Source organism: Cellulosimicrobium sp. ES-005 (assembly GCF_040448685.1).
Classification (GTDB): Bacteria; Actinomycetota; Actinomycetes; order Actinomycetales; family Cellulomonadaceae; genus Cellulosimicrobium; species Cellulosimicrobium cellulans_G.
This window is the reverse complement of record NZ_CP159290.1, coordinates 2796071-3710860: the sequence shown is the minus strand read 5'-3', so window position 1 is coordinate 3710860 and position 914790 is coordinate 2796071. Positions and strand designations below refer to the sequence as shown.

Genomic DNA, 914790 nt, shown 5'->3' with positions numbered 1-914790 from the left:
GGCGCGAAGCGCTGCGAGCGCAGGCCGTCCGCGTCGATCGCGATGAGCTCGCCCGGCTCGACCTCGCGCACGAACGACGCGCCGACGATGTCGAGCGCCGGCGTCTCGCTCGCGACGACCCAGCCCCGCTCGAGACGGCCGAGGACGAGCGGGCGCACGCCCTGCGGGTCGCGCGCGGCGTAGAGGGTGCGCTCGTCCATGAAGACGAGCGAGAACGCACCGCGCAGCCGCGGGAGCACCTCGAGCGCCGTGGCCTCGAGCGTGTGGTCGGCGTCCCCGGCGAGGAGCGCGGTGACGAGCGCGGTGTCCGTGGTGTTGCCGCGCGCGAGCTCGCCGCGGCGCTGGCTGCCGTAGCGCTCCGCGACGAGGTTGACGAGCTCGGCCGAGTTGGTGAGGTTGCCGTTGTGCCCGAGCGCGACGGTCCCGGACGCGGTGGCGCCGAGCGTCGGCTGGGCGTTCTCCCACGTCACGCCACCGGTGGTCGAGTACCGGCAGTGCCCGACGGCGATGTGCCCCGTCAGGGCGTTGAGGGCCGTCTCGTCGAACACCTGGGAGACGAGTCCCATGTCCTTGTAGACCAGGATCTGCTCACCGTTGCTGGTGGCGATGCCGGCCGACTCCTGGCCTCGGTGCTGCAGCGCGTACAGCCCGAAGTAGGCGAGCTTGGCGACCTCTTCGCCGGGCGCCCAGACACCGAAGACGCCGCAGGCGTCCTGGGGGCCTTTCTCGCCGGGCATGAGGTCGTGGTTGAGAAGTCCATCTCCGCGGGGGGCCACGTACCTCAGTGTCCCACAGCAGGCGCGTCGGGACCGAAGCGCGAGGTCATGCGGACGACCTGGGCGGCGCAGGCCGCGCGGCGACGCACGGACCGTCGTTCACGGTGGCGTTACGTCGTCCCACCTGTCGGGCAGGGGTTTCGCTGCGTGGGAACGGCGCGCTTGAATCTCGACTTACTCGACCGCGGCAGTCGAGTATCACACCGGCCGTGCTGGCCGTGCCGCTCGGTCACCTGATCGACCACCCGCTCGACCTCCTGCTCGACCACCCGCTCCCGGTCTCCCGGGACCCCGACGAAGGACGACACCATGCGACGCCTCCGGACGACGATCACCCTCGCGGCTGCCGCGGCAGCCACCGCCCTGGTCCTCACCGCCTGCGCGCCGACCGCCGTCGACGGGTCGGGCGGCGGCGACGCGAGCGGCGACGGGAGCTCCGACGTCGAGCCCACGACGCTCTCCCTCGTCGGATTCGCCGTCCCGAAGGCGGGCAACGACGCCGCGCAGGAGCTGTGGGGCCAGACCGAGGACGGCCAGGGCGTCACGTGGGAGACGTCGTACGGCGCCTCCGGCGACCAGAGCCGCGCCGTCGCCGACGGGCTGAAGGCCGACTACGTGCACTTCTCGCTCGAGGGCGACGTGACGCGCCTCGTCGACGCGGGCCTCGTGGCGGACGACTGGAACGCGGGCGAGAACAAGGGCATCGTCAGCCAGTCGGTCGTCGTGCTCGTGGTCCGCGAGGGCAACCCGAAGAACATCCAGAGCTGGGAGGACATCGTCCAGCCCGGCGTCGAGATCGTGACCCCGAACCCCGGCTCGTCGGGCTCGGCGCGCTGGAACATCCTCGCCGGCTGGGGCAGCGTCATCGCGAACGGCGGCTCCGAGGAGGACGCGACGGAGTACCTGCGGAAGTTCTTCACCAACGCCGTCGCGCTCCCGGGCAGCGGCCGCGACGCGACGACCGCCTTCACGTCCGGGACCGGCGACGTCCTCCTCTCCTACGAGAACGAGGCGATCCTCGCGCGGCAGAACGGCGAGACGTTCGACTACGTGGTCCCCGACCAGACGCTCCTCATCGAGAACCCGGCCGCGGTGACGGTCGACGCGGACCCCAAGGCGCAGAGCTACCTCGACTTCGTCCTCACGCCCGAGGGCCAGGAGGCGTTCGCGCACGTGGGCTTCCGTCCCCTGACCGGCGACGACGTCGACTTCGAGGTCGAGGGCGCCAACGACCCGAGCGACCCGTTCCCGGCCGTCCCGACGCTCCTCACCATCGCCGACGACTTCGGCGGGTGGTCGGCCACGAACGACAAGTTCTTCGGCGACGAGGGCCTCGTGACGAAGATCCAGGCCGAGACCGGGAAGCAGTGACCCGTGTCCTCGACCCTCGCTGAACGACCGGGCCGGGCGGCGCGCGAGCGCCGCCCGGCTCCGGCCGCGCCGCCGTCGCGCCGGGTCCGCCGGGCACGTCGGACGCCCAACGGCCCCTATCGCCTGACCGCGGCCTCGGGGCTCGGCCTCGGCGTAGCGCTCGTGTGGTTCTCGGCGCTCGCCCTCGTGCCGCTGATCGCGGTGCTCGTCGAGACGTCCGCCGGCGGGTGGCCCGCGTTCGCCGCCGCGATCACCCAGCCGCAGACGGCGGCGGCGCTCACGCTCACGGTCACGCAGGCGCTCGCCGTGACCGCCGTCAACGTCGTCATGGGCACGCTGATCGCGTGGGTCCTCGTGCGCGACCGGTTCCCCGGCAAGCGGCTCCTCGAGGTGCTCATCGACATCCCGTTCGCGCTCCCCACGATCGTCGCCGGACTCGTGCTGCTCGCGCTGTACGGGCCGTCGGGCCCGCTGGGGATCGATGTCGCGAACACGCGTGCCGCCGTCTTCCTCGCCTTCCTCTTCGTCACCCTGCCCTTCGTGGTCCGCAGCGTGCAGCCCGTGCTCGCCGAGCTCGACCGCGACGTCGAGGAGGCCGCCGCGTCCCTCGGCGCGACGCGGTCCACGACGTTCCGCCGCGTCGTCCTCCCCGCGCTCGCGCCCGCGATCACCGCGGGAGCGGCGCTGTCGTTCGCGCGCGCGATCAGCGAGTACGGCGCGCTCGTGCTGCTCTCCGGCAACCTGCCGATGCGCACCGAGGTCGGCTCCGTGCGGATCCTGGCCTACCTGGAGAACGGCCAGCCCGAGCAGGCCGCGGCCGTGGCCTCGGTGCTCCTGCTCGTGTCCCTCCTCGTCATCGCGACGATCCAGCTCCTCCAGCGAAGGGTGGCCCGCCGTGGATAGCTCCCCCTGGGTACGGCGCACGCTGCGCGCCGTCGTGGTCGTCTACCTGGTGCTGCTCGTCGGGTGGCCCGTCTCCCTCGTCGTGCGGGGCGCGTTCGCGGACGGCCTCGAGACGTTCCAGCGCGCGCTCGCCGACCCGTCCGTCGTCTTCGCCCTCCAGCTCACCGCCGCCGTCGCGGTGCAGGTCGTGCTGATCAACACGGTCTTCGGCGTCGGGATCTCGATGCTCATCGTGCGGTACGACTTCCCCGGCAAGGCCCTCCTCAACGCCCTGCTCGACCTCCCGCTGTCGGTCTCCCCCATCGTCGTCGGGCTCTCGCTCGTCCTCGTGTACGGCAAGAACGGCTGGTTCGGCGGAGCGCTCGAGGACGCCGGGCTCCAGGTGATCTTCGCGCCACCGGGCATCGTCCTCGCGACGGCGTTCGTGTGCCTCCCGCTCGTCATCCGGGAGGTCGTACCCGTCCTCACGGAGCTCGGCACGGACGAGGAGCTCGCCGCGACGAGCCTCGGGGCGAGCTGGTTCCAGACCTTCCGGCGCATCACCCTGCCCGCGATCAAGTGGGCGGTCGTCTACGGCGTCGTGCTCACGCTCGCCCGGGCGCTCGGCGAGTTCGGTGCCGTCAAGGTCGTGTCCGGCAACTTCGAGGGCCGCACCCAGACCTCCACGCTCCTCGTCGAGCAGCGCTACCAGGACTTCGAGCAGGGCACGGCCTACGCGGTCGCCTTCCTGCTCGCGTCGGTGTCCGTCGCGTGCATCGTCGCGGTGACCTTCCTCCGTTCCGACGACGCCGCCGGCACCCGCACCCGCCGCACCGCCCCCCGAACCGCCGCCCCCACGGAGGCCGACGCATGAGCATCGAGATCCGCAACGTCCGCAAGACCTTCGGCGACTTCGTCGCGCTCGACGACGTCTCCGTCTCCGTGCCGACCGGTCGCCTCACCGCGCTGCTCGGCCCGAGCGGCGGGGGCAAGTCCACGCTCCTGCGCGTCGTCGCCGGCCTCGAGGTCCCCGACTCCGGCGAGATCGAGATCGAGGGTCGCGACGCCACGAACCTCCCGGCCCGACGACGCAACGTGGGCTTCGTCTTCCAGCACTACGCGGCGTTCAAGCACCTGAGCGTCGCGCGGAACGTCGCGTTCGGGCTCGAGATCCGCCGCACCCCGAAGGCCGAGATCGCCGAGCGCGTCGACGAGCTCCTGCGCCTCGTGCACCTGGAGAGCTTCGCGCACCGCCTGCCCTCGCAGCTCTCGGGCGGACAGCGACAGCGCATGGCGCTCGCGCGCGCCCTCGCGATCCGGCCGAGCGTGCTGCTGCTCGACGAGCCGTTCGGCGCGCTCGACGCCAAGGTCCGCAAGGAGCTCCGCGACTGGCTGCGCCGCCTGCACGACGAGATCCCCGTGACCACGGTGTTCGTCACGCACGACCAGGAGGAGGCGCTGGAGGTCGCGGACGAGATCGTCGTCGTCAACGAGGGCCGTATCGAGCAGGTCGGCACGCCCGACGACCTCTACGACCGCCCCGCGAACGACTTCGTCATGGGCTTCCTCGGGCCGGTGACCCGGCTCGGCGGCGTCCTCGTGCGCCCGCACGACGTCCACGTCGAGGTGCTGGGCGACGGCACGCCGGACGGCAGCGCCGACGACGCCGCGCCCTCCCGCCCCGGCGGCCCCGTGCCGGGCGTCGTGACCCGCACGACGCGCGTCGGCTTCGAGGTGCGTGCCGAGGTGGCGACCGCGGACGAGGTGGTGTCCGTCGTCGTGACCCGCGCGGAGGCCCGGACGCTGGGTCTCGCGCCGGGGGTCGCCGTGCGGCTCGCCCCGGCCGAGGGCGCGCCGACGTCCGCCGCTCCCCGGCCGGTCGGCGCGCCGGTCCCCGGCTGACCCGGCACCGCCGCGACGGGGCTGCCCCGACCACGGGCACCGCTCGCTATCCTGCCCGCGTGCCTCCCTCCCGCGTCGACCGCTCCCCCCGAGGCCGTGGCGACCGGGGTCGCGACGACCGGCCGCGGCACCGCCGCGAGCGGGCGGCCTACCGGTTCGTGGAGGTCCGCGCCGCCGCGGGCCCGGCCCGGCTCGATGCCCTCACGGCGGGCAGCGGGGCGTTCCTCGTCGGCGTGGTCCTCGGCTTCCTCGTCCTCCTCGGTCTCGCGCTCGTCGGCGGTGAGCTCGTCCCCGACGTGCGGTTCGACGCCGACGAGGTCCTGCGCTCGACGACGGGCTGGTGGATCCTGACCCTCGCGGTCGCCGTGCCGGTCTTCGTGCCGGTGCACGCCGCGGCGACGCTCGCGGTCACCCGCGCCCTGCTGGACGAGGGCCGCCCCCGCACCGACGTCCCGCCGCACTCGGTGCGCAAGCGCGTGGCGGAGTCGAGCCCGGCGGGCGCGCTGGCCGGGCTCGCCTGGACGTACCTCGTGCTCGCGCTCCTCGCCGGGGCGGTCGGGCTCTTCGCGATGGACCGTGACGACGCGGAGCGCACGCCGACCGTCGCGGTCTCCGCGGTCGTCGGGGTGGTGGCCGCGGTCGGCCTGCTGCTCCTGCCCGGGCTGCGCGCGCGCTGGTCCGCGTGGCAGGACGTCGTGCGGACGACGTGGGGACCGAACGAGGTCCGCTACGCCGAGGAGGCCGAGCGGCGGCGGCGCGCAGCGTTCGGGCCGCCGGCCCCCGCGCGCCCCGACGGGCGGGTCGCGCGCCGGAACGACCGGGCGGCCGCGGTGCTGGGCGGCGCCGGCATGGTCGGCTTCGTCCTGTTCCTGATCGGTCTGTGGATGCGGCACCCGGGCAAGTTCAGCCCGGACCGGCACTACGGACCGGTGGGCGAGGTGTCGATCGACGTCCTCGTCGGCGTGGGCGGCACGCTGGTCGGGGCGACGCTCCTCCTCGGCGCGACGTGGCTCCTGCTCCCGGTGTCACGACAGGGACGCCAGCGCCGTGCGGGGCTCGCCCTCCTGCGCTCCCCGGAGCCGTCCGCGCCGCCCGCCGACGACGTCGTCCGGGAGCTCCTGTCCCCCTGGTCGGCGTCCACGACGTTCGCCCTCGTGCTCCTGGCCGGTTCCGGGATGCTCGTGCCCTCCGTCCTGGCCGGTCTGGCGGGCAGCGGCGTCGCGCTCCTGGTCGACGGGGTGCCGGTCGCCGCCACGGCGGCGGCCCTGGCCGCCGCGACCCTCGCGGCGCTGTGCGTCGTGGTGGTCGGTGTGACCAGGGCCGCGCGGTACCGCGCCCTGGTGCGCGAGCGCTGGCACGTGGGCGACGACGGACCCGGCTGACGCCGAGCCGGCGTCAGCTCCGGCGAGGTCGCTCAGCGACGCCCGCGCAGGCTCCGCCGGTCCGCGAGGACCGCCCACAGGCCGGCGACGGCCGCGCCGAGCGCGGCGCACGTGACGACGATGACGGTGAAGTAGACGCCCGGCTTGAAGACCGGGGCGGCGGCCGGCGACTGCAGCCAGGCGCCGCCGATCCCGAGGCCGAGCACCGTGCCCAGCACCACGCCGACGGTGAAGAACGCCCCGTAGCGCGGCGCGCGGCGGACCGTCCCCGGATCCACGACGGTCTCGATCTCGACCTCGTCCGCCGCCTCGGTCGCGTCCGCGGCCTCGGCCTCGCGCTCGGCGCGGCCCGTCCCTGCCGCACCCACGGGCACGGCGCCGTCGGCACCTGCGGACGCGAGGGGCGCCGACGGCGCTGCGTCGGGCTCCACGTCGGACGCTGCGTCGGGCGCTGTGCCGCGCACCGCGTCGGGTGCCGCCGACCCGTCGGGGGCGTCGGCGTCGGGCACGGGGGACTGCTCGGGGCTCACGACCACGACCCTACCCGCGGTTGCTGAGAGCCCCGTGCGCCCGAGCACGGGCGGGCGGGCTCGGACGTCTCGCCCGCCGGGCCCGGACGCACCGCGACCCGGGCCCGTCGGACGGGACCCGGGTCGCGGGACGCGGCGCCGCCTCGTCGGCGGCGCCGCACGGCGTCAGCGAACCGTCAGCCGCAGGTCTGGCCCTCGAACGGGACCTCGTACTCCTGCGTCACGCCGTCCAGCGTGGCGGTGAAGGTCACCGTCCCACCCTCGACCGACGTGGCCCGGGTGTTGAACGACTGGTACGCGTTCTTGCCCGGCTGGAGGTTCGGGAACCGCTTGGACCCGTAGGGCGTCTCGACGACGACCTCGACCGGGACGTCCTCGCCGTTGGTCGCCCGGACCGCGACGTGGACGAACTTCCCCATGCAGCGGGCAGAGGCCTCGACGTTCTCGAGCACCACGGTCGGGGCCGCGGCCTCGACCGTGACCGGGATCCGGGCGGTCGTGCCGCTCGGCGACGCGACGACCCACAGGTCGTACTCCCCCGCCGCGGCGTCGGCCGGGACCGTCGCCGTCAGCGTGGCCGCCCCGCCCGTCACCGCGGCGGTGCCCGCCGGGGTGCCCGGGTTCGCCGGGTCGAACGTGGCGTCCGCCGCGACGAGGTAGCCGTCCACCGAGGTGTTCAGCGGGGAGCCGAGCGAGGTGAGGTCGAGATGCGAGAGGGCCACGCTCACGTCGTCGCCTGCGGTCACCGTGCCGGGCAGCTCGTCCACCACCACGCGCGAGCGGTCGAACGACGGCGACACCGGCGAGCTGTCCTTCAGGTAAGCGATCCACGCGTCCCGGTCGACCAGACCGGAGTCGCGCGGGTCCGTGCCCTCGGTGAACACCCGGAAGTTGTCGCCGCCGGTGGCGAGGAACGAGAACGTCGCCACGCGGTACTCGCCCGCGAGGTCGATCGGCTCGCCGTTGATCGTCACGGACGAGACGTTGCTCCCGGGCGTCGCGAGCGGGTCGGCGGTGCTCGCCGTCCACGACACGTTGTCCGAGAGCCCCAGGGCGAGGTACGGACGCGAGGGACGCGTGCCGTCCAGGTTCGTCTGCCACTGCTGCTCGAGCATCTCGACGACCTGCTCGCCCGTGAGGGTCACGGTCCACAGGTTGTTGACGAACGGGAGCACCGCGTTGGCCTCGGCATAGGTGATGACGCCGTCGCCGTCGTGGAAGAGCTCGCTGCGGAGCCCGCCCGGGTTGACGACACCGATGTCCGCACCGCCGCGCGCCGGGTCGGACAGCGTCGCGAGGAGCGAGTCGGCGACGAGGTTGCCGAGCGTCGACTCCGACGCGCGGTCGTCACGACCGGACGTCGGGTTCGGGCCGGGGCCCACGTACGTCCCGCCGGGACCCGTGTACGAGCCACCCGCGAACGCGGTCGTGATGTCAGCGGTCACCTCGCCGATCGGCTGCGCACCGATGATCTCGGCCTGCTTGAGCGCCGCGTCGACGATCGTCTTGACCGCCGCGACCCGCGGGTACGTCGCGACGAGCGTCGCGTCGTCCGTCGTCGTGCGGGCCACGTTCTGCGCCGTGTACGCCGTGACCTCGTGGGTCGTGGTGTCCACGGTGAGGGAGACGTGCCCGATGAACTCGCCGTAGTTGCCGGTCTGGACGATCGGGCGGGTCTTGCCCGGGACGCCCGGGACGGGCGCGTCCCACGCGTACTGCTTGTGGGTGTGGCCCGTGAAGATCGCCGCGACGCGCGCGTCGGTCTCGTTGACGATGTCCGCGAAGGCGCCGCCCGCGGCGACCTCCTCCTCGAGCGTCGCGCCGTCGGGCGTGCCCGCGGACGCGCCCTCGTGGACGAGACCCACGACCACGTCGGCCTCGCCGTTCGCCGGGTCGCCGTCCTGGAGCTGGGCGGTGACGCGGTTGAGCGCCTCGACCGGGTCCCCGAAGTCGAGGTCCGCGATGCCGGACGGCGTGACGAGCGTCGGGGTCTCCTCCGTCACGACGCCCACGAACCCGACGTCGAGCCCGTCGATCTCGACGACCTGGTACTCCGGCAGCGCCGGGTTCGTCGTGCCCTTGTCGTACACGTTCGCGCCCAGGTAGGCCCAGTCGGCCTCGTCGCTGACACGGCCCGTGAGGTCCGCGAAGCCCTGGTCGAACTCGTGGTTGCCCACGGCGGAGGCCGCGAGGTCGAGCGCGTTCAGCACGTCGATCGTCGGCTGGTCCTGCTGGAGCGCCGACGCGAACAGCGACGCGCCGATGTTGTCGCCCGCCGAGACGAAGGCCGTCCCGTCGGGGTTCACGGCGCGCAGCTGCTCGATCGTGCCCGCGAACTTCACGGTGTTGGCGTCGATCCGACCGTGGAAGTCGTTGATCGCCAGCAGGTCGAGCTGCGTCGTGCCCGGCGTGGCGTCGCCGAGCTGGAGGCCGACGAGCACCGGGTCGTGGTCGGACGACCGGAACGGCGTCGTGTCGTAGAGGATCGACGCGTTGTAGTTGTACCGGCTGTACTCGTTGGCGATCGGCTCGACCGAGTTGATGTTCCACACGTCCGTGCCGGTGACGGCGCTGGCCGCGCCCGCCGAGGCGAACACGTGGTCGAGCGAGCCGACGTACCCGTCGAACAGGTAGGTGTGCTCGCCGGTCGTCTCGCCGAGGTCCGTGTAGCCCGCGTCCTTGAGGACCTCGAGCGGGTCCTCCTGCGAGTACGAGTTGAAGTCGCCCGCGAGCAGGATCGTGTCCGTGCCCGCGTCCGCCGCGACGTCCTCGGCGAAGCCGACGAGCGCCGTCGCCTGCGCGACGCGCGACGCGTTGAACGAGCCCTGGCCGTCGCCCGAGTCCTCGTCGCCCGGCAGCACGGGCGTGCCGGAGCCCTTCGACTTGAAGTGGTTCGCGACGACGAGCACGTCGTCGCTCGCGGCGTCGTCGCCCTCGGAGATCCCGCCGACCGGCTGGAACACCTGCGCGAGCGGCTCGCGCGCGTTGACGAAGGCCGCGTCGTCGAGCAGGATCCGCGACTCCCCGACCGGCTCGGCCGCGTCCACCTGGTAGATGTACGCGAGCCGGATCACGTCCTCGTCGTCCGGCAGCGCGGTCGGCGACGGCACGAACGCCCACTCGTCGGCGCCCGCGGCGTCGTTGAGCGCGTCGACGAGGTCGGACAGCGCCTGGTCGCGGTCCTTGCCGAACGGCGTCGAGTTCTCGATCTCCATGAGCGCGACGACGTCGGCGTCGAGCGCGTCGATCGCCGCGACGATCTTGGTCTCCTGACGCTCGAGGTTCTCCGCGTTCGCGGCGCCCCGGGCGTCGCAGCCACGGTTGACCGTGATGGGGTTGCCGGCGCGGTCCGTGTAGTAGGTGCAGCCCGTGAGCTGGTCGCCCGTCGTCGTGAAGTAGTTGAGCACGTTGAACGTCGCGACCGACAGGTCGCCCCCGACCTCGGCCGGGGCCTCCTCGCGCGTGTTCGCGAACGTGGCCGGCTGCACGGTGGCGGCGTTCCCGCCGTCACCGGCGGTGAGCTGCGTCAGCGGCTGGAACGTCCACGCGTCGAACCGGTAGTCGAGGATGACGGGCGTCGTGAAGGACACGCCCGCGCCGACGCGCGCCGGCACCCCGCCCGTGAGGTACGGGAGCGGGATGCCCTTGTTCGCCGTGTTGTTGAAGTTGGTCGTCGCCCCGTCGTCGAGCACGACGGCCCGCGCCGCGCGGTCCGCGACGGCGGCCGCGGCCTCCGCGCTGCCCGGGCGCCCGGCCGACGTCGGCTGGACGAACGGGTCCGTACCCGCGGCGAGCAGGAACGAGCCGTAGAAGTTCGTGTCGTAGTTGTCCGCGACGACGTAGTCGCCCGCGGGCTGCACGAGCATGCCCTCGAGCACCTCGCGCGCCGCGTCGGTCGCGGGGAACGCGACGTTCGCGGGCTTGACCGCCTCGGCCGCCTCGTCGAGGACCGTCCAGCCGCCCGCGGCGGGCGTGATCTGGGTCAGCGTGAAGTACTCGGACACCGCGCCCGTGACCTCGACGTGGTCGCCGACCTGCACGGCCGCGGCACCGGCCTTGGAGTAGACGAAGATCGCGTCCGACGCCGTGTGCGACGCGTCGAGGTCGCCGCCCGTGCCCTCGGTCTGCAGGTAGAAGCCGTCGTAGCCGCCGGTGGGGTAGGTGGCGGTGACGACGCCGCGCGTCGTGACGGTCTGGCCGACGAGCGGGCTCGCCGCGCCCGTCCCCTGGATCTCCGCGATCGGGACGACCTCGCCCGGCTCGGGGCCGGGGCCGCCGCCGTCGTCGCCGCTGTTCTGCGGGGTGACGGTGCTGGAGAGCGTGAAGTCCTTGCTGTTGTCGTCGGTGTCCGCGAAGCCGGTCCGGTTGATCGACGCGGGCACGTTGTTGGCCGACGGCGCGGGGCTCACGGCGGTCTCGAACGTGTTCGACGTCCCGTACCCGACGAGGTCCACGACGTTCGCGGCGCCCGCGGCGTTCCCCGCGGGCAGCGTGACCGCCGACGTGGAGCGCACGAGGGCGAGGGTGCCCGTCGTGCCCGACGGGTTGAGGCCCCCGGTCGCGTCCGGCGTCGGCAGGGCCGCACCGTTCGAGCCGTTGGAGCCGCCCTGCACGAGGAAGTAGCCCCCGGGCGCGACCGTCCCCGTCAGCGGCGTGACGCCGGTGAAGGCGCCCGTCCCCGTCGCCGAGCGGTACTGGAGCGACATGCCGGAGAGGTCGATCGCCGCCTGCGTGGGGTTGTACAGCTCGACGAACTTGTGGGTGTAGGGGGCGTTGGCGCTGCCGCCGCTCAGGTAGGCCTCGTTGATGACGAGGCCCGACCCGTCGGGCGCCGCGCTCGCGGCGGTGGCCGCGGCGACGGACAGCGGTGCGGCGAGCGCCACGGTCAACGTGCCCGCCACCACCCTCCGTCGCCGCAGGTGCTGGTGGTCGGTCACGCTGACTCCTTCATCTCGTGCGGACGGCCGGGCAGCAGTCGCGCGTCCATCGATCGAGTCCACGACTCGGGACGGGTCGACGCCCTGCCTCCGCAGGACATCGCACCCCACCTGGATGAACGGGCGGTTGCTGCCACGTCACCGCCGCGAGAACGTCGCCGCACGTCGTCGTGCTGCGAGCGCCCGCGCGGACGGCGGCCGATCATCATCGGACGCTAGCCCTCCACGTCCCGCGCCGCCAGACCTGGAGCCGAGAACGTTACGCAGCAGTAACACGCGCCGCCGGGCAGCGCGACGCGCTCAGCGCGGGCGGGCCGCCTGGAGCGGCAGGAGCCACGAGATGTCGGACCGCTCGCCGGAGGCACGGACGCGCCCGTCGGCGACCGCGTCGGCCCACGCGACCGCGCCGGTCACCAGGCCGAGCCACGTCTGCGGGTCCGTCTCCACGACGTTGGGCGGCGTCCCCCGGGTGTGCCGGGGGCCCTCGACCGCCTGGACCGCGCCGGCCGGGGGGACCCGCACCTCCACGGTGTGCCCGGGCGCGACGTCCGCGAGCTCCTCGAGCGTGAACCGCACCGCGGTCGTCACGGCCGCGCGGTCGGCGGGGTCGGCGCGCCACGCCGCCAGGGCGAGGCGGCCGGCGGCGGGGTCGGTGCGTCGTCGGGCAGGCACGAGGACAGCCTAGGACGGCGCGCGCGTCCTCAGCCGACGGTGAACCGGACCCGACGCTCCGCCACCGACGCCTCGCGCAGCGTCGCGCGCACCGGGTCGCCGAGCGGGAGGTCCGCACCCTCGACCGGAGCCCGGACCGCGGGGTCGGAGAGGACGACCTGCCCGCGCCGCGCACCCGCAGCGTCGCCGCCCTCCCGCTCGACGCGCCGCCCGCGCTCCCGGTCGTCCTCGACGTCGACGACGACGCCGTCGAACTGCTCCCCCTCGCGCCCGCTGAGCAGCGCCGCCTCGACGACGTCCACGATCGCGCGCTCGTACGAGCCCGCGCGCTGGCCCGTCCGCGCCATCGTGCGGGGCAGGCCGGGCAGCGCGTCGAGCACCCAGCGCGGCACGTCCTCGCCCGCGCACAGGGCGAGGCAGACCTCCGTGCCGTAGCGGTCCACGAGCCGGCGCAGCGGCGCCGTGACGTGGGCGTACTCCGCGCCGATCGCGGCGTGCGCGGCGTCGTCGGGCACCCCGGGCTCCTGCCCCGTCCCTCCGAACGCCTCGTACGACGCGCCGCGGAAGAGCGACGTCGCCTCGTTGAGGAAGGCCGCGTGGCGCGGCACGCGCGAGTCGAGGGTCGGCACGAGGTCGGCGTACGCCGTCTCGCGCGGCCAGTCGATGCCGAGCGCGCGCGCCGTGCGGCGCAGGCGCGCGAGGTCGCGCGGGTCGGCCTCGGGCAGCGCCCGGAAGACGCCGACCCCGCCCGCGCGCATGAGGCGCGCCGCCGCGATCCCCGTGAGCAGCGAGATCTGGGCGTTCCAGCCCTCCGCCGGGAGGGTCGAGCGGAACTCGAGGCCGAACGACCCGTCGTCGCGCGTGACGATCTCCTGCTCCGGGACCTCGAGCGACACTCCCCCGCGCTCCCGCTCGAGCGCGAGCCGCAGCTCGCCCACCTCGCGGAGCAGCAGGAGCGTGGCACCCACCGCGTCCTCGGCCCCGCCCGCGTCGATCGCGGCCTGGGCCTCGTCGTAGGTGAGGCGTCGCGTCGACCGCACGACGGCGCGGCGCACCGTCGCGTCGAGGATCTCGCCGCGCGCGTCGAGCACGACGCGCCACGCCGCCGCGGGGCGCTCCTGGTCCGGCAGGAGGCTCGCCGCGCCCTCGGAGAGCACGGCGGGGTGGAGCGGGGTGCGGCCGTCGGGCGCGTAGAGCGTCGTCCCGCGCTCGTGCACCTCGGCGTCGATCGCCCGGCCCGGCGCGACGAACGCGCCGACGTCGGCGATGGCGTAGTGCACGACGAACGCCGCGCCGGCGGGATCCGCCGGGTCGTCCCCGGCGCGCTCGAGGTGGAGCGCCTGGTCGAGGTCCATCGACCCGGGCGGGTCGATCGTCACGAACGGGACGTCGCGCAGGTCGACGCGGCCGTCGCCGAGGACGGCGCCGCCATCCCGGACGACCGCCTCCGCCTCGGCGAGCACCTCGACGGGGAACGACTCCGGGACCTCCATCTCACGGCGCAGCGCCGCGAGCGCGTCGGTCACCGTGGCGACCGGGTCCACGGGGGGCATCGGGGCGGGGGGCTCGGCGGGGCGCACCAGGCGCAGCTGACGGGCGGGCACGAGCCCGACCCTACCCACCCGCGACTTGGCCGTCTCCCGCCCGATCGCCTACGGGGCCGTCACGACCTCCGGGTCGGAGACGACGGCGCGCGCAGGAGGGCGCGCGGGCCAGGGCGTCCGACAGACCTGGCCCGCGCGGCGGGTACGCGTCACCACCGACGCGTACGGCTGGAGGCGGCACCCGCCGCCCGGATCGAGCGGGCGACGGGTGCGCCGGTCTCACATCCCGCGCGTCCCGAACCGGTCGCGCGCGGCGTCGTCGCCCGAGCCCGCCGCGGCCGCCGCGAGCTCGCGGCGCACCTCCTCACGGAGCTTCCCGTGGTTCCGAGGTTCCGGCGCCGCGCCGAGGAGCAGCTTGGTGTAGTCGTGCTGCGGGTCGAGGATCACCTGGTCCGACGGCCCGCGCTCGACGACGTTCCCCCGGAACATCACGAGGATCTCGTCGCTGAAGTGCCGTGCGGTCGCGAGGTCGTGCGTGATGTAGAGGACCCCCAGGTTCTCCTCGCGCTGCAGCCGCGCGAGCAGGTTGAGCACCCCGAGCCGGATCGACACGTCGAGCATCGACACCGGCTCGTCCGCCACGAGAAACCGTGCACCCGGCGCGAGGGCCCGGGCGATCGCGACGCGCTGGCGCTGCCCGCCCGACATCTCGTGCGGCTGCTTGGCCGCGAACACCGGCGCCGGGGTGAGGTTCACGCGCTCCAGGAGCTCGTGGACCCGCGCGTCGATCGCCTGACGCCCGCGGGCGACCTTGTGCAGGCGCAGCGGCCGCTCGAGGTGGTGGGCCACCGTGTGGAACGGGTTGAGCGAGGCGAACGGGTCCTGGAACACCATCTGCACGTCGTGCCGGTAGGCGTCGAGCCCGCGTCCGCGGGTCGCGGACGGCGTGCCGTCCAGCAGGATCTCGCCCGACGTCGGCGTCTCGAGCTGGGCGATCATGCGCGCCACCGTCGACTTGCCCGAGCCGGACTCGCCGACGACCGCGATCGTCTTGCCGGGCTCCAGCGTGAACGACACGTCGTTCACCGCGCGCAGGCGCGTGCGGCGCAGCCCCTTGCGGATCGAGAAGTCCTTGACCAGGTTGCGGACCTCGAGGGTGCTCATGCGTGCGGTCCTTCCTGGTTCTCGCCGGTGCCCTCGCCCGTGCGGACGAACGAGCCACGGTCGCCCGTGAGGCTCGGGAACGAGCCCAGCAGGCGCCGCGTGTAGGGGTGCTGGGCGTCCTCGAAGATCGACTCCGCCGTGTCGATCTCGACGATCTCGCCGCGCAGCATCACCGCGATGCGGTCGCTGATCTCCAGCAGGAGCGGGAGGTCGTGCGTGATGAAGACGACGGCGAACCCGAGCTGCTCGCGCAGCCGCATGATCTCCCGCAGGATCCCGCGCTGGACGACGACGTCGAGCGCCGTCGTCGGCTCGTCCATGATCATGACCTGCGGGTTGAGCGCGAGCGCCATCGCGATCATGACGCGCTGCCGCATGCCGCCCGAGAGCTCGTGCGCGTAGCTGTCGAGACGCAGCGGGTCGACGCCCACGAGCTCGAGGAGCTCCGCGGAACGGGTCGCCCGCTCCTTGCGCGCCATCTCCGGCCGGTGGGTCTTGAGCACGTCCCCGAGCTGGTCGCGCACGCTGATGACCGGGTTGAGCGAGTTCATCGCGCCCTGGAACACCATCGAGACCTTGTCCCAGCGGAACGCGCGCAACGCGTCCCCCGAGAGCGCGACGACGTCGACGTCGTCGCCGCCCTGGTCGTGGAACGTCACCGACCCGGACGTGAGGAGGGCCGGGGGCTTGAGGAGGCGGTTGAGCCCGTAGGCGAGCGTGGTCTTGCCGCAGCCCGACTCCCCGGCGAGACCGAGGATCTCGCCACGGTGCAGCGTGAGCGACACGTCCTTCACGGCATGGACGACCGGCTCGACCTCGTAGTCGATCGAGACGTTCCGCGCGGTGAGCACCGGCTCCTTGCCGACGAGGTAGGCGGTGTGGCGCTCGCTGGTGAGCGGCTCGGCGGCCGTGGTCGTGGCGGTCATGCGCCCACCGTCTCCTTCGCGTCGTCGGTGTCGGTGTCCGTGCCGTCAGGGTCGCTGTCGGTGCCGCCGGCGGTGTCCGGTCCGGTGCCGGCGGGGTCCGCGTCCACGGCGAGGCCGGCCTTGCGGGCCTTGCGCACGCTCTTCACGGCCGCCGGCCCCAGGCGCAGGCGGGGGTTGATGATCTCGTCCAGGCTGAAGTTGATGAGCGCGAGCCCGCAGCCGAAGAGGGCGATGAGCAGGCCGGGCGGGACGAACCACCACCACATGCCGAGGCTCAGCGCGTTGTTGGCGCTCGCCTGGTTGAGGATCGTGCCCCACGTGATCGAGCCGGAGGGTCCCAGCCCGAGGAACGAGAGCCCCGCCTCCGCGAGGATCGCGAGCAGCACCGCGCCGAGGAACTGGGCCGTGAGGAGCGGCAGGAGGTTGGGGAAGATCTCCACGAGGATGATCCGCGGCGTCTTCTCCCCCGCGACGCGTGCCGCGGACACGTAGTCGCGGGCACGCAGCGACTTCGCCTGCATCCGGAGCACGATCGCCGCACCCGGCCACGCCGTCAGCCCGAGGATCACCGCGACGATGAGGAGCGAGCGCGTCTGCAGGTACGCCGAGATGACGATGATCAGCGGCAGGCCCGGGATGACGAGCATGATGTTCGTGACGAGCGAGAGGGCCTCGTCGGTGAACCGCCCGCGGTACCCCGCGACGATGCCGAACACGATCGACAGCACGAGCGCGATCGCGCCGGCGACGAGGCCGACCATGAGCGAGCCCTGCCCGCCGTACGCCACCTGGGCGAAGATGTCGTTGCCGATGTGGTTGGTGCCGAGCAGGTGCTCGGCGCTCGGCGGCAGGAACCGCGCGTTCGCCGTCGAGCGCGGGTCCTGCGTGAAGAACGGCGCGACGAACGTGAACAGCAGGATGCCGGCCACGAGGACGATCCCCGCGGTGAGCTTGCCGGACCGGCGCGGGAGCATCGCGCGCAGGCCACGGCGGGCGGGCGCGGCAGGGGCGTCCTGGTCGAGCGCCGCGGGGACGTCCCGCACGTCCGGGACGATCCCCTCGGTCGTCGTCGCCGGCGCGAGGCCGTCGGCGACGACCGTGGCCACGGGTGCCGCGTCGGCGGCGGGGGTCACGATCTCCGTGTCGCGGGTGTTGTCAGACATTGGCGCGCGCCCTCGGGTCGATGAATCCGTAGATGATGTCCATGAGGAAGTTCGCGGCGAGCACGGCGAGCGTGATGACGAGGAACGTGCCCTGCATGAGCGCGAAGTCGCTCGCCTGGACCGCGTTGAACAGGAGCTTGCCCAGGCCCGGGTAGCTGAAGACCTGCTCCATGACGACCGACCCGGCCACGACGAACCCGAGCGCGACGCCGAACCCGGCGAACGACGGGAGCGCGGCGTTGCGGGTCGCGTAGGTGATCGCCACGCGCATGCGGCGCAGGCCCTTGGCCTCGGCCGTCGTGACGTAGTCCTCGGACAGCGTGGACACCATCATGTTGCGCATCCCGAGCAGCCAGCCCCCCACCGACGAGAGCACGATCGTCAGCGCGGGCAGGAACCCGTGGTAGATCACGCTGCCGACGAACGCCCACGACCACTCCGGTCCGTTGTCGAAGCCGAAGATGTCGTAGCTGCCGATCCGCGGGAACCATCCGGTCGAGACCGAGAAGACCGAGACGAGGATGAGGGCGAGCCAGAAGTAGGGCACCGCCTGGAGCAGGGTCGACGCGGGGATGATGCTGTCCACCCACGTGCCGCGCTTCCAGCCGGCCCACGCCCCCAGCCCGACACCCAGGACGAACGAGATGATCGTCGCGAGTCCCACGAGCCCGACCGTCCAGGGGAGGGCCTGGCCGATCAGCTCGGTGACGGGCTGGGGGTAGTACGTGATGGAGATCCCGAGATCTCCCTGGAACAGGCGCCCCCAGTAGTCCACGTACTGGTCCCACAGGGAGGCGTCGCCGTCCGCGCCGAAGAGGAGGTCGATGCTGTTCTGCATCTGGGGCGTCAGCTCGCCGCCCTTGCGCAGGAACTTGTCGATGAAGATCTGCTTGGGGTCACCAGGCATGAGCTTCGGGATGAGGAAGTTCAGCGAGACCGCTGCCCAGAGGGTGATCACGTAGAACGTGATCCGTCGTGCGTAGTACCTCATGATGCGTGTCCCTCGTTCCCCGTTCCTCCTCCTCGGCGCGGTCGCATCAGCTCGCCGGCTCGAGCTTCGAGAGCACGACGCCCAGCGAGACCGTGCTCCACGACGGCGGGAAGGCGTAGAGGTCGTCCTCGGTCGGCCAGCCCGTGAAGTCCTTCGTGTCCATGAACGTCTGCGAGGCGTTCACGACCACCGGGATGTAGGGCAGGTCACGGACGATCTCCTCCTGGATGATCGCGTACTGCTCCTGCTTCGCGGCCTCGTCGTTCGTCGAGGCGGCCGCCTCGACCGCGGCGTCGACCGTGGGGTTGGTGTAGCGCACGTAGTTGAAGAGGCCGGACTCCATGACCTCGCCGACCGGACGCGTGTAGTCCGTCGTCATCCACTGGCGGTAGATGCTGAACGGGTCGTCCAGCGACGGGCCCGTGATGCCCCCGACCATGAGCTGGTAGGTGCCCGCGACGCGCGCGTCCGACATCTCCTGCTGCGTGATCTTGTTGTGGACGATCGAGATGCCGGCGGCCTTCGCCTGCTCGACGAGCAGGTCGCCGACCGCGTTGTAGTCGTTCCAGCCGTCGACCGTGATGAGGGTCATCTCGACCTTCTGGCCGTCCTTCTCGTAGATGCCGTCCGCGCCCTTGGTGTAGCCGGCGTCCTCGAGGACCTTCGACGCGGCCGCGGCGTCGGCCGTCTGCGGGCTCTCCGCCTCGACGTCGGGCGAGATCCAGCGGTCGTCGCGGCCGAGCAGCGCGAACGTCGGGGACGCGGTCGCGGCGAGGCCGGCGAACGCCTTCTCGTTGATCTCGGTGCGGTCCATGGCGAGGTTGATCGCCTGGCGCACCGCGACGTCGGTCTGCGGGCCCGTGCAGCCGAGGTCGACCGACACGCACGTGTAGATCGTCGTCGGGTCCTGCGGCGTGTTGATCATGCTCAGGCGCCCGTCCGCGGTGATGCGGTCGGGGTCGGCCACGAACATGGCCGTCCAGTCGACCTTGCCCGTCGTCATGAGGTCCTCGGCGCTCTGGTTCTGGTCGATGCCGAGGTAGCGGACCTTCTTGACCTTGGGCGCGCCGGCCCAGTAGTCCTCGTTCGCGACGACCGTGTAGGCGGCCTCGGTGACGGCGTCGGCCTTGTACGGGCCGGTGCCGACCGGGTTCTCGTTGGCGAACGTCACGAGGTCGTCGACCTCGGACCAGATGTGCTCCGGCACGACGAGCGACGTACCGAGGAGCTGGACCTCGGACGTGAACTGCGGGGAGTCGAACGTCCACTTCACGGTGTACGGGTCGACGGCCTCGACCGAGACGACGAAGTCGCGCTTGGCGGCCTCGTTGGTGTGCGAGAACACGACGTCGTCGGCGTCGAAGTCCTCGCCGTCGGTCCACTTGACGCCCTCGCGGAGCTTCACCGTCAGCTCGGTGCCGTCCTCGGACCACTCGAAGGACTCGCCGAGACGGGGCTCGGGGTCGCTGGCCTGCGCCTTGTTGTAGTAGAAGAGCGGCTCGTAGATCGCGCCGTTGGCCGCGTGCAGCGGGTTCGGCGAGTACGGGTTGAAGTTCGCGACGATCGGCGTCTGCGTACCGGCCCACACGTTGAGCGTGCGCCCACCGTCGGCGGTCTCGTCGCCGTCGCCGTTCCCGGAGCCGGAGCAGCCCGTCGCCATCAGGGTCACGCCGGTCACGAGCGCAACCGCCGTGAGCAGACGCTTGCGCGCCGTGCTTCGAATCATCATCGGTCCTTTCGCGTGGACGACGCGTCGTCGCGTCGTTCGTCGTGGCGCCCGGAGGCGTGTGGCAGGAACACTAACTAATCGATCCCGCGCCGCTCCCTAATACGACAGGAAAGTTACCTAACTGAGACATGAGCCGTCGACGCGGACCCAGGACGACGACGGCCGACCCCCGCGTGGGCGGGGGCCGGCCGTCGAGACGCCGTCCCGTGGACGGCTCGCGCGCGCCGGAGCGCGGGGGCGAGCGGGGCCGTCAGCGCGTGGCGTCGAGCGCCGCGCGCGCGGCCGCGGCGACCTCCGGGTCCGTGACCTCGTAGCCGGCGTCCCCGCCGCCCCCGGGCCCGGCGTCGTCCGCGACGACCCGCTTCGCGGAGAGGTGCACGGCGTCCACGCCGGCGGCCACGAGCGCGCCGACGTCCTGAGGCCGCACGCCCCCACCCGCCATGACCTCGACGCGGCCGCCCTGGGGTCCGCGGGCGTGCACCGACATGGCGCGCAGGCGGTCGACGCCGTCGATGCTGCGAGAGGCGCCGCCCGACGTGAGCACGCGCCGCACGCCGACGCCCGCGAGCGCGTCGAGCGCTGCGAGCGGGTCGGCCACGACGTCGACCGCCCGGTGGAACGTCACCTCGCGGCCGTCGGCGGCCTCGACGAGGGCGCGCACGGCGGCGACGTCCACGACGCCGTCCGGGGTCAGGGCGCCCACCACGACGCCCGCCGCACCCGCCGCGACCGCGGCCCGGACGTCGCGGACCTGCACGTCGAGGTCGGCTGCCGAGAGGACGAACCCTCCCGGGCGCGGACGCACGAGGACGTGCACCTCCACGGGTGCACGTCCTGCGGCGTCGGCGGCCGCCACGACGGCCGCCTCGACGAGACCGGCGCTCGGCGTGAGCCCGCCGGTCGCGCCCAGTCCGACGCACAGCTCGACCCGCCGAGCGCCCACGGACGCGGCCACCCGCACGCCCTCGGGATCCTGCACCGCGAGCTCGAGCACGACGTCACGGCTCGCGCGCACGGCGGGGCCCTCGGGGTCGGTGGTCGTCACTGCGTTCTCCCGTCGTCCGGTCCGACGGCCGTCGCGTCGCGCGGCGTGCGCGACGGCGGCCGTCGGCCAGGGTAGACGACGGTCAGATGACGCCGAGCGCGAGGATCGCGTCGGCGACCTTGGTGAAGCCCGCGATGTTGGCGCCGAGCACGTAGTTGCCGGGCGCGCCGTACTCGTCGGCCGTCTCGACGCACCGGTCGTGGATGCCCGCCATGATCTGCGCGAGCCGCTCCTCCGTGTACTCGAACGACCACGCGTCGCGCGACGCGTTCTGCTGCATCTCGAGCGCCGAGGTCGCGACACCGCCCGCGTTCGCGGCCTTGCCGGGCGCGAACAGCACGCCCGCCTCCTGGAGGAGCGCGACGGCGGAGGGCGTCGTCGGCATGTTGGCGCCCTCGGCGACCGCGACGACGCCGTTCGCGACGAGCTGCTTGGCCGCACCCTCGTCGAGCTCGTTCTGCGTCGCGCACGGCAGCGCGACGTCGCACGGCACGTCCCAGATGGAGCCGTCGGTGACGACGCGCGCCCCGGGTCGACGAGCCGCGTAGTCGGCGACGCGGCCGCGCTCGACCTCCTTGATCTGGCGCAGCAGGTCGAGGTCGACACCCGCCTCGTCGACGACGTAGCCGGAGGAGTCGGAGAAGGCGACGACGTTCGCGCCGAGCTGCTGCGCCTTGGCGGTCGCGTAGATCGCGACGTTGCCCGAGCCCGAGACCACGACGCGCCGGCCGTCGAGGTCCTGCCCGCGCGTCTCCAGCATGCTCTGCGCGAAGAGCACGGTGCCGTAGCCCGTCGCCTCGGTGCGCACGAGCGAACCGCCCCAGGAGATGCCCTTGCCCGTGAGGACGCCGGACTCGTAGCGGTTGGTGATGCGCTTGTACTGCCCGAACAGGTACCCGATCTCACGACCGCCCACGCCGATGTCGCCGGCCGGGACGTCGGTGTTCTCGCCGATGTGCCGGTAGAGCTCGGTCATGAACGACTGGCAGAACCGCATGACCTCGCCGTCGGAGCGGCCGCGGGGGTCGAAGTCCGACCCGCCCTTGCCGCCGCCGATCGGCATGCCCGTGAGCGAGTTCTTGAAGATCTGCTCGAAGCCGAGGAACTTCACGATCCCGAGGTAGACCGACGGGTGGAACCGCAGGCCGCCCTTGTACGGGCCGAGCGCGGAGTTGAACTCGACGCGGAAGCCGCGGTTGATCTGCACGCGGCCCGTGTCGTCCACCCACGGGACCCGGAAGATGATCTGGCGCTCGGGCTCGCACACGCGCTCGAGGACGGCCGCCTCGACGTAGCGCGGGTGCTTGCGCAGCACGGGGCCGAGCGAGTCGAAGACCTCGCGCACGGCCTGGTGGAACTCGGCCTCGCCGGGGTTGCGACGCAGGACCTCGTCGTAGACGGACTGCAGTCGGCTGTCCATGGGCTCTCCTCGTCTGGGCGGACGGAAACTCCTGCTGACGGTACGCCTGTGCCAGAAGTTCCCGTACCGCCGTCTCACTCCCTGCGCATCTCGTCGGGCCTCGCACGGGCCTCGCACCGGCCTCGCACCCGTCGTGCCCGGGCTCCGGCACGGCTCCCCGGGCACGTCGTGGGCCCGTCGTGGGCACGGCCGCAGGTACCCCCGGACGACACAACCGTCCACCCACTGAGAAACCCGACTACTTCGGTGCGGTTTTCGCGGGGCCGTTGCTATACCCGTCCCCAGGTCACGAGCACCAGCGCCAAGCCCCGGCTCGCTGGTCGGCAACCCCCTGTCACGGCGGGGTGCTCCGGGAGATGACCAGGCCGCGCGCGACCGGCCCCGCACCCGCGGGACGGCCGCGCGGCAAGCGTGATCGACGACTACTGCGAGGTACACATGACCCACCGCTCCCCCTCCTCGACGGTCCTCGCCGTCTCCGGCAACCCGCGCCCCGGCTCACGGACGCTGGACGCGGCCGAGACCGTGGCGCACCGTGTCGCGAGCCTCCTCGGCACGACCGACGTCGCGACGATCGACCTCGCGGCCTTCGCCGCCGAGATCCTCGGTCCCGAGCGCCCCGCGGCGGACGCCGCGCGCGACCGGCTGGCCACGGCGACCGTCGCCGTCGTGGCGACGCCGGTCTACAAGGCGTCGTACACCGGGCTCCTCAAGGCGTTCCTCGACCTCTACGGCCCGGACGGGCTCGCGGGCGTCGTCGTCGTGCCGCTCGTCGTGTCGGGCAACCCCGCCCACGCGCTCGTCGGCGAGGTGCACCTGCGGCCCGTGCTCGTCGAGCTCGGCGCCGTCGTCCCGACCCGCTCCCTCACGGTCACCGAGCCACAGCTCGCGGACCTGGGCCCGGTCGTGGACGCGTGGCTCGCCCGCGAGGGCGACGCCCTCCGTCGCGCCGCGACGCCCCTCCCCACGGACGGCCCGGCGCCCGCAGACCACGCCGTCGCCGACGCGTTCGCGGGGGTGGCCCGATGACCGCCGAGCTCACCCACCTGGAGGCCCTCCTGGCGGAGCAGGACGAGCCGCAGCTCTCCCCCGACGAGTACAAGGCCGTGTTCCGCGGCCACCCCGCGGGCGTCGCCGTGATCGCGCTCGAGCACGACGGCCGCCTCGTCGGGTTCACCGCGACGTCGGTCATCTCCGTCTCGGCCGCACCGCCGCTGCTCGCGTTCTCGCTCGCGTCGACGTCGTCGTCGTGGCCCGCCGTGTCGGCGGCACGGACGCTCGCGGTGAGCTTCCTCGCCGACCACCAGGACGACGTCTCGGCGCGCTTCGCCACGAGCGGCATCGACCGGTTCGCCGACGGCGGCTGGTCGCGCCTCGGCACCGGGGAACCCGTCATCGACGGGGCCCTCTCGTGGGTCCGGGGCCGCGTGGTACAGCGCACGCCGGTGGGCGACTCCTACCTCGTCTCGCTGCGAGCGCTCGCGTCGAGCGTCGGCACGGGTGCGGGCCCCCGGCGCGACGAGGTGGCCGGCACCCCGTCGCCGCTCGTCTACCACGACCGCACGTACCACCGGATCGGGGACCACTCGGCGCTCTGAGAGCGAACCCAGCAGCCCCTCGCCCGTCCCGTGCCGCCCCTCACGGGCGGACCGGTCACCAGCTCCAGCCGCGCGCGCTCAGCTCGAGCTCCTCGCGGAACCGCTCGTCGTCGCCCGTGCGGAAGCCGGCCCGCAGCGGAGCGTCCTCGACCGAGAGACCCGTGAGCCGGCACGCCTCCCGGAGCAAGGCGTCGTAGGCGCCCTGGACCGCGAGGTAGTGGTGGGCACGGGCGTAGACGTCCGGGTCCGCCTCGATGCGCCGCATCTCCGCCGCGAGCTCGCTCAGCCGCACCTGGAGCGCGAGCGTGGCGAGCGGGTCGGGGGGCGTCGGGCGGCGGCGCAGCAGGTGCGGTCGGCCGGTCGTCCGGTGGCTCGGGGGTCGGCCGGCGCGGCGCAGCACCCACCACACGGCGGCGACCGTGCACGCCGCCGCGCACCAGACCATCAGCAGCCACGACATCGGAGCCGACCTCTGCGCGAGAGACCACAAGACACCTCCAGTCTAGGTCCGCACGCCGCCGCGAGCCATGGGTCGCGCGCACCATCCCCTGGACGACCGCGCCGCCGTACGATGCCGACGACGGCGCGCGACGACGCGGGTCAGGGCGACGAGGGGGCGACCGATGGCGACAGCACGACGGCTGCGGAGGACCGCGTTCCGCGGCCAGCTCTGGGCAGCGCTCGTGCTCCCGCTGTGCTTCGTGGCCGGTGCCGTCGCCGCGGGCGGCGGACTGCTCCTGGCAGGGTTCGTGGTCGCGGCGATCCCGGTCGCCGGCCTGCTCGCGCTCGCTCCCCTGCTAGGGACGTGGGTCGGGCGCATGCGATCCGCCGACGACGTCCCGCTCCCCTACGCCGTCGTGACCGTCGCGCTGTGGATCGTGGCGATCCCCGTCGGGTTCCTCCTGGCCTTCACCCAGCCGGTGCCGGTGGACGTCCCCGTGCCTGCGGGGTACGCCGCCGCGGAGGCCGCGAGCGCCGTCGTCGCCCCCGCGGTCCCGCTGCTCTGGGTCGCCCAGCTCGTCCTGGCGCTCGTCGGCGTCCGGGCGCGCCGTCCGGGCGCACCCGACGGCGTCGCGCGGACCTCGCCGACGGGGCCGGCAACCGGCTCAGAACGGCACGGCATGGGTGCGTGACGCGGTGCCGCCGGTGCGCGTGGCGGGAGCGGTGAGACCCCGCGCGTCGAGCAGCGGGCGGACGCCCTCCGCGAACCAGTACGCCTCCTCGAGGTGCGGGTAGCCCGAGAGGACGAGCTCGTCGAACCCGGCCGCGCGGTACTCCTCGACCAGGTCGGCGACCTCCTCGTGGCTGCCGACGAGCGCCGTCCCGGCGCCGCCGCGCACGAGCCCCACGCCTGCCCACAGCCCGGGGTGTATCTCCAGGTCCCGCGCGCGCCGGGTGGCCGCGAGGTCACCGCCGCCGTGGAGCGCGACCATGCGCTGCTGCCCGACCGACCCGGACGAGCCCAGGAGCCGCTGGGCGCCCACGATCTGCTCGGGCGTGAGGTCGTCGAGGAACCGCTGCGCGACGTCCCACGCGTCGGCCGACCGGTCGCGCGTGATGACGTGCAGGCGCACCCCGAAGCGGATCGTGCGTCCCTGCGCGACGGCGAGCTCGCGCACGCGCTCGATCTTCTCGCGCGCCTGCGCGGGCGGCTCGCCCCACGTGAGGTAGACGTCGGCCTGGGCCGCCGCGACGGGCAGCGCGGCCTCCGACGATCCGCCGAAGAAGATCTCGGGGCGCGGGTCCGGCGGCGCGGACGTCCGGGCGTCGGCGATCCGGTAGTGCGTGCCCTCGTACGAGAGCGGCGCCTCCTCCCACACGCCGCGCACGACCTCGAGGAACTCGCGCGTGCGGTCGTACCGCTCGTCGTGCTCGAGCCAGTCGCCGAACCTGCGCATCTCGTTCTCGTCGCCGCCCGTGACGACGTTGAGGAGCAGCCGTCCACCGGACAGGCGCTGGAAGGTCGCGGCCATCTGCGCCGCGAGCGTCGGCGAGACGAGGCCCGGGCGGAACGCGACGAGGAACTTCAGCCGCTCCGTGCTGCGGATCAGCGCGGACGTGACGAGCCACGCGTCCTCGCACCACGTCCCCGTCGGTGTGAGCACGCCCTCGTAGCCGAGGCGGTCGGCAGCGACCGCGACCTGCTCCAGGTAGTCGAGCGACGGCGCGCGGAACCCGGTCGCCCGGCCGGGCGTGTCCTTCGCGTGCGCGCCGTCGACGATCCCGCGTGCGTCGCCCGACGTCGGCAGGAACCAGTGCACGGCGAGCGGGCGGCGGGCGGCCGCCTCGTCGGGCGGGGACGCGGGTGTCGCGGGCTCGGCCGCTGCGTCGGCGCTCATCCCGCGAGCAGGTCGGGCTGCGGGTGGCGGACGCCCTGCACGGCCCCGCGCGGGATGGCCGCTCCGATCGCCGCGACGTCGTCCGGGGTGAGCTCGACCGATGCGGCCGCGACGTTCTGCTCGAGGTACGCGAGGCGCTTGGTGCCGGGGATCGGGACGATGTCGTCACCTTGGGCGAGGAGCCACGCGAGCGCGAGCTGCGCCGTCGTGACGCCACGCTCGGCGGCGAGCTGTTCGAGCGAGCGGACCAGGCCGCGGTTGTGCTCGAACGCCTCGCCGGCGTAGCGGGCGTGGGAGCGGCGCACGTCGTCCTCGGCAAAGCCGTCGGTCGCGTCCACGGTGCCCGTGAGGATGCCGCGGCCCAAGGGCGAGAAGGGCACGAACCCGATGCCGAGCTCGCGCAGCACGGGCAGCACCTCGTCCTCCGGGTCGCGCGTCCACAGGGAGTACTCGCTCTGCACGGCGGTGATCGGGTGCACCGCGTGCGCGCGGCGCACGGTGGCCGCCGAGGGCTCCGAGAGCCCGATCGTCCGGACCTTGCCCGCCTCGACGAGCTCCGCGAGCGCCCCGACGGTCTCCTCGATCGGGACCTGCGGGTCGATGCGGTGCAGGTAGTACAGGTCGAGCCGGTCGGTACCGAGGCGGCGCAGGCTCGCGTCGACCGCCGAGCGCACGTACTCGGGGCGCCCGTCGACCCGGCGGCCGTCGGGGTGGCCACCGGGCGGCGGCAGTCCGAACTTCGACGCGAGGACGATCTCGTCCCGGTGGGCGCCCAGCACGCGACCGATGAGCTCCTCGTTGCGCCCGTGGCCGTAGACGTCGGCGGTGTCGACGAGCGTGACGCCGAGCTCGAGCGCCCGGCGCAGCACGGCCTCCGCCTCGACGGCGTCCGCGGGTCCGTACGCGTCCGTGACGGACATGCCGCCGAACCCGAGGGCGGAGACGGTGAGCGCGGCGTCGCCCGTACCGAGCGTGCGTGCGGTCGGGCGTGCGGGGGCGGGAGCGGCGGGGTGACGGTCGTCGGTCATGCCGCCAGCGGACCACCGCGAGCGCCCCGCGGCAAGAGCGAGGGCCGGTCCTCTCACCTGGCGAGCAGACGTGACGAGTCTCGTCGCGGCGGGTGCCGCCGGCGTGTCACCGCAGGTCAGGCACGCCTGTCCTTGCTGGCGGGGACGGGGAATGGCGCCTAGTCTGGAATCGTTCAAGAGAACGAGTCACGAGTCGGCACCGACGGAAGCCGGGTGACCGCCGCACGTTCCGGGAGACCCCCGAGAGAGCGAGGAGCACCATGTCCGCACCCACCATCCACCGCGCCACCGCCCGCTTCGAGGCGTCGGAGGCGCTCCGCTCGCACCTCCAGCGCGTGCTCGTCGCGCTCGTCGACCTGCACGTCCAGGGCAAGCAGGCTCACTGGAACGTCACGGGCCGCGGGTTCCGCGACCTGCACCTCCAGCTCGACGACGTCGTGGACGTCGCGCGCGAGCACAGCGACACCGTCGCCGAGCGCATGCGCGCGCTCCAGGTCGTGCCCGACGGCCGCACCGAGACCGTCGCGACCACGACGGACCTCTCCCCGTACCCGGCCGGCCTCGTGTCCGTCGGCGACACGGTCGACGCGATCGTCGAGCGCATCGCCCAGACCGTCGAGGTCGTGCGCGAGGTGCACGACGCCGTCGACGCCGAGGACCCGACGACCGCCGACATCCTGCACGAGATCATCGCCGACCTGGAGAAGCAGGCCTGGTTCCTCTCGTCGGAGAACCGCGAGGCCTGATGCAGCCCGGCCCCGCGAGGGAGAGCCGCAGGTCGCGAGGTAGAACCCCTGGTGTTCTACCTCGCGACCTGCGGCTCTACCTCGCGGCGGGGCGGGCGAGCCGTTCGTCGAGCAGGGACGCCGCCCACGCGACGAGCGCCAGTGCCGCGACGGCGGCGCTCACGACGACGAGTCCGTCGCGATGGGCGTCGAGGACGCCCGGGACCGCGCCGTCGGTCCGGCCCACGAACGTGCCCGTCATCGCGGCGATGCAGACCGTCGCGGCGACGCGCTGCACGAGCTGGAGCGCCGCGCCGGCGACGCCGCGCTCCGTGCCGGGGGCACCCTCGAGCGTCAGCGTCTGGTTGGGCGAGATCGTCAGCCCCCCGACGACGCCCGTCAGCACCTGCGACAGGACGAGCACGGCGACCACCGTCGACGTGGGCGCGACCGCCACCGCGAGGGCCGTGCCGGCGGCGACGAGCGCCTTCGCGCCGACGGCCACGGTCACGCCGCGGCGGCCGAACCGGCGGAACAGCCGCCACGAGAGGTTCGCCGCCACGACCGAGGCGATCGCGCCCGGCGTCGTGACCAGGCCTGCCTGGACCGGGCTGAGGCCCGCGCCGTCCTGGAGGAAGAGCATGAGGACGGCGGAGTACCCGAGCGCCGCCCCGAAGCTGAAGGCCGCGACGACGCAGCCGAGCACGTAGGTCGGGGAACGCAGGAGCGCCGGGGCGAGAACGGGCGTCCGACCGCGCCGTGCGTAGCGCGGTTCCCACACGACGAGCGCCCCGACGGCGGCCACGAGCACCCCGAGCGACAGCGGCAGCACGACGGCTCGCGGCCCCTCGGCGACGAACGGGACGAGCAGCCCGAGCGTCACGAGCGTGACGAGCACCAGCCCGACGGCGTCGAACCCGCCGCCGACGCGGCCACCGCGGGCGCGGCTCGCGGACAGGCCCTCGCCAGCCGGACGGCCTGCTGCCCGGCCGTCCCCGGCACCGCCGTCGCGACCGGGCGCGCCGCGCGGGGTCAGGCCACCCGCTCGCGTCGAGCCGCGACGCAGCACGCGCAGGGCGACGACGGCCACGGCGAGCCCCAGGGGCGCGGCGAGCCCGACGGCGACGCGCCACCCCGCCGCCGGTCCGAGCCCGGACAGGATGCCGCCACCGACGAGCGGGGACAGGACCATGGCGAACGCCCCCGTCGAGGCGTACGCGCCGAGCGCACGTGCGCGGGCCGGCCCGGCGTAGTGGTCCTGGAGCAGCCCGATGACCTGCGGGTTCGCGGTCCCGGCGCCGACGCCCTGGAGCAGTCGCGCGGCGACGAGCACGTCGGCGTCGGACGCCGTCGCGCCGACGAGGCTCCCCGCGGCGAACAAGGCCAGCCCGACGGCCAGGGGTCGGCCGCGCCCGAGCCGGTCGCCGAGGCGGCCCGCCGGGACGAGCGCGAGCCCGAAGGTCAGGGAGTACCCGGCGAGGATCCACTGGAGCTGCGCGGTCGTCGCCCCGAGCTCGCTGCGCAGCGCCGGTGCCGCGACGGTGAGGATCGCCGAGTCCAGCAGCGTGACGAACCCGGTCGCGAGGCAGACCCGCAGCACGGCCCGCGACGCCCGACCGTCCGTCGTCACCGCCACGGCAGGCGGTCATCCGGATGACCGTTCACCCGAGGTAGCTCGTCACGACGTCGTGCAGCGCGGTGGCGGTGAGCCCGAGCGACTCGACGTCGACGCGCTCGTCGTGCCCGTGGAACAGCGAACGGAACACCCCCGGGTCCCACTGCTCGCTGAGCAGGCCGAACCCGTAGGCCGGCACGCCGCGGCGACGGAAGAAGCGCCCGTCCGTGCCGCCGGTCCCGAGGACCGGCACGACGTCGGCGCCCGCGTGCGCGCGCACTGCGCGCTCGATCGCCGCGTACGCCGCGCCGTCGGTGGGCGACTGCGACGCCTCGCCGAACCAGTCACCCTCGACGTGCACGTGCTCGCGCAGGTCGCCGAGCGCGTCGTCGAGCAGGTCGGCCACGTCCTGCGGGGTCGCGCCCGGGAGGACGCGGATGTCGAGCGTGACCTCCGCGAGCCCGGGGATGACGTTGGGCTTCGACCCGGCGTGCAGCACGGTCGGCGCGACGGTGGTGTGGGTCGTGGCGTGCGCGACGGACGCGAGCGCGCCGAGCGCGGGCAGCGCGTCGTCGATCCGGGCGGGGTCGAGCAGCGCGGCCCGCACGTCGGGCGCGAGGTCGAGCGCGTCGACGTAGCGGCGCCACAGATCCCCGATGACGACGGGGCCTCGGTGCGCGGTGATCCGCCGCACGGCCTCGGCCGCGAGCACGATCGCGTTGAGCGACCCGTACGGCCCCGACCCGTGCCCCGGACGCCCGACGACGCGCAGCCGGCGCCCGGCGCCGCCCTTCTCCCCGACCGCGATCGTGCGGCTCCCGCGGGACCCCAGCGGGACCCCGCCCGACTCCGTGAGCACCGCGTCGACGTCCACGAGGTCGTACCGGTGCTGGGTGATCCAGTCGACGCCCCACGTGCTGCCGTGCTCCTCGTCGGCGACGGCGGCGAGCACGAGGTCGCCGCGCAGCCGCCGCCCGCTCTCCGCGATCGCCCGCGTGACGACCGTGAACGCGGACGTGAGTCCCAGCATGTCGATCGCGCCCCGGCCCCAGACCCAGCCGTCGACGAGCTCGCCGCCGAACGGGTCGCGCGTCCACCCCTCCGGCTCGACGGGCACGACGTCGGTGTGCCCGACGAGCGCGAGCGAGGGCGCCTCCGGGTCCGTGCCGCGCAGGCGCGCGACGAGCGACGTGCGGCCGGGGCGCGGCTCGACCCACTCGACCTCGAGGTCGAGGCCGTCGAGCGCGTCGGCGACGGCGCGCGCGTTGCGCACTTCCTGCCCCGAGCCGACGGTGCCGTCGTTGACGCACGCGTTGCGGATCATCGCCTGGAGCAGCTCGGTGGTGCGGCCCGCGAGCTCGGTGCGCGACGGCGCGGGGGCGGGCTCCGCGAGCACGCGCGGCCCGGGCGTCGCCCTGGTCCCGGGCCGGACGCCGGGTGCTGCGGGTCGTGCGGTGACGGTCATCGTGCCCTCCATGCTGTCGTGGACGACGCCCGGGGCGCGTCCTGGAGCGCGCGGCGGCCGGGGATGGCCGCGACGAGCTCGCGCGTGTACTCCTCCTGCGGGTCGAGCAGGATCTGCTCGGCCGGGCCCTGCTCGACGACGCGCCCGCGGTGCATGACGCCGACGTGGTCGGACACCTGCCGCACGACCGCGAGGTCGTGCGAGATGAACAGGTACGCGAGCCCGTGCTCGGCCTGGAGCCGCACGAGCAGCTCGAGGATCTGCGCCTGCACGGACACGTCGAGCGCCGAGACGGGCTCGTCGAGCACGACGAGCGCGGGGTTCAGCGCGAGCGCCCGCGCGATGGCGACGCGCTGGCGCTGCCCGCCCGAGAGCTCGCGCGGTCCCCGTCGGAGCACGTCGGGCGGGAGCGCGACGTCCTCGACGAGCGCACGTGCCCGGTCCGCCCGCTCGGACGGCGACCCGACCCGGTACGCCCGGAGCGGCTCGGTGACGATCTGCTCGACGGTGAACCGCGGGTCGAGCGACGCGTACGGGGACTGGTAGACGACCTGGAACCCGCGCCGCAGCGACCGCAGCCGCTCGCCGCGCGCCGTCGTGATGTCCTCGCCCGCGAACTCCACCGTGCCCGCGGTGGGCCGCTCGAGCCGGAGGGCGAGGCGCGCCGTCGTGCTCTTGCCCGACCCCGACTCCCCCACGAGCGCGTACGTCTCGCCGCGCCCGACGGCGAAGCTCACGCCGTCCACGGCGACGAGCGTCCGGTGCGCCGACCCGCGCGGCAGCGTGAACTCCTTGCGCAGGTCCCGCACCGCGAGGACGGGCACGCTCGCGGTGTCCGGGCCGGCGCCGTCGGGCACCGCGGTCCCCTGACCGTCGGCGCGGCTCGCGACCGCGGCGCGGCTCGCGTCGGCGCGCGGGACGACGCCGTCGTCCGGCGCCGTCTCCGGCGTGCCGCCCGCGACGAGGCGCGAGCTCGCGAGGCTCGGCGCCGCGGCGATGAGCTGCTGGGTGTAGGGGTGGCGCGGGTCGTGCAGCACCTGGTCCGCGGTGCCCTCCTCGACGACGACCCCGCGCTCGAGCACGACGATCCGGTCGGCGCGGTCCGCCGCGACGCCGAGGTCGTGCGTGATGAGCAGGACCGCGGTGCCCAGGTCGCGCACGAGGCCGTCGAGGTGGTCGAGGATGCGGCGCTGGACGGTCACGTCGAGCGCGCTCGTGGGCTCGTCCGCGACGACGAGGCGCGGCCGGGCCGCGACGGCGATCGCGATGAGCACGCGCTGGCGCATCCCGCCGGAGAGCTGCGACGGGTACTGCCGTGCCCGGGCCTCCGGGTCGTCGATCCCGGCCTGGCGCAGCAGCTCGACCGCGCGCTCGCGCGCCTCCTTGCGCCGCGCGAGCCCGTGGATGACGAGCACCTCCGCGACCTGGTCGCCCACGCGCGTGACGGGGTTGAGGGACACCGTCGGGTCCTGCGGCACGAGCCCGACGTCGCGGCCCCGCACCTGCTGCCACTCCTTCTCGGAGAGCCGTCCGACGTCGCGCCCACCGAGGCGGATGGTCCCGCCCGTCACCGCTCCCCCGCGCGCGAGCAGGTGCAGGGCCGCGTGCGCCGTCGTGCTCTTGCCCGACCCGGACTCGCCCACGAGCGCGACGACCTCGCCCGCCCCGACCGTGAGGTCGACGCCGCGGACGGCGGCGTACGAGCCGCCGTCGCGCGTGCGGTAGGCGACCTCGAGCCCGCGGATCTCGAGCGCGGGCGCCTCGCCCGACGTCGGGCCGGGACGCTCCTGGGTGGTCGGCGTCGTGGCGGTCATGCGTCCCCTCCGGTCCGTTCCAGGGCCCGCGCGATGCGGTTCGCCGACAGCACGACGGCGACGATCACGAGGCCCGGCATGGTCGTGAGCCACCACGCGGTGGCCAGGTAGTCGCGCCCGCCCGAGACGAGCGACCCCCACTCGGGCGCGGGCGGCGGCGTCCCGTAGCCGAGGAAGCTCAGCGCCGAGATGGCGAGCACGGCCGTCCCGAGCTCGAGCGCGACGAGCGCGAGCACCGGTCCCGTCGAGTTGGGCAGCACGTGGCGTCCGAGCACGCCGTACCAGCGCACGCCCGACGCACGGGCCGCCTCGACGTACACCGACGTCGAGGTCCGCAGGACCTCGGCCCGCATGACGCGTGCGAACGTCGCGACGCTCGTGATGCCGACGGCGATCGCGACCTTGACCGTCCCGAACCCGAGCGCCGTGATGATCGCGAGCGAGAGCAGGATGCTCGGGATCGCGAGCAGCACGTCGACGAACCGGCCGACGACGTCGTCCACCCACCCGCGCACGAACCCCGCGAGCAGGCCGAGCAACGACCCGGCGACGAGCCCGACCGCGACCGCGATGACGGTCGCGCTGAGCGACGCCGACGCGCCGTGGACGACGCGCGCGTACACGTCGCGCCCCAGGTGGTCGGTGCCGAACAGGTGCGCGCCCGACGGCGGCTGCAGACGGTCCGCGGGCACGCCCGTCAGGGGGTCGTACGACGTGAAGAGCTGCGGGACGACCGCCCACGCCGTGACGAGCAGGACGACGAGCACGGCGACGACCAGCCCGGGACGCCGCGCGGCGTATCGCACCCCGCGGCGCCACCGGCCCGCCGGGCCGGCGCCGCGGACCCGCCCGTACCGGATGATCGCGCGCGCGTCCTCGCGGTCCGCGACCTCGATCTCCTCGGGCGTGCGCACCTCGGGCGCGTCGGCGGGCGGGGCGTCGGGGACGAGCGGGCCCGACGGCGGTGCGTCGGCCACCGCGGCACGGTCCACGACCCGGACCTCGTCCCGGAGCACGATGCGCACTCCCGGCCTGGTGCTCATGCGGCCACCGCCTTCTGTCGTGCGTCGATCCGGGGGTCGAGCAGGGGGTAGAGCAGGTCGACCACGAGCGTGACGACCACGAACACGAGCGCCGAGAGGACGACGACCGCCTGCACCACGGGGATGTCCTGCGCGTCCACCGACGTGACCGTGAGCCGTCCCAGGCCCGCGCGCGAGAACACCGTCTCCGTGACGACCGTGCCGCCGAGCAGCCCGCCCACGACGACCCCGAGCACGGTCAGCGCGGGGATCGCGGCGTTGCGCAGCGCGTGGCCGAAGTGCACGCGCGCCCGGCTCGCGCCCTTGGCGCGCGCCGTCTCGACGTACGGCTCACCGAGCGTCCCGCGCAGGCTCCGCGCGAGCACCTGGGCGAGCGCGGCGCTCGCCGGGACGGCGAGCGTGATCGCCGGCAGCACGAGGCTGATCGCGCCCTCGTTGCCGATCGCGGGGAACACCGGGAGCTGGAAGGAGAACCACTGCAGGAGCAGCAGGCCCAGCCAGAACGGCGGCAGGGCGACGCCGAGCGGAGGGAGCGACGCGAGCGCGTGGCGCAGCCAGGCCGCGCGCGGGAACGTGCTCGCGATCGCGATGCCGGCGCCTGCCACGACGGCGAGGACGAGCGCCGCGGCCGTGAGCCGGAGCGTCTCGGGGAGCGCCTGGAGCACGAGCTGGGTCGCGGGCGCGCCCGACGAGTACGACGTCCCGAAGTCGAGGCGCAGCGCGTGCCACAGCGCGTCGGCGTACTGCACGAGCACGGGCCGGTCGAGGCCGTACTGCGCGCGGAGCGCGTCGAGCAGCGCGGGGTCCACCTGGTCCGCCTCGCCCCCGCCGCTCGCCATGAGCGCGGCCGGGTCGCTGGGCAGCAGGTAGAGGACGAAGAACGAGATCGTGAACGCCGCCCAGAGCACGAACAGCCCCTGCCCGGCGCGACGCAGGACGTACCGGCCCATGGGTCGGTCCTCCTTCCGTGGGGAGACGGTCCGCCTGCCCGACGCCGCGACGTCGGGCAGGCGGACCCGTCGGGTCAGCCCTGGGTGACCCAGGCGTCGTAGAAGTCGAGGCGCGACGACGCCTCGAACGTCAGGCCGTGGACCGTGTCGGCCGCCGCGATGGTCGTCGACAGCTCGTAGACCGGGATCGCGTGGCCCTTCTGGACCAGGAGGCGCGACGCCTCCGTGACGAGCTCCTGCCGCTCGGCCGGGTCGGTCGCCGCGGCCGACGCGTCGAGCAGGTCGTCGACCTCCTCCGCGTCGCGCTGGTTGATGTTGCGCGCGTTGGCCGAGAAGATCGTCCGCAGCACGTCCGGGTCGGAGCGCGTGAGGTTGTAGTAGTCGAAGTCGAAGTCGCCGCTCTCCTTGATCGCCTGCGACTCCGCGACGGTCACGTGCTGGAGCTGGAGGTCGACGCCGATCTGCGCGAGCTGCTGCTGGACCAGCTCGAGCGGCTCCGGCACCTGCCAGAACGTCACGGTCGTCGAGAGCTTCTGGCCGTCCTTCTCCCGGACGCCGTCGGCGCCCTCGACCCAGCCCGCGTCGTCGAGGATCTTCTTCGCGCCCTCCGGGTCGTAGGCGAGCTCGTCCGCGACGCTCTCGTAGAGCGGCGTCGAGTGGGACAGGACGCTCGTGGCCGGCTCGTCCTGCTCGCTCAGCACGGTGTCCGCGATCTGCTCGCGGTCGATGCCCTTGAGGATCGCGGTGCGCACGGCCTCGTCGCCCGCGAGCGGGCTCGACTCGTTGGGGAAGAGGTTGAACACGACGCCCGGGTTGGCGCGGTACTCGAGCCAGAACCCGTTCCCGTCGAACTGCGGGAGGTCGACCGTCGAGATCGCGGCCGTGGCGTCGATCTGACCGGAGACCAGGCTGCCGCTGCGCACGCTCGCCTCGGGGATGACCTTGAACGTCACCGTGTCGAGGTAGGCCTCGCCCTGGTGGTCGTTGGCCTCCGAGCCCCACGCGTAGCCCGCGACCTTCTCGAGCACGATCTCCTGGTCCTGCGTGTAGGACTTCACGGAGAACGGGCCGGAGCCGACGAACTTGCCGGCGCAGCGGTCCTCGACGCTCAGGTCGGCCGACGACGGCGCGAGGAGGCCGAGCGAGAAGGTCGAGGTGGCCTGGAGGAACTGGGCGCTCGGCGCTGCGAAGTCGACCGTGAGGGTCTGCGGGTCCGTGACCGTCGTGCCCTCGTAGCCGACGAGGTACTGCGACCCGAGCGACGCCGTCGCACCGAGGGCGACGATCGCGTCGAAGTTGGTCTTGACCGACTCGGCGTCGATCGGCGTGCCGTCGGCGTAGGTCGCGTCGTCGCGCAGGTGGAAGGTGTAGCTCGACGCGTCGTCGTTCACCTCCCAGCTCTCCGCGAGCCACGGCAGGATCTCGCCCGACTCCGGGTCCTGCGCCGTGAGCGACGCGACGGTCTGCCGGGCCGCGGCGATGGCGTCGTTGTTGCCGACCTGCTGCGGGTCGATGCAGTGCGAGTCGACCGTGATCGCGAAGGTCAGGTCGCCGCCCGCCACGGGCTCGCCGGACGGGCTCGGCGACCCGTCGCCGTCGGACGCGCCGGAGCCGCCGCCCGCGCACGCGCTGAGCAGGAGGCCCGTCGCGGCGGCCGCCGCGGCGACGGTCAGGGACCGGCGTCGGTGAGGTGTGGGGATCATGTCGTGCTGCTCTCCTCGTGTGCCGGCTGAGGACCGGCGATCGTCCGGCGCCGGTGGTCGTCCGCGCCGGGCCGAGGGCCGGTGCGGCGGGGGAACCCACCGGGGTGCCGTGCTTACCGCGCGGCGGGAGCCGCGCGGTCAGGTCGTTCCCGGAGCACCCCGTCACGTCGAAGGGTTGCTGGTCAGCGAGCCGGGCCTGCGTGCTGACGCTCGTCACCTGGGAGCAGGAAAGACAATCTCGACCGGTTGAGTCAAGTATCGAGACGGTCGTCCCGCCAGGCGGACGGTTGTTTCCTGCTCCGCGACGTCGTGACCCGTCGGCGGGGCTGCCACGAGCACGGCGAGGGCCCACCTCGCCGGGCGAGACGGGGCCCTCCCCTCCGGTCCGGCGGGATCGCTCAGGCCGCGGTGAACCCCGCCGCGCGGCGGGCGTCGGCCGGGCTCCACAGGTCGGTCTTCACCTCGGCCTGCACGACGGGCACGACCTCCTCCGCGAACCGGCGCAGCACGTCCTCCTGCTGCGCCGCGGGGATCAGGTGGTTGACCGAGACGGACTGGAGGTCGTGCCCGTAGGACGCGTGATAGTCGAGGATCTTCTCCGCGACGCGCTCCGGCGAGCCCACCAGCGCCGGACCGCGCTCGACGGCGTCCTCGACCGTCCGGAAGCTCGGCGCCTTCCCGACGGCGTCCGGCCCGTAGCCCCGCCGCGCCGCCGCCGCGACCTGGCCCTCGTAGATCGGGCGGTACTGCTCGATCGCCTCCTCCGTCGTGTCGGCGAGGAACAGCCCGCCCGAGCCGGATCCCACGAACCCGTACGCCGGGTCGTGCCCGTGCGCCGCGTACTGCTCGCGGTACCGGTCGATGAGCACCTGGTAGTTCTCGCGCGGCTGCAACGCGTTGGCGCTGACGATCGGGTCCCCGTACCGGGCCGCGAGGTCCACCGCGAAGCGCGACGTCGCCGACCCGTGCCAGATCCGGAACGGCCCCGCGAACGGACGCGGCAGCGTCGTCGCGTGCTCCAGCGCGTGGCGGTGCCGCCCGCTCCAGCTCACGTCCTCCTCCGACAGCAGCAGGCGCAGCAGCTCGTAGTTCTCCTGGAGGTACTCGTACTGCTTGTCGATGTCGAGCCCCAGCAGCGGGTACTGGAGCACCTCGTTACCCTTGCCGATGACGATCTCCAGCCGCCCGCGGCTGAGCTGGTCCACCGTCGCGAGGTCCTCGGCGACCCGGATCGGGTCGAGCAGCGACAGCACGGTGACGCCCGTGCTCAGCAGGATGCGCGACGTCCGCGCCGCGACCGCACCGAGGATCACCGTCGGCGCCGACGACAGCACCTCCCCCGCGTGCCGCTCCCCCACCGCGAACGAGTCGAAGCCGAGCTCCTCCGCGAGCACCGCCGTCTCCACCACCCGGTTCAACCGGTCGGACGGCGCGACCGCCTCCCCGGTCACGGGGTGGGGCGGGTTGAACACGATGTCGAGTACCTGGAACCGCACGGTCCTGCTCCTTGCTGTCGTCGTCCGTGGTCGGGCCGGGCGGGCCCGCCAGCGAGATCGGCAGCGCCGGCCGAGGTCGGCACCTGCACGCGCCGATCTCGGCCGGGGCTGCCGATCTCGTCCTTCTCTGCCGATCTCGGTCCCGGGGCCGTCAGGCCGCGGCGGCCTCCGCGGTCGCAGCGTCGCGCTTCGCGACCTCCTCGCGGACGATCGGGATGACGTACCGGCCGAAGTCGATCGCGTCGTCGAGCAGGTCGTAGCCGCGGGCCGAGATGACGCGGACGCCGAGGTCGTAGTACGCGAGCAGCGCCTCGGCGACCTGCTCGGGCGTGCCGACGAGCGCGTTGGAGTTGCCGGCGCCGCCGGTCGCCTTCGCGGTCGCGGTCCACAGGGCGGTGTCGAAGCGCTCGCCCTGGGCGGCGATCTCGAGCAGGCGCTGGGAACCCGCGTTCTCGGGCTTGTCGATCGGGTGCCGACGGCTGAGCTGTCCCCCCGCGGCGGCCTTGCGCGCCTCGATCCGGTCGAGGATGCGGTGCGCCTTCTCCCAGGCGAGCTCCTCGGTCGGCGCGACGATCGGCCGGAACGCGGCGTGGATGCGCGGCGGGGTGGCCCGGCCTGCGGCGGCGGCCTCGGCGTGCACGCGCGCGATCTGCTCGGCCGTGCGGTCGAGCGGCTCGCCCCAGACGGCGTAGATGTCGGCCTCGGCCGCGCCGACGCGGAACGCGGCGTCCGACGACCCGCCGAACGAGATGGTCGGGGTGCGGCCCTCGAACGGCTTGGCGTCGAGCACGAAGTCGTCGAAGTCGTAGAACGGCCCGTGGTGGTCGAACGGCTCGGCGCTCGACCATGCCTGCTTGACGATCTGGATGTACTCGTGGGTGCGCGCGTACCGCTCGTCCTTGGTCAGCGTGTCGCCCTCGCGGCCCTGCTCGTGGTCCTTGCCACCGGTGATGAAGTGCACGGAGAACCGCCCGCCGGAGAGCTGGTCGAGCGTCGCGAACGTCTTGGCGGCGTACGTCGGGTAGGACACGTTGGGCCGGTGCGCGAGCAGCAGCTCGATCGACTGCAGGCGAGCCGCGGTGTAGGCGGCGAGCGCCGCGGGCTCCGGGCCGGAGGAGCCGTAGGCGAAGAGGACGCGCGTCCAGCCGTTGTCCTCGTGCGCACGCACGAGGCGCTCGAGGTAGGCAGGGTCGAACGCGGCGGTCGTGCGCTCGGTGGTCTCCGACGCGTCGTTGGTCGTGGCGATGCCGAGGAACTCGACGGGCATGAGGGTCTCCGTAGGTGTCGTCGTGGGTGGTGCGCGGGTGCGGGTTCGCGGTGCCGGTGCTGCGCAAGCCGGGCGGACGTGGTGGGGTCCGGTCGGCCGCTCAGGACCGGGCGGACGTGGTGCGGTCGGGTCGGCCGCTCAGGACCGGGCGGGCGCCGTCGGGTCCGGGGACGCCGTCGACTCCGGAGACGTCGCGGGCGACGCCTCGACCGGCTCCGACGCCGGGAGGCCGGCGTCCTTCCAGGCCGGGAAGCCGCCGTCGACGTGCGAGACGTTCGTGTACCCGCGCTCGGCGAGCGCCTCGGCGACGGGTCCGGAGCCGTTCGGCGACCCGCACACGACGACGACGGGCGTGTCGAGCGAGATCGCCGGGTTCTCGGCGGGACCGAACAGGGCGTCGAGGTCGTGGCGGTCGGCGAGCGTGGCGCCGGGGATCTCGCCGTGCGCGGCGCGGCCGCCGGCGGAGCGCACGTCGATGAGCAGCGCGCCGTCGGCGACCTTGGCCGCGGCGTCGGTCGCGGCCTGGAGGGGTGGGGTGGTCGTCATGGGTTTCTCCTTCGAGGGGTCGTCGCGAGATCGACCCGCACGTCCGAGATCGACCCTCAGGAGGTCGATCTGGCGACGCGCGGGTCGATCTCGCGTTAGGGGGTGGTGGCGAGTGCGGGTGTGGCGGGGGCGGGGCTTCCCGCGAACCAGTGCTCGGCGAGCAGCTCGAACGAGCGACGGGCGTCGTCGGCGTCGTGGGTCGCGGTGGTGACGAGCAGCTCGTCGGCACCCGTCGCGCGGCGCAGCGTCTCGAGCCGCTGCACGACCGTCTCCGGGTCGCCGACGATGCGCGTGTCGACGCGGTCCGCGACGAGCGCGCGCTCGGCCTCCGGGCGGTCCTCCCACGCGGGCGACGTACCCGGCTCGGGGTACGCGATCGCGCCGTCGGCGCCGCGGCGGATGGAGAGCACCCAGTCCGCGAACGGTGTCGCGAGCTCCCGGGCGCGCTCGATCGTGTCGGCGACGAGCACGTCGGCGGACACGACGACGTACGGCTCGTCGAGCACGCCCGGCCGGAACGCCGCGCGGTAGGCGGCGACGGTGTCGATCGTCGCCGACGGCGCCACGTGGTAGTTCGCGGCGATCGGCAGCCCGAGCTCGCCCGCGACGCGCGCGCTCTCGCCGGGGCTCGACGCGAGGACCCACAGGTCCCAGTCGGCACCCTCGACGGGCGGGCTCACGTACGGCGTCCCGTGCTCGTCGCGGTACGTCCCGGCACGCAGGCCGAGCACGAGGTCCAGCTCGTCGCGGAAGCTGACGGGCGTGCGCGACGCCCCGACGATCCGCTTCTGCGCGAGGATCCGCTCGCGCAGCACGGAGTCGTTGAGGTTCGACGGCGGCGCGCCGGGGACGTAGAGCCCCTCGACGACGCGCGGCCCGGTCGCGCCGGACCGCGCGGCGCGCAGCGGGCCGTCCGTGCCCTGCGTGCTGCCCTGCGAACCCGTCGCGTCCTTCGGCGGGGTGAACGCCCGGCCCAGCCCGAGGTCGACCCGGCCCGGGTGCAGCGCGGCGATCGTCCCGAACTGCTCGGCGGCGACGAGCGGGCTCGTCGTGCTCAGCAGCACCGCGCCGCTGCCGACGCGGATGCGCTCGGTCCGGGCCGCGACGGCCGCGGCGAGCACGGCGGGCGATGCGGAGCCGACACCGGGCGACAGGTGGTGCTCGGCGTACCAGACGCGGTGGTAGCCGAGCCGGTCGAGGTCGCGCGCGAGCCCGACGGCGCGGCGCACCGCGTCCTGGCCCGTCGCCCCCTCGGGAACGATCGCGAGGTCGAGGACGGACAGCGGGACGCGGCCGGACGCCGGTCGCGGACCGCCGGGGGTGGCGGTCGGGTGCGGGTGGGAGGACATGGCTTCCTTCGGTGGTGCGACTGGTCGTGGTGCGGCGGCCGGTGGCGGCGCAGCGGCCGGTGGAGCGGTGGGTCCCGACTGCTCCCGGCGGCGGGACGGGACCGGGGCTCCTACTTGGACGGGAACCCGAGCGCAGCGAGCGTGGGTCGCAGGTGGGCGCGCCCGCGCAGCGCGCCGGGGACGCGCAGGCGGTCGACGACGCGGTCGCGCCAGCCGCCGTCGAGCCCCTCCTCGCGGTAGAAGGGCGCGATGCGCTGCTCGTACGCCGCGACGTGCTCCGCCTGGTCGCCGTGGTAGCGCTCGGGGTGCAGCACCGCCGCCTGCGGCAGCCGGGGCTTGACGCGCTCGCCGCCCGCAGGGTCGGGGTGCCCGACGACGAGCCCCACGACCGCGACGACGCCCTCGGGCAGGCCGAGCTCGGCCGCGACCTGGGCCGGGTGGTTGCGCAGCGCGCCGATGTACACGGTGCCGAGCCCGAGCGACTCGGCGGCGACGACCGCGTTCTGCGCGGCGAGCGCGGCGTCGAGGAACGCCACGACCGTCGTCTCGAGGTAGTCGGTCGCCTCGAGCCGGACGCCCTCGCGCTCGCCGAGGGCGCGCGCCCGGGCGACGTCGGCGAGCCAGACGAGCAGCAGCGGCGCGGTGCGGACGTGCTCCTGGTCGCCCGCGAGCGCCGCGAGCCGGTCCTTGCGCGCGGCGTCGGTGACGGCGACGACGCTCCAGAGCTGGAGGTTCGACGACGTCGGTGCGGACTGCGCGGCGGCGACGAGCGTCGGGACGACGTGGTCGGCGAGCGGGTCGGTGCGGTAGCGACGCACGCTGCGGTGCCCGAGCACGGTGCCGAGCACGTCCGCGGGGCGGCCCGCGTCGCGCGCCCGGCCGGCCGCGGCACGGCGTGCCAGCCCGACGGCGGCACCGGGCGCGGCGACGTCCGCGACGTCCGGCGCGACGCCGTAGCGCGCCCCGACCGCGGCGCGCGCGCCGTCGAGCACCGCACCGTCGGGCACGACGGCGTCGGGCCGGGCACCGGTGGGCACGTCGGTCAGGTCGCTCTCCAGGTCGCGCGGGTCGCCGTCGCGGCGGGCCGGACGCACGACGGCCGGGACGGTGACGGGTGTGGACGTCATGAGGCGGTCCTCTCGGGGAGTGCGGAGAGGCGGGCGAGCGCGAACCGCTCGGCCGCGAGCGCGTCGTCGGGACGGGTGGCGAGGTCGGCGAGCACGCGGCCGACCGCCGGGGCGAACTTGAAGCCGTGGCCGGAGAACCCGGCGCCGACGACGACCGGACCGCGCCGGTCGAGCACGAAGTCGTGGTCCGGCGTCGTGGTGTAGGTGCAGCTCACGGGGACGTAGGCGTCGGGGTCGAGGCCGGGCAGCCACGTGCGGACGTAGTCGCGCAGCGCGGCGAGCTGACCCGGCTCGGGCCGGTAGGAGCGCCGGTCGGGGTCGACGACGGGCCCGACCCCGTGGAAGCCGACCTTGACGCCCTCGCCCGGGGTCGCGAGCCCGTAGACGCCGCTCGGCCACGCGGTGCCGGGACCGACGTCGTGCGTGAACGCCGGCCACCCCTGCGGGGACGCGCCCAGGGCGAGCGCGAAGTGCGCGGGCTGCTCCTGCGTGACGACGAGCGGGAGCTCCTGCCCCAGCAGCCCGCCGGTGGGACCGCCGAGCAGGCCGGCGCTCCACGCCCCGACCGTCACGACGACGACCCGCGCGACGACGTCGCCGCCGTCGGTGACGACGCGCACGCCCTCCGGGACGCGCTCGACGTGCCGGACGGCGGTCTCGTGGCGGACGTCGGCGCCGCTCGCGGCGGCCGCGCCCTGGAGGGCCGCGACGGCGCGGTCGGCGTGGAGCCGCCCGGCCGTCGCGACCTCGTGCAGCACCCGGCCCTCGAACCGCAGCCCCGGCCAGCGCTCGGCCGCGGCCGCGGGGTCGAGCCACTCGTGCTCGATCCCGCGGGCCGCGAACGCCGCACCGATCGCGTCCGCGCGGCGCTCGGCCGCGCCGTCGCGCCGCCCGTGGCTGACGCCGCCCGTGACCGTGAGCAGCTCGGTCCCGGTCTCGTCCTCGACCTCGCGCCACAGGCGGAGCGCCTCCTGCGCGAGGTCGAGGTACTCGGGCTCGGCGTACGTCGTGCGGTAGATGCGCGACGTCCCGTGGGAGGCACCGTGCGCGTGCCCGGGGGCGAAGCGCTCGAGCAGCAGGACGTCGCGCCCGCGCCGGGCGAGCTGCCACGCGGCGGCCGAGCCCATGACGCCGCCCCCGACCACGAGGTGGTCGACGTGCTGGGTGCTGGTGGTCATGCGCGGGTCACTCCGTCTTCGGGAGGCCGGGCGGGTTGGTCTGCGACTCCTCGACGGCCTCGGACTCCAGGCCCCACCGCTGCAGCACCTGGAGGTACGTGCCGTCCTCGATGGCGTGGTTGATCGCGGCGGTGATGGCCGGGGCCACCTCGTTGCCCTTCTTCGTGGCGACGGCGATCTGCGCGGTGTCGGGCCAGCCGCCGTTGAGCGTGCCGACGACCCTGAAGTCCTGCGGGGAGATCGCCGCCTGGTACGCGAGCGACGCGTTGGGCCCGACGTACGTCTCGATGCGCCCGGACTGGAGCGCGAGCAGGACGTCGGAGAACTGCTCGTAGTACTCGGGGCCCTGGATGGGCTCGAGGCCGTCCTCCTGGTTGAGGCGGTCCCACTCGAGCACGATCTTCTCCTGGTTCGTCCCGGAGCCGACGGCGACGACCTTGCCCGCGATGTCCTCGCGCTTCGTGATCGACGTGATGTCGGAGTCGGCGCCCACGAGCCAGCCGAGCTCGTCGTTGCGGTACGTGGAGAAGTCGATGGTCTCCTTGCGCTCCTCGGTCACCGTGACGTTGGAGATCACGGCGTCGACGTCGCCTGAGCCGAGCGCGAGCGGCCAGTCCGCCCAGGCCTTGACCTCCAGGCGTAGGTCCTTGCCGAGCGCGTCGGCGACGAGCTGCGCGATGTCGGTCTCGTTGCCGATGGGCGTCTCGTCGTCGTCGGCGAGGAAGCCGAGCGGCGGCGCCGCGCCCGCGGAGATCGCGACGACGAGCTCGTCCTTGTCCTTCCAGGCGTCCGGGAGGAGCGCGACGGCCTCGGCCGACTCGGTGGTGCGGATGCGGTCCTGGTCGGGGCTCGTGCTCACGTCGAGGGCGTCCGAGACGGACGTCGTGCTCTCCGTCGTGCCGTCGGAGGAGGCCGCGCCCTCGTCCGCGGCGGCCGGGGCCTCGGTGCTCACCCCGGAGCAGGCCGCGAGCGCCAGCAGGGGCACGACGGCGAGGGCGGCGAGCGCGCGGGGGGCGCGGGCGCGGGTGGTCGTTGCGGTCACGGGTGTCCTACCTCTCGGGTGGTGCGTCGGGGTGACGCGGGAGTGCGGTGCGGGACGGCCGGGCGGCCGGTCGCGGGTGACGACGTCGGGAAGCGGTGGTGGGCGCGGTACGCGGGGCGGCTGCGGGTCGAGGACCCCGGCTCGCCCCGGGTCAGAGGACCTTCTGGAGGAAGGCCCGGGTGCGGTCGTGGCGCGGGTGGTCGAGCACCTCGGCGGGCGTGCCCTGCTCCACGACGACGCCGTCGTCCATGAACACGACGGTGTCGGCGACCTCGCGGGCGAAGCCGATCTCGTGCGTGACGACGACGAGCGTCGTGCCGGTGCTCGCGACGTCCTTGATGACCTCGAGCACCTCCCCCACGAGCTCGGGGTCGAGCGCCGAGGTCGGCTCGTCGAACAGCAGCACCTTGGGCCGCAGCGCGAGCGCGCGGGCGATGGCGACGCGCTGCTGCTGCCCGCCGGAGAGCTGGCGCGGCCGCGCGTCGGCCTTGTCCGCGAGCCCGACGCGCTCGAGCAGCGCGCGGGCCTCGGGCTCGACGTCCTCGCGGCGGCGCCGCTGCGCCGAGACCGGCGCCTCGACGACGTTCTCGAGCGCGGTGAGGTGCGGGAACAGGTTGAAGCTCTGGAAGACGAACCCGATCTGGGTGCGCTGGCCGAGGATCTCGCGCTCCTTGAGCTCGCGCAGGGTGTTGCCCTTGCGGCGGTACCCGATGAGCTCGCCGTCGAGCGAGATGAACCCCTTGTCGACCTTCTCCAGGTGGTTGATCGCGCGCAGCAGCGTCGACTTCCCGGAGCCGGACGGGCCGAGCACGACCGTCACGGACCCGGGCGGGACGGTGAGCGACACGTCGCGCAGCACCTCGAGGGTGCCGAAGCTCTTGTGGACGCCGTGGATCTCGACGAGCCCGGCGGTCGCGACGTCGGTGGTCGCGACGACGGCGCTCATGCCGCACCTCCCGCCGTGCGCGCGGTGCGCGTCAGCACGCCCACGCGGGCGCGGGCCGCGTACGCGGGCGGGACGGAGTCGGGCACGGGCCGGCCGGAGAGCCGCGACGCCCAGACCAGGACGGTCCAGCGCGCCTTCTGCAGCGGCGTCGGCGGCAGCGTGCGTACGGCACCCTTCGCGTAGTGCCGCTCGACGTAGTACTGGACGACCGTGATGAGCGTGGTGAGCACGAGGTACCAGATCGACGCGACGATGAGCAGCGGCACGACGCGGCCGTTGCGGCCGTAGATGACGCTGACGATGTAGAACAGCTCGCCGTACGCCAGCACGTAGACGATCGACGTGCCCTTGAGCAGCCCGATCACCTCGTTGACGGCCGTCGGGATGATGGAGCGCATCGCCTGCGGCAGGATGATGCGGCTCACCTGGCGCCGCTTGGGGATGCCGAGCGACGCGGCGGCCTCCTGCTGCCCCTGGTCGACCGAGAGGATCCCGGCCCGCACGATCTCCGCCGAGTACGCGGCCTGCGAGAGCCCGAGCCCGAGGATCGCGGCCCAGAACTTGTCGATCACGGACAGCGTGTCGAAGTACAGGAACTCGGGCCCGAAGGGGATGCCGACGCTGAGGTACGGGTAGAGGTACGCGAGGTTGTACCAGAGCAGGAGCTGCAGCAGCAGCGGCACCGACCGGAACACCCACGTGTACGTCCACGACACCGACTGGAGGAGCGGCGAGCGCGAGAGGCGCATGAGCGCGAGGACCGTGCCGAGCGCGAACCCGACGACCGACGCGACGAGCGTGAGCCGGATCGTCGCCCACGCGCCCTCGAGGATCGACGGCCACGTGAGGTACTGCGCGACGACGCCCCACTCCCAGCGGTCGTTCGTCACGAGCGAGCTGACGACCATGGCGAGCAGCACCGCGACGCCGGCCGTCGCGGCCCAGCGGCCCGGGTGCCGCGCGGGGACGATGCGCAGGCTCTCGAGCGGCAGCGCGTCCTCGACACCGCCGCTCCGGTCGGCGGGGTGCCGGCCCGACGGCGGCGCGAGCTGCCGGGACTCGTCCTGCGGGAGCGACACGGTGCTCATGACGCGACCTCCAACCACTTCTCGAAGGCGAGCGGGCCGATCTCCTCGGGATCGGTCCCGGTGTCGAACAGGGGCGTGTAGCCGGTCGCGAGGTACAGGCCGGCGGCCTCGGGCTGGCGCGGGCCCGTCGTGAGGTACACGCGCCGGTAGCCGCGCTCGACGGCGCGGCGCTCCAGCTCCGCCAGCACGAGGCGCGCCAGCCCGCGGCGCCGGTGCGCCGAGTGCGTCCAGATCCGCTTGAGCTCGGCGGTGCGCACGGCGGGCGACCCGTCGCTGCGCCGCGCGGACTGCCGGGCGAGGCGTGCCGGGTCACCGAGCTCCTGCTCGGTCCGACGGCGGAACGCGCCGCCCGCGACCGGCTCGCCGTCCTCCAGCACCAGCACGAGCTCGCCGTGCGGCGCCGCGAAGTCCTGCGCGGGGTAGTGCTCCATCTCGGCGCGGAGCTCCTCGGCGCTCAGCACGCGCTGGTACCGCGTCCAGTACTCGTGGGAGAGCTCGTCGAGCAGCGGCCGCACGAGCGGGTCGTGCATCGCGACGGACCGGACCTCGCGCGTTCCCCGCCCGGTGGGGCGCGCGGCGACCGCGGTCACCGGGGTGCCCTCTCGCCCGCGGTGACGGCGAACGGCACGTGGTTGCCCTCGACCGGCGCCGGGCAGGTCCCGAAGTCGCTGAACGCGTACGGGAGGTTGATCGCCCGGTTGAGGTCGAGGCGCACGCGCCCCTCGGCGCCGGGCGCCACGTCGGCGTCCACCCACAGCACGCGCCAGGGCGCGACGGCCTCGTCGAGGTGCAGGGCCTCGTCGCTGAACAGCAGCGTCACCGCGCCGCCGGCCTTGCCCGTGAGGACGAGCGTCGCGCGGTGGGAGACCCCGTCACGCTCGACCACGAGGTCGACCTCGCCGACCGTGCTCACGTGGTGCACCAGCCCGGGGCGCGCGGCGCCGACGACGACGGGCCGCGGCGCGTCGTACCAGCGCACCGCCGCGTCCACGACCCAGGCGGGGTCGTAGGCGAACGTCGGGACGCCGTCGAACCCCGTCCGGGCCGGAGCGAGCGGGTCGCGCAGCCGGACGGCGTACCGGCCCGTGCGGCGCACGACCTCCACCGCGACCTCGCGCGTCTCGCCCCCGTCCGCCGGGTCGCCCGCGTCCCGGCCGTCCGGCAGGAACGTGCCCGCGACCGAGGACCCACCCTCCGTGACGACCACGGTCCCGACGGAGTCGCCCGTCGTCGCCCGGACGGCGCCGCCCTCGTCCGCGCGGTGGTGCGCGCCGTCGGCGTCGGCCCACCAGAGCCCGGGCACGCCGGGCAGCGCGGCGGGCTCGGCCGGGAGCCAGTGGTACGCGACGAGGCTCAGCCAGCCGTGCGGCGGCCGGAGCCCCTCCTCGCGCTCGGCGTGCCATGCCGCCCACGCGGCGGCGTCGTGCGCCTCGTCGGCCGTCCCGGGGGCGGCGGGGTCGTCGGCCACGGTGCCCGTGGCGGTCAGCGTGCTCTGGCTCATGGGTCCTCCGAGGTCGGTACGGTGCAGGTCTGCGGTGCGGGTGCGTGCGGGACGGCTACGGTCGGCCGACGAGCTCGGCGGAGGCCGCCGAGGGCTCGGGGTCGGCGGCGCGCGGCGCGGTGACGGGCCGCGCGAGGCCGAGGTGCTCGCGCAGGGTCGTGCCCTCGTACTCCGTGCGGAACGAGCCGCGCTCCTGGAGCAGCGGGACGACCTGGTCGAACACGTCGTCGAGCCCGCCCGGCGTGAGGTGCGGGACGAGGATGAAACCGTCGGACGCGTCCTCCTGGACGTGGCGGTCGATGTCGTCCGCGACCTGCTGCGGCGTGCCGACGAAGCCGCCGCGCGACGTCACCTGGATGACGAGCTCGCGGATCGACCACCCGTTCGCCTCGGCCTGCTCGCGCCACGCCGCGGCGACCGCCGCCGGGTCCTTCGCGTGCCGCACGCGGCCCCGCGTGATCGACAGGTTCTCCGTGTCGGGCTCGACGTCGGGCAGCGGCCCCTCGGGGTCGTACGCCTCGAGGTCGCGGCCCCAGACCTGCTCGAGGAACGCGATGGCCGTCGGCCCGGAGACCTGCTGGAGCCGGATCTCGCGAGCGCGCTCCTCGGCCTCGGCGGGCGTGTCGCCCAGCACGACGACGGTCGCGGGCAGGATCTTCAGGGAGTCGCGCTCGCGCCCGTGGGCCGCGAGCCGTCCCTTGACGTCCTCGTAGAACGCGCGCCCGGCGTCGAACGTCGAGTGCGCGGAGAACACGACGTCGGCGGTCGCGGCGGCGAAGTCGCGCCCGTCGGCGGAGTCGCCGGCCTGGAACAGGACGGGGTGCCCCTGCGGTCCGCGCGGCGTCTCGAACAGCCCGACGACGTCCGCGTACGTCCCGTGGTGCGCGACCGGCCGCACCGACCCGGGGCGCAGGAACTCGCCCGCGATCCGGTCGGCCAGCACGGCGTCGTCGTCCCACGAGTCCCACAGGGCGCGCGCGACCTCGACGACCTCGGCCGCCCGGGCGTAGCGCTCGGGGTAGGGCAGGTACCCGCCGCGGCGGAAGTTGGCGCCCGTGAAGGCGTCGGGGCTCGTCACGAGGTTCCAGGCCGCGCGGCCCTCGGAGAGCAGGTCGAGCGTCGCGAACTGCTTCGCGAGCTCCCACGGCTCGTTGAACGTCGTGTTGATCGTGCCCGCGAGGCCGAGGCGGTCCGTGACCGCCGCGAGCGCGGCGAGCACGGGCAGCGTGTCGGGGCGACCCACGACGTCGAGGTCGTGGATGCGGCCCTTGTGCTCGCGCAGGCGCAGCCCCTCGGCGAGGAAGAAGAAGTCGAGCTTGGCGTCCTCGGCGCGGCGGGCGAGGTGCTCGAACGAGGCGAAGTCGATCTGGCTGCGCGAGCGGGGGTCGCTCCAGACGGTGGTGTTGTTGACGCCCGGGAAGTGGGCGCCGAGGTGGATCTGCTTGCGGGGGCGCGTGCTCATGTCGTCGGTCCGTCCGGGGTCAGGCGATCGCCGCGTAGCGGTTGGCGGGGAGCGGGAGGCCGAGCGTGTCGCGCAGCGTCGTCCCGGGGTAGGCGGTGCGGAACAGGCCCGCGCCCTGGAGCAGCGGCACCACGCCGTCGACGATCGCGTCGAGGTCCGTGCTCAGCGACGACGGCCGCAGCAGGAAGCCGTCGGCGGCACCGGCGTGCACCCACTCCTCGACCGTGACGGCGAGGTCGCGCGCCGTGCCGACGTGCGTGAGCGAGTCGGTGTCCCACGAGACGCCCTCGAGGTCCTCGAGCAGGTCGAGGCGGGCCTGCGCGCTCGCGCGCGTGTCGCCGACGACGACGTAGGCGTCGACGAGGACCCGCAGCGCGTCGGGGTCGCGCCCGGCGTCCGCGGCCGCGTCGCGCACCTGCGACCGGAGCGCGACGGCCTCGTCGCGGGTCGCCGCGCGGACCCGGACGACGTCGGCCCGGCGGGCCGCGAGGTCGAGCGACGCGGGCGTGTCCGCCCGCACGACGACGGGCGGCTGGCCCTGCGGCGGGCGCGGCGTGATCGACGGCCCCTTGACGGCGAACCGGATGCCCTCGTGGTCGACGTAGTGGAGCTTCTCGCGGTCCACGAACCGGCCCGTCGCGACGTCGCGGATCTCGGCGTCGTCCTCCCACGAGTCCCAGAGGCGCGTGACGACCTCGACCGCCTCGTCCGCCTCGGCCACGGCGTCGGGCTCGTCCTGGGCGCCCTTGCGCCCGAAGGCCGCGGCCTCGGCCGGGGTCGTGGACCACCCGACCTGCCACCCCGCGCGCCCGGAGCTCACGTGGTCGATCGTCGCGATCGCCTTGGACACGTGGAACGGCTCGGTGTGCGTGGTGGTGACGGTCGGGACGAGGCCGATGCCCGCGCTGCGGGGCGCGAGCCGGGACGCGACGAGCGCGGCGTCGAGGCGGCCCCGCACGGACCCGTTGCGGCTCGGCTGGAGCGTGAACGCGTCGTCGAGCGTGACGAGGTCGAGCTGGCCGCGCTGGGCCGTGGCCACGAGCTCGACGAGGCGCTTGGCGTCGAAGAGTCGCTGGGCCTGGGAGCCCACGGTCCGCCAGGCGGCGGGGTGCGCGCCGGCGTCGGTGAGGTCGACGCCGAGGTGGAGGGTGCGGGCGGGGCGGGGGTCGGACATCGCGAGGATCCGTTCTCAGTTGAGCCGACGGCGCGCTCAGGGCGCGGCGGGGTGCCGGAGGGTGGGCAGGGCGGTCCGGCCGCGCGCGGCGGCAGGACGGGCTGGGGAAGCCGGGAGGGACCCGGACCGCGCGCGGGTGGCGCGGGGTGTCAGGGACGGGTCGTCGTCAGCGACAACAGGCGACGCGCGCGGGACCCGTGGCCCCGAGGGCGGGGGCGCCGGGGGCGCCCGCGAACGGACAGGGGCACGTCGACACGTGCGCGGTGCTCACCGCGGTGCTCGACATTCGCCGATCCATCGTCCGTCTCCTTCGTGCCCGTCGCCGGGCTCCGCGTCGTTGCCCCGCGCCGCGCGTGGTCCGCGCGACGCGGGACCTGGTCCTCACCCGGGGCACCCCACCGCGCGGGAGGGTTGCCGTCCGACGAGCCGGGGCTTGGCGTCGGAGCTCATGACCATGTCCTGTGACCGGGGTGCGTCGACCTCGGTTGCGCGGGAACTTACGAGCGGCCACCGCGGGGTGTCAACGCACCGAGGAGACCTTCCCACATACTGGACTCGATCGGTCAACTTTGAGCACCCACGACGCTGTTTGCACCGAGTGCATCGATGCACTTAGTGTCATGACGTGCCCCTCCCCTCCGCGACCGAGCCGTCGGGCGTGCCCGCGCCCGACCTGGCGACCGACCCTGCGACCGGCCCCGCGACCGATCGCCGCGCCGCGCTGCGCGCGCGGCACCGCCGCGCGATCGTCGATGCCGCCGCGTCGCTCATGGAGGAGAACGGGGGCGCCCGGTTCACGGTCGACGACCTGGCCGCACGCGCCGACGTCGCGCGGCGCACGATCTTCAACCACTTCGCCTCCTTGGACGACGTCGTCGTCGAGGTGTGCGAGGACGTGCTGGGCACCGTGGTCGACGCGCTCGGGGCGAGCGCGGCCGATCCCGGGACCGACCGCACGACCCCGCTCGACGACGTCACCGCGGCGCTCCGCGGCACGGACCTCGTCGGCCCGATGGCCTACCTCACGCGCGCCCTCGGCGGCACCGCGACCGAGCCCACCCCGCGTGTCACGACGATGGTCGTGCGCACGTTCACCCACCTCGCCGAGCGCCTGGTCGCCGAGACCACGCGGCGGCACCCCGACGTCGACCCGCTCGAGATCGAGATGCTCGTCGGCGCGCTCATGGCCGGCGTCCTGGTGATCCAGCGCCGCTGGTGGGCCGCGACCGGCGCCACCGACGACGACGCCTCGCGCCGCGTGTGGGCCGACCTCCTCGACCGCCTCGTCGACCGCGTGCGCGCGGGCTGGGCGAGCCCCGCCTGACGCCTGCCACCTCCCCGCCCGGCCACCCGGCCGCCGGCACCGACCACCCCACCCGGACCGCCTCCCGGACCGCACCGGACTCCCACCCGAAGGATCCTCATGGCTGAACTCCTCTACCGCCTCGGGCGCGCGTGCGCGCGCCGGGCGCGGACCGTCCTCGCCGCGTGGCTCGCGGTGCTCGTGCTGGCCGGCGCGGCGTTCGTCGCGTTCGGCGGCTCGCTCGCGAGCAGCTTCTCCATCCCCGGCACCCCGACCGCCGAGGTGACGGAGCGCCTGCAGACGGCGCTCCCGGAGGCATCGGGCGGGAGCGGCACCGTCGTCTTCGCCACGGAGGACGGCTCGGCGTTCACGCCCGAGCAGGAGGCGGCGATCTCCGACCGCCTCGCCGCGGCCGAGGAGGTCGACGGCGTCGAGACGGCCGTCGACCCGTTCGCCACGCAGGCCGAGCTCGCGGACCAGCGTCAGCAGGTCGAGGACGGCCGCACCCAGATCGAGGCCGGGCGCACGCAGCTCGAGGACGGTCGCACGCAGCTCGCCGCGGGCCAGGAGCAGCTCGACGCCGCGCGGACCCAGCTCGACGAGGGCCAGGCCCAGCTCGACGCGGCACGCGCGCAGGCCCAGGCCGCGGGCGCGCTCGACCAGGTGGCGCCCCAGCTCGACGCGCAGCAGGCCGAGCTCGACGCCGGGCGCGCCGAGCTCGACGCCCAGGCCGCGGCGCTCGACAAGCAAATGACCGCGCTGGAGGACCAGAGCACGACGCTCGAGGAGCAGTCCGCCCAGCTCGAGGCCTCCGCGCCGCTGCTCGAGATGGCGTCGGAGATCCGCATGGTGTCCGAGGACGGGAGCGCCGCCGTCGCGAGCGTCGCGTTCACCGAGCCGAACATGAGCATCGAGCAGCAGACCAAGGACGACCTCGTCGCGGTCTTCACCGACGACCCGGTCGAGGGTGTCCAGACGGACTTCTCGTCCGACATCACGCAGGGCGTCCCCCAGGTCTTCGGCGTCGGCGAGGCGATCGGCCTCGTCGTCGCGGCGATCGTGCTGGTCGTCATGCTCGGCACGCTCGTCGGCGCCGGGCTCCCGATCCTCACCGCGCTCATCGGGGTCGGCATCGGTGCGCTCGCCGCGATGTCGCTCTCCGGCGTGGTCGAGATGTCGTCGGTGACCCCCGTGCTCGGCCTGATGCTCGGGCTCGCGGTCGGGATCGACTACTCGCTGTTCATCGTCAACCGGCACCGCCGCCAGCTCAAGCAGGGCGACGACGTCCAGGAGTCGATCGCGCTCGCGAACGGCACGTCGGGCAACGCCGTGGTGTTCGCCGGCGCCACGGTGCTCATCGCACTCCTCGCGCTCAACGTCACCGGCATCCCGTTCCTCGGCCTCATGGGGACCGTCGGCGCGCTCTGCGTCGCGATCGCCGTGCTCATCGCCGTCACCCTCACGCCCGCCCTGCTGAGCATGATCGGGACGCGCATCCTCAGCCGCCGCGAGCGCGCCGCGCTCGCCGGGACCCAGACTCCGGGCGAGCCGGGCGCCGCGACCGACGCCGCGCCGTCGGGCACGACCGCTCTGGACGGGACGAAGCCCGTCCGCCCGATGTCCACGCTGCGCGCCGTGGGCACGGCGATCCTCGCCGTCGTGGCGCTCGGGGTGATCGCGCTCCCCGCGCTCGACCTGCGGACCAACCTGCCCGACGGGTCGTCGGAGGCGCACGACTCCACGCAGTACCGCGCGTACTCGACGATCGCCGAGCAGTTCGGCGAGGGCACCAACGGCCCGCTGCTCGTCGTCGCCGACCTCCCGGGCGAGCCCACCGAGGCGGAGGCGCTGGAGTACCAGGTGCAGGTCGCGCGGTCGCTCTTCGCGCTCGACGACGTCGTCGCGGTCGCCCCGATCGGGACCTCCGCGGACCGCACCGTCGCCGCGTTCCAGGTGATCCCCGCCGAGGGGCCCACGAGCGCGTCGACGGAGGAGCTCGTGCACGCGCTGCGCGACGTCGAGGCCCCCGATGGCACGGCGTCGCTGGGCGTCGCCGGCTCGGCCAGCGGCAACATCGACATCTCCGACAAGCTCGCGCAGGCGCTGCCGATCTACCTCGCGGTCGTCGTCGGGCTGTCGCTCGTCATCCTCGTGCTGGTGTTCCGGTCGATCTTCGTGCCGGTCGTCGCGACGCTCGGGTTCATCCTGTCCTACTTCGCCGCGCTCGGCGGGGTCGTCGCGATCTACCAGTGGGGCTGGCTGTCGGGGGTGTTCGGCGTCGAGACGCCGGGACCGATCCTCAACTTCCTGCCCACGATCCTCGTCGGCATCCTGTTCGGCCTCGCGATGGACTACCAGCTCTTCCTCGGCTCGGGGATGCGCGAGGCGTACGCGCACGGCGCCCCGGCGCGCGTCGCGATCGTCCAGGGCGTGCGCGCGGGCCGGGCCGTCGTGACCGCGGCGGCGATCATCATGATCTCCGTCTTCGGCGGGTTCGTCTTCTCGCACAGCGCGATGATCCGGCCCATCGGGTTCGCGCTCGCGTTCGGCGTGCTGGTCGACGCGTTCGTCGTGCGGATGCTGCTCGTCCCGGCGCTCATGCACCTCGTGGGCGACAAGGCGTGGTGGCTCCCCCGGTGGCTCGACCGCATCCTGCCCGACGTCGACGTCGAGGGCGCCGCCCTGGAGCGCCGCCACCCGCACCACGAGACCCCCGTCGATTCCCCGGAGCCCGCACGCAGCTGACCGCACACACCACCCCCGTGCGCCGAACCCGGGGTTGCTCCCGGGTTCGGCGCCGAACCGGGGAGCAACCCCGGGTTCGGCGTCAGGGGCGGGGCACGTGGACCGTCGCGAAGATCGCGCGGTGGTCGCTGCCGGGCACGGGCAGGGAGGCGACGTCGGTCACGACGTTCTCGCGGTCCGTCACCACGTGGTCGAGGTTCAGGACCGGCGGCACCGTGCCCGGACGCGGCGACCACGACAGGTCGAGCCCGCCGCCCGACGCGCGGCTCGCGTCGTGGAACCGGTCGCCCAGCAGTCGCCGGAACGTCGCGTGGTCGTGGGTCGCGTTGAAGTCGCCGACGAGCACCTGCGGGAGCGGGTTCGCGGCTGCGCGCTCGGCGAGCGCGGCCGTCTCCTCGCCCCAGACCCGCACGTACTCCGGGATCGGCGGGATCGGGTGCACGGCGGTGACCCGCACGGGAATGCCGTCGACCTCCACGGTCGCGGACGGCATCGCGTCGTTGGAGAACGGCTCGAGGTCGACGTCGTCGAGCGGCAGCGCGCTCCACAGCCCGCTGCCGAGCGCCCCGGACCCGACCTTGGCGTCGGCGCCGTACGGGAGCACGTCCTCGATGCCCGCCGCGACGAGCCGCTCGCGCAGGTCGGTCGTCAGCTCCAGCACCGCGAGCACCTGGACGTCCTGCTCGCGGACGAGGCGGACCAGCGCGTCCGCGTCCGCCGACCCGAGCCACGCGTTGGCGCCCATCACGCGCAGCGACGCCGCGTCGTCGGGCGGCGCCGGGCCGGGCACGAACGCGGGCACGAGCCACACCGCCTGGGCGGCGACGCAGACGGCGAGCAGCGCCGCGAGGACCCACCGGCGCGCGACGAGCGTGACCACGAGGCCGCCGACGGCCGCCGCCGCGACGAACGGCGTGAACCCGACGACCTGCGCGAGCGGCGTCACCGCGTCGTACGGCACCGCCCGCGCGAGCGTCAGCAGGACGACCACGACCGTCCCCGCCGCCAGCAGGACGGTGAGGACCGGACCGCCCGACCGCCGTCGGGCCGTGACGCGCGCGGACGGGAGGCTCGTGGTCGCCGGGGTCATGCCCGGACTCTGACACCGTCGCGGCGCACGCGGCGACCCCCCGCGCCGCCTCGCCCGCCGACCTCCACGAAACCCGCCCAGCATGGCGCCCCCGGTCCGCCGAGCACGACATGAGGGTCGTTCTCGGGCGGAGAACGACCCTCATGTTGTGCTCGACAGCGGGCTGGGTCGTGGTCGGCCAGGGTCCACGGACGACGACGCCCCGGTCACCTGGGCGGTGACCGGGGCGTCGGGGGTGCGGGTGTCAGCCGAAGATGGCCGGGAGCGTGCCGCGGAAGGCCGCGTCCGCCTCGGTGAGCGGGACGGTGAACAGGCCCGCGACCTCGAGCGCCTCGCCCGACTCGGCGACGGCGCCGGGCTCGGTGCCCGTCTCGCCGATCTTCAGGACGGGGACGCCGCGCGCGACGCACGCGTCGACGAGCTTGGACTCCTCGCCCCGCGGCACCGCGACGAGCGCACGGGCCGTCGACTCGGAGAACAGCGCCTCGAACGGGGTGACGCCGTCGCGCTCGGTCAACGCGTCGAGCGACACGGTGGCCCCGACGCCGAAGCGCAGCGACGCCTCGAGGAGCGCCTGCGCGAGCCCGCCCTCGGAGAGGTCGTGCGCGGCCGACACGAGGTCGTCGCGGCTCGCGTTGACGAGGACGCCGGCGAGCGCCTTCTCGGCCGCGAGGTCGACCCGCGGGGGCATGCCGCCCAGGTGGCCGTGCTCGACGTCGGCCCACGCCGACCCGTCGAGCTCCGCACGCGTGGTGCCGAGGAGGTAGATGCTCTCCCCCGTCTCGCGCCAGCCCGACGGCGTGGCGTGCGCGACGTCGTCGAGCACGCCGAGCACGCCCACGACCGGGGTCGGGTGGATCGACGAGTCGATCTGCCCCGGCTCGCCGGTCCCGTTGTAGAGCGACACGTTGCCGCCCGTCACCGGCACGCCGAGCTCGCGGCACGCGTCCGCGAGGCCCTCGATCGCCTCGACGAGCTGCCACATCGAGTCGGGGTCCTCGGGCGAGCCGAAGTTGAGGCAGTCGGTCACGGCGAGCGGGCGGGCGCCCGTCGTCGCGACGTTGCGGTACGCCTCGGCGAGCGCGAGGCGGGCGCCCGTGCGCGGGTCGAGCTTGCCGTAGCGGCCGTTCGCGTCCGTCGCGAGCGCGACGCCGAGGCCGGTGGACTCGTCGACGCGGACCACGCCCGAGTCGTCGGGCTGCGCGAGCGCGGTGTTGCCCTGGACGAACCGGTCGTACTGGTTCGTCACCCACTCCTTGGACGCGAGGTTGGGCGACGCGAGGAGGCGCAGCGCCGTCGCGCGGAGCTCGTCGCCGGTCTCGGGGCGGGCGAGCGCGTCGGCATCGACGGTGCGGGCGTTGAGCCCGTCCTGCCACGACGGGCGCGCGTACGGGCGGTGGTAGACCGGGCCCTCGTGCGCGACGGTCCGCGGGTCGACGTCGACGATGCGCTCGCCGTGGTGGTCGATCGTCAGGCGCCCGGAGTCGTTGACCTCGCCGATCACGGCGGTCTCGACGTCCCACTTGCGGGTGATCGCGAGGAACTCGTCGAGCTTCTCCGGCGCGACGACCGCCATCATGCGCTCCTGCGACTCGGACATGAGGATCTCGCCCGCGTTGAGCGTCGGGTCGCGCAGCAGGACGTCGTCGAGCCACACGTGCATGCCGCCGTCGCCGTTCGAGGCGAGCTCCGACGTCGCGCACGAGATGCCGGCGGCGCCGAGGTCCTGGATGCCCTCCACGACCTGCGCCGCGTACAGCTCGAGGCAGCACTCGATGAGGACCTTCTCCATGAAGGGGTCGCCCACCTGGACGCTCGGGCGCTTGGCGGGCACGCCGTCCTCGAAGGTTTCCGAGGCGAGGATCGAGGCGCCGCCGATGCCGTCGCCGCCCGTGCGGGCGCCGAACAGCACGACCTTGTTGCCCACGCCCGAGGCGTTGGCGAGGTGGATGTCCTCGTGGCGCAGCACGCCGAGGCACAGCGCGTTGACGAGGGGGTTGCCCTGGTACGAGGAGTCGAAGACGAGCTCGCCGCCGATGTTCGGCAGGCCGAGGCTGTTGCCGTAGCCGCCGACGCCGCTCACGACGCCGTGCACGACGCGCGCCGTGTCCGGGTGGTCGACGGCACCGAAGCGGAGCTGGTCCATGACGGCGACGGGGCGCGCGCCCATCGAGATGATGTCGCGCACGATGCCGCCGACACCCGTCGCGGCGCCCTGGTAGGGCTCGACGAACGACGGGTGGTTGTGCGACTCGACCTTGAACGTCACGGCCCAGCCGTCGCCGATGTCGACGACGCCCGCGTTCTCGCCGATGCCGACGAGCAGGTGCTTCTTCATCTCGTCCGTGGTGGCCGCGCCGAACTTCGACAGGTGGACCTTGGACGACTTGTACGAGCAGTGCTCGGACCACATGACCGAGTACATCGCGAGCTCCGCGGCCGTGGGGCGGCGCCCCAGGATGTCGCGGATGCGCTGGTACTCGTCGGGCTTGAGGCCGAGCTCGGCGTACGGCTGGACCTCGTCGGGAGTGGCGGTGGCGTGCTCGACGGTGTCCAGCGTCGGTCCTGCGGCGGGACGAGCGTCGGAGCGTGCGGAAGCCTGGGGTGCGGGGGCGGTCATCGTTTCCCTCGGGTGGGCGCTGATGCGGGGAGCGCACGACGGCGCGGGGCCCAGTCTACCGGCGGGTCGCCGGGCCTCGTGGTCCCGTCCGCCCTCCGGTCGGCGTCCCCGTCGTCCCCCGTCCCGGTCCCGCCCGGGGCCGACCACGTGGGCGGCCCCAGCAGGCGGGTGTCAGGAGACGAGGCCGACGACGACCCCCACGACGCCCAGCAGCGGCGGGACGAGCTGCACCAGCGCGGCGCGCGCCTTGGACGGCGACGAGAGGATCAGCACGAGCCCGGCGGCGACCATCGACCCGGCGCCCGCGAGGACGAGCGTGAGGCCCACGTCGTGCCGGTCCGTCGCGTACAGGACGATCCCGAGAACGACGAGCACCGCGAGGAACAGGTTGTAGAAGCCCTGGTTGAACGCGAGCTCCTTCGTCGCCGCGGCCTCCTCGCGCGACGTGCCGAAGGTCGCGCGCGTGCGCGCGCTCGTCCACGTGAGCGACTCCATGACGAAGATGTACCCGTGGATCGCCGCGGCGACCCCCGCGAGCGCCAGCCCGAACCCGATCATCCTCGGCCCCTCCCGGTCCGCGAGGCCGCACGGTGCACGACCTCCCGCCGGCGGGCCGGCCCGGGTCGCTGCCTCAGCGTTCCTCAGCGTTCCACAGGAGCGGCTCCGCCGCCGCGAGCGCCACGGCCAGCGCGCCGAGCACGAGCCCGACGCGCGTGTGCGGCAGCCGGACGCCCCGTGCGCGCAGCCGCTCCCCGCGGCGGTAGACCCACTTCTCCCCGGCGACGGCGAGCGTCGTCGCGAGCGCGACTCCCCCGACCGCTCCGGCCGCGACGACGCCGGGCGGGACCGGTGTCGGCTCCTCGCGGTCCGGCACGTACGTGTTGTCCTCGCGCGCGGCGCCGTCCGCCGGGTCGGCCCCGGGCCCGCCGGTCGTCCCGGTGCTCGCCGCCGCGACGAGGTCGCCGGCGTCGTCGGGCGACCGGACGACGTCGCGCAGCGACCGGACGCCCTCGCGCGCGTCGCGACCCTCCGCGGTCGAGGTCACCGTGAGCACGGCGCCCGCCGTCGCGACCGCGGTCTTGGCGAGCGCACGGGCCCAGCGCGGCCGGACGACGTCGGGCACGGCGTACCAGGCGACGGTCATCAGGCCCGCGATCGCCACGGCGCGCGGGTCGGCGGACCGCCGGGTCGGCTCGTGCTCGGTCATCGGGCCCCTTCGTCGGACGGGTGCGGCGCTGACGCGCTCGCCGACCTCAACGGACCACGCGCCCACGAAGTTCCGGCGGCGGACCCCCCGCCCTTGGCGCCGCCGAACCCGGGTTCTCTCCCCACGCACGGCCGAGGGTGAGGAGCGATCCCGGGCTCGGCGCCTGGTCAGGGCGCGACGGCGCGCAGGCGCTCGCGGAGGTAGCGGACCGCGGGGGCGTCGGTCATGGTCGCGCGCCACACGACCGTCACCGGGCGGGTCGGGACGGGCTCGCGCACGGGGACCGCGACGACGTCGGACGGCAGGGGGCCCCGGCCCAGTCGCGGGACGAGCGCGACGGCGAGGTCGTGCGCGACGACCTCGACCTGCGACGCGAACTCGAGGCACCGGAAGTCGATGCGCGGGACGCGCGGCTCGCGCGCGAACATGTGGCAGAACCACTCGTAGCAGATGGTGCCGTCGGGCGTGCAGACCCACGTCTCGTCGAGCAGGTCCGACGGCGTGAGCGCGGCCCGCCCCGCGAGCGGGCTCGACGCGTGCACGAGCACGTCGGCCTCGTCGCGGAACAGCTCCTCGGCGCGCAGGCTCGGCGGGAGCGCGAGGCCGACGCCCTCCCAGTGGTGCACGAGCGCGAGGTCCAGGGTCCCCGCCGCGACGGCCGCGACCGCGTCCCACGGCTCGGTCTCCTCGACGACGAGCCGCAGGTCCGGGACGTCGTCCCGCACGCGCGCGACGAGCGGCGCGACGACGCCGCGCACCGCCGTCGAGAACGACCCGAGGCGCACGGTCCCCGTGGGGCGGGCGCCGGCGTCGTGCAGACGCGCGCGGAGCGACTCGACCTGCTCGCGCAGGGCGCGTCCCTCCTCGACCACGCGCCGGCCGGCGGCCGTGAGGACGACGCCGCGCCCCTCGCGGTCGAGCAGGCGCGCGCCGAGGTCGCGCTCCAGGCGCTTGACCTGCTGCGAGACGGCGGACGGCGTGTACCCGAGGTCGCGCGCCGCGGCGTGCACGGTCCCGGTGCGTTCGACGGCGAGCAGCGCGTCCACGGCGGCGAGGTCGATCATGACCCCAGGCTATCGGAAAGCAGTGCTTCCGAGAACTGTGCACGATCGTGCGCTGGACGTGCACGATGGCCAGGGCGCACCCTCGTACCCATGCCCCTGCGCTCGTCCCTTCTCGCCGTCCTCGTCGCCGTCCTGTGGGGCGTGAACTTCGTCGTCATCGACCTCGGCCTGGGCGACGTGCCGCCCACGCTGTTCGTCGCCCTGCGCTTCCTCGTCGTGCTCGTCCCGGCGATCTTCCTCGTCCCCCGGCCCCGCGCGCGCTGGCGGGACGTGCTGCTCGTCGGCACGTTCATGAGCCTCGGCCAGTTCGGCCTGCTCTACACCGCGCTCGCGCTCGGCATGCCCGCCGGGCTCGCGTCGCTCGTGCTCCAGGCGCAGGTCGGGCTCACCGTCCTGTTCGCCGCCGCCGCGCTGCGCGAGGTGCCGACGCGCTCGCAGCTCGTCGGCGTCCTGGTGGGTGCCGCCGGGCTCGTCGTCGTCGGCGCGGGGCGCAGCGCGTCGACGCCGGCGCTCGCGTTCGTCGTGACCCTCGCCGCCGCGGCGTCGTGGGCGGTGGGCAACGTCGTCGCGCGCCGGGCGGGCCGACGCGACCAGGGCTCTACCTCGCGAGACCGAGGCTCTACCTCGCGAGACCAGGGCTCTACCCCGGCCGACCAGGGCTCTACCTCGGCGGGCCGGGGCGTTCCCTCGCGTCCCGGGCTGGACGGGTTGTCGATGACGGTGTGGTCGGCGCTCGTCGTCCCGGTCCCCATGCTCGGGCTGTCGCTCGCGCTCGACGGGCCGGACGTCGTCGGGCACGCGCTCACGCACCTCACGCTCGCCCCGGTCCTGTCGACCCTGTACACCGCGTGGCTCGCGAGCCTCGTGGGCTACGGGATCTGGAACACGCTGCTCGCCCGGTACCCGGCGTCGGCAGTGGTGCCGTTCACGATGCTCGTGCCGCCCGTGGGGATGCTCGCGGCGTGGGTCGTGCTCGACGAGGTGCCGAACGCGGCCGAGCTGCTGGGCGGCGTCGTGCTCCTGCTGGGCGTCGCGACGACGACGGGCGTCCTGCGCCGACGTCCGCGTCACGCCACCAGCGCACGCCCGACGTCCGCCGAGCCCGGGATCACTCCCCACCCGCCGGCCGACCTGGGGAGCGACCCCGGGTTCGGCGGGCCGGAGGCGACACGCGCGCGTTCGCGCTGACACGAGGCCGCGGCCGGGGGTTCCATGGAGGTTCGGGACGTCGAGACGCGAGGGAGCCTCTCATGAGCCAGACCGCGGGTCGCACGGAGGAACGGCAGCAGCCGGAGCTCAAGCGGGTCATGGGGCCCAGGCTCCTGCTCCTGTTCATCGTCGGGGACATCCTCGGCACGGGCGTGTACGCGCTCACGGGCCAGGTCGCGGGCGAGGTCGGCGGGGCGGCGTGGCTGCCGTTCCTGCTCGCGTTCGTCGTCGCGACGATCACCGCGTTCTCCTACCTCGAGCTCGTCACCAAGTACCCGAGCGCCGCCGGCGCGGCGCTCTACACGCACAAGGCGTTCGGCATCCACCTGCTGACGTTCGTGGTCGCGTTCATGGTCATGAGCTCGGGCATCACGTCGGCGTCGACGGCGTCCAACGCGTTCGCCGGGTTCGTCTCCGACGGCTTCGGGCTGGCCCTCCCGACGGGCGGCGACGGCAGGCTCCTCATCGCGCTCGGCTTCATGGCCCTCGTCGCGCTCGTCAACTTCCGGGGCGTCGGCGAGAGCGTCCGGGCGAACGTCGTGCTGTCGCTCGTCGAGCTGTCCGGCCTGCTGCTCGTGATCTTCGTCGGGCTGTGGGCGACGACGCAGGGCCGCGCCGACTTCTCCCGCGTCGTGGTGTTCGAGAGCGCGGACGACAAGAGCGTGTTCCTCGCCGTGACGGCCGCGACGACGCTCGCGTTCTTCGCCATGGTGGGCTTCGAGGACTCGGTGAACATGGCCGAGGAGTGCAAGAACCCCGTGCGCGACTTCCCGCGCATGATGCTCACCGGGCTGTCGATCACGGGCGCGATCTACGTGCTCGTCGCGATCACGGCCGTCGCGCTCGTGCCCGTCGGCGACCTCGTGGACGACTCGAAGGGGTCCGCGCTCACGCAGGTCGTCGCGGCGGGGGCGCCGAACCTGCCGTTCGACACGATCTTCCCGTTCATCGGCATGTTCGCGGTCGCGAACTCGGCGCTCATCAACATGCTCATGGCGTCGCGCCTGCTCTACGGCATGGCGAACCAGGGCGTGCTGCCTCGCGCGTTCGGCCAGGTGCACCCGTTCCGCCGGACGCCGTGGGTGTCGATCCTCGTGACGACGGCCATCGCGTTCGCGCTCATCGTGTACGTCGTGCGGCAGTCGGGGACCGAGGCGGGCACCAACGCGATCGCGCTGCTCGGCGGCACGACGTCGCTGCTCCTGCTCGTCGTGTTCACGATCGTCAACGTCGCGCTCCTCGTGCTGCGCCGCGACCGCGTCGACCACCAGCACTTCCGCACCCGCACGTGGCTCGCGGTCCTCGGCGCGCTCACGTGCGCGTACCTCGCCGGCCCGTGGGCGCGCAGCGCCGAGCAGCAGGAGCAGTACGTCATCGCGGGCGCGCTCGTCGGCCTGGGGGTCCTGCTCTCGTTCGTCACGTGGCTGTACAACCGCTCGGTGCGGCACCGCCAGATCGCGTTCTCCGACGTGTCGCGCCTGGAGGACGAGGTCCCGGACGAGTCCGACGACGACGGCTCCCGGTGAGCGACGACGTCCGCCCGGGGCCGTGGGCCTCGGGCGGACGTCGTGCGCGGCGTCAGGCCGAGCGCTGGCGGGTGCGGAAGGCCTGCGTCGCGAGCCAGCCCATGACGACCGCCGCGAGCGCGAGCAGCCCGAGCCGACCCCACACCACGCCCCAGTCCGGCGAGGCGGCGAGCGCCTCGCGCCCCGCGACGACGGCCCAGTCGAACGGGTTGTACCGCGCGACGTCGGCCACCCAGTCCGCGGACAGACGCGTGTCCATCACGGCGGACGACAGGAACATGAGCGGCAGCGTGATGAGCTGCGAGATGCCGATGAGCGCCTCCTGCTGCCCGGTGAGCAGGGCCATGGCGTTGCTCAGGGCCGAGAAGAGGGCCGTGAGCAGCACGACGGCGAGCAGCAACGCGAGGACGCCGAGCGTCGTCTCGCCGGGCGTGCTGCCGAACCGCGCGCCGCACAGCCACGCGACCGCGAGCACGACGAGCGCCTGCCCGACCGCGATGACGGCCTGGTAGATCATCGTCGACGCCATGAGCGCGCCGCGCGACGCCGGCGACGTGAGGAAGCGGTCCATGACGCCGCGGTCCATGTCCTGCACGTACGACGTCCCGGCCCACGCCGCCCCGAACATCGCCGTCATCATGACGACGCCGGGCGTGATGAACTCGAGGTACGTCCCGCCCGTGGAGAACCCGGGGATCTCGACGACCGCCTGGAAGAGCTGCCCGAACAGCAGCAGCCAGATCATGGGCTGCACGAGGTTCATGACCATGAACACGGGGATGCGCGCGCCCTGGCGCAGCGCCCGCGCGGTGAGCAGCCCGGTGTGCACGACGGCGGTCATGCCGCCACCCCCTCGACGGTCGCGCCGGCATCGGCTCCCGGGCGGCCCCCGGCCGGCGCGTCCGCGGAGGACTGCGCGGCCGTGAACGTGCGGCCCGTGTGCCGCAGGTACACGTCGTCGAGGCTCGGGCGCGCGAGCGTCGCCGACGCGACGGGGAGCCCCGCGGCGTCGAGCGCGGTGAGGACGGCGGGCAGCGCGACGGCGCCCGAGTCGGCCCGGGCGCGCAGGGTGCGGCCCTCGACGTGCACGTCGCGGACGCCCGCGCACGTGCCGACCGCGGCGGTGACGCGGGCCGCGAGGGCGGCACCGCCGTCGGGCAGCCCGGACGCCGCGGCGGTCGGGGCCGCGAGCTCGACGACGATCCCGTCGCCGCGCAGCTCGTCCTTCAGCGCGTCGGGGGTCCCCGCGACGGCGACGCGGCCGTGGTCGACGATCGCGAGGTTCGCGGCGAGGCGGTCGGCCTCGTCCAGGTAGTGCGTGGTGAGGAGGATCGTCATCCTCTCGCGCGCGGTCATGCGCTCGATCTCCGCCCACATCTCGGCGCGCGCCTCGGGGTCGAGCCCGGTCGTCGGCTCGTCGAGGAACAGGACCTGCGGCCGGTGCACGATCCCCATCGCGACGTCGAGCTTGCGCGCCATGCCGCCGCTGTACGTCTTCACGAGGCGGTCGGCCGCGTCCGCGAGGGAGAACCGGTCGAGCAGCTCGGTCGCCCGGGTGCGGGCGGCGCGCGCGCCGAGGCCCTGGAGCCGGCCCGCGAGGACGAGGTTCTCGCGCCCGGTGTCCATGGGGTCGGTCACGGGCTTCTGCGCGACGTAGCCGATCGCGCGCCGCACGCGCTCGGGCTGGCGCGCGACGTCGATGCCGGCGACGGTCGCCGTGCCCGAGTCCGCGCGGCTGAGCGTCGTGAGGATCTTGGCCGTCGTCGACTTGCCCGCGCCGTTGGGGCCGAGCAGGGCGAACACGGTCCCCGCGGGCACGGCGAACGACAGGCCGTCGAGCGCGTGCACGGGCGGGCGGCCGCGGCCGCCCGGGTAGGTCTTGCGCAGGTCGACGGCGTCGATCGCCGTCTCCCGCGCGCGGGTGGTGGAGGGCACGATGAGGCTCCTTGTGTCGGGAGCCGTCTCGCCGGGGGTGGCCTCTCCAGCGCGGCTAGCATGGGAGGGCCCTGGGTGACTGTTGACGCAGCAGTTCCGTCGGTTCCGGCGGGACGACTCGGGCTCGGTGGTCCGGATGTTGGCGCATCCGGGCCACCACTCTTTCTCCGTCGCGGGCGCGGCGCCCCCCCGGGGGGGGCGCGCGCCGGTGGTTCAGGGGGTGAGGTCGGCGGGCAGGTGGCGGCGCACGACCTCCTCGATCTCCTCGGGCGAGGCACCCGCGGCGCGCAGGCGCGCCATCTCGGCCCAGCCGTCCTGGCCACCGACCTCGCCCGCCTCCAGGCGTGCGGCGAACCGGTCGATCCACGTGCGCTCCGCGCGCAGCATGGCGAGCCGGTAGTCGGCCTCGACGAGGAAGATCTCGGGCAGCCCGGCCGCCGCGGCGCCGGCGAGCCCGGCGTCGCGCGTGCGGATCTCGTTGTCGAGCGACGCGAGGCGCGCGCGCAGGAGCGCCGCGACCTCCTCGGGCGAGAGCATCGCGATGAGCGACAGCCCCGCCTCGACGTCTGGGTACTCCTTGGACGGCACGGCGAGCAGCTCGCGCAGCCACGCGGCTGCCTCGACCTTGCCCGCCTCCGTGATCTCGTAGACGACGCGCTCGGGCCGGTTGCCCTCGCGCTCCGAGTGCGACGGCGTGATGAAGCCGTGCTTCTCGAGCGACTTGATGACGGAGTACAGCGAGCCGAAGTTGAGCCGGATGCTGTCGTCCTTGCCCCGCTCGCGCAGGGTCGTCGTGATCTCGTACGGGTACATCGGTCGCTCGGCGAGGCTCGCGAGCACGGCGAGCGCGAGCGGGTTGGACACGGGACGACGGGACATTGCTCACCTCCGAATACTTGATTCAGAGTATTCGACATCGGTTGTTCGCGCAAGAGTCCCCCCTTCCACCGGTCGAGCATGCCGGCCGTCCGGGCGTCGGGGCGGGCGGCTCGCATGCTCGGCGCGGCGGACCCGCCTGGTCGCCGCCGACGCAGGGCTCGACGACGGTCGTCGCGCATGATGGGTCCATGCAGATCCGCGTCGCCGCCTACGCCGTGATCGTCCGTGAGGACGGGAGGATGCTCCTCCCCCACTGGAGCGAGGGAGGCCGCGACGGGTGGACCCTGCCCGGCGGCGGCATCGACCCCGGCGAGCACCCGGAGGCCGCGGCCGTCCGCGAGGTGCGCGAGGAGACCGGCTACGACGTCGAGCTCGACGGCCTGCTCGGCGTCGACAGCATCGTGATCGACGCCGAGGACCGGCTGCGCGCCGAGGACCGCGACCGGTCGCTCCACGCGATCCGGATCGTCTACCGCGCCCACGTGGTGGGCGGCGGGCTGCGCGTCGAGGAGGACGAGTCGACCGACGACGTCGGCTGGTTCACGCCCGACGAGGTCGACGCGCTCCGGCGCGTGGGGCTCGTCGACCTCGGCCGGCGCTGGGCGGGCCTGCTCCCCGTGCCGTCGTGACCCGGCCCGGCCGTGCCGGTGCGCGGCGCCACCCCCGTGCGACGACGCGGGCGCTCGCCACCGGCGTCCTCGCGCTCGTCGTCCTCGCCGGGTGCACGCCCGACGACGGCACGTCCTCACCGAGCCACGGCCCGGTCCCGACGACCCGGGCGGACGGCACGTCCGGCGAGCCCGGCGACGACGGCACAGCAGAGGCAGGTGGCGACACGACTGCGGACCCCACGGTCGTGCGGGTGCCCGTCGGCTCGGCGACCGTCGAGGTCGCGGCGCCCGCGCTCGCGTCGACCGCGGAGGGCGAGGGTGCTCCGGCCGCGACTGTCTCCCCGGGCGAGGAGGGCGCGTCGGACGTCTCGCTCGTGCTCGCCGACGCCCCGGCTCTGGTCTCGGTCGAGCACGGCTCGCTCGTGCGCCACCCGGACGGCACCCTGACCGTCCTGGACGACGCCGGCACGCCCGTCGGCGGGCTCGACGCCCCGCGCGTCGTCGGTCCGCCCGCACCCGACGCCCCCGGCGTGCGGGTCGCGCTCCTGGATGCCCACCGCGCGGAGGTGACGCTCGCGCCCGCGACCGGGACGCCGTCGGGCACCACGCCGGACGCCTCGTCCGGTGCCGACGAGACGAGCGGGACCGACACCGGCCCGCCCGCGGCCTGGGACGTCGTCGTGACGCTGGGCACGCAGGCGGTGCGGAGCACCGACTGGGGCGAGCGCGAGGGCGGACGGTCGCTCGCCGTCGACCCGACCGCGTGGGCGCGCGCCGCGGGCCAGGCGGGCCAGGAGCTCGTCTGGGCGCAGGTCGTCGCGGCCGAGCCGGAGGCCGACACGCCGACGATGCACGACCAGCTCGTGTGCCACGCGGTGGGCGCCCCGGACAAGGCGACGTGGAACCTCGAGCCGTGGCGGCCCGACGTCGGGCTGCTCGCCACGATGGCGGCACGCTGCAACCCGACCTGACCGGCAGCGCCCGTGCCGCGCCGAGCACGACGTCGCACGCGGTCGAGCACGACATGGGGGTCGTTCTCAGGTCCAGAACGACCCCCATGTCGTGTTCGGCGGGATCGGGGACCGGACGGCAACGGCCCGGGCGGCACGACGGCTGGTGGGCGTCGTGCCGCCCGGGCCCGACCTCGGCGGCGGTACCGCTCCGCCTGCTGTGCCGAGGACGTTCCGGGGACGGGCCGGTCAGGGGCCGGCCGCCATCAGGTCAGTGGGCCTGGGGGCCGCCCTTCGCGGCCTTGCGCAGCGACTTCTCGCTCCGCGGCTCGTCGCCGCTCGCGCGCAGGCGCCGGTAGTAGTCGCGCGCCTCGTCCTGGCGCTCCTTCTCGATGCCGGTCGCGATCGTCGCGCGCAGGTGCTCGGGGCCGTACCCCCACGCGTCGACGAGGTCCTGCGCGTGCGGGCGCAGGCGGTCGATGAGGCGGTCCAGGTAGCTCGTGACCGTCCGGGCGCGCTGCGTCGAGAGACGACCGTTGAGCAGGTACCACGCGAGGTGGCGCTCGACGAGGCTCAGGCCGAACAGGTCGCGCACAGTCGTGAGGACCTCGCGCGTGCCCGCGTCCTCGATCGTCTCCAGCGCCTGCGTGAAGGCCTCCCAGCGCAGCAGCTCCGCGTGGGCCCGCGCCGCCTCGACGAGCTCGACCTGGTGGGCGTTGAAGAGGTTCGTCACCGTCTCCGGGTCGGCCTTCTGGGCGGGACGCAGCGCCTGGGCCACGTCGGCGACCATCGTCTCGACCCGGTCGGTGAGCAGCGCACGCTGCGTCTCGGGGTCGCGCAGGTGGCCGGCGGCGCGGCGCGGGTCGCCGACGTCGGCGAGCGCCTGCGCGGCGCGCTTGAGCGGCGTGCGGTGCAGGGCCATGTCGCCCGCGCGCTCGACGACGACGCGCGCCATCTGGCCCGGGGTGATGCCCTTGAACTGCTTGCCGTAGTCGGCGAGCAGGCGCTTGGCGACGAGCTGGAGCAGCACGGTGTTGTCGCCCTCGAACGTCGCGTAGACGTCGAGGTCGGCGCGCAGGCTCGTGATGCGGTTGGCCGTGATGAACCCGGCCCCGCCGCACGCCTCGCGCGTCTCCTGGAGCACGTCGAGCGCGAACCGCGTGCTCGTCGCCTTGAGCGCGGCGGCCGTCGTCTCGAGGTCCTCCCGCTGCTCCGGGGTGTCCTCCTCGCCCGAGAACACGGAGTGGAACAGGTCGAGCAGGCGGTCGTGCGCGAAGTGCGCGGCGTACGTCTCCGCGATCGGCACGATCAGGCGGCGCTTGTGCGTGCCGTAGTCGAGGAGCACGACCTCCTCGGTGGCGCTCGCCCCCGTGAACTGGCGGCGCTCGTTCGCGTACCGCACCGCGATCGCGAGGCCGAGCTTCGAGGCCGTCACGGCGGCGCCGTCGAGGGACACGCGCCCCTGCACGAGCGACCCGAGCATCGTGAAGAACCGGCGTCCCGGGCTCTCGATCGGGCTCGAGTACGTGCCGTCGGCGTCGACCGAGCCGTAGCGGGCGAGCAGGTCGGTGCGCGGGATCCGCACGTGGTCGAAGTGCAGTCGGCCGTTGTCGATGCCGTTGAGGCCGCCCTTCTGGCCGTCGTCCTCGCCACCCACGCCCGGCAGGAACGGCAGGCGCCCGAGCTCGTCGCGCTCCCCCTCGACGTCGCGGATCGGCACGTAGAACGCGTGCACGCCGTGGTTGACGTTCTTCGTGACCAGCTGCGCGAACACGACCGCCGCGACGCCGTGCACGCCCGCGTTGCCGAGGAACTCCTTCCACGCCCCGCGGAACGGGGTGTGGATGACGAACTCCTCGGTCTCCGGGTCGTAGGTCGCGGTGGTGCCGATGCTCGCGACGTCGGACCCGTGGCCGATCTCCGTCATCGCGAACGCGCCGGGCACCGAGAGGTCCATCGCGCCCGGGAGGAGGCGGTCCTGCTGCTCGGGCGTGCCGAGGTGCAGGATCGCCGCACCGAACAGGCCCCACTGGACGCCCGCCTTGATCTGGAGCGACGGGTCGGCCGCGACGAGCTCCTCGAACCCGGCGAGGTTGCCGCCCGCGTCGTCCGCGCCGCCGAGGCGCTCGGGGTACCCGCGCCAGACCTGCCCCTTGCCGACGAGCAGGCGCATCTGCTCCAGCACGCGCTCGCGGTGCTCGCGCAGGGTCAGGCCCTCGATGCGCTGGAACGCCTCCTCGCCCGCGGTGGCGCGCGCCGTCGCGCGCAGGTCCGCCCACCGGCCGAGCAGAAGCTTCTCGAGGGAGGCGACGTCGACGCGGGCCTCGCCGTGCGGCGTCGCGCTCGCGTCACCCGTGGTCGACGCGCGCTGCGCGAGGGCGGGACGGTCGGACGTGGCGGTCATGGGATCTCCTTGAGTTCTGAGGCGGTCGCCGGGTGCTCAGGGCGGTCGGTGGCGGGGCGGACGCCGTCGCGACGGGTCGCGGGCGACGTGCGCCGGTCGCCGTGGGAGCGGGGGGTGCCCGGGTTGTGGGAGAGGACGCCGACCGGCCCGGCCCAGAGCCAGGCGGCGACGCGCTCGGTGAGCTGCTCGCGGTCCGGGACGTCGGCCCGGTCGCGATGGCCGAGCCACCACTCCCCGGCGCCCCGCACGAACCCGACGGCGCCCGCGGCCCAGGCTGCGGCGTCGGCGGGAGAGACGTCGGTGACGCGCGCGAACGGCTCGGCGACGAGCTCGATCACCGAGTCGAGGAACGCCGCGAGGGGTGCGCGGCTCGCGCCGGTCGTCCCGTTCGTGAGCCCGCTCGCGGCGAGCTGCGCGGCGGGCTCCTCCGTCCCCGCGACGGCGCTCGTCCGGGTGACGAAGTAGTACACGTTCGGCGAGCTCTCGATCATCTCGAGGTAGACGCCGACCATCGCGCGCAGCGCGCGCTTGGGGGTCTCGGCCGACTCGGCGGCCTGGGTCAGCGCGTCGTGCATCTGCCCCACGACGGCGGAGCCGAGCGCGACCTGCAGTCCCGTCTTGTCGTCGAAGTAGCGGTAGATGATCGACTTCGACGTCCCTGACGCCGCCGCGATCTCGTCCATGGAGACCCCGGGGCCCCCGCGGTGCACGGCCTTGCTCGCCGCCCGGATGAGCTCCGCGCGGCGCGCCGCCCGGTGCTCGTCCCAGCGGGTCGACCGGCCGTCCACCGCCGCGCCCGGCTGCACCCGTCCTCGGGTGGCCGCTCGCGCGTCGGCACCTGTGTTCACGTCGCCCTCCGTTGCGCCCGACCTCGATGTCGTCGGTGCCTGTTCCGCGGCACCGCGTCGGGCAGGGCACGGCCCTGTGACCCGACTCACGAAACCGAGAGTATCAGGTACTCTTGGTATTGGACACCAGCCGGCCCTCTCCCCTCGCCTCCGCGCGGCGTCGACCGCGGCATCGCCGTCGATCTCGTGCAGAGGCTCACTCCCGGGCCGGGACCGACGCAGCGCAGCGAGCACGGACAGGAAGTGAGGCACAGTGGCCAACCGCACCAGCCCCCGCCAGACCCCCGAGCAGGCCCCCGAGCACGTCCCGGCGACCAGCACCCCGGGCGCCCCCCGCGACGCCTGGGTCGTCGGCGGGAACCGCATCCCGTTCGCGCGCGCCGGCAAGAAGTACTCGTCCGCGAGCAACCAGGAGATGTTCACGGCCGCGCTCGACGGGCTCGTCGCGCGCTTCGGCCTCCAGGGCGAGCGGCTCGGGGAGGTCGTCGGCGGCGCCGTGCTCAAGCACTCGCGCGACTTCAACCTCGTCCGCGAGTCCGTGCTCGGCTCGTCCCTCTCCCCCGAGACCCCCGCCTACGACCTCCAGCAGGCCTGCGCGACCGGCCTCGAGGCGACGATCGCCGTCGCGAACAAGATCCGGCTCGGCCAGGTCGAGTCGGGCGTCGCGGGAGGCTCCGACACCGTGTCCGACGCCCCGATCGCCGTGAGCGAGGGCCTGCGTCGCGCGCTGCTGGAGGCGAGCCACGCCAAGACGTTCGGCCAGCGCGTCAAGGCGTTCGCCAAGGTCCGCCCCGCCGACCTCGCGCCCCTGACCCCCGCGACGGACGAGCCGCGCACCGGACTGTCGATGGGCGAGCACCAGGCGATCACGACGGCACGCTGGGGGATCGAGCGCGAGGCGCAGGACGAGCTCGCGCTCGCGAGCCACGAGCACCTCGCGGCCGCGTGGGACGCCGGGTTCTTCGACGACCTCGTCACCCCCTTCCGCGGCCTCGTGCGCGACGACAACCTGCGCACCGACTCGTCGCTCGAGAAGCTCGCCGCGCTCAAGCCCGTGTACGGCAAGCGCCTCGAGGGCGTCACCCCGACCATGACCGCGGGCAACTCGACGCCGCTGACCGACGGCGCGTCGACCGTCCTGCTCGCGTCGGCCGACTGGGCGCGCGAGCGGGACCTGCCGCTCCTCGCGCGCGTCGTCGACGCCGAGACCGCCGCGGTCGACTTCGTGCACGGCCACGAGGGCCTCCTCATGGCCCCCGCGCACGCCGTCCCGCGCCTGCTCGCGCGCAACGGCCTCGCGCTCGGCGACTTCGACCTGTACGAGATCCACGAGGCGTTCGCCTCCACGGTCCTCACGACGCTCAAGGCCTGGGAGGACGACGAGTACTGCCGCACCGAGCTGGGTCTCGACGGCGCGCTCGGGTCGATCGACCGCTCGCGGCTCAACGTCAACGGCTCCTCGCTCGCCGCGGGCCACCCCTTCGCCGCGACCGGCGGCCGCATCGTCGCGACGGCGGCCAAGCTCCTCGCGCAGCGCACCGCCGAGACCGGGGCGCCCGCACGGGCGCTGATCTCCGTGTGCGCCGCGGGTGGTCTCGGCGTCGCCGCGATCCTCGAGTCCGTCCCCGCGACCGACACCCCCGCCTGACGGCCCGACGACCCGAGAGGAACCACCGTGACCGACTCCTACGTCCAGGCCGTCAACTCCGGCTTCACGAAGACGCTCGCCAAGAAGCTGGGCCTCCCGCGCCCCGCGGTCCTGCGCCGCTTCCGTGCGGGCGACCCGCTCACCGTCGGGCCCGTGCTCGTCCTCGGCGGGACGCCAGGCGTGCGCGACGACGCCGACCGCGTCGCCGAGGCCCTGCTCGCCTGGGACCTCGACGTCCGCCAGACCCCGGACGACACGACCCGCTGGGGCGCGGTCGTCGTCGTGCTCAGCGAGATCGAGCGCCCGGAGGACGCGTCGGCGCCCGTCATGGCGCTCTCGGCGACGCTGCGCCGCCTCGCGCCGAACGGCCGCGTCGTGACGATCTCGCGCGCCCCCGCCGACACCGACTCTCCCGAGCTCGCCGCCGCCCGCGAGGGCGTCGACGGGTTCCTGCGCTCCGTCGCGAAGGAGCTGCGCTACGGCGCGACCGGCAACGGCATCCAGGTGACCGACGACGCCCCCCTCGACAGCCCGAGCGTCCTCGCGACCCTCCGCTTCTTCCTGTCCGCCAGGTCCGCGTTCGTCGACGGCCAGCTCCTCCGGGTCGGCGCCGCCACGCCCGCGGACCAGGGCTCTCCCTCGGCGGGTGGGACGGCCGCCGGAGCCGACCAGCCGCTCGCCGGCAAGGTCGCCGTCGTGACCGGCGCGGCGCGCGGCATCGGCGCGCAGGTCGCCCGGACGCTCGCGCGCGACGGCGCGAAGGTGGTCGTGGTGGACGTGCCCGCGGCGGGCGAGGCGCTCGCCAAGGTCGCGAACGAGATCAGGGGCACGGCGCTGCAGCTCGACGTGACCGCCGACGACGCGGGCGCGCGCATCCTCGAGCACGCCCGCGCGCGGCACGGCGGGCTCGACGTCCTGGTGCACAACGCGGGGATCCTGCGCGACAAGCTGCTCGCCAACATGTCCGCGGACAAGTGGGACGCCGTGATCGCGGTGAACCTCGCCGCGCAGCTCCGCATCACGGAGTACCTGCTCGGCGCGAACGGGTTCTCGTCCGCGCCGCGCGTCGTGTCGCTCGCGTCGACGAGCGGCATCGCGGGCAACCGCGGCCAGGCGAACTACGCGTTCTCGAAGGCGGGCGTCATCGGCCACACGCGGGCGTTCGCGCGTCGTCTCGCCGAGGTCGGGGGCACGGCGAACGCCGTCGCGCCGGGGTTCATCGAGACGGACATGACGGCGTCGATCCCGTTCGTCCAGCGCGAGGTCGCGCGTCGCGTCGCGTCGCTCCAGCAGGGCGGCCAGCCCGTGGACGTCGCCGAGGCGATCGCGTTCCTCGCGTCGCCCGGGGCCGCGGGCGTCAACGGGCAGGTGCTGCGCGTGTGCGGGCAGAACGTGGTGGGCCGGTGACCGCCGCGCCCAGGTCGCCCGACGGCGCCGCTGCCGCTCCCGCCGGGACCGCCCCCGCGCGCGTCGAGACGCTGCCCGCGATCCCGGGGCTCGGCGGGCTGTACGTGCGCGGGGTCGCGGCGTCGGGCCGGATCGCGGCGGCGCACCGCCTCCCCGGGGGCGGCGGCCGACGCGACCTCGCGCTGCCCGACGTCACGTACCGCGTCGCGGGCGTGCCGACGGGCGACGACGCCGCGCCCGGCCACGTGGGCAGCGCCGCGCACCTCGCGCGGTACGCGCGCCTCGTGGGCGAGGCCCCGTCGGAGGTGCTGCCCGCCGGGTACCTGCACGTGCTCGGCTTCCCCCTCGCGACGGCCGTCATGGTCCGGACGGACTTCCCGCTGCCGCTGCTCGGCATGGTGCACCTCGCGAACGCGGTGTCCGTGCTGCGTCCGGTGCGGCTCGGGGACACGCTCGAGGTGCGCGCCTGGGCGGAGCGGCTGCGGCCGCACCGGCGCGGGGTCCAGGTGGACCTCGTCACCGAGGTCTCCGTCGAGCGCACCGACGACGAGCGCGCGGCGGGCAGCGGCCTGTCGGCGACGACGCTCGCGTACCGCGGCGTCTCGACGTACCTCGCGAAGGGCGTCACGCTCCCAGGCGACCCGGCGGACGAGGACACCGAGGCCACCTCGGGCGTCGACGCCTTCGTCGCGCCGCTCCCGACGGCGCGCTGGGCGCTCGGCGCCGGGACGGGCCGCGCGTACGCGGCCGTCTCCGGCGACCGGAACCCGATCCACACGTCGGGGCTCGGCGCCAAGGCGTTCGGGTTCCCGCGCGCCATCGCGCACGGCATGTACACCGCCGCGCGGGCGCTCGCCGAGTCGGGGCCCCGCCGCGGTGACGCCTACGACTGGACGGTCTCGTTCGCCAAGCCGGTCCTCCTGCCGAGCACCGTCGACGTGGCGCTGCGCCCGGCGGGCGACGTGCCCGCCGCGGTGCGGGACGCCGTCGGGCAGGTCCCGCCCGCCGTACCGGACGGCGCGGGCGACCCGACGACGGGCGTCGTCTACCAGGCGTGGGACGGCAAGGGCCGCCTCCACCTCGCAGGCCGGGTCACCCCCCGCCCCTGACGCCCCGCTGCCGAACACGGGGTTGGTGTCGCTGTCGAGCGGATAGCGACACCAACCCGTTCTCGACGCCACGGAGGCTCGTGCTCGGCGAGCCCGCCGATCAGGCCAGACGGGCCAGCAGGCCGTCGCGGACGGTCGGCCACTCGTCGAGCAGGACCGAGAAGTAGGCGGTGTCCTGGCGCGACCCGTCGGGCGCGACGCGGTGGCTGCGGAGCACGCCCTCGGGCACGGCGCCCAGACGCCGGATCGCGCCGATGGACCGGCTGTTGCGCGCGTCGGCCCGCAGCGCGACGCGCGCGACGCCCAGGTCCTCGAACGCGTGCCGCAGCAGCAGGTACTTGCACGCCGGGTTGGTCACGCCGCCCCACCACTCGCGCGCGTAGAACGTCGAGCCGAGCTCGATCCGGCCCTGGGAGGGCACCCACTCGTAGAGGGACGTCGACCCGCGGACGACGTCGGCGCCGTCGGTCGCGGCATCGGTCCCGGGGCCGACGACGGCGAACGCGAGCCTCCCGGGGGCGGCGACGGCGTCCCGGACGTACCCGGCCATCGCGTCGGTCCCGCTCGGCACGCGGCTGGACATGCCGGCCCAGATGCCGTCGTCGACGAGCGCTCCGAGCGCGGGCGCATGGCTCTCGTCGAGCGGGACGAGGCGGACTCCGAAGCCTTCGAGGGTGGTGTCGTGCAGCACCCGCACATCCCACCACACCCGGGGTGCCCGACCGCGTGCGAGCGACCGGGACCGTGCCTACGGTCGAGCGGTACCGACGAGAGGAGCACTCATGGGACTCGGAGACAAGGCCAAGCACGCCGCCGAGGAGGCGGGTGGCAAGCTCAAGGAGGGCGCGGGCAAGCTCACGGACAACGAGCGGCTCGAGGCCGAGGGCAAGAAGGACCAGGCGAAGGCTGACGTCAAGCAGGCGGGCGACGACGTCAAGGACGCGTTCGACCGCTAGTCCCTGCCCCTGATCTGCTCGCGAGGGCTCCGCTCCGGCGGGGCCCTCGCGGCGTTCCGCGTCCGCGGCACCGCCGTCGAGCCTGCCGGCCGGGGCGACGGGTCTACGACGCGGCGAGCGGGAGCGGGGCCACCGGGTGCGCCGGGGCGAGCACGGGCACGACGCGTGGCGCGTTGATGCGCTCCAGGAGGCCGACCTCGACGGTCGGCCACTCGGGCGCGAGGATCGAGAACATCACGGAGTCGGCGCGCGTCCCGTCGGGCGCGGTGCGGTGGCCGCGCATGACGCCCTCCTCGTAGGCGCCGAGCCGCCGCATGGCCCCGAGCGAGCGCGTGTTGCGCGTGTCGACGCGGAAGCCGACACGGTGCACGTCCCACGTCTCGAACGCGTGCCGCAGCAACAGCCACTTGGTCACGGGGTTGACGAGGCTCCCCCACGTGGAGCGGGCGTAGAACGTCCGGCCGACCTCGACCCGGCGGTCGACGAGCGACAGGTCGCGAAACGCCGTGCTGCCGAGCACGTCGCCCGGGGCCCCGTCGGGGCCGGTGGCGCGCACGACGAAGCCCGTCAGGTCGGGCGCGGCGCGCGTCGCGGCCACCAGCTCGGCCATCCCCGCGACCCCGAAGGGCATGGGGATGCTCATGCCTGACCACATCGCCTCGTCGACGAGGCCGGCCAGTGTCTCAGCGTGCTCCAGGGCCAACGGCTCCAGGCGGAAGCCGTGCCCCGAGAGGACGACGTCGTGCAGCACAGCGCATATCAGAGCACACGCGGACGACGCCGCCAAGAGGCTCCGGCGACACGGTGGACAACGCTCGTCGACGCTCGGGTGAACAGCTGCCCGAGCGGCCGCGAGAGAGCGACGCCCGTCCGAGGTAGCGACGTCCGGTGCCTCGACGGGGCTGCACGTCGCTCCCTCGGCGGGAGGTCGCTATCTCGTGGTCATGCGGCGGGGCCGCACCCCGCGGCGTCGGCGAGGAAGCCCGCCGCGGCGGTCGCGAAGAGGCCCTCCAGGCCCGAGCCCGCCGGTACCGGGCGCGGGTCGTCGGCGACGGCCCAGCAGCCGTCGACGACCTCGTACCGCGTCGTCGGCCCCTGTTCCACGTACGACCGCACGGCCTCGACGAGGCGGACGACGTCGGCACCCGTCGTCCCGACACCGACCGACGCCCGGATGGCGCCCGCGTCGTACCCGAGGCGCGCGAGCAGCGGGTGGGCGCAGAAGCGACCGTCGCGCACGCCGATGCCGTGCTCGGCGGAGAGGTACGCGGCGACGAGGCCCGGGTCGTGGCCCTCGACGGAGAACGTCACGACGCCGACCGGGTCGACGGCGTCCTCCCAGACCCGCACGACGCGCACGCCCGGGACCGCCGAGACGCCCGCGACGAGCGCGGCGCGCAGGGTCGCCTCGTGGGCGTGGAGGTCGGCCGGGTCGAGCGCCGCGAGCGCGTCGCACGCGGCCGCGAGCGCCGCGGCGCCCACGACGTTCGGCGACCCTGCCTCGTGGCGCGCGGGCGCCGTCTGCCACTGCGTGCCGGTGAGAGCGACCTGCCGCACCGCCCCGCCCCCGGCGAGGTACGGGGTCCCCGCGTCGAGCCAGTCGCGGCGACCCACGAGCGCGCCTGCGCCGAACGGCGCGTACGTCTTGTGTCCGGAGAACGCGACGTAGTCGACCCCGGAGCCCGCGAGGGAGAACCCGCGGTGCGGGACGAGCTGGGCGCCGTCGAGCACGACGCGCGCGCCGGCGTCGTGGGCGGCCCGCACGACGTCCGCGACGGGGAGCGACTCGCCCGTGACGTTCGACGCCCCGGTCACGGCGACCAGCGCGTACGGGAAGCGTGCGAGCTCGGTGCGCAGGCCGGACAGCGTCTCCGCAACGGACGCGCCGCCGGCGAGGACCGTCGCGCCGCCCGTGCGCTGCCACGGCAGGAGGTTCGCGTGGTGCTCGACGTCGAGGACGAGCACGCGCCCGGGCGTCCCGTCCGCGTTCGCCGGGACGCAGCCCGCGAGCAGGTTGAGCGAGTCGGTCGTGTTGCGCGTGACGACCGTGACGTCGTCCTCGCGCGCGCCGACGAACGCGCCGATCGTGCGGCGCGAGGCCTCGTAGAGCGCGGTCGAGACCTGCGACAGGTACCCGGCGCCCCGGTGCACGCTCGCGTAGAGCGGCAGCACCTCGGTCACGCGGTCCGCGACCGAGCGGAGCGCCGGCGCCGACGCCGCCACGTCGAGGTTCGCGTACGGGACGCTCCGGCCGTCGACGAGCGGGACGAGCGTGTCCGCGCCGACGACGGGCAGGAGCGCGGGCGCGCCGGCGACCGCTGCGAGGTCGGGGGCCTCCGAGACCTCGGTCGGACACGAGACGTGGGCGAGAGCAGTCATGACACAGTCCTCCGAGGGCAGTCCGGGGACGGTGATCCCCGCGCTTGCCGCGCGCCGGTCGGCGTACGGCCTGGTCGTCACCCGGGGCACCCCGCCGCGAGAGGAGGGTTGCCGGCCAGCAAACCGGGGTTTCACGCTGGCACTCATGACCTGCGTCCAGGATGTGCGCGCGGGACGGAGCGTGTCAACCGGTGGTCACGGTGTCTCGGATGGCGGGACGCAGTCCATGGGCAGGTCGAGGCGCCACCCGGACTCGTCGACCTCGAACGCGTCGAGCACCGCGCCGGTCCGCGCGTCGAGGACGACGACCGAGTCGGGCGGCCACTCGGCAGGGTCTCCCGGTGGCGTCTGCGGAGGACGCTGGAGCCGTACGCCGTTCGTGTGCGCCTCGACGACCTCACCGGTGCGCGTGCTGACCAGCACGACCTCCGGGTGCGCGTCGGCGTAGGCGTCGCACGCCTCGCCGTCGCCGTCCGAGGTCCACCAGCCCTCGTACCCGCCGACGGTGTGCTCGGCCAGGTCGATCGGCTCCCCCGTGTGCGCGTCACCGTCGAGCGCCTCTCGGGAGGGGAAGGGCGAGACGAGGTCCTCGTCGGGTTCGACCTGGACGACCCGCGGCCGCTCGGTGGGCAGCCCGGGGACCGCGTCCCCGACGACGTGCACCACCGTCTGCGGGGCGTCCTCGCCTCCGGGCGCCGTCCACAGCAGGACGACGCCCGTCCCGACCACGCCGGCCGCCACGGCCGCGCCCACCGCCCGTCGTCGCACGCTGGCCACCGTCTCCCCCCTTTCTCTCCCGGGACCCCCGCCCCGGCGCGCGATCACGCTAGCGCGACCGTCCGACGTCGGGCACCCCCTCCCGGAGGCCGCTCCCCGAGACGGGCGTTCCACGCGTCGGACGGGTGGCGTACGATCCCGAGCAACCATCCGGAGCGGCCGAGTGACGTGGCACGTCGACGCCGCAGCAACCCCCCGGTCCGTCGCGAGGCGGCCGGGCGCAGGGTGCTACTGCCACGATCGATGGAGGAGGACTCATGAGCGACCAGTCCCAGCAGACGTCGGCCGTACCCGACGCGCGACCCGCCGTCGGCTACGCCGGCGACCTCACCCCCCAGCAGGCGTGGGACCTGCTGACGAACGACGAGCGCGCCGTCCTCGTGGACGTCCGCACCGAGGGCGAGTGGCGCACCATCGGCGTTCCCGACGCCACGGACCTCGACCGCGACGTCGTGTTCGACGAGTGGGTGACCCCGGCCGGGCCCAACCCGCGCTTCGTGAACCAGCTCGTCGAGGCGGGTCTCACGCCCGGCGACGAGCGTCCCGTCGTGTTCCTGTGCCGCTCGGGCCAGCGGTCGATCGGCGCCGCGCGCGCGGCCACGGCCGCCGGTCTCGGGCCGTCGTACAACGTGCTCGAGGGCTTCGAGGGCGCCCAGGGGCTCTCGGGCCTGCGCGACGTCGAGGGCTGGAAGGTGCGCGGCCTGCCCACCACGACCTACGACGAGGCCGCCCGGTGAGCGCCGCGCAGCCCGGGAGCGTCCCCGGCGGCTCCGGCCGCAAGCCCCTGCCCGCGAGCGCGCGCCCCGCGACGCTCGCCGTGCGCGGCGGCCACCACCGCACGGAGTTCCAGGAGACCTCCGAGGCGTTGTTCCTCACACAGGGGTACACGTACGACCGCGCCGCCGACGCCGAGGCGGCGTTCAAGGGCGAGCTCGACCGGTTCGTCTACTCGCGCTACGGCAACCCGACGGTGCACGCGTTCGAGGAGCGCCTGCGCCTGCTCGAGGGTGCCGAGGCCTGCTACGCGACGGCGTCCGGCATGTCCGCGGTGTTCACGTCGCTCGCCGCGCTCGTCGGTTCCGGGTCGCGGATCGTCGCGGCACGTGCGCTGTTCGGGTCGAGCATCGTCATCTTCGACGAGATCTTCGCCAAGTGGGGCGTCCGGACGGACTACGTCGACGGGCACGTGCCCTCCCAGTGGGAGGAAGCACTGTCCACGCCCGCGGACGTCGTGTTCTTCGAGACGCCGTCCAACCCCATGCAGGACATCGTCGACGCGCGGCGCGTGAGCGAGCTCGCGCACGCCGCGGGCGCGGTGGTGGTGCTCGACAACGTCTTCGCGACGCCGCTGCTGCAGAAGCCGCTCGAGCTCGGCGCGGACGTCGTCGTGTACTCGGCGACCAAGCACATCGACGGGCAGGGCCGCGTGCTCGGCGGCGCGATCCTCGGGACCGAGGAGTACGTCAACGGGCCCGTGCAGACGTTCCTCCGCAACACGGGGCCGTCGCTCTCGGCCTTCAACGCGTGGGTGCTGCTCAAGGGCCTGGAGACGCTGCCGGTGCGCGTCGCGGCGCAGAACGCGGCGGCCGCGCAGGTCGCCGAGGCGCTCGAGCAGCTCCCCGGGATCGGCCGCGTGCGCTACCCGTTCCTCGCGTCGCACCCGCAGCGCGAGCTCGCGCGGTCGCAGCAGAGCGGCGGCGGCACGGTCGTGACGTTCGACCTCGCCGTCCCCGAGGGCACCGACCCCGAGACGGCGAAGAAGCGCGCGTTCACGTTCCTCGACGCGCTCCAGGTCGTCGACATCTCCAACAACCTCGGCGACGCGAAGTCGCTGATCACGCACCCCGCCACGACGACGCACCGCAAGCTCGGCCCCGAGGGCCGCGCCGCCGTCGGGATCGCGGAGACGACCGTGCGCCTGTCGGTGGGTCTGGAAGACCCGCTCGACGTCATCGAGGACGTGGAGCAGGCGCTCGACGCCTGACGACCCTCGCGCCGACGATGTGGTCGTGGCCCGTCCCGGCGTCGGGACGGGCCACGACAGCATGGTCGGCGGGCAACAGGCGCCTGGTCGGCGCGTGCTCCGGAATGGTGTGGACCGGCCGTGCGGGCCTTCGTAGCGTCGGGGGATGCCCGACGCGATCTTCGACGACCCTCGCCTCGCCGCGCTCTACGACCCGCTCGACCCGGACCGCAGCGACCTCGACGCGTACGTCGCGATCGTCGACGAGCTCGGCGCGCGGCGCGTGCTCGACGTCGGGTGCGGCACCGGGACGTTCGCGTGCCTCCTGGCAGGGCGTGGGATCGAGGTGGTCGGCGTCGACCCGGCGGGCGCGTCGCTCGACGTCGCGCGCACCAAGCCGGGCGCCGACCGCGTGCGCTGGCTGCACGGCGACGCGACGACGCTCCCGCCGCTCCGGGTCGACCTCGCGACGATGACGGCGAACGTCGCGCAGGTGTTCCTCACCGACGACGCGTGGGCCGCGACGCTGCGCGGCGTCCGCTCCGCGCTGGTCCCGGACGGGTGGCTGGTCTTCGAGACGCGCGACCCCGCGCGCCGGGCCTGGGAGGGCTGGGTCCGCGAGGCGACGACCGTACGCGTGGACGTGCCCGACGTCGGGCCGGTCGAGTCGTGGACCGACCTCACCGACGTGTCGCTCCCGTTCGTGTCCTTCCACGACACGACCGTGCTGCCCGACGGCACCGAGCTGCACTCCGACTCGACGCTGCGCTTCCGCGAGCGCGACGAGGTCGAGGCGTCGCTGGTGGCGTGCGGCTTCGAGGTCGTGGACGTCCGCGACGCGCCCGACCGCCCGGGCCGCGAGTGGGTGTTCGTCGCACGGCGCGCTGAGCCGGAGGTCAAGTGACGCACGTCCGAGGGAGCGACGCGCTCCGGCGTGCGCCTCTCGGTCGGGCGTGCGTCAGCCGGCACGTCCGCCCAGGACGGCACCGTCGTTCCCGACGATGTGGACGGCGGTTCGACGGTGTGGGACGCACCTCGTAGATTCCTCGTAGCGCCCGGCCGACCGGCGGGCGCGACGACCGGTCCGCCACCACCGACAGGGGTCCCCTTGCTGCACGTGCACCGCTCCGAGCGTGCCGAGGCGCTCGTGGCGCCGCTCGCCGCCGTGCTCGCCGAGGCGCCGGAGGACCCGTTCACGCCGGACGTCGTGGCCGTCCCGACGCGCGGGGTCGAGCGGTGGCTCGCGCAGCGGCTCTCGCACCACCTGGGCGCGGGCGAGACGTCGGGGATCTGCGCGAACGTGGACTTCCGCGGCCCGCGCCGGCTCGTGGAGCAGGTCGTCGCGGACCTCACCGACCTCGCCCCCGACGACGACCCGTGGCGCCCCGAGCGGCTCGCCTGGTCGGTGCTCGAGGTGCTCGACGCGCACCTCGCCGAGCCGTGGGCGGCACCGCTCGCGCGGTACGTCGGCGACCCGGGCGACGAGGTTCGGCGGGGCCGGCGCCTGACGCTCGCGCGCCGGCTCGCGGACCTGCTCGTCGACTACGCGCGGCAGCGGCCCGAGGTCGTGCTCGCGTGGTCGGCGGCGTCCCCGGTCGCGGAGTCCGGCGACACCCCGGACGACCTCGCCTGGCAGCCCGAGCTCTGGCGCCGCCTGGTCGACCGCGTCCCGGCCACGGACCCCGCACGTCGTGTCGAGGACGCGGTCGCCGCGCTCCGCGCCGACCCCGCGGCCGTCGACCTCCCGCCGCGGCTGTCCGTGTTCGGCCCGACGCGGCTCCCGGAGGACGAGCTGCGCGTGCTGCACGCGCTCGCCGAGCACCGCGACGTCCACCTGTGGCTCGTGCACCCGTCGCCCGCGCTGTGGGAGAAGGTCGCGGCTTACGACGGCGCCCCCGCCACGAGCGACGACCTCACCGAGGACACCGCCCCGGACCACGCAGGCACGCGACGTCGCGCAGACCTGCCCACGCTCGCCCGGCACCCGTTCCTCGCGTCGACCGGCCGTGACGCGGTCGAGCTGCAGCTCCGGCTCTCAGCCGGTGAGTCGGTCGAGACGCACCACGCGGCCGCGCCGACCCCCCCGACGCTGCTCGGCGCGCTGCAGTCCGCGCTGCGGGCGGACGAGCCCGCCGGCGCGCACCTGCTCGATCCGGCGGACCGGTCCGTGCAGGTGCTCGCGTGCCACGGCCGCGCGCGCCAGGTCGAGGTCCTGCGCGAGACGCTGGTCGGCCTGTTCTCCGCCGACCCGACGCTCCAGGCGCGCGACGTGATCGTGCTGTGCCCCGACGTCGAGACGTTCGCGCCCCTCGTCACGGCGACGTTCGGCGCGGTCCCCGAGCTCGGCGAGGACGCGCACCCCGGTCAGCGCCTGCGGGTCAGCCTCGCCGACCGCGGCGCCGGGACGACCAACCCCGTGCTCGCGCTGCTCGCCACCCTGCTGCGCCTCGCAGACGGCCGCGTCACGGCGTCGGAGGTGCTCGACCTCGCGGCGAGCGCGCCGGTCCGGCGCCGGTTCCGGTTCTCCGACGACGACGTGGACCGCCTGCGCCAGTGGGCCGTCGAGGCGGGCGTGCACTGGGGCGAGGACGGCGCGCGCCGGGCCCGGTTCGGGATCGACGGGCACGTGCGGCAGGGCACGTGGGACGCGGCGCTCGACCGGCTCCTGCTCGGCGCGGCGATGGCGGACGAGGACGCGCGGTTCGTCGGGCCGGCGCTGCCGCTGGACGACGTCGGCTCGACCGACGTGGACCTCGCGGGCCGCCTCGCAGAGCTCGTCGCACGGCTGACGGAGACGCTGCGCGCGCTCGACGGGGTGCACCCGCTGGCGCACTGGCTCGACGCGCTCGACCGCGCGCTCACGCTGCTCGCCGAGGCGCCGCCCACGGAGGGGTGGCAGATCGGCTCCGCGCGCCGCGTGCTGGGCGACGTGCGCGCGGCGGGCGCCGCGCACGGCGGGGTCGCGCTGCGGCTCGCGGACGTGCGCGCGCTGCTCGACGACCGTCTCGCGGGGCGCCCGACCCGTGCCGGGTTCCGCACGGGCGCGCTGACCGTGTGCTCGCTCGAGCCGATGCGCTCGGTGCCGCACCGGGTCGTGTGCCTCCTGGGCCTCGACGACGGCGTCTTCCCCCGCACCGCCGCTCCCGCGGGCGACGACCTGCTCGCGCGGCACCCGGAGATCGGCGAGCGCGACGCGCGCAGCGAGGACCGGCAGATCTTCCTCGACGCCGTCGCGGCGGCGGGCGACCACCTCGTCGTCGTGCACACGGGCGCCGACGAGCGCACCGGCGCCGCCCGCCCGCCGGCGGTCCCCGTCGCGGAGCTGCTCGACGCGCTCGACCGCGTGGCGCGGACTCCCGACGGGCGCCCGGCGCGCGAGCACGTCGTCGTGCAGCACCCGCTGCAGACCGTGGACGAGCGCAACTTCATCCCGGGCGCTCTGGGCGTGCCGGGTCCGTTCAGCCACGACGGCGCGGCGTTCGACGGCGCCCGCCAGGCGCGCGAGACGCGTCAGCCGGTCGGGGCGCTGGTGGGCGCGCCGCTCTCGCTCCCGGCCGTGGCCGAGAGCGGCCCGCAGGCCGGCGAGGTCCCGGACGCCGGGGCGGACGCCCGCGCCGACGTCGAGCTCGACGACCTGGTCCGCCTGCTGGAGAACGCGCCGCGCTGGTTCGCGCAGCACACGCTCGACGTCGGGCTCGTGCTGGCGGAGGACGACGTCGAGGACCGCCTCCCGCTCGCGCTCACCGGCCTCGCGGGCTGGGGCGTGGGCGACCGCGTGCTCCGCGCCGCGCTCGCCGGCGTCGACCCGAACCGGGCGATGCAGGCCGAGTGGCGCCGGGGCCAGGTCCCGCCGCGCGAGCTGGGCCGCTCGGCGTTGCAGGAGGTGGTCCGCGCCGTCGGCCCGCTGCGCGTCGCCGCCGTGGAGGCCGCGCGCGAGGCCGACCTCGCCGCGGGCCGCCCGGTGAGCCAGGACGTGCTGAGCTCCGCGGAGACGGTCGACGTCCGCGCCGTGCTGCCCGACGGCCGCACCCTCGTCGGGAGCGTGCCGGGCGTGCACGGGGCGCGGGTCGTGCGCACCGAGTACTCGCGGCTCGGTCCCAAGCACCGGCTGCGCGCCTGGGTCCAGGCGCTCGCGCTCACGGCGAGCGACCCGGGCCGCCCGTGGGACGCCGTCGCGATCGGTCGCTCGTCCCGGGGCCCGGGCGTCGCGTGGTCCACCCTCACCCCGCCGGACCGCGAGACGGCGTCCCGGGTCCTCGCGGACCTCGTGGCGCTGCGCGACGAGGCGGCGCGCGAGCCGTTGCCGCTGCTGCCCGACGTGTCGCTGCGCTACACGGAGGAGCGGCGCACGAGCGACGCGCGCGACGCCCTGATGCGCGCGGGCTGGGCGTGGAACAAGGGCTTCGAGCGCAAGGACCCGTACGTCGTCCTCGCGTGGGGCCAGGACCCGGCCCTCCCCGACGTCGCGGGGCTCGCCACCACGGCCGACCTGGGCCGCTTCCCCGACGACCCGACCCGCCTCGGTGCGCTCGCGCGCCGCATGTGGGAGCCCCTGCTGGAGAACGAGCTGCGAGGTGCCCGGTGAACGGCGCGACGTCCCGGACCGCGACCGACGGCGCCCCCGCGCACGGGGGCACGGCGGGGACGAGCAGCGCACCCCGGCGCTTCGACCCGTTCGGCGCGCTGCCGAGCGGGACGGTCGTGCTCGAGGCGAGCGCCGGCACGGGCAAGACCCACACGATCGCGACCCTCACGACGCGCTACGTCGCCGAGGGCGTGGCCGCCCTGCCGGAGATCATGCTCGTGACCTTCGGCCGCGCCGCGACGTCGGAGCTGCGCGACCGCGTCCGCGAGCGCCTCGTCGCGACCGAGCGCGCGCTGCGCGGGCCCGCGCCGGCGTCCAGCCGGGACGACCTCGTCGCGTTCCTCGCCGCGGTCGACGACGACGAGCTCGACCGCCGCCGCGAGCGCCTGCGCGTCGCGCTGTCCCAGCTCGACGCCGCGACCATCACCACGACGCACGGCTTCTGCCAGCAGATGCTCACCGCGCTGGGGACGGCGGCCGACGTCGACCTCGCGACGAGCTTCCTGCCGGACGTCGCGGACCTCGTCGAGGAGGTCACCGACGACCTGTACGTGCGGCGATTCGCCGACGAGCCGGAGCCGATCCTCTCGCCGCGCGACGTGCGCGACGTCGCCCGGGCGGCGGTGAGCGACCACGGGGCGGTGGTCGCGCCGGCGGACGCGGCCGAGGGGTCGGTGGCGGCGGCGCGGTACGAGGTCGCGGTCGCGGCCCGTCGCGAGGTGGAGGCGCGCAAGCGCGCGATGCACCTGCTCGACTACGACGACCTGCTCGTGCTGCTGCGCCGCGCGCTGACCGACCCCGAGCACGGCGCGACCGCGGCGCGACGGGTCCGGTCGCGGTTCCGCGTCGTCATGGTGGACGAGTTCCAGGACACCGACCCCGAGCAGTGGGAGATCCTGCGGACGGCGTTCCACGGGCACCCCGAGGAGTGCCGCACGCTGGTGCTCATCGGCGACCCCAAGCAGGCGATCTACGCGTTCCGCGGCGCGGACGTCGTGACGTACCTGCGCGCGGTCGAGGACGCGACGGACACCGCGACGCTCAGCACGAGCTGGCGCAGCGACGGACCGCTCCTCGCGGGCCTGCACGCGCTGCTGGGCGAGTCGGCGCTCGGCGACCCGCGCATCGTCGTGCGCCCGGTCGACGCGGCACACCCCGAGCCGCGCTTCTCCGGCGGCGCGCCGGTGCGGCTGCGGCAGGTCACGCGGCGTGCCTACCGCCTCGGCGGGTCGTCGGCGCCGTCGGCCCCGGACGCCCGCAGCCTGCTGGCCCGGGACGTCGCGGCGGACGTCGCGGGGCGGCTGGGGACCGCCGACGGCGGCGGCGACCGCGTGCGCGACGACGCCCTCGGCGCGGCGGGCGACGACGGCGTGGGCACCGGCACGGGGCGGTGGCGGCCGCTGGAGCCGCGCGACGTCGCGGTGCTCACCCGGACGAACGCGCAGGCCGAGGCGGTGCGCTCCGCGCTCGTCGCGCTCGGCGTGCCCGCGGTCGTGTCGGGGCCGTCGAGCGTGTTCGGCTCGGCGGCGGCCCAGGACTGGCTCACCCTGCTCGCCGCGCTGGAGCAGCCCGGTCTGCACCGCCGCGCGACGGCGCTCGCCCTCACCCCCTTCGTCGGCTGGGACGCGCAGCGGCTCGCGACCGCCGGCGACGCCGACCACGACGAGCTCGGGGACACCGTCCGGACCTGGGCGCGTCTGCTCGCGGACCGCGGCGTGGCCGCGGTCGCGGAGGTCGCGGCCCGGGGAGGTACGACCGCGCGGGTCATGGCCCGGGTCGACGGCAAGCGCTACCTCACCGACCTGCGCCACGTCACGCAGGCGCTCCACGAGGCCGCCGTCACCGACGGGCTGGGCACGGCCGCCCTCACGGCGTGGCTGCGCGCCCGGATCGCCGAGGTCGGCACCGTCTTCACCGACGAGCGCACCCGGCGCCTCGAGACCGACGCCGCCGCCGTGCAGGTCGTCACCGTCCACGCCGCGAAGGGCCTGGAGTTCGGCGTCGTGTACGTCCCGTTCGGCTGGGAGCGGTTCGAGTCGGACGACCAGGAGCTGTTCGCGTTCCACGACGACCACGGGCAGCGCGTCCTGCACCTGGGCGGTGTCGGCTCCCCCGGGTTCGTGGACGCCAAGGCGCGCTGGCGCGACGAGGAGCTGGGCGAGGACCTGCGGCTGCTGTACGTCGCCCTCACGCGCGCCCGGCACCAGGTCGTCGTGCACTGGACGCCGACCAAGCGCAGCACCGGGTCCGGCCCGCTCACGCGCCTGCTGCTCGCGGACCGGATGCTCGGCGGCGAGCCGGGCCGCCACGCCCGCCCCGACGCGATGCGCGACGACGCCGTCCGGTCCGCGTTCGAGGCGGTCGCCGCGCGCTCGGGCGGGACGGTCGTCGTCGAGCAGGTCGATGCCCGGCCGAAGGGCGAGCGCTGGTCGCCCGGAGCCCGCGCCGGGTCCGACCTCGCCCTCGCCGCCGCGACGCACCTGCCCGACCGCGAGTGGCGGCGCGCGTCGTACTCGGCGCTCACCGCGGCGGCGCACCACGGTCCGGTCGGCGGGATCGAGAGCGAGCCCGAGGACCCGGGTGTCCAGGACGAGCCGGAGGAGACGCCGGACGACGACGGGACGGGCGCTGTGCCGGCCGAGGTGCCGGGCGGAGCGCCCACGACCCGTCCGGGCGCCGACGTCCCCTCGCCCTACGAGGGGCAGCCGGGGGGCACGGCGTTCGGCACGCTGGTGCACGAGATCCTCGAGTACGTCGACACCGCGGCGGACGACCTCGATGCCGAGGTCCGCGCCCGGTGCGCGCAGGCGGCGACGGTCCGCGTGCCCGGGGTGGAGCCCGTGTCGCTCGCGGCGGCGCTGGGCCTGTCGCTGCGCACCCCGCTCGGACCGATCGCGGGCGGGCTCACGCTCGCCGACGTCGACCCGCGCGACCGCCTGCCCGAGCTCGAGTTCGAGCTCCCGCTCGCGGGCGGGGACGAGACCGAGGGCGTCACGCCCTCGACGCTGCGCGACCTCGCCGACGTCCTGCGCGCCCACCTGCCCGCCGACGACGCGTTCGCCCGCTACCCCGACCTGCTCGCCGCGCTGGCCGACGAGGCGGCGGACGGCTCCGGGGCGACCGGAGCGGCGGGCGGCGGCGTCCCGCTGCGGGGGTACCTCACAGGTTCGATCGACGCGGTGCTGCGGGTTCCCGTCGCGAGGCCGGACGGTCGTCCCGACCCCGCGGGCCGCCGGCGCTACCTCGTCGTCGACTACAAGACGAACCGGGTCGGTCCGCCCGGGGTGCCGCTCGCCGTCGGCGACTACCACCCGGACGCGACGCGCGACGCGATGCTCGCCTCGCACTACCCCCTCCAGCTCGTGCTCTACCTCGTCGCGCTGCACCGCTACCTGCGCTGGCGCGTGCGCGACTACGACCCCGACCGCGACCTCGCGGGCGGCGCGTACCTGTTCGTGCGCGGCATGGCCGGCCCCGACACCCCGACCGGTCCCGACGGCGCGCCGTACGGCGTCGTCGCCTGGACGCCCCCGCCGGGGCTCGTCGTCGCCCTGTCCGCCCTGCTCGACGGAGGTCGCGCATGACCACGGCCCCTCTCGGCGCGACGGTGCCCGCCGCGCCCCCGGCCCCTCCGGTGGACGAGGGCGACCCGCGCCTCGCCGTCGGGGTGCGCGCGTGGCTCGCCGCGTTCAACGCCGCGCGCGTGGTCTCCGCGGCCGACCTGCGCGTCGCGCTGCGGCTCGGCCACCTCACGGGCGAGCAGGACGACCAGGTGCTGCTCGCGGTCGCGCTCGCCGTGCGCGCGGTGCGCAGCGGGTCGGTGTGCGTGCGCCTCGACGACCTGGGGTCGCTGGAGCTGCCCGAGGACGAGGAGGCGGCGCGCACCGACGCCACGGACCTGCCCTGGCCGGACCGGACCGCGTGGGCGTCAGCGGTCGCGCGCAGCCCCCTCGTCGCGGCGGGCGTCGACGGGCCGGCGGACCGTCCCGCGCGCTGGGTGGGCGGCGCCCTGTACCTCGACCGGTACTGGCGCGACGAGCTCGCGGTGCGGCACGACGTCGACGGTCGGCTCGCCGCGGACGACCTGCCCGTGGACGGCGACCGCCTCGACGCCGCCCTCGCCCGCCTCTTTCCCGCGGCGGACGACACCCGGCAGCGCCTCGCCGCCGCGCACGCCGCGACGCGCCGGCTCACGGTGCTCACGGGCGGTCCGGGGACGGGCAAGACGACGACGGTCGCGCGCCTGCTCGCCGTCCTGCACGACGCCGCGCTCCCGACCTCGTCGTCCGCCGGCACCACGTCCGGCGCCGCGCTGCGCGTGGCGCTCGCCGCGCCCACGGGCAAGGCGGCCGCGCGCCTGCAGGAGGCGGTGCGCGAGGTCGTCGCCGGGTTCCCGGACGCCGCCGACCGCGAGCGCGTCGGCGCCCCCGTCGCGACGACGCTGCACCGCCTGCTCGGCTTCCGGCCGGGCAGCAGCACCCGGTTCCGGCACGACGCGCACCACCATCTGCCGCACGACGTGGTGGTCGTCGACGAGACCTCGATGGTCGCCCTGCCGCTCATGGCGCGGCTGCTCGAGGCGCTGCGGCCCGACGCGCGGCTCGTGCTCGTCGGCGACCCCGACCAGCTCGCGTCCGTCGAGGCCGGGGCCGTGCTCGGGGACCTCGTGCACCGGGCGCCGGTCGCCCCGCCCGCGACGGCGGGCGTCGTGGTCGCGACGGCCGACGTCGCGCTCGCCGGCTCCCCGCCGCCCGCCGTCGGCGAGGTGGACGACCGCGCGGTCCTGGGCAACGGCGTCGTGCGGCTGCGCACCGTCCACCGCCAGGACCGCGACTCCGAGATCCTGCCGCTCGCGGCGGCGATCCGGGCCGGGGACGCGGAGGCGACGCTCGCGCTCCTGCGCGCGGGCCACGGGACCGTCCAGTTCCTCGAGACCCCCGACGACGTGCCCGACGAGGCCGTGCTGGCCACCGTCCGCGCGGACGCCGTGGCCGCGGGCACGCTGCTCGTCGAGGCGGCTCGGGCGGGTGACGCGCGGGCCGCGCTCGACGCCCTCGCCCGGCACCGCGTCATGGTCGCGCACCGGCGCGGCCCCGCCGGTCGGGGCCGGTGGGCGGCGCAGGTCGAGGCCTGGGTCGAGGAGGCCACGGGCCACCACGCGACCGACTCCCCGTGGGTCGCGGGCCGACCGCTGCTGGTCACGACGAACGACGCCGAGGTGGGTCTCTACAACGGCGACACCGGCGTGCTCGTCGCCGAGCCCGGGGGCGTCGGCGTCGTCGCCGTGTTCGGCGACCCGCGTGCGCCGCTGCGCGTGCGGACGCACCGCCTCCCGCCGGTGGAGACCGTGCACGCCATGACGGTCCACCGCGCGCAGGGCAGCCAGTTCGAGCGCGTGACGCTCGTGCTGCCGCCCGCGACGTCGCCGCTGCTCACGCGCGAGCTGCTCTACACGGCGGTGACGCGCGCGCAGTCGTTCGTGCGCGTCGTCGGCTCCGAGGACGCGGTCCGCACGGCGGTCACGAGCCCGGTCCACCGGGCGAGCGGGCTGCGGACGCCGCTTCCGGGCGGTCAGTCCTCCGCGCGCTCCGCCTGATCCCGCTCGCGCAGCTCCTTCAGCCGGCCCCACGGCACGAGCACGATCCAGGCGACGGACGCGATCGCGGCGCCCATGATCATCGAGGGGACGTCCATGGCGACCATCCTGGCAGACGTGCCGCGGCACTCACGGGGAATGAGGCTCGGGGGTCGCCGGTTGGCACCAGGGTGAGCACCCAGACCCCCCGCCTGTCCGTCCTCGACCTCGTGCCCGTCCGCTCGGGCCAGTCCAGCACCCAGGCGGTGCGGGCGTCGCTCGACCTGGTCCGCCTCGCGGACCGGCTCGGGTACGAGCGCTACTGGTTCGCCGAGCACCACAACATGCCCGCGGTCGCGGCGTCGACGCCGCCCGTCATGATCGCCGCGGCGGCGTCGGTCACCGACCGCATCCGGGTCGGCTCGGGCGGGGTCATGCTCCCCAACCACGCGCCGCTCGTCGTCGCGGAGCAGTTCGCGGCGCTCGAGGCGATCGCCCCCGGCCGGGTCGACCTGGGCATCGGCCGCGCGCCGGGCTCCGACCCCGTCGTCACGCAGCTCCTGCGCATCACCGGCCCGACGGCCGACGTCGACCGGTTCCCCCAGCACGTGACCGACATCCTCGCGCTCATGAGCCCGCAGGGCGCGACCCTGCGCCTCACGAGCGGCCAGGTGTACGACGTGCACGCGACCCCCGCCGCCGACGCCGCACCGACCGTCTGGCTGCTCGGGTCGAGCGACTACTCCGCGCGCCTCGCGGCCGAGCTCGGGCTGCCGTACGTGTTCGCGAACCACTTCTCCGGGCAGGGCGTCGACGAGATCCTCGCGCTCTACCGCGAGGGCTACCGCCCGAGCGAGGCGTTCCCCGAGCCGCGCACGTTCCTCACGCTCAACGCCGTCGTGGCGGAGACGGAGGACGAGGCGCGCGCCCGCGCGCTCCCGCAGGCGCGCATGATGTCGCGGCTGCGCACCGGTCAGCCGCTCACCGCGCTGGAGACCGTGGAGGAGGCTCTGGCGGCGCCCCTCGACGGCGCGGCCGGGCAGATGGTCGAGGACAGCCTGCGCCGCTGGGCCGTCGGGACGCCCGACGACGCCGCGGCCGAGGTCCGTCGGCTCGCCGAGCGCCACGGCGTCGACGAGGTGATGATCGTGCCGGTCGCGGCGTCGCGCGCCGACGAGCCGCTCGACTCCACCCCGGGCCGCACCCGCACGCTCGAGCTCCTCGCGGCCGCCCTCGCCGGCGACCCGGCGGCCTGACCCGCCGACCGCCCGTCGGGCCATCCACCCGCCTCGCTGCCGAACACGACCTGGCACGCCGTCGAACACGACATGAGGGTCGTGATCCGCGGGATATCGACCCTCATGTCGTGGTCGGCGGGAGGCTGTAGCGTCACCGCATGACGACGACGTACGACGACGCGGCCTGGCACTCCGACGGCGAGGGGTACCCGCCGGAGGCCGGCCCCGAGGCGGGCGCGACGCACATCGGCATGTTCCTCGCGTGGGCGGTGCTCGGCGGGCACGTCTCCGAGGAGCTCGCCGAGGACGCCGCGGACGAGCTCGCCGCGCTGCGCGACCGGAGGACGACGCCCGGCGCGTTCGTGCTCGACGTGTGCGACGGCAGGCTCGTCGACGAGGACCTCGACGCCGTCGGCGCGGCGTTCGCGAGCGCGTACTACGCCGGCGACGAGGAGGACGAGGACGACGGCGGCCTCTACCTGGAGGACTACGTCGACGCGGTGAGCCCCGGCGACGGCGAGCCCGAGGACGTGTACCGCGTGCCGGACACGTGGGAGACGTACGACCTCGTCGGCCCCCTCATCGACGCGCGCTTCTCCCAGTGGGACGACGAGGGGCGCCCGTCGGTCCTGCGGCACCGCGCCTGAGACGGCCCGAGATGACCGCGCCCACGCCCGTGACCCGGCTCGCCGCGGTGCTGCGCGCCGACAACCCGGGCCCGATGACGCTCGACGGCACGTGCTCGTACGTGCTGCGCGCGCCCGGGTCGGCGACGTGCGTCGTCGTGGACCCGGGGCCCGACGACGCGGTGCACCTCGACGCGCTGGCGGCGGCCGGGCCGGTCGAGCTCGTGCTCGTCACGCACCGCCACGCCGACCACACGGCCGGGGCTCCCGGGCTGCGGGAGCGGACCGCGGCGCCGGTACGCGCCGCGGACCCGGCGCACTGCCACGGTGGCGCGCTCCTGCGCGACGGCGAGGTCGTCGAGGCCGCCGGGCTGCGCATCGTCGTGCGCGCCACCCCGGGCCACACCGCCGACTCGGTCTGCCTCGTCCTGCCCGACGACGGCGCGCTCGCCACGCCCGGCGACCTCGCCAGGGGCGGCGCACGCCCGGGCGGCGAGACCCCCGCCGACCAGTACCTCGGCGACGCGCCCCTCGGCGACGTGGCCCCCGGCGGCACCCGGTCGGGTGACGCCGCTGCGGGCGGCGCGGGATCGCCGTCGGGCACGACGGTCCTCACCGGGGACACCGTGCTCGGGACCGGCACGACGGTGATCGCGCAGCCCGACGGCTCGCTCGGCGCGTACCTCGCGAGCCTCGACGCGATCGAGGCCGTCGCCTCCGCGGGGCCCGGTCGGACGACGGGGCTCCCCGGCCACGGGCCGGTGGTCGACGACCTCGCGGAGCGGGTGCGTGCGTACCGCGCGCACCGGCTCGAGCGCCTGTCCCAGGTCCGGGCGACGCTCGCCGCGCTCGGCCTGACCGCGGGTGCGGACGACGCCGTGGAGCAGGTCGTCGCGCGCGTCTACGCCGACGTCGACCCGTCCGTCCTCGCCGCGGCACGCCAGTCCGTCGCGGCGCAGCTCGCCTTCCTGGCGCGGGCCGACGAGCTCGCACGACGGTCCGCCCGCGGCAGGTCACGCGCTCGCCGCGAAGACGGCTGAGCGGACGGCCGGGTGTCGGTGGCGTCCGGCACGATGACGAGCATGACGACACCACGGCTCGGTATCGCGTTCGTGCCCACCCACGCCCCGGAGAGCCTGCGGCGGCTCGCCGCGACCGCGGAGGAGGCCGGCCTCGACGACCTCTGGGTGTGGGAGGACTGCTTCAAGCAGTCGGGCCTCGCGTCGGCTGCCGCCGCGCTGGCCTGGACCGAGCACGTGCGCGTCGGCATCGGGCTCATGCCGGCCCCGCTGCGCAGCACGACGATCACCGCGATGGAGGTCGCGACGCTCGCCCGGATGTTCCCCGGACGGCTCGTCGCGGGCGTCGGCCACGGCGTGCAGGAGTGGATGGGGCAGGCGGGGGTCCGTGTCGCGTCACCGCTGACGTTGCTGCGCGAGCACGCCACGACGCTGCGGAGCCTGCTCGCGGGCGAGGAGGTCACGACGGCGGGGCGGTACGTCACGCTCGACGACGTGCGGCTCGACTGGCCTCCCACGCAGCCCGTCCCCCTGTGGCTCGGGGGCGTGGGTCCCCGCTCGCTCGCGCTGGCAGGAGAGCTGGGCGACGGACTGATCCTCGCGAACGCGCTCACCCCGGACGACGTGCGCGTCGCGACGGACGCGGCACGCGCGGGCGGAGCCGTCGACGGCTTCGACGTCCACGCGACGCTCATCGCGGCGACCGGGCCAGGCGCACAGGAGCGCGTCGACCGCGAGGTGCCGCTGTGGGGGAAGGAGGCGGGTCAGGGCATCGGCGCGGGCGGCGACGCCGCGACGATCGCCGCAGCCGTCCTGGCCCTGGCGGACGCGGGCGCGACGGCCGTCGCGGTCCAGCCGACCGCGGACGAGCCGGACGTGGAGGGGTTCGTCCGCTTCCTCGGGCGGGAGGTCGCGCCGCTGCTCAGCGCCCGCTGACGCGCGACGCGTCGGTGGACCCGCCGGCGCGCTGACGCTCCCGGAGGCCGTGCACGAGCGCGACGACCGCGCACACGAGTGCGACCGCCCCGACGGCGAGCGCGAGGCGCACGGGGAAGGCGGCGTAGAGGTCGGACACGTCGCCGACCGGGAGCCCCCACTCGACGGCGGTCTCGCGCAGCTCGCCCGCGAGGACCCCGACCCGGCCCGGCACCCGCGACGCGACCGCGGCGACCCAGCCGAGGAGCTCGATGACGACGGAGGCCACGGAGTAGGCACCGGTCGCGAGGGGGATCACGGGGACACCCTAGCGGAGGCGGACACCGCGGGCATATCCGGCACGACCCCGAGAATCCCCTGGTGCGACCCTCAGACCAGCGGCTTCGCGAAGCAGAGCGCGACGTGGTTGTCGCCGACGTACGGCGGGAAAGCGAGGACGGCGCGGTACCCGAGCGAGCGGTAGAGCGCGATCGCGCCCGGTTGGCGGATCCCCGTCTCGAGCAGGAGCCGGGCCGCCCCGCGCTCGCGCGCGACGGCCTCGAGCCCGTCGAGGAGCCTGCGGGCCGTCCCGGTCCTGCGTGCCCGTGGGCGCACGTAGACCTTCTTCACCTCGAGCGCGTCGGTGGGCGCCCCGGGTGCGGGGCGACGCAGCGACGCACACCCGACGGCCTCCCCGTCCCGGTAGGCGACGAGGGTCGTCACCACGTCGTCGCCCAGGCGCGCGTCGACCGCGTCGAACCCGCCCGCGGCGTCGAGCCCGCCGAACAGCTCGGGGTAGAGGACGGCGGACGACGTCTCGTGCATCTCCCGGCGCAGTGCTGCCGCGTCCGGGTCGTCCCACGGGACGGGGCGGACCTCCACGACCTCACGGGCAGCGACGCTCGCGGGCTCGCTCGGGCCCACGGTCGCCCGCGGGATGCTCGCCCCGAGCCGGCCGCTCGTCGCCGACGTCTCGTCCGCGGTGCCGGTGCCGACGCCCGGACCGCACGCGGCCCTCAGGTCGAGCGCGAAGCAGCGCGAGAGCGGGTGCCCGGCGTAGTGGCCGTACGACTCGATCGGGACGTACCCGAGCGCGAGGTAGAGGTCGATCGACTCGGGCTGGAGCGTCCCGGTCTCCAGGACCACGCGTTCGAGCCCGGCGACGACCGCGTGCCGGTGCACGGCCCGCATCGCGGTGCGCGCGTGACCGCGGCCGCGGTGGTCGGGCTCGACCCAGAGGCGCTTCACCTCCCCGGTGCGCGCGGGGTGCGTCCCGCCGCGGCCGTCGGGCGTGCCCGACACGTCGCGCAGCGCGACGAACGCGACCGGCTCGCCGCCCGCCCGGACCACGACGTTCGCGACCGACGCCTCGGGCTCGAACGTGCCCGCGTCGGGCTCGCCGTACCGCCCGGCGAGCTCCGCCTGCTGACGCGTGCGCAGGAGCTCGGCCGCGGCGTCGTCCCCGGGGACCGCCTCGACGGTGACGCGCGTGCCTGGGCCCCCGACGCCGTCGGGCAGGACGCGCGAGGGCGCGCCGGTCACACCGACCCGGTCATGCGTGGACGAGCGCGCCCAGGACCGACGTGAAGAAGCCGAGCCCGTCGGTGCCGGCACGGGGGCCGGCCTCGTTCGCGGGCCCGAAGCCCGCCTCGACGGCGTGCTCGGGGTGCGGCATGAGGCCGACGACGTTGCCCGCGGCGTTGGTGATGCCGGCGATGCCGCGACGCGAGCCGTTCGGGTTCCAGCCGTCGTAGCGGAAGACGACGCGGCCCTCGGCCTCGAGCTCGTCGAGCGTGCGGTCGTCCGCGACGAACTGCCCGTCCTGGTTCTTCAGCGGGACCGTGATGCGCTGGCCGACCGTGTAGTCGCGCGTCCAGGCCGTCTCGGCGTTCTCGACCACGAGGACCTGCTCGCGGCAGATGAAGTGCAGGTGGTCGTTCTTGACCATCGAGCCGGGCAGCAGGTGGGCCTCGGTGAGGACCTGGAAGCCGTTGCAGATGCCCAGGACCGGCATGCCGCCCGCCGCCGCGTCGACGATCGACTCCATGACGGGCGCGAAGCGGCTGATCGCGCCCGCGCGCAGGTAGTCGCCGTAGGAGAAGCCACCGGGCAGGACGACCGCGTCGACGCCGTGCAGGTCGGCGTCCGCGTGCCACAGCGACACGGCCTCGCCGCCCGCGAGACGCACCGCGCGCGCCGCGTCGCGGTCGTCGAGCGTGCCGGGGAAGGTGACGACGCCGATCCGCGCCGTCGCGAGCGTCGCGCCGCTCATCAGGCGAGCCCCTCGGACGTGATCGTCGCGGCGGCGTCGGCCTCGATGTCGGCGACACGCACGACGTCCTCGATCACCGGGTTCGACAGCACCTTGACCGCAGCCTCCTCGGCGGCGGCGAGGATCTCCGGCGTGACCGGGCCGTCGACCTCAAGCTCGAACCGCTTGCCCTGGCGGACGGACGTGAACTGGGTGAAGCCGAGGCGCGGCAGCGCCCCGACGACGGCCTTGCCCTGCGGGTCCAGGATCTCGGGCTTGGGCATGACCTCGACGACGACGCGTCCCACGGGGGCTCCTTGGCGAGAGAGTTCGGGAGGGCCGGGGCTCCGGGATCCCGACCACGTCACGGCCGTCGAGGACGGTCGGTGGGACGGGACGAGCGGGAGCCGACGGCGGGATTCCGCGCCCAGTCTACCGGGCGCCCGGGCGACGTCCGGCGGCCGTCCGCACCGTGGCACGACGGCGCTGCCGGGCTCAGGCCCCGGCTGCCCGCGGCGGGTCTGCCGGGACGTCCACGGGGATGTTGCCGTCGAGCACGTGCTTGCGCCACGCTCGCGCGACGTGCGAACGGCGGAAGAGGAGCCCTCCGCCGAGGAACGTCCCGCACCACAGGAGGATCAGCCAGAGGTCGGGCCTGGTGACCTCGACGGAGAACAGGAGCTGCGCCAGCACCGGCCAGCCGTAGAAGATCGCGAGAGCGGTCCCGAGCCCCGTCATGGTCACGCGCCAGGGGTAGAGCACGCCGTGGATGTCGTCGGCGACCCACCACCAGTAGCGCGCGGGCAGCCGGGCGTCGAACAGCCGGTACAGCAACCAGCGCCCGAGCGGCGGGTGCTCCCGCCGGCGCAGCGCCCAGCCCGCACGCACCAGCCCCCACGCCTCGCGCGCGCCGATGCCGTGCGGCGCCCCGGCGTCGTCGGATGCGGGCGCGAGGTCGAGCAGGACCGCGAGCGCCTCGTCGCCGTGGAGGCGACGCCAGCGCGGCGGGTAGGCGCGGAGCCAGAACCGGGCGGACCGCTCGTACCGGTCCGCGCCGCCCGCGCTCACGCGCCGCTCCCCGCGAGGCCGTCGGCGGCACCCGCCGGGCCGTGGCGTTCCAGGGACCGCCGCGCGCGCTCGGCGAGCTCGGCGAGGCGGAGGGTCTCCGTCCGGGCCGCGCGGCGCCCGTCGTCGGTGGCGCGGTAGTAGCGCCGGAGGCGGCCGTCGACGACCTCCTCCCCGGTCGGCACGACGAGCCCGGCCGCCACGAGCCGGTCGAGGTTGCCGTAGAGGGTGCCGGCCCCGAGCCGGGTGCGGCCGTCGGACAGCTCGCGCACGGCCTGGATCACCGCGTACCCGTGCCGCGGCTCCGCGCTGAGGGAGAGCAGCACGAGGTACGCCTGCTCGGTCATGCGGAACGCGGGAGGGCTCGGTGCCATGAACGATATATATCGGATGACGACCCATAGAGCCAACCCTCGACGCGTGTCAGAGGGTGCCGCTAGAGTCGAACACGTGTTCGAGACGCACGCTCGGGCACGGTGCGAGGGCGGGGTCCTGCCCCTTCCCCGCCCTCGCACGAACCACGGCTCGACGACGCAGGGAGGTTCGCGTGGCAGCACCGCTCGCACTCGCCCCGGCCATGGAGCGCGGCAGGGCACGACCGTCGCCGCGGACCGTCGCGCGCGTCCTCGCGCGCGACGAGACCTGCGTCTTCCCTGGCTGCCGCGTCCCGGCGTTCCGTTGCGACCTCGACCACGTCGTGGCACCGCGGCCGGGCGCGGACGACACCGCCGCGGCCGCCGCGCAGGAGGCCGACAACCTCGTCGCGCTCTGCCGGCACCACCGCGTCGTGCGCGCGCGCGACGGCTGGCGGCCCGCCCTGCTCGCCGACGGCTCGGTCCGGTGGACCGCGCCGAGCGGGCACACCTACGTGCGCCCGGGCGCCGCCCGGACCGCCCGACGACTCAGCCGAGCGTCGAGCCCGTGAGCCGCTCGTACGCCTCGAGGTACCGGGCGCGGGTGCGCGTGACGACCTCTGCGGGGATCGAGGGCGGCGGGGTGTCGGACGCGCGGTCCCACCCGGATGCGGGCGACACGAGCCAGTCGCGGACGAACTGCTTGTCGTAGCTCGGCTGCGCGCGCCCCGGCTCCCACTGGTCCGCGGGCCAGAACCGCGACGAGTCGGGCGTGAGCACCTCGTCGCCGAGGACGGTCCGGCCGGTGGTCGGGTCCACGCCGAACTCGAGCTTGGTGTCCGCGAGGATCACGCCGCGCTCGCGCGCGATCTGCTCGGCGCGCGCGTAGACGGCGAGCGTGAGCTCCCGCAGGCGCGTGGCGTCGTCGAGGCCGATCTGCTCCGCGACGACGTCGAAGGAGACGTTCTCGTCGTGCTCGCCCACGGCAGCCTTGGTCGCGGGCGTGAAGATCGGCTCGGGCAGGCGCGAGCCGTCGACCAGCCCGGCGGGCAGCGGCACGCCGCAGACCTCTCCCCCGGCGCGGTACTCGACGAGCCCGGAGCCGGTGAGGTACCCGCGCGCCACGCACTCGACGGGGAACATGTCGAGGCGGCGGCAGATCATCGCGCGGCCAGCGACGACGTCGGGCACGAGGCCGTCGCCCGGCTCCGACGACACCTCGGTCGACACCACGTGGTTCGGCACGAGGTCGGCGAGCTGCTCGAACCACCACAGGCTGAGCTGCGTGAGCACGACGCCCTTGTCCGGGATGCCCGGCGACAGCACGTGGTCGTACGCGCTGACCCGGTCGCTCGCGACGACGAGGACGACGTCGCCGAGCGGGTGCACGCCGCCGACGGCGGGCAGGTCCGGTGCGTAGAGGTCCCGCACCTTGCCGGAGTACACGTGCGTCCAGCCGGGCAGGTCGAGCGCCGCGGTGTCGAGGGCGTCCACCTCGCCGAGCGAGAGGGCCGAGGCAGGATCCTGAGGGGTGTCGGTCACGGCCCCTAGTCTCGCACCGCCCTCCACCGGCGCGGCACCGTGTCCGACGACAGGTCGCCCTCCCCGCCCACCACCGAGAGGCGGCCCGGCCCGGCGTCCCGTCGGGCGCCGGGCCGACCGCACCCGACAGCACGGGACGAGGACCGCCGCCGAGCCCGGACGCGACGAACGTCGCGGAAGTCGCTACTGTGCCCTCAGGACGGTCGTGGGAGCGCTCCCTCACCGTCGGGGGCACGCATCGGAGCGACCCCCTCGGGGGCGCCTGCACCGCCGTCCCGGCCCTGCCGACGACGGCAGGGCGACATCCGCACCGAGGAGGCAACGATGCACCACGGCACGATGCACCATCGCCTGACAGCGCTAGCAACCGGGATCGGCGTGATCGCCGCGAGCGTCGGGCTCGCGACGTCGGCGGGCGCGAGCGCACCCGTCGCCGCACCGCCGACCACCGGGGCCGAGGCCCCCGCGCTGCTCGCCGACCCCGTTCCCGGGCCCGACGACCTGTCCCCCGGCCAGCTCCGCGCGCTGGAGCGCGACCTGGGCCTCGACGCGGCCGGCGTCGCCGACCGGCTCGCGCTCGACGCCGCGACAGGCGCCGTCGAGCAGTCGCTGAGCGGCGGTCTGGGCGCGGCGTACGCCGGCACGTGGGTCGACGCCGACGCCGCGACGCCCGTCGTCGCCGTCACGGACCCCTCCGCCGTCCCGGAGGTCGAGGCGGCCGGCGCCGAGGCCGTCGTCGTCGAGCACAGCCTCGCCGACCTGGACGCGCTCGCCGCAGACCTCGACCACGCGGCGACGCCCGACGCCGTCCAGGCCTGGTACGTGGACGTGACGACGAACGAGGTCGTGGTCGAGTCGCTCGACGCCGGCGCGGCCGAGGCGTTCGTCGCCGCGTCGGGGGTCGACCCGTCGGCCGTACGGACCGAGGTCGTCGACGCACCGTACGAGCTCGCGGCCGACGTGCGCGGCGGCGACCGGTACATCACGCGGGACCCCGGGGCGTCGTCGGGCTCGGCATGCTCGATCGGCTTCGCCGTCCAGGGCGGCTTCGTCACGGCCGGGCACTGCGGCGCCGCCGGCAAGGAGGTGCTCACGGCGAGCTGGGCGCGCATGGGCACGGTCCAGGCGGCGTCGTTCCCCGGCCACGACTACGCCTGGGTGCGCGTCGACGCCGGGTTCACCCCCGTCCCCCGCGTGAACAACTACGCGGGCGGCACGGTCGACGTCGCCGGGTCCGCCGAGGCGCCCGTAGGCGCGTCCGTCTGCCGGTCCGGCGCGACGACGGGCTGGCGCTGCGGCGTCATCGAGCAGAAGAACATCACCGTGAACTACGGCAACGGCGACATCCCCGGGCTCGTGCGCGGCTCCGCGTGCGCCGAGGGCGGCGACTCCGGCGGCTCCGTGATCTCGGGCAACCAGGCGCAGGGCGTCACGTCGGGCCGCATCAACGACTGCTCGAACGGCGGCAAGTTCATCTACCAGCCCGTGAACCCGATCCTCTCGGCGTACGGGCTGTCCCTCGTCACCACGGGCGGCGGCTCGGGCAGCGCGCTCGTCGGGCTCGCGGGCAAGTGCATCGACGTGCCGAGCTCGGACTTCAGCGACGGCAAGCGGCTCCAGCTCTGGACCTGCAACGGGACGAGCGCGCAGCGCTGGACGTTCGAGCCCGACGGCACGGTCCGCGCGGGTGGCAAGTGCATGGACGTGGCCTGGGCCGCCACGGCCGACGGGACCGCCGTGCAGCTCGCGAACTGCAGCGGCAACCCCGCTCAGCAGTTCGTCCTGAGCGGCGCGGGCGACCTCGTGTCCGTCCTCGCGAACAAGTGCGTGGACGTCCCGAGCAGCAACAGCACCGACGGGACGAAGCTCCAGATCTGGACGTGCAACGGCACCGCGGCCCAGAAGTGGCACCGAGCCTGACAGGACCCACCCCTCAGGGCGCCGAACACGACATGGCGGTCGTTATCAGCGTGAAAGCGACCGCCATGTCGTGTTCAACGGCGGGAGAGGTCGTGCTCGACGGGCGCCCGGGCGCGTCGGGGTCGGCGGGCGGCCCGACGGCGGGCGTCAGCCCGCGAGGGTGACCTCGCCCGCGGCGGCCTTCGCCGCGATGTCCGTGCGGTGGTGCGAGCCCGGGAGCACGATGCGGTCGACCGCGGCGTACGCCCGACGGCGCGCCTCGGCCAGGTCGGCGCCGCGCGCCACGACCGACAGCACGCGGCCGCCCGCGGCGACCAGGCCGCCGTCGTCCCCGCGCGACGTCCCCGCGTGGAGCACGTGCACGCCCTCGACGGCCTCCGCCGCGTCGATGCCCGTGATCGGGTCGCCTCCGCGCACGGCGCCCGGGTAGCCGTGCGCCGCGACGACGACGGTGACCGACGCGTCGTCGTGCCAGCGCAGCGCACCGATCTCGGCGAGGCGTCCCTGCGCCGCCGCGAGCATCACGGCGGACAGCGGCGTCGCGAGGCGCGTGAGCACGGACTGCGTCTCCGGGTCTCCGAACCGCGCGTTGAACTCGACGACGCGCGTGCCGCGGCTCGTCAGCGCGAGCCCCACGTACAGGACGCCGACGAACGGGGTGCCGCGGCGCGCCATCTCGTCGATCGTCGGCTGCGCGACGCGCGTGACGACCTCGTCGACGAGGCCCTCCGGCGCCCAGGGGAGCGGGCTGTAGGCGCCCATGCCGCCCGTGTTGGGACCGGCGTCGGCGTCGAACGCGCGCTTGAAGTCCTGGGCCGGCGCGAGCGGGACGACGGTCGCGCCGTCGCTCACGCAGAAGAGCGAGACCTCCGGGCCGTCGAGGTACTCCTCGACGACGACGCGCGGGTCCTCGGGCGTGCCGTCGGCGGCGCGGCGCGGGGTCGCGAAGCACGCCGCGGCGTGCTCGAGCGCGGCCTGCCGGTCCTCCGTGACGACGACGCCCTTGCCCGCGGCGAGGCCGTCGTCCTTGATGACGTAGGGGGCGCCGAACGCGTCGACCGCGGCCGCGACCTGGTCGACGTCGGTGCAGACGTGCGCGAGCGCCGTCGGGACGGACGCCGCCGCCATGACGTCCTTGGCGAACGCCTTGGAGCCCTCGAGCCGCGCCGCCTCGGCGCTGGGCCCGAACACCGGGATCCCCGCCTCGCGCACCGCGTCCCCGACGCCCGCGACGAGCGGTGCCTCCGGGCCGACGACGACGAGGTCGACGCCCAGGCCGGTCGCGAGCGCGGCCACCGCGGCGCCGTCGTTCTGGTCGACCGCGTGCAGCGTCGCGAGGTCCCCGATGCCGGGGTTCCCGGGGGCGGCGTGCAGCTCGTGCGGCTCGGCGCCCGGGCGGTCGGCCTCGTGCGCGAGGGCGTGGACGATGGCGTGCTCGCGGGCACCGGTCCCGACGACGAGGATCTTCACGGGCGCCGAGTCTACCGAGACGGCCCGGACACCCCGCGGGGCGTCCGGGCCGTGGTCGGCGTCCGTCGTCGGCTCGGCGACGAGGCGTCAGTGGATGAGGTCGTGGCGCGGGATGATCGCGTCGCGGCTCGGGCCGACGCCGATCGCGGAGATCCGGGTGCCGGACATCTCCTCGAGCGCGAGCACGTAGCGCTGCGCGTTCGTCGGCAGGTCCTCGAACGTGCGGGCGCCGGAGATGTCCTCCCACCAGCCGTCGAGCTCCTCGTAGATCGGCTTCGCGTGGTGGAACGCGGTCTGGTCGAGCGGCATCTCGTCGTACCGGACGCCGTCCACGTCGTACGCGACGCACACCGGCACCTTCTCGAACCCGGTGAGGATGTCGAGCTTGGTGAGCACCATGTCGGTGATGCCGTTGACGCGGGTCGCGTAGCGCGCGATCACCGAGTCGTACCAGCCGCAGCGGCGCGCGCGGCCCGTCGTCACGCCGTACTCGCCGCCCTGCTTGAGCAGGTACTCGCCGTTCGCGTCGAACAGCTCGGTGGGGAACGGGCCCTCGCCCACGCGCGTCGTGTACGCCTTGATGACGCCGATCACGGAGCTGATGCGCGTCGGCCCGACGCCGGAGCCCGTGAGCGCGCCGCCCGCGGTCGCGTTGGACGACGTGACGAACGGGTACGTCCCGTGGTCGACGTCGAGCATCGTCGCCTGCCCGCCCTCGAAGAGGACGTTCTTGCCCGCGTCGAGCGCCTTGTTCAGCTCGAGCGCCGTGTCCGCGACCATCGGCTTGAGGCGGTCGGCGTACTGCAGCAGCTCCGCTACGGTCTCGTCGACCGTGATCGCGCGGCGGTTGTAGACCTTCACCAGCAGGTGGTTCTTCTGGTCGAGCGAGCCCTCGATCTTCTCCGCGAGGATCTTCTCGTCGAACAGGTCCCAGATGCGGATCCCGACGCGGTTGATCTTGTCCGCGTACGCCGGGCCGATCCCGCGGCCGGTCGTGCCGATGCGGCGCTTGCCGAGGAACCGCTCGCTCACCTTGTCGATCGTGCGGTGGTAGCCCGCGATGACGTGCGCCGAGCCCGAGACGAGCAGGCGCGAGACGTCCACGCCGCGCGAGATCAGGTCGTCGAGCTCCTGGAACAGCACCTCGATGTCCACGACGACGCCGTTCGCGATGACCGGCGTGACGCCCGGGGACAGGATGCCCGACGGCAGCAGGTGGAGCGCGTACTTCTCGTCCCCGATGACGACCGTGTGGCCGGCGTTGTTGCCGCCGTTGAACTTGACCACGTAGTCGACCCGGGAGCCGAGGAGGTCGGTCGCCTTGCCCTTGCCCTCATCGCCCCACTGGGCACCGACGAGCACCACGCCTGGCATGGAATCCCCACTTTCGCACTGCCTGTTCCTCGGGCCGGTCATGGTCGTGGGCGCACCGGCGTCCGGAGCGGAGCGGGCAGGTCGTGCCCGACGGCGCTGGGCCCGCGGGCCCGAGGCGTCACCCGGGCGGCAGTCACCCGGGGACCGGCGCCGAGTTTACCGGCCATTGACCTTTCGGGCGTCCGTCGTCCACGGCGCCTCCGCCGAGCCCGTGATCGCTCCTCATCGTGCGGCCCGCGTGGGGAGCGACCCCGGGTTCGGCACGTTCCGGTGCCGGGCGCATCCCGGGCGGGCAGAATGGCTCCATGAGCGACACGCACGCGAACCTCCTCGACGGCCCCGCGCCGGTCCGCCTCCCCGACGACTTCGCGCACGTCCGCGACGCCATCGCCGCCGACGGCGACCCGTACGAGATCGCGGCCCGCACCCCGGCGAGCTCGCTCGCGTGGGCGTACCTCGCCGAGGACTTCCTCCACGAGAACGGGTCCCGCGGCGCCGTGACGGCCTACGCGTTCGCGCGCACCGGGTACCACCGCGGCCTCGACTCCCTGCGCCGGGCCGGCTGGCGGGGTCAGGGACCGATCCCCGCCGACCACGTCCCGAACCAGGGCTTCCTGCGGGCGCTGCTCGCGCTCGCGGAGTGCGCGGCGTACATCGGCGAGGTCGAGGAGGCCGAGCGCTGCGAGCAGTTCCTGCGCGACTCCGGCACGTCGGCCGACGAGGTCCGCGCGCTGCGCTGACGGCCCGGGTCGCGCGACCGCCGTGCAGGGGCGGTGGGCGCGCGACCCACCCGGGCGACGATTAGAGTCGACGACATGATCGAGATCGCCACCTCCCCCGCGACGACGACTCTCGTCATCGCCGGAGACCTCGATCTCGCCGAGCGCGACCAGTTCCCGGAGATCGCGGCCCGCGTCGTCGGGCTGCGCCGTCAGCTCCTCGTGATCGACATGTGCCGCGTGACGTTCATGGACTCCACCGGCGCCGCGTTCCTCATCTCGCTCGCGGACTCGGGACGCAAGCGCGGCGGCGCCACGGTGCTGCGCGGCTGCGACGACCGCGACCTGTTCGTGCTGGAGGTGTGCGGGGCGCTCGAGCTCTTCCGCATCGACTCCGACCACCGCTGCGAGCCCGCGACGCCGCCGTCCGGCTTCGCGAAGGTCGAGCCCCCGGCCTGACGGTCGGGTCTCGTCGGCGACGACCGGCTACCGCCCGGAGGGCCGCAGCGTCGCCCAGACGAGCTTGCCGGACGCCGTCGGGCGCCAGCCCCAGTCCGCGAGCCGCTCGACGATCTGCATGCCGAACCCGCCCATGCGGTTCGGGTGCCCGTCCGTCGGGACGGGCGGCGCCGGGTTGGAGTCCTCCACCTCGACGCGGATGCCGTCGCCCGTGTCGAAGAGGCGCAGCGCGAGGTGCCCCCAGCCGTGCAGGACGCCGTTCGCCACCAGCTCGGAGACGACGAGCTCCGCGTTCGCGCTGTCGCGCACGCCCCACGCCTGGCACGTGCGCACGACGGCGTGCCGCGCGCGCCCGATCGACGCGGGCTCGCTCGGCAGGAGCCAGCGGCGGCTGCGCGGGCTCAGCACGACGGCCGACGCGTCGTGCACCGGGTCGGGGATGCGCACGACGACGAGCGCGACGTCGTCCTCGGGGGCGTCCGCGAGGCGGGACAGCAGCTCCTCGCCCACGCCCGCGGCGTCGACGGCCGTGACGGCCTCGGACGCCGCGACGAGCGCCTCGAGCCCCACCCGCAGGGCGCGGTCCCGGCGCTCGATGAGCCCGTCGGTGTAGAAGACGAGCGTGTCGCCGGGCGCCAGCGCCGCGACGCCCGTCGACCGGCTCCGGCCGCCGAACCCGACGAGCGCGCCCCCGGCGTCGTCGAGCTGCGTCACCGTGCCGTCGCGCAGCAGGAGCGGGGGCAGGTGCCCGGCGCGCGAGTACTCGATGCGCCACGCGTCGTCGGGCTGCGCGGCGTCGGGCTGCGTGAGCGCCGCGTACACGAGGCTCGCCGAGCGCGGGATGCGCATGCCCTGGACGAGCTGGTCGACGCGCTCGAGCACCGGCCCGGGCGTCGTGAGCTCGTACGCGTACGACCGGACGACCGAGCGGAGCTGGCCCATCGCTGCCGCCGCCTCGACGTCGTGGCCCACGACGTCGCCGATGACGAGCCCGACCACGTCCGGCGCGATCTGCAGGACGTCGTACCAGTCGCCGCCCACCTGGGCGTGCTCGGAGTTGGGCGCGTAGTAGGTCCAGACGTCGAGCCCGGTGACGTCGGCCTGCTCGGGCAGCATCGCCCGCTGCAGCGTCTCGGCGAGGCGGTGCTCACGCGCGTAGAGCCGCACGTTGTCGATCGCGGTGCCGGCGCGGCGCGCGATGACCTGCAGGAGCGTGCGCACGCCCTCGCGCGCCTCCGTCTCGGTGCCGAGCCCGTGGGGCCCCACGTCGGACGCGTCGCCCGTGACGAGCAGGCCGAGGATGCGGCGTCGGCCCGGGACCGCCGTGACCGTCACGGAGCCCGGACGGTGCGGCAGGCCGGCGAGCCGGTGGTGCAGGTCGCGCTGGAGCCAGCCGGAGGCCGACCACTGCGGGTACGTCGAGGAGAGGTCGAGGGTGACGGGGCCCTCGATGCGCCCGTCCAGGACGTCCTGGACGCGGTCGGGCACGTCCACCAGGCGCACGCGCGGCACCGAGCCGGTGACGGCCGCGGAGTCGCCGAGCGCGTCGGTCGTGTGCAGGCCGGGCGCGACGGGGAACGCGCCGGGCGTGTAGCGGCCGTGGCGCTGACCCCGGCCGCTCGGGGGCGCTGCCGTGTCGACGCCCTCCGCGTACCGGAGCCCGTCGTCGTTGAGGTAGAAGCCGGCCCAGTCGACGACGTACCCCGCGAGGAGCTCGGTGATGTCACGCAGCGCGTACGGCTGGTCGAGGTCGGCGAGGAGGTCCGAGCTGCGGGAGACGACGTCGAGCACGGCACGCTCGCGCCGCTCCAGCGCGAGGGACGCGACCTGGGCTGCGTACCGCTCGAGGTGCTCGGAGACGTCGACCTGCACCCCGACCCAGTGGGTGACGGTGCCGTCCGGGCCGGCGAGCGGGGCGAGCGAGAGCTGCGTCCACACCGGGGAGCCGTCGCGGCGCAGCGCGCGGACCGTGTGCGTGATCTCGCGCTCCTCCGCGATGGCCGTGCGCAGCTCCTGCGCGTCCACCGGTTCCGACAGGAGCGACTCGAGGACGTGGGGGCTGCGGCCGACGACCTCGGCCGCGGCGAACCCGGTCTGGCGCTCGAACGCGGCGTTCACCCACACGATCGGCATCTCGTCCGAGCGGGGGCCGGTGACGAACATCGCGACGCCGGCGCCCTCCATGGCGCGCGTGCAGAGCTCCTGGACGTGCGCGGGCAGGTCGGTGCCGAGCCCCGGCGAGCTGCCCATCGTCACCTCCGACGGTCCGTGCGTCGATCGTCTGGATCCGGACGCCACGGTCGCGTTACTGTCCCGACTGGACATTCAACCGTAGATTGGTGCTTCCCGAGACCGGAACGGGTCGGGACCACGCAGAGAGGAGCGCCGGTGCGCGAAGGTACACCCTCGGCCGCCGACCGTCCGGTCGGCGTCGCCGGCGACCCCGCCGGGACGGGCGACCCGGCGAGCGTGCACGTCATCGTGGGGACGACGCGGGCCCGCATCGTCCTCTCGGGCGAGATCGACGCCGACCTCGGCGCCGACCTCCAGGAGGCGACCGCCGCGGCGGAGGACTCCGGGCTCCCCGTCGAGATCGACGCGCACCACGTCACCTTCATGGACTCGTCCGGCGTGGCGTTCCTCGCGCGTCTCGCGTCGCGCGGCCCGCACCGGGTCCGCGTCCTGCGCGCTCCGCCGACGGTCCGGTTCCTCCTCGAGGTGACCCGCATCGGCGAGCTGCTCGACATCGTCGACGTGGACCCCGGCTTCGACCTCGACGAGCCTCCGGGCAACGGCGCGGGCGCCACGGACTGAGAGCGGCGCCACCGCCGCGCGGGTCACGACCCGGCGTCACCGGGTTCCCGCCGGCACGACCCACGACGAAGGCCCCCGGTCCGTACGGACCGGGGGCCTTCGCGCGTCCGGAGCCGGCGCAGCGCCGGCTCTCGGGGCGTCAGCGGATCTTGTTGCCCGCCGAGCGCAGCTGCTGCGACGCCTCGATGATGCGGGCGGCCATGCCGGCCTCGGCCAGCTTGCCCCAGGCGCGCGGGTCGTAGGCCTTCTTGTTGCCGACCTCGCCGTCGACCTTCAGGACGCCGTCGTAGTTGGAGAACATGTGGCCGACGACCGGACGCGTGAACGCGTACTGCGTGTCGGTGTCGATGTTCATCTTGATGACGCCGAAGTCGACCGCGGCCGAGATCTCCTCGGCCGTGGAGCCCGAGCCGCCGTGGAAGACCAGGTCGAACGGGTTCGCCTTGCCGACCTTCGCGCCGACGGCGTCCTGGATCTCCTTGAGGATCTCCGGGCGGAGCTTGACCGCGCCCGGCTTGTACACGCCGTGCACGTTGCCGAACGTGAGGGCCGTCAGGTAGCGGCCCTTCTCGCCCGTGCCGAGCGCCGCGACCGTCGCGAGGCCGTCCTCGACCGTGGTGTAGAGCTTCTCGTTGATCTCGGCCTCGTGGCCGTCCTCCTCGCCGCCGACGACGCCGACCTCGATCTCGAGGATCGTGCGCGCGGCCTGCGAGAGCTCGAGGAGCTCCGCCGCGATCGTGAGGTTCTCGTCCAGCGGGACGTCGGAGCCGTCGTACATGTGCGACTGGAACGTCGGCAGGCCGCCGTTCTTCACCTGCTCGGCCTCGAGGGCCAGGAGCGGGCGGACCCAGGAGTCGAGGTTCTTCTTGACGCAGTGGTCGGTGTGGATCGCGATCTGCACCGGGTAGTTCTTCGCGACCTCGCGCGCGTACGCCGCGAGCGCGAGCGAACCGGCGATGCGGTCCTTGACCGTCGAACCCGAGCCGTACTCGGCGCCGCCCACGGAGACCTGGATGATGCCGTCGGACTCGGCCTCGGCAAAGCCCTGGAGCGCGGCGGTGATGGTCTGCGACGAGGTGATGTTGACGGCCGGGTAGGCGAACGAGCCTGCCTTCGCCCGGTCGATCATCTCGGCGTAGACCTCGGGGGTTGCGATGGGCATGCGGAGCTCCTGTGGAGTCGTGCGGGGTGGACTGTCAGGTCAAAGTCTGGCATGGATGACAGCGCAGGGTCAGGGCCGTTCGACCTGTGGTCGCCGCGTGACCACGGCCCGGCCCTCCGTCGCGCCGTCGCCCGGGGCGAGGTGCTGCGCGGCCCACGCGTGCAGGGCGATCGCGCCCGCCGCCCCGGCGTTGAGGGATCGGGTCGAGCCGTGCTGGGTGATGTGCAGGACGGCGCGGCACGCGGCGACCGCCTCGGGCGTCAGCCCGGTCGACTCCTGGCCGAGCAGCAGCACGCACGACGCGGGCAGGGCGTACCCCTCGATCGGGACGGAGCCCGGGAGGTTGTCGACGCCCAGGAGCGGCAGCCCCTCCCCCGCGGCCCAGGTCGCGAGGTCGTCGACGGACGCGTGGTGGTGCACGTGGAGGTAGCGGTCGGTGACCATCGCGCCGCGACGGTTCCACCGGCGCCGCCCGACGACGTGCACGCCCGCCACGTTGAACGCGTTCGCCGTGCGCACGACGGAGCCGATGTTGAGGTCGTGCGCCCAGTTCTCGATCGCGACGTGCAGGGAGCGCGCCGGGTCGCGGCGCGCGTCGAGGTCCGCGACGACCGCCTCGACGGTCCAGTAGCGGTAGGCGTCGACGACGTTGCGCCGGTCGCCGTGGCCGAGCAGCTCGGGGTCGTAGCGCGGGTCGACGCGGGTCGCCCCGGGCGGGCCCTCGGGGTCCGGGACGCGCGGCCACGCGTCCGGCCCGCCGGGCCACGGCCCGACCCCCACCTCCCGCTCCTCGGCGCGGTCCTCGGCGCGCTCGCCGTCGTGCCCGACGGCGGGGCGCGCCCCGGGCGGCACCTCGCGCGGGGCGTCGGACGGCGTCACGCGCGGGACCCGAGCCAGTCGCGGTAGGTGAGCGTCCCGTAGCGGCGGTCGGGCACGAGGTTGCGGCCCGCGCGGAAGAACTCGCCCAGCGGCCCGGGCAGCGGCACCCCGACGACGGGGCGGCGCGCGCCGTGCGCAGCGCGCCACGCGCGGGCCATGTCGCGGGCGTCGAGGACCTCGGGGCCGCCGATCGTCACCGTCGTCGCGTCCGGCCCCGGCCCCCGCACGCCGCCCGCGGGCGGCGTCCCCTCGGCGGCGTCGACGAGCGCCCGCGCGACGTCGGCGAGCGCGATCGGCTGGAACCGCACCCCGCGCGGCACGGGCAGGAGGCCGAGGCGAGCCCACCGGCCGAGCCGCCCGTCACGCCCGAGGAAGATCTCGAGGAACTCGTGGAACTGGGTCGCGCGCACGACCGTCGTCGGGACGCCGCCGGACGACAGGACCCGCTCCTGCTCGGCCTTCGCGCGGTAGTACCCGTAGTCCCCCTGGTCGACGTTCACGATGGAGAGCACGACGACGCGGCCCGTCCCGGCGCGGCGCGCCGCCTCCGCCAGGCGGCCCGCCCCGACCGTGAACACCTTCATCGCCCCCGGCGACATCCCGTTGCTCGCGTCGACCACGGCGTCGGTCCCGGCGAGCGCCGCGTCGAGCGCCGCGACGACGGCGCCGTCGGACCCGAGGAGGTCGACGCGGTGGTGCGTCGTGCCCGCGACGCGCGCGTCGTCGTCGGGCGCGTGCCGCGAGAGCACGCGCACCTCGTGGCCGCGCGCGGCGGCCTCCTGCACGACGGCGCGGCCTGCCGCGCCGGTCCCGCCCACCACCGCGATGCTCGCCATGCCGGACATTCTGCCCGGCGCCGGCCCAGGACCGGCAGACGGGCCGCGCGGGACCTTCACAGCCGGAGCACACCCGGCGTCGGGGGCGGGTGCCCGGCCCCCACTACGCTGGTGACCCGTGAACACCCTCGCCGAGCTCGCCTCCGCCCTGCCCGGGGCCGCGCACGCCGCGGGCCTCGGCGCCGCCGGACCCGTCGCCGCCCTCGGCCCGGACTGGATGGACCCGATGACGCTCATCGAGCGCTTCGGGGACGCCGCGCTCGTCGGCATCGTGGTCGTGATCTTCATCGAGACGGGCCTGCTGTTCCCGATCCTGCCGGGCGACTCGCTGCTCTTCACCGCGGGCGCGCTCGTCGCGCAGGACTCGCTGCAGATCAGCCTGCCCGTGCTGCTCGCGCTGCTCTTCGCCGCGGCGTTCCTCGGCGACCAGACGGCGTACCTCATCGGACGCACCGTCGGGCCCAAGGTGTTCGACCGCCCGGACTCGCGGTTCTTCAAGCGCAAGTACATCGACCAGACCAACGCCTACTTCGAGAAGTACGGCGGCCGGACGATCGTCATCGCCCGCTTCGTGCCCATCGTGCGCACGTACGCGCCGGTCGCCGCGGGCGTCGGCAAGATGCACTACCGCCACTTCGTGGGGTTCAACGCGCTCGGTGCGCTGCTGTGGGCCGTGGGCCTCACGTGGCTCGGCTACCTGCTGGGGAACATCACGTTCGTCAAGGACAACATCGAGGCGCTCGTCCTGCTCATCGTGTTCCTCTCGGTGGTCCCGATGATCGTGGAGGTCTGGCGCGGGCGCCGCGCCGAGAAGCGCGCCGCGGCGCTCGAGGCGCAGGTCGCGGCCGACGCGGCGGGCACCGACGGCGATCCGGCCGTCACCGAGGGCACGACCGCCGTCGGGCAGGGCGAGAAGGACGGGAAGGACGCCTGAGATGACACGAGAGATCACGAGCTGGCTGACGGACATGGACGGCGTGCTCGTCCACGAGGGGCACGCGATCCCCGGCGCGCCGGAGTTCGTGCGGGCGCTGCGCGACAAGGGCCGCCCGTTCCTCATCCTCACGAACAACTCGATCTTCACGGCGCGCGACCTGCGCGCGCGCCTCGCGACGTCGGGCATCGACGTGCCCGAGGAGTCGATCTGGACGTCGGCGCTGGCCACCGCCCAGTTCCTCAGCGACCAGATCCCGAGCGGCAGCGCGTACGCGGTCGGCGAGGCGGGGCTGACGACGGCGCTCTACGAGGCGGGCTACACGCTCACCGAGTCCGACCCGGACTACGTGGTGCTGGGCGAGACGCGCACGTACTCGTTCGAGGCGATCACCAAGGCGATCCGCCTCATCCTCGGCGGCTCGCGCTTCATCTGCACCAACCCGGACACGACCGGCCCGTCCCAGGAGGGCCCGCTGCCCGCGACGGGCGCGGTCGCGGCGATGATCACGGCCGCGACGGGCCGCAAGCCGTACTTCGTCGGCAAGCCGAACCCGATGATGTTCCGCTCGGCGCTCAACCGCATCGACGCGCACTCGGAGAAGACGGCGATGATCGGCGACCGGATGGACACGGACGTCGTCGCGGGCATCGAGGCCGGGCTGTACACGTACCTCGTCATGACGGGCTCCACGAAGATGTCCGACGTCGACCGGTTCCCGTTCCGCCCGAGCAAGGTCGTCGACTCCGTCGCGGACCTCGTCGACCTGGTCTGACGCCCCCGCTCCCCCCGCACGCACGACGGCGCCGCACGGCCAGGATCGCCCCGCCCGTGAGCAGCAGGGTCCCGGCGAGGAGCGCGAGGCTGCCCGCGTCCGTCCCGGTCGAGGCGAGCGCGCCCGAGTACGCGTCGCACTCCACGTCGCCGCCGATCGGGAAGCCGAACGTCACGGGCGACAGCGCCGTGCCGGCCTCGTAGAACCCGGCGAAGGCCTTCGCCCCGGCGGCCGTGAGGGTCGCGGGAGCGCCGCTCCACGTGATCGTGGAGCCCGACGTCGACTTCTTGCCCGACAGGTCCAGGCTCGCGAACGCGACGCCGTTCGACGAGCTCTTGGTGCCCTCCATGTCGCTGCTCCGGACGTCCACCACGAGCGTGCCCGACGAGCCGTTCACGACGACGCGCGGGTTGCTGATCTGCAGGTCGAGGATGCCCTCGTGCCCGGAGAACGACACCGAGCCGCCGAAGCTCGCGCGCCCCTTGCCCAGGTCCGTGTTGAACGAGCCCTTGCCGCCGCTCCACGTGAACGCCGAGCCGGAGTCCTGCACGCCGCTCGTCGAGACCGAGCCCTTCGCGATCGGGCCCGTCACGTACGCGCGGAACCGGTCGCTCACGCCCCACGAGAGCGTCGCGCCGTTGACGCCCTGCGCGAAGCACTGCTCCGCCGCGCCGCCCGTCCCGGTGCCGGTGGTCCCGGTGCCGACGATCGTGATGGGCGCGGACGCCGTGTGGTTCGCGCCGACCAGCAGCAGCGTGTGCTCGCCCGGGGCGACGTCCTGGGGGATCGTCACCGTAGAGGTCGCGGCGCCGCCGGCGTTCGCCGTGACGCCCGTCGCGAGCGTGCGCGGCGTCGAGCGGATCTCCGTGCGGATCCCCGCCTCGTTCGTGCCGAACCCGATGCCGCTGATGGTGACCTCGTCGCCCGGGGCGGCCTGGTACGCCGAGAGCGTCGCCTTCGTCCGGTCCACCGAGCCGCCCGTCGACCCGTCGCCCGGGGTGCCGATCGTGCCGCCGCCCCCGGGTCCGGTCGCCGTCGCGCCGACCGTGAACGTCACCGGGTCGAGCGCGGTCCCGGCCGGGTAGAAGCCGACGAACGCGAGCGAGCCGTCCGCGGTGAGCGTCGCCGCGGCGTCCGTGTACGTCACGGACCCGTCCGCGCTCGTCGTCGGCGCGCCGAGCGCGAGGGTCGCGACCGCGACACCCTTGCGGTCGAACGTCGAGCCGTCGAGGCCCGTGGAGCGGGCGTCGACGAGCAGGCGGCCAGCGCCCGGGCCGGTGACCTCGACGACCGGGTTCGCCAGGGTGAGGTCGAGCGCCCCCGCGTGTCCGGTGAAGCGGACCGTCCCGGCGTACGCGACGGTCCCGCGGCCGCTCGCGGCGGTCCACGTGCCACCGTCGGCCTGGCCGAAGCGGAAGACGCCGTCGACGACGCTCGCGCCGTTCGTCGCCGTCGCGCCACCGCCCGCGACCGGGCCCTGGATGTAGCTGCGGAACGACTCCTTGACGCCCCAGGTCAGAGCGCCTGCCGTCGTCGGGACCGACGGCTTCGCCGTCACCGTCACCGTGACCGGCGACGAGGTCGAACCGACGAACGCGGTGCTGTCCGCCGGGACGAACGTCGCCGTCACGGCGTGCGACCCGGCCGCGAGACCGGTCGCCCGGTACGACGCGGTGCCGTCGACGACCGTCGCCGTGCCGAGGGCCGTGTCCCCGGCGGTGAACCGGACCGTGCCCGCCGCCTTCGGGGTGACGGTCGCCGTGAACGTCACCGCCGTCCCCTCGACGACCGAGGTCGCCGAGGAGGCGAGGGTCGTCGTGGTCGGTCGAGCCCCCGGAGCCGGGGCCGTGACGGTGAGCGTCGTGCTGCCGGTCACCCCGAGCTCGGAGGTCACGACGACGGGGACGGGCCCCGCGGCGGTGTCGGCCGGGACGGTGAGCAGGACGGCGGCGCCGTCGCGCGAGTAGGTCGCGGCCTTGCCGCCGAACGTCACGCCCTTGACGTCGTCGCCCTCGACGAGGCCGCCCACGGTGAGCCGGACGCTGCCTCCGGCCGCGACCGTCGTCGTGGCGGGCGTCACCGTGAGCGACGCGGGGGCGTCGAACGCGACGGGAGCGAAGAGCTCCTGGTCCGCGTTGCTCACGCCGCCGGCGCCGTAGGTGTAGACGCCGTACCGGCCGCCGTCGAGCAGCCCCGGGCTCTTCACCACGAGCCGCGCCTCGAACGTGCCGTCCGCGGCGATGTCCGTCCACTGCGCGCGGACCACCGACTGGTACTGGGCGGGGACCTGGTCGAGCACCGGCTCGGCGAGGGCCCACACCTGCGACCCGACCTTGCGCGCGGACGACGCCGCGCCCTCGGACGGGCGCCACTGCTCGGCGAAGCTCCCGAACACGACGTACGTGCCCTGCGGCAGGTTCGCCGGGATCGGGACGCCGCGGCCACCCACGTTCGCCGCGGGGTCGAAGCCCGAGCCGCGGACCACGATCGTGTCGCCCACCGAGACCGCCGTGTCACCGAGCGGCGTCACGCCGTCCTCGGCGAGGACCGCGATCTCCGGCTCCCACACGGGAGCGGCGGGCTCGGTCGTGAACGCGACGGGCGCGTAGAGCTCCTGGGCGGCGTTGACGGTGCCGCCGGCGGCGTAGGTGTAGACGCCGTAGCGGCCGCCGTCGAGCTCGAGCTCGCTCGCGACGAGCTCGGCCGTGAACGTGCCGTCCTCGGAGAGCTCTGCCCACTGGGCGCGGATCGCGCCCTGGTAGCGCGGGTCGACCTGGTCGAGGGCCGCGGACGCGAGCGCCCACTGCTGCGACCCGGCCTTGCGTGCGGACGACGCCACGCCCTGGGACGGCCGCCACTGCGGCGCGAACTTGCCGAACACCACGTAGGTGCCCGCCGGGATGCCCCCGGAGATCGGCGGGCGGTTGCCCTCGGGGGCGACGTTCGCCTCCGGGTCGAAGCCCGAGCCCTTGACGACGATCGTGTCGTCCGGACGGACCGGGGTGTCGCCGAGCGGGGTGGTGCCGTCGGCGGCGAACAGCTCGATCGACGGCTCCCAGCCGGGTCCCGGGGTCGTGGCGCCCTGCACCGCGACCGGCGTGAACGTGTCGAGGCTGCGGTCGGTCGCGGAGAGCGCGTGGGCGGCGGACGTCGCGACCACGTACTCCGTGGCCGGGTCCAGCGTGCCCGCCGGGACGGTGAGGGTCGTGGTGAACGCGCCGTCGCGCACCTGCTGCGGCATGACCCAGCCCTGGGCGAGCCAGCCGCTCGCGACGAGCGGGCCGCTGCCGTCCCAGATCGAGGCGTCCCCGAGGAGCACGTAGGCGCCGTTCGCGGCGCCCGCACCGACGAAGCCGGTGCCGGAGACCGTGAAGGTGTTCTCCACGGCCGGGTCCACCGGGGCCGACGGCGAGACGGTCACCACCGGGTCGGCGACCGGCTCCGGCTCGGGCTCGGTCGCGGGCTCGGTCACCGCGTGCGCGACGGCGCCGGAGGCGGACGCAACGAACGCCGCCGGGTCGGCGGGCGTGAACGCCGCGCTCAGCTCGTGCGCGCCCGTGGCGAGGGCCGACGTCTCGAGGCGCGCGACGCCGTCGGTCACCGGCGCGGCGCCGAGCACGGCGCCGCCGTCGCGGAACTCGACCGTGCCCGCGGCGGCGGGCGCGACGGTCGCGGTGAGGGTCACCGGGGCGCCCGCGACGGACGCGCCGGACGGTGCGACGGCGAGCGCCGTCGACGTCGCGGTCGCCGGGGCGACGGGCGCCGGGACGTCGAGGGTCGCGGTGAGCGTCGAGATCGGCTCGTCGACGTAGCCGCCGAACTGGGGGTCCACCGCCGCGATGCCCGCGGCGAAGGTGCCGTTCGCGGTGAGGACGAGCGTGTCCCCCGCGCGTGCGGTGCCGACGGAGACCTCCGCGACGACCACGTCGTCCGACACGGTGCCCGCCGACGTGAAGTCCGCGGTGAGCACGCCCGACGTCGGGCCCGTGACGGCGAGCCGGAGGTCGGAGATCGTCAGGTCGAGCGCGCCACCGTGCGCGGAGTAGCGGACGGAGCCGCCGAGGCGGACCGTGCCGACGGCGGTCTCCGGGTCGACGCTCCCGGACGCGGAGGGGTAGACGGACTTCCCGCCCACCAGCGCGGGCGTGATGGTGCCCGCGCCGCCGACGTAGCCCGTCCAGGAGTCCTTGAAGTTCCAGGTGGCCGAGCCGCCCCGGATCTCGGCCGGCGCGGCCTGGGCCGGGGCGGACGCGCCGGCGACGGTGAGGCCGGCGGCGAGGGCCGCGGCGAGGAAGGAGGCGAGGCCGCGGCGGACGCGTCTCGACGAGGAAGTGCGCACAAGGTCTCCCGTGCTGGTCCGGGCGAGGTCCCGGCGGGGAGCGGGACCGACGACGCGGAGCGTGCTGACGCTCCGTCGTGACGGACCATATAAGGCTCGCCTCACCAAGGCAAGGTAAGCCTGACCTATCTCGATGTGACGCACGCCTCGTGGCGCGTCGCTCCGCACACCTGACCGCACGCCTGACCCGCACGACGACGCCCCGCGGCACGGCCACGGGGCGTCGTCGGGCAGGCGGCGGCGCTGCGCCGGGGACCGTCCGGGCTCAGGCGAGGCCGAGGTCCTCCAGGCTGAACAGGAAGTGGTAGGGCACGCCGAGCGCCTCGATCTTCTCGCCCGCGCCCGTCGCGCGGTCGACGATCGTCGCCACCCCGACGACCTCGCCCCCGGCGGCGCGCACGGCCTCGATCGCGGTGATCGGGGACCCGCCCGTCGTCGTGGTGTCCTCGACCACGACGACCTTGCGGCCGGCGACGTCGGGACCCTCGATCTGCCGCTGCATGCCGTGGGCCTTCGCGGCCTTGCGCACGACGAACGCGTCGAGGTCCTGCCCGCGCGAGGCCGCGGCGTGCAGGAGCGCGGTCGCGATCGGGTCCGCCCCGAGCGTCAGCCCGCCCACCGCGTCGACCTCGGCCGTCCCGAGCCCGCGCTCCTCGAGGAGGTCGAGGAGCTGGTGCCCGATGAGCGGCGCCGCGCGGTGGTGCAGCGTCACGCGCCGCAGGTCGACGTAGTAGTCCGCCTCCTTGCCCGAGGAGAGCGTCACCCGGCCGTGCACGACGGCGAGCTCGCGGATGAGGTCGAGCAGCTGCTCGCGGGGCGTCGAGGAGAGATCACTGGTCACGCCGCCAGCGTAGTCGGCTCCCGGTCTACCGGTACTTGCCGATCGCCCGGACGGCCGAGCGCGGCATCGCCCGCAGGGCGGCCGACGCGACGCGGTAGCGCACCGACGGGGTCGAGATGACGACGCCGCGCCGCACGTCCGCGAGCGCCGCGGAGACCACGCGGTCGGCGTCGAGCCACGCGAGGTCGGGCAGGACGGACTTGTCGATCCCGGCGCGGTCGTGGAACTCCGTGTGGGTGAAGCCCGGGCACAGCACGGTCGCGGTGACGCCGGTGCCGTGCAGCTCGACGGCGAGCCCCTCCGTGAACGAGCGCACCCACGCCTTCGCGGCGGCGTAGGTGCCGCCGGCGGTGAGCGCCGCGACGGACGCGACGTTGAGGATCGCGCCCCGGCCCCGCGCGGTCATCTGACCGGCGGCCGCGTGGGACAGGACCAGGACGGCCCGCACCATGACGTCGAGCGCACGGAGCTCGACGTCCAGGTCGCCGTCCACGAAGTGCTGCTGGGTCGCGAAGCCCGCGTTGTTCACGAGCAGCCCGACCGGGCGCTCGTCCGGGCCGCCGGGCGAGGCGAGGCGCTCGGCCACGCGCGCGACGTCGTCAGGCACGGAGAGGTCTGCCGGGAGGACCTGGACCCGCACGCCCGCGGCGGCCCGGATCTGTCCGGCGACCTCCTCGAGGCGCGCCTCGTCGCGCGCGACGAGCACGAGGTCGTGCCGCGCCGTGGCGAGCTGCCACGCGAACTCCAGGCCCAGGCCGGCGCTCGCGCCGGTGATGAGTGCTGTCGCCATGGCCACAGCCTACGGGCCGCGTCCTGCGCCGCCCGCCGTCGGCGCAGGACGCGGCGCGGCGGTCGTGCCGGCGGCACGCGCGGCTGTCGGTACCGTGGGGCCCGTGCGCCTCGCGACCTGGAACATCAACTCCGTCCGCGCCCGGGTCGACCGGGCGATCGCGTTCCTCGAGCGGACGGGGACCGACGTCCTCGCGCTCCAGGAGACCAAGTGCGCCGACGCGCAGTTCCCCGTCGCGCCGTTCGAGGCGGCGGGGTACGAGGTCGCGCACGTGGGCGTGAACCAGTGGAACGGCGTCGCGGTCGTCTCGCGCGTCGGCCTGGACGACGTCGCGACCTCCTTCCCGGGCCAGCCCGCGTTCGGCGAGAAGGTCGAGGCGCGCGCGCTCGGCGCGACGTGCGGCGGCGTGCGCGTGTGGAGCCTGTACGTCCCGCACGGCCGCGAGGTCGGGGACCCGCACTACGCGTACAAGCTGCGCTGGCTCGACGAGCTCCGCGCGCAGGCGGCGGGCTGGCTCGCGGACGACCCGACCGCGCGGGTCGCGCTCGTCGGCGACTGGAACGTCGCGCCGCTGGACACCGACGTGTGGGACGTCGCGTACTTCGCGGGGAAGACGCACGTGACGCCGGCGGAGCGCGACGCGTTCGCGGCGTTCGGCGCGGCCGGGTACACCGAGGTCACGCGCGAGGCGATCCCCGGCGAGCACACGTACACCTACTGGGACTACCAGCGGCTGCGGTTCCCGCGGAACGAGGGCATGCGGATCGACTTCGCGTACCTCTCCCCCGCCGCGCGCGCCCGCGTGACCGGCGTGGCGATCGACCGTGACGAGCGCAAGGGCAAGGGCGCGTCCGACCACGTGCCGGTCGTCCTCGACCTGGCGGACTGAGCGACCGCCTCGCGCGCGTCGCTACGGTGTGTCCATGACCACGCCCCCCGTCCCGCCGTACGGGTCCCCCGACGAGCCGGTCGACCCGTACGCCGCACCGCGCCCGCACCAGCCGCCGCTCACCCCGTACAACCCGCCGGCGGACGCCCCGGCACCCGAGCAGGGCGGCTTCGTCGCACCGTCCGGGGCGGGCGGCGCGTACCCGGGCGCACCCGGGGCGGGCGCCCCCTACGGCTCGCCCGCCGCTCCGGCCGGGCCCGCCTCGCCCTACGGCCCCGGCGCGGGACCTGCCTACGGGTCGGCCCCGGGCGCGGGCCGCGCGCCGTCGGACCCGGCGGGCTACGCGGGGAGCTCCGGCTACGGCGCGTACCCGCCCCCGTACGGGTCCGCGTACACGCCGCCGCCGCGGACGAACGGGCTGGCGCTGGCGTCGATGATCGTCTCGATCGCCAGCCTCGTCGTCTGCGCCGGCTTCCCCGGGATCGTCGGCCTCGTGCTCGGGATCGTCGCCCTCAACCAGGTGATGCGGGACGGGACGCGCGGGCGCGGGTTCGCCGTCACCGGCATCGTGGTGGGCGCCGTCTGCACGGCGTTCGCGATGCTCATCGTGCTCGCCGCGACCCTGAGCGACTCGTAGCCGTGGCCGACGACGACCTCTTCGCCCCGCCCGGCGGGCCGACCGTCCCGCCCCGACCCACCGCCCCGGTGCCGCCGCCGCCCGCGGGTGCCCCGGCGCCTCCGGGCACCGCGGTGCCACCCCCGGCCGCCCCGGCCGGGCAGGCCGGACCGGGATTCGCGCCGGAGACGTACTACGCGCCCGGGTGGCAGCCGGCCGCGCCGCGCGTCGAGCCGCTGGCCGTCGCGAGCGTGCCGGCGGGCCTGGTGCTCGGCCCCGTCGGGATCGGGCTCGGTGCCGCGGGCCTCTCCCGCGTGCGGTCCCGGAGGACGCGCGGGCGCGGTCTCGCGGTCGCCGGCATGGTGGTCGGTGCCGTCGTCACGCTCGCGTGGACCGCGGGCGCGCTCGCCTGGTGGCAGGGCGAGCAGGCGCGCGTGCCGCTCGCGGGCGACGTCACCGCCCCGCAGACGGTCAACGCGGTCCAGCTCGTGCTCGGGACCTGCCTCGACGAGCTCCCGCCCGACGGCGAGGTGACGCAGGTGCGGGCCGTGCCCTGCGCGGACGAGCACCGGGCCCAGGTCGTCGCGCGGACCGACCTCGGCGCGGACGAGGTGTGGCCCGGTCAGCAGGCCGTGGACCGGCGCGTGGCGCGGGTGTGCACGCCGGACGTGCTGGGGGCGGACGCGCCCGAGGGCGTCGAGCTCGTCGTGTGGTCGCCGACCGAGGCGTCGTGGCGCGACGGCGACCGGACCGGCCTGTGCCTGGCCGCCGGCACCGACCCCCTGCCGGGCGACCTGCTCGGCTGAGCCGCGACCGGGGCCACCGGGCTCAGCGCGCGGAGACGTCCTCGGCGAGGATGAGCCGGAGGTAGGCGCGCAGGTCGGCCGCCATGTCGACGCGCTCGGCCCGGGGGCGGTCGAGCGACAGCAGCCACTGGACCTGGAGCCCGTCCATGAGCGCGACGATCTGCCGCGCCGCGGCGCGCGGGTCGACCCCGGCCCGCAGCCCGCCCGCGCTCGCCCGGCGGGAGAGCTGCTCGACCGCCCGAGCGACCGCCCACTCGTACCGCCGGACGAAGTACTCGTGCGCCGGGTGGTCCGGGGACGTCGCCTCGGCCGCGAGCGCCGTGAACAGCTCGACGATGTGGCGTCGGAGGGCGTTGCGCTCGACCAGGCGCACGAGCGCGTCGAAGTAGTCCGTCCCGCGCGCGAGGTCCTCGTCCAGGTCCGCCTGGTCGACGGTGTCGCGGTAGTCGAGCACCGCCTCGAGCAGCGCGACCTTCGTCGGGAAGTGGTGGAGCAGGCCGGGGTGCGACATGCCGACGCGCGACGCGAGCTCGCGCAGCGAGGCGGCGTGGAAGCCGACCTCGCCGAAGAGGACGACCGCGGCCTGGATGATCTCCTCGCGCTTGGCGCGGCCCTTCGCGTAGCCGCGCCCGAGGTCCGGGGTCGCGGCGCGGCCGGGTGCCCCGCGGTCCTGACCCGCGCCGATCGCCGCGCTCGTCATGGTCCTGCTCCGTCCGTCGTCCGACGAGGGAAAACCCTACCGACCGCGGCGCGGTCCGGGGCCCGCACGCCGCGAGTTCACCCGCGGCCGGCCGGCGCTCAGGACGCGGGCGCGAGGGCCGGGTCCGCCGGCCCGCCGGAGCTCGGGGCCGTCGCGCCGGGCACGGTGGCCGACGGCGTGTCGGTGGGCGACGGCGGCGCGGGCTCCGTCGGGGCGGCGCCGCCCGGGTCGGTGGACTCCTCGCCCCCGCCGGCAGGTGCGGCGGCCAGCGCCTCGGCGGTCGCGGCCGTCACGGCGCCGTCCGCGGGCAGCCCGTGCGCCTGCTGGAACGCGCGCAGCGCCGCACCGGTCGCGTCGTCCATGGTGCCCGTGACCTCGACGTCCGCGCCGTGCACGCGGAGCCGCTCCTGGAGCCAGGTCACGGACGCGGCGTCGTCCGTCGGTGCCGTCGGCGCGGGATCCGGCGTGCCCGCGCCCGGGGTGGCCGCGGGCTCCGACGTCGGCGCCGACCCGGGGTCGGCCGACGAGGGGGGCGTGCCCGTCCCCCCGGACGACGGTCGCGGCGCGGGCGTCGCCGCCGGGTCGCCGCCCTCCTCCGGTTCGTCCGCGTGGTCGGGCGGCGGGATGCGCGTCACCTCGGGGCGGGGCGCGTCGGGGCGGGGCGTGACGGCCGGGACGCCGTCCTCGACCGCGGTGCCGCCGTCGGTCGAGGCGCCGACGACGACGGCCTCGCCGCCGCCGGTCGCCGCGCCCACCATCCCGGCGACCGCGACGACGAGCGTCACCGCACCGGCACCGGCCGCGACCGTGACCCACGGCGTGGCCGCGCGGTGCGCGACGGGCGTCGGCGAGGCGGCGTTGCGCCCCTCGGGGGTGGCGGACGAGTCGTGACGTCGGCGCACGTCGCCTCCTTCCGGGGCGGTCGGGGACCGGCGGACGACGCGTGGCGCTGCCCGCCAGAGCGGTCGGGTGAACGTCCACCCTGCCCCATGCGCCGGTCGGATGTCACGCCCGGTGCCCTCACCTGCGGCGACACCGGCCGGTCGGCGCGGGTCCCGTCGTGCCGACGACGCTTGCGACGGAGGTCGCAACCCAGGTTCCTCCCTGCGCCGCAAGACCCGGCGTCCCCCCGCGCGACAGCCTGGTGGGGCACCGCGCGGGAACCGTGCGGGACGCGACGAGAAGGGACCGGCATGACCACCATCCACGTCTCCGTGCTGCGCAAGTCCTACGGGGCGTTCGACGCCGTGCACGACGTGACGTTCACGGCCGCGCCCGGCCGCGTCGTCGGGCTGCTCGGGCCGAACGGCGCCGGGAAGTCGACGACCCTCCACGTGCTCCTGGGGCTGGCCGCAGCCACCGCCGGGAGCGCGACGTTCGACGGCCGCGCGTTCGCCGACCTGACCCACCCGGCCCGCACGGTCGGCGCCCTGCTCGACGCGGGCGGCCTCCACCCCGGGCGCTCGGGCCGCGACCACCTGCGCGTGCTCGCCGCCGCGGGCGAGATCCCGGCCCGGCGGGTCGACGAGGTGCTCGCGCTCGTCGGCATGACGCCCGCGGCCGACCGGCGCGTGCGCACCTACTCCCTCGGGATGCGGCAGCGCATCGGCATCGCCGCCGCGCTGCTCGGCGACCCGGAGGTGCTCGTCCTCGACGAGCCCGCCAACGGGCTCGACCCGGCGGGCATGCGCTGGCTGCGCGACCTGGTGCGCGGCTTCGCGGACGACGGCGGGACCGTGCTCCTCGCGAGCCACGTCCTGTCCGAGGTGCGGCAGGTCGCGGACGACCTCGTGGTCGTCGGGCAGGGTCGCGTCGTCGCCGACGGCCCCCTCGACGACCTGCTGAGCGGGGAGTCCCTCGAGGACTTCTACCTCGACCTGACCGCCACGACCGAAGGGGTGCGCTGATGTACCGCGCCGAGATGCTCAAGCTCCGCACGACCCGCGCGACGTGGGTCGTCGCCGCCGTCGCCGTCGCCGGGATGCTCGTCGTCCAGGCCTTCACCCTCCTGCTGCCCACGATCCTGCGGGGCACCGAGGCGCTCGGCGGGGGCGCGACCGTCGGGTTCCAGTCGTCACCCGAGATGCTCGAGGACCTGGCACCGGACCTCGGCGCGCTCACCGACGCCGCCCAGCCGGCGTTCCAGCGCGGCATGCTCGACCTGCTCGGCAACGGGCTCAACGGCTCGGGGTCGGTCGGCGTCGCGACCATGTGCATGCTGCTGCTCGGCGTGCTCGCCGTGACCACGGACTTCCGCACGGGCGGCATCGTGCCCACCGCGCTCGTGCAGCCGTCGCGGCTGCGCATCCTCGCGGCCAAGGCCGGCGCGACCGCGACCGTCGCCCTCGGCGTCGGCGTGGTGCTCGCCGTCGTGGGCGCCCTGGGCCTCACCGTCGCGATCGTCACGACCCCGGGCGCGTCCCTCGCGCTCGGCCCCGGCGAGGTCCTCGGCGTGTGGGCGCGCGGCCTCGCGGTCCTCGTGCTCCTCACCTGGTTCGGGCTCGGGATCGGGACGCTCGTGCGCGGCCAGGTGGCCGCCGTCGTGACCGTCGCGGCGCTCGCGCTCGCCGAGCCGATCGTCCGGGGCGCGGTGACGCTGCTGTCGGGCGGCGAGTCCGCCGCGGCGGAGTGGCTCCCGCTCGGCCTGGGCGCGCTCGCCTCGACGGGACAGTCCGGGGCGGCGCTCCTGGGCGGCGCCGCGCCGCTGGGGACGCTCGCCGCGCTCGCCGGGCTCGTCGCGTGGGTCGCGGTACTCCTCGGGAGCGGCGCCCTCACCCTCCAGCGCCGCGACCTGGTCTGACGCCCGCCGGGGGAGAGCCCCGGTACCGCGAGGTAGAGGCGGACCACGGCTCTACCTCGCGGCTGGGGCGGTGCGCCCCCGTAGGGTGGGCGGGCCGCCGTGCCGTCTGTGACCGTCGTCCGAACCCGTCGTCCCCTGGAGGAGACTCGTGACCGAGGCCCTGCGCCGCGCGCTCGACCGGGTCGGCGTGCGCACCGACACCGGCCGCGACGCCGTGCTCGCCGGGGTCGTCGCCGTCGCGACCGTCGTGCTGTTCCTCGGCATCGAGCGCGTGCTCGCCACGGACGTCGGTGCGACCTTCGGCGCAGGGCCCGGCGCCGTGATCCTCACGCCCGGCGTGCGCGCGACGGTGCTCGCGCTCGTCGTGCTCCAGGCGGCGACGCTGACGGTGCGCCGTCGGGCGCCGCTGGTCTGCCTCGCGCTCGCGGTGTCTGCCCAGGTCGCGATCACCGTGCTCCTGCCGCCGTACGTCGGCTTCCAGGCCCCTGCGACCCTCGTCGCCGCGTACTCCGCCGGCGCGTACGCGCCGCGGCGGGCGCGCCTCGGCGCCCCGGCGCTCGCGGCGCTCGCGCAGGTCGTGCTCGTCTTCGCCCTCGGGGGCTTCGCCGTCCCCGCCGGGGCGGGACCGGCGCAGCACGCGCTCCAGGTGGGCGGCGCGCTGCTCTCCGCGCTGCTCACGTTCGTCGGGGCGGCGCTCGTCGGCTCGTACGTCGCCACGCGGCGGGAGCTCGTCGCCGAGCTGCGCGACCGGGTGCTCCGCGCCGAGCGCGAGCGCGAGGCGCTCGCCGCCCAGGCGGTCCTGGAGGAGCGCGCGCGCATGGCCCGCGAGCTGCACGACGTCGCGGCGCACCACCTGTCCGGCATCGTCGTCCAGGCGTCCGCCGCCGAGCGCCTCGTCGAGGCCGACCCGGAGCGTGCCAAGGAGTCGGTGCGGTGGATCCGCGCGCAGGGTCGCGAGACGCTCGACGACCTCCGCCTCGTGGTCGGGATCCTGCGGGGCCGCGACGACGAGGACGGCGCCGAGCGGGAGGCGCCGCAGCCGACGCTCGCGGAGGTCCCCGCCCTCCTCGACACGGCGCGCGCCGCGGGCACCGCGGCGACGGTCGAGACCGCAGGGACGCCGTGGGACCCCACGCCGAGCGCGCAGATCGCCGTGTACCGCGTGCTCCAGGAGGCGCTCGCCAACGCGCGCCGGCACGCACCGGGAAGACCCGTCGCGGTGCGGTTCGCGTGGTCCGCCGCGGACCTCGTCCTCACGGTGCGCAACCCGACGGCCGGCACGGTGCCGCCCACGGACCCGCGGCCCGGCCACGGGCTCGTCGGTATGCGCGAGCGGGCGGCCGTGCTCGGCGGCAGCCTCGACGCTCGGCGGGCGCCCGACGGCGCGTGGCTCGTCCGCCTCACCGTCCCCCGCGCCGCGGCACGGGATCCCCGCGCCCCCGACCAGCACCCTGCCGACCAGGAGGTCTCGTGACACGCGTCGTGCTCGTGGACGACCAGGCGGTCGTCCGCGCCGGGTTCACCGTCATCCTCGAGAGCGAGGGCGTCGAGGTCGTCGGCGAGGCGTCGAACGGCACCGACGCCGTCCGCGTCGCGCGCCGCGAGCGCCCGGACGTCGTGTGCATGGACGTCCGCATGCCCGGCGGCGACGGCATCACCGCGACGCGCGCGCTCGCCGGGCCGGACGTCGTCGACCCGGTCCCCGTGCTCGTGGTGAGCACGTTCGACCTCGACGACTACGTGTTCGGCGCCCTGGAGGCCGGGGCGAGCGGGTTCCTGCTCAAGGACGCCGAGCCGGACGTGCTCGTGGACGCCGTCCGGCGGGTCGCCGCGGGCGACGGTCTGGTCGACCAGACCCTCACGCGTCGGGTCATCGGCGAGTTCGCGCGCCGACGCGCGCCCGTCGCACGGGACGACGCCGCGGCCGCGCTCCTCACCCCGCGCGAGCTCGACATCGTCGACCTGCTGTGCCGCGGGTCGTCCAACGCGGAGATCGCGACGGCCCTGTTCCTCGAGCCGAGCACCGTGAAGTCGCACCTGAGCCGGGCCATGACCAAGACCGGGTCGCGCGACCGCGTGCAGCTCGTCGTCTGGGCGTTCCGGCACGGGGTCGTCGACCCGGCGGGCTGACCTCAGCCGACGGGCCGCGGGAGCGCGAACCGGGCGTGCACGGGCGCGGCCACGTGCACGAGCCCGGGGTCGGCGGACGGCAGCCCGAGGCGGGCGAGCACGTCCGTGTCGAGCGCGTCGAGCGTGCCGCGCCGCAGGGTCCACGGCTCGTGCAGGACCGGGAACCGCCACAGCCGTCCGGCCCGCACGCCGTACGCGTTCCAGCGCGCCGTGAGCCACCGCACGAGGCCCGACGACGCGTCGACCTCCTCGTGCGCGCGCACCTCGGCGCGGAACGTGGCGTCGCGCAGCAGCCTCGGGTGCTCGTGCGGGACGCGCAGGGGACCTCGGCCGGTCGAGCGGAACCGGTAGCGCACCGCGGACGGCGGCCCCGTGCGGTCGCCGCCCGCGTGCACCGCCGCGTCCACCGCGGCGCGAGCCGGGTGGTACGGGACGCCGGCCGCGCGCGTCGCGGCGACGAACGCGGGCGACGTGGCCCACAGGCCGAGGAACCACACGCCCTCGGTGCCCGCGCGGTCGCGCACGTACACGCGGACGTTGAGCTCGGGGAACGTCGACCACGCGCCGAGAGCGGGCAGGGGCGAGACCCGGACGCCTGCCATGACGAACGGGACCACGCCGAGCCACGTCGTCCCGTCGACCTCCTGCACGGAGAGGCCGGGTGGGAGCCAGCCCTGCACGACGGCCGGGTCGACGCGCCAGTGGAGGAACGTGAGCGCGTCCCAGCGCTGCACGTTCACGACGACCCGCGAGGCACTGGGCCGCGAGACTCCCGGCGCCGCGGGGTCGGGTGCGGTCGGGAGCGGACGGTCGGTCACCGGGCGCCCGCCGTGTCGGACGCGAGGCGGAGGTCGTCGACGAACGCGGCGAACGCCGCCTCCCGCTCGGCCCGCTCACGCACGCGCAGCAGCGCGGACGGGTGCGTGGTGAGGACGACGCGCGGCGGGCGCTGCCGGGGCGGGCGGTCGCCGTCGGGCACACCCTGCGAGAGGGGCGACGCGGACTCGGCGCCCTCGTCGTCGAGGTCGAGCACCCGGCCGCGCTCGGCGGTGACGCGCACCGGGCGCCCGAGCACGGCACGCCCCGCGGTCGCGCCCATCGCGACGACGACACGGGGCGCGACCGCGGCGACCTCGGCCGTGAGCCACGGGAGGCACGCCCGGACGTGCGCGACGTCCGGGCTCTTGTGCAGCCTGCGCTTCCCCCGCTCCTCGAACCGGAAGTGCTTCACGGCGTTCGTCAGGTAGACGTCGTCGGCGGACAGCCCGGCGGCGTCGAGCGCCTCGTCGAGGAGGCGCCCCGCCGGCCCGACGAACGGCTCGCCCTCGCGGTCCTCCCGGTCGCCCGGCTGCTCACCGACGAGCACCAGCCGGGCGCGCTCGGGTCCGCGCGAGAACACGACCTGCGTGGCGTCCGCCCACAGCTCGCACCCGTGGCAGTCCCGCGCTGCCCGGGCCAGGGCGTCGACGTCCCTCGCGGCACGCCCGCGCGGGAGCCACTCCTGCGCGCCCGGGCGCTCCGGAGCCGGTCGTCGGGGGCTCATGGGCCCACCGTGCAGCACCGCACGCCGACTCGCACCCGGCGCCCGCGGGACGCACGAGCCCGGCCCGGGACCAGGCCGGGCGGAGGTGGTCAGAGAACCTGGTAGAGAGCACCTTGGACGAGGCCGAGGACGACGCCCAGGAGCGCCGCCGCGCCGAGCGCCGTGCCGGCGGACGCGAGCGCCGTGCCGGGCAGCCGCCGCACGAGCGCGACCGCGCCGGTGACCGTCGCGGCCAGCGCGAGGACGCCCGTGAGGATGCCGTTGACGAGCTGGAGCACGCCGACCGACGACGGCGAGTAGCCCGACGACGAGAGCACGAACGGGAAGGCCAGCGTGACGACCGCACCCACCAGGACGGTCGCGACCCCCAGGACGAAGGCCACGACGGCGAGGGGCGAGCGTCGCGCGCCGGTGGCCGGTGCGGGCGAGCCGTAGGCGGACGGGGCGGGGGCGGACCAGGACTCGGGGCCGGGCCGGGGAGCGCTCATGCGCCCATCCTGCCGAACCCCGCGGTCCGGCGACGGGGACGTCCGCGGTCCGTGACCGCGGGCACCGGGATCACCGGCGACCGGGGGCGCCCTGCGCGAGGTCCTCCGACTCCTCGGGCCGGTACACGCACACGTGCAGCGCCTCCGGTCGCACGCTGACGTCGAGCCGCTCCGCCGGCTCGATCACGTCGCCGTCGAGCTGGCGCGGCTGCGGCCGGTCGGAGACCACGGAGACCTCCCGGCCCCGCACGACCTCCCGGCTCGGCACCCGGCTCTTGCCCCGCACGACGCCCCACAGCAGCTGGACCCAGTGCTGGAGGTTGCGCGGCGCGATGATCGCGACCTCGAGCTGCCCGTTGTCCGGCTCCGCGTCCGGGAGCAGGTTGGTGCCGGCCTGGAGACGGCCCACGTTGCCGACGACGACCGTGCGCGCACGACGGCGCCGCGTCCGCCCGTCGACCGTCACCTCGACGTGCATCTCGTCGTCGGCGAGGTGCTTGAGCGCCGAGAAGACGTACGCGACCGACCCCGCCCGGGCCTTGAGCGCCGTCGGGGCGTCGCGCATCATCGCCGCGTCGAGCCCCATCCCCGCCATGATCGCGAACGTCTGCCCGTCCGCGACGCCGACGTCGATGGTCCGCCGGCCGCCCCGGAGGACGAGGCGCAGACCCTCCTCGGCGTCGGTGGGGACGCCGAGGTTCACCGCGAGGAGGTTCCCCGTGCCGCCCGGGAGGATCGCGAGCGCGGCGTCGGTCCCCGCCAGCCCCTCGACGACGGCCCGCACGGTCCCGTCCCCGCCGCTGACGAACACCACCTCCGCGCCGTCCTCGACGGCCTGGCGCGCCTGCCCCGTGCCCGGGTCCTCGGCCGTCGTCTCGAGCCACGCGGGCTCCGGCCACCCCGCCTCGGTGAGCCGCGCGACGATGAGGTCGCGCAGCGCGTCCAGACCCTCCACACGGTTCGGGTTGACGATCACGGCCGAACGGCGCGGGGCGTCGTCGGGCTGCCGCGGGGAGGTGGGTGCGGGGCTGGTCGTCTCGTCGGTCGGCACGGACCGAGTATGTCCCGGCACCGCACCGCCCGCCCGGCGTCGGACAGCGAAGCACCGGCCCCGGCACCGCGAGGGAGAGCCCTGGTCGGGCTCTCCCTCGACGGACCGCGGTTCTGCGCGATGCTCAGGCCGTGAGGATCTCCGTGCCGAGGGTCAGGCCCTCGGCCTCGGGGTCGCGGTCGACGCGCACCACGTCGCCGTCGGCGACGTCGCCCGAGAGCAGCAGCCGCGCGAGGCGGTCGCCGATCTCGCGCTGCACGAGGCGGCGCAGCGGGCGCGCCCCGTACGCGGGGTCGAAGCCCTCGAGCGCGAGCCACTCGCGCGCCGCCGTCGTGACGTCGAGCGTGATGCGCCGGTCGGCGAGGCGCTTCGCGAGGTGCGCGACGCTGATGTCGACGATCCGGCCGAGCTCGTCGAGCGTGAGCGGCTCGAACACGATCACGTCGTCGAGGCGGTTGAGGAACTCCGGCTTGAAGCTCGCCCGCACCGTGCTCATCACGGCCTCGCGCTTCGCGGCGTCGTCGAGCATCGGGTCGACGAGGAACTGCGAGCCGAGGTTCGACGTGAGCACGAGGATGACGTTGCGGAAGTCGACGGTGCGGCCCTGGCCGTCGGTGAGACGGCCGTCGTCGAGCACCTGCAGCAGGATGTCGAAGACCTCGGGGTGCGCCTTCTCGACCTCGTCGAGCAGCACGACCGAGTAGGGGCGGCGCCGCACGGCCTCGGTGAGCTGGCCGCCCTCCTCGTACCCCACGTACCCCGGGGGCGCGCCGACGAGCCGGGCGACCGAGTGCTTCTCGGAGTACTCGGACATGTCGATGCGCACCATGGCGCGCTCGTCGTCGAAGAGGAAGTCGGCCAGCGACTTCGCGAGCTCCGTCTTGCCGACCCCCGTCGGGCCGAGGAAGAGGAACGAGCCCGTGGGGCGGTCCGGGTCGGCGACGCCCGCACGCGAGCGCCGGACGGCGTCGGACACCGACCGGACGGCGGCCTGCTGGCCGATGAGGCGCTCCCCGATGACCTCCTCCATGTGCAGGAGCTTCTCGCTCTCGCCCTGGAGCATGCGGCCCGCGGGGATGCCCGTCCACGCGGACACGACCTCCGCGATCTCGTCCGCGCCGACCTTGTCGGCGATCATCGGGGCGGCCTCGGGCCCGGACGCCGCGAACGCGTCGTCCGCCTGCTCCTCGGCCTCGGCCGCGTCGAGCTCGCGCTGGAGCTGCGGGATCTCGCCGTACTGGAGCCGGCCCGCGGTCTCGAGGTCGCCCTCGCGGATCGCGCGCTCGACCTGGACGCGCAGCTCGTCGAGCTTGGCGCGCAGGTCGCCCACGCGGTTGTGGCCCGCCTTCTCGGCCTCCCAGCGCGCGGTGAGCGCGGCGAGCTCCTCGCGCCGGTCGGCGAGGTCGGCGCGCAGCTTCTCGAGCCGCTCGAGCGACGCGGGGTCGGTCGACTCGGACAGCACGACCTCCTCCATCTCCAGGCGCGTGACCGCGCGCTGCAGCTCGTCGATCTCGATCGGCGAGGAGTCGAGCTCCATGCGCAGGCGCGACGCCGCCTCGTCGACGAGGTCGATCGCCTTGTCCGGGAGCTGGCGCCCGGTGATGTACCGGTCGGAGAGCGACGCCGCGGCGACGAGCGCCGAGTCGGCGATCGTCACCTTGTGGTGCGCCTCGTACCGCTCCTTGAGGCCGCGCAGGATCGCGACGGTGTCCTCGACCGAGGGCTCGCCGACGAACACCTGCTGGAACCGGCGCTCCAGGGCCGGGTCCTTCTCGATGTACTCGCGGTACTCGTCGAGCGTGGTCGCGCCCACGAGGCGCAGCTCGCCGCGCGCGAGCATGGGCTTGAGCATGTTGCCCGCGTCCATGGCGCCCTCGCCGCCCGCGCCCGCCCCGACGACCGTGTGCAGCTCGTCGATGAACGTGACGACCTCGCCGTCGGAGGACCGGATCTCCTCCAGGACGGCCTTGAGCCGCTCCTCGAACTCGCCGCGGTACTTCGCGCCCGCGACCATGCTCGCGAGGTCGAGGGACACGAGGCGCTTGCCCTGGAGCGACGTCGGGACGTCGCCCGCGACGATGCGCTGGGCGAGGCCCTCGACGACGGCGGTCTTGCCGACGCCGGGCTCGCCGATGAGCACCGGGTTGTTCTTGGTGCGGCGGCTGAGCACCTGCACGACGCGCCGGATCTCCGAGTCGCGCCCGATGACGGGGTCGAGCTTGCCCTCAGCGGCGGCGGCGGTGAGGTCGGTGCCGTACTGCTCCAGCGCCTTGTAGGTGCCCTCGGGGTTGGGGCTCGTCACGCGCGCGCTCCCGCGCACCGCGGGCAGCGCCGACCGCAGCGCGTCGGCGGTCGCGCCGGCCTGCTGCAGGATCGTCGCGGCCTGCGAGGATCCCGCGGCGATGCCGAGCAGCAGGTGCTCGGTGGAGACGTACTCGTCGCCGAGCGCCTGCGCCTCCTTCGCGGCGTTGTCGAGCGCGGTCGACGTGGCGCGCGACGGCGTCGGCTGCGCGACGGCGGACCCGCTCGCCGTGGGCAGCGCGACGAGCGCGGCCCGGACCTTCTGCCCGACGGCCTGCTTGTCCGCGCCGACGGCGTCCAGGAGCCCGACGGCGACCCCGCCCTCCTGCGCGAGCAGCGCGGCGAGGAGGTGCGTGGGCTCGAGCTGCGGGTTGCCGGCGGCCGACGCGGTCTGGATCGCCTCGCCGATCGCCTGCTGCGACATCGTGGTGAACTTCGTTTCCATAGGTGCTCCGGTGTGGTGCTCGAAAAGATGGTCTGACCAGTGGAACGACTCCGAAGTTGAGTGTATTCCGCTCAACTTCGATCGTCAGCCTCGCGCCCGACCTCCCGGTGGTCCGTCGTCCGACGTGGATGAACTCTCGGCCGCATTCCGTCTCAAATCGGCATCGTCCCTCGCCTCGGGCGACGATCCGCGACATGCTGGGCCGGTGAACTCCTCACCCTTGCGCAGACGACTCGGCCTCGGCGCCCTCTTCGCCACCCTCGCACTGTTCCTCGCGGGGTGCATGAGGATGGACATGGCCATCACCCTCAACGAGGACGACACGTTCGACGGCAGCGTCGTGATGGCGTTCTCCGACGAGATGGCCCAGTCCCTGGACATGGACCCGCAGGAGATGTGGGACCAGATGGGCTCCGAGATGGAGTCCGACCTGCCCGAGGGCGCGACGCAGGAGCCGTACGCGCAGGACGGCTACACCGGCACCAGGATCACGTACGCCGACCAGCCCATCTCCCAGCTCGACACCGGCGCCACCGACTCCATCTCCGTGACGCGCGAGGGCGACGAGTACGTCGTGAGCGGCTCGATGGACATGACGGGCGAGGAGTTCAACCCCGAGACCGGCGACGCGGCCGGCGACGAGATGACGCGGCAGATGATGGACAGCCTCGACATCAAGGTCGCCATCACGTTCCCCGGCGAGGTCTCCGAGTCCAACGGCACCGTCGACGGCAACACCGTGACGTGGACGCCGGTCGTCGGCGAGGTCAACGAGATGACGGCGCGCGGCTCGGCCGTCGCGGGCGGCGCGGCCGGCACGGGCGACGAGGGCTCCGAGGAGGCCACCGACAACTCCGACGGCGCCACCGCGCCCGACGGCGGGGAGAGCGCGGGCGACTCCTCGGACTCGGGCTCCCTGGCCTGGCTGTGGTTCGTGATCGGCGGCGTCGTGCTGCTCGGCATCATCGGCCTGGTGCTCTGGCTGGTGCTCCGCTCCAAGCCGGGCACGCAGGACGGCCAGGCGGCCGGCTTCCAGCAGGGCGGCTACCCGGGTCAGCCGGGCGCGTACCCCGCGGCCGGTCAGCCCGGTCAGTACCCCGGCCAGCCCCAGGGCCAGTACCCGGGCCAGCAGGGCTACCCCGCCCAGCAGCCGGGCCAGCAGGGCGGCTACCCCGGCCAGCAGGGTCAGTACCCGGGACAGCAGCCGGGCGCCTACCCGGGCCAGCCGGGCCAGCAGCCGGGCGCCTACCCCGGGCAGCCGGGGGCGCCGCAGGGCTACGGGGCGCAGCCCCCGGCCCCGGGCCCGTACGGCGCCCAGCCGCCGGCCCCGCCGCAGCCGCAGGGGGGTTACCCGGGCGCGGCTCCGTACGCCCCTCCCGGCGCGCCGCACCCGCAGTCGTCGCCGACGACGCCGCTCCCCGCCCAGCCGCCGGGGGCGACGCAGCCGCTGCCGCCGTACCAGCAGCCCGCGCCGACGCAGCCCCTCCCGCCGCAGCCCGGTGCCCCCGGCCCGGACGGCCCGGCGAGCCCCGCCGGCCCGGACGACGAGATCGACGACGCGACGCGCCTGCGCCCGCCGCCCGAGTGACGGCTGCGCGTCCGACGGCGCGTGGTCGGTGACCGGCGGTCGGTGACCAGCGGTCGCTGACCACCGGCTGGCCCCCGTCGCCGGTCCGCCCGCAGCACCACCCTTGACGGCCCGCCCCGAGACCGGGGCGGGCCGTCGTGCGTCCCCGAGCCTCGTCCCCACCACCCGACGGCATTTTGTTTATCGGTATTGCCTTTTAGGGACGGGGCGGGATACCGTCGCTCGAAGCCGCCGGGCACCTGGATGCCCGACGGTCGGGGGGCGTACCGGTTCACTCAACGAGGAGTCACCATGAAGCATCACGCCTGGCGTCTGGCCACCGGCCTCACCGCTGCAGCGAGCGCTCTCGCGGTCGGGGTCGCCGCGGTCCCGGCGAGCGCGGCCGACGACGAGTACAAGGTCCTCGTCGTCGGCGAGACTCTCGGCTTCCGTCACTCGCACATCGACGAGACGACCGAGGCCGTCATCGCCATCGGCGAGGAGCGCGGGTTCACGGTCGACGTGTGGGACTCGCGGCAGCCCGAGCTGACGCTCGACTCGACGCCGTTCACGAGCGCCGAGGACCTCTCGCAGTACGCGACGATCCTCTTCGCCTCGCCGGTCGACGGCACCAACAACCAGGACCCTGCTCGTCCCCGGCTGCTGAACGACTCGGAGCTCGCGGCCCTGCAGGGCTACATCCGCGACGGCGGCGGGTACGTCGGCCTGCACGCCGCGACCGACACCATGCACGCGGTGCCGTGGTACAGCGAGCTCAGCGGCGGGTCGGCGCGGTTCAAGAGCCACCCGGCCCAGCAGACGGCCACGATGCGGGTCGAGAGCCCCGGTCACCCGTCGACCGAGATGCTCCCCGCGGAGTGGACGAGGTTCGACGAGTGGTACAACTTCACCAGCAACCCGCGGGAGGACGTGCACGTCCTCATCACGCTGGACGAGTCGACCTACAACCCCGGCCGCGACGCCATGGGCGACGACCACCCCCTGGCCTGGTGCCAGAACTTCGAGGGCGGACGGTCCTGGTACGAGGGCGCCGGCCACGTCGACTCCTCCTACTCGGACCCGCTGTTCCTCGCGCACCTCGCCGGGGGCATCGAGTGGACGGCCGGCAAGGTGAGCGGCGGCGGTGACTGCGTCACCTTCAAGGAGGTCGACGGCATCGTGACGTCGCTCTCGACGGGCTCGAACCGCGCGGAGAAGCTCTCCGCGGGCGTGCGCGACTACCTCGACCGGGCCGAGGCGGCCGCCGACGCGGGCGCGCACGCGGACGCGATCCACATCCTCAAGCAGGCCCAGGGGAAGGCGCACGGTCTCCAGGACGAGACCCTCGTCGCGAAGATCGGCGACCTGATCGAGTGGCAGCAGACGCTCGTCTTCTGACCTCGGGAGCCCACCTCCGGCCGAAGCGGCCACGCCTTCCGGGCGTGGCCGCTTCGGCGTCTTCCGGCGAGCGCGTGCGTGCCGGCGAGTCAGGACTCGACGGTGACCTCGACGACGTCGCCCACGGCGTCGAACCGCACCGCGGGCCAGTACCCGTCGAGGAAGTGCTCGCCGCACGAGTCCGCGAGGTGCACGACCGTGCCCCCGTCGTCGCGCCGCTGGACGAGCTCGACCACGAGGTCGTCGGCTGCCTCCGCCAGCTCCTGGGCGGTCGGCTCGTCCTCGCTGAACCGGCGGACGACGGCCTCGACCGCGCGGCGTGCGAGGCGCGGGCTGAGCGCGTCGTCCCACAGGGGCTCGGCAGGGACGTAGGCGAGCGCCTCGGCGCCGACCCCGGGGTCGACCTCGGCGAGCGTCGCCGGGCGCCACGAGGGGTCGCGGTCCTTGTCGACGAGCTGCGCGCGGACGCCCTCGACGAGGTCGGGCTGCGTGTCGACGAACCAGGAGACGAGGCCGTACTCCTGCTCCAGCGCCGCGCGCAGGTCGGGGAGGTCGCGCGCGCTGCGCACGGCCGCGAGCGCCACGGTGACCGCGGTCGGGGAGAGCCGCTCGAGCTCGTCGGCCTCGGCGCCGGACTGCTCGTCCCCGTCCTGGGCTGCGGCGCGCAGGCGGGCCAGGATCTCGGGCACGGTGTCCGCCGAGTACGCGGCCTCGACCGCCGCCTGTCGGGTGACGAGTCGCGAGACCGGCGCCGGCAGGGCGTGGCGACGCACGACCTCCCGCACGTCCTCGACGTCGAGCGGGTCGACCCCCGCGCTCGCGAGCGCGGCGAGGTCGGCGGCGAGCACGGGCAGCCGCTCGCTCGGCACGTAGTGGTCCGCGAGCCCGACGAAGATCGCGTCGGCGGCGTCCATCGTCACGGCACCGAGCGCGAGCATCTCCCCCAGCCGCCCGGGCGCGCGCGCCAGGAGCCAGGACCCGCCGACGTCGGGCGTGAAGCCGATCCGCGTCTCCGGCATCGCGACGCGCGACCGCTCGGTGACGACGCGCACCGGGGCGTGCGCGCCGAGGCCGACCCCGCCGCCCATGGTGATGCCGTCCATGATCGTCACGACGGGAACGGGCAGCTCCGCGAGCGCCGCGTCCACCGCGTACTCGCGCCGGAAGTAGCGGCGCGCCTCGGCCTGCTTCCCGGCCACGATCGACGCGTGGAGCGCGCGGACGTCGCCGCCCGCGCACAGGCCGCGGTCGCCGGCGCCGTCGAGCAGCACGACGCGCACGGTCGGGTCGACGCGCCACTCCTCCAGCACGTCGGCGATCTCGCCGAGCATCGCGTCGCCGAGCGCGTTGAGCGCGCGGGGCCGGTCCAGGGTGAGGTGCCCGACGCCGTCGTCGACGCGGGCGATGATCTCGCTCGTCACGCGCGCCACGCTACCTCGCACCGCGAGGCGTCGGCGCGCCGCGGGTCCCGGGGTCCCGGGCCGCCGACACGTCTCGCCGCCGTCCCGTGCCAGCGCTCGACGGGCCCGGGGAGCGGTGGGACGCTGACAGGTCGGACGAGCCGGTGACGAGGAGGAGACGGTGGACGAGATGGCCGGGACGCGGACGGGGTGGCGCACGGACGTGCTGGGCGAGGACTGGGTCGCGCGGGACCTCGACCTGCCGGACGGCGCGGTGGCGACGCTCGTCCGCAGGGCCGACGGCGCACGTCCGGCCACCCCGTCCACCGCGCCGGGCGCGGGGTCCGCCGCGGGCGGGGAGCCGCCGTCGGTCGCGGGAGAGCGGCCCGCGGTGCTGTACGTCCACGGGTTCATCGACTACTTCTTCCAGACGCACGTCGCCGAGGCGGTCGAGGCGCGCGGGTACCGGTTCTACGCGCTCGACCTGCGCGGCTACGGGCGCTCGATCGGGCGCGGCTCGGGCGCCCCGTCCCGGCCCGACGACGACCCCAACTTCGTCACGGACCTCGCCGTCTACGCCCGCGACCTGGACGCCGCCGCGCGCGCGATCCGCGCGGAGGGGCACGAGCAGCTCGTCGTGCTGGGCCACTCGACGGGCGGGCTCGTCGCGAGCCTGTGGGCCGACGCGCGCCCGGGCCGGCTCGCGGCGCTCGTGCTCAACAGCCCGTGGTTCGACCTCAACAAGCCGTGGGTGTTCCGGGGCCCGGTGACGTGGGTGGTCGACGCGGTCGGCCGGGTCGCGCCGCGGCTGGTGGTGGGCGGCCTGGACCCACACTGGGCCGAGGCCCTGCACGCGAGCACGGGTGGCGAGTGGGACTTCGACCTGGCCTGGAAGCCGATCGAGGGCTTCCCGGTCCGTGCGGGGTTCCTGCGCGCGGTGCGGCGCGGGCACGCGCGCGTGGCGCGCGGTCTGCACGTCGACTGCCCCGTCCTCGTGCTGGCGTCCGCGCGCAGCGGCCCGGCGTCGGGCTGGCACGACGCCCTGCTCACGACCGACAGCGTGCTCGACGTCGGTCAGATCACGTCGCGCGCCGAGCGGCTGGGCGACGACGTCACGGTCGTCACGGTCGAGGGCGGCGCGCACGACCTCGCACTCTCCCCCGAGCCCGCGAGGTCGACCTACCTGCGCGAGGTGCTCGACTGGCTCGACGCCCGCGTCTGACGGGTCCCGCCGACGCCTCCGGCTGCCGAGCCCGGGCTGGCTCCCCACGACCCGACCCTCCTGAGGAAGGACCCCGCGTTCGCGCCGGAGGGGCGGCACCGTCGTGTCCGAATCCCGCTAGCCAAGCGGTCGTCCCGCGGGTGAGGATCGAGGCATGACGACGACCCTCGCGACCCCCCGTGCGGCGGCGGACCCCGTGTTCGCGGAGCGCTACCGCGCCATCGCGTCGCGCGACCGCCGGTTCGACGGGCAGTTCATCACGGCGGTGAGCAGCACGGGCATCTACTGCCGGCCGTCGTGCCCGGCACGGACGCCCAAGCCGGAGAACGTCACGTTCTACCTCACGTCCGCGGCCGCGCACGAGGCCGGCTACCGCGCGTGCAAGCGGTGCCTGCCGGAGGCCGTCCCCGGCACGCCGAGCTGGGACCTCGGGCACGACCTCTCCGCCCGCGCGATGCGCCTCGTCGCCGACGGGGTCGTGGACCGCGAGGGGGTCGACGGCCTCGCCGCACGGCTCGGGTACTCGGCCCGGCACGTGCACCGCGTGCTCGTCGCGGAGCTGGGCGCCGGTCCCGTCGCGCTCGCCCGCGCGCTGCGCGCCCAGACCGCGCGCGCCCTGCTCACGGGCACCGACCTCCGGCTCGCCGACGTCGCGTTCGCCGCGGGCTTCGGCAGCGTCCGGCAGTTCAACGACACGATCACCGAGGTCTTCGACACCACGCCCAGCGAGCTGCGCCGTCGGGCCCGGCCCGGCCGCCCGACCCCTCCGCGCGGCGACGCGGGCGTGCGCGTCCCCGACGACGCTCGTGCCGTCCGGGACGACGGCGGCACCGCCGCGGTGCTCGACCTCACGCTCCCCCTGCGCGAGCCCTTCGACGCGCGCGGCGTGTTCGCGTTCCTGGCGGCCCGCGCCGTCGACGGCGTCGAGGTCGCGGACCTCACCGGACCCCTCCTGTCGTACGCGCGCACGCTCGCGCTGCCGCACGGGCCGGGCGCGTTCCGCGCGACGTACGGCCCGCCGCCGGCGCGCGTCCGCGGCGCGGCGCGGTTCCACGTCGAGCTCGAGCTCACGTCCGTGGCCGACCTGCCCGCGGCGATCGCCCGGGTCCGCCGCCTGTTCGACCTCGACGCCGACCCCGCGGCCGTGGACGCCGCCCTCGCCACCGACCCGGCGCTCGCCGCGTCGGTGCGCGCCGTGCCCGGCATCCGCGTCCCCGGCGCGGTGGACGCGACGGAGATCCTCGTCCGCGCGCTCGTGGGACAGCAGATCTCCGTCGCCGCCGCGCGCACGCACCTGTCGCGGCTCGCCGTCGCGCTCGGCACGCCGTTCGCGTCCCGGTTCGGGCCGACCCGCCTCTTCCCGACGCCGGCGCAGCTCGCCGACGGCGGAGCCGACCACGTGCGCGGGCCGGCGCGGCGCACGGCCGCGATCCTCGGCGTCGCCCGGGCCCTCGCGGACGGCGCGCTCGCGCTGTCCCCCGCCGACGACCCGGCGGCCCAGCGCGCGGCGCTCGAGGCGATGCCCGGCGTCGGCCCGTGGACGTCCGGGTACGTCGCGATGCGCGTCCTGCACGACCCCGACGTCCTGCTCGACGGCGACCTCGCCCTCCGCGCGGGCGCCGCGGCGCTCGGTCTGCCCGACGAGCGTCGCGCGCTCGCCGCGCACGCCGAGCGCTGGGCGCCGTGGCGCTCGTACGCCGCGATGCACCTGTGGCGCGCCGCGACTCCCCGACCCTCGTCCGACCCCACGAAGGAGACCCCGTGACCACCGCACCCACCGCCCCCGCGACCTCGGCGACCGCCGTGACGACGACCGTCGAGACGCCCGACGGCCCGTTCACCGTCGTCGTCGACCCCGACGGCACGGTCCTCGCCTCCGGCTGGACGGCCGAGCCCGCGGCGCTCGTCGCGCTCGTCCACCCCGACCTGCGTCCCGCGGACGTCTCGGCCGTGCCCGACGACGCGCCCGCCGTCGTCCTGGCCGTCGCCGCGGTCCGCGCGTACTACGCGGGCGACGTGCACGCGATCGACGCCGTCCCCGTGCGCCAGGTCTCGGGCCCGTACCGTGCGCACGCGTGGGACGTGCTGCGCACGGTCGAGCCGGGCGACCCCGTCACCTACACCCGGTACGCCGAGCTGTCGGGGCGGCCCGCCGCCGTGCGCGCCGCCGCGGGCGCGTGCGCGATGAACGCCGCCGCGCTGTTCGTCCCGTGCCACCGCGTGCTCCGCACGGACGGCAGCCTCGGCGGGTTCCGCTACGGCCTCGAGGTCAAGCGCAGCCTGCTCGACCGCGAGGCCCGCGCGACGGGGGCGCCGTCGCTCCTCTGAACACCCCCTGAGCCGAACCCGGGGTCGCTCCCCGGCTCGGCGTCGAACCGGGGAGAAACCCCGGGTTCGGCACCGTCAGGGTCAGGAGATCGACGGTTCCTCGGGGGCCGAGACGGTGAAGACCGCGCCCGCGATGAGCGGCACGGACGTCACGCGGCGCTCGAGGTCGTCGAGGCGGCGCGCGACCGTCGTCTCGGTCTCGTCGCCGCGGAGGTCGACGCTCGCCACGAGGTAGAGCGCGCGCGGGCCCACGTACTCGAGCCGCAGGTAGGTCACGCGCTCGACCTCCGGCAGGTCCCGGATGCCCTGCAGGACGGCGGCCCGCGTCGCGGGCAGCGCGGCCTCGCCGACGAGGAAGCGGCGGTTGCGGTCGATGAGCACGACCGACACCACCGCGAGCACGATGCCGACGACGATCGACCCGATCGCGTCCGGGACGGGAGAGCCGGTGAGCTGGTGCGCGAGCACCCCGCCGAACGCGACGACGAGGCCGACCAGCGCGGCGGCGTCCTCCGCGTACACGGCCCGCAGCGTGGGGTCGGAGGTCACGAGCACGTGGTGCAACGTGTCCCGGTCGGCGGCCCGCGCCTCGTCGCGCGCCTGGCGCCGGGCGCGGAGGAACGACACACCCTCCAGGACGAACGCGAGCGCCAGCACCGCGTAGGCGACGACGAAGTCGTCCGCTGGCTCGGGGTGCACGAGCTCCTGGATGCCGTGCGTGATCGAGACCCCCGCACCGACGGCGAACAGCCCGATCGCCGCGAACATCGACCACACGTACGCCTCGCGGCCGAACCCGAGCGGGTGCTCGGCGTCGGCGGGGCGCCGCGAGCGCTTGTCGGCGACGAGCAGGAAGACCTCGTTGCCGGTGTCCGCCCACGAGTGCACGGCCTCGGCGAGCATCGACGCCGACCCGGTGATCGTCGCGGCGACGGTCTTGGCGCCCGCGACGAGCGCGTTCGCGAGGAACGCGACGACGACGGTGACGGTGCTCTCGCCGCCGTCCTCCGGCCGGGCGACCCGCGGGTTGCGCGACTCCGGCTGCGGCGGGGCGGGCGTGGGGGCGTCGGCCATGCAGCCGGTCTACCAGCCGCGCCCGCGGCCCGCGCGCGGAGCAGCGAACGACCGTCGAATGCTCCGGCCGTTGGCCGCAGGTCCGGACGAGCGCGTCAGCGCTCCGAGGTGTCGGCCCCGGCAGCGGGCCCGACGTCCTCGTGCTCGCCCGAGTCCTCGCGCTCGGCCGCGTCCTGGTCGCGCGTGAGCTCGTCCACGACGAGCAGGTCCGTGCGCACCTTGCCGGTGCGGTACCCGGCGCGACCGACCATGTGCGCCGCGACCGGCGACGTGAGGAGCTGGAAGATCACGACGAGGAACAGCGTCGCGACGGCGCCCCAGGAGCGCAGCCGCAGGCTCAGGCCCGCGAGCACGAGGATGAGCCCCAGGACCTGCGGCTTCGTCGCGGCGTGCATGCGCGCGAGCAGGTCGGGGAAGCGGACGACGCCGACCCCCGCGGCGAACGCGAGGAACGCGCCGCTCAGCAGGAAGACGGCCGAGACGACGTCGGCCAGGGTGTCCCAGAAGCTGGTCGCCGGGTCCATCAGCGCACCTCCCCCTCGGGCGAGCCGCCGTGGTGCTCGGGGTCCACGGCGGAGTCGCGGTCGGCCTCCTCGGCCTCGCGGCGCGCGGCGTCCTCCGCGGCGACTTCGTCGGCCGTGCGGATGCGGCCCTCGTCCTCGGGCTCGACGGACGCGAAGCGCGCGATCGTCACCGAGCCCACGAACCCGACGAGGGACAGCACGACGAGGATCGGGATGGTGTCCGTGCGCCGCGAGAACGCGGCCTCGAGCGCGATCGCGCCGACGAGAGTCGTCGTGAAGACGTCGAGCGCGATGGTGCGGTCGAGCATCGACGGGCCGCGCTCGGCGCGCACGATCGCGAGGCTCGCGCCGACCGCGAGCAGCGCCGCGGACGCGATCACGACGACGAGGTAGACGGTGTCGCTCATGCCTCGGCCACCTCTCGCTCCGACGGTTCGCGGTACAGGCCGGCGGCGCGCAGCTCGTCGTTGGACGCGAGCGCGTGCAGCACGCGGGCCTCCAGGGCGAGCGTGTCCTGGCGGACCTTCTCCACCCCGCCCGCCGTCTCGACGTCGAGCACGTGCAGGTAGAGCATCCCCGTGAGCCGGTGCGCCTCGACGACGATGGAGCCGGGCACGAGCGAGGAGAGCTCGGCCGTGATCGTCAGGTAGATGTCCGACGGGTTGCGCAGCCGCACGCCCACGACGGCGCCGCGGGGCGTGTGGCCGGGCGTGAGGGCGAGCAGGCTCACCTGGAACGAGGCGACGACGAGGTCGGCGACGAAGCGCCCGACGAGCACGGCGAACGGCCATGGCCGGAGCTTCCCGCGCGCCGCGATCGACGGCAGCGGGAAGAACGTGATGACGGCGAAGCCGAGGATCACGCCCGCGAGGACGTTGCCCCACGACAGGTCGCCCCAGAGCATGACCCAGACGAGCGTCAGCCACAGGATCGTGCGCCACTGCGTGGTGACGCGCGCGAACCAGCCGGAGGCGAGCGCGCGACGGCGGCGGTGCAGGCTCATCCGTCCCCACCCCCGGTCGTCGTGGCGGGCTCCGTGCCGTCCGACTCGCCCGTCGCGACCTCGTTCGACTCGCCCTGCCCGCGGTCGGAGTCGCCCGGGAACACCGCGTCGACGTACGTGTGGCCGTCGAGGAGCGTCGTGGCCGCGCGCTCGGTGTACGAGTAGAGCGGGCCGGCCACCACGGTGAGCGCGAGGCCGAACGCGACGAGCGCCGTCGCCGGCCCGACCATGCCGCGCGGGAGGCGCGCGTCCGCGGGGATCTCCACGGGCGCCGTCTGCCAGAACGCCTTGTTCCACGCCTTGACGATCGCGTACAGCGTGAGGAGCGACGTGACGACCGACCCGACGACGAGCGCCCACGTGAGCGGGGTGCCCTGCGCGACGCCCTCCTCCAGCAGGCCCACCTTGCCGAGGAAGCCGGACAGCGGCGGGATCCCGGCGAGGTTCATCGCGGGGATGAAGAACAGGATCGCGAGCCCCGGCGCGAGCTTGGCGAGGCCGCCGAGCCGGTCGAGCGAGGTCGACCCGCCGCGGCGTTCCACGAGGCCCACCACGAGGAACAGCGTCGTCTGGACGGTGATGTGGTGCACGACGTAGAAGATGGCGGCCGCCATGCCCGGCTCGGACGCGAGCGCGATGCCGAAGATCATGTAGCCGATGTGGCTCACGAGCGTGAACGACAGGAGTCGCTTGATGTCGTTCTGCGCGACGGCGCCGAGGATCCCGACGACCATCGTGAGCAGCGCGAGCCACATGAGCACGTCGTCGACCACGCTGTCCTCGGGGAACAGCAGCGTCTGCGTGCGGATGATCGCGTAGACGCCGACCTTGGTGAGCAGGCCGGCGAACACCGCCGTGACGGGCGCGGGCGCGGTCGGGTACGAGTCGGGCAGCCACGCGGACAGCGGGAAGATCGCCGCCTTGATGCCGAACGCGAGCAGCAGCAGGAGCTGGATCGTGAGCGCCATACCCGGGTCGATCTCCCCGTAGCGCTCGGAGAGCTGGGCGAGGTTCACGGTGCCCGTCGCCGCGTAGGTCAGCGCGATCGCGACGAGGAACACGATGGACGACAGCAGCGCCACGACGACGTAGATCGACCCGGCGCGGATGCGCTCGCCCGTGCCGCCGAGCGTCAGGAGCACGTAGCTCGCGGCGAGGAAGATCTCGAACCCGACGTAGAGGTTGAACAGGTCGCCCGAGAGGAACGCGTTGAACACCCCCGCGGCGAGCACCATGAACGTCGGGTGGTAGATCGCGACCGGCGCCTCCTCGTCGCCGTCCGCCACGCCCTGCGCGAGCGAGTACAGCAGGACGCACAGCATGACGAAGCTCGAGACCACGAGCATGAGCGACGAGAGCCGGTCCGCGACGAGGTCGATCCCGACCGGGGCGGCCCAGCCGCCGACGTCGACGACGATCGGTCCGGAGTCGGCCGCGACGAGCAGCCCCACCGACGCCGCGAGGACGAGCGCGAGCGCGGCGACCGTGATGAGCCGCTGGGCGCGCGGGTGGCGCCACAGCGCGAGCGCGGCGCCCGCCGCGACGAGCGGGAGGACGACGGGCAGCGGGACGAGCGCCGCGGCGGTGAGGCTCATCGCGGCTCCTTCCCGTCGTCGCTGCGGTCGTCAGGTCGTGGGTCGTCCGGGCGGTCGGGCCGGGCGGCGTCGTCGTCCGGCGCCACCGGGGACGACGGCGGTTCCTGCCCGTCGGTGATCCCGTCACCGTCGCCGTCGGTCTCGTCGCGGACCTCGGCGGCCTCGTCGTCCAGGCTCGCGCCGCTCTCCTCCGTGTCCGCGTCCTCGAACGCGGGGGCGTTGCGCGCGGCGTGCCGCGCGACGCGGCGGTCCTCGAGGTCGTCCTGCACCTCGTCGTGGCCGTGGAGCTGCCACGACCGGTACGCCATCGCGAGGACGAACGCCGTGATGCCGAGCGTGATGACGATCGCGGTGAGCACCATCGCCTGGACGAGCGGGTCGCTCATCTCGTCCTCGGGCGTCGTGCCGATGAGGGGCGCGCCCCCGGCGCGCCCGCCCGCGACGAGGAACAGCAGGTTCGCGCCGTTGCCCATGAGGATGAAGCCGAGCAGGACGCGCGTGAGGCTGCGCTCCAGCAGCAGGTAGACGCCCGCCGCGAAGAGCACGCCGATCGCGAGCACGAGGACGACGCTCGGGGTCATGTCGATGACGTTCATCGGCGGCCGCCCCCGATCGAGTCGGGCTCCATGGCCTCGAACGGCCCGGTGTCCTCGCCCGGCTCGCGCCCGGCGGCGGCGCGCTCGGCGTGCCGGTCGATCTCCGCCCCCAGGGTGCGCAGGATGTCGAGGACGAGGCCCACGACGACGAGGAACACGCCGACGTCGAAGAACAGCGACGTGACGAGGTGGATCTCCCCCACCAGCGGCAGCGCGATGTCGTACGCGTCGCTGCCGAGCACGTTGCCGGTGAGCAGGAACGCGACGAGCCCCACGCCCGCGGACAGGAACAGGCCCGTGCCGAGCAGCAGGCCCGGGTGGACCGGCGCCGCCTCGCCGAGCTCGTAGCGACCGCCCGCGAGGTAGCGCACGATGAGCGCGATCCCGACGACCAGCCCGGCCGCGAACCCGCCGCCGGGCGCGTTGTGGCCGGAGAACAGCAGGAAGAGCGCGAAGACGATCATCGCGTGGAACAGCACGCGCGTGACGACCTCGAAGATCACCGAGCGTCTCTGGGGCGCGAGCGTGCGCCCCGCGCTGAGCCACACGAGCATGCGCGGCTGGTCCTTCTCGGTGACGCCGCGGCGGCGCAGCGCCGCGCCCGGGTCCGCGCTGCCCTCGCTCCACACGCCCGAGCCGGACGCCGTCGTCGCGGGCTTCGCGCCCGACGCGCGCAGGATCTCGCCGCTGCGCGTGCGCAGGAACACCAGCGACGCGACACCCGTGGCCGCGGCCAGCAGGACGGAGATCTCGCCCATCGTGTCCCACGCGCGGATGTCGACGAGCGTCACGTTGACGATGTTCTTGCCGTGCCCGAACTCGTACGCCTCGGCCGGGAAGTCGACGGAGATCGGCGTCGCGACCCGCGCGAGCGGCGCCACGACCGCGAAGCCCATCATGACGACGGCGACGGCCAGGCCGATGCCCAGGCGCACCCAGCGGCTCGCGGCGAGCGGCCGGTTGGAGAAGTACGCGGGCAGGCGGCGCAGCACGAGCACCATGACGACGAGCGTGATCGTCTCGACGAGGACCTGCGTGAGCGCGAGGTCGGGCGCGCCGTGCAGGAGGAAGAGGACGGCGTTGCCGTACCCCGCGATGCCGACGAGGATCACGGCCTTGAGGCGGCGGCGCGAGCGCGCGGCGAGCACCGACGCGACGCAGATCGCGGCGACCGCGACGAGCTGCGCGGGGCGGTCCCACGCCTTGAGCTGCTCGGGCCACGCCGTCTGCGCGACCATGACGACCCCCGGCCCCAGGACGAGGACCACGAGGATCGCGCCGAGGTAGAACGGCAGCGAGCCACGCTGGGTGACCGCGGTGACGTCGGCCGCGAGGTCGTCGAGCTTGCGCATGACCTTGCGGTACGTGACGTCGGCCTCCGGGCCGGTCCACAGCGACGCCTGGAAGCGCTCGACGCGCGCCCGCTGCCAGAACAGCACGACGCCGACCGCGAGGACGAGGACGGTGAGCGCGAGCGCGGGGGTGAAGCCCGCCCACAGGACGAGGTGCCCGGGCTCGCCCACGGGGTACGTGTCCGCGTAGGGCGCGAGGAGGTCCTCACCGAAGTGGGGAACGAGCGCCGTCGCGAGGCCCAGGACGGCGAGCACGACGGCCGGGCTCACGAGCAGGAACGGCTGGCGATGGATCCGCGCGGGGTCGATCGGCGGCTCGTCCGCCGCGACGGCGGGGCCGCGCGCGGCGAGCGCGCGCAGCTTCACGTGCTCGTTGGCCCGCGCCGGGGGCGTGCCGAGGTGCGGCTTGGACGCGAACGCGCCCCACCAGAACCGGATCCCGTAGGCGACCGTGAACATCGACCCGACGACGACGGCCCACAGGACCACCGTGTCGACCCAGACGGGCCCCGAGCCGTGCAGGAGCGACTCGAGCGCCGCCTCCTTCGCGACGTAGCCCGCGAACGGCGGGAGCCCGATCATCGAGGCGGTCGCGAGCCCGCCCGCGACCGCCGTCCACGGGAGGGCCTTGCCCACGCCCGTGAGGCGACGCAGGTCGCGCGTCCCGGTCGCGGCGTCGACGACGCCGACCACGAGGAACAACGACGCCTTGAACATCGCGTGCGCACCGATCATCGCGAGACCGGCGAGCGCTGCCCCGCGCGTCCCGAGGCCGACGAGCAGGATGATGAGGCCGAGCTGGCTCACCGTGCCGAACGCGAGCACGAGCTTGAGGTCGTACTGGCGCAGCGCGCGGTAGCCGCCCACGAGCAGGGTGCCCGCGCCGAGCGCGATGACCATCGACCGCCACACGGTCGTGTCGGAGTAGGCGGGCGCGAACCGCGCGACGAGGTAGACGCCGGCCTTGACCATCGCGGCCGCGTGCAGGTAGGCGCTCACCGGGGTCGGCGCGGCCATCGCCGCGGGCAGCCAGAAGTGCAGGGGGATCAGCGCGGACTTGCTCGCCGCGCCCACCAGGAGGCAGACGATCGCGGCCGTCACCGCGCCGCCCGTGGGCGGGTCGGCGATGATCTCCGACATCCGGAAGGTCCCGCCCTGGACCCCGAGGATCACGACGCCCACGAGCATCGCCAGACCGCCGGCCGTCGTCACGACGATCGCCTGCATCGCGGCGCGCCGGCTCGCCTTGCGATCGGCGTAGTGCCCGATGAGGAGGTAGGAGAAGACGGTCGTGAGCTCCCAGAACACGAACAGGAGCAGCATGTCGTCCGCGGTGACGAGCCCGACCATGGCCCCGGCGAACGCCGTGAGGACGCCGCCGAACCGCCGCAGGCCTTGCGCGGTGGGCGAGAAGTAGGCCGAGCAGTAGACGAGGACGAGCGCGCCGACGCCGCCGACGAGCAGCAGCATGAGCCACGACAGCGTGTCCATGCGGAAGGCGAGCTCGAGGCCCAGGCCCGGCACCCACTCGACGACCTGGGTGGGGTGCTCCCCCGCCATCACGCGCTCGGTCCAGGCGAGCGCGTAGACGGCCGCCGACGCCGGCGCGAGCGCCATGACGAGGAACGCCCGGCGGCCGAGGAGCGAGACGAGTGCGGGCGCGCCCAGTGCCATCACGAGATGAGCAACGAGCACGTAGAGCACGGGCCGCTCCGTCCGGGTCGGGGGCGGGGTGGGCAGGCAGAGCCGGGGTTCTTGCTGGACTTGTCATCGTCGCACCCGCGGAAGGGAGTCGCAGGGCACGACAGTTCACGGCGACGGCGATGCCGTGCCGAGGATCATTTTACCGACTCCCCAGCCCTCCACCGGCCCCGCAGGCCGGACCGTGACCGATTCCTCAGTCTCCCGTCACAGATCCTCGGGGTCCACGAGGAACTCCGCCTCGTCCGCGATCTCGCCCCCGACGGCGTCGTGCAGCGTCCGCGCGATCTGCGCGACGACCTGCGCCGCACGCTTGCGCGCGACCTGGTGGTCGAGCGACGGCTGCTCCTGCTGCGACTCGACGAGGTCGCGCGGCTCCCACCGCACCCGGTAGCTCACGGCGCCGTCGGCCGTCCACGGCAGGCCGCGCAGCAGCAGCGGCAGGGCCTCCTCGCCGCCCACCTCCACCGCGACGAGCCCGTCCATGCCGAGGTCGACGATCAGCCCGTACCCGTCGAGGACCGCACCCGTCGTCAGCGCCTTGATGTCGACGTCGTCGGCGGCCGCGTGGATCGCGCGCCGGAGCGCGGGGTCCATCTTCTCGCCCGGGTAGAGCGGCAGGTCCGCGATGCCCTTCGGCGGCCCCTCGTACGACTTGCCCTCGGTCGCGAGCCGCGTCCGGGGGTGCAGCCGCGCGACGAGCGCGAGCGCGGCGTTGGGGTCCAGCCAGACGTCCGAGTAGAGGGTCATGTCGATCGCGACGCCCGGGTCGGGCGTGAGGACGACGCCCGGGCCGGCCGGGTTCCCGACGTCGGTCCGCACCGACCCGCCGAGCCGGCGCGCCGCCGCGACGAGGAACGCCACGACCCGCTCCTCCTCCCGCACCGGCAGCCCGCCGGGGAAGGCGCGGCCGATCCCGTCGCGGTCTCCGCCCCCCGGGTAGGGGACGTCGCCGCGCTCGCGCGGGCACACGACGTCGAACACGAGCGTCGTGCCCGGCGGCAGGCCCGCCCCGGACCCCGCGTACGGCCCCGTGATCGTCGTGTGACGCGACGTGCGCAGCACGCCCGGCGCCCCCGGGGCCGCGGTGCGGGCGGGCGGCACGAGCGGCTCGGTCCCCTCCGGCGCGACGTCCCAGCGCGCGCCCGCGAACCGCGAGAGAGCGAGCGTCTCGACCTCGTCGACGACGACGTCGGCCGGGAGCCCGAGCAGGTGCCGCGCCTGGTAGGGCTGCGCGGCGCCGGGCCCGTCGGGGTGCGGTAGCGGCGGGAGCGGGCTCATGCGGTGCGGTCCTCCGGTCCTCGGGTCCTGCGGGGTCGAACGGCGTCCGACGCGGCGTGCCGCGCTCAGACGTCGGTGCGGTGGAAGCTCTGCCACGAGCGGGAGGCCGTCGGGCCGCGCTGGCCCTGGTAGCGGGAGCCGTAGACGCTCGAGCCGTACGGGTTCTCGGCGGGCGACGACAGGCGGAAGAAGCAGAGCTGCCCGATCTTCATGCCCGGCCACAGCGTGATCGGCAGCGTCGCGACGTTGCTCAGCTCGAGCGTCACGTGCCCGGAGAAGCCCGGGTCGATGAAGCCGGCCGTGGAGTGCGTGAGGAGGCCGAGCCGACCGAGGCTCGACTTGCCCTCGAGGCGCGCGGCGACGTCGTCGGGCAGGGTCACCGTCTCGAACGTCGACCCGAGCACGAACTCCCCCGGGTGCAGCACGAACGGCTCCGCCGGGTCGACCTCGACCAGGCGCGTGAGGTCCGGCTGGTCCTGCGACGGGTCGATGAACGGGTACTTGTGGTTGTCGAACAGCCGGAAGAACCGGTCGAGTCGCACGTCGATGCTCGACGGCTGGAGCATCGACGGGTCGTACGGCTCGAGCTGGACGCGCCCGGCGTCGAGCTCGGCCCGGATGTCGCGGTCGGAGAGCAGCACGGCCCCACGCTAGCCGACGCCGGCGCCCGCCAGGACCGGTCGCCGAACCCTGGATCGCTCCCCGGGAACGCGTCGCCGTGGGGAACGGTCCAGGGTTCGGCGCGGCGTCAGGCGCGCAGCGGGCGGCCCGTCGAGTCGACCGAGTAGTAGCCCGTCTTCGAGGTCAGGTAGAGGATGCCCTCGACGAGGCCCCAGATCGCGATGACCGGCGCGGCGAAGCCGAACGACAGCACCGACACGAGCAGCATCGTCAGGCCGATGCCCGTGTAGCCGAGGTAGAACCGGTGGATGCCGAGGCTCCCGACGAGGATCCCGAGCAGGCCCGCGGCGAGCCGGGACTTGGCCTGGGGGTCGTACGCCGGGTCGAAGCCGGGCTGCCCGTACGGGCCGGGCTGCCCGTACCCCGGCTGCTGGCCGTAGCCCTGCTGGGGGTAGCCCTGCTGGGGCGCCGCACCGTAGGCCGCGCCCTGCGGCTGGCCGTACCCCGGCTGCGCACCGGGCGTCCCGTACGGCTGCTGGCCGTAGGCGTCGCCGTAGCCCTGCTGCGGCTGGCCGTACGCGTCGCCGTAGCCGGGCTGCTGGTCGTGGCCCGGCGCTACGCCCGACGGCGTCGCCCCGCCCCCGTAGACCGGGTCGCCCGGGGCCGGGGTCCCCTGCGCGGGGTCGGGCTGCTGCTGGTGCGGGTTCTCGGACAAGGCTGCTCCTCGGGCGGCGCGCGGCACGTCGGCGCGGTACTGGGTCGTGGTGCGGTCGGGTTCTGGCATCACCGGCGACGTCCGCTATGATCGGGGCGCGCGCTGGTTCGCCGAGGATCCTCCCAGAGGGCCCGGGGCGGACGCCACCGGCGCCGCGCGGGTGTAGTTCAATGGTAGAACTTCAGCTTCCCAAGCTGACAGCGCGGGTTCGATTCCCGTCACCCGCTCAGCGCTCGAGAGCCCCGCACCGGTCCGGTGCGGGGCTCTTGTCGTCGGTGTCAGGAGCCTTCCGACACGCGACGACGACTCACGCGCCCGCTGATCCGCCGTTCTCCTCACGAAGCTCGATGCACGCCCTCTCGAGCTGGGCGAGGGGTGATCCGATCGTGGCACGGACGATCTGCGTGTCCAGCTTGTAGTAGTGGTGCCCGATGAGGTCACGCATCCGTGCGACGTCCGACCACGGAACCTGAGGTCGCCGTGCCCTCGTCTCGGCGGAGAGCCCCTTGACCGCCTCGCCGATGACGAAGACCCAGTACTGGATCGCGGCGACCACCACCTCGTCGCACTCGTCGGACCCGACGTCCTTCGCGAGCCCTTCTGCCTGGCGGATCGCTGACACGGCCGCTAGCACGTCGTCGAGACGTTCCGCCTCGCTCCGGCTCACAACGACACCGCCTGTGCGAGCGCAGACTCCGCGACATGGGGCGCCAACGCGTCGACGGGGACGACGTCGACCTGCTCGTCGAGCAGCTCTGACAGCTCGTCCGCGAGACGAGCGACAGGGAGGAGCCCGAGGCGACGGACGTCGAGGTCCACGAGGATGTCGACGTCGGAGTCCGGACCGTCGTCGCCCCGCGCCACCGAACCGAAGATCCGGACGTCGGTCGCCCCGTGTCGCCGGGCGGCGGCCCGGATCTCCTGCCTGTGGGCACGGAGATGTGCCATACGCGGCGTGCGGGCGTCGAATCGGCGCTCGACGGGGATGGCGGCGAGCTCGAGGCGCGCTCCGGCCGCGGCGAGAAGCCGTTCCAGCGTCTTGACCGACGGCGAGCTGGCCCCTGACTCGTACCGGGAGACCGCCGGCTGCGACGTCCCCGCCCGTGCCGCGAGCTCGGACTGGCTCATCCCGGCCCGCTCACGGCACGCCCTGATCGTCCCCGCTGTGCTCATGGTTCGAGCATACCGGTACATGCATAAACGAGTGCCGATCACCTGCGTCCCCTGCGGATCGGCACGCGAATTGACGTCGGGCGAGTGCAGGATGCCCGTCTGCTCAGAGAAGTGAGCCCCGGTCTGCGAACAAGGCTCGAACCTCAGACTCCAGCACCCGTCTCGGCGATCGTCCCGAGCTGCTCGCCGATCCCGTCTTCGAGCAGGTCGACGAAGAGCAGGTCGTCGCGATTGTTGATGACGGCCCACACGCGGCCCAGCCGTGGACGCCGCCCGAGACCATCCAAGGTGTCGTCGATGTCGAACTCACCAGCGTTGACCCGGCGCGCCCAGGCTGCGAGTGCCGACCACTTCGGGGCTGTGTCGCCGTGGTCAGGACGATGCGTGTCGATGATGTCGACGCGAACCGCGCCGTCGATCATCCGGAACACGACAACGTCCGGGTAGACCGTCCTCTGCCCGCCCACGGGGCCGTACGGGACGGCGACGGCCTGTGTGCCGCCTGTCGGGTTGCGGTACCAGGCGACCACGCCAGGTCGCTTCAGTTCCAGCTCAAGAGCACGCCGCTCCCACGAGCTCGCGGCTCTGAAGACATCGTCCATGAGCAGCTTCAGATGCGCCTGCTCGTTGTGGTCGATCGCGACGATGATGACGCCGGTCGGCTTCAGCACGTCCCTGGCACGGGTCAGGCGCTTGCGCCGCTGACATGCTCACCCGGCGGTCGACTCATGGACGAGACCACCAGCAACACCAGACGGGTGAATCTGGCTATTTCACCCTCTCTCGATAAGAGTCCCGTACGGGAACTACGGGACGCTCGTCGTGTTCCCGCACGAGAAGAGTCGACTATGAGCACGCCCCTGTCCCACCCCCTCCGGTACCGAGCCCGGCATCGAACGGCGTCGGGACCTACGTCGCGAAGAACCGGACGCTCCTGATGTTGATCGCCGCGCTGACGGTGCTGCTGCTCGGCGCCGCGGGTGCCTGGGTCGCACAACACCAGGTCACGCGGAACGAAGCGCAGAAGGTGCTGGACCTGCGCGAGACCCGCGACGACCTGCAGGACAAGCTCGACATCGCACAGGACCGTCTCGAGGAGGTCTCCGCGGAGAACGAGGACCGCAAGTCCCGCGAAGCAGACCTCGCCGCGGCAGAGGCCGCCGTGGCGCAGCGCGAGAACGAGATCGGGACGCGTGAGGCCGCCGTGACGGCGACCGAACAGCAGATCGCGGCGAACACCATCCAGCCTGGCCGCTGGACGGTCGGGACCGATGTCGAGCCCGGCGCGTACCGGGTCGCTGAACCTGTCGTGGGGACGCGCTGCTACTGGAAGATCTCGGTGACGGGATCGAACGGCGACGATATCGTCGCGAACGATTTCGGCACGCAGGGCAACCTCTCCGTGACGCTGTCGGAGGCCAGGACTTCGAGTCGTCCAACTGCGGCTCGTGGGTGAAGCAGTGACCACGCCGGGACCGGGAGAGCGAGAAGGCGTCCCCGGCGCGAACCTCGTCGAGCCCGCGGGCTCTCCTGCAGTCGTGTCGAGGTCCATCGGGCGGCCCCAGTGGGTACTGCCCGCGATCACGGGCGTCCTGGGTCTGGTGGTCGGTGTGATCGGCACGCTCGGCATGACGTCGGCACAGGAGGCCGCCGACGAGCAGGCACGGGCCGATGCTGCGGCTGCGGCGAAGGAAGCGCAGCAGGCCGTTCTCCAGGCCGCCATGTCCGCGTGCGGCCTGGACGACGGTGATCCGGGACTCCAGGTGGGAGACGAGGGACGCACCCTCACCGTGGATCACCGGGGGGCGACGACTCAGCCGGGGCCTCGTCGGAGGAGCTGTTCTGCATCGTCGATGCACTGGACACACCGAGCTCGGTGGTGTCGCACATGGAACAGACGACGTCGATGGACGGACGACAGACGGAGTCGTGGGACAACATCACCGTGTCGTGGTCGTACCATCTGGATCGCGGCATGGACTCGATCTTCACGGTGGAGTGACCCGGAACCCCGGCGGCTCGCCCAGAAGACCTACAAGCACACTCGGTCTTATCGGACACTCGTCCGATCGAGCCCATCACAACCGAGTGTGATGCCAGTCATTGACCTGGGCATATGCCCGCGGGGTATCACGAACCGGACACATCATCACGCAGTAGCCGTGTGGGCGCTGGCCGCTACCCTCGGCCGCAAGCTGAGGAGGCAAGGGTGGATAACAAGCAGAACGTTGGCTCTAGCAAGTCCCTCTTCGTACTCGGACTCGTACTGCTTCTCGTCATGGTGGCCGGAGCAGTAGCGCTCGTCTGGCTGCTGTGGCTCGGCTTCACGTCCCTGGAGGATGACGTCGCCAAGGCGATGATCACCGCGAGCGGTGGCGTGCTCGCTGCCGCGCTCACGGTGGTGGTCACCAAGATCATGGACACCCGCCGTGAGATCAAGAAGGAGCTCCGCCAGCTCTACGCCGAGCCGTACCAGAAGTACATCACCGCGATGTTCGACATGATGCTCAGCGTGCGCAACGGGGGCGGGAGCACAGTCGACGCGGCCAACGTCGAGGCGATGAACCAGTTCAGCCGGTCGCTCATCCTGTGGGGTTCGGACAAGGCGGTGGCGCAGTGGGCCGAGTTTCGCATGACCGACTGGGACGCCGTTCCGACAAACGAGCGGGCGGTCAGGCAGATCACCTCTATGACCCAGTTGATGCTTGCGATGCGCTCGGACTTTGGTCACAAGAACCGGGGCGTCGATGACCGACAGATCGCCTCGGTCTTCCTCACTGCCGATGCGATCCAGTCAGTCTTCGGTGGACGCTCGGCGATCAACGCGACGGCAGCACCCCAGGTGTCCGCCCCGGCCTCGGCCCCGGTCACGAGCCCGGAAGCACCGAAGAGAGGCCAGCGCCCGCAGCCGCGCTCTAGTAAGCGGCAGAAGGGGCACTGAGACCCGAACTTCACCCCCCTCCACGTCAGTGGCTTCCGGCAGAATCGCCGCAACGGACTGGGGAGGACAACGTGGACCCGATCATCACTGGAGCAGTGGCAAAGGCGGCAGACTCGCACGCGAACGAGTCGGCGAAGGTCACGAGCAACCTGCTGATACGACTGCTCGGGCCTGCGATGGACGAGTACGGCGACCAGCTTCGCGAGATGGTTGCCCGCCAGCGGGCTTCGCGCGCCGAGAAGCTTCTCAGGAAGGCCGCAGAGAAGTCCGAGAGTCGCGAGGGGACGGTCCCACCTCGCGTCGCGTACCGCGTGCTGGAGGACGGCACGCTCAGTGACGACGAGATCATGGCGGAGTACCTCAGCGGCGTGCTGGCTGGGAGCAGGAGCCCCGGTGGCCGTGATGACCGCGCGGTGGTCTGGTCGGACCTCGTGTCCCGGTTGAGTTCGCTGCAGCTCCGCGCCCACTACGTGCTCTACAGGGAGTGGGCGGAGGGCCTCCGCGGCCGCACCGATGTCTACCTGGCTGGCGCTTCCGACCGGCCAAAGGCAACGATTGTCTTGGACCTCAACGAGTTCGTTTCCGTGGTCAACGACCCTGAGAACCCGCTTCCGGCAACCGAGATGCTTCTCCACATCATCTGGGGGCTCGAACGCGTCGGGCTCATTGGCGATTTCCAGTACGGCCCCTCATCGAAACTGGAGCAGGAACCCCGCCCCGCTTTTCCGTACTTCCTTGAAGCCCAGCCGACCGTCAGCGGCATCGAGCTCTGGGGTTGGGCCGCCGGAGTGCCGGGCCTTGAAGCCAGCCGGTTCGTCAGGAACGCCCCCACCATCAACGTCGCACCACCGCTTCGGCGCCTAGCCACGACCACGTTCCCGAAACTCCCTGCTCCTCCCACGCCCACAACTCTCCAAGTGCCGTAACAACATCTCCGGCGGCTCGGCGAGAGAGCGACACCCCCACGAAGAATAGTCAACATCGTGGGGGTGTCGCTCAGGAGGGTGCGCCGACCCCGGGGTTGCTCCTCACGGCGACGGTGACGTGGGGAACGACCCCGGGCTCGGCGGTCTGGGGGTGGGCGATCAGCCCAGGATGCTGCCGGCGGCCTTGGCCGATGCGGCGAGCGAGCCCGTCAGGGGCAGGTCCGGGAGGATCACGGCCTGGGCGGCGTGGTAGACGTCGGGCTTGCCGACCCACGTGACGCCGTCGGGGCGGTTGGACGTGTCGAGCTCGTGGTGCCACGAGCCGCGCTCGGGGTCGACGAGGAACCTGTCGATCCACGCCCACCACCCCGCGGCGGCCTCGGCGAAGCGCGACTCCCCCGTGACCCGGCCGAGCACGTCGGCCGCGGCGACGGCCTCGGCCGCGACCCAGTGGTAGCGGCGCGGCTCGACGGGTACCCCGGACCAGTCGACGGTGTACACGAACCCGCCGCCGTGCTCGCCGTCCCAGCCGTCGGCGACGGCGCGGTCGAACAGCGCGACCGCGGCCTCGGTGCGCGCACCGGGCGTGCCGGCCGCGACGTCGACCTGCAGGACGAGGCGCGACCACTCGAGCCCGTGCCCCGGCGTCGACCCGTACGGCTTGAACGGGTCGCGCGGGCGGTCGGCGTTGTAGTCCGGCAGCGGGTTCCAGTCCGCGTCGAAGTGCTCGGGGATGCGCCACTCGTTCTCGCTCGCCCAGCCGATCACGCGGTCCGCGATCGACGCGGCGCGGCCGAGCCACTCGGCGTCGCCCGTCGCGTCGTGGGCCGCGAGCAGCGCCTCGACCGCGTGCATGTTGGCGTTGACCCCGCGGTACGCGTCGAGCGTGGTCCAGTCGCGCGACCACTCGTCCGCGTGCATCCGGGGCCCGGGCTCCCAGAACCGCTCGTCGAGCACGGCGAGCGCCGCGTCGAGCAGCTCGCGCGCGCCCTCGCGGCCCGCGATCGTCCCCGACGCCGCGGCGAGCACCACGAACGCGTGCGCGTACGCGCTCTTGGTGCCGTCGACCGCCCCCTCCTCCGTCGCAGCGAAGTCGCCGGGCCGCGGGCCCGGACCGCGCGAGGACACCCAGCCGCCGTACTCCGCGTCGACGAGCACGCCCCGCAGACCCCGCAGCGCCTTGTCCGCGAGCTCGCCCGCGCCGGGCACGCCCAGCAAGGAGGAGAAGGCGTAGACGTGCGCCATGCGCGACGTGATCCACGTGTGCACCGGCCGCGCGAGGTCGGGGACGTCGTCGTCGTCGAGCCACTGCGCGGCGCCGTCCGACCGCAGCGAGGCCGCGCCGAAGTACAGGAGGTCGGCGAGCTGGTCGCGCCGCCACGCCGTGAGGTCGGCCGTGGGGTCGACCCGGGGGGCCGCTGCGGGCGAGGGCTGCTCGGACGGGTGCTCGGTCATGTCTCGGTCCTTCTCGTGCTGGGAACGTGGTGCCGCACCGGGCGCGGTGCCGGTACGGCGCGGTGCCCCGGGACGATCATCCCGGGGCACCGCCGGTGGTGCATGCTCACGGGCTCAGCCGCAGGTCACGGCCGCGTAGTCCGCCGTGATCGACGCCGTCACCCCCTGGTCTCCTCGGGTCGCCTCGACGGTGACCGTGCCGGCCTCGACCGACGTCGCCCGCGTCGCGAACGACTGGTAGGCGTTGGCCCCCGGCGCGACGGCCGCGAACTCCTTGGTCCCGAACGGCGTGACGAGGCGGATCGCGACGGGCGCGTCCTCGCCGTTCTCGGCGCGGACCGCGACGTACGCCTTGCCGGCGAGGCAGCGCGTGCTCACGGTGACGTCGATCGCGAGCTGCGGCTGGCCCTCGGTCACGGTCACGGGGACCTCGACCACCTGGCTGGTCCAGCCGTCGTCGACCACGACGTACGCGGTGTACGTCCCGGCCGCCGCGTAGGCGTGCGCCCCGGAGACGGAGCCGTCCGTCACCGTGCCGGCCGCGACGTCGGAGCCGTCGCCCCACGTGACCGCCGCGCGGAGCTCGGCGCCCTCGCGGCCGCCGGTCACCTGGGCGAGCACGGCGTCCGCGGACTGCCCGACGGCGAGGGTCACACCGTCCGCGACCGTCACCTCGAGCGCGGGGTGCTCGGCGAACGTGCCGTCGTGCGCGACCGCGACCACGTGGATCCGGCCGTCGCGCGCGAGCTCGCCCGGCTGGTCCGGGAGCGTGAGGCTCACGGCCCGCTTGCCCTCGGGGAGCGTGATCGGCGCCGTCGCGAAGAACGCGGCAGGGGTGCCGGTCTGCGGGCTGCCGCCGCGCAGGCGGTTGTCCGTGACCGCGACGGGGATGTTGCCGAACACCGGGTTGCGCGCCGCGCCCGACCAGTCGCCGAAGCTCAGGTCGATGGGCTGCGACGAGCCGTCGTCGAAGGTCAGCACGCCCTGGGCCTGCTGGTTCTTCTCCGTGCCGGTGCCGATCACCGAGAGCTGCTCGGCGTCCGCGGGGACCTCGAGCTCGATGGTCTGGCCGTCGCCCGTCGCGTTGTCCGGCTGGCCGGCGGGGACCGCCGGGACGTCGAACGCGAGGTCCGTGCCGGGCACCGTCGAGCGCTGGCCCTGGACGAAGCCCTTCGCCGCGAGCTGGGCCCGGTCGAAGAAGACGCCCTGGCCGTCGCACGACCCGACGGTCGTGCCGAGGTCGCCGATGCAGACGTTGTCGTACGCCGCGAGCAGCGAGCCCTCGCGCAGGAGGGAGACGGAGACGTACGAGGTGGTCGAGACGGGCTCGATCCCCTCGCCCGAGACCGTGACGGTCACGGGGTAGACGCCCGGGGCGGCCCACGAGTGCGCGGCGTTCACCGCGTACCCGCCGAACGCACCGGCCTGGAGCGAGCCCGCGACGGGCTCGGAGCCGTCGCCGAACGCGACCTGCACGTCGAGCGCCGACGCGTCGCCCTCGACCCCGGTGAGGGTCGCGAACGAGCCCGAGACCTCGCGCCCGGTGACCGTGTCGCGGTCGGGCGCGGCCGAGAGCGTCAGCTCCTCGGCCCCGGAGGCCTTCGGGTCGGCGAGGAGCTCGACCTCGGCGAGCGACAGCGCGCCCGAGCCCGAGGCCGCGGTGACGGTCACGCGGTACTGCGCGAACGCCGTCGGCTCCGCGACCGTGAACGGCCGCGTCTGCAGCGCCCAGCGGAACTGCTCGCCGGACCGCTCGTCGAGGGTCGTCCAGGTCTCGCCGTCGTCGGAGCCCTCGAGGGTCCACGCGGACGGCGACGCCGTCCCGCTCGCCCCGGAGGTCAGCGTGTACGACTCGACCGTCGGCCGGATGCCGTTGCCCGCCCACGTGATCGACGGGGTGGTCGTGGCGAACGTCGTGCGCGTGCCGGACGTGTTGTCCGTCAGGGCCGCGGCGCTCGTCGCCGCGTCGCCGTCCGCGACGGTCGTCGTGCCGAGGCCCGACGTCGTCGCGTCCTGGACCGGTGCCGGGGGCTCGTCGCCCTCGGTGAGCGACGGCGGCGCGTCGTCCTCGCCCGTGCCCCAGTCGGACGGCTCCGGACCCATGACGAAGTCCAGCGTCGCGCCGCCCGAGAGGTCGGCCTGGGAGAGCGACGTCGAGGTGCGGGCCTCGCCGTCCACCGCGAGGGACTGCACGTAGACGTTGTCCACCGAGTTGTTCTCGGCGTTGACCACGAGGTCGCCGTCCGGCAGGTGCACGGTGGCCTTGTCGAAGAGCGGCGAGCCGACCGCGTACTCGTCGGAGCCGACCTGGAGCGGGTAGAAGCCGAGCGAGGCGAAGATCCACCACGACGACATCTCGCCGTTGTCCTCGTCGCCCGGGTAGCCCTGGCCGATCTCGCTGCCCACGAACAGGCGGCGGGTGACCTCACGGACCTTCTCCTGGGTCTTCGAGGGCGCGCCCGCGGCGTCGTACAGCCACGGGATGTGGTGCGACACCTGGTTGCTCATGCCCCACATGCCCATGCGCACGTCGCGCGCCTCGCGCTGCTCGTGGATGCCGCCGTTGCCGGCGCCCTTCTCCGGGGTGGAGAAGAACAGGTCGAGCTTGTCCTCCAGGCCCTGCTTGCCGCCGTAGAGGTTGGCGAGACCCTGCGGGTCCTGCGGCGCGTGGAACGCGAAGTTCCAGCCGCTCGTCTCGGTGTACCCGCCGCCCCAGGCCTCAGGGTTGTAGGTCTCCGGGTCGACGGCCCACGTGCCGTCCGCGTGCCGCGGCACGAAGAAGTCCACCTCGGGGTCGAACAGCTCGACGTAGTGCGTGGCGCGCTCGAGGAAGTACGAGGACTCCTCGCGCAGCGTCTCGCGACGCTCGTCCGGCGTGGCCGGGTCCTCCGCGAGGGCGGCGGCCATGTTGCCGATGCCGAAGTCGTTGATCAGGCCCTCCAGGCCCCACGACACGGACTCGTGCGTGGACTCCGGCGTGAACCCGAGGAACGGCGACGTCTGGAGGCCCTTGCGGCCCACGGCGTTGTTCGGCGGCGCGACGGACGCGTTGCGCAGCGCGGCGTCGTACGCCTCGAGCGCGGTGGCCGTCGGGAGCGAGCCCTTGAGGTACGCGTCCGCGAACGCGACGTCGGAGCTCGTGCCCGTCATGAGGTCGGCGTAGCCCGGCGAGGACCAGCGCGCGACCCAGCCGCCGTCGCGGTACTGCTGGACGAACCCGTCGACCAGCTCGCCCGCGAGCTCCGGGTAGAGGAACGAGTACGCCGGCCAGGCCGTGCGGTACGTGTCCCAGAACCCGTTGTTCACGTAGATCTTGCCGTCGACGATCTTCGCGTTCGTCTGCGTGTCCGTCGCGGAGCCCGTGGTCGCGGAGACCGGGCTCGCGTACTTGTACACCGGCGCCTGCGCCGTGCCCGTGTTCTCGAACTGCGAGTTCGGGTACAGGTTGAGGCGGTAGAGGTTGGAGTACAGCGTGACGAGCTGGTCCTCGCTCGCTCCCTCGACCTCGATGACGCCCAGGCGGTCGTTCCACGCCTGCGCGGCGGCGGCCTTGACCTCCGTGAAGGTCTTGCCCGTCACCTCCAGGTCGAGGTTCTTGCGCGCCTGGTCGAGGCTGATGAAGGAGGTCGCGACGCGCAGCTCGACCGTCTTGTCGGACGACGTGTCGAACGTCGCGAAGCGCGCGTCCGCACGGTTGCCCGCCGCCGTCCCGACCGCCGTCGGACTACGGTCGAAGGTGCCGGCGACGAACATGCGCGTACGGCCCACGGACAGGCCCGAGCCGTTCTCGACCCACCCGGAGAGCGTCCCCGTGGCCTGGTCGTACGTGAGCTTGGACGAGCCGTCCACCTTGTCCACGAGCACGTGGCCCGTGGCGCCGGGGTAGCTGAACCGGAGCACCGCGCCGTGGTCGGTGGGCGTCGCCTCGATGGCGGACCCGTTGGTGAACGTGACCCCGTAGTAGTCCGGACGCGCCAGCTCGTCGGCGTGGTCGAACTCGAGACCGCGCGTCGAGAGCGTGGCGTCGGGCGTCCCGGACGCCGTCGACGGGAGGAACGTGAGCTGGTTGCGGTCGCCCATCCACGGGCTCGGCTCGTGCGAGACGCCGAATCCCTGGAGCACGGGCTTGTTGTTGGCGTTGTTGGCCTTGTGGTACTCGTACAGCCAGCTCTGCGAGGAGGCGTTGGTGTAGGGCACCCAGAAGTTGAAGCCGTTGGGCGTCGCCGTCGCCGGGATGTTGTTCCCGCGCGAGAAGCTGCCCGACGCGAGCGTGCCGCGACGGGTGTCGACGTAGTTGGCGAGGCTCGAGCCGTCGATGGTCGCCGGGTTCGCGGTGATCGCGACGTCGTCGAGCCAGCCCGCGAACTTGGTGCCCGCGTGGCCGCCCGGGTTGTCGTAGCCGAGCAGCACCTGGTCGACGGTCTTGCCCGCGGCGACGTCGCCGAGGTCGATCCGCACGGAGTTCCACTGGTCGGCGTAGAGGATCTTGCCCTCGCCCTGGGCCTGCGCCGTCGCGACCGTCTCGTGCGCGTCGCGCGCGCCGAGGTCGGACAGGTAGGTGCCGTCGGTGAACAGCACGTCCACCGCCGCGTACGTGGACGGGTACTGCAGGTCGTCGAGCAGCTCGGGGAAGATCGTGTAGCTCAGGCGCGTGTCCTCGCCCACGACGACGTCGACGTCGTCGTAGAGCACGTTGGTCGCGTAGGTCTCGCCGTCGGCGAGGTGCGAGCCGTCGTACCGCAGCGAGTGCAGGCCCGAGAACCCGACGCCCGCCTTGTTGGTGAAGCTCACGCGGGGCCCGGTGCCGACCTTGGTGTTCATGGGCGCGGCGGAGGGGCCCGCGCTCAGGTCGTCCGAGAGGTCCCACCCGGCGAGCTGGACGATGGAGTCGCCCGAGTTCGCGGTCACGTTGAGGCGCAGGTAGGTGTACGCCTCGGTGGGCTCGTCGAGCTCGAAGCTGCGCGTCTGCTGCCGGTTCGGGAAGTCCTCGTCGGTGCGCTGGTCGAGGGGGGTCCACGTGGAGCCGTCGTTCGAGCCCTCGATCGTCCAGGTCTTCGGGTCGCGGCCCGCGGCGTCGTCGCCCGAGGTCATCGAGTAGGCGACGAACGAGACCGGCTCCGTGAACTCGTACCGGACCCAGCCGGTCGAGGCGAACGCGAGCCACTTGGTGCCGGAGCTGCCGTCCGCGAGGTTCGCGGCGCCCTCGTTCGGCAGGTTCTGGGCGCTCGCCGTGACGGCCTTGAGCTTCCCGAGCACGCTGCCGGGGAGGCCGCTCGTGAACGACCCGACGTTCGCCTGCCAGGGCGCGCCGTCGCGCTCGGCCACCGCGGAGGCGAGCGCTGCGGGGTCTCCCGACTCGAAGGACGACGAGAAGTCCCCGGGCTCCGCGGCAGCGGCGGGGGCTGCCGTGAGGACGCCGACGGGGACTGCGAGAGGGACGGTGAGGGCCGCGGCGAGCGCGAGGCCGAGGGGCCTCGCGCGGCCGCTCCTGGAGCGCGCGGCGTCCGCGCGTCCGGGCGGGAGGGGTCTGGTCATGCTCGCGATCTCCTTCGATCATCTGACAGCGCTGTCAGGCTGCAGGGGTGCCCCTGACAACGCGCAGGGGGGAAGCGTTGTCAGGGGCAGCCCGAACTTATGCGCGGGCGACGGTCTTTGTCAACGCGGCCGACGCCGCCGGGACCGGACGGGACGCTGCCGTCGCGCCCGGCACCGCGGGCCCGGGCTCCTGGGCCCGCGGGCCTAGGCTCCCGGGCCGGAGACCTCGCCCGTGCCCCGCACGACGAGGCGCGTGGGCACCACGACGAGGCGCGGGGCCAGCTCCGGGTTCTCGGCCCGTGACACCGCGAGCGACGCAGCCTGGCGCCCCATCTCGACGACGTCGTACCCCACGACCGTCACGTTCAGCAGGTCCGCGAGCTCGAAGTCGTCGAAGCCGACGAGCGCGACGTCCGCCGCGCCGCCCGCGGACACGCGGTCCCGCAGCGCGTGGAGCGCACCGACCGTGATCTTGTTGTTCGCCGTGACGAACGCCGTCGGGGGCTCCGGGAGGGCCAGGAGCTCCGCGACGAACGCGCGCGCGAGATCGGCGTCGTGAGCACCGTCCCGCACGTACCGCGACGGGTCCTCGACGCCCGCGCCGCGCAGCGTCGCGACGAACTCGTCGCGACGCTCCTGGAACGTCCACAGGCGGGAGACGTCTCCCACGAGGGCGATCCGCCGGTGCCCGTGCGCGAGCAGGTGCGTGACGGCGTCGCGCACCCCGCCGCGGTTGTCGATGACGACGGTGTCCGCGTCGACGCCCTGCGCGGGCCGGTCGATGAAGACGACGGGCAGGCCGTCGTCGAGCTCGCGGCGCAGCGACGAGTGGTCCGTCGACGTGGGCGTCACGACGAGCGCGCCGACGCGGCGCTCGACGAGCGCCTCCGTGAGCGAGCGCTCGCGCTCGGGCTCCTCGTCGGAGCTCGTCGTGATGAGCTGGAGCCCGTGGTGACGCAGCTCGCGCTCGATCCCGCTCGCGAGCGCGGAGTAGAACGGGTTCGCGAGGTCGCCGGTGACGAAGCCGACGAGCCGCGAGGAGCCACCGCGCGCCAGGTCGGCCGCCACCGCGTTGCGGCGGAAACCGAGCCGCTGCGCGGCCTCCTGCACCTTGGCCCGCGTCTGCGGCGCCACGTTGGGCTCGTCGTTGAGGACGCGCGACGCCGTCTTGAGGCTCACGCCGGCGACCTCCGCGACGGCCGCGAGGGTCGGCCGTCGGCCTCCGCGCCCTGCGTGCGGGCGTGCCGCCGTCTCCGTCGGGGTGCCCGTCACGGCACCCCGCGCCGTCGCCGCGCTCCCGCCCGGCGGGAGCGCGCCCGTGCTCTCCCCCTGCATCACCATCATCAGACCTCCCGTCGACCGCGGATGAGCATGTCGACGACGATAGCGAGCAGGAGCACCGCTCCGGTCACGATGTATCGCGTCGCCGTGTCGAGGTTGAGCAGCGTCAGCCCGTTGGCGATCGACTGGATGACCAGCACGCCGAGCAGCGCGGACCATGCGCTCCCGCGTCCGCCGAACAGGCTCGTCCCGCCGATGACCGCCGCGGCGATCGCCGTGAGGTAGGTGTCGGCGGCGCCGGTGCCCTGGTTCGCGGCGGCGAGACGCCCGGCCGCGAGGATGCCGCCCAGTGCGGCGAACGTGGAGCAGGCGACGAAGCACGAGACGACGGTCCGCCGCACCGCGACGCCCGCGAGGAGCGCGGAGCGTCGGTTCCCGCCGACGGCGCGCACCGACCGTCCCCAGCGCGTGCGGCGCAGCAGGACGTCCACCACCACGACGAGCGCGACGAACAGCACGACCGTGTAGCCGATCCCGCGCGCGGTCCCCAGGTACGCGACCGAGCCGACGAGGACCGCGGCGAGCACGGCGGTGCGGACCGCGATCCGGCCCAGGCCCGGGCTCGGCAGCTCCGCGCGCACGCGACGCAGGTGGTCGACGACGCGCAGCGCGGCGTACCCGACCACCACCACGACCACGAGGACCCAGGCGGCGGCCGGCGCGAGGAAGCCCTGCTGCACGGTGCGCACGAGCCAGGACTCGAACGGGATGTTGATCGAGCCCGAGGGACCGAGCACCCGCAGCTGCACGCCCGCGAGGACGAGCAGCCCGGCCAGGGTGAAGACGAACGACGCGAGCCCGAGGCGCGTGGACAGCAGCCCGTACCCCAGGCCGACCACGACGCCCACGGCGAGCGCCGCGAGGATCGCGAGCCCGACGGGCCAGTCCAGGTTCACGGTCCCGACCGCCAGCACCGCCGCGGCGAGCCCGCTCACGGAGCCGACGGACAGGTCGATCTGGCCGACCAGCAGCACGAGCACGACCCCGAGCGCGATGATCCCCGTGGGCGCGCTCTGGAGCGTGAGGTTGACGAGGTTCTCCGCCGAGAGGAACGCCGGGTTGATGGCGCCGAGCACGACCCAGATGAGCAGGAGCGCGCCGACGATCGGGAGCATGCCGAGGTGGGCGCCGCGCAGCTGCCGGACGACGCTCCCGGACAGCGCGCCGGTCGACGAGCGGTCGAGCGCCGCGCCCGAGGTGCGGCCGGGGACGCTCATCGGTGCACCGCCCCGGTGCCGCCGGAGCGCCGCTCGCGCGGCTCGCGCCCGGGGCCGGTCGGGGGCCGGGTGGCGCCCCCCGACCGCGCGGGCCGGACGGCGCCCGTCATCGCGGCGAGCAGGTCCTCGTAGGACGTGTCACCCGCGAACTCGCCGTGCACGCGCCCGAGCCGCAGCACGACGATGCGGTCGGCGACGGCCTGCAGGTCGCCCGCCTGGTGGCTGATGAGCACGACGGCGTGGCCGCGCTCGCGCAGCTTCTCGATGAGGTTGAGCACCTCGGCCGTCTGCCGGACGCCGAGGGCCGCCGTCGGCTCGTCGAGGACGAGCACGCGTGGTGCGCCCAGCAGCGCCCGCGCGACGGCCACAACCTGCCGCTGCCCGCCGGACAGCGTGCGCACGGGCTGGCGCACGGACGGGACGGTCGCGGCGAGCTGGTCGAGCAAGCCCCAGGCCTCGCGCTCCATGGCGATCTCGTCGAGGAACGGGCCGCGCAGCGTCTCCTGCCCGAGGAACACGTTCTCGACGACGTCGAGGTCGTCGACGAGGGCGAGCTGCTGGAACACCGCCGCGATGCCGTGCGCGCGCGCCGCCGCGGGCGAGTCGAGGACGACGGGCGCGCCGTCGAGCAGGACCTCGCCCGCGTCGGGCCGGAACGCGCCCGCGACGACGCCCGCGAGGGTCGACTTGCCAGCGCCGTTGTCGCCCACGACGGCGAGCACCTCGTGCTCGTGCACGTCGACGTCCACGTCGACGAGCGCGCGGACGCCGCCGAAGTTCTTGGAGACGCCGCGCAGCGACAGGACGGGGGCGCTCACGGGGCGACCTCCAGGAGCCCCGCCTCGACGCACGCGTCGACGTAGTACGAGGTGCAGATCTCGTCGACGGTGTAGACCCCGCCGTCGACGATGACGCGCTGCACGTCGTCGATCCCGACCGCGCGCGGCGCGAGGAGGAGGCTCGGGACGCCGTCGATGACGGCGGTCGCGCGGGGGTCCTCGCCGCGGAGCACGCGCACGGCGAGCTCGGCCGCCGTGCGCGCCTGCTGGGCGGTCGCCTTGTACACGGTCATGTACTGGTCGCCGGAGACGACGCGCTGGACCGCCGCGAGCTCGCCGTCCTGTCCCGTGGTGGGCGGGACGGGGTCGAGGCCGGCGGCCTTCATCGCCGCGATCGCGCCGCCCGCGATGCCGTCGCTCGCCGCGAACACGCCGTCGACGCGGCCGCTGTACTGCGTGAGCTGCCCCTCGACCCACTCGGTCGCCTTGTCGGGGCTCCAGTCGGGGGTGTCGTACTCGGCGAGCACGTCGATGTCCTCTCCCTCGAGCGCGCGGTGGGCGCCGGCGGCGAGCTCCGCGGCGTTCGGGTCGGTCGGCGAGCCCTGCACGAGCAGGACGCCCGGCCGCCGGCCCTGCGCCGGCGGGTCCTGCTCGGCGCGGTCGAGGACCGCGCCCACGAGCGCCTCCCCCATGAGGTACCCGATGAGCTCGTTGTCGAACGAGACGTAGTAGTTCGCACCCTCGACGAAGCGATCGTAGGCGATGACCGGCACCCCGAGCCGCTGCGCCTCCGCGACGATGCTCACCGCGGCGACCGCGTCGACCGCGTCGAGGACCAGCACGTCGGCACCGCGCGCGAGCATGGACTCGGCCTGCTGCTGCTGGTTCGCGGCGTCCTGGGCGGCGTTGGCGTACAGGACCTCGCACGTGGGGCAGCGGCGCTCGACGACGCCGACGAAGGTCGGGCGGTCGGTGGTCTCGTAGCGCGCGGTCTTCGCCTCGGGCAGCAGGAGCCCGATGGTCCCCTCCGACGGCCCGGTCGGCTCCTCGGGCGCGGCGCAGCCGGCGAGCGCGAGCAGCGCGACGACGACGGCCGCCAGGGCGCCGGTCACGGCGGTCCGGGCCCGACGGCGGGTCGGCCCCGTGCGCGCGGCGGTCGCCCCGGTCATGCGCTCACCCCCAGCGACCCGCTGACGCGTGCGAGGTCGAGCGCGACGGCGAGCGCCCCGCGCACCTCGGCGGCGGACCCGAGCTCGGACGCGACCACCTCGACGGGGCCGGCGGTGCTCGGCACGGTCCGCTGCTCGAGCGCCGTGCGCAGCGGCCCGAGCAGGGCCTCCCCCGCGTCGGCGAGCTGTCCCCCGACGACGACGATCTCGGGGTCGACCAGGTTGCACAGGTTGGCGGCCGCGACGCCGAGGTGCTGGCCGGCGTCGAACAGGACGCGGCGGCACCCGGGGTCGCCCTCCTGGGCGCGCGCGATGACGTCGCGCAGGGTGAGGGGGCCGCGGCTCTCGGAGAGCATGGACAGCAGCACCCCGGCACCGACGTACATCTCGAGACAGCCCCGGTTGCCGCACCGGCACACCGGGCCGTTCTCGTCGATGGTGACGTGGCCGATCTCGCCCGCGACGCCCGCGCGCCCGTGCACGACCCGCCCCCCGAGCACCAGCCCTCCGCCCACGCCGTGGGAGACCCGCAGGTACGCGACGGCGTCGTGCCCGACGGCGGCCCCGAACCGGGTCTCGGCGAGCGCGCCGAGGTTGGCGTCGTTGTCCACGGTCACGGGCGCGCCGAGCTCGGCCTCCAGCACCTCGGGCACCACGACGCCGTCCCAGCCGCGCATCATGCCGACCGTCGCGATGCGCCCCGCGCGCACGTCGACGGGCGCGGGCACGCCGACGCCGACGGCGAGGAGCTCGTCGGGTGCGGCGTCGACGGACGCGACCATCTCCTCGACGAGCAGGGCGGCGCGCTGCAGCCCGGTGTCCGCGCGGTGGTCGGGGGCCAGGGGCATGCGCTGGTCCGCGAGGACGCGCATGGACGCGTCGGCGAGCGCGACGCGCATGGACCGGGTGCCGAAGTGGACGCCGGCGACGAGCCCGAGGTTGCGCGCGAGCGTGACCTGGAGCGCGCGGCGGCCGCTGCGCGTGGACGGCGAGGTGTGCAGGACGCCCGCGCCGGTGAGCTCCTTGACGATGTTGGAGACGGTGGCCGGGGACAGGCCGGTGACGCCGGCCAGCTCGATCTGCGTGAGGGAGCCACGCTGCTGGACGGCGCTCACGATCCGAGCTCGGTTGGCCTCACGCAGTGAAGTCTGCGAGCCCGGGGTCACCCGGTCAGCGCGCACGCAGGTCAGGATACCGCCGGGGCACTCCCGTCCAGGTGGGACAGGCCGGGCGTGGACGCTGAGCCGATCTTCTGAACGAACTGGACAGCGCTGTCATCCTAGGCCAGACTCGACAGAACCGCTGGTTGCGTGCAGGACCTGACGCGAAGATCACGATTCGGCGACGCTTGCGTTCATTTCTTGACATCAAGCCGCACCGGGTCGTTGTATGGGCAGCGGGTTCGAGGGCGCGCCGGTGCGCCCGGCCGATGAGACGTGGTCGTCTCGCCGGTCCCCCACGACCGAAGAAGGCGTAGGGAAATCACGATGCGAATCGATCGCAGGACGAGCGCGACGGTGGCGACGGCCGCCCTCGTGGGTCTCGCACTCGCCGCGTGCAGCGGCGGTGGTTCCGGTGACGGGGGCACCGGGGACGGAGGCGCTTCGGGGGGCGGCGACGAGGTCGAGGTGTTCACCTGGTGGGCCGCGGGCTCCGAGAAGGCGGGTCTCGACGCGCTGGTCGGCGTGTTCAACGAGCAGCACCCCGACGTGGAGTTCATCAACGGCGCGGTCGCCGGCGGCGCCGGCTCGGCCGCGAAGGACCTCCTCCAGTCCCGCCTGCAGGCGCAGGACCCGCCGGACACGTTCCAGGCGCACGCCGGTGCCGAGCTGCAGGACTACATCGACGCCGCGCAGATCGAGGACGTCTCGTCGCTGTACGACGAGTTCGGCCTCAACGACGTCTTCCCGGCCGACCTCGTCGACCGCCTCAAGTCCGACGACGGCGCGATCTACTCGATCCCGTCGAACATCCACCGCGCGAACGTCGTGTGGGCCAACCCGACCGTCCTCGAGGCCAACGGCGTCGACCCGGCGGCGACCTACGCGGACCTGGACGCCTGGATGGCGGACCTCGACAAGCTCAAGGCCGCGGGCGTCACGCCGCTGTCGGTCGCGACGACCTGGACCCAGGTCAACCTGCTCGAGACCGTGCTCCTCGCGGACCTCGGCGCCGAGGGCTACAACGGCCTGTGGGACGGCTCGACCGACTGGGAGGGCGCCGAGGTCACGGCCGCCCTCGAGGACTTCGAGAAGCTCATGAGCTACACCAACACCGACCGCGACGGGCTCGACTGGCCCGAGGCGACCCAGATGGTGATCGACGGCAACGCCGCGTTCAACGTCATGGGCGACTGGGCCGTCGCGGCGTTCGAGGAGCAGGGCAAGACGCTCGGCACCGACTTCACCGCGTTCCCGGTCCCGGGCACGGACGGCGTGTTCGACTTCCTCGCCGACTCGTTCACCCTCCCGGTGGGTGCGCCGCACCCCGACGGCGCCAAGGCGTGGCTCGAGACCGTCGGCTCGCTCGAGGGCCAGGTCGCGTTCAACAAGGCCAAGGGCTCCATCCCGGCCCGCACCGACGCCGACCCGTCGGAGTTCTCGGAGTACCAGCAGACGGCGATCGAGTCGTTCGGCAACGACACGATCGTGTCCTCGCTGGCGCACGGCGCCGCCGCGCCGGTCGCGACGCTCAACGCGATCTCCGACGCGACGAGCAAGTTCACGTCCGGTGGGTCCGACCTCGCGACCTACCAGTCCGAGCTCGCTGCCGCCGCACAGGGCTGACACCGCTCCACCGGAGCCGCCGCGCGTCGTCGGGAACCTCCCGTCGGCGCGCGGCGGACCCGCGCGACCGGAACGCGTCCCCGGGACACCGGGCGCCCCCCTGCGCCGCGTCCCACACCCACGACCGGGAAGACCCACCATGCTCAAGTCACTACGACGAGCCGGCCCCGCGCTGCTGATGCTCGCCCCCTCGCTGATCCTCGTCGGCGTGTTCGTGTACGGACTCATCGGCGCGAACTTCCAGACCTCGATCACGGACAACCACACCGCCGCGCAGGCCACGGGACAGAAGCCGTCCGTGGTGGTCTGGTTCGAGAACTACGTCGACCTGCTCGGCAGCGAGGCGTTCCAGCACTCGCTGAAGAACCTCGTCCTCTACACGGTGGTGTTCCTCGCCGGCACGCTCGTCATGGGCTTCCTCTGGGCGTGGATGATGGACAAGCCCGTCAAGGGCGAGGGCCTGTTCCGCTCGGTCTACCTGTTCCCCTTCGCCGTGTCGTTCGTCGCCTCCGGCGTCGTGTGGCGCTGGCTCCTCAACTCGAACCAGGACGCGCAGGCGAGCGGGCTCAACCGGCTGTTCCAGATCATCGGGCTCGACTTCCTCCAGAACAACTGGTGGAACAACGTCACCTGGGGCATCACGGCCATCGCGATCCCGGCGATCTGGCAGCTCTCCGGCTACGTCATGGCGCTCTTCCTCGCCGGGTTCCGCGGCATCCCCGACGAGCTGCGCGAGGCCGCCCGCATGGACGGCGCCAGCGAGTGGAAGCTCTACCGCCACGTGCTCTTCCCGCAGCTCTCGCCGGTGGCGCTCTCCGCGCTCATCATCATCGGCCACATGTCGCTCAAGTCGTTCGACCTCATCATGTCGATCTCGAAGCCGGCGAACTACCAGACCAAGGTGCCGGCCGTCGACATGTACGTGTTCAAGTCGAGCTTCGACTACGCGAACGCCGCGGCGGTCGGCTCGATCCTGCTGATCATCGTGGCCGTCGTCATCGTGCCCTACCTGGTCCGCACCAACCGTCAGGAGAAGCGATGACCGACGTCGTAGCCACCTCGGTGCCGGCACCGGACACCGCCGGTCGCCCGATCGACCTGCACCGCACGGTGCCCAAGAACCGTTTCTCCGTGGGTCGCACCCTCAAGTACGCCGCGCTGATCTTCTTCGTGATCATCGTGCTCATCCCGGTCTACGTGCTCCTCGTGACGAGCTTCAAGGGCACCGGCGACGCGTCGCCCGCTCGCGCGTGGTCGCTGCCGCAGGTGTGGACCCTCGAGAACTGGCAGACGGCATGGACCGCGCTGTCCCCCGCGATCCTGCGCACGCTGCAGATGGTCGTGCCGTCGGCGATCATCGCGGCCTTCCTCGGCTCGCTCAACGGGTTCGTGCTCTCGCGCTGGTCCTTCAAGGGCTCGAACCTGGTCTTCACCCTGATCCTGTTCGGGATGTTCATCCCCTACCAGGCCGTGATGATCCCGCTCAACCAGCTCGTGCTGGACCTCGGCATCCCGAGCGGCGTGCCGTCGCTGATCCTGCTGCACGTCGTGTACGGCATCCCGATCACGACGCTCATCTTCCGCAACTACTACATGACCGTGCCGCACGAGCTCATCGAGGCCGCGCGCGTCGACGGCGCCGGGATGTTCCGGACGTACTGGTCGATCATCCTGCCGATCTCGATCCCCAGCTTCGTGGTCGTGCTCATCTGGCAGTTCACCTCGTCGTGGAACGACTTCCTCTTCGCGGTGTTCTTCTCCTCGAGCCAGAACGGCCCCGTCACGCTCGCGCTGAACAACCTCGCGAACGGCGCGCTGCTGCAGAACTACGGCGTGTCCATGGCCGGTGCGCTCTTCGCGTCCCTGCCGACACTGCTGGTCTACATCATCCTCGGCAAGTACTTCATCGGCGGACTCATGTCCGGCTCGGTGAAGGGCTGACCTCCGGTCGAGCCGAGCACGCGGGGGGCGGGCGGGACCTGGTCGTACCAGGTCCGGCCCGCCCCTCCGTCGTACCACCCCCACCGCACGACGACGGGCGCGCACCCCGCGACCGCCGCGCCGCGCGGCACCCGCGCACGACCGCAGGCTGCCGACGGCCCCCAGGACGACGACGTCTCAAGGAGCCTCGTGTACCACCACATGCCGCACCATCCCACCCCGCCCCCGCCGACCGCACGACGCCGCCGCGCCCGTCTGCTCTCCGGCGCCGCCCTCACGCTCGCGCTCGTCGCGCCCGTCGGCGCCGCGGCTCCCGCGCTCGCCGCACCGGAGGCGTCCGCCTCCTCGTCGGCCGTCGAGCCGCTCGACGGGCACGAGGTCTCGTCGCCCGACGGCAGCCTCGACCTCACGGTCGGCGTCGTCGACGGGCGCCTCACCTACGACGTCGTGCGGGACGGCACGACGACGGTCGTCGGCTCCTCCGGTCTCGGCCTCGTGCTGCGCTCTCCCGACGTCGACCTCACCTCCGGGATGACCGTCGAGTCCGTCGAGCGCGACGAGATCGACGAGACGTGGACACCCGCGTGGGGCACGAGCTCGTCGGTGCGCAACCACGCGAACGAGCTCACCGTGCACGCGCGCCACTCCTCCGGCCTGGCGCTGGACGTCGTGGTCCGCGTGTTCGACGACGGCGTCGGGTTCCGCTACGTTCTGCCTCACCAGGACGCGCTCGCGAGCGGCCCGTTCGTCGTGACGGCCGAGCGGACCGAGTTCGCGCTCCCGGCGGACCTCACCGCGTACTTCATCCGCGCCGGCACGGACTGGAACGCGGACGAGAAGCACTACAGGACCGCGCCTGTCGGCGACGTGCCCGACGCGCAGACGCCGCTCACGCTCTCCCGCGGCGACGACCTGTTCCTCGCCGTCCACGAGGCCGACCTCACGGACTACGCGAGCATGACGCTCGTCCGCGGCGCGACCCCCGGGACCCTGGTGAGCGAGCTCGTCGCGCTCCCGGACGGCACCAAGGCGGTGCTCGACGCGCGCGAGAAGAACGTCGTGACGCCCTGGCGTACGGTGCAGGTGGGCCGCGCGGCGGGCGACCTCGCCGAGTCGCACCTGGTCCAGAACCTCAACCCGCCGTGCGCCGTGTGCGACGTCGACTCGGACGGCGACGGCACCGCCGACACGACCGACTGGATCGAGGCGGGGACGTACACCGGCGTGTGGTGGGAGCTCCAGCGCCGCGACACGACGTGGACCGCAGGTGCCAAGCACGGCGCCACGACCGCGCGGATCAAGGACTACATCGACCTCGCGGCCGACGCGGGGGCCCGGTACGTGCTCGCCGAGGGCTGGAACACCAACGCCGGGGGCTCCTGGACCAACCAGGACTTCACGACGCCGATGCCCGACGTCGACCTCGACGAGGTGCTGCGCTACGGCGCCGAGAAGGGCGTCGGGTTCGTCGCGCACAACGAGACGCGCGGCTACGTCGACTACTACGACCAGAACCTCGAGCGCATCTTCTCCCAGTACGAGGAGTGGGGGATCCACGCGATCAAGACCGGCTACGCGACCCGCTTCCAGCTCGGCGGCGTCAACCGCAGCCACTACGACCAGGAGGCGGTGAAGCACTACCAGCGCGTCGTCGAGGCGGCGGCGCGGCACGGCATCTCCGTCAACGCGCACGAGGCGATCAAGCCCACGGGCAAGGACCGCACCTGGCCCAACATGATGACGGGCGAGGGCGTCGCGGGCATGGAGCAGCAGAACTACATGGGCGCGAACGGCAACCCGCCGGAGCAGGCGACCATCCTGCCGTTCACGCGCTGGATCGGCGGCCCGGCCGACTACACGCCGGGCGTGCTCGACGTGCTGTGGGACCCGGCGAAGCTCAACACGCGGGTGCAGACGACCACCACCACCCAGCTCGCGCTCTACACGACCTTCTACAGCCCGCTCCAGATGCTCGCGGACACGCCCGAGAACTACGCGAAGCACCCCGAGGCGTTCGAGTACCTGCGCGGGATGCCGGCGACGTGGGACGAGTCGCGCGTGGACGCGCAGATCGGCGACCACGTGACGACCGCCCGCCGCAGCGGCGACACCTGGTACGTGGGCGTCGTGACCGACGAGGTCGACCGCACGCTCGACGTCCCGCTGGACATGCTCGACGACGGCGTCACGTACGTCGCGGAGGTCTGGGCCGACGCCCAGGACGCGAGCTGGAAGGGCAACCCCACGGCGGTCGAGGTCACGCGGTCCCTCGTGACCTCCGACGACGTCCTCAGCGCGTCGCTCGTCGGGGCGGGCGGGCAGGCGGTCCGGCTCCGGCCCGCCACCGCGGAGGACCTCGCGGAGCTCACGCCGTACGAGCGCGCCCGTCTGGACCTCGTGGGGACGCCGACCGCGACGTTCGACCCGGCGACCGGGTCGGTCCACGTCACGGCCCAGGTCGCGAACGCGGGCACCACGGTCACGGAGGCGCACCTGGTCCTCGACGGCGAGACGGTCGCGGGCACGACCGCGCGGGTCGGCGGCGGACAGACGCGCGAGCTCGCGTTCACCCTCGACGCGGCCGACGTGTCCTACACGGAGCACAACGAGCTCGCCGTCGCCGGGGCGGACGGCGCGCTGGGCGAGCCCGCCCGGGCGGCGCTCCTGCCGTACCCGGACGGCGCCGCCCTGGAGGCCCTGGTGGCCGCCGCTCGCACGGACGGCGACCTCGACCCCGCGACGGCGGCGCTGCTGACGACGCGGGTCGGTGCGCTCGTCGCGGCGGCGGCCGACGCCGACCTGGGCGCCGCCCAGGTCGCCGCGCAGAGCGTGCGGACGGTCCTGCTCACGCGCTCGTCCGAGCAGGTCGGGGGAGGCGCGCTCGCGACGCTCGACACCGCGGTGGCGCCGTGGCTCGGCGAGCGGGTCGGGCTGCCGCGCGTGCTCGCCGACCTGCACGCGGCCGAGGAGGCGGGAGAGCTCACCGCGGGCGACGCCGCCGCCGCGAGGGCACCGCTGGCCGCCGCGGTCCGTGCCGCGACGCGCGACGACGACGCCGCCGTGGGCAGGGCCCTCGACCGGGCGGCCGCCGCGCTCGCCGCCCTGCCCGCCGGTCCCGCGGCCGAGGCCCTGGGCGTTCTCGTCGCGGCCCAGCGCGAGGAGCTCGTGCTCGAGGCCGAGGCCGGGACGCTGAGCGGGGGCGCGATCACGACGACCGAGCACCCCGGCTACACGGGCACGGGCTTCGTCCGCACCCTCAGCCGCGAGGGGGCGGCCTTCGCCGTGGACGTCGCGGGCGTCGCGCCGGGGACCACCTACGAGGTGAGCTTCCGCTACGCCAACGGCATGGTCGTCGCCCCCCTCGACCGCCAGCTCTCGCTCACGGTCGACGGCGTCTCGTCCGGCCCCGTCCCGTTCCCGAACCTCGGGCAGGACGCCGAACGGTGGCGTCGCTGGGGCTTCACGGAGCCGGTGCGCGTGACCGTGGGCGAGGGGACGACGCGCGTCGGCCTGCGCTACGACCGCGGCGACACGGGCAACGTGAACGTCGACCACGTGCGGCTCGTCCCCGACCGTGGCGTCGTCGTCGGGTCGTCCGGCGGCGTCGTCGGCACCGCCGCCGACGTGCGCGTCGAGGCGCAGGCGCGGTGCCTGGCCGGCAAGGCCTACGTGGCCCTGCGCGCGCTCAACGGCGAGGACGTCCCGGTCGGGCTCACGCTCGGCCTGGCGACCGCGTTCGGCGAGCGCACGGTCGCCGACGTCGTGCCCGGCGCGTCCGGCTACCAGTCTTTCGCGACGCGGGCGCGGGCCGTCGAGGCGACGACCGCGGTGGTCACCGCGCACGGCGAGCTCGGCGGAGAGCCCGTGGACGCGCAGGTGTCGGTCGACGTGCCCGCCGTCGACTGCGGCTGAGCGGACCGCCCGGTCGGCCGTCACGGCGGCCGACCGGGCGAAGTCCGCGGCGCTCCCTTCACTCCCGGGAGAACCCCGCCTATACTCGCTGTCGACAGCGCTGTCAGGTGGCTTGGCGCCACCGCGTGCGACGTCGCACCACCCGAGAGGAACGCACCGCGTGAGCATCCCCCGCCCCGCCTGAGCGGCTCCCCCGACCCGCGCGGGGGCGCCGGTCGTCCGACCCTGGACCGGCGCTCCCCGCGCGCACCGCACCACCTCCCACCCGCCCGCACCCGTACCACCCGCCCGAGCACCAGCACCGTTGCCGCTCGACGACGCCCGGAGGCCCCATGACCCGCCCGCCCACCCCACCGCCCGGACGGCGCGCACGCCGCCGCGCCACCGCCGCCGTCTCGCTCGCGACCGCCGGGGCCCTGCTGCTCACCCCCGCGGTCGCGCAGGGAGCGCCCTCGGCCGCCTCCCCCGCAGCCGTGACGGCGGAGGTCGACCCCACGCCCGCGTTCGGCGCGCCCGACGCGACCGCGGCCGACTACTACGGCGCGCTGCTGCGCCACACCCGCTGGGTCGAGACCGTCTGGGACGAGTCCGCCGGGGTGTACCAGCTCAAGGACTTCAACTTCGCCGTCGTGCTGGGCAACGCCGTGCTCCTGACCCACGGCGAGTACGACGCCGAGCTCGCGGGCATCTCCGAGGAGACGCTCCGCGCGCACACGCTCGCCACGATCCGGCACTACGCCGCGAGCAACCGGTTCGTCGACCCGGCGGGCACGTGGGGCAAGAAGCTGTTCTGGGACTCGACGTTCCAGTCCTACTTCCTCGCGGCCGGGACGCTGCTGTGGGACGAGCTCGACGCGACGACGCAGGCCAACCTCACGACGATCGCGACCGGCCAGTCCACGTACACCGCCGACCTCGACTTCGGCAAGGACCCCCTCTCCGGGTCGTGGACCGCCGACTGGCCGACGGGCAAGTTCGAGGGCGACACGGCGCAGGAGGAGGTCGGCGTCTACACGCAGGCGCTGGCCCCCGGCCTCGCCTGGGCCCCCGACGACCCCGACGCGGCGCGCTGGGCCGAGCAGCTCGGCGACTGGGGCCGCAACGCGGCGGGGCAGCCGACCGCCGACCGCAACAACCCGGCCGTCGTCGCGGGCAAGCCCGTGTCGACGAACACCATGCAGACCATCCACGACACGTACCTCGTGGAGAACCACGGGTCGTTCGGCCCGCACTACCAGTCCGACATCTGGCGGTCCGGCGGGCGCAACGCGATCCACTTCCTCCTGCGTGACGAGCCGCTGCCGGAGATCCTCACGCACCAGCCCAACTCGGCGGAGCTGTGGGAGTCGATCAAGCTCGTCATGTCCGACGCGGGCGAGCCGTTCATGCCGATGGTCGCCGACCGCGAGTACCTCTACGGCCGCGACGCCATCCCGATGGCGTTCCTCAGCCAGGTGCTGCGCGACCCCGACGCCGCGCGCGCCGAGGCGAACCTCGCGGCCGCGCTCGCGGACTACCAGTCCTACCCCCCGGTCTACCGCCTCGCGAAGTTCTCCGGCGAGCCCAAGTACGAGCCGGAGGCGCGCGCCGAGATCGCCATCTCCTACCTGCTGCACGTCGAGGCCGCCGAGTCCCCCGAGGGCCCGGTCGAGCCGACGCCGCAGGACGCGTTCTTCGAGCGCCTCGCCGGGGTGCGCGACTTCGGCGCCGGCCCCGGGCTGACGGTCCAGCAGTCCGCGGACGCCTGGGCCGCGGCGTCGAGCCGCAAGGGCTTCGTGAAGTTCCCCTGGGTCCCGTCGCACGACTCGTGGCTCTTCCACGTCTCGGGCTCGACCCCCTACCTCTACCCCAGCACCGGCGCGGCCGTCGACGAGCGGCACGTGACGACGTACACCGGGCCGCGCGACGGCTTCGAGGGCACGTCGTCGGTGTTCCGGATCGGGACGGGGTACGCCGGCCAGGTCACGCTCCCGACCGGGGCCGCGGTCTACGCGTCGACCGGCGCGGGCACCGAGGACGCGAGCCTGTCCGTCCGCAACCTCGACATGAACGGGTACTCCGGCCTCGACGGGTCGCGCACCTACACGACCGCGGAGGGCGAGACCACCGCGACGCTCCCGGTGACGCGCCCCGCCGACCCCGCGGACGCCAAGGCCGCGCGCGTGGACGACCTCACCTTCGCGCCCGTCACCGCGCGGTACGTGCGGCTCCTCGGACAGCAGGGCCACCCGCAGTACGGCTACTCGATGTTCGCGTTCCACGCGTACGGCGCGGACGAGGGGTCGGCGACCGACCTCGCGGCCGGCAAGGTCGCGACCGCGTCCAGCGAGGACGCCGCGAACGGCCGTACCGCGGCCCGCGTGACCGACGGCAACGCGTCGACCCGCTGGGCCGTCGCGGTCGGCGAGCGCACGCGCCCCGACTCGTGGATCCAGGTGGACCTCGGCGAGGAGACGACCGTGGGCGGCGTGCGGTTCGCGTGGGAGGCGAGCGCGGGAGCGCGGTACCTCGTCCAGACGTCGACCGACGGCCAGACCTGGACGACGGCCACCGCCTACGGCAAGGCCCCGGCGGACGTGAACGTCGCGCGCCTCGACACCGTCGACCTCACCCCGGAGGGCGCGGCCGAGCCCGCGCCGGTCACGACGCGCTACGTCCGCATGCAGGGCGTGCGCGGGGACGCGGCGTACGGCTACTCGCTCTACCACCTGCGCGCGTTCTCCCCGACCGGCACGGACGTCGCGGCGGGCAAGCCGGCCACGGCGTCGAGCGCCAACGGCTCCAACCCCGCGAGCGCCGTCACCGACGGCTCGGCCACGACCCGCTGGGCCGTCGCGGTCGCGGACCGCACGAAGCCCGACTCGTGGATCCAGGTCGACCTCGGCGCCCCGACCGAGGTCAGCCAGGTCCAGCTCGGCTGGGAGGTCGCCGCGGGTCAGGAGTACCGCGTGCAGACGTCGCTCGACGGCCGGACCTGGCACGACGCCGCGTCGTTCCGGTACACCGGCGACCAGGTGCTCAGCAGCGACGGCGACTGGCTCAACGTCGAGGGCGAGGCCGGGTTCGTCGTGCGCGGCTCCGACGCGCCGGTGACGGTGTCGCGCGCGACCGACACGCGGCACGTCGTCCGGCTCACGGACGGCGCGACCGGCCCCCGGCTCGTGGAGATGGTCCCGGGCGACGCCGCGGCGACCGCCGCGCAGGCCGGGGCCCGCGTGCCCACGGCCGCCGACCCGGCGGTGCTCGTGAGCGCCGTCGACGGCTACGTCGTGGCGTTCAACCTCACGGGCGCGGACGTCGCGACGACGCTCACCGTCCCGCACGACGGCGGGGCCGTCCCCGTCTACGCGGGCACGCAGACGGTCGGCGCGGACGCCTCGACGCTCGACGTCACCGTCCCCGCGGGCGACGCGGTCGTCCTCGCACCCCGCGCGACGGTCGCCGCGCACGGCGGAGCGACCCCGGCCGGGGTCACCGTCGCCGTCGACGACGCCCGGTCGTTCCGCGTGAGCGGCGACGGGACGCCGGTCGAGCTCCGCCACGCCGAGACGGGAGCGACCCGCACGGTCGGGGCGACGCCGTCCGGCACGCGCGTCACCTTCCGGGACGCGACCCCGTTCCCGGTCGCCGACCACGCGCTGAGCACCCTCACGTTCCCCGCGTCGGTGCTGCCCGACGGCATGACGTCGCCGTCGCTCGCCGTCGACGGCGACGCCACCACGGCGTGGGTCCCCGGCCCGGACGGCCGCATGGTCACCGACCTGGGCGCACCGCGCGAGATCGGCACCGTCGTCGCCGCCTGGGAGCGGGGCGGGGCGCCGGAGTCGGTCGTGTCCGTGAGCGACGACGGCCTGACGTTCACCGACGTCGGCACCCTCGGCGCAGGGGACGTCCGCGGCACGCTCGCCGTCGACCGCACGGCGCGGTACGTCGCGCTGAGCACGTCGTGGCAGGACGGCGACCCGGGGCTCACCGCGCTGCGGGTGCTCGCGCCCGGCGCGGCGGACCCGACGTCTCCGGCAGCAGTCGCCGTCACCGCGACGGCCGAGGTCCGGTGCCTCGGCGGCAAGCCGTACGTCGCCGTGCGGGTCGTGAACGACGACGACGCGCGCCTCGACGTCGAGGTCGCCACGCCGTGGGGCTCGAAGAGCTTCCCCTCGGTGGCCCCCGGCAAGAACGCGTACCAGTCGTTCGCCGTCCGCGGCGACGCCACGGACGGTCCCGTGAGCGTCACGGCCGCGCCGTCGGACGACGCCGACGAGCGCGAGACCGTCGCGACGCCGGAGCACGGCCGACCGACCTGCGGCTGACCCCCGGCCGCCCGCGGCCGACCCCGGCCGACCCCGGCCGACCCACCCCGAACCCGGGGTCGCTCCTCGATCCACCTCCGGATCGAGGAGCGACCCCGGGTTCGGCGCGCTGGGGGTGCAGCCCTCAGGACCTAGGTGACTCACAGGTTCGGCTCAGGCGCGTCACCGGGTCAGGGAGGAGGCTGGTTCCATGACCGCAGCCACCGCCCCCGTCGGCCGTCCCGACCAGCCCCGCCTGACGCGCCCGGACGGCTCGCCCGTCCGCGTGCTCGTGGTCGACGACGAGCCCAACCTCGCCGAGCTGCTCACCTCGGCGCTGCGCTACGAGGGCTGGGACGTGTCCACCGCGCTCGACGGGAGCTCCGCGATCCGGACCGCGCGCGAGACCGATCCCGACGTCGTCGTGCTCGACGTCATGCTCCCCGACATGGACGGCCTCACCGTGCTGCGACGCCTGCGCGAGCAGGAGGCCCGGAGGCCGGTGCTGTTCCTCACGGCGCGCGACGCCGTCGAGGACCGCGTCGCCGGGCTCACCGCGGGCGGCGACGACTACGTGACCAAGCCGTTCAGCCTCGAAGAGGTCGTCGCGCGCCTGCGCGGGCTGCTGCGCCGGGGCGGCGCCACCGCGCGCGAGGACTCGGTGCTCGTCGTCGGCGACCTCGAGCTCGACGAGGACGCGCACGAGGTGCGCCGCGCGGGCGAGGAGGTCCGGCTCACGGCCACCGAGTTCGAGCTCCTGCGCTACCTCATGCGCAACCCGCGCCGCGTGCTCTCCAAGGCGCAGATCCTCGACCGCGTCTGGAGCTACGACTTCGGCGGCCAGGCGAACATCGTCGAGCTCTACGTCTCCTACCTGCGTCGCAAGATCGACAAGGGCCGCGAGCCCATGATCCACACGCTCCGCGGCGTCGGCTACGTGCTCAAGCCCGCGGCGGGCGCGGCCGACGCCGGTGCCTGAGCCGTCACGGGCCGGGACGGCCCCGGCGCAGGGGACCGGGACACCGGGCCCGGCCCGCCGACGTCCCACCGCGCTGCGGCGACGGCTCGTCCTCGTGGTCGCCGGTGTCGTCCTCGTCGTGACCGTCGGGCTCGCCGCCGCCTCGACCGCGGCGCTGCGCACCCAGCTCGTCACCCAGGTCGACCACGAGCTCGAGCAGGCGAGTCAGCGGCTCGCGCAGGGGCCCGGGGTCCTGCCGCCGGGCAGGCAGCTCCCTGACGACGCGACGGGCACCCCGGCCCCGTCGCCCAGCAGCCTTCCCGACGGCGACGACCCGGCACGCCTGCCTGCCGGCATCGGTCCGGGGAGCGCGCTCGTGCGGTACGCCGACGGCCAGATCGTGCTCGCGGAGTACGTCTCGTCGACGCTCGAGCGCGTCACGCTCGACGAGGCCCAGATCGCCACGCTCGAGGCCGTCCCGGCCGACGGCAGGGCGCACGACGTCGACCTGCCGGACCTCGGGTCGTTCCGTGCCGTGCACCGGACGACGGACGACGACCAGCCCGTCGTCGTCGCCTCGAGCACGACGACCGTCGACGCGACGGTCGAGGACTACGTCTCCGTCCAGGTCGCGCTCGGCGCCGCGGGCCTGCTCGCCGCCGTGCTCCTGGGCACGTGGCTCGTGCGGCGCTCGCTCCGGCCGCTCGACGACGTCGCCGCCGCAGCGAGCCGCGTCTCCGAGCTGGAGCTCGCGCAGGGCGAGATCGACGCGATCCCGCGCGTCCCGGTCGACCTCACCGACGAGCGCACCGAGGTCGGGCAGGTGGGCGCCGCGCTGAACCGCATGCTGGAGAACGTCGAGACCTCGCTCCAGGCGCGCCACGACTCCGAGACCCAGGTGCGGCGGTTCGTCGCCGACGCGAGCCACGAGCTGCGCACCCCGCTCGCCTCCATCCGCGGGTACGCCGAGCTCGTGCGCCGCTCCCCCGACGACGTCCCGCCCGCCACCGCGCGCTCGCTCGACCGCATCGAGTCCGAGGCCGTCCGCATGACGGGGCTCGTCGAGGACCTCCTGCTCCTCGCGCGGCTCGACGCCGGCCGCCCGCTCGACCGCGCGCCCGTCGACCTCGCCGGCCTCGCCGTGGACGCCGTCATGGACGCCCACGCCGCCGGGCCCGACCACGACTGGGACCTCGACCTGCCCGGCACCGGCGACCTGGACGTCGACCTCGCCACGGACCTGCCCGACGCGCGCGGCGAGGACACCGACGAGGACGTCGACCTCGAGGTCCTGGGCGACGAGGCGAGCCTGCGCCAGGTGCTCGCGAACCTCCTCGCCAACGCGCGCACGCACACCCCGCCCGGCACTCACGTCGCGGTACGGCTGACGACCGACGGCGAGGACGTCGTGCTCACCGTCGCCGACGACGGCCCCGGCGTCCCGCCGACCCTGCGCCCGACGCTCTTCCGGCGCTTCACGCGCGGCGACGACGCCCGCAACCGCACCGGCGGCTCCACCGGCCTGGGCCTCGCCATCGCCGACGCGATCGTCACCGCGCACGGCGGCACGATCACCGTGACGTCGGCGACCGTGGACGAACCCGACCCCACCGGCACGACCTTCACCGTCCGCCTGCCTCGCGGGTCCGGATGACCTGGATCGACGTCCTCATCCGCCGGTGCGGGAGAAGCCACCCTCAGGGAAGCCCCCCTCGGGGAAGCCTCCCTGGGGGAAGCCTCCCTGGGGGAAGCCGCTCTGCCCCTCGGACCCGCCCAGGCCGGCGAGCCCGCTCGACTCCTCGTCGTCGGGCACGAGCTCTCGGGCCAGGTCGGCCAGCACGACCTCGTCGCCGGCGGCGAGGCCCTCGGTGACCTCGGTGACCTCCGGCCCGACGGCGCCCGTCGTCACCGTCACGGTGCGCACGCCGTCGCCGTCGAGCACCCGGACCGTGCGCGCCGGCCCGTCCGCGGCCACGGCGGACGTCGGGACGACGAGGACGTCGCTCACCTCGGCGACCGCGATCGTCGCGGACGCGGACGCACCCTCGGGCAGCTCGCCGTCGACCGCGTCGAGCGCGACGGCCGCGGCGTACGACGGGGTCGAGGTCTGCGAGTCGTCGAGGATCCCGATGCTGCTCACGGTGCCCGTGTACGCACCGCCCGTGGCGGGAACGGTCGCGGTGACGGCCTGGCCGACCTCGACCGCACCCACCTCGGCGAGGTCGAGGGTCGTCGTGAGCACGTAGCCGCCGTCGCCGAGGACGGTCACGGCCGTGTCGCTCGTGCCGACCGACGCGCCCGGGGTCACGTCCACCTGTGCCACGGTCCCGGAGATCGGCGCGGTGAGGGTGCCCGCCGCCGCGGCCGCCGCGGCGATGTCGAGCTGCCGCTCGGCCACGCTGACGGCCGCGCGGTCGGCGAGGATGCGCTCCGCGGTCACGGTGCCCGACGACGTCCCGTCGCCCCTGGTCGTCACGGATCCGCCCGACGGCGCGCCGCCCGCGGCCGACCCGACGGCCCCGGTACCGCCGCCCGAGAGATCCGGGGTCGCACCCGCGCCCCCGCCCGAGGGGGCGGATCCGCCCGCGGGGGACGAACCGTCGGCGCCCGTCCCCGCCCCCGTGCCGGCCCCGGCATCAGGTGCCCCACCGGCGCTGCCGGAGCCGCTCCCCGGACCGGAGGCGTCGAGGAGCGCCGCCACCGCGGCGTCCAGCTCGGCGGACCTCTCGCCGAGCGTGGTCACGGCGTCGTCGAGGTTCGCCACGAGGTCCCGCAGGGCCGTCTGCGCCGCTCCGGTCGTCTGCTGGGCGCTGTCCGTCGCGGCGAGGGCCTCCTGCGCGGAGACGATCGCGGCGACGCACGCGGTCAGCTCGTCCTCGGTCACGGCGGCGTCGGCGGTTCCGGCCAAGAGGACCGCGGCGCACGGGCCCTGGTCGCCGGTCGCGGAGGCGACCGCGTCGCCCGAGGTGCCCAGCGCCGCGGTGCCGGCGAGCAGGGCGTCCGCGACGGACTCGTACCCCGCGAGGAGCGCCTCCTGCGCCGTCTGCACGGCCGTCCGTGCGTCGGCCAGCGCGTCGAGCGCGGTGGTGACCGCCTGCTCGGCCTCGCTCGACCCGCCGGCGGCCGTGAGCGTCACGGCGCGCGTGCCCGCACCCGTCGTGCTGACGAGGAGCACGGACCCGCCCGCGGAGGTACCGGCCCCGGCCGCGCCCGTCCCGGAGGCGGACGTCACGCTCGCCGTCGAGCCCGAGCCGGACGACTGGGCGTCGAGGTCGTCGGCGAGGGTCTGCTGCGCCTCGGCAAGGGTCTCGTTCGCGTCGTCGACGGCGTCCTGCAGCGCGTCGGCGTCGAGCGTGGCGAGGACGTCACCCGCCTCGACGCGGTCGCCGGCGGCGACGTCGACGGTCGCGACGGTGCCCGACGCGCCGAACGTCACGTCGGCGCGGCTCGCGGACGCCACGGTGGCGCTGACCGACACCTGCTGCGCGACGTCACCGGTGGCGACCGTCGCCGTGCGGTACTGCGCGGCAGCAGGCCGCAGGGCGACGGCGGCGCCCCCCGCGCCCAGCACGGCGACCGCGACGCCCGCGGCGACCCACCGGTGGCGCCGCGACCGGCGGCGACGACGAACGACCGCGTCACGCATCGCGACCGTCCTCGTCCTGGCCACCGCGCACGCCGGGGAACCCGCCCCGGCCGCCGGGGAACCCGCTCGTGCACCCGTCGTCGCCGGGAGCGGAGACGCTCAGGCTCGTCGCGGCGAACGCGCTGCCGTCCTCGCTCTCGCCCTGGGCGGTGACGCACTGCCCGACGACGACGTCGTCGCCCGTGCCCGCGCGCTGGACCGTGTAGGTGGTCGCGTCGTCGACCGAGACGCTCTCCTCGGAGGTCTCCCCCTCGGGCGAGGTCGTGCGCACCGTGATCGTGGAGCCGTCGACCGCCGTCACGAGGCCCGTCGTCAGACCGCCGAAGCCTCCACCCGGCCCGCCCTCGCGGTCCGGCGCGCCCGACGGCATGTCGGTCGGTGCGCCCTCGGGCATCTCGGGCAGGTCGGACGGCATGTCCGTCGGCGCGCCCTGAGGTCGCTCACCGCCGCCGGGGAACCCGCCACCGCCGAACCCTCCGAAGCCGCCGGTGCACGCGCCGTCCACCGGCTCGCTCACGGCGACGCTCGTGGCCGCGTCTCCCGCCGAGTCCTCGGTCTCGTCCCGCGGCAGGGAGCCGGTCACCGCCAGGACGCACGACCCGACGGTCACGTCGGTGAGCGCGCCGTCCACCGTGACGCTGATCGTGGTGTCGTCGGACCAGACGACGGCGGTCTGCGACTCGTCGTCCTGGACCTGCGCGGTCGTCCCGTCGACGGCGGCGATCTCGCCCGAGACGCCGGGGGCACGGCCGCCGCGGCCCTGGGACGCGCCCTCGGGCGCCGCGCCCTGGTCGCCCGCGGCGTCCGACGGTGAGCCGTCGGGGGTCGCGGCGTCCGAGGCGGAGCACGCCGTGAGGGCGAGCGCGAGGCCGAGGGCGCCGAGCGCGACGAGGGCGCCGCGAGGCCGGCCGGTGCGGGGGCGCGTGGTGCGCGAGGTCATGGAGCTCTCCAGGTGTGCGTGTCGAGGATCGGGAGGGAGCAGGGCGGGGTCACTCGCTGCGCAGCGCGTCGATCGGGGCGAGGCGCGCGGCACGGACGGCGGGATACACGCCGAACACGAGCCCGATGGCCAGGGCCACGGCGATCGAGCCGCCGACGGCGAGCGGCGAGACCACGATCGAGGAGCCCAGCGCGGCCGGGAGGGCGAGCGCCGCGACGACGCCGAGCAGCGCGCCGACGAGTCCACCGGTGACACCGAGGATCGACGCCTCCGTGAGGAACTGACGTCGGATCGCGCCGGGCGGCGCACCCAGCGCCTTGCGCAGGCCGATCTCGCGCGTCCGCTCGGACACGGACACGAGCATGATGTTCATGACGCCGATGCCTCCGACGAGCAGCGACAGGCCGGCCACCCCGGCCAGCAGGACCGTGAGCGTGCGGTACACCGACGTCGCGGTGGACACGAGCGAGTCCTGGGAGTCGATGGTGAAGTCGGCCGCGTCCGCGCTCGACGCGCCGTGCAGCGCGAGGAGCAGCGACTGCGCCTCCTGGTAGGCGGCGGAGATCGCGTCGGTGTCGGTCGCCTTGAGGTAGATCGTGCTGACCGACGTGTTCGTGCCGCCCGTGATCGCCGACGTCATCGCGGTCATGGACACGACGGCGACGTCGTCCAGGTTCGCCGACGCGCTCGACCCGGCGGCCTCGAGGACGCCCACGACGTCGAACGTCGTCCCGGCGATGCTCACGGTGCGGCCGACGACGTCGGTCGTGCCGAACAGCTCGCTCGCGGTCTCGGGGCCGAGCACGACCTCGTCGGTCGAGGCGACGTCGACGAACGCGCCGACCGCGACCTCGCGCGAGCGCACCTCGAGCCAGTCGTCGGTGACGCCCGTGACGGTCGTCGTCCAGTTGGCGTCGCCTGCCTCGATCGACTGCGACGACTCCTTCTCCGCGGCCACCGCCGCGACGTCGGGCACCGCGACGTCCGAGGCGAGAGCCTCGGCGTCGGCCACGGTCAGCGTCGACGCGGAGCCGAACCCGCCGCGGATCCCCGAGGAGTCGGTGGAGGACCCGGGGGTGACGATGAGCAGGTTCGACCCGAGCGAGCTGATGTCCTCGGAGACGTCCTTCTGCGTCCCCAGACCCAGCCCGACCGTGAGGATGACGGCGGCGATGCCGATGAGGATGCCGAGCACCGTGAGCAGCGAGCGCATCGTGTGCGCGCGGATCGCGTGCCACGCCGTGGCGGCGGTCTCGGTCCAGCTCATGACGCCACCACCCGCTCGTCCGACGTGACGAGGCCGTCGAGCACGCGCACGACCCGCCGGGACCGCTGCGCGACCTCGTGCTCGTGCGTGATGAGGACGATCGTGCGGCCCTGCGCGTGCAGCGCGTCGAGCAGGTCGAGCACGTCGGCGGTCGAACGGGAGTCGAGGTTGCCGGTCGGCTCGTCCGCGAGGACGAGCGCCGGCTCGCCGACGAGCGCCCGCGCGACGGCGACGCGCTGCTGCTGGCCGCCCGAGAGCTGGCCGGGCCGGTGCGTGGTGCGGTCGGCGAGGCCGACGCGGGCGAGCGCCTCCGCGGCCCGCTCGCGGCGCTCCGCCGACGCCACGCCCCGGTACACGAGCGGGAGCTCGACGTTGCGCAGCGCGGAGAGCGACGGCAGCAGGTTGAACTGCTGGAACACGAAGCCGATCTGCTCGTTGCGCACGCTCGCCAGGTCGGTCTCGTCCAGGTCGTCGACGTCGTCGCCCGCGAGCCGGTACGTGCCCGAGGTGAGCGTGTCGAGGCAGCCGAGCACGTTCATGAGCGTCGACTTGCCCGAGCCCGACGGCCCGACGATCGCGACGTACTCGCCGCGCTCGATCCGGAGGTCGACGCCGCGCAGCGCCTCGAACTCGAGGTCGCCCGTGCGGTAGGTCTTGCGCGCGCCGTACAGGTCGATGACCGGCGAGGAGCCCGGCTCGGCCGGGGGACCCGCGAGACCGACCTCGCTCGTCGCGGCGGTCACGAGTTCCCCCCGCGGCCGGGGAAGCCGCCGGCGGGCAGCTGCGAGGGATCGAAGCCCTCGGGGAACCCGCCCTGGCCGCGCCCGGGCATCTGGGACGGGTCGAAGCCCTCCTCCCCGCCCTGGCCGCGTCCGGCGCCCGGGGTGAACGCGGTGTACTGCACGGTGTCCCCCTCCGACAGGCCGGACACGATCTCGATCATCTGGCCCGACGACTCACCGGTCTCGACGACCTGCTCCGAGGTCGACCCGTCCCCGTCCACGAGCGTCACGACCGAGGCCCCGTCGTCGTTCGTCGAGACGGCGGCGGCCGGCACGGAGAGCACGTCGGTGCGGCGCTCGGTGACGATCGAGACGTCGACGCTCACGCCGTCGTGCAGGCCCTCGGGACTGCCGGTGACCGCGACCGTCACGGGGTACGCGACCGCGCCCTGCGTCGTGGAGGGCAGGCGCCCGATCTCGCTCACGGTGCCGAACACCGTCTCGGCGAGGTCGTCCGACGTCATCTCGACCTGATCTCCCGTCTCGATCGTCGCGACGTCGGACTCCCCGACGCTCACCTCGACCGTCCACGCGTCGGTCCCGACGATGGTGAACGCCGCGGTGTCGGACGAGCCGGACGACGAGGTGCTGGTCGACCCGCCGCTCGACGTGCCGGGCATCGCTCCGGCACCACCCTGGTCGGCCGCGCCGGTCGACCCGGACGAGCCCGTGCTCGACGACGTGCCCACCGTGTCCCCCACCGCGACGCCGACCGACGTCACCAGACCACCCACCGAGGCGGTGAGCGTCGCGTCGGACATCGCCGCCGCGGCCTCGTCGTACGCCTGCTGCGCGACCGCGACGGCGGACTCGCGCGCCTCGACGGCTGCCTCCGCCGCGTCGCTGCCGTCGTCGGACTCCCGCGCGTCCGCGAGGTCGGCCTGCGCCTGCGCGAGGTCCGCGTTCGCCCGCGCGAGCGCGGCGTCGAGCTGCAGGGTGTCGATCGTCGCGAGCGTCTGCCCCGCCTCGACCGTGTCGCCCGCGGCGACCTCGACCGACTGCACGGTGCCCGACGCCGCGAACGACACGTCCTCCCGCACGCTCGGCGTGAGCGTCCCCGTCGTCGTCACGGTCCGCTCGAACGTCGCCGTGCTCGCCTGCGCGGTGGTCGGCTGCAGGGCTCCCGCCTCCTGGGCCGACGACGCGCGCGGCCGCAGGACCGTCAGGTAGACGACCAGCGCGGCGACCACGAGGACGGCGATCACCCCGACCACGACCGCCCGCCGGCGGGGCCGAGGCCCGCGCAGCCGCCGCGTCAGCCGGCCACGACGGGTGCCCCGGTCGTCGCTGGTCCCCGGCGCCTCGTCCGGCTCCGGTGGATCGGCGGGCCTCGTCCCCGACTCCGTGGTGGGCACGGACGACCGCGAGCGTTGCAGCAGCACCCTCGACTCCCAGGATCGATGCCACCCCGACGGGTGGCGGATGACCAGGACGCTAGGGAGCGCGACTGGGACGGGAGTAGCGCGCGGCTATGTCCTCCCTGTGAACCCGCCCGCGGCGGCGGGGCGACGACCGGGGACGCCGTCGTGCGCCGCGCAGGTCGGGACCTTCGGCCGGTCCGGCGCACCGGGCGGCGGCGCTACGTTCGAGGTCCTGGCAGCGCGGCGGGCGACCCCGACCCGTCGGACTGCCCGGCCGTCGTGCGTCGGAAGGAGCCGCCGATGACCCGCCCCGGCCTCGTGGTCGCCGGACTGAACCGATTGTCGGTCACGGACTGGCCCGGGCGGAGGGTGGCGACGGTCCTCACCCAGGGCTGCCCGTGGCACTGCGGGTACTGCCACCACCCGGGACTGTGCGCGGTCGCCGCCCACGGCGCACCGCCGCCCGGGGACACGGTCCCGTGGTCGGAGGTCGTCGCGTTCCTCGCCCCGCGCCGTCGGCTGCTCGACGGCGTCGTCTTCTCGGGCGGCGAGCCGACGCTCCACCCCGGCCTGCTCGGCGCGATCGACGACGTGCGCGGCCTCGGCCTCGACGTCGGGCTGCACACCGCCGGCCCCTGGCCGGCCCGGCTCGCGCGGCTCCTGCCGTTCGTGGACTGGGTCGGGCTCGACATCAAGCACCTGCCCTCGCGCTACCCGGTCGTCACGGGGACGATCCCGTCCGGGCGCCGCGCGTTCGAGGCGCTGACCGTGCTGCTGCGCTCCGGCGTCGACCACGAGGTGCGCACCACGGTCGACCCGAGCGTGCACTCGCGCACCGAGCTCCTCGCGCTCGGCACGCACCTGCGCCGCCTCGGGGTGCGCGAGTGGGTGCTCCAGGAAGCCGCGCCGGACGGCGCGTCCGCCGCGTGGACCCGCGCGCTCGCGGGCCGCCGGCTCGCCGACGTGCTCGACGAGACGGACCTCGCCTGGGCACGACGCCGGTCGGCCGCCTGACCGCGGGTGGTCGCTGCCCTGGTAGCGCGAGGCAGAGCCCTGGTAGCGCGAGGTAGAGGCCCGGTAGCGCGAGGTAGAGGCCTGGTCGTCGTCAGACCGGGCGGACGGGTTGGCGCAGCACCGTGCGGAGCCTCGCCGGGTCCGTGCGTCGCACGTCGCTCAGGTAGATCTCGTGGTGCGGACCGGCGAACGTGAGGCCGTGCTCGGGCAGGTAGACGTCGTGCAGCTCCGCGAGCACCGGGCCCTCGTCGTCGTACGTCCCGACGTGCAGGGTCTGCACGGACCGGCCCTCGGTCAGGCTCGTGCGCCGCACGAGGTCGAGCGCGGCCGGTGCGTCCTTCGTCGCGCGGACCGACTCCGTGGCCGCGACGACGAGGTCCTCGTCGACCCAGTCCGGCTGGAGCACCAGCAGCGTCCAGCGCCACGCGCCCTTCTCCCGCCGCACGAACGTGCCCGGGTCGTCGGCCGTCCACAGGCCCTCCAGCGGACCGACGACGTAGTCGCGGCCCTCCCGCTTGCTCGCGAACTTCACGGCGTACGCGAGGGAGAAGAGCGCCTCGACCGCCTCGCCGTAGGCGGGCGACGTGTTCGGGTCGCCCTCGCCGTCGACCGCGAGGTAGGCGAGCGTCGGGACGTCCACCTCGACGAACCTCCCGCGCGGCGGGGCGTACAGCTCGCGGTGCAGCGCCTTGAGGTCCACCTTGTCCGAGGGCATGGCCCGACGCTACCCGCCGCCCCCGACGCCGGCCTGCCCGTGCCGTCGTGCGGGCCACGGGCACCCGGCCCCGGCCTGACGCGACGGGCTCAGGCTCCGCGGCGCGCGAGGTCGGGCTCGACGGGCATGTCGGGGCGCAGCGGCGTCACGTAGCCGACGACGGCCCGCACGACCTCGGGGTCGCGCAGCAGCCGGTGGTGCCCGAGCCCGTCCGTCGTGAGGAGCTCGCCCTCGGGCCACGCCGCGGCGAGCGCCGCCCCGACGGGGTACGGGACCTCCTTGTCCGCGCGGTCGTGCACGACGAGCGCGGGCGGGACCGGGTGGGTGCGCAGGGTCTCACGCACGTCCAGCTCGGCCAGCGGACGGCCCGCGACGTCGGAGAGCAGGCCCCGGAGCAGCTCGCGGGTCCGGCGCGAGAGCCGGAGCACGTCCGCGAACCCGTCGAGCTCGCCCAGCACGTCGGCGATCGCCGCGACGAGCACCAGCCGACCCGCGGACAGCCCGTCGCGGACCGCGAGGACGGTCGTCGCGGTGCCCAGCGAGTGCGAGACGACCGCTGCGGGCTCGCCGTGGGACCGGACCACCGTCGCGAGCGCGTCCGCGAGCTCGGGCATGGTGCTGCGCCGCTGGCCGAGGCTGCCGGGACCGGAGTCGCCGTGGCTCGGCGCGTCGAACGCGACGACGCGGTAGCCGGCTGCACGGAGCGGCTCGACGAACGCGCCGAGCTGGCCGCGCCACCCGCCCCACCCGTGGGCCAGGTAGACGACGCCGACCTCGGCGGACGCACGGGTGCCCGCCGGGTCGCCGTCCGGGCTCGTCGACCCCTCGCCGCCGGTCGCGGCCCACGTCTCGACGACGACCCGCGACCCGGCGGCCGTGGTCACCGTGGTGAGCGTGCCGGGGGCCGTGCGGTCGTCGCGGCGCCGCCCCGCGCCGTCGGGCGGGGTGCACCAGAGGTCGAGCGCGAGACGCGCGGCCCGGCGCGGGGAGACCGCCTGGAGGACGGCGAGGCGCGCGCGGACGACCGCGAGCCGCAGGGCGGCCTTGCGCCGTCGCGCGGCGCGTCGCCGGTCGGCACGAACGGTCGTGCTTTTCTTCGAGCCTGGGACGCCCACGGCGGTTCCTCTCGGTCGGCGGTGCAGACGGCGGGGGTCAGCGGACGGGGAGCGGCGCGGTCGTGCGCGCCGCGTCGAGCAGCGCCTCGAACGCGCGCCGGGCGCGCTCCTCGGCGAGCGGGTCGGCCATGAGGACGTGCGCGTGGTTCACCCCGAGCATGACGCCGTAGAGGTCCGAGGCGAACTGCTCCGGGTCCGCGTCGGCGCGGAACCCGCCCTCCGCGACGCACGTGCGGAAGACCTGCGCGACGGCGTCGCACAGGTCGCGGTGGTCGCGCACGAGCTGGTCCCGGACGGGACCCTGCTGCGCGGAGAGCTCGGTCGCCGCCTTGACGAACAGGCAACCGCCGGGGTCCTGGCGCAGGTCGCACGCGAGCCACCCCTCGAACAGCGCCCGCATCCGCGGCTCGCCGCGGGGGGTGCGCAGCGCGGGGGCCACCACCGTGTCGATGAACTCGGTGCGCGCCTGGCCGAGGACGGCGAGCTGGAGCGACTCCTTGGAACGGAAGTGCGCGTACAGGCCGGACTTCGACATGCCCGTGGCCGACGCGAGCTCGCCGATGGTGAGGCCGGTCAGCCCGACGCGGTACGCGGCCTCCACGCCACGGTGCAGGATCACCTGCCGCGTCTCGTCGCCCTTGGTCATCCGGTGAACGTAGCACGATCGTGCGGAAAGGGGGAGGGCCCGCTCGGCGCGGGACGGAGCGACGCCCACGCTCAGAACGACGAACGGCCCCACCCGTGCGGGTGAGGCCGTTCGTCATGAGGTGCGCCCGAAGGGATTCGAACCCCCAACCTTCTGATCCGTAGTCAGATGCTCTATCCGTTGAGCTACGGGCGCCGGTCCTGCCTGACCGCTGATCGCTCACCGGCCGTCGAGAACACTACCGTGTCCCCGCCCCGAACCCAAACCGATCCGTCCCCGGACGGGTGCGAGGTGACGGACGCCACGCCGTCCGACCCTCGCCGCACGCGACGCGCCGGACGGTCCCCCCAGGGTCGGACCCGCACGCGACGACGTCCCGTCCTCAGCCCGACGCGGCGGCACCCGTCGCCGTCGGACGATCGGTCCATGACGTTCACCGGCCCCTCCTCCGCCCCCGGCGGCTCGCCCCTCGTCGCGAGCGCGCTCACCAAGGTCTACGGCTCCGCCCAGACCGCGACGCACGCCCTCGCGGGCGTGAACCTCACGGTCCACCCGGGCGAGTCGCTCGCGATCATGGGCCCCTCGGGGTCCGGCAAGACGACGCTCCTGCACGTCCTCGCGGGCATCGTCACCCCGACCTCCGGCTCCGTGTCGTGGCGGGGCGAGGACGTCACGACGCTCTCCGAGGCCCGTCGCACCGTCCTGCGGCGCCAGGACTTCGGCTTCGTGTTCCAGTCGGGCCAGCTCCTGCCGGAGCTGCCCGCGGTCGAGAACGCCGCGCTGCCGCTCATGCTCGCGGGGACGGCGCGCACGGAGGCGACGGCCGTCGCCGCCCGCTGGCTCGCGCACCTCGGCCTCGCCGGGATGGAGCAGCGCCGCCCGGGCGAGCTGTCCGGCGGCCAGGCCCAGCGCGTCGCGATCGCCCGCGCGCTCGTCGGGTCGCCCGGCGTCGTGTTCGCCGACGAGCCGACCGGCGCGCTCGACCAGTCGACCGGTGCCGAGGTCCTCGACGTGCTCACGCGCGCCACCCGGGACTCCGGCGCCGCGCTCGTCGTCGTCACGCACGACGCGGGCGTCGCGCGGCACTGCTCCCGCACCGTGACGATGCGCGACGGGCGCATCTCCGGCGAGTTCTTCGCGCCCGGGGCCCAGCCCGCCCCGGGCGCGACGCAGCCCGCGGCGACCGCCGTCGTCGGGCAGCCCGCCCCACCCGCCCCGTACGACGCCGCCACGCGGGCCGCGATGGCCGCGCACCCGGCCGCGGGGCACGCACCCGGCGCGCCCGCGCCCGTGACACCGGCCGCTCCCGCCGCACCGAGCCAGGAGAGCGCCCGATGAGGACCGTCGACCTCTGGTGGCTCCTGCGCCGTCGCAGCGCCGACGAGCGCGACCCGCAGGGCCTGACGAACGTGCTCGCGATCATCGCCTTCGCGGTCACCACCGCGATCCTGCTCGTGGTCATGGGCGGCTTCCACGCCTTCCTCCTGCGCGCCGGCGGTCTCGAGGGCGTCCGCGAGGGCATGGAGGGCGTGACCCCCTACGACGCGCAGTACCCGTTCCTCGCGGGCATCGCGTCGCTCCTGCTGCTCATCCCGCTCGTGACCCTCGGCGCCGCCGCCGCGCGCCTCGCCGTCGCCCGCCGTGACGCCCGGCTCGCGGCGCTGCGCCTCGCGGGCGCCACGACCGGCCAGGTCACGACCCTCACCGCCCTCGACGCCGCCGCGCAGGCCGTGATCGGGGCGCTCGTGGGGCTGGTCGGCTACGGAGCGCTGCTGCCGCTCGTCGCCCAGCTCCGCTTCCAGGGCCGCACGTTCGACCTCGGCGAGCTGTGGGTCGGCGTCCCGGCGCTCCTCGGGGCGGTCGTGCTCGTGGTCGCCGTCGCGCTCGTGTCCGCCCTCGTCAGCCTGCGCCGCGTGGCGATCACGCCGCTGGGCGTCGCGGCCCGCGTGACGCCTCCGGGGCTCAAGGCCGTCCGGCTGCTGTCGATGGGCGTCGCGTTCGTCGCGCTGATCGTCGCGACGAACCTGTCCTTCGGGTCGGTGGCGGTCGTCCTCACCGTCCTGACGATCATCCTCCTGGTCGGCTTCGCGACCGTGAACGTCGTCGGGCCGTTCGTCATCTGGCTCGTCGGCAGGATGACGGCCGGCGGCGCCCGCCGCGTGCCGACGCTGCTCGCGGGGAGGCGGATCGTCGACAACCCGAAGACCGCGTGGCGCTCCGTCGGCGGGGTCGCCCTCGCGACGTTCATCGCCGGGCTGACGAGCATCTTCGCGCTCCTGGAGCCGGGCATGGGCGCGGACCCGGACGAGGTGCAGTACCTCACCGACATGAAGACCGGCGGGTTCCTCACCCTCGCCATCGCGGGCGTGCTCGCCGCCGTCTCGACCGGCGTGATGCAGGCCGGTCGCGTGATCGACCAGCGCAACGAGTACCGCACGCTCCTCCTGTCCGGGACGGACCTGCGCACGCTCGACCAGGCCCGGTTCCGCGAGACGCTCGTCCCGCTCGTCGTGAGCGTCGGCGTGGCGACGTTCGCCGCGCTGCTGTTCATGGTCCCCGTGATCGGGCTCAACGCGTTCGCGAACGTCGGGGTCGTCGTGCAGTTCCTGCTGTGCGTCGCCGCCGCGTCGGCCCTCGTGCTCGCCGGGGCCGGGGCGTCCCGGTTCGTGGTGCGGTCCGCGCTCGCGACGACGGGCAGCGCGTAGCCGCCGTCCCCCGTCAGCGCCCCCTGGTCCCCCGACCCGTGGGGCGCTGACGGCACTGCGTCGGGCACCAGAGGTCGGGCAACAGAAAAGGCCCCGGGCGCTCGGCAGCCGGGACCTTCCTGAGCGGAGACGGAGGGATTTGAACCCTCGAACGGATTGCTCCGTTACCACCTTAGCAGGGTGGCGCACTAGACCTGACTATGCGACGTCTCCTCGCAGGCTCGGCGGAGAGCCTGCGTCGCCCAGGGTACAAGGGCGCCGCCGCGAGACCAAACCGCCGAGCCCGACGGGTCGCCCCCGCCGCCGCCGTCCGGACGGCTACCGCTCGAAGGTCCACTCCCTGTCGGTGAGCATCCGGGCCACGGCGAGCCCGATCGCGAGCGCGACGATCACCAGCCCGGCCTCGACGGCGTAGGCGAGCGCCTGCGCCGTCGCGCCGGTGTTGAACTCGTACACCGCCCGGTACGCCGTCACGCCGGGGACCATGATGACGACCGCGGGCACGGACACGGTGATGCGCGGGACGCGCAGCGCCGGGGCGACCGTGGCGGCGAGCAGGCCCACGAGCAGGGCGGCCGCCGCGGCGGCCGCCTGCGGGACGACGTCGGCGTCCACGAGGAGCAGGCGCCCCACGTTCGCGACCATGCCGATCGACGCGGCCCCGAGCGCCATCGCCCACGGGCTGTTGAACATGAGGGCGAACCCGAGCACCCCGAGGAAGCTCGCGACGCTCCGCAGGCCGAGGAACAGCGGCTCCGCCAGGCCGGGCGGCGGCACCGGGTCCGGGGCGAGGCCCGCCGCGGCCGACACGCCCCACACGGCCAGGGCGGCCGAGGCGAGGATCATGAGCGCGTACGTCACGCGCGCGACCCCGGCCGAGAAGTCGAGCTTCGCGAGGTCGAGCGCGCCCGTGACGAGCGCGAACCCCGGCACGAGGAACAGCACCGCGGAGACGTACCCGGCCTCGTGCCCGCCGTCGACGCCCGCGAGCGCGGACAGCGCCAGGACGAGCGCGAGGTAGGCGATGCTCGCGACCGCGGCCGCGAGCATCGTCACGCCGAACTGGTTGATCCCCCGGTGCAGCATCGCGCGCCGCACGCCCTGGCCGAGCGCCGCGGCGACCAGCACCGCCCCGCACTCGACGAGACCGCCGTTGTTGAGGAACGCGAACGCCGCGCACGCGATCCCCGCCCAGAGGGCGTTGAGCAGCGCCCCGTACAGCGGCGGGCGGCGCGAGATCCGGTCGAGCTCCGCCTCGACCGCATCGAGGTCGGCGCCCGCCGGGAGGGCCGCCGAGAACCGCTCGAGCTGCGCCAGACGGTCGGCGTTGATCCCGATCGACCGGACCTCGGTGAGCTCGGTGCGGAAGATCGGGCCCCGGTACGACGTCGCCGTGATCTCCGTGAGCGTCACGTGGGCGGCGATGTGGTCGAGCCCCAGCGCGCGCGCCGCGCGGGTCATGTGCGACTTGACGCGGTAGCTGCCCGTCCCGGCGGAGAGCGCGAGGCGGCCGATCCGCAGCACGGTGCCCGACCGGCGGATGAGGTCGACGGGCTCGAGACCGGCTTCGTCGGCCGGGGAGGGCTCAGGCGTCACGAGGCCATGATCCCGTAGGTCCGTCCGCGCGGCACTCGCCGAAGGTCCCGGCCCCCCGTGCCCAGGGGCTGGACCGTCGCGCGGCCGCGGGCCGGCCCGTGGGACCCGTCAGGAGCGACGCACCCGCCGGACCACGAGGAGCCCGCCTCCCGCGAGCAGGAGCACCCCGGCCACCCCGAGCAGCCCGCCCGTGTCCGCGCCCGTCGCCGGGAGCGGGCGGTCCGCCTGCGCGGGCGGCGCGGTCGGCCCGGGAGCCGGAGGCGTGGGGCCGCCGTCGTCCGGGGGCTCGGGTGCGGGCGCGCACGCGGCCGCCTCGGACTCGGTCGCGCCGTCCTCCCCGAGCACGGCCGCGGTGTTGAGGAAGCCGCCCGGGGCCGCACCCGCCGGGTCGCACAGCAGCGCGTCCGGGACGACGTCGGCGGGGACCTGCGCGGTCACCGTCACCCGGAAGCGGTGCGTGGCTCCCGCGGCGAGGGTCGCGCCGGAGACGACCGTCGTGCGGTCGACGCCGTCCCAGTCGTCGGCGACCGGTGGGCCGTCCACGGGCTCGACCGTCGCGTCCCGCACGACGATGCCGCTGCCGAACGCGAGCCGGTCCACGAGGTCGTACGTGCGCTCCACGCCCGCGGTGCTGCTCACCACGACCTCGTAGGCGATGCGGAACACGCCGGGCTCGACCAGGTCCGGCCCCTCGACCACGCTCTTGGCGACGTCGAGCGCGGTCGGCCGCTCGTTGGTGAACGTGCACAGCACCGTCTCCCCGGACCTGACGTCCACGGTCGCGGTCGCGCCGTCGACCGTCGTCGGCCCGCTGGACCCGACGCACACGAGGTCCGCGAGGGTCCAGCCGGGGGTCGGCGTCTCCGTCACGGTGTACGTCCCCGGTGCGAGCGGGCCCGGAGAGAACGGCTCGTCGCCGTCGGTGAGGGTGAACGGCGACGGCTCGCCGCCCTCCGGCGCCCACTCAAGCCCGAACTCCTGCTCCGACCCGGCGGGCTCGGTGACCTTGTCCACCACGAGGGTGCCCCACGGCGTGTTCGTGTAGGTGCACACGACGGTCTCGCCGGGGTCGAGCGCGATCGCCCCGGTGCTGCCCGAGGCCGTGGACGGTGACCCGTCCGGGTCGCCGTCGACGCACGTCAGCGCCGTGTTCTCGAACCCGTCCTGCGCCACCTCGGTCACGACGTACGGCCCCGGGGCCACGTCCTCGAACGTCGCGGTCCCGACCCCGCCCTCCGTGACGACGGAGAAGTCCTCCGCGTCCGGCCAGTCCCCGCTGAAGTCGAACTCGCCGTCGGCGCCGTCGACGACCTTGGCGACCACGATCGTGCCGTGGCGCGCGTTCTCGGCCGTGCACGCGGCGACGTCGCCGGGCCCGACGGAGAAGTCGGAGAGGTCCGTCAGCGGGAACGGCTCCCCACCGTCCGCGGGGGTGACGAGGCACGTCAGCGCGCCCTCGACCCAGCCGTCCCCGTCCGACTCCACGAACGAGTACCGCACACCCGGGACGATCTGCGGGAGGCCGAGCGTCGCCGTGCCGTCGACGGTGGTGACCGGCACCGTGATGGGGTCGACGGCGCCGTCGACGTCCGTGAGCACGAACTCGAACGTCCCGTCACCGCCCAGGGAGGTCTTCGTGAGCGTGCCGCTCCCCTGCACCGCGGTGTTCGTGAGCGTGCACGACACGTCCAGCCCGACCGGGGCGACGAACTGGATCCCGGGCGTGCCCGGGTCGGTGTCCGTGACTCCCGTGCACGCGACGTCGACCGCGGTCCATCCCGGGACCGGCGCCTCGGTGATCGAGTAGGCGGTGCCCGGGACGAGACCGGACCACGTGACGACGTCCGCCGCCTGTCCGGCGCCCGAGGCGGTCTGCGGCGACGTCTGCCCTGCGGGCACGGGGTCGATCGCGACGTCGAACGACCACGGCAGGTCGCCGCCGATCCCGGTGGCCACCTTGGCCACGGAGATGCTCGACGTCGCGACCGTGTTCTGCACCGAGCAGGCGATCTGCTGCCCGGGCGTCGCCTCGATCTGGAACCCGGGCGCCGTGGCGTCGGCGTCCGCGAGCCCCTCGCACGTGACCTCCCCCCGGGTCCATCCCGGCGGGACCGTTCCGGCCTCCCGCACCGTGTAGAGCGCGCCCGGGACGAGCTCTCCCCACGCGACCGTCGGCGCCGCCGTCGTCGCCGTCCGGCCGTCCACCGTGCCGTCGGGAGCCACGAGCTCGACGTCGACGGACCACCCGAACGCGGGGTCGGCGCCCACGACCGTCTTGGTCAGGGAGAGCGATGCCGGCGCGGCCAGGTTCGTGAAGAAGCACACGATGACGCCGCCGTCCGGCAGGTCGACCGTCACGCCGCGCCCGTCCGCGCTGGGGGACCAGAAGTCCGCGTTGCACGTGGGCGGGTCGGCCGCGAGCGACCACCCGACCGGGTCCGCCGGCTCGGTGATCGTGTAGGTCCCGGGCTCGAGCCCGTCGAACGAGCGCAGGGCGACGTTCGGCGGGGTGGAGCTGCCGCTCAGGCTGAACGGCGTCGGGTCGCCGACCGGTGGGACGAAGAGGAAGTCGAAGTCCTGCTCGTACTCGACCGGGACGGTCCGCTTGACGACCGCGATCGACCCGGGGGTGACGTTCGTGAAGAAGCAGCGCACCGTCTCCCCGGGGAGCACCGTCAGGCCGATCGTGCGGCCCTCGGGGTCGGCGGAGTGGTCCTCGCCGCCGTAGGTGCACGCGAGGTCGGCCAGCCGGGTCGCGGGCAGCTCGTCGTCCGTGAGCTCCTCGATCGTGTACGTCCCGGCCGGGACGTCCTGGATCGTGTGCTCGTAGAGCGTCCCGTCGCCCTGCTCGACCGTGATCGAGAAGTCCTCGTTCCCCGGGAGGTCGCTCGTGAAGTCGAACGTGCGCCCGTCGACGCCGTGCGCCTCCTTGGAGACGATCACCGTGCCGAGCTGCGTGTTCGTGAACGTGCACTCGATGTTCTGCCCGGCCACCGGGGTCACCGTCACGGCCTGCCCGGCCGGCGTGGAGGGGGCCGTGCAGACGATCCCCGGGGGGAGCCACCCCGGCGTCGCCTCCTCGGAGACCGTGAACGGCACGCCGGCGGGCACGGGGAAGGACGCGCTCTCGCCGTCGTGGAGCGTGAAGCCCGCCTGCCCCGTCGCCTCGAAGGAGAACTCCTGCGGCGACCCGTCGGGGTCGGTCTGCTTGGTCACCGTGACGACGGCGGCCTCGTTGGTGATGACGCAGTCGGTGGTGCTCAGCGGACGCACCGGAAACCGGTCCGCCGGGTCGTCGAGCACGAACTGCTCGGGCGGCCCGCCCCCCGCGGGGACCGCGGTGCACACGACGGACTGCAGGTCCCACGGGGGCGGGACGTCGCTCTCCGTGAGGGAGAAGGCGGAACCGAACAGGACGTCGTCGAACCGGACGGTCTCCCCGCTCGCGAGCGTCCCCGAGACCGTCGGCACGGGCGGCGGACCCGGCTGCACCGGGCCCGTGTCGCTCGCCACCGTGAAGCCGAACCGGGCCCCGGTGTCCGCGCTCTGCGGGACCGTCGCCTTGGTCACCGTGAGCGCACCGCAGTTGGCGATGGTCATCCGGTCCGGCGCGTGGTCGGCGAAGTCCTGGATGTTCGCGTTCGGCGAGTTGCCGGTGCGCGTGAGCATCTCCGCGACCTCGTAGGTCGCGCACTCGGAGGGTGCGAGGACGCCCGCGGTGTTCAGGTCGATCGCGAACTCGCCGAACGTCTCCTGCGGCTGGTTCGTCAGCGGCGGGCCCTCGGAGCGCACGCCGACCGCCCACGCGAAGTCCACGGAACCCGGGTCCGGCGTCCAGGTCCCGGGGCCCAGGGCGTTGGCGCAGCCGTCTCCCGCGGCAGGGGTCCACCGGTGCACGGCGGCCGTCGTGCCCGACGACGCGTAGTCGAACTCGAGCAGCACATCGTCGCAGCGTCCCGGTCCCGGGCCCTCGAGGTGCTGGAAGACGCTGACCTCGCCCGCACCCGCGTACCGGGTCCAGTAGCCGTAGAGGATCGCGTGCCGCTCGCCACCGCCGTCGACGACGTACTCCAGCCCGTACCCCGTGGAGCACAGGTCGCCCTTGGCGTTCGGGTTCGACGGGCCCGGCCGCCACGGGTTGGTGCCGGGACTCTGGCTGGGCGGGGCGCCCGTCTGGTCGGGGTTGGCGTTGCAGGACTGAGCGAGGCTCCCGTTGTCCCACGCGAAGCTGGCCTGCACGATCCCCGACGACTCGAACCCCTGGGGCGTCGTGTAGGGGCCGGTCGGGGTGAACGTGAACGCGCCGTCGGGCTGCACGTCGGTGAGGAAGTCGTCCCAGTTGAAGGTCTCGGGCGGGCTGCCGGAACCCGACGTCCCGTCGACCTCCATGCCGGTCTGCAGGCCGGACGGCTGGAGCGTCGCGGCGTCCGCCGTCGGCGGTGGGGAGAGAGGCACCAGCACGGCCCCGAGCAGGAGCGTCGCGACCAGACCGGCGAGCACCCGCCGCCCCCTGGCGCGCGACGCAGGCAGACCGCGCTCCCGCGCCGTCCCGGTCGTGCTCGTCATGGGCCGCTCCCCCCAGAGACCGCACCTCACCCGCTGGCGGACGCACCGCGCCGTGCCGTCCCGTGCGCCCAGGCCGGTCCCCGTGGCACGCGCCCCCGCCCGCCGGACCACCCGTGGCGACGCGCGCAGGCACGTCCGACCGTCCTCGTCCGACCGACGATAGTACGAAGGGGTCCTCGTCGCGCGGGCGTCGCCGGGACGCACGTCGGGCCGGGTCCGGAGCACTGCTCCGGACCCGGCCCGACGACCTGCGGAGGGCGAGGGATTCGAACCCCCGGTGCGTTGCCGCACAACGGTTTTCAAGACCGTCACATTAGGCCGCTCTGTCAGCCCTCCCGGCGAGCCATTGTGGCACGCCCGGCCCGTGCACGACGACGGCGGGCCGCCCCGTGGAGGGCGACCCGCCGTCGGGCGGTGGGACCGGGACCGCGGAGGTCAGGCCGCCCCGCGGAGCTGGCGCATCGCGAGCTGGACGAGCGCGATGAGCGTCTGCTTGGTGGCAGCCCGCGACCGCGCGTCCGTGTAGAGCATCGGCACGTGCGCAGGGATCTGGAGCGCCTCGCGCACGTCCTCGAGCTTGTGCTTGGCCACGCCGTCGAAGCAGTTCACGCCGACGACGAACGGGATGTTGCGTGACTCGAAGTAGTCGATCGCCGGGAAGCACTGCTCGAGGCGGTCGGTGTCCACGAGCACGACGGCACCGATCGCGCCGCGCACCAGGTCGTCCCACATGAAGAGGAAGCGGTCCTGGCCCGGCGTGCCGAACAGGTACAGCCACAGGTTGCCCGGGAGGGACACGCGGCCGAAGTCCATCGCGACGGTCGTCGTCGTCTTGCGGTCGGACACGCCGCCCGCGTCGTCGACGCCCACCGAGTGCTCCGTCATCGCAGCCTCGGTGTTGAGCGGCTCGACGTCGGAGATCGACCCGATGAACGTGGTCTTGCCGACGGCGAACCCGCCCGCGACCACGATCTTGACGACCGTCGGCGCCGTCCGCGCCGCTGCCGGGGCACCGGCGGGCTGCGCTGCTGCCGACGGCTGGCCTGCCGCGGGAGCCTGCGCCGCGGAGGGCTGCGCCGGGGCGACGGACGGGGCGGGCTGGGCCGGCGCCGCGGGCTGCGCGGCGGCGAGGGGCTGCGGCGCGGTGCGCGGCTGAGCCGCTGCCTGGGCGACCGGTGCCGGCGCCACGGCGGGCGTCGCCGGGGCGACGGCCGAGACCGACGGCGCCGTCGGTGCCGGTGCCGGTGCCGCGACGGGACGCGCCGGAGCCGACGCCGCCGGCGCCTGCGTCGGCACGCCGGCAGGCGCGCTCACCGGAGCCCACGCGGTCTGACGGGCGGCCGCCTGGCCACCGGGCACACCCCCGATCACCCCGGACGGCTGCCCGGCCTGCGGCGCGCTGCCCGAGCCGTCAGAGGGTGGAAATGCCATTGAGAACACTCTCCAAGACGCTCAGGGACAGACCCGAGTGGTTGCTGCCGTGACCCGTGTGGACGTTGAGCGGGGTCGACGTGTGGACGGTGATGTAGTTGTCCTCCTGCAGGTCCGCGACGAGCACCTTCGTCACGCCGAGCGGCAGGCGCAGGAGCGCGGAGAGCTCGGCGATCGAGACGTACGTGTGCGCGGCGTGCTGGAGGATCGAGCGCTTCTCGGGCGGGAGCCCGAAGCTGTTCACGGCGCCCGGCATGACCTCGACGAGCGCCTCGAGCGGGAGGTCGGACGTGGCGGAGCGCACACGACCGCCCGTGACCGCGTACGGGCGGACCGTGGCCGCCTCGTACCCGTCGTGTGCTCCCATGCTGCCGAAAGGTACGTTCGTCATCGATCAGTCCTCATCCCACCGGGGCTCGCGTCGCGCCGTCGACGGGAAGGCTACCCCGCATCTCCGAGATGAGCTGCGGCGTCAGTGTCGCCTCGGTGCGGGAGACCAGGAGCGCCATCTCGTAGCCGATGAGGCCGATGTCGCAGTTCGCCTCCGCCACGACGCCCAGGACGGACCCGTTCGAGACGTTCATCAGGAACAGGAACCCGTTGTCCATCTCGATGATGGCCTGGCGGACGTTCCCTCCGTTGAGCTGCCGGGCCGCCCCGCGGGTCAGGCTCGACATGCCGGAGACGATCGCCGCGAGCTGGTCGCCGCTCGTGCGGTCGAGCTGGTCCGACATCGCCATGAGCAGGCCGTCCGCCGACACCACGAGCGTGTGCCGGCTGCCCGGGACCGTCCGCACGAAGTTGTCGAGCAGCCACCCGAAGTTGGTTGCCTCGGTGCTGAGCGCGTTCACTCTTCCTCCTCGTCAGTTGCCGCAGACGGCATGTCGTCACCGCGCCTGCGGCGCTGAATCAGGGACATAATCCATGGCCTGGGGGGTCCAGGTCGAACTCGTCTCGTCCTGGCCCTCGACACGGCCACGGGCCGTGGCCGACTGGAACGCCGACAGACGGGCCCGGAGCTGCTCCGGGTCACGGTCGATGCGGGCCGTGAAGCGGTCGACGTAGCCCTCCCGCTCCTCGCCGCGCGAGCGTCGGGTCAGGCCCGACGCCGTCGTGCCGTCGACCTGGAGGGGCTGGTAGATGCCGTCGTTCGGGTCCGCCAAGGTCGCTTCCTGGAAGTCGGTGCTGCCCTGCAGCAGGGTGGACATCTCCTCGTACAGCACCGCGGACGCCATCCAGTCCGACCGCGCCTCGACCGAGTCGGCGATGTACCCGGGCTCCAGCGGCTCGATCGCGTCGCCCACCTGTCGTCGGACGAGCGGGGTCGGCGGGCCGTACCCCGTCGCAGCCGGGCTCGGCGCAGGGTCGGGGGCAGCGACCGACGGCTCCGGCGCCGTGTAGCCGGCACCCGCCGGCGGCGCGTCCTGGACCGGGTCGAGCGCACGCGTCTCCTGCACCGGGGCGACGGGCGCCTCCGGGGCGAACGACGACGCGTTCGCGGCTCCTGCGGGCTGACCGGCTCGCGGGGCGAACGCCGACGACCGCGCGGGGGCCTGGGCCTCCTGCGGCGGAGCGGCGGGCGCGGCGACCGGCGGAGCGGCGACCGGGGCTGCCGCGACGGCGGGCGCGGACGCCGGGGCAGCAGGGGCCGGGGTCGGAGCGGGGGCCCCGGGTGCTCCCACCGGGCGCGAGGCCAGGGCCTCCGGGGACGGTCCGGCCGGCCGCGCCGACGGCGTCGCCGTCGTCCGAGGACGCCGGCCGAAGAGCCCGCGCTTGCGCGCCTGGCTCTCCCGCAGCGACCGCCGCGTCGGCAGGTCGGCCATGAGCTCCTCGAAGCGGGGAAGCGCCTCGAAGGTGAGCTCCGCAGGGATGTCCTCCGCCACCGCGGCCTCGCCGCCGGTCGCCACGACCGGGACGTCGGTCGGGAGCTCCGCCTCGACCGGGGTCGCCGCCGGCGCGGGGGCCGCGGCCGGCTCGGGGGCCGCCGGGGTGCGCTGGACCAGCGGGACGCGCGCGACGGTCGCGTCGTCGACGGGCTCGGCCGGGACCGCCGGCACGACACGCGTCGCGTCGAGCGGCGCGTCGGCCACGGACGACGGCGCCCACGCGTCGGCAGCCGGCTCCGGCGTCCACGCCTGCTCGGCGGGCTGCTCCGGCGCCCAGGCCTGCGCAGGGGCCCACGTGTCCTGGACCGGCGCGACGGCGGGGTCCTGCGGCGTCCACACGTCCTGCTGGACCGGGGTGTCGGCCGGGGCCTCGGCGACGAGCGGGATGTCCGTGGCGGTGACGTCCGGGGCGACGGGCAGCTCCACCGGGTTCTCGGTGGCCGGACGGTCGCCGACCGGGCGGAAGCTCGAGAAGAGCGCGCTGCGCGTGCTCACGTCGAGGACCGGGATCTCGGCCGAGACCGGCTCCACGGGGGTCGCGGCCGGGCGCGACCGGCTCGGGAGGGCAGCGCCGGCGTCGGCGACCTCCGCGGGCGGGGTCCATGCCTCGTCCGCCGCCGGGAGCTGCTCCGGGAGCGCCGGCGTGGCCAGCGGCGGGAGGACGATCGCGCCGGTCTGGGGACCCGACGCGAAGGACGCGCTCGGTGCCGCGGCGGCGGGGTCGACCGTGCGCGAACGACGGCGGGGCATGCCGGTCTGCGTGGTGCCGTCCGTGAGCGCGTCGAGGTCGACGGGCACCGCGACGGGCGCCTCGGGCTCGACGGTCGGGAACGACGCCGTCGCCGCGGGTGCGGGGACGGACGGCGCGGCCGGGGCCGCGACGTCGGCGGCGGGGAGCGCCGGGAGGACCCCCGTGCCGGCGAGCTGCTGGGCGGCGGCCTGCGTGCTCGTCTCCAGGGGGTCCGTCGGCTGCGGGAGCGGCACGTTCGAGTCGGGGACGAAGAGGGCGGCCGGGAACGACACGACGACCTCGGTCCCCTGGTCCTCGCCGCTCGTGCTGAACCGGACCTTCGCGCCGAGGCGGTCGGAGAGACGACCGACGACGAAGAGGCCCAGGCGCTGCGCGCCGACGACGTCGGACGCCGCGTGCGTCGCGACCTTGCGGTTCGCCTCCGCGATCTCGTCCGGCGTCATCCCGAGGCCGTGGTCGCGGACCGTCACGTAGACGAAGTGCTCGTCCCGGCCGGTCGTGACCTCGACGGGGGTGTGCGGCTCCGAGAACATCGTCGCGTTCTCGAGGAGCTCGGCGAGCAGGTGCGCGGCGTTGAGCGCGTTGTGCCCGAGCATGAGCGGGTCGACGACCAGGTTCAGGCGGACGCGGTCGTACAGCTCGATCTCGGACGACGCCGTACGGATGACGTCCGAGGCCGGCATGGGCTGGCGCACGCGGCGACCCGAGTCGATGCCCGCGAGGACGAGGAGGGACTCCGCGTTGCGGCGCATACGCGTCGCGAGGTGGTCGAGGCGGAAGAGGTTGGACAGCGTGCCCGCGTCCTCCTCGGAGCGCTCGAGGTCGTCGAGGAACGCGAGCTGTCGGTTGAGGAGCACCTGGTCGCGGCGCGCGACGTTGACGAACATCTCCGCGATCGAGCCACGGAGAGCGGCCTGCTCGCGCGCGACCTTGATGGTCGTCTGGTTGACGTCGTTGAACGCGGTCGCGAGCTGGCCGACCTCGTCCGTGGACTCCACCGTGATCGGCGCCAGGTCGATGCCGGGGCCCTGCCCCGGGACGGCGACCTGCTCGACGAGGCGGGGCAGCTGGTCACGCACGTCCTCGGCCGCGTCGGTGAGGCGCCGCAGCGGGTTGACGATCGCACGGGCGATGAAGCCCGCGACGAGGATCGAGGCGATGACGGCCGCGAGGGTCGCGAGGATCGTGACGACCGCGCGGGTCGTCGCCGCACCTGCGAGGTCGGACGCCTTCTCCGCGGTGGCGGTGCGGACGTCGTCACGCACCGGGCTCGTCTGGTCGCGGTCCGCCTGCGACAGCGTCGGCCACTGCGCGGCCTGGCTGGGGGGCGTCGACTTGGGTCGGGAGCCGGCGAGGTTCTGCCGGATCTGGTTGTACGTGGCGCTCGGCGGCTCCAGCAGGAAGTCGCCCGGGAGCCGTCGGACGGCCGTGGCCGTGCGCGCCGTGAGGGCGTCGCCGTTGGTCACCAGGACCGCGGCCTGCTGGTTCGTCTCGGTGCTGTCGACGCCCTGCTGGGCCGCGGCGAGGACCGCGCCGGCGAGCGGCTGCTCGAGCGCCTGCTGGGCGAGGAGCTCGTCGAGGAGGACGTACGCGTCGAGGTACTGCGCGAGCTCGCGGTCCGGGGCCGTGTCCGCGAGCGTCCGAGGCACCTCGAGCGCATCGTCGATGAGCGCGTTGTACTGCGAGTTGCGCGCGAGCTGGCCGATGGAGGACCTGTCGATGCCCTGCCGGATCGCCAGGAGGTCGGCCCTGTCCGCGATCGTGTCGGAGACCGCCTTGCGCACCCGCGGGTCGAGCGCGGACGTGTCGAGCTTCTCGTACGCGCGGTCGCGCGCGTCGAGCGCCTTGTCCGTCTTCTCGCGCTGCGCCATCATCTGCGCCGCGGCTTCCTCGGAGCCTTCGTTCGCGTCCAGGAACGAGTACGTGCGCTCGGCCGCGATCTCTGTCCCCGCCGCGTCCTGTGCCGCGAGCGCCGCGACGAGCGCGCTCGTCTGGCTGGCGTCGCGCGCCGACCCGATGGCCTGCGCCGAGATGATCGCGGCGGCGGCGAAGAGGACGAGGACGGGCACCGCGAGGGCCGCAAGGATCTTCCCGCGAACGCTCAACCTGCGGAGCATACGAACCTGCCTCCATCACCCTGGTCCACCCGTTCGGCGGCGCGGTCGGCGCGCGTGGCAGCGGCGCCTCCCGGGCTCCGCTCCCCGGTCGTGCGTACTAACTATCGGTGCACATCCCCCGGACACCTAATCCGCGAGGAGCGTGAACTTTCGTCCCGCGCCCGCGGTGCCCCGTCGGCGAACCGGCGCCTCCCGGGCCGTCCGCGTAGTCTCGGCGATGTGCGAGGCGTCACGATATCGGCCCCCGGTGGCCCTGAGAAACTAACGGTTTCCGCGCTCCCTGACCAGACCCCCGGGCCGGACGAGCTCGTGGTCCACGTCGCTTCCGCTGGCGTGAACCGTGCTGACCTGCTACAACGCGCCGGATCCTACCCACCTCCCCCCGGCGCGCCGGACTGGCCCGGCCTCGAGGTCTCGGGCACGGTCGCGGCCGTCGGCGAGTCCGTCACGGGGTGGTCCGTGGGAGATCGCGTGGTCGCGCTGCTCGACGGCGGTGGCTACGCCGAGCAGGTGCGCGTCCGGTCGACGCAGGTGCTCCCCGTCCCCGACGGCGTGGACCTCGTGGACGCCGCCGCGCTCCCCGAGGCCGCGTGCACGGTGTGGAGCAACGTCGTCGATGTGGGCCGCCTCGGCGCGGACGAGTGGCTGCTCGTGCACGGCGGGTCGGGCGGCGTCGGGACGGTCGCCGTGCAGGTGGGTGCCGCGCTCGGCGCCCGCGTCGCCGTCACGGCCGGCGGGCGCGACCGGGCCGACCGGTGCCTCGCGCTCGGGGCGAGCCTCGCCGTCGACCACCGCGAGGAGGACTTCGTCGCCGCGGTGCGGGACGCCTCCGGCGGGCACGGCGCGGACGTCGTGCTGGACGTCGTCGGCGCCGCCTACCTGCCGCGCAACCTGGAGGTGCTCGCCACGGGCGGGCGACTGGTCGTCATCGGCATGCAGAAGGGCCGACGCGCGGAGCTCGACCTGGGCCTCCTCCTCGCCCGGCGCGCCACGGTGGCCGGGACGACGCTCCGGGCGCGCCCGCCGGCCGAGAAGGCGCGGATCGTGCACGAGGTCCTCACGCACGTCTGGCCGATGGTGGAGGACGGCCGCGTCCGCCCCGTGGTGCACGCGCGCCTCCCGCTCGAGGAGGCCGCGACGGCGCACGAGCTGCTCGACTCGGGCGACGTCTTCGGCAAGGTGCTCCTCGTGCCCTGACCACGGGCGACGGCCGACGACGGCTGGAGATCCCGCGCCTCGGTGCGCGCGTGGGCGCCGCGCGCCAGACTGGACCCATGGCTGACGAACCGCGCGACCCCCGCCCCGACGACCCCACGGCCCCCGAACCCGCGAACGGTGCGCAGGACGCCGCCGACGACGCCGACGAGCCCGCCCGCGCCACCGTCGTGATGCCGGACGGGACGGGGGTGAGCGTCGTCGAGAGCGACGACTCGACCGACCCCGACCGCAACCCGGCGACGGTCATCGAGGAGCCCGCCAAGGTGATGCGCATCGGCGGCATGATCAAGAAGCTCCTCGACGAGGTCCGGGACGCCCCGCTGGACGAGGCGGCGCGGTCGCGCCTCGCCGAGATCCACGAGCGCTCGCTCACCGAGCTCGAGGAGGGTCTCTCCCCCGACCTGGTGGCGGAGCTGCACCGGATCACGCTGCCGTTCTCGGACGACACCGTCCCGACCGACGCGGAGCTCCGCGTCGCGCAGGCGCAGCTGGTCGGCTGGCTCGAGGGCCTGTTCCACGGCATCCAGACGGCGCTCGTCGCCCAGCAGATGGCTGCGCAGGCGCAGCTCTCGCAGATCCGGCGCGCGCTGCCTCCCGGCTCGCTGCCCCCGATGGGCCCCGGTGGCCCCGGCGCCGCTCCGGGACATCCCGGCGGGCGTCCCGACGAGCACGACGGGCGGCCGTCTCCGGGCCAGTACCTCTGACGGCCCTGCTCGGCCTCGCCGGTCCCGGGCGGACGCGCCCGGACCGGTGGCGCGCGGTCGCTCGTCAGGCGGGCGGCGGGTCGAGCGGGACGTCGTCCCCGGGCGGCGTCCCGCCCGCGCGCCCGCCCGGTCGCGCCGCGGTCATGGCGATGGCCCCGGACACGAGGACGAGGCCGACGAGCTCGGGGACCGTGGGGACCTGCCGCAGCACGACGGCGCCCACGACCGCGGCGGACGCCGGGAGCAGCGCGAGGAGCACCGAGAACGTCGCCGCGCTCACGCGGCGCAGGATGACCTGCTCGAGCGCGTACGGGACGACGGACGAGAAGAGCGCGATCCCCGCGACGGCCGCGGCGTGCCGCCAGTCGCCGAGGACCGGCAGGGCGTCGCGCGCGAGGAAGGGCGCGAACACGACCGCGCCCACGCTCATCGCGACGGCGAGCGACGTCACCCCCGACCCGGAGACGGCGACCCGCCGTCCCAGCAGGATGTACGCCGCCCAGCACGCGGCCGCGACGCCGATCGCGGTGAGCCCGAGCACGGCGTCCGTGCGCGGGAGGTCCGACTCGATCGTCACCCCGGCGAGCAGTACGACCCCCGCCGCCGCGACCGCGATCGCGCCCCGCTCGCGCCACCCGCTGCCCGTGACCGCGGCGACCGCGACGGGGCCGAGGAACTCGATGGCGACGGCCGTCCCCAGCGGCAGGTGGTCGATCGCGACGTAGAACGCGAGGTTCATCGCGGCGAGGGCGACGCCGAACACGGCCACCCACGCGAGGTCGTGCCGGGTCCACCGGTGCCGCCACGGCCGACGCCATGCGAGCAGCAGCAGCGCGGACGCCGCGATGCGCAGCCACCCGATCTCGATCGCTCCGGCCACGGCGAACAGCCCGACGGCGATCGCCGCGCCCAGGTACTGCGTCAGCCCCGAGACGACGAACAGCGCCGGGACCGGGACCTTGTCGAGGGCGGCGGCGGGGTGGCGAGGCACGCGACGACTCTAGGCGCCCGCGCGGCACGGGACGGCGCCGGCCGAGCACACGGCTGCGGCCCGTCCCATGCACGGGACGGGCCGCAGACGCCTGCGCGGGGAGGCGGGCGTCAGCCCTTGACCGACCCGGCGAGGAGACCGCGCACGAAGTACCGCTGCAGCGCGAGGAACACGATGACGGGGACGACCATCGAGATGAACGCGCCCGCCGGGAGCAGGTGCCAGCTCGCCCCGCGCGAGCCGGACAGCTCGGCGAGGCGCACCGTGATGGGCGCGGTGTCCTGGCCGGACGCGAACGTGAGGGCGACGAGCAGGTCGTTCCAGACCCAGAGGAACTGGAAGATCCCGAACGCCGCGATGGCGGGCACGAGCAGCGGCATGAGCACCTGGAAGAAGATCTTCACGTGCCCGGCGCCGTCCACGCGGGCGGCCTCGACGAGCTCGCGCGGGATGTCCTTCATGAAGTTGTGCAGGAGGAAGATCGCGAGGGGCAGGGCGAAGATCGAGTGCGACAGCCACACGGGCCAGAACGACCCGTCGATCCCCCAGTCCACGTACTGGGTGAGGAGCGGGACGAGCGTGACCTGGATCGGCACGATCTGCAGCGCGAACACCGCGACGAACAGCAGGTTGCGGCCCTTGAAGTCCACCCAGGCGAACGCGTACGCGGCCAGCGACGCGAGCGTGATGGGGATGATCACCGCGGGCAGCGTGATGACCAGGGAGTTGATGAAGTACGTCGCGAAGCTCGTCGACCCGCCGAACAGCGCGTCGGTGTAGTTGTCGAGCGTGAACTCGGGGTTGGCGAACGCCTCCCACCAGCCCGACCGCCGGATCTCGCGCGGCGGGCGGAACGACGTGACGAGGAGCCCGAACGTCGGGATGGTCCACAGGACGGCGAGGACGATCGCGATGATCGACGCCGGCCGGGACGAGACCTTGCGGCGCACCTTGCCCGCGCGCTCGTCGAGGCCCGCGACGATGCCCTTGCCGCTGCCCTCCTCGGCGGTCTCGTCGACGAGCGGGGCGTCCGGGACGGAGGCGGACAGTGGGGTGCTCATCGGATCTCCTCCGCCTGCTTCAGCTGCCGCACGTTGTACACGATGATCGGGATGACCAGGACGAACAGGATGACCGCGAGCGCGGCGCCGAGCCCCTGCTCCCCCTGCCGCAGCGCCTGCGTGTAGAACTCGTTGGCGACGACCGACGTCTCGAAGCGGCCGCCGGTCATGGTGCGGACGATGTCGAAGACCTTGAGCGTGCCGATCGCGATCGTCGTGAGGACGACCACGAGCGCGGGGCGGATGCTCGGCACGGTGATGTAGCGGAACATCCGCATGCCGCCGACGCCGTCGAGCCGGGCAGCCTCGACGATGTCGTCCGGGATGGCGCGGATCGCGGCGGCGAGGATCGTCATCGCGAACCCGGCCTGGATCCAGATCATCACGAGGATGAGGAAGAACGTGTTGGCCGGCGCGCTGAGCAGGAACTGCTGCGGCTCGAGCCCGAGCCAGACGAGGACCTGGTTGAAGAGGCCGATCTGCGGCTGGCTCGCCGGCTTGTACTCGTACATGAACTTCCAGATGATGCCCGCACCGACCATGGAGATCGCCATGGGCAGGAAGATCAGCGTCTTGGCGAACTTCTCGAAGCGGGACCTGTCGACCACCACCGCGTAGACGAGGCCGAGGAAGGTCGAGACGAGCGGGACGACGATGACCCAGATCGCGGTGTTGCGCAGGACGATCTGGAACTCGTCGCGCGTGAACGCGGTGACGTAGTTGTCGAGCCCGACGAACGCGGAGCCCGTGCGGTTGTAGAACGAGTCCCGGATCGTGCGCAGGCCCGGGTAGAGCAGGCCGAACGCGAGCATGACGACCGCGGGCCCGGCGAACGCGAGCGCGACGACCCAGCCCGGCACGCGCCGCGGCCGGTCGACGAGGAAGAGGATCAGGCCCATGACGACGACGAAGAGCAGGATCGCGACGAGCATCACCGCGAGCTTGCCCCCCGTCCCGGCGGGTTCGAGCAACCAGTCCATGTGAGAGCTCCTGAGGTGGCCGGCGGCGGGCCGGACGACGACGTGGTGTGCGGCGGGACGGCCCGGGGACGGGTCGTCCGGGGATCGGCCCCCCGGACGACCCGCCCCCGGGGTCGACGCGTGGACCCGGAGCCCGGCCCGCGGCGCGTGCCGCGCGGTCAGGCCCCGGGTCGCCCGCGGGTCAGGACGTCGGCCAGGACGCCTCGATGGCGTCGAGGACGGCCTCGTCGGACTTGTCGCTCGCGATCCACTCCGTCATCTCGGTCCAGAACGAGCCGGCACCGACGGCGGCGGGCATCATGTCCGAGCCGTCGAAGCGGAACGTGTAGCTGTCGTCCGTGAGCAGCTCGTACGCCTGCTGGTCCATCGGCGACTGGAGCAGCTCCGGGTCGAGGCCGTTGTTGGCGCTGATCCAGCCCTGCGGGGTCACGCTCGCCTTGGCGTTGGACCACTCGGGGCTCGACAGGTACGCGTGGAACGCCTGGACCTCGGGACGGTCGTTGAACGCGGCGACGAACTCGCCGCCACCGAGCAGCGGCTTGTCCTCCGCGGTCTCGCCCGGGAGGTAGAAGGCCCAGACGTCACCGTCGGGCGCGACCACCAGGTCGGGGTCGAGGGTCGTCCAGTTGGCCTGGTAGAACGTCGCCTGGCGGTGCATGTAGCACAGCCCGTCGATGATCGGGTAGCCGCCCTCGGTGAACTCGGTCGTCGCGATGGTGCTCACGTCGCCGAGGCCGCCGTTGACGAACTCCTCGTTCTTCAGCACGTCGCCGACCGTGGCCAGCGCCGTGGCGATCTGCGGGTCGTTGAACGGGATCTCGTGGTTGACCCACTGGTCGTAGACCTCGGGGCCCGCCGTGCGCAGGACGACGTCCTCCATCCAGTCGGTGGCCGGCCAGCCGGTCGCCTCGCCGGACGCGATGCCCGCGCACCACGGCTTGACGTCGCCGCCGGGGTTGTCCGCGACGATCTGGTCGGAGAGCTCCATGAGCTCGTCCCACGTCGTCGGGACCTCGTAGCCCGCCTCCTCGAACATGGACGGCGAGTACCAGACGAACGACTTGACGTTGGCGCCGAGCGGCGTCGCGTACAGCGTCCCGTCGACGGTGCCGTAGTCCTTCCAGGACTCGGTGTAGTACTGGTCGACGTTCGCGGACGCCGCCTCCCCGACGGGCTGGATCGCGTCGGGGAAGTCGGCGACGATGCGGCGCAGCAGGCCGGGCTGCGGCAGGTACGCGATGTCCGGCGCGCTGCCGGACTGGATGCGGACGGGGAGCTGCGCCTCGAACTCCTTGGAGCCCTCGTACTCGATCGTGGCGCCCGTGCACTCCTCGAACGGCTCGTACGACGCCTGCTGCTGCTCCGCCTCGGTGTCGACGATCGTCGAGTACACCGTCACCGTCTTGCCGGAGAGGTCCCCGTACTGCTCGTAGTCGGCGCAGTCCACCTCGGCGCTCGGCGACTCGTCGTCACCTCCGCCGCCGCCACCGCCGCTGCACGCCGCGAGCACGAGCGCGAGGCTCGCGCCGCCGGCGGCGACCACCAGCGTGCGACGACGCGCCGCGCTGGTCCTCGTGGTCCTGGTCATGTCAGCCTCCACCTCGTCGTGGGTACGGACGCCGTCACCCCGGTCCGGTGAGGACCGGGCGCATCGCGACGTCGCGAGCGCGGGTGCGCTCTCGCCCTAGGCACCATGCAAGCGGTTGCATCGCGCTGCCGCAAGCACAGGAGAGGCGAGTTTGCGTAACGATTCCGTCACGTGCGCCGGGTGCGCGCTCTCTCACCCCTCCCCTCCTGGCCACGCTCCCACGCGGCGTCGTCGAGCGCGCGGCGAGGCGCGGCTCGGGGCCTCAGGCTCCGGCGCCCGGCGGCGCCGTCGACCCACGGCGCACCAGCTCGGTCGGATAGGTGAGGCTCTCCGGCACCGGGGCCCCGTTGATCATCTCGAGCAGGAGGAGCGCCGCGTCGAACCCCTGCTGGTAGGCGTCCTGGGCGATCGTCGTCAGCCCGACGAGCTCCCCGAGGTCGTGGCCGTCCACCCCGACGACCGACAGGTCGTCCGGGACGCGCAGCCCCAGGTCCCGCGCCGCGAGGATGGCCCCCATGGCCATCTCGTCCGACGCCGCGAAGACGGCGGTCACGTCCGGCCGGCGGCACAGGAGCTCCGCCGTGGACTCGCGCCCTCCCGCGACGTCGAAGTCGCCGTTCACCTCGAGGTCCGGCTCGACGACGATCCCCGCCTCCTCCAGGGCGCGCACGTAGCCTCGCGCGCGCTCGACCGGCGGCGACCACGACGACACGAGGTCGGGCACCCCGGTCACGTGGCCGATGACCCGGTGCCCCAGGTCGAGCAGGTGACGCGTCGCGGCCCGGCCGGTCGCGACGTCGTCGAGCCGGACCGTCACCTGGTCGGCCGGCCCCGACCCGACGAACGCGAGCGGCCGGGCGAGCCCGACGAGCGAGCGCACCTCGTCGTCGTCGAGCGGCAGCCCGACGACGAGCGTCCCGTCCACGCGGTGGCGCAGCACGCTCGGGTCGACCCGGCGGCGGGACGACGTCCGGCGGACGTCGAACGTGTACAGCAGGACGTCGTAGCCGAGGTCGCGGAGCGCACGCTCGGCGCCCTCGATGACGTTGGCGAAGAACCAGCGGTTGACCCACGGGGTGAGCACCCCGATGGTGCGGGTGCGCCCGGTGGCCAGCGACGACGCCGACGGCGTGGGCACGTAGCCGAGCCGGGCCGCCTCCGCGAGCACCCGCAGGCGCGTCGCCTCCGACACGTTGGGCAGGCCGCGCAGGGCGCGCGAGACGGTCGCCGTGGACACCCCGGCGGCCTGGGCGACGTCGTCGATACCTGCCACGACGGGTGATGCTGCCACGCCCGGAGGCCACGTGGCGAGGCGCCGTGCCGCATCGTGAGCAGATCGATGCAAGCGCTTGCGCCCCGGCGGCGTGCGCACGGCACCCGCTCCCGCCGCACCGCGGCAGCGCGGACCGATATCGTGGGGAGGCCCGTCCCGCGGCACCGCTCGGCACCGCTCGAGCCGGCCGCGCCGCCGTCGGGCACGCCACCTGCGAACCGGAAGGACCACGATGATCGAGCTGAGGACCCCGCGGGAGATCGACCAGATGCGACCCGCTGGACGGTTCGTCGCCGACGTCCTCACCACGGTGCGCGCCGCCACCAAGGTCGGGACGAACCTGCTCGAGCTCGACGAGGTCGCGCACAAGATGATCCGCGACCGCGGGGCCGAGTCGTGCTACATCGACTACCACCCGTCGTTCGGGGCGAGCCCGTTCGGCAAGGTGATCTGCACGTCCGTCAACGACGCCGTGCTGCACGGCCTCCCCCACGACTACGCGCTGCGCGACGGCGACCTGCTGAGCATCGACTTCGCCGCGTCGGTCGACGGGTGGGTCGCGGACTCGGCGCTGTCGTTCGTCGTCGGGACGCCGCGCGCCGGGGCGCTGGGCGAGGCCGACGCGAAGCTCATCCAGACGACCGAGCGCGCGCTCGAGGCCGGCATCGCGGCCGCGCAGCCGGGCAAGAAGGTCGGCGACATCTCCGCCGCCATCGCCGACGTCGCGCACGCCGCGGGCTACTCGGTGAACACCGACTTCGGCGGGCACGGCGTGGGCCGCACGATGCACGGCGAGCCCCACATCCCCAACGACGGCCGTCGCAAGCGCGGGTTCCCCCTCAAGCCGGGCCTCGTCATCGCGATCGAGCCGTGGTTCCTCGAGACCACGGACGAGATCTACACCGACCCCGACGGCTGGACCCTGCGCTCGGCCGACGGCTCGCGCGGCGCCCACAGCGAGCACACGGTCGCGATCACGCCCGACGGCCCGGTCGTCCTCACCGCGCGTGAGCCCCGCGACTGACCACCCCGCGAGGTAGAGGCGTAGTACCGCGAGGTAGAGGCGTGGTACCCCGAGGTAGAGGCGTGGTCTGACCACGCCTCTACCTCGGCGGAAGAACCTTCCGGAAGAACGCCGCCGTATTGTCGTAGCCCAGCGCCGCGTAGAACGGCGCGGCGCGCCGGGTCGCGAGGGCGACGTACGCGGCGCCCGTCGCGGCAGCCCAGTCCTCGGCCGCTTCCACGAGCAGGCGCCCGATCCCGCGACGGCGCGCGTCGTCGTCGACCATGACCTCCTCGACCCGCCCGACGGGGGCGTTGGCGAAGAGCGTCGCGTGTCGGTGCGCCACGAGGTAGCCGACGACGGCGTCCCCCGCCTCGGCGACGAGGACCAGCGCGTCGTCGTCCGCGAGGAGCGTCGCGAACGACGCGTCGAAAGCCGCACTCTCGGGGACGAACGACGGCGCGAAGGCGACGACGAGCGGCCAGACCGCCGCCGCGTCGTCGGGCCGCGCACCCCGGACGGCCACGCCGTCGAGAGGTAGAGGCCCGGTCACGACCACGCCTCTACCTCGGCCCACCCAGGCTCTACCTCGCGAGACCACGCTTCTACCTCGGCCCACCAGGGCTCTACCTCGCGGTACCGGGCCTCTACCTCGGCAACCACGGCTCTACCTCGCGGTCAGGGCAGGAGGCTGCGCAGGAGGTGGGCCGCGCCGTCGTCCTCGATCGAGCCGGTGACCTCGTCGGCGGCGGCCTGCACGACGGCGTCCGCGTGGCCCATCGCGACGCCGTGCGCCGCCCAGCGGAGCATGTCGACGTCGTTGCGGCCGTCGCCGACCGCGACGGTGCGGTGCGGCTGGACGTGCAGGGTGCGGCGCACGAGCTCGAGCCCGGTCGCCTTCGTGACGCCGAGCGGCGCGATGTCCATCCACGCCGTCCAGCCGACGGCGTACGTGACGTCGTCCAGGCCGAGGCGCTCGACGAGCTCGTGGAACTGCTCGCTCGTCGACCCCGGCGCCCGCACGATCACGCGCGTGACCTCGCCCGACCACAGCTCGTCGAAGTCGACGACGCGGTGCACGCCGTCGAGCTCGCCGTCGGGGAAGAGCTCGTTCATGCGGAACCCGACGCCGACGTCCTCGACGGCGTACCGCGCGTCGGGCAGGTGCTCGCGCAGGAGCCGCAGGGCCGGGCCCGGGTCGAACGTCACGACGTCCTCGAGGACGTACCCGTCGGGCTCGTCCGGGTCGAGACGCGCGGTCACCGCGCCGTTGGACGCGACGACCCAGCCGCGGTCGATCCCCAGGATCTCCGCGACGGGCGTCATCGCGATGAGCGAGCGCCCCGACGCGAGCACCACGTGGTGCCCGGCCGCGCGCAGGTCGGCGACGGCGTCGCGCACGTCGTCCGACAGCTCCTGGTCGTACGACATGAGGGTGCCGTCGATGTCGAGCGCGACGAGCAGCGGCCCGGACGCGTCGTCCGGGACGAGGGGACCCGTCACGCCACCACCGGCTCGAGGACCTCGAGGCCGCCGAGGTACGGGCGCAGCCCCTCCGGCACGCGGACCGATCCGTCGGCCTGCTGGTGGTTCTCGAGGATCGCGACGATCCAGCGCGTCGTGCCGAGCGTGCCGTTGAGCGTCGCGACGGTGCGCGTCTCGCTCTTGCCGTCGACCTCGACGCGCTCGCGCACGTTGAGGCGGCGCGCCTGGAACGTGGTGCAGTTCGACGTCGACGTGAGCTCGAGGTAGCGCTGCTGCGTGGGCAGCCACGCCTCGCAGTCGAACTTGCGCGCGGCGCTCGACCCGAGGTCGCCCGCCGCGGTGTCGATGACGCGGTACGGCAGGTCGACGAGGCGCAGCATCTGCTCCTCCCAGCCGAGCAGGCGCTGGTGCTCCGCCTCGGCGTCGGCCGGGTCGCAGTAGGAGAACATCTCGACCTTGTGGAACTGGTGCACGCGGATGATGCCGCGCACGTCCTTGCCGTGCGAGCCGGCCTCGCGGCGGTAGCACGCGCTCCACCCGGCGTAGCGCAGGGGCCCGGCCGAGAGGTCGACGATCTCGTTCGCGTGGTAGCCCGCGAGCGCGACCTCGCTCGTGCCGACGAGGTAGAGGTCGTCCTTCTCGAGGCGGTAGATCTCGTCCGCGTGGGCGCCGAGGAACCCGGTGCCCTGCATGACCTCGGGCCGCACGAGCGTCGGCGTGATGACGGGCGTGAACCCGGCCGCGACCGCCGTGTCCATCGCGGCGTTGAGCAGCGCGAGCTCGAGGCGCGCGCCCACGCCCGTGAGGTAGTAGAACCGGGCGCCCGACACCTTCGCGCCGCGCTCGGTGTCGATCGCGCGCAGGCCCTCGCCGAGGTCGAGGTGGTCGCGCGGCGTGAAGCCCTCCGCGGCGAAGTCGCGGATCGTCCCCTCCTCGCGCAGCACGACGTAGTCGTCCTCGCCGCCCGCGGGCGCGCCCGCGACGACGTTCGAGATGCGGTACAGCAGCCCGCGCAGCTCCTCCGCCGCGGCGTCCGCGTCGGCCTGGCGCGCCTTGACGTCGGCCGCGAGCTGCTTGGTCCGCGCGAGCAGCTCCTGCTTCTCCTCCCCCTGTGCCTGGGCGACCTGCTTGCCGAGGGACTTCTGCTCGGCGCGCAGGCTCTCGAACTCGCTCAGCGCGGCGCGGTGACGGGCGTCGGCGTCGAGGGCGGCGTCCACCAGCGCGGGGTCGTCACCACGGGTGACCTGGCTGGCTCGGACGATGTCGGGGTTGTCGCGCAGGAGGCGGAGGTCGATCACGCCAGCAGCCTAACGAACCCGGCGGCCCCCGGTCGCGGACCGTTCCCGCGCCCACCCCGCTACGGTGTCGCCATGTCCTGGACGCTCTGGCTCGCGATCGCGGCGCTCGCCGTCGCGGTGGTGGCACTCGTCGTCGCGCTGGGCCTGCGCGCGCAGCAGACCCGGCAGCGCCGCGCGCACGGCGACGCGCCGCCCGTCGAGGAGCCCGCGGTCGAGGACGACCCGCGCGAGCTCGTCGCGTTCGTCGCGAACCCGTCGAAGCCCGACGTCGCCGGGCTGGAGGCGGTCGTGCGCGCGGCCTTCGCGGACGCCGCCCTGCCCGACCCGCTGTGGTTCCAGACGACGGTCGAGGACCCGGGCGTCGGGCAGACCCGTGCGGCGCTCGCGCAGGGCGCGGACGTCGTCGTCGCCGTGGGCGGGGACGGCACGGTCCGCGCGGTCGCCGAGGGCATGGTCGGCAGCGGCCGCACCATGGGCCTGGTCCCGGTGGGCACCGGCAACCTCCTCGCGCGCAACCTCGACCTGCCGGTGGGCGACGCGCGCGCCGCGCTGGCCGTCGTGATCGCGGGTTCCGACCGCCCGGTCGACGTCGGCTGGGTCAAGGTCCTGCGCTACGCCGACGTCACCCCCGCCGAGGGGGACGAGCCGGGGACGGCGCCCGACCCCGCCCGGGACACCGACAAGGAGCACATCTTCCTCGTCATCGCCGGGCTCGGGTTCGACGCCGCGATGGTCGCCGACACCGACGACGACCTCAAGGCGAAGGTGGGCTGGGTCGCCTACTTCGTCGCGGGCATCCGGCACCTGCACGGGCGCCGCATGCGCGCACGCATCCAGCTCGACGACACGCCGCCCGTCGAGGCGCGGCTGCGCTCGCTCCTCATCGGCAACTGCGGCCGCCTCCCCGGGGGCCTGACGCTCCTGCCCGACGCGGTGATCGACGACGGGATCCTGGACATCGCCGCGATCGACACGCGCGGCGGGGTCGTGGGCTGGGCGCAGCTCTTCGGGGAGGTCGTCATGCAGGGCCTCGGCGTGCGCAACGACCTGCCCGCCAAGATCGGACGCATCGACCACGCGCGCGCCCGGCGCGTCCGCGTGCGCGTGGAGGGCGGCGAGCAGGCCCAGGTCGACGGCGACGTGCTGGGCCTCGCCGTGGAGATCGAGTCCCGCGTCGACCCCGGCGCGCTCGTGGTGCGCACGGCCTGACCCGCGTGCCGTGCCGTCAGCGCGACGTCGTCTCCGTGTCGATCGCCGACCGCATGACCGCGCGCGGAGGGATCGCCGCGGCCCCACCCACCCGGCTCAGCCCCGCCAGGCCGACGCCGACCATGAGCACCCTGCCCGCGGCGTCGCGGCGATCCGGGCCGCCGAGGACGTCCGCGAGGACGGCGACCAGGTGGTCGAGCGTCTCCACGTAGGCGTCCGCGACCTCCGGCCGCAGCTGGGCGTGGGCGCCCGCCTCGGCCCAGAGCGCCAGGGCCCGGCCGTCACCGTCCGGACCGACGAGGTCCTCGAAGAAGAGCTCGAGCCCCGCGCGCGGCGCCAGACCGCGGGACGCGCCCTCGAAGGCGACGATCTCCTCTCGGGCATAGCGCCGCCAGGCCTCCGCGACGAGCTCGTCCGTCGACGCGAAGTGGTGGTGGATCTGGCCGGGGGAGCCACCGAGCTCGTCGGCCACGACGCGCGCGGTGACGGCGCCGAGCCCGGCACGGCGCACGACGGCGGCCGCTGCGGCGACGATCGAGTCCCGACGCTCCGCGCGCGGCAGGTAGGCCATCGTCAGCTCCTCGTCCGTGTCGTGCCGGCGCCGTCGGTCAGGCCGTGCAGGAACGCGAGAGTACGCGTCCGGAGCCCCGCCCGGCGAGCCCGGACGACCTCCTCCGCGGGCGGGTCGAGCGGGCCTCGCACGGGGGCAGCCAGCACGTTCCGGCCGCAGTCCAGATCGGTGCAGACGAGGATGCCCACGGTGCTCAGGCGTCGCCTCTTGTCGGACGACGGCCGGGGAGCGGCGAAGAGCGCCACCTCGTTGAAGCGCCTCGTGAAGCGGCAGAGGGCGCACATGACCGCGCGCCCTCCGGTCTCCGCGTGGCTCGGGCTCTGGCGCAGGACCGCGCCCAGCGCACGGCCGTCGAGGCCCTCGGCCACGAGGAAGGCGCGCTGGGGCGCCCGGGGGTCCCGCCACCCGAGGTAGTCGAGATCGTCCCAGCGCAGAGCGTCGAAGTGCGCAGGCAGGCGGACCCTGCCCTCCGACGGGTCGGTGTTCACGATCGCGGCGCGCGCCTCGGCACGGCTCAGCGGTCGCACGGTCGGCTCCCAAACTTGTACATGGACCCAATTTGTACACGGGTACAAGTTTGGCCGTCCAGCGCATACCCGCGCAGCGGGCGTGGAGGGCGCGTGAGCGTCCCGCGCGGACCTGCGACGACGCCGCTCGTCGGCCCGGTCCGGGCGCGAGGCGCCCCCGTAGGCTGGTCCGGTGACGTTCCCGGCCGCCGCGCTCCCCCCTGCCCGCACCCTCCCCGCACGCCGGGGAGCGACGGGCACGCGGGCGACCGCGCTCGCGGCGGCGGTCGCCCTGACCCTGCTCGCCCTCCTCGGGACCGTCGCCGCGCCGGCAGCGGCCGCGACGCCGTCGGGCACGACCGCGACCGCGACCGGCACCACGAGCGCCGCCGCGACGGGCAGGACGACCGGCACCGCGCCGACGCACGACCCGCGCCCCGTGGTGCTCGTCGCGGTGGCGGGCCTGTACTGGAGCGACGTCTCGCCCACCGCGACGCCCACGCTGTGGTCGATGATCCGGACGGGGTCGGTCGCGTCGCTCGGCGTGGGGCGGACGTCCTGCGCCACGGACGCGTGGCTCACGCTGTCCGCCGGGCAGATGGTCTCGTCCTCCGACCCGGCGGCCGACGAGCCGGTGGAGGCGCCGCCCGTCAGCGCCGAGCCGCCCACGCCGGGCTGCCCGCCGCTCCCCGTCCCCACCCCGACGACGTCGGGAGCGACCGCGCCCGAGGCGCTGCCCGCCGACGTCCCCGGGTGGGCGACGCTCACGGCGCCCTCCGAGGAGGAGGCCGCCGCCCCGACGACGCACCACGCGCCCGGGACCCTCGCGACGCGGCTCGCCGAGACCGGCGTCTGCACGACGGCGGTCGGGCCGGGCGCGGCCGTGATGCTCGCCGACGCGAACGGGCACGTCGAGCGGTACGCGTCCGCGCTCGCGGCGCTGCCCGAGGGTGGGCTCGACGCGTGCGACGTGACGGTGGTCGACCAGGGCGAGATCGTCGACTCCTCCCCCGGGCGGGGGCAGAGCCTCGACGCGCTCGACGAGGCGCTCGCGCGCGTCATGGACGAGGTCGACCGCGGGACGCGGGTGCTCGTCGCGGGCGTGCCCTCGGGGCCGGTCGGCGAGCCGGGGCTCCCGGTCGTCGTCGACTGGCGCAAGGGCGAGCCCACGAGCCGCTGGCTGCACTCCCCGAGCACGCAGAAGGACGGCATCGTCCAGCTCGTCGACCTCACGGCGACCGTCGTCGAGGAGGCGGGCGGGAGCACCGAGGGTCTGGACGGCGCACCGCTGTCGCTGGGCGAGGTCCGACGCATGGACGTGGCGCGCACGGTCGAGAACCGGCAGTACCTCAACGTCCTCACGAGCACCATCCCGACGCTCTACCCCGTGCTCGTCGGGCTGCTCGTCGCGACGCTCGTCGTCGCGCTCGGCGGGGCGCTCTGGGTGCGCCGCGCGGCCGCGCGGCGCGGGCTGCCGGCGCGCCCCGGCCCGGCCGGCCTGCGCGTCCTGTCCGCGGTGCTCCTGGTCGCGGCCGCTGCCCCCGTCGCAGCCTCCCTCGCGAGCCTGTCGCGGTGGTGGGTGTGGAGCGCGCCGGCGCCCGCACTCACCCTCGCCCTCGCCGTCAGCGCCGTCGCCGTCGCCCTCGTCGCGTGGGCCGCCTCGCGCCTCCTCCCGCGCCGACCGTGGGCGCTGCCGACGGCGCTCGCGGGCGTCACGTGGCTCGTCCTCACGGTCGACGGCGCGACGGGCACGACCCTCCAGCAGGCGTCCCTGCTCGGCACGTCCGCCGTCGCGGGCTTCACGCGCTTCTACGGCTTCAACAACGTGACGTTCGCCGTGTACGCGGTCGCGGGCCTCGTGCTCGCCGGCGGCCTGGCGTCCACGGCGCTCGCCCGGGGACGGCGGCGGCTCGCGGCGTGGCTCGTGGTCGCGGTCGGGGCGGTGACGATCGTCATCGACGGCTGGCCCGCGTTCGGCGCCGACTTCGGCGGGATCCTCGCGCTCGTCCCCGCGTTCGCCGTCCTGGCGCTGCTCGTCGGCCGGGTGCGGATCACGTGGCTGCGAGCGCTCGTCGTCGCGGGGCTCACCGTGCTCGTGGTCGCCGTCGTCGCGGTGGTGGACTGGCTGCTGCCCGGGGGCAGCTCGCACCTCGGCGGGTTCGTGCAGACCGTCCTCGACGGGGCGGCGCTCGAGGTCATCGGACGCAAGGCCCTCGGGGCCTGGCACACCGTCGCACAGCCGGCGGGCGCCGTCGCGGCGGTGCTCGTCGTCCTCGCCGCCCTCGCGGCGCTGCGTCCGGAGCGCTTCCGTCTGCCCGAGGTCGCGCGTGCCTACGAACGGTGGCCGCTGCTGCGCGAGCTCGTGGTCGCGCTCGTGGTCGTCGCGGGGGTCGGCTCCGTGCTCAACGACTCGGGCATCATCATCGCCGTCATGGTCGTCGTCGTCGGGACCGCGATGATCGTGCCCGGCTTCCTCGCGCGCGAGGCGCCGCGACGCCCGGCGTCCGCGCTCCCCGAACCGGGGATCCGGCACATGCCCACGATGCTCCTCACGGTCGGGGGCGGGCTCCTGCTCGTCGTCCTGCTCGTGTCGACGGTGCTCGCCTCGGGTGGGCTGCGTCCCACGTCCAGCGCCGCGCCCGCGGGCGGCGAGGCGGCCGTGACCCGTGCGGACGCCATCGCCACCGACCGGCCGCTCGTCGTCGTCGGGACCACGGGCGTCACGTGGAGCGACGTCACGGCGGCGACGACGCCGAACCTGCACGCCCTGCTCACCGACGGTGCCGGCGCCGGCGGCGTCGCCCAGCCGACCGGAGCGGCGAGCCGCTGCACCGTCGGCGGCTGGCTAGCGCTCTCGGCCGGGCAGCTCGCCGAGGTCGCGACGCAGCGCGCGCCCGACGGCACGTGGGAGTGCCCGACGGCGCAGCCCGTCACCTCCACCGAGGCCGCCGACGGCGCGCACGTCGAGGGCTGGGACGAGCTCGTCGCGCTGCAGCACGGCTCGGGCTACCAGGCACGGCTGGGCGTGCTCGGCGACGCGCTCACCGGCGACGTCGCGGGCGCCTCGTCGGGCGCCTCGACGAGCACCGTGTGCGCGACGGCCGTCGGGCCCGGTGCGGCGATCGCCCTCGCGGACTCGCGGGGCGACGTCGCGCGCTACCGGGACCTCGCGCGCGCGACCACCCCCGGGAGCGACGCGTTCGCGTGCCCCGTGACCGTCGTCGACGCCGGCGACGCGACGACCCCGACGGTCGACCCCGACCTCCCGGCCGAGGAGCGCGCCGCGCTGCGGGCCTCCCTGCGGACGGACCGGCTCGCCGCCGTGGACGCCACCGTGGGCGCCGTGCTCGACGCCACCCCGACCGGGACGACGGTGCTCGTCGTCGACGTCGCGGGCACGCCCGGGACGCGCCCGGCGCTCGGCGCGACGCTCGTGCGACCGTCGTTCGACGGCCCCGAGCAGGCGCGCTACGTGACGAGCGCGGCCACGCGGACCGACGGCGTCGCGCGCGTGCTCGACGTCCCGGCGACCGTGCTCGACGCCGCCGGCGTCGCGACCCCCGCACGCATCCAGGACACGCCGCTGGCGTGGGGCTCGCCGCGGCCCCCGGACGCGACCTCGACCGCGGACGCGCTCGCCGACCTCACGACGCGCGACCACGTGCGGCGCGCCGTCTACACCGCGTTCGTCGACGTGCCGCTCTACGCGGGCCTCGCCATCGCCGGGCTGTGCCTGCTGCTCGCGCCGCGGGCCGCGCGCGCGACCGGCGACCGGGCGCGCGCCCGCTGGGCCCGGGGCGCCCACTGGGCGCGCGGGGCCGCGCTCGTCGTGGCCGCCGTCCCGACCGCGGCCTTCCTCGTGTCGCTCACCGGCTGGTGGCGGTTCGCGAACCAGACCCTCGCGATCGTCGTGTCGACCGTGCTCGCGACGGCGGCCGTCGCCGCGCTCGGCGCGCTCGCCCCGCGGCGTCCCGTGTGGCTCGGGCCGGGGATCGTCGCCGGGATCACCTTCGCGGTGCTCACGCTCGACGCGCTCGTCGGGACGCCGCTGAACCGCGCCAGCCCGCTCGGCTCCGCACCGACGTTCGGCGCGCGGTTCTACGGGTTCGGCAACCCGACGTTCTCCGTGTACGCGGTCGCGGCGCTCGTCCTCGCGGCCGCGCTCGCCCAGTGGCTCGTGGCCCGCGGGCGCCGGTACGTGGCCGCGACGGTCGTGGGCGTCATCGGCGTGGTGACGATGGTCGTGGACGTGTGGCCGACCCTCGGGGCCGACCTCGGCGGCGGGCTCGTCGTCGTGCCGGCGTTCGCCGTGCTGGGGCTGGCGGCGTCCGGGGCCCGGGTCACGTGGCGGCGGTTCCTGCTCGTCGCCGCCGCCGGCGTCGGCCTCGTCGCCGCGGTCGGCGTGCTCGACTGGCTGCGCCCGGCCGACGAGCGCTCGCACCTCGGCCGGTTCGTCGGCCAGGTCGTGGACGGCTCGGCGTGGGAGACCCTGCTCCGCAAGGCCGGCTACGCGGCCCGCTCCGTGCTGGGCGGCGTGCCCGTGTGGCTGACGATCCTCGTCCTCGTCGCGACGGCGCTCGTGCTGTTCTGGCCGCGGCGGTTCACGCCGGGGTGGTTCGCGCGGACCGAGGCCGCGTGGCCGCTCGTGCGCCCGACCGTGCTCGCCCTGTGGATCGTGTGCGTCGCCGGGTCGCTGGTCAACGACTTCGGCGTGCGCATCGCGCTCATCGCGCTCATCCCGGCGGTGCCGCTGCTCACCGTCGCGGCGCTGCACGCCGCCGCTGACGGCACCGGGACCGAGGAGGTGCCGGGCTCCCGGGAGGGCACGCCGGGCGCCGCGCCGGACGCGGCCGGGAGCGAGCCGGAGGACTCCACCTCACGGGTGCAGAGCGCGGCGCGCTGAGCCTCCCCTCCTACGCGAGCACGAGCTCGGTGCCGCCCGCCGCGAGGTCGGACATCGCGACGCTCCGGACCGCCGGGTCCTCGTAGGTGTTCCAGTAGTAGGTCGACGTGCGCGAGGAGAACAGCCCCGTGTAGACGGTGATCTCGGACTCGCCCGACGCCATCACGGCGCTGCCCTCGACCATCGCGACCTGCTGCAGCGTGTGGAAGGCGCGGCTGACGTTCTGCTCCTCGCTCTCCTGCGTCGGGTAGTGGGCGTTGACGTAGGCGGCGCGGACGAACCGCGACGGCGAGTAGTAGTCCCCCGGGATGCCGCGCATGTGCGAGCCCGAGCCGAACGGGGTGAGGACCGCCCCGCCCAGCTCCGTGTCCCCGGGGAAGTCGGGCGAGGTGTTGAGGTAGTTGCGCAGGTTCTCGTGGTGCCAGCCGAACCCGGGCTGGTTCGTGAGGACGTCGACGTCGTCGTGGAAGACGTGCATCCCGTCCGCCGTGTGCTCGACGACGACGGCGCGCGTCGCGTCGGCGACGATCCAGTGCAGCATCGAGCTCGGGTAGGTGTCGTCGATCGGTCGGTCGACGACCACGACGTCCTGGAGCGCGGCCTCCACCTCGTCCACCGTCGCGAACTGCGAGCACACCCACAGCGGGAGCTCGTACGCGGCGACGTTGACCGCGCCGTCGACCGGGCCGGGCGCGTAGGCCGCGTATCCCGGGAAGTTGAGCCCCGCGACGGCGAGGCCCGCGTCGTTGCCGCAGTCGAAGTAGAGCGGCGTCCCCTCCGCCACGATGCCCATGCCGAGCGTCGCGTGCCGGATGGCGGGCACCGCGCCGAACGGTGACCTCGGCGCGTACCCGGTGGGCGTCAGCACCACCCGTTGCCCGTACCCGCTCGTCCAGTCGAGGTTCCGTGCGAGGTAGACGCTCCCCCTGCCGTCCGAGAACCTGATGCCCGTGCACATGGCGATGCCCCCGTCGTCGTCGGTGCGGCCTCGCGCGGACGCGAGCCACCGGGCACGACACCGTGCTCCGTCCACCCAGGGTGGGCTCCCCCGGAGACGCTCGCCACCCGCGGGACGGGACGACGCGCCGGGCGGTCGCCGGGCCGGGCTCAGTGCTGGTCGGCGGCCCGCACCCGGTCGACGGCGGAGCGCATCTTGCGCGCGTTCACGGCCAGGAGCACGTCGCGGTACTGCGCGGCGCGGTGGAGCTGGCCCTTGAGGTCGTTGGACGACGCGCGGTGGCGCAGGTCGCACGGCACCTCGACGGCGACGTACCCCTTGCGGAGCAGGTCGATCGTCATGCCGGTCTCCACGCCCCAGCCGCGCGCGAGCGGGGTCGCGGCCTCGAACGCCTCGCGCGTGAGGCAGCGCATGCCCGAGAGCGGCTGCGTCGGGGTCCACCCCGTGAGCGACTGGATCGCGCGGCGCGCGGCCCCGACGACGATCCCCCGGCCGCCGGCCCCCGGCTGCGGCGGGAGCAGCGCGATCGCGAGGTCCGCGTACCCGTCGAGCACGGGCGCGACGAGCGGCGCGGTGTTCACGGCGGTCTCGCCGAGGTCGCCGTCGATGAAGAGCAGGAGGCGCGGGGGACGGTCGGCGGCGTCGCGCATCGCGACGACGGCCGCGCCGGTCTCCATGGCCGCGGCCTTGCCGCGGTTGTGCGAGTGGCGCACGACGACGGCGCCGGCCTCGCGCGCGACGTGCTGGGTGTCGTCCTCGCTCCCGTCGTCCACGACGAGCACGAGGTCGACGTGCGGGATCGCCTTGGCCGCGCGGACCGTCGCGGCGATGCGCCGGGACTCGTCCTTCGCCGGGATGATCACGGCGACGCGCTGCCGCACCGCGCGGCCGGTCCGGCCCTCGCCGGTCGTCGGCCGGGGCGTGCGTGCCCGCGTGCCGGACGCCGAGAGGTACGTCGGCGGCGTGCTCGCCGCGCCGGCAGGAGCACTGCCCGTGTTGTTCCCCGACTCAGTCGACCGATGGTCCGCGTTCACGCCGTCCAGCCTAGTAGTGCAAAGAGTTGGCCGCAGAAGTGTCGTCGTTCCACCAGCAGATCCGCTCGGGATCTTCGCAGGACGACCGGGCTGCGTTCCCAGGTCCCCCGGATCCTACTCGACGCGACAGCCCGCCGACAGGGGCGTCGGCGGGCTGCGCGTCGGGCCGCCGGCCGGCAGCGGGTGCGTCAGCGCAGGGTCACCTGGCGCGACACGATCCCCGCGCGCGCCCGGCGCTCGTTCGCGTCGAGCGGCTCCGTGACGGCGAGCGCCTCCGTGAGGAGCGCGTCGAGCTCCGCGACCGGGCCCTCGAGCTCGTCGGCCTCCGTCCCGCGCGGCAGCTCCCACACCGGGACGAGCACACCGCTCGACCGGAACGCGCCGACGAACTTGCCGCCCGCGAGGCCCGACTCGCGCCGCGCGTGCAGGCGCGAGATCGCGTCGATGAGCGCGTCCTCGGGCTCCGGACGCGCCCAGCGCAGGAACTCGCGCGACATGCGGCACCAGTACGCCGAGGGGACGGCGTCGAGCTTCACCGTGGGCACCATCGACTCGGCCGCCTGGTCGAGCGACGCGCGCAGGTCCGGCGTGACCTCCTCGGCCGGGTCGAGCCAGAACGCGAAGTCGTCGTGGACGGTGACGTCGAACGGGACGGAGAGGTCGAGGACGTCCTGCAGGCGCGGGCCGGCGTCGGGCAGCGCGCTCATCTCGATGGACGTGCCGGGCTCGGCGTCGATCGCCTCCAGCAGCGCCGCGGCGAGGTCGCGGCTCGTGTCGCCCGAGCCCGCGAGCGTCTGGACCGCGAGGAGGATCGCGCCGTCCTGGCGGTGCAGCGCGGCCCAGCCCGCGGGCAGGACGGTCACGACGGTGACGTCGCGCGCGCCGTGCTCCGCGGTCGTGCGGGCGGTCGCGGTGGCCGAGGGCACGACCTCGCGCATCGCGACCCAGTCGGTCTCGCCGGGGAGCCCCTCGAACGGGCGCAGCACGAAGTCGGGCGTGGAGTTCTTGGCCATGCGCGGCAGTCTACTGGCGCGCCGCCGGGCGGGTGCGGGGCCGCAGGCGGACGTCGGGCAGCGCGGGTGCCGGGAGCGGGCCGCCGTCGTACCCGACGACCTCGCCGTAGCGTCCGTCGCGCGCGCCCTCGGCGTACCGCGTGCCGCCGTGGTTCGGCCCCTCCCCGCCGGTGACGACGAGCTGCGCCTGCCAGTCGGCGCGGGCGCGCGCGACGTCGTCGTGCGACCGGCCGACGAAGTTCCACCACATGACGATGTCCTCGCCGAACGGCTCGCCGCCCACGAGCACGACCCGCGCGGGGCCGTCCGGCCCGGCCTCGACGGTGAGCGTCGCACGGCCCGGCGCGACGTACCCGAGCGACGACGGCGGGACCACCTCGCCCTCCAGGCGCACCGTCCCGTCGTCCACGAGCAGGCCGTGCTCGAACGCCGGGTCGACGTCCAGCGTCACGCGCGCCCCGGCCGCCAGGTCCACCTGCGCCCCGACGAGGGGCGAGTACGTCGTCGCGGGCGAGCGCAGCCCCGCGCCCGCGACCCGCAGGCTCCCGAGGAAGACCTGGACCCGGGCACCGGCGACGTCCGCGACCGGCAGGTCGGCGTGGTGCTCGAACGCCGGCGGGTCGTCGAGCCGGTCGCCCGGGAGCGCGACCCAGAGCTGGACCCCGTGCAGGACCGGCGGGCGGACGCCGCGCGGCGACTCCTCCGAGTGGGAGATGCCGCGACCCGCGGTCATGAGGTTGAGCTCGCCGGGCCGGACCGTCTGGAGGGAGCCGACCGCGTCCCGGTGCAGGATCTCCCCGGCGAACAACCACGTGACGGTCTGCAGGCCGGTGTGCGGGTGCGGCGGGACCTGCATGCCGTCGGTGCCGTCGCCGATCGCGGGCAGCGGGTCCGGCCCGTAGTGGTCGAGGAAGCACCACGCCCCCACGAGCGAGCGCGCGCGCTGCGGGATCGTGCGGCGCACCCGCATCGCGCGCGTGCCCCCGAGCGGGACGTCGCGGTGCTCGAGGATCTCCACCGCGGGCGCCGCGCCGTCAGGGGCGCCCGCGGAGCAGACGCGCTCCTCGGGCCGGGTCTCGAGGTTGCTCATGGCACGAGCGTAGGCGCGGCGGACGGACCCGGCCCACCGGCCCGCGGACGGGTCTTCGCGTCGCGGGACGCCCGCGGGAGAATGGCAGCGAGGCCCCTCGGAGCAGGATTCCGAGGGGCCTCGCCGTGTCCGCGCGACCCCGGGGCGGTCGGGCCGGTGGCCCGTCGGGGCGCCGCTCGCGACGTGGCGGCCCGGCGTCCCCACGCCCGCTCCGGATGCCCCGGGCAGGCGTGCTGACGCCGATCGCGGTCGGCCTTCCGGGTCCGGTCGGAACCTGCGCCGTCGCGCGCAGCCCCGCAGCAGGGGGTCGCGGGTCGTCCACCGTTCTCCGGTCAGCCGTGCCCTGGCGTGCGCGCCGGTCGTCGTGCGCTCCTGGCGGGGCCGTCAGACCCCTGCGTGCGGAACACCGTCGTCCGTCTGCGCCCGTCCGGGCCGTTAGCACGTTTGTAGTCCTCACCCGGAGGCCCTGCAAGAGTTCCCACCGATGTCATTTGACCGGTCGCGAAGGCCACAGGTTCGTCCACAGGCGGCCCCGCACGATTCCCACGGGACCCACAACCCTGTGGACGAAATCTGTGGACAGTTCGCGCGGGCGACACGCCCGGTTCGACCACGACCCGCGCCTCGTGCGCACGCCGTCGCTCAGACCCAGAACTGCGTCGTCGGCGTCGCCGCCGGCGTGAGCCGCTCGTCGAGGTCGAGGTCCCGCACGACGAAGCCGCCGTCGTCGACGAGCGTCCCCGCGAGGCGGCCCTGGAGCATCGCCGCGAGACGGGCGACGAGCACCCGGGCGCGCGAGCGCGCGATGACGTGCAGCCCCGACGGCCGCTCGACCTCGAGCTCGTACGGGTCCTGGGGGACCCACGTGACGCGGTAGGCGTGCGGCCCGTGCTCGCGCCAGTCGAGCGCACCGAGCGCGAGCGGCACCTGCGGCACGCGCTGCGCGGCCAGCCGGACCGCGCCGTCGTACGGGGTGTCCCCCGACAGCACGTACTCCGCGAGGCCGTCCGGGCGGGGGTGGACCGCGACGACCTGCGCGCTCGGGACCGTCGTGCGCAGGACGCCGAGCGCGGCGTCGGGGCCGAGCACCTGGGCGCTGTAGAGGGTCAGGTCGACCCCCGAGGCAGGGTCGGGCGTGAGCACGGTCCGACCGTCCGCGACGACCGCACCCCCGACGCGCCGGGCCGCCGCGACCGCCCAGCCCAGCACCTGGAGCTCGAGCCCCTGCGGCAGCCCCGCCGCGAACGCCCGCGCGAGGCCGTCGCGGTCGTCGACGAGCGGGGCCGGGGCCCCGCGCGGCGCCGGGTCGTCGACGTGCAGGGCGAACGCCTCGGCGCTCCCGCCCGCGAGGTCGAGCGCCTGCGTCTGCGGTGGCGTGAGCGGGAAGGGTCCGACGAGGCGCGCGCCCTCGGCGAGCCGGAGCTCGCCCGGCGTCACCACGCCCTCGGGCACCACGCCGCGGAACCGCGCCCCCACCATGGGCCGGGTCGCTCCCCCGCCGCCGGGCGGCGTCGTCCACGCCGCGTCGGCGAACCAGGCGCGCGCGAGGGTGTCCACGGGCGTACGAGCCGCGCCGCGGGAGCGAGGCACCGCGAGAAGGTGCGCTCCCGCGTGCGCGTCCGGCACGAGACCGGCGACGGTGGCGTCCATGACCGGACCGTAGGGCGTCCGGAATGCCGGGATGTTACGGCCGTGTCACGACCGTGCTTCTCCTGCCGCGGCGGGCCGGGGCCGCGCCCGGTCAGGCGCCGACGTCGTGCAGGTGGTGGACGACGTCGTGGACGAAGTACTGGCCGAGGGTGCGGACCGTGAACACCGACCCGTTCGAGCGCCGTCCGGGACGCTCCCACTGCTCCGGGACGAGCGCGTCGAACCGGCCCGCGACCCGGTCGCCCGCGATCTCGAGCTCGCGCGCCACGGTCGCCGGGTCCTGGTGCGCGTAGTCCTGCTCGACCGCCGTGGCGTCCTGGTCCCAGTTCGCGAACTGCGGGTCGTCGCCCTCGACCATCGACTGCACGCGCACGTCGAACACGGAGAAGACGTCGCGGACGTGCGCGGCGTACTCCAGCACGGACCAGGTCGTGGCGTCGGGGCGGACGCGCACGTCCTCGCGGCCCAGCGCGCCGACGTAGCGCGGGATCGCGTCGCGCACCGCGGCCCCCACGCGGTCGGGCGACACCGCGGCCGCCACGAACCCGCACTCGGGGCACGGTCGCTCCATGACCCACGTCCAGTCCTTGGTGTCCGCGGGGACGGGCGGGAAGTCCGGGTCCGGGGCGCTGGCGGGGACGCCGTCGGGCGCCGCGGTCGTGTCCATGGCGGCAGTGTGCCAGACGTCGGGGCGCGCCCGGGAGGCCCGGCTGCAGCCCGGCTGCAGCCCGGCTGCAGCCCGGCTGCGGCCCGGCTGCGGCCCGGCTGCGGCCCGGAGGAGCCGATTAGCGTTCTGACACGACCTCCCTATGATGTCAGCATGCCCAAGATCATCGGAGGGTCCCTCCACGAGCACCGCGCCCAGACCCGGCAGAAGCTCTTCGCGGCGCTCTCGACCCTCATGATGGACCGCGGCTTCGACGCCATCTCGCTCGCCGACATCGCCGCCGCCGCGGGCGTCGGCCGCACCGCGGTGTACAACCACTTCCCCGACAAGGAGGCCCTGCTCCTCGGGTTCATCACCCACGAGACGGAGCAGTACGTGGGGACGCTCGAGCGGGCGCTGGAGGACGTGGACGACCCGGTCGAGCAGCTCCGCACCTACATCCGCCAGCAGGCGCAGCTCAAGCGCATCTTCCACCTCGCCCCCGGTCCGGACCTGCGCACCGTGCTGTCGCGCACGACGCGCCAGCGCCTGCGCGAGCACGCCGAGCTCGTCGAGACGATCCTGCGCCGCATCGTGGCGTCGGGCATCGAGGTCGGGGAGTTTCCCGAGCAGGACATCGACACCACCGTGCAGCTCGTCAACGCGTGCCTGTCCGGTCGGCTCGTCCCCGACGACCCGGCCGCGCGCGAGCAGGCGATCGAGGCGACCGAGGCCTTCGTGCTGCGCGCCGTCGGGGCCGACGCGACCTCACCCGCGCTCTCGCGCTGACGCTGCGCCCGCGCACGGACACCAGCGGCCGCGCCCTCTGCTGCGCGCAGAACCGACCGGAGGGTCGGTGATGCCCCCGGCAACGGTCGCTTAGCCTCGGGGGGTGCCGACCCGCCGCCGCAGGCTCCCCGACGCCCCCGCCCGGGCGCGCGCCGGGCTCGGCGCGCCGTTCCGCAACGTCTTCACCGCGAACCTCAGCTCCAGCCTCGGTGATGGCATCGCGCGCGTCGCGTCGCCGCTGCTCGCCGCGCGCCTCACCGACGACCCGTTCCTCGTCTCCGGCGTCGCCGCCGTCTCGCTCCTGCCGTGGCTGTTCTTCGCCATCCCCGCCGGGGTCCTCCTCGACCGCGTCGACCGTCGGCACGCGCTCGCGCTCGCGAACGGTGCCCGCACACTGCTCGCCCTCGGGCTCGTCGCCCTCGCCGCGACGGGCACGCTGACGATCTGGTGGCTGTACGCCGTCGTGTTCCTCTACGGCGCGCTGGAGACCGTGTACGACGGCGCGATCCGCGCCGTGCTGCCCTCGATCGTGCGGCCCGCCGACCTGCCGCGCGCCAACTCGCGCATCGAGGCGGGCGAGATCACCGTCCAGAACTTCCTCTCGGCACCGCTCACGTCGGCGCTCTTCGCGGTCGCCGTCGTCGTGCCTCTCGGCACGGGCGCCGCCGCGTACGCCGTCGCGGGCGCGCTCGCGCTGTTCCTGCCCGCCGTCGCGGCGGACGAGCACCGCGCCCCGGCCGACGCGGGCGCAGAGCCCGCTCCGCCCTGGTTCCGCCAGCTCGGGGACGGCTTCCGCTACCTGTGGGCGCACCCGACGCTGCGACCCCTGTGGGTCCTGTCCGTCGTCGTCGGGCTCTGCTTCTCGGCCGCGACCGCGACGACCGTGCTCTACGTCCTCGACGTGCTCGGCGTCCCGGAGGCCTGGTACGGGACGTTCCTGCTCGTCGGGGCCGGAGGGTCGCTCGTCGCGGCGGCGCTCGCGAACCCCTCCAAGGAGCGCTTCGGGACCGGGCGGACCATCGCCGTCGCGAACCTCGTGACGCCCGTGGCCCTCGTCCTCCTCGGGGTCGTGCCACACCTGCCGGGCGGCGGCGTCGCCGTCGCGGCCGTGCTGCTCGCGGTGGGGTTCGGCGCGGTGACGGTCTGGAACGTGCTCGTCATGTCGCTACGGCAGGCGATGATCCCCGGCCGCCTGCTCGGCCGCGTGCACGGCACGTGGCGCACGCTCCTGTGGGGCGCCATGCCGCTCGGGTCCTTCCTCGGCGGTCTCCTCGCCCGGGCGGACCTGACCACGCCGCTCGTCGTCGGCGGCGGGCTCGGCACGCTGGTCGCACTCCTGGGTTTCCGGTTCCTCGCGGGGCTCCCCGACCCGGAGGACGTCGACCAGATCCCGGACCGAGGATAGGCAAGCCTCACCTGGGTGGGTTACAGTTCCTGACGCATCGTCATGACATCGCGTCAGGACGAGCGCCCCGACCCGACGCTACCCGCAGGAGCCACCGTGACTGCTCTCACCCAGGACCTCGACCGCACCGACGAGTCCGTGCCGCTGTCCCAGCGCCTGCGCGAGGGCACGCGCCCCGAGCACGAGCGGGCCGAGAGCTCCGGGTTCGTCGAGCGGCTCATGTCCGGGCAGCTCGACGTCTCGGCGTACGCGGACCTCGCGGCCCAGCAGTGGGCGATCTACGGCGCGCTCGAGGACGCGAGCGCCGCGATCCGCGCCGACGCCCAGGGCTCCACGCTGGTCTTCGACGAGCTCACGCGCACCCCCGAGATCGAGAAGGACCTCACGTTCCTCGTCGGCGCCGACTGGGCCGAGCGCATCACCCTCCACCCCGCGACCGAGCGCTACGTCGCGCGCCTGCGCACGGTCGGCGCGTCGCTGCCCGCCTACGCCGCGCACGCGTACACCCGCTACCTCGGCGACCTCTCCGGCGGGCAGATCATCAAGCGCATGCTGGAGCGGCACTACGGCCTCTCGGGCGACGGCCTCGCGTTCTACACGTTCGTCGAGATCCCCAAGTCCAAGCCGTTCAAGGACGTCTACCGCGAGCGCCTCGACGGCCTCGTCCTCACGCCCGAGCAGCTCGACGAGACCGTCGCCGAGGCCAAGCACGCCTTCCGCCTCAACAGCGACCTCTTCGCCGACCTGGGCGCCGCCCACCGCTGAGCCCGCCGCGACCCCGGCAGCCGGACCGGGGCTCTACCTCGCGGCGTGCAACCGGACGACGACGGACTTCGAGACCGGCGTGTTGCTCCCGTAGGCCGTGCTCTCGAGCGGGACGAGGACGTTCGCCTCCGGATAGTAGGCGGCGGCCGACCCCCGCGCCGTCGGGTAGGCGACCACGCGCTGGGCGGCGAGGACGCGGTCGGGCTCGCCGGGCCACTCGGCGTGGACGTCGACCCGGTCGCCGTCGGCGAACCCCAGCTCGGCGAGGTCGTCCGGGTGCACGAGCACGACGTCGCGGCCCCCGCGCACGCCCCGGTACCGGTCGGACAGCCCGTAGATCGTCGTGTTGAACTGGTCGTGCGAGCGCAGCGTCTGCAGGATCAGGCGACCCGGCGGGCACTCGACGGGCTCGAGCTCGTTGACCGTGATCTCGGCGCGCCCGCTCGGCGTCGTGAACGTGCGCGAGTCGCGCGGGCCGTGCGGGAGCACGAACCCCTCGGGGCGCCGCACGTCGACGTTGAACCGCTCGAACCCGGGCACGACGCGGCTGACGTGGTCGCGCACCACGTCGTAGTCGTCCCGCATCGCCGCCCAGTCGATCCCCGGCGCCGGGTCGGCGCCCGGGCCACCCCGCAGCGTCGCCTCCGCCATGCCGACGACGATCGCCACCTCGCTGCGCAGGCCCGGCGCGACGGGGTCGACCTTGCCGCGCGACGCGTGCACCGCGCACACCGAGTCCTCCACGGAGACGATCTGCGCCCCGCTCTTCTGCACGTCGACCTCGGTGCGCCCCAGCGTCGGCAGGATGAGCGCCTCGCGCCCGGTGACGACGTGCGAGCGGTTGAGCTTGGTGGAGATCTGCACCGTGAGGTCGGTGCCGCGCAGCGCCGCCTCGGCGGCCGCGGTGTCCGAGATGGCGCCGGCGAAGTTCCCCCCGAGCGCGACGAACGCGCGGATGCGCCCGTCACGCATGCGCCGGAGCGTCTCGACGGCGTCGGCGCCGTGCGCGCGCGGCGGCTCGAACGCGAACTCGCGCCCCAGCGCGTCGAGGAAGGAGTCCGGCATCTTCTCCCAGATGCCCATGGTCCGGTCGCCCTGCACGTTGGAGTGCCCGCGGATCGGCGACGCCCCGGCGCCCGGCCGACCGATGTGGCCGCGGAGCAGGAGCAGGTTGACGATCTCCTTGATCGTGTCGACGCCCTTGCGCTGCTGCGTCAGGCCCATCGCCCACGTGACGATCACGCGGTCCGCGGCGAGGTAGCGTGCCGCGAGGTCGTCGACGTCGGCCGGCGTCAGGCCCGTGGCGGCGAGCACCGCGTCCTCGTCGAGGTGCGCGAGGTGCGCGCGGAACGCGTCGAGGCCGCGGGTGTGCGCGCGCAGGAACGCGTGGTCCAGCACCGTCCCCGGGGCGGCGTCCTCGGCGTCGAGCACGCGGCGGGACACCGCCTGCAGGAGCGCCATGTCCCCGCCCGGGCGCACCTGGTACAGCCGGTCCGCGATGTCCGTGCCACGGCCGACGAGCCCGCGCACGGTCTGCGGGTTGCGGTAGCGCACGAGCCCGGCCTCGGGCAGCGGGTTCACCGACACGACGGACCCGCCCGCGCGCTTGGTCCCCTCGAGCGCGGTGAGCATGCGCGGGTGGTTGGTGCCCGGGTTCTGCCCCATGACGATGACCAGGTCGGCCCGGGCGAAGTCGTCGTAGGAGACCGTGGACTTGCCGATCCCGATGGTCTCGAGCATCGCGGTGCCGGTGGACTCGTGGCACATGTTGGAGCAGTCGGGCAGGTTGTTGGTGCCGAACGCCCGGACGAACAGCTGGTAGACGAACGCCGCCTCGTTCGATGCGCGCCCGCTCGTGTAGAAGGCGGCCTCGTCGGGGGACCCCAGCCCACGCAGCCGGTCCCCCACGATCTCGAACGCGCGCTCCCAGGTCACGGGCTCGTAGTGGTCCGAGCCCGCCGGCTTGTGCACCGGCTCGGTGAGCCGGCCCTGCTGCCCCAGCCAGTACTCGTCGCGCCCGGCGAGGTCGGTGAGGGAGTTCTCGACCCAGAACTCGCGCGGCACGGTGCGCGGCGTCGCCTCCCACGTGATCGCCTTCGCACCGTTCTCGCAGAACTCGGCGTGGCTGCGGTGCGCCGGGTCCGGCCAGGCGCAGCTCATGCAGTCGAAGCCGTCCTTCTGGTTCGCGGACGTGAGCAGCCGCGCCGCCCGGGCGGGGCCCATCTCCCGGACCGACGCGAGGAGCGTGCGCACCACGGCCTCCGGTCCGGCCGCGTGGTCCTGGGGCGGGCCGACGCGGAGCTCGTCCCCGGGCCCGCTCATGCCGGGACCGCCGTCGGGCGCGGGACCGCGGTCGCGCCCGGGGCCGCCGCGCGGACCCGGTGCTCGCCCGCGTAGACGACCATCGAGTCACCTCGGGCGAAGCCTGCGAGCGTGATCCCGGCCTCGACCGCGAGGTCGACGGCGAGGGTCGAGGGCGCGGAGACGGCGACCATCGCCGGGATCCCGGCCGTCGACGCCTTCTGCACGAGCTCGAACCCCGCGCGCCCGGACACGACGAGCACCGTGCCGGGCAGCGGCAGGCGGCCCCGCTGGACCGCCCACCCGACGACCTTGTCGACCGCGTTGTGCCGCCCCACGTCCTCGCGCACGACGAGCAGCTCGTCGCGCTCGACGTCCACGAGCGCGGCCGCGTGCAGCGACCCGGTCCGCGCGAACACGACCTGGGCGGCTCGCATCCGGTCCGGCAGGCCGAGGAGCCAGGCCGGGTCGAGGTCCGGCCCGTCGTCGGACAGGGCGTGGGCGGAGCGGGTCCGCACCGCGTCGATGCTGTCCGCGCCGCACAGCCCGCACGCGCTGGTCGTGGGCAGCGCCCGCGCGAGGCCGACGGCGCGCGGCCGGGCCGCCTCGGCGAGCGTCACCTCGACCGTGTTGTCGGCCGTCGCGCACAGGCGTGCCGTGCGCACGTCGTGCGGGTGGTGCACCACGCCCTCGGCCACGAGCAGCCCGAGCGCGAGCTCGAGGTCGTGGCCCGGCGTGCGCATGGTGACGGTCAGCACCCGACCGTCGACGCGGACCTCGAGGGGCTCCTCGACCGTCAGCTGGTCCTCGCGCCTCGAGACGTGCGCGGAGTCGTGGCCGAGCGTGTAACGGGTGACGCGTCGTCGCGCCGAGTGTTGTCCCACCCCGCCTATGGTGCCAGGCCCGGCACGTGGTGACGGGGGTGACATGGACGACGGTCGGGATTTCCTCGAAGTCAGGTTAGGCTCGTCTTACCCGGGTCTGGCGACGACCACGCCGTGTCGCGCCGCCCCAGCGCACCTGCCCCCTGGAGATCTCCCCATGCGTCACCGTGCCCGCGCCGTGCAGCGACCGAGCGACTCGTCGACCCGGGCGGCGAGCGCGCCCTCGAGCACGCGCAGGTCCCGACGCGCGGCGACGAGCCTGGCCGGGGCGGCTGCCGGCGTCGTGCTGGGGCTCGTCGCCGCGTGCGCGCCGCTCCCCTACGAGCCGCCCGCGACGCCGTCGGCGGAGGCGAGCCAGGACGCCGCGCCCGTCGAGGCGGCGCCCGCGGAGACGGCCCACGCGGCGACGGGCGCGCCGGTCTGCACGACGCTCGACGCGTCCCGCGCCGCGGGGGGCGGGACCGACGTCGACCCGGCGTCCTTCCCCACCGGGCCTACGAGCGCGACGTTCGCCGACGACGCGATCCACCCGGTCGCCGAGGCGCCCGTGTCGCAGCTCCCGGTGACCGTCGAGTCGGTCGACGGGCGCCAGGTCGAGATCACCGACGTGAGCCGCATCATCCCCGTCGACCTGTACGGGACGCTCGGCGAGATCGTCTACAGCCTGGGGCTGGGCGCGAACGTCGTGGGCCGCGACCTGCCGACCGGCTTCCCCGAGGCCGCGGACGTCCCCGTCGTCACGGGCGCGGGGCACGCGCTCGACGTCGAGGCGATCCTCGGGCTGAACCCCTCCGTGATCCTCACCGACGCGACGATCCTCACCGACGACGTGCGCGGCCAGCTCGAGAGCTCGGGCATCCCCGTCGTGTACTTCGACGAGGCCCGCACGCTCGACGGCGTCGACGACCGGATCCGCGCCGTCGCGACCGCGCTGGGCGTGCCCGAGCAGGGCGAGGCGCTGGTCGAGCGCACGGACCGGCAGATCTGCGCCGCCCTCGCCGCGGTGCCGCAGGACACCGGGACGCCGCGCGTCGCGTTCCTCTACCTGCGCGGGGCGAACATCAAGATGCTGTTCGGGCCCGGCTCCGGCGCCGACGACCTGATCCGCGAGATCGGCGGCGAGGACGCCGGGACCGCGATCGGCCTCACGCAGCAGTACGCGCCGGTCACGAGCGAGGCGATCATCAGCGCCGCGCCCGACGCCTACCTCGTCATGACCGACGGGCTCGAGTCCATGGGCGGGCTCGACGCGATGATGGCGATCCCCGGCCTCGCGCAGACGCGCGCGGGCGAGGCGCGGCGCGTCGTCGACATGGACGGCTCGCGCCTCCTCACGTTCGGCCCCCGCACCGGGTACACCATCGCGTCGCTCGTCGAGGCGTTCTACGGCGTGCCCGCGCCCGAGCTCCCCGCGTCGTGAGCGCGGTGACGCGCCCGCCGGGCGCCACGGAGGACGCCCCCGCGCCCGACGACGCCCCGCGCCCGGGAGGTCGATCCGCCCGGGTGGGTCCCGCCGTCGGGCAGCAGCGCCGTCGGGCCGCACGCTGGCTCATGGTCGGGCTGGGCGTCGCGCTCGCGGTGCTCACGATCGTGTCCGGCATGACCGGCCAGGTGCCGGTGTCCCCCGCGGAGGTGCTGGGCTCGCTCGCGCACCACGTCGGGCTCGACTGGGGGCCCATGCCGTCGCACCCGCAGGGCGAGAACGCGCTGTGGGTCGTGCGGTTCCCGCGCGTCGTCCTGGCGATCGTCGTGGGCGCGGCGCTCGCGTGCTCGGGCGCGCTCATGCAGGGCGTGTTCGGCAACCCGCTCGCGGAGCCCGGCGTCATCGGGGTCTCCTCGGGCGCGGCCGTGGGCGCGTGCGCGGTCATCGTCACCGCGGGCGCGCTCGTGCCCGGCACGTGGGTCGCCGCGGCGGCGTTCGCCGGCGGGCTCGTCACGACGTTCGTCGTCTACGCGCTCGCGCGCGCGGGTGGCCGCACCGAGGTCGTGACGCTCGTGCTCACCGGCATCGCGGTCAACGCGTTCGCGGGCGGGATGCTCGCGTTCTTCACGTTCGTGGCCGACCCGGCCGCGCGCGAGCAGATCGTCTTCTGGCAGCTCGGCTCGCTCGGCGGCGCGACGTGGCAGTCCGTCGCGGTGGTCCTGCCGATCGCCGTCGTCGGCGTGACCGGCGCGATGCTCGTGCGGCGCAAGATGGACCTGCTCGCGCTGGGCGAGCGCGCCGCGCAGCACCTCGGGGTCGACGTCGAGCGGCTGCGCCAGCTCGTGATCGTCCTCGTCGCGCTGCTCGTCTCCGCCGGGGTCGCGTTCACGGGGATCATCGCGTTCGTCGGGCTCGTCGTGCCGCACCTCGTGCGCATGGTGTGCGGGCCGAGCCACCGCACGCTCATCCCCGCGTCCGTGCTGGGCGGCGCCGTCGTGCTGCTCGCCGCCGACCTCCTCGCGCGCAGCGCCGTCGCGAACGTCGAGCTGCCGCTCGGCATGATCACGTCGCTCGTCGGCGGGCCGTTCTTCTTCTACCTGCTGCGCCGCACGCGCTCGCGCCAGGGAGGCTGGGCATGAGCGACCTCCGCCACGAGGGATCGTCGTTCCTCGGCGCGCTGCGCACCGCCGTCACCGGTGCCCGACGGCGGCCCCGCCTCCCCCGGCTGGCCGCGCCCGGCGACGTGGTCACCGCCGCGCACGGCGTGTCCCTCACCCTGGGCGAGGCGCCGATCCTGCGCGACGTGTCCGTCGACGTCCGCGCGGGCGAGGTGCGCGCGCTGCTCGGCCCGAACGGGGCCGGGAAGTCCTCGCTGCTGGGTGTGCTCACCGGCGACCTTCGCCCCGAGGCCGGGGACGTCACCGTGGACGGCCGCCCGCTCGCCGCGTGGACCCCGACCGAGCTCGCCCTGCGCCGGTCCGTCATGCTCCAGCAGGTCTCGCTGAGCTTCCCGTTCACGGCCGTGGACGTCGTGCGCATGGGCCGCTCGCCGTGGCGCGGCACCCCGTTCGAGGACGAGGACGACGCCGCGGTCGCCGAGGCGCTGGCCGCGACCGACGTCGAGCACCTCGCCGACCGGCACTTCACGTCGCTGTCCGGCGGGGAGAAGGCCCGCGTCGCGCTGTCCCGCGTGCTCGCGCAGCGCACCACGCTCCTCATGCTCGACGAGCCGACCGCCGCGCTCGACCTCAAGCACCAGGAGCTGGTGCTCCAGCTCGCCCGGGCGCACGCCGCCGCCGGGGGTGCCGTGGTCGTCGTCGTGCACGACCTCTCGCTCGCCGCCGCGTACGCCGACCAGGTCACCGTCCTGGCGGGCGGCCGCGTCGTCGCCGACGGCGGCCCGCGCGACGTCCTCACGGCCGGGCTGCTGAGCGGCGTCTACGACTACCCCGTCGAGGTCGTCGACCACCCCGGCGGCGGCGCACCGATCGTCCTGCCGCGCCGCTGAGCACGGTCGGGAACCGTCGACCGCTTGCCGAGGGCCTCACGGCCGACGCCTCGTGGTGCTCCGCGTCCACATCACTCATCGGGGCGCACGGCTCCTCGCCGCGTCATCCACCGACGAGGACGGTTCCTTGCGCGCGACGTCGGTCCACGGGTGACCGATCAGCGGTCTACCGCCGCTGCTTCCCGTTCACGTTCACCGAGCGCTCGCTGCGAGGCGTCCCGGTTCGACGCGTGGGCCCCGGATGGTCCAGGGTGCTTGGCGGATCGCGACAACTCCTCCCCTGCCATAGAAACGACGGCGGTCTCAACCGATCAACGCACCACGCGGGTGGATGATGCGTGGTCGTGGAGGTCGGGATGAGTGTGGTGACGTCGCTGCCAGCGGCAGTACAGGACGTGGTGTGGAAGGCGTGGCGCGAGGGCGAGTCCCTCCGGCGGATCGCCGATCGGGCCGGCCTCCAGGAGCACCACGTGCGCCGATACCTGCTGCGCCACGGCGGAGTGCGGCCCTCGCTACCGAGACGGTCCCCACGGCACCTGAGCCCAGGTGAGCGGGAGGAAATCTCGCGCGGGATCGCCGCTGGTTTCTCTGCCCGGGCGATCGCCGAAGGGCTGGGTCGATCGGCGTCGACGGTCTCGCGCGAAATCGCCCGCAACGGCGGGCGCGCCGACTACCGTGCGACGCGAGCCGACGAGCGCGCCCGCGTCGAAGCCAGACGCCCACGGGCGCCACGCCTCGCAAGCGACCAGCGGCTCCGGGCGACGGTGCTCTCGCGACTCGAGCTGGACTGGTCCCCGCAGCAGATCGCGGCGTGGCTCCGCCGCGAACATCCCGACGAGCCGGGCATGTGGATCTCGCACGAGACGATCTACCGCGCCGTGTACCTGCCGGCGTCGCGGAACCTACCGAAGAGCACGTACCGGCGACTGCGGTCCGGCCGCACGATGCGCCGGCCCCGGCTGGTGAAGCGCTCGCACGGGCGCGGGCACCTGCGCGACATGGTCTCGATCCATCACCGCCCCGCCATCGTGGCCGACCGGATCGAGCCCGGCCACTGGGAAGGCGACCTCGTGATGGGCAAGCGCCCGAGCGCGGTCGCGACGCTCGTCGAGCGCACCACCCGCTACCTGAAGATCGTGCCGCTGCCCGACGGGATCAAGGCCAAGGACGTCAGCATCGCCGTCGCCCGCGCCCTGTTCAACGTGCCACCGGGCATGTGCAAGTCCCTGACGTGGGACCGCGGTCGCGAGATGGCCGACCACGCCTTCCTCAGCGCGCTCATCGACGCCCCGGTCTACTTCTGCGACCCCCGCAGCCCATGGCAGCGCGGCACCAACGAGAACACCAACCGCCTCCTGCGCCAGTACCTCCCACGCCGCACCAATCTCGCCGTGACGACCGGCGATGACCTCGACCGGATCCAGAAGCTGCTCAACCAGCGACCGCGTCGCGTGCTGGACTGGGCGTCGCCCGACGAGCTGTTCTGGACGACGTCGCGACGACTCAGACTCAAGCCCGGCCAGACCGAGACGGCGACACCCGGGCGCGTACCCCTGCTCGCGTCGCGAGGGTGATGCCGCCACACTCGAAGGGTGCTCCCACCGGAACAGCCCCGGACGCACTGGCTTGCATGGCTGGGGCTTCTCCTCGGCGGCGTCGGTCTCGTCGTGGACGTGCTCACCGACGGTGGCGCCTGGCGGTGGTACGCCGGTCTGGTGGCAGGCTTGGTGATCGGTGCCTGGATCGATCACCGGACTGCCTGCCGCCGCGCGACATCGCACCCGTCTCCACCGATGACGCCGGATAGAGTCGATGACTGAGCCGACAAGACACCAGCGCTGGATGGCCCGTCACAAGACGGCGCTCCGAATCGGCACGCTCTGCGTCGCCGTCGTCGCGTGCGTTGCCGCGACATGGGTGACCCTTCGTGAGTCGGCCTGGTGGGTCTGGCTCGTCGCCGTCGGCGCCGTGCTAAACGTGATGTCGACGTGGAGCGCGACAGGCGACGCCGAACGCGCCGTAGCCAGCTCTCACCACCCGCCCACGGCCAGCTGACCCTCATCGAAACGCGTCAGTCTCGAGGTGAAGCGCCATCACTGTCCGGTGGTCGTCGACCTACCTGCGAGCGGACGTTCCGCACGACGCCGAGCGTTGCCGACGCAACGAACAGGACCACGGCGAAGCACAGCAACGCGATGCGAACGGGAGTCCAGCCCTCATCTGCGGCCGTGGCGATCTGGCCGATGGCCAAGAACGCTCCAGTGCACATCGGCAGCACCCACAGAACTTGGTCCAAAGGACGCATGACCCGACCCTAGGCGCCGGGAAAGCAACTCGCCGATCGATCACTAACCGCGCCGCAGAGCTGCCCGGTGCCCCATCCCCTACCGAGACACCTCACGCGCGGCGGCACGCCGAGGCGACACCTCGGTTCAAGCGGTCTCGCTAGACCCGCCCGCAAATGCGCCCGGTGAGGGTCGCTTTCTTTCGTACATTCGGGTCATAACTGCGACGCTCATCGGGTACGCGCGCTGCTCGACCGCTGAACAAGACCTCACCGCCCAACGCCAAGCGCTCGAGACGATGGGCGTCGACCCGCGCCGCGTCTACGTCGACCAGGGCGCGACCGGCACCCACCGCGACCGCCCCGGGCTCCGCGAGGCCCTCGCCGCGACCAGGTCCGGGGACACGCTCGTGGTGACCAAGCTCGACCGCCTCGTCCGCTCGATTCGCGACGCACGCGACATCGTCGACGAGCTCACCACCCACAGCGTGCGGCTCCAGATCGGGGCCACGGTCCACGACCCGAACGACCCCGTCGGCCGGCTCCTCCTGAACGTCCTCGCCATGGTCGCCGAGTTCGAGGCCGACCTCATCTGCGCCCGCACCCGTGAAGGCATGGCGATCGCCAAGACCAAGGGCAAGCTCAAGGGGCGCTAGCCCAAGCTCACCCCGGCCCAGGAACGACACCTCGTTGACCTCCACCGCGCCGGTAACCACACCTCGGCCGAGATCGCCGAGCTCTTCGGGGTCTCCCGCGCGACCGTCTACCGCGCCGTCGGACGCGCTCTGGCAGCACGCTCGGGCGAGGCCTTGCCTCGATCCATGTGGAGACGTCAGAAGCCGAAGCCGCTGGATGATGTCGATCGCTGGATCAACGAGGGCCAGCCCGCCACCGTCGAAGACCGGCTCAACGCCATCGCCCACCAGCACGCCGGACCCTCGGAAGGCGAAATCCGAACCGCGCTGCAGTCCGCGAGAATCCCAGCTCCCGCGCCAGCAATCGACGGGCTCGCGTCCCGGATCTCTGTCCTCGAGCCCGCCCAAGGGCCGCGGGCCAAGGTTCGCTTGCGCACCCGCGATCCCCGCTGAGTTCGACGCTAGAGTTCCTTTTGCTGAACGGGCGTCCTAGACAGCGCTTTGATCTTTCAGAACCTTCCCGTGACCATCGGGGGTCAAGGGTCGTTTCTTCGCAACTAGTGCAAGGCCGTGCCTGCGTCCGTCGGCGACCCCGCGGTGGCGGGCTTCCAGCCGCCGCCTTCTGCGGCTCTTTCCACTCAATCTCATGGGCTACATTAGAGCCCGTGGAAGCGCCATAAGACGCTCAGCCACGGCGCCAGGCAGAGTCAACGGTAAGTTGGGCACACATTGAGCCCTAAGGGACCGGCCTAGAGATGGCGTTGACCGTCAGGCAGCGCACTGTTCATCCGAGTTGGATCTTCTTGCTCATGCCTGCGCACTTGACCCCGCAACGTCTGGTACAGCGAAAGCGCCAGCGTTCCGAGCGAAAGGACGAGCAAGAGATGCACGGCCGAGTTCATGGCACCTTCCTCGATCCACCCTTGCCAGCCACTTGCGAAACCGACCGAAATTCCACCGGCAGCTTCGTCGCGAGCCGCAGCAAAGTAGACTCCTAGTGCGATCAGGGCACCGACTGCGATGCAGAAGCCGCTCAAGAACAAATGACGTTGCTCGCGAGGCCTGCCCGCTACCCCTAACGTAAGCGCGTACGCAATGAGCGCGCAAGAACTGGCTATTGCGGCGAACTGGAGTATTGGCAAGCGTGGGCTGGTGACACCCACAACCTCGTTGTTGAGCGAGAGCACGGCTCCGCCCTCCAGCCCGACGGCTTGTGCGCTCATCACGCCCACAACCACCACAATCAGAATCCCAAGAGCGCTGCCCGTTACACCCCACACAAATGACTTCATAGAATACCTTAGGTAGATCGTGACCGACGCTCGATATGCTGGCGCGCCCGCTAGTAGGTTATGCGGCAGGTCAGTTCTGCCGGATCGCCCCCGTGACCCCCCACTGTCCAGCGACACAAGCTTGAGGCGTTGTATTGGCGCTGATGCTGGAAACTGATGCTTCCACCTGGCGTCGACGTTGCGGAATGAATAAGCATGTATCCAGGTGCTGGGTAATAGTTTTCGAGCCTCACAACTGCAAGGCCGAGGTTCACAAAGGCGCTGCCTCCGGTGATGCTTGAACGAACGCCGGAGTATACGTTCACCCCCTCTGTGGTGGGCCGAGCGCTAGCGTAGGTGTACGTCGCGGCCTGGGCGGTCGGGACGGCGACTAGGCATGCCACAGCCAGGATCGTCGCAAATAGCCCAGCGCGGGATCCTCTCCTCAGCTTGAAACGGACTCCTTTCGTCCTCATTCGCGAACCTCCCGCGCGGGAGCGAACTGGAACACTGAGCCGTCGGCGCGCGAGACGTCAAACGGTTCCAAGCCCGGCGAGCCTGGGTTGACTGAGACGAGATTTGCTGACGACGACGACTGTTCCGCGCGCATAATTCTCTCGCGATTCTCGTGCGCGACCCTGGGCGGAGTAATGTCAGAGGGCAAGAGGTACGCTTCGGCAGAGGTGTCTAGATCGCGAGTGCCGCTACCGGCGCTTAGTCCGATTCCGTGCCTGTGGAACGTCGTGATGTCTGCGCAGGACGACGCACTCATCCCCTCTGTTCGGATGTGCGCGATAAAGCACAGGCGTGACGTCCCCGACCGGGCGATCCAGTAATCCGCCGCGGTATCGCGTCCCAGGAACCGCGACGACGCCTTGTCGATGTCGCCGAGGTCGTCGAGTGGCACCGAGCCCGGAACAATGTCGGCGGGGCCTTGTGGTGTCGCGAATTGAGGTATCAGTGCTTCAAGGCTCACGTGCTCATCCTCTGCGAGGGCAGGTCCCGCAATGGCAAGTCCGACCAGCGTTACCACTGCGCCGAGAAGTCCTGTTGTCGTGCGTCGCATTCGTACTCCGATCTAGCCCGCGACTAGCGCGTTCTGCAAGTAAGGTCCAAATTCCCGATGTTCGAGCTGGAGAACGGAAAGTCCCACCAGCACTTGGAGTAGACGTTGGTTCGCCGTTGATGAGACATGTTCGCCTCGCCGGCGGTTCCATAGGTGTAGTGCAGTGTCTGATAGCCGGGAGCGGGGATGAACGTCTCGATGTGCACGCGGGCGCTTGCCCCATCGGCGCTGAAGGCCTCGGTGAAGGCCGTTCCACCACTGATCGATACGAGGCGCGGTGATTGCCGGACGGATAGCTCGCTCGTGCTGACCGCGCTCGCGTAGGTGACCGCCAGCGCCTGTGCGAGCGGTGCGAGCGTGATGGACACCGTAATAGCGACGAGTGTCGCAAGCAGCGTGTTTCTAACACGGCGTGGACCGCTTGGTCTTGGCGACGACGGTGTGGGTATGGCTGCATGAAACGCCGGGTGGGCGGTGCTCAACTCGACTCCTTCGTCTCGTGTGGGCTTCGGTGCACTATACGCCCATCGCGAGGTGGAAGCAATACTGACACATGACGCGTGCATGGGCTGGATATGGTGCACGGGGACGGCCCCGATTCATGGGGATGCCGTCAGAAGCGCTGGATGCGGTTCAAGTTGACCGGTGCGGGCCTGGTTGCCGCCGTCGAGGACCGGGTCAGCGCCGTTGCGAACCCCAACCCGCCGCGTTGACAGGTGATCGGGTGGCCTCGCTGAGGCCGCTGGCTAGGGTTCCCCGTGAACGAGGTGATGCGTTGGTGGGTTGAGACCGCAACCGTTTGTCAGGCGTCGCACAACCTGGTTGTGCGACGCCTGACAAACGTGCGGTTCTGCGTCGCGCGGTGTGGCTACGAGCTCCTCTTCGCGAGTTCGGCGAGGTGGTTGTTGTAGGCGGTGAGTTCGGCGTCGCCGTCGCGGTCGGCCTGGCGGTCTCGGCGTCGGGCGGTGCGTTCGTCATCGCGGGCCCACTGGACCGCGACGATGATGGCGGCGATCAGGACGGGGATCTCGCCGGCGCCCCAGGTGATGGAGCCGCCGACGGCTTGGTCGTCGAGCAGGGCGTTGGTGTCGGTGTATCCCATGGCTGCCCACCAGTCGGCGGCGAGTATCTGCTGGTCGGCCATGACAGCGACGCCGAAGAAGGCGTGGAAGGCCATGGTGATGAGCAGGATGAGGAGCCGGATGGGGTACGCGGCACGGGTGGGGCCGGGGTCGATGCCGAGGATGACCCAGAAGAACAGGTAGCCCGAGAGCAGGAAGTGGACCTGCATGAGCAGATGGCCGGGGTGCTCGAAGAGGGCGTACTGGAACCAGCCGGTGTAGTAGAACGCGACGAGGCTGCCGGCGAAGATCACCCCGGCGACGGCGGGCCGGGTGAGGAACCGGGAGTACCAGGAGTGCACGACGAGGAGGATCCACTCGCGGGGTCCGCGCGAGTGGTCGGTGCGGGCGGGCAGGGCGCGCAGGGCGAGGGTGACGGGCGCGCCGAGCGCGAGGGGCAGCGGGACGAACATCATCAGGGCCATGTGCTGGACCATGTGGGTGGAGAAGTGCACCGACCCGTAGACGCCGGGCCCACCGCTGGTGGCGTAGGCCAGGGCTGCGCACCCGAGCAGCCACATGGTGGTGCGACCGACCGGCCAGCGGTCGCCGCGGCGGCGGAGGCGTGTGACGGCGGCCAGGTAGAGGCCGGCGAGGGTGGTCGCGACGGCGAGGAAGAGCCAGTCGGGTTGGAACGCGGTGAGCATGGTCCGTGCGGAGACGGGTTCGGGGTAGGGGAAGCCGAGCAGCGCGTGGCGTGGGTCGTAGGTCACAGGTTCTTGCGGGACCGGTGGTGAGGACCGCGAGAGGGCGACGGACGCGCCGAACGTGACCGCCATGACCAGGACCTCACCGACGGCCAGTCGGGCAAACGCGCGCCCGCCACCGGGTGCGGCGAGGCGCGGGACGACGCGCCGGCGCTGGGCCCACCCGGCGAGGCCGAGGACGACGAGCGCGAGGACCTTGACGGTGAGCAGGAGCCCGTAGGTCGAGGTGAGCAGGTCGGCCGGGCTCTCCAGACGCAGCGAGGCATTGACGACGCCGGAGAACGCGGCGCCGGCGAAGCACCATGCGGCGACGGCCGAGTAGCGCGCCACGACCGCGGGCAGGGCCGTGCCGACGCGGGGACGCAGGAGCGCGAGCCCGGCAAGGCCTCCGACCCAGACGGTGACCACGACGAGGTGGACCAGCAGCGAGTTGACGGCGTTGAGGTGCTCGTCCGCGCCTGCGGCGTGCCCACCCAGCGCGACCGGGAGCAGCGCCGCCAGGGCGAAGGCGAGTGCGACCGCGGCACGGTTCACGGTCCGCGCGCCGAGCAAGGCCAGGAACGACCCGGCGACGAGCAGCGTGGACACGGCGAGGAACTGCCCGAGCTCGATGCCGATCGCGAAGTAGTGCACCTGGTCCCAGAAGCCGGGGTCGGTGGGGCTCATCCCGACCGAGTTGCCCGTGGTGAAGACGACGACGGCGATCGCGGCGGCGAGCCACACCGCGGCGGCCCGGGCGGCCCACCGGGTCGCGGTCCACTGCGAGTAGGACACTGCGCCCGGAACCTTGCCCTGCCCAGGCAGGACGCCGACGGCCAGGACGAGCAGCCCGATCGTCAACGCGGCCGCACCGTCGTGGACGACCCGGGCAACGGGCAACCCATAGCGCACGACGTCGCCCGGGTCCGCCAGGAGCTTGGGTACGAGCTCACCGGTCCAGGCGAGCCCGAGCAGCGCGACGAGCACCGCGAGCGGAATCGCGCCCAGGAGCGCGATCTCGCTCGGGCGGAGCCTGGGCAGGTGGAAACCCTCGATGTGCGGGACGTCGTGGGGGTTGTCGGTCCGTGCTGGGTCAGGCATCGAAGAGTCCTTGTCCGAGGTACTCCCCGTCGCGGGCGCCCGGGGGGATCGCGAAGACCGCGGACCCGACAGGAGTGGTCCACTGGTTGAGCAGGTCGAGCTCGTCCAGGCGCTGCTGGATGGGGACGAACTGGCGGTCGACGTCGGCCTGGAACGTGACGAACAGCAACCCCGAGTCAGACAGGGCACCCGGTACGGGAGCGGCGTCGTAGTTGTAGGCCCGCCGCAGGAACCGCTGCTCGGGATCGTCGGTGCGTGAACGACGGATGTGGGCGAACGAGCCGATGACCTCGAACCCGTTCGGCCCCTTGGCCTCCAGATCGGGCTCGTCGTGCTCACGGGTACCGGTGAGCGGTGCCCCGGTGTCCAGGCGCCGCCCCACGACCTCCTCACGGCCGGAACGGTCCAGCTCGTCCCAGGTATCGAGATTGATCGCAATGCGTCGCACGACCATGGACGTGCCGCCGGCGAGCCAGCCGCGAGAACCGTCGGCGTGCCAGACCAGGTCCGGGTCGACGGCGGGGTCGAGGTTGCGGGTGCCGTCGACCTGGCCCATGAGGTTGCGCATCGTCGTGCCGGGCTTCTCGGTGCCGGGGGCGCGGCGGAACCCGCGCTGGACCCAGCGCACGGCGGCGAACGTGCGGGCCTCCTTGACCAGGAGCCGCACGGCGTGGGTGACGGTCACGTCGTCGTCGGCGCACACCTGCAGCAGGAGGTCGCCGTCGTTCCACCGGTCCTCGAGCCGGTCGACCCCGAACGCGGGCAGAGGACGCAGCCAGGTCGGGCGCCGGTGCTCCAGACCCGCGGCGGTGAAGACGCCGGGCCCATACCCGAGCGTCACGGTGAGCCGGGCGGGGATGGTCGCGAGCTCGGGCTCGGTGTCCGCCAGGCCGGGACGGCCGGCCATGAGGCGTTCGACGTCGTCGGTCCAGATGCCCATGAGCCGCACCAGAGCGTCGCGGTCCACGCCCTCGACGAGGTCGAGCGCGACGAGCGCGGCGAACGCCTGCGGGACGGTGTCCACCCCGGGCTGCCGCGCGCCCCGGAACGCGACGGTCGCGGTGCCCGTCGCGTCCACCGGTGGGGCAGGCGGCGGGGGCGGCTCGGCGGCGGCGGCGTCGACCGCGGCGCGGCCGCCGAGCGCCAGGGCGGCGCCGCCGAGCGCGGCGGCACCACCCTGGAGGAACGCGCGGCGCGAGGCGCCGCACCGTACGGGAACAGCCTTGTCGGAGCCGGTCATGAGTCGGCGTGCTCCGTCTCCATGTCCATCTCCATGTCGCCCTCGCCGTGCTCGCCGCCGTCGTACTCCTCGTTCGCGCCCGAGTACGACCGGCCGGGCGCCGTGAACTCGAACGTCGACCCGTCCTCCGCGGTCAGGGTCACGGTGACCTCGTCGCCGGGCTGGACCGGGGTGGTGAGGTCCATGAACATCAAGTGGTCCCCACCGGGGGAGAGCTCGTGCGAGGCGCCGGCCGCGACGACGAAGCCGCCCTCCTTCTGGCGCATGACCATCGCGCCGTCGTCGCCGGTGGCCATCTCGTGCAGCTCCATCGAGGACGTCACCTCGCTGGTCGCGGACACGATGCGCACGTCGGCGTCGGAGTCGTTGGTCAGGGTGCCGAACGCGGCGGTCATGCCCTCGTCGGCGGCCTTGACCCACGGGTCGGTGATGTCCAGCGCGTCGGCCTCAGCCACCGCGGGGGCGGTTGCAGCGTCGTCTCCGGCGTCGGCGGTGCCCGTCGAGCAGGCCGCCAGGGCGGCCGTCAGGGTCAGGGCGCCGAGGCTGGCAAGCAGGCGGGTGCGGGTGCGGGTCATAGTGTTCTCCAGGGGGTTCGTGGGTGAGGTGCCGGCGCGGCGCGGGCTCATGCGGGGACCTTCGTGACGCGGCGGGCGCGGGCGGCGAGCAGCAGGTCGACGAGCAGGAACACCGCGAGCGGGATGCCGAAGTACGGGATGAACCAGCCGACGGCGGCGGCGATCACGAGGACGGTGACCGCGAGCCACAGCGGTGCGCGGCGCAGCGCGCCGCGCGGGATCGGCGGTCCGGGGCGCCGGGAGGTGGAGCGGGTCGGGCGGCGCTGCCACCACATCCGGTACCCGAGGATGATGAGCGTGATGAGGCCGATCGCGACGGCGGCCAGGGCGATCTGGTTCCAGATGCCGAACAGCAGGCCCATGTGCGCGTCGATGCCCCAGCGGGTCAGCTTCGCCGCGGCGGGCTGGTCGTCGAAGTCGATCCGGTCCACGACCTCGCCCGTGGCGCCGTCGACGGCGATCGCGTCCTGCTGAGAGGGCCAGGAGCGCTTGTTCTCCTTGACAACCCACGCCTGCCCGTCCTCCGCCGGGGGTGTGACCTGCAGGGGGTTCTCCCGCAGGCCTTCGGCACGCGCGACAGCGAGGACCCCGTTGATCCCGACCCCCGCGGTCAGGACGTCGTCCGACGCCGGCCCGGCCCCACCGCCATGGTGGTGGGCGTGCTCGTCCGCAGCGGCGGCGGGCGGGGTAGCGCCAGGCAGCGTGGTGTCCACGGTCGGGGTGCCCCAGGACAGGGCGGTACGCAGCTCGCCGATGTTCGCCCCGGCGTTCGCGGACCACGTCAGGCCGGTCGCGGACAGGCCCAGGAGTCCGAGCACGATCACGGTGCCCACCGTCCCGTGCCAGGACAGCACCCGCTTGCGTGCGGACTTGGCGCGCACCTCGGGCACGACCAGGCGGCGCGCCTTGCGGGTGCGGGCGACGCGGGCGATCCACATCGCGAGCCCGCCGAGCGCGACGACCCACAGCCACGAGGCGGCGAGCTCGGAGTACCAGCGCCCGGCCTCGCCGAGGTGCAGGTTGCGGTGCAGGTCGTCGACCCACGCCCGGACCGGTAGCCACTCACCGTACGTCGCCAGCGCGCCGCGCACCTCGAGGGTGTACGGGTCGACGAACACGGTGCGGGTGTAGCCCTCGGGCACGTCGTCCACGGCGAGCACGACCCGGGTCGTACCGTCCGCCGTGGCCGGCGGACGGACCTGGGTGACGGTGCCCTCGGGGTGGGCCTCACGGGCCGCGGCGAGCTGCTGGTCCAGGGCGTAGGTCGTGGTCCCGACCTCGTCGACGAACAGCTCGTGGCGGTGCACGATCGGCTCGAGCGTCGGGGTCGCGGTGTACAGCAGGCCGGTGGTCGCCGCGACCAGCAGGAACGGGCCGACCAGGATCCCGGCGTAGAAGTGCAGCCGGTGCAGCAGCGGGCGCACCGACTCCCACAGCCCGGGCCGGGCCGGCGGCGGCAGGTCCGGGCCGGTCGACTCGGGCGCCGGCTCGGTAGGCGGTCGGGTGGGAGCTTCCTCGCTCGTGCGAGGGGTCACAGAAGTCATCAGCGGTGGTGTCCTTCGAGGCAGCACGCACGAGCGCGAGGACGGGCACGACGACGTGCCCGTCACGCGGGACGCGTGCACGGGGAGAAAGGGGGCAGAGTCGACCCCGCCTACACACCCGCACCACGCCCCGTCGGGCTGGCAGGTGGGCTCAGGCGAAGGTCGCGAAGGACACCGGGGGACCGCGCCGGGGCGCGACCGAGCCCACCAGCCGCGACAGCGCGGCCGGCTCAGGAGCGGACGCCCACGACGAGCGCGGACGTGGCAGGGCGACCGGCCGGAACAGCCCCAGCAGGACCGGGAGCAGGAAGGTCCACACCGACCACGCCAGGCCCGCGGCGCGCTCGGCCGCACCCATCACCAGCGCCGTCACGACGACGGCACCCGCGTGCGCGGCGAGCATGCCCGGGCCCATCGCGTGCCCCGCGTGCGCGACGTCCACGGCCCCGGCGACCAGGGCGGGATCCACCGCGCCGTGGTGAGACCCGGTGGCCGCGCCCGTCGCGGCGAATCCGTGCGCGGTGGCCGGGGTGAAGATCATGAAGCCGTGGTGCAGCACGAGCTGCAGCAGCCCGAGGAACGCGACGAGCCACCAGGCGCGCGCGCGAAAGCGCGCGGCAGCGCTGCACGCCGCGGCGGTCAGTGCACCCAGGACGAGCAGGCCCAGTCCCGAGGGCAGGTGTCCACCACCCCAGGCGTGCGCGACCGCGGCAAAGGAGAACGTGGTGGACGCCAGCAGGACCGCGCGCACCATGCGCGCTACCTGCTGCTTCTGGGAGTCCACGCGCGCCACCTTAGCCGCGGCCTGTCGGCAGGATCGACAGCACGTCACGATCGGTCGCCCATCTCACACCAGCGGTCCACGGTCACGGAGCGCCGCTACCGGGTCGTCTCGAGCGCGGGCGCGGGAGTCTGCTGACGCTCGGGGGTCGCGCGCGGGCGACGGTGGGCGCGCACCACCGTGACGGCGACCGCAACCACGAACAGGGCGAACCCCGTCCAGACCATCACCTGGGTGACGTTGAGCCCGGCTCCGTCCGCGCCGGGCGTGCGCCCGCCGTCACGGCCCGTCGCGGTGACGAGCAGGACGACGACGATCGTTGCCGAGACCGCGAGGCGTCCGATCCAGCGCCCGACCGTGTCGAGCACCGACGGCCCGGGCGTGCGGGCCGGGGCGAGGAGCCGGACGAGCAGCAGCCCGGCGACGGGGAGCTGCAGGAGCCAGATCGTGGTGCGGAACGCGCCGTCGTACCAGACGTTCGTCCCGTACAGCAGGGTGTGCCACACGCTCAGCACGTACACCACGATGATCGAGGCGTGCAGCGCCTGCCACACCCGCGGACCCATCCACCGGCGCGCGTAGAAAGCCAGCCCGAGCGGGATCGACAGGTACAGCGCCAGTAGTCCGACCAGGATCGCGATCTGCCCCGTGCCCGAGGAGTACCCACCCGGCACGAACACGTCCACGAACGCACTCCACAGCAACGCCGGCGTCGAGAGCCCGTCCGCGTTCTCCCGCACCAGCTCCGCGAAGAACCAGAACGCGTGCGCGAACATCAGACCGATCGTCGTCAGGCTCGTCGTGCGGTGCCACCGCTCCAGGCGCGCCGTCGAAACGGGCATCCACGCCGGGCGTCGCGAGGAGCGGACGAGCCCGAGCATCACCGTGATCCACGCCCACAGCAGACCCGACCACCCGAACGCCTGGCACAGCCAGTACATCCAGTACAGCGGCGCGTCCGCGAGGAACGGCATCACCTCGATCGTCGCCGAGGTGCCCTCCGCCACCCGCCAGTACAACAGGGCGAAGATCGCGAGCGTCAGCACCAACGCGGCCGTCGCGTCCTTCCATGACGCGCGCAGATCCTCACGCAACGCCGCGCCGTCGAACCGGGCACCCCTGCCAGTCGCCATCGACCCACACCCTCATCCAGGACGATGACCACTTCGTCACCGTCTGCCGGCCTCGACCGTACCGGCGACTTTTGACGACCGTCAAGCAAAAGTCGCTCTTCAAGTCATCCTTGGGATGCCTTAATGGTCAGGGCGAGGGAGCCCGCCCAAGATCACCTCGCGGGAACGGACTGTTCGTTGCGCGCGCGCAACCCGAGTGCCTAAGATTGTCACAGCTCACCGCAGTAGCGGCGAGAAGTGAACCCGAGACCCTTCCGGACGGTTGTGGCGCTCGGGTTTCGCGCTTTCTAGAGCCGGACGACGTCGGCGACCAGCGGCTCGGCGCGACGACGCGCGTCACCACCACGGGCCCAGGCCCACGCGATCGCGTCCGGGATCGCCAACAAGGGCTCGGCGGCCGCGGTCGCGTGGTCGTACGCCAACGAGTCACGGCACCCACGCCGGCCCGTCTCCCGGTACAGCAGCCGCCGGTCGCGCTCTTCCTCTCCTTGCTCGCTCTCGAGCATCAGCCGGGCGCAGCCCGCTGTGGCGATGTCCTCGACGAGGCGCTCAAGGCACGCTCCGCGCCGCTCGATGTTGGTGCGGTATCCGACGCTGGCTTGGTAGATCGTGACTTGGGCGCCGATCGTCCCGAGCGTCGAGAGGATCGTGTGCTGACGCGCCGGAGACTCCTTGACCATGTGCAACCGGCGCTGGCCGGGCTTCTGCAGACCACGCACCGTCTTGCGCGCGAGCCCGAGCTCGCCGGGGATGATCACCGCAGCGACGAGCAGATAGTCCTGCTTCTTACTCTCGTCGACGAACACGTGACCTCCTCGCAGGGAACGGTCCGACACGCTGATGGGCACGACGCAAGGGTACGGACGCCGAACGACACCTCTGCGGGCGAGCGCGAGTTCAGCGACCGAACTTCTTGCGGAGCTCGGCCTCGTTGACGTTCTCGACCCCGTACTTGCGCAGGACCCGTGCAAAGGCTCGGGCCTTGGCCTCAGGCGTCGACTCGCGTGCAGCCGCCCTGTTCGCCTCGACCTCAGCCTTCTTCAGCTGCTGCTCCATATGCTTCTGCAGGTCGGCCAGGCCCTTGCTGTCGAACTTGAAGCTCACCATGGTGCAGATCCTCTCGTTCCAGTACGACCGATGGAACGAGAGCATCCCATCGACCGCCCCCAGGCTCACCGCCCCAGGCCCCAACGCTGGTTCGAACTCTTGCGAAGAGGATCCGGCCGCGCGCCGCACAACCGACTGTTTGTCGGACGGACCCAAGGAGATCCGTCCGACCGACTTCTGACGGCGGCCGTGCCGCGTGGTGGTTGGGTCTTCTCGCGCGGTATCAGGCGGTGGTGCGTTCGTAGGAATCAAGGGGGACGAAGCGGGCGTGGGGCGGGGTGACGCCGTGAAGTGTGGGTGTGGCGAGGAAGGCCCGGGTGCGGACGTCTCGGCCTTCCTCGATGGCATGGGCTAGGGCCGTCAGGGCGTGTGCTGCGGCGGGTGCGGTACGCGTGTCGATGCGTTCGTGGGCGCACGCGAGGTGCGCGCCACGTTCGAGCACCTCCTCGAGCGCGTCGAGCAGGAGGCGGGGGGTTGCGCCGAGCGCGACGAGCCGTGCGACAGCGAGGGTGTCGCCCGGGCCGAGTCCCGCGGCGATCGAGGCGACGGCGTCGGCCCAGTCCTCGTCCGTGAGCGGGGCGATGGTGGTGTGCTCGTCGACGCTGATGCCGGCGTCGCGGATGGTTGCCTCCTGCTCGTCGGGTGTGGGGAGTCCGAGGTGGTGGGTGAGTAGGGCGGTGGTGCGGTGCGTGGTGGTCATGGGGTCCTGTCTGGGGTGGGTGGGGTCTAGAAGTCCCAGTCGTGGTCGTTGGTCTCGACGGCGCGGCCGATGACGTAGGACGAACCGGAGCCCGAGAAGAAGTCGTGGTTCTCGTCCGCGCCGGGAGACAGTGCGGCGAGGACCTCGGGGCTGACGCGCGTGTCCTCGGCGGTGAAGAGGCTGTCGTAGCCGAGGTTCATGAGTGCCTTGTTCGCGTTGTAGCGGACGAAGCCCTGGGCGTCGGCGGTCAGGCCGAGGTCGTCGAACACGTCTGCGGTGTAGGCAAGCTCGAGGTCGTACAGCTCGCGCAGGAGGTCGTGGGTGAAGTCGTGCAGGTCGCGCCGACGACGCGGCGAAGCCTGCTCGAGGCCGCGCTGGTACTTGTATCCGCTGTAGTACCCGTGCACGGCCTTGTCGCGCAGGATGAGGCGGACCATGTCCGCGGTGTTGGTCAGGGTTCCGCGGCAGGACAGGTAGAGCGGGAGGTAGAACCCGGCGTAGAGGAGGAACGAGGACAGCAGGACCGCGGACGCCTTGCGGCGCAACGGGTCGTTGCCGACGTAGTGCTCCATGACAAGCGTCGCGCGGCGTTGGAGGACGTCGTGCCCTACGGCCCACTCGTAGGCCGCGTCGATCTCCTGGGTGCTGGTGAGGGTGGAGAACACCGAGGAGTAGGAGCGGGCGTGCACGGACTGCATGAAGGCGATGTTCGTGTAGATCGCTTCCTCGTGGGCGGTCTTGGAGTCCTGGATCTGGCACACCTCGCCGAGGCTGGCCTGCACGGTGTCGAGCAAGGTCAGGCCGGTGAACACGCGCATCACGGTGGTGCGCTCCACATCGTTCATGGTCCGCCAGGTGGGTAGGTCGTTCGACAGCGGGACCTTCTCCGGGAGCCAGAAGTTCGCGGTCAGGCGGTTCCATACCTCGAGGTCCTTCTCGTCCTCGATCCGGTTCCAGTTGATCGGGCGGATGCGGTCGACGCAGTGGTAGGTCGCGGACGTCGTTGGCGCTGGTTCGGGCACGGGTGGATGTCCTTTCGTGGTGGGCTGGTCAGTGGGCGGCGGTCATGCGGGCCAGGCCGTCGCGCACACGCTCAGCGTCCTCGGCTGTCCCCAGGAGCTCGAAGGCGTACAGGTAGGGCACCTGGCACTTCGCGGAGATGATGTCGCCGGCGATGCAGTACGCCTCGCCGAAGTTGGTGTTGCCCGCGGCGATGACGCCGCGGATCAACGACCGGTTGTGCGCGTCGTTGAGGAACTTCACGACCTGGCGCGGGACGGCACCGCCCTCGTTGCCGCCACCGTAGGTCGGCAGGACCAGCACGAAGGGCTCGGTCACACGCAAGACCCCCTCACGCGGACGCAGCGGAACGCGATGGCACTCCAGTCCGAGGCGAGTCGGGTCCACACGCTGCACGAAACGGTGGGTGTTCTCACTGACGCTCGAAAAGTACACCAGCGCTCCGAGCTCGCTCACGTCCGTGCACCCTTCGGTAGATGTAGTGGCTTGGCCACGCTAGTCACACAACATGTAGTGGTCAAGGTGAGCCGTAAAAAATAGTTCGGACCGCCGAACTTCGATGTCGCAGTCCCGCCCTCCCCGTCCTCGTAGCCGTGGCGAAGGTGACGGCGCACAGCAACTTCCGCGGCCAACGCTGGCGCGGTCACACTCCGGCGCCGCAATGGCCATGCCCCAGGCGAGGGAGCCGGCGACGATCGCGACGTCGCAGGCGGCGAGGATGCGACCGAGGTAGACATCGAACTGCGGGAGGCGAAAGGACCGCTCGACAGTAGACCGACTCGCGCCGCCACCAAGGGCGCGCCTTGTCTGAGATCTACAACGCTGCCGACAGCTGCAGAACTGACCGTTTGTCAGGCGTCGCAGAAGGAGGTTCTGCGACGCCTGACGAACGCGGGGTTCTGCGTGCTGGTTACTCCGTGCCGGGTGTGCAGCAGCCGTCGGTGCAGCCGGCGTCCTCGTCGTCGTGGCCCAGGAGCGCGCCTACGGGCGTGCAGCAGGCGTCGCCGCGCCAGGCTTCAAGGCCTTCCTTGACGGCGACGGCGGCGATGACCAGGGCGGCGAGCGGGTCGGCCCACGTCCAGCCGAGGGTGGAGTTGAGCAGCAGCCCGGCCAGGAGCACCGCGGACAAGTATGTGCACAGCAGCGTCTGCTTGGAGTCCGCGACGGCTGAGGCAGAGCCGAGCTCGCGCCCGGTGCGGCGTTCGAACCACGACAGGAAGGGCATGATCGCCAGGCTGACGGCGGCGAGCACGATCCCGACGGTGGAGTGGTCGGGCTCGGCCGCGCCGAACAGCGTGCGCACGGCGTCGACGGACACGAACACGGCCAGGCCGAAGAAACTGAGGGCGATCAGGCGCATGGCCGTGCGTTCGCGCCGGTGCGGGTCGGGCGCGGCGAACTGCCAAGCGACGGCGGCCGCGGAGAGCACCTCGACGACGGAGTCGAGACCGAACCCGACGAGGGCGGCCGAGGACGCGATCCGGCCGGCGGCAATGGCGACGACGGCCTCGAGGACGTTGTAGGTGATCGTGGCGGCGACGATCCAGCGCACCCGCCGTTCGAGTACGGCGCGCCGGGCGGCGGACAGCGGCTTGGGCCCGATGCTGAGGGACGTCATGAGCAGGTGCACCCCTCGGGCGAGCAGCAGGTCGGGTCGACGGTGACGACGAGCTTGAGCAGGTCGTCCAGCGCCGGCGCGAGGTGGGAGTCGGCCAGGCGATACCAGGTGCGCCGACCGTCCGGGATCGCCTCGACGAGCCCGCAGCCCCGCAGGCAGGCGAGCTGGTTCGACATGACCTGGCGCGAGACGCCGAGGGCGTCGGCGAGGTCGGCCGGGTAGGCCGGTGCCTCGCGCAGCGTCAGCATGATCCGTGCCCGCGTCTCGTCGGACAGGGCGTGCCCGAGTCTGGCCAGGGCCGCGGTGTGGGTGAGGGTCACCGTCTCCATACTCACGACGGTACACGGTTGCGTGTACTGTCTGCGCCGTGAGCACTTCAGGGGGACCGGATGACGTGCGCGACGTCGTCGTGGTCGGCGCGGGTCAGGCCGGGCTCGCGCTCGGGTACTACCTGACCCGCGGCGGCGGCGATGCGTTGCTGCTCGAGCGCGCCGAGAGGGTGGGGGCGAGATGGGCGGAACGGTGGGACTCGCTGCGCCTGTTCACCCCCGCGCGGTACGACGCCCTGCCCGGGGCGGCGTTCCCCGCCGACCCGTGGTCCTACCCCGGCAAGGACGAGGTGGCGGCCTACCTCGAGGACTACGCGACACGGTTCGACCTGCCCGTGCGCACCGGCGCCGAGGTCACTCGCCTGGAGGGCGCGGCAGGCGACTTTCGTCTGCAGCTGGCCGGTGGGGAGACGATCCGTGCAGGCCGGGTGGTCGTGGCCACCGGTGCGTTCGGCCGGCTCTGGACGCCGTCGTTCACGGCCCGTCTGGGCGCGGGTGTCGAGCAGGCCCACACCGACGACTACCGGCGCCCGGACCTGCTCCCCGCAGGGCCGGTGCTCGTGGTCGGGGGCGCGAACTCCGGACGCCAGATCGCGCTCGAGCTCGCCAGGGCCGGGCGGGCCGTGCACCTGTCGGAGGGTGCGCGCCTGCGCGAGCTCCCGCAGCGCGTCCTGGGGCGGGACCTGTTCTGGTGGCTCACCACCACCCGCGCGATCCACGCCCCGCCCACCTCGCTCGTCGGGCGCCGCCTGAGCGCGAACGAGCCCGTCATCGGCACTCCGCGCCGCGCCCTGCGCGCCGCCGGCGTCACGTTCCATTCCCGGGCCGCGGCGGCCGACCGCGGCACGGTCCAGTTCGTCGACGGTCACAGCCTGCGGCCCGCAGCGGTGGTGTAGGCCACCGGGTACCGGCACGACGACACCTGGATCATCCCGGGCGCGCTCGACGAGGGCGGCGCCCTCGTCGTCGATGGTGACACCACCCCCGTGCCCGGGCTGTACGCGATCGGACGGCCCTGGCAACGCGACCGCGGCTCAGCCCTACTCGGGTATGTCCACTGCGACGCGCAACGTCTCGCCCATCGGCTCTCGCCGCCCGGGGCGGGCAGCGGATTGGTGACTTCCAACAAGGTTGTCTGACACCGCAGAACCGACCGTTTCCCGGACACCTCGACGGCAACCGCGACACGCCGCAAGAACATGTCGCAGAACTAGTGCCCGAAAACCCCGGTGACGCAGAACGCGACCCAGGGGTTTTCGCTACCGTCGCCGACATGGCACACGTCTACGGGTATGCCCGGGTCTCCACCACGGCGCGGAGCCTCGACGCTCAGGTCGACGCGCTCACCGACGTCGGCGGCGTCGACGTCCGCGACGTCGTCGTGGAGAAGACCTCCGGGCGCCGCGAGGACCGCCCCGAGCTCGCCCGACTCCTCGCCGGGCTGCGGGAGGGGGACACGCTCGTCGTCACGAAGCTCGACCGGCTCGGACGCTCCGCAGCGCACGTCGCGCGCCTTGTGCGCGACCTCGACGAGCGCGGCGTCACGCTCCGGTCGCTCACGGAGACGATCGATACCTCGAGCGCGACCGGGCGGCTCATGGTGCACGTGCTCGCCGCCGTCGCGCAGATGGAAGCCGACCTCGCCTGCGAACGCACCCTCGGCGGCCTCGCCGCCGCCCGCGCCCGCGGCCGTGTTGGCGGCCGCCCGAGCGTCATGACACCCGACCGTGGAGCGGCCGCGCGTGTCGCGCTAGCCGGCGGGCAGTCCCGAGCCGCCGTCGCGCGCGCTCGGCGTCTCGCGCGACACGCTCTACCGGCACATGGACGCGATCGGGACATAGGCTGGCTCGGCCAGAAGGGGCGCTCTCCCTCACCAGCACGGCGGTGCGGCGTCAGACGGGGCGCCGGAGAAGTTTGCATAGTCGCGCCCCGGAGGTGCTCAGGTTGAGTAAGTTGCACGTCTTCATCGGGTCGTCGTCCGAGGCGCTCACTGTTGCCCAGAACCTCCAGGTCGTTCTGGAGAGCAAGCGTGAGGCGAACATCGAGTGCACGGTGTGGAACCAGGGGACCTTCGGTGCCTCTCAGACGACCCTGCAATCACTCGTCGGAGAGGCGAGGGAGTCCGACTTTGCCGTCCTGGTCTTGTCGGCAGACGACATGGTCGAGTCTCGGCAGGTCGTCGGTAAGGCCCCACGGGACAACGTTGTCTTTGAGCTGGGCCTCTTCATGGGTGTGATCGGACCAGAACGGGTCTTCATCTTGCCCCCAAAGGAGGGGGTCAAGCTGCCGTCGGACCTCGGTGGATTCACGCTGCTCTCGGCGTACGCGGAGCGCGAGGACAGCAACGTCAGAGCCTCCCTGACCGGCGGCCTGCTCGACGCTGTGGAGCAGATCAAGAAGCTTGGCCCGCGCCAAGCGACCGAAGCCCCGACTCCGGCGACAACTCAGCGACTAGCTGGCCAGAGCGCTAGGCAGCGGAGGTCGGCGGAGAAGGCTGCGCGCGGAGGTGCCGGCAGCTCATTCACGATCGCTAACCCCGCCGGTGATGTAAAACGTCTCGAAGACGAGATCGACTACATCTGTCGCGCAGCGGAAGCCCAGGGGTGGCACGTCAAGACCCGAAACCGTGAGGTACTTCGCCTGGTGGACCGCCACAAGCGCAAGCACACTTTCTCGATTCCCGAGAGCACGAGGGCCGCCAGGCGCGAGCTGCGCCCGTTCGCCCGGACGCTGCGCGCCCACGGCCTGCGAGTGAGCGGTCGTGTGCGGAAGGACATGTGATCGGAAGGCGAGTCCGCCTGACTCTCCCGCAGGCCCTTTGCGGGTTGCTCCTGCGGGAGAGCGACGACTCCAACTCAGCTTCAACCCTGCTGAGAGCCCCTACCCACCTGGGAGTGGGGATGCCGCGTCGGGGGTGTCCGGCGCACTTCGCTGCACGAGCTGAGTTCAGGCGCCTGGCCGTCCCTCGGGGGACCATCGCGGCCACCATTCGTACGTCGTCGATTACCGGTGCGACGAGGGTATCCGATACCCGATGTTTCAGCGGGGCAACGCGACGTCCAGCGCCGTGCAGATCGACCACGTCGTCGCGCTGTCGGACGCGTGGCAGAAGGGCGCTCAACAGCTCGACGCCGACACCCGCCGGGTGTTCGCGAACGACCCGCTGAACCTGCTCGCGGTCGACGGACCGACGAACCAGGCCAAGGGCGACGGGGACGCGGCGACCTGGCTGCCACCGAACAAGGCGTTCCGGTGCGAGTACGTCGCCCGCCAGGTCGCGGTCAAGGCCACCTACAAGCTATGGGTCACCCAGGCCGAGCACGACGCCATCGCCCGCATCCTCACCACCTGCCCCGACCAACTCCTGCCCGCAGCCGACGGAGCCGTCGGCTCCTACGTTCAGGCCGAGGCCGCCGCCGAGCCCCCAGCACCCGAACCCGTGCCCGTGCCTGACCCGGTGGTCGTGCCCGAGCCCGAAACCGCACCGGTCATCGTCCCTGACCCAGCCCCGGCACCGCCGCCCGCACCCACACCGCAGCCCGAACCAGAACCCGCACCCGCGTTCTACAAGAACTGCGACGCCGTCCGCGCAGCAGGTGCCGCACCCATCTACGAAGGCCAGCCCGGATACTCCCGCAAGCTCGACCGAGATGGTGACGGAGTCGGATGCGAGTAGGCCACGAGCACCAGGCGTTGGTCAGTTCGCGGCGCGGATGAAGTCGACCAGACCGCGGACCTTTTCTCGCAGGTCATACGGCCACGAGCTGTCCGGCCTCAAGCGCTCGGCAACACCGCGAGCGATCCCGAGCTTGTCGGGCTGCTTAACGCCCGTGAGGGCCGGCGCAGCTAGAGGGTTACCCCACCGATCGACTGCTTCGAGGCGCGCGCCGCCGTGTCGTGCCACGACCGCCGCTCGGAAGTCCTCGAAGGGCACGTAGTTCTCGATCGTGTAGCCGTGCGTCACCCAGGCGAACCCCTCGGTCGAGAGCTCGTCGACGACACGCCTCTTCGTCGCGTTGATCCGCGCTCTAGGCTTGATCCGGTCCGAGTCGATCAGAATCGCGATCTGGCGGTTGAGTCTGCGCAGGGAGATGAATTCATCGACATCGGGGTCATCGGCCGTGAGGTGGTTGAGTAGCCGACCGCCGTAGAACATGATCGAGTAGTGGATCCCCTCGACCATGCTCGGCTCGAGGAGCTCGATCCACTTGCGGATGTAGATCCGGTCTGACGGGCCCTCAACCCAGACCACCGCGTTCGCCTGGACAAGATCCGAGGCGCGGTAGCCAAGATCGGCGCAAATGCCCGCCCTCTGGACGGGGGTCGTGGCCCGGTCGAGCTTCGTGCCGGAGCGCGTGTCGTGGGTGAGATGGAAGATCGATGCCACGTCGGCGTCGAGCATGTGGGCCGAGTGAGTCGCGATGACGTACTGGTTCGTCGTCTCGTGGGCCAGGTAGTTCAGCAGCTTGCGTTGCAGGAGGGGGTGGAGGTGGATCTCCGGCTCTTCCATGCACACGACGGTATTTGTCAGGAGGGTCGCGGCTGCAGCGAGGATCACGACCTGGTGGATGCCAGTACCCATGTGCTCGAGCGGGAGTACTCCACCCTCTGACAGGCGGATGTTGACCGTGTTTCGCGTCGTGGGCACGGTCAAGGTGAGCCCGGGATCGTCGAGGACGGTTCGCGTGAACTCTTGGATCGCATCGAACTTGGCGCGCTCTTCATCGTGGCCGACGGCCTCGGGTCGCTCGAGTTCAGCCAGGCGATGGATCAGACCGGCGCCATCAAGTGAACCCTCCTGGTCACCGGTCTCGATTCGACGAAACGCCGAGATCGTGGCGGCCGGGGGAAGGTTGCCGACTGGATCCATCGTCGTGAGGACTCTCTGGAGGTCCTCATGTGACGAACCTCCAGACATGCTGCGAATAGCCGATGACAGGAAGCGAGAGTCTTCGCGGTGGCTGCTGGTCTGTTCCTGGTCGCGCTCGAGGACCCAGTCGGTGTCGAGCTCAAGTCCTGGATTCTTGAAGACGTACCGGTACCAGAGGAGATCCTCGAGCCCAGGCTGCCCCAGCAGTTCTTGAAAACGAGCAACCATGGCGGCGAAGTCACGCGCACCGAGCCGGGAGCCGACACGGGCCCGAAGAGCCTCAGCGAACACCTCCGTCGGCAACGCGATCGACACGCGCGCAGGACCGTCATCGGCCCCTGCGCCCACTGGCATGTCAAGCGGGTGTGCCTGCGAGGCACGCCGCCCACCAGGCAGGGAGCCCGCGATGACTCGCAGCAGGTTCGACTTCCCGGCGTTGTTCTGGCCCGCGACGAGATTCATCTTTGCCATGGGCGCGAGATACTGCGCCGATCCGTGGCTGAACGACCTGTAGCCCTCGATCCCAATGCCATGCAGCTGGTTCACGTCTGCAGCATGCCAGGCGTGGGGGACAGCGGGCCGCCGCGGTGAAGTAGCCGCACCCGAGAAGGGCCCCGGCCGAATGGCCGGGGCCCAAGCCCGCTCGGTCAGGTCACTGCGTCACGGCGTGCCGCGGCCCCACAGCATGTCCACGGTCCGCAGGATCGCGGACACGTCGTGGACGTCGGGCTCGACCTTGGTGATGCGCTGGTAGGCGAACGAGCGCACCTGCTCGCACATCGCAAACGAGCCGGGGGACCACTGCACGTGCATCGGCCACCCGCGGTCGGTGGACGTCAGCGGCACGCCGGTCAGGATGTGCGTCGCGCGGTGGGTCGGGGGCAGGGACAGCACTAGGTGCGGGCGGTGCTTGGCCTGCTCACGGCCCTGGGTCGGGTCCATGCTCAGCCAGACGATCTGGCCCTGGGTGATCTGGTCGGGACGGGGGAGAGAAGAGGTCATCACTAGTCCTCGGACGTAGGTGCCGGCGCGGGCTGCGCCGGCGGCTGCGACTTAGCCATGGTGTCCTCCAATCCGTAGTCGTCGTCCGATGGCCACTGGCCCTCGGCCTGCATTTGGGCCTGGTACTCGCCGGGGGCGAGCTTGGCCATCGCCGCCCAGAACTCGCGCTCGGCGTGCTCGGCCAGCAGGCGGTCGATCGCGACGTCAAGCGTGACCGCCTGGCCGACGGCGTACTCCCGCAACTTGTCTCGGGTGCTCACCCGGACCTTCAACGTGGTGGTCGTGGCAGTCATACCTTACAGACTACCTGCAACTACCCGTGTTTACACCTACCGCGCGGTAGTTCCTCACCAAGCACCTACAGGGTGGGGAGCCTGCGAGCGAAGACTGCACGCCGGGCATCGGGGTTCAGCCCGCACTCGGCGCCGATCGACCTCACCGCTCGCCGAGCCGTTCGTGGTCGAGGTTTCCGCGGACGTCGCCTGGTCCGGGAAGTCCTGGCGCCACCCACTGCGCTTCGTCAGGTCCAGGCCCGAGGTGCCGCTGGAGGAAGTGGTGCCGCCGGCGGCGGGTCAGGGTGAGCGGAGGCACGAGCGCTCTACCAGGGGCCACGTCTGCGACACTCTCGCTCGTGAGTAGCTATGCGGCGGCGTACTTGGACGACGGGCGACCTATCTGCTGGTTCCGCAACGGCGTGGACGAGTTCTTTCTGATGCTCTTTACCGAGGACGACTGGATCGAGCTCAGTGGCCAAGCGGCCGCAACGTTCACGTCGTACGAGGAGGAGGTCGACGACGCACACCTGCTCGGTTTTCGCACGACAGGAAAGGTCCTGCGCGACCGACTAGATCTCGTCGGCGTCTCCCGAGACGTGGTCGCAGCCGAGCTTGCGACCATAGCCAACGACCAACGTGAGTACCTGGAACTGCTCATTCACGCCGAGTACACGACTGTAGAACTCAGCAGCGACGCAAAGGAGCGGGCTGACTACTGGGCAGCTCTGCGCTGGGAGACGTGGATCGCCGATCTGGCGCGCGGACTCGAGCGTGGCGACGCCGTCGATCGGTTCGGAGGCCGGCAAGACCCCCGGTCGGCGTCCGGATTGATGAGCGTGTGGGAGGCGCACGATCCGCGCTTCTACCTGCGTGCCGTCTTGGAGGCACTACCGGAGACCGCGACAATCACGCTCAACCTGGCAGACGTGCTCGAAAGCGGATGGCTCGCCCCCCCGACCGACCCGCAGTCAGTAGCCCGAGGCCTTGCGGTAGAAAGCAGCGAGGGCCTGGTGCCTCCCATCGTGCTGGTAGAAGGACGCTTCGACGTCGAGGTGCTTGCCGCCGCGATCCGACTGCGACGCCCTCACCTGACCAGATACATCAAGCTTCCTGACTTCGCCCAGCGCGCCGAGGGCGGTGCCGGGGCGCTGCGGCAGACCGTCCGGGCTTTCGCTGCCGCAGCGGTTCCCAACCGTGTGCTGGCTCTGTTCGACAACGACGCAGCCGCCCGAGATGTGCTGCGCACCTTGCCGGGGGAGGGCCTGCCCTCGAACATCCAGGTCACTTGCCTACCGGAGCTGGACCTCGCACAGGTGTATCCAACCATCGGCGCACAAGGACGCCGACTGATGGATGTCAACGGTCTGGCGGTCTCGATCGAGCTGTTCCTCGGCACCGACGTGCTCTCCGACGGGAAGGACCTCGTTCCTGTTCGGTGGGGAGGATACGTCCGATCCGTGGGCGCCTATCAAGGAGAGCTCCTTGACAAGGCGGGTGTTCAAGAGAGGTTCAAGCGAAAGGTCGAGGCAGCAACTTCCTCTCCGGAAGAGATGCGCTTCCAGGACTGGTCGGCTCTGGACCTCCTCCTCGATCACATCACAGGAATGCTCACACGCACCGGCAGGAGTGGCAGAGGCTAGAGAACGGTGCGAGGCCGAGCGCAGACGGACACGTCCAGCCCACGTCCCAAACTGCGGCTTCGCTCCCTCCGAGAGTCCATGTCCGAGTGAGCTGGGATGTACCGACCTACACCGAGACCTGGACGCTGCTAAGCCCGGGGACCGCGCCAGACTGACCGAGCTCGAAGTACCGCGGCGTACGCGGGCGAGCCACCGCAAGGACGCGCGATGACCCGACAAGCGGATCAGGGGCCCGACCTGCTGACACCGGCCGAGGTCGCACACATGTTCCGCGTCGGCATCAAGACCGTGACCGCTGGGCACAGATAGCCAGATCTCCGCGATCCGCACCCTCGGAGGGCACCGCAGCTACCGCGCTGACGAGGTGGCCGCGCTGGTCGCACAGGGGAGCGACGACAGAGCGCCCGAAACCGATATGCCACCGTATACCGGTAGCGGTGCGTATTGAGGTAGTGCGAATGGCTCGGCCGGTCGGCAGTCCAGGTCGCGCGCGTTGTGCGCGACCTCGACGAGAGTGGCGTCACGCTCCGGACCGGTGGCTGCTCATGCTCACGGCGGCCTCCTCGTCGACCTCGTCGAGGGCCAGGCGCGGCCCGCCGCGCAGGTGCGGCGCACGCCGCTGCGTCTAGGTAGTCGAGGCGCGCAGGTTCCATTGGGCGATCGCGGCGTCGAGACGGGCGCGGGCGGCGACGTAGTGGATGAGGTCTATGGGCGAGCCCTGGTCGACGACGGAGACGACGGCTTCCATCTGGCGTTGGGAGGCGTCGATCTCGCCGAGCAGGTCGGTGGGGCGTTGTGGCGAGGTCTCGCGGTCGTCGGTCATGGGTGGGTGTGATGTCGCGGGCGTTAGAGGCGGTGTGCGAGGCGTCGGCGGAGCTGGTGGATGCGGAGGGTGCCGACGACGAGGGCGACGATACTGACGCCGATTCCCGCGATGAGCAGGGCGAGGGCGAGGGGGACGGAGCCTTGCCAGCCGAGGAACGAGATGAGCACGAGCTGGGTGTTCTGGAGCATGAACACGATGAGCGCGACCAGGACGAGCGCGGCAATGCACAGGCCGACCCAGATGGCTCCGGTGCGGCTGCGTGGCGGCGGGACATACCCGTGTTCGGTCCAAGCGCTACGTGACGTGACTGCTGGGCTCGTGCGGCGAGAGACTGGGCTGCCGTTCGTGGCAGAGGTGAGCGGGGTGGTGGCCATGGCGGCCTCCTTGCGGTTCCGGGCCCGCGCACCTCAGACGGGGCACGTTCGCCACGGATATCGTGACCCTACGCTTCGTACCTGGGAGCGAACCTGGGAGTGGCTGTGCGCCGGCGGCCCGAGTCGCTAGCGTCCGAGGCTGGCGGCCAGGGGGCAGGTGAACGGGTCGCGGGCTCGGCCGGGGACGTCGTTGAGGAACTGGACGACGATCCGGTAGGAGGTGAAGAACCCGACCTCGGTGTAGGTCACGCCGAGCTGGGAGCAGTACTCGCGCACGAGGGGCTGGACGCGCCTGAGGTTCGGGCGCGGCATGCTCGGGAACAGGTGGTGCTCGACCTGACGGTTGAGACCGCCCATGAAGAAGTCGACGACCGGGCCGCCGCGGATGTTGCGGGACATGAGGACCTGGCGGCGCAGGAAGTCGACGTCCGCGGTCGCCGGGACGATCGGCATGCCCTTGTGGTTCGGGGCGAACGCCCCCCCGAGCAGGATGCCGAAGACTGCGAGCTGCACGGCCAGGAACGCCGCCGCGAGGGTCGGGGGGAGCAGGAGGCCCAGCGCCACCAGGTAGAGCGCGAGCCGCGCGAGCAGGACCGGGACCTCCACGCCACGGTGCGGCACGGGCCGGCGGCCGAGCACCCGGCGTACGCTCGCGACGTGCAGGTGGAGGCCCTCGAGGGCGAGCAGGGGGAAGAAGTACCAGCCCTGCCGGCGGCCCAGCCACCCTCTCCAGCCGTGCCTGCTCGCCATGACGGCGGGCGTGAACGCGATCACGCCCGGTGAGATGTCGGGGTCGTGGCCCTCCTGGTTCGGGGCGGCGTGGTGGGCGTCGTGCTTTCCGGTCCACCAGGCGTGGCTGAGCCCGACGAGCGCGTTCGCGATGATGCGTGCGGTCCAGTCGTTCCAGGCACGGGACCGGAACACCTGCCGGTGGGAGCTGTCGTGGCCCAGGAACGCGAGCTGGGCGAGCACGAGAGCGAGCACCACGGCCAGCAGGAGCTGCCACCAGGAGTCACCCACCAGGACAATCCCCGCCCAGACGGCACCGAACGCTGCGACCGTCAGGACGAGCCGGGTCCAGTAGTAGCCGTACCGCCGGCGCAGCAGACCCGACTCGCGCACGATCTTCGCCAGCACCGAGTAGTCCCGAGCCGTCGATCGGGCCGCAGGCCGCACGCGGCCCGTCAACGCCAGGGGCTGCCGCGCCTCACTCGAAGCGGACACGGTCGGCCTCGGCCTTCACGCTCGCCGTGCGCAGCACCTCGGCCGCGCGCCACTCGGCCAGCTCGTCGGCCTTGCGCGTCCGCTCGTTCGTGATCGTCTCCTCGACGTCGCGCAGAACCGTCGCGATCTCGTGGGCCAGCCCGCCCGAGAGAATGGCGAGGTTCGTGTTCTCGACGAGCAGGCGCCGGTCCTCCACCCGCAGGACGATGCCCGGATACCCGCGGTCGGCGAGCCGCGCGGTGACGGCGGGGAGCTCGAGCAACGCTTGCTCCGGGCCCGACACGCGGCGGGAGAACACAGCGGTCACGGTGTACAGCTGGGGCTCGGCCTCGGTGCCGAGCTCGCGCGGCAGCGCGGTGTCCAGGACCCCCCGCAACTCCAGCGCGGTGTCCTGCACCCGCCCGAAAGAGGTGGGGGTAGGGGTGGTGGTGCTCATGACGTCGTCCGATCCTCGGAACCGGCGGGCCGGCTCGCGTCCGCTGCCGTCGCGGCAGTCGGTGAGGCGCCAGGCGCCCCACTCAAGGAGATCGGTTCGTCCTCCAGGTCGGGTTCATAACCCCCGTCATCGTCCCACCGCGCACCCGAGGTCTCCTCGTCCGGGGCATCCATTTCGCCCGGCGTCCGAGAGCCATCTCGATCGGCGTCACGTGGGCCGATCCGGCGATCAACCACACTTCGACACTACACCGGCAAGGGTTGCTCGCAGCGTGCGCCAGGGTCGTCGAGCAGCGGGTGGGAGGATGGGCCGATGGCGCTGACCGAGTTCCTGCTCGCCCGGATCGACGAGGACGAAGCAGCGTGCGCGAGCCTCGAGGACGAGTCGGGGCCACCGACGCCGTGGTCACGGTCGCGGCTGCTGACCGAGTGCGCGGTGAGACGGCGCATCATCACCCTCGCGTACGAGGCCACCGGGTACGACATGACCGCCGACCTCGAGCGGGACAGCAACGACCGCGCCGAGAGCGGCATCGCCTTCGTCGGCGACCGCATCCTGCGGGCGCTCGCCACGCCCTACGCCCAGCACCCGGACTTCGACCCTGCCTGGCGCACCTGACGACTCACCCACCGACCCCGACCCCCTTCGCGTGGCGAGCGGGCCCCGCACGGTGCATCGTCGGTAGCGCGGCCTCGTGTCGTGGGGAATGCCGGTCGTGAAGCAGCCCGCTACCGGCGTGCCTCCCGACCCGGACGACGTACCGCGACCGTCAAGGGTCGTGAAGACAAGCCGAGAGCGTGGTCCGCCATGACCGTCATCGAGAAGTGGATCACCGTCGACTGTCCAGGCTGCGGCGGCCCCGCTCGTGCCCGCGTGCTGCACATCGTCGCCTGGGGCTCGATCCCGGGAACCCGGATCCCGCACCGGGTCAGCATCCTGTGCCAGTACCACTGCTCGGTCACGCGTGACGAGGCAGCATCGGCCGTGCTGGTCTGCCCCGAGTGTCGGTCGCACGTCGCCTAGATCTCCCCGTAGCCGGGCGCTGGTGAGGTCGAGAGCGCGGGGGTGCGATCCTGTCGCGCCGCTCAGTGCTGGCCGCCACAGACCAGGTCCATACGGACATACAGGTAGCAGTACGTATCGCGTTGGTGCGAGTTCATCGTTCTGGGGGGTAGGCAGCCCAGGTGGTGCCAGCGTCGCGCGCGTGGCGTTCGGTGGTGGTGTAGGCGTAGCCGAGGGTGTCGGCGGCGATGGCTGGTGGCATGTCGAGGACGAGTTGTCGTAGGGCTGCGTTGCGTGCGCCGCGGAGGTCGATGCCGGCGCCGCGGAGTTTGCCCATGAGGTAGTTCGGGTCCAGGGGACGCGCGGGGCGGTAGCCGACGAAGATCCAGGGTGAGTTTTTGCCGGTCGTGGTGTGGGTGTTGGGCCGGTCGGTGAGGTGGTCGCGGGCGAGGGCTGCGACGGGGCCGGGCAGGATGGCGGGGTCGTCGCCGAAGGTGATGGTGGGCGGGTCCGCTTCGAGGTCGACGTCGCCGGTGGTGAGCTGGGTGATGCGGGCGACGGGTTGGGCGTAGAGGAGCAGCAGGACGGCTGCGAGGCGGACCGTGGTCGACCTGGTGGTGTCGTGCAGGGCCCGGGCGAGCAGGGTGAGGCGTTCGTCCTGGGTCAGCACGGGCGCGGTCTTGGCGAGGCGGCGGGGAAAGTCCAGGTCGGGCATCAGGTGGTTGCGGATCGCCCAGTGGGCGAAGTTGCGCGCGACGTATCGGGTGCTGGGGCCGGGCGCGAGCCAGGTATCGATGTGACCTTGCGTCGCTTCGGGCAGGGTCGCGCCGTGGTCGGCGAGGTGGGCGAGGAACTGTGCGGCGACGGTGATCTCCTGCTTGGCGCTGTTCGCCGCGCCCGGCTTGAGGGTTCCGGCGTCGGCTCGCTGGCGTATGCGTCGCAGGTGGTGCCAGGTCGCGAAGCGTTCCAGGAGCTGGGTGTGCTCGGGCGGGTAGGCAGGGAGCCGGTCCGCGAGCCAGCGTTCGAACGTGGCGATCGTAATGTCGCGTTCGGGCAGGATGTGCAGCTGGGTCAGGAGCGCGTCGAGGTGGTTCGCGGTCGCGCGGACGGGTTCGGAGTCCAGGCTGGCGTGCGACAAGGCCGTGGTGCCGTCGGCGAGGGCTCGCAGGATGCGTGTCACGTCGGGGTTGCGCAGCCAGATGAAGGCGTTGCGGGGCCGGTCCTGGGAGCACAGGGCGTCGATCAGCGGGACGAGCTCGGGACGGGGTTGTCCGGTGCCGTCGTCGAGCAGGGTGGTGAGGTCGTCGCGCAGGACGCAGCGTGCGCACTGGTGGTCGCGGCGGTGCTCGTCCTCGGCGCCGCACCGGGTGCAGGTGAAGTCGTAGTCGATGCCGGCGCAGGGCGCGCAGACGGGATCGCCGTCGCGCAGGCCGGGCAGAAGGCGTTCGGTGTGGCAGGCGGGGCAGGTTCCGTGGTGGCGGGTGGCGCGTTGGAAGCAGCGGCGGCAGACGAATCCTTCGGGCCAGCGCATCCCTCGAGGAGAGCCGGTGCGCTGGCAGCGTGCGCACTCAGGCATCGGGGCGTATCCGTGCCCGGCGGGGGCGTCCGACGGTGGCCATGTCGAGCACGGGTGCGCCGACGGCGACCTGTTCGGTGCGGGTCTGGACGTCGGTGGGGATGAGGTCGGCGGGGGTGCACTCGAGGATGTCGCACAGTGCGGCCAGGACGGTGAGGTTGAGCCGTTCGGGGGTCTGGGTGACCAGGCGGTGCACCTGGGACGCGGAGAGCTGGATGCCACGCTCGGTCAGCAGCGGCATCAGTGCGGTGGTGGTGAACAGGCCGTGGGCGGCCATGAGCTCGCGCAGGCGCCAGCGGTAGGTCGGCACGCGGGTCATCGTTCCTCCAGGGTCGAGGGCAGCTGGTCCAGTGTCTTGGTCAGCGCCCTGGTCAGGGTGCGGGTGCGGAAGTCCGAGGAGACGCAGGTGTAGAGCGAGGTCGTGGAGGCGTGCTCGTGCCCGACCTGCTGCTGCACGAACAGAGCGTCGAAGCCCGACTCGATCAGGTGGGTCACGTACGACCGGCGCAGGGAGTGCATGTCCAGCCCGTCGGACAGGCCCAGTTCGCGACGGTAGCGGGCGAAAGTGCGGTTCAGCCCGGACAAGCCGATGCGTTCGCCGCGCTCGGACGGGAACAGCGCCCGGTCCCGCGGACCGGGGCGGTATGCGGGGCGGATCTCGTGGATCCACTCGGCCAGTACCTCGCTCGTCCAGTCCCACACCGTCAGCACGCTGCGCCGCTTGGGCGGGGCGCCGCGCATCGCCTTGCCGTGCCGGACATAGGCCACACCGAACGCCCCGAAGCCGGGGCCGTGCGGGTTCGCCCCGAAATCGGTGACGTCGAGCATCCGGACCTCGTTGCGTCGCAGACCGTAGGAGTAGGCGATCTTGAACACGACCGCGTCCCGGTAGGCAGCGAGCCACCCCTTGCGGCCCAGCGTCTGGGCGCGCAGCACCTGCTCGTCCGCGTGGTCCAGGAAGTCCTGCAGCTCGGCGTGAGTGAACGCGCGCTTGGTAGGCCGCGACTCGTTCGCCTGCACGTGCGCCACCGCGTTCGCCTCGGTCACGACCTGCACCGGGTGCGTCCCGAACCGCGCCTCGCACTCTGCCGCCCAGCCGTAGGCCGGGTCGGTGACGTACCAGCAGAACTGGCGCAGAGCACCCTGCACCGACCGCAGCGTCGAGTGCGCCACCCGGCGATGTACCCGCAAGTCCGTGAACCACTCATCCGCCAGCACCATCGTCCACACCCACGGCCACTCGTTGCAGTACCCCTGAAATCGGCGCACCACCTGCTCACGCGCCGAGATCGTCGAGAACGCCAACCCACGCGCCAGCTGCTGCGACCGCCACCCGTCCAGCATCGCCTCGAACGTCGTCAACGCCGGATCGCGCACCACACGACCGGCCACTACCGGCAGCACGACGACGTTCCCACCCGGCCCCATCCGACCTCCACGACTCGCACCTGTCGCGAGATACTCGCATCAGATGCGATGAGAGGCAAGAGTCTGCAGGTCACAGGGTTGCGCGCCGCACACTCTGCCAACCCATCTGTGCGCCGTGCGACCCCATCGCGATGCGCGAGTCGTGCCGTTGCCGCAAGTCAAGCGGCAGAATTGGGCCTCGCGACCGGGGAAGTCCCAGCAGGGAAGAATGTCGCATCTGATGCGATACGCACTGCTTAAAGTTACATAAGGTGCCTTATCGGCGCTAGACTGGTGATGGTCGCACCGCGACTCGTCGAGGTGCACACCCCTAGCGACTCGCCCCGACTCCGCCGGGAAGGACCTCGTAACGGTCGGGGGTGGCCGTGAACGACCCACGCCCACCCGTGATCGAGCGCAGGTCGAGGACGTAGCGGGTGAGCTCGGCCTCGGGGACGAGCGCGTCGACGCGCACGCGGCCGTCGGGCAGGGAGTCGGTCGCGGTGATGTGGCCGCGGCGCGCGGAGAGGTCGCCCATGACGTCGCCCTGCGCGTCGGACGGGACGGTCACGGACACGGCGGAGACGGGTTCCAGGACGACGGTGCCCGCGGCCGCGAGCGCCTCGCGCACCCCGACCCCGCCCGCGGTGCGGAACGCCATGTCGGAGGAGTCGACGGAGTGCGCCTTGCCGTCGAGCACCTCGACGCGCAGGTCGACGACCGGGTAGCCGTGCGGCCCGCCGCTCTCCATGGCCTCGCGCGCACCGCGCTCCACGGCGGGGAGGTACTGGCGCGGCACCGACCCGCCGACGACGGAGCTCACGAACTCGAACCCGTCGCCGCGCGGGAGCGGCGACACCCGGAGCTGCACGACCGCGAACTGCCCGTGCCCGCCCGACTGCTTCTTCACCTTGCCCTCGACCTCGACGGCGCGCGTGACGGTCTCGCGGTACGCGACCTGGACGGGCTCGGTCGTGACGCGCACGCCGAACGAGCGTTCCAGCCGCTCGACCGCGACGGCGAGGTGCGTGTCGCCGAGGCCCCCGAGCACGGCCTGCGACCCGGCGAGGTCGACGTGCAGGGTCGGGTCCTCGGCGCGCAGGCGGGTGAGCGCGGCGGAGAGCTTGTCGTCGTCGGACTGGGACACCGGCCGCAGCGCGAGCGCGTAGACGGGTGCGCGCGACGGCAGGTCGCGCGCGGCGACGGGCATCCGTCGCCCTGCGAGCAGCGTCCCGGTCGCGGCGGCGGAGAGCTTCGCGACGGCGGCCACGTCACCGGCGACCACGCGGTCGACCGCGACGTGCTCGCGCCCGCGCAGCCGGAACAGACCGTGCACGCGGTCCTCGGCGCCGGTCGCGGTGCTCACGAGGCGGTCGCCCGTCGCGACGGACCCGGAGAGCACCTTGAACACCGACACCTGGCCCACGAACGGGTCAACGACCGTCCGGAACACGTGCACGAGCGCGTCCCCGGACGGGTCGGCCGCGACCTCGGTCGTCGCGCCCGACGGGGAGCCGTCGGCGCCCGCCGACCCCGCGCCGTCGGGCAGCGCGACGACGGCCGCGCGGTCGGCGGGCGAGGGGCCGAGCTCGCACACGAGGTCGAGCACGCGGTCGACGCCGACGCCCGTCACCGCGGACGCGAGCAGGACGGGCACGGCCTCCCCCGTGAGCACCTCGTGCGCGAGCGTGCGCTCGAGGTCCGCCGCCCCGGGCTCGTCGCCCGCGAGGTACGCCTCGAGCTGGTCGTCGTCGTGCGTGACGATCTCCTCCACGACCTCGTCATGCAGCGCGTGCTCCTCGTCCCGGACGTCCGCGGGGACGTCCTCCTCGTGGGTGCGCCCGTCGCCGTCGTACTCCCGCGCGCGCTCCGTGAGGACGTCGGCCACGCCGTGCAGCGACTGCTCCTCGCCGAGCGGGAGCTCGAGCGGCACGAACGGCGCGTCGAGCGCGCCGCGCAGCGCGCCGAGGACGGTGCGGAAGCTCGCCCGCGCGCGGTCCTCCTGGGAGACGACGACGAGGCGGGGGATCCCCGCCTCGTCGCAGCGCCGCCAGACCTCCTCCGTGCCCGACTGGACCCCGTCGACGGCGCTCACCACCACGACCGCGAGGTCGGCCACCGCGAGCGCCGCGTCCACGGACCCGGCGAAGTCCGGCGACCCCGGGGTGTCGAGCAGGGTGACCTGGTGCGTGACGCCGTCGGGCGCCCGCCAGTCGAGGTGCGCGACGCCGAGGCTCACCGAGATGCCGCGCGCGACCTCCTCGGGCTCGTGGTCGCAGACGGTCGTCCCCTCGGCGACGGACCCGGGCCGCGGGATCGCGCCCGCGCGATGGAGGAACGCCTCCGCGAGCGTGGTCTTGCCCGACCCGCTGTGCCCCACGAGGGCGACGTTGCGGGTCGTGGCCGGGCCGGTGGACGTCGACGTCGTGGCCATGGCTGCCTCCTGGCGGCGGCGGGGCGCCGTGTCCCGCCACGTTCCAGGCTAGTGACGTCGCGCGGTTCGCGCCCGGGCCGGAGGTCCCGGCCCGGGCACGAGCCCTACAGGTGCAGGTCCGCGTAGACGCGCAGGGCGTCGCGCACGAACGTCGCGCCCTCGACCCCGCCGTAGTTCTTCGCGAACCGCTCGTCCGCCACGTACATCTCGCCGAGACCGACGACGTACTCCTTGACCGGTGCCGCACCGGCGCCCGGCGTGCCGGGGATCGCGCCGAGCCACTCGACGTGGCGGCGCGCGAGCGCCTGCGCCTCCTCGGACGCCGGGTCGACGCCCCGCGCGGCCGCCGCGGCCCAGTCCTCGCCGAGCTCGCGGGAGCGGGCCTGCCACGCCGCCCGCTCGTCGTCGGACATCCCGCGCCACCAGGCGTCGCCGCGCGCGTACGCGTCCTTGCCCCAGCGGTCCTCGACCTCGTCCTTGTACTGCGTGTGGTCGAACCCGTCGAACATGTCGTCCGCCATGAGCTCGCCACCTCCTTCCATCGTGGTGATCGTCCGTTCGACCGACGCGATCTGTCGCGCCAGCCGCTGCCGCTCCGCCTGCAGCCACTCGAGGTGGCCGCGCAGGGCCCGCACCTGGGCGTCCCTGCCCGACGGCGGCCGGTCGCCCCGCTCCCCCGGGTCGCCGTCGAGCGCCTCCTGGATCGCGGGGAGCCCGAGGCCGAGGTCGCGCAGGAGCAGGATCCGCTGGAGCCGCACGAGCGCGTCCGCGTCGTAGTGGCGGTAGCCGTTGGACGCGACCCGGCTGGGGCGCAGCAGACCGACCGCGTCGTAGTGGCGCAGGGTCCGGCTCGTCGTGCCGGCGAGTCGCGCGACTTCCTGGATCGACCAGTCGGCCGTGCGCTCGCTCGTCGTCCCGGCGGCGGGCATCTCCTGTCTCCTCTCACGGTCTCGGTGGCTCGGCGGCCGCCTCGTGCGGCAACGAGAACCACGCTAGAAGTTGACGTTACGTCAAGGTCAACAGGTTGCCTCGGACAGGGCTTCCGGCACGGCAGGGCAGGGCCGACGGGCGTACCGTCGAGGGAGAGCGCCCGCGGGTGACGCGACGAGCACGGAGGCCGCCATGGCCACGACGCAGCAGGTACGGCAGCACTACGCCGGCAAGGACCTCGCGGCCCGCCTCCTCGCTGCGGCGGGAGCCGGCGACGGGCCGGTGACGGTCGACGCGCTCGCCCCGTACGACGAGCTCCACGCCGGGGGCGCGACGTCGACCGCCGCCCTCCTCGACCTCCTCGGGCTCGCGCCGGGCACGGCGCTGCTCGACGTCGGCAGCGGGCTCGGCGGCCCGGCGCGGCTCGCCGCGCACCGGCACGGCTGCCAGGTCACCGGGGTGGACCTCAGCCCGGACTTCGTCGACGCCGCGCGCGAGCTCACCGCGCGGACGGGGCTCGCCGACCTCGTGACGTTCACGTTGGGCGACGGCGACCGGCTGCCGTGCGCGGACGCCTCGCACGACCGCGCGATGCTCGTCCACGTCGGCATGAACGTGCCGGACAAGGCGGCGCTCTTCACGGAGGTCCACCGCGTGGTGCGCCCCGGGAGCCCGTTCGGGCTGTTCGAGCAGATGCGGGTCGGACCGGGTGACCTGCCCTTCCCCCTGCCGTGGGCGGTCGACGCCGGGTCGTCGTTCGTCGAGACCCCCGACGACTACAGCCGCGCGCTGACGGCCGCCGGGTTCGACGTCCTGCGGGTCGAGGACCGGCGCGCGGCGCTCGCCGCCGGGGGCGGACCCCGGCAGGACGGCCTCGTGGTCGTGTTCGGTGCGGAGTTCGTCACGCGGATCAGCAACAACGTCGCCGCGACGAGGGCGGGTCTGCTCGCGCCCGTCCTCGTCGTCGCCCGCGCCTGAGCGGCGACCCACCGTCCGCTCCGGCACGATCGGCCCGCGTCGCCGACGGCCGGCGGTGTCCGGTCAGGCGGCGAGCGGCGCCCGGCGGAGCAGGACGGTCGCGAGCTCGGCCGGCGTCCCGACGACCGCCGTCGCGCCCGCCGCGGTCAGCTCACCCGGGCGCGCGTAGCCCCACGCGACCCCCACGCACGGGATCCCGTGGACGCCGGCGCCGAGGACGTCGTGCTCGCGGTCGCCGACCATGACCACGCGCCGAGCGGCGTCGAGCGACGCGAGCGCGTGCGCGACGACGTCCGCCTTGGCACTGCGCGAGCCGTCGAGCGTCGCGCCGAACACGTCGTCGAGGCCGCGGTCGAGGTGCGCGTCGAGCCCGAAGTGGGCGACGATCCGCCGCGCCATCGGCTCCGGCTTCGACGTCGCGACGGCGAGGCGCAGCCCGGCGCCGCGCAGTGCCGTCAGGCACGCGGAGATGCCGGGGTAGACCGCGTTGTCGAGGAGGTTCCCGGCCGCGTACACGTCACGGTAGGCGGCGACGGCGTCGGCCACGCGGTCGTGCGGCACGCCGTGCGCGGCGAACGAGTCCGCGAGCGGCGGGCCGACGAAGCCGCGGAGCACCGCCTCGGCGGGGACCGGGAGCCGCAGGACGCCGTACGCGTGCCGCACCGACGCGAGGATGCCGGGGGCCGAGTCCGTGAGCGTGCCGTCGAGGTCGAGCAGGACGAGGTCGTCGCGCGCGCTCATCCGGCAGGCGCCTCGTCGGCACCGTGACCCGAGGTCTCGCCCGGGCCCGCGGCACCGCCCGGTTCCACGGCACCGCCCGGGCCGGAGGTGCCGGGTCCGGTCGTCCCGGAGCCCACCACCGCAGCCGGGCCGCTGCGGCGGCCCACGACGAACCCGACCGCGCCTCCGACGAGCAGCGCGCCCGCACCGGCGAGGAGCGCCGCGGTACCCAGCGGGTACGCCCCGCCGGGGACGAACGTGGTGCCGGACAGCGGCGCGTACGCGAACCATCCGGACGCCGTCGGGCGGCTCGCGACCCAGGCCGCGACGGCCAGGAGCGCGACGCCGAGCAGGACGAGCGCCGCGAGGACCACGGTCGCGACGCTCGGACGGCGCGAGGGAGGGACGGACGAGGGCTGCTCAGGAGCGGTCACGTCGGCCATGGTCCCGGGCGACGCCGCTCGCGGCAACCGTCATCCCGTCCGCCGCCGGGTGCGTGAGACGACCCCGTCCGGACGCGGCGACCGCGACCATGCCGTGCGCGCGGCGCTGGTCGCGCTACTCGCCGACGGTTCCGTCGATCGCCTCGCGGAGCAGGTCGGCGTGACCGTTGTGCCGGGCGTACTCCTCGATCATGTGCACGAGGATCCAGCGCAGGTTCCAGTGCTCGCCCGTGTGGCGGTCCGGTCGGGCGCTCAGCCGGTCGAGCCCGCCGTCGGCGAGCGCGTCGTCGAGGATCGCGTCGGACGCCGCGACGGCGCGGTCGAAGAGCATGCGCAGCTCCTCCGGGGAGTCGCCCGCTGCCGTCGTCCAGTCCCAGTCGCGGTCCTCGGCCCAGGCCGCGGTGTCGAAGGGTGCCATGAGCGGCTCCCCGAGCAGCACCTCGGAGAACCAGTTCGACTCCACGAACGCGAGGTGCTTGAGCAGCCCGCCGAGCGTCATCGACGAGGGCCCGAGCCGGTGCGCGAGCTCGGCCGCGTCGAGTCCCGACGTCTTCCAGCGCAGCGTGTCGCGGTGGAAGTCGAGGAAGCCGCGCAGCGTGTCGACCTCGTCGGCGCTGACGGGCGGATCGGTGCGGTGGTCGGTCACGGCGCCACCCTAGCGGCGCCGGTACCGCCCCGGCCGCACGTCGCCGGCCCCGCGCCGGGTCACGGCAGCTCCGCCTCCCACGCGAGCCACTTGCGCCGTACGGCAGCGTCGACGTCGACGCCCTGGGAGCGCGCGAGCAGGAGCAGGTGCGCCAGGACGTCGGCGACCTCGTCCGCGAGGGGCGAGGCCCCGCCGTCGTCCCCGGTGGCCCCGTCAGGCGCCGCTCCGGACGGTGGTGCGTCCCCGCGCGGGCGGGTGCGTCCCGTCGCGACGAGGAACGCCTGCGTGAGCTCCCCGACCTCCTCGGCGAGCTTGAGCATGAACCAGTCCGGGTCGCGCTCGACGCCGAACTTCCGCGCGTAGAGCGCCGAGACGGCCTCGACGCGCTCGCCGAGGCCGGAGACCGTGAGGGGCGCGTCGTCGTCCATCGGGCCAGTGAACCATCGGGCCCGACGGCGGGGTCCCGGAACGCGCGCGTCCTCGCTCGGGAACGGGTGCTCCGCCGAGCGCCGGCGCGACGCGGGAGGCCGCGCTCCGGGCTCCCCGACGGAGGACGGCACGACATGTCCGGACAGAGCGGTTTCGACCGATCGCTTGACAGCGGTGTCAATACCGCCCAGGATGCTGGGATCGGGCTGGCCCCTGTCCGCCGATGCAGCGCGACGCGATGGTGCGTCGCACGGCGGCGAGGACCCGGCCGGCCCGTGGCGAGGGCGTCCCGTCTCCCCACGGCCCCTGTCCGGGGCCCGGGACAGCACGGCATCGCGCCTCCGCCCACGACGTCGTCCGGCCGCACCGTCGCGGCACACGATCTCAGGAGCAGACATGCACCCCGTACCGTCCCGTCACCGACCTCGCCGCGCCCCGAGGACGGGCGTCGGCACCGCCGCCGCAGCGTCCCTGCTGGTGACCTCGCTCGTCCTGCCCGCGGCGGGCTCCGCCGCGGCCGAGGGCGGCGAGCTCCGCACGTCCTTCGAGACCGGGGACCCGGCGGTCGTCGGAACGGTCGAGCTCGGCGCCGACGGCCAGCCCGTCGCGTCGGGCGTGGTCCGCGGCGACGGCTCGCCCGGTCTCGACCTCGTGGTCGACGACGGGCCGGACACCTCGTACGCGGCCAAGAACGACGTCGGGTTCACCGGGCTCCGGGCGCTGCACTACAGCGCGACGCACGAGGCCGCCGGTGAAGGGGCCGCGACCAGCGTCGTCCTGGACGTGGACGTACCGGTCGGCCCCGACACCGAGCTGTCCTACCTCCTCTTCCCCGAGTTCGACGAGCAGGTCGTGGACTACGCCTCCACGTTCGTCGCGGTCGACCTCGTGTTCACCGACGGCACCTCTCTCAGCGACCTGGGCGCGGTCGACCACCACGGCGTCGACCTGGACGCCCGGTCGCAGGGCGAGTCGGGCACGATCTACCCGCTCCAGTGGAACCGCAAGGCGACCGATCTCGGAGCCGTCGCGACCGGCAAGACGGTCGACCGGGTGCTCCTGACGTACGACGGCCCCGAGGGTCCCGCTCCGGTCAGCGGCTGGGTCGACGACATCGAGATCGCCGACGCGTCCCCGACGCCCGAGGACGCACGACCCTCCGACTGGGTGGACACGAGGCGCGGCACCAACTCCAGCGGCGGCGGCTACTCGCGCGGGAACAACTTCCCCGCGGTGGCGTGGCCGAACGGGTTCAACTTCTGGACCCCGATGACCGACGCCGGCTCCCGCGGCACGCTCTACCACTACCAGGAGCGCAACGACGCCCAGAACCTGCCCGTGATCCAGGCGTTCTCGTCGAGCCACCAGCCGAGCATCTGGGTGGGCGACCGCCAGGCGTTCCAGTTCATGCCGTCCGTCGCGACGGGCGTGCCGGACACGGACCGCGCGGCGCGCGGCCTCGCGTTCTCCCACGACGACGAGGTGGCCACGGCGCACCTGTACGACGTGACGTTCCAGAACGGGCTGCGCACCGAGATCACCCCGACCGACCACGCCGCCGCGTTCCGGTTCACGTTCCCCGACGAGGGCGGGCGGAGCATCGTCCTCGACGCCATCGACAGCGTCGCGGACTTCACCGTGGACGCCGCGGCGGGCACCTTCACGGGCTACACCAACCCCTCCGGCGGCACCGACGCGCAGCGGATGTACCTGTACGGCGAGTTCTCCGCACCGGTCACCGCGACCGACCACGTCGCCGGGCAGCGGCCCGCGACGAGCTACGTCTCGTTCGACGCCGGAACGGTCGAGATGCGGGTCGCGACGTCGCTCCTCGGCACCGCGCAGGCGAAGAAGAACCTCGAGCTGGAGATCGCCGACGACGCCACGTTCGAGGACCTCGTCGCGGACGCCCAGGACGCCTGGGACGAGCGCCTCGGCGTCGTGGAGGTCGAGGGCGCGACGGAGGACCAGCTCCGCACGCTCTACTCGAACCTCTACCGGATCAACCTCTACCCGAACTCGGCGTACGAGAACGTCGGCACGGCCGAGGACCCGGTGTACCGGCACGCGGACCAGTCGGGCTCGGGCGGCGTCGCCCCGGGGACCACGCCGACCGAGACCGGCGCGCGGATCCTCGACGGCAAGCTCTTCGTCAACACCGGGTTCTGGGACACGTTCCGCACCGCGTGGCCGTCGTACTCGCTGCTGTGGCCCGAGACGGCGGGCGAGCTCGTCGACGGGTTCGTCCAGCAGTACCGCGACGGCGGATGGATCTCGCCGTGGTCGCAGCCGGGCTACGCCCGCATCATGACGGGCACGAGCTCCGACTCGGCGTTCGCCGACGCCTACGTCAAGGACGTGCCCGGGCTCGACGCCCGCGACACCTACGACGCCGCGCTGAAGAACGCCACCGTGCGGCCCAGCTCCGGGATGATCGGGCGCCACGGCCTCGAGGAGTCGAACTTTCTCGGCTACGTGCCGAACGACCTCGGCGGTGCCGCGTTCGCCTGGTCCAAGGACGGCGCGATGAACGATTTCGCGATCGCGCAGATGGCGCGGGCGATGGCCGAGGACCCGGCCACGCCCGCGGACGAGCGCGCGCAGCTCGACGAGGAGGCCGAGTACCTCCTGAGCCGCTCGCAGGAGTACGCGAACCTGTTCGACGGGTCGACCGGGTTCTTCCAGGGCAAGTCCCGAGAGGGTGAGTGGACGAGCTCTCCCGAGCAGTACGACCCCGGCGTGTGGGGCAACGACCACGACTACGCCGAGGCGAACGGCTGGAACGAGGCGTTCCCGGCGCCGTACGACGGGCAGGGACTGGCGGAGCTGTTCGGCGGTGACCGTGCGGCGCTGGCCGACAAGCTGGACGAGTTCTTCGCGACCCCGGAGCTCGCGCAGAAGCGCGGCTCGTACGGCGGCATCATCCACGAGATGCGCGAGGCCCGTGACCTGCGGCTCGGGCAGTGGGCCATCGCGAACCAGGTCTCGTACCACATCCCGTGGATGTACAGCTTCACGCAGCAGCCGTGGAAGGGCCAGGAGCAGGTGCGCGCTGCGCTCCAGCGCGGGTTCGTCGGCTCGGAGATCGGCCAGGGCTACCCCGGCGACGAGGACAACGGCGCCAGCTCGTCGTGGCAGGTCATGAGCGCGCTCGGCCTCTACCCGCTGCAGATGGGTTCGGGCGAGTACGCGATCGGTTCGCCGCTCTTCGAGAAGGCGACGCTGCACCTGCCGGGCGGCGACGTGGTCATCGAGGCGCCGGGCACGAGCGAGGGAAACATCTACGTGCAGTCGCTCACGATCGACGGCGAGGACCACTCGTCGACGGTCGTCGCGCACGACGAGCTCGCGGACGGCGCGACCCTGCGCTTCACGATGGGCGACGAGCCCGGTGCGTGGGGCACGGGCGAGGACGACGTCCCCGGCTCCGTGACCGCCGTCGGCGAGACCCCCGACCCGATGGAGGACGTGACCGGCGCGGGGCACGGCGTGGCGTCGAGCAGCGGCGGCGAGGCCGGCGCGCTGTTCGACGACACGTCGGCGACGCAGACGACCCTCACCGGCGACGAGCCGTGGGTGCGGTACCTCGTCAGCGGAGGCACGGACGTCCCCGTGCACTTCTACACCCTCACCTCCGGCACGGACGCGGCGCTGGACCCGACCCACTGGGTCCTCGAGGGCTCCGACGACGGCGAGTCGTGGACCGTGCTCGACGAGCGCACGGACCAGACGTTCCCGTGGCGGAACCAGACCCGGCCGTTCCGGCTCGCCGACGACGCGACGATGGCGCAGTACCGGGTGCGGTTCCTCGACACCGCGGGGTCGGTGCAGCTCGCCGAGGTGGAGCTGCTGACCATCGACGAGGTCCCCGTCGCACCCGTGACGATCGAGGTCGGCAGCGCCGCGCTGCGGCCGGGTGGCGCCGCCGCGGTCGAGGTGTCCCTCACGAGCAGCACCGACGAGGCGGTCACCGTGGACCTCGCCATGACGCTGGACGACGGGTGGACCGTCGACCCCGTGTCGGCTGAGGTCGAGGTGCCGGCGGGCGCGACGGTCACCAGGACGGTCACCGTGACCCCGTCGGCGAGCGTCGCCCCGCGGGCGTACACGCTCGAGGTCGCCGCGACCACCGGTTCCTGGGCCCTCACGGGTCGAGGCACCGTGCGCCTCGTGGGCGACGTCGTCGAGATCGTGCCCACCACCCCCGAGGAGGCGGGCTGGCTGGTCCAGGACAGCGGCTCCCAGACCACCGGCCAGGCTCGATTCGCCGACGAGCACAACTTCTTCGTCTACGAGGTCCCGCTCGCCAGCGCGACCGCGGGCACGATCACCGTCGACCTCGCGAACCAGTACCTCGTCTCGGCGTCCGCCGACCGCGAGACCTGGACCGAGGTGCTCAAGGCCGAGGGCTCGCCGATCTTCGACAGCAACCGCGCCGAGCACACGCTGGACGTCGCAGACCTCCTCGCGACGACCGGGTCGACGGACGGGTCGCTGTACCTGCGGTTCTCCGACTCGACGCCCGAGGACGGCTGGGGAGGCAAGCTGTTCCTCACCCGGCTCGAGGTGGCGGGCTCGCACGAGCCCACCCCGCAGGTCGACGTCGAGGTCGCGCCGCGGTGCCTGGCGGGCACGGTCTACGTGGCGGTGCGCGCGACGAACGTGGGCGACGCACCGGTCGACGTGACCCTCTCCACGCCGTTCGGTGAGAAGTCGTTCACCGGCGTCGAGCCGGGCACGAACGCCTACCAGTCGTTCGCCTCGCGCGCCACGAGCATCGAGGCCGGCACCGTCACCGTGACGGCCACGCTGCCCGACGGCGACCCGCACGCGCAGGAGGTCGAGGTGCCCGCACACACCTGCTGAGCCGCCGACCATTCCTGGGCCGGGAGGTCCGCTCCCGGCCCAGGGACGCAGCCAGGTCGTGCTACCGCACGACGAGCGCGACGACGAGCAGCAGCACGGTCGCGACGATCTCGCCGATCCCGACGGCCCGCGGGCTCAAGGGCCGGCCCGGCAGCGTGGCCGCGCGCACCGTCGCCGCAGCGAGGAACGCCGTCGCCCACCACCACGAGGGGTCGTGCACGACGGCGACCACGCCCGCCGCGACGGTGACCGCCGCGTGGTACGCGACCGAGCCGACGACGTACGACCGCACGCCGCGCTCGCGGATCATCGTCTTGACGTAGAGCACGGTCCCGAACAGGTAGGCGAGCAGGAGCGCGGCGACGAACCACACCACCCCGGGGACCGCCAGCACGGGTGCGCCCGGGGACCGGCACGCGGCGTACGCGACGACCGTCATGAGCGAGGCCGCCACCGTCATCGCGCCGCCCGCCGCGACGGACCGTTCGGTGCGCTGCGCCGAGGCCCAGAGCCCGAGCGCGAGGAACGGGAGGAACACCGGGGCCCAGAGCGCGAGCGCCGGGTCGAGCAGGAGCACGACCAGCCCGAGCGCCGCAGTGGTCGCGGCGTACGTGAGCATCGGGCGCCGGTAGCGCGGCCGACGGCGCGACTTCAGCCAGAGCCCTGCCGCGAAGTAGGCGAGGTAGCCGACGAGCCACAGCGCACCGAGCGCGACGGTTACCGGCCGGAACCCGGTGTCCTGGATCCCTCGGATCGTCCCGACGACGAACGGCAGGAGCAGCATCGGCCACGCGCCGTGCTGGTTCGGCACCCAGCCGGGGGGACGTCGGGACACGACCCGACGCTAGCGCCGCGACGCGCGGTCCCGACCGCGAGAAATCCCCGTCCGGCCGGGTCGCAGGTCCCGTCGCCACGGGACCGAGGTCCCGACCTGTCCCGTGCTCGCCGCCACGCCGGGGATCCGCGTCGCACGCGCCCTGCCGACTAGATATGGTGGCGCAGCCGTGATCCAGACCCCACATGTTGGGGTGCGGTCCGTCTCGCAACCCCTGCGGGACGGAGACGAGAACTCGGTGGGCAGAGGGGAACGGGAACGATGAGCACCATCGAGCTCGACCAGGCAGCACCGACCGTCGGCACCACCACGTTGGAGGTCCTCAAGCGCGACGGCCGTCGGCGGCCGTTCGACGACGGCCGCATCCGCGCCGCCGTGACGAAGGCCTTCGCGGAGGTGCACGGCGACCTCACGGCCGCGCACCGGAGCCGTGTCGACGAGGTCGTGGACCGCGTCGACGCGGAGATCGCCGCGCGGTTCGTCGGCACGGTGAAGATCTACGAGATCCAGGGCGTCGTCGAGCACGTGCTGCTCGGGTCGCACGAGTACGACGTCGCGCGCGCCTACATCGACTACCGCGTGCAGCGCGACTTCGCGCGCAGCCGCGCGACGGACCTCAACCACTCGATCGTGCGGCTGCTGGACAAGGACTCCACGGTCGTCAACGAGAACGCCAACAAGGACAGCGAGGTCTTCAACACCCAGCGCGACCTCACGGCCGGGACCGTGGGCAAGGCGATCGGGCTGCGGATGCTGCCGCCGCACGTCGCGAACGCGCACCAGAAGGGCGACCTGCACTACCACGACCTCGACTACCACCCCTACGCGCCCATGACGAACTGCTGCCTCATCGACTTCCGGTCGATGCTGTCGAGCGGCTTCCGGATCGGGAACGCGCAGGTGGAGCCGCCCCGCTCGATCCAGACCGCGACGGCGCAGATCAGCCAGATCATCGCGAACGTGTCCTCCAGCCAGTACGGCGGGTGCTCGGTCAACCGCATCGACGAGCTCCTCGCTCCCTACGCCGAGCGCAACCTGGAGAAGCACCTCGCGGACGCGCGCCGGTGGATCGCCGACGAGTCCGCGCACGAGGAGTACGCGCGCGAGAAGACGCGCAAGGACATCTACGACGCGATGCAGTCGCTGGAGTACGAGATCAACACCCTGTTCACGTCGAACGGGCAGACGCCGTTCACGTCGGTCGGGTTCGGGCTCGGCACGGGCTGGCTGGAGCGCGAGATCCAGCGCGCGATCCTCCAGATCCGGATCCGCGGCCTCGGGAGCGAGGGCCGCACCGCGATCTTCCCCAAGCTCATCTTCACGCTGCGCCGCGGCGTGAACCTCGACCCCGGCGACCCCAACCACGACCTCAAGCAGCTCGCGGTCGAGTGCGCGACGAAGCGCATGTACCCGGACGTGCTGTCGTACGACAAGATCGTCGAGCTCACCGGGTCGTTCAAGGTGCCCATGGGGTGCCGGTCGTTCCTCCAGGGCTGGCAGGACGAGCACGGCCGGGACGTCTCCGAGGGGCGCATGAACCTCGGCGTCGTGACGCTCAACCTGCCGCGCATCGCGCTCGAGGCGGCGGGCGACCTCGACACGTTCTGGCGACTGCTCGACGAGCGCCTGGAGACCGTGCACGACGCGCTCGTCTTCCGCATCGAGCGCTGCAAGGAGGCGACGCCGGGCAACGCGCCGATCCTCTACGTCCACGGGGCCTTCGGGGAGCGCCTCGCACCGGACGACGACGTCGACCGGCTCTTCCGCGACGGCCGCGCCACGGTGTCGCTCGGGTACATCGGGCTGTACGAGGTGGCCGCCGCGTTCTACGGCGGCGCCTGGGAGCACGACCCGCGGGCCAAGGAGCTGACGCTCGACGTGCTGCGGTCCCTGCACGCGCACGCCGCCGGGTGGACGGCGCGGCTCGGCTACCGGATCAGCGTCTACGCGACGCCGAGCGAGAGCCTCACCGACCGGTTCTGCCGCCTCGACCGGGAGCGGTTCGGCGCGGTGCCCGACATCACCGACAAGGACTACTACACGAACAGCTTCCACTACGACGTCCGCAAGAGCCCGACGCCGTTCGAGAAGCTCGACTTCGAGGCCGAGTACGCGCGGTACACGTCCGGCGGGTTCATCCACTACTGCGAGTACCCCGTGCTCCAGCAGAACCCGAAGGCCCTGGAGGCGGTGTGGGACTACGCGTACGACCGCGTGGGCTACCTCGGCACGAACACGCCCATCGACCGCTGCTACGCGTGCGGGTTCACGGGCGACTTCGACCCGACCGCGCGCGGCTTCGCGTGCCCGTCGTGCGGCAACGCCGACCCGCGCACGTGCGACGTCGTGAAGCGCACGTGCGGGTACCTCGGCAACCCGCAGCAGCGCCCCATGGTGCACGGCCGCCACGCGGAGATCTCCGCGCGGGTCAAGCACCTGGCGGGACCGCCGTCGTCCACCGCGGACGACGGCGCGCCGACCGCACCGGGCCGGGCTGCGCCGTCGGGCACCGCGTAGGAGGGACGGTGGCACGCACCCCGGGCCCCGGCTGGCGCCCGGACCGCGTCAGCCGGGGGTACGTCGCGGACTACAAGCCGTTCGTCATGGTCGACGGCGAGGGCGTGCGCTGCTCGCTCTACGTGAGCGGCTGTCTGTTCGCGTGCGAGGGCTGCTTCAACGAGGCCGCGTGGAGCTTCCGCTACGGACGCCCCTACGACGACGCGCTGGAGGAGCGCGTCCTCGCCGACCTCGCGCACCCCGCCGTGCAGGGCCTCTCCCTGCTCGGTGGGGAGCCGTTCCTCAACACGGAGGTGTGCCTGCGGCTCGTCCGCCGGCTGCGCGCGGAGCACGGCGACCGCAAGGACGTGTGGTGCTGGACGGGCTACACCCTCGAGGAGCTGTGCACCGGCTCCCCCGACCAGCGCGCGCTGCTCGCCGAGGTCGACGTGCTCGTCGACGGCCGCTTCGACCTCGCGCGCCGCGACCTCACCCTCGCGTTCCGCGGCAGCACCAACCAGCGTGTCCTCGACGCGCGCGCGTCGCTCGCGTCGGGCCACGCGGTCCCGTGGCCGCGCGTGCCCGACGCCGGACCCGCCGCGGGTGCGGACCTCGTCTCGTCGGGGCTCGGGCGCCGTCGGTGCTCCGAGGGTCAGGGGGCGGTGACGACGCGCACCGGGACGGTGCGGAAGCCCGCGACGGGCGCGGTCTCGCGCTCGGCCGGCCGCGCGTCGTCGTGCACGACCGTGCCCGCGCGCAGGAGGCGGCGGACGAGGACGCGCAGCTCGAGCGTCGCGAGCAGGCGGCCCGGGCACGCGTGCGGACCCGTCCCGTAGACGAGGTTGCGGTCGGCGTGGCCCTCCGGGTCGTACGCGGCCGGGTCGTCGAACGCCTCCGGGTCGCGGTTGGCCGCGCGCCAGTCGAGCACGACCTGCTCGCCCGCGGCGACGGGGCACCCGGCCACGACGGTGTCGCGCGTCGCGACGCGCCGGTTGGACACGAACGGGTCGTCGAGGCGCAGGATCTCGTCGACCGCCGCGTCGAGCGCGGCGTCCGGGGCGTCGCGCAGGTGGCGCTGGTGCTCGGGGTGCTCGGTCAGCCAGTGCACGACGACGCCCGCGCACAGGGCGAGCGAGGACAGGTCTCCCCCGGTCCAGTTGCGCAGGATCGAGACGAGCTCCTCGTCCGTCCAGGCCGGGCGGCCGTCGTCGTGCTGGGCGAGCAGCCGGGCGGTGACGTCGGGACCGGTCGCGGGGTCGCGCTCCGGGCCGGTCGGTGCCGGTCCGACCGTCGCGCCGGCGCGGCGCGCGTCGAGCAGGCCGCGGACGATGCGGTCGAAGCGCGCGGCGACACGACCCGTCCAGGCGCGGTCGCCGGAGCGGGTCGCGGCACGGTTCTCCGCGACCCAGTCGAGCAGCTCGGCCTCGAGGTCGGCGGGCCAGCCGAGCCACGCCGACTGGGCGCGCACGGCGTAGCGGGCGCCGAGCTCGACGGCGTCGAACGGGCCGCCCGCGACGTCGTCGACCAGCCCGGCGGCGAGGTCGTCGAGCACCGGGGCGAGCCACGCGAGCTCGTCCGGGGCGAAGAACGGGTCGAGGAGCCGGCGCGCCCGCGCGTGCTCCGCGCCGTCGAGCCCGTTGGGCACCTGCAGGTGGGCCGACGCCGCGCTGGAGAAGAGGACGGGGTCCTGCGCCGCCGCGACGACCTCGGCGTGCCGCCGCACGACCACCCTCCCCGCGCGGTCCCGCGTCCCCTGCGCCGTCCGGGTGTCGCTCACCTGTGGCCTCCTGTCGCGCCGTCCGCCCGGATCGGCCGGGCCCCTGCGAGCGTACGACCGCCCGAGTAGCGCCTCGCGGCGAACACCGCGAGGACGGGCACGACGTCCGCCCGACCCGGGACGAACGTCCTCGGTCGAACCCGGGGTCGCTCCCCACGACGGTGTCGCGGTGGGGAGCGGTCCCGGGTTCGCCGCGAGGGTCAGACCGTCTTGCGGGTGCGGCGGATGCCGATCCAGAGGCCGACGACGCACGTCACCGCCGCGGCGACGAAGCCCCACAGCACGTCCGGGTCCGCGAACCTCCCGGCGAGCAGCGCGCGCTCCGCGTCGACGATGTACGTCAGCGGGTTGAACAGCGCCGCCGTGCGCATCCACGCCGGGCCGGCCTCGAGCGGCAGCATCATCCCGGAGAGGATGAGCAGCGGGAAGAGCAACGACTGCTGGACGCCCCAGAACAGCCACTCGCGGTTCTTCGCGGCGAGCGCGAGCGCGATCGACAGCGCGCCCACGCCGATGCCGAACAGCCCGAGCAGCAGCAGCCCGACGAGCAGGTGCAGCGGGTAGAGCGTGAACCCGAACGGGACGCAGACGAGCGCGATGAGCAGGCCCTGCACGACGAGCGGCGCGAACTCCTTGAGCGAGCGGCCGACGAGGATCGCGGACCGGTCGAGCGGCGTCGCGAGGACGCGCTCGTAGGAGCCGGTCATCATCTCGTACAGCAGGTTCGACCCGCTCATGGAGGTGCCGAACAGCGAGATCATGACGATCACGCCGGGCACGAACCACTGCAGCGTCTCCGCCGTCGACCCGCCGCCGCCGGGCGCTCCACCCCCGAACCCGCCGACCGCGCCCGTGAGCAGCGGGCCGAACAGGCCGAGGAAGATCAGCGGCTGGAGCAGCGAGAAGATCAGCGTGAAGGGATCGCGCAGGACGAGCAGGATCTCGCGCGTGAAGACGGCCCAGGTGTCGGCGAGGAACTTCGCGGCCCCGGTCCGCATCACCGCGTCGGTGCCGGGCGCCGTCCGGCTCGCCGGGGACGACAGGTCGGTGCGCGTGCTCATGCGGCCTCCTCTCGCAGGCTGCGCCCGGTGAGGTTGAGGAACACGTCGTCGAGGCTCGCCTGCCTGAGCTCGGCCGAGCGGACGGCCAGGCCGCCGACGCGCAGCGCCTCGATGGCCTCGGGCAGCCGGTCGGCGCCGTGGGTCGTGGAGATCCGGACGGACACGACGCCGTCGGCGCCGCTCGTGGTCTCGACCTGGCCCACGTCCTCGGCGAGCGACGCGCGGACGCGGCCGACGACGTCGGGCACCGCGACCGGCCCTTCGCCGGGGACGCTGCTCCCGCCGGCCGCGGGGACCACCGCGAGCGTGATGACGTCGTCGGCGTGGCTGTGCTTGAGCGCGTCCGGCGTGGCGTCGGCGATGATCTCGCCGTGGTCGATGACGACGACGCGCTCGGCCATGCTGTCGGCCTCGTCGAGGTAGTGCGTGGTGAGGACGATCGTCATGCCGTAGCGCTCGCGCATCGCGGCGATGTGCTCCCACAGGTTGGCGCGGGCGTGGGGGTCGAGGCCCGTCGTCGGCTCGTCGAGGAACAGCAGCGGCGGGTGGTTCATGAGCCCGAGCGCGACGTCGAGCCGACGCCGCTGCCCGCCGGAGAGCGACTGGACCGTCCGCTTCTCGAGCCCGCCGAGGTCGAGCGCGGCGAGCAGGTCGGCGGCGCGACGCGCGTACTCGGCGGGAGGCAGACCGTAGAAGCGGCCCTGGTTGTGGAGCTCGTCGAGCACCCGGTAGGAGTAGCCGCCGCCGTTGCCCTGGCCGATGAAGCCGATGCGGGAGCGGACCCGGGCCGGGTCGCGGGCGACGTCGTAGCCGGCGACCTCGGCGGTCCCGGCGGTCGGTTCGAGGAGGCTCGTCAGCATCCTCAGGGTCGTGGACTTACCGGCCCCGTTGGGACCGAGGAAGGCGACGAGCTCGCCCTCCCGGACGTCGACGTCGATGCCCTTGACGGCTTCGACGGTCTCTTTCTTGCGGTGGAAGGTCTTGGTCAGGCCACGGGCTCGGATCACCGGAGCCACCCTTTCGTACGCCGTACCGAAATTGACGATCCACGTTAGCATACGGTGTACGGGAACAGGCAAGCCTTCGTCCCGCCGGGCTCCTCCGGGCGGGACGCGACCGAAGTCGGGGAGGATACGCACGTGACGACCGACCGCACCGACGAGCGCGACGGCGACCTCGCGCCGTCGGGCACCCCGCCGACCTCGCCCGCGACCCCGGAGCCGGAGGAGCCGGAGCGCCCGCGCGGAGTCGTCGCGGCCGCGGACGCCGGGGTCGCCTCCGCCGTGCAGGCCGCGGAGCACGCACGGGCCCAGTTCACCGAGGTCGTCCGGACGCCCGAGATCACGCGCCGCCTCGCGCTCCTGTGGGACCCGCCCGCGCCCGCGACGCGTGGGCGCAAGCCGCGCCTCACGCTCGACGACGTCGTGAAGGCCGGGACCGCCGTCGCGCAGGAGGGCGGGCTCGACGCGCTGTCCATGCGACGCGTCGCGACCGAGCTCGGGGTCGGCGCGATGTCGCTGTACACCTACGTGCCGGGTCGCACCGAGCTCGTCGACCTCATGATCGACCACGCGTACGCCGAGCTCGACCTGCCGGCGGCGGGCGCTCCGTGGCGGCCCGCGCTGGCGCAGTACGCGCACGAGCTGTGGAACCTGTACCTGCGCCACCCCTGGATCCTGCAGACCAACATGTGGCGCGCCCCGCTCGCGCCGCACGTGCTCGACGCCCAGGAGGCGGGCCTGCGCACGATCGTCGACACCGGCCTCTCCGAGCTCCAGGTCGTCGACACGCTCGGCCTCGTCGACAACTACGTCCAGGGCCTCGCGCGCGCCACGATCGCCGAGCGCACCGAGCGCGACGCGACCGGCGTCGGCAACGACGAGTACTGGACGACGCTCGGCAGCTTCTGGGAGGACTGGTTCGACGTCGAGCGCTACCCCGTCATGACCCGCGTCTACGTCGCGGGCGGGTTCGACGCCCCGCAGGGCCCCTTCGACGCGAGCCTCGACCGTCTCCTCGACGCCGTCGAGATGGCGATCGACCGCGCGAACGCCGGACCTGCCGGGTAGAACCCGACCGGACGGCGGTCCCGGCTGACGCGCGGACGTCACCCCTGGCAGGATCGACCCATGGATCCCCGCGCCGGCACGCCCGCCCAGCCCAGCGACCTCATCGACGTCGACGCCGTGGTCGGCGCCTACTACGACCTCAGCCCCGACGTCGACAACCCCGCCCAGAAGGTCGTGTTCGGCACGTCGGGCCACCGCGGGTCGAGCCTGGACCACGCGTTCAACGAGGCGCACATCATCGCGATCACGGCCGCGATCGTCGAGTACCGGCGCTCGCAGGGCACGGATGGCCCGCTCTTCATCGGTCGTGACACGCACGCGCTGTCGCTCCCGGCGTGGCAGACCGCGCTCGAGGTCCTCGTCGCCGCGGGCGTCCAGACCTACGTCGACGCGCGCGACTCGTTCACCCCGACGCCCGCCGTCTCGCAGTCGATCCTCCTGCACAACGAGGCGACGACGGTCGACGGCGTCCGCACCACCGGGCCAGGGCTGGCGGACGGGATCGTCGTGACGCCGTCGCACAACCCCCCGCGCGACGGCGGCTTCAAGTACAACCCGCCGCACGGCGGCCCCGCCGGGTCCGAGGCGACCGGCTGGATCGCGGACCGCGCGAACGAGATCCTGCGCACCGGCGTCGGCAGCGTGCCGCGCGTGCCGCTGACCCAGGCGCTCACGTCCGAGCACGTGCACAAGCACGACTTCCTCACCACGTACGTCGACGACCTGGCGAACGTCCTCGACCTCGACGTGATCCGCGACTCCGGCGTGCGGATCGGCGCCGACCCGCTGGGCGGCGCGTCGGTCGAGTACTGGGGCGAGATCGGCGAGCGCTACGGGCTCGACCTCACGGTCGTCAACCCGCAGGTCGACCCGCGCTGGGCGTTCATGACACTCGACTGGGACGGCAAGATCCGCATGGACTGCTCGTCGCCGTACGCGATGGCGTCGCTCGTCGCGGGGATGACCGGCGACTCCGGCGACGCCGAGGGCGGCGCGCCGTTCGACGTCGCGACCGGGAACGACGCCGACTCCGACCGTCACGGGATCGTCACGCCCGACGCCGGGCTCATGAACCCCAACCACTACCTCGCCGTCGCGATCCAGTACCTCTACGGCGGCGCGCGCGAGGGCTGGCGCGACGACGCCGCGATCGGCAAGACGCTCGTGTCGTCCGCGCTCATCGACCGGGTCGCGGGCGGGCTCGGGCGGCGCCTCGTCGAGGTGCCGGTCGGGTTCAAGTGGTTCGTGCCCGGCCTGCTCGACGGGACCGTCGGGTTCGGCGGCGAGGAGTCCGCCGGGGCGTCGTTCCTCCGCAAGGACGGTCGCGTCTGGTCGACCGACAAGGACGGCCTCCTCCTCGCGCTGCTCGCGTCGGAGATCATCGCGACCACGGGCCGCACGCCGTCCGAGCACCACCGCGACCTCGTCGAGCGCTACGGCGAGTCCTGGTACGCGCGCGTCGACGCGCCCGCCACGCTCGAGGAGAAGGCGACGCTCGGCAAGCTCTCGCCCGAGCAGGTCACCGCGACCGAGCTCGCGGGCGAGCCGATCACCGCGAAGCTCACCAACGCGCCCGGCAACGACGCCCCGATCGGCGGGCTCAAGGTCACGACCGAGAACGCGTGGTTCGCGGCCCGGCCGTCGGGCACGGAGAACGTCTACAAGATCTACGCCGAGTCGTTCGTCTCCGCCGAGCACCTGACCCAGGTCCAGGCCGAGGCGAAGGACGTCGTCTCCGCCGCCCTCGGGAGCTGAGGACCCCGCCGAGGTAGAGGCGTGGTCACGACCACGCCTCTACCTCGCGGGACCAGGGCTCTAGCTCGCGAGGGGGGTTAGGTCGCCCGACGGCGCTCCCGGACGTCCCACGTGTCCGTCGCGACGCGCTGGGCGTCGCGGAGCGCGCGGGCGGGGTCGACGCCCTTGGGGCAGACCTGGGTGCACGCGCCGACCTGGATGCACGGCCAGGCGCCGAACTCGGTATCGAGGACGTCGGCGCGGTCGAGCTCGCCCGCGTCGCGGGAGTCCTCGTCCCAGCGGCGTGCCGTCGCGACGATGGCCGGGCCGAGGAAGTCGGGCGCGACGTCGAGCTGCGGGCACGCGGCGTAGCAGAGCATGCAGTCGATGCACTCGGCGAAGCCCTTGAACGCGGCGAGCTCGCCCGGCGTCTGCCGGTGGCCCGACGCCGGCCCGACCGCCCGCAGCACGTCGCCGCCGTCCGGCGTCCGCGAGCCGTCGACGTCCTCGCCCACCTCGACCTCGGTGCCGGCCCCGGCCCCGGCCTCGGCTCCGGCTCCGGTCGAGGGCGGGTCGACGAGCGGGAGGCGCGTGGCGCCGTCGGGCACGAGCCAGGGCTGCACGGCGGCGAGCTTGCCAAGGAACGTGTCGGTGTCGACGACGAGGTCGCGCAGCACCTCGGCGTGCGCGAGCGGCTCGACGACGAGGCCGGACGTGCGGTAGCCGCGCACGAACGTCTCGCACCCGAGCACCGGGCGTCCGTTGACCATGACGCCGCAGCTCCCGCAGACGGCCATCTTGCACGACCACCGGAACGTCAGCGTGGGGTCGGCGTGGTCCTTGACCCACTGGAGCGCATCGAGCACGGACGTGCGGTCGTCGTAGGGCACGTCGAACACGTCCCGCCGCCCGGTGTCCGCGCCGTCGGGCGACGTCCGCGCGACCTCCAGACGCACCCTGCGCCCCTCGACCGGCGACTCTGCCTCGCTCACAACCCCGCCCCCTCGTCCGCCGAGAACGACATAGAGGTCGTTGTCGGGCTCTTTCCGGCCATCATGTCGTGTTCGGCGCCCACGGGGTGGGGCTCGGCGACCGCACCCACGGGGACGTGCTCTACCTCCAGCGTGCCGTCCACGCCCAGCCGGGTCTCCGAGTGGTGTGCCACCGGCTCGCGCTCCGGGAAGTCGAGGCGCTGGTGGGCGCCGCGGGACTCCTCGCGCGCGAGCGCGGCGGCGATGGTCACGTGCGCGACGAGCAGGGTCGCGCCGAGCTCGACGGTCGTCGCCCAGTCGGTGTTGAGGACGGCGCTGGTGTCGGCGACGCGCACGTCGGCGTACCGGGCGCGCAGGTCCTCGACCGCCGCGAGCGCCCGCCGCAGCCCGTCGGCGTCACGGTAGATCCCGGCGTCGGCGTCGAGGACGCGGCCGAGCTCGGCCCGGATCGCGGCGGGCGGCTCGGTCCCGCGGCCCCGCATCGCGAGGTAGCCGTCGGCGATCTCGGCGGCGCGGTCGACCACCGCCCCGTCCGCCGACGCCGGACCGACGCCGGCCCCGGCACCCGCCGCGCCGCCGTCGGCCCCCGGGTGCCCGACCGACCGCGCCCACACGAGCGCCGCCTCGCCCGCCGCGCGCCCGACGACGAGGGTCTCGACGAGCGAGTTGGACCCGAGCCGGTTGGCGCCGTGCAGACCCGTGGACGCGCACTCCCCCGCGGCGAACAGCCCGGCGACGGCGGTCGTGCCGCGCGCGTCGGTGCGGATGCCGCCCATCGTGTAGTGCGCCGTCGGGCGGACGGGGACGGGCTCGGTCGCCGGGTCGACGCCCGCGAACTGCCGGGCGAGGCCGGTCACGAGCGGCAGCCGCTCGGCGAGGCGCTCCTTGCCCAGGTGGCGCAGGTCGAGCAGGACGACGCCGCCGTCGGGCGTCGGGATGGTGCGGCCGTCGCGGTCGGCGTGCCAGAACGCCTGCGAGAGCCGGTCGCGCGGCCCGAGCTCCATGGTGCGCGGCACCGGCGCCCCGACGGGCGTCTCCGGGCCGAGCCCGTAGTCGGCGAGGTAGCGGCGGCCGTCGGCGTCGAGCAGCACGCCGCCCTCGCCGCGGGCGGCCTCCGTGAGCAGGATGCCGCTGCCCGGCAGCCCGGTCGGGTGGAACTGGAGGAACTCCATGTCGCGCAGCGGCACGCCCGCCCGCAGCGCCATCGCGGTGCCGTCGCCCGTGCAGATGCCCGCGTTCGTGCTGGTCCCCCACGCACGCGCCGAGCCGCCCGTCGCGAGGACCACCGCGGGCGCCTCCAGGAGCAGCGGCTCGCCGCGGTGCTGGTCGTGCACGACGACGCCACGCACCCGCGCGTCCGGCCCGCCCGGGTCGTCGACCACGAGGTCGAGCACGTGGTGCTCGTCGTACCGGCGGACCGGGCCGTCCGCGCCCGAGTAGCGCAGCGACGTCTGGAACAGGGTGTGCAGCAGGTGGAAGCCGGTCTTGTCGGCAGCAAACCATGTGCGCGCCCGGCTCATGCCGCCGAACCGGCGCACGGCCACGTCGCCGCCGTCCGTGCGCGACCACGGCAGGCCCCAGCGCTCCAGGCGGTACAGCTCGCCCGCCGCGCGCTCCACGACGAACCGGACGGACTCCTCCTCGCACAGCCCCGCGCCGCCGGCGAGGGTGTCGGCGACGTGCTGCTCGAGCGAGTCGTCGTCGCCCACGACGCCCGCGGCCCCGCCCTCCGCGGCGACGGTGTGCGAGCGCATCGGGTAGACCTTCGAGACGAGCGCGACGACGGGCGAGCGGCGGTCGTCCTGGCCCGCGGCCTCCGCAATCGCGAGCGCGGCACTGAGACCTGCGCCACCGCCACCCACGACGACGACGTCGGCGCGCTCGACCCGCAGGGCACTCACGCGCACCCCCACGGTGCGGACGTCGCGGGGCGAACGCGCAGGTCCGCGCACGCGGGAGGGGTCGGGGAGAAGGAGCGGCGAGGCATAGGGGAAGGGTCCTCGCGCCCCGGCCGCGGCGCAACAGGCGAAGGTCCCGGGCCGTCTCATGGGCACCGCTCCCCATCGAAGCGCGCGCTCGTCTGTGGGTAAGGTCCGTCCGGCACCTCTCCCCGACACCCGGAGCTCACCATGCGTCCCGTCCGTTCCGCCGCACGTCTGACCGTCGCCGCCGCGCTCGCGCTCGGCCTCACCGCGTGCACCATCAACGTCGGCGGCGACACGCCCGAGACGCCGACGCCGGACGAGACGTCCGCCGAGGAGACCGCGCCGGTCGACGACGCGGAGGAGGTCGACGACGCCGCGGCGGAGGAGACCGGCTCGAGCGGCGAGCTGCCCGACTGGGCGAACCCCGTCACGAACCCGGGCGAGCAGATCTCGACCTTCAACGTGGGCGACGTGCGCATCGACGTCTACCAGGTGGGCGTCACGCAGGCGACGAAGGACGGCCTGTTCGTCGACCCGGAGAACAACCTGCCGATCATCGCCGAGGGCGACGACATCGTCTTCGTCAACTACGTCATCACGAACGAGGGCGCGCCGATCGACCTCGGCTCGAGCCTCGTGAGCATCGACGAGCGCTACGACGACTGGCCGTACATGCAGGGCATGGACACCATCGTCGACGACGAGCTGTACGAGGCGCAGGGCGTGAACGACGACGGCATGGCGCCGGGCGCGTACCGCGAGCCGACCGTCTACACGTTCGGCACCGGCCAGTCCTACTCGTACGCGACGAACTTCCGCTACCAGCCGGGCTCGCCCATCACGTTCGACGGCACGATCGTCCCGGTCGACGCCGAGGGCGAGCTGCTGCACGACGAGCGCTTGGAGGGCGAGGGGACCGGCACCATCTCCTGACCCCTGGCGAACCCTCGCTGGTGCGCTGCCGCGCGCGAGCGCCCTGGTCCCTCGGGACCGGGGCGCTCCGTCGTCTCACCGGCGAGCGTCGCGCCGCCGCCGGGTGTCGCCTCACCGCCGCGTGAGGTCCGCGTAGTCCGGGTGGCGCTCGATGTACGCGCGGATGAACGGGCACAGCGGGACGACGCGCTCCCCCGACGCCCGGACCTGGTCGAGCGCACCGACGGCGAGCGCGGAGCCGACGCCCTGGCCCTCGAACGCGGGGTCGACCTCGGTGTGCGTGAAGATCACCTTCCCCGGCTCGCGGACGTAGGCGGCGAACCCGGCGACGACGCCGTCGTCGGTGCGGGCCTCGAAGCGGTCGCCCTCGTCGGTGACGGTGACGGTCGTGGCGCGGGATGCGGGGCTGTCGGTCATGGCGCCCATCGTCGCCGCCGCACGGCCGTCGGACAACCGGCGCGGACCAGCCGGGCCACGTGGCGAGACGGTCGTCACGTCCGGCCGCGCGGCGCGAAATCGCTACCGGGCGGGCGGCTTCCGGGTGCGACACTGGGACGGTGGTCCAGGATTCTCCGTCGCGCGCTGACGACCCCGAGCACCCCGAGCACCGGCGGGACGACCTGACGACCGACGGGACGACGTCGGGCACCCCCGCGGAGGCCGGGACGACGTCCCGGAACCCCTACCGCGCCGTGCTCGCGCTGCCCGGCGCGTGGCGGTTCTCCGCCGCGGCGCTCGTGGCGCGCCTGCCGATGTCGATGGTCGGCATCGGCACGATCCTCATGATCCAGGGCATCTACGGCGAGTACGCGCTCGCGGGCCGGGTCGCGGCGGCGCTCGTCGTCGCGCAGGCGATCGTGTCGCCGCAGATCGCGCGGCTGGTGGACCGGACCGGCCAGCGCGTCGTCATGCTGCCGATGCTGGCGGCCGCGACGGTCGGCCTGGGCGGGCTCATCCTGTGCGCGGTGCTGCGCGCGCCCGAGTGGACGCTTTACGCGTTCGCGGCGCTCGCCGGCGCGACGCAGGGGTCGTACGGGTCGATGGTCCGCGCGCGCTGGACCCACACGGTGCCCGACGTGCGTCGCCTGCACACCGCCTACTCGCTCGAGTCGGCGCTCGACGAGCTCGTGTTCGTCGTCGGCCCGGTGCTCGCGACCGTGCTCGCGACGAGCGTGTCGCCGTCCGCGGGGCTTCTCGTGCCGCTCGTCGCGGCCGTCGTCGGCGGGCTCTGGTTCCTGTCGCAGCGCGCGACCGAGCCGCCGGTCGTGGTCCCGGAGCCCGGCGTGAAGCAGCGCTCCGCGATGCGGTCGGCCGGGATGATCGTGCTCGCCGTGATCTTCGTGGCGATGGGCATCGTGTTCGGCGCGACCGACGTGTCGACCATCGCGTTCGCCGAGGAGCAGGGGCAGAAGGGCGCGGCCGGGCTGATCCTCGCCGTCTTCGCGATGGGCTCGCTCATCTCCGGCCTCGTGTACGGCGCGCGACACTGGGTGTCGCCGCTGTGGCGCCGGTTCGTCATCGGGATCGTCGCGCTCGCCGCGGGCGTCTCCCTGTTCTTCTTCGTCACGTCGGTCCCGGTCCTCGCGGCGGTGATGTTCGTGACCGGGTTCGCCATCGCGCCCACGCTCATCAACGGCAACAACCTCGTCCAGAACCTCGTCGCGCCGAACCAGCTCACCGAGGGCCTCGCCTGGGTCGGCACGTCGCTCGGCGTGGGCGTGTCGATCGGGTCGTCCGTCGCGGGGTCGCGCATCGACGCGGGCGGCGCGCACGCCGGGTTCGAGGTCGTCGTCGCGGCCGCGGCGCTCGCCGTCGTGCTCGTGCTCGCCGCGCTCCGGTCGCTGCGCCGCAACGCGGACCGCGAGGACGTCACGGACGGCACGCCCGCCCACTGACGCGGGGTACCGCGAGACGATCGACGTCGAGGCCCCCGAGGACGACGGACGGGACGGCTCGGCCTCAGATGATGCCGAGGTAGCTCTGCACGGTCCGCTCGAGCGCATCCAGGTCGTCTCGAAGAAGGAAGTCGACCGGCTCCCCGACGACGTAGTCGGTGTCGATCGCACGGAGCTGGTCGACGAGGAGCACGGTCTCCTGGCCGGCGATCTCGAGGACGGGCCGGAAGATCGCACGCTGCGCGCTCGTCGAGGTCGGCACGATCGTCGCGACGGACCACGGCATGTTCGTCGGGGACAGGACCACCCCGTACCGCCGACCGCCCTGCTCGTGGCCCCGGGGGTCACCGAGGTCGACGCGGTAGACGGCGCCGCGGATCACCAGGCGTCCGGCTCGTCGTCGAGGTTCTCGTGGGCGAGATTCTCCGCATCGACGCGGGCCTGGTCGACCCACTTCTCGTGCGCGACCAGGTGCAGGCCACGGCGGACGGCGTCGCTGGCGGTGACGCCTTCGTCGCGGAGGCGGTCGAGGATCCGGCGCTCCTCGGGGGTGGGTCGGAACGTGACGGAGTCGCGCTTCGCCGAGGCGCCCTCGCCCTTCCCGGCCCGCGGGGTCCCCCCGGCGGGCACGTTCTTCCCGCCCCGCGAGGTCGAGCCTCGGGGGGCCGTTGTCTCGTGCGCGGTGCTGCGGGTTCTCATCGCCATGATCACGACACTACGCCTTCTGTCCCACATTTGTCAGACACGGCCCGGCTCGACTGACGCCCGCACGTCCTCTCAGCGTCGCCCCTCGGGTCGACGAGCACTCCGCGGGATCGGCGGGGTCCACGACGCCGCTGGTCGCGCCATCCGTCAGGCCTGGTCGGTACCCGAGAGGTGGGCGCGCTCGCCCTCCTGGTCGAAGATCGTGAGGATCTCGACCGGGCCCTCGTGCGCGCCGAACGAGTGCGGCACCATCGTCGAGAACTCGGCCGCCTGGCCCTCCTGCACGAGGATCCGGCGGTCGGCGAGGTAGACGACGGCCGTCCCGGACAGGACCGTGAACCACTCGTGACCCGGGTGGACGCGCTGGTGCTCCGGGCCGACGGCGCGCTCGGGCGTCAGGCGCATCTTCGCGACCATCGTCCCGGGACGGTCGCGGGACAGCAGCCACGTCGTCTCCCCCGGACGGCGCTGCGGCTCGGGCCGGATGACCACGTCCTCGTCGTCGACCGGCTCGACGAGCTGGTCCAGCGTCGTGCCGAGCGCGCGGGCGATCGGCACGAGCTGGTCGAGCGCGATCCGTCGGTGCCCGGTCTCGAGGCGGCTGAGCGTCGACGGGCTGAGGAAGCACCGCGCCGCGAGCGCGTCCAGGGTCCAGCCGCGCGCGAGGCGCAGCCCGCGGATGCGCTGCCGCACGACGGCGTCGAGGTCGACTTCTTGCGTCATGAGCAAGATCCTATGCCTCCAGCGCAGAACCGTCCTACCGTGGAGGCATGGACTCCCCCGCGAACCACGGCGCGCACCACCACGGCCACGACCACGCTGTCGGGCACGGGCATGCCACCGGGCACGGGCATGCCGCGGGCCACGCGCACGACGGCCACGGGATGGCCGAGCTGCTCGAGCTCGACGCGTCCGTGTTCGGCGTGCTGCTCGACCAGGCCGTCGCGGTCGCGGTCGAGCACGCACCGGCCCCCACGCGCGTCGTCGTCGACCTCGGCGCCGGGACCGGCACCGGGACGCGCGCCCTCGCCCGCGCGTTCCCCGACGCGGAGGTCGTCTCCGTGGACGCGGACCCCGCGATGCTCGAACGGCTGCGCGACGGGCTCGCCGGTCCCGGGCTCGAGGCACGCGTGCGCACCGTCGAGGCCGACCTCGACGCCGGGTGGTCCGACGTCGGCGCCGCCGACGTCGTGTGGGCGTCCGCGTCGCTGCACCACGTCGCGGACCCGGCGCGCGTCCTGCGCGACGCCCACGACGCGCTCGCGCCCGGGGGCCTGCTCGTCGTCGTCGAGATGACGGCGACGTCGCCCGTCCCGCCGGACGACGCGGCGCACGTCGACCTGGCCGCGCACCTCGAGAGCGCGATGGCCCACGCCGGCTGGAACCGCTACCCCGACTGGACGCCCTACCTGACCGACGCCGGGCTGGAGGTCGTCGACCGGCGCGCGCCGACCGCCGTCGTGCCGCCGGGACCGGACGCGTCCCGCTGGGCGCGCGCCACCGCGGCGCGCCAGCGCGAGCACCTCGCGGAGCACCTCGACCCCGCCGACCTCGCCGCGCTCGACGCGGTGCTCGCGGCGACCGACGACCCCTCGACGCACACCGTCGGAGCGCGCGGCGGCCGCATCGTCTGGGCCGCCCGCCGACCCCGCTGAGCGCGTGACACAGTCGCCGTCCGGGCCGATCCCCGCGACTCGTTCACGCACTCGGCGAAGCCCCCGTCACTGCTGAGGAGAGCCATGACCGCCACCACCTCCACCCCTGACCACCACACCTACGACGTCGCGATCGTCGGCGGCGGGCCCGCCGGGCTGAGCGCCGCGGTGACGCTCGCGCGGTCGCTGCGCTCCGTCGTCGTGCTCGACGCCGGCGAGCCGCGCAACGCGCCCGCGGAGGGCGCGCACAACCTGCTGGGGCGCGAGGGCGTCCCCCCGCGCGAGCTGCTGGCCGCGGGCCGTGCCGAGGCCGAGGGCTACGGCGCCGAGGTCCGCGACGCGCGCGTCGCCCACGCGGCCGGCGACCCCGAGTCCGGCTTCACGCTGACGCTCGGCGACGGCGCGACCGTCCGGGCACGGCGCGTCCTGCTCGCGACGGGCCTCGTCGACGAGCTCCCCGACGTCCCCGGGGTCCGCGAGGGCTGGGGGTCGAGCGTGCTGCACTGCCCGTTCTGCCACGGCTGGGAGGTGCGCGGGCAGCGGATCGCGGTCCTCGCGACCGGCCCGGCGGCGGCGCACCAGGTGCTGCTGTTCCGCCAGCTCACGCCGCACGTCACGCTCTTCCAGCACACCGCCCCCGAGCCCGACGACGCCACGTGGGAGCAGCTCTCGGCGCTCGGCGTGCGCGTGGTCGAGGGCGAGGTCGCGCGCCTCGACGTCGAGGGTCGGGCCGTGCGGTCGGTCGTCCTCGCGGACGGGACGTCGTTCGCGATGGACGCGGTCGTCGTCGGACCGCGGTTCGTCGCGCGGGGCGAGCTGTACGAGCAGCTCGGCGGGACGCTCGAGGACCACCCGGCCGGTCGGTTCGTGCCCGCCGACCCGCGGGGCATGACCGCCGTCCCGGGCGTCTGGGCGGCCGGCAACTCGAGCGACCTCATGGCCCAGGTCGGCGCGTCGGCGGCGGCCGGCGTCATGGCGGGCGCGGGGATCCACGGCGAGCTCGCCCAGGCCGACGCGGCGCTGGCCGTGGCGCGCCGCCGCACCCCGTTCGCGGCGCACGCCGAGCCCGCGGTCTGAGACCCCCACGGTCAACCCGCCGAACCCGGGGTTGTTCCCCAGGATCGTGCCGAACCCGGGAACAACCCCGGGTTCGGCACCTTGGGGTGCGACAGGCCGGGGTCGGCGGCGACCGTGACGCACGAGACGTCGGCTCGCGCTGCGGCCCACGCCGGCCCGGCGCACGATGGGAGACGACCCCAGCCCAGCCGTGGAGGTACGTCATGCCGTTCGGAATCGGTCGCTCCCCCGTCGACAAGCGCAACCGGACTGTCGCGGACCTGCTCGTCGCGCAGCTCATCGAGGCGGGGGTGCGGCGGATCTACGGCATCGTCGGCGACAGCCTCAACCCCGTGGTCGACGCGGTGCACCGGTCCACCACGGGCGAGAACGCGGGCAAGGGGATCGAGTGGATCCACGTGCGCCACGAGGAGGCGGCGGCGTTCGCGGCGGCCGCGGAGGCCGAGATCACGGGCAGCCTCGCGGTGTGCGCGGGGTCGTGCGGGCCGGGGAACCTCCACCTCATCAACGGCCTGTACGACGCCAACCGGTCGCGCGTGCCCGTGCTCGCCATCGCGAGCCACATCCCGAGCAAGCAGATCGGCACCGGGTTCTTCCAGGAGACGCACCCCGACCGTCTGTTCACGGAGTGCTCCGTCTACTCGGAGATGATCTCGAGCGCCGACCAGGCGCCGCGCGTCATCAACTCCGCGATCCACCACGCGTACGGCGCCCGCGGCGTCTCCGTCCTCACGCTCCCGGGCGACGTCGCCGACCTCGACGCCCCGGCCGCCGTGCCCGACGTCGCGTGCCGGCCCGCTCCCCCGCGCGTCGTCCCCGACGCGACCGCCGTCCAGCAGCTCGCGGACGCGATCGACGCCGCGAAGAAGGTCACGATCTTCGCGGGCGCGGGTGTGCGCGGCGCGCACGACGACGTCCTCGCGCTCGCCGACAAGATCGCCGCGCCCGTGGGCCACTCCCTGCGCGGCAAGGAGTTCATCCAGTACGACAACCCGTTCGACGTCGGCATGTCCGGCCTCCTCGGCTACGGCGCCGCGTTCGACGCGATGCACGACTGCGACCTCCTCGTGCTGCTCGGCACCGACTTCCCGTACGACCAGTTCCTCCCGGAGTCGGTCCGCACGGCCCAGGTCGACGTCGACCCGACGCACCTCGGCCGACGCACGCGCCTGGACCTCGCCGTCGTGGGCGACGTCGGCGAGACGGTGCGCGCGCTCCTGCCGCTCGTGAAGAAGGCGCGGTCGCGCAAGTTCCTCGACGCGATGGTCGCCAAGCACGAGAAGGCGATGACCGGCGTCGTCGGGGCGTACACCAAGAAGGTCGAGCGCACGACGCCGATCCACCCCGAGTTCGTCGCCGACACGCTCGACCAGGTCGCCGCCGACGACGCGGTGTTCACCGTCGACACGGGCATGTGCAACGTGTGGGCCGCGCGGTACATCACGCCCAACGGGAAGCGGCGCGTCATCGGGTCGTTCATCCACGGGTCGATGGCCAACGCGCTCCCCCACGCCATCGGCGCCGCCGCTTCGCAGCCCGGCCGGCAGGTCGTCGCCATGGCCGGGGACGGCGGCCTCTCGATGCTGCTCGGCGAGCTCGTGACGCTCAAGCACTACGACCTCCCGGTCAAGGTCGTCCTGTTCGACAACGCGAGCCTCGGCATGGTGCGCCTCGAGATGCTCGTCGACGGCCTGCCGATGTTCGGCACCGAGTCGCCGCACGTGGACTACGCCGCGGTCGCGAACGCGATCGGCATCCCCGCGGTGCGCGTGGAGAAGCCCAAGGACCTGCGCCGCGCGCTCCAGGACGCGCTGCACCGCCCCGGGCCGGCGCTCGTCGACGTCGTGACCGACCCCCGCGCGCTCTCGATCCCGCCGAACATCACCGCGGGCCAGGTGCGCGGGTTCGCGGTCGCGATGAGCAAGGAGATCCTCGGCGGCGGCATGGGCGAGGTCGTGTCGATGGCGCGCGCGAACCTGCGCAACGTGCCGCGCCCGTAGCCGGACGCGTCCCGGCGGGGCGAGCGCCGGACGGCCGTCGCCCCGCCCGTCGGCGCGCCGCTAGGCTCGCGCGGTGCTCACCAAGACGTCGGTCACGCACGACCAGCTCGCCGCGATCGTGGCCCCGCTCGGCGAGGCCGTGCGGAGCGAGGCGCTGAGCGGGGGGATGTTCGCGAGCGTCTTCGCCGTGGACCTCGCCCCGCGCCCCGGCGGGGACGCGCCCGACGGCGCGCCCGTGCGCGTCGTCGTCAAGGTCACCGGGGCGGACACGTCGCGCCTGCTGCGCTACGAGCACGGGATCCTCGCCACGGAGGACGCCGCGTACCGGGCCGCGCACGCGGCCGGGCTGCCCGTCCCGCGCGTCCTGCACGCCGACCTCACGCGCGAGCACGTCGACGGCGACGCGCTCGTCGTCACGTTCCTCGACGGCGCCCTGTGGAGCGGGCGCGAGCTCGACGCCGCGGCCACCGCGGTCGTGCGCCGCGGGCTCGGGTCGTTCATGGCCCGGCTGCACGTCATCACGGGCGACCGGTTCGGGTACCCGGCCCCGGCGTCGGACCTGGCCGCGGCGACGTGGCCCGACGCGTTCGCGCGCATGGTCGGGGCCGTGCTCGACGACGCGCGCCGGTGGGGCGTGGAGCTCCCCGAGGCCCGGGTGCTCGACGCCGTCGCGCGCCACCGCGACCTGCTCGCCCGGGTGACGGTCCCCCGGCTCGTGCACGCGGACCTGTGGCCGGGGAACGTGCTGCTCGGCCGCGCCGACGACGGCGCGGCCGTCGCCGACGTCGACGCGGGACCCACGATCGTCGGCGTGCTCGACGCGGAGCGGTCGCTGTGGGGCGACCCGCTGTTCGAGCTCGCGGGCGCGGACCAGCTCGGGGCCGGACCGGTCGACCCCGACCTCCTCGCGGGCTACGCCGCCGCGGGCGGCGACCTCGGCCTGGGCGACGGCACCCCGGGGTCGGGCGACGCCGACGCGTGGACGCGGCTGCGCCTGTACCGGGCGTACCTCGCGTGCCTGCTCGTCGTCGAGGTCGTGCCGCGCGCCTACGAGGGCGACTGGGTCGAGGGGTACGCCGCGACCGCGCGGGCGAACCTCGGTCGGATGCTGGACGCCCTGGGGTCCTGACCCGAGGGCCCCTCGTGCGCGCCGCCGCCCGGGGACGACGACGCGCACGACGGGACACGCCGGTCACGGCGTCGCGAGCGCCTCCGTCGGGGCGAGGCGCGCGGCACGGACGGCCGGGTAGAGGCCCGCCGCGGCACCGATCACGACCGTCGCGCCCACGCCCCCGAGCGCGACGACGAGCGGCACCGCGACGGGCCAGCCCTGCGAGCCGGCGTAGCCGGCCGTGATGGCGTACCCGATCGCGACGCCCGCCGCGCCGCCGAGCGCCGAGAGCACGAGCGACTCCACGAGGAACTGGCCCCGGACCTGCCCTCGTGTGGCCCCCAGCGCACGCCGCAGCCCGATCTCCGCCCGGCGCTCGAGCACCGAGATCACCATCGTGTTGGCGACGCCGATCCCGCCGACCAGCAGCGCCACGGCGCCGAGCCCGAGCAGCAGCCCCGTGAACGTCCGGTCGGTCGCCTCCTGGGCGGCGAGCGCGTCCGACGGGCGCGAGACGTCCACCTCGTTGGGCGCCGCCGGGTTGGCCGTCTGCCCGAGCACGGCCCGCACCTGCTCGACCGCGGCCTCGTGGGTCCGGGTGTAGATGCGCGTCGGCTTCCCGTCCCAGTCGAGGTACGTGGCGGCCGCGTCGCGCCCGACGAGGACGGCGAGGTCCATCTCGGGGGCGAGCGGCACCGGGTCGAGGATCCCGACGACCGTGAACCAGCGGTCTCCGACCCACACCTGGACGTCGGGCCGCGGCTCGGCGATGCCCAGCCGCTCCGCGGTCTTGTGGCCGAGGACGACGGCACGGAACCGTCCCGTGGCCTCCGTCAGCCAGGAGCCGTCGCGCACGCGGCCCCCGACGGTGTCGAGGAGGTCGAGGTCGGCGGCGTACACGCCGATGCCCCCGGACTCCTCCTCGGGGACGAGGTCGCTCCGGTACGCGTGCGCGTCGAGCCGCCCCACGGACGTCGCGGAGAGGACCGGTCCGATGCGCCGCACCATGTCGACGGACTCCTCGGGCAGCGTGGCGTCCTCGCCGAACAAGGTCTGGCCCGGGGCGACGGTGAGCAGGTTCGTGCCCAGCGCCTCCAGTGTCCGGTCCAGCTCGGCGCGCGACGACGTGGAGATCCCGACGACCGCGACCATCGCGGCGATCCCGATCGCGATGCCCAGCGCCGACAGCACCGCGCGCAGGGGCCGCGTGCGCAGCCCCGTGGCGCCCACGCGCAGCAGGTCCACGGGCCGCAGCCGCGCCGGCCTCAGCACGCCTCCTCCGCATTCGCCGAGGCGGCGGCGAGCGGCACGGGGCGTCCAGGTCCGGCGTCGTCCACCACGCCGCCGTCGCGCATCACCACCTGCCGGGGCAGCGACGCGGCGAGCTCCCGGTCGTGCGTGATGACGAGGACCGTCGTGCCGTCGCGGTGCAGGCCGCGCAGCACGTCCATCACACCCCGTCCCGACGCCGTGTCGAGCGCGCCGGTCGGCTCGTCCGCGAGCAGCAGCGGCGGCTCCCCGACGACCGCGCGTGCGATGGCGACGCGCTGCTTCTCCCCGCCCGACAGCTCGTGGGGGCGGTGGTCGAGCCGGTGCGCGAGGCCGACCCGCTCCAGCGCCTCGGCCGCGCGCCGACGGCGCTCGCGCCGCCCGACCCCGCGGTACAGGAGCCCGTCGGCGACGTTGTCGAGCGCCGAGACGCCCGCCGCGAGGTGGAACTGCTGGAACACGAAGCCGATCCGGCTCGCGCGCAGCGCCGACAGCTCCCGGTCCGTGAGGTCGGCGACGAGGAAGCCGTCGACCAGCACGCGGCCCGACGTCGGGCGGTCGAGGGTGCCGATGACGTTGAGCATCGTCGACTTCCCCGACCCCGACGGGCCCACGATGGCGGCGAGCTCGCCGCGCGCGACGTCGAGGTGCACGTCGTGCAGCGCGGTGACCCCGCCGGGATAGGTCCGGGAGACGTCGTGGAGCGTGACGACGGGCGAGTCGTCCCTCATGACGGCACCACGACGGTGTCGCCCTCGGCCAGCTCGCCCGTGACCTCGACGCGGCCGTCCGCGAACATGCCCGTCCCGACCGCCACGATCCGGCCCGGTCCCGACGCGCCGTCGTCCACGACCTCGACGCCGTAGCCGCCCTCGGCGAGCGCGAGCAACGCCGCCACCGGGACCGTCAGCACGTCGGCGCGCTCCGCCGACACGAGCTCGACCTTCACCGGGCCGTCCTCGGCGGCGTCCGCGCCGTCGACGAGCACCACGGTGACCGGGACCGTCGTCGACTCCGAGCCCGGGACCCCGCTCGGGTCCTCGCTCGTCTCGGGCGGACCCACCGCGGTGACCGTGCCGTCCACCGTCGTCCCGTCGGGGAGCCGGACCGAGACCGTCGCGCCCTCGACCGCGACCTGCCGCCGGTCGAGGTCCAGGTCGACGACGACGGACCGCTCCGTCCCGGTCGTGGCCACGAGCTCGGGGCCGGCCGGCGCGCCGAGCGGCACCTCGTGCTCCGCGACCCGGAGCGGCCCGGGCTGGACGAGGACCAGGTCCGGACCGACCCGGCCCGTCCGCTCGACCCCCAGGTCCTTCTGCCACTGCCGCACCGCCGCGCTCGTCTGGTCCGTGAAGCGGTCGTCCTGGGTGAACCCCCCGTAGCCGAGGGCGGCGAGGTTCGCCTCGAGCTGGCGCACGTCCTCCCCGCGCGACCCAGGCCCGAGCTCGCGGTACATCGGCAGGTCGCCCACCAGCAGGACGACGGGCCGCTCGTCGACGCGGAAGAGCGGCTCGCCCCGCCCGACGACGGTGCCCACGTCGGGGAGCCACGTGACCGTCCCACCGCCCTCGGTGCCGTGCACGGCGGTCTCGCCGTAGCCGAGCGTGCCGTTCTCGCTCGTCCGCTCGACGAGGGTCTCGCGCGTGACGGTCGCGGTCTCGCGCGCGGCCGTCGCGCCGGGGTCGTCGGGCTCGGCGTCGCGCCCGGGCCCCCAGAGCGCGAATGCCGACGCCGCGAGCAGCGCCACGGCGGTCGCGCTCGCCGCCACGACGGCGCGCCGCGCCCGTCCGCCCGGCCGCTTCACTCGTCGGCCCCGAGCATCGGCGCCGCCTCGTCGCACGCCTCGATCGCGGCCTGGAACTCCTCGTCGCCCGCGGGCATGGCCGGCATCGCGACGGCACCGCCCTCGGGGTCCGGGTCGGGCATGTCGACGCCGTGGTCGCGCATGCACTGCGCGTACTCACGCATCGCCTCGAGGTCCTCGGGGCTCATCTCCACCGGCTCGCCGCCGTTCGGGAGGAACTCCTTGCACGCCTCGAACGCGGCATCGACGTCGGCGGGGTCGGTGCCGTCGCCGCCGAGCGTGACGGCCATCCCGCCGCCCTCGGTGTCCGGGTCGGGCATGTCGACGCCGTTGTCCCGCATGCACGCGGCGAACTCGAGCGCGAGCTCGTCGTCGTCGAGGTCCGCCGCCGCGTCGTCGCCCCCGCCCGGGGCCCCGGTCGTCCCCGAGCCCTCGGACGTCCCGGAGCCGTCGACGCTCGCGACGTCGGGGCCGTCGTCGACGGGTCCGCACGCCGCGAGGGCGAGCAGGGGAACCAGCGCGAGCAGGGCGCGTGCCGCTCCGGCCGGTCGTCGGGTGCGTGCAGTCATGGTGGCTCCTGTCCTGGGAGGTCTGGGTGACGCGTCCCAGGACATCCGGATCGCCGTGAGGCAGCCGTGAGCGCGGCACCTCACAGAGACCTCACAGGGGTGCGGCCCACCATCGTCGCCATGCGGGTACTGGTGGTGGAGGACGAGGAGCTCATCGCGGACGCCGTCGCGACGGGCCTGCGCCGCGAGGCGATCGCCGTCGACGTCGCGCTCGACGGGCGCGCCGCGATGGACCGCGTGGGCGTGCACGACTACGACGTGGTCGTGCTCGACCGCGACCTGCCCGGCGTCCACGGCGACGACGTCTGCCGCGCGATCGTCACCTCGGGCCTCGACGCGCGGGTCCTCATGCTCACCGCGGCCGCCGACGTCCGCGACCGCGTCGACGGGCTCGACCTGGGCGCGGACGACTACCTCGCGAAGCCCTTCGCGTTCGTCGAGCTGCTCGCTCGGGTCCGCGCGCTCGGGCGGCGGGCCCGCCCGGCCGCGCCCCCGGTCCTGGAGCGGGCCGGGCTCCGGCTCGACACGACGCGGCGTGAGGTCTACCGGGACGGGCGGTACGTGCCGCTCGCCCGCAAGGAGTTCGGCGTCCTCGAGGAGCTCTTGCGCGCCGACGGCGGGGTCGTGTCCGCCGAGCATCTCCTGGAGAAGGTGTGGGACGAGAACATCGACCCGTTCACGGGCGTCGTGCGGTTCACGATGATGCAGCTGCGCAAGAAGCTGGGCGATCCCCGGCTCGTCGAGACCGTGACCGGCGTCGGGTACCGGGTCCCGTGAGGGCGCGCCTCACGCTCCGCGCCCGGCTCACCCTCGTCTACGGCGGCGCGTTCGCACTGGCCGGGGCCGTGCTGGTGACGGTCATGTACGTCCTCGTCGCCGCGGCGATCGACCGCCAGCCGCTCGACACCGTGGGGATCGCCGCCTACGAGGTCACGTACGGGACGACGGCACCCCTCGCCACGGCCGCACCGCTGAGCGGCGCCCCGGCACGCACGACGACCGGGACGACCGCACCTGCCGAGGCGATCCTCGACTCGCCGATCGACTCGTGGGCCGCCGTGCAGGCGACCGACGCCGAGACGCTCCAGGACGTCCGCGATCTCGTCGTGGCCCAGAACCGCGAGGCCCGTGACGCGACCCTCGGCTCGGTGCTCCTGTGGTCCGTCGTCGCGCTCGCGGTGATCGGCGTGCTCGCGGTGGCGTTCGGCTGGGTCATGGCCACGCGGGTCCTGGCTCCGCTGCACCGGGTCACGGCGACGGCGCGCCGGGTGGCCGAGAACAACCTCCACGAGCGCATCGCGCTCGACGGTCCGGAGGACGAGATGAAGGACCTCGCGGACACCTTCGACGAGATGCTCGACCGCCTCGACCGCTCGTTCGACGGGCAGCGGCGCTTCGTCGCGAACGCGTCGCACGAGCTCCGCACGCCCCTGACCATCAACCGGACCGTGCTGGAGGTCGCGCTCCAGGACCCGGACGCGCCCGCTCCGACCCGCCACCTGGGGAACACCCTGCTCGCCGTCAACGCGCGGCACGAACGGCTCATCGAAGGGCTGCTGACGCTCGCTGCCGCGGACCAGACACCGGGCGAGCGTTCTCCCGTCGACCTCGCCGAGGTCGTGGACCAGGTCCGGCGCGCCTCGGCCGCGACGGCGCGGGACGCGGGCGTCGAGCTGCGGGTCGTCCCGGACGGCGGCGCCGGGACCGTGCCCGACGACGGCGGCGCCACGACGTCCGGCGACCCGGTCCTGCTCGAGCGCCTCGTGCAGAACCTGGTCGACAACGCCGTCCGCCACAACGATCCCGGCGGGTTCGTCGAGGTGTCCGCGCGCCGCGTCGACGGGACGGTCGAGGTGCGGGTCGAGAACTCCGGGCCGGTGGTCCCGTCCTCCGCGGTCGAGTCGCTGTTCGAGCCCTTCCGGCGGCTCGGCCGCGACGGCGCCGCGGCGGACCGCAGCGCGGGCTTCGTCCGGGGCGGTGTCGGGCTCGGGCTCTCCATCGTCCGGTCGGTCGCTTCCGCCCACGACGGCACCGTGCAGGCCGTGCCGCGCGACGGGGGCGGGCTCGTCGTGCGCGCCCGGTTCGCCGCGGCCTGACGGGCGCCGCGAGAGGCGCCTGAGGACGGGGAGTGCTCCCCATGTGACGAACGCCCGGATCGCCCCACGGCATGGTCGGGTCACGGTAAGGTGTGCGTACGTTCACGACAACTCCACACGCCACGTCGGGAACGACAAGTCCACACGACCGCCACCACGGCACAGCCAGACGCACGGCCGCCCGCCGCAGCAAGGGGACCTCGCATGATCGCGTTCATCGTCATCGGCATCGCCGGACTCGCCCTCCTGCTCCTCTCGCTGCTCGTCGGCGAGATCGTCGACCTGGGTGACGGCGCGGTGTCCGGGACGACGCTCGGCGTGGGTGGCGTGGTCTTCGGCGCCGTCGGCGTGATCGTGGCGTCCAACGACCTGCCGACGTGGCTCGCGTACGTGGGGTCGCTCGTCGTGGCGCTGATCGTGATGGTGCTCGTCCAGGCCCTGGTGAAGCACCTGCGGGAGTCGGAGGACGGTGTGCCCACCTCCCTGGTGGGCGTGCAGGGCACCGCGACGACCGCGATCGACCCGTCCCGCGGCGAGGTCTCGCTGGACGCCGCGCACGAGCTCGAGCGCCGCCTCGCCTGGGCGGACGAGCCCATCCCGGAGGGCGCGCGCGTCGTCGTGCTCGAGCAGTCCGGGAGCCGCGTGCGCGTCCAGCGCCACTACCCCAACGACTGAGGTCCTGCGAGGACCGACCGCGACGCCCCGCGCGTCGACCCGTGGGTGCCGCGCACCCGCACGCACCACCGACGGGCCGGCCGGGCACCGCCCGGACCGTCCACCGAGCACTGCCGCACGCCCCGACCTGCACGCACCCACGGAAGGAGACGCGCCCCGGCGCGGACCATGTTCGACGACACGAACCTCATCACGACCCTGGCGATCGTCGCCCTGGTCATCGCGTTCTTCGCGGTGGTCATCTTCATCAGCAAGCGCATCCGCCGCGTCCCGCCGAACGAGGCCCTGGTCATCGTCGGCCGCGGCGCGGGCCGCAAGGAGGCCGCGGGCAGCGGGCAGAAGGTCGTCGTCGGCGGCCGCACGTTCGTCTGGCCGATCCTCCAGCAGGGCTTCTCCATCTCGCTCGAGCAGCGCCAGATCGGCATCACGGTCGAGGGCGTGGACAAGAACCGCATCAAGATCGCCATCAAGGCGTCGATCAACTTCAAGGTCCGCGGCGACGAGGAGGGCGTGCGTCGCGCGGCCCAGCGGTTCCTCTCCCAGCAGGGCACGCTGACGGAGATCATCAAGGAGTCCCTCGAGGGCTCGCTGCGCTCCATCGTGGGCGACATGACGATCGAGCAGATCATCTCCGACCGCAAGGGCCTGTCCGACCGCGTCGTCGAGTCCACCAAGGCCGACCTCTCGGAGCAGGGCCTCCAGGTCGATCTGCTCAACATCTCCGACATCTCGACGCCGGGCTCGGACTACCTGGCCAACCTCGGCCGCGCCGAGTCGGCCCGCGCCCGCCAGGTCGCCGAGGTCTCCGAGGCCGAGGCGCAGCGCGCGTCCGAGTTCGCCGTCATCGAGGCGGCCGAGCAGATCGCCGAGCGCCAGAAGGCGCTCGACCTCAAGCGCGCCGCGATCAAGGCCGACACCGACCGCGCGAACGCCGAGGCCGAGGCCGCGGGCCAGCTCGCCCGCGCCGAGCAGGACCGTCTCGTCGCGCAGCAGGAGCGCGAGGCGCTCGCCGAGCAGGCCCGCGTGACGCAGGAGCGCCTCGACATCGAGATCCGCAAGCCCGCCGAGGCCAAGGCGTACGCGGAGGTCCAGGAGGCGAACGCTCGCCGTGACGCCGCGAACGCCGCGACCGAGGCCGACGCGTACAAGCGCACCGTCATCGCCGAGGCGAACAAGACGGCCGCGATCCAGGACGCCGAGGCGTCCGCGCAGGCCGTGCGTCGCGCCGGTGAGGCCGAGCGCGACCGCCAGGTCGCTCTCGCGGCCGGTATCAAGGCCGAGGGTGAGGCCCGCGCCGCGGCGATCGAGGCCGAGGGTCGCGCCGAGGCGGCGGCGACCGACGCCAAGGCCGACGCGCTCCAGAAGTACGGCGAGGCGGCGCTCGTCCAGGAGCTCATCGAGCGCCTGCCGGAGATCGTGCGGGCCGCGGCCGAGCCCATCGGCAACATCCAGGGCATGACCGTCGTCTCGACCGACGGCGCGTCCGCGGTCACCAAGAACGTCGCGTCCGTCCTCGGCGAGGGGCAGGGCGTCATCAAGCAGCTCACCGGCGTCGACATCAACCAGCTCATCGCCAACCTCGCGGGGACGCAGCTCACGGGCCCGGGCGAGAAGTCGTCGAACGGCACCTCGCACTGACCGGCTGACCGGCCACGCCGGTGGTACGACGACGGCCCGCCCGGGATCATCCGGCGGGCCGTCGCCGTGCGGGGTGCGGTACCGGCGCGGCCCGCTCAGGTCCAGCCGAGGCGGCCGAACGCGTTCAGCGCGAGCAGGACGCCGAGGATCCCCAGCACCCAGCCGGTCATGTCGGTCGCGTTCCTCGTCAGCCACGCGTCGAGCCGGCGCAGCAGCGGGTCCACCGCGCGCGCGGCGACGAGGCGCCCGAGCAGCAGCAGGAGCGCGGGCGCGATCATCACGACGCAGTAGGCCGCGAGGATGCCGCCGGTCGCGGGCCAGCCGACGTCCGACGTCGTGAGCAGCCCGATCGCCGCGAGGTACGGCAGCATCGTCCCGACCTCGAGCGCGACGGCGCCGAGCGCGAGCCCCATGAGCGGCAGCACGGAGGGGCGGGCCTGCTCCGCACCGGCACCGGCCGCGTCCGCCTCGATGCCCAGCGCGCGCTCGCGCCAGCGGGACAGCCGCCCCGGACGCGGGGCGGACGTCGTCCCCCGCGTCACGCCTGTCGCGTCGCCCCGGCCGGCGGGCAGAGCGCCGACGGTCGCCGGCGCCGCGGCGGACGCCTGGGCGTCCCGCCGGGCCGCGCGCTTGCTGTCGAAGCGGAAGCTCAGCGCGAACAGCCCGATGCCGAGGAGGAGCTGCACGATCGCGGCGGCACGCGTGTCCAGGGCGTCGCCGAACCGGTCGAGGAACGCGCCCGCGCCGAGCAGCACGACGATCCCGACGGCCAGGTAGAACGCCGCGACCGTGCCGAGGTAGACGAGCACGCGCCCGGCGCGCAGGCGGCCCGGGGCGAGGAGCAGCCAGACGGGGATCAGCAGCGTGCCGAAGCTCGTGGAGTCGATGAGGGCCAGCACGACGAGCACGCCCGCCATCGCGGCGAGCCCCAGGCCGGGCCCACCGACGGCGTCGAGGTCGAGAGGGATGTCCATGGCGTCGAGCCTCGCCTCCGGGGCGCCGTCCCGTCGTCGGGCGAACGACCGACCCCGCGCCCTCGGCGCGCCGCCCGCGGGGACGGTGACGCCGTCGTCGTACACCGTTCGACCGATCCGCGGAACGGCGCGCTGTGCTGGGATGGGTGCGTGAGGACGGAGGCGGGCGACGCGGACGACGCGCGGCGCGTCGCGCCCGGACGCAGCGGGTGGCGGGCCGCGAGCCGGTCGATCCCCCAGGTGTGGCGCATCGAGGACCGCCGGAACGACCTCTTCTCCGCCGTCACGACGTTCGTCCTCGGGTGGGTCCTCCTCGAGGTGGGTCTGGTCGGGCTCGTCCGGGCGCCCTTCGTCGTCGAGCCGGCGGAGCCGTGGTGGCGCGTCGCGCTGCTCGGGGTCGGCTGCCTCCTCATCCTCGTCAAGCGCGCCCACCCGGTCCTGGCGCTCCTCGGGGGCGTCGCCGTCACCGCCGTCGACATCCGGTGGGGCGGCAGCCTCGCGATCACGCTCGTCCTGTGGGACCTGCTCTACGCCGCCGCGCTGTGGTCGGGGCCGCGGGCACGCGCGTGGCTCTGGGGGGTTGCCGTGACCGTCGCCGTCCTGGGCTCCGTCGCGGCGGGCGAGGCCGCGCGCGACGTGCGGCAGTTCGTCTACATGGGTCTCCAGCTCGGTGCCGTGCTCCTCGTGCCGATGTGGTGGGCGACCAACGTGCGCACCAAGAGCGAGCTCGCCGAGATCGCGGGCGAGCGCGCCGACCTCGCGGCGCGCGAGGCCGAGGCCGCGGCGCGCACGGCCGACCTGGAGCGGCAGCGCGCGAGCGACCTCGAGCGCATCGCCGAGCTCGACCGGCACGAGGCGGTGCAGGCGGAGCGCGCCGCGATGGCGCGCGACCTGCACGACGTCATCGCGTCGCACCTGTCGACCATCGCGATCCACTCCGGTGCCGCGCTCGCGCTCCCGCCCGACGCCGCGAAGGACCGGGCCGCGCTCGAGCAGGTGCGCTCCAGCGCCGTCGCGTCCCTGGACGAGATGCGGTCGATGATCCTGCTGCTCCGCACGGAGGGGCGGCGCGACGACGTCCCCGACGCCGTGGCCGCGCCCGGCCGGCTCACGGGCCTCGACGCCCTGCTCGACGCCGCGCGCGCGACCACCGCGGTCACGCTCGACGACCCCGACCGCGTCGTCGAGTCGGCACTGCCCGCCGCGGCGGACCAGGCGCTGTTCCGGATCGCGCAGGAGGCCGTGACCAACGCGCTCAAGCACGCGCCGGGCTCGCCCGTGGCGGTGCGGGTCGTCCGCGACGGGTCGGCCGTCGTGCTCGAGGTGCGCGACGACGGCGCGCCGGGCTCGGCGGCGCCGGTCGAGGCACCGCTGAGCGCCGGAACCGGGCTGCTGACCATGCGGGAGCGGGCGGACGGCCTCGGCGGGACGTTCGACGCCGGGCCGACGACGGCCGGCGGGTGGGTCGTGCGCGCGGCCGTCCCGGTCGCCGGAGGCCCGAGCGAGAAGGAGGACGCGTGACGCCACGACCGGTCCGGGTGCTGCTGGCCGACGACCACGCCGCGATCCGCGCGGGCCTGCGCCTCCTGCTCGACGCCGCCGACGACGTCGAGGTCGTCGGCGAGGCGTCGGACGGCACCGCGGCGATCACCAACGCCCGGGCGCTGCGGCCCGACGTCGTGCTCATGGACCTGCGCATGCCCGGTGTCGACGGCATCGAGGCCACGCGCGTCATCACGGGTGAAGGCTTGGCCGACGTCCTCGTGCTCACGACCTTCGACCTGGACGAGTACGTCGACGGCGCGCTCCGCGCGGGCGCCGCGGGCTTCCTCCTCAAGTCCGCGGAGCCCGCCGCGCTGCTCGACGCCGTGCGCCGCGTCGCCGACGGCGACGGCGTCCTCGCACCCGAGGTCACGCGCCGCCTCCTCGCCGCGTTCGCCCGCGGCCCGGCCCCCGACGACGCCCCGCGCCCGCGACCGTCCGCCCACCCGGGCGAGCCGGGTCCCTCGGCCGCGGGGCCGACGTCGGGCACGGCCGGTGGCCTCCCGGCGCCCGCCGCCGGGCGGAACGACCCCGCGATCGGCCCGGACCCGGACGCACGGCTCGCCGACCTCACGCCCCGCGAGGTGGACGTGCTCGCGGCGCTCGGGCGCGGCCTCTCCAACCAGGGCATTGCCACGGACCTCTACATCACCGAGGCCACGGCCAAGACCCACGTCTCGCGCGTCCTCGCCAAGCTCGGCGTCGCGACCCGCATGCAGGCCGCCATCGTCGCCCGCGACACGGGCCTCGCCTGACCGGTCGCGGCGTCAGCGCGGGAGGTGGCGGGTCGTGCGGTCGAGGTAGGCGTCGGGGTCGAAGTCGTCCATGAGCGCGCTCTGGATGATGAAGCCCTGGCACGCGGCGACGAACAGCGGTGCCTGCTCGTCGCCGAGCTCTGCCGCGCGTGCGGGGTCGAGGCCGTGGGTGCGCTCGTGCCAGGCGGCGACGTAGTCGGCGAAGACCGCGCGCAGCCGGGCGAGGACGGCCGAGGCGAACTCGAGGATGCGGGGGTCGGTCACGGCCTCGCCCCACACCTGGAGCAGGATGGCGGTGCTGCCGATCTCGCGCACCACCCCGTGCATGAGGACGGCGACCAGGTCGGACGGCGGAGGGAGCGGGTCGCGCTCGGCGAGCCGTTCGACATCCGCGATGCGCCCGCCGACGATCCGGCCCGCGACGTCGTGCACGATCGCCATCTTGGAGTCGTAGTAGCCGTAGATCGCCCCGGCGGACAGCCCGGACTCGGCGATGATCTCCGCCATCGACGTGGCGGCGAAACCCTTGCGGCGGAACACGCGCAGGGCCGCGGCGGCGATGTCGTCGCGCCGCTGCGCTCGGTACTCGTCACTCACCCGGGGCACCCGCCCACCCTAAACCGAACGATCGTTCTTGACAGGAAGCGACGGGCAGGTCGACCCTATAGAGAACGAACATTCGTTTTAGGAGAGGTCTCCCCATGAGCTCCGCCGCCCCGCACACGCACTGGCCGCGCGTCGTCACGACCGCCGTCGGGCTCGTCGCCGTCGTCGCGGTCGTCGTGCTCGCGTTCCTCTGGCCGTCCGTCACCGCCGACCCGAAGGACCTGCCCGTCGCGGCGGTGGGCGACCCCGCCGTCGTCGCCCAGGTGCAGGCCGGGCTCGACCAGAACGCCGAGGGCGCGATCGACCTCGCCCCGGTGACCGACCGCGACGCGGCCGTCGACCTCGTCGAGTCGCGCGACGCGTACGGCGCCCTCGTCCTCGGCGAGCAGCCGGAGGTGCTCACGGCCTCGGCGGCGAGCCCCGCCGTCGCGCAGCTCCTCGCCGGGCTCCAGCCCGCGCTCCAGGCCCAGGTCTCCGCCGCAGCGGCCGCGCAGGGCGTGCCCGCCGAGGCGGTCCCGACCGTGGCGGTGACCGACGTCGTCCCGCTCTCGGCCGACGACGCGCGCGGCTCCACGCTCGCCGCGGCGTCGTTCCCGCTCGTGCTCGGCGGCATGGTCGGCGGCATCGCGATCTCGCTCGCCGTCGTCGGGGTCTGGCGACGCGTCGCCGCGCTGGGTGTCTACGCGGTGGTCGGCGGGCTCGCGATCGCGGGGATCCTGCACGGCCTCGGCGGGCTGCACGGGGTGTACCTCGCCGACTCGCTCGCCGTGGGGCTGACGCTGCTCGGCATCGGGGGCACGATCGTCGGCGCCGTCGCGGTGCTCGGGCGCCCCGGCATCGCCGTGGGGCCGGTCCTGTTCCTGCTCGTGGCGAACCCGCTCTCCGCGTCCGCTATGCCGGTCGAGTTCCTCCTCAGCCCGTGGGGCGCCGTCGGGCAGTGGTTCCCGCCGGGCGCGTCCGCGACGCTCCTGCGCGACCTGTCGTACTTCCCCGCCGCCGACTCGACCTTCCCCTGGCTCGTGCTCACCGGGTGGGCCGTGCTCGGGCTGCTGCTCTCGCTCGTCGGCCACTTCCGCGACCGGGGCGCGGCGACCGTCGCCGCCCTGCGCGAGGCCGACGACGTCGCGCCGGCGGCCGACCCGGTCGGCGCCGCGCACTGACCGGTCGCCCGCCGACCGCGCGCGCGGTCGCCGCCCGCCCGGTCGGTCAGGCCGGGACGAGGTCCGGGCTCTGGACGACGCGCGCGGCGTGCCGGGCGCCCGCCGTCATCGCCTCCTCGACACCTGCCCCGCGCAGGTGGGCGTCGAGGAAGCCCGCGAAGAAGCCGTCGCCCGCGCCGTTCGTGTCGACGACCTGCGGCACCTGCTCCGCGGGCACCTCGACGAAACCACCGTCGGGCGTGAGCGCGACGGCGCCGCGCGACCCGTGCGTGCACACCACGAGCCGCGCACCTGCGTCGACCCGCGCGGCCATGAAGCCGCGCCAGTCCGCCAGCCGGTCCCCGCTGAGGAACACGTGCGTCCCCGCCTCGACCCACGGCCGGTGGAACGCGGACTCGCCGTCGTAGTCGTGCAGGTCGACCCAGACGTCGCGTCCGCGCGACACGGCGAGGTCGAGCACGGGCAGCGCGGGGACCGCGAGGTCGACCACGACGGCCCGCGCCGCGTCGAGCGCCGCGACGGCGGCGTCCCACGACGGGCCCCGGGCCGGGACCTCGCCGGGGGCACGCAGGTAGACCGAGACGCGCCCGCCGTCGTCGTCCATGAGGTTGAGGTGGCTCTCGGTGCGCCCGTCCGGCGACGGCTCGGCGAGCACGCGGACACCCGCACCCTCGAGCACGGACCGGACGCGCGCGGCCTCGTCGTCCGCGCCGAGCACGGTGCGCAGCAGCACCGCGCGGCCGAGGCGCGCGAGGTTGAGCGCCTTGCCCGCCGACGTCCCGCCCACGGTGTCGCGGTGGGAGCGGGCGAACACCGTGTGGGGCGTGGGGGCAGGCAGCTCGTCGAGCTGCACGACGAGGTTCCACGACGCCGGCCCGGCGACGAGGACTTCGGCCCCAGCAGGGTCGGGCAGGGCGGTGGACGGGTGTGTCGCGTCGGTCACGTCGCGCACCCTATCCCCCGGTCAGTCGGTGACCGTGATGCCGAGGCTGTGCGCGAACGTCGCGGCGAGGCGCCCGAGCTGCGCGGAGTCGATCGTCGAGCCGCGCAGGGACTCGATCCCGCTCAGCTCGTCGATCTCCGCGCCTCGCAGGTCGACGTGCGCCAGCGTCGAGGCCTGCACGTCGAGGCGGCGCACGCGCGTGCCCTCGAACGCGACGCGCAGCGCGTCCGCGGCGACGAGGTCGAGCTCGTCGATCGTGCAGTCGGTGAACATCACGTCGCGCAGCGTCGCGCCGCGCAGGTTGACGAAGCCGAGCTTGCAGCCGACGAACCGGACCCCCGCCCACGACGACTCGTAGAGCTCGGCCGACCCGAGACGCGCGCCGCGCACCTCGACCTCACGCCACCGGCCGCGCGTGCCGCGCAGCACGGGCACGTCGAGCCGGTCGAGCACCACCTCCGTGAGCGTCACCGCCCCGAGGTCCGCCTCGTCGGCGCGCACCTGGTCGAGCCGCGTCGAGAACACGCTCGCGCCGTGCAGGTCGAGCCGGTCGAGGCGGAGGTCGACCAGCTCGAACCCCTCGAGGTCGGCCTCCGCCTCGAGGTCGTAGGCGTCGCCGCGCTGGAGGTCGTCCAGCACGACGGGATCGATCACGGGCGGCTCGGTCGTCGGCTTCTTCGGAGGCACGCCCCGAGCCTAGGGCGCCCCACCGACGCGCTGCCGTGAGCGCGTCGGCTGAGCCCGTCTCAGGGCTCGGGGTGCAGGGCGTCGTAACGCCAGAACTTCCGTTGCGACCGCACGACGAGCCACAGCACGACGACGCACGCCACTCCCCCGGCGACGGCGGCCCAGGCCTCGCCCACCCACGTCGCCTGGGCGCCGAGCACGAGCTCGCCGAGCCGCGGCCCGCCCGCGACGACGACGATGAACACGCCCTGGAGGCGCCCTCGCATGTCGTCGGGCGTCGCGGTCTGGAGGATGGTCTGCCGGAAGACCGAGCTCACGGCGTCGGACGCGCCGGCGAGCGCCAGCGCGACGCTCGCCGCGACGACGGCGCCGACGAGGACGGCTGTCGGGGTGGTCGCCCCGACCCCGACGAGCACGAGCCCGAACAGCACGATCGACACCCCGTACGCCGTGACCGCCCAGACGATCACGCGACCCTGCCAGCGCACGCGCGAGAGCCCGCCGGAGAACACCCCCGCGAGCACGGCCCCGACCGCGAACGCCGCGGTGAGGACGCCCGTCGTCGCCTCGCCCCCGCCGAGGAACACGACCCCGGCCGCGGGCAGGAGCACGCGCGGCGACGCGAGCACCATCGCCGCGAGGTCGACGAGGAAGGTCGTGCGGACGTTGGGCTGCGTCGCCAGGTACCGCAGGCCGTCGACGACGGACCGCCACCCCGCGACCCGACGTCGCCGCCCCGCCTCCGCGGGCCGCAGGGCGTCGTCGCCGGTCAGGGGCGGGATGTCGGGGAGCCGCCACACCGCCCACAGGGCCGCGGTGAAGAGCACGGCGTCGATCGTGTACGCGACCTGGTAACCCCACAGCGCGACGAGGAACGCACCGCCCAGCGGACCGACGGTGAGCGCGACGTTCCAGGCGATCGTCTGGAGCGCGTTCGCGGCCGGCAGGAGCCGTGGCTCGACGAGCCGCGGGATGATCGCCGAGCGTGCCGGGTTGTTGATGGCGAACGCCGCGGACTGCGCGGCGACGAGGCCGTAGAGCACGCCGACGGAGTCGAGGTGCAGCCACGCCTGGACCGCGATGAGCGCGGTGATGGCCCAGAGCGCGGTCGACGCCGCGAGCGCGACCTTGCGACGGTCGTACGCGTCGACGAGCGCACCGCCGTACAGGCCGAGCACGACGAGGGGCACGAGGGCACAGATGCCGAGCACGCCGACCGCGAGCGACGACCCCGTGAGCGCGTAGACCTGGAGGCCGACGGCGACGACCGTGAGCTGCGAGCCGAGGTTCGAGACGCCGAGGCCCCACCAGAGGCGACGGAACGGCGGGGAGGTGCGCAGCGGCGTCGTGTCGGCGAGGAGACCGTTGACGCGAGCCACGATCGCCGAGCCTACGTCAGCGCTGCCGCGCCCGTGTCCGTCGGGCGACGCGGCTCGGAGGCCCCGCGCGGGTCCCTCGGCTCGTGACGGTCCTGTCGGGCGTCAGTCCGTCCCCGCGTCGTCCGGGGTGCTGTCCGCCGCGCCCTCGCGCGCGTCGGCCTCGCCCCAGGCGTCGGCGTGGCGGTGCGGGTGCCCGGGCGGCGGCTCGTAGCCCGGGTGCGGCCCGGGCGTGAGGTAGGTGCGCGCGAAGAACAGCGACGCGGCGAGGTCCTCGCGGCGCTCGGCCGCGGTCCGGGCTCGACGGGTCGAGATCTCGACGACGACGTCCCCCGCCCACCCTCGCCGCACGAGCTCGGCGAGGACCCGGTCGCACGGCTGGTCGCCGCGGCCGGGGACGAGGTGCTCGTCGGTGATGGACGACGACCCGTCGGCGAGGTGGACGTGCGCGAGGCGGCCGTCGAACACGTCGAGCAGCGCGAGCGCGTCCTGCTGCGCGACGGCGGCGTGCGACAGGTCGAGCGTCACGTGCTCGTAGCCGTGCTCGGACGGGTCCCAGCCCGGGAGGTAGGCCTGCATCTCGCGCTTGCGGCTGCGCCAGGGGTACATGTTCTCGACCGCGATGGTCACGCCGTCGGTCTCGTCGAGCTCGCCGACGAGGTCCTCGAACTCGCGGGCGTACCGGTACTGCCAGCGGAACGGCGGGTGCACGACGACGGTGCTCGCGCCGACCTCCTGCGCGAGCCGGACGCTGCGCCGGAGCTTGGGTCCGGGCGAGCGCCCCCACACGCGCTGGCTCACGAGGAGCGTGGGCGCGTGGATGCTGCGGATGGGGACGTCGTGCTCGGCGGCGAGCCGCCGGAGCGTCGCGGCGTCCTGGGTCGTCTCGTCGGACCACACCATGACCTCGACGCCGTCGTACCCGAGGTCGGCCGCCACCTCGAAGGCGTACGGAGCCTTGCGCGGGTAGACGCTGGCCGTCGAGAGCGTGACGTGGATGCGCTGCGCCTCCCCGGGGACCGGGGACGCCTCGGGGGACGCCGCGCGCGGCGTCGTCGCGTCGGACATGCCGGTCACCCTAGACCCGTCGGCTGTGCCCCACACCCAGCAGGCCTTCCGCTGGGGAGAACCCGCGCCCCGACCTAGCCTGAGGTCATGGCGGCGACGGCGCGCGTCATCGACATCCACGTGGTCGCGGACTCGACGGGAGACACCGGGACCCGCGTCGCGCGCGCCACGCAGGCGCAGTTCCCCGGGCAGCAGGTCCGGGTCGTGCGGCACCCGCGGCTGCACAGCGCGCGAGGCGTGGACGACGTCGTGGCCCAGCTGCGCGCCGACCCCGCCGCGGCCGTGGTGTTCTGCACCGTCGTCGACGACGCGCTGCGCACGCGCGTGCTGGAGGCGTGCGCGGCGCTCGACGTCCCGTGCGCCGACCTGCTGGCCCCCGCGCTCGACGCGTTCACCGCGCGCACGGGCGCGCAGCCGGCACGGGTCGTGCAGCCGGTCGGGCTCGCCGCGGACTACTTCGACCGCATCCACGCGATGGAGTTCGCGGTCGCGAACGACGACGGCCACCTCACCGACGGGCTCGACGAGGCGCAGGTCGTGCTCGTCGGGGCGTCGCGCACCGGCAAGACCCCGCTCTCGATGTACCTCGGCTATCTCGGCTACCCGACCGCCAACATCCCGCTCGTCCCGGGCGTCGCGCCCCCGCGCGAGCTGTTCGAGGCCGAGCGCTGGAAGGTCGTGGGCCTGACGATCGACCCCGGGCGCCTGCTCGAGATCCGGCAGCGCCGCGTGCACGCCATGGGCGTCGCGGGCCGCGGTGGCCCGGGCGGCACAGCCCTCGGCGGGTACGCCGACCTCGCGCGCATCCACGACGAGCTCGACGAGGTCGCCCGGCTGCAGCGGCGGCTCGGCTGCCCCGTGCTCGACACGACGACGCTCGCGCTCGAGGAGGCGGCGGGGCGCGTCGTCGAGCTCGTCGCCGCGCGCCGTCGTGCCCTCGCGCCCGACGACGCGGCACGGCCCCCGGGCGACGACCTCGCCCGGGCGACCCCCCAGACCCGGCCGGCGGACCGCCGTCGGGCAGGAGACAGCGCGGCCACCGCCGCCGACCACGAGGAGCAGCCATGAGCGACCGGTACGTCTACGACCTCGCGGAGGGCCGCGCAGACATGCGGGCCCTGCTGGGCGGCAAGGGCGCGGGCGTCGCGGAGATGCGGCGCATCGGCGTGCCCGTGCCGGACGGCTTCACCGTGACGACGACGGCGTGCGTCGCGGCCATGGAGCGCGGCGGGTCGTGGCCGGACGGCCTGTGGGACGAGGTCGTCGCGCACCTCGACGCGCTCGAGGAGCGCACGGGGCGACGCCTCGGCGCGCGCGAGCGCCCGCTGCTCGTGTCGGTGCGCTCGGGAGCCGTGTTCTCGATGCCCGGGATGATGGACACGATCCTCAACCTGGGAATCTCGGACGACTCGGTCGAGGGGCTCGCGGCCGAGTCCGGCAACGCGCGCTTCGCGTGGGACTCCTACCGGCGGTTCGTGCAGATGTACGGCGAGGTGGTCGAGGGCGTGCCCGCCCACGCGTTCGCGGACGAGCTCGACGCGCTCAAGGCGCGCCGCGGCGTCGCGCAGGACACCGACCTCGACGCGGACGACCTGCGCGGGCTCGTCGCGACGTTCCGCGCCGTCGCGCGGCAGCACACGGGCGAGGACCTGCCGACGGACCCGCGCGAGCAGCTCCGGCGGTCGGTCGACGCGGTCTTCGCGTCGTGGGGCAACCCGCGCGCGGCCGTCTACCGGAAGGCGAACGGCATCCCCGACGACCTCGGCACGGCCGTGAACGTCATGCAGATGGTGTTCGGCAACAAGGGCGCGACGTCGGCGACCGGCGTGTGCTTCACGCGCAACCCCGCCACAGGTGCCAAGGAGCTCTACGGCGAGTTCCTCGTGGACGCGCAGGGCGAGGACGTCGTCGCCGGCATCCGCACGCCCCGGCCCCTCGCGGAGATGGAGACCGTGCTGCCCGACGCGTTCCGCGAGCTGCGCGCGACCATGGACCGGCTCGAGCAGCACTACGGCGACCTGCAGGACATCGAGTTCACGGTGGACGACGGCGCGCTCTACCTCCTCCAGACCCGCACCGGGAAGCGCACCGCGCAGGCCGCGCTGCGCATCGCGCGCGAGCTCGTCGAGGAGGGAGTGATCGACCGGGACACCGCCCTGCGGCGCCTGGACCCGGCGCAGCTCGACCAGCTGCTGCACCCGGCACTCGACCCCGGCCACGGCGCGACCGCGCTCACGCGCGGGCTCAACGCGTCGCCGGGGGCCGCCGTCGGGCGCGTGGTGCTCGACGCCGAGACCGCGGCCGAGCGGGGCAAGGCCGGCGAGGCCGTCGTGCTCGTGCGGTGGGAGACGAACCCGGACGACATCGCGGGCGTCATCGCCGCCCAGGGCGTGCTCACCGCGCACGGCGGCATGACGTCGCACGCCGCGGTCGTCGCACGCGGCATGGGCAAGCCGTGCGTCGCGGGCGCCGGCGCGCTGCGGATCGACGTCGAGGGGCGGCGCGTCCACGTCGGGGACCACGTGCTCACCGAGGACGACACGATCACGCTCGACGGCACGACCGGCGACGTCTACGCGGGCGCGCTGCCGCTCGTGCCGCCCCAGGTCACCGACGACTTCCGGACCGTGCTCGGGTGGGCGGACGACGTGCGGCGCCTCGGCGTGCGCGCGAACGCCGACACCGGCGAGGACGCGGCGAAGGCCCGCGAGCTCGGGGCCGAGGGCATCGGGCTGTGCCGCACCGAGCACATGTTCATGGCGCCCGACCGGCTGCCCGTGGTGCGCGAGATGATCCTCGCCGAGACCGACGCCGCGCGCGCCGCGGCCCTCGACCGCCTGCTGCCCATGCAGCAGGCCGACTTCGAGGAGATCTTCGCCGCGATGTCCGGGCTGCCCGTGACGATCCGGCTCCTCGACCCGCCCCTGCACGAGTTCCTGCCCGACCTCGTCGAGCAGTCCCTCCTCGTGCAGCGGCTCGAGGACGAGGTCGGGGACCCCGGCGCGCCCCTGCACGGGACGGACGCCGTCGCCGAGGGCTGGGCCGCCGCGGCGGGCGGCGGGGAGACGACGGCGCGGCTCGCCCGGGCGCGTCGCCTCCTCGCGCAGGTGCGCAGGCTGAGCGAGACGAATCCCATGCTCGGCACGCGGGGCGTGCGGCTCGCGCTGCTGCACCCGCAGATCGCCGCGATGCAGGTGCGGGCGATCGCGCGCGCCGCCCTCGCCGTCCGCGCGGCCGGGCACGACCCGCGCGTGGAGATCATGGTGCCGCTCGTCGGGTTCGCGGAGGAGCTGCGGCGCATGCGCGAGGTCGTCGACGCGACGATGGCGGAGGAGCTCGCGGGCGCGGACGCCCCGCTGCCGTACGCCGTCGGGACGATGATCGAGCTGCCCCGCGCGGCGCTCGTCGCGGACCGCGTCGCCGAGCACGCGGAGTTCTTCTCGTTCGGCACGAACGACCTCACGCAGACGATGCTCGGCATCTCGCGCGACGACGCGGAGGGGTCGTTCCTCACCGCGTACCTGGAGTCGGGGGTCGTGGGCACGAACCCGTTCGCGACGATCGACCGGGACGGGGTCGGGGAGCTCGTGCACGTCGGGCTGGAGCGCGGGCGCCGCGCCCGGCCGGGGCTGCACGCCGGGGTGTGCGGCGAGCACGGCGGCGACCCGGCGTCCGTCGCGCTGTTCGACGAGATCGGGCTCGACTACGTGTCGTGCTCGCCGTACCGCGTCCCGATCGCGCGGCTCGCGGCCGCGCGCTCGACGCTCGACCGGCGCGACGGAGCAGGGGCCGCCCGGGACGTGTGAGGCTCGCGGGCACGGAAGGACGTCAGACCCTCCCTTTTCGGCGTGCGATCCCCTAGGATGCACTGGTCCAGACCACTTGTCTGCCGGAGGAGCACCCATGGACCGTGCCGTCGTCGTCGCGATCACCGAAGGCCTTCACGCCCGACCCGCCGCCCTGTTCGTCAAGGCCGCGGCCGCCCAGCCCGCCCCCGTGCGCATCGCCAAGCAGGGCGGCGACCCCGTGGAGGCCGCGAGCATCCTCAGCGTCATGACGCTCGGCGTGACCGCCGGGGACGAGGTCGTGCTGTCGACCGACGCCGACGGCGACGACGCGAGCGCGTCGATCGACGCGCTCGCGTCCTTCCTGGAGCAGACCGAGGTCGCCTGAGCCGGTCGGGCCCGTCTCCGCGAGCGCCTCGAGGCTCAGGAGAAACGACGCCCACCTGGTGCTGCAGCGGTGCACGAACACCCCCGGGTGCGCCGAACCCGGGGGTGCTCCCCACCGTGACGAGTCGGTGAGGAACAACCCCGGGTTCGGCAGCGAGGCCGGGCGCGGGCTAGAGGCCCAGCTCCGCGAGGATCGGGAGGCGGGCGCGCACGGCCGCGCGGGCGGCGTCGGGCGTGGGCTGCTGGAGCGCGAGGAACGCGAGCTCCTCGCACTGCTCCGACGTCGTCGCGGCCAGCACCGCGGCGACGTCCGCGAGCGCACGGGGCGTCATGGACAGCGACGTCACGCCGAGCCCCACCAGCACCGGCGCGAGCACCGGGTCGGCCGCCGCCTCGCCGCAGACGCCGAGCGGGCGACCGTTGAGCGCCGCCCCCGATCCCGTGGCCCCGACGAGCGCGAGGACCGTCGGCTGCCAGGCCGTCGACAGGCGCGCCAGGTCGGAGACCTCGCGGTCCGCGGCCATCGTGTACTGCGTGAGGTCGTTCGTGCCGATGCTCGCGAACGACGCCTTGGCGAGCACCCAGCGCGCACCGAGGGCCGCGGCCGGCACCTCGATCATCACGCCCGCGGTGCCGAGGCCGTGCTCCGCGCACAGCGCGACGAACGACTCCGCCTCGTCGGGCGTCGCGATCATCGGCGCCATGACCCACACGTCGGCTGACTCCGCCGCCGCGGCGCGCGCGATCGCCGTGAGCTGGCGGTCGAGCACCTCGGGGTGCCGGCGGGCGGTACGCAGCCCGCGCACGCCGAGCGCCGGGTTGGGCTCGGCCTCGGGCGTGACGAACGGGAGCGGCTTGTCCGCGCCCGCGTCGAGCGTGCGCACGACGACCTTGCGCCCGCCGAAAGCCGCGAGCACCTCGCGGTAGGCCGCGACCTGCTCGTCGATCGTCGGCTCGACCGTGCGGCCCAGGAAGCACACCTCGGTGCGGAAGAGCCCCACGCCCTCCGCGCCCGCCTCCGCGGCGGCCCGCGCGTCCTCCCCGTTCGCGACGTTGGCGAGGAGCTCGACGCGACGACCGTCCGCCGTCCGGCCCTCGCCGTCGAACCGGCGGCGCTCGCCCCGGGCGCCCCGCGCGGCGACGACGGCGGCCACGTCCTCGGCGGACGGCTCGCGCTCGACCGTGCCGAGCCCGCCGTCCACGAGCACCGTCTCGCCGTCGTGCAGCGTCAGCGCGTCCTCGACCGCCACGACGGCCGGGATGCCGAGGGAGCGCGCGAGGATCGCCGTGTGCGACGTCGGCCCGCCGCCGCGCGTCACGACCGCGAGCACGCGCTCGGGGTCGAGCTGCGCGGTGTCCGCGGGCGCGAGGTCGTCCGCGACGAGCACGAACGCGAACCCCGGGTCGGGCACGCCCGGGGCAGGCAGGCCGAGCAGCGTCGCGACGATCCGGTCGCGCACGTCGCGCACGTCTCGGGCCCGCTCGGCCATGAGCCCGCCCAGGGCTTCGAGCTGCCCGACGACGACGCCCGCCGCGTCCCACACCGCACGCGCCGGGGTGGAGCGCTGCTCGCGCACGCGCCCGACGGCGTCGCGCGCCAGGGCCGGGTCCGCCGCCATCGCGGCGGTCACGCCGAGCACCTCCGCCGCGGTGCCCTCGGCCCGCGCGGCGCGGGCCGTGAGGTCCTCCTGGACGGTGGTGACCGCCGCGAGGACCTGCGTCACCGCGAGGTCCACGTCGGCGTCCGTGCTGTCCGCGGCGAGCGGGGCCGGGTCGGGCTCGGGGACCGGGTCGGGCATGCGCACGACCGTCCCCGCCCCCCGCCCGGGGCTGACCGGCACGCCGGTCAGCCCCGGGTCGGAGACCCGCGCGGGTGCGCGCGTCGCGTCGTCGGCGACGGTCACGCCGAGCTCCCGCCTCGCGCCTCGTCGGAGCGCGCGGACGCTCCGCGCCCGGCCGCGCTCGCCTCGTCCGCGGTCGCGGACCTCTCGGACGCACCGGCAGGGGCGTCCGCGTCCTGCGCCGCGCCGGTGTCGGCGATCGCACCGTCGGCGTCGTCGTCCTCGCGACCCGGCGTCCTGAGATTCCACCGCGTGATGACGAAGCGGAAGAGGAAGTAGTAGATCACCGTGTAGCCGAGACCGATGAGGATGAGCAGGAGCGGCATCTCGGCGATCCGGAAGTTCAGCAGGTAGTCGATCGCGCCCGCGGAGAAGCCGAAGCCGTCACGGATGCCGATCGCGTTGACGAGGGCCAGCGACGTGCCCGTGAGCACGGCGTGGATCGCGTAGAGCGGGTAGGCGACGTAGACGAAGGCGAACTCGAGCGGCTCGGTGACGCCGGTGACGAACGCGACGAGCGCGGCCGAGCCCATGATGCCCGCGACGACCTTGCGGTTCTTCGACTTGGCGGTGTGGACGATCGCGAGCGCCGCGGCGGGCAGCGCGAACATGAAGATCGGGAAGAACCCGGTCATGAAGGTCCCGGCCGTCGGGTCGCCGTGCAGGAAGCGGGCGATGTCGCCGTTCCACACCTCGCCGTTCGCGTCGGTGTACTCGCCGAACTGGAACCACGGGAGGGAGTTGAGCAGGTGGTGCAGCCCGACCGGCAGGAGGAGGCGGTTCACCGTCCCGTAGACGAAGGCACCGAGGATCGTCGAGCCGGTGACCCAGTCGCCCACGGCGGTGAAGCCGGTGTCGAACGCCGGGTAGATGAGCGCGCCGACGACGGCGATGAGCACCGCGACACCGGCGGTGACGATGGGGACGAAGCGGCGGCCCCCGAAGAACGCGAGGTAGGGGGGCAGCTTGATGCGGTAGTACTTCTGGAAGAGCAGCGCCGCGGTCAGGCCGATGACGATCCCGCCGAGCACGCCGTAGTTGATGAGCTCCTGGTCCTCGCCCTCCGGCGCGACGCCGAGCACCGCCGGCGAGAGCGCGTCGCTCACGCCCTTGAAGACCAGGTACCCGATCACGGCGGCGAGGCCCGTCGAGCCGTCCGCCTTCTTCGCGTAGCCGACGGCGACACCGACGGCGAACAGCAGCGGGAGGTTCGCGAACAGGGCGTTACCGGCCGAGGCGAAGACGTCGGCGACGTACTGCATCCACGGCAACGTCCCCGCAGCCCCGTCCGCCCCGAGGAAGTCGGCCTGTCCGAGCCGCAGCAGCAGCGCGGCGGCGGGCAGGGACGCGATGGGCAGCATGAGGGAGCGCCCGACGCGCTGGAGCTGCGCGAAGCCGGGCACCCCCTTCTTCGTCCTCGTCGGTTCGGCGACGGTGGTCATGTGTCGTTCTCCTCCTGGGTGGGCCTGGGGCGCAGGCCGAGGTGCGTCGTGCGGCAGCGGTGGCGCGACGTCGTACGGGCGTCGTTGCCGGTCTCCGGGCACGCCGAGGACGACTGGGGTCGTTCCTGGCTCGTCGTGCCGGACATCCGGTCCAGGTTGTCTGGACCACTTGCAGGAAGAGTGGTCTAGACCTCATGATGTGTCAACCCCCGGAGGTGACCCGGGACACACGGACAGGTCCAGGACCCGCGTCGCCGCAGGTCGCACGACGGACAATGCACCCGTGGAGATCGAGGCACCGACGCAGGGTCGTCCGTCCGGCCAGGGCACGGACGCGGACGAAGGACCAGGACGACGACGAGGACGCGGCACGACGATGAGCAGGTCACGATCGCAGGCGAGCGAGCACAAGTACCTCACGGTGCGCGCCTACCTCGCCGACCTCGTGGCGAGCGAGCTCTCGGTCGGCGACGCGGTGCCCTCGGAGCGCAGCCTGACCGAGAAGTTCGGCGTCTCGCGCATGACCGTGCGCCAGGCGATCGACGCGCTCGTCACCGAGGGCGTGCTCGAGCGCGCGCAGGGTCGCGGGACGTTCGTCGCCCCGCCCCGCGCGGACTTCGAGATGCGCCTCACGACGTTCGGCGAGGAGGCGCGACGCCGTGGCATGGAGCCGGGGAGCGAGGTGCTCGAGGTCGGCACGGCGCCCGCGCCGGCGTCGGTCGCCGAGTCGCTCGGGCGCGCGACGGGCGACCCCATGCACCACGTGGTGCGCCTGCGCTCCGCCGACGGGTCCCCCATGAGCGTCGAGGAGGCGTGGATCCCCGTCGACCTCGCCCCGGACCTGCTCGACGACGGCGTCCCCGAGAGCCTCTACGGCGCCCTGCGCGAGCGCGGCCTGGCCCCCACCTGGGGCGAGGACACCATCACCGCGTCCGACGCCACCGTGCAGGAGCAGAAGCTCCTCGGGCTGCGGGCCTCGCGGGCCGTCATGCGCACCGTCCGCCGCACGTTCGCGGGCGACGCGCCGCTCATGTACTCCCGGTCGAGCTACCGCGGCGACCGGTACAGCGTGTTCGTCCCCCTGCGCGAGGCGCGGCCGACGCTCGTGCCGCGCACCGGCGCGACCGACCCGACGAGCACCCCCGCCACGACGACCACCGACCACCTCGACCCCGTGCCAGTGCCGGCCCGGGCGACCGAAGGGAACGACCGATGACACAGTCCGACGCAGAGCGCGCCGCGACGATCCTCGCCGGCCTCGGCGGGGTGGCCAACATCGACGAGATCGACCCGTGCACCACCCGGCTCAGATCGCTCGTCAAGGACCCCGCGCTCGTCGACGCCGCGCTCCTGCGGCGCGCCGGGGCGTTCGGCGTCATGGTCAACGGCCGCGTCGTGCAGGTCGTCGTCGGCCCGCAGGTCGACACGATCGCGTCCGACCTCGCCGACCTCATGTGAGGACCGGCACCACCGCAGCACCACCGCCGTCGCACCACCCCGGTGACGGCGCCCCGACCCCGCGCGCCCTGCGCACCCCGACCGGCACGGCTGCCGGCCGGGACACCTGACCCGGCCCCGGCCGGAACACGACCACGAGGAGCACCCGTGAGCAAGGCAGAGCAGATCCTCCGAGGCCTCGGCGGCGACGCGAACGTCCTCGACCTGGAGGCGTGCATCACGCGCCTGCGCGTCGAGGTCGAGGACCCGGCGCTCGTCGACGACGCCACGCTGACCGCCGCCGGGGCGATCGCCGTCGTGCGCTCGGGCGCGGCGATCCAGGTCATCGTCGGGCCCGACGCCGACAACATCGCCTCCGACATCGAGGACCTGCGCTGATGGCGGCGCCGCTCACGGTGCTCGTCCCCGTCACGGGCACGGTCGTGGACGTCGGCGACGTCGACGACCCCGTCTTCTCCGCCGGGCTCGTCGGCCCGGGGCTCGCCGTCGAGCCCGACGACGCGCAGGGCGGCGAGGCCGTCGCGCCCATCACGGGCACGGTCGTCAAGCTGCACCCGCACGCGTTCGTCGTCCAGCACGACGACGGCCGTGCGGTCCTCGTCCACCTCGGCATCAACACCGTCCAGCTCGGCGGCGAGGGCTTCACGACGCACGTCGCGCAGGGCGACCACGTCGAGCGCGGCACCGTCCTCGTCTCGTGGGACCCGAAGGCCGTCCGTGCCGGCGGCCGGTCCGCCGTGTGCCCGGTCGTCGCGCTCGAGGCCGCCCCGGACGACGTGACCTCCCTCGCGGAGGTGGGCGCCTGGGCCGCCCGCGGCGAGGAGCTCCTCACCTGGGGCTGACCATCCTCCCGCGGGATCGGAGATCGCGACCGACCTATTGTGCGGACCCCTTCCATATGCAAGGCTTCCTCCGGCACCACGCCCACAGGGGGCGAGCCTGGTGCCACGATGCCCCGGGCATCACCACCCAATGGAGGGGGAACGATGAAGTTCAAGAGGCTCGTCGCCGTCGTCGCCACCGCTGCGGCGCTGGCCGTCGCTGCGCCCACCGTCGCGAACGCGGCCGAGACCCGGACGTACACCAACACGTTCGGGAGCTGCAGGGTCCTCGTGGTGTCCTACGCCAACGGCGGAGGGGCGAAGGCCACCGCCTCCTACCGGCTCCTGGCCGGCCAGTCCAAGGTCTTCAGCACCGCGGGCCACATCCTCGGCCACTCCTGGACCGTCTGCTGACGACACCCGCACCCAGGGCCAGGCTTCCTCGAAGCCTGGCCCTGGGCATGTCCGGCACCAGCCCGGGCTGGGCCCCGCGACGCCGGCCTACCCCCTCAGAGGCAGCGTGAGGGTCGGGACGTCGCCCGGCTCACCGCGGTCGACCACGCGGACCGGCACGCCCCAGTCCTGCTGCGCGAGATGGCACGCGGGGAACACGTCCGGGTCGGGCTCGCCGTCCGGGCCGAGCGGGACGACGTCGCACGACGCCGCCCGCGCGGTCACGTGCAGCACGCCCTCGCGGACCTCCGGGTTGATGACGAGGTCGCGCCCGAGCTCGACGCCCGTCCCGTCCCCGGACAGCAGCAGCTCGGGCGGCGTCGCGCTCACGCGCAGCTCCGTCGACGGGCCGAACCGGTCGTCGAGCTTCTGCCCCGGCGCCGGGACGAACGGCACGTCGAGCCACAACGGCCCTGCCCCGATGTCGGTGACGGGCCGCTGGGTGCGGTGCGCGCCGCCGTCGAGCACCTCGCCCGCGAGCGACGCCGGGAGCGCGACGCGCGTCAGGCGGTGCGGCGCGGACTCCACGACGAGCAGGTGGACCTGCGGCTCGCCGTCCGCCCCCTCGCCCACCTGCACGACGACGCCGCTCGGCTCCGCGAGGCCCGTCGCCAGGGTCGTGACCTCGCCCGCGAGCCGCGTCCCCTGGGCGTCGTCCCCGACGCTCCCCGCGTCACCGGGCGCGGGCGCGAACCGGCGCAGCGCGCCGTCGTAGGTGTCGGCGACGACGACGCTCCCGTCCGGCAGCGTCGCGACCCCGAGCGGGTGCTGCATCAGCGCCTGCTCGGCCGGGCCGTCGCGGTGGCCGAAGTCGAACAGCCCCTGCCCGACGGCGGTCCGCACCTCCACACCCTCGCCGGGGACCGCGGTCACGCGGCGCAGCGCCGACGTCTCGGCGTCGGCCACCCAGACGGCCCCGTCCTGGTCGACGGCCAGCCCGGACGGCTGCGCGAACCAGGCCGACGCGCCTGGCCCGTCCTCCAGGCCCTCGTTCATGGTCCCGGCGAGGTGCGTCATCGACCCCTGCTCGCCGTCGAACACCCACAGCGTGTGGTTCCCGGCCATCGCCACGACGAACGCCGCGAGGTCCTGCGACCAGGCCACGTCCCAGGGTGACGAGAGTCGCACGTCGAGCGGCGCGTACTGACCGCCCGCCGCGGCAGGACCGTGGCCCGTGACGTCGGCGCCCCGTCCCTCCCGCAGCACGACGTTCTCGACCCCGCCGACCATGAACTGCTCGCCCGTCCCTGCGACGGTGGTCACGTGGCCGTCCGCGAGGCGCACCCCGCGCAGGACGTGGTTGGCCGTGTCCGCGACGACGACGTCGTACCCGAGCCACGGTCGGAGCTCGACCGGGACCATGCACAGCCCGTTGGGCTCGGCGAATCGTGCGTCGTCCGGGCCGCCGTCGGCGAGCCCGCGCTCGCCGGACCCGATGCGCCGGACGAGGGTCTCGCCGTCGGGCAGGAGCTCGGCGAGCGCGTGGTGCCCCGCGTCCGCGACGAGGAGGTTGCCGCCGGGCAGCTCGATCGCCTTCGCGGGGAAGCGCAGCGTGCCCGACGACGGCGCGGGCGCCACGTACGGGCCGTCGCCGCGGTGCAGCGTGCCCTTCGCGTCGTGCTCCGCGACGAGCTCCTCGACGAGGGCGGCGATCGCGGACGCGTGCCCCTCCCCCGCCATCTGCGCGACGACGTAGCCCTCGGGGTCGACGACCACGAGCGTCGGCCAGGCGCGCGCCGCGTACGCCGACCAGGTGACGAGCTCCGGGTCGTCGAGCACGGGATGGTGGACCTCGTACCGCTCGACCGCGGCCGCGAGCGCCGCCGGGTCCGCCTCGTGCTCGAACTTCGCCGAGTGCACGCCGACGACGACCAGCACGTCGCGGTGCCGCTCCTCGAGCTCGCGCAGCTCGTCGAGGACGTGCAGGCAGTTGACGCAGCAGAAGGTCCAGACGTGCTAGGGCAAAGCGCCAACTAGTCCAAGCACAAAGAGGCCCCCGCGACCGCGCCAACGGTCCGGGGGCATGGCCGGGAGAGAGCCCCGACATGAGCAAGACTACCGTCCCCGCGCGCCGCCGTCGCGGCCGCCGGTTCGAGATCGAACTCGAGCCGGGCACCTACGCGCAGATCCCTGCGTGGAGCTCCCGCGAGCAGTACGAGCGCGCCGCCCAGGTGGTCGCCGACGCTGCCCGCTGGCGCGCCGACCGCCGCGCTTCCCTCCTCCAGGTGGTCGAGGTCCTCGCCGCCGCCGCTGACGGCCAGACCGGCCGCTCGGTGTCGCTGTCCGTCGCCACGATCGCGGCGCGCGTCGGGGTGTCCCGTCGCACCGTCTTCCGCCGCCTCGCCGACCTCCGCGAGCTCGGCCTCATGGTCGTCGTCGACCGCGGGCAGCACCTCGCGGGCCCGGTCCGCAAGGCTGCCCGTGAGGCGACGGGTCGGACGGTCATCCGCAAGACCTCGACGCGGGCGCTGGCCGTGCCGGCTGCTCTCGCATCTGTCACCCCACCCACCCCGTCAGGGGTTGGGTCTTCCTCTGACCTCTCCCTCGATCACCAAGCGCGCACGGCGCGCCGGACGAAGAGCTCTTCGACGAAGAACCGCAAGCCGCGGAGCCTCCGGCTCCAGCGCCTCGCAGCCAAGGTCGAGACGCAGATGCCCTGGATCTCCCGGGGCCAGCACATCGGCGGGCTCATCACGGCGCTCGAGCGGGGCGGGGTCGACGAGACCTGGACCGAGGGCGACGTCGTCACGGCGATCGACTCCTGGCACCACCGCCACGGCCGCGTCCACGTCGGCCGCGACATGGCGAGCGTCCTGGGCTGGCTGGTCTGGGTCCTGCGCGAGGCCGTCTCCGAGGGCGCCAAGCCCCGGGCCGTGCAGCGCCAGGAGGCAGCCATGGAGCGCCAGCGCGCACTCGCCGCCCGCAAGGCGACGTGGGAGGCCGAGGACCGGGCCGCGGTGCAGGGCGAGGCCCTGACCTCCGCCGCCGCAGCCGTCCGCGCCGCTCTCACCGCCGCACGCCGCAACACCCTGTCCGCCGCAGCCTGACCCTGACCCTGACCGAAAGGCCCACCGCGATGTACAAGATCAACCCTGACTCCCGCCCCGTCCTCCTCGCCGTCGCGGTCGGGACCGGCCTCGTCTTCCTCACCTCGTTCGCGCTGTCGTTCTCCGCGCTGCACGACGTCGCCGGCTGGGCCAACGTGCCCTTCTGGCTCGCCGGCGCGGTGCCGGTCATGCTCGACGTCGCGATGGTCGTCTACAGCCTGTCCGCGCTCGTGCGCCGGGCGCGCGGCGAGCGGGCCTGGTTCTCGTGGACGCTCCTCGGCTTCTTCACGCTGATCTCCCTCGTGGGCAACGCGGCGCACACGGCCGGGATCCCCGAGGAGTACCGGCCCTACGTCGGGATGGTCGTCGTCGCCCTGGCCCCCGTCGCCGCGCTGGCCGCGCTCGAGAACCTCGCCGGCCTCGTCGTGGCGAACCCCGGCGCGCGAGTCGTGCCGGTGGCGGAGGAGGACGTCGAGCACAGCGCCGTCGTGCAGGAGCTCCGCCCCGCCGAGGCCGAGGAGCTCGACCTGCTCGCCGCGCTCGCCAGCCCGCACCCCCAGTCCAAGCGCACGCCGGAGAACCTCGCGACGATCCTGCGCATGTCGCGTCGTCGCGCTCGGGTCCGCGACATCGCCGAGACCGTCGGCATGTCCCCCACGCTCGTCAAGACCGCCCTGCGCGACATGGCCGGCGTCGGGCTCATCAAGGCCGCGTGACCATGCGCAGGCGTCGCGCCGGGACGAGCGACCATCGCTACGCTCGACGCGGCGCCTGCGCGCACCTCGCACTCGCGAGGTCGACCACAGGAGGAAAGAGATGACCATGACCACCGACCGGATCGAGAAGGCGACCCCGCTGCGGGACCGGCTCGAGGCCGCAGGCATCGACGCGATGGAGTTCTCCGAGCGCGTCGGCCTGGCCCTCGGGACCGTTCTCTGGGCGAGCGTTACCGACGCCCAGTGGGCGCACTACGTCGAGCGCTACACCGACGCCGGAGGGCGATGATCGGGAGATCGCGCGCGGGCGAGTGACGCACGACGTGCGCAGGTGATGTCGGCTACGCTGTGCGCATGATGATGAACCAGCCTCCCGCACCCGTGGTCCCGAAGCTCATCAAGCCGGCCGCGTCCGTCCTCGCGTGGGGGCTGGGGCTTCTCCTCGCAGGATCCGCGCTCTTCCCGATCGGCGTCGCGAGCCAGACGCCGCTCAGCCTGCTCGGGTTCGCGCTCTTCGTCGCCGGCCTCGTCCAGGTCGTCATCGGGGTCTACCGCCTCGCGGCAAAGGCAGACTGGCGCCACGAGCAGGAGTGGGTGAAGATCCGCTCCGAGCTCTGACCGGAAACGACGAAAGGGCCCCCACCCGGCGCGATGCCAGGTGGGGGCTCTTGTCGTGTCAGGCCGCGGTGGGGGCGACCTTGAGGCGCGTCAGGTAGGACGCGACGGAGGTGAGGGCGGACTTGCCGACGAGGACGCCGAGCGTGGCCCACGCCGCGCCGGAGGTGATGTCCGCGCCGCCGACCCAGTCGAGGGTCACGACGCCGACGCCGACGAGGACGTCGACGCCGAGGGACTGGTACAGGGTGCGCAGCGCGCGCTCACGCGCGTCCGCCTTGGCCGCGTCGAGCGCGGTGCTGTCGAGGTGCTTCGCCATCGTGATGGCTCCCTTCGTGGTGGTGGTCAGAGGCCGAGCGCGCGGCGCGTGGCCGGGCCGGCGATGCCGTCGACCTTGAGGCCCGAGCGGCGCTGGAACTCGCGCACGACGGCCTCGACGGCGGGGCCGAAGCTCCCGTCGACGGCGAGCTTGGAGTAGGCCGGGTAGTCCCGGTTGAGGCGGCGCTGGAGGGCCTTGACGTCCTCGCCCTTGCAGCCGCGGTAGAGGTCACGGCCCGCGCTCGGGGCGGGCTTGGCCGCCGGCGCGAGGCGCGCGTCGAGCTTCGCCTGCGTCGCCGGGCCCGGGAAGCCGTCGACCGTGAGGCCGTTCTTGGACTGGAAGTCCTTGATCGCCGTCTGCGACTTGGGGCCGCGGATCCCGTCGACCGCGAGGCGGTAGCCCAGGCGGTTGAGCTTCTCCTGCGTCGCCTTGATCTCGGCGACCGAGAAGCCCGCGTTGTAGAGCTGCTCGGGCGTCTTGCTCGGCGCCGGGGCCGGGGCGACCGGCTTGACCTCGTTGCCGACCTGCGTCGCGCCGGAGGCGAGGTAGCCGAGCTGCGCGAAGACGAAGCGGCCCGGGCACGACGTCGACTTGAGCTCGCGGTGCGCGCGCACGGGGGCGCCCGTCTTCCAGCGCGTGCCGCGCCCCTCGGCGATGATCGCCGCCGCCGTCGCGAGGGCCGCCGCGGACGGCTCGTGGGCCTCGTAGTTGCCGGCGAAGCAGATCGAGCGCGTCGTCGAGTTGCGGCCGCCGGTGTGCGTCCCGCGGCGGTTGAAGCTCACGCCCTCGTACGCGCGCCCGGAGGGGAAGACGATGACGTTGTAGGAGATCCCGGTGCCGAAGCGGTTCTGGCCGATGCTCTCGATCGAACGCATCTGCGCGCGCTCCTGCTCGACGGTCGCCGTCGGGAGGAGCTGGGTCGTGACGGTGTGGTGGATGAAGACCTCGCTCGCGAGGCCGGAGAGGTTGAGGTCGCCGTTGGCGTGGCGCGCGCCCCAGAGGTGGCGGGGCTCGATGTAGACCATGCGGAGGGTGCTCCTTTGGGCATGACGAAGGGCCCCGCTCCGGTGCTGGAGCAGGGCCCTTGTCGGGGTGGTCAGAGAGAGGTGGGTCGCGCCGGCGGAGGCGGCGGCGAGCCGCGGTAGATGTGGTCGCGCAGGAGCACGATCCACGCGGCGTCCAGGGCTCGCTCGCGCTCGACGACGTCGACGCGGCCCCGGGTCAGGGCGTTCTCCTCACGCGCGGCGGTGAGGTCCGTGCGCAGCGCGTCGGTCACCGCGCGCCAGTCCTCGGTGTCGACGCGGCGAGCCTCGACGTTCGCGGACTCGCGGTCCTTGCGACGTCCGATGAAGACGCCGGCCACGGTGCCGAGCGCGGTGATGCCGGCGGCGCCGGCGGTGAGCAGGGTGGGGTCGATCTGGATCACAGGCGCCACACCCCCTCGACCTTCTTGTGGACCTTCGCCAGGCGCCAGGTGCCGTCGACCTTCACGTACGTCTTCGCCGAGCGCCAGATCCCGTCGACCTTGACGGCCGAGCCGGACAGCGTCGTGAACTCCGAGGAGCCGGACCAGGGGCCCGCCCCGACGGCGTTGACCGCGCGCACGCGGGCGAAGTGCTTCTGCCCGGGGTCCAGCCCGGTGAGGGGCAGAGGGCTCGAGCCGGTGTGCGTCAGCGCGGGCGAGTAGCTCGTGTTGGCCGACGTCTGCACCTCGTAGCGAGTGATCGCCGAGCCGCCGTTGCTGGGCGCCGCGAACGTGGCCCGCGCCTCGGTGGGCAGGACGTCCGTGATCGTCGGCGCGGCCATGGCGCCCGGTGCCGCTGCGAGCGTGGCGCGCGACCCCGTGGCGGACCAGCCGGCCCAGCCCGCCGCGTTGCGCGAGCGCACGCGGAAGTAGTACGTCGTGGCCGGCGCCAGGCCGGAGATGTCGAGGATGTGGCCGTTGTGCGAGTACGTCGCCACGCCGGCCGTGAAGGCCGCGTTGGTAGCTCGCTGGAACTGCCACTCGACGATCGCGGCGCCGTTGTTCCCGGGGACGGCGGACGTCACCCGGATGTTGCTCGAGGTGACGTTCGAGAAGGTCGGGTTGCCGGAGGTGTTCGGCGGCGACGGCGGGCGCGCGGGCACCGTGATGCTGCGCGAGTGCGACGGCTGCACGCCGTTGTAGACGCCCGTGAGGTAGGCGCCGAATGTGTACGTCGGGCCGCCGCTGTAGCTCGTGTTGGCCGTGAACGTCCGCGACGCGATGTGCCGGTCCGTCGTCGTGCCGTTGTTCGAGTCGAGGCGGTAGTTCACCGGGCCGTAGAAGCCGCCGGTGAGGTTCATCGTCTGGTCGTCGTGGTACGCCTCGAACGCGCGGACGTAGTAGTTGACCGTGATGGTCACCGCCGTCGTGCCGGCCCCGACCGACCCCGGCGACATGATGATGTCGATGCCGACCGCGAGGTTGCGCTGGACAGCGCCCCAGGTGATCGCCATCAGAACTCGAACCAGAGGTCGCCGTTCGCACCCTGCGACGCCGTCGGGGCGTTGTCGGAGACGAAGATCGTGCGGCCGTCGTTCGTCGACGTCGTCGGGCGCCCAGGCATCGTCGCCCAGGAGACGAGGTCGACCCAGCCCTGGCCGTCCCAGAACTCCCACGTCGAGCGCGTGGTGTTGTAGCCGAGCTGGTAGCGGCGCGGCGACGTCGGGCGCAGGGCCGTGGTCCACTCGCGGACCCGCGTGCCGGTGAACGACTTGCGGATCGTCACGGCCGAGGCGGCGATGGTGACCGCGTTCGCCGGGACGGCGACGTCGGCGAGGGGCTCGTCGAAGACGCCGGTCGACGTGCGGGTGAGCGCCGGGGGCGCCGGCGTCGTGGACGCGATGCCCTTGAGCACCTCGAGCGCGACCTCGTTCGCCTGCGGGTCGAGGCGGAGCACGACGGTGTCGATGCGCGCCGCGCCCTCGCCCGGGGCGATCGGCAGGGTCTCGATGCCCGTCGAGCTGTAGAAGTGACCGCGGACGACCGCGTCGCCCGGGGAGACCTTGACGTTGAGGCCCGAGCTGTCAGCGCTCACGGTGAGGCCACCGGAGCTCGTCACGCCGGTGTCCTGGAGCTCGCGGAAGAGCGCGCTGTACTCGGACTCGGTGACTTCCTGGTCGTCGAAGGGGTAGCTGAACTGGGTCACGCGGGAACCTCCTCAGCGCCCGGCTCTGCGGGCGGCGCGGGCGCGTCGCTGATCTCGATCCCGGCGATCGGGAGAGTCACGGCGATGTGCTTGAAAGGGGCCTCGGGGTCGGCGCCGGCGACGCTGTAGGTCAGCCGGAGCGTGGTCTGGTCGTCCGAGAGCTCGGTGCGGAAGGGAGAGGGGAAGAGCATGGTGTGGACTCCTGCGGGCACGGCAAAGGGCCCCGCTCCGGTGCTGGAGCAGGGCCCTCGCGGCGCGTGGGGCTAGAAGGGGATCCTGAGGTTGTCGAGCGAGACCCACCAGGACGTCCCGACCGAGATGTCCTGCTTCATGCGGACGGCGAGGCCCGACTGGTTGATGACGTGGATCTCGGCGAAGGTGGTCTGCGCGATCGTCGCCGCGTAGTACGACGGCGCGTCCGTCACGGGGAGGCCCGTCGCGAACTGGTGGGAGGCGTTCGTCCCGAGCGAGAGCGTCTTGGTCGGGCGGACCATGCCGCGGAACTGGACACCCTCGGGCGTCCGGCGGTAGGTCGGGATGGAGATCCCGCTGTACGACGCCCAGTTCTCCGTCAGGTGCGGGACCAGGGACATCCACGGGTACTGCACCTCGCCGGTGCCCCAGCGCACGCAGCGCGTGCTCGCGGAGTCGCCGGCGCCCGTGGCGACGAGGACCCACGAGGGGGCGACCTTCGCGGCCGGGCCGTCGTAGCGCACGATGCGGAAGTTCTCCGGCCGCGACGCGGACTGGCCGCCGAGCGGCAGCTCGTAGTACAGCGCGTCGTACGTGCGCAGGTACACGCCGTCGTCGGTCGCCGTGACCTTCTCGCTCGTGCCGACGACGGGGATCGCCGTGCCTGCCGGGGGCAGCGCGATGTCGAAGAAGCCGCGCGGGATCTCGGGGCCCGAGCCGACACTCGTCGCGAGGAAGCGGTTCGACCACTTCACGGTGAAGCCCATGTTGGGGTCGAACGACACGGTGCGCAGCCCGCCGCCGCTGAGGCCCTGCTGGTAGCGCAGCGCGAGCTCGAGCTCGGCGAGCCCGACGACGTTCTCGGCCGGGACCAGCTTGGCCGACTCGGCCGTGCGCTCGAGGGCCGACAGGCGCGACTCGGTCCGGGAGATGAAGCCCTCGGTCGAGCCCTGCCCGTTGATGTCGCCCAGCGCGCACATGATCTGGACGCCGTCCTGGTCGACGCGGAGCACCGCGGCGCTGACGATCGCCGGGACCTCGCGGTCCTCGACGACGGCAGTCACCCGGTCGCCGACGAACCAGTCCTTGAGGAACTCCATCGTGCCGTCGTCCATCGGGACGAACTTCACGGCGCTCTGCGCGACGCCGTTCTTGGCGAGCTCCTCGTCGCCGGCCTGCGCCAGCTCCTCGAGGTCGTCGGTGTGGCGCTGGTCGAGGAACAGCTCGATGCGGCGGTTCCAGAGCTTCTCCTGGGCGAGGGACTCGGCCGAGGTGCGCTCGAGGAGCTGGCGCTTCACGCCCTCGTCCTGGCCGGCGACGATCACGTGCGTGACCGACGCGCCGACCGAGGTCGACTCGTAGCTCTCGAGCGTCCCGTTCCAGACGTCCATGCGGATGGTCTTCGTGCGGTCCGCGACCGCGTAGGTCTCGAACGCGAGGCGGGTGCCGCGCTGGATCACGCGGAAGCCGAGGTCGCCGAGCACGACGATGTCGCGCAGGAGGTTCCCCAGCTTGGCGAAGCGCGTCGAGCGCTTCACCGCGGGGCCGCGCCCGAGGTCCGGGCCCATGTCGAGCTGCGGGTGGCGGCGAGCCGCCGGCGCGCCGGGGCCCACGTTCGCGCGCACGAAGCTGTGCATGACCGTCTCGAGCTTGCCCTCGCGGACGTCGTTCGCGGCGGCCGTCTGGCCCTCCATCGTCGGCGAGCTCGGCACGGGGTACGCGAGGCGGTCGCCGAGGATGTGGTCGTCGGAGATCCCCTCGAAGGTGACCGTGCCCTCCGGGTCGTCGAACGTGGCCTTGGCCGTGCGCCCGTCGTGCCGGCCGGAGAAGAAGACCTTGCCGTGGGCCCGGAGCGTGATGCCGGAGCCCGGCGTGCGCAGCGTCTTGATCGTCGGGTGGTCGCTGACCACGGTCAGCTTCCACGTGCCCACGTTGCAGAACTCGGAGCGGATCTCGAGCACGGCGTCGTTGAGGTCGACGATGCCCGCGCGCCGGAGCTGCGGATCTCGAACCTCGAGGGTCAGGTCTTCGACGAGCACGTCAGATCACCATCCACTTCCGGGCGCGCCAGGAGACGGCGACGCGAGAGGCGCCGCGGAGGACGGCGGAGTACATGTGCGAGATCGAGGCGTTGACCGCCCCGGCGAAGGCGTAGGCGCCTCGCGAGCCGGAGGCCGAGCCGCCGTAGAACCAGGGGCGGACCTGGCTGCCGGCCTCGACGAGCGCGCCCGCGACGTCGAGCGTGGAGCCCGCCGGGAGCACCTGGTCGCCGCCGCCCCCGATGAGATAGGCCCACCACGCGGCCGTCTCGAAGTCGGCGAGGGCCTCGTGGGTCATGCTGAGCCGGACCCACTCCCCCGGCGGGAGGGGGGTCAGCGGGGTGTCGCTCATCCCCGGGGCCGTGGTCCCACCAACCCCGTAGGGGATGGTCCGCAGCCGGATGCGCACCGGCGTGGTGCCGGTGTAGCGCAGGTACACCGAGCAGGTCACCCGATCGCCACGGGCGCCCGCGAGGGGCGAGCGGTAGGCGGAGCTGGTGGCCGACCAGCCCGTCGAGGCGCCGGTCTTGGGCGCCGTGACGACGCGCCGAGCGAAGCCCGGGATGCCGTCCGGCCCCTTGGCGCCCGGGGTGATGGTGAGCGCGCGGGTCGAGGCCGAGGCGTGCGCCGCGCCGGTCCAGCCGTGCACGTAGCGAACGTCGCCCGGGAGATCCCTCGTCGGAGCAGAGCCGTCGACGTAGTCGGCGGCCATGGCGCGGGCCTCCGCCTCCGTCGGGGCGAGGACGATCATCCCCGCGTCGACGAGCGTGATCCCGTCCGGCGGCACTCCGCCGGTTGCGGTGTTGACGGGGTAGAAGAACATCCGCGCGGACACGGCGTCAGCGGGTGCCTGAGCGACGACCGAGACCGGCGTCAGGCTCCCGCCGGGCAGCGAAACGATCGCACCCTGCGTGTACGAGAGCGCCGTGCCGGCTGCGTTGTACCAGCCGATCGAGAGCCGCCCGTACTGGGCGCCGGTCGAGCGGCCGGCGAGGATCGACATGCCGACCCACTGCCCGACCCCGGCCGGGAACAGCGCGGGGAACTCGACGTGCGTGTTCGAGGAGAGGTAGACGGTCCCGGCCGGCGCGGCCACCGTGATGACGCCGATCCCGTCTCCGACCTTCTCGGCGCGGGGGTAGTTGGGGCTCCGGGCGATCGTGCACGACGACGGCACCCAGCCCGCGGTCCCCGTCTCGAACGACGGGTTGGTGAGGTAGTTCGTCACGACGACGGCGGTGGTGAGCGGGGCGTCCGAGGTCATCGTGACGCCCGCCTCTCCGGTTCCCGGGAGGTAGCCGGCGAAGTTCGCGATGTTGTTGCCCAGGGCCGGGCCGGCCGGGACGGGGTTGGCCGACCAGTTCGTGCGCACGATCTCGCCCGGCTCGTAGGTGCCCGACGACGTGGCCTCGAACTGGATCTCGGCCGTGGTCTCCCCCGGCGGGATCGTCCACATGCGCGGCGTCTCGCCGAGCTCGGCGTAGCGGTTCTCGCCCTTGCCGTCGAGCACGGTGCCAGCCTGGGTGTCGATCACCAGGGTCTCGTCGGCGGTGAGCGTGCCGAGCCACTCCAGCACCTCGCCCCGGGGGGAGATGGCGCGGAAGTTCTTGCCCGGACCCCGGAGCTCCCAGATCGGGTAGGCCTCGACGTCGCCGGGGTTCTCCAGCGTCATCGTGCCGTTCGCGGCGCCCGGGGTGACCGGCAGGTGCGCCAGGTTCTTGACGAAGGGACGGGCCATCAGGCGGCACCTCCAAGGATCTTCTGGCTCGCCTTCTCGGCGGTCCAGTACGGGTCCGGCGCGCGGACGGTGATGACGATGTCGACCTCGTTGTCGTCGGGGCCGTGGGTGTCGATGCCGTGGGCGTACTGCCCGCCGCCGACCCAGTGGACGGTCGTCCACCACGAGGAGCCGTCGTCCTCGATCGTTCGGAGACGGCAGGGCCCGGCGAGCATCGACGCGAGGCGCGAGAAGAGCGCCTGGAGATCGGCGCGGTTCCGGCCGACGATCGTCAGCGGGAGGTCGATGTCCCGCGGGCGGGCGCGGCGGCTGCGGAACACAGCGCCGTCGCCCGCCCTCTCGGTCCACCGGGTCTGAATCGGGGGCAGGCCGAAGCCGGTCACCCCCGCGGTGACCTGGATCCCGCGCCCGGTCATGAGCACGGAATCCAGGTCGAGCTTGTCCTTCGCGTTCTCGAGCTGGAGACGCATCAGAAGCCCACCGCCCTTCCTCGGCCGATGGCAGCGAAGAGGTCCTCCTCGCTGCCGAGCGAGGACCCCGGGGCCGCGTAGTAGTTGAAGGTCTTCTGCGGCCCGCCGTCGCCCGCGGAGCTCGCCGCGAAGCGCGCGGCCTGGCGCGCGGACATGCCGGCGATGTCGCCGGCGTCGACGTCGGGCGCCCCGATCTCGGTTCCCTCGACCATGTCGGTGAGGTCGCCGAGCGTGGAGCGGACGTCCTTGAAGCGGTCCTCGAGACCCTCGATGAACCCGTCGATGACCAGGTGGCCGGCGTCCCGGAGGATGACTCGGTCCGTCTTGGCCGGGCCCTTCCAGTCCGGGAGCATGTTCGTGAGCTCCTGGAGCTTCGTGCGCACCCGGGAGAAGCCCGACTGGATCCCCTCGATGAAGCCGGAGATCACCTCGCGCCCGGCCGCCTTGAGGATGCTCACCGGGTTCGGGACGCGAACCTTGCCGGCGAGGTCGGACATCGAGTCCGTGACGCGGCCCAGGACGTTCGAGACGCCCTGGGTGAAGCCGCTCACGACGGACCGGCCCGCGCTGAGGAGCAGCGTGATCGCGTTCGGGATCTTCACCCGGGACGAGATCCAGCCGACGGCGGTCGTAACCGTGCCGATGAGCGACTGGATGCCGTTGGTGAAGCCCTGGACGACGAACTGCCCGTAGCGCTGGAACAGCCGCGACGGGGAGCGGATCTCGAGGGCGTTCGCCGTGGAGATCGACATCGTGGTCGCGATGTCCTCCGCCGACATCTCGACGTCGCCGATCTTGTCGCCGATGCCGTTGGTGAAGCCGTCGACGACGTGGCCGCCCGCGTCGTACGCGACGACGCCGGCCTTCTCGAGCTCGGCCTTGACGTCGTCGGGCAGCGTGTTCAGCGCCGCGACGGCGCGACCGGAGAGCTCCGCGAACTTGCCCACGGAGCCGGCGACTGCGCCCTCGGTCGCGGCGGTCGCGATCGGCTCGAGACGCTCCCACTGGCCCGTCGTGTCGTCGACGAGCTGCTGGACGCGCAGGGCGCCCTCGGGGCCGAGGCGGGCGAGCTGGTCGAGCACGCCCTGGGAGACGCCGCGCTCGGTGAGGATCGCCATGTTGTCGGCCCAGGCCGCCTGTGCGGTGACCTGCTCCTCGAGCTTGGAGATCCAGTCGTCGAGCGAGAGCTCGGCGTCGTCGGCGCCCTCGGCGAAGTTCACGAAGCCCTTGCTCGCCTCGTTGATCGAGGCAAGCGCGGCGTACGTCGTGGTGCCCGCCGCGGACATCGCGGACTCGTACGACGCCATCGCGTCGGCCGCGCGCTGCTGAGCCTCGGCGGCCTTCTGCTGGGCGTACTCGTACTCCTCGAGCGCGAGGTTGTACCCGTCGAGCTGCTGGGCGACCCACTCGCTCGACTTGCCCGCGAGCTCCGCCTCCTGGGCGAAGAGGGCTGCGCCCTCGGCGGCCCCTTCCACGTTGCCGCTCTGGACCATCTGGGCCAGCGCGTCGTCGTAGTTGGAGATCGCCTCCTCGCCGGCGGAGATCGGGTCCTGGATCATCCCGAGCTTGTCGCCGAGCCACACCATCGAGTTGGTGAAGCCGTCGGCGCGCTCCCCCGCCCAGAAGATCGCGTCGGCGAGCCCGTTGAAGTCGGAGTAGTAGCCCCCGATGTTCCCGAGCCAGCCGTTGCCGATGTCGAAGGTGAAGGCGTCGTTGAGCTGACGCACCGGGTCGACGCACTGCGTGATGGCGTCGCCGACCTGGCCGACCGGGTCGACGGTCTGCTCGAGCGCCAGCGCGAACTTGTCGACGCTGGGCACAGCCTCGCCGGTCGCCATGCCGACGACCTCGCCGATGCCCGCGAGCACCGTCAGGACCGCCACCGCCGCGCCGGCCGCCTTGGCGACCTTGTCGAGCTTGCCCGGGAGCTGGCCGAGGTGGGTCAGCGAAGCCGACGCCCACTCGCGCATCCCGCGCAGCATGTCGACCGCGGAGGTCCATGCCGAGACGAGCTTGAAGCCGAGGAACGCGCCGACGAGCAGCGCGACCGCAGCCTCGCTCTCGAGGGCCGGGGCGACCATGCGCACGAAGAACTCGACGATCGACGTCAGCACCGGGCCCGCGGTGTCGAGCAGGGTGCCGAGCAGCGAGGTCAGGTTCTCGACGACGGGGATGATCTGCGGCACGACGGCGACCACGAGCTGCGAGAGCTGCGTGAGGAGCGACGCGAGCAGGGGGCCGAACTGCGCGGCCATGACGCCGAGCAGCGTGCCCAGGGAGCCGATCGCGGCGCCCAGCGGCTCGAAGGCCGGCAGGAGGCCGTGGACCGCGGTGGAGATCCCGTCGAGGAAGCGCACGAAGCCGGACTGGAAGGCCGGGTTGTCGAGCGCGACGGCGATGCCCTCGAGCATCCCCGCGAGGCCCTCGTCGATGGCGCGGAGGCCGGCGGCGAAGGTGCGGGACATCGACTCGAACATCGACGTCAGCGCGGGGCCGCTGTCGCGACCGATGGTCGCCATGACCTCGTGCGCCGCCTGGAGGACGTTGACGAGGTTGCCCTGGAAGACCGGGCCCTTGGCGATCTCCGCGACGCGCTCGAGCGTGTCGGCGAACATGGTGAGGGTCGAGCCGCCAGCCTTCTCCGCGGCGCGCGCGAAGGAGGCGAGGATCGAGCCGGCGCTCGAGAGCGCGCGACCGAGCTCCTGGAGCTCGAAGATCCCGTGCTCGATCCACTCGGTGAGCTGGCCGCTCTTGTCGGCCTCGTCGAGCCAGTTGGCGAAGCCCTCCGCGGCGTCGTTGAACCACGTCGCGAAGCGCGGCAGGTACTCGGACCCGCGGCGGCCCAGGATCTCGAGCGCGCGCGCCATGTCCCCCGTGCCGGCCGACGCGATGAGGATCGAGTCGTTCAGGTTGGCGAACATGCCCGTCAGCGACGGGCCGAGGGCGCTCTTGAGGTTCGAGGAGAGGGCGGCGAAGTACACGCCCAGCGAGGCCGCGGTGCCGCGGAGGCCGGCCTCGAGCGAGGGCAGGAGCTCGTCAGCGAGCTCGGAGATCGGGCCCTTGGCGATCCCCCAGAAGTCCGCGGACATGAGGTCCTGGATCTGGGAGAGGCGGGCGCCGATCGACGGGAGGACGTTGTCGAAGTCCTTGAGGACGGCGATCGTGGCGCCGATGCCGAACGCGAAGCCGCCCAGGATACCGGGGAGGATCAGGGCGACGCTGGCGATCTGGGCGAGGGACTGCGCGAGGGCGAAGGTGTTCGAGGCGGCGGCGAGGAGCCAGGCGCTCAGGCCTGCGACGGCCATCGCGAGCGAACCCACCAGGGGCAGGTTCTTGTCGATGTTCTCGAACATCTTCTTGAGGTTGTTCGCCGTCGCGTCGAGCATCCGCCAGCCCGACAGGGCGGCGAGCATCGTCTCGACCTTGGCGACAGCCTTGCTGTCGAGGACCGGCGCGATCGTGACCTCGCGCGCCCGGGTCAGCCACGCGAGGCCGGCCTGCACGACGCGCTTGCGCGCCTGGGCGATGGCCGGGTGGAAGTTGATCTCCTTGCCGTCCCAGTCGTCCCAGAAGTCCTTGACGGCCTTCTCGGCGTGCTCGGTCTTGGCGTGGGCGTCGAGCTCGATGTGGACGCGCTCGCCCATCTCGTCGAACTTCCGGTGCATCCGCTCGGCGACGGCGTCGAGCTCGCGCTCAGCCTCGCCGAGGTGCTTCTCGACGGCGTCGGAGACCTGCTCCATCGAGTCGGCGACGGACTCGATCTCCTCGCGCGCGTGCGACATGTCGAGGTCGAGCGCGTCGTTGATGCGCCCGAGGGCCGAGCGGATCTGCCGGTCGAGGTCGTCGATGTCGAGGTCGGCGCGGAGCTTGACCGTGTAGCCCTCGGCCTTGCGGTACGACTTCCGGTTGACGTCGGAGACGCCCTGGCGGACGGAGATGTCGAGGGTGTTCTTGCGGAGCTCGGCGGAGACCTGGACCTTGACCTGGTCCTCGATCCGGTCGAGGTCGCGCTTGAGCTCCTTGCGGAAGCTCTTCGTGTTGGGGAGGACCTTGATCGCGATCCGCCCAACGATGGGCCCGGTGCCGTCAGCCATGCGTCACCCCTTCTTCGTCTTCATCGCGGCGTAGAGCTCGGCGACGGTGTGGTGCTTCTTCCGCCGCTTCTTCGCGGTGGGGCGCGGCCAGGGGGCGATCTTGGGCGCCTTGCCCTTGCGCCAGCTCCCGGTCGCGAGCGTGTTCTGGTTGATGGCGTCGAAGATCGACGCGAGCAGGTGGCGGTCGTGGCCCCACCCGCGGTACTCCAGCCCGCCGCGCATGAGCGCAGAGGTCAGGGTGCGGTCGTCCGAGGCGATCCCCCGCACGACGGCGAGGACGAGCCGGGGCGACGGGCCGTCACCGGCAACCACCCGGACGAGGTCGATGCCTCGCTCGAGCAGCTCCGGGTACAGCCCGTCGCCCCAGTCGTCGATCGCGTCGGCGAGGCTCAGGCTTCCCCCGCCTGGACCTCCTCCATGTAGCCCTGGAAGACGCCCATCGCGTAGGCGACGTCGTTGTCGAGCGACGCGACGAGCTTCTTGCCCTCGGTCTTCGTCTTCGCGGCCGCGATCAGGGCGTCGGCCAGCACCTCGAACTCGTCGGCGCCCTCCTCCTTGAGGCGCGCGGACGTGCCCTTGAGGACGTTGCGTGCGTCCTTGCTCAGGCGCAGGGGGTTGACCAGCGTGACGGTCGTGCCGTCCTCGAGGGTGATCGGCTTGTGGCCGTACTTCGCGTCAGCGGCGGCCTTGATGTCAGCGAGCGAGAGAGCCATTGGTGGCGAACCTCCGGTGAGATGGGGTGGTTGATTTCTGGGGCGAACCGGGGTGGAGCCCCCACCCGCAGCGGGTTCGCCATGCGCTGCGGGTGGGGTGGGCGTCAGGCGCCGTCGCCGGGCGCCGCGACCTGGGCCAGCGGGGTCACCGCGTAGGCCCACTTGTTCGTGCCGTGCACGAGCGGGGTCACGGTGAGCGGCAGGGTCGCGAGCGACTCGGTGTCCGCGATCTCGAGGTCGGACCCGCGGAAGATCGACGCCTTGGGGGCGTAGATCGCGAAGGCCGTCTCGCCGTCGAGGAAGATCGCGAGGAACGCGCGCTCGGTCGGCGCCGGCGTCTGCGGCACGCCGAGCAGGGTGCCGTCGCCGTTCACGTCGACCGCGTTCGAGCCGTAGTAGAGGCGGAGCGCGCCGATGTCGAACTGCTGGAGCGGGACCGCGATCGTCTCCGAACGCGGCGCGATGCGGACGCGCAGGTTCTTGTTCTGGAGCGTCCCGATGACGGTCTGCTCTCCACCCTCGGACGCGATGGACAGGACCTCCTCGAGGTCCGTGTGGCCCATGTTGTCCCAGGGGGACGGGGGCTCCTCGGTGAGCAGGTCGGGGATCGCCGTGCCGACCGGCGCCGTGTAGTAGTTGCCGGCGCCGACGAGCAGCGTGGCGTTGTCGATGAGGGGCACTAGCTGCCTCCAGGGCATGAGAAAGGCCCCGCCCGGAGAGGGGCGAGGCCTGGTGTGTGGGTGGTCTGGGGCTACGGGCCGCGGTGGCGCACGGTGACGCGGTAGAGCGACTCGTAGCGCTGGACGCCGGTCGGGAGGTCGGCGTACTGCACGGGGCCCTGCGACGTCGCCCAGTCGCTCACGCGGCGCGGGCGGGACGTCAGGGTGACCCGGTGCAGGTGGTTGCGGTCGTCGATGCGGACCTTGCGCTTCGCGGCCTCGCGGAGGATCACGCGGATCGCCTCGGAGAGCTTGGCGCCGTCGTCGTCGGCCTCCGGGCCGTCGGTGAAGGTGTGCACCGACAGGACCCCGCGGTCGACGAAGCGCTCCTGCCCGCCCCAGCCCATCGCGGTGTGATTGCCGCGCACGAGGACGAACGGGAAGACGTCGAGCTGGTCGGGGATCAGGGTCCGCACGGGGACCTCGAGGGCGGGTCGCAGGACGGCGAGGCCGACGTCCTCGAGGGCCGGGAACTCGGCGAGGTCGTGGACGCTCTTGGGGAGGCTGGTCATCACGCCCCCTTCCGGCGGTAGGCCGCGAGGCCGGCGGCGGTGCGCAGCGGCGCGACGCCGTACATGCCCCCGACGAGCTTCCCGTCGTCGTTGAGGCGGTCGGCGCGGCCGTACTCGATCGACATCGCCGCGCCCATGCCGCGCTCGTCGGAGAGCACGACGTAGCTGTCGATGTCGCCGTCGAGGCGGAGGATCTCGGCGTGCCCGTCGTGGCGGTGGCCGGCGAGCACCGCGCTGGCGGTGCGGGCCATGTCGTCCGCCGTCGAGCGGATGGCCGCCCGAGTGTCGACGTGCAGCGCGACGACGGCCTCGACCTTCTGGTGCTTCCGGCGCCCGGAGGCGCCCTCGGCGTACTTGAAGACCTCAGCCATTGGGCCGCTCCCGGATGTCGATCGACCAGTGCCGAACGTGCCGCGTGCCCCGGCGCTTGGCCGGCGGAGCGGCGATGTCCCACGTCGAGCCGTCCCACTCGACCTGACCCCAGAGCGTCACGCCCTCGAGGTCGGCCTCGGTGATGAGGCGGACGACGTTCACCTCGAGCTGGCCGGGGACCTCCGCGCGCGAGGAGCGCTGCGGGATCCCGGCGGCCCGGGTGTGGATCGGCCGGTCGAGGTCGGGGGCGTACTGCTCGTTGCCGCGCCGGTCGACGACCTTCTTCTGGGGGTACAGGGTCACGCGCGGGCCGCGCCGGCGCTGGTAGCTCACCAGGGGCCCTCGTCGCTCGCGTACATGGGGAACGGCTTGCGGCCGCCGGCGACGGGCACGTAGCCCTCGGGCAGGCGACCGTCCGAGGTGCCCCAGGCGTTGATCTTCACGGACGAGAAGCCGCTCTGGCCCGAGCACAGGCGGATGACCTTGAGCTCGGCGTCCGTGAAGTACGGCGCGCCAGCCTTGTCGCCGATCCCGTCCCAGCCCATCGTCTCGTCGCCGGCGCGCGACTGCGTGAGCCCGTAGGCGTTGCGCAGGTAGCGCTTGAGCGCGGTCTCGATCGTGTTGACGACGATCGGCGGGGCCGACTCCGGCCACGGCCGCCCGTTGATCCGGGCGACGTTGGACAGGTACTCGGCCTGCTGTTCGGCGTCCTCGATCTCGGCCGGCTCGAGCTCCCAGTCGAGGGCCCGGACCACCTTCGCGTAGTCGGCGAGTGCGGTCATGTGTCACCTCCTGGGGAGAGGGGCGCGGGGCTCCGCGTCAGTGCGAAGCCCCGCGCCCGGGCGGTCACGCCTCCGGGGTCTCCGGCGCGTTGGTGGACGGCGCCGTCGAGACGTCGCGCGGCAGGAGCTTCGTGATCGTGGCGATCTCGTTCTCCTTCTTCTTGTCCTCGGAGGTCCCGCTGTTCTTGGCCGGGAAGACCGAGGTGCCGTTGAGGCGGAGCTTGATCGCGCGGACGAAGTGCTCGTACTCGCCGACGAAGGCCTGGCCCTCGGCGTTCTGGCCGAGCATGATGTCCGTGACCGTGCGGAAGCCCTTGTAGGTGTTGAACAGGGACCGCTCGGTCGTGTAGCGCAGGTCGTAGTCGCGCAGCCAGCGCAGCGCGACGCCGTTGTGCGCGGCGGTCGCGCCGAAGGCGACGGAGCGCGGGACGCGCGGCGCGCCGGTCGCGAAGATGAACGCGGAGTCGATCATCGCGATGGCGTCGTCGGGGTCGAGCTCCTGCGCGACGACGAGGTTGAAGCCGAAGAGCGTCCCGAGCGACGCGGTGCGCAGCGCGGTCTCGGCCTGGTTGTCGCCGACGTTGTGCGCCAGCGTGAGCTTGGGGTCGTTGAGGGCCGCAGCCTCCCAGTTCGTCCCGAGCAGGATCGTGCGGCCCTGCGTGGGCAGGCGCAGCGCGTTCATGACGCGGCGGGCCTCGATGAGGCCGGCGCGCAGGCGCGCCTCGTGGACGCCGACCGTGTAGGCGAAGGGCGCCTCGGTCGCGTGCTTGGTCGCGAGGTACTCGAGACCGCGACCGATGCCCTCGACCTGCTTCGCGGCGAGCTTGGTCCAGTCGCCCAGGTTGTCGAAGTCGGCCTGCTCGTCGGTCAGCTCGACGGCGTCGTAGATGTCGCCGCCGAAGTCGACCTTGATGGTCCGCTCCTTGTACTGGTCGAACTCGATCGGGGTCGAGCGGTCGTTGCGGAAGCCGTACTCGCGCCAGGGCAGGACGCCCTCGACCTTGACGTTGATCGTGTCGTCGGCCTGGCCCTTGTACTGGTCGATGCCCTCGCGACGGAAGGTCGCGGGGACGACGAGGGACTCCTCGAGCAGGACCGCCGCGGTCTGGGCGATGTGCTCCGGCTTGACGACGACGTGCGGGGTGTAAGCCATCTGGCTTGCCTCCAGGGGCATGAGAAAGGCCCCCGGGCTCGGAAGCCAGGGGGCCGATCAGGGGTGGATGTGTGGGTCAGTACCGGCGGCGGGAGCGGTGCTCCCGCGCTGCCTTGACGGGGTCGAACCCGTCGCCGCCTGCGTCGGGCGTCAGCCCGCCGGAGGGGTCGCGCTCCACGCCGCCGGTCGCGAGACGGGCGAGCGCGGCCGCGCGGTCGGCCAGCTTGTCGGTGGGGACGTCCTCGAGAAGGGCGACGACGTCGTCGTCGAGGCCGTGCTGGTGCTGGAGCTTCGCGACGGTCGCGTCGCGCTCGAGCTGCGCGTTCGCGGCCTGGAGCTCGCCGACGGCGGCCTCGAACTCCTCGGGCGTCTTGGCGGCCGCGAGCTTCTCGGTGAGCTCGGTGTTCGTGGTGCGGCGCTTCGCGTTCTCGGCGCGCAGGCGCTTCACCTCGGCCTGCGCCCACGCGGGGAGCTCGTCGAGGCTCTGGGCGTCCGTGCCCTCGCCGTCCTTCGCGCTGTCGTCCTCGGCGGCCGGCGCCTCCTCGGCGGCGACCTCCTCTGCGGGTGCGTCCTCGGCGGGGGTCTCGGGGGCCGGGGTCTCGTCCGGCGCGCTCGAGCCGCCGCCGCCCTCGTCGCCGTCGATGAAGGCGATGCGGGCGGGGAGCTTGCGGAAGGTGCGGGGGATCATGCGGACGCCTCCTGGGCTGTCTCGGTGGTGCGCTGGCTCCTGGCCTTGCGCTGCTGAATGCGGATGTGGCGGCGCCATGCGGACACGGCGGCCTTGCCGGAGAGGCCCTTGGTCACCTCGGGCCACTCCTTCTCGTACTGCCGGTTGAGCGCGTAGCGCTCCGAGTCCCGGTAGTCGCGGACGGACCAGACCGGCTCGGCGTAGCAGTGGCAGTTGTCGTGGTACTTGTCGCCGTCGGCGGAGTGCTCGGCCGACGCGCGCGAGAAGTAGACGGGCCCGCGGCTGATGAGCATCGCGCACCACCCGCAGGGGGTGCCGGACCGCGAGAGGCGGATGAAGCCGACCGCGCGCCGGTCCCGCCGTGCGCGCGCGTACAGCTCTCCGCGACCGCCGTCCATGACGATGCGCTCGGCGGCCGCAGCCTGCCGGGCGCCCGCCTGGCCGTGGGCCTTGTCCCGCTTCGTGTCGACCTCGTCGGCAGGCGCCTCGCCGTCGAGCTGGTCGACGGCCTGCTGGAGGCTTGCCGGCCCGAGGGCCTCGAGGTCGATGCGGATCTCGTCCTCGACGAGCGCGAGCTCCCGCTCCCACTCGCGCTCCATCTCCGCGACTTCTCGCGCGAGGTCCGCGCTGCCGTCCAGGGTCTCGATCGGGACGTCCTCGTCGGCGCCGCTCCTGGCGGGTTCGTACGGGGCATCCTCGGGGTCGACCTGGAGGGGTCGGCGCGGCTCCTCGCGGGAGGTGCGCGGCGGAGCGACGGTGATCCGCTCGCGCGGGCGGGTGCTGTCGACGAGCTCGGCGAACTCGGCGCGGAGCTGGCCGATCGTCACCGACGTCGGCTTGGGGTCGTACGGGCTCGGCACCGTGCGCCCGGTGCGCAGGGCGCGCACGAGGCGGTAGTACGCGATGGCGAGCTCGCGGGACTGCCCGCGCCGGGACAGGATCATCTCGACGGCGTCGTCCAGCCAGGCGTTCGCCGTGGCGGCCGCCTTCGCCGGGTTGACGCGCTGCCAGAGGCTCAGGGCCTCCGCGATCGTCGCGACGCCGATCCGGGTGAGGGCGGCCTGGAACGCGACCGACGCCTGCTCGGCCTCCTCGACGGCGCTCATGCCGCCCGCTCACCCGCCTGGGGTCGAGACTCGGGCGGGATGTACCGCGAGCTGGTCGAGCGCGCGCCGGAGGCGCGCGTGGACGACTGCGCGAGCTGGGCGACGTAGTCGTCGTCGTCGCGCATGTCGTGCCAGGTGTCGATCTCTGCCTGAGTGACGCCCGGCACGCGCGGCCACAGGCCGCGCCGCGGGATGTCGAGCTGGTCGGCCATCTTGCCGAGAGCGTCGACCGTCATCGACAGCGAGCGGGCTTCCATGTCCCGCCAGATGACCTCGCCGTGGTAGTCCAGCGCGCCGGCTTCGCCGGCGATCTGCGCGGCGACGCGGAAGACGCGCTCCCAGCTCTCGCCGAAGGTCTTGCGCAGCTCCTCGACCATGCGGGAGAGCGACGTCTCCGCGGCCGCCAGGGCCTCGGCCGACAGGTTCGCGATCTGCCCGAGCAGGTGGTGGGGAGGGGTCTGCGACACGGCCGCGAGGTGGCGGACGCTCATGTCGATGGAGTTGATGTAGCCGTCGAGCGGCGTCTCGTCGAGCGAGCCGAACTTCACGTCGGGGTCCTCGGCGAAGAGGAAGCGCCGCGCGTTGTGGTTCATCTTGACGGGGATCGGGTTCCCGTCCTTGTCGAGGACGGGGTCGCCGTTCTCGTCGCGCACGATCGGCGGCGCCATGCCGGTCGCGTACCTCACCTTGAAGCTGGCGTAGGTCTGAGCGATGAGCAGGTCGAAGACCGTCTGGTTGATGCGGTCCTGGAGCGTGATGAGCGGCGAGACGACGCCGCGCGTGCGGCCCTCGAGGTCGACGTACGCGGCGAACCGGGTGACCGGGCACTCCTTGGCGCCGTGCTTCCCGCGCTTCGTCACCGTGTAGGAGTTGGCGTCGCTGAGCGAGCCGAAGCGGACGACGTAGCGCGTCGTCGCGTCCCACATCTCCGCGGTGCCCTTGGTGTCGTCGTCGGGCCACGAGACGACCGTCATCGCCGCGATCGGCGCGTCGTCGGACGCCGGGTCGTTGAAGATCGCCGCGGTGCGCAGCGCGGAGAGCCCGCGCCCGATCACGCCGAAGGCGGTCTGCTCGACGCACACGAAGCTGTGGCCGTACTGGAGCGCGCCGCGGTAGACGGCGCCCTGCCGGGCGTCGAAGCGCGACCGCTGCCAGAAGTCCCACTGGAACGTCTGCGTCGATCCGTGCACGCGGTCGGAGTCCTGCACGGGCTCCGGGGCGCCGCCCCATCCCTTCCCGGCCCTCCCGGGCCGGTAGCCGTCGACGTACATCGCCTGCGCCGGCGTGCCCACGATCAGGGGCAGCCAGTTCGACACGGCTCGCTTCGCGAGCAGCCGGTACTCGTCGTCGGCGAAGTCGGGGATGTAGGGGTCGTCGTGCTCGCCGCGCACGTAGCGGTCGATCTTGAGCAGGCCGTCGTCGGCCTCGCGGTCGCGCGCGAGGATCTTGCCGAGCTTCGCAGCCAGGGCCTTAGGAGAGGGCTTCGCCATCGGGCAGCACCTTTCGGTAGTGCCCGCGCCTGCGGGCCGGTCAGAGGAAGTAGCCGCGTCCCGTGCGCTTCCGCTTCTTCTTGCCGCGCTCGAGGAGCTCGCGGCGGGCGGTGAAGGCGAGGAACATGGCGGCGTAGGCGTCGACCTTCCGAGGGCTCTCGCGAGACTCCTTGCGGAAGCTGACGCCGTAGTCGTTCTCGGCGCGCATGACGTTGAGGACGTGGCGCCGGAGGTGGGGGTCGCCGTCGTGGGAGATCGCGGCGTCGAAGATCGCGCCGACGAGCTGCTCGTGCGCGAGCGTCAGCTCCTTCTTGGAGCCACGCATGTCTCGGCCGATCGCCGAGAGCGAGCCAGCGCGGACGCTGAGCTCGTCGCCGTACTCGCGGGACCAGGCGTCGATGTACGACTCCCAGAGCGCGACGTCGGCGAAGAACGCCTGGACGCTGTAGACCCGGAAGGCCTGGTGCACCGCGGCGTCGACGTCCTCGCGGTCGACCTGCCAGCCGTCGCCGAGAGGGCCGTCGGGCTTCTCCCAGATGCCGAGGGGCTTGACGAAGCCGTCGCGGACGCGGAGCGCGATGAGCGCCGTCGCGTCGTCGGTCTTGCCGCCGTCGAAGCCGAGCACGATCTCGTCGCCCGGCTTGAGCTCGCCGTGGAGGTCCCGGAGGTTGTCCCAGTCGGCTTCCTCGTACAGCGCGTCGGCGCCGGCGACGACCTGGTTGAGCCACATGCGGCGCGAGCGCTGGATGCTGATCGAGCTGTTCAGCACCGACTTCATGATCGAGTCGATCTTGAGCCAGAAGCTGTCGCCCCGGACCATGTCGATGACGATCCGCAGCACGCGCTCGGTCATCGCCGTGTGCGACGGCGCCTCGAGCGAGTCGTAGAGCTGGCCGACGGCGGAGGCGAGTCCGTCCTGGACGTCCTGCCAGGCCTTGCGCATCCGCTCGGCGACGGAGTCCTCGCCGGGGAGGTAGGCGTTGGTGATCGCCAGGTAGCGGCCGTCCATCTTGGTCGCGTTGCCGTCGATGGTCTCGTACATCTGGACGCCCTTGTTCCCGACGATCCAGTGGTGCGTCTCGTTCAGGATGATGAACGTGCTCCGGCCACCCTCGAGCGCGCGCGGTGAGCTCGTCACGGCCTTGAGCCGTGAGCGGCCGCCGTTGGCGCGGATGAGCTCCACGCCGGCGTCGACCCGGTAGGTCTTGCGGAAGTGCTCGGTCATCAGGAGCGCGAACATCGTGGTCGTGTTCTGCGTCTGGTCCTGGTTGACGGCGGCGATCTGGACGAACGCGGCCGGGTGCGGCACGCCGATGGGCTGGTTGTTGCGGTCCCAGCCGCCGAAGCGCGAGGGGCCGACCATCTCGACGAGGCAGAGCACCGCGGCGAGCGGGTCCTTGCCCCAGCCCTTGAGGCGCTGGAGCACGCCGGTGCGGTAGATGAACTCGCCGCGCTCGTCGACGGCGTACCACCAGAGGATGAAGCGGGCCTGCTCCGGGGTCGCCTTGAAGCGCCCGGTGCCGTCGGCCCCGCTCAGGAACTCCGCGGCCCAGCCGAGCACCTGCCACCCGAGCGTGCGCTCCGGGAGCAGCCATCCGCCGTCGCCCGTGCGCTTCCACGTCGGGCCGATGCAGACCGGCGCGTACTTCTCGCGGAGCTGGTCGTCGGAGAGCTCGTCGTCGTCGACGTCGAGGTGCGGGTACGGGGCGCGGTCGACGTCGGCGCTCACGCGCCGAGCTCCGTGCGGTAGTCCGCGATGGCGAGCACCGACGCGGGGTCGGACTCGGGCTCGGGGTTCGTCAGCTCGACGCGCGCCTTGAGGCGGTCAGCCTCGGACGTGAGGAGCTTCTCCATCCCGGAGAGGATCGTCTTGAGCATCTCGGGCGAGCGGCGGTTCGAGCTCCGGTAGTACGTGATCTCGTCGCACAGGAAGACGGCCAGGGCCCAGTCGGAGTCCTGGTAGAAGTCGGCCTGGCCGGACGTCTTGAGCGACTTGAACCACCGCTTTGCGTCGGCGGTCCAGTCCGTCTTCTCGCGCGGGATCGTGACCGTGCGGCGCTCACCCTTGATGGCCTCGGGGGCGGCGGCGTCCCCTCCCTTGCGGGACCGGGGGCGTGCGAGCTCAGACTCGCGCTTGCGCTGCGGGGGCATGGGGCGTCACCTCCTCGAGGTGGGTAGATGCGGAGAAGGCCGGCCCTGGACCCCGAAGGGCGGAACCGGCCGTGATGTGCCCCGCCGAGGAGTCGAACCTCGGACTTCCCGGTTAAGAGCCGGGAGCTCTGACCGCTGAGCTAGCGGGGCGTGGGGCGAGGGGGAGGTTACGAGCCTCCGGGTCGGGTGGGACTTCGTCTGCTGTTCGGTCCCGACCGCCGCGCTCTGCCGCTAAGCCGCTCCACTTCACCAGCCGCTAAGCCGGATCGCCGCCCTGCGACCTCACCGTTTGGCACTGGAACAGGTCTGGCATCGGAGCGAGCGCGCACCTTAGCCACCCACCCTCGGCATCCCTACCGGGGTGGGCGACCACTCGGTCACCCTCTGTCCGTTCCGGCTGGCCGGCCGGTACGGATGAGCTGACGTGGCAGGAATCGAACCTGCGCCCTCCCGGGTAACAACCGGGCACTCTGCCTACTGAGCTTCACGCCATCGCGCGCAGGGCCGTCACCGGAGGAGAGGACGGCTCCGGCCCTGCGCGTGGGGAGAGGTTCAGCCGAGGAGACCGGGGTGTGTCTCGACTCGGCGGAACCGTTGGCGAGTCCGACGTCGTTGCACCGCCCGTGCAATCCCGCCCTCGGCCGACGACTTCTTCTGGTGGTGCCAGGAGCACAGCGCGCGGAGGTTGCCGTAGCTGTGGTCGCCGCCGGGGCGGATGTGGTCGACGTCGGTCGCCGGTGAGGGACACCGCTCCGTGTCCCCCGTGGGGTGCGTGAGCCGCTCGGTACAGCGGTAGCCATCACGCGCCAGAACTCGCTTGCGCCGTCGCTCCCAGTCGTCTGGGAGCTCCTGCCGGCGATCGGACCCGGCCCAACCGGGCATGTCGATCACCTCCGCGAGAAGAGGCCCCGGTGGTGAGCCTGCGAACAGGTGCGGCGTGCCGCGACCAACCCGGGGATGTCCATTGATACAGCGCGCTGCGACGGCGTCCTACGGCTGCTCCACCAGGCGCAGCGCGTGGGGGCCCTCCGGGCCCCAGCTCAACAGCCTGTAGCAACCTTGCGCTCTGTCGCAGCGCTCTACACTCTATTACTACGGTGACGCAAGACCCCCCGTAAGGGCAGTGCTTTGTGTTCTGCGTCACTCTCTCGTTACCCCCCTCTACGCCCGTCTCAGCCACGCCCTCAACGGATCTAGGGCACTGGCGGTCGGGTTGGGCAGTAGGGCCGAAGGCCCGCAGCATCCTGCGGATCTGGGGCCCGGAGGGCCCTCATGCGCGGGGACTGCGTGCTGCGCGCAAGACGGCGCCTAGACCCCGCTACGAAACCGGCCGCAGAGCCGGCGCCGGCAGCTCGAGATCCGCGACAGCTCAACGCTGAGCGCCGGCGGGTTGGTCCTCGAGGGAGCCCACGATCGGACCTCTGATAGTGGCAGGACCGTAGCTGCTAAGACGTAGCGGTGCCCGAAGCCGCCTCGCGCGGGTGATACCCCAGGGCGTCGGGCGACGTCAAGCGCGCGGGAGTGATGCTTGCCACACGCGGCGGATTGGACAACGCGACGCCCGGCCGCCATCCTCGCGCGACGCGCGCGGGATCGTCTTCTGGCGACTCGGGGCGTGCGAGCGCGCGAGTGTCGCTCACGTCGTCGCCGACGTCAACGCTTCCCCACTGTGACGCGCGCCACGCTTCCCGCGCTGCCTGCCAAGCGCTGCCCATGCCTGCCGAGGCAGCCCAGAAGCCGGGTCAAAACGGACATATCCAAGGGTGTCTCAACATGTGGATGCCTCGTGGATGGCGAGTTTTCGTTGCAATCCCAACGATTCCGCGTCACTCTCCCGTTCGAGGTTGCGTCACTCTCCCGATCCCCGTAATGTTCTGGATGTCGGCAGGGACGGGGTCACCCGGACAAGCCGACAAGGCCCCGCCTACCGGGCGGGCCGCGCGGGTGACAGAAACGCGCGGCACGTGTGGGACGGGCAGGTGACCGCTTGATCTTTGAGAACCGAATAGCGCAACGCACGATGCCCCGCTAGGGCGCGCGACGATCCGGCCGTACCGGCCGGGGAGCACGAACAGCGGGCGCGACGATCCGGCCCACGCGGCCGGGGAGCGGACACCGGAGGCCACATAAGGGCGTCACGGGCGGGGGTCGGGCGATTGGCAGACAGAAATCACGGGACGGGGCGCGCGTTGTAGCGCGCGTCACGGACCGGGGCCCTAGGCACCGCACAACGGGGCGGGCGCGCGTCATGGCGCACCTAGGGCACAACGGTCGGGCATCGGGCCCGGCCACAACGGGAGGACAGCTCCATGCTCGCTATCACGGTGACCCTCGGCCGCAACTACGGGGAGAGCGCGGGCGACGCTCACAACGCGCCGATGTCGGACGCCGAGTGGAACGACTTCCAGACCGAGGTGTCCGCGGCGATTCACGCCAGCGTGCTGGACGGCGCGGACGTCTGGGAGGAGCGGCACTACGCGGTGTCGGACGCCTGGAACGGCGTGCCCGAGGAGAGCGTGAAGGTCACGGTCCTGGGCGCGGAGCGCTTCCAGGTGCAGGGCCTCGCCGAGACGCTCAAGCCGATTGGCAAGCGCTACCACCAGGACGCCGTCGCCCTGACGTACGGGCACTCGGTCCTGGTCTGAGACGTGCGGGGCCCCGCTACTGGGGGCGGGGCCCCGTGGCGAAACGTCCCGACGCTGGGACGTCGTCCGGGCGGCATCCCGGGCCTGACGAGCCTGCCGAGAGAACGGGGAGAGACGTGGGACTGCTGGGACGACTGCTGGGCAAGCGCAAGCCGCGACGGATGTTCCGGGCGGGCGTGAGCGTGATGCACGACGGCGAGGAGCGCTGGATCCTCCCGGAGCGCGAGTTCCGCACGGCCGCTGAGGCTGAGGAGTACATCCGCCCGGCACTGCCCGAGGGGTCGGACGCGAGCGACGAGGTCATGTGGTGGGACGACCGCGGCGTGTATGTCGGCGGGTGGTCGTACGCCTGGCGCTGAGTAGCGGCGAAACGGGGCTGACGCCCCGTCGCCCGGGCGGCATCCCGGGCCTGATGAGCCTGCCGAGAGCTTGAGGAGAGACATGGACACGATCGCGCTGTCTCCACGCACCGACGACGCCGAGCGGGTGCGTGAGGTGCACGTGCCGCGGGGCCCGTGGGGACGGGTGCGCCCGGCGGCTGAGGTAATCCCCCCGACGCAGCGCCCGACGGACCTTGGCGCGTTCTTCCAGGGCGTCTCCGACGTCGTCCACGACCACATGCGCTACTGACGGCGAAACGGGGCTGACGCCCCGTCCGTGCGGTTGGCATCCGCACGCTGACGAGCCTGCCCCGAGACGAGGAGACGAGAGATGACGACGACGACGCGCACCCTGCACATGGGCGTGCAGCCCAACGGCCTGCTCCACGTGGCGCGCGCCGTGCGGAGTTTCGGGCTGACGCCCCTTGTGGACGGCGACGGCTGGGAGGTCTGGGGTGAGCCCGTCGACCAGGACGACAACGACGGCGTCACGCTTCACGTCGTCGTCGAGGGCGTGCAGTACGACTCCGACGCTCTCGACGTCCTGCGGGCGGCCAACGGCCCCGGGATCGGGCGCCTGGTGCCCATGCGGCGGAACGTCGAGTCGTCCGGGGACGTGCTCGGAGTGACGACCGAGCCGGACGACTGGTCCGAGGGGCCAGAGTCGCTCCTCGTGCGCTTCGCCGTGGACGGCATCGTCGAGTACCGCATCGAGGGCGTGGTGAAGCCCTGACCTGACGGCGAAACGGGGCCGACGCCCCGTCCGCACGGCGGCATCCGTGCGCTGACGAGCCTGCCACTGAGAGAGGACCCACCCATGAGCACAGCCATCGTCGACGTCGTCCGCGAGGAGATCGTCCGCAGCCTGGTCGGACGCCAGATCACGTGCGCCGTGACCGGCGAGGTGCTCGACTTCCGCACCTGCGTCGTGCTGGTCGACCCGCAGACCGGCGACCCCGTGAACGTGGTGTCACAGGCGGGCTGGAAGGCCCAGAGTCCCGAGTCGATCGGGAAGCTCGCCGCGCTGGGCGCGGTGCCCGACGTCTCGACGATCCGGGCCTGAGGCGAAACGGGGCTGACGCCCCGTCCGCACGGCGGCATCCGTGCGCTGACGAGCCTGCCAACGAGAGGAGACCCGATGTTTCGCAAGATGCTGGGATTCGGTGCCGGACTGGGGATCGCGACCGCCCTGCTGGTGGCTGCCGGGACGGTTGACGAGGGCGAGGCGGTCGCCGTGCCCGACGTCGTCGAGGCTGCTCCTGACGTCGTCGTCGAGGTGCCTGAGGTGGTGGTGACGCCCGAGCCCGAGCCCGAGCCCGAGGTCATCCCGGCGCCCGAGCCCGTGGTGGACGACGTCGTCGAGGCGGTCGAGCCCGAGCCCGAGCCCGAGCGCGAGGTCATCTACGAGGACGACCCGGCGTGGAACTGCGCGCTGGACGGCAACCTGACGTGCGGCGTCGGGACGGACTGGGGCGGGCTGCTGGTGGGCGACGTCATCGTCTGCCCGCCGGGGCTGGAGGTCGCCATCGACGAGTACCCCAACGGGGTGACCTGGGCCGCGTGCATGTAGGACGGCGAAACGCCCCGCGAGGGGCGTCCGCAGGGCGGCATCCCTGCGCTGACGAGCCTGCCAAGACACGAGGAGACGACATGGCAACGCAGCCGACCCGCGACGAGATCCGCGACGAGATCAACGCCGCTTCCGACTCGCTGGAGGAGCACCAGGGGACGCGCTGGAGCGGGATGTCCTACGAGGACGGCGTCATCGCCGCGCTCTCATGGGCCGCCGGTGACACGCCCGACAAGCCGATGGAGGACTGAGGCGTGGCGGACAGGGTCACCCACGGCTCCCCCGAGCACTTCCAGCAGGTCGTCGATGCCCACGTCGTGAGCACGTACGGCCCCAACAGGTGGTGCCGGTGCGGTGCGAACGTGCCCGACTACAGGGCGCACATCGCGGCGGTGTGGGCGCCGTACGCGCTCCCCGACGGCTGGCGCGCCTAGCCAGCGGCGAAACGCCCCTCGGGGCGTCGCGAGGGCGGCATCCCTCGCCTGACGAGCCTGCCAACGAACCGAGGAGAGACCATGAGCACGCACGAGGAGCGCGAGATCCTGCGCCAGACCGTCGGCCACGTCGTGACCGCGCTGGGCGAGGGCTGGAGCGTGGACGCCGACCCTCAGTGGGAGGAGTACCGGGGCGTCTACGTCGACGGACCCGACGGCGCGCGGCTCTGGCTGACGCTGGCCTGGAACAACGCGGACCGCCTGGAGGTCCAGGGCCTCTACCCCAAGCCCGAGGAGCCGCACGCCCGGGGCTGGAGCAAGCGCTACGACGAGGAGCGCAAGGACTCGATCACCGTCCGTCGCGACCGCGACCCCGCGGCCATCGCCCGGGAGATCACCCGGCGCCTGCTCCCCGGCTACCTGGAGATGCTGGGCGAGGCGGTCGAGGCCAACGCCAAGCACGACGCCGCGGTGCGCGCCGGGCGCGACCTGCGCGCCGCCATCGCCGACCGGCTCGGCAAGGGCGCCCGGATCGTCGAGACGCGAGGGGAGGTCTCCACGCCCTACCACGGGTCGGACAGCGGGAAGCCGTCCGCCACGTTCAAGGCGCACGACGGCGGGGGCGTCTCCGAGGTCGAGATCCGCTGGCTGACCGACGAGCAGGGGCTCAAGCTGGCCGACTTCCTGACGACCCTCTGACCACGGCGAAACGCCCCTCGGGGCGTCGCCCCGGCGGCATCCGGGGCCTGACGAGCCTGCCACCACCGAGAGGAACCACCCATGAGCACCGAGACGCTGGAGCGCCCGAGCACGACCGTCGAGGTCGTGACCGTGCGCCACGTCGAGATCACCGACGAGCACGTCCAGAACATCATCGACATCGCCGGGTACTGGATGACGTACTGGGCGGCCAGCGCGCCGCGCGAGGCTTGGAAGGAGGGCGACGCTTTCGTGTTCGTCGAGGTCGGCGACGGCGACGACGAGGTGACACACCACCTGACCGGCGAGCAGATCCGCCAAGCGTGGGCCGAGATCGCCGCAGGCGACCACAGCGCCATCTCGAACGAGATCCTCGCGCAGTTCGCCGAGGCGCTCGACGCGGGAGAGCCCGACCTGATCGACGCCGAGGCCGCCGACGTCCTGGTGCAGATCGCCGCGCTCGGCAAGGTGGTCTACGGATGAGCGCCCTGACGCGGCTCCGTGCGGACGGTCGGCACGAGGTGGCGGACGACGCCGAGGCGAACAAGACCCACGGCTGCCGCACCGACTCTGAGTGCATCCTCTCCGACGGCCACGACGGCGACCACGGCCACGACCGCGAGGTGTGGTGGACCGCCACGACCGACGGGCACTGGGTCCTGATCGAGCGGGAGAACAACCCCGACGCCCTGGTCGGGCCCTACCCCGACGAGGCGGCCGCCGTGCTCGCGATGGAGGAGGCGCTCCTCATCGACGGGCTCTGCGAGGAGGACTCGCTCGACTGCAACACCGTGACGATCGACGGCTTCGACCCCGCCTGGGACGTCCACATCATCGACCCCGACGACCCCGACCACACCGGCGCCTGACGGCGCACGGCGAAACGCCCCTCGGGGCGTCCGCGCGGCGGCATCCGCGCGCTGACGAGCCTGCCAGCGAGAGAGGACATGGACATGGGTGTGCGCGTGGAGTGGATGGACGCGAAGTACACGAGCGTCGCGCTGGAGGTCGAGGGGGCCGCCTGGCACGGCGAGACCGAGCCGGGCGAGGAGGTCGACGAAGAGGACGCGATCCCGGGCGAGGTCGGCATCGTGTTCGGGGCCGACGAGGCCGTGGTCCTGAGCGGCGACGCGGAGCGCGTGCGTGCCCTGCTCGCCCGGGCGCTGCGCCAGGTCGACGAGTTCGAGCAGGACAAGCGGCGCGCGCTCGCCGACGAGCCCTGCCCCGCGCGCCCCGAGGGCGGGGAGCACGACTGGTCGCTGCACGAGGACGGCTACGGCCGGACGTGGGCGACCGTCGTCGAGGGCGACAAGATCACGGCCTACTTCCAGGGCTCCGAGGACTGGAGCGAGGACGGCGACGGCGACCTGCACTTGTTCTGCGGCGGCTGCATGGCGCGCCGCGACGTCAACGAGGACAGCATCGAGTACCTCTGACCGGCGAAACCGGGGCCCGCCCCGGTCCGGCGCCCTGGCATGGCGCCGCTGACGAGCCTGCCGCGACACGAGGAGAGACCCATGAGCACCGCGTTCCCGACCATCCCGCCGCTCCCGGCGCTGCCCGAGCGTCTGGCCGAGGGTGGCGTCCGCAGGATGTCCGTCCGCGCAACCGTCGAGGTCGAGGTCTTCGTGGCCCCGTTCGCAGACTGGACGGAGGAGGACATCGCCTTGCGGATCGAGCACGACCTCATCGACACGATCGCGTACAAGGCCGGCTACGCGGCCGACGCCGAGCGGGGCGACGTCGTGAGCGCCGCACCGGCGCGCGGCGGCCTGCCCGAGAGCGTCGTCCACGTCCGCGACCTGGAGATCCTCGCGGACGAGCCCGCCGACGTCGACGAGGTTGTCGAGACCGCCGAGGCCATCGCCTCCGAGCGCCCCTGAGCACCACGGCGAAACCGGGCACCGCCCGGTCGCCCCGGCGGCATCCGGGGCCTGACGAGCCTGCCGATCCCCAGAGGAGAGACCAATGACCGACACGACCGGCGAGATCCTGCACCTGCTCCGCCCTGTCGAGGACGCCGAGCGCCCGCCCCACGTGGACTCGGGCCAGCACCGCGTGAACAGCCAGGCCGGACTCGCGAGCATCGTCCGTGCCGACGCCCCTGCCCCCGGCACGGTGCGCGTGACGCTCGACCTCACGCCCGAGCAGATCAAGGCCCTGGTCGACGTGCTCGACTCGGGCCAGCAGGCGATCGGCGACACGACCGACCGCATGGAGGGCGAGGAGTACGGCTACTACGACGACGAGGACCGCGCGACGCAGCGCGCGTTCCGCGAGGCGGCCGACGCCGTCGTCGCGGTCGCCATGGCCGCGCTCGACGCCGCACGCCAGGAGGCCGGGCTGTGAGCGGGAAGCGTCGCGACGAGGTCGGGGAGGCTGCGGCCGTCCTGCTCGTCGTCCTGAGCGAGGGGCAGATGGCCCGCGCGCGCCAGCGGGACAGCCTGACGCAGGTGCCCGGCTGGGCGCTTGCCGACCTCGAGGTCGCCGTCGAGAAGCGCGCGCCCGGGCTGCTCAAGCGCGCACGCGCTGAGGCGAAGGCCCGGCTGGCAGCGGACCGCACCGCCCGGGCCGCGGGGGTGACGGCGTGAGCGCAAGGACGGGCTGCCCCGAGTGCAGGCGCCGGGATGCGGCGCTCACGATGGCACGCGAAGACCTGCGGTTCGCCGCGCGCCAGGCCGCACGACGGGAGTTGCCGCGCCTGCTCGCAGAGGTCGACAGGGCGAAGCGCCAGCTCGCCGAGACCAAGCACCTCGCGAGCGAGCACGCCGCGACGCACGTCGAGAGCGTGAGGGTCGCCGCGTGAGGCGCAGCCGGCCCCCGACGCTGACCTACGAGGTCGGGCGCCACGTCTTCGTGAGCGGCGGCTCGGGGCGCGTCGTCCTGGCCCACGGGGACGGCCGCTACGACGTCGAGATGGCCTGGGGAGAGGTCGTCACGGCCTGGGCGCACGACATGGCTCCCCGCACCTGACCACGGCGAAACGCCCCTCGGGGCGTCGCCCCGGCGGCATCCGGGGCCTGACGAGCCTGCCAACGATCGAGAGGACACCACCATGGGACGCAGCATCCTGCCCGCACCGGGCGCCGTCGAGGTGCTCTACTTCGCCCTGCCGGACGCCGACGACGTCAAGGCGTCGTGGCTGGAGTACCTCCGCGAGGACGACCCCGAGGCAACGCTCGACGACGTGTCCGACGACATCGTCGAGCAGGACCACGAGCACGTCTACTCCGACCTGATCGACCGGCTCCCCGAGGCGCTGAGCGAGCGCTACCCGAGCTTCTACGCCGAGGACGAGAGCACCTGGAGCGGGCGCGAGAACCGCGTCGTCGCGACGAACGGCATGGCCGACGTCCTGGTCACCCAGTACGGCGACCTCATCGCCGTGAGCATCGCCGCCCGGAGCGACCGCAGGACGCACGGGGGCTGGGCGGACACGGACTGGTGGCGGCACGAGGAGACGCTGCGCGAGGGCTGGACGAAGCGCATGGCGAAGCACCTCGCCGGCGTGATCCGCGAGGCGGTCTACCTGGAGGAGTACGGCAAGCTCGGCACGTTCTCGGACGGGACGAGCGTCTACACGAAGGCGGCCTGACGTGGCGCGGCCGCCGAGGTTCTGGATCTCCGAGATCGTCCCGGGCGTGAGCGACCAGGTCGCGATCGACCGGATCCGCGGCGAGTTCGGTGAGGCGCGCTGGTGCGTCGTCGTCGACGCCGAGCGCGGGGTGATCGCGTACGCCGACCCCGAGGCCGCCGAGGAGATCGTCGCGGCGCTGAACGCGCACCACGCGGCATCGGGAGAGTAGCGCTGCGTCACTTTGCCAATCACGCCCGAGATGCCCTACACTGGAGACACGCCGCCTGGTGAACCGCTGGGCGGCGTGTCTCTGAGTCGATAGGGAGAGTGACGCATGTCCGAGGTCATCGGCATGAGCGGCCGCAAGCAGAGCGGCAAGAACACGTTCGCCGCGCACCTGGTGAACGAGTACGACTACGTCGAGGTCGCCTTCGCCGACGCGCTGCGGGACATGGCCCTCGCCATCGACCCGATCGTGCGCGCGCGCTTCGTCCTCGACCCCCACGACCCCGACCGCCTGGGGCGCGTCGAGAAGATCCGCCTGTCCGAGGCGGTCAAGGACCTCGGCTGGGACCGGGCGAAGGAGCTCGTCCCCGAGGTGCGCCTGTTCCTCCAGCGCCTCGGAACCGACGGCGTCCGCCGGATCATCGGCGAGGACACCTGGGTCGAGGTCCTGGAGGACCGCGTCCACGGGCTCGTCAACACCGACGTCGTCGTGACCGACGTGCGCTTCCCGAACGAGGCGCGCGCGATCCAGAACCTCTCCGGCTTCCTCGTGCGGGTCGAGCGCCCCGGCCTCCCCGTCGACGAGCACCCCCACGTGAGCGAGGTCGCGCTCGACGACTTCGCCGACTTCGACTACATCGTCGCCAACGACGGGACGATCGACGACCTGCACCGCAAGGCCGACCGGGTCCTGCGGAGCATCGCGTCCACTCTCTCGACCCGATAGGGAGAGTGACGCACCATGCAGTACCAAACCCCCAGAGGAGAGACCCGCATGACCAGCACCACGTTCCAGGCACCCGATCTGCGCGACGGCATCCGCCTCGCGGTGAGCATGGGCGGCGTCATCGCCGTCGCCGTCGTCGACCTGCTCATGGAGGCGGGCGGCGAAGCGATCCGCCAGGCCGCCGAGACGCCTCGCATCCTCACCGAGGGCGAGGTCTACGAGCTGGGCACCGGCGCCGCGATGCTCGACGCCGAGGGCGACCTGTGGGTCGCCGGCCCGCACGGCTGGCACATGCTCTCGTCCGCCGTCGGCCTCCACGGCGAGCCGCTCTCGACGCCGGTGCCGCTCACCACCCCCGAGCTCATCGCCGACGCCCACGACAACCTCTTCTTCCCGTTCGCGCTGGTCCGCGAGGGCTGACGGGCCCCGGCCCCCGAGATCCAGAGGAGAGAGGCATGGCACGGCGAACTGGCTACTCGATGTGCACGTGCGGGAAGCGCGGCTACGGCGACGCGCACAACGCGGAACGGGCCCTCGGGCGCGTCACCGCGAAGCGCCGCCGGATCCGCGCCGCTGTGGGCACGGCCCGCGGCATGAAGTTCGAGCAGAGGCACTACGAGTGCGACTTCGGAGGCGTCCACCTGACGTCGATGTCGCGCCGCGAGTACGAGGAGGTGGCGGCCTGATGCTCGACACGCAGCGGGCGGTCTTCAAGACCTGGTCCATGACGAAGCACGCCTCGGAGCGCGCCGCGGAGATGGGGCTCACGCCCGAGGAGATCCGCGCCGCCGTCGAGGAGCCCGAGCGCTGGTGGGTCTCCCCCACCTACGGCAAGACGAACCAGACCCGGGGGCGTATCACCGTGGCGCTCGGCGAGCTCGAGGAGGGCACGCTCCACCGGCGCGTCGTCACCGTGCTCTGGGCGACGCAGGAGGCGTGGCGCGCGGCGTACCGCGCGGGCACCGCCCAGGGGCGCCCGGTGCGCGACCTGAGCCACCTCCCGAGCGCCCGGCGCGGGCACCGACGGAGGGCGGCTGCATGACGGCGAGTCGCGCGAAGTTCTGCTGGACCTGTGGCGGCGAGTTCGACGTCACGCGCTTCGAGGTCGACGTCGAGCAGTACGACGGCCTCGCCGCCGAGTGCAAGCGGTGCGAGGAGTGCCGCGAGATGGCTCGGCGCATGGACGGGGAGACCGGCCCTCGCACCTACCGGATCGAGGGCGAGGGGCGTCGCAAGGCGCCCAAGGCCCGCGGTCGGCTCACCCGGGCCGGCCTCGATCTCCAGGCATCACTCCGGCGCCGGCCCCGCTCCGGGCTGACCGCCACCTACTGACGCACGACCCGAGGAGAGAACGCACGATGACCGACACCACCACCGAGGCCGTCGCCCCCGAGGCCCGGACCGTCCCCAAGCTCAAGCCCGAGGTCAAGGCGGCCTGGCTCGAGGCACTCCGCTCCGGCGAGTACACGCAGACCCGGGGCGTTCTCGAGCGCACCGTGGGCGAGGGCCCCAGCCTCCCGGTCGGCTTCTGCTGCCTCGGCGTGCTGTGCAAGGTCGCCGTCGACGCCGGCGCCGCCGTTCGCGAGGCGTCCAGCATCAGGGCGCGCTACGGCGTCGACGGCGAGCGCTTCTCGCTCTACGGCCCCGTGTTCGAGATCGCCGAGTGGGCCTTCGAGTCGCCGGATGGCGCGGTGTGGGAGGTCCCTACCCCCGACGCGATCAGTGAGCGCCTGGGTGGCTCCCCCACCGTCAGCCTCGCGGGGCTCAACGACGACTTCGGCTACACGTTCGCGCAGATCGCGGACCTGATCGAGCAGCACCTCTAGGAGCTCCAGCTCCAGCCCTGCCGTGTAGGCACGCAGCCCGTCCGAGACGGGCCAGGGCGCGCAGCAAGACCCCCATCAGAGGAGAGAACACCAGCATGTCGAACAGCACCAAGGTCATCGTCAGCGGCGTCGTCGCGGGCGCCCTCGTCATCACGGGCCTCATGTCCGTGCACCGCCAGGACGTCGGCGAGGCCAAGGTCCTCCGCTCCTTCTCCGGCGAGATCGTCGGCGAGTCCACCGAGCCCGGCTTCCACCTCAAGGCCCCCTGGGTCAAGGCGATCCCGTGGGACGTCCGCGACAACGTCGTCGAGTACGCCGCGGGCGGCGAGACGAACTACAACGGCGGCTCGGCGACGGGCCCGCGCATCACGGTGCAGGACGCGGACGGCGTCGACGCCAACCTCGACCTGACGGTCCGCTACTCGATCGCCGGCGACAAGGTCGAGGAGCTCTACGCGCGCTTCGGCACGCAGCAGAACCTCGTCACGAAGCTCATCGAGCCGGGCATCCGGTCGGCGACGCGCGAGATCCCGGGCCAGTACGGCTCGCTCGAGCTCCTCAACAACCGGGCCGACGTGCAGGCGAACGTCCGCGACGCGCTCGTCGCCGAGTGGGCCGCCGACGGGATCATCGTCGAGGACGTCTCGATCCAGGAGATCGTCCAGCCCGAGAACGTCAAGGCCGCGTTCGCCCGGGCCCAGGAGGCGCGGACCGCCGTCGAGACGGAGAAGGCGAACCTCGAGCGGGCCAAGATCGAGGCCGAGAAGAACGCCGTCGCGACGCAGGCGCTCACGCCCGAGATCCTCACCGACCGCTACATCGCCGCGCTCGACGCCGGCACGGTCTTCATCGTCCCCGAGGGCTCCACGCCGATGCTCCAGCTCCCGGAGCTCGCCGCCCCCCAGCAGTGACCTCCAGCCCTGCCGTGCCGGCACGCAGCCCGTTCGAGACGGGCCAGGGCGCTCAGCAGTACCCGCCCACCCAGAGGAGGTGCCCCACATGGGGCTGTTCAACCGCAAGAAGGTCGACCCGCTCGACCTGCCGCTTGAGGAGCGCGCGCAGATCGCGAGCCTGAACGGGTCGAACGCGCTGGCCGTGTTCGAGGAGGCCGCCTACGCGCTCGACGCCAGCGCCCGGGATCTCCAGGAGATCGCGAGCCAGGCGCACGAGCTCGCGGACATCACGCTCCGCTCCGGCGAGCTCGAGGCTGAGGCGATCCTCACCGCGGCGCGCGCCCGGGCCGACGAGCTCAAGGTCACCGGGATCTCGCTCGACGAGGAGGCTGCCGGCCACGTGCGCCGCGCCGTCAAGATCCGCGAGCTGGTGGGCGCATGAGCGCCCCGGAGACCCTCGCCGAGCTCGACGTCGAGGAGATGCCCCCGGTCACCACGCTGACGATCGAGAAGATCGTCGAGCCGGTCCCGCAGCAGCCCCGGCACCAGACGTTCGTCGTGACGGACGGCGACGTCTACGGGCTCCACCTCGAGCCGCCGGACCCGACGGTCCTCGGCGTCGTCCTGAGCAACGCCTACGGCCTCGTCAAGCAGTACGGCGAGGGGACGTTCCAGCTCCAGCCCGAGCCCGTCGAGGGCGCGACCTTCGGCGAGTGATCGCCAGCCCCGCCATGCAGGCACGCAGCCCGTTCGAGACGGGCCGGGGCGCTCAGCACCACCAGAGGAGAGAACGAACGATGACCGCAACCCTCGACGTCGTCGACGTCGCGCAGACCATCCCGCTGGACGCCCGACTCCGGGCGCCGTGGAGCTGGGAGTCCACGCCCGAGCACGCCTTCGAGGAGCTGGGCACGATCCAGTGGGGCGAGGCCAGCTACGACTTCAACCAGACGGCGGTCTTCCGCCACAAGGACACCGGCACGCTCTTCATCGCGAGCGACTCGGGCTGCTCGTGCCCGTCACCCTTCGAGGACACGACGGTGCGCGACGCGACGGTGATCCACCACCTCCGCGACTTCGACGCGGTCATCGACGGGCAGCGCAACAGCGAGTGGGCGTGGGAGCGCGAGCGCGCGACGTACCCGCCGACCGTCGACTCCATCGCCCGCGTGCGCAAGGCCGTCGAGGAGGCGCTGCGCCGATGACCGACACCAGCTACGAGACGCCCCGCGGCTTCGCCGGCTACGCCCAGCTCGAGGACACCTACGGCGCCCGAGTGCGGGTCCAGGAGTCCAGCGCCGCGAGCCGCCGTGCCGTCTGGATCTTCACCGAGGGCGGTGCGGTTGCGAGCGGCGACAAGCCGAACGACGGCTCGGCGCACCTCGACGAGGCGCAGGCGCGGCAGGTCCGCGACGCGCTCACCGCGTTCCTCGGAGACGACCCGCTTGAGGCGGCAGCGCTGCGCGTCGAGGAGCTCGCGACGGACATGCGCGAGGGCAACGGCTGGGAGGACGAGTGGAGCTCTCGCGAGATCCGCGATGCTGTCCTGCACGCCGCGGACGTCGTGCGGCAGGGGGCGGCCCGATGAGCAACGTCTGGTTCACGTCCGACCTGCACCTCGGCCACTACAAGGTTGCCGCGCTCCGGGGCTTCGCCGGCCAGGAGGAGCACGACGCTGCGATCGTCGAGGCGTGGGAGGCGGTCGTCCGCAAGGGCGACCAGGTGTGGGTGCTCGGCGACCTCGCGGTCAGCTCGCCGGCGTACGCGCTCAACGTGCTCGAGAGCCTCCCGGGCGAGAAGCACCTGATCTGGGGCAACCACGACCAGGGCCACCCGATGCACCGGGACGCGCACCGCAAGGCGGCGAAGTACCTCGACGTCTTCTCGTCGGCGCAGGCCTTCGCTCGGCGTCGGGTGCTGGGGCGGGAGGTGCTCCTCTCGCACTTCCCGTACTTCGGCGACACTGCCGGGCGCGTGGGCGATCGGCACACGCAGTACCGACTCCGCAACGAGGGCCTGCCCCTCATCCACGGGCACACCCACAGCGCCGAGACGTTCAGCGTGGCCCCGGCCCGCATCCCGTTCACCCCTCAGCTCCACGTCGGGCTCGACGCCCACAACATGCAGCTCGTCCCGCTCTCGTGGGTCGAGGGACACATCCGCCTCCTCTACAGCCTGGAGGGCTGACCGATCACCGACTTCATCGACACGTACAAGATCCCGACCGGGCCGCCGGTCATGACGATCATCCCGTGGCGCAGCGCCGCGGCGGTGAAGGTCCACGAGTCCATGGCGCGAGCGCGGGCGGCCGTCGCCAGCCAGAACCGCTACCTCCGAGGCGCCGACGGGGAGTACCGCTACGGCGTGCGGCGAGCCCGCGTCTACGTCTGGCGCGACGGCGCGTGGCAACTCGAGCACGACATCGAGCACGGGACGCCGCTCGAGGAGCTCCCGTGGAAGAAGGCCGCCGCATGAGGCCGGTCATCTCCGAGGTCCAGCTCGAGCAGCGCCTCGCGCGCAAGGTGGCCGGCCACGACGACCACGAGCTCGTCATCGTCCGCGCCGGCGACGTCCGCGCGCTCCTGGCGAAGATCGCGAGCCTGATGCCCGCGCCGGCGTTCGTGATCCCGCCCGAGAAGCGGGAGCGGATGATGCTCGATGCCATCGAGCGCTACGGGCCGGTCCTCGACCGGCTCGCGCTCGACGACGTCGCGCCGGACGGCGGCGCACGCGCCTCGCAGGCGGAGCGATGATCCCGGACTGGGCCCGTGGCCCTGTGGCCGTGGGGGCGATCTCGGCGGCCGCTCTGGTCGCGACCACGGTCGCCTCGATCGCCTGGACTGCGCTGTCCTGAGCAAGACGAAGCCCCCGGCTGTTTGTGAGGATGGCATGTCCTCGCCGGGGGCTTCGCGCCTGCCAACTCCAGAGGAGAGTTGGGCAGGCCAAGCCTACAGGCAGCCACCCACACAGGTAAGGCCCAGGTCATGCGACCTGGGCCTTTTACCTTCGCTTGGCGCCGCCCCCACCCCTCCCCTACGAGGGCTTGGGGTCCTTGGTCGATTGCTTCCGCTCGCGCTTCTCTCGCTCGATGTCCTCGAGCGTCGTGACCCGGCTCGTGAGGTCCTGCCGGCGTCGCCGGCTCGTGGTCATCTCGAACTTGGAGAGGAGCTCCTCGAGCGCGACGGAGTGCTCTTCGCACAGGTCCACTTCGGCCGTACGCCCGCGACTGGACACGCGATACTGCTCGGCGGGCGTCTCTTTGTCCCGCTCGCGGCAGACATCGCACAGCCGCACCTGAACCTGAACCATTGCTCTCTCCCTGCTCTGACCTGGGGTCTTGACTCCCCCGTGAGTGTATGCCCAAAGGGACCGGGCGAGCGGGAGCATTGAACGTGACGATTGGGTGAAAGCTGCGCTGATGGTAGCGCTTCCGATTGACACACTGGCGCAGGTCGGTAGATTGGGGAACAGATAACAGGTTGGTCAACATCTCTCGAACATACGTTCGATAACCTAGCCCGACGCTCTGGCATGAGGGGGTCGGATCGAAAGAGGAGGAGACATGCCCGCAGTCTCGAAGATCCAGAACGAGACAGAGGTTCGTCGCTGGTTCGAGGAGGGCCGCTCCTACGCCTGGATGGTCGAGGAGTACGAGCGCAAGTACAACATCTCGACGACGCCGTCGTTGTGGGCGAACTACCGCCGCCGCAAGGGCCTAGAGCCCCGTCTCGTCCGCGACGAGGCGCTGATCCCGTGGCGCGTGGCGCCGGAGCACCGCTGGGCCTACCCGCTCGCGCTCCTACGCATCGAGGCGCGTCGTCGCGCCGGCGCGGAGATATCGGCGAACGACGAGGGGCGCCTCGCGCGGTTCAAGGAGACCCTCGCCGACGGCGACCTGGTCGTGCACTACGACCCGGACACCGAGGAGGGCTTCTTCCTCATCCCGCGCGAGCCCGGCGACAAGGACATGATCCACGAGCCGCAGCGCCACCGAGCTCGCGCCTGACGCCCAGTATCGAAGGCCCCCACGCTGAGTGCGTGGGGGCCTTCTTCGTGCTCGAGAACGTCCCCTAAGCGCATCGTGAGGTAGATCACGACGATCTGTCGCTTTGCCACCGCCGGGGCGGAATCTCGCGGTTCGCGAAGCCTGAGAGGCCGCTGTGGCGCGGCCCGAACGGGATGGTGGCGCACGCGCGTTGCCGATAGCGGAACGGGCGATCGGGCGAGTGGGTCGGCCGGGCTAAAGTCGACACCGGCACGAAAGCCGCACGGATGTACACGAAAGGGGTAGCGGGGGCAGTGACGGTCGAGAAGGCACCGGGAGAGCGCCAGGGCGAGGTCTACTGGGAACGGGAGATGTGGGCTACACTGAGTGCGCAGGTATCCCGTTCGTTCCACTACGAGGAGGTAGACGACCTCACCATGCCGACCGCTCCCGCGAATCCCCGACCCGTCTCAAGCAGCCGACTGGTCATCACCGGAGATCGGTGCCGGCTCGTCGTCGACCCCGGCGAAGAGGCCTACTACATCGAGCTCTTCCCGGCGGCGCCGAGGGGCGAGCTCGAGAGGCTCACACGGAAGGCCGCGGACCTCGGACTCGAGGCGATCCCGGCCGACGAGATCGGCTGGGACTACTTCCCCCAGGTGGTGAACGGCACCCGCATCTACTGGCTCTGCTACGCCTAGGAGGCGCAACCGCGTGAAGTCCCCTTCCCGCCTGTCCTACTCGTCCCTGTCGACCTATGCCGAGTGCTCGATGCGCTGGCTGATCGAGCGGGGACACAAGATCGGATCCGACACCTGGTGGGCGACGCTCGCCGGGACCGTGGTCCACCAGCTCACCGAGGACTGGGACCGTGGCAAGGCGTCTGAGGACGCCGTCACGTCCAAGGTCGCCTTCGAGATGCTCCTCGACGTCGAGGCCGCCAAGGCCGCGGAGGAGGAGCGGAAGGTCCGGGCCTCCGGCAAGGTCCTCAAGAAGCACGGCAAGACCGGAGGCCCCAACAAGAAGGACCGCGAGTGGTGGCTCGAGGAGGGCCCCAAGATGGTCCAGGCCTACATCCACTGGCGCAAGCTCACGCGCTGGGAGATCCTCACGCTCTGGGACGGCGAGCCCGCCATCGAGCTCCAGATCGACGAGCCCGTGGCCGGCCGCAAGTTCCTCGGCTACGTCGACCGGATCTTCATCCGCCCCACCGGCGAGATGGTGATCGTCGACATCAAGTCGGGCAAGGAGCCCGCGGGCTGGCTCCAGCTCGCGACCTACCGCCTCGGCATCCTCCGCAAGTACGGCCTCGACATCACCGAGGCCGCCTTCTGGATGGCCGGCGACGGGGACATCCCCGGGCTCGTCGACGTCGAGCGGTTCAACCTCGACGCCGTCGAGGGCATGGTCGGCGCCGCATGGCGCGGGATCGAGGCCGGGGTCTTCATCCCCCACGTCTCGAACATGTGCTCGGGCTGCGGCGTGCGGGACTACTGCCCGGGCGTCGCCGGCGAGAAGGCCGGCGAGCTCGAGGTCGTCGACGCGGTCGAGGTCAACGAGCGGTCGCTGATCGAGAGTGTGACGCAGCCCACCTCGGGCTGATTGGCATTGTGACGCAGGATGCTCTACATTGGATAGAGTCAACGAGAGGAGAGTGCCCACAGTGGCAGACACCAACGAGGGCGGGCCGATCGAGAGTCGGGCCACCATCAAGTTCGCCGGCGGCTACGACGCCCCGTGGCTCACGGTCGGCGGCGCAACGCCGGAGGAGCTCAAGGAGCGACTGCTCGCTGCCTTCGGGATCGATGGGGAGAGTGACGCAGCCAAGCTTCCGGTCTCGGACCTCATCATCAACCTGAGCAACTCGGCGCACCGCGCCTACAGCGTGGCGAACAGCCTCGACGGCGCGGTCATCTCGCAGCCGCCGGCGAAGCCGGCAGCCAAGCGCAAGCCCGCCGCGAAGGCGGCCGCGAAGCCCTCCGGGAACGACACCCCGGCGGCCACCAGCGCGCCGGCCACGGCCTCCCCCGAGGTCGCCTCGTCGGGCGCCTCGAGCGCGTTCGCTGCGGCAGCGGGCGAGAGCTCGGCGCCGGCGGCCGAGCCCGAGAAGCACCCGGCCGTCGCGGCGTTCGAGGCCGCGACCAACCTCGACGAGTTCCGGGCGGCCGTCACCAGCCACCAGGCCGCGATCAAGGGCAACCCCGCGATCCAGGAGGCCGCGAAGGCCGCCAAGGCGCGGCTCGCGTGAGCGCCTCCGGGATCCTCGAGCCCGAGGACATGCCGCCCGGCGAGCTCCCCGCGCTGACGGAGGCCGACGTCGAGTCGTTCACCCGCCAGCTCGACGCGCTCGACGTGCAGCCCGTGTGGCTCGCACAGAACCTCGTCGCCAGCCCGGGCGGCGACTTCATCGCCAACATCGCGACCATCGTCGCCGTCGAGGCGACGCAGGACGAGTACGCGGTGCTCGTCTACGAGGGGGGCGCCGAGGTGCTCACCCCCTTCGCGGCGACGACGTTCATCCGCTCCTGGCTGTCCCGGCACGACCTCGAGCTCCCGGAGGCCGAGCTCCCCGAGCTCTGAGCCTCGCCCCACCGCTTCACCCCCAGCTTCACAGACACACGAACGTCCAGGAGGACACAGACAGATGGCACTCCCCACCTTCGGCGACATCGCGACCGGCGGCTCCTACTTCAAGGGCGACGACTACGCCCACGCGGTCGCGCTGCTCATCGAGCCCACCAGCCTCGAGCGGCAGGTCCCGACGAACTACGGCCCCAAGGACACGATCACCGCGGACATCACGGTGTTCGGCTCCGAGGAGGAGATCGACAACGACGGCGGCCAGCGCAACGAGGGCGTGAAGATCCAGCAGATCGACCTGGCGAAGAAGCTCGCGCACCTCGTCGGCGGCGCGACGGTCGTCACCGTCGAGAAGCTCGAGAAGAGCGCGAAGCTCCCGAACGGCGCCTGGGTGTGGCGCACGGTCTCCTCGGAGATCAAGGGCAAGGTCATCGCCTTCGCCGAGCGCCGCGAGGCGGCGGGCGAGGACGTCCTGGGGGACCTGCTCGCCTGACGTGACGACTCGGGCGGGCCGATTGGGAGAGTGACGCATCCTCTCCCCGGCCCGCCCGTCCGTCCGCACGTCTCGAGAGGAGGAACCCCGCGTGCTGACCGCGCAGCGAGCTCTCACCCTGAGCTCCCAGTCCAGCCCCGAACTGCCCCGCGTGCCCGCCCTCGGCGCGCTCTACCAGATGGGCGTCCGCCCCCGGGTCGGCGAGGTCATCATGATCGCCGGCCGCTCCGGCACGCAGAAGTCGGGCTTTGCCCTGTGGTGGGTCCTGAACATGGGCCTCCCCACGCTGTACTTCTCGGCCGACATGAGCGCCTACCAGGCCTCGGTGCGCATCGCCTGCTCCAAGCTCGGCATGACGACCGACCAGGTCGAGGCCGCCATGAGCGACCCGCACACCCGCGCGGAGTACATGGCGATCCTGGCCGAGGTGCCGATCACGTTCTCGTTCGGCTCGCCGATCTCCTGGCGGTCCGTCGACCTCGAGCTCGACGCCTACATCGAGCTCCACAACGCCTACCCGCAGGTCATCGTCGTCGACAACCTCATGGACGTCGAGGGCGCCAGCGCGGACTACACGGCGCAGATGGAGGCGATGCAGAACATCTCCGACCTCTCGCGCTCGACCGGCGCGACGGTGATCGTCCTGCACCACGCGAGCGACAAGTCGTGGGAGGCGAAGTCCGACCCGTGGCGCCCGCCGTCGCGGGACCAGGTCAAGGGCGGCATGAGCGAGAAGCCCGAGCTCTCGCTGTCCGTCGCGCTCGACCCGATGTCGTACCTCTACCGCGTCGCCTGCCTCAAGCAGCGCATGGGCCCCTCGGACCCGAGCGCCCAGCGCTACGCGACCCTGCGCGCCGACCCGGAGCGCACGCTCTTCCTCCCCGACGGCCTCGAAGGGATCTGACGCCGCGATGACCACCTCAGCAGCCACCGCCCGCGCCCGCGCCTCCAAGCGCAAGGGCGCGAGCTACCAGTCCGACGTGCGCAACCTCGTGCGCGACACCTTCCTCCTCGACGTCGAGATCCTCGAGCTCTCGGGCACCGAGGACGAGGGCGACCTCGTGATCCGCCTCCCCCGCACCGGGAAGTACGTGATCGTCGAGGCGAAGAACGAGGCCAAGATCGACCTCCCCGGCTACCTGCGCGAGGCGCGCGCCGAGGCGGCGAACTACGCGAAGCACCGGCCCGCCGTGAGCGACGACCAGACGCTCGCCGTCGCGTTCGTCAAGGCGCGCGGCAAGGGCACGGCCGAGAGCTACGCCGTCATGCGCGCCGGGGACTTCCTGGCGCACCTGGTGGAGCTCGAGGAGCGGGCCTCGTGAAGGCCGAGCCGGTGAAGACGGCCGGCGAGTTCTGGGCCTACATCGGGTTCATCTCCGACCCCGACTCGTTCGAGTGGGGCGTGCCGGAGATCGAGGCGATCGAGGAGTTCCACGGAGTCGATGTCCGCTGAGCCCCTCGACCTGACCAAGGTGCTCGAGCACTACGACGTCCGGGTGCTCTCGAGCCGTACACAGCAGATGGTCACCTGCCCTCTGCACGAAGACCGAACGCCGAGCTGCTCGATCCACCTGGGCAAGGGCCTGTGGAAGTGCTTCTCGTGCGGTGAAGCCGGCGACGGATGGTCGCTGGTCATGAAGAAGGAGGAGACCGACTTTGTCGGAGCGAGAGCCTATGCGGCCGATCACGGCCTCGAGGATGAGCGAGCTCGAGGAAGCGACGGCGGCGTACGAGGCAGCGCTCACGCCGGCGGCCGCGAAGTACCTGCTCGGTCGGGGGCTGGGGGTGGAGGAGGCGACTACGTACCGCGTTGGCGTCGTCGCTGACCCGTTCCCCGGGCACGAGCGCTTCACCGGGATGCTCGTCATCCCCTACCTCGACCAGGAGGGCCGGCCGCTGAGCCTGCGCTTCCGGTGCATCGAGGAGCACGACCACCGCAAGGCGGCGTCGAAGCACGGGAAGTACATGAGCCTCCCGCACGAGCCGGGCCGCCTGTTCAACATCGGCGCCGTGCACCGCGCGGACACCGAGCTCCACATCACCGAGGGCGAGTTCGACGCGATCGTCCTCAACAAGGTGGGCCTCCACGCGGTCGCCGTCCCCGGCGCCCAGTCGTGGGCCCCGCACTTCCGCCGCGTCGTCGCCGGCTTCTCGAAGGTCTGGGTCTGGGGAGACCCCGACGAGGCGGGCAGCGACTTCGTCAACACCATCACGCGCGACGTGCGCAACGCCTCCGGTGTCCGCCTCTCGAAGGCGGACGGGGACGTGACCGACCTCTACCTGGCGCAGGGCGCCGAGGCCATCTACCAGCGCTTCCAGCGCGGATCGGGAGAGTGACGCAGATGACCAGCATCGCAATCGAGTCTGTCGCCCAAGCGCAGGACATCGCGAACGCCCTCGCGACAGCGCTCGAGCCCTTCGGCCTGGAGGCCGTCACGCTCCGGGACATCGAGATCCGTCAGGAGCGGGGCGGGGCGGAGTTCATCGGGGGACGAGTGAGGGGCGGGCGCTCCGACACGTTCGCCGAGATGACCGTCCGGGCGCGCGTGACCCGGGTGCCGATCGCCTACCCCAAGGTGACCCCGGCGCCCGAGGACGAGACGACGTCGGACTGGCACCTCATGGGCGTCGACCCCAAGCATGGCGGCAACGTCTACGCCCGCGCCGGCGCCGGCCGGCGGCTCGAGGTCTTCACCCCGCGGATGGACCCCGAGTACGCCGACCTCGTCGAGCGCTCCCAGCTCGACGTCACGAAGCTGGGCCGCCTGGTGGCGTACCCGTGCGACGACGGCGACGAGGTCCTGGTCCTGGAGCGTGACTGCTCGTGAGGTTCACCGCCCGCGGCGAGGAGTGGAAGTCGGCCCTCGCCGTCATGGAGATGGACGGCTACAAGGACGGGCAGGCAATGGCGAAGGCCGTCGTCGCGGCCGTCTACGGGGACCTCGTCATGCGCGAGTCGTTCCTGCTCCTCGTCCGGGAGGCGGTCGACAAGCGCCCGATCGGCTACGGCCCCTTCCCCTCTGAGGCGGAGGCCGAGAAGCTCGGCGCCGCGCTCGGGCTCCCGTACGCGATCGAGCCGATCACCGGCTCGGGGGTCCTGGAGGCCAACCTCGAGGGTCGCGACTTCGGCGGCTACGGCTACTGCAAGGCGAAGGGCTGCGGGCACCCGCCCTGGCTGCACCTCGCGGACGGCTCGTCGCGCGGCCCCTGCACGGAGGGGGGCTGCCCGTGCAAGAAGCATCGGAAGTGAGCCGCCCGCGCCAGACCTTCCGCTCGATCGAGGCCGTCTACGCCGCGATGCCCGAGCAGGCCGCCGACATCCGGCGGGCCCTGCTCTCGACGCGCGCGGCAGAGGCCCTGGCGATCGAGCTCTGGGACGCGGGCTTCCCCGTGTCCCCCAGCACCATCCGAACGTACCGGCGCGTCATGCGCGCCACAGAGGAGAGCACCACCGATGACTGACACGCTGGCCGAGCGCCTGCTCGCCAAGCCCACCGCGCCGGCCCTGCCGGCCCGCGCCGGCACGGGCACCCTGACCACCGAGCTCGAGGTCAAGGGCGACGTCGCCACGGCGACCGTCAAGACTGAGACCAAGTCTCAGGCCGAGCTCGAGGGCGAGGCCCGCAGCGTGCTCGAGCGCTACGACCTCGACCCCGCCGACTGGGAGGTCACGGGCTTCCGCTCCTCGGCCTGGACCATGCCGTCGGGCGACGAGGGCACGAGCGCGCGCTTCACGTTCGGGCGCCGGGGCACCGCCGCTGCGGGCCGGACCGTCGACATCGATGACCTGCTCGAGCGCGTGCGCGCGGCGCGTGCGCCGAGCTACATCGAGACGTTCACCGGCGGCGGCAAGGGCTTCGTGCTCGCGATCGGAGACATGCAGTACGGGAAGATCGACGGCGACGGCGCAGAGGGCACCGTGCAGCGCGCGTTCGAGGCGATCTCCAAGGCCGCTGACCTCCTGCGCGAGCTGCGGGAGACGGGCAGCGAGCTCATCACGCGGATCCACGTCGCGTGGCTCGGCGACCACATCGAGGGCTTCCAGTCGCAGGGCGGGGCGAACGTCTGGCGCACGCCGCTGACGCTCAACGAGCAGATCCGCCTCACCCGCCAGACGATGCTCCACGCGCTCGAGGAGTTCGCGCCCTTCGGCCTGCCCCTGAGCATGGCGGCGGTGCCGGGCAACCACGGCGAGACGACGCGCTTCGCCGGCAAGGGCGTCACGCGCTACGACGACTCGCACGACACCGAGTCCCTCATCGCCGTGAGCGACGCCGCGCGCATGAACCCGGAGGCCTTCGGGCACGTCAGCTTCTACGTCCCCGAGACGGACGAGATGACCGTCGTGCTCGACGTCGCCGGCACGCGCGTGGCCCACGTCCACGGCCACCAGTACCGCGCCGGCAAGCACTTCGACTGGTGGGAGGGCCAGGCCTTCGGCGGCTCGCCCCTGCGCGATGCGGACCTGCTCCTCGCCGGGCACCTGCACCACTTCCACGTCGACACCCGGGGCCCGCGGACCTTCATCGGCACGCCGGCGCTCGAGTCGGAGAGCACGTGGTGGCGGCACGCGACGGGCATGACCGGCTCGCCGGGCGTCGTCGCGACCCTGACGAAGGACGGCCAGACCTCGCCGATGTGGGTGATCCAGTGACCGACCGCGCGCACGCCACGATCGCCAGCTTCTACGACCTCGCCTCCGAGCTCGTCACGGGCGGAGGCGGGATCCTCACCGCCTTCGTCGCCCCCGACGGTGGGCTGACGTACGTCGCGAGCCCGCTGACGACCACGCCGCCCGCGGTGCTCCTGGGCCAGCAGGCCGAGATGGTCGCGGACCACATCGAGGCGCAGGCCCCTGTCACGTGGATCCTCGCTCCGACCCGGGCGCGCGGCACCCTCTGGGCCGGCAAGAACCTCCCGGGCCTGCGCAAGCGTCGCGTGGTCGCCACCCCCGATGCCTTCACCGGGGTGCGGCTCCGCCGGGAGGACCGCGTCGTCGTGCTCGACCGCCCGCGCGTGAACGCAGCCCTCCTCCTGGAGCTGGACCTCGCGCTGGCCCGCGCCAGCCTCGGGCACGCCGAGGTCGTGCGCGAGGTGCGCGAGTGATCGTCCGGCACCGCTGCGGGAAGAGCTGGAAGCAGCGCGGCGAGAAGAGCGGCCACTGCGGCGGCTGCCACCTCACCTTCTACGGGCAGCGCTCGTTCGACGAGCACCGGCGCGACGGGCGCTGCCTCAACCCCGCGGAGCTGGAGGGCTGGTGGATCGACAAGCTCGACCACTGGCACTCCCGCCCGCGCATGACCGACACCGAGCTCGAGACCGCCTGGGGTGTGACCGCCTGATGCTCACGACCAACACGACCGCCCCTCCCCCGCCCGCCGGGCCGGAGGCCTTCCTCATCATGTACGCCCTGCTCGTCGCCGCGTCCCTCGCGCTGCTCAACCTCGCGCAGGTGGCGCCGTGATCGCCCGCCCGCGCGCCGCGCGCCGCCAGCCCGCCAGCACCGGCCTGTACCTGTTCGCCCTGCTCATCCTCGTCTACGCGACCGCGACCGTCCTGGAGGTCACCACCCGATGAAGTACCGCGACTACGTCGAGCACGTGCTCGTCGAGGCCGGGGCGCGCCCGTCCGACGCCGTGACGGCGGTCGACGCGCTGGCCGGCAAGGCGATGCTCCGCCGGCCGCTCGACGAGGAGGGCGACGTCGAGATCGTCACGAACCTCCAGCGCGAGGTCGTCCGAGAGCTCTGGGTGCCCGTGAGCCAGCGCCCGCACAAGCACCCGCGAGGTGGCATGTGAAGTACCGCGAGTACGTCACGCAGTCCATCTTCGACCACGCCGACGGCCCCCTGGGCGACTGGCGGCAGGTCGAGCGCACCGTCGATGCGCTGGGCGAGGCGGGGGTCCTGCGCCGCCCGCTCGACGACGACGGCTACGTCGAGGAGATCCGCACGATCGGCGCCGACCGCCCGGTCCGCACCGCCTGGGTGTCCACCCCCACCGAGAGCGAGGAGCGCGAAGGATGAGCACGACGACCGTCGACTGGGACGCTGTCGGGGAGCGCGGCTTCTGGGCAGCCGAGCGCGCGGCGAAGTCGGTGGCGAACAGCTACTCGGCCATCGAGGAGGACGACGTCTTCCAGGAGGCCGTGATCTACATCGCGACCCACCCGCGCGAGATGGCCGAGCAGTTCGCCTACGGCGAGTCGCTGCCCGGCGTGCGCGGCGGGGAGCTCGGTGGGCTCAAGAGCATGGCCCGCCAGCTCGTCTCCCGGATGCGCGCGTGGGCAGCCTCCCAGCTCGACCGCCGCGACCGGGAGTTCGACGCCGCGATCGAGCGCCACCAGGAGGAGGTCCGCGAGGGCTTCCGCCACCAGCCCACGCCGGCCGCGTTCGAGGGGATGCCCTACACCCCGGGGCTCATCGAGACGATCCTCCCGGCGCTCTGGACGCCGTCGCTCGCCTGGGCGCCGGTGGTCGAGGGCGGGCCCGAGGAGGACATGCCCCGGGCGAAGAGCGACCCGTCGCACAGCGGGACGCACATGGCCCACTACGCCGACGTCCGCGCGGCGTGGGAGCACGCGAAGGTCACGAAGGCCCAGCGCGAGGCCCTGCTCCTGACGCTCGGCGCCGGCATGACCCAGGAGGAGGCAGGGGCGGTGCTCGGGATCTCCCGGGAGGCCGTCTCCCAGCGATCGACCGCTGGCCTGTGCAACCTCGCCACGTACCTGAACGGAGAGGAGATCGGCCTCGATGGAGTCGACCTCGCAGCCTGAGATCACCGTCTACTCGAACCCGGGGTGCCAGCCCTGCCTCGCCACGAAGCGCCAGCTCGACAAGCTGGGCCTGGCCTACGGCGAGGCGTCCGCCGCGGACAGCCCGCAGATGGTCAACCTCGTGAGGTCGCTGGGCCTGCCGGAGGAGGCGCCGATCGTCGTCGCGAAGCGCGTCGTCGACGGAAGCCAGCGGCAGGAGATTTGGACAGGGTTCCGCCCTGACCGCCTGCGCAGCCTGGCTGCCTGACCCTGACCCTGGCCGGGGCCCTTCATTGGGCCCCGGCCTTTTCGTCGTGTCATGGTGGAGGCATGGCAAGACAGCACGTGCACGTCCGCAAGGAAACGCCCGCCCTCGCCCGCTGGCAGGCAGAGAACCGACGCACCATCCCGGCCCCGCTCCGCGAGGCCCACCCCGTCGCCGTGAACCGCGCGCTCGCGCTGGCCGGCCACGATCCCCGCCGCCTGACCGCCACCGACGAGCGCACGGTCCTGGTCCACAACGAGAGGGTCTGGTAGGGCTACCCCTCGGCCGCGAGGCGCGCCGCCCGCCGCTCCCGCTGCGCCAGCTTCTTGAGCGTCTCGGGCGAGCGCCCCGGGTGCTCTGCCAGCTCGCCGTCGCGCGGCCAGGTGGAGCCGTCGACGAACGTGATGATCGCCCGCTGAGGGCCGGAGAACCGCGCCCCGCGGTAGGGCGCCTTCACGACCCTGACCTCGCGCACGACGGCCTCGATGATCCGGCGCTGCGCCGCCCTGTCGAGGTCGTCCCACGCCTCGGCGAGGTACTGGAGGTCGCGCAGGGACTCGGGCGTCACGAGGTCGCTCTCCGAGCGCGCGGTCAGGGCTTGCTTGGCGGCACCCACGGCCGCGCGCAGGCGGGGCAGCTCTGCGGCCGCCTCCTCCTCGGTCAGGATCCCGACGACGGCCAGGCGCCGGACTCTCGCGAGCTCCGCCTCGGCAGCCGCCAGAGCCCCCTCGCGCACGGTGAGCTCGGCGCGCACCGCCGGGTCCGCCTCCCCTGCCCACGCGGCGAAGGCAGACCGCGTCACCTCATCCTCCGGGTCGAGCGAGGAGAGGAAGATCAGGGCGCGCCCGACGACGTAGTCGTTCATGTCCTCCTCCGGGCACCCGTAGCCGCCGCACCTGCCCGGCCCCATCGCCAGCGACCCGCACTTGTAGTAGCTGTACTTCGAGGTCCGGTGCACCGTCGGCAGCTCGCCGCACTCCGCACAGCGGAGCCGCGAGCCCAGTAGGGACGCCCGGGGCTTCGCGCCGACCGCGCCGGTGCGCCCGCCCCTCTTCCGGTCCTCGATGCGCGCGAGGATGTGCGCCCGCTCGTCCGGGGTGATGACGCCTTCCCCCACGCTGACAGGCTCGCCGGTCTCGGGGTGCCGGTAGACCTCGGCGACATGAGGCCAGCCGCCCTTGCTCCCGTCGGCCTGGGTCTCGCGGATGCGGATGCTCTGGAGCCCAGCCCATCCCGGCGAGCGGACGATGGCGGCCAGGGTCGGGATGCGCCACTTCAACGGGGGTGTCTCGATGTCCTCGTCGCGGCCCCGCGCCTTGCGCGTCACCGTGGCCCCCCACGGGTGCCCTGACGCGAGCCTGACCTTCCGGTCGTTGAGGTCGCCGGTGATCTCGTAGAGGGTCTTCCCCTCTAGCAGGGCCTCGGCGACCGAGCGGGCCTCGGGGTACGTCTCGGGGTCGTGCTCGAGCTTGCCGTCGGCGCCCTTGCGCAGGCCCCACGGCGGCTTGCCGCCGAGCCAGAGGCCGTCCGCGCGCCGGTAGCGCTTCGTGCGCGCGATGTTGTCCCCGAGCTTCTCGCTGTACTCGCGCGCCATCTCGCCGCGGATGATGTTGGCGAGGCGCTGCTGGGGGTCGGAGGTGTCCGTGCCGTCGAGGCCGAGGATGCGCCGGCCCGTCGCCGCGTGCCGGGAGAGGAGCGCTCCGAGGGTGTCTGCCCCGCGCCGGTCCGCCCGGTCGAGCGCCCAGACGATGACCGTGTGGAAGCGGCTGCCCTCGTCGAGGGCGGCCAGGGCCGCCTCCCACTGGGGGCGAGCCTTCCCGCTCCGCGCGCTCGCGCCGGTGCCCTCGCGCTCCCGGTAGACCTCCACAACCTCGAGGCCCTGGCTCGCGGCGAACTTGCGCGCCTCCTGCTCCTGCTCCGACAGCGTCTTGTTCGTGCCGGCCCTTCCGCTCGAGCGTCGGACGTAGATGGCTGCGGCGGAAGAGGGCGTCGTCATACCACACATCCTACGACACTTTGGTGGTATGCTTTAGAACGTCCAGAAATCGACCAGCACGATCTTGCCGCGCAGGTCGGCGAGGGTCAGGTCGCGGCCGCCGGTGTTGAGCCAGCCGCGCCCGACGAGCTCGGACGCGCGGACACGGGGAAGTCGCTCGGTGGTCACGCGACCATTCTCGCGCCCGAGCACGCCCGAGGCAGACACCCCGGAGCCACCACCTCAGGGCCGGCGCAGCTCGGAGCGCAGCGCGTGGAGCTCACGCGTCGCACCGAGACCGACCGCCGCGACGAGGTCGCCCCCGACGCGGAGCTCGGTGAGCAGCCCGCCGCCGTCGAGCGTGCGGTGCTCCGGGGTCGCGCCGGGCACGGCGACGCCGAACCCGGCGACCTGGGTGCCGTGCAGCACGAGAGTGAACCCGGCGTCGGGCACGTACGGGCCGGGGTCCGGGCCGCCGACGAGACGGCGCAGGACGGCGCGCGCCGCGTGCGCACCCTGCGCGACGGCGGCGTCCCAGTGGTCGGTCCGGAACCTCTGGTCGCGCCGGTCCCGGTGGACGGCGACCGCCCCGGCGGCGAGCAGGCCGGGCGCGCCGGGAACAGCGAGGCGGTCGTCGACGTCGACGCCGCCGCCGGTGCCGGGCACGGCGGGCGCGGTGCCGTGCGCGACGACGGCGAGGTCGGACTCCAGGGTCGTCCCGCCCGCGAGGCGCACGGTGACGCCGCCCGGATGCTCGGTCACCGCCTCGACCCGGCGGCCGAGGTGGGCGTCGAGGTGCTCCTCGTGGAGCATGGCGACGGCGCGCGCGACCGCGGCCCCGAGCGCCCCGGCGAACGGGAGCCGGGAGCGGGCGACGAGGTGGACGGTCGCGCCGGCCTCGGCGAGCCAGGCGGCGGTCTCGGACCCGACGAACCCGGCGCCGAGCACGGTGACCGTGCGCCGCGCGGGATCGGGGCCGAGCAGGGCACGCAGCCGCACGGCGTCCCGCGCGGTGTGCAGGTGCACCACGCGGGGCTCCCCGCCGTCGGCGCCCGCGAGCGCCGGGACACGGTCCACGGCCGGGCCGGGGCGAGGCACCGCGCCGGTCGCGAGGACCACGGCGGCGGCGGTGAGCTCGCGCCCGTCCGCGAGGACGACGGCCCGCCGCGCGGGGTCCAGCCCGGTCGCGCGCGCCCGCACGAGCTCGACGTCGGGCGGCACGGGCAGGGCGGCCTGCTCCGCGGTGAGCAGGCCCTGGAGGATCGCCTTGTCGACGAGGGTGCGCAGGTAGGGCGCCTCCTCCTCGCCGTGCACGAGGACGACGCGACCGGCGAACCCCTCGCCGCGCAGCGTCGTCACGGCGGCGTGCCCGGCGGCTCCGCCACCGACCACCACCACGTCCGCCGGCCTGTCCACGTCGCGCATCTCTCCTCCTTGACCTCGATACCCCCTCTGGGTATATTCGCCATCCTAGTCATACCCCATGGGGGTATCAGCACCGAGGAGGAACGTCGTGAGCATCGTCGAGATCGAGTACCAGGTGACCGGCATGACGTGCGGCCACTGCGAGATGTCGGTGCGCGAGGAGGTCGGGCAGGTGCCCGGCGTCACCGCGATCGACGTCAGCGCGACCACCGGTCGGCTCGTCGTCACGGCCGACCAGCCCCTCGACGACGTCGCGGTCCTCGCCGCCGTCGACGAGGCCGGCTACAGCGCGGAGCGGGTGCGATGAGAGCCCCCGCCCGGATCGGGCTCTACGTCGCCGGGCTCGGGGTCGTGTTCGTGGCCTCGGCCGCGGTCGCGGGCGCCGTCGTCCCCGAGGGCGCGCTGCCGAATCCGCCCGCCGCGCACGCGCCGGAGCAGCACGTCGCCACGAGCGACGACCCCCCGCAGGAGACCACGAGAGGAGCGGACATGATCGGCGGACTGTCCCTGGAGCAGGGCGGCTACACGCTCGGCGAGATCGAGGCGCCGCGGACGCCGGGCACGCCCGGCGAGCTCGCCTTCACCCTGACCGACCCCGCGGGCGCTCCGGTGACCGACTTCGCCGTCGCGCACGAGCAGCGCCTGCACCTGGTCGTCGTGCGCTCCGACGGGGCGCACTACCGCCACGCCCACCCCGAGCTGGACGAGGCAGGCCGCTGGTCGGTGCCCTGGACGTGGGACGCCGCGGGCACCTACCGCGTGTACGCCGACGCCGTCCCCACCGGGGGCGACCCGCTCACCCTGAGCCGCACCGTCGAGGTCGCGGGCGACGTCGTGCCCGTCCGGGCGGACGCCCCGACGACCACCGCGTCGGTCGACGGGTACGACGTCGCGCTCGAGGGGAACCTCGAGGCCGGGGCCGTCTCGCGGCTGACGCTTCAGGTCACGCGGGACGGCGAGCCGGTCACGACGCTCGAGCCGTACCTCGGCGCCTTCGGTCACCTCGTCGCGCTCCGTGACGGCGACCTCGCCTACCTGCACGCCCACCCCGAGGGCGCCGAGGCGGTGCCGGGCGAGGTGTCGGGCCCGACCGTGACGTTCGGCGTCGAGGCGCCCACCGCGGGCCGGTACCTCCTCTACCTCGACTTCCAGGTCGAGGGTCAGGTACGCACCGCCGCCTTCACGGTCGAGGCCGCTCCCGCCGCCGACGCGACGGGCGACGCCGCCGCGGCCGACCACGACACGACCCCGCACGACCACTGACGACCCTGCACCGGGCGGCACGCCGCCCGGTCGGAAGGAGAACCTCATGACGACATCGGCCGCCCCGCCGCCGGGGACGTTCGTCGAGCTCGAGATCGGCGGGATGACCTGCGCCTCGTGCGCCATGCGGATCGAGAAGAAGCTCAACCGGCTCGAGGGCGTCACCGCGACCGTGAACTACGCGACGGAGAAGGCGAAGGTCACCGTCCCGGAGGGCGTCGACGCGGCCACGCTCATCGCCGAGGTCGAGAAGACGGGGTACACCGCCCAGCTCCCGCGCGTCGAGGACCCCGAGGTCCCGACGCCGGACGAGGCGGACGACGTCGACCCCGAGCTCACCGCGCTGCGGCAGCGCCTCGTCGGGGCCGTCGTGCTCTCGGTCCCGGTCATCGCGATGGCGATGGTCCCCGCGCTCCAGTTCACGTACTGGCAGTGGGCCAGCCTCGTGCTCGCCGCGCCCGTCGTGGTGTGGGCGGCCTGGCCGTTCCACCGCGCCGCGTGGACCAACCTGCGCCACGGTGCGGCGACGATGGACACCCTCATCTCCGTGGGGACCAGCGCCGCGTTCCTCTGGTCCCTCTACGCGCTGTTCCTCGGCACGGCGGGCGAGCCGGGCATGACCCACCCGTTCACGCTGTCCGTCGCCCCCACCGACGGCGCCGGGAACGTCTACCTGGAGGTCGCGGCCGGCGTCACGACCTTCATCCTCGCGGGCCGCTACTTCGAGAAGCGGTCCAAGCGGCAGGCCGGCGCCGCGCTGCGCGCCCTGCTCGAGCTCGGCGCCAAGGACGTGGCGGTGCTGCGTGACGGCGCCGAGACCCGCGTCCCGATCTCGGAGCTCGCCGTGGGCGACGAGTTCGTCGTGCGCCCCGGCGAGAAGATCGCGACCGACGGCACGGTCGTGGCCGGCACGTCCGCCGTCGACGCCTCGATGCTCACGGGCGAGTCCGTGCCCGTCGAGGTGGGCGAGGGCGACGCCGTCACCGGTGCGACCGTCAACGCGGGCGGGCGGCTCGTCGTGCGCGCGACGCGCGTCGGCGGCGACACCCAGCTCGCGCAGATGGCCCGCCTCGTCGAGGACGCGCAGTCCGGCAAGGCCCAGGTCCAGCGGCTGGCCGACCGCGTCTCGGCCGTCTTCGTCCCCGTCGCCATCGCGATCGCCGTCGGCACCCTCGGCGCGTGGCTCGGCGCCGGCGCGCCGGCATCGGCCGCGTTCACCGCCGCCGTCGCGGTGCTCATCATCGCGTGCCCGTGCGCGCTCGGCCTCGCCACCCCGACGGCGCTGCTCGTCGGGACGGGCCGCGGAGCCCAGATGGGCGTCCTCATCAAGGGACCCGAGGTGCTGGAGTCCACCCGGACCGTGGACACCGTCGTGCTCGACAAGACAGGGACCGTGACGACGGGCGTCATGACGCTGACCGACGTCGTCACGGGCACCGGTGTCGACCGCGCCGAGCTCCTGCGCCTCGCCGGGGCGCTCGAGGACGCCTCGGAGCACCCGGTCGCCCGGGCGATCGCCCGGGGCGCCGCCCAGGAGGTGGGCCCGCTCCCCGTGCCCGCGGAGTTCACCAACGTCGAGGGCACGGGCGTGCAGGGCGTCGTGGACGGGCACGCCGTGCTCGTCGGCCGCGAGTCGCTCCTCGCCGAGTGGGCGCAGCACCTCCCGCGCGACCTCGCCGACGCCAAGGCCCGCGCCGAGGAGCAGGGCGGCACCGCCGTCGTCGTCGGCTGGGACGGGCGCGCCCGCGGCGTCCTCGTGGTGGCCGACGCGGTCAAGCCCACGAGCGCCGAGGCGATCCGCCAGCTCCGCGCGCTCGGCCTCACCCCGGTGCTCCTCACCGGGGACAACGCGACCGTCGCACGCCGGATCGCGGCCGAGGTGGGCATCGACGAGGTGATCGCGGAGGTCATGCCGCGCGACAAGGTCGACGTCGTCAGCCGCCTCCAGGGCGAGGGCAAGGTCGTCGCGATGGTCGGCGACGGCGTGAACGACGCCGCCGCTCTGGCCCAGGCGGACCTGGGTCTCGCCATGGGGACCGGGACGGACGTCGCGATCGAGGCCGCCGACATCACCCTCGTGCGGGGCGACCTGCGCTCCGCGGCCGACGCGATCCGCCTGTCACGCCGGACCCTCGGCACGATCAAGGTGAACCTCTTCTGGGCGTTCGCCTACAACGTCGCCGCGATCCCGCTGGCCGCGCTCGGCCTGCTCAACCCCATGCTCGCCGGCGCCGCGATGGCGTTCTCCAGCGTCTTCGTCGTGGGCAACAGCCTGCGCCTGCGGTCGTTCCGGAGCCGGGCCACGAGCCCGGACCCGACGGCCACCACCCCGACCGCGCCGGCCGCGCAGCTCGCCGGCGTCTGACCGTCCCGACCCTCAGGAGGACCCGCATGTGCCACCACCACGACGACGCCCCGCCGCACGACGACGCCCGCCCCGAGCCGGCCGGCGCCTGTCACGCGCACGCCGCACCCTCGGTCGGCTCCGTGCCGGACGACGACCTCGCCGAGTGCCCCGTCATGCCCGGCAGCACGACCGTCAAGGCGCACGCCGAGGCGGCCGGGCTCGTCCGTGACCACGAGGGCGTCCGCTACTGGCTGTGCTGCTCGTCGTGCGGCCCCCTCTTCGACGCCGACCCCACCCGCTACGCCCGCGCGTCGTGACCCGGTGAGCACGTCGACCCGGTGAGCACGTCGACCGGTGACCCGGCGACCCGGCCCGGTGCCGCCCACGGGGTGCGGTGCCGGGCCGCGGCGTGGGTGGCGACCCTCCCCGGCCCTCTCGCGCGGGCGTCGCGGGGTTCAGACGCGCGACGCCGTGACGTCCCCGACGACGCGGACCTCGACCTCCACGCCGTCGACGGTCTCGGGGACGTCGACGTCGTCCGAGGTCACGTTCACGCGCAGCAGCCAGTCGTCGACGACGTCCGTCGCCCGCGGGCCGCGCCCGGGCGCGCCCGACGCGTCGGCACGGGCGATCCCGACGCCGGTCACTCCGTCGAGGCCCGCGAGCTCGTCGCGGAGCGCGGCCTTGGCCTCGCGGGCTCGTTCGAGGGTCGCCACGGCGAACCACCTCCCGACCTCATTGTGCGCCCGTCGGGGCGTTCGCGGCAGGGCCGGGAGTCCGTGCCGGGCGGCGTCACCCGAGCAGCGTCGCGCCCAGCCGCTCGAGGACGGTCCCGATCGGGTTGCAGTACGTGAGCCCCGTGCCGTTCGCGCCGCCCGTCTCCGACCCCGCGAACAACAGCCCCAGCGCGACCCCGTCCTCGCGGTACACGAGCGACCCGGAGTCGCCGCCGCGCGAGAACGGCCCGTCGCCCGTCGACTCGACCTCGATCTGGTCGTCGAACCGCAGCGCGCCGAGGCCGTCGCCGTAGCCCACCACGACGTCGTCGAGCTCGATGGCCGTGACGCGCCCCGTCGTGACGCCGGTGGTCCGGCCGGACTTCCCGACCGCCTCACCGCCGAGCGCGACCGCGGTCTCCGTGATCCGGCCGACTGGGTACTCCGGGTCCACGGTCGGGTCGTCGAGGAGCGCGACGGCGGCGTCGACGGTCTGCGTGACGCCCGCCTCCAGCGGGACGAGCGCGGCGAGGGCCCCGACGCGGTCGTCCGGCGCGCTGCCGCCGTCGGCGGGGCCGGGCTGCACGACGACGTCCCCGACCCGGGCGGACGGCGACCCCGCGAGCACGTGCCAGTTCGAGAGCGCGTAGACCGACGCGGCGTCCGCGCCCACCACGGGCGGCTCGGCGACGCGCACGAACGCGCCGAGCGTCCCCGCGGTGACGTCCACGTGGGCGATCGAGACCCCGGGACGCAGCGGCCGGACCCGGCCGGTCTCGCCGGTCGCGTAGGCCGTGACGACCGGCGGGCGCAGGCCCGGTCCGTCGGCGCCCGCACGCCCCGAACCCGGCGCCGCGGCGAGGGGCCGGATCCGCCCCGTACGTCGCACGTCGACCGTGTCCCCCGCCTCCGAGGCGACCTTGCGCGCGATGCTGCGCGCGGTGGGCACGCCCAGCCGGTACCGGACCGCGATGGCGTACCCGCCGTCGTCGTGCGGGGCGAGGCCGATCGCGAGAGTGGGCGCGCGCACGACGTCCGCAGCGTCGGGCACGTCGCGCGCCTCGATCGCCGTGCCCGACCGGCCCGGCAGCCCCGACCGCTCCGCGAGCTCACGCGCGTAGTCCGCGAGCTGCGACTTGATCTCCCGTGCCTTCTGCTGGTCCATCGGTGCACCGTCCCCTCGCCCGACGGACGGCTCCCGCCGTCCGCGTCCTGCCGAGCGAGTCTGACGGCCGCCGCCCACACCCGCACCGCGCCACGCCGACGCAGACGGCGACGCGGCGGGATCAGGCTCCCGGCGCCTCGACGGCCGGTCCCGGCCGCGGGCTCCTCGCCCGGCGGCCGACGGCCCACAGGAGCCCGGCGACGCCGAGCGCGACGACCGCCGCGACGAGGGTCACGTGCGCCTGGCGCAGGCGGTCGTAGACGTACCACCAGTCGGCGCCGTCCGGCGCGCCCGCGGAGCGCGCGAACATCTCCGCGACGTACCACCGGTTCGCCCACGCGACGAGCAGAGCCGTACCGACGACCGCTGCGACGACCCCCAGCGCCCTCGCGAGGCGCCCCGCGCGCTCGGTCCGCCGTCGTCCTGCTGCCGTGCCCCCGTGCGTCATGCGAGGCATCCTCTCGCGCCCACGGCGCTCGGCACCAGACCCGGCTCAGGCCCGGAGCAGCTGCTCGACGCGGACCGACCGGCGGCGGGCGACGACGAGCGTCGTCACCGCGACGGACGCGAGGCCCCAGAGCACCAGCGCGACGGCGTCACCCGCTCCCCCGGCCGCGCCCGGGTCGACGATCGACGTGAGCAGGCGGAGCGCCGAGCCCACGGGCAGCAGGTCGCGCAGCCCGGTGAGCGCGGCAGGGACGGTCGCGACGATGCCGGTCGCGACGAGCAGGACCGCGACGAGCAGGCTGATCGCCCGCCCCACGTTCCCGAGCAGGGCGGCGAGCGCCTGGTTGAGCGCGACGAAGACCACCGACGCGAGCGCGCCGACCGCGAGCAGGCCGACCCAGCCGCCCACGCTCGCTCCCTCGACCGCGGCGAGGACGCCGCCGACCACGAGGCCCGTCGCGGCGGCGATCCCCGCCGGCAGCGCGAGCGCGGCGAGCGCGAGCCGCCCCGCGGTCCGGGTCGACCCGAGCAGCTTCGCGGGCACGGGCGGGAACGCGACGAAGATCGCGAGCGCGCCGAGCCACAGGGCGAGGACGGCGAACAGCGGGCCGGTCGACCCGGTGCCGAGGTCCTCGACGCCCGGAGCGGCCACCGGGTCCGCGACGACCGCGGAGAGGTTCTCGCGCTCGGCGTCCGTGTACGAGGGGATCTGCTCCGTCGCGTCGCCGAGGCCCTGGGCGAGCTCGCTCGTCCCGTCCGCGAGCTGCCCGACGCCGCCCGCGAGGTCGCCCGCGCCCGTCGCGAGCTCCTGCGTCCCCGTGGCGAGCTGGTCGGCCCCCGTCCCGAGCGCCCCGACGCCGGTCGCGAGGCCGTCCGCCCCCGACGACAGCGCGCCCGCGCCCCCGGCGAGCCGGGCGGCGCCGTCGGCCACCTGGTCCGCACCGCCGGCGAGCTGCCCGAGCCCGGCCGAGAGGTCGCGCGCGCCCCCGGCGACCCCCGTCGCCCCGGTGGCGGCCTGCGCCGCCCCGGTCGCGAGCCGGTCCGCGCCCTGCGCGGCCTGGTCGACCCCGGCCGCGAGGGCGTAGAGCCCGGTGGGCCCGTCCGCGCCCGACGGCACCCCGGCGAGGGCGGCGTTCCCCGCCGCGACCTCCGCCGCGCCCACCGCGAGCGGTCGCAGCGCGGCGAGCTGCTGGTCGAGCGCCACGCACGCGGGCGACGTCGGGGCCGCCGCGCACCCCGCCTGGACCTTCTGCTGCTCGATCCCGGCGACGACCTGCGCGAGGCCGCCGGCGACGTCCCGTGACCCCGTCGCGAGGCTGGTCCCGAGCGACGGGAGCGACGTCGACCCGCCGTCGGGAAGGGGAACGGCAGAGATCGAGGCGTCGAGCGTGCCGAGCCCGGTCGCGAGGTCGGACACGCCGGTCGAGACCGCCGCGACGCCGTCGGCCAGCCCCTGCGCACCGGTGGCGAGCGAGCCCGCGCCCGTGGACGACTGCGCGACGCCGTCCGCGACCTGGCGCGATCCCGTCGCGACGCCCTGCGCCCCGCTCGCCAGGTCACCGGCGCCGGACGCGAGCCGGTCGGCGCCCGAGCCGAGCTCGCCGACCCCGGACGCGAGCGCTCCGGCGCCGGTCGCGAGCTCGCCCGCGCCGGACGCGAGCCGCGTCGCGCCGTCGTCCGCCTGGGACGCGCCGTCCGCGAGCTGGTCGGCGCCGTCCGCGGCCTCGCCGAGCTGCTCGTTCAGGGTCGTGAAGCCGACGAGCACGCCGTCGACGTAGTTCTCGGTCAGCGTCGTGCCGAGCACCGAGGTCGCGGTGGTCGTGACGATGCGCGCGAGCGCCTCGTCCACGACGCGCCCGCCGGGTGCCGTCTCGACCGTCAGCGTGGCCTGCGTCGCGTCGGACGCGTCGCCGCCGAACGACGTGGCCGCAGCGGAGAAGTCCTCCGGGATGGTCACGACGGCGGAGTACGTGCCTTCGGCCAGCCCGGACGCGGCGTCGGCGGCGTCGGTGACGACCCAGTCGTAGTTCGTCGTGCCGGCGTCGGGCTGGACGGCGACCGGACCGGTGTCCGTCGACGCCGCGCCGCCGCTCACCAGCCCCGCCGTGAGCTGGCGCCCGAGGGGGACGGTCTGGCCGTCGACCTCCACGGGCTCGTCGAGGTTGACGACCGCCGCCTGCACGGTGTCGAGGCGCTCCTGCGGGTTCCACAGCGCCCACAGGAGCAGGCCGAGCACGGCGAGCGGGAGCGCGACGGCCGCGGCCACGGTCCACACGCGTCGCGCGTCGACCCGGGTCCGGGCGCGGGCAGGCGCCGGCGCGCCCGGGGTGGTCGGTCCGGTCTGCGCCGTGTCGGGCGGGAAGACGCTCATGCGGGCACCTCCTCGGTGCGCGGGCCGACGACGGACGCCGGGTCGGTGGGGGCGGGCACCGTGGGGGCGGGGTCGGGAGCGTGCAGGTCGAGCACCTGCGTCCCGGGCGGGGCGAGGTCCGTGGGCGCGGGCCCGACGGCACCCAGGACGACCGCCGTGCCGCTCGCGGTGGCCTGCCCGAGCACGTCGGCCAGCGCCGCCCGCTCCGCGGGCGACGTGACGGCGTCGGTCCCCACGACGGCGAGCAGCCGCGGGCCCTCGCGCAGCAGCGCGGCGACGCTCGACGCCGCGGGCACGCGGTGCGCGGCGGGCGCGGGAGCGTCACCGGGCAAGGCCGCGACGTCGGCCGCGAGGTCGACGAGCGCGACGCGGCGACGCACGCTCAGCGCGCGCTCGGGCAGGACGAGGCCCGTCACCTTGAGGGCCCCGGCGGCCGGCCTGAGCCGCCCGGCGAGCGCCAGCACGACGCCGGACACCGCCGCGGGCGACGTCCCGTGCACGACGAGCGACCCGCCGTCGGGCACGCGGATCGTGACCGGCTCCGCGAGGGGGCCGTGCGCCCCGGCGACCACGAGGTCGTGCGCGACGACGGCGTCCGTGCTGCCGGGCTCCGGCCAGTCCGCGAGCGCGAGCTCCTTGGACAGCCCCTCGCCCTCGACGTCGAACGAGGGGAGCACGCGGTCGAGCCAGCGCGGCATCCACCACGCCTTGTCGCCGAGCATCGCGAGCACGGCCGGCACGAGCGTCATGCGCACGACGAACGCGTCGACGAGGACGCCGACCGCGAGCCCGAGCGCGATGGGCTTGAGGCTCATGTCGCCCTCGGGCACGAACGCGACGAACACGGCGAACATGATGACGGCGGCCGCGGTGACGACCTTCGCCGACGCCTGGAACCCCGTGAAGATCGAGCGCCGCGCCTTCCCGGAGTGGACGTAGTCCTCCCGGATGCGCGCGACGAGGAACACCTCGTAGTCCATCGCGAGGCCGAACAGCACGCCCATGAGGACGATCGGCATGAACGAGATGACGGGCCCGAGCCGTGTCACGTGCAGCGCGTCGGCGAGGAACCCGTGCTCGAACACGAGCGTCACGACGCCGAACGCCGCGCCGACCGAGAACAGGTAGCCGAGCGTCGCCTTGATCGGCACCGCGATCGACCGGAACACCATGGTCAGCAGCACGAGCGACAGGCCCACGACGACGAACGCGAACGGCAGCAACGCCGCCCCGAGCTTGGCGGACACGTCGATCCCCACCGCCGTGAAGCCCGTGACCGCGAGGTCCACGCCGTACTCGTCGAGGAAGTGGTCGTGCTGCGCGCGGATCTCCGTGACGAGGTCCTTGGTCTCCTCCGAGTCCGGCGCGCCCGTCGGCACGACCTGGACGATGCCCGTGTCCGCGGTGAGGTTGGGCGTGGAGAGCGGCACGTCCGCGACGCCCGGCAGGCCCGCGATCTCGTCGCCCAGGTCGTCCATGAGCCCCACCGGGTCCGTCGACGTGACGATCGTCCCGGTGACGATGAGCGGCCCGTTGAAGCCGGGCCCGAAGTGCTCGGACACCAGGTCGTACGTGACGCGCGCCTGGTTGTCCTCCGGCAGCGTCCCCGCGTCGGGCAGCGCGAGCTGCAGGTCCCGCGCCGGCAGCGTCAGCAGCACGATCGCCGCGACGACGAGACCGATCGTCAGCAGCGGGACCCGCGTGACGGTCCGCACCCACCCGGCGAAGAACCGGTTGCGGTGCGCGGTCGTGGTCGGGTCGGAGACGTCCCGGGTCGGGTCCGCGGCGGGGGCGCCCTCGGTGCTCGGGGCTGCCGCGCCGTCACCCTGGTCTTCCGGGCGGGGGTTCACGAGCGCGGCTTGACGCCCTGTCGCATCCGAGCCCGCCCCCGCCGCTCGTCCGGTCCGTCGCCTCGTCGTCTCGTCGAGGTCCGACGACGCCGCACCCGCACGCCGTCGCCCACGCCCACGACGGCGCGGAGCCTTCGGGCGGAGCCGCTCGCCGGCGAAGCCCAGCATCGCGGGGAGGAGCGTGATCGACACGAGGACCGCGAGGCCGACGCCGACTGCGGCGGCGACGCCCATGACGGTGAGGAACGGGATGCCGGCGACGCCGAGGCCGACGAGCGCGATCATCACGGTGAGGCCGGCGAAGATGACCGCGGAGCCGGCGGTCGCGACGGAGCGGGCGGCGGCCTCCTCGACGCTCAGCCCGGCGGCGAGCTCGTCGCGGTGCCGGGACACGATGAAGAGCGCGTAGTCGATGCCGACGGCGAGGCCGAGCATGACGGCGAGCATCGGGGTCGTGGAGTTGATCTGCGCGACGGCGGTCGCGGCGAACAGCAACCCCATGCTCACGCCGACCCCGACGACGGCGTTGAGGAGCGGCAGCCCGGCCGCGACGAACGAGCCGAACGTGAGGACGAGCACGACGAGCGCGACGAGGAGGCCGAGCGCCTCGGTGACGGTGAGGGTCGGGAACTCGGTGCTGAAGAGCTGGCCGCCGAGCGCGGCCTGCGCGCCGTCGGGCAGGGCCGCGGCGAGGTCGTCGACGACGTCGCCGAGCGCATCCTTCGTGGCGTCGGTGACCTCGCTCTGGCTCTCGTCGAGCTGGACCGTCATGAGCGTCGCGACGCCGTCGTCGCTGATCGACGCGGTCATGGTGTCGTCGTAGGGCGACGTCACGGCGGCGACGCCGTCCACGTCGCCGAGCCCGGCCACCGCGTCCGCGACGGGGCCGCGGACGGCGTCGTCCTCGATGGTCGAGCCGTCGGGGGCGACGACGACGACCTGCGCGGAGGCGCCGCTGACCTGCGGGAACGTCGCCGCCAGGCGGTCGAGCGCGGCCTGGGACTCGGTGCCGGGGATGGTCACCTCGTCGTCGAGCCCCTGGCCGACGAGGCCGGCGAGCGCGCCCGCGAGGACGAGGATCCCGAGCCACGAGGCGAGGACGAGCCGGCGCGCCCCGACCGCCCAGCGGCCGAGCGAGTACAGCGCTGAGGACACGAGCGGCCTCCTGAGGAGAGTCAGACGGATTTCAGGATACGCCGCTGTATCCGATACGCGACCGTATCGGATACACTCATGTATCGCAAGGCCGCCCGGTGCGGACGGCCCGTCCGACAGTGGGAGCATGTCCGGCGTGACCACCGACCTCGACCCGACCCGAGTCGACCGCGGCGCGGAGAGCGAGACCCCCCTCTCCCCCCGTCGCGAGCGCACCCGTGAGCGCCTGCTCGACGCCGCCTACGGGCTGTTCGCCGAGCACGGCATCAACGGCACGTCGATCGAGGCCGTGTGCGAGGCGGCGGGCTTCACGCGCGGCGCGTTCTACTCGAACTTCGACACCAAGGAGTCGCTGTTCCTCGCCCTCACCGAGCGCGAGATCCGGATGCGGATGCGGAGCCTGGAGGCCGCCGTCGAGCACCTGCCGGACGACCCGGTGCGCGACGGCGTCATCGCCCCCGAGGCGATCGCCACGATCGTCGCGGCCGTCATGGCCGACCCGCGCGACGAGCGCCGGTGGTGCCTCATGAGCGCGGAGCTCGAGCTGCTCGCGCTGCGCGACCCGCAGGTCGCCGCCCGGTTCGCGGACCAGGAGGAGTCGTTCCGTACGGAGCTCGCGGACATCCTCACGCGCGTGCTCACGAGCGTCGGGATGCGCTTCGCGATCGACGCCCCGGCCGCCACCCGCGTCCTCATCAGCGCCTACACCTCCGCGGCGAGGGACGCGTTCCTCAGCCCCGACGGCGAGGACGCCGTGCGGCGCGCGCAGGCCGCGGACTGGCTGCCCGCGCTCGTCGGCCGCCTCGTCGAGCCGGATCCCGAGGCGGCCTGACGCCGCACCCGTCGGGTCGACACGACGGCCCTGTGGGTGGCGCACGTCACACTGGCGGCATGACACTCACCTTCAGCGGCGCCGTGGTCGACTGCGCCGACCCCGCCGTCGTGGCGGACTTCTGGCAGGCCGCGCTCGGCTGGACGGGGCGCGAGACCGGACCGCACGGCGAGGCCGTGCTCTACCCACGCGACGGCGAGACGGTCCTCGGGCCGCCGAGCCTCGTCTTCCAGCGGGTCCCCGAGGGCAAGGCGGTGAAGAACCGCGTGCACCTCGACTTCTCGTCGTCCACCCAGGCGGCCGACGTCGCACGGCTGGAAGGGCTCGGCGCGCGCCGCGTCGACGTCGGCCAGGGCGAGCAGGAGACGTTCGTCGTCCTGGCCGACGTGGAGGGCAACGAGTTCTGCGTCCTGCGCGGGGACTGACGGCCCACCGCCGAGCGGCGTCCGCGGTCGGGGTCAAGCAGGGTCGTAGACCGCCGCCGCGCCGGCGGGCGACTCGCCGACGTCCTCGACCGGGCGGGGCGCGTACGTCTGGGCGGTGAGGTCCGCGCGCTCGACGCGCGACAGTCGGAACCAGCGGATCGCCTCGCGCGACCGGCACCACGCGACGAGGTACCAGCGACCGTCGGTGTGCGCGAGCAGCACGGGCTCGACCCGGCGCGCCGAGGTCGCGCCGCGGCCGTCCCGGTAGCTGATCGCGAGCACGCGCGACCCGGCCAGCGCCTGCTCGACCGCGCGCAGCACCCCGAGGTGCGAGCGGGCACGCCCGACGACGTCCCCACCCGCTGCGGCGGGGGCGTCCGGCGACGCGTCCGGGGCGTCGTGGCGGACCCATACCCGCGCGGCCAGCGCCTCGGCCCGCTCGCGGTCGCCGGCCGCGAGCGCGTCCCAGACCTTCCCGCGCGCCGCGAGCGCGTCGACCGCGAACGGGCTGCCGTGCGGGAGCGTCGCGAGCGCGACCGCGACGGCGACCGCCTGGCCGGGCGTGAAGTTGACCGGCGGCAGCGACGCGCTCGGGTCGAGCACGTAGCCACCACCGGGACCGGCCTGGGCCCAGATCGTCAGACCGGCCTGCTGCAGCGCGGCCACGTCGCGCTTGATCGTCCGCTCGCTCACCTCGAGCGCGGCCGCGAGGCGCGACCCGTCGTCCCGGTCCGCCCTGCCCGCCGGAGCTCCTCCGCGATCGCGTAGAGACGTTCCGTCCTGTTCACCGGACGATGGTGACAGACAGGTGTCACCGATGCGCTGCAAAGGTGGGTGCATGAGCCACCACGACACGCCGGAACCGCCCGTCCACGTCGTCCTCGTCCCCGGCTTCTGGCTGGGCGCGTGGGCGTGGGACGACGTCGTCCCCCACCTCGAAGTCGCCGGCCTCGTGCCGCACGCCGTGACCCTCCCCGGGCTGGAGCCCGGCGCGACCGCGCAGGACCGTGCCCGCGTCACGCGCGACGACCACGTGGACGCCGTCGCGCGGCTCGTCGCCGGGCTCGACGGCCGGGTCGTGCTCGTCGGCCACAGCGGCGGCGGGCCTGTCGTGCAGCAGGTCGCCGACCGCGACCCGGCCCGGATCGAGCGGATCGTGTACGTCGACACCGGTCCCCTGGTCGACGGTGCGGCCCTCTCGCCCGACCTCCCGGCGGACGCGGCCGAGGTCCCGCTGCCGGGCTGGGAGGTGCTGGCCGAGGACGGGTCGAGCCTCGACGGCCTGGACGACGCCGCGCTCGCACGGTTCCGCGAGCGCGCGGTGCCGACGCCCGGCCCGGTCGCGCGCGGCCCGGTGCACGTGACGAACCCGGAGCGCCTGCACGTCCCGACGACCGCGATCTGCTCCTCGATCCCCTCGGCCGTGCTCGCCGAGCTCGCCCACCCCGGCCCGCCCCTGCACACCGAGCTGGGCGAGCTCACGGACCTCACCTACGTCGACCTGCCGACCGGGCACTGGCCCATGTTCTCGCGCCCGCGCGACCTCGCGGCCGCGCTGGTCGACGCGGTCTCCTGACCGACGCCCCACCCAGCGCAGCGGCTGGTCGTGAGCCGGTCGCACGGGAGGGACCCGTGCGACCGGCATCACACGTTCTCCGGAAAAAAGTCACCGAACTCGCGTCACGGACGGCGACTTGTGCCGTCTTGTCGGGTGAAAGCGGTCATCCGGCCGCCCGAAGACCGACCCACGACGAGACGGACCATGCACGACACCCTGCCCTCCGCCCCCTCGCGCACCGAGGTGCGCACGGCCCTGCTCTGGGCCCTCGAGCACGACCGCGACGCCCTGCTGGAGCACCGCGAGACGACCCAGCACTGCGCGTGGGCCGCGGCCCGGGGTGCGGCCGACCGCCGCCTCGTGCGCCGCTGGCGCGCGGCCTTCGCCCCGCTCCCGTCCACCGTCGCCTGACGCGCGACCGCCGGGTCCGGACCGCGCGAGCGCATCCGTCCGAGGGTCCGCGGGCGAACCCCGGACGAGAGGGCACGTCCGCCCCCTCGGGAGGAGGTCGCCATGTTCGCGTCGCTCGCTGCCGGATCCGGCGGGACGATCGGCGTCACGGGGATCGGGAACGGCATGTCGCAGTGGTTCCTGATCTTCGGTGCGCTCGTCATCACCGCGATCCTCGTCGGCTCGATCTACGAGCTCGGCAAGGCCGTGCACGACCGGCACGTCCACCAGCGCCGCCCGGTGCACCGCTGACGCCCGCCTGACCGCGGCCGCCCGCCACCGCCGCCGCCGTTCCCGGCCCCGCCGCGCCGCGCGACCTCGCGTCCCGCGCCGCGGCGTCGGACACTGGGAGGAGGGCGACGAGGACCGGTGACGCGATGGTCGGGACCGTGGCACGTGTCCCCCGCGCCGAGCAGGGCGCGAGGCGGGGCGAGCGCGCGCCCGGCGCCCTCGACGGCGACCGCCCGTTCGACCTCCGCGCCGCGTACGGGCGCTGGGCCCCGCTGGTCCGCGCGGTCGTCGCCCGGCGCCTGGGCGACCCGGCCGACACCGACGACGCCACCCAGCTCGTCTTCCTCGCCGCGTGGCGCTCGCGCGACCGGTTCGACCCGGCGCGGGGCGACCTTCCCGTCTGGCTGCTCGGCATCGCGCGCCACGTCGCCGCAGACCTCCTGACGGACCGCGCACGCGAGGCACGACGCCGCGAGGCGGCCTCGCGCGGCCGGCCCGTGACGGTCGTCCGCGACCCGGCCGACGACGTCGTCGCTCGCGTCGACCTGGAGGGCTCGCTGCGCCGCTTGTCCCCGGAGCGGCGGCGCGTGGTGCGCCTCGTGTACGCGCAGGGCCGCACGCACGCCCAGGTCGCGGCCGAGACCGGCCTCCCGCTCGGCACGGTCAAGAGCCACGCGCGCCGCGGCCTGGCCCAGCTCCGCGCCCACGCCTGACCCGCCGAGCACGACGTTGCTGTCGGAATACGGCCCCTCGCGACACCGACGTCGTGCTCGACCGCGCTGTACGTCGCACTCGGCGGGCTCGCCGACGCTCGTCACGACCAGGGCGACTGTGGTGTGATCCAGTTCACACGAACCCACGACCGAGACGTGTCGGGAGCGGGCCGTCGGCTCCGACCTCCTCGTGACGGCGCCGACGGGGCGCCGACCGACGGAAGGAACGGACCATGAGGTACATGCTGGTGAAGACGTACACGCAGGCGGCGCACTGCGACCTCCCGATCCACGAGTGGGCACCGGAGGACGTCGAGGCGCACATCGCGTTCCAGCGCGCGCTCGGCGAGCAGCTCGCCGCGTCGGGCGAGCTCGTCGACGCCCAGGGGCTGGCCGGTCCGGACCAGGCGCTCGTCGTCACGTCCGACGGCCGCACGGCCCCGGTCGTCACCGACGGCCCGTTCCCCGAGTCGAAGGAGTTCCTCGCGGGCTACTGGATCGTCGACGTCGACAGCCAGGACCGCGCGGTCGAGATCGCGGCGCAGGCGTCGGCCGCGCCCGGCCCGGGAGGCGCCCCGATCGGCGAGTACATCGAGGTCCGCCAGGTCATGAGCGCGCCCGCGTCCGAGCAGTGACCGCCACGTGACCGCCACGGCCCCCGAGCCCGTGGAGGACCTGCTGCGGGACCTCCGCCCGCGCGTCCTCGGCCTCCTGGTGCGGCGCTGCGGCGACCTCGCCGACGCCGAGGACGCGCTCCAGGAGGCGTTGCTCGCGGCCGCGACCCGCTGGCCGGCGGACGGGCTCCCCGACGACCCGCGGGCCTGGCTCGTGCGCGTCGCGGAGCGGCGGCTCGTGGACACCGTCCGGGCCGACGTCGCGCGGCGCCGCCGGGAGGAGACGACCGCGCGGCGCGACCCGGACTCGGCGGGCCTCGCCCCCGCAGGCCTCGGGGGCGAGGCCTCGTCCGCCGCCCGGTCCGCCGCGCCCGGCGGCGGGCCGGGCGCGGCGGGGCGGGCTATCGACGTCGACGACTCGCTCACCCTCTTCTTCCTCTGCTGCCACCCCGACCTGCCGCCCGCGAGCGCCGTCGCGCTGACGCTGCGGACCGTCGGCGGGCTCACGACGGCGGAGATCGCCCGCGCGTTCGGCGTCCCCGAGGCGACCATGACGCAGCGCCTCACGCGCGCGAGGCGGCGCCTCGCCGCGCTCGACCGCCCGTTCGCGACCCCGGGCCCGGGCGAGTGGGACGCGCGGCTCGCCGCCGTGCTGCGCGTCCTCTACGTCGTGTTCACCGAGGGGCGCACGGCGACCTCGGGGCCGCTGCTGCGGCGCGCGGACCTGTCGGGCGAGGCGATCCGGCTGGCCCGGACGGTGCAAGCACTGCTGCCGGACGACCCGGAGGTCGGCGGGCTGCTCGCGCTCATGCTCCTCACGGACGCCCGTCGCGACGCCCGGACCGGTCCGCGCGGGGAGCTCGTGCCGCTCGCCGACCAGGACCGCACGCGCTGGGACCACGCGGAGATCGTCGAGGGCGTCCGGATCGTCACCGCGACGCTCCGCCACGGTCTCGTCGGGTCGTACCAGGTGCAGGCCGCGGTCGCGGCGCTGCACGCGCAGGCACCGAGCACGGACGCGACCGACTGGGAACGGGTCCTGGCGCTGTACTCGGTGCTGGAGCGCCTCGACCCGAGCCCGCACGTCACGCTCAACCGCGCGGTCGCGGTCGCGATGGTCGACGGCCCGCGCGCGGGCCTCGCCCTCCTCGACGGCCTCGACGGCGCGCTCGCGACGAGCCACCGCCTGCCGGCGGTGCGCGCGCACCTGCTGGAGCGGGCGGGCGAGACGCGGGCCGCCGTCGGGCAGTACGTCGCCGCCGCGGCGGCGACGCCGAGCCCCGCGGAGCGCGACTACCTCACGCTCCGCGCGGCCCGCCTCCGCACCCTCCCGTGACCGCCCCGCGGATCACCGGCGTCGAGCACGAGGTCGCTGTCGTCATCGAGCCGATCACGACAGCAACCTCGTGGTCGCGTGCGGGCTACCTCGTGCTCAGCCGAGCGTCGTCGGCAGCGCCGCGTCGTCCTCGCCCGGGGTGGCGCCGAGCACGTGCTCCGCGAGGAACGCGAGCACGACCTGGTACCAGACCTTCGCGTGCTGCGGCTGGAGGATCCAGTGGTTCTCGTCCGGGTAGAACAGGAACCGGTGCACGGTCTCCCCGTCGGGCCCGGCGGGCAGGCCGGACGAGTCGAGCAGCTCGTACCAGAGCCGCAGGCCCTCGCCGATCGGCACCCGGTAGTCCTTGTCGCCGTGGATGACGAGCATCGGCGTGACGATGTCCTGGACGAACCGGTGCGGGCTGTTCTCCAGCGCCATCTCCGGCGTCATCTCGCGCGCCCAGTAGTACGCGTGGTCGGTCGTCGGACCGAACTGGTCGAGCGCCCACAGGCTCGCGTGCGTGACGATCGCGCGGAAGCGGTCCGTGTGGCCCGCGACCCAGTTCGCCATGTACCCGCCGAACGAGCCACCCATCGCGGCCGTCCGCGACGCGTCGACCTCCGGGCGCGCCTCCACGGCGTCCGTGATCGCGAGCAGGTCCGTGTACGGGGCCTTGCCCCACGCGCCCCACCCGCGCTGCACGAAGTCCTGCCCGTACCCGGTCGAGAGCGCCGGGTCCGGCAGCAGCACCGCGTACCCGCGCGCGACCATCAGCCACGGGTTCCAGCGCCAGCTCCACGCGTTCCACGAACCGAGCGGGCCGCCGTGGATCCACAGCAGCAGCGGGGCCGGGTTCTCCGCGGACGCACCGTGCGGCAGCGCGAGCCAGCCGCGCACGCGCACGTCGTCGGCCGCGGCGGTCTCGACGTCGACGAGCGTGCCCGGGAGGTCGGGCGTCGCGACCGGCCCGCGCAACGGCGTCGCGGGCACCGGGGTGCGGCCGCCCGCCGCACCGGAGTCGAGGAACGCCCCGACGTCGATGCGCACCGGGTGCGACGGCTCGAGGTAGCTCGTGCGCAGCGCGTACGCCGTGCGCCCGTCGGGCGCGACCTGCACGTCCGTGAAGACGGCGTCGTCGCTCGTCACGCGCTCGGCGGTGCCGTTCTCCGCCGCGCCGTCCGGGGAGAAGGCGACGAGGAAGACCGGCCCGCGGCCGTCGTCGTCGGCCGTGACGAGCAGGCCCGAGCCGTCGGGGAGCCAGCGCAGCGACGTCGGCCAGCGGTCCCAGTGCGGCACGAGCGTGCGCGGGGTCGCGTGGTTCTCGGCGCGTGTCGTCGCGGAGTCGTCGTGGTCGACGCCCGCGCCGGCAGGCCCGTCGGGCGCGTGCAGCGGCACGACGGCGAGGCTCTCCTCCGGCGCCTGGTGCGGCGTCGAGATCGTCTCGCGCACGAACGCGACCCACGCGCCGTCCGGCGAGATGCGCGGCCAGTGCGCCTCCGCGCTCGGCTCGTCGACGAGCGTGCGGCGCGCGCCCGTCGCGGTGTCGATCGCGACGAGCGTGTTGCGCACCTGCGGCCCCGGGCCGGCGACCTGCCACGTCGTGACGAGGGTCGTGCCGTCAGCGGAGAGGTCTGCGGAGTGGTCGTGCAGCGCGCGGCCCGGCGCGGACGTCTGCCCGACGCCGCGGGCCACGTCGCGCAGGTCGAGGAGCCGAGGGTCGTGGGGCGCGTCGGTGCCGTCGGACCCGTCGTCGTCGGCCGGTGCCGGGAGCGGGTGGGCGGGCTCGTCGACGAGGGTCGTGAGGTCGCCGACGAACCGGTGCGCCTCGTCCGGGCCGCGGTCGTGGTCCCACTGGCGCACGGGGTACGCGCTGTGGAGGATCGCCGCGACCTTGGCGTCCTTGCGCGCGGCGCGGAGTTCGGCGTCGTGCGCGAGGTCGCGCGCGCTCGGCAGCACCTTCGCCGCGACCGAGACCACCGGTGCGTCCGCCGCGGCGAGCGGGCCGCTCACGCCCGCGGGCGCCGTCGCGACGACGCGCGCCTCGCCGCCCGTCGCCGGGAGCAGCCACAGCGCGGCCTTCGGGTCGTCGTCGGAACCGCCGTCCGGGTCGGGGCGGGCGGACGTGAACAGGACGTCGCCCGCCCCCGTGAACGTCGCGCTCGACTCGCCCTGGGTGCTGCGCGTGAGCCGACGCGCCGGGGCGTGGCCCGCGGGGTCCACCTCCCACAGCGCCGTCCGGTACCCCGTGCGCTGCGGGTCGAGGGTCTGGACGGTCGTGACCAGGCGCGCCCCGTCGGGCGACAGCGCCAGCCCCCCGACCCGCGGGATCGCGAGGTACTGGTCGAGGTCGTGGAACGGATTCGCGGACGAGTCGGAGGTACCGGGCATGGCGGCGTCGTTACTCACCCGTACGTCCTATCACGGCAGCGACCCTCCCTCGCCCCCACCCCGACCTTGCCGAACACGAGGTTGCTGTCGTTCTGGGGCCCAGAACGACAGCAACCTCGTCCTCGACACCGCGCAAGGTCGTGGTCGGGGCGCCCGCGCGCGCCGAGAGCTCGGGCTGTCGTCCCGGGGTACGCGGAACGGGGCCGTCCACAGGGCCCGTTCCGTGATCGCTGTCCACAGCCTGCGCATCCCGCCGGTGCGCGGCCGGGCGCGTCTCTGGTCAGATCCGGAGGTGCGCACACTGACCACGGTCCCGACCGAGCTCCTCGTCCTCGCCGAGCGTCAGGCCGGGCTCGTCTCCGCCTCGCAGTGCGACGCGCACGGTGTGAACGCGAACCGCCGCTCGCGACTCGTCGACCAGGGCCGCTGGCGCCGACCCACGCGAGGGGTGTTCGAGGCGACGCCGGGGCTGTTCGCGCCGTCGGACCCCCGGGTGCACGACCACCGTCGGCGCCGCGCCGCCTGGCTCGCGCTCCTCGCGTACGGACCCGAGGCGATCGCCGTCGGACCGTGCGCGCTCGTCCTGCTCGGTGTCCAGGGGATCAGCACGGGCGTCGTGCCGCAAGCGACGCTCCCCGGGGCACGGGGAGCGCTGCCGCGCGACGGGATCCGGCTGCGCCAGTTCGACGACGGGATGACCGTCGTCCAGGTCGACGGCCGCAACGTCGCGAGCCCTGACTGGGCGCTGGCCCAGGCAGTCCCCGAGATGGGTCGGCGGCGCGCCGTCGCGGCGATGGACAGCGTCGGCCATCTCGGGCTCCTCGACGCCGAAGGCCTGGCTCGCGCCCACGACCTGGCCCGTGGGCGGCGGGGTGTCGCGCGGACGCACGCCTGGTGGGCCGAGGCGGACGCACGGTCCGAGTCACCGCTCGAGACGTTCGCTCGCCTCGAGTGCGCGGACGTCGGGCTGGCACCCGACGACCTCCAGGTCGAGGTGGTCGACGACGGCGCGTTCGTCGGGCGTGGAGATCTCGGGTGGCGGCTGCCCCGAGGGCGGTGGCTGATCGGCGAGATGGACGGCACGGACGTCCACGGCTCGCCCGACGCGCTCCTCCGCGACCGCTCGCGTCAGAACGCGCTCGTGACGCACGGCGGGGTGGAGGTCCTCCGCTTCACGGGTCGGGACCTGACGCAGCCCGGGACGAGCCGACCGGGTCGCATGACGACCTCGCTGCGTCGCCACCTCGATCGAGCACGAGGCTCCGCGCCGTCGAACGCGAGGTTGCTGTCGTGATCGGCCCGAGAACGCCAGCAACGTCGTGTTCGGCGGGTAGGGGGTGGGGTCAGTCGTCGCGCTTCGACATCTCCGCGAGCATCGCGTTGTACTCCTGGAGCTCGGCGTCGCCGTCGCGGTCGGCCTGGCGGTCCCGACGCTTGGCCTCGCGCTCGTCGGAGCGCGTCCACATGACCGCGACGACGATGGCGAGGATGAGCGTCGGGAGCTCGCCGATGCCCCACGCCACGCCGCCGCCACGCTGCTGGTCGGCGATCGCGCTCGGGCCCCACTCGCGGCCGAGCAGACCGAACCACTCGGGCACGAGCAGCACCTCGCCCGACGTCAGCGCGACGCCGAAGAACGCGTGGAACGCCATGGTCGCGAAGAGCAGGAGCAGGCGCTGCGGGTAGGGCGGGCGGTGCGGACCGGGGTCGATCCCGACGAGCGCGTTGGCGAACAGGTACCCCGCGAGCGTGAAGTGCGCGAGCATCGCGAGGTGCCCGGCGTACGTCGTCAGGGCGTACTCGAACGCGGGCGTGTAGTAGAAGACGATCATCGAGCCGGCGAAGTTCACGGCGGCGACGATCGGGTTCGCGAAGAACTGGCCCACGCGCGACGTCACGATGGCGAGCACCCACTCGCGCGGGCCGCGCGACCCGTCCTTGCGCGGCGGCACCGCCCGCAGGAGCAGCGTCACGGGCGCCGCGAGCACGAGGAAGATCGGCACGACCATCGCGAGGATCATGTGCTGGACCATGTGCGCGCTGAACAGCACGTGCCCGTACATCGCCGGCCCGCCCGACGTCACCCAGAAGAGGACGAGGATGCCGACGCACCACGAGACCGTGCGGCCCACCGACCAGAAGTCGCCGCGCTTCGCGAGGCGGCGCACCCACCGCAGGTAGACGACGAGCGCCGCGACGCACGCGAACGCGGGCAGCAGGTCCCAGCGCCACTCGGTGAACCAGCGCGCGAGCGTCGGCTCCGGCGGCAGCGCGTGCCCGGTCACCTGGTACGCGGCGGAGGTGTCGAGCGGCTCCTCCTGCGGCACCGGCGGCGCGGTCGACCCGAGCGCGACGGCGACGCCGGACACCGCGCCCATGATCGCGAGCTCGACCGCGACGAGGCGCCAGAACAGCCACCGCGTGCCCTCCGCCGCGGCGCCCTTCGCACCCCCGGACGACGTCGCCCCCTTCGCTGCCTTGCCCGACGAGCCCTTCGACGAGCCCTTGGCAGCGGCCGTCGACGAGCCCTTCGACGACGCGCGGGCGGCACCCGGCCGTGCGACAGCCGTCGGGCCGGAGAGCCGCCGCACGACGAGCTCGCGGTGCGCGAAGCCCACGGCGCCGAGGACCAGCAGCAGCGCGAGCTTGGTGAGCAGGAGGATGCCGTAGTCGGTGGTGAGGCCCGCGAGCGTGTCGACCCGGATGCTCGCGTTCGCGATGCCCGAGACGGCGACGGCGACGTAGCACCACAGCGCGATCGCGGAGTACCGCGCGACGGACGCCGCGAAGTCCGCACGCCCCAGCCCGCCGCGCACGCGCACGACGGCGAGCGTCCCCAGGCCACCGACCCAGAGCGCCGCTCCGGCCAGGTGGAGGAACATCGACGAGACGGCGAGCTCGTGGCTCACGGCGCCGGCCGCGTGGCCCGTGTTGGCCTGCATCGCGATCGCGACGAGCGCGAGCGCGGCCGTCCACATGGCTCCCGTGGCGCCGCGCACGGCGAGCGCGGCGGCGGACGTCAGCGCCGCGACGACGATGATCGCGAGGTAGTTGCGGCCCAGGCTGACCTGCGAGACGAAGAGGCCGAGCTGGTCGCCGAACGTCGGGCCCGTGATCGGCGTGCTCGAGATCGAGGAGTAGCGCAGCACGACCTGCGCGACCGACAGCACCGCCCACGTCGCGGCCGACGCGCCCGCGACCCCGAGCGCCTTGCGCACGGGCGTCCCGGCGGGCAGCACGCACGCCGCGAGGACGAGCGAGCCGAGCGTCAGCGCGACGGCGAGCTCGGTGAGGACCGTGACGACCGGGGTGCCGAGGCGCGCGAGCGCGCCCGGGTCGGGGAAGCCGGCGGGGACGGTGAACGCGGCCGAGAACGCGCCGGCGGCGAGCACCGCGATGACGGCGACGACGACGGCGAACGGTCCGGCAAGGACGAGCCACCACGGGTTCGCGGGTCGGGCGTCCGACGGCGCGCGGCGCAGGGCAGTCGTGGTCACCGGACCAGGGTATCGAGCGCGCGGACCCCTCCGGTCATCGCCTGTGGACGACCGCTCTCACGGCCGCCTCACGGTCGCGGCAGCCGCGCCATCCCGTAGACCCGCGTCGCGCGCAGGCGCAGCACCTGACGGCGGTCGGCGACCATCGCGCGCCGGAACTCCTCCCAGTCGGGGTGCTCGCTCCCGGAGGCGGCGCGGAACGTCTCGACGAGCTCGTCGGCGGCGTCGTCGTGCGGGTCGAGCGCGACGGCGCTCAGCTCCGCGTCCCCCTCGACGACGGCGTAGCTCCAGAAGTCCTCGGCGCTCACCTGGAGCGAGACGCGCGGGTCGCGCGCGGCGTTGCGGGTCTTGGCACGGTCGGCGGTCACGGAGACGCGCGCGACGCCCGCGTCGGGGTCCCACGCGTAGAGGACGTTGGAGAGCTGGGGGCGCCCGTCCTTCTTGACCGTGGCGAGCACGCCCTGGCGGCGGGCGGCGACGAGCGCGAGGAGCGCGGGCTCGCCGAGGCGGTCGAGGGCGGTGCCGGTGGGGGTGGACAGGGCGGTGGCGGTGGCGTCGGTCGTCCCGACGGCGTCGTGGCTCATGCCGGGCCAACCCCGCGACGCTCGCCCGACATTCCCGACGAGCGCGCGGACGCCCCCCGGTGGGGAAGGTCCGAGCCCTCCCCGGTGGGGACCTCTCCCCACCCGGACCTGTGGACGACGCCCGGTCCGACGCGGGCCGCGCTGGCATACTGGGCCGGGTTCGCCGGGGGCTCGCGACGCACCGTCCACACCCCTCCGGCCGCGCACGGGACCACACCCGCACGACCACGCACGACCCGGAGGACGATCGATGGCCGCAGGGCACGGCAGCATCTCGACGCAGGACCTCGACCGCGCGAGCCACCTGCTCAAGCGCGTCGGCCAGGTCTTCGACCAGCGCGTCGTGGGCCAGGACGCCCTGCGCACGGCGCTGGTCAGCTCCCTCCTCGCGGGCGGCCACATCCTGCTCGAGTCGGTGCCGGGGCTCGCCAAGACGACGGCGGCGCAGACGCTCGCGGCCGCGGTCGACGGCTCGTTCCACCGCATCCAGTGCACGCCGGACCTCATGCCGAACGACATCGTCGGCACGCAGATCTTCAACTACGCGACCGGCGAGTTCACGACCCAGCTCGGCCCGGTGCACGCCAACGTCGTGCTGCTCGACGAGATCAACCGCTCCTCGGCCAAGACGCAGTCGGCGATGCTCGAGGCGATGCAGGAGAAGCAGACGTCCATCGGCGGCGAGAACTTCTCGCTGCCCGACCCGTTCATGGTCCTCGCGACGCAGAACCCCATCGAGGAGGAGGGCACCTACGTGCTGCCCGAGGCCCAGATGGACCGCTTCCTCATGAAGGAGGTGCTCACCTACCCGACGCCGCCGCAGGAGCTCGAGATCCTCCAGCGCATCGCGACCGGGCAGATGACGCAGCCCCTCACCGCGCAGCCGATCTCGCTCGACGACGTCCGCTTCCTGCGCGGCCTCGTGGACGACGTGTACGTGGACGACTCGATCAAGCGGTACGTCGTCGACCTCATCAACACGACGCGGCTGTCCGGCCCGCGCCCGATCCCCGGGCTCGACCGTCACGTGCGCGTGGGCGCGTCGCCGCGCGGCGGCATCGCGCTCATGCGCGTGGGCCAGGCGCTCGCGATCCTCGCGGGCCGCGCGTACGTCATCCCGGACGACATCAAGGCCGTGCGCTACTCGGTGCTGCGGCACCGCCTGGTGCGCACGTTCGACGCGCTCGCCAACAACGTGCCGCCGGAGCAGCTCGTGGACGCGGTGTTCGACGCCGTCCCCACGCCCTGAGCGTCCCCCTCACCGTCTCGAGAGAGCACCACGTGCCCGACGTCTCCCGTCTCGCCCAGGTCCGGGCCCGGCTCGACCTCCCGGTCGCGCGCCGGGCGTCCGGCCTGCTCGAGGGACGTCACCGGTCGGTCTTCAAGGGGCACGGCCAGGACTTCGACGACCTCCACCTGTACGCGCCCGGCGAGGACGTCGGCGACATCGACTGGAAGTCGTCGGCGCGCGCGGGGCTCCCGATCATCCGCCGGTTCGTGCGCGAGTCGAACCTCAACCTCGTGCTCGTGGTCGACACCGGCCGCACGATGGGCGCGACCGCCCCGAGCGGCGAGACCAAGGCGGAGATCGCGAGCTTCTGCTGCGCGCTCGTCGCGTACCTCGCGCGCGACCGGGGCGACCGTGTCGCGCTCGTCGCGGGCGACGCCCGGCGGCTGGTCCAGCTCCCGCCCCGCGCGAGCACGCAGGACCTCGAGGTGCTGCTGCGCACGGTGGAGGACCTGTGGCGGCCCGACGCGCCCGCGAGCGACCTCGCGCGCCCGCTCGACCGCGCCCGGTCCGCGTTCCGGCGCCGCTCGCTGGTCGTGGTCGTGACCGACGAGGCGCGCCCGGGAGCCGAGCACGAGCAGCTCCTGCGGTCGTTGCGCGTGCGCCACGAGGTCATGGTCGTCCAGGTCGCGGACCTGTCCCCCGTCGGCGCGGGTGCGGGGCCGCACGCCACGGGCGAGGTCGCGGACGTGGACGGGACGCTGCGCCTGCCGGCGTTCCTGCGCGGCCGGGCCGCGCTCGCCGCGTCCGCGGCCCAGGCCCTCGCCGCGCGGCGGGCCGAGGTCGCGGAGCGCCTGCGCGCGCTCCAGGTCGAGGGCGTGCTCGTCGAGGGGTCGGACGACGTCGTGCAGCGGTTCGTCGAGCTCCTGGGGAGGCAGAAGCGTGCCCGTCGATGAGCTCGTCGACCCCGTGGGCTACTCGGGGTGGTGGACCGTCCTGGGGATCGTGCTGATCCTCGCGGCGGCCGCCGTCGTGTTCCTCGTGATCTGGCTGACGCGCGCGAGCGCGGCGGAGAAGGCCGTGCCACCCCCCGCGCCCCGGCTCCCCACCGGCCCCTACGACCCGTACGCCTCGCTGCGCGCCGAGTACGAGCGACGCCTCGACGTCGTCGCGGAACGCTTCCGCGCGGGCGAGCTCGACGAGCGCGCGCTGCACCTCGCGCTCTCGGCCGAGATGCGCGGCTTCGCGACCGGTCGGCTGGGACAGGACGCGTCGTCCATGACGCTCTCGGAGATCCAGCAGATCGGCGAGGCGGGACGCCTCACGCAGGTCATCGCGCGGTACTACCGGCCGTCGTTCGCGGACCACGACAACGACCCCGCGGCCCGGGCGACCGACGCCGAGGACTCGATCGACCGCGCCCGATCGGTGGTGCGCGGATGGTGAGGCACGCGCTCGCGACGAGCACCGCCGTCGTGCCCGGTCCCCAGGGCGCGTCCATCCTGTGGCCGTGGCTGTGGGGCGTGCTCGTCGTCGCCGTGCTCGCCGCCGGCGTGGTCGCCTGGTGGCTCGCCCGGCACCGCCGGAGACGTGACGCCGACGCCGACGTGCTCTGGGTCGCGAACTCCGACTACCTCGCGCGCGTGCCGGCGTTCGCCGCGTGGGTGCGGCGGTACCGCGTGCTGCAGGGGCTCACGGCGGCGGGGCTGCTCGTCGCCGTCGTCGGGGCGGGCGCCGTCGCGGCACGCCCGGTCGAGACGGACGTCGTCGTCGACCGCCTCGGCACGCGCGACATCGTGCTGTGCCTGGACGTGTCGGGCTCGATGATCGAGTACGACGGCGCCGTGCTCAAGGTGTTCCAGGAGCTCGTGGACAACTTCGAGGGCGAGCGGATCGCGCTGTCGATCTTCAACTCGTCGTCGCGCACGGTCTTCCCCCTCACGGACGACTACACGCTCGTGCAGGAGGAGCTCCAGGGCGGCATCGACGCGCTCGACAAGGACCCGTCGACGTTCGACTACACCGGCGGGTCGGACGACGCGGAGATCCTCGAGTACGCGCAGTTCACCGCCGGGACGACGGCGAACCTCTCCGGTGCGAGCCTCATCGGCGACGGGCTCGCGAGCTGTGCCCTCCAGTTCGACGCGGAGGACACGGAGCGCTCGCGCTCGATCATCCTCGCGACCGACAACTACGTCTCGGGCGAGCCGATCTACACGCTCCCCCAGGCCGCCGACCTCGTCGCGTCGCGCGACATCACGCTGCACGGGATCTTCGGCGGGTCGCAGCGCTACGAGGGCACCCCGGAGGAGAGCGAGTACCGCAGCACGGTCGAGGACGGCGGCGGGCTCTACTTCCTCGCCGACGACCCGGCCGCGGTGCAGGGCATGGTGGACGACGTCGTCGCGCAGCAGGCCGTCGAGCTCGACGCGTCGCCCGAGGTGATCGTCACGGACCGGCCCGCGGGCTGGTTCCTCGTCGCGGTCCTCGGCGTCGCGCTGCTGCTCGTGGTCGCGTGGCGGGTGAAGGAGTGACGGACCGATGAACCTCGCCGGGCTGACCCTCCAGCCGCTCGTGCCCGTGTGGGCGCTCGCGCTGCTCGTCCTGCCCCTGCTCGGCCTCGCGGTGTGGCAGGCGGTCGTGGCGGGGCGCCCCTGGCCCGACGGCGCCCCGCGCCCGGGCGCGCCGCGCGCGGCCTGGCTGCGCCGCGCCGGAGCGGTGGTCCTGCTCGGGATCATCGGGCTCGCGCCGTCGGTCGCGTCGACGGACCGCGACACGTCGGTCGCGAACGTCGACATGTTCTTCGTCGTCGACCGCACCGGGTCCATGGCGGCCGAGGACTACGGGCCCGAGGGCGGCCAGGAGCGGCTCGACGGCGTGCGGCACGACATCACGAGCCTCACCGAGGCGATCCCCGGCGCCCGGTACTCGATCATCTCGTTCGACTCGCAGGCCTCGCGCCAGCTCCCCCTGACGACCGACGCGCGCGCGATCACGTCGTGGGCCGACACGTTCCACCGCGAGATCACGCGGTACTCGCAGGGCTCCCTCACCGACCGACCCCTCGACGAGCTGCGCTCCGCGCTCCAGGGATCCGCCGAGCAGCACCCGGCGAACGTGCGCCTCGTCTTCTTCCTCAGCGACGGCGAGCAGACGGCGGAGGGCGAGCCGCGCTCGTTCGCCGACCTGGCGCCGCTCGTCGACGGCGGTGCCGTGCTCGGCTACGGCACCGCCGAGGGCGGCCGGATGAAGGAGTACGACCCCGACGTCGAGCCCGAGGAGGCGGAGTACATCATCGACTGGTCGCAGCCGAGCGAGGACGGCGAGCCCGTGGAGGCGCTGTCCGTGCTCGACGAGGAGTCGCTCACCACGCTCGCGGACCAGCTCGGCGTCCCGTACGTGCACCGGCAGGAGCCGTCGGAGACGGCGTCGCTCGTCGCGGGCGTCGACCCGCAGCAGGTCGCGGCCGACGGCCGGCGCGACGTCACGGCGTACCGCCCCGTCGTCTGGCCGTTCGCGCTCGCGCTCGTCGCGCTGCTCGGCCTCGAGGCGTGGTTCTGGTCGCGCTCGGCCAGCCGCTCGCTCGTGCGCCCGACGACGGCCCGGGCGTCGGCGACCGGCGGACCCGCGCCCGGCCCGGGCGCTGGGGAACCGGGCGCGCACGGCGACGGCGACCGGTCGCCGTCGGGCACCCCCACGGCGGACCGGGTGGAGGTGCGTCGATGACCTGGCCCTCTCCCCCGACGCCCCCGACGGGGCGGCGGAAGCCGCGCCCGACGGGTGTCGCGGCCCTGCGCGCCGCGCGGCTGCGCCGGCGCACCTGGTGGCTCGTCGGGACGCTGCCCGTCGTGCTCGCGCTCGTCGTCCTCGGGATCAAGCTGGCCCTCCTCGCGCCGATCGCCGCGACGGCCAAGGACCGCTACGAGGCCGGGGAGGCGACGACCGCGGCGGACTACTACGGGATCCAGCGGGTCCTCAACATCGTCGAGCCGTGGAAGGCGCACTACAACCACGGGACGGCGCTCGCCCGGTCCGAGGACTCGTGGGCGCTGTACGACGCGATCACGTCCCTCGACCGCGCGTACGACCTCGCGGAGCACGAGAGCCCCGAGGAACGCTGCATGATCCAGACGAACCTGTCGCTCGCGTACGAGATCCAGGGCGACGGCGACATGGCGTACGCGGAGGGCAAGGCGGCCGAGCTCGCGCTCGTCGAGGAGGCCATCGCCGCCCGCGACGCGGGGCTGCCGTACGACGAGGAGGTCCTCGACCCGTACGGCGACGGGAGCGAGGAGCCCGACCCGGAGGAGCTGCGCCAGGACGTTCAGGACTGGTACGAGTACGCCGAGCAGGAGTACGCGACGGCCGAGCAGATCCGCGGCTGGCCCGACTGCGGGGAGTCCGAGCAGACGCCCGAGCAGGAGGAGCAGAACGAGGCCGCGCAGCAGCGCCTCCAGGACAAGCAGCAGCAGGCGCAGGACTCGCAGCCGGAGAACGAGGGCGACGGGGACACGCAGGAGGGCGAGGGCTCCGAGGGCGACGAGCAGTCGGAGGCCTCGGGCGGCGAGGGCTCGGAGGGCGACGGCCAGCAGAGCCAGGCCGAGCGCGAGGAGCAGCAGCGCCAGGAGGAGCTCCAGCAGCAGGGCTCGGAGGCGCGCGAGGAGCAGGAGCGGCTCGAGCAGGAGTACCGCGACCTCTACGGCGACCAGGCCGGGACCGGCAGCGACCCGGGAGACGGCAGCGGGAGCGGCACCAAGAACTGGTGAGCGGCCCCGGCCCCCGCGGGTGGGCAGCCGTTCCGTGACCACCCGCTCCCCCGTCCGACGCCCGTGGACCAGGACGTGCCGCAGGCGTGACCACCCTGCGAGACGGCGGCCGGGACCCGCGAGCGCGCCGGACGGTGGCCCGTACCCTCGGCGACCGTGACCACACCTGAGGATCTGACCGTCCTTCGAGCGCTCCACTCGACGCCGTCGCGCCGCTACCTCGCGCCGGACCCGGTGCCGGACGACGTGCTCGACGCGATCCTCGACGCCGCGGTCCGCGGCCCCAGCGGGGGCAACCGCCAGCAGTGGGCGTGGATCGTCGTGCGGGACCCGGCGACCAAGGCGCAGATCGCCGAGTGGTACCGCGAGGGATGGCGTGCCGCGTACGGAGACCGGCGCGACGCCGTCCTCGGAGCCGCGACCGACGACGCGGGCGTGAGCGACGCGGGCTTCCGCGCCGTCGAGCACCTGGCCCTGCACCTGGAGGAGGCACCGGTGTGGGTCGTACCGGTGCTGCGGAACGCGGCGGGCTCGACGGACCCCCGGCTCGGCGCCTCGATCTACGGCGCGGTGCAGAACCTCGTGCTCGCCGCCCGGGCCTACGGGCTGGGGACGACGCTCACGACCTTCCACACGGTCCGCGAGACCGACGTCGCCGCGCTGCTCGGCCTGCCCGACGACGCCCTGACGATGGGCCTGGTCCCGCTCGGCTACCCGGCTCGCGGGCGCTGGTCCGAGCCGCGCCGTCGGCCCCTCGCGGAGGTCGTCCACCGGGACCGGTGGGAGGGCTGAGCGCACCTGGAAGAGGCGCGCGCCCGCGAGCGTTCGCCCCCGAGGAGACGCACGGTCGGACGACCGTGACGACGGCACGCACCCGGGCGACCGGGCGAGGAGGAGCACGATGACCGCGACGAGCACGCAGACCGGCGCCACCGGCGTCGACGACGCCGCCCTGGACAACCCGTCGTGGAGCGCCCTCACCGGCGCCCACGCGCACCTCGCCGAGGGCGACGACCTCGCGCGGCGCTACCCGGCCGACGTCTCGCCCATCACGGGCGTGCGCTCGTGGGACGAGCCCGGGGTGTGGGACGCGATCGCCACGCTCGTCGGGCCGGGCGGACGCTTCTCGGCGCCGCCCCAGGGCGTCGACCTGCCGACGGGCTGGACGCTCGAGGCCCGCGTGGAGGGGGTCCAGCTCGTCGAGACCGAGCGCCTGGTCACCCGTCCCGACCCGGAGGCGGTCGTGCTCGGCGCGGCCGACGTGCCGGACATGCTCGCGCTCGTCGAGCGCAGCCGGCCGGGGCCGTTCGAGGCGCGCACCTACCTGCTCGGGCGCTACGTCGGGTTCCGGGACGACGCCGGCCGGCTCGTCGCGATGGCGGGCGAGCGCCTGCACCCCGCAGACTGGACGGAGATCAGCGCCGTGACGACCGACGCCGCGCACCGGGGACGCGGCCTCGCGTCCCGCCTCGTCCGCGACGTCGCGTTCCACGTGCAGGAGCGGGGCGACCGCGCGTTCCTGCACGCCGCGGCCGAGAACACCGGCGCGATCGCCGTGTACGAGCGGCTCGGGTTCGCGCTGCGCCGCCGCACGAGCTTCGGGTCCCTGCTCGCGCCGGCCTGAGGCCTCAGTCCTCGATCCCGTCCACGAGCAGGGTCCGCGGGCCGGGGCCCTCGTCGGCGAGCGCGTCGTGCGGGTTGACGAGGACGCACTTGCGCAGCGACAGGCACCCGCAGCCGATGCAGTCCGTGAGGTGGTCGCGCAGCCGCGTGAGCTGCTCGATGCGCGCGTCGAGGTCGGCGTGCCATCCCGCCGAGAGGCGGTGCCAGTCCTTGGCCGTCGGCGTGCGGTCGCCGGGCAGCGTCGCGAGCGCGGCGCGGATGCGCGCGAGCGGGATGCCGACGCGCTGGGACGCGCGCACGAACGCGACCCGGCGCAGCGTCTCGCGCGCGAAGCGCCGCTGGTTGCCGGGGGTCCGGCGGCTCGTGATGAGCCCCTCGCGCTCGTAGAAGTGCAGCGCGGACACGGCGACGCCGCTGCGCGCGGCGAGCTGGCCGACGGTGAGCTCGTCGCTCGGGGACGGGACGTCGTCGGGCACGCGGGCTCCTCGCCGGACGGCCGCCGCGCGGCTCGCGGCGGACTGCTTGACCTCAACATTTGTTGAGGTTCGAGACTAGCAGGGCGCGCCCGGACCGGGTCGCGTGCCGCCGCTCCGGCGCGGCCCGTCGCCACTGAGGGAGCACACCCGTGGACGCCATCCGCCTGCACGCGTTCGGACCGCCCGAGAACCTCGTCCTCGACCAGGTCCCCGACCCCGTCCCCGGACCCGGCGAGGTCCTCGTCGCCGTCCGGGCGCACGGCGTCCACCTGCTCGACACCACCCTGCGTCGGGGCGAGGCGGCGGGCGGCCCGCTCCCGCTGCCCACCCTGCCCACGATCCCGGGACGCGAGGTCGCCGGGGTCGTGGAGGCCGTCGGGCCCGGGGTCGACGCGGCGTGGCGCGGGCGCCGCGTCGCGGCCCACCTCGGCGCGACGCCCGACGGCGGCGGGTACGCGCGGCTCGCCGCCGTCCCCGTCGAGCTGCTGCACCGCATCCCCGACCACGTCACGGCGCCCGACGCGATCGCGATGATCGGGACCGGCCGCACCGCCGTCGGCATCCTCGACCTCGCCGAGCTCGGCGCGACCGACACCGTGCTCGTCACGGCCGCGGCCGGCGGGCTCGGCACGCTCCTCGTGCAGAGCGCGCTCGCGATCGGCGCACGGGTCGTCGCGCTCGCCGGCGGCCCGGAGAAGGTCGCGCTCGTCCGCGGGCTCGGTCGGGAGCCGCACGCCGAGCGGCTCGTCGTGATCGACTACCGGGCCGAGGGCTGGCTCGACGAGGCGCGGGCCGCCGTCGGGCAGCACTCCCCCGACGGGGCGACCGTCCTGCTCGACGGCGTGGGCGGGGACGCAGGCACGGAGGCCGCGACGCTCCTCGCCCCCGACGCGCGTCTCGTGCTCTTCGGGTGGTCCTCGGGCGCACCGAACCGCGCCGGTGACGTCGACCACGGCGCCGGGAACGTCCCGAATCCCGGTGCGGGAGCGGTCGCGCGGGACGTACGGTGGGCCGTGGGACCCCAGGCCCGACCCTGGGGAGACCTGTTCGACCTGCAGGAGCGCGCGCTCGCGCTCGCGGCGGACGGGACGTGGCACGTCGTCACGCACCAGGTACCCCTCGCGGAGGCAGCGCGCGCTCACCGCGAGCTCGAAGCGCGCGCCACCACCGGAAAGGTCGTTCTCGTATGACGGCGGAGCCCCGCACCGACGCCGACGCGCCGACGTACGGCACCCCCGACGCCCCCGCCGTGCCCGCGGCCGGCGCGGCGCTCGCCCCCGGGACCCAGCGCACCGTCCTGTTCGGCATGGTCGCGTTCGTGTTCCTCGGCGCGTTCGAGGCGCTCGCCGTCGCGACCGCCATGCCGACCGTCGCCGTCGAGCTCGACGGCCTCACCCTCTACACGCTCGCGTTCGCCGCGTCGCTCGCGTCGAGCGTCGTCGGGATGGTCGCGTCGGGCCGCTGGAGCGACCGTGCCGGCCCGACGACGCCCCTGTGGACCGGCATCGGGCTCTTCCTCGCGGGCCTGCTGGTGGCAGGACTCGCGCAGGACATGCTCGTCCTCGTCGCGGGCCGCGTGCTCCAGGGCGTCGGGACGGGCCTGTACATCGTCGCGCTCTACGTGCTCGTGGCACGCGTGTTCCCCACCGACCGGCGGCCGAAGGTCTTCGCCGCGTTCGCCGCCGCGTGGGTCGTCCCGTCGATCGTCGGCCCGGCCATCGCGGGGCTCGTCGTCGAGCACGTCGGCTGGCGCTGGGTCTTCCTCGCGGTCCCGGTGCTCGCCGTCCCGGCGCTGATCCTCATGCGCCCGGGGATGCGCGCCGCCCGCGGCTCGGCCCCCGACGACGCCGCGTCCCCGGCGTCCGACGACGTCTCCGCCCCGTCGGAGGACGTCCCTCCGGACGGGACCGACGACGCCGAGTCACCTCTCGACCGGACCGCGCGCCAGGCGTCGCTCGCCTGGGCCGTCGTGGCCGCCGTCGGGATCGGGGCGCTCAACTACGCGGGCCAGCTCCGCGGGCTCGGGCTCGCCGCTCTCCTCGTCGCGTCGCTCGCGGCCGTCGCGCTCGCCGTCCCGCGGCTCCTGCCCCCGGGCACGACCCGCGCCGCGCGCGGCCTGCCGAGCGTCATCGCGATCCGCGGGCTCGTCGCCGCCGCATTCACCGGCGCCGAGGTGCTGCTCCCGCTCCTGCTCTCCCACGAGCGCGGGCTCGCGCCGTCGCTCGCCGGCGCGGTGCTCACGTTCGGCGCCGTCGGCTGGTCGACCGGGTCCTGGCTGCGCGGCCGCGCGACGTGGGGGCTCCAGCACGCCGGCTACGTGCGCCTCGGCGGGACGCTCGTCGCGCTCGGCATCGGCGGCGCGGCGCTGCTCGCGTGGACCGCCGTGCCACCCGTCGTCGGCATGGTCGCGTGGACCCTCGCCGGCCTCGGCATGGGCATGACCCACCCGACCCTGTCGGTGCTGACGCTCGAGCTCTCGCCCGTGGCGGAGCAGGGCGCCAACTCCTCCGCGCTCCAGGTCTCCGACGCCGTCGCGGCCGCCACCGCGCTCGCCGTCACCGGGTCGCTCCTGTGGGCACTGCACCCGACGCTCGGCCTCGCGTCGTACGTCGTCTGCTTCGGCGTCACGGTGCTGCTCGCCGCCGGCGTCGCCCTCCTCGCCCCCCGCACCCGCCCGACCCTCACGAGGTAGGACCCCGGTCGGATCGAGGTAGGACCCCGGTCGGATCGAGGGAGAACGGTGGTCCGGCGAGGTAGAGCCCTGGTTCTCACTCGACCGACCAGGGCTCTACCTCGCCGGACCGGGGGTCTTGGTGGGCGGGGCCCGGGTGCTATCTCGGCGCGGCGAGGGTCGCCGCGGCGGTGGTGTAGCGGTCGAGGACGATCTCGGTGAGCCGGGGGTCGGGGGCCAGCGGGGCGGTGACGACGTCGCCGCCCGCCTCGAGGACGCGGTCGTAGAAGAAGCCCGGCGCGAGCAGGTAGGCCGCGACGACGACGCGCGCGCCCGGGGCGAGGTCGGCGCGGGCGGCGGCGACGGCGTCGGGCACGGACGGTGCGGCCATGGCGCCGTAGCCCACCGTGACGGAGTGGGGGACGCGCTCGCGGAGCCGTGCGGCGAGCTCCTCGACGTCGCGCGCGGCGCCGGGCCGGCTGGACCCCGCGGCGGCGATCACGACGGCGTCGCCCGGGCGCAGCCCGGCCTCCGCCAGCCGCTCGGCGAGGAGGTCCGCGAGGCGCGGGTCGGGGCCGAGCGGCGTGCCTGCCGCGGCCCGTCCGCTCCCGGGGCCGCGGTCCTCGACCGCCGCCGCGACGTCGACGCTCACGTGGAACCCGCCGGAGAGCAGCAGCGGCACGACGACCGCGTCGCCCGGCCGCGCCCCGTCGACCACGGAGCCGTCGGCGGTGCTCGTCGCGGAGCGTCGCGGGTCGTCCGTCGCCGCGGACGGGGCGACGACCGACGTCACGACGTCCGCGACCTCGGGCTGCTGCACGTCGACGAACGCCTCGCGGACGTCGAGGTCGGGGCGCGCGGCGCGCACGTCGTCGAGGAGCGCACGGATCACGTCGCGGCCGGTGAGGTCGCTCGTGCCGTGCGAGCAGCCGATCAGCACGGGCGCGGCGCCGGACGTCCGGCCGTCGGCGACCTCCGAACCGGCGTCGGACGACGCCCCCGAGCCGGGCGACGCCTCCGACGGGACAGCGCCTCCGAAGAAGGCCGGGCTCTCCGCGCTCATGCGAGCTCCAATCGATATCCGCGCTTGACGACGGTCTTGACGAGGTCGCGCCGGCCGGTCGCCTCGCGCAGGCGCGCGACGGCGACCTCGGCCGCGTGGGGGTCGCGCGAGTCGCCGGGCAGGACGTCGAGCACGTCGTCGCGCGTGACGACCTCGCCGCGGCGCGCGGCGAGGAGGCGCAGCACCTCGAGGCTGCTGGGCGAGAGGGGCAGCACCTCGCCGTCGAGCACGGCGACGCGCGAGCGGATCTGGAGCGCGCCGGCGACGGTCGCGAGCGCGACGGTCTCGGCCTGCTCGTAGTGCGCGACGAGCGTGCGCACGAGCGCACCCAACCGCCCGCGCTCGGGCTGGAGCGGAGTGACCCCACGGTGCTCGAGCGGCTTCGCGGTGATCGGCCCGACGGCCGCCGCGACCATGGACCCGTCCCGGAACCGCGACACGACGAGGCGGCCCACGCCGTGCTCCTCGGCCGCGCTCAGCCACGCCTCGGCCCCGGGCGCGGAGGTGAACACGACGGCGTCGATCTCCCCGACGGCCGCGGCCTCGACGGACGCGCGCAGCGCCTCGGGGTCGGGCGGCGGCCCCCAGCGGTAGACGACGAGGCTCGCGACCTCGGCGCCCGCCTCGGCGAACACGACGTCGAGGCCGTCGGCCCCGGCGCCGTGGTGCTGGACGGCGATGCGCAGCCCGGCGACGCCCTCGCCGAGCAGCACGTCGGCGATCTCGGCCGACGTCTCGGACTCGGCGACCCAGTCGGCCGTGAGCCCGGCGGCCTGGATCGCGCCGCGCGCCTTGGGCCCGCGCGCGACGATCCGCGCGTCGGCGAGCACCTCGAGCAGGCGGTCGGCGAGGCCGTGCGCGTCGGCGGCCTCGACCCACGAGCGGAAGCCGATGCCGGTCGTCACGACGACGACGTCCGGCGGGTGCTCGACGAGGTCGCGCGTCCCCGCGAGGAGCTGCTCGTCGTCGGCGTGCGGGATCATGCTCAGCGCGGGCGCGTGGCGGACCTCGGCACCCCGGCGCTGGAGGGCGGCGGCGAGCTCGCTCTTGCGGCGGTCGGCCGTGACGAGCACGGTGCAGCCGGCCATGACCTGGCCGAGGGCGGGGCGGTCGACACCGGGGTCGGACGCGAGATCGACCCGAGCGTCCGAGATCGACCCTCCGTGGGTCGACGTCGCGACGGGCGGGTCGATCTCAGTGCTGCCGGTCACGCGACCGTCGCCGGGTCGAGCCGTCCCTCGGCGGCGACGTCTCCCATGACGATGATCGCCGGGGGGCGGACACCTGCCTGGGCGGCGTGCGCCACGATCTCGCCGAGCGGGGCCCGCGCGACGCGCTGGTGCGGCGTCGAGCCGCTCTCCACGATCGCGACGGGCATCGCGGGGTCGGCCCCGGCGCCGAGGGCCTGGGCCGTGATGCGTGCGAGCTGCGAGACACCCATGAGGACCACCAGCGTAGCCGTGCGGTCGCGCACCCCGGCCAGCGCGGCGGCGTCGAGCCCGTCGTGCCCGCTGGTCACGTGGAACGCGGCGACCGTCCCCCGGTGCGTGAGCGGGATGCCCGCGAGCGCCGGGACGCTCAGCGCGCTGGACACCCCTGGCACGACGTCGACCGGCACGCCCGCCTCGCGGCACGCGATCACCTCCTCGCCGCCGCGCCCGTAGACGAACGGGTCGCCGCCCTTGAGCCGCACGACGCGCCGTCCGCGCTGCGCCTGCTCCACGAGGATCGCGTTGATCTCGTGCTGCGGCACCGGGTGGTTGCCGGGCGTCTTGCCGACGTCGATCACCTCGACACCGGGCGCGAGCTCGTCGAGCACGTCGACGGGTCCGAGCCGGTCCGCGACGACGACGTCCGCCTCCGCGAGCGCCCGGCGCCCCCGGAGGGTGAGCAGGTCGACGGCGCCCGGCCCGCCACCGACGAGCGTCACGCGCCCGAGCCCGCCGTCGGCCGGCCGGTGCCGCCGCTGGTCGGCGCCGCCGGAGCGCAGGTGCTCGGCGATCGCGTCGCGCACCGCGCGGGCCCGCCGCGGGTCCGCGCCGCGCCTCTCGGCCGCGCCGTCAGCCGCTCGTCGCGCCCGAGCGCGGCGGTCCGCCGACAGGTGCGCCGCGGGGACGTCCGTGACGACCCCGACGAGCACGTCGCCGCTGTGGGTCGTCGCAGGCGTGCGCGCGGTGCCCTCGTGCGCGGCCCCGGCGTTGACGCACCAGGTGCGGCGCGCGGCCGCCCACGCGGCGACGTCGCGGTTGGTCCCCGAGTCGTCCGTCGCCGCGAGCACGAGCCACGCGTCCTCGACGTCGGACTCGCGCACCTCGCGCGGCGCCCAGGTGACGCCCCCTCCGCCGGGTGCGGGGTGTCTGTCGTCCCGAGGACGGATCGACGACAGATACCCCGCACTCAGCGAGGCCGCGACGAGGTCGCGCAGGTCTTCGCAGACCTGGGGCGCGACGACGCGGACGTGCGCGCCGTCGTCGGCCATCGCCCGGGCGCGGCGGGCGGCGACGGGCCCGCCGCCCGCGACGAGGACCGTGCGCCCGGCGAGGTCGAGGCCCAGGAGCGTCGTCACGGCGCACCGTCCGAGACGTCGTCGGCCGTGGGGTCCGCGGCGGCGAGGGGGCGCGTCCCCACGTGCACGACGCCGTCGCGCACCTCGGCGGGCCACGTCGCCAGGTCCGGGGCGAGGCCCTGGACGGGCACGTACCCGGCGGCCTCGAGGCAGCGCCCGGTCGCGAGGTCGAAGACCTGCTTGTACATGGGCCCGGCGACGGTCGGGACTCCGCCGCGCGTCCCGACGATCCCGCGCGACATGACGTTCGCCCCCGAGAACGGGTCACGCTGCTGCACGACGCGCACCGTGTCGTCGGGGAGGCGGAACAGGGCGACCTGCACCCCGCCCACGAGGGCGGCGACGCCGCGCTCGACGAGGAGGTCGCGCAGCAGGCACACCCGCTCCCGCTCCGTGGTCGCCGACGTGGTCGTCTCCCCGGGGGGCACAGCCTGCTCTGCGGACACGACGCTCATCGACGGACCTCCAGGGTCGTGCCGGCGATCACCACAGGGCCGGCGGGGACGGTGGCGAGCCCCGCGGCGCGGGCCTCCTCCAGGGCGGCGCGCTCGTCCGCCGTCGCGGGCCGGATCTGGCCGCGCTCGGTGACGTACGCGAGGTCGGGGTCGGGCTCGGCGGGCGCGTTGACGAACGAGCCGAAGCGACGCAGCTTCTCCGGGTCCTCGAGGACCGCGCGCCACTCGTCCTCGTAGTCGCCGACGTGGCGGGCCATCGCGGCGTCGAGGTCGGCGCCGAGGCCGAGCGAGTCCTCCACGATCACCTCGCGGATCGCGTCGAGGCCACCCTCGTAGTCCTCGACCCACGCGGCCGTGCGCTGGAGGCGGTCGGCCGTGCGGACGTAGTACATGAGGAAGCGGTCGATGGTCCGGACGAGCGCCTCGTCGTCCAGGTCCTCGGCCAGGAGCTGCGCGTGCCGGGGCGTGAACCCGCCGTTGCCGCCGACGTAGACGTTCCAGCCCTTGTCCGTCGCGATGACGCCGACGTCCTTGCCGCGCGCCTCGGCGCACTCGCGCGCGCACCCGGAGACGCCGAGCTTGAGCTTGTGGGGCGAGCGCAGCCCGCGGTAGCGCAGCTCGAGCTCGACGGCCATGCCCACCGAGTCCTGCACGCCGAACCGGCACCACGTGGACCCGACGCACGACTTCACCGTGCGCAGGGACTTGCCGTACGCGTGCCCCGACTCGAACCCGTGCTCCACGAGCCGGCGCCAGATGTGCGGGAGCTGCTCGATGCGCGCGCCGAACATGTCGATGCGCTGTCCGCCCGTGATCTTCGTGTAGAGCCCGAAGTCCTTGGCGACCTGGCCGATGACGAGCAGCCCGTCGGGCGTGATCTCGCCGCCGGGGATGCGCGGGACGACGGAGTACGTGCCGTCCTTCTGCATGTTCGCCATGACGTGGTCGTTGGTGTCCTGGAGCGTCGCCTGCTCGCCGTCGAGGATGTGCCCGTTGCCGAGCGACGCGAGGATCGACGCGATCGTGGGCTTGCAGATGTCGCAGCCGCGCCCGGCGTCGCGCACGAGCACGGCGCCGTGGGTGTCCGTCACAGGTTCCGGCACACGACCGAACCGCCCGACGATCTCGCTGAACGTGTGCAGGTCCGCGACGCGCACGGCGTCGAAGAGCTGCGCACGGGAGAGGTCGAAGTGCTCGCACAGCGCGTTCGAGACCTCGACGCCGGCGCGGGCGAGCTCGGTCGTCGTGATCTTCTTGACCAGCGGCAGGCACGACCCGCAGCTCGTCCCCGCGCGCGTGCACGCCTTGACGCCCGCGAGGTCGGTGCACCCGTGCTCGGTGACCGCGCCGCGGATCGTGCCCGCGCTGACGTTGTTGCACGAGCAGACCGTGGCGTCGTCGGGGAGCTCGAGGCTCGGCGCCCCGCCCCCGGAACCCTCGGGCAGCAGGAACAGCCCCGGGTCGCCCGGGAGCTCCGTGCCGAGCATCGGCCGCAGCGACGCGTACGGCGCGGCGTCCCCGACGAACACGCCGCCCAGGAGCGTGCGCGCGTCGTCGGACAGCACGAGCTTCTTGTAGACGCCCGCGACCGGGTCGGCCCACACGAGCTCCATCGCGCCCTCGGTGCGGGCGAACGCGTCGCCGAAGCTCGCGACGTCGACCCCCTGCAGCTTGAGCTTGGTCGCCGTGTCCGCGCCCGGGAACGTCGCCTCGCCGCCGAGCAGGCGGTCCGCGACGACCTCTGCCATCGCGTAGCCCGGCGCGACCAGGCCGATGCACCGACCCTCGATGCACGCGACCTCGCCCACGGCCCACACGTGCTCGTCCTCGGTGCGGCACGCGAGGTCGACGACGGCGCCCCCGCGCTCCCCGATCGCGAGCCCCGCCGCGCGCGCGAGCTCGTCGCGGGGCCGCACGCCCGTCGCGACGACGACGACGTCCACGTCAAGCCGGCCGCCGTCGGCGAAGTCGAGCCGGCCCACGTGGCCGGTCTTCCGGGAGACCCTCATCTCCTGGGTCCCGGTGCTGCAGCGGACCGCGATGCCCATGCCGTTGATGAGGCGCTTGAGCGCCTCGCCGCCGCCGAGGTCGATCTGCGCGTCCATCAGGTGCGTGCCGAACTGGATGACGGTGGCCTGCGCGCCGAGCGCCTTGAGCGCGCCCGCCGCCTCGAGGCCCAGGAGGCCGCCGCCGATCACCGCGCCGCGGACGGGGCGCTCCCAGCCGCCCTCGGTCGTCGCGTGCCGACGCTTCTCCTCGACCCACCCGCGCAGGGCCGCGACGTCGTCGATCGTGCGGTAGACGAACACGCCCGGGAGGTCGTTGCCCGGGATGGGCGGCATCGCGGCGCTCGACCCCGTCGCGAGGACGAGCTCGTCGTAGGCGTGCACCCGTCCGAGGCGGTCGGTGACGGTCTGCGCGTCGCGGTCGATCGACGTCACCGCGCAGTCGCGGTGCAGCGTGACGAGCGGGTCGTCCCACAGGGCCGGGTCGCCGAGCGTGAGCTCCTCGGCGTCGCGGGCCGAGAAGTAGCTCGTCAGGGCGACGCGGTCGTACGGCTTGCGCGGCTCCTCGGCGAAGAGCGAGACGCGCCACGCGCCGTCGGTGTCGCGGGCACGCAGCGCCTCGACGAGCCGCTGGGCGACCATGCCGCCGCCGACGACGACGAGGTGCCGGGGGGCAGCGGGAGCGCTGTGCGCGGGGGCGGGATCGGTCTGAGGTCCGGTCACGTCGGGCTCCTGGGGCGTCGGGCGGATCGGTCACCCGCCCGCGGGTTCCACGAGGGTCCCCGGGACGGTGCTGACGACGCTACGGACGGGCGGTTTCACGGCCGTGCCCCGTCCGTTGCCCGTCCGTAACGGTGTTCTCACCCGGCGCCGCACCGCCGTGTGAGGTCGGCGGAGCGGGGCGAGATCGGCAGGTCGTGCCGAGATCGGCGATCGTGACTGCCGATCTCGACGAGGCCCGCCGATCTCACGTGCCGAGGCCGACGGGCGCCGGTGCTGCCTCGTCCTTCGGCTGGTCCGGGTCCGCCTTCGCGAGCCAGTCGACCAGACCGCACACGACGTCCCTGCAGCCTCCGCAGCCCGTCGTCGCGCGCGTGGCCCGCGCGACGTCGTCGACGCTGCGGGCGCCGTCGTGCCAGCACCCGACGACGTCGCCCTTGGTCACGCCGTTGCACGTGCAGACGGTCGTGCGGTCGGGCATGTGGGTCGGGGACGACGCCGGCGCGGGGGCCTGCGCGACAGGGCGCAGCAGCAGGTGGGCCGGGTCCGCGGGGACCGGGACCCGGCGGGTGTACGTCGCGGTGAGGTCGGCGCCCACCTCGGGCGCGCCGACGCACGTCGCGCCGACGAGCAGGCCGTCCGCGACGACGACCTCGACGTGCCGCCCCGACGCGGGGTCGCTCAGCGTCACGGAGCGGTGCGCGGGGTCGGGCGCCCGCCGCTCGCCGCACACGCCCATCGTCACGATCTCCAGCCCCGCCGCCTTGACGCGCACGACGTCGGTCCCGGCCCTCGGGCGCTCGTCCACACCGGGGTTCCCGGGACCAGGAGGGCGCGGACGACCCGTGGACCCGGGACCGGCAGGGTGGGCGGCGACCCCGGACACGCCCGGTGCCGACGGCCCGGGCGGCTCTCCGAGCGGGCGCGCGACGACGTTCATGGCGAGGCGCAGCGCCATGCTCGGCCGGTCGGCGTCGACCCCCAGGCGGACCCGTGGGCGCCCCGACGCCGCCCCCTGCGCGGCGTCCGGGTTCACCGCGCCGCCCCGGTCGGTCGAGCTCGCGCACCGCTCCGCGAGGTGGTCCGCGAGCCGGCGCGACTGGTCCCAGCCCTGCGCGATCAGCCCGGTGCCGCCCTCGGGCGGCTGCGCGCAGTCGCCGATCGCGAACACGCACGGGTCGTCGGGGCTCGCCAGGTCCGGCCCGACGACGACGCCCCGGTCGACCGCGAGGCCCGCCGCACGCGCGAGCCCGGCCTCGGGCACGGTGCCGCACGCGAGCACGAGCAGGTCGGCCTCGATGCCGACGAGCCGCGTCGCGTCGTCCCCCGCGCCCCCCGCCGGGCGGGCCGACGGGCCGGCGGGAGCGCCGCCGTCGGGCACGCGGAGCGTCACCCCGCGCACGGAACCCGACTCCACGAGGACGCGCTCGGTACGCGCGCGCGTCCAGGTCCGCACGCCGAGACCCGCGAGGCTGCGCGCGACGACGCCCCCCGCGGCGCGGTCGAGCTGGCGGTCCATGACGCTCGCACCCCCGTGCACGAGGCTCACCGCGACGCCGCGGCGCGCGAGCCCGCACGCGACCTCGAGCCCGAGCACGCCCGCCCCGACGACCACGGCGTGCCGCGCGTTGACCGACGCCGCGACGATCTCGCGCGCGTCGTCGAGCGTGCGCAGCGCGTGCGCGCCACGAGGCAGGCCGCCCGGGAGGTCCGTCAGGCCCGGCAGGTCGGGGACCCGCGCGGCCGCACCCGTCGCGAGCACGACGACGTCGTACGGGTGCGCGCCGTCGCCCGTGACGACGCGGCGCGCGGACCGGTCGATCGCGATGGCCTCGGTGCCGCGGCGCACCGTGACGCGGGCGTCGTCCGCCCCCGGCAGGCCGATCGCCGCGACGTCGACCTTGCCCGCCACGACCTCGCTGAGCAGCACGCGGTTGTACGGCGGGTACTCCTCCGCGCCGAGCACGGTGACCTCCACGGCCGACGTCCCCGCGGGCGCCCCGCAGCGCGCCACGAGGTCGCTCGCGAACCGCGACCCGACCATGCCGTTGCCGATCACGACGACGCGCGTCATGCGACCACCTCCTGCGCCGTGGACGCGCGCCGCACGTCCACGGCGCACACCTTGAACTCGGGCATGCCCGAGACCGGGTCGGTCGCGTCGGTGGTGACCCGGTTGACGCTTCCCTCCCCGCTCCAGTGGAAGGGCATGAAGACGGTGTCCGGGCGGATCCGGTCGGACCACCGCGCGACCGCCTCGATCGCTCCGCGGCGCGTCGTGAGGCGGGCGCGGTCGCCGTCGTCGACCCCGAGCCGCACGCCCAGGACCGGGTGGAGCTCGACGAACGGCTCCGGCACGAGCCGGTCGAGCTCCGGCACGCGGCGCGTCTGCGCGCCCGACTGGTAGTGCTGCAGCACGCGACCCGTGACGAGGTAGAGCGGGGCGTCGGCGCGCACGTCGTCGCTCGGTCCGACGTGGTCGACCACGACCATCCGCGCCCGCCCGTCCGGGGTCGCGAACCGGTCGAGGAACAGCCGCGGCGTCCCCGGGTGGTCCGCGGTGGGCACCGGCCAGTGCAGCCCCGGGCCGCCGTCGTCCTCGTCCGCGTCGAGTCGCGCGTGGCTCAACCCCGCGTAGTCGGCCACCCCGCCCGCGGACGCGCGCGCGAGCTCGTCGAAGACGACGGCGGGGTCCGTCGGGAAGGAGACCGACGAGCCCAGGCGACGCGCGAGCTCCGCGAGGATCCACAGCTCCGAGCGTGCCTCCCCGGGCGGGTCGACCGCGCGACGGCGCCGGATGACCCGCCCCTCGAGCGACGTCATGGTGCCCTCCTCCTCGGCCCACTGCGTCACCGGCAGCACGACGTCCGCGAGCAGCGCCGTCTCCGACGGCACGAGGTCGCACACCACGAGCAGGTCGAGGGCGCGCAGGTTCGCGGCGACCTGGTCCGCGTCCGGCGCGCTGACCACGACGTTCGACCCGTGCACGAGCAGCGCCCGCGGCCGCCCGTCCTCGGCGTAGGTGGTCCGCGCACCGGCCGGTCCAGGCCGGGCGCCGAGCGCGCGCAGGAGCCTGACGGCGGGCATCCCCGGACCGGGGATCGTCGCCGGGTCCACGCCCCACACGGACGCGACGTGCGCGCGCGCCGCCGGGTCGTCGATCCTGCGGTAGCCCGGGAGCTGGTCGGCCTTCTGCCCGTGCTCGCGCCCGCCCTGCCCGTTCCCCTGGCCGGTGATCGCGCCGTACCCGGAGCCGACGCGTCCCGGCAGGCCGAGCGCGAGCGCGAGGTTGATCGCGGCGGTCACCGTCGCGGTGCCCTGCGACGACTGCTCGACACCCCGCCCCGTCAGCACGTACGCGCCCGCGCCGCCGTGGGCGGGCGACGCGGCCGCGAGCAGCCGCGCGACGTGCCGCAGCCGCTCGGCCGGGACCCCGCACACCGTCTCGGCCCGCTCGGGCCACCACGCCATGACGGAGCGCCGGACGTCGTCGAACCCCGACGTGCGCGCGGCGAGGTACTCCGCGTCCCCGAGCCCCTCCGTGACCACGACGTGCAGCAGCGCGAGCAGCACGACGAGGTCGGTCCCGGGCACGGGCTGGAGGTGCACGCCCTGGTCGCCCACCGGCCCCGCGCCCGGAGGCGGGACCAGCCGCCCCGGCGACCGACCGTCGTCGGGCACGGCACGCTGCCCGACGACGTCCGCCGGCTCTCCCGTGAGCGCCGCGGTGGCGCTGCGGCGCGGGTCCACGACGACGAGCCCGCCGCGCGAGCGCACGCTCGCGAGGTGCTGGACCGACGGCGGCATGGTCTCGGCGAGGTTGGAGCCGAGCAGGAGCACGGCGTCGGCCCCGCCGAGGTCGGCGAGCGGGAACGGCAGCCCGCGGTCGACGCCGAACGCCCGGTTCGCCCCGGCTGCCGCCGACGCCATGCAGAAGCGCCCGTTGTAGTCGATGTTCGCGGTGCGCAGGACCGTCCGCGCGAACTTGCCGAGCGCGTACGCCTTCTCGTTCGTCAGCCCGCCGCCGCCGAACACGGCGACGGCGTCCCGCCCGTGCTCGGCCTGCACCCGGGCGATCCCGGCCACCACGACGTCCAGCGCCTCGTCCCACGACGCCGGGTGCAGCGCGTCGTCGCTCCCGCGCAGCAGCGGGGTCGTGATCCGGTCCGCCGCGCGGAGGACCGTCGCGCTCGTCCAGCCCTTCTGGCACAGCCCACCCCGGTTGGTGGGGAAGTCGCGCGGGGCGACGGTGACCGGGAGCGGTCCTGCGCCGGGCGTCAGGGACATGCCGCACTGGAGCGCGCAGTAGGGGCAGTGCGTGTCCACGCTCAGATCCCGGCCGACGCGAGCGCCGACCCCTTGCGCAGGTACACCGCCCAGGCGACGACCGCCATGACCGCGTACATCCCGATGAACGCCCACAGGGCCGGGACGAGCGAGCCGGCGAGGCTCGTCGACGCCGCGAACCCGCGCGGGATGAGGAACCCGCCGAACGCCCCGATCGCCCCCGCGATGCCGATGCACCCCGCCGCGGCCTTGCGCGCGCGGGCCCGGGCCTCGTCGAGAGCGGCGGCGTCGACCGCCGTCGGCCCGTCGAGCGCGCCGCCCGGGACGGCGCTCGCCTGGAAGACGGCGGGGATCATGCGGTAGGTCGAGCCGTTGCCGATGCCCGTCGCGACGAACAGGACGAGGAAGGAGGCGAAGAACAGGCCGAAGCTGTGCGACTGCAGCGCCTGGATCGCGCCGAACGCCCCGAGCGCCATGACGCCGTACGACGCGATGGTGACGCGCGTGCCGCCCACCCGGTCCGCGATGACGCCGCCGAGGGGCCGCGTGACCGAGCCGACGAGCGCGCCGAGGAACGCGATCGACAGCGTCACCTCGGGGAACTGGCCCGTGAGCAGCAGGGGGAACGCCCCGGCGTACCCGATGAACGACCCGAACGTGCCGATGTAGAGGAACGAGATGATCCACGTGTGCTTGTTCCGCGTCGCGGCGGCGAACGACTTCGGGTCGGCCTTCGCGGTGGACAGGTTGTCCATGAACCGCCACGCGAGGAACGCCGCGAGCAGGATGAACGGGATCATCATGAGCCCCGCGCGCTCGAGCGCGACGCCCGCTCCGGCGACGATGACGAGCGGCACCGCGAGCTGCACGACCGCCGTCCCCAGGTTGCCGCCCGCGGCGTTGAGCCCCAGCGCCTTGCCCTTCTCCCGCTCGGGGTAGAAGAACGAGATGTTCGCCATCGACGACGCGAAGTTCCCGCCACCGAAGCCCGCGAGCGCCGCGACCGCGAGCATGACCCCGAACGGCGTCCCCGGGTCCTGCACCGCGACGGCGAGCGCCGCCGTCGGGAGCAGGAGCAGGAGCGCCGAGACCACGGTCCAGTTGCGGCCGCCGAACAGCGGCACCGCGAACGTGTACGGGATGCGCAACGTCGCGCCGACGAGGCTCGGCACGGCGATGAGCCAGAACTGCTGGTCGACGGTGAACGTGAACCCGGCGGCGGGGAGCTGCGGCACGACGATCGACCACAGGGCCCACACCGCGAACCCGAGGAACTCGGCGAACACCGAGATCCACAGGTTGCGCGTCGCGACCTTCCGGCCGCCGTCGCGCCAGAACGTCGGGTCCTCCGGATCCCAGCGGTCGATCCAGCGTCCGGAGCGGTGGGTCGGGGCGGTCGCCGTGCGGCCGGCCGTCGAGGCGGTGGTCGGCCCGACGGCGGTCGTGGCCCCGGGCGCGGAGGCCGCGGCGGTCGTGGTGGTCGCGGTGCCGGAGGGGTGCTCTGCGGACTGCTCACCCTCGTGGGTGGTGGGGCTCGTGGGCGCGGACATGGCGGCTCCTTCAGCAGGTCCCGGTCAGTACCGAGGACGCTAGGAACGCCGTGTTTCCCCCGCGCGCGGCCGTCGTTAAGCCCGTGTGAGGTCTTCCGCACACCGAGCGCGGGGACGCTGTGAGCGGTTGGCGAGGTGGTGCGGCGTGCGGCCGCGCGGGGTCAGCCCTCGACGCCCGTCGCCTCGTGCGACGAGCCGACGGGCTTCGACTCGGGCGACCCGCGCTCGCGCAGGTAGATCGCGAGCACGACCATGCTCAGGACCGCCAGCATCTCGGACTGCCAGTTCTGGAACGTCCGGCTCCAGAAGTCGGGCATCGAGAGGTACTCCGTCCAGGGCACGGGGTCCTCGAGCTCGCGCAGCTGCTCCTCGCTGAACGCGACGGCGCCCGCCGCCGACTGCGCCGCCCACGAGCCGAGGAAGATCGCGCCCATGACGAGCGAGAGTGAGCGCGAGTAGACCGCGAGCCGCCAGCCCCCGGCCCGCGCCCAGGCCGGGGAGTCGGGCGTCGCGTGCTCGCCCACCTTCTGGTCCTCGTCGGACTCGCGGCCGGCCTCCTCGAGCTTCTTCGACTCGGGCGAGCCGCGCTGCACGAACCACACGGTCGCGGTGATGAAGAGCAGGAACTGGAGGTACTCGGACTGCCAGTTCTCGGTGACGTCGACCCAGAACGCCGACGACGCCACGTACTGACCGAACGTCACGGGGTCCAGCCCCGCCGCGCGCTGGTCCGTGTTGAAGACCGCGACCCCGCTCACCGCCTGGGCGACGAGCGACGCGAGGAACGCGGCGGCGAAGAAGAGGCTCAGCGAGCTGGCGCGCAGCCCGCCGAGGACGCCGCCCTTGCGGGGACCGGCGCTCATCGGTGCACCGCCGCGAGCACGAACGTGACGGCGAGGCCCGCGCCGACGAGCACGAGCGTGGCCCAGAACATCAGCCGCGGGACCCTCATGCCGCCACCTCGCAGTCGTAGGGGCGGTCCTCGCGCGGCGTGCAGCCCGCGGCGGTGACGACCCAGCCGTCGCCCGACACGGCGAGGAAGAGGGTGTCGGTCGCGGTGACCACCTGCGCCTGGCGGCCGGCCACGTGGACGTCCTCGACGACGAGGTCGTCCCCCGCGGCGGCGAGCGCGGCGAGCGGACCGTCGGGCGCGGCGACCACGTCCGCGCACGGCTCGCCCTCGTCCGCGGCGAGCGCGTCCGCGGCGTCGGGCAGGAGGAGGTCGCACGCGGCGGCGCCGTCACCCCCGGCGACCGCGGCGGCGAGCTCCTCGACGACGGCCCGGGCGTCCGCGGCCCCCGGTCCGGCGCACGCGGTGAGGCCGAGCGCCGCGAGACCGACGAGCGCACCCGTGGGGATCGCCGCCCGAGCCCGGCGCCCGCGTCCCGGCCCGGCTCCCGCCGTCGGCCGGACCGCCCTGCCCTGAGCGCTGCGCACGCGACCTCCCTCGAACGACACCGGTGAGGTTCACCGGCCCCTCCGAGGCCCATGCTCGCCGTTCCCCGGGTGCCCGCAAGCGGAGCACCGCGCGGGCTCAGCCCCAGACGAGGCCGCGCGCCGGGTCCTCGAGCACCTTCGCGACGTCGGCCAGCACGCGCGCGCCGAGCTCGCCGTCGACGAGGCGGTGGTCGAAGCTCAGCGCGAGCTGCGTGACCCAGCGCTTCTTGATCTTGCCCTTGTGGACCCACGGCTGCTCGCGGATCGCGCCGAAGGCGAGGATCGCGGCCTCGCCCGGGTTGAGGATCGGCGTCCCGGTGTCGATGCCGAACACGCCGACGTTCGTGATCGTGATGGTGCCGTCGGACATGTCGGCGGGCGACGTGCGGCCCGCCCGCGCGGTCGCGGTGAGGTCCGCGATCTCGCCCGCCAGGCCGTGCAGGTCGAGCCGGTGCGCGTCCTTGATGTTCGGCACGACGAGCCCGCGCGGCGTCGCGGCGGCGATCCCCAGGTTCACGTAGTGCTTGTAGACGATCTCCTGCGCGGCGTCGTCCCAGCTCGCGTTGATCTCGGGGTGGCGGCGCACGGCGAGGAGCAGCGCCTTCGCGGTGACGAGCAGCGGGGTGACGCGCACGTCGGCGAACTCCCGGTCCTCGCGCAGGGTGTGCACGAGGCGCATGGTCTTGGTGACGTCGACCGTGTGGAACACCGTGACGTGCGGGGCGGTGAACGCGCTCGTCACCATCGCCTCGGCCGTGCGCTTGCGCACCGACTTCACGGGCACGCGCGTCTGGCGGCCGTCCGGGGTGACGGCGCCGGACGCGAGCCACGGCTGGTCGTCGTCGGCGTACGTCGCCAGCGGCTTGGCCTTCGCCTGCTCGTGGTACGCCTGCACGTCCTCGCGCGTGACGATCCCGCCCGGGCCGGTGCCGGCGACGCTGGCGAGGTCGACCCCGAGGTCCTTGGCGAGCTTGCGCACCGGCGGCTTCGCCAGCACCGGCAGGTGCACGTGCCCGACGGCGGCGGGCGTCGGCGCGCTCGCCGCAGGCACGGCCGCGGGTGCCGGGGCAGGAGCCGGGACGGGGGCGGCCGGGGCCGCGTCCGGAGCGCGGCGGCGGCGACGGGCCGTACCCGGCTCGACCGTCCCGTACCCCACGAGCACCGAGCCGGAGCCGCCGGCCGCGGCGGTCGCCCCGCCCTCCGACCCGGCACCCGGGGCGGGCGAGGCAGGAGCGGGAGCCGCGTCCGCGCCGTCGGGCACGACGCCGGCCGGCGCGGCGGGCGCCGGCGCGGTGCCGGACGGGTCGGTGTCCACGACGATGATCGGCACGCCGACCTCGACCGTCGTCCCCTCGGGCGCGAGGATCTCCGTGACGACGCCCGTGTACGGCGACGGGAGCTCGACGAGCGACTTGGCCGTCTCGATCTCGACGATCGTCTGGTTGACCGTCACGGCGTCACCGACGGCGACGTGCCACTGCACGATCTCGGCCTCGGTGAGGCCCTCGCCCGCGTCGGGGAGGTTGAACTTCTCGAAGGTGGGCACTGCGTGGTCCTCCTGGTGGTCCCGGTCGGCGCTGTCGAGGTCGCTACGGTCGCGTCAGAACGCGAACGCGCGGTCGACGGCGTCGAGCACGCGGTCGAGGCTCGGCAGGTAGTCGTGCTCGATCTTGGCGACGGGGTACGGGGTGTGGAAGCCGCCGACGCGCAGCACCGGCGCCTCGAGCGAGTAGAAGCACTCCTCCGTCACGCGGGCCGCGACCTCGGCGCCCGAGCCCAGGTAGGCCGGGGCCTCGTGCACGACGACGCAGCGCCCGGTCCGGCGCACGGACTCCACCACGGTCACGGTGTCGAGCGGGGAGATGCTGCGCAGGTCCACGACCTCGACGCTGCGTCCCTCCTGCTCGGCCGCCGCGGCGGCGCGGAGCGCGGTCGCGACGGTCGGGCCGTACGCGACGAGGGTCAGGTCGGTGCCGGGGCGGACGACGCGCGCACGGTCCAGCACGGTCGCGCCCTCGCCGCGGCCGGAGACCTCGACGGGGCCCTTCTCCCAGTAACGGCCCTTGGGCTCGAAGAACAGCACGGGGTCGGGCGAGGCGATGGCCTCCTGGATCATCGTGTACGCGTCCTGCGGCGTGGACGGCGACACGACGCGCAGGCCCGCGGTGTGCGCGAACAGCGCCTCGGGGCTCTCGCTGTGGTGCTCGACGGCGCCGATCCCGCCGCCGTACGGCACGCGGATCACGACGGGCACCTGGAGCTTCCCGCCCGAGCGGTAGCCCATCTTCGCGAGCTGCGTGGTGATCTGGTCGTACGCGGGGAAGATGAACCCGTCGAACTGGATCTCGCACACCGGCCGGTAGCCGCGCAGCGCGAGGCCGATCGCCGTGCCGAGGATGCCGGACTCCGCGAGCGGCGTGTCGACGACACGGTCCTCGCCGAAGTCCTTCTGGAGCCCGTCGGTCACGCGGAACACGCCGCCGAGCGCGCCGATGTCCTCGCCCATGAGCAGGACCTTCGGGTCGGTCTCGAGCGACCGGCGCAGGCCCTCGTTGATCGCGCGGGCGAGGGTCAGGGTCTTGTTCTCGCTCATCGGGCCACCTCCGCGGCCGGCTCCTCGAAGGACTGCTGGTAGTCGGCGAACCACGCCTTCTCGCGCTCGACCACGGCGTTCGGCGTCGCGTAGACGTGGTCGAACATGGTCGACGGGTCGGGCGCGGCGAGCGCGCGCACCTCGTCGCGCAGCCGCTCGCCGAGCGCGTCGGCCTCGGCCGCGACGTCGGCGGCGAACGCGTCGTCCCACGCGCCCTCGGCGCGGAGCAGGTTCTCGAGCCGGTCGATCGGGTCGCGACGGCGCCAGTACTCCTCCTGGGCCCGCGAGCGGTACTTGGTCGGGTCGTCCGACGTCGTGTGCGCGCCCATGCGGTAGGTGAACGCCTCGACGAACGTCGGACCGCCGCCCGTGCGCGCCCGTTCGAGCGCCTCGGCCGTCACGGCGTAGCACGCGAGCACGTCGTTGCCGTCGACCCGCACGCTGGGCACGCCGAACCCGCCACCGCGGCGGTACAGGGGCACGCGCGACTGCTTGGTCGTCGGCTCGGAGATCGCCCACTGGTTGTTCTGGCAGAAGAAGACGACGGGCGCGTTGTTCACCGCGGCGAACACCAGCGCCTCGTTGACGTCGCCCTGCGACGTCGCGCCGTCGCCGAAGTACGTGACGACGGCCGTGTCGCGCTCCGGGTCCCCCGACCCGACGAGGCCGTCGCGCTGGACGCCCATCGCGTACCCGGTCGCGTGGAGCGTGTGCGACCCGATGACGAGCGTGTACAGGTGCACGTTGTGCTCCGTGGGGTCCCACCCGCCGTGGTCGACCCCGCGGAACAGGCGCAGGCGCGCCGTCGGGTCGATGCCGCGCACGTGCGAGACGCCGTGCTCGCGGTAGGACGGGAACACGTAGTCCTGCGGGGCGAGCGCACGGCCGGAGCCGATCTGCGCCGCCTCCTGGCCCTTCGCCTGCGCGAACAGGCCGAGCTCACCCTGGCGCTGGAGCGACGTCGCCTCGTCGTCGAAGCGGCGCGTGAGCACCATGTCGCGGTAGAGGCCGCGCAGGGCCGCGGCGTCGAGGTGGGCGACGCGCTCGCGGTAGCCGTCCGTCTCGGGGGTCGTGACGCGAGATCCGGCCGGCGTCACGAGCTGGAGCAGGGGGGCGTCGTCGGGACCGCCCGCGACGTCGGGGAGGTCGGGGGGCGTGCTCGCGCCGTCCCGCGCGGCGGTTCTCGCGTCGTTCTCGGTCACGCGACTCTCCTTCGGTGCGGCCCGGCCGTGCGGCCGGCCCGCTCGGGGGCAGGAGGCGCCCGGTCGGGGCGCCGTCGGAACCTACGTCTCCGTAGCCTACGCAAGCGTAGGCTACGACACCGTAGGTTCGGCTGCCGACGTGTCGCCCAAGATCCGCCGCGACAGGCTGTAGGGATCCTCCAATCCCCACCGGGCGGCCCCCGCGCCGACGGGGGCCCGCCCTACCTCGGGTACGCGCCGCCCGCGCGCAGCGCGTCGCGCTCGCGCAGCACCGGCCAGCGCGAGAACGCGAAGACGAGGAACATGACGACGTTGAGGATCGGCACCAGGCCCACGAGGATCCACCAGCCCGAGTAGCCGGCCTTCTGGATGATCCGGACGTAGGCGACGAGGAAGATCACCGCCAGCGCGACGTAGAGGACCAGCGCGGCGGTGCCGAAGGCCCAGCCGTACTCGTCGACGAGCTGGTCGGTATCGATGGAGTCCATGCTCGCGAGTGTTCTCGCGCCGTCGGCGCCCGGCAACAGGGACCGCTCGGCACGGGTCCGGGACGGACGGCCTCAGAGCCAGGTGGCGCTCACGCGCAGGAACAGGTCCGTCGCCTCCGGCTCGCCGACGCTCACGCGCAGCCCCTCGCCCGCGAACGGGCGCACGATCGCCCCGGCGGCGCGCGCCTCCTCGGCGCGCTGCGCGGTGCGCTCGCCCAGGTCGAACCACACGAAGTTCGCCTGCGACTCCGGCAGCACCCAGCCCTGGTCGCGCAGGCCCTCGACGAGGCGCGCGCGGTCGGCGACGAGGTGCTCGACCCGCTGCAGCAGCTCGTCGCGCGCCGCGAGCGACGCGATGGCCGCGCGCTGCGCGACGTGGGAGACGCCGAACGGCGTCGACACGGCGCGGATCCCCGCCGCGAGCCGCGGGCGCGCGACGGCGTAGCCCACGCGCAGTCCCGCCAGGCCGTACGCCTTGGAGAACGTGCGCAGCAGCACGACGTTCGGGTGCTGCGCGTACACCGCGAGGCCGTCCGGGGCCTCGGGGTCGCGCACGAACTCCAGGTACGCCTCGTCGAGCACGACCAGCACGTCCGACGGCACCGCCGCGAGGAACGCGTCGAGCTCCTCGCGGTGCACGACCGGACCGGTCGGGTTGTTGGGCGTGCACACCATCACGACGCGCGTCCGCTCCGTGATCGCCGCGGCCATCGCGGGCAGGTCGAGCCGGCCGACGTCCGCCCCGGTCCGCAGCGGCACCTGGACCGACGTGCCGCCCGCGACCGCGACAGCGATCGGGTAGGCCTCGAACGAGCGCCACGGGTACACGACCTCGTCGCCCGGCTCGACGACCGTCTGCAGCACGTGCGCCAGCACCGCGACCGAGCCGTTGCCCACCACGACCTCGTCCGCGCCGACGCCCAGGTCGGCCGCGAGCGCCTCGGTGAGCTCGGTCGCGTACATGTCCGGGTAGCGGTTCACGTCCGCGGCGGCGTCGGCGATCGCGGCGACGACCGACGGCAGCGGCGGGTACGGGTTCTCGTTGGAGGAGAGCTTGAACGCCGCCGCGCCCGGGGCGACACGGGCCCCGGGGACGTAGGCCGGCAGCGCGGCGACGGCGGGACGCAGGGGGACGCGGGGTTCGTGGGCCACGGTCCTCGATCATGCCACCTGCCCGGCGCGGTCCCGCCGGGGCGCGGCCCGGCGCCGTGCCCGGGCGCCGCCCGGATGGCAGGATGCCCGGTATGAGCTTCGTCGTCCGCGTCCTCGTCACCGGCCTCGCGATCTGGCTCACGAGCCTGTTCATCGACGAGCACTTCCAGATCGTCGGGTCCGACACCGCCGGCGGGCAGGTCGTCATCATCCTCGTGGTGGCCCTGCTCTACTCGCTCGTGAACGCGATCATCAAGCCGATCGTGCAGATCCTGTCCATCCCGCTCTACATCCTCACGCTGGGGCTGTTCTCGCTGGTCGTCAACGCGCTCATGCTCATGCTCACCGCGTGGATCACGGAGCAGACGGACTGGGGCATCCGCATCATCGGCGGGTTCTGGTGGGCCCTGCTCGCGGCCCTGATCATCGGGCTCATCAACTTCGCCGTCTCGGCCGTCGTGCCCCGGGCCCAGGACCGCTGACCCCGGCCGCCTCGGTCCGCGGGACGGGCGCCGCTACCGCGCGTCGTCGTCGCCTCCCCCGCCGTCCGGGCCCGGCGCGGTGAGCTCACCGGCCCCCGGACTCCCCGTGAGCGGGGTCCCCGGCACCGCGGGCGACGGCGCCCCCGGCGCCGGCACCCCCGGCGCGCCCGGGAACGGCGTGCCCGGGGCCCACGGGGGCGTGAGCGACCGCGGGACCGCCAGGTCCCCGATGCAGAACGTGGTGTCCGGGTCGGGCACCAGGCGCGCCTCGTAGACGAGCGGCTCCTCCGCCTGGCCGTCGAGCAGCCGCTCGACGTCGTCCAGGTGCTCCTCGAGGCCGCGGTCGCCCACCTCGACGGCGGCGTCCAGGACCTCCTGGTGGAAGTGCACGCTGTGCGGCCACTCGAGCGACGGCCCGCCGCCCGGAGCCGGCAGGGTCCCCGTCACCGTGACCCTGTCGGGCGTCGCCCGGTTCTCCGCGCCGTCGAGGTCGGAGATCCCCTCGCCCTGGGTCTCCAGGTGCGTGCCCTTGACCCCCGGTGGGAGGGCGTGGCCGGCGACGGGCGAGCCCGCCGTCACGACGTGCCGCACGGAGTACGTCCCGACGGTCGCCGCCGCGACGGTCGCGGCGATCATGCCGCCCTGGCTGTGCCCCACGAGCACGACGTCGTCGTCCGGCCCGATCCCGGCCTGACGCATCGCCTCCAGCACGGCGCGGGTGCTGTCGGCCCGCGCCCGCACCGCCGGGTCGTCGTCCATGAGGTCGTAGTTGGACGTCATGGTGAAGACCGACCGGAGATTGCCGGGCTGCGTGCCGGGGATCGCGACCACCCACGTGGGGGTGCCGTCGTCCTTGACGATCCGCTGGACGCTGAGCGTCGAGTCCGTCGCGAGCGCGTCCACGGCGCCGAGCGCGGACCGCACGTCGGTGGGCGTCGGCAGGTCGCGTGGCGCATCGACGAGCCGGACGTCGGGGTCGGGCAGGAAGCGGTCCCGCAGCGGCTGCGCGAGGCCGCGCAGCACCGACGCGCCGTTGCCGACGGTCGGCATCCGGTGCCACGGGCGGTCGGCGTCGAGCAGGCCGATCGCCCGGCTCAGCGCACGGATCGTGGCAGGGTGCAGCGACTCTCCCGAGGTGACGACCCTCAGCGCGGACGGACGACCCTCCAGGAACGAGTGCAGGACCCCGACGGTCCCCAGGGAGAGGATGCCGATCAGCCCGGCGGCGGCGGCACCGACCGGGCTGAAGCCCCCGACGGCGAGGAGCACGAGGTCCTGCCACAGTGCCGTCGCCGCGGCGTCCGCGTCGTCGTAGACGCGCACCGCATGCTGCAGGCGCGACGCGAGGTCGCGCAGGCCCCGCTCCTGCTCCTGCGCGAGGCCGATCGCGAGGTCGAACGCCTCGAGCGCGGCCGCGCGCGCCGCACGTACCTCCGCCGACCAGCACGGCGTGGCGTGGACGTCCCAGCCCGACGTGGCCTGGATGGGCGCCGGTGCCGCGAGGCGACCCGCGAACGACGTGGGGCTCGCGGTCGTCACGTCCACGGAGTCCCGCGCGGCTCGGAGCGCGGCCACGGTCCCGGCGACGAGGTCCGCCCGCGCGCCGAGCGCCACCGCCTGCGCGACGACCGCCGCCGTCTCGACCGCGGTCGGCTCCGTGCCGCCGCGCACCACGACCACGGGTGCCGGGCGAGGGCCGCTCACGGCAACCCCGCCGCGGCGAGCTCGGCCCGGATCCTCGCCACCTCGGCCTCGGCGAGGACGGTGAGCGCGTCGAGGCGCAGGAGGCAGCTGTCGAGCAGCATGCCGAGCCGGAGCAGCCCGCCGCGCCGCTCGGCGGCGGCACCGTCGTACGACGCGCGCGCGTGGCCCGCCCACGGCAGGTCCGGCACGACGAGCGCGGCACCGGCCCGCGCGACGTCGTCCTGGGCGGTGAGGACCCGGGCCCGGGCGAGCGAGACGCCGAACGGCGCAGCGTCGCACGACGGGGGCGGCGGGGGCGACGAGGAGGACATGGCGGCGACCGTACGCAGGGCCTCGCCCCGGACGCCGCGGCCCCGTCCGCCGCTGTGGACGGGCCGCTCGGAAGACGGTCCTGGGGACGGCCACGCACCGCGCGGCGCCCACGGATCGCGCGCCGGCCCAGGAACGCGTGCCCGGACTGCGGGAGGCGCGGGCCGCCGTCGGGCACGCGTGGGAGAATCAGGGGCGTGCCCGAGAACCCTGCCGCAGACGCCCCTGCCCGCGTGTCGCTCGCCGAGGTGACCCCGCCGATCGCGCTCGGCCCGCTCGACGGGCGCTACCGCGCGGCCGTCGCACCGCTCGTCGACCACCTCAGCGAGGCCGCGCTCAACCGCGAGCGCGTCCACGTCGAGGTCGAGTGGCTCATCACGCTGTGCAACGGCGTCCAGGCGGTCGACGAGAACGCGGTCCGCCCGGTCGTGCCGGGCGCCCCCCAGCTCTCCGACGCGGAGGTCGCGTACCTGCGCCGCATCCCCGCGACGTTCGGCGGCGAGGAGATCGCCGAGCTCGCCGCGATCGAGCGCGAGACGGTGCACGACGTCAAGGCGGTCGAGTACTTCGTCAAGCGCCGCCTCGCCGCGGCGCCCGACGCCCTGGGCCCGGACACCGTGCTCCCCGGCGTCGGCGAGCTCGTGCACTTCGCGTGCACGAGCGAGGACGTCAACAACCTGTCCTACGCGCTCATGGTGCGCGGCGCCGTCGAGCAGGTGTGGCTGCCCGCCGCGACCGCCCTGGCCGACCAGCTCGCGGACATGGCGCGCGAGCACGCGGACGTGCCGATGCTCTCGCGCACGCACGGCCAGCCCGCGACGCCGACGACGCTCGGCAAGGAGCTCGCCGTCCTCGCGCACCGGCTGCGCCGCCAGCTCCGCCGGATCGGCGCGGCCGAGTACCTGGGCAAGCTCAACGGGGCGACGGGCACGTACGGCGCGCACACCGTCGCCGTGCCGGGCGTGGACTGGCCGTCGGTGTCGAAGCACTTCGTCGAGGGCCTGGGGCTCACGTGGAACCCGCTGACGACCCAGATCGAGTCGCACGACTGGCAGGCCGAGCTGTACGCGGACGTCGCGCGCTTCAACCGCATCCTCCACAACCTCGCGACCGACGTGTGGACGTACATCTCGCTCGGGTTCTTCACGCAGATCCCCGTCCCCGGCGCCACCGGGTCGTCGACCATGCCGCACAAGGTCAACCCGATCCGGTTCGAGAACGCCGAGGCGAACCTCGAGATCTCGTCCGCGCTGCTCGACACGCTCGGCGCGACGCTCGTCACCTCACGCCTCCAGCGCGACCTCACGGACTCGACGACGCAGCGCAACGTCGGTCCCGCGTTCGGCCACTCGCTCCTCGCGATCGACAACGTGCGCCGCGGCCTCAAGGCCCTCGCCGCGAACGCCGACCTCATGGCGGCGGACCTCGACGAGAACTGGGAGGTGCTCGGCGAGCCCATCCAGTCGGCGATGCGCGCAGCGTCCGTCGCGGGCGTCCCCGGCATGGAGAACCCGTACGAGCGCCTCAAGGACCTCACGCGCGGCCAGCGCGTCGACGCCGCGCGCCTGCGCGAGTTCGTCGCCGGCCTCGGCCTTCCGGACGACGTAGCCCAGCGCCTCGCGAACCTCACCCCGGCCACCTACACGGGCCTGGCGGCCCGCTTGGTGACGGCCTACCTGGACTGACCCAGCCCCGCGCCGAACACGACATGAGGGCCGTTATCCGGTGGATAACGACCCTCATGTCGTTCTCGCGAGCGCGCAGCGTCGTTCTCGGCGGCGCAGGTGTCAGACGGCGGTCGGCTCGCCCGGGTGCGGCGCGTCCGGGTGCGGCGTGCCTCCCGTCGCGGCGAGCAGAGCCCCGTGCGCGGCGCGCGCCTCGGAGAGCTCGTCGAGACGGTTGACGACCCAGCGCAGCACGAGCGTCGCCGCGGCGGCGATCGCCAGGAGGCCGACGACGTTCCCGAGGTCCGCCGTCTGGATGCTCACCGTGCCGGACCAGAAGAAGGTCGAGCGACTCAGCAGCACGGCGACCGCGAGACCGCCGAGCACCGGGACCGCCTGGCGCGTCCGGCGCCACAGGAGGGCGACGCCGAGGAGCAGGACGACCGGTACGGCGAGCGCCTGAAGCGTCCACGAGACCAGGGCGCCACCCGACCACCACGGCATCCCGAGGTGCGCCGCGTCGGCGGAGGTCGCCGCGACGAAGGCGCCGAGGACCAGCGCCATGGCCCAGACCGTCGCCGCCCGGAGCGCGACCGGCTCGGCGCCGACCCGGCACGTCCGTCCCGCGGCGAGCACCCCCGCGTACGCGACGAGCCCGACGACCCACGGTGCGTCGAGGTACGCGGCATAGGCGCTGCCCGCAGCGACCGACCCGACGAGCGCGGCCACGCCCGCCCCGGCGGCGAGCACCGCGACCACGAGGCCGACGCGTCGCGCCCCGACGAGCGTGAGGGCGACCGCCGCGATCCACAGGGCCCACATCGGCGCCGTCGGGACGGTCGCCGCGAGCGGCGCGCCGCCGTCCGGGCCGAGCATCGCCCGGACGATCGCGGCAGCGAACGCGAGGACGCGCACCGCCATGACCACGAGCACCGCCGGGAGCAGCACGAACAGCAGCCCGGTCGCCGCCCGCCGCTGCCGCGGCGTCGAGCCCAGCGGCGCGAGCGCCCACTCGCGGGCGGCGGCGCGCAGCAGGTCCCACCGCTCGGCCCGGGTCGGGCGCGACCGCCCCGGCCGCGCGCCGTCGAGCAGGTGACCGAGCATCTCGGCCTCGTGCGCCCGTCGGTACGTGTACGGGAAGAGCCGCAGGAGTCGGCGGTAGTCCCGCACGAGCACGGGGGCGACGAGCACCGTCGGGCCGGGCTCCGCCGTCGGGCTCGCCGCGGCAGGAGCGGCCGTCACCCCGTCGCCCGCCGCGCCGGGGCGGCCCCCGCGGTCCCCGCTCATGCCGGCACCGCCCCGCCGTCGGCGAGACCTCCCGCGACGCCGCGGGCGGGGCGCGCCGCGACGCCGTCGCGCGCCACCGCGGTCGCGCGACGGCGGGCGCCGAGGCGTTCGAGCGCGCGGCGCGCCTGGGCCTCGGCACGCTCGGCCTCTGCGGCGAGGCGCGTCCCGCCCTCCGTGGTGAGCCGGTAGTAGCGGCGCAGGCGCGAGTCGACGACCTCCTCGCGGTCGACCTCGACGAGCCCGGCGGCGACGAGCCGGTCGATCGCGCCGTAGAGCGTCCCGGCGCGCAGCGTCACGCGGCCGTCGGAGCTGGACTCGACGTCCTGCGCGATGCCGTACCCGTGCAGCGGACCGGCCGCGAGCGCGGACAGGACGAGGAACGCGGGTTCCTGGAGCGGTCTGGATGCCATGGCGACGACCATACCCTCGCAGCGAACCTATGGAGCACGACGCGCCGCAGTGCGAAACGTTTCGCACCCTCCCGGCCGCTCCCCGACAGTCCCTACCGTGGCGGTGTCCTGACCCCGAGGCGACGGAGCCCCGAGCATGAGACCGACCTCCCCCACCCGACGACCCCGTGCGGCGACGCTCGTCGCCGCCGTCGCGACCCTCGCGACGCTGGGCGCCACGGCGACCGCCGGCGCGGCGCTCGCGACGACCCACGCGGCCGCGCCCTCCGCGGCCTGCACGGTCGACTACCGCATCACGAGCGCGTGGTCCGGCGGCTTCCAGGCCGACGTCACCGTCACGAACCTCGGCGCCCCGCGCTCAGGCTGGGAGCTGGCCTGGGACCTGCCGGCGGGCGAGAGCATCAGCCAGCTCTGGAACGGCACGCTCGGGCGCGACGGCGGCCGGGTCACCGTGGGCGACGTGGGCTGGAACGCGTCGCTCGCCACGGGCGGCAGCGCCTCGTTCGGCCTCGTGGGCACGGCCACGTCCGCCCCGGCCGTGCCCGCGAGCTTCACGCTCGACGGCGTCGCGTGCGGCGGCGACGTCCCACCCGACCCCACCGACCCGCCGGACCCCACCGATCCCCCCGAGACGCCGGACGACGTGACGTTCCACGTGGACGAGACGAACCAGGCGTGGGAGGCCTGGCAGGCGGCGTCGGGCACGGACCGGGACCTGCTCGCGAAGATCGCGCTCACGCCCCAGTCGACGTGGGTCACCGACGCGGACGCGCAGGTGTCGCGCGCGAAGGTCGCCGCGTTCACGAGCGCCGCCGCGGCCGAGGGAGCGACGCCGCTCCTGACGATCTACGCGATCCCCGGTCGCGACTGCGGCTCGCACTCGGGCGGCGGCACCGCCGAGGCGGCGTACCGGAGCTGGGTCCAGACGGTCGCGTCCGGCATCGTCGGCGAGCCGTGGGTCGTCCTGGAGCCCGACGCGCTCGCCCAGCTCGGCGACTGCTCCGGCCAGGGCGACCGCGTCGGCATGCTGCGCGACGCCGCCCGCATCCTGACCGACGCCGGCGCGCGCGTCTACATCGACGCGGGTCACTCCGCGTGGCTGAGCCCGGCGACCGCCGCGGCCCGCCTCCAGCAGGTGGGCCTCGACGACGCCGTCGGGTTCGCGCTCAACACGTCGAACTACCGCACGACGGCCGAGTCGCGCGCGTACGGCGAGCAGGTCGCGGCGCTGCTCGGCGGCGACGTGTCGTTCGTCGTCGACACGTCCCGCAACGGCAACGGGAGCAATGGTGAGTGGTGCAACCCCCGCGGTCGCGCGCTGGGCGACCCGCCACGCGCGGTCGACGACGGCACGCACCTGGACGCCCTGCTCTGGGTCAAGCTGCCCGGCGAGAGCGACGGGTCGTGCAACGGCGGGCCGCCCGCCGGACAGTGGTGGCAGGACGTCGCGCTCGAGCTCGCCCGCAACGCGTCCTGGTAACCCGACGCCAGCGAGCACGACCCTGCTCGCCCTCGAACACGACATTGCTGCCGTTATCGCCCGGATAACGGCAGCGATGTCGTGTTCGGCGTCTTCTGGGGGGCTAGCGCGGGTGCGCAGCGCGCACGGTTCGCCGGTTGGTGTGACGATCGTCTGTGCCGGGCCCGGCCCGGCACCATCGCCTCTCGCCGGAACTGGGGCCGCGCGAGAGGCAGGCCCGACGGCGCGTGGCTGCTGGGTGCGCCACGCGCCGTCGGGGGTGCCGGTCGTCGTCGAGCCGTCAGCGTCGAGCCGTCCGGGTCGGACGGCGCCGCGGAGGCGGCGCGCCGGAGATGGCACAGTGGGGGCGTGACGTCGCACGACCTCCCCCGCACCGACCCGCCCTCCCCCGAGCCCGCCGCGCTGCCGCCGCTGCGCACCGTCGGCTGGGTGAACGTCCGCGACGGGCGCCTGCTCGCCGTCCGCACGACGGGCAAGGACCGCTTCTTCATGCCGGGCGGCAAGGTCGAGCCCGGCGAGTCGGACGCCGAGGCGCTGGTGCGCGAGATCCACGAGGAGCTGGGGGTGCGCCTCGACCCGACGTCGGTCCGCCCCGGCTTCGTCGCCGAGGCGCCTGGGCACGGCCTCGGCGGGCGGGTCGTGCGCATGCACTGCATGTACGCCGAGCCGGCTCCCGGGTCGCCCGAGCCGGCGCCGAACGCCGAGATCGCCGAGCTCGCGTGGCTGACCCCGGCCGACGCGCACCGCGTCCCGCCGGCGGGTCGGATCGTCCTCGACCGGCTCGCGGGGGTCCTCTCCGCCTGACCGCGCGCCGCGCTCGCGTGCCGCGACGCGCGCCCGATGGGGACCTCGCCCCATGAGCGGGACGAGACGCGGCGGCGCCCGCCCGCGTACGCTCCGGAGGCACGATCCGCAGCGACAGAGGGACGACCATGGGGTTCTACGGTGCCGACATCGGCGAGCTGCGCGCGCTCGCGCAGAGCCTCACGACGGCGTCCGAGGCGCTCACGACCACGCGGAGCACGCTGGACTCGACCGTGAGCGGGGCCCGCTGGGCCGGACCGGACGGCGACGAGCTCCGCGGCCGTTGGTCCGCAGAGCTGGGCCCGGCGCTGGCCGCCGCCACCGCGACGCTCCGGGACGCGGCGGACAAGGTCCGCAAGAACGCCGACCAGCAGGAGAGCGCCAGCTCGGACGGCACGGGCGGCAGCGGCGGCCCTGGTGGCGGGCCGGGCGGCGGGCCCGGTTCCGGGGGCGGGCCGGGCTCCGGCGGTGGGCCCGGTGGCGGCGGAGGCGACGCGTCGGGCGACGAGAGCCCCGGCGGCCCCAAGGTCACGGTGAAGGGCGACCACGAGTCCGGCACGGACAACGGGAGCCTGGGCAACCCGGCGACGGAGGGCACCGACGCGAAGGTCGGGTTCGGCGTGACCCACGACCCGGAGAGCGGCGAGACCACGTACTCGGGCAGCGGCTCGCTCTCCGACTGGATGAAGACGACGAACGGGTCGAAGATCTCGTTCGGCGTCAACGGCGGTGCGGAGTACACGGTCGGCGAGAAGTCGGAGGACGGCTTCACCACGTACACGTCCAAGTCCGACGTCTCGATCGGCGTCGAGGGCGGCGTCGACAAGGGCGGCACGGGCGTCAGCGGCGGGTACACGACCGGCGTCACGTCCGCGTACACGGTGAAGGTGCCCGACGGCGCGGGCGTCACCGACCCCGGGAGCATCAACCCGTTCGACCCCCGCAGCATGCCGGTCGGCTCGTCGGTCACGATGGACGGCGGCAGCTACGCGGAGACCGAGCTCAACGCGGCGTTCCGCCACATCGCCGTCGAATCGTCCGTCAAGGACGCGAGCGGCGTGACGAGCCTCATCGAGCGCACGGGCGACGACACGGTGCGCGTCACCGCGGGCCCCACCGAGGCGATCGCGAACCACGCGGGCCTCGGTCTCGACTTCGACGCCGTGAAGGTCATGCTCGGCAACACGACGTCGCTCGACGGCGCGTCGCTGCGCAGCGCCGAGTTCGACCTGTCCACCCCGGAGGGCCAGGCCGCGTACGACAGGTACCTCGTCACCGGCGAGATCCCCGCCGACGCGTCGACCGGGATCTCCGGCACCACGAAGATCGAGCGGGTCGAGTTCGACTCGACGTCGACCGTCGGCTTCGACACCCCCGTCGGCGGGGCCGAGTGGGAGATCGGCAAGAACACGGGCTCGCTCGTCGCGACGACCAACCCCGACGGCAGCACGGAGCAGCTCCTCACCGCGACGTACGGCGACCGCGGCGACTTCCGCATGTCGCAGGCCTTCGACGCGTCGGGGACCGAGGACGTGTCCGCACGGACGTACTCGTTCGACGTCACGGCCGACGACATGTCGTCGCAGTACTTCAACACGAAGGAGTTCTCGGGCTTCTCCCCGTCGAGCGAGGTGTCGTCGGGCCAGCAGGTGACGATGACGCTCACGGAGTCGCAGATGAACCGCCTCGCGGACAGCGTGCGCACGGCGGTCGAGAACGACAGCCTGGGCATGCAGACGCGCATGATCGTCACGGACTACGACATGAGGCCGATCACCGACCCGTACCAGCTCGCGACCAGCCTCGCCCGCGCCGCGGACTCCGACCTCGAGCTCGTCATGATGATCTCCGAGATCAACGCGGCGGGCGACGGTTCCGCGACCGACCGCTCGGCGGCCCGGTTCCCCGGCACGGTCACGGTCGGCCACTGATCGGTCGCGGGTCCGGGCACCCGGGCCTCCCGTCGGCGTAGTGTCGCGGGGTGGGTGCTGCGCCGTTCCTCGCCGCGACGCTGCCGGTCCTGGACCTCGCGGTCGCGTCGGTCGTCGCCGTGCGCGACGCCGCGGCGCGCGCGGGCGGGTTCGACGTCGGCCCGCCCCCTGACCCGGAGCGCGTCGCCGCGGCGTTCGCGAGCGACCGGCTGCTCCGCGTCGACGGCGCCCCGGTGGACGCCTTCGCGCCGCTCTCGGGCTTCTTCCGGACCGCGGACGGCTGGGTCCGCACGCACGCGAACTACGCACACCACCGCGCGCGTCTGCTCGCCCTCCTCGACCTGCCCGCGACGGCCGACGGGGCTGCGGCGCGCGACGCCGTCGTGAGCGCCCTCGCGGACCGCTCGGCCCAGGACGTCGAGGACCGCGCCGCGGAGACCGGCGCGATCGCCGTGCGCGTCCGCGGCGAGGACGCGTGGCGCGCCACCCCGCCGGGCCGGGCGACGGCGTCGGGGCCACCGGTGCGCACGGCCGTGCGCGAGGACGCCGCGCCCGCGCGCCCGCTCGGGTCCGGGCCGCGCCCGCTCGCCGGGGTCCGGGTGCTCGACCTCACGCGCGTCATCGCGGGCCCGGTCGCGACGCGCACGCTCGCCCTGCTCGGCGCGGACGTGCTGCGCCTGGACCCACCGGGTCTGCCCGAGATCGAGGTCCAGCACCTCGACACGGGGCAGGGCAAGCGGTCGGCGCTGCTCGACCTCGCGACACGCGACGGCCTCGCCCGCGCCCAGCGCCTGCTCGACGAGGCCGACGTGCTCGTGACCGGGTACCGCCCGGGCGCGGTCGAGGCCTTCGGCCTGCGGCTCCCGCCCGGTGCCGTGCACGCGCGCGTCACCGCATGGGGCGACGACGGCCCGTGGGCTGGGCGGCGGGGCTTCGACTCGATCGTCCAGGCGGTGAGCGGGATCGCGCTCGTGGAGGGGTCGCGGGACGGCACCGCGTGCGCGCCCGAGGACGCCGCCCCGGGCGCCCTGCCCGCCCAGGCGCTCGACCACGCGACGGGCTACCTCGTCGCGGCCGCCGTCGTCGACGCGCTGGCCGACCGCGCGAGCGACGGCCGCGGGCGCGCGGTCGACGGCGCGCTCGCCCGGACGGCCCGCGCCCTGCTCGCCGCCCCGGGCCGCGACCCCGTGCACGACGCTCCGCGCACTCCCGGCCCGCGCTGCGTCGTCGTGCACCCCGCGCGCCTGGACGGCCGGGACGGCCGGGACAGAGCGGCGACGACGACGCGCCCCGCGCTCGACCACCTCGCGGGCGTGCCGGTCGACGACTACCCCGCGCCCGCACGGCCGTGGGGCGCGGACGAGCCGCGGTGGACGGCGTGAGCGCCTGGCCCGAGGTCGCCGTCCACCTGCGGCGGGCGCGCGACCACATGGACGCGCACTTCACGGAGCCGCTCACCCTCGCCGGCGTCGCCGCGGTCGCGGGCTACTCGCCGTTCCACTTCGCGCGCGCGTTCGCGGCCGCGTTCGGCACGAGCCCGATGGCCTACCTCGCCACGCGCCGCGTCGAGCGCGCGAAGACGCTGCTGCGCACGGCGAACCTCACCGTGACCGAGGTCTGCCACGCCGTCGGCTTCACGAGCCTCGGGACGTTCTCCGCGCGCTTCCGCGCGATCGTCGGCGTCACCCCCACCGCCTACCGGGACGAGCACGCCCGCGCGGGCGGACCGCCCGTCCCCGGGTGCTTCGCGCTCGCGTGGGGCCGGCCGCAACCCGTGGCACGGCCGGCGTCGGGCTCCGCACGATCGGAGAAGCAGGACCAGGGCGGCGCGTCGTAGCGTCGAGGACGACGGCCGGCGAGGCCGTCGGCCCCGCGCCGGCAGTCGGCGCCCCGAGAGGAGAACCCGTGCTCACGCTGTCCCACACCACCGTGTTCGTGCTCGACCAGGACTCCGCCAAGGAGTTCTACACGACCGTGCTCGGCTTCGAGCTGCGCGACGACTTCTCGATGGGCGCGGAGTTCGAGGGCGGCGGCGCCGGCTTCCGCTGGCTCACGGTCGGACCCCAGGGCGACCCGACCCGCACGATCATCCTGGCCGACTGCGCGATGGGCCGGGACCCGGAGTCGGCCGCGCAGCTCCGGTCGCTCGTCGCCAAGGGGTCGATGGGCGCCGGGGTCCTCCAGACCGACGACTGCGAGGCCACCTACCGCGACCTCCTCGCCAAGGGCGTGACGTTCCGCCAGCCGCCCGCGCACCGCCCCTACGGCGTGGAGGCCGTCTTCGTCGACGACTCCGGCAACTGGTTCAGCCTCACCGAGCCGAGGTCGGCCGCCGCCGGCTGACGGGGCCCGGGCCGGACCCGGCCGAGGAGGACCCCGAGGCTCCGCGCCGGCGAGGTCAGCTGTGGTCGAGACGGCGCAGGATCGCGCCCTCGCGCAGCGCCCAGGGGCAGATCTCGACCTCGTCGACGCCGAGCGCGCGCATCGTCTCGACCGCGACCACCCCGCCCGCGACGATCTGGAACGTGCGCTCGGGCGTGATGCCGGGCAACGCGGTGCGGCCCTCGGCCGTGATGCGCGCGAGCCGCGGCACCCAGTCGGCGAGCTGCGAGCGTCGCATGCGCCACCGGTCGTCGGGGCCGACGGCCTCGGTCTGCATGCCTGCGAGCCGCGCGAGCGAGCGGAACGTCTTGGACGTCGCGACGACGTGGTCGGGCCGCGGGAGCCGGGCGAACTGCGCGACGGCGGGGGCGAGCGTCGCGCGCACGTGCTCGCGCAGGGCCTCGACGTGCTCGGGCGCGGGCGGGTCGTCGGGCAGGAAGCCCATCGTCATGCGCCCGGCGCCGAGCGGGAGGGAGACGGCGAGGTCGGGCTCCTCGTCGACGCCCGACGCGATCTCGAGCGACCCGCCCCCGATGTCGAGGACGAGCAGGCGGCCCGCGGCCCAGCCGTGCCAGCGGCGCGCCGCGAGGAACGTCAGGCGCGACTCGTCCTCGCCCGAGAGCACGCGCACCGGCTGGCCGACGCGCTCGCCGATCGCGGCGAGCACCTCGGGACCGTTGGTCGCGTCGCGCAGCGCCGACGTCGCCATCGGCAGCATCTCGTCGACGGCGGACTCGCGCGCGAGCGCCATCGCGTCGTCGACCGCGGTGAGCATCGCGGCGACGCCCTCGGGCGACAGCGACCCGTCGGGCCGGAGGTAGCGCATGATGCGCACGACCGTGCGCGCACCCGCCGCCTGCACGGGGCGTGCCGCGTACGCGGCGTCCACGACGGCGAGGTGCACGGTGTTCGAGCCGATGTCGAGGACGCCCAGGCGCGTGGTGGTGCTCACCCGCCGAAGCCTAGCGGCGCGGCGAGGGCCGCCGCCGGGCGGGGTGCCCGACGACGGCCCTCGTGCGGGAGCGCGAGCGCTCCCCTGTCGCGACCGGACCGCGGGTCAGCCGCAGTCGAGCGCCTCGTACGCCACGTCGACCTGGGACGTGGTCCCGTCCGCGGCGACGACGGTCACGGTGGCCGTGCCCGCCGCGACGGACGTGGTGCGCGTCGTGAACGACTGGTAGGCGTTCTTGCCCGGCTGCACGTGCCGGACCGTCCGCTCGCCGAACGGCGTCGAGAGCGTCACGTCGACGGGCTCGTCGGCCGTGCTGGTCGCACGGACCGCGACGAACGCCCGGCCGCCGAGGCAGCGCGCGCTCGCCTCGACCTCGACCGGCGCGGGCGGGGCGGCCGCGGAGACCGACGGGATCCGGTCGGCGGCCGCGGTGCCCCACGTGAGGCCCGCGCTCGTGTCGGAGAGGTCGAAGTCGAGCGTGCCGCCGTCCTGCAGCGCCGCGACGTCGAGCCACGCGGCGGTGTGCGCGACGCCGTCGACCTCGAGGCCCGCGACGTAGCTCGGGAGCTTCTCGTTGGCGCCCGCAGCGTCGATCTGCACCGTCGTGCCGGCGTCGGTCGTGAGCGTCGCGGCCTGCACCTTGGGGGCGTTGAGCGCGAGGATGCCGGAGCCCGGCATCACCGGCTCGAACCCGAGCGACGCCATGACGTACCAGGCGGCGAGCGTGCCGAGGTCGTCGTTCCCCACGCCGCCGCCCGGGGTGTCCGGGAAGCGGTTGAGGTTCGCGGCGAGCACGTCGTTCGTCTTCCACGGCTGGCCCACGTAGCCGTAGAGCCAGGCGTTCATGATCGTCGGCTCGTTGCCGGGGTTGTAGCGGATCGTCGTGTAGTACGAGCTGCCGCCCTTGGCCCACGTGCTCGGCGAGACGCCGGGGTTCGCGGCGAGCGCCGGCTGGTCGAAGTAGTAGTCCAGGCGCTCGACGAACCCGTCCTCGCCGCCCATGACCTCCTGGAGGCCGGTGACGTCCTGCGGCACCATCCACTGGTACTGCCACGGCACGCCCTCGTGGAAGCCGGAGCGCGTGACGTCGGTCAGCTCGGGCAGCGTGACGAACTCGCCCGTCGGGCGCTTCGCGTTGACCATGCCCTGGAAGCCGCCGCTGAGCTGGACGTCCGGGTTCCACAGGTTGCGCCAGTTGCGCCCCTTGTCGAGGAACGCCTGGCCGCCCTCGCGGCCCGTGCGCTCCGCCGCGGCACCGAGGCTCGCGTCGGCGAGGGCGAGCTCGAGCGTGGCCGAGCCACCGTGGCGGTACTCCTCGAACTGGCCACCGAGGCCGCCCTCGTTCTCGGGGTAGAACGGCACGTGGCCGTGCTCGGCGTAGAACTCGGTGCTGCGCCGACCGACGGACGCGACGTCGTCCGGCGGGGTCGTCGTGGCGTTCTCCACGAGGTAGCCCCACAGCTCGTCGGCGATGTCGTCGGGGACCGTGCCGAGCGCGAAGTTCTCCGCGAGCCACGGCGTGACGGGGTCGCCCGCCATGATGTTGGTCTCCAGCGCGCCGAGCGACCAGCGCGGCAGCCAGCCGCCCTCGACGCGGTGCTGGTACATCGAGCGCACGATGTCCTGCGCGCGCTCGGGCAGCAGGAGCGCGTGCAGCGTCGCCTGGGTGCGGTACGTGTCCCAGAGCGAGAAGTTCTGGTAGTAGTCCCAGCCGTCGGCCTGGTGGACCTCGAGGTCCATGCCGCGGTACCGGCCGTCCACGTCGCTGCCGATCGTCGGGGACAGCAGCGTCTTGTAGAGCTGGGTGTAGAAGATCCGGCGCTGGTCGGGCGACGCGTCGATCGCGGCACGGCCCAGCTCGGCGTTCCACGCGTCGCGGGCCTCCTCGCGCACGGTGTCGAACGCGACCTGCCCGCCCTCGTCCGTGGCCTCGGCCTCGCGGTTGGCGCGCGCGCCGTCGACGCTCACGAACGACACGCCCACGCTCACCTCGACGTCGCGGTCGGTCGTGGTGTCGAACACCGCGACGGCGCCGTTGTTGCCGCCCGCGACCTCGCTCGTCGTGGACCCCGCGACGTACCGCGCGTCGGTCCCCCACGTGCCGCTCGACGCGACCGGACGGTCGAACGTCGCGCTGAAGAAGTACCGCTGCTTGTCCGGCGTGCCGCCGCAGAAGCCGCCGTTGTCGACCCAGCCCTCGAGCGTACGGTCGTCGACCCACGTCACCGAGCTCGCGCCGGCGTCGCGCAGCGTCTGGCCCACGTTGAACGACAGGTGCGACGTCGTCGAGGCGGGGAACGTGTAGCGGTGCGCGCCGACGCGCGTGGTCGCGCTGAGCTCGGCGTGCACGTCGTTCGCGAGCGTCACCTCGTAGAACCCGGCGGAGGCGTGCTCGGTGTTCTTCTGGTCCTTGATCGCGATGAAGGAGCGCGACGTGCGCGGGGTCGCGCTCGTGTCCGGCGTGACGAGCAGCTCGCCCGCCGCGGGGCAGCCCGCGCTGTTCACGTGCCGGTGGCTGAAGCCCCACACGCGCCCCGCGTTCGTGCTGTACGACGTCGAGGCGTAGGAGTTCGTGTTGTCCGGGCTGAGCTGGACCATGCCGAACGGCACGGTCGCGCCCGGGTAGGCGTTGCCCTCGCTCTCGGTGCCGACGAACGGGTTGACCTCGAGCGTGAGGTCGTCGCCCGCGGCGGCGGTGACGGTGCCGTCGTCGGCGGGGGCCGCGCCCGCGGCGGCGGGCAGCAGCGTGCCCGGCGCGACGGCGAGCGCGAGCCCGGCGGCGAGCAGGGCGAGTCGTGGTCGTCTCATGCCATGTCCTCTTCGACGTGCGACCGGGCTGCGTCGCCCGGGGCGCCCCGGGTCCGCCGGCCAGGTGCCGCCCGGGCCGCTCGTGGCGGGGCGACGGTGCTCCTGGTCGACGACGGGCGTCCGCCGGTCACTCTCTCCCGCGTATGACTGCGCTGTCAATTGCATGCCCGGGCGAACGACCGGGTCGAGCGTGGAGGGCGCAGCGCGCCGAACCCGGGGTGGCTCCTCAGCGCGCGGCGGGTGCGGGGAGAGATCCCGGGCTCGTCGGCCGCGCCGGCGCTGCCGCCTCGTCGGCCAGGGCCTGGGCGTCCGCGACGACGGCGCGCTCCTCCGCCTGCGCAGCCGCGACGGCCTCGGCGCGGGCCTCGACGATCGCGCGGTGCAGGTCGGCGTGGACGCGACGGCGCACGTCGCGCGCGAGCTCGTCGGCCTCGTCCGGCTCGACCGGGTCGCCGTCCGCCTCGCGCAGCGCGACGACGTCGGCCACCTCGAGCGCGATGCGCCGCTCCGCGTCGGCGAGCAGCGCGACGACCGCGGTGTCCGCCGCGCGGCCGAGCCGCGTCTCCTCGAACGCGCGCGTCGCGTCGTCCACGATCGCGCGCGCCTGGACGACGAGCTCCGACGCGATCGACGGCGAGTGCGCCGCGAGCGTCGCGAGGTCGTAGAGCAGCACGCCCTCGACGTCCGCGACGCGCGGGTCGACGTCGCGGTGCAGCGCGAGGTCGAGCACCACGGTCGGGCGGGCCGCGGGCTCGTCCCCGGCGCGGACCGCCGCGCGCTCGCGCGCCCGGACCACGGCGGCGGCGTCGAGCACGTGCTCGATGGCCTGCTCGCGGCGGTCGCCGCCCCCTCCCGGACGCGCGACGCCGTCGGCCGGCGCCCGCCCGCGCGCGCCGCTGCACGACACGACGAGATCCGCGTCCTCGAGCGCGGCGACGAGGTCGGTGACCGCCTCCACGCCGCGCGCGGCGGCGAACTCCGCGGCCCGGCCGGACTGCGAGTAGACGCGCACGTCGTCGCAGCCGAGCGCCCGCAGCGCCGCGAGACTCGCGCCCGCGTACGACCCCGTCCCGATGAGGACGGCCCGCACCTGGTGCCACGGCGGCAGCTCGGCACCCGCGAGGTCGAGACCCAGCGCGACGACGGAGCGGCCCGCGCCGCCGAGCGTCGTCTGCGTGCTGACCCTCTTGGACGTGCGCGACGCCGTCTGGAACAGGAGCTCGAGGGTCGAGGAGGTCACGCCGTCGGCGTGCGCGGTCTCCAGGGCGCGCTTCACCTGACCCGCGATCTCGCGCTCGCCCACGACCATCGAGTCCAGCCCCGACGCGACGGCGAACAGGTGCTCGGCGACCTCGGTCCCGGCGCGCGTGCGGAACGAGGCGAGCGCCTCGGCCGGCTCGACGCCCGACGCGTCGGCGACCATGCGCGCGACGTGCTCGGTCGCGTGCTGCACGCCCGTCCCGTCGAGGGGCGCGTCCACGTCGAGGTACAGCTCGAACCGGTTGCACGTCGCGAGGACGACGGCACCGGTGATCACGTCGCACGCCGCGACCGCGGAGCCGCCGATCGAGTGCGCCCCGGTGGAGAGTCGCTCCAGGGCGTCGAGGTCGAGCTCGTGGTGGCTGGCCGTGAGGGAGAGAAGAGCCACAGTGCCTCCGATTTAATCATTCCACCGGGAGGGAGGCAGAATCGGTAGCTGTGATTCCTGTCGCCCTTTCCCCGGGCCATCCCCTGACCGACGGCCGCACGGACCGTTCGCCGCTCGTGCAGGCCCTGCGCGCGGGCACGACGGGAAATCGCCCGGAAATCACACCCGTGTGGTTCATGCGGCAAGCCGGCCGCTCGCTGCCCGAGTACCGCGCCGCCCGCGAGGGCGTGAGCATGCTCGACTCGTGCCTGCGCCCCGACCTCGCGTCGGAGATCACGCTCCAGCCGGTGCGACGCCACGGCGTCGACGCGGGGATCTTCTTCTCCGACATCGTCGTGCCGCTGCGTCTCGCGGGCGTCGAGGTCGACATCGTGCCGGGCGTCGGGCCGGTCATGGGCCAGGCGTACCGGACGCCCGACGACGTCGCGCGCCTCGTGGAGACCGAGCTCACCGAGGAGTCGCTCGCCCCGGTCCGCGAGGCCGTCGCGCTGACCGTCGATGCGCTCGGCACGACGCCGCTCATCGGGTTCGCGGGCGCGCCGTTCACGCTCGCCGCCTACCTCGTCGAGGGACGGCCGTCGCGCGACCACCTCGCCGCGCGCGCCCTGCTGCGCGGCGACCCGGAGACGTGGCAGCGCCTCGTCGACTGGGCCGCCGACCTCACCGGCACGTTCCTGCGCGCCCAGGTGCGGGCGGGCGCGAGCGCCGCCCAGCTCTTCGACTCGTGGGCAGGCTCGCTCTCGCGCGCCGACTACGCGGCGGGCGCCGCCCCGGCGAGCACGCGCGCGCTGACGCACGTCGCCGACCTCGGCGTGCCGGTCGTGCACTTCGGCACCGGCACGGAGCACCTGCTCCCCACGATGCGCGACGCCGTCACCGCGGCCGGGGTGCGCGACGTCGCCGTGGGCGTCGACTACCGCACGCCGCTCGACGACGCCGCCCGGCTCCTCGGCGAGGGCCACGACCCCGTCCCCGTCCAGGGCAACATCGACCCCGCGCTCCTCGCCGCGCCGTGGGACGTGCTCGAGGCGCACGTGCGCGACGTCGTGCGGCGCGGGCGCACCGCGCCCGGGCACGTGGTGAACCTCGGGCACGGCGTCCCGCCGGACACCGACCCGGACGTCCTCACGCGTGTCGTCGGCCTGGTCCACGCGCTCGGCGCAGACTGGACGGGACAGGACGACGCGCACGAGGAGGCGACCCGACGGTGAGCACCGAGCCGACGACGTCCCGCACCTCCCCCGGGACCGTCCCCGAGGGGGTGGACGCGGTCGTCGTCGGCGCGGGGGTCGCGGGGCTCGCCGCCGCCCTGTCCCTGCGCGAGCAGGGGCTGCGCGTCGTCGTGCTGGAGGCCGCGGACGTCCCCGGCGGGCCCGTCCGCGGCGGCGACCTGCCCGGGCTCGACGGGGTCCGCGTCGACCTGGGGGCCGAGTCCTTCGCGGCCCGCGGCACTGCCGTCGGCGACCTGGTCGCCGCGCTCGGCCTCGACGTCGTCGAGCCGTCGGGGGACGGCGCCTGGGGCTACGCCGCCGGCCGCGCCTACCCCCTGCCGCGCGCCGGCGTCCTCGGGATCCCCGCCCACCCGTGGTCCCGCGACGTGCGCCGCGCGGTCGGCGTCGGCGGGGCGCTGCGCGCGAGCCTCGACCGCGTCCTGCCCCGCCGCCTCACCGACCTGCGCACGCTCGAGACGTTCGCGCGCTCGCGCATGGGGACGCGCGTCACGGAGCGGCTCGTCGCGCCCGTCGCGGCCGGGGTGCACTCGGCCCCGCTCGACCGGCTGGACGTCGCCGCGGTCGCGCCGGGGCTCCGCGAGGCGTTCGAGCGCGAGGGGTCGCTCGCGCGGGCCGTCGCGTCGCTGCGCGCGCTCGCCCCGGCCGGCTCGGCCGTCCGCGGGATCGACGGCGGCATGCACCGGCTCGTCGAGGAGCTCGCGGCGGACGCCGACGTGCGGCTGCGCCACGAGGTCACGGAGATCGCCCGGAGGGACCCGGACCGCGGGCGTTCCGGCGGCGACGCGCCCTCCGGCTCCTGGGTCGTCCGCGCGCAGACGCCGGACGGGCCCGTCGAGCTCGCCGCGCCGCGCCTCGTCGTGACGACCCCGGCGCTCGTGGACGCGCTCGGCCCGCTCGTCGGCACCGCGGCGGACCTGCTGCCCGACCCGGAGCCCGGCGCGGACGTCCGCCTCGTCACGCTCCTGCTCCGCGCCCCCGAGCTCGACGACGCGCCGCGCGGGACCGGGCTGCTCGTCGCCCCGCCGCACCGCGACGCCGGGCGGGCCGCGCCGCCGTCGGACGTCGAGGCGAAGGCCCTGACGCACTCGACGGCGAAGTGGCCGTGGCTGCGCGAGCGCGTGCGCGCCGCCGTCGGACCGGGCCACCACGTGGTGCGCCTCAGCTACGGACGCATCGGCGCGACGACGGAGCCCGACCTCGACCGCGTCGTCGCCGACGCGTCACGGCTGTTCGGTGTGGACCTGCACGGCCGCGTGCTCGGGCACGTCGTGACGCGCTGGAACGGCGCGCTGCCCCCGCCCACCCCCGCGTACCGCCGCGAGGTCGCGGCGTTCGTCGAGCGGGTCGACGCCGTCCCCGGGCTCGCCGTGACGGGTGGCTGGATCGCCGGCACGGGGCTCGCGGCGATCGTCGCGCACGCCCAGGAATGCGCCCGGGGCCTCGCCGTCCTCGACTGAGGCAATCCTTACCGGAATCCCGAGAAATGCGGCGTCAAATGCGCTCGCGAATTGTCCTGACATCGTGTCCGGAAGTTCCTGACCGCGCGTCAGGACCACGTCACTCCCGCACGTATTCCCGGCAGCGTGACGTGCGCATTTCCGTGGAATGCCGAAGTGGGGAGAGACTGGGACCGTGAGCCCTGCAGGTACCCCTCCCCTCCGCGTGGGCACGCGCGGCAGCGCCCTCGCGACGACCCAGTCCGGCCACGTCGCCCGCCGCCTCGAGGAGCTGACCGGCCGGGACGTCGAGCTCGTCCGCGTCCGCACCGACGGCGACGTCCTCACCGGGTCGCTCGCCCAGATGGGCGGGACCGGCGTGTTCGTCACCGCGCTGCGCGAGGCGCTGCTCGACGGACGGTGCGACGTCGCCGTCCACTCCCTCAAGGACCTCCCGACCGAGCCCGCCCCCGGGCTGACCGTCGTGACGCCGGAGCGCGAGAACCCGCGCGACGTCCTGTGCGCCCGCGGCGGTCTCACCATCACGACGCTCCCGCGCGGCGCGCGCGTCGGTACGGGGTCGCCGCGCCGCGCCGCGCAGCTCCGCTCCGTCCGGCCGGACCTCGACGTCGTCGACATCCGTGGGAACGTCGACACGCGCCTCGCCCGGGCTCTCGGCCCCGACGCCGACCTCGACGCCGTCGTGCTCGCCTACGCGGGGCTCGCGCGGCTCGGCCGGCTCGACGCGGTGTCCGAGGTCGTCGACACCGCGATCATGGCGCCCGCCGCCGGGCAGGGCGCCCTCGCGGTGGAGGTGCGCACGGCGTCGCTCGACGACCCCGTGCTCGCGCGCGCCCTGCACGACCTCGACCACGAGCCGACGCGCCTCGCCGTGCTCGCCGAGCGGTCGCTGCTCGCGCGCCTGGAGGCCGGCTGCGCCGCGCCCGTCGGCGCGCACGCCCTGGTCGAGGACGGCGAGGTCGTCCTGACGGCCGTCGTCGCCCGGGTCGACGGCGTCGAGCAGCTCACGCACTCCGGTCGCACGACGGTCCCGGTCGGTGCCTCGTCGCAGGACGCGCGGGACGACGCCGCGCGCGCCCTCGGCGCCCGCGTCGCCGACGCGCTCCTCGCCGACGGCGCCGCCCGCCTCGCCCCGCTCCGCGAGACCGGCTCCGGGCCCGGAGCCGGGGCTGGGTCCGAGTCCGGGACCGTGACCGGGACGGCCCCGGCGACGACGCGACAGGCCACGGACGCCGACGCCGTCCCGTCGCCCGACCGCGCCGTCGAGACCGCGCGCGAGCAGCTCCGCGACGGCGGCTACCGCGGCGAGGCGGAATGAGCCCGGGCCCCCTGCGCGACCCGTCGCGCGGCCCCGCACCCGTCGTGCCGCCCCCGCCCGGGCGACCGAGCCCGCACGGCGACGCCGAGGCCGCCACCCTGGCGTCGGTCCCGCGTGCCGCGGGCTCGACGCTCGCCGGCCGCACGGTCCTCGTCCCCCGCGCGCCCGAACGCGCCGCGGGGCTCGCCGCGACGCTCCGCGACGCCGGCGCGCGCGTCCTCGTCAGCCCCGCGATCGAGCGCGCCCGGGTCGAGGACACCGCCCCGGTGGACGGCGCCGTCGCCCGCCTCGCGCACGGCGACTTCGCCTGGGTCGTCGTGACGAGCGTCAACGCGATCGACGAGCTCGTCGCGAGCGCCGCCCGCCAGGGCGTCCACCTGGGTGACGCCGCCCGCCGAGCCCGCTGGGCCGCCGTCGGGCCTGCGACCCGCCGCGCCCTGGAGGCCGTCGGCGTCCAGGTCGACCTCGAGCCGACCGAGAACTCCGCCCGCGGCCTGGTCGCCGCCTTCACGACCCTCGCCGCGACCGACCACGCCTCTACCTCACCGAACCAGGGCTCTCCTTCGCCGAACCAGGGCTCTACCTCGGCCGACCAGGGCTCTCCCTCGCGAGGTAGAGGTGTGGTCCTGCTGCCGCAGGGGGACCTCGCCGCACCGACGATGCACGACGGCCTGCACGACCTCGGGTACGTCCCGCACGTCGTCACCGTCTACCGCACCGTCACGCATGCGCTCGCGCCGGACGTCGTCGCGGCGTGGCGCGCCGGCGAGGTGGACGCCGTCGTGCTCACCTCGGGGAGCGTCGCGCGCGAGGTGGCACGTCAGCTCGGCCCGCGCGACGACGTCGTGGGCGTCGCGATCGGCGATCCGACCGCCCGGGCGGCGCGCGCCGTCGGGCTGCGGCTCGACGCCGTCGCGGAGCGCCCGACCGACGCCGCGCTGGCCGACGCGCTCGGGGACGCGCTCGCCGCCACCGGCTCCGCCACCCGCACGGCCGCCCTGCCCGACGACCCGGCCGCTCCCCCGGCCGCCGGCACGACCGGCGTCGACCCGACCTCCGAAGGAGACCCCTCGTGACCCACCAGCTCCCCGTCGGGCACCACCGGCCGCGCCGCCTGCGCACGAGCCCGCGCGTACGGCGTCTCGTGACCGAGACGCGCGTGCACGCGTCGGACCTCGTGCTGCCGCTGTTCGTCAAGGAGGGCCTCGACGCGCCGCGGCCGATCTCGTCGATGCCGGGCGTCGTGCAGCACACCGAGGCGACGCTCGCGGACGCCGTGCGCGACGCCGCGCGCGCCGGGGTCGGTGGCGTCATGCTGTTCGGCATCCCCGCGGAGCGCGACGCGACCGGGACGCAGGCCGACGCCGAGGACGGGATCCTGCAGCGCGGCATCCGGGTCGCGGTCGAGGCGGCGCGCGAGCACGCCGGCGGCGGGCCGGTCGTCATGGCCGACACGTGCCTGGACGAGTTCACCGACCACGGGCACTGCGGCGTGCTGACGACCGGGCGCGACGGGTCCGTCGTCGTCGACAACGACGCGACGCTCGACCGCTACGCGTCGATGGCCGTCGCGCAGGCGCGCGCGGGCGCGGACGTCGTCGCGCCGTCGGGGATGATGGACGGCCAGGTCGGCGTGATCCGGGAGGCGCTGGACGCCGCAGGGTTCGACGACGTCGGGATCCTCGCGTACTCCGCGAAGTACGCGAGCGCGTTCTACGGGCCGTTCCGGGAGGCCGTGGACTCGGCGCTCCAGGGCGACCGCCGCACGTACCAGATGGACGCGGCCAACGCGCGCGAGGGGCTGCGGGAGGCGGACCTCGACCTCGCGGAGGGCGCGGACATGGTGATGGTGAAGCCGGCCGGGTCGTACCTCGACGTGCTCGCGGCGGTCGCGGAGATGTCGCCGGTGCCCGTCGCGGCGTACCAGGTGTCGGGCGAGTACGCGATGATCGAGGCCGCCGCCGCGAACGGGTGGATCGACCGGCGCGGCGCGATCACGGAGTCGGTGCTCGGCATCAAGCGCGCCGGCGCGGACGTGATCCTCACGTACTGGGCGACGGAGCTCGCGGGCTGGCTGGACGAGAACGAGGGAAGGACGCGGGCATGACGGACACCGGAGGCTTCGGGACGGCCGAGGCGGTCCAGGCGGAGAACGCGGCGCTGTTCGGCGCGCCGGGCGCGGGCGGGGCGGACAACCACGCCGCGTTCGTCCGCGCGCAGGGCGTGCTCCCGGGCGGCGTGAGCTCGCCGGTCCGCGCCTACGGGTCCGTGGGCGGCGACCCGCGGTTCCTCGCGTCGGCGCGCGGCCCGTACGTCACCGACGTCGCGGGGCGCGAGTACGTCGACCTCGTGTGCTCGTGGGGTCCCGCGCTGCTGGGGCACGCGCAGCCCGACGTCGTCGCCGCGGTCCAGGAGGCGGCGGGGCGCGGGCTGTCGTTCGGCGCGCCGACGCTCGGCGAGGTCGAGCTCGCGGAGGAGATCCGCCGTCGGGTGCCCGCCGCGGAGCGCGTGCGCCTCGTGTCGACCGGCACGGAGGCGACCATGACCGCGATCCGCCTCGCGCGCGGCGTGACCGGGCGCGACGTCGTCGTGAAGTTCGCCGGCTGCTACCACGGGCACGTGGACGCGCTGCTCGCCGAGGCGGGATCCGGCGTCGCGACGCTCGCCCTGCCCGGCTCGGCCGGGGTCACCGAGGCGACGGCGGCCGAGACGCTCGTGCTCCCGTACAACGACCTCGCGGCCGTCGAGGCGGCGTTCGCGGAGCGCGGCTCCGAGATCGCGGCCGTCATCACCGAGGCGTCGCCCGCGAACATGGGCGTCGTCCCGCCCGCGGAGGGCTTCAACGAGGGCCTGCGCCGCATCACGGCGGCGCACGGCGCGCTGCTGATCCTCGACGAGGTGCTCACGGGCTTCCGCGTCGGGCCGAGCGGCTGGTGGGGCCTCGAGAACGCGGTGCTGCGCGGCCAGGGCGCGGACGGCTACACGCCCGACCTGTTCACCTTCGGCAAGGTCGTGGGCGGCGGGATGCCCGTCGCCGCGGTCGGGGGTCCGGCGACCGTCATGGACCAGCTCGCGCCGCTCGGGCCCGTCTACCAGGCGGGCACCCTGTCCGGGAACCCGGTCGCCGTCGCGGCCGGCCTCGCGACGCTGCGCCTCGCCGACGACGCCGTGTACGCGCGCGTGGACGAGGTCGCGGGCGTGCTGTCGTCGGCCGTGGGCTCGGCGCTCGACGCGGCGGGCGTGCCGCACCGCGTGCAGCGCGCGGGGTCCCTGTTCTCCGTGTTCTTCGGCGACCTCGCCGCGACCGCGGGCGTGCGCGACTACGCGCAGGCCCAGGCGCAGGAGACCTTCCGGTACCGCGCGTTCTTCCACGCGATGCTCGACGCCGGGGTCAGCCTGCCGCCGTCGGTGTTCGAGGCGTGGTTCGTCTCCGCCGCCCACGACGACGCCGCGGTGACCCGCATCCTCGACGCCTTCCCCGCCGCAGCCCGCGCCGCCGCGGAGGCCCGCCCCGCCTGACCCCCGCTAGGCGCCGAACACGACGTCGGTGTCGTTATCCGGCGGATAACGACACCGACGTCGTGTTCGACGCCGCGGGATCGCGTGCTCGGCCGCGGGGCCGCGGGGCCGCGGCCTCAGGTCAGTACGTCGCGGCCTGCCCTGCTCGCCTGCCGAGCGAGCGGATCTGGAAGCCGAACGCGATGAGCATGACGCCCCAGAGGATCGCGAAGATCGCGAGGATCCAGACGATGGAGACCAGCCCGGCGTTGACGTTGAACAGGACCAGCAGACCGAAGACGAGACCTAGCAGGCCGGCGAAGACTCCCCAGCCCCAGCCGCTGCCGGGGACCTTGCGCAGGTCGAGGCTCGCGACGGTCTGGAACAGGCCGTAGACGACGGCCCAGAAGCCGATGATCCACGTGAGGACGATCGCGGTCTTGCCCGGCCAGACGAGCAGCACGATGCCGACGGCCAGGCTGAGGACGCCCATGGTCACGAGGAACGCGGTGCCGCTGCCGGTCCCGCGGCGCCGGATGCCCTCGATGATCTCGACGATCCCGTCGACGACCGCGAAGATGCCGATGACCCAGATGATCACGGCCGCGGTCTTGTCCGGCCACGCCAGGGCGACGATACCGAGGATGATGGCGAGCACGCCGCGGAGCACTGGCCAGTACCAGACCTGCTTCGCGGTGCTGGAGAATGCGGTGAGGATCGGGTCCTGCGTCGTCATGGTCACTCCCCGTGCTAGGTGACGGGCCGGCTCACCGGCGGCCTGGGGCCTGTGTCGCCTCCCGCTTCGCCTCCATGGAACACCCAGAAATCCCGCGTGTCGCGGCGAAGCGCGCGTTTCGCCCGCTCGCGCCCCCGGTCAGGCCCGCGCGGGGCGCGGCGCGAGGACCGGCGCGGGTGCGCGTCGACGTCGGCCCGACCAGACCACGAGGGCGGCCAGCGCCAGCACCGCCGAGAACGCGAGGACGGGTCCTGCGAAGAACGGGCCGATCCGCTTGTCGGCCACGACGGCGTACGTCGTGGCGTACGCGACGTCGGCCGCGGCCGGCTCGAAGGTGAAGTCCGAGACGATCTCCGCCCCCGGGTCGTCGAAGACCTGCTCGTGCGACGTGACGAAGCCGCCGGCGGCGAGGAGCGCGGCGAGCTCGTCGGAGCCCACCGACGCCGGGTCGACACGGCCCGCGAACCGCAGCGTGGGCTCGTGCGCGACGGCGGTCGCATCGGTGCGGTCGACCCGGTGGTCGGCCAGCACGTAGGTGCGCGTGCTCTGGGTGTCGTCGGCGACGACGGACATGCGCATCGGGTAGACGAGCGAGGCGCTCGGGAACGTGACGCGCAGGGGCTGCAGCGTCCCGTCGAACGCGGCCGCCTCCTCGGGCGCGAGCCGGGCGGCGACGAACGACCAGCCCTCGCTCACGTACGGCGTGAGCGCGGTCTGGATCGACTCGGGGAGCTGGAACCCGCGCTCCGTGAGCCACGACCCGAGCGCGCCCGGGTCGGTCGCCGCGAGCGTCGTGACGTCGAGCGGGCCGAGCCGCACCTCGTCGAGCACCGCGACACCCGCCGGAGCGCCGGCCCCGTCGGCCCCGGCCGCGCCGAACCCCAGCTCGGGCCACCAGCGGTAGTCGGAGACGACGGCGCGCGGCTGCGTGAGGTCGTCGAGCTCGCGGAAGACCTGCGGGTCGGCGAGCGCGACCTCGGCCGGCGCGGGGGTCGGCAGCAGCAGCCCGACCTCCGGGGCGTTCGACAGCGTGTCGAGCTCCAGCAGCATCGTCTCGGTCGTCCCGTCCCACTGGAGCACGGCCGTCTCCTGCGAGACCGACGTGTCGTACGCGGGCCCGTCGACGAGGCCGCCGCACGCGCACGCGCTCGCCGGCGGTGCCGCGACGACGCTCGCGCCCGCGAGCGCGAGCGCGATCGACACCGCGCGGGCCGCCCGTCCTGCTCCTGCTCCCCTGCCCATGCTTGGGAGGGTAGGGGCGCGCCCAGGGCCTCGCCCGACGAGCGCCGCAATCGTGATGAGGCCGTGACAGCAGCGTGACCCGCTGCTCCCGACCGTCCGCCGGGCGCGCCGTCGGGCCGGGGCCGGGCCGGGAGCACAGGGCCGGGGGCACAGGGCCGGGGGCACGGGCCGAGAGCACGGCCGGGGTCCGTGTCAGGCGACCGCCGCGCTGACGCCGAGGTGCACGAGCGCACCCAGCACGACGGCCCACGCCGTCACCGCGACGACGCCCCACGTGAAGACGCGGGCGCGCGGTGCGCCGAACCCGACCATGGCGGCCGCGGTGACGTGGCTCGGCAGGAGCAGGGGTCCGAGGAGGCTGACGCCCGGCACGCCGTACCGGTCGAACACCTGCCGCATCCGCTGCCGCTTGGGCGACTGCTCCGCGGCACGTCCGCGCGTGACGCCGGAGCGTGCGGCACCGATCAGCCAGACGACGAGCGCGAGGGCGATCGCGTTGCCCACCACGGCAGCGAGGATCGCGACGACGGGGTTCACCCCGGAGACGACGCCGAGGATCGCGGCGCCCTCCGCCTCGACGTAGGGGATCGCGCCGGCGAGGAGGACCCCGACCCAGCGCAGCAGGGGCGGAAGACCCTGGGTGAGCTCCTGGAGCCCGGTGATGATGTCGGTCATGGTGCGCCTCTCGTCGTGGGTGCCTCCAGCCTCTCGGTGGCGTCGGCGGGTCGACAGTGCGCCCGTTCACCGCAGGACGTGGGCCCGTCACCCCGCGGGCATGACACGTGTCAGGCCGTGCTCGTCGGGACGACCGAGCGCCCGTACCCTTGGGGGGTATGCATCAGTTACCCTGGTGGGGTATAGGACGACGATCGACCGCCGCAGTCGCGGCACCGCGCCCTGGACGAGGAGGAGAGCATGACCGACACCACCGAGGCCCCCGCCGTCGAGCACGAGCACGCGGCCCACACCGGTCCGCACGGCTACGCGTCCGACAAGGAGGCGTACCTCAAGCGCATGCGCCGCATCGAGGGCCAGGTGCGCGGCATCGCGCGCATGATCGACGAGGACGTCTACTGCATCGACATCCTCACGCAGGTCTCCGCCGTCACGAAGGCGCTGCAGGCCGTGAGCATCGGCCTCGTCGAGGACCACCTCGGCCACTGCGTCGTCGACGCGGCCCGCCAGTCCGAGCAGGAGGGCGCGGCCAAGGTCAAGGAGGCCGCCGACGCCATCGCCCGCCTCGTCCGCAGCTGACCCACCCCACCACCGAGGAGCACCATGAGCACCGTCACCACCCTGGGCGTCACCGGCATGACCTGCGGCAACTGCGTCGCGCACGTCACCAAGGACCTCGAGGCCGTCGCCGGCGTCGAGAACGTGAGCGTCGAGCTGCGCGTCGGCGGCGCGTCCGAGGTCACGGTCTTCTCCGACGACCCGCTCGACGAGGCAGCGCTCCGCGAGGCCGTGGACGAGGCGGGCTACGAGGTCGCCTCGCTCGAGGTGCAGGAGGACGCGCTGTCCGCCCAGTACGCCGAGCAGGCGGCGGAGAAGCAGGAGGCGCACGCGTGCGCGTGCGGCTGCGGCACCGTCCCGAGCACGTCCGCGGACGCCGCAGCCCCGGTGACCAAGACCTACGACCTCCAGGTCCCGCCCCGCGCCTGACCCGCTCGCGACGGTCGGCACCCTGCGCGGCACCTGCCGCCTCCCGCGGACACGTCGCACCGCCCCGGTGCCCGACGACGGGGCTCGCCTCGCCCGCGCGAGGTCGCCTCCGCCGTCGGGCACCACCCCACGGGCCGACCGTCGCCACCGCGACGCGCCCCCGGCGCCGCACCCGTACGGCGCACGCCGCGACGTCCGCCACCCCGGACCGCCGTCGGTGACCTCCACCCGAGCACCCGTCGAGGAGTCACCCGCATGACCGCCCAGCCCACGCCCACCCCGACGACCGCCACCCCGCCGGGCGACGCCGTCGACGGTCGGCCCTTCGCCGAGGTCGACCTGGCGATCGGGGGCATGACGTGCGCGTCGTGCGTCGCGCGCGTCGAGAAGCGGCTCAACCGCGTCGACGGCGTCACCGCCACCGTCAACCTCCCGCTCGAGAGCGCGCACGTCGTCCTCGCCGCCGACGTCACGGACGCCGACCTCGTCGCCGCCGTCGAGAAGGCCGGTTACACCGCCCGCGTCACCACCCGTCGTGATCTCACCCCCGTGGACGAGGGTTCCGCCTCGCGGCACCACGGTTCTCCTCCGGCACACCAGGGCTCTCCCTCGGCGGGCCACGGCTCTCCGTCGGCGGGCCAGGGCTCGACCTCGGCCGACCGCGGAGAGTCCGCCGTGGGGGCGACCGAGCGGCGGGACGATGCCAACGGCGAGGCGGGTCCGACCGAGCGACTCTCCGGAGCGAGCGTGCGAACGCAGGCGGATCGCGACCGAGAGCCGGGAGGCACCCGAGGAACGAGGGCTCCGGACCGTGGCCCGAGCACCTCCGGCCGCGCCGCCGCCGGACCCGACCGGGGCGCCGTGCTGCTGCAGCGTCTGCGCGTCGCGACGGTGCTGACGGTCCCGGTGGTCGCGGTCTCGATGATCCCGGCGCTGCAGTTCACGGGGTGGCAGTGGGTCGTCGCGGCGCTCGCGCTGCCGGTCGTCACGTGGGGCGCGTGGCCGTTCCACACGGCGGCGTTCCGCGCGGCGCGGCACGGCGCGTCGACGATGGACACGCTCGTGTCGCTCGGGGTGGTCGCGGCGACGCTGTGGTCGCTGTGGGCGCTGCTGCTGAGCGGCGCGGGCGAGCCGGGGATGCGGATGCAGCCGACGCTGATCCCGTCCCGCGACATGACGGGCGCGCCGGAGCTGTACTTCGAGGTCGCGGCGGTCGTCACGACGTTCCTGCTGGCCGGCCGGTACGCCGAGCACCGCTCGAAGCGCCGTGCGGGGGACGCGCTGCGGTCGCTGCTGGAGCTGGGCGCGAAGGACGCCGAGCGGGTGGTCCTCGGGCCGGACGGTTCCCCGCGCACGGGTGCCGACGGCGCACGGGTCACCGAGCGCGTCCCGGTCGCGGACCTCGCGGCGGGTGACGTGTTCGTCGTGCGGCCCGGCGAGAAGGTCGCGACCGACGGCGTGGTGCTGGAGGGGTCGAGCGCGGTCGACACGTCGCTGCTCACGGGCGAGCCGGTGCCGGTGGACGTCGGCCCGGGCGACGACGTGACGGGCGCGACGGTCAACGCGGCGGGTGCGCTGCTGGTCCGGGCGACGCGCGTGGGCGAGGAGACGACGCTCGCCCAGATCGGACGGCTCGTCACGCAGGCCCAGACGGGCAAGGCGCCGGTGCAGCGGCTCGCCGACCGCATCTCCGCGGTGTTCGTGCCGGTCGTGCTCGTGCTCGCCGTGGCGACGCTCGCCGGCTGGCTGCTCGCCGGGGCCGGGACGCAGTTCGCGTTCACGGCCGCCGTCGCGGTGCTCATCATCGCGTGCCCGTGCGCGCTGGGCCTGGCGACGCCGACGGCCCTGCTCGTCGGCACCGGCCGGGGCGCGCAGCTCGGCGTGCTCATCAAGGGGCCGGAGATCCTCGAGTCGACGCGGCGCGTGGACACCGTCGTGCTCGACAAGACGGGGACCGTCACCCAGGGCGCGATGGCGCTGGAGGCGGTCGTGACGCCGTCGGGCCGCGTGCCGCTCGACGTCCTGCCCGCGGAGGGCCGCGCTCCGGCGCGAGGCGACGCCGACCGGTCGCGCCAGGCCGTCGACGACGCGCGCGACGCCCTGCGGCACGCGGGCGCGGTCGAGGCCCTGAGCGAGCACCCGATCGCCCGGGCGGTCGCCGACGCCGCGCGCCGGACGGCCGCGTCGTCCTCGACCGGCGGGGACGTCCCGGTGGGGGTCGACGGCGTCGTGATCGGCTCGTTGCAGGCGTTCGACTTCCGGAGCGCCCCGGGCGGCGGGGTCGAGGCCGTCGTCCGCACCGCGCACTCCGGGCTCTCCCTGGGCGACGGCGGCGGGCTCGCCGCGCGGCGCGTGCTCGTCGGGCAGCCGTCGTGGCTCGCGCGCGCGGGCGTGTCGCCCGACCCGGCGCTCGACGACGCGTTCGCGGCCGCCGAGGCGTCGGGGGCGAGCGCCGTCGTCGTCGCGTGGGACGGCCGGGCGCGCGCGGTGCTCGTGCTGCGCGACCCCGTGAAGCCGACGTCGGCCGAGGCGGTGCGCGAGCTGCGCGACCTCGGCCTGCGGCCCTACCTGCTGACGGGCGACGGCGAGGGCGCGGCCCGCGAGGCGGCGCGTGCCGTCGGGATCGCGGAGTCGGACGTCGTCGCGCGCGTGCTCCCCGACCAGAAGGTCGACGTCGTCGCGCGGCTCCGGCGCGAGGGGCGCGTCGTCGCGATGGTCGGGGACGGCGTGAACGACGCCGCCGCGCTCGCGACGGCGGACCTCGGGCTCGCGATGGGGACCGGCACGGACGTCGCGATCGAGGCGAGCGACCTCACGCTGGTGCGCGGCGACCTGCGCAGCGCCGCGACGGCGATCCGGCTCTCGCGCCGGACGCTGCGCGTGATCCAGCAGAACCTGTTCTGGGCGTTCGCCTACAACGTGGCGGCGATCCCGCTCGCGGCGGCGGGCCTGCTCAACCCGATGATCGCGGGCGCGGCGATGGCCGCGAGCTCGGTGCTCGTCGTCGGCAACTCGCTCCGCCTGCGCCGCGCCGCCTGACCCGGCCGTCCCCGCGCCGAACACGACCTGAGGGTCGTTATCCCCGGGGATAACGACCCTCATGTCGTGTTCGGCGGCGGGTGCAGGGCGGGTCAGCGGAAGCGGCGGCCCTCGTCGCGGCGGTAGGCGCCGACCGCGAGGGCGGCGAACAGCACCGTCCATCCGAGGAGCACCAACCAGGCGCCGCCGTACGCCGGCTCGCCCGTGAGCGCCTGGACGAGCAGGTCACGGCCCGCGCGCGTCGGCGTCGCCATCGAGATCGCGTCCAGCCACGAGGGGAAGAGGAACGGCGGGAGGAACAGGCCTCCCGCGAACGCGAGCGGGAAGAGGATGACCTGCACGACCGGCAGTGCCGCCTTCGCGGACAGCGAGTAGCCGATCGCCATGCCGAGCAGCACGAACGGCACGGACACGAGCAGCACCGTCCCCACCCCCGCGAGGAGCTGGCTCCACGTGACGCTCGCGTCGGTGAACAGCCAGCCGATGAGGATGAGCGGCACGAGCCCGAACAGCGAGAAGATCCCGCCGTTGAGCACGCGCGCCGCCATGCGCGGCGCCGGGCCCGCGGGCAGCGAGCGCACGAACGGGTCGAACGGGAGCTGCCGGTCCTCCGCGACGCCGAGCCCGTAGGTGAACAGGCTCGCCGAGCAGATCGCGAACAGGCCGAGCGACGCGACGGCCGTCGTCGCGGCCACCGGGTTCTGCGCGACCTCCTTCTGCGGCACGACGAAGAAGAACATCGCGAGCGCCGGGAACAGCAGGTTGCCCAGCACGGCGACCGGCACGCGCACCGTCTCCAGGAACTGGTACTTGAGGTGCAGCCAGGTGAGGCGCAGCGGCCCGGGGAGGGCCGCGGCGGTGGCGCCGCCGGGGATCGTCGTGGTGGTCATCGTGCCCGTGCCTCCGTGGTCGGGGCCGCGTCGCGCGCGACCATCTGCTCGAACGCCTCCTCGAGGCTCGCGCCCCGGATCTCGAGGTCGTGGAAGTCGACGCCCGAGGTGACGAGCTCGCGGACGAGGGCGTCGGCGTCGGGCGTGTAGAGCTCCTGGCGTCCGTCGCCGAGGCGGTCGGACCGCACGACGCCGGGCCGGTCGGCGAGGTCGGCGGTCGACCCGACGACGACCCGCCGCAGCGACACGCGCCGCAGGATCGCGTCGAGCGAGTCGTCGGCCTTGACCACGCCCTGGTCGATGACGACGACGCGCTGCGCGAGCGCCTGCACCTCCTCCAGGTAGTGGCTGGTCAGCAGCACGGTGCCCCCCGCCGCGTGGTACGCGCGGATCGCGTCCCACAGCGCCTGCCGGGCGCTCACGTCGAGGCCCGTCGTCGGCTCGTCGAGGAGGACGACGCGGGGGCGACCCACGAGCGAGAGCGCGACGGCGAGGCGGCGCTTCTGCCCGCCGGACATCGCGCCCGTCTGGCGGCCCCCGAGCTCGGTGAGCCCGAACTGCTCCAGCAGCTCCGCCGTCGGGACGGGGTCCGGGTAGTGGCCCGCGACGAAGTCGACGACCTCGCGCACCTTGAGCGTCGCGGGCAGGCCGGTCTCCTGCGGGGTGAGGCCCAGGCCGACGCGGCTGCGCGCGTCGCGCGGGTCGCCGCCGAGCAGGCGGACCGTCCCGGCGTCGGGCTTGCGCTGACCGCTGACCAGGGACAGCAGCGTCGACTTGCCGGCGCCGTTGGGGCCGAGCAGGCCGACGAGCTCGCCCGCCCCGACGGTCAGGGACACGTCGTCGAGCGCGACGACCGTGCCGAAGCGTCGCGTCACGTGGTCGACGGCGACCACGGGTCGGGCGGGGTCGGTGGTCGACGGCGCGGGGTCGGGCCGGGCGGCCCGAGTGCGCGGGGCGTCGTCGGTGCTCATCCTGCGGCTCCCTTCAGGAGGGTGTTCAGGGCGGTCGTGTAGTCCTCGAAGGCGCTACGGCCGCGGGCGGTGAGAGCGAGGTAGGTGGCCGGGGTGCGGCCCTCGTGGGTCTTGGTGACGGACACGTAGCCGGCGTCCTCGAGCTTGCGCAGGTGGGTGGAGAGGTTCCCGGCGGTCATGTCGAGGAGCTTCTGGAGCTTGGGGAAGGACAGCTCGTCGCCGGTCGGGAGGGCCGCGAGCGTCGCGACGACGCGCAGCCGTGCCGGGGCGTGGATGACGGGGTCGAGCCCGGCGTCAGACATCGGCCGCGCCCTCCGCCGACGCCCGGGCGGGTGCGGGACGAGTCGCGAGGCGCCGCCGTCGGGCACGCAGGACGTGCTCGATCGCGGCCATGACGAGGAACCCGCCCCCGCCCGCGAGCGCCATGACGAGGTAGGTGAGCGGCAGCCCGGCGAACGTCGCGACGGCCGCCGTGAGCAGGATCCACACGCCGAGCACGAACAGCCCGCGGTCGCCGAACGCCGCCGCCCCACCGAGGTACAGCAGGCCCACGACGACGCACGCGAACGCGTTGCTCGCGAGCGACATGACCTCCTCCGACGCACCCGCACGGGCGAGCCCGCCGAGCACGAACCCGAAGCAGACGAAGCCGAGCATCCACGACCAGCCGTACATGGCCCCGGTGCGGGCGCTGACGCCACGCGTCCCCGCGGTGCGCGTGACGCTGTGGACGATCGTGAACGCGACGGCGGCCGCGATGAGGCTGAAGAAGACCCAGAACGCCCACGGCTCGGGCTGCGCGCCCACGACCTGCCCCGCGCGGGTCGTGAGGCGCACGGTCGCGGTCCCGTCGACGACGCGGACCGCGCTCGCCCACAGGCACAGGTACCCGACGAGCCAGGCGACGCCCCACGCGAGGAACAGCAGCCGCGAGTCCGGCTCGGTCGCGCGGCGCGCGCGGTCCTGCTGCTCGCTGATGAGGCGGAGCGTCTCGGCGACGTCGAGCGCCGGCTCGTCCGGCTCGCCAGCCCCGTCGCGGGGGCCGTCGCCGTGGTCCGTCGTCATGGTGGCCTCTCGAGAGATCGGAAAACTACTTTGCGCTACAAACCTATTTGCAGTCTGCCACCCCGACCACCGCTCACGCAACCCCCCACCCGCCGAACACGACATGAGGGTCGTTATCCGGTCGATAACAGCCTTCATGTCGTGTTGGACAGCGGGCGGGGTCGTGCTCGGCACGCTAGGGGCCGGTGCGAACGTGCTGGGGGGCGGCATAATGTGATATCACTTTGCTATCCACGACACGCGCGGCCGTCGGCCGCAGGAGAGGACGGGCCCCGTGACCGAGAGCGCAGCACCCCCGCAGGAGTCCGTCGGCGGCGAGCCGACCGGCCGTCCCGTCGGCCACGACGGCACGCGCGTCGACGTCACCGAGCAGCCCGCGTGGTCGCTCGGCGCGGGCGGGGGCGGTCTCGTGATCCTGCTCGTCCTCGTGCTGCTCGGCGGGTCGATCCCGCTGTTCGCGACGGCCACCCCCGTCGGTGCCGTGCTCGGCGTGGTCGCGATCCTGCTCGGCGTCTTCCTGCTCACGATGGTCAAGGTCATCAACCCCGGGCAGACGCTCGTCGTCCAGTTCTTCGGCCGGTACCTCGGGACCATCCGCCGCACCGGGCTCGTCGCCACCGTGCCGTTCTCGACGCGCAAGCGCGTGTCGGTCCGCGTGCGCAACTTCGAGACGAGCGAGCTCAAGGTCAACGACGCCGACGGCAACCCGATCAACATCGCCGCGATCGTCGTCTGGCAGGTCGCGGACACCGCCAAGGCGAGCTTCGCCGTCGAGGACTACACCGACTTCGTGCGCGTCCAGGCCGAGTCGGCGCTGCGCCACGTCGCGATGTCGCACCCCTACGACGACGCCGAGGCCGGCGAGCAGTCGCTGCGCGGGGCCACCGAGGTCGTCTCCGCGGAGATCGCCACCGAGGTCGCGGCGCGCGTCGTCGTGGCGGGCGTCGAGGTCATCGAGGCCCGCATCTCCAACCTCGCCTACGCCCCGGAGATCGCGCAGGCGATGCTCCAGCGCCAGCAGGCAGGCGCGATCATCGCGGCACGGTCGCGCATCGTGGAGGGCGCGGTGTCCATGGTCGAGGACGCGCTCTCGCGCCTCGAGGCCGAGGACATCGTGACGCTCGACGACGAGCGCCGCGCGACGATGGTCTCCAACCTCCTCGTGGTGCTCTGCGGGGACAGCCGCGTGACGCCCGTCGTCAACACGGGGTCCCTGTACCAGTGACGCCCGCCGGGCCCACGCCGCCCGAGAAGCGCCACGCGCCCGACGACGGCGACCAGCCGTCGTCGGGCCGCGTTGTGCCCTCCGGGGGGGAGCCGGCCCCGCGGGAGGGCGACGCACCCCCGCAGGCCGAGCAGCCGGCGTCGGGCACGGGCCGAGCGCAGCGGCCCCAGCGCAAGTCGGTCCTCCTGCGCCTCGACCCCGCCGTCCACGACGCGCTCGCGCGCTGGGCCGGCGACGACCTGCGCAGCGTCAACGCGCAGATCGAGATGCTCCTGCGTCGCGCGCTCGACGACGCCGGCCGCCTCCCCCGCGACGTCCGCCCGCCCCGCCGCCCGGGCCGCCCGCGCAACCCCTGACCCACCGAGCGATCAACCCTGACCCGCCGAGCACGAGGTCGCTGTCGTTCTGGGGCCGAGAACGACAGGGACCTCGTGGTCGACGCGGAGCAGACCCGTGCTCGGCGGACAGCGCGCGTCCAGGCGGCGTCGAGCCCGCTCCCGGGGACCGGTGCTATAACCGGACGGTGCCCGACCTGACCGCGTCCACCCCCGCGACCGCGCCCGAGCCGCTGCCCGCGCCCGGCCCGACGGCGGCGCCCCGCGCGGCCGAAACCGTCAGCGCCGAGGCGCACGACCGCCCGGACCGGGCGACACGACGACGCATCGGCGCGGAGATCTGGATCGTCCTCGGGCTGAGCCTCGGCAAGTCGGCGGTCTACGCGATCATCAACATCGTCGCGCGGCTCACCGCCGGGACCCCGCTCGGCGAGCAGTCCGCGAGCCTCAACGTGAGCCGGTCGGCCCGGCCGTACCTCGACCTCACGTACCAGCTCGTCGGGATCTTCTTCGCGGTGCTGCCCGTCGCGCTCGCGCTGTACCTGCTCAGCGCGCGCGGCCGCTCGGCCGTCCGGGCGATCGGGCTCGACGGCGCGCGGCCCCTGCGCGACGTCGGGTGGGGGTTCGCGCTCGCCGCGGCCATCGGCATCCCCGGGCTGGGCTTCTACGCGCTCGGGCGCCTCCTCGGCATCACGGTCGAGGTGCAGGCGTCGGCGCTCAACGCCGCGTGGTGGACGGTGCCCGTGCTGATCCTCGCCGCGCTGCAGAACGGCCTGCTCGAGGAGGTCATCGCCGTCGGCTACCTGTTCGAGCGCACGCGCGACCTCGGCTGGGGCCGCGTGAAGTTCGTCGTGTGGAGCTCGCTCCTGCGCGGGTCGTACCACCTGTACCAGGGGTTCGGCCCGTTCGTCGGGAACGTCGTCATGGGCGTCGTCTTCTCGTGGTTCTACACGTCGCGCTGGGGCAGGCACCGCGTCATGCCGCTCGTGATCGCCCACACTCTGCTCGACGTCGTCGCGTTCGTCGGGTACGCGCTCCTCCCCCTGGAGTGGAAGCAGTCCCTGGGCCTCGCGTGACGGCCGCGGCGCCGCTTCGCGACTCCTGGGACGCCGTGGTCAGGCGATCCCGAACGCGCCGGTCTCCAGGTCGACCAGGTGGGTCTCGCGGTTGCCGTAGTCGACGCCCCAGGTCGGCGTGGACAGCTCCAGGTAGTGCGGCGTGAAGTCGCCCTCCAGCGAGTCGACCATCGCCTCGGACGTCCCGCCGAGGTGGTCGTCCGCCCAGGAGCGCTCCTCCTCCGGCGGCCCGGTCCAGTCCTCGTCCCAGGGCGAGACCCAGCCGTCCTCCTCCCGGCCCGGGGCGCGACCCGCGTTCGGGTCGTCGACCCTCGGGACGAGGTAGGCCCACCGGGTGACCGTCATGTCCTCGCCGCGGCGCGTGCCGAGCGGCGGGTCCCACGCGTTCTGCCCCTCGTCCGTCGCGACGTGCTCACCGGGACGACGGGTGTCGGGCGGGGCGGCCGTCGGGCCGGCCGCGAGCTCCTCCTCGGTCAGCCAGACCAAGGCGAAGCTCTGGCCGATGATGTCGCTGAGCACGAGCGCCTGCGGGTGCTGCCGGGCCGCGCGCAGGTCCACGACGAACGGGTCGTCCGGGTCGCTCGCGTCGTGCGCGGTGGCGAACTGCCCCTCGCCGAGGAAGTACGCCACGCCCGGGAGCCCGGGGCCCCGACGCTGGTACTCGGCCGGCAGCCGCATCGTGACGGCGTGCCGCATCGGCAGCCCGGTGCTCGGGCTCCGCGGCCACGTCCGCGGCTCGATCCCCGGCCCCGCGTCGCCGATCCACCCCCAGGCGGCCTCGCCCCAGGGCGCGACGGGCGGCGGCAGCAGGTCCGTCGTCCCGACCGGTGACCCGTCCACCGCGTCCTGCGGGGTCAGGCCGAACAGGATGTCGTACGCAGTGACCACCGGTGCTCCTCGTTCTCGACGGACAGCGGTCACATGCTAGGGCAGCCGTCCCGCTCCCCCGGGCTCGTCCGGCTCCGACCCGCGCGACGGCCCGGGCGACGACTCCGGCCTCGGCGAGGGCGACGGGGCCGGCGAGGGCGACGGCGACGGGGCCGCGCTCGGGTCGCGCGGCGTCGGCCCGCCCGTGGCCGACGGCGGGGCGACGCCCGGGTGAGCGGCGGGCGCGCCGAGCACGGACCCGCCCGTCACGACGACGCCCGCCGCGACGGCCTGCGCGCGCAGGTCCGCGAGCTCGCGCGCGACGGCGCGCACGGCGAAGCCCGACACCACGTGGATCGCGCCGGTCACGAACGCGTACAGCGCGAACACGACGGTGACGAGCCGCAGCACGTCGAAGGCGTCGAGCGGCCGCGTGACGAGCAGGACCCCGAACAGCACCGAGACGATCCCGACCGCGAGCATCCAGGCCCAGCCCAGGTCGCGGTTGCGGACGAGCGCGGCGGCCCCGGCGATCGTGGTGATGCCCAGCACGAGCACCCAGACCGCGAGCACGTAGTAGAGCGCGGTGGCGGTGAGGTCGGGCCAGAGCGCCACGACGACGCCGAACACGACGTTGACGCCCGCCTGCGCGAGCCACCACGCCGACCCGACCTGCCGGCGGTGCACGAACCCCTGCACGGCGACGAGCACGCCGTCCGCCACGAGGAACGCGCCGAGCACCACGCGCAGCGTCCCGAGCTGCTCCAGCGGCTCGATCATGAGGAGGAGGCCGAGGACGACGAGGAGGCTCCCCCGCACCACGGGCAGCCACCACACCTTGCGGAAGGGGTTGCGCTCCTGCCCGTTCGCGTCGGGCGTCGCAGGGCGGTCCGGACGGTCGGCCCCGTCCGCGGTGCCGTGCTCCGTCGTCGTGCCACGTGCCATGCCGACCTCCCGGGTCCGGTCCTCCGCCCATGCTAGGGAGGCCTTGCTCACACCCGCCCGCCGAGCGGGGGCCGCGAGCCGTCCAGCATGCGGGCGAACCGGGCGAATCACCCGGAGGAATCGGCCAAATACCGCGCCTCCTCAGGGGCCCCGACCTAGACTCGCTCGCATGGCCTCCCCCGCCCCCGAGCCGAGAGAGCGCGCCGCTCCCCACGTCGGCGCGGTCGTCGAGGTCGGCTCGCTGGCACGGGCCGCGCAGGCGGAGCCCCGCCCCCAGACGGGCGCGCTCGAGGCCCTGCTCGCGCGTCGGGGGCACGACGACGCGGGGACGGTCCGCGTCGTCGACACGGCCGAGCAGCGCGTCCGGCACCCGATCGACCTCGTCAACCTCGTGCTGTGCGCGGTGGGCGTCGTGGTCGTCCTGCTCATGTCGGTCTACGCGCACGGCACGACGGCGGGCGTCGCGGAGGACGTCCGGAACTTCTCCGACCTGCTCGCGCGCATCCTCTTCGTCCCCGTCGCGGTGCTCGAGGGCCTCATCACGCTGTTCGTGCCGATCGCCGTCCTCACCGAGCTCGGCATCCGCCGGCTGGGCCGCCAGGTCGTCGAGTCGATCGTCGCCGCCGCGCTCGGCCTGCTCCTCGGCGTGCTGGCCGTGCTGGCCCTGCGCGCGTGGGGCTCGGACGACCTCGTCCGGGGGCTCTCCGTGTACTCGCGCGGCGAGTGGCGGCTGACGATCCCGGGGTACGTCGCCGCGATCGCCGGGCTGCTCACGGCCGCGGGGACCCGCACCCGACGCCGCACCGTCAAGTGGTCGTGGAACCTGCTGTTCGTCGCGATCGGCGTCGTGCTCATCACGGGCCAGGTGTCGCTGCCGGGCATCATCATCACGCTGCTCCTCGGCCGCATCGCCGGGCTCGCCGTGCGGTACGTCTCGGGCGTGCGCAGCGAGCGTGCCTACGGACCCGACCTCGTGGCCGGGGTCCGGCGCGCCGGGTTCTCCCCCGCGGCCCTCGTGCGCGTGCGCGACGTCACCGACGACGAGGAGCTCGCCGAGGCGGCGGACGACCCCATCACCGAGGTGGACGCCGAGGGGCGCATCACTGCCGAGGTGCACGTCGGCGTCCTGCGCGCACCCGGCGCCACCGACGACGCCGGGACGGTCCTCACGGCCGACGCCGCGCTCGCCGCGCAGCACCTCGGCTCGGCCCCGCACCCCGACGAGGCCGGGGCGTCGGACGGGGCGAACGGGACGAACGGGCAGACCCCCGCGACGGAGTCCCAGGACGCGCCGTCCGACTCGGCGGCCATCGCGCTGACGCGCGCGGGCGACAACCGCGTCTACGCGATGCTCGCGGAGGACGGCGTGCGGCGTGACGTCGTCGTGCTCGACGGCGACCGGCAGGTCGTCGGCTTCCTCGCCCGGTTCTGGCGGTCGCTGCGCCTGCGCGGCAGCGAGGGACGCGCGGCGATCTCGCTGCGCGCGGCGGCCGAGCGCACCGCGCTGCTGTCCTACGCGGCGCGCGCCGCGGGCGTCCGCACCCCGCGGCTGCTCGGCATCGGCGAGTCCGCGGACTCCATGGTCCTGGTCCAGGAGCACGCGACCGGCGCGGTCTCGCTGCGCGACCTCCCCGTCGAGGACCTCACGGGCTCGGTGCTCAACGAGGCGTGGCGCCAGCTCCGGCTCGCGCACGCGGCGGGCATCGCGCACCGCGCGCTGACGTCCGACGTCATGCTCGTCTCGCGCGAGCCCGCGACGGGGGCCCCGCAGGTCTGGCTCACCGGGTGGGAGCAGGGCGACATCGCGTCGTCCGAGCTCGCGCGCCGCATGGACCTGGCGCAGATGGTCGCGCTCCTCGCGCTGCGTGTCGGGGCGCGCCGGGCCGTCGAGTCCGCGGTGAGCGTCCTGCCGGACGACGACATCGCCGCCATCGGCCCGCTGCTCCAGCCCGTCGCGCTGCCGCCGAGCACGCGCGAGGAGATCCGGCAGAACAAGGAGCTCCTCAAGGAGCTGCGCGCCGCGCTGGTCGAGCGGCTGCCCGAGGCGAGCATCGAGCCGCAGCGCATCACCCGGTTCGGCGCGCGGACGATCCTCACGCTGACCCTGACGATCGTCGCGGTGACGGTCGTCGTCACGACGATCAACTTCGACCAGATCACCGAGGCCGTCTCGTCGGCGAACCCCTGGTGGGCGGCCGTCTCGTTCCTGCTCGGGATCGTCACGTGGTTCGGCGCCGCGCTCACGCTCGTCGCGTTCGCGTCGAAGCGCCTGCCGCTCTGGCGCGTCACGCTCACCCAGGCGGCGGGCTCGTTCGTCGCGCTCGCCGCGCCCGCCGGCATCGGCCCGGCGGCGCTGAACCTCCGGCTCCTGACCCGGCGCGGGATCTCGACCCCGGTGGCGGTCGCGACGGTCGCGCTCGTCCAGGTGTCGCAGTTCGTCGTGACGATCCTGCTCCTCGTCGTGCTGTCCGTGGCCACCGGCGACGGCGGGCTCGTCCAGCTCCCGTCGACGACGGTGCTCCTCGCGATCGGCGGCGTCGCGCTCGCCGTCCTGGCGACGCTCCTCGTGCCGGCCGTGCGGGCCTGGGTGCTCGCCAAGATCCGCCCGACGATCCAGCAGGTGTGGCCCCGGCTGTCGGAGATGCTGGGCCAGCCCGGGCGGCTCGCGCTCGGCATCGCGGGGAACGTCGTCATGACGCTCGGCTACGTGCTCGCGTTCGACGCCGCCCTCGCCGCGTTCGGGCAGGAGCTCTCGCTCGTCGAGGTCGCGGTCATCTACCTCGTCGGGAACGCCGCGGGTGCGGCCGTCCCGACACCCGGCGGCCTCGGGGCGATCGAGGCCGCCCTCATCTTCGGCCTGACCACCGCGGGCGTCCCCGCCGCGCTCGCGACGTCCGCGACCGTGCTCTTCCGCGTCGCGACCTACTGGGCCCGCATCCCGATCGGCTGGGCCGCGATGCGGTACCTGCAGAGGAAGGGCGACCTGTAGCCCGCGGGATCGGCCCGGGTCAGCCCTGGGGGGCGTCGGCGACCTTCACGTCGACGTGGTACTTCGTCCCGTCGACGTCGGACAGCGTGACGGTCGTGTCGTAGACCTCCCCGGACGCCGGGTCGGTGAGCTCGCACTCGACGACCTCGCCGTCCACCAGGTCGACGTTCTCCTCGCCGCAGTCGACGTCCGCCTCGCCGATCTCGGCGAGCGCGCCCTCCGCGTCCTGCGCGATCTTCGAGGCCGGCACGGTGAGGTTCGCGCTGACGGAGCACGCGGCGAGCGCGACGGTGCACAGCGCGACGACGGGCGCGAGGACGGCGGTACGGGTGGTGGTGCGGCGCATGGTTCCCCCTGGGTCTGAGCGGATGGCGCCCCGATCCTCGCGGACCCGGCGCCGGGGGCGCCACCTCGCGCGATGGTGAGAACTCCCCGCCGCTCCCCGCCGCGGCGCGACGAGCGCCGACCAGGTCGAGGCTCGCCCGCCCGGGGACGTTCGACCCGGGACGACGCGGGCGACCCCCGATAGGCTCGCGGCGCACCCGCCGTCGTCCCCGGTCGCACGGGCGCCCACGATGCTCGACGAGGTGAGGAGCCCGCACGTGAGGATCGGTGTCCCCCGCGAGGTGAGGGACGGGGAGCGGCTGGTCGCCGCGACCCCGCGCACGGTCGAGCGCCTGCGGGCGCTCGGGTACGAGGTGGTCGTCGAGCACGACGCCGGCGCGGGGGCCACGTTCTCCGACGCCGCGTACGAGACGGCGGGCGCCACGGTCGTCGACGCCGCGGCCGCGTGGGGCGCCGACGTCGTCACGGCGGTGAACGCGCCGACGGACGCCCAGGTCGCGCTCCTGCGCCCGGGCGCGACGCTCGTCGCGATGCTCGGCCCCGCGAACGACCCCGACCTCGTGCAGCGCCTCGCCACCCGCGGCGTCACCGCGCTCGCGCTCGACGCCGTGCCTCGCATCTCGCGCGCGCAGGCCCTCGACGTGCTGAGCACGCTGTCCAACGTCGCGGGGTACCGCGCGGTCGTCGAGGCGGCCGGCGAGTACGGCGGCATGTTCGCCGGGCAGGTCACGGCCGCGGGCAAGACGCCGCCCGCGAGGGTCTTCGTCATCGGCGGCGGGGTCGCGGGCCTCGCCGCGGTCGGCGCGGCGGCGAGCCTGGGCGCGCAGGTGCGCGCGTTCGACGTGCGGTCCGAGGCGGCCGAGCAGATCGAGTCCATGGGCGGCACCGCCGTGCGCGAGCCCGCGGCGCAGCAGGGCATGTCCGCCGACGGCTACGCGAAGCCGCTCACGCCCGAGCAGGAGGCCGCGGCCCTCGCGGTGTACGCGCGCGAGGCCGCCGAGGCCGACGTCGTCATCACGACGGCGCTCGTGCGCGGCCGCGCCCCGCGCACCCTCACGGCCGAGGCGGTCGCCGGGATGCGCCCCGGGAGCGTCGTCGTCGACCTCGCGGCCTCGGGCGGCGGGAACTGCGCGCTCACGGTGCCGGGCGAACGCGTCGTGACGGAGAACGGCGTCGTGGTCGTCGGCTGGACCGACCTCGCCGGGCGCCTGCCCCAGCACACGTCGCAGCTCCTCGGGACGAACGTCGTGCACCTGCTGGAGCTGGTCACGCCCGGCAAGGACGGCGAGCTCGCGCTCGACCTCGACGACCCGGTGCAGCGCGGCATGACCGTCGCGCGCGACGGCGAGGTGCTGTGGCCGCCGCCGCCCGTCGCGGTGAGCGCGGCCCCGGCCCCGGGGTCGACCGCGCCACCACCCGACCCCGCGCTGGAGACCGCGGCACGCGAGCGGGCCGCCGCGGAGGCGGCGTCGGCCGCGAGCCTGAGCCGCCGTCGTCGGACCGTGGGCGCCGCGCTCGCCGCGGTGCTCGTGACGCTCGCGCTGTCGTTCGCGCCGCCGTCGCTCGTCGGGCACGTCACGGTCTTCACGCTCGCGGTGATCGTCGGGTACTACGTAATCTCGAACGTCACGCACTCGCTGCACACACCGCTCATGGCCCAGACCAACGCGATCTCCGGCATCATCCTCGTCGGCGCGCTCCTCCAGATCGGCTCCGACGACTGGGTCGTCACGACGCTCGCGCTGCTCGCCGCGACCGTCGCGAGCATCAACATCTTCGGTGGCTTCCTCGTGGCGAACCGCATGATCCGCATGTTCCGCAAGGACGCCCCGGCGCGTGCGCAGGAGGTGGCCCGATGACCGCGACGTCCGTCGCCCAGGCGGTCTACGTCCTCGCCGCCGTCCTGTTCGTCCTCAGCCTCGCGGGGCTGTCGAAGCAGGAGTCCGCACGCCGCGGCAACGTGCTCGGCATGGTCGGCATGGTCCTCGCGCTGGCCGCGACGATCGTGCTCGCGCTCGGCACGAGCGCCCGGCCCGTGCTCGTCACCGCGCTGCTCATCGCGCTCGTGCTCCTCGTGGGCGCGGCGGTCGGGACGTGGCGCGCGCGCCGCGTCGAGATGACGCAGATGCCGGAGCTCATCGCGATCCTGCACAGCTTCGTCGGCGCCGCGGCCGTGCTGGTCGGCTTCAACTCCTACCTCACCGCGCACGCCGCCGGGGCCGACGACGTCGCGCACCTCGTCGAGGTCTCCCTCGGCGTGCTCGTGGGCGCGGTGACGTTCACCGGCTCCGTCGTCGCGTTCCTCAAGCTGTCGGGGCGCACGCGATCGGCCCCGCTCCAGCTCCCCGGCCGGAACCTGCTCAACCTCGCGGCGCTCGTCGTGAGCCTGGGGCTCGTGGTGTGGTTCGTCGTCGCGCCGTCGATCTGGCCCCTGCTCCTGCTCACGGTCGTGTCGCTCGCGCTCGGCTGGCACCTCGTCGCGTCGATCGGCGGGGGCGACATGCCCGTCGTCGTGTCGATGCTCAACTCGTACTCCGGCTGGGCCGCCGCCGCGGCGGGCTTCATGCTCGGCAACGACCTGCTCATCGTCACGGGCGCGCTCGTCGGGTCCTCCGGTGCGATCCTCAGCTACATCATGTGCCGGGCCATGAACCGGTCGTTCGTGTCCGTCATCCTCGGCGGGTTCGGGGCCGAGGAGGGCGCCGCGCCCGCCGGGGGCGGCGAGGGCCCGCAGGGCGAGCACCGCGAGGTGAGCGCCGACGACGTCGCGGCCCTCCTGCGCGACGCCCGCAGCGTCGTCATCACGCCGGGCTACGGCATGGCGGTCGCCAAGGCGCAGTACCCCGTCGCGGAGCTCGTCGAGCTCCTGCGCGACGGCGGTGCCGAGGTCCGCTTCGGGGTGCACCCGGTCGCGGGTCGCCTGCCCGGGCACATGAACGTCCTGCTCGCCGAGGCGCGCGTCCCGTACGACATCGTGCTGGAGATGGACGAGATCAACGACGACCTGGCGGACACGGACGTCGTGCTCGTCATCGGCGCGAACGACACGGTGAACCCGGCCGCGCTCGACGATCCCGGCTCCCCCATCGCGGGCATGCCGGTCCTGCACGTGTGGGAGGCCGGGCAGGTCGTCGTCTTCAAGCGCTCGATGGCGGCCGGCTACGCCGGGGTGCAGAACCCGCTGTTCTTCCGCGAGAACACGGGCATGCTCTTCGGGGACGCGAAGCAGCGGGTCGAGGACATCGTGGCGGCGCTGCGGGTCGGCTGACGCGCGTCTCGGCCCGCGCGGCGTCGCACCGGACCCGCGGTGCCGCGGTACCGCCGTGCCGCCGTGCCGCCGTGCCGCCGTGCCGCCGTGCCGCCGTGCCGCCGTGCCGCCGTGCCGCCGTGCCGCCGTGCCGCCGTGCCGCCGTGCCGGGATCAGCCGAGCACGCGCTCGCGGACGTGGCCGAACGTGAGCGACGGCAGGGTCTCGAGCGCGCCGTGCGCCGCGACGTAGTCCTTGAGGTCGCCTCGGAAGACGACCCGGCCCGGCAGGTCGAGGAGCGTCTGCGGTCGCACCTGCCACCGCTCGACGCCGAGGTCGCACACTCCCGCGCCGTGCAGCACGTGGTAGACGAACTCGGAGCAGAAGAACCGGTCCTCCGCCTCGTGACCCCGGCCGAAGCGGGCGCCGACGAGACCGCGCACGTTGTAGGAGAACGCGTGCGAGTCCAGCAGGAACTCGGTGATCCGCACCCGGATCGCCTCGTGCTGCTCCGGCGTCACGGGGACCGCGAGCACGACCCCGGGCACGACGTCCATGCCGCGGTACAGGCCGTCGTCGAACCGCTCGCGCCGGAAGCACCCGACGAACGGGTTCCCCGCCCGGCGGCGCCCGAAGCTGAACATGAGCTCGAGCCCCGGGTCGAGCGCCAGGGAGGAGTGCGTGAACTCGTCGCGGGTCGCCAGCGCGATCGTCCGCGACAGGACCGTGCGGCTGCGGGACAGGACGACGTAGACGTTCACGCGAGTGACCATACGATGCCCGGGCCCGCAAGTGGAACGGGCTGTGAGCGTCTTTTGTCCGGTCAGTCCGCGGCGAGCGCCCCGACGACCTGCTCGGCGAGCTGCGGCGGGAACTGCGCGGCGGCGTCGCGCACGTCGAACCCGAGGTCCTCGGCGAGCGCGAACGCCCGGCCGGCGCGGGCCGGGTCGGGCAGGGAGCCGTCCCCCGTGAGCATCATGACGCCCGCCGTGAACGCCGCGCGGCCGTTGCCGCGGTCGCCCGCCGCGAGGTAGAGCTCCAGGGCGCGCGCGGAGTCCCGCGGACGGCCCCGACCCGTCGCGTGCTCCGCCGCGAGGTTGTAGAGCGCCCGCGGGTGGCCCGCGTCCGCGGCCTGCTCGAGGAACGCGCGCGAGCGCGCCTCGTCCACGGGCGTGCCCTGGCCGGTCGCGGTGAGGACGGACAGCTCGAACAGCGCGTCGGCGTTGCCGCGGCGCGCCGCCTCCTCGTGGTCCGCGACGGCCGCCGCGGCGTCCTGCGCGAACCCGTAGCCGTTGTAGCGCATCCACCCGCGCAGCACGTGCGCCGCTCCGTCGGGGTCGTCCTCGGCGAGCCGGTCGACCCGCTCGGCGGCCTCCCCGGCGAGCGGCAGCCGGCGGAAGTACGCCTCGCGCACCCAGGACGTCGCCGCCTCGCGCGACACCGCGTCCGCCCCGCCCGCGTCGGCCCTCCGGTACGTGTCGACGAGCACCTGCTCCGCGTCGGCCGGCAGGAGGCCGATCATGTGCTCGTTGCGGACGAACGCGTCGCGCAGCCCGTGCGCGGCGGCCAGCACCCGCTCGCGGCTCGCGGCGCGGTCGTCGAGCGCGTCGCGCGCCGCCTCGTAGGCGACGCTCCCCCGAGGGCGGGTGGTGCCCGACGTCGACGCCCCCTGGCCGGTCGCGCTCGCCGACGCGTCACCCGCCGACGAGGAGGCGGCCGCGGCGTCGGCTGCCCGGGCGTCGCCGGTCCCCGTGCCCGTCGCCGGAGCGGGTGCGCCCGTCGCCGTCCCCTGCTGCGCCGCTGCGGCCGCGTTCGCCGCGTCGCGCGCGTCGGCGTCCCAGACGAGCTCGCCGTCCGGGTTCCAGATCTGGTTCGTCCGGTTCTTCGCCCACACCGCCCGGAAGCCCTCCGGGAGCGAGAGGTAGCGCACGAGGTGCGGCGCCCGGCGGTACAGCTCGTGCGCCGGCACGGGAACGAGGCCGCCCCGAGGCTGCGCGGCGATCGACTTCACGACCCACCCCGACGCCCCGTCGCCCACCGGCCGGGTGCGCTCGACGAACATCTCCGGGGCGTCGTACACGTCGTTGTAGACCAGCACCGTCTCCGTGAAGCGCGTGCTCTTCGAGCCGACCTTGCAGAACGCGACCATCTCCCGCTGCTGCCGGTAGGTGTCGAGCATCGGGTCGACGTCCCAGGTGAGCGTCGAGATCCCGTCCTTCGTGAGGTCCGTGACGGCGACGCGCAGGTCGTCGCCCGACGCCGAGAGGACGACCCACCAGAAGCCGTGCCAGACCTGGTAGCCCTTCACGACCTTCTCCGCGGGCAGGGTCGCGACCCAGTCCAGGAACGACTGCGCCGTCGGGGCGAGGAACGGCGTCGTCTGCGTCCACACGCGGCGACCCGTGGCCGACCGGACGTCGAGCACGACCCGCGCGGGCGCCGTCGTCGGCGTCCCGTCCGCCCACCAGCGCACCGCGTCCGCCGCGGGCGGCGGCCACGCGGTGCGGCCGTTGGCGATCGGGTCGAGCGCGAGCACCTGCTCGCCGTCGAAGTACGCGACGTACCAGTGGCCCGGCCCGTGCGCGCGGTCCACGCCCACGACGACGAACGCGCCCTTGCCGCGGGCGCGCAGCCGTGCAGCGATCTCGTCCGGCGTCGTCTGCTCGAACGCGCCGCCGACGAGCTCGGCGAGCTCGGCCTCGCTCGGGCCGACGGGCGTCGCGGGCTGCGCCGGCCCTCCGCGCAGGATCCCGACCATCGAGGCCACCGCCGACGCCGCGTGGTTCACCGGGAGGGTCGCGGCGTTCGCGTCGTTGCGGTGACCGGCGTGGAACGCCTCCACCATCTGGGCCTGCGTGAAGCACGACTCCCGCACGTACGCCGAGCCGTCGAACCCGACGATCGCCTGCGCGCCCCCACGACCCGGGGTCCACACGTGGAACCCGCCCGGGACGACCTTGTGGTGGCGCGCGACCGTCGCGACGTCGACGCCGAGCAGCGTCGCGGCCCGGTCGGCGAGGTGCGGGAAGCCCTCGGTCCAGTGCTGCTCCTGCGGGTCCGGGGCGTTCACGTCGGTCACGGGGAGAGGCTATGCGGCGCCCCCGACGCACCGCACCGCCCCGGCATGGGGACCGGTCCCCATGGGAGCACCGGTCAGGTGGCCGCCCGGCGCAGCACGGCCTCCGCGTGGCGCAGCACGGGGCCGTCGACCATCCGGCCGTCGTGCGTGAAGACGGCGTCCGGGCCGCCGGGGTTCGCGGCCGCCGCGTCGAGCAGCGCCCGCGCCGTGGCCACCTCCTGCGGCGTCGGGGCGTAGGCGGCGCGGATCACGGGGACGTGGCTCGGGTGGATGCACGCGGTCGCGGCGAACCCGGACGCGGCGGCGTCCTCGGCCTCGGCCCGCAGCCCGTCGAGGTCGCCGACGTCGACGTGCACGGCGTCGACCGCGGCCTTGCCCGCGGCACCGGCGGCGAGGAGCACCGCGGACCGCGCGTGCCGCGCGACGTCGCGGTACTTCCCGTCCGGACGCCTGCTCGACGTCCCGCCGAGCGACGCGACGAGGTCCTCCGCGCCCCACATGAGCGCGACGACCTCGGGTCGCCGGGCGAGCTCGGGCGCCGCGAGCACGCCCGCCGCTGTCTCGCACAGCGCGAGGACCCGGACACCCGGGAGGGTGGCCGCGAGCGCACCGAGCGAGCCCAGCAGCTCCGGTCCGGCCTTGGCGACCATGACCGTGCGCAGCCGCGTGTCCGCGAGCGCCGCGACGTCGAGCGCGTGCTCGCGCGTCCCGACGGCGTTGACCCGCACGACCGTCCGCGCCGGGTCCAGCGTCGCGGACGCCTCGACGACCGCCCGCCGCGCGGCGTCCTTCGCGGGCGCGGCGACGGCGTCCTCGAGGTCGAGAATGACGGCGTCGGCACGCTCGGCGGCCTTGCCGAACCGGTCCGGCCGGTCGCCGGGGCAGAACAACAGCGCCGGCCCGAGTCCGCACCCGGGCGACCCCGCGTCGTCGGGCACGGTGCGGGGCATGCCGACGGCGTCGCTCACCACGCGCCCTCCTCGTCGCCGCGCTCCAGGACGGGGTCGTGAGACCCGCTCTCGCCGCCGAGCCCTGGATCCCTCCCCACGCGGGCGCCGGGCTGGGGAGCGATCCCGGGTTCGGCAGCACCGGGGTGCCCGGCCCCGGGTGCGGCGGACGCCGCCTCGTGGGCGGCTCGGGTCCAGAAGAGCGCGGTGCGGACGGCGCGTGCGACGAGGACGCCGTCCTGGTTGAGTCCGCGGTGCTCCAGCGTGACGACGCCCTGGCCCGGGCGCGACGCCGACAGCCGCTTCTCGACGACCTCCGTCTCTGCGTAGAGCGTGTCGCCGTGGAACAGCGGCTTCGGGAACTCGACCTCGCGGAAGCCGAGGTTCGCGACGATCGTGCCCTGCGTGACCTGCCCGACCGACAGCCCGACCAGCGTGGACAGCGTCATCATCGAGTTGACGAGGCGCTGCCCGAACGGCTGCGTCGCGGCCCACGCGGCGTCGAGGTGCAGCGCCTGGTGGTTCATCGTGAGCGTGGAGAAGACGACGTCGTCCGCCTCCGTGAGCGTGCGGCCGGGCCGGTGGCGGTACACCACGCCCGTCTCGAGCTCGTCGTAGTACAGGCCCCGCTGGACCACCTCGCGCATGCTGCTCCTCCCTCCTCACCTCGGCCTCGGCGACGTCCGCCGAGAACGACCTCACCCGCCGCCGAGCACGACATGAAGGACGGAAAGAGGCGGATAACGTCCTTCATGTCGTGTTCGGCGTCGGTCGTGGCCTAGCCGTCCAGTCCCAGGCTCCTCGCGATGACCATCAGCTGCACCTCGGTGGTGCCCTCGCCGACCTCCAGGACCTTCGCGTCGCGGTAGTGGCGCGCGACCGGGTTCTCGTTGAGGAAGCCGTAGCCGCCGAAGATCTGCGACGCGTCGCGCGCGTTCGCCATCGCCGCCTCGCCGCCGACGAGCTTGGCGACCGACGCCTCCGCCTTGAACGGCTTGCCGCGCACGAGCTTCTGCGCGGCGTCGAGCCACGCGAGCCGCGCGGTGTGGACGCGCGCCTGCATGCGGGCGAGCGTGAAGGCGACGTGCTGGTTCTCGCCGATCGACCGCCCGAACACGACCCGCTCCTTCGCGTACCGCAGCGCCTCCTCGAGGCAGCCCTGCGCGGCGCCGGTCGCCAGCGCGGCGAACGCGATGCGCCCCTCGTCGAGCGCGCGGAGGAAGTTCGCGTACCCGCGGCCGCGCTCGCCGAGCAGGTTTCCGGCGGGCACGCGGACGTCGGTGAGCGTGAGGGGGTGCGTGTCCGACGTGTGCCACCCGACCTTGTCGTACGACGGCCCGACCTCGAGCCCGGGCGTGCCCGCGGGGACGATGATGCTCGACAGCTCCTTGCGCACCTCGCCGTCCTGGCTGACGTGCTCGCCCGTGACGGCCGTGATCGTCACGAGGCTCGTGATCGGCGTCCCCGAGTTGGTGATGAACTGCTTGGAGCCGTCGATCACCCACTCGTCGCCGTCGAGCCGCGCGGTCGTGCGGGTGCCGCCCGCGTCCGAGCCGGCGTCGGCCTCCGTGAGCCCGAACGCCGCGAGCGCCCGCCCGGCGAGGAGGTCGGGCAGCCAGCGCTCCTGCTGCTCGCGCGAGCCGTGCCGGAAGATCGGCACGATCCCCAGCCCGACGCCTGCCTCGAGCGTCACCGCGATGGACTGGTCGACGCGCGCCAGCGCCTCGACGGCGAGGCACAGGGACACGTAGTCCTGGCCCTGACCGCCGACCTCGCGCGGGAACGGGAGCCCGAACAGCCCCAGCTCCCCCATCTGCGCGATGATCTCCATCGGCAGTCGGCGCTCGGTGTCGTACCGGTAGGCGGCGGGCGCGACGACGCTGTCCGCGAAGTCGCGCACCACCTGGCTGAGCTTCCGCTGCTCGTCGTCGAGCAGGACGTCGGCCTCGATCATGATGCTCCCTGGGTGTCGGGTTGCGGGACCGGGGCGGCGGGGTCTGCCGCGCCGGAGTCGTGGGGGTGGACGACAGCGACCACCTGGTCCCGGCGCACGAGGTCGCCGGGGCGCACGCGCACGTCGGCGACGCCGTCGTGCGGGGCGAGGAGCGGGTGCTCCATCTTCATGGCCTCGACCGTCACGAGGACGGCCCCGGCGGCGACCGGCTCGCCGTCGGCGGCAGCCGTCACCACCGTGCCGGGCATGGCGGCCCGCACCTCGGGGTCGGTCGCGCCGGGCGCGTCGCCGCGGGCCCGACGGCGCTCGTCCCGCGCCCGCGCGGCGCGCTGCTCCCGGTCCGGGGCGGCCAGGGCGACGGTCCGCCCGTCGCGCCACACCCACACCGTCGCGGGCTCGCCGTCGGCGGACGGCACGTCGAGCGCCAGCCGCACGCGCTCCCGGACGCCGTCCACGGTGAGCCACCACGCGCCGTCGTCCCCGGCGTCACGCTCGATCGACGCCCGCACCTCACGCGGCCGCGCGGCGCCGGGTCCCCACCCGCCGTCGGTGTCGCGCGCCTGCGGACACTGCACGACGGCGTCCCGCGCCGACCCGGAGACCCGCACCTCGTGCACACTCCCAGCGGCATCGACCAGCACGACCCGCCACGGCGCGGCGGCCGCGTTGAGCCGCCACCCGTCCCTGACCCGCCACGGATCGTCGTCGCCCGTCCCCGCCGCCCCGCCGAACCCGGGGTGGTCGCGCGAATCGTCAGCGAACCTGTCGACAACCCCGGATTCGGCACGGCGCGGGGTTGTCGCGAACAGCGCCGCGGCCACGAGATCGATCCACGCGGCGTCGTCGGACAACGAGCCGACCTCCGGGGTGAGGACGCGGGGGGTGTGCACGCTCTCGTGCTCGGTGGGCGAACCAACCTCCGAGGCGAGGGGACGGCGGGTGTGCACGCTGCCGTGCTCGGCGGGCGAGCCGACCGCAGAGGTGAGGGGTCGGGGGGTGTGCGCGCCGTCGTGGTCGGGCCTGGCGGGAGCGCCCGAGGAACGAGGGTGCGGATGGTAGACGGCGCGCACACCCCCCGACCCCTCACCGGACCCGACCACAGACCCCGACGACGAACCGGAAGACACGAGCCGGTCGATCAGCCCCGTGTCGAGCCGCCCCGCCCGCACGTCACCGTCCGCCAGCAGAGACCGCAGGAACGCCGTGTTCGTCTCGACCCCCAGCACGACCGTCCGCGCGAGCAGCCCGTCGAGCCGGTCGACAGCCTCGTCGCGGGACTCGCCCCACGCGACGGCCTTCGCGAGCATCGGGTCGTAGTGACCCCCGACGACCGCACCGGCGGAGATCCCGGAGTCGAGGCGCAGCGGCGAGGCGCCGGGCCCGGCGGGGACGCCGTCGTCGTCGTAGACCAGGACCGAGCCGGTCGCAGGGAGGAACCCGCGCTCGGGCGACTCGGCGTAGAGGCGCGCCTCGACGGCGTGGCCGCGGAGCACGACGTCGTCCTGCGCCACGCCGAGCGGCGCGCCCGCCGCGACGCGCAGCTGGAGCGCGACGAGGTCGAGGCCGGTGACCATCTCGGTCACGGGGTGCTCCACCTGGAGGCGCGTGTTCATCTCGATGAAGAAGAACTCGTCGGGGCGCGCGGCGGGAACGAGGAACTCGACCGTCCCGGCGCCGACGTACCCGACGGACCGCGCGACCTCGCACGCGGCCTCGCCCATGCGGGCGCGCTGCTCCGCGGTGAGGAGCGGCGACGGCGCCTCCTCGACCACCTTCTGGTGGCGGCGCTGGAGCGAGCACTCGCGCTCGCCGAGGTGGACGACGGTCCCGTGCGTGTCGGCGAGCACCTGCACCTCGATGTGGCGCGGTGCCTCGACGAGCCGTTCGAGCAGCAGCGTGTCGTCGCCGAACGACGACGCGGCGACCCGGCGCGCCGACGCGAGCGCGGCCGGAAGGTCCTCGGCCGTCCGCACGACGACCATCCCCTTGCCGCCGCCCCCGGCGGACGGCTTGACGAGCAGCGGGAACCCGACGTCGTGCGCGGCGGCCAGCAGGTCGTCGTCGGACATCCCCGGCTCGCCCGCCCCGGGCACGACCGGCACGCCCCGGGCGCCGACGAGGCGCTTGGCGGCGAGCTTGTCCGCCATCGCGTCCAGGGCGGCCACGCCCGGCCCGACGAATGCGATCCCGGCGCGCTCGCACGCTCGGGCCAGCGCCGGGTTCTCGGACAGGAAGCCGTAGCCGGGGTGGATCGCCTCGGCCCCGGTCGCGACGGCCGCGGCGACGACCGCCTCGACGTCGAGGTAGCTGCGCGCGGCGGAGGCCGGGCCGATCCGGACGGCGACGTCCGCCTCGCGCACGTGGCGGGCGTCGGCGTCGGCGTCGGAGAAGACGGCGACGGACCGCACGCCGAGGCGACGCAGCGTGCCGATCACGCGGCACGCGATCTCGCCGCGGTTCGCGACGAGGACCGTGCGGAACCCGGGACCGCCGCCGGGCTGGTCCGTGCGCTGGTCCGCCGGGCGCTCGGACGGTCGGTCCGCCGTCCGGGCGGGCGCCTCGTGGGGGGTGTCGGAGGTCATCGGCTCACATCCGGAAGAGGCCGAACCGGTCACCGGTCCAGGTCTCGGCGAGGGGCGTGCGCGCGCACACGCCGAGGGCGAGGCCGAGCACGCGGCGCGTGTCGGCGGGGTCGATCACGCCGTCGTCCCAGAGGCGCGCGGTCGCGTAGTAGGGGCTGCCGTGCTCGTCGTAGTCGGCGCGGATCCCGGCGGAGAACGCGGCCTCCTCGTCGGGGTCCCACGTCTCGCCGCGCGCGGCGAGCTGGTCGCGCTTGACGGTCGCCAGCACGGACGCGGCCTGCGGACCGCCCATGACGGAGATGCGGCTCGCGGGCCAGGACCACAGGAAGCGCGGGGAGTACGCGCGCCCGCACATCGAGTAGTTGCCGGCGCCGAACGACCCGCCGACGATCACGGTGAGCTTGGGGACGCGCGTCGTCGCGACGGCGGTGACCATCTTGGCGCCGTCCTTCGCGATCCCTCCCGCCTCGGCGTCGGTGCCGACCATGAACCCGGAGATGTTCTGCAGGAACAGCAGGGGGATGCCGCGCTGGTCGCACAGCTCGACGAAGTGCGCTCCCTTGAGCGCCGACGCCCCGAACAGCACGCCCTGGTTCGCGAGGACGCCCACGGGGTGCCCGTGGATCCGCGCGAACCCGGTGACGAGCGTGTCGCCGTACTCGCGCTTGAACTCGTCGAACCGGCTGCCGTCGACGAGCCGCGCGACGATCTCGCGCGGGTCGTACGGGGCTTGTACATCGATCGGGACGGCACTGTACAAGCCTTCGCTCGTCGTCCCCTGGCCGGGGGCGCGGGCGTCGTCATGCCCGACGGCGGGCGGCATGCTCGCCACGACGTCCCACGCGGGTGCGGGGTCGGGCGGGAGCGTCGCGACGATGCGGCGCACGGTGTCGAGCGCGTCCTCGTCGTCGTCGGCGAGGTGGTCGACGACGCCGCTGCGACGCGCGTGGAGCTCGCCGCCCCCGAGCTCCTCCGCGGTCACGACCTCCCCGATCGCCGCCTTCACGAGCGGCGGGCCGCCGAGGAAGATCGTGCCCTGCTTGCGCACGATGACCGTCTCGTCGCTCATCGCGGGCACGTAGGCGCCGCCGGCCGTGCACGACCCGAGCACCGCGGAGATCTGCGGGATCCCGGCCGCCGAGAGGCGCGCCTGGTGGTAGAAGATCCGGCCGAAGTGGTCACGGTCCGGGAACACCTCGGCCTGCCGGGGCAGGAACGCGCCGCCCGAGTCGACGAGGTAGACGCACGGCAGGCGGTTCTCGAGCGCGATCTCCTGCGCGCGCAGGTGCTTCTTCACCGTGAGCGGGTGGTACGTGCCGCCCTTCACGGTCGCGTCGTTGCACACGACCATGACCTGCCGCCCGCTGACGACCCCGATACCCGCGACGACGCCCGCGGCCGGCCACGCGCCGTCGTCCACGCCGTACCCGGCGAGCGGCGCGATCTCGAGGAACGGGCTGCCTTCGTCGAGCAGGCGGTCGACGCGGTCGCGCGGCAGCAGCTTGCCGCGCGACACGTGCCGGTCACGCGCCGACGCCGGGCCCCCGCGCGCGACGTCCGCCGTGCGCTCCCGCAGCTCGCCGGCGAGCGCCCGCTGCGCGGCGTCGTTCGCCCGGGCCGCGTCCGACCCGGGCTCGACGGCGCTCGTCAGGACGGTCATCCGGTCACCCCTCCCTGCCGAACCCGGGATCGCTCCCCACGCGCGGCCGATCCTGGGGCGGGATCCAGGGTTCGACCGGACGGGGCGCCACCCGTGGGGGGCGGACCGCTCGCCAGGAGGGCGAGGGCCGGGTCCTCGAGCAGGGCGCCGAGGTCGGCGAGGAAGCGCGCGCCCTGCTCGCCGTCGACCACGCGGTGGTCGAACGACAGGCTCAGCGTGACGACGTCGCGCAGCGCGACCGCGCCGTCGTGCTCCCAGGGCCGACGGCGCACCGCGCCCAGGCCGAGGATCGCCGCCTCCCCGGGGACGAGGATGGGCGTGCCCGCGTCGACGCCGAACACCCCGACGTTGGTGATCGAGATCGTCCCGCCGGTCAGCCGCTCGGGCGTCGTGCGGCCGTCGCGCGCCGTGACCGTGAGGTCGGTGAGCGCGGCGGCGAGGTCGGGCAGGTCGAGGTCCTGCGCGTCGGGCACGTGCGGCACGACGAGCCCCCGGTCGGTCGCGACCGCGATGCCCAGGTGCACGCGGCGGTGCCGCACGATCTCCGCGGTGCCGTCCGCGAGGTCGTGCCACGCGCTGTTGAGCGCGGGATGGCGCGGCAGCGCGAGGCACAGCGCGCGGGCCGCGAGCGCCAGGACGGTGATCCGCTCGCCGCGCGCGAGGCGATGGGTGCGCAGGCGTTCCAGGAGCTCGACGCTGCGCGTCACGTCGACCGTGAGGAACACCGTCGCGTGCGGCGCCGTGAACGCGCTCGCCACCATCGCCGCCGCGGTGTGCTTGCGCACCCCGCGCACCGGCACGACCTCGGGCTCGAGCCCGGCCCGCGCGTCGACGCCGGCGGCCGCCGAGACGGGAGACGTGGCCCCTCGCCCGAGCCCTCCCGGGGCCACGTCTCCCTTCTCGTCCGCGGTCGCCGACGGAGCGTCGGCCGACGCGGCCGAGCCGGTCGAGGCGGCCGAGGCGGCCGAGGCGGTGAGCGTGCCGTGGACGTCGCGCGGCGGGCGCGCGACGTCGCGGTGGCAGCTCACCGCGGCGAGGACGTCCTCGCGGGTGATGAGCCCGTCCGGACCCGTGCCGTCCACGCGGTCGATGCGCACACCGAGCTTCTTCGCGAGCGCCCGCACCGGCGGCGTCGACCGGGGCCGCTCGCCGACCCGGCCGGGCGTCGGGTCGGCGTCGAGCCCGGGATCCGTCCTCACGATCGGGACCGCCTGGGGAGCGACCCCGGGTTCGGCCGGCTCGGGCCGGCCCCCGGCGCGCCCAGCAGCAGACACGGGAGCCCGACGGCGGCGCGTGGGCCTGCCCGCACGCTCCGGCGCGGCCCCGTACCCGACGAGGTTCGGCTCTGGCCCGTCGTCGTCCCCCTGCTCGCCGAGCCCGGGGTCTCTCCTCACGGGGACAGCCGTGTGAGGAGCGACCCCGGGTTCGGCAGCCTGGGGAGTCGTGGGAGGGGCACTGTCCCCGGTCGGGGCGGCAGGGGTGCCGTCGTCGATCTCGAAGGTCACCAACGGGTCGCCGACGGTGACGGTCTGGCCCTCCTCCGCGTGCAGGGACGCGACGACGCCCGTGTACGGGGACGGGAGGTCGACGAGGGCCTTGGCCGTCTCGACCTCGGCGATGACCTGGTTGAGCTCGACGTGGTCGCCCGCGTGGACGTGCCAGCTCACGATGTCGGACTCGGTGAGGCCCTCCCCGAGGTCGGGGAGGCGGAACTCGCGCATCGTCATCATCGGGCCACCGCCTCGACGGCGCGGGGCGCGCCGGGCGACGCGGGAGCCCCGACCGGTGAACCGGCGTCGGGCACGGACGACGGCACGAACGGCTCGACGCGTCCCAGGACGCGGTCGACGCCGTCGAGGATGCGGTCGAGGTCGGGCAGGTAGTGGCCCTCGAGCTTCGCGGGCGGGTAGGGCATGCCGTGGCCCGTGACGCGGACGGGCGCGGCTTCCAGGTACTCGAAGCAGCGGTCGGTCACGGTAGCGGCGATCTCCGCGCCGAGCCCGGCCTGCCGCGGCGCCTCGTGCGTCACGACGACGCGACCCGTCTTGCGGACGGACGCCGCGACGGTGTCGTGGTCGATCGGCGAGAGCGAGCGCAGGTCGATCACCTCGACGGACACGCCGTCGTCCGACGCGGCGACGGCGGCGTCGAGCGCGGTCCCCACGAGCCCGCCCCACGTGACGAGCGTGACGTCGTGGCCGTCGCGCACGACGCGCGCCCGGTCCATCGGCAGCGGGTCGACGGGATCGAGATCGACCTCGCCCTTGAGGTGGTACCGGCGCTTGGGCTCGAAGAAGATCACCGGGTCGTCGCACGCGACGGCCTGGCGGAGCACGGTGTACGCGTCCTGGGGGTTCGAGACCGACACCACGCGCAACCCTGCCGTGTGCGCGAACAGCGCCTCGGGCGACTCCGAGTGGTGCTCGGCCGCGCCGATGCCGCCGCCCACCGGGATGCGGATCGTGATCGGCAGGCGCACCTTCCCGCCGGTGCGGGCGTGCATCTTCGCGAGCTGGGACAGGATCTGGTCGAACGCGACGAACACGAAGCCGTCGAACTGGATCTCGCACACCGGCCGGTAGCCGCGGTACGCGAGCCCGACGGCCGTCCCGATGATCCCGGACTCCGCGAGCGGCGTGTCGAGCACGCGCCGCGGCCCGAACTCCGCCTGGAGCCCGTCGGTCACGCGGTAGACGCCGCCCAGGCGGCCGACGTCCTCGCCCATGACGACCACGCGGTCGTCGTCCGTCATCGCGCGGCGCAGCCCCGCGCCGAGCGCCTTCGCCACGGTGAGGGTGCTCATCGCGCCACCCCCGTCACGGTCCCGGTGCCCGACGCCGCCCGGTCGCCCGCGGCGCCCGGCCCACCCGCGCCGTCGTCCCCGTCCCCGAACGACGCCAGGTAGTGCGCGTACTCGGCGCGCTCGCGCTCCAGAGCGTGGTGCGGCTCGGCGTAGACGTGGTCGAAGAGCGACAGCGGCGGCGGGTCGGTGAGTGCGACGCACCCGGCACGCAGCTCGGCCGCCGCGGCGTCGGCGACGCCCTGCACCCGGGCCGCCCCCGTGTCGTCGAGCACGCCGACGGAGCGCAGGTACGCCTCGAACCGCGCGATCGGGTCGCGCCCGGTCCACTCCTCGACCTCCGCGGCGTCGCGGTACCGCTTCGGGTCGTCGGCCGTGGTGTGCGGGCCCATGCGGTAGGTGACGGCCTCGATCAGCGTCGGGCCGCCGTCGTGGCGGGCCTGGTCGAGCGCGGCGCGCGTCACGGCGAGCACCGCGAGGACGTCGTTGCCGTCCACCCGCACGCCCGGCATGCCGAACCCGCGGGCGCGCTCGGCGAGCGGGACGCGCGACTGCAGCGCGACCGGCTCCGAGATCGCCCACTGGTTGTTCTGGCAGAAGAAGAGGACGGGCGAGCGGTACGTGGACGCGAAGACGAACGCCTCGTTGACGTCGCCCTGGCTCATCGCGCCGTCGCCGAGGTACGCGACTCCCACCGGGAACCCGGCGGCCGCGTCGACCCGGCCCGCGTCGACGTCGTTCTGCACGCCCATCGCCCAGCCGGTCGCGTGGAGCGTCTGCGCGCCGATGATGACCTGCGGCGACGCCATGCCGATCGCGTACGGGTCCCAGCCGGAGACCGCGACGCCGCGCCACACGCGCACGAGGTCGACGAGCTCGGCGCCGCGCACGCGCGCGACCGCGTGCTCGCGGTAGGAGGAGAAGACGAAGTCGTCGTCGCGCAGCGCGCGCGCCGAGCCGACCTGGGCCGCCTCCTGCCCGAGGAGCGGGGGCCAGAGCGCGAGCTCGCCCTGCCGCTGGAGGGCCGTCGCCTCGGCGTCGATGCGCCGCGCGACGACCATGTCCTCGTAGAGCCGCAGGAGCGTCGTCCGGGCGGCCTCGCGCGCGGCCTCGTCGGGCGCCGCGGGGTCGAGGCCGGCGAGCCACCGGTCGAGCTCGGGTTCCGGGAGCCGCGTGCCGTCCTCGGTCAGCACGCGCAGGGTCGGGGTCGTGCCCGACGGCGTGTCCCCGACGTCTCGGGGAGCGCCACCGGCGCGGGGCGGCCTGCCCGGAGCACCCGCGCGCCGGGCGGCGGGCGTGTCCGGGCGCACGTCGTGGGCCATGGTCTTCCGGTCTGCTCGTGCGTCGCGCGGGGTTGCCGCCCGGTGACCGTTCTGCGCCTTCGGCGGGGTCGCCGCCGTCGGTCCGGTCCGCACCGCAGGTTCGCTGGGCATCGTCGCCACCTCACCTCGGGGAGCCGGTCCTCACCGTCGAGGACCGAGGTAGGGCGAACGTAACCCCTGCCACGCACATGGCTCCACCGACCTCCGACACGCTGCGCAGTGTGACCGCCGTCACTCGGCTAGGGTGAGCAGCATGCACAGCGCCGACGCTGTCGACCTCGACCTCCTGCTCGCCCTCGCCGACGACCCGCGGGCGACGATCGTCGCGCTCGCCGACCGTCTGCGGATCTCCCGCAACACCGTCGCCGCACGCCTCGCACGGCTCGAGGCCGAGGGCGCGTTCCTCGCGCTCGACCGGCGGATCGACCCGCACGTGCTCGGGCACCCGCTCACGGCGTTCGTCGAGGTCCAGGTGCGGCAGAAGGAGCTCGCCCGGATCGTCGACGACGTCGCGCGCATCCCCGAGGTCGTGCAGGCGTTCGGGCGCAGCGGGACGGCCGACCTGCGCGTCACCGTCGCGTGCCGCGACACCGACCACCTGTTCCGCATCGACGCGGCGATCCTCGCCATCGACGGCGTCGAGCGCACGGAGACCTCGCTGTCGATGGGCGAGCTCATCCCGTACCGCCTGCGCCCCCTCATCGAGCAGCAGCGTCGCGGCGCCCGCTGACGCGGACGGCTGCGCGTCCGCGGCGACGCCGCTCCGGGCGTCGGGCCGCGGGACGTCAGCTGAAGCCGATGGCGCGCTGCGCGACCCGGTAGGCCAGGACGGTCACGCGCCGGCCCGCCGGGCCGGGGAGGTTGGCGATCTGCCCGAGGCCCGACCAGCGCACCTGGTGGTAGAGCTCGGGGTCCTGGGCGCGCAGGCGCGACCAGAGCCGCTCCTTCTCCACGAGGCACGCGGGCGTCCCGGCACGGACCAGCAGGATCGACGACACCGCGCAGATGATCTCCACGTAGTGCAGCAGGTAGCGGCGCAGACGGCGGTCGGTCACGGGCGTCCGGGAGACGTGCTCGAGCATGAGCCAGTTGACGCGGAGCTGCTGGTCGAGGCGCTGGAGCATGACCGCCTCGTGCACGGACTGGTCCTCGCGGCCGATGAAGTACCGGTAGAGGTCCACGTCGAGGTAGTACAGCGTGCGCACGTGCGCGAGCGGCACCAACGCGTACAGGTTGTCCACGTAGAACGTGTGCTCGGGGAGCCGCAGGCCCGCGTCGCGCAGCACCTGGGTCCGGTACATGAGGGCGTGCATCATCATGTACTGCCGCTTGGCGAAGCGGCGGGTCTGCGACCACGTGAGCACGCGCCCGCGCGGCAGCGCGCCGCGGTACCGGACGGCCGTCTTCACGCGCTTGCCGACCTTCTCGTACACGAAGTTGCTGACCAGCAGGTCGACGGGCTCGCCGCCGGGGGTCCCGGCGTCCACGAACCGGCGCACGAACCCGCGCAGCGTCGCGAGCACCTGGGCGAGCGCGGCGCGGTCCACCCAGTCGTCGGCGTCCACGACCTTGAGGTACTCCCCGCGCGCGTGGTCGAGCCCGGTGTTGATCGCCGACCCGTGCCCGCCGTTGGCCTTGCGGAGCACGTGCACCTCGCCCGGGTGCCGGTCGGCGTAGCCCTGCGCGAGCGCCGCGGTGCCGTCGGTCGAGCCGTCGTCGACGACGAGCACCTCCACCTCGGGCCCGAACCCGACGAGCGAGTCGAGGGCGCGCGCCAGGTAGGGCTCGGCGTTGTACGCCGGGACGACGACGGTCAGGAGCGGGGTCACGACGCACGCACCTCTCCGGCGGGCGCCGCCTCCGGCGTGGCCGGCACCTCGGGCACCTGCTTGAAGATGACCTTGAAGATCGGGAAGAACACCCAGAACGAGATCGCCGCGTTGATGATCATCGTGGTGAAGTCCGCGAGGGTCTCGCCCGCGGCGCCCAGGCCCCACGTGTCGATGAACAGCTCGTAGATCGGCGTCTTGTACAGGCCCTGCGCGGCGGCGGCGGCGACGGAGATGACGACGTACGCGATGGTGTACCAGAGCGCCGCCTTCGCGACCGACGAGTTGGACTTGAACGTGATGTTGCGCTGAGCGAAGAAGTTGATCACCTGCGCCACCAGCAAGGTGATCTGCACGGCGAGGAAGTATGCCAGCCCACCGCCACCGCCCGGGAGCGGGCCTGCGGCGTAGTCGAAGACGTAGTACGTCGACCCGTCCGGGTTCGTCCCGATCGGCCAGACCTGGAACGCCACGTCCACCAGGGCGGTCATGCCGAAGACCCACTTGATGAGGGGCATGAGCGCGAGCTGGAGCACGGTGATGCCGTTGCTCAGCACGAAGAACACGACGAACTGGGCGGTCCCGGGGCGCTTCTCGGAGAACCGGCGCCAGGCGTCGCGGAGGCGGGTGAACATGGGTCTTCCCTTCGAGCAGGTCAGGCGTCGCCGCGGAGGGTGCGCGCGGTGCGACGGTCGGCACGGCGGTTGCGGACGAACCCGCGCAGGACGGCGCCGGTGCCGCGGAAGAGGTGGCCGTTGACGATGCGGAGGATGCCCTCGACCATCGCGGCGTCGACCAGGCCGCCGGTCATCTTCCCGATGGCCCGGAACGGCATGTTGAGCAGGAACAGGATGTTGAGGTCCGGCGTCCCCTTGCGGTCCGCGGCGTCGCGCCGCCAGGACAGGATCCGGAACGCGAGGCGGGCGAGCGGCGAGCGCGCGTCCGCGAGGCGCGACAGCGGGTCGTTGACGCCGAGGGGACCGGACCAGGCCGCCGTCGGGACGGGGCGACCCAGGAGCGCCGCGAACTGAGCGTCCGACACGTCGTGGACGCGCCCGGTGCGGTACGGCTCCGGCAGGTCGTCCTCGGTGCGGGGCGGCACGGTGCCGGCGAGCTCGACCGTCGCCCCGAGCGGCAGGTCGTCCACGTGGGAGCCGACCAGCACCGACCACGCGCCCTGCTCGACCTGCCACGCGCCCGTCGCGACGTCCCAGTGCCGGAACGCCGCCTCTCCGAGGGGCACGGTGACCGTGCGCGACTCGCCGGGCGCGAGCTCGACCCGCGCGAACCCGGCGAGCGTGCGCACCGGGCGGTGGACGCCCGGCGTCTCGCGGCGCACGTAGACCTGCACGACGTCGGCCCCGGCGACCGTCCCGGTGTTCGTCACGGTCACGGTCGCCGTGACCGTCGCGCGATCCGTCGCCGGGTCCGCCGCGGGGTCCGTGTCGACCACGAGCCCGGAGTGCGCGAACGTCGTGTAGGAGAGCCCGAACCCGAACGGGAACGCCACGGGGACGTCGGCGCTCGTGTAGTACCGGTAGCCGACGTACAGGCCCTCGCGGTAGACGGCGGTGCGCCCGGTCGCGGGGAACGCGCCGGCGGTCGGGGTGTCCGCCAGACGCACGGGCAGCGTCTCGGCGAGCCGCCCGGACGGGTTGACGACGCCCGTGAGCACGTCGAGGATCCCGCCGGCACCGGCCTGGCCGGAGAGGTAGCCGTGCACGAGCGCCCGGGCGGAGCCGAGCCACGGGGTCGAGATCGCGCCGCCGCCCGCGAGCACCACGACCGTGGCGGGGTTGGCCGCGGCCACGGCCTGGAGCACCTCGACCTGCGACCGGTGCAGCGCGATCGTCGAGCGGTCCAGCCCCTCCGACTCGGCGATCTCGTCCAGGCCGAGGAAGAGGAGCACGACGTCGGCGCCGCGCGCGGCCTCGACGGCCTCGTCGCGCAGCGCGGGGTCGGGCGTGCCGTCGCGGCGGAAGCCGGGGGCGAAGGCCGTCAGGTCGAGGCCTGAGTCCCCGATCACGTCGAGCACGCTGTCGAGACGCGTCGGGTTCACCGCGGACGAGCCGGAGCCCTGGTAGCGCGGGGTGCGCGCGAAGTCGCCGACGACCGCCACGCGCGTCCCGGCGGCGAGCGGCAGGATCGCCTCGTCGTTCTTGAGCAGCACCGCCGAGCGCGCCGCGACCTCGCGGGCGAGCGCGTGGTGCGTGTCGGCGTCGACGGCGGGGGCGGTGCCCGGCTCGCGGGCCTCCGCCACGAGGCGCAGCACCTCGTCGGCGCGCGCGTCGAGGTCGGCCTCGTCGAGGCGTCCGGACCGGACCGCGTCCACGAGCTGGCGCGCCGAGCCGAGCCCGGCCGCCGGCATCTCGAGCGTCCCGCCCGCCGCCGCGGCCGCGACGACGTCGTTGGACCCGCCCCAGTCGGAGACGACGGCGCCGTCGAAGCCCCACTCGCGGCGCAGCACCTGGGTGAGGAGGAACGGGTCCTCGTGGGCGTACACGCCGTTGACGAGGTTGTAGGAGGACATGATCGTCCGGGGCCGGGCCTCCGCGACGACGATCCCGAACGCCGTGAGGTACACCTCCCGCAGCGTCCGCTCGTCGACCACGGAGTCCGAGACCATGCGGCGCAGCTCCTGGGAGTTCGCCGCGAAGTGCTTGGGGCACGCGGCGACGCCCTGGGACTGGATGCCGCGCACGTACCCGGCGGCCATCCGGCCCGCGAGCAGCGGGTCCTCGGAGAAGTACTCGAAGCTGCGCCCGCCGAGCGGCGACCGCTTGATGTTGAGGCCCGGGCCGAGCAGCACGTCCACGTCCTGCGCCGCGGCCTCGGCGCCGAGCGCGGCGCCCACGCGCTCGGCCAGCTCGACGTCCCACGTGTTCGCCACGGCGGCGGCCGTCGGGAAGCACGTGGCCTCCTGCGAGGCCGCGATGCCGAGGTGGTCGGCCGCGCCGAGCTGCTTGCGCACGCCGTGCGGGCCGTCGGCCAGCCACAGCGAGCGGATGCCGAGCCGCGGGACGTCGTGCGTCTCCCACACGGTCTTCCCCGTCAGGAGCGCGGCCTTCTCCAGGAGCGTCAGGCTCGCGGTCGGGACGACGCCGGTCGTCGCGGTCGTCGTGCCCGGTGCCGAGGCCGTCTCGCCGGCCGCGGCGGTGGTCTCGCCGTGGAGCTGCACGGTGCTCTCCTTGCGTGGTCGTGGGTCGTGCGGGGTCTGTCGGAGCGGTCTGCGGGCAGGGCGGGGCCTGCCGTCGGCGGTGCGTCGGCGACGGCGCAGCTCGGGACGTGCGGGGCGGGGCCCGGTGCCGGACGGCGGTCCGGGGTCCCGGCGTCGGGCCGGCGGTGGTGGGCGCCACCGGCCCGACGGAGCCGGGTGCCGGGTCCCCGGGCGGTCGCCCGCCCCGGGGACCCGGTGGTCACCGGCTACCGGGCGGCGGGGACCGCCGGCTCGGAGGCGGGTGCGGCGACCTCCTCGGCCGCCGACCGGTGCCGGCGGACGCGCCGGACCACGAGGAAGGCGCCGACCAGGACGAGCAGCCCGAGCAGGACCGACACGCCGATCTGGACGTAGACCCAGGTGGGCGGCGTGTAGGTGACCGTCGCGCCGGGGGCGAGCCCGTTCATGGCGTTCGAGTTGGCCACCGTGAACAGGATGTTGTGGGTCGCGTTCCGGATGTCCGTGACGGCCTTCGCGGACGTCGTGTCGCCGAACGACTTCGACGGCTGGAAGGTGAGCGTCAGGTCCGTGCCCCCGTCGAGGCCCTCGTTGGGGTTCATGTACGGGTACAGGTTGAAGTCCGTGATCGCGAAGCCCTCGAAGCCCCACTCCCCGCGCAGCACGTCCGTCATGAGCGGCTTCGAGCCGCCCGTCCACGTCGCGCCGATGCGGTTGAACGAGCTCATGATGCCGAGCGCCCCGACCGTCGTCTCCTCGATCGTGCCCTCGTCGTCCGCGATGTAGCGGACGTCCAGGGAGACGTCCTTGATCGCGAGCTCGAACGGCTTGAGGTAGATCTCGCGGATCGTCTGCTCGGTCGCCCAGGTCGCGGGGCCGTTGTCGACGCGGTTCGTCTCCTGCTCGTTGAGCGCGAAGTGCTTGAGCATCGTGTAGACGCCCTTGCTCGCCGCGCCGTTCGACACGGCGGCGGCCATCCGGCCCGAGAGGAGCGGGTCCTCCGAGTAGTACTCGAAGTTGCGGCCGCCGAAGGGCGAGCGGTGCAGGTTCACCGCCGGCGCATACCAGCCGTTGAGGCCCTTCTGGAGCGCCTCCTCGCCGATCATCGTGCCCATGGCGGTGCCGAGGTCGACGTCCCACGTCTGCGCGATGAGGACCTCGGACGGGTAGGCGACGCCGTTGATCGACGAGTTGATGAAGGACGAGAAGCCCGCCGGTCCGTCCGGCTCGACCGTCTGCGGCTTGGCGATCGAGGCGATCGCGGCCGTCTGGTACGCACCGTTCAGCAGCATGTCCGTCATGTCGCCGACCGTCAGCGAGTCGAGCAGCTCGTCCCACTGCGGGTCGTCCTTGGGCAGCCCGCGCAGGTCGACGAGCGTCAGGTCGGAGCGCTCGCCCGTCGTCGGCATCTCGCCGTCGAACGCGGCGGCCTCGGCGTCGTAGTCCCAGGCGGCGAAGCCGTCCTGCGTGGCCTCGTCGGCGACCGACTGCTCCGCCGTCGGGGCCTGCGGGAACGTGCCCGCGAAGTCCGCGCGGGACATCGGGACGACCGTGCCGTCCGCGCCGTCGGCGCTGAAGCGCGCCGAGACGTCGTCGAACCGGTTGGTCACCTCGGCGAGGTCCGACGCGCGGTGCTCCTCGCCCGCGTACACGACGTCGGACGCGACCGGGTACGTGATCGGCGCGGTGCCCGCCGCGACGGTGTGGGAGTCGGTGCGCAGGCTGAGCGTGTAGTCGCCCGCCTCCAGGACGTACGCCTTCGCGTCCAGGTGGTCGTAGGACGCCATGTCCTCGACCGCGATCTCCAGGGTCACGGTCTCGCTCGCGCCCGGCTCGATGACGCCCGTCTTGGCGAAGTCGCCCAGGACGACCTCGGACTTCTCGATCCCGCCCGGCGTGTACGGCGCCGAGTAGTAGAGCTCGACGACGTCGCGGCCGGCGACCGTGCCCGTGTTCGTCACCTCGACCGTGACCGCGACGGTCCCGTCGACGTCGCCCGCCTCGGTGCCCGTGACCGCCCACGCGAAGTCGGTGTAGCTCAGGCCGTAGCCGAACGGGTAGACCACCGCGTCGTCGTAGTCGACGAAGCCCTCGGCCGCCGCGGTCTCGTAGTAGCGGTACCCGACGTAGATGCCCTCGGTGTAGTCGACGAACGGGGCGTTGCTCGTGACGGTCGCGTTGGACGTCGCCTTCTCGACCGCGGAGACCGGGTAGGAGGCCTCGATGTTCGAGTAGAAGAAGCTGCCGAAGTTCGCGAACGTCGGGTCGGCGGTGAAGTCCGCGGCCCAGACGTCGGTCGTGCGGCCCGACGGGTTGACCTCGCCCGTGAGGATCGTCCCCAGGGCGTTGAAGCCGGTGGCGCCGGGCGAGCCCGCGAGCAGGATCGCGTCGACCTCGGGGTCGGCCTGCAGCTCGCCGAGCTCGAGGGTCGTCGACGCGTTGACGACCACGACGACCGTGTCGAAGCTCGCCTTCGCGAGCGCGATCAGGTCCTTCTCGTCCTTGTTCAGCTCGAGCTGGTGCTGCCCCGGCTCGGCGTTGTCGTCCCAGCCCGTCATGTCGCGCGTGAGGTCGCCGCCCTCGCCGCCGGGGCGGCCGATCGTGACGACCGCGGCGTCGCCGAACTCGGCGAACGTCCCGGACTGCGCCTCGTACTCGCCGACCGGCAGCTCGCCGATCGTGTAGCTCGACGCGTCGGGGTTGTCCATCTCGATGTGGCCGCGCGGGTTCTCCGCCGCGAACGCCTCGATCGTGGCGTAGACCTGGTCGTTGACCGTGAGGCCCGCGTTCTCGAGCCCGCCGCGGACGGTCACCGCGGAGTTCGTGTCGACCGATCCGGAGCCCGAGCCGCCGAACACCGGGTCGGCGGACGCGCGGCCCAGCATCGTCACGCGGGCGTCCGCGGCGAGGGGCAGCGCGCCGGCCTCGTTCTTCGCGAGGACGATGCCGCCCGCGGCGATCTCCTCGACGAGCGCCTTGGCGGCCTCGTTGACGGACTCCTGGCTGTCGTGCTCGGCCGTGTAGTACTCGGTGTCCCAGCCCGAGGACTCCTCGGAGTTGGTGAACGTGTAGGTGCCGGACCCGAGCTGGGACGCGACCCAGCCGCCCGCGACGTTGAGCGCGACGTTCGCGACGACGACGAGCACGGTCACCGTCGCGAGCACGGGTACCCAGATCCACAGGAACTTCTTGTTCGACATCGGCGTCCTGCCACCGTCGGCGTTCTTCGCCCTGGCGTTCACTGCATTCCTCCTCGAGTGCGGGCCCGTTCCTCAGGCTAGGAGCGGGGTACGGCGCCGCCCGCCGCGGCTGCACGATCGGTCGTTTCTGCGGCACGGACGGTCGTCGTCGTGCGCGACCCGTGCGCGGGGGGGTGCCTCGTCCGTCCGACGTGCCGCCCGGCGGACCGGACGAGCCCGCCGGACGGGCGAGGCACGGGTGGCTACTCCCCGGCCGGGGTGATGGTGCCGTCCTGGTCGATCTGCCACGTCTCGCCGGTCGCGGCGGAGTCGGCCTCGATCGTGTACTTCCCGTCCTTGATGTCGACCGTGCCCTGGACGCGCGAGGCGGCGTCCGAGGGGACGAAGGGCACCACGAGGAGGCCGTACTTCACGGTCGGCTCCTTGACGTCGCTGGCGAGCATGATCTGCGCCCAGCTGTCGTCCTCCGCGAGCGCGTCGGCGACCGCCGTGCGCGCGTTCTCGAGGTCGGTCGCCACGTCGACGTCGGTCGCCTGGCTCTCGGACGACGACGGCCCGGCGGCGGAGTCGTCGCCGCTCCCGCACGCCGTCAGCCCGAAGGCCCCCGTGACGGCGACGAGCAGCCCGATCCCCGTGGTCAGCGCCTTGTTCCGCTTCACTTCCTGCTCCTTGGTTCGTTCGTGCCGCGGGCCCACCCCGCGGCCTGGTCGGGGTCGGACGGCGCCGGGCGGGCGCCGTCCGCCCCGGACGGGCGGCCGCTCGTGCGCCCGCCCGCCCGTGCGGTCCGTCAGTCCGTGATCGGCCCGCTGAAGTTCAGGCCGAAGCCGAACGCGTACGCGTTGCCCGCCGCGTCGGTGTAGGGCTCGGCGTCCTCCCCGACGTCCTCGAGCTGCTTCTCGACCGCGTCCATGGAGGCCGGGAAGCCGATCGGCAGCCGGCCCTGCGTCTCGTGCAGGCCGAGGGCCGACTCGATGAGCGCCTGGTCGCTCACCCCGAAGCCGACGAGGATCGCGTCGGACCGCGACTCGAACTCGGCCGGGACGGTCGGGTTCGTCGCCTTGAGGACGGTGATCACCGGGATGTCCTTGCCCGACGCCTCGACGGCCGCGAGCGCCCGGTCGAACGCGTCGAGGTCCGACTCGTTCGCGATCCGCGAGGTCTTGCCGTAGTAGGACCGGTTCTCCTGCGTCCCGTCCGGGAGCAGGTCGCCGGAGATCGACGTCTGGCGCACGTTCGCGCCGTCGGCGGTGTACGGGCGGTACTGCAGGGAGAGCGGGTACCACTCGCCGGTCTCGCTGTCGTGGCCGGCCTGCGAGAACGGGTTGCCGTTGTTGGGGCTCTTCATGCCCACGAGCACGAGGTCGACGTCGGACAGGTCCGGCGCGGTGTAGCTCGTGACCTTGCCGTCGGCGTCCGTCACGGCCTCGTCGGTGACGACCTTCCCGAAGTACTCCTCGGCGGTCTCCTGCGTGATGCCCGTGCCCTCGGTGTACTCGCCCGGGCCGAACACGCCGGCGAAGCCGGTGTCGTAGGACCGCGGGATGTAGACCGTCTTGTCCTTCCACGCCTCGGCGTCCGAGGCCGCGACGGTCCCGTCGTTCTTCAGCATGACGACGGAGTCGAGCTGCGCCTCGTAGCCGGCGTCGACCTTGTCCTCGCTGCCGACCGTCGCCGTGGAGGCGTCGAGGTCGAGGTACGGGTTCTCGTAGAGTCCCGGCTGGAACAGCATGGTGAGGATGCGCGTGCCGGACTGGCGGAAGCGGGTGTCGGCGTCGACGTCGTTCGTCCCCGCCTCGAAGTCCTGCTGCCACAGCTCGTGGGCCGCCAGGACGGGCTCGACGGCGTTGTTGCCGCCGAACATGTCCACGCCGTTCTTGAGGATCGCGTAGTGGCGCTCCTCGACCGTGAGGTCCTCGACGCCCCACGACGTCCCGATCATCGCGTCGGGGTCCGTGGTGCCGCCGGCGGTGACGCCCCAGTCCGTGACGACGACGCCGTCGTAGCCGTTGTCGTCGCGCAGGATGCTCAGGCGCTTCGAGTCGTAGGCCGAGCCGACGCGCTCGCCGAACAGCGGCTGCCCTTCGCCGTCCAGCGCGATCGAGTAGGCGGACATGACCGCCGCCGCGTCGAGCGCCCCGACGAACGGCTCGGTGTGCTGGTCGAAGTTGCCGCCCGGGTACACGCCGTACTTGCCCGCGGTCGTGTGGGACTCGCGACCGCCCTCGCCCGGCCCGTCGCCGGCCCAGTGCTTGATCATCGCGTTGACCGACTCGGTCCCCCAGCCCTCCTGGCCCGGGGTGCCCTGGAAGCCGCTCACGTAGGCCTGGGCCATCTCGGTGCTGAGGGCGACGTCCTCGCCGAACGTGCCGTCCACGCGCAGCCAGCGCGGCTCGGTCGCGAGGTCGATCTGCGGGCTGAGCGCCGTGGCGATGCCCAGCGCGCGGTACTCGGCGGACGCCGCCTCCGCGAACTTCCGCGTCTGCTCCGCGTCGAACGTCGCCGCGAGGCCGAGGTTCGACGGCCACCGGGAGATGTCGCCCGAGGCGTTGTAGTCCGAGGCGCCGGCGGTCGAGCGCGGGTCGGAGCTGAAGTTCACCGGCACGTAGGGCTCGTCCGCGGTCGCGAGCGACTCGGCGAAGGCCTGCATCTGGTTGGACCAGGTGACGTTGGCCTCGACGTCGTTCGGGCCGGCGTTGAGCACGTTGCGCAGGTGGGAGTCCGTCAGGTACTCCTTCTGCGCGTCGGTCAGCCCGTCGGCGGGCGACCGCTCGTGCGAGCTGAACAGCATGAGGCCGGCGATCTGCTCGATCGTCAGCTCCTCGGACAGCGCCGCGGCGCGGTCCTGCGCGCTCTCGCGCCAGTCCTCCCAGGTGTCGAGCGTCCCGTTCGCGTTCATGTCCTTGAACGCGTACTCCTGACCGTCGACCTCCTCGGTCAGCAGCTCGACGGCGCTGTCCGCGCCGTAGGAGAGCGTGGGGCCGTCACCCGGGTTGTCGACGACCACGAAGGCCGTGGTCCCGTCGGTGACCTCCCGCGTGGTGAACGCGTCCGACGCCTTCTCCTCGTCCGGGGTGCCGGCCGTGCACCCCGCGGTGGCCACGAGGGCCAGGCCCGCGAGCGCCGCCGCTCCCCGGACGCGCGCCGCCCTGCCGTCGAGCTTTCCCGCCGTTGTCGTTGTCCTCATCGACCTTCCCTTGTCGTCTCCGCGCTCGTCGGCCACCGCGCCGTCCCCGCCGCCCCACCGGGGCACGTGCGTGGCTGAGCGAGCTCTGCGAACCCGTCGAGGCCCGGACGTCGTGGTCCTGAGCCGCGCCGCCACGCTATGGACGGCCCGGGCGGCCCGGGCGGCGCGGTGCACGAACCGTCGCTTTGCGTGCACGATCGGTCGGCGAGGTCACGACGGGGTCACGGCGCGGGGCCGGAGGTCCCGTCGGGTCGGGCCCGGAAGGCCTACGCGGTGGTGGACCCAGACGTGGCCGACCGCCGGGCGGCGGCGGTGGGCGGCCGGTCCTGCGGCAGCGGGAGCAGCACGCGCAGCAGGAACCAGCGGTCCTCGGTGTTGACCGTCATGGAGCCGCCGTACTTCTCCGCGGTGTACCGGATGGACTTGAGGCCGTACCCGTGCCGGGTCCGGTCGGCGCGCCGCGTGACGATGTCGCCGCCCTCCGTGTGGAGCTCGCCGGAGAAGTAGTTCTCCACCGTGAGCAGCACGAACCGGTCGCGCGCGTAGACGGCGACCTTGATGATCCGCCGCTCCGGCTCGGGCACCGCCATGACGCCGTCGATCGCGTTGTCCAGCGCGTTGCCGAACACCGCGGCGACGTCCATGGCGGACATGAAGTCGAGCAGCGCGCCGTCGACCACGCACGTGAGGTCGATGTCGCGCTCGGCGCACTCCTGGCTCTTCGTCGTGAGGATGACGTCGAGCACCCCGTTCCCGGTGTCCGCCTGCCGGGCGTGACCCGAGATGCTGGCCTCCAGGTCGTCCAGGTAGGACGCCCGGCGTCGCGGGTCGACCTCGGCGCGGATCACCCCGATCTGGTGCTTGAGGTCGTGGTACTTGCGGTGGACGATCTTCATGTTCCGCTTGGACTGCAGGTACTGCTCGTGCTGGCGGCGGAGCATCTCGTCGATCGCCCGCACCTCCGACCGCGCCTGGTGCTGGAGCCGCTGGCCCTGCTGCGCGTACAGCGCCACGAACCCGCACAGGTCGACGAGCGTGCGGATGTAGAAGATCTCCAGGCCGAGGCGCCCGCTGAAGGGGGTGTTGGCGTTGAGGAAGCTGATGTTGCTCATGAAGAACGTGACGAGCGCGATCGCGACGGCCGACGCGAGCTCGCCGACCGTGACGTCGAGCTCCTGGTCGGGGCGGAAGTGCCGGGACTCGACGACGTACGCGACCCCGTACCCGACCGCGTAGACGAGGACGAAGAACGCGACCTGCCACGCCGTGCCGGGCCGCCCCTCGGGGAGGAAGAAGAAGCAGTGGACCTGCCAGTGCAGGGCCGCCACGAGCTCGGCGAGCACGAGCGCGCGGGCCGCGAAGTACCCGGCGTCCCGTGCCGAGACGCGCGCCGCCGCGACGATGAACCCGTACATGCACGCGACCGCGGCCGCCATGCCCACGGTCCAGAGCTGCCGCGGGAGCAGGTCGGCGAGGGCCTGCACGCCGACCTGCGCGCCGAGCGCCGCGGCGGCGAGGAGGACGAGGCGCGGGCGCGGGAGCCGCGGTCGCCGCAGGAGCACGTAGACGAGGCACGCGAGCCACTCGGCCAGCCCGGTCAGCGCGCGCGGGATGTCCGGCAGGGTCTCCAGGATCGAGGGTGCCTGGGTCATGCGCGCCGCGCCCCGAGGTAGTCGGTGAGCGCCGCGAGGAACGCCTTCTTGCGGGCCCGGCTGATGAGCAGGTCGTGCCCGCCCACCAGGAGCACGCTGCTGCCCTGGATGGCCAGCACGTGCCGCAGGTTGACGAGGTAGCCGCTGTTGCTGCGGAAGAAGTCCTTGCCCTCGAGCTGCGCCTCGAGCGCCTTGAGCGGCCCGACGACGGAGTACCGTCCGTCCACCGTGTGCACGGTCGTCCGGTGCTTCGCGCTCTCGAGGAAGACGATGTCGTCGGTCGACACGCGGGCGAGACCGCCGTCGACCGCGAGCAGCAGGTAGTCCGCCGACCGGCGCCGGAGCCGCGCGACCGACCGCTTGAGCTCCTGCGAGAACGCGAAGTACCGCAGCGGCTTGAGCATGTAGCTCAGCGCGTCGACCTCGTAGCCCTTGATCGCGTGCTGCGTCATGTTCGTGATGAAGATCAGCACGACGTCGGCGTCGACCTGCCGGATGCGCTGCGCGGCGCTGAACCCGTCCAGGTGCGGCATCTCGACGTCGAGGAGCAGGATGTCGAAGTCGGGCCGGTACCCGGCGACGACCTGCTCGCCGTCGGTGAACATGGCGACCGCGAACTGCTCGTCGTGCTCGCGCTCGTACCGTCGCAGGTACTCCACGAGCAGCGCGCTGCTCGCGGGGTCGTCCTCCACGATGCCGATCCTGATCACGATGCCGTTCTCCAGGGACTGTGCCCCCCGGGGCACGACCGCGCCGACCGGACACTGCCGTGTGCCGTCGCGGCCTCGCCCTGCTCCTCCGTTGCCGATTCGCCCGCCGGCACGCGGCGGGCCCCGATCATTATGGGCCACGCGGCGCGAAAACGGGCCAGTCGGTAGGGATTTGCGTCAGCGGAGGTCGCGCACGTACGCCGCGGCGCCGTCGTACGCGGCGATCCGGCGCTCGTAGTACGTCGCGATGATGAGTAGCAGGCCGCCGGCCGCGGCGAGCGTCAGCATCCAGGGTCCGGCGGAGATGCGCGTGCCGAGCTGGGACACGAACACGACGAGGATCTCGACCGGCAGCACCGCGACTCCCAGCAGGAACGGCGCCGCGAGATGCTTGCGCGTCCCGACGAGCACCGCGGCCAGCGCGAGCACGACGACGAGCACGGCCCGCCAGGTGCGCGCGTCGGTGTACGTGGCGAGGACCGACGGCCCGAGGAGCGCGAGCAGGCCGGGGGCGAGGGTCCGCCACGACCCGGCGAACCCGACGGGCCACCCGGCGAGCGACGGCGGCGCGCTCGCCCGCGCCCCCGTCTGGCGGGCCGCCCCGGCCGGGCCGCCCGGACCACCGGGGTCGTCGCCCGCCGTGCCGCCCGAGGTGCCGGGCACCGCCGTCGTGCCGGCCGCGAGCGCGAGGTACCCGGCGACGAGCAGGCCGACGCCGAGCGGGAGCGAGAAGACCTCGACGCGCAGCTCGCGCGGCGACCACGCGCCGATCGCGGCGACGAGCGCGAGCGACCACGTGAACCAGGCGGGCGGGAGGTCGAGCCGACCGCGCACCGCGCGTCGCACCCCGACCACGAGGAGCGCGAGCAGGGCCACCTCGACGAGCCAGACGGTCGCGATGACGCCCCACACCGGCCGGACGTTCGCGACGGTCCCGACCACGGCGAGGGTGGCGGCGGGCGCCACGGCCCAGCGCCGCGCGACGTCGGCACCCCGGCCCCGGCCACCCGCCACCACCCGGGCGCCCACGAGGCCCGCGCCGAGCGCGACCCCGCCCGCGGCGAGCGCCCAGGCGAACCCGAGCAGGAACACCGCGCCGCCGCCCGGCGCGTGCGCGACGTGGAGCGACTCGACGGTCCCGCCGGTCGCCGCGAGCACTCCCGCGCCGGCGAGCCGCAGGGCCGCGGCGCGTCGCCAGCCGCCCTCGCCGGTCCCGCGGCCCAGCAGCACCGCGGCGAGGACGCACCCGGCCCCGGCCACGACGAGGAGCGGCGCCCGGACGTCGCCCGCGCCCGGCGCCGCGCCCAGGGCGAGCACGGACGGCACGACGAGCAGCACCAGCCCCGCGCTCGCGAGCTCCCACCACCGGCGCCCGCGGCGTGCGAGCAGCGCCCCCACGACGAGGGCGGCGAGGGCGGGCGGCGCGGTGTACGCCTCGACGAGCCCGACCTCCGCCGCGGCGAGCGCCGTCCACAGCGCGGCGGTCGCGAGCGCGGCGGCGAGCCACCACTCGCCGCGCCGGTCCCGGTCGCGCGCGGCGAGGCCGGCGCCCACGGCGAGCAGGAGCAGCACCGCGACCGCGACCGTGGGCCCGGCGGCAGGGCGCCCGAACGCGAGCCCGACGGCGATCGCCCCCGTGAGCGCGGCGCTCGCCTCGACGGCGACGCGACCGGCGGCCAGGTGGATCCGGGCCGTGACCGGGCAGGCCGCGGCGAGCGCCGTCGCCACGAGCAGCGCGACGACCGGCAGCACGACGGGCGACCCGCTGCCCGGCAGGAGGAGGGCGCCCGCGCTGACGACGGCGACGGCCGCCGTCGGCAGGACGAGCGCCGCGGCGAGGACGCGCAGCGCGGTGACCGACCCGGGCCGCCGCGAGCCGACGAGCACGACCTCGAGCGCGAGCATCGCGGCGCACGCGGCGACGGACCACCAGCTGCGCTCGTCGACGACCGTGAGGACGCCGAGGCCGAACGGCACCGCGGTCACGCCGAGCACGGCCCACCACGAGTCCCGGTCGACGCGCGGGACGAGCGTCACCGCGAGCGCGGCGAGCGAGGCGACCCCGGAGACCGCGCACAGGACCGCGACGGTCCCGGCGCCGCTCCACGCGAGCGTCACGCCGAGCACGAGCAGCGCGTAGCCGTAGGCGGTGCCGACGAGCGGGGCGTGCAGAGCGCGCGGCGCGGCGGCCCGCGCCGCGAGCAGGAGCCCGCCGACGACGACCGCCCCGGCCGTCGCGGTCGGGCGCGCGACCCACGAGCCGGCGACGAGGAGCAGGACGGCGGCGATCGCGCCCGCGACGGCGGCCGCGTACCAGACGCGCGCCTCGGCCCGTCCGACCGGCACGGCACCGTGCCGCAGGACGGTTCGGGGGGCGGGGAGCGCCCCGGCGACCGGGCGCAGGGCACGACCGAGCCCTCGTCGGACGGCGCGGACGATCTCGCCCGGCGCGGCGCCGCCGGCGCCGACCCCCGGGTCGCCGGCCCCGGCCGCCAGGCCCGCCCGGTGCCCGTCGGGCGGAGCGGTCGTGGCGGGCCGGGCGGTCGCGACGACGAGCAGCGCGGCGAGCAGCGCCAGCAGGACCAGGGAGGCGACGCCCGCGAGCCGCGGGTCCAGCACGAGCGCGACGACGAGCGCGAGGAGCACCCACGGTCCGAGCGCGCGCCCGGTCCGCACGACCGGGGCGGCACCGAGCCGTCGCGCCCCGGCGAGGCGCGGGAACGGCACGGGGACGGGCGTGCGCAGCGGGAGCCGCGCGGCGACGAGGAGGACGACCAACGCGGACAGCAGGCCGAGAAGCGTCCCGTCGAGCAGCGCCGCGCCGACGGTGCCGCCGCGGAGGCCCTCCCCCCACAGCCCGGCGGACAGGACCCCGACGCCGAGCGGCGCGTCGTCGAGCGTCGCGGCGGTCCCGGCGGTGCCGGTCACGAGGACCTCCGCCGCGCGCACCCCCGCGACGGCCAGCGCGGGCCCGGCCCCGACGAGGGCGACGACCGCGCCGCCGAGGAGGGCGTCCGACCGTCCGACCGCCGGGACCGGGGAGCCGAGCACGCCGGACACCGCACGCGGCGAGGTGAGCGCGAGGACGAGGAGCCACGTGCCGGCCGCGAGGGCGGGGACGAGGCCGAGCCATGCGACGTCACCCCCGGTCCCGAGCAGCGCGCCCGCGAGGACGGCCGTCGCGCCGCCGACCGCGTACCAGCGCCGCTCGCGGGTCGTGACGCGCAGGAGCACGGCCGCGAGCGCGGCGCCGAGCGCGGCGAAGGCAGCCCCGGAGCCGGTCGGGAGGCCCGGCGGGGCGGCGACGGCGAGCCCGACGACCACGGCGAGCGGCACGGCGACCGTGCGCACGACGCCGAGCAGCGCCTGCTCGCCCCGGAGGGCGCTGCCGACCCGCGCGCCGGAGCGCGCCGCGACGGGTGCCGCGAGCGCCGTGAGGCACGCCGTCGCGAGGAGGGCGGCCGCCCAGCCCCACGGCGCCTGCGCGGCCGGCGCCGCGACGAGCGGCACGAGCGGCCCGAGCACCACGGCGCTCGTCACCCACGCCCGGACGCGCGCCCGGTCCCCGACCACGCCGAGGCCGGCCACGACCGCGGCGAGCAGCGACGCGCGCGCCGCCGCGGTGCCGACGCGGTCGAGGCCCCACGCGCTCAGCGCGAGCTCGACGTCCACGACCGCGAGCACGACGGCGAGCGCCGCGACGGCCTCGGCGGACGAGCGCAGGCCGCGCGACCGCAGGAGCACCGCGGCCCCGACCGTGAGCACCGTGACGACCCCGGTCACGAGGGCGCGCAGGGCGAGGTCGTCCGCGAAGGTGAAGAACACGAAGACGACCGTCGCGACGGCGAGGAGCCCCGCCCCCGCCCCGGCGAGGACGGGCTGGAGACCCACCGAGCGCGACGGCGCCGCGCCCGGCACGACGACGGCGCGCGACCCCGCGGGTGCGGGCGGGACCGACCCGGCCGGCGACCCGGGCGACCCGGGCACCGAGGGACGGACCGGCGCCGGACGGCGTGGCCCGGGCGCGGGCACGGTGCCGGCCACGGTCCCGGCCACCGGCGCGACGGCGGGCGGGCGCGGGCCCGCCTGTCCGCGGCCGGTCGGGTCGAGCGGGCGCATCGCGCCGGGCGGGCCGGCGGGGACCGCGCGCGCACCGGGCGGCGCGGCGGCCGTGCGGGCCGCCCACGCGGCGGCCTCGGGCTGGGCCGCGCGCAGGGCGTCGAGGGCGACCTGGCGACGCGAGAGCGCGTCGGCCGCCTCGCTCGACGCCGCGGCGACCTCGAACGCGAGCGGGCCGGTGAGGTCGAGCAGGCACCGGTCGCAGCGGGACGACCGCAGCGTCGCGGCGCACGCGGGGCAGGAACGCGTCTCGGGCAGCCGCGCCAGCGCGACGTCGACCCACGGCTCTCTCATGACGGACATCCTGGCGAACCTGTGAGGCGCCTGGGGACGCGTCCACAGGGGGTCGCGTGGCGGTCCGGTGAAGGCTCCCGGCGGACGCCGCCGTCAGCCGCCGAGGCCGGCGACGAGCACGCGCGTGAGCGGCGCGTCCACGCCCGCACGGTCGGCGGCCCGGACGATCGCGCCGCCGATGGCGTCCACCTCGAGCGGGAGACCGGCCTCGGCGTCCCGCAGCATCGAGGACTTGGCCTCCGGCGCGAAGCGCTCGTAGCGGGCGAGCGTCCGCTCGGGGTCCGACGGCGCCCCGCTCGCCGCGGCGACCGCCGCGACCTCGCGCACGAGCGCCTCGAGCTCGGCACCGTGCGCGGTCCGCACGTCCCCGATCGGGGCACGGTACGTCGTCGTGAGCAGGGCGAACGGGGCGAGGAACGAGAGCTTGGCCCACATCAGCGCGGTCTCGTCCGCGTAGACCCTCGTCTCGATCCCGGCCCGGTCGAGGAGCTTCCGCACGGCCTCGACGCGCTCCGGCTCGACGGCGCCGGGCGCGAGCCCCACGTCGACGAACGCGCTCGTGTGCTCGATCTCCCCCGGGGCGACGCGCGCCGACTCGACGCTGATCGTCGCGGGCAGCACGCGCTCGGTCCCGTAGCGTGCGCGCAGCACGTCGAGGTGGTCGAGCCCGTTGAGGAACGGGACGACGACGCCGTCGCCGAGCGCCTCGGGCGGCACCCGGTCGAGCGCGTGGTCGAGCGCGGTCTGCTTGACCGCGACGAGCACGACGTCGACCGGCCGGTCGAGCCGCGTGACCGCCCGCGCGGGGACGTGGAGCTCGCCGACCTGCCGGCTGCGCACGTGCACCCCGTGCTCGGTCAGCGCCGCCGCCGTGGCCTCCCCCGCGAGGAACGTCACGTCGGCCCCGGACCGCGCGAGCAGCGCGCCGACCAGCCCACCGACCCCTCCCGGCCCCAGCACCGCTGCGCTCCGGCCGTCTCGGCCGCTCGTCGTCCCCGTCACCGTCGTCCTCCCGTCGTCCCGCCGGGCCGTCGTCAGGCCGCGGGGACCTCGACCCTACCCACGGGAACGGACCCCACGGACGCCGTGCCCGGCACGGTGAGCGCCGCGATGGCGGTGGTGATCGGGATGGCGAGGACGAGGCCGATCGAGCCGACGAGCGTGCGCACGACCTCCTCCGCGATCTCGCCCGAGGTGAGGCTCGTCGCGAGGCTCTGGTCGGAGAGGTAGACCGCCATGAGCAGCGGCAGGGCCGCGCCGACGTAGGCGAAGGCGATCGTGTAGACGGTCGAGGCGATGTGGTCGCGCCCGATGCGCATGGCGCGCGCGAACAGCTCGCGCCGGGTCGCGAGCGGCGCGACCGCCCGCAGCTCCCACACGGCCGAGGCCTGGGTGATGGTCACGTCGTTGAGCACGCCCATGCCCGCCAGGACGATGCCGCACAGCACGACGCCCTGGATGTCCAGGGCGGGCGCGTACTGGGGTATCCAGAGGGACTCCTCCGAGGTGAGCCCCGTGATGTTGGCCGCGCCCGAGCCCCACCACCCGAGCACGGCCGTGAGCGCGAGCCCGGCGAGCGTGCCCAGCAGCGCCGTCGACGTGCGCGCGGTGAACCCGTGCGCGACGTAGAGGACGACGAACATGACGAGCGACGACGTCACGAGCGCGACGCCCAGCGCGTCCTGCCCCGTGAGCAGCGCGGGCAGGGTGAACCAGGTGATGACGACGAACGCGCCCGCGAGCCCGGCGAGCGCCGCGAGGCCCCGCCAGCGTGCGACCGCGAGCACCACGACGGCGTACGCGACCGCGAGGATCCCGATGGGGAGCCCGCGCTCGAAGTCCATGAAGACGTACGGGCTCGCGCCCGCCCCGACGGCCTCGGCGATGTAGAGGACGCGAAGCCGGTCACCCTCGTCGAACCCGTAGGCGACGTACTCGGGCGGCGCGCTGACGGTGATGGCGTCGCCACCGACGTCCTCGCCGCCCGCGCGGGAACCGGCGTCGAGGCGGGCGGGCACCTCGCCGGTCTCCGCGTCGATCGGCCCGGTGACCGTGGCGCGCAGGACCGAGCTGCCCTCGGCCGCGACGGGGATGCGGTCCGGGACGTCCGCCGACGCGGGCCACAGCGCGACCAGCCCGGCCAGCGTGAAGAGCAGGGCGGGGACGAGGAACGCCGCGAGCGTGAGACGCACGCGCCGCGTCGCCGGGGCCGCCGGCCCGTGCGCGTGGCCGTGCCCGTGCAGGTCGGCGCGCGACCACCCGGTCCGCTCGCGCCGTTCCCGGCGCCCGGGGACGGGGCCGGAGGTCAGGTCGGGGCTCGGCTCGCTCACCCGAGGATGCTGCCACGGCGGGCCGACGGCGCGGGGCGGCACGCGCCGTCGGGCACCGGGGTCACTCCGGGAGCGTCACGTAGCCTCGACGCACGCCCGCGACGAGGCGACGCGGGAGGGTGACCTCGCGCCCGTCGACGACGACGGTGACGAGCTCCGGCACCTGCGCCTTCCACTGCGAGCGACGGGCCCGGGTGTTCGAGCGGGAGAGCTTGCGCTTGGGCACGGCCATGGGGAGTCCTTCCGGTGGGTGGTACGCCCAGCCTAGCGGTTCATGAGAACGATTCTCAAGACGTTCGCCGGGCGGACGCGGGCGGGCGGTAGCATCCCGAGGGCCGTCCGCCCGAGCGGCGGCGACACAGCGGTCACACCCCGTCACAGCCAGCCACGAACGCCACGAGGAGCCAGCATGGCCACGGTCGACTACTTCCTGTCCGGCGACCCCGAGGTCGCCAAGCAGCACCTGCACGCCGCGCTCCAGGAGCAGGGCTTCACCGTCACCACGCGCCCGACGGGCCAGTGGGCCGCCGAGCGCGGGAGCAAGCAGAAGACGTTCTGGCTCGGCGCGTTCGCCGGCAAGGCGCAGCACCTCGTCTTCACGGTCGACTTCATGCTCCACGGCGACCAGCTCGTCGCCCGCATCGACCGCCCGACGGGGCACGGCGCCATGGCCGGTGCCATCGGCGTGGCCCGCTCGAACAAGGCGTTCTCCGAGGTCGACCAGGCGATCGGCACGCGCCTGACCCAGCACGGCATCCTCGCGAACGTCGTCCACGCCTGACCACCCCACCCCCCCGGCCCCCCGGGCCCCCGACCCCCACCCCTCGCGCCGAACACGCCCCCACCCCGCGTCGAGAACGACCTGAGGGTCGTTATCGGGCGCATAACGACCCTCAGGTCGTGTTCGGCGCTGGGGCGGGGAACGGGGACGACGAAGGCCCGGAGCCCCTCACGGGGTTCCGGGCCTTCGTGCTGCTGACCGGACCGGCAGCGGCCGGTCAGCGAGACGTCACTTGGCGACGGCCTTCTTGAGCAGGCTGCCGGCGCTGATCTTCACGCCGAAGCCGGCCGGGATCGAGATCTCCTCGCCCGTACGGGGGTTGCGGCCCGTGCGGGCGGCACGCTCGACGCGCTCGACGGACAGGAGGCCCGTGACCTTGACGGCCTCGCCCTTGCCCAGCGACTCGATGAGCACCTCCTGGAAGGCGTTGAGGGCCTTCTCGGCGTCCGCCTTCGACAGGTCGGCCTTGCTGGCGATGGCCGAGACGAGCTCGGACTTGTTGAGCGACATGCGAATCCCTTCTTCGGTTCACGACGCGCGGTGGTCACCACCCGTCGTCACGGTCTCAGTGTGCCAGCCGCGAGGCCGTGCACCGGGGACAACACTAGGGAACACGCGGAGTTTCGCGCGACTTCTCGGGCCGATCGCGTCCGGCGCGCCGCGCCGTGAGCCCCGCGCGCAGGGCCGTCAGGCGCGATCGGAGCGCGCCTGTCCGTCGCGAGCCCGGCACTCCGCGCACGTGCCGAAAAGCTCCACGACGTGCTCGATGTCCACGAACCCGTGCGTCCCGCCGACGCTCCGCGCCCACGACTCGACGCTCGGACCGTCGATCTCCTCCGCGCGGCCGCACGAGCGGCACACGAGGTGGTGGTGGTGCTCCGCGCGGGCGCAGCGCCGGTAGAGGCTCTCGCCCTCGGCGGTGCGCAGGCTGTCGACCACGCCGGCGTCCGCGAGCGCCTGGAGGCCCCGGTAGACCGTCGCGAGCCCGACGGCATCGCCGCGGGCCCGCAGGTCCTGGTGGATCGCCTGCGCGCTGCGGAAGCCCTCCTGCTCCTCGATCGCCTCGAGCAGTGCCGCCCGCTGGCGCGTCATCCTCTGCACGACACCCACCTCCCGCTCGGTCAACGCCCGAGGATCTCACGGGATTCCGGGGCACGCTGACGCCGCGGCCCGCCCCCGGGAGGGCGGACCGCGGCGTGTCGGCACCGTGCGGGCTCCGGTCGGGTCAGCCCTGCGAGGCCGTCTCCTCGTCGGCGTGCTCGTGGTCGTGGCCGTCCTCGGAGTGCTCGTCCTCCGCGTGCTCGCCCTCGGAGTGCTCGTGACCCTCCTCCGCGTGCTCGCCCTCGTCGCCGTGCTCGTGCGCGGTGTCGCTCGTCGCGGCAGCACCGGAGACGCCGTTGATCTCGTTGGGCTCGACGTCGAGGTCGACGCTGTTCCACACCTCGCCGGTCTCGATGTCGACGGCGTGGATCGCCTTGTTCGCCGGGTCCGTGACGTAAGCCGAGCCGTCGAGCACGAAGATCGCCGGGCGCGGGGACTGCCACTCGTCCGGCTCCTCCCACGCCTCGATGACCGGGATCGAGCGGACGAGCACCTTGGTCTCCGGGTCGATGACGTGGATCTGCCCGTCGGTGCCGAGCACGAGCGCCTCGCCGTCGTCACCGCGCGCGAGCGAGCGGAAGGTGTAGCTCGACGGGAGGTCGACGAGCGTCAGCTCGCCGGTCGCGGTGTCGGTCAGGGAGACGCGCGTCGGGCGCTCGAGCTCGGCGTCCGGGTCGGACTTGTAGTCGCCGAGGACGACGGTCGACGCCTCGGAACCGGCCTGGTTGCCGATGCGGCCGTACGCGTCGGGGCTCGCGACCTTCGTGATCTGCCCGTCCTTGTAGACGAGGACGCCGTCCTCGCAGCCGATGAGCACCGCGTCGTCGGCCGCGACGGCCTCGCCGTGGACGCCCGGGCACTCGTCGGAGGCTGCGATCTCCTGGTCGTCGGCGTCGAGCACGCGGATGCCGGTGCGGGCCTCCTCGGTCCCCTCGGACACGACGAGCGTGCCGTCGTGGAGCTCGATCGCGACGCCATGGTGCGCCTCGGGGGTCGTGTGCTCGCGCGTCTCGCGAGCGTCGTCGGCCACCGCGGCGGAGTCGAGGACGGTCACGTGGCCGGTGCCGTCGTCGAAGAGGGCGGTCCGGCCGTCGTGCACGACGACGTGGCCCGGCTTCTCCGCCTCGAACACCGTGTCGGTGAGCTCCGGGTCCGCCGTGTAGTAGTGCGAGTGGTCGCCGTGCGGCTCGGCCCACGTGCCGGCGTCGAGGACCTGGAAGCCGCCGGACGTGGAGACGAGCAGGTGGCGGCCGTCGCCCGCCCCGTTGAGGCGGTTGAAGCCGTCCAGCTCGATGTCGTCGACGACCTCCAGGGTCGTGGCATCGAGGACTTGGATGCCGCCGTCGTACGTGACGGCGAGCCGCGGCGTCACGGTGGCGGCCTCGTTGGGCGCGCTCGTCGCCTCCTCGGTCGCGGTCTGGTCGGCACCGGGCTCCGCGTCGGTCTCGCCCGACGAGCAGGCGGCGAGGAACGTGAGCGGCAGGACGAGACCGAGAGCCGTCAGGCTCCGGGTCCGGGTGCGTGCTGAGGGGGTCATGCGTGGTCGGTCGTCGCGGGATCGGACGCGACGACCACTCCTTTCCGTGCAGGGGACGTGGCCGCGAGGCGGCTCCGCGCGACACCGTAACAGAAACTGGAATCATTCTCATTATCTCCTCGCCATCACTGTGCACCGATTCGACGGCGCGCTATCGTGCGCGGGATGAGCACGGCCCCAACATCCCGACCACGCAGAGCACCGCTCCCCGTGCTCGTGGTCTCGGGCTTCCTCGGGACGGGCAAGACGACCCTCGTCAACCACCTGCTCGCCCGTGCCGGCGGGCGTCGGCTCGCGGTCGTCGTCAACGACTTCGGCCCGACGGGGATCGACCCGTTGCTCGTCGAGGGCGGCACCGAGAGCATCGACAGCGTGGCGGGCGGCTGCCTGTGCTGCGCCGCCGAGGACGACGACCTCCCACCCCTGCTGACGCGGCTCGCCCGCGCACGACGACGGGTCGACGCCGTCGTGATCGAGGCAAGCGGCCTCGCGGAGCCCGTGACGCTCGCGCGGCGCGTCGCGCTGCACCCCGACGTGCGCGTGTCCGCGCTCGTGCACGTCGTCGACGCCGCCGAGGGGCCGACGACGCTCGCCCAGCACCCCCGCCTGGCGCGCCACGTCGCGGCGGCGGACGTCGTCGTGCTCAACAAGGCCGACACCGCACCCGACCTCGACGCGACGACCGCGTGGTGCCGCGGGCTCAACGCTGCCGCTCCGCTCGTGCGGACCGTCGAGGGTCGGCTCGACCCGCGTCTCGTGCTCGACGACCCCGCGCCGCGCACCGCCCCGTGGCAGCCGTCGCTCGCCCTCGCGAGCGAGGGCTACGTGACCACCGGGGACGGACCCGGCCCCCACGATTCCGATCGGCACGACGGGCACACCCACGTGCACGACCTCTACACCGCGCACGACCTCGTCGCCGACGCCCCGCTGCACCCCGCGCGCCTCGCGGCGCTGCTCGACCCGCGACCGCCCGGCCTGTTCCGCGCCAAGGGCGTCGTGCGCATCGCCGGGCCCGACAGCGCGTCCTCGTTCACGCTGCAGGTCGTGGGTCGGCAGGTGCGCTGGACGCGTCGCCGAGGCCCGGGCGACGGGACGAGCCGGCTCGTGTGCCTCGGGGCCGGCATGGACGACGCCCGCGTGCGCGCGTTGCTCGACGCGTGCCCGCTGCGGCCCGGAGAAGCCGTGACCGCGGACGATCTCGGTCGGCTGCCCGGCCGGTAGCGCAGCAGGCGCACGCGACGACGTCGCCCACGTCGCGCCGGCCCAGGACGTGAACCCGGGACCGGCGCGACGCAGGGGTGGCGCTCAGGACCTGCGCAGCGGTGCGCGCTCCCGCCCGGGCGCCGGCGCCAGACGGCGGCGAGAGGCGACGAGCAGCGTTCCCAGTCCCGCGACGAGGAGGGCTGTCGCCGCTGCGGCTGCCGCGTCGAGACCGGTCGTCGCGAGCGACCCACCCCTCGTGCCCGACGCACCGTTCCCGGCGCCGGCGGTGCCGCCAGCACCATCGCCGGACGTGCCGGAGCTCGGCACGTCGGTCGGGCCGTCGGTCGGGCCGTCCGTGGGGTCGTCGACCGGGTCGTCGACCGCCGGAGCGACGACGTTCAGAGGCGTCCAGCCGACGAGCGAGCCGTCGGCCTTGGTCACGGCGAGGCGGTGCGCACCGAGCGCGACGTCGTCGGGCAGCACGACCGTGTACGTACCGTCCGCCGCGACCTCCGCGGCGCCGAGGGCGACCGGGTCGGAGAACAGCCAGGACACCACGGTCTCGCCCGCCGCCTCCGGACCCACGGACACCGGGACCGTGTCGCCGGGCGAGAACTCGCCCTCGACGCGCACGGTGCCGCGGCGGGCATCGGTGAGGTCGTCCTCGCTCGGGGCGCCCGGGTCCGTGGGGCCACCCGGGTCGGTCGGCCCCGCGGCGACGTCGTCGGCCGTCATGCCGCAGTGCTGCTCGTCGACGCGCCGGGCGTCGACCCCGACGGCGAGCACGAGCGTCCCGCCGTCCGTCGCACCGGGGAGCTCCGCTCCGGACGCGTCGAGCGCCGTCTGGCGCACGTCGAGGCAGTACACGCCCGCGGCGGCGAACGCCCACGTCCCGTGCGCGTGCTCCGCGTACGTGAGGGACGCGTGCTCGGCGCCGGCGAGCAGGACGCGCGGCGCGCCCCAGTCGTCGCCGGCCGAGTCGTAGAGCGTGAACGACCCGGGCCCGCGCACGTCGTCGAGGTCCCAGCGCACGGCGTTCGCGCCGGAGCCCTCGGCCGCGTCGAGGTTCCACCCGGGCCACACGAGGTCGGCCCGCGGGCTCTCGGGCAGGAGCCACACCGGGTCGCCGGGCTCGCCGAGGAACGCGTAGGCAGGGTCGGCGGGGACCTGCTGGCGGGCGCCCTCGGGGACATCGAGGACGACCTCGTCCAGGTCGTGCTCCAGCGCGGGCACCACGGAGTCGTCGCGGACGACGGTCTCGAGCACCGTGCCCGCCGCGTGGGCCGAGACGCGCGCGAGCAGGTCGACGTGCCCGCTGCTCAGGACCGTCCGGTCAGTGACGGGCCATACCGGGTCGGTCGGGTCGGTCGGGTCGGTCGGGTCGGTCGGGTCGGTCGGGTCGGTCGGATCCGTCGGGTCCGTGGGGTCCGCCGGCTCGCAGGGCTCGACGCCTGCTGGGTCGACACCCGCAGCGACGGTGAGAGTCGTGGTCCTCGCCACGGGTTCTCCGGCCGCCGTCGTGCCGGAGAGCGTCGTGGTGACGCAGTACCGTCCGGCGTCGGAGAAGCTCCAGCGCAGCAGGTTCGCCGCCCCCGGAGCCACCGTCGTCGACGTCGCCGGGTAGTCCGCGTGCGTCGACAGCAGGGCGCCCTTGTGCCCGGGGACGAGGGACTGCCACTCGTCGACGACGAGGAACGAGCCCGGGCCGTCGACGTCGTCGAGCGTCCAGGTGAGGTCGCCGTCGAGGGCGGCCGGGTCGAGGCCGGCCAGGTCGAGGCTCAGGTCGTTCGTCGCCGCGGACTGCGCGCGCAGCTCGTAGCCGCGCACGTACGGTTCCTCCGCGTCGCGCCAGTCCTCGCGCAGGGCCTCCACGGACAGGGAGTGCACGGTGTCGCCCGTCGCGACGACGACGTCGGCGAGGTCGTGGCGCACGCCCGACGACGCCCGGTCGCCCTCGACGAGCGAGAGGTCCAGCCCGGCGTCGGTCAGGCGCGGCGTCAGGTGCGCGAAGTGCACGTGCTCGAGGTAGCGGGGCTCCTCGATGACGGCCGTCTCGCCGGCCGGCGCCTCGGCCGGGGCGACGACGTGGCTGACGGCGCGGTCGACGTCCGACTGCAGGCACGTGGGCGCCGAGGTCGGGTCGTACGACCTCCCGCCGACGACGAAGGTGAGCACGGTGTCGTCGCCGACGCGCGTGCCGTCCGTCTGGGTGGCATCGGCCGTGATCCGGACGCAGTACGTCCCGGGCGCCGTGAAGTCCCAGCTCAGGTGCTTGTGCGCGAGGCTCGGCGGGAGCGCCTGGTGCGCCTGCGGAAGCCCCTGCTTCGTCGAGAAGTACGGGGCCGCTCCGGAGCGCACGAACGCCTCGTCCGCGCCGAAGAAGAAGTCACCCGGTGCCGCACGGCCGTCGAGCCCGGTCACCGAGACGACGCGCAGGTTCGGCAGCCGCTCGTAGTCCGTCGCGTCGAAGTGCTCGGACGCGAGACCGAGCCAGGCGATGTTCGGCTTGGGCTGCTTGGGCAACCGGTAGATCGTCTCGCCCGCGGGCGCGAGGAACGTCGAGTCCGCCGAGGCCGTGGGCTCGGGCACGGTGACGCGCGCGGCGTCCGGGACGTGCACGACCGTCGTGGCCGGCTCGTGCCACGTCTCCGACGACGTGGTCGACTCGCGCAGCAGCAGGCGCAGCGCGTCGTCTCCGGGGCGCAACGAGAGGTCCGTGTGCGTCGGCGGGAGCAGGGCGTTGTTGCGCGGGTCGGTGAGGTCGCCGGGATCGACGGGGTCCACCGGGTCGACAGGATCCACCGGGTCGACGGGCTCCTCGCCCTCGGGCGGGAGCACCTGCTGACCCGGGTCGACGGCGGCCCCGCAACCCGCCGTGGCGGCGTCCGGGACGTTGCCGACCGCGACCCGCAGCGTCACCGGCTCCGAGGAGACGACCTCGCCGCCGGTCGTGGTGATCTCGGCGCGCAGGTGCACGCAGTGGAGCCCGAGCTCGGTGAAGTACACCGAGTCGGACGTCGAGTGCTGGCCGGGGTTCATCGTCAACGGCTCGAACGGGGCAGCCATGTCGTGTGCGGCGTACCAGCCTCGCGCCGGCGTGCCCTCGATGAAGACACCGGGCTTGCCGAACGCGACCAGGCCGCCCCCCTCGACGTCGTCGACCACCCAGCGCACCCCGCCGGCCACGACGTCGGTCCGCGACATCCCGTAGGTGCTCAGGACGATCGTCGCGGCCGTGCCTTCGAAGCCGCTCGCCGGGACGGAGCGTTGCGTCCCGTAGACGGTGGTCCCCTCCGGTCCCAGCGGTGCCCACGTCGCGTCGGCGGGGACGATGCCCTGCTTGGGGCGGGGCACGGAGACGACGACGTCCTCCACGCCGTACCGGGACTGCACGTCCTTGGGAGCGGTGGTCGTCGTCGGCCCGTGTCCCAGGTCGATCGTCGTCCGGCCGTCCGCGTACGCAGCGGTGAGGAACGACACCCCCTCGTCGATCAGGACGGGAGCCCTCGTGGGGACCGTGGCGAGCGCGCCCGCCCCGTCGAGGCCGTGGGCCACCGGAGCGAGGGGCAGGGCGATTCCTGCTGCCAGCACTCCCGCCACCGCGGCGCGGCGCGCCGCTCGCCCGGCCGGGGTCCGGCGTCCTGTCATCTGTCGTCCCACTGCGTTCGTCCGTCCTGGTTCGTCGGGACGCGCCGTGCGTCGACGCGTCGTCCATCCGTTCACGTCCGGCACCCGCCGGGCCGGCGCTCGCGAGCCTCGTCGCCGACGCCTCCCTCCGGCGGAGCGCGGCAGGCGTGCGTGCGGGCGGGGCACAGCGCCCCGCCCGCACGCACGTGCACCCGTCAGGAGCTCTTGAGGGGGAGCTCCTCGGACGTCGCCCACGGCACGCCGTCGACGCTCACGTCGAACGTGAGGACGTACGTGCCAGTCGTGGCGAACGACCACCCGACGTCCTCGTGACCGCCGGCTCCGAGCGTGACCGATCCCGAGGAGGCGGTCTTGCTCGCCGAGAACACGCCCGCGAGCCCGCTCGCCGACAGCGACGTCCCCGTGCTCGACGCGGCCAGGGTGTTCGCCGTGAACTCGACCTCGGAGAGGTCGCACGTCGCGTCCTCCTCCACGGCGAAGCCGACCGCCGGGCCGTTCGCGCCACCGCCCGTGAAGGCCAGCCAGTCACCCACGGGCAACTCGACGTGCGCGCCACCGACGTGCTCGTGGACGTGCGCGTGCACATCCACGACCTCGCCGTTCGCGTCGCACTCGATCTCCGCCGCCACGTCGAAGTGTCCGCTCGTCCGGTCGGCGGCCGCCGCCGACGTGGCGAGCGCCGAGGCGAGCCCGACGGTCGCCACCGCCGTCCCGAGGACCGTGCCCAGAACCGTCACGCCCGTCCGGGCACCCCCTGCCGTACGCATCCGATGCATCGTCGTCTCCTTGTCCAGCCCGCTCACCCTGAGCGAGCATTACTGATAATGATTCTCAGTTAGCGTCTGCGCAATCCCTGGGCCCTCACGTCTCACCGTGCGGACGAAGCGGGCACCGCTCGCCAGAGCCATGGGCGGGCGACCGGCCACGTCGACGCGGCGCGCGACCTACGGCGCCGTCGTCGCGGGTTCTCGGTCGTCCGACGCTCCGGGGGCCTGAGCCAGGCCGCCCGCCTCCTCCTCGGGCGTGCGCGCGGACGCGTGCGCACGGCGGCGTGCCAGGAGGCCGTGGCGCGGGGCGAGGAACCAGGCGAGCAGGAAGACGGTGGTCGCGACGAGGACGATCGTGCCGCCCGCGGGCAGGTCGAGGCTCCACGACAGGTAGAGCCCGACGAGCGCCGAGCCGCCGCCGATCACGGGCGCGAGGAGCATCATCACGCCGAGCCGGTCGGTGAGCAGCCGCGCCGCGGCCGCGGGGGTGATGAGCAGCGCGAGGACGAGGATGTTCCCGATCGTCTGGACGGAGATGACGATCGCGATCGTCACGAGCACGTACAGCACGAGGTCGAGCCAGAACACCGGCAGGCCAGCCGAGCGGGCCATCTCCCGGTCGAGGCTCACCGCGACGAACTCCTTGTGCAGGAGGAAGGCGAGCAGGAGCAGGACGGTCCCCGCGACGGCGACCACGACGACGTCCTCGTCGGGGATGCCCGTGATCGACCCGAAGAGGAACTGCTGCAACGACCCGGCGTACCCGGGTGCCGTCGAGATGACGACGATCCCGAGCGCGAACGCGGCGACGAAGAAGACCCCGATGATCGAGTCCTCCTTGAGCCGCCGGTTCTGCGAGAACACGGCCACGAGGACCGCCGTGACGACGCCCGCGACCGCGCCGCCGAGGACCAGCGAGCCCTGCAGCACGAAGGCGACCGCGAGGCCGGGGAAGACGGCGTGCGCGACGGCGTCGCCGATGAACGCCATGCCGCGGAGCACGACGTGGCACCCGATGACGCCGCACACGACGCTCGACATCACGGCGACGAGGAGCGCTTTGGGCAGGAACGCGAGGTCGGGATTGAGCAGGTCCTGGACGAAGTCCCCGATCGAGATCACGCGTCCGCCTCCTTCTCGTGGGTCGGGGCAGCGGAGGTGGAGGCAGCGGGAGCGAGCCCGAGCGAGGCGAGCAGCGGCGAGGACGCCGAGATGCCGAACGCGCGCATCCACAGGTCGGGGTCCGCGAGCTCCGCGGGCGTGCCCGTCGCGACGACGGTGCGGTTGAGCAGGCAGACACGCGTGCACGCGTGCATCGCCGCTACGAGGTCGTGCGTCGTCATGAGCACAGCCTGGCCGTCCTCGCGCGCGAGCTCGGCGAACAGGTCGGTGAGCAGCTCCTGCGTCGGGACGTCGAGGCCGGTGAACGGCTCGTCGAGGAGCAGCGCGCGGGGCCGCAGCGCGAGGGCGCGAGCGACGAGGACCCGCTGGCGCTGGCCGCCGGACAGCTCCCCTACCGGGCGCCGGCGCAGGTGCGTCATGCGCACGCGGTCGAGCGCCTCACGCACCGCGCGGTAGTCCGCCACACCGGCCCTGCGCAACCAGCCGATGCTCCGCACCCGCCCGGACAGCACGGCGTCCTCCACGGAGATCGGGAAGTCCCACGCGAACTCGTGCCGCTGGGGCACGTACCCGATCCCCGCCGAGGCGGAACGCCCGCCCGCGCCGTCCACGAGGACCTCGCCCGACCTGCGTCGGACAAGACCGAGAACCGCCCGCAGGAGCGTCGTCTTGCCCGCGCCGTTGGGACCGATCAGCCCGACGAGCTCGCCGGCACCCACGTCGAGACTCGCGTCACGCAGCACGAGCCGGCCCCCGAGCTCGACCGACACGTCGCGCACCCGGAGCACCGGAACACCCCCGCTGCCTTCTCTCGTGGTCGACGACGTCGTGTCCGCAACGGCCGGCGCGCTCACGAGCGGTCCTTCGCGCCGTCGGCGGACCCCGCGTGGGCGTCACCGCCGTCAGCCTCTTGCTCGGCGAGCGCGCGAGCGCGGCGGCCCCGGACGACCGTCACGACGACGGCGGCCACGAGCACCAGCGCCGCGAGCCCGACCCAGAGTGCCACGCCGGACGCCGACGCATCCTCGCTCTCGGGGTCGGTGACCTCGTCCGCCTCGTCGGCGTCGTCCGCCGGGTCGGTTTCCGTGTCCGGGGCGTCCGCGGTGGGCTCCGTCGTCCCCTCGGCCGGTTCCTCGTTCGCGGCGGGGAAAGCGGTCTGCGGGTCGGTGGAGGTGCCGACCGCGAAGCGCAGGACGCCGGGATCCTCGACGTGGGTCCCGTCGGTGAGGTCGGCGAGCATCGTCACGTCGAGCGTGTAGACGCCGGGCTCGGTGAACACCCAGTTGGCATGGACGTGCGTGTTGACGTCCATCCACAGATCCTGCGGGTACGCCGTCCCTGAGTTCCACAGGACGTTGGGTGGGCCCGTCACCCCCTCCTGGAGGAAGAGCAAGAACGAACCCGGCCCCTCGACCCCGTCGAGGCGCAGGGTCGCGCCCCGGTCGATGCGCTGCGTCACCTCGGGGTCCTGGGTGTTCCAGCCGAGCCACACCACGGCCTGGTTCTGGACCTGCGGCACGACGTACAGAGGCGCTCCTGGCTCCACGCCGAGGAAGGCGTAGTCCTCGCTGTCCGGTGCCTCGAGGATCGACTCGTCGACGACGTGGAAGACCGTCTCGTCGGGGAACCGCCAGACGGGTGGCACGGCCCGGTCGTCCCGGGCCTGGAGCGTCCACGTGTCGTCGAGGAAGCGCGGGCCGACGTCGACGTGGCCGTCGGTGATGACCTCACGCCCTTCGACGCTCGCCTCGTCGCCCTCGACGGTCTGCTGCAGCGCCGGATCGTCCTCGGTGTCGGCGGGCAGTGCCGACGCCCCCGAGCCGACGAGGAGTGCGCCGACGACGGCAAGGGTGACGAGCGCGGGCCGTCGCGCGGTGCCGTACGACGCGTCGGCGTACGACCGGTCGGTGGTGCGGGTGTTCATGGGTGATCCTTCGTGCTAGCAGGGTGCCGCGATGGGTCGGGCACTCGCGTGGTCGTGGGTGGTTCAGGAGAGACAGCGTCTGAGCGAGTCCGCGTTGGCGCGCATCATCTCGACGTACGTCGTGACGTCGCGGTCGAACGCGTCGGAGTAGATGCGGCACACCTCGATGCCGTTCTCCTTCGCGACCTCGGTGAGGACCGACGAGCGCGCGATGAGGTTGGGTTCGAGGAAGACCGCGGGGACCTGCAGCGTGCGCACGGTCTGGGTGAGCTTGCGCCGCTCGGCGATGCTCGGCTCGGTCGCAGGGTTGGGCGTCACGAACCCCGCGATCTCGATCCCATAGGCCGCGCCCAGGTAGGCGAAGGCATCGTGGGTCGTCACGAGGTAGCGCTGCGAGCGCGGGATCGAGGCGATCGTCTCCTCGACGTACCGGTCGGTCTCCTGCAGGGTCCGGAGATACGCCGCGGCGTTGGCGCGGTACTCGGCCGCGCCGTCCGGGTCGACCTCGACGAGGGTGTCCCGCATGATCTCGACGTACGCCTCGGCGTTGCGCACGTTCTGCCACAGGTGCGGGTCGATCTCGCCGTGCACGTGCTTGCCCAGCACGGCCTGCGGGAGCTGATAGATCTGCTCCCCCGCCTTGCCCAGGAAGCGGAAGTCCTGACCGGCCGGCACGGGCGCGAGCGCCTTGTTCGGCACGGAGATCACCGTCTCGGCCGGGTCGTGCAGGTGGTGGTGACCTCCGACGTCGTGCTCGTCGTCGGCCGCGAGGACGACCCGCCCGTCGTCGAGCTCGACCGACACGTCCGCGTGACCGCCGGCGAGCACCGCCGCGTCCTCCATCCCCGGGACCGAGTACGGGTCGACCCCGACCGCGAACGTGATCGTCGAGGTGCCCATGCCGACCGGACGGGCGTCCGGCGTCGGTGCGAGCGCGGCGCTCAACGTCAGTCGGTACACGCCCGGCTCGGAGAACGTCCAGCTCATGTGGGTGTGGGCGTTCGTGGGCAGGGTCACGGTGTCCGCCGCGTACCCGTCGCCGGCGTCGAACCCGTCCGCGGAGTCGAAGTAGGTGCGTGGCTGGCCGAACGCCTCCGTGAGGTAGCCCGTGAGCTGGCCGGGCCCTTCCAGGCCGGTGGCGCTGAGGTGCACGTCCGAGGACCGCGTAGCGCCGTGCTCGGTGCCCGAGCCGCTCACGCGCAGCCCGAGCCAGATGGTGTCGAGGTTGACGTTCTCGACGAGGGGGATGATCTCCGCCGCGTACTTCACCGCCGACTCCGCGAGCGAGACGTTCGGGACCCCTTCGGGAAGGTTGGAGTCGAGCATCTTGATGATGTTGTGCTCCTCCAGCAGCATGTAGTTGCTGAAGGCGACGTCCGCGTAGACGACGTCGCGCACGTCGCGCAACGAGGGCTCGTAGGAGTGCGGGTCCCCGCCCTCCGGCACGAGCGACGTCACGACCGCGCGGTCCCCGGCGACGTTGCGCGCGAGGTCGGCGAGGATCCCCGTCGTGGTGACGACGTCGAGCGTGTCCGTCGACGGAGCATCCGGGCCGGACGCGCAGCCCGCCGTCACGAGGGCGAGGCCGAGGAGGGCCGCCGTAGCGGTCGCGCGGCGTCGCCGACGCCACCTACCCGTGGTCATGAGTCCAACTTTCGTTCTCGTGGTGCGCACACCGTCCTGCGACGACACAGGAGGAGGTGGAGGTGTCGTCGCAGGACGGTGCGGGCTGCAGGCGCGTCAGACGGTCGAACGCGCGCCGCGCCGCCTGCGGGAGGCGCCGTAGAGCGTCGTACCGGCGACGAGCAGGAGGGCACCGAGCGCGAGAGCGCTCGCGGGGTCGGCACCAGTCGTCGCCAGTGCCGCCTTCTGGTCGGCGCTCAGCTCGCAGTCCTCGCCCGACGCGGTCTTGCCGACGTACGTCGTCTTCGTCGCGGTACCCGAGCTGTCCCCGACGGAGAACGTGATCGTCGCGGAATCGGAGACCGTGCCGCCGCTCTTCAGAGGCACCGACAGCGTGAACGTCACCTTGTAGACGCCCTGCTCGCTGAAGGCCCAGTTGCCGTGCACGTGCTGGTTGAGCGGCACCGACGTCGAGCGCGGGAACCCGTCCATCGTCCCGAAGTACTTGGTGCCCACCCCGCCGAAGTTCCCGGTGGCGTAGACCCCGAGCTTTCCGGGGCCGTCGACGCGATCCAGCGTGTACGTCACCGGTCCGGCCGCCGCCTCGATGAGCGAAGGGTGCTGCGTGTTCCACCCGACCCAGGGCACACCGGGCTCCTGGACCTGGCCGATCGACCAGATCGTCGCCCCGGCCTTGCCCAGGAAGGCGAAGTCGGCGCCGGCGGGAACCTCGCGCTTGGCGGCGTCCCCGAGCCGGAACGTCAGGGACTCTGGGTCGACCCAACTCGGCGGCTGCTTGCGGTCGTCCTTCGTCTTCGCGACGAGCGTGCCGTTCTCCACCATCGACCCGAAGTCGAAGTGACCTTCCGTGATGCCGCTGACGGCGCCGGTCTTGACCTCGCTCGTGACGGGCGTCGGGATGCACTGCTCCGGCGTCGTCGAGCCTGCGCCCGTCCCGGCATCGGCACCCGAGCCGTCCCCGGCGCCAGCACCGCCGCCGTCGCCATCTCCTGCGCCTCCGACGTCGTTCGCGGCGGCGGTCGCGGTGAACGGCGCCCAGCCGAGGAGCTCACCCGTGGGCGAGTCGTAGAGCGCAAGCTTGTGCGCGCCCGTCCCGACCGTCGACGGGATCGTGACCGTCACCGCACCGTCGGCCACCGTCAGCTCACCGGCCGAGGTGGGCTCGGAGTAGACGTACGCGACGACCCTGCGGGCGTCCGTGAGTGCCGACGACGACGCGACGGCGTCCGACCCGAGCGGGTAGCTGTCCTTGTCGAGCGTCAGCCCGCCCCGGTTGGCGTCGGTGAGCTGGTCCTCGGGCAGCGGCTCGAACGGCGGCATGTAGGCACCGACGCGGACGTGGTAGTCGGCGCTGTCACCGGTGATCGTCCTGTTGTCGGCCGTCTTGAGGGACGGCGTGACGGTGAGGTGATAGTCACCCTCGGCCGTGAACACCCAGTTGGTGTGCACGTGCGCGTTGGCCGTGACGGGGATGGTGCCGCCCGCCGACGTCGTGGTGTCGACGTACCGGTTGATCGGGTTGCCGAAGGAGTCGTTCTGGAACGTGAACACGTCGCCCGGGCCGGTGACCTCGACCGCGAGCGAGACCGGGCTGCCCGCGGCCGGAGTGATGCCGGTTCCCTGCAGGGTGGACAGCAGACGCTCGGTGCTCCACCCCATCCAGGGCAGATAGGTCTGGTCCTCGCCCGTCTGGGTGCCGATCCACGCGTCGGCGCCCCCGTACTCGCCGAGGAACGACCAGTTGCCCTGGGCCGCGGGGAGCTTTTGCACGGCCCGGGCGTCCTCGTAGGCGATGGTCACGTCCGCGGGCCTGCGGAACGTCGGACCCGCGTCGTAGAGACGCGTGTCGTCCTTCACCGACAGCACGAGCTCCTCGCTCGAGGCGTCGTAGGTGGTCTCGAAACCGTCGATGTGGCCCTTGTTCAGGACGAACTCACGGTTGGGCTCCGACGCGTCCGGGTTCGGGCCGGGACCGGGGTCCGGCTTCGCGGTAACGTCCAGACTCAACGGCTCCGACGTGCCCGCGACCCGCTCACCGTCCAGCAGGACCGCACGCACCCGTGCACCGTCGTCCGCCGTGGTCAGCGCACGCTCGTACGACGCGCCCGATGCGCCCTCGACCGCGACGAACTCGTCCGAGCCCGCCTCCGCGACCTCCCACCGGTACGTCACCAGGTCCGTCACCGGATCCTGCGACGCGGTGAGCACCGCAGACTCGCCCTCGGCGTAGGAGTCCTTGTTCGACGTGACCGTCACCGTCGTCGTCACCGGCTCGGGTGCCGCCTCACCGACCTGGAACGTGTAGGTCTCGGTGTCGCTGACCAGCGAGGTGCCGTCGGACAGCGAGCCCTTCGCGGTGACGCGGAGCGTGTAGGTGCCCTGCTCGGTGAAGCCCCAGCTGGTGTGGACGTGCGCGCCCAGGTGGACCGAGATGACGTCGGGCTCGTCGTCGCCGCTGTCGAAGTGCACGCTCGGCGACCCGTTCATCGCCCCGGCCCAGGCGGACACGTCACCCGGACCCTCGACCTCGATCTCGTAGCGCAGGTCGGAGACCGTCTCGCCTGCGGGCAGGCTCTTCTCGAGCTGCTCGGTCGACCACCCGGGCCACGGCAGCCCTGTCTTCCCCGACCCCGGCAGCACGTAGACCTCGTTCCCGGGCTCGCCGAGGAAGTCGTAGCCCGTGTCCGGCACCGGCGTGGCGCTCAGCTCCGGGTCGACGGACACCGTCACCGCGCTCGGTGCGCGGTCGACCTTCCGGCTCGCGTGCTCCCGCGTATCGTCGACGACCGACAGCACGAGGCGGCCGGCGTCGAGGTACAGGCTGAACAGGTCGATGTGGCCCTCGGTGAGAACGACCGGCGTGTCGTCGAGGACGGGTGCCTCCCACGGGACCTCGCGGACCTCGGGGATCACGACCGGCTCGGACATCGCGAGCTCGGCGCCCTGCGCATCTAGCGCGACGACGCGCCATGCGACGCCGGTGGCGTACTCGTTCGCCAGGAGCGTCAGGTCGGCGTCGCGGAACACGGTCGGGTAGAACGGCGTGAACTCCGAGGCGTCGACGAACCGTCGCTCCCAGCGGAAGGTCGCATCCTCGACTGCCGGCTCGATCACGGCCTCAAGAAGGATCTCGCTGTTCAAGGCGTACCAGTCCTGGAGCCCGGTGATCTGCACCGTGTGCGCCGCGGCGGCCGCAGTCACGGCGAGAGTGACCGGCTCGGACGTGCCCACCACCCGCTTCCCGTCCAGCAGCACGGCGCGCACCTGCGCACCGTCGTCCGCGAGGGTCAGCTCGCGCTCGTACGACGCGCCCGAGGCACCTTCCACCGCGACGAACTCCTGCGAACCCGCCGCCGCGACCTCCCACCGGTACACCGCCAGCTCCGTCACGGGTTCCTGCGACGCGGTGAACACCGCCGACTGACCCTCGAGGTACGACCCATGGTCCGAGGTGACCGCGACCGTCGTCGTCACCGGCTCGGGCGCACGCTCGCCGACCCGGAAGTGGTAGGTGGCCGAGGACCCGGCGATCGTCCGGCCGTCGGCCGTGGCCAGGGACGGGGTCACGACGAACGTGTAGTCGCCCTCGGCCGTGAAGACCCAGTTCGTGTGGACGTGGGCGTTCTGCGCGACCGGGATCGTGCCGGCCCCCGTGAGCGTGTTCACGTACACGTTGATCGGCCCGCCGAACGCGTCGTTCTGGAACGAGAACACGTCCCCCGGGCCCTGGACGCGCACGTCGAGGCTCACCGGCGTGCCCGCTGCCGGCGTGACGCCCGTCCCGGCAAGGCTCGTCAGCAGCCGCTCCGTGCTCCACCCCACCCAGGGCGCGTAGGTCTGGTCCCCGCCGGACTGGGTGCCGAGCCACGCCGTCGTGCCGCCGTGCTTCCCGAGGAACGCCCATCCCGCGGTCGCCGGGGGCAGCGTCGTACGTGACCGTTCGTCCTGGTAGGCGAACGTCGTCGTCTCCGGCACGCGGAAGACGGCGCCGGTGTCGTGGATGCGGGTGTCGTCCTTGACGCTCAGCACGAGCCTGCCGCTCGCCGCGTCGTAGATGGTCTCGAACCCGTCCACGTGGCCGTGCGTGAGCACGAACTCACGATCGGGGACGGTCTGCGCGGAGGCCGTCGGGAGCGCTCCGGCGGCCGTCGGGACGACGAACGATGCGAGCAGCGCGAGCAGGCCGAGGGCGGCGGCCCACGCCCTGCCTCGGATGGCGACTGACACGGTGGATCCTCTCTAGGCCGTCGGGTCCGACGGCGGGCTCGTCCTGGGCGGCGCCTGACGGCCGCCCGCGCTCGGACTATATACGAACGATAATCGTTCTCACAAAGCTCGACAGCCTCGCTGTCCCACTCTCGAGCGACCTCGGCGCGGGGCGGTCACCCACGGGACACAGCGAGGCCCCGACCCCCGAGGGGGCCGGGGCCTCGATCCGGCGTCAGCCCTGACGGGCCTTCCAGCGCGGGTTGGCCTTGTTGAGGACGAAGGTCTTGCCGTGCCGGCGCACGACCTTCGCCCCGGGCTTGTCCTTGAGCGAGCGGAGCGAGGCGCGGACCTTCATCGCGCACCCCCGCCCTGCGCGCCGCCGCGGGCGCCGTAGCGCTGGCGGAACTTCTCGACGCGGCCGGCCGTGTCCACGACGCGCTGCGTGCCCGTGTAGAACGGGTGGCTCGCGCTCGAGATCTCGACGTCGACGACCGGGTAGGTGTTCCCGTCCGTCCACGTCACGGTCTCGCGCGGGACGCCGGGGCCCTGCGGGTGGTCGCCCGCGAGGGTCGAGCGCGTGAGGAACGCGAAGTCGGCGGACTTGTCGCGGTAGACGACGGGCCCGTAGACGGGGTGGATGTCCTTCTTCATGGTGGTCTCCTTGCTGAGCCAGGGCCGGGCGCCGCTCGGGGCGGCGGTCACCAGCTCGACTTCGTGACTCCGGGCAGCTCGCCGCGGTGCGCCTGCTCGCGCAGGCGGACGCGGGAGAGCCCGAACTTCCTCAGGTAGCCGCGCGGGCGGCCGTCGACGACGTCGCGGTTCCGCGTGCGCGTGGCGCTCGCGTCGCGGGGCTGGCGCTGGAGCTCGCGCACCGCGTCCGCCTTCTCCTCGGGCGAGGACGACGGCGACGCGACGACGCGCTTCAGCTCGGCGCGACGCTCGGCGTAGCGGGCGACGACGGCCGCCCGCTGCTCGTTGCGAGCGATCTTTGACCGCTTCGCCATCAGCGCTCCTCGCGGAAGTCGACGTGGCGGCGGACGACGGGGTCGAACTTGCGCAGGACCATGCGGTCGGGGTCGTTGCGGCGGTTCTTGCGGGTCACGTACGTGAACCCGGTGCCCGCGGTGGACCGGAGCTTGATCACGGGACGGAGGTCGGTGCGGGTAGCCATCAGAGCTTCTCCCCTCGGGCGAGGATCCGCGCCACGACGGCGTCGATCCCCTGGCGGTCGATGGTCTTGATGCCCCGGGCACTGACGCGCAGGGTCACGTGACGACCCAGCGACGGCACCCAGTAGCGCTTCTTCTGGATGTTCGGGTCGAAGCGACGCTTGGTCCGCACGTGGGAGTGCGAGATCGCGTGGCCGAACCCGGGAGCGGTGCCGAGCACCTGGCAGACGGCGGACATGGCGGTTCCTCTCGGGGTCGGTCGGGGCGACGGGGACGACACTAGATAGTGAGAATCATTCCCGTCAAGACGCTATGCTGACCCGCTGTCGAGAACAGTTCTCAGGAGCGGGTTGTTCCCGGCGTCGACCACGAGGTCGCGCAGGGCGCCCCAGACCACGGATCGGAGCGCTTCATGCCCTTCTCGTCACCCTCTGCGTCGGAGGCCACGCCCGACGTTCCCTCCGACGCCGGAGACCCGCGCGTCGCGCTGAGCGTCCTGGCGACGATCGACCCCGTGCTGCGCGACAGCACGGTGTTCGGGCTCGTCGTCGGGGCGCCGCGCGTCGTCGCGCTCCGGCACGACATCCGGGCCGCCGAGGACGCGCTGCGGCGCGTCGTCGTGGACGCCACCGGCGTGATCGAGGACGAGGTCGTGCCGCTCGAGCACGCGTGCCTGTCGTGCGCCGTGCGGGAGGACGCCGTCCCGACGCTGCGCCGGCTCGCCGACGACGGCCGCTGGGACCACGTCGTCCTCGCGCTGCCCGTGGCTGCGGAGTCGCTGCCGGTCGTGCGGGCGCTCGCCGCGCAGACCACCCCCGGCGGCGAGCTCGAGCGCCTCCGTCTCGCTACCGTCCTCGCCGTCGCCGACGTCGACACGCTCGAGCACGACCTGCTCGACGACGACCTCGTCTCCGAGCGCGGCGTCGGGCTGACGGAGGACGACCAGCGGGCGGTCGGCGAGGTGCTCGCCGCCCAGCTCGAGCACGCCGACCTCGTGGTGACGACCGGTGACGTCGCGACCGCGGCCACCGGGTCCGGGCTCGTCGACCGCCTCCGCGGCGTCGGCACCCGGCGGGTCGACGGGCTGCACGCGCTCGTGGCCGACGACCTCGCCCGGTACACGCACGACCCCGCCGCCGGCGAGCGCCGCGCCCACCCCCTCGGCGCGCGGGGTCCGCTCCCCCGGCGCGACGAGCCGTCCGGCGACCGGAGCTGGACGATCGAGCTGTGGTCGGCCCGGCCGTTCGATCCCGAGCGCCTGCTGCGCCGGATCGAGGACCTCGGCACCGGCCGGGTCCGGTCGCGTGGGGTGTTCCACGTCGCGAACCGCCCCGACTCGCTGTGCGCGTGGGACGGCGCGGGCGGCCAGCTCTGCATCGGCACCCTCGGCACCTGGGACGACGCCACGACGGCCGAGGGGCGGCCTGTCGAGCCGCACACGCGCGTCGTGATCGTCGGGGCGACGGCCGCGGGCGACGCGGACGACGACGGCGGTCGCCGCCGGCTCCTCGACGCGTTCCGCGACGTGCTGGCGACGCCCGACGAGCTCGCCGACGGCGGCCTGCGCTGGCTCGGCCGCACCGACGTCCTCGCGCCCTGGCTCGGCGCCCGCAGCGACGCCGTGTGACCTTCAGGCACGCAGGGTGACCGCTCGGGGCGTCACGTCATGCGGTGATGTTGGCGCTGTCGCCGCCAGTGACGGCGAAGCTGGTACCGCTGACCATCCTCGCCTCGTCGGAGGCGAGGAACACGACCAGCGGTGCGACGTCCTCCGGCTCGACCCACGGCACCCCCAAGGGGAGCTTGGCACGCTGGGCCTCCGCGGCGGTCTGCTCGTCCTGGGCGACGTCTCCGGTGGGCTCGTGCCCGCCGGCGCGGATGATCTGCGCGTAGCGGTCCTCGTGACGGGTCAGCGCGGTGTCGACGAGTCCCGGGATCACCGCGTTGACGGTGATGCCGTGCTCACCGAGGTCGAGCGCCGCGGACTTCATGAGCCCGATCAGCCCCCACTTGGACGCCGAGTAGCCGGCGCCCCCGAGCGTGCCGTGCTGGCCCTGCGTGGACGAGGTGATGATGATGCGCCCGCCGCCGCGCTCGATGAGCAGCGGTGCAGAGGCCCGCACGACGTTCGCCGTCCCGGTGAGGTTGATGTCGATCTGGTCGTCCCAGAGCTCGTCGCTCATGTCCAGCAGCGACGCGAAGCCCTGCACGCCGGCGTTGGCGAAGACCACGTCGACGCCCCCGAACCGCTCGACGACCTGGGCGAACCCGGCGCGGACGGCCGCCCGGTCACGCTGGTCGAAGACCACCGGGAGCCACTCGACCCCGGCTTCCTCGACGAGGCGGCCGGTCTCGGCAAGGTCCTCGGGGTCAGCGGGGGCGTAGTCCATCGCCGGGCTCGCCAGCGCCGCGATGTCGGCTCCGGCGACACGGTATCCGGCGCCCGCGAACGCGACCGCCGCAGCGCGACCGATCCCCCGTGCCGCCCCGGTGACGACCACCACTCGTCCGTCGCTCACGGGTGTCTCCTGCTCTCTACGCGTTGCGGCCACTGTCGCCGCTTCGGCACACCCGCGCCACCCGAGGAAGCGCGGCGATCGGTCCCGGGTGCCGGGGGTGGAACGCGTCGGACGACGTTCCACCCCCGGCGTCGTCAGCAGGCGACGGCGGCGTAGTCGACGTCGACCTCGACGCTCCGACCGTCGCCGGAGGCCGTGAGCCGGCTCGTGCCGGCCTCGACGGAGCGCGACCGGGAGCTGAACGACTGGTACGCGGCGGCACCGGGCTGGACGTCGCTCACGGACCTCTCCCCGAACGGCGTCGAGAGAGTGACGTCGAGGGGCACGGTGTCGTCGTTGCGGACGAGCGCCGCGACGTACGCGGTCCCGGCGATGCAGCGGCCGGTCGCGCTGGCCCGTACCGCCACCGTCGACAGCTCGCTGATGACCGAGCCGATCTCGGGCGTCGCGGCGAGGTGGGTGCGGTCGGGCGTCAGCGGCGTGACGGTGATGTAGCCGGCCCGGTTCATGAGGTAGTCGGCGTCGGGACGGGTCTCCGCGACGCACGTGGTGTCGCCGGCCTGGCACCCGCTGAGGCCGACGGTGAAGGACCGCTCGCCGCTCGGGTTGTAGGAGTGGCGCGCGGTCGTGCCGGTGCCCACCGGGGCGACGACGACGCCGGCCGGGCTCTGGTCCGCCGTGAGACGCGGGAAGTTGATGTTCGTGACGTACTCGGTGGTCAGCGCGTCCTGCCGGACGACCTCCTCCACGTACCGGACGGCGAACCGCGCGGTCCGCTCGTAGACCGCCTGGTGGTCCGCGCCGGTCGCCGACGCGCTGATCGCGAAGCCGGGGGTGTTGACGGACAGGGCGGACAGGGCGGCCCCCGCCGTCCCGGAGTCGTTCACCGACGAGCCGAGGTTGGGTCCGGAGTTGATGCCGGACAGCACCAGGTCGGGGCGCTCCGTCCACCCGAGCACGTGCTGCAGGCCGCCGCGGACGGCGAGCTTGACCGTGTCGACGGGGGTGGCGCTGCGCGACTCCGGCGTGCACCGCCCGTCGATCGGCTGGCACACCCCGAACACGGCACCCTGGCTCGGCGCGTCGCCGCAGTCTGCGGCGTAGCGCTCGGGGAGCGTGTCCGCCTCCTGCATGTGGAACGTGCCGCTGTTCGTCACCGCGGTCCCGGCCCCGCTCTGGTAACCCCAGGGCGCGACCACGACGACGTCGGCACCGGCGTCGCAGAAGACCTTGCGCAGCTCGTACAGCCCCTCCCCGTCGGAGCCGTTCGGCCGGGAGTTCTGCATGGAGTCGTCGTTGGAGATGACGATCCGGAGACCCTCGAGGGGGCCGTCCGGGACGGTCGACGCAGAGGCAGGGCCGAGCGCGGCGACGAAGGCTGCCGCGAGGGCCGCCGATCCGGCCAGCAGGGCGCGTCGAAGAGTACGTGCGGTCATGGGTGTGCTCCTGGATGTGAGTGGTGGGGACCGACGTGACGTCGATCGGGTCCGTCGGTCACGTCGTCGTGACCGACGCGCTCCGGAGCGGTCGGACTGCCAGGACCCCGTCGTCCTGCCGTCTCGACCCTCGGTCGCGAGGAGGCGCGGCGACACTGCCGCGTCCGCGAGGGATCGTGAGGAGGTGGTGCGCCCGCTGCGGGGCGTGCCGGCGCCGCCGGGGGGCGCACCACCGTGGAGAGGGTGGGGCGGCATCGGCCGCCGCCCCACGTGGCGCCCCGGTGTCGCCGGGTGAGACGGTGTCGGACGCCCGCCTCACCCGGCGCTCGGGATCAGATCAGCTGCACGACCGCGCGTCGTACGCGGCCGTGACCGTGTCCGTCGCTCCGTCCGGGTCGGTGACCGTGACGGTCACCTCACCGGCCTCGATCTCCGTGGCACGAGCGTTGAACGACTGGTAGGCGTTCTTGCCCGGGGCCACGTCCTCGAAGGTCTTGCTGCCGAACGGCGTCTCGATCGCGACGTCCAGCGCGGAGTCGTCCGCGTTGAGCGCACGCACCGCGACGTAGACCTTGCCGGCCATGCAGCGCGGCTCGACCGTCACGTCGACCTCCGGGGTGTCCGCACCGGCGGGGATGCCGGTGAGGTACTCGAAGCCCTCGACGGAGAACACGTCGTTCGCCGGCGAGCCGTCGTACTCCATGACGAAGTACGCCACGTCCGCATCGAGACCGGCCCGCAGGATGTCCTGCAGCGGCATGTCGCCCTCACCGAGGTTGGTGAACGTCGGACGCCCACCCGCGTTGAGGTTGGTCGCGTCCTTGATGTGCAGGAGCTCGATGCGGTCCGCGTACTTGTCGATCAGCGCCGGCACGTCCACGCCGGCGTTCGCCGCCCAGGCCGTGTCCAGCTCGAAGGCGACGTACTCGGGGTTCGTCTCCGCCACGAGGATCTCCCACGCGGAGGTCAGCTCACCGTTGTACTCGTACTTGGTGTTGAACTCCTGGTCGTGGTTGTGACCGAACAGCTTGCCGGTGCCGTTCGCGACCGAACGCTCGCCGAGACGGTCCATGGCGTCGGCCGTGGCCAGCACGTTCTCCAGGCCCCCGCCGATGCCGGGGGACGGGAAGCCGCCCGAGCCCACGTACTCCTGGCCCAGCGTCTTGACGTACGCGAGGGTCGCGTCGAAGGTGCCCTCGTTCACGGTGTAGTGCGAGGACGGGACACGAAGACCGGCCGCGTCGAACTGGGCACGAGCCTGCTCGGCCGTGAGGCCGGAGAAGTTCGACCCGAAGGGCTCGACGTTCTGGAAGCCGATCTCGCCCAGGCGGTCGTAGACGCCCTCCCAGCCGATCTGGCGGCTCCACGAGCTGAGCGAGAACAGCTGCATCGAGACCTTCTCCACCGGGATGGTGACCGGCTCGGTGGTGCCGTCGCCCACGGCGAACGAGAGCTGGTCGACGTCGACGCCGCCGGTGGTCGTCACGACGATCGAGCCCGACCCCTCGGGCACGCTGCCCAGGGTCTTCGTGACGTCCTGCCAGCCCGCGCCCGTGAAGGCGAAGTCGGCCAGCGGCTCGGCGGACTCCGACCCCTCGGCCTGCCAGCTCAGCGTGACGGTGCCCTCGCCGCTGCCGCGGACGGTGATCTCGTCGATCGCCTCGCCCGTCGGCGCGTGGACGAGCGCCAGCGGCTGGTAGGTGAAGGAGTCGCCCGCGTCGAACGAGGTGACGTAGCGCCCGGCGTGCGCCGCCGGGTCCTCGACGACCTCGACGCCCTCGGCCGCGTCGTACCACTCGGCCTGCTGCGCCTGCGGCTTGAGGATGTGGGTGGCCTCGCCGCGGATCGACGGGACGGTGCCCTGCGCCTGGTCGTTGTAGGTCACGACGAGGGTGCCGAAGATCTTCTCGCCCTCACCGTGCTCGACGGCGTCCGGGCTGGTCTGGATCGTGAAGCCGCAGCCGGCCTCCGTGTCCGCGGCCCGACCGCTCACCTCGGGGTGCGCGTGCGTGTTGTGGCCCAGCCCGAAGGTGTACTGGATGTTGCGGCACACCGGGGTGTCGCCGTCCTCCGCGTCGTGCACGGAGACGGTGTACGGGACGGCGTCGCCCCAGTTGAAGATGGCGCCGTCGGGCTGGCTCAGCGTGATCTCCGGAGCGGTGTTCCCGACCGTGATCTGCTGGATCGCCAGACCGAACTTGCCGCCCTCGTCGGTGACGCGCAGCTGCACGTTGAACTGGCCGCGCTCGGTGAACGTGTGGGTCACCGTCTCGCCCTGGGCGTCGTACACGCCGTCGGAGTTGAAGTCCCAGTCGAAGGTCAGGCCCGCGTTCGGGGTCTCGGCGTCCGAGGTCCCGGACGCGTCGAAGGTCACCTCGAGCGGCGCGTCCCCGCCCGAGGTCGGGGACGCGGAGATCGCGGGGCGCGGGGTCTTGTTGTCGGAGCCGTAGGTGATCCGGTACAGGCCCGCGTCGGGGTTCTGGCGGAAGAAGCCGTCGCCGTACTCCAGCACGTACATCGTGCCGTCGGGGCCGAACTCCATGTCCATGACGTTGTCCCAGATCGGCTGGTTGACCGTCTCCAGGTGCGCGTTGGGCAGGAAGTCCTCGACCGCGGTGACTTGACCGGCCGACGACAGCTCGTCCAGCGTGAAGGCGACGACGTAGTCCTGCGAGAACTCCGCCATGAACGGCTTGCCGTCCCAGTACGCGGGGAACTTGCCCGGCGCGTCCGGGTAGTCGGCGGAGCGGAAGATCGGCCCGCCCATGGGCGCCTGACCGCCGCCGCCGAGCTCGACCAGCGGGTCGAGCAGCTCGGGCTGGTCGCCGGGGCGGTCGCCGTAGTAGACCTGCGGCGCCGTCGCCGGCGGCAGGACGTCGAGGCCCGTGTTCCACGTGGAGTTGTTCTTCGCCCCGGCCTCGCAGTCGAACCACTCGCCCGGCGTCTGCGTCGCGAAGTCCCACTCGTTGTAGTTCGCGTTCGGGCCGTGGCAGTACGGCCAGCCACCGTTCATCGGCTCGGTCGTCAGCTGCCACTCCACGTAGCCCATGGGGCCGCGGTTCGGGTTGGCGTTCGCCGCGTCGGGGCCGTAGTCACCCCACACGAGCGCGCCGGACTCGATGTCGTAGTCGATCCGGAACGGGTTGCGCAGCCCCATGACGTAGGTCTCGTTGCGCACGAGGTCCTGGACGTCGTCGTACTGCGGGTCGTCGAAGAGGTTGCCCTCGGGGATCGTGTACGTGCTCCCCGGGCCCACCTCGGTGCCGGGGGCGAGGTCCTCGATCGGGTTGATCCGCAGGATCTTGCCGCGCAGGTCGTTGGTGTTGCCCGCGCCGCGACGGTCGTCGAAGCCCGGGTTCATGCCCGGGGCGTTGTTGTTCGGCGCGTACCCGTCGGCGCCGGGCGTGCCCGCCGGCGTGTTGTCACCGGTGGACAGGAACAGGTTCCCGTCGGCGTCCCACGCCATGTCCGCGCCCACGTGGCAGCACTGGCCGCGCTGCGCGTCGACCTTGAGGATCGCGCGCTCGGTGGAGAGGTCGATGGAGTCGGTCGCCGGGTCCCACGTGAACCGCGAGAGCTGGTTGTACCCGAGCCAGCGGTCCCAGTAGCTCTCGTCCTCGCCCGCCGGAAGCGAGTTCGGCGCGCTGCCCGACGGGGTCGTCTCCGGGTACTCCACGCCGGAGGGCGACGTGCCCTCCATGACGCGGGGCGCGTAGACCAGGTACAGGTAGTGGTTCTCCTCGAAGTTCGGGTCCAGGGAGATGCCCTGGAGCCCGTCCTCGGAGTTCGCGTAGACGTCGAGCTTCGCGATCTGGGTGGTCAGGCCCGTCGCGGAGTCGGTGAGGCGCACGACGCCGTCGCGCGAGGTGTGGAGGACCCGCGAGTCCGGCAGGACGGCGAGGTCGATCGGCTCACCGGTGTTCTTGCTCAGCAGCACCTTCTCGTAGCTGTCCCAGTCGAGAGCCGCTTCGGCGTCCGCGGCGGCGGTGACCGCGGTGCTGTCCTGCTCGTGCCCGGGGTGGGCCGAGGCGCCGCCGATGGTCAGCGGTACCAGCACGGCGGCCGACGCCGCCGCGGCGGCGTAACGAGACCACCATCGGTGGCCTAGTGGAGTTCTGTGCACAACGTCCTCCTTGAGGCGTTCGGGGGAACCAGACAGCCGCAGCGGTCGAGCGGGACGCGGGGTCTCCACCTCCACTCCGTTGTGGCTCACGCCGGTACAGGCATGGCGAGCCCTCGACACTGAGGCTGCGCTTGCGACGGACCGGGGATGCCCGGTACCCGACGAAAACCGACCGTACCTTCGAGATTTACTTTTGTCGACACCAAGACGAAAGTTGCATGCTCTTCAGCATTGTTGTGTTAGTCAACTATGCAAATGGCCCCGAGGCGCTGCTTCTCGTCGCCGCCTGCCGAGCCGGGGTCCATGGCCTACTTTCGAGCCATGGATGCCCGTGCGCTGGTGCGCGACTTCCTCGTCGCGCGACGCGAGAGGATCACCCCGCAGGAGGTGGGGATCACCCCGCGCCCGGGGCGCAAGGTCCGCGGCCTGCGCCGCAGCGAGGTGGCGACGCTCGCCGGCGTGAGCGTCGAGTACTACACGCGGATCGAGCGCGGCGCGATCTCCCGCGTCTCTCCGCAGGTGCTCGACGCGATCGCCCGCGCGCTGCGGCTCGACGAGGCCGAGCGCGCACACCTGTCGAACCTCGCGGAGATCGTCGCCCGCGGCGGAGAGGCGGACCGGCGCACGAGCACCCGGTCGTGGCAGCCGCACCCCAGCCTCCAGTGGGTGCTCGACGCCTTCACCGCCGGACCTGCGTTCGTCCGCAACGGAGCGATGGACATCCTCGCCGAGAACGCCCTGGCGCACGCCTTCCACCAGGACCTGCACGACATGCCCGGGACGCCGAACATGGCCCGCTTCACGTTCCTCAGCGACCGTGCCCGGACCTTCTGCCCCGACTGGGACGTGTTCGCGGACATCGCGGTCGCGATCTTGCGCACGGAGGCCGCGCGCGACCCGCGCAGCGCCGACCTGCACGAGACGGTCGAGGAGCTGCTCTGCCACAGCGCCGAGTTCGAGACCCGGTGGCGCGCGGGCGAGGTCCGCCGGCACGGCACCGGGCTCAAGACGTTCCGCCACCCAGTGGTAGGGGAGCTCACGATCGCCTACGAGGCCTGCGCCATGGAATCCGAGCCAGGACTCACCCTCACCCTCTACTCCCCCGAGCCTGGGTCGACCTCGGCGCGGCGGATGGCCCGGCTCGCGGACCTCACGGGGGCCGGCCGACCGCCCACCTCGACGACCACCTGAGGACGGCGTCGACCGCGATGCGGTCCGCCGCCGTCTCACCGGGCGGTCGGGGGTCCTGACAGGGACTCCCAGCACTCCCCTCCACCTGTCTACCGTCCGGTACGCGCGACGGCCAGGGCCCCGCGCACGGTGACGACGGCGAGGGAGACAGGATGACGACCGTGGCGATCGTCGGGACGAGCGCGTCACGCGGTGCGGCGATCGCGCGGCGCTTCGGGGCCGCGGGTCACGACGTCGCGTTCGTCTCCCGGTCCCTGGACCGCCTCGGGCCGGTCGTCTGCGCGCTGCGCGGTGAGGGAGTGCGGGCGCGGGTCTACGCCGCGGACGCGCACGACGCCGACGCGCTGGTCCTCGCGCTCGACCGCACCGCGCAGGACCTGTCGGCGATCGAGGTCCTCGTCTACGACCCACCGTCGGCGCCCGGTGCGCGCCAGCACGTCCTCGAGACGTCGCCCGAGGAGATCCAGGACGCGGTCGACCGGGCCGTGGTCGGCCTCGTCACCGCGGTCGAGTACGTGGTCGGAGGGCAGCGCGTTCTCGGCCGGGGATCCGTCCTCGGCATCACCGACGACGACGCGCTCACCGGCAGCCCGTTCGCGGCCGGGGCGGCCGTCGCGGCCGCCGCCGTGTCCGCGTACCTCGGCATGCTCCGGGACGCGCTCGCACCGGACGGGATCCAGGTCGCCCGGCTCGTCACCGCGGGCGCCGACGAGCACGGCGACCCGAGCCTCGACCCGGCGGAGTGCGCGGAGCTCCTCTGGCACCTGCACACCCACCCGGCGCAGCGGACCGCGTCCGTGGCGGCCGCGACCGACGCCCCTCGTCGGGTGCCGGACGGACGGACGTCGTGACGCGGGGTCAGCCGACGATCCGGCGGACCAGCTCGTCGACGCGCCGGTCGTCGTTCCCGACGGAGAACCTGCCCGCGCGCTCCAACGTCGCGACGCCGTGCATCGCCCCCCACACGACCTCGGCAGCCGTGCCCGGGTCGGCCGGCGGGCGGTCCAGCGCGAGGAGCGTGTCGACGATCGCGTCGTACCCCTCGCGCATCGCGCGCGGCGTCTCCTCGGACGCGAAGGCGGCCCGGATCGGCAGATGGAACATCGCCTCGTACGTCGCCGGGTGGCGCTCGGCGAAGTCGAGGTAGGCGAGCACGAGCGCGCGGACCCGGTCCTCGCCGCTCCTGTCCGCGCCGGGCGCCGGACGGGCCGCGGACAGCGCGACGGCGAGCTCCTGGAAGCCGACGAGCGCCACCGCGGTGACGATCTGGGACCGGCCCTCCGGGAAGTGCCCGTAGAGGACGGGCTGGCTGTAGCCGATCGCGTCGGCGAGCCGACGGGTGGTGACGGCTTCCCACCCCTGCTCCTCGGCGAGCACGCGCGCGGCCGCGACGATCTGCGCTTCCCGCTCCTCGCGGAGCCGTGCCTTGCGGGCTGCTGCCGGTGTGCTCACGGGACGAGTCTAGCGTCGCTAGATTGTCCTTGCTAGTTTTTCTAGCGTTGCTAGATTCTCTGCCCGTTCCCTGGATCGAAGGAGCCTGACATGCAGTGGTTGCCGATTGTCGCGGTGGTGGTCGTGGGGCTGATGGTGGGGGTCGAGGTGTCGGTCGCGTTCGTCGTCAACCCGATCGTCGACCGGCTGCCGGGGAACGCGGGCCTGCTCGCTCGGGCCGACGGCGGCCGGATGCTCGGGCGGGCCATGCCGTTCTGGTACTTCGGCTCGCTCCTGCTCACCGCGGCCACCGCCCTCGTGCTGCCCGACGGGGCGTGGGCGGCCTGGACCGCCGCCGCAATCCTGGCCCTGAGCATCGTCCTGTCGGTCGCCGTGCTCGTCCCCATCAACAACCGCGGCAAGACGTGGACCCCCGAGACCGCGCCCGCCGACTGGCGCGAGCAGGCCCACCGCTGGGACCGGTACCACCTCGTCCGCATCGCCCTGCTCGTCGCCGCGTTCGCGCTGCTGGCCCTCGCGGTCGCGGCCTGACGCCGCCGCGCAGGGGCCCGCAGACAGAGGAACCGGTGGCGATCCGCCGCGAGAGCTCCCCCCAGCGAAGCTCTCGTCGCGGACCGCCACCGGTCCAGGTGTCGCCGCGTGACCCGTCGCGGCGACGTCCCCCACCAGTGCAAGAGGCGGTGGGCGCATGTTCGGGACGTTCACGAACAGTGATCTGGATCACAGTACGACGGGTGCGGTCCCGACGCCCGCGCAGCGACCTCTCAGGTGGCCCGCAGCCGACGCCGGGCCGACCAGCCGCCCGCGGCCCCGATCCCTACGGCTCCCACCACGACGGCCGCGACGAGGGGCGCCGTCGGCGTCGGGGACGCCCCGGCGACGACGGGCGCCGGGGCGAGCGACGCCGCGGTCGCGACGAACGTCGGCGCGGGCCGGGCGCCGGACGGGTCGGTGTCCGTCCACGCGTACGACTCTCCCGACGGGCACTCCTGCACGGCGGGGAAGACGAACGCCTGCCCGACGTCCCCCGTGACCCGGACGTCGAGCGTGTAGGCCGCGCGCTCGCCGTCGGGCACGGGCGCCCCGGACCAGGCCACCGCGTCGTCGGTCATCTCCGAGGTCCATCCGTCCGGCTGGCCGGCGGCGAGCGCCTCGACGCCCTCGGGGAGCGTGACGCGCAGCGCGTCGGTGGGCTCGCCGTCGCACCCGTGGTCGAACGTGAAGGTGAGCGTCGACGTGCCGTCGCCGTGGGGTTCCACGGTCTCGATGAGCACGTGCGCAGCCGCCGGGCCGGCGGTCAGCACGGCGAGCGTGCCCGCGGCGACGGCGGCGAGGACGACGCGCAGCCCGCGCCGCCCGGGGAGCGACCGCTGGGGACCGGTCATGAGGACACCTCCACGGGGATCTCGACGATCGGGTTCTCGTACTTGGACGTCCGGACGCTCACGTGCACGGTCCAGTCGCCCGCCATCGGCAGGTCGAGCGTCGCCTCGTACGCGCCCGTCCCGGTCTGCGTGAGGGGCCGGGTGAACGGGCCGAGCGCGGGGTCGGCGAGCGTCGTCGACAGCTCGGGCACGGCGACGGGCTCCAGGGGCTGCCCGTCGGCGTCGAGCAGCTCGATCTCGAGCGCGTTGACGCCGACCCGGCCGGGAGTGATCCGCGCGCGCAGCGTCCCGTCGCCGAGCTCCTCGACCACCTCGACGGCCGGGGTCGCGGCCTCCTCGGCGGACGGGTCGGCGGTGACGACCGGGCTGCGCGAGACGAGCACGCCCGTCACGACGAGCACGAGCACGAGCAGCAGGGCCTCGGCCGCGACCGTCCGGCCGAGCCGACGGCGCGCGGCCGCCCCGGCCGTCCCACCGACCTGCCGGGCGCCTCGCCCGCCCGGACCGTCGTCGCCCGCGACCGCCGGGACGAGCCGGTACCGGTTCCAAGCCGCGATGCCGACGAGGCACAGCGCCACGCCGACCTTGACGAGCAGGGTCTGGCCGTACGTCGTCGACACGAGCGCGTCGAGGGTGCCGAGGATGCGCCACCCGAGGACGGTGCCGGTGACGGCGAGCGCGAGGACGACCCACGCACCGAGCGTCGAGAACCGCGCGACCGTCACGCCCGCACGACGCGTGTCGACGTGCGCGGACGGCGCGAGGACGAGCGCGAGGCCGACGACCCCGCCGAGCCACACGGCCCCGGCCACGACGTGGAGCGCGTCCGCCGTGACGACCAGCCAGGGCGGACCGAACGTGCGGGTGTGCCCCACGAGCACGAGCGACCCCAGAGCGAGAGCCGCCCCGCCGAGCACGACCCCGGCGGGCCACGCCGCCCGGGTCTCCCTGGCCGCGCGGGGTGCGAGCAGGGTCGTGACGACGAGCCCCGCGAGACCGAGCGCGCCCGCGAGCGCGGAGTCGGTCGTGACGCCCGCCGCCCAGGTCGCCGGGTCGACGAGCGCCCCCAGCCCGCCGCCGGCCTGCCAGGCCGGGGTGAGCGGGACCGCGAGCACGATCCCGACGGCCGCGACGGCCAGGGCTCCGCGCCGCACGCGCTGCAGGCGCCGACGCAGGACCGGCGCGGCCCCGGGCGACACGTGCAGCACGAGGAGCTCGAACCCCACGAGTCCCGCGACGAGGAACGTCCCCGCGTAGACCGCGGCCTGGTCGAGCGCGCGGACGGCGACGAGCGCCGCCGTCGGCTCGGCGACCCGGGCCTCGACGGACGTCGCGCTCGGCGCCCCCACGGAGAACGTGAAGGCCCCGGCGACGGGGTGCGTGTCGAGGGACACGACGCGCCAGCTCACGACGTACGTGCCGTCGTCGAGCGTCGTGGCCGGGGTGACGACGAGCGCGTCGTCGACCGCGGCGACGTCCACGTCGACGGGCGAGCCGTCCGCGGCGAGGACCGTCGTCCCGCCGGTCACGACCTGGACGGGCTCGTTGAAGGTGATGGTCAGCGCGTCGGGCGGCGCGTCGAGGACGGTGCCGTCCCGCGGGTCGGTGCCCACGAGGACGGCGTGGGCCGCGGCCGGGCCGCTCGCGAGGATCGCGAGCAGGACCGCGGCCGCGGCACCGACGACGACGGCCACCACCCGGCGCAGCACCGAGGGGCGGCCCACGGGTCAGGCCCTCGGGCGCGAGCGCACGAGCCCGAGCGCCCCGAGCACCAGGCCCGCCGCGGCGAGCACGAGCGCCGTCCACGTGAGCGCCGGGGCCGGCCCGTCGGACGCGCCCGCCGACGCGGCGTCGCCCGACGCGTCCGCGTCAGCGGTGTCACCCGCCGACCCGTCGGCGACGGTCTCGGCCGGGGCGTCGTGGCCCTCGTCCTCGGCCGCCGTCAGCTCGACCAGCGGCGCGGGCGCCTCGAGGTCGTGCCCGTCCTCGCCCTCGGCCGCGACCTGCACCCAGGCGGTCTCGCCCTCGGCGCACTCCTGGACGGTCGGGAAGACGAGCGTGTCCCCCGCGGCGTCGGGGAGCTGGAGCGAGAGCACGAGGGCGTCGCGGTAGCCGTCGGGCAGCGGGGCCTTGGCGGTGTACACGACCTCGGCGACGCGCTCGGTGTACTGGCCGCCGTGCCCGTCGTCGACCGGCTCGTCGAGGGCCGCCATGACCTTCTCGACGTCCCAGCCGGGGTTGACGGTGGGCGTCACGGTGACGATCTGCTCGGGGACCTGGATGGAGACCTTCGTGGTCGGCGAGTCGCCGCAGCCGTGCGGGACGCCGAACGTGAGCAGCGCGTACGCGCCCGCGTCGGTCGTGTCCGGCGTGACGGTGACGTGGGCCGCCGCGGCGCCCGCGCCGACGACGACGATCCCGGTGGTCAGGGCGGCGGCGCCGACGGCGCGCAGGGTCTTTCGCATGATGGTGCCTTTCGGGGAGAGGAAGACGGGGGCTCCGGCGCGCGACGGCACGTCACGGGCACGCCCCGGCGCGGCCGGGCGGAGCCGGCCGGGCGGGCGTGCAGGACGCGCGGGCGCGCGGGAGCGGGACGCCGCGGAGGGGTCCGCGGAGGCGTCCGGGAGAGGTCAGGCGACGGCGGGCGGACCGCGCCCCGGCGCGGCACCGCGCGCGAGGAGGTCGCGGACCGTCGGCAGCGCGCCGACGGCGGGAGGTGCCGCGCGGACGACGACGGCCCGCGGGCGGCCGGGGACCCGGCGCCCGGCGAGCCACGTCCACAGGCGCCACAGCACGGCGTCGCCGTAGCGCAGGACGAGCGCGACGACGAGCGTCGCGACGGCGTGCGCGCCGAGCATCGTCAGGGGTGACGCGGCGTGCGCGTGCGCGGACGCCTCGGCCGGGGACAGCGCGGCGCAGCGGTCGAAGACGACGTGCAGCACGAGCTGGCCCGCGCCGAGCAGGCCGAGCAGCCGTGGCAGCCCGACCTGACGACGCGTGAGGGGTCGCACGGCGACGGCGGTCAGGACGGCGAGCACGCCGAGCGGGACGGCTCCGGGGTCGGTCCCCCCGGCGAGGCCGTGCGCGACGACGGACAGCCCGACGACCGCGGCGGCGAGCAGCAGCACCCGCACGCCGCGGAGCACCCCTGCTCCGGGCGACGTCACGGACGCACCCTAGCGGCAGGAGGGGTGCGCGCGGCAGGGGCGTCCGCCGTCCTCCCCGGGCCGGGGAGGACGGCGTGCGCCGGCACGGTCAGTCCTCGGGGTCGTGCGGCGCGTCGTCGCCCGTCGCCGCACCGCGGCGGCGCAGGACGATCACGACGACGACCGCGGCGGCGACCACGAGCGCGCCGAGCCCCACGAGCACGGGGACGATCGACGAGCCGCCGTCCTCCGCGTCCGTCGCTCCGTCCGTCGCCTGGGTCGTCGCGGGCTCCGGCGTCGTCTCGTCGGCCGCGTCCGTGGTGGCCCCCTCGGAGGCGGGCTCCTGCGGCGTGGCCTCGTCCGCCGTGGGCTCCTCGGCGACCGGCGCCTCGGGCTGGGCCGCGACGGCGAACGCGAACGTTCCCTCGATGGGGTGGCCGTCGGACGAGACGACGCGCCACGCGACGGTGTACGTGTCGCCGCCGAGCGCGACCGCCGGGTCGAGCGCGAGCGTGGCGGTGCTGCCCTCGATCGTCGGCGCGCCCTGCGTCACGACCGTCCCGGCGGAGTCCGAGATCACGACCTGCGGCTCGACGGGGAGCGGCTCGGTGTTGAAGGTCAGCGTGATCGCGGTCGGGGGCGTCGCGAGCTGGGCGCCGTCGGCCGGGTCCGAGCTGAGGATGCGGTCGTGCGCGGACGCCGGGGCGGCGGTGAGGGTCGCGAGCCCGGCGGTGAGGCCCAGGGCCAGCGCGGCGGCGGCGAGGAGGGCGAGGAGGGCCGACACGGGTCGGCGCAGGGAGAGAGTCATGAGGGTTCTTCCGTCCGAGGCGCGGCGGTCGCCGCACGGTGGTGCCCCGTGGCCCGGTCGTCACCGGGTCGGCCTCGTCGGGTGCCGCGTCAGGACGCGGCAAGGGGGCGCAGCAGTGCTCCCGACGGGCCGTCCGCCGTCGGGGGCCCGCGCGTCGGGGCACGGCGCGCACGCCACAGGGACGCGACGCGCACGGTACGCGCCCCCGGCACGCCGGGACGCGCGCGCGGCACGACGAGGACGCGCGCGGGGAGGGCGCCGCGCGGCGTCACCCACGCGAGGAACCGCTCGAGGGCGCGCTCGCCGCGCGCGAGGACGAGCGCCAGCACGACGGTCGCCACGGCGTGCGCGACGACCATCCACAGGCCTGCCGTGCCCGACGTCGTGAGATGCTCCGGGTGCACGAGGCCCACCCCGCCGGCGGCCGGGACCGGCGCGCCGACGGGTGCCGCGCAGACGACGTCGCGCACCGGCGCGACGTGGCCGCCGTGTCCGGACGTGACCCCGACCGGGACGCACGACCCGACGGGCGCGAGCACGACGAGCGCCTGGTGCAGCGCGACCTGGGCGCCGCCCAGGAGCACCACGAGCCGCGTGGGCGTGAAGCGCAGCCGGGCGGCCGCCGTCGTGCCGGCGAGCGTGAACGCGGCGAGCGCCGCGAGGACCAGCGGGTCCGGGAGGGTGCCCCCGGCGACGCGGTGGGCGAGCGCCGTCAGCGCGAGCACGAGGGTCGCCACGAGCGCGGCGCGCGCGACGCGCAGCGGACCGACGACCGGGGAGGACACGACGGCCACCCTAGCGCGACGCGGGCGCGTCGTCCGGGCTGCCCTCGGCCCCCGCCGTCTCCGGGGACGCCGGGGCGGGCGAGCGGTCCGCGTACCGGCCGATCGCCGGACCGGTGGGCAGCAGCCGGTCGATCCCGACGATGACGAGGCCGAGCACGAGGAAGCCCGCCCCGTAGAGCACGACGTTGACGAGCAGCCCGGTCCACCCGAGCGCGTCGAGGTCGACGAAGCCGTACGGGTACTCGCTGCCGGGGCTGACGAACCCGCGGATCGTCGTGAACGCGAAGTACGCGAGCGGGTACAGGAGCCAGCGCGCGGCGTCGAGGCCGCGCAGGCGCCGGTGGGCGTCGAGCAGGAGGAAGTCGGCGAACACGGCGAGCGGCAGGAGCTCGTGCTCGATCTGGCCGTCGGTCAGCCCGAGGAACACGGCCGGGGCCTCGGGGTCCTCGGGCGCGAGCACGAGGTTCGCGACCAGCCCGGTGATCGCGGCGAAGAGCGTCACGCCCCCCTTGAGCCACCCCGGCGGCTGCCGGCGGCGCAGGAGCGACGCGACGCCCGCCCACGTGAACACGACGGCGATGAGGAAGCCGGTCTGGTTCGTGAAGTAGACGAGGCCCTCGATGTCGCCGTCGCGCCAGATGGCGCGCGTGCCGACGAGGGCGAGGACGACGAGGAACAGCCGGAACAGCCCGACGACGACGTGCATGCGAGCTCCTTCGCGCGCGGTGCGGTGGTGCGCTCAGGAGCCTAGTGCGCCCCGCCCACCCCCGCGCACACCCCCGACGCTTGCCCGGGGCGATGATGGGACCATGACGACCTCATCCACCCCCGCCCCCGGCTCCTCCCGCCCCGTCCCGCGCACCGCGCGCCGCACCGTCGCCGTCGTGCACGGCTACGTCGTGCCCGTCGCCTCGGACCCGATCGAGGACGGGACCGTGCTCATCGAGGACGGCGTCATCACCGCGGTCGGCGCGGACGTCGTCGTGCCCGACGGCGTCCCGACCCTCGACGCGCGCGGCCGCTGGGTGCTGCCCGGCTTCGTCGAGGCGCACGCCCACATGGGCGTCATGGAGGAGGCCGAGGGCTGGGCCGGCAACGACACCAACGAGATGACCGACCCGAACGGCGCCGCCCTGCGCGCGATCGACGCGATCAACGTCGAGGACGAGGGGTTCCGCGACGCGCTGGTCGGCGGCGTGACGAGCGCCGTCGTGAAGCCCGGCTCGGGCAACCCCATCGGCGGGCAGACCGTCGCGATCAAGACGTGGGGCGGCCGCACCGTCGACGAGCAGGTGATCCGCGAGACGGTCTCCGTGAAGTCGGCGCTCGGCGAGAACCCCAAGCGCGTGTACGGCGACCAGAAGAAGACGCCGTCGACGCGGCTCGGCGTCGCGAAGGTCATCCGCGCGGCGTTCGTCGACGCGCAGAACTACGCCGCGAAGCGCGACGCAGCCGAGGCGAAGGGCGAGCCGTTCGACCGCGACCTCGCGAAGGAGGCCCTCGCGCGCGTCCTCGCGGGCGAGCTGTACTGGGACCAGCACACGCACCGCGCCGACGACATCGCGACGGCCCTGCGCCTCGCGGACGAGTTCGGCTACAAGCTCGTGGTGAACCACGGGACCGACGGCGCCGCCGTCGCCGACGTGCTCGCCGAGCGCGACGTGCCGGTGATCTTCGGCCCGCTGTTCACCTCGCGCTCCAAGATCGAGCTGCGCAACCGCGACATCGCGAACCTCGGCGCGCTGGCCCGCGCGGGCGTGCGCGTCGCGATCACGACCGACCACCCCGTCGTGCCGATCAACTTCCTCGTGCACCAGGCGTCGCTCGCGGTCAAGGAGGGCCTCGACCGCGACACCGCGCTGCGCGCGCTCACCGTCAACCCGGCGGCGTTCCTGGGCCTCGACGACCGGGTCGGCGCCCTCGCTCCGGGCCTCGACGGCGACGTCGTCGTGTGGACGGGCGACCCGCTGGACGTGACGTCGCGCGCCGAGCACGTGCTCATCACGGGCACCGAGGCGTACACGTGGGACCCGACGGCGGCCGACGGCCGCGGCGCAGGCCGCGTCGTCGAGCGCGACGAGCGCTTCCGCGCCTGACCCGAGATAGACCCCTGCGGCCCGAGATCGACCTCGCGAAGGCCGATCTCGACCGTACGGGTCGATCTCGCGCCGGACGGTCCGGCACGGGCTTCCCGTGGCGCGACCGGGCACGACGGCGGACCATCGAGACATGCGCACCCGACCCGGTCCCCCGTCCCGTCGGCCCGCCCGGGCACCCCTCGCCGGCCTCGTCGTGCTCGCCGGGCTCCTCGCCGCGTGCTCCGGCCCCGGCCCCGGCGAGAAGGACGTGGAGTACGACTCGCTCGACGCGCTCCACGAGGCCGCGACGACCGCGGGGCTGACGTGCCTGTCGTTCACGCCCGAGGACTCCGGTTCGCCCGACGTCGAGCTCGGCGAGTGCGACGACACCACGCTCCTGGCCGTCTTCGCGGACGACGTCGACGAGGGCGAGTTCCTCGGCCTCCTGCCGGTCGAGCCGCCCGTGGAGGGTCAGGCGGCGCTCGCCGGGCCGAACTGGGTGGTCCTCGGCGACACCGGCGACCTCCTGGAGACCCAGGCGGGGATCGGCGGCGACTTCCTCTCCGACCTCTGACCGGCGGCTCGCCGACCGTCAGACGGCGGCGCGGGACGGACCCGCCGCCCCCGACCGGGGCGTCCCCCGCCCGGACGGTGGGCGGGGGTCTCCGTCACGTGGGCTCCGCCTGCCTTCGGGTGGCATGCGCGCCGGGAGTGGCAGGGGTCTCCGGTGGGTTGACCAGGACGTCGTCGGCGGTCTCTCGCTCGGCGGCGGTCCGGCGGTCCCACGAGTCGCGCCGCAGGGCGTAGAAGAGGAGCGGCGGTCCGCCGAGCACCACGACCACCCCGGCGACGACGAGCGGGTACGCGGTCGCGGAGAGACCGCTGAAGCCCGAGGGCCGCACGAACGCGAGGACGAACGCCGCGGCGCACGCGACGAGACCGACGCCCGCCACGAGCCGCATCGCGGGGGTCCGGTACGTCCGGACCACGTCCGGCTTCGTGCGCCGCAGACGGATCGCCGCCGCGAACATGAGCATGTACATGACCAGGTAGAGCGCCGCCGCCATGTCGACGAGCGCGATGAACGCCGTGTTGCCGTTGCGGACGAGCACGAAGAGCAGCGCGAGCAGCGTCACGATGCCGCCCTGCACGGCGAGGATCCCGACCTGGACGCCCGCCTTGTTGCGTCGCTGCAGCGCGGGCGGGAGGAGCCCGGTCCGTGCGGCCGCGAGGAGGCCGCGCGACGGCCCGGCGATCCAGGTGACGACGGACGCGAACGCGCCGAGCGCGATGAGGAGCGAGATCACCGGGGTGCCCCAGCTCATGCCCCAGTGGTCGAAGAACGCCTTGAAGGCGAGGTTGATGCCGTCGGTCACGCCGAGCGCGGACTTCGGGACGGCTACGGAGATCGCGAGGGTCGGGAGGATGAAGACGCCGAGGATGAGCACGGTCGCGATGGCGATCGACCGCGGGAAGCCGCGCCCGGGGTTGCGCAGGTCGTTCGCGTGCACGGCGTTGACCTCCATCCCGGCGTACGCGAGGACGTTCGAGACGATGAGCACGATCGACGCGATGCCGGTCCACGGCGGCACCACCGCCGACGCCTCGAGCGTCGTCTGGGACCGTTCACCGGTCCCGAGCCAGACCGCGCCGAGGACGATGAGCAGGACGGCGGGCAGGATGGTGCCGAAGATGCCGCTCCAGGAGCCGACCTTCGCGAAGAGGTTGCCGCCGGCGAGGGTGATGAGCGTCGATCCCCAGTACAGGACGAGGATCACGACGGCCGTGTAGAGGCCGTTCCGGGTGAGGTCGGGGTCGCCGACGACGAACGACAGGCTCGCCGCGATGAACGCGATCTGCGTGGGGTACCAGACGACGTTCTGGATCCACTGCAGCCAGATCGCGACGAACCCCGCGCGCTCGCCGAAGGCCTCGCGCACCCAGGTGAAGACGCCGCCCTTCCAGCCGGTCGCGAGCTCGGCCGCGACGAGCGCCGTCGGCACGAGGAAGAGGATGGCGGGGACGACGAAGAGCGTCACCGAGCCGAGCCCGTACGACGCCATCGCGGGGAGCGACCGCAGCGACGCGACCACCACCACCGTGAGCATCGCGAGCTGCACGACCGACATGAACGCGGTCGCCGTGGCGGCGGGCGCCCCGATCGCGGGCCCCGCGTGACCCGGCGGCTTCCGCGCGCCGGGCGTCCCGTACGGGTGCGGGCGGACGTGCGCGGCCGACGGCGCGTGCGTGCCGTCGGCCCGGACGTGCGGTCCCGAGCCCCCGGGCGGATCCTGTGCTGCCCCCTGTGCCATGGTCCGTTCCCTCCTGCTCGCCGGCCCCTCAGTGGTGGAAGCCCGAGCGCTGGCCCTCGGTCGGCATGGGGCTCGTGAGGGCGTCGAGAGTGGCGACCTCCTCGCGCAGGTCCGCGAGGAACGCCGAGGCGAGGTCGTGGCTGAAGCCGTTGCGCACGACGACGCGCTGGACGGTGACGTCGGTGAGGTCGTCCGGCATGGGGTAGGCGGGGACGAGCCAGCCCTTGGTCCGCAGCCGCTCCGAGAGGTGGTACAGGTTCCAGTTCTCGGTGTGGCCCGCTCTGAGGCGCCAGGCGAACACCGGGATGTCCGAGCCGTCGTTCCACAGCTCGAACGCGGGCATCTTCGCGATCTCCCCGGAGAGGTAGAGGGCGACGTCGCGCGACGTCCGCTGCACCGCCTCGTACCCGGTGCGTCCCAGGCGCAGGAACAGGTAGTACTGCAACAGCACCTGCGCACCGGGCCGCGAGAAGTTGAGGGCGAAGGTCGGCATGTCCCCACCGAGGTAGCTCACCCGGAACACGAGGTCCTCGGGCAGGGACTCGGTGTCGCGCCAGACGACCCACCCGAGCCCGGGATACACGAGGCCGTACTTGTGCCCCGACGTGTTGATCGACGCGACCCGGGCGACGCGGAAGTCCCACACGAGCTCGGGCTGGACGAACGGGGCGACCATCGCGCCCGAGGCTCCGTCGACGTGGATCGGCACGTCGAGGCCGGTGGACTCCTGGATCCGGTCGAGAGCCGCCGCGATCTCCGTGACCGGCTCGTACATGCCCGTGTAGGTCACGCCCATGATCGCGACGACCCCGATGGTGTTCTCGTCCACGTACTTCTCGAGGTCGTGGCCGTCGAGGACCTTGTGCTCCTCGGAGATCGGGACGTAGCGCGCCTCGACCTCGAAGTAGTTGCAGAACTTCTCCCAGCAGACCTGGACCGCGCTGGACAGCACGAGGTTGGGCCGGTCCACCGGCTTGCCCGCGGCACGGCGCGCGTGCTGCCAGCGGCGCTTGAGGGCGAGGCCGCCGAGCATGCACGCCTCGGACGAGCCGATCGTCGAGGTGCCGATGGTGTGCTCCGGGTCCGGCGCGTGCCACAGGTCGGCGAGCATGGTCCAGCAGCGCGTCTCCACCGCGGCGGTCTGCGGGTACTCGTCCTTGTCGATCATGTTCTTGTCCGCGGCCTCGAGGTAGAGCCGCGCGGCGCGCTCGTCCATCCACGTCCCGACGAACGTCGCGAGGTTGAGCCGCGCGTTGCCGTCGAGCATGGCCTCGTCGTGCACGATCTGGTACGCGGTCTCCTGGAGCGACTCGTCGTCCGGGAAGCGGAACTTGGGCAGCGTCGTCGCCTCCCCGGGCCTGGCGAAGACCGGGTTGAGCTCGACGACGTCGGGCTCTCCGTGGTGCCTCTCGGCACGGCGCGTGTTGGTGACCATGTCCGTCCGCCCCCTCGGGTGTGGCGGCCGCGGACCTGCGGCCGCTCTCCCGACGGTACGACCGTCGCCTGAGGGTCGCCTCCCGACCGGGCGAGCCTAAGCGACACCTGTTGCCTAAGTCGTTGCCTCGGCGTATCGTCGATGACGACGGACGACGCGATCGGAGGTGGTGGACCGTGGACAAGCGCAGCGCGCGGACCGCCGCCCTCCTGCGGGACGCGATCCTCGAGCTCGCCGCGGAGCGGGACGTCGCCGACCTCACCGTCTCGGCCGTCGCCGCCCGCGCGGGCATCAACCGCGTGACGTTCTACGACCACGCCCCGAGCCCCGCGGACCTCCTCGTCCGCGCGCTGGCCGCCGAGCTCGACACGATCCGCGACCGGTTCTTCGAGGACGTCCGGGTGGCCGAGACGGCGGACGACGTCCCCGCCCGGTCGCGCGACGTCGTCGACCACTGGAGCCACGCGCTCGTCGAGCACGTCGAGGCGCACCTGCCCGTCTACGAGCGGGCGCTCGAGGGCGGGCTCAGCGCCCCGCTGTTCCGGCTGCTCGCGGGCCACGTCACCGAGACGCTCGTGGAGCACCTCGGCGCCCACCCCGGGCTCCTGCCCACGGGCGCCGGCACCGACGCGGAGGTCGCGACGACGGCTCGTGCCTTCGCCACGTACGTCGGCTTCGGCACGGTCGGCGCCCTCGAGGTCTGGCTCGCCACTCCTCCACCCCGCGACCCGGGGTTCTTCCCCCGGGTCGCCCGAGACGCCCTGCCCGCCTGGTGGACCACGCCGTCGACCTGACGAGCCGTCCCCTCCGCCGGTCGACCGTGCCGCCGGCGGGCAGGTGCACACCACACCGCGCGACGACGCCGGACCCGCTCACGAGGCGGGCCGACGCCGTCGCGCCCTCAGAAAGGAGCCCCACCATGGGCAGCACTCCCGGAAGGGTCCAGGACAAGGTCGCGATCATCACCGGCGGCACCGGCGGCATGGGCGTCACGCACGCCCGCGCCCTCGTCGCCGAGGGCGCGAAGGTCGTGATCGCCGACCTCGACGACGAGAAGGGCGAGGCGCTCGCCGCCGAGCTCGGCCCGGACGCGCGCTACGTCCACCTCGACGTCACGAGCGAGGACGACTGGGCCGCGGCCGTCGCCGCGACGATCTCGGCGTTCGCTCGCGTGGACGTGCTCGTCAACAACGCGGGCATCGCGAACGGCGGCCCGATCACCGAGTTCGACACCGCGGCGTGGCGCACGATCATCGACGTCAACCTCACGGGCACGTTCCTCGGGATCCGTGCGGTCTCGCCCGTCATGGCGAAGGCCGGCGCGGGGTCGATCATCAACGTCTCGTCCGTCGAGGGCATGCGCGGCAGCGCCGGGCTGCACGGCTACGTCGCGTCGAAGTTCGGCGTCCGCGGGCTCACCAAGTCGGTCGCGCTCGACCTCGGCCCGTACGGCGTCCGCGTCAACTCGGTGCACCCCGGGTTCATCTCGACGCCCATGACGGCCTCGCTCAACCCCGACGACCTGCTCATCCCCCTCGGCAGGCCGGCCGCGCCCGAGGAGGTCTCCCGGCTGATCCTCTTCCTCGCGAGCGACGAGTCGTCCTACTCCACGGGGTCGGAGTTCGTCGTGGACGGCGGCCTCATCGCGGGCGTGCCCTCGAAGAAGGGCCACGGCCAGCTCTGACCGGTCACGCGGGCCGGTTCAGGCGGTCAGGGTTCAGCGGACCGCGCACGCGACGCAGGTCCTCGCCGTCGGGCGCGCCTCCAGTCGCCCGGCGGCGATCTGCTGCCCGCAGGCCTCGCACACGCCGTAGGAGCCCGCGTCGAGCCGGGCCAGGGCGGCGTCGGCCTCCTCCACCCGCGCCGCCGCGTCGCGCGCGAGCGCGTCCACCTGGGCGCGCTCGAACGCGATGGTCGCGCCGTCCGGGTCGTGCTCGTCGTCCGCGTTCGAGTCGCGCGACGCCTCGACGATCCCTGCGACCTCGGCGCGCAGCGCGCGGAGCCGTGCCGCGGCGTCGGCCCGCACGGCGAGCAGGCGCACGCGCGCGGCGTCGCCCCGGGCGGGCGCTCGGCGGTCTCGTGGTGTCGTCATCTCGTCCCCTCAACGTCGCGGAGGGGGTGAAACCGTCCCGGACGGGGAGTCCTGCCCGTGGTGGGCGCATGACAGCGGCGGTCGACGGGTGGAAGAGTGGAACCGCCCGGCTCCCCCCGGGCCCGCCGCGCGGTCTCGCCCCCGCGGCGCGCGACCGACGTCCGACGGCGAGACCACAGGGGGTCTGCATGAGCACGGTCGTCGTCTTCGAGTCCTTCGGCGGGCCGGAGACGTTGCGGGTCGACGACGAGCACGTCGGCGAGCCCGGGCCCGGCCAGGTACGCGTCGCGAACCGCGTCGTCGGGGTCAACCCCGCGGACCTCAAGCGGCTCGCCGGCGCGTTCGGGGGCCGCGTGCCCGGCGTGCTCGGGTTCGAGGCCGCCGGCGTGGTCGACGCCGTGGGGCCCGACGTGCCCGACCTCGCTCCCGGCGACGAGGTCGTCTGGCACGGGACCGGCGCGCAGCGCGAGCTCTCGCTCGTCCGCGCCGACCACGTGCGCCGCAAGCCCGCGTCCGTCCCCGTCGAGCAGGCGGCCGTGCTGCCCGTCGCGGCCGCGACCGCATTCTCCGCGCTCGTCCAGGCCGACGTCGGCGAGGGCGACGTGGTCCTGGTGCACGGCGCGAGCGGGGGCGTCGGATCGGCGGCGGTGCAGATCGCGACCGCGCTCGGCGCGCGCGTCGTCGGGACGGCGTCGCCCGCGAACCACGACTACCTGCGCGGTCTCGGCGCGGCCCCGGTCGCGTACGGGCCCGGTCTCGTCGACGCGGTGCGGGCGCTGCCGGACGGCTTGGACGCGGTGAGCGTCGTCGTCGACCTCGTCGGCACCGCGGACGCGCTCGCCGCGACCGTCGCGCTGCTGGGCGAGGACCTGGCGCCCGCCACCCCGGACGACCCGCCGAGCGCGGTGACGATCGTCGGGTCCGACGCGTCGCGCGCCGCGGGCGTCGTGGACAAGGTCGACGCGAAGGGCGCGCTCGACGAGGTACTCGCGCTCGCGGAGGACGGGCGGCTCCGGGCGGAGGTCTCGGCACGATTCCCGCTCACGGACGCGGCGGAGGCGCTGCGGCTCGTCGCCGACGGGCACGTCCGCGGCAAGGTCGTCCTCGACGTCCCGTGACCGGGACCTCGGTCCCGGACGGTTGTGACGCTGGGCACAAGGTTGCCCCGGGAACCGCAGGATTCCGCCGTTCCTGAGCGTGCGGCCCGCGAATCTTCTTGCGCCCCGCGTGCGCGAGAGTGTGAAATCGTTAGCATGCGTAAGTTTCTTGCCGCTACCGCGGCGCTCTCCTGTGCCCTCCTGCTGGCGTCCTGCGCCTCGCCGACCGACCCGGCGAGCGACGACACCGCGACCCCCGAGACCACGACCACGACCGAGGCGGCCTCCGAGGTCACGCCGGCCGTCGTGTCCGTGACCACGACGTGCAACATGTTCTACGGCGGCGAGTACTCCGCCGAGCGCCTCGTCACCGAGACGACGCCGCTGCTCGAGACGCCCGAGGACGAGGCCGCCGCCGCCGCGATCTACACCACGCGCGAGCGCCTCATCGCGGTCCAGAACTTCGCAGACCCCGACCTCCAGGAGAACCTCAACGGGATCAAGGCCCCGTTCGAGGCCGCCGTGCAGGAGGCCACGATCGACACGTCGTCGCTCCAGGAGTCTCTCGACGCCTTCCGCGCGCAGTGCACGGAGGCCGGGTACGCGTTCGCGTCCTGACCCTCGCACACCCCCGCGCCGCGGTCCGGGCGGCCCGTCCCTCGCCGGGGCGGGCCGTCCGCGCGTCCGGACCCGGACGCGGCGCGACCTCCGAGCGCGGGGCGTGACGGCGGCGCCCGTGGGAGCATCCGACCATGCCCGTGGTCGAGTCCTCCCTCGTGGTCCCCGTCGACCCCGCGACGGCGTTCGCCGTCTCCCAGACGACCGGTGACGTCCGCCTCCGCTGGGACCCGTTCGTCCGGCGACAGCACTTCCTCGACGGCGCCACGGCGCCCGCGAAGGGCGTGCGCACCTTCACCCGGCACCGCAGCGGACTGTCCATGGTGAGCGAGTACGTCTCCTACAACCCGCCGACGAACGTCGGGATGCGCATGGTCCGCGGGTCCTGGTTCTTCGAGAACCTCGCGGGCGGGTGGCGGTTCGCGCCCGACCCGTCCGGCGGCACGCGCGCCACCTGGCGCTACTCCTTCCGGTGCCGCCCCCGCTGGCTCGCCCCGCTCGCCGAACGCGTCGGCTCGTGGGTGCTCGGGCGCGACATCGACCGGCGCATCGCCGGGTTCGCGCGCGGCTGCGCCGACCCCGTCGTGCTCGCCGCGGTGCGCGAGCCGACCGGCTAGACGGACGGCGGCGCTACAGCCGGAACCGGACGCCCGTCACCCCGAGCCAGGTGAAGAACCCCGCCGCCAGCGCGACCAGCACGACGACGAGGGCGACGAGGACGCGGCGCCGGGCGTGGTCGCCGAACACGCGCAGGCCGAGCCAGGCGAGGCCCATGCCCACGAGCCCGCCGGCCGTGTTGGTGAGGACGTCGGTGACGTCGCTGGCCCCGATGCCGGCGACGTACTGGACGACCTCGAAGACGACGGACACCCCGACGACGAGGAGGAGCATCCTGGCGAAGCGCCGCTGCCGGGCCGCCAGGAGGACGAGCACGCCGAGCGGGACGAACACGAGGACGTTGACGGCCAGCTCTCGGGAGCCGAGGCCGCCGGTGGCCGTGCCGCCCATCGGGACCAGGTTGACCGACCGGCGGCCGACGAGGTCGCCGAGGTCGCCGAGGTCGCCGGTGTGGATCTTGAGCAGCACGACCCACACGAGCACCAGGACGTAGAGCCCGAGGACGACGCGCTCCGCGGTCCGGGCCGGGCGAGCCGGTGCTGGCCCGCCGCCGTCGGCCGCGCGGTCCTCGTCCTCGACGAGCCCGGGGTCCGCGTGCGGATCGTGCGCTGCCATGGGTCGCAGGCTACCGGCGCTCAGAGCGCGAAGCAGGATCGCCCTCACCGGCGGGGCTTCGGGTGTGACACCTCGGACAGGATCGCCGGGGGTGCAGGTTCGCCCGCACGGCACCCCGGGACGACGGCGCCCGGCACCCCGGTCGGACGCGGTCCGGCCGAGCGCGGCGTAGCGTGCGACGCATGGGCCCGCTCGACCGTCGCCGCCCCCGGGCGTTCCTCGCCGTGGTGCTCGCGGTGCTCTCGGTCGCCGGGTCGGTGGGTGCGACGCACGGGCAGCCGGGCGCGCGCCCGCTCGACCTCGCCGCCGTCGCCCTCCTCCTCGTCTCCCCGCTCGCACTCGTGCTCCTCGTGCCGCGTCCGGTCGCCGCGGTCGCGGTGTCGGTCGCGGCCGCCGGGGTCTTCCTCGTCGCCGGGTACGCGTGGGGTCCGGTCCTCGCGGGGCCCGTCGGCGTGCTGGTCGGGGTGCTCCTCAGCGGCCCCGCGGAGCGCGCGCGGCGCGTGGCGTGGGGCGGGGCCGTGCTGCTCGCAGGGGCCGTCGTCGCGGCGGCGGCCCTCCGCCCCGACGCCCCGCCGCGGGCGACGCTCCTCGGCGGGGCGGCGTGGACCGTCGTCGTGCTGCTCGTCGCGGGCGCGATCCGCGACCGGTCGGCCCGGATCGCCGCCGCACGGCAGGCCGAGCAGGTCGCGCGGGTCGAGCGGGAGCGCACGGCCGTCGCGGACGAGCGGCTGCGCATCGCGCGCGAGGTCCACGACGTGCTCGCGCACTCGCTCTCCGCGATCACCGTGCAGGCGGGCGTCGGGCTGCACCTGCTGGACCGCGACCCCGACCAGGCCCGCAGCGCGCTGACGGCGATCCGCACCACCAGCACGGAGGCCCTCGACGAGGTCCGTGCGGTGCTCGGCGTCGTCCGGGGGGAGCCGCTCGCGGAGGCGGCCGCGGCGCACGACCTGGCCGCAGCCGACGCCCCGCTCGCCCCGACGTGGGACCTCGCCGCGCTCCCCCGGCTCGTGCAGCGGGCGGAGGGAGGCGGGATCGCGGTCGCCCTCGCCGTGGATCCCGCTACCGCCGGGCTGCCCGACCGGCTCGCCGGGGTCGTCTACCGCGTGGTGCAGGAGGCCCTGACCAACGTGCGGCGGCACGCGCACGGCGCGACGCACGTCGACGTCCGCGTCGTCGTCGATGCGAGCGACGGGTCCGCGTCCGACCGGAGCGGCACCCGGGCGGACGGGGACAGCACCTCGCGCCGCGTGACGGTGACCGTCACCGACGACGGCGCGGGCGCACCCTCCGACGCCGAGCCGGGCTACGGCCTGCGGGGCATGCGCGAGCGCGTGGAGAGCGTCGGCGGGTCGCTCGCGGCGGGGTCGGTGCCCGGTCCGACACCGGGGCTGGGGTCGGAGCGGGAGGAAGGTACCGCTGGACGCGGCTTCCGGGTGCGGGCAGTCTTTCCCTGGCCGGGCACCACGCCCCGGTCGGGCAGCACCGGGCGGTCCGACGAGGGACCCCCGCGGCACGAGGAGGCACCATGATCGACGTCGTGCTGGCCGACGACCAGGCGCTCGTGCGCGGTGGCTTCCGTGCGCTCATCGACTCCGAGGACGACATGCGCGTCGTCGCCGAGGCCGCGACCGGGGACGACGCCGTCCGGCTCGCGCTGGAGCACCTGCCCGACGTCGTGCTCATGGACATCCGGATGCCCGGACTCGACGGGCTCGAGGCGACCCGGCGGATCGTCGCCGACCGTGCGGCGTCGCACGTGCACGTCGTGGTGGTCACCACGTTCGAGCTCGACGAGTACGTGACGGACGCGATCCGCGGCGGCGCGAGCGGGTTCCTCGTCAAGGACACCGAGCCCGTCGACCTCGTCCGCGCGGTGCGGGTCGCGGCGCGGGGCGACGCCCTGCTCTCGCCCACGGTGACCCGACGCCTGCTCTCCCGCGTCGCGGACGCGACGCGGACCGTCGGGCCGGTCCCCGGTGTCGAGGAGCTCACGCCGCGCGAGCGCGAGGTGCTCGTCGAGGTCGCGGGCGGGCTCTCGAACGACGAGATCGCGGGCACGCTCTACCTGTCGGAGTCGACCGTGAAGACGCACGTGTCGCGCGTCATGGCCAAGGTGGGTGCGCGCGACCGCGCGCAGCTCGTCGTCGCGGCCTACGAGTCCGGGCTCGTCCGGCCCGGCTGGGTGGGCTGACCGCCGGGCGCGAGGGGCCGCCCGGACCGGCACCGCGGGACGAGCGAGGTCGGCACGCACGGGGGACGACGCGGCGTCGGGCACCGGGAAGCCTGGAGGTGCGGCCGGATCACGGCCGCCCCCGCCGCCCGGCGGGGCGCACCGACACCGGAGGTCGTCATGCTCACCGCACTCACCGGGGCCGTGGTCCCCACGGAGGCCGTCGCGTCCGTGGCGCACGCCGGCTGGGGACCCGGACCGTGGTGGTTCGTCTTCCCGCTGCTGTGGTTCCTGCTGTTCGCGTCCGTGATCTTCCTGGTCGCCCGCCGCGCACGCCGCGGCTGGGGCCCGGGCGGCCCGAACGGCTGGCGCGCCACCGGCCCGGACCCCGTCGCGATCCTCGGCGAGCGCTACGCGCGCGGCGAGATCGACGAGCAGGAGTACCGCTCGCGCCTCGCGGTCCTGCGCGAGGGTCGCCCCCAGCCCTGACGCCGAGAACGACATGGGTGCCGTTATCCCGTGGATAACGGCACCCATGTCGTGTTCGACGGCGCGTGGGCGCGTCAGGCGGAGGCGCCTGCCGGCTCCTTGGTGGCCGACGGCGTGGCCTCCTCGGTCTCGGTCGTCGCCGAGGTCTCGGTGGCGGTCGTCTCGGTGGCGGTCGTCTCGGACGCGTCGTCCTCGTCCACGAAGAGGTCCTCCGCGCTGGCGGACTCGTACTTCTCGAGGTCGAGGATGCCCTCGCGCTTGGCGACGATCGTCGGGACGAGCGCCTGGCCCGCGACGTTGACCGCGGTGCGGCCCATGTCGAGGATCGGGTCGATCGCCAGCAGCAGGCCGACGCCCGCGAGCGGCAGGCCGACGGTCGAGAGCGTGAGGGTCAGCATGACGATCGCGCCGGTGAGGCCCGCGGTCGCGGCGGAGCCGACGACGGAGACGAACGCGATGAGCAGGTAGTCGGTGATCGACAGGTCGATGCCGAAGATCTGCGCGACGAAGATCGCCGAGATGGCCGGGTAGATCGAGGCGCAACCGTCCATCTTGGTGGTCGCGGCCAGCGGCACCGCGAACGACGCGTACTCGCTCGGCACGCCGAGGTTGCGCTCGGTGACGCGCTGCGTCACGGGCAGCGTGCCGATCGAGGAGCGCGAGACGAACGCGAGCTGGATCGCGGGCCATGCGCCCCGGAAGTAGCTCGAGATCTTCAGGCCGTTGGTGCGCAGCAGGATCGGGTAGACGACGAACAGCACGACCGCGAGGCCGACGTAGATCGCGACGGCGAACCACGCGAGCGATGCGAGCGACGTCCAGCCGTAGGCCGCGATGGCGTAGCCGATGAGGCCGGCGGTGCCGATCGGCGCAAGGCGGATGATCCACCACAGCACCTTCTGCACGATCGCGAGCGCGGAGCGGTTGAACGCGAGGAACGGGTCCGCCTTCTTGCCCGACTTGAGCGCGGCGATGCCGATCACCAGCGCGACGACGAGGATCTGCAGGACGTTGAAGTTCACCGAGGTCTCAGCGGCACCCGTGAGCGCGCCGTCGTCCCCCGTCGTCAGGCGGGTCGACGCCCCGATGCCCAGGACGTTGCCCGGGATGAGGCCGGTGAGGAAGTCGAGCCACGTGCCGGTGCGCCCCGCCTCGTAGGCGTCGTCGACGGACACCGAGGCGTTCTGGCCCGGGTTGAACAGCAGGCCCAGGCCGATGCCGACGGCCACGGAGATCGCCGCGGTGATGGCGAACCACAGGAGCGTCTGGCCGGCGAGGCGCGCCGCGTTGGTGACGGTGCGCAGGTTCGCGATCGACGCGACGATCGCGGTGAAGATGAGCGGCGGGACGACGGCCTTGAGCAGCGTGACGAACGAGGAGCCGACGGTGTCGAGCGTCGTGGTCAGGCCGTTGGGAACCTCGCCGGCCGCGTCCTGCGGGCCCATGGCGAGGGCGAGGGCACCGAGGCCGACGCCGACCGCGAGGCCCAGCAGGATCTGGACGCTGAACGAGGGGAACCGGCGCTTCTTCGTCGCGGGTGCGGCGGCCGGGGCCTGGCTCACCTGCTGCGAGCCGGCCTTCCAGGAGGCCGGTGAGGGGGTCGAGGACACAGGGGACCTTTCGGGTGTCGCGGGCGCACGAGCGCCCGCTCTCGGGAGAGGGGCTCGGGACGTCGTCGCGGGGCGCCGGCAGCAGCGCGGCCCGGGCAGGGCATCAGGCCGGAGGGCGTGAGGTCCTGACGGTGCGGGGCGCGCCACGCACGTCAGCGGCTCGGGTCGCGAGGCGACCCGGGGTCCTGACGGGTGTGCGGAGGCGGAGAGGCGTCAGCGGCGACGGGGGGTCAGCGACACAGCGCGCTGGCGACTCGACGGAGGTCGACGTCGCGGCGCTGGGTGAGCTGCCAGGCAGGCACGCTGACGAACACGAAGGTTCTCCCGGAACGGTGGGTTCTCGCTGGAAAGCGGGCAGACGGACGCCCGCGGCAACCGATCATACCCGCTGGTGCACAACGACCCGACCGGGGACCCTATTCCCCACCTCCGCGAGATAGCGATCCCCCCCGCCGAGAGAGCGACGCCCGGCACCGTTCCGGGCCGGGCGTCGCTACTCGCGAGGTCAGGCGTTGGGCGCGTCGAGGAACGCGTGCATCAGCGGGCCCGCGGTGACGGCGCCGCCGTCGCCCGTCTCGACGAACACGGCGACCGCGAGGTCCCCCTGGGTCGCGATCATCCAGGCGTGGGACTGGCTGCCGTCGCCGTACTGCGCGGTGCCGGTCTTGGCGCCGGGCTCCCCCGGCAGGTCCTGGAGGATCGACGCCGACCCCTCGGTGACGACCGCGCGCATGAGGTCCCGCAGCGTCGCCGCCTCCTCCTCGGTGAGGGTGCTCGCGGGCTGCTCGTCGGCGACGGTCTGCACGTCCGGGTGGACCAGGACGGGCGCCACCGTGTGCCCGGCGGCGACGCTCGCCGCGACGGTCGCCATCGCCAGCGGGGAGGCCTGGACCTTGCCCTGCCCGATCATCGACGCGGCGTGCTCGGTGCCCTGCGAGTCGGTCGGGACGTCGCCGAAGAACGCGGGCGCGCCCAGGTCGGACTCGACGCCCAGCCCGAGCGACGCGGCGGCGTCGTGCAGCGCCTGCTGCGTCACCGTGTCCCGCTGCCCGATCATCGCGGTGTTGCACGAGTTGGCGAAGGCGGTGCGCAGCGGCACGTCGCCGAGCGCCGCCGTCGGGTAGCCCGGGACGTTCTGGAACTCGCGGCCGTCCACGGAGATCGTGGGCGGGCACGCGACGGTCGTGTCGGGCGTGAGCCCCGCGCGCAGCATCGCGAGCGTCGTCGCGACCTTGAAGGTCGAGCCGGGCGCGTACTGGCCGGTCGTCGCGGTCGAGAGGCCCTCGCCCGCCGTCGAGCTCGCCGCGGCCAGCACGGCTCCGGTGGAGGGCTGGATCGCGACGATCGCGCTCGGCCCTTGCCCCGCCAGCACCGCCTCGGCGGCGACCTGCATGTCCGGCCGGAGGGTCGTGCTGAGGGGGACGCCGTCCACCGGGTCCACCGAGAAGACCTCGGTCACCTCGCCGTCGGCGTCGCCCTCGCCCGGCACGACCTCGATCGACAGGCCCGGGACGCCCCGGAGCTGCTCGTCGTACTGGCGCTGGAGGCCGGAGAGACCGACCTGGTCGCCGGCGGCGATCGCCCCCTCGGACTCCTCGACGATCTCCGCCGTCGCGTCCCCCACGCGCCCGAGGATGGGGCGCGCGAACTCGCGCGTCGGCGCGAGCGGGAGCTCGTCGTCGAGCACGCGGACGCCGTCGACCCCGCGCGCCGCGTCGACGTCGACCCCCGCCGTGTCCTCGGTACGGACCGTGATCGCCTCGACGAACGCCTTCTCCCCCGCCCCGGCGACGCGCTGCGCGTACTCCTCGGGGTCGAGCCCGACGATCGCGGCGAGCTCGCGCGCGGCGCGGTCCCACGCTCCCGAGGCGACGAGGGTCTTGTCGACGCCGATCCGGTAGACCGGCCGGTCCTGGACGATCGGGACGTCGCCCGCGCCGAGGATGCCCGCACGCACGGCGGGCACGCGCTTCACCGCGAGCCGGTCGCCCTGGCCGAGCTCGGGGACGAGCACGTCCGGCTCCCACACGACGTCCCACGCCCCGGGTCCGTCCTCGCCGTCGGCCGCCTCCGCGAACGTCAGCTCCGCCGTCGTCGTGTACTCCCAGGCTTGCTCCCCGGCGACCTCCCAGCGGTAGGCGAGCGTCGCCGTCGCACGGTCGCCCGCGTCGTCGCCCTCCTCCACGACGTCCACCGTCGAGACCTCGACCGTGCGCTCGTACGGCGCGAGCGGCTCGAGCACCGCCTCGAGGTGGGCCTGGACGTCCTTCGCGGCGCCGTTGCGGAACTCCAGACCGCTCACGTCGCCCGCCTGGATCGCCTGCGCGAGCGCGTCCGCCGCGTCCTGCGCCTCCGGCCGGTCGGGCGTGCACGCGGCGAGCGGGAGGGCCAGGACGGGCGCGAGCACCGCGGCGCTCGCCCAGCGCACTGCCCGGTGCCGGACGCGCGGCCGGCCCTGCGTGGTCGTCCGGCCGTGGTCGTGCGCGACGCTGCTCACTCGCTGCTCCCCTGCTCCGTGCCGTTCGGGACGGGAGGGACGCTACCTCACGCCCCGGACGTCCCGGGCGCTCGGGACGAACCGGCCCGGTTCGTCCCCCGGTTCTTCACGCCGGGCACGCGGAGGAGGCCGGCCGAGCCGTCAGTCCGGGGTGACCGGGCTGATCGCGTACCAGAGCCGGATGCTCTCGTCGCCGCCCGGCCCGGGCTCGTGGCTGATCTGCACGGACGTGACGACGTCGCCGTTCGAGCCGTTGATGCCCGTGCGCTCGCGCGTCCCGCCCGTGCGCGACGCGTCGAGCGACGCCGGGAGCTCGTCGAGCCAGCGGTCCACCTGCGACCGGGGGAAGCCGAGGACCTCGGCGTCGGCGACGAGCTGGTCGTGGACCGCCTGGCCGCCGGACAGCGTGCGGAACACGTTGATCGTGCTCACGTACCCCCGTCGGGGCTGGATCGTCAGCTCCTCGGCCGTCGTGGACCACGTCCCGTCCGGGAGGGTCAGCTCGACCTGCGCCGCGCCGTCGGGCACCCGCACGACGGCCTGCGACTCGCCCAGCCCCACGGACTCCGCGGTGATCGGCCTGCTCACGTCCCAGCGCATGGGCTCGCCCCTCTCGATGTCCTCGATCGTCGTCGTCCCGGCCTCGTCGCCCGACGCCGTCCCTCCGGTCGCCGTGCTCGTCCCGCCCGGGCTCGCGGTCGCGTCGTCCGGACCGCCGAACGTCACGGTGCACGCCGTCAGGACGAGCGAGCCGGCGAGCACGACGACCGCGGCCCGAGCCGCCGTCCGCCGCCGCCCGGCCAGGCCGAGCCGGCTCACTGGTCCACGTCCACGTCCCACTCGGTCAGTCTGTCAAGGATGCGGCCGATGCGTGCGGGGTTCGTGAGCCGGTAGTCGTCGATCCGGTCGGAGACGTCGGTGCCGATGATCTGCGCCGCCTGGTCCGGGTGCTGGGTGACGAGCTGCTGGTAGGCGGGCAGGGTGTCGTTCGCGATGTACTCCCAGCGCGTCGCCTGGTCGGCGATGTTGCCGCCCGGGAGCGGGGTCTCGACCGTCACGGTCCCCTGCACGGGGTTGTCGAAGGAGATGCCCGTGAACGGGATGCCGATGTTCTCCGGGCCGGGCGTCTCGACGCTCACCGTAAAGGGGTCGTACTGCGCGTACGTGCCCGCGCCCGGGATCGACGGCTCGCCGACGAGCGTCATGAGGTACGTGAACGCCTCGCCCGTGACGGGGTGGCCGCGCATGGTCTGCCAGTCGTCAGCGATGATCTGGTTCTGCTCGCGCCACAGCAGCGCGGTGTTGCCGTCCGCGAGCGCCTGCGCGTCACCCGCCCGTCCGGCCTCGATGTCCGCCCACGCCTGGTACGCGGCGTCGTCGATGACGCCGGCCTCGAGCAGCCGCTCCATCTCCTCCATGCCGCCGTTCAGGTACGCCTCGTGCATGACGGCCTGGTCGACGAAGATCTCGCGTTGCATCGACAGGAACTGGTTCTCGTAGAACCCGAGCTCGGCGTCGGTCATGGTCGCGATCGCCTCGAGGGCCGCGCGGTCCACGCCGGGCGGGAGGGCCCGCGCACCGGTCGCGACGTCCTGCGCGAGCTGCCGCATCATGTCGAGGTCGAAGAACCCGGCGGCGAACGACGGCCCGATCATCGCCGCCATGCCGGCCCACTGCATCCACGGCTGGTCGAGGTAGAGCTCGCCGTAGTACGTGTAGACGCCCTCGATGATCTCGCGGTTCGCGGACGCCCCGGCCGACGGGTCCCAGTCGGCGAAGTCGAAGCCCGCCTCGGCCGCGGCGACGCGCGTCCAGTGCGCGACGACGAGGTCCGAGAAGCCGGGCGAGTCCGGGTCGACGCCGAGCCGCACGAGCTGCGCGTAGAGCGCGGCGACCTGGGCGTCCGTCGCGCTCGCGAGCCACTCCGCGCGCTCGCTCGCGTCCATCGCGGCGTACTCGGCGGGGGTGGGCGTGGGGACGCTCTGCCGGGGGCCGCCGGGTCCCGACGTGGGGCCGCCGCCGGGGCCGCCCAGGGTGCCGCCGCCGTCGCTGCTCGCGGACTCCTGCTGGTCGGCGTCGGCGGCGAGCTGGTCGGCCGCGGTGTCGAGGAGGGTCGCGGCGGCGGCGAGCGAGGGTCCGAGGCTCGCGGCCCAGTCGCCGCGGAACTCCGCGGCGTCGGGGCCCTCCCAGCGGGTCGCGGCGTCGACGACGGACGTCACCTGCGCCCGGTGGGCGCGCAGCGCGTCCGCACCCCCGCGCAGGGTCGACGCGAGCGCGCGCAGCGCCCGGACGTCGGCGCCCCACAAGCCGCTCATGCCGTCTCCTCCCCGCACCTGCGCGTGTCCCCTCACGCGCACGTGTCGACAGCCTCGTCTCGACGGTCGCACGCCGACGCTACGCGGCGCGCACGTCCGCCGCGATGGGGAGCGCTGCCCATCCCGCCCGACGCGACGGGCGTCGTCGCGCGGGACGGGTCGCGGGCGGGCCTCAGCTCAGACGTCGTTCGAGGCGCACGGTGACGGTGTCGCCCACGTCCTTGCCGAGGCGCTTGCGCACGGCCGCGTTGAGCGACAGCATCAGGCCGCCCGCGCCGGTCGGCATCAGCCCGACGTTCCGCAGGGGGACGTCGTCGACGGTCGCGTCGACCCGCACCGACCGCAGGGACCCGAAGATCTCGCGCGCCTCCGGCACCTCGACGCAGGGCCAGGTGTCGCCCTTGACGTCGACGCCGACGGGCGCGGTGAACGTGCGGTCGAGGGGGACGGGATCGAACGGCATGGTGCCTCCGGGGGTCGGGGTGCTGGTCGGGCTGTCGGTCGAGGTGATGACCGTGCGCGCGGCGCGAAGTCGTCGGTCGCCGGGGCGCCGGGGCGCCGGGCGTCAGGATCGCGCGAGGGAGGTGCCCATGCGCTCCACAGCCTCGGTGAGCACGTCGACGCCGGTCGCGAGGTTGAGGCGCACGTGGCCCTCGCCGCCGGGGCCGAACCGGCGCCCGTCCTCCAGCGCGACGCGCGCCCGGTCGAGGAACCAGCCGCGCGGGTCCCGCGCCGGTGCCGGGGCGCCGTCGGAGGAGGGGACGCCGTCGATCCCCCGACAGTCGAGCCACGCGAGGTAGGTCGCCTCGCCGGGGCGGTAGCCGACCTCCGGCAGGTGCTCCGTGAGCAGGTCGGCGAGGAGCCACGCGTTGCGCTCGACGCCCGCGAGCACGGCGTCGAGCCACGCCTCCCCGTGGTCGAGCGCGGCCACGTGCGCGAGCACCGACACGTGCTGCACGCCGTGGCTCGCCTCCTCGGGGATCCGGCGCAGGTCGTCGGCGGCGTCCGGTCCGGCGACGGCCGCCGCCGCCTTGATCCCCGGCAGGTTCCAGGCCTTGGACGCGGAGACGATCGCGACGGCCCGCTCGGAGCCCGGGACGGCGAGGAGCGGGGTGTGGGTCGTCGCCGTGCGGCCGTCGAGGCCCGGGCGGGTGAGCGGCGCGTGGATCTCGTCCGCGACGACGCGCACCCCGTACCGGGCGGCGAGCGCGAGCCCCGCCTCCAGCTCCGCGGGGGTGTGGATCGTCCCGGTGGGATTCTGCGGGTTGCACACGAGCCAGACGGCGCGACGCCCGCTCCCGGGGCCGCGCCCGTTCGCGGCGACGCCCGTCGCGTCGGCGAACGCGCGCTCGAGCGCGCCGAGGTCGAGCCGCCCGTCGGTGCCCAGCGGCGCATCGACCACCCGCCGCCCCTCGTTCGCGGTGAACCCGTAGAACGGCGGATAGACGGGTGGGTTCACGACGACCGCGTCGCCCGGTGCCGTGAGCACGCGCAGCACCTCGACGATCGCGAGCATGACGTCGGGCAGGGTGCGCGACATCGACGCGTCGAACGACCAGCCCCACCGGCGCTCCGCGAACCGCGCGTACGCCTCGCCGTAGGCGGTGCCGACGTCGTACCCGGTGTCGCCCGCGCGCAGGGCCGCGGTGACGGCGTCGACCACGGCCTCGCACGGCGCGACGTCCATCTCCGCGACGAACAGCGGCAGCACGTCGGGGTCGAACGCGCGCCACTTCACCGACGTCCGACGGCGCAGCTCGTCGAGCGTGAGGACGTCCAGGGGTGTGCGCATCGTTCTCCTCCCTCGGTGCCGAACCCGGGACGGCTCCTCAGGAAGCCGTGCGCGTGGGGAGCGACCCCGGGTTCGGCGGGTCGATTCGGCCACCCTAGGTCGTGTCCGGGGCCGCGGGCGTCGGGACCGGTTCCTCCGCCGCGGCGTTCGCCGGGCTCGTCGCGAGGACGACGCAGCCGCCCACCGCGGCGAGCGTCGCGAGCCCCGCGGGCACGGCCCAGCCCGACCGCACGACGTCGCCCAGCACCGCGAGCCCCACGATCCCGGGCACGAGCACCTCGAGGACGGACACGGTCGCGGCGACGGTGCCGACGGCGCCGCGCTCGAGCGCGCGCAGGTACGCGAGCGCGCCCGCGACGCCGCCGAGGACGATCGCGACGGCGAGCGGCTGGAGGACGGTGTCGAGCAGGTCGCCGGACGCGTGGGCCCCGCGCGCGGCCACCGCCGCCACCGAGTACCCGAGGCCGCCGAGCACGGCGAGGAGCACGGGGTGCCCGCGCCGGTACGCGGCGGCCGTGCCCACCGCGACGGCGGCCCCGGCGACGTTCACCCACGTCACGAAGCCTGCCGGCGGGTGCGTCGCGGGCTGCTCCCCCGCCGCGAGCGCGAGCACGACGAGGCCCAGCACGACGACGCCCATCGCCACGAGGTCCGTGCGGCGCAGCGTCGCGCCGAGCACGAGCCGCGCGAGCAGCACGACGACGACCAGCGACGCCGCGACGACGGCCTGCACGACGAACAGCGGCAGGTGGTCGAGGGCGAGGAGCGAGAGGAGCCACGCGACGCCGTCGACCACGAGCCCGCCGATGACGAGCGGCTGCGCCACGACCGCGAGGCCGTGCGCCCGGCGCGTCGCGACCGCCTGCATGATGGTGCTCACCGCGTACAGGACGCTGGCGGCGACGGCGGCGAGGAGCGACAGGATCACGAGGTCTCGTCCTCGGCCGCGGTGTCGGGTCGGGACGGCGCGACGCCCGGAGCGGGCTCCGCCGGCGCGGTGCCCACCCCACGCAGGAACCGGCCGATCACGGGGATCTCCGTGACCCCCTCCGCGCCGGCCATGACGAGCGCCTGCGCGGCGGCCTGCTCCGCCGAGTCGAGGACGACGTAGCGGCGCGTCCAGCCGGGGTCGAACTTGTCGTTGAACGTCGCGAGCGTCTCCACCTGCGTGCCCTCGGAGAACCGCTTGACGACGGGCCGCACGAGCTGGTCGAGCCGCGAGTCGCGCTCGCCCTCCATGAGCTCGCGCAGGACGGCGAAGTTGAGGCCCAGACCGCTCTGGCCCCGCGCGACGAGCTCCGCGATCGTCGCGACGATCGTCGCGTCGACGAGGCCGTTCGGCAGGTCGGGGACGTCGAGGCGGCGCCGCATGACGTCGAGCGACCAGCCGTCGATGTCGCTCGCGGGCACCCACTGGCAGAACGCGTCCACGCGCCCCTCGGCGGACCGGGTGACGGAGAGCATGAGCCCGGTGTCGTGCGGGTCGAACAGGCGCGAGAGCGTCATGGAGAACCCCCGCTCGTCCTCGCCGCGCCGCGACTCGTCGCTCATCGCGGCGATCTCGTCGCGCAGCGCGGGGTCGAGGGTCGTGGGGTCGTGGAAGGTCGTCGTGTAGCCGGCGCGTGCGACGCGGTTCACGGCCTGGCGCAGCGACTTGTGGGCCTTGCCCTCGAGCGTGAACGACGGGCAGTCGACGGTCGCCTCGTCGCCGAGGTAGGCCGGGAGCAGGCCCGACGCCTCGTAGACGGGCAGCCACGACTCCCCCGCCGCGACGACCGCGACCTTCCAGCCGTTGCGCGCGACGTGGTCGAGGAACTCGGCCCAGACGAGCTCGCGCTCGGCCGGCGGGCAGACCGGGTCGGGCGAGACGAGGCACACGCCGTTGCGGACCGAGTGGGCCACGACCCCGTGGCCGACGAAGAACCAGTCCTTGTCGTCGCGCAGGGCGAAGTAGTCGAGCGTGCCGCCCCCGTGCGCCGCCACGACGGCGCGCGCCTTCTCCCGCTCGGCGAGGTGCTCCGCGGGCGTCGCGGGCCTGGGCGACCGCGGCGAGAGCAGCCACCAGAGCACGAGCACCACGAGCACGAGGTTCAGCACCGTCGCGACGGCGGCGATCCCGCGGGCCGCGCTCTCGAGCTCGGCGTCGCCCGCGTCGCGCGCCGCGAGCACCACGGCGACCGCGACCACGACGAGGACGAGCGCGACGCCGATCGCGACGAGGAGCAGCACCGCCCGGCGCACCGCGCGCCGCGTGGGCAGGACGGGGAACGCGCGCCACTGCGTGAGCAGCCACCCGACGGCGAGCAGCACGACGACCGCGGGCAGCGCGTGCCGGTGGTGCACCAGGTGCGCGACCGCCGTCAGGCCCAGCACCGCGCACGTGACGACCCACGAGAGCCGGTGGCCGTTGCGCAGGCCTCGCGCCGTGAGGAGCAGCACGACGGCGGCGAGCAGGATGCTCGACGCGCGGCTGCTCGCCTCGACGCCGGGCAGGAAGTCCTGGAAGACGGTCAGCCGTTCCCAGAGCCGCCGCGCGACGAGGCCCGCGAGCGAGAGCACCGCGAGCACCACGACGACGGTCGCGGCGACCCGGCGCACGCGGACCCGGTGCCGCTGGGCCGCGAGCGGGGAGTGCCGCCCCGTCGCGACGAGCGCCCCGTCGGCGCCGACGGCCTGCGCGGCTCGCGACGCGCCGGACGACGCGCTCGGTGACGGGCTCGCTGACGGGCTCGGCGACGCGCTCGGTCGGTGGGTCTCGTCGGGCACGCTCCGATCATCCGCCAGGCCCGTCCCGACCGCGCGGGCGGGCGGCCACGGGGCGCGGCCGCGATACGAGCGCGGGGGCACCCGGGTCGGAACGCTCCGAGTCCGGACCGTCAGGCGTCGGGAGCGGTCAGGCCTCGTCCCGGGCGGGCGACGACGACCGCGCGCCGCGCGCGTGGGCGGGGCGCTCGTCGTCGTTCACCCAGCGCCAGACGCGCGTCACGACGAACCACACGACCGCGGCCGCGACGACCACGATCACGATCTTCTGGAGCACGCCCGCGTACTCCTCCACGACGTGCCACTGCTCGCCGAGCGCGTACCCGGCGTAGACGAAGATCGTGTTCCACACGAGGCTGCCCGCCGCGGACAGGCCGAGGAACTTCCACAACGGCATGCGCTCGACCCCGGCCGGGATCGAGATGAGGCTGCGGAAGATCGGGATGAAGCGACCGAAGAAGACGGTCGCGCCGCCGTGCTTGAGGAAGAACTGCTCGGTGCGGTCGACGTCCGCGACCTTGACGAGCGGCAGGCGCTCCGCCACCCAGCGCGTGCGCTCGCGCCCGACGAGCGCCCCGACGAGGTACAGCGCCAGCGCCCCGACGACCGACCCGGCCGTCGTCCACACGATCGCCTCGACGAGCCCGAAGCTGCCCTGGCTCGCGGTGAAGCCCGCGAGCGGCAGGATGATCTCGCTCGGCAGGGGCGGGAACAGGTTCTCGAGCGCGATCGCGATCGCCGCGCCGACTGGCCCCAGCGTCTCCATGAGGTTCACAGCCCAGCCGGCGACGCCGTCGAGCGCGGGCTCCGCCGTCGACGCGGCGGGCAGGGCGGCCGAGAGGGCGGTCGAGAGTCCGGAGGGCATGGTCCCCGAGCCTAGGCGAGCGTCGGGACCCCGCTGGGCCGATGCGGGCGAGACCGTGTGGAGGTCTCGTGCGAAGCCGCCCGGACGGACCCTGCCCGGCCCGCGTCAGCCGCGCACCAGCGCGTCGATCCTCCGGACCGGGTCCCAGGCGCCCGCCTCGCCGTTGGAGACGACGACGACCGTCACGCCCGGCGCCCCGGCCGGCGGGAGACCGTCCGGGACGGATCCGCCCGCGTCCGGGTAGTGACGGAGCATCGCGCTCGACCCGGTGTTGATCCCCTCCTTGTACGCGGAGCGCACGGACCCGTCGGCGAGCAGCTCGAACTCGAGCCCGAACCCGTAGTGCACGCTCGCCGCGCGCTCGACGCCCTCGGCGTCCTTGTCGTCCGTCTCGTCCGTGTCGCCGTCGTCGTGCTTGACCTGCGGCGTGAGGAACGCGCGCGTGAGGTCGGGCGGCAGGAGCTCGCCGCCGCGGACCGCCGCCCAGAACCGGGCGAGGTCGCGCGCGGTGACATGCGCGCCGCCGTCGGGCGAGCCGACGGGCGGGTAGGAGTAGATGTTCTGCCGCCAGCCGGTGACGGGCGCCTCGTCGTCCGGACCCTCGCGGACGGGCTCCCAGCCCTCCGCGACGTCGGGTTCGGCCTCGTCCATGCGGAAGAACCCGGAGCGGTCCATGCCGGCGCGCGCGAAGACGTGCTCGCGGACGTACTCGCGGTAGGTCGTCCCGGTGACCTTCTCCAGCGCGAGCCCCGCGAGGACGAACCCGACGTTGCAGTACCGGCAGCCCTCCCCCGGCGGGAAGTTCGGCTCCTTGTGGACGAAGCCGGGGAGGAAGTCGGCCGTGCGCGTCACGGAGTAGCTCGGCCGGTCGACCCACAGCGCCTCGTACGACTCGCCCGCCTCCTCGTCGGCGTCGTCGGCGATGCCCGAGGTGTGCGTGAGCAGGTGCCGGAGCGTCACCTCGCGCGGGATCGTCGTGCCCGCGAGGTCGACGTGGTCGTGGATGCGGTCGTCGAGCCCGAGCCGCCCCTCCCCGACCTGCTGGAGCACCGCGACGGCGGTGAACAGCTTGGTCACGGACGCGACGTCGAACCGCGTGCTCGTACGGACCGGGACGCCCCAGCGCCGGGACGCGACGCCGTACGCGCGCTCGAAGAGCACGTCGCCGTCGCGCTCGATCCGCACCACGCCGGAGAACGCGTCGGCGTCGGCCGCCCCGCGCAGGTGGGTGTCGAGGGCGGCCAGGGCGTCGTCGTCGAGCACGGTCATGCCTCGACCGTAGGCGGGCTGCACCCGGGGCGGCCAGGTCTTTGCGGTCGCCGGTGGCGGGCGCAGCCCCTGGGAGCGCTGTCAGGGTACGGTCGCGGCATGGCGACCTCGACGACGACTCCTGCGCTCGGCGTGATCCTGCCGCGCGAGCTGCCCGCCGACCAGATCGTGCCGTTCGCGCGCCGCGCCGAGGAGGTGGGTCTGGACGAGGTGTGGGTCGTCGAGGACCTCACGTTCCACGGCGGGATCGCGCAGGCGGCGACCGTCCTGGCGACGACGCAGCGCCTCACCGTGGGCATCGGGATCCTCCCCGCCGCGACGCGCGCGCCGTCGACCGCCGCGATGGAGGCCGCGACGCTCGCCGCCCTGCACCCGGGCCGCCTGCACCTGGGGATCGGGCACGGCATGCCCGCGTGGATGCGGCAGATCGGCGTCTGGCCCGCGAGCCCGCTCGCGATGCTCGAGGAGACGACGTCGGCCGTGCGCGCGCTCCTGCACGGGGAGCGCGTCACGGTCTCGGGCCGGTACGTGACGGTCGACGACGTCGCGCTGCACGCCCCGCCGGCCTCGCCGCCGCCCGTGCTCGCCGGGGTGCGCGGCCCGCGCTCCCTCGAGGTCTCCGGCCGCGTCGCCGACGGGACGATCCTCGACATGCCCGTGACGCCCGAGTACCTGGCCGTCGCGCGCGCCGCTGTCGACGCCGGGCGGGCGAGCGCGGGCGACGACGCCCCGCCGGAGCACCGCGTCGTCGCGTTCTCGCTCGGCGCGGTGCACGACGACGTCGCGACCGCCCGCGCGATCGTCCGGCCGCACCTCGCCGTGCTGGGCGAGGCGGACTGGTCGGCGCAGATCGACCCGCTGCCGTTCGCCGACGACTTCCGCGCCCTGCGCGACGCGAGCGACACCCCCGAGGCGTTCGCCGCCGCGATGCCGGACGCGTGGGTCGACGCGCTCGCCGTCGTCGGTCCGCCCGACGCCTTCCGCGCCCGGCTCGCCGAGCTCGGCGCGGGCGGGGTGTCGAGCGTCGTGCTCGTCGCGACGAGCCCGGACCCGGCCCGCCCGGACGACCCCTTCGCGGCACTCGACGCGCTGGAGGCAGTGGCGCACGCGGCTCAGTAGCGCCAGGCGCGCATGTCCTCCTGGTACGTGCGCTGCACGGTCGGGGAGAGCAGGGTCGACGGCGGCAGGTCGCGCGGCGGATTGTCGGCGGGCAGGTGCGTGGTCGCGGCGAGCGACGCAGCGTCGTGGAACCGCAGGCCCTCGGGAAGCGGCGTGCGCGCGAAGAGCCCGGGGACGTCGTCGGGCGCCCCGGCCCCGCCAACCGCCCCGTCCTCGGGGAGGGAGAGCGCGAAGCCCCACTCGCCGAACGACGGGACGTTGATCGTGAGCGGCACGACCGCCCGGTCGGGCGCCGCGGCGCGGACGGTGGACACGACCTGCCAGAACGCGTCCGGCGTGAAGTACGACGACGTCGCCTGGGTCGCGAACGCGCCGCCCGGCCGCAGGTGCGCGGCGACCATGCCGTAGAACTCCTGCGAGTACAGCTTGGCGACCCGCTCGGTGGACGGGTCCACGAGGTCGACGAGCACGACGTCGAACGCCTGCGGGGTGTCCTCGACCCAGCGGAAGGCGTCGGCGTTGACGACCGTGACGCGCGGGTCGTCAAGCGCGTGCTCGTTGAGGTCGGTGAGGAGCCGGTTCTCGCGCGCGAGGTCGGTGACCGCGGGGTCGAGGTCGACGAGGGTGACCTCCTGCACCGAGTCGTACCGCAGCACCTCACGTGCGAGGAGTCCGTCGCCGCCGCCGAGGATCGCGACGGACGCGGGCGCGGCCACGGACGTCATCGCCGCGTGCGCGAGGGTCTCGTGGTACCGGGCCTCGTCGACGGAGGAGAACTGGAGCTGGTTGTCCAGGTAGAGGCGCGTGTCGCCGCGGTACTCGGTGACGACGACCTGCTGGTACGCGCTGCGCTCCTGCGCCACGACGGGGTCCTGGTACATGCCCGCGCTGATGCGCGTCTCGAGCCACGTGGACGCGGCGAACCCGGCGAGGAGGACGGCGAGCGTCACGCCGGCGAGGACGGTCCAGCGCGGCGGGTGGCCCATGCGCGCGAGCATGAAGGCCGCGACCGCGACGTTGAGCACGGCGACGGCGAACGCGGTGCGGACGAGCCCGAGGTACGGCAGCAGGAGGAACGGGAACAGCAGCGACGCCGCGAGCGCCCCGAAGTAGTCGAGCGCGAGCACCTTCGACAGGAGCGAGACGGACCCCTCGCTCCCCCGCTCCTTGAGCACCGCGACGAGCAGCGGGATCTCGACGCCGATCGCCGTGCCGATCGCGAGCGACAGGATCACGAACACGACCCACGCGAGCTCGGTCGACGCGTACGCCCAGAACAGCGCGAGCACCGACGTGCCGCCGAGGAGCGAGAGCACGAGCTCGTTGCGGACGAAGCTCAGGCCCGCGGCGCGCTGCAGCCGGGGCGCGAGGAGCGAGCCGAGGCCCATGCCGAACAGCGTGAGTCCCGTCGCGACGGAGAACGCGACGACGGAGTCGCCGAACAGGTACGACGCCGCCGTCCCGAGGATGAGCTCGTAGACGAGGCCGCCGACGGCGACGAGCAGCGCGGCGGCGAACACCGTCGGTCGGTCCATGCGGCGCGCGCGCCCGGCGCGGCCGGCCGCGGGGGCGACGTCGCCCTCGGCCTCGGGGGCCGCGGGCGCGCCGGGCGGGAGCTGTTCCTGGTCGAGCACGGTCAGGAGCTGATCGTCCCCGCGATGATGAGGCCGATCGCGACGGCGAGGCCCGCGATCATCACGCCGAACGCGACGTTGTGCTCGTCGACGAGCTCGCGGTGCAGGTTGAGCCGGAACACCTTGTTGGCGACCACGAGCGTGACGAGCAGCAGGACGATGCCGAGCGCCGAGTACAGGATGGTCGAGAAGAAGGACCAGAGGAACGCCAGCGGGGCGGCGGCGGTTGCGATCACGGTGTCTCCCGGAGTCAGGTCGTGGGGCGGTCGGGTGCGTCGGGCTGGAACGGCGGTCGGCGGCCGGGCACGGCGTCCCGCCCGCAGGGGCGTCCGACGGTCGGGCGGGTCACTTGCCGAGACCCCCGCCACCGCCGCCGTACACGGTGCGGCGCACACACGTGCCGCCCTGCTCGGTGGTGGTCACCTGGCCGGAGGGCGCGACGGTCTCGACGGTGCGGGGCGTGCACGCCCCGTCGCCGGACGCGGCCCGCGCCGTGCACGACGCGAAGAGCCCGACGAGCACGACGCCGGCGACCGCGAGGGCCACGAACCGTCCCCCGGGGAGCGTGCGCGGCGCGACGCGACGGCCGAAGAGCCGGCGCTGCTCGGCGGCGTCGAGGCGCCGGCCGCGGTACACGGCCGTCACGGGACCGAGCGGGCCGGTCGTGCGCTCGATCGAGACGATCGTCCCGTGGGCCGAGAGGTCGACGTACTCGACCTGCTGCCCCACGACGAACGGCTCGGCGAACTGCCCCTCGACGTGCTCGACACGACCCGTGCCGCGCTCGCGCACGACGAGCGAGTGCTGCCGGCCGTCGAGGCGCAGGGCGAGCGTGCGCCCGGTGTGCAGCGCGGAGAGGTCGACCACGGGCGGCCACGCCTCGGTCGGGTGCAGCAGCGTGACGTCGCGGGTGTCGTGGTCGTACTCGACCCAGACGTCCGAGCCGTCGTGGCCGAGGAGCTGCCACTCCTCCCACGTGAACGTGGTGCCGCCGTGCACGGTCGACAGGACGGCGACGGCGCGCGGCGTGGCGCGCTGGGGCGGCGTGCCGACGAGGTCCTCGCCGACCCGCATCGCGAGCCGCGGTCGGGTCCGGCTCACACGAGGCTCCGCACGGCGACGTCGGCCGCGCCCAGCGCGTCGGCGAGCAGGGCGCGCACGTCGTCGGTGAACGTGGCGGACGCCGGGGCGCGGCAGGTCGTGAGCGTCACGTAGGCGGTGCCGTGCTCGGGCCACGTGTGCACGGCGAGGTGGGACTCGGCGAGGAGGATCACGACGCTCGAGCCCTGCGGCTCGAAGCGGTGGGACGCCTCCCCGAGCGGCGTCATCCCCGCGTGGCGGACGATCGCGTCGAGGCACCGGCGGACCGTCGGGTCGTCGTCGAGCAGCGCCGGGTCCGCGCCCGTCACGTCGAAGACGTGGACGAGGTTGCGCTGCACGCCCGCTCCCCCCTGTTGCGCTCCTCGGTCCGTGGGCCGCACGCGGGTGAGCGGCCCGCGGTCCGGTGGCCGCGCCGTCGGGCCGCGCACACCCTAGCCGACCGGCGGAGCGGCGGTCCGCTCAGTCCGGGGGTCGCCACCGGTCCCTACAGGAGTCAGGTCCGCACCCACGACGTGGAGGTCATCATGGCCGCTCAGCTCAGCCCCTACCTGAACTTCGACGGCGACGCCCGCGAGGCCGTCGAGTTCTACGGCACCGTCTTCGGCGTCACGCCGGACATCAGCACCTACGACTCGATCGGGCCCGTCGACGACCCCGCGCAGGCCACGAAGGTCATGCACTCCCAGCTCCCCATCGAGGGCGTCGGGACGCTCATGGCGTCCGACGTGCCGCCGGGGACGACGCTCACGGACCACGCGTCGGTCGCGCTGTTCGGCGGCCCCGACGACCGCGAGCGCCTCCGTGCGTGGTTCGCCGCGCTCTCCGACGGCGCGCGGGAGGTCATGGCGATGGAGACCGCGCCGTGGGGAGACGAGTTCGGCATGCTCACCGACCGGTTCGGCGTCGGGTGGCTGGTGAACGTCTCCGGGCCCACCACGGCCTGACGCGGCGGGCCGGGCGGCGGCCCCCTCCGTCCGCGTGCGAGTCCACGCGGTCGCTGCGATGCTGGCGCGGCTGGGGGCAAAACCTCGCACAGCAGACGAAAAGGAGAAACCTATGGGTTGGCTCGCGTACATCGTCCTCGGCCTCGTCGCCGGTCTCGTCGCGCGTGCGGTGCTGCCGGGAAAGCAGACGGGCTCGCTGATCGTCACGATCCTGCTGGGCATCCTCGGGGCGCTGCTCGGTGGGTGGCTCGGCTCCGTCCTGTTCGGTACGTCGCTCGGTGACCTGGGCGACTTCCGGACCTGGCTCCTGGCGATCCTCGGCTCGCTGATCACGCTCGGGATCTACGGCGCGGTCACCCGGGGGAACCGTCGCAACGCCTGACGGACCCGGACCCACGACGTCTCGCACCGGGACGGTCACGACCGTGCGGGCGACGGTCACCGCCTGACCGGCGGCTCCCCGCACGACACGACGCCAGGCCCGCCCCGCCCGGAGAACCGGACGGGACGGGCCTGGCGTCTGCTGTCGGCGCCTGCCGGTCAGCCGCAGGTGGTCGCGTCGTACGGCGCGACGACCTCCGCGGTGACCTGCTCGCCGTCGACCGTGGCCGAGGCCGTGACGGTCGCCTCGCCCGCCTCGACGGACGTGCCGCGCACCGCGAACGACTGGTACGCGTTCGCACCCGGGGCCACGGCGCTGAACGCCTTGGTCCCGAACGGCGTGTCGAGCGTGACGTCCACGGGGACGTCCTCGCCGTTCGTCGCGCGCACGGCCACGTAGGCCTTGCCCGCGAGGCAGCGCGTCTGCGCGGTGACCGTCACGTCGAGCTCCGGCTCCTCGCCGTCGTCGCCGGCGTAGACCTGGGCGACCTCGGCGTCGGACAGCGCCCGGTCGAAGACGCGCACGTCGTCGATCGTGCCCGGCCAGTAGTCGACGGGGTTGCCGCTCCACTGCCCGCGACCGATCGTGAGCGGCCCGGACGGCGTGGTGCCGCCGCACACGTCGGACTGGCCGACGAGCTCGCCGTTGACGTAGAGCTTGAGCTTCTGGTCGGCCGCGTCGCGGACGCCCACGACGTGGTACCAGTCGCCGATCACCGGCTCGACGACGTACTCGGCCCGCGGCTCGCCCTCGTAGGAGAAGGCCCACCGGCCGCCCCCGCCGTACTGGAGGTAGAACGCGCTCGCGCCCACGGTGGAGTCCTGGCCCACGATGGTCGACCAGTTGCTCGGCTTCTTGTCGAGCTGGACCCACGCCGAGACCGTGTAGGAGCCGGTCGTGTCGACGACAGGCCCTTCGGTCGTGAAGTGGTCGTCGACGCCGTCGAGGTGGATGGCGGACCCGGTTCCGTCGCGCCCGGCCACCCACTCGCCCGTGCCCGACGCCGCGTGGTCGCCCACGCCGTCGGCCGCCGTCGTGCCCTGGCCCTCGTCGAACGACCAGCGGCCCGTGCCGGTCAGGCCCGGGGTGCCCGGGTCGACGGGCGCCGAGCCCTGCTTCGCCGCCGCGACGACCCGCTCGTTGACGTCCTTCACGCGCGCGGCGTCCATCTTGAGCACGCGACGGTCGTACGTGTAGAAGCCGTTGAGCTCGTTCTCGACGTCGGAGATCTCCGTGTACACCGAGCCGGACAGGTAGCACTGCGCCGGCCGCACGAGCTTCTCCGTGTTCTGCACGTACGCGTCCGTCAGCGCCTCGCTGTTCGCGACGCCGCCGTACGGGTTGGCGGACACGCCCGGCCACATGTGGCCCGGGACGCTCATCGAGAAGCCGCCGTGCTCGCCGTCGATCGCGGCGCGCGTGGCGTCCGGCTTCGGCAGCGCCGGGCCGGTGTACATGTGCCAGTCGATGATGTCGCCCGTCTTGGAGTCGCCCTTGGACGCGCAGCAGTTGTAGCCCGAGTGCGTGTTGAGGATGCGGCTCGGGTCGTACTCGTCGATCGTGTTGCCGATCCGCGCCGTGTCGGCGAGGTTCCACTCGCCCCAGCCCTCGTTGAACGTCACCCAGCCCACGATCGACGGCACCGAGCGGTGCTGGTCGATGATGTCCTTCATCTCCTGCTCCCAGAAGACGCGGGACGCCGGGTTCGTGTCGCCGTTGTTGAACCAGCCGCTCGGGATGTCCTGCCAGATCATCAGGCCGAGCGTGTCGGCGTGGTAGTAGAACCGCGCGGGCTCGACCTTGATGTGCTTGCGCAGCGTGTTGAAGCCCAGGTCCTTGTGGGCCTGGATGTCGAACACGTACGCCTCGTCGGACGCGGGCGTGTAGATGCCGTCCGGCCAGTAGCCCTGGTCGAGCGTCGACATGAGGAACGTCTTCTCGCCGTTGAGCAGGATGCGCTGGACGCCGTCCACCTCGGAGACCTCGATCGACCGCATGCCCGCATAGGAGGCCACCGTGTCGGTGGAGCCTCCGTCGGTGAGCGTGACGTCGACGTCGTAGAGGTACGGGTCCTCGGGCGACCACAGGTGCGCGTCCGGGATCTCGACCGTGAGCAGCTCGTTCGCGGCGCCGGTGACGGTGCCGACCTCGGTGCCCTCGGCGTCCCGCACGACGGCGGTCACCTCGGCGTCGTCCGACGCGGAGGCCGACTGCGCGGTCACCGCGAGCACGCCCGCCTCGACGTCGGGGGTCGTGACGACGGCGTCGATCGCCGCCGCGGGGACCGGCTCCATCCACACCGTCTGCCAGATGCCCGACGTCGGGGTGTAGAAGATGCCGCCCGGGTTGAGCGTCTGCTTGCCGACGGCCTGGTTGCTGCCGTCCGTCGTGTCGACGGCGCGCACCACGAGCTCCTGCTCGGTGCCCTCGACGAGCGCGTCGGTGACGTCCACGGAGAACGCCTCGTAGCCGCCGCGGTGGGTGCCGACCTGCTGGCCGTTGACGTACACGGTGGCGACGTAGTCGACGGCGCCGAAGTTGATGCGCAGCCGGTTGTCGCTCCCCACGGCCCAGTCCTGCGGCACCTCGAAGGTGCGGCGGTAGAACATGTCGTCCTCGCGGCGCTCGATGCCCGACAGCGCGGACTCGACCGCGTACGGGACGACGATCTCCTCGTCGAGGTCGCGACCGCTCGGCACGGCGTCGTCGGACTCCGCCGCCTCGAACTGCCAGACGCCGTTGAGGTTCTGCCACGCGTCGCGCGTGAGCTGCGGGCGCGGATACTCCGGCAGGGGGTTGGTGGGGTCGAAGTCGTCGGCCCACGGGGTCTGGATCCGGAACTCGGACCCGTTGGCGACCGGCAGGTTGAGCGAGCCGACCTTCTCGCCGCCGACGGTGAGGTCGCCCTCGCCGTCGTAGACCAGGCGGGCGGTCGACGCGCGGTCGACGGGCTCGGCGAGCGTGATGCCGAGGACGTCGCCCTGCGCCGCGACCTGCGCGACGGGCCACGCGAGCTGGTCCACCTGGACCTTGAGGTGGTCGACGAGGCTCTCGTCGACGCCGCCCGCGGCGCCCTGGAACGTCACGTTGAGGCTCGTGCCGTCGCTCTCGAGCGCGGCCTGCGCGGGGAAGACGACGAAGTCGTCGGGGTACGTGAACGCGTCGGTCGGCACGATCTCACGTTCCTGCGAGGGGCTCTGCCACCGCAACCGGAGGTGCGCACCGCCGGTGTTCTGGAACATCTCCATGCGGAACGAGTACTCCTGGCCCGCCTGGAGCTGGACCGGGGCGGAGGTCTGCTCGACGTCCCAGTCGTCGACCCAGTGGTCGATGACGAGCCGGTCGTCGATCCACAGCCGGAAGCCGTTGTCGCCGATCGCGGAGAACGTGTACGCCTCGCTGTAGTCGGGCGTGATCTTGCCCGTCCAGCGCGCGGACGTGCGCTCGCCGCGGCCCGTGAGCTCGGCGAACGTCGGGACCAGGTTGGGGAACTCGATCCGCTGGTCGGGGATCGTGGCCTTGAGGTCGGTGAGCGGCCAGCCGGGGCCGCCGGACAGGAAGTACTCGCCCTTGAGGCCGTTGTCGAGGGCGAGGTCCTGGGCCGCGACGTCCTGCGCGCCCGCCTCGTCCGTGGTCGTGGCCGCCGGCGTCGCGGTCGCACCGACCGCCGTCGCCACGGCCAGGGGGACCGTCAGCGCCGCGGCCAACGCCGCCGCGACGATCCTCGCGGGTCTGCCCCGTGGGGGCGCTACCGCTGTCATGGACTGCATCCGTGCTTCCTCCTCGTCGAGTGAATCCAGGGACTGCTTCGACGCGGCGGCGTACCGGGCTCCCGTGTCCGGCGGTCGCCTTCCTTGGCGCACCGCACGACGTCTCCCCAGAATCAAACAACTTCCACCAGAAAAAGACAACACCTCACAGCACAGGACATGACGCGGCAGCCCCAGGGACCCTCGGAAGACGCCGAACCCGGGGTCGGCGACGGGTGCGGGTGGTCAGCGGTGGATGAGGGACGTCCAGTCGGAGGGCACGCGGTCGGCCGGGGCGGGCGAGCCCTGCTCCGGCGGGCGCGAGAGCGGCGCGGCGAGGTGCGGGCCCTCGAGGACCTGCTCGGTCTCGTAGTCCCAGTACCAGTCCTCCCCCGGCTCGAAGGAGCGCATGAGGCGGTGACCGGTCTGCTGGAAGTGCGCCGTCGCGTGCTGGGCCGGCGACGTGTCGCAGCACCCCACGTGCCCGCACGTCGCGCAGCGGCGCAGGTGGACCCACCACCCGCCGGCCGCGTCGCACTCGGCGCAGCCGGTCCCGCTGGGCGGGACGGCGGGGTCGACGGCGGCCCAGAGCTGCGCGCCCAGGCTCTCGTCGAGCCCGTCCCCCGTGACGCTCACCGGCGGCTCACCGGGTCCCGACGGCGGAGGGCCGCACGACGGGTGCCCACGACTCGGGGTCGAGCGCCGGTGCGGGCTCGGCGTCGTCCCAGGCCCGGCAGTCGTCGATCGTCGCGGCGAGCAGCGCGCGCAGGCGCTCGTCCGGGTCCGGCACGCACGCCTCGGCGATGCCCTGCACCGCCGCGGAGATGATGCTCGGCGCGGCGTCGCGCACGAACCGGTTCGGCCGCAGCCGCGCGCCCTCGCAGAACCGCTGCGCCCAGCGCGCCGTGCGCGGGCAGCTCGCGAGCGCGTCCGCGGACTCGGCGCTGAGCGTGCCCGCGGGGCGGTCGTCGAGGACGTCGAGCATCTTCTCCGCCCCGATGATCGCGACGGCGAGCGTCTGCTGCCGGTCCGCCGGGGCGATCGGCAGCGCCGTCACCGCTGCCCGCAGCGCGATGCGCACGTCCCAGTGCGGGTCGTCGCTCGTCAGCCCGATGACGGACGGGATGAGCGGCGCGAGCTTGGGGCGCTCCGGGTCGACCGTGAGGTCGTTCACGGCGCGCGCGAGCATCGCGAGCAGCGGGTGCGTGCACCGTGGATGGTCGCTCCACCGCTCCCCCGCGAGGTAGGACGCGAGCTCCATGAAGCACGCGCCCTTCTTCGGGTTGCGGTGCTTGCCACGGCCCAGCATCGGCAGCATGTCGTAGGTGTCGGTCACGAGGTCACCCCCACAGCGGGTCCGGTCCTTCGTCCAGTCTGCGCCGGGGCCGGGTCGTTGGCAACGGGAGGAGTGACCCCGGTCACGCCGGGTCGACGGCGAGGGCTCAGAAGATCTCCGCGGCGTGCGCCGTGGGCGACCAGGACCAGGCCGCCGACGCGGCGGCGACCGCGCCGGGCGTGTGCTCGACGACGCGTCCCGCCAGCGCGAGGACGTGCAGCGGGGTGGCGCCCAGGTGGGCCGCGCCGAGGTCGCCGACGTCCAGCGACAGGTCGGCGCGCGCGTCGGTCCGGCGCACCGTGGCCGTGCCGCCCGCCGCGCCGACGACGACGTGCCACCGCCCGGCGTTCGCGGGAGCCACGTCGTCGGCCACGTCGAGGACGAGGTCGACGGGGGCGGAGAAGGCCCGCGCGGCGAGCGCCCGCTCGACGTCGACGACGCGGACCCACAGCGCCTCGTCGAGGCGCGCGTGCATCCGTCGGTGGTCGGCGAGCAGGTGGGCCAGCGGGTCCGGCACGGGCCGCGACTCGCACGTCAGCGTGCTCATGAGGTCGAGGTCGAGCAGGTAGCGCCAGAGCCGGGCGTGGGTGGCCGGGTCCGTGGCGCTCACCTCCTGGACGGCGACCACGCCCGCCGGCACCAGCCCGGGCTTCCCCTCACGGACCCGGTACGCCGCGTACCCGCTCGGGCCCTCGGGACCGAGGGCGACGACGATCTCGGCCGGCGGACGGCCGTCGCCGCCGCCGAGGAGGAACTGCCAGCGGTCCGCGTCGCGCGCGAGGGTCCCGGGCCGCGAGCCCAGGAGGTCGTCGTGGATCGCGGTCAGGTGCGGCAGGGCGTCGTCCAGGGACATCAGGTGCAGACGGGCCGACGACCGTGCTGCGAGGTCCCGCGCGCGCGGCGTGTACGCGGCACGTGCGAGGTCGACCTCGATCGGCTGGCGCCACGACGCGATCCCGTAGCCGTAGCGCCCGTAGACGCCGGCCTCCGTCGCCCAGAGCGCGGCCACGGCCTCGCCCCCGGCCGCGAGGTCGGCGAGCTGACGGCGCATCATCGCCGTCATGACGCCGCGCCGGCGGTGGGTGGGCGCGACGGTCACCATCCACACCCCGGCGACGGGCAGCAGGTCCCCGCCGGGCATCGTCATCCGCAGCGAGTAGGCGCTCGCCGTCCCGACGACGTCGCGACCCGGGCCGTCGACGGCGACGAGCGTGCGGTCGGCCTCGATGGAGCGGCCGGCGAAGACGTCGTCGGCGGAGTCCTGCCGATATCCCCACCCGAACGCCCGCCACACCACGTCCAGGGCCGGCTCGCGGTCCTCCTGCTCCAGCGGTCGGACGTCGAACAGGGAGGTCACGAGGATCGTCATGCCCTGGTGATAGCCCCCGTCGGCCGGCGCCGTCCACCCGTCTTCAGGCCCGGTGCCACGGCCACCGACTGCGAGCCCCGCGGACCCGCCCTAGCGTCGAGGACGAGACCGACGACCCAGGGACGGGCAGACATGAGCGAGAACGACGAGGGCACCGCACGTCACGGCGCGGAGGAGCGCTCGACCGAGGCACCCCCTGAGGACGGGCACGCACCCGGCCGGGCGCGCACCGACCGCGCCGGTGCGGCCGCCACCGAGGCGATCCCGGGCGAGGTGCCCGCCGACGACCCGGAGCGCGACGCCGACGACCGCTTCGACGCCGGCTGAGCGCGCGCCGTGGACGGTCAGCTCACGAGGACCTGCGTGGAGGACTCCTTGAGCTTGGCCTCGGCCCAGCGCGCCTGGCGCCGGGTCTCGGGGAAGCACCGCTGGACGACGTCGAGCAGGTCGGCGTGCCGGACGGCTTGCGCCGCCTGGCCGAGCATGTCCCAGTCGACGGTGACGCCGGAGGCCTTGGTGTAGATCGTCCGCAGGTCGCGCAGCAGGAGCAGGCCCGGCGCCGAGGACCGGCCCAGGAGCTCGCTCGCGCGGTCGCGGACCGCGCGGGCGAGCCCCGTGTCGCGCCCGGCCTCCGGGTCGAGCTCCTCGCCGTACGGGCCGGCCACCTCCGCGATCTCGCGCACGTGGCGCGACGACCACTCCGCGAGGTCCTGCGCCACGTGGTGCAGCTCGTGGTCCGCGCGGTGCCGTTCCCTGGCCTGGAGCAGCTCGTGGGCGAGGTCGGCCTCGGAGCGGTGGAGCTCGCGCAGGACGAGGCCGATCTTCATGGTGCGCTCCTGTCTCCGGTCGCGGGGACCGTCTCGTCAGCGGTCGCGCCGCGCGCCCCGCGCGTCGGCGGCACGCCGGGGGCGAGGGGCGCCGAGGCGGTCGTCGTGGGGGCGGGCGAGGCCGTGCCGCCGCCGTCGGCGACCTTGCGCAGCGCGGCCGTCGCCGTCTTGAAGATCGGCTGCTTGGACACCGGGTCCCAGTCCGTGGGGGTCAGCTCGTTCGCGGCGCGCCCGTGCTCCTCCGGCTCGTGGCCGCCGGGGGTGTCCCAGTAGCCGTAGTGGAACGGGACGAAGACGACGCCCGGCCGGATGCCGCTGACGCGCACCCGCGCCCGGACGCTCCCGCTCCGGGTGCGCACCTCCGCGACGTCGCCCTCGACCAGCCCGTGCACGACGGCGTCGTGCTCGGAGACCTCGACCCACACCTCCGGCGCGGCCTCCTGGAGCTGCGGCGCGCGCCCCGTCTTGGTGCGCGTGTGGAAGTGGTAGAGCGTGCGGCCCGTGACGAGCTGGAGCGGGTGCTCCTCGGTCGGCAGGTCGTGCGGCGGGACGTACTCGGCCGCCCGCAGGAGCGCGCGCCCCTCGGGGTTGGCCGCCGCGTAGTCGGTGCGGTCGAACGGCGCCCCGGTGACGAGGTCGCGCCCGTAGCTCTCGCACACGTCGGGGTGGGCGAAGAACCGCCCGTCCGCGTACAGGCGCTCGGTCCCGTCCGGGTGCTCGGCGTCGCACGGCCACTGGATGCCGCCCGCACCCCGCAGCAGGTCGTACGTGAGCCCGGAGTAGTCGCACGGGCGGCCCCGGCTGCACTCCTTCCACGCCTCGAACGCGGACTCGGCGTCGTGCCACGTGACGAGCGGGCCGCCGTCCTCGTCTCGGAGGTCCATGCGCTCCGCGAAGTCGAGGAACACGTCGAGGTCCGCCCGCGCCTCGCCGGGCGGCTCGACCGCCTTCTCGGACAGGTGCACCGTGCGGTCCGCGTTGGTGAACGTGCCCGTCTTCTCGGCCCACGTCGCCGCGGGCAGCACGACGTCGGCGAGCTGCGCCGTCTCGGTGAGGAAGAGGTCCTGCACCACGAGGAAGAGCCGGTCCTGGGCGAGGACCGACCGGATCCGCGCGAGCTCCGGCAACGACACCGCGGGGTTGGTCGCCTGCACCCACAGCAGGCGGAGCGAGCCCTCCTCGGCGTACCGGAACATCTGCATCGCGTGGGTCGGCGGCGAGTAGTGCGGGATCCGCATCGGGTCGACGTTCCAGAGGCGCGCGAGCTCCTCCACGTGAGCCGGGTTCGACCAGTTGCGGAACCCCGCGAGGTCCCCGTCGGCGCCGCACTCGCGCGTGTTCTCCGCCGTCGGCTGGCCGTTCATCTGCAGGACGCCGCAGCCCGGCCGGCCGAGCATGCCGCGCAGCAGGTGCAGGTTGTTGACCTGCACGGCCGCCGCCGTCGCCTGGTGGGACTGGTAGAAGCCCTGGAGCACCGTCGACAGCAGCCGCTCCGCCGTGCCGAGGACCCGCGCGGCCTCGCGCAGGTCGTCCGCGGGGACGTCGCAGATCCGGGCCACCGCGTCGACGGGGTAGTCGGCGAGCCCGCGGGTCAGCTCCTCGAGCCCGACGGTGTGCCGGTCGACGTAGTCGTGGTCGACCCAGCCGCGCTCGAGGATCTCGTGCAGGATCCCGTTCATGAGCGCCACGTTCGTCCCCGGCCGGGGCGCGAGGTGCACGGTCGCGGCACGCGCCACCGGCGTGGGGCGCGGGTCGACGCACACGACGGCGGGCGGGTTCGGCCCCGCGAGCCGGTCCAGCACCCGGGTCCACAGCACGGACTGCGTCTCCGCCATGTTGTGGCCGAAGAGCGCGACGACGTCCGCGTGGTCGACGTCGGTGTACGAGCCGGGCTGCCCGTCGCACCCGAACGACTCCTTGAGCGCCGCGGCGGCCGTCGCCGTGCACAGCCGGGTGTTGCCGTCGACGTGGTTGGTCCCGATCCCGGCGTGGGCGACCACGCCGAGCGTGTAGTACTCCTCGAGGAAGAGCTGGCCGCTGGTGTAGAAGCCCAGGGCGCTCGCGCCCTGCTCGTCGAGCAGGTCCCGGGCCCTGTCGACCACCCGGCGCATCGCGTCGTCCCACGAGGTCGGGACGAGCCGCCCGTCCTCACGGACGAGCGGTCGGGTGAGCCGGTCCGGCGAGGCGTTCGCCTGCCAGCCGTACAGGTCCTTGGGACCGAGCCGCCCGTGGTTCACGCGGTCCTCGGCCCGGCCCCGCACCCCGACGATCCGGCCGTCCGCGACCGCGACGTCGAGCCCGTCCCCGTTCGAGTGCAGGATCGACGCCGACGGGACCCACCGCTCGACGTCGTCCCCGGTGACGCCCTCGGCGAGGTGCGAGTCGACCCGGACGGGCCACTCCTCGCCCGGCCCGTACGGCGTCCGCGTCCCCCACGGCTCCGCGATCCGGTCGATCCGTGCCACCGCGCCACCTCCTTCTCCGACGGCCGCTCGTCCCATGCTCGCGCGCCGCCGTGGGCACGCATCTCCTGGTGGCGCCCGCGCGGGGCGGCCCGTGCGGGCCGGGCGCCTTAGGCGCGACGACCCACCTCAGGCGCCTCAGGGTCGGGGGCGGGGACCGCCTAAGGCACCCTCCCCCGAACGCTGCGCGGTCGTCCGATGCGACGACCCGGTGCTCAGGACGAACGTGAGCGTCGGACAGGCAGGGTGCCTGCAGAGACGGGGACGACCATGAGCGCACAGTTCGATCCGACCTTCGAGGCGGATCTCGCGTACCGCACGCAGCGGCTCCGCGAGGAGTTCCGGCACGACGAGCCCTCGCTGCTGCACTGGTGGCGCGGGCGCCGTCAGCGCCACGACCACGCGGCGCGGTGACCGCGCCGCCCGACGCCGTCGACGAGCACTCTCTCGTCGGCGGCGTCGTCGTGTCCGGCGCGGGCTCCGGCGAGGTAAGCGGTGGTCACGTGTCGGTGCACGCTGCGAGGATGGGAGCCGTGCCACGCCCCTCCTCGCGCGCGCCCTTCGTGGCCCGCGCCGCCGAGCTCGACGCGCTCTCCGCGGCGGTCGAGCGCGCGCGCCGGGGCGAACCCGGCGTGGTGCTCGTGGGCGCCGACGCCGGGGTCGGCAAGACGCGCCTCCTCACGCGTGCGGCGGAGCTCGCCGCCGGGAGCGGCGCGACCGTCGTCTGGAGCCACTGCGTGGACCTCGGCGAGGTCGGTCTTCCGTACCTGCCCTTCTCCGAAGCTCTGACGACGCTGCGCGCGCAGCACCCCGCGGTCGACGAGACCGTCGCGGCGCGGCCCGCGCTCGCGCGCCTGCTCGACGCCGGGACGCCCGCGGACGACGAGCAGAGCCAGGGCGAGCGCCTCCAGCTCTTCGAGAGCATCGCGGCCGCGCTCGCCGCGTCGGGGACCGCCGAGGCGCCGCTCGTGCTCGTCGTCGAGGACCTGCACTGGGCGGACCCGTCGAGCCGCGACGTCCTGCGCTTCGTCGTCGCGCGCCTGCGCGCGGAGCACGTCCTCGTCGTCGCGAGCTACCGCGCGGACGACCTGCACCGTCGCCACCCCCTGCGCCCCGTCCTCGCGGAGCTCCTGCGCCACCCGCGCGTCGAGCACGTGCAGCTCTCCCCCTTCACCGAGGGCGAGCTGCGCGAGTTCACCACCGCGCTCGCGGGCGCTCCCCTGCTGCCCGACGCGTTCGAGTCCGTCCGGACGCGCTCCGAGGGCAACGCGTACTTCGCCGAGGAGCTCGTCGAGTCGGGCCTCGACGACGAGCTGCCCTGGTCCCTCGCGGACGTCCTGCGCGCCCGCCTCGAGGTGCTCGACCCCGCCGGGCAGCACCTCGTGCGCGTCGCGTCGGTGTCCGGGCGCCAGGTGAGCGAGCCGCTCCTGCGCGCCGCTCTCGCGCGCGACGCCGCGGACGGCGAGGCGGCCACCGGGCGCTCGTTCGACGCCGCGCTGCGCGAGGCCATCGCCCACCACGTGCTCGCGGTCGAGGGGGACGGCGCACGCGACACGGTCGTGTTCCGTCACGCGCTGCTCGCCGAGGCCGTCGCGTCCGACCTGCTGCCGGGCGAGCGCGTCGGCGTGCACCGCGCCTACCTCGCCGCGCTCGACGACGACCCGGGGCTCGGGTCGCCCGCGCTGCGCGCGCACCACGCGCTCGCCGCGCACGACCTCCCGGCCGCGCTCACGGCGTCGCGCGCCGCCGCCCGCAAGGCCGCGCGCGTGCTCGCGCCGGCGGAGGAGCTGCGGCACCTCGAGCAGGTGCTCGCGCTCTGGCAGGCGGTGCCCGACGCTGCGGACCTCCTCGGCGAGGACCGCGTCACCGTCGCGCTCGCCGCGGCCGGGGCAGCGAGCCGTGCCGGCGAGCCGGACCGCGCGGTCGCGCTCGCGCGCAAGGTCGTCGAGGGCACCGCGGGCGACCCGATGCGCCAGGCGTCGCTGCGGCACGTCCTGTCGCGGTACCTGCTCGGCACGGAGGAGGTCGAGGAGACCCTCGCCCACACCGAGGCCGCGCTCGCCGTGCTCCCGGAGGAGCCGCCGTCGCTCGACCGCGCGTGGACGCTCGCGATGCGGGCGCGCGCCGCGATGAACGCCGACCTCGACGAGCTCGCCGCGGAGGTCGCGGCGCAGGCCCTCGACGTCGCGCACCGGCTCGACGCGCCCGACGTCGAGGCGGACGTGCTCACCACGATGGCGATCCTCGAGGTCGCGGACGACGACCGCGCCGCGGTGCTGCTCGCCCAGGCCCGGGAGCGCGCCGTCGAGGCGGGCGACATCCTCACCGAGCTGCGCTGCTGGTACAACATCGCGGCGAACCGCTACTACGCGGGCCGCATCGACGAGGCGCTGCAGGTGACGGCCGACGGCCTCGACCGGGCGCGCGCGACCGGGCTCGGCTGGAGCGCGTACGGCGTCGAGCTGCGCCTGTTCCGCGACCTCGTGCGCTACGTGCTCGGCGACCTCACGCCCACCGAGACCACGGGCGAGACGATGCCCGAGGGGTCCGCCCCGCAGCTCTCGTGCGTCCAGCTCTACGCGGCGGTGGCGCGCGGCGACGACGACGCGCTCGCCCGCGGCACGGCCCTGCGGCGGGACTGGTTCCGGGACGGGCAGATCGCGCTCATCTCCGGCGGCTGCTCGATCGACGCGCTGACGTGGGCGGGGCGGGACGAGGAGGCGGTCGCGCTCGCCGTCGAGCTCGTGGACCACCTGGGCCGCACGTGGAGCGACTACTTCCTGGGCCGCATCTGGATCTCGGCGCTCGCGCTCGCCGCGCTCGCCGACGCCGCGGACGCGGCGCGCCTCCAGGGTGCGTCGGGCACCGGGCAGGTCGCGGCGCTCGTCGCGCGGGGCGACGAGCTGCTGGAGGCGGCGCGCACGACGGCGGAGCGCGGCCGACCGCGCGGCGGTCGCCTCGGGCCCGAGGGACGAGCCTGGCTCGCGCGCGCCGCGGCGGAGCACTCGCGCCTCACGGGCGAGGACGACCCGGCGCTGTGGGAGGAGACGACGCGCCTCTTCGACTACGGCTACCGGTACGAGGTCGCACGCTCGCGCTTCCGGTGGGCCCAGGCGCTGCTCGGCGCGGGCGACCGCAACGCGGCCGAGATCGAGGCGGCGCAGGCTCTCGAGGAGGCCGAGTCGATGGGCGCGGCCCCCCTCGCCGAGGCGGTGCGCGCGCTCGGGCGCCGCGGCCGGCTCGACCTGCCCGGCGTCCGGCGGTCCACCACGGCGGTCCTCACCGAGCGCGAGGAGGAGGTCCTCCTGCTCGTCGCGCAGGGCCTGACCAACCGGCAGATCGGCGAGCGCCTGTTCATCTCGGCGAAGACGGTGAGCGTCCACGTGTCCAACGTCCTGGCCAAGCTCGGCGCGTCCGGTCGCGCCGAGGCCGTCTCGCTCGCGCACCAGCGCGGGCTGCTCGAGGTCTGACGCGATGGGCTCGTCGTCCGACCCGTCGCCGGGGGCGTCACCCGGACCGCCGGACGGTGGGTCGGTCGGCACCCTCGTCCTCGTGCGCCACGGGCAGAGCACGTTCAACGCGGGCGACCGCTTCACCGGCCTCCTCGACGTGCCGCTCTCGGACGTCGGGGTCGCCGAGGCCGGGCGCGCGGCCCGGCTGCTCGCCGACGCCGTCGCGCGCGAGCCCGCCCTGGCGCCGCGCCGCGTCGTCACGTCCCCGCTCGTGCGCGCCGCGACGACGGCCGCGATCGTCGCCGACGCGCTGCCCGGCCCGCCGCCGCTCGCGGTCGAGTGGCGCCTCGTCGAGCGCCACTACGGCGCGTTCACGGACAAGCCGCGCGACGTCGTCCGGCGCGACTACGGCGAGGCCGCCTACTGGCGCTACCGCCGCTCCTACCTGCACCGACCACCGCCGCTCGCGGCGGACGACCCCGCGCGTCCGCTCGTCGACGGCACCCTGCTGCGCCTGCCCGACGCCGCGCGCGCCGCCCTGCGCCCCGACGCCGAGTCGCTCGCGGACGTCGTCGAACGGCTGCGTCCCTTCTGGGCGGAGACGCGCGCGGCGCTCGCCCGGGGCGAGGCGGTCCTCGTCGTCGGGCACGGCAACTCGCTGCGCGCGCTGTCCGTGCTCGTGGACGACCTCACGCCCGAGGAGGTCCAGGACCTCGACGTCCCCACCGGCCACCCGCTCGTCCACCGCTTCGCTCCCGGCCGCGACGGCACGCACGTCCCGGAGGTCCGGGGCGGCACCTACCTCGACGCGCACGGTGCCGAGCACGCGCTCGGCGACCTCAGGTCCCGCGGCGGCACCTGAACGGACCCCGTCCGTCACGACGCCTCGGCGTGCCCGTGCGCGCCGGCGTCACGACTCGGGCGTGGCGGAGCCGAGGGCCTGGGCCGTGCGCGCCGACGAGATGAGCGCCACGTCCAGCAGGCACTGCCGCCAGGCGTCCCCGTCCAGGCCCCCGGGGTCGAGGTACCAGCGGTCCGGCAGCATGCCGGTCTCGACTCCGCGGACGTCGAGGCACGTCCTGAGCTCCGCGTCGGACGTGTCGCCGGGCGCGGGGGCGGCGGGGAGCAGACGGTCGACGAGCAGCCGGGGGATCGCGGGCGACGTCTCGATCGGCACGACCTCCCGGGTCGTCGGGTCGTACGAGGCTCGGCAGCTCGGGTCCCGGTCGGGACCGGTCAGCGGCGAGCCGCACGTCATCGCCCCGAGGCTCCGGTTGTTCTCGGACCGCGTCGCGGTGAGGATCCCCCGGACGTCCGTCGCCGGACCTGCCTCCGGGCCGAGCGCCGCGACGTTGAGGAAGAGACCTTCCGCCCAGGCGTCGGGGAGACGGTACGTCGGGCCGGTCGCGGCCGGTCCCTCACCGGCCAGGAGCATCCAGGTCTCCATGCGCTCGCGCTCCCACGAGGGGTCCGACCCGGGCGGCGTGGCGGAGGTCGCGACGCTCAGCACCAGACCCTCGGCGCCGCCCTCGCGCTGGAGCAGGACCAGGTTCTGGAAGCCGTCGTGCACGACCGCTCCCGCCGTGCCTCCGCGCCGCAGGACCGCGAGGTCGCCGTCGTCCCCGGCGAGGACGCGCAGCCCCGGAGGCTGCTCGCTCCCCGCGGGCTCGGGACGGTACTCGACGAGGAACCGCTCGCCGTCGCGCCACGCACCGAGGCCGAGGTCGAGGAGGTACGTGCCGTCGTCGCGCCGGTACGTCGCGGGCTCCTTCACCGCGACGACGCCCGGCGCGACGTCGACGAGCGTGGGCTCCGCCGTGACGACCTCGTACCCCGGCGACCCGGAGACGACCTCGCGCGCGAGGTCACGGAACCCGTCCGGGCCGCCCGCCGTCACGACGCCCGTCCCGACGAGCCCCAGCGCGACGACGCCCGCGACGCCGGCGAGCGACCGGCGCCGCTGCACGCCGCGACGGCTCGACCGGAGAACCAGGTCGAGGTCGAGCTCGGAGGGCGGGACGGCGTCGTCGGCCGTGCGGCGCAGCCGGGCGAGGAAGTCGTCCTCGGGCGGGGTGGGCACCGGGCGTCCGGTCACGGGGCTCATCGGGGTGTCCTTCCGGAGGTCGGGGTGGTCGGGGAGGTCAGGGTGGTGGTCGTCGGGGCGGGAGCGGTGCCGTCGGGTGCGCCGAGGAGCGCCCGCAGGCGCACGAGGCCCCGGGAGGCCGTGGACTTCACGGTGCCGACGGGCATGCCGAGCTCGGCGGCGACCTCGCTCTCGCTGAGGTCGAGCAGGTGCCGCATGACGACGACGCGGCGCTGCTTGACCGGGAGCGTCAGGAGCGCGCGCACGACGGCGTCGCGATCGTCGACGGAGCCCGTCGGCTCCCCGGCACCGGGGCGGCCGGGCCGGCCGACGCCCTCCGCCTGCGTGAGCTCGTCCGGCCCGGCGAGCACCTCGCGCCGCGTGCGGCGCCACGTGTCGACGCGGAGGTTGGCCAGCACGCGGCGGGCGTAGGCGAGCGGGTCGCGCTCACGGGCCCGCGACCACGCGCGGTACGTCCGCTCCAGCGCGTGCTGCGTGAGCTCCTCCGCCCGGTGCCGGTCCCCGCAGAGCAGGTACGCCATGCGGTGCAGGGGGTCGCGGGCGTCCCGCATGAACGCCGAGAACTCCTCGTCGCGCGTGCGCCGGGCGACGAGGTCGACCTCGACCGCCGGCGCGCCGTCCAGCTCGCCGTCCCGATGATCGTCCCGATCGTCGTCCCGATCGTCGTCACCTGCGACGTCGAGCAGCAGCTGGAGCCTGCCGGTCCCCCCGACCGGTCCGGCCGCACCCGTCGCGGTCACGTCCTCACCCCTCGCGGGCCGCGCCCGCCGTCGTGTCGTGGTCTCACGAGCGGTACACGCAGCGTCCCCGCCCGAGGTTCCCTTCTTCCCGATTTCACCCCGTCCGCGTGCCCGGCTGGCACCGCTTGCACTGTTTGACCGGCCTCGTCCTGGTGATACTGGCACCATGACCGACGCCCAGGCGATCCACGAGCTCGCGCAGGCGGGGCTCGCCGAGCCGGTGGCGGACGAGTCGTTCGACCGGTTCGCGCGTCTCGTGCGGCGGCAGCTCGGGGTGCCGTCGGCGCTGGTCACGCTCGTCCTCGACGACGAGGCGGTGCTGCCCGGCGCGCTCGGCCTGCCCGAGCCGTACCAGTCGGAGCGCCGCACACCCCTGAGCCACACGTTCTGCCAGTTCGTCACGAGCGACGCACGACCGCTCGTGGTCGAGGACGCCCGGGTCGTCCCGCACCTCGCCTCGCTCCGCGCGGTCGACGACATCGGCGTCGTGTCCTACGCCGGCTTCCCGATCTTCGACCCGCACGGGCGCGCCGTCGGGTCGCTGTGCGCGTTCGACGGACGCCCGAGGCCGTGGTCCGACGAGGACCTCGCGACCCTCGCCGACCTCGCGTCCGCGTGCACGTCCGAGCTGCGGCTGCGGCTCGCCCGGGCGCGGGCGAAGCGCATGCAGCGGGTCGCGCTCGCGGCCAACCGGCGGTCCCGCCTCCTGCTGGAGCTCTCCGAGTCGTTCGCCGCCGCGACGTCCGTGCGCGACGTCGCCGAGCGGCTCTCCGCGGTCGGCGCCGCGATCGGCGCCCGCTACGCGGGCCTCGCGATGCTCGACGCGAGCGGCACGCGCCTCGAGTACACGACGCTCGACCACCTGGAGCCGGGCGTCCCCGTGTCGTTCCGCCGGATGCGGATCGACGACGAGCGCGGCGCCGCGATCGCCGCCCGCACGCGCGAGCCGCTGTTCTTCCGCGACCACGCCCACTACACGGCGCGGCTGCCCGAGGCGGCGGCCCTCATCACGTCCGACGACGTCGAGGCGCGCTCCTTCCTCCCGGTCCTCGCCGGGGAGCGGCTGCTCGGCGTCGTCGCGCTGGCGTGGGACGCGGTCCGGGAGTTCGACGAGGACGCGGTGAAGACGGAGACGACGGTCGCGTCGTACGTCGCGCACGCGCTCGACCGCGTCCGGCTCCTGGAGGAGCGGCACCGCGTCGCGACGACGCTCCAGGCGGCGATGCTCACCGAGCTCCCGTCGGTCCGCAGCGCGGAGCTCGCCGCCACCTACGCGTCCGCGACCCGCACCGACCAGGTCGGCGGCGACTGGTACGACGCGGTGGTGCTCGACGACGACGCGTGCGTCCTCATGATCGGCGACGTCACCGGCCACGACATGCGCGCGGCCGCGCAGATGGGCCAGCTGCGCTCCATGCTGCGCACGTTCGCGTGGTGCCAGGACGAGCCCCCCGCGGTCCTGCTGCGGCTCCTGGACCGGGCCAACCGCGGCCTCGCGCTGCACTCGAGCGGCACGGCCGCCGTCGTCCGGCTCGACCGCACCCCGCACGGGTTCGACCTCACGTGGTCGAACGCCGGGCACCCGTCCCCGCTCGTGCTGCGCGCCGACGGCACCGTCGAGACGCTCGACGCGCCCCCGGACCTCATGCTGGGCGTCGTCCCCGGCACCACGCGGCACGACCACCGCGCGCACCTCGCGCACGGCGACACGCTCCTCCTGTACACCGACGGTCTCGTCGAGCGGCGCGGCGCGTCCTACGCCGAGCGCCTCGGCGCCGTGCGGGCCGTCCTCGCCGAGCTCACGGCCACCGCGACGTCCGCCCTGCCCGACGCGCTCGTGCGCCGGCTCGTGTCCGACCAGCGCGACGACGTCGCCGTCCTCGCGCTGCGGGTGCGGCACGCCGTCGCCCGACCGCCCGGACCGGGACGGCCGTCCGTCCTGACGCGGCAGGTCGAGCACGCGTCGTCGGCGATCGGACCGGCCCGGCGCTGGGTGGACGACGTCCTCGAGAGCTGTGACGTCTCCCCGTCGGTCCGCCGCATCGCGATGCTCCTCACGAGCGAGATCCTGACGAACGCGGTCCAGCACGGCGCGGCCCCGGTCGAGGCGGAGCTCGAGGTCGGGCACCGTGTCCTGCGCGTCGCGGTCCGGGACGGCTCGCCGGCGCTGCCTCGGCTCCGGTCCCCGCGCCCGGACGAGACGGGCGGCCGGGGCGTGCAGTTCCTCGAGCGCTGCGCATCGCGCTGGGGGGTCGACGCCATCGACGGCGTCCCGGGCAAGGCCGTGTGGTTCGAGCTCGACCTGGACGACTGAGCCCGGTCGTCGAGCCCGGGGTTCCTCCCCGCCCCGACGCGAGCCCGGGGAGCGACCCCGGGGTCGGCACGGGCTGTGCCGTGTCGGAGGGCAGAGGTAGCGTGTGTGAGGTGGGCCACTCCCCTGGTCCCGCGCGGGCGGTCGCGGCAGCGCGCACCCACCGTAGGCACCCCCCGCGAACGTCGAGACCTCGAGTCCTGAGAGGCAGCACCATGACCGACCTCGCCACCCCCACGAGCGTCCGCCCGGAAGCCACCGCGACCGGCCCCGCTCCCCTGCCCGAGCGCGACGACCTCGACGCGGTCCTCGCGGGCCACCGCCGGGAGATCACGGGCTACTGCTACCGCATGCTCGGCTCCTCGTTCGAGGCGGAGGACGCCGTGCAGGAGACGTTCCTGCGCGCGTGGCGCTCCTACGACCGGTTCGAGGGCCGCTCGTCGCTGCGCTCCTGGCTCTACCGCATCGCGACGAACGTGTGCTTCGACGCGCTGGGCGCGCGCAAGCGGCGGGAGCGCCCCATGGGCCTCGGCGGCCCGCAGGCGCCGGAGGCCGAGAACCTGGGCCAGGTGCTCCCCGAGGAGACGTGGGTCGAGCCGGTGCCCGACGATCGCGTGCTGCCGCACGACGGCGACCCGGCGCAGGTCGCGGTGGGCCGTGAGACCATCCGGCTCGCGTTCGTGGCCGCGCTGCAGTTCCTGCCGCCCAAGCAGCGCGCCGTGCTCCTGCTGCGCGAGGTGCTGCGGTGGCAGGCGAGCGAGGTCGCGGAGCTGCTCGACACGTCGGTCGCGTCGGTGAACAGCGCGCTGCAGCGGGCGCGGGCGACGCTGGCGGCACGGGCCCACTGGGACAGCTCGGGCCTCCGCGAGGACGCCGAGCCCGCGCCCGCGCCGGTCGCGTCGAACGCCGGGCTCGGCGACGAGGAGCGGCTGCTGCTGGAGCGCTACCTCGACGCGTTCGAGCGCTACGACATGGACGCGCTCGTCGCGATCCTCCACGAGGACGCGACGCTGTCCATGCCGCCGTACCCGCTGTGGATGAAGGGCACGGCGGACATCGTGACCTGGATGACCGGGCCCGGCCACGAGTGCGAGGGGTCCCGCATGGTGCCGGTCGCGGTGAACGGCACGTTCGGGTTCGGCCAGTACCGTCGGGCCGCGGACGGCGGGCACGAGCCGTGGGCGCTGCAGGTGATCGAGACCGAGGACGGGCGGGTGACGGCCATCAACGCGTTCCTCGACACGGCCTCGTGGTTTCCGCTGTTCGGCCTCCCCGCGCGCCTCGACGACTGAGCACGCGCGGGGCCGGTCCGTCAGTCAAACGTCTCGAGGAGGGTGCTCCGCTCGGCGTCCGTGAGGTTCGTGGCGACGAGCTTGCCGTGGACCCCGTGGAACCGCTCGCCCACGCGGTCGAGGTCGCCGTCCTCGGTGACGACGAACAGCGCGGACGACCCGGGCGTGACGCCGTCCCGGATGCGGTCGAGCTGGTCCTTGTCGATCCCCACGGCGGCCATCGCCTTGGTCGACGCGCCGATCGCGGCGCCGGCCGCCGCGCCCAGCACGGGCGCGAAGAAGAGCGAGCCGAGCAGCAGGCCCCAGAACGCGCCCCAGCCGGTGCCGCGCCACTCGTCCTGGTGACCGTGACGCGTCGTCGGCTTGGCTGCGCCCTCCGGCCACGAGACGACCGCGGTGTCGATGATGCGGATCGCGTGCTCGGAGGCCGAGTCGTGCAGGATCCGGGACGCGGTGTCCGCGCCCTCGGGAGAGTCGAACTTCCAGACGGTGAACGTGGCCATGGCGATTCTCCTCGTCAGCCGAGCAGCTTGGCCTTGGCCGCGGCGAACTCGGCGTCGCTCAGCACGCCGGAGGCGTGGAGCTGACCGAGCCGCTCGAGCTGGCCGAGCAGGTCGTCCTGCGCCGGGGCCGCGGCGGGCGCGGCCGGCGCGGGCTGGGCGTACTGGGCCGCGGCCTGCTGGGCCGCGGCCTCGATGCGTGCCTGCTCCTGCGCGGCCTCGGCCTGCTGGGCCTCCCACGACTGCTGGGCACGGTTCGCCTGGTGGCGCTGGACGGCGCCCGCGGTCGCGGAGGCAGTCCCGGCGATGACGGCGGTGCGAGCGGCGGTCCCGATGAGCCCGGGGCGGCCGAAGCGACGGATGGGCATGTGGTTCTCCTGGTTCTGTGGGCGGAGGCGCCACGGAGCGGGCGCCGGCGGGCGGCTCAGTCCTCGACGAGCGCGAGGTCGGCGACCTCGTTGACGACCTCGGCCGGGATGCGCTCGCTGAGCAGCACGACGCCGTCGGCCGCGCCGGTCGCGGCGATCACGCCGCGGGCCCACGTGTGCTCGACGACGAGGACGAGGGCCGACGTGCCCGGCGCGAGCCCGGCGGCGACCGCGTCGAGGTCCTCCTCGCCGGCGAGGCCGGCGCCCGTGAGCTCGACGTCGGTGATCTCCAGCTCGTCGCCGAGGTCGGTCACCTCGGCGACCTCGACGTCGCCGGCCTCGGAGCGCCGGACGACCGCGAGGTCGAGGAGCGTGACGGTGCCCTCCGCGAGCACCTCGAGGACGGAGGCCTGCACCCCCGCGGGGATGCGGTCCGACGGGAAGGCGATCGCGACGATCTCGACGGGACCGAAGGTGGACGTTGCCATGGACGGGACTCCTGAGTCTGTCGGTGGGCGAGGACGACGGTGCGGACGCGGGAGGCCCGGAGGCCCCGGGCGGGGCGGCTCAGCGCGCGGCGCGCTCGGCCTCGTCGCCGTGGACGACGAGCGCCCACAGGACGAAGACGTCGAGCACGATCGTGATCAGCGACCACCACGGCGTCACCTGCAGCGTCGTGAACTGGGCGATCGCGTTGAGCACCACCAGGACGATGGCGACCATGCGCGCCCAGCCCCTGCCCGAGAGCAGGGCGAAGCCGGTGAGGACGAGCAGCACCCCGATGACGAGGTGGATCCAGCCCCACGTGGACACGTCGAGGACGACGATCCCGGCGTCGGTCACGCCGACGAGGCTGTTCGGGGAGAACACGGCGACCAGACCGCTGATCGCGTTGAAGAAACCGATCGTCACGAGGACGATCCCGGCGAACCAGACCCAACCGACCCAGGCCGTCACCTGCGACGAGCGTGCCATGCGAGTCCTCCTGAGGTGCCGACCGTGGTCGGAGCGAGACGAGCGGACGAGCGTGCGCGTCGATCGTGGCACCGGTCGGGAGGTTCGGCATCCGGAAGCGACGGCGCGCCCGCCGGGCCCGCCCCCACCGCCGCCACTAGGTTCGGGACATGACGACGCCGACGCCCGCCGAGGACCCGTGGTCGGGCGTGCCCGACGCCGGCACGCGCCCCGTCCAGCACGACTCCCGGCGCCCGCCGCGGTGGGTCCCGCGCGCGCTCGCGATGGCCGTCGTCGCCGTCTTCGTCGGGATCTTCGCGTGGTACGCGCTGGGCCAGCTCAAGGCGCTGGGCGTCAACATCCTCATCGCGTTCTTCGTCGCGCTCGCCCTGGAGCCGATCGTGGTGTGGCTGGTCCGCCACGGCTGGCGCCGCGGCGCGGCGGCCGCGGTGGCCCTGATCGGCTCGCTCCTGGCGATCCTCGTGGTGCTCGCGCTCTTCGGGAACCTGTTCGTCCAGCAGCTCGTCCAGCTCGTCCAGTCGCTCCCGGACCTGTACGCGAGCATCCAGGACCTCGTCGCGGAGCGCTTCGACGTGGTCATCCCCGACTCGGACGACCTCATCAAGCAGGTCATCAACGACTTCGGCGACGACGTCGCCTCCGGCGCGCTCGTCGTCACCACGACCATCGTCGGCGGGATCTTCGCCTCGCTGACGATCATGCTCGTCACCTACTACCTGCTCGCGGCCGGGCCCAAGTTCCGCGCGGCCGTGTGCCGCTGGCTCACCCCCAACCGCCAGGAGGAGGTGCTGCGGCTCTGGGAGATCACCCAGGTCAAGGTCTCCGACTTCATCAACTCGCGCATCGTCCTCGCCGCGCTGTCGAGCGTCTTCACGTTCGTGTTCCTGCTGATCCTCCAGACCCCGTACGCGCTCCCCCTCGCGGTGTTCACGGGCGTCGTCTCGCAGTTCGTGCCCACGATCGGCACGTACATCGGCGGCGCCCTGCCCGTCGCGGTCGCGCTCACGTCCCAGGGCCTGCCGCAGGCGCTCGGCGTGCTCGCCTTCATCATCGGCTACCAGCAGCTCGAGAACCTCTACTTCTCCCCCAAGGTCTCCGCCCGCGCGCTCGAGATGAACCCGGCGGTGAGCTTCGTCGTCGTGCTCGCGTTCGGTGCGGTGTTCGGGGCGCTGGGCGCGTTCCTCGCGCTGCCGATCGCCGCGACGATCCAGGCGGTCGCGAACACCTACCTCCAGCGGCACGAGCTCATCGAGTCGCACATGCTGCACGACCCCGACGCCGAGGGCCACCACCCGCACAAGGGGAAGGGCCGCGACGGGGAGGGCGGCACCGCGCGGCGTCGTCGCAAGAACCGCGAGGCCGCCCTGGAGGCCGAGCGCACGGTCGACGAGCGCCACGCCGAGGGCATCGACTGAGGACGGCCGTCCCGCGCGGTCCCGGCCGCCCCCCGCACGTGGTGCTAGGCCGTCGCCACGTAGTGGGAGACGAGGACCGCGAGGAACGCGACGAGCGCGACGACTCCGATCACGAGCGCGGTCTTCTGCCGCGAGCGGTCGCCGGCGCCGGCGCGGAGCCGGGTGCCCGCCCACACGACGGTGCCGACGGCGAACAGCGGCACGATGAACAGCACCAGGCTCACGACGCTCAGGACAACCAGCAGCGTGTCGGCGAGCGGCGGGCCCGACGCCGGGGTCGGTGCGGGCGTGCCGGCCGCGGCCGCGGCCGCGATGGAGTCGACCGGTCCGAGCTCCTCGAGCAGGTGGCGCACGGCGTCGTCGTCGCTCCCGCGGAGGGCGAGCGCCTCGCGGGTGTGCTCGCGCACGGCGGCCAGCGTCTCGGACCGTTCACGCGGATCGGCGCCTTCGAGCGCACGGTCGAGATCGGCGAGATAGGCCTCGACCAGCGGGGGGAACGGGTGGGTCATCGTGCCTCCAGGGTGGCGTCGACGTCGGCGGAGAAGCGGGCCCAGGTGTCGGCGAAGACCCCGAGCGCGGCACTTCCCTCTGGTGTGAGCTCGTAGTACCGCCGTGGTGGCCCCAGCGGCGAGGCGGCCAGCTCGGTCGTGACCCAGCCCTGCTGGCGCATGCGCGACAGGAGCGGGTAGAGCGTGCCGTCGCTCGTCAGCAGCACTCCCCGCGCCCCGAGCCGTTCGACGAGCTCGAGACCGTACGCCGGCGCCTCGCGCAGGCACGCCAGGACGCAGTACTCCACCACGCCCTTGCGGAGCTGGGTGAGGACCATGTCGGGCGTCGGTACCATGCGTTGCACGCTACCAGATACCTTGCGTCGCAAGGTAGTAGGGTCTCGACATCGTCCGCTCGGCTCGCGGGACCCGGGTCAGGGGACCGGCACCCCGGCGTGGGTCAGGGCGGCGTCGACGCTGGGGACGACGCGCCCGTCGTCCACCAGCCCGCGGAACCAGCCCGACGCGCCCGCCCCCTCGCGCGCCGCGGCCGGGACCCGGACCAGGTACAGCGCCGCGCCCATGCCCGCGAGCTGGCGGTCCAGGTCCGCGAGGCCGTCGAGCACGGTCGACGTCACGAGCCGCTGCGACTCCATCTCCAGCGCCACGACGCGCGGGGTCGGGTCCTCGGACCGCGCCCGGGCGAGGACGGCCTCGACCGTGGCGCGCGTGTTCGCGGTGTACAGGCCGCCCTCGAGGTGCAGGACCAGCGCGCCCGGCGCCCGCACCGCCCCGGCCCGGTCCGCGTACGTCCACCCGCCGTCGGGCGAGCGCGCCAGCTCGACGGCGCGTGGCTGGTCCGCCTCGCGGAGCACCAGGACCAGCGTCATCACGACCCCGACCCCCACCGCGGGCAGCAGGCCCGCCACGAGCCCGATCGCGGCCGTCACCACCGCGCACGCGAGCTCGACCCGGTTGATGCGCCACAGCTCGACGAACTCGCCCACCTGGATGAGGCTCACCGTCGCCACCACGACCATCGCGCCGAGCGTCGCCTGCGGCAGGTCGTCGAGGACGGGCGCGAGGAAGAGCGCGACCAGCACCGCGAGCGCCGCCGTCACGAGGCCCGACGCCTGCGTGCGCGCCCCGGCGCGCAGGCTCACCGCGGTCTGGGAGAACCCGCCCGCGGGCGGCATCGCGCGGAAGAACGCGCCGGCCACGGCGGCGAGGCCGTTCGCGAGGAGCTCCGTGTCGGGGTCGATCTGGGGCTCGTCCGGGCGACGGACGCCGCGACCCACGGACACGGTCTCGAGGAACGCCATGACGGCGATGGCCGCCGCCCCGGGGAGCATCGCGCCCACGAGCGACAGGTCCGGCAGGACGGGCAGCGGCAGGCCCGACGGCACGGGGTCGATGACGGCGACCCCGGACCGGTCGATCCCGGCGACCGCGACGAGCAGGATCCCCGCCGCGACGACGACGAGCGGCGCGGGGACCCGCGGCGCGACCCGCCCGAGCACGACGAGCACCGCGATGCTGCCGAGGGCGAGCAGGACGGTCGGCAGGTTGGCGTCGCCGACCTGGGAGAGCGCGGACGTCAGGACCCCGAAGAACCCCGTCGCGTCGGGGTCGGCGGGCACGCCCAGCAGCTTCGGGAGCTGGCCGACGGCCACCGTCGCCCCGACGCCGGCCTTGATCCCGACGAGGACGGCCCGCGAGATGTTCTCGACGAGGGAACCGAGGCGCAGCACGCGCGCGAGGACGAGGAGCGCCCCCACGAGCAGGGCGAGCGTGCAGACCGCGCGCGCGGGGTCGTCGCTGCCCGCCGCGACCCCGGCCGCGAGCAGCGTGGACGCGGACAGGGTGGCGATGGTCGACGTCGTGCTCATGCTCAGGGCGCGCGACCCGCCGAGCAGCGCGTACACGACCGTCGGGACCATGCACGTGTACAGGCCGAACTCCACGGGCAGGCCGGCGATCGTCGCGTACGCCATGGCCTGCGGCACGACGACGGCTCCCGCCGACAGCCCCGCGACGGCGTCACGGCGCGCCCACGCGCGCCGGTACCCGCGCAGCGTGGGCAGCAGGGTCGGCCCCTGGCTCGCCCGGTCGCGCGCCGGGGCGCCGTCGCTCACGCGTCCTCGGTCGGGAAGACGCGGGTCCAGTCGTCCCGGACGCTCACGACCGTGAAGCCGTGGTCGGCCGCGGCGGACAGCGCCTGCTCGGCGCCGGCGTCGTACGGCACGTCGCCCCGACCGGTGTCGTCGTCGTGGTGCACGAGGAGGCTGAGGCTGCGCGGGTTGCCCTGGACGAACCGGAGCATGTCCACGTCGCCGTTCGAGTTCCCGGCGGCCAGGACGGGGCGGCGGCCGACGCGCGACCAGATGCGGACCGGCTTGAGGGGGCCGTCGTCGAGGTAGTCGAACGCGGTGCCGTAGCGCACCTGGTTCGTGCCCGAGTCGTACGTGAGACCGAGCGCCGACCCCACAACGCGCTCCGGCGGGATGCCGTAGTAGTCGAGCGTCATGGGCCGCATGAAGTCGCGGTCGCCGCCCGAGACGACGTAGCACGCGAACCCGTGCGCCTCGAGATGCCGCAGCAGCTCCACCATCGGCTGGTAGACGGCGTCGGCGTAGGGGCGACCGAGCGTGAGGTGCTTCGCGCGGGCGTAGAACGACGCGACGGCCGCGTGGTAGTCCTCCACGCTCTCGTGCGCCGTGGACGCGAGGATCGCGCCGACCATGACCTTCAGGTCGGTGTCGTCCCCCGCGTAGTGCTTGTCCACGGCCGCGCCGAGCCACGCCAGGTCCCCGCTGACGGCCGCGCGGTACGGCTGGCGGTCGGCGAGCGTCGGGTCGGCCTCCGCCGCCGCCTTCCACTGCTCCACGATGAAGTGGAGCTGCGTGGGCATGGGCTTCTCCGTCCAGAGCGTGCCGTCGTTGTCGAAGACGGCGACCCGCTCCTCCGGGCGCAGCGCGTCCGGGCCGACGGCCACCGCCTCGACGAACGCGAGGACCGCGTCGCGGGCGGGGCCGTCGGCCCAGGACGGCAGGGGTCGGGTCATCGCGACGGTCAGTCGCGCGCCATCGCCGCGGCCAGGTGCGCCTCGAGGTCGAGGTACGCGTCGTCCGCGACGTCGAACACGACCTGGGCGATCTCGCCGCCCGTGAAGTCGAACCCGTACCCGTACAACGACGAGACCGGGTCCGCGCTGTCGCGGCCGATCGTCAGCCCTTCGCCGCAGAGCGAGAAGTGCCCGAGGACGGTGCGGATCCGCTGCTCGCCGACCTGCTGGTCGTCGATGAAGAGCTTCAGCGGGCCCTCGCCCTCGCGGTACTTGCCCATGCCCTCCTTGGTGAACTCGACGCCGATGATGTGCCGGCCGCTCGTCGGGACCGGCGCGGAGATCCGGTCCTCGGGCGGGATGCCGAGGAAGTTGTAGACGTAGTGCACCTGCCCGTCCTTCACGACGAGCGCGTGCCCGCCGAACCGCGAGCCGTGGGCGAAGATCACGCCCTGGCTCTCCGGCGTGAGCTCGACCTCGGCGGCGATCTTGTAGGAGACGCCGTGCGTGTTCGCCGCGGAGCGCTCGGGCACCTCGCTCGTCCCCGGGTAGTACACGAACCGCCCCGACGGCGGCGCGGGCTGGTGGAACTCCATGCCGACGAACGTCTCGAAGTCCTTCGGGTTGCCGATGATCTGGAGGTCGTTGAGCGGGAGGACGGCGTTCTTCTTCGCCTCCTCCATCCACAGCGCCTTGAGCTCCTCGAGCTTCTCGGGGTGCTCGGCGGCCAGGTCGTGCGCCTCGGACCGGTCGACCTCGGTGTGGTACAGCTCCCACACGTCCTCGTCGAAGTGGCCCTTGCCGCTCACCGGTCCGTGCACGGTGACGGCCTTCCACCCACGGTGCCAGAGGCCGCGCTGCCCGAACATCTCGTAGTACTGCGTCTCCTTGTTCGTCGGCGCGTCGGGCGCGGCGTCGAACGACGGCACCATGGACACCCCGGACAGCGGGGTCTGCTCCACGCCGTTGTACGTGTCCGGGAACGTGACGCCACAGGCCTCGAGGATCGTCGGCACGATGTCGGTCGAGTGGTGGTACTGGTGGCGGACCTCGCCGCGAGCCGCGATGCCGGCGGGCCAGTGGATGACGAGCGGGTCGGCGACGCCACCCTGGTAGGTGTAGCGCTTGAACATCTTGTACGGGGTCGAGAACGCGGCCGCCCAGCCCGTCGGGTAGTGGTTGTACGTGTCCGGGCTGCCGAGCTTGTCCACGAGCCGCAGGTTCTCCGCCTCGTCGTCCGGGTAGCCGCCGAAGATCTTGCCCTCGTTGACGGACCCGTTCGGGCTGCCCTCGCCGGACGCGCCGTTGTCGGCGCAGTAGATGATGAGCGTGTTCTCGAGCTGTCCCGACTCCTCGAGGTAGTCGACGATCCGCCCGACCTGCGCGTCGGTGTACTCGCTGAAGCCCGCGAACACCTCCGCCATGCGGCTGAACATGTGCTTCTCGTCGTCGCTCAGCTCGTCCCAGGGCCGCACGCGGTCCGTCTCGGAGAACGTGCCGTCGGGCATGGGGTTGAGCGGGGGCAGCTCGGTGCCCTCGGGGAGGATGCCGCGCTCGATCATGCGCGCGAGCACCCACTCGCGGTAGGCCTCGTAGCCGTCGTCGAACTTCCCCTTGTACCGGTCGATGTACTCCTGCGGCGCGTGGTGCGGCGCGTGGTTCGCACCAGGGCAGAACCAGAGGTACCAGGGCTTGTCGGGCTCGGTCTGCTTGACGTCCCGGATCATCCGCAGCGCCTGGTCGGCCAGGTCGCGCGAGAGGTGGTAGCCGTCCTCGGGCAGGTAGGGCTGGTCGATGTAGTGGTTGTCCTCCGCGAGCGACGGGTACCAGTTGTTGGTCTCGCCGCCGATGAAGCCGTAGAAGCGGTCGTAGCCCTGCGCGAGAGGCCAGTGCTTCTTCGAGGCCCCGGCGGTCCACTCGTCGATCGGCACGTTGTGGTTCTTCCCGACCCAGAAGGTCGCCCACCCGGCGTCGCGCAGGACCGTCGCCATGGTCGCGTTCGAGTCGGGGATGTGGGAGTTGTACCCGGGGAACCCCGTCGACGACTCCGAGATCGTCGCGAAGCCGTTGAGGTGGTGGTTGCGCCCGGTGAGGAACGTCGACCGGGTCGGGGAGCACAGCGCGGTGGTGTGCCACTGCGAGTACGTCAGCCCGTTCTGCGCGAGCCGGTCCATGGTCGGCATGTTGATCCTGCCGCCGTACGGCGACCACGACGCCATGCCCGTGTCGTCGTACAGGACCACGAGCACGTTCGGCGCGCCCGCGGGCGCCTTGTCCGGCAGGAACGCGTCCCAGTCCGCCACGGAGTCGCGGACGTCGAGCTCGATCTTTCCCTGGAACTGCTTGGCCATGCTCACTCTCCTCGGGAAGCCGGCGCCAGGCACCGGGTGCGTGCTGGTCGGGGACTCTCAGAGCGCCGCGATGCCGTCGCCGAGCATCTTGGCGCCCAGGACGAGCAGGAGGACGGCCATGATGACCGCGTTGTTGTGGATCATCCAGGCCTTGAGCTCGTCGAGCATCGACGCGGCCCGGGAGCCCATGAACAGGTAGATGAAGACCGGCGTCGCGACGCCGACGCTCGCGACGAGGGCGAACACGACCGCGGCGACGACCTGCGCGTTCGTGTCGTCGGGTGCGGCCGACGCGATGGCTGCGCCGCCGGAGACGACGAGCAGCAGGTTCTTGGGGTTGACCGCGCCCAGCAGGATCGCGAGGCCGGCGGCCTTCACGGGCGTGAACGCGTCGATCGCCGCCATCCACCGAGGGGCCGGCGGCTCGACCCCGGCGCGCGGACGTCCGCGCCACTGCTTCACCGCGAGGAGGAGCAGCAGGACGCCCAGGACGATCTTGAGGATCGCGGCCCACAGCGGCGGGCCGTCGTCGTCCGGCGTGGCGGCCCCGGCGAGCGTCGCGACGAGCAGCGTCACCGCGCCGACCGCGACGAACCACCCGACGAGGAACGCGAACGCGTTCGCCTTCGCCCGGCCGCTCACGAGCATGAGCACGACCGCGACGATCGGCAGCGGGCTGATGAGCACGCCCACCGCGACGGGGAGGGACTGACCGATCGCCGCGCCCATGGGCGGCCTCCTTCGTGGTCCGGTCCCGGGTCGGGACGGCGGGGTCTGCGCGGGCTACGGCACGGGTGCCGAGGCGTACGGGCGGGTGAGGTGCCCGACGGCGGCGCGCACCGCCGTCGGGCACCTCACCCGGGAGGACCGCTCAGGCGTTCTCGTCGAAGGCCGCGCGGAGCTTGGCCTCCTCGTCCGCGGAGAGGTTCGTCTGGATGAGCTCGCCGTGCACGCCCTCGGCCTGGAGCGCGTCGTGCACGCGGTCGATCACGGCGCCCGACGTGAGCACGAACAGGGCCGACGTGCCCGGCGTGACCTTGCTGCGCACCGAGTCGATGAAGTCGTCGTCGATACCCACGTCGGTCAGCGCGCCGGCGATCGCGCCGGAGGCCGCGCCGATCGCGGCCCCGAGCAGCGGGACGAAGAAGAGGAGGCCGAACAGCAGGCCCCAGAACGTGCCGCCGAGCGCCCCGACCGCCGTCGTGCTGTTGCCCTGCCGCGTCTTCGGCTTCTTCTTGCCCTCCTCCCAGGACACGATCGCCGCGTCCTGGACCTGGATGAGCTCCTGCTTCTGGAGCGCGAGCAGCGCGTCCTCGGCGCGCTGCGCGCCCTCGGGGGTGTCGAACTTCCACACGGTGAGCGTTGCCACGTCAGACCTCTCGTTCCGTTCGTACCGACGACGGGAGCGCGGCGCTGCGCCCCGGGACGCGTCGAACGTATCCCCGGGGCTCGGGTTCCGCGCGCGGAGCGCGGACGCCCCCGGCTCCCGGTGGCGGTTCGTCCCGATCCCGGGATGATCGTTCGCGGAGCACGCCGGACGGACGGAGGACGGTCGATGACGGGTTCGCAGGCACCCTCGGTGCCGACGGGGGGACGGGCGCGGGCACGGACCCCGCTCCTCTTCGGCTCGCTGCGCGGCTACCAGAAGGCGTGGCTCCAGGGCGACCTCGTCGCCGGGCTCACGGTCTGGGCGGTCCTCGTCCCGGAGTCCCTCGCCTACGCGACGATCGCGGGCGTCTCGCCCGTGGTCGGCCTCTACGCGGCCGCGCCGTCGCTGATCCTCTACGCGGCGTTCGGCAGCTCACGGCACCTCGTCGTCGGGCCCATGTCCGCGACGGCCGCGCTCTCGGCCGGGGTCGTGGCGGTGTTCGCGCCGGGCGACGCCGCGTTCTACGCCGCGCTGACGACGGGGGTCGCGCTCGTCACCGGCCTGCTGTGCCTCGTCGCGGGGATCGCCCGGCTCGGGTTCGTCGCGTCGTTCATCTCCGAGCCCGTGCTCAAGGGGTTCATCGTCGGCATGGCGCTGGTCATCATCATCGGCCAGGTCCCGGCCCTGCTCGGGGTCGAGAAGGGGGAGGGCAACTTCTTCGAGAAGGCGTGGACGATCCTCACCGAGCTCGGCACCGCGAACGGCCCGACCGTGGTGCTGGGGCTGGGGACGCTCGCCGCGCTCCTCGCGATCAAGCGATGGGCGCCCCGGGTCCCCGGCTCGCTCGTCGCGGTCCTCATCGGGATCGTCGCGATCCTCGCGTTCTCGCTCGACGACGACGGCGTGGAGATCGTCGGCCCGATCGACGCCGGGCTCCCCGCGCTCGGTTTCCCGGACATGGACTGGTCCGACTACACCGCGCTGATCGGGCCGTGCGCCGGGGTCATGCTCGTGGGCTTCGCCGAGGCGCTCGGCGCCGCGAAGACGTACGCCGCGCGCGAGGGCTACGACATCGACGCCAACCGCGAGCTGATCGGCATGGGCGCGGCCAACCTCGGGTCGGGCCTCGCGTCGGGGATGGTCGTCAACGGCAGCCTGTCCAAGACGGCGGTCAACGGCGGGGCGGGTGCCAAGAGCCAGGTCTCGGGGCTCACCGCCGCGGTCCTCGTCGTCCTCACGCTCCTCTTCCTCACACCCGTCTTCGAGTCGCTGCCGGAGGCGACGCTCGCCGCGGTCGTCATCGCGGCGGTGATCGAGCTCGTCGACGTCCGCGCGCTGCGCCGCCTCTACGGCCTGCGCACCCCGACCATGCGGCGTCTGTACGGCAACGCGGCACGCGACGACTTCTACGCCGCCGCCGCGGCCACGGCCGGCGTGCTCGTCTTCGACACCCTGCCCGGCCTCGTCATCGGCGTCGTGCTGTCGCTGCTCCTGCTCCTCGCGCGCGCGTCGCGCCCGCACGTCGCGGTCCTCGTGCGCTCGGCGCACGGGGTGTGGGTGGACGCCGACCGGCGCGCGGTGCTCCAGAAGGACGGCGGCACGTCCGTCCCCGGCGTGCTGGTGGTCCGGCCCGAGTCGGGGCTGTTCTTCGCCAACGCCGACGCCGTCCGCAACCACGTCCGCGACCTCGCCGCCGCGACCTCCCCGCGGCTCGTCGTCCTGGACACGGAGACCGTCCCGTTCATCGACGTGGACGCCGCCGAGATGCTCGCCACGCTGCGGACCGACCTCGACCGCCACGGGGCGACGCTCGTCCTCGCGCGCAACGTCGGGCAGGTCCGCGACGAGCTGCGCGCCGCCGTCGAGCGTGCCGAGCGGCCGCGGGTCTACACCGACGTCGACGCCGCCATCGCCGCCGAGAGCGCCGGGGCGTCGGGCGCCGACGGCGCGGGCCCCGACGCCGGTTCGGCCGCCGCGAGGTAGCGCCGTGGGGCAGCGTCCTCGACGCGCTGCCGGTCCACGAGCGCCACGACCCGCCCCTGCGGGTGCCCGTCCTGCGGCTGCTCGTCGGGCCGGGCTCTGGGCGGCGGTGCTCGTCTATCGCCCGCGCCCAGGCGTCCCTCGAGCGCGTGCGCCACTGGATCGCCGGGCACACGGCCGCTCTCGACGCGGCGCTGATCCTCGTCATCGCGCTGCTCCAGATCCAGAAGGGCCTCTCCGCGCTCCAGTCCTGACGGTGCCACGACGCCCGCCACTGCACGGCGGGAGAACCGGGGTAGGCTCGGAGGGTCGAGTCTGGACCTGGCTCCTCATCCACCGGAGACCCGGAGGCCAGCATGTCCGTGGACGACCATGCCATCGAGCAAGCCCTCGCGCGCGGAGCGCACCAGCAGATCGGCCAGTACCGCCTGGACCTGAGCACGGGCGTGTGGTGGTGGTCCCCCGAGACGTACCGCCTCCACGGCTTCGAGCCGGGCGACGTCGTCCCGACGACGGCCCTCGTGCTCGCCCACAAGCACCCCGACGACCGCGAGCGCGTCCGGCAGGTCCTCGACGAGGCACGGCTCACCGGCGAGCCGTTCTCGAGCGTGCACCGGATCATGGACGCCCACGGCGGCGAGCGCTTCCTCGTCGTGGTCGGCCAGGGCCGGCGCGACCGCGCGACCGGCGAGGTGACCGAGCTCGTCGGCTACTTCGTGGACGTGACGCGGACCGTCACGGACGCGGCCCAGGAGCGCGCCCGGCACGACATCGCCGCCGCCGCGGAGACACGGGGTGCGATCGAGCAGGCCAAGGGCATCGTGACGCTCGCGTACGGCGTGCACCCGGACGAGGCGTTCGCCCGCCTCCGGCGCGCGTCCAACGACCGCAACGTCCCGCTGCGCGAGCTCGCCCGGCTCGTCGTGCACGAGGGGGCGCAGGGCGGCACGGACGGCGTCGCCGCGCTCCTGCACTGACGGCACGGACGACGGCGCCGCCCTCGGGCGGCGCCGTCGTCGTCAGCCCTTGCTCGTCGCCTCGCGGATCCGCTTCTGCTCCTGGCGACGGTCCCACCAGCGCGTGAGGACGAGCCACCCGAGGAACCAGCCGCCGAGCGCGCCGATCAGCCAGACGACGACCGTCACGCCGATCCACGTGGACGCGCCCGAGATCTCCAGGCCGTCCCCGACGAGCGTCGCGACCCACAGGGCGAGGAACGTCGACACGAGGCCGATCCCGCCCAGGATCGCCGACGCGTACTTGCGCGCCACGTTGAACACGAACGGCGCGAGGATCGCCTGGGCCACCGCGAAGATCAGCACCGCGACGACGAAGCCCGAGGCGTGCACGGTGACGCCGTCGAACAGGCTCGAGGCGACGAGGAGGCCCACGGCGGCGAGGACCACGTTGATCGCGAAGCTCAGCAGGAAGCGGATCATGCGGTAACGGTCCCGCCCCTGGTCAGGTTCCGCAACCGCTGGCGCGGCCTGACCAGGGGGCGTGTCAGACGCGGCCCACGGTCCGGGTTCCGCGCCGCCGGGCGTCGGCCAGCAGCGCGCCGGTCCCCGTGAGCAGGATCGCGAGCACCGCGGCCGCGCCGACGCTCGCGCCGGTCGGCGGGAGGCTGCCCCCGCCGGTGGCACGGAACGCGTTGGTCACGGTCGCGTCGACCTCGGCGGCGTCGCCCGTCGGGACGGTGAACGCGTCCGACGTCGGCGTCGCGTCGTCGGGGTCGACCGTCACGTCGGTCCCCGCGACGGCGAGCGTCACGGCCTCGGCGTCGCCCGCGTCGGTCTCCGCGAGCGTGCACTCGGCCCCCTGGGGGACCAGCGCGTAGACGGCGGTCCAGTCGTCGTCGGCCGAGAGCGTGCGCTCGGCGCCGCCCGGGATCACGACGTCCGTCTCGACGCCGTCGACGTCCCACGTGCACGCGAGCGAGACGACGAACTCGTCGCCCCGGTGCTGTGACGCGCCCGGCCCGGCGAGGGCCTTGGTGACGACGACCTGGCCGACGTCGAACGTGTTCGTCACCATCACCTGGGCGGGGTCCGGACCGATGGTGGCGGCCCCGGGCTCGCCGCCCTCGACCGTCGCGGAGATCGTGGTCGAGGCGGCGCCGCCGCTCGCCGTCTCCGTGACGACGCACTCCGCGCCGACGGGCAGGCCGTCGTAGACGGCGACCTCGCCCCCGGAGATCGTGCGCTCGGCACCGCCGGGCACCTCGATGGCCTCACCCAGGAACGTGCAGGCCGCGCTCACGGTGAACGGCCCGGCACCGAACGCCTCGGCGCCGTCGCCGTCGACGACCTTGGTGACCTCGATCGACCCGGCGTCGTAGGTGTTGGTCACGGTGACCACCTGCGCGGGGCCGGGGAGCACGCGCTCCTCGACCTGGACCGGGTTCGGCTCGACCGTGACCGCCGTCGCCCCGCCGGTCTCGGTCTCGGTGACGGTGCACACCGCACCGACGGGGAGACCGAAGTAGACGCCCGGCAGGCCCGGCCCGAACGGCCGCACGGGGCCTCCCGGGACCGGGACCTCGGCGCCCTGGAACGTGCAGGAGACGGACGCCCGGTACGGGATGCCCTCGAGCGGGAACTGCGCGTAGAAGTCCTCGAGCTGCGCGATGAGGGCGGCGAGCTCCTCGGGCGTGACCGGCTCGTCGGGCAGCTCGGGCAGCGGCGGGATGTCCGGCATCGACGGCGCGAAGCCCGCGGCGTCGCCGTCCACGACCTTCTCCACGAGGAGCGGGGCGGTGTCGAACACGTTGGTCACCGTGACGGTCGTGGTGGTCGGTGACCCGTCCTCGGCGGCAGGCGGCACGACGACGTCCACGGACGTGCCGTCCACGGGCTCGCCGCCGTCCACGCTCATCGTCACGTGGGTGGCACCGAAGTCGTCCGTCTCGGTGAGCACGCACTCGGACCCGACGGGCAGGTCCTCGTACACGGCCGGCTGGCCGGGCACGAAGGTCCGCGCGGCACCGCCGGGGACGACGATGGTGACGGGATCGCCCTCCGAGTCCACCCCGTAGGTGCAGGCCAGCGTGACCTCGAACGGCCCGGGCCCGTAGAGCGCCCCGAGCCCGTCGAGCTCCTTGTCCACCTGGACGGTCCCGAGGTCGAACGTGTTGGTGATGACGACGTTCGCGACGTCACCGCTGCCGACCGTGACCGTGTCGGGGACGACGACGGAGCCGGTGGCCCCACCGTCGTCGATCTCCTCGATCGCGCACACGGCACCCGTCGGCAGGTTCGCGATCTGTGCGGTGAGCGGGCCGGCGCCACCGAGCACGACCTGGCTGTCGTAGACGGTGCGCGGCGCGAGCGGGCCGTCACCGTCGTCGTCGTACGTGCAGACGACGGTGACGGTGAACGGTCCGCTCCCGTACGCGGGGCCGCCGGCGCCCTCGACGACCTTCTGCAGCCCGATCGCCCCGACGTCGTACGTGTTGGTCAGCGTGACGTCGTTCGTGCTCTGCCCGAGCACGTCGGGGGTGAGCGTGACGTCCGTCGCCGGGCCGTCGGTCGTCACGGGGTGTCCCGGCAGGCCCTGGTCGACGGTGATCGTCACCGACGACGCGTTGCCCGTGCCCGACTCGGTGACGGTGCAGACCGAGCCGACGGGCAGGTCCGTGAGCTCGATCGTCTGGCCGTCCTCGATCGGGAGGCCGGTCATCGGGTTCTCGGCGTCGTAGCCCTCGGCGTAGACGTCCTCGCCGAGGAACGTGCACGCGACGTCGACCGCGAACGGGCCGAACGGCACCGGGTTCCCTTCCTGGTCCACCGCGTCGGTGACGACCTCCTTGGAGATCTCGATGCTCGACAGGTCGTACCGGTTGGTCGCCGTGATCGTCGTCGGGTTCTCGGGGTCCTCGCTGTCGATCGTCACCGTGTCCACGATCAGCTCGGTCTGCCCGTTCGTCCCGTCCTCCGTGATGGTGCACTCGGCCCCGTACGGCAGGTTGGGCACGACGGTCGGGGTTCCCGGCACGACCGTGACGGGGATGGGATCGAGCACCGTCTCCACCCAGCTCCCGACCGCCGACGTGCACTGCACGTTCAGCACGAACGAGTCGGGCGCGTTCTCGGCGCCCTCGCCCGTGACGACCTTGTTCACCGCGAGCGGGCCCGACGCCGTCGCGACGCCGACCTTGGTGCCCTCGGTGGGCAGCATGTTGAACTCCGTCCCGTTCTGGGCGATCCCGACGCCGGACGCGCCGGCGGAGTTCCACGCGATCGACCGGTCCCCGGCCTCGGGGGCCTCGGGCGGCGTGGTCGTCGTCCCCTCGACGGCGAGGAACTGCCCGGGTCGGAAGAGGTTGTCGGGGTCCATCTCGACCACGGCCTTGATCGCCGTGATCTGCGCGTACGTGTCCTCGCTCGTGTCCGCGGTGAGCTCGACCCAGCCGGTCGTCGGGTCGTCCGTCGGGCAGAGCGGCTCGTTCAGCGGGTCGTCGATGTCGTCCATGCAGTAGTCGTCGACGGTCGTGTAGTAGAACGTCGTCGTGCTGCCCGCCGGCGCGTTGACCACCGAGGGCGGCGACTCCTTGGTGAGCAGCGGGGACCACGCGGAGTCGCGCGGCTCGCTGGTGGCGTAGGAGCCGGTGTCGCCCGGTGTGGGCAGCCGGTCGTAGACCACGACCTTGTCGAGCGGCAGGTTGCCGACGTTGTTCACGCGGATGTGCCAGGTCTCGTCGTGCCCGGGCACGATGACGGGCGTGCAGGGGTACGCGTAGAAGCCCGACGCGTCGGGCGTGCACGCGTAGGCCGGGTCGGCGTAGGCCGGATCGACCATGACGTCGAGCTGGTCGTCGTCCGTCGCCTTGACGAGCTTCGACTGCGCGATCGCCGCGCCCGGGATCGTGGTCACGTCGGAGTCGGCCTCGCACGCGCCGTTCTCCTCGTTCAGCCGGGTCACGCACTCGTCCCACGGGCGGTCACCGGTCACGCCGGCGGTGTTGTGGACCACCGCGCCGGCGTCGAGCGTGACGCGGAACTGCACGAGCACGGTGATCGTGTACGTCTGGTCGACCTCGAGCACGGTGCCCTCGGGGAACGTGAAGGTCAGCCCCGCGAGGTTGCCCTCCTGGTCGACCGTCACCTCGCCGGGGTCCGTCGGCATGGCCGGGCCCGACGGGTCGTCCGGCGTCCTCGCCCCGTCCTCCAGCGCGTAGGAGAAGTTCTCGGGGACGCCGTCGGCGAGCCGGAGCTGCGGCCCGTCGGGGTCGCTCGGCATCGGGTCGTCGACGATGACCGGGTCGACGATCGCTCGGTCGCCGGTGTTGGTCACCGCGATGTGCATCGGCACGACCGCGTCGGGTGCCTCGGTGCCGCCTGTCACCGTCCCGTCGAAGTCCTTGACGATCCGGACACCGTTCGTCGCGTGCTGGTAGAGCATCGACGCCTCGGCGTCGTCCTCCGCGCTCACCGGCCCGGTGGTTCCGGTCTCGGGGTCGACGACGAGGTCGGCCCCGGTCACCGTGCCCTGCACGTCGTTGCTCGCCACGCCCGGGGACGCCTCACCGGGCGCCGGCGCGTTGGCTGCGAGGTCGGGCAGCACCGGGCCGCCCGTGCGCAGGTCGTCGCGACGCAGGATCTGGATCGGGATCGGCTGCGTCGGCGTCGCGGGGTTCTCCCAGATCGCGCCGTCGGCCCGCGTGAACGTGAACCGCAGGCCCTGCACGTCCTCGGGGTCGACGCCCTCGGGCAAGGCGAACGTGCCGGACGGCTCGCCGAGCTCCCAGCCGCCGCCGGTGACCGTGACGCCGTCCGCGTCGCCCGTGAAGGTGCCGCCGACGAACGCGTCCACCTGGACCTGGTCGATCGGGGTCACCAGTGCGGCGCTCGGGTCGAAGCCCACGAAGTCGTACTGGTTCCAGAACTGCGGCTCGTCGTCGGTCAGCACCATCTCGACCGCGCGGGACGGGCCGAGCGGCTGACCGGTGAGCGTCATGACGACCGGCGTCTCCGACTGGTTCGCGCCGTGGAACGGCTCGACCACGGTGGCCGGGCTGAACGACTTCTCCACCGCGAGCTCGATGGACGCCGTCTGGAGCAGCATGTCGGCGTCGTCGTTGGCGAGCCGGACGTCCCCGCCCGTGCCGCCCGGGTCGGTGATCGTCGCGGCGGACCCGTTCGGCACCGGGTTCTCGTCCACGACGATCACGCCGTCGTCGCCGTAGATCGGCTCGCCGGTGTACCGGTCGGTCTCGCGGAGCTGGAGCGTGAGCGCCATGGAGCCGGACGCGCCGGGCAGGACCAGCCCGTCGTACGCGACCTCGATGCCCACGACGTCCGCGAGCTCCGTCGGCGTCAGCCCCTCGACCTCGCTCTCGGTGTCGAACACCTCGGTGGTGCCGTCCGCGTACGTGAGCGTGACCGTGGTCGTCTCCGCGCCGCCGGGCGGGGTGAGGTCGATGTGCGTGAGGGTGAAGGTGTCGAACGGGTGCGTGCCCTCGGCCGTCTGCACCTCGCCCGAGCCCTGGTCCGCCGGGTCGACGAGCCGGAGCTGGTCCACCTTCGCCGCGGACGCGTTGGTGCCGGTGACGACCACGGTCGTGGTCGGGTAGAACTCGGCCGGAGTGGCGGGCGGCGGCACGGAGATCGGCCCGCCGGTCCAGTCCTTCGTCACCGTGACGTTGAGCGGCTGGTCGATGATGAGGACGTCGTCGAAGTCGGCGTCCGTGTACTCCTCGCCGTCGAACGTCGCCGTGCCCTCCGCGGTGTCCCGCACCATGCCCGGGTCGTCGGGCAGGTTGTAGATCGTGCCGTGCGTCGAGCCGAGCACGGGGCTGTCGTCGCTGCGCCGGTAGTCCCGCGTCTGGAACGTGAGGTTCAGGTGACGCCCGTCGGCCTGCGTGGACCGCGCGACGCCGTCGCCCGCGGCGGGTGCCGTCGGGTCGGCGGGGGTCGCGCTGCGCGAGGGGGACTCCGTGTAGGTCAGGCGCACGGACGTCGCCGACTCCTGCTCGTCGGCCGTCAGCGTGTAGCCGGGGAAGGTCCCGTCGCACGCGTCGGGGCACGGGTCGCCCGACGCCGGGACCCACGCGCCGTCGATGAAGAGCTCGACGCTCTCGATCTGGTCGTACCGGAGCAGCGGGTCCAGGGCGCCGTCGATCGGGTCGACGCTGACGAGGTCGAACGCGTCGTAGAACGAGTCGGCGATCGGTGTCGTCTCCGGGTTCTGGATGTCCGAGATCACCAGGGGGTCGACGCCGGTGAAGCCGCCGGTGGACCACGTGATCTGCGCCGTCACCTCGTCGTCCGAACGGGCGAGCACCGACGGCGGGTCGCCGCCCAGGAAGTCCTTCGCCAGGAAGTCGCCGGGGCCGTTCCCCTCCACGGGGTACGGGTCCACGGTGTCGCAGCCCGCAGCGAGCGGGGTGTCGTCCACGGTGGTCGACGACGCGCTCGACGCGCCGCAGTTCTCGACCGGGTCGTCGAAGCCCTCCGGGCCCGTGAACTCGGCGGCGAAGTTCGGCTGGAACTGCGTCCCCGGCGGGAAGCCGTCGCCCGTCGAGTCGTAGACGAACTGCACGCCCTGCGCGCCGTCGGGCAGGGCGCAGCTCACCGTGGCCGGGCCCGTGTAGGGCCCGCAGCCCGGGGCGGGCTCCCACGAGTCCCCGTCCCAGTAGTTGATCGTCAGCGTGGAGCCGGCCGGCACGTCCGTGGAGCGCACCGCGGTCGCGGTGAAGTGGTCCCAGAAGGCGTCCGGGTTCGTGGGGTCGGTCGGGTCCTGGACCACGACCTGGTCCGCGTTCGTCGTCGACCCCTCGGGGCCGAAGGGAAGGAGCTGCGTCGGGAGCTGGACGATGACGCCCTGGCCCGGCACGGCCGGGATCGTCGACGGGGAGATGTTCTTGGTGGTCTGCGTCGCGAGCCGGTCGACGAGGGTCAGCAGTGACGCGTCCGCGGTCGCCGGGTCCGCGCTCGGGACGTCGGCCTGCACCTGGTTCGGGTGCGTGACGTCGTCCGCCTCCTGGTCGGGGTCCGTGTCGGCCGTGAAGGGCACGGTCGCCGTGGCCCCGGTGACGATGTTCCCGGTGTACTCGATGCTGAACCCGACGACCTCGCACCCGTCCGGCGGGTCCGGCAGCGTGTTCGGCGCGGTCGCGGGGACCGGGTCCGTCGTCGTGCCGTCGGCGCACGTGAACGTCACGGAGGCGGCGTCGGCGTCCGCGGGCCACTGCACCCCGGCGCCCGCGCCGTCCGTGCCCCACCCCGTGAAGGTGATCGGGTCGGCGCCCTCGAACGGGCTCGGGGTTCCGGGAGCGGGCTCGGTGATGGTCAAGGAGGTCACGGGCGTCCCCGTGTTGGTCGCACCGAGCGTGACCGTCGTCGGGTCGCCGGCGCTCACGGTCGCGGGGGAGAAGCTCTTCGACGCCGTCACGGAGTTGTTCGGCGGCGTGACGACGTACGTGTCGCTCGCCGTCGTCGGGTCGGACTGGCCCTCGGGATGAGTCACGAACGACGACGTGTCGTTGGTGATCGTGGTGGGGTCGGTGAGGTCCTCGACGGCGGCGCTCTGCTGGACGTTCACCGGGATGCTCGCCGTGGCGCCCGGCTGGATGTCGCCGCTGAACGTGTACCGCACGCCCTGGACCGCCGCCGGGTCCACGCTGTCGTCGAGCGGCTCCCACGAGTCGCCGTCCCAGTACTCCTCGGTGACCTGCGTGGCGTTCGGCGGCATCGTGACGTCGCCGGTGCTCACGTACTCGAGGTAGGTGAAGGGGTTGGGTGTCGCGGTCGGGTCGACCGGGTCCTGGACGACGAGGGTGTCGACCGGGTCGTTCGACTCGTTCGTCGACCCGATGGTCATGGTCGCGGGGGTACCCGGCGCGGCGAGCGCTCCCTCCGGCTCGATGGTCTTCGTCGTCGTGGAGGCGAGGACGAGCGGGACCACGGGCGTGATGTCGTCGCTGGCCTGGTTCTGCGTGGCGTTGTCCGAGACGACGGTCGCCGTGTTGGTGATCGGCACGCCGTTCGCGGCGTACGGGATGTCCTCCGAGACCTGGGCGGTGACGAGGATCTGCACCTGTCCGCCGTTCGGCACGCTGTCGGCGGTGTAGGTCACCGTGTCCGCGTCCGGGTCGGCGACGAGGTTCGGGTTCGTCGCACCGCCCCCGCTCTGGATGGACGCGCTGACCAGCTCGAGGCCGTCCGGCAGCGGGTCGGTCATCGTCGTCGGCGTGCACGGCGTGTTGTTCGGGTCGGAGCAGGAGATGGAGACGGCCCACTGGACCTGCTGGCCGGGCGCGTACGGCCCGGTGCTGAGCTCGGTCTTCTGGATGCCCCACGTGGCCGCCGCCGCCGGCACGGTCGGCACGAGCACGAGCGGCAGGGCGAGGAGGAGCGACCCCAGGCTCGCCCACGTTCGCCGCAGGCGCCTCGTCCGCCGTGCGGCACGCGCCCGCCCGCCCCGCGTGGTGCTGCTCGCCGTCCGCCCGTTCGCCATGCCCTCGCCCCTCTGGTCCCACTGCACCCACGGCGCGCCCGGGCGCGCTCGTCGTCGTAGTCGTCACGACCTTGACACACGACTTCCACTTCGTCGCGGCGAACGGGACGACCGTCCAGGTACCGCACGACGACGCGGGCACCGAGAGACCTGTGCGGACCGCACCCGGAGACGACGGCGCCCTCGTCGCCCGGTCCGGAACGGGGCGACGCGGGCGGCCGGCTCGGGTCAGGGGGTGACGATGGCGACGTCGGGGTCGCCCGGGTCGAGGACGGCGGTGAGCCGCGCGAGCACGCCCGCGTCGCCCGCGACCTCGATGCCCACGGCGGCGAGCTCCTCCGGGGTCGCGGCGCCGGTCGCGAGCGCGGGGAGCGCCGTGCTGGTCGTCGTGAGGGTCGCGTCGGCGTCTCCGCGCTGGGGAGCCGAGCTGTAGGTGAGGGTCCCGTTGCGCAGCCACAGGCGGTAGCGCTCGTCGGTGTCGGTGAGCACGACGTCGATCGTCGCCTTCTCGTCCCACGCGCGCGGGCCGTCGACCTGGATCGCGAGGGCGTCGAAGAGCATCGTCGGCGTGAGGTTCCCGATGATGTCGGGCGCCGCCGTCTGCGTGGGAGTCCCGAAGGGTCCGTCACGCAGCTCGGTCGCGCCCGAGAGGTAGACGCTGCGCCAGGTGCCGTTCTCCGCACCGTAGCCGAGCTGCTCGTAGGTGTCGGCGAGCAGCTCCTTCGCCGCGGCGTGGTCCGGCTCCGCGAAGACGACGTGGTTGAGGAGCTCCGCGACCCAGCGGAAGTCGCCGGCGTCGAACGCCGCGCGCGCCGTCGTGACGACCGCGTCGGCGCCCCCGCCGAGGGCCACGTAGCGCTTCGCCTTCTCGACCGGCGGGTGCTCCCACAGGTGCGCCGGGTTCCCGTCGAACCAGCCCATGTACCGCTGGTAGATCGCCTTGACGTTGTGGCTCACCGAGCCGTAGTAGCCGCGCGCGTGCCAGGCGTTCTCGAGCGCCGGGGGCAGGGTGATCCGCTCCGCGATCTCGGGCCCGGTGTACCCCTGGTTCAGCATCCGCAGGGTCTGGTCGTGCAGGTAGGCGTAGAGGTCGCGCTGGAGCGAGAGGTACTCGACGATGCGCTCGTTGCCCCAGGTCGGCCAGTGGTGCGAGGCGAAGACGACCTCGACGTCACGGCCGAACAGGTCGATCGCCTCCGTGAGGTAGTGGGACCACACGTGCGGGTCGCGGACCACGGCACCGCGCAGCGTGAGCAGGTTGTGCAGCGTGTGCGTCGCGTCCTCCGCCGCGCACAGCGCCCTGCGGTCGGGGAGCCAGATGAGCATCTCCGACGGCGCCTCGGTGTCCGGCGCCATCTGGAAGACCATGCGGACGCCGTCGACCGTCTCCTCCTGGCCCGTGGTGGTGACGGACAGGGTCGGCGGGATGAGCGTGACCGTCCCGGTCGACGTCGTCTGGCCGAGCCCGGCACCCACCTGACCCTGCGGGCCGCGCGCGAGCGCCGCGCCGTACATGTAGCCGGCGCGCCGACCCATCGCCGTCCCGGCGTACACGTTCTCCGCGACCGCGTGCTCGGTGAAGCCCTCCGGGGCGAGCACGGTGACGCGCCCCGCGTCGACGTCCTCCTGCGTCGTGACGCCCTTGACGCCACCGAAGTGGTCGACGTGCGAGTGCGTGTAGATGATCCCCGTGACGGGGCGGTCGCCGCGGTGCTCGCGGTACAAGGCGAGCGCGGCCGCCGCCGTCTCGGTCGAGATGAGCGGGTCGAGCACGATCACGCCGGTCGTGCCCTCGATGAACGTCACGTTCGACAGGTCGAACCCGCGGACCTGGTAGATCCCCTCGGTGACCTCGAACAGCCCCTGCTCGGCGACGAGCCGCGACTGCCGCCACAGGCTCGGGTTCACCGTGTCCGGCGCCTCGCCCTGGAGGAACGCGTAGGTGTCGTCGTCCCAGACGACGCGGCCGTCGTCCGCCGTCACCGCGCTCGGGGTGCGCCGCGCGACCAGGCCGCGCGCCGCGTCGTCGAAGTCCTGGGTGTCCGAGAAGGGGAGCGTCCGGAGGAGGGCGGAGTTCTGCGCGACGATCGCGGGCGTCGCGGGCTTCGGAGTCGACATGGTTCGGAGCCTGGCACCGCCCTGTGCGGACCGCACCCGGAGACGACGGCGCCCGCGTCGCCCGGTCCGGAACGGGGCGACGCGGGCGGCCGGATCGGGTCAGGGGGTGACGATGGCGAAGTCCGGGTCGCCCGGGTCGAGGACGGCGGTGAGCCGCGCGAGCACGCCCGCGTCGCCCGTGACCTCGATGCCCGCGGCGGCGAGCGCCTCGGGGGTCGCCGCGCCGGTCGCGAGCGCGGGCAGCGCACGGCTCGTCGCGGTGAGCGTGGCGTCGGCGTCCCCCTTCTGCGGGGCCGCGGAGTAGGTGAGGGCGCCGTTGGAGAGCCGCAGCCGGTAGCGCGCCCCGGTGTCGGTCAGGACGACGTCGATCGACAGCTTCTCGTCCCACGCACGCGGCCCGTCGACCTGGATCGCGATCGCGTCGAACAGCATCTCCGGCGTGAGCGCCGAGATCACGTCGGCCGACGCGGAGACGGTGGGCGTGCCGAAGGATCCCTCGCGCAGCTCGGTCGCGCCGGAGAGGTAGATGTTGCGCCACACCCCGTTCTCCGCGCCGTAGCCGAGCTGCTCGAACGTGTCGGCGAGCAGCTCGCGCGCGGCCGCGTGGTCGGGCTGGGCGAACACGACGTGGCTCAGGACCTCGGCGGCCCAGCGGAAGTCGCCGTCGTCGAACGCGGCGCGCGCCAGGTCGACCACCGCGTCCGCGCCGCCCATGGCCTTCACGTACCGCTTGCCCTGCTCGACGGGCGGGTGCTGCCACAGGTGGGCCGGGTTGCCGTCGTACCAGCCCATGTAGCGCTGGTAGATCGCCTTGAGATCGTGGCTCACCGACCCGTAGTAGCCGCGCGCGTGCCACGCGTTCTCCAGGGCCGGCGGGAGCTTCAGCTCCTCGGCGATCTCGATCCCGGTCCAGCCCTTGTTGATGAGCCGCAGCGCCTGGTCGTGCAGGTAGGCGTACAGGTCGCGCTGCTCCGAGAGGAACCGCACGACCCGCTCGTTGCCCCACGTGGGCCAGTGGTGGGACGCGAAGACGACCTCGACCTCGTCGCCGAACAGGTCGATCGCCTCGGTGAGGTAGCCGGCCCACGCGTGCGGGTCGCGCACGAGGGCGCCGCGCAGCGTGAGCAGGTTGTGCAGCGTGTGGGTCGCGTCCTCGGCCGCGCACAGCGCCTTGTGGTCCGGGAACCACACGAGGAACTCCGCCGGCGCCTCGGTGCCGGGGGCCATCTGGAAGACCATCCGGACGCCGTCGACCGTCTCGGTCTGCCCGGTGGTGGTGATGTCCAGCGTCGGGGCGATGAGCGTGATGTTGCCGGTCGCGACGGTCTGCGCGAGGCCGGTGCCGAGCGCGCCCTGCGGCCCGCGCGCGAGCGCCGCACCGAACATGTAGGCCGACCGGCGCGCCATCGCCGTGCCCGCGTACACGTTCTCCGAGGCCGCGTGCTCCGTGAACTCGGCCGGCGCGATGATCGGGACCCGCCCGGCGTCGACGTCCTCCTGCGTGGTGACCCCGCGCACCCCGCCGAAGTGGTCCACGTGCGGGTGCGTGTACAGCACGCCCGTCACCGGGCGGTCGCCGCGGTGCTCCCGGTAGAGCTCCAGCGCGGCCGCCGCCGTCTCCTCCGTCACGAGCGGGTCCAGGACCAGGACGCCCGTCTCCCCCTCGATGAACGTGACGTTCGAGAGGTCGAACCCGCGGACCTGGTAGATGCCCGGGACCACCTCGAACAGGCCCTGGATCGCGTTGAGCGTCGACTGACGCCACAGGCTCGGGTTCGCCGTGTCCGGCGCGTCGCCCTGGATGAAGGCGTACGTGTCGTTGTCCCACACGACCGTTCCTTCGGCGTTCCTGATGGCGTTGGGCTCGCGCGTGCCGAGCAGTCCCCGACGCGCGTCCTCGAAGTCCTGCGTGTCCGAGAAGGGGAGCGTCTGGAGGAGGGCGGAGTTCTGCGCGACGATCGCGGGCGTCGCTGGCTTCGGAGTCGACATGGTTCGGAGCATGGCAGCGGCGCGCGAGGACTGCATCCGGAACGAGGCGCCCGCCGAGCCGGCTCCGGGCCGCGACCGCGGGGCCCCGATCGGGCGCGCGACGGGGCGTCAGCCCGCCGGGTCGACGCGCTCTCCGACGGTGTGGACGACGACGACCTGCGGGTCCCAGGGGACGAGCTCGTCCACCTGGTCCTGCAGGACCGCGACGTCGGGCAGGCCGCCGGGGCTGCGCACCTCGACGACGAGGTCCTGCCCCTCCCACCGCACGGTGTCGACGGACGCGTCGTCCGTCCCGGACAACCAGTCCTCCGCGGCGGCGCGCGTCTGGCCGAGCCAGAGGTCCGCGAGCGCCGCCTGCACGGTGTTCGCCACCATGGGGACGGCGACGACGAGGACCGCGACGACCGCGACGACCGTCGCGACCCGATGCCGCGGTACGGACGCTCCTGCGCGCGCCGCACGGGCCTCACGCAGGTACCCGGCACCGGAGAAGACGACGGTCGCGGCCACGACGAGCGCGACGGCGTTCGAGACGAAGAGCAGCAGCGCGCCCGCGGCGAGCGACGGCTGCCCCTCCCCCAGGCAGACCCCGACGACGCCGAGCGGGGGGACGAGGGAGATCGCGATGGCGATGCCGGGCAGCACGTCGCCGAGGTCGCGACGGGCGAGCGCGATCGCGCCCGCGAAGCCCGTCGCGAAGGCGGCGGCGAGGTCGCCCACGCCGGGTGACGTCCGACCCGTCACCTGGGAGTTTGACAGGACGTCGGTGGTCGCGGGGAGCACCAGCGTCGCGACCATCCCGATCGCGACGACGAGGGCGAGGCCGCCGACGACGTACGCCACGGACCGCCCGATCGTGCCCGGCTCGCCGGCGACGACGCCCAGCCCGATCCCGAGGATCGGCGTCGACAGCGGGGCGATGATCATCGCGCCGATGACGGTCGCCGTGGAGTCGGTGACGACGCCCGCGACGGCGATCACGCCGGAGAGCACGAGCATGGCCCAGAACGCGGACCGCTTGGCCCGCACGTCGCCGACGTCGAGGTCGAGCCGGTCGGCGACGTCGACGAGCGGCCGCCGCTGCGCGGCGGGGACGAGCAGCCGGAGCACACGCCCCGGCGGAGCGGGAGCCGTCGTCGTGGTCGGGTCGGTGACCGCCCCGCGTCGGTCGCTGTCCGAGGGCACCGTCATCCCCGCCTCCCGCGCTCGGGCCGGTGACCGGCTCACCGGGCGACCTGACGCTACGGTCGCCCGCCGCGGGGTGCCACCGGAGCGTCCCGGATCCGCCCGGCAGGTCGGGACGCCTGCCCCTGGGGCCCGGGACGCCGCCCGGCCGACGCTGCGGGGACCGTCGCAGCACGTGGCGGGCCCCGGCCGCGGGACAGGCGGCCCTGACGGAAGGTCGTCCCATGCAGGACAGCTCGCTCACCGCCCCGTCGCCGCTCGCCGGCGACCCGACCCGCCGCTCGCGCGGCACGACGCCCCGCGCGTGGGCCTGGACCGGCGTCGTCGCCGGGGTCCTGGGGCTCGTCTCGATCCAGTCCTCGATGGCGCTCGGCGTGAACTGGGAGGAGACCGCCGGCGACGCCGACGCGATCGTCGCCGACCTCGCGGGCCGCACGGGGACCCAGATCCTCTTCCACACCGCGACGATCGCGTGCGCGCTCCTCGTGCTCGTGTTCGCGGCGGGCCTCAAGCGGCGGCTCGACGCGCAGGCGCCCGCCGGGTCGCTCCTGCCGACCGTCGCGGGCTGGGGGCTCGTGCTCGTCTCGGTCGCGGGGCTGCTCGGCTCGGGCCTGGACACGCAGTTCCTCTTCGGCCTCGGCGACACCGCGCTCATCGTCCCCGAGTCGGGCGCGTTCTACAGCGACTGGGTCGCGACGATCCCGTGGCTGTGGGTCGGTGCCGGCGTCGCGGGCGTCGCGCTCGGCGTCGCGGCGCTGCGGCACGCGGCGGCACCGCGCTGGATCGGCGTCGTCGGGTTCGTGCTGGGCGGGATCGCGCTTCTCACGGGCGTGTCGCCGCTCCAGTACATGGCGGGCTTCGTCGGACCGATCTGGCTCCTCGTCACCGCCCTCGGCTTCGCCCTCGGGGACCGGCGCTGAGCGCGACCCGCGAGATCGGCAGCACGCGGCGAGATCGGCACGTCCGGTCGAGGTCGGCGGTCCGGACCGCCGACCTGGGCAGGGACCGCCGATCTCGTCGTCGGCCGCGGCCGGGTGATCTCCCGCCCGGGCCCTTCTCGCCGCGCGTGCCCCGGCCCTACCGTGGGCCCGTGGCCGACCCCGGGCCCGGCCGCGCCGGGATGCCCCGCACGGGCTGGACGATCGGCGTCCTCGCCTGGGTGCTCGGCGTGTCCGCCCTCGCGCTCCAGCTCACGTCCGGGGTGCCGCTGCTGCTGGGCGACCTGCTGTTCGTCGTCGTCGACGCGACAGTCGCCCTCGTGTACGGGACCGTCGCCGCCGTGATCCTCGTGCGGCGGCCGCACGTCGTCGGATGGCTCGTCGCGCTCGCCGGGATCGGCGGCGGGGTCGCGGCCCTGGGCGGCGCGTGGCGCAGCTACGCCTCGACCCACCCCGGCCTGCCGCCGCTCACGCCGCTCGCGGACGCCTACGGGTGGGCCTGGGTCCCCGGGACGGTCGGGCTGTTCGTCCTCGTCCCGTGGTTCGTGCGGGGCGGCCGGCTCGGCGCGGGTGCGTGGTGCGGCGTCGCGGGCGGCGTCGCGTCCATCGCCTTCTTCTTCCTCGCCCCCGCGGACGACCCGCGCCCGGCGATCGTCGGCGTCGTCGTCATGGGGCTCGTCACGGCCGCGGCGACGGCGTGGCGGTGGCGGCGCGGGCCGGTCGAGGAGCGCCGGGGGCTGGGGCTGCTCGCCCTCGGGACCGCGCTCATGGCGCTGTCGTTCCTCCCGCTGCTCGGGACCTGGGCGAGCGCCGACGTCATCCTCGCGCTCCCCCTCACGCACCTCGCGTGCCAGGCGCTGTTCCCCGCGGCCATCCTCGTGTGCGTGCTGCGCAACCGGCTGTGGGGCATCGACCTCGTGCTCTCACGAGCGACCGTCGCCGCGATGCTGGCCGTCGGCCTCGCGGTCGTCTACGCGGTCGTCGTCGTGCTCGCGACGACGGTCGTCGACGGCCCCGCCGCGCAGGTCGTCGCGGCGGTCGGGGTGGCGCTCGCGGTGCAGCCCCTGCACACCTGGCTGCGGCACCGGGTCCGCACTCTCGTCTACGGCGAGGGCAACGACCCGGGCCGCGCCGCGCTGAGCGTCGGCCGCCACCTGTCGTCCGCGTCGACCGCCGACGACCTCGTCGTGAGCCTCGCGGTGGGCGTGCGCGAGGCGCTGCGCCTGGAGAGCGTGACGATCGAGCGCACCCCGGACCGCCCGACGGCGTCCGGCACCCCCGAGGACCCGCCCGCCAGCGCCTGGGTCGGGCCGACGTCGCGGCCGACCGGGCAGACGGCCTCGCTCCCCGTGGTGCACGGCGGTCGCGTGCTCGGCCGGGTCCACGTCGTCGCGCGGGCGGGCGAGCGGCTCGACGCGCGGACCCGCGACGCGCTGGACCAGCTCCTGCCCGTGCTCGGTGCGGGCCTCGCGCTCGCCCAGGGCGCGCGCGAGCTCGAGGAGGCGCGCGACGCGACGACGCGCGCCCGCCTCGCGGAGCGGCGGGTCATCCGCCGGGAGCTGCACGACGGCGTCGGGCCGTGGCTCGTCGGCCTGCGCCTGGGGCTGCAGGGGGCACGGAACACGCTCGCGACGGACCCGGCCGCGGCCGCCGTCGTGCTCGACGCCCTCGGCGCCGAGGTGGCCCAGCGCGTCGAGGACGTCCGCACCCTCTCGCGCAGCCTCCTGCCGCCGTCGCTCGACGAGCACGGGCTCGAGGTCGCGCTCGGGGAGCTCGCGGGCCGCCAGGCGCTCGCCGGGTTCGTCGTGGACGTGCGGTGCGACCCGTGCGACGGCCTCGACCCACGGGTCGCCGCGGCCGCCTACGCGATCGCGAGCGAGAGCGTCGTGAACGCCGCGCGGCACTCCGGGGCCGACGAGTGCCGGCTGACCGTCCGGCTCGGCGACCGCTGCCTCCTCGTCACGTGCGAGGACGACGGGGGCGGGATCGCTCCCGACGCGACCCGCGGCGTCGGCTCGCGGTCGCTGCGCGAGCGCGCGGACGAGCTCGGCGGGCGCCTCGACGTCTCCGCCGTACGGCCCGACGGCGCGCGCCCGGGCACGCGCGTGCGCGCCACCCTCCCGCTCGTCCCGGCCGGGGCGCTCGCGCGCGAGGACGCGTCGTGATCCGGGTGGCGGTCGTGGACGACCACCCCGTGTTCCGGCTCGGGATGGCGGCGCTGCTCGACTCGTTCGACGGCGTGCGCGTCGTCGGGCAGGCGGCGTCCGCCGCCGAGGCGCGCGCGCTGCTCGGCCTCGACCCGGGCGGCGACCCGCCCGAGACGGGGGCGAGCGCCGACGTCGTGCTCATGGACCTCGACCTCGGCGACGGCTCGGGCGTGGACGTGACGCGCGACCTCGTGCGCGCCGACCCGGCCGCGCGCGTGCTCGTCGTGACCATGCACGAGGACGACGACGCCGTCGTCGCGGCCGTCCGCGCCGGGGCGCGCGGCTTCCTGGTCAAGTCCGCGAGCCCCGCCGAGGTCGAGCGCGCCGTCCACGCGGTGGCCGACGGCGCGATGATCCTCTCCCCCTCGGTCGCCGACCGGGCGATGGCGTACGTCGTCGGGGGGCGCGCGGCGGCGCGCGTGCCGTTCCCGCAGCTCACGGACCGCGAGCGCGAGGTGCTCGACCTGGTCGCCGCGGGGCTCGACAACGCCTCCATCTCGCGCCGCCTGGTGCTCAGCCCCAAGACCGTCCGCAACCACGTCGCCAACGTGCTCGCCAAGCTCGCCGTCCGCGACCGTTCCGCCGCGATCGTCCGCGCGCGCGAGGAGGGCCTGGGCCAACCGAGATAGAACCGCGGTCGCGCGACGGAGCAGTGGTTCGGAGCCGGCGCCGTGGTGCGGAGGCCCCGCGCCGTCAGGCGTCGTCGTCCTGGATGACGGACAGCACGTTGCCGGCGGGGTCGGTGAACCACGCGATGAGCGGGCCGCCGCCGCGGAAGACGAAGTCCTCGTCGGTCTCGACCGGCGTCCCCGCGTACCGCTCGAACGCGACGCCGCGCTCGCGCAGGGCCGCGACGGTCCCGGGGACGTCGTCGACCGGGAAGTTGAGGACGGTGAACGACGCGGGCTCGTGCGCGTCGCCCTTGGGGTAGACGAGCACGCCGGAGTCGCCGGGCACCCGGATCCACAGCAGGTCGTCGCCCTCGACCGTGAGCCCGAGCAGGTCGCCGTAGAAGTGCCGCGCCGCCTCGACGTCGTCGACCGAGAACCCGCTGAACGCCTTGCCGAGCATGTCGCCTCCTGGGGTCGTGCGGGCCGGACGGCCCGCTCTCCCCAGGGTCGACCGGCGCGGGCGCGCCCGCTCATCGGTCGATGACCGCGGTCAGTACTCGCGACGCAGGTGCAGCAGCGGGAACGGGCGACCCTGGCCGTCGGTCGCGGACCGCCCCGTGACCTCGAAGCCCTGTGCGCGGTAGAAGCCGAGCGCGGCCGGGTTCTGCTCGTTGACGTCCAGCTCGAGCACGGGGTGGTCCCGCCCGGCGTGGGCCAGCAGCGCGCGCCCGATCCCCTGGCCGTGGAGGTCCGGGTCGACGAACAGCATCTCGACGCGGTGCCCCACCGTCCCGACGAACCCCGCCACCCGGCCGTCGCGCTCCGCGACGGTCACGTCGACGGCGGCGAGGTACTCGTCGCGCACGCCGACCTCCAGCTCACGCACGTCGTCCGGGGTAAGGAAGTCGTGCGTGGCCTCGACGGCACGGCGCCACACGTCCACCAGCGCGCCGGTGTCGTCGGGGCGGGCCGGGCGGAGCGGGAGGTCGACCATGGCACGAGCCTCCCGCCCCGGACCTGGCTGGTTCAAGCGGATTGCTGGTCGAGACGTCGGCGTCAGGGGACGCTCAGCGGTTCGACGTCGCCGGGGCGCCAGGTGCCGTCGAACCAGCTCTCGAGGGGGCCGTAGAGGCGCAGCAGGACGAACCACCCCTTGCCCGGCACGGTCTGGACCCAGTTCGCGGCGAGCTCGCGCGGCTCCTCGGGGCCGAAGACGATGTCCACCGAGCCGTCGTCGTTGTGGACGAGGTCGTCGCGCCTGCTGTTCCGGCTCGGCAGCGGCTGGCCCGTCTGCAGCTCCGAGCGGGTCTGAGGGTCGTACACCACGACCGACCAGAAGTCCGCGGCCGGCACGTCGGCCGGGAGCCGGAGGCGGTACGCCCTCCCACCGTCGAGGGGCGCGTCGTCCACGTCCACGGTGGCCAGCGCGTACTGCGACCCCTTGCCGACCATCTTCAGCGCCATCGCGGGAGTGTTCACCGTCGCGAGGTAGAAGAAGGTGGTGCGGGCGTCGAGGTAGCGGCCGCCGGCACCGCCGTCACGCAGGAACCGGTAGTCGCCGCCCGGGAACGGGCTCAGCCAGCGGCGGTCCTCGTAGAGGAAGAACGCGCGCTCCCGGGACCGGAACGCCATGGCGCGCGCCGTGGCGTTTCCCACCGCCGCTGCGTCGGTGAGGATGCGGCGCATCCGGTCGTCCGGCGCGAACGGCGCATCCTTGGTGATGCCGATCGAGGCGAGCAGCCCGCGCGTCTCCGGGTCGACGACCCCGATCGGCTCCTTGGCCACCACGTGGGCGACCTCCTCGTAGAACGAGAAGTCGTTCGCATGGACCGTGTTCACCGTGACGCCCGACAACGACGCCCACTCCATCGCCGGCGGATCGTCCCGCCGCGACAGCGGGTAGACCCTGACGCCCGACTCGAACAGTCGCACCGCGGCGTCAGGCCGCCCGTCGACGAGGAACCCGCGCAGGATGACGAGGTTCACCGCGCTCGGCGTCTCAGCGACGAACCAGCCCTCGGGCCGCGCGCCGTCGTAGTCCGGCGGCACGATCAGGTACGTGCCGCCGGCGCCCCGGTCCGGGCCGGGCGCGCCGAGGTCCACCACGAACCGGAACCACGCGTCGTCGACCGTGCCGGGACCGCACCCCGGCGGCACCTCGATGACCGTCGGGCCGTCGCGCTCGACGTCGAGCACGACGATCGCGTACACCGTGTCGGTGTTGCCGGTAAGGAAGAGCGGGTCGGAGTCGAGCAGTCGGTCGGCGATCGCGCCCTGGTGGCACGCGTCCCCCGCGACCTCCGCGATCCCCCGCCGGATCGCCTCCAACGAGGCGGCCGGGATGCAGCCGAGGAACGCCTCGACACCCCGCACCAGGTCGAGGTGGTCGAAGACCCGGGTCGCCGTCTCGGGCGTGGGGACGCCGTCGACGAACCGCAGCTCGCCGATGCTCGTCGCCACCCGGTCCGGCGTGGTGATCTGGGCCGGGATCGCGGTGTTGTACCCGGGCCGGACGTCGATACCCATGCTGTCCTCCCTTGCGCCGACCGTCGGCATCCGTCACCAACCATCAGAACCGGCGTGCGCTCCCGGCGCCATCACGTGATCCGCGTGATCCCTGCCGTCGTTCCGCGGCACCCCGACCCGGGACTTGCGCGCCTATATTGGCTGGTGTCAATATAGACAAATGTCAATTCAAGAGCCTCGCGCGAGCGATCCCACGGCGCCCACGCGCGGCCGGTTGTCCACGCTGGACCGGTGGCTGCCGCTGTGGATCGGGCTGGCGATGGTTGCCGGGCTGACCCTGGGCCGGTTCGTCCCTGCCCTTTCCGACGTGCTCGCCGCGCTGGAGGTCGGCGGGATCTCCGTCCCGATCGCCCTCGGCCTGCTCGTGATGATGTACCCGGTGCTGGCCAAGGTCCGGTACGACCGCGTGGGTGCCGTCACCGGCGACAAGAAGCTCCTGGTGAGCTCGCTGGTGCTGAACTGGCTGGTGGGCCCGGCGCTGATGTTCGCCCTCGCGTGGGCGTTCCTGCCCGACCTGCCCGAGTACCGCACCGGGCTGATCATCGTGGGCCTGGCCCGGTGCATCGCCATGGTCGTGATCTGGAACGACCTCGCGTGCGGGGACAGGGAGGCCGCGGCGGTGCTGGTCGCGATCAACTCCGTGTTCCAGGTCGTCGCCTTCTCCCTGCTCGGCTACTTCTACCTCACGGTGCTGCCCGGGTGGCTGGGCCTCGACGCCCACGGTCTGGACGTGTCCGTGGGGCAGATCGCGCTCAACGTCCTCGTCTTCCTCGGCGTCCCGCTGGCCGCCGGGTTCGCCTCACGCCTGGTCGGGGAGCGCGCCAGGGGGCGGGCCTGGTACGAGGACCGGTTCCTCCCCGTCGTCGGCCCGTGGGCGCTGTACGGGCTGCTCTTCACGATCGTGCTGCTGTTCGCCCTCCAGGGCGAGGCCGTCACCTCGCGCCCGCTCGACGTCGCGCGGATCGCACTGCCGCTGCTGGTGTACTTCGCGGCCATGTGGGGCGTCGGCGTCGTCGTCGGCAAGACGCTGGGACTGGGGTACGCCCGTACCACGACCCTGGCGTTCACCGCGGCGGGCAACAACTTCGAGCTCGCGATCGCCGTGGCGATCGCGACGTTCGGTGCGACCTCCGGCCAGGCGCTGGCCGGGGTCGTGGGCCCCCTCATCGAGGTCCCCGTCCTGGTGGGTCTCGTCTACGTCTCGCTGTGGGTCGCGCGCCGCTGGTACGCCGTCGACCCCTCCGCACCCCCGACCCGAGCACCCGAGCTGGACGAGGTGAGGTCATGACCACCCCCCTGCCGCCGGCCGTCGCGGACGCCGACTGCGCGCCGCAGGTCGAGGCGCACGCGATCGGGGCCGAGGTCGCGGGCGCCGTCGCCACGACGCTCAAGGCCCTCGCCGAGCCGCTGCGGCTGCGCATGCTCTCCTTCGTCGCGACCTCCGCCGCAGGCGAGGCGTGCGTGTGCGACCTCGCCGCGCTCACGGACGTCTCGCAGCCGACCGTGTCGCACCACCTGAAGGTGCTGCGCGACGTGGGGGTGCTCACCTCCGAGCGCCGCGGCACCTGGGTCTGGTACCGCATCGCACCCGGGTACCGGGCGGCCGTCACGACGCTGCTGGACTCCTTCGCCCCGGCGGCGCTCGGCGCGGCGCGCGCCGCGACCGCACTCACGGGCCTCGACGACGTCGACGCCGCCCTCGACCACCTGGCCGAGGACCTGGCCGGCGCCTTCGCCGACGTCCGGTTCGACGTCGTGCAGCGCGTGGTCCGCGAGTCGTACACCGACCTGGCCCGCTCGGCGAAGGTCTCGGCCCATCTGGTGCCCCTCACGGGACGGTTCGCCCGGCAGCGGCTGAGCGACCTGACCCGCGCCGACGACGCGCGGCCGCACGTCCTGTTCGTCTGCGTCGCCAACGCCGGGCGCTCGCAGCTCGCCGCTGCCCTGCTGCGCCACTACGCCGGCGACCGGGTCGCCGTCCGCTCCGCGGGGTCCGCGCCGGCGGCCGACATCCACGACGGCGTGCGCGCGAGCCTGACCGCGCTCGGCATCACCGCGGACGACGCGTTCCCCAAGCCGTTGACCGACGACGCCGTCCGCGCCGCGGACGTCGTCGTCACGATGGGATGCGGCGACGTGTGCCCCGTCCTGCCCGGCACGCGGTACGAGGACTGGCTCGTCGGCGACCCCGCCCTGGCGTCCCCCGCCGGGGTCGCCGCGATCCGCGACGACCTCGACCAGCGGGTACGACGCCTGCTGGCCGACCTGCTGCCCGACCTGTCCTGACCATCGCCTGACCGTCACCACCCGGGAGACCACCATGACCGAGAGCACCCCGCCCACGCCGTCCGCCCTGTTCGTCTGCGTCCACAACGCCGGCCGGTCCCAGATGGCGGCGGGATACCTGCGGGCCCTGTCCGGCGGGGCCGTCGAGGTCCGCTCCGCCGGGTCGGCCCCGGCCGACCGGATCAACCCCGTCGCCGTCGACGCCATGCTCGAGGAGGGCATCGACATCCGTGCCGAGCAGCCCAAGGTCCTCACGACCGACGCGGTCCAGGCGTCCGACGTCGTCATCACCATGGGCTGCGGGGACGCGTGCCCGATCTTCCCCGGCAAGCGGTACGAGGACTGGGCGCTGGAGGACCCCGCCGGGCAGGGCATCGACGCCGTCCGCCCCATCCGCGACGAGATCCGCGCCCGCGTGCTGACTCTCCTCGACGAGCTCGGCGTCACCCCGGTCGCCCTGCCGCGCGGCTGAGGAGCCGGCCGCGCGGCGGTCCTCCGGACCCAGACGCGCGGCCGGGCGCTCAGCCGAGCTCCGTGTCGCCCGAGCGGCCGTGCGCGACGCCGGTCGCGAACCCGACTCCGGCGGGTGCCCCGACACCGAGGGTCACGAGCTGCGGCGCGGCCGGCGCGGTGCCGCAGCACGACCCGCCCGCGCTCGCGCCGTCGGCCTCCAGCGCCAGGTCGCTCGAGCAGACACCCGTCGCGGGCAGGTTCAGCTCGACCGCGTCCGCCGCGGTCCGGTCCCCGGCCAGCGCCGCGGCGATCGAGCGCACCTGCTCGTACCCCGTGGCGAGCAGGAAGGTCGGCGCGCGGCCGTAGGACTTCATGCCGGCGAGGTAGAACCCGTCGTCCGGGTGGGCGAGCACCTGCTCCCCGTGCGGGGGCACGGTGCCGCAGGAGTGCTGGTTCGGGTCGATGAGCGGGGCGAGCGCGGCGGGCGCCTCCACGACCGGGTCCAGGTCGAGGCGCACCTCGCGCAGCATGTCGAGGTCCGGGCGGAAGCCCGTCGCGTCGACGATCTGGTGCACCTCGAGGTTCAGCGCCCCGTCCCGCGCGGCCCCCAGCACCTGGACGGTCCCGACGCCGGGCACGAGCCGGTCGATCGAGACGCGCGTGAGCAGCGTCAGCCGCCCCTCCTCCACGGCGGCCCGCAGGCGCGTCCCGAGCAGGCCGCGCGCGGGGAGCTCGTCGTCGGAGCCGCCGCCGAACAGGCGCCGCGCCGACCCGCCGCGGATCGCCCACGTGATCGTGGTGCCCGGCTCGGACTCGGACAGCTCGACGAGGCTCAGGAGCGTGTTCGCCGCGGAGTGCCCCATCCCGACGACGAGCGTGTCGCGGCCGGCGAACCGGTCACGCTGGGCGCCGAGCACGTCGGGCAGCGGACCGGTCACGAACGCCGCCGACTCCGCCTCGCCCACGGCGGGCAGGCCCGAGGCCCCCAGCGGGTTCGACGTCGAGAACGTGCCCGACGCGTCGACCACGGCGCGGGCCAGCACGTCGCGCACCACGCCGTCGGCACCGATGGTCCGCACGCGGTAGGCGCGGCGGCCCCGGCCGAGCGAGCGCGTCTTGTCCGCCCCGTCGCGTGCGACCGCGAGCACCCGCGTGCCCGTGCGCAGGCGCGGCGCGATCTGAGGCGTCGCGGCGAGCGGCGCGAGGTACCGGTGGACGAGCTCCGCGCCGGTCGGCAGGGCGTCGGGGTCCGGCTCGACCCACCCCGTCGGTCCGAGCAGCCGCCGAGCCGCCGGGTCGACGTCGTACCGCCACGGCGAGAACAGCCGCACGTGGCCCCACGACGCCACCGCGGCGCCGGGGCCGTCCCCGGCCTCCAGCACCACCGACTCGAGCCCGCGCTCCAGCAGGTGGGCGGCCGCCGCCAGGCCCACCGGACCCGCCCCGATCACCACGACCGGGAGCTCGTCCCGCACCACCTCGACCATCACCACTCCTCGCATTGAAGGTTGTCGATATGAGCATCGTGGAGGACGTATCGAATGTTGTCAATCTGTGCGACGATGGTGGGCATGACGACGACCGAACTGACCCTCACCCCGGTCGGCGACGGCGCCGGCTGCTGCGGACCCGTCACCCGGGCCGTCGACCCCGGGGCCGCGCGCGAGCTCGCCCGCACCTTCAAGGCCCTCGCGGACCCCACCCGGGTCCAGCTCCTGGCGATCGTCGCCGCGCAGGACGGCAGCGAGGCGTGCGTGTGCGACCTCACCGAGCCGGTCGGCCTCTCCCAGCCCACCGTCAGCCACCACCTCAAGATCCTGGTCGACGCCGGTCTGCTCACCCGCGAGCAGCGCGGCCGCTGGGCGTACTACTCGCTCGTCCCGGGCGCGCTCGACCGGCTCGCGGCCGCCCTCACCGACACCACCGCTCGCTGACGGGGCGGTTCGCCGCGCGCCCTGCGGGCTCCGTCCCTACGCTCGCTCCTGTCGGTCGCGCCGTTCGCACCGATCGGCCTGCGCCGGCGGCCGTACGACGACGGACGAGGAGCACCCATGACCGAGGTGACGGGATCGATCGAGCAGGCCACCCCGCGGTCGGGCTGGCAGCGGTTCTGGGACCAGGGCGGCTGGTGGCGGGCCTTCCTCTTCGCGGTCCTCTACATCGCGGTGTACCTCGGGCTCGGATGGCTCGTCGGCGTCAGCGGGCTGGGCCCGGACAGCGGCGAGGAGCTCCTCGACTCGTCCGGAACCGTGTTCTTCGGGCTGCTGCTGCCGATCCTCGTCATGAGCCTGCTGCTCGTCGCCTTCCTGTCCACGATGCGCTGGCGGCGCGAGGTGTTCGGTCCGCAACCGATCGCGGGGCGGCCGTGGATGTGGGTCGCCGTCGTCCTCGTCCTCGTACCGGTCGTGCTGCACCTCGTCGCGACGAGCTGGTCGTCGTACGACGTCACGGTGATCCTCACCGTCTTCGCGCTCGGCCTGTGCATCGGGTTCGCCGAGGAGGTCCTGACGCGCGGCGTCGCCGTCACGATGCTCCGCCGCGCGGGGTACGGCGAGAAGGCCGTGATGGTGCTGTCGTCGATCCTCTTCGGCTTCCTGCACGCGTCGAACCTGGTCTCGGGGCAGAACCTCCTGACCGTGGGCACGACGGTGGTCTACGCGTTCGGGTTCGGCACCATGATGTACCTCTCGATGCGCGTCACGGGCAGCATCGTCCCCGCCATCCTCCTGCACGCGGCGACCGACCCGACGACGATCCTCGCGACGGGCGGTGTCGACACGCACGGGACGAACGCCGGGTCCGACGCGCTCAACGCGTTCGCCGGGACCTTCAACATCATCTTCATCGCCGTCGCGATCCTGGCGGTCTTCCTCGTCTCGGGTCGCGTCGGACGCACGACGGCACCGGCGCAGCGCTGAGCCCCGGGCCGCCTACCGACGCCCGCGCAGCGCGATCACCGGCCCGGAGAACAGCGCGATGCCGAGCATGAACCCGACGTCGTACCAGTTCCCGTTGTTGTCGACCTCGTAGATGCTCACCGTGTCGGTGAAGAGGGACACGATGAACGTGAACGGCAGGATCATCCCCTGCCACAGACCCCACCAGAACCCGTAGCCGCCGGGGCTCGCGGCGACGTTCGGCCCGGCGGCGCAGGCCCCGAGGAGCAGGATCACCGCGATGGCGAGAGCCGCGCCGGCTCCTCGTCGTGCCGTCGTGGACATGACGCTCACCTCCGTGTAGCGGTCGACGGCACCAGTGAACCGCGCGCGCCGTCCGACGGCGAGGGCAGCGGCGCGCGGCGGCACGGCGGGCCCCGTGTCGGGGCCGTGCGGCAGGATGGCGGCATGACGCAGAGCACGGACGACGGCGCCCCCTCGAGCACCCCCGCGACGGCGGGCGGCGAGCTCATGCTGCTCGACACGGCGAGCCTGTACTTCCGCGCGTTCTTCGGGGTCCCCGACTCGATCAAGGCCCCGGACGGCACGCCGGTCAACGCGGTGCGCGGCCTGCTCGACATGATCGCGACGCTCGTCACGGACCGCCGCCCGTCGCGCCTCGTCGCGTGCTGGGACGTGGACTGGCGCCCGGCGTTCCGCGTCGAGGCCATCCCGTCGTACAAGGCGCACCGGGTCGCCGAGAAGGTGCCCGGGACCACGGGCGTCGAGGAGGTCCCGGAGAAGCTCGTCGCGCAGATCCCGGTGATCGTCGACGTGCTCGCGGCGCTGGGGATCGCCCGCGTCGGCGCGGCGGGGTACGAGGCCGACGACGTCATCGGCACGCTCACCGCGCGCGAGGTCGCGCGGCGCGCGGCCGAGGGCGCCGCGCCGGACGCGTCGGGCCGGGCCGCCGTCGAGGTCGTCACCGGGGACCGCGACCTGTTCCAGCTCGTCGACGACGAAGCGGGCGTCCGCGTCCTCTACCCGACCAAGGGCGTGAAGAACCTCGACGTCGTCGACCAGGCGCGGCTCGCGGAGCGGTACGGGATCCCGACGGGGGCGGCGTACGCGGACATGGCGGTGCTCCGCGGCGACCCGAGCGACGGCCTGCCCGGCGTCCCCGGCATCGGGGAGAAGACGGCGGTCGCGCTGCTCGCGAGGTTCGGCGACCTCGCGGGCGTGCTCGCGGCGCGCGAGGCGGGCGACCCCGGCCTGACACCGACCCAGCGCCGTCGCCTCACCGAGGCGGCCTCCTACCTGGAGGTCGCGCCGCTCGTCGTGCGCGTCGCGCCGGACGCCCCCGTCGGGGAGGTCCACGACGCGCTCCCGACCGCCCCCGCGGACCCCGACGCGCTCGCCGAGCTCACGGAGCGGTGGGGCCTCGGGACGTCGGTCCGGCGCCTGCTGGACGCCCTGCGCGGCTGATCCCGCCGCCGCGGCCGCGTCGCGCACGACGCGGCCGCACGGCTCACTTCGACGCGGCGGCCGCCTCGGCGAGCTGCGGGACGTACTGGTCGAGCATCCACGGGATGGAGAGCACGGTCGGTGCGCTGCTCGCCATGACGAACGACTCACCGACGATCGGGGCGAACCGGCCCTGCTGCACAGACTCCATCGCGCCGACGGACGGCAGCGCCGTGAACGCGTCGACCTCGTCCTGGGAGCCGAAGTACATGACGAGCACGTCGGTGTCGATCTCGCCGAGTCGCTCCTCGCTCAGCCCGTAGAAGTACGTGCCGTCGTCGGGCGAGGCGTCGAGCCCGGCGACGCTCGGGCTGAGCGTCATGCCCATGTCCTCGAGCAGGTCGACGCGCGGGTCGTCCGCCCGGAAGACGTTGAGCGTGCCCGGGGTGTTGGCCGACGCGTAGACGAACGTCGTGCCGTCGAGCTCCGGGTGCTCGTCGGCGAGCGCGGTGACGTACGCGTCGGTCTCCGACTGCAGCGCCGCCGCCTCGTCGCTCTTGCCGAGCGCCGTCCCGACGATCTCGAGCTGGTCCTGCCACGGCAGCGCCCACGGCTGGTCCGGGTACGCGACGACGGGCGCGACCTCGGACAGCCGGTCGAACTCCTCCTGCGTGATGCCGGAGTAGGGCGCGAGGATGACGTCGGGCTGCGCCGCGGCGATCTCCTCGAACGGGACCTCGCCCGTGTCGGAGCCGGAGAGCAGGGTCGGGGTCTCGCCGCCGAGCTCCTCGATCGCGTCCTCGTCCCACGGCAGGATCCCGGTCTCGCCGCCGCCGTAGTCGTTGCGCGGCATCGCGACGGGCACGACCCCGAGCGCGAGGACCGCGTCCTGCGTCGACCAGCCCCAGGTCACGACTCGCTCGGGCTGCTCGGGGATCACGGCGTCGCCCAGGGCGCTCTCGATCGTCACCGGGAAGGCGCCGCCCGCGGCCGGGGTCGTGCTCGTGTCGTCGGCGGCGCCGTCGTCGGCGCCCGCGGAGCACCCGGCGAGCACGAGCGCGCCGAGCGCGAGGAGGGCAGCCGCGGTGGTGCGGCGCGAGGCGGAGGACGTCGGACGACGCATGGATCTCTCCCAAGGGACGGTGGCGCCGCCGGCGCGGCGACTGAGCAAGGTAAGGCTAGCCTCATCCGTCGCCGGAGCGGAGCGTGCGGCCCGTGCGATGGCTCACAGCGGGCAGACTGGGGGCGCCGTCGGGCGCCCCCGTCGGCACATCCGACCCGCCGGGAGGCGACCCGTGGCCCTCGTCCGCTGCTCCTTCTACTCCGACGTGCTCGAGGTGAGCACGACGATGACCGTCGTGCTCCCGCAGGCCACGGCGACCCAGATCGGCATGGCCGGGTCCGCGAGCGCCCGCGCCGAGGGCGCCCCGGTGCTCTACCTGCTCCACGGCATGAGCGACGACGAGACGATCTGGACGCGCCGGACGTCGATCGAGCGGTACGTCGCCGACCGGGGGCTGGCCGTCGTCATGCCCCGCGTGGAGCGCAGCTTCTACGCCGACGAGGTGCACGGGCACCGGTACTGGACGTTCCTGTCGGAGGAGCTGCCGAGCCTGGTCGACCAGTTCTTCCGGGTGTCGTCGCGGCGCGAGGACACGTTCGTCGCCGGACTGTCGATGGGCGGGTACGGGGCGTTCCGCTGGGCGCTGCGGCACCCCGAGCGGTTCGCGGCGGCGGCGAGCCTGTCCGGGGTGCTCGACCTCGCCGACGAGTCGTACCGGGAGCGCCGCCTGCCCGACATCGAGCGCGTGTTCGGCGACCGGGAGATCGCGGGCTCCGACGACGACCTGCTCGCGCTGCTGCGCCGGGCTGCCGCCGAGGGTCGGACGGCGGACCTCCCCGACCTGTTCCTCGCGTGCGGGACGGAGGACTTCCTCGTCGACGGCAACAGGGCGTTCGAGCGCGTGGCCGATGAGTCCGGCGTGGCGCTGCGGTCGGAGTTCTCGCCCGGGACCCACGAGTGGGGCTTCTGGGACCGCACGATCCAGGACGTCCTCGACTGGCTGCCGCTGCCGGGGGCGCCACGAACCTGACGCGGCGCCCTCCCTACCCGTCGGGGCACGTGTCACACACCGTGCTCGCGCGTCGTCGTGTGGGTGACCGCACCTGGCGTCGAGACGCGCACACCGCGACGAAGGGGACCACCATGACCACCACTGCCACCACTCTTCCGCCCACCGACGTCGCCGCGCTGCGCGACCGCGTCACGGGTCGCGTGCTCGCCCGGGGCGACCTGCCCGACGGCGGCCCGACGGCTGCGGAGGCCGTCGCCTCCCACAGCACGCTCGTCACGCACGACCCCGACCTCGCGGTGCTGGCCGCCACCGAGGCCGACGTCGTGGAGGCGGTCCGGTTCGCGTCCCAGCACGGGCTGCGCGTGCGCGCCCACGCGACGGGCCATGGCGCGTCCTCGCCCGTCGCGGACGGCCTCGTCCTCGGCACGAGCGACCTCGCGGGCGTCGAGATCGACCCGGAGACCCGCGTCGCGCGCATCGCCGCGGGCACCCGCTGGAAGACGGTGGTCGAGGCCGCGGCGGAGCACGGGCTGCTCCCCGTCACGGGGTCGTCCACGGGGGTCGGCGTGGTCGGGTACACGCTCGGCGGCGGGTTCGGCCCGCTGACGCGCAGCCACGGGCTCACGACGGACTGGGTCCGCGGGTTCCGGGTCGTGCTGGCCGACGGCTCGGTCGTCGAGGCGAGCGCGGACTCCGAGCCGGACCTGTTCTGGGCGCTGCGCGGCGGCAAGGGCGGCCTCGGCGTGGTGACGCGCGTCGACGTCGAGCTCGCGCCGCTGCGCACCCTGTACGCGGGGGCGCTCACGTTCGACGCCCCGCACGTCGAGGACGTGCTGCGCGGCTGGGTCGACTGGACCGCGACCGCGCCCGACGACGTCACGACCTCCGTCGCGGTGCTCGCCCTCCCGGACCTGCCGTTCATCCCCGAGCACCTGCGCGGCCGCACGGTCCTCGCCCTCCGGTTCGCCTACCCGGGCGACGCCGCGGAGGGCGAGCGCCTGGCTGCGCCGCTGCGGGCTCTCGCCCCGGTCATGGCCGACGCGGTCGGGGAGATCCCGACGACCGCCATCGCGTCGATCCACGACGACCCCGAGGACGCCGGCCCGTCGTGGGTCTACGGCGCCGGCCTGCGCGAGGTGGACGCGGCGTTCCTCGACCGGTTCCTCGCGGACCTCGGGCCCGGCAGCGGCTCGCCGTTCGTGGCGGCCGAGCTGCGGCACCTCGGCGCGGCCGGCGCGCGCGACGTGGACGGCGGGTCCGCCGCGGGCGGGCGGACGGCCGGGTTCCTGCTCAGCCTGGTCGGCGTGAACCCCCCGCGCGTGCCGGACATGGTCGAGGCCGCGGCGTCGTTCGCGCAGTGGTCCGAGCCGTGGGCCGCGACGGAGACCAACATCAACTTCCTGCCCGGCCCGTGGACGGACGAGACGCTCGCGCGGGCGTGGTCGCCGGAGACGGCGGCGCGCCTCGCGTCGGTGCGGTCGGCCTACGACCCGGCGGGGCTGTTCGCCTGGCGCGTGTGACGTCGGGTCAGCGCTGCCGGTCGACGCGGAGCGGTCTCACACCGCGAACAGCGCGGTGAGCCGCGGGAGGCGGCGCGCGTTCTCCTCGTCGTCGTCGAAGTCCCACTGCTCGCCGGCGGGCTCGCTGCGCGCCGGCCCCGACGACGTCCGCTCGCGCGCCGCGTAGTACGCCTCGTCGTCCTCGCCGGTCGCGCGCGACCACGCGTCGCCGACGAGCGAGTCCAGCGACTCGTACCCGAACCAGGCGGACCCGCCGCGCGACATGGCAGCGACCACGGGGTGGTCCGCGAGGGAGTCCGGGTCCGCCACGGCGCGCTCGAACGCCGCCCGGCCGGCGAGGACGAGCCCGTCGCGGAAGTCCATGAAGCCGTCGTCGCTGCACCCGCCCTCGACGAGGTACGCGGCACCCCACAGCGGCCACGCGTACGCGTCGTGCGCCAGACCGCCCGCCACGTCGACGAACGCGAGCATCTCGTCCGCGGTGAGCCGCTCGACGAGGAGGTCGGTCAGGGCGCCGGGCAGCGGGTCGTCCTCCGCGCCGCGGTCGTCGGCGCCCGCGCCCGCCCGGTCGCGCGCGGCGTCGACGATCTCCCAGAAGGTCTCTCGATCCATGGACCGGACGGTACGGCCGGGCACCCACAGACGCTCGACGCCCGGGCGACGTCAGCGGTCCCGCCCTGGGCCTACGGGACCGTCCGTGCCCCGGTGCGCCGCACCCAGCGGCGCTGCCACGGCGTCTCGACGGCGCGGGGCCGGTAGCGCGCGCGGACCCAGGCGACGGCGTCGTCGGGGCGGATGCCGCCCCACACCGCGAGGAGCGCGAGCGCCGTGCCGGTGCGACCGGTCCCGCCGCCGCACGCGAGCTCCACGCGCTCGTCGGCGGCCCGCTCGTACGCCTCGCGCAGCAGCGCGACGGCGTCCGGCGTGGACCGCGGCAGCGCGAAGTCCGGCCACCGGACCCAGCGCGACTCCCATGCCGTGGCCGGCGGCGGCGTCCCGGTGAGGTAGACGCCGAGCTCCGGCACGTCGTCCGGCCCGGGCGGCCCGGACCGCAGCCCGCGGCCCCGCACCCGACGCCCGTCCGGCAGCTCCACGACGCCGTCGCCCTGTTCCCACGAACCCATGCGCTCCTCCGACGGGGTGCTCAGCGCCGCGCGTGCCGTCGCGGCGCGGGGCCACCAGGCTGCGGCGGCGAGTCGGCACGCGCGCGGCGGACCAGCAGGTGGACGACGTACGCCACCGCGAGCACGGCGACGACGGCGAGGACCCCCTTCTGGTACGTCCCGATCGCGGCCTCGATCTCGGGCCACCGCTCTCCGAGACCGTAGCCGAGCAGGACCAGCGTGGTGTTCCAGACGCCGCTGCCGACCGCGGTCAGGACGAGGAACCTGCCCAGCGGCATGCGCTCGACGCCGGCCGGGATCGAGATGAGGCTGCGCACGATCGGGACGACGCGCCCGACGAGGACCGCTGTCGTCCCGTACCGGGCGAACCACGCCTCGGCGGTGTCGACGTCCTCGACCCGGACGAGCGGCAGGCGAGCCGCGACGGCGCGGAGCCGCTCGGCGCCGAGCGCGGCACCGAGCCCGTAGAGCAGGAGCGCCCCGACGACGGAGCCGACCGTCGTCCACAGGATCGCCTCGAGCAGACCGAGACGCCCCTGGGCGGCCGTGAACCCGGCGAGCGGCAGGATCACCTCGCTCGGGATCGGCGGGAAGAGGTTCTCCAGGGCGACCGCCACACCTGCTCCCGGTGCGCCGAGGGACTCCATCAGGCTCACCGCCCAGTCCGTGAGGCGGGTGATCGGGCCGGGGTCGGAGGCGGTGGCCGCGAGGACGGACGGCGAGGAGAGGCTCATGCCGACGACGCTAGGAAGGCGCGAGCCGCGCCGGAACGCGGTGTCGCGCACGGACGGCGACGGTTCCCCGCGGCACGGGGTGCGGTTTTCCGCAGTCCGCGTCGCAGGTCGCGTCGCTAGGGTGAGTCGCGTGCCCAGCCGAGCGCCGTCCGTCGTCCGTGCCTCGTGCGGCGTCGTGGTCGGGGTCTGCCTCGTCCCGATGGACGCGGTGACGCTGCTCGCTGCCGCCGTGGCCGCCCCGTTCGCCCGCGCGTCCGCCCGGACGGCGGCCTGGCGGGACGGGCGGGTCCGGGCCGCCGTGCGCGTGCACCTGCGGCGCCTGGAGCGGTGGTTCGCCTGGCACACCGACGCTCCGGACGGCACCGGCCGACCCCTGCGCTACCTCGCCGCCCGCCTCGCCGTGGGCCTGCTCAGCGCGGGGATCCTCCTCCTGCTCGCCTACGGGGCGTTCGCGGCGGTGCTCATGACGGCGTCGTGGGCGTTCGACCTGCGGGTCCCCGCGCTGGCGGACGACGACAGCGACCCGACGACCGGGCTCACCGTCCTCTCGGCGGTCGTGCCGGGCGGGATCCTGCTCTACCTCGCGCTCATGGGACTCGTCGGCTCCGCGGCGCTCGAGCGGGCGGCGGCGAGCCGGTTGCTGGGCGAGGAGGACCGGACGCGGCTCCTCGCCCAGGTCGAGGCGCTCGCCGCCTCGCGCTCGGACATCGTCGCAGCCGTCGAGGCGGAACGCCGTCGGGTCGAGCGCGACCTGCACGACGGCGTCCAGCAGCAGGTCGTGGCGCTCGGGATGCTGCTCGACCGCGGCCGACGAGCCACCGACCCCGTGGTCCGCGACCGTCTCCTCGCCGACGCCGCCGACGAGGCCTCCCGGGTGCTCGCGAGCGTGCGCGACGTCGCCTGGCGCGTGCACCCCGCGGCGCTCGACACCCGGGGGCTGCGCCCGGTCCTGGCACGCCTGGCGGCACGGGCGACCCCGTCCGCGGAGCTCGACTACCGCCTGGACGGGCGACCGGGGCCCGCGGTGGAGGCGTGCGTGTACTACGTCGTCGCCGAGGCCCTGGCGAACGTCGCCAAGCACGCCGGCGCGACCCGCACGACGGTCACGGTGACCTCCGCCGACGGCGTCGTGCGGGCCAGCGTCACGGACGACGGTCGGGGTGGCGCGTCCCCGCGCGGCGGTCGCGGGCTCGCGGGCCTCGCGGCCCGGGCGGCGGCGCTCGGCGGCTCGCTCGACGTGACCAGCCCTCCCGGCGGGCCGACCACCGTGACGGCGGTGCTGCCGTGCGCGTGATGATCGCCGAGGACTCCGCCCTCCTGCGCGAGGGTCTCCGGGCCCTCCTCGTGGACGAGGGCGTCACGGTCGACGCCGCCGTCGGCGACGCGGACGAGCTCCTCGCCCTGCTCGGGCGTCGTCCCGCGCCGGACGTCGTGCTGCTCGACGTGCGCATGCCCCCGACGCACACGGACGAGGGCATCCGGGCCGCGATCGAGGTGCGGCGCCGCTTCCCCGGGGTCGGCGTGCTCGTCCTCTCGCAGTACGTCGAGGCCGAGCCGACGCGGGACCTCGTCACGAGCGACGGCGCGGGGGTCGGCTACCTCCTCAAGGACCGCGTGATGCGGGTCTCGGAGCTCCTGGACGCGCTGCGTCGGGTCGAGTCCGGCGACTTCGTCGTGGACCCGGAGGTCGTCCGCCAGCTCTTCGCGGACACCTCCCGCGCCGACCCGCTCTCGCGGCTGACTGAGCGCGAGCACGACGTCCTCCGCCTCATGGCCGAGGGCCGGACGAACGCCGGGATCGCGGCTGCGCTGCACCTGTCGCTCTCGGCGGTCGAGAAGCACGGCAACGCGATCTTCACCAAGCTCGGCCTCGACGCCGCCGGCGGCTACAGCCGCCGTGTCCTCGCCGTCCTGCACTACCTCCAGGGCTGACGACGACCCCTGCTCACGCGCCCGCGTGCCGCGCGAGGATCGCGTGCGCGTCCGTCCCGCGCGGCAGGACGCCGTACCCGTGGCCGCGGTCGTCGCCGAGGCGCGCCGCGACGAACGCGTCGGCCGTGCCCGACGGCGCGTGCCGCACCAGGAGCGACGCCTGGAGCGCGAGGGCGAGCGACTCCACGACGCGACGGGCCTGCGCCTGCTGCGCCCCGGGGTCGGCCCCCGCGACCTCCGCGAGCAGCCGGCGCGTGCGCGCGACGTGCGCGTCGAGGAGGGGGTGCGCCCCCGCCGTCGTGCCCAGCTCGGCCTGGAACGCCGCGACGGACTCCGGCTCGCGACCCATGGCGCGCAGCACGTCGAGCGCGATGACGTTGCCCGACCCCTCCCAGATCGCCATGACCGGCTGCTCGCGGTAGCGGCGCGCGAGCGGGAACGCCTCGGTGTACCCGTTGCCGCCCAGGCACTCCATCGCCTCGTACGCGTGGTGCGGCCCGCGCTTGCACACCCAGTACTTGCTCACGGCCGTCGCGAGGCGGCGGAACGCGCGGTCGTGCTCGGACTCGCCGTCGTGCGCGGCGGCGAGGCGCACCGACGTGAGCGTCGCGGCCTCGGACTCGAGCGCGAGGTCGGCGAGCACCGCGGTCATGGCGGGCTGGTCCACGAGCGCCGCGCCGAACGCGCTGCGGTGCCGCGCGTGCCACAGGGCCTCGGTGACCGCCTGGCGCATGCCCGCGGCCGAGCCGTGCACGCAGTCCAGCCGCGTGCGCGACACCATCTCGATGATCGTCCGCACGCCGCGCCCGGGCTCCCCGACGAGGAACCCGACGGTGCCGTCGAGCTCGATCTCCGACGACGCGTTCGACCGGTTGCCCAGCTTCTCCTTGAGGCGCTGGATGCGGAACACGTTGCGCGTCCCGTCCTCCAGGACGCGCGGCACGAGGAAGCACGACGGCGCGCCGTCGCCGCTGCGCGCGGTCCCGCCCGGCCCACCCGGGATCTGGGCGAGCACGAGGAACGCGTCGGACATCGGCGCCGAGCAGAACCACTTGTGCCCCGTGAGCAGGAAGGCGCCGTCCGCCCCGGCGGGCACGGCCGTCGTCGCGTTCGCGCGCACGTCCGAGCCGCCCTGCTTCTCCGTCATCGCCATGCCCACGAGCACGCCGGGCTTGCTCCCCGGGGCCGCGAGGGCGCCGTCGTACCCGCGGGAGAGCAGCCGCGACTCCCACACCGCGGCGAGCGACGGCGCGTGCCGCAGCGACGGCACCGCCGCGTGCGTCATGGAGACCGGGCACGCGTGGCCCGGCTCGACCTGGGCGAACAGCGAGAACACCGCGCCCCGCACGACGTTCGCCCCCGGCCCCGGATCCGCCCACGCGCTCGTGTGCGCGCCGTGCGCGACGGCCGCCCCGATCACCTCGTGGTACGCCGGGTGGTACTCGACCTCGTCGATGCGGTTCCCACGGCGGTCGTGCGTGCGCAGCACGGGCTCGTGGACGTTCGCGAGCTCGGCCGCGCGCTGGAAGTCCCCCGTCGCGACGAGCGCGCCGACCTCGACGAGCCGGTCCTCGCCCCACGCCCCGCCGTACGCGTGCACCGCCTCGCGCAGCACGGGGTGGTCGAGGTACTCGTTGACCCCCTCGCGCTCCGGCGGCTGGTTGGTCACGCGGTGCGTGACGTGCGGCGCGGGGTGCGCGCCGTCGGCCGGGTCGACGGCGGGACGCGTGGCCGGGGTGGTGTCGGTCGGGGTCATGGTGTCCTCCTGCGGGTCTGCGGGTGGCTCGGGGTCGGGACGCCGCCGGGCGGCGCCCGGAGAGGGTTCGGGGCGGGTCGGGCAGACGTCAGGCGGGGGCCGACGCAGGGGCGGCGACCGCCGCCCGGGCGCCGACGGCGCCCAGGCAGAAGCGCAGGATCGTCGCGACGACGGCGTCCCGCACCGCGTGCGGGACCGTGCCGTCGGAGGCGGTCGGGCCGCCACCCGCGAGCGGAACCGTGCGGTCGGAGGCGGTCGGGCCGCCACCCGCGAGCGGAACCGTGCGGTCGGAGGCGGTCGGGCCGCCACCCGCGAGCGGGGAGAGCGGACCGGTGAGCGACTCGCCGATCGCGCCGACGAGGGCGGTCGCGACGACCGTCACGTCCTGGTCGGGGATCTCCCCGGCGTCGACACCGGCACGCACGACCTCCGCGAACGTCTCGGCGTAGGCACGGCGGTACTCCAGGCGCGCCGCGTCGACGGCCGGGTGGACGGGCTCGAGCAGCAGCGCCCACGCGAGCGTCGGGCCGCGCAGCGCGCGCCGCGCGAAGGTGTCGACGGCGCGGCCGAGGCGGGCGACGGTCCGGTCGCCCGGGGGATCGTCCGGGCGGGCCGCGGCGGCGGTGCGCACGGCGTCGAGCTCGACGTCCGCCGCCTGCCGGAACACGGCCACGAGCAGGTCGGCCTTGGTGGGGAAGTACGAGTAGACGCCGCCCGTGCTCACCCCGGCGCGCGCGGCGAGCGCCTGCACGTTCGCCCCGGCGAACCCGTGCTCGGCGACGATCGTGCGCGCCGCGTCGAGCAGCGCCTCGCGCTTGCGCTCGCGGGCGGCCCGCGTGGCGGGCGTCTCGCGGTAGGGCACGGTTCCTCCGTCGTCGTCGAGGGTGCGCCGCCTCGTCGCGGCTTCCCACCAAGAATTGAACCATGATTCAATTCATCGCGGCACCGGTCCCCGTCCGGGCCGCCGAGACGGCGTCGACGACGACGCCGAGCAGGACGTCGAGGAGGACGACATGCACCTGGGCAGCATGCTGGAGAGCACGGCACGCAAGGTCCCCGCCAAGGAGGCGCTCGTGCTGGGCGCGCGCCGGCTCACGTACGCCGAGCTGGACGACGCCGCGCGCCGCGCCGCCGCCGTGTTCCGCGACGCCGGGGTCCGTCCCGGCGACCGCGTCACGGTCATGACGTTCAACACGCCGGGCTTCGTGGTCGCGGCGTTCGGCCTGTGGCGCGCGGGCGCCGTGCTCGTCCCCGTCAACCACAAGCTCCAGGCACCCGAGGTCGCGCGGCTCGTCGCCCACAGCGGCGCCGTCCTGGGCGTCGCGGACGCGAGCCTGGCCCCCGTCGTGACAGCCGCCGCACCCGCGGTGCGCTGGCTGTGGACGGAGACGGACGCCGTCGGGCAGGACGCCGCAGGCGCGTCGGGGACGCCGGGGCCCGACGACTTCGACGCGCTCGTCGCCGCCGCCGAGGCGTGGGACGGCGTCCCGCCCGACCAGGACACGATCGCCCAGGTGCTCTACACGTCCGGCACGACGGCGGCCCCCAAGGGCTGCGAGCACACCCACCGCGGGCTGAGCTCGGTCGCGGCGTACACGACGGCCGCCGTCGGGCTGCGCGCCGACGACCGGTTCCTCCTCGCGATGCCGATCTGGCACGCGTCTCCGCTCAACAACTGGTTCCTGTCGATGGTGTTCCTCGGCGGGACGACGGTCCTCCTGCGCGAGTACCACCCGATCGAGATGCTGCGGACGGTCGCGGCCGAGCGCACGACCGCGTTCTTCGGCGCGCCCATCGCGTACGTCGCGCCGCTCCAGGTCGCCGCCGCGCAGGGCATCGACCTGTCGGCGTTCGACCTGTCGAGCGCGCGGCTGTGGCTCGCGGGCGGCGCGCCCGTCGGCCCCGACATCGTGCGCGCGATCCGCGCCGCCTACCCGGGCGAGCTGCACCAGGTCTACGGGATGAGCGAGATGGGGCCGGTCGGCACCGCTCTCGGCCCCGCCGACCAGGAACGCAAGGCGGGCTCGATCGGCCACGCCGGGATGCCCGGCGTCGACGTGCGGGTCGTCGACCTCGACGGGAACGACGTCGGCCCCGGCGGGACCGGCGAGATCTGGCTGCGGTCGGACACCCGGATGGTCGGCTACCTCGACGACCCCGAGGCGACCGAGGCCGTGCTCGTGGGCGACTGGTACCGCACCGGCGACGTCGTGCGCGTCGACGAGGACGGGTACCTCTTCATCGTCGACCGGCTCAAGGACGTCATCATCACGGGCGGCGAGAACGTCTACTCCCAGGAGGTCGAGGAGGCGCTGCGCGGGTCGCCCGAGGTCGCGGACGTCGCCGTCGTCGGGCGCCCGCACGCCGACTGGGGCGAGACCGTCGTCGCGTTCGTCGTCCCCGCGCCCGGCGCCGAGCCGACGCTCGACTCGCTGCGCGCGTTCCTCGCCGACCGGCTCGCGCGCTACAAGGTGCCGCGCGACGTCGTGCTCGTCACCGAGCTCCCGCGCAACCCCTCCGGCAAGCTCACCAAGCACGTGCTGCGCTCGCGGGTCCGCGAGAGCGCCGCGACCTGACCCGTCGCGCGCGCCCGACCCCGACGCGGCCGGGGTCAGGGGCGCGCGTGCTCGAAGATCACGGTCGTGCTGGTCCCCGCGACCTCGGGCCGCACGCTGAGCGTCTTGGAGACCAGGTTGCGCAGGGCGTCGGAGTCGGCGACCGCGACGTGCAGGAGGAAGTCGCGGTCGCCCGTGACGAAGAAGACGCCCTCGACGTCGGGCAGCGTGAGCAGGTAGTCGCGGAACGCCTCGAGGCCCTTGCGCGCGCCCGCCTGGAGCCGGATCGCGATGAGCGCCTCGAGCCCGCGGCCGAGGGCCGCCGGGTCGACGTCCGCCCGGAAGCCGCGGATCACGCCGCGCTCCACGAGGGTGCGGACGCGCGCGTGGCACGTCGACGCGGCGATCCCGACGCGGGCCGCGATCGCCGCGTTCGTCGCGCGCGCGTCGGTCGCGAGGACGTCGAGGATGCGGCGGTCGACGTCGTCCAGGACGGCGGGTCGAAGATCCTTCGGCATGCGGAGCCTCCTCTGAGGGTTCGACGAAGTTCAGGTCGATCGCCACCGGCCTTGACGACGATCCTTCGGCACATCTTGCCGCACACCGAAGGATCCACCACGCTGAGTGTCGTGCGACACCATCCCGTCGCACACCAGCCACGCGCCCGCCTCGCCACCCGCGAGGCGGGCGTCGGTCGAAGGAGCCCGGCGTGAGCACGACCTCTCGTCCCCGTCCCCGCACCCGCGACGCCCGGTCCGCGCCGCCCGGCCGAGCGCCCCGCACGGCGGTCGTCGTCGGCGCCGGCATGGTGGGCCTCGCCACGGCCTGGCACCTCCAGGAGCAGGGCGTCGAGGTCACCGTCGTCGACCGCGAGGGCGTCGCCGCCGGGTCGTCGTGGGGCAACGCCGGGTGGTTGACCCCCGGCATGGCGATGCCGCTGGCGGACCCGTCCCTCTGGACGTACGGGCCGCGCGCCCTCCTCGACCCCGCCGCGCCGCTGCACGTCCCGCTGCGGTTCGACCCGCGCCTGTGGTCGTTCTTCGCGCGGTTCATGGCGCACGCGACGCAGCGCCGCTGGGACCACGCGATGGCGGCCCTCACCCCGATCGATCGCGTCGCGCTCGACGCGTTCGACGAGCTCGCCGCGGGCGGGAGCCTCGGGCACGGCGTCGAGGCCGGGACCACGCCCGGGCCGTTCACCGTCGCGTTCGAGCACGTCCGCGAGGCGCGACCGTTCCTCCGCGAGCTCGAGCACGTCGCCGCGGCCGGCCAGACCGTGCCCGTCCGGCGCGTCGAGGCCGGCGAGCGCGCGCACCAGCTCACCGACCGCGTCTCCACGGTCTACGCCCTCGAGGGCCAGCGCTTCCTCGAGCCCGGCCCGTTCGTCCACGCCCTCGCCGACTCCGTGCGCGCCCGCGGCGGGCGGATCCTCACCGGGCTCGAGGTCCTCGACGTCGAGCCCGGCCGCCTCGGCGCGTGCGTCTACGCACGCGCGGTGCACCCCGACGCCGCCGCGCACCCCGCGCTCGTCGGCGCGACGCGCGGGTCCGGAGCCGCCCGGGCGGGCGCGACGACCGGGCGGAGCGACGCCGTCGGGCCGGAGGCCGCAGAGCCCCGCCGCGCCGGATCCCCCACCGAGCGCGAGGAAGGGGTCGTGCTGCGGGGCGACGCCGTCGTGCTCGCGACCGGAGCGTGGCTCCCGACGCTCGCCGCGCCCCTCGGCGTGCGCACGCGCGTCCAGGCGGGGCGCGGGTACTCGTTCACCGTGAAGACGGACGAGCCCGTCGAGACCCCGATCTACCTGCCCGCGCGCCGCGTCGCGTGCACCCCGTACCAGGGGCGGTTCCGCATCGCGGGGACCATGGAGTTCCGCGGCCCCGACGAGCCGCTCCAGCCGCGCCGGATCGAGGCCATCCTCGCGTCCGTGCGGCACCTGTTCCAGGGCGTCGACCTCGACGACCGCCACGACGAGTGGGTCGGGTCGCGCCCCGTCACGCCCGACGGTCTCCCGCTCGTCGGCGCGACGCGCACCCCCGGCGTCTACGTCGCGGGCGGCCACGGCATGTGGGGCATCGTCCTCGGCCCGGCGACGGGCCGCGCGCTCGCCCACCTCGTCACGACCGGGGAGACCCCCGACGAGATCCGCCCGTTCGACCCGCTGCGCTGAGCCCGACGGCGGCCGACCCCGGCCGACCCGGCCGAAAGACCCTGTCCGGCGGGGGCGCCGCGTCCTAGCGTGGTCGTCATGAGCGTGCGAGACGAGCACCGGACAGCACTGCGCGCGCTCGACGACGACCCGGCCGCGGTGCGGGCGTACCTCACCGCGGGTTCCGGGCTCCCGGGCCCCCGGGCGAACCTCGAGCTCGTGGGCGCGTTCGCCGACGTCGCCCCCGACGACCTCGTGCGCGCCCTCGCCGACGACCCCGACGAGTACCTCCGCTGCTGCGGCACGTGCGGGTTGGGCCGGCTCGTCGTCCAGGCCCCCGCCGACGCGCGCGCGGCGCCGACCGACCTGCTGCGCGCCCGCGCGTCGGACGGGTCGTGGCGCGTCCGCGAGGCCGTCGCGATGGCGCTCCAGCGGATCGGTGACGCCGAGCCGGCCGCGCTCCGTGCGCTCGTGTCGTCGTGGGTCACCGACCCTGACCCGCTGGTCCGCCGCGCGGCGGTCGCCGGGATCTGCGAGCCGCGCCTCCTCCGGAACCCCGCGACCGCGACCGCCGCGCTGGACGCCTGCGCAGCCGCGACCGCCACGATCGGCGCGCTCCCCTCGGACGCACGCCGCGACGCCGACGTGCGCACGCTGCGCCAGGCCCTCGGGTACTGCTGGAGCGTCGCCGTCGCCGGTGACCCGGCCGCCGGCGTGCTGCGGTTCGCCGCGCTGCGCGGGTCGTCGGACCCGGACGTGGCGTGGGTCGTGCGCGAGAACGAGAAGAAGGCGCGCCTGCGCCGCGTGCTCGACCGCCCGGCCTGACCGTGCGACGGGAGTCGCCCGGACGTCGGCAGGGACGGTGGCGCGGAAGTTGCCCACAAGGCTTGCGTCACATGGCGCGCACCTATATGTTTAATCGAAATACTAATCCGCGACGAGGGAGTCCGATGAGCACCACGACCGAGCCGACGACGAGGATGGCCGAGCTGGCCGCCACGGACGAGGACCTCCGGAGCCTGCTCTCCGGCGGTTGGCTGCGCTACCGCACGTCGCCGGCGCTCCAGGAGCTGACCCGGGACGCGCACGCGACGTGCGCCCGGATCGGGAGCGTGTACTTCGAGGACGTCGACGAGGCGCGCCGCCTCTTCCACCGACTCGTCCCCGGCGCCGAGGACGGGATCGACTTCCGCCCGCCGCTGACGATCGACTACGGCGACCGTCTGCTGATCGGCGCGCGGACCTTCATCAACGCCGACTTCATGGTCATCGGCGGTGGCCTCGTCACGATCGGTCCCGACTGCCTCATCGGGCCGCGCTGCTCGATCTACACGCCGAACCACGCCGAGGACGTCGTCCGCCGCCGCGAGGGATGGGAGCGGCCCGAGCCCGTCACGATCGGGAGCAACGTCTGGATCGGTGGCTCGGTCACCATCACGCCCGGCGTGACGATCGGCGACGACAGCATCATCGGCGCGGGGTCGGTGGTCACGCGGGACGTCCCCGCGGGCGTCGTCGCGGTGGGGAACCCGTGCCGACCCGTCCGCGCGATCACGACCGCCCCCGAGGCCACCACGGCCCACTGAAGCCGCCCGCGCGCCGGGGCGACGACGCCCCGGGGCGCTGGACGACACGTTCACCCGAACAGCCGGCACCGGCGCCGGCGCCGGCGGAGAGCAGGACTCATGCAGTGTGCAGAGTGCGGAACCACCTCCCGCGACGGACGGGTCGCGACGGCCGTGTGCAGCGAGTGCGGCGCAGCCACGTGCGCGGAGCACACCCGAGAGGTGCGGATCCAGATCCCCTCCAGCTCCGTGGGGAACCCCGTGGTGCGGACCTCGCGACGGCTGCGGTGCAGCGAGTGCACGCGCCTCGCGGAGCCGCTGGAGCAGGTCCGGCGGTAGCACCCACGGCGGCCCGCACCGGCCGCGACAGGGCAGGGGCCCACGGGCGTGCGCGCGCGCTCGCCTACGCTGGCGCGCATGGACCTCGCGCGCTCGATCCCGCTGTTCGTGCTCGCCGCGCTGCTGGAGATCGGCGGGGCGTGGCTCGTGTGGCAGGGGCTGCGCGAGCACCGGGGCTGGCTGTGGATCGGGGCGGGCGTCGTCGCGCTCGGGCTCTACGGCGTCGTCGCGACGCTGCAGCCCGACGCGAACTTCGGCCGCATCCTCGCCGCGTACGGCGGGGTGTTCGTCGCCGGGTCGCTCGCATGGGGCATGGTCGTGGACGGCTTCCGACCGGACCGCTGGGACGTCGTCGGCGCGCTCCTCTGCCTCGCCGGCGTCGCCGTCATCATGTACGCGCCACGCACGGACTAGGACACCTGGCGACGCGCGGGTCGCGGTCGGGCGTGCGGTCTACTTCTCGAACAGGCGCGCGCCCCACCAGTCGGCGCGCGGACGCCAGCCGTGGTTGCGCAGAGTCGTGAAGACCGGGACCTTCGCGTCCGCCGGACGGATCGAGACCGCGCCCTCCCAGGACGTGCGCACCCCCTGGTTCGACGTCGAGGTGACCTCCCCGTCGGCCGTCATGACCCCGCTCATCCGGATGCGACCGGCCGTCTTGCCGCGCTCCCACTCCCAGCCGCCGTCGACGTGCGACCCGCCGGGCCCCATCCGGGTCGTGCGCGCCCGGGAGGCCGAGTACTCCACGAAGCGGTACCGGGAGTGCGCCGCGTCGAGATCCACGTCCATCTTCCAGGCGTAGGTGCGCGAACCATGGCTGAACACGGTCTGCCAGCGCAGATCTTCCGTCTTCCACCGCACGACGACCCGGGCTCCCCGCTCGGTCCTCTGCGCGGTCACCTCGTACGGAAGGTCCTCGCCGTTGATCTCGGCGAGAGCGCCGACCACCACGTCGAGCGACGACGGCCTCGCCGGGGTCGCCACCGGACGCTCGACCACCGTGACCCGAGCGCGCCCCCGCTGCTGCGCCGCGACCTTGACCACCGCCGTCACGACGATGCTCGCGCCGCAGCAGAAGGCCAGCACCAGGCAGACGATCCCCGGCCCCGTCCGCCCTGTGCTCAGCAGCAGGGCTCCGGCCACGCCGCCCACGGCGGTGCCGAGGAAGAGCGTGCGGTACACCACCTTGTTCACGTTCGTTCCCGTCCTTCCGTCGACGTCGGGCGACCCCGCGAGCCGGAGACTGTCGCTCAGCCGTCCGTCCGGACGGCGTCCCGGGTCAGGGCCGGAGGGTCCGGCTGCGCGCCGTGGCACGTCCCGGTGCGCCTGGACCAGGTCGCGGACGGGCCGTGCTCCCCGGTCGCCGTCGGGACCGCGTGCGCCACAGTACCGGCGCGCTCGTCGCGCCAGGCGTGTCCGACGGCGCCCCGAGACCGGGCTTCGCGCCCTGGTGCCCGACGACTCGCCCGGCCGGCCCTCCGCCCGAGACAGGCGACGCCCGGACAGGTCGGTCAGCGACGTCGTCAGTCGGCGGCCTGTGCGGCCACGCCGGACCGCGCCGGGAGTCGGTCCTCGGGACGCTGCGCGAACGGGCGGATGCGCTCGAGGTAGTCGGCGATGGCGTCGCGGTTCTTCTCGAGGATGCGGATGCGGTCCTCCAGGCGGCCGAGCTCCGTCTCGAGGAGCGCGATCTTGTCCGGGTAGGCGTTGTGCAGGTGGATCTCCGGCGCGTTGCCGAGGCAGGGCAGGAACTCCTTGATGATCCTGGTCGTGAACCCCACCTCGAGCAGGCCGCGGATCTGGAGCACGCGGTCGACGAGGTGCTCGCCGTACTCCCGGTACCCGTTCTCGGCCCGCTCGGGCGTGAACAGCCCCTGCTCCTCGTAGTACCGCAGGAGGCGCGTCGGGGTCCCGGTGCGCCGGGAGAGCTCGCCGATCCGCACGTGATCCACCTCACCTGGTCGTCGCGCTTGACCTTCACATCAATGTCAGACATCGATGCTAACCCCATGTCCACGACGAGCACACCCACCACCGCCACCGTCCCGGATCCCGACGCCGCCCCGTCCGGCGCCCCTCGCCCCGGGGACCAGCGCAGCCCCGGGGTCCTGCCCGTCGCCGCGCTCCTCGCGCTCGCGGCGTCGGGCTTCCTCACGCTCCTCACCGAGATCCTCCCCGCGGGCGTGCTGCCGGCCATGGCCGCCGACCTCGGCGTCGGGGCGGGGGCCGCCGGGCAGACCGTCACGGCGTTCGCCGTCGGGGCGATCGTCGCCGCGATCCCGCTCACGCGTGCCACGGCGCGGTGGGACCGGCGGACGCTGCTGCTCGTGACCGTCGCCGGGTTCGTCGTCGCGAACACCGTCACGGCCGTGTCGTCGTCGTTCGCGCTGACGCTCGTCGCGCGCTTCGCCGCCGGGCTCGTCGCGGGGCTCACCTGGGCGCTCCTGCCCGGGTACGTGCGGCGGATCGTGCCCGCCGACCGCGTCGGACGCGCCATGACGATCGCCATGGCCGGCGGCCCGCTCGCCCTCACGCTCGGCGTGCCCGCGGGCGCGGTGCTGGGCGCCGCCGTCGGATGGCGGTGGACCTTCGGCGTGCTGTCGGTCCTCGGCCTCGGCCTGCTCGCCTGGGTCCGGCTCGGCGTGCCCGACGCCGCGGGCACCCCGCGCGGCGCGCAGCTCGCGATCCGCGCGGTGCTCCCCCGCCCCGGCCTGCGGCCGGTGCTGCTGGTCACCGGGCTCAACGTGCTCGCCAACACGTCGCTGTACACGTACGTCGCGGTCCACCTCGCGCACCTCGGCCAGGGCCCTCGGACCAGCGCGCTGCTGCTCGTGCTCGGCGCCGCGTCCGCCGGCGCCCTCGTCCTCGTCGGGGCGCTCATCGACCGGCGGCTGCGCGCCCTCACCCTGGGGTCGGTCGTGGTCTTCGCACTCGCCATGCTCGTGCTCGGCCTCGCGCCGACGTCGACGGTCGTCGTGGTGCTCGCCGTCGCCGCGTGGGGCGCCGCGTTCGGCGGGGCCGGCACCCTCTACACGACCGCCGCCGCACGAGCCGCGGGCGACGGGGCCGACGTCGCGCAGTCCGCGCTCGTCACCGTGTGGAACACGTCCGTCGCGCTCGGCGGCGCGGTCGGCGGCGCGGCGCTCGCCGTCGGCGGTCCGGCCGGGCTCCCCTGGGTCTCGCTCGCCCTCATGGTCCCCGTCCTGGCGACCGTCGTCGCGGGCCGGCGCCACTCCTTCCGCTGACCCGCAACCGCTGCTCGGCAGGAGGCTCGGGCTTCCCGCCCGGCGGGGGCTCTGCCAGGATCGGCGCGTGGCCATCGACGCCCCGACCGGCAGGGGGCCGACGCACGACGTCGGAGCCGGAGACCTCGAGCCCGCCCTTCCGGGACTCGGCTCGGAGCCGACGCGCGAGGAGTACGCGAGCTGGTCCCGCCGCGTCGTCGCGTCGCTGCTCGACACGGCGATCGTCGCGACGGTGCTGTTCCTCGCGGTCGGGCCCGCCTACGAGGTGGCCTGGCTCCCGGGATTCAGCGTCGGCGTGACGACGAGCACCGTCGTCCCCGGCGGGACCTGGTGGGCTCTCGGCACCTCGGCCGCGCTCTTCGCCCTCCAGGGCTGGACCGGAGCGACACCCGGCAAGCGGACGGTGGGGATCGTCGTCGTGCACGACACGACCGGCCGGCCCGCCGGGCTGATCCGCACCGTCCTGCGCCACCTGGCCCACCTCCTCGACGCGATCCTGTACATCGGCTTCCTGCGACCGCTGTGGCACGCGCAGCGCCGGACGTTCGCCGACTCGCTGTGCAGCACGGTCGTGCTGCGGCGGCTCCGCCCGCCCGTGCCGTTCCTCGGTCCGGGGACCGGCCTGGGCGGCCCGACGCCGTCGCGCGCCGTCACCGCGGCGGCGACCGTCCTCTCGGTGGGGAGCGCCGTCTTCGTCCTCGGTCCGGCCTCGTACACCGGCGGCGACGTGTGGACGGCGAGGTGCACCCCGGAGGTGTCGGACGAGTCCGCGCTGACCGTCGGCGACGTGCAGGTCGTCAGCTGGTCGACCCCGGGCACCGAGAGCCGGTGGGGCGTGACCCGGACGAGCCCGCTCCCCGACGAGGCCGGCGACGAGACGGGCCTCGACGCGTCGTTCGCGGTCGACCTCGACCCGGACGCCACGCCCGACGGACCGTTGGACGCCGCCCTCGTCCTGCGCCTCGAGACGTGGCAGGGCGACCCTCTGGGCGAGTTCCGGTCGCCGTTCCGGGTCGAGCAGCGCGCCGACGGAAGCGGCGAGTGGGACGTCGTCCCGCCCACGGCCGCCGGCGCAGGGCTGTACACGGTCCACGTCCCGGCGGCGACGGTCGCAGCGCTCCCGACGGCGTGGAACTGGGAGGCGTCGGTCGTCGTCGAGGGCGAGACGGTCGCCTCCTGCGGAGGCCGCGGCCCCTCCTGACGAGCACGACCTGACCCGCTGTCGAACACGACATGGGGGTCGCTATCCGCCGGATAACGACCCCCATGTCGTGCTCGACGCCGGGGGCGGGGACCTCTCATGGCACCGCGGACCTGCTGCAACACTGCCGAAACGCCTCGGACGACCGGGTGAAACGTCGCGGTCGCACGATGGAGGTGCGCCGGGCCCCGAGCCCGGCGCACCAGCATCCGTCCCGACCCGCGGCCGCCCTCGCGGCCGTCCCCGAGGAGGCTCCCGTGCCGGACAACCGCCCGCTCTTCTCCGCCCCGTCGATCCCCGGCCGCGCCGACGCTCCGTCGACGCGAGCGTCCGCCGGCGATCGTGCGACGGACCACCGGACCGCCGCGCGCCGGACCACCGACCTCGGGATGTCGCTGGACCCGCGCCCCCGCGAGGAGCCGCAGCGTCGCGCCAACCCGGGCGACGAGCTCACCGTGGACCCGGCCGACCGCCGCCGCCGTGCCCGCGCGGCGCTGCTGGACCTGCGGCGCGACGTCATCCGCCGCAGCGCCACCGGCTGGTGAGGCGCGTCAGAGGCGGACGAGGTCGAACGTCTCCCACGGCCCGACGGCCGTCCGGTTCGCGACGAGCGGCTGCGCACCCCCGCCCTCGGCGCACACGTAGCGGCCGTTGACCACCTCGGCGCGCAGCGCGACCGCCCCGCCGCCGAGGTCCTCCAGCCGGAACCGTTCCCACGCGCCCACGGCGGCGCGATCCGCGACGAGCGGCTGCGCGCCCGCGTCCTCGGCGCACACGTAGCGACCGTCGACGTCGGCGCGCAGCGCCACGACCCCGCCGCCCAGCTCCTCCAGCCGGAACCGTTCCCACGAACCGACCGACGGTCCGGCCGCCACGAGCGTGCCGCCGTCGGTCTGGCGGGCCTGGACGTACTGCGCGTTCGCGCGCGCCCGCAGGGTGACGAGGCCGGTCACGGGCCCTGGCCCACCGCCGACCACGGGCGGTGTGGGCCGCACGGCCGTCAGCGCGATCTCGCCGCGGAGCAGGCGGCCGCCGTCGTTCGTGAGGCGCAGGTAGTAGTCCGAGGAGCACGCCGTGCCGTCCTCGTCGAGGGCCCGCATGCCCGAGCCCGCGGGCACGTCCGCCGCCGTCGCGGCCGTCTTCGCGATCTGGTTGCCCTCGTTGTACTCGTCGAACATCGAGACGTACGCGCTCGCGACGCCCGCCCGCGCGTGGTTGTAGAACTGGCGCCACAGGAAGTCGCCGTGCGCGCGCTGGCCCTCCTGGAGGTCGCCGGGCAGGACGCACGGCTGGTAGTCGATGCCGAGGCGCGTGCACTCGGCGAGGTCGGGGACCGTGGCCCGGGCGTAGAAGTCGTCCGCGCCCGCGACGGTCCCGATCCGGCCGACGAGCCACGGCGAGATCATGTCGAACGAGCGGTACACACCCCCGAACCCGGGGCGCGAGTCTCCGGTCCCCTCGCGCCACCACGTCGGCACGCCGCCCATGACGTAGCACCCCTGCGCCTTGAACCAGTCGACGACCTCCTGGCACTCCTGCGGCGTGAACGGACGCTGGGCGTCGTCGAACCCGAAGCCCCAGATGCCCACCACGGGTTTGCCGTTCTGCCGCGCGTACGCGGGCGAGGCGACGTGGGCGGACATCTTCGTCGTCCAGTCCTGCGTGATCTGGTTCCGCATCGCGTACCAGTCGCTCACGTCGTACATGACGTAGAACTTCACGCCCGCGCGCTCCGCGGCGGTGCGGGTGCGGCTCGCCATGACGTCGCGCGTCGGGCCCTCGCCGCCGAACGGGTTGAAGCGCTGGAGCGCGGCCGTGTGGATGCCGTTCTCGGCCATCCAGCGCAGGTGCGTGTCGACCGTCTGCTGGTCGTACGACGAGAAGAGGCGCGCGGGGCGGCCGTCGCCGAGCGCGGGGAACGCGGTCTGGTACGTCGTCGTGTACTCGCGGACGTCCGGCCACGACTTGATGACGGTGTTGGTGGTCGACGGCGCCTGGTCGGCCTGGCGGGCCCAGTGCCACCACGCGTCGATCGGGGCGCCGTCGCCCCGGCACGCGAACCAGCCCTGGTAGCCGGCGGTGATCTTGCCGACGACGTCGCCGGGCGGGCTCACCGCGACGGCGGCGCCCGGGAGGGCGGCTGCGGCCGGGCCGGCGGCGGAGGCGGAGGCGGAGGCGGAGGAGCCGACGGCGGCGGTCGCCGCGGCGGCGGCCGTCAGGCCGAGGAAGGAACGTCGGGTGAAGCTCATGCGATCACGTCCGTTTCTCTGGGGGTGCCGGTACGACGTCGTCGTCGCCGCCAGCACGGTCGGTCACGTCTCGTGCAGAGCGTCGGCGAGCCACCCCCTCTCGTCGGGGACGGTCGGGAGCGGGACGGCGCGCGGGCGGTCGGCGGCAGCGCCGACCTCCACGCGCGCACCCGTGCGCGCGGCGTCGAGCAGCGACTCCATGACGTCGAGCACGTGCAGGGCGAGCCGGCCGCTCGCGCGCGGCTCGACGCCGTCGGGCGTGGCGACGAGGTCCGCGAGGCCGTACCCCCGTCCGGCGTCGGGGAACCCGGCGCTCACGGGGAGCGCGCGCCACGCGTCGGCAGCGCCCTCGGTGACGCCCCGGAGCCGGACGACGCCGTCGAACCCGTTCGGGTCCGGCGCCTGGAGCGAGGCGAGCGTGCCGTGGACCTCGATCGGGGGCGCCTGGCTCGCGGGTGCGTCGAAGCTCATGACGAGGGTCGACAGAGCGCCCGACGCGTGCGTGAGGACGCCCGTGACGTGCGTGTCCACCTCGACCGGGATCTCCTCCCCCGCGCGCGGACCCGAGCCGATCGTGCGCGTGGCGCGCGCCCGGCTCGACGCACCGACCACGGAGGTCACCGGACCGAGCAGGTGCACGAGCGCGGTGACGTAGTACGGGCCCATGTCGAGCAGGGGTCCGCCGCCCGGGAGGTAGTAGAAGTCGGGGTGCGGGTGCCAGCGCTCGTGGCCCGCGGTGACCATCGTCGCCGTCGCCGCGACCGGCGTGCCGAGCAGGCCGTCGTCGATGGCGCGGCGTGCGGTCTGGATCCCCGTGCCGAGCACGGTGTCGGGCGCGCACCCGACGCGCACGCCCGCGGCGTCCGCGGCGGCGAGGATCCGCGCGGCGGCGGCCCGGTCGGCGGCGAGTGGCTTCTCGCCGAACACGTCCTTGCCCGCGGCGACCGCCGCGAGCGCCACCTCGTCGTGCGCGGCGGGGGTGGTGAGGTTGAGGACGACGTCGACCTCGGGGTCGCGCACGAGCGCGTCCACGGCGAGGGCCCGCACGCCGTGCTCCGCCGCGACGACCGTCGCCCGCACGGGGTCGAGGTCGGCGACGGCGACGAGACGCAGACCGCCGAGCCGGGGCAGCGTCTCGAGGTACTGGCCGCTGATCGCGCCGCAGCCGACGATCCCGACGCCCGCGGGGCGACCGGTCGCGCCGGCGGAGAGCTCGAGCGTCCGCGCCTCGGCGGTCACAGCGCGTGCTCCTGCCGGCTCGCCCAGAGCATCCCGCGCTCGACCATCGTACGGACGGTCGGGTGCTCGAGGTCCTCGGGCCGGTGCCCGACGGTGCAGACGAACACGCGGCCAGCGCCCCACCGTCGCGTCCAGACGGCGGGCGAGGTCGACGGGTCGTGCCAGGGGTCCTCGGGCCGGGCCTCGACGGTCGTCGTCGCGAGGACGTCGTCGTAGTCGTCGGTGAGGACCCAGTACTGCTCGGTGGTGATCTCGAAGTCGTCGAGCCCCGCGACGACGGGGTGGTGGGACTGCTCCGGGACGACGCGCACGCTGTGCGTGACGAAGTTGTCCGTCTCGTCGCCGCGCAGCGGCCCGAGCGGCGTGCCCGGCCCGGCGGTGCGGCGCGGGTGGTGGGCGAACTGCCCGCCGACGAGGTGCGCGTACTCGCTGCTCGCGCGGTAGGAGTCGACGATCCCGCCGTGCCAGCCCGCGAGCCCCGTGCCCGCCTCGACGGCGGCGACGAGCCCGGCGACCTGCTCGGGGCTGATCTCGCTCATGGTCACGCTCTGCACGACGAGGTCGACCTGCGCCATGGTGCGCGCGTCGGCGTACACGGCGGGCGACGGTTCGACGCGCACGACGTACCCCTGCGCGCTGAGGAAGGGGACGAACAGGTCGGTCGTCTCCTCGGGCCGGTGCCCGGACCAGCCGCCGCGGACGACGAGGGCGGTGGGCGGGGACGTGCGGTCGGTCATGCGACGGCCTCCTGGGCGGTCTCGCGCGGGGCGCGGGCGGACGGGCTCGGTGGACGGGTCCGGGGTGGGGCGGTGCGGGACGGGACAGCGGTCAGACGCGCTCGACGTCGAACCGCACGGCGTAGGAGACGGACTCGCCCGGCGCGAGGACGGGCAGGACGCCCGCCTCGCGCGCGGCGACGCGCCCGCCGATCGCGGGCGCGTTCATGGGCTCGATCCCGAGGACGTTCTGCCCGGGGGCGAACATCTTCCACTGGTACAGCACGGGCAGGGTCGCGGTCGGGAACGAGACGGTCAGGCGCAGCCCCAGGTCGCGGTTCGTCACGATGGCGCGCCCGGTCCCGGGCGCGAGGTCGTGCCGGTGCACGCGCTGGCGGTACCCCTCGGCGGGCGCGGTGATCTCGCGCCAGGGGTCGCCGACGGCGTCCGGACCGTCGGGCTCGACGTGCTGCGACGAGACGTCGAGCTCCGCGGACTCGGCGACGAGCGGCCACCCGAGGTTCGCGTGGTAGAGCACGAGGTGCGGCTCGGGGCGCCACCCCTCGTTGGTCACGGTGTCCTCGACGGTGACCGACGTCGTCCCGAGGCCCGCGCGGACCCGGCGCCGGAGCACGAGGTGCTCCTCATGGAGCGACGCCTGCCGGACGACGCCCTCGACCACGACCTCGTCCCCGACGACCGCCGCGCGCTCCACGCTCGCCGGGGCCGCGGTGAGGCGACCGTGCTGCGGGAACCGCCGGCCGCCGTCGGACACCGGGGAGCCGACGTGGTCGAGGCCGCACGTGACGAGCAGCCCGCCGCCGAACGTCGTGCCGAAGTCGTCGCCCTGGTAGAGCCCGGGCGCGGCGAGCCCCGCGGGGGCCATCCACGCGAGCGGGACGCCGTGCACCGTGACCTGGCCGAGGTCGAGCGCGCGGTCGGGCAGCACGTCGAGCTCCAGCCCGCCGCCCGTCACGACGCGCACGCGGCGCGCACCGCGGGCCGGGCCGTCGGCGTCGACGAGCTGCTCGACGCGCGCGACCTGGCCGAGCCACCCGGCGCGGCGCCGGACCTCGCCGGGGTCCGCCCCGTGGATCGTCCCGGGTTCGTCGCCCGCTGCCGTCATGTCTCGTGTCCTCTCTTGCGGGCCTCCTGCGGGCCCGTCCGTGTGGCGGCGGGGCCCGGGTCGCCCCGGGCCCCGCCGTCGTGCCGGCCGCGCGGGTGCGCGGCCGGGTACGTCAGCCGCAGCGCACGGCGTCGTACGGCGCCGTGAGGACGACGTCGCCGCCGTCCGCGGTGACGGTGACCTGCGCCGTGCCCGCCTCGACCGCCGTCGCCCGTGTCGCGAACGACTGGTAGGCGCTCTTCCCCGGGGCGACGTCGTCGACCGTGCGCTCCCCGAACGGCGTCGCGAGGCGCACCGTCACGGCGTCCTCGCCCCCGTTGCGGGCGCGGACCGCGACGTACGCGCGGCCCGCGAGGCACCGCCCGGTCGCCTCGACCTCGACGCCGGTCGTCGGCGCGACGACGAACACGGCCGTGAGCGACGTGTCGGCCGCGAGCGCGAACGCGTACCGCGCGTCGTGGGAGACCACGGCGCCGGAGGCGTCGCGCCAGCCGGCGAACGCCGACCCGTCGGCGGGCTCGGCGACCACCGCCACCGCGCTCCCGGTCTCGTACCGGCCCGGCTCCGCCTCGTTGGCCTCGACGCGCACGGTCCCGGCGGCGCCCTCCGCGGCGTCCGCCGCGACGTCCAGCGCCGACGTCGCCATGTGGATGGCGAGGGGGTTGACGATCGTCACCGGTCCGCGGCTCGTGGTGCCGTTGAACCGCATGAGGTTGACGACGCTCACCGTGCTCGACGCGTCCGCGTCGACCGTGTGCCCGCCCGGACCGAGGTTGTCGGTCCCGAGGTTGAACGCCCGCACGGTGGCGCCGTCGCTCGCGACGATGCCGTCGTGCGTGCCGTACGCGAACGTGTTGAGCACCGTGAGGTCCTGCGACCCGGTCGCCCGCACGAGGACCTCGCGCTCGCGCGCGACGGGGTCGATGACCTGGCCGAACAGGTCGGCCCCCTCGACCCAGCCCGGCAGCCCGTACGCGAGGCGCGTGATGACGTTGCCGTTCGACAGCACGTTCTCGACCGTGCCGCCCGCGTTGGCGCCGACGTGCACGCCCTCGGAGAGGAAGAGCCCGACGGCGCGCCGCACGAGGAACCCGTCCGCCGCGGCGGTGAGATCGATCGCGTTCCACGTGTTCGTCAGGCCGACGTTCACCACGTAGGTCCCCGGCGCGTCGCCGCGCACGGCGAACGGGTAGGACCGGACGCCGTCCGGGCCGGCCGGGTTGTTCTCGGGGTGGAAGACGCGCAGCCCGCGCAGGCCCGCGTCCTCGCCCGCGAGGGTGACGAACGCCGTCGCGCCGACCGACGGGTCGGGCTCGCCCGGCGCCGCCGGCGCCACGCCGCCCTCGTACGCGAGGAGCACGGTGCCGCCGCTCAGCTCGAGCGAGTCGCGGTTCGCGACGCCCGCCGAGCCGCGCAGCTCCACGCCCGCGGGGACCGTGAGGTGCCCGCGCACGGTGTACCAGCCCGCGGGCAGGTACACGACGCCGCCGCCCGCGGCCGCGGTGTCGTCGAGCGCCGCCTGGATCGCGGCCGTCGCGTCGACGTCGGAGAGCTGCCCGGGCGTGCGGGGGACGTCGTACGGCGCCTTCGTCACGTCGACCAGGCGCTCGGCGGGACGCGGCGCGAGGACCGGCTCCGGCCGTGCGGGCACGCCGCCGTCCGGACCGTCGAGGACGTGGACCGTCCCCTCCAGGGCGCCGGTCACGTCGGTGCCCGTGAGCTTGACGTAGCCGCCCGACGTGTTGCGGACCGCCGCCTCGGAGCCCTCCAGGGTGCCGCCCGCGAAGGCGGTGCCCCAGCGGTCGTCCGAGACCTCGACCTGGACGGCGACGTCCGTGCGGCGCACCTCGGTGTCGAGGAACGAGCCGGTGAAGCTCGCGCGCTGACCCTTGACGATGCGGATGCCGACCGCGTAGTCCGCGACCGAGACGCCGGAGAACTCGTCCCACTCCAGGTCGCCGAGCACCAGGCCCGTGCCGTGCTCGCGCGTCCACGCGTCGAGGACCGCGCGCTCCGGGGCGTCGTACGCGGCGCCCGCGCCGGCCCACACCCCGTTGTCGAACGTGACGTCCTGCCACGTGCCCACGTCGGCGCCGTTGTAGGCGACGACGCCCTCGAACAGCGCGGTCCCGACGACGTCGCGCACGTTCGCGATCTCGTGCACCTGCGAGCCCGGCCCGCCCTCGCCGCGGTCGTGCGCCATCGTGGAGATCCCGATGCCGCGGTACGAGTTGAGCATCGTCACGTGCTCGACGCTGCTCATCATGTAGTTCTGCTCGCCCTGCCACGCGCGGCCCGGGAGTTCGACCGTGAAGCCGTAGGGCACCGGGTCCGCCGCGTCCTGGCCGGGGTAGTACGTCGTGACGCCGACGACGCCCGCGTTCCCGCCCACGCGGAACAGGCTCGGGCCGTCGTCACCCGACGGCAGGTCCGCGACGACGACCGTCCCGTCGAGCGGGTCGGCGTCGGGCGAGATCGCGCGGTCGGGGTGGTCGCCGCGCAGCGTGCAGTGCGGGAGAACCTCCAGCGTCCCCGTCACGCGGTACGTGCCCGCGGGGAGCCACACCGTGCCGCCCGTCGCGTCCTGGCACGCGTACAGCGCCGCCTGGATCGCCGCGGTCGAGTCTCCCTCGCCCGTCGGGTCGGCGCCGAAGTCCGTGACCACCTGGTCCGCGACCACGACGTCCTCCGTCGGGAACACGGTCTCGACGAGGCGGGGCTCGACCGGGACGGCCGGGGCCCGGCGCACCTCGAGGTCCGTCAGCGCGAACGTCGCGCGCTGCGTCGCCCGCTCGTCGAGCGCGAGGCGCACGTACCGTGCCTCGACGGGCTCGAACCGGGTGCGCACCCCCGTCGCGTCGATCGCGCCGGCGCTCGCGACCTCGTCGTAGGTCGTGCCGTCCGTCGACACCTCCACGCGGTAGACGTGCGCGTAGTCCGGCGTCCAGCGCACCAGCACCTCGTCGATCTCGGTGACGGCGCCCAGGTCGACCTGGACCCACTCGGTGTCGCCGTCGCGCGCGGAGGTCCACGCGGTGCCGCGGTCGCCGTCCGTCGCCGCCGCCGCGGGGCCGCCCGAGCTCACGGTCACGGGCTTGCCGCGCGCGAGGTCGGTCGTGACCTGCGACCCGAGGAAGTCCTCGAGCGCGTCCTCCAGGGCCGTCGTCGCGGCGTCCACCTCCTCGCCGTTCGCGTCCGGGTCCTGCGCGACGGCGTCGGCCGCGTCGATCGCGGCGCGCAGCCCGGCGCGCGAGCCCGCCGGGTACTGGCCGTCGCGCTCGCCCTCGCGCGCGGCGGCGTACGTGACGTCGGCGCGCTCGACGAGGCGCCGCAGCGCGATCGCGGGGTCCACCTCGCGCGGGACGACGGTCACCGCGAGCGAGTCGATCCGCACGTCCTGCGGCGACCCCTCGACGGAGAGCCGGAAGTCGGAGCCGTTGGAGCGGTTGGTGAGGATCGCGTCGTCGAGCAGCCACGAGCGCGAGACCCACGTGCCGTCGGTGCCGAGCGCGAGGCGCGGCGACGGCTTGAACATGTGCGGGATCGTGTCGCCCGGCGAGTCGTACTGGAGGAACATGTCGCCGCCGCCCTGCTGCACGGTCGCGTCGACGAGCACGCGGTCGCGCGTGTCGAGCGCGTACGCGTCCGAGACGTTCGCGTAGACGAAGTTCGTGCCCTGCGCCCGGCCGGTCTGCCAGTACCCGCGCCCGTCCGCGGTCCCCGTGACGAGTCCCGCCGTCGCGTCGCCCGCGCGCACCGCGATGCCGCGCTCGGCGACGGTCGGACCGAGGTCCACGCTCGCGCCCTGCGCGACGACGCGCACGGACGCGACGGAGAGCTCGCCGTCGGCCGCGGCGAGCGACACCTCGGGGTCTCCGCCGGCCTGCGTCCCCGGTTCCAGCGCCCCGGCGGGGAGCGCGACGACGGTCGACGTCCAGCCGTCGCCGTCGGCGTCCGCCTCCGGCGCGCCCGCACCGAGCACCGAGCCGTCGACCGCGGTCGCGACCACCTGCTCGCCCGTGCGGTGGTCCACCACGAGGTACCCGGGCACATCGGCGAGGCGCCCGACGTACGCGTCCGCGACGTCGAGCGCGATCCGCTCGGCACCGGCCGCGGCGTCGGTGCGCCAGAACGCGCGACCGCCTTCCTCGCCCGTCTCCTGCGCACCGGTCGTCGGCGCGGTCGCGACCGCGATCCCGTGCGTGCGCGGGGTCGTCGACAGGTCGGCGCCCACCCCGACCGGGTAGCGGTCGACGTCGACCACCGGGCTCGCGGTGGCCGGGGCCACGAGCCCCGTCACCGCCATGACGAGGGCCGCGCCGGTGGCGACGACCCGTCCTGCTCCAGCATGCATGCTCATCCTCAACACCCTTGTCCTCGGACTGACTGACGCGTGCGTGCTCAGGGGGTCAGGCGCTCACCCCCTCGGCCGGCGCCTCGGTCGCGGGGTCGAGCGCGTCGCCCGTGCGCCAGTCGTGGCGCGGGACGAACCCGAACAGCTCGCGCACCGCGGTCGTGTCGATGACGGACGCGAACCCGTCGAGGGGCCGCGTCACGCGGGAGCCCGGGTGGAAGCGTTCGAGGAGCTCGGCCGTGGGGACGTCGCTCGTCGTGTCGGGCGCGGCGACGTTGACCACGTGGTGGCCCGTGACGCCCGACTCGAGGATCGCGCGCACCACGTCCACCGCGTCGCGCGTGTCGAGCCACGTCCACAGCTCCTGCCGGATCGCTCCGGGGTCGCGGTGGGCGAGGTCGACCCACTCGCGCAGCCGGTCGCCCGACCCCACGAACGGCATGCGCAGCATGGTCGTCGGCAGGCCGTAGCGCCGCGTGACGTACTCCCCCACCTGCTCGGACAGCAGCTTCGACAGCGCGTACGCGTCCACCGCGACCGACTCCTGCGCCTCGTCGACCGGGACGTAGGCGGGCGAGAGGTGGCGGCCCGCCCACGGGTAGCCGTACGCCGAGAACGACGACGCCGCCACGGCGACGCGCACGCCCGCCCGGCCCGCGCCGTCGAGCACGCAGAACGCGCCCTGCACGTTCTGGGCGACCGTCTCGTCGTCGGGCGCCTGGCCCGGCGACGCGATCGCCGCGAGGTGCACGACGCCGTCGACCGCGGGCGCGTCCTGGTCCTGCCCCGCACGGAGCACGGAGTCGACGAAGGCCGCGTCGCGCGTGTCGCCGACGAGGCTCGCGACGGCGGCCGGCGCGTCGAACGGCGCGCGGTCGGTCGCGACGACGCGGTACCCCGCGGCGGCGAGACGCGGGACGGCGACCCGCCCGATGACCCCGGCGGCCCCCGTGACGAGGAGCGTCGCCCCGGGCAGGAGGGCGGGCCCGGCGGGCGCGTCGGTGGACGTGGTGGAGTTCATGGCGTGGTTCCGATCTGTGCGGTGGTGCGTGCTGCGCGGTCGGGGCCGGGGCCCCCGGGGTCACCCCTTCACGGCACCCACCAGGCCGTTGACGAAGTACCGCTGCGTCGCGAGGAAGAGGATGATCACCGGGATCACGACGATCAGCGCGCCCGCCATGAGCTGGTTGTACTGGACGACGTTCGACGACTGGAGCTGCTGCAGCGCGATGGGGAGCGTGAAGGTCGACGGGTCGTTGAGCGACACCCGCGACAGCAGGTACTCGTTCCACGTCGGGATCGCGGTGAGCAGCGCGATCGTGATGATCGCGGGCCGCGCGAGCGGCACGTAGACGCGCGCGAAGATGCGCAGCTCGCCCGCGCCGTCGACCCGCGCGGCGTCCCGCAGCTCCCCGGGCACGGACTGGAACGCGTTGGTGAGGAGCAGGATCGACAGGGGCGCGGTGCCGTTGACGAACGGCAGGATGAGGCCGAGGTGCGTGCCGAGGATCCCGAGCTGGTTCTCGAGCAGCACGATCGGCAGGAGCGTCACGACGCCCGGCACGAACAGCAGCACGAGGAACAGGCGGAAGAACGCCTGCCGCCCGGGGAAGCGCAGCACCGCGAACGCGTACGACGCGGCCGAGTACACGACGACGACGCCGAGCGTCGTCAGGCCCGTCACCTTGACGCTGTTGAGGAAGTAGTCGAAGAAGTGCAGCCGGCTCCACGTGTCGACCAGGGTCGACAGCGTCGGCTCGGCGGGGATGAGGTTGCCCCCGCCCATGACGATCTCCTGCTGCGTCTTGAACGCGGCCGAGACCATCCACAGGAACGGGTACAGGCTCACGACGGCGTACCCGACGAGGAGCACGCCCACCACGACGCGCGCGACGACCACCTTGGCGGGGGTGCCGCGACGGCGCGGGGTGAGGGCGGGCACGTCGGGAAGCTGCGTGCGGTCGGCGACGGTGGTCATCACTTCTCCCTCGTGACGCGCTGGTTGACGATCGCGACGGCGAGCGCGGCGAAGAACAGGAGCCAGCCGAGCGCGCTCGCGAGGCCGAGGGTCGGGGCGAGCTGCTGCTGGAACGCGAGGTCGTACGTCTCGAGGCCGAGCACGTTCGTACGACCGGCCGGGCCGCCGTTCGTCATGATGAGGAAGATCTGGAAGCCCTGGAGCGCGTCGCGCACGTTGAGCAGCATGATGACGGCGGTCGTGCCCTTGAGGAGCGGCAGCACCACGGAGAAGTTGGTGCGCCACCACCCGGCGCCGTCGAGCTGGGCCGCCTCGAGGACGGACGAGTCGATCGACTGGAGGCCCGTCAGGTAGAGGAGCATCGCGACCGGGACCCCGGACCAGACCATGATGACGATGAGCGTCGGCAGCGCCGTGGACGGGTTGCCGAGCCAGCCCTGCGGCTGCGCGAGGCTGCCCAGGCCGAGCGCGCGCAGCAGGAGGTTGATCGCGCCGTTGGGCTCCAGCACGTACTGCCAGGCCATGTAGACCGCGATGCCCGCCGTGACGTACGGGACGAAGTAGACGGAGCGCAGGACGCCGGCGAACCGGCGCGCCTGGTTGAGCACGATCGCGAGCGGGAACGCGACCGCGAGGATGAGGATCGGCACGGCGATCATCACGACGAGCGTGTTGAGCGCGGCGCGGTGCACGACCGGGGCGTAGATCGGGCTCGCCCACAGCAGGTCGGCGTAGTTCTTCAGCCCGACCCACTCCCACGTGGGCGTGAGGCCGTTCCAGCGCACGAACGAGAGCTGGGCGCCGAAGAAGAGCGTGTACACGCCCATGACGAGGAACAGCAGGAGCGCGGGAGCGATGAAGACGTAGCCCCACGCCACCTCCTTGCCGCGGTAGCGCATCTTCTGCCGGCCGCGGCGCCGGCCGCCGCCGACGCTCCCGTGGGCGGGAGCGTCGGCGGCGATCGTCGCGGGGGTGGTCACTTCGACTGCGACCAGAACGTGTCGATGAGCGTCGCCACGGTCGTCGAGACGGCTGCGACGTCCTGCGTCGCGAGCGGTGTCAGCTCCATGACGGCGTCGCCCACCTGGGCCGCGTCGTACGCCGCGGGGCGGTACGACGTGTCACCGGGGTTGTAGGCGTTCTCGCCCTCGCCGAACGCGCCGATCATCGCGCCGAGGACCGGGCCGACCGTCGAGGACGGGTCGTCGCCGAGGTCGACCGGCGGGACGTCGAGGGCGTCCTTCGCGAACGTGGCCGCCACGTCCTGCTCGGACAGGTACTTGATCCACTGGAGCGCGCCGTCCTTGTTGCCCGTGGTCGCGGAGACCGACAGGCCCGTGAGGCCGAACGGGGCGAGCTGCAGGTCGTCGATCGCGCCGCCCTCGGGGGCCGGGACGGGGAACGTGACGATGTTCTCCGCGTCCATGCCGTTCTGGGCGAGGAAGGCGAGGGTGAACGTGCCGCCGATGTCGAACGTCGACTTGCCCTGCGCGAACGCGATGTCGGCGTCGTCGATGGTCAGCGACTGCGTGCCCGGCATCCAGTACGGCTGGATCTGGTTGTACGTCTCGAGGACCTTGACGCCGTTGGGCGACGCGAAGTTCTTCGCCGGGTCCTGGCCGAACAGGGCGCCGAAGTCGTCCTTGCCGAGCTGGCCGTACGCCATGGGCTGCATGAGCCACTCGAGGCCCGTCGTGGAGGACTGGAAGCCGATGCTCACGCCGCCGTCGTCGGGGTTCGTCTGCTTGACGGCGTCGAGCGCCGCGACGAACTCCTCCCAGGTCTTGGGGGCCTCGGTGACCCCCGCCGCCTCGAGGCGCTCCTTGTTGGCGTAGACGATGCCGAACGTCCCGATCGTGAAGGGCACGGAGAACCGCTGACCCTCCTCGATCCCGGCGGTCTTGGACCCCTCGGCGAGCGACTGCTCGTAGTACGCCGGGGTGACGGTCCCGTCCTCCGCGACGGCGGGCAGGAAGCGCGAGCTCCAGTCGTCGTCGACGTCGTCGGACAGGTCCTCGAGCAGCCCGGCGCCCCCGAACGTGAAGTCGTCGCCGTGCGTGTGGACCTCCATGACGTCGGGCAGGTCGCCCGTCTGCGCGGCCGCCTGCACCTTGGTGATGAACGCGTCGTCGGGGGTGTACGCCTGCACGTCGACCGAGATCCCGGTCTCTTCCTCGAACGTCTTCGCGGCGTTCTGGAGGGGCTCGACGTGGGACTGCTTGAAGGTCCACATGGTCAGGCTGTCAGGGTCGCCCTCGCCGGAGCCGCCGCCGTTGCCGCCGCCACCGGCCGGCCCGCTGCACGCGGCGAGCGCGCCGGCGAGCAGGGCGGAGGTGGCGATGGTCGCGGTGATGCGGGCGGGGAACGGACGACGTCGGTGTCGGTTCACGGGAAGCCTCTCGGTCCACGGGCGACGCCGGGGCAGCGTCGCGGTTCCGGAAACATAAATCAATTCGATGTACAGTGTCAACGACGGCGACCGGACACCCCGTTGTTCCCGGCCCCGTCCACCGACGCGCGGACCGTCCCGCGCACTCCCGAACCCGCGGAACGAGGTCACCGATGACAGCAGCGCAGCAGCCCGGCACGGACGGCACCGGAGCCGACCTCCTCGAGGTGGGATCCGAGGCCGTCCGCGAGGTCGCCCGGGAGGTCCTCGCCCCTGCGCCATGGACGCCCGAGCGCTCGGGCTCCGGGGACGAGGGCCTGCGGATCACCGCGGTGCGCACGTTCCTCACGGGCCCGCAGGGCTGCCCGTACGTCGTGGTGCGGGTCGAGACCGACCAGCCCGGCCTCTACGGGCTCGGCGACGGCAGCGACCCGCAGCGCCCCCTCGCGACGCGCACCGTGATCGACGAGTACCTCGGCCCGATGCTCGTGGGTCGCGACCCCTCGGACATCGAGGACCTCCACCGCCTGCTGCTCAACAGCGGCTACTGGCGCGGCGGCTCCATCGAGCACAACGCCCTCGCAGCGGTCGACGTCGCGCTCTGGGACCTCAAGGGCAAGGTCGCCGGCCTCCCCGTCCACCAGCTCCTCGGCGGGAAGGCCCGCGCCTACGCCGACGCGTACACGCACGTCGACGGTGCCGACGCCGCCGAGGTCGCCGAGAAGGTCCTCGCCGCCGTCGAGCGCGGCTACCGGCACGTGCGCGTCCAGGTCGCCGTCCCCGGCCGCGACACCTACGGCACCGCACCCCGGGACGAGGCCGAGGCCGCGCGCCGTCGGGCCCGCACCGACCGCTGGGACACGCTCGCCTACCTGCGCCACGTGCCCGGCATCCTCGCCGACGTGCGCGACCGCGTCGGCCCCGACGTCGAGCTGCTCCACGACGCCCACGAGCGCATGACCCCCGCCGAGGCGCGGCAGTTCGTGCGCGCCGTCGAGGAGGCCCACCTGTTCTTCCTCGAGGACGCGCTCGCGCCGGAGGACGCCGCCCACTTCCCCGAGCTGCGCGCCGCCGGCACTACCCCGCTCGCGGTCGGCGAGCTCTACCACGACCCCCGCGCCTACCTCCCACTGGTCGCGGGCCGGTCGATCGACTTCGCGCGCCTCCGCATCCCCACGCTCGGCGGGCTCACGCCCACGCGGAAGCTCGTCGCCGTGTGCGAGATGTTCGGCGTGCGCACCGCGCCGCACGGGCCGGGCGACGTCACGCCCGTCGGGATGGCGGCCAACATGGCGCTCAACATCTCCTCCCCCGCGTTCGGCGTCCAGGAGGCCGCGACCTTCCGCGACGCGACGCTCGAGGTGTTCCCCGGCGCCCCCGTGCCGACCGACGGCCACCTGCTCGCCCCCGAGGCCCCCGGCCTCGGCGTCGACTTCGACGAGGCCGCGGCGCGGAAGTACCCCGTCGGCGCCCCGCTCGAGCACGACCGCTGGGCGCTCCTGCGCGCCACCGACGGCAGCGCCCACCGCGCCTGACGCGACGACGGGACCCGGTGCCCGCAGGCCGGGTCCCGTCGGACTGCCCGGCGCACGTCGAGCGCGGGGCTCTGGCCGCTGCGTCGCGCCCGCGGGAGAGCTCGACGTTTTGTTTTGCGGGGTTGTGCAATATGGTGCGAGCCCCTACCTTGAGCCCCACTGTCCGATGTTCGACGACGAACGTTGAGGGGAAGCAGTGACTCGTCCCGGAACGACGCGGGCCTCGGTGCCCGCCGCGGTGTGATGGTGCGCCCCTCCCGTCGTGCGGGGGCCTTCGTCGGAGTCCTCGTGGGGACGCTGTTGCTGGCCGGTTGCGGCGGCACCGGCTCCGACGACGTCCCGCAGTTCGACGCGATCAACGACGACGAGGACCTCTCTCTTGCTGGTCCGGAGCAGCGCGAGGCGCTGTCGGACGGTGAGGTGACCCAGGACGAGTACATGGCAGGGTTCGAGCGGTTTCGGGCGTGTCTGCGCGCTGAGGGTTACGAGCTGCGGGACGTCGAGCTCGTCGGGGTGGTGTGGCAGGGCGGGATCCCGGCCGAGGCGGTCGACTCCGGCGTCGAGAAGACCTGCTACGACCGTGACCTCAGGTTCGTCGACGTCGTCTGGCAGACCTCGAACCAGGAGGAGACGTCGCTGCTGGACGCCCTGAGGTACTGCCTGCAGGAGCGTGGGCTGGGCGTCCCGTCGACGCTCGCGGAGGCGCAGCGCGCCGTGACCGGTGCCGGGCTGGACGAGGCGGCGTGCGTCGCGGAGTACGACGCCCTGTGAGGAGCGACCGGTCCCGTGGCTGGGTGCGCTTGGCGCCGTTGGTGGCGCTGTGGGCCGTGCCCGTGGTCGCGGTCGCCGTGGCGTTCCCGCTCGTCGACGCCGCGGAGGAGCGGAGCGTCGCGGTGCCGGCGCCGACGGTCGTCGAGGTCGGCGCCCGTTCCGACGACGGACGGACCGCGGTCGAGGTCGCGACGGTGCGTGCCGTGGCTCCCGAGGTCCGCGCTCCCGCGGGGGGAGTCGTCACCGCGCTCACCGAGGCGGGTCCCGTCGTGGCCGGGCAGGCGCTGTTCGCCGTCGACGGCGTCGACGTGCTCGCGTACCGCGGCGACCCGCTGTGGCGCGACCTGCGCCCGGGTGACCGTGGTGCGGACGTGCGCGCGCTCGGGGACTACCTCGTGTCGCTCGGGTACCTGGACGCGGTCGGCGTCGACGACCGGTTCGGCCCGGCGACGCGCGAGGCGGTCCGGGCGCTCCAGGAGCGCCTCGGGGTTCCCCGGGACGGGGAGTTCCGCCTCTCGTACGTCGTGCGGGTCGACGACGCCGTGCCGGCGGTCACCGGTCCGCTCGTCGGCCTGGGGGACCGGGTCGAGGCGGGCGACGCGGTGCTGGAGGGCTCGCAGCCCGTGGAGGCGCTGACCGTGGCCCCGATCGCCGAGGGCGGCGGTCTCGGCCGGCTCGCTCGGGAGCCGGTCGTGCTGCGCCTGGGCGAGGTCGAGGTACCGATGTCGAGCGCGGCGCCCCAGGGCGCCGAGCTGGACGGCGTCGTGGCGGCGCTCGAGGAGGCCGCGGCCGCGGGCACGCTCGAGCGGATCGCGGACGAGTCGACGTCGACGGTGCGCTACCGGGGCGCGATCCTCGCGCTCCAGGACCCGGCGGAGCGCGGTGCCGTCCCCTCGACGGCCGTGCGCGTGGACCACGACGGCACGACGTGCGTCCTGCTGAGCGACGGCTCCACGGCCGCGGCGCAGCCCCGCCGGCTCGAGGTCGCGGAACCCGGGAACGAGCTCGCGACGGTGCTCGTCGACGCCGACCTCGTCGGCTCCCGCGTGCTGCGCGACGCGACGCAGGCCACCGGTACGTCAGGGTGCGGGTAGCGGCGTGCGCGTGGACGTGATCGACGCCGCCATCGCGTTCGGGCCCGTCCCGGTGTTCGCCGGGCTGACCGCGACGTTCGAGCCCGCGCGCGTCACCGCGCTCGTCGGGCCGTCCGGCAGCGGCAAGTCGTCGCTCCTCGCCGCCGTCGCGGGGTACCAGCCGCTCGCGACCGGGCGGATCGAGCTCCACGGGATCGACGGAGCGCCCCGACCGCCCTCGCCCGGCGTCGTCGCCTGGGTCCCCCAGGGGTCCAACGCGCTGGGGCGCCGCTCGGTCCTCGACAACGTCCTCGTCGCGCCGCTCGCGGCGGGCCGCCCCGGACGAGAGGCCCGGGACACCGCGCGCGCCGCGCTCGACCAGGTCGGGCTCGCGGACCGGGCCGACGAGCAGGCCCGGCGCCTGTCCGGCGGCGAGCTCCAACGGGTCGCGCTCGCGCGCGCCCTCGCGTCGGGCAAGGAGCTCATCCTCGCCGACGAGCCGTCGGCGAACCTCGACGCCGCCAACACCGAGCTCGTCGCCCGGATCCTCGCCGGGCTCGTGTCGCACGCGACGATCGTCATCGCGACCCACGACCCGGTGCTCGTCGCCGCAGCCGACGCGACCGTCCCGCTCCGGCGGGAGGCGGTCGTCCGTGCGTGACGGTTGGCGCGTCGCCGACCTCGCGCGCGAGGCCCTGCGCAACACCGTCGGCCGCTCCGCACGGCTGCTTCCCGCGGTCGCGCTCGCCGTCGTGCTCGGGTCGGGCACCGCCGCCTTCGTCGCGCTCGAGACCGCGTCGCTCCAGGACGAGCTGGACGATCTCGCCGAACGCGGGCGCGGCGTCGTCAGCTACATGCAGGCGAACCCCGACCAGCCCGCCCTCGTCTCACGCGCGTCGTGCGAGGCGCTCGCGGGAGCGCCGGGGGTCGAGGCCGCGGGAGCGGTCGTCCCGGGCGGCAGCGCGCTCGTCGTGCCCGTCGGGCCGGACGTCCCCGTGCAGCGTGCGTCGACCGCCCTCGTCCCCGGGCTCGCCGACGTCGACGCCCTCGTCGGCGCGGGCCTGCTCGACCGGACCGGGCCCGCGGACCAGCGCGTGCTCGTCGGCGACGAGGCGCTCGACTCCGCGCGGACCCCGGCCCTGCGCGAGGGGGTCGGGACGGGCCGTTCCCTGACGGTGCCCCTCCGGCCCGACGACGCCCAGGTCGAGCGCTGCGTCGTCGTGCTCGACCCCCTCGTGGCCCTCGACGACGTCGCCGCGACCCAGATCGCCTCGCTGCACGTGAGCGGCAACGCCGTGGTCGGCACCGAGGCGCTGCGGGCGACGAGCGACCCGGTGCAGGCGTTCCTCGACCGGCCGAGCCGCTTCCTGCCCGTGCTCCTGGGGCTCCTGGGCGCCGTCACCACCGCCGTCACGTACCGGCTGCGCGCGAGCGAGCTCGCCGTGTACCGGCTCTCGGGCACGTCCGCACGCTCGCTGCTCGTCCTCGTCGCGCTCGAGACCCTCCTCGTCGCGGGCGTCGCCGCGACGGCGACGACGCTGGCCGCCGTCGCGCTCCACGCCCGCTATCTCGATCCGACGACGCCCGTCCTGTGGGGGCTGGTCCTCGCCGGGACCTGGGCCGTCGTCACCCTCGCCGCGACCGCAGACCTCGCGCTCCGGCGCCCGACGGACCTCGCGAAGGACCGCTGACCCCGGTCGGCCGGACCTCGCCCTCAGCCGAGGAGGAGGGCCTGGGGCTGGGGCGAGAGGGTCTGGTCGAGCACGAGGCAGGCGGCGCCGACGGCACCGACGTCCTCGCCGAGGTGCGTGCTGACGACGCGGATGTCGTGCATCTTGTCGACGAACGGCGAGCTGGAGATCATCGGCTCGACCGTCGCGAAGAACCGCCGCGAGAGCAGCGGCCAGTTGGGTCCGCCGAACACGACGAGCTCGGAGTCGAGGAGGGCCGCGGCCGCGGCGACACCCGTGCCGACGCGCCGCGCCCAGCGGTCGATGATGACCTGCGCGCCGCGCTCCCCCGCCGCCGCGAGCTCGACGAGCCGGGCGAGCTGCTCCCCCTCGACGCTCGGGCCGCGGCCGGGGACGGCGTCGAGCACGCCGGCGGCGACCGCCTCGTTGACCAGGGCGCGCGTGGTGCAGTTCGCGTCGAGGCCGCCGACCTCGCCAGCGTTGCCGGACGCGCCGCGCAGCACGACGTCGTCGACCACCACGCCCATGCCCGACCCGGCGCCGAGGTAGAAGAAGAGGAAGTTGCCCGAGTGCGTCGCCGCACCGGCCCACCGCTCGGCGACGGCGGCCGCGATGACGTCCTTGTCCATGAGGACGGGGAGCCCGGTCGCCTCGGCGAGGCGGTCGCGCAGCGGGACGCGCCCCCACCCCTCGAGGCGGGGCGGGTCGACGACGGACCCGCTCGCGAGGTCGATCGGCCCCGGCACGGCGATCCCGAGCCCGAGGATGCGGTCCCGGTCCGCGCCGGACGCGTCGATGACGGCGTCGATCGTCTCGGCCATCGCGGCGATGGTCGACTCCTGGTCGACCACCGCGGGCGTGGGGCGCCGGAGGCTGTGGACGACGCGCCCAGCGAGGTCGAGCACCACGTACGTGATCACTGCCGGGTCGAGGTGGACGCCGAGGGCGTACCGGCCGCCGGGCACGATCTGGAGAACCGTGCGCGGCTTGCCCGCGCGGCCGCTCTTCTTGCCCGCCTCGGCGACGAGGCCCGACTCGAGGAGCCGGCGGCAGATGTTCGACACGGTCTGCGCCGACAGGCCCGTCGCTCCGGCGAGCTCGACGCGGCTCAGCCCCTCCGGCGCGCGCCGGATCGCGTCGAGGATGACGGACTCGTTGAAGTCGCCCATGCGCGGCAGGTTGGTGCCGCGGCGCACCGCGGACTGCGCGCCCGCCTGCGGCTCCGCCTGGTCGATCGTCACGCCCTGCCTCCTTGCTCGCGCCCGGTCGACGACGACCGGGCCGGGCGCCCGCCCCGCCACATCTTCCCACCGGCGGGCATGGTCCGGCCCCTCACGCGACCTGTCGGGCGAGGAGGAGCGACCAGGGCGCGAGCGTGCGCTCGACCCGCAGGACGCCGTCGGCGGGGACGACCACGGACTCGCGCCGCGTCGCGCGGGCGGCGGCGTCGAGGAGCGCGGTCTGCTCGCGCGTCGGCGACGACGGCGCGCCCATCGCGCGCCACGCGGCGACCGGGTTGGCGTGCTCGGGGTCGAGCGTCTCGAGCTCGACGACGGCGCCGGGCGCCAGGCCTTCGACGACGAGCGCGACGTCGCGAGGCGAGCCCGCCGCCTCCGTCGCGTCGGCGACGGCGCGGTCGTCGAACGAGGCGGGGACCGAGCGCGTGACCTCGGCCGGGTAGTGGTGCACGAGCGCCGTGACGCGGCCGGTCGCGTCGTCGCGCGTCACGACGCCGTCGTCCGCCGTCGCGAGGAGCGTGCCGCCGAGCGCGTGCAGCATGCGGTAGGCGTGGAACGTCGGCTTGGGCACGCCCTGGAGCGTGATCATGCCGAACCCGCCGTGGAACATCTCGTCGCCCGCGCCGCCCTCCTCGAAGACGTCGGTGAACGTCCAGTACGCGAGGGAGTCGACGGTCCCGATCGAGCGCAGCACGGACCGGACGACGTAGACGGCGGCGGGCACGGTGTCGTGCGTGAAGTCACGGGGCGAGGACGACGAGTTCCACTCGGTGAGGTGGATCTCCGCGTCGGGGAACGCGCTCGCGTCCACGAGGCGGCGCAGGAGGGCGAGGTCCTTGGGGGTCGCGTCGACCTCGCGCGTCAGGCGCGCGCCCTGGCCGTGCTCGTCGAGCGCCCAGTCGGTGGGGTACGGGTGCGTCGAGACGAAGTCGACGGGCAGGTGTTCACGCTCACAGAAGTCGAGGAACGCCTCGAGCCACACGGGCTTCCAGTCGAGGGCGTCGAGGTCGGCGCCGAGCGTCGCCTCGTGCACCTGGAAGTCCTCGTCCTCCCCGTCAAAGCGGGCGTCGGGCACGAAGTTCGACGTCGCGGGGCCGCCCACGCGCAGGCGCTCGTCGACGGCCTTCACGGCCCGGGCCGACGCCGCGTAGAGGGCGAGGTACTCGCTGCGCGTGCCGCGGAAGAAGCCGCGCAGGTTGGCCTCGTTCCACACCTCGAAGTACCACTCGCGGACCTCGGCGAGGCCGTAGCGCGCGACCCAGTGCTCGACGAGCGAGCGCACGAGGAACGACCACCGGTCGAGGTCGACGGGCGGGGCGCCGTGCGCGCCCCACCAGAACACGGTCTCCGTCTCCCGGGCGAGCGCACGAGGGCTGAAGCCGAGCTCGACGAACGGCCGCACCCCGGCGTCGAGCAGCGCGTCGAAGAGCGCGTCGACGTACTGGAAGTTGAGGACGGGCGTGCCGTCCTCGCGCTCGGTGTAGACGAACATGTCGTCGTGCAGGAGGCCGTGGAACCGCACGTACTCGAACCCGCACTCCGCACGCACGGCCGCGAGGTGGCGTTGCCAGTCGGCGCGCAGCCCCTCGTTCGCGCGCCCGGCGCCGACGACCGTGCTCCAGAAGTGGGTCAGGGGTCGCCCCGCCTCCGTCGCGCTCGCGTGCAGGGTGATCGGCTCGGCCACTCGTCCTCCTCGTCGGGTGCGCGCGACGTGCCGACGCACGGGCGCTCGACGCGCTCGCGCCGTGGGAGCGAGTATAAATCAAACTGATGGATTTTCTGCTCGACGGTGCCGGGCCGACCGTCTCCCGGCCCGCTCCGCGCCCGTGGGCGGCTCCGCGTAGGTTGGTCCCCATGCGGATCGGAGCCCACCTCGACCAGTCGGACGTCATCGCGCAGGCAGCGAGCATCGGCGCGGACGTCGTCCAGATCTTCCTCGGCGACCCCCAGTCCTGGAAGGGACCGGAGTTCACCTTTCCCGGCGGCGCGGAGGCGCTGAAGGCCGCGGCCGCGGCGGCGGACCTCGAGCTCGTCGTGCACGCGCCGTACGTCATCAACGTCGCGAGCCCCAACAACCGCATCCGCATCCCCAGCCGCAAGCTGCTCCAGCAGATCGTCGACGGCGCCGCGGCGGTCGGCGCCACGGGCGTCGTGGTCCACGGCGGGCACGTCACCGCGAAGGAGGACCCGGAGAAGGGGTTCGACAACTGGCGCAAGGCGATCGACGCGCTCCAGACGGACGTCACCGTGTACATCGAGAACACCGCCGGGGGCGACTTCTCGATGGCCCGCCGCCTCGACCGGATCGAGGGACTGTGGGCTGCCGTGCAGCAGGCCGACGGCGCCGAGAACGTCGGGTTCTGCCTCGACACGTGCCACGCGTGGGCGGGCGGCATCGACCTCACGACGGCGGTCGACGACGTGCGCGCGATCACCGGCCGCGTCGACCTCGTGCACCTCAACAACAGCCGCGACACCGCCGGGTCGGGCGCCGACCGCCACGCCGGCCTCACGGCGGGCACGATCGACCCCGAGGCCCTGCTCGGCGTCGTCCGGGCGGCCGGAACGTCGGTCGTCTGCGAGACGCACGCCGACGTCCCGACCGACGTCGCGTGGCTGCGCGAGCAGGTCGGCTGACCACGGCGGACCCGGACGGCCACCCGTTCTGCCTGAGCTCGCCGCCGCTCGACCACCCGTGACCGGGCCGGCGCGGGGCCCGTCCGGGCCAGGACCGGGCGTCGGTCAGTAGCCCGACCCGGCGGCGGGGGCCGCGTCCATGATCTCGGTGCCGTCCGGCGCGACGACGTGCCAGACGCCGTTGACCCCCTGACCTGACACGTCTCCCTCGGCCTGGTCGGCCGCGTACGTGTAGACGGGGCGGCCGTCGACCGTGACCTGGAGCTCGCCGTCGACGCCGGTGATCGTGCCGACCTCCGCCGTGACGCCCTCGACCTCGGGCTCCGCGCTCGCCGCGTGGACCGCGGGCCACGCGGCGGCGCACTCGCCCTCGCACGCGCTCGTCCCGGAGCCCTTCGTGTCCTTGTCGTAGTAGTAGACGGTCATCCCCTGTCCGTCGACCACGATGGTGCCGAGCGAGGAGTCTGCCGTCCCGAGGGCCGGCCCGGACCCCGTGCCGTCGCCGGTCGCGCCGTCGCTCGTCGTGCCGGAGTCCGTGGACGGGCTGCTCCCGCCCCCGCCGTAGAGGCCGCCTCCCCCGCCGGAGCACCCGCCGAGCACGCCGACCAGCACGGCGACGAGCACGACGGCGGGGGCGGCGCGGGCGGTCCGGGCCGGGGCGGTAGTGGTCAGGGTGCGTCGCATGTCGACTCCTCGAGAGGACGGTCGGGGTCGCGAGCACGGCCCCTACTCTCACGACGACGCGGCTCGCCGTGCGGTTCATCCGATCGCACGGCGAGACTCGACTGAACCGATCGGGCGGCTGCCTCGTCTCCCTGGGTGACGGGGTCGACGGAGGATGATCGGGAGGAGCGGACGTGCGCAGGAGGACGAAGGTGCTCGTGGGGGTCGGTGTCGTGGTGCTGGGCGGTGCCGCGGTCGTGGTCGGCCCCGGCCTGTACGCGGACTGGTCCAACCGGGCCGCGGCCGAGGAGCCGACGCTCGACGCGCCGTCGGGCGACGCGGGCGCGCTCGACCCGGCGAGCCTCGCGGGCGACTGGACCGTGGCCGACGGCTCCTACGCCGGGTACCGCGTCCACGAGGTGCTCCAGGGCGAGGACGTCACGGTCACCGGCAGGACCGACGAGGTCACGGGGTCGTTCACCGTCGCCGACGGCACGCTCACCGCGGCGACGGTGGAGGTCGACATGGCGAGCGTCGCGACCGACGAGCCGCCGCGCGACGCGTACTTCCGAGGCGACGCGCTCGAGGTCGGGACCTACCCGACGGCGACGTTCGCGCTCACGTCCCCCGTCCAGCTGCCCACCGGCTCGGCGGACGTCGAGCTCGCGGGAGACCTGACGATCCACGGCGTGACGCAGGCCGTCACGGTCGAGGCGCAGGTCGGCACGACCGCCGGCGGCGTCCAGGTCGTCGGGAGCGTGCCGATCACGTTCTCCGACTTCGACGTCGAGGCACCGAGCCTCGGGTTCGTCACGGTCGACGACGCGGGCAGCGTCGAGTTCGGCCTCGACCTCGTGCCGGCGTCCGGGTCGTGACGGACGGGGAGGTGCCGCGCGTGCGCGCCGACGCCGACGACCTGCTGCGGGCGGTCCACGCCGCGCACGGTCCCGCGCTGGAGCGCTACGTCGCGCGCCTCACCCACGACCCGGCGCAGGCGCAGGACGTGGTCCAGGAGACGCTCCTGCGCGCGTGGCGCCACCCCGAGGTGCTCGAACGGCCGGAGGGCTCGGTGCGCGCGTGGCTCTTCACGGTCGCGCGCAACCTCGTCGTGGACGAGCTGCGCAGCGCGCACCACCGCCGCGAGCTCACGAGCGCCGACGTGCCCGACCGCGGCGAGGCGGACGCGACGCAGGCCGTCCTCGACGCGTGGCTCGTCGCGGACGCGCTCGTGTCGCTCTCGCCCGAGCACCGGGCCGTCGTCGTCGACGCGTACTACCACGGGCGTTCCGTGGCCGAGATGGCGTCGGCGCACGGCGTCCCGCCCGGGACCGTCAAGTCCCGCATGCACTACGCGCTCCGCGCGCTGAGGCTCGCGCTGCAGGAGAAGGGAGTCTCGTCATGACCGCCACCCCTCCCCCGGACCCGTACCGCGAGTGGGACGCGGCCTACGTGCTGGGCGCGCTGAGCCCGCGCGACCGCCGCGCGTTCGAGCAGCACCTGTCCACGTGCGCCGCGTGCCGCGAGGCCGTCGGCGAGCTCGCCGGCATGCCCGGGATCCTCGGCATGCTCACCGCGGAGCACGCCGACGCGCTCGTGGACGGCACGGGCGACGCGGGCGTCCGGAGCGGCACGGGGAACGGGTCCGACGACGGCGTCGTCGTCCCGCTCGCCGTCGTCGCGGCCGGTGCGCGGCGTCGTCAGGTCCGACGCCGGGCGCTGCTCGGGGCGGCCGCCGTCGGGCTGGTCGTGGCGGGCGTCGCGGGCGGCGTGGCCGTCACCCGCCCGGACGACGCACCGCCGCCTGTCGCGGCCGGGACGACGGAGGTCGCGCTGGAGCCGGTCGGCGCGGCGGACGTGCACGCCGACCTCACGCTCACCCCGGCCGCGTGGGGGACCCGCCTCGACTGGTCGTGCTCGTACCCCGTCGGGGAGTGGGAGGACGGCGCGACGTACCAGCTCGTCCTCGTGGACGACGCCGGCACCCGGGAGGTCGTCGCCACGTGGTCGTCCACGGAGGCGGGGAGCTCCGACGGGCTCGGGGCGTCGTCCGCCGTCCCGGTCGACGGGATCGCGCGCCTCGAGCTCGGCGTCGTGGGGGTCGACGGCGCGCTGGCCGCCGCCGACGTCTGAACCCGAGACCGGGTCAGGCCACGGGCACCGCAACCTCGACGACAGGGCCGGGACCGCGCGTCGCCCACGTGGGCAGGTAGATCTCGCGGTTGTCGCCCGCGGGTGCGCCGTCGGCGAGGGCGCGCCCCGACGACAGGTGGTCGTGGACCAGGACGAGCCCGGCCTGGTCTTCCACCTCCGCGGCGGTCAGCGCGACGTACGCCTCGTCGTGGGGGCCGTCCGTGGTGAGGACGAACCCCTGCGGTGGCCGCACGGCCTCGGCCACGGGGACCTGCACGGTGACGCGCGCGGCGAACCCCTCGGTCGCGCGCTCGTGGTACTCGACGTACGGGTGCCCGGCGAGCGGCACGCCGGCCGTGCGCAGGACGTCGAACACGGCCGCGGTCGCCTCCGGGAGCACGCGCGGGAGCTCCTCAAGGGTCGCGCGGCGCACGGTCCCGAGCACGAGCCGTTCCGCCACCGCGCGCCGGCGCACCTCCACGTCGAGGCGTGGCGCCCCGGCGAGCACGGACCGGACGTACTCCCCGGCCGCGAGCGACCCCGGGAGCGAGGACCGCCGCGCGCCCCACACCGTGTCGAAGGCCGCGACGGCGTCCGGTGCGCCGAGCACCTCCCCGACGTCGGCGAGCGACAGCTCGACGCCCCGCAGGAGCCGCACCAGCCGCGCCCGCGCCACCTGGCCGTCGTCGAACAGGCGCGGCCCGTCGTCGGTGGCCCGCCGGGCGGCGAGCAGCCCCCGGTCCGCGTACAGGCGGACCGCCTTCTCGCTCAGCCCCGTCGCCCGGGCCACCTGCCCCGTCGTGTGCTCGTCCATGCCCGCGACGCTAGGTCCTTCCCCTGGGGAAGGCGCAAGCACCGGGCGGCGGCCCGGCCGGTCAGTCGTCGTCGCCCGGGACGTAGGGTCCGCGGCGCAGCTCGAGGTCGATCTGCTCGGCGTCCAGCAGGTCGAGCGCGTGCCGCAGGGCCTGCGAGCTGTACGCGCCGGAGGTCCGTGCGTCGAGCAGCGCCACCCGCTGCGCGGCGATGGCGCGCAGGCGCAGCTCCTTGTACTGGGCGAAGAGGTCGGCCGACGTCGCGGCGTCGGTGTCGCGGTTCTCCAGCTCCCGCACGACGTCGCGCCGCACGCGGGCGACGACGTCGCCGTCGTACGTCGTGCCGTCGTCGCGGCGCAGGTCGGGCGCGTCGATGACGGCCACGGCGGCGGCGTCGAGCTCGGCGCGGACGGCGCCGCGGTCCTCGTCGGCGCGGGTCGACCCGCCCGCCAGCCCCAGGCGGCGCACGACCCACGGCAGCGTCCCGCCCTGGACGACGAGCGTGCCCGCGGCGACGCCGAACGCGACGAGCACGAGGAACGAGCGCTGCGGCGTGTCGGTGGGCAGGGTCTGTGCCGCGGCCAGCGTCACCACGCCGCGCATGCCGGCCCAGACGAGGAGCGTGCCCTCGCGCCACCCGAGCGGCTCGGCCGTGAGGTAGTCGATGTCGGCCGCGCGGCGGCGCAACGACGTGCGGATGCGCCCGACGCGGGCCTGCGGGACCTCCTTCGGTCCGCCCGTCCGGGGGGCGCCGCGGTGGCGCCCCGAGGGCTCGTACGTCTCGAGGGGCGACTCGGCCGGACCGAACCGTGCGTCGATCTTCTCCTGCATGCCCTGGATCACGCCGCGCAGCGACTCTCCTCGGCGTGCCCTGCGCGCGAGGGACCGCAGGAGCGTCGCGACGTACGCCGACCGCACGACGAGGATGACGACCGCCGCGAGCGCCGCGATGCCGACGGCCCGCCACAGGCTCCCCTGCGCCTCCTGCACGTCGGTGACGAGGGCGAACAGCTCCAGGCCCATGAGGAGGAACACCGTGCCCTCGAGGAGCAGCTCGACGGTGCGCCAGTTCGACTCCTCGGCGAGGCGGTGCTGCGGCCGCAGGTACTTGGCGGCACCGTTGCCCGTGACGAGCCCGGCCGTCACGACCGCGACGAGGCCCGACGCGCCGAGCTCCTCGGTGGGCAGGTAGGCGATGAACGGCACGACGAACGAGACGGCGGTGCTCAGCGCCGGGTTGGCGAGCCGGCGCCGGACGGTGAGGCCGAGGAACCCGACGAGGAACCCCACGATCACGGCGACGACGACGGCGAACACGAAGTCGCCCGCGACCGCCCACAGCGAGAACGCGGGGGCGACCCCGTCGCTGGCCACCGTGAGCGCGATGGCGGCGATCGCCGACCGCAGGAGCACGAGCGCGGAGGCGTCGTTGAGCAGGCTCTCGCCCTCGAGCAGCGTGACGACGCGTGGCGACGCCCCGAGCCGTTTGACGATCGACGTCGCGACGGCGTCCGTCGGGCTGACGATCGCGCCGAGCGCGAACCCGGCGGCGAGCGGGATGCCGGGGATCAGCCAGGTGAAGAGGTACCCGAGCAGCACCGTGCTGAGCAGGACGAGGACCACGGAGAGCCCGCTGATCGCCGTGAAGTCCCGCCGGAAGTCCATCGTCGGCAGCCCGACCGCCGCGGAGTACAGGAGCGGCGGCAGGATGCCCGCGAGGATCCACTCGGGCTCGAACTCGATCTCCGGCACCGCGGGGACGAAGCTCACCGCGACGCCCACCGCGACGAGGACCAGCGGCGCCGCCACCCCCGCCTTGGGCGCGAGGATGTTCACGCCGACGATGGCGACGACCGCGAGCGTGCCCACGACGATGAGCGAGAGGATCTGCTCCTCGGTGAGGCTGAACGGGAACTCCATCGGCACCTCCGGCTACCACGGCGCCACGCCCGGGTCGGCGCGCGCGGGGGACGGGACAACGCTAACCGCCGGACCGCCGTCGGGCCGTGCGCCCGACGTCACCCCACTCCGTCGAACCCGGGGTCGCTCCTCACGGCGGGCCGATCATGGGGAGGGATCCAGGGTTCGGCACCCTGCGTATGGTCGACGGCGGGTCCTTCTCAGGACGGTGGCCGCCGCCGGGTCGGGCGCGCGAGGATCGGCGGCATGAACGCCGTCGCCGCTCGGCCGCAGGACGCTCCCGCCACGGCCGCCACGCCCGCCCCGTCGGACCGGTGGGTCCGGCTCCAGCCCTGGGCGCTGCCCGGGTTCCTCGCGCTCGTCGTGGGGCTGTTCCTCCTCGCGACGCCCACGTGGGGCCGGTCCGGGGCTGCCGGGCTGTGGGAGTCCCCGGTCCTCACGGAGGACCTCCTGCTCGGCGCCGGCCTCGTGCTGCCGCTGCTCGATCTGTGCGTCGTCGCCGGGGTGCTCGTCGCTCGCCGCTCCCCCGTCCTCGGCACCGCCCTCACGGCGCTCCCGTTCGTCACCGTCGTGGTCACGGGCGCGTTCGTGTGGGGCTGGTGGCTCGGGCTCCTGGCCGTCGCGGTCGTGGCCGCTGTCGACGGGTGGCACCGGGCCGTCGTCCCCGGCCTCGTCGCGATCGTGCTCGCGGGGCTGTACGCGTGGCTGCCGATCGTCGCCCTGCTGCCGATCGGGCCGGTGTGGGCGGTGTCGAGCAATGACCCACGATGGACCGAGATCACAGAGTCCGGCACGACGAGCGAGATCTCCTCCGCGCCCGGCGAGCACCTGGTCATCTGGGCGCTGTACTGCTTCTGGGTCGTCGCCGTGATCGCCGTCGCCGCGTCGCTCGGCGCGGTCGCGCGCTCCCGGTCGGCCGCACGCGCGGCCGCTACGGCGACGCGGCGCGCCGCCGAGGCGCAGGCGGTCACCGCGGAGCGGGCGCGCGTGGCGCACGACCTCCACGACGTCGTCGCGCACCACGTCTCGCTCGTCGCCGTGCGCGCGGAGTCGGCGCCGTACGTGCACCCGGGGCTCGACGACACCGCGCGCGCCGTGCTCGCCGACATCGCGACGGACGCGCGCGAGGCGCTCGGCGAGCTGCGCCAGGTGCTCGCGGTGCTCCAGCGCAGCGAGGACGCCGCGCCCGACCTGGCGCCCCAGCCGGGGGCGGGGGACGTCGTCGGGCTGGTCGAGGCCGCCCGGGCGGCAGGCCAGGACGTGACGCTCACGGGCGGGTTCGACGCCGTGCCCGCGGCCCCGGGCTACGCGCTCTACCGCGCGGCGCAGGAGGCGCTGACCAACGCGCGACGCCACGCGCCGGGGAAGCCGGTCGTGGTCGACGCGCGCGTCGTCGGCCGGGACGGGCACCGGACGGCGGTGCTGCGGGTGAGCAACCCGGTCGAGCGCGGGGAGCCGGGCGGGGTGGGTGGCACGGGGCGCGGCCTCGCCGGGATGCGCGAGCGGGTCGAGGCCCTGGGCGGGACGCTCTCGACCGGCGTGGGCGACGACGGAGCGACGTTCGTGGTCGAGGCCCGCATCCTGCTCGTCGGGGTCGCGAGCCCCGCGGCGTCCGCGCCGGTGGCGAGCGCGTGAGCCGGCACGCGGCCCCGGCGGGCGCGGACCCTGCAGACGCCGCAGACGCTACGGACCGACCGCCCCACGCCCCGGTGCGCGTCGTCGTCGCGGACGACCAGCCCGTCGTCCGGCACGGGTTCGCCGCGATCCTCGACGCGGCGGACGGGCTGGAGGTCGTCGGGTCCGCGGGCGACGGGTACGAGCTCCTCGAGCTCGTCGCGCGGGTGGAACCCCACGTCGCCGTCGTGGACGTGCGCATGCCCCGGCTCGACGGTCTCGCCGCGACGCGCGAGCTCGTGGCGCGGCACCCGGGCGCGCGCGTCCTCGTGCTCACGACGTTCGACCTCGACGAGTACGTCTACGACGCGCTGCGCGCCGGGGCGAGCGGGTTCCTGCTCAAGGACGTGCCGGCGCCGCGCCTCGTGGAGGGGGTGCGGCTCGTCGCCGACGGCTCGATGCTGCTCGGACCGAACGTCACGCGCCGCCTCGTCGGTGACTTCGCGGCACGCGCCGCGACCCGCCCGTTCCCCGGCGTGGACGACCTCACGGCGCGCGAGCGGGAGGTCGTGCTCGCCGTGGCGCGGGGGCTGTCCAACGCCGAGATCGGGGCGGAGCTGTTCATCTCCGAGACGACGGTGAAGTCCCACGTCTCGGAGTCGCTGCGCAAGACCGGCTGCCGGGACCGCGTCCAGCTCGTCGTCGCGGCCTACGAGTCGGGGCTCGTGCGCTGAGCGGCCCGGACCGCCGACCTGACCGCCGTCGAGCCCCGGCGGGCGCGTCGCCGTCGGACGAGCAGCTCGGCGACGACGAGGTTGGGCACCCAGGAGAGGAACGGTGCGAGCGCGTACGCGCGATCGAACGCGACGTCGGGGTCGACCGCGTCGCCGAGGGCGAGCGCCTGGACGACGACGAGCGTCGTCGTCCACAGCCGCAGCGTCACGCCGGCGTAGGTGAGCGCGAAGCTGCGCGTCATCCAGTCCTGGTGCGCGACGACGTCGCCGCCACGGACCGCGCGGACGCCGCGCCACGTCGTCCACAGCCACAGGGGGGCGAGCGCCCCGAAGCCGAGCGTCCCGACGACCCCGGCCTGGTTGACGGGCACGAGGACGAGCCCGGCCACACCGCCGACCGCGACGGCCGCGACGTAGACCCGACCCGTCCAGCGGTGCGCGCCCGGGTGCCGGCGACGCAGCCCGGCCCAGAGCTGGAACGGGGCGCACACGAGCGCGACCCCGCCCGCGACGACGTGGGCGTAGAACGCGCCGAGCACGAACCCGGGTGCCCCGGCGTACGCGGCGGCGAGCCCGACGTCGTCGCGGGCCAGCGCGGGGAGAGACGCCGTGAGGTACGGCAGGACGGCGAAGGCGGCGATCGCGAGCGACGTGAGCGTCAGCGTCGCGACGGCGGTGCGCGCGCCCCGGGCGCGGGGGGCGACGGTCGGGGGGCGGACGAGCCGGGTGGCGGTCATGACGGCACCGAACCACGTCGGCCCGCCCCGGCGGATCCGGGAACGCCCTGGTCGTGGCCCTGACCCCTCCCTGAGCGGCACGCCGGAGCACCGCGGGCCCCGCCCGACCGGATCGCGACGCGCGCCGGCACGTCGGGCAGGGCGTACGGCGGGGACGGTCGTCGGCACCTCGGCCGAGGTGCCGTTCGGGTCGCGACCGGACGCGGGTCGTCGGAGGCTGCTGGGGACGGTGCCCGGCGACGAGAGGGAGAGACGTGGACGCGCGCACGGTGCTGGAGGACCTGTTCGGCCGGATCGGACCGACGACGACCCGCGCCGTCGACGGGCTCGGGGAGGACGCGCTGACCGCGCGCGTCGACCCCGGCGCGAACACGGTCGCCTGGCTGGCGTGGCACCTCGCCCGCGGCCAGGACGCGCAGGTCGCCGCCGCCGTCGGGCGGGAGCAGGTGTGGACGCGCGACGGCTGGGCACGCCGGTTCGACCTGCCGTTCGACGACCGCGCGACGGGATACGGACAGTCCGCCGCCGACGTCGGCCATGTGCGGGCGAGCGACGACCTCCTGCTCGGCTACGTGCACGCCGTCCAGGTCGAGTCCCACGACGTGCTCGCCGCGCTGACCGACGACGACCTCGACCGCGTCGTCGACGAGGCGTGGGACCCGCCCGTCACGCTCGGCGTCCGGCTCGTGAGCATCGCCGTGGACAGCCTCGAGCACGCGGGCCAGGCCGCCTACGTGCGCGGCATCCTCGAGCGCACGGGTCGCGCCTGACGACACGCCCTCGTCGGCGCACGCCCGCGCGGGTCCCGTTCACGAGCGCTGCTCGAGCTCGTCCGCGACCACCGCCTGGAGCTCCGCCACGCTCGGCAGCGCCCCGCGCGCCTCGTCGGGCAACCCCTGGAGGTCCGCGACCGCGACGGGCGCGTTCGTGCTCGCCAGCGAGTAGCGGACGACGGCGCCGCTCCGGCCCGTGCAGAGCAGGATCCCGACGGTCGGGGCGTGGATCTCGTGCCGGCGGTACTGGTCGTCGACGATCGCGACGTAGGTACCGAGCTGACCGAGGTGGGCGGGCTCGAACTTCCCGACCTTCAGTTCGACGACGACGTAGCGCAGCTGCTCGACGTGGAAGAACAGCAGGTCGACGAAGAACTCGTCGACGGCGTCGCTCTCGTCGTCGGGGACGGTGAGCCGCACCTGCCGCCCGACGAACGCCATCCCGCGCCCGAGCTCGAGCATCGTGTCCTGGAGTCGGTCCATGAGCGCTTGCTCGACCTCGCGCTCGGCACGGGTCCGCACGAGGCCCAGGTGCTCGAAGACGTAGGGGTCCTTGACCATCGCCTGCGCGAGCTCCGAGTCCGCCGCGTCGAGCGCACCCGCGAAGTCCGTCGGCGCGGCGCCGAGAGCACGGCGCAGGTCCAGCTTGATGTGGTACTCGAGCATCCCGCGCGACCAGCCCTCGACCGCGGAGCGCTCGGCGTACCAGTCGCGGTCGTCGGTGGTCTTCAGACGACTCAGGAGCACCGTGACGTGGCCCCACGGAAGTTGTGCAACAGGCTGTTGCACAAATCCCGCGTCCGGCCATGTGAGCGCGAAAGTACGCATGTAGAGCAGGTTGCGACGCGACCAGCCGCGCTGGTCAGGGAACTCGCGCTGCAGGTCTGAAGCAAGTCGGTCGACGACCTTCGACCCCCAGCCCGCGGTGCGCTGGCGCTCGAGGATGTCGTGGCCGATCGACCAGTACAGCCGTAGCACCTCGGTGTTCGCGGCACGTGCGGCGTGGAACTGCGTCGCGCGCACGCGCGCCTTGAGGTCGGTCAGCAGCTCGGCGTACCCCGCCGGCTCGAGGTCGTCGTGCGGTGATGCCATGTCGTGTCCCCCTGACGGCTCGGCGCGCCCGCCCGGCGCGTCGCGCCCGAACGTAGGGCATCGCGACTTTGCGCTGTCAAGGGGTCGTGCGGACGACTCAGTGGCGCGTCGGGATCGCCTCCGCGAACCAGGACGTGATCGTCGTGGGGTGGGTGATCGCCGTGCCGACGCACACGCTGAACGCACCCCGGGCCATCGCCTCGGCGGCCTGCGCAGGGCTGTGGACACGACCCTCGGCGACGACGGGCAGCGAGCACGCCGCGACCACCTCGTCGACGAGCTCGAGGTCCGGTCCGGAGGTCTTCGGCCGCTCGCCCGTGTACCCGGCGAGCGTCGTGCCGAGCAGGTCCACGCCTGCGTCCTGCGCGGCGAGCGCGTCGTCGAGCGACCCGCAGTCCGCCATGACGAGCACGTCGGCCGTCTCCCGCAGGCCCGCCACGGTCTCGGCGAGCGTGAGCCCGTCGGGCCGGGGCCGGCGCGTGCCGTCGAGCGCGACGACGTGCGCCCCCGCGTCGGCCACGGCGCGGGCGTGCCGCAGCGTCGGGGTGATGAAGACGCCGCCGTCGCCGTCCTTCCACAGCCCGACGACGGGCACGTCCACCGCGGCGACGACCGCCGCGACGTCGTCCAGACCCTGCGCGCGCACCGCGGCCGCTCCCCCGGCGACGACGGCGCGCGCCATCTGGGCGGTCGTGCGCGGGTCGCGCAGAGGCTCGCCGGGATAGGCCTGGCACGAGACGGTGAGTCGTCCACGCATCGCGCCGAGGACGCGCTCGCGCGTCCAGCGCGTCCGCGCCTCGTGGGGTCCGGTCATGCCGTCGTCCTCTCTCGGTGGATCTTCTCGGGCAGCCCGCCGGGCCCCGCCCCGTGCTCGTCGTCGGACGGGCCGACGAGGCTCCACGCTCCGCGCGCCGCCCCGACGATCGCCGCCGCGTTGCCGAGCGTCGCGGGCCGCAACGGGAGGTCGGCGAGCACGTCGACGACCTCGGCGCGCAGCGCGTCCTCCAGCGCCGACCACCACAGGTCGCCCGCGCCCGCCAGACCGCCGCCGACCACGACGACCTCCGGGTCGAGCACGGTCACGACCCCGGCGACCGCACGGCCCACGGCCCGCGCCGCGTCCCGCACCACCGACGCGGCGAGCTCGTCGCCGGCCTCCGCGCGCGCGACGACGTCGCGCGTGTCCGGGCTCGCCGCGTCGCCGCCGAGCGCGAGGTAACGACGGTGGATCGCCGGTCCCGCGCCGATCGCCTCGAGGTGGCCGGCCCGGCCGCACGGGCAGCGCAGGAGCTCCGCGCCGGGGACCGGCACGTGGCCCAGCTCCCCGGCGACGTGGTGCGCCCCGCGCAGGGGGCGCCCGTCGAGCACGACGGCGCCCCCGACGCCCGTCCCGACCGCGACGAGCAGCGCGCTGCGCGCCCCGGCGGCCGCGCCGAGCCAGACCTCACCGGCGGCGTGCGCGTCGACGTCGTTCTCGACGAACACGGGCAGTGCGGTCCCGTCCCCGGGCGATCCCTCGGGCACGAGCACGGCGAGGTCGGCGAGCCGACGGCGCAGGCCGCCCGCGACGTCGGTCCCGGGCCACCCGGGCAGGGTGTCGGTGGCCGAGACGATCACACCGCGACCGACGTCCACCACTCCGGCCGTGCCGACCCCGAGCGCGCGGAGGCGCGCCGCGCCCGGCAGCGCGGCGACGACCTCGCGCACGACCCCGGCGACGGCGTCGAGCACCGCGTCGGGGCCGGCCGCGGCCGGGGTCGGCACGGCGAGCACGGGACCGAGGGTCCCGTCGGCCGCGACGGTCGCCGCAGCCGTCTTGGTGCCGCCGAGGTCGACGCCGACGACGACCGTCGGCGCGGCGGCGTCCGGGAAGGCGTCAGCCACGCAGGAGCCCCGCGGCGCGCGTGATCTCCTCGACGCGGTCGGCGACCTCGCCGTCGAGCGCCTCGACCGGGAACGCCATGGTGGCGGTGTCGATGAGGCCCTGGCGCTGCGCGGCGACCTTGAACGCCCCGACGCCCGCGGCGTCGCCCGAGCGGCCGCGCGCCTGGAACACGATCTCGAACAGCGCGGCGATACGGTCCTGCTCCACCCGGGCATCGTCCCACTTCCCGGCCTGGGCGAGGTCCCACAGGCGCACGTAGCCGCCCGCGTCGACGTTGGCAAGACCGGGGACCACGCCGTCGGCGCCGAGGAGCAGCATCCCGTCGACGACGACCTCGTGCCCCGTGAACAGGGCGAGGGGCGAGCCGGCCGCCGCGTTGGCGGCGACGAGCCGGCGGAACGCGACGTCGTCCCCGGACGAGTCCTTCACGCCCGCGAGGACGCCCTCGGAGCCGAGGCGCACGAGCAGGTCGGCCGGGAGCTTGGTGCGTACGCGCACGGGGATGTCGTAGGCGAACACGGGGACGTCCACGGCGGCCGCGACGGCCCGCAGGTGGCGCTCGATCTCGTCGAGGTCGTTGAGCGCGTAGACGGGCGCGGTCGCGACGACCGCGTCCGCCCCGGCGGCCGCGAGCGCCTTCGCCTGCTCGACGACGCGCGGCGTCGTGAGGTCGATCGCGCCGCCCATGACGGGGACCCGGCCGGCGGCGGCGCGGACCACCGTGCGGACCACGAGGTCGCGCTGCGCGTCGGTGAGGTAGGCGACCTCGCCGGTCGACCCGAGCACGAAGACGCCGTGCACGCCCTCGGTGACGAGGTGGTCCACGAGACGCTCGAGCGACGCGACGTCGACCTCCCCGTCGGTCGTGAGGGGGGTGAGGACGGGCGGGACGATCCCGTGGAAGGTGGGGGTGGTCACGAGGAGCTCCGGTTCTGGGTTCAGCGGTGTTGCGGTCTGGGTGGTGCCCGGCGCGGGGCGCTCGGCAGCGCTCACAGGAGCGCCGGAGCCGCGGCGAGCAGGGTGCGGGTGTAGTCGTCCTGGGGGTCGTCGAGCACGCGCGCGGCGGGGCCGGACTCGACGATGCGGCCGCCCTGCATGACGACGATCTCGTCGGAGACGTGGCGCACCGTCTGGATGTCGTGCGAGATGAAGACCATCCCCAGGTCGAGCTCGGCCTTGAGGTCGGCGAGCAGGTTGAGGATCTGGGCCCGCACGGACACGTCCAGCGCGGACGTGGGCTCGTCCGCGACGATCACGTCCGGCGCGAGCGCGAGGGCGCGCGCGATGGCGACGCGCTGGCGCTGCCCGCCCGAGAGCTGGCCGGGCAGCGCGTCGAGCGCCGACTCCGGCAGCCCGACGAGGTGCACGAGCTCGCGGACGCGCGCCTCGCGCGACGCCGCGTCGCCCACGCGGTGCACGTCGAGCGGGTCCCGCAGGGCGTCCCGCACGCGCATGCGGGCGTTGAGCGCGGTGGCCGGGTCCTGGAAGACGACGGACACCACCCGCCCGACGTCGCGCCGCACGCGCGTCGTGTACGTGTCGACCGGCTGCCCGCGGAAGCGGATCTCGCCCGACGTCGGGGCCTGCAGCCCGACGAGCACCTTCGCCATGGTCGACTTGCCCGAGCCGGACTCGCCGACGATCCCGAGCGTGCTGCCGCGGCGGACCGCGACGCTGACGTCGTTCACGGCGTGCACCCGGTGGGCCTGGAAGAGCGTGCCCGTACGGGCCTTGAAGACGACGTGCACGCCGCGCAGCTCGACGACGGGGGTGTCGTGGTCGGTCGCGGCCCCCCGCTCCGCGGCGGTCGGGGTCTGGTCGGTGGCGCTCATCGCGTCCCTCCGGTGGTGATCGGGGCGTGGCCACCGCCCGCGACGGCGCCGACCGGCTCGTCCGGCGGCGTCGCGACGAGGTGCTGCCCGTCGGCGTCCACGGCGCGCAGCACGGGCCGCACGTCGAGACCGCGGTCGGGGCGCGACGAGCGCGGCGCGAACCGGTCGCCCGTCGGGAAGTCGCGCGGCGACGGGACGGTGCCGGGGATCTGGTGCAGGCGCGTGGAGCGCTGCTCGATCGAGAGCACCGCGCCGAGGAGGCCCTGCGTGTACTCGTGGCGGGGGTCGGTGAGCAGCTCGCTCGTCGGCGCCTGCTCGACGACCTGGCCCGCGTACATGACCGTGATGCGGTGCGCGATCTGCGCGACGAGCGCGAGGTCATGGCTGACGAACACCATCGCGAACCCGAGCTTGTGGCGCAGCTCGTCGAGCAGCGCGACGACCTGGGCCTGGACGGTGACGTCGAGCGCCGTCGTCGGCTCGTCCGCGATGACCAGCTTCGGGTCGCGCGTGAGGGCCATGGCGATGAGCACGCGCTGGCGCTGCCCGCCGGAGAGCTCGTGCGGGTAGCTCTTGAGCGTGCGCTGCGGGTCGAGGCCCACGAGCTCGAGGAGCTCCTCGGCCGTGCGCGTGCCGCCGCGGCGCGTGAGCTGTTTCATCTGCGACCGGATGAGCATCGACGGGTTGAGCGAGCTCAGCGCGTCCTGGTAGATCATCGCGATCTCGGTGCCGCGCAGCGACGCACGCTCGCGGTTGCCCATCGCGAGCAGGTCCTTGCCCCCGTAGCGGATCTCGCCGCTGACCTGCGCCGACGGGTCCAGCAGGCCCATGACGGCGAGCGACGTGATCGACTTGCCGCAGCCGGACTCGCCGACCAGCGCCATCGTCTCGCCGGGCCGCACGGAGAACGACACGTCGTCGACGACCGCGACGTCCCCGTGGCGCGGGAAGCGGATGGACAGGTTGCGCACCTCGAGCAGGGGCTCGGCGTCGCCGTCGTACACGGGGCGGTCGGTCCGCGCCACCTCGGCCGCGCGGAGCGTCGCGAGGCGTGCGGCGAGCGGGACCTCGCGGCCGACGTGCCGGACCTCCGGCTCGACGTCCTGCACGACCGGCTCCGACTCGGCGAGGCGGTCCTCGTCCGCGGTCTCGACCGGCTCGTCGGCGTCCATGGCCGTGAGCTCCGCGGCCACCGCGGCGTCGTCCGAGTCCGTCGCGACGGCCTTCGCCGGGGTGGCGCGGGTCGCGCGGGGGGCGGCGACCATCGCGTCGGTCATGCCCTCGGACAGGATGTTGAGGCACAGGACGGTGAGCATGATCGCCAGGCCGGGGAAGAACGTCGCCCACCAGTACCCGCCCATGACGAGGTCGCGGCCCGCGGCGATGATGTTGCCCCACGACGGCTCCGGGTCGGGCACGCCCGCCTGGATGAACGACAGGGACGCCTCGAAGACGATCGCGTCGGCGACGAGCACGGTGGTGAACACGAGCACGGGCGCCGCGCAGTTGCGCGCGACGTGCTTGGCGAGGATCCAGGCCGTGCGCGCGCCCATGACCCGGGTCGCCGCGACGTAGTCCTCGCCGTACTGGTCGAGGATGTTGGCCCGGACGACGCGCGTGAGCTGCGGCGTGTAGAGGAACGCGATCGTCAGCACGAGCACGGGCAGCGACCGGCCGAAGACGGAGACGAACACGGCCGCGAGCGCGATGCCGGGGAAGGACATGATGATGTCGAGGACGCGCATGAGGGTCTCGGAGACGCTCTTGCGCGCGGTCGCCGCGACCGAGCCGAGCACGGCCGCCGCGGCGAGCGCGATGGCCGTCGCCCCGAGGCCGATGACGAGCGAGTACCGCGCGCCGTAGACGACGCGGGAGAAGATGTCGCGGCCCTGGCGGTCGGTGCCGAACCAGTTCTCCGCGCTGGGCGGCTGGACGGGCGTGCCGGTGGCGAGCGGGTCGTGGCTCGCGACGAGCGGCGCGAGGACGGCCGCGAGCGCCACGAGGAGCACGAACGCGAGGGAGATCGTGGACCCGAGGGGCAGCGCGCGCAGGCGCATCCCGGGGGTCGAGAGCCGTTCGGTGAGCTGTCGGCGCACGTCACACCGTCCTGATCCGCGGGTTGACGAGCACGTAGAGCATGTCGACCACGATGTTGATGAGCACGAAGGCGAGCGCCACGGTGAGGGTCACGCCCTGCACGAGGTTGGGCTCGTTGTTGGTGACGCCGTTGAGGATGAGCGTGCCCATGCCGGGCAGCGCGAAGATGATCTCGATGACGACGGCGCCGCCGATGAGGTAGCCGACGCGCAGGCCGAGCACCGTGATCGGCGTGATGAGCGCGTTGCGCAGCACGTTGCGCCCGACGACGACGTGCCGCGGGATGCCCGCGCCGATCGCGGTGCGGACGTAGTCCTTGTCGAGCTCCTCCACGACCGACGTGCGCACGACGCGCGTGAGCTGGCCGACGACGGGGATCGCGAGCGCGATCGCGGGCAGAGCCATGCGGGCGAGGTAGCCGCCGAGGTCCTCGGACGGGTCCGGCAACGGTCCGCTCGCGGGGAGCCACCCGGCCCCGAGCGTGACGACCTGGATGAGCAGCACGGCGAGCCAGAACGACGGCGTCGCGAGCGACGCGACGGACACGACGCGGATCGCCTTGTCCGGCCAGCGGTCGCGGTAGAGCGCCGCGAGGATGCCCATGACGAGGGCGAGCACCACGGCGATGACGAGGCCCATGAGCGTGAGCTGGAGCGTGATGGGCAGGGCGCGCGCGACCTCGTCGGCGACGGGCACCTGGCGGGCGCTGAACGTGCCGAGGTCCCCGTGCAGGAGGCCGCCGAGGAACGCGACGTACCGGACGAGGAGCGGGTCGTTGAGCCCGTTCGCCTCGCGGTACGCCTCGCGCGCCTCGACCGACGCGCCCTCGCCGAGGGCCTGGATCGCGGGGTCGACCTGCGAGAACGACATCACGAGGAACACGAGGAACGTGATGCCGAGGATCATGATCGGCAGCTGCAGGAGGCGGCGTCCGACGAGTCGCAGCAGTGCGCTCACGGTCGGCCTCCCGGTGCGTCGGGGGTGCGGTGCATGGTCTGTCCGTTCTGGGTGCCGGGCGGGTACCGGTCCCCTCGCCCCGAGGGGGACGGGCGAGGGGACCGGCGAGACGGCCGGAGCCGGTCGGCGCCGAGGGCTACGGGCCCGCGGCTACTTGACGAGGCCGGCGTCGAGGAACGACAGGCCGGTGATCGGCAGGGGCGAGAACCCGGAGAGCGTGGAGCCGTCCCACGCGGTCGGGAGCTGGCGGTGCAGCAGCGGGTAGAGCGGCACCTCGTCGGAGATCAGGTCGAACGCCTGGTTCCACAGCTCCTGCTGCTCGTCGCCGGACGTGCGCACGGCGGCGTCGAGGATCGTCTGGAGCTCGGCGAACTTCGGGTCGTCGTTCCAGCGGTAGCGCGACTGCGACCACACGTTGTCGCCGTACCACCAGCGCATGAGCAGGTCGGGGTCGTTGCCGAACACCGACGGGTCGCCCGGCGCGACCATGACCTGCAGGTCGCCGTTGTCGACCTTGGTGTACTGGCCGCCGGACTGGCCGATGTCGAGCGTCGTGTCGACGCCGATCGCGTCGAGGTTCTCCTTGATGAGCGGGGCGATGTCCGCGACCCAGCCGGTGTCGGTCGTCATGAGGGTGATCGACAGGTCGCTCACCCCGGCCTCGGCGAGCAGCGCCTTGGCCTTGTCCGGGTCGTAGGAGTAGACCGTGGACGCCTCGTGGAAGTTGGGGTGGCTCTGCGGGAGGAAGCTCGTGGCCGCCGCGCCGTTGCCGAGCAGGCCGTTGTCGATGATCTTGTCCATGTCGAGCGCGTAGAAGAACGCCTGGCGCACGCGGACGTCGTCGAACGGGGGCAGGTCCGTGTTGAACATCATGAAGAGCGTGCCGAACGACTGGACGGACTCGACGTCCACGGTGCCCTCGAGCGTCGGGACGTCGATGTAGGGGACGTCCTCGATCGCGCTGACGGTGCCGGAGCTCATCGCGGTGACGCGTGCGGCGGGGTCGGAGAGCAGGTTCCACACGAGGCCGGCCGCCAGCGCGGGGCGGGTGCCCGTGTAGCCGTCGAAGCGCTCGAACGTGATCTTGTCGTCGGGCGTGGCCTGGGTCATCTTGAACGGTCCGGTGCCGACGGGCAGCGCGTTGAACGCCTCGTAGTCGGACTCGACGAGGGCCTTCGGGACGATCTTGACGACCGAGAGGCGCTCGGGCACGAGGCTGAAGGGGTACTTGAGGTTGATCGAGACCGTGTCGTCGTCGACGGGGGTGACGGACTCGAGGAAGTCGATGAAGCCGGCGTAGAGCGACTCGTTGGCCGGGTCGAGCACGCGGTCGAAGCTGTAGACGACGTCGTCGACGGTGACGGGCGTGCCGTCGTGGAAGACCGCGCCCTCGCGGAGGTCCACCTCGTAGTGCGTCTCGTCGACCGGGGCGGGGAGGTCGGTGCCGAGCGCGGGGTAGACCTCGCGCGTCGCGGGGTCGAGCTCGGTGAGTCCCTCGAACACGTGCCAGTTGGCCGCTACTGTCACGGCACCGGTGGTGATCATCGGGTCGAAGCCACCGGAGAGGGAGTACGAGATGCCCGCCTCGATCACGGCGTCGGGGTCGATCTCGCCCTGGGCGGCGCTGCCCTCGGTCGGGTCGTCCTGCGCAGCGCCCCCACCGGAGCACGCCGCGAGGCCGAGCGCGAGCACGACGCCCGCGGCGACCGCAGCGACTCCCCTGCGGGGAGGTGAGCTGACGTGAAGCTTCATTGGTTCTCCTGACATGAGACCGACATCGTTCCGGAGAGAAGATGTCTGATGTCTGACGTTGTGTAGCATGACACTAGGACCAGAAACCGAAGGGGTCAAGATGGCGACACCACGGCGCAGGAGCTTCAGCACGCTCGACGCGTCCCGCGACGGCGGACCCGGCGCGACCGCTCCCCGGCGCACCACCACCGCCGACCGGATCAAGGACTTCATCCTCGGCGAGGGGCTGCGCCCCGGGGACCCGCTGCCGACCGAGGCGGAGCTCTGCGAGCACCTGGGCGTGTCCCGGTCGAGCGTGCGCGAGGCGATCCGCACCCTGTCGACGCTCGACATCGTCGAGGTCCGGCACGGGCACGGCACGTTCGTCGGCAACATGTCCCTGGACGCGCTCGTCGAGGCGCTCGTGTTCCGCGGGGTGCTCTCCCCCGGCGACGACCTGCGGGCGCTGCGCGACGTCGTCGAGATCCGCCAGGCGCTCGACCTCGCCATGGCGGACGTCATCGTCGCCAGCCTGGCCGGGACCTCGAACCCCGAGCTGCACGCCCTCGTGGACGAGATGGTGGCCGCCGCGGCCGACGGGCTGAGCTTCCCCAAACAGGACCGCGCGTTCCACACGGGCCTGCTCGCGCGCCTCGACAACTCGCTCGTCGGCCAGCTCGTCGCCGCGTTCTGGGACGTCCACACCGCCGTGGTGCCCAAGCTCGGCATCTCCGTCGCGGCCGACCTCGACCAGACCGCCCGCGCGCACGGCGAGATGCTCGACGCCGCCGAGGCCGGCGACGTCGAGGCGTTCCGCGCCGCGGTCGTCTCGCACTACGAGCCGATCGACCGCGCGCTCGGGGTGACCACGGCGTGAGACCCGCACCCGCCCGTGCCCAGGCGCCCGCACGCCCGCCCGTCGGCGTCGCCGTCGTCGGCATCGGCGCGTTCGCGCGCGAGCACGTCGCCGCGCTCGCCGGGCTGCCCCGCGCGGACGTGCGGTGGGTCGTGGGGCACGACCTCGCGCGGGCCCGGGCGCTCGCCGCGCTCGTGCCCGGCGCCCGCGCCACGACGTCCCTCGACGAGGCGCTCGACGACGACGCCGTCCACGCGGTCGACGTCGTCACCGCGACACCCGCCCACGCGCGCGACACGGTCGCGGCCGGCGAGGCGGGCAAGCACGTCCAGGTCGAGAAGCCGGCGGCGCTGTCGCTGCCCGACCTCGACGCCATGGTCGCGGCGACCGAGGGCCGGGGCACGACGCTCGTCGTCGGGCAGACCGTGCGCTTCCAGCCTGCCGTGACGGCGCTCGCCGCCGCGGCCCACCGGGGCGAGATCGGCACCCCGCGGCTCGCGCACGTCTCCTGGTACACGGGGCACGCGTGGCCCGCCGGGTGGCGCGGCTGGCAGCTCGACCCCGAGCTGTCGGGCGGTCACCCCGTGCACAACGGCACCCACATCATGGACCTCGCGACGTGGCTGCTCGACGACGAGCCGGTCGAGGTCTTCGCGCGCGGCTTCCGCACGTTCTCGCCCGAGATGGAGTCGCCCGACTCGTTCCACGTGCAGCTCCGCACGGCGTCGGGCGCGCTCGCCACGCTCGAGCTCTGCTACGCGCTGCGCCGCCGCGGCGAGCTCGTGCGCCGGGTCGTGCTCGTGGGGACCGAGGGGACGCTCGCGCACTCGACCACCGAAGAGGACGGCCTGCACTCCGACGCCACGACCGCCCCGCCCGTCTCCGTCGAGGGCGCGCTGGGGATCCAGCTCGCGCACTGGCTCGACGTGGTGCACGGCGACGCGGCGCCCGTCGTCACGACGCCGCAGGTGCGGGCCGCGCTCGCGACCGCGCTCGCCGCGCAGCGCTCGCTCGTCTCCGGGCGGCGCGAGCGCGTCGCCGACGTGCCCGGCTACGCGACCACGGGGGTGGCCGCATGAGCACGACCCTGCGCGTCGCGTTCGCGTCGGCCGTGCGCCACGCGGCCGACTACCTGCGCATCCTCGCCGCCGACGACCGCGTCGAGATCGTCGGCGTCGTCGAGGAGGCGGACGCGCCCGGCTGGGTGCGCGACGACTCGCGCGCCGTCGCCGAGCGCGCCGGGGTGCCGTACGCCGAGGTCGCCGACGTGGCGGCGGTCGCGGAGGCCCTGGGCAGCGCGGTCGACCTCGTCGTCGTGTGCGCCGAGCCGACCCGGCACGCGCGCCTCGCCGCCGCGCTGCTGGAGGCGGGCCTCGACGTGCTCGTCGACAAGCCCGTCGCGACGACGCTCGCCGACGCCGACCGCCTCGTCGCCGTCGCCGCCCGCACGGGGCGCACGTGCGCCGTCGTGAACCGCACGCACGCGCCCGCGCTGCGCCGTCTGCGCGCGTGGGTCGACGCCGGCCACGTGGGCCTGCCGCGCCACCTGGACCTCGAGTTCCTCGCCTCCGGCGCGCACTTCGCGACGTCGGTCGAGCGCCCGGGCCTCGTCGTGGACCGCGCGCTGTCCGGGGGCGGCGAGCTGCTGAACTTCCTCGGCTACTGCGCCGACGCGGCGCACCACCTCACCGGGCTCCGCACGGTCGAGGTGCACGCCTTCGCGGGGTCGCTCTTCCTGGAGCCGCACCGCGAGGCCGGGGTCGAGGACACGGCGGTCGTCACGCTCGAGCTGGAGCGCGGCGTGACCGCGACGATCACCCTCGGGCGCGTCCCGTTCGCGCCCGGCGGGACGCCCACCACGTCGTCGGTGCGGCTGCTCGGGTCGCACGGCCACGCCGTCGCGGACGACGACGCCCCCGCCGTCGCGCGGTTCGGCGCGGACGGGCGCACGACGGTCGCCGCCGACGCGGGCCAGGTCGCCGCGGCGGCGTACCTGCGGCACGTGGTCGGCGCGGTCCTCGCCGGGGAGCGGCCCGACTACGGGATCGAGGAGGCGCGCGCGTCGCTCGCCGTGATCGACGCGGCGTACCGCTCGGTCGAGACGGGCGACGTGGTCGCGGTGGAGCACCGGACGGTGCCCGAGGAGGCGAGGGTCTGATGGAGGTCGTGATCGCTCCGGCGGAGCGGTTGGCGGTGCTGGCTGCGGACGCGATCGAGAAGGTGGTGCGGTCGCGGCCGGAGTCGGTGCTGGGGCTGGCGACGGGTTCGTCGCCGCTGAAGGTGTACGACGAGCTGGCGCGGCGCCATCGTGAGGGCGGGTTGTCGTTCGCGGGTGTCAAGGCGTTCATGCTGGACGAGTACGTGGGCCTGCCGGTGGAGCATCCGGAGCGGTACCGGAACGTGATCGAGACGGAGATCGCCTCGCGGGTGGACTTCGCCCCGGGCGCGGTCCAGGGTCCGGACGGGAACGCCGAGGACCTGGTCGCGGCGTGCGCGGCGTACGAGGAGGCGATCGCGGGGGCCGGGGGTGTGGACCTGCAGATCCTGGGGATCGGGACGGACGGGCACATCGCGTTCAACGAGCCGGGGTCGTCGCTGGCGTCGCGGACGCGGATCAAGACGTTGACGGCGCAGACGCGCGAGGACAACGCGCGGTTCTTCGGGGACGACGTGGAGCGGGTGCCGCGGCACTGTCTGACGCAGGGGCTGGCGACGATCATGTCGGCGCGGCACCTGGTGCTGCTGGCGTCGGGCAAGGGCAAGGCGGAGGCGGTGCACCAGCTCGTGGAGGGCCCGATCAGCGCGTTGTGGCCCGCGACGATCATGCAGATGCACCCGCACGCGACGGTGCTGGTCGACGACGCGGCGGCCTCGCGTCTGCAGCTCGGGGACTACTACCGCCAGACGTACGCGTCCAAGCCGGACTGGCAGGGCCTGTAGACCCTCCGCCGGGCGCCGAGAACGACGCCGCTCGCCGTCGAGCACGACGTTGCTGTCGCTTTCGCCCTGATAACGACACCAGTGTCGTTCTCGGCGCCGGACATTCACCCGGCATCGAACTGGACGTCTGTCCAGTTGCCTGTCTAGCGTGGGGGACAGCCGGTGCCCGTACGCTCAGCCCCCTGCCAGTGCGGGCACCGGCGATCACGGCGGTGCCGCCTCACGCGTCCGACACGCCCGCGCCCTTGCCACCCCGAACCGCCGGTCCGGCGGTGGCACGGTCGCGCCTTAGGACGGTACCCGTCGCGCTCGACCGACCACGACCCGACGGGACCCACCATGAGCACCACGACCGGACGCCGCACGCTGGTGCGGGCCACCACCGCCGCCCTCGCCGCCTCCGCCGCGCTCCTCGCCGGCCCGGCCGCCCACGCCGCGGAGGACGACACCTACGTGCCGTCCCAGCCGTCGATGCGCCTCACGACCCTCGTCTCGGCGTGCGAGGACGACGCCGCGTACCTCGACTACGCGATCGAGGTCGAGGGCACCGACCACGACACCGTCACGGTCACCTGGATCAACCCCGACGGCGAGAGCGTCGTCACGTCCGGGCTGCCGCTCCAGGGCCGCCTGCTGTGGCCGGGCTCCGTCGTCGACGACCAGGGCAAGGGCGTCGACTGGCCGGGGTGGCGCCTCGAGGACGGCGAGTGGGTCGAGGGCGACGAGTACGACTGGGTGCGCCCCGCCGTCGACGTGAGCTTCGAGGTCAACCCGCACGTCCTGGTGACCACGGTCTACCCGCCCTCGTCGCCCGACTGCGCGACGAACCCGCCCGGGCACGACGACCCGGTCGAGGTCGTCCCCGTCTCGAACGAGGTGAGCGCGTCCGCGTCGAACCCGAGCCTGGCGGAGACCGGCGCGACGGTCGGGCTGTACGCGGCCCTCGCCGCCGGCCTCGCCGCGGTGGGCGCCGCCATCGTGCTCCTGTCGCGCCGCGCGCGCCGAGGCTGAGACCCCCGCGCCACCACCCCGCGACGCCCGCCGGACGCAGACCCCTGCGACCGGCGGGCGTCGTGCTGCGTCACGACCCCTCCCCTTGACCCGCGCGCCCCCTCGGGCTACCTTCCTGACGTCAGACATCTGACGTCATCTGTTCAAGCGTCCTCGGCAGCGTCGCCGCGTTCCACGTCGTCCCCGCCGCGCCGAGCACCGACCGGAAGGAACGGCATGATCGGACACCTCCGCAGACCCGCGCGCCGCGCGCTGACCCTCGCCACCGCGCTCGCGCTGGGCGTGGGCGGTGCCGTCGTCCCCGTCACGACGGCGGCCGCGCACCACGCCACCCTCGCGCCGGACCACGACCTCGCTCCCGCGACGGGCGGCCCGGGCACGTACACCGAGCAGCAGCTCGCGACGAACGGCCAGGGCGGCTTCCCCAACTACCGGATCCCGGCGCTCACCGTCGCACCCAACGGCGACGTCCTCGCCTCCTACGACGGCCGCCCCACCGCGGCCGACTCCCCCGGGCCGAACTCGATCCTCCAGCGCCGGTCCACCGACGCGGGCGTCACGTGGGGCCCGCAGGAGGTCGTCGCTGCCGGGAAGACCACCGCGCCGATCGAGGGCTACTCGGACCCGAGCTACGTCGTCGACCGCGAGACCGGGACCGTCTTCAACTTCCACGTGAAGTCGTACGACCAGGGCTTCGGCGGCTCCCAGCCGGGGGTCGACCCGAGCGCCCGCAACGTCATCCACGCGAACGTGTCCGCCTCGACCGACGACGGTCGCACGTGGACCCACCGCACCATCACGGCCGACGTCACGGCCGACCTGGGCTGGCGCTCGCGCTTCGCCGCCTCGGGCCAGGGCATCCAGCTCCGCTACGGCGAGCACGCGGGGCGCCTGCTCCAGCAGTACACGATCATCAACGGCTCGGGGCAGTTCCAGGCCGTGTCCGTGTACTCCGACGACCACGGCGCGACGTGGCAGGTCGGGACCCCCGTCGGCACCGGCATGGACGAGAACAAGACGGTCGAGCTCTCGGACGGGCGCGTCATGCTCAACTCGCGCGACTCGGCGCGCTCGGGCTTCCGCAAGGTGGCCTACTCGACCGACGGCGGCGTGACCTACGGCGCGGTGACCCTCGACCGCGAGCTGCCCGACCCGACGAACAACGCGGCGATCGTGCGGGCGTACCCGAACGCGCCGCAGGGCTCCGCCGAGGCCAAGGTGCTCCTCTTCTCCAACGCCGCCTCGCAGTCCGGTCGCGTCAACGGCACGGTCCGCGTCAGCTACGACGACGGCGAGACCTGGCCCGTCGCACGGGTCTTCCAGCCGGGAGGCATGGCGTACTCCACCCTCGCGACGCTTCCCGACGGCACGGTCGGCCTGCTCTACGAGCCCGACGGCGGCGGCGGGGGCATCCGGTTCGCCAAGCTCGACCACGACTGGCTCCTCGCCGCGCCGAGCAGCACGCCGGGCGACATCGAGGTGACGCGAGCGAGCGTGACGAGCACGGCTCCCGCGGGCGGGTACGGCGTCGGCGACGTCGTCACGTACTCGTTCACGGTCACGAACCTGTCCGACGCCGTCACGACGGTCTCCCCGACCGGGGACCTCGAGCGGTTCGACCCGGCCCAGGGCGCGCCGAACTGCCGCTTCCGCGACCTCGCCGCGCGCGCCGCGTACACGTGCACGTCCGCGCGGCACACGGTCACGCAGGCCGACCTCGACGCCGGGTTCTTCGCGCCGCGCACGACCTGGACGTCGACCTCCGGCGCGACCGTCACCACGGTCGAGCACGACGGCCCGGCCGTCTACTTCGGGGCGCCCGGGAACATCTCGGTCCAGGGGGTGCACGCGAACCCGCAGGAGACGTACGCCGTCGGCGACGTCCTGCGGTTCACGTACACGGTCCGCAACCTCTCCACGACGGCGACCTCGGTGGTCCCCACGGGCAACCTCGCCGGTCTCGACCCCGCTACCGCGGCCCAGAACTGCCGCTACCGCACCCTGCCGGCCGAGGGGTCGTACACGTGCACGTTCGCGCACCACGTGGTGACCCAGGGCGACCTCGACCGCGGGTCGTTCACGCCCGACACGACGTGGACGTCGACGGCGGGGTCGAGCGTGACCGTCGTCGAGCTCGACGGTCCGACGGTCGAGCTCGGCAGCGCGGTCCCGCTCGACGTCCGGGCGACGAGCCGGTGCCTCGCGGGCCGGGCGTACGTCGCCGTCACCGCGCGCAACACCGGGGACGCCCCCGCCGACGTCACCCTGCGCACGCCGTACGGCGAGCGCACGGTCGCGGGCGTGGCCCCGGGCGGCTCGGCGTACCAGTCGTTCGCGGTGCGCACGGCCTCGGTCGACGCGGGGACCGCGAGCGCCGCGACCGGGCCCGGTTCGGTCGAGGCCGCCTACGCGGCGACGACCTGCGCCTGACCCGCGAGCGCTGCGCACCCGGTCGAGCGACGCACCCCGACGTGCGTCACACGACCGGGTGCGCGGCGCTCGGCGCCGGCACGTCGACCGTCCGCCGCGACAGCAGCGCCGCGACGAGGAAGCACACCGCCCCGACGAGCGTGCCCGCGTCGTCCCACCACTCGCTCACGTAGGTGCCCGTGGCCGGGGAGACGTACGCCCCGACCGCCGACGCGCCGAACGCGACGGACCCGACCAGGTTGAGCCACGTGCCGTGCCAGGTGCGGGCGTCGCGGTCCCACAGGTGCCCGCGGTCGCGCGTCGCGACGACGGCGAACGCCGAGGAGACGAGGAACGCGACGGACCCGTAGGCGTCGGGCTTCCAGCCCACGCCCAGCCGCGTCGGGTCGTGGACCGCCGCCACGAGCGCCGCGGTCGTGCTCACGTTGAAGCAGAGCGTGCCGACGAGCTGGACGGCCGCCGCCCACCAGTCCCACCGGTCGGCCGGGTGGGTCCCGGCACGCGGCGGACGCCGCCCGCTCAGGCCGAGCTGCACGAACGCGGCGGCGGTGAAGAACACCGCGCCGACGACGAACGTGACGTTCGTGGCCACCGCGCCGACGGCGTCGGCGTAGGGCGGGAGCGCCCCGACGAGGAAGCACAGCGAGCCGACCGCGAACCCCCACGCCTCGCGCCGCAGACGACGCTCCCGCCGGTCCACGACCGTCAGTGGTGGAAGCCCGAGCGTCGGCCCTCGGCGGGCATGGGCGACGTGAGCCCGTCGAGCCACGCCGTCTCGACCCGGATGTCCTCCAGCAGGTCGTCCGCGAGGTCGCGGCTCACGCCGTTGCGCACGACGATCCGCTGCACGGTGAGGTCGGCGAGGTCGTCGGGCATCGGGTAGGCGGGAACGAGCCATCCCTTCATGCGCAGCCGGTCCGAGAGGTGGTAGAGGTCCCAGTTCTCCGTGTGGCCCGGCCTGAGACGCCAGGCGAACACGGGGATGTCGGACCCGTCGTTCCACAGGTCGAACGCGCCGATGCCCTCGATCCCGTGCGCGAGGTACTTCGCGACGTCCTGGCACTCCTGCTGGATCGCGGTGTACCCCTCCCGCCCGAGCCGCAGGAACTGGTAGTACTGCAGCAGGACCTGGGCGCCGGGCCGGGAGAAGTTGAGCGCGAGGGTCGGCATGTCCCCGCCGAGGTAGCTCACGCGGAAGACCAGCTCCTCGGGCAGGGCGTCGAGCGTGCGCCACACGACCCAGCCGACGCCGGGGTACACGAGGCCGTACTTGTGGCCCGACGTGCTGATCGAGTGCACGCGCTCCAGGCGGAAGTCCCACACGACGTCCGGCTGCAGGAACGGCGCGATCATGGCGCCCGACGCCCCGTCCACGTGGATCGGGACGTCGAGACCGGTCCGCTCCTGGAGCGCGTCGAGCGCCGCCGCGATCTCCTGCACGGGCTCGTACATGCCCGTGTAGGTGACGCCCATGATCGCGACGACGCCGATCGTGTTCTCGTCGACGTACTGCTCGAGAGCGCTGCCGTCGAGGCACGGGTGCTCCTCGGTGATGGGCACGTAGCGCGCCTCGACCTCGAAGTAGTTGCAGAACTTCTCCCAGCACACCTGCACGGCCGAGCTCATGACGAGGTTCGGCCGGTCCGCCGGCTTCCCCGCGGCCCGTCGCGCGAGCTGCCACCGCCGCTTGAGCGCGAGGCCTCCGAGCATGCACGCCTCGGACGACCCGATGGTCGACGTGCCGATGCAGTCCCGCACGTCCGGCACGTTCCACAGCGACCCGAGGATGCGCCAGCAGTTCTCCTCGACCGCAGCCGTGCGCGGGTACTCGTCCTTGTCGACCATGTTCTTGTCGTAGACCTCGGCGTAGAGGCGGTCCGCCTCGTCGCCCATCCACGTCGCGACGAACGTCGCGAGGTTGAGGCGCGAGTTGCCGTCCAGCATCACCTCGTCGTGGACCACCTGGTAGGCGGACGTCGGCTCCATCTCGGCGTCCGGCAGGGTGAAGCGTGGCGCCACCGCCCGCACGCCGGGTCGCGTGTAGGTCGGGCGCAGGACGTGCTGCTCGTCGGTCATGCTGGTTCCTCCCGACACGCCGGGTTCCGGCTCGTTCGATGGTCCTGGCGAGGTCGCGTCAGGCGAGGGCCTTGGCCTTGAGAGCGGAGAACTCCCGCTCGTCGATCGCACCCGCGTCGAGCAGCGCCTTCGCGTCCGCGATCTGCGACGACGGGGACGAGCCCGCGACGCCGCGGATGTACGCGTCGGTCGCCGCCTGGGCGCTCGCGACGCTCTGCGCGTGCCGCTCGCCCATGCCCTTGCCGCGCGCGATCAGGTAGACGAGCGCCGACAGGAACGGCACGACGATCAGCGCGAGCAGCCACACCGCCTTCCACCACCCGCTCAGGTGCCGGTCGCGGAACAGGTCCGCGACGATCTGGAAGAGGATCACCAGATACATGACGAAGAAGAACCACCACACCATGAGCCAGAACCAGTCCCAGAACGTGTCCATGTCCGTGCCTTTCGTGTCGGGGTCGTCCTCGCTCAGTCCGCGAGGATGCGTGCTTTCTGCGCCTCGAACTCCGCGGGGCTGAGCACCCCCTGGTCCCGCAGCGCGGCGAGCTGCGTGAGCTGCGCGATGCGCGCGTCCATGTCCGGCGCCGCCGCGGGCTCGGGGGCAGGCGGCGGCGCGTAGGCCGGCTGCGGGGCCGCGTACTGCTGCGGGGGCGGCGCGTACTGCGGCTCCTGCGCCGCCTCCTGCGCGGCCCAGCGCCCCGCCTGGCGACGGGAGACACGGTTGGAGACGGCGGTCGCGGTTCCGGCGACGACGGCGGTGCGCGCGACGCCGCGGATCAGTCCTGGCACGGGATCCTCCTCGGGGCGGCCGGATCAGGCGTCCGGCTCGGTGGCGTCCAGGGACGCGATGAGCGCCTGGACCGGGATGCGCCCGCTCGCGACGAGCTGGGCGCCGTTGCGGCGCAGGGCGGTCGCGAAGGGCGCCGCCCAGACGTTCTCGTAGACCAGCACGACGGCCGTCATGCCGGGCTCGACGGCGCTCGCGGCCTCGTCGAGGTCGTCGTCGCCGAGCAGGCCCGACCGCGCGCCCTCGAACACCGCGAGCTCGGTCGACCCGTCGTCGAGCTCCTCGAGGCCGAGGCCGACGACGCTGCCGTCGTCCTCGCGACGCACCACCACGAGGTCGAGCACGCGGATGATCCCCCGGTCCACGAGGTCGACGAGGTGCGGGAAGGCCTTGTCACCCGTCGCGCGGTCCGTCGGGAGCTCGATCACCAGGAAGTCGATCGGCCCGCTCTCCTCGAGGTCGCCGAGCTCGCTCCCGACCCCGTCGCTGAGTTCCTGCGTCATCGTCGCGTCCTCTCCGCGTCCGTCCCGCGCGCCGTGCGCGGGTGTGTCCTCAGGCTCGTCGTCGCCGTCGGCCGCGTCCTCACCCAGAACGAGTGAACTCCCGACCGGCCGCGCCGCCGGCCCCTACCGGTCCGTCCCGTCGCTCGCGGGCAGCAGGTACTCCACGTGCACGGCGTCGATGCGCCCGTCGAGCGCGAAGGGCATGCGGTCCGCGTACGCGCGCGACACCGCGCCGCCGTACGCGCGCCCGACGTCGAGGCAGTCGTTCGCGGAGAACAGCAGCGGCGCGCTCACGGGCACCGTGCCCGAGCCGACGTCGGCGCCGTCGACCCGGAGGACGACGTCGAGCGGACCGCCGGGCCGTGGCTCGACGTACGTCGTCACGACCTCCACCGTGTGGTCGCCGGCCGCGAGCGGAGCGCTCGACCGGACCACGCTCCGCTGGATGAGGAACAGGTTGTACTCGTAGGTGAGGACGCCGTCGAGGAGAAAGCACGTGAGCCCGCCGCCCGCTCCCCCCAGCTTGTAGAGCACGCCGTTCGCGGCGTCGGGCACCCAGAGCCGGATCTCGACCCGGTTGGGGCGGTTGCCCAGCGCGGGCGCGCAGAACTCCGGGACGCGCACCGTGTCCCCGGACAGGTCCCACTCCGTGTACGGCGGGCTGATCCGGTCCTCGGGGTGGATCGCCGGGACCCACAGGCCACCCCCCACGGGCAGGACGTCGTTGCGGGCCGCCTCGATCGCGAACAGCTCCTTGAGCTGGGCGAGCTTCTCCGGGTGCTGCGCGGCGAGGTCGTGCGCCTGGCTCCAGTCCTCGTCGAGGTGGTAGAGCTCCCAGGGGTCGTCGTCCGGGGTCCAGGTCCGGATCCCGGCCGGCATCCCCTGCACCCACGGCAGGCGCGGACCGGTCGCCGAGGCCATCCAGCCGTCGGCGTAGATCGACCGGCTGCCCATGATCTCGAAGTACTGCGTCCGACGACGGCCCTCGGCACCGGCGTCGTCGATCGAGTAGGCGAAGCTCGTCCCGTCGATCGGGTCCTGCGGGACGCCGTTCACCGTCTCGGGGTGGGAGATGCCGAGGATCTCGTAGATCGTCGGCACGAGGTCGACGACGTGGTGGAACTGCGTGCGCGGCACGGGGTCCGGCTCGATGCGACCGGGCCAGCTCACGAACATCGGGTTGCGCGTGCCGCCCAGGTGGGACGCGAGGAGCTTCATGCCCTGGTACGGCGACGACCCGGCCCACGCCCACGCGGCGTGGTACTGGTTGTCCGTCGCCGGGGTGCCGAGGGCGTCGAGCCCGCCGAGCTCCTCGAGCGCGGCGAGGTGCTGCTCGACCGTCGACGGGATGCCGTTCTGGGCCAGCAGCTCGCTGATCGTCCCGTTCTGCCCCTCGCCCGACGACCCGTTGTCGCCCCAGATGTAGACGACGATCGTGTCGTCCCCGTACCCCAGCCGCTCGACCTCGTCGAGCAGCCGGCCGGCCTGCACGTCCGCGTGCTCGCCGAATCCGGCCGCGACCTCCATGAGCCGCGCCTGGAACGCCTTCTGGTCGTCGGGGATGTCGTCCCACCCGGCGAGCCCGTCCGGACGCGGCGTGAGCTCGGCGTCCTCGGGCACCCAGCCCGCCGCCTTCGCGCCCGCGAGCGCCCGCTCCCGGTAGACGTCCCAGCCGTCGTCGAACGCACCGGCGTACCGGTCCGCCCACTCCTTCATGATGTGGTGCGGCCCGTGCAGCGCGCCGGTCGCCCAGTAGACGAAGAACGGCTTGTCCGGCGCGTTCGCCTTGTGGTCGCGGAGCCAGCGCATCGCGTCGTCGGCGATGTCCTCGCTGAGGTGGTACCCCTCCTCCGGGGTCTTCGGCGGGAGCGTCGGGGTCGTGTTGCGCACCAGGTGCGGCTCGTACTGCGACGCCTCGCCCGCGAGGAAGCCGTAGAAGTACTCGAACCCGTACCCGGTGGGCCAGCGGTCGAACGGGCCGGCCGCCGTCGTCTCCTCCGCCGGGGTGTTGTGCCACTTGCCCCACGCGCCGGTCGCGTAGCCGTACTGGCGCAGCACCTCGGCGATCGTCGCGCTGCTCTTCGGGATGTGCCCGGAGTAGCCGTCCCAGTCGTTCGCGAGCTCCGCGATCTGCCCGTTGCCGACCCGGTGGTGGTTGCGCCCGGTGAGCAGGGACGCGCGCGTCGGGGAGCACATCGCGGTCGTGTGGAACCGGTTGTACCCGATGCCGTTCGCGCGGACCCGGTCGAGCGTCGGGGTGCGCACGGCGCCGCCCAGCGTCGTCGGGAGCGCGGGCCCGGCGTCGTCGATGAGGATCACGACGACGTTCGGGGCGTCCGCGGGCAGGTGCCGCTCGGGCGGGCGCGGAGAGTACGTGGACTCCTGGATCGTGCGTCCGGCGACGCTGCCGGACCGACGGGGCGGGAACGGCAGCGATCGCTCGGCGGGCAGCGGCGGTCCGACGACCGTACGGCGGGGCTCGTCACTCATCGACTTCTCCTGTCTGTCCAGGACCTCACGGACGGCGCTCTCGACCGTAGGGCCGCCACCACGGGCAGGGCATCACGCAGATCGCGCGAACGACGCTCCCGCGCTCCGGGCCCGGCTAACCTCGGTCGCATGGCGCACCTCGTGACCGACCTGGAGGACTACACCCCGCGGATCTCCGAGGCGGTGGTCGCGGACCTCCGGTCCCGCCTCCGCGCGACCCGGTGGGTCGACGCCCCGGACGGGCTCGGGTGGGACGCCGGCACCGACGTCGCGTACCTGCGCGACCTCGTCGCGTACTGGGCCGACGGCTTCGACTTCGCCGCGCACCAGGCACGGCTCTCCGCGCTCCCGAGCCGGCGCGCCTCGATCGACGGCACCCGCGTCCACCTCCTCCACGCGCTCGCGAGCCCGCGTCCTGGCGACCCGTCCCCGCTCCCGCTCCTGCTCGCGCACGGCTGGCCCGACTCGGCGTGGCGGTACCGCAAGGTCGTGCCGCTCCTGACCGACCCGGGCGACCCCGCGGCCCCGGGTGAGGCGGGTCGACGCACCTTCGACCTCGTCGTCCCCGACATGCCCGGCTTCGGGTTCTCCGACGTCCCCTCCGGCCCAACCCCGGACAACCGCACGGTCGCCGCCCTGTGGGCGGAGCTCATGACCGCCCTCGGCTACGACCGGTTCCTCGTCGCGGGCGGAGACATGGGCAGCCACGTCGCCCGGTTCCTCGCGCTCGACTTCCCCGACCGGGTGATCGCGGTGCACCGCACCGACGCTGGGCTGCCCGTGTTCACGGGCGACCCCGCGTCCCTCACGCCCCAGGAGCGCGACTGGCTGGAGGAGAGCGCGCGGTGGCGCACGGCCGAGGGCGGCTACGCCGCCGTGCAGGCCACCAAGCCGCAGTCGCTCGCGGTCGGCCTCACCGACTCCCCCGCCGGTCTCGCGGCGTGGGTCGTCGAGAAGCTGCGGTCGTGGAGCGACTGCGGGGGCGACCTCGAGTCGGTGTACACGCGGGACGAGGTCCTCGACCTCCTCACCGAGCACTGGGCGGTCGCGAACGTCGGGTCCGGCGTCCGCGCCTACCGGGCGAACGCCGCGATCCCCCGCGAGCAGCTCGCCCGCTACGTCGACGTGCCGTCCGGGTTCTCCGTGTTCGCGGGCGACGTCGTCCGGCCCCCGCGTGCGTGGCTCGACCGCGTCGCGCACACCGTGTACGCGACCGAGCCGTCGCGCGGCGGGCACTTCGCCCCGTTCGAGCAGCCCGAGGTCTACGCCCACGAGCTGCGGGCGTTCTTCGGCCGGTTCTAGCCGCCCGTCAGGCTGCCGTGCGCGCTCTCGTCGCTGGTCGTGGGCTCGGTGCGGGGGCTGCCTCTGCTGCCGCGGACCGGCTCCGGCGCAGGCGAGGGAGCCGGACGGTACGGCCGGCCGCACGCAGCGCCCAGGCGATCGCGAGGACGTCGACGGCCTCCTGGAGCCACGCGCCCACCACCGCCGGCAGCGCACCCGTGGTCGCGACGAGCATGAGGGCGACGCTCACGGCGATCCCGATCCAGATGCTCTGGCGGGCGACGTCGACGGTGCGGCGCCCGATCTCCAGCGTCTCGGCCACGCGCCCGACCTCGTCGGGGAGGATGACGACGTCGGCGGACTCGGTCGCGGCGCTCGAGCCGCGGGCGGCCATGGCGATGCCGACGTCGGCCGCGGCGAGCACCGGGGCGTCGTTGACGCCGTCCCCGACCATGACCACGGGCCGCTCGGGCACGTCGCGCACGGCCGCGACCTTGTCCGCGGGCAGGCACCCGGCGCGGACGTCGTCGATGCCGACCTGGTCGGCGACGGCGCGGGCCGTCGCCTCCTCGTCGCCCGTGACCATGAGGACGTGGCCGATGCCGCGCGCACGCAGGCCGGCCACCGTCTCGGCGGCGTCGGCGCGCACCTCGTCGCGCAGGACGAGGCACCCGGCGTAGGCACCGTCGACCGCCACGTGCACCGCGAGCTCGCCCGGAGCGAGCCCGGGCGCGGGCACGTCCACCCCGCCCTGCTCGGCCACGAACGTCCGCTTGCCGACGACGACGCGGACGCCGTCGACGGTCGCGGTCACGCCACCGGCCGTGGTCTCGGTGACGTCCTGCGGCACCGGCAGCGCGACGCCGCGGGCGGTCGCACCCCGCACGATCGCGTCGGCGAGCACGTGGACGGAGGCCTGCTCGGCCCCGGCGGTCAGGCGCACCAGCGTGCCCGCGTCGAGGTCTCCCGCGGGTCGCACGTCGGTCAGCGCGGGCGTGCCTCGGGTGAGGGTGCCGGTCTTGTCGAAGGCGAAGGTCGCTGCCCGGTGCAGCTTCTCCAGGGTGGCGCTGGACCGGATGATCGCGCCCCGGCGGGCCGCACGGCTCATGCCCGCCATGAACGCCACCGGCGCGCCGATGATGAGGGGGCAGGGCGTCGCCACGACGAGCACCTGGGCGAACCGGAGCGGGTCGCCCGAGGCCCACCAGGCGATCCCCGCGATCGCGAGCGCGAGCGCCGTGAACGGGAGAGCGTAGCGGTCGGCGAGACGCACCATCGGGGCGCGGCTCGCCGCGGCCTCCTCGACGAGCGCGACGATCCGCTGGTACTGCGAGTCCGCGGCGCGTCGGGTGACCCGGATCGTCACGGCGCCCGCGCCGTTGATCGCCCCCGAGTACACGGTGTCCCCCGCGACGCGCTCCTGCGGCAGCGACTCCCCGGTGAGCGACGCGTCGTCGAAGACCCCCGCGTCGGACACGAGGACGCCGTCGAGCGGCACGATCTCGTGCGCGCGGACCAGGACCCGCTCGCCCACCTCGACGTCGGCGACGTCGACGTCGCGCACGGTCTGGTCGGCGGTGAGGAGGTGCGCGGTGCGCGGGGCGTTGGACACGAGCGAGGTCAGGTCCTTGCGCGCCCGGCCCGACGCGTACTCCTCCAGGGCCTCGCCGCCGGTGAGCATGAGCACGATGACGGCGGCCGCCCAGAACTCCCCCACCGCGATCGTCGACCCGATCGCCGTCACCGCGAGGATGTCGACGCCGAAGGTCCCCGAGCGCAGCTCCGCGACCATCGCGACCGCGGCTCGCAGCGCCATCGCGCCCGCGTAGACCCCCAGCACCCACGGCACAGCCTCGGGCCGCAGCGCCGACAGCACGCCCGCGACGGCGATCACGGCGAGGGTCGCGGTCACCCACGGAAAGGCGCGCGCAGCGGAGAAAATGCGGCTCATGCCAAACATGTTTATCGATGATTCGCATTGATTCAAGCAAGCAGAGCCTTGCCGAACACCATTGATGGAAAGGCAAGAAAGGAAAGCCTCACCATAATGTGGGGGGCCCGGGAATCGGGCGCCGGGGGCACGCGCTTCCCCCTCGGCGACCTAGCTCCCGAGGAGGCCGAGGGTCACGGCACGCTCCACGGCGGCGCCGCGCGTCGTGGCGCCGAGCTTGCGGTAGATCGCGCCGACCTGCGTGCTCACGGTGTTGCGGGAGACGAAGAGCCGACGGCCGATCTCGGCCATCGTGAGGTGGGTCTGGAGGTACGGCAGGAGGCGGAGCTCGGCCGGGGTGAGCGGCGGGGCGCCGCGCGTCGCGGCGACGGTCTCGAGCCGGGCCCGGAACGCGGCGACCTCGCCCACCAGGAGCCCCACACGGGGGCGGCGGCGCAGCAGCTCGGCCGCCTCGGCGGCGAGGTGGGTCGCCGTCGTGCGGTCCCCGAGGGCGAGGCACGCGTAGCCGAGCTGGAGCCGGACGCGCAGCGCGAGGTACGGCATGACGTACGTGCACGGCACGCGCGCGCGCATCCCGCGGGCGACGAACCGCTCCGCCGCGGTGCGCTCGCCCTGGTGCGCGGCGACGCGAGCACGCACGGCGAGAGCGATCGCCGTGGTCGAGTAGCCCTCCATGTGGTGGTCGTCGACCGTGGCGACCGCGACACGCGCGTGCCGTTCGGCGTCGTCCCACCGACCGTCGTCGATCGCGAGGATCCCCAGCTCCGCCTCGCTGAGCAGCACGGAGTCCGGGTTCCCCGCCTCCGTCCCGCACGCCACGGCCTCGACGAACGCCTCGCGCGCCGCGTCCCGGTCGCCCACGAGCAGGTGCGCGGAGCCGAGGAGGTGCAGCGCCTGGTCACGCCAGGGGCTCCACGCGGGCTCGTGCTCGACGGCGTAGGCCGCGCACGCGAGGGACGCCTCCGGCCCGTCGGCGCACATGGCGGCCCGCACCTGGCACCGGGCGGACTCGAGCGCGACCCGGTCCTCGTCGGGGAGGAGGTCGGCGTCGAAGCCCTCCAGCACGGCGGCCCACCGCTCGGCCGCCGGGGACTCGCCGAGCAGCAGCGCGCGCCACGCGGCGACCACCGTGAGCTCGGGGAACGCCTCGACCACGGCGTCGCCGAGCGTGTCGAGCCAGCGCGTCACGACGGCCACCCCGCCGTCCTGGTACGTCGACAGCGCGAGGCGCCCGACGAGGACGGCCGCCTCCTCGACGTCGCCCGCCGCGAGGAGGTGCTCGACCGCGCGGGCCTCCAGCCCCTCCTCGACGTGCCACGCGGCGGCGCGCCGGTGGAGCGGCGCGACGGCGTCGGGCTCGACCCGGTCGAGCTCCGCGAGCAGGAACTCGCGGAACAGCGCGTGGTAGCGGAACCAGCCGCGGTGGTGGTCGAGCGGGACGAGGAACAGGCTCGCGTCCTCCAGCTCGCGCAGCCGCTCCGCGGCGTCCGTGGTGCCGAGCAGGGCGTCGCACGTCGCCGCCGAGAGCTGGTCGAGGACGGCCGTGGCCCGCAGGAAGTGCTGGGTCCGCGCGGGGAGGAGGGTCATGCACTCGCGGTACAGGTAGTCGGCGACGAACCGGTCGGTCCCCGTGAGGGACGACGGGTCCTCGCCCTCGCGCACGAGCAGCGCGCAGAGGAAGACGCCCGTCGGCCAGCCCTCGCACCGCTCGACCACACGGTCCAGCGCCTCGTCCGAGACGACCCCGGCCGCGCGGAAGATCTCGCGCGCGCCGTCGGCGTCGACCCGCAGGTCGTCGGGGCCGACCTCGACGAGGTCGCCCTCCACGCGGCGTCGCGCGTCGTAGCCCGGGCCACGACGGCTCGCGACGACGACCTGCGACCCCCGCGGGACGCCGCCGAGCACGATCTCGAGCGCGTCCCGGCAGGATGCCGAGCCCGCCTCGTGGAGGTCGTCGACGAACAGGACGAACGGCGTGCCCGTGCGCGCGAGCGCCGACGCGAGCAGCGGGGCCGACCGGCCGAGCATCGCCGCGCCCGTGCCGCGCATCTCGGCGGCGACCGCGGCGACCTCGGGCGACACGCGCGCGCACGCGAGCGCGAGGAGCGTGAGCAGGGCGCCGGGGTCGTCGTCGAGCCGGTCGAGGCTGGCCCACGCGACCGCGCGGTCCTCGACGCTCGCCCACTCCGCGAGCATGGTCGTCTTGCCGTACCCCGGGGGAGCCGTCACCACGACGACCCGCGCGCCGTCGCGCCGCGCGCGCTCGACGAGCCCGCGCCGCGAGACCGCACCCCGGCGCGGCACCGGAGGCTCGACCTTGCCCGCGAGCAGCGCGGTGCTGAGATCCGGTCGCGCGGTGACCGCCTGACGGCTCCCGTCGGACACGCGAGCAGCCTAGGAGCGGCCCCCGAGGCCCTCAACCGGAGCGGGGGAAATCACCCGGGGCGCCGGGGCGCGCCCTCCGCCGCCGCGTCGTCCGCGGCGGCGTCGGCGTCGTCCCACCCCTCGACGGGTTCCAGGCCCAGGGCGAGCGCGACCCGCGGCGCGGCCGCCACGACCGTCGGCAGCCCGACGACCGGCACGACCGCCGCGAGGACGCCCACCACCTCCGCCGGGTCGATCCCGGCCTCGACCGCGGCGTCGATCTCGGCGCCGTACGTGGGGACCGACGCGCCGACGGCGACCGCGGCCGCGATCCGCACCAGGGCACGGTCGCGCCCGGACAGCGCGTCGTCCCCGAGCGCCGCGCCGTCGGCGACGCGCTCGTCGTTGATCGTGAGCCGCCGGAGCACCTCCGCATGGTCCACGCCGACCACCCACCCTTCCGACCCAGGCCCGGCCGGGGCCGCCCACCGCGCCTGTCCCCTGCCCGATCGCCCCTCCCCGCCAGCATGACGACGCCACGGCGCGGGGTCGTCACGCAGAACGCATGACGACCACGACGGGGCGCGGCGGCGCTCGTCCGGGTGCCGCGCCGCCCCAGCACGAACGGCGCGGCACCCCGATGGACCCTCAGGCCGGTCGGACGGCTTCCGACAGACCGATGAGGACGTCCCCGCCGGCGACGTGCTGCCCTGGCGCGCGGGCCAGGAGGATCTCGGTGAGCGCGGACTCGAGCGCGCGCGGCAGTCCGAGCGCGTGCAGGTGCGACACGCGCACCGACAGGGGCCGGTCCGCCGTGAGCACGCGGTGGGCGCGCTCCTTGTCGTCGTAGGGGACGCGAGCGCGGTCGAGCGCGGTGAACACGCGGGCCGCGACGTCGTTGTCCGCGAGGCGGGGGTCGTGACCGAGGTCGACGACGAGGCGGGACGTCGGTGCGACTGCCTCGACCGTGACGTGCAGCCCGTGGTCGTCGCGCTCGACGAGAGCGTCGGCAGGCGTGCCGTCGACCGTGACGACGGGCGCGACGTCGGCGGGGGCACGCAGGCCCCCGAGCGCCGGGAACGTCAGCGTCCAGCGCCGCGCCGCGGGGACCACGCGGACGTCGCCCTGGACGGGCCCGACGGCGGCGCGGCCCGCCGCCTGGTCGAACGTCACCGGCGTGCGCGCCTCGTGGGCGGGGTCCCCCGGGGTCTCCCGGAGCAGCCCGCCGGGGAGGCCACCCGACGGGAGGCCCTCCGCGTCCTCGACGAGGTCGAGCGCGCCGTCGGACCCGACGACGACGAGCACCTCGACGTGCTCGGGGTGCACGACGCCGTTGCCCGGGACGGTCGCGCCGTCGAGCGGCACGACCGCGCCGGTGCGCGCGAGGACGGGGATGCTCGCGAGGTCGCGATGCAGCCAGACCTCCCGGCCGCCGTCGTAGACGAGCCCGCCGAGCAGGTCGACCCACGTGCCCTCCGGGAGCCACGCGCGCACCGCGGCGGTTCCGGAGGCGCGGTCCGCTGGGGCGGTGATCGGCGCGACGACGAGCTCGGAACCGAAGAGGTACTGGTTGCGTGCCCTGTAGGCCTCGGGAGCCTCGGGCCACTCGTGGTAGAGCGGCTGGACGAGGGGGACGCCAGCGCGCGCGGCGCGGACGTTCATCGTGTGCAGGTACGGCAGCAGGCGGTGGCGCAGGCGCAGCGCCGCGACCTGCGCGTCGCGGGCCTCGGGGCCGAACGTCCACGGCTCCTTGCGCGTGAACGGGTTCCCCGCGGAGTGCAGCCGCAGGATCGGGGAGAAGACGCCGAGCTGCACCCACCGCGTCGCGAGCTCGTCGTCCCTGGTGCCGTGCATGTGGCCGCCCACATCGTGGCTCCACCACCCGTACCCGATGTTGCTCGCGGTCGCGGTGAAGTAGGGCTGGAAGTCGAGCGACTCCCACGAGATGACGGAGTCGCCCGAGAACCCGACCGGGTAGCGGTGGCTCCCCGGCCCGGCGTACCGGGAGAAGGTCAGGGCCCGCGTCGCCCGGCTCGCGGCGGCGCGCGACGCTTCACCCGCGTTGTCGAGGTAGTGCACGTGGTTGAGCATCCACAGCGGATCGATCCCGGGTACGCGCGAGACGCCGCCCTGCTGCCAGTCGACCCACCAGAAGTCGACGCCGTCGCGCTCGAGCCCGCGGTGCAGCACCTCGACGTAGGCGCGCAGGAAGTCGCGGTCGGTCGCGTCGAACGCGACCGGCTCGCCGCTCTCCGGGTCGAGCCCGAGCGCCTCCGCCATCGCCGGGTAGGCGTCCTCGAACGCCCGGACCCCGTCGGCAGGGTGCACGTTGAGCGTGACGCGGAGGCCATCGTCGTGCAGCGACCGCAGGAACGCCGCCGGGTCGGGGAAGAGGTCGCGGTTCCAGGAGTACCCGGTCCAGCCGCTCCCGTGCCGGGGGTCGACGTCGGTCACGTGCCAGTCCATGTCGAGCACCGCGACCGACAGCGGGACGCCCTCGCGACGGAAGCGCCGCACGAGCTCGGCGTAGGAGTCGGCCGAGTACCGGTGGAACCTGCTCCACCACGTGCCGAGCGCGTACCGGGGCAGCACCGGCTGCGGCCCGGACAGCGCGTACAGCGCCCGGAGCGCGGCCCGGTAGTCGTGCCCGTACGCGAAGACGTAGAGGTCCTGGCGCGACCCGTCGCGCGGAGCGACCCAGCCGTCGTCGTCCAGGACGAGGCCGGCCGAGTCGTCGATCACGGCCCAGCCGTCGCGCGAGACGACCCCGGGGCCCAGCGGGACCGGGCCGTCCGCCTCGTCGAGCGTGCGCGCCGTCCCGCCGAGGTTGCCCGGCCCGTTCCCGACGGCGTCGGGCTCCACGAGGACGGCCGTCGCCGGGACGCCCGGCCCGCGCTGCCCGTACCGCCACACCCCGTGGTAGGCCGAGTGCGCACCGAGCACCTCGACGCTGAGCCCGCTCGCGCTGAACGGCCCCCCGTCGTACCGCAGGCGCAGCCGGTCCGTGACGATCTCGACCCCGTCCGCGTGCCCGGTGCCGGGCCGGGTCACCCGGAAGTCCGGCACCGGCAGGTCGCGGTGCAGCGCGAACGCCGAGGCGCGGTCCTCGAACACGCCGTCCTCCGCGCGCTCGAGGCGCACCAACCCGTCGGCGAGCACCGTGATCCGGTACTGGTCGCCGAGGATCGTCGCCCCGGGGCGGGCGACGGGGCTGGTGGCGAGGCGGGGCGGGAAGGTCATGTGCGGCAGTTCCTGTCGGTGCGGGTTCGGGGGGTGGTCGTGGCGGGGCGGGGCTCAGGTCACGGGCGGGTCACCCCGCACGCGAGGCCGTCGAGCGTGGCGGCGTCGAACGCCGGGCCGGCTCCCAGGCCGGGGACGCGCGTGGTGCCGAGCACGACGAACGTCGTGCTGCGCCCCGGGCGCAGCGCGGTCCGTCCCGAGGCCGTGACCCGCGTGCCGTCCTGCGCGACGGTGACGCCGATCCCCGTGGCCGCGACGTCGTCCGGCCTCGCGTACCACGCGAGCTCCCAGCCATCCAGCGGCTCGGTGCCGGTGTTGGTGACGCGCACGGTCGTGAGCGTCGTGCCCCCGACGGTGAGCGTCCCCGCCCCGACCGAGCACGTTGCGGGCGCGTTCTCGAGGAGGCCGTAGTTGCCGCCCTCGTCGTGGACGGTGCCCCACAGGTGGTGGTCGCCGTCGGGCTGCGAGGTGACGCCCGAGACGCGGACGTCGGAGAACCGATGGTCACCGCCGAGGCGCGCGGCGACGCCGTACGAGCCGGTCCGCTCGATCCTGGTGTCACTGACCCGCAGGTCGTTCACCCAGTGGCTGCCGCTCACCAGGAGCCCCTCGTACGTCGAGTCGAGGATCTGGGTGCCGCGGATCACGACGGGCGTCGTGATGTGGCTCGTGTCCGCGAACACCCAGATGCCCCCGAACGACGTGCTCCAGTTGGGCTCCCACCCGCCGGTGCGGATCAGCGTGCTGTCCTCGACGACCGTGGTCCCCGAGAAGGGCACGGGGTTGAACCGCGTGCTCACCGCGACACCCGCGGCGGCGGTGAGCGTGTCGCGCACGACGAGCCCCGAGACGCTGTTCGAGTCGCCGCCGTAGATCGCGGCGCCGTTGCCGAGCAGCGGGCTCGTGACCGTGCTGCGCACGAACGACGAGCGCGTCACCGCGCCGCCCGAGGACCACATCGCCATCGCGTCGTCGCCGGTGTTGCGCACCGTCGTGTGCTCGACGCGCGTGTCCGTGACCCGACCGTGCAGGTGGACGCCGTCGGCGAACGTGTCCCGCACGCGGAGCCCGAGCGCGTACAGCCCGTCGGTGCCGGTGTCGGCCCAGAGGCCGACCTTCGTGTGCCTGACCCACACGTTCTGGACGAACGAGCCCTGCCCGAAGCTGCCCTCGAGCGCCGCGTCGAACCGGGCGTCGTCGCGGTACCGGACGTCGCCGTCGACCATGAGATCCGCGATCGTCACGCCGGACCCCTGCGCGTAGAACCCTCCCTTGCCGTCGCGGCCCGCGACCACGGAGTACCAGGGCCCTGCGCCGCGGACCGTGACGTCGTGCACGCGCACGCGATCGGTCAGCGTGAAGCGGCCCGGTGGGACCCACACCCCCGTCCCGGCCTCGCGCGCCGCGGCGACCGCAGCGACGAACGCGGCGGTGTCGTCGGTCGGGGTGGCTGTGGACGAGTCCGTGGAGGAGTCGTCCGTGGCGCCGTGGTCGCGCACGTCCACGAAACCGGGAGGTGCCGTGAGCGGCGCGGGCGCGACCTCGGTCTCGACGAGGTCGACGGTGTACGGGAGGTCGGCGGAGGCGCTGTCGCGCTGGAGGCGCAGCGTCGTGCCGACCTTCAGCTCGCGCGGGAGGACGACGCGCGTCTCGTCGAAGAACCGCTGCGCCCCGCCCTGCGTCGGGTCGTTGCCGTACGGGTAGCCGCCGTAGACGTGGGAGTAGCGCGAGGCGACGTCGACGTCGGCGACCTTGCGCCCGCCCGCGTAGACGCCGAGCGAGCCGTCCTGGCCGGTCCCGTCGGCCGAGTCCGGGACCGACGCGCGCAGCACGATCGCGTTCGCCGGCTCCGTGAGGGTCCACTCGACCCGCTCGCCGGTGCGGTCGAGCGTGACGGCCTGTCGGCCGGACGCCTCGGCCGCGACCGTGCGGAACGCGCGGCTCGGCGCGAGCACCTCGCCGGTCGTGCGGCCGTGCTCGGCCTCGTACGTCGTCGCGGGCGTGGACGCGCCGCGGTCCGCGAACGGTTCGCCGCGCTGCAGCGTCACGCGGTCGATCTCCAGGCCCGACGGCGCCGGCGCACCCTGAGCGGACGCGTCCCCCTGGGCGCCCGTGCGGCGCAGCTCGACGCTGCCCAGCCCGGCGCGGAGCGGGAGGGTCACCGCGACGTCGCCCCAGCGCTCGCGCGGGGCCAGGACGAGACGCCCGACGGGCTGCCCGTCCACCGCGAGGACCACGTCCTGGTCGGCGCCGGTGCTGTTGCGGTACCGGAACGTCACGGTCTGGTCGCCGGCCTTCGCCGCGTCCACCGCGACGACGAGGCGCGCACGGGGTGCGGCCAGATCGACGCCCTCCACCCCGGCGGTTGCGCCGTTCGCGGTGAACGCGCTCTCGGCCTCGTACTGCTGCCCCGCACGTGGAGCGGTGGTGCGCAGGACGTCCGCGACGTCGTCGTACCGCGTGTCCGGGCCGGAGCCCGGCTCCGTGCCGGGCTGGGTCGCGCCGCCGCCGGGTACGGAGAGGTCGCCGACCGACGTCAGCGCGATCGCGTCGAGGTTGACGTTGCCCGTGTCGTCAGCATCGAAGCGGTAGACGACGGTCTGCTCGCCCGCGTCGAGCGACACGACCTCCTGGTGCACGAACCACGTGCTCCACGACGCCCCCACCGCGGAGGGCAGGGTGACCTGCCGGTCCTCGACCGCGCCGTCGTGCACGACGACCTGCGAGAGCGTCATGTCGGAACCGAGCCCGTTCGCGTACCGGAGGTTGAGGCCGTACTCGCCGGCCTCCGGGACGTCGAGCGTGAACGTCACGCTCGCGGTCCCGGTGTGGTCGATGACGAACCCGTCGACGAACCCGGTCCCGGAGAACCCGAGGTGGTTGTCGTTGACGCCCGCGCCCCCGACGAGCACCGCATCCTCCGCCTCGAGCTCGATCGGCAGCGTGGCGGTGACTGCCGGGGCGACCTCGGTCGGCAGGGCGGGAGCGACGGCGGGCTCCGCCGCCGCGGGCCCGGCGACCAGCGCGGCCCCGACGAGCGCGGCGACCACAGCCCCCGCTGTGGGCATGGAATGGGCCCTGTCGGAACGACGCGAGCGTGCCCATTTCATGCCCTCAGCGAGGGTGGAGGTGGGCCAGGTTCGGTGCACGATGATCTCCTTCGACCGCAGGGCGGACGGGCGGGCTGGTGGTGGTCTGTCGGGGCGCTCACCCGAGGGGGCCGTCGGGCGAAAAGCCGAACCCGGGGTTCTGGACCGGGGAGCGGCCGAACCCGGGGATACGGGCGGGTTCGGCACCGGGGGGTGCAGTGCAGCAACCCCGGGTTCGGCGGTGGGCGTCAGCCCTGAGCGGCGTCGAGGAGCGCCTGGGCCTGCTCTTGCACCTGGGCGACGAGCGCGTCGATGTCCGCGTCCTCGTCGGTGAGCACGGCCTGGACCACCGGGTCGAGCAGCGCGTAGATCTCCTGCGTCGAGCGTGCGGGCTCGGGGACGACCGGCTGGTCGAAGATGTTCTCCGTGTAGGAGCTCATCTGGTCCACCGGCACGTTGACGTACTCCTCGGTCCAGGCGCGCGACTCGAGGTACGTCTGCTCGTCGAAGACCGGGAGCTCCGGGGCGCCGACCGGCTGGTCGTTCGCGACGGCGGTCTCCGCGTCGAGCTTCGCCGCCGCCTCGTCGGTGAGCTTCTCCATGTAGTAGAAGTCGATCCACTCGACGCCGGCCGCCTGCTCCTCGGGCGAGGCCTTCGCGCTCACCGCGGCGAGCGTGCCGCCGCCGAGGACGCCGCCGTCGCCGACCAGCGGGATGACGGTGAGCCCGTAGTCGTCCGGGTTCATCGCGTTCTGCGTGAAGAGGTTGCCGTAGTTGCCGCCGCCCGAGACGTACATCCCGATCTGGCCCGCGGCGAAGTCCTGGTTGATGCTCCCCCAGTCGTAGAGGAAGTTCGCGCCCATCGAGTCGTCCTCCCACCGCAGCGCGTGCAGGTACTCGAGCACCTCGGTGAGCTCGGGCGTGTCGATCGTCGACGTCGCGGTCTCGCCGTCGAACTCCTGGACGGAGCCGCCGAACGCGTTGGTGAGCGTCGTGAGGATCCAGCCCCCGGTGTTGCCCGACGTCATGGTCGCGTAGCCCGCGACGCCGGTGGCGTCCGCGATGGTCTTCGCGTCCTCGCGGACCTCCTCCCACGTGGTCGGCGGGTCGTCGGGGTCGAGCCCCGCCTGCTCGAACAGCGTGCGGTTGTAGTGCAGGCCCTGGCTGTAGGCGGCGATGGGCACGGCCCACATCGAGCCGTCGGCGGCCTGGCCGGCCTGCGCGACGTTCGGGTTGAAGTCCTCCGCGTACGGGAGCTCGGCGACGAGGTCGCTGATGTCGGCGATCTGCTCGCGCTCGATGAGCCCGCGGCCGTCGGTGAACGGGATCGTGAAGACGTCGGGGAGCGTGCCGCCCGCGAGCTCGGTGGCGAAGGTCGTGCCCTCCCACGTGTACTCGCGCGCCGTGACGGTGATGTCCGGGTGCTCTTCCTCGAACTGCGCGACGCGCTCGTCGAACTTGGCTCGTGCGTCGTCGTCCAGGCCGGCGTCGATCGAGACCTCGATCTCGACCGCGCCGGAGGTGGCGGCGCCGTCACCCTCGGCGTCGTCGCCGGTGCCGCACGCGGTCAGGGTGAGGACAAGGGCGCCGGTGAGCGCAGCCGCGCCCACCGTGGTTGCTGACTTCATCGTCTCTCCTCGCTGAGGACTCCGGGCCATGATGCCCGCGTCTGCTGGGTGTCGGGAACGCGCTGCCCCTCGACGCCGCCGGTACGTCCCGTCGGTCGCCGTCCCCACCGTGAGCAGTGCAGGTTTAGCGGTATACGTTTAACGCTAAACGCGCTTAGGATCGGCGTCAAGCGACCGACCGGTCACGAGTTGGTCACGGTGCCCGGACGCCGTCGCCGCTACCGTCGACCCTCGGGCCGACCCGCGCCCCGCCCACGACCGAAGGAGCCGCGCCGACGATGGCCCGCGTCACGCTCAAGGACATCGCCCGCGAGGCGGGCGTGTCCGTCATGACCGTCTCCAACGTGGTGAACGGCAACCTCGGCCGCGTCTCCCCCGCGACGGCCCGCGAGGTCGAGCGCATCGTCGCCGCGCGGGGCTACGTGCCCAACGGTCCGGCGCAGAGCCTCGCCGCGCGGCGCACCCGCCTCGTCGGCCTGCTGCTACCCGACCGCGCCGACGGCGGCAGCCTGCTCGGCAGCCCGCACGACGTCGCCGTCGCCGGGGCCGTCGAGGCGCGCCTGCGCGAGCGCGACCACCACCTCATGCTGCGGGGCGTCACGCACCACCGCGACGTGCTCGACTCCGTCCAGCGCTGGAACCTCGACGGGATCGTCGTCATGGGGTTCACCGACGACGAGCTCGCGACGCTCGACCTGCCGCGGGGCGTGCCCGCCGTCGTCGTCGACACCTACGTGGACGCCCCCGGTGCCGCGACCGTGCGCGCCGACGACTTCGAGGGCGGGCGGCTCGCGGGCGAGCACCTGCGCGCCCTGGGTCACCGCGAGGTCGTGCTGTGCGGGCCCGTGGGCACGACGAGCCAGGTCGTCCGCGAGCGCCTCGCCGGCTTCCGCGCGGGGCTCGGGCTCGACCCGGCCGACGCGGCCGAGCCGAGCGCGCCCGACCGTCACACCCGGGAGGAGCGAGCGGCGCAGGACGTGGTCCGTGGCGAGGCGGGGGACGGCGTCGTGCTGCATGTCGTACCGGCGAACACGACGTACGACGACGGCCTCGACGCGGCCGCGCGCGTCGCGGCCAGTCATCCCGGCGCGACGGCGGTGTTCGCCACGGCGGACGTCCTCGCCGCCGGGATCTCGCGCGGGCTGACCCAGGCCGGGGTCCGTGTGCCGGGCGAGGTGTCGGTCGTCGGGTTCGACGACGCGGAGATCGCGCGCTACGTCGACCCGCCGCTCACGACGGTCGCGCAGGACACCGCGCTCAAGGGGCGCACCGCGGCGGACCTGCTCCTGGACGCGCTCGACGACGGTGCGTCGCGACCGCGGCGGCCCGCCCAGGACGCAGCCCGCGACGAGCTGGCCGACCGACCCACCGGCGTTACCCGCATCGACGTCGCGCTGGTCGAGCGGCGGTCGACCGCGGCCGCGCCGTAGCCGCGGCTGCCTGCTCGCGCATCGGGGCCACGGTCGACAGGACGCACCCGTCGCGAGGACCTCATGACCGCGACGACCGCACCGCTCGTCACGACCCTCGCCGTCCCGGCCCGCCGGAGCGCGCGTTCGGCGTCTTCACCGCCGAGCGGGCCGCGTCACGCGCTGGGACCCGCCCCACGCCGTCGCCTTCACCTGGCACAGCGGGGAGCGTGCGGGCACTTCGCACTGACCGTCCCCGGCTTGCGGGTGCAGCCGGGCGCCCCGAGCGTGGTGAGGGTCCGGGACGGGCCGCGAGGCCGGTCCGCCGACGCGAGCGTCGTGCGCCGAGGCGACGCCCACCGAGGAGGCCGCCATGACCGAGAGCAGCAGCGGACGCCGCGCGTCCGAAACCGCGGCGGACGCCGAGGCCGGGCCTGCCCCCGAGCGCAAGCCGGGCTCCCCCACCGACCTGCACAAGCCGTCGTGGGGGTTGGCGCTCAAGGGCGCGGTGCGCGAGTTCCTGGACGACCAGTGCACCGACCTCGCCGCGGCCCTCACGTACTACGCCGTGCTCGCCTCCGCGCCCGCGCTCCTGGCGCTCGTGTCGATCCTCGGGCTCGTGGGCGACGGCGAGAAGGCGGTCGACTCGGTCCTGACGAGCGTCGAGGGGGTCGTGCCGTCCACCACGCTGAGCATGATCGAGCCGCTCGTCGAGCAGGCCGCCGACACCGACAAGGCCGGGTGGGCGCTGGTCATCGGTGTCGTGCTGGCCCTGTGGTCCGCGTCGGGCTACGTCGGGGCGTTCGGCCGGTCGATGAACCGCATCTACGAGGTCGAGGAGGGGCGCCCGATCTGGAAGCTGCGGCCCGTCATGCTCGGCGTGACGGTCGTCGTGGTGGTTCTCGCGGCGCTCGTCGTCGCGAGCCTCGTGCTCTCCGGACCGATCGCGCGCCAGGTGGGCGAGCTCGTGGGCCTCGGGGACACCGCGATCGCCGTGTGGCAGGTCGTGAAGTGGCCGGTCGCGCTCCTGCTCGTGGTGGTCCTCGTCGCGCTGCTGTACCACCTCACGCCGAACGTGAAGCAGCCGCGCTTCCGGTGGGTCAGCCCCGGGGCGCTCCTCGCGATCCTCGTGTGGGCGCTGGCGTCCGCCGCGTTCGGGCTCTACCTGGGCAGCGGCCTCAGCAGCTACGGCGCGACGTACGGGACTCTCGCCGGCGTCATCATCTTCCTGCTCTGGCTGTGGATCACGAACCTCGCCCTCCTGCTCGGCGCCGAGCTCGACGCGGAGGTCGAGCGCAGCCGCGAGCTCCAGGGCGGGCTCGAGGCCGAGGAGCGCCTCCAGCTCCCGCCGCGGGACACGCGCGCGAGCGACAAGAAGGCGGCCAAGCGCGACGAGGCGGTCGAGCAGGCCCGTGCGCTGCGCCGGAGCGGCGGGCGCTCCGCGGACGCCGAGACCCGGGACGGCGGCCCCGGTCAGGAGTCGGGTCGCGGTGCCCACCGCTCCGCCGACGGGCCCGACGGCGCCGGAGGCCGCGAGGCGTAGCGGGCTACCGGGCGGGCGCGGGGTCGGGGATCTCGTCGGGCCGGTAGCGCGGCAGGCGGCTCGCGGGGAGGATCGCCGTCGCGCTGACCGCGGCCAGGACGAGGAGGCCGATCTTCAGCGTCCCGAGGCGCGCGTCCTCGTTGAGCGCGACGGCGGCGTCCACCTGGGCGGGCGTCGCGTCGGTGCCCGCGAGGACCGTGCGCAGGTCGTCGTTGCTCACGAAGTTGACGGTGTCGAGGTCGACCTGGGCGACGAGCGACGGCGGCAGCTCGGGGTGCTCGACGACGGCGCGCCCGACGCTGAACGACAGGATCGTCACGAGCAGAGCCCCCGCGAGCGCCGTGCCGACCGCCGAGGCGAGGTTCTGCGTCGTGCCGCGGATCGAGCCGACGTCGCCCGCGAGGGTCTTGGGCGCCGCCGTGACGAGCACGTTGAACACGAGCGTCACGAGCGCACCCTGACCGATCCCGAAGACGACGAGGCCGAGGATCGTGGGCAGCGTCTCCCAGTTGTTCGTCACGACGAACGACAGCCAGAGCAGCGCGGCGGTCGTCAGGGTGAAGCCGAAGACCCCGATCGTGCGCGGCGGGTAGCGCCGGTAGAAGCGCACGACGAGCGTCGCGGTGACGAACACGGTGAGGTTGAACGGCATCATCGCGAGCGCCGTGTCGAACGGCGTGCGGCCCTGCACGATCTGGATGTACAGCGGCACGGTGAAGTTCAGCGCGGCCTCGAGGGCGACCACGACGAACATCGCGTAGACCGCCGCTCGTTCGCTGGGCCGTGCGAGGACGGACAGGTCGACGAGCGGGACCTTGCCGGCGGCGGTCCGGCGCCGCGTCCACCAGAAGAACGCCTGCCCGAGCACGATGCCGAGCAGGACGAGCACGGGTGCGGGCGAGACGCCGACCAGGTCGAACGGGGCGCCCGGCGCGGCGAAGAACAGTCCCCAGGCGTTGAGGTTGTTGAAGCCGAGGGTGAGCGCCACGACGGCCACGCCGATGAGCACCGCGGCCACGAGGTCGATGCGGATGCCGGGGTCGCCCGCGTCGGACCGGAGCCGGAAGCTGAGCACGAAGACGACGACGGCGAGCGCGAGGACGATGCCGAAGGTGGGTCGCCAGCCGATGAGCGTCCCGAGCGCGCCGCCGATGAAGAACGCGCTCATGCCGGACACCGCGCGCGCCGAGCCCAGCGAGCCGATCGCCGTCGCCTGCTGGGGCCCGCGGTAGTTCTCCGCGATGAGGGCGACGAGCGCGGGCACGATGATCGCGGCCGAGGCGCCCGCGACGGCCTGGCCCGCGATGGCCCACGCGACGGTCGGCGAGAGGATCATGAGCAGCGCCGAGCCGGCGAACGTCGCCACGACGACCCGGAAGATCGCGACCCACCCGATCCGCTGCCCCAGCTTCGCCCCGGTCATGACGAGCGCGGCGACCGCGAGGCCGTAGACGACGATCGTCGTGCTCGCGACGGTCGGCGGGACGCCGAAGTCCTCCACCATCCCGCCCAGCGACACGGGCAGCGCCGCGACGTTGAACGACATGAGGACCTGGGCGAGGAACAGGCCGACCATCGGCACCCACGACCGACGGTCCTCGGTCGCCGGTGCGGCGGTGGCGTCGACGGCGTCTCGGGTGCTCACAGGGCGGCGTCCCTTCTCTCGGTCGGGCGAGTGGTCGTCACGGGGACGTGCGGGGAGGACGCGAAGAGGTTGAGGCCGAGCGTCCGCGAGAGGTACGCGGTCGCACGCTGGCCGCGCACGCTGTTCCCGGCCGGGTCGAGCGGCGGTGAGAACGTGCCGATCGCCCCCTTGCCGGGGGCGACCGCGACGATGCCCCCGGCCACGCCGGACTTGGCCGGCAGGCCGATCTCGAACAGCCACTCCCCGGACCGCTCGTACATGCCCGTCGCGGCGAGCACCGCGAGCGTGTCGCGGCAGACCTGCGCGGAGACCACGCGCTCGCCCGTGACCGGGTTGACCCCGCCGTCCGCGAGGGTCGCGCCCATGACGGCGAGGTCGCGCGCGCTCACGCGCAGCGCGCACTGCTTGGTGTAGACGTCGACGACCTCCAGCGGGTCGACCTCGATTCGTCCGTAGCTCTCCAGGAGCCGCGCGATCGCCTTGTTGCGCATGTTCGTCGCCGACTCCGATCGGTACACGACCCCGTCGAGCTCGAGCGACCGACCGGCGAAACGGGACAGGCCGGTCCGCACGTTCTCCCACTGCTCGGCGAAGGACGAGCCGGGCATGAGGGCCGTGGTCGCGAGCGCGCCCGCGTTGACCATGGGGTTGCGCGGGTGGCCGTCGTGGAGCTCGACCGCCATCACCGAGTTGAAGGCGAGGCCCGTGTTGTCCACCCCGACCCGTTCGAGCACCCCCTCGTGGCCGTAGGCCTCGCAGACGAGCGCGTAGACGAACGCCTTGGAGATCGACTGGACGGAGAACTCGACGTCGGCGTCGCCCACGGCGTGGACCGCCCCGCCCGACTCGGCGACGCACACCCCGAACAGAGCCGGGTCCGCCTCGGCGAGGACGGGGATGTAGTCGGCGACAGCACCGTCGTCGTGCGCGCGGTACCGCTCGTGGGCCGCGCGCACGTGCTCCTCGACGCGGTCCCACCCCGGGAGGGACCCGGTCGCGACCTCCTGCTCGACCCCGTCGACGTCCAGTCCCATCCCGTCCCCTCCGTCCGGATCGTCCGCAGCGACCACGCGCGATGCTGCCACGTCCGTCCGGCGGGCGCAGGAGGAAGCCCGGGGCGGTGGGCGTCGGGGCCGGCGTCGTGATCGGCTCCCGGCGCTGGGCCGTGACCCTCAGTCGCCGTAGGCGGGCGCCTGCCAGTCGTGGTACAGCGACACGTGGGTGTCCCCGTCACCCTGGAGGCGCAGCACCATGTACACGTCCCAGCGGAGCTCCTCCGTGTCGAACCCGCTGCCCGGCTCCTGGAGCCGGGAGAGGTGCTCGGCCGGCATCCCGAGCGCGTCGCCCACGCACTCGACGTCGTCCCAGGTCGTGCCCAACCCGCCGGGCCCGGTCGCCGCCTCCACCGCGCCGAAGTCGATCGACCCGTTGTCCGGGTCGAGGGTCGCGCCCGTGAAGTCGAGATCGCAGGCCTCGAACGCCGTCGCCACGTCCTCGATGTTCGCCTCGCGGGCGAGGCGCGGGCGGACGGTGAGGTAGACGACGAGCGCGGCGGCGACGACGAGGACGAGGACGAGCGAGAGGACGAGGACCGGGCGCCCGCGACGCCGGGTCGGGCTCGCGACCGGCGGGACCGGCGTACCGGCGGTGGGCAGGTCGGGCTGCAGCGTCATGGTTCCCCCCGGGTGCTCGTGCGGCCGCCCGTCGGCGGCGCGAGCCGACCCTACTGCGCGCGCGGCGGGCTCGGCGCCGACGACCGGATCCGACGTCTGCCCGAGGTTCCGCTCAGGCGCTCGTGCGGCGGACGACGACGGACGGGAACGTGCGCTCGTCGTCGCGCCGGCGGCGGTCCAGCAGGGCTGCCGTCGCCGCGGCCGCGATCCGCTCGACGGGGTGGGTCGCGGTCGTCAGGCCCGGCCCGGCCTGCGCCGCGAAGGGCTGGTCGTCGAACCCGGTGACCGCGACGTCGTCGGGCACGCGGACGCCGTCCTCCGCGAGCGCGCGCATCGCGCCGACGGCGAGCGTGTCGCTCATCGCGACGAGCGCGTCCACGCCGGGCCAGCGCCGGCGGGCCTCGCGCGCCGCCTCCGCACCCGCGAGGGACGTGAGGTCGGCGGCCACGACGCGGTGCGGGAGCCCGGCCGCGCGCACGACGGCGTCGTACGCCTCGACCGCGCGCCGCGCGCCCGGGAGCCAGCCGGGGCCGGTGAGCATGACGACGTCGCGGCGCCCGTCGGCGAGCACGTGCTCGACGAGCGCGGCGATCCCGGCCGCGGCGTCGACGTCGTACGAGGGCACGCGCCCGTCGGCGGGGCCGATCGCCGCCACGCGGTCGACGAGCGCGCGCGGCACGCTCGCGAGCACCTCCGCGGAGTAGTCGACGAGCAGCACGCCGCCCACGCCGGGGTCGCGCGCAAGACGGGCCAGCTCGTCGCGCGGGTCGGGCCCGAGCCAGCGCAGCGCCACGCCGACGCCCTGGGTGTCGGCCGCGCGGCTGGCCGCCGCGACGACGCGCGCGACGTAGGGGTCGCCCAGCAGGTCCGCGGACGGCGACCCGACCGCGACCACGACGCGCTCGCCGCGCCCGCTCGCGAGCGACCGCGCACCGGGGTGCGGGACGTACCCGAGCTCCTCGACGGCGGCGAGGACGGCACGGCGCGCCGCATCGGAGACGGGGCCCGTGCCGCGCACGACGCGCGAGGCCGTGGACCGCGAGACGCGGGCCGCCGCGGCGACGTCGTTGAGCGTGGTGGGCGGCATGGCGATCTCCTGGGCGGTCCGGTCGGCGATGACGGGCGGCGCCCGGAGCACCACGCTAACCCGCGGAGGGCCGTCGGTGGAAGCGTTCCCACGGTCGTGTCGGAGCCCGGTCCGTCGTCGATCCCGGGGTCGCTCCTCAGGACCGGCGCGCGGTGGGGACCGAGCCCGGGTTCGTCGCGCGCTCCCGGCGGGCCGCGAGCCGGAGCGCGACCACGGCGAGGACCGCGCCGAGCAGCGCCCCGATCGAGTTGGAGAGCCAGTCGTTCGTGTCGCACGACCGCCCGAGCGCCGGGACGAGCGCCTGGACCACCTCGACGAGCGCGGAGGCGACGACGCCGCCGAGGAGCGCGGCGAGGGGCCTGCCCAGCGCGACCGCGGCGAGCAGCACCGGCGGCACGAACAGCACCACGTTCGCGAGGAGCTCGACCCGACCCGGGGTCGGCAGCGACCAGCTCACGGTGCACACCGCGAAGAGCTCGCGGTCGACCGGCACGAGGGTCAGCAGGAGCACCGGGAGCAGCGAGACGCCGAACAGCACCCACGCGAGCGGTCGGCGGCCCGCCAGCCACGCGCCCACGAGCGGACCCGCCACGACGAGGACGAGGAGGGCGAGCGGCGACAGCCAGGGGTGCGCGACGAGGACGGTGGCGATCATGGGCGGCCAGTCTCGCAGGTGCCGGATGCCCTGGTGCGTCGGCGCCCGGGTGCCGGGTGACGGGTGACGCGTGTCGGCGGGTCACGGTAGACCTGTGCCCATGTCGACGACGCCGTCCCCCGAGCCCCTCGCGCCCGACGCTCCCGCATCCCGCGAGGAGTGGTGGATCTGCCGCACGTGCGCGGTCGAGCACGCCGAGCGACCCGACGTGTGCGCCATCTGCGCGGACGAGCGCCAGTGGGTCCCCGCGACCGGGCAGGCGTGGACGACGCTCGCCGAGCTCGCCGCGGCCGGCGAGCGCCTCGTGCTGGAGGAGCTCGAGCCCGACCTGTTCGGCCTGTCGAGCGAGCCGAGCGTCGGCATCGGCCAGCAGGCCAAGATCGTGCGCACCCCGGCGGGCAACCTCCTGTGGGACCCGCCCGGCTACGTGGACGACGACGCCGTCGAGCAGGTGCGCGCGCTCGGCCCGGTCGTCGCGATCGCGGCGAGCCACCCCCACATGTTCGGCGTCCAGGTCGCGTGGAGCCGCGCCCTCGGTGGCGTCCCGGTCCTCGTCGCCGAGGCGGACGCGCACTGGGTCGCGCGCCCGGACCCGGTCATCGAGACCTGGACCGGCGAGCGCGAGGTGCTGCCCGGCATCGTCCTGTCGCAGCCGGGCGGCCACTTCCCCGGGAGCGCCGTCGTGCACTGGGCGGCCGGCGCGGAGGGCCGGGGCGTGCTGCTGTCCGGCGACACGATCTTCGCCAACCCGGACCGGACGTCCGTCAGCTTCATGCGGTCCTACCCCAACCGCATCCCGCTGTCCGCCGCCGTCGTGCTGCGCGTCGCCGAGCACGTCGCGCGGCGCCCGTTCGAGCGGCTCTACAACAACTTCGAGGGCGTCGTCCCGGCCGACGCGCGAGAGGTCGTGCTCCGCTCCGCGCAGCGCCACGCCGCCTGGGTCCGCGGCGACTTCGACCACCTCACCTGACCGGTCGCCGCCCGCGGGTCCGTCGACCACGGTCATGGATCCGTGACGTTCGATCCTTCGGCGACGGTTCGGCCCCTTCACGGTCTCCGTCCCGGATCCTGCCGTTCCCTCCCGCCGACGCCGCCGACGAGAGCCGAGAATCGTCGGATGGCGGACATCTTCGAGGCCACCCGACCGGACGACTACCTGATGCGCCTGGCGGCGTCCGACCTCGGGCGCGGCTACAAGGCGATGGTGACCGCGGAGCTCGCCCTGGCGGACGGCCACACCGTGGTCGACGTCGGGTGCGGCCCCGGTGCCGACCTCCTCGCCTTCAGCGCGGCGGTCGGCGCCGACGGGCTGGTCGTGGGGATCGACCACGACGTCGACGCGGTCGAGGCGGCGCGGGAGCGCGTGGCGGGGACCCGCAACGTCACGGTGCGGACGGGCGACGCCCACGAGCTCGACCTCGACGCCGGGAGCGTCGACCGCGCCCACACGGATCGCGTGCTCCAGCACGTCGCGGACCCCGGCCGCGCCGTCGACGAGATCGCTCGCGTGCTCCGCCCGGGCGGGCGCGCCGTGCTCGCGGAGCCGGACTGGGGAACCCTCGCGATCGACGGGCCGGACCGCGCGACGACGCACGCGTACCAGGCGTACGTGGTCGAGGAGGTGGTACGCAACGCGTGGACGGGCCGGCAGCTCCCCGCGCTCGCCGCGCGTTCGGGGCTCTCGGTCCGCCGGGTCGTCCCGGTCACGGCCGTCTTCCGGGACGTCGGCGAGGCCGACGCCGTGCTGGGTCTCGGGCGCGTCGCCCGACGCGCGCGGGAGGCCGGGTACCTCGACCCGGACGCGTACGAGCGCTGGGTCGCGCACCTCACGACCGCGGTGTTCTTCGCGTCGGTCACCCTGTTCGTCGTGGTCGCCGACCGCTGACCGAGGCCGCGTCCCTGTGGGTGGCCCGCGCGACGATGCCCGGATGAGCACCCACGCGCACGGCATCCACCACTCGATCGACTACGTCGAGCTCCCCGCGACCGACCTCGCCGCGGCGCAGGCGTTCTACGGCGCGGCGTTCGGCTGGGAGTTCGTCCCCTACGGCCCCGGGTACGCGGGGATCCGCACCGCCGCGGAGTCGGGTGCGGACGAGGCGGGCGGGCTGCGCCTGGCGGAGGCGGCCGACGTCTCGCGGGGCGGGCCGCTCGTGCTGCTGTTCTCCGCGGACCTCGACGCGACGCTCGCCGCCGTGCAGGGCGCGGGCGGCCAGGTGGTCGAGGGCCCGTACGCGTTCCCCGGTGGCAGGCGGTTCCACTTCCTCGACCCGAGCGGCAACGAGCTGGGGGTCTGGGCGACGTCCTGAGGACGCGCCGCCTCAGCCACCGAGCAGGAGCGACACCCCGATGGTCGCCATGACGACGGCGATCGCGCCGTCGAGCACGCGCCACGCGCCGGGCCTGGCGAACACGGGTGCGAGCAGGCGTGCGCCGAAGCCGAGCGCGGTGAACCAGGCGATGCTCGCGACCATCGCGCCTGCCCCGAAGAGCCAGCGGGCGGCGTCGGGGTCGCCCGCTCCCCCGGCGTGCGCGGCGGCGTAGCCCGCCGCGAGCGACCCGAGGAGAAGCACGGTGTCGAGGTAGACGTGCGGGTTGAGCCACGTGAGGGCGAGCGACGTCCCGACGGCGGAGCGGGCGCTCGTCGCGCCGGCGCCCGACACCTCGCCGGACGCTGCGTCGAGACCGCCGGGTCGCAGGGCGCGGCGGGCGGCGAGGACCGCGAGCGTGAGGAGGAACGCGCCACCGCCCCACCGCACCGCGGTGAGCAGCGCGGGCGCGCCGGTCACGAGCGCGCCGAGCCCGGCCGTCCCGGCGGCGATGAGGACGAGGTCGGAGAGCGCGCAGACGAGCACGACGGGCAGGACGTGCTCGCGGCGCAGGCCCTGGCGCAGGACGAACGCGTTCTGCGCCCCGATCGCGACGATGAGGGACAGCCCGGCGGCGAGACCGGCGGCGAGGGGCGAGAGAGCGGCGAGCACGCCCTCGACGGTAGGTACGCGGCCCGATGAAGTACAGCGAAAGATTCTGCACTTCCCTAAGATCTGCTTCATGGTGGACCTCCAGCCCGACCAGCTCCGGACGCTCGACGCGATCGCCGCCGCCGGGACGTTCGAGGCCGCCGCCCAGCGGCTCGGGGTCACCCCGTCCGCCGTGAGCCAGCGCGTGCGCGCGCTCGAGTCGGCGGTGGGCCAGGTGCTCGTGCGGCGCGGGAAGCCCGCCGAGCTCACGCCGCCGGGCCAGGTGCTCGTCCGGCACGCGCGCCACCTCGCGCTGCAGCAGGCGGACGTGCTCGCGGAGCTGGGGATCGGGTCCGCGGGGCGGCCGGACGACCCGGCCGACACCGACGATGCCGCCGTGCCGCTGCCCGAGGTCACGCTCGTCGTCTCCGGTGACGCCCTGACCACCTGGGCGCTGCCGGCGCTCGTCGACGCGTCGGAGTGGGCCCGGCTCGAGGTGCTGCGCGAGGACGAGGAGCACTCGATCGGCCTGCTGCGCGACGGCACGGCCGTCGCGGCGGTGACCTCGGTCGCCGAGGCCGTCCCCGGCTGCCGCTCGACCCTGCTGGGCCGGATGCGCTACCGCCCCATGGCGAGCCCCGCGTTCGCCGCGCGCTGGTTCCCCGAGGGCCCGACCGCCGTCGCGCTCTCCCGCGCGCCCGTCCTCGCGTTCGACCGCAAGGACGACCTCCAGGAGCGCTACCTGCGGCTGCGCGCCCAGGAGGCGGTCGGGACAGCGGCGGGGGCAGTGATCGACCCGCCCCGCCACCACGTCCCCGCGTCGAACGAGTTCCGCCGCGCGATCGAGCTCGGCATGGGGTGGGGCATGCTCCCCGACCTCCAGAGCGCCCGGGCCGAGCGCGCGGGACGCCTCGTGGGCTTCGACGACGCCCGGGCGATGGACGTGCCGCAGCACTGGCAGCAGTGGCGGCTGCACTCCACGTCTCTCGACCGCCTGGCGACCGCCGTCGCGCGCGCGGCCCGCGCCGCGCTCGGCGACCCCTGAGGTCCGGACGCCGACCCGTCCGCTCAGACGCCCGCGAGCGCCCGCACGACGTCGGCCGCCGGCCCGTCCGACGCGTTCCGGTAGCCGGTCCCCGCCCACAGGTGCAGGCGGTCGGCGTCGCCCGCCGCCGCGGCCGCCTGCCGCAGCCCGCGGGTCAGGTGGTGCACCGCGGGGTAGGCGACCGGTGCGCTCCCCCGGTGGCGCTCGACGAAGCCGTTGCGCAGCGCCCGGGCGGGCCGGCCGGTGAACGCCCGGGTCAGGACCGTCTCGGTGAAGGCGGGGTCGGCGAGGGCGCGACGGTAGGTGGGCGACGTGCCCGCCTCGTCGGTCCGCAGCAGCAGCGTGCCCACGGCCACGGCCTGCGCCCCGGCGTCGAGGAGCGCACGCGCCGCCCCGGGTCCGTCGACGCCACCGGCGGCCACGACCGGCAGGTCCACCTCGCGCCGCACCCGCCGGACGAGCTCGGTCGTCGCGACGGGCTCCGGGTCCCGGCCGGGGTCGTGGACGGCGCTGTGGCCGCCCGCGTCGGAGCCCTGGACCACGAGCCCGTCGACTCCGACGTCGCGCGCGAGCCTCGCCTCGGAGGGAGCGGTGACGCTGGCGAGCACCCGGGTCCCGACGGCGCGGAGGGCGGCGACCGCGGCCCGGTCGGGCAGCCCGAACGTCAGGGACACCGCCGGCACCGGCCGCGCGAGCAGGAGCGCGAGCTTCTCCTCCCAGCGGTCGTCGTCGGCGACGGGCGTCGGGTCGAGCACGACCCCGAGCGCGTCCGCCTCCGGCGCGAGCTCGGCGGCGTAGGCGGCGAGCGCGTCCGGGTCGACGACGTCGCGCGACGGCACGAACAGGTTGACCCCGAAGGCGTGCCCCGTGGCGCGGAGCGGCTCTATCTGGGCCGCCAGCGCCTCGGGCGTCGTGTAGCCGCCGGCGAGGAACGGGAACCCTCCGGCGGACGCTACGGCGGTCGACAGCGCCACCGTCGTCGGGCCGCCGGCCATCGGCGCGGCGACGATCGGGAGCGGGGAGTCGAGGATCGGCGCGCTCATGGTCGGATCCTCTCAGGTCGACGGAACGGCTCGACCTCGCCCCCGTGGTCGCCCCTCGGACGTGTCGGTGCCGCCGACGGGCACCGGCCGCCGTCGCACCGGGGCACACTCGTGGGGTCACCCGCTCGCAGAGCCGAGCGACCACCCCCACCGAGGAGCACGATGGCGTACTTCTTCCGCACCGGCCCGACGACGTTCCGCGCGAGCCCGCACGTCGGCGGGGCGTGGCGCACCGACGAGCAGCACGTGGCGCCCGCGCTCGGGCTGCTCGCGCACGTCGTCGAGACCGACCGCGTCGCCCGGGGGCGCGACGACCTCGCGGCGTCGCGCCTCGCCTACGACATCTGGGGCGTGTTCCCGATCGGCGACGTGGAGACTCGGGTCCGCGTGGTGCGCCCGGGGCGGGGCGTGGAGCTCGTCGAGGCGACGCTCTGGTGCGCGGGGCGCTGCGCCGTCTCGCTCCGGGCGTGGCTCGTGCGGACGGGCGACACCGTCGACCTCGCCGGCGGTGCGCCGGCACCCGTGCCGGGACCGGACCGGACGCCGCCCTGGACCCGGCGACCGTCTGGCCCGGCGGCTTCATCGACTCCGTCGAGGTCCGCCGCACCGCGGTCGAGCCGGGGCGCGCGACGGTCTGGGTGCGCACCGACGTCCCGCTCGTCGCCGACGAGGAGGCCGGGCCGCTCGCGCGCACCGCAGCGCTGCTCGACGCCGCCAACGGCATGGCCGTGCGCGCGGACCCGCGGGAGGTCGCCTTCCCCAACGTCGACCTCACGGCCCACCTCTTCCGCGCGCCGCTGGGCGGCTGGGTCGGCCTGGACACCTCGGTCGTCTTCGGCACCGCGGGTTCCGGGGTCACGCACAGCACGCTCCACGACGAGGCCGGACCGTTCGGGACGCTCGCGCAGGCCCTCGTCGTCCGCGCTCTCGCCGCGCCGGGGGACGCTACCGGCGCGTGACCGTCCCGCCGGGGCTCCCCGCGCGCGACGCGTCGAGCACGCAGCGCTCGACGTCGCGCACGACCTGCTCCGCCGTCGCGTCGTCCACGCGCGTCGTGTCGGCGGTGAGGACGACGTCGATGCCCCCGCCCGGGGCGTCGACGAGGTGCAGCGTGAGGGTGACGCCGCCCTGCTCGTCGGACGCGTCGGCGCGCGCGAGCCGCCGCGACGGCGTGGGGCGGGCGCGCAGCGTCCGGTCGGGTCCGGTGCCGCGGCGGTCGTTGTACCAGCAGGTGCCGTCGTGGGCGGTCGACGGGTCGGCCGCGGCCTCCGCCTGGAGCCGGTCCTTGTCGTAGTACGCCGACCGGTACGCCGTCATCGCCGCGCGCCAGACCCGCGCGCCCACCTCGTCGAACGGCGCGTCGAGACCGTCGACGTGCACCAGGCCCTCCATCGCCGTCGTCACGACGGCCGTCGCGAGCTCCCGGCGGAAGCGGTTGCTCACCATGACCTGCAGCGCGAGGTCGTCCCGGCCCGCGGCAGCGGCGAGCGCCCGGCACGACGCCGCGAGCAGGACGCCGGACGCGCTCGTGCGCCAGCGCGCCGCCACCCGCTCGGCCGCGGGCCCCAGGCGTCGCGACCGCAGGACCGTCTGCCGGTACCGCGGCCCCCCGTCGAGGGCCTCGGCGGGGCGCGGCGCGAAGACCTGCGTCGGGGCCGCGCGCATGGTGCGCAGGGTGCGTGCGCGCGCGGCGGCGTCGTGCCGCCGACCCTCGTCCGAGGTCTGCCAGGCCGCCTCGTCGAGCGGCGTCCACGCCTCGACGTCCGGCAGCGTGGCCCCCGCCGCGAGAGCCGTGAGGTCGCCGTCGAGCACGGGCAGCCCCCAGCCGTCGAGCGCGGTGTGCGCGACGACGAGCACGGTGTGGTGCACCGCGCCGTCCACCGTCACGAGACCGACCCGCACGGGCAGCTCAGCCGGGTAGTCGAACGCGCGGCCCCAGAGCTCGTCGCGCAGCCGCGCGCCGTGCGCGGCGACGTCCGCCACGTCGGGCACACGCTCCTCGACGACCTCGACCGTCCCGGCCCCGCACAGCTCCTGGACGTAACCGTCCCCGCTCGGGTGGATCCGCGTGCGCAGCGAGTCGTGCCGCTCCACGAGCCCGCGCACGACGGCGGTCGCGGCCTCGGTCGGCACGGGCGCGTCGAGCGGGCCGCCCCACACGAGGTTGAACTGGTGGTCCAGCGGCTCCAGGGCGGCGAGCGCCCGCCGGATCGCCGTCTGGCCCCACGTCGCGGGCCCCTCGCCCGCTCGCCCGCTCACCTCGACACGGTGCACGACCCTCATCACGCACCTCCTGCGCCCGTACGCACCGGGGGCGACGGGTGCTCCGCGCCCCGGACCCGGGTGCGGAGCGCGTGCGGCCGCGGCCCCGGCGTCGCGCACGCCGCGACGGCGCCCGCGGGTGCCGCCACGTCGCTCACCCACCACTCCTGCCCGCGCCAGGGGCCGCCGTCGGCCCGCACCAGCCCGGACGCCCGGACGTCGAGCCCGAGCACGTCGAGCAGCCGTCCGCCGACCGCCTTGGCGCACGCCTCCAGCCGTGCGAGGCGCCGCCACGGGTCGGCGTCCGCGTCCGACCGTGCGTCCTCGGGGGCGAGGAACCGCGCGGCGAGGCGGTGGACGTCGACGCGCGGGTCGCGCACCTGCACGTCGACGCCCACGTCCGTCCCGGCGAGCGCCACGAGCGCGTGGTCGCCGCTGCGGCTGAGGTTCCACCGCTGCCCGACGACGGGGCCCGGCTTCCCGTGCGGCCCCACCTCCCAGCGCACGTCCGCGGGCGACAGGCCCGTACGCGCCGCAAGGATCTCGCGCGCGGCGACGTGCGCGCGCACGTACCGCGCGGCGTCGGCGGGCGAGGCGAGGCGACGAGCACGGTCACGCTCCACCACGTCCAGCACGTCGGCGCCGAGCACGACGTCACCCGCCGTCGAGCACGATCTGGCGGTCGGAATCGAGCCCAGAACGACACTCATGTCGTGCTCGGCGGGGGGCGGGGTCGTGGTGACGAACCACAGCTCGACCTCCGGCTCGGGATCGACCGCGCTCATGCGACGAACTCCGGCAGGCCGTCGTCGAGCGCTCCCTCGGCCGCGCCCCCGAACGCGCCCGTGGCGCGCGTCGTCACGACGACCTCCACCCGGCGGTCGACCGCGCGCGCGACGACCGGGCGTAGGTCCGCGACGCCGTGGTGCGCGCCGGGGACGTCGTCCGGGCCGACGGCGAGCACGGTCGCGCCCGCGCCCCGACCGGCGGCGACCCCCGCGGCGGAGTCCTCGAGGACGAGGCAGCGCCGCGGGTCGACGCCGAGCAGCCGCGCCCCCGCGAGGAAGCCCTCCGGGTCGGGCTTGCCCCGCTCCACGTCCTCCGCGCACACGAACCGCGCCGGCACGGGCAGCCCGGCGGCGGTCAGGCGCGCGAGCGCGACCTCGCGCGCCGCCGACGTCACGACCGTCCAGGCGCGCGGGTCCAGGCCGTCCAGCAGGTCCGCCGCGCCGGGCACCGCGACGACCCCCTCGGTGTCGTCGCACGAGATGCGGTGCAGCCACTCGACCTCGCGCGCGACGTCGGCGTCCGGCGCCACGAGGCGGACCACCTCGACGTCGCGGCGGCCGTGCGACGCCGCGACCACCGCGTCGCCGTCGAGCCCGAGCCGGGCCGCCCACGCGAGCGTGTGCCGCTCGATCGCGGCCGAGGAGTCGACGAGCGTCCCGTCGAGGTCGAGCAGCAGGGCAGCGCCGCGCCACGCCCACACGCCGGTCGACGCGGGCGCCGACGCACCGGTCGGGGCCGCGTTCACAGCAGCTCCACCGCGCGCGCGAGCCGCGCCTCCGCATGGAGGTCGGCGTACCGCTGCGCGAGCCCGGGCATGTGCTGCAGCCCCAGCGTGGCCGGGCTCGGCCGGCCCGGTGCGTCACCGTCCGCGCGCGCGACGACCGGCAGCACGTGCGCGGCGTCGGCGTCGACGAGCGCCACCAGGACGTCCGCCACGGTGAGGTGCGCCGCATCGGCATCGGTGAGCGTCACCAGTGCCTCCGCCACGGTGCCGTGCGCGGCGGGGGACAGGGACGCCGTCGTGCGGTGCGGCTCGCGCGTCGTCGCGCCCGGCGGTGCGAGGGCCGCTCTGCGCGCCACCCACAGCCCGCGCGAGACGTGACGCCCGCCGGGTTCGACGCCGAGGAGCCCGCGCGGCTCGACGTGCTCGCACGCGAGGATCTCGACGACGGCCCGGCCGCCCGGGCCGTCCGCGCCGTCGGGCGCCTCGCGTGCCTCGCGTGCGTCAGGCGCATCAGACGCCTCGGGTGCCAGGGGTGGCACGGGACGGTCGGACGGGCCGGAGGGCGTCCCACCCCCGCCCGCGACGTCGTCGGTCCCGGCGACCCGGTGCTCGGCGGCGCCGTCGAGGTCGACCTGCGCGGTCAGGCGCCGCACCGCGTCCTCGGCGCGCGCGCCGCACGCCGCGCAGTCGTGCACGACGACGCGCACCGGCACCGCCGGACCCGCCGCCCGGCACACGACCTCGGCGTCGCGCTCCCCGAGGAGCCGAGCGGCGGCAAGCACGGCCCGGTCGACCGCGACCCCCGCCGCGCCGTCGCGCGCCCCCACCCCGCCAGCGGGTGCCGAACCCGGGGTTGCGGGCGACCCCGGCGCCGAACCCGCCCGTAACCCCGGGTTCGACGGGGTGGCGGTCCACGACGAGCCCGCGAGCAGCGCGTCGAGGGCGAAGGCGACGAGCTCGTCGACCAGGTGTTCCGGGCGGTCGGCGGGGAGGAGGCCGGACAGCACCCACGTCCGGACCGCGGCGGCCCGGTGCGCCGAGGCGTCGGGACCGGCGGGCGGGGGCCAGTCCGTGCGGGCGACGTCGTGGCCCAGCAGCCAGCACGCCGCGCCGAGCTCGAGCAGCGCGTCGCGCGAGACCCGGCCGAGCGCCGGGGAGGCGCCCGCGACGAGCGCCGTCACGTCGTGCGCGACGGCCGCCGGGTCGACGCCGAGCCACCACGACCACGCGTCCCAGCCCCAGCCGAACGGGTGCTCGAGCGGTTCGCCGGTGCCCGGACGGAGCATGCGCAGCGTGCAGCGGGAGCGTTCGAGCGTGACCGCGACCGGCCGGAGGGTCGCCGGTGAGCGCGACGGCTCGCGGTCGAGGCCGGGCCGGTCCCACGCGTCCGGGTCGACGGCGTCGCCCGCCGGGACGGTCGCGTGCCGGGCCCCGTGCGCGTCGTTGCCCGCGAGGCTCGGGCCGTCGCCGTGCTCCAGCAGGTGCGGCAGCGTCGCGACGACGGGGTAGCCCTCGCGCGCGCAGAAGGTCACGACGGCCTCGTCGTCGTCGCGCTCGTCGTCGGGCAGCGTCGCGAGGTGCGCGGCGAGACGCAGCGCGCCGTCCGCGGGGAGGACGAGTCCGAGCGTGGGCACCCACTCGTCGTGCCCGAGCGGCGCCCACGCCTGCCCGGCGACGGCCGCGGCGCGCACGAGGTAGGCGTTGCGCGGGCTGTTCCAGTTCGAGTAGAGCGCGACGGCGTGCCGGTCCCGCGCGCGCACGGCCCGCAGCACGAGCTCGGCGAACCCGGGGACCGGGGCGACGTCGTCCTGGAGCACGAGGTGGTGCGTCGCACCGGGCGCCACGGCGGCCCACGCGCGCTTCGCGGTGCGCAGCGGGCTGGGCGGGCCGTCCGGCTCGGGGTCCTCGACGACCCGCACGTCGAGCGGCGCGCACGCCGCGACCAGGTCCGACACGTCGCCCCGCGCCGGGTGGTGCATGACGACGACGCTGAGCACGGGCTCCGGTGCCTCCGAGCCCGGACCGGCCGCCGCACGCGGGGCCGCGCCCGTTCCCGGCACGTCGCGGACCGGTGCGGTGCGCACCGGGGCGGTGCGGTCCGGCGCGTCCTGTACCGGCGGCGTCGTCCCCCGCGCGGTCACGACGCGACCCCCACGGCCGCGCCGGCCTGCTCCGCCGGCTCGGCCGTCGCGCGCCGCCGGACGAGGCGCACCGCGACGGGGAGCATGACGACGAGGCCGACGACGTTCGTCACCGCGATCGTCGCGTACAGCGCGGCCGGTCCCCCGCCCGCGCGCGCGAGGACGCCGCCGACGCCGAGCGAGACGGCGTGGTAGAGCACGTTGAGGGTCACGGCGACGCGCCCGTACCCGAGCTGTTCGAGCAGGGTCAGGAGGAAGAGCACGAGCCCGACGCCCGCGTACGACGGGCCGACGACCCGCAGGTAGAGCGCCGCCTGCGCGGCGACGTCCGGGTCCGCGGAGAGCCGGCCCGCGACGAACGGCGCGGTCAGGAGGACGAGCGCCCCCACGACCACGTACACGCCCGCCACGACGACCGTGCCCGCGCGCAGCGTGCGCGGCAGCAGCCGGAGCTCGCCCGCGCCCCACTGCTGGTTCATGACGATGCTCACCGCCGCGGCGAGCCCGATCGCCGGCACGATCACGAGCGTCTGGACCGTCGCGGCGCCGCCGAACCCCGCGACGACGTCCGTGCCCGACGGCCCGAGGACCCACACCATGACGAGGTTCGTCACCGTGAGGAGCAGGTAGGACAGGCCGACCGGCAGGCCGACGCCGAGGAGCAGCCCGCGCACGTCGACCCGCTCGGCGACCGCACCCTCGGAGGGCGCGTCCGACGTCGACGGTTCCGCGATGTCCGGGGCGGCCGGGGGGACGGACGCCGCAGCACCCGGCCGGCCGGGCCGTGCCGTGGCCGGGGTCGGAGCCGTCGTCGTCGCGGACGACGGCGGCAGGGGCGGAGGTGGAGGCGGAGGCGGGGTCGGCGTCGTCCACGAGCCGGCGGGCAGCGCCCGGAGCACCCGTCGCCACCACGCGGCCACCCGCTGCGGCGCCGGGTGGTGGCGCAGGGCGAGGGCGCGGCGCAGGCCGGGGACGTGACCCGGCCGTGGGAGGAGGCGGGCCCGCACGAGGAGCGCCCAGGCGACGGCGGCACCGACGAGCGTGGAGCCCGTGATCGCGACCGGGACCGCGAGCACGCCGAACCCGCCCACGAGCCCGACGAGCCACACGACGAGCACCTGGAGGCCCGCGACGAGCAGCGCCACGGTCGCCGACGCCCCGGTGCGCGCCCACCCGCGCAGCGCGGCGGCCGCGACCGCCGTCGGGACGGACAGCACGCTCGCGACCACGGTCCAGCGCGCGAACGCGACGAACTCGGCGACGAGCGGCGCGGGCACGGACAGCACGTCGGCGAGCGCCGGCGCGGCCAGGACCACCAGCAGGGCGACCCCGCCGAGCACGGCCGCACCCGCCGCCACGAACCGCCCCAGCAGCGCCGCGGTGGCCGAGGTCGGGACGACGGCCGCGCCGCCGTCCTCGCCCGCGCCGGCCCCGCCGCCGTCCTCGGCGTCGGACCCCTCGCCCCGGCCCCGGGACCCGTGCAGGCGCGCGAAGCCGACCTGGGTCGAGACGTCGAGGCCCTCCTGAACGGCGAGGACGAGGAACGTCACGGGGATGAAGAGCGACCGGACGTAGAGCGCGTCGTCGCCCATGTGCCCCAGCAGCGCGGCGATGACGAGCTGTGCGAGCGCCCCCACGACGAGTGCCGCGCAGATCGGGGCGGCGAGGCGGACGACGCGGCGGCGCAGGGCCTCGACCGTCGGCCCCGCGGCCGGCGGCGGCGGCACGGGCGGCAGCGCCTCCGGTCGCGGCGAGGCGGTCGCGACCGGGGTCGCGGCCGCCTCCCTAGACGAGCTCGGCATGCCGTGCCCTGCCCTGCAACCAGCCCTGCGCGAGGGTGAGCCGCTGGACGGTCCGCGTGCCCTCCATCATCTCCAGGCCGGGCACGTCGCGGACCAGCTTGTCGAGGTACGGGTGCTCCCACCGCGCGCCCGGGCCGAGGAGCGGCGGCACCGCGTGCGTGACCTCCTCGGCGAGGTCGAGCGCGGTGGCCTTGGCCGCCGCCGGCAGCGTCCCGTCTGCGGGGTCCGCGTCGGCGGCGCGCGCGGCCTGGAGCACGAGGGCGCGCGCGGCGTGGAGCCGGTCGTCGAACGTCTCCAGGCGCCACCGCTCGTCGGCGGTGAACGACGACCGCTCCGCGCGCACGTAGTCGAGCGCCGCCTGCGTGACGCCCACCGCCAGCGACGCGACGACGGGGCGCAGCCGGTTGAAGGTGCGCACGGCCCCGAGGAGGCCGCGGCGCGACGGCGACAGGTGCCGCCCGAGCGTGTCCTGGGCGAGCAGGGGCACGTCGCGCAGCCGCACCTCGCCGAGCTGCACGGCGCGCATCCCGGTGGTCACGAGCGGCGCGGCGTCGAACCCCGGCCGGTCGGTGTCGACGAGGTGGACCCCGACGCCCAGCGGGCCCGGGCGGTGCCGGGCGAACACGACGCCGAGGCTCGCGCGCGCCACGTTGCCCACGTACTTCTTGTGGCCCCGCAGCACGGGAGCGCCCTCGGCCTCGACGACCGCGGTCTCCAGCGCCGCGGCGTCCGAGCCGCGCTCGGGCTCCGTGAGGCCGAAGAACGTCCACGTGCCCGGCTGCGCCACGCGACGGTAGAAGCGGTCGCGCTGCTCCTCGTCGGCGAGGTCGTCCACGACGACCCCGGACATGGACGGCCCCGGCGCCCCGACGACGACGGACGCGTCGCCCCGGGCGAGCGCCTCGGCCACGACGACGCGCTCCACGCACGTGCGCACGTGCACCGGCGCGCCCCGCACGCGCAGCGGGTCGTCGAGATAGCCGGGCGGGAACCCGCCGAGCTGCCGGTACGGCAGGGCGCCGGAGTCCAGGAGCACCTGGAGCGCGGCGGGGTCGGCGTCGATCGCGAGGGCGTGCTCGCGGAGCGCGGCGCCCACGGGCCGCAGGTGCTCGCGCAGCGCGACGAGGTCGACGGTGCTCATGCGTCCTGGCCCTCCCGGCCGTGGGGTGTCTCGGTGTCGCGGCCCGGCAGCGTCCCGCTCGCGTGGCCGAGCAGGTCGATCGTGCGCGCGAGCCGCGCGGCGTCGCCGTCGACGTACCCCGACGCGCCGAACAGGTTGTGGACGGCGCGCGACGAGCGGTCGAGGACCGCGGTGACGCGCGCGAGCGACGTCCCGGAGACCGCGGGCCCGCGGTCGGGCGACCCGGCGGCGGCGTCCCCCGCCGCGACCCCGCCCAGGAGCGCCTGCGCCTCGAGGTGCGCGAGCGCCGCGTCCGCGAGCACGAGGCGGACGGGCGGCAGGTTCACCGTCGCCGTGCCGCCGACCGTGCGGCCCCGCAGGCGTTCCACGGCCCGGTCCGTCAGGCGCTCGCACAGCCCGGTCCGGACCCACGCGACCCCGACTCGCCAGGCGGCGTCGGCCGCGGCGGACGCGGTGCTCTCGTCGGTGGCGGGTGCGACGGGCCCGGTCGCCTCGGCGGCGGGCGCAGCCGATCCGGGTGCCACGGTGCCGCCGGGTGCCCGCCACACGCGCAGCGTGCCGACGTCCGACACCACCTCGCCGACCCGCGCCCACCCGCCCGGGGGCGGGACGTCGTCGGGCAGCAGGACGCACTCGCCCGGCAGCGCCGCGACGGGCAGCAGACCCCCGAGCGCGGTGAGCGCCGCGACCGCGCCACGTTCGCGCGCGACGGCGCGGAGGTCGGCGGGGCCGTCCACGGTGCCCTCCTCGGGCAGCACGCCCGCCCCGACGGGGGCGGGGGCGACGACGTCCGTGCTCATGCGAGCACCGCCTCTCGGGACAGGTCGTCGACGTCCGGGGACGCCTCGACGGGACGCGGGCCGAGGACGAGGGAGCAGCGGTACCCCAGCTCGAGGCACCGCTCGTGCAGCGCGACCGGCGCGTCAGAGACGTCGTCGCACGCGGCGAGGACCTCCCAGACGCCCGTCGCCGCCGCGCCCGGGTCGGCGCGCAGCACGACGCCGTCGAGATCGGGTACGTCGCCCGGGTCCATGTCGACGCCGAGCACGACGCGCCGGGCGCCCGGTGCCGGGGCGCTCTCCCCGGCCGACGCGGGAGCACCGTCGCGGGGCGACTCCGCCGCGTCCGGCCGGGGGCCGCGCGACGCCCGCGCGACCGACAGGGCCTCGACCGGCCGGCCCGCGCCGCCGTGGCCCACGACGAGCGCGACGACCCGGTCGCGCGCGGGGACACGCGTCGCCGTCGGGGGCAGCGTGCACTGCTCCAGGACGAGGACCAGGGCGTCGCCCCCGAGCCCGGTGCCCGTGGGGCCGCCGTGCGCGAGCTCCTCGTGCGCGAGGCGCAGCGCCGTGAACGGTCCGGCCAGCCCTTGCTCGGTCACGCAGAACGTGTACGGCCGGTCGTCGAACAGGTCGGCGACGAACCCGCCGAGCAGGCGCTCGTGCTGCAGGTCCGGGGTGGTGACGACGAGGACGACGAGGCGCACGTCGTCGAGCAGGCCCCGGTCGCCCAGCGCGGCGCGCGCCGCGCGGATCATCGTCGGGTAGTCCCGCCCCGGGCCGCTCTCGAGCCAGTCGGTCGGCTGGTCCTCGCCGTACACGTACCGCAGGTCCTCGGCGACCGACCGGCGCGTCCCGTCCCCGACCGGGACGAGATCATCGACCGGGACGTCCACGACGCCGCGCACGCGCAGGGCGGCGCCGCCGGGTCCCGTCCAGGACGCCGGACCGGACGACGACCCGCTGCTGCCCCCGAGCGACACGTCAGTTCCGGGTCGAGTGCTCGACGACGAAGTCCGTCAGCGAGCCCACGGTCTCGAGGTGGTGCTGCTCGAGCGACTCCGGGTCGACCTCCATGTCGAGCGAGTCCTCGAGGGCCATGAGCAGGCCGAGGACGCTCGTCGAGTCGAGGTCGAGGTCGTCGAACAGGCGGGTCGCGTCCGTGACGTCGGGCAGCGGCCGCCCGAGGACGCTCGACAGCGCCTCGACGACCGCGCCGACGACGCGCTCGCGGCCGAGGGCCTCCTGGGACTCGGTGTTCGTGCTGGTGCTCACGATGTTCCTCCGGGTGGTGGGTCGGGCGCCCGCGGGAGCGGGTGGCGGGTGGCGGCCGGTCGGCCGGCGGGTCAGGGGGCGGCGACGGCCTCGGCGGGGGCGACGCGCGCGCCGAGGTCGTGGAAGACCTGGCGGGACAGGAGGTCGTCGGGCGTGTCCGCGTGCCGCACGAGGAACGACTCGTCGCCGAGCGTCAGCACCTCCGCGGGGTAGCCGTGGCTGAGGAAGTGCACGGGCGACGCCGTCGCGCCGTACGCGCCGGAGCGGTCGACGGCGACGAGGTCGCCGGCCGCGAGGTCCGCCGGGAGCGGGACGGCCTTGCCGATCGTGTCGTTGGGCGTGCACAGCGGACCCGTGACGTTCCACGGCACGTCCTCCGCGCCGGTCGCCGGGCCCACCTTGCGCATCGGGAAGTTGCGCTTGACGAACGAGCCGATGCCGACCGCCGCCATGTGGTGGTTGGTCCCGCCGTCGGCGACGGCGAACCGCTCGCCCATCGACTCCTTCACGTAGCGCACGCGTGCGACGTACGTGCCGCACAGCGCCACGAGGTAGCGCCCCAGCTCCATGACGAGGTCGGTCGCGGGGTGCCGCTGCACGAACGCCTCGACCACGGGGTTGAGCGCCGCGGTGAGGACCTCGACGTCGAGGTCGCGCTCGCGCTCGAAGTACGCCACGCCCAGGCCCCCGCCGACGTCCACGAGCTCGAGCGGGAAGCCGAGCCGGTCCGCGAGGCGCTCCGCGAGCTCGAAGATGCGCGTCGTGTTCTCGACGATCGTGCCCTCGTCGAGGATGCGCGTGCCCATGTACACCTGGACCCCGACGACGCGGGCCGTCGTGAGCCCGGCGCACAGGTCCGGCGCGTCGAGGAGCTGCTGCTCGTCGATGCCGAACTGGCGCGGCTTGCCGCCCATCGTGAGCCCGGAGCCCTTGACGGAGAACGACGGGTTGACGCGCAGCACCACGCGCGCGGCGCGCCCCGTCGCGCGCGCGAGCTCGTCCACCAGCGCGAGCTCCGGCAGCGACTCGACGATGATCGCGCGCACGCCCGAGTTGAGGCAGGCGACGAGCTCGTCGCGGCTCTTGCCGGGGCCGAGGAACAGGACGTCCTGCGGCTCGACGCCGGCCGCGAGCGCCGTGCGCAGCTCGGTGAGCGAGGACACCTCGGCGTTCGCGCCGAGCGAGTGCAGCAGCCCGCAGATGCTGACGTTCGGGTTCGCCTTGAGCGAGTAGAAGATCCCGAGAGCGGGGTGCAGCCGCTCGCGCAGCGCGCGGTAGTTCGCGGCGAGCACGTCGCCGTCGTACACGTACACGGGCGTGCCGAACTCCTCCGCGACCGCGGCGAGGTCCGCGCTCCCGGGCGTCGTCGGCCGGCTCGGGGTCGTGGTCATCGGGGGTCTCCTTCGGTCGGGGTCGCGGCCGTCGGCGCCGGGCGCCGGGCGGTCCGTTCCGTCAGCCGCTCCGTCACGGCGCGGTCGAGGCGGGTGAGGGCGTCCTCGTCGGGCGCGACGAGGAGGCCGTGCAACCGGCCGGCGAACGTGCCGCCCGAGGCCGCGGCGGGCGCGCCGGCGTTGACCGTGCCCGTCCCCTGGACGACGAGCCCCGCCTGCCCGGCCGCGCCCGGGAGCAGGTCGCCGAGGGCGTCGTGGAGCGCCGCGAACGACAGCGGGGCGTCGAGCACGAGCGGGTACTGGCGCGCGAGCGCGACCCACCCGTCCGGCTGGAACCGCTCCTGGAGCGGCACGGTGTACGTGGACATGTTGCTGCGCGCGTTGATCTCCAGGACCGGCAGCAGCGACCCGTCCGTGCGCACGAGCGCGTCGACCCCGACGAGACCGTGGAACCCGTCGGCGGCGATGCGCGCCCCGAGCCGGGACGACAGCTCGGCCAGCGCGTCGACCTGCGCCGCGGGCAGGCGCGACGGGATGCGGTGGCCCTTGTGGACCCCGCCCTCGGTGATCGCTTCCTTGACGAAGTCGAACGCGACCGAGCCGTCCTGCGCGACGGTGAAGTGGTAGTTGAGGTCGGTCGCCTTGTCCGCCCAGACCTCCACGACGACGGCGAGGCGGTCGTCGCCCGAGCGCGCGGCCCGGCGCGTGACCATGCGCACGAGCTGGTCGAGGCGACGCGGGTCGTCGACGACGAGGATCCCCTTGCCGGAGACGCCGTACGCGTCCTTGACGCCCACGGTCGCGCCGTCCGCGACGAGCCGCGCCGCCTCGGCGCACGCGCGCTCGAAGTCCTCGACGGTCCGGCACGCCCAGCCGCGCGCCTGCTCGATCCCGAGCTCGTCGCACAGCCCGCGGCTGTAGACCTTGCTGTTGACGGCCTTGGTGGTGGCGGCGTCGGTGAGCACCGAGCGCAGGCCGGTGGCGGCCGCGAGGTCCTCCTCCGCCGACGACGTCCCGTGCGCGAGGAGGCGCACGCCGTCCGCCGCGAGGTCGCCCAGGCGAGCGAGCAGGGCGGGCGAGTCGAGCGCGTCGAGCGTGACGGTGCGCAGCGGGTCGCTCGACTCGGCGACGTGCACGGTCGGGAGCCCGACGCCGAGCGCGTCCAGGTGGGCGAGGTGGTCCGGGTCGGGCTCGGCCTTGAGCACGACGTGGTCGTCCGGCCCGGCGAGGAGCAGCGCGAGCTCGTCCATGCGGTTGACGAGCGCGGCCGTCGCCGACGCGCCCCCGACCGAGGGCAGGCCGACCTCCCCGACCGCCCACGCGTCCTCGACCTCGAAGTTCCCGAGCAGCACGAGCGGCGCGTCGGGCGCGCCTGCGAGCGCGCGCTTGGTCCGCGCGAGGAACGGCTCGCGAGGGGCCCCCGTCAGGGCGTCCGGGGCAGCGTCCTGGGCGGCGGCCTCCGCCACCTGCTCGACCGTCATGCGGGCTCCTCCGTCTCGTGGGGCGCGTAGCGCAGGACCATGGCGGAGAACGTCGCGCCCAGCCCGACCGCCACCATGAGGAACGGGTCGCCGGGGCGCAGTCGGCCTTCGGCGCGCGCGGCGGCGTAGCCGATGAACGAGTCGGCGCCGAAGCAGTGGCCCGTCACCGGCACGTCGTCGAGCCGGACGCGCGCGATCGGCAGCCCGAGGCGCGAGCACAGGCGCCGCCACGACACGCGGTTCACGTTGTGCGGCAGGACGAGCGCGAGGTCGTCCAGCGTCAGGCCCGCGCGCTCGACGGCCTCGACCACGACCTCCGCGAGCACCTCGGTGTACGCGACGCCGAACGGCGCGGCCAGGTCCTCCGGGAGCGGGACCTGGTGGTACTCGCCCAGGGTGCGCGTCGCGTAGGAGAGGACGGGGCTGCCCGCGCGCGCCGAGACCCCGGTCGGGTCGGCCCCGACGAGGACGGCCGCGGTGCCCTCGCCCATGATGGTCGTGCCCTCGATGAGCCGGGAGCCGGGGCTGAACGCCTTCTCCCCGGTGAGGACGAGCGCGAGCGCGCCCGGGTCGCCGTCGGCCGCGAGCAGGCGCCCCGCGACGCCGACCGCGAGCAGCGCGGACGCGCACGCGTGCTGGGTGAGGGTCCACACGACCGCGTGGTCGAGCCCGAGGCGGTCCGCGGCGTCGTGCAGCGGGTTGACCCCGACCGGGGCGACGGTCGCGATGGTCCGCGCGCCCAGCACGTACCGGACGCGGTGCTCGTTCCCCGCGAGGCCGGGCACGGCGCGCGCCGCGGCGACGAGCAGGTCGGTGAGGCTCTCGTCCGGCGCCGTGCACACCTCGCGCAGCCCGAAGAACCGCTCGAACACGCCCAGCTCGAGATGGTCGAGCCCCAGCTCGTCCGCCAGGTCGCGGATGGGCACGCGCGTCGCGGGGACGTGCGCGCCGACGTCGACGAGGGTCGTCATGCCGCCGTCCCGGGAACGTCCACGACGCTGCGCAGGTGCTCGGCGAGCGCCCGGGGCGTCGGGTTGTCGACGACGGCCTCCGGGTCCAGGTCGACGCCCAGCGCGTCCTCCAGGTCGCCCAGCAGCGCCAGGACCTGGACCGAGCCGAGCCCGAGCCCGGCGAGGTCGCCCGCCGGGTCGACGTCTGCGGGCGCGACGCCCAGGGCGGTGGCGACGTGGCGGAGCACGAGGTCGTCGAGAGCGTCGGGCAGCGGTGCGGTCATGAGCGGGTCCCTGCGAGCTCGGTGCGCGCGCGGTCGCGGGACGCGCGCAGGGAGTGGAGCGCGGCGAGGTCGCCCGCGCCGTGCAGGTCGCGCGCCCGACCGCGCTGGATCTTGCCGCTCGTGGTCCGCGGCACCTGGCCGGGACGGACGAGGACGACGTCGTGCACGGCGGCGCCCGAGACGGACGCCAGGTGGGAGGCCATCTGGCGCACCACGGCGTCGAGCTCGTCCTCGGCGCTCGCGCCGTCGAGCCGCGCGCCCGGCGTGGGGCGGAACTCCTGGACCGCGCACAGCGTGCCCGGCAGGCCCTCCGCCTCGAACACCGCGCCCGGACGGCCCTCGGCCCCGGGGTGCAGACGGCGCAGCTCGCGCTCGAGGTCGTAGGGGTACAGGTTGCGCCCCGCGACGATGAGGAGCTCCTTGATCCGGCCCGTGACGACGAGTTGGCCGCGGTGCAGCGCGCCGAGGTCGCCGGTCCGCAGCCACGGGCCGGTGCCGTCGGCCGCGACCGCGCCGAACGTCTCGGCCGTCGCGCCCGCCGCCGCGTCGCCCCAGTACCCGGCTGCGACGGTCCCGCCGCGCAGCCAGACCTCCCCGACCGCGCCGTCGGGCACCTCGACGCCCTGGTCGTCGACGAGGCGCAGCTCCACGCCGCTCGGCAGGCCGCAGCACACGAGCCGCGCGCCCGGGACGCTGCCCCGGCCCTGCGCCGCGGCGTCCGGGAGCGCGGAGAGGAACGACGCCTCCTCGAGCACGACCAGGCGGCCGTCGGCGAGCGCCGCCTCGTCCGCGGTGATGACGAGCGGGAGCCGGCGGTCCGGGTACGTCGCCGTCAGCGTCGCCTCCGCGAGGCCGTACCCCGGGCCGTGCGCCGAGCCGCGGAAGCCCACGGGCTCGAACCGGCGCGTGAAGGCGTCCAGGACGGCGGGATCCACCGGCTCGGCCCCGCCGAGCGCCCAGCGCAGGCGGGTGAGGTCGAGCTCGGCGAGCTGGTCGTCGCGCACGCGCCGCGCGCACTGGTCGTAGCCGAAGTTCGGCGAGGCCGTGACGGTCGCGCCGGTCTCGGTGATCGCGGAGAGCCAGCGGACGGGGCGCTTGAGGAAGGCCGTGGAGGGGACGATGACGGCCGTCGCGCCGAGGCCCAGGGGGACGAGCAGCATCCCGACGAGGCCGAAGTCGTGGTACCCCGGCAGCCAGCTGCAGAAGACGTCCTCCGGGACGAGGCCGAGGGTCGTCGAGAAGGCGTCGTGGTGGTGCAGGACGTTCGCGTGCGTGACGACGACGCCCTTGGGGCTGCTCGTGGACCCGGAGGTGTACTGCAGGAACGCGACGTCCTGCGGGCCCGGGCGGCCGCGCCGGGACGGGCCGCCCGTGGCGCCGTCGACCACGGTCACGACGACGGGGCCGCCGTCGGCGCGCCGCAGCGGCTCGGCCCACTCGGTGGTCTCGCTCGCGGCGGTCGGGTCGACGAGCACGACGGCGGCGTCGCAGTCGACGAGCATGCCGCGCACGCGCTCGCGCTGGTACGCCTGCCCGCCCGGGAGCGGTGACGGGACGGGGATCAGGCCCGCGTAGAAGCAGGCCACGATCCCGACGACGAAGGACGCGGTCGCCGAGTAGAGCACGAGGGCGCGGTCGCCCTGCTCGTGCCGGTCCGCGAGGTCGGCCGCGAGCGCCGCCGCCTGCGCGTCGAGCTCGGCGTAGGTCAGGGTGCGCCGCTCGCCCACCTCCGGCACGACGACGACCGCCGCGTGGTCCGGCCGCTCGCGTGCGTGCTCGTGGACGAGGTCCACGAGGGTCAGGTCGTCCGGCTGCGCGCCCATGTGGCCCCCTCCGTCACCGGCGCCGGGACCGTCCCGGCACGTAGGACGCCGGGCAGCACGAAGCCCGACCCGGCGGTCCGGGGGAAGCCTGGCAGCGGAAGGCCGCGGTGTAAACAAATCCGACGTGTCCGGAAGAGGACAAATGCCCGCTGACCTCCCCGTTCGTCACACAGGTCCGACCGCCGGGACGGCCCTCTGCACGCCGAGGGAGGTCGGCTAGAGTCCCACCGTGTGACGTCGACGGAGCGAGACCCGGCCCTCGGCGCCAGGCACTCCGCGCGGGCCGTCGCGCTGCGCCGCGCCCGCGACGTCCTCGTGCTCGACTCCGGCGTCGGAGCGGCCCCGGAGCCCTTGTGGACACGGGTGCGCGAACGGGCGCGCCGCGACGCCCGCGTCCGTGTCGTGACGGTCGAGCCACCCGAGCCGCCGAGAGACGGGGCGCTCGACGACACCGCCCCGGACGGCGGCGCCGTCCCCGACGGACCGCTCGTCGGCACGCCGCCCGCTGCGGACCACCCGGGCCCGGACGCCCCCGAGGCCGAGCGCGACGACGAGTTCGACGACGGCCCCGGCGTCGAGCACCGCGTGGCACCGGCGCTGCCCCTGACCCTCGTCGCCCTCGACGACACGGTCGTGCTCGTCGCCCGCCCGGACCGCACGCGCGCCGTGACCGACCGGGACGCCGTCCGCGCGCTCCGGGCCCTCGCCGAGGCCGAGTGGGACCGGGCGCGGGCGGCCGACGACGCGCTGGCCCCGAGCGAGGACACGCTCCTGCGGCTCCTCGCCGAGGGCAAGACGGACACCGCCGTCGCCGCGCGGCTCGGGGTGTCCCCGCGGACGGTCCGCCGTCACGCCGCCGGGCTCATGGGGCGCCTCGGCGCGACGAGCCGGTTCGAGGCCGGGGCCCGGGCAGCCCAGCGCGGCTGGATCCGGATCACCGACCGCTAACGGGCTGCGGCCGCCGCGAGCTCGGCGTCGCTGCGCAGGATGCAGAACTCGTTGCCTTCCGGGTCGGCGAGCACGACCCAGCCCCCGCCGTCGGGCGTGCGCCGGTCCGCGACCTGCGTCGCCCCGAGCGCGAGCACGCGCTCGACCTCCTCCTCGCGCGTGCGGTCCGTGGGCCGCAGGTCGAGGTGGACGCGGTTCTTCAGCTCCTTGTCGTCGGGCACCTCGACGAACAGGACGTGCCCGCGGCTCTCGGCGGGCGTCGTCGCGTCCGCCGGCGGGATGATCATGCACTCCTCGTGGCCGGGGAGGTTGGGGTCGCCGGGCACGTCGGTGTACCCGAGGACCTGGGCCCAGAAGACGGACTGCGCGTAGGAGTCGCGCGCGTCGAACGTGGTGTGGGAGATGCGAGAGGTCATGGGCGCGACCCTGCCACGCCCTCGCCGCGCGGGCACCGCCTTTTCGTCCGAGACTGGCGCGCGTGAGCGCATCGACGAGGCACGTCGTGTGGTCCGGCTGGGACGACGACCCGGACCGCCTGGAGGCCGCGACCGTCACCGTGCGCGACGACCGGCTGGCGGCGCTCGGCACGTCGCGCGCGGCGGCGTACGCGACCGCGTGGGCGCTGCGCACCGGTCCCGGCTGGGTGACCGAGCACCTCGACGTCTCCGTGCGCGGGCTCGGGTGGTCGCGCCACCTCGACCTCCTCCGGACGCCCGACGGCGCGTGGCGCGACGACGTGCGCGAGTCGGGGACGCCGCCGTCGGGCCTCGCCGCGCCGGGGATCGCCGACCCGGCCTCGCTCGACGGCGCGCTCGACTGCGACATCGCGCTGTGCCCCGTCACCAACACGATGCCGATCCTGCGCCTCGGGCTGCTCGGCGACCGCCCGCCGGCGGGCGAGACGCGCCTGGTCATGGCGTGGGTCGACCTGCCGTCCCTGGCGGTCCTGCGCAGTGACCAGGTCTACGCCGCGCGCGAGCCGCTCGACCCCATGACCGGTCAGGGCGTCGTCACGTACACGAGCGCCACGCGCGACTTCACGGCAGACCTCACCGTCGACGCCGACGGCCTGGTGCTGGAATACCCGCACCTGGCCCGCCGCCTCTAGCCCTCCGGCCTCCCGCCGAACACGACACGGGGGTCGTTCTCCGGCCCTTTCCGTCCGTCAGGTCGTGCTCGACGGCGGGTGACGTCGTGCTCGGCTCAGTCCTGCGGCAAGCGACGCAGGCGCTTGACCTCGGTCCGCCGCTTCTTGGCGCCGATCCGGCGCTCCACCGAACCGCGCGTGGGCCGCGTCGCGCGGCGCGGCGGCCCGGGCGGGGCGACGGCGTCGGCCAGCAGGGCGGCGAGGCGCACCCGGGCGGCCTCGCGGTTGCGCCGCTGCTCGCGGTGCTCCGACGCGGCGACGGTGACGACGCCGCCGACCACCCGCCTGCCGAGACGGTCCAGCACCCGGACGCGCTGGGACTCCGTGAGCACCGCCGACCGCGCGACGTCCCACGACAGCTCGACGCGCGAGTCGGTCGTGTTGACGCCCTGCCCGCCGGGCCCGGACGACCGCGAGAACCGCCACGACAGCTCCGCCTCGGGGACGACCAGGGTGGTCGTCACGCGCAGGCCGGGACGGGCGTCGTCGGGCATCCGTCCATCGTGCCCGACGGCGGCCGTGCGGCCCAGGGGATTCGGTCGCGACCCGCGCGCGGAGGCGGGCGACGGCGGCGACGGCGGGCGACTGCCCGGCGGTCAGCGGTCGAGCTGCGCGTCGATCTCCGCGACGCGGGCCGCGACGAGGTCGCGGACGACGTCGTCGGGAAGCGGATGGTCGCTGGAGAACCGGACCGTCCCCTTCGCGTGCGAGTACCCGTCCAGCCGCGCGTCGACGGCTGTCACCGCGGCCGGGCTGAACGGGTAGACCGCGAGGTGCTTCGCCGAGGCCATCGCGCTGAGCAGCGCCTTGCCGCGGTAGAGCAGGGCGGGCATGCCGTAGCTCGTGCCCTCGGTGGCGTCCGGGACGACGCCGCGCGCGACCTCGACGACGCGCGCGAGCGTCGCGCGGTCCGGCTCGTCCACGCCGCCCAGGTAGTCGGTGACGGTCCCCATCCGGTCATCGTCCCGCCGTCGGCGCTGGGCCGCTCGGCGAGCGGGACCGCACGTCCGACCTGCAAGATCACAGTGCGCCCACCTTGACCTCAACCGTGGTCGAGGTCCTAGCGTGGCTGCATACCGACGGAAGGAACCTGAGGAACCATGCCTGTCTACACTCTCCCCGAGCTGTCCTACGACTACGGTGCGCTCGAGCCGCACATCTCCGGGCGGATCATGGAGCTGCACCACTCCAAGCACCACCAGGCCTACGTCACCGGCGCGAACACCGCCCTGGAGAAGCTCGCCGAGGCCCGCGAGACCGGCGACTTCGCCGCGATCAACCTGCACGAGAAGAACCTCGCGTTCAACCTCGGCGGCCACGTCAACCACTCCGCCTTCTGGACCAACCTCTCCCCCGAGGGCGGCGGCGAGCCCACCGGCGAGATCGGCGCCGCGATCGACGAGCACTTCGGCTCCTTCGACGCCTTCAAGAAGCAGTTCGCCGCCGTCGCCGCCGGAGTCCAGGGCTCGGGCTGGGCCATCCTCGCCTGGGACTCCATCGGCTCCAAGCTCGTCACCGTCCAGCTCTACGACCAGCAGGGCAACCTCACCCTCGGCCTCACCCCGATCGTCCTGCTCGACGTCTGGGAGCACGCCTACTACCTCGACTACCAGAACGTGCGCGCCGACTACGTCACCGCCTGGTGGAACCTCGTCAACTGGTCCGACGCCGAGGCCCGCCTCCAGCGCGCCAAGACCCAGACCGCCGGACTCATCGTCCCCGCCTGACGGGCACCCGCTCCACCCGCCCGGCGAGCACGACACCGCCCGCCGGCGAACACGACATGAGGGTCGTTATCCGATGGATAACGACCCTCATGTCGTGTTCGACAGCCTGACGACGGCGGCGTCGGGCTCAGTCAGCCGTGACGAAGAGGTGGCGCGCGACGTCGTCCGGGAGGTCCAGGACCGTGTCGGCGCCGTCGCCCGAGACCGTGACGGCGCCGTCGTGCACGGCGACGACGAGGGTCTGGCGCGGGAACACGCCCGCCTCGGCGAAGCGCGCGAGGAGCTCGACGTCGACCTGGACCGGCTCGGCGATGCGCTGGAGCACGACGCGGACCTCGCCCCCGTCGGCCGTGCCGCTCGCGGCGAGGTGGGCCGGCAGCGACACGACGCCGTCGAGGTACTCGACCTCCGGCAGGTCCTCGCCCAGCTCGCGCAGGCCCGGGATCGGGTTGCCGTAGGGGTCGTGCGCGGGGTGGTCGAGGAGCGCGACGAGGCGCTGCTCGACGAGGTCGCTCATCACGTGCTCCCAGCGGCAGGCCTCGGTGTGCACCTGCTCCCAGTCGAGCTTGATGACGTCGGTGAGGAGCCGCTCGGCGAGGCGGTGCTTGCGCATGACGCGTACCGCCGTCTGCTGCCCGAGCGTCGTGAGCTCGAGCTGGCGGTCGCCGCCGACGACGACGAGGCCGTCCCGCTCCATGCGGGCGACGGTCTGGGAGACGGTCGGCCCGGAGTGCCCGAGGCGCTCGGCGATCCGCGCGCGCAGCGGAGGGATGCCCTCCTCCTGCAGCTCGTAGATCGACTTCAGGTACATCTCGGTGGTGTCGATCAGGTCGGTCACTCGGCCTCCCGCGGCAGGTACGCACTCTTCTCTGGAACCGTTCCAGTCTAGCGCTCCAGCGCCGACACGATGATGTGCCTCTTGTGCATACTGTGTGTCACACACTATGGTGTGAGACATGACCGATCCCGAGATCTTCGCCGGGCACAGCCAGGAGGTGCGCCGCGGCTCCGTCGTCGTCGCGAGCCTGCTGCTGCTGCGCACGCCCGGCTACGGCTACGGGCTCCTCGAGGCGCTCGCCGCGGCGGGCGTCCCCGTCGACGCCAACACGCTCTACCCGCTCCTGCGCCGGCTCGAGAAGCAGGGCCTCCTCGTGAGCGAGTGGAACACCGACGAGGCGCGGCCGCGCAAGTTCTACCGCACCTCCCCCGCGGGTGAGCGCTTCGCCCGCGACCTGCTCGACGAGTGGCTCGCGATCGCGCGCAGCCTCCAGACCATCGACTCCCAGGAAGGCACGTCATGACGCTCACCGACCGCTACGTCGCCGCCACGCTGCGCCGCGTCCCCGCGGACCAGCACGCCGACCTCGAGCAGGAGCTGCGCGCGTCCGTCGCCGACGCCGTCGAGGCCAAGGTCGAGGCCGGCACCGACCCGGCACGGGCCGAGACCGACGTCCTCAACGACCTCGGCGACCCCGACCGCCTCGCCGCCGACCTCGCCGGGCGCCCGCTCTACCTCATCGGCCCGACGCTCTACCTCGACTGGCTGCGGCTCCTCAAGGTGCTGCTCTGGGTCAGCCTCATCCCCGGGGCGATCGTGCTCGCGACGGACCTCGTCGACGGCGACGCCGTCGGGTCGGCCATCTGGAGCGGCATCTGGACGACCGCCTCGGTCGCCCTCCAGATCGCGTTCTGGACGACGCTCGTCTTCGTCCTGCTCGAACGGTACGGCTCCCCGCGGAGCCAGGACGAGCTCACCGGCCCCTGGACGGTCGACCGCCTCCCGACCGAGCGCGCGCCCCGCGAGGTCACGCTCGTCGACACGGTCGTGTCGGTCGGCCTGCTCGTCCTGGTCGCCGCCGTCCTCCTCCTCCAGAACGTCGCGACGTACCGGGGGCCCGACGGCACCGCCGTCCCCGTGCTGCAGCCCGACCTGTGGCCGGTCTGGACCGGCGTGCTCGTCGCGCTCGTCGCGGTCGAGATCGTGCTCACGATCCTCGTGTACGCGCGCGGCCGGTGGACCGTCGGCCTCGCGGTCGCCAACACGGTCGTCGGGGCGCTGTTCGCCGCCGCCGTCGTCTGGCTCGCCAGCGCCGACCGCCTCGTCAACCCGGCGTTCCTCGAGGTCACGGGCGGCGACTCGGTCACCTGGCTCTCGAACGCGATCGTCGCGGGCACCCTGGTCATCACCGGCTGGGACGTCGTCAGCGTCTGGGTGAAGGCCCTGCGCAGCCCCCGTGCCTAGGCTGGCCCGGTGACCCGCTCCCGCCTCGACCGCACCCGGCGTGCGGTCGAGGCGGCGGCGTCGCGCGAGGGGTTCGCGCTCGACCCGGACCAGTCCGCGCTCCTCGACCGGCTCGCCCGGCTCGGCGACGAGCTCGCCGGGGCCCGACGGCGGCCCGTCCGCGGGCTGTACGTGTGGGGCCCCGCGGGGCGCGGGAAGTCGTGGCTGGCCGGGGCGTTCTTCGCGGCCGTCGCGGGCGGGCTCCCGGCCGGCGCGGCCCGGCGGGTGCATGTGTACGACCTGTTCCGCGCGCTGCACGCGGCGATCCACGCCCAGCAGGCGAGCGCCCTCGCCGGGCCGCGGCCCGCCGTCGGGCAGGGCGGCCCGACGCGCGGGTGGCGCACCCGCGCGGCCGCCCCGGCCGCGGAGCCGCCGCCCGGGCCGCCGGAGGAGTCGGCGGAGCCACGCCCCGGCACCGTCGACGCCGCGATCGACGACCTCCTGCGCGGGAGCACGCTGCTCTACCTCGACGAGCTCCACCTGCACGACACCGGCGACGCGACCCTGCTCACCCGGCTCCTGCGCCGCGCGTTCGAGGCGGGCGTCGTCGTGCTCGCGACGTCCAACTACGAGCCCGGCACGCTGCTCCCGAACCCGCTGTGGCACCACGTCGCCGAGCCGGGCATCGCGCTCCTGCGCGCGCACCTCGACGTGGTCGAGCTCGCCGGGGCGACGGACTACCGGGCGCTCGGGGGGCGCGGTCGCGCAGGCTTCGCCGCGGGCGCGTGGCTCTCCCCCGGCACGACGGCGCAGCTCGCCGCCCACGGGCTCGTCGCCCCCGCCCCGGGTTCCCGGGCGGTCGTCCGCACCGGGACCAGGTCGTTCGAGGTGACGGCCGCACGGGTGGACGGCCCGGCCCGCGAGAGCGAGCCCGAGCTGTGGGTGACGTTCGCGGACCTGGCGGGGCGGCCGACGTCCACCCTCGAGTACCTCGACTGGGCCGCGCGTTTCCGTCGCTGGGTCGTCACCGACGTCCCCCTCCTCACGGACGCGGACCGGGAGGCCCAGCAGCGGTTCATCGCCGTCGTGGACGTGCTCGTGGACGCCGACGTCGAGCTCGTGGTCACGTCGGCCCACGCGCTCGGCGCCTTCCGCACAGCGATGCCGGACCGACCCGACGCCTTCCGGGCCGCGAGCCGCCTCCAGCTCCTGACGGAGCGGTCGGCGGGCCTCGGGCCTGCCGAGGGTCGCTGACCCGACGCGCCTCCTGGGAGCGGAACCTGTCGGCGTGTCGTGGGCGGCGGCTACGATCGGCCGCAACCGACTGGACTGGAGGCACCCGGTGGCACGCTCCGACGGCACCGACGACACGCGCGGGCAGCGCGGTCCGCGCGCGGCGGACGCGCTCACGTGCTCCTTCTGCGGCAAGTCCCAGCGCCAGGTGAAGCGACTCATCGCCGGGCCCGCGGGCGTGTTCATCTGCGACGAGTGCGTGGCCCTGTGCCTCGAGATGGTCGAGGAGGACCGCGAGGCCGAGAGCGCGGCGCAGGACGTCGTGACCGGCGACGGCCCCCTCCCCACGCCTCACGAGATCTTCGCGCACCTGAGCCGCTACGTCGTCGGGCAGGACGGCGCCAAGCGGGCGCTGGCCGTCGCGGTGCACAACCACTACAAGCGCGTCCGCGCCGCCGCCGCGGCCGAGGAGGCCGGCGACTCCCCCGCGGCCGACGACCCGGACTACGTGGAGCTGGCGAAGTCGAACATTCTGTTGATCGGTCCGACGGGGACGGGTAAGACGTATCTGGCGCAGACGTTGGCGCGGATGTTGAACGTGCCGTTCGCGATCGCGGATGCGACGGCGCTCACCGAGGCGGGGTATGTCGGTGAGGACGTGGAGAACATTCTGTTGAAGCTGGTGCAGGCGGCGGACTTCGACGTGAAGAAGGCTGAGACGGGGATCATCTATATCGATGAGATCGACAAGGTGGCTCGCAAGGCGGAGAACCCGTCGATCACGCGTGATGTGTCGGGTGAGGGTGTGCAGCAGGCGTTGTTGAAGATCATCGAGGGTACGAGCGCGTCGGTGCCGCCGCAGGGTGGTCGTAAGCATCCGCATCAGGAGTTCATCCAGGTGGACACGTCGAACGTGTTGTTCATCGTGGCGGGGGCGTTTGCGGGGTTGGACGACATCGTGGCGGCGCGGGCGCGCAAGCGGGGGGTGGGGTTTGGTGCGTCGATCGAGACGGGTGCGGGGGAGGATCTGTTCGCGCAGGTGCGCCCGGAGGATCTGCATCGGTTCGGGTTGATCCCGGAGTTCATCGGGCGTCTTCCGGTGATCGCGTCGGTGTCGGCGTTGGACTCCGAGGCGTTGGTGCGGATTCTGACGCAGCCGCGCAATGCGTTGGTGAAGCAGTATCAGCGGATGTTCGCGATCGACGGGGTGGAGCTGGAGTTCACCGAGGGTGCGGTGGAGGCGGTCGCGGAGCAGGCGTTGTTGCGGGGGACGGGGGCGCGGGGGTTGCGGGCGATCATGGAGGAGGTGTTGCAGCAGGTGATGTTCGACGTGCCGTCGCGTGATGACGTGGAGCGGGTCGTGATCACGCGTGAGGTCGTGCTGGACAACGTGAACCCCACGATCGTGCCGCGCACCTCCACCGCGCGCAGCCGTACCCCGCGGGAGAAGTCCGCCTGACCTGTTCGCTCGGCGCCGGGCACGCCGCGGGCGGTCGCGCGCGTCGCCCGCGACCGCCCGCGGCGTGTCGTGCGCGGCTCACGCGCCGACGGTCTCGCTCTCGCGCGCCGGCTCGCCGGCCCCGGTGCGGGGCGGCGTGCGGAGCAGCACCGCGCTGAGGAGCGCCGCGACGAGCGCGACGACCCCGGCCCCGAGGAACACCGCTGAGTACCCGTCGGTGAGCGCGACGAGGTCGTCGCTCGCGGTCGCCCCGAACGCCGCGCCGACGGCCGTCATCGCGGCGAGGCCGAGGGCGGACCCCACCTGGTAGCTCGTGTTGACGATCCCGGACGCGAGGCCGCCGTCCTGGGGCGGGGCGCTGGAGATCGCGGTCCCGAGCGACGGGATGAAGGCGAGCGACATCCCGAGCGCCGCGACGAGCGTCGCGGGCAGGACGTCGACGGCGTACGCGCCGTCGGGCCGGACGAACGAGAGCCACCCGAGACCGACCGCGAGGACCAGCAGACCGGCGACGACCAGGGCCTTGCTCCCCCAGCGGGCGATGAGGCGCGGCGCGAGCGCGACCATCCCGACCATGACGAGCGCGGTCATCGGCACGAGGGCGGCGCCGGAGGCGAAGGCGCCCAGCCCGAGGACCTGCTGCAGGTACAGGTTGAGGTAGAACCACATCGCGACCCAGGCCGCGCCGAGCAGCGCCTGGGCGAGGTTCGCCGCCCCGAGGTTCGGGGTCCGGAAGATCCGCAGCGGGACGAGCGGCTGGCTGCGCCGGGCCTGGCTGACGACGAAGCCGACGAGCAGCAGGAGCGCGGCGCCGAGCACGACCCACGTCTGCGCCGCGCCCCACCCGACCTCGGGCGCCCGCACCACCGCGAAGACGAGGGCACCGAGGCCCACGGTGACCGTGAGCGCGCCCACGACGTCGACGGACCCCCGCGTGGTCGTGCCGGCGGGGAGCAGGACCCGGGTGACGGCGAGCACGAGCACGGCGATCGGCACGTTGATCCAGAACACCCACGGCCAGCTCGCGTACTCGGTGATGAGCCCACCGAGGAAGACGCCGGCCGTACCGCCCGCGGGTGCGGCGGCACCGTAGACCGCGAGCGCCCGCGTGAGCTCCCGAGGGCTGGACCCGAAGATCGACATGAGCAGCGTGAGCGCGGCGGGGGCGACGAGCGCGGCGCCGGCACCCTGGACCACGCGCCCGGTGAGCTCGACCGCGACGGTCTCGGCCGCCCCGGCGACGACGGAGCCGACGAGCAGCACCGCCCAGCCGATCGCGAAGATGCGCCGGGCGCCGAAGAGGTCGGCGAGCCGGCCCCCGAGGAGCAGGAGCCCGGCGAACGCGACGACGTACGCGTTGAAGACCCACGACAGGTTCCCCGGCGTGAAGCCCAGGTCCTCCTGGATGCGTGGGAGGGCCACCCCGATGATCGAGGTGTCCATGATGACCATGAACTGCGCGGTGGCGATGAGCCCGAGGGCCCACCCCCGCCTCGATGCGTCCGACATCGAGCGTCCTCCTCCGGGCCTCGACGGCCCTGTCCGGCCGCCGGGGACGGCGGCACGCGAGGCGACGGCAACCCGTCGCCAGATACCCCATGGGGGTATCTGGCGGTGAAGGTACTATACGGGTGGGGGGTATGCAAGGGTCGATCTCCGGCGGTCAGCCGACGAAGACGCAGAAGGGGTGGCCCGCCGGGTCGGCGTAGACACGCAGCGGCTCCTCCGGGTCGTCCGAGCGGTCGTGGAGCAGGCGCGCCCCGAGCGCGAGGGCGCGCTCGTGCTGCCGGTCGAGCTCCGCGACGTCCGGCACGGTGCAGTCGAGGTGGAGCTGCTGCGGCACGCCCTCGTCCGGCCACGTCGACGGCGCCAGGGCGTCGACCTGCTGGAACGCGATCTGGACCCCGCCCGGCGCGGCGCGCAGCACGAGCCAGTCCGCACCCGCCGGATCCGGTTCGCCGGCCGGCGGCGGCTCGTCGCCCGCGCGGTACGCGAGCCCGAACAGCGCGCGGTAGAACTCGGCGAGCGCGCGCGCGTCGGTCGTGTCGAGCACGACCTGGGCGATCCGGGGGAACACGTCGGCCACGGCGACCACCTCCGCTCGCCACCGTCGCGCGCCGCGCGAGCACTCGCAACGCGCCGCGTCACTCCTGCCGGAGGTCCTCCGCCGTGACCGTGCTCCGTGTGAGAGGCAGGGTCGCGAGCGAGACGGCCAGCGCTCCCACGAGCACGGTGGCGATCATGAGCGCGAGGACGGTCGGCTCGATCGCGAACACGGCTCCGGCGACGTGGGAGTACGCCGCCGTCGCCACGACGCCGAGACCGGTCCCGACCACGACCGCGACGACGAGCGGCAGGGCGCCGGCGAGCGCCTGCGCGCGGCGCAGCACCCGGGCGGGGACGCCGACGGCCATGAGCCGCGCGCGTCCGCGGCGCCGCTCCCGCGCGCGGTCGATCGTCGTCAGTCCGTACGTCAGGAGCGACACCGCGACGGCGATCCCGACGACGCTCCACACCGTGGTGCGCACGGTGACGACCTGGCGGTAGTCGTGCAGCTCGGGCACGTCTCCCCAGGCACCGTGCGCCTCGACGACGGCCAGCAGCCGCTCCCGCACGTCCGGCCCGCCGAGGGCCGTGAGCTCGGCACCCGAGACCCGGACGCCCCAGCCGTCCGCGAGCCCTTGCGGCACGAACACGTCGTACGACGCTCCACCCAGGGGACGTTGCGACGTCACGGCGTCGTCGTCCTGCGTCATCTCGCCGGGCAGCGGGACGGTGTGCGTGGCGCCGGAGTCCCGGTCGGCGAGGAGCAGCGTGTCGACCCGCTCGGGCGCCCACGCCGGGGACGCGTCGCCGGCGCCGTGCACGATCCACGCCGCCTGGTCGTCGCGGCAGCCGGCCACGACGATCGCGCGCCCGAGCCGCTCGCACGTGCCCACGTAGACGGACGGGCAGTCCGACCCGTCGCCCTCGGCGCACGTCACGGGGTCGACGGCGTAGGAGAGCTCGGCGTCGAGCACGCCGTCGACCCGCTCCACGGCGGGGAGCACCTTGTCGCGCAGGTCCTCCTGCGAGTCGCCCGCCGTGACGAACATCCGCTGCGGGCCCTCCTCGATGCTGTGGATCGCGTACGCCAGGTGCGGCGTGGACTCGTAGACGCCGAGGTACCCCGCGGCGGCGAAAGCGACGAAGACCGTCAGGCCGAGAGCGACGACGCGGCGGCCGGTCGCCGCGGGCTGGGTCTGGACCGCCCTGCCGGCGAGCAGCGCGGGCACGCTCCCCGTGCGGGTGAGCGTCCCGGAGACCCGCGAGGAGACCAGGGGCGTGACCAGGACGACGGCGACCCCGGAGGCGGCGAGACCGACGAGCAGCGCCACGACCGTCGCGTCGTCCACCTCGTCGGGCGGGGTCGTCAGCAGGATCCCGAAGCAGGCGAGGGCGACGGGCACAGGGGCGAGCCGCCAGAGCGAGAGCCGGGGCCGGGCGGACTCGCTCGTCGCGGCGCGCGGGTCGTCGAGCCGCCGGAACGACGCGAGGGTGAGGACGACGGACAGCACGACGACGCCGAGCACGACCGTGGCGAGGCGCCATCCGCCCGTGATCGGCGCCCGCAGCACCGGGTCGAGCAGGTGCTCCAGCACACCCCGGACCACGACGAACCCCACGGCACCGAGTCCCGCACCCAGCAGCGCGGGGATCCCGTTCTCGACCGCGGCGACGAGAGCGAGCCGCGCCCGGCTCACGCCGAGGAGGTGCAGGGCCGCGAGCCGCCGGTCGCGGACCGTCGAGGACAGCCGCCCCACGGCGAGCAGGAGCGCCGCGACCGGGACGACGACGAGCGCGAGCAGCGAGACGAGCACACCGCGCTGCGGGTTCACGTCTCCGGGCCGCACGACCGGGTACAGCGCGTCCGGAAGGGCCCACGCGGCTGCGAGGAGCGCGACGGCGACGGCGCACCCGGTCACGAGCGAGACGGCGCGCAGCGGTCCGCCGGCCCGGACGAGACGCGCGCCGAGGAGGACGAGAGGGCTCACGCGAGGACCGCCGTCGGGCGCACGCGGCCGTCGCGGATCTGCACGTCGCGGTCGGCCCAGGCCGCGACGCCGACCTCGTGCGTGACGAGCAGGACCGCGGTCCGCGTGTCGCGCGCGGCGCCGACGAGCGCCTCGAGCACCAGCTCGCCCGCCACGGTGTCGAGCGCGCCGGTGGGCTCGTCGGCCAGCACGACGGCGGGCCGGTGGACGAGCGCACGGGCGACCGCGGCGCGCTGCGCCTGCCCGCCCGAGACCTCGACGAGGCGTCGGTCGGCGAGGTCGGCGATGCCGAGGAGGTCGAGCTGCCCGAGCGCGACCGACCGCGCCTCGCGCCGCCGGGTGCCGAGCAGCCGCAGGGGCAGCTCGACGTTCTCCACGACCGTCAGCTCGGGCACGAGGTCGCCGAACTGGAACACGAAGCCCAGGTCACGCAGGCGCACCTGCGCGCGGGCGCGCTCCCCCAGGGTGTCGAGCCTCCGGCCGAGCAGCCGCACCTGGCCGGCGTCCGGCACGAGCAGGCCGGCGAGGAGGTGGAGCAGCGTCGACTTTCCGGAGCCGGAAGGCCCCATGAGCGCGACGACCTCGCCCGCGACGACGTCGAGGTCGACCCCGCGCAGCACGGGGTCGGCGCCGTACGCGTGCTCGATCCGGCGCGCCGACAGCACCACGTCCCGCGCCGCCCCGTCGCTCACCGGGCACCGCCGTCGTCGCCGGCCGGGGCCTCCGGGTGCGCGCCCGCCGCTGGCGCGCCCAGCGCCTCCGCGACGTCACGGCGCAGGTCCCCCAGCCGCGCCCCAGCGACCTCGATCCAGCGCAGGTCCGCCTCGAGGTGCGCCGTCTCGTAGTCGCCCGCGAGCCGGTCGACGGCGTCGCCCGCCCGGCGCGCGGCCGTGAGCTCGCGCATCCGGACGAGGTACACGTCGCGCTGGGCGTCGAGGATCCCCGTGACCTCCCGCCCGCTCGCGAGCGCCAGCACGACCCGTGTGAACAGCTCGCTCGGGCGTCCGCCCGGGAGGTTCGGGGTCGTGAGCCAGCGGTCGAGCTCGGCGACGCCGCCGGGCGTGATGGCGTACACCTTGCGGTCAGCCCCCGCTCCGGGCTCGACCCCGACGCCCGCCGCGAGCCCGTCGCGTTCGAGCCGGGAGAGGGTCGCGTAGACCTGCCCGTACCGCAGCTCGCGCTCGTGGCCGAGCAGTCCGTCGTACCTCCGCTTGAGCACGAACCCGTGCGCAGGACCGGTGTCGAGCAGCGCGAGCATCGCCATGGGGACCGTCATGGGGCGAGTGAACCACAGGTGCACACTCGGTGTATACCCTCGGTGTGCACCCGCCTCCCGGAGGGCTGTCGTCCGGTGGCGACGATCGGCCGGGACTAGGCTCGCGCGCAGCAGGAACGAGCGCCCGAGGAGACCGCATGACCGAGCAGGACGCGCGGCTCGCGCGGCACGTCGCCGAGGCGGCGGACGCGTGGCTCCGCGACCCGCTCGACGCGGGCGTGTACCGCCGCCTCGTCGACGCGACGCTCGCGTGGCGAGCCGGGGGCGGCCGCGTGGTGCCGGGAGCGACGACGGCGACCGCCGTCCCGGCCGACGCCCCGCCGCCCTGGACCGGTGCCGACGCGCTGCGGGGCGACATCGACGACGGGGACGACGACGCCCGCTACCTCCGCCCCGAGCGCGCGCCGCGCGCGGTGGGCAGCACGCTCGCGGACGTCGCGAGCATGCTGCGCGCGCGGGCGATCGCCGCCACCCCGGAGAGCAAGACGACGACAGACAGCCCGCAAGAACGCGACGACAAGGCCTGACCGGGACGTAGGGTGAGGGCATGACGCGCGTCCTCGTCACCGGCGCCGACGGCGGTATCGGCCGCGCGACCGTGCAGCATCTCCTCGACCGCGGGTACGTCGTCACGGCCCTGTCCACCGCGTTCGAGCACCCCTGCCCCGCCGACCGGCTCGTCGTCGGCGACGCCCGCTCCCCCGAGGACGTGGGCCGCGGGCTCGAGGGCGCGGACGCCGTCGTCCACCTCGCGGCGATCCCGCACCCGAACCTGGGCACCCCGCTCGAGGTGTACGCGACCAACACGACGGCGACCTGGGCCGTGCTCTCGCTCGCGGGCGAGCAGGGCGTGCGGCGCGCGGTGCTCGCGAGCAGCATCAACGCGTTCGGGGTCCCCATGAACCCCCACGACGTGCACCCCGCCTACTACCCGCTCGACGAGGACGTGCCGGCCGACGTCGCCGACGCCTACTCGCTCTCGAAGCAGGCGGACGAGGCTGCTGCCCGGGCCGCGTGGCGCCGGTGGGGTCTCGACGTCGTCGCGCTGCGCTTCCCGCACGTGCGCGACGCCGCCGGGCTCCGGGAGACCGCGGCCGCCGTCGCCCGCGACCCGCGCGTCATGGCACGCGAGGGCTGGGCCTACCTGGACCTGCGCGACGCGGTCGCGGCGATCGAGGCCGGGCTGACGGCCGACCTCACGGGCGCGCACGTCGTCGGGCTCGCCGCCGACGACACGCTCCTGGACGCCCCGACCCCGGAGCTCCTCGCCCGCTACGCGCCCGAGGTACCCCTCACCCGCGCGATCGGGCCGCGCGACGGCCTCGTCGACACGCGCCGCGCGCGCGAGCTGCTCGGCTTCCGGCCGCGGCACTCGCTCCACCGCCCGGACGACGCGCCCGCCCCACCCGACGGCGGGACTGCCGCCCGGCCCCGCACCCAGCCCGACGCCCGACCCACCCCGGAGACCCCGTGACCGACGCCCCGCTCAGCACCGTCCACCCCGTCGACCCGGCGTTCGCGAACCCGTGGCCCGCGCGCGACGGCACGCGCATCACGGGCGTGCGCGCGATCGTCACGGCGCCGGACGGCATCCCGCTCGTCGTGGTGCGCGTCGACACGAACGTGCCCGGCCTCTACGGGCTCGGGTGCGCGACGTACACGCAGCGCTGGCACGCGGTGGCCGCGTACGTGGAGCAGCACCTCGAGCGGATCGTCGTCGGTCGCTACCCCGGCGACGTCGGCGACCTGGTGCGCCTCGTGCGCCTCGCGCCGTACTGGCGCGAGGGGCCAGTGGGGAACAACGCGATCAGCGGGCTCGACATGGCGCTGTGGGACATCGCCGGCAAGCGCGCGGGCATGCCGGTGCACGAGCTGCTGGGCGGCAAGGTGCGCGACGCCGCCGACACGTACCTCCACGCGAGCGGGCGCACCGTCGAGGAGACGATCGACGACGCGCACCGGATCGTCGACGCCGGGTGGCGGCACGTGCGCATCCAGACCGGCCAGCCGGGCATCGGCCACTACGGCACGGCCGCCGACCCCGAGCCGGGCTACCCCGCCGCGCCCAACCCGCGCGGGTGGAGCGTCGAGGAGTACCTGCGCCGCACGCCCCGGCTCTTCGCCGCCGCCCGCGAGGCGCTCGGCGAGCAGGTCGAGCTGCTGCACGACGTCCACTCGCGCCTCACCCCCAAGCAGGCCGTGATGCTCGCGCGAGCCCTCGAGCCGTACCGCCCGTTCTTCCTCGAGGACGTCCTCGCGCCGGAGCACTGGGACCGCCTGCCCGAGGTGCGCGCGGCGTCACCGGTGCCGATCGCGGTCGGCGAGCTCGCGACGTCGTTCCCCGACGCCGCCCGGCTCGTCCTCGGTGGCGGCGTCGACCTGATCCGGTGCCACATCAGCGCGATCGGGGGGCTCAGCGCGGGCCGGGCGCTCGCGACCGCCGCCGAGCTGGTCGGGGTGCGCACGGCCTGGCACGCGCCGGGCGACACCTCCCCGGTGGGCGCGGCGGCGAACGTCGCGCTCGACGTCACGTCGACCGCGTTCGGCATCCAGGAGGGCCACGTGTACTCCGACGCCGTGCACGAGGTCTTCCCCGGCATGCTGCGGATCGTGGACGGCTGGCTGCGCCCGCACGACGCGCCCGGGTTCGGCGTCGACCTCGACGAGCGCGCCGCGGCCCGCTACCCCGCGGACCTCGCGGGCCACGACGCGTGGGCCGCGGGCGTACGCGCGCCCGACGGCGGTCTGGTCGCTCCCTGAGGACCGGTCACCCGGCGGCGCACGTCGGGGTCGGCGGCTCGCCCGCGAGCCGCGCCTCGGTCCACCGCACGAGGTCCGTCGCCGCGGGCGAGTCCGCCTGCACGAGCCCGACGTGGTCCCGGCCCTGGTAGGTGCGGTAGTCGACCGGCTGCCCGGCCGCGCACCGCGCGCCGACGTACGCCTCCTGCGCCGTCGGGAGGATCAGCGTGTCGGAAGCCCCCTGGGCGACGAGCAGCGGCGCGGCGACCGGACCCGTCGGCACGTTCTCGGCCAGGCGCTCGCCGAGCGGGCCGGTCGTCGGGTCGGTCGTCCACAGCGGCTGGTCCATCGACAGGGCCTCCGCGACCGAGACGAGCGCGCTCGGCTCCGACAGGCAGCGCGACGCCATCTCCCGCACGACGAACCGCGCACCGGGCCGGACGTACCCCGCCGCGTCGCTGTCCGGGTAGATCGCGTCGTACGCCTCCACGACGAACGACGCGAAGACGCTGCCGCCCGCGACGTTCTCCAGGTGGGGCACGAGGCCGGTGAGGTCGCTCGCGGGCGCGAGCGCGGCGACGCCCGCGAGGGGGACGTCGGGCGCGTACTCCGGGGCGACGGCCCCGGTCCACAGCGCGGCGTGGCCGCCCTGCGAGTGTCCCCAGACGACGGTCTGCTCGCCGAGCGTCGCGCCGTCCAGCTCCCGCGCGGCGCGGACGGCGTCGAGCACGGACCGCGCCTCGCCCTGCCCGACGAGGTACGGGTGCGGGCCGTCGGTACCCAGGCCCACGTAGTCCGTGGCGACGAGCGCCCAGCCGTGCGCGAGGACGTCGTCGAGCAGGAAGAACGCGCCGGACTCGAACGGCTCGGCGAGGACCGACGGCGCACAGCCGCGGGCGAAGCCCGTCGTGCCGTGGGCCCACGCGATCACGGGCGGCGCGGCGTCGTCCCGGAGGGCGTCCGGCACGACGACGATCCCGCTCGCCACCGCGGGCTCGCCCTCGTCGCGGGTGGTCGTGTAGAGGATGCGCCACGCCGTCGCACCGTCGGGGATCTCGCGCGTGAACGCCTCCGCGCGCAGGAGCCGACCGGGCTCGCCCGGGACGGACGCGGGCGGGTCGTAGAACGCGTCGACCTGCGGCGCCGCACGGTGCAGCCCGACGCTGACGGCCGCGAGCGCGCCGGCCGCGACCACCGCGAGGACCGCGCCGACGAGCGCCACCCGGCCGTGGCGGCGAGGCTCGGACGTGCCGGGCGCCGCGGGCGCGCCTCCCCCGCCGCCGGGCACGGCACCGTCGGTGGCGCCGGACGGTCCCGCCGGCCCGCGAGCGCGGCGGACCCCGGCGACGACGAGGCGGACGCCGAGGACCACGACGCGCGCGCCGAAGACCACCGCGACGACGAGCACCGTGACGTCCGGCCACGCGAGGGCCAGGACGCCCAGCACCACCGAGGCCATGCCGAGCGCGACGCGCGTCCAGCGGTCGACGCCGGCCGACCGGGCCCCCTCGAACCCGTCCAGGACGCCCGCGACGACGAGCCCGACGCCGACGAGGACCGCCACGACGACGATCGACGCCGCCGGCCACACGACGACCGCCACCGCGAGCGCGAGGAACAGCAGGCCGCGCGCGACGTGCGGCCACCGCGGAGACTGCGGCGCACCGGGGTCGTCGGGCCGCTCGGGTGACCGGCCCCCGACGAGCTCCGTGACGCCGAGGACGACGGCTCCGACGACGACCGCGACCACCAGCAGCGCGAGCGACGCGAACGGCCGCAGGACGAGGACCGCGCCGACGACCGCGCACACGACGCCGAGCGTGACGGAGACCCACGGCGGGACCCTCTCCCCCGCGGCGGCGGCGGAGGCACGCGTCCTGGCTCCGAGGCGGCTCACGCGGCGACCGTACCGGGCGCGGTGCAGGTCCGCGCGTCGTCCGGAGTCGAGCGCGGCGCGCGGACCCGGCTCAGGCCGGCGGTGCGGCCTCGTGCGCGGGGCGCAGGTCGGTGCGCGAGAAACCGTCGCCGACGAAGAGGAGCCGGTCGCGCGTCGCCGCGGCCAGCGCGTACGCGAAGCAGTCGCCGAGGTTCAGGCGCGCCGGATGGCCGCTGCCCCGGCCGAACTCGCGGTACGCCTCGCGGGCGATCTCGGCGTGCTCGGCCGTGAAGGGCTCGACCTCGATCCCGTACAGCTCGAGGAGGGCGTCGAGCCGGCGGCGCTGCGCCGGGGACGATCGGCTGTCCAGGACGGCGTAGAGCTCGACGAGGGTCGGGGCGGCCATGCGCGGACGGCTGGCCGCGAGCAGGATCTCGGAGAGCGTGTCGGCGCCCGGCTCGTCCAGGACGATGGCGACGAGCGCGGACGTGTCGACGATCACCGAGGGAGACCGCTCTCGTCGTAGAGCGTCGCCTCGGCTGCGCGCACGTCATCGACGTCGAGGTCGACGCGGATCTCGTCGAGAAGCCGGGCGATCTCGGCGCGTCGGGCGGCGACGGCCTCGTCGCCCCTCGACCGGGACTCGAGCACCTCGTCGAGACGGTGCTGGACGGCCTCCTCGATCGCGCTCGTCTGCGACTGGCCCGTGGTCTCCGCGAGCCGGCGCACCAGCGCGTGCGTGCGCTCGTTCTTGATGTTGAGGCTCATGGGCACCTTTCTACCGTGGCAGAACCGCTCGTCTACCCAAGGTAGACACGTGGCCCGCCGATGTCCACGGCTCGCGCTCCGCCGACCAACGGGCAGGACCCGACGCAAAAAGTAGACGAACGATCGCAATATCGCTACAGAGTCTTGTGCTCGCATCGACGTCGCTCTAGTGTTCGGCACGAACGACCCTGCGCGGAGGTGCGGCTGCGCAGCGGCCCGGAGGTCAGCACACCCTCCGGTGAGCACGGAGGCCGACCGCCTCCCGAGAGAAGACGGGTCAACGATGATTCGCAGCACATATCACCCCGTGGCGCGGCGACGCGCCCGGGTCGCAGCCGCCACGGCCGTCGCCCTCACGCTCGTGGCGGGCACCGCGTCGTCGGCCCTCGCCCACGGCAAGCCCCAGCTGCCGGCGCCCGCCGTCGTGACCCGGGCCGCCGTCGACCCGGCGCTCATCGAGGGACGCGGCGCGGCCGTCCCGTTCCTCGAGCAGGAGGCCGAGAACGCCGTGACGACCGGGACGGTCATCGGCCCGGGACGCGACGCGTACACGATCGAGGCCGAGGCGTCGGGTCGCTCGGCCGTCCGGCTCACGGCGGGGCAGAACGTGGAGTTCACGCTCCCCGCGGACGCGAACGCGATCACGGTCCGGTACTCGATCCCCGACTCCCCCACGGGCGGCGGGATCACGTCGCCGCTCGACGTGTCGGTCCTGCGCCAGGGCAAGAAGGTCGGGCTCGACCGGCGCATGACGCTCACCTCGGCGTACTCCTACCTGTACAACCAGTACCCGTTCACCAACGACCCCACGGCGGACCTCCTCCAGCCCGGCTGGTGGGTCACCGAGTGCGCGTGCGTCCCCGCCCAGACGTCGCCGTCGCCGACGTTCGAGAAGCCGTTCCGGCCCATGAAGTTCTACGACGAGCAGCGCCTCCTGCTCGGCCAGACCTACAAGAAGGGCGACGTCGTCCGACTCACGGTGCCCGCGAGCGGAGCCGCGGAGTGGACCGTGATCGACCTGCTGGACTCCGAGAAGGTCGCTCCCCCGAAGGTGCGCCTGCTCGCGGCGAACGTGCTGCTCTTCGGCGCCGACCCCACGGGCCGCCGCGACTCCGCCGACGCGCTCGACAAGGCGATCGCGTTCGCCAGGAAGCACCGGCTCGAGGTGTACGTGCCGCCGGGCGTCTACCAGGTGAACCGGCACGTGCTCGTCGACGACGTGACCATCCAGGGCGCGGGGAGCTGGTACACCGTGTTCCGGGGCAAGGAGGTCGCGCTCGACACGCCCGCACCCGACGGGTCCGTGCACACCGGCGTCGGGTTCTACGGGAGGTACGCCGACGAGGGCGGCAGCACGAACGTGCACCTGCGCGACTTCGCGATCGTCGGGGACGTGCGCGAGCGCGTCGACACCGACCAGGTCAACGGCGTCGGCGGCGCGCTGAGCAGCTCGTCGATCTCCGGCCTGTACATCCAGCACACCAAGGTGGGGCTGTGGTTCGACGGCCCGATGGACGACCTGCGCGTGGAGAACACCGTCGTCGTGGACCAGATCGCCGACGCGCTGAACTTCCACGGGGGCGTGACGAACTCGGTCGTGCGGAACGTCTTCGTCCGGAACTCCGGCGACGACGGCCTCGCGATGTGGTCGGAGAAGCTGGCGAACGCGGGCAACGTGTTCGAGAACAACACGATCCAGTCCAACACCCTGGCCAACGGCATCGCGGTCTACGGCGGCACGGACAACACGGTCCGCGCGAACCTCGTCGCCGATCCGGTGCGCGAGGGCAGCGGGCTGCACGTCGGGTCGCGGTTCGGCGCCGAGCCGTTCGCGGGGCGCCTCGACCTCACCGACAACACCGCCGTTCGGGCGGGCACGCTCGAGCTCAACTGGAACATCGGGCTCGGCGCGATCTGGTTCTACGCGCTCGACCGCGACATCGACGCCGACGTCCGCGTCACCGGCGACCACTACCTCGACAGCACGTACAACGCGATCATGCTCGTCTCCGACTGGGGCGTGAAGGACCAGGTCGCGATCGAGGGCGTCGCCTTCAAGGACGTGCGGGTCGACGGCACCGGGACGTCCGTCGTGAGCGCGCGCGTGCGCGGCGGAGCGACGTTCGAGAACGTCGACGCGCGCAACGTCGGCTGGGCAGGCGTCAACAACTGCGGGGCGTTCACCTTCCCCGACGGCGGCACCGAGTTCACGCTCACGGACCTCGGCGGCAACGACGGCACGTCGCTCAGCCCGTGGGAGCCGGGCACCGTGAACTGGCTCGGCCGGTTCGTGCCCAACGCGCCGAGCTGCAACGACCGCCCGCCGGTCGTCGCTCCCCCGGCGCCGTCCCCCTGGGTCCAGCCGGTCGGCTGACCCCACCCCCGCCGAGTGCTGGGTATCTGTCGTGTCACCGCGCTCCTGACGACACCTACCCAGCACTCACGGCGGGCGGGCCGGTAGGGTCGGCGCGGGTTCCTCTCGGGCACGGGGTGCCGCGTCAGACGGCTCAGACCGCCTCGGCCGCCACCTGGCGTGCGAGCGCCTCGACGATCCGGACGTCGGCGTCGAGCCACGGGACGGTCAGCCAGGACCCGGCGTCGAGCCAGGTCAGCGCGTCGTGCTCCACGAGCGGCTGGGGCTCCCCGGCGGTGATCCGGGCGAACCACAGGCGCATGACGTGCCGGTCCGTGATGATCCACGTCCCGTGGTCGGGCCCCACGAGCTCGTCACCGAGCTCGACGGCGACGCCCAGCTCCTCGCGCAGCTCGCGGTGCAGCGCCTGCGTCGGGGTCTCACCGGGGTCGACCTTGCCCCCGGGGAACTCCCAGCGACCTGCGAGGTGCGACGGCCGTGACCGGCGCGCGCTGAGCAGGAGCCGCGGAGCGACGAGATCGTCGACGATCGCCGCGGCCACCACCAGTCTGCGCAGAGTCATACGCGGAGTGTCGCACGGCGTCGTGTCGTGCGGGTGACGCGGTCACGCCGACGGCCCGCCGGCGTGGACGGGCCGTCGGTCAGCGCAGGCCGGCCGCCCGCGCCCAGGCGACGGCCTCGGCGCGGGTCGAGACCCCGAGCTTGCGGTAGAGGCTGCGGACCTGCGACTTGACCGTGTTGCGCGTGACGAAGAGCTTGGTGGCGATCTGCTCGAGCGTGACGTCCTCAGACAGGTTGGACAGGACGACCCGCTCGCGGCGGGTCAGCGGAGCGATCGGCGTGGCGATCATCTCCGACGGGGCCGCCACGGGGCGGACCAGCTCGATCGTGCTCATGTTCTCCTCCAGGTGCTCTCCGGTCACGTCATCCCCACGTGGCGAGTTCCGGTGTGTTGCTACAAGAAGAGATGGACGAAGGTCCCGTTCATGACGCGACTTTTCACCCCGAGATCTGACCGAACGTCAGAAGCCGGTCGGCCGAGTCGCGCGTGGCCGGGTCTTCGCAGGTCAGAGGGCTTTTCCGGACAGACGGAACCGGCGCCGGACGGCGCGGTGGAAGGTCTCCACAGGCCGTCTGACGCCGGTTCAGCGGTGTGATCTACGTCACACTTCGTCCAGGAGATCAGCTCCCGACGTGCGCCGCGTACTGGTCCGGGGTGAGCAGGTCCCCCGTCTCCACCACGTCGACCTTGAAGAGCCAGCCGTCGGTGTACGGGTCGGAGTTGACGACCGCCGGGTCGTCGATCGCGGCCTGGTTCACCTCGACGACGGTGCCCGTGACGGGCGAGAAGAGCTCCGACACGGACTTGGTGGACTCCACCTCGCCGATGACGCTCCCCGCGGTCACCTCGGCACCCACCTCCGGCAGCTCCAGGTAGACGATGTCGCCGAGCGCCTCGGCCGCCGTCGCGGTGATGCCGACGACGGCCGGGTTCGAGCCGTCGATCCACTCGTGCTCCGCCGTGTACTGCAGGTGGGCCGGGAACTGGGCCTCGGTCATGGGGTTCTCCTTCGAGCTCTTCGGGACGACTGCGGGGTCAGGACTGCTGGGGACGACGGTAGAACGGGAGCGGCACGACCACCACGGGCTCGGCCCGGCCGCGCACGTCGACGGCGAGCTCGGTGCCCTCCGCCGAGAGCTCGGGCGTCACGTACGCCAGCGCGATCGGGTACCCCAGCGTCGGCGACGGCGCCCCCGAGGTCACGGTGCCCACGCGACGCGCCGACTCCCCCACCGCTCCCCCGGGCTCGGTCCCGGGCAGCACGACGGCGTAGCCCGCCCGGGCAGGACGGCGCCCCAGCCCCTTCAGGCCGACGAGCACCCGCGCGGGCGCGGACTCCCGGCGCGCGGCGAGCGCGGTCCGACCGACGAACTCGAGCGGCGTGCCGTCGGCGGCGACCTTGTCGAGCTTGACCACGCGACCGAGACCCGCCTCGTACGGCGTGGTCGTCGTGTCGAGCTCGTGCCCGTACAGCGGCATGCCCGCCTCCAGGCGCAGGGAGTCGCGCGCGGACAGGCCGGCCGGCACGAGGCCCAGCGGCGCACCGGCCGCGAGCACCGCGTGCCACAGGTCGGCCGCACGGTCCGCGGGCACGAACAGCTCGAAGCCGTCCTCCCCCGTGTACCCGGTGCGCGCGACGAGCGCGTCGACCGGACCGGCGTCCGTCCGCAGTGCGAGCGGGGCGGCCGCGTAGTACTTCAGCCCGCGCACGGTCTCGGCAGCGTCCGAGCCGGCGTCCGCGCCAGCGACGTCCGTCAGCCCGACGACGATCTCCTCCGCGCGGGGGCCCTGGACCGCGACGAGCGCCGTGCCCGCACCCTGGTCCGTGACCGTGGCGTCGAAGCCGGCGGCGCGCTCGACCAGCTCGCGCGCGACCAGGTCCGCGTTCCCCGCGTTCGCGACGACGAGGAAGCGCTCGTCGTCGAGCCGGTACACGACGAGGTCGTCGAGGACCGCCCCGTCCTCCTGGCAGATCATCGTGTACCGAGCCCGACCCGGCGTGACCGCCGTGAGGTTGCCGACGAGCGCGTGGTCCAGCGCGGCCGCGGCCTGCGGTCCCGCGACCTCGATCTCCCCCATGTGCGAGAGGTCGAACAGGCCCGCGGCCTCACGGACCGCGCGGTGCTCCGCGAGGTCGGACGTGTAGCGCAGCGGCATCTGCCAGCCGCCGAAGCTCGTGAGGTTCGCGCCCAGCGCGACGTGCTCGTCGTGCAGCGGGCTGTGCTTGTCCGTCGGCTTGTCCGTCGGCTCGTCGGCCGGCCGGCCCGTCGGGTCTCCGGTCGGCTGGTCGGTCTGCTGGTCGGTCATGCGAGGTCTCCCGTCACGTAGGACTCCACCGGCGGGCACGAGCACACCAGGTTGCGGTCGCCCCGCGCGCCGTCGATGCGGCGCACCGGCGGCCAGTACTTCCCGGCGCGCAGGCTCGCGACCGGGTACGCCGCGAGCTCGCGCGAGTACGGCTTGTCCCACGCCTCGGCGACGAGCGCCGCCGCGGTGTGCGGGGCGCCGCGCAGGGGCGACTCCTCCACGCTCCAGCGGCCCGAGGAGACGGCGTCGATCTCGCCGCAGATCGCGATCAGCGCGTCGACGAACCGGTCGAGCTCGGCCAGGTCCTCGCTCTCGGTCGGCTCGACCATGAGCGTGCCCGCGACCGGGAACGACAGCGTCGGCGCGTGGAACCCGTAGTCCATGAGGCGCTTCGCGACGTCCTCCGCCGTCACGCCCGTCTCCGCCGTGATCCCGCGCAGGTCGAGGATGCACTCGTGCGCGACGAGCCCGGCCGGCCCCGTGTAGAGCACCGGGTAGTGGTCCGCAAGGCGGCTCGCGACGTAGTTCGCCGTGAGCACCGCCGTCTTCGTCGCCTCGGTCAGCCCGTCGGGGCCCATGAGCGCGACGTACGCGTACGAGATCGGCAGGATCCCCGCCGAGCCGTACCGCGTCGCGGAGACCGGCGTGGCCTGGGGTACCGCTCCTGCTCCTCCCGCGTCCGCCGTCGGCGCGAGCGGGTCGCCCGGGAGGAACGGCACGAGGTGCTCGGCGACCGCGACCGGGCCGACGCCGGGGCCGCCCCCGCCGTGCGGGATGCAGAACGTCTTGTGCAGGTTCAGGTGCGAGACGTCGCCGCCGAACTCGCCCGGGCGCGCGAGGCCCACGAGCGCGTTGAGGTTCGCGCCGTCGATGTACACCTGGCCGCCAGCCTCGTGTACGAGGTCGCACACCTCGCGCACGTGCTCCTCGTAGACGCCGTGCGTCGAGGGGTACGTGATCATGATCGCCGCGACCCGGGGGCCGTGGTCGGCGAGCTTCGCCCGCAGGTCGTCGAGGTCCACTTCGCCGCTCTCCGCGGTCCTCACCACGTCGACCTTCAGGCCCGCCAGGGCCGCCGACGCCGCGTTCGTCCCGTGCGCCGACGCCGGGATGAGGCACACGTCGCGCTCCGTGTCGCCGCGCGACACGTGGTAGTCACGGATCGCCAGCAGGCCCGCGAACTCGCCCTGCGAGCCCGCGTTGGGCTGCACCGAGACGCCCGCGTAGCCCGTGATCTCGGCGAGCGCCGACTCCAGGCCGTCGATGAGCTCCGCGTAGCCGAGCGCCTGGTCGGCGGGCACGTACGGGTGCAGGTCCGCGAACCCCGGCCAGGAGATCGCCTCCATCTCGGCCGTCGCGTTGAGCTTCATGGTGCACGAGCCCAGCGGGATCATCGTGCGGTCCAGCGCGAGGTCCTTGTCCGAGAGCCGCCGCAGGTAGCGGAGCATCGAGGTCTCCGAGCGGTGCAGGTGGAAGATCGGGTGCTGGAGGTAGCTCGTCTCGCGCCGGAGCGCCGCGGGCAGGGCGTCCGAGACGCCGCCGGTGGGGACGGCGGCCTCGCCGTCCGCCTCACCACCGCTCGTGACCACGCCTCCACCTCGCGAGGTAGAGGCCTGGTCCGGCGAGGTAGAGGCCTGGTCTGGCGAGGTAGAGGCCTGGTCTGTGAGGCCGAAGGCCGCCAGTACCGTGGCGAGGGTAGCGGCGGTGGTGGTCTCGTCGCAGGCGATCTGTACATGATGAGCGTCGGGGTTGTACAGGTTCACGCCAGCAGCTGCGGCTGCAGCGACGACGGCCTCCGCGCGGCCAGGGACGACGGTGCGGACGGTGTCGAAGAACGTGTCGTGCTCGACGGTGACCCCGCCCGCGCGCAGGGCGTCGGCGAGGGTCGTGGCGTGGGCGTGGGTGCGCTCGGCGATCGCGCGGAGGCCGTCGGGGCCGTGGTGGACGGCGTACATCGACGCCACGATGGCGAGGAGCGCCTGCGCGGTGCAGATGTTGCTCGTCGCCTTCTCGCGGCGGATGTGCTGCTCGCGGGTCTGGAGCGCGAGCCGGTAGGCGGTGTCGCCGTCGGCGTCGATCGAGACGCCCACGAGCCGGCCGGGGAGGGACCGTTCCAGACCCTTGCGGACGGCCATGAACGCGGCGTGCGGACCGCCGTAGAACAGCGGGACGCCGAACCGCTGCGCCGAGCCCACCGACACGTCGGCGCCGAGCTCGCCGGGGGAGACCAGCAGCGTCAGGGCGAGCAGGTCGCTCGCCACGGTGACGAGCGCGCCCGCGTCCTTGGCCTCCGCCACCACGGGACGCCAGTCCACGACACGGCCCGACGCCCCGGACTGCTGGACGACGACGCCCACGAGCTGCGCGTCGTCGTCCACCCCGGCGGGGAAGCCCCCCGCCGCGCGGGCGGCGGCGAGGCCGGCGTCCAGGCCGCCCGAGAGGTCCGCCACCACCACGGGCAGGCCGACGGCGTGCGCGCGACCGAGCGTCACGGCGAGCGTCTGCGGGAAGAGGTCGGCGTCCAGGACGACGTAGCCGCTCTTCGCGCGCGAGGCACGCCACATGAGCGCGACGGCCTCGGCCACCGCGGTGGCCTCGTCGAGGAGCGACGCGTTCGCGACGTCCAGGCCCGTGAGGTCCTCGACGACCTGCTGGAAGTTGAGCAGCGCCTCGAGGCGGCCCTGCGAGATCTCCGGCTGGTACGGCGTGTACGCGGTGTACCAGGCGGGGGACTCGAGGACGTTGCGGCGGATCACCGGGGGAGTGACGGTGCCGTAGTAGCCGAGCCCGATCATCTGCGTCTTGACGACGTTCTTGCCGGCCAGCGCGCGCAGGTGGTCCAGCACCTCGGTCTCGGTGCGCGCGGCGGGCAGGTCGAGCGCGCGCTCGGTGCGGATCGACGCCGGGACGGCCGCGTCGACGAGCGCGTCGAGCGAGGCGTAGCCGAGCTGGTCGAGCATCACGCCGACCTCGCGCCCGCGCGGGCCGAGGTGGCGCGGCGCGAACGCACCGGTCGCGGCGTTGTGCCGTGAGCTGGGGTCGAAGGACGGCTGGGTCACGAGGGACTCCCGGTGGAGGGGACGACGGCGGGTCCCTCCCCGCTCTGTCATCGGACGCACGCGTCGACCTGAGAGTTTTGCCGGTCCGCCGTGCCGCGAGGGCCGGGGCGCGCCGACTTGCACCGTCGGTGGGCCGCGACCGCCGGGGGTCCGACGAGCGCACGGCCGCTTTCCAGAGTTGCCTCGCCACGACGGTACGGGGGCCTGAGAGATTCCCGGGGAGGGTTTGCTCCTTCGGCGCCGGCGGCGGCCCGCTGGACCGTGGCGCCGAGCTCTCCCGTCGTGGTTCGGGCGGCTGTACTGCAGTTGTGGGCTCGATCATACCGGTCGGGCCCCGGCGCGTGCCGCGCCGCGGGCACCACGGCCGTCTCATCGAACGGGTAATAACTACGGACCCCGAACGATCCGCGCTAGCGTCGCGGCGGACGAGGCGACGGAGCGACGCGGGTGGGGGAGTCATGACGACCGAAGGTGCGGCCTCGCAGCCGCCGCTGGGGGAGCGGGTCCGACGCTGGACGACCATGTGGGGGCTGCTGCGGCACGCAGGCGTCCCCATCGTCGCGGCGGGCCTCGCACTGACCGTCCTCCTCGCCCTCCTGCCGCTCGTGTCCATCGTCGCCCTGGGCCGCGTGCTCTTCCTCCTGCCGAGCATGACCGACGGCGCGGCGAGCGCCGGGTGGAGCGACCTCCTCGCGGTGTTCGGCGTCGCGGTCGGGGCGCTCGTCGTGCAGCAGCTCCTCGCGCCGTTCCAGGCGGGGATCGTCGAGACGATCGGTCGGCGGGTCGACCAGCGCTGCATCGACCGGCTCCTCGGCGCGGCGCTGTCCGACGCCCCGCTCGCGCTGCTGGACGACTCCGAGGTGCTCGACGTCGTCGCCGACGCGCGCGCGGCGTTCGCGCGCCAGAGCATGAGCCCCGGCGACGCGGCCGGGGCGCTCGTCCCGCTCGTCGGCCGCTACGTGCAGGTCGTCGGCGCGGCGGTGCTCGTCGCGGCCGTCGTCTCGCCCGTCGCGGGTGCCGTGATCCTCGCGACGGCGCTCGCCATGCGCGCGGGGGTGCGGGGCACGTTCAGCAAGCTCACCCCGATCTGGAAGACCCTCCACCCCCAGCGGCGCCGGATGTACTACCTGCGGGAGCTCGCGACCACGCCCGGGGTCACCAAGGAGGTCCGCCTCCTCGGCCTCCTCGGGTGGCTGCGCGACCGTCTGCGTCGGGAGACGATGGCCTACCTCGAGCCGCAGTGGGCGGTCAACCGTCGGCTCCAGCTCTGGCCGTTCGTCGGGTTCTCGGCGATCGGCCTGGTCGGCGGCACGATCGTCCTGGTCCTGGTCGCCGTCGACGACACGCTCGACCTCTTCGCGCTCGGCGTCGCGATCCAGGCGGTGCTCATCCCCCTGCGGTTCGGCGTGTACTTCCCCGAGTGCGACGTGCGCACGCAGTTCGGCCTGCTGTCGTTCGACGCGCTCGAGCGGTTCGAGCAGCGCCTGCGGTCGGCCACGCCCGAGCGCACCGGGGAGGACGACGACGTCCCCGTCCCGCACGGCGTGATCCGCTTCGAGGACGTGTGGTTCCGATACTCCGACGACGGCGCGTGGGTCCTGCGGGGCCTCGACCTCACGCTCGTCCCGGGCACGTCGACGGCGATCGTCGGGCTCAACGGCGCCGGCAAGACCACGACCACCAAGCTCCTCGCGCGCCTCTACGAGCCGACGCGGGGGCGCATCACCGTCGACGGCGTGGACGTGCGCGACCTCCCGCTCCAGGCGTGGCGGCGCCGTCTCGCCCTGATCTTCCAGGACTACGTCCGCCTCGAGCTCTCCGTCACCGACAACGTCGGGCTCGGCGCGCCCGAGCTGCGCGACGACGCCGACCGGCTGCGCGAGGCGATCGTCGCGGCCGGCGCGGACGGCGTCGTGGACGGCCTCGCCGACGGTGCCGACACGGTGCTCTCCGGCGGGTACGCGGGGGGCCGCGACCTCTCGGGCGGGCAGTGGCAGCGGGTCGCCCTGGCACGCGCCCTCCTCGCGGTCGCGGGCGGCGCCGACGTCCTCGTCCTGGACGAGCCGACGGCGCAGCTCGACGTGCGCGCCGAGGCCGAGTTCTTCGAGCGCTTCCTCGCCCACGGCGCGGTCGCCTCGGTGGCGGGCGAGCGCGCCGTGACGTCCGTCGTCATCTCGCACCGCTTCTCGACGGTCCGCCCGGCCGACCAGATCGTCGTCGTCGCGGAGGGCCGCGTCGTCGAGCAGGGCACGCACGACGAGCTGCTCGACGCCGACGGCCGCTACGCCGAGCTCTTCACCCTCCAGGCCCGCCGGTTCCGCGACGGCTCACCCGACGGCCCCGACCCCGACCTCGGTCCCGACCGTGATGCCCGAGCCACCGGCGCCCCGACCGCCGTGACCTCCGGAGGTGCCCGATGAAGCGCGTCGCGCTCGCCGCCCGGTTCATGCTCGCCCACGCCTGGCGGACCGACCGGCGCCGCCTGCTGGTCGCGTGCGTGCTGCTGACGATCGGGTTCCTCGCCGGCCCCCTCGTCGGCGTCGGGCTGGGCCTCTTCACCGACGCGCTGGTCGACACCGAGGTCGCGCGCGCCGTCGGGCTCGCGTGCGCGGTGGCGGCCCTCGTCGTCGCGGAGCTCATGCTGGGCCACTTCGCCCACCTGTCGTACTTCGAGGTCGCGGACCTCCAGCAGCTTCACCTGCTGGACGAGGTCGCCCAGCTCACGCACGGCTCGTCCGACCTCGCGGAGCTCGACGACCCGGACCGTGTCCGCCTCCTCACGTCGGTGACCGAGGGCCTGCAGCGGGTCCGGCTCGCGCTCGAGGGCACGCTCCAGCTCGGCGGCATGGTGCTCCAGGTCCTGGTCACCACCGTCATCCTCGGTCTCGTCGAGCCGTGGCTGCTCCTGCTGCCCCTCGCAGCGCTGCCGCCCGTCTGGCTCGCCGACCGCGCGCAGCGCGTGCTCGACCGGGCGCGCGACGCCGCGGCCGACGACGTACGCCTCTCCCGGCACCTCGTCACCGCCGGGACGACGGGCACCTCGGCCAAGGAGATCCGGCTCTTCGGCGCGCGTCACCTCGTCGCGGACCGGCAGCGCGCGGCGTGGGACCGCACGACCGCGGTCCTGTGGAGCGCGCACCGGCGCTCCGCGCTGCTGCGCGCGGCGGGCCAGGTGTGGTTCGCGCTCGCCTACGGGGCCGCGGTCCTCCTCGTGCTGCGCAGCGCCGCGTCGGGCACGGCGGCGATCGGCCAGGTCGTGCTCGTCGTCACGCTCGCCATCCAGGTCAGCACGCAGGTCGCGGGCGCGCTGTCGCTGTTCGGCAACCTGCAGGACGCCGGACGGACGGTCGAGAAGCTCCTCGAGCTGCGCGCGACGGCGACGCCGCCGGGCGCGGCCGGCGTCGCGGGTGGCGCGCCCGCCGAGGGTGCGACCGCCGTCGGGCAGCTACCCGATCACCTCACCGGCGGCCTGCGCGTCGAGAACCTCACCTTCGGCTACCCGGGCGCGGACCGGCCCGTCCTCGACGGCGTCAGCCTCGACCTGCCCGCGGGCGCGACCGTCGCGCTCGTGGGGGAGAACGGCGCGGGGAAGTCCACCCTGGTCAAGCTCCTGTGCGGGCTGTACCGGCCGACGTCGGGCCGCATCCTCGCGGACGGCGTGGACCTCGCCGAGGTGGCGCCCAGCGCGTGGCAGTCGCGCGTCGCGACGCTGTTCCAGGACTTCGCACGCCTCGAGCTCTCGCTGCGCGAGGACGTCGGGATCGGGCGCGTGGACGCGCTCCACGACGACGACGTCCTGTGGGCCGCGCTCGACGAGGCCCGCGCCCGCCCCATCGTCGAGCGCTCGCCCGACGGCCTGGACCAGGTCCTCGGCACGAGCTACGCGGACGGCGCCCAGCTCTCGGGCGGGCAGTGGCAGACGCTCGGTCTGGCCCGCACGCTGCTGCGCGCCGACCCCCTCCTGCTCGCGCTCGACGAGCCCGCCTCCGCGCTCGACGCGACCGCGGAGCACGCGCTGTTCGAGCGGTTCACGGAGACCGCGCACCGGACGGGCAGCACGTCCGGCGGCGTCACGCTGTTCGTCTCGCACCGCTTCTCGACCGTGCGCGACGCCGACCTCATCGTCGTGCTCGACGGCGGCCGCGTCGCCGAGCTCGGCACCCACGACGAGCTCGCCGCCGCGGGCGGGTCGTACGCCGAGATGTACGCGCTCCAGGCCCGCGCCTACCGGTGACGGCCGTCTGACAGGGTGGGGACATGACCGCCGACACGATCGCCGACGTCGTCCTCCTGCTCGTGCTCGTCGGTGCCGGGGTCCTGCTCGTCTGGTGCGCCCGGGCGACGGCGCCCGGGCGCCTCGGGCGCAACCAGCTCGCCGGGATCCGCACCGCGACGACGCTCGCGAGCGACGAGGCGTGGCGCACCGCCCACCGGGCGGCCCGGCCGCTGAGCGAGGCCGCGGGCTGGGTGCTCGTCGCCGCCGCCCCGGCCCTGTTCCTCGTCGGCGACGAGGCAGGTCTCGTCGTCGTGCTGGTCGCGACGGGCCTGACGCTCGCGCTCACGATCGGGGGGCTCGTCGTCGGGACGCGCGCCGTGCGACGCGAGGCCGACCGGAGCCGGTGACGCGCGCTCGGGTCGGGATCGCGTCGGGCGGGCCCCGCGTCAGGCGGGCTCGGAGACCAGCTCACGCTCCGCCGTCGGGCCGGGCCGGGACTCCTGGGCCGGGCGGCGCGACGCCGGGCGGCCGTGGGTGAGGTAGAGCGGGAGGCCGGTGAGGAGCAGCCCGCCGACGAGGTTGCCGAGCACGGTGGGGATCTCGTTCCAGACGAGGTAGTCCATGATCGTGAACTCGCCGCCGAGCAGCAGCCCGGACGGGAACAGGAACATGTTGACGATCGAGTGCTCGAACGACATGAAGAAGAACAGCATCACGGGCATCCACATCGCGACGGCCTTGCCGGGCACGTCCTTCGCGATCATCGCGCCGACGACGCCCATGGACACCATCCAGTTGCACAGCATGCCGCGCACGAACAGCGTGAGCATGCCCGACGCCCCGTGCTCCGCGTACCCGACCGTGCGGCCCTCGCCGATGTGCCCGATCGCCTGACCGACCTCGTTGGGCGGGGTGTCGAACCCGTAGGTGACGACGATCGCCATCATCACCGCGACGGCGAGCGCGCCGAGGAAGTTCCCCACGAACACGAGGCCCCAGTTGCGCAGGACGCCGCGCACGGTGACACCCGGACGCTTGTCGAGCCAGGCCAGGGGGCCGAGGACGAACATGCCGGTGAGCAGGTCGTACCCGAGCAGGTACAGCAGGATGAACCCGACCGGGAAGAGGACGGCGCCGAGGATCGCGTGGCCCGTGGTGACCGTGACCGTCACCGCGAACGCGGCGGCGATCGCGAGGATCGCGCCGCCCATCGCGGACCGCACGAGCGTGTCGCGCGTGGACAGCAGGACCTTGCTGGCACCGGCGTCGATGATCGTCGGGACGAGCTCGGCGGGCTTGACGTAGGACATGGGCGGGCTCCGGTCTCTGAGGCGACGTCGCGGCAGGGGAGCGCCCGACGGCGCGTCCCACGCTAGGAACCCGCGGTTTCGCCCGCGTTCCCGCCGGGGAGCGACCTCGTTACCGGGGTCGCTCAGCGCGCGGGGCCACCCTGTGAGAACTCCGCACCCGACGCGGGCTCGACGACGACGGACCGGACCGTCGCGAGGCGCCGCACCGCGCGCTCGAGGGCCCGCGTGCGGCGCGGCGTCGCGCGGAAGGTCACGACGATCCGCCCCGCCCGGCCGTCGTCGTCGACCGGCTCCGTCGCGAGCGAGTCGAAGCTGACCCCGCGCGTCGAGAACACCCCGGTCAGCGCCGTGAGCGTGCCCGGCTGGTCGAGGCCGTGCACGGTCGCGACCCACGCGGCCTCCGCCCCGGCCCGGCCCGACGGCGCCCGGTCGCCGGTCGCGGACGACGCACCCGGGACGGGCGCACCGGTCCGGGCCCGCTCCCGGCCGGCGGGCCGGTCGTCGTCCCGCGACACCGTGCTCGTGGCGACCATCCGCTCGATGCCGTCCGCCGCGTCCGCGAGGCGCCGGGCCTCGTCGTCGGGCAGGTCGTCGAGGAGCACCCGCGTCCACCCGCCCGGCCCGAGGACCACCGGGACGCCGAGCACGCCGCGGTGCGGGACGCCGTCGTGCCCCGCGAGGGTCCGGTCGAGCGGTCCGTCGAGCCGTCCGTCGAGCTCGCCGTCGAGCGCGACCTGCCCGGCGACCACGATCTCGCGGCCGTCGAGGATCACCTCGAGCAGGTCGACCGTCGCGCTGGCCGTCCCGGCGGGCGTCTTCGCTCCCGACTGGTGCGTCATCCACGGTCGCGTCACGAGCCGCAGGTCGGCGGGCCACGTGTCGATGAGGTCGAACGCCGCGCCCATGTCCGCCGTCGCGACGCGCGCCAGCTCGGTCTTCGCCGCGGCGATCTCGGCGGGCAGCGCGTCGAGCGTCCGGCCCCGGCGCAGCGCCGCGACCGCGCGGGCCCGCTCGTCGGCGTCGAGACCGCTGACGCGGACCGTCGACCACAGCGGGACGGCGTCCTCGCCGTGCTGGCCCCCGACGAACCCGCCGACGCGGTGCCGGCGCACGCCCAGCTCGACCGCGAGCTCGCGCCGGAACCGCAGCGTGTCGAGCCACGCGCCCATCCCGAGCACGCGGTGCCGCCCGAGCCGCTCCGCCATGACGGCGACGCCGAGCTCCACGGGGTTCGTCACCACGACGACGACCTCGTGCCCCGATCCGTGGCGCGCGATCGCGTCCGCGTACTCGGCGAGGACGGCGCCGTTCGTCGCGGCGAGGACGCGGCGGTCGGGGTCGGCGCCCGTGCGCGCCGGGGGAGTGAGCCCGGCGGCGACCACGATCACGTCGGCCGTGACGTCCTCGGGGGAGTGCGCGACGTCGAGGAGCGGCGCGTGCTCGTCGTACGCGTCGACCAGGTCCGCGCGCAGCCCGTGCACGGCCCGACCCGACGCCCCACCGGCCCGGCCGACGAGCTGGAGCCGCGCCGTCGGCGGGAGCACCCGTCGCTCGACGATCTGCGTGCACACCTGCCGGCCGACGTCGCCCGTCGCCCCCACCACCGCTACGTCCACCCCGGCAGGCTACGTCCCGACCGATGAGTCCGGGCGCCCGGGCGCGTCGTGACAGGTGAGGACGGGTGACCATCTCGACGCAGCGGGAACGAGAGGAGCAGGACGATGACGACCGCCGACCCGACGGTGAAGAACCTCGACGGCTACGGGACGCCGCCCATCGAGTGGGCGCGCGTGCACGACACGCTGTTCGGCCGGCTCCCGCAGGAGCCCGGGTCCGGCGGGCCGAACCGGCACACGACGTGGCTCGCGACGACCGACCCCGACGGGAAGCCGCACGTCGTGCCGTTCGGCGCGCTCGTCCTCGACGAGGAGATCTTCCTGTGCTCCGGCGAGGGCACGCGCAAGAACCGGAACCTGCACCGCGACCCGCGCTGCACGCTCACGGTCGCGACGGAGCCGTTCGACCTCACCGTCGAGGGCAGGGCCGAGCGCGTCACGGACCCCGAGGCCCTGGAACGCGCGGCGGCCGGCTTCCGCGCCGACGGGTGGCCCGCGACCGTCGACGGCGACGCGCTCACCGCCGAGTTCAGCGCACCGTCCGCCGGCCCGCCGCCATGGGCGGTCTACCGTCTGATCCCCGAGCGCGTGTTCGCGTTCGGCACGGCCGAGCCCTACGGCGCCACGCGCTTCGACCTCCCGCCGAGGTAGAGACCAGGTCACGCGAACGCGATGTCGGCCGCGGCGGCGACCATCTCGTCGAGGACCGCGGAGACGACCGGCCGGGGCTCGTGCCGGGTCGCGCGGTGGCGCGCGACGAGGCGGCGCGAGCCGAGGCCGGGCAGGCCGACGACCGTGACGCCGTCGGGCACCTCGTCCGACGCGCCGCCCTCCACGGCGAGCGCCGGGAGCATCGCGACGCCGAGCCCCGCCGCGACGAGGGACAGCGCGACGTCGAAGTCGTAGTAGTTGTGCCGCGTGCGCAGCGTCCCGCCGAGCCCGCGGGCCAGACGGCGCAGGGCGCGCGCGGCGGCGGTGCCGGGCTCGGGACCCAGCCAGACGGCGTCGCGCACGTCGTCGAGGCGGGTCGGAGTCGACATCCCGGCGGGGACCACGAGCCGCCACGGCTCGTCGAGCAGCACGATCTCGCGCGTGCCGCGCGGCGCGGGGGAGTCGGCCTCGTAGTCGCGCTCCAGGAGCACGACGTCGAGCTCGCCCGCGCGCAGGAGGCGCAGCGCCTCGGTGGGCTCGCGCTCCTGGACGTCGAGCTCGATGCCGGGCGCCGTCTCGGCCAGGCGCCCGGCGACGGGCGCGACGACGGCGCGGATCGCCGTCTGGAACGACCCGACCGCGACGCGGCCCATGACCTCGTCGCCGAGCGCGGCGAGCGCCTTGCGCGCCTCGACGAGCTCCGTCTCGATGCGTTCAGCCGTCTCCGCGAGCACGCGCCCGGCCGGCGTGAGGGTCACGCCGCGTGGTCCGCGGTCGAGGACCGCGACGCCCTCCTCGGCCTCGAGCCGCTGGATCTGCTGGGAGACCGCGGACGGGGTGACGTGCAGAAGGTCTGCTGCCGCGAGAATGCCCCCGCCACGGTGCACGGCAAGGAGAAAGCCAAGTCTGCGTGGGTCCGTCGCCATGTAGATATGCTAAACGGCCGGTGCAGAATCCTTCGATTGTGCTGAAGCGCGCGAGGCCTCACACTTGTCGTGGCGCCGGTCGGTTAACTCCTCCTCCTTACGGGTCGGCGCCCGAGCTTCCGCACCACCCGCGCCACCAGCCATCGGCCCGGAGCGCACAGCCACCGCAGCGTCGCGGTACCCCCTCCACCCCTCTTCGTCACCGGAGTACCGCTGTGCCCGTCACCCTCGACGCGTTCGTCATGTTCCTCGGCTGGATCGGCGCCGCCGCCGGAGTCGTCGCCTACGCGATGGTCAGCCGCGGCCGCTGGGCCGCGTCGTCCGCCCCGTTCCAGCTCACCAACCTCACCGCCGCGGGCCTCATGGGCATGGTCGCGGCCGCGAACGGGGTGTGGCCGTCGGTGGCCGCCAACATCGTGTGGATCCTCATCGGCGTGCAGGCGATCGTCGTGATCGTCCGCGCGCGGGCGCGCCGCCGCGCGACCGTCGACGACGTGGCGGCCCCGGCCCCCGCGGTCGTCCCCGGCGCGGTCACGGCCACCGCCCCCGAGTCGGCCCTGCCCGACGGCGACCCCTCGCCGCGCGAGGTCGGGCTCGCCGCCTGACTACACCCCGGCGGGCGTGACGAGTCCGATCAGCAGGCCCATCACGAGCACGGTGACCAGCTCGTGCGCGACGTTGAGGACCGTGAGGCCGGCCGGCCGGCCCTCGAACGCGTCGTGCGTGACGAACCGCGCGGCGGTGAACCCCGCCCACAGCACGAGGGCGGTCAGCAGGGCGTTGCCCAGGTAGGCGCCGCCGTAGAAGGACCACGCGAGGTACGTCGCCCCGGCGAGCACCCAGGCGGTGACGAAGCTGACCACGACCGTGACGACGATCGGCACGACGGCGTCCCTGCCCTCGCCGGACGGGTCGACCTTCGCGACGCGCATCCAGTACGTGCCGAACACCTTCGGCGTGTACCAGACCGAGCCCACGACCATGCTCGACACCGTCGCGGCCAGCACCGCCCAGTAGTTGATCTCCGGAACCATCGGACCGCTCCCTCGCGTCGACGCCGTCGCTCGGAGCGTAGCGCTCAGGCGGTGGCGCCCGCCTGCGGTCCGACGACCACGTCGACCACGACCGCGCGGTGGTCGGACAGGCCGGTGTCGACGGCCGTCGCGGGGCCGAGGGCACGGATCGTCGCCTGCCCGGGCGTGGCGTCGACGAGGACGTGGTCGATCTGGCGGACGGGCCGGTCCGTCGGGTGGGTCAGCACGTCGGCGAGTGACGTGAAGCCGCTGAGCTCCGCAGGCTCCGGCGCGCGCAGGTTGAGGTCGCCGAGCAGCGCGAGCGGCCGGGGGAGCGGCGCGCACGCCCGGACGAGGGACCGGAACTGGTCCGCGGTGAACTCCGGGCGGGACGTGGTGTGGGTCGTCACCACCGTGAGCGGTCCCCACGGCGTCACGACGGCGGCCGCGAGCGCCGCGCGGGGCTCGTCCGGCACCACGCGGAACGGGAGGAGGCGCGCGGCCCCGCTCGCCGAACCGGGCGTCCGTCGCCGGACGCGCGAGCGCCACGGCATCCGGTCGAGCTCGAGCCGCGACCACCGCGCGACCGGGAACCTGCTGACCAGCCCGATCCCGTAGGACGCGACGCCCGGCACGCGCCGCACGCCCGCACCGGGTCGCGCCGCGCGCACCCAGGCACCCGAGACGCCGCGCAAGGTGGGGGAGAAGTGCCGGTGGTCGGCGCGCAGCGCCTCGGCGGCGACGGCGACGAGGTCCGCACGCTGCGAGCGGGGCGCGTCGCGCTCCACCTCCTGCAGCGCGAGCACGTCCGCGTCGAGGTACGCGACGGCGCGCGCGAACCGCTCGACGTCGACCGTCCCGTCGAGCGCGGCGCCGTGCAGCGCGTTGAACGTCGCGAGGCGCAGCGCGCCGTCGGGTCGCGGGGGCAGTCCGGGTGAGGCGGCGGCGGTCGGCACCGCACGATCCTCGCGCGGACGGACGATCCTTGCGACCACACCGGCGAGACAGCGACCTCCGGGCCGCGGGAGCACCCAGTCCCTGGGCGCCGGTCGCGCTCTCGGCCCGCGGGTCGCGGTGTCGGGGCGGTCGTCCGCCGTCGCGACCTCGTCAGCGAGTACGGCGCCAGGCGACGATGCGCTCCACCGCCTCCGCGACGGTCTCCGGAGCGGCCGCGAAGGAGAGGCGCACCCAGTCGCCGCCGCGGACGCCGTCGAAGTCGGTGCCCGGGGTCAGCGCGACGCCCGCCTCGGCGAGCAGCCGCTCGCACCACGTCACGGAGTCCAGGCCGTCGCCGGAGACGTCGGCGTAGACGTAGAACGCGCCGTCGGCCGGGGCGACGCGCGACCAGCCGAGGTCGTCGAGCCGCGACAGCACGAGCTCGCGCGACGCCGCGTAGCGCGCCACGTTCTCCGCGGCGGCCGCGTACCCCTCGGGCGAGAACGCCGCGACGCCCGCGTGCTGCGCGAGCGCGGGCGGCGACAGCGCGACGTTGCCCGCGAGCGCGTCGACCGGACCGACGAGCTCGTCGGGCAGCACGAGCCACCCCAGCCGCCAGCCCGTCATGGCCCAGTACTTGGAGAACGAGTTGACGACGACGGCGCCCTCGCCGACGTACCGCGCCGCGGTCGGCAGCGCGGCGGGCGAGGCGCCCGGGTCGCCGTACGTGATGCCGTGGTAGATCTCGTCGCTCACGAGGCGGACGTCGTGGTCGGCGCACCACGTGGCGACGGCGTCGAGCTCGGCGGGCAGGATCATCGTCCCCGTCGGGTTCGCCGGGCTCGCGACGACCAGGCCGTCGAGGCCGCCGTCGTAGTACGCCTCCATGAGCTGCGACACCGTGGGCTGGTAGCGCGTCTCCGGGCCGCAGTCGAGCTCGACGACCTCGCAGCCGAGCGCCCGCAGGATGTTCTTGTACGCGGGGTAGCCGGGACGGGCGAGCGCCACGCGGTCGCCGACGTCGAACGCCGCGAGGAACGCGAGGAGGAACCCGCCGGACGACCCGGTCGTCACCGCGACGCGCGCCGGGTCCACCTCGACGCCGTACCAGCGGTCGTAGTGCTCCGCGATCGCGCGGCGCAGCGCCGGGACGCCGAGCGACTCCGTGTAGCCGAGGTCGCCGCGCTCCAGCAGCTCGATCGCCCGGCGGCGGACGACGTCCGACGCCCCCGTCGACGGCTCGCCCGCGCACAGGTTGAGGACCGACGCCCCCGCGTCGCGCAGCCGGTTCGCCTCCGCGAGCACCTCCATCACCGCGAACGGCGGCACGTGCGAGCGGCGTGAGACCTTCATCGACCCGGGCATGAAGCCATCATGCCGGGTCAACGGGACCCGACCACCGCCGACCCCGGGGTTGTCGCCGTCGCACGGCGCCGGACCCGGGGTTGCGAGCGAGTTCGGCGGTCGGACGGCGCACAACCCCGGGTTCAGCGCCGGGTCGGTCATCCGTTCGAGGGATGTCGGCGACGGCGAGGGATCGGTCGTCCGGGCGACGCGCCGTCGTCGGCCGGCGGGGTCGGATGGACGGCATGGCCGAGGACGTGTGGGACGACGGCTCCGAGGACCGGGCGAGGGACGATCACGCGCGAGGAGGTCGCGACGAGACGTTCCGGCCGGTCCGGGGATGGGGCGTGCTGTGGCGCAGCGCGTTCGTGCTGTGGCACGGCGGGCGCGAGTACGTCGTAGACGTGGACTTCCTCGACTGGGACGAGCGGATCCGGCTCTACCGCGACCGGCTCCTCGTCGACGAGCAGCGGTCCCGGGCCCGGTTCGACCTCGGCGACGCGCGGATCGAGGCCCGGATGAGCCTCTACGGGATGCGGTACGTGCGCGTCGTCGACGCCGTGGGCGACGTCCGGGACGTCCCGCCGATGCCCGGCACGGCCGAGGCGTGGCGCGACCGCATGGACCGGGAGCGCCCGACGGCGAGCCGCGCCGTCGGCGTCGCCGCGTGGGTCGTGCTCGTGGTCGCGCTCGTGACGCAGGTGCCCCAGCTCCTCGACCTCGTCTCCGGGTTCACCGGCTGGACGCCGCCGTTCGTGCCCGACCTGCCCGCCTCCGTGAACACGGTGCTGTCCGTGGCCGGGGTGGTCGCCGCCGTCGACCGCGGGCTGCGGCGTCGGTACCACCCGCTCCTGGACGGCTGACCCGCCGCCTCGTCCCGCGTCGCGGAGCCTGCCTAGGGTGGAGGGACACCGACAGGGGAGGTTCTCGTGTTCCGACGACGGTCCCGCGCCACCTCGGACGACGACCCGGTCCGGCGCGCCGCGCAGTACCGGGTCGACCGCGAGACCGCGCGCGAGAGGTCCGACCGCGGAGAGGCCGGGCGTGACGAGGCCGGGCGGTCGGACACGCCCGCTCCGCCGGGGGGCGAGGCGCCCGCCGCGGCGTCCCGAGAGCCGGACGACGACGCCGGCTCCCGCGGACCGCGGCGTGTACGACCCGAGGACCGAGCGATGTACGTCGACACGGTGATCGACCAGGCCATCCGACGCGGGGAGTTCGACGACCTCCCGCTCGCGGGCAAGCCGATCCCCGGGCTCACGGGGACGCACGACCCCGACTGGTGGCTCAAGTCGGTCATCGAGCGCGAGCAGCTCACCGGGCTGGGACCGCCCGCGATGCTGCTCCGGCAGGAGGACCGAGAGCTCGACGACCGGCTCGACCGCGAGCTCGACGAGACGACCGTCCGCGAGATCCTGACGGACTTCAACGCGCGCGTCGTCGACGCCCGCCGCCAGCTCCTGGGCGGACCACCGGTGGTCACCCCGACGCGCGACGTGGACCACGAGGTCGCACGCTGGCGCGCCCGCCGCGACCGGACCGCCTGACGCGACAACCCCCCCGCCGAGCACGACATGGGGGTCGCTATCGGGCTGATAACGACCCCCATGTCGTGTTCGGCGGAGCGGCGTCCGAGCGGCTAGCGGCTCTGGAGCGCGCGGACGTTGTCGCCGAACGTCCAGCCCTTGGAGCCGTCCCAGTTGATCGACCACGTCATGAGGCCCTTCAGGCGCGACGCGTACGGCTGGTACGCCTGCGTCACCAGCGACGGTGCCATGTAGCCGCCGCCCGCTCCCGCCTGGGCGGGGAGCCCCGGGACCTGCTTGTCGTAGGGCACCTTCACCGTGACGCCCTGGATCGTCAGTCCGGCGTTCAGGCAGTCGGTCTGCTTCTGGAAGCCCTGGACGGTCCCGGCACCGTACGAGTCGCCGCTGCAGCCGTACATCGAGCCGTTGTAGTACTGCATGTTGAGCCACCACAGGCGGCCGTTGTCGACGTACTTCTTGATGATCGGCAGGTACGAGCCCCAGATCGAGCCGTACACGACGCTGCCGCCCGTCACGTACGCCGTCTCGGGCGCCATGGTGAGGCCGAAGGTGCTCGGCATCTCCGCGAGGACGCCGTCGATGATGCGGATCAGGTTCGACTGCGACGTCGACAGCGTGCTGATGCTCCCGCTGCCCGACAGCCCCGTCTCGATGTCGATGTCGATCCCGTCGAAGTGGTTGTCGCGCAGGATCGGCACGACCGTCTCCACGAAGCGGTCCGCGACGGCCGGGCTGGACAGGTCGATCCCGGCGGTCGCGCCGCCGATCGACAGGAGCAGGCGCGTCCCGTTCGCCTTCGCCGCGCACATCTCGGCGGGCGTGGGCACGTCGACGCCGGTGTCCATGCCGTCCTGCCAGAGCACGGTGCCGTCCGAGAGGATCACGGGGAACGCGAGCGTCACGACGTTGTACCCGTGCGCGGAGATCCGGGGGTCGTCGATCGGGATGTGCCCGAGGCCGGGGTGCACGCCGTTGGACGCGCCGTCCCAGCTCTCCCAGTACCCCTGGAGCACCTTGCCCGCCGGCTTGCCCTGCACCGCGCAGTCGGTGGGGTCCGTGGGATCGGTCGGGTTCGTGGGATCCGTGGGATCGGTGGGGTCGGTCGGGTCGGTGGGGTCGGTCGGGTCCGTGGGGTCCGTCGGGTCGGTGGGGTCCGTCGGGTCGCACGCCCCGCCGTCGGACCACAGCGTCGGGGTCGACGAGGGGGTCCAGCCCGCCCCGACGTAGGCCGTGTGCGTCACGCGCGCGGTGTAGGTGCGCCCGTTGTACGTGACCTGGGTCCCGGCGGTGTACGTCGAGCCCTCCGCCCAGGCGGTGGCCGCGCACTGGGCCGCGGCCGCGGGGGCGAGCGCACCCGGGACGACGGCCGCGCCGCCCACGAGGGCCGCCGCCAGGGCGACGGTGGCCGCTCCGGCGAGGAGCGGGGTCGGACGAGATCTCACGGGGCACCTCGAGTTCGGTCGCACGGCGGCCGAGGCGGGCGCCGTCGGCCGATGATCCCGCCAGTCTGCAAGCGGGCCACGGCGTCGCGCATGAGGGAGAACCACACGATCCGCACGGCTCGTCCGGGCGCGGACCCGCGGGGTGTACGGGTGGTCCCGGACCTGCCGACGCACGCGACGTCGGGGGCGCGGCACGTCGCCGGCGCTGCCGCGCCGAGCGGCCTCGCGCCCGGGCGCCTAGGGTCGGCCGCATGGCCGACTGGCAGCCCGACGTCCTCGGCGACGACTACGAGCAGCTCACGCTGCCGCTCGCCCCCGACGACGAGGGCGACGTCGTCGCCACGCTCGTGCGGCGCCGTCGGCCCGGGGGAGCCGCGGCGGACGGCGCCGGCGCAGGGACCACCGCGGGGGACGGGCAGCATCTCGACGTCCTGTACGTGCACGGGTGGTCCGACTACTTCTTCCAGACCGAGCTCGCCGACTTCTGGGAGGCGCACGGCGCACGCTTCCACGCGCTCGACCTGCGCAAGTACGGGCGCAGCCTGCGGCCCGGCCAGACGCCGGGCTACGTCACCGACCTCGCGACGTACGACGAGGACATCGAGGCCGCGCTCGCGGCGATCGGCCACCACGGCGACGGGCGTTCGCCGCGCGAGCTCGTGCTCATGGGCCACTCGACGGGCGGGCTGACGCTCAGCCTCTGGCTCGCCCGGAACCCCGGCCGCGCGGCGGCGCTCGTCCTCAACAGCCCGTGGCTGGAGTTCCAGACGCGCGAGGTCGGGCGCCTGCTGCTCGAGCCCGTGATCGGGGCGAGGGCGCGGCTCACGCCGACGCGCCCGCTGCCGAACGTCGACCTCGGCTTCTACACGCGATCGGTGAGCAAGGACTTCGACGGCGAGTGGACGTACGACCTCGCGTGGCGCCCCCAGCACGGGTTCCGCACCACGCCCGCGTGGCTGTCCGCCGTCTTCCACGGGCAGCAGACGGTCGCGCGCGGCCTGTCCATCGGGGCGCCGGTGCTCGTGCTGCTCTCCGCCCGCAGCACGCTGCTGCCCCGCTGGACGCCCGAGATGATGCACACGGACACGGCGATCGACGTGGACGGCGTCGCGCAGCGGTCCGTCCAGCTCGGCGATCTGGTCACGGTCGCGCGCCTCGACGGCGCCCTGCACGACGTCGTGCTCTCGGCCCGGCCCGTGCGCGCGCTCGCGTACGGGCGGATCGCGCAGTGGGTCGGCGCGTACCTCCCGCGTCCCACGCCTCCCGTGCCCGACGACGACCGGGCACCCGCGCCGGACGACGCACCACGGGCGGCGAGCGGCCTCGGTCCGCTGCTCTCCCGCCTCGGGGCGGGCGCCCACCGTGCCGGGCGGGCCGTCGCGCGCGCGGTGGGCTCCGCCGTCGGGACGCTGCGCGGCACGAGGGCCGGCCGCCGGTGAGCGGAGCGCTGACGGGGCTGGACCACGACGCCGCACCCCGCCCAGGGCGACCCGCCCCGCGCACCCGCGGCCTTACGGTGAGCAGGTGAGCCAGACACTCGACCAGGGGCCCTTCTTCCACGGCACCAAGGCCGATCTCCGGGAGGGCGACCTGCTGACCGCGGGCTTCCGGTCGAACTACCGGCCCGAGGTCACCATGAACCACGTGTACTTCACCGCCCTCGTGGACGGCGCCGGCCTCGCCGCCGAGCTCGCGGCCGGCGACGCGGCACCTCGGGTCTACCGGGTCGAGCCGACGGGTCCGTTCGAGGACGACCCCAACGTCACCGACAAGAAGTTCCCGGGCAACCCGACGCGGTCGTACCGGAGCAGCGCACCGCTGCGGGTGGTCGGCGAGGTCACCGACTGGCCGCGGCTGAGCGAGGAGGCGCTGGCGGCCTGGCGCGCGCGTCTGGCGGCTCTCCTGTCCGACGAGCGGGGCGAGATCATCAACTGAGTGCTGCCGCTCCCGGGCGCCGCGCACACGCCGTCTCCCACCGCAGGGGGAGGGCGCCGGGTCGGGGCTCGCACCCTCGGTGGATACTCCGACGGCGGTCCGGCACTACCGTCGGCGACGTCGTGCGCGAGGTGCCCAGCAGAAGGAGCGGTACGAGTGTTTCGCGAGGTCCCTGTCCTGCCCGTCGTGGTGCCCCTGGCTGCCGCCGTGCTCGGGATGCTGCTCCGGCGTCTGCGCCGCGCGGACCGGCTCACGGTGCCGCGGGCCGCCGTCGCGCTCGCGCTCGCCGTCTACGCGGCCGGGGTCGTGGCCAACACGGTGTTCCCGATCTTCCTCGACAAGCCGGTGAGCAGCGCGCCGTGGAACGCCCACCTGGCCCTCGTGCCGCTGGCGGACTACGAGGTCGCCGACGCGGTGATGAACGTCCTCGTGTTCGTGCCGCTGGGCATGCTCCTGCCGCTCCTCCTGGCGCGGACGTCGTGGTGGCGCGCCGTGGCGGCGGCGGCGGCCTTCAGCCTGGCGATCGAGGTCGTCCAGTACGTCACCTCGCACCTGCTCGGGGGCGGCCACATCGCCGATGTGAACGACCTGCTCTTCAACGTCGTGGGCGGCGTGCTCGGCTACGCGCTGTTCGTCCTCCTGTGCCGCGTCCCCGTGCTCGACGCGTTCCTCGAACGTTTCCGCTGGTCCACAGGACCGCGAGCGCGCCTTGGCGAAGCGGACCTGCGTCGCGTGCATCCGCACTGACGGTTGCCCGGGTCCGCGGCGTGTCGCGGCGGCGGAGCGCGACCGCCCGACCGACGCTCAGCCGTCGAGCCGCGTGCGGACGAAGTCGACGATCCCGTCCGCGGCGGCCTCCACCTCGGCGAGGCAGTCCTCGAAGTCCTGCTGACCGCCGTACCAGGGGTCGGCGATGTCGAGCACGTGCTCGGGCTCGCCCGGCGCGACGCGGGGAGCGGCCGGGTCGAACGAGCGGTACATCCGCACCGGGCCGGCGGCGTCGAGGCGGCGCAGGGCGCGGGCGTGCTGGGACGTCATCGCGAGCACGAGGTCCCGCGCGGCGAGGTCGCCCGCGCGCACCTGTCGGGCGCGGTGCGTCCCGTCGACGACGTACCCGTGCTCGGCGAGGACGGCCCGCGCGCGGCGGTCGATCGGGTTCCCTCGCTCCTCGTCGCTGATCCCCGTCGAGTCCACCACGACGCGGTCGCCGAGCCCGGCCGCCTCGAAGCGGTCGCGCAGCACCACCTCGGCCATCGGGGACCGGCAGATGTTGCCGGTGCAGACGGTCATGACGCGGTAGGGCACGGGGGCCTCGGTACTGGTCATGGGCCCATTCTGCGGGAGGCGCGCGCGCTCCTCACGTGCGGCCGGTCGCCGGGCGGCCCGCGACCGCCACGTCTACCGTGAGGACATGATGATCGGGGCGGGGTCGGGGCGGATCGCCGTGACGGGCGCGAGCGGGCTCCTGGGGTCGAAGCTCGCGTTCCGCCTCGCCGCCGAGGGCGCGACGCAGCGCCTCGTCGTGCGCGACGCCGCCCGGGCGCCCCGCCTCGGCGACGACCCGCTCCCCGAGTCGGACGTCGCCGTCGTCGACGGGTACACGGACACGCGCGGGATGGTCGCCGCCTTCACCGACGTGGACACCGTGTTCCTGGTGTCCGCCCACGAGGACCTCGACCGCGTCGCGCAGCACCGCGCGGCGGTCGACGCCGCCATCGCGGCGGGCGTCGGGCACCTCGTCTACGTGTCGTTCGTCGGCGCGGCACCGGACGCCGTCTTCACCTTCGCGCGCGACCACTGGCGCACCGAGGAGTACATCCGCGCGACGGGCGTGCGGCACACGTTCCTGCGCGACAACCTCTACCACCGCGGGCTCGCGCTCATGGTCGGCGACGACGGCGTGATCCGCGGACCCGCGGGCGACGGGCGGGTCGCGTCCGTGTCGCACGACGACATCGCGGACGTCGCGACCGTCGTCCTGCTCGACGCCGACACGCACCGCCACGACGGCGTCACCTACGACGTCACGGGGCCCGAGGCCCTCACGCTCGACGAGGTCGCGCAGGCCCTGACCGCCGCGACCGGCCGCGACATCACGTACCACGCCGAGACCGTCGACGAGGCGTACGCGTCCCGCGAGCGGTACGGGGTGCCGCGGTTCGAGGTCGACGGCTGGGTGTCGTCGTACACGGCGATCGCCGCGGGCGAGCTCGCGCACGTGAGCGACGCCGTCCCCCGGCTCGTCGAGCGCCCCGCGCAGTCGTTCGCCACGTGGCTCGACGACTACCCCGAGGAGTGGGCGCACCTGCGCCCCGCGTGAGCTCGGCGCGCTGCCGTCGGCGCGCCAGCGCGAGATCGACCCGCACGTCCGAGATCGACCCTCGGTGGGTCGATCCGGCGACGGGCGGGTCGATCTCGGCGGTTCCACGCCGTGCGCGAAAACCCCTGGCGTCGCCGCGGGGGGCGGACGTACCGTCGTCGTACACGCGAAAGGAGGTGGTCCTGGAAGTGAAGATTCTTCGGACTCGTGAGGTGGTTGCGCGCTAGTCGTCGCGCAACCGATCCAGCAACGGACCGGATGCGGTGAGCCCGTGAACCGGGCGGGGTCTCCCGAGGGGAGACGCCCGACGGCGAGCGAGTACCACGCAACCACCGGAGCCCGCGGGTGTCGTGCCCTCGTCCAGCACGACAGGAGGAACCCTCCAGCCCGCGGGCTTCTCGCTGCCCGCGCCCTGCGCTGCGTGCACGAGACAGTCGCGTCCGGCACGTCCGGACGCGACTGTTCTCCTGCGCTCAACGGGTGACCGGGGCCGGGGCGGGCTCCGGGAGGGCGGCCTCGGCGACCGGGGTCGCGGCGGCGGCGGGACCGGCCGGCTCGACGACGGGCCGACGGCGGCGCGGCGCTCCCATCGCCACCGCCGCGAGCGCGAACGCCGCGACCGGGACCCACAGCGCGGTGTGGAAGGCGGCGAGGCCTGCCTCCGGCCCCGTCGCGTCGCCGAGGGCGAGGACGCTGACGGCCGTCGCCGCAGAGATGCCGATCGCCGCACCGAGCTGGAACGCCGTGTTGAGCACGCCGCCGGCAACGCCCTGCTCCGCGTCGGTCACGCCCGTGGTCGCCGCGATGGCGATCGGCCCGTAGACCAGGGCGAACGCGACCCCGACGAGCGCCATCGACGGGACCATGACGGCGTACGTCCAGTCGAGCCCCGACGCGAGGAACCACGCCGCCGCGAGCGTCCCGGCGACGAGACCGCCGACGATCACGCGCGGCACCCCGAAGCGCTCGACGAGGCGCGGTGTGAGCACGGGCGCGAGGACGACGTCGATCGCCATGAGGAGCATCGCGAGCCCGGTCTGCAGCGGTGTCCAGCCCCGCAGCTCCTGCAGGTAGAGGGTGAGGAGCACCTGGAACCCGTAGAACCCGCCCGCGAAGAGCACCGCCGTGACGTTCGCCCGGACCAGCTCGGTCGAGCGGAAGAGCCGCAGCGGGAGGAGCGGGTGCGGCGCCCGGCGCTGCCGGGCGACGAACGCCGCGAGGAGCACGGCACCGCCGCCGAGCGCGGCGACCGTCCACGCGAGCCCCTCGCCCGGGTGCTCGAGGCGCACGATGCCGACGGCGAGCAGCACCATGGCGCTCGTCGCCAGGACGGCACCGAGGACGTCGAGCGCGCCGCGCTCGCGGGCGGTCGTGTCGCGCGGGACCGTCACCAGGGCCAGCGCGAGGAGCACGACGGCGAGCAGCACCGGGGCGAAGAACACCCACCGCCAGTGGATCGCGGCCAGGAGCCCGCCCACGACGAGGCCGAGCGAGAAGCCCGCGGCGCCCGCCGCGCCGTACACGACGAGCGCGCGGTTGCGGCGCGGCCCCTCGGCGAACGACGTCGTGATGAGGGACATCCCGGCCGGCGTGAGGAACCCGGCCGCCACCCCCGTGACGAAGCGCGAGAGGAGGAGCATCCAGGCGTCGGTCGCGAACCCGCCGAGCCCCGAGAAGACGAGGAAGACGAGCAGCCACAGGACGAACATCCGGCGGCGGCCGTAGAGGTCGGCCGCGCGCCCGCCGAGGAGCATGAACCCGCCGTACCCGACGACGTACGCCGTCACGACACCGCCCAGCTCGCCGGTCGCGAGCCCCAGGTCGGAGCGGATGCCGGGGAGCGCGACGGACAGCATCGCGATGTCGCTGCCCTCCAGGAAGATCGCCCCGCACAGCACGAGCAGCAGCCCCCAGTCCCGGAGGGTGAAGCGTCCCGCCGCTCGTGCTCGTTCACGGCTGCGGCTCGTCGTCCCGTCGGTCATGCCCGTCCCCTTCCTCCTGAGTACCGCTCGGTACTCGGTTACCCCTTGATACCGAGCCCATCGTGGGCCAGGATCGGGAGGCATGGAAGACGGCACATTCGACTCACCAGGTATCACCGTGGATACCGTGGCGGCGCGCGGACGGACCGCGGACGGGCACGAGGCTGCTCGCGCGGGCGCGCCCGACGACGTCCCGTCCCCCGAGGACCGTCACGGCTGCCCACCGGCGAAGTGGGAGAGCGACGTCGAGGTCTGGCAGTGGGACGCGCGCGAGGACTGCGAGGTGCGGCAGATCCTCGACCGCATCGCGGACAAGTGGTCGCTGCTCGCCATCGCGCTGCTCGACCGGCGGGTCATGCGGTTCACCGAGCTCAAGCGGGAGATCGACGGGATCAGCCAGCGCATGCTGTCGCGCACGCTGCGCCAGCTCGAGCGCGACGGCATCGTCGAGCGCACGGTCTACCCGACCGTCCCGCCGCGCGTCGACTACGCCCTCACCGAGATGGGGCGCTCCCTCCACGCGACGACCAAGGCGCTCGTCGTGTGGACCGAGGCGCACCAGGAGCGCATCGCCGCCGCGCGCAGCGCCTACGACGAGCGCGAGGCGTCGCTCCAGGACCTCTGAGGGCCGCGGGTCACGCGACCGCGGTCGCGAGCACGCCGAACGTCGGGTCGGGCGTGATGGGGGACGGTGCGGGCTCGTCGCCGGCCGGACCGCTCGTCATCTCCCACGTCCCGTCGCTCTCGACGCGGACGGCGGCGGTGCGGGCCCCGGACGCGTCGACGACCTTGACGCTCCCCCCGAACGGCCGCCCCGGGAGCTGCGCGAACGCGGCCCGGACGAACCGCGACGCGGCGTCGGGCAGAGGGTCGCCCATCTGGAGCGGGCGCACGTGCCAGATGCCGAACGGGCGCGGCTCGAGCACGACCGCACCGCCCTGCGCGCCGACGAGCAGCGCGGCGTTGGTGCGCTCGTCCGCGATCGCCGCCGCCTCCACCCACTCGGTCGCGGTCGTGAGGACGCGCGTGAGCGGGACGACGTTGCCGACGGGTGCGAGCACCTCGCCCTCGACACGCGCGAGCCGCCGCACGACGAGCGAGCTGAGCCCCGCCGCAAGGAGGGGGGAGTCGGCGGGCACGTCGGGAAGGCGCAGGTTCTCGCGCGTCCTCGTGGCGGCGGGTCCCTCGTTGAGCGACAGGAGCACGAGCAGCTCCGGCCCCGTGAGCTCGATGAGCCCGTCGTCCGGACGGCTCGCCGCCTCGGTCTGCGTGGTCATCGGTCGTCCCTCTCCTCGTGCGGACCGCGGCCGCGGTCCGGCGCATGGGCCGCGGTCACCACGGCCATACCTTCTTCAGCGTCTCGGTCGCCCCGTCGACGAAGTCCCCGCCCGCGTCCCACACGTCGCCGGCGAGGTCGGCGGCACCGTCGGCGAGGTCGCCCCCACGATCCCACAACCAGCCCGCGCCGTCGGCGATGCGCTTCGTCACGGGGACGTCGCCGGAGAGCAGGGTCGCGACGCCCCACACGGCTCCCGCACCCGCGATCGCCCACCCGACCGGGTTGCTCGCGAGGAAGATCGCCGCGCCGATGCCGGCGGCGCCGAGCCCCGCGGTGATGACGCCGTCCGTCCCCTTGAACCCGTCGCCCTCCGCGAAGCCCTCCCACGCCTGCACCGAGCCGCTGTACACCGAGTAGCCGTCGAACACGAACCCGGCGCCCTTGAGCACCTTGCCGGCGGACGCGAGGTTGTCCGCGAGCCCCGCCACGTTGAGCGGGTCGTCCAGCTTGTTCATCGCGGCCCAGGCGTCGACTCCCTGGGACGCGACCCAGTTGAGCACGCCGCCCTGGGTCATGTCCGTCGTGAGCCACGACGGCGGGACCAGCCAGTCCGGCGGGCCGCCGTCGCCGCCCTGGGTCACGGGATCCTCCGGCCCACCCGGAGAACCCGGTCCGCCGGGCCCACCGGGGCCGCCCGGACCGCCCGGACCGCCCGGACCGCCCGGACCGCCCGCGCCACCGTCGCGGCTCGTCGCGTCCTGCTGCTCGGCGTTGCCGCGCAGGAGGTCGGCGGCGTCCGTGAGCAGCGCGGCGGTGCCCGTGAGGCTCGGCCGCAGGGTCGACGTCCACGCGGTGCGGAACTCGGCGGCGTCGGAGCCCTCCCAGCCCGCTCGGCCCACGGCCGTCTCGATCGCCGCCGCGGCCAGCTCCAGGACCTGCGCGCCGTCCGCCACGCGGCCCGCGAGCGAGCGCAGGGCCTCGACGTCGGCCCCGTACATCCCGCTGCTCATTCCTCGCCCCTCTGCGCTCTCACCCACACCCCCCGCACGCTCCCGGGTCGGCCACGCCGTGCCGGCGCCGCCGACAGGGTACGGAGGCGGAGCGGGAGAGGTCGATGGTGACCGGTCCCCATGCCCGTCAGGACGGGCGCACGCCGCGGCGGCGGTCGTCGGCCACGAGCGCGCGGTACCGGCGCCACTGCCGGACGGCGAACCGGCCGAGGAACACGCAGGCCAGCACGCCGACGGCCACCCAGCCCCAGGGGAACGGGTCGCCCGCGTGGTAGCTGCGGAAGCCCTCCGTCCAGCCGTACACCTGGGCGCGATACCAGCCCAGCACGAAGACCGCGACGACGGCGGGAGGGACGACGGCGGCGAAGGTCAGGAACCACGCGTACGTGCGCGCCTGCTTCGTGTCGCCCACGAACCGCGTCCGCGGCGCCCCGTCCATCCGTCCACCTCCGTGCTCGGGCCTCCGGGCACCCTACCCGGCGCCGACCGACCGGCCGAGGCGGTCTCGCCCGGCCCGTCGGTCGGCGTCCGTCAGCGCACGAGGTAGGGCTCGACGAGCTCGACGTACCGACGGGCGAGCGTCGCCACGACGTCGGCGCCGGGCGCGGCCCAGACGTCGGCGTGGAAGATCTCGACCTCGACGTCACCGGCGTAGCCCGCCGCCGCCACCGAGCGCGTGAACGCGGCGAAGTCGACGTGGCCGTCGCCCATCATGCCGCGGCCGAGCAGCGTGTCCGCGGGCAGGGGCGTGATCCAGTCGCACACCTGGTAGCTGACGATCCGGCCCGTGGCGCCCGCCCGCGCGATCTGCTCGTGCACCTTGGGCTCCCACCACAGGTGGTAGGTGTCGACGACGACGCCCACCTCCGCGGGCGCGAACGGCTCGGCGAGGTCGAGGGCCTGCTCGAGCGTCGAGACGACGCCGCGGTCCGCCGCGAAGATCGGGTTCATGGGCTCGATACCGAGGGTCACGCCCGCGTCGCGCGCGGCCGGGACGAGCGCGGCGATCGCGTCTGCCGCGCGCGCCCGGGCACCGATCAGGTCGCGGTCGCCCTCGGGCAGCCCGCCCGGGACGAGGACGAGCGTCGGCGCGCCGAGGGCCGCCGTCTCCGCGATCGCGGCGAGGTTGCTCGCGTGGGCCGCGGCGCGCGCGTCCGGGTCGCTCGCGGTGAAGAACCCGCCGCGGCACACGGACGACACCCGCAGCCCGGCGTCGCGCACCCACCGCACCGCGGTGTCGAGCCCGACCTCCGCGACGGGTTCACGCCAGACCCCGATGGCCGGGAGCCCCGCGGCGACGCAGCCGTCGATCGCCTCGCGCAGCGACCAGTGCGCCGTCGTCCGCTGGTTCAGGGAGAGCCGAGCGAGCCGCGGGTCGCCGGGCTCCGGCGTGACCACCCGAGCCGCCGCCCCGCTGGGCACGTCCACCACACCCACCGCTCCGCCGAGCAGGTGGTCCTGGTCCGTCCCGCCGCTGGGACGAGCCGAGCCCACCCGGTCGGCGGGCAGGATCGCCTGGTCGGCGGAAGACCGGGGGGCGGAGGACGGGAACTCCGAGATCTCGGTGCTCATGCGACCACCTCCGCGACCTCGGCGGGCGCGCCCGCGATCTCGCCACGGTCGATGCCGGCCGCCGCGAGGACGAGGCCGAGGCGGTGCGCGGCGAGGTCCGGGTCCGGCAGGAGGTGGGCCTCGTTGGCGAGCTCGAACGCGCGCGCGAGGTGCACGACGCTCCGGGCCGACTGGAGCCCGCCCACCATCGTGAAGCCGGGCTGGTGTCCCGCGAGCCACGCGAGGAACGCGATGCCGGTCTTGTAGTAGTACGTCGGCGCCTCGAACACGTGGCGCGAGAGCGCGAGCGTCGGCGCCATCTCGGCGTCGTAGCGGTCGAGGTCGCCGTCGTCGAGGGCGGTCAGCGCGGCCGAGGCGGCGGGGGCCACGGCCGCGAACGCGCCGAGCAGCGCGTCGGAGTGCCGCTCGCCGTCGCCCCGGATCAGCTCCGGGTAGTGGAAGTCGTCGCCGGTGTACAACCGGACGCCCTCGGGAAGTACGGCGCGCAGACCGACCTCGTGCGCCGCCGAGAGCAGCGACACCTTGACCCCGTCGACCTTCGCGGCGTGCGCCCGGACGAGGTCGACGAACGTCGCGGTCGCGGTGTCGACGTCCCCGGACCCCCAGTAGCCGCGCAGGTTCGGGTCGAACGCCTCGCCGAGCCAGTGCAGGACGACCGGCTCGCACACCTGGGACAGGATCGCGTCGTACACGCGCAGGTAGTCGTCGGCCGACGTCGCGACGCGCGCGAGGTGCCGCGACGCCATGAGGATGACCTGCGACCCCGTGCCCTCGACGAACGCGACCTGCTCGGCGTACGCCGCGATCACGTCGTCCACGGTCCGCAGCTCGTCGGGCGCCCGGTGGTCCGTCCCCGCGCCCGAGGCGATGCGCGCGCCCAGCTCCCGCGCCTGGGCGGCGCTGCGCGACACGAGCTCCTGGACCGCGGGCCAGTCGAGGCCCATGTTCCGCTGCGCGGTGTCCATCGCCTCGGCGACCCCCAGGCCGTACCGGAACAGGTGCCGCCGGAACGCGAGGGTCGAGTCCCAGTCGACGACGGCCGGTGCGCCGGGCACGTTCTCGCCCCGCGGGTCCGCGACGACGTGCGCCGCCGCGAACGCGACGCGCGACGCGTACGGGCCGGGGTGGTCCGCCCACTCCCGGGGCGCGCGCAGCGCGACGAGCCGCGCGCCGCCGTCGGGCAGCGGGATCCGCACCCCGCCGGCGCCGCTCACGCGACCGCTCCGGACGCCGCGCCGCCCACGGCCCCGGACGCGGCGCCCAGCTCCACCCGACGTCCCTCGCGCGACGACGTGTACCCCGCGTCCACGAGGCGCAGGCCGCGCACGCCCGCGTCGAAGTCGTACGGGTGCGGTCGCCCGGCGTGGACGTCGCGCAGGAACTCCTCCCACTGCGCGCGGAACCCGTTGACGAACTCCTGGTTGTCCGGGATCTGCTCCCACTGGGCGCGGAAGTCCTGGTCGGTCGGCAGGTCCGGGTTCCACACCGGCTTCGGCGTGCGGGCGCGCGGCTGGATGCGGCACCCGAACAGGCCCGCGACCGCGGACCCGTGCGTCCCGTCGACCTGGAACTCGACGAGCTCGCCCCGGTCCACGCGCACCGCCCACGACGAGTTCACCTGCGCGAGGATCGGTCCGTCCGCCCCGGCGAGCTCGAAGATCCCGTACGCCGCGTCGTCGGCCGTCGCGACGTAGGGCTTGCCGTGCTCGTCCCAGCGCTCGGGGATGTGGGTCACGGCCTTCGCCATGACCGCCTCGACCGGGCCGAACAGGTTCTCCAGCACGTAGTTCCAGTGGCAGAACATGTCGAGGACCATCCCGCCGCCGTCCTCGGCGCGGTAGTTCCAGCTCGGGCGCTGCGCGGGCTGCCAGTCGCCCTCGAACACCCAGTACCCGAACTCGCCACGGACGGACAGGATGCGGCCGAAGAACCCGCCGTCGATCAGCCGCTTGAGCTTGAGCAGGCCGGGCAGGTACAGCTTGTCGTGCACGACGCCGTGGATCACCCCGGCCGCGCGCGCCGCTTCCGCGAGCTCCTCGCCCTCCGCGACCGACTCCGCGATCGGCTTCTCCGTGTACACGTGCTTGCCCGCCGCGATCGCCTTGAGGATCGCCTTCGTCCGCTCGGACGTCACCTGGGCGTCGAAGTAGATCGTGGCCGTGTCGTCCGCGAGCGCCGCGTCGAGGTCGGTCGTGTACTCGGCGACGCCGTGGCGCGCGGCGAGCTCGGCGAGCTTGGCGCGGTTGCGGCCCACGAGCACGGGCTCCACCTGGAGGCGCGTGCCGTCGTCGAGCTCGACGCCGCCGTCGTCCCGGATCGCGAGGATCGAGCGGACGAGGTGCTGGCGGTACCCCATGCGCCCGGTCACGCCGTTCATGACGATGCGCACGGTGCGGGTGGTCGGTCGGTCGCCCCCTGCGGCGTCCGTGGTCTGGCTGGTCATGCGGGCGGTCATCCGTTCTGCGAGAGCGAGCGCTCGGCGGGCCGGCCGCCGAGGTAGAGCTCGGAGAGCTGGGGGTCGGCGAGGAGCTCGGGCGCGGGGCCGGTGATGTGCACACGGCCGAGGTCGAGCACGCACCCGATGTCGGCCGTCTCGAGCGCGCGGCGCGCGTTCTGCTCGACGAGCAGCACCGCGACGCCGGCGTCGCGCATGCGCACGACCTGCTCGAACACGGTCGACGTCGTCTTGGGGTCGAGGCCCATCGACGGCTCGTCGAGCAGCACGACCTCGGGGCTCACCATGAGCGAGCGCGCGAACTCGACCTGCTTCTGCTGCCCGCCGGACAGCAGGCCGGCGAGCTGCTTCCACCGCTCGCCCACGATGGGGAAGAGGTTCTGCACGAACGCCACGCGCTCCGCGATCTTCTGCTTGTCGCGGAGCGTGTACGCGCCGAGCAGCACGTTCTCCGCGACCGTCATCTCGCGGAACACGCTGTGCCCCTGGAGCACGTGCGCGAGCCCGGACTGCAGCATCTCCTGCGGCCCCTGGCCGGTGACGTCGCGCCCGCCGACGAGGATGCGGCCCGAGCGCGGCTTGAGCAGCCCGCTCGCGACCTTGAGCACCGTCGACTTGCCCGCGCCGTTGGGCCCGACGAGGCACACGACCGTCGACGCGGGGACCTTGATGGTCAGCCCGCGCAGCACCATCGCGGCGCGCCCGTAACCAGCCTGGACGTCGTCCAGCTCGAGGAGGTACTCCTGCTTCGCCCCCGTCCCGGGGGTCGGGTCAGACACCAAGGTAGGCCTCCAGCACTCGCGGGTCGGCTTGCACGACGGCGGGGGTCCCCTCGGCGATGGGCCGTCCCCGGTCGAACACGATGACGTGGTGGGACAGGCTCATGACCATGTCCATGTTGTGCTCGACGACGAGGAACGTCTTGCCCTCGGCGTTGAGCTCCTGCACGAGCGTCCCGATGCGGCCGATGAGCGCCGGGTTCACGCCGCCCGCCGGCTCGTCGAGCATGATCGTGTCCGGGTCGCCCATGAGGACGCCCGCGAGCTCGAGGAGCTTCTGCTGCCCGTAGGACAGGTTGCGCGCCTCGACGCTCTCCAGGTGGTCGATGCCGACGCGCACGAGCAGCGCGCGCGCCTTGTCGATCTCCTCGGGGTTGCGCGCCCCGGCGAGCAGCTCGCGCACCCGTGTGCGGCGGACCGCGACGAGCATGTTCTCGAGGACGGTCATGCGCGGGAACACGCGGCAGAGCTGGAAGCTGCGCCCGATCCCGGCGCGCGCGATCTTGTGCGGCGCGCGCCGCGTGATGTCCTCGCCGCGGAACGTGACCGTGCCGGAGTCCGGCTTGATCATGCCCGTCACGCAGTTGAAGAACGTCGTCTTGCCCGAGCCGTTCGGGCCGATGAGCGCGTTGATCTTGCCGTGCTGGAACGTGACCGTCGCGTCGCGGACGGCGTGGACGCCGCCGAACGACTTGGTGAGGCCGACGGTCTCGAGGTTGCGGGTCGTCTGCGCGGTGGTCGTCGTCGTCATCGGTCCTCCTCCGGGCCCGTCCGAGGGGCCGCGTCGCCGTCGTCGTCCGGCGGGACGACGGCGGTGGTGGGTCCTGCGGTCGGCTCGCCCTCGGCCGGGGCGGCGGCCGCGCGGTTGCGCTCGAGGAGCTCGGCCGCGGTCATCTCGCGGATCGAGGAGTCCTGCGGGCCGAAGCGCTTGAAGAGGGCCTGGGCCGCGGGGATGATCCCGTCCGGCATGAAGAGGACGACGACGCCGAGCAGCAGGGCGGTGGCGACGAGGTGGAACTGCGTGTCGCCGAACTCGAGCTTGAAGTACTCCAGGCCCGTGCCGACGACGACGGCGCCCAGCAGCGGGCCGAAGAGGTGCCGGACGCCTCCGAACAGCGCCATGAGCACCATGTACGAGCCGAGCATGATGGAGAACTGGAAGATCGGGTCGAGGTCGCCGAACCACAGGGCGTACATGCCGCCCGCGAGGCCGGTGAACGTCGCCGAGACGACGTACGCGACGAGCTTGTAGTTGCGCGTCGGGACGCCGAGCGCCTGGGCCTTGTCCTCGTCCTCACGGATCGCCTTGAGCCCGGTGCCGAACCGCGAGCGGTCGATCGCCCACCACGCGACGAGCATGACGACGAGCAGCGCGGCGAACAGGTAGAAGAACGTGCGGTGGTGCTCGGGCCGCAGCAGGTCGGGGAACGGGCGCGGGACGACGAGGCCGTCGGACCCTCCCGTGAAGGACCCCCACGCCTGGAAGACGAGCAGCAGGATCAGCACGAACGAGATCGACACGATGACGAACGACGCGCCGCGCACGCGCAGCGCCGCGATCCCGACGGGGATGGTGATGAGCAGGACGAGCGCGCCCGCGACGAGCCACGCGGCGAAGCTCGGGAGCCCGAGGTCGCGGATCAGCAGGCCCGTGCCGTAGGCACCGAGCCCGAAGAACGCGGCGTGCCCGAGCGAGACGTACCCCGTGAAGCCGCCCATGAAGTTCCAGGCGGTCGCGGTGCACGCGTAGCTGAGGACGACGATGCCGGCCGACAGGATGTACGCGTTGGGCGCCATCGTGGGGAAGGCCAGGACGAGCACGGCCAGGACGACGAGCACGGCGAGGCGGACGACGCGGCCCCAGGGGCGGCGTGCGGGAGGTGCGGCGGCAGCGGCGGCCGAGCCCGCGCCGTCGGGCACCGGGCTGGCGGCCGCGCGGCGGCTCGCGGGTCGGGTGTCAGAAGCGTTGGGCAAGGCGACCTCCGAAGAATCCCTGGGGCCGCAGCATCAGCGTCGCGAACAGCGCGACGTAGAAGATGGTCTGCGCCCACGTGGTGCCGAGCGGCACCTGGAGCAGGCTCTGGCCGATGCCGAGCACCATGGCGGCGATCGCGGCGCCCGGGATGGACCCCAGGCCGCCGACGACGATGATCGCCATGAGCGGGCCGATCCAGTGCCAGTGCAGCGACGGGTAGATCGTCGCGTCGAGCGACAGCGCGGTCCCGCCGATGGCGGCGGTCGCGAGCCCGAGGCCGAAGCCGTAGCCCGCGACGCGGTCGGTCTTGATGCCGACGAGCTGCGCGGCCTCGCGGTGCTGGATCGTCGCGCGCAGCGCCTGGCCGAACCGGCTGTGCTTCATGAGCAGGTACAGCAGCGCGAGGGACAGCGCCGCGAGCCCGAAGGCCACGAGCTTCACGACGGCGATCCGCGCCCCGAAGAACTCGATGCTCGCGCCCGAGTACGGGAGCTGGATGCGCCGCTGCGTGCCGCTCCAGACGAAGCCGATCATGCCCTCGATGAAGAGCGCGACGGCGAACGTGAGGAGGACGGACATCATCGTGAGCGTCGCGGGCCGCAGGCGCGTGATGAGCAGGCGCTGCATGCCCACGCCGACGAGGAAGAACAGCGGCACCGTGACGACGAGCGACAGCAGCGGGTCCATGCCGGTCTGCTGGTTGAAGAACCAGGCGAGGTACGCGGCGAGGATGAGGAACGCCGAGTGGGCGATCATCACGACGCGCATCACGCCGAAGTACAGGGTGAGGCCCGCCGCCAGGAGGGCGTAGAGCCCTCCCAGCAGCACGCCGAGCACGAGGCTCTGGAAGAGGAGCGTTCCTGTCACGAGGTGATCACCAGGCCGGCTTGGGGAAGACGAAGTCGGCTTCCTTGGCGTCCTGCGGCAGGACGATCTGGATCTCGCCGTCCACGTACTGCTGGATGAGGTGGGCGCCCTGCGGCTTGCCCGTCTCGTCCCAGGTCAGCGGCCCGACGACGGTCTCGACCTCGTTGCTGCGCAGCCACGAGATGAGCTCCTGCTGGCACTCGCCCTGCTCGGCGCACCCGACGGCCTCGACCGCGGCGGCGACGACCTGGCCGGTCGTGTACGCGTTGGCCTCGTCCTCGCCGGGCGGGTTGCCGTGCAGCTCCGTGTACCGCTCGACGAAGTCGACGTTGGACGGCCAGCTCGCGGTCTCGGTGTAGCCGGTGGGCGAGAGGATGCCCTCGGTCTTGGCGCCGATCGCCGCCGAGAACTCGGGGTTGGTCGGCGCGGTGGAGAACGCCGCGAGCGTGGGCTGGTAGTTGAGCTGCTGCAGCGCCACGATGAGGTTCACCGCGTCCTGGTACTGCGTGCCGCCGATGACCATGTCCGCACCCGAGTCGTTGATCTTCGCGGCGATCGAGGAGAAGTCGGTGGTGTTGGGCGGGTAGACCTCGTCGACGACGATCTCGAGCCCGGCGTCCGCGAGCTTGTCGCGCAGGCCGTAGGCCGTGCCCTGGGCGAAGGGGTCGTCCATGGCCGCGACGGCGACGGTCTGCGGGCGCTCGCCCTCGGGCATGTCGAGGATGTGGTCCGCGAGGTAGTTGTAGTGGTCGTCGGCGACGGCGGGGGCGGCGTAGAAGAGGTTCTCGAAGCCCTGCTCGAAGACCTCGTTCGCGGCGCCGGCGGGCTCGACGAAGAGCATCCCGTACTCCTCGGCGACGCGGGCGCTCGGCACGACGAGGCGCGTGGAGAACGGCCCGAACACGAGGTCGACCTCGTCCTGGGCGATGAGCGCCTCGTAGTCCTGCACGACGCGGTCCGCGTTGGACTGGTCGTCGAGGATCTTGAGCTCGACCTGCCGCCCGAGGAGGCCCCCGTCCTCGTTGACGAACTGCGCCCAGGCCTCGTAGCCGCGCTGGACGCCCTTGCCGGGCTCGGAGAAGTCGCCGGTGAGCGGGAGGGAGATACCGATGACGATCGGGTCGTCGGACCCGCCGCCTCCGCCCTCGCCGTCGGACCCGCCGGAGCACGCCGTGAGGACGAGCGCCGTCGCGGACACGCCGGCCGCGAGGGCGAGCGCGCGGCGTGAGCGGGGGCGGGTGGACATCCGTGGAGTCGACCGAGAATGCATGGACGTGACTCTCCCTACTTCGTCGTAGTGAAGACCTGAGGCCGTACTGCTCCGTACGAGACTGCTGCATTGCGAAAGCGCTTTCGTAAGCGCTTCCGCTAGAGTACGGTGCGGACAGCGGATGTGGCAAGCGTCACGTCGGGGAGGGCCTTCGGGCCACCGACCGGGCGACGCACGGACGAGCGGAGCAGGGGTGCGTCGAGAGAGTCGGACCACGAAGGGTCGCAGCGCGCTGCGGCTGGTCGACGTCGCCGAGCGCGCGGGCGTGTCCCTCGCGACCGCGTCGCGCGCGCTGTCGGGCAGCGACGGCGTCTCGGAGGTGCTCGCGGAGCACGTCCGCGAGGTCGCCACGGAGATGGGCTACATCGCCAACCCGCACGCGCGCACGCTCGCCGGGGGCACGACGTCGGTCGCCGGCCTGCTCGTCTACGAGATCGGCGACCCGTACTTCTCCGAGATCGCGAGCGGCGTCGTGCGCGTCGCGACCGAGCACGGCTGGAGCGTGCAGATCAGCCACACCGAGCGCGAGCCCAGCGCCGAGGTCACGCAGATCCGCCTCATGCGCGCGCACCGCGTGGGCGCGATCCTCGTCGCCGGGTCCGGGTACGTCGAGCCCGCGATGGAGGCCGACGCCGCGCGCGAGCTCGAGGCGTTCCAGGAGTCCGGGGGGCGCGTCGTCGTCATCGGGCGGCACCACCTGCACAGCGACGCGGTGCTCCCCGACAGCGAGGCGGCGGCCGCGAGCCTCACCGACCACGTCCTCGGTCTGGGCCACCGGCGCCTCGCCGTCGCGGCCGGGCCCGAGCGGCTCACGACCGTCGCGGACCGCATGGCCGGCATCCGGAGCGCGGTCGCGGCCCAGGGCCTCGACCCCGACGACCTGTTCGTCGTGCACGCGCCGTTCACGCGCGAGGGCGGGCGGGACGCCACGCAGCGCATCCTCGCCCAGCGCCCCGACACCACCGCGATCCTCGCGCTCAACGACGCCATGGCCACGGGCGTGCTGTCCCTGCTGCGCGAGCGCGGCGTCGTCGTGCCGCGCGACATGTCCGTCACCGGGTTCGACGACATCCAGGTCGCCCAGGACCTCGCGCCCGCGCTGACCACGGTGCGCCTCCCGATGAGCGAGATGGGGGCGACGGCGTTCGAGCTCGCGCTCCGGCCGCCGTCGGGCCGCCCCCGCCGCAAGCGCACCGACCACGAGCTCGTGGTCCGTGACTCGACGGCCCCGCCCCGGCCCGGCCCGCTGTGGGCATGAAATGGGGCGGGGGCGTCAGAAGGGCTTGCGAGCCACGACGAGGAAGCGCGGGGCCTCGTCGACGAACTCGTGGCCCGCGGCGAGGTGCAGGTGCAGGGCGCGCAGCGGCGCCTCGTACCGGGCGACCGCCTCGGGCGCGAGCGACGCCAGGTCCGGCACCTGCCACGCCATGAGCTTGAGGTACCAGAGCAGCGAGGACAGGTCGCGGAACCGGCGCAGGCCCTCGTGCTCCCGCGCGACGTCGACGACGAACCCCGCGTCCCGCAGCACCTCCACCGCCGCGGCGAGCGTCACGGAGTCCGGGTCCCACGGGAGCTCGGTGCCGAGCGCGGTGTTGAGGCGCAGGCCGTCGCGCGAGTCGACCTGCTGGGTGAGGAACACGCCGCCGGGCTCCAGCACGCGCAGCACCTCGTCGGGGTCGAACTCCTCGTGCCGGTCGAGCACGACCGCGAACTGGCCGTCGAAGAACGGCAGGAGCTGCTCCTCGTCGCCCTCGACCGCCCGGACGTCGACGCCCAGGGGCTCCAGCCGACGTCGGGCCACGGGCAGGTTGGGCGCCCAGCCCTCGGTCGCCGCCGACCCGGCGGGCAGCGGGCCCAGCGTGGACAGCAGCTCGCCGCCGCCGGTCCCGAGGTCGAGCACCGGGCCGCGCCCGCTGCCGACCAGCTCGCGAGCGAGCGCGGCGTAGTCCCACGGCAGCGCGTCCTCGACGACGCGGTCTGCCACGGGCGAGAGGTCGAACCCGACCACGGGCACGGCGCGGGCCCACGCCACGTGCTCCTCGAACGAGGCGTCCCGGGCGGGGACGGGCACGTCGGCCGCCCGGTCGGAGGTGGCGGGGGTGTCGGGGACCGCGGCAGGCATGCGTCGATTGTCACCCGTGCGGGTGCCGTCGCCGAACATGCGCGCCGGGCCCGTCGCGCGCCGACGGGGAGCCCTCCCCGTCGCCGCGGGGCAGGTGCGCGCGGTAACCTCCGCGATGCCCGTTTCGCGCGTTCCGTGACAGGCGGCGCGCGGCGAGGACACCGATCGACCAGCGAGGGGACCAGACGACGTGAGCGGGATGTGGGGCGCCGACGTCACCGAGCTGAGGAGGCTCGCGCAGTCGCTGCGCTCCGCCTCCGACCAGCTCGTGAGCACGACGTCCGAGGTCAGCGGACTCGTGGAGGCCGCCGGCCGGTGGCAGGGCGGCGACGCCGACCAGTTCCGGGGCGAGTGGACCGGGTCCTCGGTGGCGCTCCTGCGCGGGGTGAGCCAGACGCTCGCCGAGGCGTCGCAGGCGGTGCTGCGCAACGCCGACGAGCAGTACCTGACGAGCACCGAGGGCGGCGCCATCCCGTCCCCCGGCGTGCCCGGCCCGGGCGTGCCCACGGGCCCCGGCGGCGGGCCGCTCGGTGGCGGGACCACGCTCGCCGGGTCGATCTGGGACGTCGGGGAGACCCTCGGGGAGTCGACGATGTTCGTCCTCGACGGGCTGAAGGCATGGAAGGTCGGCCAGTCCCTCACCGCGTTCCTGCAGGCCAGCCGCCTCGCCGACCTGTCCGACGCCGCCGCGAGCGCGTCGGTCTTCGCGCGCGGCATGGTCCTCGACGACGCGATGGGGCTCCTCGGCGGCCTCGGGACCGCAGGCCGGCTCGCGGGCGGCGTCGGCGGCCTGTTCGGCGTCATCGGCGGCTTCAACCAGATGTTCAACACCGAGTACGACGGCGTCCGGGGCGGCGTCGACCGCGTCATGGGCGGCCTGTCGGTCGTGGGCGGCGCGGGGACGATGCTCATGATGGCGGGCATGCTCACCAACCCGGTGGGCATCGGGATCGTAGTAGGCGCGGGCGTCGTCGCGGGCGCCTGGGCGCTGGGGAACCTCGTCGTCGACAACTGGGACGCGATCTCCGGGTTCGCGACCAACCCCGGCCCGTACCTCGCGGACGGGTGGAACACCGTGACCGACTTCGCGGGCGACGCGGTCGATACGATCGGGGACGTCGCGTCCGACGTCGGGGACGCGATCGGCGACGGTCTCTCCGCCGCCGGTGACTTCGTCGGAGGGCTCTTCTCGTGACCCAGCAGACCATGCGGTGGTCCGCGTCGGACGTCGCCGCGGCCGAGCGCGCGCTGGAGCGAGCGACCCCGGGCGAGGTCACGCACGTCGTGACGCTCACGGACGAGGAGATCGTCATCCTCGACGGCCTCCAGAACCCCCAGCTCGTGGCGGTCCCGTGGCTCGACGCGCAGGAGGGCGCGGACCGCACGCTCGTGGGCCGCGTCGCGCTCCGCTCGCTCCTCGCGCGCGGCATGGTCGTGCCGAGCGAGGACGCGGCCGCGGCCGAGCCCGTGGACGGCCGTCGGGCCGTCGGCATCGAGGCCGGCCCGGAGATCACGGGTCCGCTCGTCCTGCGCCGCACGGCGCACGCGATCCTGTCCGTCGAGCGCACGACGTCGATCGGCCGGCACTGGGTGTACGTCTACCTCCACGAGGACGACCGCGTGCTGGAGGAGGAGGTCGCCCCGAGCGGCCACCACGCGTTCAGCGTCTACCCGCTGTCCGAGCTCGCGGGCCGGCTCGCGGTCTTCGTCGACCCGGGCTCGAAGGCCCTGCTCGACGGGCGCTCCCAGACGTTCACGCCCGACGAGTTCGCCGCCCGGGCGCCGAGCCTGCCGGAGCTCGCGGACGCGCTGGCCGTGACGACGCTCGGCGCCGTGCGCGCGGGTTCCGACGTCCTGGAGCAGGTGAGCGTCTACGCGACGCCCGACGGCGTGTACACGGTCCGGGGCGGCGAGCACGGGGCCGACGGCGCGCCGACCTCGCTCACCCTCTCCGAGGTCGGGGCGGCCACGGTCCGCCGGCTCCCGCTCGAGCTGCTCGGTCGATGAGCGGGCCGACGGCGGCGCCCGCGACCGGCGCGCGCGCGACGCGCAAGGTCCGGCACCACGCGGCGCGGTCGGGCCTCGGCACGGTCCGGCACGTGTCGGCGGCGACGCCGAACGCCCCGGCGTGGGCGGTGACGGTGGTCGTGGTGCTCGTGTTCTCCGTCGGGCCGGCGCTCGTGGGGAACGCCGGGCCCGCCGCGATCGGCTACCTCCTGCCGTCGTTCGCGGCGATCGCCGCCGTGATCCTCTGGTTCCTCGGGTCCGAGAAGCTGGTCGTGCTCGACCACGGGATCCTCGTCGGCTCGTTCGCCCCGTTCCTGCGTCCGGTCGCGGTGCCCTTCGCGGCCCTCGACGTCCGGACCGTGCGCGCCGCCGTCGCGAGCCCGCGCACCCTCGGCCTGCTGCTCACCGACCGCGGCGTGTCGACGGCGTCGCGCACCGTGCTCTGGTCGCGCCGCGCCGTGACCTTCGTGGGGGTCGCGCCGAGCCAGCTCCGACAGGCGCGCGCACGGGGGCTGCACGTCGACCTCGCGACCGCGACGGCCGTCGACCTCTGGGTCTTCTCGGCCCGCGACCCGCGTCGCCAGGAGCAGGTCGTCCGCGCGCTGGGCGACGCCGCGCGCGCGGCCGGGGTGCCGGGCGCCGAGCACGTCGAGGCGCTCGCGCTGCCCGCGCAGCCGGTACAGGTATCGCCCCAGGGAGCGGACCGGCTCGCGGTCCCGGAGCGGCTGCGCAGCGCCCGGGCGCGACACCCGCAGACGCCGCGCTGAGCGTCTCGCGGACGGTCGACCGGGCGTCAGGCCGAGGTGGGCCCGAACGCCGCGGCGAGGAGCGCCGTCGGGCCGTCGCCCTCGGTGCTCGCGGCGCCGAGAGCGGCGACCTGGAGCACCATCCACGGGCTGAAGGCCCACGGGGTCGCGGCGACCGCGCGCGCGACGTCGCGCGGGTCCGCCCAGGCGGTCTCCATGACCTCGTCAGGGTTCGGCTCGACCGTGCCCGCCGCGCGCGCCGCGTAGACCGGGCAGATCTCGTTCTCCACGACGCCGGACGCGTCGACCGCGCGGTAGCGGAAGCCCGGCACCGCGACCTCGAGGCCCGCGATCTCCAGCCCGAGCTCGTGCCGCCCGTGGCGGACGATCGACTCCTCGGTGGTCTCGGTCCAGCGCGGGTGCCCGCAGAAGGAGTTGGTCCACACGCCCGGCCACGTGCGCTTCCCGAGCGCGCGCCGCGTGAGCAGGAGGCGGCCCGCGTCGTCGAGCACGTAGCAGGAGAAGGCGAGGTGGAGGGGCGTCTCGGTCGTGTGGACCGCGGCGCGCTCGAAGGTGCCGGTTCGGCGACCCTGGTCGTCGACGGTGACGACGTGGTCGGCGGCGACGGGGACGTGCGAGGTCATGCGGCCACTCTCGCACACGCCGGACCTGCACGGGGAAACCTGTCAGGAGTCTGCAGGACGCCGCGGCGAGGCCCCGGGGAGGACGGCGGGCGAGGCTCGGCCGTGAGGGGAGTCACCCCGACGTCGCGCCCCACCGTCTTGCCGGGCCCACCCTGGCGTGAATTAAGGTGAGGGTAACCTCACTAGGCCACCACCGACCGGGCACGCGCCCCCGAGCAGATCCGAGCACCATGACCTCGCCCGCGACCGCCGACGCGCCGATCGGCGTCCCCGACGGGCCCGTCCGGCCCGCGACGGGCCGTGACGACCGCCCGGCCGGGGTCGCCCGCACCAACGCGGGCCGCACCCTCGGGCTCCTCGTCGCCGTCGTGGTCCTCGCGGTCGCGATCGTGCTCAGCCTCGTCGTCGGCTCCAAGCCGGTCCCGCTCGGCACCGTCTGGGACGCGCTCACCGGGTACGACGGCTCGGGCGACCACGTGATCATCCGCGACCTGCGGCTGCCCCGCACGATCGTCGGCCTGCTGGTCGGCACCGCGCTCGGGGTCGCGGGCGGGCTCATCCAGGCCATGACGCGCAACCCGCTCGCCGACCCGGGCATCCTCGGCGTCAACGCCGGGGCGGCGTTCGCCGTCGTGCTCGCGGTCGCGTTCCTCGGGTTCACGGACATCCAGTCCTTCATCTGGTTCGCGTTCGCCGGGGCGGTCGTCGCGACGATCGCCGTCTACGCGATCGGCTCCCAGGGGCGCGGGGGAGCGACGCCCGTGCGCCTCACCCTCGCGGGCGTCGCGCTCGGGGCCGTCCTGGGCGGCGTCTCGCAGGGCATCACGCTGCTCGACCCCGCGGCGTTCGACCGCATGCGCTTCTGGGGCGCCGGCTCGCTGGCCGGCCGCACGATGGAGATGGCCGGCACGATCGCGCCGTTCGTCGTGGTCGGGCTCGTCATCGCGCTCGTCGTCGCGCGCCCGCTCAACACGATCGCGCTCGGCGACGACCTCGCGAGCTCGCTCGGCGCGCACGTGGGGCGCACGCGCGTCCTCGTCGGCGTCGCGGTGATGCTGCTGTGCGGCGCCGCGACGGCGGCGGCCGGGCCGATCGCGTTCGTCGGGCTCATGGTGCCGCACGTCGCGCGCTGGACGGTCGGTCCCGACCAGCGCTGGATCCTGCCGTACTCGGCCGTGCTCGCGCCCGTCCTGCTGCTCGTGTCCGACGTCGTCGGCCGGGTCGTCGTCATGCCCGGCGAGCTGCAGGTCGGGATCGTCACGGCGTTCGTCGGTGCGCCGGTCCTCATCGCGCTCGTGCGCCGCTCGAAGGCGAGCGGGCTGTGAGCGCCCCGGTCCGGGACGACGCGCCCGTGGGACCGCGCGTGGGCGGGCCCTCGTCCGACCGCGCGCACCGCGTCGACTTCGGCCGCCCCACGCGCGTCGTGCGGGGGCTCAGCGGCCGCGCGAGCCTGCGGCTCGACCTGCGCACGCTCGCCGTGTGCGGGGTGCTGCTGCTCGTCGCGCTCGCGATCGGCGTCGTCGCGCTGACCACCGGCGACTACCCGCTCACCGTGCCCCAGGTGCTCCAGGCGCTCGTGGGCGCCGCCGACGGCCCGGTGCACATGGTCGTCGTGGAGTGGCGCCTGCCGCGCGCGCTCATGGCGCTCGTGCTCGGCGCGGCGCTCGGCGCGAGCGGCGCGATCTTCCAGTCGCTCACGCGCAACCCGCTGGGCAGCCCCGACGTCATCGGGTTCAACACCGGCGCGTACACGGGCGCGCTCGTCGTCATCATGCTGCTCGGCGGCGGGTACGTCGGCGTCGCGGCGGGCGCGCTCGTCGGCGGCATCGTCACCGCGGGCGTCGTGTACCTCCTGGCCTACCGGCGGGGCGTGCAGGGCTTCCGGCTCATCATCGTCGGGATCGCCGTGTCCGCGATGCTCGCGTCCGTCAACCAGTGGCTCATCGTCAAGGCGGATCTCGAGACCGCGATGGCGGCCGCCGTGTGGGGCGCCGGGTCGCTCAACGGCATGACCTGGGCGCAGGCGGTCCCCGCGTGCGTGCTCGCGGCGCTCCTCGCGCTCCCGCTCCTGTGGCTCGCGCCGCGCATGGGGCTGCTCGAGCTCGGGGACGACGCCGCGGCGGCCCTCGGCCTGCGCAGCGAGCGGGTGCGCCTCGCCCTCGTGATCGTCGGCGTCGCGCTCACGGCCCTCGTGACCGCGGCGGCCGGGCCCATCGCGTTCGTCGCCCTCGCCGCCCCGCAGCTCGCGCGCCGCCTCACGGGCGCCGCGGGCGTGCGGATCCTCCCCGCCGCCGTCATGGGCGCCGTGCTGCTCGCGGCGAGCGACCTCGTCGCCCAGCGCGCGTTCGCGCCCACCCAGCTCCCCGTCGGCGTCGTCACCGTGAGCGTCGGCGGCGCCTACCTCGTCTGGCTCCTCGTCCGCGAGGCCCGCAAGTGACCACGAACCCGCAGACCGGAAGGACCCCGGTGGCTCTCACGAACCTCGCGGCCGCCCCGAGCGGCGCCGTCGCCGACGCGCCGACCGACGCGCGCGCCGACCGCGTCCCGCCCGCGGACCGCCTGCACGCCGACGGGATCACGGTCGGCTACGACGACCGCGTCATCTCCTCCGACCTCGACGTGAGCATCCCCGACGGGTCGTTCACGGTGATCGTCGGGCCGAACGCGTGCGGCAAGTCGACGCTGCTGCGCGCGCTGTCGCGCCTGCTCAAGCCGTCGCGGGGGCAGGTCGTGCTCGACGGCCGCTCGATCTCCTCGATCCCCGCCAAGGAGGTCGCGCGACGCCTCGGCCTCCTGCCGCAGACGTCGATCGCCCCCGAGGGCATCACCGTCGCCGACCTCGTCGCCCGCGGGCGCTACCCGCACCAGAAGCTCCTGCGCCAGTGGTCGCGCGAGGACGAGGCCGCGGTGGTCGGCGCGCTCGCCGCGACCGGGACGACCGAGCTCTCGGGCCGTCTCGTCGACGAGCTCTCCGGCGGGCAGCGCCAGCGCGTGTGGGTCGCCATGGTCCTCGCGCAGGAGACGCCCCTCCTCTTGCTCGACGAGCCGACGACGTTCCTCGACATCGCGCACCAGATCGAGCTGCTGGAGCTGTGCGCCGACCTCAACCGCGACCGCGGGCACACGCTCGTCGCGGTGCTGCACGACCTCAACCACGCGTGCCGCTACGCGACGCACCTCATCGCCATGAAGGACGGCGCGGTCGTCGCCGAGGGCGCGCCGGCCGACGTCGTGACGGCCGACCTGGTCGAGGACGTGTTCGGCCTGCCGTGCCGCATCATCGCCGACCCCGTGACGGGCACCCCGCTCGTCGTGCCCGAGGGTCGTCCTCGCCGCGCCTGACCGCGCGGCCCCCGTTCCCCGCCGGTCGACCCACCCGCCCGACCGGCCCCCCACCGTCCTGCGCTCGCCCGCACCGCCTCGTCGGAGGAGCAACGCATGACCCGCACCACCCGTCCCTCGTCCACCCTGCCCACGGCAGCCCGCCCGACCCGGCACCGGCGCCCGGTGCGCTCCCTCGCCGCGGGCGCGCTCGCCGTCGGGCTCGCGGCCACGCTCGCCGCGTGCTCGGCCGGCACCGAACCCGGGACCGACGGCGCGGACCCGTCCGCGGCCGCGGACGGGTGGTCCTGGACGTCCTCGGGCTACGGCACGACGTACGCGCTCGACGAGGCGCCGGACAGCCTCGTCGTGGACGGCTACACCGCCGCGGCGCTGTGGGACTACGGCGTGCGGCCCGCCGGGGTGTTCGGCTACGGCTTCTCCGACGCCGGCGCGCTGTCGATCGGCAACGCCCGGGTCGACGAGATGGAGGTCGTCGGGGCCGACGCCGAGCTCAACCTGGAGAAGCTGCTCGCGCTCGAGCCCGACCTCGTGATCGGGTTCGGCAACGAGGACGGCACGGCCTGGACCTGGTGGGACGACACGGTCACCGAGGAGGCGACGGCGGTCGCTCCGTTCGTCGGCATGAGGTTCTCGGGCCGGCCGGTCGTCGAGGTGATCGAGGACTACGCGTCGCTCGCGGAGGCGCTCGGCGGCGACGTCGACTCGCCGGAGGTCGCGGAGGCGAAGGCCGCGTTCGACGAGCGGCTCGACACGCTGCGCGGCATCGCGGCGGAGAAGCCGCTGACGATCCTGCCGCTCAACGGCGCGGAGCAGCTGTGGGTGGGCCAGAAGAACCTCGGCCAGCTCGCGCTGCTCGAGGAGCTGGGCTTCACGATCGGCGGGCCGCAGGACCAGGAGGGCTGGGCCGAGCTGAGCTGGGAGCGCGTGCCGGACCACCCGGCCGACCTCGTGCTGAGCTACACGGGCTCCGACGAGGCGATGGCCGCCAACCCCGTCTACGCGGGGCTGCCCGCGGTGCAGGCGGGCCAGGTCGTCGGGTGGGACGACAAGCGGCCGTTCACCTACGCGAGCTACGTCGAGTGGTTCGACGAGCTCATCGCGGTGCTCGACGGCGCCGAGGTCGTGTCGGGCGCGCCGACGTCCTGACGCCCGCGCCGTCCCACCAGTCGAGGACGACGGTCGCGTGGTAGGTGAGCCAGCGCGACGGCTCGCCCGCGGGGGCGTCGACCTCGAACCACACCCGGCCCGGGTGGCGCCGGCCCTGGAGCCAGGTGCCGTCCGGGCGCCGGGCGCGGCGGACGTGCTCGACGGCGTCCGCCGCGCGCGGGTCGGGAGGCGTCCCGTCGAGCAGCGACGCCTCGCGCAGGTAGACCAGCGCGTTGAGCACGCTGTAGTACCAACGGAACGGGTACGCGAGACGGAACACCCAGTCCCCGACGGGCTCGCCCGTGCTCAGGCGGCGGAACAGGCCGCGGCGCAGCAGGTACTCCTCGCCGGAGCGACGCGCCGCCCGCAGCTCGTCGCTGCCGCCCGCGAGCTCCTGGTACGCGAGCAGGCCCTTGAGCGCGTTGAGGGTCGAGTGGAACGAGGAGACGGTGGCGCCCTCGACCCAGTCGCAGTTCCACCCGCCGTCGGGCAGCCGGCCCGCCACGACGGCGGCGAGCAGCTCCGAGACGTCGGCCCCGAGCCACGCACCCGCGGCGAGCGTGTACCCGTTGATGCACCAGTCGACCTCGCCGCCCCAGTAGGGCAGGTCGTCGTACTCCCAGCGGCTGTGCGCCGCGAGCAGCTCGGGCGTGCGGCGCGCGCGCAGCACGCCAGGGTCGAGCCCCCACTCGCGCAGCGCGACGAGCGACCACGTCGTCGCCGTCCAGGGCTGGCCCTCCTCGGGCGCTCCGCCGGCGTCCACCGCTCCCGCGTCCGCCGGGAAGTACGCGCCGCCCGCCCACTGCCCGTCGGGGTCCTGCAGCGCGAGCAGGCGCGCGCCGAAGCCCTCGGTCGCGACGCGCGCCCGCGTCGCCTCCCAGACCTCGGGAGGCGCGTGCACGACGTCGCGCTCGACCCGCCACCGCAGCGCCGGGTCGGCGTCGAGCAACCAGTCGACCAGCCCGTCCTCGGGCGGCCCTCCGGGAGTGGCAGCGGCCATCCCGCCACGCTACGCCCGGGCGCACGCGGCGTCAGCCCTCGTCGTCCGCCCGTCCGGCGACGACGGCGACGGCGCGCGCGAGCTCGTCCCCGCTCGGGACGGCGTCCGGGTCGAGGAGCCAGAGGATGCCGAGGCTCTGCACGAGCACGAAGTCGAGCCGGGCGACGGCCGCGAGGTCGGCCTCGCTCAGCTCGGGCCGGGCCGCCCGCCCGACGCCGCACGCTTCCACCTTGTCGTCGGGGCCGACGGCGTCCACTCCGCGACGCGTCGGCTCGCGTTCGGGCCGGAGGAGCAGTTCGTGACCTCCCTCGGCGGCTACGCGGCGTTCTCGACGTCCCCGACCCCGTCGCCGGCCGGGTGGTGCTCCTGGGGGACGCGGCGTCGTGCGGCTCGCCCATGACGGGCCAGGGCACCGCGACCGCCCTGGTCGGCGCCTACCTCCTCGCCACGCGGCTGGGGGCGACCCCCGGACGACCCCGCCGGCGCGGCGCCGCGCTACGCGGCCGACGTCGCCCCGTTCGTCGAGGCGGGGAAGAAGATCCCCGGCGGGGGCATCGCCCGCATGGTGCCGGGGAGCCGGCTGGAGGCGGCGGTGCTGCGCGCGACCACCGGCGTCATGCGGTCGCGCGCGCTGCGCCCGCTGGTGCGGCGCATGTTCCGGGCGGGTGGCGAGGCGCCGTCGCTCCCGGCGACCGACGCGGCGCCGCAGCCCGTCCGCTGAACGACCGCCCGGCACCCTGCCGTGCCGGGCCCGCCGCGGGCCCGGCACGGCGGGTCGTCAGACGAAGCCGAACACGGGCGGGAAGACGACGGCCACGATCGCGGCCCACGCCGCGTACACGGGCAGGAACCGGGTCTGCCAGGCGACGAGGTCGGCGAACGGGCGCCGCCCGCGCAGGAACGCCGTCGCGAGGACGGCGGACCACACGAGGTGCACGAGCAGGAGCAGGTTGAGCCCGAGCGCGGCGGCCTTGTTGGGGCTGACGCCGAACTCGGCGATGCGCGTGAGCATCGCCGTGAGCGCGACGGCGTCGACCGCGAGCGCCGCGACGACGAGGACGACCTGGAGGCCGTCGAAGAACGACCCGGGCGCGAGCGGGTCGCGCGCCGAGACCGAGTAGAGGAGCAGGCACAGGACGAGCACGAGGATCGCGTCCATGAGGATGAGCAGCTCGCGGTCGACGGCGGCGAGGTTCCCCGCGGTCGCGAGGACGACGAACGCGGCGAGGAGCATGACGAGCGTCAGCGGCGTGAAGACGCGCGTGAGCACGGGCGCGATGTTCTCGACGACGTTCTGCTTGGCCTCGACGAGCCACGCGGCCACGATGAGCGCCGCCGGGACGCACAGGGTCAGGATCCAGGCGTCGAGATAGGGCTCGAGGTCGACGCCGGCGAGCGAGAAGACCCCGATCGTCAGGCCGAGCAGGACGCCGCCGCCGAGCGCGATGAGCGTGTAGTACACGGCGAGCTCGCCCGTGAACCGCACGAAGTCCATGCGTCGTGCGTCCGAGCGCCACCGCCCGCCGACGTACGCGAGCCCGACGACGGACCACAGCGTCACGGGCGCGGCGAGCGCCGCGAGGACGAACGTCGAGTCCGTGGGCTGGAACGGGTACAGGTTGAGGACGAGGCCCAGCGCGACGAACGGCACGACGAGCGCGCCGACCACGCGCGCCGTGACCTGCCGCTTCCACGCGAGGTAGGCCGTGAGGAACGGCAGCACGAGGAGCCCGACGTTGAGGCCGACCGTCTCCCACGGGAGGAGCACGGTCGCGACCTTCACCGTGACGCCCACCGCGACGGCGAGCGCGAGCACCACCGCGAGCTCGCGCCACGACCGCGTGCGGCCGGTCGGCTGCTCGCCGACGAGGACGAGCTGCTTCCACAGCCGCTCGGAGTGCTCCTGCGCGAACTCGCGCGAGAGGTCGTCGAGCGTGCCCATGCGCTTCACCGCGACGAGGAACGCCTCGTCGTCGTCGAGCCCGGTCGCGCGGAGGTCCTCGACCCGCTCGCGCAGATGGTCCTCCATCTCGTCGACGTCCGCGCCGGAGATGGCCTCGCGGCGGCGGACGTAGCCGCGCCACTGGTCGATCTGGGCCTCGAGCGCGGCGTGCGGGCCCGGGCTCGCCCCGCCCGCGGGAGCGGTCGTGGCGCCCATCAGGCCCACCCCTCCGCGACGCGCGGCGGGGTCGGCAGCCCGTCCTGCGCCGCGCGCCAGACCTGGTGGAGCGCGTGCGTGACGACGTCCCACTGCGCCTGGCGCTCGACGAGCGCCTCGCGCCCCGCGGCGGTGATCGCGTAGTGCTTGCGGCGCCGCCCGACGTCGGACGTGCCCCACGACGCCTCGACGAGACCGAGCCGCTCCAGCCGGTGCAGCAGCGGGTACAGCATGCCGTCGGTCCACTGCATGCGGCCGCCCGAGAGCTCGTCGACGCGCTTGAGGATCGCGTACCCGTACGACTCGCCGTCCGCGAGGATCCCGAGCACGAGCGGGGTGGCCGACGCGGCCACGAGGTCCTTGTCGATACGCATGGCACTCCTATGCCTAGTTCTTCTAGGGATATAGACCCTAGCAGATCTAGGGTTCGCGGAGCGGTCCTGGGGGCTAGCGTGGTCCTGCGACGCGGTCGTCACGTCGCGAGCGGGACGCCCCTCGCCGGCCGCGACCGGGGGGTGGGCCATGCCTCGCACGTACCTCTTCGCCCTGACCGACGGCGGCGGGACGGTCCCGCCGGAGGTGGGGGCCGTGCGGCGGCTCGTGGAGCGCGGGTACCGCGTGCGCGTGCTCGCCGAGGACTCGATGGCTCCCGAGGTCCGCGCGACGGGTGCGACGCTCGCCCCGTGGCGCACCGCGCCGAACCGCCCCGACCGCGACCCGGCGCACGACCCTCTCCAGGACTGGGCGGCGCCCAGCCTGCTCGCGCAGGCGCGCGACATGGGCGACCACCTCATCGCGGGGCCCGCGCCGGACTACGCGCGCGACGTGCTCGCGGCCGTCGACGACGAGCGTCCCGACCTCGTCGTGACGTCCGTCTTCGCGTTCGGCGCGATGATCGCCGCGCAGTCGCGCGGGATCCCGTTCGACGTCCTGATCCCCAACGTCTACGCCCTGCCCACGCCCGGCCGCACGCCGTTCGGTGCGGGGCTCACGCCCGCGCGCGGGCCGCTCGGCCGGCTGCGGGACCGCACGATCACCGGTCTCTCGACGCGCGTGTTCGACCGGTACACGCGCGACCGGCTCAACGCCCTGCGCGCCGACCTGGGCCTCGACCCGCTCGCGCGCTCGTGGGAGCAGATGAGCGCCGCGCGCCGCCAGCTCGTCATGACGAGCCCGGCGTTCGACCTCCCCGGCCCGCTCCCGGCGAACGCCCGGTACGTGGGGCCCGTGCTCGACGACCCGGCGTGGGCCGACGACGTCCCGTGGGCCGCACCGCCGGGCGACGCCCCGCTCGTCCTCGTCGCGCTGTCGTCGACGTTCCAGGACCAGGCGGCGCTCCTGCGGCGCATCGTCGCCGCGCTCGCGACGCTGCCCGTGCGCGGCGTCGTCACGACCGGGCAGGGGCTCGCGCCCGACGCGGTGCCGGGCGCGGCGAACGTCTCCGTGGTCTCCGCCGCTCCCCACCACGAGGTGCTGCGCGACGCCGCGCTCGTCGTCACGCACGGCGGGCACGGCACGCTCCTCAAGGCGTTCGCGGCGGGCTGCCCCGTCGTCGTCCTGCCGCACGGGCGCGACCAGAGCGACAACGCCGTGCGCGTCACGCTGCGGGGCGCGGGCGTCACGCTCTCGCGGAACGCCTCCGCCGAGCGGGTCGCGCGCGCCGTCGGGCAGGTCCTCGGCGACCCCGCGTACCGGCGCCGGGCCGCCGCGCTCGGCGCCGCCGTCCGGCGCGACGCCGAGCACAGCACGCTCGTCGCCGAGCTCGAGGACCTCGGCCCCGAGGGCGACCCACGACCGTCAGGCTGACCCGACGGACGCCGCGGCGCGAGGGCGCGACACCGTCCCCGGCCACGCCCGGACCGCACCGTCCGGGGATGCACGAAGTCCCGGCCAGGAGAACCTGACCGGGACTTCTCGAGGGTCTTCCAACTGCACCAGTCGGAGCCTCGTCACGTGGGAGGTTTCCGAAATGCTCGTGCCTGCGGGAACTCGCCATATTGGTGGGCAACGCCACGTGTCGGCGGTGCGCCGGTTGCTTCACAGGAAGCTGTCAGGGGTGTGAAGTAGGGTGTGAAGCATGGCAGATCGACTGCGTTTCCGACCGTTCACTGGCGACACGGAGAAGAAGATCCGGCTGAAGAACGCCCCTCTGGCCCTCGTGCTGTGCCAGATCCGCTGGCCCGAGTTCCAGCATCTCAGGGGAGATCTGAGCGAGACCGCGCAGGCGTTCGGCTCGGTGCTTGAGGAGTATCCGGTCATCTCGAACCTGCACGAGGTGGCCTACACGCTCACGCCCGAGGGCGTCTCGCAGCAGCCCGGCGACAAGATCTTCCAGTGGCACTCGATCGATGGCGTGTGGCACATCAGCCTGAGCCGTCGATTCGTGACTATGTACTGCACGACGTACACGTCGTTCCCGGAGTTCCTGGAGCGGCTCGAGCTTGTCTTGGAAGCGGTCCGGGCGCAGGTCAAGGTCCCACTCGTCGAGCGAGTTGGTGTTCGGTATGTCAACCAAGTCACGGACTCGCGGCTCGTCGAAAACCTCGGGGAGTACGTGCGGCCGGAAGTCCTGGGGTACTCGGGCCTGGTTGGCATGTCAGACGATGTTCGTCTCGCATCAAGCGCCAACCAGGCCCGATACGTGGTTGACGACGCTGCGCTGCAAGTCCGTTCGGGGATCGTGCCTCCAGGCGAGACCGTCGATCCTGCCGTTTCGCCGGCACAGGTCCCTTCGTGGGTCCTCGACCTGGATGCGTCGTCGGAGCGTGTGGCTCCGTTCGACCCGTCGAACGTGCTGTCGACCGCCGGAAGGTTGTCTGACTTCGCATACGACTTCTTCAAGCACGTCTCGACCGAGGGGTTCCTCAGGGAGTTCGGTGATGCCGAGTGACGTCTACTTCAGGCGCAACTCTTGACCGCCGCCTCGTCGGCACTCGCGTTCCGTTCGCTCTCGCGTTCGGTTGCGCGCTCGTAACCTCGTCGGCAGTGGGAGTCGCTCCGCCTGCGCACCCGTGGATGACCACCTCGGTCCGTGAGGACTACTCACCTGTGTCCGTCCCGGAGTTCGCCGTCCAGATGGGCCAGACGAGTTCGGGCGTGCTGAAGACGGATGGCTCAGTGGCCAGCGGGGTGGCAACATCGCTGTCCCAGCGCATCGCCGAGATTCGAGCGCTGGTCGGTCTCACGACCGATCAGGTCGGACGGCTTTTCGGTGTCTCGCGACGATCTGTGCACAACTGGATCAACGGCAATGCGATGGCTCCGCACCACGAGGAGCGGGCTGCTGCGATTCTTGCCATCGTCCAGGCGTTGCCGGGCTCAACTCCAGAGGAGCGTCGCTACGCGCTTCTCGACTCGAGCAGTGGCGCGAGCCTGTTCCATCAACTCATCGCGACAAGGGGCGAGGCCGTGCGACTGCAGGTCGCGGGTGTGTCGGCAAAGGAGCGGATTGGGCTGTGATTAATGCCACCGACGGGCAGGTGGTAGCGGACGACTGCTCGAACCTCCGACAAGGTGATGTCGTCGACCTGGCAGAGTTGCGCCTGCCTGCCGCCGACGGTGGGTTCGAGAGCGTGCCCACACCTGCGGGCGTTGCCATCCTCAGCCAGACCTGCGATGTCGTCCAACCGAGCAAGACCCGGTGTCTTGTTGCACCGGTCGTCGTCGATCCGACCGACGCCGCGCTCTCCGGCGCGCGGAAGGGACAGAAGCCCCTGCATCTCTACCTGGAGTCACATGGAACCGAGGCGGCGAAGTGCATCGCCGACATGGAGCGGGCAGTCTCGATCCTCAAGGCCGACCTTGGCCGGTCTCGGCTTGTGGCTCGTTACGTGACGGAGACAAGCGGGCCGGAGGCGCGGGCGGTCGCGTGGCGGGTCGGCCGGGCCTTCAGCCGCTTCCCATTTCCGGACGAGGTTTACCCGGCCTTCAGCAAGCTCCGGCGACAAGCGCAGGACAAGGCAGGTTCGTCGGGAAACTTCGGCCGCGTACTCGACCTAGTGGAGGACCTTCGAGTCTCTGCGGACCAGTGGGCGAGCCCGGGTCGGAACCTGACGTTGTACATCGTCGTGGTCGAGGAGCGTTTGATCCCGCCGGACGACATGGACCCGAGCTGGCGGTGGGATCCCTCTCGCGTTGCCGGTCTCCGTGCGGGTGACGCGGCGAGCAGCCTGTCGCTCGACCGCGCCTGCGAACTCATTCTCGCCAACCTCGATCGCGACCCGACCTCGCTTGCGCATCTCTGGAGTATCTTCGGGGCGACCGTCGAGTCGAAGTTGCTGGCCCCGTCTCTCGACGCCGAAGTCGCATCCTTCAGGGTAGAGGTGTTGTCGGATGCCGAGATGACGTACCAGCAGTACCAGCGGACGGAGAGCCTTGACCTGGAGGTTCTGTCCGACTCGACCGGAACTTCGAACTGATGCCCAGATGGGCGTGCAATGTGCGGGATTCCCAACGTGCCGTTGACTGCTAGTACCAGCGCGATCACCGCTCGCGAAAGACGCTCAACGCGAGGATCTGTTTCACGGACACAACCTGAACCGCGGGTTTCTTCTCCAGGTCCTCGACCGGCACTCCACCGAGCTGCTGCTTACGATCTATTGGTCGGCTCAACACGGTCGAAATCTTCCGGTGGACCTCCAGTCACGACCACCCGACCCATGGGCCGAGCCACTCGGTCGGCGCGCCGACATCGCCGAGGACCACCGCTGCGCACCAGGTACCCGGCGACAACTAAGACCATCGGCATTGCGCGACCCCGGCCCGCGCCACCCACCGCCGCGCCCCGGGGACGCCCCACTCGTCCCACAACAGCGGGCTTCACCAGTGTCGACGCCCCCGTACAGGGCCTGCGCCGTCGCCCAGGGCCCGACTGCACCTTCCGGAACGCAGAAAGTCCCGGCCAAGAGAACCTGACCGGGACTTTCCGAAGGTGTTCCGGCCCTGAAGCCGATACCTCTTCACGTGCGCGAGGGGGGACTTGAACCCCCACGCCCTTTCGGACACTGGCACCTGAAGCCAGCGCGTCTGCCATTCCGCCACTCGCGCGTGCCGCAGAAGACTAGCACGACGCACGACGGCGCCTGGAACCGCTCGGCCCGACGTGACGGCCGCCACGTGCCGGTCGTCGCGCACCGACGAGAGCCCCGACGGCCGGGCGCCCGACGTTCACACGCTCCGCCCCGAACGCGCCACATCCGTCCGGAGATCGTGCGACGAATCGGGCCTCCGGCGCAGACGTGATCGATACGATCTAGGTAGTCTGCCCGGGACGCGGGTATGCACGAGGGGGCCACCAGGAGCACGTCCGGAGGAGCAGACGACGACCGCGCGGCGCGAGCCGCGGCACGAGCGAGCACGAGGGAGGAGGTGGCATGGGAGTCCTGGACCGCTTCGAGAAGGGCGTGGAGCGCGTGGTGAACAACGCGTTCGCCAAGGTCGGGCGCAGCGAGGTCAAGCCCGTCGAGCTCGCGAGCGCGCTGCGGCGCGAGGTCGACGACCGCGCCGCCGTCGTGGACCGCGAGCGCACGGTCGTGCCCAACGAGTTCACCATCGAGCTGTCGGTGGACGACTTCGGCCAGGTCGAGGGGTGGGGCGCGGAGACGCTCGCCGACGAGCTGGCGTCGAACGTCACGCAGTACGCGGCGTCGCAGCACTACGCGTTCGTCGGCCCGGTGAGCGTGAGCTTCGAGCAGAACGACACGCTCGACGTCGGCCGCTTCCAGCTCCGCTCGGCGAGCGTGCGGGGCAACGTGGCGCCCGCGACGTCCGCGTCCCCGAGCACGCGGCACCCGCTCGTCGACATCGACGGGCAGCGCTACCTGCTCACGGGCCCGGTCACGGTCATCGGCCGCGGCTCGGAGGCCGACATCGTCGTCGACGACCCGGGGGTCTCGCGCCGCCACCTGGAGATCCGCGTGACGCCGGAGGGGGTCATCGCGACGGACCTCGGCTCGACCAACGGCCTGTTCGTCGAGGGTCACCAGGTGCCGGCCGCGACGCTGCTGGACGGCAACTCCCTGACGATCGGCCGTACCCGCATCATGTTCTGGACCGGCGCGTCCGACAACGAGGAGTGGTGATCCGGCCCGCATGACCGACCTCACGTTCACCCTGCTGCGGCTGGGCTACCTGGTGCTGCTCTGGGTGTTCGTGCTCTCCGCGATCGGGGTGCTGCGTCGGGACCTGTACGGCACCAAGATCACGCCGCGCCGGGGCCGCAAGGGCACCGCGCAGGCCGCGCGCCCGACGTCGGGCCCCACCCCTGCCGCGGCGCCCGAGCCCGCGCGTCCTGCCTCGCCGGCCGGGCCGTCGCGGCTCGTCGTCACCGCCGGCCCGCTGACGGGCACGACGATCCCCCTCACGACGTCGTCGATCCTCATCGGGCGGGCACCGAGCTGCACGCTCGTGCTCGACGACGACTACTCCTCGTCGCGCCACGCGCGCATCTTCCCGCAGCACGGGTCCTGGTTCGTCGAGGACCTCGGCTCCACCAACGGCACCTACGTCGAGGACCAGCGCATCGGCCAGGTGACGCCGCTGGGTCCGGGCACGCGGGTGCGGATCGGTCAGTCCGTCGTCGAGCTGCAGAGGTAGCCCGCAGTGAACATCGCCCTGCGCTACGCCGCGCGCTCCGACGTCGGGCTCGTGCGCTCCAACAACCAGGACTCCGGCTACGCCGGCCCGCACCTCCTCGTCGTCGCCGACGGCATGGGCGGCCACGCCGGGGGAGACGTCGCCTCGTCGATCGCCATCGCGGCGCTCGCACCGCTCGACGGCGAGTCGCACGGCCCGGACGACGCGCTCGCCGAGCTCGAGCGCTCGATCGACCACGCGCGCCAGGACCTCGTGGACCGCAGCGTGACCGACCCCGAGCTGGTCGGCATGGGCACGACCGTCACCGCGATCCTGCGCGCGGGCAACAAGCTCGCGATGGCGCACCTCGGCGACTCGCGCGCGTACCTGCTGCGCGACGGCGAGCTCACCCAGGTCACGACCGACCACACGTTCGTGCAGCACCTCGTGGACACGGGCCGAATCTCGCCCGACGAGGCGGAGACCCACCCGCAGCGCAACGTCGTCATGCGCGTGCTCGGCGACTTCGACATCGACCTCACGCCCGACATGTCGGTGCGCGAGGCGAAGCCGGGCGACCGCTGGCTCCTGTGCTCCGACGGGCTCTCGGGCTTCGTCAGCCCCGAGACGATCGCCCAGTCGCTCTCGGACACCCCCGACGTCGACGAGTGCGCCGACCACCTGCTGCAGCTCGCGCTGCGCGCGGGCAGCACGGACAACGTGACGGTCGTGGTGGCCGACATCGTGGACCTCGACACGCTGCCCGACGGCACGGCGCCCGGCACCGGGGCCCAGGTCGTCGGGTCGGCCGCGATCGACCGCGACGCCCCGACGTCGGCCGCGGACGGCCCCGCCGCCCGGGCGGCGGCCCTCATGGCGAGCGCGAACGCGCCCGCCGCGACCGAGGAGCCCGCCGCGGACGGCGCGGCGGATCCCGCGCAGGGGGCCGAAGCCCCGGCCGAGACCCCGGGGGACGGCGACGACGACGTGCGGCCCGGCCGCGCGCCTCGCCGCTGGATCACGGTCGTCGCGATCCTCCTCGTCGTCGCGGGCCTGGGCGTGGCCGGCTGGGCGGGCTACCGCTGGACGCAGACGCAGTACTACGTCGGCGTCGCCGACGGCCAGGTCGCCGTGTTCCGCGGCATCCCGGAGAACGCGGGCCCGGTGACGCTGTCGACACCGATCGAGCTCACGGGGACGCGCGTCACGGACCTGCCGGGCTACGTCGTCGACCGCCTGGAGACCACGATCCCCGCGGAGTCGCTCGAGGACGCCCGCGCGCGGGCGGAGCGCCTCGTCGCCGAGGCCGCGGAGGAGTCCACCGACGCGCCCGCGACCGACGACACCACGGAGGCGCCCACCGAGGGCGCCACCGAGACCCCGGAGGCCGGGGCGCCCGACGTGACCCCGGCACCCACCGGCGGCGCCGGCTCGGGGGCCTGATGGCCACGGTGGAGACCACCGAGGTGCGCCCCGGCCGGGGCGCGGAGCTCGGTCTGCTCGTCCTCGCGCTCGCGCTGGGCATCGGGGCGTACGCGCTCGTGGGCCTCCAGCTCACGGGCGAGCTCCCGGGCCGCTTCTACGTGTACAGCATCGGCACCGTGGTGCTCGCGGGCGCCGCGCACCTGCTGCTGCGCTTCAAGGCGCCGTACGCGGACCCGGTGATCCTGCCGATCGCCGTCGCGCTCAACGGCATCGGCCTCGCGATGATCTTCCGCCTCGACCTCGGCTCGCAGGTCACGGGCGGGACCCAGGACCTCGCGCCGCGCCAGCTCCAGTGGACCGCGCTGGGCATCCTCTGCGCGTTCGCCGTGATCTGGTTCCTGCGCGACCACCGGACCCTGCGGCGCTACACGTACACCGCGATGATCGCGGGCATCGTGCTCGTCGCGCTGCCGCTCGTCCCGGGCCTGGGGACGCGCATCAACGGCGCGCAGATCTGGATCAACGTCTTCGGCTTCTCGCTCCAGCCCGCGGAGTTCGCGAAGATCGCGTTCGCGATCTTCTTCGCCGGCTACCTCGTGACGAACCGGGACACGCTCGCGCTCGCCGGGCCCAAGGTGCTCGGGCTCCAGCTCCCGCGCCTGCGCGACCTCGGGCCGATCATCATCGTCTGGCTCGTCTCGCTCGCGATCCTCGTGTTCGAGCGCGACCTCGGCACGTCGCTCCTCTTCTTCGGGCTCTTCGTCGCGATGCTCTACATCGCGACCGAGCGCGTGAGCTGGGTCGTCATCGGCCTCCTGCTCATCGCGGTCGGCGCGGTCCTCGCGGCGTCGACGTTCGGCCACGTCCAGGCGCGCGTCGACGTGTGGCTGCACCCGTTCGACCCCGAGATCTTCGGCCGCAGCCCCGGCGGCTCGGGCCAGCTCGTGGGCGGCCTGTTCTCGCTCGGCAACGGCGGGCTGTTCGGCACCGGCTGGGGCGCGGGCTACCCGCGCACGGTCCCGTACGCGTTCTCCGACTTCATCTACGCGTCGCTCGGCGAGGAGCTCGGCCTCACGGGCCTCATCGGCATCCTGCTCGCCTACCTCATCCTCGTGGAGCGCGGCCTGCGCACCGCGATCGGCGTCCGCGACGGGTTCGGCAAGCTCCTCGCCGGCGGGCTCGCGTTCGTCATGGCGTGGCAGCTCTTCGTCGTCGTCGGCGGGATCACGCGCATCATCCCGCTGACGGGCCTCACCATGCCGTTCGTCGCCCAGGGCGGGTCGTCGCTCCTCGCGAACTGGCTGGTCGTGGGCCTGCTGCTGCGCATCTCCGACGACGCGCGGCGGCCGTCGTCCCTGCCCGTGCGCGGGCAGGTGGCCCCCGGCGGGGCGCGCACGCGCCCCGACTCGGAGCCGGTCGAGGTCGTGGGCGGCGGGGCTCCCGCCGTCGGTGCCCGGCCCGACGACGCGCCCACCACGGTCGGGGCGCCCGCCGCGGGCGCCTCGGCAGGACCCGTCACAGGTCCGACGCGCGCGACGACGGGCGTGCAGCCCGCCGTCGGGCAGACCGGCGACGTCTCGGCCCACCCCGACGAGCTGCGCACGGAGGTCGTGCGGCGCCCCGGTCCCGACGGCACCCACCCGGAGACCGACCCCTGGGGAGGAGCCCGGTGAACGTCCCCCTGCGTCGCGTCGCGACGGTCGTCCTCGTCATGTTCCTCGCGCTCATGGTGTCGACGACGTACATCCAGTTCGTCCAGGCGGACTCGCTCAACAACGACTCGCGCAACGCCCGCACGATCTACCGCGAGTACAACAAGTTTCGCGGCCCGATCGTCGTCGCGGGCGACGCGATCGCCTCGTCGACCCCGGTGGACGACGCGTTCGGCTTCCAGCGCCAGTACGCGAACGGCCCGCTATACGCGCCGGTCTCGGGGTTCCTCTCGCTCACCAACGGGCGCACCGAGATCGAGGACAAGGAGAACGACTACCTGAACGGCGAGGCGAGCTCGCTGTGGCTCGACCGCCTCAGCGCGCTGTTCACCGGCAAGCAGCCCCAGGGCGCGTCCGTCGAGCTGACGATCGACCCCGCAGCGCAGCAGGCCGCCTGGGACGCCCTGGGAGACCAGCGCGGCGCCGTCGTCGCGATCGAGCCGAAGACCGGCCGCGTCCTCGCGCTCGTGTCCAAGCCGAGCTACGACCCCAACGAGCTCGCGACGCACGACACCGCCCTCGCGCGCGAGCGCTACCAGGAGCTGCTCAACGCCGACGGCAACCCGATGTCGAACCGGGCCATCCGGGGCAACACCTACCCGCCGGGGTCGACGTTCAAGATCGTCACGTCGGCCGCGGCGCTCGAGAGCGGGCAGTACACGGCCGAGACCGTGATCCCGGCCCCGGACGAGCTCCCGTACCCGCAGTCGACGCAGACGATGAAGAACTTCGGCGGCACCCGCTGCTCGCCCACGGGCGAGATGACGCTCGCCGACGCCCTCCGCATCTCCTGCAACACCGCCTTCGGCGACCTGGCCATGACGCTCGGCGAGGACGCGATGCGGGACCAGGCCGAGGACTTCGGCTTCGACGCCCCGCTCGAGATCCCGATGGACGTCACGCCGAGCCAGTTCCCCGCCGAGGGCACCCCGGGCGCCGACCCGGCGGGCATCGCGCGCGCGGGCATCGGGCAGGGCGAGGTCAAGGTCACCCCGCTCCAGATGGCGATGGTCGCCGCCGCGATCGCGAACGACGGCGTGCAGATGGCGCCGTACACGGTGGAGACGATCCGCAACCCCGACCTCGACGTCGTCCGCCAGTCCGAGCCGCGCCGCCTGCGCACCTCGGTGTCGCCGTCGACCGCCGAGCAGCTCACGCAGATGATGCTCGGCGTCGTGCAGAACGGCTCCGGGAAGGCGGCGCAGATCCCGGGCGTGCAGGTCGCGGGCAAGACGGGCACCGCCGAGACGGGCGGCGAGGCCGCCCCGCACGCGTGGTTCACGAGCTTCGCGCCCGCCGACGACCCGCAGGTCGCCGTCGCGGTCATCGTCGAGAACGGCGGCTCGCTCGGCAACGAGGCGACGGGCGGCGCGATCGCCGCGCCGATCGCGCGCGCCGTCATGGAGGCGGTGTTGAACGGATGAAGCCCGTGAGGGGGCTGACGCTCGGCAACCGCTACCGCCTCGTGCGGCGCATCGCCGTCGGCGGCATGGGCGAGGTCTGGGTCGCGGCCGACGACGCGCTCGGGCGCGAGGTGGCCGTCAAGGTCCTGCGGACCGAGTACGCGGGCAACGAGGACTTCCTCAACCGCCTGCGGACCGAGGCCCGCAACAGCGCCGCGCTCTCGCACCCGAACATCGCGCAGATGTACGACTACGGCGAGACGAACGGCTCCGGGTACCTCGTGATGGAGCTCGTCGTGGGCGAGCCCATGGCGGACCTGCTGGAGCGCGAGCCCGTGCTCCCGCCCGCGCGGCTCCTGCCGATCCTCGCGCAGACCGCCCGCGCGCTGCACGCCGCGCACCTGTCCGGCGTCGTGCACCGTGACGTCAAGCCGGGCAACATCCTCATCGACCGCTCCGGCACCGTGAAGATCACCGACTTCGGCGTCTCGCTCGCGGCCAACCAGGTCCCGATGACCGCGACGGGCATGGTGATGGGCACGGCCCAGTACCTCTCGCCCGAGCAGGCCGTCGGGCAGGCGGCCACCGGGGCGTCGGACATCTACGCGCTGGGCATCGTGGCGTACGAGTCGATCGTCGGGAACCGGCCGTTCACCGGGTCCACGCCGGTCGACATCGCGGTCGCGCACGTCAACGAGCCCGTGCCGCCGCTCCCGTCGTCGGTCGACCCGGAGCTCGCCGAGCTCGTCATGGTCATGCTCGCCAAGGACCCGTTGGCCCGGCCGCACCCGGCCGACGCCCTCGCGCGCGTCTTCGAGGAGATCCAGGCCCGCCTCGCGGCCGACCCGTGGTCCGCCCGGGCCGGCGCGGCCGCCAACACCCGGCGCGGCCGGCGCGCCCGCACGACGGCGGACGACGCCCCGCGCGCACCCGAGCCCGACCCCGCGCCCGTCATCACGCCGCTCGTCATCCCGGCCGCCGTGCGCAACCCGCACCCGGTCGACCCCGCGACGCCGTGGATCGCCCCGGAGGCCCGACCAGGCGCCCACGCGGCCGAGCCCGCAGGTGGCCACCTCGCCGAGAGCGACGCCGAGCCCGTCGGGCGGGCGACCGCTCCGCCGTCCGACACGCCGCCCGCGCCCGGGCCCGCCCTGCCGTGGGAGCGCCCCGTCCCCACGACCGCGGGCGACGACCCGGCCGGTCCCCGCGCCTACCCGCCGCGCCGCGAGATGCACGGCGGCACCCGCTCGTCGCGGCGCCCCCAGCCCGCTCGCGGCGGCACGCGGCCGGGCTCCGGGTCGGCCGCGAGCACCCCGCCGGCGGCACCGGCCACGCGGGCCGAGGCCCGGCGGCAGTCGCAGGCCGCCCCGTCCCGGTCGTCCTCCGGGCGCCGCACGTCCACCACGACGGGGCGGCGCCTCGGCGGGCTCCCGAACGGCCTGACGTGGCCTCTGGTGGCCCTCCTCGGCCTCCTGCTCGTGCTCGTGATCGCCACCATCGCCTCCCTCGGGGACCGGGACGGGGGCGACGCCGACGCGGCTCCCGCGGCCGTCGTCGAGACGGTCACCGACGCCGACGCGTCGGGCTCCCCGGGGCCCTCCGGACGGGTGACATCGTGACGACATCGTTGTGTTCCCGGCTTTCCCGGACGCCCTCCAGTGGGATGATTGCGCCAGATGTGCCGCGCGCGGACGCGCCCGCGGCTCCGACGACACCGAAGGACGAATGAGTGGTGGACAACGCTCCCCGAGTGCTTGCCGGGCGCTACCAGGTCGGTGAGCTCATCGGCCGTGGTGGCATGGCCGAGGTGCACATCGGGCACGACAACCGCCTCGGTCGCACGGTCGCGATCAAGATCCTGCGGTCCGACCTCGCCCGCGACCCCACCTTCCTCGCGCGCTTCCGCCGCGAGGCCCAGGCCGCGGCGTCCCTCAACCACCCGGCGATCGTCGCGGTGTACGACACGGGCGAGGACGTCCACGCGGACGCCACCGGCAACTCGGTGCACGTCCCGTTCATCGTCATGGAGTACGTCGAGGGCCACACGGTCCGCGACATCCTGCGCGACGGCCAGGCCGTCCCCATCGACGAGGCCGTCGAGATCACGGCGGGCGTGCTCGCGGCGCTCGAGTACTCGCACCACGCCGGGATCGTGCACCGCGACATCAAGCCCGCGAACGTCATGATCACGCCCACGGGCGCGGTCAAGGTCATGGACTTCGGCATCGCCCGCGCGATGGCGGACTCGGCCGCGACGATGACGCAGACGCAGGCCGTCATCGGCACCGCCCAGTACCTCTCGCCGGAGCAGGCGCGCGGCGAGACGGTCGACGCGCGCTCCGACCTGTACTCCACCGGCTGCCTGCTCTACGAGCTGCTCACCGGCCGCCCGCCGTTCATCGGCGACTCGCCCGTCGCGGTGGCCTACCAGCACGTGCGCGAGGCCCCGGCGACGCCGAGCGCCGTCGCGCCGGACGTCCCCGAGGTCCTGGACCGCATCACGCTCAAGGCGCTCGCCAAGGACCGCACGGCCCGCTACTCGAACGCGGCCGAGTTCCGCGCCGACCTCGAGAACGCCGTACGCGGCGGGGCGATCACGGCCCCTGCGCTCGGAGTCGCCGCCGCCGCGGCGGGCCTCGGTGCCGCTGCCGCGGCCGCCGATCTCCAGCCGACGATGGTCGAGTCCGCGACGCAGGTCATGGCGCCCGCAGCGGCCGCCCCGAACCCGTGGGCGACGAGCGTCGCACCGGCCGTCCCGCCCGGGGACGAGGTCCCGGGGGAGGACGAGGAGGAGCCCAAGAGCCGCAAGGGCCTCATGTGGACCCTCATCGCGATCGGCGTGCTCGCCCTCGCGGCGATCATCACGATGCTCGTCATCAACAGCCAGGGCGAGGAGGAGCCGACGACGGGCACGGTCCCGACGCTCTCGGCGCCGATCACGCCCGAGGAGGCAGAGAAGGCGATCACCGACGCCGGCTTCGAGTACGCGCAGGCCATCGACCAGGAGTCGACCGAGCCCGAGGGGACGTTCACGAGGACCGACCCCGCGGGAGGCACCACCCAGGAGCTCGGCTCGACCGTCACGGCGTTCTTCTCCGCCGGACCGGACGCCGTCACGCTGCAGGATCTCAAGGGCAAGACCCAGGAGGAGGCCCGGCAGTACCTCGCGGACAACGGTCTCAACGTCGGCGACGTCGCCACGGAGGACTCCCCGGACGTCGCGAAGGGGTCCGTGACGCAGACGGACCCGGGCGCGGGCCAGTCCGTGCCCGCCGGGTCGACGGTCAACCTGTTCGTGTCGAGCGGGCTCGTCACCCTGCCTGACGTCACTGGTCAGCAGTTCGACGCCGCGAAGGCGACGATCGAGGCCCTCGGTCTCGGGGTCGACCGCAGCGACGAGGAGTCCGACGAGGCCGAGAACCAGGTCCTCTCGCAGCAGCCCAACGCCGGGAGCGTCCCCCAGGGGTCGCGCGTGACCCTCAAGGTCGCGATCCCGCGTGCCGCGGAGACGACGACGGTCCCGTCCAACCTCGTCGGGATGACCGAGGACCAGGCGGCGGACGCGCTCGGCGGCGCGGAGCTCAACGTGGGCACCCGGCAGACCCAGGAGTCCGACCAGTGGCCCGCCGGCACGGTCATCGGCTCGGACCCACGGGGTGGCTCCGAGGTTCCCGTCGGCACCCAGGTCTCGCTCATCGTCTCGACCGGCCCCGGCCCGTCGACCGGTGGCGACAACGGCGGCGGCCCCGGCGGTGGGGGCGGCGGAGGCGGCGGCGGGAACAACGACGGCTGACGCGCCGCCCGGCTCGGTATGACGAACGGGCCCCCACCTCGCGAGGTGGGGGCCCGTCGTCGTCCGGAGGACGAGCGGTCAGCAGCCGGGACCAGCGGCGCCGGAGTCCTGGGCCCGTGTCGTGGCCCGCGGACGGGTCGGCTCCCGGGTCTACTGGCGGACCAGCGGTGCCATGCCCGCCGAGCGCTCGACGGCGCCGTCGAGCCCGCAGGCCTCGAGCCAGTTCGCGAGCAGGCGGTGGCCGCCCTCGGTGAGCACGGACTCCGGGTGGAACTGGACGCCGTGCAGGGGCAGGTCGCGGTGCTGCAGGCCCATGATGACGCCGCCGGCGGTCGAGGCGGTCACCTCGAGCTCGGCGGGCACCGTGTCGCTCACGACGGCGAGCGAGTGGTAGCGCGTCGCGGTGAACGGGTCGGGGAGCCCGGCGAGGACGCCCTCGCCCTCGTGCTCGACGAGGCTCGTCTTGCCGTGCATGAGCTCGGGGGCGTGCGTGACCGTCGCGCCGTACACCTCGGCGAGCGCCTGGTGGCCGAGGCACACGCCGAGCATCGGCGTGCGCGAGGTCGCGCACGCACGGATGACCTGCTCGCTCTGGCCGGCCTCCTTGGGCGTCCCGGGCCCGGGCGAGACGAGGACGCCGTCGAAGACGGTCCCGTCGGCGTCGTGGAACCGGCCCTCGGCGTCGGGCTCGGGCACGGCGTCGTTGCGCACGACGACGGTCTGGGCGCCGAGCTGGTCGAGGTAGCCCACGATCGTGTAGACGAACGAGTCGTAGTTGTCCACGACGAGGATGCGGGTCGGGTGGGTCATCGCGGGGCCTCCACGGACGCTGCGCCGGCGGCGTCGGTCTGGATGTTGGGGTCGTTGAACGGCATGTACTCGGACACGATCGGGAACAGCCACTCGAAGCACGCGAGCACGACGGCGGCCGCGAGGACGAGCAGGATCAGCACCCGGACCCACGCGGGCCCGGGCAGCACGCGCCACAGCGCCCCGTACATCACGCGCTCCCTTCAGCGGCAGGAGCCGTCTGGCCGACCAGGTCCGGCGGCGTGCCGTCCTCGACCGGCATCCAGTAGTCCAGCTTCGCGTTGACGATGAACCGTGCCACGAGCGAGTTCAGCCCGATCGGGTGGCACGTCGTCAGGGTGAGGTACCGCTCCGTCGGCTCGACGCCGGGCTGCCACGGGACGGGCGCCACGGCCTCCACCTGGTCAGGCTTGACCGCCTGCAGGTGGTCCACCCGGTACACGTACCAGATCCCACCGGCCTCCACGACGATCGGGTCGCCGACCTGCAGCTCCTCCACGTCGTGGAAGATCTTGCCGTACGTCTGCCGGTGGCCCGCGAGGGAGAAGTTCCCGACGTCGCCCGGCATGACCGTCTCCGCGTAGTGGCCCGCCTGGCCCTGGTCGAGGATCGTCCGCTTGTCCGTCCCCTCCGCGATCGGCATCATCTTCCCGTCCCACCGCGGCACGTACAGCGTGCCCCACACCTCGCCCAGCGCCAGCGCCTCCATGACCGGAGGCTCGTCCCGCCGGACGGTCGTCGCGACGTCGCCCGCGTCCGGCGTGGGCGCACCCATCTCCTCCAACACCTGCGCCTGCACCCGGTCCGCCTGCACGTCCGTCCACCACAGCTGCCACACCACGTACAGCCCCAGCAGGATGCCGAGCGTGATGAGCAGCTCCCCGACGACGCCGACGACCGTGGACACGGGGCCGCGCCCCGAGGCACGGCGGCCCGCGTGCCGCACCGGCGTGGGCGCCGTGGCCGTCACGACGCCACCGCGTCGGACGGGCGCGCGTAGCGGAGCTCGAGCGCGCCCTCGTAGCCGGGGAGCTCGAGGTCGGACGTGTCCTCGACCGACCAGCCCAGGTTCACCGCGTCGACGTACTCCTGGTACACCTGGACGCCCGGCGAGCGCTCCAGGGCGTCGCGCAGCGCGTCCGGGTCGCCCACGGCCTCCACGACGTAGGGCGGCGAGTATACGCGTCCGTGCAGCAGGAGGATGTTGCCCGCGCACCGGAACGCCGACGTCGCGGTCACCCGCTGCCCCTGGAGCGTCATCGCCTCCGCACCGCCGGCCCACAAGGCGTTGACGACGGACTGGATGTCCTGCTGGTGCACGACGAGGTCGTCCGGACGGATCTGCGGCGGGTAGTTGCCCTCGGGCGGGGCGTCGTCGAGCGTGACGGTCAGGCCCGTGCCGCTGACCGGCGTCGTGCCCGCCGCGACGGCGGTGCGCGACGCGAGGTCGGGGTCGACGCCGGCCGGCGCGTCGCCGGTCTGCGACAGTCCCGCGATCTCCTCCGTGAGCGCGTCGACCTGGGCCGAGAGGTCCGCCACGCGGTCCGACTCGCGGTCGACGAGCTGGGCGAGGTTCTCGGGGTGACGCGAGTCCTCGCCTCGGGCGAGGCGCGCGTTGGCGGTGAACATGACGCCGGCGAGCGCGAGGACGAGGGCGACCGTCACGGCGGACCGGACCCGGCGCGAGCGCGGGGGCGCGGCGGGCTCGTCCGGCGTCGCGGAGGCGGGGTCGGTGCCGCTCACGGACCGTCTCCTTCCTGGGCGGACGAGGGCGTCGACCGTCTCTCCGACGTGTCTCGGCCGCGCGTCTGTCGTGTCGTCGTCGCCGCGACCGGGCCGTTGCCCGCGCGCGGTGTCCCTGCCTATTGTGTGCGCCCACTACGCTAGTCGACGAACGTCGTCCACGATCGTGACGGACCCGTGCTCTCACGGAGCCCCGCGGCGCGTCGACGACCTTCGCCCGAGCCATGCACGGTTCCTGCACGACGACGGCAGGCGTCCGCTCCCGCGGTGCGTCCCGACGCCGCCGCAGCGGACCCCACCAGGACAGGAGCCCACCCTCGTGCCCGAGTCGAAGTCGCGCAAGAAGCCCAAGCCGCAGCGCCCGCCGAGCGTGCCCAAGCCCGAGTCGGGCAACCCGCGCTGGCTCGTGCCCACGATGCTCGGGCTGATGCTCCTCGGGCTGGCGTGGATCGTGCTGTTCTACCTCAGCGGGCCCAAGCAGCTCCCGATCCCGCCGCTGGGCGCCTGGAACCTCGGCGTCGGCTTCGCGTTCATCATCGCGGGCTTCGCGCTCACCACGCGCTGGAAGTAGCCGTCCCGACGACGTCGGCCGTCCGGGCCGCGGGCGGTTTCCTGCGCCCCGGACGGCGACCGGCTCCCCCGGAGAGCACGACGACACCGGTGTAGTTCCACACCTGTGAGTAACCCTGGGGATAACTCTCCCGGGCCGCTCGACGGGGTCACCCGACGAGGTGGCCGAACTGGTCCGCCGAGGCGTACGTCAGCCATGCCGCGGCGACGAGCGCCACGGCGACGACCGCCGTCGCGCCCATGGACACCAGGGTGCGGCGCTCCTTCGGCGCGTACGCGTACGCGGCCCCGAGGACGAGGCCGACCACGAGCCCACCGAGGTGCGCCTGCCACGCGATGCCGGTGAAGAACAGCCCGATCGCGAAGTTGATGCCGATGAGCACGACGATCTGCATCGCGTTCCGGCCCGTCCTGCGCAGCACGAGCAGGATCGCGCCGAAGAGCCCGAACACCGCTCCCGAAGCACCGAAGACCCAGACGTACCACGCCTGCTCGGCCGGCCCGCCGGCGAGCAAGAGGTATCCGACGGACCCGCCGACTGCCGCGAGCATGTAGAGCGCGACGAAGCGCCAGCGGCCAAGCATCTGCTCGAGGAATGGTCCCGTCACCCACAGGGCGTACATGTTGAAGAGGATGTGGACTGGGCTCGTCGAGTGGATGAACGCCGACGAGAGGAACCGGTAGGGCTCGATCTCTGCGAAGTCGGCACGAAAAGCGAGAAGCGCCGTCCAGGTCCCGTCCGTGACGAACTGGAGGATCCAGCTCACCACGCACAGGCCGATGATCGTGAACGTCACGACCGGCGGGCCGCCGCGGACCTTGCCTCCGAGCGCGGTGCGCTGCGTCGGCGCCTGCCGGGCGGCGTCGCGCACGCAGTCGACGCACTGCACGCCGACGGCGGCCGGGCGCTGGCACTCGGGGCACGCGGGGCGCCCGCACCGCTGGCAGCGCACGTACGACACCCGGTCCGGGTGCCGCGGGCACACGGGCGGGACGGCAGGACCGTCGTGCGGTCCTGCCGTCCCGTACGTCGGCGGGCCGGGCGGCCCGGGAGGTGTCGTCGAGATGGTCAGTCCTCGATCGTGACGGACGTGATGACGATGTCCTCCTGCGGGCGGTCGCCCGGGCGGGTCGGCGTCGCGTTGATCGCGTCGACGACCGCCCGGGACGCGTCGTCCGCGACCTCGCCGAAGATCGTGTGCTTGCCGTTGAGCCACGGCGTCGGCACCGTCGAGATGAAGAACTGGGACCCGTTGGTGCCCTCGGCCTCGCCCGTGACCGGGTTGCGGCGCAGTCCCGCGTTCGCCATCGCCAGGAGGTAGGGGCGGTCGAACTGCAGCTCGGGGTGGATCTCGTCGTTGAACGTGTAGCCCGGACCGCCCGTGCCGGTGCCCAGCGGGCAGCCGCCCTGGATCATGAAGTCCTGGATCACGCGGTGGAAGATCAGGCCGTCGTAGAAGGGCTCGGTGCGCTCTGCGCCGGTGCGGGGGTCGGACCACGTCGTGGTGCCCTGCGCGAGCCCGACGAAGTTCGCCACCGTCTTCGGGGCGTGGTTCGGCAGGAGCTCGATCCGGATGTCACCTGCGGTCGTGTGGAGGGTTGCGAACATGGGCACCATCCTCCCACGAGACCCGCGCGCGACCCGTCCGACGCGATGTCTCGCGGGGCGGGCACGGTGGTGGCAGAGTGGTCGGAAACGCCCATCGCATCCACACTTTCGTCCCGTCGGACGACGACCCCGGGGAGCACGCATGACCCGTTCTCGCTCAGCGAGCGACTCCGTCAAGGACACGCTCGAGTCGATCGACACCGAGAAGCTCAAGGACCAGGCCGCGCAGGCCGCCGCGACCGCGCAGAGCGCGGCGAGCCAGCTCGCCGACCAGGCCAAGGACGCCGCGGTGCAGGCCAAGGAGTGGGGGACGCCCAAGGTGGAGGCGTTCCTCGAGTGGCTCCAGCCGCGCGTCGAGAAGGCGTGGCAGGACAGCATCCAGGCCGCCGCACCGCGCGTCGAGAAGGCGGCGGGCAAGGCCGCGCCCGCCATCGACACCGCGCACGACAAGCTCGTCGACGAGGTGCTGCCCAAGATCGTCGCCAGCTTCAACGCCGCCGCCGCCAGCGCCGCCGACTCCGCCCAGCGCGCGGCCGACAACGCGGCCGAGGCGACCGCCGCCGCGTCCGCGGCCACGGCAGCGGCGACCGGCAAGAAGGCCCGCAAGCTCGCCAAGGAGGCGCAGAAGGCCGCCGCGGAGGCGGCGAAGCAGGCGCAGAAGACCGCGGGCAAGGCGGGCAAGAAGGCCGCGAAGCACGCCGACAAGGCCGCCGAGAAGGCCGCGGCGAAGCTCGCGGCCGCAGCCGACAAGGCCGCGGCGAAGGCCGCCGAGGCCGACGCGTCGAAGGGCAAGGGCCGCACCCTCTGGTGGATCGCCGGCGGCGTCACGGCCGCGGGCGTCGGCTACGTCCTCTACCGTCGCGCACAGCCCACGACCGACCCCTGGGCCGAGCCGTGGGAGCAGGAGGAGCAGCAGGTCCACTTCGACGACGTGGTCGGCGACGCCCGGCACGCCGTCGGGGACGCCGCCGAGTCGCTGGGCGAGGCCGCGGGCGTCGCCGTCGCGAAGGGCCGCGAGGCGACCGACAAGCTCGCCGAGCGCGCCGCCGAGGTGCGCGACGACGTCAGCGACCGCGTCAGCGACGCCGTCTCGGACGCCAAGGACGCGGCCAAGAAGGCCACCAGCCGCGCCCGCAGCACGACCCGCAGCGCGGCCTCGTCCGCCAAGGACGCCGCCGCGGACGCGAAGGACGACCTGGGCGACGCCGCCAAGAAGGCCCGCGAGGCGGCCGAGGACGTCGCGGAGGACGCGGCCAAGAAGGCCGACGACGTCTGACCCCGCCAGAGCGGCACGCTGGACACGCACGCACGACGCCGGGCCCACCGCGAGGTGGGCCCGGCGTCGTCTCGGGACGATGGGGCTCCCGGTCACCGAGTGGCGTGTCCTACGGCGCCCTCGAGGCCGTCGCACGATGCTCGCCCCAGTGCTTGCCGAGCCAGTCGACCTGCTGTTCTCGAAGGTCGAGCTGCAACGGCCTGCCATCGAGGCACGCGTACTGCGGGAACGCCGCGAGCTCGCTGTCGACGTCGATCCTCAGGGTGGTGGGATCGACGGCGAGCATCCCGTCGTCGAACAGCCTGTGGATATCACGGCGAAGCATGAGCCCACCGTGCGCGTGGTGCTCGCCGAGCCGCGCATAGCTGTAGAGGTGTCCCGCGTCGAGGACTCGTTCCGGCGCACCGCCGGTGAACGCGCAGGTGCTTCCCTGGCTCGACAGGAGATGCGCCCGGAACTGACGTTGCCCGCGTCTGACGCGCACGAGCGAACGGCGAAACCCACCCGAGAGCTCCAGCGTCACACCCGCGCCGTCGTTCCACACGGCATCCGGGAGTCGCCCCTGCACGCGGCTCAGGGCACGGTCGGCGTCCTTGCGGGCGAGCGCGTCGCGGAACGCGTCCCAGTCCAACGGACGCATCGCGTTGATGTCCACGGCATTCGTCTGGACCGCGCGGACCTCGTGCTCGTCCAGGACTCCCTCGAGCGAGGTCCACGCAGCGTCGTACCGGGCCGTGTAGAGCTCGACCTCGGCGACGTCGGCTCTCGCAGCCTCGAACGCTGCACCGCACTTCATGCACCGATAGCGCGGCGTAGCCCTCTTGCGGAGGGAGATTCGCGTCGTCCCGCACTCCGGGCACCTGTTGAGCACCTTCTGGCCCGGTGAGGTGTCGATCTGCTCGATGACCGAGATGCCGAGGAGGCGCACCTTGTCCCACAGGGCGATCGGGTCGCCCACCCGAAGGTTCTTGTGGTTGGGCACGTTGCTGTCCCAGGAGTAGTACGCGTCGTACTGATCGTCGTAGCCCGAATGACCACCGTGGCCGCGGTTCTCTCCCGCGGCCATGAGCAACCATGCGCGCCGCCGGCCGAGCTTCTCCACGTCGAGAGCTTGCCACGACGCCATCGAGGAGCACGCCGCACGCGCCGGAGCCGCGCACTCGCGAAGAGAGGTGTCAGACGAAGACGACCAGCATCGAAGTTCTCGATGCTGGTCGACGGAGTGGAGCCAGGGGGACTCGAACCCCCAACCCCCTGCTTGCAAAGCAGGTGCGCTACCAATTGCGCCATGGCCCCGGGTGACGCGGCCAGGGGCCGGTCAGGAGTGAGACGTGCTCACTCGAAGGTGTCGGTGACCTCTGCCCAGAGGTCACGCTCGGCGTTGTCCTCCGTGTACTTGCGCCACAGGAGATATCCGGCGCCGGCGGCGAGGAGCAGGACGAGAAGCTTCTTCATGACGTTCCCCCTCGAGTGGGTTCGGCAGTGGGCCTAAGAGGACTTGAACCTCTGACCTCTTCCTTATCAGGGAAGCGCTCTAACCGTCTGAGCTATAGGCCCGTACGCGCCTCGCCGGACAGCCCCGGGGGGCCGCTCCGCTCGCAGGCAGCGATTGAGGTTACCCCACCGGGAGCCGCAGACCCAAACCGAGGGCCCGTGGCCCCCGGTCCGGGAGCCGTCCTCGGTCAGTCGTCGGTGAGCGTGAGGTGCACGCCGCCCACCAGGGCGGCGACGATGTTGTACAGGAACGCCATGATCGTCGACAGCGCGGTGATGATCACCACGTTCACCACGCCGAGCAGCGTGGCGATGGAGATCACACGCCCGAACGCGACGTACTGCTGGATGTCCACGTCCGTCTCGGTCCCGACGATCTGCGTGAACAGCTCCTCGATCTTGAAGAAGACCTGCATGCCGTCGAGGACGTACCAGACCACGGCCGTCGCGACGACGGTCATGATGCCGATCGCGACGGCGAGCAGGAAGCCGAGCTTCATCGCGGACCAGGGGTCGATGCGCGAGACCGCGAGCCGGACGCGGCGCGGGCCGCCGTCGTGCCGCACCGTGGGCGTCGCGCCCGTCGCCGGGCCGACGGCGGGCGTCGCACCGGTGAGGGGGGTCGCCGAGCCGGAGACGCCCGCGGCCGAGTAGTGCATCGCCGCCGGCGCCGGGGTGTTGATGGACGCCGCTGGGGCGCTCGGCGCTGCCGCGCTGGTCGTGGGCACGCGCCTCACCGTCTCGTCGTCGATCTCGTCGTGGCCGGGCTGGGGGTCGGTCTCCGCGGGAGCGGCCGGGACCGCCGCCGAGACCTTCTTGGCCGCGCTCTTCGCCGCGGCGATGGCCGCGGCGGCAGCCTTCACGGCGCCGGCGCGGGCGACCGCGACGCGACTCTCGCCGGACGCGCGCTCCATGCCGTCGTCGTCGACCCCGCGCTCCGGGGCGGCCTGGCTCGGGGCCCGGCCCGCGGACTGGCCCGGCGGCGGGGGCGGGGGAGGCGGCGGGACGGCGCCCGACGCCGCACCGTTCGACGCGCCGTTCGACTCCCCGTGCTTGCTCGGCGCGGGCGCACCCCCAGCGCGCGAGGCCGGGTCCGTGTCGGGACGCGGCACGGTCAGCCGGGGCGTGATCGTCGGCGGTGCGTTGTTCTCGCTGCTCATCTGGTTTCCTCGGTGGTTCCGGGGGCCGGCTCGGTCCCGCTCGCCCCGTCGGACGAGGCGGTCGGGTCGGTGGTCGGTGCGCTGCTCGTGTCGGTGCCGCCCGGGGCCGTGCCGGTCCCGTCCTCGCCCTCCACGGTATCCCGATCCTCTCCGAGGCGACGCTCGACGTTCCGCGCGACCGCGATGATGCGGTCGCCCTTGTCGGGCTTCGCGAACGTCACCCCCTGCGTGTTGCGGCCCGTGAGGTTCACCTCGTCGACCGCGGACCGCACGATCTTCCCGCGTTCCATGATCACCAGCACCTCGTCGTCGGCCTCTGTCACCAGAGCCCCCACGAGATCTCCACGAGCCTCCACCAGGTTCGCGACCTTGATGCCCAGACCGCCGCGACCCTGGACCCGGTACTCGTCGATCCGCGTGCGCTTCGCGAACCCGCCCTCGGTCACGACGAAGAGGTCGGAACCCTCCTCGACGACGTCGGCCGAGAGGAGCTCGTCGCCCTCGCGGAACTTCATGCCCGTCACGCCCGACGTCGCGCGGCCCAGCGGTCGCATCGTGTCGTCGCCCGCCGGGAACCGGATCGACTGGCCCTTGCGCGAGACGAGGATGAGGTCGTCGTCGGCGTCCACGAGGAGCGCCGCGACGAGCTCGTCGGGCGTGCCCGACTCGTCCTCGCGGAGGTTGATCGCGATGAGCCCGCCCGAGCGCGGCGAGTCGTACTCCGACAGCCGCGTCTTCTTGACCAGACCGCGCCGCGTGGCGAGCACCAGGTACTCCGCGGCGCCGTAGTCGCGCAGGTCGAGGACCTGGGCGATCTTCTCGCCGGGCTGGAACGCGAGGAGGTTCGCCACGTGCTGGCCCTTGGCGTCGCGGCCGCCCTCGGGCAGCTCGTACGCCTTGGCGCGGTAGACCCGCCCCAGGTTCGTGAAGAACAGCAGCCAGTGGTGCGTCGTCGTCACGAAGAAGTGGTCGACGATGTCGTCCTCGCGCAGCTGCGCGCCGCGCACGCCCTTGCCGCCGCGCTTCTGCGCGCGGTAGCTGTCGCTGCGCGTGCGCTTCACGTAGCCGCCGCGGGTGATCGTGACGACCATCTCCTCCTCGGCGATGAGGTCCTCGATCGAGACCTCGCCGTCGAACGGGAGGATCGTCGTCCGACGCTCGTCCCCGTACTTGGCGACGATCTCGCCCAGCTCGTCGCCGACGATCGACCGCTGGCGCTCCGGCTTGGCGAGGATGTCCTCGTAGTCGAGGATCTTGCGCTCGAGCTCGTCGTGGTCGTCGATGATGCGCTGCCGCTCGAGCGCCGCCAGACGGCGGAGCTGGAGGTTGAGGATCGCCGTCGCCTGGATCTCGTCCACGCCCAGCAGCCCCATGAGGCCCGCGCGGGCCTCGTCGGCGTCGGGGGAGCGGCGGATGAGCGCGATGACCTCGTCGAGCAGGTCCAGCGCCTTGAGGTAGCCGCGCAGGATGTGGATGCTGCGCTCGGCCTCGGCGAGCAGGTACCGGGTGCGCCGCACGACGACGTCGAGCTGGTGCGTCGTCCAGTGCCGGACGAACGCGTCGAGGCTCAGGGTGCGCGGGACGCCGTCGACGAGCGCGAGCATGTTCGCGCCGAACGTGTCCTGGAGCTGCGTGTGCTTGTACAGGTTGTTGAGCACGACCTTCGCCACCGCGTCGCGCTTGAGCACGATCACGAGGCGCTGGCCCGTGCGGCCCGACGTCTCGTCGCGGATGTCGGCGATGCCCTGGACGCGGCCGTCCTTGACGAGGTCGGCGATCTTCGCGGCGAGGTTGTCCGGGTTCACCTGGTAGGGGAGCTCGGTGACGACCAGGCACACGCGGCCCTGGATCTCCTCGACGTTGACCACCGCGCGCATCGTGATCGACCCGCGGCCGGTCCGGTACGCCTCCTCGATGCCCTTGTGGCCGAGGATCGTCGCGCCGGTCGGGAAGTCCGGACCCTTGATGCGCAGCAGGAGCGCCGCGAGGAGCTCCTCGCGGCTCGCCTCGGGGTGGTCCAGGTGCCACTGGACGCCCTCGGCGACCTCGCGCAGGTTGTGCGGCGGGATGTTCGTCGCCATGCCGACCGCGATGCCCGCCGAGCCGTTGACCAGCAGGTTCGGGAACCGCGACGGCAGGACCGCCGGCTCCTGGGTGCGGCCGTCGTAGTTGTCCTGGAAGTCGACGGTGTCCTTGTCGATGTCCCGGACCATCTCCATGGCGATCGGGGCCATGCGGCACTCGGTGTACCGCGGGGCGGCCGCCGGGTCGTTGCCGGGCGAGCCGAAGTTCCCCTGGCCCGCGACCAGCGGGTAGCGCAGCGACCAGTCCTGCACCAGGCGCACGAGCGCGTCGTAGATCGCGCTGTCGCCGTGCGGGTGGAACTTGCCCATGACGTCGCCGACGACGCGCGAGCACTTCGAGTACGACCGGTCCGGGCGGTAGCCGCCGTCGTACATCGCGTACAGCACGCGGCGGTGCACCGGCTTGAGGCCGTCCCGGACGTCGGGCAGCGCGCGCCCGACGATGACGCTCATCGCGTAGTCGAGGTACGACCGCTGCATCTCGAGCTGGAGGTCGACCTGCTCGATGCGCCCGTGGTGCACCGCGACCGCCGTGCCGTCCGCGTGCACGACCGCCTCGTCCCCGTCGCCGGGGGCGGTGGGCTCGGTCTCGGGGTTCTGCTCGTCGGTCACGGTCTACCTCGCTCGTTCGTCTCTGCGTGCTCGCTGCGCTCGGTGGCTGGCTCTGTGTCTGCCGCGGACGACGCCGGGGCGCGTCCGAGGGCCGGTCGCCCGCGGGGCGCGGGCACCGGCTGCTCAGATGTCAAGGAACCGCACGTCCTTCGCGTTGCGCTGGATGAAGCTGCGGCGGGACTCGACGTCCTCGCCCATGAGGACGGAGAAGATCTCGTCCGCGGCCGCGGCGTCGTCCAGGGTGACCTGGTTGAGCGTGCGGTGCTCGGGGTCCATGGTCGTGTCCCACAGCTCCGAGTAGTCCATCTCGCCCAGACCCTTGTAGCGCTGGATCCCGTTCTCCTTGGGGATCCGCTTGCCCGCGGCCTGCCCGGACGCGAGGAACGCGTCGCGCTCCTTGTCCGAGTAGACGTAGTCGTGCGGGGCGTTCGACCACTTGAGCCGGTACAGCGGCGGCTGCGCGAGGTACACGTGCCCGTTCTCGATGAGGGGGCGCATGTACCGGAAGAGCAGCGTGAGCAGGAGCGTCGCGATGTGCTGGCCGTCGACGTCGGCGTCGGCCATGAGCACGATCTTGTGGTAGCGGAGCTTGGTGAGGTCGAAGTCCTCGCCGATGCCCGTGCCGAACGCGGTGATGATCGACTGGACCTCCTGGTTGGACAGGGCCCGGTCGAGGCGCGCGCGCTCGACGTTGAGGATCTTGCCGCGGATCGGGAGGATCGCCTGCGTCCGCGGGTTGCGACCGCGGACGGCGGAACCACCGGCGGAGTCGCCCTCGACGATGAAGATCTCGCACTCCTCGGCGCGGTTCGACTGGCAGTCGCGCAGCTTGCCGGGCATGCCGCCCGACTCCAGCAGGCCCTTGCGCCGGGTCGCCTCGCGCGCCTTGCGGGCGGCGAGCCGCGCCTGCGACGCCTGGATCGCCTTGCGGATGACGTCGCGCCCCTCGTTCGGGTGCGAGTCGAACCAGTCCGTGAGCTGCTCGTGGACGACGCGCTGGACGAACGTCTTCGCCTCGGTGTTGCCGAGCTTCGTCTTGGTCTGGCCCTCGAACTGGGGCTCGCCGAGCTTGACGGAGACGACGGCGGTCAGGCCCTCGCGGATGTCGTCGCCCGTGAGGTTGTCGTCCTTCTCCTTGAGGATGCCCTTGTCGCGCGCGTACCGGTTGACCAGCGAGGTCATCGCCGCGCGGAAGCCCTCCTCGTGCGTGCCGCCCTCCGTCGTGGAGATCGTGTTCGCGTACGTGTGGACGGACTCGGAGTACGAGCTGGTCCACTGCATCGCGATCTCCACGGAGATGCGCTTCTCGGTGTCCTCCGACTCGAAGTCGATGACGTCGGGGTGGACGAGCTCGACCTTCTTCGCCGCGTTGAGGTGGGTGACGTAGTCCACGAGGCCGCCGTCGTACTTGTACGAGACGGTGCGAGCCGGCGTGGACGCGCCCGGGGTCGCGTCGTCCGCCTCGGAGACGCCGTCCGCGTCGGCCGCGCCGTCGCCGCCGGTGACCTCGTCACCCGTGTCGAGGTGGGCGGGACGCTCGTCCGTCAGCGTGATCCGCAGGCCCTTGTTGAGGAAGGCCATCTGCTGGAAGCGGGCCCGCAGGGTCTCGAAGTCGTACTCGGTCGTCTCGAAGATCTCCGGGTCGGCCCAGAACGTCTGCGTGGTGCCTGTCTCGTCCGACGGCTCGAGCCGCTCGACGGGCGTCACCGGGTTGCCGCCCTCGGTGAACTCCTGGCGCCACGAGTACCCGTCGCGACGGACCTCGGACACCATGCGCGTCGAGAGCGCGTTGACGACGGACATGCCGACGCCGTGCAGACCGCCGGAGACGGCGTACCCGCCGCCACCGAACTTGCCGCCCGCGTGGAGGATCGTCATGACGACCTCGAGCGTCGGCTTGCCCTCGGTCGGGTGGATCGCGACGGGGATGCCGCGGCCGTTGTCGACGACGCGGACGCCGCCGTCGGCCAGGAGCGTCACGTCGATCGTGTCCGCGTGCCCGGCGAGGGCCTCGTCCACAGAGTTATCCACAATCTCGTACACAAGGTGGTGGAGGCCCCGCTCGCCGGTCGAGCCGATGTACATGCCCGGACGCTTGCGGACCGCCTCGAGGCCCTCGAGGACGGTGATGTTGCTCGCGTCGTAGCCGCCGTCCGCCGAGGGTGCCGCCTCCGCGGACGCCGTCGGGTCGGAGATGGCGGTGTCGGTGTGGTCTGCCACGGGCAGGACTGCTCCTCGTCGTCGTGCACGCTGCGCCCGCGTTCGTGCGGAAGCGGTCGCCGCTGCTCAAGGGTTCCGGGCCCGTACCACGGTCGACGTCGGCTCCTCCGCCACGGGGGACGACCGGCCGTGGACGGCCGGCCGCACCTCCTCGGAAGGGCTGCGCGCGCGGGTGGTGAACAGACCCGGAATGACCTCCCCAGTCTACCCGCCACGAGCCGAATTCCGCGGATTGTGGCCCTCCTGGGGACGGCTGAACCGGCATTCCCGACGTGATCCGCGCGTCGCCGTCGAGACTCCTCCACACAGTTGTCCACAGCCTTTGTCCACCGGTGGGAGCGATGCCTCCGCACGGCCGCCGGAGCCCCGGAGGAACGCTCCCACGACCCGGGCGTGGGAACGCTCCCTTCGGGACAAGTCGGGAATCGGCATTTCGCGCTGAAAGTGGTCTAATACCACACACCATCATGATTCGCGCGTCGTCCGCGCAGGAGTGATCCGCGTGCGGGCGGCCTCACTCCGAAGGGACCCTCACCTCGTGAAGAGACTCCTCGCGAGCGCTGCGGCGACAGCGCTCGCGCTCGGTGGCCTGCTCGTGGCCACCGCTGCCCCCGCCTCCGCCCACACGCCGCAGATCTCGGCGTCGTGCTCCACGCTCTCGGTCAAGCTCACGCAGTACCCCGCCAAGAGCAACGACGTCACCGTCACGGTCGACGGCAAGATCCTCGAGAAGGCGCAGTTCACCGGCCGGTTCGAGAAGTCGTACCCGCTCGACGGGACGACGAGCCACACGTGGAGCGTGGCCGTCGACGCGCCGGACGGCAAGGACGGGACCCAGTACGACGTCACGAAGTCCGGCACGACCGAGGCCTGCGACGTCCCCGACGACGACTCCGTCCAAGTCGCGGTGTACGTGTACCCCAAGCTCCGCGCGGACCAGCCCGCGGCCTGGGAGAACTCCGGGCTGCAGCGGATCGTCACGAGCGCCGAGATCGATCGGCCGGCGAACCCCAGGGACAAGGCCGGCTGGCTCGTCCAGCCCCTCACGCTGGAGACCGTGCTGCAGGCCGTTCCCCAGGTGGAGCTCGACGAGCTCTGCACCGCCTGGGGCGTCCAGCAGGACCTGGTCGACCTTCCGGGTGGCCTGGAGGACGTGCCTCGCGAGGTCCAGTACTCGAAGGACGGGAAGCACCTCAACCCGTTCCCCGAGGGCACGCTCATCGAATGGGACCACGCGGAGCTCGTGGACCTGCTCCCCGCCGGATCGTGCGACGACCGCCCCACGCCCGGCCCCACGCCGGGGAAGACCGCGACCCCGACGGTCCCGGACGCGCTCACCACGTGCGAGGCCGAGCTCACGGAGGACAACCTGCCGTCCGACTCCGCAGAGATCGTCTACAGCCCGACCGCTGACGGCGTGCTCGCCGAGCTGACGGACGACAACCTCACCTTCTCTCCGGATACCGCGCAGCTCGGCTACGTCGTGGCACCGGACGGGCGCTCCGCAGTCTTCCCGCTCGAGAAGCTGCAGCCCGGCGACGAGGCGTGCGCGCTCGTGCCGGGCACGATCGAGGCGGTCTGCCAGGGCGACGTCCCGTACCTCGGCTACGAGGTCGCGCTGCCCGCCGGGGTCACCGTCGACGACGAGAACCCGCTCACGATCACGTTCCTGCACCCCAGCGGCGGCGAGAGCTACGTCATGACGGACCAGCCGCTGAGCGGCACGATCCTGTGGCCGGGCGCCTCCGCCGAGGAGCCCCGGCAGTGGCCCGGTTTCGTGCGCAACGATGACGGGTCGTACACCGAGACCGAGGGCAACTACGCGTGGACACGTGACGGCGTGGAGGTCCTCTTCGAGGTGAACCCGTCCTACTCGAAGGTCGTCTCCTACCCGCCGACGACGAGCGCCTGCGCCAACCCGCCGGTCGCCCCGGTGGCGGTCGAGAACGTCGCCGGCCCCGCCGAGCCGGCCGGCCCCGCGCTCGCCACGACGGGCGCGACCGTCGCCGGTGCCGCGGCGTTCGCCGCCCTGCTCGTCGGCGGCGGTGCCCTGGTGTTCTGGCTGCGTCGCCGCGTGCAGTCCTGACGCCGACGCGGTGACCTGACCCGGTCACCCCCGCGAGGCCCGCCGTGCCCCCGGTCACGGCGGGCCTCGTCGTCTCCGGCGACCCACGCCCGGACGCGGCCCGCAGGACGGCGTGAGGACGCGCCGTCGGGCACTCAGCCCCAGGTGTCGCGCGGGCCCGGCCCGCGGACGGACTTCTTCCCCCGCCGGAAGCTCGGGCCCGCGGGCCCGAGGACCGTGACCGTCTCCACGACGCCCTCGCCGACCTCGTGCGCGAGCCGCTCGAGGAGCTGTGGTGCGAGCAGGCGTACCTGCGTCGCCCAGGCCGTCGAGTCCGCCCGGACGACGAGCACCTTGTCCTCGAAGGTCTCGGGCTCGCAGTGGTCCGCGACCTGGTCCCCGACCACCTCGCGCCACCGCCCGACGACGCCCCCCACCGACACGTCGGCGACCCAGTCGCGCTCGCGCAGCAGGCGCGCGACGACGTCGCCCAGGAGCTGCGGGTCGCGACCACCCGGTCGAGCGCCCGACGTCGGCGGGTCGGCCAGGATCCGACGCCGTGGCTCCTGGCCGGGCCGCAGGCCCTTGGCCCGGGCCGCCGCCTTCGCCCGGTTGAGCGCCTGCCGCGCCACCTCCGCAGGCGGCGTGAGCTCCACGATGTCCCCCACGGGCAGGCCCGTGGCGCGAGGCTCCGCGCCGTCCCGGTCCTCCACGGCGTCCGACGGCTCGGCGCCCGGCGTCGCGTCACGGTTCGGCACGGCTCACCGTCCCGTCCTGCACGACGAACCGCGCTCCGTCCAGGAGGGCGGGCACGTCGTCGGGCACCGCCGCGGTGATGATGACCTGGCCCGCGTCCGCGACGAGCTCGGCCAGCCGTTCGCGGCGCCGGACGTCGAGCTCGGCGAACACGTCGTCGAGCACGAGGACCGGCTCGCCGTCGGGACCCCACTGGTCCGCCCACAGGAGGGAGTCCAGTCCCGCCGGCGCCCCGTCCCGGAGGAGCCGGTACGACGCGAGACGCAGCGCGAGGGCGAACGACCAGGACTCGCCGTGGCTCGCGTAGCCCTTCGCGGGAAGCCCGCCGAGGGTGAGGACGACGTCGTCCCGGTGAGGTCCCACGAGGTTCACCCCGCGCTCGATCTCCTTCGCCCGCACCGCCCGCATGGCATCCAGCATGCGCTTCTCGAGCGTCGGTGCGTCGGGGAGCCCCGACGGCGGTCCGTCGCCGTCCCGGTCCGGCTCGCCCGGGGCGGGCGTGCCGCCGACGGCCCCGTCCGGGTCGAGCGCCTCGTCGACCGAGGACCGGTAGGCGATCCGTGCCTCGCCTTGCCCGGCGCTGACCTGCTCGTACGCCTCCGCGACGTACGGCGTCAGGGCCGCGACGAGCTGGAGGCGCAGCGCCGTGATCTCGGCACCGAGGCTCGCGAGCCGCGCGTCCCAGACCTCGAGCGTCGCGAGGGGGGAGGGCGCGCCCTCGGGCGCGTCGTCGTCGGGCGGTGGCTCCGCGGCCAGGGGACGGCGCGCCCCGCGGCCGCGCCCCCGGAGCGCGGTCGCGGACTTGAGGAGCGCCCCGCGCTGGCGCAGCACGCGCTCGTAGTCCGCGAGGAGCGCGGCGACCCGCGGCACCAGGAGCACGGCGAGCTGGTCGAGGAACCGGCGACGACCGTCCGGGTCGCCCTTGACGAGCGCGAGGTCCTCGGGCGCGAAGAGGACGGTCCGCACGATGCCGAGGACGTCGCGCGGCCGCTTCGCGGGCGACCGGTTGATCCGCGCCCGGTTCGCCCGGCCGGAGGCGATCTCCAGCTCGACGGTGCTCGCCCGGTCGCCCCGGACGACCCGCGTCCGGACGACGGCGCGCGTGGCCCCCGCGCGCACGAGCGCCGCGTCCCCGGCGACCCGATGGCTCGCGAGCGTCGCCACGTACCCGATCGCCTCGACGAGGTTCGTCTTGCCCTGACCGTTCTGCCCGACGAGGGCGTTCACGCCCGGGGCGAGCTCGACGTCGACGGACTCGTAGGAGCGGAAGTCGACGAGGGACAGGTGGGAGACGTACATCGCGAGGACGTGCCGGGGACGGCCGACCGGTCAGGCCGGGTCGGCGGCCTTCACGGCGTGCCCGCCGAACTGCTGGCGCAGCGCGGCGACGGCCTTGAGGGCCGGGGACTGCTCCTGGCGCGAGGCGAAGCGCGCGAACAGCGCCGCCGAGATCACGGGCAGCGGAACGGCGTTGTCGATGGCCTCGTCGACCGTCCAGCGGCCCTCGCCCGAGTCGTCGACCCAGTCGTCGATCGCGGCGAGCTGCGGGTCCTCCTCGAGCGCCTTCACGAAGAGGTCGAGGAGCCAGGACCGCACGACCGTGCCGCGCGTCCAGGCCTTCATCGTGCCGTGCACGTCCTTGACCAGCCCGCTCTTCGCGGCGAGGAGCTCGTAGCCCTCCGCGTAGGCCTGCATGAGGCCGTACTCGATGCCGTTGTGGACCATCTTCGCGAAGTGCCCGGCGCCGACCTCGCCCGCGTGGACGAAGCCCTCCTCGCGCGGCCCCTCCGGGCGCAGGGCGTCGAACACCGGCATGGCGGCCTCGACGTGCGTGCGGTCGCCGCCCACCATGAGGCCGTAGCCGTTCTCGAGCCCCCAGACCCCGCCGGAGACGCCGACGTCGAGGTAGCCGACGCCCTTCTCGCTCAGCTCGGCGGCACGCGCCTGGTCCTCGGCGTAGTACGAGTTGCCGCCCTCGATGACGAAGTCGCCCGCGCCGAGCAGGCCGCCCAGCTCGGTCACGACGCTCCGGGTCGGCTCGCCCGCCGGGACCATGACCCACACGATCCGCGGGCCGTCGTCGGGCAGGGCCGCGACGAGCTCGGCGAGGGTCGCGACGTCCGACACCTCGGGCCGCGGGTCGTAGCCCACCACCTCGATGCCGGCGGCGCGGATGCGCGCCCGCATGTTGTTGCCCATCTTGCCGAGGCCGACGAGTCCGATGCGCGTGACCATGCGAGTCCTCCGGGGTGCGGTGATGCGGTCGGGGCGGTGGTGCGAGAGCGGTCCTCGCGGGTCAGCCCGCGAAGCGGATCGGCACGAGCAGGTAGCGGTAGTGCGACGAGTCCTCGCCGTCGAGCGAGTCCTGCCCGGTGAACTCCACGGGCTTGTTCGGGTGCGTGAAGCTCAGGCGCACGAAGTCCGTGCCGAGGGCTCCGAGACCGTCGAGGAGGAACTGCGGGTTGAACGCCACCGAGATGTCCTCGCCCACGAGCACCGCCTCCAGCGCCTCGGACGCCTGCGCGTCGTCGCCCTGACCGGCGTCGAGCACGACCTGCCCGTCCGTGAACGACAGCCGGATCGGCGTGTTGCGCTCGGCGACGAGCGACACGCGCTTGGCCGCGTCGATGAGCGGGGCCGTCGGGACGACCGCGTGGATCGGGGTCTCGTCGGGGAACAGCCGGCGGACCGCCGGGTAGTCCCCGTCGACGAGCTGCGACGTGGTGTGGCGGCCTCCGGCCTCGAAGCCGATGAGGTCGACCCCGGCGCCCGTGTTCAGGCCGACGTTCACGAGACCCGAGCTGCCGAGAGACTTCGCCACGTCGTTGAGCGTGCGGGCGCGGACGAGGGCGACCGCCGAGTAGCTGGGGGTGACCGGGGTCCACGTGAGCTCGCGGAGCGCCAGGCGGTAGCGGTCCGTGGCGAGGAGCGTGATCTTCTCGCCCTCGATCTCCACCCGGACGCCGGTGAGCAGGGGGAGCGTGTCGTCGCGGCTCGCCGCCACCGTGACCTGCGCGACGGCGTTCGTCAGCTCGTCGCCGGAGACCGTGCCGGAGAGCTCGGGCATGGCGGGCAGCGCCGGGTACTCGTCCACAGGCATGGTGAGGAGCGTGAAGCGGCTCGCGCCGCACGTCACCGTGACCTTGTTGCCCTCGAGGACGACGTCGACCGGCTTCGCGGGGAGCGCGCGGGAGATCTCGGCGAGCAGACGGCCGGACACGAGCACCGTGCCGGGCTCGCTCACCTCGGCGGGGATCTCCGAGCGGGCCGAGACCTCGTAGTCGAAGCTCGACAGGCCGATCGTCCCGGACGCGTCCGCCTCGAGCCGCACGCCGGCGAGCACCGGGGCCGGTGGGCGGGTCGGCAGGGTCCGCGCCGTCCAGGTCACCGCGTCGGCCAGGACATCACGCTCAACCCGGAACTTCATCCCACACCCTCTCGTCCCAACGTCCTGATCGGACTCGATCTTCACATGTGCCGTCCGGCCCCGCCTCGGCGCCCGGACCGTCGTCGGGCCGGGCGCGTCCTGGCCGCTCGCGGGAAGGCCCGTGGGCGGTGGACGCGAGGAGCTCGGGTCGCAGGTCCGCGCACACGTGTCGTGCATGAACCCTACGCGAGGAGCCGGTCGGGAGGAACTGGAACGACGGGCCTGTGGATGGCCTCGTGCGCCGATCGCGTCGTGGCGTCGACTCGTGCGCGCCGTGCGTCCCGACGCTCGTCGACGGCTGTCGGGTGGTGGGTGCGGCATCGTGGTCGGGTCGGTGGTCGGGCGGAGGCGAGGGTCGGCCGCCGGAGCCTGATGAAGGCGTGTGGAATTTCCCCCTAGATCACACCTTCGTCGTCGTCATAGGGGTTGTGGAATGCGTGGAAAACGGGTGTCGTCGCAGGTCAAGCGGCAGAAACGCGTGTGGACGAACCCGTGGCCTCGCTGTGGGAAAGTCGCACGGCCTGTGGGCGGACGATCTGTCCCCACACGCCGTCCACCGATCGGTGCCTCGTCGTCCACACCGTAGGGCCCGTCGTCCACAGTTATCCACAGAAGCGTGCACAGCGGAGTGGTCCGGGTGTCGTCCACAGTCTGTGCACGACGTGCCGTTTCCACAGCAGTACCGGGGAAAACGCACGATACTGCGCCGATCGTGGGGCGCCGCTGCGCCGTGTGGTTGATCGAAGATCGCCAGATCACGCGGATGTCACAACGCACAGGTGGCCTGTGGATGACTGTGGACAACTCGACCCACACGCTGTGTACGAAGGCGTGCGGAGGGCATCGCGGGCCTCGTGGTGTCGTTCGGGAGAGCTGTATCCACAGGATGATGCACCCCGGTGGGCATCTCTGTGGATCTGTGGGGTCTCTCGGGACGGCGACGAGCGGGCGTCCCGGAGCGCGGTAGACCACGGCCCGGACCACGGGATGCGCGGCCGGGCCCGACATCGCGTCTCAGCCTCGGTGCTGCTGCTTGATCCTGCTCGTCAGCTCGGTGACCTGGTTGTAGGTGGACCGTCGCTCGGCCATCTGCTCGGTGATCTTGCGGTTCGCGTGCATGACCGTCGTGTGGTCGCGGCCGCCGAACTGCTGCCCGATCTTCGGCAGGGACAGGTCGGTCAGCTCGCGGCACAGGTACATGGCGATCTGCCGTGCCGTGACCAGGACGCGCGAGCGCGAGCTCCCGCAGAGGTCGTCGATCGTCAGGCCGAAGTACGCGGCCGTCTGCGCGATGATCGCGGCAGGGGTGATCTCGGCGCTGTCCTCGTCGGTGATGAGGTCCTTGAGGACGATCTCGGCGAGCGGGAGGTCCACCTGCTGCCGGTTCAGGTTCGCGAAGGCGGTCACGCGGATCAGCGCGCCCTCGAGCTCGCGGATGTTCGTCGAGATGCGAGACCCGATGTAGGAGAGCACGTCGTCCGGGGCGGCGAGCCGCTCGCTCGACGCCTTCTTCCGCAGGATCGCGATGCGGGTCTCGAGGTCCGGCGGCTGGACGTCGGTGATGAGACCCCACTCGAACCGGGAACGGAGCCGGTCCTCGAACCCGTTGAGCTGCTTGGGCGGGAGGTCGGACGTGATGACGACCTGCTTGTTGGCGTTGTGCAGGGCGTTGAAGGTGTGGAAGAACTCCTCCATCGTCTGTTCCTTGCCCTGCAGGAACTGGATGTCGTCGATGAGCAGCACGTCGACGTCCCGGTAGCGGCGCTGGAACGCGCCGGCCTTGCCCTCGCCGATGGAGTTGATGAAGTCGTTGGTGAACTCCTCCGAGTTCACGTAGCGCACGCGGACGTTGGGGTACAGGTTGTGCGCGTAGTGGCCGATCGCGTGCAGCAGGTGCGTCTTGCCGAGACCCGAGTCTCCGTAGATGAACAGCGGGTTGTAGGCCTTGGCGGGTGCCTCCGCCACCGCGACGGCCGCGGCGTGCGCGAACCGGTTCGACGACCCGATGACGAACGTCTCGAAGACGTACTTGGGGTTGAGCCTGCTCGGCTCGGCCTGCGGTCGGGGCGGGGGAGGGGGCGGGAGGTCGGGCAGACCGTCGTCCGGCTCGATGTACGGCCGCTCGACGGCGGGGCGGGACGCGGGAGCGACGACCGGGTCCGAGCTGAGCTCCGGGTCCACCGTGATCCCGAAGCGGACGTCGCGGCCGAGGCACGACGACATCGCCGTCACGAGCTCGTCGCGCACGCGGGTCTCGAGATAGGTGCGGGTCTGCTCGTGCGGCACCGCGATGAAGACCGTGTCGTCCAGGATCGCGAGAGGCTTGGCGAGGCGGATGAAGGCGATCTGCCGTGGCGTGATGTCCGGGCTCGCCTCGAGGATGCTCAGGGTCTGCACCCAGACGTCGGCGATGTTCTCGTCCGGGTTGGCCACGGGCAGTTCCTCACAGGTCGAGGGTGTGCGTCGGCGCGCGGAGCCGACCGTCGAGCGCGCGCTGACGGGCCGGGCGGGGTGCGCCGACGAAGGAAGGTCACGGGTGTGGTGATGCTGAGGTCGATCGTGCCATGGGAACCCCTCGTCCACATAGTTGTCCACAGGCTGTGGGTTGTAGGGTGAGCCTGCTCTCAGCGCCCGGAGGATGCCGTGGCGACCGCGACGGTGCGGCACCCCGCGCCGCGAGGTATGTCACGTCTCCTGGTTTGACCCGGTGGGGTCGCGCAGCGTAACGTCAGACAGCCGTTCCAGGTGTTCTTGGCGCGCCCGCGTGGAGGAGACTCGACACGAGGCCTCGCGTCGTGAGCTGACTGCACGGATCCGGTGCCCCCAGCAATGGCCCACTCGATCTGCGTGCCTGGACGGCGTGCGTGCGGGAGACCGCGCGATGCACCACCTGAACCACCGACAGGCTCCAACCGGGACCTGTCACTGCATCGTCGAGGACATAGACGGTGTACCTCCCCGACGTTCTTGGAGTACCTCGTGAGCAAGCGGACCTTCCAGCCGAACAACCGGCGCCGGGCGAAGACCCACGGCTTCCGGCTGCGCATGCGGACCCGTGCCGGCCGCGCCATCCTGGCTGCCCGCCGTCGCAAGGGCCGCACCGAGCTCTCTGCCTGATCCCACGTGCTCCCCGCGGCGCACCGACTGCGCCGTTCCGTCGATTTCGAGCGGGCGGTGCGCCGCGGCGTGCGTGCGGGTAGGTCGACCGTGGTCGTGCACCTTTCGGAGGATCTCGAGGGGGATGCGCAGCCACAGGTCGGCTTCGTCGTCTCCAAGGCAGTGGGGAACGCGGTGCACCGCAACCTCGTGAAGCGTCGTCTGCGTGCCGCGGCCGCGGCACGCCTCGACGTGCTCCCCGCGCACGGACGTGCTGTCGTCCGAGCGCTTCCCGCCTCGGCGTCGTCGTCCTTCGACGCCCTGAGCGCCGACCTCGACCGTGGCCTCCAGAACGCGGTCCGGCGACTCCACGAACGCTCGGGCGTGGATCGATGACGACCACGCACCCGGTCGACGCTCCCGGCGTGGAGTCCCCCGAGGACGCCGGCGGAGCTCCCGGCATCGTGCGTCGCGTGGTCGCCGTGCTGCGTCGCGTCCCGGCGCTCACCCTCATCGGCATGATCCGGGCCTACCAGTCGGTGATCTCACCGATGACGGGCCCCACGTGCAAGTACTACCCGTCCTGCTCCCAGTACGCCCTCACGGCGGTGCGTCGTCATGGCGCCCTGCGTGGAACGGGCCTCGCCCTCTGGCGGCTGCTGCGCTGCAACCCCTGGAGCCTCGGTGGGGTCGACGACGTTCCGCCGGCACGACACACGCACTAGTCCCGAGCCCCGTAGCGGGCGATTCACAAGCTTTGTCCGAAGTTGAGGGAGCAGTCACTGATGGACTTCTTCGCGTTCCTCGCCCCGATCGAGTGGGTCGTGGCGTGGATCATGTACCTGTGTCACCAGGGTCTGGTGTTCCTCGGGTTCTCCGACGGCCCGGGCCCCGCGTGGGTCCTGTCGATCGTCGGGCTCGTCATCATCATCCGGATCCTGCTGATCCCACTGTTCTTCAAGCAGATCAAGGCGTCGCGCGGCATGCAGATGCTGCAGCCCGAGATGCAGGCGATCCAGAAGAAGTACAAGGGGAAGACGGACCCGGCGTCCCGTGAGGCGATGAGCCGCGAGACGATGGAGCTCTACCGGAAGCACGGGACGAACCCGTTCGCGTCGTGCATGCCGATCCTGCTGCAGTCGCCGATCTTCTTCGCGCTCTTCCGCGTGCTGAACGGGCTCGTGCCGATCTCCGACGGTTCCGCCAAGCCGATCGGCCCGATCGACGCGTCGGTCGCGTCCGACATCGAGAGCTCGTCCGTGTTCGGGGCCCAGCTCTCCGACGTCTTCCTGCGGACCGACGACCTGCAGACCAAGATCGTCATCGCCGTGCTCATCGTCGCGATGTGCGCCACCACGTTCTTCACGCAGCGCCAGCTCACCATGAAGAACATGCCGAAGGCCGCCCTCGAGGGCCCGATGGCGTCCACGCAGAAGATGATGCTCTACGTCTTCCCGTTCATCTTCGCGGTCTCGGGCGTCAACTTCCCGGTCGGCGTCCTCGTCTACTGGACGACGACGAACCTCTGGTCGATGGGGCAGCAGTTCTACACGATCCGGCGCATGCCTGCGCCGGGCTCCGAGGCCGAGCGCCTGCTCAAGGAGCGTCAGGCTCGCAAGCGTGCCGCGAAGGGCATCGTTGAGGATGCGACGCCCGTGATCGAGCAGCCGCGCGGCCAGCGTCAGCAGCCGAAGCGCAAGGATCGGCAGAAGGGTGCCGCTCCGGCGCGGCCCGCCGCGTCGTCGTCGACGCGCTCTGAGGACGCACCGGTGGAGGACGCGCCCGTGGCTGAGGACGGCCCTGTGACGGACAACGGTGCGAAGGGCTCGTCGTCTCCCGCGACGCCGAAGCCCGCGCCCAAGAAGAAGAAGCAGAAGTAGACCCGCGCCCGAGCGCGCCCGCCGTGAGGAGCACCGTCATGACGCCTACCGAGACCCCCGCGCCCGAAGAGGCCGCCACCGACGAGTCGTCGCGCGAGACCACCCGCCTGGAGGAGGAGGGCGAGATCGCCGCGGACTACCTCGAGGAACTGCTCGATATCGCCGACCTCGACGGTGACATCGACATCGACGTCGAGCACGACCGTGCAGCGGTCGAGATCGTCGCCGACGACCCTGCGGCGTTGCGTTCCCTCGTGGGTGACGGCGGGGAGGTTCTCGACGCTCTTCAGGAGCTGACGCGTCTTGCCGTGCAGGCGCGGACCGGGGAGCGCAGCCGTCTGATGCTCGATGTCGCCGGTTTCCGCGCTGACCGTCGACGTGAGCTCACCGCACGGGCCGAGGAGGCCATCTCCCGCGTCCAGTCGGGCGGTGCGAAGGTCTCGTTGGAGCCGCTGAACGCGTTCGAGCGCAAGGTGATTCACGACGCCGTCGCCGCAGCCGGCCTGCGGAGCGACTCCGAGGGCGTCGAGCCGCAGCGCTACGTGGTGATCTACCCCGCGGACTGACGCCGCTCTCTCCGTGCTCGACGTTCGCCCCTCGTTTCACGTGAAACGAGGGGCGAACGTCGTCGTGGCGACCATATCGCCGGATGTCGGCCCGGACGGGTGGTCGTGAGCATGGCGTCGTCGTGCTCTGGGATGTGGTCGGGGCGTGACGGTACGACCTCCGCAATCCGGCGCCTCCGCATTCCTGGGCGGCTCATGCCGGGATCGACGTCGTGCCTGGTTGACCTCGCGGAGTATGGAGGGTCACCTGCTGAGCGGGAACGCCGCCGGGCGTTTCACGTGAAACGATGTGGCGTGCCCATTGACGAGGAGGCAGAAGAGCCGATGCACGACCAGGCTGACGGCAACGCAGAGCCGGAGATCTCGCGGGAGGCAATGGCCGAGTACTTCGGTGCGTCGTTCCCGACCGTCGAGCGGTTCGCAGACCGGCTGCGTGACGAGGGTGAGCTACGCGGGCTCATCGGGCCCCGCGAGGTCCCCCGCATCTGGGACCGGCACATCCTGAACTCCGCCGCGGTCGTCCCGTTCCTTCCAGAGTCCGGTCTTATCGCGGACATCGGTTCAGGCGCAGGTCTCCCGGGGGTGGTGATCGCCGCGATGCGTCCAGAGGCCACCGTCTACCTGATCGAGCCGATGGAGCGTCGGTGTGCCTGGTTGTCGGAGATCGCGACGGACCTGAACCTCGCGAACATCGAGGTCAAGCGGGGGCGCGCCGAGGAGTACCACGATGCGTTCGAGTGCGATGCCGTGACGTCGCGCGCCGTGGCCGCGTTGGACAAGCTGGTGCGGCTCTCGCTACCGCTCGTCCGACCGGGCGGGGAGATGATCGTCCTCAAGGGTCGAAACGTCATCCGAGAGATCGAGCCCGCCCGCAAGGTACTGCGCCGACTCAAGGGAAGTGAACCCGAGATCGTGGACGCACCGACGATCCCCGGTGTGGAGACCACGACTGTCGTGCGGATCGTGCGGCAGACTGGGTCACGCTGAACCTGTCCCTGTGCGCCGGCGCGGCTGGTGCGACGACACGGGGACGACCCGCGCTCGACCTCCACCGATGAGTGGACCGGACGGCGCATGCTGGGAAGCGACGACGGAGAGGATGAGACGCGTGACGGAAAGCCCTGTCGACCCTGGGGAGCTTCAGGATCGGTCGGCGACCTCACTCTCCCCCGGCGGCGGAGGGGCTCGGAGTTCCGGGAGCGAGGAGGACCGGAGAGCGGCGCTCATGGCAAGCCTGCCGGTCACGGACGATTCGACGCCTCTCGCCGCTCAGCTCGCCGAGGATGCCCGTCGTCGCATCGACCTCCAGGGTCGGCGTTTCCCACGCCCCATATCGACGCGCATCATCACCGTGGCGAACCAGAAGGGCGGCGTGGGGAAGACCACCACGACGGTGAATCTCGCCGCCGGCCTCGCCCTGGCGGGATTGAACGTTCTCGTCATCGACAACGACCCCCAGGGAAACGCCTCCACAGCGCTCGGGGTCGAGCATCGCGCCGGGACCCCGTCCGTCTACGAGGTCCTCGTCGACGGCGACCCGCTGGCCAGCGCTGTGCAACAGTGCCCCGACATCCCGACGCTCTGGTGCGTGCCCGCGACGATCGACCTGTCCGGGGCCGAGATCGAGCTGGTCTCTCTCGTTTCACGTGAAACACGGCTCCGACGTGCCCTCGACGAGTACCTGTCAGAGCGCGAGCGTGAGGGCCTGGCACCGATCGACTACGTCCTGGTGGACTGCCCTCCGAGCCTGGGCCTCCTCACGGTCAATGCGTTCGTCGTCGGTCGGGAAGTGCTCATCCCGATCCAGTGCGAGTACTACGCGCTCGAGGGACTGAGCCAGCTCCTGAAGACGATCGAGCTCATCAAGTCGCACCTCAATCCTGGCCTGCACGTGTCGACGATCCTTCTCACGATGTACGACGGCCGCACCAATCTCGCGCAGCAGGTGGCGGCGGAGGTCCGCGAGCACTTCCCCGACCAGACGCTGAGGACGACTGTCCCGCGCTCGGTCCGCATCTCGGAAGCGCCAAGTCACGGGCAGACGGTGATGACCTACGATCCCGGCTCGACGGGTGCGCTCGCCTATCTCGAGGCCGCGCGCGAGCTGACGCAACGTGGTGCCAACCGGCCGGAGGATCGCGACCTTGATGCGCTCCCGCAGCAGGAGCCGAAGTGGGAGCAAGGTGTCGCCGCCGTGCCCGGCAGCGAGACACAGACGGTCCGAACGGAACACGAGTTCGCCGGCACCATCGGTGGTCCCGGCCTGCGGCAGGAGGAACTGCGATGAGCGAGAAGCGTCGAGGGCTCGGTCGAGGGCTCGGGGCTCTCATCCCGACGAGCTCGGAGGGGAAGCGTCCCGTCGACGTGTTCTTCCCGAGCCCGACGACGGACGAACCGCGGACCGATGAGGTATCGAGTGACGGTGCGGCCACGGCCGCTGCTGCGGCGGCAGACGAGCAGGGCGCCGCGGAGAGCAGCGCGGGCGCCACACCCGTCGTGACCCTGGTCGCCGAGTCCGGTTCGGGGCCCGCTGACGTGGACTCGCTGACCTCGCTCTCTGCCCACGACCTCGCCGAGCTGGACGCGTTGAGCGTGGAGTCTCTGCCCGTGAGCGTCCCCGAGGTCGGGGGCTCGCCGGCCGCGCGCGACGCGGACGACGAGACCGCGGCGCACGACGGCGAGGCTTCCGACGCTGTTTCACGTGAAACGGTGACGGAGACCGCGACGGGTGAGGAAACGACGCGACGTCCTGTCGTCGAGTCGGCATCGGAGATCCCTGCCGGCGAGGACACCGCCGTCTCCCAGGAGTGGACAGGGGGCGCTGCGGACGACCTCGTCCCGGTCCCCGGGGCACGGTTCGCTGAGGTGCCGACAGCGTCCATCCGGCCGAACCCTCGTCAGCCGCGCACGGTCTTCGACGAGGGCGACCTCGACGAGCTAGTGGGATCGATCCGAGAGATCGGTGTCCTTCAGCCGATCGTCGTCCGGCCTGTTCCGGGGGAGGACGGCTCCTTCGAGCTGATCATGGGCGAGCGGCGCTGGCGCGCGACGCAGGCGGCCGGGCTCGACGTGATCCCCGCGATCATCCGCGAGACAGATGACGCGGACCTGCTGCGCGACGCGCTCCTCGAGAACCTGCACCGGAGCGCCCTCAACCCGTTGGAAGAGGCCGCGGCGTATCGCCAGCTGCTCGACGACTTCGGGTGCACCCACGAGGAGCTCGCTGAGCGGATCTCCCGCAGTCGTCCCCAGATCTCGAACACGCTGCGACTGCTGCGGCTCCCGCCGCTCGTACAGCGTCGGGTCGCGGCGGGTGTCCTCTCCGCCGGACATGCCCGCGCCCTGCTCGGCCTGACCGACGGGGCTGAGATCGAGCGTCTCGCTCAGCGCATCGTCGCCGAGGGGCTCTCAGTGCGTGCGACCGAGGAGATCGTCGCGATGGGTAGTCTGGACGGTGAGCGTCGAGCTCCCCGTGCCCCGCGGGCGGGTCAACGCTCCGCCGCGATCGACGAGCTCGCTCACCGGCTCTCGGACCGCTTCGAGACGCGGGTCAAGGTCGACCTCGGCAAGAACAAGGGGCGCCTGACCGTCGAGTTCGCGTCGGTAGAGGACCTCAACCGGATCCTGGACGTCATGGCACCGGACGACCCGGGCCTCCTGCGCAAGTAGTCGGGGAGCATTCGTCTGGGTCTGGGTCTGGGTCTGGGTCTGGGTCTGGGTCTGGGTCTGGGTCGGACCTCGGTCTGGCCCTGGCTTGGGCCCGGCCTGGCCTGGGCTGGCCTGGGCTGGGTCTGGGCCTCGGCGGGCCCTGGCTTGGGCCCGCGCTGGGTCTAGCCGTCTTCGGAGTTGGCTCAGCGTCGGAGGCTCCTGACCGGCCCAACCGCGCCGCGGCAGGCGGGGATGTCCAGATCGGCCTTTCTCACGGCGCTGCGGGCGACAATGGCGGAGTCGGGTCCGTGCGCTGGCCTTGCGCCACGTCGCTGGCGCAGATGAGGAGTTCCCGCAGATCGGTCGTCTCGCGTCGGCGGGCGCGCCCTGGCCCATCATCGTGGGGGAGGGGAGTGCCTCGCCCCCGAACGACGTTGAGAGAGTGTCTGCGGTTGCGCTTCGAGGTGCGGTGTCTGGGAGCACCAGTGGCGCCCGGGTGCCCGTCGCGACGCCGGCACAACCGTCTACACAGCGGTCCGCGTGAAACTCATAGCCGTCGCGGCTCCTGAGGGCTTGGACGTTTCACGTGGAACAGGCGGCGAGAGAGGGATTCGAGCAGCGTGTCGACCCGCCCTCACTGGGTCGGCCGAGTTCCTGTCGAGCCACCTTCGCCGGATCGGTCGAGCAAGGCTCGTCCGAGAGAACTGGCTCGTCGGTGCCCCCGTGGCCGAGCACGTGGTACCTCGCACGGGCATCGCCGGAAGATGACCGCGCCCTTGCGCGCTCTGAGCGCACGGCCGAGCCGAGACGCTGGGTCTCGCCGGAACGCCGCCGTGGCGCGACAAGGCGGGCTGGCCGGAACGTTGCCACGCGACAACAACGTCCGCGCGCCGCGCGAGCTCGAACGATGCCCGCGCGCGCCGCGGGGGCTCGCCCGAACCCCCGACGTACGCAGCACCCAGCCCCTCCTTGCCCGCGGGGTTGCCGCACGTGCACGCCCGGGTCCGCGGCGGCCCCGCCGTCGTCGCGAGGTCGCCCGTCCCGTCAGGGCTCGCGTCGTCGACGACGAGCACTCCTGCGTTCGGCGCCGCCGCAGGCAGGCGTGCGAGCGTGCCCGGGCGGGGGCAGCGTCTCGTCGCACGTGGGTCCAGCGTGTCGCGATCGGAGCGGTGCAGCAGCTTGGGGGCGGCGGCCAGCTCCGTCGTTTCACGTGGAACATCGCGTACCCGGGCACCGCGGGGGTCGTGGCCCGCACAGATCAGCTCTTCGTCCGGCAGCGCATCGGCCGGTTCGGCAACGTGCCCGCGCCGTGCTGCTCGTGATGGCTGGTCGGCAGCGACGAGCACGCGCGGATCAGGGCCACTCGCCGCGCGGCCCGCGTGGGACGCGAGATCCCAGGGGACAGCGCGCCACCGCTTGCCGACCTGGCCTCGATCAGCGGTCGCCGGCATGGCGTCGGCACTTCACGTGGCACCACGGTCGCTGCGCGGTTCCCTGGCGTCGTTTCACGTGAAACCCCGGCCCCAGCCTGGTGCGGGACGACGCCTCAGGTAGCGCAGGATGCGCCTGGCAGGGCGGGATGGATCTCTGTTTCACGTGAAACGGAGTTCCAGCGCCGCGTGGGCGATCGATCGGGACCGTCGTCCACTCACCGAGCCTGCGAAGCGTCGGCGGCACTCGTTCCATATCGCCCCGGTGAGACCTGCCCAGCGCTTTGGCGCGGCAGCAGGGAGCGGATTCCCGCTGAGGGGGATCGTACACCGGCGTGCAGAGGTCCCCACCGGGACCCCAACGCAGCGTCACCGAACAGAGGGGCCCGGGACGACGGTGAGCGGATGGCCCCGGGGCGACGGGCAGGCCGCTGAGGCGCGGACGACGCGAAGCGTCCATGCACTTGGGCAACGACGGCTCCGGAGTGCTCGCATCTCTCCTGTTCCCGCACAGCGGGGGCGCCGGAGTCCGTCGTGGTCGATATCCTGCGTCGAGGCCCGAGGCCCGAGGCCCGAGGCCCGAGGCCCGAGGCCCGAGGCCCGAGGCCCGAGGCCCGAGGCCCGAGGCCCGAGGCCCGAGGCCCGAGGCCCGAGGCCCGAGGCCCGACACTGAAAGGAGCAGTTGCCGAGAAGCGGACTCCGACGGGGCGATGGACTCCGTGCGCCAGGAGACGTAAGTGCCGCTCCCGGCGGAGAGCGGGCGAGATCGCTGTGCACTGAAGCAGGCTCGAATCTCGATCGTGACCAGGCGGTGGGCGGGGATCCGATCCGCCGCGCCCAGGGATCTCCGACCCAGCAGGTGACGGGGCGTCCGTCATACGGCGCCGCGCGAAGAGCGGCGGCACACCGACGAGTGCCTGCTTCGAGCAGGGGCCCTCACCGGCACGCACCCGCCGGTCGTCCGCGCGAGCGCCCTAGGGCGTGTCTCCTTAGTCGCGCAGCCACGGTGTTGCAGGCTGCGGTCGTGGAACGTGGTCGGGAGTTGTCGGACGAGCAGTGGGCAGTGATCGGCCCGTTGATGCCGCAGGTTTCTGGGCGGTCGCGTCCGTGGCGTGATCATCGTCAGGTCATCGAGGGGATCGTTCACCGGTACCGGACCGGGGTCGCGTGGCGTGATCTTCCCGAGCGGTTCGGCCCGTGGCAGACGGTGTGGAAGCGCCACGCGCGGTTCTCCCGTGATGGGACCTGGGACAAGATCCTGACGGCCTCGCAGGCTCGCGCGGACGCGAACGGCGGTATCGACTGGCGGGTGAGCGTGGACTCCACGATCAACCGGGCCCACCAGCACGCAGCGACCTTGCCCCGGACCACAGGGGGCACCGACGAATCACAAGAATCCGGAACGGCGCGAACCGGCTGACCACGCGCTGGGCCGCTCTCGAGGCGGGTTGTCGACGAAGATCCATGCCGCAGTCGACGGCTACGGGCGACCGCTCGCAGTGCTCGTGGGACCAGGCCAGGGCGGCGACGCGCCGATGTGCCTGCCCCTGCTGGACGCGATCCGAGTCCCACGCGCGAGTGCCGGGCGCCCGCGCACCACCCCGGACGCCGTGTTGGGCGACAGGGCCTACTCCTCGCGCGCGATCCGTGCCGAGCTGCGCCGGCGCGGCATCGTCGCGGTCATCCCCGAACCGCGCGACCAGCAAGCCCACCGGCGCAGGCGTGGGTCACGCGGCGGTCGCCCCGTGACCTACGACCCCGTCGCCTACCGGGGCCGCAACACGATCGAGCGGTTCTTCAACCGCATCAAGCAATGGCGAGCACTTGCGACCTGCTACGACAAGCACGCCGTGATCTACCGTGGCGCGGTGGTGCTCGCCGCTCTGCTCCTGTGGTTTGAGAACTGACGCGAGTACGTTTCCCTCATGGACTGGGTCGATGATCCGCTCGCGCCTTGGAGAGCACTGGAGGCGCAGCGCGAAGCCCTCCCGCTCGAGGACCAGGCAGTCTTCATCCTCATCTGCGTCGAGAGCATCCTGTCGATGCACCCGGCACGAGACGCCGCAGGCCAGGAGTATCTCCACGCCATCTGGGACGCGATCGGCGCAGACCGTTCAGAGCTCTCAACGATCGCCGAGGCCCTCGCCCAGCGCCCAGACATCGACGACCACGATGAGCTGGCCGCCCTTCTCCATGCGGTCGAGGCCCTCCGCGGATCCCACGACGCCGCGGCATGGGGCGCCCGCCGCCTTCTCGACGACGCCTACGAACGCACCCCTAGAGACGGCAGCGACGCCTTCTTCCCACCGCTTGCCGATGACACGGCGCACGAAGTCGTCCAGGACGAGCTCCGCTGGCAGCGCTCAGTCCTCACATCACTAAGCGCGAGCGACCATGCAGCGCGAATCGCAGACCTACGCGCGCAAGCACAGACTCGCGGCGCGGCCAGTCACTAGGGAGACGCGCCTTAGGGGAGCGAGCATCGAACGTGTGCGAGCGCTCTGCCGAAGCGAGCGTCGACCGTGTGCCGAGCCGGGGGCGTCGAAGCGGACTGGACGCCGCTCGGCCCATGTTGCGATCGCGACCGAGGTGACCATTTCATCGCCGCGGGGGTCGACTTCCGCCACTGTGGGGCCTCAGCACGACCCGACCACGTCGGGTGGAGGACCAGGGAGAAAGTACCGTCGTCCAGACTGACGACGACGTCATCCGAGTGCCAGGAGGGAGGCTCGACGCGTGCGATCCGTCCCGCGAGCTCGTGGCCCGGACTCAGCTACCGCTCGAGCTCGCAGAGCTCAGCAGCCCAGTCCTCCGCGGGTCGTCCCGGACCTCGCCGCCGCCGCTCGCTGCCCGAGGGCCTGAGCCCCACCACGGATCGATCCCGCCATCGCCCCGTGACGAGAGGCGCATCGTCCGCCGAGCACCGGATCGGAAAGCCTCGAGGTCGGGGGCGAGGACGGCGGCGAGGACGGTCCGGCGCCGGCGAGAGCCCATCGACACTCGACGTTCCACGTGAAACACGGCGCGCACGGCGCGCACGGGGCGCACGGGGCGCACGGGGCGCACGGGGCGCCGCGGCGGTCGAGGACGCTCAGCGGCGCACGTGGGTGTGGACGAGCGAGCGGTAGAGGTGACCCAGATCGAGGCCGGCGGCACGCGCGGCCTGGGGGAGGAGCGACGTCTCGGTCATGCCCGGTGCGACGTTGACCTCGAGGAACTGCACCACTCCGTCGGGGTCGAGGATGACGTCCGTGCGGGAGAGGTCGCGCAGCCCGAGCGCAGCGTGCGCACGCACCGCGACCTCGCGGACGATGTCCAGCACGTCGTCGTCCAGACGTGCGGGGGCGAAGTACTCGGTCCGCCCGGGGTTGTACCGCGCGTCGAAGTCGTACGTGCCCGTCGTGACGATCTCGACCGGGGGCAGCGCCTCGGGACCGCTGCCGACGTCGACGACGCTGACCGCGAGCTCGACGCCACGCACCGCGCGCTCGATCAGGGCGACGTCCCCGTAGGCGAAGCAGTCGACCATGGCGCGCGGGAGCTGGTCCGCTCGCTCGACCAGGGTGACACCGAGCGCCGAACCGCCATGGGTCGGCTTGACGACGAGGGGGAGGCCGAGCCGGGCCACGACCGCGTCCAGGACGGGCTGGGCGCCGAGCTCGCGGAAGAGGCTCTGGGGGAGGGTCACGTACTCGGGCGTGCACAGGCCCGCGCCGAGCACGACGCTCTTCGCGACGGGCTTGCTCCACGCCGAGCGGCTCTCCCGCGGTCCGGTCCCCACGTAGGGCACGCCGACGAGCTCGAGCACGTCGCGGATGGAGCCGTCCTCGCCGCTCGCGCCGTGCAGGAGCGGCCACACGACATCAGGGCGGGTCGCATCGAGGAACGGGAGGAGGTCCGCGTCGACGTCGTGGACCGTCACCTCGAGGCCGGCAGCGCGCAGGCTCTCGGCGACGCGGCGTCCGGACCGCAACGAGACGTCGCGCTCGTGGGACAGCCCGCCCGCGAGGATGACCACGTGGTTGCCCGCGGGCACCTCGTCATCGGGCCGGAGAAGGCGAAGGTGCTGGTCAGGGCGTTGCGCGTCGGTCTCGGCCGCGCCACCGGCCTCGTCCGCCGTCGTCGGGGTGCTCGTGGTCGTGTCCACTGTTGACGGACTCCTGTTCGGTGCCGGCGTCGCCCGGTAGGGTCCGCTCGGCGTCGTGGTGTAAGAGCTTCAGGCCAGGTCGGGCGACGGGTTCTCGACGTCCGTGACGTCAGGGTCGAGCTCGGCGTTCGTCCCGAAGATCTCGACGAGCTCCTGCTCGGCGTTGACGACGCCGGCGAGGCGCCGAACTCCCTCACGGATCCGCTCGGGGGTCGGGAAGCAGTACGAGAGGCGCACGTGGCTCGAGCCCGTGCCGTCCGCGTAGAACGCCGTCCCGGGGACGTAGGCGACGCGGGCCGTCACGGCGCGCGGCAGCATCGATCGGGCGTCGAGGCCCTCGGGGAGCTGCACCCACGTGTAGAAGCCACCGTCCGGGACGGTCCAGCGGGCCGACGGGAGATGCTCCGAGAGCGCACCGATCATCGCGTCGCGCCGCTCCCGGTAGAGCTCGCGGAACTGCTTGATCTGGCCCTTCCAGTCGCACGTGTCGAGGTAGGCGGCGATCGCGAGCTGTGACGCGTTGGAGGGGCACAGGATCGCCGACTCGCTTGCGAGCACGAGCTTCTCGCGCACCGCGTGCGGCGCGACCACCCAGCCGACCCGGTACCCGGGGGCGAAGGTCTTGGAGAAGGACCCGAGATAGAGGACGCCGTCCTCGTCGAGCGACCGCAGCGCGGGGAGCGTCTGGCCGTCGAAGCCGAGGAGCCCGTAGGGGTTGTCCTCGATGACGAGGACGCCGTAGCGCTGCGCGATCTCCAGGATGCGCGGGCGGCGCTCCGCAGTGAGGGTCACACCGGCGGGGTTGTGGAAGTTGGGCACGGTGTAGAGCAGCTTGACGCGTCGGCCGTCGGCGGCGAGACGGGCGAGCGTCTCCTCCAGCGCCTCGGGGACGAGGCCGTGCTCGTCGAGGGGCACGTGGACGACGTCGGCCTGGTACGACCGGAACACGCCGAGGGCGCCGACGTAACTCGGTGCCTCGGCGACGACGACGTCACCGGGGTCGACGAAGATCCGGGTCACGAGGTCCAGGGCCTGCTGCGAGCCCGTCGTCACGACCACGTCGTCGGGGTGGCACTCGATCCCCTCGAGCCGGACCACGTCGAGGATCTGCTCGCGGAGCGTCTCGTCGCCCTGCCCGGACCCGTACTGGAGCGCGGTCGCGCCGCGCGTCGCGACGAGCCGCTGCATGGTGTCGGCGATCTGGTCGAGCGGGAGTCCTTCGAGGTACGGCATCCCGCCGGCGAGCGACACGACCTCGGGGCGGTTCGCCACGGCGAACAGCGCCCGGATCTCCGACGCTCGCATCCCGTGCGCTCGCTCTGCGTAGGCACCGAACCACGGGTCGAGGCGGGTGCCGCCGGGAGCGGGCTGCTGCGGGGGAGTCGTCGGTCCAGTCACGACCCCCAGTGTCGCACGGTGCATCGGGGGATCCCGTGAAGACGCCGGAGGGCGGACCGCGGTGCGCGCGGTCCGCCCTCCGGGCAGTGATCGGGTGCGGCTCAGACCGCCGTGGCGAGCACGGCGTCGATCTCCTCGGTGAGCGCGCGCTTGGGGCGCGCCCCGATGATCGACTTCTGCAGTTCGCCGCCCACGTAGACGTTCAGCGTCGGGATCGACACGATCCCGTAGGCACCGGTCGTCTCGGGGTTGGCGTCCGTGTCGAGCTTGGCGATCTTGATCTTGCCGTCGTACTCCTCGGCGAGCTCTTCGAGGATCGGCGCGACCTGGCGGCACGGGCCGCACCACGTCGCCCAGAAGTCGACGAGGACGGGGACCTCGGACTCGAGGACCTCGGCACGGAACGTGTCGTCGGTGACCGGAACGGTCGGCATGGTGACCTCCTGCGGTAGGACTCGGTGGGTGAGGGACGCTCAGGCCTGCAGCTCGGCGAGCGCCTCGGGCAGCTCGTCGGGGTTCGGCGTGGTCGGCGTGCCGGCGAGGTCCTCCAGGCCGGCGGCGTCGGCGAGCTCGGTGAGGTAGCGCTGCGCGTCGAGCGCGGCCGCGCAGCCGGAGCCCGCCGCCGTGATGGCCTGGCGGTAGGTGTGGTCGACGGCGTCGCCGCACGCGAACACGCCCTCGAGGTTGGTCGCGGTGGTGCGCCCGACGACCTGGATGTAGCCCTCGTCGTCCAGGTCGATCTGTCCCTTGACGAGCTCGGTGCGGGGCTCGTGCCCGATCGCGACGAACAGGCCCGTCGCGGGGAGCTCGCGCTCCTCGCCGGTCACGGTGTCGCGCAGGGTCACGCCCTCGACCTTGTTCTCGCCGTCGATCCCGGTGACCTCGCTGTTCCAGGCGAACTCGATCTTCGGGTCGTTCAGGGCTCGGTCGGCCATGATCTTCGAGGCGCGCAGCTCGTCGCGACGGTGCACCAGGGTCACCTTCTCGGCGAAGCGGGTGAGGAACGTGGCCTCCTCCATCGCGGAGTCCCCGCCGCCGACGACGGCGATGTGCTGGTCGCGGAAGAAGAACCCGTCGCACGTCGCGCACCACGAGACGCCGCGGCCGGACAGGCGCTTCTCGTCGTCCAGGCCGAGCTCACGGTACGCGGACCCGGTCGCGAGGATGACGGCGCGGGCACGGTAGGTGTCGCCGTTGCCCGTCACGACGGTCTTGACCGGGCCCTCGAGGTCCAGCAGCGTGGCGTCGTCCCACTCGATGCGCGCGCCGAACCGCTCGGCCTGCTTGCGCATGTTCTCCATGAGGTCGGGGCCCATGATCCCGTCGGGGAACCCGGGGAAGTTCTCGACGTCCGTCGTGTTCATCAGCGCGCCACCGGCGGTGACCGAGCCCGCGAGCACGAGCGGGGCCAGCCCCGCGCGCGCCGCGTAGATCGCCGCGGTGTACCCCGCGGGACCGGACCCGACGACGATCAGGTTCTGGACGGCAGACTGCTCGGTCACGTGCTCTCCTCGATGCTCGGTGCGTGGCGGCCGACCACGCGAGAGTGTGAACGCCGCTGGGGCGGCTTCTGTTCCACGGTACGGGTGTTCGGCACGCTACGGGGACCGGGCGCACGGCGCGCGGGCCGTCCACGCACCGTGGGTGGGTGACGGCCGGACCGGGGTCAGGTCCTCCGGCGACCGGAGGTCAGGAGATGAGGATCTCGTTGATCTCCGCGCGGAACTCCCCGGACGGGTTCTGCGGCAGCTCGGTGAACCACAGCACGATCGACTCCGCCTCGACGGGCTGGTCGAACGTGAACTCCGCACCGGGGGCGAGCGGCCCGGAGGCGAGGACCGGGCCCTCCGTGGGGGCGTCCGGGCTCGTGGCACGGATCTCGACGTTGCCGCCGGTGACGGCCGTGTCGAGCACGACCGTCGAGACCGGCGCCTTCTCCTCGAGCGTGACCGCGAACCCGATCCCGGTGCGCAGGCCGGCGAAGTTGGCGGCGTTGTACCGGCGCGAGAACCACGTGGTGTCGGGCTGCTGGTCGTAGGCGAGCGGGGCGAGCTCGGGGTGCTCCCCGTCGTTGTTCCCGGAGGCGTCGCCCTCGGGGTCCAGGGCCTGGCCCGAGGCGATCACGGGACGGACCTCCGTCGCCGGGGGCGCCTGCTCCCCCTCCGCGGTCTCTCCGTCACCCTCGGACGGGGCCTGCGACCCCTCGCCCGTGGGCTCCTCCTCGCTCGTCTGCAGAGCAGGCCCGAAGCCGTCGAACGCCGTGCCGACCGCCCACACGACACCCCAGACCACGAGGCCGAGGACGAGGACGAGGACGATCGGGGTCGCGTTGAAGCGGCGGGGACCGCGTCGGCGGGGTGCGGGCTCGCTCCAGGCCTGCGGCTCCTCCGTGACCGGGGGCACGGGCGGCGGCGCGGCCGCGTACTGGACGGGCGTTGCGCCGGCGTCGTACCCGACGGGCGGCGGGGGGACCGCGTAGGCCGCGGTCGCCGGGTCCGGTGCCGGCGGCGGGACCGCGGCGGTCGCACCCGTGGCGGCCCCGGCGGCGTACGCGACGCCCGGACCGGCGGACCCGGGCACGTCCCCCACGCGGTGGATGCGTCCGGTGGTCGGTCGTCGGACCGGGGGTGCGGGGGGAGGCGTGCCCGGGGGGGCGCTCGTCGCGCCGTCGAACGCCGTGCGGACGGACTGGCGGCTCACGCCCGCCGTCGCGGGCTGCACGAAGGACGGCAGGGCGGCGACGACCGAGACCTCGCCCCAGGGCTCGACCGCGCCGACGACGTCCGCGGGGGAGCGGGGCGCGTCGCCCGCAGGCGGTGCCGTCCACTCCTCCGCCGTGCCCTGCGTGCCGGCGAAGGCACGCGCGCAGAGCGCGTCGAGCTCGGCCGGGACGTCGGGGCGGACGGCGGAGAGCGGCAGGATCTCGTCGCCCGCGCGCTGCGCGGGCAGCGGGTGGATGGCGTCGGGGGCGATCCAGGGCACGTCGAGGGACGGCCCGGCCCAGCGCGCGGTCATCGCGTAGTAGAGGAGGGCGACGAGCCCGACGGCGTCGGTGCGCGACGTCAGGTCGGCGTCGTGCTGGTCGTGCCCGGCCACTCCCGCGTCGAGGCCGAGGCCGGTGAGGAGGACGCGGCTGCCGTCGACGCGGACCGCGTCGGGTCGCAGCGCGAGGTGGTGGACCCCCCGTCGGCGGGCGACCTCGAGCGCGGCCGCGGCCTCGCCGACGATCGCGCGGGCCTGCTGCGGGTCGACGATGCCGCCCGCGACGACCTCGCTCAGCGTGATGCCCGTGTACCGCTCGGTCACGACGTACGCGACGCCGTCCTCCGTCCCGACGTCGAGGACGCGGGTCAGGCGCGGGTCGACGACGAGCGCGGCGCGCCGGGCGGAGTCGAGGGCGTCGGCGACGTGCGCGCCGGAGACCAGCGAGATCCGGACGGGCCGGTCGAGGATCTGGTCGTGCGCCGACCATGCGGTGACGTCCGACAGGTCGGACGCGAGCTGCTCGTCGAGCCGGTAGCGCGCGACGAGCAGCGTTCCTGGGGCCACGCCGTTCACCGGACCTCCTCCGTGGGACTCGTGGTCGACACACCATGGTACGCGGGCCCTGATTGCCCGCGTATCACCCGATTGGTTCCGGGCGGTCGGGCCGCGCTCACCGGCGCACGAGCCGTCGGACGCGGCCCACGACGGGCCCGGCGAGCTGGTCGAGCTCACGCACCCGCATGAGCTTGAGCCCGCCCGCGTAGACGGCCGTCATGACGGCCCCGGCGACGGCCACCACGACGACGGCCTGCCACCACGAGAGCCCGTAGATGCCGTCCGGGCCGTCTCCGGTGAGGACGACGAACCCCCGCAGCACGCCCCAGCCCGCGACGGCGCTGACGACCGCGGCGAGGCCGGCCTTGACGTGGAGCCGCAGGATCCGGGCGCCGTCGAGCCCGCGCAGCGTGCGCCGCAGCCCGACGGTGCGCAGCGCGACGGCCACGAGGTTGGACACGCTCATCGCGAGGCCGATCCCCACGACCCAGAGCTGGGGCGCCAGGACCTGGGTCGCGAGCCAGGACACGCCGACGAGCACGAGCGTGCCCGGGACCTGGATCCAGAAGACCGTCCGGCCGTCCTCGAACGCGTAGTACACCCACTTCATGAGCACCATGCCGCCGAGCGGCACGAGCCCGAGCGCCATGGCCCGCAGCACCTCGGAGACCGCCTCGCCGGACGCGGCGTCGACGGAGGGGACGAGGAGCTTGGTGATCGGCAGGGCGAGGACGACCAGGACGACGGTCGCGAAGACCGTGAAGACCCCGACGGTGCGCACGCCGCGCGAGAGGTCGTGCCGGACGCGCGCGAGGTCGCCCGCGTGCGCGGCTGCGCTCATGCCCGTGAAGAGCGCCGTCGCGATCGACACCGTCACGAGCGAGTGCGGCAGCAGGTAGATCATGAGCGCCTGCGTGTAGGCCGCGTTGCCCGCGACCGCGAGCGCGCCGGAGAAGGCGTCCGGGGCGCCGGTGACGAGTCCGGTGACGGCGCCGAGGGTCCCGGGGTCGTCGCGGTAGGGCCCGAACGTCTGCGCGAGCGCCGCGCGCGGCGCCTCGCTCGCGAAGCGCGTGGTGAACAGGACGCCCACCTGCTCGAGGAGGACGGCGGCGAACGTCCAGAGCGCGACCTGGCCCGCGGAGCGCAGCCCGATGCCGTGCAGCCCGAACCGCAGGTGCCAGCGGAAGCCCGCCCGCCACAGGGGGACGACGAGGATGAGCGCCTGCGCCGCGACCCCGAGCGTCGCGGTCCCCGCGAGCAGCGCGATCTTGGGCCCGTCCCACTGCGTGAGGTCGTCGACGTTGCCCACCGCGGCGGGGCCGTAGATCGCGATGAACGCGCCGAACCCGACGATCGACACCACGTTGTTGAGCACGGGCGCCCACATGAACGGGCCGAACTGGCCCCGCGCGTTGAGCACCTGCCCGAGCAGCGTGTACAGCCCGTAGAAGAAGAGCTGTGGCGTGCACCAGAACGCGAAGGCGACCGCGAGCGACGTCTGCGGCGCGGTCCACCCCGGCCCGGTGTAGAGCGCGACGAGGATGCTCGACCCGGCCGTGAGCAGCGCCGAGAGGGCGATCAGCACGACGCCCGAGAGCGTGAGCAGCTTGTCGAGCCGCTCCTGCGTGTTGTGCGCGCGGTAGGCACGGACGATCTGCGGCACGAGGACGGCGTTGAGGACGCCGCCCGCGAGGATCGCGAAGAGGACGTTGGGGATCTTGTTCGCGACGTCGAACGCGTCGGCGACCAGGCCGGTGGTCCCGATCGCGGCGACGAGGAGGACGTTGCGCACGAGGCCCAGCCCGCGCGAGACGAAGGTGCCCGACGCCATGAGCGCGGACGAGCGGCCGAGCCCGCCCGAACGGGGGGAGGGCGCCGAGGTGGCCCCGGCCTCCGCGGTCTCGTCCGGGGTGCCCGACGCCGCGGGGTCGCCCGGGAGCGCCCCGGACGGGACGACGTCGCGCGTCGTGCCGGGCCGCGTGCCGTGCCCGGCGCCGGCGGGCCGGACGTGCCGGGGCTGGTCCGGGCTCACTCGACGCGCTCCTCGTCCCGCCGGCCGGGCTGCGCTGCCGGCGCCGGGTCCTGCGCGGGCGGTGCCGGCTGGTCCACGGTGGCGCCCGCCAGACGGCGGGGCGAGCGGCCGCGCCGCACGGTGCGCCAGATCCCCGCGACCAGGGCGAGAGCCAGGAGCACGGCCACCACCACCGTGCCGACCGACTCCCAGTCCGCTCGGACGCGCACGACGAACTCCTGCGGCTCCGCGACGCGGACCTGGGGCTGCGCCGCGCTGACGAGCTCGACCTCCACCGTGACGTTCCCGCTCCCGAACCCCTCGACGGGCACGCCGACGCTCGTCTCGGTCGCGACCAGGTCGCCATCGGTGTCCCGCGTGGCCGCCGGGATCGTCACCGTCCTGCGCTCCGGGGCGCGCAGCCGCGGATCGTCGGGCCGGAGCACGACCTCGACGGTCGCGTCCTGCTCCAGGGTGCTGCGCACCCGGACCGGGAGGTCCTCCTGCTCGGCCACGAAGAGGAACGGGGTGCGCGTCTCCACGGAGAGCGTGCCCCGGACGGCGGCGGACTGCTGCTCGGCGTGCTGGACGGCGAGCACGCGCGACGGTTGCGCGGCACGGAACGCGACGGCGGTCGGCGTCACGAAGCCGGGCTCGAGCGGCCGTGTGATCGTCGCGGGGTCGGTGGCGACCGTCGCGAACGCGGCGAGGTCGGTGCGCGACCGGTCGAGAGCGCGGAGCTGGGCGACGGTGATCTCGCCCTCGGACGCGCCGGAGTCCGGGAGCGGCGCGCGCTCGACCGCGGGCGGCGCGGCCGCGAGGAGGTCGTCCACGGGGGCCAGGTCGACCCACGGGGCGGCCCGGAGGGCGTCGATCCGTGCCGTGAAGACGGCCGGCTCGGCCTCCCAGCTCCGGGGCAGCGCGACGAGGACGTGGCGCTGCTCGGCCGGCCGCTCGCGGGCGATCACCGCGGTCTCGGCGAGGATCCGCTGCGTCGCCGTGACCCCCGAGCCGTCACCGGCGGACAGCAGGGCGGTGAGCACCGGGTCGGCGACGAGCGCCTTCACGGGCCCCGCGGCGGTCGACACCTCGGCGACCCCGGAGGGCGTGTACGTCAGCGACTCGTCCGGGACGAGCCCGCCGGGACCGACGACCGTCGCGGTCGCGCCCGACGCCGCGGCGAGCGTCGTCGTGGCCAGGTCGGGGACGGCGTCGCCCGGCCAGGCGAGGTCGGTCCGCCACCCGGCGGTCAGGCCGGTGGTGGAAGCGTCCGCGCCGTCGGCCACCTCGTCCGTGCTGGCCGTGTCGCCTGCCGTCGTGTCGTCCGTCGTCGTGCCGTCTGCCGTCGCGTCGTCGGGCGACGGCCCGTCGGTCGTCGGGTCGGTGGGGAGCGGGGTCCCCTCCGGCAGCGCGAGTCCCGCGTGCGCGAACGCCGCGACGTCCGGGTCGTAGGCGCGCAGGGCGAACGTGGACCGGCCCGCGGCGGCGGCACCCACGGCGTCGGCCCAGGCGTTCACCGCCGGGTCGGTCGCGCCCGTCGCCGCGGCGAGCAGGGCCGGGTCGGCGACCCACGCGACCTCCGGCGCCCCGCCGGTCGCCGCGAGCAGCCGCCCGAGGCGACCGTCCGTCCCCGTCGCGGTGGAGAGCGCGTCGTCGTACGCCTGGGGGTCCGGGTCCACCGGCGGACCGGTCATGGCGGCGACCACGCTCAGGCGCAGCGGCGTCACCTCGCTCGACGGCTCCCAGAGGACGAAGGTGCGCTGCACGGCCAGGCGTGCGCCGCCGTCGGACACCGTGAGGGAGATGCCGCGCGGGCCCCAGTCGCTGCCGGCGTTCAGGTTGAGCTCCGCGACCGGGACCGTGAGCGTCACGTCCGCGCTCGCGCCCGGTGCGAGCGGTGCTCCGAGGTCCTGGGTCGTGACGCCGACGCCGACGCGGCCGTCGGGCCCGGTCGTGGCCCAGCTCTCGAGAGCCGACCGGGTGCTCAGCACGCGCCGGTCGATGCCGAGCGCCACCTCCGGCGACCCGAGCGTCTCCGCGGTCCCGTTGGTCACGCGCGCGGTGACGGTGAGCGTGGCGCCCGGGCCGAGGACGGTCGGCTGCAGCGACGACACCTCGAGCGTCACCGCGTCCTCGGTCTCCGTGGCGGTGGTCGCCGTCGTCCCGGCGGCCGCGCCCGCCGCGGTGAGGGATCCGCCGAGCACGACGCCGACGGTCAGGACCAGGAGGACGACCAGGGCGACGAGGAGCCGAGCGGACCTGCCGAGGAGCGGGACCGACGCGGCGCCTGCGGGGCGCGCGCCGCTGCTGGGGGAGGGCGTCATGAGTGGTCGGTCGAGCTCCGTGGGGCGGGCGGTGCCTGGCCGCCGCGGCCGTCGTGCGGACGGCCGGGCGAGCGGACGATCGTCCGGGTCACCCTACTCTCGACCACCCCGTGGAACCGCGCCGGCCTGCCCTCCAGGACGCTCTGCGCGACGGCGGCGATCCTGCGCTCGTTCGGGTAGGCGAGGCGGTCGGGCAGGTCCGCCACGGGGATCCACGCGACGTCCTCGGCCTCCCCGTCCGGGTCGCCCTCGACCGTGAGGTAGCCGCCCGTCGCGCGCAGGAGGAAGTGGTGGACGACCTTGTGCACGCGGCGGTCGTCGCCGGTGAACCAGTAGTCGATGACGCCGAGCGGCTCCTGCACCGCTCCGTGGATGCCCGTCTCCTCCGCGATCTCGCGGACCGCGGCCTGCTCCGGCGTCTCGTCGCCCTCGAGGTGACCCTTGGGCAGGCACCACTCGAGGCGTCCGCCCCGGTTGCGTCGCGCGATGATCGCCGCGCACACGTCGCCGCCGGCGATCGTGACGACGAGCCCGCCGGCCGAGACCTCGTCGACCACGGGCAGCGGTGGGGGCGCGGGGGCCGGGCGCGAGCGCGGGTCGATGCGCAGCGCGTGCCCGCCGGGCGGGGCGGGGACCGGGAGGGGCTGCCCGCGACCGTTGCCACGCCCGCCCGCCGGATCCCTCCGGGGCTCGTCGGCGTGCGCAGGGGTGGACATGTCCCAACTTTACCGAGTGGACGTCGGCTCCCCGGGACCGGCTCCCCGGTGCGGGCCTCGCATCTGGCAGGCTTGGGTGTCGTGCCCCAGCCTTCGTCGTCCCAGCCGTCGCCCCCGCCGGCATCTCAGCCGACGCCGCAGTCGCTCGACCTGCAGCGCCGCGCCCTCGCCGTCCTCACCGAGATGGCACCCGCGGCGATCGAGCTCGGCGAGGCGTTCCACGCCGCCGGTCACGAGCTCGCGCTCGTCGGCGGACCCGTCCGCGACGCGTTCCTCGGACGGGCGAGCAACGACCTCGACTTCGCCACGTCCGCGTCGCCCGACGAGACCGAGGCGCTCCTCGCGCGCTGGGGCGACGCGCACTGGGACATCGGCAAGGAGTTCGGCACGATCGGCGCCAAGCGGTTCGGCCGGGGGGGAGCCGCCGACGACCTCGTCGTCGAGGTGACGACGTACCGCACGGACGAGTACGACCCGACGTCGCGCAAGCCGGCCGTCGCGTTCGGCGACACGCTCGAGGGAGACCTGTCGCGCCGGGACTTCACCGTCAACGCGATGGCGGTCCGGGTGCCGGAGATGACGTTCGTCGACCCCTTCGACGGCCTCGACGACCTCGCGCGCCGCGTGCTGCGCACGCCGATCGCCCCCGAGCGGTCGTTCGACGACGACCCGCTGCGCATGATGCGCGCCGCGCGCTTCGCGGCCCAGCTGGGGTTCGACGTCGACGGCGGGACGCTCGCCGCGCTCGTCCTCATGACCGAGCGCATCGAGATCGTGTCCGCCGAGCGCGTGCGGGACGAGCTCTCGAAGCTGCTGTGCGCGGCGTCGCCGCGCCGCGGGCTCGAGGTGCTCGTGGACACCGGCCTCGCCGACCACGTGCTGCCCGAGCTGCCCGCGCTCAAGCTCGAGATCGACGAGCACCACCGGCACAAGGACGTCTACGAGCACTCGCTCACGGTGCTCGACCAGGCGATCGCCCAGGAGACCGGGCCTGACGGCGCGGTCCCGGCCCCCGACCTCGTGCTCCGCCTCGCGGCGCTGCTGCACGACGTCGGCAAGCCGCCGACGCGGCGCTTCGAGCCGGGGGGCGGCGTGAGCTTCCACCACCACGAGGTCGTCGGGGCCAAGATGGTCGCCAAGCGCCTCAAGGCCCTGCGCTACGACAAGCAGGTCGTCAAGGACGTCGCACGGCTCGTCGAGCTGCACCTGCGCTTCCACGGGTACGGCGACGGCGCCTGGACCGACTCCGCCGTGCGCCGCTACGTGACCGACGCCGGCCCGCTGCTCGAGCGGCTGCACCGCCTCACGCGCGCCGACTGCACCACACGGAACCGGCGCAAGGCGCAGCGGCTGCGCGAGTCGTACGACGACCTCGAGCGCCGCATCGCCGCCCTCCAGGAGAAGGAGGAGCTCGACGCCGTCCGCCCGGACCTCGACGGCCAGCAGATCATGGCGATCCTCGGCATCCGGCCGGGACCGGTGGTGGGGAAGGCGTACAAGCACCTGCTGGAGCTCCGTCTCGACCGCGGGCCGGTCGACGAGGAGACGGCGCGCGCGGACCTCCTGGCCTGGTGGGCCAACCAACCGGAGTCGTCGACTTCCTGAGGTTGGTCTGCGCTGGGCCGAACACGACATGGGTGCCGTTATCGGGCTGATAACGGCACCCATGTCGTGTTCGAGGGCGCATGACGTCGTGGTCGACGCCGCGGTGACGGTTCAGACGTCGTCGGTGGCCAGTGCGGCTTCGACCTTGACGTCGTCGACCGGTGCGTCCTGCGTCCGGTCCTGCGCGGGGCCGTGGCCCGGGCCGTGGTCCTGCGGCGCGGGGCGGCGCAGGAGGAACGAGAGGCCCACGGCCACGAGCATGACGGCCGTGCCCCAGACGAACGCGTCGCCGACGCCCTCGGCGAGCGCCGCCTGCGGTGACGCGCCCGCCTCGCCGTAGGCGATGGAGCGGGTCGTCATGACGGCGACGAACATGGCCGTGCCGGCGGCGCCCGCGAGCTGCTGCACGGTGCCGATCGACGCGGACCCGTGCGAGTACTGGTGCGGCTCGAGCGCCGAGAGCGCGGACGTGAACAGCGGCGTGAACATGAACGCGAGGCCCAGGCTCAGCGTGACGTGCAGCGCGAGGACGAACCACGGCGACGAGCTCGCGTGGATCGTCGTGAACGCCGCGAGGGCGACGGCGACGACGCTCACGCCGGGGATGACGAGCGGACGCGGTCCCACCCGGTCGTAGAGCCGGCCGACGGTCGGGCCGAGCAGACCCATGAGGAGCCCGCCCGGGAGCACGATGAGGCCGGTCGCGAGCGGCTCGAGGCCCATCGCGTCCTGCAGGAACAGCGGCAGGAGGATGAGAGAGCCGAACATGGCGACCATGCCGACCGCCATGATGCCGAGGGGCACGCTGAACCCACGGTGCGTGAACACGCGGAGGTCGAGGAGCGCGCGGTCCTCGCGCTGCAGCACGATCTGGCGCCACACGAACGCGCCGAGCGCGAGGGCCCCGAACGCGATGGGCACCGCCGGCGGGACGACCGGGGTGTGGCGCGCGGCCTCGCCGATGCTCGACAGCCCGTAGACCAGGCCGCCGAACGCGAACGCCGCGAGGACCAGCGAGAACGGGTCGAGGCGCGAGTGCGTACGGTCGGCGACGTCCCGGATGTACAGGAAGCCGAGGACGAGCGCGACGAGCGCGATCGGGAGCACGATCCCGAACACCCACCGCCAGCTCAGGGAGTTGAGGATGAGGCCCGAGAGCGACGGGCCGAGCGCGGGCGCGGCGGCCATGACGATCGAGATGTTGCCCATGACCTTGCCGCGGATCGTCGGTGGGACGAGGGTCATGATCGTCGTCATGAGCAGCGGCATCATGATCGCCGTGCCCGACGCCTGCACGACGCGGCCGACCAGCAGCCACGCGAACCCGGGGGAGACGGCGGCGAGCAGCGTGCCCGCACTGAACAGCGACATCGCGAGCAGGTAGGCGCCGCGGGTCCCCAGGCGCTGCAGCAGGAAGCCGGTCGCCGGGATGACGACGGCCATCGTCAGCATGAACGCCGTCGTGAGCCACTGACCCGTGCTGGCCGTGATGCCGAGGTCGGCCATGAGCGGCGCCAGCGCGACGCTCATGGTCGTCTCGTTGAGGATCACGACGAACGCGGAGCCCAGCAGCAGCGCGATGACGAGGAAGTCCGCCCGGGGGAGCCGGTCGACGGGTGCCGAGGTGTCGTGGGTGGGGGAGGCTGTCACGGGGGTGTCTCCGCTCGCGTCGGTGGCGGCCCGGGCTCCGGTTCGGACCCGGTTCGGGGCAGGGCGGGCTGCGCGGGGGCAGCACGGGCTCGCGTGCGGTGCACGCGACGTCGGTGTCGGTTCTCGGTCGGCGGGGCCACGGTGGAGGGTGGGTGACCCGGGACGATCGACGCGGTCGGCCACGACGATCCGTACCCTGTACGACCATTCACCATCCTGCGTTATTCCCGCCGACGGTGACGACTTCTTTTCCGCCCCGGACTCATCGGTACGCCGACGGCAGAACCGGTGCCGGAACGGCGCCGGAGCGGTGCGCTTCGATCAGGCGGGCGTGGTCCGCGAGGCCGCCTCGGCGTCGGGCACGACGGCGTCCCCCGCCCCGGCCGGGGTCCGCGCCCCGCGCGTCCACATCACCAGTGCGGCGAGCGCGTACGCGACCGCGAGGGCGACGAACACGCCGCGCGACCAGCCCGTGTCGGGGAGCGTGAACGCCGCCAGTGCGGCCGCGCCGACGAACGCCGCGTTGTACAGGACGTCGTAGAACGCGAACGCCCGGCCGCGGAACTCGTCGTCGGTGTCGCGCTGGACGATCGTGTCCACGGCGATCTTGGTGCCCTGCGCGGCCAGCCCGAGCAGGGCGGCGCCCGTGTACACGACCGCGCGCGACGGCGTCGTCACGAGCAGGAGCTGGCTCGCCGCGGCGAGCAGCAGCATGATCGCGATCCACACCTGCGGACCCGTGTACCGCGAGAGCGTGGGGGTCAGCACCATCGCGCCCGCGCCACCCGCGCCCGTGAGCCCCACGACGATCGCGAAGGTCGCCATGCCCGCCGTCTGGCTCCCCGCGTCGAGGAGGTTCCGGGCGATGAGGATCGACGCGATGAAGACCACGCCGTAGAGGAAGCGGTGCGTCGCCATCGCGAGCAGCGCCTGACCCGGGGTGCGCCGCGCGACGAGGTACCGGGCGCCGTCGGCCAGACCGCGTGCGACCTTGACGATCTCCGACCGGATCGCCGACTCGGCGGGCCGCTCCGGGCCGAGCTCCGTACGGCCGAGCCGCAGCGCGAGCAGCGACGCGACACCGAAGACGAGCGCCGCGCACACGAGCGCGGACGAGTCCTTGACCCGGCCCGGGTCGAACGCGAGACCCAGGACGAACCCGATCCCGCCCCCGACGAACGCCGCGCCGGCGCCGAGCGTCGGGGTCAGGGAGTTCGCCGTGAGCAGCAGCGGGCCGTCCACGACGCGGGGCAGGCCCGCGGACAGGCCCGCGAGGAGGAAGCGGTTCACCGAGAGCGCCGCGAGGCCGAGCGCGTAGATCCACCCGCTGACGCCGCCCGAGAGCATGAGGGCCGCCATGCCGAGCGTGATGACCACGCGCACGGCGTTGCCCCACGCGAGCACCTGCCGGCGCTGCCAGCGGTCGAGGAACACCCCCGCGAACGGGCCCACGATCGTGAACGGCGCCAGCATCACCGCGAACGCGCCCGCGATCGCCGCCGCCGTGCCCTGCGACTCGGGCGAGAAGAACAGCAGCGACGCCAGGCCCACCTGGAACATGCCGTCCCCGGCCTGCGACACGAGGCGGACGGCGAACAGCCTGCGGAACCCGCGCAGCCGCAGCAGCGCTCGCAGCTCGGCGACGACACTCACCCCTCAACCCTAGGCGGTCGTCACGGCCCACCGAGCCGCCGCAGGCAGACCCGGGCTGGGACGTGCCGTTCTCGCATCCTGGGAACCCCCTGGCGAAGAATGCTTAGGAAGGTTACCTTTTCGTTTTCGTCACGACCCGCCGCAGTGGCCGGGCCCGGAGAAGCAGCGAGGCATTCTCGAATGACACGAACCCCCAGGACGGCGGCCGCAGGGCTCGCCTTCGCAGCGACGGCGGCACTCGTCGCCGGCACGGTCGGGGCGGCGCACGCCGCACCCGCGACGGCCGGCGGAGACGGCGCCAACGGCTACAAGACCGTCGGCTACTACCCCGCGTGGGACGCCGGCAACGAGGACGGCTACCAGGTCGCCGACCTCCAGAGGACCGGGGCGGCGTCGGACCTGACGCACCTCAACTACGCGTTCGGCAACGTCACGACGGACCTGGTCTGCGACATCACCGACCGCGAGGACCCCGTCGACGGCGGCCTCGAGGGCGACCCCCTCAACGACTACGTCCAGCTCAAGCCGGCCGGGCAGGCCGTCGACGGCGTCGCGGACACCGCCGACCAGGCGCTCGCGGGCAACTTCAACCAGCTCAAGAAGCTCAAGGAGGCCAACCCGGGCCTGAAGGTCCTCATCTCGCTCGGCGGCTGGACCTGGTCGGACAACTTCTCCGACGCCGTGTCCACGCCGGAGAACCGCGAGCGGCTCGTCGAGTCCTGCCTCGACGTGTACTTCCGCGGCAACCTTCCCGTCGTCCAGGACGCGGAGAACGGCACCAAGGGCGGGGACGGCGTCGCCGCCGGCATCTTCGACGGCGTCGACCTCGACTGGGAGTGGCCCGGCGCGACCGGTGAGCACCCCACGCCGCGACCCGAGGAGGACGCGGAGAACTTCGTCCAGTTCGCGCAGCTCCTGCGCGCCGAGCTCGACGAGCTCGGCACCGAGACCGGCGAGG

Annotated in this window: 824 protein-coding genes, 9 tRNA genes, 10 other RNA genes, 8 pseudogenes and 5 riboswitches (2 of these 856 only partly in view); of the genes and pseudogenes, 363 read left to right on the top strand and 488 right to left on the bottom strand. The window is 74.1% G+C overall.

Going from position 1 to position 914790, the window contains the following annotated elements:
• A protein-coding gene (purF, locus tag ABRQ22_RS16530; protein ID WP_253055230.1) for an amidophosphoribosyltransferase crosses the window boundary here: on the bottom strand, positions 1-776 show its 5' portion. It extends 772 nt beyond the left edge of the window; only the first 776 of its 1548 coding nucleotides appear in the window; it begins with the start codon at positions 774-776; the stop codon falls past the left edge of the window.
• 309 nt (positions 777-1085) lie between these two features.
• Between purF and ABRQ22_RS16525 the strand changes: the two genes are divergently transcribed.
• The 5 genes from ABRQ22_RS16525 to ABRQ22_RS16505 are packed head-to-tail and all read left to right on the top strand — an operon-like array spanning position 1086 to position 6313.
• Complete coding sequence (locus ABRQ22_RS16525) at positions 1086-2147, top strand: sulfate ABC transporter substrate-binding protein (RefSeq protein ID WP_253055229.1); 1062 nt, start codon at positions 1086-1088, stop codon at positions 2145-2147.
• Between the two features lie 3 nt (positions 2148-2150).
• Positions 2151-3050 carry a sulfate ABC transporter permease subunit CysT gene (gene cysT / locus ABRQ22_RS16520; protein ID WP_353707507.1) on the top strand — a complete coding sequence of 300 codons (900 nt, stop codon included), beginning with the start codon at positions 2151-2153 and terminating at the stop codon, positions 3048-3050.
• Complete coding sequence (locus ABRQ22_RS16515; protein WP_253055227.1) at positions 3043-3903, top strand: sulfate ABC transporter permease subunit; 861 nt, start codon at positions 3043-3045, stop codon at positions 3901-3903. The genes cysT and ABRQ22_RS16515 overlap by 8 nt, the downstream gene beginning before the upstream one ends.
• Positions 3900-4931: a TOBE-like domain-containing protein gene (locus ABRQ22_RS16510; RefSeq protein ID WP_353707506.1), complete on the top strand. Its 1032-nt coding sequence runs from the start codon at positions 3900-3902 to the stop codon at positions 4929-4931. Before ABRQ22_RS16515 ends, ABRQ22_RS16510 begins: the two co-directional genes overlap by 4 nt.
• Positions 4932-4990: 59 nt before the next feature.
• Positions 4991-6313, top strand: a complete 1323-nt coding sequence (locus tag ABRQ22_RS16505; protein WP_353707505.1) for a hypothetical protein — start codon at positions 4991-4993, stop codon at positions 6311-6313.
• 32 nt (positions 6314-6345) lie between these two features.
• On the opposite strand, the gene ABRQ22_RS16500 is transcribed toward ABRQ22_RS16505, so the two are convergent.
• From ABRQ22_RS16500 to gdhA, 11 genes are all read right to left on the bottom strand, one after another.
• On the bottom strand, positions 6346-6843 hold the full coding sequence (locus ABRQ22_RS16500) for a hypothetical protein (protein ID WP_353707504.1): 498 nt from the start codon (positions 6841-6843) through the stop codon (positions 6346-6348).
• Between the two features lie 176 nt (positions 6844-7019).
• Positions 7020-11780, bottom strand: a complete 4761-nt coding sequence (locus ABRQ22_RS16495) for an ExeM/NucH family extracellular endonuclease (RefSeq protein ID WP_353707503.1) — start codon at positions 11778-11780, stop codon at positions 7020-7022.
• Between the two features lie 300 nt (positions 11781-12080).
• Positions 12081-12452: a sterol carrier family protein gene (locus ABRQ22_RS16490; protein ID WP_253055222.1), complete on the bottom strand. Its 372-nt coding sequence runs from the start codon at positions 12450-12452 to the stop codon at positions 12081-12083.
• A 29-nt stretch (positions 12453-12481) separates the two neighbouring features.
• A complete protein-coding gene (locus ABRQ22_RS16485) occupies positions 12482-14056 on the bottom strand; it encodes an RNB domain-containing ribonuclease (protein WP_353707502.1) in 1575 nt (524 codons plus the stop codon).
• 219 nt (positions 14057-14275) lie between these two features.
• Positions 14276-15160: an ATP-binding cassette domain-containing protein gene (locus ABRQ22_RS16480; RefSeq protein WP_253055221.1), complete on the bottom strand. Its 885-nt coding sequence runs from the start codon at positions 15158-15160 to the stop codon at positions 14276-14278.
• On the bottom strand, positions 15157-16086 hold the full coding sequence (locus ABRQ22_RS16475; RefSeq protein WP_353707501.1) for an ABC transporter ATP-binding protein: 930 nt from the start codon (positions 16084-16086) through the stop codon (positions 15157-15159). Before ABRQ22_RS16475 ends, ABRQ22_RS16480 begins: the two co-directional genes overlap by 4 nt.
• A complete protein-coding gene (locus ABRQ22_RS16470) occupies positions 16083-17249 on the bottom strand; it encodes an ABC transporter permease (protein ID WP_253055219.1) in 1167 nt (388 codons plus the stop codon). Before ABRQ22_RS16470 ends, ABRQ22_RS16475 begins: the two co-directional genes overlap by 4 nt.
• Positions 17242-18240, bottom strand: coding sequence for an ABC transporter permease (locus tag ABRQ22_RS16465; RefSeq protein WP_047231353.1), 999 nt, complete (start codon positions 18238-18240; stop codon positions 17242-17244). The genes ABRQ22_RS16470 and ABRQ22_RS16465 overlap by 8 nt, the downstream gene beginning before the upstream one ends.
• Before the next feature lie 46 nt (positions 18241-18286).
• Positions 18287-19966 (bottom strand): ABC transporter substrate-binding protein, encoded by a 1680-nt coding sequence (locus ABRQ22_RS16460; RefSeq protein ID WP_353707500.1) that lies wholly within the window; start codon positions 19964-19966, stop codon positions 18287-18289.
• Between the two features lie 253 nt (positions 19967-20219).
• Complete coding sequence (locus tag ABRQ22_RS16455; RefSeq protein ID WP_353707499.1) at positions 20220-21014, bottom strand: copper homeostasis protein CutC; 795 nt, start codon at positions 21012-21014, stop codon at positions 20220-20222.
• Between the two features lie 82 nt (positions 21015-21096).
• Positions 21097-22434 (bottom strand): NADP-specific glutamate dehydrogenase, encoded by a 1338-nt coding sequence (gdhA, locus tag ABRQ22_RS16450; RefSeq protein ID WP_353707498.1) that lies wholly within the window; start codon positions 22432-22434, stop codon positions 21097-21099.
• A 284-nt stretch (positions 22435-22718) separates the two neighbouring features.
• A riboswitch (SAM riboswitch) is annotated at positions 22719-22852 on the top strand.
• Positions 22853-22872: 20 nt separating this feature from the next.
• Here gdhA and ABRQ22_RS16445 point away from each other — a divergent pair.
• Positions 22873-23463 (top strand): NAD(P)H-dependent oxidoreductase, encoded by a 591-nt coding sequence (locus ABRQ22_RS16445; RefSeq protein ID WP_353707497.1) that lies wholly within the window; start codon positions 22873-22875, stop codon positions 23461-23463.
• Positions 23460-24032, top strand: a complete 573-nt coding sequence (locus ABRQ22_RS16440) for a flavin reductase family protein (RefSeq protein ID WP_253055214.1) — start codon at positions 23460-23462, stop codon at positions 24030-24032. The genes ABRQ22_RS16445 and ABRQ22_RS16440 overlap by 4 nt, the downstream gene beginning before the upstream one ends.
• A gap of 55 nt (positions 24033-24087) precedes the next feature.
• Here ABRQ22_RS16440 and ABRQ22_RS16435 read toward each other — a convergent pair whose 3' ends face one another.
• On the bottom strand, positions 24088-24492 hold the full coding sequence (locus ABRQ22_RS16435; protein WP_353707496.1) for a hypothetical protein: 405 nt from the start codon (positions 24490-24492) through the stop codon (positions 24088-24090).
• A gap of 163 nt (positions 24493-24655) precedes the next feature.
• Between ABRQ22_RS16435 and ABRQ22_RS16430 the strand changes: the two genes are divergently transcribed.
• On the top strand, positions 24656-25165 hold the full coding sequence (locus tag ABRQ22_RS16430; protein ID WP_353707495.1) for a hypothetical protein: 510 nt from the start codon (positions 24656-24658) through the stop codon (positions 25163-25165).
• On the opposite strand, the gene ABRQ22_RS16425 is transcribed toward ABRQ22_RS16430, so the two are convergent.
• Both ABRQ22_RS16425 and ABRQ22_RS16420 read right to left on the bottom strand, forming a co-directional pair.
• Positions 25139-26371: an LLM class flavin-dependent oxidoreductase gene (locus tag ABRQ22_RS16425; RefSeq protein WP_353707494.1), complete on the bottom strand. Its 1233-nt coding sequence runs from the start codon at positions 26369-26371 to the stop codon at positions 25139-25141. The genes ABRQ22_RS16430 and ABRQ22_RS16425 overlap by 27 nt on opposite strands.
• Entirely contained in the window at positions 26368-27399 is a 1032-nt protein-coding gene (locus tag ABRQ22_RS16420) for an aldo/keto reductase (protein WP_353707493.1), read from the bottom strand. Before ABRQ22_RS16420 ends, ABRQ22_RS16425 begins: the two co-directional genes overlap by 4 nt.
• Before the next feature lie 260 nt (positions 27400-27659).
• Between ABRQ22_RS16420 and ABRQ22_RS16415 the strand changes: the two genes are divergently transcribed.
• A complete protein-coding gene (locus tag ABRQ22_RS16415) occupies positions 27660-28145 on the top strand; it encodes a DNA starvation/stationary phase protection protein (RefSeq protein ID WP_253055203.1) in 486 nt (161 codons plus the stop codon).
• Between the two features lie 76 nt (positions 28146-28221).
• Here the strand turns inward: ABRQ22_RS16415 and ABRQ22_RS16410 are convergent, their stop codons facing one another.
• The 19 genes from ABRQ22_RS16410 to ABRQ22_RS16320 all read right to left on the bottom strand — a co-directional run bounded on the left by ABRQ22_RS16410 (position 28222) and on the right by ABRQ22_RS16320 (position 50890).
• A complete protein-coding gene (locus tag ABRQ22_RS16410) occupies positions 28222-29760 on the bottom strand; it encodes an MFS transporter (RefSeq protein ID WP_353707492.1) in 1539 nt (512 codons plus the stop codon).
• Between the two features lie 25 nt (positions 29761-29785).
• Entirely contained in the window at positions 29786-31204 is a 1419-nt protein-coding gene (locus tag ABRQ22_RS16405) for a M20/M25/M40 family metallo-hydrolase (RefSeq protein ID WP_353707491.1), read from the bottom strand.
• On the bottom strand, positions 31201-33018 hold the full coding sequence (locus ABRQ22_RS16400) for an ABC transporter ATP-binding protein (protein WP_353707490.1): 1818 nt from the start codon (positions 33016-33018) through the stop codon (positions 31201-31203). Before ABRQ22_RS16400 ends, ABRQ22_RS16405 begins: the two co-directional genes overlap by 4 nt.
• Positions 33015-34061, bottom strand: coding sequence for an ABC transporter permease (locus ABRQ22_RS16395; protein WP_353707489.1), 1047 nt, complete (start codon positions 34059-34061; stop codon positions 33015-33017). The genes ABRQ22_RS16400 and ABRQ22_RS16395 overlap by 4 nt, the downstream gene beginning before the upstream one ends.
• Positions 34058-35011: an ABC transporter permease gene (locus ABRQ22_RS16390; protein ID WP_087470978.1), complete on the bottom strand. Its 954-nt coding sequence runs from the start codon at positions 35009-35011 to the stop codon at positions 34058-34060. The genes ABRQ22_RS16395 and ABRQ22_RS16390 overlap by 4 nt, the downstream gene beginning before the upstream one ends.
• Positions 35012-35085: 74 nt before the next feature.
• Positions 35086-36714, bottom strand: a complete 1629-nt coding sequence (locus ABRQ22_RS16385; protein ID WP_087470977.1) for an ABC transporter substrate-binding protein — start codon at positions 36712-36714, stop codon at positions 35086-35088.
• Between the two features lie 104 nt (positions 36715-36818).
• Positions 36819-36932, bottom strand: a riboswitch (SAM riboswitch).
• Positions 36933-37112: 180 nt separating this feature from the next.
• Positions 37113-38210 (bottom strand): LLM class flavin-dependent oxidoreductase, encoded by a 1098-nt coding sequence (locus ABRQ22_RS16380; RefSeq protein WP_353707488.1) that lies wholly within the window; start codon positions 38208-38210, stop codon positions 37113-37115.
• A 151-nt stretch (positions 38211-38361) separates the two neighbouring features.
• Positions 38362-39477: an LLM class flavin-dependent oxidoreductase gene (locus tag ABRQ22_RS16375; RefSeq protein ID WP_353707487.1), complete on the bottom strand. Its 1116-nt coding sequence runs from the start codon at positions 39475-39477 to the stop codon at positions 38362-38364.
• Between the two features lie 138 nt (positions 39478-39615).
• Positions 39616-40023, bottom strand: a complete 408-nt coding sequence (locus ABRQ22_RS16370) for a rhodanese-like domain-containing protein (RefSeq protein ID WP_253055194.1) — start codon at positions 40021-40023, stop codon at positions 39616-39618.
• 95 nt (positions 40024-40118) lie between these two features.
• Complete coding sequence (locus ABRQ22_RS16365; RefSeq protein ID WP_353707486.1) at positions 40119-41372, bottom strand: LLM class flavin-dependent oxidoreductase; 1254 nt, start codon at positions 41370-41372, stop codon at positions 40119-40121.
• 110 nt (positions 41373-41482) lie between these two features.
• Entirely contained in the window at positions 41483-42499 is a 1017-nt protein-coding gene (locus ABRQ22_RS16360; RefSeq protein WP_353707485.1) for an NADPH-dependent oxidoreductase, read from the bottom strand.
• On the bottom strand, positions 42496-43677 hold the full coding sequence (locus tag ABRQ22_RS16355; RefSeq protein WP_353707484.1) for an FAD-dependent oxidoreductase: 1182 nt from the start codon (positions 43675-43677) through the stop codon (positions 42496-42498). Before ABRQ22_RS16355 ends, ABRQ22_RS16360 begins: the two co-directional genes overlap by 4 nt.
• A gap of 7 nt (positions 43678-43684) precedes the next feature.
• Positions 43685-44719 carry an ABC transporter substrate-binding protein gene (locus tag ABRQ22_RS16350; protein ID WP_253055190.1) on the bottom strand — a complete coding sequence of 345 codons (1035 nt, stop codon included), beginning with the start codon at positions 44717-44719 and terminating at the stop codon, positions 43685-43687.
• 151 nt (positions 44720-44870) lie between these two features.
• The gene (locus ABRQ22_RS16345; protein ID WP_253055189.1) at positions 44871-45665 is read right to left on the bottom strand and encodes an amino acid ABC transporter ATP-binding protein; all 795 of its coding nucleotides are present in this window, start codon (positions 45663-45665) and stop codon (positions 44871-44873) included.
• Positions 45662-46753: an amino acid ABC transporter permease gene (locus tag ABRQ22_RS16340; RefSeq protein ID WP_353707483.1), complete on the bottom strand. Its 1092-nt coding sequence runs from the start codon at positions 46751-46753 to the stop codon at positions 45662-45664. Before ABRQ22_RS16340 ends, ABRQ22_RS16345 begins: the two co-directional genes overlap by 4 nt.
• Positions 46750-47283 carry a GNAT family N-acetyltransferase gene (locus ABRQ22_RS16335; protein WP_353709565.1) on the bottom strand — a complete coding sequence of 178 codons (534 nt, stop codon included), beginning with the start codon at positions 47281-47283 and terminating at the stop codon, positions 46750-46752. Before ABRQ22_RS16335 ends, ABRQ22_RS16340 begins: the two co-directional genes overlap by 4 nt.
• Positions 47284-47339: 56 nt before the next feature.
• Complete coding sequence (locus ABRQ22_RS16330; protein WP_353707482.1) at positions 47340-48254, bottom strand: DUF1684 domain-containing protein; 915 nt, start codon at positions 48252-48254, stop codon at positions 47340-47342.
• Positions 48255-48309: 55 nt separating this feature from the next.
• Positions 48310-49716: an NtaA/DmoA family FMN-dependent monooxygenase gene (locus ABRQ22_RS16325; RefSeq protein ID WP_353707481.1), complete on the bottom strand. Its 1407-nt coding sequence runs from the start codon at positions 49714-49716 to the stop codon at positions 48310-48312.
• Positions 49717-49735: 19 nt separating this feature from the next.
• The gene (locus ABRQ22_RS16320; protein WP_353707480.1) at positions 49736-50890 is read right to left on the bottom strand and encodes an LLM class flavin-dependent oxidoreductase; all 1155 of its coding nucleotides are present in this window, start codon (positions 50888-50890) and stop codon (positions 49736-49738) included.
• A 344-nt stretch (positions 50891-51234) separates the two neighbouring features.
• Positions 51235-51344: riboswitch (SAM riboswitch) on the bottom strand.
• A 171-nt stretch (positions 51345-51515) separates the two neighbouring features.
• Between ABRQ22_RS16320 and ABRQ22_RS16315 the strand changes: the two genes are divergently transcribed.
• Both ABRQ22_RS16315 and ABRQ22_RS16310 read left to right on the top strand, forming a co-directional pair.
• Positions 51516-52214 carry a TetR family transcriptional regulator gene (locus ABRQ22_RS16315; protein ID WP_353707479.1) on the top strand — a complete coding sequence of 233 codons (699 nt, stop codon included), beginning with the start codon at positions 51516-51518 and terminating at the stop codon, positions 52212-52214.
• A gap of 99 nt (positions 52215-52313) precedes the next feature.
• On the top strand, positions 52314-54938 hold the full coding sequence (locus ABRQ22_RS16310; RefSeq protein ID WP_353707478.1) for an MMPL family transporter: 2625 nt from the start codon (positions 52314-52316) through the stop codon (positions 54936-54938).
• A gap of 82 nt (positions 54939-55020) precedes the next feature.
• Here ABRQ22_RS16310 and ABRQ22_RS16305 read toward each other — a convergent pair whose 3' ends face one another.
• The 5 genes from ABRQ22_RS16305 to ABRQ22_RS16285 all read right to left on the bottom strand — a co-directional run bounded on the left by ABRQ22_RS16305 (position 55021) and on the right by ABRQ22_RS16285 (position 60919).
• Complete coding sequence (locus ABRQ22_RS16305; protein ID WP_353707477.1) at positions 55021-56028, bottom strand: endonuclease/exonuclease/phosphatase family protein; 1008 nt, start codon at positions 56026-56028, stop codon at positions 55021-55023.
• Between the two features lie 244 nt (positions 56029-56272).
• Positions 56273-58648, bottom strand: a complete 2376-nt coding sequence (purL, locus tag ABRQ22_RS16300) for a phosphoribosylformylglycinamidine synthase subunit PurL (protein ID WP_353707476.1) — start codon at positions 58646-58648, stop codon at positions 56273-56275.
• 171 nt (positions 58649-58819) lie between these two features.
• On the bottom strand, positions 58820-59206 hold the full coding sequence (locus ABRQ22_RS16295; protein ID WP_353707475.1) for a DUF1304 domain-containing protein: 387 nt from the start codon (positions 59204-59206) through the stop codon (positions 58820-58822).
• A gap of 73 nt (positions 59207-59279) precedes the next feature.
• Positions 59280-59855, bottom strand: a complete 576-nt coding sequence (locus tag ABRQ22_RS16290; RefSeq protein ID WP_353707474.1) for a hypothetical protein — start codon at positions 59853-59855, stop codon at positions 59280-59282.
• Between the two features lie 167 nt (positions 59856-60022).
• Positions 60023-60919, bottom strand: a complete 897-nt coding sequence (locus ABRQ22_RS16285; protein ID WP_353707473.1) for a LysR family transcriptional regulator — start codon at positions 60917-60919, stop codon at positions 60023-60025.
• A 90-nt stretch (positions 60920-61009) separates the two neighbouring features.
• On the opposite strand from ABRQ22_RS16285, the gene ABRQ22_RS16280 reads away from it, so the two are divergent.
• Entirely contained in the window at positions 61010-62107 is a 1098-nt protein-coding gene (locus tag ABRQ22_RS16280; protein ID WP_353707472.1) for an EamA family transporter, read from the top strand.
• Between the two features lie 62 nt (positions 62108-62169).
• Entirely contained in the window at positions 62170-63654 is a 1485-nt protein-coding gene (locus ABRQ22_RS16275) for an APC family permease (protein WP_253055176.1), read from the top strand.
• A 52-nt stretch (positions 63655-63706) separates the two neighbouring features.
• Here ABRQ22_RS16275 and ABRQ22_RS16270 read toward each other — a convergent pair whose 3' ends face one another.
• From ABRQ22_RS16270 to ABRQ22_RS16260, 3 genes are all read right to left on the bottom strand, one after another.
• On the bottom strand, positions 63707-64495 hold the full coding sequence (locus ABRQ22_RS16270; RefSeq protein ID WP_253055175.1) for an ABC transporter permease: 789 nt from the start codon (positions 64493-64495) through the stop codon (positions 63707-63709).
• Entirely contained in the window at positions 64492-65589 is a 1098-nt protein-coding gene (locus ABRQ22_RS16265; RefSeq protein WP_253055174.1) for an ATP-binding cassette domain-containing protein, read from the bottom strand. The genes ABRQ22_RS16270 and ABRQ22_RS16265 overlap by 4 nt, the downstream gene beginning before the upstream one ends.
• A 213-nt stretch (positions 65590-65802) precedes the next feature.
• Entirely contained in the window at positions 65803-66453 is a 651-nt protein-coding gene (locus ABRQ22_RS16260; RefSeq protein WP_353707471.1) for a PadR family transcriptional regulator, read from the bottom strand.
• Between the two features lie 203 nt (positions 66454-66656).
• Here ABRQ22_RS16260 and ABRQ22_RS16255 point away from each other — a divergent pair, with 203 nt between their 5' ends.
• Together ABRQ22_RS16255 and ABRQ22_RS16250 are read left to right on the top strand one after the other, a co-directional pair.
• Positions 66657-67097, top strand: coding sequence for an NUDIX hydrolase (locus ABRQ22_RS16255; RefSeq protein WP_290445700.1), 441 nt, complete (start codon positions 66657-66659; stop codon positions 67095-67097).
• Complete coding sequence (locus ABRQ22_RS16250) at positions 67094-68050, top strand: DUF2599 domain-containing protein (protein ID WP_253055172.1); 957 nt, start codon at positions 67094-67096, stop codon at positions 68048-68050. Before ABRQ22_RS16255 ends, ABRQ22_RS16250 begins: the two co-directional genes overlap by 4 nt.
• Before the next feature lie 250 nt (positions 68051-68300).
• Here the strand turns inward: ABRQ22_RS16250 and ABRQ22_RS16245 are convergent, their stop codons facing one another.
• Positions 68301-70433: an acyl-CoA dehydrogenase gene (locus ABRQ22_RS16245; RefSeq protein WP_353707470.1), complete on the bottom strand. Its 2133-nt coding sequence runs from the start codon at positions 70431-70433 to the stop codon at positions 68301-68303.
• Positions 70430-71281, bottom strand: a complete 852-nt coding sequence (locus ABRQ22_RS16240; RefSeq protein WP_353707469.1) for a TetR/AcrR family transcriptional regulator — start codon at positions 71279-71281, stop codon at positions 70430-70432. Before ABRQ22_RS16240 ends, ABRQ22_RS16245 begins: the two co-directional genes overlap by 4 nt.
• A gap of 253 nt (positions 71282-71534) precedes the next feature.
• On the opposite strand from ABRQ22_RS16240, the gene ABRQ22_RS16235 reads away from it, so the two are divergent.
• Genes ABRQ22_RS16235 through ABRQ22_RS16225 form a run of 3 tightly spaced genes read left to right on the top strand, consistent with a single transcriptional unit; the run spans position 71535 to position 75445 of the window.
• Positions 71535-72929, top strand: coding sequence for an acetyl-CoA C-acetyltransferase (locus tag ABRQ22_RS16235; RefSeq protein ID WP_353707468.1), 1395 nt, complete (start codon positions 71535-71537; stop codon positions 72927-72929).
• 27 nt (positions 72930-72956) lie between these two features.
• The gene (locus tag ABRQ22_RS16230) at positions 72957-74336 is read left to right on the top strand and encodes a 3-oxoacyl-ACP reductase (RefSeq protein ID WP_353707467.1); all 1380 of its coding nucleotides are present in this window, start codon (positions 72957-72959) and stop codon (positions 74334-74336) included.
• Positions 74333-75445: a MaoC/PaaZ C-terminal domain-containing protein gene (locus ABRQ22_RS16225; RefSeq protein WP_353707466.1), complete on the top strand. Its 1113-nt coding sequence runs from the start codon at positions 74333-74335 to the stop codon at positions 75443-75445. Before ABRQ22_RS16230 ends, ABRQ22_RS16225 begins: the two co-directional genes overlap by 4 nt.
• 100 nt (positions 75446-75545) lie before the next feature.
• Here ABRQ22_RS16225 and ABRQ22_RS16220 read toward each other — a convergent pair whose 3' ends face one another.
• The gene (locus tag ABRQ22_RS16220) at positions 75546-76136 is read right to left on the bottom strand and encodes a GNAT family protein (RefSeq protein WP_353707465.1); all 591 of its coding nucleotides are present in this window, start codon (positions 76134-76136) and stop codon (positions 75546-75548) included.
• A 91-nt stretch (positions 76137-76227) separates the two neighbouring features.
• Between ABRQ22_RS16220 and ABRQ22_RS16215 the strand changes: the two genes are divergently transcribed.
• Positions 76228-76401, top strand: a complete 174-nt coding sequence (locus ABRQ22_RS16215) for a CsbD family protein (protein WP_047233613.1) — start codon at positions 76228-76230, stop codon at positions 76399-76401.
• Between the two features lie 103 nt (positions 76402-76504).
• Here ABRQ22_RS16215 and ABRQ22_RS16210 read toward each other — a convergent pair whose 3' ends face one another.
• From ABRQ22_RS16210 to ABRQ22_RS16200, 3 genes are all read right to left on the bottom strand, one after another.
• Positions 76505-77152: a GNAT family protein gene (locus ABRQ22_RS16210; RefSeq protein ID WP_353707464.1), complete on the bottom strand. Its 648-nt coding sequence runs from the start codon at positions 77150-77152 to the stop codon at positions 76505-76507.
• 191 nt (positions 77153-77343) lie between these two features.
• Positions 77344-78780, bottom strand: a complete 1437-nt coding sequence (locus ABRQ22_RS16205) for an aminotransferase class V-fold PLP-dependent enzyme (protein WP_353707463.1) — start codon at positions 78778-78780, stop codon at positions 77344-77346.
• Positions 78781-78815: 35 nt separating this feature from the next.
• Positions 78816-78931: riboswitch (SAM riboswitch) on the bottom strand.
• Between the two features lie 44 nt (positions 78932-78975).
• Positions 78976-79548, bottom strand: coding sequence for a hypothetical protein (locus ABRQ22_RS16200; RefSeq protein ID WP_353707462.1), 573 nt, complete (start codon positions 79546-79548; stop codon positions 78976-78978).
• A 266-nt stretch (positions 79549-79814) separates the two neighbouring features.
• On the opposite strand from ABRQ22_RS16200, the gene ABRQ22_RS16195 reads away from it, so the two are divergent.
• From ABRQ22_RS16195 to recD, 6 genes are all read left to right on the top strand, one after another.
• The gene (locus tag ABRQ22_RS16195; protein WP_353707461.1) at positions 79815-80294 is read left to right on the top strand and encodes a rhodanese-like domain-containing protein; all 480 of its coding nucleotides are present in this window, start codon (positions 79815-79817) and stop codon (positions 80292-80294) included.
• Between the two features lie 47 nt (positions 80295-80341).
• Positions 80342-81541 carry an O-succinylhomoserine sulfhydrylase gene (locus ABRQ22_RS16190; protein WP_353709564.1) on the top strand — a complete coding sequence of 400 codons (1200 nt, stop codon included), beginning with the start codon at positions 80342-80344 and terminating at the stop codon, positions 81539-81541.
• A gap of 145 nt (positions 81542-81686) precedes the next feature.
• Complete coding sequence (locus tag ABRQ22_RS16185; RefSeq protein WP_353707460.1) at positions 81687-82424, top strand: class I SAM-dependent methyltransferase; 738 nt, start codon at positions 81687-81689, stop codon at positions 82422-82424.
• Positions 82425-82637: 213 nt separating this feature from the next.
• Positions 82638-86105 (top strand): exodeoxyribonuclease V subunit gamma, encoded by a 3468-nt coding sequence (recC, locus tag ABRQ22_RS16180; protein WP_353709563.1) that lies wholly within the window; start codon positions 82638-82640, stop codon positions 86103-86105.
• A complete protein-coding gene (locus tag ABRQ22_RS16175) occupies positions 86102-89689 on the top strand; it encodes a UvrD-helicase domain-containing protein (protein WP_353707459.1) in 3588 nt (1195 codons plus the stop codon). Before recC ends, ABRQ22_RS16175 begins: the two co-directional genes overlap by 4 nt.
• Entirely contained in the window at positions 89686-91701 is a 2016-nt protein-coding gene (recD, locus tag ABRQ22_RS16170) for an exodeoxyribonuclease V subunit alpha (RefSeq protein ID WP_353707458.1), read from the top strand. Before ABRQ22_RS16175 ends, recD begins: the two co-directional genes overlap by 4 nt.
• Here the strand turns inward: recD and ABRQ22_RS16165 are convergent.
• Positions 91677-91799 (bottom strand): hypothetical protein, encoded by a 123-nt coding sequence (locus ABRQ22_RS16165; RefSeq protein WP_353707457.1) that lies wholly within the window; start codon positions 91797-91799, stop codon positions 91677-91679. The genes recD and ABRQ22_RS16165 overlap by 25 nt on opposite strands.
• 72 nt (positions 91800-91871) lie before the next feature.
• On the opposite strand from ABRQ22_RS16165, the gene ABRQ22_RS16160 reads away from it, so the two are divergent.
• The 4 genes from ABRQ22_RS16160 to ABRQ22_RS16145 all read left to right on the top strand — a co-directional run bounded on the left by ABRQ22_RS16160 (position 91872) and on the right by ABRQ22_RS16145 (position 95499).
• Positions 91872-92936 carry an LLM class flavin-dependent oxidoreductase gene (locus tag ABRQ22_RS16160; RefSeq protein ID WP_353707456.1) on the top strand — a complete coding sequence of 355 codons (1065 nt, stop codon included), beginning with the start codon at positions 91872-91874 and terminating at the stop codon, positions 92934-92936.
• Between the two features lie 140 nt (positions 92937-93076).
• Positions 93077-93565: a hypothetical protein gene (locus ABRQ22_RS16155; RefSeq protein WP_353707455.1), complete on the top strand. Its 489-nt coding sequence runs from the start codon at positions 93077-93079 to the stop codon at positions 93563-93565.
• Between the two features lie 11 nt (positions 93566-93576).
• On the top strand, positions 93577-94584 hold the full coding sequence (locus ABRQ22_RS16150; protein WP_353707454.1) for an MBL fold metallo-hydrolase: 1008 nt from the start codon (positions 93577-93579) through the stop codon (positions 94582-94584).
• A 42-nt stretch (positions 94585-94626) separates the two neighbouring features.
• Positions 94627-95499, top strand: a complete 873-nt coding sequence (locus ABRQ22_RS16145) for an LLM class flavin-dependent oxidoreductase (protein ID WP_353707453.1) — start codon at positions 94627-94629, stop codon at positions 95497-95499.
• Here ABRQ22_RS16145 and ABRQ22_RS16140 read toward each other — a convergent pair.
• The 6 genes from ABRQ22_RS16140 to ABRQ22_RS16115 all read right to left on the bottom strand — a co-directional run bounded on the left by ABRQ22_RS16140 (position 95486) and on the right by ABRQ22_RS16115 (position 99168).
• Positions 95486-95797 carry a hypothetical protein gene (locus tag ABRQ22_RS16140; protein ID WP_253055155.1) on the bottom strand — a complete coding sequence of 104 codons (312 nt, stop codon included), beginning with the start codon at positions 95795-95797 and terminating at the stop codon, positions 95486-95488. The two genes, ABRQ22_RS16145 and ABRQ22_RS16140, sit on opposite strands and share 14 nt — an antisense overlap.
• 71 nt (positions 95798-95868) lie before the next feature.
• Complete coding sequence (locus tag ABRQ22_RS16135) at positions 95869-97020, bottom strand: GNAT family N-acetyltransferase (protein ID WP_353707452.1); 1152 nt, start codon at positions 97018-97020, stop codon at positions 95869-95871.
• Between the two features lie 10 nt (positions 97021-97030).
• Positions 97031-97750 carry a phosphoribosylformylglycinamidine synthase subunit PurQ gene (gene purQ, locus ABRQ22_RS16130; RefSeq protein WP_253055153.1) on the bottom strand — a complete coding sequence of 240 codons (720 nt, stop codon included), beginning with the start codon at positions 97748-97750 and terminating at the stop codon, positions 97031-97033.
• Positions 97750-98037, bottom strand: coding sequence for a phosphoribosylformylglycinamidine synthase subunit PurS (gene purS / locus ABRQ22_RS16125; protein WP_087470936.1), 288 nt, complete (start codon positions 98035-98037; stop codon positions 97750-97752). Before purS ends, purQ begins: the two co-directional genes overlap by 1 nt.
• Positions 98038-98224: 187 nt before the next feature.
• Positions 98225-98797 carry a hypothetical protein gene (locus tag ABRQ22_RS16120; protein ID WP_353707451.1) on the bottom strand — a complete coding sequence of 191 codons (573 nt, stop codon included), beginning with the start codon at positions 98795-98797 and terminating at the stop codon, positions 98225-98227.
• Positions 98794-99168 carry a PadR family transcriptional regulator gene (locus ABRQ22_RS16115; protein ID WP_353707450.1) on the bottom strand — a complete coding sequence of 125 codons (375 nt, stop codon included), beginning with the start codon at positions 99166-99168 and terminating at the stop codon, positions 98794-98796. Before ABRQ22_RS16115 ends, ABRQ22_RS16120 begins: the two co-directional genes overlap by 4 nt.
• 173 nt (positions 99169-99341) lie before the next feature.
• Between ABRQ22_RS16115 and ABRQ22_RS16110 the strand changes: the two genes are divergently transcribed.
• Complete coding sequence (locus ABRQ22_RS16110) at positions 99342-99719, top strand: HNH endonuclease signature motif containing protein (RefSeq protein ID WP_353707449.1); 378 nt, start codon at positions 99342-99344, stop codon at positions 99717-99719.
• Here the strand turns inward: ABRQ22_RS16110 and ABRQ22_RS16105 are convergent.
• Positions 99697-100641: a phosphoribosylaminoimidazolesuccinocarboxamide synthase gene (locus tag ABRQ22_RS16105; RefSeq protein WP_253055320.1), complete on the bottom strand. Its 945-nt coding sequence runs from the start codon at positions 100639-100641 to the stop codon at positions 99697-99699. The two genes, ABRQ22_RS16110 and ABRQ22_RS16105, sit on opposite strands and share 23 nt — an antisense overlap.
• Positions 100642-101013: 372 nt before the next feature.
• On the opposite strand from ABRQ22_RS16105, the gene ABRQ22_RS16100 reads away from it, so the two are divergent.
• The gene (locus tag ABRQ22_RS16100) at positions 101014-102609 is read left to right on the top strand and encodes a ricin-type beta-trefoil lectin domain protein (protein ID WP_353707448.1); all 1596 of its coding nucleotides are present in this window, start codon (positions 101014-101016) and stop codon (positions 102607-102609) included.
• A gap of 147 nt (positions 102610-102756) precedes the next feature.
• Here the strand turns inward: ABRQ22_RS16100 and purD are convergent, their stop codons facing one another.
• Together purD and ABRQ22_RS16090 are read right to left on the bottom strand one after the other, a co-directional pair.
• Positions 102757-104079 (bottom strand): phosphoribosylamine--glycine ligase, encoded by a 1323-nt coding sequence (gene purD / locus ABRQ22_RS16095; RefSeq protein WP_353707447.1) that lies wholly within the window; start codon positions 104077-104079, stop codon positions 102757-102759.
• A gap of 87 nt (positions 104080-104166) precedes the next feature.
• Positions 104167-105453, bottom strand: a complete 1287-nt coding sequence (locus ABRQ22_RS16090) for an adenylosuccinate synthase (protein WP_047233596.1) — start codon at positions 105451-105453, stop codon at positions 104167-104169.
• A gap of 305 nt (positions 105454-105758) precedes the next feature.
• On the opposite strand from ABRQ22_RS16090, the gene ABRQ22_RS16085 reads away from it, so the two are divergent.
• Both ABRQ22_RS16085 and ABRQ22_RS16080 read left to right on the top strand, forming a co-directional pair.
• A complete protein-coding gene (locus ABRQ22_RS16085) occupies positions 105759-106193 on the top strand; it encodes a DUF3151 domain-containing protein (protein WP_087470930.1) in 435 nt (144 codons plus the stop codon).
• Between the two features lie 75 nt (positions 106194-106268).
• A complete protein-coding gene (locus ABRQ22_RS16080) occupies positions 106269-106631 on the top strand; it encodes an STAS domain-containing protein (protein WP_047233594.1) in 363 nt (120 codons plus the stop codon).
• 27 nt (positions 106632-106658) lie between these two features.
• Here ABRQ22_RS16080 and ABRQ22_RS16075 read toward each other — a convergent pair whose 3' ends face one another.
• Positions 106659-108881, bottom strand: coding sequence for a SpoIIE family protein phosphatase (locus ABRQ22_RS16075; RefSeq protein ID WP_353707446.1), 2223 nt, complete (start codon positions 108879-108881; stop codon positions 106659-106661).
• Between the two features lie 219 nt (positions 108882-109100).
• Here ABRQ22_RS16075 and ABRQ22_RS16070 point away from each other — a divergent pair, with 219 nt between their 5' ends.
• Complete coding sequence (locus tag ABRQ22_RS16070) at positions 109101-109445, top strand: STAS domain-containing protein (protein WP_194227256.1); 345 nt, start codon at positions 109101-109103, stop codon at positions 109443-109445.
• Between the two features lie 139 nt (positions 109446-109584).
• Here the strand turns inward: ABRQ22_RS16070 and fbaA are convergent, their stop codons facing one another.
• The 3 genes from fbaA to ABRQ22_RS16055 all read right to left on the bottom strand — a co-directional run bounded on the left by fbaA (position 109585) and on the right by ABRQ22_RS16055 (position 112322).
• Complete coding sequence (gene fbaA / locus ABRQ22_RS16065; protein WP_253055145.1) at positions 109585-110607, bottom strand: class II fructose-bisphosphate aldolase; 1023 nt, start codon at positions 110605-110607, stop codon at positions 109585-109587.
• 69 nt (positions 110608-110676) lie between these two features.
• Positions 110677-111387, bottom strand: a complete 711-nt coding sequence (locus tag ABRQ22_RS16060) for an RNA methyltransferase (protein WP_353709562.1) — start codon at positions 111385-111387, stop codon at positions 110677-110679.
• A gap of 95 nt (positions 111388-111482) precedes the next feature.
• Positions 111483-112322 (bottom strand): NAD(P)H-binding protein, encoded by an 840-nt coding sequence (locus tag ABRQ22_RS16055; protein ID WP_353707445.1) that lies wholly within the window; start codon positions 112320-112322, stop codon positions 111483-111485.
• 217 nt (positions 112323-112539) lie between these two features.
• Here ABRQ22_RS16055 and ABRQ22_RS16050 point away from each other — a divergent pair, with 217 nt between their 5' ends.
• The gene (locus tag ABRQ22_RS16050; RefSeq protein ID WP_253055318.1) at positions 112540-113256 is read left to right on the top strand and encodes a VTT domain-containing protein; all 717 of its coding nucleotides are present in this window, start codon (positions 112540-112542) and stop codon (positions 113254-113256) included.
• Between the two features lies 1 nt (position 113257).
• Positions 113258-114031 (top strand): HAD-IIA family hydrolase, encoded by a 774-nt coding sequence (locus ABRQ22_RS16045; protein ID WP_047233591.1) that lies wholly within the window; start codon positions 113258-113260, stop codon positions 114029-114031.
• Here the strand turns inward: ABRQ22_RS16045 and ABRQ22_RS16040 are convergent.
• The 3 genes from ABRQ22_RS16040 to ABRQ22_RS16030 form a co-directional block, all read right to left on the bottom strand.
• Positions 113934-118370, bottom strand: coding sequence for an HtaA domain-containing protein (locus tag ABRQ22_RS16040; RefSeq protein ID WP_353707444.1), 4437 nt, complete (start codon positions 118368-118370; stop codon positions 113934-113936). The two genes, ABRQ22_RS16045 and ABRQ22_RS16040, sit on opposite strands and share 98 nt — an antisense overlap.
• Positions 118371-118635: 265 nt before the next feature.
• On the bottom strand, positions 118636-119211 hold the full coding sequence (gene pyrE / locus ABRQ22_RS16035; RefSeq protein ID WP_253052456.1) for an orotate phosphoribosyltransferase: 576 nt from the start codon (positions 119209-119211) through the stop codon (positions 118636-118638).
• Between the two features lie 25 nt (positions 119212-119236).
• Complete coding sequence (locus ABRQ22_RS16030; protein ID WP_253052454.1) at positions 119237-120001, bottom strand: SDR family NAD(P)-dependent oxidoreductase; 765 nt, start codon at positions 119999-120001, stop codon at positions 119237-119239.
• Positions 120002-120104: 103 nt separating this feature from the next.
• Between ABRQ22_RS16030 and ABRQ22_RS16025 the strand changes: the two genes are divergently transcribed.
• The 3 genes from ABRQ22_RS16025 to ABRQ22_RS16015 are packed head-to-tail and all read left to right on the top strand — an operon-like array spanning position 120105 to position 122312.
• The gene (locus ABRQ22_RS16025) at positions 120105-120890 is read left to right on the top strand and encodes an exodeoxyribonuclease III (protein WP_253052440.1); all 786 of its coding nucleotides are present in this window, start codon (positions 120105-120107) and stop codon (positions 120888-120890) included.
• Between the two features lie 34 nt (positions 120891-120924).
• A complete protein-coding gene (locus ABRQ22_RS16020; RefSeq protein ID WP_353707443.1) occupies positions 120925-121527 on the top strand; it encodes a DUF4190 domain-containing protein in 603 nt (200 codons plus the stop codon).
• A 2-nt stretch (positions 121528-121529) separates the two neighbouring features.
• A complete protein-coding gene (locus ABRQ22_RS16015) occupies positions 121530-122312 on the top strand; it encodes a septum formation family protein (protein WP_353707442.1) in 783 nt (260 codons plus the stop codon).
• Between the two features lie 22 nt (positions 122313-122334).
• On the opposite strand, the gene ABRQ22_RS16010 is transcribed toward ABRQ22_RS16015, so the two are convergent.
• Positions 122335-123012, bottom strand: coding sequence for a TetR/AcrR family transcriptional regulator (locus tag ABRQ22_RS16010; protein ID WP_353707441.1), 678 nt, complete (start codon positions 123010-123012; stop codon positions 122335-122337).
• Between the two features lie 98 nt (positions 123013-123110).
• Positions 123111-123914 (bottom strand): peptidoglycan-binding protein, encoded by an 804-nt coding sequence (locus tag ABRQ22_RS16005; RefSeq protein ID WP_353707440.1) that lies wholly within the window; start codon positions 123912-123914, stop codon positions 123111-123113.
• A gap of 291 nt (positions 123915-124205) precedes the next feature.
• On the opposite strand from ABRQ22_RS16005, the gene ABRQ22_RS16000 reads away from it, so the two are divergent.
• From ABRQ22_RS16000 to ABRQ22_RS15985, 4 genes are all read left to right on the top strand, one after another.
• On the top strand, positions 124206-124919 hold the full coding sequence (locus tag ABRQ22_RS16000) for an ATP-binding cassette domain-containing protein (RefSeq protein WP_353707439.1): 714 nt from the start codon (positions 124206-124208) through the stop codon (positions 124917-124919).
• Positions 124919-125812 (top strand): hypothetical protein, encoded by an 894-nt coding sequence (locus ABRQ22_RS15995; RefSeq protein ID WP_353707438.1) that lies wholly within the window; start codon positions 124919-124921, stop codon positions 125810-125812. Before ABRQ22_RS16000 ends, ABRQ22_RS15995 begins: the two co-directional genes overlap by 1 nt.
• Positions 125813-125960: 148 nt before the next feature.
• Positions 125961-127286, top strand: a complete 1326-nt coding sequence (locus ABRQ22_RS15990) for a histidine kinase (RefSeq protein ID WP_353707437.1) — start codon at positions 125961-125963, stop codon at positions 127284-127286.
• A complete protein-coding gene (locus ABRQ22_RS15985; protein ID WP_253052424.1) occupies positions 127283-127942 on the top strand; it encodes a response regulator transcription factor in 660 nt (219 codons plus the stop codon). Before ABRQ22_RS15990 ends, ABRQ22_RS15985 begins: the two co-directional genes overlap by 4 nt.
• A 2-nt stretch (positions 127943-127944) precedes the next feature.
• Here the strand turns inward: ABRQ22_RS15985 and ABRQ22_RS15980 are convergent, their stop codons facing one another.
• The 5 genes from ABRQ22_RS15980 to clpB all read right to left on the bottom strand — a co-directional run bounded on the left by ABRQ22_RS15980 (position 127945) and on the right by clpB (position 133770).
• Positions 127945-128760, bottom strand: a complete 816-nt coding sequence (locus ABRQ22_RS15980; RefSeq protein WP_353707436.1) for a DUF2071 domain-containing protein — start codon at positions 128758-128760, stop codon at positions 127945-127947.
• Complete coding sequence (locus tag ABRQ22_RS15975) at positions 128757-129485, bottom strand: UdgX family uracil-DNA binding protein (protein ID WP_353707435.1); 729 nt, start codon at positions 129483-129485, stop codon at positions 128757-128759. Before ABRQ22_RS15975 ends, ABRQ22_RS15980 begins: the two co-directional genes overlap by 4 nt.
• 89 nt (positions 129486-129574) lie before the next feature.
• Entirely contained in the window at positions 129575-129973 is a 399-nt protein-coding gene (locus ABRQ22_RS15970) for a hypothetical protein (RefSeq protein WP_353707434.1), read from the bottom strand.
• 70 nt (positions 129974-130043) lie between these two features.
• Positions 130044-131024, bottom strand: coding sequence for a diacylglycerol kinase family protein (locus ABRQ22_RS15965; RefSeq protein ID WP_353707433.1), 981 nt, complete (start codon positions 131022-131024; stop codon positions 130044-130046).
• A gap of 124 nt (positions 131025-131148) precedes the next feature.
• Complete coding sequence (gene clpB, locus ABRQ22_RS15960) at positions 131149-133770, bottom strand: ATP-dependent chaperone ClpB (RefSeq protein WP_253052414.1); 2622 nt, start codon at positions 133768-133770, stop codon at positions 131149-131151.
• Positions 133771-134065: 295 nt separating this feature from the next.
• On the opposite strand from clpB, the gene ABRQ22_RS15955 reads away from it, so the two are divergent.
• On the top strand, positions 134066-135358 hold the full coding sequence (locus ABRQ22_RS15955) for a hypothetical protein (RefSeq protein ID WP_353707432.1): 1293 nt from the start codon (positions 134066-134068) through the stop codon (positions 135356-135358).
• A gap of 291 nt (positions 135359-135649) precedes the next feature.
• The gene (locus ABRQ22_RS15950) at positions 135650-136735 is read left to right on the top strand and encodes a ThuA domain-containing protein (RefSeq protein ID WP_253052410.1); all 1086 of its coding nucleotides are present in this window, start codon (positions 135650-135652) and stop codon (positions 136733-136735) included.
• 89 nt (positions 136736-136824) lie between these two features.
• Here ABRQ22_RS15950 and ABRQ22_RS15945 read toward each other — a convergent pair whose 3' ends face one another.
• On the bottom strand, positions 136825-138156 hold the full coding sequence (locus ABRQ22_RS15945; RefSeq protein WP_353707431.1) for an enoyl-CoA hydratase/isomerase family protein: 1332 nt from the start codon (positions 138154-138156) through the stop codon (positions 136825-136827).
• Between the two features lie 169 nt (positions 138157-138325).
• On the opposite strand from ABRQ22_RS15945, the gene ABRQ22_RS15940 reads away from it, so the two are divergent.
• The 3 genes from ABRQ22_RS15940 to ABRQ22_RS15930 all read left to right on the top strand — a co-directional run bounded on the left by ABRQ22_RS15940 (position 138326) and on the right by ABRQ22_RS15930 (position 141685).
• Positions 138326-139357 carry an alpha/beta hydrolase gene (locus ABRQ22_RS15940; RefSeq protein ID WP_353709561.1) on the top strand — a complete coding sequence of 344 codons (1032 nt, stop codon included), beginning with the start codon at positions 138326-138328 and terminating at the stop codon, positions 139355-139357.
• A 154-nt stretch (positions 139358-139511) separates the two neighbouring features.
• Positions 139512-141122 (top strand): AlkA N-terminal domain-containing protein, encoded by a 1611-nt coding sequence (locus ABRQ22_RS15935; protein WP_353707430.1) that lies wholly within the window; start codon positions 139512-139514, stop codon positions 141120-141122.
• Entirely contained in the window at positions 141119-141685 is a 567-nt protein-coding gene (locus ABRQ22_RS15930; RefSeq protein WP_353707429.1) for a methylated-DNA--[protein]-cysteine S-methyltransferase, read from the top strand. The genes ABRQ22_RS15935 and ABRQ22_RS15930 overlap by 4 nt, the downstream gene beginning before the upstream one ends.
• 81 nt (positions 141686-141766) lie before the next feature.
• Here the strand turns inward: ABRQ22_RS15930 and ABRQ22_RS15925 are convergent, their stop codons facing one another.
• The 10 genes from ABRQ22_RS15925 to ABRQ22_RS15880 all read right to left on the bottom strand — a co-directional run bounded on the left by ABRQ22_RS15925 (position 141767) and on the right by ABRQ22_RS15880 (position 152216).
• Positions 141767-142759, bottom strand: a complete 993-nt coding sequence (locus ABRQ22_RS15925; RefSeq protein WP_353707428.1) for a cation diffusion facilitator family transporter — start codon at positions 142757-142759, stop codon at positions 141767-141769.
• 95 nt (positions 142760-142854) lie between these two features.
• Positions 142855-143283 (bottom strand): monovalent cation/H(+) antiporter subunit G, encoded by a 429-nt coding sequence (gene mnhG / locus ABRQ22_RS15920; RefSeq protein WP_253052402.1) that lies wholly within the window; start codon positions 143281-143283, stop codon positions 142855-142857.
• Complete coding sequence (locus tag ABRQ22_RS15915; RefSeq protein WP_353707427.1) at positions 143283-143690, bottom strand: monovalent cation/H+ antiporter complex subunit F; 408 nt, start codon at positions 143688-143690, stop codon at positions 143283-143285. The genes mnhG and ABRQ22_RS15915 overlap by 1 nt, the downstream gene beginning before the upstream one ends.
• Positions 143687-144286: a Na+/H+ antiporter subunit E gene (locus ABRQ22_RS15910; RefSeq protein WP_353707426.1), complete on the bottom strand. Its 600-nt coding sequence runs from the start codon at positions 144284-144286 to the stop codon at positions 143687-143689. The genes ABRQ22_RS15915 and ABRQ22_RS15910 overlap by 4 nt, the downstream gene beginning before the upstream one ends.
• Positions 144283-145881 carry a Na+/H+ antiporter subunit D gene (locus ABRQ22_RS15905; RefSeq protein ID WP_253052398.1) on the bottom strand — a complete coding sequence of 533 codons (1599 nt, stop codon included), beginning with the start codon at positions 145879-145881 and terminating at the stop codon, positions 144283-144285. The genes ABRQ22_RS15910 and ABRQ22_RS15905 overlap by 4 nt, the downstream gene beginning before the upstream one ends.
• Complete coding sequence (locus ABRQ22_RS15900) at positions 145878-146477, bottom strand: Na(+)/H(+) antiporter subunit C (protein WP_353707425.1); 600 nt, start codon at positions 146475-146477, stop codon at positions 145878-145880. Before ABRQ22_RS15900 ends, ABRQ22_RS15905 begins: the two co-directional genes overlap by 4 nt.
• Positions 146474-149533 (bottom strand): Na+/H+ antiporter subunit A, encoded by a 3060-nt coding sequence (locus ABRQ22_RS15895; protein ID WP_353707424.1) that lies wholly within the window; start codon positions 149531-149533, stop codon positions 146474-146476. The genes ABRQ22_RS15900 and ABRQ22_RS15895 overlap by 4 nt, the downstream gene beginning before the upstream one ends.
• Before the next feature lie 204 nt (positions 149534-149737).
• Positions 149738-150811: a hypothetical protein gene (locus ABRQ22_RS15890; RefSeq protein ID WP_353707423.1), complete on the bottom strand. Its 1074-nt coding sequence runs from the start codon at positions 150809-150811 to the stop codon at positions 149738-149740.
• Positions 150812-150876: 65 nt separating this feature from the next.
• Positions 150877-151452 (bottom strand): dCTP deaminase, encoded by a 576-nt coding sequence (gene dcd, locus ABRQ22_RS15885; RefSeq protein WP_141390646.1) that lies wholly within the window; start codon positions 151450-151452, stop codon positions 150877-150879.
• Between the two features lie 107 nt (positions 151453-151559).
• A complete protein-coding gene (locus ABRQ22_RS15880) occupies positions 151560-152216 on the bottom strand; it encodes an NINE protein (RefSeq protein ID WP_353707422.1) in 657 nt (218 codons plus the stop codon).
• 87 nt (positions 152217-152303) lie between these two features.
• Here ABRQ22_RS15880 and ABRQ22_RS15875 point away from each other — a divergent pair.
• Positions 152304-152374: transfer RNA gene (locus tag ABRQ22_RS15875), tRNA-Gly, on the top strand.
• An 80-nt stretch (positions 152375-152454) separates the two neighbouring features.
• Here ABRQ22_RS15875 and ABRQ22_RS15870 read toward each other — a convergent pair.
• From ABRQ22_RS15870 to ABRQ22_RS15860, 3 genes are all read right to left on the bottom strand, one after another.
• Positions 152455-152769: a HepT-like ribonuclease domain-containing protein gene (locus tag ABRQ22_RS15870; protein WP_353707421.1), complete on the bottom strand. Its 315-nt coding sequence runs from the start codon at positions 152767-152769 to the stop codon at positions 152455-152457.
• 41 nt (positions 152770-152810) lie between these two features.
• A complete protein-coding gene (locus ABRQ22_RS15865; protein ID WP_353707420.1) occupies positions 152811-153320 on the bottom strand; it encodes a helix-turn-helix domain-containing protein in 510 nt (169 codons plus the stop codon).
• A 143-nt stretch (positions 153321-153463) separates the two neighbouring features.
• Entirely contained in the window at positions 153464-153991 is a 528-nt protein-coding gene (locus ABRQ22_RS15860; RefSeq protein ID WP_353707419.1) for a hypothetical protein, read from the bottom strand.
• A gap of 266 nt (positions 153992-154257) precedes the next feature.
• Here ABRQ22_RS15860 and ABRQ22_RS15855 point away from each other — a divergent pair, with 266 nt between their 5' ends.
• The 3 genes from ABRQ22_RS15855 to ABRQ22_RS15845 all read left to right on the top strand — a co-directional run bounded on the left by ABRQ22_RS15855 (position 154258) and on the right by ABRQ22_RS15845 (position 157187).
• Positions 154258-154776, top strand: coding sequence for a hypothetical protein (locus ABRQ22_RS15855; protein WP_353707418.1), 519 nt, complete (start codon positions 154258-154260; stop codon positions 154774-154776).
• 753 nt (positions 154777-155529) lie between these two features.
• On the top strand, positions 155530-156261 hold the full coding sequence (locus ABRQ22_RS15850; protein WP_353707417.1) for a hypothetical protein: 732 nt from the start codon (positions 155530-155532) through the stop codon (positions 156259-156261).
• A gap of 71 nt (positions 156262-156332) precedes the next feature.
• The gene (locus ABRQ22_RS15845; protein ID WP_353707416.1) at positions 156333-157187 is read left to right on the top strand and encodes a hypothetical protein; all 855 of its coding nucleotides are present in this window, start codon (positions 156333-156335) and stop codon (positions 157185-157187) included.
• A 159-nt stretch (positions 157188-157346) separates the two neighbouring features.
• Here the strand turns inward: ABRQ22_RS15845 and ABRQ22_RS15840 are convergent, their stop codons facing one another.
• The 7 genes from ABRQ22_RS15840 to ABRQ22_RS15810 form a co-directional block, all read right to left on the bottom strand.
• On the bottom strand, positions 157347-158642 hold the full coding sequence (locus tag ABRQ22_RS15840; RefSeq protein ID WP_253052388.1) for an AGE family epimerase/isomerase: 1296 nt from the start codon (positions 158640-158642) through the stop codon (positions 157347-157349).
• A gap of 114 nt (positions 158643-158756) precedes the next feature.
• Entirely contained in the window at positions 158757-164177 is a 5421-nt protein-coding gene (locus ABRQ22_RS15835; RefSeq protein ID WP_353707415.1) for a GH92 family glycosyl hydrolase, read from the bottom strand.
• 204 nt (positions 164178-164381) lie between these two features.
• Positions 164382-165521, bottom strand: coding sequence for a LacI family DNA-binding transcriptional regulator (locus ABRQ22_RS15830; protein WP_353707414.1), 1140 nt, complete (start codon positions 165519-165521; stop codon positions 164382-164384).
• Positions 165521-166735, bottom strand: a complete 1215-nt coding sequence (locus ABRQ22_RS15825; protein WP_353707413.1) for a sugar ABC transporter permease — start codon at positions 166733-166735, stop codon at positions 165521-165523. Before ABRQ22_RS15825 ends, ABRQ22_RS15830 begins: the two co-directional genes overlap by 1 nt.
• Positions 166732-167553 (bottom strand): ATP-binding cassette domain-containing protein, encoded by an 822-nt coding sequence (locus ABRQ22_RS15820; protein WP_353707412.1) that lies wholly within the window; start codon positions 167551-167553, stop codon positions 166732-166734. Before ABRQ22_RS15820 ends, ABRQ22_RS15825 begins: the two co-directional genes overlap by 4 nt.
• The gene (locus ABRQ22_RS15815) at positions 167550-168683 is read right to left on the bottom strand and encodes a substrate-binding domain-containing protein (protein WP_253052378.1); all 1134 of its coding nucleotides are present in this window, start codon (positions 168681-168683) and stop codon (positions 167550-167552) included. Before ABRQ22_RS15815 ends, ABRQ22_RS15820 begins: the two co-directional genes overlap by 4 nt.
• Entirely contained in the window at positions 168680-169798 is a 1119-nt protein-coding gene (locus ABRQ22_RS15810) for an ROK family transcriptional regulator (RefSeq protein WP_253052376.1), read from the bottom strand. Before ABRQ22_RS15810 ends, ABRQ22_RS15815 begins: the two co-directional genes overlap by 4 nt.
• A gap of 372 nt (positions 169799-170170) precedes the next feature.
• Between ABRQ22_RS15810 and ABRQ22_RS15805 the strand changes: the two genes are divergently transcribed.
• The 7 genes from ABRQ22_RS15805 to ABRQ22_RS15775 all read left to right on the top strand — a co-directional run bounded on the left by ABRQ22_RS15805 (position 170171) and on the right by ABRQ22_RS15775 (position 184223).
• Positions 170171-171469, top strand: a complete 1299-nt coding sequence (locus tag ABRQ22_RS15805) for an ABC transporter substrate-binding protein (RefSeq protein ID WP_253052374.1) — start codon at positions 170171-170173, stop codon at positions 171467-171469.
• 139 nt (positions 171470-171608) lie between these two features.
• Positions 171609-172511: a sugar ABC transporter permease gene (locus ABRQ22_RS15800; protein ID WP_237841486.1), complete on the top strand. Its 903-nt coding sequence runs from the start codon at positions 171609-171611 to the stop codon at positions 172509-172511.
• On the top strand, positions 172508-173410 hold the full coding sequence (locus tag ABRQ22_RS15795; protein ID WP_253052372.1) for a carbohydrate ABC transporter permease: 903 nt from the start codon (positions 172508-172510) through the stop codon (positions 173408-173410). The genes ABRQ22_RS15800 and ABRQ22_RS15795 overlap by 4 nt, the downstream gene beginning before the upstream one ends.
• 189 nt (positions 173411-173599) lie before the next feature.
• Complete coding sequence (locus tag ABRQ22_RS15790) at positions 173600-177322, top strand: glycoside hydrolase family 97 catalytic domain-containing protein (RefSeq protein WP_353707411.1); 3723 nt, start codon at positions 173600-173602, stop codon at positions 177320-177322.
• A 332-nt stretch (positions 177323-177654) separates the two neighbouring features.
• The gene (locus ABRQ22_RS15785; RefSeq protein WP_353707410.1) at positions 177655-181632 is read left to right on the top strand and encodes a discoidin domain-containing protein; all 3978 of its coding nucleotides are present in this window, start codon (positions 177655-177657) and stop codon (positions 181630-181632) included.
• 190 nt (positions 181633-181822) lie between these two features.
• Positions 181823-182590 (top strand): response regulator transcription factor, encoded by a 768-nt coding sequence (locus ABRQ22_RS15780; protein ID WP_353707409.1) that lies wholly within the window; start codon positions 181823-181825, stop codon positions 182588-182590.
• 94 nt (positions 182591-182684) lie between these two features.
• Positions 182685-184223, top strand: a complete 1539-nt coding sequence (locus ABRQ22_RS15775; protein WP_353707408.1) for a HAMP domain-containing sensor histidine kinase — start codon at positions 182685-182687, stop codon at positions 184221-184223.
• 15 nt (positions 184224-184238) lie between these two features.
• Here the strand turns inward: ABRQ22_RS15775 and ABRQ22_RS15770 are convergent, their stop codons facing one another.
• From ABRQ22_RS15770 to ABRQ22_RS15750, 5 genes are read right to left on the bottom strand one after another with little or no spacing between them, the layout of a single operon-like run.
• A complete protein-coding gene (locus ABRQ22_RS15770) occupies positions 184239-186215 on the bottom strand; it encodes a biotin/lipoyl-binding protein (RefSeq protein WP_353707407.1) in 1977 nt (658 codons plus the stop codon).
• On the bottom strand, positions 186208-187155 hold the full coding sequence (locus tag ABRQ22_RS15765; RefSeq protein WP_353707406.1) for a hypothetical protein: 948 nt from the start codon (positions 187153-187155) through the stop codon (positions 186208-186210). The genes ABRQ22_RS15770 and ABRQ22_RS15765 overlap by 8 nt, the downstream gene beginning before the upstream one ends.
• Positions 187156-187204: 49 nt before the next feature.
• The gene (locus tag ABRQ22_RS15760) at positions 187205-188422 is read right to left on the bottom strand and encodes an ABC transporter permease (protein WP_353707405.1); all 1218 of its coding nucleotides are present in this window, start codon (positions 188420-188422) and stop codon (positions 187205-187207) included.
• A complete protein-coding gene (locus tag ABRQ22_RS15755) occupies positions 188419-189165 on the bottom strand; it encodes an ABC transporter ATP-binding protein (RefSeq protein ID WP_353707404.1) in 747 nt (248 codons plus the stop codon). Before ABRQ22_RS15755 ends, ABRQ22_RS15760 begins: the two co-directional genes overlap by 4 nt.
• On the bottom strand, positions 189162-190409 hold the full coding sequence (locus tag ABRQ22_RS15750) for a biotin/lipoyl-binding protein (RefSeq protein ID WP_353707403.1): 1248 nt from the start codon (positions 190407-190409) through the stop codon (positions 189162-189164). The genes ABRQ22_RS15755 and ABRQ22_RS15750 overlap by 4 nt, the downstream gene beginning before the upstream one ends.
• 456 nt (positions 190410-190865) lie before the next feature.
• Between ABRQ22_RS15750 and ABRQ22_RS15745 the strand changes: the two genes are divergently transcribed.
• Positions 190866-191579 (top strand): anaerobic ribonucleoside-triphosphate reductase activating protein, encoded by a 714-nt coding sequence (locus tag ABRQ22_RS15745; RefSeq protein WP_253052356.1) that lies wholly within the window; start codon positions 190866-190868, stop codon positions 191577-191579.
• A 91-nt stretch (positions 191580-191670) separates the two neighbouring features.
• Here ABRQ22_RS15745 and ABRQ22_RS15740 read toward each other — a convergent pair whose 3' ends face one another.
• From ABRQ22_RS15740 to ABRQ22_RS15725, 4 genes are all read right to left on the bottom strand, one after another.
• Entirely contained in the window at positions 191671-192294 is a 624-nt protein-coding gene (locus ABRQ22_RS15740) for a GyrI-like domain-containing protein (RefSeq protein WP_353707402.1), read from the bottom strand.
• 89 nt (positions 192295-192383) lie between these two features.
• Positions 192384-193409, bottom strand: coding sequence for an alpha/beta fold hydrolase (locus tag ABRQ22_RS15735; RefSeq protein ID WP_353707401.1), 1026 nt, complete (start codon positions 193407-193409; stop codon positions 192384-192386).
• A gap of 37 nt (positions 193410-193446) precedes the next feature.
• Complete coding sequence (locus ABRQ22_RS15730; protein ID WP_353707400.1) at positions 193447-194055, bottom strand: TetR/AcrR family transcriptional regulator; 609 nt, start codon at positions 194053-194055, stop codon at positions 193447-193449.
• Positions 194056-194177: 122 nt separating this feature from the next.
• Positions 194178-194250, bottom strand: a tRNA-Arg gene (locus tag ABRQ22_RS15725).
• A gap of 231 nt (positions 194251-194481) precedes the next feature.
• Here ABRQ22_RS15725 and ABRQ22_RS15720 point away from each other — a divergent pair.
• Positions 194482-195393 carry an ATP-binding cassette domain-containing protein gene (locus tag ABRQ22_RS15720; RefSeq protein WP_353707399.1) on the top strand — a complete coding sequence of 304 codons (912 nt, stop codon included), beginning with the start codon at positions 194482-194484 and terminating at the stop codon, positions 195391-195393.
• Positions 195390-196760: a hypothetical protein gene (locus ABRQ22_RS15715; protein WP_353707398.1), complete on the top strand. Its 1371-nt coding sequence runs from the start codon at positions 195390-195392 to the stop codon at positions 196758-196760. The genes ABRQ22_RS15720 and ABRQ22_RS15715 overlap by 4 nt, the downstream gene beginning before the upstream one ends.
• A gap of 124 nt (positions 196761-196884) precedes the next feature.
• On the opposite strand, the gene ABRQ22_RS15710 is transcribed toward ABRQ22_RS15715, so the two are convergent.
• From ABRQ22_RS15710 to ABRQ22_RS15675, 8 genes are all read right to left on the bottom strand, one after another.
• Positions 196885-196973: transfer RNA gene (locus ABRQ22_RS15710), tRNA-Ser, on the bottom strand.
• Positions 196974-197078: 105 nt separating this feature from the next.
• Positions 197079-198356 (bottom strand): threonine/serine exporter family protein, encoded by a 1278-nt coding sequence (locus ABRQ22_RS15705; RefSeq protein WP_253052344.1) that lies wholly within the window; start codon positions 198354-198356, stop codon positions 197079-197081.
• 108 nt (positions 198357-198464) lie between these two features.
• Positions 198465-202922 carry an LPXTG cell wall anchor domain-containing protein gene (locus tag ABRQ22_RS15700; protein WP_353707397.1) on the bottom strand — a complete coding sequence of 1486 codons (4458 nt, stop codon included), beginning with the start codon at positions 202920-202922 and terminating at the stop codon, positions 198465-198467.
• A gap of 251 nt (positions 202923-203173) precedes the next feature.
• Positions 203174-203258: transfer RNA gene (locus ABRQ22_RS15695), tRNA-Ser, on the bottom strand.
• A gap of 99 nt (positions 203259-203357) precedes the next feature.
• Positions 203358-203894 (bottom strand): ATP/GTP-binding protein, encoded by a 537-nt coding sequence (locus ABRQ22_RS15690; RefSeq protein ID WP_082141054.1) that lies wholly within the window; start codon positions 203892-203894, stop codon positions 203358-203360.
• Positions 203895-204333: 439 nt separating this feature from the next.
• Entirely contained in the window at positions 204334-204720 is a 387-nt protein-coding gene (locus ABRQ22_RS15685; RefSeq protein WP_031317001.1) for a DUF742 domain-containing protein, read from the bottom strand.
• Positions 204721-204754: 34 nt separating this feature from the next.
• A complete protein-coding gene (locus ABRQ22_RS15680) occupies positions 204755-205204 on the bottom strand; it encodes a roadblock/LC7 domain-containing protein (RefSeq protein ID WP_024839165.1) in 450 nt (149 codons plus the stop codon).
• Between the two features lie 36 nt (positions 205205-205240).
• Positions 205241-209095 carry a nitrate- and nitrite sensing domain-containing protein gene (locus ABRQ22_RS15675; RefSeq protein ID WP_353707396.1) on the bottom strand — a complete coding sequence of 1285 codons (3855 nt, stop codon included), beginning with the start codon at positions 209093-209095 and terminating at the stop codon, positions 205241-205243.
• 66 nt (positions 209096-209161) lie between these two features.
• On the opposite strand from ABRQ22_RS15675, the gene ABRQ22_RS15670 reads away from it, so the two are divergent.
• Both ABRQ22_RS15670 and ABRQ22_RS15665 read left to right on the top strand, forming a co-directional pair.
• A complete protein-coding gene (locus ABRQ22_RS15670; RefSeq protein WP_353707395.1) occupies positions 209162-210304 on the top strand; it encodes an NAD(P)H-quinone oxidoreductase in 1143 nt (380 codons plus the stop codon).
• A gap of 77 nt (positions 210305-210381) precedes the next feature.
• On the top strand, positions 210382-211029 hold the full coding sequence (locus tag ABRQ22_RS15665; protein WP_290445177.1) for a bacterial proteasome activator family protein: 648 nt from the start codon (positions 210382-210384) through the stop codon (positions 211027-211029).
• A 64-nt stretch (positions 211030-211093) separates the two neighbouring features.
• Here the strand turns inward: ABRQ22_RS15665 and ABRQ22_RS15660 are convergent, their stop codons facing one another.
• The 5 genes from ABRQ22_RS15660 to ABRQ22_RS15640 all read right to left on the bottom strand — a co-directional run bounded on the left by ABRQ22_RS15660 (position 211094) and on the right by ABRQ22_RS15640 (position 216922).
• Positions 211094-212020 (bottom strand): EamA family transporter, encoded by a 927-nt coding sequence (locus ABRQ22_RS15660; protein WP_353707394.1) that lies wholly within the window; start codon positions 212018-212020, stop codon positions 211094-211096.
• Between the two features lie 110 nt (positions 212021-212130).
• Positions 212131-213081, bottom strand: coding sequence for a carbohydrate ABC transporter permease (locus ABRQ22_RS15655; protein ID WP_253052336.1), 951 nt, complete (start codon positions 213079-213081; stop codon positions 212131-212133).
• Positions 213078-214061, bottom strand: coding sequence for a sugar ABC transporter permease (locus tag ABRQ22_RS15650; RefSeq protein ID WP_253052334.1), 984 nt, complete (start codon positions 214059-214061; stop codon positions 213078-213080). Before ABRQ22_RS15650 ends, ABRQ22_RS15655 begins: the two co-directional genes overlap by 4 nt.
• 181 nt (positions 214062-214242) lie before the next feature.
• The gene (locus tag ABRQ22_RS15645) at positions 214243-215649 is read right to left on the bottom strand and encodes an ABC transporter substrate-binding protein (protein ID WP_253052332.1); all 1407 of its coding nucleotides are present in this window, start codon (positions 215647-215649) and stop codon (positions 214243-214245) included.
• A gap of 262 nt (positions 215650-215911) precedes the next feature.
• A complete protein-coding gene (locus tag ABRQ22_RS15640) occupies positions 215912-216922 on the bottom strand; it encodes a LacI family DNA-binding transcriptional regulator (RefSeq protein WP_353707393.1) in 1011 nt (336 codons plus the stop codon).
• 232 nt (positions 216923-217154) lie between these two features.
• Between ABRQ22_RS15640 and map the strand changes: the two genes are divergently transcribed.
• Positions 217155-217946, top strand: coding sequence for a type I methionyl aminopeptidase (gene map, locus ABRQ22_RS15635; RefSeq protein WP_064316124.1), 792 nt, complete (start codon positions 217155-217157; stop codon positions 217944-217946).
• A gap of 79 nt (positions 217947-218025) precedes the next feature.
• On the opposite strand, the gene ABRQ22_RS15630 is transcribed toward map, so the two are convergent.
• The 3 genes from ABRQ22_RS15630 to serS all read right to left on the bottom strand — a co-directional run bounded on the left by ABRQ22_RS15630 (position 218026) and on the right by serS (position 220708).
• A complete protein-coding gene (locus ABRQ22_RS15630) occupies positions 218026-218478 on the bottom strand; it encodes a GNAT family N-acetyltransferase (protein ID WP_353707392.1) in 453 nt (150 codons plus the stop codon).
• A gap of 125 nt (positions 218479-218603) precedes the next feature.
• On the bottom strand, positions 218604-219428 hold the full coding sequence (locus ABRQ22_RS15625) for an HAD family hydrolase (protein ID WP_308202298.1): 825 nt from the start codon (positions 219426-219428) through the stop codon (positions 218604-218606).
• Entirely contained in the window at positions 219425-220708 is a 1284-nt protein-coding gene (serS, locus tag ABRQ22_RS15620; protein WP_353707391.1) for a serine--tRNA ligase, read from the bottom strand. Before serS ends, ABRQ22_RS15625 begins: the two co-directional genes overlap by 4 nt.
• A gap of 72 nt (positions 220709-220780) precedes the next feature.
• On the opposite strand from serS, the gene ABRQ22_RS15615 reads away from it, so the two are divergent.
• Complete coding sequence (locus ABRQ22_RS15615; RefSeq protein ID WP_353707390.1) at positions 220781-221917, top strand: diacylglycerol kinase family protein; 1137 nt, start codon at positions 220781-220783, stop codon at positions 221915-221917.
• 16 nt (positions 221918-221933) lie between these two features.
• Here the strand turns inward: ABRQ22_RS15615 and ABRQ22_RS15610 are convergent, their stop codons facing one another.
• Positions 221934-222488 (bottom strand): TetR family transcriptional regulator, encoded by a 555-nt coding sequence (locus ABRQ22_RS15610; protein WP_253052322.1) that lies wholly within the window; start codon positions 222486-222488, stop codon positions 221934-221936.
• 2 nt (positions 222489-222490) lie between these two features.
• The gene (locus tag ABRQ22_RS15605; protein WP_353707389.1) at positions 222491-223015 is read right to left on the bottom strand and encodes an FBP domain-containing protein; all 525 of its coding nucleotides are present in this window, start codon (positions 223013-223015) and stop codon (positions 222491-222493) included.
• Positions 223016-223187: 172 nt separating this feature from the next.
• Here ABRQ22_RS15605 and ABRQ22_RS15600 point away from each other — a divergent pair, with 172 nt between their 5' ends.
• Positions 223188-227897: a hypothetical protein gene (locus ABRQ22_RS15600; protein WP_353707388.1), complete on the top strand. Its 4710-nt coding sequence runs from the start codon at positions 223188-223190 to the stop codon at positions 227895-227897.
• 10 nt (positions 227898-227907) lie between these two features.
• On the opposite strand, the gene bsh is transcribed toward ABRQ22_RS15600, so the two are convergent.
• The 6 genes from bsh to ABRQ22_RS15570 form a co-directional block, all read right to left on the bottom strand.
• Positions 227908-228855 (bottom strand): choloylglycine hydrolase, encoded by a 948-nt coding sequence (gene bsh / locus ABRQ22_RS15595; protein WP_353707387.1) that lies wholly within the window; start codon positions 228853-228855, stop codon positions 227908-227910.
• Positions 228856-229004: 149 nt separating this feature from the next.
• Positions 229005-229736 (bottom strand): glycosyltransferase family 2 protein, encoded by a 732-nt coding sequence (locus ABRQ22_RS15590; RefSeq protein WP_253052521.1) that lies wholly within the window; start codon positions 229734-229736, stop codon positions 229005-229007.
• A gap of 341 nt (positions 229737-230077) precedes the next feature.
• A complete protein-coding gene (locus ABRQ22_RS15585; protein WP_253052314.1) occupies positions 230078-230902 on the bottom strand; it encodes a DUF5926 family protein in 825 nt (274 codons plus the stop codon).
• A 10-nt stretch (positions 230903-230912) separates the two neighbouring features.
• Positions 230913-231992 (bottom strand): pirin family protein, encoded by a 1080-nt coding sequence (locus ABRQ22_RS15580; RefSeq protein ID WP_353707386.1) that lies wholly within the window; start codon positions 231990-231992, stop codon positions 230913-230915.
• Between the two features lie 642 nt (positions 231993-232634).
• Complete coding sequence (locus ABRQ22_RS15575) at positions 232635-233642, bottom strand: hypothetical protein (RefSeq protein WP_253052310.1); 1008 nt, start codon at positions 233640-233642, stop codon at positions 232635-232637.
• A gap of 91 nt (positions 233643-233733) precedes the next feature.
• A complete protein-coding gene (locus tag ABRQ22_RS15570; RefSeq protein ID WP_353707385.1) occupies positions 233734-234309 on the bottom strand; it encodes a DinB family protein in 576 nt (191 codons plus the stop codon).
• A 153-nt stretch (positions 234310-234462) separates the two neighbouring features.
• Here ABRQ22_RS15570 and ABRQ22_RS15565 point away from each other — a divergent pair, with 153 nt between their 5' ends.
• From ABRQ22_RS15565 to ABRQ22_RS15555, 3 genes are all read left to right on the top strand, one after another.
• Positions 234463-235077 carry a TetR/AcrR family transcriptional regulator gene (locus ABRQ22_RS15565; RefSeq protein WP_253052306.1) on the top strand — a complete coding sequence of 205 codons (615 nt, stop codon included), beginning with the start codon at positions 234463-234465 and terminating at the stop codon, positions 235075-235077.
• 103 nt (positions 235078-235180) lie between these two features.
• Positions 235181-236482, top strand: coding sequence for an MFS transporter (locus ABRQ22_RS15560; RefSeq protein WP_353707384.1), 1302 nt, complete (start codon positions 235181-235183; stop codon positions 236480-236482).
• 96 nt (positions 236483-236578) lie between these two features.
• The gene (locus tag ABRQ22_RS15555; RefSeq protein ID WP_253052302.1) at positions 236579-237247 is read left to right on the top strand and encodes a biliverdin-producing heme oxygenase; all 669 of its coding nucleotides are present in this window, start codon (positions 236579-236581) and stop codon (positions 237245-237247) included.
• A gap of 33 nt (positions 237248-237280) precedes the next feature.
• Here the strand turns inward: ABRQ22_RS15555 and ABRQ22_RS15550 are convergent, their stop codons facing one another.
• The gene (locus tag ABRQ22_RS15550) at positions 237281-239569 is read right to left on the bottom strand and encodes an FdhF/YdeP family oxidoreductase (RefSeq protein ID WP_253052300.1); all 2289 of its coding nucleotides are present in this window, start codon (positions 239567-239569) and stop codon (positions 237281-237283) included.
• Positions 239566-240432, bottom strand: coding sequence for a formate dehydrogenase accessory sulfurtransferase FdhD (gene fdhD / locus ABRQ22_RS15545; protein WP_353707383.1), 867 nt, complete (start codon positions 240430-240432; stop codon positions 239566-239568). The genes ABRQ22_RS15550 and fdhD overlap by 4 nt, the downstream gene beginning before the upstream one ends.
• A 178-nt stretch (positions 240433-240610) precedes the next feature.
• Here fdhD and ABRQ22_RS15540 point away from each other — a divergent pair, with 178 nt between their 5' ends.
• From ABRQ22_RS15540 to ABRQ22_RS15520, 5 genes and pseudogenes are all read left to right on the top strand, one after another.
• Positions 240611-241852: an ABC transporter substrate-binding protein gene (locus ABRQ22_RS15540; protein ID WP_353707382.1), complete on the top strand. Its 1242-nt coding sequence runs from the start codon at positions 240611-240613 to the stop codon at positions 241850-241852.
• A gap of 131 nt (positions 241853-241983) precedes the next feature.
• A complete protein-coding gene (locus ABRQ22_RS15535) occupies positions 241984-242994 on the top strand; it encodes an iron ABC transporter permease (protein WP_353709560.1) in 1011 nt (336 codons plus the stop codon).
• Positions 242991-243863, top strand: coding sequence for a heme ABC transporter ATP-binding protein (locus ABRQ22_RS15530; RefSeq protein ID WP_353707381.1), 873 nt, complete (start codon positions 242991-242993; stop codon positions 243861-243863). Before ABRQ22_RS15535 ends, ABRQ22_RS15530 begins: the two co-directional genes overlap by 4 nt.
• A gap of 338 nt (positions 243864-244201) precedes the next feature.
• A complete protein-coding gene (locus ABRQ22_RS15525) occupies positions 244202-245437 on the top strand; it encodes an IS30 family transposase (protein ID WP_353707380.1) in 1236 nt (411 codons plus the stop codon).
• Between the two features lie 928 nt (positions 245438-246365).
• Positions 246366-246929 (top strand): annotated as a pseudogene (locus ABRQ22_RS15520) (recombinase family protein); the annotation flags it as partial.
• A gap of 602 nt (positions 246930-247531) precedes the next feature.
• On the opposite strand, the gene ABRQ22_RS15515 reads toward ABRQ22_RS15520, so the two are convergent.
• The 16 genes from ABRQ22_RS15515 to ABRQ22_RS15440 form a co-directional block, all read right to left on the bottom strand.
• Positions 247532-248074 (bottom strand): hypothetical protein, encoded by a 543-nt coding sequence (locus ABRQ22_RS15515; protein WP_353707379.1) that lies wholly within the window; start codon positions 248072-248074, stop codon positions 247532-247534.
• Between the two features lie 451 nt (positions 248075-248525).
• Positions 248526-249029 (bottom strand): hypothetical protein, encoded by a 504-nt coding sequence (locus ABRQ22_RS15510; protein WP_353707378.1) that lies wholly within the window; start codon positions 249027-249029, stop codon positions 248526-248528.
• A 113-nt stretch (positions 249030-249142) separates the two neighbouring features.
• Positions 249143-249487, bottom strand: coding sequence for a hypothetical protein (locus ABRQ22_RS15505; RefSeq protein WP_353707377.1), 345 nt, complete (start codon positions 249485-249487; stop codon positions 249143-249145).
• 500 nt (positions 249488-249987) lie between these two features.
• The gene (locus tag ABRQ22_RS15500; protein WP_353707376.1) at positions 249988-252027 is read right to left on the bottom strand and encodes a bifunctional copper resistance protein CopD/cytochrome c oxidase assembly protein; all 2040 of its coding nucleotides are present in this window, start codon (positions 252025-252027) and stop codon (positions 249988-249990) included.
• A complete protein-coding gene (locus tag ABRQ22_RS15495) occupies positions 252020-253267 on the bottom strand; it encodes a Dyp-type peroxidase (protein WP_353707375.1) in 1248 nt (415 codons plus the stop codon). Before ABRQ22_RS15495 ends, ABRQ22_RS15500 begins: the two co-directional genes overlap by 8 nt.
• Positions 253264-253842, bottom strand: coding sequence for a copper chaperone PCu(A)C (locus tag ABRQ22_RS15490; RefSeq protein WP_353707374.1), 579 nt, complete (start codon positions 253840-253842; stop codon positions 253264-253266). The genes ABRQ22_RS15495 and ABRQ22_RS15490 overlap by 4 nt, the downstream gene beginning before the upstream one ends.
• A 47-nt stretch (positions 253843-253889) precedes the next feature.
• Positions 253890-255386 (bottom strand): PepSY domain-containing protein, encoded by a 1497-nt coding sequence (locus ABRQ22_RS15485; protein WP_353707373.1) that lies wholly within the window; start codon positions 255384-255386, stop codon positions 253890-253892.
• Between the two features lie 151 nt (positions 255387-255537).
• Positions 255538-256170, bottom strand: coding sequence for a hypothetical protein (locus tag ABRQ22_RS15480; protein WP_353707372.1), 633 nt, complete (start codon positions 256168-256170; stop codon positions 255538-255540).
• A 95-nt stretch (positions 256171-256265) separates the two neighbouring features.
• The gene (locus tag ABRQ22_RS15475) at positions 256266-257300 is read right to left on the bottom strand and encodes a hypothetical protein (protein WP_353707371.1); all 1035 of its coding nucleotides are present in this window, start codon (positions 257298-257300) and stop codon (positions 256266-256268) included.
• A 287-nt stretch (positions 257301-257587) separates the two neighbouring features.
• Positions 257588-258106 carry a hypothetical protein gene (locus ABRQ22_RS15470; protein ID WP_353707370.1) on the bottom strand — a complete coding sequence of 173 codons (519 nt, stop codon included), beginning with the start codon at positions 258104-258106 and terminating at the stop codon, positions 257588-257590.
• 91 nt (positions 258107-258197) lie between these two features.
• Positions 258198-258407, bottom strand: a complete 210-nt coding sequence (locus ABRQ22_RS15465; protein ID WP_353707369.1) for a hypothetical protein — start codon at positions 258405-258407, stop codon at positions 258198-258200.
• Positions 258408-258630: 223 nt separating this feature from the next.
• On the bottom strand, positions 258631-259107 hold the full coding sequence (locus ABRQ22_RS15460) for a hypothetical protein (protein WP_353707368.1): 477 nt from the start codon (positions 259105-259107) through the stop codon (positions 258631-258633).
• 26 nt (positions 259108-259133) lie between these two features.
• A complete protein-coding gene (gene nrdF, locus ABRQ22_RS15455; protein ID WP_353707367.1) occupies positions 259134-260129 on the bottom strand; it encodes a class 1b ribonucleoside-diphosphate reductase subunit beta in 996 nt (331 codons plus the stop codon).
• A gap of 28 nt (positions 260130-260157) precedes the next feature.
• Positions 260158-260583, bottom strand: coding sequence for a class Ib ribonucleoside-diphosphate reductase assembly flavoprotein NrdI (gene nrdI / locus ABRQ22_RS15450; RefSeq protein ID WP_353707366.1), 426 nt, complete (start codon positions 260581-260583; stop codon positions 260158-260160).
• Positions 260584-261037: 454 nt separating this feature from the next.
• A complete protein-coding gene (locus ABRQ22_RS15445) occupies positions 261038-261745 on the bottom strand; it encodes a cation transporter (protein WP_353707365.1) in 708 nt (235 codons plus the stop codon).
• A complete protein-coding gene (locus ABRQ22_RS15440; protein WP_353707364.1) occupies positions 261742-262074 on the bottom strand; it encodes a metalloregulator ArsR/SmtB family transcription factor in 333 nt (110 codons plus the stop codon). The genes ABRQ22_RS15445 and ABRQ22_RS15440 overlap by 4 nt, the downstream gene beginning before the upstream one ends.
• A gap of 38 nt (positions 262075-262112) precedes the next feature.
• Between ABRQ22_RS15440 and ABRQ22_RS15435 the strand changes: the two genes are divergently transcribed.
• The 4 genes from ABRQ22_RS15435 (at position 262113) to ABRQ22_RS15420 (ending at position 265750) form a co-directional block, all read left to right on the top strand.
• Positions 262113-262970 carry an NAD(P)/FAD-dependent oxidoreductase gene (locus ABRQ22_RS15435; RefSeq protein WP_353707363.1) on the top strand — a complete coding sequence of 286 codons (858 nt, stop codon included), beginning with the start codon at positions 262113-262115 and terminating at the stop codon, positions 262968-262970.
• Between the two features lie 377 nt (positions 262971-263347).
• Positions 263348-264022, top strand: coding sequence for a recombinase family protein (locus ABRQ22_RS15430; RefSeq protein WP_353707362.1), 675 nt, complete (start codon positions 263348-263350; stop codon positions 264020-264022).
• 5 nt (positions 264023-264027) lie between these two features.
• Entirely contained in the window at positions 264028-264855 is an 828-nt protein-coding gene (locus ABRQ22_RS15425; protein WP_353707361.1) for a nucleotide-binding protein, read from the top strand.
• 286 nt (positions 264856-265141) lie between these two features.
• The gene (locus ABRQ22_RS15420; RefSeq protein WP_353707360.1) at positions 265142-265750 is read left to right on the top strand and encodes a DUF1524 domain-containing protein; all 609 of its coding nucleotides are present in this window, start codon (positions 265142-265144) and stop codon (positions 265748-265750) included.
• A gap of 21 nt (positions 265751-265771) precedes the next feature.
• Here the strand turns inward: ABRQ22_RS15420 and ABRQ22_RS15415 are convergent, their stop codons facing one another.
• From ABRQ22_RS15415 to ABRQ22_RS15405, 3 genes are all read right to left on the bottom strand, one after another.
• The gene (locus ABRQ22_RS15415; protein ID WP_353707359.1) at positions 265772-267490 is read right to left on the bottom strand and encodes an AAA family ATPase; all 1719 of its coding nucleotides are present in this window, start codon (positions 267488-267490) and stop codon (positions 265772-265774) included.
• A gap of 114 nt (positions 267491-267604) precedes the next feature.
• On the bottom strand, positions 267605-267946 hold the full coding sequence (locus ABRQ22_RS15410; protein WP_353707358.1) for a type II toxin-antitoxin system PemK/MazF family toxin: 342 nt from the start codon (positions 267944-267946) through the stop codon (positions 267605-267607).
• A 2-nt stretch (positions 267947-267948) separates the two neighbouring features.
• Positions 267949-268239, bottom strand: a complete 291-nt coding sequence (locus ABRQ22_RS15405) for a hypothetical protein (RefSeq protein WP_353707357.1) — start codon at positions 268237-268239, stop codon at positions 267949-267951.
• A 338-nt stretch (positions 268240-268577) separates the two neighbouring features.
• On the opposite strand from ABRQ22_RS15405, the gene ABRQ22_RS15400 reads away from it, so the two are divergent.
• A complete protein-coding gene (locus ABRQ22_RS15400; protein ID WP_353707356.1) occupies positions 268578-269861 on the top strand; it encodes a HEPN/Toprim-associated domain-containing protein in 1284 nt (427 codons plus the stop codon).
• A gap of 207 nt (positions 269862-270068) precedes the next feature.
• A pseudogene (locus ABRQ22_RS15395) lies at positions 270069-270309 on the top strand (MerR family DNA-binding transcriptional regulator).
• 177 nt (positions 270310-270486) lie between these two features.
• Here ABRQ22_RS15395 and ABRQ22_RS15390 read toward each other — a convergent pair.
• From ABRQ22_RS15390 to ABRQ22_RS15375, 4 genes are all read right to left on the bottom strand, one after another.
• Positions 270487-270684, bottom strand: a complete 198-nt coding sequence (locus ABRQ22_RS15390) for a hypothetical protein (RefSeq protein ID WP_114553697.1) — start codon at positions 270682-270684, stop codon at positions 270487-270489.
• A 23-nt stretch (positions 270685-270707) separates the two neighbouring features.
• The gene (locus ABRQ22_RS15385; RefSeq protein ID WP_024839775.1) at positions 270708-271061 is read right to left on the bottom strand and encodes a lipopolysaccharide assembly protein LapA domain-containing protein; all 354 of its coding nucleotides are present in this window, start codon (positions 271059-271061) and stop codon (positions 270708-270710) included.
• A 126-nt stretch (positions 271062-271187) separates the two neighbouring features.
• Positions 271188-272198, bottom strand: a complete 1011-nt coding sequence (locus ABRQ22_RS15380) for an acyl-CoA desaturase (RefSeq protein ID WP_353707355.1) — start codon at positions 272196-272198, stop codon at positions 271188-271190.
• Positions 272199-272268: 70 nt separating this feature from the next.
• Positions 272269-272721 carry a hypothetical protein gene (locus tag ABRQ22_RS15375; protein WP_353707354.1) on the bottom strand — a complete coding sequence of 151 codons (453 nt, stop codon included), beginning with the start codon at positions 272719-272721 and terminating at the stop codon, positions 272269-272271.
• A gap of 312 nt (positions 272722-273033) precedes the next feature.
• Here ABRQ22_RS15375 and ABRQ22_RS15370 point away from each other — a divergent pair, with 312 nt between their 5' ends.
• Both ABRQ22_RS15370 and ABRQ22_RS15365 read left to right on the top strand, forming a co-directional pair.
• Positions 273034-273339 carry a DUF6221 family protein gene (locus tag ABRQ22_RS15370; protein WP_053369165.1) on the top strand — a complete coding sequence of 102 codons (306 nt, stop codon included), beginning with the start codon at positions 273034-273036 and terminating at the stop codon, positions 273337-273339.
• A gap of 189 nt (positions 273340-273528) precedes the next feature.
• Complete coding sequence (locus tag ABRQ22_RS15365; RefSeq protein ID WP_114554365.1) at positions 273529-273744, top strand: hypothetical protein; 216 nt, start codon at positions 273529-273531, stop codon at positions 273742-273744.
• A gap of 133 nt (positions 273745-273877) precedes the next feature.
• On the opposite strand, the gene ABRQ22_RS15360 is transcribed toward ABRQ22_RS15365, so the two are convergent.
• The 5 genes from ABRQ22_RS15360 to ABRQ22_RS15340 all read right to left on the bottom strand — a co-directional run bounded on the left by ABRQ22_RS15360 (position 273878) and on the right by ABRQ22_RS15340 (position 280069).
• Positions 273878-275254 carry a hypothetical protein gene (locus ABRQ22_RS15360; protein ID WP_353707353.1) on the bottom strand — a complete coding sequence of 459 codons (1377 nt, stop codon included), beginning with the start codon at positions 275252-275254 and terminating at the stop codon, positions 273878-273880.
• A gap of 37 nt (positions 275255-275291) precedes the next feature.
• Positions 275292-275618 carry a helix-turn-helix transcriptional regulator gene (locus ABRQ22_RS15355; protein WP_353707352.1) on the bottom strand — a complete coding sequence of 109 codons (327 nt, stop codon included), beginning with the start codon at positions 275616-275618 and terminating at the stop codon, positions 275292-275294.
• Positions 275615-276703 carry a tyrosine-type recombinase/integrase gene (locus ABRQ22_RS15350; RefSeq protein WP_353707351.1) on the bottom strand — a complete coding sequence of 363 codons (1089 nt, stop codon included), beginning with the start codon at positions 276701-276703 and terminating at the stop codon, positions 275615-275617. The genes ABRQ22_RS15355 and ABRQ22_RS15350 overlap by 4 nt, the downstream gene beginning before the upstream one ends.
• 334 nt (positions 276704-277037) lie before the next feature.
• Positions 277038-279140 (bottom strand): elongation factor G, encoded by a 2103-nt coding sequence (locus ABRQ22_RS15345; RefSeq protein WP_353707350.1) that lies wholly within the window; start codon positions 279138-279140, stop codon positions 277038-277040.
• Between the two features lie 104 nt (positions 279141-279244).
• On the bottom strand, positions 279245-280069 hold the full coding sequence (locus ABRQ22_RS15340) for a MerR family transcriptional regulator (protein ID WP_353707349.1): 825 nt from the start codon (positions 280067-280069) through the stop codon (positions 279245-279247).
• Positions 280070-280262: 193 nt separating this feature from the next.
• On the opposite strand from ABRQ22_RS15340, the gene ABRQ22_RS15335 reads away from it, so the two are divergent.
• Complete coding sequence (locus ABRQ22_RS15335) at positions 280263-281048, top strand: class I SAM-dependent methyltransferase (RefSeq protein ID WP_353707348.1); 786 nt, start codon at positions 280263-280265, stop codon at positions 281046-281048.
• 63 nt (positions 281049-281111) lie between these two features.
• On the opposite strand, the gene ABRQ22_RS15330 is transcribed toward ABRQ22_RS15335, so the two are convergent.
• From ABRQ22_RS15330 to ABRQ22_RS15315, 4 genes are all read right to left on the bottom strand, one after another.
• Positions 281112-281789: an HAD hydrolase-like protein gene (locus tag ABRQ22_RS15330; protein ID WP_353707347.1), complete on the bottom strand. Its 678-nt coding sequence runs from the start codon at positions 281787-281789 to the stop codon at positions 281112-281114.
• Positions 281786-282202, bottom strand: a complete 417-nt coding sequence (locus tag ABRQ22_RS15325) for a hypothetical protein (protein ID WP_353707346.1) — start codon at positions 282200-282202, stop codon at positions 281786-281788. The genes ABRQ22_RS15330 and ABRQ22_RS15325 overlap by 4 nt, the downstream gene beginning before the upstream one ends.
• A gap of 124 nt (positions 282203-282326) precedes the next feature.
• Complete coding sequence (locus ABRQ22_RS15320) at positions 282327-282857, bottom strand: DinB family protein (RefSeq protein WP_353707345.1); 531 nt, start codon at positions 282855-282857, stop codon at positions 282327-282329.
• A 59-nt stretch (positions 282858-282916) separates the two neighbouring features.
• On the bottom strand, positions 282917-283285 hold the full coding sequence (locus ABRQ22_RS15315; RefSeq protein ID WP_353707344.1) for a pyrophosphatase: 369 nt from the start codon (positions 283283-283285) through the stop codon (positions 282917-282919).
• 478 nt (positions 283286-283763) lie between these two features.
• On the opposite strand from ABRQ22_RS15315, the gene ABRQ22_RS15310 reads away from it, so the two are divergent.
• Positions 283764-288152 carry a GH92 family glycosyl hydrolase gene (locus ABRQ22_RS15310; protein WP_353707343.1) on the top strand — a complete coding sequence of 1463 codons (4389 nt, stop codon included), beginning with the start codon at positions 283764-283766 and terminating at the stop codon, positions 288150-288152.
• Positions 288153-288213: 61 nt separating this feature from the next.
• On the opposite strand, the gene ABRQ22_RS15305 is transcribed toward ABRQ22_RS15310, so the two are convergent.
• Positions 288214-288987 carry a YwiC-like family protein gene (locus ABRQ22_RS15305; protein ID WP_353707342.1) on the bottom strand — a complete coding sequence of 258 codons (774 nt, stop codon included), beginning with the start codon at positions 288985-288987 and terminating at the stop codon, positions 288214-288216.
• Between the two features lie 261 nt (positions 288988-289248).
• Between ABRQ22_RS15305 and nrdD the strand changes: the two genes are divergently transcribed.
• Positions 289249-291504 (top strand): anaerobic ribonucleoside-triphosphate reductase, encoded by a 2256-nt coding sequence (gene nrdD, locus ABRQ22_RS15300; protein ID WP_353707341.1) that lies wholly within the window; start codon positions 289249-289251, stop codon positions 291502-291504.
• A gap of 8 nt (positions 291505-291512) precedes the next feature.
• Positions 291513-292004 (top strand): annotated as a pseudogene (gene nrdG, locus ABRQ22_RS15295) (anaerobic ribonucleoside-triphosphate reductase activating protein); the annotation flags it as partial.
• A gap of 131 nt (positions 292005-292135) precedes the next feature.
• Here nrdG and ABRQ22_RS15290 read toward each other — a convergent pair.
• From ABRQ22_RS15290 to ABRQ22_RS15280, 3 genes are all read right to left on the bottom strand, one after another.
• Positions 292136-293260 (bottom strand): cytochrome P450, encoded by a 1125-nt coding sequence (locus tag ABRQ22_RS15290; RefSeq protein ID WP_353707340.1) that lies wholly within the window; start codon positions 293258-293260, stop codon positions 292136-292138.
• 200 nt (positions 293261-293460) lie between these two features.
• Positions 293461-294258 carry an ABC transporter permease gene (locus ABRQ22_RS15285; RefSeq protein WP_253052517.1) on the bottom strand — a complete coding sequence of 266 codons (798 nt, stop codon included), beginning with the start codon at positions 294256-294258 and terminating at the stop codon, positions 293461-293463.
• Between the two features lie 59 nt (positions 294259-294317).
• Positions 294318-295328: an ATP-binding cassette domain-containing protein gene (locus ABRQ22_RS15280; RefSeq protein WP_353707339.1), complete on the bottom strand. Its 1011-nt coding sequence runs from the start codon at positions 295326-295328 to the stop codon at positions 294318-294320.
• A gap of 132 nt (positions 295329-295460) precedes the next feature.
• Between ABRQ22_RS15280 and ABRQ22_RS15275 the strand changes: the two genes are divergently transcribed.
• Together ABRQ22_RS15275 and pgm are read left to right on the top strand one after the other, a co-directional pair.
• A complete protein-coding gene (locus ABRQ22_RS15275) occupies positions 295461-296390 on the top strand; it encodes a TetR/AcrR family transcriptional regulator (protein WP_353707338.1) in 930 nt (309 codons plus the stop codon).
• 60 nt (positions 296391-296450) lie between these two features.
• Positions 296451-298145 (top strand): phosphoglucomutase (alpha-D-glucose-1,6-bisphosphate-dependent), encoded by a 1695-nt coding sequence (gene pgm / locus ABRQ22_RS15270; protein WP_353707337.1) that lies wholly within the window; start codon positions 296451-296453, stop codon positions 298143-298145.
• A 77-nt stretch (positions 298146-298222) separates the two neighbouring features.
• Here pgm and ABRQ22_RS15265 read toward each other — a convergent pair whose 3' ends face one another.
• Positions 298223-299116 (bottom strand): 2Fe-2S iron-sulfur cluster-binding protein, encoded by an 894-nt coding sequence (locus ABRQ22_RS15265; RefSeq protein ID WP_353707336.1) that lies wholly within the window; start codon positions 299114-299116, stop codon positions 298223-298225.
• Positions 299113-301017 (bottom strand): FAD-binding protein, encoded by a 1905-nt coding sequence (locus ABRQ22_RS15260; protein ID WP_353707335.1) that lies wholly within the window; start codon positions 301015-301017, stop codon positions 299113-299115. Before ABRQ22_RS15260 ends, ABRQ22_RS15265 begins: the two co-directional genes overlap by 4 nt.
• 228 nt (positions 301018-301245) lie before the next feature.
• On the opposite strand from ABRQ22_RS15260, the gene ABRQ22_RS15255 reads away from it, so the two are divergent.
• Positions 301246-301974 carry a hypothetical protein gene (locus tag ABRQ22_RS15255; protein ID WP_353707334.1) on the top strand — a complete coding sequence of 243 codons (729 nt, stop codon included), beginning with the start codon at positions 301246-301248 and terminating at the stop codon, positions 301972-301974.
• A gap of 111 nt (positions 301975-302085) precedes the next feature.
• Here ABRQ22_RS15255 and ABRQ22_RS15250 read toward each other — a convergent pair whose 3' ends face one another.
• On the bottom strand, positions 302086-302391 hold the full coding sequence (locus tag ABRQ22_RS15250; RefSeq protein ID WP_353707333.1) for a GNAT family N-acetyltransferase: 306 nt from the start codon (positions 302389-302391) through the stop codon (positions 302086-302088).
• Between the two features lie 203 nt (positions 302392-302594).
• Between ABRQ22_RS15250 and ABRQ22_RS15245 the strand changes: the two genes are divergently transcribed.
• Positions 302595-303869: an MFS transporter gene (locus tag ABRQ22_RS15245; RefSeq protein ID WP_353709559.1), complete on the top strand. Its 1275-nt coding sequence runs from the start codon at positions 302595-302597 to the stop codon at positions 303867-303869.
• A 64-nt stretch (positions 303870-303933) separates the two neighbouring features.
• Here ABRQ22_RS15245 and ABRQ22_RS15240 read toward each other — a convergent pair whose 3' ends face one another.
• From ABRQ22_RS15240 to ABRQ22_RS15230, 3 genes are all read right to left on the bottom strand, one after another.
• Positions 303934-304251 (bottom strand): type II toxin-antitoxin system PemK/MazF family toxin, encoded by a 318-nt coding sequence (locus tag ABRQ22_RS15240; protein ID WP_353707332.1) that lies wholly within the window; start codon positions 304249-304251, stop codon positions 303934-303936.
• Positions 304248-304574 carry a hypothetical protein gene (locus tag ABRQ22_RS15235; protein WP_353707331.1) on the bottom strand — a complete coding sequence of 109 codons (327 nt, stop codon included), beginning with the start codon at positions 304572-304574 and terminating at the stop codon, positions 304248-304250. The genes ABRQ22_RS15240 and ABRQ22_RS15235 overlap by 4 nt, the downstream gene beginning before the upstream one ends.
• 147 nt (positions 304575-304721) lie before the next feature.
• Positions 304722-305297: a helix-turn-helix transcriptional regulator gene (locus tag ABRQ22_RS15230; RefSeq protein WP_353707330.1), complete on the bottom strand. Its 576-nt coding sequence runs from the start codon at positions 305295-305297 to the stop codon at positions 304722-304724.
• Positions 305298-305344: 47 nt separating this feature from the next.
• On the opposite strand from ABRQ22_RS15230, the gene ABRQ22_RS15225 reads away from it, so the two are divergent.
• The 4 genes from ABRQ22_RS15225 (at position 305345) to ABRQ22_RS15210 (ending at position 310435) form a co-directional block, all read left to right on the top strand.
• Complete coding sequence (locus ABRQ22_RS15225; protein WP_353707329.1) at positions 305345-306229, top strand: class I SAM-dependent methyltransferase; 885 nt, start codon at positions 305345-305347, stop codon at positions 306227-306229.
• Positions 306230-306313: 84 nt separating this feature from the next.
• Positions 306314-307306 (top strand): NAD(P)/FAD-dependent oxidoreductase, encoded by a 993-nt coding sequence (locus ABRQ22_RS15220; protein WP_353707328.1) that lies wholly within the window; start codon positions 306314-306316, stop codon positions 307304-307306.
• 203 nt (positions 307307-307509) lie between these two features.
• On the top strand, positions 307510-309306 hold the full coding sequence (locus ABRQ22_RS15215) for a pyruvate dehydrogenase (protein WP_353707327.1): 1797 nt from the start codon (positions 307510-307512) through the stop codon (positions 309304-309306).
• A gap of 73 nt (positions 309307-309379) precedes the next feature.
• Positions 309380-310435, top strand: a complete 1056-nt coding sequence (locus ABRQ22_RS15210) for an aminoglycoside phosphotransferase family protein (RefSeq protein WP_353707326.1) — start codon at positions 309380-309382, stop codon at positions 310433-310435.
• 63 nt (positions 310436-310498) lie between these two features.
• On the opposite strand, the gene ABRQ22_RS15205 is transcribed toward ABRQ22_RS15210, so the two are convergent.
• Genes ABRQ22_RS15205 through ABRQ22_RS15190 form a run of 4 tightly spaced genes read right to left on the bottom strand, consistent with a single transcriptional unit; the run spans position 310499 to position 314059 of the window.
• A complete protein-coding gene (locus ABRQ22_RS15205; protein WP_353707325.1) occupies positions 310499-311689 on the bottom strand; it encodes an ABC transporter permease in 1191 nt (396 codons plus the stop codon).
• The gene (locus ABRQ22_RS15200; RefSeq protein ID WP_353707324.1) at positions 311683-312417 is read right to left on the bottom strand and encodes an ABC transporter ATP-binding protein; all 735 of its coding nucleotides are present in this window, start codon (positions 312415-312417) and stop codon (positions 311683-311685) included. Before ABRQ22_RS15200 ends, ABRQ22_RS15205 begins: the two co-directional genes overlap by 7 nt.
• The gene (locus tag ABRQ22_RS15195) at positions 312414-313490 is read right to left on the bottom strand and encodes a peptidoglycan-binding protein (protein ID WP_353707323.1); all 1077 of its coding nucleotides are present in this window, start codon (positions 313488-313490) and stop codon (positions 312414-312416) included. Before ABRQ22_RS15195 ends, ABRQ22_RS15200 begins: the two co-directional genes overlap by 4 nt.
• Complete coding sequence (locus tag ABRQ22_RS15190) at positions 313487-314059, bottom strand: hypothetical protein (RefSeq protein WP_353707322.1); 573 nt, start codon at positions 314057-314059, stop codon at positions 313487-313489. Before ABRQ22_RS15190 ends, ABRQ22_RS15195 begins: the two co-directional genes overlap by 4 nt.
• Positions 314060-314179: 120 nt before the next feature.
• Between ABRQ22_RS15190 and ABRQ22_RS15185 the strand changes: the two genes are divergently transcribed.
• The 4 genes from ABRQ22_RS15185 (at position 314180) to ABRQ22_RS15170 (ending at position 318468) form a co-directional block, all read left to right on the top strand.
• Positions 314180-314836 (top strand): response regulator transcription factor, encoded by a 657-nt coding sequence (locus tag ABRQ22_RS15185; RefSeq protein ID WP_353707321.1) that lies wholly within the window; start codon positions 314180-314182, stop codon positions 314834-314836.
• Positions 314833-316155 carry an ATP-binding protein gene (locus ABRQ22_RS15180; RefSeq protein WP_353707320.1) on the top strand — a complete coding sequence of 441 codons (1323 nt, stop codon included), beginning with the start codon at positions 314833-314835 and terminating at the stop codon, positions 316153-316155. Before ABRQ22_RS15185 ends, ABRQ22_RS15180 begins: the two co-directional genes overlap by 4 nt.
• Before the next feature lie 204 nt (positions 316156-316359).
• Complete coding sequence (locus ABRQ22_RS15175; RefSeq protein WP_253052228.1) at positions 316360-316830, top strand: NfeD family protein; 471 nt, start codon at positions 316360-316362, stop codon at positions 316828-316830.
• A 168-nt stretch (positions 316831-316998) separates the two neighbouring features.
• The gene (locus ABRQ22_RS15170) at positions 316999-318468 is read left to right on the top strand and encodes an SPFH domain-containing protein (RefSeq protein WP_353707319.1); all 1470 of its coding nucleotides are present in this window, start codon (positions 316999-317001) and stop codon (positions 318466-318468) included.
• A gap of 95 nt (positions 318469-318563) precedes the next feature.
• On the opposite strand, the gene ABRQ22_RS15165 is transcribed toward ABRQ22_RS15170, so the two are convergent.
• Entirely contained in the window at positions 318564-319442 is an 879-nt protein-coding gene (locus ABRQ22_RS15165) for a GAP family protein (RefSeq protein WP_353707318.1), read from the bottom strand.
• A gap of 150 nt (positions 319443-319592) precedes the next feature.
• Between ABRQ22_RS15165 and ABRQ22_RS15160 the strand changes: the two genes are divergently transcribed.
• Entirely contained in the window at positions 319593-320963 is a 1371-nt protein-coding gene (locus tag ABRQ22_RS15160; protein WP_353707317.1) for a histidine kinase, read from the top strand.
• On the top strand, positions 320960-321739 hold the full coding sequence (locus ABRQ22_RS15155) for a response regulator transcription factor (protein WP_353707316.1): 780 nt from the start codon (positions 320960-320962) through the stop codon (positions 321737-321739). The genes ABRQ22_RS15160 and ABRQ22_RS15155 overlap by 4 nt, the downstream gene beginning before the upstream one ends.
• 12 nt (positions 321740-321751) lie before the next feature.
• On the opposite strand, the gene ABRQ22_RS15150 is transcribed toward ABRQ22_RS15155, so the two are convergent.
• Positions 321752-322345 carry a TetR/AcrR family transcriptional regulator gene (locus tag ABRQ22_RS15150; protein ID WP_353707315.1) on the bottom strand — a complete coding sequence of 198 codons (594 nt, stop codon included), beginning with the start codon at positions 322343-322345 and terminating at the stop codon, positions 321752-321754.
• 95 nt (positions 322346-322440) lie between these two features.
• Between ABRQ22_RS15150 and ABRQ22_RS15145 the strand changes: the two genes are divergently transcribed.
• Positions 322441-323505, top strand: a complete 1065-nt coding sequence (locus ABRQ22_RS15145; RefSeq protein WP_353707314.1) for an ABC transporter permease — start codon at positions 322441-322443, stop codon at positions 323503-323505.
• 46 nt (positions 323506-323551) lie between these two features.
• On the opposite strand, the gene ABRQ22_RS15140 is transcribed toward ABRQ22_RS15145, so the two are convergent.
• The 4 genes from ABRQ22_RS15140 to ABRQ22_RS15125 form a co-directional block, all read right to left on the bottom strand.
• Positions 323552-324448, bottom strand: coding sequence for a carbohydrate kinase family protein (locus tag ABRQ22_RS15140; RefSeq protein ID WP_353707313.1), 897 nt, complete (start codon positions 324446-324448; stop codon positions 323552-323554).
• A 21-nt stretch (positions 324449-324469) separates the two neighbouring features.
• Complete coding sequence (locus ABRQ22_RS15135; protein WP_353707312.1) at positions 324470-325135, bottom strand: pentapeptide repeat-containing protein; 666 nt, start codon at positions 325133-325135, stop codon at positions 324470-324472.
• Positions 325136-325194: 59 nt separating this feature from the next.
• Complete coding sequence (locus ABRQ22_RS15130; protein WP_353707311.1) at positions 325195-326514, bottom strand: MFS transporter; 1320 nt, start codon at positions 326512-326514, stop codon at positions 325195-325197.
• 102 nt (positions 326515-326616) lie between these two features.
• Positions 326617-327579, bottom strand: coding sequence for a sugar phosphate isomerase/epimerase family protein (locus ABRQ22_RS15125; RefSeq protein WP_353707310.1), 963 nt, complete (start codon positions 327577-327579; stop codon positions 326617-326619).
• Positions 327580-327666: 87 nt separating this feature from the next.
• Here ABRQ22_RS15125 and ABRQ22_RS15120 point away from each other — a divergent pair, with 87 nt between their 5' ends.
• From ABRQ22_RS15120 to ABRQ22_RS15110, 3 genes are all read left to right on the top strand, one after another.
• The gene (locus ABRQ22_RS15120) at positions 327667-328647 is read left to right on the top strand and encodes a pyruvate, water dikinase regulatory protein (RefSeq protein ID WP_253052206.1); all 981 of its coding nucleotides are present in this window, start codon (positions 327667-327669) and stop codon (positions 328645-328647) included.
• Entirely contained in the window at positions 328644-331385 is a 2742-nt protein-coding gene (gene ppdK, locus ABRQ22_RS15115; protein WP_353707309.1) for a pyruvate, phosphate dikinase, read from the top strand. Before ABRQ22_RS15120 ends, ppdK begins: the two co-directional genes overlap by 4 nt.
• Before the next feature lie 97 nt (positions 331386-331482).
• Entirely contained in the window at positions 331483-331752 is a 270-nt protein-coding gene (locus ABRQ22_RS15110) for an HPr family phosphocarrier protein (protein WP_253052202.1), read from the top strand.
• A gap of 169 nt (positions 331753-331921) precedes the next feature.
• On the opposite strand, the gene ptsP is transcribed toward ABRQ22_RS15110, so the two are convergent.
• Positions 331922-333655: a phosphoenolpyruvate--protein phosphotransferase gene (gene ptsP / locus ABRQ22_RS15105; RefSeq protein ID WP_353707308.1), complete on the bottom strand. Its 1734-nt coding sequence runs from the start codon at positions 333653-333655 to the stop codon at positions 331922-331924.
• Complete coding sequence (locus tag ABRQ22_RS15100; RefSeq protein ID WP_353707307.1) at positions 333652-335034, bottom strand: PTS transporter subunit EIIC; 1383 nt, start codon at positions 335032-335034, stop codon at positions 333652-333654. Before ABRQ22_RS15100 ends, ptsP begins: the two co-directional genes overlap by 4 nt.
• 376 nt (positions 335035-335410) lie before the next feature.
• On the opposite strand from ABRQ22_RS15100, the gene ABRQ22_RS15095 reads away from it, so the two are divergent.
• The 5 genes from ABRQ22_RS15095 to ABRQ22_RS15075 all read left to right on the top strand — a co-directional run bounded on the left by ABRQ22_RS15095 (position 335411) and on the right by ABRQ22_RS15075 (position 337727).
• On the top strand, positions 335411-336250 hold the full coding sequence (locus ABRQ22_RS15095; protein WP_353707306.1) for a GntR family transcriptional regulator: 840 nt from the start codon (positions 335411-335413) through the stop codon (positions 336248-336250).
• Positions 336247-336492: a PTS transporter subunit EIIB gene (locus tag ABRQ22_RS15090; protein WP_024839826.1), complete on the top strand. Its 246-nt coding sequence runs from the start codon at positions 336247-336249 to the stop codon at positions 336490-336492. Before ABRQ22_RS15095 ends, ABRQ22_RS15090 begins: the two co-directional genes overlap by 4 nt.
• A 147-nt stretch (positions 336493-336639) precedes the next feature.
• Positions 336640-336870, top strand: a complete 231-nt coding sequence (locus ABRQ22_RS15085; RefSeq protein ID WP_087470800.1) for a PTS glucose/sucrose transporter subunit IIB — start codon at positions 336640-336642, stop codon at positions 336868-336870.
• A complete protein-coding gene (locus tag ABRQ22_RS15080; protein WP_253052196.1) occupies positions 336870-337334 on the top strand; it encodes a PTS glucose transporter subunit IIA in 465 nt (154 codons plus the stop codon). The genes ABRQ22_RS15085 and ABRQ22_RS15080 overlap by 1 nt, the downstream gene beginning before the upstream one ends.
• Positions 337335-337478: 144 nt before the next feature.
• Complete coding sequence (locus ABRQ22_RS15075; protein WP_087470798.1) at positions 337479-337727, top strand: hypothetical protein; 249 nt, start codon at positions 337479-337481, stop codon at positions 337725-337727.
• A gap of 87 nt (positions 337728-337814) precedes the next feature.
• On the opposite strand, the pseudogene ABRQ22_RS15070 reads toward ABRQ22_RS15075, so the two are convergent.
• A pseudogene (locus ABRQ22_RS15070) lies at positions 337815-339716 on the bottom strand (NHL domain-containing thioredoxin family protein); the annotation flags it as partial.
• Positions 339717-339811: 95 nt separating this feature from the next.
• Between ABRQ22_RS15070 and ABRQ22_RS15065 the strand changes: the two are divergent.
• The 4 genes from ABRQ22_RS15065 (at position 339812) to ABRQ22_RS15050 (ending at position 342147) form a co-directional block, all read left to right on the top strand.
• On the top strand, positions 339812-340813 hold the full coding sequence (locus ABRQ22_RS15065) for a helix-turn-helix domain-containing protein (protein ID WP_144721272.1): 1002 nt from the start codon (positions 339812-339814) through the stop codon (positions 340811-340813).
• 29 nt (positions 340814-340842) lie between these two features.
• Positions 340843-341529 (top strand): DUF2637 domain-containing protein, encoded by a 687-nt coding sequence (locus ABRQ22_RS15060; RefSeq protein ID WP_353707305.1) that lies wholly within the window; start codon positions 340843-340845, stop codon positions 341527-341529.
• A gap of 100 nt (positions 341530-341629) precedes the next feature.
• The gene (locus ABRQ22_RS15055) at positions 341630-341818 is read left to right on the top strand and encodes a hypothetical protein (RefSeq protein WP_144721268.1); all 189 of its coding nucleotides are present in this window, start codon (positions 341630-341632) and stop codon (positions 341816-341818) included.
• Positions 341819-341883: 65 nt separating this feature from the next.
• The gene (locus ABRQ22_RS15050; RefSeq protein ID WP_353707304.1) at positions 341884-342147 is read left to right on the top strand and encodes a hypothetical protein; all 264 of its coding nucleotides are present in this window, start codon (positions 341884-341886) and stop codon (positions 342145-342147) included.
• 58 nt (positions 342148-342205) lie between these two features.
• Here ABRQ22_RS15050 and ABRQ22_RS15045 read toward each other — a convergent pair whose 3' ends face one another.
• The 25 genes from ABRQ22_RS15045 to ABRQ22_RS14925 all read right to left on the bottom strand — a co-directional run bounded on the left by ABRQ22_RS15045 (position 342206) and on the right by ABRQ22_RS14925 (position 364344).
• Entirely contained in the window at positions 342206-342463 is a 258-nt protein-coding gene (locus ABRQ22_RS15045) for a hypothetical protein (protein ID WP_144721264.1), read from the bottom strand.
• 26 nt (positions 342464-342489) lie between these two features.
• Positions 342490-343488, bottom strand: a complete 999-nt coding sequence (locus ABRQ22_RS15040; RefSeq protein WP_353707303.1) for an N-acetylmuramoyl-L-alanine amidase — start codon at positions 343486-343488, stop codon at positions 342490-342492.
• A 71-nt stretch (positions 343489-343559) separates the two neighbouring features.
• Positions 343560-343889, bottom strand: coding sequence for a hypothetical protein (locus tag ABRQ22_RS15035; RefSeq protein ID WP_353707302.1), 330 nt, complete (start codon positions 343887-343889; stop codon positions 343560-343562).
• On the bottom strand, positions 343886-344941 hold the full coding sequence (locus ABRQ22_RS15030) for a fibronectin type III domain-containing protein (protein WP_353707301.1): 1056 nt from the start codon (positions 344939-344941) through the stop codon (positions 343886-343888). Before ABRQ22_RS15030 ends, ABRQ22_RS15035 begins: the two co-directional genes overlap by 4 nt.
• Entirely contained in the window at positions 344941-345633 is a 693-nt protein-coding gene (locus ABRQ22_RS15025) for a hypothetical protein (RefSeq protein ID WP_353707300.1), read from the bottom strand. Before ABRQ22_RS15025 ends, ABRQ22_RS15030 begins: the two co-directional genes overlap by 1 nt.
• Positions 345630-345824 carry a hypothetical protein gene (locus ABRQ22_RS15020; protein WP_353707299.1) on the bottom strand — a complete coding sequence of 65 codons (195 nt, stop codon included), beginning with the start codon at positions 345822-345824 and terminating at the stop codon, positions 345630-345632. The genes ABRQ22_RS15025 and ABRQ22_RS15020 overlap by 4 nt, the downstream gene beginning before the upstream one ends.
• Before the next feature lie 72 nt (positions 345825-345896).
• The gene (locus ABRQ22_RS15015) at positions 345897-347864 is read right to left on the bottom strand and encodes a hypothetical protein (RefSeq protein ID WP_353707298.1); all 1968 of its coding nucleotides are present in this window, start codon (positions 347862-347864) and stop codon (positions 345897-345899) included.
• A gap of 1 nt (position 347865) precedes the next feature.
• Positions 347866-349602 carry a hypothetical protein gene (locus tag ABRQ22_RS15010; protein ID WP_353707297.1) on the bottom strand — a complete coding sequence of 579 codons (1737 nt, stop codon included), beginning with the start codon at positions 349600-349602 and terminating at the stop codon, positions 347866-347868.
• The gene (locus ABRQ22_RS15005; protein WP_353707296.1) at positions 349602-350072 is read right to left on the bottom strand and encodes a hypothetical protein; all 471 of its coding nucleotides are present in this window, start codon (positions 350070-350072) and stop codon (positions 349602-349604) included. Before ABRQ22_RS15005 ends, ABRQ22_RS15010 begins: the two co-directional genes overlap by 1 nt.
• Positions 350072-354166, bottom strand: a complete 4095-nt coding sequence (locus tag ABRQ22_RS15000) for a hypothetical protein (RefSeq protein ID WP_353707295.1) — start codon at positions 354164-354166, stop codon at positions 350072-350074. The genes ABRQ22_RS15005 and ABRQ22_RS15000 overlap by 1 nt, the downstream gene beginning before the upstream one ends.
• Before the next feature lie 3 nt (positions 354167-354169).
• On the bottom strand, positions 354170-354478 hold the full coding sequence (locus ABRQ22_RS14995) for a hypothetical protein (protein WP_353707294.1): 309 nt from the start codon (positions 354476-354478) through the stop codon (positions 354170-354172).
• A 77-nt stretch (positions 354479-354555) separates the two neighbouring features.
• Positions 354556-354879 carry a phage tail assembly protein gene (locus ABRQ22_RS14990; RefSeq protein ID WP_144721243.1) on the bottom strand — a complete coding sequence of 108 codons (324 nt, stop codon included), beginning with the start codon at positions 354877-354879 and terminating at the stop codon, positions 354556-354558.
• Positions 354880-354983: 104 nt separating this feature from the next.
• Entirely contained in the window at positions 354984-355559 is a 576-nt protein-coding gene (locus ABRQ22_RS14985) for a hypothetical protein (protein WP_144721241.1), read from the bottom strand.
• A 71-nt stretch (positions 355560-355630) separates the two neighbouring features.
• On the bottom strand, positions 355631-356110 hold the full coding sequence (locus tag ABRQ22_RS14980; RefSeq protein WP_353707293.1) for a hypothetical protein: 480 nt from the start codon (positions 356108-356110) through the stop codon (positions 355631-355633).
• Positions 356110-356481: a DUF5403 family protein gene (locus ABRQ22_RS14975; RefSeq protein ID WP_353707292.1), complete on the bottom strand. Its 372-nt coding sequence runs from the start codon at positions 356479-356481 to the stop codon at positions 356110-356112. Before ABRQ22_RS14975 ends, ABRQ22_RS14980 begins: the two co-directional genes overlap by 1 nt.
• Positions 356474-356815 (bottom strand): hypothetical protein, encoded by a 342-nt coding sequence (locus ABRQ22_RS14970; RefSeq protein WP_353707291.1) that lies wholly within the window; start codon positions 356813-356815, stop codon positions 356474-356476. Before ABRQ22_RS14970 ends, ABRQ22_RS14975 begins: the two co-directional genes overlap by 8 nt.
• A complete protein-coding gene (locus tag ABRQ22_RS14965) occupies positions 356812-357264 on the bottom strand; it encodes a hypothetical protein (protein WP_353707290.1) in 453 nt (150 codons plus the stop codon). Before ABRQ22_RS14965 ends, ABRQ22_RS14970 begins: the two co-directional genes overlap by 4 nt.
• Positions 357265-357328: 64 nt before the next feature.
• Entirely contained in the window at positions 357329-358417 is a 1089-nt protein-coding gene (locus ABRQ22_RS14960; RefSeq protein ID WP_353707289.1) for a hypothetical protein, read from the bottom strand.
• A 76-nt stretch (positions 358418-358493) separates the two neighbouring features.
• On the bottom strand, positions 358494-359105 hold the full coding sequence (locus tag ABRQ22_RS14955; protein WP_353707288.1) for a hypothetical protein: 612 nt from the start codon (positions 359103-359105) through the stop codon (positions 358494-358496).
• Positions 359102-360211 carry a hypothetical protein gene (locus ABRQ22_RS14950; RefSeq protein ID WP_353707287.1) on the bottom strand — a complete coding sequence of 370 codons (1110 nt, stop codon included), beginning with the start codon at positions 360209-360211 and terminating at the stop codon, positions 359102-359104. Before ABRQ22_RS14950 ends, ABRQ22_RS14955 begins: the two co-directional genes overlap by 4 nt.
• Positions 360208-361701, bottom strand: coding sequence for a phage portal protein (locus ABRQ22_RS14945; protein ID WP_353707286.1), 1494 nt, complete (start codon positions 361699-361701; stop codon positions 360208-360210). Before ABRQ22_RS14945 ends, ABRQ22_RS14950 begins: the two co-directional genes overlap by 4 nt.
• Positions 361702-361741: 40 nt before the next feature.
• Positions 361742-363430 (bottom strand): terminase, encoded by a 1689-nt coding sequence (locus tag ABRQ22_RS14940; RefSeq protein ID WP_353707285.1) that lies wholly within the window; start codon positions 363428-363430, stop codon positions 361742-361744.
• Entirely contained in the window at positions 363427-363852 is a 426-nt protein-coding gene (locus tag ABRQ22_RS14935; RefSeq protein WP_353707284.1) for a hypothetical protein, read from the bottom strand. The genes ABRQ22_RS14940 and ABRQ22_RS14935 overlap by 4 nt, the downstream gene beginning before the upstream one ends.
• 77 nt (positions 363853-363929) lie before the next feature.
• A tRNA-Lys gene (locus ABRQ22_RS14930) sits at positions 363930-364002 on the bottom strand.
• Positions 364003-364271: 269 nt separating this feature from the next.
• Positions 364272-364344 (bottom strand) — tRNA-Asn (locus ABRQ22_RS14925).
• A gap of 1817 nt (positions 364345-366161) precedes the next feature.
• On the opposite strand from ABRQ22_RS14925, the gene ABRQ22_RS14920 reads away from it, so the two are divergent.
• The 41 genes from ABRQ22_RS14920 (at position 366162) to ABRQ22_RS14720 (ending at position 379015) form a co-directional block, all read left to right on the top strand.
• Positions 366162-366497: a hypothetical protein gene (locus ABRQ22_RS14920; protein WP_144721220.1), complete on the top strand. Its 336-nt coding sequence runs from the start codon at positions 366162-366164 to the stop codon at positions 366495-366497.
• A 36-nt stretch (positions 366498-366533) separates the two neighbouring features.
• An RNA gene (locus ABRQ22_RS14915) (hammerhead ribozyme type II) lies at positions 366534-366599 on the top strand.
• 14 nt (positions 366600-366613) lie between these two features.
• Positions 366614-366856 carry a hypothetical protein gene (locus ABRQ22_RS14910; RefSeq protein WP_353707283.1) on the top strand — a complete coding sequence of 81 codons (243 nt, stop codon included), beginning with the start codon at positions 366614-366616 and terminating at the stop codon, positions 366854-366856.
• A gap of 4 nt (positions 366857-366860) precedes the next feature.
• Positions 366861-366924, top strand: an RNA gene (locus ABRQ22_RS14905) — hammerhead ribozyme type II.
• A gap of 14 nt (positions 366925-366938) precedes the next feature.
• Positions 366939-367127, top strand: coding sequence for a hypothetical protein (locus ABRQ22_RS14900; protein WP_144721216.1), 189 nt, complete (start codon positions 366939-366941; stop codon positions 367125-367127).
• An RNA gene (locus tag ABRQ22_RS14895) (hammerhead ribozyme type II) lies at positions 367128-367192 on the top strand.
• A gap of 16 nt (positions 367193-367208) precedes the next feature.
• Positions 367209-367610: a hypothetical protein gene (locus tag ABRQ22_RS14890; RefSeq protein WP_353707282.1), complete on the top strand. Its 402-nt coding sequence runs from the start codon at positions 367209-367211 to the stop codon at positions 367608-367610.
• Positions 367611-367615: 5 nt separating this feature from the next.
• Positions 367616-367679, top strand: an RNA gene (locus ABRQ22_RS14885) — hammerhead ribozyme type II.
• Positions 367680-367694: 15 nt separating this feature from the next.
• Positions 367695-367940 (top strand): hypothetical protein, encoded by a 246-nt coding sequence (locus tag ABRQ22_RS14880; RefSeq protein ID WP_353707281.1) that lies wholly within the window; start codon positions 367695-367697, stop codon positions 367938-367940.
• An RNA gene (locus ABRQ22_RS14875) (hammerhead ribozyme type II) lies at positions 367940-368003 on the top strand. Before ABRQ22_RS14880 ends, ABRQ22_RS14875 begins: the two co-directional genes overlap by 1 nt.
• A gap of 12 nt (positions 368004-368015) precedes the next feature.
• The gene (locus ABRQ22_RS14870; protein WP_353707280.1) at positions 368016-368447 is read left to right on the top strand and encodes a hypothetical protein; all 432 of its coding nucleotides are present in this window, start codon (positions 368016-368018) and stop codon (positions 368445-368447) included.
• A gap of 2 nt (positions 368448-368449) precedes the next feature.
• An RNA gene (locus ABRQ22_RS14865) (hammerhead ribozyme type II) lies at positions 368450-368513 on the top strand.
• A gap of 14 nt (positions 368514-368527) precedes the next feature.
• Entirely contained in the window at positions 368528-368698 is a 171-nt protein-coding gene (locus ABRQ22_RS14860; RefSeq protein WP_186325191.1) for a hypothetical protein, read from the top strand.
• 3 nt (positions 368699-368701) lie between these two features.
• Positions 368702-368881, top strand: coding sequence for a hypothetical protein (locus ABRQ22_RS14855; RefSeq protein ID WP_353707279.1), 180 nt, complete (start codon positions 368702-368704; stop codon positions 368879-368881).
• 81 nt (positions 368882-368962) lie between these two features.
• Positions 368963-369580 carry a hypothetical protein gene (locus tag ABRQ22_RS14850; protein ID WP_353707278.1) on the top strand — a complete coding sequence of 206 codons (618 nt, stop codon included), beginning with the start codon at positions 368963-368965 and terminating at the stop codon, positions 369578-369580.
• A gap of 3 nt (positions 369581-369583) precedes the next feature.
• An RNA gene (locus ABRQ22_RS14845) (hammerhead ribozyme type II) lies at positions 369584-369645 on the top strand.
• Positions 369646-369661: 16 nt separating this feature from the next.
• Complete coding sequence (locus ABRQ22_RS14840) at positions 369662-370063, top strand: hypothetical protein (protein ID WP_353707277.1); 402 nt, start codon at positions 369662-369664, stop codon at positions 370061-370063.
• Positions 370060-370449, top strand: a complete 390-nt coding sequence (locus ABRQ22_RS14835; protein WP_144721205.1) for a hypothetical protein — start codon at positions 370060-370062, stop codon at positions 370447-370449. Before ABRQ22_RS14840 ends, ABRQ22_RS14835 begins: the two co-directional genes overlap by 4 nt.
• 8 nt (positions 370450-370457) lie before the next feature.
• Positions 370458-370509: hammerhead ribozyme type II (locus ABRQ22_RS14830), an RNA gene on the top strand.
• A 24-nt stretch (positions 370510-370533) separates the two neighbouring features.
• Complete coding sequence (locus tag ABRQ22_RS14825) at positions 370534-371016, top strand: hypothetical protein (protein WP_353707276.1); 483 nt, start codon at positions 370534-370536, stop codon at positions 371014-371016.
• Between the two features lie 81 nt (positions 371017-371097).
• Complete coding sequence (locus ABRQ22_RS14820; protein WP_353707275.1) at positions 371098-371463, top strand: hypothetical protein; 366 nt, start codon at positions 371098-371100, stop codon at positions 371461-371463.
• Positions 371464-371469: 6 nt separating this feature from the next.
• An RNA gene (locus tag ABRQ22_RS14815) (hammerhead ribozyme type II) lies at positions 371470-371532 on the top strand.
• 16 nt (positions 371533-371548) lie between these two features.
• A complete protein-coding gene (locus ABRQ22_RS14810; RefSeq protein WP_353707274.1) occupies positions 371549-371929 on the top strand; it encodes a hypothetical protein in 381 nt (126 codons plus the stop codon).
• Positions 371926-372171, top strand: coding sequence for a hypothetical protein (locus ABRQ22_RS14805; RefSeq protein WP_353707273.1), 246 nt, complete (start codon positions 371926-371928; stop codon positions 372169-372171). Before ABRQ22_RS14810 ends, ABRQ22_RS14805 begins: the two co-directional genes overlap by 4 nt.
• A 50-nt stretch (positions 372172-372221) precedes the next feature.
• Positions 372222-372386, top strand: a complete 165-nt coding sequence (locus ABRQ22_RS14800) for a hypothetical protein (protein ID WP_353707272.1) — start codon at positions 372222-372224, stop codon at positions 372384-372386.
• On the top strand, positions 372383-372553 hold the full coding sequence (locus ABRQ22_RS14795; RefSeq protein WP_353707271.1) for a hypothetical protein: 171 nt from the start codon (positions 372383-372385) through the stop codon (positions 372551-372553). The genes ABRQ22_RS14800 and ABRQ22_RS14795 overlap by 4 nt, the downstream gene beginning before the upstream one ends.
• Before the next feature lie 3 nt (positions 372554-372556).
• Positions 372557-372618: hammerhead ribozyme type II (locus ABRQ22_RS14790), an RNA gene on the top strand.
• A gap of 17 nt (positions 372619-372635) precedes the next feature.
• On the top strand, positions 372636-373175 hold the full coding sequence (locus ABRQ22_RS14785) for a hypothetical protein (protein ID WP_353707270.1): 540 nt from the start codon (positions 372636-372638) through the stop codon (positions 373173-373175).
• 46 nt (positions 373176-373221) lie between these two features.
• Entirely contained in the window at positions 373222-373386 is a 165-nt protein-coding gene (locus ABRQ22_RS14780; protein WP_353707269.1) for a hypothetical protein, read from the top strand.
• Between the two features lie 105 nt (positions 373387-373491).
• Complete coding sequence (locus ABRQ22_RS14775) at positions 373492-374109, top strand: hypothetical protein (protein ID WP_353707268.1); 618 nt, start codon at positions 373492-373494, stop codon at positions 374107-374109.
• Between the two features lie 48 nt (positions 374110-374157).
• Positions 374158-374529: a hypothetical protein gene (locus ABRQ22_RS14770; protein ID WP_353707267.1), complete on the top strand. Its 372-nt coding sequence runs from the start codon at positions 374158-374160 to the stop codon at positions 374527-374529.
• Positions 374530-374564: 35 nt separating this feature from the next.
• On the top strand, positions 374565-374795 hold the full coding sequence (locus tag ABRQ22_RS14765) for a hypothetical protein (RefSeq protein WP_353707266.1): 231 nt from the start codon (positions 374565-374567) through the stop codon (positions 374793-374795).
• A complete protein-coding gene (locus ABRQ22_RS14760) occupies positions 374795-375151 on the top strand; it encodes a hypothetical protein (RefSeq protein ID WP_353707265.1) in 357 nt (118 codons plus the stop codon). The genes ABRQ22_RS14765 and ABRQ22_RS14760 overlap by 1 nt, the downstream gene beginning before the upstream one ends.
• Positions 375148-375441: a hypothetical protein gene (locus ABRQ22_RS14755; protein ID WP_353707264.1), complete on the top strand. Its 294-nt coding sequence runs from the start codon at positions 375148-375150 to the stop codon at positions 375439-375441. The genes ABRQ22_RS14760 and ABRQ22_RS14755 overlap by 4 nt, the downstream gene beginning before the upstream one ends.
• Positions 375442-375467: 26 nt before the next feature.
• On the top strand, positions 375468-375935 hold the full coding sequence (locus ABRQ22_RS14750) for a hypothetical protein (RefSeq protein ID WP_353707263.1): 468 nt from the start codon (positions 375468-375470) through the stop codon (positions 375933-375935).
• Positions 375936-376030: 95 nt separating this feature from the next.
• Entirely contained in the window at positions 376031-376846 is an 816-nt protein-coding gene (locus ABRQ22_RS14745; RefSeq protein WP_353707262.1) for a prohibitin family protein, read from the top strand.
• Between the two features lie 88 nt (positions 376847-376934).
• Positions 376935-377270 carry a hypothetical protein gene (locus ABRQ22_RS14740; RefSeq protein ID WP_353707261.1) on the top strand — a complete coding sequence of 112 codons (336 nt, stop codon included), beginning with the start codon at positions 376935-376937 and terminating at the stop codon, positions 377268-377270.
• Entirely contained in the window at positions 377267-377545 is a 279-nt protein-coding gene (locus ABRQ22_RS14735) for a hypothetical protein (protein ID WP_353707260.1), read from the top strand. The genes ABRQ22_RS14740 and ABRQ22_RS14735 overlap by 4 nt, the downstream gene beginning before the upstream one ends.
• A gap of 80 nt (positions 377546-377625) precedes the next feature.
• Complete coding sequence (locus tag ABRQ22_RS14730; RefSeq protein WP_353707259.1) at positions 377626-378033, top strand: hypothetical protein; 408 nt, start codon at positions 377626-377628, stop codon at positions 378031-378033.
• Entirely contained in the window at positions 378030-378416 is a 387-nt protein-coding gene (locus ABRQ22_RS14725) for a hypothetical protein (RefSeq protein WP_353707258.1), read from the top strand. The genes ABRQ22_RS14730 and ABRQ22_RS14725 overlap by 4 nt, the downstream gene beginning before the upstream one ends.
• Positions 378413-379015, top strand: a complete 603-nt coding sequence (locus tag ABRQ22_RS14720; protein WP_353707257.1) for a metallophosphoesterase — start codon at positions 378413-378415, stop codon at positions 379013-379015. The genes ABRQ22_RS14725 and ABRQ22_RS14720 overlap by 4 nt, the downstream gene beginning before the upstream one ends.
• Here the strand turns inward: ABRQ22_RS14720 and ABRQ22_RS14715 are convergent.
• Entirely contained in the window at positions 378997-379119 is a 123-nt protein-coding gene (locus ABRQ22_RS14715; protein WP_353707256.1) for a hypothetical protein, read from the bottom strand. The two genes, ABRQ22_RS14720 and ABRQ22_RS14715, sit on opposite strands and share 19 nt — an antisense overlap.
• Here ABRQ22_RS14715 and ABRQ22_RS14710 point away from each other — a divergent pair.
• Both ABRQ22_RS14710 and ABRQ22_RS14705 read left to right on the top strand, forming a co-directional pair.
• Positions 379118-379303 carry a hypothetical protein gene (locus tag ABRQ22_RS14710; protein WP_353707255.1) on the top strand — a complete coding sequence of 62 codons (186 nt, stop codon included), beginning with the start codon at positions 379118-379120 and terminating at the stop codon, positions 379301-379303. The two genes, ABRQ22_RS14715 and ABRQ22_RS14710, sit on opposite strands and share 2 nt — an antisense overlap.
• Positions 379300-379581: a hypothetical protein gene (locus tag ABRQ22_RS14705; protein ID WP_353707254.1), complete on the top strand. Its 282-nt coding sequence runs from the start codon at positions 379300-379302 to the stop codon at positions 379579-379581. The genes ABRQ22_RS14710 and ABRQ22_RS14705 overlap by 4 nt, the downstream gene beginning before the upstream one ends.
• A gap of 280 nt (positions 379582-379861) precedes the next feature.
• On the opposite strand, the gene ABRQ22_RS14700 is transcribed toward ABRQ22_RS14705, so the two are convergent.
• Complete coding sequence (locus tag ABRQ22_RS14700) at positions 379862-380137, bottom strand: hypothetical protein (RefSeq protein WP_353707253.1); 276 nt, start codon at positions 380135-380137, stop codon at positions 379862-379864.
• Between the two features lie 253 nt (positions 380138-380390).
• Here ABRQ22_RS14700 and ABRQ22_RS14695 point away from each other — a divergent pair, with 253 nt between their 5' ends.
• The 23 genes and pseudogenes from ABRQ22_RS14695 to ABRQ22_RS14585 all read left to right on the top strand — a co-directional run bounded on the left by ABRQ22_RS14695 (position 380391) and on the right by ABRQ22_RS14585 (position 391176).
• Positions 380391-380834 carry a hypothetical protein gene (locus ABRQ22_RS14695; protein WP_353707252.1) on the top strand — a complete coding sequence of 148 codons (444 nt, stop codon included), beginning with the start codon at positions 380391-380393 and terminating at the stop codon, positions 380832-380834.
• Between the two features lie 293 nt (positions 380835-381127).
• Entirely contained in the window at positions 381128-381514 is a 387-nt protein-coding gene (locus ABRQ22_RS14690; protein ID WP_353707251.1) for a hypothetical protein, read from the top strand.
• A 13-nt stretch (positions 381515-381527) separates the two neighbouring features.
• Positions 381528-382415: a PD-(D/E)XK nuclease family protein gene (locus ABRQ22_RS14685; RefSeq protein WP_353707250.1), complete on the top strand. Its 888-nt coding sequence runs from the start codon at positions 381528-381530 to the stop codon at positions 382413-382415.
• Between the two features lie 52 nt (positions 382416-382467).
• Positions 382468-383061 carry a hypothetical protein gene (locus tag ABRQ22_RS14680; protein WP_353707249.1) on the top strand — a complete coding sequence of 198 codons (594 nt, stop codon included), beginning with the start codon at positions 382468-382470 and terminating at the stop codon, positions 383059-383061.
• Positions 383058-383393, top strand: a complete 336-nt coding sequence (locus ABRQ22_RS14675) for a hypothetical protein (protein ID WP_353707248.1) — start codon at positions 383058-383060, stop codon at positions 383391-383393. The genes ABRQ22_RS14680 and ABRQ22_RS14675 overlap by 4 nt, the downstream gene beginning before the upstream one ends.
• 64 nt (positions 383394-383457) lie before the next feature.
• Positions 383458-383886: a hypothetical protein gene (locus ABRQ22_RS14670; protein ID WP_353707247.1), complete on the top strand. Its 429-nt coding sequence runs from the start codon at positions 383458-383460 to the stop codon at positions 383884-383886.
• 91 nt (positions 383887-383977) lie between these two features.
• The gene (locus ABRQ22_RS14665; RefSeq protein ID WP_353707246.1) at positions 383978-384790 is read left to right on the top strand and encodes an AAA family ATPase; all 813 of its coding nucleotides are present in this window, start codon (positions 383978-383980) and stop codon (positions 384788-384790) included.
• A 7-nt stretch (positions 384791-384797) separates the two neighbouring features.
• The gene (locus tag ABRQ22_RS14660; protein ID WP_144721154.1) at positions 384798-385208 is read left to right on the top strand and encodes a hypothetical protein; all 411 of its coding nucleotides are present in this window, start codon (positions 384798-384800) and stop codon (positions 385206-385208) included.
• Positions 385205-385339 carry a hypothetical protein gene (locus ABRQ22_RS14655; RefSeq protein WP_255437961.1) on the top strand — a complete coding sequence of 45 codons (135 nt, stop codon included), beginning with the start codon at positions 385205-385207 and terminating at the stop codon, positions 385337-385339. The genes ABRQ22_RS14660 and ABRQ22_RS14655 overlap by 4 nt, the downstream gene beginning before the upstream one ends.
• Positions 385329-385559: pseudogene (locus tag ABRQ22_RS14650) on the top strand (CHC2 zinc finger domain-containing protein); the annotation flags it as partial. The gene ABRQ22_RS14655 and the pseudogene ABRQ22_RS14650, both read left to right, overlap by 11 nt.
• Positions 385560-385584: 25 nt before the next feature.
• The gene (locus ABRQ22_RS14645) at positions 385585-386223 is read left to right on the top strand and encodes a hypothetical protein (RefSeq protein ID WP_353707245.1); all 639 of its coding nucleotides are present in this window, start codon (positions 385585-385587) and stop codon (positions 386221-386223) included.
• A gap of 5 nt (positions 386224-386228) precedes the next feature.
• On the top strand, positions 386229-386714 hold the full coding sequence (locus ABRQ22_RS14640) for a hypothetical protein (RefSeq protein WP_353707244.1): 486 nt from the start codon (positions 386229-386231) through the stop codon (positions 386712-386714).
• On the top strand, positions 386711-387136 hold the full coding sequence (locus ABRQ22_RS14635; protein WP_144721146.1) for a hypothetical protein: 426 nt from the start codon (positions 386711-386713) through the stop codon (positions 387134-387136). The genes ABRQ22_RS14640 and ABRQ22_RS14635 overlap by 4 nt, the downstream gene beginning before the upstream one ends.
• The gene (locus tag ABRQ22_RS14630) at positions 387133-387348 is read left to right on the top strand and encodes a hypothetical protein (protein WP_144721144.1); all 216 of its coding nucleotides are present in this window, start codon (positions 387133-387135) and stop codon (positions 387346-387348) included. The genes ABRQ22_RS14635 and ABRQ22_RS14630 overlap by 4 nt, the downstream gene beginning before the upstream one ends.
• Positions 387341-388540 (top strand): hypothetical protein, encoded by a 1200-nt coding sequence (locus ABRQ22_RS14625; protein WP_144721142.1) that lies wholly within the window; start codon positions 387341-387343, stop codon positions 388538-388540. The genes ABRQ22_RS14630 and ABRQ22_RS14625 overlap by 8 nt, the downstream gene beginning before the upstream one ends.
• Positions 388537-388992 (top strand): hypothetical protein, encoded by a 456-nt coding sequence (locus tag ABRQ22_RS14620; protein ID WP_353707243.1) that lies wholly within the window; start codon positions 388537-388539, stop codon positions 388990-388992. Before ABRQ22_RS14625 ends, ABRQ22_RS14620 begins: the two co-directional genes overlap by 4 nt.
• Positions 388989-389228, top strand: a complete 240-nt coding sequence (locus ABRQ22_RS14615) for a hypothetical protein (protein ID WP_144721138.1) — start codon at positions 388989-388991, stop codon at positions 389226-389228. Before ABRQ22_RS14620 ends, ABRQ22_RS14615 begins: the two co-directional genes overlap by 4 nt.
• Positions 389228-389350, top strand: a complete 123-nt coding sequence (locus ABRQ22_RS14610; RefSeq protein WP_353707242.1) for a hypothetical protein — start codon at positions 389228-389230, stop codon at positions 389348-389350. The genes ABRQ22_RS14615 and ABRQ22_RS14610 overlap by 1 nt, the downstream gene beginning before the upstream one ends.
• Before the next feature lie 109 nt (positions 389351-389459).
• Positions 389460-389684, top strand: coding sequence for a hypothetical protein (locus ABRQ22_RS14605; protein ID WP_144721136.1), 225 nt, complete (start codon positions 389460-389462; stop codon positions 389682-389684).
• Positions 389681-389911: a hypothetical protein gene (locus tag ABRQ22_RS14600; protein WP_353707241.1), complete on the top strand. Its 231-nt coding sequence runs from the start codon at positions 389681-389683 to the stop codon at positions 389909-389911. Before ABRQ22_RS14605 ends, ABRQ22_RS14600 begins: the two co-directional genes overlap by 4 nt.
• A complete protein-coding gene (locus ABRQ22_RS14595; protein WP_144721132.1) occupies positions 389908-390660 on the top strand; it encodes a sigma factor-like helix-turn-helix DNA-binding protein in 753 nt (250 codons plus the stop codon). The genes ABRQ22_RS14600 and ABRQ22_RS14595 overlap by 4 nt, the downstream gene beginning before the upstream one ends.
• Positions 390638-390907: a glutaredoxin domain-containing protein gene (locus tag ABRQ22_RS14590; protein ID WP_144721130.1), complete on the top strand. Its 270-nt coding sequence runs from the start codon at positions 390638-390640 to the stop codon at positions 390905-390907. Before ABRQ22_RS14595 ends, ABRQ22_RS14590 begins: the two co-directional genes overlap by 23 nt.
• 62 nt (positions 390908-390969) lie before the next feature.
• The gene (locus tag ABRQ22_RS14585; protein WP_353707240.1) at positions 390970-391176 is read left to right on the top strand and encodes a hypothetical protein; all 207 of its coding nucleotides are present in this window, start codon (positions 390970-390972) and stop codon (positions 391174-391176) included.
• 2 nt (positions 391177-391178) lie between these two features.
• Here the strand turns inward: ABRQ22_RS14585 and ABRQ22_RS14580 are convergent, their stop codons facing one another.
• The 3 genes from ABRQ22_RS14580 to ABRQ22_RS14570 are packed head-to-tail and all read right to left on the bottom strand — an operon-like array spanning position 391179 to position 394304.
• Positions 391179-392900 carry a recombinase family protein gene (locus ABRQ22_RS14580; protein WP_353707239.1) on the bottom strand — a complete coding sequence of 574 codons (1722 nt, stop codon included), beginning with the start codon at positions 392898-392900 and terminating at the stop codon, positions 391179-391181.
• A gap of 33 nt (positions 392901-392933) precedes the next feature.
• The gene (locus tag ABRQ22_RS14575; RefSeq protein WP_255437958.1) at positions 392934-393068 is read right to left on the bottom strand and encodes a hypothetical protein; all 135 of its coding nucleotides are present in this window, start codon (positions 393066-393068) and stop codon (positions 392934-392936) included.
• A gap of 54 nt (positions 393069-393122) precedes the next feature.
• Positions 393123-394304: an FAD-dependent oxidoreductase gene (locus ABRQ22_RS14570; protein ID WP_353707238.1), complete on the bottom strand. Its 1182-nt coding sequence runs from the start codon at positions 394302-394304 to the stop codon at positions 393123-393125.
• Between the two features lie 94 nt (positions 394305-394398).
• Between ABRQ22_RS14570 and ABRQ22_RS14565 the strand changes: the two genes are divergently transcribed.
• The 4 genes from ABRQ22_RS14565 to ABRQ22_RS14550 are packed head-to-tail and all read left to right on the top strand — an operon-like array spanning position 394399 to position 398231.
• The gene (locus ABRQ22_RS14565; RefSeq protein ID WP_253052511.1) at positions 394399-394611 is read left to right on the top strand and encodes a heavy-metal-associated domain-containing protein; all 213 of its coding nucleotides are present in this window, start codon (positions 394399-394401) and stop codon (positions 394609-394611) included.
• Positions 394608-395567, top strand: coding sequence for a heavy-metal-associated domain-containing protein (locus ABRQ22_RS14560; RefSeq protein ID WP_353707237.1), 960 nt, complete (start codon positions 394608-394610; stop codon positions 395565-395567). Before ABRQ22_RS14565 ends, ABRQ22_RS14560 begins: the two co-directional genes overlap by 4 nt.
• Positions 395568-395613: 46 nt before the next feature.
• A complete protein-coding gene (locus ABRQ22_RS14555; RefSeq protein WP_353707236.1) occupies positions 395614-397932 on the top strand; it encodes a heavy metal translocating P-type ATPase in 2319 nt (772 codons plus the stop codon).
• Positions 397933-397958: 26 nt separating this feature from the next.
• A complete protein-coding gene (locus ABRQ22_RS14550; protein ID WP_253052186.1) occupies positions 397959-398231 on the top strand; it encodes a hypothetical protein in 273 nt (90 codons plus the stop codon).
• A gap of 138 nt (positions 398232-398369) precedes the next feature.
• Here ABRQ22_RS14550 and ABRQ22_RS14545 read toward each other — a convergent pair whose 3' ends face one another.
• The 5 genes from ABRQ22_RS14545 to ABRQ22_RS14525 all read right to left on the bottom strand — a co-directional run bounded on the left by ABRQ22_RS14545 (position 398370) and on the right by ABRQ22_RS14525 (position 405618).
• Positions 398370-398630, bottom strand: coding sequence for a hypothetical protein (locus ABRQ22_RS14545; RefSeq protein WP_353707235.1), 261 nt, complete (start codon positions 398628-398630; stop codon positions 398370-398372).
• A gap of 76 nt (positions 398631-398706) precedes the next feature.
• Positions 398707-399795 carry a hypothetical protein gene (locus ABRQ22_RS14540; RefSeq protein ID WP_353707234.1) on the bottom strand — a complete coding sequence of 363 codons (1089 nt, stop codon included), beginning with the start codon at positions 399793-399795 and terminating at the stop codon, positions 398707-398709.
• 121 nt (positions 399796-399916) lie between these two features.
• Positions 399917-400243, bottom strand: a complete 327-nt coding sequence (locus tag ABRQ22_RS14535; protein WP_253052180.1) for a hypothetical protein — start codon at positions 400241-400243, stop codon at positions 399917-399919.
• A 45-nt stretch (positions 400244-400288) separates the two neighbouring features.
• Entirely contained in the window at positions 400289-402613 is a 2325-nt protein-coding gene (locus ABRQ22_RS14530; protein ID WP_353707233.1) for a YhgE/Pip domain-containing protein, read from the bottom strand.
• On the bottom strand, positions 402610-405618 hold the full coding sequence (locus ABRQ22_RS14525; RefSeq protein WP_353707232.1) for an MMPL family transporter: 3009 nt from the start codon (positions 405616-405618) through the stop codon (positions 402610-402612). The genes ABRQ22_RS14530 and ABRQ22_RS14525 overlap by 4 nt, the downstream gene beginning before the upstream one ends.
• A 127-nt stretch (positions 405619-405745) precedes the next feature.
• Here ABRQ22_RS14525 and ABRQ22_RS14520 point away from each other — a divergent pair, with 127 nt between their 5' ends.
• Both ABRQ22_RS14520 and ABRQ22_RS14515 read left to right on the top strand, forming a co-directional pair.
• Positions 405746-406450, top strand: a complete 705-nt coding sequence (locus tag ABRQ22_RS14520; protein WP_253052174.1) for a TetR/AcrR family transcriptional regulator — start codon at positions 405746-405748, stop codon at positions 406448-406450.
• 59 nt (positions 406451-406509) lie between these two features.
• A complete protein-coding gene (locus tag ABRQ22_RS14515; RefSeq protein WP_353707231.1) occupies positions 406510-406875 on the top strand; it encodes a VOC family protein in 366 nt (121 codons plus the stop codon).
• 33 nt (positions 406876-406908) lie between these two features.
• Here the strand turns inward: ABRQ22_RS14515 and ABRQ22_RS14510 are convergent, their stop codons facing one another.
• A complete protein-coding gene (locus ABRQ22_RS14510) occupies positions 406909-407568 on the bottom strand; it encodes a WYL domain-containing protein (protein WP_353707230.1) in 660 nt (219 codons plus the stop codon).
• A gap of 145 nt (positions 407569-407713) precedes the next feature.
• Here ABRQ22_RS14510 and ABRQ22_RS14505 point away from each other — a divergent pair, with 145 nt between their 5' ends.
• The 6 genes from ABRQ22_RS14505 to ABRQ22_RS14480 all read left to right on the top strand — a co-directional run bounded on the left by ABRQ22_RS14505 (position 407714) and on the right by ABRQ22_RS14480 (position 411777).
• Complete coding sequence (locus ABRQ22_RS14505; protein ID WP_353707229.1) at positions 407714-408451, top strand: alpha/beta hydrolase; 738 nt, start codon at positions 407714-407716, stop codon at positions 408449-408451.
• A 186-nt stretch (positions 408452-408637) separates the two neighbouring features.
• Positions 408638-408844, top strand: coding sequence for a hypothetical protein (locus tag ABRQ22_RS14500; RefSeq protein WP_047231861.1), 207 nt, complete (start codon positions 408638-408640; stop codon positions 408842-408844).
• Between the two features lie 102 nt (positions 408845-408946).
• Positions 408947-409135, top strand: a complete 189-nt coding sequence (locus tag ABRQ22_RS14495) for a hypothetical protein (RefSeq protein WP_253052158.1) — start codon at positions 408947-408949, stop codon at positions 409133-409135.
• 137 nt (positions 409136-409272) lie between these two features.
• Entirely contained in the window at positions 409273-409827 is a 555-nt protein-coding gene (locus ABRQ22_RS14490; protein ID WP_353707228.1) for a sigma-70 family RNA polymerase sigma factor, read from the top strand.
• Between the two features lie 233 nt (positions 409828-410060).
• Positions 410061-410462, top strand: coding sequence for a YciI family protein (locus tag ABRQ22_RS14485; protein WP_253052154.1), 402 nt, complete (start codon positions 410061-410063; stop codon positions 410460-410462).
• A gap of 7 nt (positions 410463-410469) precedes the next feature.
• Positions 410470-411777, top strand: coding sequence for a sigma-70 family RNA polymerase sigma factor (locus ABRQ22_RS14480; RefSeq protein ID WP_353707227.1), 1308 nt, complete (start codon positions 410470-410472; stop codon positions 411775-411777).
• A 96-nt stretch (positions 411778-411873) separates the two neighbouring features.
• Here the strand turns inward: ABRQ22_RS14480 and ABRQ22_RS14475 are convergent, their stop codons facing one another.
• Positions 411874-414147 carry a prolyl oligopeptidase family serine peptidase gene (locus tag ABRQ22_RS14475; RefSeq protein ID WP_353709558.1) on the bottom strand — a complete coding sequence of 758 codons (2274 nt, stop codon included), beginning with the start codon at positions 414145-414147 and terminating at the stop codon, positions 411874-411876.
• 292 nt (positions 414148-414439) lie between these two features.
• Here ABRQ22_RS14475 and ABRQ22_RS14470 point away from each other — a divergent pair, with 292 nt between their 5' ends.
• Complete coding sequence (locus ABRQ22_RS14470; RefSeq protein WP_353707226.1) at positions 414440-415441, top strand: type IV toxin-antitoxin system AbiEi family antitoxin domain-containing protein; 1002 nt, start codon at positions 414440-414442, stop codon at positions 415439-415441.
• Between the two features lie 49 nt (positions 415442-415490).
• Here the strand turns inward: ABRQ22_RS14470 and ABRQ22_RS14465 are convergent, their stop codons facing one another.
• Both ABRQ22_RS14465 and ABRQ22_RS14460 read right to left on the bottom strand, forming a co-directional pair.
• The gene (locus ABRQ22_RS14465) at positions 415491-417644 is read right to left on the bottom strand and encodes a cytochrome c oxidase assembly protein (RefSeq protein WP_353707225.1); all 2154 of its coding nucleotides are present in this window, start codon (positions 417642-417644) and stop codon (positions 415491-415493) included.
• Positions 417645-417712: 68 nt separating this feature from the next.
• Positions 417713-418228, bottom strand: a complete 516-nt coding sequence (locus ABRQ22_RS14460; protein ID WP_253052146.1) for a PPOX class F420-dependent oxidoreductase — start codon at positions 418226-418228, stop codon at positions 417713-417715.
• A 250-nt stretch (positions 418229-418478) separates the two neighbouring features.
• Between ABRQ22_RS14460 and ABRQ22_RS14455 the strand changes: the two genes are divergently transcribed.
• The 8 genes from ABRQ22_RS14455 to ABRQ22_RS14420 all read left to right on the top strand — a co-directional run bounded on the left by ABRQ22_RS14455 (position 418479) and on the right by ABRQ22_RS14420 (position 425846).
• Complete coding sequence (locus ABRQ22_RS14455; RefSeq protein WP_253052144.1) at positions 418479-419477, top strand: MoxR family ATPase; 999 nt, start codon at positions 418479-418481, stop codon at positions 419475-419477.
• Positions 419478-419509: 32 nt separating this feature from the next.
• A complete protein-coding gene (locus ABRQ22_RS14450) occupies positions 419510-420412 on the top strand; it encodes a DUF58 domain-containing protein (RefSeq protein WP_353707224.1) in 903 nt (300 codons plus the stop codon).
• A complete protein-coding gene (locus ABRQ22_RS14445) occupies positions 420399-420902 on the top strand; it encodes a hypothetical protein (RefSeq protein ID WP_253052140.1) in 504 nt (167 codons plus the stop codon). Before ABRQ22_RS14450 ends, ABRQ22_RS14445 begins: the two co-directional genes overlap by 14 nt.
• Positions 420896-421990: a VWA domain-containing protein gene (locus tag ABRQ22_RS14440; protein ID WP_253052138.1), complete on the top strand. Its 1095-nt coding sequence runs from the start codon at positions 420896-420898 to the stop codon at positions 421988-421990. Before ABRQ22_RS14445 ends, ABRQ22_RS14440 begins: the two co-directional genes overlap by 7 nt.
• A 7-nt stretch (positions 421991-421997) precedes the next feature.
• Entirely contained in the window at positions 421998-423182 is a 1185-nt protein-coding gene (locus ABRQ22_RS14435) for a VWA domain-containing protein (RefSeq protein ID WP_353707223.1), read from the top strand.
• Positions 423179-424222 (top strand): hypothetical protein, encoded by a 1044-nt coding sequence (locus ABRQ22_RS14430; RefSeq protein WP_353707222.1) that lies wholly within the window; start codon positions 423179-423181, stop codon positions 424220-424222. The genes ABRQ22_RS14435 and ABRQ22_RS14430 overlap by 4 nt, the downstream gene beginning before the upstream one ends.
• Before the next feature lie 156 nt (positions 424223-424378).
• Entirely contained in the window at positions 424379-425014 is a 636-nt protein-coding gene (locus tag ABRQ22_RS14425) for a nitroreductase family protein (protein WP_353707221.1), read from the top strand.
• Between the two features lie 109 nt (positions 425015-425123).
• Complete coding sequence (locus ABRQ22_RS14420; protein WP_353707220.1) at positions 425124-425846, top strand: GNAT family N-acetyltransferase; 723 nt, start codon at positions 425124-425126, stop codon at positions 425844-425846.
• 4 nt (positions 425847-425850) lie between these two features.
• Here the strand turns inward: ABRQ22_RS14420 and soxR are convergent, their stop codons facing one another.
• Positions 425851-426321, bottom strand: a complete 471-nt coding sequence (soxR, locus tag ABRQ22_RS14415) for a redox-sensitive transcriptional activator SoxR (protein ID WP_253052128.1) — start codon at positions 426319-426321, stop codon at positions 425851-425853.
• 149 nt (positions 426322-426470) lie between these two features.
• Between soxR and ABRQ22_RS14410 the strand changes: the two genes are divergently transcribed.
• Positions 426471-427511: a zinc-binding dehydrogenase gene (locus ABRQ22_RS14410; protein WP_353707219.1), complete on the top strand. Its 1041-nt coding sequence runs from the start codon at positions 426471-426473 to the stop codon at positions 427509-427511.
• The gene (locus ABRQ22_RS14405) at positions 427508-429013 is read left to right on the top strand and encodes an MFS transporter (RefSeq protein ID WP_353707218.1); all 1506 of its coding nucleotides are present in this window, start codon (positions 427508-427510) and stop codon (positions 429011-429013) included. Before ABRQ22_RS14410 ends, ABRQ22_RS14405 begins: the two co-directional genes overlap by 4 nt.
• A gap of 139 nt (positions 429014-429152) precedes the next feature.
• Here ABRQ22_RS14405 and ABRQ22_RS14400 read toward each other — a convergent pair whose 3' ends face one another.
• The 15 genes from ABRQ22_RS14400 to hisC all read right to left on the bottom strand — a co-directional run bounded on the left by ABRQ22_RS14400 (position 429153) and on the right by hisC (position 448511).
• Positions 429153-430055: a CbiX/SirB N-terminal domain-containing protein gene (locus ABRQ22_RS14400; RefSeq protein ID WP_353707217.1), complete on the bottom strand. Its 903-nt coding sequence runs from the start codon at positions 430053-430055 to the stop codon at positions 429153-429155.
• On the bottom strand, positions 430052-431143 hold the full coding sequence (locus tag ABRQ22_RS14395; protein ID WP_353709557.1) for a uroporphyrinogen-III synthase: 1092 nt from the start codon (positions 431141-431143) through the stop codon (positions 430052-430054). The genes ABRQ22_RS14400 and ABRQ22_RS14395 overlap by 4 nt, the downstream gene beginning before the upstream one ends.
• 119 nt (positions 431144-431262) lie before the next feature.
• Complete coding sequence (gene cobA, locus ABRQ22_RS14390) at positions 431263-432621, bottom strand: uroporphyrinogen-III C-methyltransferase (RefSeq protein WP_353707216.1); 1359 nt, start codon at positions 432619-432621, stop codon at positions 431263-431265.
• On the bottom strand, positions 432618-433076 hold the full coding sequence (gene nirD, locus ABRQ22_RS14385; protein WP_353707215.1) for a nitrite reductase small subunit NirD: 459 nt from the start codon (positions 433074-433076) through the stop codon (positions 432618-432620). Before nirD ends, cobA begins: the two co-directional genes overlap by 4 nt.
• The gene (gene nirB, locus ABRQ22_RS14380; RefSeq protein WP_353707214.1) at positions 433073-435805 is read right to left on the bottom strand and encodes a nitrite reductase large subunit NirB; all 2733 of its coding nucleotides are present in this window, start codon (positions 435803-435805) and stop codon (positions 433073-433075) included. The genes nirD and nirB overlap by 4 nt, the downstream gene beginning before the upstream one ends.
• A gap of 244 nt (positions 435806-436049) precedes the next feature.
• Positions 436050-437876, bottom strand: a complete 1827-nt coding sequence (locus tag ABRQ22_RS14375; RefSeq protein ID WP_353707213.1) for an FAD-dependent oxidoreductase — start codon at positions 437874-437876, stop codon at positions 436050-436052.
• Positions 437873-440134, bottom strand: a complete 2262-nt coding sequence (locus ABRQ22_RS14370; RefSeq protein WP_353709556.1) for a molybdopterin oxidoreductase family protein — start codon at positions 440132-440134, stop codon at positions 437873-437875. Before ABRQ22_RS14370 ends, ABRQ22_RS14375 begins: the two co-directional genes overlap by 4 nt.
• Positions 440131-441639: an MFS transporter gene (locus ABRQ22_RS14365; protein ID WP_353707212.1), complete on the bottom strand. Its 1509-nt coding sequence runs from the start codon at positions 441637-441639 to the stop codon at positions 440131-440133. The genes ABRQ22_RS14370 and ABRQ22_RS14365 overlap by 4 nt, the downstream gene beginning before the upstream one ends.
• A 161-nt stretch (positions 441640-441800) precedes the next feature.
• Entirely contained in the window at positions 441801-442502 is a 702-nt protein-coding gene (locus tag ABRQ22_RS14360) for a DUF6766 family protein (protein WP_353707211.1), read from the bottom strand.
• 85 nt (positions 442503-442587) lie between these two features.
• The gene (locus tag ABRQ22_RS14355; RefSeq protein ID WP_353707210.1) at positions 442588-443076 is read right to left on the bottom strand and encodes a hypothetical protein; all 489 of its coding nucleotides are present in this window, start codon (positions 443074-443076) and stop codon (positions 442588-442590) included.
• Between the two features lie 97 nt (positions 443077-443173).
• On the bottom strand, positions 443174-444622 hold the full coding sequence (locus tag ABRQ22_RS14350; protein ID WP_353707209.1) for a dihydrolipoamide acetyltransferase family protein: 1449 nt from the start codon (positions 444620-444622) through the stop codon (positions 443174-443176).
• Positions 444623-444676: 54 nt separating this feature from the next.
• Complete coding sequence (locus tag ABRQ22_RS14345) at positions 444677-445669, bottom strand: alpha-ketoacid dehydrogenase subunit beta (protein ID WP_353707208.1); 993 nt, start codon at positions 445667-445669, stop codon at positions 444677-444679.
• On the bottom strand, positions 445666-446778 hold the full coding sequence (gene pdhA / locus ABRQ22_RS14340; RefSeq protein ID WP_353709555.1) for a pyruvate dehydrogenase (acetyl-transferring) E1 component subunit alpha: 1113 nt from the start codon (positions 446776-446778) through the stop codon (positions 445666-445668). Before pdhA ends, ABRQ22_RS14345 begins: the two co-directional genes overlap by 4 nt.
• Positions 446779-447092: 314 nt before the next feature.
• Entirely contained in the window at positions 447093-447359 is a 267-nt protein-coding gene (locus ABRQ22_RS14335) for a hypothetical protein (protein ID WP_353707207.1), read from the bottom strand.
• A 72-nt stretch (positions 447360-447431) separates the two neighbouring features.
• A complete protein-coding gene (hisC, locus tag ABRQ22_RS14330; RefSeq protein ID WP_253052103.1) occupies positions 447432-448511 on the bottom strand; it encodes a histidinol-phosphate transaminase in 1080 nt (359 codons plus the stop codon).
• 92 nt (positions 448512-448603) lie between these two features.
• Between hisC and ABRQ22_RS14325 the strand changes: the two genes are divergently transcribed.
• Positions 448604-448993 (top strand): phage holin family protein, encoded by a 390-nt coding sequence (locus ABRQ22_RS14325; protein WP_253052101.1) that lies wholly within the window; start codon positions 448604-448606, stop codon positions 448991-448993.
• 33 nt (positions 448994-449026) lie between these two features.
• On the opposite strand, the gene ABRQ22_RS14320 is transcribed toward ABRQ22_RS14325, so the two are convergent.
• Positions 449027-450697 (bottom strand): hypothetical protein, encoded by a 1671-nt coding sequence (locus tag ABRQ22_RS14320; protein ID WP_353707206.1) that lies wholly within the window; start codon positions 450695-450697, stop codon positions 449027-449029.
• Positions 450694-451008: a hypothetical protein gene (locus ABRQ22_RS14315; protein WP_353707205.1), complete on the bottom strand. Its 315-nt coding sequence runs from the start codon at positions 451006-451008 to the stop codon at positions 450694-450696. Before ABRQ22_RS14315 ends, ABRQ22_RS14320 begins: the two co-directional genes overlap by 4 nt.
• 195 nt (positions 451009-451203) lie before the next feature.
• On the opposite strand from ABRQ22_RS14315, the gene purB reads away from it, so the two are divergent.
• Positions 451204-452691, top strand: coding sequence for an adenylosuccinate lyase (gene purB / locus ABRQ22_RS14310; RefSeq protein ID WP_353707204.1), 1488 nt, complete (start codon positions 451204-451206; stop codon positions 452689-452691).
• Between the two features lie 102 nt (positions 452692-452793).
• Here purB and ABRQ22_RS14305 read toward each other — a convergent pair whose 3' ends face one another.
• Positions 452794-453957: a hypothetical protein gene (locus ABRQ22_RS14305; protein WP_353707203.1), complete on the bottom strand. Its 1164-nt coding sequence runs from the start codon at positions 453955-453957 to the stop codon at positions 452794-452796.
• Positions 453954-454367 (bottom strand): PadR family transcriptional regulator, encoded by a 414-nt coding sequence (locus tag ABRQ22_RS14300; protein WP_253052093.1) that lies wholly within the window; start codon positions 454365-454367, stop codon positions 453954-453956. The genes ABRQ22_RS14305 and ABRQ22_RS14300 overlap by 4 nt, the downstream gene beginning before the upstream one ends.
• A 136-nt stretch (positions 454368-454503) precedes the next feature.
• Between ABRQ22_RS14300 and ABRQ22_RS14295 the strand changes: the two genes are divergently transcribed.
• From ABRQ22_RS14295 to ABRQ22_RS14270, 6 genes are all read left to right on the top strand, one after another.
• Positions 454504-455847 (top strand): glycoside hydrolase family 6 protein, encoded by a 1344-nt coding sequence (locus tag ABRQ22_RS14295; protein WP_353707202.1) that lies wholly within the window; start codon positions 454504-454506, stop codon positions 455845-455847.
• Positions 455848-456195: 348 nt separating this feature from the next.
• Positions 456196-456651, top strand: coding sequence for an NUDIX domain-containing protein (locus tag ABRQ22_RS14290; protein WP_253052089.1), 456 nt, complete (start codon positions 456196-456198; stop codon positions 456649-456651).
• 128 nt (positions 456652-456779) lie between these two features.
• Entirely contained in the window at positions 456780-458582 is a 1803-nt protein-coding gene (locus ABRQ22_RS14285) for a hypothetical protein (RefSeq protein ID WP_353707201.1), read from the top strand.
• Between the two features lie 50 nt (positions 458583-458632).
• Positions 458633-459964 carry a CoA transferase gene (locus tag ABRQ22_RS14280; RefSeq protein ID WP_353707200.1) on the top strand — a complete coding sequence of 444 codons (1332 nt, stop codon included), beginning with the start codon at positions 458633-458635 and terminating at the stop codon, positions 459962-459964.
• Positions 459961-460419, top strand: coding sequence for an AraC family transcriptional regulator (locus ABRQ22_RS14275; RefSeq protein ID WP_353707199.1), 459 nt, complete (start codon positions 459961-459963; stop codon positions 460417-460419). Before ABRQ22_RS14280 ends, ABRQ22_RS14275 begins: the two co-directional genes overlap by 4 nt.
• A 68-nt stretch (positions 460420-460487) precedes the next feature.
• Positions 460488-460925, top strand: coding sequence for a VOC family protein (locus ABRQ22_RS14270; RefSeq protein WP_353707198.1), 438 nt, complete (start codon positions 460488-460490; stop codon positions 460923-460925).
• A 55-nt stretch (positions 460926-460980) separates the two neighbouring features.
• On the opposite strand, the gene ABRQ22_RS14265 is transcribed toward ABRQ22_RS14270, so the two are convergent.
• From ABRQ22_RS14265 to ABRQ22_RS14255, 3 genes are all read right to left on the bottom strand, one after another.
• Positions 460981-461916 (bottom strand): Ppx/GppA family phosphatase, encoded by a 936-nt coding sequence (locus tag ABRQ22_RS14265; protein WP_253052079.1) that lies wholly within the window; start codon positions 461914-461916, stop codon positions 460981-460983.
• Positions 461917-462021: 105 nt separating this feature from the next.
• Positions 462022-464724 carry a GH92 family glycosyl hydrolase gene (locus ABRQ22_RS14260; RefSeq protein WP_353707197.1) on the bottom strand — a complete coding sequence of 901 codons (2703 nt, stop codon included), beginning with the start codon at positions 464722-464724 and terminating at the stop codon, positions 462022-462024.
• Between the two features lie 226 nt (positions 464725-464950).
• On the bottom strand, positions 464951-466372 hold the full coding sequence (locus ABRQ22_RS14255) for a glutamyl-tRNA reductase (protein WP_353707196.1): 1422 nt from the start codon (positions 466370-466372) through the stop codon (positions 464951-464953).
• Between the two features lie 50 nt (positions 466373-466422).
• Between ABRQ22_RS14255 and hemE the strand changes: the two genes are divergently transcribed.
• The 6 genes from hemE (at position 466423) to hemL (ending at position 473898) form a co-directional block, all read left to right on the top strand.
• Positions 466423-467583 (top strand): uroporphyrinogen decarboxylase, encoded by a 1161-nt coding sequence (gene hemE, locus ABRQ22_RS14250; protein WP_353707195.1) that lies wholly within the window; start codon positions 466423-466425, stop codon positions 467581-467583.
• Positions 467580-469061, top strand: coding sequence for an FAD-dependent oxidoreductase (locus tag ABRQ22_RS14245; protein WP_353707194.1), 1482 nt, complete (start codon positions 467580-467582; stop codon positions 469059-469061). Before hemE ends, ABRQ22_RS14245 begins: the two co-directional genes overlap by 4 nt.
• A gap of 175 nt (positions 469062-469236) precedes the next feature.
• Positions 469237-470379, top strand: a complete 1143-nt coding sequence (gene hemC, locus ABRQ22_RS14240) for a hydroxymethylbilane synthase (RefSeq protein WP_353707193.1) — start codon at positions 469237-469239, stop codon at positions 470377-470379.
• Complete coding sequence (locus ABRQ22_RS14235; protein WP_353707192.1) at positions 470376-471455, top strand: uroporphyrinogen-III synthase; 1080 nt, start codon at positions 470376-470378, stop codon at positions 471453-471455. Before hemC ends, ABRQ22_RS14235 begins: the two co-directional genes overlap by 4 nt.
• The gene (gene hemB, locus ABRQ22_RS14230; protein ID WP_353707191.1) at positions 471452-472486 is read left to right on the top strand and encodes a porphobilinogen synthase; all 1035 of its coding nucleotides are present in this window, start codon (positions 471452-471454) and stop codon (positions 472484-472486) included. Before ABRQ22_RS14235 ends, hemB begins: the two co-directional genes overlap by 4 nt.
• Positions 472483-473898, top strand: coding sequence for a glutamate-1-semialdehyde 2,1-aminomutase (gene hemL, locus ABRQ22_RS14225; RefSeq protein ID WP_353707190.1), 1416 nt, complete (start codon positions 472483-472485; stop codon positions 473896-473898). Before hemB ends, hemL begins: the two co-directional genes overlap by 4 nt.
• 121 nt (positions 473899-474019) lie before the next feature.
• On the opposite strand, the gene ABRQ22_RS14220 is transcribed toward hemL, so the two are convergent.
• The 3 genes from ABRQ22_RS14220 to ABRQ22_RS14210 form a co-directional block, all read right to left on the bottom strand.
• Positions 474020-474613 (bottom strand): HdeD family acid-resistance protein, encoded by a 594-nt coding sequence (locus tag ABRQ22_RS14220; protein WP_353707189.1) that lies wholly within the window; start codon positions 474611-474613, stop codon positions 474020-474022.
• A gap of 138 nt (positions 474614-474751) precedes the next feature.
• Entirely contained in the window at positions 474752-475855 is a 1104-nt protein-coding gene (locus tag ABRQ22_RS14215; RefSeq protein ID WP_353707188.1) for a DUF2330 domain-containing protein, read from the bottom strand.
• A gap of 192 nt (positions 475856-476047) precedes the next feature.
• Positions 476048-476530 carry a hypothetical protein gene (locus tag ABRQ22_RS14210; RefSeq protein ID WP_253052058.1) on the bottom strand — a complete coding sequence of 161 codons (483 nt, stop codon included), beginning with the start codon at positions 476528-476530 and terminating at the stop codon, positions 476048-476050.
• Between the two features lie 240 nt (positions 476531-476770).
• On the opposite strand from ABRQ22_RS14210, the gene ABRQ22_RS14205 reads away from it, so the two are divergent.
• The 3 genes from ABRQ22_RS14205 to ABRQ22_RS14195 all read left to right on the top strand — a co-directional run bounded on the left by ABRQ22_RS14205 (position 476771) and on the right by ABRQ22_RS14195 (position 480556).
• A complete protein-coding gene (locus tag ABRQ22_RS14205; RefSeq protein ID WP_141389926.1) occupies positions 476771-477109 on the top strand; it encodes a metal-sensitive transcriptional regulator in 339 nt (112 codons plus the stop codon).
• Between the two features lie 24 nt (positions 477110-477133).
• Entirely contained in the window at positions 477134-477517 is a 384-nt protein-coding gene (locus tag ABRQ22_RS14200; protein WP_353707187.1) for a heavy-metal-associated domain-containing protein, read from the top strand.
• 255 nt (positions 477518-477772) lie between these two features.
• Positions 477773-480556 (top strand): heavy metal translocating P-type ATPase, encoded by a 2784-nt coding sequence (locus ABRQ22_RS14195; protein WP_353707186.1) that lies wholly within the window; start codon positions 477773-477775, stop codon positions 480554-480556.
• A 92-nt stretch (positions 480557-480648) separates the two neighbouring features.
• Here the strand turns inward: ABRQ22_RS14195 and ABRQ22_RS14190 are convergent, their stop codons facing one another.
• Genes ABRQ22_RS14190 through ABRQ22_RS14175 form a run of 4 tightly spaced genes read right to left on the bottom strand, consistent with a single transcriptional unit; the run spans position 480649 to position 483482 of the window.
• On the bottom strand, positions 480649-481446 hold the full coding sequence (locus ABRQ22_RS14190) for an ABC transporter permease (protein ID WP_353707185.1): 798 nt from the start codon (positions 481444-481446) through the stop codon (positions 480649-480651).
• Entirely contained in the window at positions 481443-482417 is a 975-nt protein-coding gene (locus tag ABRQ22_RS14185) for an ABC transporter ATP-binding protein (protein WP_353707184.1), read from the bottom strand. Before ABRQ22_RS14185 ends, ABRQ22_RS14190 begins: the two co-directional genes overlap by 4 nt.
• Entirely contained in the window at positions 482414-482719 is a 306-nt protein-coding gene (locus tag ABRQ22_RS14180; protein ID WP_253052050.1) for a transcriptional regulator, read from the bottom strand. The genes ABRQ22_RS14185 and ABRQ22_RS14180 overlap by 4 nt, the downstream gene beginning before the upstream one ends.
• Positions 482712-483482 carry a hypothetical protein gene (locus tag ABRQ22_RS14175; RefSeq protein ID WP_253052048.1) on the bottom strand — a complete coding sequence of 257 codons (771 nt, stop codon included), beginning with the start codon at positions 483480-483482 and terminating at the stop codon, positions 482712-482714. Before ABRQ22_RS14175 ends, ABRQ22_RS14180 begins: the two co-directional genes overlap by 8 nt.
• Before the next feature lie 274 nt (positions 483483-483756).
• Here ABRQ22_RS14175 and ABRQ22_RS14170 point away from each other — a divergent pair, with 274 nt between their 5' ends.
• From ABRQ22_RS14170 to ABRQ22_RS14160, 3 genes are all read left to right on the top strand, one after another.
• Positions 483757-484707 (top strand): SPFH domain-containing protein, encoded by a 951-nt coding sequence (locus ABRQ22_RS14170; protein ID WP_353707183.1) that lies wholly within the window; start codon positions 483757-483759, stop codon positions 484705-484707.
• Positions 484704-485063 (top strand): hypothetical protein, encoded by a 360-nt coding sequence (locus tag ABRQ22_RS14165; protein WP_353707182.1) that lies wholly within the window; start codon positions 484704-484706, stop codon positions 485061-485063. The genes ABRQ22_RS14170 and ABRQ22_RS14165 overlap by 4 nt, the downstream gene beginning before the upstream one ends.
• Positions 485064-485368: 305 nt before the next feature.
• Positions 485369-486118, top strand: coding sequence for a CPBP family intramembrane glutamic endopeptidase (locus ABRQ22_RS14160; RefSeq protein ID WP_353709554.1), 750 nt, complete (start codon positions 485369-485371; stop codon positions 486116-486118).
• Positions 486119-486157: 39 nt separating this feature from the next.
• On the opposite strand, the gene ABRQ22_RS14155 is transcribed toward ABRQ22_RS14160, so the two are convergent.
• Both ABRQ22_RS14155 and ABRQ22_RS14150 read right to left on the bottom strand, forming a co-directional pair.
• Positions 486158-487006 (bottom strand): hypothetical protein, encoded by an 849-nt coding sequence (locus ABRQ22_RS14155; RefSeq protein WP_353707181.1) that lies wholly within the window; start codon positions 487004-487006, stop codon positions 486158-486160.
• A gap of 36 nt (positions 487007-487042) precedes the next feature.
• Positions 487043-487930, bottom strand: a complete 888-nt coding sequence (locus ABRQ22_RS14150) for a DUF308 domain-containing protein (protein WP_353707180.1) — start codon at positions 487928-487930, stop codon at positions 487043-487045.
• 169 nt (positions 487931-488099) lie between these two features.
• Between ABRQ22_RS14150 and ABRQ22_RS14145 the strand changes: the two genes are divergently transcribed.
• Positions 488100-490919: a flippase-like domain-containing protein gene (locus ABRQ22_RS14145; protein WP_353707179.1), complete on the top strand. Its 2820-nt coding sequence runs from the start codon at positions 488100-488102 to the stop codon at positions 490917-490919.
• Positions 490920-490938: 19 nt separating this feature from the next.
• Here ABRQ22_RS14145 and ABRQ22_RS14140 read toward each other — a convergent pair whose 3' ends face one another.
• Entirely contained in the window at positions 490939-491265 is a 327-nt protein-coding gene (locus tag ABRQ22_RS14140) for a hypothetical protein (protein ID WP_253052035.1), read from the bottom strand.
• Positions 491266-491521: 256 nt separating this feature from the next.
• Here ABRQ22_RS14140 and ABRQ22_RS14135 point away from each other — a divergent pair, with 256 nt between their 5' ends.
• Together ABRQ22_RS14135 and pntB are read left to right on the top strand one after the other, a co-directional pair.
• Positions 491522-493123: a Re/Si-specific NAD(P)(+) transhydrogenase subunit alpha gene (locus ABRQ22_RS14135; RefSeq protein ID WP_353707178.1), complete on the top strand. Its 1602-nt coding sequence runs from the start codon at positions 491522-491524 to the stop codon at positions 493121-493123.
• Positions 493120-494532 (top strand): Re/Si-specific NAD(P)(+) transhydrogenase subunit beta, encoded by a 1413-nt coding sequence (gene pntB / locus ABRQ22_RS14130; protein WP_353707177.1) that lies wholly within the window; start codon positions 493120-493122, stop codon positions 494530-494532. The genes ABRQ22_RS14135 and pntB overlap by 4 nt, the downstream gene beginning before the upstream one ends.
• 152 nt (positions 494533-494684) lie before the next feature.
• Here the strand turns inward: pntB and ABRQ22_RS14125 are convergent, their stop codons facing one another.
• The 10 genes and pseudogenes from ABRQ22_RS14125 to ABRQ22_RS14080 form a co-directional block, all read right to left on the bottom strand.
• Positions 494685-495272, bottom strand: coding sequence for a hypothetical protein (locus ABRQ22_RS14125; protein WP_353707176.1), 588 nt, complete (start codon positions 495270-495272; stop codon positions 494685-494687).
• 62 nt (positions 495273-495334) lie between these two features.
• Positions 495335-497590, bottom strand: a complete 2256-nt coding sequence (locus tag ABRQ22_RS14120; protein ID WP_353707175.1) for a tetratricopeptide repeat protein — start codon at positions 497588-497590, stop codon at positions 495335-495337.
• A 74-nt stretch (positions 497591-497664) separates the two neighbouring features.
• Positions 497665-498540, bottom strand: a complete 876-nt coding sequence (locus ABRQ22_RS14115; RefSeq protein ID WP_353709553.1) for an aldolase/citrate lyase family protein — start codon at positions 498538-498540, stop codon at positions 497665-497667.
• Positions 498541-498725: 185 nt separating this feature from the next.
• Positions 498726-499184 (bottom strand): annotated as a pseudogene (locus ABRQ22_RS14110) (MaoC family dehydratase); the annotation flags it as partial.
• Positions 499185-499315: 131 nt separating this feature from the next.
• Positions 499316-500491, bottom strand: coding sequence for an acyl-CoA dehydrogenase family protein (locus tag ABRQ22_RS14105; protein ID WP_353707174.1), 1176 nt, complete (start codon positions 500489-500491; stop codon positions 499316-499318).
• Complete coding sequence (locus ABRQ22_RS14100) at positions 500488-503073, bottom strand: biotin carboxylase N-terminal domain-containing protein (protein WP_353707173.1); 2586 nt, start codon at positions 503071-503073, stop codon at positions 500488-500490. The genes ABRQ22_RS14105 and ABRQ22_RS14100 overlap by 4 nt, the downstream gene beginning before the upstream one ends.
• A 4-nt stretch (positions 503074-503077) precedes the next feature.
• Positions 503078-504733, bottom strand: a complete 1656-nt coding sequence (locus ABRQ22_RS14095; protein WP_353707172.1) for a carboxyl transferase domain-containing protein — start codon at positions 504731-504733, stop codon at positions 503078-503080.
• Positions 504730-506463 (bottom strand): dihydrolipoamide acetyltransferase family protein, encoded by a 1734-nt coding sequence (locus tag ABRQ22_RS14090; RefSeq protein ID WP_353707171.1) that lies wholly within the window; start codon positions 506461-506463, stop codon positions 504730-504732. Before ABRQ22_RS14090 ends, ABRQ22_RS14095 begins: the two co-directional genes overlap by 4 nt.
• A complete protein-coding gene (locus tag ABRQ22_RS14085) occupies positions 506460-507536 on the bottom strand; it encodes an alpha-ketoacid dehydrogenase subunit beta (RefSeq protein ID WP_353707170.1) in 1077 nt (358 codons plus the stop codon). The genes ABRQ22_RS14090 and ABRQ22_RS14085 overlap by 4 nt, the downstream gene beginning before the upstream one ends.
• On the bottom strand, positions 507533-508966 hold the full coding sequence (locus ABRQ22_RS14080; protein WP_353707169.1) for a thiamine pyrophosphate-dependent dehydrogenase E1 component subunit alpha: 1434 nt from the start codon (positions 508964-508966) through the stop codon (positions 507533-507535). The genes ABRQ22_RS14085 and ABRQ22_RS14080 overlap by 4 nt, the downstream gene beginning before the upstream one ends.
• A gap of 142 nt (positions 508967-509108) precedes the next feature.
• Here ABRQ22_RS14080 and ABRQ22_RS14075 point away from each other — a divergent pair, with 142 nt between their 5' ends.
• The gene (locus ABRQ22_RS14075; RefSeq protein WP_253052015.1) at positions 509109-509585 is read left to right on the top strand and encodes an Lrp/AsnC family transcriptional regulator; all 477 of its coding nucleotides are present in this window, start codon (positions 509109-509111) and stop codon (positions 509583-509585) included.
• 55 nt (positions 509586-509640) lie between these two features.
• Here the strand turns inward: ABRQ22_RS14075 and ABRQ22_RS14070 are convergent, their stop codons facing one another.
• From ABRQ22_RS14070 to rpmF, 12 genes are all read right to left on the bottom strand, one after another.
• A complete protein-coding gene (locus ABRQ22_RS14070) occupies positions 509641-510684 on the bottom strand; it encodes a glycosyltransferase (protein ID WP_353707168.1) in 1044 nt (347 codons plus the stop codon).
• Positions 510681-511319, bottom strand: coding sequence for a hypothetical protein (locus tag ABRQ22_RS14065; protein WP_353707167.1), 639 nt, complete (start codon positions 511317-511319; stop codon positions 510681-510683). Before ABRQ22_RS14065 ends, ABRQ22_RS14070 begins: the two co-directional genes overlap by 4 nt.
• 20 nt (positions 511320-511339) lie before the next feature.
• On the bottom strand, positions 511340-513862 hold the full coding sequence (locus ABRQ22_RS14060) for a glycoside hydrolase family 3 C-terminal domain-containing protein (protein ID WP_353707166.1): 2523 nt from the start codon (positions 513860-513862) through the stop codon (positions 511340-511342).
• A 245-nt stretch (positions 513863-514107) separates the two neighbouring features.
• Positions 514108-517101 (bottom strand): glycoside hydrolase family 3 C-terminal domain-containing protein, encoded by a 2994-nt coding sequence (locus ABRQ22_RS14055; RefSeq protein WP_353707165.1) that lies wholly within the window; start codon positions 517099-517101, stop codon positions 514108-514110.
• A gap of 200 nt (positions 517102-517301) precedes the next feature.
• Positions 517302-517718 carry a hypothetical protein gene (locus ABRQ22_RS14050; protein ID WP_257416728.1) on the bottom strand — a complete coding sequence of 139 codons (417 nt, stop codon included), beginning with the start codon at positions 517716-517718 and terminating at the stop codon, positions 517302-517304.
• 128 nt (positions 517719-517846) lie between these two features.
• Positions 517847-520243 carry a glycoside hydrolase family 3 N-terminal domain-containing protein gene (locus tag ABRQ22_RS14045; protein WP_353707164.1) on the bottom strand — a complete coding sequence of 799 codons (2397 nt, stop codon included), beginning with the start codon at positions 520241-520243 and terminating at the stop codon, positions 517847-517849.
• Positions 520244-520509: 266 nt separating this feature from the next.
• Positions 520510-521895 (bottom strand): GHKL domain-containing protein, encoded by a 1386-nt coding sequence (locus ABRQ22_RS14040; RefSeq protein WP_353707163.1) that lies wholly within the window; start codon positions 521893-521895, stop codon positions 520510-520512.
• A complete protein-coding gene (locus ABRQ22_RS14035) occupies positions 521892-522605 on the bottom strand; it encodes a LytTR family DNA-binding domain-containing protein (RefSeq protein ID WP_253051996.1) in 714 nt (237 codons plus the stop codon). Before ABRQ22_RS14035 ends, ABRQ22_RS14040 begins: the two co-directional genes overlap by 4 nt.
• Before the next feature lie 177 nt (positions 522606-522782).
• A complete protein-coding gene (locus ABRQ22_RS14030; protein WP_353707162.1) occupies positions 522783-527018 on the bottom strand; it encodes a hypothetical protein in 4236 nt (1411 codons plus the stop codon).
• 93 nt (positions 527019-527111) lie between these two features.
• Positions 527112-528020, bottom strand: coding sequence for a 2-dehydropantoate 2-reductase (locus ABRQ22_RS14025; RefSeq protein WP_353707161.1), 909 nt, complete (start codon positions 528018-528020; stop codon positions 527112-527114).
• Between the two features lie 32 nt (positions 528021-528052).
• Positions 528053-529348 (bottom strand): YibE/F family protein, encoded by a 1296-nt coding sequence (locus tag ABRQ22_RS14020; RefSeq protein WP_353707160.1) that lies wholly within the window; start codon positions 529346-529348, stop codon positions 528053-528055.
• 61 nt (positions 529349-529409) lie between these two features.
• Positions 529410-529580 carry a 50S ribosomal protein L32 gene (gene rpmF / locus ABRQ22_RS14015; RefSeq protein WP_154797174.1) on the bottom strand — a complete coding sequence of 57 codons (171 nt, stop codon included), beginning with the start codon at positions 529578-529580 and terminating at the stop codon, positions 529410-529412.
• Positions 529581-529757: 177 nt separating this feature from the next.
• On the opposite strand from rpmF, the gene ABRQ22_RS14010 reads away from it, so the two are divergent.
• Positions 529758-530129, top strand: coding sequence for a hypothetical protein (locus ABRQ22_RS14010; protein ID WP_253051988.1), 372 nt, complete (start codon positions 529758-529760; stop codon positions 530127-530129).
• Positions 530130-530357: 228 nt separating this feature from the next.
• Here the strand turns inward: ABRQ22_RS14010 and ABRQ22_RS14005 are convergent, their stop codons facing one another.
• The 3 genes from ABRQ22_RS14005 to aztD all read right to left on the bottom strand — a co-directional run bounded on the left by ABRQ22_RS14005 (position 530358) and on the right by aztD (position 532767).
• A complete protein-coding gene (locus ABRQ22_RS14005) occupies positions 530358-530639 on the bottom strand; it encodes an HU family DNA-binding protein (RefSeq protein ID WP_087470693.1) in 282 nt (93 codons plus the stop codon).
• 177 nt (positions 530640-530816) lie between these two features.
• Entirely contained in the window at positions 530817-531230 is a 414-nt protein-coding gene (locus tag ABRQ22_RS14000; RefSeq protein WP_308202292.1) for a Fur family transcriptional regulator, read from the bottom strand.
• 124 nt (positions 531231-531354) lie between these two features.
• The gene (gene aztD, locus ABRQ22_RS13995) at positions 531355-532767 is read right to left on the bottom strand and encodes a zinc metallochaperone AztD (protein ID WP_353707159.1); all 1413 of its coding nucleotides are present in this window, start codon (positions 532765-532767) and stop codon (positions 531355-531357) included.
• Positions 532768-532932: 165 nt separating this feature from the next.
• On the opposite strand from aztD, the gene ABRQ22_RS13990 reads away from it, so the two are divergent.
• Positions 532933-533991, top strand: coding sequence for a GTP-binding protein (locus ABRQ22_RS13990; RefSeq protein WP_353707158.1), 1059 nt, complete (start codon positions 532933-532935; stop codon positions 533989-533991).
• Between the two features lie 84 nt (positions 533992-534075).
• Here ABRQ22_RS13990 and ABRQ22_RS13985 read toward each other — a convergent pair whose 3' ends face one another.
• From ABRQ22_RS13985 to rpmB, 12 genes are all read right to left on the bottom strand, one after another.
• Positions 534076-537621 carry a choice-of-anchor M domain-containing protein gene (locus tag ABRQ22_RS13985; RefSeq protein ID WP_353707157.1) on the bottom strand — a complete coding sequence of 1182 codons (3546 nt, stop codon included), beginning with the start codon at positions 537619-537621 and terminating at the stop codon, positions 534076-534078.
• A 194-nt stretch (positions 537622-537815) separates the two neighbouring features.
• Positions 537816-538388 carry a hypothetical protein gene (locus ABRQ22_RS13980; protein WP_353707156.1) on the bottom strand — a complete coding sequence of 191 codons (573 nt, stop codon included), beginning with the start codon at positions 538386-538388 and terminating at the stop codon, positions 537816-537818.
• 177 nt (positions 538389-538565) lie between these two features.
• Positions 538566-539510 carry an anchored repeat-type ABC transporter permease subunit gene (locus ABRQ22_RS13975; protein ID WP_353707155.1) on the bottom strand — a complete coding sequence of 315 codons (945 nt, stop codon included), beginning with the start codon at positions 539508-539510 and terminating at the stop codon, positions 538566-538568.
• Entirely contained in the window at positions 539507-540289 is a 783-nt protein-coding gene (locus ABRQ22_RS13970; RefSeq protein ID WP_253051978.1) for an anchored repeat-type ABC transporter ATP-binding subunit, read from the bottom strand. Before ABRQ22_RS13970 ends, ABRQ22_RS13975 begins: the two co-directional genes overlap by 4 nt.
• A gap of 71 nt (positions 540290-540360) precedes the next feature.
• Positions 540361-541434, bottom strand: coding sequence for a choice-of-anchor M domain-containing protein (locus ABRQ22_RS13965; protein WP_353707154.1), 1074 nt, complete (start codon positions 541432-541434; stop codon positions 540361-540363).
• A 63-nt stretch (positions 541435-541497) separates the two neighbouring features.
• Positions 541498-543078 (bottom strand): anchored repeat ABC transporter, substrate-binding protein, encoded by a 1581-nt coding sequence (locus tag ABRQ22_RS13960; RefSeq protein WP_353707153.1) that lies wholly within the window; start codon positions 543076-543078, stop codon positions 541498-541500.
• A gap of 96 nt (positions 543079-543174) precedes the next feature.
• A complete protein-coding gene (locus ABRQ22_RS13955; RefSeq protein WP_353707152.1) occupies positions 543175-547305 on the bottom strand; it encodes a TIGR03773 family transporter-associated surface protein in 4131 nt (1376 codons plus the stop codon).
• Positions 547306-547519: 214 nt separating this feature from the next.
• Complete coding sequence (gene ykgO, locus ABRQ22_RS13950) at positions 547520-547642, bottom strand: type B 50S ribosomal protein L36 (RefSeq protein ID WP_021483271.1); 123 nt, start codon at positions 547640-547642, stop codon at positions 547520-547522.
• Positions 547639-547938 (bottom strand): type B 50S ribosomal protein L31, encoded by a 300-nt coding sequence (locus ABRQ22_RS13945; RefSeq protein ID WP_353707151.1) that lies wholly within the window; start codon positions 547936-547938, stop codon positions 547639-547641. The genes ykgO and ABRQ22_RS13945 overlap by 4 nt, the downstream gene beginning before the upstream one ends.
• 47 nt (positions 547939-547985) lie before the next feature.
• Positions 547986-548291 (bottom strand): 30S ribosomal protein S14, encoded by a 306-nt coding sequence (gene rpsN, locus ABRQ22_RS13940; protein WP_353707150.1) that lies wholly within the window; start codon positions 548289-548291, stop codon positions 547986-547988.
• Positions 548291-548458 (bottom strand): 50S ribosomal protein L33, encoded by a 168-nt coding sequence (rpmG, locus tag ABRQ22_RS13935; RefSeq protein ID WP_021483268.1) that lies wholly within the window; start codon positions 548456-548458, stop codon positions 548291-548293. The genes rpsN and rpmG overlap by 1 nt, the downstream gene beginning before the upstream one ends.
• Complete coding sequence (gene rpmB / locus ABRQ22_RS13930; protein ID WP_021483267.1) at positions 548458-548694, bottom strand: 50S ribosomal protein L28; 237 nt, start codon at positions 548692-548694, stop codon at positions 548458-548460. The genes rpmG and rpmB overlap by 1 nt, the downstream gene beginning before the upstream one ends.
• 174 nt (positions 548695-548868) lie before the next feature.
• Between rpmB and ABRQ22_RS13925 the strand changes: the two genes are divergently transcribed.
• Positions 548869-550083: a GTP-binding protein gene (locus ABRQ22_RS13925; RefSeq protein ID WP_353707149.1), complete on the top strand. Its 1215-nt coding sequence runs from the start codon at positions 548869-548871 to the stop codon at positions 550081-550083.
• A gap of 37 nt (positions 550084-550120) precedes the next feature.
• Here the strand turns inward: ABRQ22_RS13925 and ABRQ22_RS13920 are convergent, their stop codons facing one another.
• The 3 genes from ABRQ22_RS13920 to ABRQ22_RS13910 all read right to left on the bottom strand — a co-directional run bounded on the left by ABRQ22_RS13920 (position 550121) and on the right by ABRQ22_RS13910 (position 556468).
• Complete coding sequence (locus tag ABRQ22_RS13920) at positions 550121-550975, bottom strand: SDR family NAD(P)-dependent oxidoreductase (RefSeq protein WP_253051960.1); 855 nt, start codon at positions 550973-550975, stop codon at positions 550121-550123.
• 134 nt (positions 550976-551109) lie between these two features.
• Positions 551110-552411 carry a 5'/3'-nucleotidase SurE gene (locus tag ABRQ22_RS13915; protein WP_253051958.1) on the bottom strand — a complete coding sequence of 434 codons (1302 nt, stop codon included), beginning with the start codon at positions 552409-552411 and terminating at the stop codon, positions 551110-551112.
• A 337-nt stretch (positions 552412-552748) separates the two neighbouring features.
• Entirely contained in the window at positions 552749-556468 is a 3720-nt protein-coding gene (locus tag ABRQ22_RS13910) for a PQQ-dependent sugar dehydrogenase (RefSeq protein ID WP_353707148.1), read from the bottom strand.
• A gap of 387 nt (positions 556469-556855) precedes the next feature.
• Between ABRQ22_RS13910 and ABRQ22_RS13905 the strand changes: the two genes are divergently transcribed.
• On the top strand, positions 556856-557725 hold the full coding sequence (locus ABRQ22_RS13905) for a helix-turn-helix transcriptional regulator (RefSeq protein WP_253051954.1): 870 nt from the start codon (positions 556856-556858) through the stop codon (positions 557723-557725).
• A 152-nt stretch (positions 557726-557877) separates the two neighbouring features.
• Positions 557878-558576, top strand: a complete 699-nt coding sequence (locus ABRQ22_RS13900; protein ID WP_253051952.1) for an SDR family NAD(P)-dependent oxidoreductase — start codon at positions 557878-557880, stop codon at positions 558574-558576.
• A gap of 7 nt (positions 558577-558583) precedes the next feature.
• Here the strand turns inward: ABRQ22_RS13900 and ABRQ22_RS13895 are convergent, their stop codons facing one another.
• Complete coding sequence (locus tag ABRQ22_RS13895; RefSeq protein ID WP_353707147.1) at positions 558584-559177, bottom strand: TetR/AcrR family transcriptional regulator; 594 nt, start codon at positions 559175-559177, stop codon at positions 558584-558586.
• Positions 559178-559267: 90 nt separating this feature from the next.
• Here ABRQ22_RS13895 and ABRQ22_RS13890 point away from each other — a divergent pair, with 90 nt between their 5' ends.
• Positions 559268-559708, top strand: a complete 441-nt coding sequence (locus tag ABRQ22_RS13890) for a DUF1772 domain-containing protein (RefSeq protein WP_253051948.1) — start codon at positions 559268-559270, stop codon at positions 559706-559708.
• 233 nt (positions 559709-559941) lie between these two features.
• Here the strand turns inward: ABRQ22_RS13890 and ABRQ22_RS13885 are convergent, their stop codons facing one another.
• From ABRQ22_RS13885 to ABRQ22_RS13855, 7 genes are all read right to left on the bottom strand, one after another.
• Positions 559942-560562, bottom strand: a complete 621-nt coding sequence (locus tag ABRQ22_RS13885; protein ID WP_353707146.1) for a DUF1775 domain-containing protein — start codon at positions 560560-560562, stop codon at positions 559942-559944.
• A complete protein-coding gene (locus ABRQ22_RS13880; protein ID WP_353707145.1) occupies positions 560559-562286 on the bottom strand; it encodes a FixH family protein in 1728 nt (575 codons plus the stop codon). Before ABRQ22_RS13880 ends, ABRQ22_RS13885 begins: the two co-directional genes overlap by 4 nt.
• A 3-nt stretch (positions 562287-562289) precedes the next feature.
• Complete coding sequence (locus ABRQ22_RS13875; protein WP_353707144.1) at positions 562290-563027, bottom strand: YcnI family protein; 738 nt, start codon at positions 563025-563027, stop codon at positions 562290-562292.
• Positions 563028-563192: 165 nt separating this feature from the next.
• Positions 563193-563729, bottom strand: coding sequence for a hypothetical protein (locus tag ABRQ22_RS13870; protein ID WP_353707143.1), 537 nt, complete (start codon positions 563727-563729; stop codon positions 563193-563195).
• 88 nt (positions 563730-563817) lie between these two features.
• Positions 563818-564516, bottom strand: a complete 699-nt coding sequence (locus ABRQ22_RS13865) for a copper resistance CopC family protein (RefSeq protein ID WP_353707142.1) — start codon at positions 564514-564516, stop codon at positions 563818-563820.
• 89 nt (positions 564517-564605) lie between these two features.
• Complete coding sequence (locus ABRQ22_RS13860; RefSeq protein ID WP_353707141.1) at positions 564606-565301, bottom strand: hypothetical protein; 696 nt, start codon at positions 565299-565301, stop codon at positions 564606-564608.
• Between the two features lie 10 nt (positions 565302-565311).
• Positions 565312-566007 (bottom strand): Pr6Pr family membrane protein, encoded by a 696-nt coding sequence (locus tag ABRQ22_RS13855; protein WP_353707140.1) that lies wholly within the window; start codon positions 566005-566007, stop codon positions 565312-565314.
• 103 nt (positions 566008-566110) lie between these two features.
• On the opposite strand from ABRQ22_RS13855, the gene ABRQ22_RS13850 reads away from it, so the two are divergent.
• A complete protein-coding gene (locus tag ABRQ22_RS13850; RefSeq protein WP_353707139.1) occupies positions 566111-567397 on the top strand; it encodes an amidohydrolase family protein in 1287 nt (428 codons plus the stop codon).
• A gap of 133 nt (positions 567398-567530) precedes the next feature.
• Positions 567531-567953: a hypothetical protein gene (locus tag ABRQ22_RS13845; RefSeq protein WP_253051930.1), complete on the top strand. Its 423-nt coding sequence runs from the start codon at positions 567531-567533 to the stop codon at positions 567951-567953.
• A 94-nt stretch (positions 567954-568047) separates the two neighbouring features.
• Here ABRQ22_RS13845 and ABRQ22_RS13840 read toward each other — a convergent pair whose 3' ends face one another.
• Both ABRQ22_RS13840 and ABRQ22_RS13835 read right to left on the bottom strand, forming a co-directional pair.
• The gene (locus ABRQ22_RS13840) at positions 568048-569691 is read right to left on the bottom strand and encodes an APC family permease (protein WP_353707138.1); all 1644 of its coding nucleotides are present in this window, start codon (positions 569689-569691) and stop codon (positions 568048-568050) included.
• A gap of 28 nt (positions 569692-569719) precedes the next feature.
• Positions 569720-571126, bottom strand: a complete 1407-nt coding sequence (locus ABRQ22_RS13835) for a glutamate decarboxylase (RefSeq protein WP_353707137.1) — start codon at positions 571124-571126, stop codon at positions 569720-569722.
• 176 nt (positions 571127-571302) lie between these two features.
• Here ABRQ22_RS13835 and ABRQ22_RS13830 point away from each other — a divergent pair, with 176 nt between their 5' ends.
• Together ABRQ22_RS13830 and ABRQ22_RS13825 are read left to right on the top strand one after the other, a co-directional pair.
• Positions 571303-571920 (top strand): TetR/AcrR family transcriptional regulator, encoded by a 618-nt coding sequence (locus tag ABRQ22_RS13830; protein ID WP_253051928.1) that lies wholly within the window; start codon positions 571303-571305, stop codon positions 571918-571920.
• Positions 571921-572045: 125 nt separating this feature from the next.
• Positions 572046-572810, top strand: a complete 765-nt coding sequence (locus ABRQ22_RS13825) for a glucose 1-dehydrogenase (protein WP_253051926.1) — start codon at positions 572046-572048, stop codon at positions 572808-572810.
• Between the two features lie 33 nt (positions 572811-572843).
• Here the strand turns inward: ABRQ22_RS13825 and ABRQ22_RS13820 are convergent, their stop codons facing one another.
• Positions 572844-573218 (bottom strand): TraR/DksA C4-type zinc finger protein, encoded by a 375-nt coding sequence (locus ABRQ22_RS13820; RefSeq protein ID WP_253051924.1) that lies wholly within the window; start codon positions 573216-573218, stop codon positions 572844-572846.
• A gap of 188 nt (positions 573219-573406) precedes the next feature.
• Between ABRQ22_RS13820 and ABRQ22_RS13815 the strand changes: the two genes are divergently transcribed.
• The 3 genes from ABRQ22_RS13815 to ABRQ22_RS13805 all read left to right on the top strand — a co-directional run bounded on the left by ABRQ22_RS13815 (position 573407) and on the right by ABRQ22_RS13805 (position 575550).
• Positions 573407-574336: an NADP-dependent oxidoreductase gene (locus ABRQ22_RS13815; protein WP_353707136.1), complete on the top strand. Its 930-nt coding sequence runs from the start codon at positions 573407-573409 to the stop codon at positions 574334-574336.
• Between the two features lie 135 nt (positions 574337-574471).
• A complete protein-coding gene (locus ABRQ22_RS13810) occupies positions 574472-574933 on the top strand; it encodes a hypothetical protein (RefSeq protein ID WP_253051920.1) in 462 nt (153 codons plus the stop codon).
• A gap of 134 nt (positions 574934-575067) precedes the next feature.
• The gene (locus tag ABRQ22_RS13805) at positions 575068-575550 is read left to right on the top strand and encodes an SRPBCC family protein (protein WP_253051918.1); all 483 of its coding nucleotides are present in this window, start codon (positions 575068-575070) and stop codon (positions 575548-575550) included.
• A 13-nt stretch (positions 575551-575563) separates the two neighbouring features.
• On the opposite strand, the gene ABRQ22_RS13800 is transcribed toward ABRQ22_RS13805, so the two are convergent.
• Positions 575564-576166: a VanZ family protein gene (locus tag ABRQ22_RS13800; RefSeq protein ID WP_253051916.1), complete on the bottom strand. Its 603-nt coding sequence runs from the start codon at positions 576164-576166 to the stop codon at positions 575564-575566.
• A 182-nt stretch (positions 576167-576348) separates the two neighbouring features.
• On the opposite strand from ABRQ22_RS13800, the gene ABRQ22_RS13795 reads away from it, so the two are divergent.
• From ABRQ22_RS13795 to ABRQ22_RS13785, 3 genes are all read left to right on the top strand, one after another.
• Entirely contained in the window at positions 576349-577698 is a 1350-nt protein-coding gene (locus ABRQ22_RS13795; protein WP_253051914.1) for a sensor histidine kinase, read from the top strand.
• Positions 577695-578360 (top strand): response regulator transcription factor, encoded by a 666-nt coding sequence (locus tag ABRQ22_RS13790; protein WP_253051912.1) that lies wholly within the window; start codon positions 577695-577697, stop codon positions 578358-578360. The genes ABRQ22_RS13795 and ABRQ22_RS13790 overlap by 4 nt, the downstream gene beginning before the upstream one ends.
• A gap of 159 nt (positions 578361-578519) precedes the next feature.
• Entirely contained in the window at positions 578520-578828 is a 309-nt protein-coding gene (locus ABRQ22_RS13785) for an SHOCT domain-containing protein (protein ID WP_253051910.1), read from the top strand.
• Between the two features lie 74 nt (positions 578829-578902).
• Here ABRQ22_RS13785 and ABRQ22_RS13780 read toward each other — a convergent pair whose 3' ends face one another.
• From ABRQ22_RS13780 to ABRQ22_RS13730, 11 genes are all read right to left on the bottom strand, one after another.
• Entirely contained in the window at positions 578903-580390 is a 1488-nt protein-coding gene (locus ABRQ22_RS13780; protein ID WP_253052490.1) for a dicarboxylate/amino acid:cation symporter, read from the bottom strand.
• A 278-nt stretch (positions 580391-580668) separates the two neighbouring features.
• On the bottom strand, positions 580669-580821 hold the full coding sequence (locus ABRQ22_RS13775) for a putative leader peptide (protein ID WP_353707135.1): 153 nt from the start codon (positions 580819-580821) through the stop codon (positions 580669-580671).
• Positions 580822-580943: 122 nt separating this feature from the next.
• A complete protein-coding gene (locus tag ABRQ22_RS13770) occupies positions 580944-582935 on the bottom strand; it encodes a penicillin-binding transpeptidase domain-containing protein (RefSeq protein WP_353707134.1) in 1992 nt (663 codons plus the stop codon).
• A 141-nt stretch (positions 582936-583076) separates the two neighbouring features.
• On the bottom strand, positions 583077-583754 hold the full coding sequence (locus ABRQ22_RS13765; protein WP_353707133.1) for a hypothetical protein: 678 nt from the start codon (positions 583752-583754) through the stop codon (positions 583077-583079).
• Positions 583751-585250: a WXG100 family type VII secretion target gene (locus tag ABRQ22_RS13760; RefSeq protein ID WP_353707132.1), complete on the bottom strand. Its 1500-nt coding sequence runs from the start codon at positions 585248-585250 to the stop codon at positions 583751-583753. The genes ABRQ22_RS13765 and ABRQ22_RS13760 overlap by 4 nt, the downstream gene beginning before the upstream one ends.
• A 172-nt stretch (positions 585251-585422) precedes the next feature.
• Entirely contained in the window at positions 585423-585713 is a 291-nt protein-coding gene (locus ABRQ22_RS13755; RefSeq protein WP_253051902.1) for a DUF1905 domain-containing protein, read from the bottom strand.
• A 102-nt stretch (positions 585714-585815) separates the two neighbouring features.
• On the bottom strand, positions 585816-587042 hold the full coding sequence (locus tag ABRQ22_RS13750) for an aminotransferase class I/II-fold pyridoxal phosphate-dependent enzyme (RefSeq protein WP_353707131.1): 1227 nt from the start codon (positions 587040-587042) through the stop codon (positions 585816-585818).
• Between the two features lie 94 nt (positions 587043-587136).
• Entirely contained in the window at positions 587137-587970 is an 834-nt protein-coding gene (locus tag ABRQ22_RS13745; RefSeq protein WP_353707130.1) for a hypothetical protein, read from the bottom strand.
• Positions 587967-589808, bottom strand: coding sequence for a DUF2156 domain-containing protein (locus ABRQ22_RS13740; RefSeq protein WP_353707129.1), 1842 nt, complete (start codon positions 589806-589808; stop codon positions 587967-587969). Before ABRQ22_RS13740 ends, ABRQ22_RS13745 begins: the two co-directional genes overlap by 4 nt.
• A 127-nt stretch (positions 589809-589935) precedes the next feature.
• Positions 589936-590670, bottom strand: a complete 735-nt coding sequence (locus ABRQ22_RS13735; RefSeq protein WP_253051894.1) for a DedA family protein — start codon at positions 590668-590670, stop codon at positions 589936-589938.
• A 105-nt stretch (positions 590671-590775) separates the two neighbouring features.
• Positions 590776-591939 (bottom strand): serine hydrolase domain-containing protein, encoded by a 1164-nt coding sequence (locus ABRQ22_RS13730; RefSeq protein ID WP_353707128.1) that lies wholly within the window; start codon positions 591937-591939, stop codon positions 590776-590778.
• Between the two features lie 99 nt (positions 591940-592038).
• On the opposite strand from ABRQ22_RS13730, the gene ABRQ22_RS13725 reads away from it, so the two are divergent.
• Entirely contained in the window at positions 592039-593058 is a 1020-nt protein-coding gene (locus tag ABRQ22_RS13725; RefSeq protein ID WP_353707127.1) for an LLM class flavin-dependent oxidoreductase, read from the top strand.
• Here the strand turns inward: ABRQ22_RS13725 and ABRQ22_RS13720 are convergent.
• From ABRQ22_RS13720 to ABRQ22_RS13705, 4 genes are all read right to left on the bottom strand, one after another.
• Positions 593052-594692 (bottom strand): polyamine aminopropyltransferase, encoded by a 1641-nt coding sequence (locus ABRQ22_RS13720; protein WP_353707126.1) that lies wholly within the window; start codon positions 594690-594692, stop codon positions 593052-593054. The two genes, ABRQ22_RS13725 and ABRQ22_RS13720, sit on opposite strands and share 7 nt — an antisense overlap.
• Positions 594693-594694: 2 nt before the next feature.
• A complete protein-coding gene (locus ABRQ22_RS13715) occupies positions 594695-594928 on the bottom strand; it encodes a DUF350 domain-containing protein (protein WP_047231757.1) in 234 nt (77 codons plus the stop codon).
• Positions 594929-595037: 109 nt separating this feature from the next.
• The gene (locus ABRQ22_RS13710; RefSeq protein WP_253051886.1) at positions 595038-595793 is read right to left on the bottom strand and encodes a DUF4178 domain-containing protein; all 756 of its coding nucleotides are present in this window, start codon (positions 595791-595793) and stop codon (positions 595038-595040) included.
• Positions 595790-596131, bottom strand: coding sequence for an S-adenosylmethionine decarboxylase (locus ABRQ22_RS13705; RefSeq protein ID WP_253051884.1), 342 nt, complete (start codon positions 596129-596131; stop codon positions 595790-595792). The genes ABRQ22_RS13710 and ABRQ22_RS13705 overlap by 4 nt, the downstream gene beginning before the upstream one ends.
• A 186-nt stretch (positions 596132-596317) precedes the next feature.
• On the opposite strand from ABRQ22_RS13705, the gene ABRQ22_RS13700 reads away from it, so the two are divergent.
• Together ABRQ22_RS13700 and ABRQ22_RS13695 are read left to right on the top strand one after the other, a co-directional pair.
• A complete protein-coding gene (locus tag ABRQ22_RS13700) occupies positions 596318-596737 on the top strand; it encodes a VOC family protein (RefSeq protein WP_353707125.1) in 420 nt (139 codons plus the stop codon).
• A gap of 112 nt (positions 596738-596849) precedes the next feature.
• Positions 596850-597119, top strand: coding sequence for a GlsB/YeaQ/YmgE family stress response membrane protein (locus ABRQ22_RS13695; protein ID WP_253051880.1), 270 nt, complete (start codon positions 596850-596852; stop codon positions 597117-597119).
• A gap of 158 nt (positions 597120-597277) precedes the next feature.
• On the opposite strand, the gene ABRQ22_RS13690 is transcribed toward ABRQ22_RS13695, so the two are convergent.
• The 4 genes from ABRQ22_RS13690 to ABRQ22_RS13675 all read right to left on the bottom strand — a co-directional run bounded on the left by ABRQ22_RS13690 (position 597278) and on the right by ABRQ22_RS13675 (position 603573).
• Positions 597278-600889: a LamG-like jellyroll fold domain-containing protein gene (locus ABRQ22_RS13690; protein ID WP_353707124.1), complete on the bottom strand. Its 3612-nt coding sequence runs from the start codon at positions 600887-600889 to the stop codon at positions 597278-597280.
• Positions 600890-601114: 225 nt separating this feature from the next.
• Positions 601115-601504 carry a UBP-type zinc finger domain-containing protein gene (locus ABRQ22_RS13685; protein WP_253051876.1) on the bottom strand — a complete coding sequence of 130 codons (390 nt, stop codon included), beginning with the start codon at positions 601502-601504 and terminating at the stop codon, positions 601115-601117.
• A gap of 7 nt (positions 601505-601511) precedes the next feature.
• Positions 601512-602204 (bottom strand): hypothetical protein, encoded by a 693-nt coding sequence (locus ABRQ22_RS13680; protein ID WP_253051874.1) that lies wholly within the window; start codon positions 602202-602204, stop codon positions 601512-601514.
• Between the two features lie 106 nt (positions 602205-602310).
• Complete coding sequence (locus tag ABRQ22_RS13675; RefSeq protein WP_353707123.1) at positions 602311-603573, bottom strand: GNAT family N-acetyltransferase; 1263 nt, start codon at positions 603571-603573, stop codon at positions 602311-602313.
• A gap of 132 nt (positions 603574-603705) precedes the next feature.
• On the opposite strand from ABRQ22_RS13675, the gene ABRQ22_RS13670 reads away from it, so the two are divergent.
• Positions 603706-603900 (top strand): hypothetical protein, encoded by a 195-nt coding sequence (locus ABRQ22_RS13670; RefSeq protein ID WP_253051870.1) that lies wholly within the window; start codon positions 603706-603708, stop codon positions 603898-603900.
• A gap of 17 nt (positions 603901-603917) precedes the next feature.
• Here the strand turns inward: ABRQ22_RS13670 and ABRQ22_RS13665 are convergent, their stop codons facing one another.
• Together ABRQ22_RS13665 and ABRQ22_RS13660 are read right to left on the bottom strand one after the other, a co-directional pair.
• On the bottom strand, positions 603918-604400 hold the full coding sequence (locus ABRQ22_RS13665; RefSeq protein WP_353707122.1) for a hypothetical protein: 483 nt from the start codon (positions 604398-604400) through the stop codon (positions 603918-603920).
• A complete protein-coding gene (locus tag ABRQ22_RS13660) occupies positions 604397-606865 on the bottom strand; it encodes a nitrate reductase (protein ID WP_353707121.1) in 2469 nt (822 codons plus the stop codon). The genes ABRQ22_RS13665 and ABRQ22_RS13660 overlap by 4 nt, the downstream gene beginning before the upstream one ends.
• A 267-nt stretch (positions 606866-607132) precedes the next feature.
• Between ABRQ22_RS13660 and ABRQ22_RS13655 the strand changes: the two genes are divergently transcribed.
• From ABRQ22_RS13655 to ABRQ22_RS13645, 3 genes are all read left to right on the top strand, one after another.
• Positions 607133-607276, top strand: coding sequence for a hypothetical protein (locus ABRQ22_RS13655; protein WP_253051864.1), 144 nt, complete (start codon positions 607133-607135; stop codon positions 607274-607276).
• A gap of 119 nt (positions 607277-607395) precedes the next feature.
• Entirely contained in the window at positions 607396-610332 is a 2937-nt protein-coding gene (locus ABRQ22_RS13650) for an AAA family ATPase (RefSeq protein ID WP_353707120.1), read from the top strand.
• Between the two features lie 82 nt (positions 610333-610414).
• Positions 610415-611176 carry a 2,3-bisphosphoglycerate-dependent phosphoglycerate mutase gene (locus ABRQ22_RS13645; protein WP_353707119.1) on the top strand — a complete coding sequence of 254 codons (762 nt, stop codon included), beginning with the start codon at positions 610415-610417 and terminating at the stop codon, positions 611174-611176.
• Positions 611177-611224: 48 nt separating this feature from the next.
• Here ABRQ22_RS13645 and ABRQ22_RS13640 read toward each other — a convergent pair whose 3' ends face one another.
• On the bottom strand, positions 611225-612418 hold the full coding sequence (locus ABRQ22_RS13640) for a hypothetical protein (RefSeq protein WP_353707118.1): 1194 nt from the start codon (positions 612416-612418) through the stop codon (positions 611225-611227).
• On the bottom strand, positions 612415-613158 hold the full coding sequence (locus tag ABRQ22_RS13635) for a SigE family RNA polymerase sigma factor (RefSeq protein ID WP_353707117.1): 744 nt from the start codon (positions 613156-613158) through the stop codon (positions 612415-612417). Before ABRQ22_RS13635 ends, ABRQ22_RS13640 begins: the two co-directional genes overlap by 4 nt.
• A 166-nt stretch (positions 613159-613324) precedes the next feature.
• On the opposite strand from ABRQ22_RS13635, the gene ABRQ22_RS13630 reads away from it, so the two are divergent.
• Positions 613325-615472 (top strand): SpoIIE family protein phosphatase, encoded by a 2148-nt coding sequence (locus tag ABRQ22_RS13630; RefSeq protein WP_353707116.1) that lies wholly within the window; start codon positions 613325-613327, stop codon positions 615470-615472.
• 212 nt (positions 615473-615684) lie between these two features.
• Positions 615685-616761, top strand: a complete 1077-nt coding sequence (locus tag ABRQ22_RS13625; RefSeq protein ID WP_353707115.1) for a sigma-70 family RNA polymerase sigma factor — start codon at positions 615685-615687, stop codon at positions 616759-616761.
• Positions 616762-616781: 20 nt separating this feature from the next.
• Here ABRQ22_RS13625 and ABRQ22_RS13620 read toward each other — a convergent pair whose 3' ends face one another.
• The 4 genes from ABRQ22_RS13620 to ABRQ22_RS13605 form a co-directional block, all read right to left on the bottom strand.
• Positions 616782-617264, bottom strand: a complete 483-nt coding sequence (locus ABRQ22_RS13620) for a DUF1269 domain-containing protein (protein ID WP_353707114.1) — start codon at positions 617262-617264, stop codon at positions 616782-616784.
• Positions 617265-617278: 14 nt separating this feature from the next.
• Positions 617279-617629, bottom strand: coding sequence for an SHOCT domain-containing protein (locus tag ABRQ22_RS13615; RefSeq protein WP_115941646.1), 351 nt, complete (start codon positions 617627-617629; stop codon positions 617279-617281).
• 56 nt (positions 617630-617685) lie between these two features.
• Positions 617686-618117: a DUF6325 family protein gene (locus tag ABRQ22_RS13610; protein ID WP_353707113.1), complete on the bottom strand. Its 432-nt coding sequence runs from the start codon at positions 618115-618117 to the stop codon at positions 617686-617688.
• A gap of 79 nt (positions 618118-618196) precedes the next feature.
• Entirely contained in the window at positions 618197-618604 is a 408-nt protein-coding gene (locus tag ABRQ22_RS13605; protein ID WP_353707112.1) for a hypothetical protein, read from the bottom strand.
• Between the two features lie 149 nt (positions 618605-618753).
• Between ABRQ22_RS13605 and ABRQ22_RS13600 the strand changes: the two genes are divergently transcribed.
• A complete protein-coding gene (locus tag ABRQ22_RS13600; RefSeq protein WP_353707111.1) occupies positions 618754-620019 on the top strand; it encodes an AI-2E family transporter in 1266 nt (421 codons plus the stop codon).
• Positions 620020-620063: 44 nt separating this feature from the next.
• Here the strand turns inward: ABRQ22_RS13600 and ABRQ22_RS13595 are convergent, their stop codons facing one another.
• From ABRQ22_RS13595 to ABRQ22_RS13565, 7 genes are all read right to left on the bottom strand, one after another.
• Positions 620064-620528 carry a hypothetical protein gene (locus ABRQ22_RS13595; protein ID WP_353707110.1) on the bottom strand — a complete coding sequence of 155 codons (465 nt, stop codon included), beginning with the start codon at positions 620526-620528 and terminating at the stop codon, positions 620064-620066.
• On the bottom strand, positions 620525-620863 hold the full coding sequence (locus ABRQ22_RS13590) for a PadR family transcriptional regulator (protein ID WP_353707109.1): 339 nt from the start codon (positions 620861-620863) through the stop codon (positions 620525-620527). Before ABRQ22_RS13590 ends, ABRQ22_RS13595 begins: the two co-directional genes overlap by 4 nt.
• Positions 620864-620941: 78 nt before the next feature.
• Entirely contained in the window at positions 620942-622642 is a 1701-nt protein-coding gene (locus tag ABRQ22_RS13585) for a SulP family inorganic anion transporter (RefSeq protein WP_353707108.1), read from the bottom strand.
• Positions 622639-623571: an HAD family hydrolase gene (locus ABRQ22_RS13580; RefSeq protein ID WP_353707107.1), complete on the bottom strand. Its 933-nt coding sequence runs from the start codon at positions 623569-623571 to the stop codon at positions 622639-622641. Before ABRQ22_RS13580 ends, ABRQ22_RS13585 begins: the two co-directional genes overlap by 4 nt.
• 8 nt (positions 623572-623579) lie before the next feature.
• Positions 623580-625922 carry an arylsulfatase gene (locus tag ABRQ22_RS13575; RefSeq protein WP_353707106.1) on the bottom strand — a complete coding sequence of 781 codons (2343 nt, stop codon included), beginning with the start codon at positions 625920-625922 and terminating at the stop codon, positions 623580-623582.
• A 57-nt stretch (positions 625923-625979) separates the two neighbouring features.
• Entirely contained in the window at positions 625980-626651 is a 672-nt protein-coding gene (locus ABRQ22_RS13570; RefSeq protein WP_253051836.1) for a GAP family protein, read from the bottom strand.
• Positions 626652-626793: 142 nt separating this feature from the next.
• Positions 626794-627291, bottom strand: coding sequence for a DUF1269 domain-containing protein (locus ABRQ22_RS13565; RefSeq protein WP_115941642.1), 498 nt, complete (start codon positions 627289-627291; stop codon positions 626794-626796).
• Positions 627292-627477: 186 nt separating this feature from the next.
• Here ABRQ22_RS13565 and ABRQ22_RS13560 point away from each other — a divergent pair, with 186 nt between their 5' ends.
• A complete protein-coding gene (locus tag ABRQ22_RS13560) occupies positions 627478-629274 on the top strand; it encodes a SulP family inorganic anion transporter (protein WP_353707105.1) in 1797 nt (598 codons plus the stop codon).
• A gap of 359 nt (positions 629275-629633) precedes the next feature.
• A complete protein-coding gene (locus tag ABRQ22_RS13555) occupies positions 629634-630248 on the top strand; it encodes a PAS and ANTAR domain-containing protein (protein WP_353707104.1) in 615 nt (204 codons plus the stop codon).
• 42 nt (positions 630249-630290) lie between these two features.
• Here ABRQ22_RS13555 and ABRQ22_RS13550 read toward each other — a convergent pair whose 3' ends face one another.
• From ABRQ22_RS13550 to ABRQ22_RS13530, 5 genes are all read right to left on the bottom strand, one after another.
• Complete coding sequence (locus ABRQ22_RS13550; protein ID WP_353707103.1) at positions 630291-630710, bottom strand: phage holin family protein; 420 nt, start codon at positions 630708-630710, stop codon at positions 630291-630293.
• A gap of 64 nt (positions 630711-630774) precedes the next feature.
• Positions 630775-638727, bottom strand: a complete 7953-nt coding sequence (locus ABRQ22_RS13545) for a DUF5979 domain-containing protein (RefSeq protein WP_353707102.1) — start codon at positions 638725-638727, stop codon at positions 630775-630777.
• Between the two features lie 228 nt (positions 638728-638955).
• Positions 638956-640845 (bottom strand): alkyl sulfatase dimerization domain-containing protein, encoded by a 1890-nt coding sequence (locus ABRQ22_RS13540; RefSeq protein WP_353707101.1) that lies wholly within the window; start codon positions 640843-640845, stop codon positions 638956-638958.
• A 99-nt stretch (positions 640846-640944) separates the two neighbouring features.
• Positions 640945-642834 carry an alkyl sulfatase dimerization domain-containing protein gene (locus ABRQ22_RS13535; RefSeq protein WP_353707100.1) on the bottom strand — a complete coding sequence of 630 codons (1890 nt, stop codon included), beginning with the start codon at positions 642832-642834 and terminating at the stop codon, positions 640945-640947.
• Positions 642835-642942: 108 nt separating this feature from the next.
• Positions 642943-644025, bottom strand: a complete 1083-nt coding sequence (locus ABRQ22_RS13530) for a DUF389 domain-containing protein (RefSeq protein ID WP_353707099.1) — start codon at positions 644023-644025, stop codon at positions 642943-642945.
• A 218-nt stretch (positions 644026-644243) separates the two neighbouring features.
• On the opposite strand from ABRQ22_RS13530, the gene ABRQ22_RS13525 reads away from it, so the two are divergent.
• The 3 genes from ABRQ22_RS13525 to ABRQ22_RS13515 all read left to right on the top strand — a co-directional run bounded on the left by ABRQ22_RS13525 (position 644244) and on the right by ABRQ22_RS13515 (position 647793).
• Entirely contained in the window at positions 644244-644939 is a 696-nt protein-coding gene (locus ABRQ22_RS13525; RefSeq protein WP_353707098.1) for a hypothetical protein, read from the top strand.
• 170 nt (positions 644940-645109) lie between these two features.
• Positions 645110-647122, top strand: coding sequence for a histidine kinase (locus ABRQ22_RS13520; protein ID WP_353707097.1), 2013 nt, complete (start codon positions 645110-645112; stop codon positions 647120-647122).
• Positions 647119-647793 carry a response regulator transcription factor gene (locus tag ABRQ22_RS13515; RefSeq protein WP_353707096.1) on the top strand — a complete coding sequence of 225 codons (675 nt, stop codon included), beginning with the start codon at positions 647119-647121 and terminating at the stop codon, positions 647791-647793. Before ABRQ22_RS13520 ends, ABRQ22_RS13515 begins: the two co-directional genes overlap by 4 nt.
• 64 nt (positions 647794-647857) lie before the next feature.
• Here the strand turns inward: ABRQ22_RS13515 and ABRQ22_RS13510 are convergent, their stop codons facing one another.
• The 3 genes from ABRQ22_RS13510 to ABRQ22_RS13500 all read right to left on the bottom strand — a co-directional run bounded on the left by ABRQ22_RS13510 (position 647858) and on the right by ABRQ22_RS13500 (position 650301).
• Entirely contained in the window at positions 647858-648235 is a 378-nt protein-coding gene (locus ABRQ22_RS13510) for a VOC family protein (protein WP_353707095.1), read from the bottom strand.
• Between the two features lie 90 nt (positions 648236-648325).
• Positions 648326-648769 carry an acetyltransferase gene (locus ABRQ22_RS13505; RefSeq protein ID WP_353707094.1) on the bottom strand — a complete coding sequence of 148 codons (444 nt, stop codon included), beginning with the start codon at positions 648767-648769 and terminating at the stop codon, positions 648326-648328.
• A 62-nt stretch (positions 648770-648831) separates the two neighbouring features.
• Entirely contained in the window at positions 648832-650301 is a 1470-nt protein-coding gene (locus ABRQ22_RS13500; RefSeq protein WP_353707093.1) for a DUF1254 domain-containing protein, read from the bottom strand.
• Between the two features lie 160 nt (positions 650302-650461).
• Here ABRQ22_RS13500 and arsB point away from each other — a divergent pair, with 160 nt between their 5' ends.
• From arsB to ABRQ22_RS13485, 3 genes are read left to right on the top strand one after another with little or no spacing between them, the layout of a single operon-like run.
• Positions 650462-651589: an ACR3 family arsenite efflux transporter gene (gene arsB, locus ABRQ22_RS13495; RefSeq protein ID WP_253051804.1), complete on the top strand. Its 1128-nt coding sequence runs from the start codon at positions 650462-650464 to the stop codon at positions 651587-651589.
• Complete coding sequence (locus ABRQ22_RS13490; protein ID WP_353707092.1) at positions 651586-652587, top strand: metalloregulator ArsR/SmtB family transcription factor; 1002 nt, start codon at positions 651586-651588, stop codon at positions 652585-652587. Before arsB ends, ABRQ22_RS13490 begins: the two co-directional genes overlap by 4 nt.
• 34 nt (positions 652588-652621) lie before the next feature.
• Entirely contained in the window at positions 652622-653059 is a 438-nt protein-coding gene (locus ABRQ22_RS13485; protein ID WP_353707091.1) for an arsenate reductase ArsC, read from the top strand.
• Between the two features lie 49 nt (positions 653060-653108).
• On the opposite strand, the gene ABRQ22_RS13480 is transcribed toward ABRQ22_RS13485, so the two are convergent.
• Entirely contained in the window at positions 653109-654527 is a 1419-nt protein-coding gene (locus tag ABRQ22_RS13480; protein ID WP_353707090.1) for an FAD-dependent oxidoreductase, read from the bottom strand.
• An 84-nt stretch (positions 654528-654611) separates the two neighbouring features.
• Here ABRQ22_RS13480 and ABRQ22_RS13475 point away from each other — a divergent pair, with 84 nt between their 5' ends.
• Both ABRQ22_RS13475 and ABRQ22_RS13470 read left to right on the top strand, forming a co-directional pair.
• A complete protein-coding gene (locus ABRQ22_RS13475) occupies positions 654612-654974 on the top strand; it encodes a metalloregulator ArsR/SmtB family transcription factor (protein WP_353707089.1) in 363 nt (120 codons plus the stop codon).
• Positions 654975-655091: 117 nt separating this feature from the next.
• The gene (locus tag ABRQ22_RS13470; protein WP_253051793.1) at positions 655092-655958 is read left to right on the top strand and encodes a CPBP family intramembrane glutamic endopeptidase; all 867 of its coding nucleotides are present in this window, start codon (positions 655092-655094) and stop codon (positions 655956-655958) included.
• Between the two features lie 12 nt (positions 655959-655970).
• Here the strand turns inward: ABRQ22_RS13470 and ABRQ22_RS13465 are convergent, their stop codons facing one another.
• Complete coding sequence (locus tag ABRQ22_RS13465) at positions 655971-656261, bottom strand: hypothetical protein (RefSeq protein ID WP_115943461.1); 291 nt, start codon at positions 656259-656261, stop codon at positions 655971-655973.
• 123 nt (positions 656262-656384) lie between these two features.
• Here ABRQ22_RS13465 and ABRQ22_RS13460 point away from each other — a divergent pair, with 123 nt between their 5' ends.
• Positions 656385-657401: a 5'-3' exonuclease gene (locus ABRQ22_RS13460; protein ID WP_353707088.1), complete on the top strand. Its 1017-nt coding sequence runs from the start codon at positions 656385-656387 to the stop codon at positions 657399-657401.
• A 43-nt stretch (positions 657402-657444) separates the two neighbouring features.
• On the opposite strand, the gene ABRQ22_RS13455 is transcribed toward ABRQ22_RS13460, so the two are convergent.
• On the bottom strand, positions 657445-658503 hold the full coding sequence (locus ABRQ22_RS13455; protein ID WP_353707087.1) for an iron-siderophore ABC transporter substrate-binding protein: 1059 nt from the start codon (positions 658501-658503) through the stop codon (positions 657445-657447).
• 172 nt (positions 658504-658675) lie between these two features.
• Here ABRQ22_RS13455 and ABRQ22_RS13450 point away from each other — a divergent pair, with 172 nt between their 5' ends.
• Both ABRQ22_RS13450 and ABRQ22_RS13445 read left to right on the top strand, forming a co-directional pair.
• Positions 658676-659473, top strand: coding sequence for an alpha/beta hydrolase family protein (locus ABRQ22_RS13450; RefSeq protein WP_253051787.1), 798 nt, complete (start codon positions 658676-658678; stop codon positions 659471-659473).
• A gap of 113 nt (positions 659474-659586) precedes the next feature.
• A complete protein-coding gene (locus ABRQ22_RS13445) occupies positions 659587-660975 on the top strand; it encodes an FAD-binding oxidoreductase (RefSeq protein WP_353707086.1) in 1389 nt (462 codons plus the stop codon).
• A 36-nt stretch (positions 660976-661011) separates the two neighbouring features.
• Here ABRQ22_RS13445 and ABRQ22_RS13440 read toward each other — a convergent pair whose 3' ends face one another.
• From ABRQ22_RS13440 to ABRQ22_RS13430, 3 genes are all read right to left on the bottom strand, one after another.
• Positions 661012-661587 (bottom strand): DUF4240 domain-containing protein, encoded by a 576-nt coding sequence (locus tag ABRQ22_RS13440; protein ID WP_353707085.1) that lies wholly within the window; start codon positions 661585-661587, stop codon positions 661012-661014.
• Positions 661588-661658: 71 nt separating this feature from the next.
• Positions 661659-662099: a protein-tyrosine phosphatase family protein gene (locus ABRQ22_RS13435; RefSeq protein ID WP_353707084.1), complete on the bottom strand. Its 441-nt coding sequence runs from the start codon at positions 662097-662099 to the stop codon at positions 661659-661661.
• Between the two features lie 20 nt (positions 662100-662119).
• A complete protein-coding gene (locus tag ABRQ22_RS13430) occupies positions 662120-662833 on the bottom strand; it encodes a DedA family protein (RefSeq protein WP_353707083.1) in 714 nt (237 codons plus the stop codon).
• 130 nt (positions 662834-662963) lie between these two features.
• Between ABRQ22_RS13430 and ABRQ22_RS13425 the strand changes: the two genes are divergently transcribed.
• Together ABRQ22_RS13425 and ABRQ22_RS13420 are read left to right on the top strand one after the other, a co-directional pair.
• The gene (locus tag ABRQ22_RS13425; RefSeq protein ID WP_353707082.1) at positions 662964-664127 is read left to right on the top strand and encodes a histidine kinase; all 1164 of its coding nucleotides are present in this window, start codon (positions 662964-662966) and stop codon (positions 664125-664127) included.
• Entirely contained in the window at positions 664118-664765 is a 648-nt protein-coding gene (locus tag ABRQ22_RS13420; protein WP_353707081.1) for a response regulator transcription factor, read from the top strand. The genes ABRQ22_RS13425 and ABRQ22_RS13420 overlap by 10 nt, the downstream gene beginning before the upstream one ends.
• A gap of 13 nt (positions 664766-664778) precedes the next feature.
• Here the strand turns inward: ABRQ22_RS13420 and ABRQ22_RS13415 are convergent, their stop codons facing one another.
• Both ABRQ22_RS13415 and ABRQ22_RS13410 read right to left on the bottom strand, forming a co-directional pair.
• Entirely contained in the window at positions 664779-666521 is a 1743-nt protein-coding gene (locus tag ABRQ22_RS13415) for an acyl-CoA dehydrogenase family protein (RefSeq protein WP_353707080.1), read from the bottom strand.
• Between the two features lie 88 nt (positions 666522-666609).
• Positions 666610-667383, bottom strand: coding sequence for a TetR/AcrR family transcriptional regulator (locus tag ABRQ22_RS13410; RefSeq protein WP_353707079.1), 774 nt, complete (start codon positions 667381-667383; stop codon positions 666610-666612).
• Positions 667384-667534: 151 nt separating this feature from the next.
• Here ABRQ22_RS13410 and ABRQ22_RS13405 point away from each other — a divergent pair, with 151 nt between their 5' ends.
• A complete protein-coding gene (locus ABRQ22_RS13405) occupies positions 667535-669097 on the top strand; it encodes an AMP-binding protein (protein WP_353707078.1) in 1563 nt (520 codons plus the stop codon).
• 35 nt (positions 669098-669132) lie between these two features.
• Here ABRQ22_RS13405 and ABRQ22_RS13400 read toward each other — a convergent pair whose 3' ends face one another.
• Positions 669133-669594, bottom strand: coding sequence for an Lrp/AsnC family transcriptional regulator (locus tag ABRQ22_RS13400; protein WP_253051769.1), 462 nt, complete (start codon positions 669592-669594; stop codon positions 669133-669135).
• Positions 669595-669785: 191 nt separating this feature from the next.
• Between ABRQ22_RS13400 and ABRQ22_RS13395 the strand changes: the two genes are divergently transcribed.
• The 5 genes from ABRQ22_RS13395 (at position 669786) to ABRQ22_RS13375 (ending at position 673540) form a co-directional block, all read left to right on the top strand.
• Positions 669786-671243 carry an FAD-binding oxidoreductase gene (locus tag ABRQ22_RS13395; protein ID WP_353707077.1) on the top strand — a complete coding sequence of 486 codons (1458 nt, stop codon included), beginning with the start codon at positions 669786-669788 and terminating at the stop codon, positions 671241-671243.
• A 78-nt stretch (positions 671244-671321) separates the two neighbouring features.
• Positions 671322-672047, top strand: coding sequence for a HEAT repeat domain-containing protein (locus tag ABRQ22_RS13390; RefSeq protein ID WP_353707076.1), 726 nt, complete (start codon positions 671322-671324; stop codon positions 672045-672047).
• 125 nt (positions 672048-672172) lie between these two features.
• Positions 672173-672808 carry a sugar O-acetyltransferase gene (locus ABRQ22_RS13385; protein ID WP_253051766.1) on the top strand — a complete coding sequence of 212 codons (636 nt, stop codon included), beginning with the start codon at positions 672173-672175 and terminating at the stop codon, positions 672806-672808.
• A gap of 99 nt (positions 672809-672907) precedes the next feature.
• Positions 672908-673126 (top strand): DUF2180 family protein, encoded by a 219-nt coding sequence (locus tag ABRQ22_RS13380; RefSeq protein WP_353707075.1) that lies wholly within the window; start codon positions 672908-672910, stop codon positions 673124-673126.
• Positions 673127-673204: 78 nt separating this feature from the next.
• On the top strand, positions 673205-673540 hold the full coding sequence (locus ABRQ22_RS13375) for a YnfA family protein (RefSeq protein WP_353707074.1): 336 nt from the start codon (positions 673205-673207) through the stop codon (positions 673538-673540).
• Between the two features lie 39 nt (positions 673541-673579).
• On the opposite strand, the gene ABRQ22_RS13370 is transcribed toward ABRQ22_RS13375, so the two are convergent.
• Together ABRQ22_RS13370 and ABRQ22_RS13365 are read right to left on the bottom strand one after the other, a co-directional pair.
• Complete coding sequence (locus ABRQ22_RS13370) at positions 673580-674320, bottom strand: hypothetical protein (RefSeq protein WP_353707073.1); 741 nt, start codon at positions 674318-674320, stop codon at positions 673580-673582.
• A gap of 329 nt (positions 674321-674649) precedes the next feature.
• Positions 674650-675069 carry a MerR family transcriptional regulator gene (locus tag ABRQ22_RS13365; RefSeq protein ID WP_353707072.1) on the bottom strand — a complete coding sequence of 140 codons (420 nt, stop codon included), beginning with the start codon at positions 675067-675069 and terminating at the stop codon, positions 674650-674652.
• 66 nt (positions 675070-675135) lie between these two features.
• Between ABRQ22_RS13365 and ABRQ22_RS13360 the strand changes: the two genes are divergently transcribed.
• The 3 genes from ABRQ22_RS13360 (at position 675136) to ABRQ22_RS13350 (ending at position 678117) form a co-directional block, all read left to right on the top strand.
• Positions 675136-676371, top strand: a complete 1236-nt coding sequence (locus tag ABRQ22_RS13360; RefSeq protein ID WP_353707071.1) for an MFS transporter — start codon at positions 675136-675138, stop codon at positions 676369-676371.
• Positions 676372-676438: 67 nt separating this feature from the next.
• The gene (locus ABRQ22_RS13355) at positions 676439-677572 is read left to right on the top strand and encodes an RDD family protein (protein ID WP_353707070.1); all 1134 of its coding nucleotides are present in this window, start codon (positions 676439-676441) and stop codon (positions 677570-677572) included.
• Between the two features lie 257 nt (positions 677573-677829).
• A complete protein-coding gene (locus ABRQ22_RS13350; RefSeq protein WP_353707069.1) occupies positions 677830-678117 on the top strand; it encodes a hypothetical protein in 288 nt (95 codons plus the stop codon).
• Positions 678118-678123: 6 nt separating this feature from the next.
• On the opposite strand, the gene ABRQ22_RS13345 is transcribed toward ABRQ22_RS13350, so the two are convergent.
• The 9 genes from ABRQ22_RS13345 to ABRQ22_RS13305 form a co-directional block, all read right to left on the bottom strand.
• Positions 678124-679821, bottom strand: a complete 1698-nt coding sequence (locus ABRQ22_RS13345) for a hypothetical protein (protein ID WP_353707068.1) — start codon at positions 679819-679821, stop codon at positions 678124-678126.
• Between the two features lie 63 nt (positions 679822-679884).
• Positions 679885-681060, bottom strand: a complete 1176-nt coding sequence (locus ABRQ22_RS13340) for a Gfo/Idh/MocA family oxidoreductase (protein ID WP_353707067.1) — start codon at positions 681058-681060, stop codon at positions 679885-679887.
• Entirely contained in the window at positions 681057-681797 is a 741-nt protein-coding gene (locus ABRQ22_RS13335) for a ThuA domain-containing protein (protein ID WP_353707066.1), read from the bottom strand. Before ABRQ22_RS13335 ends, ABRQ22_RS13340 begins: the two co-directional genes overlap by 4 nt.
• A 91-nt stretch (positions 681798-681888) precedes the next feature.
• Positions 681889-682902: an aldose 1-epimerase family protein gene (locus tag ABRQ22_RS13330; RefSeq protein ID WP_353707065.1), complete on the bottom strand. Its 1014-nt coding sequence runs from the start codon at positions 682900-682902 to the stop codon at positions 681889-681891.
• Between the two features lie 112 nt (positions 682903-683014).
• Positions 683015-687262 carry a glycosyl hydrolase family 28-related protein gene (locus tag ABRQ22_RS13325; RefSeq protein ID WP_353707064.1) on the bottom strand — a complete coding sequence of 1416 codons (4248 nt, stop codon included), beginning with the start codon at positions 687260-687262 and terminating at the stop codon, positions 683015-683017.
• Between the two features lie 49 nt (positions 687263-687311).
• Positions 687312-688277 carry an NAD(P)-dependent oxidoreductase gene (locus ABRQ22_RS13320; protein ID WP_353707063.1) on the bottom strand — a complete coding sequence of 322 codons (966 nt, stop codon included), beginning with the start codon at positions 688275-688277 and terminating at the stop codon, positions 687312-687314.
• A gap of 60 nt (positions 688278-688337) precedes the next feature.
• Positions 688338-689234: a carbohydrate ABC transporter permease gene (locus tag ABRQ22_RS13315; RefSeq protein WP_087470567.1), complete on the bottom strand. Its 897-nt coding sequence runs from the start codon at positions 689232-689234 to the stop codon at positions 688338-688340.
• Positions 689234-690214 carry a sugar ABC transporter permease gene (locus tag ABRQ22_RS13310; RefSeq protein WP_197088843.1) on the bottom strand — a complete coding sequence of 327 codons (981 nt, stop codon included), beginning with the start codon at positions 690212-690214 and terminating at the stop codon, positions 689234-689236. Before ABRQ22_RS13310 ends, ABRQ22_RS13315 begins: the two co-directional genes overlap by 1 nt.
• Entirely contained in the window at positions 690211-691623 is a 1413-nt protein-coding gene (locus ABRQ22_RS13305; RefSeq protein WP_204538820.1) for an extracellular solute-binding protein, read from the bottom strand. Before ABRQ22_RS13305 ends, ABRQ22_RS13310 begins: the two co-directional genes overlap by 4 nt.
• A gap of 173 nt (positions 691624-691796) precedes the next feature.
• Here ABRQ22_RS13305 and ABRQ22_RS13300 point away from each other — a divergent pair, with 173 nt between their 5' ends.
• From ABRQ22_RS13300 to ABRQ22_RS13280, 5 genes are all read left to right on the top strand, one after another.
• Positions 691797-693158, top strand: coding sequence for an enolase C-terminal domain-like protein (locus ABRQ22_RS13300; protein ID WP_353707062.1), 1362 nt, complete (start codon positions 691797-691799; stop codon positions 693156-693158).
• Between the two features lie 288 nt (positions 693159-693446).
• The gene (locus tag ABRQ22_RS13295) at positions 693447-693929 is read left to right on the top strand and encodes a hypothetical protein (protein WP_353707061.1); all 483 of its coding nucleotides are present in this window, start codon (positions 693447-693449) and stop codon (positions 693927-693929) included.
• A gap of 41 nt (positions 693930-693970) precedes the next feature.
• Positions 693971-695023 carry a peptidoglycan-binding domain-containing protein gene (locus ABRQ22_RS13290; RefSeq protein WP_353707060.1) on the top strand — a complete coding sequence of 351 codons (1053 nt, stop codon included), beginning with the start codon at positions 693971-693973 and terminating at the stop codon, positions 695021-695023.
• A gap of 10 nt (positions 695024-695033) precedes the next feature.
• Complete coding sequence (locus tag ABRQ22_RS13285; protein WP_353707059.1) at positions 695034-695663, top strand: ATP-binding cassette domain-containing protein; 630 nt, start codon at positions 695034-695036, stop codon at positions 695661-695663.
• Positions 695656-696693: a hypothetical protein gene (locus ABRQ22_RS13280; protein WP_353707058.1), complete on the top strand. Its 1038-nt coding sequence runs from the start codon at positions 695656-695658 to the stop codon at positions 696691-696693. Before ABRQ22_RS13285 ends, ABRQ22_RS13280 begins: the two co-directional genes overlap by 8 nt.
• Positions 696694-696716: 23 nt before the next feature.
• Here the strand turns inward: ABRQ22_RS13280 and ABRQ22_RS13275 are convergent, their stop codons facing one another.
• Together ABRQ22_RS13275 and ABRQ22_RS13270 are read right to left on the bottom strand one after the other, a co-directional pair.
• Positions 696717-697862, bottom strand: a complete 1146-nt coding sequence (locus tag ABRQ22_RS13275) for an ROK family transcriptional regulator (RefSeq protein ID WP_087472657.1) — start codon at positions 697860-697862, stop codon at positions 696717-696719.
• A gap of 163 nt (positions 697863-698025) precedes the next feature.
• Positions 698026-699615: a beta-xylosidase gene (locus ABRQ22_RS13270; protein WP_353707057.1), complete on the bottom strand. Its 1590-nt coding sequence runs from the start codon at positions 699613-699615 to the stop codon at positions 698026-698028.
• A 170-nt stretch (positions 699616-699785) separates the two neighbouring features.
• Between ABRQ22_RS13270 and ABRQ22_RS13265 the strand changes: the two genes are divergently transcribed.
• Positions 699786-700568, top strand: a complete 783-nt coding sequence (locus ABRQ22_RS13265; RefSeq protein ID WP_353707056.1) for a deoxyribonuclease IV — start codon at positions 699786-699788, stop codon at positions 700566-700568.
• A gap of 105 nt (positions 700569-700673) precedes the next feature.
• Here ABRQ22_RS13265 and ABRQ22_RS13260 read toward each other — a convergent pair whose 3' ends face one another.
• Entirely contained in the window at positions 700674-701252 is a 579-nt protein-coding gene (locus ABRQ22_RS13260) for a hypothetical protein (protein ID WP_353707055.1), read from the bottom strand.
• Between the two features lie 173 nt (positions 701253-701425).
• Here ABRQ22_RS13260 and ABRQ22_RS13255 point away from each other — a divergent pair, with 173 nt between their 5' ends.
• The 3 genes from ABRQ22_RS13255 to ABRQ22_RS13245 are packed head-to-tail and all read left to right on the top strand — an operon-like array spanning position 701426 to position 703361.
• Positions 701426-702106: a YceI family protein gene (locus ABRQ22_RS13255; protein ID WP_353707054.1), complete on the top strand. Its 681-nt coding sequence runs from the start codon at positions 701426-701428 to the stop codon at positions 702104-702106.
• 20 nt (positions 702107-702126) lie between these two features.
• Positions 702127-702633: a sigma-70 family RNA polymerase sigma factor gene (locus tag ABRQ22_RS13250; RefSeq protein WP_353707053.1), complete on the top strand. Its 507-nt coding sequence runs from the start codon at positions 702127-702129 to the stop codon at positions 702631-702633.
• Positions 702630-703361, top strand: coding sequence for a zf-HC2 domain-containing protein (locus ABRQ22_RS13245; protein WP_353707052.1), 732 nt, complete (start codon positions 702630-702632; stop codon positions 703359-703361). Before ABRQ22_RS13250 ends, ABRQ22_RS13245 begins: the two co-directional genes overlap by 4 nt.
• Before the next feature lie 13 nt (positions 703362-703374).
• Here the strand turns inward: ABRQ22_RS13245 and ABRQ22_RS13240 are convergent, their stop codons facing one another.
• Both ABRQ22_RS13240 and ABRQ22_RS13235 read right to left on the bottom strand, forming a co-directional pair.
• Positions 703375-704175, bottom strand: coding sequence for a MerR family transcriptional regulator (locus ABRQ22_RS13240; RefSeq protein ID WP_253051742.1), 801 nt, complete (start codon positions 704173-704175; stop codon positions 703375-703377).
• A 61-nt stretch (positions 704176-704236) separates the two neighbouring features.
• Positions 704237-706093: a sodium:proton antiporter gene (locus ABRQ22_RS13235; RefSeq protein WP_353707051.1), complete on the bottom strand. Its 1857-nt coding sequence runs from the start codon at positions 706091-706093 to the stop codon at positions 704237-704239.
• A gap of 246 nt (positions 706094-706339) precedes the next feature.
• On the opposite strand from ABRQ22_RS13235, the gene ABRQ22_RS13230 reads away from it, so the two are divergent.
• Both ABRQ22_RS13230 and ABRQ22_RS13225 read left to right on the top strand, forming a co-directional pair.
• The gene (locus tag ABRQ22_RS13230; RefSeq protein ID WP_353707050.1) at positions 706340-707728 is read left to right on the top strand and encodes a histidine kinase; all 1389 of its coding nucleotides are present in this window, start codon (positions 706340-706342) and stop codon (positions 707726-707728) included.
• 74 nt (positions 707729-707802) lie between these two features.
• Complete coding sequence (locus ABRQ22_RS13225; protein WP_353707049.1) at positions 707803-708441, top strand: response regulator transcription factor; 639 nt, start codon at positions 707803-707805, stop codon at positions 708439-708441.
• Here ABRQ22_RS13225 and ABRQ22_RS13220 read toward each other — a convergent pair.
• A complete protein-coding gene (locus ABRQ22_RS13220) occupies positions 708417-709178 on the bottom strand; it encodes a DUF2306 domain-containing protein (protein ID WP_353707048.1) in 762 nt (253 codons plus the stop codon). The genes ABRQ22_RS13225 and ABRQ22_RS13220 overlap by 25 nt on opposite strands.
• 254 nt (positions 709179-709432) lie before the next feature.
• Here ABRQ22_RS13220 and ABRQ22_RS13215 point away from each other — a divergent pair, with 254 nt between their 5' ends.
• Positions 709433-709948 carry a DinB family protein gene (locus tag ABRQ22_RS13215; protein WP_353707047.1) on the top strand — a complete coding sequence of 172 codons (516 nt, stop codon included), beginning with the start codon at positions 709433-709435 and terminating at the stop codon, positions 709946-709948.
• Positions 709949-709987: 39 nt separating this feature from the next.
• Here ABRQ22_RS13215 and ABRQ22_RS13210 read toward each other — a convergent pair whose 3' ends face one another.
• The 8 genes from ABRQ22_RS13210 to ABRQ22_RS13175 form a co-directional block, all read right to left on the bottom strand.
• Positions 709988-711043: a PDDEXK nuclease domain-containing protein gene (locus tag ABRQ22_RS13210; protein ID WP_353707046.1), complete on the bottom strand. Its 1056-nt coding sequence runs from the start codon at positions 711041-711043 to the stop codon at positions 709988-709990.
• A 97-nt stretch (positions 711044-711140) separates the two neighbouring features.
• Positions 711141-711857 carry an N-acetylmannosamine-6-phosphate 2-epimerase gene (locus ABRQ22_RS13205; RefSeq protein ID WP_353707045.1) on the bottom strand — a complete coding sequence of 239 codons (717 nt, stop codon included), beginning with the start codon at positions 711855-711857 and terminating at the stop codon, positions 711141-711143.
• A complete protein-coding gene (locus ABRQ22_RS13200) occupies positions 711854-712927 on the bottom strand; it encodes an ROK family protein (protein WP_353707044.1) in 1074 nt (357 codons plus the stop codon). The genes ABRQ22_RS13205 and ABRQ22_RS13200 overlap by 4 nt, the downstream gene beginning before the upstream one ends.
• A complete protein-coding gene (locus ABRQ22_RS13195) occupies positions 712920-713846 on the bottom strand; it encodes a dihydrodipicolinate synthase family protein (RefSeq protein ID WP_353707043.1) in 927 nt (308 codons plus the stop codon). Before ABRQ22_RS13195 ends, ABRQ22_RS13200 begins: the two co-directional genes overlap by 8 nt.
• Positions 713847-713917: 71 nt before the next feature.
• Positions 713918-714760 (bottom strand): ATP-binding cassette domain-containing protein, encoded by an 843-nt coding sequence (locus tag ABRQ22_RS13190; protein WP_353707042.1) that lies wholly within the window; start codon positions 714758-714760, stop codon positions 713918-713920.
• Complete coding sequence (locus ABRQ22_RS13185) at positions 714757-716856, bottom strand: dipeptide/oligopeptide/nickel ABC transporter permease/ATP-binding protein (protein WP_353707041.1); 2100 nt, start codon at positions 716854-716856, stop codon at positions 714757-714759. Before ABRQ22_RS13185 ends, ABRQ22_RS13190 begins: the two co-directional genes overlap by 4 nt.
• 1 nt (position 716857) lies before the next feature.
• Positions 716858-717814 carry an ABC transporter permease gene (locus ABRQ22_RS13180; protein WP_064316380.1) on the bottom strand — a complete coding sequence of 319 codons (957 nt, stop codon included), beginning with the start codon at positions 717812-717814 and terminating at the stop codon, positions 716858-716860.
• 150 nt (positions 717815-717964) lie between these two features.
• Positions 717965-719566, bottom strand: coding sequence for an ABC transporter substrate-binding protein (locus ABRQ22_RS13175; protein WP_353707040.1), 1602 nt, complete (start codon positions 719564-719566; stop codon positions 717965-717967).
• Positions 719567-719666: 100 nt separating this feature from the next.
• Between ABRQ22_RS13175 and ABRQ22_RS13170 the strand changes: the two genes are divergently transcribed.
• The 6 genes from ABRQ22_RS13170 (at position 719667) to ABRQ22_RS13145 (ending at position 726782) form a co-directional block, all read left to right on the top strand.
• Entirely contained in the window at positions 719667-720422 is a 756-nt protein-coding gene (locus ABRQ22_RS13170) for a GntR family transcriptional regulator (protein WP_253051725.1), read from the top strand.
• A complete protein-coding gene (locus tag ABRQ22_RS13165; RefSeq protein ID WP_253051724.1) occupies positions 720419-721480 on the top strand; it encodes a Gfo/Idh/MocA family oxidoreductase in 1062 nt (353 codons plus the stop codon). Before ABRQ22_RS13170 ends, ABRQ22_RS13165 begins: the two co-directional genes overlap by 4 nt.
• Complete coding sequence (locus tag ABRQ22_RS13160) at positions 721477-722559, top strand: Gfo/Idh/MocA family oxidoreductase (RefSeq protein WP_253051723.1); 1083 nt, start codon at positions 721477-721479, stop codon at positions 722557-722559. The genes ABRQ22_RS13165 and ABRQ22_RS13160 overlap by 4 nt, the downstream gene beginning before the upstream one ends.
• Positions 722559-723341: a glucosamine-6-phosphate deaminase gene (gene nagB / locus ABRQ22_RS13155; protein WP_253051722.1), complete on the top strand. Its 783-nt coding sequence runs from the start codon at positions 722559-722561 to the stop codon at positions 723339-723341. The genes ABRQ22_RS13160 and nagB overlap by 1 nt, the downstream gene beginning before the upstream one ends.
• A 339-nt stretch (positions 723342-723680) precedes the next feature.
• Positions 723681-724352 carry a peptidase gene (locus tag ABRQ22_RS13150; protein ID WP_353707039.1) on the top strand — a complete coding sequence of 224 codons (672 nt, stop codon included), beginning with the start codon at positions 723681-723683 and terminating at the stop codon, positions 724350-724352.
• Positions 724353-724568: 216 nt separating this feature from the next.
• Positions 724569-726782: a sialidase family protein gene (locus ABRQ22_RS13145; protein ID WP_353707038.1), complete on the top strand. Its 2214-nt coding sequence runs from the start codon at positions 724569-724571 to the stop codon at positions 726780-726782.
• A 46-nt stretch (positions 726783-726828) separates the two neighbouring features.
• Here the strand turns inward: ABRQ22_RS13145 and ABRQ22_RS13140 are convergent, their stop codons facing one another.
• The 6 genes from ABRQ22_RS13140 to ABRQ22_RS13115 form a co-directional block, all read right to left on the bottom strand.
• Positions 726829-727482 (bottom strand): YrhK family protein, encoded by a 654-nt coding sequence (locus ABRQ22_RS13140; RefSeq protein ID WP_253051719.1) that lies wholly within the window; start codon positions 727480-727482, stop codon positions 726829-726831.
• Positions 727483-727487: 5 nt separating this feature from the next.
• Positions 727488-728858, bottom strand: a complete 1371-nt coding sequence (locus tag ABRQ22_RS13135) for a glutamate decarboxylase (protein ID WP_253051718.1) — start codon at positions 728856-728858, stop codon at positions 727488-727490.
• Positions 728859-728916: 58 nt separating this feature from the next.
• On the bottom strand, positions 728917-729294 hold the full coding sequence (locus ABRQ22_RS13130; RefSeq protein ID WP_253051717.1) for an SHOCT domain-containing protein: 378 nt from the start codon (positions 729292-729294) through the stop codon (positions 728917-728919).
• A 32-nt stretch (positions 729295-729326) separates the two neighbouring features.
• Positions 729327-729647 (bottom strand): SHOCT domain-containing protein, encoded by a 321-nt coding sequence (locus tag ABRQ22_RS13125; protein ID WP_253051716.1) that lies wholly within the window; start codon positions 729645-729647, stop codon positions 729327-729329.
• Between the two features lie 24 nt (positions 729648-729671).
• Positions 729672-730148 carry a DUF6325 family protein gene (locus tag ABRQ22_RS13120; protein WP_353707037.1) on the bottom strand — a complete coding sequence of 159 codons (477 nt, stop codon included), beginning with the start codon at positions 730146-730148 and terminating at the stop codon, positions 729672-729674.
• Between the two features lie 123 nt (positions 730149-730271).
• Positions 730272-732638: an arylsulfatase gene (locus ABRQ22_RS13115; RefSeq protein WP_353707036.1), complete on the bottom strand. Its 2367-nt coding sequence runs from the start codon at positions 732636-732638 to the stop codon at positions 730272-730274.
• A gap of 129 nt (positions 732639-732767) precedes the next feature.
• Here ABRQ22_RS13115 and ABRQ22_RS13110 point away from each other — a divergent pair, with 129 nt between their 5' ends.
• Positions 732768-733940, top strand: a complete 1173-nt coding sequence (locus tag ABRQ22_RS13110; protein WP_353707035.1) for an epoxide hydrolase family protein — start codon at positions 732768-732770, stop codon at positions 733938-733940.
• 7 nt (positions 733941-733947) lie between these two features.
• Here the strand turns inward: ABRQ22_RS13110 and ABRQ22_RS13105 are convergent, their stop codons facing one another.
• The 6 genes from ABRQ22_RS13105 to ABRQ22_RS13080 form a co-directional block, all read right to left on the bottom strand.
• On the bottom strand, positions 733948-735870 hold the full coding sequence (locus tag ABRQ22_RS13105) for a heavy metal translocating P-type ATPase (RefSeq protein WP_353707034.1): 1923 nt from the start codon (positions 735868-735870) through the stop codon (positions 733948-733950).
• Between the two features lie 150 nt (positions 735871-736020).
• Entirely contained in the window at positions 736021-738255 is a 2235-nt protein-coding gene (locus ABRQ22_RS13100) for an AAA family ATPase (protein WP_353707033.1), read from the bottom strand.
• Between the two features lie 50 nt (positions 738256-738305).
• Positions 738306-738677 (bottom strand): carboxymuconolactone decarboxylase family protein, encoded by a 372-nt coding sequence (locus tag ABRQ22_RS13095; protein ID WP_353707032.1) that lies wholly within the window; start codon positions 738675-738677, stop codon positions 738306-738308.
• A gap of 205 nt (positions 738678-738882) precedes the next feature.
• Positions 738883-741474, bottom strand: a complete 2592-nt coding sequence (locus tag ABRQ22_RS13090) for a TIM-barrel domain-containing protein (protein WP_353707031.1) — start codon at positions 741472-741474, stop codon at positions 738883-738885.
• Positions 741475-741533: 59 nt separating this feature from the next.
• Positions 741534-744542, bottom strand: coding sequence for a CBM35 domain-containing protein (locus tag ABRQ22_RS13085; RefSeq protein ID WP_353707030.1), 3009 nt, complete (start codon positions 744540-744542; stop codon positions 741534-741536).
• 269 nt (positions 744543-744811) lie between these two features.
• Positions 744812-746191, bottom strand: coding sequence for an extracellular solute-binding protein (locus ABRQ22_RS13080; RefSeq protein WP_253051707.1), 1380 nt, complete (start codon positions 746189-746191; stop codon positions 744812-744814).
• 278 nt (positions 746192-746469) lie between these two features.
• On the opposite strand from ABRQ22_RS13080, the gene ABRQ22_RS13075 reads away from it, so the two are divergent.
• Together ABRQ22_RS13075 and ABRQ22_RS13070 are read left to right on the top strand one after the other, a co-directional pair.
• Positions 746470-747621, top strand: coding sequence for a LacI family DNA-binding transcriptional regulator (locus tag ABRQ22_RS13075; RefSeq protein WP_253051706.1), 1152 nt, complete (start codon positions 746470-746472; stop codon positions 747619-747621).
• Positions 747622-747973: 352 nt separating this feature from the next.
• Entirely contained in the window at positions 747974-749143 is a 1170-nt protein-coding gene (locus ABRQ22_RS13070) for a YihY/virulence factor BrkB family protein (protein WP_353707029.1), read from the top strand.
• Positions 749144-749147: 4 nt separating this feature from the next.
• On the opposite strand, the gene ABRQ22_RS13065 is transcribed toward ABRQ22_RS13070, so the two are convergent.
• From ABRQ22_RS13065 to ABRQ22_RS13045, 5 genes are all read right to left on the bottom strand, one after another.
• Complete coding sequence (locus ABRQ22_RS13065; RefSeq protein ID WP_353707028.1) at positions 749148-750788, bottom strand: MFS transporter; 1641 nt, start codon at positions 750786-750788, stop codon at positions 749148-749150.
• Positions 750785-751822 (bottom strand): glutaminase A, encoded by a 1038-nt coding sequence (gene glsA, locus ABRQ22_RS13060; protein WP_353707027.1) that lies wholly within the window; start codon positions 751820-751822, stop codon positions 750785-750787. Before glsA ends, ABRQ22_RS13065 begins: the two co-directional genes overlap by 4 nt.
• A gap of 138 nt (positions 751823-751960) precedes the next feature.
• Entirely contained in the window at positions 751961-752461 is a 501-nt protein-coding gene (locus tag ABRQ22_RS13055; protein WP_353707026.1) for a hypothetical protein, read from the bottom strand.
• Between the two features lie 112 nt (positions 752462-752573).
• Positions 752574-753548, bottom strand: a complete 975-nt coding sequence (locus ABRQ22_RS13050) for a LacI family DNA-binding transcriptional regulator (RefSeq protein WP_353707025.1) — start codon at positions 753546-753548, stop codon at positions 752574-752576.
• Between the two features lie 136 nt (positions 753549-753684).
• Positions 753685-754203, bottom strand: coding sequence for a VanZ family protein (locus ABRQ22_RS13045; protein ID WP_253051700.1), 519 nt, complete (start codon positions 754201-754203; stop codon positions 753685-753687).
• Between the two features lie 100 nt (positions 754204-754303).
• On the opposite strand from ABRQ22_RS13045, the gene ABRQ22_RS13040 reads away from it, so the two are divergent.
• The 3 genes from ABRQ22_RS13040 (at position 754304) to ABRQ22_RS13030 (ending at position 756512) form a co-directional block, all read left to right on the top strand.
• The gene (locus ABRQ22_RS13040; RefSeq protein WP_353707024.1) at positions 754304-755173 is read left to right on the top strand and encodes an MBL fold metallo-hydrolase; all 870 of its coding nucleotides are present in this window, start codon (positions 754304-754306) and stop codon (positions 755171-755173) included.
• Between the two features lie 147 nt (positions 755174-755320).
• Entirely contained in the window at positions 755321-756088 is a 768-nt protein-coding gene (locus tag ABRQ22_RS13035) for a methyltransferase domain-containing protein (protein ID WP_353707023.1), read from the top strand.
• A 43-nt stretch (positions 756089-756131) separates the two neighbouring features.
• Entirely contained in the window at positions 756132-756512 is a 381-nt protein-coding gene (locus ABRQ22_RS13030) for a VOC family protein (protein ID WP_353707022.1), read from the top strand.
• Between the two features lie 12 nt (positions 756513-756524).
• Here the strand turns inward: ABRQ22_RS13030 and ABRQ22_RS13025 are convergent, their stop codons facing one another.
• Positions 756525-757184 (bottom strand): LysE/ArgO family amino acid transporter, encoded by a 660-nt coding sequence (locus ABRQ22_RS13025; RefSeq protein WP_253051696.1) that lies wholly within the window; start codon positions 757182-757184, stop codon positions 756525-756527.
• Positions 757185-757254: 70 nt separating this feature from the next.
• Between ABRQ22_RS13025 and ABRQ22_RS13020 the strand changes: the two genes are divergently transcribed.
• Positions 757255-758208 (top strand): ArgP/LysG family DNA-binding transcriptional regulator, encoded by a 954-nt coding sequence (locus ABRQ22_RS13020; protein WP_353707021.1) that lies wholly within the window; start codon positions 757255-757257, stop codon positions 758206-758208.
• 23 nt (positions 758209-758231) lie between these two features.
• Here ABRQ22_RS13020 and ABRQ22_RS13015 read toward each other — a convergent pair whose 3' ends face one another.
• A complete protein-coding gene (locus ABRQ22_RS13015) occupies positions 758232-759251 on the bottom strand; it encodes a nitronate monooxygenase (protein ID WP_353707020.1) in 1020 nt (339 codons plus the stop codon).
• Between the two features lie 162 nt (positions 759252-759413).
• On the opposite strand from ABRQ22_RS13015, the pseudogene ABRQ22_RS13010 reads away from it, so the two are divergent.
• Positions 759414-759665: pseudogene (locus ABRQ22_RS13010) on the top strand (thioesterase family protein); the annotation flags it as partial.
• Positions 759666-759718: 53 nt separating this feature from the next.
• On the top strand, positions 759719-760210 hold the full coding sequence (locus tag ABRQ22_RS13005) for a hypothetical protein (RefSeq protein ID WP_353707019.1): 492 nt from the start codon (positions 759719-759721) through the stop codon (positions 760208-760210).
• Here the strand turns inward: ABRQ22_RS13005 and ABRQ22_RS13000 are convergent.
• The 14 genes from ABRQ22_RS13000 to ABRQ22_RS12935 form a co-directional block, all read right to left on the bottom strand.
• Positions 760197-761510, bottom strand: coding sequence for a condensation domain-containing protein (locus ABRQ22_RS13000; RefSeq protein WP_353707018.1), 1314 nt, complete (start codon positions 761508-761510; stop codon positions 760197-760199). The two genes, ABRQ22_RS13005 and ABRQ22_RS13000, sit on opposite strands and share 14 nt — an antisense overlap.
• A gap of 23 nt (positions 761511-761533) precedes the next feature.
• A complete protein-coding gene (locus tag ABRQ22_RS12995; protein WP_353707017.1) occupies positions 761534-762298 on the bottom strand; it encodes a hypothetical protein in 765 nt (254 codons plus the stop codon).
• The gene (locus tag ABRQ22_RS12990) at positions 762295-763047 is read right to left on the bottom strand and encodes an HAD-IA family hydrolase (RefSeq protein WP_353707016.1); all 753 of its coding nucleotides are present in this window, start codon (positions 763045-763047) and stop codon (positions 762295-762297) included. The genes ABRQ22_RS12995 and ABRQ22_RS12990 overlap by 4 nt, the downstream gene beginning before the upstream one ends.
• Positions 763044-765167: a hypothetical protein gene (locus ABRQ22_RS12985; RefSeq protein ID WP_353707015.1), complete on the bottom strand. Its 2124-nt coding sequence runs from the start codon at positions 765165-765167 to the stop codon at positions 763044-763046. Before ABRQ22_RS12985 ends, ABRQ22_RS12990 begins: the two co-directional genes overlap by 4 nt.
• Positions 765164-766969 carry an MATE family efflux transporter gene (locus ABRQ22_RS12980; protein ID WP_353707014.1) on the bottom strand — a complete coding sequence of 602 codons (1806 nt, stop codon included), beginning with the start codon at positions 766967-766969 and terminating at the stop codon, positions 765164-765166. The genes ABRQ22_RS12985 and ABRQ22_RS12980 overlap by 4 nt, the downstream gene beginning before the upstream one ends.
• Positions 766953-768110: an acyl-CoA dehydrogenase family protein gene (locus ABRQ22_RS12975; RefSeq protein WP_353707013.1), complete on the bottom strand. Its 1158-nt coding sequence runs from the start codon at positions 768108-768110 to the stop codon at positions 766953-766955. The genes ABRQ22_RS12980 and ABRQ22_RS12975 overlap by 17 nt, the downstream gene beginning before the upstream one ends.
• Positions 768107-768910 (bottom strand): acyl-CoA dehydrogenase family protein, encoded by an 804-nt coding sequence (locus tag ABRQ22_RS12970; protein ID WP_353707012.1) that lies wholly within the window; start codon positions 768908-768910, stop codon positions 768107-768109. The genes ABRQ22_RS12975 and ABRQ22_RS12970 overlap by 4 nt, the downstream gene beginning before the upstream one ends.
• On the bottom strand, positions 768907-769872 hold the full coding sequence (locus tag ABRQ22_RS12965) for a hypothetical protein (RefSeq protein WP_353707011.1): 966 nt from the start codon (positions 769870-769872) through the stop codon (positions 768907-768909). The genes ABRQ22_RS12970 and ABRQ22_RS12965 overlap by 4 nt, the downstream gene beginning before the upstream one ends.
• 1 nt (position 769873) lies before the next feature.
• Positions 769874-770164 (bottom strand): acyl carrier protein, encoded by a 291-nt coding sequence (locus tag ABRQ22_RS12960; protein WP_253051684.1) that lies wholly within the window; start codon positions 770162-770164, stop codon positions 769874-769876.
• 71 nt (positions 770165-770235) lie between these two features.
• Positions 770236-771555: a type III PLP-dependent enzyme gene (locus ABRQ22_RS12955; protein WP_353707010.1), complete on the bottom strand. Its 1320-nt coding sequence runs from the start codon at positions 771553-771555 to the stop codon at positions 770236-770238.
• On the bottom strand, positions 771552-773036 hold the full coding sequence (locus ABRQ22_RS12950) for a hypothetical protein (RefSeq protein WP_353707009.1): 1485 nt from the start codon (positions 773034-773036) through the stop codon (positions 771552-771554). The genes ABRQ22_RS12955 and ABRQ22_RS12950 overlap by 4 nt, the downstream gene beginning before the upstream one ends.
• Positions 773033-774007, bottom strand: coding sequence for a 3-oxoacyl-[acyl-carrier-protein] synthase III C-terminal domain-containing protein (locus ABRQ22_RS12945; protein ID WP_253051681.1), 975 nt, complete (start codon positions 774005-774007; stop codon positions 773033-773035). Before ABRQ22_RS12945 ends, ABRQ22_RS12950 begins: the two co-directional genes overlap by 4 nt.
• On the bottom strand, positions 774004-774270 hold the full coding sequence (locus ABRQ22_RS12940) for an acyl carrier protein (protein ID WP_253051680.1): 267 nt from the start codon (positions 774268-774270) through the stop codon (positions 774004-774006). Before ABRQ22_RS12940 ends, ABRQ22_RS12945 begins: the two co-directional genes overlap by 4 nt.
• Positions 774267-776093, bottom strand: a complete 1827-nt coding sequence (locus ABRQ22_RS12935; protein WP_253051679.1) for a fatty acyl-AMP ligase — start codon at positions 776091-776093, stop codon at positions 774267-774269. Before ABRQ22_RS12935 ends, ABRQ22_RS12940 begins: the two co-directional genes overlap by 4 nt.
• 231 nt (positions 776094-776324) lie before the next feature.
• On the opposite strand from ABRQ22_RS12935, the gene ABRQ22_RS12930 reads away from it, so the two are divergent.
• Positions 776325-777041, top strand: coding sequence for a helix-turn-helix transcriptional regulator (locus ABRQ22_RS12930; RefSeq protein WP_353707008.1), 717 nt, complete (start codon positions 776325-776327; stop codon positions 777039-777041).
• Here ABRQ22_RS12930 and ABRQ22_RS12925 read toward each other — a convergent pair.
• Positions 777038-777457 carry a VOC family protein gene (locus ABRQ22_RS12925; RefSeq protein WP_205201125.1) on the bottom strand — a complete coding sequence of 140 codons (420 nt, stop codon included), beginning with the start codon at positions 777455-777457 and terminating at the stop codon, positions 777038-777040. The genes ABRQ22_RS12930 and ABRQ22_RS12925 overlap by 4 nt on opposite strands.
• A 62-nt stretch (positions 777458-777519) precedes the next feature.
• Between ABRQ22_RS12925 and ABRQ22_RS12920 the strand changes: the two genes are divergently transcribed.
• Entirely contained in the window at positions 777520-778149 is a 630-nt protein-coding gene (locus tag ABRQ22_RS12920; RefSeq protein WP_353707007.1) for a putative glycolipid-binding domain-containing protein, read from the top strand.
• Between the two features lie 95 nt (positions 778150-778244).
• Here the strand turns inward: ABRQ22_RS12920 and arfB are convergent, their stop codons facing one another.
• Together arfB and ABRQ22_RS12910 are read right to left on the bottom strand one after the other, a co-directional pair.
• Entirely contained in the window at positions 778245-778682 is a 438-nt protein-coding gene (arfB, locus tag ABRQ22_RS12915; protein ID WP_353707006.1) for an alternative ribosome rescue aminoacyl-tRNA hydrolase ArfB, read from the bottom strand.
• A gap of 102 nt (positions 778683-778784) precedes the next feature.
• On the bottom strand, positions 778785-779141 hold the full coding sequence (locus tag ABRQ22_RS12910) for a DUF1801 domain-containing protein (RefSeq protein WP_353707005.1): 357 nt from the start codon (positions 779139-779141) through the stop codon (positions 778785-778787).
• A 147-nt stretch (positions 779142-779288) separates the two neighbouring features.
• On the opposite strand from ABRQ22_RS12910, the gene ABRQ22_RS12905 reads away from it, so the two are divergent.
• The gene (locus ABRQ22_RS12905; RefSeq protein ID WP_053369073.1) at positions 779289-779915 is read left to right on the top strand and encodes a superoxide dismutase; all 627 of its coding nucleotides are present in this window, start codon (positions 779289-779291) and stop codon (positions 779913-779915) included.
• A gap of 127 nt (positions 779916-780042) precedes the next feature.
• Here the strand turns inward: ABRQ22_RS12905 and ABRQ22_RS12900 are convergent, their stop codons facing one another.
• Complete coding sequence (locus ABRQ22_RS12900; RefSeq protein ID WP_253051674.1) at positions 780043-780753, bottom strand: metal-dependent transcriptional regulator; 711 nt, start codon at positions 780751-780753, stop codon at positions 780043-780045.
• Between the two features lie 118 nt (positions 780754-780871).
• Here ABRQ22_RS12900 and ABRQ22_RS12895 point away from each other — a divergent pair, with 118 nt between their 5' ends.
• The 4 genes from ABRQ22_RS12895 to clpX all read left to right on the top strand — a co-directional run bounded on the left by ABRQ22_RS12895 (position 780872) and on the right by clpX (position 784828).
• Positions 780872-781216 (top strand): PadR family transcriptional regulator, encoded by a 345-nt coding sequence (locus ABRQ22_RS12895; RefSeq protein WP_205201118.1) that lies wholly within the window; start codon positions 780872-780874, stop codon positions 781214-781216.
• The gene (locus tag ABRQ22_RS12890) at positions 781213-782157 is read left to right on the top strand and encodes a permease prefix domain 1-containing protein (RefSeq protein WP_353707004.1); all 945 of its coding nucleotides are present in this window, start codon (positions 781213-781215) and stop codon (positions 782155-782157) included. Before ABRQ22_RS12895 ends, ABRQ22_RS12890 begins: the two co-directional genes overlap by 4 nt.
• A 9-nt stretch (positions 782158-782166) precedes the next feature.
• Entirely contained in the window at positions 782167-783390 is a 1224-nt protein-coding gene (gene zapE, locus ABRQ22_RS12885) for a cell division protein ZapE (protein WP_353707003.1), read from the top strand.
• A gap of 88 nt (positions 783391-783478) precedes the next feature.
• Positions 783479-784828, top strand: a complete 1350-nt coding sequence (clpX, locus tag ABRQ22_RS12880; RefSeq protein ID WP_253051671.1) for an ATP-dependent Clp protease ATP-binding subunit ClpX — start codon at positions 783479-783481, stop codon at positions 784826-784828.
• Between the two features lie 78 nt (positions 784829-784906).
• Here the strand turns inward: clpX and ABRQ22_RS12875 are convergent, their stop codons facing one another.
• From ABRQ22_RS12875 to ABRQ22_RS12855, 5 genes are all read right to left on the bottom strand, one after another.
• The gene (locus ABRQ22_RS12875; protein WP_253051670.1) at positions 784907-786337 is read right to left on the bottom strand and encodes an MFS transporter; all 1431 of its coding nucleotides are present in this window, start codon (positions 786335-786337) and stop codon (positions 784907-784909) included.
• Positions 786338-786491: 154 nt separating this feature from the next.
• Positions 786492-786914, bottom strand: a complete 423-nt coding sequence (locus ABRQ22_RS12870) for a VOC family protein (protein WP_253051669.1) — start codon at positions 786912-786914, stop codon at positions 786492-786494.
• A gap of 58 nt (positions 786915-786972) precedes the next feature.
• Positions 786973-788862 carry a hypothetical protein gene (locus tag ABRQ22_RS12865; RefSeq protein ID WP_353707002.1) on the bottom strand — a complete coding sequence of 630 codons (1890 nt, stop codon included), beginning with the start codon at positions 788860-788862 and terminating at the stop codon, positions 786973-786975.
• The gene (locus ABRQ22_RS12860; RefSeq protein WP_253051667.1) at positions 788859-789554 is read right to left on the bottom strand and encodes an ATP-binding cassette domain-containing protein; all 696 of its coding nucleotides are present in this window, start codon (positions 789552-789554) and stop codon (positions 788859-788861) included. The genes ABRQ22_RS12865 and ABRQ22_RS12860 overlap by 4 nt, the downstream gene beginning before the upstream one ends.
• Entirely contained in the window at positions 789551-790138 is a 588-nt protein-coding gene (locus ABRQ22_RS12855) for a PadR family transcriptional regulator (RefSeq protein ID WP_353707001.1), read from the bottom strand. Before ABRQ22_RS12855 ends, ABRQ22_RS12860 begins: the two co-directional genes overlap by 4 nt.
• Positions 790139-790275: 137 nt before the next feature.
• Here ABRQ22_RS12855 and ABRQ22_RS12850 point away from each other — a divergent pair, with 137 nt between their 5' ends.
• The 3 genes from ABRQ22_RS12850 to ABRQ22_RS12840 are packed head-to-tail and all read left to right on the top strand — an operon-like array spanning position 790276 to position 792898.
• Positions 790276-790665: a hypothetical protein gene (locus ABRQ22_RS12850; protein ID WP_253051665.1), complete on the top strand. Its 390-nt coding sequence runs from the start codon at positions 790276-790278 to the stop codon at positions 790663-790665.
• Positions 790666-790685: 20 nt separating this feature from the next.
• Positions 790686-791612: an NAD(P)-dependent oxidoreductase gene (locus ABRQ22_RS12845; RefSeq protein WP_253051664.1), complete on the top strand. Its 927-nt coding sequence runs from the start codon at positions 790686-790688 to the stop codon at positions 791610-791612.
• Complete coding sequence (locus tag ABRQ22_RS12840) at positions 791609-792898, top strand: enolase C-terminal domain-like protein (RefSeq protein ID WP_353707000.1); 1290 nt, start codon at positions 791609-791611, stop codon at positions 792896-792898. The genes ABRQ22_RS12845 and ABRQ22_RS12840 overlap by 4 nt, the downstream gene beginning before the upstream one ends.
• A 7-nt stretch (positions 792899-792905) precedes the next feature.
• Here ABRQ22_RS12840 and ABRQ22_RS12835 read toward each other — a convergent pair whose 3' ends face one another.
• The 3 genes from ABRQ22_RS12835 to ABRQ22_RS12825 all read right to left on the bottom strand — a co-directional run bounded on the left by ABRQ22_RS12835 (position 792906) and on the right by ABRQ22_RS12825 (position 795521).
• Complete coding sequence (locus ABRQ22_RS12835; RefSeq protein ID WP_353706999.1) at positions 792906-794774, bottom strand: lipase family protein; 1869 nt, start codon at positions 794772-794774, stop codon at positions 792906-792908.
• 70 nt (positions 794775-794844) lie between these two features.
• On the bottom strand, positions 794845-795255 hold the full coding sequence (locus ABRQ22_RS12830) for a type II toxin-antitoxin system VapC family toxin (RefSeq protein WP_253051661.1): 411 nt from the start codon (positions 795253-795255) through the stop codon (positions 794845-794847).
• Positions 795252-795521, bottom strand: coding sequence for a type II toxin-antitoxin system VapB family antitoxin (locus ABRQ22_RS12825; RefSeq protein WP_253051660.1), 270 nt, complete (start codon positions 795519-795521; stop codon positions 795252-795254). Before ABRQ22_RS12825 ends, ABRQ22_RS12830 begins: the two co-directional genes overlap by 4 nt.
• A gap of 283 nt (positions 795522-795804) precedes the next feature.
• Between ABRQ22_RS12825 and ABRQ22_RS12820 the strand changes: the two genes are divergently transcribed.
• Positions 795805-797895 (top strand): glycosyl hydrolase family 28-related protein, encoded by a 2091-nt coding sequence (locus ABRQ22_RS12820; RefSeq protein WP_353706998.1) that lies wholly within the window; start codon positions 795805-795807, stop codon positions 797893-797895.
• Positions 797896-798028: 133 nt separating this feature from the next.
• Here the strand turns inward: ABRQ22_RS12820 and ABRQ22_RS12815 are convergent, their stop codons facing one another.
• The 5 genes from ABRQ22_RS12815 to gcvPB form a co-directional block, all read right to left on the bottom strand.
• Positions 798029-798457: a (deoxy)nucleoside triphosphate pyrophosphohydrolase gene (locus tag ABRQ22_RS12815; protein ID WP_253051658.1), complete on the bottom strand. Its 429-nt coding sequence runs from the start codon at positions 798455-798457 to the stop codon at positions 798029-798031.
• A gap of 79 nt (positions 798458-798536) precedes the next feature.
• A complete protein-coding gene (locus ABRQ22_RS12810) occupies positions 798537-798746 on the bottom strand; it encodes a helix-turn-helix transcriptional regulator (protein ID WP_253052488.1) in 210 nt (69 codons plus the stop codon).
• 331 nt (positions 798747-799077) lie between these two features.
• On the bottom strand, positions 799078-799455 hold the full coding sequence (gcvH, locus tag ABRQ22_RS12805; RefSeq protein WP_253051657.1) for a glycine cleavage system protein GcvH: 378 nt from the start codon (positions 799453-799455) through the stop codon (positions 799078-799080).
• A 37-nt stretch (positions 799456-799492) separates the two neighbouring features.
• Positions 799493-800764, bottom strand: a complete 1272-nt coding sequence (gcvT, locus tag ABRQ22_RS12800) for a glycine cleavage system aminomethyltransferase GcvT (RefSeq protein WP_353706997.1) — start codon at positions 800762-800764, stop codon at positions 799493-799495.
• The gene (gene gcvPB, locus ABRQ22_RS12795; RefSeq protein ID WP_353706996.1) at positions 800761-803874 is read right to left on the bottom strand and encodes an aminomethyl-transferring glycine dehydrogenase subunit GcvPB; all 3114 of its coding nucleotides are present in this window, start codon (positions 803872-803874) and stop codon (positions 800761-800763) included. The genes gcvT and gcvPB overlap by 4 nt, the downstream gene beginning before the upstream one ends.
• A gap of 131 nt (positions 803875-804005) precedes the next feature.
• Positions 804006-804113: riboswitch (glycine riboswitch) on the bottom strand.
• A 168-nt stretch (positions 804114-804281) separates the two neighbouring features.
• On the opposite strand from gcvPB, the gene ABRQ22_RS12790 reads away from it, so the two are divergent.
• The 3 genes from ABRQ22_RS12790 to ABRQ22_RS12780 are packed head-to-tail and all read left to right on the top strand — an operon-like array spanning position 804282 to position 808446.
• Positions 804282-806243, top strand: coding sequence for an ABC transporter ATP-binding protein (locus tag ABRQ22_RS12790; RefSeq protein WP_353706995.1), 1962 nt, complete (start codon positions 804282-804284; stop codon positions 806241-806243).
• Positions 806240-808057, top strand: coding sequence for an ABC transporter ATP-binding protein (locus tag ABRQ22_RS12785; RefSeq protein WP_353706994.1), 1818 nt, complete (start codon positions 806240-806242; stop codon positions 808055-808057). Before ABRQ22_RS12790 ends, ABRQ22_RS12785 begins: the two co-directional genes overlap by 4 nt.
• Positions 808058-808080: 23 nt before the next feature.
• Positions 808081-808446: an SdpI family protein gene (locus tag ABRQ22_RS12780; RefSeq protein WP_353706993.1), complete on the top strand. Its 366-nt coding sequence runs from the start codon at positions 808081-808083 to the stop codon at positions 808444-808446.
• A gap of 39 nt (positions 808447-808485) precedes the next feature.
• Here the strand turns inward: ABRQ22_RS12780 and ABRQ22_RS12775 are convergent, their stop codons facing one another.
• Positions 808486-809349: a formate/nitrite transporter family protein gene (locus ABRQ22_RS12775; RefSeq protein ID WP_353706992.1), complete on the bottom strand. Its 864-nt coding sequence runs from the start codon at positions 809347-809349 to the stop codon at positions 808486-808488.
• Between the two features lie 122 nt (positions 809350-809471).
• A complete protein-coding gene (locus ABRQ22_RS12770) occupies positions 809472-810965 on the bottom strand; it encodes a lactate dehydrogenase (protein ID WP_353706991.1) in 1494 nt (497 codons plus the stop codon).
• 105 nt (positions 810966-811070) lie between these two features.
• Here ABRQ22_RS12770 and ABRQ22_RS12765 point away from each other — a divergent pair, with 105 nt between their 5' ends.
• Positions 811071-811616 carry a pyridoxamine 5'-phosphate oxidase family protein gene (locus tag ABRQ22_RS12765; RefSeq protein ID WP_253051648.1) on the top strand — a complete coding sequence of 182 codons (546 nt, stop codon included), beginning with the start codon at positions 811071-811073 and terminating at the stop codon, positions 811614-811616.
• A gap of 8 nt (positions 811617-811624) precedes the next feature.
• Here ABRQ22_RS12765 and ABRQ22_RS12760 read toward each other — a convergent pair whose 3' ends face one another.
• Positions 811625-812542 carry a LysR family transcriptional regulator gene (locus ABRQ22_RS12760; protein ID WP_253051647.1) on the bottom strand — a complete coding sequence of 306 codons (918 nt, stop codon included), beginning with the start codon at positions 812540-812542 and terminating at the stop codon, positions 811625-811627.
• Between the two features lie 215 nt (positions 812543-812757).
• On the opposite strand from ABRQ22_RS12760, the gene ABRQ22_RS12755 reads away from it, so the two are divergent.
• A complete protein-coding gene (locus ABRQ22_RS12755; RefSeq protein WP_253051646.1) occupies positions 812758-813147 on the top strand; it encodes a hypothetical protein in 390 nt (129 codons plus the stop codon).
• Here ABRQ22_RS12755 and ABRQ22_RS12750 read toward each other — a convergent pair whose 3' ends face one another.
• The 3 genes from ABRQ22_RS12750 to ABRQ22_RS12740 all read right to left on the bottom strand — a co-directional run bounded on the left by ABRQ22_RS12750 (position 813148) and on the right by ABRQ22_RS12740 (position 815844).
• Entirely contained in the window at positions 813148-813576 is a 429-nt protein-coding gene (locus ABRQ22_RS12750; RefSeq protein ID WP_353706990.1) for a DUF1761 domain-containing protein, read from the bottom strand. It abuts the gene before it with no gap.
• 44 nt (positions 813577-813620) lie between these two features.
• Positions 813621-814511 carry an endonuclease/exonuclease/phosphatase family protein gene (locus tag ABRQ22_RS12745; protein ID WP_353706989.1) on the bottom strand — a complete coding sequence of 297 codons (891 nt, stop codon included), beginning with the start codon at positions 814509-814511 and terminating at the stop codon, positions 813621-813623.
• Between the two features lie 151 nt (positions 814512-814662).
• Positions 814663-815844, bottom strand: coding sequence for a pyridoxal phosphate-dependent aminotransferase (locus ABRQ22_RS12740; RefSeq protein WP_353709552.1), 1182 nt, complete (start codon positions 815842-815844; stop codon positions 814663-814665).
• A gap of 236 nt (positions 815845-816080) precedes the next feature.
• On the opposite strand from ABRQ22_RS12740, the gene ABRQ22_RS12735 reads away from it, so the two are divergent.
• Positions 816081-816698, top strand: coding sequence for a hypothetical protein (locus tag ABRQ22_RS12735; RefSeq protein ID WP_353706988.1), 618 nt, complete (start codon positions 816081-816083; stop codon positions 816696-816698).
• 66 nt (positions 816699-816764) lie between these two features.
• On the top strand, positions 816765-817382 hold the full coding sequence (locus ABRQ22_RS12730) for a DUF1992 domain-containing protein (protein WP_353706987.1): 618 nt from the start codon (positions 816765-816767) through the stop codon (positions 817380-817382).
• Positions 817383-817474: 92 nt separating this feature from the next.
• Here the strand turns inward: ABRQ22_RS12730 and ABRQ22_RS12725 are convergent, their stop codons facing one another.
• Entirely contained in the window at positions 817475-818824 is a 1350-nt protein-coding gene (locus ABRQ22_RS12725) for a glycosyl hydrolase family 18 protein (protein ID WP_353706986.1), read from the bottom strand.
• Positions 818825-819075: 251 nt separating this feature from the next.
• Here ABRQ22_RS12725 and ABRQ22_RS12720 point away from each other — a divergent pair, with 251 nt between their 5' ends.
• From ABRQ22_RS12720 to ABRQ22_RS12710, 3 genes are all read left to right on the top strand, one after another.
• Positions 819076-820263, top strand: a complete 1188-nt coding sequence (locus tag ABRQ22_RS12720; protein WP_253051640.1) for an alpha/beta hydrolase — start codon at positions 819076-819078, stop codon at positions 820261-820263.
• Positions 820264-820348: 85 nt separating this feature from the next.
• Positions 820349-820759 (top strand): NAD(+)--rifampin ADP-ribosyltransferase, encoded by a 411-nt coding sequence (arr, locus tag ABRQ22_RS12715; RefSeq protein ID WP_253051639.1) that lies wholly within the window; start codon positions 820349-820351, stop codon positions 820757-820759.
• A 156-nt stretch (positions 820760-820915) separates the two neighbouring features.
• On the top strand, positions 820916-821506 hold the full coding sequence (locus ABRQ22_RS12710; RefSeq protein ID WP_353706985.1) for a VanZ family protein: 591 nt from the start codon (positions 820916-820918) through the stop codon (positions 821504-821506).
• Positions 821507-821563: 57 nt separating this feature from the next.
• Here the strand turns inward: ABRQ22_RS12710 and ABRQ22_RS12705 are convergent, their stop codons facing one another.
• Positions 821564-822085 (bottom strand): low molecular weight protein-tyrosine-phosphatase, encoded by a 522-nt coding sequence (locus tag ABRQ22_RS12705; RefSeq protein ID WP_353706984.1) that lies wholly within the window; start codon positions 822083-822085, stop codon positions 821564-821566.
• 85 nt (positions 822086-822170) lie between these two features.
• On the opposite strand from ABRQ22_RS12705, the gene ABRQ22_RS12700 reads away from it, so the two are divergent.
• A complete protein-coding gene (locus ABRQ22_RS12700; RefSeq protein WP_353706983.1) occupies positions 822171-823079 on the top strand; it encodes an SDR family oxidoreductase in 909 nt (302 codons plus the stop codon).
• A 473-nt stretch (positions 823080-823552) separates the two neighbouring features.
• On the opposite strand, the gene ABRQ22_RS12695 is transcribed toward ABRQ22_RS12700, so the two are convergent.
• Entirely contained in the window at positions 823553-825061 is a 1509-nt protein-coding gene (locus ABRQ22_RS12695) for an MFS transporter (RefSeq protein ID WP_353706982.1), read from the bottom strand.
• A 118-nt stretch (positions 825062-825179) separates the two neighbouring features.
• On the opposite strand from ABRQ22_RS12695, the gene ABRQ22_RS12690 reads away from it, so the two are divergent.
• Positions 825180-825686 (top strand): winged helix-turn-helix transcriptional regulator, encoded by a 507-nt coding sequence (locus ABRQ22_RS12690; protein ID WP_353706981.1) that lies wholly within the window; start codon positions 825180-825182, stop codon positions 825684-825686.
• A gap of 10 nt (positions 825687-825696) precedes the next feature.
• Here ABRQ22_RS12690 and ABRQ22_RS12685 read toward each other — a convergent pair whose 3' ends face one another.
• From ABRQ22_RS12685 to ABRQ22_RS12635, 11 genes are all read right to left on the bottom strand, one after another.
• Positions 825697-826338 carry a hypothetical protein gene (locus tag ABRQ22_RS12685; protein ID WP_353706980.1) on the bottom strand — a complete coding sequence of 214 codons (642 nt, stop codon included), beginning with the start codon at positions 826336-826338 and terminating at the stop codon, positions 825697-825699.
• Between the two features lie 55 nt (positions 826339-826393).
• Positions 826394-827350 carry a hypothetical protein gene (locus ABRQ22_RS12680; RefSeq protein WP_353706979.1) on the bottom strand — a complete coding sequence of 319 codons (957 nt, stop codon included), beginning with the start codon at positions 827348-827350 and terminating at the stop codon, positions 826394-826396.
• A gap of 127 nt (positions 827351-827477) precedes the next feature.
• Entirely contained in the window at positions 827478-827789 is a 312-nt protein-coding gene (locus ABRQ22_RS12675) for a hypothetical protein (RefSeq protein ID WP_157759525.1), read from the bottom strand.
• Between the two features lie 92 nt (positions 827790-827881).
• Positions 827882-828922, bottom strand: coding sequence for a sugar phosphate isomerase/epimerase (locus ABRQ22_RS12670; RefSeq protein WP_353706978.1), 1041 nt, complete (start codon positions 828920-828922; stop codon positions 827882-827884).
• A complete protein-coding gene (locus ABRQ22_RS12665; protein WP_353706977.1) occupies positions 828919-830136 on the bottom strand; it encodes a dihydrodipicolinate synthase family protein in 1218 nt (405 codons plus the stop codon). The genes ABRQ22_RS12670 and ABRQ22_RS12665 overlap by 4 nt, the downstream gene beginning before the upstream one ends.
• Positions 830133-831365, bottom strand: a complete 1233-nt coding sequence (locus tag ABRQ22_RS12660) for a Gfo/Idh/MocA family oxidoreductase (protein WP_353706976.1) — start codon at positions 831363-831365, stop codon at positions 830133-830135. Before ABRQ22_RS12660 ends, ABRQ22_RS12665 begins: the two co-directional genes overlap by 4 nt.
• 8 nt (positions 831366-831373) lie before the next feature.
• Positions 831374-832156, bottom strand: coding sequence for an ABC transporter ATP-binding protein (locus ABRQ22_RS12655; protein WP_253051627.1), 783 nt, complete (start codon positions 832154-832156; stop codon positions 831374-831376).
• A complete protein-coding gene (locus tag ABRQ22_RS12650; protein WP_253051626.1) occupies positions 832149-832907 on the bottom strand; it encodes an ABC transporter ATP-binding protein in 759 nt (252 codons plus the stop codon). The genes ABRQ22_RS12655 and ABRQ22_RS12650 overlap by 8 nt, the downstream gene beginning before the upstream one ends.
• Entirely contained in the window at positions 832904-834130 is a 1227-nt protein-coding gene (locus ABRQ22_RS12645; protein ID WP_353706975.1) for a branched-chain amino acid ABC transporter permease, read from the bottom strand. The genes ABRQ22_RS12650 and ABRQ22_RS12645 overlap by 4 nt, the downstream gene beginning before the upstream one ends.
• Entirely contained in the window at positions 834114-834998 is an 885-nt protein-coding gene (locus tag ABRQ22_RS12640) for a branched-chain amino acid ABC transporter permease (protein WP_047230871.1), read from the bottom strand. The genes ABRQ22_RS12645 and ABRQ22_RS12640 overlap by 17 nt, the downstream gene beginning before the upstream one ends.
• A gap of 7 nt (positions 834999-835005) precedes the next feature.
• On the bottom strand, positions 835006-836244 hold the full coding sequence (locus ABRQ22_RS12635; protein ID WP_253051624.1) for an amino acid ABC transporter substrate-binding protein: 1239 nt from the start codon (positions 836242-836244) through the stop codon (positions 835006-835008).
• Positions 836245-836461: 217 nt separating this feature from the next.
• Between ABRQ22_RS12635 and ABRQ22_RS12630 the strand changes: the two genes are divergently transcribed.
• Positions 836462-837526, top strand: coding sequence for a LacI family DNA-binding transcriptional regulator (locus ABRQ22_RS12630; protein ID WP_253051623.1), 1065 nt, complete (start codon positions 836462-836464; stop codon positions 837524-837526).
• A 15-nt stretch (positions 837527-837541) separates the two neighbouring features.
• On the opposite strand, the gene ABRQ22_RS12625 is transcribed toward ABRQ22_RS12630, so the two are convergent.
• Positions 837542-838390 carry a class I SAM-dependent methyltransferase gene (locus ABRQ22_RS12625; protein ID WP_253051622.1) on the bottom strand — a complete coding sequence of 283 codons (849 nt, stop codon included), beginning with the start codon at positions 838388-838390 and terminating at the stop codon, positions 837542-837544.
• Between the two features lie 190 nt (positions 838391-838580).
• Between ABRQ22_RS12625 and ABRQ22_RS12620 the strand changes: the two genes are divergently transcribed.
• Genes ABRQ22_RS12620 through ABRQ22_RS12610 form a run of 3 tightly spaced genes read left to right on the top strand, consistent with a single transcriptional unit; the run spans position 838581 to position 841164 of the window.
• A complete protein-coding gene (locus tag ABRQ22_RS12620; RefSeq protein ID WP_253051621.1) occupies positions 838581-839585 on the top strand; it encodes a WXG100 family type VII secretion target in 1005 nt (334 codons plus the stop codon).
• The gene (locus ABRQ22_RS12615; protein ID WP_353706974.1) at positions 839582-840397 is read left to right on the top strand and encodes a hypothetical protein; all 816 of its coding nucleotides are present in this window, start codon (positions 839582-839584) and stop codon (positions 840395-840397) included. Before ABRQ22_RS12620 ends, ABRQ22_RS12615 begins: the two co-directional genes overlap by 4 nt.
• A complete protein-coding gene (locus tag ABRQ22_RS12610; RefSeq protein ID WP_353706973.1) occupies positions 840394-841164 on the top strand; it encodes a hypothetical protein in 771 nt (256 codons plus the stop codon). The genes ABRQ22_RS12615 and ABRQ22_RS12610 overlap by 4 nt, the downstream gene beginning before the upstream one ends.
• A gap of 26 nt (positions 841165-841190) precedes the next feature.
• On the opposite strand, the gene idi is transcribed toward ABRQ22_RS12610, so the two are convergent.
• Positions 841191-841787, bottom strand: a complete 597-nt coding sequence (idi, locus tag ABRQ22_RS12605; protein WP_353706972.1) for an isopentenyl-diphosphate Delta-isomerase — start codon at positions 841785-841787, stop codon at positions 841191-841193.
• 230 nt (positions 841788-842017) lie between these two features.
• Between idi and ABRQ22_RS12600 the strand changes: the two genes are divergently transcribed.
• From ABRQ22_RS12600 to ABRQ22_RS12585, 4 genes are all read left to right on the top strand, one after another.
• Positions 842018-843112 (top strand): iron chelate uptake ABC transporter family permease subunit, encoded by a 1095-nt coding sequence (locus ABRQ22_RS12600; protein ID WP_353706971.1) that lies wholly within the window; start codon positions 842018-842020, stop codon positions 843110-843112.
• Between the two features lie 38 nt (positions 843113-843150).
• Positions 843151-844224, top strand: a complete 1074-nt coding sequence (gene fepG / locus ABRQ22_RS12595; RefSeq protein ID WP_353709551.1) for an iron-enterobactin ABC transporter permease — start codon at positions 843151-843153, stop codon at positions 844222-844224.
• A 122-nt stretch (positions 844225-844346) separates the two neighbouring features.
• Positions 844347-845129, top strand: coding sequence for an ABC transporter ATP-binding protein (locus tag ABRQ22_RS12590; RefSeq protein ID WP_253052482.1), 783 nt, complete (start codon positions 844347-844349; stop codon positions 845127-845129).
• A gap of 96 nt (positions 845130-845225) precedes the next feature.
• Positions 845226-846278, top strand: coding sequence for an ABC transporter substrate-binding protein (locus ABRQ22_RS12585; RefSeq protein WP_353706970.1), 1053 nt, complete (start codon positions 845226-845228; stop codon positions 846276-846278).
• On the opposite strand, the gene ABRQ22_RS12580 is transcribed toward ABRQ22_RS12585, so the two are convergent.
• Positions 846226-847278 (bottom strand): squalene cyclase, encoded by a 1053-nt coding sequence (locus tag ABRQ22_RS12580; protein ID WP_253051615.1) that lies wholly within the window; start codon positions 847276-847278, stop codon positions 846226-846228. The two genes, ABRQ22_RS12585 and ABRQ22_RS12580, sit on opposite strands and share 53 nt — an antisense overlap.
• Positions 847279-847309: 31 nt before the next feature.
• The gene (locus ABRQ22_RS12575) at positions 847310-847534 is read right to left on the bottom strand and encodes a hypothetical protein (protein ID WP_353706969.1); all 225 of its coding nucleotides are present in this window, start codon (positions 847532-847534) and stop codon (positions 847310-847312) included.
• Positions 847535-847840: 306 nt separating this feature from the next.
• Here ABRQ22_RS12575 and ABRQ22_RS12570 point away from each other — a divergent pair, with 306 nt between their 5' ends.
• Positions 847841-847999 (top strand): hypothetical protein, encoded by a 159-nt coding sequence (locus tag ABRQ22_RS12570; RefSeq protein WP_353706968.1) that lies wholly within the window; start codon positions 847841-847843, stop codon positions 847997-847999.
• A 57-nt stretch (positions 848000-848056) separates the two neighbouring features.
• On the opposite strand, the gene ABRQ22_RS12565 is transcribed toward ABRQ22_RS12570, so the two are convergent.
• Positions 848057-849436 carry a permease prefix domain 1-containing protein gene (locus ABRQ22_RS12565; protein ID WP_253051612.1) on the bottom strand — a complete coding sequence of 460 codons (1380 nt, stop codon included), beginning with the start codon at positions 849434-849436 and terminating at the stop codon, positions 848057-848059.
• A complete protein-coding gene (locus tag ABRQ22_RS12560) occupies positions 849436-849810 on the bottom strand; it encodes a helix-turn-helix transcriptional regulator (protein ID WP_353706967.1) in 375 nt (124 codons plus the stop codon). Before ABRQ22_RS12560 ends, ABRQ22_RS12565 begins: the two co-directional genes overlap by 1 nt.
• 148 nt (positions 849811-849958) lie before the next feature.
• Here ABRQ22_RS12560 and ABRQ22_RS12555 point away from each other — a divergent pair, with 148 nt between their 5' ends.
• The 4 genes from ABRQ22_RS12555 to ABRQ22_RS12540 all read left to right on the top strand — a co-directional run bounded on the left by ABRQ22_RS12555 (position 849959) and on the right by ABRQ22_RS12540 (position 853854).
• Positions 849959-851242, top strand: coding sequence for a glycosyltransferase (locus tag ABRQ22_RS12555; protein WP_353706966.1), 1284 nt, complete (start codon positions 849959-849961; stop codon positions 851240-851242).
• Positions 851243-851513: 271 nt separating this feature from the next.
• The gene (locus ABRQ22_RS12550; protein ID WP_353706965.1) at positions 851514-852326 is read left to right on the top strand and encodes a TIGR04255 family protein; all 813 of its coding nucleotides are present in this window, start codon (positions 851514-851516) and stop codon (positions 852324-852326) included.
• Between the two features lie 125 nt (positions 852327-852451).
• Positions 852452-852895, top strand: a complete 444-nt coding sequence (locus ABRQ22_RS12545) for a helix-turn-helix transcriptional regulator (protein ID WP_353706964.1) — start codon at positions 852452-852454, stop codon at positions 852893-852895.
• Positions 852892-853854: a hypothetical protein gene (locus tag ABRQ22_RS12540; protein ID WP_353706963.1), complete on the top strand. Its 963-nt coding sequence runs from the start codon at positions 852892-852894 to the stop codon at positions 853852-853854. The genes ABRQ22_RS12545 and ABRQ22_RS12540 overlap by 4 nt, the downstream gene beginning before the upstream one ends.
• A 545-nt stretch (positions 853855-854399) precedes the next feature.
• On the opposite strand, the gene ABRQ22_RS12535 is transcribed toward ABRQ22_RS12540, so the two are convergent.
• Positions 854400-854482 (bottom strand) — tRNA-Leu (locus ABRQ22_RS12535).
• Between the two features lie 326 nt (positions 854483-854808).
• On the opposite strand from ABRQ22_RS12535, the gene ABRQ22_RS12530 reads away from it, so the two are divergent.
• The 7 genes from ABRQ22_RS12530 (at position 854809) to pknB (ending at position 864342) form a co-directional block, all read left to right on the top strand.
• Positions 854809-855516, top strand: coding sequence for a DUF3662 and FHA domain-containing protein (locus ABRQ22_RS12530; RefSeq protein ID WP_047230883.1), 708 nt, complete (start codon positions 854809-854811; stop codon positions 855514-855516).
• Positions 855517-855526: 10 nt separating this feature from the next.
• Entirely contained in the window at positions 855527-856030 is a 504-nt protein-coding gene (locus tag ABRQ22_RS12525) for an FHA domain-containing protein (RefSeq protein WP_353706962.1), read from the top strand.
• Positions 856031-856036: 6 nt separating this feature from the next.
• Positions 856037-857452, top strand: a complete 1416-nt coding sequence (locus ABRQ22_RS12520; RefSeq protein WP_353706961.1) for a Stp1/IreP family PP2C-type Ser/Thr phosphatase — start codon at positions 856037-856039, stop codon at positions 857450-857452.
• Complete coding sequence (locus ABRQ22_RS12515) at positions 857452-859107, top strand: FtsW/RodA/SpoVE family cell cycle protein (RefSeq protein WP_353706960.1); 1656 nt, start codon at positions 857452-857454, stop codon at positions 859105-859107. Before ABRQ22_RS12520 ends, ABRQ22_RS12515 begins: the two co-directional genes overlap by 1 nt.
• Complete coding sequence (locus ABRQ22_RS12510; protein WP_253051606.1) at positions 859104-860570, top strand: penicillin-binding protein 2; 1467 nt, start codon at positions 859104-859106, stop codon at positions 860568-860570. Before ABRQ22_RS12515 ends, ABRQ22_RS12510 begins: the two co-directional genes overlap by 4 nt.
• Complete coding sequence (locus tag ABRQ22_RS12505; protein ID WP_353706959.1) at positions 860567-862168, top strand: protein kinase; 1602 nt, start codon at positions 860567-860569, stop codon at positions 862166-862168. Before ABRQ22_RS12510 ends, ABRQ22_RS12505 begins: the two co-directional genes overlap by 4 nt.
• 110 nt (positions 862169-862278) lie before the next feature.
• Positions 862279-864342: a Stk1 family PASTA domain-containing Ser/Thr kinase gene (pknB, locus tag ABRQ22_RS12500; protein ID WP_353706958.1), complete on the top strand. Its 2064-nt coding sequence runs from the start codon at positions 862279-862281 to the stop codon at positions 864340-864342.
• Positions 864343-864492: 150 nt separating this feature from the next.
• Here the strand turns inward: pknB and ABRQ22_RS12495 are convergent, their stop codons facing one another.
• Genes ABRQ22_RS12495 through ABRQ22_RS12480 form a run of 4 tightly spaced genes read right to left on the bottom strand, consistent with a single transcriptional unit; the run spans position 864493 to position 866895 of the window.
• Positions 864493-865152 (bottom strand): aminodeoxychorismate/anthranilate synthase component II, encoded by a 660-nt coding sequence (locus ABRQ22_RS12495; protein ID WP_253051603.1) that lies wholly within the window; start codon positions 865150-865152, stop codon positions 864493-864495.
• A complete protein-coding gene (locus ABRQ22_RS12490; RefSeq protein WP_353706957.1) occupies positions 865149-865343 on the bottom strand; it encodes a hypothetical protein in 195 nt (64 codons plus the stop codon). The genes ABRQ22_RS12495 and ABRQ22_RS12490 overlap by 4 nt, the downstream gene beginning before the upstream one ends.
• Positions 865343-866122 (bottom strand): class E sortase, encoded by a 780-nt coding sequence (locus ABRQ22_RS12485; RefSeq protein ID WP_353706956.1) that lies wholly within the window; start codon positions 866120-866122, stop codon positions 865343-865345. The genes ABRQ22_RS12490 and ABRQ22_RS12485 overlap by 1 nt, the downstream gene beginning before the upstream one ends.
• The gene (locus ABRQ22_RS12480) at positions 866119-866895 is read right to left on the bottom strand and encodes a DUF881 domain-containing protein (RefSeq protein ID WP_253051600.1); all 777 of its coding nucleotides are present in this window, start codon (positions 866893-866895) and stop codon (positions 866119-866121) included. The genes ABRQ22_RS12485 and ABRQ22_RS12480 overlap by 4 nt, the downstream gene beginning before the upstream one ends.
• Before the next feature lie 319 nt (positions 866896-867214).
• On the opposite strand from ABRQ22_RS12480, the gene ABRQ22_RS12475 reads away from it, so the two are divergent.
• Positions 867215-867466 carry a cell division protein CrgA gene (locus ABRQ22_RS12475; protein ID WP_087470436.1) on the top strand — a complete coding sequence of 84 codons (252 nt, stop codon included), beginning with the start codon at positions 867215-867217 and terminating at the stop codon, positions 867464-867466.
• Positions 867467-867614: 148 nt separating this feature from the next.
• On the opposite strand, the gene ABRQ22_RS12470 is transcribed toward ABRQ22_RS12475, so the two are convergent.
• Entirely contained in the window at positions 867615-868427 is an 813-nt protein-coding gene (locus ABRQ22_RS12470; RefSeq protein WP_353706955.1) for a rhomboid family intramembrane serine protease, read from the bottom strand.
• A gap of 107 nt (positions 868428-868534) precedes the next feature.
• Complete coding sequence (locus tag ABRQ22_RS12465) at positions 868535-869074, bottom strand: peptidylprolyl isomerase (RefSeq protein ID WP_253051598.1); 540 nt, start codon at positions 869072-869074, stop codon at positions 868535-868537.
• 142 nt (positions 869075-869216) lie between these two features.
• Here ABRQ22_RS12465 and ABRQ22_RS12460 point away from each other — a divergent pair, with 142 nt between their 5' ends.
• A complete protein-coding gene (locus ABRQ22_RS12460) occupies positions 869217-870350 on the top strand; it encodes a hypothetical protein (protein WP_353706954.1) in 1134 nt (377 codons plus the stop codon).
• A 109-nt stretch (positions 870351-870459) separates the two neighbouring features.
• Here the strand turns inward: ABRQ22_RS12460 and ABRQ22_RS12455 are convergent, their stop codons facing one another.
• The 7 genes from ABRQ22_RS12455 to gyrB all read right to left on the bottom strand — a co-directional run bounded on the left by ABRQ22_RS12455 (position 870460) and on the right by gyrB (position 877896).
• A complete protein-coding gene (locus ABRQ22_RS12455) occupies positions 870460-871452 on the bottom strand; it encodes an HNH endonuclease (RefSeq protein ID WP_353706953.1) in 993 nt (330 codons plus the stop codon).
• A gap of 121 nt (positions 871453-871573) precedes the next feature.
• Positions 871574-871646 (bottom strand) — tRNA-Ala (locus ABRQ22_RS12450).
• A 39-nt stretch (positions 871647-871685) separates the two neighbouring features.
• Positions 871686-871805, bottom strand: coding sequence for a DLW-39 family protein (locus ABRQ22_RS12445; protein ID WP_208863433.1), 120 nt, complete (start codon positions 871803-871805; stop codon positions 871686-871688).
• A 28-nt stretch (positions 871806-871833) separates the two neighbouring features.
• A tRNA-Ile gene (locus ABRQ22_RS12440) sits at positions 871834-871907 on the bottom strand.
• A 125-nt stretch (positions 871908-872032) separates the two neighbouring features.
• Positions 872033-873004 carry a DUF3566 domain-containing protein gene (locus ABRQ22_RS12435; RefSeq protein ID WP_353706952.1) on the bottom strand — a complete coding sequence of 324 codons (972 nt, stop codon included), beginning with the start codon at positions 873002-873004 and terminating at the stop codon, positions 872033-872035.
• Positions 873001-875637: a DNA gyrase subunit A gene (gene gyrA / locus ABRQ22_RS12430; protein ID WP_353709550.1), complete on the bottom strand. Its 2637-nt coding sequence runs from the start codon at positions 875635-875637 to the stop codon at positions 873001-873003. Before gyrA ends, ABRQ22_RS12435 begins: the two co-directional genes overlap by 4 nt.
• 186 nt (positions 875638-875823) lie before the next feature.
• Positions 875824-877896 carry a DNA topoisomerase (ATP-hydrolyzing) subunit B gene (gene gyrB, locus ABRQ22_RS12425; protein ID WP_253052478.1) on the bottom strand — a complete coding sequence of 691 codons (2073 nt, stop codon included), beginning with the start codon at positions 877894-877896 and terminating at the stop codon, positions 875824-875826.
• A gap of 562 nt (positions 877897-878458) precedes the next feature.
• Here gyrB and ABRQ22_RS12420 point away from each other — a divergent pair.
• Entirely contained in the window at positions 878459-880006 is a 1548-nt protein-coding gene (locus ABRQ22_RS12420) for a hypothetical protein (RefSeq protein ID WP_253051594.1), read from the top strand.
• 134 nt (positions 880007-880140) lie between these two features.
• Here ABRQ22_RS12420 and ABRQ22_RS12415 read toward each other — a convergent pair whose 3' ends face one another.
• The 5 genes from ABRQ22_RS12415 to dnaA form a co-directional block, all read right to left on the bottom strand.
• On the bottom strand, positions 880141-880743 hold the full coding sequence (locus ABRQ22_RS12415) for a DciA family protein (protein ID WP_353706951.1): 603 nt from the start codon (positions 880741-880743) through the stop codon (positions 880141-880143).
• Positions 880730-882040 (bottom strand): DNA replication/repair protein RecF, encoded by a 1311-nt coding sequence (recF, locus tag ABRQ22_RS12410; RefSeq protein ID WP_353706950.1) that lies wholly within the window; start codon positions 882038-882040, stop codon positions 880730-880732. Before recF ends, ABRQ22_RS12415 begins: the two co-directional genes overlap by 14 nt.
• Before the next feature lie 30 nt (positions 882041-882070).
• Positions 882071-882976, bottom strand: a complete 906-nt coding sequence (gnd, locus tag ABRQ22_RS12405; RefSeq protein WP_253051591.1) for a phosphogluconate dehydrogenase (NAD(+)-dependent, decarboxylating) — start codon at positions 882974-882976, stop codon at positions 882071-882073.
• 61 nt (positions 882977-883037) lie between these two features.
• On the bottom strand, positions 883038-884168 hold the full coding sequence (dnaN, locus tag ABRQ22_RS12400; protein ID WP_141389782.1) for a DNA polymerase III subunit beta: 1131 nt from the start codon (positions 884166-884168) through the stop codon (positions 883038-883040).
• A 1014-nt stretch (positions 884169-885182) separates the two neighbouring features.
• On the bottom strand, positions 885183-886601 hold the full coding sequence (gene dnaA / locus ABRQ22_RS12395; RefSeq protein WP_253051590.1) for a chromosomal replication initiator protein DnaA: 1419 nt from the start codon (positions 886599-886601) through the stop codon (positions 885183-885185).
• 546 nt (positions 886602-887147) lie between these two features.
• Here dnaA and rpmH point away from each other — a divergent pair.
• From rpmH to ABRQ22_RS12340, 11 genes are all read left to right on the top strand, one after another.
• Positions 887148-887285, top strand: coding sequence for a 50S ribosomal protein L34 (gene rpmH / locus ABRQ22_RS12390; RefSeq protein WP_034225701.1), 138 nt, complete (start codon positions 887148-887150; stop codon positions 887283-887285).
• Between the two features lie 6 nt (positions 887286-887291).
• Positions 887292-887660 carry a ribonuclease P protein component gene (gene rnpA / locus ABRQ22_RS12385; RefSeq protein WP_253051589.1) on the top strand — a complete coding sequence of 123 codons (369 nt, stop codon included), beginning with the start codon at positions 887292-887294 and terminating at the stop codon, positions 887658-887660.
• Complete coding sequence (gene yidD / locus ABRQ22_RS12380; protein WP_253051588.1) at positions 887657-887989, top strand: membrane protein insertion efficiency factor YidD; 333 nt, start codon at positions 887657-887659, stop codon at positions 887987-887989. The genes rnpA and yidD overlap by 4 nt, the downstream gene beginning before the upstream one ends.
• A 60-nt stretch (positions 887990-888049) precedes the next feature.
• Entirely contained in the window at positions 888050-889144 is a 1095-nt protein-coding gene (gene yidC, locus ABRQ22_RS12375; RefSeq protein ID WP_353706949.1) for a membrane protein insertase YidC, read from the top strand.
• A gap of 38 nt (positions 889145-889182) precedes the next feature.
• Positions 889183-889710 carry a R3H domain-containing nucleic acid-binding protein gene (locus ABRQ22_RS12370; RefSeq protein ID WP_253052476.1) on the top strand — a complete coding sequence of 176 codons (528 nt, stop codon included), beginning with the start codon at positions 889183-889185 and terminating at the stop codon, positions 889708-889710.
• A gap of 294 nt (positions 889711-890004) precedes the next feature.
• A complete protein-coding gene (rsmG, locus tag ABRQ22_RS12365) occupies positions 890005-890697 on the top strand; it encodes a 16S rRNA (guanine(527)-N(7))-methyltransferase RsmG (RefSeq protein ID WP_308202288.1) in 693 nt (230 codons plus the stop codon).
• Between the two features lie 238 nt (positions 890698-890935).
• Complete coding sequence (locus ABRQ22_RS12360; RefSeq protein WP_353706948.1) at positions 890936-891997, top strand: ParA family protein; 1062 nt, start codon at positions 890936-890938, stop codon at positions 891995-891997.
• Entirely contained in the window at positions 891994-893379 is a 1386-nt protein-coding gene (locus ABRQ22_RS12355) for a ParB/RepB/Spo0J family partition protein (RefSeq protein WP_353706947.1), read from the top strand. The genes ABRQ22_RS12360 and ABRQ22_RS12355 overlap by 4 nt, the downstream gene beginning before the upstream one ends.
• 1148 nt (positions 893380-894527) lie before the next feature.
• The gene (locus ABRQ22_RS12350; RefSeq protein WP_353706946.1) at positions 894528-894680 is read left to right on the top strand and encodes a hypothetical protein; all 153 of its coding nucleotides are present in this window, start codon (positions 894528-894530) and stop codon (positions 894678-894680) included.
• 1186 nt (positions 894681-895866) lie between these two features.
• Positions 895867-896695, top strand: a protein-coding gene (locus ABRQ22_RS12345) for an IS5 family transposase (RefSeq protein ID WP_353709549.1) whose coding sequence is annotated in 2 segments (ribosomal slippage) — positions 895867-896159 and positions 896158-896695 — 831 coding nt in all. Because the reading frame shifts where the segments join, the coding sequence is not laid out codon by codon here.
• 18 nt (positions 896696-896713) lie between these two features.
• On the top strand, positions 896714-897244 hold the full coding sequence (locus tag ABRQ22_RS12340) for a hypothetical protein (RefSeq protein WP_353706945.1): 531 nt from the start codon (positions 896714-896716) through the stop codon (positions 897242-897244).
• 635 nt (positions 897245-897879) lie between these two features.
• On the opposite strand, the gene ABRQ22_RS12335 is transcribed toward ABRQ22_RS12340, so the two are convergent.
• The 8 genes and pseudogenes from ABRQ22_RS12335 to ABRQ22_RS12300 all read right to left on the bottom strand — a co-directional run.
• Positions 897880-898824 carry a D-alanine--D-alanine ligase gene (locus ABRQ22_RS12335; protein ID WP_353709548.1) on the bottom strand — a complete coding sequence of 315 codons (945 nt, stop codon included), beginning with the start codon at positions 898822-898824 and terminating at the stop codon, positions 897880-897882.
• 180 nt (positions 898825-899004) lie between these two features.
• Positions 899005-900333: a PLP-dependent aminotransferase family protein gene (locus tag ABRQ22_RS12330; protein ID WP_308202287.1), complete on the bottom strand. Its 1329-nt coding sequence runs from the start codon at positions 900331-900333 to the stop codon at positions 899005-899007.
• 101 nt (positions 900334-900434) lie between these two features.
• Positions 900435-900767 carry a thioredoxin gene (gene trxA, locus ABRQ22_RS12325; protein WP_087470418.1) on the bottom strand — a complete coding sequence of 111 codons (333 nt, stop codon included), beginning with the start codon at positions 900765-900767 and terminating at the stop codon, positions 900435-900437.
• A 39-nt stretch (positions 900768-900806) separates the two neighbouring features.
• Positions 900807-901835 carry a thioredoxin-disulfide reductase gene (gene trxB, locus ABRQ22_RS12320; RefSeq protein ID WP_353706944.1) on the bottom strand — a complete coding sequence of 343 codons (1029 nt, stop codon included), beginning with the start codon at positions 901833-901835 and terminating at the stop codon, positions 900807-900809.
• A 187-nt stretch (positions 901836-902022) separates the two neighbouring features.
• Positions 902023-903891 (bottom strand): protein kinase family protein, encoded by a 1869-nt coding sequence (locus tag ABRQ22_RS12315; RefSeq protein WP_353706943.1) that lies wholly within the window; start codon positions 903889-903891, stop codon positions 902023-902025.
• Positions 903892-903988: 97 nt separating this feature from the next.
• The gene (gene murJ / locus ABRQ22_RS12310) at positions 903989-905905 is read right to left on the bottom strand and encodes a murein biosynthesis integral membrane protein MurJ (protein ID WP_353706942.1); all 1917 of its coding nucleotides are present in this window, start codon (positions 905903-905905) and stop codon (positions 903989-903991) included.
• A complete protein-coding gene (locus ABRQ22_RS12305; RefSeq protein ID WP_353706941.1) occupies positions 905902-908208 on the bottom strand; it encodes a DUF6049 family protein in 2307 nt (768 codons plus the stop codon). Before ABRQ22_RS12305 ends, murJ begins: the two co-directional genes overlap by 4 nt.
• A 134-nt stretch (positions 908209-908342) precedes the next feature.
• Positions 908343-908810 (bottom strand): annotated as a pseudogene (locus tag ABRQ22_RS12300) (NUDIX hydrolase); the annotation flags it as partial.
• A 264-nt stretch (positions 908811-909074) separates the two neighbouring features.
• On the opposite strand from ABRQ22_RS12300, the gene ABRQ22_RS12295 reads away from it, so the two are divergent.
• On the top strand, positions 909075-910529 hold the full coding sequence (locus ABRQ22_RS12295) for a CCA tRNA nucleotidyltransferase (protein WP_353709547.1): 1455 nt from the start codon (positions 909075-909077) through the stop codon (positions 910527-910529).
• Positions 910530-910640: 111 nt separating this feature from the next.
• Here ABRQ22_RS12295 and ABRQ22_RS12290 read toward each other — a convergent pair whose 3' ends face one another.
• Together ABRQ22_RS12290 and ABRQ22_RS12285 are read right to left on the bottom strand one after the other, a co-directional pair.
• Positions 910641-912179, bottom strand: a complete 1539-nt coding sequence (locus ABRQ22_RS12290; protein WP_253051581.1) for an MDR family MFS transporter — start codon at positions 912177-912179, stop codon at positions 910641-910643.
• Between the two features lie 321 nt (positions 912180-912500).
• Positions 912501-913832, bottom strand: coding sequence for an MFS transporter (locus tag ABRQ22_RS12285; protein ID WP_353706940.1), 1332 nt, complete (start codon positions 913830-913832; stop codon positions 912501-912503).
• A 180-nt stretch (positions 913833-914012) separates the two neighbouring features.
• Here ABRQ22_RS12285 and ABRQ22_RS12280 point away from each other — a divergent pair, with 180 nt between their 5' ends.
• Positions 914013-914790: the 5' end (the start) of a glycosyl hydrolase family 18 protein gene (locus ABRQ22_RS12280; RefSeq protein ID WP_353706939.1), read on the top strand. Its footprint extends 941 nt past the window's final position; 778 of the gene's 1719 nt are visible here — the first part of the coding sequence; it begins with the start codon at positions 914013-914015; its stop codon lies off the right edge, out of view.

Coding starts and splice junctions, on each gene's coding strand:
- ABRQ22_RS16525 (WP_253055229.1), top strand. CDS start 1,086: ATGCGACGCCTCCGGACGACGATCACCCTCGCGGCTGCCGCGGCAGCC.
- ABRQ22_RS16510 (WP_353707506.1), top strand. CDS start 3,900: ATGAGCATCGAGATCCGCAACGTCCGCAAGACCTTCGGCGACTTCGTC.
- ABRQ22_RS16480 (WP_253055221.1), bottom strand. CDS start 15,160: ATGAGCACCCTCGAGGTCCGCAACCTGGTCAAGGACTTCTCGATCCGC.
- ABRQ22_RS16475 (WP_353707501.1), bottom strand. CDS start 16,086: ATGACCGCCACGACCACGGCCGCCGAGCCGCTCACCAGCGAGCGCCAC.
- ABRQ22_RS16470 (WP_253055219.1), bottom strand. CDS start 17,249: ATGTCTGACAACACCCGCGACACGGAGATCGTGACCCCCGCCGCCGAC.
- ABRQ22_RS16465 (WP_047231353.1), bottom strand. CDS start 18,240: ATGAGGTACTACGCACGACGGATCACGTTCTACGTGATCACCCTCTGG.
- ABRQ22_RS16460 (WP_353707500.1), bottom strand. CDS start 19,966: ATGATTCGAAGCACGGCGCGCAAGCGTCTGCTCACGGCGGTTGCGCTC.
- gdhA (WP_353707498.1), bottom strand. CDS start 22,434: ATGGACAGCCGACTGCAGTCCGTCTACGACGAGGTCCTGCGTCGCAAC.
- ABRQ22_RS16445 (WP_353707497.1), top strand. CDS start 22,873: ATGACCCACCGCTCCCCCTCCTCGACGGTCCTCGCCGTCTCCGGCAAC.
- ABRQ22_RS16440 (WP_253055214.1), top strand. CDS start 23,460: ATGACCGCCGAGCTCACCCACCTGGAGGCCCTCCTGGCGGAGCAGGAC.
- ABRQ22_RS16435 (WP_353707496.1), bottom strand. CDS start 24,492: ATGTCGTGGCTGCTGATGGTCTGGTGCGCGGCGGCGTGCACGGTCGCC.
- ABRQ22_RS16430 (WP_353707495.1), top strand. CDS start 24,656: ATGGCGACAGCACGACGGCTGCGGAGGACCGCGTTCCGCGGCCAGCTC.
- ABRQ22_RS16425 (WP_353707494.1), bottom strand. CDS start 26,371: ATGAGCGCCGACGCAGCGGCCGAGCCCGCGACACCCGCGTCCCCGCCC.
- ABRQ22_RS16420 (WP_353707493.1), bottom strand. CDS start 27,399: ATGACCGACGACCGTCACCCCGCCGCTCCCGCCCCCGCACGCCCGACC.
- ABRQ22_RS16415 (WP_253055203.1), top strand. CDS start 27,660: ATGTCCGCACCCACCATCCACCGCGCCACCGCCCGCTTCGAGGCGTCG.
- ABRQ22_RS16405 (WP_353707491.1), bottom strand. CDS start 31,204: ATGACCGTCACCGCACGACCCGCAGCACCCGGCGTCCGGCCCGGGACC.
- ABRQ22_RS16400 (WP_353707490.1), bottom strand. CDS start 33,018: ATGACCGCCACGACGCCGACCACCCAGGAGCGTCCCGGCCCGACGTCG.
- ABRQ22_RS16395 (WP_353707489.1), bottom strand. CDS start 34,061: ATGAGCACCAGGCCGGGAGTGCGCATCGTGCTCCGGGACGAGGTCCGG.
- ABRQ22_RS16390 (WP_087470978.1), bottom strand. CDS start 35,011: ATGGGCCGGTACGTCCTGCGTCGCGCCGGGCAGGGGCTGTTCGTGCTC.
- ABRQ22_RS16385 (WP_087470977.1), bottom strand. CDS start 36,714: ATGATCCCCACACCTCACCGACGCCGGTCCCTGACCGTCGCCGCGGCG.
- ABRQ22_RS16375 (WP_353707487.1), bottom strand. CDS start 39,477: ATGCCCGTCGAGTTCCTCGGCATCGCCACGACCAACGACGCGTCGGAG.
- ABRQ22_RS16370 (WP_253055194.1), bottom strand. CDS start 40,023: ATGACGACCACCCCACCCCTCCAGGCCGCGACCGACGCCGCGGCCAAG.
- ABRQ22_RS16365 (WP_353707486.1), bottom strand. CDS start 41,372: ATGTCCTCCCACCCGCACCCGACCGCCACCCCCGGCGGTCCGCGACCG.
- ABRQ22_RS16360 (WP_353707485.1), bottom strand. CDS start 42,499: ATGACGTCCACACCCGTCACCGTCCCGGCCGTCGTGCGTCCGGCCCGC.
- ABRQ22_RS16355 (WP_353707484.1), bottom strand. CDS start 43,677: ATGACCACCAGCACCCAGCACGTCGACCACCTCGTGGTCGGGGGCGGC.
- ABRQ22_RS16345 (WP_253055189.1), bottom strand. CDS start 45,665: ATGAGCGCCGTCGTCGCGACCACCGACGTCGCGACCGCCGGGCTCGTC.
- ABRQ22_RS16340 (WP_353707483.1), bottom strand. CDS start 46,753: ATGAGCACCGTGTCGCTCCCGCAGGACGAGTCCCGGCAGCTCGCGCCG.
- ABRQ22_RS16335 (WP_353709565.1), bottom strand. CDS start 47,283: ATGCACGACCCGCTCGTGCGGCCGCTGCTCGACGAGCTCTCCCACGAG.
- ABRQ22_RS16330 (WP_353707482.1), bottom strand. CDS start 48,254: ATGAGCCAGAGCACGCTGACCGCCACGGGCACCGTGGCCGACGACCCC.
- ABRQ22_RS16325 (WP_353707481.1), bottom strand. CDS start 49,716: ATGAGCACGCGCCCCCGCAAGCAGATCCACCTCGGCGCCCACTTCCCG.
- ABRQ22_RS16320 (WP_353707480.1), bottom strand. CDS start 50,890: ATGTCCGACCCCCGCCCCGCCCGCACCCTCCACCTCGGCGTCGACCTC.
- ABRQ22_RS16310 (WP_353707478.1), top strand. CDS start 52,314: ATGGCTGAACTCCTCTACCGCCTCGGGCGCGCGTGCGCGCGCCGGGCG.
- ABRQ22_RS16305 (WP_353707477.1), bottom strand. CDS start 56,028: ATGACCCCGGCGACCACGAGCCTCCCGTCCGCGCGCGTCACGGCCCGA.
- purL (WP_353707476.1), bottom strand. CDS start 58,648: ATGACCGCCCCCGCACCCCAGGCTTCCGCACGCTCCGACGCTCGTCCC.
- ABRQ22_RS16295 (WP_353707475.1), bottom strand. CDS start 59,206: ATGATCGGGTTCGGGCTGGCGCTCGCGGGGGTCGCCGCGGCGATCCAC.
- ABRQ22_RS16290 (WP_353707474.1), bottom strand. CDS start 59,855: ATGACCGAGCACGAGCCGACCCGGCGGTCCGCCGACCCGCGCGCCGTG.
- ABRQ22_RS16285 (WP_353707473.1), bottom strand. CDS start 60,919: ATGATCGACCTCGCCGCCGTGGACGCGCTGCTCGCCGTCGAACGCACC.
- ABRQ22_RS16280 (WP_353707472.1), top strand. CDS start 61,010: ATGCCCCTGCGCTCGTCCCTTCTCGCCGTCCTCGTCGCCGTCCTGTGG.
- ABRQ22_RS16275 (WP_253055176.1), top strand. CDS start 62,170: ATGAGCCAGACCGCGGGTCGCACGGAGGAACGGCAGCAGCCGGAGCTC.
- ABRQ22_RS16270 (WP_253055175.1), bottom strand. CDS start 64,495: ATGACCGCCGTCGTGCACACCGGGCTGCTCACCGCGCGGGCGCTGCGC.
- ABRQ22_RS16255 (WP_290445700.1), top strand. CDS start 66,657: ATGCAGATCCGCGTCGCCGCCTACGCCGTGATCGTCCGTGAGGACGGG.
- ABRQ22_RS16245 (WP_353707470.1), bottom strand. CDS start 70,433: ATGACCGCCACGTCCGACCGTCCCGCCCTCGCGCAGCGCGCGTCGACC.
- ABRQ22_RS16215 (WP_047233613.1), top strand. CDS start 76,228: ATGGGACTCGGAGACAAGGCCAAGCACGCCGCCGAGGAGGCGGGTGGC.
- ABRQ22_RS16205 (WP_353707463.1), bottom strand. CDS start 78,780: ATGACTGCTCTCGCCCACGTCTCGTGTCCGACCGAGGTCTCGGAGGCC.
- ABRQ22_RS16195 (WP_353707461.1), top strand. CDS start 79,815: ATGAGCGACCAGTCCCAGCAGACGTCGGCCGTACCCGACGCGCGACCC.
- ABRQ22_RS16185 (WP_353707460.1), top strand. CDS start 81,687: ATGCCCGACGCGATCTTCGACGACCCTCGCCTCGCCGCGCTCTACGAC.
- recD (WP_353707458.1), top strand. CDS start 89,686: ATGACCACGGCCCCTCTCGGCGCGACGGTGCCCGCCGCGCCCCCGGCC.
- ABRQ22_RS16165 (WP_353707457.1), bottom strand. CDS start 91,799: ATGGACGTCCCCTCGATGATCATGGGCGCCGCGATCGCGTCCGTCGCC.
- ABRQ22_RS16155 (WP_353707455.1), top strand. CDS start 93,077: ATGACGACGACGTACGACGACGCGGCCTGGCACTCCGACGGCGAGGGG.
- ABRQ22_RS16150 (WP_353707454.1), top strand. CDS start 93,577: ATGACCGCGCCCACGCCCGTGACCCGGCTCGCCGCGGTGCTGCGCGCC.
- ABRQ22_RS16145 (WP_353707453.1), top strand. CDS start 94,627: ATGACGACACCACGGCTCGGTATCGCGTTCGTGCCCACCCACGCCCCG.
- purQ (WP_253055153.1), bottom strand. CDS start 97,750: ATGAGCGGCGCGACGCTCGCGACGGCGCGGATCGGCGTCGTCACCTTC.
- ABRQ22_RS16115 (WP_353707450.1), bottom strand. CDS start 99,168: ATGGCACCGAGCCCTCCCGCGTTCCGCATGACCGAGCAGGCGTACCTC.
- ABRQ22_RS16100 (WP_353707448.1), top strand. CDS start 101,014: ATGCACCACGGCACGATGCACCATCGCCTGACAGCGCTAGCAACCGGG.
- ABRQ22_RS16090 (WP_047233596.1), bottom strand. CDS start 105,453: ATGCCAGGCGTGGTGCTCGTCGGTGCCCAGTGGGGCGATGAGGGCAAG.
- ABRQ22_RS16085 (WP_087470930.1), top strand. CDS start 105,759: ATGAGCGACACGCACGCGAACCTCCTCGACGGCCCCGCGCCGGTCCGC.
- ABRQ22_RS16080 (WP_047233594.1), top strand. CDS start 106,269: ATGATCGAGATCGCCACCTCCCCCGCGACGACGACTCTCGTCATCGCC.
- ABRQ22_RS16075 (WP_353707446.1), bottom strand. CDS start 108,881: ATGGGCAGCTCGCCGGGGCTCGGCACCGACCTGCCCGCGCACGTCCAG.
- fbaA (WP_253055145.1), bottom strand. CDS start 110,607: ATGCCCATCGCAACCCCCGAGGTCTACGCCGAGATGATCGACCGGGCG.
- ABRQ22_RS16055 (WP_353707445.1), bottom strand. CDS start 112,322: ATGGCGAGCATCGCGGTGGTGGGCGGGACCGGCGCGGCAGGCCGCGCC.
- ABRQ22_RS16050 (WP_253055318.1), top strand. CDS start 112,540: ATGGACCCGATGACGCTCATCGAGCGCTTCGGGGACGCCGCGCTCGTC.
- ABRQ22_RS16045 (WP_047233591.1), top strand. CDS start 113,258: ATGACACGAGAGATCACGAGCTGGCTGACGGACATGGACGGCGTGCTC.
- ABRQ22_RS16030 (WP_253052454.1), bottom strand. CDS start 120,001: ATGGCGACAGCACTCATCACCGGCGCGAGCGCCGGCCTGGGCCTGGAG.
- ABRQ22_RS16020 (WP_353707443.1), top strand. CDS start 120,925: ATGACCACGCCCCCCGTCCCGCCGTACGGGTCCCCCGACGAGCCGGTC.
- ABRQ22_RS16010 (WP_353707441.1), bottom strand. CDS start 123,012: ATGACGAGCGCGGCGATCGGCGCGGGTCAGGACCGCGGGGCACCCGGC.
- ABRQ22_RS16000 (WP_353707439.1), top strand. CDS start 124,206: ATGACCACCATCCACGTCTCCGTGCTGCGCAAGTCCTACGGGGCGTTC.
- ABRQ22_RS15995 (WP_353707438.1), top strand. CDS start 124,919: ATGTACCGCGCCGAGATGCTCAAGCTCCGCACGACCCGCGCGACGTGG.
- ABRQ22_RS15975 (WP_353707435.1), bottom strand. CDS start 129,485: ATGAGCCCCCGACGACCGGCTCCGGAGCGCCCGGGCGCGCAGGAGTGG.
- ABRQ22_RS15970 (WP_353707434.1), bottom strand. CDS start 129,973: ATGAGCGCTCCCCGGCCCGGCCCCGAGTCCTGGTCCGCCCCCGCCCCG.
- clpB (WP_253052414.1), bottom strand. CDS start 133,770: ATGGAAACGAAGTTCACCACGATGTCGCAGCAGGCGATCGGCGAGGCG.
- ABRQ22_RS15955 (WP_353707432.1), top strand. CDS start 134,066: ATGGCCATCACCCTCAACGAGGACGACACGTTCGACGGCAGCGTCGTG.
- ABRQ22_RS15950 (WP_253052410.1), top strand. CDS start 135,650: ATGAAGCATCACGCCTGGCGTCTGGCCACCGGCCTCACCGCTGCAGCG.
- ABRQ22_RS15940 (WP_353709561.1), top strand. CDS start 138,326: ATGGCCGGGACGCGGACGGGGTGGCGCACGGACGTGCTGGGCGAGGAC.
- ABRQ22_RS15935 (WP_353707430.1), top strand. CDS start 139,512: ATGACGACGACCCTCGCGACCCCCCGTGCGGCGGCGGACCCCGTGTTC.
- ABRQ22_RS15925 (WP_353707428.1), bottom strand. CDS start 142,759: ATGGCCGACGCCCCCACGCCCGCCCCGCCGCAGCCGGAGTCGCGCAAC.
- mnhG (WP_253052402.1), bottom strand. CDS start 143,283: ATGGACCCGGCGACCAGCTTCTGGGACACCCTGGCCGACGTCGTCTCG.
- ABRQ22_RS15915 (WP_353707427.1), bottom strand. CDS start 143,690: ATGAGCGACACCGTCTACCTCGTCGTCGTGATCGCGTCCGCGGCGCTG.
- ABRQ22_RS15910 (WP_353707426.1), bottom strand. CDS start 144,286: ATGAGCCTGCACCGCCGCCGTCGCGCGCTCGCCTCCGGCTGGTTCGCG.
- ABRQ22_RS15905 (WP_253052398.1), bottom strand. CDS start 145,881: ATGAGCCTCACCGCCGCGGCGCTCGTCCCGCTGCCCGTCGTCCTCCCG.
- ABRQ22_RS15900 (WP_353707425.1), bottom strand. CDS start 146,477: ATGAACGTCATCGACATGACCCCGAGCGTCGTCCTCGTGCTCGCGATC.
- ABRQ22_RS15890 (WP_353707423.1), bottom strand. CDS start 150,811: ATGAGCCCGCTCCCGCCGCTACCGCACCCCGACGGGCCCGGCGCCGCG.
- ABRQ22_RS15880 (WP_353707422.1), bottom strand. CDS start 152,216: ATGCCAGAACCCGACCGCACCACGACCCAGTACCGCGCCGACGTGCCG.
- ABRQ22_RS15865 (WP_353707420.1), bottom strand. CDS start 153,320: ATGAGCACAGCGGGGACGATCAGGGCGTGCCGTGAGCGGGCCGGGATG.
- ABRQ22_RS15855 (WP_353707418.1), top strand. CDS start 154,258: ATGTTGATCGCCGCGCTGACGGTGCTGCTGCTCGGCGCCGCGGGTGCC.
- ABRQ22_RS15840 (WP_253052388.1), bottom strand. CDS start 158,642: ATGACCGAGCACCCGTCCGAGCAGCCCTCGCCCGCAGCGGCCCCCCGG.
- ABRQ22_RS15835 (WP_353707415.1), bottom strand. CDS start 164,177: ATGACCAGACCCCTCCCGCCCGGACGCGCGGACGCCGCGCGCTCCAGG.
- ABRQ22_RS15830 (WP_353707414.1), bottom strand. CDS start 165,521: ATGATGGTGATGCAGGGGGAGAGCACGGGCGCGCTCCCGCCGGGCGGG.
- ABRQ22_RS15825 (WP_353707413.1), bottom strand. CDS start 166,735: ATGAGCGTCCCCGGCCGCACCTCGGGCGCGGCGCTCGACCGCTCGTCG.
- ABRQ22_RS15815 (WP_253052378.1), bottom strand. CDS start 168,683: ATGACCGGGGCGACCGCCGCGCGCACGGGGCCGACCCGCCGTCGGGCC.
- ABRQ22_RS15805 (WP_253052374.1), top strand. CDS start 170,171: ATGCGAATCGATCGCAGGACGAGCGCGACGGTGGCGACGGCCGCCCTC.
- ABRQ22_RS15800 (WP_237841486.1), top strand. CDS start 171,609: ATGCTCAAGTCACTACGACGAGCCGGCCCCGCGCTGCTGATGCTCGCC.
- ABRQ22_RS15795 (WP_253052372.1), top strand. CDS start 172,508: ATGACCGACGTCGTAGCCACCTCGGTGCCGGCACCGGACACCGCCGGT.
- ABRQ22_RS15785 (WP_353707410.1), top strand. CDS start 177,655: ATGACCCGCCCGCCCACCCCACCGCCCGGACGGCGCGCACGCCGCCGC.
- ABRQ22_RS15780 (WP_353707409.1), top strand. CDS start 181,823: ATGACCGCAGCCACCGCCCCCGTCGGCCGTCCCGACCAGCCCCGCCTG.
- ABRQ22_RS15770 (WP_353707407.1), bottom strand. CDS start 186,215: ATGCGTGACGCGGTCGTTCGTCGTCGCCGCCGGTCGCGGCGCCACCGG.
- ABRQ22_RS15765 (WP_353707406.1), bottom strand. CDS start 187,155: ATGACCTCGCGCACCACGCGCCCCCGCACCGGCCGGCCTCGCGGCGCC.
- ABRQ22_RS15760 (WP_353707405.1), bottom strand. CDS start 188,422: ATGAGCTGGACCGAGACCGCCGCCACGGCGTGGCACGCGATCCGCGCG.
- ABRQ22_RS15745 (WP_253052356.1), top strand. CDS start 190,866: ATGACCCGCCCCGGCCTCGTGGTCGCCGGACTGAACCGATTGTCGGTC.
- ABRQ22_RS15740 (WP_353707402.1), bottom strand. CDS start 192,294: ATGCCCTCGGACAAGGTGGACCTCAAGGCGCTGCACCGCGAGCTGTAC.
- ABRQ22_RS15730 (WP_353707400.1), bottom strand. CDS start 194,055: ATGACCAAGGGCGACGAGACGCGGCAGGTGATCCTGCACCGTGGCGTG.
- ABRQ22_RS15720 (WP_353707399.1), top strand. CDS start 194,482: ATGACGTTCACCGGCCCCTCCTCCGCCCCCGGCGGCTCGCCCCTCGTC.
- ABRQ22_RS15715 (WP_353707398.1), top strand. CDS start 195,390: ATGAGGACCGTCGACCTCTGGTGGCTCCTGCGCCGTCGCAGCGCCGAC.
- ABRQ22_RS15700 (WP_353707397.1), bottom strand. CDS start 202,922: ATGACGAGCACGACCGGGACGGCGCGGGAGCGCGGTCTGCCTGCGTCG.
- ABRQ22_RS15685 (WP_031317001.1), bottom strand. CDS start 204,720: ATGGGAGCACACGACGGGTACGAGGCGGCCACGGTCCGCCCGTACGCG.
- ABRQ22_RS15665 (WP_290445177.1), top strand. CDS start 210,382: ATGGCTGACGAACCGCGCGACCCCCGCCCCGACGACCCCACGGCCCCC.
- ABRQ22_RS15655 (WP_253052336.1), bottom strand. CDS start 213,081: ATGAGCACCCCACTGTCCGCCTCCGTCCCGGACGCCCCGCTCGTCGAC.
- ABRQ22_RS15650 (WP_253052334.1), bottom strand. CDS start 214,061: ATGGACTGGTTGCTCGAACCCGCCGGGACGGGGGGCAAGCTCGCGGTG.
- ABRQ22_RS15645 (WP_253052332.1), bottom strand. CDS start 215,649: ATGACCAGGACCACGAGGACCAGCGCGGCGCGTCGTCGCACGCTGGTG.
- map (WP_064316124.1), top strand. CDS start 217,155: ATGATCGAGCTGAGGACCCCGCGGGAGATCGACCAGATGCGACCCGCT.
- ABRQ22_RS15615 (WP_353707390.1), top strand. CDS start 220,781: ATGTCCTGGACGCTCTGGCTCGCGATCGCGGCGCTCGCCGTCGCGGTG.
- ABRQ22_RS15610 (WP_253052322.1), bottom strand. CDS start 222,488: ATGGCCTACCTGCCGCGCGCGGAGCGTCGGGACTCGATCGTCGCCGCA.
- bsh (WP_353707387.1), bottom strand. CDS start 228,855: ATGTGCACGGGCATCAGGTTCTCGGACGGCAGGGGGAGCGTCTACCTC.
- ABRQ22_RS15585 (WP_253052314.1), bottom strand. CDS start 230,902: ATGGCCAAGAACTCCACGCCCGACTTCGTGCTGCGCCCGTTCGAGGGG.
- ABRQ22_RS15580 (WP_353707386.1), bottom strand. CDS start 231,992: ATGAGCAACCTCGAGACCCGGCCCGAGGAGCGCGTCTGCTCCGCGGGC.
- ABRQ22_RS15575 (WP_253052310.1), bottom strand. CDS start 233,642: ATGGACGCCACCGTCGCCGGTCTCGTGCCGGACGCGCACGCGGGAGCG.
- ABRQ22_RS15570 (WP_353707385.1), bottom strand. CDS start 234,309: ATGGACACGACCGCGGCGCCCGACGGCGTCCCCGCCAGCGCCCCGGAC.
- ABRQ22_RS15565 (WP_253052306.1), top strand. CDS start 234,463: ATGCCCAAGATCATCGGAGGGTCCCTCCACGAGCACCGCGCCCAGACC.
- ABRQ22_RS15550 (WP_253052300.1), bottom strand. CDS start 239,569: ATGAGCGGGCCCGGGGACGAGCTCCGCGTCGGCCCGCCCCAGGACCAC.
- ABRQ22_RS15535 (WP_353709560.1), top strand. CDS start 241,984: ATGGTCGGGCTGGGCGTCGCGCTCGCGGTGCTCACGATCGTGTCCGGC.
- ABRQ22_RS15530 (WP_353707381.1), top strand. CDS start 242,991: ATGAGCGACCTCCGCCACGAGGGATCGTCGTTCCTCGGCGCGCTGCGC.
- ABRQ22_RS15515 (WP_353707379.1), bottom strand. CDS start 248,074: ATGAAGTCATTTGTGTGGGGTGTAACGGGCAGCGCTCTTGGGATTCTG.
- ABRQ22_RS15500 (WP_353707376.1), bottom strand. CDS start 252,027: ATGCCTGACCCAGCACGGACCGACAACCCCCACGACGTCCCGCACATC.
- ABRQ22_RS15495 (WP_353707375.1), bottom strand. CDS start 253,267: ATGACCGGCTCCGACAAGGCTGTTCCCGTACGGTGCGGCGCCTCGCGC.
- ABRQ22_RS15490 (WP_353707374.1), bottom strand. CDS start 253,842: ATGACCCGCACCCGCACCCGCCTGCTTGCCAGCCTCGGCGCCCTGACC.
- ABRQ22_RS15485 (WP_353707373.1), bottom strand. CDS start 255,386: ATGACTTCTGTGACCCCTCGCACGAGCGAGGAAGCTCCCACCCGACCG.
- ABRQ22_RS15475 (WP_353707371.1), bottom strand. CDS start 257,300: ATGGCGACTGGCAGGGGTGCCCGGTTCGACGGCGCGGCGTTGCGTGAG.
- ABRQ22_RS15465 (WP_353707369.1), bottom strand. CDS start 258,407: ATGGTGAGCTTCAAGTTCGACAGCAAGGGCCTGGCCGACCTGCAGAAG.
- ABRQ22_RS15460 (WP_353707368.1), bottom strand. CDS start 259,107: ATGACCACCACGCACCGCACCACCGCCCTACTCACCCACCACCTCGGA.
- ABRQ22_RS15445 (WP_353707365.1), bottom strand. CDS start 261,745: ATGACGTCCCTCAGCATCGGGCCCAAGCCGCTGTCCGCCGCCCGGCGC.
- ABRQ22_RS15440 (WP_353707364.1), bottom strand. CDS start 262,074: ATGGAGACGGTGACCCTCACCCACACCGCGGCCCTGGCCAGACTCGGG.
- ABRQ22_RS15430 (WP_353707362.1), top strand. CDS start 263,348: ATGGCACACGTCTACGGGTATGCCCGGGTCTCCACCACGGCGCGGAGC.
- ABRQ22_RS15410 (WP_353707358.1), bottom strand. CDS start 267,946: ATGACCTCTTCTCTCCCCCGTCCCGACCAGATCACCCAGGGCCAGATC.
- ABRQ22_RS15405 (WP_353707357.1), bottom strand. CDS start 268,239: ATGACTGCCACGACCACCACGTTGAAGGTCCGGGTGAGCACCCGAGAC.
- ABRQ22_RS15390 (WP_114553697.1), bottom strand. CDS start 270,684: ATGACCGACGACCGCGAGACCTCGCCACAACGCCCCACCGACCTGCTC.
- ABRQ22_RS15385 (WP_024839775.1), bottom strand. CDS start 271,061: ATGGCCACCACCCCGCTCACCTCTGCCACGAACGGCAGCCCAGTCTCT.
- ABRQ22_RS15375 (WP_353707354.1), bottom strand. CDS start 272,721: ATGAGCACCACCACCCCTACCCCCACCTCTTTCGGGCGGGTGCAGGAC.
- ABRQ22_RS15370 (WP_053369165.1), top strand. CDS start 273,034: ATGGCGCTGACCGAGTTCCTGCTCGCCCGGATCGACGAGGACGAAGCA.
- ABRQ22_RS15365 (WP_114554365.1), top strand. CDS start 273,529: ATGACCGTCATCGAGAAGTGGATCACCGTCGACTGTCCAGGCTGCGGC.
- ABRQ22_RS15360 (WP_353707353.1), bottom strand. CDS start 275,254: ATGCGCTGGCCCGAAGGATTCGTCTGCCGCCGCTGCTTCCAACGCGCC.
- ABRQ22_RS15355 (WP_353707352.1), bottom strand. CDS start 275,618: ATGACCCGCGTGCCGACCTACCGCTGGCGCCTGCGCGAGCTCATGGCC.
- ABRQ22_RS15345 (WP_353707350.1), bottom strand. CDS start 279,140: ATGGCCACGACGTCGACGTCCACCGGCCCGGCCACGACCCGCAACGTC.
- ABRQ22_RS15340 (WP_353707349.1), bottom strand. CDS start 280,069: ATGCCCGCCGCCGGGACGACGAGCGAGCGCACGGCCGACTGGTCGATC.
- ABRQ22_RS15335 (WP_353707348.1), top strand. CDS start 280,263: ATGGCCACGACGCAGCAGGTACGGCAGCACTACGCCGGCAAGGACCTC.
- ABRQ22_RS15330 (WP_353707347.1), bottom strand. CDS start 281,789: ATGAGCGCGCGCGACGACCTCGTCCTGCTCGACCTCGACGGCACGCTC.
- ABRQ22_RS15315 (WP_353707344.1), bottom strand. CDS start 283,285: ATGGACGACGACGCGCCCCTCACGGTCTCCGGCCTCGGCGAGCGCGTC.
- nrdD (WP_353707341.1), top strand. CDS start 289,249: ATGAGCACCATCGAGCTCGACCAGGCAGCACCGACCGTCGGCACCACC.
- ABRQ22_RS15285 (WP_253052517.1), bottom strand. CDS start 294,258: ATGCGGACCGGGGCCGCGAAGTTCCTCGCCGACACCTGGGCCGTCTTC.
- pgm (WP_353707337.1), top strand. CDS start 296,451: ATGGATCCCCGCGCCGGCACGCCCGCCCAGCCCAGCGACCTCATCGAC.
- ABRQ22_RS15255 (WP_353707334.1), top strand. CDS start 301,246: ATGCGTCCCGTCCGTTCCGCCGCACGTCTGACCGTCGCCGCCGCGCTC.
- ABRQ22_RS15250 (WP_353707333.1), bottom strand. CDS start 302,391: ATGACCGACAGCCCCGCATCCCGCGCCACGACCGTCACCGTCACCGAC.
- ABRQ22_RS15235 (WP_353707331.1), bottom strand. CDS start 304,574: ATGGCGATGAGAACCCGCAGCACCGCGCACGAGACAACGGCCCCCCGA.
- ABRQ22_RS15230 (WP_353707330.1), bottom strand. CDS start 305,297: ATGACGCAAGAAGTCGACCTCGACGCCGTCGTGCGGCAGCGCATCCGC.
- ABRQ22_RS15225 (WP_353707329.1), top strand. CDS start 305,345: ATGGACTCCCCCGCGAACCACGGCGCGCACCACCACGGCCACGACCAC.
- ABRQ22_RS15220 (WP_353707328.1), top strand. CDS start 306,314: ATGACCGCCACCACCTCCACCCCTGACCACCACACCTACGACGTCGCG.
- ABRQ22_RS15215 (WP_353707327.1), top strand. CDS start 307,510: ATGCCGTTCGGAATCGGTCGCTCCCCCGTCGACAAGCGCAACCGGACT.
- ABRQ22_RS15200 (WP_353707324.1), bottom strand. CDS start 312,417: ATGAGGGACGACTCGCCCGTCGTCACGCTCCACGACGTCTCCCGGACC.
- ABRQ22_RS15190 (WP_353707322.1), bottom strand. CDS start 314,059: ATGACTGCACGCACCCGACGACCGGCCGGAGCGGCACGCGCCCTGCTC.
- ABRQ22_RS15185 (WP_353707321.1), top strand. CDS start 314,180: ATGCGGGTACTGGTGGTGGAGGACGAGGAGCTCATCGCGGACGCCGTC.
- ABRQ22_RS15175 (WP_253052228.1), top strand. CDS start 316,360: ATGATCGCGTTCATCGTCATCGGCATCGCCGGACTCGCCCTCCTGCTC.
- ABRQ22_RS15170 (WP_353707319.1), top strand. CDS start 316,999: ATGTTCGACGACACGAACCTCATCACGACCCTGGCGATCGTCGCCCTG.
- ABRQ22_RS15165 (WP_353707318.1), bottom strand. CDS start 319,442: ATGGACATCCCTCTCGACCTCGACGCCGTCGGTGGGCCCGGCCTGGGG.
- ABRQ22_RS15145 (WP_353707314.1), top strand. CDS start 322,441: ATGAGCTCCGCCGCCCCGCACACGCACTGGCCGCGCGTCGTCACGACC.
- ABRQ22_RS15125 (WP_353707310.1), bottom strand. CDS start 327,579: ATGTCCGACGCGACGACGCCGCGCGCGGCGTCCCCCGAGGCGTCCCCG.
- ABRQ22_RS15120 (WP_253052206.1), top strand. CDS start 327,667: ATGGCGGCGACGGCGCGCGTCATCGACATCCACGTGGTCGCGGACTCG.
- ppdK (WP_353707309.1), top strand. CDS start 328,644: ATGAGCGACCGGTACGTCTACGACCTCGCGGAGGGCCGCGCAGACATG.
- ABRQ22_RS15110 (WP_253052202.1), top strand. CDS start 331,483: ATGGACCGTGCCGTCGTCGTCGCGATCACCGAAGGCCTTCACGCCCGA.
- ABRQ22_RS15100 (WP_353707307.1), bottom strand. CDS start 335,034: ATGACCACCGTCGCCGAACCGACGAGGACGAAGAAGGGGGTGCCCGGC.
- ABRQ22_RS15095 (WP_353707306.1), top strand. CDS start 335,411: ATGAGCAGGTCACGATCGCAGGCGAGCGAGCACAAGTACCTCACGGTG.
- ABRQ22_RS15090 (WP_024839826.1), top strand. CDS start 336,247: ATGACACAGTCCGACGCAGAGCGCGCCGCGACGATCCTCGCCGGCCTC.
- ABRQ22_RS15080 (WP_253052196.1), top strand. CDS start 336,870: ATGGCGGCGCCGCTCACGGTGCTCGTCCCCGTCACGGGCACGGTCGTG.
- ABRQ22_RS15075 (WP_087470798.1), top strand. CDS start 337,479: ATGAAGTTCAAGAGGCTCGTCGCCGTCGTCGCCACCGCTGCGGCGCTG.
- ABRQ22_RS15065 (WP_144721272.1), top strand. CDS start 339,812: ATGAGCAAGACTACCGTCCCCGCGCGCCGCCGTCGCGGCCGCCGGTTC.
- ABRQ22_RS15060 (WP_353707305.1), top strand. CDS start 340,843: ATGTACAAGATCAACCCTGACTCCCGCCCCGTCCTCCTCGCCGTCGCG.
- ABRQ22_RS15055 (WP_144721268.1), top strand. CDS start 341,630: ATGACCATGACCACCGACCGGATCGAGAAGGCGACCCCGCTGCGGGAC.
- ABRQ22_RS15050 (WP_353707304.1), top strand. CDS start 341,884: ATGATGATGAACCAGCCTCCCGCACCCGTGGTCCCGAAGCTCATCAAG.
- ABRQ22_RS15045 (WP_144721264.1), bottom strand. CDS start 342,463: ATGGCGAAGCACCTCGACAGCACCGCGCTCGACGCGGCCAAGGCGGAC.
- ABRQ22_RS15040 (WP_353707303.1), bottom strand. CDS start 343,488: ATGGTCTACATCGAGCCCCGCCACCTCTGGGGCGCGCGCCACGCCAAC.
- ABRQ22_RS15030 (WP_353707301.1), bottom strand. CDS start 344,941: ATGGCGATCACCTGGGGCGCTGTCCAGCGCAACCTCGCGGTCGGCATC.
- ABRQ22_RS15020 (WP_353707299.1), bottom strand. CDS start 345,824: ATGCTCTTCCCCTCTCCCTTCCGCACCGAGCTCTCGGACGACCAGACC.
- ABRQ22_RS15010 (WP_353707297.1), bottom strand. CDS start 349,602: ATGGCCCGTCCCTTCGTCAAGAACCTGGCGCACCTGCCGGTCACCCCG.
- ABRQ22_RS15005 (WP_353707296.1), bottom strand. CDS start 350,072: ATGCGTCTCCAGCTCGAGAACGCGAAGGACAAGCTCGACCTGGATTCC.
- ABRQ22_RS15000 (WP_353707295.1), bottom strand. CDS start 354,166: ATGGCTGACGGCACCGGGCCCATCGTTGGGCGGATCGCGATCAAGGTC.
- ABRQ22_RS14990 (WP_144721243.1), bottom strand. CDS start 354,879: ATGGCTCTCTCGCTCGCTGACATCAAGGCCGCCGCTGACGCGAAGTAC.
- ABRQ22_RS14980 (WP_353707293.1), bottom strand. CDS start 356,110: ATGACCAGCCTCCCCAAGAGCGTCCACGACCTCGCCGAGTTCCCGGCC.
- ABRQ22_RS14975 (WP_353707292.1), bottom strand. CDS start 356,481: ATGGCTGAGGTCTTCAAGTACGCCGAGGGCGCCTCCGGGCGCCGGAAG.
- ABRQ22_RS14965 (WP_353707290.1), bottom strand. CDS start 357,264: ATGACCGCACTCGCCGACTACGCGAAGGTGGTCCGGGCCCTCGACTGG.
- ABRQ22_RS14960 (WP_353707289.1), bottom strand. CDS start 358,417: ATGGCTTACACCCCGCACGTCGTCGTCAAGCCGGAGCACATCGCCCAG.
- ABRQ22_RS14955 (WP_353707288.1), bottom strand. CDS start 359,105: ATGATCCCCCGCACCTTCCGCAAGCTCCCCGCCCGCATCGCCTTCATC.
- ABRQ22_RS14950 (WP_353707287.1), bottom strand. CDS start 360,211: ATGAGCGCCGTCGAGGAGGCCGAGCAGGCGTCGGTCGCGTTCCAGGCC.
- ABRQ22_RS14945 (WP_353707286.1), bottom strand. CDS start 361,701: ATGGCGAAGCCCTCTCCTAAGGCCCTGGCTGCGAAGCTCGGCAAGATC.
- ABRQ22_RS14935 (WP_353707284.1), bottom strand. CDS start 363,852: ATGCCCCCGCAGCGCAAGCGCGAGTCTGAGCTCGCACGCCCCCGGTCC.
- ABRQ22_RS14920 (WP_144721220.1), top strand. CDS start 366,162: ATGCTCGCTATCACGGTGACCCTCGGCCGCAACTACGGGGAGAGCGCG.
- ABRQ22_RS14900 (WP_144721216.1), top strand. CDS start 366,939: ATGGACACGATCGCGCTGTCTCCACGCACCGACGACGCCGAGCGGGTG.
- ABRQ22_RS14890 (WP_353707282.1), top strand. CDS start 367,209: ATGACGACGACGACGCGCACCCTGCACATGGGCGTGCAGCCCAACGGC.
- ABRQ22_RS14880 (WP_353707281.1), top strand. CDS start 367,695: ATGAGCACAGCCATCGTCGACGTCGTCCGCGAGGAGATCGTCCGCAGC.
- ABRQ22_RS14870 (WP_353707280.1), top strand. CDS start 368,016: ATGTTTCGCAAGATGCTGGGATTCGGTGCCGGACTGGGGATCGCGACC.
- ABRQ22_RS14860 (WP_186325191.1), top strand. CDS start 368,528: ATGGCAACGCAGCCGACCCGCGACGAGATCCGCGACGAGATCAACGCC.
- ABRQ22_RS14850 (WP_353707278.1), top strand. CDS start 368,963: ATGAGCACGCACGAGGAGCGCGAGATCCTGCGCCAGACCGTCGGCCAC.
- ABRQ22_RS14840 (WP_353707277.1), top strand. CDS start 369,662: ATGAGCACCGAGACGCTGGAGCGCCCGAGCACGACCGTCGAGGTCGTG.
- ABRQ22_RS14835 (WP_144721205.1), top strand. CDS start 370,060: ATGAGCGCCCTGACGCGGCTCCGTGCGGACGGTCGGCACGAGGTGGCG.
- ABRQ22_RS14825 (WP_353707276.1), top strand. CDS start 370,534: ATGGGTGTGCGCGTGGAGTGGATGGACGCGAAGTACACGAGCGTCGCG.
- ABRQ22_RS14820 (WP_353707275.1), top strand. CDS start 371,098: ATGAGCACCGCGTTCCCGACCATCCCGCCGCTCCCGGCGCTGCCCGAG.
- ABRQ22_RS14810 (WP_353707274.1), top strand. CDS start 371,549: ATGACCGACACGACCGGCGAGATCCTGCACCTGCTCCGCCCTGTCGAG.
- ABRQ22_RS14800 (WP_353707272.1), top strand. CDS start 372,222: ATGGCACGCGAAGACCTGCGGTTCGCCGCGCGCCAGGCCGCACGACGG.
- ABRQ22_RS14785 (WP_353707270.1), top strand. CDS start 372,636: ATGGGACGCAGCATCCTGCCCGCACCGGGCGCCGTCGAGGTGCTCTAC.
- ABRQ22_RS14775 (WP_353707268.1), top strand. CDS start 373,492: ATGTCCGAGGTCATCGGCATGAGCGGCCGCAAGCAGAGCGGCAAGAAC.
- ABRQ22_RS14770 (WP_353707267.1), top strand. CDS start 374,158: ATGACCAGCACCACGTTCCAGGCACCCGATCTGCGCGACGGCATCCGC.
- ABRQ22_RS14765 (WP_353707266.1), top strand. CDS start 374,565: ATGGCACGGCGAACTGGCTACTCGATGTGCACGTGCGGGAAGCGCGGC.
- ABRQ22_RS14760 (WP_353707265.1), top strand. CDS start 374,795: ATGCTCGACACGCAGCGGGCGGTCTTCAAGACCTGGTCCATGACGAAG.
- ABRQ22_RS14755 (WP_353707264.1), top strand. CDS start 375,148: ATGACGGCGAGTCGCGCGAAGTTCTGCTGGACCTGTGGCGGCGAGTTC.
- ABRQ22_RS14750 (WP_353707263.1), top strand. CDS start 375,468: ATGACCGACACCACCACCGAGGCCGTCGCCCCCGAGGCCCGGACCGTC.
- ABRQ22_RS14745 (WP_353707262.1), top strand. CDS start 376,031: ATGTCGAACAGCACCAAGGTCATCGTCAGCGGCGTCGTCGCGGGCGCC.
- ABRQ22_RS14740 (WP_353707261.1), top strand. CDS start 376,935: ATGGGGCTGTTCAACCGCAAGAAGGTCGACCCGCTCGACCTGCCGCTT.
- ABRQ22_RS14735 (WP_353707260.1), top strand. CDS start 377,267: ATGAGCGCCCCGGAGACCCTCGCCGAGCTCGACGTCGAGGAGATGCCC.
- ABRQ22_RS14730 (WP_353707259.1), top strand. CDS start 377,626: ATGACCGCAACCCTCGACGTCGTCGACGTCGCGCAGACCATCCCGCTG.
- ABRQ22_RS14725 (WP_353707258.1), top strand. CDS start 378,030: ATGACCGACACCAGCTACGAGACGCCCCGCGGCTTCGCCGGCTACGCC.
- ABRQ22_RS14720 (WP_353707257.1), top strand. CDS start 378,413: ATGAGCAACGTCTGGTTCACGTCCGACCTGCACCTCGGCCACTACAAG.
- ABRQ22_RS14710 (WP_353707255.1), top strand. CDS start 379,118: ATGGCGCGAGCGCGGGCGGCCGTCGCCAGCCAGAACCGCTACCTCCGA.
- ABRQ22_RS14715 (WP_353707256.1), bottom strand. CDS start 379,119: ATGGACTCGTGGACCTTCACCGCCGCGGCGCTGCGCCACGGGATGATC.
- ABRQ22_RS14705 (WP_353707254.1), top strand. CDS start 379,300: ATGAGGCCGGTCATCTCCGAGGTCCAGCTCGAGCAGCGCCTCGCGCGC.
- ABRQ22_RS14700 (WP_353707253.1), bottom strand. CDS start 380,137: ATGGTTCAGGTTCAGGTGCGGCTGTGCGATGTCTGCCGCGAGCGGGAC.
- ABRQ22_RS14695 (WP_353707252.1), top strand. CDS start 380,391: ATGCCCGCAGTCTCGAAGATCCAGAACGAGACAGAGGTTCGTCGCTGG.
- ABRQ22_RS14670 (WP_353707247.1), top strand. CDS start 383,458: ATGGCACTCCCCACCTTCGGCGACATCGCGACCGGCGGCTCCTACTTC.
- ABRQ22_RS14660 (WP_144721154.1), top strand. CDS start 384,798: ATGACCACCTCAGCAGCCACCGCCCGCGCCCGCGCCTCCAAGCGCAAG.
- ABRQ22_RS14645 (WP_353707245.1), top strand. CDS start 385,585: ATGAGCGAGCTCGAGGAAGCGACGGCGGCGTACGAGGCAGCGCTCACG.
- ABRQ22_RS14640 (WP_353707244.1), top strand. CDS start 386,229: ATGACCAGCATCGCAATCGAGTCTGTCGCCCAAGCGCAGGACATCGCG.
- ABRQ22_RS14625 (WP_144721142.1), top strand. CDS start 387,341: ATGACTGACACGCTGGCCGAGCGCCTGCTCGCCAAGCCCACCGCGCCG.
- ABRQ22_RS14610 (WP_353707242.1), top strand. CDS start 389,228: ATGCTCACGACCAACACGACCGCCCCTCCCCCGCCCGCCGGGCCGGAG.
- ABRQ22_RS14605 (WP_144721136.1), top strand. CDS start 389,460: ATGAAGTACCGCGACTACGTCGAGCACGTGCTCGTCGAGGCCGGGGCG.
- ABRQ22_RS14595 (WP_144721132.1), top strand. CDS start 389,908: ATGAGCACGACGACCGTCGACTGGGACGCTGTCGGGGAGCGCGGCTTC.
- ABRQ22_RS14590 (WP_144721130.1), top strand. CDS start 390,638: ATGGAGTCGACCTCGCAGCCTGAGATCACCGTCTACTCGAACCCGGGG.
- ABRQ22_RS14585 (WP_353707240.1), top strand. CDS start 390,970: ATGGCAAGACAGCACGTGCACGTCCGCAAGGAAACGCCCGCCCTCGCC.
- ABRQ22_RS14580 (WP_353707239.1), bottom strand. CDS start 392,900: ATGACGACGCCCTCTTCCGCCGCAGCCATCTACGTCCGACGCTCGAGC.
- ABRQ22_RS14570 (WP_353707238.1), bottom strand. CDS start 394,304: ATGCGCGACGTGGACAGGCCGGCGGACGTGGTGGTGGTCGGTGGCGGA.
- ABRQ22_RS14560 (WP_353707237.1), top strand. CDS start 394,608: ATGAGAGCCCCCGCCCGGATCGGGCTCTACGTCGCCGGGCTCGGGGTC.
- ABRQ22_RS14555 (WP_353707236.1), top strand. CDS start 395,614: ATGACGACATCGGCCGCCCCGCCGCCGGGGACGTTCGTCGAGCTCGAG.
- ABRQ22_RS14550 (WP_253052186.1), top strand. CDS start 397,959: ATGTGCCACCACCACGACGACGCCCCGCCGCACGACGACGCCCGCCCC.
- ABRQ22_RS14540 (WP_353707234.1), bottom strand. CDS start 399,795: ATGGACCAGCAGAAGGCACGGGAGATCAAGTCGCAGCTCGCGGACTAC.
- ABRQ22_RS14535 (WP_253052180.1), bottom strand. CDS start 400,243: ATGACGCACGGGGGCACGGCAGCAGGACGACGGCGGACCGAGCGCGCG.
- ABRQ22_RS14530 (WP_353707233.1), bottom strand. CDS start 402,613: ATGAGCGTCTTCCCGCCCGACACGGCGCAGACCGGACCGACCACCCCG.
- ABRQ22_RS14520 (WP_253052174.1), top strand. CDS start 405,746: ATGTCCGGCGTGACCACCGACCTCGACCCGACCCGAGTCGACCGCGGC.
- ABRQ22_RS14515 (WP_353707231.1), top strand. CDS start 406,510: ATGACACTCACCTTCAGCGGCGCCGTGGTCGACTGCGCCGACCCCGCC.
- ABRQ22_RS14505 (WP_353707229.1), top strand. CDS start 407,714: ATGAGCCACCACGACACGCCGGAACCGCCCGTCCACGTCGTCCTCGTC.
- ABRQ22_RS14500 (WP_047231861.1), top strand. CDS start 408,638: ATGCACGACACCCTGCCCTCCGCCCCCTCGCGCACCGAGGTGCGCACG.
- ABRQ22_RS14495 (WP_253052158.1), top strand. CDS start 408,947: ATGTTCGCGTCGCTCGCTGCCGGATCCGGCGGGACGATCGGCGTCACG.
- ABRQ22_RS14485 (WP_253052154.1), top strand. CDS start 410,061: ATGAGGTACATGCTGGTGAAGACGTACACGCAGGCGGCGCACTGCGAC.
- ABRQ22_RS14475 (WP_353709558.1), bottom strand. CDS start 414,147: ATGCCCGGTACCTCCGACTCGTCCGCGAATCCGTTCCACGACCTCGAC.
- ABRQ22_RS14460 (WP_253052146.1), bottom strand. CDS start 418,228: ATGAGCCACGACGCCGTCGGGACGACCGACGCCACCGCCACCGCCCTG.
- ABRQ22_RS14455 (WP_253052144.1), top strand. CDS start 418,479: ATGGCCGCAGGGCACGGCAGCATCTCGACGCAGGACCTCGACCGCGCG.
- ABRQ22_RS14440 (WP_253052138.1), top strand. CDS start 420,896: ATGGTGAGGCACGCGCTCGCGACGAGCACCGCCGTCGTGCCCGGTCCC.
- ABRQ22_RS14435 (WP_353707223.1), top strand. CDS start 421,998: ATGAACCTCGCCGGGCTGACCCTCCAGCCGCTCGTGCCCGTGTGGGCG.
- ABRQ22_RS14430 (WP_353707222.1), top strand. CDS start 423,179: ATGACCTGGCCCTCTCCCCCGACGCCCCCGACGGGGCGGCGGAAGCCG.
- ABRQ22_RS14420 (WP_353707220.1), top strand. CDS start 425,124: ATGACCGCGACGAGCACGCAGACCGGCGCCACCGGCGTCGACGACGCC.
- ABRQ22_RS14405 (WP_353707218.1), top strand. CDS start 427,508: ATGACGGCGGAGCCCCGCACCGACGCCGACGCGCCGACGTACGGCACC.
- ABRQ22_RS14400 (WP_353707217.1), bottom strand. CDS start 430,055: ATGAGCGCGGAGAGCCCGGCCTTCTTCGGAGGCGCTGTCCCGTCGGAG.
- ABRQ22_RS14395 (WP_353709557.1), bottom strand. CDS start 431,143: ATGGCCGGCTGCACCGTGCTCGTCACGGCCGACCGCCGCAAGAGCGAG.
- nirD (WP_353707215.1), bottom strand. CDS start 433,076: ATGAGCGTCGTGTCCGCAGAGCAGGCTGTGCCCCCCGGGGAGACGACC.
- ABRQ22_RS14375 (WP_353707213.1), bottom strand. CDS start 437,876: ATGACGCGCGTCGTCGTGATCGGCAACGGCATGGTCGGGTCGCGGTTC.
- ABRQ22_RS14365 (WP_353707212.1), bottom strand. CDS start 441,639: ATGTCCGCGCCCACGAGCCCCACCACCCACGAGGGTGAGCAGTCCGCA.
- ABRQ22_RS14360 (WP_353707211.1), bottom strand. CDS start 442,502: ATGAGCGCCGGTCCCCGCAAGGGCGGCGTCCTCGGCGGGCTGCGCGCC.
- ABRQ22_RS14345 (WP_353707208.1), bottom strand. CDS start 445,669: ATGAGCGAGAACAAGACCCTGACCCTCGCCCGCGCGATCAACGAGGGC.
- ABRQ22_RS14335 (WP_353707207.1), bottom strand. CDS start 447,359: ATGGACTCCATCGATACCGACCAGCTCGTCGACGAGTACGGCTGGGCC.
- ABRQ22_RS14325 (WP_253052101.1), top strand. CDS start 448,604: ATGAGCTTCGTCGTCCGCGTCCTCGTCACCGGCCTCGCGATCTGGCTC.
- ABRQ22_RS14315 (WP_353707205.1), bottom strand. CDS start 451,008: ATGTCCTCCTCGTCGCCCCCGCCGCCCCCGTCGTGCGACGCTGCGCCG.
- ABRQ22_RS14305 (WP_353707203.1), bottom strand. CDS start 453,957: ATGAGCGGGGACCGCGGGGGCCGCCCCGGCGCGGCGGGCGACGGGGTG.
- ABRQ22_RS14300 (WP_253052093.1), bottom strand. CDS start 454,367: ATGGCATCCAGACCGCTCCAGGAACCCGCGTTCCTCGTCCTGTCCGCG.
- ABRQ22_RS14295 (WP_353707202.1), top strand. CDS start 454,504: ATGAGACCGACCTCCCCCACCCGACGACCCCGTGCGGCGACGCTCGTC.
- ABRQ22_RS14285 (WP_353707201.1), top strand. CDS start 456,780: ATGGGGTTCTACGGTGCCGACATCGGCGAGCTGCGCGCGCTCGCGCAG.
- ABRQ22_RS14260 (WP_353707197.1), bottom strand. CDS start 464,724: ATGAGACGACCACGACTCGCCCTGCTCGCCGCCGGGCTCGCGCTCGCC.
- ABRQ22_RS14235 (WP_353707192.1), top strand. CDS start 470,376: ATGAGCCCGGGCCCCCTGCGCGACCCGTCGCGCGGCCCCGCACCCGTC.
- hemL (WP_353707190.1), top strand. CDS start 472,483: ATGACGGACACCGGAGGCTTCGGGACGGCCGAGGCGGTCCAGGCGGAG.
- ABRQ22_RS14220 (WP_353707189.1), bottom strand. CDS start 474,613: ATGACGACGCAGGACCCGATCCTCACCGCATTCTCCAGCACCGCGAAG.
- ABRQ22_RS14215 (WP_353707188.1), bottom strand. CDS start 475,855: ATGGGCAGGGGAGCAGGAGCAGGACGGGCGGCCCGCGCGGTGTCGATC.
- ABRQ22_RS14210 (WP_253052058.1), bottom strand. CDS start 476,530: ATGACCGACATCATCACCGGGCTCCAGGAGCTCACCCAGGGTCTTCCG.
- ABRQ22_RS14205 (WP_141389926.1), top strand. CDS start 476,771: ATGACCGACACCACCGAGGCCCCCGCCGTCGAGCACGAGCACGCGGCC.
- ABRQ22_RS14200 (WP_353707187.1), top strand. CDS start 477,134: ATGAGCACCGTCACCACCCTGGGCGTCACCGGCATGACCTGCGGCAAC.
- ABRQ22_RS14195 (WP_353707186.1), top strand. CDS start 477,773: ATGACCGCCCAGCCCACGCCCACCCCGACGACCGCCACCCCGCCGGGC.
- ABRQ22_RS14190 (WP_353707185.1), bottom strand. CDS start 481,446: ATGACCACCACGACGATCCCCGGCGGCGCCACCGCCGCGGCCCTCCCC.
- ABRQ22_RS14185 (WP_353707184.1), bottom strand. CDS start 482,417: ATGAGCACCGACGACGCCCCGCGCACTCGGGCCGCCCGGCCCGACCCC.
- ABRQ22_RS14180 (WP_253052050.1), bottom strand. CDS start 482,719: ATGTCTGACGCCGGGCTCGACCCCGTCATCCACGCCCCGGCACGGCTG.
- ABRQ22_RS14175 (WP_253052048.1), bottom strand. CDS start 483,482: ATGACGACGGACCACGGCGACGGCCCCCGCGACGGGGCTGGCGAGCCG.
- ABRQ22_RS14150 (WP_353707180.1), bottom strand. CDS start 487,930: ATGGCACGTGGCACGACGACGGAGCACGGCACCGCGGACGGGGCCGAC.
- ABRQ22_RS14145 (WP_353707179.1), top strand. CDS start 488,100: ATGGCCTCCCCCGCCCCCGAGCCGAGAGAGCGCGCCGCTCCCCACGTC.
- ABRQ22_RS14140 (WP_253052035.1), bottom strand. CDS start 491,265: ATGCGCCGCACCACCACCCGTACCGCCGTCCTCGCGCCCGTCGTCGCG.
- pntB (WP_353707177.1), top strand. CDS start 493,120: ATGACCGCGACGTCCGTCGCCCAGGCGGTCTACGTCCTCGCCGCCGTC.
- ABRQ22_RS14115 (WP_353709553.1), bottom strand. CDS start 498,540: ATGCCCCGCACCGTGCCCGACGACGCGGGGTCGCCCGGGTGCGGACTC.
- ABRQ22_RS14105 (WP_353707174.1), bottom strand. CDS start 500,491: ATGATCGAGGCCGACGTCCTGCTCGACGACGAGCAGCGGAAGCTCAGC.
- ABRQ22_RS14100 (WP_353707173.1), bottom strand. CDS start 503,073: ATGACCTCCGACACCCCCCACGAGGCGCCCGCCCGGACGGCGGACCGA.
- ABRQ22_RS14095 (WP_353707172.1), bottom strand. CDS start 504,733: ATGACCGTCCTGACGAGCGCCGTCGAGCCCGGGTCGGACGCGGCCCGG.
- ABRQ22_RS14090 (WP_353707171.1), bottom strand. CDS start 506,463: ATGATGACGATGCGCGAGTTCCGCCTCCCCGACCTCGGGGAGGGCCTC.
- ABRQ22_RS14085 (WP_353707170.1), bottom strand. CDS start 507,536: ATGAGCACCCTCACCGTGGCGAAGGCGCTCGGCGCGGGGCTGCGCCGC.
- ABRQ22_RS14080 (WP_353707169.1), bottom strand. CDS start 508,966: ATGCCCAGCGAACCTGCGGTGCGGACCGGACCGACGGCGGCGACCCCG.
- ABRQ22_RS14075 (WP_253052015.1), top strand. CDS start 509,109: ATGCACAGCGCCGACGCTGTCGACCTCGACCTCCTGCTCGCCCTCGCC.
- ABRQ22_RS14065 (WP_353707167.1), bottom strand. CDS start 511,319: ATGTTCACCCGCCTCCGCGACGCCTGGCGCCGGTTCTCCGAGAAGCGC.
- ABRQ22_RS14045 (WP_353707164.1), bottom strand. CDS start 520,243: ATGAGGACAACGACAACGGCGGGAAAGCTCGACGGCAGGGCGGCGCGC.
- ABRQ22_RS14040 (WP_353707163.1), bottom strand. CDS start 521,895: ATGACCCAGGCACCCTCGATCCTGGAGACCCTGCCGGACATCCCGCGC.
- ABRQ22_RS14030 (WP_353707162.1), bottom strand. CDS start 527,018: ATGAGAGAGCCGTGGGTCGACGTCGCGCTGGCGCGGCTGCCCGAGACG.
- rpmF (WP_154797174.1), bottom strand. CDS start 529,580: ATGGCCGTGCCCAAGCGCAAGCTCTCCCGCTCGAACACCCGGGCCCGT.
- ABRQ22_RS14010 (WP_253051988.1), top strand. CDS start 529,758: ATGGCCACGGTCGACTACTTCCTGTCCGGCGACCCCGAGGTCGCCAAG.
- ABRQ22_RS14005 (WP_087470693.1), bottom strand. CDS start 530,639: ATGTCGCTCAACAAGTCCGAGCTCGTCTCGGCCATCGCCAGCAAGGCC.
- aztD (WP_353707159.1), bottom strand. CDS start 532,767: ATGACCCCCTCAGCACGCACCCGGACCCGGAGCCTGACGGCTCTCGGT.
- ABRQ22_RS13990 (WP_353707158.1), top strand. CDS start 532,933: ATGAGCACGGCCCCAACATCCCGACCACGCAGAGCACCGCTCCCCGTG.
- ABRQ22_RS13985 (WP_353707157.1), bottom strand. CDS start 537,621: ATGACAGGACGCCGGACCCCGGCCGGGCGAGCGGCGCGCCGCGCCGCG.
- ABRQ22_RS13980 (WP_353707156.1), bottom strand. CDS start 538,388: ATGCGTACGGCAGGGGGTGCCCGGACGGGCGTGACGGTTCTGGGCACG.
- ABRQ22_RS13965 (WP_353707154.1), bottom strand. CDS start 541,434: ATGAACACCCGCACCACCGACCGGTCGTACGCCGACGCGTCGTACGGC.
- ABRQ22_RS13960 (WP_353707153.1), bottom strand. CDS start 543,078: ATGACCACGGGTAGGTGGCGTCGGCGACGCCGCGCGACCGCTACGGCG.
- ykgO (WP_021483271.1), bottom strand. CDS start 547,642: ATGAAGGTCCGCGCCTCGCTCCGCTCGCTCAAGGACAAGCCCGGGGCG.
- ABRQ22_RS13945 (WP_353707151.1), bottom strand. CDS start 547,938: ATGAAGAAGGACATCCACCCCGTCTACGGGCCCGTCGTCTACCGCGAC.
- rpsN (WP_353707150.1), bottom strand. CDS start 548,291: ATGGCGAAGCGGTCAAAGATCGCTCGCAACGAGCAGCGGGCGGCCGTC.
- rpmG (WP_021483268.1), bottom strand. CDS start 548,458: ATGGCTACCCGCACCGACCTCCGTCCCGTGATCAAGCTCCGGTCCACC.
- rpmB (WP_021483267.1), bottom strand. CDS start 548,694: ATGTCCGCCGTCTGCCAGGTGCTCGGCACCGCTCCCGGGTTCGGCCAC.
- ABRQ22_RS13925 (WP_353707149.1), top strand. CDS start 548,869: ATGCCCTTCTCGTCACCCTCTGCGTCGGAGGCCACGCCCGACGTTCCC.
- ABRQ22_RS13915 (WP_253051958.1), bottom strand. CDS start 552,411: ATGACCGCACGTACTCTTCGACGCGCCCTGCTGGCCGGATCGGCGGCC.
- ABRQ22_RS13905 (WP_253051954.1), top strand. CDS start 556,856: ATGGATGCCCGTGCGCTGGTGCGCGACTTCCTCGTCGCGCGACGCGAG.
- ABRQ22_RS13900 (WP_253051952.1), top strand. CDS start 557,878: ATGACGACCGTGGCGATCGTCGGGACGAGCGCGTCACGCGGTGCGGCG.
- ABRQ22_RS13890 (WP_253051948.1), top strand. CDS start 559,268: ATGCAGTGGTTGCCGATTGTCGCGGTGGTGGTCGTGGGGCTGATGGTG.
- ABRQ22_RS13885 (WP_353707146.1), bottom strand. CDS start 560,562: ATGACCGGTCCCCAGCGGTCGCTCCCCGGGCGGCGCGGGCTGCGCGTC.
- ABRQ22_RS13875 (WP_353707144.1), bottom strand. CDS start 563,027: ATGCGAAAGACCCTGCGCGCCGTCGGCGCCGCCGCCCTGACCACCGGG.
- ABRQ22_RS13865 (WP_353707142.1), bottom strand. CDS start 564,516: ATGACTCTCTCCCTGCGCCGACCCGTGTCGGCCCTCCTCGCCCTCCTC.
- ABRQ22_RS13855 (WP_353707140.1), bottom strand. CDS start 566,007: ATGCACGTCGTCGTCGGGCTGTTCCGGCTGTTCCTCGTCGTCCTCGCC.
- ABRQ22_RS13850 (WP_353707139.1), top strand. CDS start 566,111: ATGACGACCTCATCCACCCCCGCCCCCGGCTCCTCCCGCCCCGTCCCG.
- ABRQ22_RS13845 (WP_253051930.1), top strand. CDS start 567,531: ATGCGCACCCGACCCGGTCCCCCGTCCCGTCGGCCCGCCCGGGCACCC.
- ABRQ22_RS13840 (WP_353707138.1), bottom strand. CDS start 569,691: ATGGCACAGGGGGCAGCACAGGATCCGCCCGGGGGCTCGGGACCGCAC.
- ABRQ22_RS13835 (WP_353707137.1), bottom strand. CDS start 571,126: ATGGTCACCAACACGCGCCGTGCCGAGAGGCACCACGGAGAGCCCGAC.
- ABRQ22_RS13825 (WP_253051926.1), top strand. CDS start 572,046: ATGGGCAGCACTCCCGGAAGGGTCCAGGACAAGGTCGCGATCATCACC.
- ABRQ22_RS13820 (WP_253051924.1), bottom strand. CDS start 573,218: ATGACGACACCACGAGACCGCCGAGCGCCCGCCCGGGGCGACGCCGCG.
- ABRQ22_RS13815 (WP_353707136.1), top strand. CDS start 573,407: ATGAGCACGGTCGTCGTCTTCGAGTCCTTCGGCGGGCCGGAGACGTTG.
- ABRQ22_RS13810 (WP_253051920.1), top strand. CDS start 574,472: ATGCGTAAGTTTCTTGCCGCTACCGCGGCGCTCTCCTGTGCCCTCCTG.
- ABRQ22_RS13805 (WP_253051918.1), top strand. CDS start 575,068: ATGCCCGTGGTCGAGTCCTCCCTCGTGGTCCCCGTCGACCCCGCGACG.
- ABRQ22_RS13800 (WP_253051916.1), bottom strand. CDS start 576,166: ATGGCAGCGCACGATCCGCACGCGGACCCCGGGCTCGTCGAGGACGAG.
- ABRQ22_RS13795 (WP_253051914.1), top strand. CDS start 576,349: ATGGGCCCGCTCGACCGTCGCCGCCCCCGGGCGTTCCTCGCCGTGGTG.
- ABRQ22_RS13790 (WP_253051912.1), top strand. CDS start 577,695: ATGATCGACGTCGTGCTGGCCGACGACCAGGCGCTCGTGCGCGGTGGC.
- ABRQ22_RS13785 (WP_253051910.1), top strand. CDS start 578,520: ATGCTCACCGCACTCACCGGGGCCGTGGTCCCCACGGAGGCCGTCGCG.
- ABRQ22_RS13775 (WP_353707135.1), bottom strand. CDS start 580,821: ATGATCGGTTGCCGCGGGCGTCCGTCTGCCCGCTTTCCAGCGAGAACC.
- ABRQ22_RS13760 (WP_353707132.1), bottom strand. CDS start 585,250: ATGAGCGGCTTGTGGGGCGCCGACGTCCGGGCGCTGCGCGCGCTCGCG.
- ABRQ22_RS13755 (WP_253051902.1), bottom strand. CDS start 585,713: ATGCCGTTCGATCCCGTCCCCCTCGACCGCACGTTCACCGCGCCCGTC.
- ABRQ22_RS13750 (WP_353707131.1), bottom strand. CDS start 587,042: ATGCGCACACCCCTGGACGTCCTCACGCTCGACGAGCTGCGCCGTCGG.
- ABRQ22_RS13735 (WP_253051894.1), bottom strand. CDS start 590,670: ATGCCCTCCGGACTCTCGACCGCCCTCTCGGCCGCCCTGCCCGCCGCG.
- ABRQ22_RS13730 (WP_353707128.1), bottom strand. CDS start 591,939: ATGACCGTGCTCGACGACGACGCCCTGGCCGCCCTCGACACCCACCTG.
- ABRQ22_RS13725 (WP_353707127.1), top strand. CDS start 592,039: ATGGCGACCTCGACGACGACTCCTGCGCTCGGCGTGATCCTGCCGCGC.
- ABRQ22_RS13700 (WP_353707125.1), top strand. CDS start 596,318: ATGGCCGCTCAGCTCAGCCCCTACCTGAACTTCGACGGCGACGCCCGC.
- ABRQ22_RS13695 (WP_253051880.1), top strand. CDS start 596,850: ATGGGTTGGCTCGCGTACATCGTCCTCGGCCTCGTCGCCGGTCTCGTC.
- ABRQ22_RS13690 (WP_353707124.1), bottom strand. CDS start 600,889: ATGCAGTCCATGACAGCGGTAGCGCCCCCACGGGGCAGACCCGCGAGG.
- ABRQ22_RS13675 (WP_353707123.1), bottom strand. CDS start 603,573: ATGACGATCCTCGTGACCTCCCTGTTCGACGTCCGACCGCTGGAGCAG.
- ABRQ22_RS13670 (WP_253051870.1), top strand. CDS start 603,706: ATGAGCGAGAACGACGAGGGCACCGCACGTCACGGCGCGGAGGAGCGC.
- ABRQ22_RS13665 (WP_353707122.1), bottom strand. CDS start 604,400: ATGAAGATCGGCCTCGTCCTGCGCGAGCTCCACCGCTCCGAGGCCGAC.
- ABRQ22_RS13655 (WP_253051864.1), top strand. CDS start 607,133: ATGAGCGCACAGTTCGATCCGACCTTCGAGGCGGATCTCGCGTACCGC.
- ABRQ22_RS13640 (WP_353707118.1), bottom strand. CDS start 612,418: ATGAGCCCCGTGACCGGACGCCCGGTGCCCACCCCGCCCGAGGACGAC.
- ABRQ22_RS13630 (WP_353707116.1), top strand. CDS start 613,325: ATGACCGACGCCCAGGCGATCCACGAGCTCGCGCAGGCGGGGCTCGCC.
- ABRQ22_RS13625 (WP_353707115.1), top strand. CDS start 615,685: ATGACCGACCTCGCCACCCCCACGAGCGTCCGCCCGGAAGCCACCGCG.
- ABRQ22_RS13620 (WP_353707114.1), bottom strand. CDS start 617,264: ATGGCCACGTTCACCGTCTGGAAGTTCGACTCTCCCGAGGGCGCGGAC.
- ABRQ22_RS13615 (WP_115941646.1), bottom strand. CDS start 617,629: ATGCCCATCCGTCGCTTCGGCCGCCCCGGGCTCATCGGGACCGCCGCT.
- ABRQ22_RS13610 (WP_353707113.1), bottom strand. CDS start 618,117: ATGGCAACGTCCACCTTCGGTCCCGTCGAGATCGTCGCGATCGCCTTC.
- ABRQ22_RS13605 (WP_353707112.1), bottom strand. CDS start 618,604: ATGGCACGCTCGTCGCAGGTGACGGCCTGGGTCGGTTGGGTCTGGTTC.
- ABRQ22_RS13600 (WP_353707111.1), top strand. CDS start 618,754: ATGACGACGCCGACGCCCGCCGAGGACCCGTGGTCGGGCGTGCCCGAC.
- ABRQ22_RS13595 (WP_353707110.1), bottom strand. CDS start 620,528: ATGACCCACCCGTTCCCCCCGCTGGTCGAGGCCTATCTCGCCGATCTC.
- ABRQ22_RS13590 (WP_353707109.1), bottom strand. CDS start 620,863: ATGGTACCGACGCCCGACATGGTCCTCACCCAGCTCCGCAAGGGCGTG.
- ABRQ22_RS13580 (WP_353707107.1), bottom strand. CDS start 623,571: ATGACCCGACCCCTGCCGTCCTGGGCCGACGGCCCCGCCCGCGACGCG.
- ABRQ22_RS13575 (WP_353707106.1), bottom strand. CDS start 625,922: ATGGCCAAGCAGTTCCAGGGAAAGATCGAGCTCGACGTCCGCGACTCC.
- ABRQ22_RS13570 (WP_253051836.1), bottom strand. CDS start 626,651: ATGGGCGCGGCGATCGGTCAGTCCCTCCCCGTCGCGGTGGGCGTGCTC.
- ABRQ22_RS13560 (WP_353707105.1), top strand. CDS start 627,478: ATGACGGGTTCGCAGGCACCCTCGGTGCCGACGGGGGGACGGGCGCGG.
- ABRQ22_RS13550 (WP_353707103.1), bottom strand. CDS start 630,710: ATGATCCGCTTCCTGCTGAGCTTCGCGATCAACGTGGTCCTCGCCGCC.
- ABRQ22_RS13545 (WP_353707102.1), bottom strand. CDS start 638,727: ATGGCGAACGGGCGGACGGCGAGCAGCACCACGCGGGGCGGGCGGGCG.
- ABRQ22_RS13540 (WP_353707101.1), bottom strand. CDS start 640,845: ATGTCGACTCCGAAGCCCGCGACGCCCGCGATCGTCGCGCAGAACTCC.
- ABRQ22_RS13535 (WP_353707100.1), bottom strand. CDS start 642,834: ATGTCGACTCCGAAGCCAGCGACGCCCGCGATCGTCGCGCAGAACTCC.
- ABRQ22_RS13530 (WP_353707099.1), bottom strand. CDS start 644,025: ATGACGGTGCCCTCGGACAGCGACCGACGCGGGGCGGTCACCGACCCG.
- ABRQ22_RS13525 (WP_353707098.1), top strand. CDS start 644,244: ATGCAGGACAGCTCGCTCACCGCCCCGTCGCCGCTCGCCGGCGACCCG.
- ABRQ22_RS13510 (WP_353707095.1), bottom strand. CDS start 648,235: ATGCTCGGCAAGGCGTTCAGCGGGTTCTCGGTCGACGACGTCGAGGCG.
- ABRQ22_RS13505 (WP_353707094.1), bottom strand. CDS start 648,769: ATGGTCGACCTCCCGCTCCGCCCGGCCCGCCCCGACGACACCGGCGCG.
- ABRQ22_RS13500 (WP_353707093.1), bottom strand. CDS start 650,301: ATGGGTATCGACGTCCGGCCCGGGTACAACACCGCGATCCCGGCCCAG.
- arsB (WP_253051804.1), top strand. CDS start 650,462: ATGTCAATTCAAGAGCCTCGCGCGAGCGATCCCACGGCGCCCACGCGC.
- ABRQ22_RS13490 (WP_353707092.1), top strand. CDS start 651,586: ATGACCACCCCCCTGCCGCCGGCCGTCGCGGACGCCGACTGCGCGCCG.
- ABRQ22_RS13485 (WP_353707091.1), top strand. CDS start 652,622: ATGACCGAGAGCACCCCGCCCACGCCGTCCGCCCTGTTCGTCTGCGTC.
- ABRQ22_RS13480 (WP_353707090.1), bottom strand. CDS start 654,527: ATGGTCGAGGTGGTGCGGGACGAGCTCCCGGTCGTGGTGATCGGGGCG.
- ABRQ22_RS13475 (WP_353707089.1), top strand. CDS start 654,612: ATGACGACGACCGAACTGACCCTCACCCCGGTCGGCGACGGCGCCGGC.
- ABRQ22_RS13470 (WP_253051793.1), top strand. CDS start 655,092: ATGACCGAGGTGACGGGATCGATCGAGCAGGCCACCCCGCGGTCGGGC.
- ABRQ22_RS13465 (WP_115943461.1), bottom strand. CDS start 656,261: ATGTCCACGACGGCACGACGAGGAGCCGGCGCGGCTCTCGCCATCGCG.
- ABRQ22_RS13460 (WP_353707088.1), top strand. CDS start 656,385: ATGACGCAGAGCACGGACGACGGCGCCCCCTCGAGCACCCCCGCGACG.
- ABRQ22_RS13455 (WP_353707087.1), bottom strand. CDS start 658,503: ATGCGTCGTCCGACGTCCTCCGCCTCGCGCCGCACCACCGCGGCTGCC.
- ABRQ22_RS13445 (WP_353707086.1), top strand. CDS start 659,587: ATGACCACCACTGCCACCACTCTTCCGCCCACCGACGTCGCCGCGCTG.
- ABRQ22_RS13440 (WP_353707085.1), bottom strand. CDS start 661,587: ATGGATCGAGAGACCTTCTGGGAGATCGTCGACGCCGCGCGCGACCGG.
- ABRQ22_RS13435 (WP_353707084.1), bottom strand. CDS start 662,099: ATGGGTTCGTGGGAACAGGGCGACGGCGTCGTGGAGCTGCCGGACGGG.
- ABRQ22_RS13430 (WP_353707083.1), bottom strand. CDS start 662,833: ATGAGCCTCTCCTCGCCGTCCGTCCTCGCGGCCACCGCCTCCGACCCC.
- ABRQ22_RS13415 (WP_353707080.1), bottom strand. CDS start 666,521: ATGACCCCGACCGACACCACCCCGGCCACGCGTCCCGCCGTCGACCCG.
- ABRQ22_RS13405 (WP_353707078.1), top strand. CDS start 667,535: ATGCACCTGGGCAGCATGCTGGAGAGCACGGCACGCAAGGTCCCCGCC.
- ABRQ22_RS13400 (WP_253051769.1), bottom strand. CDS start 669,594: ATGCCGAAGGATCTTCGACCCGCCGTCCTGGACGACGTCGACCGCCGC.
- ABRQ22_RS13390 (WP_353707076.1), top strand. CDS start 671,322: ATGAGCGTGCGAGACGAGCACCGGACAGCACTGCGCGCGCTCGACGAC.
- ABRQ22_RS13385 (WP_253051766.1), top strand. CDS start 672,173: ATGAGCACCACGACCGAGCCGACGACGAGGATGGCCGAGCTGGCCGCC.
- ABRQ22_RS13380 (WP_353707075.1), top strand. CDS start 672,908: ATGCAGTGTGCAGAGTGCGGAACCACCTCCCGCGACGGACGGGTCGCG.
- ABRQ22_RS13375 (WP_353707074.1), top strand. CDS start 673,205: ATGGACCTCGCGCGCTCGATCCCGCTGTTCGTGCTCGCCGCGCTGCTG.
- ABRQ22_RS13360 (WP_353707071.1), top strand. CDS start 675,136: ATGTCCACGACGAGCACACCCACCACCGCCACCGTCCCGGATCCCGAC.
- ABRQ22_RS13345 (WP_353707068.1), bottom strand. CDS start 679,821: ATGAGCTTCACCCGACGTTCCTTCCTCGGCCTGACGGCCGCCGCCGCG.
- ABRQ22_RS13335 (WP_353707066.1), bottom strand. CDS start 681,797: ATGACCGACCGCACGTCCCCGCCCACCGCCCTCGTCGTCCGCGGCGGC.
- ABRQ22_RS13330 (WP_353707065.1), bottom strand. CDS start 682,902: ATGACGGCAGCGGGCGACGAACCCGGGACGATCCACGGGGCGGACCCC.
- ABRQ22_RS13325 (WP_353707064.1), bottom strand. CDS start 687,262: ATGAGCATGCATGCTGGAGCAGGACGGGTCGTCGCCACCGGCGCGGCC.
- ABRQ22_RS13320 (WP_353707063.1), bottom strand. CDS start 688,277: ATGAACTCCACCACGTCCACCGACGCGCCCGCCGGGCCCGCCCTCCTG.
- ABRQ22_RS13315 (WP_087470567.1), bottom strand. CDS start 689,234: ATGACCACCGTCGCCGACCGCACGCAGCTTCCCGACGTGCCCGCCCTC.
- ABRQ22_RS13300 (WP_353707062.1), top strand. CDS start 691,797: ATGACAGCAGCGCAGCAGCCCGGCACGGACGGCACCGGAGCCGACCTC.
- ABRQ22_RS13275 (WP_087472657.1), bottom strand. CDS start 697,862: ATGGGCGACTTCAACGAGTCCGTCATCCTCGACGCGATCCGGCGCGCG.
- ABRQ22_RS13265 (WP_353707056.1), top strand. CDS start 699,786: ATGCGGATCGGAGCCCACCTCGACCAGTCGGACGTCATCGCGCAGGCA.
- ABRQ22_RS13260 (WP_353707055.1), bottom strand. CDS start 701,252: ATGCGACGCACCCTGACCACTACCGCCCCGGCCCGGACCGCCCGCGCC.
- ABRQ22_RS13245 (WP_353707052.1), top strand. CDS start 702,630: ATGACCGCCACCCCTCCCCCGGACCCGTACCGCGAGTGGGACGCGGCC.
- ABRQ22_RS13240 (WP_253051742.1), bottom strand. CDS start 704,175: ATGGACGAGCACACGACGGGGCAGGTGGCCCGGGCGACGGGGCTGAGC.
- ABRQ22_RS13235 (WP_353707051.1), bottom strand. CDS start 706,093: ATGGAGTTCCCGTTCAGCCTCACCGAGGAGCAGATCCTCTCGCTCATC.
- ABRQ22_RS13230 (WP_353707050.1), top strand. CDS start 706,340: ATGAACGCCGTCGCCGCTCGGCCGCAGGACGCTCCCGCCACGGCCGCC.
- ABRQ22_RS13220 (WP_353707048.1), bottom strand. CDS start 709,178: ATGACCGCCACCCGGCTCGTCCGCCCCCCGACCGTCGCCCCCCGCGCC.
- ABRQ22_RS13210 (WP_353707046.1), bottom strand. CDS start 711,043: ATGGCATCACCGCACGACGACCTCGAGCCGGCGGGGTACGCCGAGCTG.
- ABRQ22_RS13205 (WP_353707045.1), bottom strand. CDS start 711,857: ATGACCGGACCCCACGAGGCGCGGACGCGCTGGACGCGCGAGCGCGTC.
- ABRQ22_RS13190 (WP_353707042.1), bottom strand. CDS start 714,760: ATGAGCGCCACCGACCAGACCCCGACCGCCGCGGAGCGGGGGGCCGCG.
- ABRQ22_RS13175 (WP_353707040.1), bottom strand. CDS start 719,566: ATGAAGCTTCACGTCAGCTCACCTCCCCGCAGGGGAGTCGCTGCGGTC.
- ABRQ22_RS13170 (WP_253051725.1), top strand. CDS start 719,667: ATGGCGACACCACGGCGCAGGAGCTTCAGCACGCTCGACGCGTCCCGC.
- ABRQ22_RS13160 (WP_253051723.1), top strand. CDS start 721,477: ATGAGCACGACCCTGCGCGTCGCGTTCGCGTCGGCCGTGCGCCACGCG.
- nagB (WP_253051722.1), top strand. CDS start 722,559: ATGGAGGTCGTGATCGCTCCGGCGGAGCGGTTGGCGGTGCTGGCTGCG.
- ABRQ22_RS13150 (WP_353707039.1), top strand. CDS start 723,681: ATGAGCACCACGACCGGACGCCGCACGCTGGTGCGGGCCACCACCGCC.
- ABRQ22_RS13145 (WP_353707038.1), top strand. CDS start 724,569: ATGATCGGACACCTCCGCAGACCCGCGCGCCGCGCGCTGACCCTCGCC.
- ABRQ22_RS13135 (WP_253051718.1), bottom strand. CDS start 728,858: ATGACCGACGAGCAGCACGTCCTGCGCCCGACCTACACGCGACCCGGC.
- ABRQ22_RS13130 (WP_253051717.1), bottom strand. CDS start 729,294: ATGGACACGTTCTGGGACTGGTTCTGGCTCATGGTGTGGTGGTTCTTC.
- ABRQ22_RS13120 (WP_353707037.1), bottom strand. CDS start 730,148: ATGACGCAGGAACTCAGCGACGGGGTCGGGAGCGAGCTCGGCGACCTC.
- ABRQ22_RS13115 (WP_353707036.1), bottom strand. CDS start 732,638: ATGAGTGACGAGCCCCGCCGTACGGTCGTCGGACCGCCGCTGCCCGCC.
- ABRQ22_RS13110 (WP_353707035.1), top strand. CDS start 732,768: ATGGCGCACCTCGTGACCGACCTGGAGGACTACACCCCGCGGATCTCC.
- ABRQ22_RS13105 (WP_353707034.1), bottom strand. CDS start 735,870: ATGAGCCGCATTTTCTCCGCTGCGCGCGCCTTTCCGTGGGTGACCGCG.
- ABRQ22_RS13090 (WP_353707031.1), bottom strand. CDS start 741,474: ATGACCTTCCCGCCCCGCCTCGCCACCAGCCCCGTCGCCCGCCCCGGG.
- ABRQ22_RS13085 (WP_353707030.1), bottom strand. CDS start 744,542: ATGCCCACAGCGGGGGCTGTGGTCGCCGCGCTCGTCGGGGCCGCGCTG.
- ABRQ22_RS13080 (WP_253051707.1), bottom strand. CDS start 746,191: ATGAAGTCAGCAACCACGGTGGGCGCGGCTGCGCTCACCGGCGCCCTT.
- ABRQ22_RS13075 (WP_253051706.1), top strand. CDS start 746,470: ATGGCCCGCGTCACGCTCAAGGACATCGCCCGCGAGGCGGGCGTGTCC.
- ABRQ22_RS13070 (WP_353707029.1), top strand. CDS start 747,974: ATGACCGAGAGCAGCAGCGGACGCCGCGCGTCCGAAACCGCGGCGGAC.
- glsA (WP_353707027.1), bottom strand. CDS start 751,822: ATGGGACTGGACGTCGACGGGGTCGAGCAGGAGGTCGCGACCGGGTCC.
- ABRQ22_RS13055 (WP_353707026.1), bottom strand. CDS start 752,461: ATGACGCTGCAGCCCGACCTGCCCACCGCCGGTACGCCGGTCCCGCCG.
- ABRQ22_RS13050 (WP_353707025.1), bottom strand. CDS start 753,548: ATGCCGCCCACCACGCTCAACGACGTCGCCGCGGCGGCCCGCGTCTCG.
- ABRQ22_RS13045 (WP_253051700.1), bottom strand. CDS start 754,203: ATGATCGCCACCGTCCTCGTCGCGCACCCCTGGCTGTCGCCGCTCGCC.
- ABRQ22_RS13040 (WP_353707024.1), top strand. CDS start 754,304: ATGTCGACGACGCCGTCCCCCGAGCCCCTCGCGCCCGACGCTCCCGCA.
- ABRQ22_RS13035 (WP_353707023.1), top strand. CDS start 755,321: ATGGCGGACATCTTCGAGGCCACCCGACCGGACGACTACCTGATGCGC.
- ABRQ22_RS13030 (WP_353707022.1), top strand. CDS start 756,132: ATGAGCACCCACGCGCACGGCATCCACCACTCGATCGACTACGTCGAG.
- ABRQ22_RS13020 (WP_353707021.1), top strand. CDS start 757,255: ATGGTGGACCTCCAGCCCGACCAGCTCCGGACGCTCGACGCGATCGCC.
- ABRQ22_RS13015 (WP_353707020.1), bottom strand. CDS start 759,251: ATGAGCGCGCCGATCCTCGACTCCCCGCTCCCGATCGTCGCCGCGCCG.
- ABRQ22_RS12995 (WP_353707017.1), bottom strand. CDS start 762,298: ATGAGCGCGGTCGATCCCGAGCCGGAGGTCGAGCTGTGGTTCGTCACC.
- ABRQ22_RS12980 (WP_353707014.1), bottom strand. CDS start 766,969: ATGCCGAGCTCGTCTAGGGAGGCGGCCGCGACCCCGGTCGCGACCGCC.
- ABRQ22_RS12975 (WP_353707013.1), bottom strand. CDS start 768,110: ATGAGCACCGTCGACCTCGTCGCGCTGCGCGAGCACCTGCGGCCCGTG.
- ABRQ22_RS12970 (WP_353707012.1), bottom strand. CDS start 768,910: ATGAGCACGGACGTCGTCGCCCCCGCCCCCGTCGGGGCGGGCGTGCTG.
- ABRQ22_RS12955 (WP_353707010.1), bottom strand. CDS start 771,555: ATGACCACGACCCCGAGCCGGCCGACGACGCCCGGGAGCGCGGACCTC.
- ABRQ22_RS12950 (WP_353707009.1), bottom strand. CDS start 773,036: ATGACGGTCGAGCAGGTGGCGGAGGCCGCCGCCCAGGACGCTGCCCCG.
- ABRQ22_RS12945 (WP_253051681.1), bottom strand. CDS start 774,007: ATGACGACCCTCGTCGACGTCGGCGCGCACGTCCCCGCGACGCGCGTG.
- ABRQ22_RS12940 (WP_253051680.1), bottom strand. CDS start 774,270: ATGACCGCACCGCTGCCCGACGCTCTCGACGACCTCGTGCTCCGCCAC.
- ABRQ22_RS12935 (WP_253051679.1), bottom strand. CDS start 776,093: ATGGGCGCGCAGCCGGACGACCTGACCCTCGTGGACCTCGTCCACGAG.
- ABRQ22_RS12925 (WP_205201125.1), bottom strand. CDS start 777,457: ATGACCTCTCGCATCTCCCACACCACGTTCGACGCGCGCGACTCCTAC.
- arfB (WP_353707006.1), bottom strand. CDS start 778,682: ATGCCCGACGACGCCCGTCCCGGCCTGCGCGTGACGACCACCCTGGTC.
- ABRQ22_RS12910 (WP_353707005.1), bottom strand. CDS start 779,141: ATGGGGACCGTCACCGACTACCTGGGCGGCGTGGACGAGCCGGACCGC.
- ABRQ22_RS12905 (WP_053369073.1), top strand. CDS start 779,289: ATGCCTGTCTACACTCTCCCCGAGCTGTCCTACGACTACGGTGCGCTC.
- ABRQ22_RS12895 (WP_205201118.1), top strand. CDS start 780,872: ATGACCGATCCCGAGATCTTCGCCGGGCACAGCCAGGAGGTGCGCCGC.
- ABRQ22_RS12890 (WP_353707004.1), top strand. CDS start 781,213: ATGACGCTCACCGACCGCTACGTCGCCGCCACGCTGCGCCGCGTCCCC.
- ABRQ22_RS12875 (WP_253051670.1), bottom strand. CDS start 786,337: ATGTCGGACGCATCGAGGCGGGGGTGGGCCCTCGGGCTCATCGCCACC.
- ABRQ22_RS12855 (WP_353707001.1), bottom strand. CDS start 790,138: ATGACGGTCCCCATGGCGATGCTCGCGCTGCTCGACACCGGTCCTGCG.
- ABRQ22_RS12850 (WP_253051665.1), top strand. CDS start 790,276: ATGACCGAGCAGGACGCGCGGCTCGCGCGGCACGTCGCCGAGGCGGCG.
- ABRQ22_RS12845 (WP_253051664.1), top strand. CDS start 790,686: ATGACGCGCGTCCTCGTCACCGGCGCCGACGGCGGTATCGGCCGCGCG.
- ABRQ22_RS12825 (WP_253051660.1), bottom strand. CDS start 795,521: ATGAGCCTCAACATCAAGAACGAGCGCACGCACGCGCTGGTGCGCCGG.
- ABRQ22_RS12820 (WP_353706998.1), top strand. CDS start 795,805: ATGATTCGCAGCACATATCACCCCGTGGCGCGGCGACGCGCCCGGGTC.
- ABRQ22_RS12815 (WP_253051658.1), bottom strand. CDS start 798,457: ATGACTCTGCGCAGACTGGTGGTGGCCGCGGCGATCGTCGACGATCTC.
- ABRQ22_RS12810 (WP_253052488.1), bottom strand. CDS start 798,746: ATGATCGCCACGCCGATCGCTCCGCTGACCCGCCGCGAGCGGGTCGTC.
- gcvH (WP_253051657.1), bottom strand. CDS start 799,455: ATGACCGAGGCCCAGTTCCCGGCCCACCTGCAGTACACGGCGGAGCAC.
- gcvT (WP_353706997.1), bottom strand. CDS start 800,764: ATGACCGACCAGCAGACCGACCAGCCGACCGGAGACCCGACGGGCCGG.
- gcvPB (WP_353706996.1), bottom strand. CDS start 803,874: ATGACAGAGCGGGGAGGGACCCGCCGTCGTCCCCTCCACCGGGAGTCC.
- ABRQ22_RS12790 (WP_353706995.1), top strand. CDS start 804,282: ATGACGACCGAAGGTGCGGCCTCGCAGCCGCCGCTGGGGGAGCGGGTC.
- ABRQ22_RS12785 (WP_353706994.1), top strand. CDS start 806,240: ATGAAGCGCGTCGCGCTCGCCGCCCGGTTCATGCTCGCCCACGCCTGG.
- ABRQ22_RS12780 (WP_353706993.1), top strand. CDS start 808,081: ATGACCGCCGACACGATCGCCGACGTCGTCCTCCTGCTCGTGCTCGTC.
- ABRQ22_RS12775 (WP_353706992.1), bottom strand. CDS start 809,349: ATGTCCTACGTCAAGCCCGCCGAGCTCGTCCCGACGATCATCGACGCC.
- ABRQ22_RS12765 (WP_253051648.1), top strand. CDS start 811,071: ATGACGACCGCCGACCCGACGGTGAAGAACCTCGACGGCTACGGGACG.
- ABRQ22_RS12760 (WP_253051647.1), bottom strand. CDS start 812,542: ATGGCGACGGACCCACGCAGACTTGGCTTTCTCCTTGCCGTGCACCGT.
- ABRQ22_RS12750 (WP_353706990.1), bottom strand. CDS start 813,576: ATGGTTCCGGAGATCAACTACTGGGCGGTGCTGGCCGCGACGGTGTCG.
- ABRQ22_RS12740 (WP_353709552.1), bottom strand. CDS start 815,844: ATGAAGGTCTCACGCCGCTCGCACGTGCCGCCGTTCGCGGTGATGGAG.
- ABRQ22_RS12735 (WP_353706988.1), top strand. CDS start 816,081: ATGGCCGAGGACGTGTGGGACGACGGCTCCGAGGACCGGGCGAGGGAC.
- ABRQ22_RS12720 (WP_253051640.1), top strand. CDS start 819,076: ATGGCCGACTGGCAGCCCGACGTCCTCGGCGACGACTACGAGCAGCTC.
- ABRQ22_RS12705 (WP_353706984.1), bottom strand. CDS start 822,085: ATGACCAGTACCGAGGCCCCCGTGCCCTACCGCGTCATGACCGTCTGC.
- ABRQ22_RS12700 (WP_353706983.1), top strand. CDS start 822,171: ATGATGATCGGGGCGGGGTCGGGGCGGATCGCCGTGACGGGCGCGAGC.
- ABRQ22_RS12695 (WP_353706982.1), bottom strand. CDS start 825,061: ATGACCGACGGGACGACGAGCCGCAGCCGTGAACGAGCACGAGCGGCG.
- ABRQ22_RS12685 (WP_353706980.1), bottom strand. CDS start 826,338: ATGACCACGCAGACCGAGGCGGCGAGCCGTCCGGACGACGGGCTCATC.
- ABRQ22_RS12680 (WP_353706979.1), bottom strand. CDS start 827,350: ATGAGCAGCGGGATGTACGGGGCCGACGTCGAGGCCCTGCGCTCGCTC.
- ABRQ22_RS12675 (WP_157759525.1), bottom strand. CDS start 827,789: ATGGACGGGGCGCCGCGGACGCGGTTCGTGGGCGACACGAAGCAGGCG.
- ABRQ22_RS12670 (WP_353706978.1), bottom strand. CDS start 828,922: ATGAGCACCGAGATCTCGGAGTTCCCGTCCTCCGCCCCCCGGTCTTCC.
- ABRQ22_RS12660 (WP_353706976.1), bottom strand. CDS start 831,365: ATGACCAGCCAGACCACGGACGCCGCAGGGGGCGACCGACCGACCACC.
- ABRQ22_RS12650 (WP_253051626.1), bottom strand. CDS start 832,907: ATGACGACGACGACCACCGCGCAGACGACCCGCAACCTCGAGACCGTC.
- ABRQ22_RS12635 (WP_253051624.1), bottom strand. CDS start 836,244: ATGTCCACCCGCCCCCGCTCACGCCGCGCGCTCGCCCTCGCGGCCGGC.
- ABRQ22_RS12625 (WP_253051622.1), bottom strand. CDS start 838,390: ATGCCTGCCGCGGTCCCCGACACCCCCGCCACCTCCGACCGGGCGGCC.
- ABRQ22_RS12610 (WP_353706973.1), top strand. CDS start 840,394: ATGAGCGGGCCGACGGCGGCGCCCGCGACCGGCGCGCGCGCGACGCGC.
- idi (WP_353706972.1), bottom strand. CDS start 841,787: ATGACCTCGCACGTCCCCGTCGCCGCCGACCACGTCGTCACCGTCGAC.
- ABRQ22_RS12600 (WP_353706971.1), top strand. CDS start 842,018: ATGACCTCGCCCGCGACCGCCGACGCGCCGATCGGCGTCCCCGACGGG.
- ABRQ22_RS12585 (WP_353706970.1), top strand. CDS start 845,226: ATGACCCGCACCACCCGTCCCTCGTCCACCCTGCCCACGGCAGCCCGC.
- ABRQ22_RS12580 (WP_253051615.1), bottom strand. CDS start 847,278: ATGGCCGCTGCCACTCCCGGAGGGCCGCCCGAGGACGGGCTGGTCGAC.
- ABRQ22_RS12570 (WP_353706968.1), top strand. CDS start 847,841: ATGGTGCCGGGGAGCCGGCTGGAGGCGGCGGTGCTGCGCGCGACCACC.
- ABRQ22_RS12565 (WP_253051612.1), bottom strand. CDS start 849,436: ATGGGCGCCACGACCGCTCCCGCGGGCGGGGCGAGCCCGGGCCCGCAC.
- ABRQ22_RS12560 (WP_353706967.1), bottom strand. CDS start 849,810: ATGCGTATCGACAAGGACCTCGTGGCCGCGTCGGCCACCCCGCTCGTG.
- ABRQ22_RS12555 (WP_353706966.1), top strand. CDS start 849,959: ATGCCTCGCACGTACCTCTTCGCCCTGACCGACGGCGGCGGGACGGTC.
- ABRQ22_RS12550 (WP_353706965.1), top strand. CDS start 851,514: ATGGCAGATCGACTGCGTTTCCGACCGTTCACTGGCGACACGGAGAAG.
- ABRQ22_RS12545 (WP_353706964.1), top strand. CDS start 852,452: ATGACCACCTCGGTCCGTGAGGACTACTCACCTGTGTCCGTCCCGGAG.
- ABRQ22_RS12530 (WP_047230883.1), top strand. CDS start 854,809: ATGGGAGTCCTGGACCGCTTCGAGAAGGGCGTGGAGCGCGTGGTGAAC.
- ABRQ22_RS12525 (WP_353706962.1), top strand. CDS start 855,527: ATGACCGACCTCACGTTCACCCTGCTGCGGCTGGGCTACCTGGTGCTG.
- ABRQ22_RS12515 (WP_353706960.1), top strand. CDS start 857,452: ATGGCCACGGTGGAGACCACCGAGGTGCGCCCCGGCCGGGGCGCGGAG.
- ABRQ22_RS12505 (WP_353706959.1), top strand. CDS start 860,567: ATGAAGCCCGTGAGGGGGCTGACGCTCGGCAACCGCTACCGCCTCGTG.
- ABRQ22_RS12495 (WP_253051603.1), bottom strand. CDS start 865,152: ATGACCCACCCGACCCGCATCCTCGTCGTGGACAACTACGACTCGTTC.
- ABRQ22_RS12490 (WP_353706957.1), bottom strand. CDS start 865,343: ATGTACGGGGCGCTGTGGCGCGTGCTGCCCGGGCCCGCGTGGGTCCGG.
- ABRQ22_RS12465 (WP_253051598.1), bottom strand. CDS start 869,074: ATGTTCGCAACCCTCCACACGACCGCAGGTGACATCCGGATCGAGCTC.
- ABRQ22_RS12460 (WP_353706954.1), top strand. CDS start 869,217: ATGACCCGTTCTCGCTCAGCGAGCGACTCCGTCAAGGACACGCTCGAG.
- ABRQ22_RS12445 (WP_208863433.1), bottom strand. CDS start 871,805: ATGAAGAAGCTTCTCGTCCTGCTCCTCGCCGCCGGCGCCGGATATCTC.
- ABRQ22_RS12435 (WP_353706952.1), bottom strand. CDS start 873,004: ATGAGCAGCGAGAACAACGCACCGCCGACGATCACGCCCCGGCTGACC.
- recF (WP_353706950.1), bottom strand. CDS start 882,040: ATGTACGTCTCCCACCTGTCCCTCGTCGACTTCCGCTCCTACGAGTCC.
- gnd (WP_253051591.1), bottom strand. CDS start 882,976: ATGGTCACGCGCATCGGACTCGTCGGCCTCGGCAAGATGGGCAACAAC.
- dnaN (WP_141389782.1), bottom strand. CDS start 884,168: ATGAAGTTCCGGGTTGAGCGTGATGTCCTGGCCGACGCGGTGACCTGG.
- yidD (WP_253051588.1), top strand. CDS start 887,657: ATGACGACCACGCACCCGGTCGACGCTCCCGGCGTGGAGTCCCCCGAG.
- yidC (WP_353706949.1), top strand. CDS start 888,050: ATGGACTTCTTCGCGTTCCTCGCCCCGATCGAGTGGGTCGTGGCGTGG.
- ABRQ22_RS12370 (WP_253052476.1), top strand. CDS start 889,183: ATGACGCCTACCGAGACCCCCGCGCCCGAAGAGGCCGCCACCGACGAG.
- ABRQ22_RS12360 (WP_353706948.1), top strand. CDS start 890,936: ATGGCAAGCCTGCCGGTCACGGACGATTCGACGCCTCTCGCCGCTCAG.
- ABRQ22_RS12355 (WP_353706947.1), top strand. CDS start 891,994: ATGAGCGAGAAGCGTCGAGGGCTCGGTCGAGGGCTCGGGGCTCTCATC.
- ABRQ22_RS12340 (WP_353706945.1), top strand. CDS start 896,714: ATGGACTGGGTCGATGATCCGCTCGCGCCTTGGAGAGCACTGGAGGCG.
- trxA (WP_087470418.1), bottom strand. CDS start 900,767: ATGCCGACCGTTCCGGTCACCGACGACACGTTCCGTGCCGAGGTCCTC.
- ABRQ22_RS12305 (WP_353706941.1), bottom strand. CDS start 908,208: ATGACGCCCTCCCCCAGCAGCGGCGCGCGCCCCGCAGGCGCCGCGTCG.